We start from the raw sequence: 648,436 nt of genomic DNA, 5'->3' as shown, positions 1-648,436 counted from the left end.
GTCGTCCTCCTCGACAGTGTCCCGCTCACCCCGAACGGCAAGCTCGACCGCAACGCGCTCCCCGCTCCCGACCCCGCCGCCGTCGGCGCCGGTGTGGGCCGTGCGCCGGCGAACGAGCGGGAGGAGAAGCTGTGCGCGGCGTTCGCGCAGGTGCTCGGCCTGGAGTCGGTCGGCGTCGATGACGACTTCTTCCAGCTCGGCGGGCACTCCCTGCTGGCGGTCCGGCTGGTCAGCCGGATCCGCGCCGCGTTGGGCATGGAAGTGTCGGTGCGAACCCTGTTCCAGGCGCCGACACCGGCTGCCTTGGCGGCCGCGCTCGCGGGTTCCGACACCGTCCGGCTCGCGCTGACAGCGGGCGTCCGCCCGGAGCGGGTGCCGTTGTCCTTCGCGCAGCGGCGGCTGTGGTTCCTGGCCCAGTTGGAGGGCCGGAGCGCGACCTACAACCTGCCGGTGGTGCTGCGGCTGACCGGCGCCCTGGACCCGTCCGCGCTGGGCCTGGCGCTGCGGGACGTGATCGGCCGGCACGAGGTGCTGCGGACCGTCTTCCGCGAGGCCGACGGCGAGCCCTACCAGCACATCCACGAACTGGACGACCTGGCCTGGGAGTTGGTCGCCCGCGAGCTCACCGCGGCCGAGCTGCCCGAGGCGGTCGCGGCCGCGACCGGCCATGTCTTCGACCTGGCGGCCGAGGTGCCGATCCGGGCCTCGCTGTTCTCCGTGGCCCCCGATGACCACACCCTCGTCGTGGCGGTGCACCACATCGCCGGTGACGGCTGGTCGATGGACCCGCTGGCCCGCGACCTCTCCACCGCCTACGCGGCGCGGTGCGCGGGCGAGGAGCCGGACTGGGCCCCGCTCGCCGTCCAGTACGCCGACTACGCCCTCTGGCAACGCGACCTCCTCGGCGACGCGGACGACGCCGACAGCCTGCTCAGCGGTCAGATCGCCTACTGGCGGCGGGCGCTGGACGGATCCCCGGAGGAGCTCGACCTCCCGACGGACCGCCGCCGGCCGGCCGTGGCCTCGTACGTCGGCCACAACGTCGCGCTGGACGTCGAGGCGCTCGTGCACCAGCGGTTGGCCGAGGTGGCACGGGAGCAGGGCGTCACCGTGTTCATGGCCCTCCAGGGGGCCCTCGCCGTCCTGCTGTCGCGCCTCGGCGCGGGGACGGACATCCCGATCGGCGCGGCGACCGCCGGCCGTACCGACGAGGCGCTGGACGACCTGGTCGGCTTCTTCGTCAACACCCTGGTGCTCCGCACCGACCTGTCCGGCAACCCCACCTTCGCCGAGGTGCTGGGCCGGGTCCGCGAGGCGAGCCTGGCTGGCTTCGGCCACCAGGACGTGCCGTTCGAGCGGCTGGTGGAGGAGCTGGCGCCGGAGCGTTCGCTCTCCCGGCACCCGCTGTTCCAGGTCATGCTCACCGTCCAGAACAACGCCCGGGCCGCGCTGGATCTCTCCGGCGCCGAGGCCGCCGGGGCGCCGGCGGGCGTGTCGGCGCCCGCGTTGGCGGCCAAGTTCGACCTGGACGTGAGCGTGGGCGAGCTGTTCGACGCCGAGGGCCGTCCGGCCGGGCTGCGCGGTGTGCTGACCGGCGCCTCGGATCTGTTCGATGCGGCCTCGGTCGAGCTGCTGGCCGAACGCTGGGTGCGGGTGCTCTCCGCGCTGGTCGCCGACCCCTCGATCCGGCTGAACGACGTGGACCTGTTCGGCGCGGGCGAGCGTGAGCGGATGCTGTCCGACTGGAACGACACGGCGGCGCTGGTCCCGTCCGACACGCTTCCGGAGCTGTTCGAGGCGCAGGTGGCCCGGACGCCGGACGCGACGGCGCTGGTGTTCGAGGGCTTCCAGCTGTCGTTCGCCGAACTCGACGCGTGGTCGAACCGGCTGGCCCGGATGCTGGTCGGGCTCGGCGTGGGGCCGGAGTCGGTGGTCGGCGTGGTGATGGAGCGCGGCGTCGACCTGGTGGTCGCCCTGCTGGCGGTCTCGAAGGCCGGCGGCGCCTACCTGCCGATCGACCCGGGATATCCGGCCGAGCGGATCGCCTTCACGCTGGCCGACTCGGGCGCGGACTGCGTCCTGGTCCAGCAGGCGACGGCCCCGGCCGTGCCGGAGGGCGCGGTGGACGGTACGCCGGTGCTGGTGCTCGACGACGTGGATACGGCGTTCCGGCTGGCGGGACTCGACGACGCTCCGCTGACCGTGGCGGAGCGGGCCGGCGAGCTGCGACCGCAGCATCCGGCGTACGTGATCTACACCTCGGGTTCGACCGGCCGCCCCAAGGGCGTCGCGGTCACCCACGCGGGCCTGGGCAGCCTGGTCGCGGCGCAGGCGGAGCGCTTCCGGATCGACGGGCGGAGCAGGGTGCTCCAGTTCGCCTCGGTGGGCTTCGACGCGGCGAGCGCCGAACTGTGGGTGAGCCTGTGCAGCGGGGCGCGGGTGGTCCTCGCCACGGCCGACGATCTGCTGCCCGGCCGGCCGTTGGCCGCCCTCGTGGCCGAGCACGGCGTCACGCACGCGACGCTGCCCCCGGCCGTCCTGGGGGCGCTGGAGACGGCGAGCCTGGCATCGGTGTCGACGCTGGTCTCGGCCGGCGAGGCGCTGGGTGCTGACCTGGTGGCGCGCTGGGCGCCGGGTCGGCGTCTGATCAACGCGTACGGGCCGACGGAGACCACGGTGTGCGCGGCGATGTCCGGGCCGCTGAGGCCGGATGACCGGCCGCACATCGGCACGCCGATCCTCAACACCCGGGTGTTCGTGCTGGACGAGGCGTTGCAGCCGGTGGCGCCGGGTGTGGTGGGCGAGCTGTACGTGGCGGGGGCCGGGCTGGCCCGTGGCTACGTGAACCGTCCGGGCTTGTCGGCGGAGCGGTTCGTGGCGTGCGGGTTCGGGCTGCCCGGCGAGCGGATGTACCGCACGGGCGACCGGGTGCGCTGGACGGCGGACGGTCGCCTGGACTACCTGGGCCGGGCCGACGACCAGGTGAAGATCCGTGGTTTCCGGATCGAGCCGGGCGAGGTGCAGGCCGTGGTGGCCGCGCACCCGCAGGTCGCGCAGGCCGTGGTGATCGCGCGTGAGGACGTGCCGGGGGACATCCGCCTGGTCGCCTACGTCGTGCCGGCCGAAGGGGGCGTCGAGGCGGAGTCGGTCCGCGGGTTCGCCGCCGAGCGGCTGCCCGGGCACATGGTGCCCTCGGCGATCGTCCTGCTGGGCGTCCTCCCGCTGACCGCGCACGGAAAGCTGGACTCCAAGGCCCTCCCCGTACCGGAGTACGCGGCCACGGGCGCCGTCGGCCGTGCGCCGTCGACTCCGCAGGAGGAACTGCTGTGTGCGGCGTTCGCGGAGGTCCTCGGGCTGGGGTCGGTCGGTGTGGACGACGACTTCTTCGCGTTGGGTGGGCATTCGCTGCTGGCGGTTCGGCTGGTGAGCCGGGTGCGTGCGGTGCTGGGGGTGGAGGTGTCCGTGCGGGCGCTGTTCCAGTCCCCGACGCCGGGTGCGCTGGCGGCTGTTCTGGCGGACTCGGACGCGGCTCGGCTTCCGCTCACGCGGGGTGTTCGTCCGGAGCGGGTGCCGTTGTCGTTCGCGCAGCGTCGGTTGTGGTTCCTGGCCCAGTTGGACGGGCCGAGTGCGACGTACAACATCCCGGTGGTGCTGGGTCTTTCGGGTGAGGTGGACCGGGCGGCGCTGGGTCTGGCGCTGCGGGACGTGATCGGGCGGCACGAGGTGCTGCGGACGGTGTTCCGTGTCGCGGACGGTGAGCCGTATCAGCACGTCGTCGAACTGGAGGAGCTGGACTGGGAGTTGGCGGAGGTCGGGGTCGAGCCCGAGGGGCTGGCGGCGGCGGTCGCCGGGGCGAAGGGTTATGCCTTCGACTTCGCGCGTGAGGTGCCGATCCGGGCGTGGCTGTTCTCGGCCGGGCCGGATGACCACACGCTGGTGGTGACGGTGCATCACATCGCCGGTGACGGCTGGTCGATGGGTCCGTTGGCCCGCGACGTCTCCGCCGCCTACGCGGCGCGGTCTGCGGGTGTGGCGCCGGAGTGGGCGCCGCTGCCGGTGCAGTACGCCGACTACGCGCTCTGGCAGCGCGAGCTGCTCGGCGACAGCGGCGACCCCGGCAGCCTGCTGTCCCGGCAGGTCGAGTACTGGCGGACCGCCCTGGAGGGCGCTCCCGAGGAGCTCGAGCTCCCCGCCGACCGCAGCCGGCCGGCGGTGGCTTCGTACCGTGGGCACAGTGTGGGTCTGGATGTTCCGGCCGGGGTGCACGCGCGCCTGGTGGAGTTGGCGCGGGCGCAGGGCGTGACGGTGTTCATGCTGTTGCAGGGTGCGTTGTCGGTGCTGCTGTCGCGACTCGGCGCGGGGACGGACATCCCGGTCGGCGCCCCCCTGGCGGGCCGTACGGACGAGGCGCTCGACGATCTGGTCGGGTTCTTCGTGAACAACCTGGTGGTGCGGACGGACCTTTCGGGTGATCCGACCTTCGCCGAGGTGCTGGGACGCGTCCGGGAGGCGAGCCTGGCGGGCTTCGCGCACCAGGACGTGCCGTTCGAGCGGCTGGTGGAGGAGCTGGCGCCGGAGCGTTCGCTCTCCCGGCACCCGCTGTTCCAGATCATGCTCACCCTCCAGAACAACGCCCAGGAGACCCTGGACCTGCCCGGGATCACGGCCGACGGCGCCTCCGGCGCCCTGGGGACGCCCACCTCGGTGGCGGCCAAGTTCGACCTCGACCTGGTCATCGGTGAGGTCCTCGACGCCGACGGGAGGCCGGCCGGGCTGCGTGGCGCCCTCATCGGCGCGGCGGACCTCTTCGATCGGGCCTCGGTCGAGGCGCTCGCGGGGCGCTGGGTCCGGGTCCTGGAGATCCTGGTGACCGACCCCTCCATCCGACTCGGCGCCGTGGACGTGCTGGGTGAGGCGGAGCGTCGTCGGGTGTTGGTGGAGTGGAACGACACTGCGGTGGAGCTGTCGTCGTTGTCGGTGCCGGAGCTGTTCGCGGCGCAGGTGGTGCGGACGCCGGATGCGGTGGCGGTGGTGTGCGAGGGCGTGGAGCTGTCGTATGCCGAACTCGACGCGCGGGCCGGTCGTTTGGCGGGTCTGATGGCGGCTCGTGGTGTGGGTGCGGAGTCGGTGGTGGGGCTGTGTCTGCCGCGTGGGGTGGACATGGTGGTGGCGGTTCTGGCGGTGTGGCGGGTCGGGGCGGCGTATCTGCCGATCGATCCCGAGTACCCGGCCGAGCGGATCGCCTACACGCTGACGGACGCGGGCGCGGTGTGCGTGCTCGCGGACTCCTCCACGGTGTCGGTGGTGCCGCAGGGCGCTGCGGTCGTGGTGCTCGACGATGCCTCCGTGCAGCGGGAGTTGGCGGGTCTGCCGGGTGGGGTGCCGGGGGTTTCGGTGGTGCCGGGGGCGTTGGCGTATGTGATCTATACGTCGGGTTCGACGGGGCGGCCGAAGGGTGTGGCGGTCACGCATGGTGGGTTGTCGAACTATGTGGTGTGGGCGGCGGGTGCGTATGGGGCGTCGGGTGGTGGTGGTGCGCCGTTGCATTCGTCGTTGGCGTTCGATCTGACGGTGACGAGTGTGTTGGTGCCGTTGGTGTCGGGTTCGGCGGTGGTGGTGAGTCCTGAGGGTGGTGCTGAGGGGCTGGCCGCTGTGGTGCGTGCTGCTGGTGGGTTCGGGTTGGCGAAGGTGGTGCCGGCGCATCTGCCGTTGTTGCGGGAGTGGTTGTCGGCGGGGGAGTTGTCGGGTGCGGCGCGGTGTCTGGTGGTGGGTGGTGAGGCGCTGACGGGTGCGGTGGTGCGTTCGTGGTTGGACGTGGCGCCGGGTTCGGTGGTGGTGAACGAGTACGGTCCGACGGAGACCGTGGTGGGTTGCTGTGTGTTCGAGGTGCGTGCGGGTGATGTGGTGGCCGATTCGGTGCCGATCGGTCGTCCGGTGGCGAACACGCGGTTGTATGTGCTGGGTGAGCGGTTGGAGCCGGTGGCGCCGGGTGTGGTGGGTGAGTTGTACATCGCCGGTGCTCAGGTGGCGCGTGGGTATGTGAATCGTCCGGGGTTGTCGGCGGAGCGGTTCGTGGCGTGCCCGTTCGGCACGCCGGGTGAGCGGATGTATCGCACGGGGGATCGGGTGCGGTGGTCGGCGGACGGGCAGTTGGAGTATCTGGGGCGTGCGGACGACCAGGTGAAGGTGCGTGGTTTCCGGATCGAGCCGGGTGAGGTGCAGGCGGTCGTGGCCGCGCACCCGCAGGTCGCCCAGGCCGCGGTGGTCGCCCGCCAGGACTCTCCCGGTGACGTGCGCTTGGTCGCCTACCTCGTCCCGGAGGGGCCGGGTGTCGACGTCGACGCGGTGCGGGAGTTCACGGCGGGGCGTCTTCCGTCCCACATGGTCCCCTCGGCCTTCGTCGAGTTGGAGGCGCTGCCGCTGACGGTGAACGGCAAGCTGGACCGCAAGGCCCTGCCCGCACCGGACTTCAGCGCCGAGCTGTCGGCCGGCTCGCGCGGCCCGTCGACCCCGCGCGAGGAGATCCTCTGCGCGGCGTTCGCGGAGGTCCTCGGCCTGGAGACGGTCGGTGTCGACGACGACTTCTTCCGGCTGGGCGGTCACTCCCTTCTCGCGGTGCGGCTGGTCGAACTGCTGCGCGTGCGTGGGGTGTCGGTGTCGGTGCGGGCGCTGTTCCAGAGCCCGACGGTTGCCGGTCTGGCGACGGCGGCTGCTTCGGTGCGGGTGGAGGTTCCGGAGAACGGGATCCCGGCCGGCGCGACGGGGATCACTCCGGAGATGCTGACGCTGGTGTCCCTGTCGGAGGCGGAGATCGAGCGGATCGTCGCCGCCGTCCCGGGTGGTGCGGCGAACGTGGCGGACGTCTATCCGCTGGCTCCGCTCCAGGAGGGCCTGCTGTTCCACCACCTGATGTCCGAAGGTGGAGACCGCGATGTCTACGTGACCCCGACCGTGGTCGGCTTCGACTCCCGTGCGCGCCTGGACGCCTTCCTGGACGCACTCCAGAAGGTGATCGACCGGCACGACATCTACCGGACCTCGATCGTCTGGCAGGGCCTGCCCGAACCGGTCCAGGTGGTCTGGCGCCGGGCGCGGTTGTCCGTCGCCGACGTCGTCCTGGACCGGCAGGGGCTCGACCCGGCCGGGCAGTTGCTCGCCGTCGCCGGTTCCTCGGTCGATCTTTCCCGGGCGCCCCTGATGGACGTGCACATCGCCGAAGACCCGGTGGCCGGGGACGGCCGGTGGCTGGCGCTGGTGCGGATGCACCACATGGTGATGGACCACACCGGCATGGACGTGCTGCTGGCCGAGGTCCGGGCGTTCCTCGCCGGGCGTGGCGACCAGTTGGCGGCGCCGATGCCGTTCCGCGACTTCGTCGCCCAGGCGCGTCTGGGCACGGAGCCGGGCGAGCACGAGCGCTTCTTCGCCGACCTGCTGGGTGACGTCGAGGAGCCGACCGCACCGTTCGGCCTGCTGGACGTGCGCGGTGACGGCTCGGAGGCGGAGTCCGCCTGGCTGCCGGTGGCCGAGGACGTGGTCGCGGGGCTGCGGTCGGTGGCGCGTCGGCTGGGGGCGAGTCCGGCGACGTTGCTGCACCTGGCGTGGGCGCGGGTGCTGGCCGCCGTCTCGGGCCGTGAGGACGTGGTGTTCGGGACCGTCCTGTTCGGGCGGATGAACGCGGGTGCGGGCGCGGACCGGGTGCCCGGTCCGTTCATCAACACCCTGCCGGTCCGAATCCGCACGCAGGACAGCGGAGTTCTCGCCGCCGCCGCCGAACTGCGCGACCAGCTCGCGGCGTTGCTGGAGCACGAGCACGCCCCGCTCGCCGTCGCCCAGCAGGCGAGCGGCATCCCCGGCAACACCCCGCTGTTCACCTCGATCCTCAACTACCGCCACGACACCCGGCGAAGCGCCGCACAGAGCGCGGACCAGGTGCCGCAGGAGGCGATGGAGGGCATCGATGCGGTGTTCGCCCGGGAGCGCAACAACTACCCGCTGACCGTCTCGGTCGACGACGACGGGGAGCGACTGGCGCTGACCGTCGAGTCGGTCGCCCCGGCCGACCCGCAGCTGGTCTGCTCGCTCCTGCACGCCGCGCTCGCCGGTCTGGCCACCGCCCTGGGGGACTCCCTGGACGGGGGCACCGAGACGCCGCTGAGCGCCGTGGAGGTGCTGGGTGAGGCGGAGCGTCGTCGGGTGTTGGTGGAGTGGAACGACACTGCGGTGGAGTTGTCGTCGTTGTCGGTGCCGGAGTTGTTCGCGGCGCGGGTGGCGGAGTCGCCGGATGCGGTGGCGGTGGTGTGCGAGGGCGTGGAGCTGTCGTATGCCGAACTCGATGTGCGGGCCGGTCGTTTGGCTGGTCTGATGGCGGCTCGTGGTGTGGGTGCGGAGTCGGTGGTGGGGCTGTGTCTGCCGCGTGGGGTGGACATGGTGGTGGCGGTTCTGGCGGTGTGGCGGGTCGGGGCGGCGTATCTGCCGATCGATCCCGAGTACCCGGCCGAGCGGATCGCCTACACCCTGAGCGACAGCGCCGCCGTACTGGTGCTGGGCCGGCGGGACACGGTGTCGGACCTGCCGGCGGAGCGGACCCTGTGGCTGGATGACCCGGCTGTGCAGCGGGAGTTGGCGGGTCTGCCGGGTGGGGTGCCGGGGGTTTCGGTGGTGCCGGGGGCGTTGGCGTATGTGATCTATACGTCGGGTTCGACGGGGCGGCCGAAGGGTGTGGCGGTCACGCATGGTGGGTTGTCGAACTATGTGGTGTGGGCGGCGGGTGCGTATGGGGCGTCGGGTGGTGGTGGTGCGCCGTTGCATTCGTCGTTGGCGTTCGATCTGACGGTGACGAGTGTGTTGGTGCCGTTGGTGTCGGGTTCGGCGGTGGTGGTGAGTCCTGAGGGTGGTGCTGAGGGGCTGGCCGCTGTGGTGCGTGCTGCTGGTGGGTTCGGGTTGGCGAAGGTGGTGCCGGCGCATCTGCCGTTGTTGCGGGAGTGGTTGTCGGCTGGGGAGTTGTCGGGTGCGGCGCGGTGTCTGGTGGTGGGTGGTGAGGCGCTGACGGGTGCGGTGGTGCGTTCGTGGTTGGACGTGGCGCCGGGTTCGGTGGTGGTGAACGAGTACGGTCCGACGGAGACCGTGGTGGGTTGCTGTGTGTTCGAGGTGCGTGCGGGTGATGTGGTGGCCGATTCGGTGCCGATCGGTCGTCCGGTGGCGAACACGCGGTTGTATGTGCTGGGTGAGCGGTTGGAGCCGGTGGCGCCGGGTGTGGTGGGTGAGTTGTACATCGCCGGTGCTCAGGTGGCGCGTGGGTATGTGAATCGTCCGGGGTTGTCGGCGGAGCGGTTCGTGGCGTGTCCGTTCGGCACGCCGGGTGAGCGGATGTATCGCACGGGGGATCGGGTGCGGTGGTCGGCGGATGGGCAGTTGGAGTATCTGGGGCGTGCGGACGACCAGGTGAAGGTGCGTGGTTTCCGGATCGAGCCGGGTGAGGTGCAGGCGGTCGTGGCCGCGCACCCGCAGGTCGCCCAGGCCGCGGTGGTCGCCCGCCAGGACTCTCCCGGTGACGTGCGCTTGGTCGCCTACCTGGTACCGGAGGGGCCGGGTGTCGACGTCGACGCGGTGCGGGAGTTCACGGCGGGGCGTCTGCCGTCCCACATGGTCCCCTCCGCTTTCGTGGTGCTGGAGGCGTTGCCGCTGACGGTGAACGGCAAGCTGGACCGCAAGGCCCTGCCCGCACCCGAGCTGTCGGTGGGTTCGCGCGGCCCGTCGACCCCGCGCGAGGAGATCCTCTGCGCGGCGTTCGCGGAGGTCCTGGGCCTGGAGTCGGTCGGTGTCGACGACGACTTCTTCGCTCTCGGCGGGCACTCCCTCCTCGCCGTGCGCCTGATCTCCCGGGTGCGGTCGGTGCTGGAGGCCGAGGTGCCGCTCCGGACGCTGTTCGACGCACCGACGCCGGCCGCCCTGGCGGCGGCGGTGGCCGGGACGGGTGCCGCGCGGAGGCCGCTGACGGCCGGGGTGCGGCCCGAGCGGGTGCCGCTGTCCTTCGCGCAGCGGCGGCTCTGGTTCCTGGCGCAACTGGACGGGCCGAGCGCCACGTACAACATCCCCGTGGTGCTGCGGTTGACCGGCGGGGTCGACCGGGATGCGCTCGCTCTGGCGCTGCGGGACGTGATCGGCCGGCACGAGGTGCTGCGGACCGTCTTCCGCGAGGCCGACGGCGAGCCCTACCAGCACATCCAGCAACTGGACGAACTGGCCTGGGAGTTGGTCGCCCGCGAGCTCACCGCGGCGGAGCTGCCCGAGGCGGTCGCGGCCGCGACCGGCCATGTCTTCGACCTGGCGGCCGAGGTGCCGATCCGGGCCTGGCTGTTCTCCACCGCGCCCGACGACCACACCCTCGTGGTGACTGTCCATCACATCGCCGGTGACGGCTGGTCGATGGGCCCGCTGGCCCGCGACCTCTCCGCCGCCTACGCGGCTCGCCGCACGGGCAAGGCGCCGGACGGGGCCCCGCTGGCGGTCCAGTACGCCGACTACGCCCTCTGGCAGCGTGAGGTCCTCGGCGACGCCGACGATCCCGAGAGTGTGATGGCCGGTCAGATCGACTACTGGCGGCGGGTGCTGAGCGGCGCGCCGGAGGAGCTGGAGCTGCCGTTCGACCGTCCCCGCCCCGAGGTGCTGGGCCACCGAGGGCACGGCGTGCAGCTCGAGCTTCCCGCCGAGGTGCACGCACGGCTGGCGGAGGTGGCCCGCCGGCAGGGCGTGACCGTCTTCATGGTCGTGCAGGCCGCGCTCGCGGTGGTGCTGTCGCGGCTCGGCGCCGGCACGGACCTCCCGATCGGTGTGGGGGTCGCCGGCCGCACGGACGAGGCGCTGGACGACTTGGTCGGCTTCTTCGTCAACACCCTGGTGATCCGTACCGACCTGTCCGGGAACCCCACCTTCGCCGAGACGCTGGAGCGGGTCCGGGAGGCGAGCCTGGCCGGCTTCGCCCACCAGGACGTGCCGTTCGAGCGGCTCGTCGAGGAGCTGGCGCCGGCCCGGTCGTTCGCACGTCACCCGCTGTTCCAGGTGATGCTCACGGGGCAGAACGTCGCCCGGGAGGCCCTCGACCTCCAGGGCGCCTCGGTCACCGGGGCGCCGGCCCAGGCGGAGGCCGCCGGGTGGGACGCGGTGGCGAAGTTCGACCTGGAGATGAGCGTCGGCGAGACCTTCGACGCCCAGGGCCGGCCGGCCGGACTGCGAGGCGTGCTGATCGGGGCCGCCGAGCTGTTCGAGGCGGCGTCGGTCGAGCTGCTGGCCGAACGCTGGGTGCGGGCGGTCCGGGCACTCGTGGCGGATCCGTCGGTGCGGCTCGGCGCGGTGGACGTGCTGGGCGAGGCAGAGCGCCGGCGGGTGCTGTCGGACTGGAACGACACCGCGGCGGAGCTTCCGGCCGTCTCGATGGCCGGGCTGTTCGACGCCCGGGCGGCGCGGACGCCGGACGCCGTCGCCGTGGTGCACGAGGGCGTCGCGCTCTCGTACGGTGAACTCGACGCGCGGGCGAACCGGCTGGCCCGGCACCTGGTGGAGCGCGGGGTGGGGCCGGAGTCGGTGGTCGCACTGATGATGCAGCGCTCCGCGGACCTGGTGGTCGCCCTGCTGGCGGTGCTCAAGGCGGGCGGGGCCTACCTGCCGGTGGACCCGGACTACCCGGTCGAGCGGATCGCCTTCATGCTCGCCGACTCCCGGCCGGACTGCGTCATCGCGTCGGCCGAGAGCCTCGGGGTCCTGGAGGAGGCGGCCGACGCGGGCCTGCCGGTGCTGGTGCTCGACGACCCGGCGACCGTCCGGCTGCTGTCGGGACTGCCCGGCACCCGGCTGACCGGTGCCGAGCGGAACGCTACGACGTCCGACGCCCAGGTCGCCTACGTGATCTACACCTCCGGCTCGACCGGCGTGCCCAAGGGGGTCGCGGTCACCCACTCCGGCATCGCGAGCTTCGCGGCCGCGGAGGTCGAGCGGTTCCGGGTCACCCCGGAGAGCCGGGTGCTGCAGTTCGCCTCCGCGAGCTTCGACGCCTCGGTCCTGGAGGTCTGCATGACCTTCGCGGCCGGCGCGCGCCTGGTGGTGCCGCCGCCGGGCCCCCTGGTCGGCGACGCCCTCGCGGCCTTCCTCGCCGATCACCGGATCACCCACGCGCTGATCCCGCCCGCGGCCCTCGCCTCCATGGACGCCGTGGAGTTGCCGGACCTCGGCACGCTGATCGTCGGCGGCGAGGCCTGCGGCCCCGAGCTGGTGTCGCGTTGGTCGGACGGCCGCACCATGGTCAACGCGTACGGCCCGACCGAGATCACCGTCATGGCGACCACCAGCGGCCCGCTGCGGGCGAACGAGGTGCCGCCGATCGGCACGCCGATCCTCAACACCCGGGTGTTCGTGCTGGACGAGGCGTTGCAGCCGGTGGCGCCGGGTGTGGTGGGCGAGCTGTACGTGGCGGGGGCCGGTCTGGCCCGTGGCTACGTGGGGCGTGCGGGTCTGACGGCGGAGCGGTTCGTCGCGTGCCCGTTCGGGAGCGGTGAGCGGATGTACCGCACCGGCGACCGGGTGCGCTGGACGGCGGACGGCGAGCTCCTGTTCGCCGGACGTGCGGACGAGCAGGTGAAGATCCGTGGTTTCCGGATCGAGCCGGGCGAGGTGCAGGCCGTGGTGGCCGCGCACCCGCAGGTCGCGCAGGCCGTGGTGGTCGCCCGCCAGGACGTGCCGGGGGACACCCGGCTGGTCGCCTACGTCGTGCCGGCCGAAGGGGGCGTCGAGGCGGAGTCGGTCCGCGGGTTCGCCGCCGATCGGCTGCCCGGGCACATGGTGCCCTCGGCGGTCGTCCTGCTGGATGCCCTGCCACTGACGGCCAACGGCAAGCTGGACCGCAGGGCGCTGCCCGCGCCCGAGTACACGGGCGCCCCGTCGACGGGTTCGCGCGGCCCGTCGACTCCGCAGGAGGAGCTGCTGTGTGCGGCGTTCGCGGAGGTCCTCGGGCTGGGGTCGGTCGGTGTGGAGGACGACTTCTTCGCGCTGGGCGGGCATTCGCTGCTGGCGGTGCGGCTGGTGAGCCGGGTGCGTGCGGTGCTGGGGGTGGAGGTGTCCGTGCGGACGCTGTTCCAGTCCCCGACGCCGGGTGCGCTGGCGGCTGTTCTGGCGGACTCGGACACGGCTCGGCTTCCGCTCACGCGGGGTGTTCGTCCGGAGCGGGTGCCGTTGTCGTTCGCGCAGCGGCGGTTGTGGTTCCTGGCCCAGTTGGACGGGCCGAGTGCGACCTACAACATCCCGGTGGTGCTGGGTCTTTCGGGTGAGGTGGACCGGGCGGCGCTGGGTCTGGCGCTGCGGGACGTGATCGGGCGGCACGAGGTGCTGCGGACGGTGTTCCGCGTCGCGGACGGCGAGCCGTACCAGCACGTCGTCGAACTGGACGAGCTGGACTGGGAGTTGGCGGAGGTCGGGGTCGAGCCCGAGGGGCTGGCGGCGGCGGTCGCCGGGGCGAAGGGTTATGCCTTCGACTTCGCGCGTGAGGTGCCGATCCGGGCGTGGCTGTTCTCGGCCGGGCCGGATGACCACACGCTGGTGGTGACGGTGCATCACATCGCCGGTGACGGCTGGTCGATGGGCCCGTTGGCCCGCGACGTCTCCGCCGCCTACGCGGCGCGGTCTGCGGGTGCGGAGCCGGAGTGGGCGCCGCTGCCGGTGCAGTACGCCGACTACGCGCTCTGGCAGCGCGAGCTGCTCGGCGACGGGAGCGACGCGGAGAGTGTGCTGTCGCGCGAGGTCGAGTACTGGCGTGGTGTGTTGGCGGGGGTTCCGGAGGAGTTGGAGCTGCCGTTCGACCGCAGTCGGCCGGCGGTGGCTTCGTACCGTGGGCACAGTGTGGGGCTGGATGTTCCGGCCGAGGTGCACGCGCGGCTGGCGGGTGTGGCCCGCGAGCAGGGCGTGACGGTGTTCATGCTGTTGCAGGGCGCGATGTCGGTGCTGCTGTCGCGGCTGGGCGCGGGGACGGACGTTCCCGTCGGGACGGCGCTGGCGGGCCGTACGGACGAGGCACTCGACGATCTGGTCGGGTTCTTCGTGAACAACCTGGTGGTGCGGACAGACCTTTCGGGGGACCCGACCTTCGCCGAGGTGCTGGGCCGCGTCCGTGAGGCGAGCCTTGCGGGCTTCGCGCACCAGGACGTGCCGTTCGAGCGGCTGGTGGAGGAGCTGGCGCCGGAGCGTTCGCTGTCCCGGCACCCGCTGTTCCAGGTCATGCTCACCCTCCAGAACAACGCCCAGGAGACCCTGGACCTGCCCGGCATCCGGGCGGCAGGCAGCTCCTCCGGTAGCGCTCCCTCGGGCTCGGCCGCCGCGAAGGTCGACCTGGAACTCGCCGTCGGCGAGGTCTTCGACGCCCAGGGCCGACCCGCGGGGCTGCGCGGTGCACTCGTCGGTGCCGCCGATCTCTTCGATGCGGGGTCGGTGGAGGTGTTGGCGGAGCGTTGGGTGCGGGTGCTGGAGGCCGTGGTCGCGGATCCGTCGGTGCGGCTGAGTGCGGTGGACGTGCTGGGCGGGGCCGAGTTGCGCCGGGTGTTGGTGGAGTGGAACGACACGGCGGGTGAGGTGCCGGCGGTGACGTTGCCGGAGTTGTTCGCGGGGCAGGTGGCGCGGACGCCTGATGCGGTGGCGGTGGTGTTCGAGGGTGTGGAGCTGTCGTACGCGGAGCTGGATGCGCGGGCGAACCGTTTGGCGCGGCTGTTGACCGGGCGGGGTGTGGGTCCGGAGTCGGTGGTCGGGGTGGTGATGGAGCGTGGTGTCGAGCTGGTGGTGTCCCTGCTGGGGGTGCTGAAGGCCGGTGCGGCGTATCTGCCGGTGGATCCCGAGTATCCGGCTGAGCGGATCGCGTTCACCCTGGCCGATGCGGACGCCGTCTGCGTACTGACGCAGCGGACCACGGCTTCGGTCGTGCCCGGACACGTACCCGTGGTGGTGCTGGATTCCCCGGAGACGGTGGCCGAGCTCGCGGAAACGGACGCGGGTCCGGTGACCGGGAACGGGCTCCTGCCGTCGCATCCGGCGTATGTGATCTATACGTCGGGGTCGACGGGGCGGCCGAAGGGTGTGGTGGTCGCGCATGCGGGGATCGTGAACCGGTTGGTGTGGATGCAGTCGGCGTACGGGTTGTCGGGTGCGGACCGGGTGTTGCAGAAGACGCCGTTCGGGTTCGACGTGTCGGTGTGGGAGTTCTTCTGGCCGTTGGTGGTGGGTGCGGGTCTGGTGGTGGCGCGGCCGCAGGGTCATCGGGATCCGGGGTATCTGGCGGGGTTGATCGCGGGTTCGGGTGTGACGACGGTGCATTTCGTGCCGTCGATGCTGGAGGCGTTCCTGCGGGAGCCGTCGGCGGGGTCGTGTGGTGGGCTTCGGCGGGTGGTGTGCAGTGGGGAGGCGTTGCCGGAGGAGTTGCGGGACCGGTTCTTCGGGGTGTTCCCGCAGGGCGTGGACTTGCACAACCTGTACGGGCCGACCGAGGCGTCGGTGGACGTGACGGCGTGGGAGTGTGGCGCGGACCAGGCCGGTCCGGTGCTGATCGGTGCTCCGGTCCTCAACACCCGGGTGTATGTGCTGGGTGAGCGGTTGGAGCCGGTGGCGCCGGGTGTGACGGGTGAGTTGTATCTGGCCGGGGTGCAGCTGGCGCGCGGGTATGTGAATCGTCCGGGGTTGTCGGCGGAGCGCTTCGTGGCGTGCCCGTTCGGCACGCCGGGTGAGCGGATGTACCGCACCGGTGACCGGGTGCGGTGGTCGGCGGACGGTCAGTTGGAGTATCTGGGGCGTGCGGACGACCAGGTGAAGATCCGTGGTTTCCGGATCGAGCCGGGCGAGGTGCAGGCCGTGGTGGCCGCGCACCCGCAGGTCGCCCAGGCCGCGGTGATCGCGCGTGAGGACTCTCCCGGTGACGTGCGGCTGGTCGCCTACCTCGTCCCGGAGGGGCCGGGTGTCGACGTCGACGCGGTGCGGGAGTTCACGGCGGGGCGTCTTCCGTCCCACATGATCCCCTCGGCCTTCGTCGAGTTGGAGGCGCTGCCGCTGACGGTCAACGGCAAGCTGGACCGCAAGGCCCTGCCCGCGCCGGACTTCAGCGCCGAACTGTCGGCCGGCTCACGCGGCCCGTCGACCCCGCGCGAGGAGATCCTCTGCGCGGCGTTCGCGGAGGTCCTCGGCCTGGAGTCGGTCGGTGTCGACGACGACTTCTTCCGGCTGGGCGGGCATTCCCTTCTCGCGGTGCGGCTGGTCGAACTGCTGCGCGTGCGTGGGGTGTCGGTGTCGGTGCGGGCACTGTTCCAGAGCCCGACGGTTGCCGGTCTGGCGACGGCGGCTGCTTCGGTGCGGGTGGAGGTTCCGGAGAACGGGATCCCGGCCGGCGCGACGGGGATCACTCCGGAGATGCTGACCCTGGTGTCCCTGTCGGAGGCGGAGATCGAGCGGATCGTCGCCGCCGTCCCGGGTGGTGCGGCGAACGTGGCGGACGTCTATCCGCTGGCTCCGCTCCAGGAGGGCCTGCTGTTCCACCACCTCATGTCCGAAGGCGGCGACCGCGATGTCTACGTGACCCCGACCGTGGTCGGCTTCGACTCCCGCACGCGCCTGGACGCCTTCCTGGACGCACTCCAGAAGGTGATCGACCGGCATGACATCTACCGGACCTCGATCGTCTGGCAGGGCCTGTCCCAGCCGGTGCAGGTGGTCCGGCGGACGGCCGTGCTGCCCGTCACGGAGCTCCTGCTCACCGAGGAGGACCAGGACCTGAACGGCCGACTCCTGGCCATGGCCGGGCTGTCGATGGATCTGGGCCGTGCGCCACTGCTGGACGTTCACGTGGCCGCCGACCCGTTCGCGGAGCCGTCCGTCGAGGGCGGTGGCCGGTGGCTGGCGCTGGTGCGGATGCACCACACGGTGATGGACCACACCGGCATGGACGTGCTGCTGACCGAGGTCCGGTCGATCCTGTCCGGGCGCGGCGACCAGTTGGCGGCGCCGCTGCCGTTCCGCGACTTCGTCGCCCAGGCGCGTCTGGGCACCGAGCCGGGCGAGCACGAGCGCTTCTTCGCCGACCTGTTGGGCGACGTCGAGGAGCCGACCGCACCGTTCGGCCTGGTGAACGTCCAGGGCGACGGGATGGACTCGATGGAGGCGCACATCGGTCTGGCGCCCGAACTCTCCTCCCGGGTCCGGTCGGTGGCGCGCCGGCTGGGGGCGAGCCCGGCGACGTTGCTGCACCTGGCGTGGGCGCGGGTGCTGGCCACGGTCTCCGGCCGTGAGGACGTGGTGTTCGGGACCGTCCTGTTCGGGCGGATGAACGCGGGTGCGGGCGCGGACCGGGTGCCCGGTCCGTTCATCAACACCCTGCCGGTGCGAATCCGTACGCGGGACACCGGAGTTCTCACCGCCGCCGCCGAACTGCGCGGCCAGCTCGCGGCGTTGCTGGAGCACGAGCACGCCCCGCTCGCGGTCGCCCAGCAGGCGAGCGGCATCCCCGGCAACACCCCGCTGTTCACCTCGATCCTCAACTACCGCCACAACGCCGCCCGGAGTCCCGAGCAGGCGCCGGACGACAGCCTGGCGGGCATCCGGGTGCTGTTCTCGCGCGAGCGCACCAACTACCCGCTGACCGTCTCGGTCGACGACGACGGGGAACGGCTCGGTCTGACCGTGGAGGCGGTGGCGCCGGCCGATCCGCAGCTGGTCGGTGCTCTGCTGCACACCGCGATCGCGGGCCTGGCCACCGCCCTGGAGGACTCCCTGGACGGGGCCCCGGAGCCGCTGCTGAGCGCGGTCGACGTGCTCGACGCCGCCGGGCGCCGCCGGATGCTGGAGGAGTGGAACGACACGGATGCCCCGGTTCCGGTGGCGACGGTGCCGGAGCTGTTCGAGGCGCAGGTGGCGCGGGACCCGGGCGCGGTGGCCGTGGTCGGCGAGGACGTCGTGCTGTCGTACGGCGAACTCGACGCCCGGGCGAACCGGTTGGCCCGCTTCCTGGCCGGCCGGGGAGCGGGTCCGGAATCCCTGGTCGGGATCTGCATGGACCGTGGCGCGGACCTGATGGTGGCGCTGTTGGCGGTGCTCAAGGCGGGTGCGGCGTACCTGCCGATCGACCCGGGATACCCGGCCGAGCGGATCGGCTACATGCTGGAGGACGCCCGTCCGGGGCTGGTCCTCGCGACCACCGCGGCGGCCCGGAGCCTGCCCGGCTCGATGGGAACGCCGGTGGCGGTGGTGGACGCGCCGGAGCTCGCCGCGGAGCTGGCCGGCCTGGCGTCGGGCGTGGTGACGGACGGGGAGCGGGTGGCGCCGCTGCTGCCGTGGCACCCGGCGTACGTGATCTACACCTCGGGCTCGACCGGGCGGCCGAAGGGTGTCCTGGTCTCGCACGCGGGGGTGGCGAGCCTGGTGGCCGGGCACGCACGGTACCTGCGGGTGGGGCCGGGCTGCCGGGTCGGGCAGTTCGCGTCGGCGAGCTTCGACACCTTCGGCTGGGAGTGGTTCATGGCGCTGCTGCTGGGGGCGTCGCTGGTCGTCGTGCCCCAGGAGCGCCGACTCGGCGGGGAGCTCACCGCCTACCTGGCCGAGCAGGACGTCACCCATGTGACGCTGCCGCCGGCGGTGCTCGCGACGCTCGACGAGAAGTCGATCGACCCCGGGACGGTGCTGATCGTGGCGGGCGAGGCGACCACCCCGGAGGTGATGGCGCGCTGGGGCCGGGGCAGGGAGATGTTCAACTCCTACGGTCCGACGGAGACCACGATCGACGCCACGCTGTGGCGCTGCGACCCGGAGGCCGGCGAGGTGGCGATCGGCGCCCCGGTGCTCAACACCAGGGTGTACGTGCTCGACGACCGGCTCGCTCCGGTGCCGCCGGGGGCGGTCGGGGAGCTGTACGTGGCCGGTGCGGGCCTGGCCCGCGGGTATCTGGGCCGGTACGGGCTGACCGCCGAGCGGTTCGTGGCGAACCCGTTCGGCTCGCCGGGGGAGCGGATGTACCGCACCGGCGACCAGGCGCGATGGACCGCCGACGGTCGGCTGGTGTTCGCCGGGCGCGCCGATGAGCAGGTGAAGATCCGCGGCTTCCGGATCGAGCCGGGCGAGGTGCGGGCGGTCCTGGTCGAGCACCCGGAGGTGGACCAGGCGGCGGTGATCGCGCGCCAGGACGCCCGGGGCGAGACGAGGCTCGTCGCGTACGTGGTGCCGGTCGACCCGGAGGGCGCGGAGGCCGCCGGAGAGAGTGGGGCCGGTGGTCTGGCGGAGGTGTTGCGCGACCACGCCGGGAACCGGCTGCCCGACTACATGGTCCCCACGGCGGTGGTCCTGCTCGACCGCCTGCCGCTGACGGTGAACGGGAAGCTGGACCGGCGGGCGCTGCCGGAGCCGGTCTTCGCGGCGGGGCCGGCGGCGACCGCGGGCCCGGGCGCGGCGACGGCCCTGCAGAGCGTGATGTGCGAGGCCTTCGCCGAGGTCCTGGGGCTGGAGTCGGTCGGGGTCGACGACGACTTCTTCCGGCTCGGCGGGCACTCGCTGCTGGCGGTGGCCCTGGTGGGCCGGCTGCAGGCCCGGGGGGTGTCCATCAGTGTCCGGAACCTGATGGCGGCACCGACCGTGAGTGCGCTGATGGAGCGCATGGGCCTGTCCTCCGTGCAGGACGGCCTCGACGTCCTGCTGCCGATCCGTGCCGGGGGGAGCAGGCCGCCGTTCTTCATGCTCCACTCCGGCGCCGGGCTGGGCTGGCCGTACATGCCGCTGGCGCGGTTCGTGCCGGAGGACATCCCGCTGTACGCGCTTCAGGCGCGGGGCGTCGACGGCACGGGTGAACTGGCCGGATCGGTGCGGGAGATGGCCGCGGACTACCTGGACCGGATCCGCTCGGTGCAGCCGTCCGGCCCGTACCACCTGCTGGGCTGGTCCTTCGGCGGGATCGTGGCGCACGAGATGGCCGTCCAGCTGCGGGCCGCGGGTGAGGAGGTCGCGGCGCTGGTGATCCTGGACACCTATCCGTCGGATCCGGGCTTCGTCCCGCCGGAGGCGGTGGTGGCGGAGGAGCCTGAAGGGAGGCGTCCGGGCTCCACCCTGGACCATCTGGTGGAGACCCTCCGCCGGGAGGCCGGCAGCGTGCTCGGGGCGATCACGGAGGAGGAGGTGCTGCGTCTCGCCCGGGTCTTCGAGAACAACATCGGGCTCAAGGACGGCCACGACCACGGCGTCTTCGACGGGGACGCGCTGCTGGTCGTCGCCGCCGAGGACCGGCCGGAGGGCGCGCCCACCGTGGCGCGCTGGGCGCCGTACCTGTCGGGGACGATGGCGGAGGTCGAACTGGCGTGCAAGCACCTGGACATGGTGCGTCCGGAGCGGCTGGCCGAGGTGTGGTCGGCCGTCGAGGACTGGCTGGAGCGGCGGTGACGGCCGCCGCCCGGTGAGCCGTTGAGCCGAGGCCGGCCCCCTCGAAGCGCCCGGCCCGTTGCAGGATCCGCCACTCGGCGGCTGCGACGGGCCGGGCGTTCGCGCGTTCGAAAGGGCTGGTGACCTGCGAGAACGGAGCGATCGGCGGAACTTCCGCGCCCTGTCGGGCTTTTGACCGATGATCAAAAACAGAGCGTATAGACGCGGCGTATACGCTGAGCGTAGTATTGCGGCATGAGCGTTCCGCTGACCCTTCTGGGGCTGCTCGATCGTGAGCCGAGCTATGGCTACGACCTCAAACACGACTACGACGCGTTCTTCGCGCGGGGGAAGCCCCTGTCCTTCGGGCAGGTGTACGCCACCCTCAGCCGGCTGGCCCGGGACGGGAAGGTGGTGCCCGGCGAGACGGAGCCCGGCGACGGCCCGGACCGCAAGCGCTACGTGATCACCGAGGTCGGCCGGGGCGAGGTCGAGACCTGGCTCCTCGAACCCGTGGTGCCCGATCCGAGGCTGCAGCCCCTGCTCTTCACCAAAGTCGTCCTGGCGCTGATGCTGGGACGCGACGCCGCGGCCTTCCTCAAGGCCCAACGCGCCTCGCACATAACGCGGATGCGCGAGCTGACCGAGATCAAGCGCAACGGTCCGTTGATGGACGCGCTGCTGGCCGACCACGGCCTCTTTCATCTCGAAGCCGACCTCCGCTGGATCGGGCTCACGGCAGCCCGACTGGACTCACTCGCAGAAATGGTGGAAAACCGATGAGCCCCGACAACCTGCCCGAACGGCAGCCTTCACGAGGCGCCATGCTCGAGGGCTGCAACCTCCACCGTTCCTTCGGTCAGACGGCCGCGCTCCGTGACGCCAGCGTCGCGGTGGGCGCCGGGGAGATCCTGGCCATCATGGGCCCCAGCGGTTCCGGCAAGTCGACGCTGCTGCACTGCCTGGCCGGCATCTTCACGCCGGACAGCGGCGAGGTCTGGTTCGACGGACGCCGGCTGGACACGCTCAGCGACGCCAAGCGGACCGAGCTGCGGCGCACCGACTTCGGGTTCGTCTTCCAGTTCGGCCAGCTGGTGCCGGAGTTGAGCGTTCTGGACAACATCGCGTTACCGCTGCTGCTGAACAAGGTGAACCGCAAGGAGGCGTACAAGACGGCCCTCCCGTGGCTGGACCGGCTGGGGCTGGCCGGTCTGGGGGACCGGCGGACCGGAGAGCTCTCCGGCGGCCAGGCGCAGCGCGTCGCGATCGCCCGGGCGCTGGTCACCAAGCCCCGGGTGCTGTTCGCCGACGAGCCGACCGGCGCCCTCGACTCGCTCACCGGCGAGAAGGTCATGGACGTCCTGGTCGGCCTGGCCCGCGAGGAGGGCACCACCGTCGTCCTGGTGACCCACGACGTCCGGGTGGCCGCCTACGCCGACAGAGACGTCACGGTGCAGGACGGCCAGGTGGGCGACTCGCACGTCTCGGAGGCCCGCCGATGATGTTCCGACTCGGCCTGCAACTGGCCCTGCAAGGCGGGAAGGAGGCCCTCACCCGGCTCCTCCTGATCGCCTCCGCGGTCGCGATCGGCGTCGCGGTCCTGCTCTCCGTCCTGGCCGACTTCCACGGCTTCCAGTCCACCAACGACCGCCAGTGCTGGCAGTGCACCAGCGGGCCCGCGGTGGCCGGCCAGGCGCCCGCTCCGGGTGGCGACACGGAGCTGTGGAACTACCGCCAGGACTACTACCAGGGCCGGACCATCGAGCGGCTCGACGTGGCCGCCCTCGGGCCGAACGCTCCGGTCCTGCCGGGCCTCAAGACCCTCCCGGCCGCGGGCGAGTACTACGTCTCCCCCGCGATGGCCGCGCTCCTCGGCTCGGTGCCCTCCGACCAGCTCGGCGACCGCTTCCCGGGCCGGCAGGTCGGCGTGATCGGTGACGACGCCCTGGGCGGCCCGGACGACCTGACGATCTTCGTCGGCGGCACGCCCGAGCAACTCGCCGCGCTGCCCGCCACGATGCAGGTCAAGGCGATCTCGACCAAGCCCGAACTCAACAGCGCGACCAACCTGTACCAGTTCGGCTTCGGCATGGCGGCGATCGCGCTCGTGTTCCCGCTGCTGACCCTGATCGGCACCGCGACCCGGCTGGCCGCCGCCCGCCGCGAGGAGCGCTTCGCCGCCTTCCGGCTGGTCGGGGCCACCTCCCGGCAGGTCAGCGTGATCGCCTCGGTGGACGCCGTCGCCGGCGCCCTGGTCGGCTCGGTCGCGGGCATCGGGATCTTCCAACTCCTGCAGCCCGCGGTGGCCAAGGTGCCGATCAGCGGTGCGCTGTACTTCAGCTCCCGGGTCGCCCCCACGCTCTCCGAGTACATCGCGGTGCTGGTCGGTGTGCCGGTCGCGTCCGCCTGCGCCGCGCTGTGGTCGCTGCAACGGGTCCGGATCTCCCCGCTCGGCGCGGTCCGGCGGACCACGCCCCCGGCCCCCGGCGTGTGGCGGCTGCTTCCGCTGGTGGTCGGTCTGGCGATGCTGATCACCGCCCCGATCGTGCTGCACAAGCCCGCCTCGAACGCGCTGAGCGCGACCGGCGAGCTGCCGCCCGGTCCCAGCAACGCGGCGCTGCCGTTCACCTTCATCGGCCTGGCGCTGACCATGCTCGGCCTGGTGCTCAGCGGCTCCTGGCTGACCATGCAGGGCGCCCGCTTCGTCGCCAAGTCCGCGCGGGGTGCCTCCGGAGTCCTGTCGGCCCGCCGGCTCGCCGACAACCCCAAGGCCGCGTTCCGCTCGGTCAGCGGGCTGGTGCTCGCGGTGTTCGTCGGGACGACGATCGCGGGCGTGGTGCCCGCGGTGAACTCGGGGATGAAGGCGGTCGGCGGCGGCTCCCTGACCAGTGTCCTGCGGACCTCCTTCATGCCGGAGCCGGGCGGCCCCGGCGCGAAGTCCGTGGTGCTCGGGCTGCCGTCGGCGACCGGCACCGAACTGCTGGCGCGCATGCGCGCGTACCCGGGGGCCGACGTGCTGCCGATGTACGCCACGTCGGCGCGGGACGCCGCCTACATGTGCGTCGCGGAGCACCAGTGCGGGCCCACCCAGGGCACGATCGTCTGCAAGGACCTCGAGCGCTTCTCCGCCCTCGGGGAGTGCGCGTCCGGGGCGACGGCGGTGCGGGCCCAGTTCGGGTTCCTGCTCAGCCACGACGACCCGTCCTCGTTGACCCTGCCGTTCGTCGCGCACGACACCCCGACCGCTCCCGGGGACGTCTCCGCGCTGCCGATGGAAGCGGTGCTGATCAAGACGGCCGACGCGGCGACCCTGGAGAAGATCCGCACGCTGCTGGTCTCCTACACGGCGCAGTCGGGCTCGACCACCGCACCGAAGACCTTCGGCGAGGGTGCGCACCGTCGGTCCGAGACCTACGGCGAGATCCAGCAGATCACCCTGGCCGTGGTGGCGGTGACGCTGATCGTCGCCGGCTGCAGCCTCGCCGTGGCGGTCGGCGGCGGCCTGCTGGAGCGCCGGCGGCCCTTCACCCTGCTGCGGCTGGCCGGCACCCCGCCCCAGACGCTCTACCGGGTCGTCGTGTTCGAGTCGGCGGTGCCGCTCGCCCTGGCCGCCCTCGTCGCGGCCGTCGCGGGATACGGCACGGCGGCATCGGTGATCAAGACCCTGGTGACCAACGGGGCGGGCGTCGCCCTGCCCGGCCGGTCGTACTTCCTGACCCTCGGGGGCGGTCTGCTCGCCTCGTTCGCGGTGGTGCTCACGGCGCTGCCTCTGCTCAAGCGCATCACCCAGCCCGACGACGCGCGATTCGAGTAGCGGAGGCCGGGCGAGGAACCAGGTGGCGGTGGCCCGCCCGTCGGTGGTGCACGACGGGCGGGCCACCGCCGTCCGCATCCCGGTCCGCCCCTCGGTGGTGCGCCCGAGGAACCGGATCCGGCGGAGCACGTCGTGACGCCGCGGGGCGGAGTTCAACCGGCGGATGCGTTCAGTTGAACGCCCCGCACGCGTGCCCTACGGCAGCAGCGCCCAGCAGCCGGCGCCGACGAAGAGGCCTCCGGTGACCGCGAGCAGCGCGCCGAACAGGCGCTGGGCGCGCAGCGGCGCGGGCCGGGGCCAGGCGGGCCGCAGGCGCGCGGGCAGCCGGGCCCGGTCGGCGGTCTGACGCGCGGTGGCGCGGGTCGTGATCCCGCGGAAGTCGGCGGTCCACAGAACTCCGAGGACCAGCGCGGGACTTCCGAGCAGAAGGAGGGTGATCGCGGCTTGCGTCATGGTCTCGGCCCCGGGGAGTTGTCGGTCCTGGTGCGGCCCGCAGCCCACAGCCCGCAGCCCACAGCCCGCGGTTCGCAGACTGCAGGGCGCCCCGCCCCGGCTCGAACGGCCGGGGCGGGGCGCCGCGCAGGCGGTGGTCAGTGCCAGGGCTGCCAGATCACGGCACCCGTGGGCTGGCTCGGGAGGCTCACCGTGACATCGAAGTAGTCGGTCGTCACGGGCACGTTGTAGTGCGACTCGTTGCTCCACACGCCGACACGGGTGGAACCGGCCTGGAGGTCCAGCTGGGCGTAGTACGGGCCGTTGAACCCTCCCCACGGCAGGGTGTTCGAGAGGTAGCCGGTGACGTGGTAGCTGTTGCCGCCCACGGAGCAGGCGGTGACCTGTGCGTTCCCGATCGAGTTGGAGGGGCTGAAGGTCACACAGGAGTTGGTCGAGCTGGTCGAGGCCGCCGCCTGGGAGGCGGGGGCGGCGAGCAGCATCAGCGACCCGGCGGTCGCGGCCACGGCCAGCGAACGGGCAAGGCGGTTCATGGGTTCCTCGGCTTCCTTGCAGGTGATGGTTGGAGTGCGCCAAGGGTCGTTGCCCAAACCGTAGTTGGGGTCGACGGGGCGCGGTTCCAGATTCTGTGCGCGCAGGGCCGAGGGGATCAAGCTTTTCGTTCCGCCCCGAACAACCCGCAATCGGCGCTCCGCTTCCGGCTCTTCGTTGTGTTCCGCCGACGGCCTTGGTTTGATCGAGTCGGGAAGGTCTCTGTGCGCTCGTTGACGCGGATGGGCAGAAAGGACGCTCGTGCGGAAACCGAACATCGGCGAACCGTCAGCTGCACGCACCCCAACGATGCCCGCTCACCCGACGCCAATTGTCAGACACGCCCTCAGCCGGAGGTGCGCGGAGCCGAAGCGCGGCGCGCCGCCGGCCGGGTTGCGGCGGTAGTTCAGTGCTCCGTAGACGGGCCGTTCGGCGGCCGGCGCCTCGTCGTACGCGCCGTCGAAGACGCGGCTCTCCCAGCGCCAGCGGTCCCCGCCGGGGTGGGCGGTCAGGCCGCCGTTGCCGGTGCCCGTCACGAACTGCGAGCGGTAGACGCCGCCCTCGGCCAGCGCTTCGAGGAGCGGCCGGCCGTCGGCGAGGCGGTCCGGGTGGAAGTTGAGGGTCACCCGCAGCGTCGGGTCCAGGGCGGGTCCCGACGCCAGTTCGGCGACGTGGGCCAGGGCGCGTTCCTGCGGGGACGGGGAGGCCGTGGTGCTCATGCGCACAGTGTTTCCGGTGGCGATCACCCCGCGCACGCGGATTCCTGGGAGCGGGCGAGGGCGTCGGTCAGCCACAGGTGGGAGGCGGCCGGCGAGGCCGGGTCGGCGGCGGCCTCGGCGGTGAGCCGCCAGTAGCGGCGCATCCGGGGGTCGCGGTCGGAGGCGACATGGGTGAGGAGGTCGTGCCGGAACGCCGGGGTGTCGGTGGCGTTGCGCGCGGCGGCGTGGACGGCGACGAACCGGTCGAGCACCGGGCCCGCCGCGGGCGGCTCGCCCGCCTGCACGAGCGGCCGGGCGAGCGTGCACGCCTCGCCGATGCCGTGCAGGAGGCCGGCCGTGTCGGCGACGAGTTCGGCGTTGGCCCGGGCCATGGCATGCAGAAGACGGATCAGCTCCCGGTCCTGGGCGAGCGCGAACAGCTCGGCGTAGGCGACCACTTGGCGCGGCGAGGGATCGGCGGGCGGCTCGGGCACGATGAGGTGGACGAAGTCGGCGAACATCGCCTCCGGCACGGGCGCGACCATGGCGCGCCGCCAGAAGTCGGTCAGCGCGTCTCGGGCGGCCCCGCCGTCCTGCGCGGCGGCCAGCAGCTCCAGCCGCGCCGCCCGCTCGCCGGGGCTCGCCTCCTCCACGGCGCGCAGCGAGGCCCGCCGCCAGGCCAGGCCCGCCAACTGCACGTCGAGCGCGGCCCGTTCGGCGGAAACCGCCTCGGCCACGGACCGCTCCCCGGCGAGCACCTGCCTGATCGACGGCAGCCCGAGGCCCAGCCCGCGCAGCCGCCTGACGAGGGCGAGGCGCTCGACCTCCGCACGGTCGAACCTGCGGTGGCCGCCGGAGCTGCGTGTCGTTTCGACGATGCCCTCGTCGCAGTAGAAGCGGACGGTCCGTACCGGGACGCCCGTCATTCGTGCGAGATCACCGATTCCCAACGTCTCATCCTGCAAAGGCACTTGAACCTCCACCCGACTGGAACTCCTACCGTACGGGCGTCGGCCCCGTTTCTTCACCGGAGGAGCTTCCACCATGACATCGACCCTTCCCGTCCCGCGGCTCGTAGAGGCGCTGCGGGAGCAGACCGAAGCCCTCGCCCGGGCGGCCGTCGGGCGACCCCCGGAGGGCCGGGTGCCCACCTGCCCCGACTGGACGCTGCGCACGCTCGTCGGCCACGTCGGCCAGGAGCACCGCTGGGCGGCCGGAATCGTGCGCGCGGGGGAGCAGTTGCCCGTCCCCGACCCGAAGGAGGCCGATCCCGGCGCCCCGGAGGGATGGGCGGAGTGGCTGCACGAGGGCGCGGAGCAGTTGGTCCGCGCGGTCGGCGAGGCCGGCGGGGAGGCCGAGATCCGGACGGCCTTCGGCCCGCGGTCGGCCGCGTTCGTCCTGCGCAGGATGGTCAGCGACACCTGTATCCACCACTACGACGCGGCGGGCGCGTCCTTCGCGATCGCCGAGGACCTGGCGGCCGACAGCATCGGCGAAACCCTGGACCTGCTGGCGGCCCCGGGCCTGGAAGCCGTCCGGCCCGCACTCGCCGAACTCCCCGGCGCAGGCGAACGGCTCGGCTTCCGCCCCCCAGAGGGAGACGGCTGGCTGATCACCCGCGCACCCGAGGCAGTGCGATGGGAACGCGGCGGCCCGCTCGAGGCCGACGTGGTGGTGTCGGCCCCGGTCGCGCACCTCATGCTGCTCCTCACCCGCCGCATCCCACCGGAGGACGTTCGAGTGACGGGCGACCGCACCCTCCTCGACCACTGGCTGACGCACACCGCCCTGTAGCCGAGGAGACCCCAAGCGCTCTCCACCACATCCATCGCGGGTGATCACCCGCGATGGATCCGGGCCGTTATATATGTCCCCCACCGTTCCCCACCATCCACCCCCCACCCGCCTGCCGGCGGGTGCCCACCCCGGCTCGCGCCGCCCGGCCTGGGCAGGCCGGGGGCCGGGCAGCACACCACTCCTGCGCGAGAAGTCGGCCTGGCCGACTTCTCGCGCAAACGCGACATCCACACCTGGCTCACCGGCTGGAACGAGCACCCCCGGCCCTTCGCCTGGACGAAGACCGCCGACGAGATCCTCGACAAAGTCGCCGCCTACTGCCACCGAATCTCTGACTCGGGTCACCAGCTCGTCTCTTTCGGATCATCTCGCCGCCCGCCGATGCCTGGCCAAAGCCAAGGGCGCCCGGAGCAAGGCCTGCCGCCGCCCCGGCCCGGGGAAAGTCGTCAGCCCGTGCCCTGCTCGGTGAGCAGGGAGTCTCCCTGCTGATGCTGATGGCCAAGTCTCGGCGCAAGAAGCCGGAGAACGTAAGGCGTTGTTTCCGCCCCTCGGCGGAGGGGATCGCTGAGGTCACCGGCTTGCTTGCCCCGAGAGACAGTCGGCGCTGACCGCGTTGGCGGCAGTCAAGTCGAGCTGGGCTGGGCTGATTCAAGTCCCTTACGCCGAAGCCGTGTTGATCGGCCGCCCCATTCTGAAGCGACTATTGCGAAGTGTTCGCTTCATATCTACGGTGAGGGCATGCGATCGAAGAACCGGCCCGAGCAGATCATCGACCTGGCACGGTTGAGGGCGTTCATGATCCCGCTGCGAATGCAGCTGTACCGGCTGCTGTTCGCCGCGGGTACTGCGACCGCCTCTCAGCTTGCCGAGCATGTCGACGAGACGCCCTCGCTGGTCAGCTACCACTTGCGCAAGCTGGCCGAGCACGGCTTCGTGACCCAGGCGAGCGGCCACGGGACCGACGGCCGCGAGCGGTGGTGGCAGGTGGCGTCCGAAGACGGGTGGGGCTTCCGCGACTCGGACTTCGCGGACACGCCCGAGGGCGTCGCCGCCGTCGGCGCAGTGGCCCGAGGCATCTTCGACACCCGTGTCGCCCAGTACCGCACGTATCTCGACCAGAAGTCAGCCTGGGGGAAGGCGTGGACCGATGCGTCCTTCAGCTCCGAGTGGCTGCTCGACCTCACCCCGGTCGAACTCGCCGAGTTGAGCGACGAGCTCGAGGCGCTGGCCCGGCGCTGGCGGGAGCGCGGCAAGGCCGCCAAGGCGGCCGACGACACGGAGGACCGCGAGCACGTGTCCGTGCACCTCTACGGCTTTCCCTTCCGGCCCTGACTCAGCCGAAGTCCCGACTTCCAGGAGCCCACCATGGCCGTCCCGCAAACAGCCCTGCCCGAACGTGCCACCACACCGGCTCACCGCGACGCCAACGTGCTGCGCTGGCTCACCGCCTACACGGTCTCCCTCATCGGCGACAGCGTGTACTTCGTCGCCCTGGGCTGGTCCGCCCAGAAGGCCGCCGGTCCCACCGAAGTCGGCCTCGTCATGGCCGCCGGGGCAGTACCGCGAGCGTTACTCATGCTCGGTGGGGGCGTGGTTGCCGACCGGTTCGACCCCCGCCGGGTGATTCTCGGCAGTGACACGCTGCGCTGCCTCCTCATCCTGGCAGTGGCCGCCGGCATCGCACTGACGGCGCCGGCCTTGTGGATCCTGATCACGGTGGCGCTCGTCTTCGGCGCCGTCGACGCACTGTTCGTACCCGCTGTCGGCGCGCTCCCGCCCAGGATCACCACCCCTGACCAGCTGGCCCGGGTCACCGGCATGCGTTTGCTGTCGACCCGCCTCAGCCAGATCGCGGGCCCGCCGATCGGCGGCCTCGCCATGGGACTGGGCGGACCCGCGGCCGCCTTCACCGTCGCCGGACTGCTCATCGCGCTGTCCCTGCCGCTCCTGCTGACGATACGGATTCGGCCCCTCGGGGCGAGCGACGCCGGGCGGCCGGAGCCCGGCACCGTACGGCAGGACCTGCTCGACGGCCTGCGCTACATCCGCCGCCACCGCCTCATCGGCCCGCTCGTCGCCGCCGGCGCCGTCTGCGAACTCGGCCTCATCGGCACCCTCAACGTCGGCATGGTGCTCCTCAACGCCGAACGCGGCTGGGGCCCATCCGGCTACGGCTGGATCGTCGGCAGCTTCAGCGCAGGCGCAGCGGCCAGCGCCGCGCTGCTCGCCATCGCGGGTTGGCTGCCGCGTGCCGGCCTGATGATGGCCGGGACGCTGCTCGTGGGCTGCGCGGGCGCTGCCACGATCGCGCTGGTACCGACCCTGTGGCTCGCCGCGGTGCTGGCCGCGGCCATCGGACTGTGCGCGGGTGTCTTCGGCAGCCTCGACAACGCCCTCATACAGACCGCGGCGGACCCGGCCTACCTCGGCCGGGTCACCTCCGCCGTCATGCTCACCATGGTCGGCCTCGCCCCCCTCAGCTATCCCCTGGTCGGTGCCGCGATCGGGGCCTGGGGCGCTGCTCCGGTGTTCGTCGGCTGCGGCGTCGTCGCCAGCCTGGGAGCGGCTATCGCTCTGGCCTCCGATGCGGTACGGCACGCTGAACTTCCCCGGCGACGGCCAGGTGTGACGATCTGAACGTCCAGTCCCAGCCCGAGGACCAGCCTACGGCAAGGGCTGGTCGGCGACTCCCGCTGGGCGGCGGTCAGTCGCCGTCCAGCGGCATCCGGATCACGTCGTACGCGCGCAATGTCCTCAGCGGGCGTACTTGGATGGGACGTCATGTGGGCTTGTCTCTCTGATCAGTGATGATGGCAAGCGTGTCGTCGAAACCGAGGGCATCGGCCCTGATCGCGTCGAACTTCGCTCCGTAGATCTCTACGTCGGTGACTTCCTCGACCCAGAGATCGCCCAATGTGCCGTCCACCATGACGACATCGAGGTCCTGGCGCTGTGGGAAGCCGAGAATGGTGAAGGCGCCATCCGTGCCATGATGGGCCGGCGCGCCGATCGGCATGACCCGGAGGTTGATGTTCCGCTGGGCGGCCGATCGATCAGACGTGAGAGCTGTTCGGCCATTACGGCGGGTCCGCCGACGCCGGAGCGGATGGCCGCCTCATGGATGACGGCCCAGAGCGTGAGCGGTTCGGACCGGGTGAGTGCCCCTTGCCGGGCCATTCGCACGTCAACCAGGGCCTCGACGTTGACGTTGGGCCGCATGTTGAGCTTCCTGATGATCTCGCGTGCGTAGGCGGGTGTCTGGAGCAGGCCCGGATGCACCGGATCACCTCACCTCAGCCGCCCGGCCGGCCGGACCCACCGTCGGCCGCTGAGGCGGATCAGAGCGTCGGCCCCATGGGGGTGCTCGGGTTCTGCGCGGTGGCCGCCGCCCACTCCCGGAACTGCGCGAAGGGGATCGCGGACGGGGCAGGGGAATCGCGGAGGAACGCGACGCGGCAGCGGCGGCACAACCAGGCTTCCCGCCAGACCAGTTCGAGCTGGTGCCACTGCTCGGAGGTGTGCGGCCATTGGCCCGTCGCCTCGCCTCGGTGGCTTCGGTGGTCGGAGTGGAGGAAGTACCCGATCCCCAGCAGGACGGCGGCGATGGAGAACCCGCCGTAGTGGTAGCCGAACTGGTACGCGGCAGAGGAGTTGCCGCCGCTGTCGTCGGAGAACAGTGCGCGCAGCCCTGGTATGCAGAGGAGGCCGCCCAGAACGAAGAAGACCGTTGCGGCCGCGGACGTGCGCCCGGGTTCGGGCGGCATCGACAGGAGTTCCCGCGTCGGAGGGTCGAGCGGCCGGTCGGCGTCCAGGACGGCCTTCCGCACGGCGGCGGTCTCGTCCGCTGCGGCGCAGGTCGGGCAGGTGGCACTCATGTCGTGCTGGCTCCTCGGGTGTTGACAGCGGATCGGGCCGGCGTGATCGTCGGTTCATGATGATCGCGGATGACGCCGCCGAGCGCGACAGGGAATGGCAGGCATTGCTGGACCACTGGTGCCCGCCCCACAAGCCAGCGGACTGGGTCGGTCCCGCCGTCTGGGCCCTGCTCGAACTCGCCGCTGCGGAGCCGGTGTTGCGGGGGCTGTTCCCGTGGACGAGCATGAACGTGCTGCACGTGTCGAGGTCGGACGACTTCCGCACCAACGGCACGGAGCCGTTCCCGGCGGTCGCCGCATCGACGACCTACGGGTTCTCCGTGATGACGCACCCGTGGGGGCCCGACCATGTGGTCCTGGAGACCACGGATCCGGTGATCGCCCTGGAACACATGGTCCGCCTGACACGGGAGACGCTCGCAACCGACCCCGCGGAACACGCCTGAGCAGCCGTCGCGGCTGTGCACAGGAAGTCGGTCCCGCCGACTTCCTGTGCACGACTCGGAACCGTCTCCCCTACTTCCGGCAGGCATCTTGTGCGCTTCATCGCCCCCTGGATACGTTCACGGGCGATCGGCTCGGGTGCCACCGTTCTGTACACGGTCGTTACAGACCAAGCGTGTTGGGAGCGGCCGGTCCCGTTCGAGCGATCGCGTCGACGCATTCGCACGTGCGAGTGCACTACGGGGGAGGAACACCGGATGAAGACCAGGGCTGTTGCCAGCCTCGCGGGCCTCACGCTCGCGGCCACGGTCGCCGCGGTGACGCTGGCGTCACCCGCCTACGCCGACACCTACCGGGGCCACACCGAGCTGGCAGGATGCCAGGCCACGCTGTACTCGACGTACTCCAACGGCCACGACTACGTCAAATACGTGGCATCGACGGGCCAGTGGGGTTGCAGCGTGTTCCTGCGCACGTGGATCGGCCCGAACTCCTACGACCACGACTTGACCGGCCTGTCGCCGTACCAGTCCGCAAGTTCCGGCTGGTACTACGACGCCGGAGTGAAGACCCAGGCGTGCGTCCAACTGTCCAGCGTCGATATCTACTGCACGACTGCCTACTAGGAGCCGTTTCAGGGTTCGGATCCTGGGGTTGAAGTCAGGGACTTCAACCCCAGGTTCGATCCGCGCACGTGGCGTCAGAGCTCGAACACCGGCCGGGTGGAGAAGTCCTCGTACATGTCCTCGCCCTCCGGCCCGTACACGAACTCGGCGAAGAAGGGGTTGCGGTTGGCCGTGGCCAGGGGCAGCCATCCGAGCATGTGGCCGTAGCCGCCGCACGCCGACTCGCCACCGTCGCCGCCGTGCACCGAGGTGACGTCGGTCGTCAGCTCGGTTCGGTACGTGTCGTAGGCGATGTGCAGACCGAGGGCGTTCGGTTGGTGCTGCGGATCGGTGTGATCGTCGTAGGGGATCCGGTCGAGAGGGCAGTCATCGCCCCACCGGAACAGGCTGTCCGCACCGGCCCCGCAGATCGGAGCGAATCCGAATCCCTACTCCAGGCTCTCCTGGTAGTCGGCGGCCTGGCGGTGCATCCGGCCGCGGAGGTGCTCGACGGCCTCGACGGCAGCCACGCGACCGCCTGCCAGATCGGCTGCCTGCTGGGCGACTTGGCGTACGGCCGAAAGGTCGAACGACTGCCACTGGTCAAAGGTGAGGTCGGCGAGAGACCTGCGCCGCAGTCTTCCACGCAGGCATGACAGCGCCCCCGTCCGTGATCACGGAGCTGCGACGCTCTCAACCGGGTGAGCTCGCCGGGCGTGCCTCGATGAGGTAGCGCTGGGAGTGGGCCACGAACGGACCGTGGTGCTCGATGAAGGAGTGGAGTTCGGCCAGGCGGTCGCGGTAGTGGTCCACCGTGAAGCCGGGGACGATCCAGATCACCTTGCGCAGGAAGTGGACCACCGCCGCGATGTCGTGGAACTCCATTCGCAGGGCTTCCTGGCGCACGTCGACGACGTCCAGGCCTGCCGCCTCCGCGGCGGCCACCGCTGTGATCGGGCTCGTGCCCGAGTAGGTCGTGGTCGCCGACATCGGGCGTGAGGTCGGAGGCTGAGGCCCCATCATGAACTCGGTCAGCTCCCGCACCGTGCCGCTGCCGACGTGCTGGGCGAGGTACACGCCGTCCGGGCGCAGCACCCGGCGTACCTCGTCCCAGCGGGTCACCACGGGGTGCCGGCTGACCACCAGGTCGAACGACTCGTCCGCGAACGGCAGGTCGGCCGCGTCCTCGATCTCGACGACGGCCGCGTCGAACCTCGCCAGTGTGCGGCGGGCGATCGCGACGTTCGGGGGCCAGGACTCGGTCGCCGCCAACACCGGCGGGGCGACGGGGACCGAGGCCAGTACCTCGCCGCCGCCCGTCTGGATGTCGAGTCCGGCCGACGCCTTCGCCATCCGCTCGGCGAGCAGCCCCGCGTAACCCCACGACGGCCTCTGTTCGCTGGCACGACCGGCGAACCAGGAGAAGTCCCACCCTGCGGTGGGGACGGCCTCGCCTTCTTCCAAGAGCTCTTCGAACGTAGGCATGGCGCCGAGAATGACAGGCGAGAACGATGCACGCATCCGGGTTTCAGCGGTTCGCCATCAGGGCCACCTCGCGGATCCCGTGCGCAGGAAGTCGGTCCTGCCGACTTCCTGCGCACGGATACGTCCTGGTGGGGGTGTCTCAGTCCCGGGCTGGGCGGTGGGCCAGGGACAGGAGGTCGCGGGCGGGGCCCTGGGGGCGGTGGCCTGTGGGCCAGACGGCCCGTAGGGCGCGGCGCAGGTCGATACCGTCGACGTGGATGGCCACCAGTCGCCGGGCCAGCAGATCCTCTTCGACTGCGAGCCGGCTGAGGACCGCGGGACCGGCTCCGCAGATGGCGGCGGCCTTCACGGCCGTCGAGGAGGGCAGCTCCAGCAGGGGGCCGGCCGGGCCGCCGTGCGAGGCCAGGACATCGGCCAGGACCTGGCGGGCGCCCGATCCCTGTTCCCTCAGGATCAGCGGGGCGGCCGCCAGTTCCGCGGGGCGCACCCGGCTGCGGCGTGCCCAGGCGTGGTGCGGGGCGGTGACCACGACCAGTTCGTCCCGGGCCACCACGGTGGCGTCCAGCCCCGGAGGGATGGCGGCGCTCTCGACGAACCCGAGGTCGGCCTCGCCGCGGAGCACCTTCTCGGCCACCGCCCGGGAGTTGTCGGCGCTCAACGAGACGACGGTGTCCGGCCGTTCGGCCCGCAGGGTGACCAGCCAGCCGGGCAGCAGGTGTTCGGCCACCGTCAGGCTCGCCGCGACCCGCAGCCGGTTGTCACGCTCACTGCGCAGCGACTCGATCTCCGCGCCCATCGCCGCGGCGGCCTCCAGTACCCGGGCCGCCCAGCCGCTGACCAGGACCCCGGTCGCCGTGAGGCGGGAGCCGTTGGGGGAGCGGTCGAGGAGGCCGGCCCCGATCTGCCTCTCCATGGCGCGGATCCGGGCGGAGGCGGCCGGCTGGCTGATGCCGGCCTCCCTGGCGGCCTGGCCGAGGCTGCCGAGCCGGGCGACCGCGAGCAGCGTCTCCAGACTGGGCAGGTCGGGCACTCGATGGGAAATCGGCATGGTGGGTTCGCAGACGTCGTGGCGGTTCGTGGGGGAGTGGCGAAGTGCCTTACTGGCACGGCGAGTTCGGGTATCCGTGGGGTCAGTGGCGTCGCCGGCGCTCGCGGGCGGCCCGGGTGGCGAGGGCGAGTGCCGTGCCCGAGCCGAGTGCGATGAGGCCGACGGTCAGCGGGGTGCCGGTGGCGTCCGCGCCGGTGTGGGCCAGTTCGCCCTCGGGTGCCGGGGCCGACGGTCCGGAGGCGCCGGGGTCGGTGCCGGAACCTCCTCCGGTGGCCGGCGGGGTGGCCGTGGCGGACGGGTCGCCGGTGGGGGCGCTGGTGGGGCTGGCCGTGGGGCTGGGGTCGCCGGTGGGGCTGGCGGTGGGGTCGGCCGTGGGGCTGGCGGTGGGGTCGGCCGTGGGAGTGCCGGTGGGGCTGGCGGTGGGAGTGGCCGTGGGAGTGGCCGTCGGGCTGGCGGTGGGGCTGGCCGTGGGGTCGGGCTGTCCCGGGGTTTCGGGGACCAGCCGGATGACCTTCAGGGGCTTGATCTCCACGATGTCGGTGGGGCCGTGGTGCGAGAGGGCGCCGATGTCGATCCGGTCGGTGAACGGGCTGCCCGCCTCGAACTTCAGCCGGATCGGTATCTCGGTGACGTCCACCGGGATGGGCGCCTCGTCCACCGGGATCGGGAAGTCCTGCCAGTTGTCCTCGGAGTCGTTGAAGGACCGGGCGGCTTGCCACCGGCCGTCCAGGAAGTACTGGACCTTGATCTGATGGGACTTGAGTCCCACCCTCAGGGTGTCGTGGACCTGGAAGAACGTGCCGTGGAACTGCTTGTCCGCGGTCGCTCCCCGCAGGCCGACGGTGAACTCGCTCCAGCCGGCTCCAGGGACGAACTCGCCGGGCAGCCCGTGCAGTTCCACGGACGGCGCCTCCGCCACGCTTGACGACCGTGCTGCGGCGGCCGACGGTCGGTGCTCCCCGGTCCTCGCCGTCGCAGCCGGGGCGGCGGTCGCGAGGAGGAGCCCGGTGGCCCCGGCGGCGACGATGGTGCTGACGGCCGCTGATTTCAACTTCACGTGGTTCCCTCGTCCGTTGTCGGGTGGTACGGAAGGAATTCTCCGCATACTCACCGACATCGGGTAGTACACGTCTCTCTATGGGGTCATAGCCCGGCTCTCTGTCTCGCCCCGCCGTCCGGCGCCGGCCGGCAGGGAGAAGCGGACCTTGGGGAGGGCCCGGGCGCCGGTGCGGCGGTAGAAGCGGATCGCGTCGGTGTTCCAGTCGGGGGTCTGCCACTGGAGGTGGGTGATGCCGTGGGCCGAGGCCGCGGCGTCCTGGACGGCGTCGAGCAGGGCGCGGCCCCAACCGGCCCGGCGGTGGGGCTCGGTGACGAACAGGCAGTCCAGGTGGACGTGATCGGCGCCCTGCCAGGTGGAGAACTCCCGGGAGTAGGTGGCGTAGCCGGTGAGTTCGCCCGCGTGGTCGACGACGAGGCACCAGGCGCGCGGGTGCGGGGAGAAGAGGGCGGGTGCGAGGCGGGTGGCGAGGTCCTCGGGGACGGGGTCGGCGCGCTCGAAGGCGGCGTGGGCGGCGCAGAGGCGGGCGATCGCCGGCAGGTCGGCCGGGGAGGCCGGGCGGATCGTGGCGCCCGGCCGGCCCGGCTGTGCGGGGTCGTTCAGCATGCGCAGGAGATGCCCGAGCGGGGGGCGGTCAGGTCGTCGACGGGGCGCTGTTCGGTGCCGGCGGCGGTGTCGTAGGCGAAGCCCTCGCGGGCCCAGTACTCGAATCCGCCGAGCATCTCCTTGACCTGGTAGCCGAGGCGGGCGAAGGCCAGGGCGGCGCGGGTGGCGCCGTTGCAGCCGGGGCCCCAGCAGTAGGTGACCACGGTGTGGGTCGGGTCGATCAGCTGCGGGGCCAGGTCGGCGATGTGTGCGGTGGGCAGGTGGAGGGCGCCGGGGATGTGGCCCTGGTCCCAGGCGGCCTTGGCGCGGGTGTCGACCACGACGATGCCGGGGGCGCCGGAGGCCAGGTCGGCGTGGACGTCGGAGACGTCCGCCTCGAAGGCGAGGCGGGCGGCGTAGTGGGCGGCGGCCTCGGCCGGGGTGGCGGCGGGGACGTTCAGGACGGCGCTGGCGGGCTCGGCGGTGACGGGCATGGGAACCTCGTGTTCCTGCTGGTCGGGATGGGATCCGGTGGGCTGTGGCTCCATCCTGGGGGTTCCCGGGTGCGCCCCACGAGTGGCGTGAACGCCTGAGGGCGCCAAGATCCCGCCAGCCGAAAGAGGCTCTAGGCCAGGCCCAGGTGCCGGGCGATGATCATCTGCTGGACCTCGGTGGTGCCTTCGCCGATCTCGAGGATCTTGGCGTCGCGGTAGAAGCGGGCGACGGGGGTGTCGTTCATGACGCCGTAGCCGCCGAAGATCTGGGTGGCGTCGCGGGCGTTGGCCATGGCGGCTTCGGCGGAGACGAGCTTGGCCATGGCGGCTTCCTTCATGAAGGAGTCGCCGCGGAGCATGGCTTCGGCGGCCGCGCGGTAGGCGAGGCGGGCGGTGTGGGCGCGGGTTTCCATGGTGGCGAGTTTGAACTGGATGGACTGGTGGTGGGCGAGGGGGTGGCCGAAGGCGGTGCGGTCGGTGGCCCAGCGGAGGGATTCGTCGACGCAGCCCTGGGCGAGGCCCGTGGCGAGGGCGGAGACGGCGATGCGGCTCTCGTCGAGGACGGTCATGAACTGGGCGAGGCCGAGGCCGCGTTCGCCGAGGAGGTGGTCGGCGGGGACGCGGCAGTCGGTGAAGGAGAGGTCGTGGGTGTCGGAGGCGCACCAGCCGACCTTGGAGTAGGCGGGGGCGACGGTGAAGCCGGGGGTGCCGGCCGGGACGATGACGGTGGAGATCTCGGGGCCGTGGCCGCTGCCGGGGCCGGTGACGGCGGTGACGGTGACCAGGCTGGTGATCTCGGTGCCGGAGTTGGTGATGAAGGACTTGCTGCCGTCGATGACCCAGGAGCCGTTCTCCAGACGGGCCGTGGTGCGGGCGGCGGCCGCGTCGGTGCCGCCGCCGGGTTCGGTGAGACCGAAGCCGGCGAGGGCCTCTCCGGCGCAGAGCGGGGGGAGCCAGCGCCGCTTCTGTTCGGGGGTGCCGAAGCGGTGGATGGGTAGGGCGCCGAGGGTGACGGCGGCGGAGAGGGTGGCGGCGACGGAGGAGTCGACCCTGGCGAGTTCCTCGACGGCCAGGCAGAGGGCGAGGAGGTCGCCGCCCATGCCGCCGAACTCCTCGCCGAAGGGCAGCCCGAACAGGCCCATCCGGCCCATGTCGGCGACCAGTTTGCGGGGGAACTCCTGGCGTTCGTAGTAGCCGCCGATGACGGGCGCCACCTCCGCCCGGGCGAACCTGGCGACGGTGCGCCGCAGTTGCTCGTGCTCTCGGGACAGTCGCAAGCCACTCATCTCGATCCGGTGGGGGAGGCGGCGTACAGGCGGTCGACGCAGGCGGCGGCCAGGGCGTCGAGACTGGAGACGACCAGGCCGCCGGGGAGTCCGGACTGGGCGGCGGCCAGGGGGAGTTCGGTGCACGCGGCGACCAGGGGGACCGGCTCGCGGCGCAGGAGTTCGCGGGCGACGGCGCCGAAGGTCGCGGCGGCGGCGGGGAGTTGATTGGCCTTCACCAGGGTGGTGGCCGCGTGGATGCGCTCCTGGAGGGCGTCCTCCGGGAGCAGTAGGCGGTAGTCGGTGCGACGGGCGTGGCGCTGGTAGATCCCGCTGACGACCGTGCCGGTGGTGGCGGTGAGCCAGGCGCCGTCGGGGCTGGCGGCCCGGGCGGCGTCGAGGGTGGCCTCGACGATGTGGACCAGGGGGACGGGCAGCCAGTCGTGCAGGCGGTCGAGGTAGGCGTGCGCGGTGTTGCAGGGGACGGCCAGCAGGTCCGCGCCCCACCCGACCAGGGTCCGCAGGGACTGTTCCAGCAGTGGCATCGGGGCGTCGCTGCCGCTGATCAGCGCCTCGGTGCGGTCGGGTACGGCCGGCTCGGACAGCATCACGATCCGCGGGTGCTCCTGGTCGGTCGCGGCCGGGACGGTCCGGGCCAGGACGCGCAGGAACTCCGCGGTGGCCGCGGGGCCCATGCCGCCGAGGACGCCGAGGGTCGGGAGGCCGGGCGGGGTGCCGGCCACGGCTAGGACGCCCCCGCATCCAGGCCGCGCAGCTTCGCGTCGAGGCGCTGCGCCGCCCGGTCCTCGGCGAGGCGGGCCCGCAGCGCGGGCTCGGCCCACCAGGTGAGGTCGAGCGCGCCGTCGTGGACCCTGCCGGTGACGGTGAGGGCCCGGCCGTGGCCTCCGGACGGGCGGGCGAACTCCTCGACGTAACGGCCGGTGAGCTTCCAGCGGGCGGCGTCGGGGGTGAGGACGGCCGCGAGGTCGCCGAAGTGCTCGTAGCGCACGGCGGGTTGGGCATCGGCGGGTTGGGTGTCGGCGGATCGGGGATCGGCGAGCGGGGCATCGGGGAGTGGGGCGATCAGGCGGTTCGTACGGTTGCGGACGGTGTGGTCGAGGACGTCCACCGGCTGCGCCAGCACCTCCGCGAGGTAGGCTCCGATCCGATGGGCGGTCGAACGGTCACCGGGGAGCCGCGGAGTGCCGAGGTCGGACGGGAACGATCCGGCGGGCGCCGGCTCCACGACCCCGCCGGCCCGCAACTGCCCGAGCCCGAGGTCGAGGTCCTCCAGCAGCACCCGCCAGGACTCGACGTCCGCGACCAGCTCGTGCACGACGAGCAGCAGCCCGGCGGGCCGCGGCGCCCGGTCGAGGACGGCCGCGCGCAGCAGCCGTCCGCCGGCCGGGTCCAGGGCGGCGACGAGCCGCGCGCGGGCCCGGTCGACGAGCTCGGCCTCCTCGGCCTCGCCCCGGTCCCGCAGGTTGAGCGTCGCCACGGGCAGCCGGCCCCCGACGCCCTCGTGGTACTGGCGCCAGCCCGCGCCGCCCGACCCACCCGACCCACCCGCGCCGCTCTCGTCGAAGCGCAGCCTCAACGCGTCGTGGTGCAGCAGGAGTTGCAGGATCACGGCCTTCAGCTCGGCGGGCCCGCCGGCGGTGTCGTCCAGCGTCAGGGCAAGCGCCCGCGCGCCGCCGCCTTCCCCGAGGAGGGCGAGCTGTCCCGCCGTGAGCGGGTACCGGCGCGGCGAGTCCTCCGGCGCGGCGATGGCCGTGGACCCGGTGCGCGAGCCGCTGATCGCGGCCCGCTGGCGGCTGCGCAGCGCCCAGCGGTCCACGACGCCGCCGCTGCGCGGGATCTCGTCGACGGGGATCCACTGAGCGGGCCGCAGCGCGGCGGGCAGGGTCGGGGCGACGGCGGCCGCGAGCCGGGCGGGGGCGGTGCCGTCCCGGGGGACGTAGTAGACGCTCAGCCGGGCGCCGATCCGGTCGCGGTCGGCGGGGTCGGGGTAGCCGATGGTGGCGAGCATGCGGTGGACCTGGGCGGTGTCGACGGGTCCGCTCAACTCCTCGTCGGCCTCGGCGACGGTGAGGTGGCCGAGGCGCACCTCCCATCGGGTGGGCGCCTCGTAGTTGTGGTAGCCGCGTTCGGCGGAGTGCACGTACACGCCGACGTCGTTGATCATGCAGTTGGAGCTGCAGAAGCCGGTGTCGACGGGCTGCGACCAGAGGTCGGAGCGCTCGCGCAGGAAGGCGCGGATGTCGGTCTTGGTGACCTCCGAGTAGCGGAAGTAGTCGACGATCCGGACGGTGTCGACCGCCGACGCCTGGTCGACCGTCGATGCCTGGTCGACCGCCGACGCGGAGTGGGCGGAGTGGGCGGAGTGGTACGCGCGGCGGCCCAGGCGCAGCTTCTCCTCGATCTCGGCGACGTCGAAGACGCCCCGCTCGTGGAACCAGGACAGCCGCTCGTCCATGATCTGCCCCCGGGAGAGCCCGGTGACGATGCTGGGGATGTTGCGGGTGTGGGCGAGTTCGGTGCTGAGGTCGAGCAGCGAGCGGAAGCAGCCGTTGCAGACGCTCTTGTGGTCGCGCAGGGAGTCCAGGAAGACGGCCTTCTGGTCGGCCCTGGTCGCGGTGATGTGCTCGACGCCCAGCTCCTCGGTGATGGCGAGGCAGTTGCGCAGCGCGGTGCGGGAGATGAAGCCGTTGTCGAAGGTGAAGGTCATCACCCGCAGGCCGAGGTCGACCAGCCGGTACAGGACGTAGCTGCTGTCCTTGCCGCCGCTGAACAGCAGCAGGCAGTCGTACGCGGAGCCGCGCGCCTCGGCGGCGGCCCGCAGGGTGGGGGCGAGTTCCTCGGGCGGGCGGAAGTAGTCGTGGACGGCCCGGCGGTGGGCGGCGTAGTGGGTGCACAGGGAGCAGACGCCGTCCGCGTCGAAGGTGAGGCCGGGGTAGGCGGCGGTGATCCCGCAGCGGACGCAGTGCCGGGCGCCGGTGGCGGGCCCGTTGAGGACGATCGCGCAGTCCTGGACGGAGCTGTGGCGCAGGACGGCCTCGCGGACCTGCGCCTCGACGGCGGCGCTCTGGTCCGGGTTGAGCGGGGTGACGGTCACAGCGGGCTCCCGAAGAGGTCGTCGTCGGCGTCGGTTTCGACGAGGGTCTTCTCGACGAGGCGTGCGATGCCTTCGACGGTCTGGTGGGCGAGGAAGTCGGCGAGGGTGAGGGAGACGCCGAAGGAGTCCTTGATCCTGCTCAGGACGGTGATGACGGCCAGGGAGCCGCCGATGGCGAAGAACCGGGTGCGCACGTCCTCGACGGGGACGCCCAGGACGGCCGTCCAGAGGGCGGCGACGGTGCGTTCGGTGGCGTTGCGCGGGGCGAGGGCGTCGTCGGCGGGGGCCTGGGCGGCGGGGGCCGGCGGGCGCAGCGCCTTGCGGTCGATCTTGCCGGTGACGGTGCGGGGGATGCGGGCGGGCACGATGACCGCCGGTACGGCGGCGGCGTGCAGCCGTGCGGCGAGGTGCTCGCGCAGGAGATCGGTCTCCGGATCGGCCGTGGACTCGACGAAGGCGCACAACAGCGGTGCGGCGCCCTCCGGTTCGGCGAGGATCACGGCCGCCTCGTCCACGGAGGGGTGCTCGCGCAGGAGGGCCTCCACCTCCTCCAGCTCGACCCGGACCCCGCCGATCTTGACCTGGTGGTCCTTGCGGCCGAGGAACTCCAGCGTCCCCGCGGCCGAGGGCTCGGGCAGCAGCCGGCCGAAGTCCCCGGTGCGGTAGACGGTGACGGCGGGCCCGGTGCCGCCGCCGGCGGAGGTGGTGAAGGCCGAGGCGGTGGCCTCCGGGTCGCGGTGGTAGCCGAGCGCGGCGTACGGGGTGCGCAGGTGGATCTCGCCCACCCGGCCCTCGGGCACGGGCTCGCCGCGCTCGTCGAGGAGCAGCACCTCGGTGTCGGGCATCGGGCGCCCGATCGGGATCGAACGGAGCGCGAGGTCGGCGGGGGTGACGAAGTGGTAGAGCTTCGTCATCGTGGTCTCGGACGGTCCGTAGAGGTTCAGCAGCCGGACCCGCTCGCCGTACCGGTCGAACCACCGCGCCGCGTCGGCCGGTGCGAGCCGCTCGCCGGAGAGGGCGACGCAGCGCAGCGCGGGGAAGGCGAGGTCGTCGCCGAGGGCGGTGGGCAGCAGGGAGCGGAAGACCGAGGGGACACAGTGGACGAGGTCGACGCGCGCGCCGTGGATCCAGTGGGCGAGCGCCGCCGGGTCCAGCCGCAGCTCCGGGGCCGGGGCGACGGCGGTGGCGCCCACCGACAGCGGCAGGAACAGGTCGCGCAGGACGGCGTCGAAGGCGGGCGAGACGAGCTGGCCGACGCGCCATCCGGCGTCGACGCCCAGCAGCTCGGCCTCCCAGCGGAGGTAGTGGTCGACGGCGCCGAGCCGCCCGAGGACGGCCTTGCTGCGGCCGGTGGAGCCGGAGGTGAAGAACAGGTAGCAGGGGTCGTCCGGGCCGGGGGAGTGGCGCGGGTAGTCATCGGCCGAATCGTCCTGAACAGCACTCAGTTCGACGAGAGGCAGGCCCGCCGGTGCGATCTCCGCGGCGGTCTTCTCCTGCCCGGCGCCCACGAGCAGCACCTCGGGCGGCGCGTCGGCGAGGAGCCGGGAGAGCCGGTGCGTCTGGGCGGCGGCGTCCAGCGGGGCCGCGACGGCTCCCAGGCGCAGCACGGCCAGCAGGGCGGCGGCCAGGTCGGCGCGGTCGGGCGCCAGGACCGAGACCAGCGATCCGGCCCGGGCCCCGGCCCGGTGGAGCTGCGCCGCGACCCGGTCCGCCCGTTCGTCCAGGGCCCGGTAGCTGAGCGCGGCGTCGGCCGTCTCCACGGCGGTGCGGTCGGGGAACCGGGCGACGGAGCGTGCGACGAGCGAGTGGATCGCCTCAAAGGCCATGGCTGCTTCCTTCGTCGGGGCTGCGGTGCGCGGGCGGGGCGTCGGTGCGGGCGGGTCGTCAGGGCGTGGGCGGGGCGTCGGTACGGGCGGGGCGTCGGTGCGGGCGGGGCGTCAGGGCGCGGGCGGAGCGGGGTTCACAGGTGGCCGGGGAGCCGGAAGACGTCGAGCAGGATGCCGAAGGTCAGGACGACCAGGAGCACGTCGTCCTCGAGGTGCGGGTGCAGGTCGGCGCCCTCGCGCAGGTGCTCCGCGCGCAGCCGCTCGACCACGGCCGGGTCGAAGTACCCCTGCCGGGCGATCCGGGCGGGCGACAGCAGGTCGTTGACCCAGTCGAGGTCGCGCCGCAGCAGGCCCGGGCTGCCGGGGGCCCGGAAGCCGTACTTCTCCCGGTGGACGATCTCCGGGGGGACGAGACCGCGCGCGGCCTGCTTCACCACGGCCTTCTCGCCCAGGGCGTTGACCTTCAGCCGGTTGGGCGTGGTGCGGGCGAAGTCGAGGACGTCCCGGTCGAGGAACGGGTAGCGGGCCTCCACGGAGTTGGCGAGCGCCATCCTGTCCCCGTGGTCGGTGAGCAGGTGGTCGGACAGGCGCAGGGTGAAGTCCAGGTAGGAGCGCTGGCTCAGGCGCGGCCGCCCGGCGAGGCGGCGGTGGTCCACGACGGGGTGGGCCAGGCAGTCGAACTCGTCCAGGGACTTCCTGAGCGCGTCCGCGTACAGGCCCGACTTGGCCTCGCGCCAGGCGTGGTAGCGGCGTTCGTAGAAGAGCGACGGGTCTCCCCAGAGCCGCGCGCGCACGTCCTCCTCCAGGGCGTCCTCCAGCGGGTCCCCGGTGGCGGAGGCGGTGCGGCCCCCGGCGTCGAAGCGGTAGCCGAGGTACCCGCCGAACAGTTCGTCGGAGCCCTCCCCGCTCAGCACGGCCTTGACCCCGTGGGAGCGGGCGAGCGAGGACAGCACCAGCGAGCAGGTGTTGTAGGTCTCCCGGACGGGGCACTCGCTGTGCAGCACCATCCGGTGCAGCCGGCCGGCGATGTCGTCCTCGGTGAACTCGGCCTCGTGGTGCAGGGATCCGATCCGGGAGGCCATCAGGCGCTGGTAGCGGGACTCGTCGATGTCCGCGCCGGGGAAGGCGATGGAGAAGGAGTGGACGGGCGGCCCGGCCTGGGCGGTGAGGGCGCCGATGAGGGCCGAGTCCAGCCCGCCGCTCAGGTAGAAGCCGACGGGGGCGTCGGCGCGCAGGCGCGAGCGGACGGCCCGGTCGAGGAGTTCGCGCAGCTGCTCCCCGTACGACTCGTCGCTCCGCGGCGGCCCGTCCGCCCGCTCCTGGTCGGCGGTCGGGTAGTCGAGGTCCCAGTACGCGCTCTCCTCCACCCGGCCGTCGGAGGAGACGATCAGCCGGTGGCCGTTCTTGAGGCTCCGGATGCCGCGGAACATCGTGCGGGGGCTGACGAGCCCGGGGAAGGTCAGCACCTGGTCCAGGCCCGTCAGGTCGACCTCGCGCGGGACGCCGGGGTGTTCGAGGAGCGCCTTGATCTCGGAGCCGAAGACGAAGTGCCCGCCGGTGGTGGTGTAGTAGAGCGGCGCGATGCCGGCGTGGTCGCGGGCGAGGAAGAGCAGCCCGCGGCGGCGGTCGTGGACGGCGAAGGCGAACTGCCCGTTGAGGCGGTCGAGCAGGGCCGGGCCCTCGTCCTCGTAGAGGTGCAGCACCACCTCGACGTCGCAGCCGGTGCGGAAGCGGTGGCCGCGCGCCTCCAGGAGCGCCCGCAGCTCGCGGTGGTTGAAGATCTCGCCGTTGCAGACCATGGCGACGGTGCCGTCCTCGCCGGTCATCGGCTGCGCGCCGCCCTCGAGGTCGACGAGGCTCAGGCGGCGGAAGCCCAGGGCGACGCCGTCCTGGAGGAGGTGCCCGGCCGCGTCGGGGCCCCGGTGGGCGAGGACGGCCGTCATGCGCTCCAGGACCTCGGGTGGGGTGGGGCGGGCTGACCCGAAGGCCATCGAGCCGGCGATTCCGCACATCAGCGGGTCTCCTCGTCTCGGGGGAGGCGCTCGAGCGCCTCGGCCAGGGCCGGGCCGATGGTCCGCAGGGCGGCGGGCCTGAGCATCCTGAGGTGCTCGCCGTCCACCGGCACGGTGGTGACGGGCCCCGCGACGACGGGCTCCCACCGCCGGGCGAGGTCCCGGGAGCCGCCGGTCGCCTCGAAGAGCAGCAGGGAGCCGTCGAAGACCCCCGGAGACGGGCCGGGGTCGCGCGCCAGGGCGATGGTGTTGCGGGTGACGCGCAGCAGCGCCGCCACCGTCTCCGCGTCCAGGGCCTCCATGGCCTCACCGCCGTCGAAGGCGACGGCCTCGATGTCGGTGTCCGCGTCCGCAGGCTTGTCCCCACCAACGGCCGGTTCGGCGTCGATGACGGCGAGCAGGCCGACGCGGTGGCCGAGGCCGCGCAGCCGTACGGCGAGGGCGTGGGCGGCGGCCCCGCCGAAGGACCAGCCGGCCAGCAGGTACGGCCCCTCGGGCTGCGTGGCGGTGATCCGCGCGCAGTAGTCCTCGACCAGTTCGGCGAAGCTCCCGGCCAACCTGCCGCGCCCGTCGAGGCCGCGCGCCTGGAGGGCGTGCACGGGCCGCCCGGCCGGGACGTACGGGAGCAGCCCCAGGTAGCTCCAGCCGAGCCCGCTGCCGGGGTGGACGCACCAGAGCGGGCGGCCCTCGCCCGGGCGGAGGGTGATCACCGGATCGAGGAGGTCGGCGCCCGGCGGGTGCTCCCTCAGCAGGCGCTCGACCGTCCCGCCGAGGAGCACCTGCTTCATGGTCAGGGCGAGGCCCGTGGTCTCCTCGATGCGGGCGATCAGCCGGGGCAGGAGGAGGGAGTGGCCGCCCAGTTCGAAGAAGTTGTCGTCGATGCCGACGGGCCCGGAGCCGAGGAGTTCCCCGAACACCCGGCACAGCGCGGCCTCGGCGGGGGTGCGCGGGCCACGGCTGCCGCTGTGGGTGCCCGGGTCCGTGCCGGGCAGGGCCGCGCGGTCGACCTTGCCGTTGGCGGTGAGCGGCAGCCGGGGCAGGACGAGGATCGCGGAGGGCACCAGCGGCGCGGGCAGGGTCTCGGCCAGGGCCGCGCGCAGAGCGTCCCCCTGCGGCGGGCGGGCCGGGTCGGCGGGGACGACGTGGGCGACCAGGCGGCGGTCGCCCGCCGAGCGCTCCTCGACGCCCACCGCGCACCGGGCCACGCCCGGCAGGGCGAGCAGCGCGGCCCTGACCTCGCCCGGTTCGATCCGGTGGCCCCGGACCTTGACCTGGTCGTCGCTGCGCCCGACGTACTCCAGGAGGCCGTCCGAGCGCAGCCGTACGAGGTCTCCGGTGCGGTACATGCGCCCTCCTTGCCCGCCACCGGGCAGCAGGGGCCCATGGCCGGGCCCGTCGAAGGGGTCGGCGACGAAGCGGGCGGCGGTCAGCCCCGGCCGGCCCAGGTAGCCCCGGGCGAGGCAGGGCCCGGCGACGTACAGCTCGCCGACCACGCCCGGTGGGACGGGGTGCAGACGCCCGTCCAGGACGTACATCCGGACGCCCTCGAAGGGCAGGCCGATCGGGACGGCGCCCGCCGGGGTGGGCGCGCCCGGCGGCAGGCGGTGCTCGGCGCAGTTGACGGTGGCCTCGGTGGGGCCGTAGCAGTTGCGGACCTCGACGCCGGGGTACCGCTCCCGCCAGGGCCGCAGGGCTTCGCCGTGCAGGGCCTCGCCGCCGATCAGCAGCAGTTCGGAGGGGGCGGCCTCCGGGGGCAGCGCGCCCATCAGCTCCAGGTGGCTCGGCGTCACCTTCATGAAGGTGTGGCGCGGTGCGCCCCCGGGCTCGGACAGCTCGCCGAGGTGCACGCACCCGCCGCTCACCAGTGGGGTGAACAGGGCGGTGACGGTCAGGTCGAAGGAGAGCGGCGAGTGCAGCAGGCTCGCCCCGGCGGCGCTCGGGTAGGCGGCGCGGGCGCGGTGGAGATAGGCGCCAAGGGACCGGTGTTCGACGACGACGCCCTTGGGGCGGCCGGTGGAGCCGGAGGTGTAGATGACGTACGCCGCGTCCTGCGGGTGGAGGGGCGCGGTGCGGTCCCGGTCCGTCAGGTCGGCTGCGGGGTAGGCGTCGGACTCCTTCCACCAGGTCCGCGCATCGAGCCGGGAACCGGGGGAGTCCTCGGTGTCGGCGGTGACCAGCAGGCGCGGGGCCGCGTCGGCGAGCATGAGGGCGCGGCGCGGCGCGGGGTGGGAGGGGTCCATCGGCAGGTAGGCGGCGCCGGCCTTGAGGACGGCGAGCATGGCGGTGACGGCGGCGGCGCTCCGGGGCAGGGACAGGGCGACCAGGTCTCCGGGGCCGATGCCCTCGGCGGCCAGGTGCCGGGCCAGCCGGTTCGCCCGGGCGTTCAGCTCCCGGTAGGTCAGGCGCTCCTGGCGGTCGGTCAGCGCGAGGGCCTCCGGCGTCCGCTGGACCTGGGCCTCGAAGAGCTCGGGGAGGGGCACCGACGCTTCGGGGTGACGGAGGGTGTCCGGCCCCAGCCCCAGACCCAGCCCCGGCCGCTCGTCCGGGAGGAGGAGGGGGACGTCGCCGATGCGCTGCGCGGGGTCCGCCGTCAGGGCGTCCAGCAGGAGGGCGAACCGGTCCGCGAGGCGGGCGGCGGTGCCGGGGTCGAACAGGTCGCGGGCGTACTCCAGCAGGCCCTCCAGCCCGGCCGGTTCACCACCTGGCTCGCCGCCCGGCTCACCCTCCTTCCACCGCTCCCGCAGGTGGAAGGTGAGGTCGAACTTGGCCGTGGTCAGGGCGGTGCCCTCCTCGGTGGCCGTCAGGCCGGGGAGCCGGGGAACGGCCGCCGTGCCGTCCTCCAGCACCAGCATCACCTGGAACAGGGGGTTCCAGGAGGCCGAGCGCACCGGGCTCAGCTCGTCGACCAGCAGCTCGAACGGCAGGTCCTGGTGCGCGTAGGCCCCGAGGTCGCTCGCGCGCACCCGGGCCAGCAGCTCCTCGAAGGTCGGGTTCCCGCCGGTGTCGCAGCGCAGCACCAGCGTGTTGACGTACATGCCGACGAGCTCGTCCATGGCCTCGTCGGTGCGCCCGGCGACGGCCGTCCCGATCGGCAGGTCGGTGCCGGCGCCGAGCCGGGTGAGCAGCGCCGCGAGGGCGGCGTGCAGGGCCATGAACACGCTGGCGCCGCTGCGCCGCGCCAGTGCCGTCAGCCGGGCGTGGGTGTCCGCGCCGATCCGGAAGGGCGCCGAGGCGCCCCGGTGGCTGGCCACCGCCGGTCGCGGCCGGTCGACGGGCAGCGTGAGCACCGGCGGAAGGCCGTTCAACGTCTCGCGCCAGTAGGCGAGTTGGCGCCCGGCCAGGCTCCGCCCGTCCCGTTCGTCGCCGAGCAGTTCGCGCTGCCAGAGGGTGTAGTCGATGTACTGGACCGGCAGCGGCTCCCACGTCGGGGCGCGGTGCTCCAGGCGGGCCGTGTACGCCGTCTCCAGGTCGCGCAGCAGCGGTTCCAGCGACCAGCCGTCCGCGGCGATGTGGTGCAGCAGGAGGAGCAGCAGGTGGTCCCGGTCGCCGGTGGAGAGGAGGTGGAACCGTACGGGGGCCTCGGCGGCCAGGTCGAAGACGTGGGCGGCGGCGCGGGTGGCCTCCCGGTGCGCCTCCTCCGCCGTGTTCGGGCGGCCGGTCATCAGTACGGGCCAGGTGGCGGGGTCCTCCAGGACGACCTGCTGCGGGCCGCCCTCGGCCGTCACCGGGTAGACGGTCCGCAGGATCTCGTGGCGGGCCAGGAGGTCGATCAGCGCGGCGGCCAGGGCGTCGGTGTCGAGGGTGCCGGAGAGGCGGTAGAGCAGCGGGATGCGGTAGCCGGCGCCCTCGTCGAGCCGGTCGAGGAACCAGATGCGGTGCTGGGCGTGGGAGAGCGGGATCACCGGGCACCGCCCGTCCGTGGCAAGCGTGGCAAGCGTGGCAACAGTGGCACCCGTGGCAACAGGGTCATCGGTGCTCCCCGGGCCGGGGCATGCGCCGCAGTGCGGGCCTGGACGGCGCGCCGGGGGCGCGGAGGCGCTCGGCCAGGGCGGCCACGGTCGGGGCCTCGAACACCGCCCGGACGTCGACCTCGACCCCGAGCGCGGTGCGGATGCGGCCGGCGAGCCTGGTGGCGAGCAGCGAGTGGCCGCCGAGGTCGAAGAAGGAGTCGTCGGTGCCGATCTCCTCCAGCCCGAGGACGGCGGCGAACAGCTCGCACAGCGCCTGCTCGTCGGCCGTGCGGGGCTTGCGCCGGGAGACCAGCCGGGAGAAGTCGGGGGCGGGCAGCGCCCGGCGGTGGACCTTCCCGCTGATGGTCAGGGGCAGGGAATCGGTGAGGACGACGGTCGGCACCATGAAGTCCGGCAGCAGGGCGGCCGCGTGGCGGCGCAGGTCCGTCTCCCGGGGGCTCGCGCCGGGGGCGGGCACCACGTACGCGACCAGCCGGTTCTCCCCTTCGGCGTCCTTGCGGACCACGGCCGCGACCTGGGCCACCTCCGGGTGGCCGCCGAGGACGGCCTCGACCTCGCCGGGCTCGACCCGGTAGCCGCGGACCTTGGCCTGGTCGTCGGTGCGGCCCGTGTACAGCAGGTGGCCGTCGGTGGACCAGCGCACCAGGTCTCCGGTGCGGTACATGCGCTCGCCCGCTCCACCGAAGGGGTCGGCGACGAAGCGCTGGGCCGTCAGGCCGGGGCGGTTCCAGTAGCCGCGGGCCAGGGCGGTGCCGGCGATGTACAGCTCGCCGACCACGCCGGGCGGCACCGGGCGCAGCGATCCGTCCAGGACGTACATCCGGGTGTTGCGGATCGGGCCGCCGACGGGGGCGGTGGGTGAGGTCCAGCCGGTGAGCGCGGGCGGCAGGGAGAAGGCGGTGACGAGGTGGGTCTCGGTGGGGCCGTAGAGGTTGTGCAGGCGCCGTTCGGGGTGGGCGGAGAGGAACGCGCGCATGGCCGGGCCGAGCCGCAGGGCCTCGCCGCCCTGCCCGATCTCGCGCAGGGCGGGCAGGGCCAGACCCTGGGTGAGGGCGGCCTCGCAGAGGGCCTCGATCATCACGTTGGGCGCGCAGAGCTGCTCGACGCGGTGCTCGTCGAGCCAGCGGGCCAGGGCGACCGGGTCCCGGCGCACCTGTTCGTCGGGGACGGCGAGCCGGCGGCCCGTGGCGAGGGTCTCGATGATCTCCCAGGCCGAGACGTCGAAGCTGATCGCCGACACCTGGGCGACGGCTCCGCCGGGGCCGGGCCTGCCGCGGCGGATCCAGGCGTGGTGGGCGTGGACCAGGTTGACGATCGCCCCGGCGTTCATGGTGACGCCCTTGGGGCTGCCGGTGGACCCGGAGGTGTGGATCACGTACACCGGCGTCTGGGGCAGCAGGGGCGCCGTCCGGTCGCCCGGCCCGAGGTCCTCCTCGCTCCGGGCGGCGAGCTCGGCGGCGGTGGCGGGCTCGTCCAGCAGGATGAGCGGGGCGTCTGTGGAGCCCAGCCGGGAGGCCGTCGCGAGGGTGGCGAGGACGGCAACCGGGCGGACGTCGGCGAGCAGCAGCGCCGTGCGCTCCGCCGGGTAGGACGGGTCCAGCGGCATGTAGGCCGCGCCGGTCTTGAGGACGGCCCAGATCGCCGCGATCAGGTCGAGGGAGCGCGGGACGGCCACCGCGACGACGGCCTCCGGGCCGATGCCCCGGGCGGCGAGGAGCCGGGCCAGGCGGTTGGCGCGGGCGTTGAATTCGCGGAAGTTCAGGCTGCCGTCGGGGGCGAGGACGGCGGTCGCCTCCGGGGTCCGCCGGGCCCAGGACTCCAGCAGCTGCGGCAGGGTGACGGCGGGGACGGGGTGCCCGGTGCGGTTCCACTCCCGCAGGACCAGCTCCCGCTCGGCGCGGGACCACGGCTCGTACCGGCTGATCCGCAGGCCCGGGTCCCGTACGACCTGCTCGATCAGCCGGAGCAGCCGGTCGGCGACGGCCTCGGCGGTGCCCCGGTCGAACAGGTCGCCGCTGTAGTGCAGCAGGCCCGGCAGGCGGGCCCCGGGGTCGGCGGACTCGGCGTCGAACTCCACCACCAGGTCGAAGGGCGTGGTGTCCGTGGCCACCGGCTCGGCCGCGACCTCGACGCCCGGCAGGCGCAGTTCGCCGGCCCGGTTGTTGCGCAGGGCCAGGGCGACCTGGAACAGCGGGTGCCGGGAGAGGGAGCGCTCGGCGACCAGTTCGCCGACCAGCAGCTCGAAGGGCACGTCCTGGTGGCCGTAGGCGTCCAGGCAGGCTTCGCGGACCCGGCCGAGCAGCTCGGCGAAGGTGGGGTCGCCGGACAGGTCGGTGCGCAGGACCAGGGTGTTGGAGAAGAAGCCGACCAGGTCCGCCAGCGCGTCCTCGGTGCGCCCGGCCACCGGGGAGCCGATCGGGACGTCCTCGCCCGCGCCCATCCGCGCCAGCAGCAGGGCGGTGGCGGCCTGGAGCACCATGAAGACGCTGGCGTCCTGGGCCCGCGCCAGCCCGACCAGCGCGGTGTGCAGCTCGGCGGTGAGGGTCAGGGGGACGGTCCCGCCCCGGTGGGAGCCCTCGGTGGGCCGGGGCCGGTCGGCGGGCAGCGCGGTCTCCTTCGGCAGGCCGTCCAGGGTCCGCTTCCAGTAGGCGAGTTGACGTGCCATGGCGGATTCCGGGTCCACCGGGTCGCCCAGCAGGGCGCGCTGCCAGAGGGTGTAGTCGGCGTACTGGACGGGCAGCGGCGCGAGGGCGGGGGCGCGCCCTTCGAGGCGGGCGGCGTAGCACGCGCCGAGGTCGCGCAGCAGGGGGTGGACGGACCAGGCGTCGCCTGCGATGTGGTGCATGACGAGCACGAACACGTGCTCGTCCGGGGCGAGTCGGAACAGGTGGGCCCGCAGCGGCGGCTGCGTGGCCAGGTCGAACGGGTGGCGGGCCGCCGCCGAGATGAGCCCCGGCAGCCCGGACTCGTCGGCGGGCGTCACCGGCAGGGGCGGCTCGGGGGCATCGAGGAGGTGCTGGTACGGGTGGCCGTCCTCGGCGGGGAACACCGTCCGCAGGGACTCGTGCCGGTCCGTCACGTCGCGGAGGGCGGCCCGCAGGGCGCCGGTGTCCAGGGGGCCGGTGAGCCGCAGGGCGAGGGCGTTGTTGTAGGTGTCGGCGGTGGCCTGCAACTGGCGCAGGAACCAGAGCCGCGACTGCGCGTAGGAGAGCGGGACGCGCTCGGGGCGTACGGCCCGGGTGAGCACGGGCCGGGTGAGCGCGGGCCGGGCAGGGGAGCCGCCGTCGAGGCGTTCGGCCAGCTCGGCGGCGGTGGGCGCCTCGTAGACGGTGCGGATCGCGACCTCGCGGCCCAGCTCGGCCCGGATGCGGGCCACCAGGCGGGTCGCCGTCAGGGAGTGGCCGCCCAGGGCGAAGAAGCCGTCGTCGGCGCCGACCTCCGGCAGGCCGAGCACCTCGGCGAAGATCGCGCACAGGGCCGTCTCGCCGGGGGTCCGCGGCTTGCGGCCGGTTCCGGGGGTGAACTCCGGTGCGGGCAGGGCGCGTTGGTCGACCTTTCCGGCGCTGGTGACCGGCAGCCGCTCCAGCAGCGTGACGGTGGCGGGGACCATGTACGCGGGCAGGAACGCGGCCGCCGCGTCCCGCAGTTCGGCCGGGTCCGGCGCGCGGCCCGGCGCCGGGACGACGTAGGCGTCGATGCGCGGGCCCGTACCGGCGCCGTCCCGGACCACGGCCACGGCGGAGACCACGGCCTCGTGCCGGGTCAACGCGGCCTGGACCTCGCCCAGTTCGATCCGGAAGCCGCGGATCTTGACCTGGTCGTCGGCCCGGCCCAGGAACAGCAGGTCCCCCTCGGGGGACCAGCGGACGAGGTCCCCGGTGCGGTACATCCGGCTGCCGGGCGGGCCGAACGGGTCGGGGACGAAGTGCGCGGCGGTCTGGCCCGGGCGGCCCAGGTACCCGCGGGCCAGGCCCTCGCCCGCGATGTGCAGCTCGCCGACGGCACCGGGCGGCAGCAGCCGCAGGGAGGAGTCCAGGACGTAGACGCGGGCGTGCGCCACGGGCCGCCCGATGGGAGGAGCCTGCCCGCCGGAGGGCGGCAGGCAGAGCATCTGGGCGGAGTCGACGGTGGTCTCGGTCGGCCCGTAGCCGTTCCAGAACCGGCGGCCCCCGGCGGCCCACTGGTCGACGAGCTCGCCGGGCACCCGGTCGCCGCCGGCCGAGACCACGCGCAGGTCCGGCAGCAGCTCGGGCCGCATCATCCGCATCGGCGCGGGGGACAGGTGGGCCGTGCTCACTCGGTGGCGCAGCATCAACTCCTGGAGCGCGTCCACGTCGAGGCGCTCCCGGTCGTCGGCGAGCACGACGCGGGCGCCGGCCGCGAGCGGGACGAAGGTCTCCAGCACGGAGCCGTCGAAGGTGAGGGCGAACGCGGCCAGGACGCGGGAGGTCCCGTCGACCTCGTAGGCGTCCACGGCGTGCCGCACGAGCTGGGCGGCGGAGGCCTGCTCGATCACCACGCCCTTGGGGCGGCCGGTGGAGCCGGAGGTGTAGATGACGTAGGCGGCGTGACGGGGCAGTACGGGCTGCGAAACGCCGGGCTGCGCTCCGGTCTGAGTATCGGGCTGTGCCTCGGTCTGCGCCTCGGCCTGAGGTTCGGCCTGCGCATCGGTCAGCACCAGGCGGTCGCTCCAGCCGGAGGGGAGGCGCGCCGCCGAGGCGGCGTCGGTCAGGACGAGCACCGGCCGGGCGTCCTCCAGGATGTACGCGAGGCGCTCGCCCGGGTATCCGAGGTCGAGCGGCAGGTAGGCGGCCCCGGCCTTGAGCACCGCCAGGAGGGCCGCCAGCGCGTCCGCCGAACGCGGCAGCAGCACCGCCACGTACCGGTCGGGCCCGGCCCCGCGCGAGCGCAGCACCTGTGCCAACCGCTGCGCCCGCCCGTGGAGTTCGGCGTACGTCAGCTGCTCCTCGCCGCACACCAGCGCGACGCGGTCGGGGGTGCGCGCGGCCTGCGCCTCCAGCAGGCCCGTCAGGGTGGCGGTCGGGTGGGCGCCCGTCCCCCTGCCCCACTCCTCCAGGAGGGTGCGCCGCACCGGCGCGGGCAGGGTGTCGACGTCCCCCAGGAGGGTGTCGGCCGGGGCCGTGGTGATCCGGTCGAGCGCCTCGAGGAGCAGCAGCCGGGCGGCGGCGTGCTCCTGCGCGGTGTAGAGCTCGGGGTCGGTGTCGACGGCCAGGTGCAGGTCCGTTCCGCGGGCGGTGTCCCACAGGGCGACGGAGAGGTGCTCGAACGGTCCGGTGGACAGGTTGTGCGCCGTGAAGGGGTGCCCGGCGAAGTCGCCGCCGTAGTCGAAGGGCATGACGTTCAGGGAGACGGTCCAGGGCTCCTCGCCGGGGACGAGGCCCAGGTCGCGCCTGATGTCCTCGTAGCGGTAGCGCTGGTGGAGCACCGCCTCCAGGACCTTCAGCGAGCAGCGGTCGACGAGCTGCTGGACGGTGTCGCCGTCGTGGACGGGCACGCGCAGCGGCACGATGTTCGCCATCACGCCGGGGACGGTCAGTTCGGGGCCCGGGCCCCGGCCGGGGACGGTGAAGCCGATGACGGCCTCGCTCTCATCCGTGGCGCGGGTGGCGAACAGGGCGGTGGCGGCCGTCATCAGACCCGCCAGGCTGGTGCCCAGCCGGGCGGCGGCGGTCCTCAGGCGGTCGGCGGACGGTCCGTCGAGCCGGTCGAGCTCCCGGTGGCGGCGGCGTGCCGGGCCGGCGGCGGTGCGTCCGGTGAGGCTCAACGGCCGGGGGAGGGAGGCGAGTTCCTCGCGCCAGTAGCGGCGGTCCTCGGCGAAGTCCGGGGAGGCGCGGTAGGAGGCTTCGGCCTCGGTGAGTACGTCGACGGAGTCGAGGGGCGTGCCCTCGTCCAGGGTGTGGCCGGTGAGGGCCGCGTAGATCTCGGCGAGGCGCCTGACGACCAGGGGGAAGCCGAAGCCGTCGTTCACCAGGTGGTGGCAGCCCTGGTACCAGTGGAAGCGGTCCGCGCCGAGCCGGAACAGGGCGAAGGTGACGAGCGGGCCGCGCAGCGGGTCGCGCGCCCGGTCGACGTCCTCGCGCATCCGGGCCAGGGCCGCCGCGTGCGGGTCCGCCTCCGCGCTGACGTCGACGACCGTCAGCGGGTGCCGCAGGGAGGGATCGACGCTCGCGGTGAGGCCCTGCTCGCCTTCGGCGAAGGCCAGCCGCAGCGTCTCGGCCTCGGCCACCGTGCGCCGCAGGGCCTCCTCGAACAGGCCGGTGTCGAGCGGCCCGGCGATGTCGAGGTACTCGCCGACGTTGAGCATCGCGCTGTCGGGATCGAACCTGTGCGCGTACCAGAGCCCCTGCTGGCCAGCCATCAGCGCGACGCGTCGGGCTCCACGGTCCGGCATCCTGAATTCTCCCTGTCGGGGCCTGGACGACGGCCGTCGTCGGTAATCGAGAGTCGTCAGTAATCGAGATACGATTCGAGCGAACCCCGGCGGCGCACGTCGAGGGTGGCGCAGTGGAAGGATCCACCGAAGCTGTTGAAATTCCGGAAGCTGCACGGAACGGGCGCGAACCCCCATTCCTTGAGGGCGTCGATCATGGGTTCCTCGCCGCGCTCCACGACGACCCTGGTCTCGTCCAGCGAAAGCAGGTTCATATTGATCCACTTGCTGGTCATGTACAGCGGGTGGGAGTCCGGAATGACGGGCCGGGGCGCCCGGAGAACGTCCCATCCCTTGAAGATCCGGGGCACCTCGCGGACGCGGTCGGGGTGGACCAGGAGTTTTCCGGGGGCGAGCGGCACGAGCGTGGCGTCGATGTGCATCGGGTGCGCGTCGTCGAACTCGAGGACGTGGATCCGGTAATCCGGGCCGAGGTGGCGGCGCAGCCAGGAGATGCCGAAGTCGTTGGTGACGTTGCTCCTCTGCGCGATGATGTCGCGGCCGCACCGGGTGAAGTCGGCGGCGTCGAAGGTGGGCTCGAACTCGGTGACCACCAGCCGGGTCGGCTCGCCGGGGCCGGGCTCCGTCCAGTCGAGGTCGTACTGCTCGTCGGTGAGCTCGGGTTTGGGGCCGGCGCTCCATCTCGCGCCGCCGCGGAAGTACTCCTTGAGCAGCGGGCGGTAGGCGAGGGTCTCGTAGTACCGGGAGCGCCAGGCCATGGGGCACTCGATGACGTCCTCGCCGACGACGAGCAGGGCGTCGCGGGGCATCGCCGCGTACAGGCCCGTGCTGGACCAGTCGCGGGTGGCGTAGGGCCGGTCCTGGGCGGGGGCCTCGGGGCGCCGGACGGTGACGCCCTCCGCGCTCAGGACGTGCGAGAACTCCTCCAGCTCCTGGCGGGCGAGGGCGATGCGTTCGGCGGGGAACGGCCGGCCGGCGTGGTCGCGGAAGGTCTGCCGCTGGTCGGCGGGGATGACCGGTTCGAGGGCGATGTGCCACGGCGGGAACACGGCGCCGTCGACCGTGCCGACGATGACCTCCTCCAGTGGGTCCCATTCCGTGTAGGAGGAAACCGGCGAGGGGGGCGTCAGGGGGTCAAAACTACCTGAATCGGACATGTCAAGCTCCGCCACGCTTTCCTCGCGGGATTAAAGGGACATCAGGGATGACTGAGTGCACTTTCCTGCGGGTGGGATTTTTCTCCGGCCGTTTCTCCGGTCGTCGCAGTCGATCACAGAATCGATCACAGAATTGATCGCAAAGTCGATCACGAAATCGATCACCGGAATCGATCGAGCGACGTCTACGCACAGATGCAACCAGCGTGACGAGAGGGCATGCTTACGTCAATCCGGCTGTCGTGTGACGCAGATCACTCGTGAGAATGATCGTGGGTGGGCATATTGTGCCGAGTAGATCCTGGGGGCCTTCCGTGCCGTCCCGGAGTGCCGATCACAATCCCGCACACCAGCATCCTTCTGTGATTCATGTGATTCATGTGCAAGAGGGGACAGATATGGCAAGGGGAAGTTCAGAGAGAGCGGTGGCCGGCATCTTCAACTCCGCGGTCGCGGCCTCCGCGATCAGCGCGGCGTGGGAGCTGGGACTGTTCGACGAGATCCGGGCGCGCGGGGTCGTCAACGTCCAGGCGTTCGCCGGCGAGCACGACCTGGACGCCCCGTCCCTGCTGGGTCTGTGCCGCGCCCTGTCGGCGGTGGACGTGGTCGAGCGCGAGGGCGCCAAGGTCAGCGCCGGCCCCCTGTTCGAGGAGACCTGCCGGACCCGCTCCTTCTTCCACTGGCTCACCCGCGGCAGCGGCGACCTCTTCCAGCGGATGCCCGAGGTCGCGCGGACCGGCAACCGCAAGGGCGAGTACTACCGGCGCGACAGCGCCGCCATCGCCTACGCCTGCCGGGAGATCAGCGCCTTCTGCTACGACCCCTGGTTCCGGGAGGCGCTGGACGGACTCGACTTCGACGTCCGCGTGGTGGCCGACCTGGGCTGCGGCAGCGGCGAACGGCTGCTCCAGGTCCTGCGCCGCTACCCGCACTCCCGCGCCCTGGGCGTCGACATCGCCCGCCCCGCCCTGGACTTCGCCCGGGCCGCCGCCGACGCGGAGGGCCTCGGCGAGCGCGTCGAGTTCGTCCACGCCGACGTCCTGGACCTGGACCCGCGCCCCGAGTTCGCCGAGGTCGAGGTCCTCACCTGTTTCATGATGGGCCACGACTTCTGGCCCCGCGAACGCTGCGCGGCCGCCCTGCTCCGCCTGCGCACGCTCTTCCCGCGGGCCCGTCGGCTGCTGATCGGCGACGCCACCCGCTCCCAGGGCCTCGACGACGCCGAACTGCCCGTGTTCACCCTGGGGTTCGAGCTCGCCCATGACCTGATGGGCACCTTCATCCCCACCCGCGAGGACTGGGAGTCCGTCTTCGACGGGAGCGGCTGGACGCTGCGCAGGACCCACGCGATCGACATCGCCGTCGGCGAGGTGATCTTCGAACTGGACCGCACCTGAGCGGTGGACCGGCCGACGGGACGCCGGTCCACACTGACGACGGAGGGGAACCCGCATGGCCCGACCCGCAGCCGCGCCCGACTTCCACCACATCGCGCTGCAGACCTTCGACCTCGACAACTCGATCGCCTGGTACCGGGACTACTTCGGATGCCGCCCCACCTGGGCGACCGACAAGTTCTCGGAACTGACCCGATCCCGGCTGCCCGGCATCCTGCGCATGGCCGAAGTGGCCCTCGGGCCGGCCAACTTCCACCTCTTCGAACGCGAGGAGCCCGCGGGCGTCACACCCCCGACGGCCACCGGGATCCAGTACCAGCACGTGTGCCTGAGCGTCGACGCCCCGGCCGACCTGCCGGTGTGGCGCGAGCGGTGGAACGAGCTGTTCGCCTCCGGCCGCTACGTCTTCCTGCGCCCGGAGGCGCCGACCGAGATCATCGTCGACGACATGGGGACGCACAGCTTCTACTGCCTGGACGTCAACGGCCTGGAGTTCGAGTTCACCTGCCTCACGGGCTCCGTCACGGGAGAGGCGCCGTGACCCGGCTGTCGGCGGTCGCGGCGCTGTCGCCGCCGGGCCCCGAGGGCTGGGACTTCAGCGACTACCCGTACGGCCTCGAGCCGCTGATCATGCCCGACCCCAAGGAGGAGCTGCTCGACGACGAGCGGCACCCGGACACCACCCGGGCCTGCCTCCTCCTCCTGGCGCAGGCCGAGAAGGGCTTCGGCACCACCACCCCGGCCGTCGGGCGCGAGGCGCTGGAACAGCTCTTCTGGTTCCGCTGGATGATCGGGCACCACATCTCCTTCGTCCTGTGGCGCCTCATCGCCGACGCCCTCAAGCGGCTGCCCCCCGACCAGGGCGAGGGGGAGGCCGACACCGAGGCCCTGATCCAGTACGTGCGGGCGTACAGCGGCATGCTCCTCTACACCGGTTCCTGCACTCCGGCCATCTACCGGGCGATCATCCGCCCGAGCATGTTCCGCCTGCACAGCACCTTCAGCGGCACCTGGGCCCCCGACTTCCCGCCCGTGCGCAGCCTGTTCCGCGGCCGCCGGGTGCCGCCCGTGCAGCCCGCCCGGGCGCCCGAACTGGTCGCGCAGATCGAGCTGTGCCACCGCATCCACCTCGGCGTGGCCTCCAAACTGGTCGAGAGCGGACGCTCCCTCCTCCAGCAGTCCGTCGCCGAGAAGGCCGCGCAGGGCCACCGGATGTGGGAGGGCATCTTCGACTGCTACTTCCTCACCCAGCGCGCCCCGGTCGGCGCCGACGCCGTCCTGGCCCAACTCCTGCGCCGCAACAAGGCCGTGGTCATCGACCTCGCCACCAACGGCCTCTACCCCGAACCCCTCCCGGAGGAGGAGCTGCCCACCGAACTGCGGGACGCCGACGTCCTGGCCTGCGAACAGGACCTGGCCGCCTCCCTGTTCCGGGTCTCGGCCCTGGCCGCCGGGCTCGCCGCCGACCCCGCCGCCGACCAGGCCCTGGCGTGAGCGCGCTGCGGCACGGCGTCGTCCTGCTCCCCGAAGGGCGCTGGGCCGAGGCCCGGGGCCGGTGGCAGCGCGCCGAGGAGCTCGGATTCGACCACGCCTGGACGTACGACCACCTGATGTGGCGGACGCTGCGCGCGGAGCCCTGGTTCGCGGCCGTCCCCACGCTGGCCGCCGCGGCCGCCGTGACCGAAAGGATCGGGATCGGCACCCTGGTGGCGAGCCCCGCCTTCCGGCACCCCGTCACCCTCGCCAAGGAACTGATGACCCTGGACGACGTCTCCGGCGGCCGGTTCCTCTTCGGCGTCGGCGCCGGCAGCGGCGGGTACGACGACGAAGCGCTCGGCCTGCCCGTGCCGACGGCCCGTCAACGCGCCGGCAGGTTCGAGGAGTTCGTCGAACTCACCGACCTCCTGCTGCGCCGGCCCGTCACCACCTTCGAGGGCGAGCACTACACCGCGCGCGACGTCCATCTGAACCCCGGCTGCCTGCGGCACCCCCGGGTGCCGTTCGCCGTCGCGGCCACCGGACCGAGGGGCCTCGCCCTGGCCGCGCGCCACGCCGACATCTGGGTGACGGGCGGCCACCCCGGCTGGGGCGAGCCGCAGCCCTACGAGCAGGCCCTCGCCGACCTCCGCGCCCAGGCCGAGCACCTGGACGACGCCTGCGCCGCGATCGGCCGCGACCCCGCCACCCTGCGCCGACTGGTCGTCACCGGGGCGATGATCGGCGAGGTCAGCGCGTCCGGCGCGAGCTACCGGGACGCCTGCGGGCGCTTCGCCGGGATCGGATTCACCGACGTGGTCTCTCACTGGCCCCGCGCCGGCTTCCCCTACCAGGGCAGCGAGAAGGTCCTGGAGGAGATCGCCGAGGTCATCGCGCAGGAGCGTGCCGCATGATCGGCTACCAGATCGTCGACATGTTCACCGACCGCCCCTTCGGCGGCAGCCCCCTGGGCGTGGTCCCGCACGCGCTGGGCCTCTCCACCGCCTCGATGCAGGCCATCGCGGCGGAGCTGAACGCCACCGAGACCGTCTTCGTCCTCCCGCCGACCGACCCGGCCTGCGCCTACCGGGTGCGCGTCTTCACCCCCGCCGCCGAGTCACCCCACGGGTCCCACTCGGCCGTCGGGACCGCCGCCACCCTCGTCCGGCTGGGGTTCGTCCCGGCCGGGCCGCTGATCCAGGAATGCGGTACGGGCCGTCAGCGGCTGACGGCGGAGCCCGGACGGGCCACGCTCACCGCGGCCGGCGCCGTCCGGGGCGCCGAGCTCGACCCGAAGGCGCTGCTGGCGCTCACCGGGCTCGACGGGAGCGACCTGGAGGGCCCTGACGGCCCTGACGGCCCTGACGGCCCGGGCGGCCTGACGGCCCGCTCCGCCGGTTTCGGGGCGGGCTTCGCCTTCCTGCCCGTCCGCCGGTCCGCACTCGGCCGGGCCCGCCCGGACCTCCCGGGGATGGCCGGGGCGGGCCTGCCCGCGCTCTGCCTCTTCGCCTGGGACCAAGCCGAACGCACCGCTCACGCCCGGCTGTTCGCCCCCGGCTTCGGCATCCCCGAGGACCCGGCCTGCGGCCCCGTCGCCATGGCCCTGGGCGCCCTGCTGGCCGAGGCCGGCCGGCTGCCCGGGGCGGACGGCGCCCACCCCTACACCGTCCACCAGGGCGCCCACCTGGGCAGGCCCGCCACCCTCGCCTGCACGGTGTCGGTCGAGGGCGGGCACGTGGTCCGCGGCGCGACGACCGGCCAGGTCACCCCCGTCGCCTCGGGGCGCATCACCACGGCCGACTGACCGGCCGGCCGGACCGTACGAGACGACCGCAGCGCCAGCCCGTCCCCGCCAGCCTGTTCCCGCCAGCCCGTCCCCGCCAGCCCGTCCCCGCCCCCGGAAAGGCCCCCCATGCTCCACCGCCCCGACCTCCACGGCACCAACTGCGCGGTGTCCTCCACCCACTGGCTCGCCTCGGCCGCCGGCGCCGCGATGTTCGACCGGGGCGGCAACGCCTTCGACGCGGCGACCGCGGCGGCCTTCGTCCTCCAGGTGGTCGAGCCGCATCTGAACGGCCCCGGCGGAGACGTCCCGATCGTGGTGTACGACGCGGCGAGCCGCACCACCCGCGTCGTCTGCGGCCAGGGCCCGATGCCGCAGGCCGCGACCCCGCAGGCCCTGCGCGACCGCGGCCTCGACGCGATCCCCGGCTCCGGGCTGCTCGCCGCGACCGTCCCGGGTGCCTTCGGCGCGTGGATGCGCCTGCTGCGCGACTACGGCCGGCTGCGCGTGGAGGACGTGCTGGCGCCCGCGATCGGCTACGCCGAGGACGGCTACCCGCTGCTGCCCAAGGCCGCCGAGATGATCGACGTGATGGCGCCGCTCTTCCGCGACGAGTGGACGGAGTCGGGCCGCACCTACCTGCTCGACGGCGCCTCCCCGGCCCCGGGCGCCCGGATGCGCAACCCCGTGCTCGCCGGGACCTACCGCCGGCTGGTGGCCGAGGCGAAGGCCGGCGCCGGCAGCCGCGAGGGCCAGGCGGACGCCGCGACCAGGGCGTTCTACGAGGGCTTCGTCGCCGAGGCCGTCGACAAGTTCCTGGCCACCAGCGAGCCCGTCGACTCCACCGGCCGCCGCAACCGGGGCCTGCTCACCGGCGCCGACCTGGCCCTCTGGCGCCCCGCCGTCGAGGACACGATCGCCCTGGAGTACCGGGGCCTGACCGTCCACAAGGCCGGCCCCTGGTCGCAGAGCCCGGTCTTCCTCCAGCAGCTCGCCCTGCTGGAGGGGTATGACCTCGCCGCGATGGGCCACGGGAGCGCCGACCACGTCCACACCGTCGTCGAGGCCGCCAAGCTGGCCTTCGCGGACCGCGAAGCCTGGTACGGCGACCCGGAGTTCGCCGACGTCCCGATGGCGGACCTGCTCGACCCCGGGTACTCCGCCGTCCGCCGCGCGCTGATCGGCGCCACCGCCTCGGGCGTCCTGCGGCCGGGCTCGCCGGGCGGGCGCAGCCCGTGGATCCCCCCCGTCCTCGACGCCCCGCACCCGCCCTCCGACCCGGACTGGCTCTTCCAGCTGGACAACGGCATCCCGACCGTCCTGCGGCGCACCGCTGCCAAGGGCGACACCTGCTGCGTCAGCGCCACCGACCGCGAGGGCAACATGGTCGTCGCCACCCCCAGCGGCGGCTGGCTCAAGAGCTCCCCGGTCGTCCCCGGGCTGGGCTTCCCGCTCGGCACCCGCGGCCAGATGGCCTGGCTGGTGGACGGCCACAACAACACCGTCGCCCCCGGCAAGCGCCCCCGCACCACCTTGAGCCCCAGCATCGCCCTGCGCGACGGCCGCCCGTACCTCGCCTTCGGCACCCCGGGCGGGGACCAGCAGGACCAGTGGACGCTGGGCTTCCTCCTCAACCACGTCGACTTCGGCATGAGCCCCCAGGCCGCCGTCGAGGCCGCCACCTTCCACACCGACCACGTCCCCACCTCCTTCACCCCCCGGCAGGCCCGCCCGCTCGCCCTGATCATGGAGGACGCCTTCGACCCGTCGGTGGTACGGGAGTTGGGCGCCCGGGGCCACGAGGTCCACCTGGTGGCGCCTGGGTCCCTCGGCAAGGTGTGCGCGACCGGCCCCCACCCGGCGGGCGGTGTGCTGGCCGCGGCGAGCCCGCGCGGGCAGCAGGCGTACGCGGTGGTGCGGTGAACGCCGCGACGGAGCGCTTCGCCGGGACGCGGTGCCTGGTCACCGGCGGGGCCTCGGGCATCGGCGCGGCGATGGTGCGCCGCTTCGCCGCCGAGGGCGCCCGGGTGGCGCTGCTGGACCGTCGGGAGGCCGACCCCGCCGCCCTGCCGCCCGGGGCCCGCGCCCTGCGCTGCGACCTCACCGACGTCGACGCCCTGGACGCGGCCCTCGCCGAGCTGGAACGCGACTGGGGCGGGCTCGACCTCGTCCTCAACAACGCGGGGGTCAGCCTGCGCGAACCCTGCCTGGAGGTCTCCCCGAAGTCCTGGTCCCAGGTCATCGACACCAACCTCACCGGCGCCTTCTTCGTCGCCCAGCGCGCCGCCCGGCTCTTCCGGCGCACGGGCGCCCGCGGCGTCGTGATCACCACGGCCTCGGTCAGCGGGATGGTCGGCATGCCGAACTACGTGGCCTACAACGTCAGCAAGGCCGGCGTCATCGAGATGACCCGCACGATGGCGCTGGAACTCGCCCCGGACATCAGGTTCAACGCCATCTGCCCCGGCTACGTGCTCACCGACATGCAGCGCCGCGAGTACACCGAGGAGGAGATCGAGGCGTGCGCCGCCAAGATCCCCGCCGGACGCCTCGGCACGCCCGAGGAGGTGGCCGCCCTCGCCGCGTTCCTCGCCTCGGAGGAGGCGGCCTTCTCCACCGGCCAGTGCTTCGTCCTCGACGGCGGGGAGACCGCCGGAGGGCTGGCCAGCTCATGACCGGCACCCACCGGATCCGCACCGTCTCCCAGGACGCCCTGCCCTGGCTGGGCCGGGCCGTCGCCGCCGCGCAGCCCGTCAAGCTCCGCGGCCTGACCGACGGCTGGCCCGCCGCCCGCTGGACCCTGGACGGCCTGGCGGCGGAGGCCGGCGACCGGGTCGTCACCGTGATGACCGACCTGCCCGCGCTCGGCGGGAGCCTGCCCGGCGGGCAGGACCGCTACGAGTCGCGGATGCCCTTCGCCGAGTTCACCGACCTCATCCGCAGCCCGGACCGCACGGCCCCCTGCTACCTCGGCTACGCCCGGCCCGAGGAGCTGTTCCGGGACTACGACACCGCCTTCGACTTCACCGCCCTGACCGGGCCGGGCGAGGAGCCCACCGACACCCGGCTGTGGATCGGCTCGGCCGACACCTGCTCGGGGCTGCACTCCGACCTGAAGGACAACATCTTCGTTCAGGTGCACGGCCGCAAGCGGGTCGTCCTGGTGCCCTTCGCGCAGACCCCGTACGTCTACCCGTTCCTCGACAACATCGTCAACAGCCGCGTCGACCCGGAGAACGTCGACCGGGCGGCCTTCCCGAAGTTCGCCCGGGCCGACGTGCTCACCACCGTGATGGAGCCGGGCGACGCCCTGTTCATCCCGCGCGGGTGGTGGCACTACATCCGCGCGGAGTCGGCCTCGATCTCCGTCAACCACTGGTTCGGCCCGCAGATCACCGCGCCGCAGTTCCTGCGGCTGCTCGTCCGCCTCGGCCCCCGCTACCTCGGGCGCACCGGCGCGGACGCCCTCCGGTACTCGGTGCTCGGCCGCACCTACCGGCGGGATTTCTTCTTCACCCCGGCCTCCACCGGGGAGCGGCTCTACAACCTGATCCGCCACGGGGACTTCTCCCGCGAGAACAACCCCTCGCGCGACTCCTGAGCCGGGCCCCGCGCCCCCCGCCCGCTACTCCTCGGCGGCGGGCGCGGAGGCCTTCTCCAGCCGGGCCATCCGCGGGACCAGGGCGAGCGCGGCCAGCAGGGCGGCGCCGCCGACGAGGAGCGGTGCGCGCACCCCGGCGGCGGAGGCGACCCAGCCGCTCAGCGCGGCCCCGGCCATCACGCCGAAACGGCTCAGCAGCAGGTAGCAGCTGTTGACCCGGCCCAGGAGCTCCTTGGGCACGGCCTGCTGGCGCAGCGAGATCGCCTGGACGTTCCACGTCACGACCCCGAAGCTCGCCACGGCGTACAGCACGGCCACCGCCGCCACCGAGGAGGTCAGCCCCGTCAGCAGGAGCGAGACGCCCATCAAGGCGAAGGAGAGGCCGATCCGCGCGCCCCGGCCCAGCAGCCGCCCCAGGCGCCCGGCACCGGCGCTCGCGGCCGTCCCGCCGACCGCGCCTGCGGCCAGGACCAGGCCGTAGGCAGAGGCGGGGGCGTTCATCGTCCGGGTGACCAGGAGGACCAGCATGGTGATCCCCAGGTAGAAGGCGAGCGCGGCCACGCCGGACAGCAGGGCGAGCAGCCGCACCTCGCGGTGGGCGTACAGCCAGCGCACGCCCTCGCGGATCTCCCCGAGCACCGGCTTGCCGCCCTTCGCCCGTACGGCGCCGGAGCGGCCGGTCGCCGCGACGAGGGCGGCGGCGAGGGCGAAGGAGAGGCCGTCCACCGTGAACGGGTACCCGGCGGCCACGGCGAACAGCGTCGAGCCCAGCAGCGGGCCGATCAGGTGCCCGCCCACGATCAGGCTGCCCTGGAGGCGGCCGTTCGCGGCGTCGAGCTGCTCCGGCCGCACCACGTCCGGGAGGGCGGAGGTGGCGGCGTTGACGAAGACCGTCTCCCCGCAGCCGAGGACGAAGGCGAGCAGGGCCAGGGCGGCCAGGGGAGGCGTGGCGAGGAAGACCCAGCAGGCGAAGCCCAGGACGACGGCGGCGCGGACGAGGTCGATCGTCCACATGAGCCGGCGCCGGTCGGCCCGGTCGGCGAGGACGCCCCCGAGGAGGGACATCACCATCCAGGGCAGCGTGCCGGCGACGGTGACCAGCGCCACCGCGCCCGGTGAGCCGGAGATCGCCACCGCGAGGAGCGGCAGGGCCGAGTCCCGCATGCCGTCGCCGACGGCGGAGATGGAGGAGGCGGACCACAACAGGGCGAACTTCCTGCCCAGTCGGGGCCGGTCGCGCGTCGGCGGTGTCACCAGCCTGGCCGTTGTCACCGTCGCAGTATGACATGGCCGGTGCAACGTCAGATTCCGTCGCCGGTACGGAAGTTGGCCCCGACACGACGAAGGGCCCGGCACCGTGGTGCCGGGCCCCGCATCGTTCGGGCCGGTGTTTACAGGTTGGCGCACTGGCCGCCGCGCGAGCCGTGGACGGTGTTGGGGTGGCCGTCGTTGGTCGGGGGCGGGGTGTTGCCCAGGCAGCGGAGGGAGCCGGTGATGGTGTTGGCCTCGATCTCGGCCCGGGTGTCCTCCGGGAAGGGGCCGGTGCCGGTGGTGCCGTCGACGGTCGCCGTGCCGCCGATGTGGTTGGCGATCAGTTCGGCGCCCGCGTGGTTGTTCGCCAGGTGGACGGAGCCGTTGACGTGGTTGCCGGGGCAGCCGTCGTCGCCCGGGTCGCCGATGACGACGAAGCCGCTCGCGTGGTCCACCGTCAGCGAGCCGGTGGCGCTGCTGCCGCACATGCCGAACTGGGTGCCGTGCGAGGACATCACGCTGCCGTGGACCGTGGAGTGGCCGATGAACAGCGCCCCGCCCGGCGTGCCGAAGACCGTGCCGTGGACGTCGGCGTCGACGATGCAGGTGCTCGGGCCGCTGGCCACGACCCCGCCGTCGACGGTGCCGGTGACGGTCCGGGCGCAGGCCACCACCTGGGTGAAGGTCTCCGGCCCGCCCGCGAGGAAGTCCGCGTCGCCGCTGTACTGCGCGGTGAGGGTGTGGCTGCCGGGCAGCAGGTTGGCGAAGGTGACCTGGGCCTGCGCACAGTGGGCGCCGCCGCCGGGGGCGAGGGTGCCGGTGCCCAGGACGGTGGCGCCGTCCTTGAAGGTGACCGTCCCGGAGGGCGGCAGGGCCGGGTCGGTGCTCGGCGCGGCCGGGCAGACGGTGTCGGTGAAGGTGACGGGCTGCCCGAAGGCCGCGGGCCCGCTCGCGGAGGAGGTGGGCGTGGTGGTGACCGCGGCCTGCTTGACGGTCTGGGTCAGGGTCATGGCGGTGGCGCCCAGGTGGTTGCTGTCGCCGCTGTAGACGGCGTCCACGCTGTGGTCGCCGACGCTCAGCGAGGCGATGGAGCCCGAGACGGCCTGCCCCGTCGTGGTGTCGACCGCCACCGGGCCGCCCAGCTGGGTGCCGTCGACCTTGAACGTGACCGTGCCGCCGTCCGGCGTCGGGACGACCTTCGCGGTGAAGGCGACGGGCTGCCCGTAGACCGAGGGGTTGGCCGAGGAGGAGAGCGTGGCCTGGGTCGTGGCCTTCTGGAGGCTGAAGAAGATCGTGTCCGTCGGCTGCGCCGTGGTCGAGCCGGTGCCGTTGAGGTTGCCCATGAACGCGCCGTAGAAGGTGTTGCCGACGGCCTTGAGCTGCTGGTAGTCGCCGAAGAGCCGCTGGAAGGCGTTGGTGTCGCCCGCCTGCGTGGTGTACGACTGCAGCGCCGTGTCGTCGAAGGTGGCCCCGTGGTCGGTGCTGCGGGCGAGGTGCGCGGTGAAGGTCGGGAAGCCGTTGGCGTTGTTGCCGTCGGAGGTCAGGTAGAGGACGCCGACCGTGCCGTCGTCGAGCACGGCGACGGAGGGCAGCGCGGCGTTGGTCGAGGTGGAGACGTTCACCTCGGCACCGACGTTCAGACTGTTCGCGCCGTTGTCGGTGAGCCGGCGCAGCCGGATCTGGTTGGTGCCCGAGACGTCCACGCCGTACGCGACGAAGACGTCGCCGCCGGTCGGGTCGACGGCGGCGTGGTGGACGCCGCCGATCAGGGCGTTCACCCCGCCGAACTTGAAGCCCTGGTTGCCCTGGTCGCTGCTGACCGAGGCGACGGTGATGCCGTCCGAGTCGGTGCCCGGGGTGTTGCCCAGGTCCCAGTGGACGCCGCCGTCGGTGGAGCGGTTGATCCGGATGGTGACGGGCTGCGGCTGGCTCACCGCGTTGCTGCCGCCCTGCTGGTAGAGGGCGTACACGGCGCCGTTGCTCCGGTTGCCGGCCAGGCGCAGGCCCCCGTTGATGCCGTCGTTCAGCGGGCCCGAGCCGACGCCCCGGTCGTTGGCCGCGGGGAAGTCGACGGGGGTGGCGTTGTTGGCGTTGCGGGAGACGGTCACCCGGTCGTGCGGGTCGGCCGTCGTCCCGGCCGAGTTGAAGTCCTGGAAGCCGACGTACACGTTGTCCTGGCTCGCCGTGGTGGGGTCACGGTTGACGATCAGCCAGGGCTGGTCGGTGTTGGGGTGGGTGTTGCTGGTCAGCTGGGTGGTGGTGGGGGTGGGGTTGTTCCACTGCCAGGACGCGGCGTTGGTGGGGTCGGTGGTGGAGCCGGAGACCACCTGGGCGTCGTTGCTCAGCCCGCAGGTGAGGAAGGTGCCGTAGAGGGTGCCGTTGCGGCCGTAGTCGATGGTCTGGTCGCAGGGGCCGCCGTTGGTGTTGGACACACCCGGCGGCACGGGGATGGTCGCCTCGTCGGCCCAGGTCGTGCCGCCGTCGGAGGAGAAGAAGAGGCGCGCGTTGCTGTTCCACTCGCGCGTGCTGGTCTGGGCCGGCACGTCGGCGAAACGGGTGATCGCGATCTGGAGCGGATTGGCCGGGTTGACGGCGATGGCGGTCTCGCCGTGGTCGACGGTGCTGCCGACGGCCGCGTCCACGTCCACGAGGTTCACCGACGGCGCCCGGTGCACCGGCCGCTGCAGCCGGGGAGCGGACGCGCCCGGGCGCTCGCTCCGGTCCGGCGGCTGGTCGCTCGCGCCGCCCGTGCTGCCCGATCCGCCCGCCGCCCAGGCGGGGGCGGGCAGCAGGAGCGGTCCGACGGCCAGGGAGAGTGCGAGGGCGGCGCCGAGCGGGCGTCTGAGGCGGTGGGTGGAGGTCACCAGGGGTCCTCTCGATCATGTGACAGGGCCGTCACATTCTGTGATCGAGGGAGGTGGTCGGGGGTCCGGCGCACCCGGGGAGGTCACGCCCGCCCCGGGAATTACCACCCAACGGAGGAACGGCCGGGGCTCCCTCAGGGGATCAGGGCGTGCCCGGTGGTCGCGAGACGGGTTCCGCGCCCGCTTCCCGGCCGTCCCCCCGCTCGGATCGCGGCGTCGGATCACGGCGTCGGATCGCGGTGTCAGATCGCGGTGTCAGATCGCGGCGATGGACTCCGGCGCCCGCTCGGCGCGGCTGAGGGCGCGCAGGACGTTCAGCGGGCCGTGGCGCCAGGTGGCGATGCGGGTGAGGAGGTCGAGCACCGACTCGGCGGCCTCCGGCGGGAGGTCCGGGGTCGGGATGCCCGCGCTGACGGCCAGGTCGTCGCTGTGGACGGCCAGTTCCATCGTGCGGGTGACCAGCAGGTCGTCGATCGTGAGCGTGTACGGCGGCCAGAACGACAGGCGGACGGGCCGGGCCCCGTCCTCCTTCGCCAGGGCGGCCGTCAGCTCCGTGAGCGTGGCGGCGACCTGCTCGGCGAGGGCCTCGGGCCCCACGGCCGCGATGTCCTCGCCGCCCTCCCGGAGCTGGACGTTGATGTCCGCGTCGAGCGGCGCGCCGACCCACTTGGCGCGCTGGTAGTGCCCGAGGAGCGGGACGGTCTCCTCCACGGGCGGCGGCCCGGCCAGGGCGGTCGGGACGCACAGGATCTGGTAGGCCAGGTGGCCGGCCAGGCCGCCGATGCTGAACTCCGGCAGGGCGCTGGGCCGTTGCCAGGCGGCGGTGACCTCCGGACGGTGCAGCAGCAGCTCGGCCGTACGGGCCATGGCGAGGAAGTTCTCCTGGGCACGAGTCATGGCTCAGCACGGTACCGCCCCGCCTACCAGTCCAGGGCGGAGCGGGCGAGGCCCGCGAGGGCGAGGGAGGCGGGGAGTTCGACCAGGAAGGCCATCGCGAGGGCGGTGTACCAGGCGCCGCCGCCCTCGGCGGTCATCACGTCGAACCAGGCGTCGAGCAGGAGCAGGGTGGCGGCCGCGGCGGCGGCCAGGGCGGTGAGGCGGGAGCGCCGGACGAGCAGTCGGCCGGTGGCGAGCAGCCCGGTGACCTGGAGGACGTCCATGCCGACCCAGACGGTGGACCAGTTGCGGACCTCGGCCTGGCCCCGGGTGGTCGAGCCGAGCACCAGGATCCAGGTGAACAGCAGTGCCGCGACAGCCAGCAGGGCCCAGGCGAGGAGCCTGCGCGAGCGCTCCGCGGCCGGGTGTGCGGACCCCAGGCGGTCGAGTGCCGTTCGGATGTCCCCCATTGATGTTCTCATGATCCGAAAATCTACCCACCTCCCGGTTTCGCCGGGGCCGCGGGAGCGGTGCGCCCGGTACGGCTCCGACGGAGAGAGGTGACGCGCGGGCTCGGGGACGGCCCGGGCCCGCGCGGTGATCAGGCCTTCGCGTCGGCCTTGTCGCTGTTCGCGGCGGCTTCGATGCCCTTGGCGAGCACCTGGCTCATGGTGCTGAGGCCGCTCATGTCGCGGAACAGGTTCGCGGTGGTGATGGCCTGCACCGACTGCAGGCCGACCGGGTCGGGCATCGTCACCAGCGGCGTGAACTTCGCCTGGGAGGCGGCCAGGGCGGCCACCGTGGTGTCGAGGTCCTCGGCGCGGGAGCCCCCGCGACCCGGGTGGTCACCACCCCGGTCCACCGAGAACTGCCAGCCTCTGGACGCCACGGCCGGCTCCCTTGGGATGGCCTCCGTCACATCGGTGTGCCCGTGTCCTGCTGATCGGGTCCGGGGTCAGGTCCGGGTCCGGGGTCAGGTCCGGGTCCGGGGTCGGGGTCGGGTCCGGGGTCAGGTCCGGGTCCGGGGTCAGGTCCAGGTCCGGGGTCAGGTCCGGGGTCAGGTCCAGGTCCGGGGTCGGGTCCGGGGTCAGGTCCGGGTCCGGGGTCGGGCCCAGGCCCAGGGTCAGGTCCGGGGTCAGGTCCGGGTCCGGGGTCGGGCCCAGGCCCAGGGTCAGGTCCGGGGTCAGGTCCAGGTCCGGGGTCAGGTCCAGGTCCGGGGTCGGGTCCGGGGTCAGGTCCAGGTCCGGGGTCAGGTCCGGGGTCAGGTCCGGGTCCGGGGTCAGGTCCGGGGTCAGGTCCGGGGTCAGGTCCGGGGCCGGGGTCAGGCCCAGGGTCAGGTCCGGGGCCGGGTCCAGGCCCAGGATCAGGTCCGGGATCCGGTCCAGGTCCGGGATCGGGCCCAGGCCCAGGGTCGGGTCCAGGGTCAGGGACGCCGCCCGGGGTGTCGAACTGCAGCAGGTTCTGCTTCGTGATGATCCCCACCAGCACGTCCCCGTAGTTGTGCGCGGTGGCGTAGCCCGCAGCGGCGATCGCCCGGGCGAAGGCGGTGCCGTCCGTCGTCTGGAAGGCGGGGGCGTACCGGGAGTTGGTCCGCAGGAAGGACCCGTGGTCCCGGAACGAGTCGGTCATCGAGGCGTACGCGCGGAAGTTCGCCTGGGTGGGGACGATCGTGCCGTCGGGTTTCTGTTCCTTGGTGGCAGCGGTGACGAATCCGGTCGCGATCTTGCCGAAGGTCACCTGGCCGTTGACGGTGAAGGCTTTGATGCCGAAGTAGTTGTTGGCCTGGCCGATGTGGGCGGTGCCCCAGGCACTCTCCAGGATGGCCTGGCCGATGGTCACGGAGGCCGGCACCTGGAACTCGGACTGGCTGGCTTGTGCCGCCGGGATGGCGTCGTTCAGGAACTGTTGCTGAGCTGCCGTGAGGGCCATGGTTCCACTCCTTTCCGATGGAACGTCAGATTTCGACGGTGTCGCAGTACACGACGCGGTCGACCGTCTCCCCGTTCGTCCCGGCGTCCGCCGGGATGCGCTCGGTCTCCACGACCAGCAGCCGCCGGCGTTCGCCGTCCGGCCGCGCCGGTACGGGGACCGCGCCGCCGAAGACCGCCGTCGACATGGTGCCGGGGACGAGCACGATCGGCACGTCGCCGGCGTCGGACCGGGCCAGCTCGACCTCGTCCGCGAGCGGGGTCCAGCCGAGCACCTCGTCGGGGACGGAGGTTTCGCGCCGCTCCAGCCGCGCGGTGACCCGGGGGCCGCCGCCGGCGTCGGGCGGGTAGGAGGGGCCGGTCAGGGTGATGTTCAGCGGCCCGGTGCCCTGGACGGTCAGTACCCGTTCGGGCAGGGTGCGCAGGAGGTCGGTGAGGACCACCGGCGAGAGGTGCGCGCCGTCGATGGCCTTGGGCTGGTACCGGACGAGCGCGAGCCGTACGAACGGCTGGTACGCGTCGCCGGTGTCGAGGTCGAGGTCGCAGAACCAGCGTCGGGTTTCCGGGTCGTAGGCCGGCTGGAACAGGGCGAGCGACGCCTTGTAGTCCGGCCCGACGTCCGTCATCGGCACGTCGGTGAGCACCTGCGCCGCGTTGGTGAAGGCCGCGGGCGTGGGCACCGGGGCGGAGACGTGGATCGGGTCGCGGCCCAGCAGCGTCACCGACAGGTAGTCGGGGGCGCCGGGGGCGGTGGTGTCCTGGGGGATGACCACGCCGAGCATCTCTCCGTCGCCGGATGAGTACCAGGGCCGGTCGAGGTAGATCCGCAGTCCGCCGCTGCGGCGCCGGGTGGTGGTGCCGGCGGGGGTGCCGTCCACGGCCGCGAAGGCGATGGTGGGGATGCCGTAGAGCAGCGCGGGCGGCGCGGGCCGGGCGGAGCTGAGCACCTCGCGGCGGACGGGTTCGCCGCTCACGGAGAGCAGTTGCTGCGACGGGTCCTGCGCGAACTCGGGCGGGAAGTACGAGCTGAACGCGGTGGTCGCCACCACGTGGTAGTCGACGGCCCGGTACCGGGTGTTGTGGAACTCGTGCTTGGCCGGGACCGGCGGGGTGAGCAGCTCGCCGGCGGCGGTGTCGAAGGTGAAGCCGTCCTCCTGCGCGGTGGCGGGGGCCGGGTCCTCGTTGCTGCGCTCGACGGCGTAGTCGCGGGTGAAGTCGAACACCGGCCCGCCGAACCGCACGGTCTGCGGCCCGGGTTGCTGGAGGTCGTCGACCTGCTCGGTCCACTGCGAGAACAGGTCGATCCGTCCGGTGCTGGCAGTGTCCAGCGTGACACTTCCGCGCAGCTGCTCGGAGGTCGCGCCCGGCTCCCGCTCGGGCCCGCTCTCGTCGAACCGCAGCACCGGGACGGCCAGGGGCCGCTGCACCGCGTGCACCAGGGTGACCTCGTGCCAGGGCGTCATCATCCAGTGCCCGTCGCCGCCGGCGGCGTCGAGGACGGTCTGGTAGCCGTCGCCGCTCAGCGCGTCCCGGCACCACTGCAGCATGCCGAGGATGTCGGGGGTCGCCTCGATCTTCGAGCGCACCCGGACGGTGGCGACGGCGGCCTTCGGCAGCTGGACGGTCAGCACCCTGGCGCCCGCGTCCCACTGCGGGGCGCCGCCGCCCTCGACGACGCGCAGGCGCAGCGACCGCGGCTGGTACCAGGTCGGGCCGTCCCAGGTGAGGTCGGGCAGGTGGTCGCCCTCGGCGAGGCCGGGCAGGTCCTGGAAGATCACGCCGGTCGCGTACGGGTCGGGCAGGTAGGGGACGGCGAGCTGGTCGAGGGTGCAGATCGGGTACGTCACGGGGTTGTCGTCGGTGAGGAGGTCGCTGCCGGGGGCCACGACGAACTCGATGCCGGGCACGCCGGACTGGTCGAGCTTGCCGCTCTCCCGGCATGCCACCTCGTACGCGGCCCGGCGGACGGCGGCGTCGTCGGAGGGGAACGCGGCGTCCAGCTTCCCGTGCCACAGCACGCACCGCAGCGCGGTCTTGGCCGGCACCACGTGCCGCTCGTCGGTCCCGGCGTACGGCTTGTGCGTGCCGCCGGTGACCGGGGGCGAGGCGTTGAAGGCGGTGGCGTAGTCGGTCGCCGACAGTTCCTTCGTGCTGCGGATGACCAGCTGGTAGGCGTGGGCCCCTTCGTCCAGGGCCGCGCGCGGCACCAGCATGGGTGCGGGCACGGGCTCGAAGCGGCGGAAGGTCTCGGCGCCGGCGGGCGGCAGCACCTGCCCGACGCGGTCGGACAGGGCGTCTCCCTGGTCGATGGTCGGGCCGTTCCCGGCCAGGTCCACGGTGCGCACGCGCACCCGGTAGTGGTGGCCGAAGCGCAGTTTGGGCAGGGAGCCGGGCTTGGCCTGGACGTCGATCTCCAGGGGCAGGGCGGTCTGCGCGGTGTTGTCGACCTCGATCGGGGGGCATTCCCGGCCGTTCGGGTCGTCGGCGGCGCGGATGTCGCTGACCACCAGTCCATGAGGCGAGGCGGCCAGGCTGTTGCCCTCCCAGGTGATCAGGTGCTCGTGGGCGTACAGCTGGTTCGGGTCACCGTCGGGCATGGTCGTCAGCCCGTGCTGGAAGAACCCCTCGTCGGTCACCGTGTCGATCGGCTCCCCGTCCTTCCCGGGGGCGTGGTAGTCGACGATCCGCTCGTGCAGGGAGAGCCAGCGCTTGAGGCCCTCGTCGAAGACGTCCATGCGGTACCCGCGGACGAGATCCTCGGCGGCCAGCACCTGCGTGTCGTCGGAGGTGACGCCCTGCTCCAGGGCGGCGTTGCGGGCGAAGGTCTCCTGGAGCTTGGCCGCCCGGTCGTTGTGGACGATGACCAGGCCCTTGGTGCGTACGGTCGGCGGGGCGGCCTGACTGTCGCCGCCGCCCAGGTCGTCGCCGCCGGAGTCGGCCGTCGCGGCCGCCGCGGCGTTGGCCGCCTTGAGGGCGGCTCCGTCGACGTCGACCTGTTCGAGCGAGTACTCGGGGTCCAGCAGCATGACGCCGCGGGCCGGCGGGCGCAGCGGGTCCTCGAGTCCTCCCTCGCCGGAGGCGGCGGTGAAGAGCGGCGGCGCCGTCCGGTGGACGTACGCGGTGGACAGCGACAGGTCCTGGGAGTCCGAGGACGCCGCCACCGACCAGACCGGTACGGCCTTGAGGGCGAAGTCGCCCTCAGAGAGCGTGAGTTGGTCGGCGGGGAGCGTGAAGTCGAGCACCAGGCCGAGCCGGCGCAGCAGGTGCGGATGGTCACCGAGTGCCGAGATCAACTCGTGGAAGTCCCGGTCGGACGGGGTCGGCGGCGGGGGAGGGGGTGGTGGCGGAGTGGGCGGCGGGGGCGGTGCCGGGGCGCCGCCCGCCACGATTCCCTCCTGGCCGGTCTGCGTCCCGGGGCGTGTGTGGAACCTGAAGAACTGGTCCATCGGCCCGGGCGCCTGGCCGGAGGCGCCGGCCTCGGTCAGGGACTCCATGGCCTCCCCCGTGCTGGCCGCCTGCGGCGCGAACCCGGCCATCTCCGCCACCGCCGAGGCGTTCGGCAGCGTGTCCGTCTGGGCCGCCGCCGCGCCGGTGAAGCCGGCCCGCACGCTCTGGGTCACGCCGGCGGAGGGGTAACTGGCGACCTCCCGCGTGGAGTGGTCCTCGAACACGTGCGCCTGGAGCGGGGTCTGCGCGGTGAAGAACCGTGTCCACAGCGCGGAGTCCGGGCCGCTGGTCATGCCGGTCGGGGAGATGGGTTCACCGACCGGCTCGCCGTCCTTCACGACGACGAAGCCGAAGGTCGCGAGGGCCAGGTGGGCGGGCCAGTCCAGGAAGTCGGGGAACGGGCCGAGCGTGTCGCCGTCGTCGCTCGTCAGACGAGGGGAGACGAAGACCGACACCAGGGCCTGCGTGCCGTCCGCGGAGACCCCGGCGGGGAGTACGGTCCAGCGGATCTGCTGGGTGTTCGACATGGTGGCGCCTCACTGGCCGGCGAAGGATCGGCAGTACTTGTCCCAGTGATCCGTCCCCGGGGGGAAGCACTCGGCGAAGGTGGGGTCCGACTTGCCCCCGGGGAAGTGGCGTTCGAGGCTCAGCGAGACCGTCTTGCTGAAGAACGCGACGTGGACGCCGACCGTGACCGATCCGACGCCCGACACCTCGGACGTGTGGGCGTCGGCGTCCTTGTGGTAGGTGAGCCCCAGGTAGAACTCGACCGTGACGCTGACGATGCCCAGCACCGAGAGGTAGCCGCCGCAGCGCAGGTAGCCGGTGATGACGACCGATCCGTGCGAGTCGATCGCGAAGTAGACGCCGCCCATCGCGTAGATGCCGCCGCTGGCCACGCCGAGGTTCAGGCTGAGGTTTCCGCCGAACTCCAGTGCGCCCTCGGCGAGTTGTATGCCCTTCGGGTCGATCACCAGGGAGAGGAACCCGCCGCCGCCGAGCGCCGAGACGCTCAGGTTGAACGGGTGGTGGCGCTCGCAGATCGAGAACCGCAGCGACAGCGGCTGGTCGTCGAAGGGGATGTGCAGCGCGGCCGACAGCCGCAGGTTCTGCAGGCTGAAGATGCCGACGCCGCTGTCCGGCACCGCCAGATCGACGCCGGCGGTGATCCCGCTCGTCGTCACGTCGATGAACGGGCCGCTGCCGAACGCGTCGGCGGGCAGCAGGTCGCGCAGCGTGCTGACGAACTCCAGCTCTCCGTCGAACTGCAGGTCGAAGCCGTGTGCCTTGACCTCGGGCTGCCGCCCCGGCTGGGCGGTGAAGCTCAGGCCGGCGATGTGCATCTTGGCCACGCCGGCCAGTTCGATCGAGAAGTTGCTCAGTTCGCCGTGGACCGTGGACTGGGTGGCGGCGTCCGGGGAGCAGACCGTACGGGCGTCCAGGGTGAGCGAGGCCCCGTCCAGTTTCAGGATGTCGTTGCCGCTGTTCAGCGGCGGGCTCCACAGGTAGCGCAGCTCGCTGCCCAGGCGCGGCAGGCCGTCGGGGCCCGGCGGTACGGGCAGGTCCGAGACGCGCAGGACCGGGGTCGTGAGCTTGCCGGCGGCCAGGAGCTGCTGGAGCTCGGCCTCCGCCACCTGCTTGAAGGCGCCCGGGTCGGGCACCGGGATTTCCTTGAGGAGGTCGCCGAGCGCGATGGTGCCCAGCAGCTTGGCGTTGCCGAAGAGGTCTTTCAGCGCGCCGACGTCGATCCCGGTGGCACTGGCGAACGCCGCGGGGATCGCACCGGCGCGGCTGGTGATGGCGCCGATCGCCACGTCGGGCCTGGCCAGACCCCCGGCCTGCTGCGCGGCGAACCCCATCGCGAGCGGGGCGACGGTGCTCAGGAACGTGCCCGAGGGGTGGTTGTCGATGCCGTTCTGCAGGTACCCGTCGTCGTGGGTCACCGTCGTCTCGCCGCTGCCGCCGGTGACCATCCGCACGGCGGGCACCCGGACCACCGCGCTCGCCAGGGAGGGCAGGGCCTGCAACGGGTGGCCGCTCGCCTGGGTCATCCTGAAGGTCAGCGAGGTGACGGGCAGGCAGGTGGTGCCGGGCTCGTCCTGCGCCGGCTCGGCCAGGGCCATGGACTGGCCCGCGAGCTGCGCGGTCCGGTCGGCCTCGGGAACGTCCTGGTTGTACGTCAGGACCATCGTGCCCAGTCCGGTGCCTGCGGGCACGAACATCAGGGGCATGGACAGGCTGATCTGCCGCCCCTCCGCGTCCGTTCCGATCATGGTGAACGGGAAGGGGGCACCCTGGACGGCCGGCACGAACGGCGGGGGTGGCGGGGGCGGCGGCGGGGGCGGCGTGCCCGGGGGTGGCGGGGGTGGCGGGGGCGACGCGCCCGGGGGCAGGTCGATCGGCGGGGTGGCCAGGGTGGTGAGCCTCAGGGACCGGAAGGGCATCTCCCGCCCGCCGCTCCCGTAGCCGACCGCGTCCCCGTACACGATCTCCGGCTGCAGGACGGCGATGTACCTGATGGTCGTCATGCCGGCGACCACACCGTCGCTCTCGTTCAGGAACTGCCGCTCGGAGATCTCGATCATGGAGGCCAGGTGGCCGGTGTTGAGGTAGCCGCGGTCGACGGTCTTCAGGTACTGGTCGCGCCCGAGGCCCGTGATCTGCTGGTACGCCGTGAGCCCGGTGGAGGGCCCGGGGCCTCCGCCGGCCGCCGTCAGGCCGGCCCACGATCCCTGGATGCGGACCGACGCGCCGAGCGGGGTGAGCGTGAACCGCTCGGCGTCCAGGGGTGCCGTTCCGTCCACGTCCTGGGCGCTGGTCAGGCTGTGCAGATCGGAGAGGTGCTTGTCACTGAGCACCACGGCGTCGCGCGCCGGGCGCCCGGGGAAGAACGCGTACGCCCGCAGCTTCGCGTGGGTGCTGTCCAGCGCGGTCAGCGTGGTGTGCCACAGTTCGGTGCGCCCGGCCACGGTGAAGGGGTCGGTGCGGTGCGTCCACTGCGCCATGCCGTCGGGGGTGAGCAGCAGCCGGGCCGGGAACTCGATGGCGATGCGGGGGACGCCCCCGAAGACGGAGACCTCGCCCTCGTCGGGCGAGAGCGTGGTCGGCACCGTCGCGGGGGTCAGGCCGGCCCAGTCGAGCAGCTGCGCGAGCGAGAGCGGCAGTCCGTCCAGGCCGGCGGGGACGAGGAACGGCAGTGAGGTCGGCCCGGCCGCGAAGGCGTCGACGGGCTCGCTCGGCGGGGAGCCGATCACGGCTTCGACGGTGTGCTGCGACGGTAACTGCAGGACGATCAGCGCGTCCGCGCCCGCGTCGTGGCGGGTGAGGCGGGCGCCGGCCGTGTCGACGTCGAGATTGACGGTGCCCAGATCGAACACGAGCATGTCGTCGGGCCTGATCACGCGGAACCGACTGTCCGTCATGGCTGTGCCCGCCCTTCGAGACGAAGAGGCCGCGCGGAGCCGGCCGCGGGCATGCCGTGCCGGACACGCCTTTTCTTCCACGATGCACCCGCCGCCGCGGGCCCGCTCGTCGGGGAGACGGGACGGGGAGGCGGGACGGGGAGGCGGGAAGGGGAGACGGGAAGGGGAGCCCCAGCCGGAGACGGCTCAGGGAGTCTCCTCGACCTCCGCGCCCTCGGCGTCGCTGAGGCCGAGGCGCAGGTGGTCGATGTGGTAGACGGCCTGGTCGAGCAGGGCGGCGACGTGGTTGTCGTAGAGCGCGTAGACGACGGAGCGGCCGTTGCGGCGGCCGACGACGAGGCCGAGGTTGCGCAGCAGGCGCAGCTGGTGGGAGCAGGCGGACTGTTCCATGCCGACCTCGGCGGCCAGTTCGGTGGCGGCGCAGGGGCCTTCGCGCAGGCGGGAGAGGATCAGCAGGCGGGAGGGGGTGGCCAGGGCCTGGAGGGTGGTGGCGACGCGGGCGGCGCTGGCGGCGTCCAGGCGCGTGTGCGGGACGGCGGTGTTCGGCGGCGCTGCTCCATGACCCATGCGACCATCCTACAGAGCATGGATGAAGGACTGTTCATATGTTCCTGTATTGTGGGTTCGGTCGCCCGCCCTGCTCCCGTCGCCAGCCCTGAGCTCCCTGAAGGGTCCCCTCCCGCATGTCCTCCACCCTGATCGAGCGCCCCGCGCCGGTCGCCGCCCCCGCCGACGCCGCCCCCAGGCGGCGCACCCGGGTGTTCGCCCTGCCCGAGGCCCGCTGGGCCGCCGCGGCCACCACGCTGTTCCTGACCGCCCTGCCGCTGCAGCTCACCGGCGCCCCCGCCTGGGCCTGGGGCCCGCTGTACGCCCTCGCCTACGCCACCGGCGGCTGGGAACCCGCCTGGGCCGGGCTGCGGGCCCTGCGGGAGAAGACCCTCGACGTCGACCTGCTGATGATCGTCGCCGCCCTCGGCGCCGCCGCCGTCGGCCAGGTCATGGACGGCGCCCTGCTGATCGTCATCTTCGCCACCTCCGGCGCCCTCGAAGCCCTCGCCACCGCCCGCACCGCCGACTCCGTGCGGGGCCTGCTCGACCTCGCCCCGGCCACCGCGACCCGGCTGCTGCCCGGCGGCGCCGAGGAGACCGTCCCCACCGCCGAACTCGCCGTCGGCGACACCGTTCTGGTCCGCCCGGGGGAGCGGATCGGCGCGGACGGACGCGTCGTGGCCGGCGCCGGCGAGGTCGACCAGGCCACCATCACCGGCGAACCCCTGCCCGTCGCCAAGCAGGCGGGTGACGAGGTCTTCGCCGGCACCCTCAACGGCACCGGCGCCCTGCGCGTCACCGTCGAGCGGGACGCCTCCGACTCCGTCATCGCCCGGATCGTGAGGATGGTCGAGGAGGCGTCCGAGACCAAGGCCCCCACCCAGCTGTTCATCGAGAAGGTCGAACAGCGCTACTCCCTCGGCATGGTGGCCGCCACCCTCGCCGTCTTCGCGGTCCCGCTCGTCTTCGGCGCCGCCCTGACCGGCTCCCTGCTGCGGGCGATGACCTTCATGATCGTCGCCTCCCCGTGCGCCGTCGTCCTGGCCACCATGCCGCCGCTGCTCTCCGCCATTGCCAACGCCGGACGCCACGGAGTGCTCGTCAAGTCCGCCGTCGTCATGGAACGCCTCGGCCAGGTCGACGCCGTCGCCCTCGACAAGACCGGCACCCTCACCGAAGGCACTCCCCGCCTCACCGACCTGCGGCCCCTCGCCGGCTCCGGCCTCACCGAGGACGGCCTCCTGACCCTCGCCGCCGCCGCCGAACACCCCAGCGAACACCCCATCGCCCGCGCCGTCGTCGACGCCGCCCGCACCCGGGGCCTCACCCTGCCGCCCGCCGAGGACTTCGCCTCCACCCCGGGCGCCGGCATCACCGCCGCCGTCGGCGGCCGCATCCTCGCCCTCGGCGCACCGGCCCGGATGATCGGCGGCCGCACCGATCCGGCCAGCGCCCGCGCCGCCGTCCTCGCCGCCGAACTCGAGGAGTCCGGCCGCACCGCCGTCCTCGTCGAAGCCGACGGCGTCCCCGTCGGCGTGCTCGGCATCGCCGACCGGCTGCGCCCCGACGCCGCCTCCACCGTCACCGCCCTGACCGCCCTCACCGGCCGCACCCCGATGCTCGTCACCGGCGACAACCCCCGCGCCGCCGCCCGCCTCGCCGCCGAGGTCGGCATCACCGACGTCCGCGCCGGACTCCTGCCGCAGGACAAGGTCGCCGCCGTCCGCGAGCAGGAGGCCGCCGGGCGCCGGACGCTCGTCCTCGGCGACGGCGTCAACGACGCCCCCGCCCTCGCCGCCGCCCACGCCGGCATCGCCATGGGCCGCGCCGGCTCCGACCTCGCCCTGGAAACCGCCGACGCGGTCATCGTCCGCGACGAACTCGCCACCGTCCCCGCCGTGGTGGCCCTCTCCCGCCGCGCCCGCTCCCTCGTCGTCCAGAACCTGGTGATCGCCTCGGTGTTCATCTCCGCCCTGGTCGTCTGGGACCTCGCCGCCACCCTCCCCCTCCCGCTCGGCGTCCTCGGCCACGAGGGCTCCACCGTCCTCGTCGGCCTCAACGGCCTGCGCCTCCTGCGCGAATCCGCCTGGACCCGCACCCGCACGGAGGGCGCCCGGTGAGCCGCCGCAGGACCTCCCCAGCTCCGGCCCGCTGCACCGTCACCGTCTGCCACGGCTGCTGCGGCACTCCGAAGGTGCCCGGCGTCGACCACGCCGCCCGGCCGTGTTTCGGATCACGAGCACCGACGAGGACGGTGCGGCCTCGATCAGGCGGCGGGCGGTCTTCGACGTCGGGCCGAGCGGGCTCGCGGCCTGGCCCGTGCTCCAGGACGGCGACGCCCTGAGCACCGCCCCCGTCGGCGATCACCGGTGGCGTTCAGATCGTGGCCAGGTAGGCGAGCCAGTCCCCGTGGTGGGTGATGTCGGTGCCCGAGGCCGCGCTGTGCGGATCGCACTGGAAGCCCAGCACCCAGGAGCCGTCGTCGAGTCGGATGCGGCCGAGGGACATCGGTGCGGGCAGTTCGGCGAGGAAGTGGCCGAGGGCGGCCGGTGAGAGGGTCCAGCGTTCGCCGCTGATCCTGCCGCCGTTGCCGGGCCCGACGTGGACCACGCCCGGTTTGGGGGGCTCGGTGGCCAGGGCGGTCAGCCGGTAGTCGGGGGCGGTCCGCACCGGGCCGGCGTAGCGGGCGCCGAGCTTGGTGAGCTGGTGGTTGAGGGGCTGGCCGTGCCGGTGGGCGCCGAAGACGGCGAGGTCGACTCCCGTGTCGGGCAGGGGAGTCGGAGCGTCGTCGCTCTCCTCGACGAGGCGGGCGGCGAGGTCCAGGCCGGCCTGGTCCTCGAAGGCCCGGGTGATGACGCTGACGCCGAAGGGGCTGCCGTCGGCCTCGCCGGCCGGAACGGCGACGGCGGCCAGGTCGAGCAGGTTGACGAAGTTGGTGTAGGTGCCCAGGCGCTTGTTGATGCCGACCGGGTCGGCCTGGACGGCGGCGATCGTGGGATGTTCGGTGGTGGTGGGCAGGAGCAGGGCGTCGAAGCCGGACAGCAGCCGGGCGGTGGCCGCCCTGAAGTGGTCGAGGCGTGACTGGTCGGCGGCGAGGGCGTGGGCGGGCAGCGCGCCCGAGGCGAGGACGATGCCGGCGACGACGGGGTCGGTTTCGGGGGTGCGGGCGATGAACTCGCCCACGGCGGCGTAGCGTTCGGCGACCAGGGCGCCGTCGTAGAGCAGCCGGGCGGCCTCCAGCAGCGGCGACACGTCGGTGACCACGGTTTCGGCGCCGCTCTCCCGGAGCCGTCCGGCGGCCGCGTGGAAGGCGGCTCGGGCCTCGCCGGAGAGGGGCGCGAGGTCCTCCTCGCGGGGGAGGGCGACGCGGGGCCGCTCAGGCGCCGCCAGCCGTACGGCCTCGGGCCAGGTCCGGCTGCGCGGGTCGGCCGGGTCCGGACCGATCATGACGGCCAGCGCCTGCCGGGCCTCGGTGAGGGTGCGGGCGAAGACGGTGACGGTGTCGTAGGGGCGGGCGGCGGGGACGACGCCGGTGTTGGGGACCAGGCCGAGGGTGGGCTTGAGGCCTACGATGCCGTTGAACGCGGCCGGTACCCGGCCCGAGCCGGCCGTGTCCGTGCCCAGCGCGAGGTCCGCGAGGCCCAGGGCCACGGCGACGGCGGAGCCCGAGCTGGAGCCGCCGGAGATCCTCTCCGGATCCCCCGCGCTGCGGACGGGTCCGTACGGGCTGCGGGTGCCGACCAGGCCGGTGGCGAACTGGTCCATGTTCGTCTTGCCGAGCACGAGCGCGCCGGCGTCCGTCAGCCGTCGTACGGCCGTGGCCGAGACCTGCGGACGGTAGGCGTAGGCGGGGCAGGCGGCGGTGGTGGGCAGGCCCGCGACATCGATGTTGTCCTTGACCGCGAGCAGTTGACCGGCGAGCGGCAGGACCTCCCCGCCCGCGACACGGGCGTCGAGGGCGCGGGCTTCGGCCAGGACGTCCTCGTAGGGGCGCAGGGTGATCCAGATCTCCGGCCGGTCGGCCTTCTCGATCCGCTCGTAGGCGTCGGCGAGCCGCGCCTCGACTGTCACGGGGCCGGTGGGGGGCTGGTTCACGCTGCTTCCTCTCGGAGGATGACGGCCAACGGGGTGCCGGCATCGATCTGTTGGCCGGGAGCGACGAGGACGTCGGCGACGACCCCGTCGGCCGGGGCGCGGACGACGACCTCCATCTTCATGGCCTCCAGCACGACGAGCGGCTGTCCGGCCTCGACACGGGTACCCGGTCCGGCGGTCACCTTCCACACGCTGGAGCTGAGCGGGGCGTCGACCAGGCTGCCGCCGGGAGGCAGGGAGACGGGCCCGGCGCAGGCCACGGGGGCGGCCTCGGCCCGTTCGGCGAGTTCGCCCGCCGCCTCCCACGCCTGTCGTTCGGCGGCGAAGGCCGCTGCCTGGCGGGTGCGGAAGGCGGCGATGCCGTCGGCGTTCCGCCGCAGGAAGCGTTCGTGCTCGCCGAGGGAGAACTCGCCGGGCCTGATGTCGAGTTGTCCGCGCCCGGAGGCCAGGTCGGCCCGGATGTCGAGGAGTTCGGCGGGGGAGACGGGGTGCCAGACGATCCGGTCGAAGAAGCGCAGCAGCCAGGGGATGCCGCCTTCGAAGGAGGGGCCGGGGCGCAGGCCGCCCCAGATGGGGACGGTGCGGCCGATGAGCTGGTATCCGCCGGGGCTCTCCATGCCGTAGACGCAGAGGTAGGAGCCGCCGATGCCGACGCCCGCCTCGGCCGTCCAGGTGCGTGCCGGGTTGTACTTGGTGGTGACCAGGCGGTGGCGGGGGTCGACCGGGGTGGCGGCGGGGGCGCCCAGGTAGACGTCGCCGAGGCCGAGGACGAGGTACTGGGCGTCGAAGACGATCCGGCGGACGTCGTCCACCGAGTCCAGACCGTTGACCCGGCGGATGAACTCGATGTTCGACGGGTTCCAGGGGGCGTCGTCGCGCACCGAGGTGCGGTAGCGGGAGATGGCCTCGTCCACCGTCGGGTCGTCCCAGGACAGGGGGAGGTGGACCTCCCGGCTGGGCACGGTCAGTGCGTCGGCGGCGGGGAGCTGGTCCTCGGCCTCCTGGAGGGCGCCGAGCAGGGTGCGCAGGGGGAGGGTGTCGGGGTCGGTGTGCAGGTGGAGGGAGCGGACGCCGGGGGTGATGTCGACGAGGCCGGCGGGGCGGTGGGCGGCGAGGTGCCGGGCCAGGGCGTGCACCCGCATCCGCAGGGCGAGGTCGAGGGTCATCGGGCCGTACTCGACGAGGATGTTGTCGTCCGCGCCGCGCCGGTAGACGACCTCGGGGGTGGTGGGAGTGGCGGGCCGTCGGGCGAGCACGCCCTGGTCGGGGTCCGGGCCCTCGGTGGGGAGGGTGAGCAGGGTGGGCGAGCGGCGCAGGTCGTCCGCGCGGCGCTCCGTGACGGGGACGAAGCGTACGGTGTCTCCGGGGCGCAGCTGGCCCGCCTTCCAGCGTTCGGCGGCGACCACGGTGACCGGACAGGCGAAGCCGCCGAGGCTGGGGCCGTCGGGGCCGAGGATCGCGGGGGTGTCGCCGGTGAGGTTGACGGCGCCCACGGAGTACGCGGTGTCGTGGACGTTGGAGGGGTGCAGCCCGGCCTCGCCGCCGTCGGGGCGGGCCCATTCGGGCCGGGGGCCGACGAGCCGCACGCCGGTGCGGGCGGACTGGGCGGAGACCTTCCACTCGGCCGAGTACATCGTCGCGAGGCCGCGCGGGGTGAGGAAGTCGGGGGCGGGGTGCGGGCCCTCGCTGACCGCGATCCGCCAGTGGGTGGTGAAGTGCGGGCGTTCGGTGGGCGGTACCTCGGTGGGCGGTACCTCGGTGGGCGGTACAGAGCCCGGTGCCGGCGATCCGGGGGCGGGTGCGAGTGGGCGGAGGACGTCGCCGGTGCGCAGGGCGCGTCCGGCGTGGCCGCCGAAGCCGCCGAGGGTGAAGGTGGCGGTGCTGCCGAGATAGCCCGGCAGGTCGAGGCCGCCGCGGACGAGGACGTAGGTGCGCATCCCCGGGCCCTTCGGGGTCCCGACCTCCAGCAGGGCTCCGGCGGGCAGGTCGAGGGGCTCCCACTGGGCGGCGGGCGTGCCGTCGACCGTGATCTGGGCCGGGGCGCCGGTGACGCAGACGACCGCCGGGCGCGAGAAGCGCAGGGCCGGACCCTCCAGGGTGCACTCCAGGCCGGGGGCGCCCTCCGGGTTGCCCACGGCGGTGTTGCCCAGGCGGAAGGAGAGGTCGTCCATCGGGCCGCTGGGCGGGATGCCGACCTCCCAGTAGCCGGTGCGGCCGGGCCAGTCCTGGACGGTGGTCAGGGTGCCACCGCGTTCGACGTCGATGCGGGGGCGCGGGTCGGTGACGGAGGCGAGGGTGCCCGTGGTGTGCCGGGCGGCCGTGACCTCCTCCGCGCGGCAGGCGGCGCGCAGGAGACCGAGGTTGGTCTCCACCCCGTCGATCCGGGTCTCCTCCAGTGCCCGGGCCAGGTTGGCGAACGCCTCGTCGCGGTCGCGGCCGGTGGCGATGACCTTGGCGAGCATCGGGTCGTAGGCGGTGGAGACCTCCTGGCCGGTCTCGGCCCAGCCGTCCACCCTGACACCGCCGGGGAGTTGGACGCGGGTGAGCAGACCGGCGCTGGGGCGGTGGTCCTGGCCCGGGTCCTCGGCGTAGACGCGCGCCTCGACGGCGTGCCCGTGCGCGGGCGGGCCGTCGGGGCCGATGCCGTCGAGGACGTCCCGGTCGCCGCGGGCGAGGCGCAGCATCCAGCCGACCAGGTCGACGCCGGTGATCTCCTCGGTGACGGGGTGCTCGACCTGGAGGCGGGTGTTGACCTCCAGGAAGGAAGCCTCCTCTCTCTCGGCGTCGTAGACGAACTCCACGGTGCCGGCGGAGCGGTAGCGGACCGTCTCGCACAGCTCCCGCGCGCTGCGGTGCAGCCGCTCGCGGAGCGCGGGCGGGAGGCCGGGGGCGGGGGCCTCCTCCAGGACCTTCTGGTGCCGCCGCTGGAGGGAGCAGTCCCGGTCGCCGAGGCTGACGACCCGGCCGGCGCCGTCGCCGAAGACCTGCACCTCGACATGGCGGGCGCGGGCGACGTACCGCTCCAGGAAGACCCCGCCGTCCCCGAAGTTGCCCCGGGCGAGGCGGGTGACCTGGGCGTAGGCCGAGCGCAGTTCCTCCGGACCGGCGCAGGCCCGCAGGCCGATGCCGCCCCCGCCGCCGGTCGCCTTGAGCATCACCGGGTAGCCGATCTCCTCGGCGGCCCGCAGGGCCCCGGCCAGGTCCGCAAGGAGCCCGGTACCGGCCAGCAGGGGGACTCCGGCGGCCTCGGCCGCGGCGCGGGCGGTGTGCTTGGCGCCGAAGACCTCCAGTTGACGGGGCGTCGGGCCGACGAAGGCCAGGCCCGCCGCCTCCACCTCGGCGGCGAACGCGGCGTTCTCGGAGAGGAAGCCGTACCCGGGGTGGATCGCTCCGGCGCCCGTGTCGCGGGCGGCGGCCAGGACCAGGTCCGCGCGCAGATAGCTCTCGGCGGCGGGCGCCGGGCCCAGGCGTACCGCGGTGTCGGCCATCCGCACGTGCGGTGCGGCGCGGTCGGCCTCGGAGTACACGGCCACGGTCCGCAGGCCGAGTGCGGAGGCCGAGCGGATGATGCGGCAGGCGATCTCGCCGCGGTTGGCGACCAGCAGGGTGTCGAACACGGTGTCAGCTCCTCAGATCCTCGGAGGCGAGCGGGCTCATGCGGCGGGCAGGACGTGGTCGCCGACCCTGTCGGTGCTCAGGCACAGGGAGCAGACCGTCGCGCCGTGGGTGGCGCAGGCGGTCAGGTCCGGTCGCTCGTAGGGCTGGTGGCAGACGTGGCAGTCGAGGGTGACGGCGCTGGGGTTGCCGTCGGTGTCCAGAAGCGGCTCGTCGATGCCGTCGTCGGTGCGGCGCAGGTAGTACCGGCCCTTGGTGACCACGGCCATCAGGGGCGTGAGGACGAAGGCGATGACGGCGGCGGCGACGGGGGAGTAGGGCTGGAGGGTGTCGCCGAGCGCGTGGAAGTACATGCCGATGGACAGGCCCGAGGCCGCGACGAAGGCGACCACGCCGACCGGGTTCACCGCGTGCAGCATGCCCCGGCGGAACTCCGGCCGGAGCGGGGAGATCCCGAGCAGGTACTTGTTGACGCCGATGTCGGTGGCCACGGTGACGACCCAGGCGATGGCACAGTTCGAGTAGAAGCCCAGGATGCCGTTGAGGAAGCTGAACATGTCGGCTTCCATCAGGACGAGCGCGAAGCCGAGGTTCACCAGGACGAAGACCGTGCGGCCCGGGTAGTGCCTGGTGACGCGGGTGAACGAGTTCGTCCAGGCGAGGGACCCGGAGTAGGCGTTCGTCACGTTGATCTTGATCTGGCTGACGACGACCAGGGCGAGGGCGAGCGGGACCACCATCCAGGACGGCATCATCGCCTCGAACGCGGCGCGGAACTGCTGGATCGGCTCGGTCGCGACGGACGGGCCGACCTTGGCGAGGATGTAGACGGCGAGGAAGACGCCGATGGCCTGCTTCAGCGCGCCGAGCACGACCCAGCCCGGGCCGGCCATGACGACGGCCGTCCACCAACTGCGCCTGTTGGACTCGGTCTTGGGCGGCATGAAGCGCAGGTAGTCGATCTGCTCGCCGATCTGTGCGATGAGGGACAGGCACACGCCCGCGCCGAGCAGCACCGACGCGGTGTCGATGCCGCCGTCGCCGTCCGTGCCGGCGAAGCCGAGGAAGCGGTCGACCGTGCCGGGGTCCTGGGCGATCAGGTAGACGAGCGGGGCGACCATCAGCAGCAGCCAGACCGGGGTGGTCCACACCTGGAGCCTGCTGAGGGCCTTCATGCCGTGGATCACCAGGGGGAACACGATCAGGGTGGAGACCAGGTAGCCGAGCCACAGGGGGAGGTGGAGGCCCAGCCGCAGCCCCTGGGCCATGATCGAGCCTTCGAGGGCGAAGAAGATGAAGGTGAAGCTGGCGAAGATGACGCCGGTGAGGACCGAGCCGTAGTAGCCGAAGCCGGAGCCGCGGGTGATGAGGTCGAGGTCGATGTTGTAGCGGGCGCCGTAGTAGGCGAGGGGGAAGCCGGTGACGAAGATGACCACGGCCGCGACGGCGATCGCGATCAGCGCGTTGCCGGTGCCGTGGGCGAGCCCGATGCCGGCGCCGATCGAGAAGTCGGCCATGTAGGCGATGCCGCCGAGGGCCGTGGTGGCCACGACCATGGGGGTCCAGCGGCGGTAACTGCGGGGCGCGAAACGGAGGGTGTAGTCCTCCAGCGTCTCCTTGGTCGCCTGGCTCGTGGGGGAGTGCGAGGTCGTCGCGGGCTGCGGTGACTCGGTGGCGGTCATGGGATGCCCTTCGGGGGGTGCGGGCTGGGGGAAGGCTCAGGGACGATCGGAGTGCAGGGCCATCTGCGTCATCGCCCGCCGGGCGCGTTGCAGCACCACGGCCATCGAGTCGCCGACGTGGGTGTGCAGGGCGCGGTAGCCCTCGTCGAGCCGTCCGTCCCGGACGAACTCCATGATCTCGATGTGTTCCGTGATGGTCGTCTCGACGCGGTCCTGGGTGAGGAAGTCGTACATACGGACGCTGCGGATGCGCTCGCTGACCGCCACCAGGGCGTCGGTCAGCGCGGGATTGCCCGCGGCGCGCGAGAGTTCGGCGTGGAAGCGCTCGTCCTGGACGACGAAGCGCGGATCGCACGCGGGCGGGTTCTCGCGCATCGCGTACCAGCGTTCCAACTCGGCCGCGACGACGGCCGGATCGTGCCGGACCGAGGGGTCCTCGATCGCCCGGGCGATGCCGCGCAGTTCCAGGGTGACCCGGAGCTCGTAGAGGTCCTTCAGCTGGGCCAGGTTGGGGATCGTCACGTAGAAGCCGCCGTCACCACGCTCGATCAGACCGTCCGCCAGCAACCGTGCCAGCGCCTCGCGCACGGGTGTCCGCGACACTCCGAACCGCGCGGCCAACCGCATCTCGCCCAGCCGCTCCCGCGGCCCGAACCCGCCGTCCAGCACGGCCGCGCGCAGCTGCGCGTAGGCCGCCTCGCGGAGCGACGGCGGGGGCGGGGGCGAGAGCGGGGGCGCCGCAGCCGGATCCGGCATCGTGTCCGGCTGCGTATACAGCTTCGAATCCATGGGGGGATACGCTAGGAACCGCGTGTTTCAGGGAGAGTTCGCGTCTCGTGAACGCATCGTTTCCGAGATCTCACCGCACATCGCTCGCCGCCGCGCCCGCATCCATCGGCGTGGGGACCAGGACGAGGCCGGCGGTGCGCAGGTCTCCTCACGCTTCTCGCCGCCGCCGACGACTGACAGGGGGACGGTGTTGACTGGCCCGATGTCATCAACGTCAGAGCAACCGGAGCAGTCGCCCACCGGCCTCGTCGTGATGGTCCGCGAGCACGTGGACGGCCACCGTCGGGAGCGGCCGACGGTCCTCCGGCTCCCCGAGGACACGGACCCGGACGCGCTGGCCGGGCTCAGGGCCGCGCTCGGGCAGTGGGCGGGCCGGCCCCGCAGTCTGGCCGTGGACGGCTTCGTCGACCCGACCGTGACGGAGGCTCGGGGCCGCGCGCTGCTGGAGCCGTTCACCGACGAGCTGGTGGAGCTGGCCGCCTGGGGATACCGGGCCCACTGGATCGGCCTGGGCCGGATCGTCGGCGGCAGCGGAGTCGTGGTCATCGCGGACCGCCCCGACCCCGCGTGGGCCGGGCTGCCCGAGGAGAGCTCCTGGACCGAGAGGCTGTGCGCCCTCACCGGCTGGCGGCCGAGCGGCCGTCCCGGCGTCGACTGGCAGGCGGTGGAGGCCGAACTGGGCACCGCGCTGCCCGACGACTACAAGGAGATCGTCGACGTGTTCGGCCCGGGCGGCTTCGACGGATACGTCGACCTTCTCGTCCCGCACACGGGCCTGGACCTCATCGCGTGGTCGAGGAACAGCGCCGACCAGTTCGATCCGCTCCCGGCGTTCCCGGCGCCGAACGGGCTGCTCCAGTGGGGCAGTTCGGAGCAGGAGGTCGAGTTCGCCTGGCAGACGGGCGGGGAGGACCCGTCCGCCTGGCCCGTGCTCGTTCGCGAGGACCACAGCACGGGCTGGCGGCGGTTCGACTGCGGCCTGGGCGAGTTCCTCGTCCGCGCGCTCACCGAGGTCGGCTTCGGCTTCCCGCCGAGCCACCTGGTGGACGGCCACACCTTCGAAAGCTGCGACGGCTGAGGGTCCGACTCAAGCCGGGGTGTGGGTGCGGACGGGCCGGGGCCAGCTGTGGTGGTGCTGGTCGATGACGTAGTGGTGGTCGTGGCGCCAGGCGCCACGGGCGGCGGCGGGGTGGGCGCCGGCGAGGTGGGGGTGGCCGGCGGGCAGGTCGGTGTGGGTGTGGCCGAGGGTCGAGGGGTCGCGGGGCGGCCAGAGGGCGGCCGCCGCGCCGGCTGCGCCCAGCGCGACGGCGCCGAGGACGGCGGCGGTGGCGGGCAGTCCGGCTCCGGCGGCGAGCCAGCCGGCGAGGGGGTAGGTGAGCAGCCAGCAGCTGTGGGAGAGGGAGAACTGGGCGGCGAAGGCGGCGGGCAGGTCGGGGTCGCCGGCCGAGCGGCGGATGACCCGTCCGCCGGGGGTGAGGACGGCGGAGCTCGCGGCGCCGACCAGGGCCCAGGCGGCGAGCAGGGCGAGCCACGTGCCGGTGCCGGCGGAGGCGGCGGTGATCGCCGTGACGGCGGCCAGGACGCCGGGCAGGGCGAAGGCCGCCGCCAGCATCACCGCGCGGTCGCCGACCCGGCGCAGCAGCCGGGGGAGGGCGAGCGCGGCGAGCATCGAGCCGACGCCGTACGCGCCGAGGGCGAGCGAGACCGCCCCGGCGGGCCGGTGGAAGTGGTCGCGGACGACGTTGACGGTGTCGACGAAGACGATCGCGCCCGCCGCCGCGACCGCGAGGTCCAGGGCGAGCAGCGCCCGTAGGCGTGGCGTCGCCCAGAAGAGCCGTGAGCCGAACGCCGCCTTGGCGTAGATCCCGCCGGCGCGCTCGACGGGCGCGGGCTTGGGCAGGACGGCGGAGACGACGAGTGCGGCCGAGGCGAGGAACCCGACCGCCGTCCCGGCGAACAGCCAGTTGAACGAGACCACCGACAGCAGGACGGCCGCGAGCGCCGGGCTGAACAGCGACTCGAGGTCGTAGGCGAGCCGGGACATCGACAGGGCGTCGGTGTAGTCGCGCTCGGCGGGCAGCACGTCCGGGATGGTGGCCTGGAAGGTCGGGGTGAAGGCGGCGGAGGCGGCCTGCAGCAGGAAGATCAGGACGTAGACCTGCCACACCCGGTCGACGAACGGCAGGGCGAGCGCGACCCCGGCGCGGGTGAGGTCCATGGCCACCATCAGCGACCGCCGGGGTATCCGCCCGGCGAGCGCGCCCGCGACGGGGGCGACGGCCACGTAGGCGACCATCTTGATCGCGAGCGCGGTGCCGAGCACGGCCGAGGCGTCGGCTCCCGCGATCCGGTACGCCAGCAGCGAGAGCGCCACGGTGGCCAGCCCGGTGCCGACGAGGGCGACGACCTGGGCCGTGAACAGATGGCGGTAGGCGCGGTTGCGCAGCACGCTCAGCATGGAGCCATGATAGTCAACACGTGCATACGTGTGCACCTATCGGGCGAACGGCCCGCACCTCCGAGGGGCGCCGGCGCTCAGTCGTGCGGCGGCAGGTGCGCGATCTGGTGGTCGGCGACGTTCAGCGCCTCGTCGACGAGCCGCCGCAGGTGCCCGTGCCGCAGCGAGTAGACCACCCGCCGCCCGTCCTTGCGCGTGGCGACCAGCCCGGCGAGCCGCAGCTTGGCCAGGTGCTGGCTGACGGAGGGCCGCGCCGCGCCGCTGACCTCCGTCAGCGTCGTCACGTCCGCCTCGCCCCGCCCGAGCCGCTCCAGCAGCACGAGCCGCGTGCGGTCGGCCAGCAGGGCCAGCACGGACACGGCGGCGTCCAGCCTCGCCTCGCCCCGCTGCTGCGAGCGATGTGCATCTGCTGGGTCGGTGCGGCCGGTACTCATGCGGTCATCGTAGGGGTGAGTGTGCTCAGGTGCGTACACGTGGCCTCATTCGGCCAGGAGGTGGGCCTTCGCCTGTTCGAACTCCGCGGCGTCCAGGGCGCCTTCGCGGCGCAGGGCGGCGAGGCGGTCCAGCTCGTCGGTGAGGGAGGGCCGGGCGTCCTGGGGCGGCCCGGCCCGGCGGGCGGGATCGGGGGGCAGGAGGGCGCCGGCCTGGGCGGTGCCGGGGGAGCGGGGGTCGTAGCGGACGGCCATGCGGTCGCCGATGCGGGGGGCGGCGTGGACCGGGTGGTCGCCGGTGTGGGTGAAGTGGTGCTCGACGCCGTCACCGGCGGTGAATCGGAGGGTGATCCGCAGGTCGAGGGCGCCCTCGTGGGTCTCGCTGACGGCCTCGACCTCGGTGACGGTGCCGAAGGTGCTCAGCCCGTGCTCCGCCAGCCGGCGGGCGACGGCGAGCCCCGCGAGGTACGCCTTCTGGTGCTCCCGCAGCCGCCGCTCGCCCCGGACGGCCGCGAAGGCGGTCAGCGGGGCCAGCAGTCCGAGGGGGATGAGCGTCGGCAGGTTGGCCTGGCGCTCGCCGAGGACGGCGCCGACCAGGGCGAGCACGAAGGTGGCGCAGAGCGTCGCGGGGATCGGCAGGCGGTCCGGCGCCTTTTCGTCGGTGATCACCGTGGCGACGGCCGCCCCCGTGCCGATCGCCCAGACCGCCGCCCCGCCCATCCAGAAGGCCAGAGTGGTCAGCCCGCCGTGGCACGCCTGGGACGGCGCGCACACGGCCGGGCCGATGAAACTGACGAACCCGGCCTGGAACAGCCGCCCGCCGATCAGGCACAGGGCCGCGCAGAGCGCGAGGCCGAAGATCCGACCCCCGCTCAGGCGCGGCCCATCGTAGGCGGACTGGGTGTCGGAGGTGGGAGGCTGCGTCATGGCCGGATGCTAGACCGGGGCCTCGTCGCACACCTCCCTCCCGGGTGTCCGGAGGGCGGAGGAGGGGTGAATCAAAGCCCAACTCCTGTGCGGGATCAGGCGTTTGCGATCCGATCCTCGATCTCGTCGAGGATCGGCCGGTACGCCCCCTCCGCCCTGCGCATCAGGGCCTCGCACTCGGCGAACAGCCGCCGGGAGCGGGCCCTGCGGTGGGGCAGCATCCCGTAGCGCCACAGCCGCACCGAGCGCATGTCCACCATGAACCCGGCCTTGCAGCGCACGCCGTGCGCGTACCGGACGGTCTCCTCCGCCTCGCTCAGCAGGCTCTGGTACGCGTCGTGGCCCACCTTCCACCGCGCGGCGTCGTCCTCGCCGCCGGCCACCTCGACGCCGCGCGCCGTCGGGCCGACGACGTCGTAGAGGGTGAATTCGAGCCCCTCGGGCACCTGGGCCCAGGACATGGCCCTCCACGGCCACGGGATCAGGGTGAACGTGCGCTGCTGTACGCGGATCAATCGGTCCCCCGGGGTCTCTACGCGTCGGGCGGTCGCCCGCGGCCAGCGTACCCGAGTCACAGACGGCGTCCGGCGTCTCATATTCCGCTTGCGGCACGGGTGTTGACACCTGAATCTCCGGGGTCCGCATAATGTCGACTGGTCTGAACCACTGGCCAGATTGGTCGAGACCACAACGGGGAGGAAGACAGCCATGCGCCGTACGTTCCGACGGCTCGCCGCGCTCGCCGCAGTACCGCTGATCGCCCTGACCGGGGCCACCGCCGCCCAGGCCGCCTCGGGTTCGTCGCGGGTGGGCTACAGCGTGGTGGACTCCACGGGCACCTGCCAGATCAACGTGACCTTCTACCGGAACTCCAACAACGGGCTGTACTACGTGCAGTACGTCCTGAAGAACCTGGGCAACGGCACCCAGGGATGCGCGGCCGGCGCCTACGCGAGTGACGACGGCTACGTCGGCTACATCACCGGCGGCGCCTTCTCGACCAACGACGACGGCTCCCGCTGGGTGCAGCCCTACGTCCAGCGGGTCGGGGACTCCTCCACCACCCGCTGGGGCTACAACCGCTGACCCCCCGGGAACGCCCCCGCCGTCCGCGGCCACACGCGGAGGGCGGGGGCGACGGGCTCGAACGGCCTTGTTACCTTCCTCGGCTCCCCTCCGTCATGGGCGGTGAAAGCACGTGATGCCGAGCAGGAAGCAGACGACGAGATGACGACGGAAACGCGTTCGATCGCCCCGCGGATGACCCGGGACCCGCAGGAGCTGGTCCCCGAGCTGGCGGAGGTGTCGGCGGCGCTGTTCAAGGCCACCGGCAACCGCACGGTGCCCCGGACCACGATCAGCCTGGTCCAGCTGCGGGCCGGCCAGATCGTCGCCAACACCTACCTGACCGTCCTGCACACGGGATTCCTGCGCAAGGCCGGGGAGTCCGAGGAGCGGATCACCGCCGTGTCCTCCTGGCAGGACGCGCCCTACTTCACCGCCCCCGAGCGCGCCGCCCTCGCCCTGGTGGAGGGCGTGCTCCAGCCCTCCACGCACGGCGAGCGGGTCTCCGACGAGGTGTACGCCGAGGCGTCGCGCCAGTACGACGACAAGGCGCTCGCCACCCTGATGCTGGCCATCGGGCAGGTCAACTTCTTCATCGCCGTCGCGCTGATCGCCAAGCCCGTCCCCGGACGCTCCTTCACCGACCCCTGGGCGTGAGCCCGGCGGCCGCACTACTTCCGTAGTGCCACTACGGAAGTAGTGCGGCGCCTCCGGCGACGGGAAAGCGCCCCGTCACCCCGTCACCCCGTCACGACTCGTCGAAGACGAGGTCCTCGGGCGGGTTGGTCATTCGCAGGGTGTCGCCGTTGGTGACCTGGACGACGAGGTCGAGGCCCGTGGTGAAGTGGCTGGTCGACAGGATGGTGTACTTGTCGGCCCGCTGGGCGAGGTAGGCGGGGAAGCCGCTGATGTCGAAGCTGCCGAGCTGGAAGTAGTCGATCAGGCGGCGGAACAGCTTGGGCAGGATCACGGCGTCCTCGGTGACGGAGGTCAGCCCGGTGATCTTGACGCCGGTGGTGGTGACGTCCTGCGGCCACAGGCCGAGACCGGCCGTGCGGGCGGCGACGGCGACGGTGGTCAGCTCGTTGCGCAGGTCGGGGAAGAGGCTGCGGTAGAAGGTGGGGTAGGCCAGGCCCGTCTTGACCAGGTGGTGGTTGGCGGTGGTCTGGAGCAGGGGGACGTCCACGGTGACGTCGGTGCCGCTGGCGGCCGGGCCCTGGCCCGCGCCGACCAGGGCGATGCAGCGGCCGAACTGGTCGGCGTCGCGGGTCAGGATGAAGCCGGGGGCCGTCGCCGGGGTGGCGGCGGTGATGGTCTCGTGCGCGTCGCGCTGGATGCCGCTGAAGCCGAGGAACGCGAGCAGCTCGTCGGCGGCGGCGTGGCCGGGGACGAGCTGCTGGTGGTCGCGGTTGGGCCCGTAGTGGGTCTCGGTGGCGTCGATGGCGTCCAGCCGCAGCTGGGTGCGGCCCTGGCCGTTGTGGTGGACGGTGTTGGTGCCGTGCAGCAGGTTCCAGTCGTTGGGATTGTCGGGCGTGAAGTGGATCGAGTCGCCGTCCGGCTGGGCGCCGATCACCTGGAACGAACCCTGGATCAACAGCATGGACATGGTGGCCTCCGTGGAGTGAGGGGCGGGCGACGCCGGCTCGACCGGCATCTGCCGGGAGCCGCGAGGCGTCGTCGTCGCACACGTCATCATCGACACGGGTCGGCGCGGTCGGCCGGGCGTATGCGCCTATTCGGATTCAGCGGCGAGGCCCCGAGGGCTGCGGTCCTGGCCGACGAAGCGGGTCAGGAGCTCGTGCAGCCGGTGCTGCTCCCCGGTGCCGAGGACCTCCAGCAGCTCCAGCATCGCGCCGCTGAACAGCTCGCCCGCCTCCCGGAGCCGCTGCTCGCCCTCCCCGGTGATCGCGACCTCGTACACCCGGCGGTCGTTCGGCGCCCGGCGCCGCTGGACCAGGCCCCGGCCCTCCAGGTCGTCCACGATCCGCACCAGGGTCGACTTGTCGATGCCGAGCGCCGCCCCCAGCTCGCGCTGGCTGCGGGCGCGGCCCTCCCGGAGCGCGGACAGCACCCCGGCGTGCTGAAGCTCGAGGCCCGTCGGGCGGGCCGCCTGGTTGGCCTTCGCGCGGGCGAGCCGGTGGGCGCGGTACAGCAGCAGTCCGAGGGCGGCGGGATCGATCGGATCGGCCGGAGCGGCCGGAGCGACCGGATCGGCCGGAGCGACCTGTCGGGCTTCTTGAGCTTCCATGGGGGCGATGCTAGCGTCCGAGACGGTCTCACATGAGATGATCTCACCCTGGGGTTGCGTCATGCGTGTTCTCGTCATCGGCGCCGGCCTGGCCGGCCCCTGCCTCGCCCACGCCCTGCTCCGGCACGGCCACGACGTACAGCTCCTCGAACGGGACGCCGCCGTCGACGCCCGCGCACAGGGTTACCGGATCCACATCAACGCCGACGGGGACGCGGCGCTGCGCCGGTGGCTGCCCCCGGCGGACTACGAACTGGCCCACGCCACCTCCTGCCTGACCACACGCGGCGTCGCGTTCGCCGGGCCGGACCTGCGGGAGTTCCGCGAGATCGAGATTCCCCCCGAGGCCGCCGGCCTCACCGCCGACCGGCTCACCCTGCGCCGGATCATGCTGCGCGGTCTGACGGGCTCGGTCCGCTTCGGCGCCGCCTTCTCCCGCTACGAGCTGCTCGAGGACGCCACCGTACGCGTCCACCTCGCCGACGGCTCCACCGCCGAGGGCGACCTGCTGGTCGCCACGGACGGCGCCAACTCCGGCGTCCGGCGCCAACTGCTGCCCGGCTTCCGGGTGTCCGTACACGGCACCCGGCTGATCTACGGCCGCACACCGCTCACCGCCCACGTACGGGCGCTGACCCCGGAACCGGCGCTCGGCGGCTTCCTGGGCGTCCTCGGCCCGGACGGCCGCCAACTCGCCCTGGCCGCCCAGCGGTTCCGGCGCAGCCCGGCCGAGTTCGGCCTGCCGCAGGCCCAGGACTACGTGATGTGGAGCGTGGCCGGCGCCTTCGGCCCCGAACTCTTCGACCTGGGCCCGGCCGACCAGCTGACCCTGGCCGCCGACGGCATCGCGGACTGGCACCCGTCGCTGAGCGCACTGGTCCGCCTGGGCGACCTCCGCTACGTCGTGCCCGCGACCATCCAGAGCTCCGAACGCCCCGGCCCGTGGCCGCCCGTCCCGGTCACCCTGGTCGGCGACGCGGCGCACCCGATGCCCCCGGCCGGGATCAGCGCGGGAACCGCCCTCCACGACGCGGGGCTGCTCGCCGCCCACCTCGTCTCGGGCGCGCCCCTGCCGGAGGCCCTCCGCTCCTACGAGCGGGAGATGCTCGACCACGGCTTCGCCGCCGTGGCCGCCTCCGGCCGAAGCCACCCGGCGCAGCCGTAGCCTCAGCCCGCCGGGCGGGAGGGCGCGCTGCCGGGGCGGTGCTGGAGGTCGACCGGGTTCTCGCCGTTGTTCGGCGGGAGAGTCGGCGTGGTGGCGGGTCGCGGTGCGGTGCTGCCGGGGGTGCGGAGGCCCGCCGGGGCGGAGCCCTGGGTCGACGGCGCGCTGGGGGCGATGGCGCCGGGGTTCTGGGGTGCGGTCGGCGTCGCTGCGGTGGCGGTGGTGGTGGCGGCGGCGGTGGCGGGCGGGCTGCTCGGCACGGTCGCACCCACCGGCGCGGGCGCCGGGGAGGCGGCCGAGCCGCAGGCGGCGGCGGTCAGGGCGAGCAGCAGCACGGCGGCCGAGGTGGCGAGGGATGTCTTCACGGTTCGGGCGTCTCCGGTCTCGTACGGGTCCGGGGTTGGACGACAGCGACGCCGCGCCGGTTCCGGAACGAAGCCGCCCGGCAAGGGGCGCGGCGAACAGGCCCCCGGAGCGTCGGTTCTGACGCGGTGTCGTGGCGGCCGGGTTCCGGTGACTCGATCGTTACGTTCAAGGGTCGACGCGAGGGGTTGGCGGGACTCATCCGCAGTCGTATGTTGTCGCAGGCAACAAACAGGCAACAAACAGGGCCGGCCGCTTCCCCCGTTTCGGGCCCGTGCCCTTCCGCACCCCTTTCCCCGGTCACGCACGTCCGGCGCCGCCCGGACACGACTCGAAAGGACCCTGCCCATGCGCAAGGGACTCCTGTTCGCCACCGCCGCCGTGTCGGCGGCCCTGCTCTCCACCGTCACCGCCTGCGGATCCTCCGGCTCCGACAGCGGCTCGGGAAGCACCGCCAAGAAGCCGAAGATCGGCGTGATCCTGCCGGACAGCAAGTCGTCCGTGCGCTGGGAGACCGCCGACCGGTCGTACCTCTCGGCCGCCTTCAAGGCCGCGGGTGTCGACTTCGACATCCAGAACGCCGAGGGCGACAAGCAGGGCTTCCAGACCATCGCCGACCAGATGATCACCAACGGGGTGAACGTGCTGGTCATCGTCAACCTCGACAGCGGGACCGGCAAGGCCGTCCTCGACAAGGCCAAGGCCCAGGGCGTGGCCACCATCGACTACGACCGGCTCACCCTCGGCGGCTCCGCCCAGTACTACGTCAGCTTCGACAACACCCAGGTCGGCAAGCTCCAGGGCGAGGGCCTGACGAAGTGCCTGACCGACATGGGCGCGAAGAACCCCGTGGTCGCCGAGCTCAACGGCTCCCCGACGGACAACAACGCCACGCTGTTCGCCAACGGCTACAACGGCGTCCTCGACCCGCTGTACGCCTCCGGGCAGCTCACCAAGGGCCCCAACCAGTCCGTGCCGGACTGGGACAACGCCCAGGCGCAGACCATCTTCGAGCAGATGTACACCAGCCAGCCGGCCATCGGCGGCGTGCTCGCGGCCAACGACGGCCTGGCCAACTCGGCCATCGCCGTGCTGCGCAAGAACCACCGCAACGGGCAGGTGCCGATCACCGGCCAGGACGCCACCGTCCAGGGCCTGCAGAACATCCTGGCGGGCGACCAGTGCATGACCGTCTACAAGGCCGTCAAGAAGGAGGCCGACGCGGCCGCGAAGCTCGCGGTCTCCCTGGCCGGTGGCAAGAAGGGCGAGACCAACGCCACCGTCAACGACCCGACGGGCAAGCGCGACGTCCCGTCGGTGCTGCTCGCGCCCCAGTCCGTCTTCAAGGACAACATCCAGGACGTCGTCACCGACGGCTACGTCACCAGGGCGCAGCTGTGCACCGGCGAGTTCGACGCGCTGTGCACCAAGGCCGGCATCAAGTGAGGGCCGGGACCAAGTGAAGGCCGGCATCGACTGAAGCCGGGCCGCGGGTAGCGCGTGAGCGCTCGGTCGTCCCAGTGGGCCCCGGCCGCCGGAGGCACGAGGCCCACCCCCGTCACACCCCCAGGAGCCTCACCGATGACAGAGACACCGATGACAGACATACCGATGACAGAGACACCGATTCTCGAGCTGCGCGGGATCGACAAGAGCTTCGGCCCCGTCCAGGTCCTGCACGACGTCGCGTTCAGCGCCCACGCGGGGGAGGTCACGGCGCTCGTCGGCGACAACGGCGCGGGAAAGTCGACGCTGGTCAAGTGCATCGGCGGCATCCACCCCTTCGACGCGGGCGACTACCTCTTCGAGGGCCGTCCCGTCCAGGTGCACAGCCCGCGCGAGGCCGCCGCGCTCGGCGTGGAGATCGTCTACCAGGACCTCGCGCTCTGCGACAACCTCGACATCGTCCAGAACATGTTCCTGGGCCGGGAGAAGCGCCGCGGCCTGGTCCTGGACGACGCGACGATGGAGGAGATGGCCGCCGCGACCCTGAGGGGGCTGTCGGTGCGCACGGTCAAGTCCCTCCGGCAGAAGGTCTCCAGCCTCTCCGGCGGCCAGCGCCAGACCGTCGCCATCGCCAAGGCGGTGCTGTGGAACAGCAAGCTGGTGGTCCTCGACGAACCGACCGCCGCCCTGGGCGTCGCGCAGACCGCCCAGGTCCTGGAGCTCGTGCGCCGGCTGGCCGACAACGGGCTGGCCGTGGTGCTCATCTCGCACAACATGAACGACGTCTTCGCGGTCTCCGACCGGATCGCCGCGCTCTACCTCGGGCGGATGGCCGCCCAGGTCAGGGCGTCCGACGTGACGCACGCCCAGATCGTCGAACTGATCACCTCGGGTCGCAGCGGCGACCTGGGCCCGCAGACCACCCCCAAGGGAGCCGCCGCATGACCGCCGCCCTCGCCCCGCAGAAACCCGAGCGGCCGGACCGCCCGGCCGGCTCCGACACCGCGGACGGCCGGCCCCCGGCGGCCGGCCTGGCCGCCCTCGGCCGGGGGTACCTGGACCAGGTGCGCGGGGGCGAACTCGGCGCCCTGCCCGCCGTGGCCGGCCTGGTCGTACTGTGCGTGTTCTTCGCCGTGCTGCGGCCGGTCTTCCTGTCCAACCTCAACTTCGCCAACCTGCTCACCCAGAGCGCGGGCAGCATCGCCATCGCCATGGGGCTGGTCTTCGTCCTGCTGCTCGGCGAGATCGACCTGTCGGCGGGGTACGCCAGCGGGGTCTGCGCCGCCGTGCTGGCCATCCTGCTGACGGACCACGGCTGGCCCTGGTACGCCGCGGTGACGGCCGCGATGCTGACCGGCGCGGTCATCGGCCTGCTCATCGGCACACTGGTCGCCAAGGTCGGCATCCCCTCCTTCGTGGTGACGCTCGCCGCGTTCCTCGGCTTCCAGGGCGTCGTGCTGATGCTGCTGAAGGAGGGCACCAACGTCTCCATCAAGGACCCGACCATCCTGGCCGTCGCCAACGACAACCTCAGCCCCCTCCTCGGCTGGATCCTGCTGGCCGGCTGCGTCGCCGCCTACGCCGCCGTGCAGCTGCGCCGCAGCCGCGACCGGAGCGGCCGGGGCCTCGCCGGAACCCCCGTGGCACTGCTGGCCATCCGCACCGGAGCCGTCGTCGCGCTCGGCGGCGCGGCCGTCTACCTGCTCAACCAGGAGCGCAGCCGCAACGTCCTGGTCAACTCGCTCAAGGGCGTCCCGATCGTCGTGCCCGTGATCGGGGTCCTCCTCCTGATCGGGACCCTCACCCTGCAGCGCACCGGCTTCGGCCTGCACATCTACGCGGTGGGCGGCAGCCCCGAGGCCGCCCGCCGGGCCGGCATCAACGTCGCCTTCATCCGTACCGCCGCCTTCGTCATCTGCTCCTGCCTGGCCGCCGTCGGCGGCATCATCGCCGCCTCGCGGGGCAACTCGGTGGACCCCAACACCGGTGGCAGCAACGTCCTGCTGCTCGCCGTCGGCAGCGCCGTGATCGGCGGCACCAGCCTCTTCGGCGGCCGTGGCCGCGTGGTCGACGCCGTGCTCGGCGGACTGGTCGTCGCCGTGATCCAGAACGGCATGGGGCTGATGGGCTACAGCTCGGGGGTCAAGTACGCCGTCACGGGATCGGTGCTGCTGGTGGCCGCGGGAGTGGACGCCATGTCCCGCCGCCGCTCGGCCCTACGATGAGGGTCGCCGAGTCCAGCCGGACAGGCCCTGGCCCGACGATGAGGTTCCCCCCGCCATGAAAGCCGGTCCTTCCCAGGAAGAGGTCCGTCAGCAGAACCTGGGCGCGCTGCTGCGCCACGTCCACTACGACGGGGCCACCTCGCGGACCGAGCTGGCGACCAGGCTCGGCCTCAACCGCAGTACGATCCTGGGCCTGGTCGGCGATCTGGCGGCCGCGGGCCTGGTCCGCGAGGAACTGCCCCAGGAGACCCGCCGGGCCGGGCGGCCCTCACTGGTCGTCAGGCCGGAGTCCACCCGGGTGCACGTGCTGGCGGTCGACCTGGGCGTGGAGCGGCTGGCGGCGGCCCTGATCGGACTCGGCGGGGTGTTCCTGGACCGCCGCGAGTGCCCCTGGCCCTCCGGACACCCGCAGGACCCCGCCCAGGTGGCCGCCGTCCTCGCGGGATTCGCCCGCGAGATGCTGGACGGCGCCCCGGCCGGCAGCTCCTGCGTCGGCATCGCGGTGGCGGTGCGCGGCATCGTCCGCCACCCCGACGGGCTGGTCAGCCTCACCCCCAACATGGGCTGGCGGGACCTCGACTTCGCCGGCGCGTTCACCGAGCGGCTCCGCCAGGGCGTGCCGGGCCTGGACGTGCCGGGCCCGGACGTGCCGGTGCTGGTCGCGAACGACGCCAACCTCGGCGCCCTCGCCGAGCACCGCAGGGGCGTCGGCCGCGGCACCCGGAACCTGGTCTACCTCAACGGCGAGATCGGGATCGGCGCCGGAGTGATCGTCGAGGGCGAACTCCTGCGCGGCGCACGGGGGTACGCGGGCGAGATCGGCCACATGAACGTCAACCCGTACCGGGGACGGCCCTGCGGCTGCGGCGCCCACGGCTGTCTGGAGGCCGAGGCCGGCGAGCGCGCCCTCCTGGAGGCCGCCGGCCGGGACGCCACCGTGACCGGGGCCGAGGCGGTGCGGTCGGTGGTCGTCGCCGCCGACTACGGGGACGTCACCGCCCGCGAGGCGCTGCACCGCGTCGGCGACTGGCTCGGCATCGGCATCGCGAACCTGGTCAACGTGCTCGACCCCGACCTGGTCATCCTCGGCGGGACGCTCCGGGACGTCTTCCTCGGCTCCGCCGCCCAGGTGCGCAGCCGGATCAACACCAACGCCCTCGCCGCCGTACGGGAGCACCTGCGCCTGCGGGTCGGCGAACTCGGCGCCGACACCGTCCTGATCGGCGCCGCCGAGCTGGCGTTCACCGAGGTGCTGACCAACCCGCTGGAGACCCTGACCCGCTCCGCGCCGGTCACCTGAACCCGCCGCGCCGCCCGCCGCCGGAGCCTCGGCCACCAGCCCGGGAGCAGGAAACGCCGCCTGCACGGGCATTGACGCCCGCCGGATGTGAGCGATAACAATTTGCTGGCATGTGCAGAACCGAGGCGACTCCCGCGGCACCGCGCCGTGGGTCGCCCCGGCCGCCCTCGCATGCCGACACCGAGACTCCCCCACCCGGCGAAGGAGTTCGTTCATGACCGTACGACCGTGGATACGCCGCGTCAGGCGCGCGATCCTCGCGACCGGAACCACCGCCGTGCTCGCCGCCGGCCTGCTCACCGGCGCGGCCGTCCCCGCGCAGGCCGCCGCCCAGCGCCCGTGCGACCTCTACGCGGCGGGCGGCACGCCCTGTGTCGCCGCGCACAGCACCACCCGCGCGCTGTACGGCGGGTACAACGGCCCGCTCTACCAGGTGCGGCGTGCCTCCGACGGGGCGACGAAGGACATCGGCCCGCTGAGCACCGGCGGATACGCCGACGCCCAGGCCCAGGACACCTTCTGCGCCGCCACCAGCTGCGCCATCACCGTCCTCTACGACCAGTCCGGCCGGGGCAACAGCCTCACGCAGGGGCTCAAGGGCGGCGGCTGGCCCGGACCGGCCGCGGGCGGGAACGACAACCTGGCCAACGCCTTCGAGGCCCCGGTCACCGTCGCCGGCCACCGCGCCTACGGCGTCTACATCGCCCCCGGCACCGGCTACCGGAACAACCACACCAACGGCATCGCCGTCGGCGACCAGCCGGAGGGCATGTACGCCGTCTTCGACGGCACCCACGCCAACGACGGCTGCTGCTTCGACTACGGCAACGCCGAGACCAGCGGCGCCGACACCGGCGACGGCCACATGGAGGCCATCTACTTCGGCACCAACACGGGCTGGGGCCGGGGCAGCGGCAACGGCCCCTGGGTGATGGCGGACCTGGAGAACGGCCTGTTCTCCGGCGTCAACCGCGGCCTCAACACGGGCGACCCCAGCATCAACGACCGCTTCGTGACCGCCATCGTCAAGGGCGAGCCCGACCGGTGGGCCATCCGCGCCGGCAACGCCCAGGCCGGCGGCCTGCTCACCGGCTACAGCGGACCGCGCCCCGGCGGCTCCGGCTACCACCCGATGCACAAGGAGGGCGCGATCATCCTCGGCATCGGCGGCGACAACAGCAACGCCTCCGCCGGCACCTTCTACGAAGGCGTCATGACCTCCGGGTACCCGAGCGACGCCACCGAGAACGCCGTCCAGGCCGACATCACCGCCGCGGGATACAGCAGCGCCCCGACCGGCAGCGGCTCGCTGACGCCCGGCTCGGCCGTCTCCCTCCGGGCCACCACGGCGTGCTGCACCTCCGACTACCTCCGCCACGACGACACCGACACCAAGGTCGTCATCTCCGCCGTCGGCTCCTCCGGCCCGGCCACCGACAAGGCCGCCGCCGGCTGGATCGTCCGAGCCGGTCTGGCGAACAGCTCCTGCCTGTCCTTCGAGTCCGCCGACCGTCCCGGGCAGTTCCTGCGCCACTACGGGTTCGAGCTCTACCTGAACGCCGACGACGGCGGCGGCAACTTCGCCCAGGACGCCACCTTCTGCGCGACCCCGGGCAACAGCGGGACCGGGGCGTCCTTCCGGTCCGTGAACTACCCGACGAAGTACCTGCGGCACTACGACTACACCGCCTACGTGGCCGGTAACGGCGGCTCCAACGCCTGGGACAGTGCGTCCAGTTGGGCCGACGACACCACCTGGGTGGTCGGCCGGCCCCTGGCCTGAGCCACCGTCGCCCTGGTGCCCGGCGGACTCGCCGGGCACCAGGGCTGTGGTCAACTGCGCGGGCTCCACTGCTGGTTGCCCGCGCCGGAGCAGGCCCAGAGCTGGAGCTCGGTTCGTCGCCGCCGTCTCGTCCGTGCTCAGCGTGTCCGTGCTCCACAGCCCCGTATCGGATCGTCGTCGACGCCAACACCGGTGCGGTCTGTACTCGCCCAACCACTACACGGACTTCTACCAGCTGTGAGCATGGCGCCGACCGCCCCGCCCGCGCCCGCTCCTCGACGGAGTCGGTGCGGGCGGGGCGGTCGCACATCTGGACAGTGGCAACGCGCAGGGGCAGTGTTAGCGCTAACAAACCTCCTGCCAGAGAACCACGAACCGATTTCCTCCGCCCCCACCCCGGAAGGAACAGGTCACTCGCGATGCCGCATTCCCCCCTGAGCCGCCGCAACGTCCTCAAGGCGACCGGCGCTCTGGCCCTCACCCCGGCCCTCACCCCGGCCGTCGGCCTCGGCCTCGCCCCGACGGCCGCCGAGGCGGCCACCGCCGGAGCCACGGCCTCGCCCTTCGACCTCGGCCAAGTCCGGCTCACCGCCGGCCGCTGGCTCGACAACCAGAACCGCACCCTGGCGTACCTGCGCTTCGTCGACGTCGACCGCCTGCTGTACAACTTCCGCGCGAACCACCGCCTCTCCACCAACGCCGCTGCCGCCGACGGCGGTTGGGACGCCCCGACGTTCCCGTTCCGCACCCACGTGCAGGGGCACTTCCTCAGCGCCTGGGCCCAGGCGTACGCGGGCACGGGCGACACCACCTGCCGCGACAAGGCCGCCACCATGGTGGCCGAGCTCGCGAAGTGCCAGGCCAACAACGCGGCCGCCGGGTTCACCCCCGGATACCTCTCGGGCTTCCCCGAGGCGGACTTCGCCCGGCTGGAGTCCGGGTCGCTCAACAACGGCAACGTGCCGTACTACTGCGTCCACAAGACCATGGCCGGCCTGCTCGACGTGTGGCGCCTCCTCGGCAGCACCGAGGCGCGGGACGTCCTGCTGGCGCTGGCCGGCTGGGTCGACCGGCGCACCGGCGCGCTCAGCCGGAACCAGATGCAGGCGCTCATGGGGACGGAGTTCGGCGGCATGAACGCCGTCCTGGCCGATCTCCACCTGCGGACCGGGGACACGCGCTGGCTCACCGTGGCCCAACGCTTCGACCACGCCGCCGTGTTCGACCCGCTGGCCGCCGGCCAGGACCAGCTGAACGGCCTGCACGCCAACACCCAGGTCCCCAAGTGGATCGGCGCCGTCGGCGAGTACCGGGCCACCGGAACGGCCCGCTACCACGACATCGCCGCCAACGCGTGGACGATCTGCACCGGCGCGCACTCCTACGCCATCGGCGGGAACAGCCAGGCCGAGCACTTCCGCCCTCCGGGCGCCATCGCCGCCTACCTGACGAACGACACCTGCGAGCTGTGCAACTCGTACAACATACTCAAACTCACCCGTGAGCTCTGGCAGTTGGAGCCCGACCGGGCCGCCTACTTCGACTTCTACGAGCGCACCCTGCTCAACCACGTCATCGGCGCCCAGAACCCCGCCGACCCGCACGGGCACGTCACCTACTTCACCCCGCTCAAGCCCGGCGGCCGCAGGGGCGTCGGCCCGGCCTGGGGCGGCGGCACCTGGAGCACCGACTACGACAGCTTCTGGTGCTGCCAGGGCACCGGCGTGGAGTCCAACACCAAGCTCGCGGACTCCGTCTACTTCCACGACGGCACCACCCTCATCGTCAACCTGTTCGTGCCCACCGTCCTCACCTGGGCCGACCGGGGCATCACCGTCACCCAGACCACCGCCTACCCGGCGGAGGACACCACCGCGATCCGGGTCACGGGCAGCGTCGCGGGCACCTGGTCGATGCGCGTGCGCATCCCCGCCTGGGCGTCCGGCGCCGCAGTGAGCGTCAACGGCGCGGTGCAGAACATCGCCACCACGCCGGGCACCTACGCCACCGTCACCCGCTCCTGGGCCTCGGGCGACACGGTGACCGTCACCCTGCCCATGCGCGCCGAGCTCCGGGCCGCCAACGACAACCCGGACGTCGCCGCCGTCACCTACGGTCCGGTCGTGCTGTGCGGCAACTACGGCAGTACGGACCTCGCCGCGCTCCCGGCGCTCGACCCGGCGTCGATCACCCGGACCGGCTCCTCCGGCCTCGCGTTCACGGCGACCGCCAACGGCTCCTCCGTCGGTCTCCTCCCGTTCCACGACGCGCAGGGCTTCAACTACACCGTCTACTGGAGCACGAAGAGCACCGGGAGCACCGGGAGCAGCGGGGGAGGCGGGTTCCGCCTGCTCAACGCGGGCAGCGGGCTGGTGCTCGGCGTCCGGGACATGTCCACGGCCGACGGCGCCCCCGCCCTCCAGTGGGGCGACAGCGGCACCGCCGACCACGACTGGGCGCTCGTGCCCGACGGCGCCGCCCTGCGCCTGCGCAACGCCAACAGCGGCAAGGTCCTGGGCGTGCAGAACATGTCCACCGCCGACGGCGCCCAGGTACTCCAGTGGTCGGACAGTGGTACGGCCGACCACCGGTGGTCCGTCGTCGAGGCGGCCGGCGGCGCGCACGGGCTGGTGAACGCCAACAGCGGCAAGCCGCTGGGCATCGCGGGCGGGTCCCTCGCCCAGGGCGCCTCGGCCGTGCAGGTCGCGGACACGAGCGCGCCGACCAGCCGGTGGTGGTTCGTGCCGACGGGCACGCGGCGCGTCCAGAACGTGGCCAGTGGCCTCCTGCTCGGCGTGCAGGGCATGTCGACGGCCGACGGCGCGGCCGTGATCCAGTGGGGCGACAACGGCACCGCCGACCACCTGTGGAGCGCGGTGGTCGACACCGGGGGATACCTGCGGTTCAGGAACGCCGACAGCGGCAAGGTCCTCGCCGTCGAGGGCGGCGGTACGGCGAACGGCGCCAGGATCGTCCAGTGGGCCGACGACGGAGGCGCCGACCACCGGTGGCGCCTGCGGCACGGGGGCGGCGACACCTTCCGCCTCCAGTCGGCCGTGAGCGGCCGGGTCCTGGGCGTCTCCGGGGCCTCGACCTCCGCCGGAGCCCAGGTCCTGCTGTGGGACGACAACGGTACGGGCGACCATCTCTGGCGCTTCCTCTGACCCTTCGGCCATTGACGGCCCATCGCTTCATGGCTTCACTGGACATCGCCGAACTCGGCGTGCCCGTCCCCAAGTTCGGGCCGCCTTCGCGTTCGGACCACCCCCCCATGTCCCGGAAGGACCCCACGGAGTGCTCCGCGCACCATGATTTGGGAGCGCTCCCACAAGATCCTGCCGGGCCAGCGCAGAGAGGACCAGCGACGTGCTCCACCCCGTACGCCGCCTCCGCGACGCCCTGCTGGCCGTCGCCTTAGCGTCAACCGTGCTCGCCGCCCCCGCCGCCGCAGCCACCCCCGCCGCATCCGTCCCGGCCGCCGCCGCACCGGTGCAGGCCGCCCCGGCCGGCTCCGGCTACTGGCACACCGACGGCCGCCGACTGCTCGACGAGGCCAACCGCCCCGTGCGCATCGCGGGAGTCAACTGGTTCGGCTTCGAGACCGAGACCTACGCCCCGCACGGCCTCTGGGCCCGGGACTACAAGAGCATGATCACCCAGATGAAGTCGCTGGGGTACAACACCATCCGGCTGCCCTACAGCGACGACCTGTTCAAGGGCACCTCGCCGGTGAGCCTCAACACCTCCGGCGGCATGAACGCCGATCTCCAGGGCCTGAACTCGCTCCAGGTCATGGACAAGATCGTCGACTTCGCCGGAGCCAGCGGCCTGAAGGTCATCCTCGACCGCCACCGCCCGGACTCCGCCGGGCAGTCGGCGCTCTGGTACACCGCCGCCGTCCCCGAGTCGACCTGGATCGCCGACCTCACCGCGCTGGCCTCCCGCTACGCGGGCAAGCCCGCCGTGATCGGCATCGACCTGCACAACGAGCCGCACGACCCCGCCTGCTGGGGCTGCGGCGACGCCTCGGTCGACTGGCGCCTGGCCGCCGAGCGGGCGGGCAACGCCGTCCTGGCGGCCAACCCCCAGCTGCTGGTCTTCGTCGAGGGCGTCCAGTCCTTCAACGGCAGCTGGTACTGGTGGGGCGGCAACCTCCAGGGCGCCGGGCAGTACCCGGTCCGGCTGAACGTGCCGAACCGGCTGGTGTACTCCGCGCACGACTACGCGACGAGCGTGGGGCAGCAGACCTGGTTCACCGACCCGTCGTTCCCGAACAACCTGCCGGGCATCTGGGACCGGAACTGGGGCTACCTCTTCCAGCAGAACATCGCCCCGGTCTGGGTCGGCGAGTTCGGCACCACCCTGCAGCCGGCCGTCGACCGGACGTGGCTGAAGGCGCTGGTCGGGTACCTGCGCCCGACCGCGCAGAACGGTGCGGACGGCTTCAACTGGACCTTCTGGTCCTGGAACCCCAACTCCGGTGACACCGGCGGGATCCTGAACTCCGACTGGACCACGGTCGACACCGCCAAGGACGCCTACCTGGCGGACATCAAGGCACCCGCCTTCGGCACCGGCGACGGGGGAGGCGGCACCACGGGCTGCAAGGCGTCCTGGCACCTCGACAACCAGTGGGGCTCGGGCTTCACCGCCACGGTGACGGTGACCGCCGACACCGCCGTCAACTCCTGGAAGGTGAACTGGACCTGGCCCGACGGCCAGCAGCTCTCCAGCGCCTGGAACGCCACCGCTCAGCAGACGGCCACCGCCGTCACGGCCGCCAACCTCGCCTACAACGGCACGCTGGCGGCGGGCGGTTCGACCTCCTTCGGCCTCCAGGCCACCTGGTCGGGCGCCAACACCGCCCCGGCCCTCACCTGCACGGCGGCCTGACACCCCGCCTGCCCCCGCCCGCCTGCCCCCGCCCGGCGGTTCACACCGCCGGGCGGGGGTCTCAGTCGTCCCGCGCGGAGCGCAGCAGGTGGTCGCGGACCAGCGTGACATGGGGGTTCGTGGACGCCCCCGGGCGCTGGACCAGGAAGCCGGTGTTGATCGGCGGGTCGTCGGGGTCGTTGAGGAGGACCAGGGCGCCCGAGGCCAGATCGTCGGCGCACAGGTAGCGGGGCAGCACACTGAATCCGGCGCCGCCGACCACCGCCTCCCTGACCGCCCTGAGGTCGGGGATCGTGACGGTCGGCCGGCAGGTCAGGCGCCGGCCGAACACGTGCCGCCAGTAGCGCCGGACGATCGGCAGGTCCTCGGCGTACGAGACGAGCGGCACCGCGTGCAGGGCGGCGGGCCCCTCGGTGGCGAGGCGCGAGCCGATCCGGTCGGCCCAGGAGGGCGCGGCGACCAGGACGAACTCCTCGTCGGCCAGGGGTACGGAGGCGAGCGCGCGGCCGCGCGGGCGCAGGGTGGACATGACCAGGTCGTGCCGGCCCGCCCGCAGTCCGTCCAGCAGGTCGTCGGTGAGGCCGAAGGCGATGCGCAGGCGCACCCCCTTGTCGACGAGCGGGGCGAGGGTCGGCATGACGCAGTGCGTGATGTACTCGGCGGGCCCCGCCAGGTGCACGGGCTCCGCCTCGCCCTCGCCGAGGAGGGCCCCGCCGCCGATGGGGCCGAGGGCGTCCAGCGGTTCCAGGACGCGCGCGGCCAGCTCGTCGGCGAACGGGGTCGGGGCGACGCCGCGCGGGAGCCGCTCGAACAGCTCCCGGCCCAGCTGGGTCTCCAGGGAGCGGATCTGCGTGGTCACCGTCGGTTGCGACAGGCCCAGCACGCGGGCGCCCGCCGTGAAGGCGCCGGCCCGGTACACCGCGAGGAACGTGCGCAGCAGGTTCAGATCGAGCAGGCCGTTCCCCTGCGGCGACGCCCCTGACGGTATTCCCGGCCGTCCATCGGATTCCCTATCTCTCACATGTACGAGCCTATTGGATTCCGATGGGGAAGGCGCCCTACCGTCGGGGAGTCGCCACACTGACGAACCGGGTGCGAAGTGTCAGCGCTTCGGAAACGTCAGCGGCGGCGACGTAACCGTCCCCGATCCCCGCACGGGATCCGCACGCTCGGAGCACCCCTCATGTCGAAGATCCTCTTCGTCGTCACCGGCGCCGACCACTGGACGCTGGCCGACGGGACCAAGCACCCCACCGGCTTCTGGGCCGAGGAGGCCGTCGCTCCGTACCTGGCGTTCAAGGCGGCCGGTCACGAGATCGTGGTCGCCACCCCCGGCGGCGTCGTTCCCGTCGTCGACCGGGGCAGCCTCGCCCCCGAGGTCAACGGCGGCCAGGAGGGCGCCGACCGCGTCGCCGAGGCCCTGGCCGGCTTCGACGAGCTGCGCTCGCCCGTCCGGATCGAGGACGTGGACCTCGACGAGTACGCGGCCGTCTTCTACCCTGGCGGCCACGGCCCTATGGAGGACCTCGCGGTCGACGCCGCCTCCGGCCGCCTCCTCACCCTCGCCCTGGAGTCCGGCAGGCCGCTCGGCGTGGTCTGCCACGCCCCGGCCGCGATGCTGGCCGCCACCCGGGCCGACGGCACCAACGCCTTCGCCGGGTACGAGGTCGCCGCCTTCACCAACGTCGAGGAGACCCAGGCGGGCCTCGCCGACCGGGCGAAGTGGCTGCTCCAGGACCGCCTCACCGAGGCGGGCGTGACCGTCCGGGCCGGCGAGCCGTGGGTGCCGAACGTGGTCGTCGACCGCAACCTGGTCACCGGCCAGAACCCGGCCTCCTCCGCCCCGCTCGCCGTCGTGCTGCTCGAGAAGCTGGCCTGACCCGATGGGCACCGACCGGCTCGACGAGGTCCTCGACGCCACGTACGACTGCCTGACCAGGTACGGCGTGCGGCGCACCACGATGGACGACATCGCCACCACCATGGGCGTGTCCCGGTCCGCGGTCTACCAGTACGTCCGCAGCAAGGACGACGCCTTCCGGCGGCTCGCGGGGCGCCTGCACGAGTAGGCGCTGGCGCGGGCCCGCCGGGCGGCGGCCGACGCCACGGTCCCGTACCCCGCCCGCGTCGAGGGCGTCCTCGCCGCCAAGCTCGACCTCGTCCTCGCCCTGTCCGAGGACTCCCCGCACACGGCGGAGCTGCTCGACGAGAAGGCCCGCCTCTTCGGCGGGATCTGCTCCGACTTCACCACCGACCTGCGCGGCCTGCTCGCCGGTCTCTTCGCCGAGGCGGGCACCGCCGAGGGGATCGAGCCCGTCGAGGCCGCGGACATCTGCGTCGCGCTGGTGGCCGGCCTGGAGACCGCGACGGACGCGAACCGCCTGCTGCCCCTGGGATCCGGCGCCCTCGTGGCCGGACTGCTGGGCGCGCCCGTGACCGCCGGCGCCTGAGCCCCCCGTTCCCCCTCACCCCTCTCCTTAGGATCCTCATGTCTTTCTCCAGCCGTGAATGGCACCTCGCCGCCCGCCCCGTCGGCGCCCCCAAGGACTCGGACGTCGCGCTGACGACTGCCGCCGTGCCCGCCCCGGGCCCCGGTCAGGTCGTCGTCCGCAACGACTACCTCTCCGTCGACCCCTACATGCGCGGGCGGATGAACGAGGGCGAGTCCTACATCCCGCCGTTCGCGTTGGGTGAGGCCATGACGGGCTCGGCCGTCGGCACCGTCGTCGCCTCGCAGGCCCCCGAGGTCCCGGTCGGCGCGACCGTCACCCACTTCCTCGGCTGGCGTGAGCACGCCCTGCTGGGCGCCGGCGACGTTCAGCTCGTCGACACCGCACTCGCCCCGGCCCAGGCGTACCTGGGCGTCCTCGGCACCACCGGCCTGACCGCCTGGGCGAGCCTCAAGGAGGTCGCCCCGGTCCGGGAGGGCGACGTCGTCTTCATCTCCGGCGCCGCCGGCGCGGTCGGTTCCGTCGCCGGGCAGTTCGCCCGCCGGCTCGGCGCCTCGCGCGTCATCGGCTCGGCCGGCGGCCCGGCCAAGGCCGCGCGGCTGACCGAGGACTTCGGCTACGACGCCGCCCTGGACTACCGAGCGGGCGACATCGCCGGGCAGCTCGCCGCCGCCGCCCCGGGCGGCATCGACGTCTACCTCGACAACGTCGGAGGCGACCACCTCGACGCCGCGATCCGGACCATGAACCTGCGCGGCCGCATCGCCCTGGTCGGCGCCATCTCGATGTACAACGCCACCGAGCTGCCCGCGGGCCCGGCGCACCTGCCGCTCGCCATCGGCAAGCGCATCAACCTGCGCGGCATGAACGTCGGCGACCACTTCCACCTCGTGCCGGACTTCGCCCGACAGGTGGGCGGCTGGCTCAAGGACGGTTCGCTGGCCACCGACGAGACCGTCGTCGACGGCATCGAGAACGCCTTCGAGGCGTTCCAGGCCATGATGCGTGGTGCCAACACCGGCAAGATGCTCGTCCGCCTCCCGCAGGCATGATCCGGAGATGACCGCCATGTCCGACATCCACACCCTCGTCGCCTCGCTCGGAGCCACGTTCCGCTCCGGCAGGACCAGGCCGCTCGCCTGGCGCCGCGCCCAGCTGACCGCGCTGCGCGCCCTGTTCGCCGACAACCGCGAGGCCATCGCCGACGCCCTGTACGCCGACCTCCGCAAGCCGCGCTTCGAGGCGTACGGCGCCGAGGTCGACCTCCCGATCCGCGAGATCGACCACACTCTCGACCACCTGGAGGAGTGGCTCGCCCCCGAGCCGCTCGGCGCCCACGCCCTGGCCGGCCTGCCGGAGGGCACGACCGCCGGGACCCACTACGAACCGCTGGGCACCGTCCTCGTCATCGCCCCCTGGAACTACCCGGTCCAGCTGTCGCTCGTGCCGGTCGCCGGGGCGCTCGCCGCCGGCAACGCCGTCCTCCTCAAGCCGAGCGAACTCGCCCCCGCCACCTCGGCGTTGATGGCCCGCCTGGTGCCGGAGTACCTCGACCGGGACGCGGTCGCCGTCGTCGAGGGCGGGGTGCCCGAGACCACCGAGCTGCTCGCCCAGCGCTTCGACCACATCTTCTACACGGGCAACGGCACCGTCGGCCGCATCGTCATGCGCGCGGCGGCCGAGCACCTCACGCCCGTCACGCTCGAACTGGGCGGGAAGTCCCCCGTGTTCGTCGACGGGGACGCCGACGTCGACACGGTCGCGACCCGCCTGGCCGAGGCCAAGTTCCGCAACGCCGGCCAGACCTGCGTCGCCCCCGACTACGTCCTGACCGACCCGGCCACCGCCCGGCGACTGACGGCCGCACTCGCCGAGGTCGTGGACCGCCTCTTCGGCGGCGACCCGCAGACCTCGACCGCGTACGGACGCCTCGTCAACCAGCGCCACTTCGACCGGGTCTCGGCCCTGCTCGACTCCGGCACCCTCGCCTTCGGCGGCACGACCGACCGCGAGGACCTCTACATCGCACCCACCGTCCTGACCGGCGTGAAGGCCGAGGACCCGGTCATGCGGGAGGAGATCTTCGGCCCCGTGCTGCCGATCGTCGAGGTCGCGGACCTGGACGAGGCCATCGCCTTCATCAACGACCGCGACAAGCCCCTGGCCCTGTACGGCTTCACCGAGAGCGAGACCACGCGCACCCGCCTCGTCGCCGAGACCTCCTCCGGAGGCATCGGATTCGGCCTGCCCATGGCCCACCTGCGGGTACCCGACCTGCCCTTCGGCGGAGTCGGTGAGTCCGGCCTCGGCGACTACCACGGCCCCCACTCCATCGCCACCTTCAGCCACCGCCGGGCCCGCCTCGACGTCCCGCTGAGCTGACCCCGGCGGCTCCCGTCGGCACCCCCCTTGCGTCGCAAGGGGGGTGCCCGTGCTGCTGCCGGAAACTCCGGTGGTGACGCGCCGCCGCTCCGAGGGCGGAGCGGCGGCGCGTTCGGTGGTGCCGGGTGGTGGTGCCCGGTCAGCTGTGGCCGGCGCCGACCGGGATCAGGCGGACGTCCTCGGGCGCCCGGGCGTTGTGGCGTTCGGTCCAGGTGGTCAGCGCGGACTGGCAGGCGTGGTCGAGGTGCCGGAGCCCGGAGAGGTCCAGTTCCACGACGCGGTCGGCCGGGGTCGCCTCGAGGGCGTCCAGGAGCTTGGGCAGCCGGAGGAAGGTGGCGTTGCCGGTCAGCCGTACCCGGAGGTGGCCGTCGGGCCGCTCCTCGGTGTCCACGTGCAGGCGGGAGGTCTCCCAGGCGGTCTTGGCAACGGACAGGCCCAGCCCGATCAGCACGCCCTCGAACATGTTGACGGTGACGATGGCGACGGCGGTGGCCACGAGGACGAGCGCCTCCGTCCGGTGTTCGCGCCACAGCGGCCGGAGCTGCTTGAGCGGCAGGAGCTTGAACCCGGCGTGCACCAGCACCCCGGCCAGGGCCGCGACGGGGATGACGCCGAGCGCCGCCGGGAGCAGGGCGGCGAAGAGCAGGAGCCACACTCCGTGCAGGACGCGGGAGGCCTTGGTCCGGGCGCCGGCCTGGACGTTGGCGGCGCTGCGGACGATGACGGCGGTCATCGGCAGGGCGCCGAGGGCGCCGCAGAGTGCGTTGCCCGCGCCCTGGGCCATGAGCTCCTTGTCGTAGTCGGTGCGCGGGCCGTCGTGGAGGCGGTCGACGGCCGCCGCGCTGAACAGGCTCTCGGCGGAGGCGACGAGCGTGAAGGCCACGACCGTCACGAGCAGGGCCGGGGTGAGCTGGTCCATCACGTCGGTGCCGGGCGGCTGGATGGCGTCCAGCAGGCCCTTGACCTCGACCTTCTTGACCGGACGGTGGAGCAGCCAGGCCGCGCCCGTGGCGAGGGCGACGGCCACCAGCGCGCCGGGGACGACCCGCACCCGGGCGGGCAGCCGCTGCCACAGCAGGATCACCGCGATGGTGCCGGCGCCGAGCAGGAAGGGGTACAGGACGGCGGGTTCGGAGGCGAGGCGGACCAGCAGACCGGGAAGTCCCAGCAGCTTGTCCGTCCCGCTGGAGGGTGCGGGCCGGTCGGCCATCGCGTAGAGCTGCCCGGCGATGATCACCAGGCCGATGCCGGCCAGCATGCCCTCGACCACGGCGACGGAGATCGCGCGGAACCAGCGGCCCCAGCGCAGTGCCCCGAGCAGCAGTTGGAGCAGTCCGGTGGCGACGACCACGACCCCGAGCGCGGGCAGGCCGAAGCGCTGCACGGTCTCGGCGACGAGGACGGTCAGGCCGGCGGCGGGGCCGCTGACCTGGAGGCTGCTGCCGGGGAGCGCGCCGGCGACCAGGCCGCCGACGATGCCGGTGATCAGGCCGAGTTCGGCGGGTACGCCCGAGGCGACGGCGACGCCGACGCAGAGCGGGAGAGCGACCAGGAAGACGACGAACGAGGCCGTCAGGTCGTACTTGAGTGTGGGAAAACGCATGGGAGCCCTCATCGGTGGGAGTCCGGGAGTAGTGGGCGGCAGGGTTGGAGCGGCAGGGTCAGAGCGGCAGGAAGACGTCGGTGTCCGGCCGGTGGGTGAGGACGGCACCGGTGTGCACCTCGTAGAACCAGCCGTGCAGGCCGAGCCGGCCCTCGCGGACCCGGCGGGCGACGCTCGGGTGGGTGTGCAGCTTCTCCAGCTGGTCCAGGACGTGCCGCTGCACCGGGGTGGCGAGGTCGTGGCTCGCCTCCCCGTCGGTGCTCAGCGCCGTGCCGTCGGCGAGCCAGTCGCGCACCGCGGGCACCCCGGTGAGGTCCTCGCCCCGGACGACCGCGCCCACCGCGCCGCAGTGGGAGTGGCCGCACACCACGATGTCGGCGACGCCGAGGACCTCGACCGCGTACTCGATGGTCGCGGCCTCGGCCGACGGGGCGGACGGGCGGTGCGGCGGGACGATGTTGCCGGCGGTGCGCATCTCGAAGAGGTCCCCGGGCTTGGCGCCGGTGACGGCGGAGGGGATGATGCGGGAGTCGGAGCAGGTGATGAACAGCGCCTGCGGGCTCTGGCCCTCGGCCAGGCGCCCGAGGGTGTGGCCGTCCTGGGCGGCGCGGCTGCGGAAGGTGCGGGCGTGGTCGATGAAGCTCTGCATGTCGGTGCCTCGGGCCCTTCGGAAGTCGTGTCGGAACGGTGACTTCGGGACCGTGCCCGCTCGCTCGAATCAGGGCAGCGCAGCGCGCGGCGCCGGCAGGGGTGATCACTGCCGGAACCGTCGTAGGCTGCGGGGGAGAGCTCGGTGGGGCACCCGCTTCGGGATGCCGCCGCCGGTGAGCGTACGGGCGCGGTCGGCGCCGATCAGCAGCGGAACACCTGGAGCAGCGCCGCCGAGGGCTGTCTGAGGGCCGTGTGCGGCGTACGGGGGGCCCGGGCCGGCGAGGAGTCGCCGGTGCCGGGGGCGTCGGCGCTGGAGAGGCTCAACTCCTGGAGGGAACTGGGGAGTTCGACGCCGCGGACGCGCCGCGTCCAGCCGAGGCCGGGAGGGCACTCGGGGGCCACCCGCTCCTCGACGAGCTTCGCCTCCGCGGTCACCCGGCCGGAGTAGCGCTCCTCCCGGGTGAGGGCGGAGGCGGACTGGGACAGCACCAGGAGGCCCAGGACGGCCACGAGGGCGACGGCGACGGCGCCGACCACCTTCCTGACCGTGGACATCGCGGCTCCCTTCCCCGCCGGGGGACTTGTTGAACTGTCATCAAGTCTGACGGGTGCGGGCAGGCCAGGGTTCCGGGCCCGGGTGAACGCTCCGTGAATCACTTCCACCCATCGGTGATGATCCCTGGAGTGCGGGCCCGGAATGCGGTCGACCGGTGAACCGTTCGCGAAGCGGACGTCGAAAAGGGAGGACGGGCACGGCGCCGTGGCACCGTGCCCGTCCTCCCCGTGCTGTTCGCCCGCCGGGTCAGGAACCGGCGCGGCGCTTGTTGTAGACGTCGAAGCCGACGGCCGCGAGGAGCACCAGGCCCTTGATGACCTGCTGGTAGTCGGTGCCGACGCCGACCAGCGACATGCCGTTGTTCAGCACGCCCAGGACCAGGCCGCCGATGATCGCGCCCATGACGGTGCCCACGCCGCCGCTGGCGGAGGCGCCGCCGATGAAGGCGGCCGCGATGGCCTCGAGTTCGAAGTTGATGCCTGCCTGCGGGGTGCCGGCGTTGAGCCGTGCGGCGAAGACCAGTCCGGCCAGCGCCGCGAGGACGCCCATGTTGGTGAAGGCGAGGAAGACGACGCGCTTGCTCTTCACCCCGGACAGCTTGGCCGCGGCCTCGTTGCCGCCGATGGCGTAGGTGTGGCGGCCGATGATCGAGTTGCGCATCACGTAGCCGAAGCCGACCAGGAGGGCACCGAGGATCAGCAGCACGATCGGCACGCCGTGGTAGCTGGCCAGCAGCATCGTGAAGACGAGCACGGCCGCCGCGATCACGGCGAGCTTGACGAGGAACAGCCCGAGCGGGAGCACCTCCAGCCCGTACGAAGCCGTCCGGCGGCGCCCGCGCAGCTCCTGCACGATCGCGACGGCCAGCACCGCGACGCCGAGCAGCACGGTGAGGTTGTGGTAGTTGGTGTGCGGGCCGACCTCGGGGAGGAAGCCGCTGCTGATGCTCTGGAAGCCCTTGGGGAACGGCGCCACGGACTGGCCCTGGAGGATGATCTGGGTGCCGCCGCGGAACAGCAGCATGCCCGCCAGGGTCACGATGAAGGACGGGATGCCGAGGTAGGCGATCCAGAAGCCCTGCCAGGCGCCCGCGAGGGCCCCGATCACCAGCGCCGCGACCATCGCCACGGGCCAGGACAGGTGGTGCTCGACCATCATCACCGCGGCCGCCGCCCCGACGAAGGCGGCCAGTGAGCCGACCGAGAGGTCGATGTGCCCGGCGATGATGACGATCATCATGCCGATCGCCAGGATGAGGATGTAGCCGTTCTGCTGGATCAGGTTGGTGATGTTGAGGGGCTGGAGGAGGATGCCGTCCGTCCAGACCTGGAACAGCAGCACGATCAGTGCCAGCGCGACCAGCATGCCGTACTGGCGCACGTTACCGCGCAGCGCGCGCGCCAGGACGGAGCCGATGGACGGGCTCTGATCGGGCTCAAGGCCCTTCTGGGGGAAATCGGGGATGATCTCGGTCTGGGCCATGCCTCACACCTGCTCGTTGCTGGATGCGGCGCTCATGGTCATGAGCCGCATGAGGGATTCCTGGGTGGCGTCGGCACGGGCGACCTCGCCGGTGATCCGGCCTTCGGCCATGGTGTAGATCCGGTCGCACAGGCCCAGGAGTTCGGGGAGTTCGGACGAGATGACCAGCACGGCCTTGCCCTGGGCGGCCAGTTCGGCGATGACGGTGTAGATCTCCGCCTTGGCGCCGATGTCGATGCCCCGGGTGGGCTCGTCGAGGATCAGCACCTCCGGCTCGGAGAAGATCCACTTGCTCAGGACGACCTTCTGCTGGTTGCCGCCGCTGAGCGTGCCGGTACGGGTGAACACCGTCGGCGCCTTGATGTTCATCGTCCGCCGGAACGATTCGGCGACCTTGGTCTCCTCGTGGCGGTCGACCCGGCCGTACCGGGAGACCTTGCCGAGCGCGCTCAGCGAGATGTTGCGGCTGATGTCGTCGATGAGGTTCAGGCCGAGCTGCTTGCGGTCCTCGGTGACGTACGCGAGGCCGTGACCGATCGCCTCCGGCACCGTCCGGGTGCGGATCTCGCGCCCGTGCAGCAGCACCCGGCCGCCGGCCCAGCGCCCGTACGAGCGGCCGAAGACGCTCATCGCGAGTTCCGTGCGGCCCGCGCCCATGAGCCCGGCCACGCCGACGATCTCGCCGCGCCGCACGGTCAGGGAGGCGCCGTCCACCACGGTGCGCTGCTGGTCGATCGGGTGACGGACCGTCCAGTCCTCGATCTCGAAGGCGACCTCGCCGACCTCCGCCCCTCCGTCCGCATAGGACTGCCGCTCGGGGTAGCGGTGCTCCAGGTCGCGGCCGACCATGCCGCGGATGATCCGGTCCTCGGAGATGCCCTCCGGGCCGATCGCGATGGTCTCGATGGTCTTCCCGTCGCGCAGGATGGTGACGGAGTCGGCGACCCGGGCGATCTCGTTCAGCTTGTGCGAGATGACGATGCAGGAGATGCCCTGCGCCTTGAGTTCCAGGATCAGGTCGAGGAGCTTGCGGCTGTCCTCGTCGTTCAGCGCGGCGGTCGGCTCGTCCAGGATGAGCAGCTTGACCTTCTTGGCCAGCGCCTTGGCGATCTCGACCAGCTGCTGCTTGCCCACACCGAGGTCCGCGACCCGGGTGTGCGGGCTCTCGTCCAGGCCGACCTGGCGGAGCAGCTCGCCGGCGTGGGTGAGCGTCTCGTGCCACTTGATGACGCCGCGGGTGGCGTGCTCGTTGCCGAGGAAGATGTTCTCGGCGATGGACAGGTACGGCACCAGGGCGAGTTCCTGGTGGATGATGACGATGCCGCGCTGCTCGCTGGCCCGGATGTCCCTGAACCGGCAGGGCTCGCCCTCGAAGAGGATCTCGCCCTCGTAGGCGCCGTGCGGGTAGACCCCGCTGAGCACCTTCATCAGGGTGGACTTGCCGGCGCCGTTCTCGCCGCAGATGGCGTGCACCTCGCCCGCCGCCACGGCCAGGTTCACCTCGGAGAGGGCCTTGACGCCGGGGAACGACTTGCTGATCGACCGCATTTCGAGAACGGGTCCAGCCATGGTTGTGCGTCCGTATCGTTCGGGGCGGTGCGGCCGGAGCCGTCGGGGGCCGTCGCGGGCCCGGCGTCCGGACGCCGCACCGCCGGTTCGGCGCGGGGCCCGTCGAACGGGCCCCGCGAGGCTACTTGAGCTGGTCCGCGGTGTACTGGCCGCTGTCGACCAGGATCTTCTGGTAGTTGTCCTTGTCGACGCTCACCGGCTGGAGCAGCTGCGCCGGGACGACCTTCACGCCGTTGTTGTACGTGCTGGTGTCGTTGGTCTCGGGCTTGCCGCCGGTCAGCAGCGCGTCGCCCATCTGGACCGCCACCTTGGCCAGTTGGCGGGTGTCCTTGTAGACGGTCTGGGTCTGCTCGCCCGCGATGATCGACTTCACGGAGGCCAGCTCGGCGTCCTGGCCCGTGACGACGGGCAGGGACTTGGCGGCGCCGTAGCCGACGCCCTTGAGCGAGGAGATGATGCCGATCGAGATGCCGTCGTACGGCGAGAGCACGGCGTCGACGTGCGCGTTGGTGTACGCCTTGCTGAGCAGGTTGTCCATGCGGGACTGGGCGACGCCGCCGTCCCAGCGCAGGGTGGCGACCTGGTTGAATTCGGTCTGGCCGCTCTGCACGACCAGCTTCTTCTGGTCGATGTACGGCTTGAGGACGCTCATCGCGCCGTTGAAGAAGAAGGTGGCGTTGTTGTCGTCCGGCGAGCCGGCGAACAATTCGACGTTGAACGGGCCCTTGCCGTCCTTGAGGCCGAGCTTGTCGACGATGTAGCCGCCCTGGAGGACACCGACCTTGTAGTTGTCGAAGGTCGCGTAGTAGTCGACGTTCTGGGTGCCCTTGATGAGCCGGTCGTAGGAGATGACCGGAATGTGGGCGTCGGCCGCCTTCTGCAGCACGTTGGTGAGGGAGGAGCCGTCGATGGCGGCGATCACCAGCAGCTTGGCGCCCTTGGTGATCATGTTCTCGACCTGGGAGACCTGGTTCTCCACGACGTTGTCGCCGTACTGCAGGTCGGTCTTGTAGCCCTTGGCCTGGAATTCCTTGACCATGTTGTTGCCGTCGTCGATCCAGCGCGCCGACGACTTGGTCGGCATGGCGATGCCGATGAGTCCGCCCTTCGCATCGCCCTTGGCGGCGCCGTCCCCCACGCCGTTGGCGCTCTGGCCGCAGGCCGCCAACGAGAGCGTCAGGCCCGCCGCGACGAGGCCCGCTGAAAGCTTCCGCACAGTTCCTCCATGGTGATGGTTCCGCGACCGGCGCAGTGCGCCCCTGGCTGGGCGGCTGGGTGGTCGAGCGGGGCCGGCCGGAGCGGTCCCTCGCGCTGTGGAACGTCGGGGTTGCGGTAGCTCTGGCCTGGCGTGAAATGAAGTGTTAACGCTAACAAGGGCGCCGTCAAGGCCCGTCGGATCACCATTGGGTCGCGGTGTTCCGGTGGCGGCTCCTCCCGGGTGCGAACGGCGTGGAAGAGGGTGGTTCGGGGAGGAATGCGTGAAGATCGGGCAAACGGTGTGTGCATGCCCGGAGTGGTACGGGCCGCCCCTCCGCGCGGACGACGACGGCAAGGTGCCCGCTTCCCCGGGGGTGGGGAGCGGGCACCTTGTGATCGAGGGACGAGGCTTTCGGTGGCGGTGGCGGTGGCGGTGGTGGTGGTGGTGGCGGTGGCGGTGGCGGCGTCGATGGCGTCGATGGCGCGGATCCGAGGGGGCCGGTATTTCCGGCTGAATTCCGAGGGAATACGGACCCTTCCGGTCATGGCCGGGGGGAAGGCGACTGTCAGGCCTTTTCCCGTGACAGGGGGAAAGCGGGAAAAGGCTCGCAGATGACCGGAAGGGTCCAGATAGGGGCCCCGGGTGCGGCAATGTCCATGCGCGGCCGGGGGCGTTTCGGAGCCGCTTCGGGAATTCCCGGTCACCGCTTCCGACGGTGACGGTAGCACGATTTCGCGATGCAATGTTAGCGCTCACATGCTCACATGCACGGGCTACCGCAGGCGGGGGCGGGGAGGACCCCGGTCACCCGAAGACCGGGGGAGGCGGGGTCCACCGCCGGGTCGAGGGCACGGTGCCGGAGACGCCGTAGTCCTTCCTCAGGTGCTCGGGGATCGCGTAGTGCATGACCCGCCCCCGGGTGAGGGAGGAGAGTTCGAGGACGGTGGTCAGGTGGCCGAGGCGGTCCAACGCCCAGGCGCCGAGCGGGGAATGGTCCTCGATCGTTTCCAGCACGCCGAGCAGGTGGGGCGCCGCCTTGACCACGGTGTCCCAGGCGGTGCGCGGGACGTCCAGCCAGTCGGCGCCGGTGTCGCCGACCAGGTAGCGGATCAGGGAGGAGACGATCGGGTCGAAGAAGGTGCCGGGCACGACCTCCTCGTAGAGGTCGATCAGCTGGCGGGTCAGCTGGGCGCCCTCCTCCGAGGGGCCCATGAACCGGAGCATGTAGAGGTCCAGGAACTCCCGTGCCTCGTCCAGGGTCCGCGGTACGGCGGACTGGTCCACCCCGAGCATCGCGCCGACCACCTGCCAGGCGTACAGGTACGCCTCCGCGCCCTCGGCGCTCATGTGGATGCCGAGGCGGTGCAGGCTGTCCAGGACCAGCATGGAGAAGAACATCTGCCCGCCGATCATGTCCTCCTGGCAGATCGGCACCCCCAGCGTCTCCACGTCCCAGCGGTCGTCGCGCCGCAGGTGGTGCCGGATCGAGGCGTGCAGCAGGCGTACCTTCTGCGCGGCCGGGATGAACCGGCTGCCGGCCTCGAAGGCGCCGGGCTGCATCAGGTAGACCGTGAACTGCCCGGTCTCCGCCATGCGCTTCGACGGGTACTTCAACGAGTGGGTGGTGGTGAGTAGTTTGGCGACGTGCGGCACCAGGTAGCAGGCGGGCATCGCGGCGAAGGAGAGCGCCGTGGAGATGTGCACGTTGTTGTCGATGAAGAACAGCCGGGCCTTCTCCATCAGCGACCAGTCCACCCAGTCCGGCGGGGTGCTGGTGACCGCCAGGTACTCCCGGGCCACCTCCGGCAGGCCGTCCGGGAGCGGCGCGCCGGAGGCCGAGACGTGCCGCATCAGGTTGTTGAACTTCCCGACCTCCCCTCGTTCGAAGAGCTCGGCCACGGTGGCGTCGGCCAGCTCGTCGCCGACCTCCCGCAGCGCGTCCATCGACTCCTCGGTGTAGCGCATGAGGTCCCTCTCGGTCAGTGGTGGCGGTCGGTGAGTGGTGGGGGGTGCTCAGTGGTGGGGGTGAGTGGTGGGGGTGCTCAGTGGTGGCGGGTGGTCGCGGATCGGGCCAGCGTCGTCAGGGCCTCGGCGGCCCTCGGGGGCAGGTTCAGCTGGTCGAGGGCGTCGGCGGCCTGCTCCACGCGGGCCGTGATCATCTGCTCGATCCGCTCGGGCGCGCGCAGTCGCCGCATCAGCCCGCGGACCGTCTCCAGGCCGTCCCCGTCCAGGTCCGCCCGGCCCAACAGCCGTTGCAGGCACTCGCGTTCGGCATGGTCGGCGAGCCGCCAGGTCTCCGCGAGCAGGGCGGTCGGGCGGTTGGCGCGCAGGTCGTCCAGATTGGCCTTCCCGGTACGGGACGGGTCGCCGAACAGTCCGAGCAGATCGTCCCGGAGCTGGAACGCCTCGCCGAGCGGCAGCCCGTACGTGGAGAGCCCCGCGCGCAGCCCCTCGCCGGCCCCGGCCAGCACGCCGCCGAGCAGCAGCGGCTGCTCCACCGTGTACTTGGCGGTCTTGTAGCGGATCACCTGGAGGGAGGATCCGGTGTCGGGCGCGGCGCCGGTGCGCAGGATCTCCAGGCACTCCCCGGCGATCAACTCCCGGGCCAGCTGCCCCCAGAGGGGCCTGGCCCGGCTCAGGTAGGCGGCCGGGAGGCCGCAGTCCGCGAACAGCTGCCCGGCCAGTGCCATCAGCAGATCGCCCACCAGCATGGCCAGCGCGCGGGCGGCGCCGTCCGCGTCGGGGCGGGCTCCCAGCGCCGTACGCAGCGCGATGTGCGTGGTCGGCCGGCCGTGGCGCAGCGGGCTGTCGTCGATCAGGTCGTCGTGCACCACCGCCGCCGCGTGCACCAGCTCCAGCGAGGCGGCGGCGCGCACCAGCGCCTCACTGTCCGGCTGCCCGGCGGCTCGCCAGCCCCAGTAGCAGAACGCCGAGCGCAGCCGCTTCCCGCTGCCGACCGCCGCCTCGACGCGCTCCGCCAGCGGGCCCAGGTCCTCGTCGATGGCGGCGAGCCGATCGGCCTCCTCGGCCACGAAGCGGCCCAGCACCCGATCGACCCTGGCCTTGAACGCGGCCTGCTCGTACCTGTCGGTGGCCGCCACGGTCAACGGTCGCCCGCCCTGCGGTCCTTCACCTGCTGGGCCAGCACCTCCAGATGGGCCGGCGGAAGCGTCGCGTACCGGTCCAGCGCCAGCCGGCCCCGGGCGGCCAGGTCGTGCTGGACGTCCGTGGCCAAGTCCCGCTTGTCCGCCCGCCCGAGCAGCCCGCGCAGACCGCCGACCGCCGCGCCCAACGCCTCCACGGCCACGTCCACCAGCCCTGCCGCGACCAGGACCGCCTGCTCCTCCGGGCGGTTCTCCCGTGCCATGTCGTCCACCCCGTCCACCCCGCGTGCCATCAGGATCGGGGCGACTCTGGCAGCGTTGAGATGAACCGGGCAAGTGGATCCGAACGAGTGACCACGAAAGAGTGAATCCCCGTCCCGAAGCGCCGGCCGGCGCGGCCGCGCCACCCCTGACCGCCCCGCTGCGCAGGAAGTCGGCGTGGTCGACTTCCTGCGCAGCGGGGCGGGCGGGTGGTTCCGGTGGGACGGTTACCTACGCCTCATCGCCCTGGTCGACGTCGTGCAGCGTCTCGCCGAACCGATTCAGCGCCTCCTCCGGCCCGCAGCCGAAGGCGCGGCCGATGTACTCCCAGGTCATCATGCTGCTGCGGGCCTTGCGGCCGGCCAGCAGTGCGGTCGAAGCCGCGGCCCGCTCGAACCGGGCGGCCGCACGGGCGGCGGCGTACGGCCTGCCGTCCGTCAGGTCGCAGATCCGGTCCACCAGCGCCGCGACCAGCTCCTCGACCTCACGCGGCACCACACCCTCGGCCAGGTCGACGTGCGCCTCCCAGTCCGCGAACGGCCCGACGGCCTTACCCACCGCCTCGGTCGCGTGGTCGTCACCGAAGTCCAGCACGTGCAGCCGCTCACCCCGCCAGCCGCAACCGCACCCACCACGCACCGCCGTGGCCCGCGGGCCGTCCGCCCCGTTGTAGAGCCACCAGGTGGTACGCCCGTCCGGCAACGGCGCCGGCTCACTGCCGTCCGCCAGCACCGCCGACGGGAAGCCCCGGTGGTTCCCGCTCTCGTCATTCCATGGCATGTCGCGCCCCTCGCGTCCCTCGAGTACGGCACCAGGTTTCTCGGCCCGTGACGCACTGTCAAGACTCGGCGACAACCCGTGCGACCCAAGGCCCACCCCCGCCGCCCGCCGGACACGGATCGGAGCCCCGCTCGATCCGGGCGGAGGCCCCCTTCACCGCCGCCCCCGGGCCGGTCCGCCGCCCGCCCTCGGCTGCTGCGTCCGGCTGCGCAGGAAGTCGGTGTGGTCGACTTCCTGTGCAGCGGGGTGGTCGCTGCGACGGATCAAGGGCGGTGGAGCGCGACGCCGGGTTCGTCGGCGCGCACCAGCCGCCGCGTGCCCGCCAGGGGGCACGCGGCGGCTGGGAGTCGGGCCGCCGACGGGGGTGCGAGGGGGATGGGTGCGAGGTTGCCGTTGGAGGGTGAGCGGGATCCGGCCGACCACCTGGTCGACGTCGGGGCGCCCGCGGTCGGCGAGGTGTGCGGAGAGCCGCCGTCCCGTCGGAACCGCCCGCCCCCCGCTGCACAGGAAGTCGACCACGCCGACTTCCTGTGCAGTGGGGCGGATGCGCTGGTGGATCAAGGTCAGTGGGGTGACGCACTGTCAAGGCTCTGCGGCAGCCTGGCTTGACCCGCGGTGCACACCAGCCGCCGCCGCGCGGCCCGGCGAACCGTTTGATCAGGGCCGAGGTCCCTCTGCCCAGGTGATCGAGGTTGGCGAGCTGCCGTCGCGCCGGGACCGCCCGCCCCCGGCTGCACAGGAAGTCGACCACGCCGACTTCCTGCGCAGCGTCGGTCCGGGGCGGGGCGGTTGTGTTGACGGATTGTGGTGGGTGGAGTGGGGCGCCGGGTTTGTGGGTGTGCACCGGCCGCTGGGCGCCCGTGGGGGGCGAGCTGTTTTGATCCGGCCGGGGTGGTCGGGGTTGGCGAGTTGCCGTCGCGCCGGAGCCGCCCGTCCCCGGTTGCGCAGGAAGTCGATCATGCCGACTTACTGTGCAGTAGGGCGCGGGGTTGGTGGGTGGGCGCCGGCCGCCGGGCGCCCACCGGGGGCGAGCTGTTTGGTCAGGGTGGAGGTCGCCCTGCCAGAGTGGGTGAGGTGGGTGGTGGGTTGCCGTTGCGCCGGGACCGCCCGTCCCTGGCTGCGCAGGAAGTCGACGATGCCGACTTCCTGTGCAGTGGGGTGCCGGGTTTGTGGGTGGGCGCCGGCCGCTGGGCGCCCGTGGGGGGCGAGCTGTTTTGATCTGGCCGGGGTGGTCGGGGTTGGTGGGTTGCCGTCGCGCCGGGACCGTCCGTCCCCGGTTGCGCAGGAAGTCGACTGCGCCGACTTCCTGTGCAGTGGGGTGGTTGTGCTGATGGATCGTGGTGGGTGGAGTGGGGTGCCGGGTTTGTGGGTGGGCGCCGGCTGCCGCGTGCCCACCGGGCGAGCTGTTTGATCTGGCCGGGGTGGTCGGGGTTGGTGGGTTGCCGTCGCGCCGGGACCGCCCGTCCCCGGCTGCGCGGGAAGTCGACCATGCCGACTTCCTGCGCAGCCGGGGCGATCAGAGGTGGGGGCTGGGCGGCTCGGTGAGCCGCTCGGTGCGGGCGGTGGTCTCCCCGTGCGGGGTGTGCGGGCCGGGGTGGTGGGGGAGCCGCTGCCTCGGCGGGGGCGGGCAGGGGCTGGGTGGTCGCGTCGAGGGGGCAAGGTTGATGGAGTGCGGCGCCGGGTTTTGTCGGCGTGTGACGCACCGCCAAGGATTGGCGGCACTCCGTGTGGTCCGTGGCTCCAGGCGGCGCGAGTCGGCCGCCGTGCGCTGGGCAGGGCGGGCAGGGCGTCGGGGTGGCTGGGGCGACGGGGTGTGGGTGGGGCAAGGGCCGGGGTGGATGAGGTGGGGGAGGCGACTTGGCGATATCGGAGCGTGTCGGGCGTTGACGGGGCTGATATGAAGAGGGGCCGCCGGTTCTACCGAGGGTGACGGATTGGCCTGGACCTGGTCGCGTACTGTGGTCCACAATCGACGAGGGGACTGCGAGTGGGAACCGAGGGTGCCGGGACGGAACAGCGCCAGCCCGTGATGGCGGACGTGGCGAAACTGGCGGGAGTGTCCCACCAGACGGTTTCCCGGGTGCTCAACGGCGCCCCGCACGTACGGCCCGACACCCGGGACCGGGTGCTGGCGGCCATACGGGAGCTGGACTACCGGCCCAACTCCGCGGCCCGCGCGCTGGTCACGCGGCGCTCGCAGACGCTCGGGGTGGTCAGTTTCGACTCCACCCTGTACGGCCCGGCCTCGATGCTGGAGGGGATAGAGCAGGCCGCGCGCAGCGCCGGGTACTTCGTGAGCGTGACCAGTCTGCGTTCGCTGGACGGCCGTTCGATCCAGGAGGCCGTCGACCGGCTGCGCGACCAGGGCGTGGAGGGGGTCGTGGTGATCGCGCCGCAGACCTCCGCCGTCAGCGCGGTGGCCCGGCTGTCGAGCTCGGTGCCGCTGGTCGCGGTCGGTTCGGGGACGCAGAGCCAGGTGCCCGTGGTGTCGGTGGACAACCGCACCGGGGCGGAGGCGGCCACCAGACATCTGCTCGACCTCGGGCACCGTACGGTCCACCACGTGGCGGGCCCGGCCAACTGGCTGGAGAGCCGGGACCGGGAGGAGGGCTGGCGAAGCACCCTGGAGGCGGCCGGGGCCATCGCGCCGGAGGTGGAGCGCGGTGACTGGAGCGCCCGTTCCGGTTACCAGGCGGGCCTTCGGATCGCCGAACTCGGTGACGTGAGCGCCGTGTTCTGCGCCAACGACCACATGGCCCTCGGCCTGCTGCGCGCCTTCCACGAGGCGGGCCGGTCGGTGCCGGGGGACATCAGCGTGGTCGGGTTCGACGACATCCCGGAGGCCGCGTACTTCATCCCGCCGCTGACCACGGTGCGGCAGGACTTCGGCGAGCTCGGCCGGAGGGCCCTGGAGCTGCTCGTGGAGGAGCTGGACGGCGTGGCGCACCCGCCCACGCAGGCGCAGATCTCCGCCGAGATGGTGCTGCGCCGCAGCGTGGGCCCCGCCGCCCGGCGCTGAGCCGTCGGGGCGCCGCCGCCGGCGCCCCCCACCAGCTGGTTCCTGGGCTTCTCCGGCCTGTGCCGCTTCCCTTGACAGCAGCATTGTGAGCGCTAACAATCAACCTGAGCGTGAACGAGAACGCTCCTCCCGCTCCGCCGGCCGGGCCACGCATTCCCCGCTTCTGTGCCCGGCCGGCGGCCAGCCGTTCTGCCCTTCACGAGGGAGAGGGAGCGGAACGAACACTGGCGCCGGTGCACTCCGCCCCCCGGTTTGCGAGCGCACCGGCGCCAGGCGACAACGCAGGCCCCCGTACGAAGGATGAGCCAGTGACCGTGACCCCCGCCCCCGACGCGGACCGATACGTCGTCGGCGTCGACTTCGGCACCCTCTCCGGCCGGGCCGTCGTGGTCAGGGTCCGGGACGGCGAGGAGCTGGGCACCGCCGTCCACGAGTACCCGCACGCCGTCATCGAGCGCGAACTGCCCGGCACCGGCGCCGTGTTGCCCCCCGACTGGGCGCTCCAGCACCCCGAGGACTGGCGCGAGGTGCTGCGCACCGCCGTCCCGGCCGCCCTCGCCGCCGCCGGCGTCGACCCCGCCCAGGTCATCGGCATCGCCACCGACTTCACCGCCTGCACCGTCCTGCCCGCGCTCGCGGACGGCACCCCGCTGGCCGAGACGGACGCCTGGGCCGCCCGCCCGCACGCCTGGCCCAAGCTCTGGAAGCACCACTCCGCGCAGCCCCAGGCGGACCGGATCAACGCCCTGGCCCACGCCCGCGGCGAGAAGTGGATCTCCCGCTACGGCGGCAGGATCTCCGCCGAGTGGCAGTACGCCAAGGCGCTCCAGGTGCTGGAGGAGGACCCGGCCGTCTACGCCGCGTGCGAGCGCTGGATCGAGGCCGCCGACTGGATCGTCTGGCAGCTCACCGGCGCCGAGAGCCGCAACACCTGCACCGCCGGCTACAAGGGCGTCTTCCAGGACGGGAGTTACCCGAGCGAGGACTATCTCGCCGCGCTCCACCCGGACTTCGCCGACTTCGCCCGCACCCGGCTGGAGCACCCGCTCTCCCCGCTCGGCTCCCGGGTCGGCGGACTGACCGCGGAGGCGGCGCGGTGGACGGGCCTGCCCGAGGGCATCGCCGTCGCCGCCGGCAACGTCGACGCGCACGTGGCCGCCCCCGCCGCCCGCGCCGTCGAGGACGGCCGGCTCCTGGCCATCATGGGCACCTCCACCTGTCACGTCGTCAACGGCGCCACCCTCGCCGACGTCCCCGGCATCTGCGGCGTGGTCGAGGACGGCATCGTGACCGGCTCCTACGGCTACGAGGCCGGCCAGAGCGCCGTCGGCGACATCTTCGCCTGGTGGCTGCGCCAGGGCGTGCCCGCCGAGTACCTGGCCGAGGCCGAGGCCAACGGCGAGGACCTGCACCGGCTGCTCACCCGCAAGATCGCCGGCCAACCCGTGGGCGCCCACGGCCTGGTGGCCCTCGACTGGATGAACGGCAACCGTTCCACCCTGGTCGACCACCACCTCTCCGGCGTGATCGTCGGCCTCACCCTCTCCACCCGCCCCGAGGAGATCTACCGCGCCCTGCTGGAGGCCACCGCCTTCGGCACCCGCGTCATCGTCGAGGCCCTGGAGCAGGGCGGCGTCCCCGTCACCGAGTTCATCGTCACCGGCGGCCTCAAGAAGAACGCCCTGCTGATGCAGATCTACGCCGACGTGCTGCGCCGCCCGGTCTCGCTCGCCGAGTCCGAGCAGGGCCCGGCGCTCGGCTCGGCGATCCACGCCGCCGTCGCGGCCGGGGCGCACCCGGACGTACGGACCGCGGCCGCCGCCATGGGCCGGGTGCAGCAGGGGGCCTACCGGCCGGACGAGGCGAACGCCGACACGTACGACCGGCTCTTCGCCGAGTACCGCGCCCTGCACGACCACTTCGGCCTCGGCGCCGACAAGCTCCTGCACCGTCTGCGCGACATCCGCAACGCCGCGCTGACCACCCTCACCGCCCCGGCCACCCCCACGACGTCGAGCGAGGCCCTGTGAACGCGACCATCGACCTCATCCGCCGCCAGGTCAGCGACCTCCACGGGGAACTGGTCCGCTACAACCTGGTGGTCTGGACCGCCGGCAACGTCTCCGCCCGCGTCCCCGGCGAGGACCTCCTGGTCATCAAGCCCAGCGGCGTCTCCTACGACGAGCTGGCACCCGCGAACATGATCGTCTGCGACCTCGACGGCAACGTCGTCGAGGGCGAGCACGCGCCCTCCTCCGACACGGCCGCCCACGCCTACGTCTACCGCCACATGCCCGAGGTCGGCGGCGTGGTGCACACCCACTCCACCTTCGCCTGCGCCTGGGCCGCCCGCGGCGAGGCCGTGCCCTGCGTACTCACCGCGATGGCCGACGAGTTCGGCGCCGAGATCCCCGTCGGCCCGTTCGCCCTGATCGGCGACGACTCGATCGGCCGCGGCATCGTGGACACCCTCAAGGGCCACCGCTCGCCCGCCGTCCTGATGCAGAACCACGGTGTCTTCACCGTCGGCAAGGACGCCAAGGCGGCCGTCAAGGCGGCCGTGATGTGCGAGGACGTGGCCCGCACCGTCCACCTCTCCCGCCAGCTCGGCGAACCCCTGCCGATCGCGCAGGCGGACATCGACAGTCTCAACTTCCGTTACCAGAACGTCTACGGCCAGCCCCAGGCCCGGTGAGGAGCCACCCCATGACCAAGCCACTCGAAGGCCGCCAGGTCTGGTTCCTGACCGGCAGCCAGGGCCTGTACGGCGAGGAGACGCTGCGCCAGGTCGCCGAGCAGTCCCAGCGCATAGCCGAGGCCCTGAACCGCGACGCCGCCGTCCCGGTGGAGATCGCCTGGAAGCCCGTCCTCACCGACGCGAGCGCCATCCGCCGGATCGCCCTGGAGGCCAACTCCGCGGACGACTGCATCGGCCTGATCGCCTGGATGCACACCTTCTCCCCGGCCAAGATGTGGATCGCGGGCCTCGACGCCCTGCAGAAGCCGCTGCTGCACCTGCACACCCAGGCCAACGTCGAACTGCCCTGGGCCTCCATCGACATGGACTTCATGAACCTGAACCAGGCCGCCCACGGCGACCGCGAGTTCGGCTACATCCAGTCCCGCCTCGGCGTCGCCCGCAAGACCGTCGCCGGACACGTCAGCGACCCGGCCGTGTCCGCCAGGATCGGCACCTGGGCCCGCGCCGCCTCCGGCCGCGCCGAACTGCGCAGCCTCAAGCTCGCCCGCTTCGGCGACAACATGCGCGACGTCGCCGTCACCGAGGGCGACAAGGTCGAGGCCCAGCGCCGCTTCGGCGTCTCCGTCAACACCTACGGCGTCAACGACCTGGTCGCCGCCGTGGACGCCGCCGAGGATGGCGAGGTCACCGCACTGGTCAAGGAGTACGAGGAGGTCTACCGCCTCGCCCCCGAACTGCGCGCCGGCGGCGAGCGCCACGAGTCGCTGCGCTACGCGGCGCGCATCGAGCTCGGCCTGCGCGGCTTCCTGGAGCAGGGCGGCTTCAAGGCGTTCACCTCCAACTTCGAGGACCTCGGCGGGCTCCGGCAGCTGCCCGGCCTCGCCGTGCAGCGGCTGATGGCCGACGGCTACGGCTTCGGCGGCGAGGGCGACTGGAAGACCGCCACGCTGCTGCGCACCCTCAAGGTGACCTCCGCGGGGCTGGCCGGCGGCACCTCCTTCATGGAGGACTACACGTACCACCTGGAGTTCGGCCGCGAGCTGATCCTCGGCGCGCACATGCTGGAGGTCTGCCCGAGCATCGCCGCCGGCACCCCCTCCTGCGAGATCCACCCGCTGTCCATCGGCGGGCGGGAGGACCCGGTCCGGCTGGTCTTCGACGCCGAGCCCGGCCCCGCCGTCGTCGTCGGACTCGCCGACCTGGGCGACCGCTTCCGGCTGGTCGCCAACGAGGTGGACCTGGTCACGGCGCCGGCGGACCTGCCCAACCTGCCCGTCGCCCGGGCCGTGTGGAAGCCTCGCCCGGACTTCCACACCTCCACCGAGGCATGGCTGACGGCCGGCGGGCCGCACCACACCGTGCTCTCCGCCGCGGTCGGCACCGAGGAGCTCGACGACCTCGCCGAGATGCTGGCGGTGGAGCTGCTGGTGATCGACGACGACACCAGGATCCGCCAGTTCACCAAGGAACTGCGCTGGAACCAGGCGTACCACCGGCTGGCCCAGGGGCTGTGAGTTCCGCATCCGGAAACGACGACGCCCGCCGGCCCGGCGGGCGTCGCGCCGTTTCACCACCGTCGGCCGCGCCCCTGTCGGCGCCCCTCGCAGCATCCCTCTTCCTGGAATCGTCGATCGGAGACCAGCCCGTGCCCGCAGACCTCCTCGTCTCCCCAGGCGACCTGATGGCGGCCCAGGAGGACGCCGCGGCCATGTCGGACGGCCGGCGCGTCACCCGCTGGACGTTCGGCTCCCGCACCGGGGTGACGGCGGAGGTGCTCAGTCTGGGCGCCCGCCTCCAGGCCGTGACCGTGCCGGACCGCACCGGCCGGCGGGCCAACGTCGTCCTCGGCGGGGCCGATCTCGAGGACCTGTTCGGCGAGGCGTCGTACTTCGGGGCGACCGTCGGCCGCTACGCCAACCGGATCGCCGGCGGCGTGCTGCCCCTCGACGGCGTGACGCACCGGCTGGCCACCCAGCGCGGCGGCCACCTCCTGCACGGCGGCCCGGACGGCTTCGCCACCCGGCTCTGGGACGGAGTCCCGGTCCGGGCGGACGGGCGGGTCGGCGTCCGGTTCCGGCTGCGCAGCCCCGCCGGGGACCAGGGGTTCCCAGGGACCGTCACCGCCGAGGTGACGTACCTGCTCGACGCCCACGGTGAGCTCTCGATCACCTACCAGGCGGCCACCGACGCCCCGACGGTCGTCAACCTCACCAACCACGCGTACTTCAACCTGGCGGGCGAGGGCCGCGGATCGGTGCTCGACCACGAACTGCGCGTCGAGGCGGCCGGGTACCTCCCGGTGGACGAGGGGCTGATACCGCTCGGCCCGGTCGAGCCCGTCGCCGGTACGCCGTTCGACCTGCGCCGGGCCCGCAGGATCGGGGCCTGCATCACCGGGGTGGTGCACCCCCAGCTGCGCGCGGCCGGATTCGGCTTCGACCACACCTGGGTGCTCGACGGCTCCGGGTTCCGGCGGGCCGCGGTGCTGAGCCACCCGGAGAGCGGGCGCCAGGTCGAGTGCCTCACCACGGAGCCGGGGATCCAGGTCTACACCGGGAACCACTTCGACGGCGCGGTGACCGGCCCCTCCGGCCACGGGTACACCGCGTACGCGGGCGTCGCGCTGGAGACCCAGCACTTCCCGGACTCGCCCAACCGGCCCGACTACCCGTCCACCGTGCTCCGGCCGGGGGAGAAGTACCGGTCGCGGACGGTGTACCGCTTCTCGGCGGAATAGCGGAGTGGCCGAGTAGCCGAACAGCGGAGTAGCCGAACAGCGGAACAGTGGCCGTCGGGAGAGACGGTGAGGTGGGGAGGGGTGGCGGGCCCGGCGGGGCGCCGCCACCCCTCCTCCTGTTCCCCCGCTCAGTCGGCCACGAAGACCCGGACGTCCCAGGCGCCGAGGGTGACCGCCCCGCCGGCCGGCACCGAGGCGCCGCCCAGCACGTCGGTCAGGGCCACCGGGGCCTGGGCGCGGGCGGGCTGCCAGCTCCAGTTGTGCACCACGTGGACGCGGCGTCCGTCCGGGGCCGCCCCGGTGGTGGCGGTGACGGAGACGGGCAGGTCGCGCCAGCCGCCGACGGGGTCGGGCGCCAGCCAGGCGGCGAGCGCCCGGGCCAGGTCGCGTCCGGGGACGGTGCCGACGCAGGTCACCCGGCCCTGGCCGTGGGCGCGGGTGGTGGCCGCGGACCAGCGGCCGAAGTGCGGGTGGTCGTACCCGGCCAGCACGGTGGCGTCGGTCGCGTTGAGGCCCTCCACCCAGCGGGTCGCGGTCGCGCCCGGCGGAAGGGCCAGCGGACTGCCGGGCACGGCGCGCAGCGGGAGGTCCGCGGGCAGGTTGCTGAACTCGTCGTACCAGGCGCCCGCCGCGGCCGTCAGGCGTGGCGGCGCGCTCTCGTGGCGGGCCCGGGCCTCGTGGTCGGCGTAGCCGGTGCGGGGGCCGAGTACGAGGTGGCCGCCGGCCTCGGCGTAGTCGGCGAGCCGGTCCAGCAGCGCGTCCTCGGCGAGGTAGAGCCCGGGCGCGACCAGCACCGGATGGCGCCGCGCGGCCTCCTGCGGGGTCAAGCCCTGGTCGCTTCCCAGCAGTTGGCGGGAGTGGAGGATGCGCACCTGGAGTCCGGCCTCGAAGGCGCCGCGGTAGAACGCGTCGAAGATGCGGTGGTAGGAGGTCGGGTCGGCGCTGCCGTCCGGCCTGGCGAAGGGCGGGTACTTCTGCATCAGCCACTTGCTGGGCATGGAGTAGACCATGGCGATGTCGGCGTCCGGGTCGAGCCCGGCGACCAGGGCCCCGGCCTTCTCGAACTCGGCTCCCAGGCGGGCGAGTTCGGCGTAAACCCGGCCCGGCTTGCCGCTGTGCGGCAGGATGCCGCCCCAGTACGTCTCGGTGCCGAAGTTCAGGGTGTGCCAGTGCCAGTACTCGATCATCCGGGCGCCGCGCGAGACCAGCGCCCAGGCGGCCTGGCGCCACTGGCCGTCGAAGGCGGGCTGGTTCTCCGAAGTGCCGCTGATGGCCTGGGCGTTGGTCTCGGTGACCAGGAACGGTTCCTGGCGGGAGGAGAAGAGCCGGTCGGCGCTCTGGTACAGCGCCCAGACGCCGGTGGTCTTCCACCGCTGCTCGTGGTCCTCGGGTGTGGGGTCGGGCAGCGCGAGGGCGTCCTGCATGTCGTAGTACGGGTTGCCCGCGGTGACGTCCAGGGCGTCGGTGGCCTCGTCGTCCTCCAGCGCGGGGTGGTTGTAGGCGAGGCAGGTGGTGACGAACTGGTCGGGCCGGGCGTACTCACGGGTGATCGCGGCCTGCCAGGCGACGAACTCGGTGGTCTGGCGGGCCTGGAACGCCCGCCAGGCGACGTCGTACTGGGGCTGCTGGTTGTGGTCGGGCCTCCACAGGTCGGCCCAGGTGGAGAGCCGGTGCGACCAGTAGACCAGGCCCCACTCCCGGTTGAGGGTCTCCACGTCCCCGTAGGTGTGCCGCAGGTGGTCGGTGAAGCGCTGGAACACGCCCTCGTTGTGCGGCAGGCGCAGGCCCGGTTCGTTGTCCACCTGGAAGCCGATGACGGCGGGGTGGGAGGCGTGGCGGGCGAGGATCCGCCGACTGACGCGCTCGGCGTGGTAGCGGAAGGCGGGGTGGGAGAAGTCGGCCTCCTGGCGGGCGCCCCAGCCCATCGGCCGGCCGGTGGACTGCTCGGTGACGATCTCCGGGTACTGCCGGGCCAGCCACGGCGGCACGGCGTACGTCGGGGTGCCCAGCAGGACGGAGATGCCGCGCTCGTAGGCGCCGTCGAGAACGGGGGTGAGCCATTCGAGGTCGAACTCGCCGTTCTCGGGCTCCCAGGTGGACCAGACCGACTCGCCGACCCGGATGACGGTGAACCTCGCCTGCGTCATGAGGTCGAGGTCTTCCTTGAGCCGCTCGTACGGCTGGTACTCGTGGTAGTAGGCGGCGCCGAACAGGACGCGCGGGGGCAGCAGGGCCATGGGGAACCTCGGGACGTGAGGGGGCCCGGCTGCCGGGGGCGGTAGCTGGGGCGATCAGACGGTGGTCAGCTACGTGGTGTCAACTGTGGTGCGGTGCCTGGGCGGTGCTCTCGCGGAGCCGCAGCTGCGGTGGCATCAGGAGGAGTTGCTCCTGCGGGTCCTTGCCTGCGGCGCGGGCGGTGATCCTCGCCATGACCTGTTCGACGGCGACGTGTCCGAGGTCTTTTTGGGGGCTGGTGACGGAGGTGAGGCGGGGGGAGTGTTGTTCGGCGAGGGGGTCGGGGCAGATGGCGATGACGGAGGCGTCTTCCGGTACGGTGCGTCCGCTGGCGCGCAGCAGGCTGAGCAGCGGGCCGATCGCGGCCTCGTTCTGCACGACGAAGGCGGTGGTGTCGGGGCGGTCGGCGAGGATGCGGGCGAGGGTGCCGGCGGTGCTCTCGTAGGTGCCTTCGCAGGGGCGGTGGAGGAAGCGCAGGCCGCGTGCTTGGGCGCGGGTGCGGAAGCCGTTGAGGGTGCGTTCGGCGTAGCCGGCGTGGCGGCGGTAGGTGGCGGTGCTGTAGCCGATGAAGGCGATGTGGTGGTGGCCGAGGTCGGCGAGGTGGTCGGCGCACAGGGCGCCGGCGGTGGCGAAGTCGTGGTCGACGCAGGAGAGTCCGGTGGGGTCGTCGGGCAGGCCGATGAGGGCGGCGGGGATGTCCTGGGCGCGTAGGACGGGGATGCGGTCGTCGTCGAGGCGGACGTCCATGAGGATGACGCCGTCGGCGAGGCCGGTGGCGGCGACGCGGCGGACCCCCTCGGGCCCTTCGTCGTTGGTGAGGAGCAGGACGTCGTAGCCGTGTTCGCGGGCCGCGACGGTGACGGCGATGGCGATCTCCATCATGGTGGGGACGTGCACCTGGGGGTGGAGCGGTACGACCAGGGCGATGATGTGCGAGCGTTTGCCGGCCAGGGCGCGGGCGCCGGCGTGGGGGTGGTAGCCGAGGTGGGTGATGGCCCGTTCGATGCGGGTCCTGGTCTCGTCGGAGATGGGGCGTTTGCCGCTGAGGGCGTAGCTGACCGTGCTGGACGAGACGCCGGCGTGCCTGGCCACATCGGCGAGTGTCACCATCGCTCTGCTTCCTTCTGTCGGTTCCGGTGGGAGCGGTCGGGCGTAGGAGCGAAGGTCGGCGACGGCGCAGCGGGGCGGCGGCTGCTCGAATCGAGCTCCCGTTCTCCCGACGAAGAGCATATTGTCGAAGCGCTTCGAAAGGAACCCGTGGCACCACACGGCCATCAAATCACCTGTGATCACGGTGAGTTGAGCGAGGGGGACGTGGAATCGTCGAAGCGCTTGGCGCACAGCAGCGAGCCGGGCCGTGCGGATCGCACGGCCCGGCTCGCGGGTGGTCGGGGTGGTCGGGGTCAGCGGGCGCCGAGGAGGTGCTCCAGGGCCAGCTGGTCCAGCTGCTCGAAGGCCATGCCGCGCGCGGCGGCCGTGTCGACCTCGAACTCCTCGAAGGCGGCCCGGTCCGCGAGCAGCCCGGCCAGGCCGTCCTCGGCCGTGGGGAGGGCGAGTTCGGGCAGCCGGGAGGCGGCGAGGGCGGTTTGGACCTCGGGGTCGGCGCGGAAGGCGCGGGAACGCTCGGCCAGCAGCAGGTAGTTGCGCATGCAGCCGGCCGCCGAGGCCCAGACGCCGTCGAAGTCCTCGGTGCGCGGCGGCTTGAAGTCGAAGTGCTTCGGGCCGTCGTAGCCGGCCGACTCCAGCAGGTCGACCAGCCAGAACGCCTGGCGCAGGTCGCCCGCGCCGAAGCGGAAGTCCTGGTCGTACTTGATGCCGGACTGGCCGTTGAGGTCGATGTGGAACAGCTTGCCGTGCCACAGGGCCTGGGCGATGCCGTGCGGGAAGTTGAGCCCGGCCATCTGCTCGTGGCCGACCTCGGGGTTGAGGCCGACGCGCTCGGGCCGCTCCAGGGCGTTGATGAACGCCAGGGCGTGGCCGACCGTGGGCAGCAGGATGTCGCCGCGGGGCTCGTTGGGCTTGGGCTCGATCGCGAACCGCAGGTCGTAGCCCTGCTGTTCGACGTACTCGCCCAGCAGGTCGAACGCCTCCTTCAGCCGGTCGAGCGCGGTGCGCACGTCCTTGGCCGCGCCGGACTCGGCGCCCTCGCGCCCGCCCCAGGCGACGTAGACCGAGGCGCCGAGTTCGGCGGCCAGGTCGATGTTGCGGATGGTCTTGCGCAGCGCGTAGCGCCGTACGTCGCGGTCGTTGGCGGTAAAGGCGCCGTCCTTGAAGACCGGGTGGGTGAAGAGGTTGGTGGTGGCCATCGGGACGGCCAGCCCGGCGGTGTCCAGGGCGGCGCGGAAGCGCTTGACGGTCTGCTCGCGGGTGGCCTCGTCCGCGCCGAAGGGGATCAGGTCGTCGTCGTGGAAGGTGACGCCGTAGGCGCCGAGGCCGGCGAGGCGCTGCACGGTCTCGACCGGGTCGAGGGCGGGGCGGGTCGCGTCGCCGAAGGGGTCGCGGCCCTGCCAGCCGACGGTCCACAGACCGAAGGTGAACTTGTGCGTGGGGGTGGGGGTGAGGCTGTCGCTGGACATGGTGCGGCTCCGGATTCCTCGCCGAGGGGGTGTTTGTCAGGGCTCTCAACAAATTAGTATGCCGGGACGCCAGAGGAAACCCCACCGGAGGAAACGCATGCCCGAGCAGCGCGTCGTGATCGGCTTCGACAGCTCCACCCAGTCCACCAAGGCGATCGCCGTCGACCTCGACACCGGCGCCGTCCTGGGCGTCGGCCGCGCCCCGCACACCGTCAGCCCGGGGGCGGGCCGCGAGAGCGACCCCGAGCAGTGGTGGGCCGCGCTCGGACAGGCCGCGGCGGGCACCGGCTGGGCGGACCGCGCGGCCGCCGTCTCGATCGCCGGCCAGCAGCACGGCCTGGTCACCCTGGACGCGGCCGGGGCGCCCGTGCGCCCCGCGCTGCTCTGGAACGACGTCCGATCGGCGCCCCAGGCCGCCGAGTCGAGGGACGCGATCGGAGCGGAGGAACTCGCCCGCCGCACCGGCAGCGTGCCCACCGCCGCCTTCACCGCCCCCAAGTGGGCCTGGCTGCGCGCCCACGAGCCCGCCGCCGCCGACCGCGTCGCGGCCGTCCGCCTGCCCCACGACTTCCTCACCGAACGGCTGACCGGCGCGGGCGTCACCGACCGGGGCGACGCCTCCGGAACCGGCTGGTGGGGCCCGGACGGCTACGACCGCGGCCTCCTCGCCCGGATCGCCCTCGACCCGGCCCTGCTGCCCGAGGTCCTGCCCCCCGGCGCCCAGGCCGGCACCGTCCGCCCCGGGACGCCGCTGCGCGAAGGCGCGCCCGTGGCCACCGGCACCGGCGACAACATGGCCGCCGCCCTCGGCCTCGGCCTGCTCCCCGGGCAGCCGGTGCTCAGCCTCGGCACCTCCGGCACGGTCTACGCGGTGAGCCGGATCAGGCCCGCCGACCCGAGTGGCACCGTGGCCGGCTTCGCCGACGCCCTCGGCGGCTGGCTGCCGCTGGCCTGCACGCTCAACTGCACCCAGGCCGTCGACCGCATCGCCGCGCTGCTCGGCCGGGGCCGCGAGGAGGTCGAGGAGGGCGGCACCGCCGTCGTCCTGCCCTACCTGGACGGCGAGCGGACACCCGACCTCCCGGGCGCCTCCGGCCTGATCCACGGGCTGCGCCACGACACCACCCCCGGACAACTGCTCCAGGCCGCCTACGACGGCGCCGCCCACGCCCTGCTCGCCGCCCTGGACGAGGTGCTGCGCGCGGCGGGCGCCGACCCGGCGGGGGACGAGCCGCTGCTGCTGATCGGCGGCGGCGCCCGCGGGCACGCCTGGCAGCGGACCGTGCTGCGGCTGTCGGGCCGCGCCGTCCAGGTGCCGGAGGCCGAGGAGCTGGTCGCGCTCGGAGCCGCCGCCCAGGCCGCCGCCCTGCTCACCGGCGAGCCCGCCGACGCCGTCGCCCGCCGCTGGCGGACGACCCGGGGCCCGGTGCTGGACCCGGTGAAGCGGGACGAGGACGCGCTCGCCCTGATCGGGGATACCCTGCGTCGGGCCGGGTCCCTGCAGGGCGCACCGGCCCGGGACCGGTAGGAGGGCACGTGACAGTGGTGGGCAGGGCGGACGGGCCGCCGGCGAGTGGACCGGCGTCGCAACAGGACATGCGGCGGCAGAACCTCGCGGTCGTCCTCGGCGCGGTCCGTGTGCACAGCCCGCTCTCCCGTGCGGACGTCGCCGGACACGTCGGACTGACCAGGGCGGCGGTCTCCTCCCTGGTCGACGAGCTGATCGGCCGTGGCGCGCTGACCGAGGCCCCGGCCACGGCCAGCGGCCGCGTCGGCCGGCCCGGACGGGCGCTGGCCGTGAGCGAGAGCGGCCCGGCGGGCCTCGGCCTGGAGATCGGCGTCACCCACCTCGGCGCCTGCGTGGTGGACCTGCGCGGCGAGCCGCAGGTCTGGCGCCGGGTGGAACGGGCCAACGCGGGCCGGCCCGTCGGGCAGGTCCTGGCCGAGGTCGCCGCGCTGGCGGCCGAGGCGGAGGCGGAGGCCTCCGCCCTCGGACTGCGCGTCGAGGGCCGCGTCCTGGCCGTGCCCGGGGTGGTGCCGAACGGGCCCGGCGCCGTCGTCGAACGCGCGCCCAACCTGGGCTGGCACGGCGTCAGGCTCGCCGACCACTGGCCCGACGCGGACACCGTGCCCGAACCCGAGAACGAGGCCAACCTCGGGGCGCTGGCCGAGTGCTGGAGCACGGAACCGGCCCTGGAGACCTTCGTCCACGTCTCCGCCGAGACCGGCATCGGCTCCGCCCTGGTCATAGACGGCCGGCTCTTCCGGGGCGCCCGCGGCTTCGCCGGCGAACTCGGCCACATCCCCATCCAGCCCGAGGGCGTCGACTGCCCCTGCGGCTCCCGCGGCTGCCTGGAGCAGTACGCGGGCGAGGCGGCCGTCCTGCGCGAGGCCGGACTCGCCCCCCTCGACGGCACGGCGGGCCCGGCCGACCCCGTCGCCCTGCTGGCCGAACGGGCCGCCGCCGGGCATCCGCCCACCCTGGCCGCGCTGGACCGCGCCGGGCAGGCCCTGGGCCTCGCCCTCGCCTCCGCCGTGGAACTCGTCGACCCGGACGGCCTCGTCCTCGGCGGCGCCTACGCCGAACTCGCCGACTGGCTGCTCCCCGCCGTACGCGCCGAGCTGGCGGCCCGGGTCACCGTACGGCCCTGGGCCCCGGAGGCGCTGCGCCCGTCCGCCCTCGGCCGGCGCGGGCCGCTGCTGGGCGCGGCGCTGACGACGGTCCGCCGCATCATGGCGGACCCGACCCGGCTGCCGGCGGGCTGACCCGGCGTCCTTTGGTCGCACACTCCCGCCGACGCTAGGGTGTGGCGCTCGTACTCGAAGGACCGCTCCCCCCGAGGGAGATGGGGAGGGACCCATGGACGCCGATCACGCAGGTCTGGTGGTCGCGGCGCAGGCCGGTGACGAACGGGCGCGCGAGGAGCTGATCGCCGCGCACCTGCCGCTGCTCTACAACATCGTCGGGCGGGCGCTGAGCGGACACGCGGACGTCGACGACGTCGTCCAGGAGACCCTGCTGCGCGTGGTGCGCGACCTGCCCGCCCTGCGCTCGCCGGAGAGCTTCCGCTCCTGGCTGGTGTCGATCGCGCTGCGCCAGATCAGTACGCACCGGCACCGGTTGAGCGTCTTCGCCGACCGGACCGTGGTCATCGACGAGGCGCACCGCATCCCGGACGCCGGCGCCGAGCCCCAGGACACGGCGATCCTGCGGCTGCACGTGTCGGACGAACGCCGTCAGGTCGTCGAGGCCGGCCGCTGGCTCGACCCGGACCACCGGGTGCTGCTGTCGCTGTGGTGGCAGGAGGGCGCCGGATCGCTGAGCCGCGACGACCTCGCCGCCGCGACGGGGCTCACGGCCGCCCACGTCGGCGTGCGCCTGCAACGCATGCGCGAGCAGCTGGACCTGAGCCGGACGATCGTCTCCGCACTGAACGCCGACCCGCGCTGTCCACGGCTGGACGAGACGGTGACCGGCTGGGACGGAACGCCCGCCTCGGTGTGGCGCAAGCGGATCGCCCGGCACACCCGCGACTGCCCGGCCTGCGCGCCGACGCCGGCCGAACGGATCCCGGCCGAACTGCTGCTCCTGCGCGTCGCGCCGCTCGCCGTCCCCGTCGGGCTCCTCGCCGCGCTGGTGGCCAAGGGCCTGCTGCCGGGCACGGCCCTGAGCGCCGCCGGGGCGGCCTCCGTCGCGGCGGGCGGAGGAAGCCTGCACGGCTCGCTGGCGGCCAAGCTCTCCGCCGTGACCGCCCATCCGCTGCTGTCCCTCGCCGCCGGCGCGGTGCTGGTCACCGGCGCGACGGCCACCTACGCGGTCTGGCCCGAACCGGCGCCCCGGGCACCCGCCGTCACGGCAGCCCCCACCGCAGCCCCCACCGCCGCGCCCCGGGTGAGCCCGTCCCCGTCCCCGGCCGCGCCCGCCGCCGCGGCCGTGGTTCCGCCGGGCCCGCGGTCGCTGGAGTCCGTGGAGGATCCCGCGCTGTACCTCACGTACGCCGACGACTTCGCGACGCTCGGCCGGGTCGACGCGTCCGCCGGCGCGCAGACGCGGCAGCGGGCGACCTTCACGGTCGTCGGCGGCCTGGCCGACGCCCGGTGCGTCACCTTCCGCGCGGCGGACGGCCGTTACCTGCGCCACCGCGAGCTGCGGCTACGGCTGAGCGCGGACGACGGCAGCGAGCTCTTCCGCAAGGACGCGACCTTCTGCCCGCAGCCCGGTTCGGTCGCCGGGTCGGTGACCCTGCACGCGCACAACTACCCCGGATCGGCCCTGCACCACCGCGACGGCGGCGTCTGGCTCGACGGCGACAACGGCACCCGGGCCTTCGCCGACCAGGCGTCCTTCCTCGTGCGCGGGGCGTGGGCCTGACGGCGCCTGACGGGCCCGACCACGCAGCGGGCCCTGGCGTAACGCTTTTCTCCTGCGAGGTACCTCACGGGGGTGACCCTCCGGTTTTCCGTTACGCCGCCGCGCGTTCGGGAGCCTCCCATGTGGGTGCTCCTCCCACCGCCCGCCCGACGGGCCGGCGGGGGAGGCGCCCCCCGATGAGGCAGATCCCCGATGAAAGGCGCTCCCATGACGCGACACACCCACGAACCCCCGCCCGGCGTGGACGACGGCGGCCTCCGGGGCGAGTCGTGAAGGGCCTGCACCGGCTCAGCCGGCGCCGCCGCGTGGTGGCGATAGGAACGACGGCCGCCGCGCTGGTGGCCGGTGTCGTGGCACTCCTGCCCGACCTCGCCGACGCCGCCCTGGGCACGCAGGCGACGCCCTCCGGCCGGTACTTCGGCACCGCCGTGGCCGCCGGCCGGCTCGGCGACTCGACGTACTCCGGCATCCTCGACCGGGAGTTCAACACGATCACCCCGGAGAACGAGATGAAGTGGGACGCCGTCGAGCCGTCCCGCGGCAGGTTCACCTTCGGCCCGGCCGACGCGATCGTCGACCACGCCTCCGCGCACAACCAGCGCATGCGCGGCCACACCCTGGTCTGGCACTCCCAACTGCCCGACTGGGTCAAGTCGATCGGCGACGCGAACACCCTGCGCGGCGTGATGGACAACCACATCAGTCAGGAGATGTCCCACTACAAGGGCAAGATCTACGCCTGGGACGTGGTCAACGAGGCGTTCGCCGACGGCGGCAGCGGCCGCCACCGCGAGTCGGTGTTCCAGAACGTGCTCGGCGACGGTTTCATCGAGGAGGCGTTCCGCACCGCCCGCAGCGTCGACCCCTCGGCCAAGCTCTGCTACAACGACTACAACATCGAGAACTGGTCGGACGCCAAGACCCAGGGCGTCTTCAACATGGTCAAGGACTTCAAGTCCCGTGGCGTGCCCATCGACTGCGTCGGCTTCCAGAGCCACTTCGGCGCCGGCGGGGCGCCGTCCAGCTTCCGGACCACGCTCGCCAACTTCGCGGCGCTCGGCGTCGACGTCCAGCTCACCGAGCTCGACATCGCCCAGGCGCCCGCCCCCGCGTACGCCGACGCCGTCAACGCCTGCCTGTCCGTCGCCCGGTGCACCGGCATCAGTGTCTGGGGCATCCGCGACAGCGACTCCTGGCGCGGCGGGGAGAACCCCCTGCTGTTCGACCGCGACGGAAAGCCCAAGCCCGCCTACACCGCCGTCATGAACGCCCTCAAGGCCGCCTCCGGCACCGGATCGGGCGGGGCCGGCGGAGGCGGCGGCACCGGGGAGATCAAGGGAGCCGCCTCCGGGCGCTGCCTCGACATCGACGGCTTCTCCACCGCCAACGACACCCAGGCGCAGCTCTGGCAGTGCAACGGCGGAAGCAACCAGCGCTGGACGTACACCTCCGGCAAGCAGCTGACGGTCTACGGCAAGAAGTGCCTTGCGCCCAGGGGCAAGGGCACCGCCAACGGCACGGCCGTGGTCATCGGGGACTGCGACAACAGCGCCGACCAGCAGTGGAACCTCGACGCCGACGGCTCGATCTCCGGCGTCCGGTCCGGGCTCTGCCTCGACGCCGTCGGCGCGGGCACCGCCAACGGCACCAAGGTCCAGCTGTACACCTGCTGGTCCGGCGGCAGCAACCAGAAGTGGACGGGCCTGACCGGGCCCTCGGCCCCGCCGAGCGGGGACTGCGCCCTGCCCTCGACGTACCGCTGGTCCTCCTCGGGCGCGCTGGCCGAGCCCGCGCAGGGGTGGGCCTCGCTGAAGGACTTCACCACCGTCACGTACAAGGGCAAGCACCTGGTGTACGCGTCGAACGTGACCGGGTCCGGGTACGGCTCGATGGCCTTCGCCCCGTTCACCAACTGGTCGGACATGGCCTCGGCCCCCCAGACCGGCATGAACGAGAGGGCGGTGGCGCCCACGCTGTTCTACTTCGCGCCCAAGAACATCTGGGTGCTGTCCTATCAGTGGGGTGCTTCGCCCTTCGTCTACCGCACCTCGAACGACCCGACCAACCCCAACGGCTGGTCGGCCCCGCAGCCGCTGTTCACCGGCAGCATCCCGAACTCCGGCACCGGCCCGATCGACCAGACCCTGATCGGCGACGACCAGAACATGTACCTGTTCTTCGCCGGTGACAACGGCAGCATCTACCGGGCGAGCATGCCCATCGGCAACTTCCCCGGCAACTTCGGCTCCTCCTACACCACCGTCATGACCGACTCGGTGAAGAACCTCTTCGAGGCCCCGCAGGTCTACAAGGTCCAGGGCCGCAACCAGTACCTGATGATCGTCGAGGCCCGCGGCGCCGGCGAGCAGCGCTACTTCCGCTCCTTCACCGCCACCAGCCTCAACGGCCCCTGGACCCCGCAGGCCGCCACCGAGAGCAACCCCTTCGCCGGAAAGGCCAACAGCGGCGCCGCCTGGACGAACGACATCAGCCACGGCGACCTCGTCCGCGACAACCCCGACCAGACGATGACCGTCGACCCCTGCCACCTGCAGTTCCTCTACCAGGGCAAGAACCCGACGGCCACCGACCCCTACGACCGGCTGCCGTACCGCCCGGGTCTGCTGACCCTCCAGCACTGACAGCACGGGAGGGCCCCGGCCGTCCGTCGGCCGGGGCCCTTCCATGCGTCGTCAGCGCTCCTGCCGGGGCGGCCGGGTGGCGCGGACGAGCCAGAGCGTGGCGGCCAGGCACAGCGCGGAGACGGCGCCGAGTACCAGCGGGACGGAGCGCACGCCCAGCGAGTCGATGCCCGCGCCGAGGGCCGGCCCCGCCACGACACCGCCCACCATGGAGGCGGCGATCACCAGGGCGCCGGCCCGGCGGGCCTTGGGGCCCGTCTTGCCGATCTTCCCGGGGCCGCGACGCCGGGGCACGCACCTCGACGGCTTCTCGTCAGTCGCCAATGCTCCGCATGGGCTCCCTCCTCGGCACCGCCGATGCACGCACCCCAACGACGCGGCCTGATCCGGGCTGATCGACAAGACGGGCCCAGATGCCGCCCGGTGGAGCCAGGGCAGCCCGGTGGGGAAGACCGGCGCGATGAACAGCCCGACTCCCGCATAGGCGTACGGAGCGAAGCCCGGGACGGCCGCCAGCGCAAGACAGGCCGTCATTCCCGCGCAGGACACCGCGATGATCGACTCCGCGGAGTGGCGCAGCGCGATCGGGACCACCAGGAAGCGGCCGACGGTCAGCATCAGCCAGTACGCGGAGGTGGCGGTCGCGGCGATCCCGGCGCCGTAGCCGACCGTCTCCAGGTGAGTGGGCTCCCAGCCGCCGACCCCCGCCTCGACGCCGACGTGCAGGACGTACAGGGCGACGAAGACGGCCAGCACCGAGCCCAGGCTGCGGCCGAGCGCGTTCCCGGCCGTACCGCTGCGATCGGCCGGCGGCTCCGTACGGTCGCGGACGCCGCGCAGGCACAGCAGCAGTGGCAGGTCGGCGGCGGCGAAGGCGAGGAAGACCGCGGGGTAGTGATCGGCGCCGACCGCTCCCACGACGGCCGGGCCGAGGATCGCGCCGATGCCGAAGTGGGCGTTGAGGATGTTCAGCATGGCCGCCGAGCGGTGGCCGAACCCGGTGGCGAAGAGCTGGTTGAGGCCGTAGTCGATGCCGCCGAAGCCGAGGCCCGCGAGCAGCGCCATGGCCAGGGCGAGCGGCCAGTTCGGCGCCAGGGCGAAGCCCGCGGCGCCCGCCGCCATCAGCAGGTAGGAGGCGCCGAGGAGCAGACGGTTGCCGAGGCGTCCGAACAGTCGGTCGAAGAGGAGCACGCCGGCGACACCGCCGACGAAATGGGCGCTCAGGCCGAGACCCGCGGCCGTCGGGGAGAGGTGGAAGTCGCTCCGGAACGCGGGGACGGCCGGCCCGTACAGCGCTTGGAGTGCCCCGATGAGGACGAATCCGGCGCAGGAGGCCACCACCGCGGCCGGGCTGAACGCCCGTATGGAGGGGGTGGTCGGAACGGTTGCGAGAGGCGGGGCGCTCGACAGCTCGGTCATGGATGTGAACGCTCCCATTGTTCCCGGGAGCGAGTCAAGAGTGTGCGAACTGTCCTGCGGGGCAGAGGGGTTGGGCCAAGGTCAGGAGGGTCAGACGCACCAGACGATGAACTGCTTGCAGCCCGGCGTGGCCGTCGCCGTGGGGGTGGCCGGGCCCGGCGAGGGCCGGGTCGGTGTGGCCGTGGCGGGCGGCGGGGTCTGGGGCGCGGCCGGGTCGGTCGGGGCGGCCGGGCGGGACGGGGTGGCGGTCGTCCTGGACGCGCTGGGGCGGGGGCCGGTGGTGGAGGGCAGCGCCGTGGGGCTCGCCGGGTTGGGTGCGGCCTTCGTCGGGGGAGCGCTCGCGGGCCGCACGGTGGACGGCAGGGTCGTCGACGGGGTTTCCGAGGGGAGCGGAGCCGTCGCGCCGTCGCCCTGGCCGACGGCCACCACCGCGACGGCCAGGGCGCCCACCGTCACACCGGCCGCCACCAGGGAGAGCCGGGCGCCGCGCCGCCGGGGCGTCCGCCGCCGGGCCCGCTGGGGCGTGGGAGCCGCAGTGGGCAGGCCCGCGTCCGGGCGTCCGGGTTCCTGCGGGGGGAGCGCCTCCGGTGGCCGCCCGCAGCCGGGGCAGGACAGTGCGCCGTTGAGATGCCGTTGGCAGTGGGTGCAGTAGCTCATGCGATCTTCCGTAGGTGCTCGCCCGCCGTGACGGGCGATCCTCGGAGACTACGCAGGTCAGCCCCGCCCACGACACCGGTCCGGTGCGAGGCTTCTGCGGAGATCACGTGGTGTTCGAGTGGGTGCGCCGCCCGGCAAGCCCGGTGGCGAGGTGGACGAGGTACTCCAGCGGCCCGCCCCGGAAGAAGCGGGACCAGAGCGCGGCGAACAGGTCGGCGCCGGCGATGAAGCAGAGCAGCGGTGCGACGGAGGTGGTGTCGTCGCCGAGCGGGCCGATGACCCGGGTCAGCGGGTACGGCACGCCGGACCCGAAGGCGATCAGCGCCTACGCCGAGCGCGGCGAGCCGGCGCCGCACGGATGCGGCGAACATGCCGAACACGGCCAGCGCGCGGGCCAGATCCACGCCCACCAGCCGACCGATGGACCGGGGCTCCGCCGGTGCGGCGTCGTCGTCGGGCCTGGGCGGAGCGGGTGCATGCGGCGGGGCCTGGGCGGGATCGATCTGCGTCATGGCCCCAACCTCGCCGCCGCCGGGCGGTGCGGACCATCCGGCGGGCTTCGGCGCCACCCCGGCCGGTCGGCCGGTCGGCCCCCGCCGGCGCCGTCCACGACGGGCGCGGGCGCCCGCGTCCACAGGGCCCGCGCCCGGCCCTTCGCCTCCGTGTCCATCCGTCCCGCCTCGCCTTCGCTCCGTTCCGTCCCCCGTCCCCTCGCTGCGGGCTCGTCACGGCCGACCCTAAGGCTTCGGCGCGCCGAGGCGGCGGCCCGGCGGCGGCTCCGGCCACCTGGCGGGGGAGTTCCCGACGATCGGGGGAGTGACCCCGTACGGACGGCACGGTGGAATGGTCGGGACGGCCGGCCGCGACACGCGGTGGCGGGCCGTCGGCCTGCGCCCGCCCGGCTGGTGCGCGGCATCTACTGAAGACCCGTGGACACCCCATCGCGCAGCGCGGCGCCAGGGTGTCCTCTGTTGCCGTTGTGGTCGTCCGGAAGCGGAAGTTCCTTGCTGATCCCAGTTCTGATCGTGATCACCGCGGTGGCGGCGGGCTGGTCGCTCGTCGCCGGACGGCTGGAGCGCCGGCACGTGCGCGCCCCGCTGGTGCTGGTGCTCGCGGGCGTCGTCACGGGCCTGTTCACCCACAGTGAGTTCGCCGTCGCCCTGAACTCCGACATCGCCCAGCGCGTGGCGGAGATCATCCTGGCCGTCCTCCTGTTCGTGGACGCCACCGAACTGCGCGGGGGCCGACTGTTCGGCCGCGACCCCGGCGCGGCGGCCCGGGTGCTGCTGGTCGCCATGCCGCTGAGCCTCGGCGCGACGGTCCTGCTCGGCGGGATGCTGCTGCCCGACCTGCCGGTCGCCGCTCTGCTGCTGATCGCCTGCGTGATCATCCCGACGGACTTCGCCCCGGCCGAGATCGTGGTCCGCGACCGGCGCATCCCGGTCCGGGTGCGCAGCGTGCTCAACGTGGAGAGCGGCTACAACGACGGCATCGTCTCCCCGCTCTTCCTGTTCGCCCTGGTGCTGGCCGGCTCGACGACCGAGAAGCGCACCCCGCTGGAGGCCCTGGCCACCACCGTGCCGTTCGCGGTGAAGGCGCTGGTGGCCGGCGCCCTGATCGGGGCCCTGCTCGCCTGGCTGATGAACCTCGCTCAGCGCGCGAACTGGATGACCGCCCAGTCCGGGCGGATCACCGTCCTGGTCGTCCCGCTGCTCGTCTACACCTCGACGACGGCGATGCACGGCAACGGCTTCGTCGCCTCGTTCGTCGCCGGTGTCGCCTTCCGGTACGTCCGGCAGGCACCGCAGCGCCACGGCAGCGTCGTGACGGCTCGACCGGAGACCGGCGGCTCCGAGTTCCAGCTGATCGAGGACACCAGCGCCCTCATGACCATGGTCATGTGGTTCTTCTTCGGCAACGCGGTGGTGCTCACCTTCGTCGTCGGCCTCGACTGGTCGGTGCTGGTCCTGTGCGCGGCGGCGCTCACCGTGCTGCGCATGGGGCCCGTCCTGCTGTCCCTGGTCGGCTCCCGGCTCGGCCGGCGCGAACGGCTCATGGTCGCCGCGCTCGGGCCGCGCGGCACCACCTCGATCGTGTTCGGCCTGCTGGCCTTCAACGCCCTGCCGGACGGGCCGGCCGCCAACAGCGCGCTGGACGCGATGGTCGTCGTCGTGCTCGGCAGCATCCTGCTGCACGGCGGCGGGTCGCTGGCCATCGCCCACGTACTGCGCGGCAAGCCCGGCTCCCGCCGGGAGCCCATGCCGGCCGACACACCGTCCGGTTGACCGTCGCGGGCTACGACTCCTGTTCGCCCAGCAGCCCGGCCCGCTGGGCGAGCAGTGCGGCCTGGACCCTCCCGCCCACCCGCAGTTTGGTCAGGATCGCGCTGACGTGGTCCTTCACCGTCCCCGTCCCCAGGTGGAGGCGCGCGCCGATCTCCGCGTTGGACAGCCCCTCGGCGATCGATGCATCCTCCGCCGCGTCGCCGACCTGGCTCGTACGGAGCCATGATCCGGCGTCCGCGCGCGTCGGCGCCCACGAGGGGGTGAGGGCCCGGCAGGGGCGCCGGGGTGACGCTTCCGCTCGTCCGCGGGGCGCGGCGGTCGACGGGGCGTCAACTCCGTGAAGGCCCGCGGCGCACGGGTTTCCGGCTCGACGGCGGCGGCGGAGCCCAGACTGGGCCGACTCCGCGCGGGCGGAGACGCGACCGAGGGGAGCCGACGATGCTCGAGCAGTCCACCACCGTCGAGGGGGCGCCCCGGGCGACGCACTCCCTGAAGGCCGGGTCCGTGGGCCTGGTCGGGGTCGTGTTCATGGCCCTGGCCACCGCCGCGCCGATCACCGCGATGACGGGCAACCTGCCGGTGGTCATCGGCGCCGGCACGGGTCTGCACGCTCCGGCGGGCTTCGTGTTCGTCACCCTGGTGCTGACGGTCTTCACCGTCGGGTACGTGGCGATGGCCCGGCACATCACCACGGCCGGGGCGTTCTACGGCTTCGTCTCGTACGGCCTGGGCCGGGTGGCCGGGATGGCCTCGGGGCTGCTCGCGGTGCTCGCGTACGTGGTGTTCGAGGCCTCGGTGGTGGGGATCTTCGCGTACTTCGCCCAGCAGACCGCCCGGTCGCAGTTCGGGGTGGACCGGCCGTGGGAGGTCTTCGCCCTGGCGATGCTGGCGGTCACGGCGCTGCTGTCGTACTTCGACCTGGAGGTGGCCGCCAAGGTCCTCGGGGTGGCCCTGGTCGGTGAGGTGCTGATGCTGCTGCTGTGGGGCGGCGCGGTGCTGGCGCACGGCGGCGGTGGCGGGGGCCTGCGGGTGGACTCGCTGAACCCGGCCGGGGCGTTCTCCGGGGTCAACGCGGGGGTGGGGCTGTTCGCCTGCTTCTGGTCGTGGATCGGCTTCGAGTCGACGGCGATGTACGGGGAGGAGTCCCGCAACCCCAAGCGGATCATCCCCCGGGCGACGCTGGCGGTGGTGGTCGGGCTCGGCGTGCTCTACACCTTCGTGGCCTGGATGGTGGTGGCCGGCAACGGCACCGGGGCCGTCGACGTCGCGGCCGGGGCAAGCCCGCTCGACCTCTTCCTCGACCCCGCGCGGCGGCTCCTCGGCCCCTGGGCGGTGGCCGCGTTCCAGTGGCTGATGTGCACCAGTGCCTTCGCCTGCGGGATGGCCTTCCACCAGTGCGCCTCCCGGTACCTGTACGCGCTCGGCCGCGAGGGGTTCCTGCTCCCGGCGCTCGGGCGCACCCACCCGAGGCACGGCTCCCCGTACGTCGCGTCCGGCGTCCAGAGCCTGATCGCGCTGGCCGTCGTCGGCGGCTTCCGGGCCGCCGGGCAGGACCCGTACGCGAGCCTGTTCACGCTCACCGCGATCCTCGGCACGCTGGCGCTGCTGGTGGTGCAGACGCTCTGCTCCTTCGCGGTGATCGCCTACTTCCGCCGCCACCACCCCGAAACCCGGCACTGGTTCCGCACGTTCACCGCCCCGCTGCTCGGTGGGCTGGGCATGATCGCGGCGATCGTGCTGCTGGTGACGAACCTGGACACGGCGGCCGGTCCGGCCTCCAAGACGCTGTTCTTCCGGCTGATCCCGTGGATCGTCGGCGCCGTCCTCCTCGGCGGCGTCGGGTTCGCGCTGTGGATGCGGGCGCGCAGCCCGCGCAGGTACGAGCTCATGGGGCGGCTGGTGGTCGAGAACACCCGGGAGCGGGACGGCTGAGCGACTGCGGGCCTATGCCCGGGGTCGTAGCCGCGCGCCGGGTTTTCGGGCCGTGGGCCGACGCGTCGGCGGGCGTGAGCGGGGCACGGTGGAACCTCCCGACTTGTTGAGAGGTGCACCCCCGATGCGTCGCCGTACGGTTCTGCTCGCCGCCCCGCTCGCCGCCCTGATCGCCACCGCACCGCCGATCGCCGAAACCCCCGCCGTCGCCTCGGTCGACACGCGGATCCACCTGACCCTGCCCGCGCCCACCGGGCACCACCCCATCGGCACCACCACGATCCACCTGGTCGACGGCGCCCGCCCCGACCCCTGGGCCCCGACGCCCCGCGCCCGCGAACTGAAGGTCCAGCTCTGGTACCCCGCCACCGACACCGCCGGCCACCCGGCGGCCCCCTGGCTGAGCCCCGCCGAACAGGCGCACCTGGAGTCCGACTACTTCCACATCCCCACCGGCCGCCTCGCCTGGCCCCTCACCGAGGGCCACGAAGACGCCCCCGCCGACCACCGCACCCGCCACCCCGTGATCCTCTACTCGCACGGCTCACGCGGCGACCGCTCCTTCGACACCACCCTCGTCGAGGAACTCGCCAGCCACGGCTTCGTCGTCGTCACCCTCGACCACACCTTCGACGCCGGGGAGGTCGAGTTCCCCGACGGGCGCCTGGAGGTCCGCAACACCGCCGCCGTCCACGCGATGACCGACGCCGAGGTCGTCGCCGTCCGCACCGCCGACACCCGCTTCCTCCTGGACCGCCTCACCGCCCTCGCCACCGGCACGGACCCCGACCCCGACGCCGAACACCGGCCCGTCCCCTGCGGGTTGGCGGCCGCCCTCGACCTCACCACCGTCGGCATGTTCGGCCACTCCATGGGCGGCGCCACCACCCTCCAGACCATGCACGACGACCCCCGCGTCCGGGCCGGCGCCACCCTCGACGGCCCGGTCTTCGGCACGGTCGCCACCGAGGGCCTGGACCGCCCCCTCCTGCTGATGAGCTCCGCCTGGGCCAGCCCCGCCCGCGACGCCATGTGGAACGCGCTGTGGCCCCGACTCACCGGCTGGCGGCGGCAGTTGAACCTCGAAAACTCCGGGCACCTGTCCTACAGCGACCTCGAACTGCTCGTCCCCCAGGCCCAACCCGTCATCGCCTGGCCCACCGAGGACCTCGACCACTTCCTCGGCACCGGCGACGGCCCCCACGCCATCGCCGCCCAACGCGCCTACCTGCTCGCCTACTTCGACCTCCAGCTGCGCCACCGCCCCACCACCCTGTTCGCGGGCCCCTCCGCGGCCTACCCGGAGATCACCTTCACCCGCTGACCGGCCGGGCGTCGATGACGATGGCGTGCAGCGTGCAGCGTGCAGGGCGCAGGGCGCGGTGTCCAGCGTCCGGGCGGCCGGGTAGCGGACGGCCGGCGTCATCGTGATTCCTGGGTCTCCTCGGAGCGGGGGAGGCGGTAGAAGGCGGTCGCGGTGTCCGCGAGGATCGCCGAGGTCTCGCCGGCGGAGCAGCCGGCGATCAGCTCGTCCACGGTGGCGGCCCAGCGGTTCCAGCCCCCGGCGAGGTTCGCCACCGGCCAGTCCGAGCCGAACATCAGCCGGTCGGCGCCGAAGGCGCTCACCAGGACGTCCCAGGCCGGGCGGATGTCGGCGGTGGTCCAGGCGTCGTGGTCGGCCTCGGTGATCAGTCCCGACACCTTGCAGACCACCTGGGGGTGCGCGGCCAGCCGCCGCAACCGGGCCTCCCAGTCGCCCGGTTCGCCGCCGGTGAGGTCGGGCTTGCCCGCGTGGTCGAGCACCTGGGGAAGGCCCGGGAAGCGTTCGGCCAGCCGGATCGCCTGGTCGAGCTGGTGGCTGCGGACGAGCACGTCGTAGCCGAGCCCGCGCGCCTCGACCGCCGCCAACCCGCGTTCGACGTCGGCCCGTTGGAGCCACCCCGGGTCTGCCTCACCCTGCACCAGGTGGCGGAGCGACCGGAGGTGACCGCCGCCCGGTCCGGCGAGCAGCCGGTCGAGCTCGTCACCGATCGCGGGGGAGGTGAGGTCCGCCCAGCCGACCACGGCCTCGATCAGCGGCTCCCGCGCGGCGAGCGCGAGCAGGTCCTCGGTCTCGGCCACCTCCGGTACGCACTGCACGACCACCGTGCTGTGCAGCAGGCGGCCTGCCACCGCCCGGGTGGCGGTGGAGCGCAGGTCGTCGAGGGTGTACGTGCGGCGGATCGAGGTCAGGGCGGGGTCGTCGAGCCAGGCCTGGGGGCGCTGTTCGAGGTCCCACAGGTGGTGGTGGGCATCGACGAGCCGGGGCGGCGGGGCGGTGGTCACGGATAGCTCCAGGTGGGGTCAGGCCGTGTCGGCGTGGGGCTCGCCAAGGTGCCAGATCTCGGTGAGCTTCCACCAGTTGCGGATCCGCGCCCGGTGCAGGGCCGCCTCGACACCCGGCCGGACGGCGGAGTCCGGACCCGGCTCGAGGCGGGCAGACGGACCGTCAGGAACGTGTCGCCGCAGGTGGTTTCGGCCTCGCCGACCACCGGCTCGGTGTGAGCCGTCCCTTCGCGAAGGGACGGCTGTGTCGCTGCGATCAGACCGCGACGAGCTCCCGCTCGCGGTCGGGCGCCTCGGCCTTGGGCTTCCTGTTCGGCAGGGAGAGCCGGACGACCTTGCGCCACGCGGAGAACACCTGCTTGGGCAGCGGCCCGGTGACGTACTCCAGCTCGTACTTCTCGAACAGCGCCCGCACCTTCACCGCGACCTCGGCGTACCGGTTGCTCGGCAGGTCCGGGAAGAGGTGGTGCTCGATCTGGTGCGACAGGTTGCCGGTCATGAAGTGCATGGCCCTGCTGCCGCTGATGTTCGCCGAACCCATCATCTGGCGCAGGTACCACTGGCCGCGCGTCTCGCCCTCGATCGAGCGGCGCTCGAAGACCCGGACGCCCTCGGGGAAGTGCCCGCACATGATCACCGAGTGGGTCCAGACGTTGCGGACCAGGTTGGCGGTGAACGTGGCGGCGAGCGTGGTGAGGAACGACGGGCCCGACAGCAGCGGGTGGATCACGTAGTCCTTGAGCGCCTGCTTGCGGATCTTGCGGCCCACGGCCCTGGCCCGCGCGCGGAACTCCGGGTCCTTGCGGCGGTGCTTCTGCAGGTTCTTGCCGAGCTCCAGGTCGTACGCGGCGATGCCGTACTCGAAGAAGCAGGCGTTGACGAGGTTCCACAGCGGCTGGCCGAGGTGGAACGGGAGCCACTTCTGGTCCTCGTCGACGCGCATGATGCCGTAGCCGAGGTCGTTGTCCTTGCCGATCACGTTGGTGTACGTGTGGTGCAGCTCGTTGTGCGAGTGCTTCCACTGATCGGACGGTGAGACGTGGTCCCACTCCCAGGTGGTGGAGTGGATCTTCGGGTCCCGCATCCAGTCCCACTGGCCGTGCAGGACGTTGTGGCCGATCTCCATGTTGTCCATGATCTTCGCCACGGACAGGCCGGCGGTGCCGAGTAGCCACGCGGGCGGGAAGATCGAGAACAGCAGCACGCCCCTGCTGGCCAGCTCCAGCTTGCGCTGCGCCGAGATGACCTTGCGGATGTAGGCGGCGTCCTTCTCGCCGCGGGCGGCGATCACCTCGTCGCGGATCGCGTCCAGCTCGTGGCCGAGCTCCTCGATCTGCTCCGCGGTCAGGTGGGCGGTGGGGTCGATGGCGGTCAAGGTGCGCCTACCGTTCGATGTCGCAGGGGCCCGCCGCGGCGGACACGCAGGTCTGGATGAGGACGCCGGGCTCGGCCTCGGTGATCTCGCCGGTGCGCAGGTCGCGGACGGCGCCCGCCTTGAGCGGCGTGACGCAGCCGAAGCAGATGCCCATGCGGCACCCGGAGGGCATGAGTACGCCGGCCTCCTCGCCGACCTCCAGCAACGGCGTGGCGCCGTCCGCGGCGACGGTCCTGCCGGTGGTGCTGAACGTGACCTCGCCCCCGGCCTCGTCGCCGCTGACGACGGTGCCGGGGCGGAAGCGCTCGGTGCGCAGGCGCTCGGGGACGCCGTGCTCGGCCCAGTGCGCCTCGGCGGCGTCGAGCAGGCCCGTGGGCCCGCAGGCCCAGGTCTCGCGCTCGGCCCAGTCGGGCACGAGTTCGCCGAGACGGGCGAGGTCCAGCCTGCCGTCGGTCTCGGTGTGCACCTCGGTGAGGCGCAGTCTCCCGTCCGCGACCAGCGCGTGCAGTTCCTCGCGGAAGATCACGTCCTGCGGCCGCGGAGCGCAGTGGACCATGACGAGGTCGTCGATCCCGGTGTCGCGCAGCATGCCCATCACGGGCGTGATGCCGCTGCCGGCCGTCAGGTAGAGCACCTTGGCGGGCCTGGCCTGCGGCAGCACGAAGTCACCGGCCGGCTGGTCGAGCTGGATCAGCGTGCCCGGAGCAGTTCTGCGGACCAGGTGGTTGCTGACCTTGCCGTCCGGGACCGCCTTCACGGTGATCGTGATGCGGCCGTCGCGGCGGTTCGTCGGTGAGGTGAGGGAGTAGGCACGCCACAGGCGCGTCCCGTCGACGTCGACCCCGACCCGCACGTACTGGCCGGCCGTGTGGCCGCGCCAGCCGCGCCCCGGCCTGATCACGACCGTCGCGGCGTCCCCCGTCTCGGGGTGCACGGCCTCGATGCGCCCCCGCAGGTCGGCGCCCGCCCGCAGGGGGCTGACCAGGTCGAGGTAGTCCGACGGCAGCAGCGGCGTCGTGACCATCTCCAGCAGTTTCCAGGCCCTGCTGCGGAGGGCTGCGCTCGTCATGACTCCAGCTTGCTGCGCCTCGCGGCGTAAAGTCCTGACCGTAGGACGTGAATCTGGTCGGCGGAATTGTTCGCAGGGAACAAAAGGGAACGAAGAACGTGAGCCATGCAATCCGGAGGGCCAGTGAGCTGGTCCTGGACGAGACGACGGTCACAGCGCTTCGGGCCGAGCTGGCGGCCACCGCCGACGAGGTCGTCGAGGCGATCATCGACGAGGTCCCTCCGTACGCCAACGCCCTGTCGGGCCGTATGGGCGACACCATCCGCCGGGCCGTCCGCACCGCCCTGGGGCACTATCTGGACCTCGCGAGCGGGAACGCCACGGGTGGCGACGCCGGTGGCGCGGCCTACGACCTGGGCCGCGGCGAGGTGCGCGACGGCCGGTCGATGGACGCCCTGCTCAGCGCCTACCGCGTCGGCGCCCGGGTGGCCTGGCGATGCCTGGCGGCGGGTGCCGTCCCCGCGGGTCTGCCCGCCGCCGAGGTCGCCAAGTTCGCCGAGCTGACCTTCGCCTACATCGACGAGCTCTCCGCCGCGAGCGCCGCGGGCCACGCCGACGAACTGGCCGCCCGGGGCAGGGCCCACGAGCGCCACCTGGAACACCTGGCCCGCGAGCTCCTCGCCGGCGCGCGTACGGACGTGCTGCTGGCCTCGGCGCAGCGGGCCGGGTGGCCGCCCCCGGTCTCGCTGACCGCCGTCCTGCTGCCCGCCGCCCAGGCCCGGCCCGCCTACCGCGCGCTCGACCCGGGCACCCTCGTGCTCGACGATCTGCCGGACGCCACCGGTGTGCTGCTCGTCCCCGATGCCGACCGCGACGCCGACCGGTCACACCTCCTGCGCCAGCTGACCGACCGCTCCGCCGTGGTCGGCCCGGCCCGGCCATGGGCGCGCGCGTCCGCCTCGTACGCACGCGCCCTGCGTGCGCGCTCCCTCTCCTCCGAGATCCGCGACACCGAGGACCACCTGCCCGAGCTGGTACTGAGCGCCGACCCGGACGCGTTCGCGGACCTGCGCGCCCGCGCCCTCGCACCGCTGCGGACGCTGCCCGCCGCGACCGCGCTGCGGCTGGAGGAGACGCTGCGGGCGTGGCTGCTCCACCAGGGCAGGCGGGAGGAGGTGGCGGCGGCGCTGTTCGTCCACCCCCAGACCGTCCGGTACCGGATGACACAGCTGCGGGAGCTGTTCCCGGATCTCGCCTCGCCGCACCGGGTCCTCGAACTGACCCTCGCGGTCGGAGTCCGGACCGGCTGACGGCCTTCCGCGGTGCTCGCCCAGGCGTTTCATCCGGTGCTTCATCCGGCGCTTCACCCGTAATCCGTTTCGGTCAAGGAACGACAAGACATAATGACGGCACGTCAGTTCACACCAGCGGTGGGCTGCGACCGAGGGGGAGGAACGGGCGTGCCGGAGTACCGCATACGCGTGGACGGCGAGTCGTCGCACCGGGGCCCGCGCCGGCTCGCGCCGCAGGGCGAGTAGCGGGCGGATGCCGCTGCCTCGTCCGGAAGCCTCCCGGGTGGTGCTGGCCGGGGTCGCCTACTACGACCACCTGCCGCCCCTTCCGGCGGTCCGGAACAACCTCGCGGGCCTCGCCGGCTTCTTCACCTCGGAGTTCGGCTGGGGCCTTCCCCCGTCGCACTGCACGGTCGTCACCGACCCCCGTCACACCTTCGACCTCATCGACCCCGTCCGCCGGGCCGCCGCCGAGGCCACCGACACCCTGCTCGTCTACTACGGCGGGCACGGCCACCTCGACGAGGAGCTCCGGTACTCGATCTCGCTCGCCGGCTCCCGGCAGAACGAGCCCTGGACGTGCATGCCGTTCACCTGGCTGCGCTCCGCCCTCACCCAGACGCGGGCGGAGCGCCGGGTCGTCATCCTCGACAGCTGCTTCAGCGGGCAGGCCCACGGGCTGATGGCCGACGAGGCCGACGCGCTGCGCGCCCAGGTGGCGACGGCGGGAGCGGTGGTCATCAGCTCCGCCCGCCACGACCTGCCCGCGCTCGCCCCGGTCGGCGAGCCGTACACGGCGTTCACGGGCGAGCTGCTGCGGGTGCTCGTCCACGGCATCGCGGGCGGGCAGGCCGAGATCACCGTCGACACCGCGTACGCCCAGGTCAAGACGGCCCTGGCGGAGAAGGGCCGGCCGACCCCGGACCGTACGGGCACCGACACCTCGGGCGCCCTGGTCATCGCCCGCAACCCGGCCTTCCGGCCCAGCGCCCCCGAGGCCGCACCGCGCCCCGCCCCGGGCACGCACCTGCGGGCGCTGGCGGAGCGCCGGTTCCAGCGGCCCGGTGGCGGGTGGAGCTACGGCGGGCAGAGGGTGGGCGGCGCGCACCAGGCGCCCGAGGCGACCGGCAAGCGCTACGAGACCGTCTCGCTCATCGGCCAGGGCGGCATGGGCGAGGTCAAGCTGGCCTTCGACCGCTTCCTGAGCCGGATGGTCGCCGTGAAGATGGTCAAGCCGCCCAGAGAGGACGATGCGTTCGGGCAGAGGTTCTTCTGGACGGAGGCCCGGGCGGTCGCGGCGCTCAACCACCCGAACGTGGCCGCGATCTACGACGTGGGCGAGGGCGAGGACGGCCGGTTCATCGTGATGGAGTACGTGTCGGGGGCGTCGCTCTCGGCACTGGCCAGGGACGGGAAACTGTCGCCGGACGAGGCGGCGGAGGCCGTCCACGACGTGCTGTCGGGGCTGGACGCCGCCCACCGGGCCGGGGTGATCCACTGTGACATCAAGCCCCACAACATCATGCTGACGCCGGACGGTGCGGTGAAGATCCTCGACTTCGGGATCTCCCACGTCCAGGGCGGGGTGTCCCTGCGCGAGGAGGGGACCGTGATGGGATCGCTCAGCTACGCGCCCCCGGAGACCTACACCGGTGCGGAGCCCACGGCGGCCACCGACATCTATCAGGCCGGGGTCACCTTCTACGAACTGTGCACCGGACAGCTCCCGTTCGCGGGAGTGAGCTTCCCCGAGATCCTCTCCCGCGTGGTGGACGGGGCCATCGTGCCGCCGAGTGAACTCACCCCGGAGCTGCCCGCCGCGTACGAGACCGTCATCATGCGGGCGATGGAGCGGGATCCGCAGGACCGGTACGCGAGCGCCGCCGAGATGCGGGCCGCCATCGCGGCCGCCCTGTACGGGACGGGCTGAGGCGGCGACAGGCGCCCGAGAGGGCGGTGGAAGCGTCGCCTACCTCGAGTGCTGTGAGAACGGGCCCGTGGTGACGAAGCGGTGGAGCTGCCGCGCGAAGCTGCGGGCCTCCTCCGGTGGCCAGGAGGCCAGCGACTCCTCGATGTGCGAGGCGAGCCGACGGCGGGTGGTGTCGACCACCCGCCGTCCGTCCTCCGTGAGGGCGAGCAGGGTGGCCCGGCGGTCGTGCGGGTCGGGTTCGCGGCGCAGCAGTCCGGCCTCCTCCAGGCGGGTGGCCCGGCGGGTCACGCCCGAGCGGTCGAGGCCGATCTCGCCCGCGAGGTCGGCCGCGCTGCGCGGGCCGGTGCGGTCGAGGCCGCTGAGGACGGGGTAGGTGGTCTCGTCCACGGCCTCGCCGAGGCCCTCGGTGAGGCGGCCGTAGAGCTGGGCGCGGGTGCCGCGCTTGAGCAGCGTTCCGAGGGCTTCGGCGATCTCGTGTCCTACGTCTTCCGGCATGCCCCCAAGTTTAGCGTGCGCAACGCACGTAGTTTGTCGTACGCTGTGAATGCGTGCTCGACGCACGCATTTCTCGGTTCCGTACGACCTTGGGGAGACCTCTCATGACCGACATCGCCACCGCTCTCACCGACCTGCTCCTCACCCCCGGACTCCCCCTCGACGAGGCCCTCGACCGCCACTTCGCCCCCGACTACCGCCAGCGCACCGACGGCAGCTGGGCCGACCGCGCGGAGTTCGCCGCGCACATCGCCCACCTGCGCGAGATCGTGGTCGGCGGCGAGGTCCAGGTCTTCGAGGAGCTCGCCCAGGGCGACCTCTACGCGGACCGGCACGTCGTCGACGTCCGCAAGACCGACGGCTCCTCCGTCCGCATGGAGGTCTACGTCTTCGCCGAACTCGCCGCCGACGGCCGCTTCCGCCGCATCGAGGAGACCACCCTGATGCTGGAGGGTTCCGACGCCGACCGGGACCTCGGCAGCGCGCGCTGACTCGCTGACCTGCTGACCTGCGGAACCGCGTGAGTGCGCCCGGCGTCCCGTCGGGAAAGGGGTCAAGATTCTTTCCGGGGGACGGTAGCCGATGGGCGCAACACGGCAGGCGGAAGCGCGGATCGAGGACGCGGGCCACGTGCTGGTCGCGCCCTCCGGGGTGATCGGGGACTTCTTCGGAACCCGGATCACCCCGGAGGAGCTCGCCTCGGGCGCGTCGCCGGACCTCACGGGGAAGACCGTCCACCTGTGCGGCGATGTGTCGAGGATCGGCCAACTGCCGGGCGCTGAGCGGGTGTTCGTCATCCGCGAGTTGTCGGAGGGCCATGACGGGAAGTGGACGGAGACCGGCCTCGGCCGGGTGCCCCGGCGCGTCCACGGCGTCGGCGCGTACTACCCCCGCTTCTTCGACCCCGCCGACGACCACTTCGCGCGCATCCGCGCCGAGCACGAGTTCCAGTCCCTGACCGAATCCACCAAACCCGGCAGCGCCCACCGCAGCGGCATCTACCTCACGCCCGTCACGCGCGACGGCGACGACCTGCACTTCCGTCTGCTCCGCTGCTCCACCAACCTGTCCGGGCCCACCGAGGGCTTCGGCCCGACCGACACCGGCATCGTCGACGACCTGAACCGCGAGGCCGACACCCTCTTCCGGGGCCACGCGCCCCTGAACCACGTCCTCGCGCAGACCTACCACAACACGCCGGCCACGGCGGAGCGCAAGCAGGCCAAGGCCCGGATCTCCTCCCACGCCGACAAGACCAAGGACATGCCCGGCAACGGCATCATGGCCTTCTGCACCTTCTACGACGGGCTCGACGGCCTCCAGCCCCTCGCCGAGGACGCCTTCGACCTGGGCGTGAAGGGCGTCAGCGGCCTCACCCGGCTGCGATTCCGACTCAAAGACCAGGAAGCCCAGGACACTTCACTGCCCGCCCAGTTCACGGTGACCCTCCACCCCGGCTCCGTCTTCTTCATGCCGCTCTCCACCAACCGCCTCTACACGCACGAGATCCGCCCTTCGGCCCTGGACGCCGCGCTGCTCCCCACCCGGCTGGGGTACGTGGTGCGCTGCTCGAAGGCCGAGGCCGTCCACAGGGACGGCCTCACCTACCTCAAGGCGCCCGGCGGCCTGACCGAACTCGAACCGCCCACCGAGGCGGGCATGGAGGAACTGCGCCGGCTGTACGCGGAGGAGAACCGCTCCTCGTCCGTCGTCGACTACGGCGACGAACTGCTCTTCAGTATGAACGCGGGGGACTACGGTGCACCCCGTATCTAGCGTCGTCTCCACCTTCGCCCTGCCCGCCGGCCCCGACCTCTTCGCGGAACTCGCCGCCTCCGTCCGCTGGGAGGACACGGGCAAGGGCCGCCGGGGCGCCGTCCTCACCCGAGTCGACGACACGGGCGGCGTGCCCCTCGTCCGCACCACCACGCGCTACGCCACCCCGGCGCAGCGCTTCACGGCCGTGCACGAGCGGCTGGCGCAGCGGATCCAGCACCTCGCCGCGCTCCCGCACGCGTTCAACAACGCCCTCATCGAGACCTACACCAACACCTACCGAACCATGGGCGCCCACTCCGACCAGGCCCTCGACCTGGCCGAGGACTCCTCGATCGCCGTCCTCTCCTGCTACCGCCACCCGGACGCCGGCCCGCCCCGAAAGCTGATCTTCGAACCCAAGGCCCCCGACGCCGGCGCCCCGTTCGAGATCCCCCTCGCCCACCACGGCGTCGTCGTGTTCTCCACCGCCACGAACCGCCGCCTCCGCCACCGCATCGTCCTCGACACCCCCGCCCCGGACAACCAGTGGCTGGGCGTCACCTACCGCACCTCCAAGACCCCCCTCCACTACCACGACGGCCACCCCCACCTCCCGAACGGCACCCGCCTCACCCTCGCCGACGACGACCAGCAACGCGAGTTCTACGCCCTGCGCCGCCGCGAGAACACCGAAACGGACTTCGCCTACCCGCCGCTCACCTACACCGTCAGCCCGAGCGACCTGACCCCGCCCGCCTGAACCGCTGCCAGAGGGTGCGGGCGGTGAAACTGTTTCCGTCTCATGATCATCTGGCGCAGAATGCTCGGCATGACGATGACACGCGTGATCACCCAGCAGACCATCGGCGGCTCCGACGTCCTGGAACTTGCCGAGATACCCACTCCCTCCCCGGGCCCCGGCGAGGTGCTCGTGGGTGTACGCGCCACCGGTATGAACCCCGCGGACTGGAAGGTCCGCATCGGCAAGGTGGACTTCTTCGGACCGCCGCCGTTCGTCCTCGGCCACGAGTTCAGTGGCACGGTGGAGGGCGTCGGCGAGGGCGTGACCCGGTTCGCGATGGGCGAGGAGGTCTACGGCTGGACCGTCCCGCCGCAGGGCAGCCATGCCGACCACGTGGTGGTGACCGAAGACCGCATCGCGCCCAAGCCGCGCACTCTCGACCACGTCGGCTCCGCCGCCTTGCCGATCTCCGGCTTCACCGCCTACCAGGCCCTGATCACCCTCTCCGACGTACAGCCGGGACAGCGGGTGCTGATCCACGGCGCGGCCGGCGGTGTCGGCCACCTCGCCGTACAGATCGCCAAGGCTCGCGGCGCGTACGTCATCGGCACCTCCCGCGCCGCCAAGCACGAATACCTGCGCGGACTCGGCGCCGACGAGCTGATCGACTACACGGCCCGGGACTTCTCGACCCTGCGCGACATCGACGCCGTGCTCGACACCGTCAGCAACGACTACGGCCCGCGTTCCCTGCCCACCCTCAAGCCGGGGGGCATCCTGGTCGACGTCGTCGGCGTCGGCGTGGACCGCACCGCGGTCATGGCCCGCGCCGCCGAACTCGGCGTGCGGTTCGTGGAGTTCTTCCTGGAACCCACCCCCGCCGTACTGACCGCCTTCGCCGAGCTCGTCGACGCGCACGGCATACGACCCACGATCTCCGAGACCCTCCCGCTCACCGAGGCCGCGAAGGCCCACGAGCTGAGCGAAACCGGACGGGTCCAGGGCAAGATCGTGCTCGTACCCTAGAGATCGTCCTCAAAGCTGATCAAGTGATGGTGGATCATGTCGGTCATGGTGCGTCGTCATGAGCTGTCGGATGCCGAGTGGGCGAGGCCGCCTCGTCCTCGCCCGCCCGTCCGTCAGAGGAGGAAGACGCCGACCGTGGTGGCGAGGAGGAGGACGGTGACGACGGGCCAGTAGAGGAGTCTGGCGGCGAGGTTGCCGTTCCAGTCGAGGAAGGCGAAGCGGCGGGTGGAGGTGTACTCGACGACGTTGAAGGCGACCAGGGCGATGACCAGGTAGAGGATGAAGTAGAAGTACTCGGCGTAGACGACGCCCGCGGAGCCGGTGGTGGAGCGCAGGGAGCTGTGCTGGACGGCGACGACGAGCATCATGGCGCCGCAGAAGCCGATGACGGTCCAGGTGGAGAAGCCGGCCAGGGAGCGGCGGTCGGAGTCGGTGGTGACGACGAAGAGGGAGGCGAAGACGAGGAGGGTGATGACGATGAGGGGGATCAGCCGGTCGAGGAGGGGGCTGAGGAACTCGCGGGTGATGCCGGTGGAGAAGTGCAGGGCCGGGATGGTGGCGTCGGTGGTGGCCGTGGTGTTGCCGAAGGTGGTGCGGGTGGTGGACTCGCCGAGGGAGAACGCGGTGTAGTGGATGCGCCATTCGCCGGTGACCATGCCGGTGTAGAGGCCGAGGTTGGCCTCCGGCTCCCAGGGCGGGTAGGCGGCGAAGTCGGGGACCAGGACGGTGCCGGGGGCCTTGGCCCACATCGTGGACCAGATGACCTGCCGGTCGAGGGGGTAGTGGGTGTAGTCGAAGGTCTCGCGCAGGGTGGCACGCATCTTCCAGCCGATGGTCTGGGTGCCGTCGTCGTTGGGGCGCAGCGAGACCTGCTCGAGGGTGCCGCCGTCGACGGCGGCGGGCAGTTCGATGCCGGCGGTTTTGGGGTCGGCCGAGGCGGGCAGGCGCTGCCAGACGTAGCCGGTGAGGCGGACGTTGTTGGCGTCGGTGAACTGCGCGGTCTGGATCATCACCCCGGTGGGGATCTGCTGGAGGCCCTCGCGCCCCTCGCCGCGCAGGTAGGAGCCGGCCGCCGCCTGGGTGGTGACCACCGTGCCGGGGGCGCCGGCGACGGTGTCGTCCGCCGCGACGGAGACCCAGACGAACAGGGTGGCGAGCAGGCAGAGCGCACTGACGCCGACGCTGAACCAGCCCAGGGTGGACGGCTTGCCGGGGCGGGGCCGCAGCAGCAGCCAGGCGACCAGCGCGAGGCCGACGACCGAGCAGACCAGCACGACGGCCAGGCGGCGCCCGTGCTGCATCACCTCGTGCACGGGGTGGTCGATCCCGGCGGCGGCTACACCGGCCAGGACGAGGAGGGCCACGGCCGGCACGGCGACGGCGATCCGCCGTACGCCCCACCGGCCGGGCGACGCGGGCGGGCTGCTGGGCGAGGACATGGCGGCTCCGGTGCACTGGCGACGGCTGACGGCTGACGGCTGACGGCTGGCGGCTGAAGCTCCGAGCATGGCGGGGCCGGGGTGGCGGGTCGGTCCACGAATCGCATGTTCCACGGTCAGGGGACCCCGATTCCGCCGGACGGGTCACTGCTGCGGGAAGCTGAAGGTGTAGCCCTCGGCCTTGAGCCAGGGCAGGAGCTGCTCCAGGGCCTGGAGCGTCTGGGTGCGGTTCCCGCCGCCGTCGTGGAGGAGGACGGTCGGGCCGATGCGCAGCTGCTCCCTCGTGGTCTCGAGGATCTTCTCGACGCCGGGGCGTTCGAAGTCGCGGGTGTCGACGTTCCAGCCGAGCGGCCGCATGCCGTGGGCGGCGGCGATCTGGCGGCTCTCGGGGGTGAAGGCGCCGCCCGGGGCGCGGTAGTACGGGACGGGGGCGCCGCCGGTGGCGTCCTGGATCATCCGCAGGCCGTCGACGATCTCCTGCTGCTGGTAGGCGACGTCCTTGTGGTCCATGGCGGTGTCGTGGCTGACGCTGTGGTCGCACAGCCGGTGGCCGGCTGCCACGACCTGCCTGGCCAGGCCGGGGTGGGCCTCGGCGTTGGGGCCGAGCATGCAGAAGACGGCCTTGGCGCCGTTGCGGGCGAGGACGTCCAGGAACCTGGGCGTCCACTGCGGATCGGGGCCGTCGTCGATGGTCAGGTTGACGGTCCTGCCGGGGTCCTCGGACCGGCGGGAGATGGTCATGTCCACCAGGGGAGTGGGCAGGTCCCGGTTCGGGGCGGACGCGGGTTCGGTGGTGGCGGAGGGGGAGGGGGCCCCGTCCACCGCCCCGGCGACACCCAGCATGGTCGCGGCGGCCAGGCCCAGTGCCAGCACCTGGAGGGCCGCCCTCCGCCGCCGCCGGGGCATCCTCACCCGGGCGGCCTGCGGGTACCAGGTGGACGGGGTCCCGTCGGTCCGGATCGGGGACCGGTCGTGGTGGTGGCGCACGGCTGTTGCTCCTCGCAGGGGTTCGTGTCTCGGTGTCCACCACCCTCGGCCGCCCGGTTGCGGGGCCCGTGAGCTGCGTATGAGCGTTTCGCAACAACCCGCCCCGGCCACGCGCCGGAGCCGCGTTCCCGCAGGTCGGGCCCGGATACTGGCTGCCATGGCACGGGTACTGCTGATCGAGGACGACGACTCCGTACGCGAGGCGCTGGCGCTGGGCCTGCGCCGGCAGGGGCACGAGGTGCGCGCCGCCGCCTCCGGCGAGGAGGGGCTGGAGCGGGCCCACGCGGAGCCGCCGGACCTGGTCGTGCTGGACCTCATGCTGCCCGGGATCGACGGCTTCGAGGTGTGCCGACGGCTGCGGCGGGCCGGGCCGGTCCCGGTGATCATGCTGACCGCGCGCGGGGACGACGTCGACACCGTCCTCGGCCTGGAGGCCGGAGCGGACGACTACGTGGTCAAGCCCACGCAGTCCCGGGTCCTGGACGCCCGGATCCGCGCCGTGCTGCGCCGCGCGGGCGGGCCCGGCCCGGAGGCGGAGCGGGAGGCCCACGGGGACCTGGTGCTGGACCGGGCGGCGCTGACCGTCACCAAGCGCGGCGTCCCGCTGCCGCTCGCGCCCAGCGAACTGCGCCTCCTGCTGGAGCTGGCCGCCGCCCCCGGCAGGGTCTTCAGTCGCGAGCAACTCCTGGAATCCGTCTGGGGGTTGGGGCGTCAGGACGACATCCGCCTGGTCGACGCCGGGGTCAACCGGCTGCGGGTCAAGATCGAGGACAACCCCTCCGAGCCGCGCTACATCCAGACCGTCCGCGGCTTCGGCTACCGCTTCGGGCCGCTGTGACCTCCGCTGCGCCCTCCGCTGCGCCCTCCGCTGCGACCGGCGCCGGGACCGCAGCCGGAGCAGCCCCGACGCGCCCGCCCCGGCTGCTCCGGCTGCGCCGCGCCGCCGCGGGGCTGCGGCCGCGGCTGCTGGCCGCCTTCGTCGCCGTCGCGGCCCTGAGCGCGCTGGCCACCGCCGCGCTCACCTACCGGGCGGCCACCACCTCCACCCTCGACCTGACCAAGGACACCACCCTGGACGAGCTGCGCCGCCGCATCGACGTGCTCGCCCCGGCCCTGCCCTTCCCGCCGACCCAGGGTGAACTCGACCGCCTGGCCCTGGAGTTGTCCGGAACCGGCGGGTTCCGCGACTGGCGGATCCTGGCCTCCCACGGCACCGACCACTCCGAGTGGAGCCAGCCCGTCGCCGTCCCGCCGACCCTCCAGCACACCGTCGGCACCGGCCGCGCCGCGTTCCAGCGCTTCAGCGCCGACGGCCACCCCTGGCTCGCCGTCGGCGTCCCCGTCACCTACGCCGCCGGCGGCGGACTCTCGGGACCCTCGGGCCCCTCAGGCCTCACCGTCTACGCCCTGCTCCCGCTCGACCGCGAGCAGGGCGCCGCCGACGCCCTGCTGGCCGCAGCGGCCGGGGCCGGCGCCTTCGCCGCAGTGCTGGCCGCCGGGTTCGCCCTGCTGGCCGCCCGCCAGGTCCTCCGGCCGGTGCGGGCCCTGGGCGACGCCGCCCGCGCCCTCGCCCAGGGGAAGCTCGACACCCGCCTCACCGTCACCGGGCACGACGAACTCGCCCAGCTCTCCAAGACCTTCAACCACAGCGCCCGCACCCTCCAGGGCACCATCGAGGAACTGCGCGCCGTCGAGTCCCAGGGCCGGCGCTTCGCCGCCGACGTCTCCCACGAACTGCGCACCCCGCTGGCCGCGATGCTCGCCGTCACGGACATCCTCGACGAGGACGCCGAACACCTGCCCGCGGACACCGCCGCCGCCCTGCGCCTGATCGGCAACGAGACCGTGCGGCTGACCCGCCTGGTCAACGACCTCATCGAGATCTCCCGCCTGGACGCCGGAGCCGCGCCGCTGCACCTCGACGCCATCGACGCGGCGGCCGCCGTCCGCGAGAGCCTCGACCTGCGCGGCTGGAGCGACCGGGTCGAGCTCGACCTGCCCGCCGCCCTGCCCGTACGGCTCGACCCGCGCCGATTCGACGTCATCGTCGCCAACCTGGCCGGAAACGCCCTGCGGCACGGCCGCCCGCCCGTACGGCTCGCTCTGCGGGGCGCGGACGACGAACTCGTCCTCACCGTCACCGACCACGGGCCGGGCATCCCGCCCGCCGAACTCCCGCACCTGTTCGACCGGTTCTACAAGGCCGACACCTCCCGGGCCCGCTCCGAGGGCAGCGGACTCGGCCTCGCCATCGCCCAGGAGAACGCCCGGTTGCACGGCGGCCTCATCGGGGCCGCCAACTCCCCCTCCGGCGGCGCGGTGTTCACCCTCGTCCTGCCCCGCGGCCCCGTCACACCGGAGGACGAACAGTGAGCATCCGCCGCCGCCTGGTTCCCCGCGCCGCCACCCTGCTGCTCGCCTGCGGCGTGTCGATCTGCGGCTGCTCGATCTCCGGCACCGGGCCGGTGAGGAGCGGGCAGCCCGCCACCGGCATCCAGCCCGGGACCAGGCTGTACTTCCTCGACCAGCACGGCATCCATCCGACCATCCGGTCGGGCGCCCGGCAGGGCCTCCAGCAGACTCTCGACACCCTGGCCGCCGGACCCGACCGCGCCGAAACCCGCTCCGGCCTGTTCAGCGACCTGCCCGCAGGCGCCCGGGTCCAGGCCACCGTCACCCCCGGCACGGTCACCCTGCGCCTCTCCTGGTCCGCCGCATCCCTCTCCGACCCGGCGATCCAGCAACTCGTCTGCACCACCGAGGACGCCCCGACCACCGGCGCGCCACCGAGGGTCGCCATCGTCAGCAGCGACGCCCCCGCCGCCATCCAGCAGGAGTGCGACCTGCACCGCACCGTCTGACCGGGGCGCGCCCGCGCTCAGCCGATCAGTTTGGTGAGCACCGGCACGCTCACGCCGGCGCCGGTCAGGCCGGCCAGCACCGCCGTGGGGGTGGGTCCGCCGCCCAGGAAGGTGAGCCCGCCGACGGCCAGGCCGATGACGGCTGCCGCGAGCAGGATCAGTGCGGTGCGGACCGTCAGGAGCGGGGTGGGGTCGGGCGGTGTCATGGCTTCCTCCGGTGCGTAGTGCGGGGCCGGCGGAGCGTCCGGCGGCCCAGGAGAAGCGTGCGGGCGGGATCGGTAGTCCCGAAGTCAGGAGGGCGTTCGCGCAGGTAGAGTCCGGACAACCACGGGTTGTCCCGGGACGGCCCCGGACAAGAGTCGTCCCAGAAAGTGGAGTTGACGATGGCTCAGCACGGCCGAGGCGGCCGGCCATGGGGGTCGATCTGGGCGCAGACGCCCGAGGGTGAGGCCCTGGCGCTCTTCCTGCGGGCGCGCGTGGACGGCAGCGACCTGACGATGACCGCGGCCGCCGAGCGGATGCACTGCTCGACCACGCTCACCGGGGACTTCCTGTCCGGCAGGAGGGTGCCCGAGGCGGCGTTCGTGGCCGCGCTGCTGCGCGTCACCGTCCCCGAGCCGGAGCGGCGGAGGCTGCTGCAGGCCGAGGCGGACCGGCTGCTGCACGCGGTGCGTCACCCGAAGGAGCAGCCGCGCCGGGCCGGCGGGGAGGACCTGGCCGGGCAGCTGGAGCGGGTGCGTGCGCAGCAGGTGGAGACGTACGAGCGGCTCACCCACGCCCTGGAGCAGCAGACCGAGTTGTACAAGGCGGCTCAGAACTCCGCGCAGCTGGTCATGGTGCTGCTCGGCATGATCAACACCCTGGCGGGCCGGGTGCAGAGCCTGTCCGCCGAGCGCGACGGACTCCTCCAGCGGGCCGGTGACGGCCGGGAGTTGGAGGACACGCAGCAACGGCTCGCCCGCGCGCTGGACCAGGAGCGCCGGGCGAAGGAGGAGCTCGCCCGGGCGCGGGACAAGCAGCGTCAGGCCGAGGAGCTGGCCGCCCGGGTCCAGCGCAGGGTCGACGAACTGGCCGACGAACTCGACCGGTTGCGCACCCGGGAACCCGGCCGGGTGGTGGACGAGGGTTCGTCTACGGGGTCGGGCGGTAGCGCCGTCACGGCCGACCCGGTGGGGGACGACATCGACCAGGCGCTGGCCCGGGCGATCGAGGTCAACGACACCGACGAACAGGCCCTTCGGCGGATCACCGATGAACTCCACGACGCGGTCCCGGCCGAGGCCGAGAGCCGTTCACCGGTTCTCCCGGACAACCGGGACAACCCAGTGAGCAGTGCCGAGCCTGCGGAGGCGGGCGAGCCCCAGGAGGAGGCGCGGAAGCTGGAGCAACTGGTCGCGATCCAGGCAGGGTTCCGGGGCTCGGGCCACCCGTACACCCTCACTTCCCGCTATAACCACGCCCTCGAGGTCGGGAAGACGGGGGAGCCTCGGAGGGCGGCACGGTTGCTGGCCGAGCTGATCCAGGATCAGCTGCGGGTGCTGGGCCCCGATCATCCCGACACTCTCACCACCCGCCACACTCACGCCGTGAACCTCGGTGAGGCCGGTGAGCACCGGGAGGCGGCCCGACTGTTGGCCGAGCTGATCCAGGACCGGGTCCGGTTGCTGGGCGCGAACCACCCCGACACCCTCCTCACCCGCCACAGCCATGCTGTCAAGGTCGGGGAGGCCGGGATGCAGGGGAAGGCGGGCTGGCTGTTGGCCGAGCTGATCCAGGACCAGGCGCGGGTGTTGGGGCCCGGCCATCCCGACACTCTGGTCTCGCGCCGCAGGCATGCCTTCAATGCGGAAGACGTCGGGGATCACTCGGAGGCGGCCCGGTTGTTCGCCGAACTGGCCACGGACCAGGCGTGGGCGATCGGCCGTGACCATCCTGACACCCTGGCCTCACGCCACAGCCGTGCCGTGAACCTCGGTGAGGCGGGTGAGCATCGGGAGGCGGCCCGGTTGCTGGCCGAGCTGGTCCAGGACCGGGCGCGGGTGCTGGGCCCGGACCACCCCGACACCCTCCTCGCCCGCCACAGCCATGCCCTCCACGTCAGGGACGCCGGGGAGCGGGGGCAGGCGGCCCGGCTGCTGGCCGAGCTGGCCGAGGACCAGGCGCGGGTGCTGGGCCCCGAGCACCCCGCCACCGTGGTCGTGCGCCGGAGCCGGGCCCACCTCACGCCGTGAGCCCGTCAGCCCGTCAGCCCGTCAGCCCGTCAGGCCGCTCGACGCTGCCGGAGGGCGGCGACCTCGACGGCGGCGGCCGCACAGGGGTAGGAGACCTCGGGCGATTTCACGGTGCTCAACACTGCGGAAACATTGCGTACATGCCAAGCTGGCAGACCATCACGACGAGCGCCGCCGCGAGGGACGGCCCTGCGGCGGCGCCGGTGGTGCGGCTGGTGCGGACGGGTGGTGTCGGGGGGTCAGCAGGGGCCGCAGTCGCCCGGGGGGCATTTGGCGACCTCCGCGCGGACCTCGTCCACGGTGTGTTCGAGGAGGTGCCTGCACTGGTCGTCGTGGGCCTTGTCCTTGCAGGCGCGGACGGCGAGCCAGCCTTCGAGGATGACGATCGCCTCCCAGCCCCTGAGGATGAACATCAGGGTGCGGCAGAGGCAGTCGACGTAGTCGTGAACGCCCGGGAAGCCGTTCCAGACGCCCTTGACCTGGCGGTCGAGCACCAGCAGCCGCACGTACAGGTCGACCGGGGGCTGGGCCGGGTCGGCGGCGTCGTGGGTGAGCTGGGCGGCGTCGGCCTTGAGCTGGGCGGCGCGCTTGGGGAGGGCGGTCAGTTCGGCCTGGAGGACGTCGGTGAAGTACTTGGAGGCGGCGGTGACCTCCTCCCGGTAGTGGGCGATCAGGCCGGCGAGCTTGGGGGCCGGGTCGCCCTGGTGGCCTTCGGTGGGGAAGTCGCAGGTGTACTCGCGGCAGCCGGGCTCACCGACGCACTCCTCGATGCGGGTCCAGACCTTCTGGACCGCCCGCTCGACGCACTCGCGCTGCTCCTCGTCGAGGCGGCAGCGCAGCGTCTCGCGGACGGCCTTCACCACGTCCTCGGCCGCCTTGACGTCGGGTTTGGCGGTGGCCCGGGCCTTGCAGTAGTCGGTCTTCGCGGTGGCGAGGGCGGCCCGGAACGGGGTCAGGGTCAGCAGGCTCTCGTCGGTGACGACGGCCTGCCGCTTGATGCCCGCCGCCTTGCAGGTGAGCTCGTCGATGGCGTCCACGTCGCAGCAGCCGTGTCCGGAAGGGTGCGGGGTTCCGTAGGTCATGGGCGTACTCCGGGGTGGGAGGGGGCTCCTGCGTACGGGAGCGCCAGGCCCGTCGAGTGTGCGCCGGGCACTGTCACCGCACCGTCGCCCGGGCATCGCCGGGCGGCGGCAACGCTGCGGTGACGGCCGGGGCCGAGCATCGGACCATGGCTGGATACCGGGCACTCGCCGCCGTCGGACGCAGCGTGGTCGCGCTGCTCAACCGGCGTTTCACGGAGGAGATCCCCGACGGCCGCGGCAGGCGGCCGCTGGCGGTGCTCGCCGGGCCGCTGGACTTCGAGAAGGTCGACACCCCCGGCGCGGTGATCGCCTACCCGGCCGTGTCGGTGTACTGCTACCGGCTCAGCATCGACCGCGAGACCCGGGCCGGCTGGGGCGCCGTCTCCGCCCAGGACGGGCTGCCGCGGCTGCCGCTGAGGATGCACATGATGCTCGCCGCCTGGGACCACACCGTCGACTTCGAGCTGGAGTGGCTGGGCCTGGCCGCGCGGACCCTGGAGAGCGAGGCCGTCCTCACCGGCCCGACGCTCGACCCCAGCGGCGCCTGGGAGCCGGGGGACATGGTCCAGGTGGTCTCGGACGAACTGGCCATGGACTCGCTGAGCGAGGCGTTCCAGGCGATGACCACCGACTACCGGCTCTGCCTGCCCTACCTGGCCCGGGTGGTCCGCATCGACGGCGCGCCCGAGCCCGTCGCCGAGCAGGTCACCACCGTGACCTCCCGCCTGTCCCGGACGAGCCGATGACCGACGGGCCGATGACCGACGGGCCGATGACCGACGGGTCGATGACCACCGCCCCCGGCGCGGGCGACGCGATCACCGTCGACGCCGGCCGGGTGGACGTCCTGCACCGGCTCGCCCTCGCCGTCCGCCCGCTCGACGCGCGCACCACCGGTACGGCCGGGGGCCTGCGCGTCGGGCGCGAGATCGGGCGCGAGGCCCCGGCGCCCGGCGGGCCCGTGCGGCCCCTGGAGAACCACGGCGCCTCCGGCTGGGTGCTGCGCTACGGCAGCGGGGCCGGCGGGGTGCGGAGCCGGGCGGTCGTGCTGCGCCTCGACGACCCGGGCCGGCGCTTCGTCCCGCGCCGCCTGCGGCTGCCGCTGTGGACGCTCCCCGAGCTCACCGGCGCGGACGACCGCCCGCCCACCGCCGCCTACGTCCCGGCGGCCTCCCGGCTGCTGCGGCCCTGGCTGCTGCCCGGCGTGGCGTACCCCGTCACCGGCGGTGTCACGGGCCTGCGGCTGCGCGTCACGGACCGGGGCGCGCCGGTGCGCTGGCCCAGGGTCGAGGCGTTCGGCGCGGGCGGGATGCGGGTCGGCTGGGCGCACGGGGACGAGCACGGCCAGGTGCTGCTGCTGGTGGACGGCATCGGCGCGCTGGCGCCGCCCACGCCCTCCGCCTTCGACGTGGTGCTGCGCACCGCCGTCCCTGACCGGGCAGTGGCGGTGGACCCGGTGGACCCGGAGGACCCGCTGGCCGACCTGGTGGTGGAGGACCTGCCGCGCAGTCAGGCCCCGCCCACCGACCAGGACCTCGACAACCCGGTGCTGCGGGGTGTTGCCCTGCCGTCCGGCTACCGCGGCTCCACCCGGGACGTCCTGCGGAGCCTGACCGTCGGCCGGGTGCTGCCCGCCACCGACCTGCCCCACACCTGACCCGAGTCTGACCCGAGACCGAGGAGGCCCGCGCGCATGCCCGAGTACCTGACCCCAGGCGTCTACGTCGAGGAGACCAGCTTTCGCTCCCGGTCGATCGAAGGCGTGCCCACCAGCACCTTCGGCATGGCCGGGCGGACGGCCTACGGCCCGGTGCCGTACCAGATCCCCGGCGGGCCCGTCCTGGTGCCCGGGCCGACGCTGGTGACCAGCTTCACCGAGTACGAACGCGCCTTCGGCGGGCTGACGTTGGACGACGACACCGTCAGCCAGGTGGCGCTGGCGGCCCGCGCCTTCTTCGCCAACGGCGGCCGCCGGCTGTACGTCTCCCGGGTCTTCCCGTTCGTCAAGAAGACGACCAACGGCGTCACCGACATCGACGTGCCCAAGAACTTCGCCTCCCTCGCCTCCCCGCCGACGGGCACGCCCCTGCTGCGCTGGTGGGCCCGCTGGCCCGGCGCGGCCGGGAGCCGGATCAGCGTGGCCGTGGCCTTCCGGCGCAGCAAGAACGTCCTGATCTCGTCCAGCGCCAACGGCACGACCACCGTCAGGCTCACCGGGGTCCAGCCGGGCGCGGCCGTCGAGGTGCTCGACCTGGGCGCCGACGGCAAACCCGCGCCGCCCGACGACCGTACGCAGCCCGCCGCCGCCACGATCAGGATCGTGGACCGTGCGGCCGACGGCACCCTCGGCTACCGCAACGCCCAGGGCGGGGTCGACGCCCCCACCGCGGGCAAGGCGGCCTTCCACATCACGCTGGCCGTCAGCGTCCAGCTCGGCACCGACCGGGTGGACGTCTACAACGAGCTCGAACTCGACCGGCTCCACCCGCGCTCGATCGAGAACGTGCTCAAACCCCGGGACCCGGCGGACGAGTTCGCCCTCGTCTGGCTGGAGCTGCCGCCCCCCGCCGCCGGGGCCGCCGTCTCCCCGGGCGACCGGCTCACCGAGCTGCTGAAGCTGGACGCCCGCCACCGCGGCTTCCTCACCGGCGGCGGCAACGGCGAGGACCCGACGGCGGACGACCTGCTCGGTCAGGCCGCCTCCCCGGACGACCCCCACCAGCCCGCCACCGGCCTGACCGCGCTCGGCGAGGTCGACGACATCGCCGTCGTCGCCATGCCCGACACCGTCGCCCTGGCGGAGCAGCAGGAGCAGACGGCGGTGGACGGGCTGATCGCCCACTGCGAGCGGCTGCGCTACCGGATGGCGATCGTCGACCCGCCCGCCGACAGCTCCGTCTCCGGCGTGCGCCGCTTCCGCTCCCAGTTCGACAGCACCTACGCCGCCCTCTACTACCCGTGGCTGCGCATCGTCGACCCGACCAGGCGGCCCGACCCGGGCGGGCCCACGCCCATGCTGGACGTACCGCCCTCGGGCTTCGTCGCCGGGATCTACGCCCGCAGCGACCTCGAGCGCGGGGTGTTCAAGGCCCCGGCCAACGAAGTCGTGCACGGGATGAGCGAGTTCGTCACCAACGTGACGTACGACCGGCAGTCGGTGCTCAACCCCGAGGGGATCAACGCGCTGCGCTTCTTCGAGGGCCGGTCCAACCGGGTCTGGGGCGCGCGCACCATGAGCTCGGACCCGGAGTGGAAGTACGTCAACGTCCGGCGGCTGTTCATCTACCTCGAGCACTCCATCGACAAGTCGACCCAGTGGGCCGTCTTCGAGCCCAACAACGAGCGGCTCTGGGCCTCCGTCCGGCAGTCGGTCGAGGACTTCCTGCTGGTCACCTGGAAGAGCGGCGCGCTGATGGGCACCAAGCCCGAGGAGGCGTTCTTCGTCCGGTGCGACCGCACCACCATGACCCAGAACGACATCGACAACGGCCGCATGATCTGCCTGGTCGGGGTGGCGCCCACCTACCCGGCCGAGTTCGTGATCTTCCGGATCGGCCAGTTCACCGCCGACGCGCCCGCCGTCTGAGCGGCGCGAGCATCCCGTCCCTGATCAGGAGGCAGCAGCATGGCCGTCCGCAACAACCCGTACGGGGCCTTCAACTTCCTCGTCAAGCTCGGCGACGCCGGGGGAGAGGACCAGATCGCCGGCGGCTTCTCCGACTTCACCGGCGCGGGCAACGAGGTGAAGTTCTCCGAGTACCGCAACGGCAACGACAAGGAGAACCACGTCCGCAAGATCGCCAACACCAACGTCACCGACGACGTCACCCTCAAGCGCGGCATCATCGGCGACCTGCGGCTCTTCAACTGGATCAAGGACACCCGCGAGGGCCGCCACGACCCCCGCACCGTCGTGGTCACCCTCTACGACGAGGCCCGCACCGCCGTCTGCGCCTGGACCCTGCACGCCGCCCAGCCCAAGAAGTGGGTCGGCCCCACCCTCGCGGGCAAGGGCGGCGGCGAGGTGGCGATGGAGGAACTCCACCTCGTCGCCGAGCGGATCGACTTCGCGTCGCTATGAGCACGCCGACCAGCAGCCCCGGGCTGGCGCTCGGGGCGCCGGGCGTCTACCGGGACGCACGGCGGCCGGCGGTCGCGTTCCGGCCGGTGCGGCTGGATGTGGCCGGGTTCGTCGGGGTGGCGCCGCGCGGGCCGGTGGACCGGCCGGTGGCCGTGGAGCGGTGGACGGAGTACGTCCAGCGGTTCGGGGCCTTCGAGGGGCGGGGGCTGCTGCCGTACGCCGTGCGGGCGTTCTTCGCGCAGGGCGGCAGCCGGGCGTACGTGCTGCGGGTCTCGCCGCTGCCGCGCGCGCCCGACCCGGCGGCGCTGACCGCCGTGGCCCGCCATGTCATCAGGCTGGGCGGGCCCACGGTGCTGGGGCTGCTCGCCGCCGACGAGGGGCGGTGGGGTGAACTGCTGGCCGTGCGCTGGGAGTTCGCCGCCACCCGGAGCTTCACCGGTGGAGTGGACGGGCGCGGGCTCGCCCTGCCCGAGGCGCTCGCCGCGCCCGTCGGCACCCTGCTGCGGCTGCGCGGGCCGGGGCTGGCGCCCGCCGGGGAGTTCTTCCGGGTGGTCGAGTCGGCCGGGCGGGCCGCCGTCCTGGACCGGGCGCCCGCCGCCACGCCCGGCGCCGCCCTCGACGTGGGCGTGATCACCGCCACGGTCACCGTCACCGACTCCGACCCGGGCCTGAACCGGCAGGAGCGCTTCACCGACCTCGGGCTCTGCGCGGAGCACCCGCGCTTCGCCCGGGACGTGCTGACCGCCGAGTCCCTGCTGATCGCCCCCGACACCGGCTGGCCCGAGGTGCTGCTGCCCCCGGACGCCACCCTCCCCGCCGTCGACTCCACCCCCGACCGCCCGGGCGCGGACCGCTGGTCGGCGATCACGGCCGACAGCCTCTTCGGGGACGTGCCGCCCGAGCTGTTCCCCGTCGGCGGCCCGCAGAGCGCCGACGACACCGCCGCGTTCATCGGCCTGGACCGCCTCGCCCTGGAGCCGGAGGTCGCCCTGCTCTCCGTGCCCGACCTGTTCTGGGACTACCTGGTGCCCGGCCGCACCACCGAGCCCCCGGAACGGCCCGGCGCCGGGGTGCCCTGCCCGCCCCCGCCCGTCCCGCTGGTCTACCCGGCGCAGCCCGAACGCGCCGTCCTGCTCGACGGCCGCAGCCCGGAGGGCCTCGCGGAGATCCTGCGCCGGCAGCGGCGGCTGGTCGACCTGGCGGAGCGCCAGCGCCGCTTCGTCGCCCTGCTGGACGTGCCGCCCGGGCTGGCGCTGCGGCAGATCGCGCACTGGCGCGCCGCGTTCGACAGCTCCTACGCCGCCGCCCACCACCCCTGGCTGGGTGTGGTCGACCCGGAGGACCCGCAGCTGCGGGCCGTCCTGGTGCCGCCCTCCGCCTTCGCCGCCGGGATCGCGGCCGACCGCGAGCACCGGCTCGGCATCCCCTGGGGCCCGGCCAACGCCCTCGCCGTCGGCGCGGTGACGGCCGCCGACCTGCCGGTGGCGGCCGAGCGCGACGAACTCCACCTGCTGGGCGTGGACGTCTTCGCCGCCGAGCGGGACGGCTTCCGGCTGGCCTCCGCCCGTACGCTCTCCGGCGACCCGGACTACCGGCAGCTGAGCGTGCGCCGGCTGATGACCATGCTGCGGCTGGTCCTCGAACGGCAGGCGCAGAGCCTCGCCTTCGAGCCGAACTCCCCGCAGCTGCGCGCCGAACTGCGGGGCGCCGTCACGCAGTTGCTGCGCGACCTGTACCGGGGCGGGGCCTTCGCCGGAGCCACCGAGGCCCAGGCGTTCTTCGTCCGCTGCGACGAGGCGCTCAACCCCGGCTGGTCGCAGGGCCTCGGCCGGCTGGTCGCCGAGATCGGGGTGGCGCCCGCCCAGCCCCTGGAGTACCTCGTCCTGCGGATCGCCCAGGACGCGGACGGCGACGTCGCCGTGGCGGGGTGAGTGATGGCCGACCTGGTGCAGGGGTTCAACTTCCGTATCTCGCTGGCGCGCAGCACCTCGCCCGGGCCGAGCGCGGCCCCGCCGCCCGCCCTCACCGGCGCGGCCTCCCAGGCCGCGCCCACCCAGGCTTCGCGCCCGGGCGCCGGGGCGCGCGGCGACGGGCCCGACCGGCTCGGCGACGGCGGCTTCCAGGAGTGCTCGGGCCTGGAGCTGGAGATGGAGGTGGCCGACCACCCCGAGGGCGGCCGCAACGACGGACTGGCCCGGGGGATCGGCCGGGTGAAGCTCCAGCCGATCGTCCTCAAGCGCGGGATGCTCGTCCCGACCCCGGGCGGCCGGGCGGACTCCGCGCTGTGGGACTGGCTGTACGGCATCGTCGGCGGCGAGAACCGCTCCGTCCGCTACGACGGCGACATCGAGGTGCTGGACCCGACGGGCTCGCGCACCCTCGCCCACTGGCGGTTCGTCCGGGGCCTGCCCGTCAAGGTCGCCGGGCCGGCGCTGAACGCGCGCACCGGCGAGATCGCCATGGAGGAACTGCACATCGCCCACGAGGGCCTGCGACTGGAGGGCACCTGATGGCGGAGCTGGCCCACGCGACCCTGCAACGTCTGGCCGTCACCAAGGCCGGGGCGAAGGACCAGCCGCCCCGCGTCAAGGGCGAGGGGCCCGTCGTCGAGGTGCAGTTCAACCCCGTCTCGCTGCGGCTCAGCCGCAACAACAACGTCGACCGGGGCGGCACCAGCACCCGCACCCAGAAGCGCCAGAACCCCGCGCAGGAGGGCGCCACCCTCTCCTTCGACCTGGCCTTCGACACGGCCGAACAGGGCGGCCCCGGCGCGTACGTGGACGTGCGCGGATGGACGGCGGTGGTGCGGCAGTTCGTCGAACCGCCGCCGCAGAAGCAGGGCGACCCGCCGCCCGTCGTCCGCTTCGTCTGGGGCACCTTCCGCTTCAACGGCATCGTCACCCAGGTCACCGAGGAACTCGACCTGTTCGCCCCGGACGGCACCCCGCTGCGGGCCAAGGTCGCCGTCACCATCGCCGAACAGGACTTCGCGTACGAGGCGAACGAGAAGGGCGCCGGACGCCGCGACGCCCGCGCCGCCACCGACCCGGGCGCGACCCGGCCCGGCACCGCCCCCGGCACGGCCGGGACGGCCCGGCCGCAGCAGCTGGTCCAGGCCCGGGCGGGGGAGAGCGCCCAGCAGCTGCTCGCCCGGCTCGGGCTCGACCCGGCCGCCTGGCGCGGGGCGATGCGGGGGCTGGACAGCCCGCTCGCCCTCGCGGCCGGGTTCAGCGTCCAGCTCGGGGTGGAGGTGGAGACCGGCGGGGGCGTCGGGCTCTCGGCGGGCTTCGCGGGCGAGGCGGCGGCGACCTCGGTCGCCGGGCTGGCGGGGGCGCTGGGCCCGGGGTCGGCGGGGGAGGAGGCGGGCTTCGCGCTCTCCGCCGGGGGCGGGATCGCCGCCTCGGCGAACACGGTGACCGTCGCCCGGACGGCGCAGGCGCTCGACCAGGCGCGCGGCGCCTTCGCCGTCCCACCCGGGACCGCAGAAGCCGCCGACCCCCGCGTCCTCGGCTACGGCCAGGGCGTCCCCCTGCGCAGCCGGGCCGACCCCGGCACCCTCGCCGAGGTCACCGCCGGCGGCGCCCCCGGCCTCAACCGCCGCGCCCGCGCCCGGGAGACCCCGCAGCCGGACGGGGTGACGCCCCCGTGGGAACGCCTGCCCCCGGTGACGCCCGCCGGCCTCGCCGCGGACTGCGAGCAACGCCGCCGTGACGCACCCCCGAGCACCCTGAGGTGGCGACCGCCCGGAGGAGGCCAGCGATGAGCGTGCACATCGGCGAAGTCCACACCGACCTCGTCCCCGTCGGAGGCGGCCCCGGCCCGGCGGCGGCCGGCGGGCAGGGCGGCCCGGGCGGCCCGGTCAAGGAGGCGGAGCTGGCCGAGCGCCTGTGCGACGCCCTCCACCGCATGGGCCGGCTCGCCGCCCGGGTCGCCGCCGAGGGCTTCGATGACTGAGCCCGCCGTCACGGCGGTCGCCCCGGTCTTCACCGTCGGCGGCGACCTCGTCCGCGACCTCGGCCGGGACTGCGTCCGGCTGGAGGTCTGCGAGGGCGTCGAGGGCCTGCGCACCCTCCAGGCCGCGTTCCTCGCCAGCGGCGTCGGGGCCAAGGGCCCGCAGGAGAAGCTGGCCCACCTGGACGGCACCACCGTCGACCTCGGCAGCGCCCTCAGGGTCGCCCTCGGCCCCGACGCGCAGCAGCGCACCGTCTTCGAGGGCGCCGTCTCCGGCCTCGAACTCGTCCTCGGCGACGGCGACCCGCCCGTGGTGGTCGCCCACGCCGAGGACGCCCTGATGCGGCTGCGGATGACCCGCCGCTCGCGCAGCTACCCGCACACCACCGACGGCGAGATCGCCGAGGCGCTCGCCCGCGAGCACGGCCTGCGGGCCGACGTGGACGCGGCCGGACCGCGCTACGACGTCGTCCAGCAGTTCAACCAGAGCGACCTCGCCTTCCTGCGCGAACGCGCCCGGCTGATCCAGGCCGAACTCTGGTGCACCGGCACCACCCTGCACCTGCGCACCCGCCCCGCCCGCCCCGGCACCGCCGTCACCCTCCTCCTCGGCCGCGACCTGCTCTCCGCCCGGCTGGCCGCCGACCTCGCCCACCAGCGCAGCGAGGTCGTCGTCACCGGCTACGACGCCGACCGCCGCGAAGCCGTCGACGAGCGCGCCGGACCGGAGGCCGTCGAGGCGGAGACCTCCGGCGGCCGCACCGGCGCCCGGCTCCTCACCCGGACGCTCGGCCCCAGCACCAGCCTGCGGGTACGCGAGGTCGCCCTCGACGCCGCCGAGGCCGGCGCCTGGGCCCGCGCCGAGATGCTCAGGCGCGGCCGGCGGTTCGTCACCGTCACGGGCCTCACCAACGGCACCCCCGACCTCGTCGTCGGCAGCCGTCTCACCCTCCAGGACGTCGGCGCCCCCTTCAACGGCCCCGGCTACTACGTCACCCGGCTGCGCCACCGCTTCGACCTGGAACACGGATTCCGCACCCGCTTCGAGGCGGAGCGGGCCACGCTGAACGAGTTGACATCCTCCCCGCCCTAGCGGGTGGGGATTCCTCCCGCGCCTGCGGCACGGACACCCGTGGATCGCAGGTCGCCGAGGTGGGTTCCCCGTTCATCGGGCCGTGCCTGGCGTGGGATCGCCACGCCGGGTCTGACCGGCCCTCCAGGGGCGTTTAGCCTGTCCGCCTGCCCGGCGGCCAGGATGTTGCGAGCAGCATTGAGGTCACGGTCATGCAGCACACCACACGCGCCACACGCCCACTCGCGGACCGCGAGGGGCTTGGGGCCGTCCCGGTGCCCGCACTGCGAGCAGAGCTGGGACGACGGGAACGCACGGTGCACGATGCCGACGGTGCGCCCGTACCGGGCAGCCTTCTCCTCCAGGAGGCGCCGGAAGGTGGACCATCCGGCGTCGTGGACGGACTTGGCCAGCCGACCACGACCAAGGCCCCGCACATTCAGATCCTCCAGGTACACCGCTTGAGTCTCGCGGATGATCCTGGTCGTCTGCTGGTGCAGCCAGTCCCTGCGGGTGTCGGCCACCTTGGCGTGGGCCTTGGCGACCTTGCGGCGGGCCTTCGCCCGGTTCTTCGATCCCTTCGCCTTGCGGGACAGTTCCCGCTGCGCGGCCTTGAGTTTCTTCACCGCCTTGCGCAGGAAGCGGGGGTTGTCGATCACCTGGCCGTCGGAGAGGACGGCGTAGGAGGTCAGTCCGAGGTCGATGCCGACCTCGGACTGAACCTCCGGCAGGGGATCGGGTTCCACGTCCACCACGAAGGAGGCGTGGAACCGGCCCGCCGCGTCCAGCACGACGGTCACCGAGGACGGATCAGCGGGCAGCGCACGCGACCACTTCACCCGCACATCACCGATCTTCGCCAGGTTCAGCTTCCCGTTACCCCGAAGCCGGAACCCGTTGCGGGTGAACCTGAGCGACTGCCTACTGTCCTTCCGGGACTTGAACCGGGGCAGCCCCACCGGCCGGCCCGCTCGCTTGCCGGACACCGAGTCGAAGAAGTTCCGGTAGGCCGTGTCCAGATCGCGAAGGGACTGGATCAGCGGATCGACACCGACCGAGGCGAGCCACGAACGCTCGGGCGTCTTCTTCGCCGCCGTGATCACCAGTTTCTGGAGATCGGTGCTCTTCTGGTACGGCTTCCCGTTCCTTCGAGCCTCCTTCCGCGCCGCGAGAGCGTCGTTGTACACCACCCGCGCACACCCAAACGTACGGGCCAGCGCCATGCGCTGACCCGCCGTCGGGTAAATGCGGTAGGAGTACCGGAGATGCACTGGGCCAACGTACCGACAGGCACTGACAACGGCTCATGTCAGAGCTCACGTAGATCTTTTCGCCGCCCCGCCGCTTTCGAACAAGGCACGTTCCTCCCCGGTTCGACAGCCGGGTCCTCATGGCTAAACGAGGTGAACTGATGGGCCTGCCCACCCCGGCCGACGGCGCCGCGCCCGGCTACCACGGCGCCTACCCGGCCCTGGTCACCAGCATCGTGGACGAGCACCGGCTCGGCCGCGTCGAGGTGCGCTTCCCCTGGCTGGGCACCGACGGGGAGCGCGACGTACGGGCCTGGGCCACGCTCTGCTCGCCGTACGCCGACAACGACCAGGGGCTGCTGGTGCTGCCCGAGGTCGGCAGCCAGGTGGTGGTGGTCTTCGAGGCGGGCAACCTGCGCCGCCCGTACATCCTCGGCGCCGCCTGGAACGGGCGGGAGAGCCTGCCGCACGAGCCGGAGGAGGCGAACAACATCCGGCTGCTGCGCTCCCGGGCGGACAGCCGGCTGGAGTTCGACGACACCGGCGGCGCCTCGAAGGTGCGGATCACCATGGCCTCCGGCCACGAGGTGAGCCTGGACGACGCCGCGCGGACGGTGACCGTCAAGCACGCCACCGGGTGCGTGATCCGGCTGACCGACACCTCGGTGGAGATCACCGCCAACACCTCGGTGGACGTCACCGCCCCCGTGGTGAACGTCGAGGCGCCGCTGGCCACCTTCAGCGGAACCGTCCAGGTCGGCACCCTGGTCGCCGAGCAGATGGTGATGTCGCCCGCGTACACGCCGGGCGCGGGGAACCTCTGGTGACCGGGCGGCACGGGTTCCAGCTGCGGGCCCCCTGGTACGTCTGCGAGCGCGGCCACTACGACCGCTTCGACGACCGGGCCGGGCCGCCCGCGATCCAGAAGTACGACGCACCCGACTTCGTCCGGCGCCTGACGCAGGACCCGCGCCGCTCGCTGACCTTCGACCAGGCCGAGGACGTCTACTCCTACCCGGTGGCCGTCCCGGCGGGCCAGGCCGGGCACGGGCGGCTGCGGTTCGCCACCCACACCATGACCCCGACCACGCTGCGCAAGCTCTACCAGCCGAGCCACGACCGCTTCTACGCCGTCGTCGTCGAACTGTTCTGCGACCAGCCGGGCCTGCCGCTGCCGGGCGCCTCCGCCGAGGGCCTCCAGGTGCGGATGGTGCTGCGCCGCCAGCAGCAGCTGGTGCCCAAGGGCGCCGAGCAGCAGGTGCGCCGCCTCGCGAAGCAGCTCACCACCGAGCTGCTGGCCGCCCAGGGGCTGAAGCCGCGCCACCTGCACGACCGGGACCTGGTCAACGTGCTCTGGGCCGACCGCGCCTACCGGGCCCGCTTCGAGGCCGAGCACGAGGAGCTGTTCGCCTCGATCCCGCCGCCCGTCCTGCAGACCTGGACCACCGGCGCGAAGGGCCCGCACTGGGTGCCGCAGGGCACGCTCGACGAGCACGGGAAGCCGGAACCGGAGCAGGAGTTGACGATGTGGCGGATCCCCGCGTCCGCCGCCGGGTGCGAGCGGGCGGGTAAGCGCTCGCTCTGGTTCGGCCTCGTCCCGACCCTCTCCGGCGAGCACGACGACCAGGGCGGGCCCAAACTCGACGACCAGCACGTGTACCAGATCCACTGCGTCGCCCGCCGGCCCCCGGCCCCCGGCCACGAGCACTGCCCGCCGCAGGAGTCCTGGAGCGCGCCCACCGAACCGTTCAGCCTGGCCGCCTTCTACGACCCCGAGGGCACCAAGAACCGCAAGGTGTCCATCACCATGCCCGACCTGCGGGCCCTCGCCGCCCGCGCCGGACGCCCCGCCGGGCCGGGCGGGGTGGCCATCGGCACGCCGCCCGGCTCCCAGCTGCCGACCGGCACCGAGATCCCCAAACCGGGCAGCGGACAGCCCGGCGGCACGGACTTCCGGATCTGCACCTTCGCGCTGGAACTCTTCATGATCGTGGCGTTCTTCCTGTTCAGCCTCTTCCTGCCGATCGTGGTGCTCGCCTTCCAGCTGTGGTGGCTGCTCGCCCTGCGGTTCTGCCTGCCGCCGGAGGTGGTGGCGATGGGGGCCCTCAAGGCGTACTTCAACGCCGACCCGGGCGCCGTCCTCGCCTCCCTGCCGGACGTCGCCGTCGGCGGGGCGAGCAAGAAGGACCTGGACGCGCTGCTCGGCGCGCCCGACGCCTCGGACGCCGAGGTGGCGACCGGCGCCACGGCCGCCATGGCCGCGACGGACCGGTTCAAGGCGGGCGCGCCGGACGCCCACGACGCCGCCGTCGACCTGCTGACCACCCTCGACCCGACGACGGCCGCCCCGCCGACGCGGCCGCCCGTCGAGGACTCCCCGCCGGACCCGCTCTGCGGAGGTGGCCTGCCGTGAACCCGATCGTCCGTCCCCGCGCCGCAGCCCGCTGATGGCCGCCGCAGCCCGTGAGGCCAGGACTCCCGTACCCGCCGCGCCTGCCGTCAAGGCGCTGCCGCCCGCGCCGGCCGCTCCGGTGGCGGGCGGGCTCGCGGACCGGCTCTCCGGGGTCGGGCCCAAGCCGCCGTCGGCCGCTCCCGTGGTGGCGCCGGACGTGCCCAAGGAGGTGCTGGAGCTCCAGGGCGGCGCGGCCCTCGCCCCCACCCCGGCCGTCGCCGCGTACCTGGAGGACAAGGGCGCCGCCGGAGGCCCCGTGCGCGCCCGGCTGGGCACCCTCGCCACCGGGACGCTGCACCTGCGCAAGGACGGCGAGACGCTCACCACCGGGCCCGGCCAGGAGTGGCAGTGGCTGCCGCTGGCCCACCCGTTCCTCCTGCCGCTCGCCCAGTACGGCGTCCAACCGGCGCTCGCCGTACGGGCGGTGGGCGGCACGGTGGAGGGCCACGCCTCCGCCGTCGTCAAGGGCAGGCTGCTCACCGGCCCGGTCGAACTGCTCGGCCAGATCGCCACCCATGCCGAGCAGTTGGGGCTGTCCGGGATCGGCGCGCTGAGGTTCGCCGGGGTGGAGAACCGGCTCGACGGGCCCAGGCTGATCGTCCAGGCCAACGGGCTGCACTTCGGCCTCGGGGGCTTCCTCGAGGCCACCGGCTCGCTCGGCCTCGCCGACGAGCTGGTCGTCTTCGACGCCACGGCCACCGGCACGGTGCGCGGGCTCGCGCCGATCAGCCTGCACATCACCCGGGATGCCGAGGGCAAGCTCGCGGGGAAGGCGACTGCGGAGGTCGAGCTCAAGGGCTTCAAGGGTGCGGTGACCGCCTCCTTCGCCGGGGGCGTCGTCGACGTGCGCGGCAGCGTGCACTACGCCAACGACAAGTTCGACGGTGAGGTGACCCTCGTCGCCACCGACGAGAAGAGCGCCGAGCAGCTGACGGACGGGCAGATCGCGGCGGCGCAGGCGAACACGGCGGGGCCGAAGCCGTCCGCACCCGAGGGGGCGGCTCCTGTACCTGACGGTCCGCAGCCCGGGCCGCGCGTGGTGGCGGGCTGGGGCACGGTCAAGGTGAAGCTCGCCGAGTGGCTCAGCGGCGAGGCGATGGTCGTGGTGGACCACCACGGGGACGTCACCCTGGTCGGCAGGATCACCCCCAGCATGACCAAGCCGCTGTTCGAACAGAAGGACTACACCAAGGCGCTGCCCAAGCTCGAGGTCCGCGCCCTCTACGGCGTCCCGCTGGTCGGCAACATCTTCCTGTTCGCCGACATCGGCCTGGAACTGGTCGCCGTGCTCGGCCCGGCCACCCTCGACCGGATGGAACTCTCCGGCACCTGGTCCACCAAGCCCGAGGTGCTCAGGAACTTCGGCATCACCGGCACCCTCCACGTCGACGCCTTCGCCGGCATCCGGCTCATCGCGGAGGGCGGCGCGGGCCTCGAGATCGTCGGCCACGACATCAAGGCCGGGGTCGCGCTCAACGCCCTCGCCGGGATCCGGGGCTACGTCGAGGCGACCCCGCGGATCGGCTACCGGGAGGTCGCCGACCCGAAGGCGGGCAAGCACGGCGAGTTCTTCATCGGCGGGCACATGGAGATCGCCGCCCAGCCCTTCCTCGGCCTCGGCGGGGACCTGTTCGTCGCCCTGGTGAGCCCCTGGTGGTCCCCGGCGCCGAGCCACCGCTGGACCTGGCCGCTGTTCCAGCTGGAGTACCCGCTGCCGGGGGAGTTCGGGATCGGGGCGGACGTGGAGTACGTGCTCGGTTCGGGCAAGGTGCCGGAGATCACCTTCGGTGAAGTCGCCTTCAGCGCCGACAAGTTCATGGCGGACCTGCTGGGCGACCACACGCAGAAGAAGTCGGGGCACGACGAGAGGAAGCCCGGCGCCTGGAAGGAGGGGCCCGGCGCGGCCCCGGCCAAGGGCGGTGCCCCGGCGAAGGGTGGCCCGCCGAAGGCAGCGGCGCCAAAACCCCTACCGGGCAAGCCTGCTGGTAAACCAGCTGCGCCGAAGCCCGCCAAACCCAAGGCCAAGGGCGAGGAGGAGGTGCCCGACCAGGCCAAGGAGAAGCGCTGGCAGGGCGGCATCCAGGCCATCGGCGAACTCGCCCAACAGTCCCTCAAGGAGCCCCTGGAGGAGGACGCCCTGCGCACCGCCCTCGCCGGGATCAGGAAGACCTACGGCTTCTCCCGCCTGGAGGCCCAGCGCGAGGGCGACGAGTCGCTGATCGACGCTCGGATGAGCCCGGCGCCGAAGAAGAAGCCCCGGATCAGGACCGCCAGGTCGAAGTACAAGGGCGGGCTCTACAGCGAGCTCGGGGTGACCAATCCCAGCGGCGGCAAGAACCTGGCCACCAAGGGCACCGAACGCAACCACATGCCGGCCTGGGGCGCCATCGCGGAGGCCAAGAACCGTGGCGGCAAGGCCGCCGGGGTCAAGGCCGCCCTGGACGCGGTGTCCAGGTACACCGCCCCCGCCGTCGAGATGGACATCGACGACCACAAGGCCACCGCCAGTTGGGGTTCGGCGGGCAAGAGCCACCGTTCGGACCAGGCGAAGTTCCTGGTCAAGGGCATGTTCAAGGAGGCCGTGGACATGGACGTCAACGACATCCGGAGCAAGGCCAAGCCCCGTACGAAGTACAACAAGGCCATCCAGGAGATGAAGGACAAGATGCCCGCCGAGTGGAAGGCCCTCGGCGCGCACAAGTGACGCGGTGGTGACACCCCCCTCGCCATCATCGACCGTATGGCAGCAACTGACGCACCGACAGGAGCACCGGCCGACGTCCTGCTCGGCACCGGGGTCCGTCTGCCCTTCCGTCCGCAACCGGCCGGCGGCGGGCCCGGCGGCGGGTCCGGAGGGGGCCTCGCCTGGGCGGGCGGGATGGCGCTGGTCCGGCAGTCGATCGAGACGATCCTGGACACCGAGCCCGGCGAGCGCGTGATGCGCCCCGACTTCGGCTGCGGGCTGCGGCAGTACCTGATGGCGCCCAACACGGCCGCGACCCGCTCCGCCCTGCGGGAGGAGATCGCCGGCGCGCTGGCCCGCTGGGAGCCGCGGATCAGGGTGACCGAGGTGTCGGTCACCCCGGGGGAGGAGCCCACCATGGTGTGGATCGACATCGCCTACGTCCGGCTGGTGGACCTGCGGCCCGACAACCTCGTCTATCCGTTCTACCTGCGATGACGGGCAGGGGGTGAACCGGCTGTGGCCCTGATCGGTCCGATCCTCGACGACCGCACCTTCGCTCAGCTCCGCGACGAGCTGGTCAAGCGCATCCCGGTCTACAACCCCACGTGGACCGACCACAACGCCTCCGACCCCGGGGTGGCGCTGCTGGAGCTGTTCGCGTACCTCGGCGAGTCGCTGCTCTTCCGCTTCAACCAGATCCCGGACGCGACGAAGGTCGCCTTCCTCCGGCTGCTCGGCGTCCGCCCACGGCCCGCTCAACTCGCCCACGCCCTCCTGGTGTTGGAGACCGACCTGGCGGCGGGCGTGCAGGTGCTGCGCGGCACCGAGGCCCGGGCCGGGGCGCTGCCCTTCGAGACGGAGAACGAGGTCGTCGCCTGGCCGCTGGAGACGGCGGCCCTCGGCAAGACCGCCGCGCCGCGCGCCGAACCCCGCACCGCCGAGGCCCGCCGCCGGCAGGACGCCGTGGCTGCGCTGCCCCTCGGCCAGCGCAGCCGCGTCCACGCGGGCGTCGAACCCGACTTCTACGTCACCACCGCCGTCCCCAGCGACCCGCTCGACCCCGCGCAGCCCGCGCTGGACGTCAGCAGCACCCTCGACCAGTGCCTCTGGGTCGCCCTGCTCGCCAAGAACACCACCGACGTGACCGCCCTGCGCAACCGGGCGATCTTCCTCGGCGTCGTCCAGGACGCCGAACTCCCCAGGCCCTACGACCTGGAGGCGCGCGACCCCGACCCCACCCGGCTGCGCGCCGACGGCCTCACCACCGACCCGCCCGCCTTCCTCTGGGAACTCTGGAACGGCCCCGACCGCGCCGGCCACGCCGACACCGCGTTCACCGACCTCACCGTCCTCGCCGACACCACCCGCGGCCTGACCGCCACCGGCGTCGTCACCCTCCAGCTGCCCGACGCCTTCCCCGCCCACCCCAAGGCGCCCACCAGCACCGGCGACCTGCTCAGCCCGCCCCCGCTGGACGACGAGAAGACGGCCGCCCGCGTCATCGGCTGGCTGCGGGTGCGCCGCCCCGCCACCGAGAACGACGCCATCCACCGCATCCGCTGGGTCGGCGTCAACGCCGTCGGCGCCGTCCAGGCCCGCACCGCCCTGCCCGAACTGCTCGGCACCGGCAGCGCCGAGGCCGATCAGACGTACCGGCTCACCCAGCACCCCGTCGTGCCCGGCACCCTGCGCCTGGAGGTCGAGGAACCCGACGGCTGGCAGCCCTGGACGGAGGTCGAGACCTTCGCCGGGACCGGACCGCTCGACCGGCACTACACCCTCGACGACGCCGCCGGGCTCGTCCACTTCCCCACCCGCGGCAAGGTCCCGCAGATCGGCGAGCGCATCCGCGCCCTGGCCTACCGCTACGGCGGCGGCGCCGCGGGCAACGTCCCCACCGGGGCCATCACCGGCCTCACCGGCGTCACCGGCGCCAAGGCACGGAACGTCCTGCCCGCCGCCGGGGGCGCCGACCAGGCCTCCCTCGCCGACGCCCTCGACAGCCTGCCCGCCGAACTGCACCGCCGCGACCGGGCCGTCACCGCCGACGACTTCCGCGCCCTCGCCCTCGAAGTCCCCGGCGTCCGGCGGGCCGAGACCCTGCCCCTGTTCCACCCCGACACGCTCAGCCGGCACGCCGCCGGGGTGGTCAGCGTCCTGGTCTTCCCCACCGAGGACCTGCGCGACCCCGGCGCCCCGCTGCCCGACCTCGCCCTGCTGCGCCGCGTCGCGGGCTACCTCGACCCGCGCCGGCTGCTCACCACCGAGCTCTACGTCATTCCGCCGACCTACCTGGACATCGCCGTCTCGGCCGGCGTCCACCTGCGCGACGGCTACCAGGTGGACGCCGTCCGCCGCTGGGTCGAGCTGATCCTGCGCCAGTACCTCGCGCCCGTGCCCCCGTACGGCCCCGACGGCACCGGCTGGCCCCTCGGCCGGGCCGTCCGGCGCGCCGAACTGGAGGCCGTCGCTGTGCAGGTGGACGGCGTCGAGTACCTCGACGGCGAACTCCGGCTCGCCACCCGGCCCGACCCCAGGAGCCCCTGGACGGACGCGGCGCTCGTCGACCTCAAGGCGTGGCAGGTGCCCCGGCTCGCCCAGATCACCGTCGTCACCGGCCCCCCGCTGCCACCCGGCGCCACCTACGGCCCCACCCCGCTGCCCGGCGGCGACCCCGTCCTCGTCCCGCTGCCCCCGGAGGTGTGCTGATGGACGGCGACCGGCAGATCAGCACCCTCACCGACCCCGACCAGTGGGCCCGCTGCGCCCACGACGGGACGGCGCTGATGGACGGCGGAGGGGTGAGCCTGGCCTGGGAGGCCCCGGCGGCCCCGCCCGCCGGTGCCGGCGAACCGGCCGGGCTGGCCTTCGACCGGTGGGGGCGCGCCTACCGCTCGTACCCCGGGGCGGGGCGGGTGGACGTGCTCGACGATTCCGGCCCTTCGCCCTCCTCGCCCTCTTCACCCTCCTCGCCCGGGCACCCCGGCGCGCTGCTCGCCCCCCGGGGCCTCGCCGTGGACAGCGCGCAGCGCCTCTACATCGCCGAGTCCTGCGGTGGCGCCGTCCACGTGGTTGACCTGTGGGCCGAGCGGCTGCTGCGCCGCGTCCCGGTGCGCGGGCGGCCGCTGGACGTGGCGGCGCTCTGCGACGGCGCCGTCGTCCTGCTGGCCGACCCGGCGGGACTGGTACTGCTGCGCGGACGGCGCGGCCCTTTGCACGGCCCGGTACTCGGCGGGGCGCTGCACGCGGCGGGCTGGAGGCCCACCCGGGTCGCCGTCCGGGCCGGGCAGCCGTACCTGCTGTGGGTCGCGCCGTGCGGCGACCGGGCGGTGGTCGCCCGGCCCGACGGCACCGACCCGCTCGAGGTCGGCCCGGCGAGCGACCTCGCCTTCGGCACGGACGGGCTGCTGACCGTCGCCGGGCACCCCGGTCAGCCGTTCCGGCGCTACCGGCAGGACGGGGACGGCTGGGCCGAGATCGAACCGGTGCAGGCCCTTGGGTACGACGGCGGGGCCGTGAGCGCCGCCCCCGACGGCCGGACGGCCTTCACCACCGCCCAGGGCCTCGGCTGGACGGCCGGCCCGGCGGCGCGGTACGTCGCCGGCGGCCGGGTCATCGGCTACCGGCTCGACTCCGGCGCCTACCGCACCCGCTGGGGCCGGATCTTCCTCGACGCCTGCATCCCCCCGGGCACCGACCTGCGGGTCGGCTTCCTCACCAGCGACGAGGACGCCGTCCCCGACCCGGTGCCGTGGACCCCGGCCGTCCAGGGGCGGCGCGTCGTCCGGCACCCGGACCTGACGCCGCCGCTGCCCTCCGCGCTGCGGCTCGCCCGACTGGGGCCCGGGAGCGGGCTGTTCCGTCGCCCGACCGGACGGGAATGGCCCTGGGCGCAGATCGCCCCCGACGACGCCTTCGAGACGTACGAGGCCCCGGTCGACGCCCCGCCCGGCCGCTACCTGTGGGTCGTCCTCGACCTCGGCGGCACCGCCCGGCTGACCCCGCGCGTCCGCTCCCTGCGCGTCGAACGGCCAGGCCACCGGCTCCTCGCCCACCTGCCCCGCGCCTTCGGCCGCGACGAACAGGACGTCGACTTCCTCCAGCGCTACCTCGCCCCCGCCGAGGGCCTGCTCCACGACCTCGACGGCCGCGCCGCCCTGCGCGCCGTCCTCCTCGACCCCACCGCCACCCCCCAGGAAGCCCTCGGCTGGCTGGCGGGCCTCCTCGGCCTCGCCCTCGACCGCCGCTGGCCCCTCGACGCCCGCCGCGCCCTCGTCGCCCAGGCCTACGACCTCTACCGCATCCGCGGCACCCTGGCCTGCCTGGAACGCATCCTGCGGATCTACCTGCCCGTCCCCGTCGCCGCCGTCGAGAACTGGCGCATGCGCGGCCTCGGCGGCGCCGTCCTCGGCACCACCCCCGACGGCCCCCCGGCCCCCGCCGTCGGCGGCGCGGCCCGGGCCACCGCCACCCTCGGCCGCTTCGCGATCGGCGGCGTCCGCCCCGGCCAGGACGGCTACACGGCGACGGCCCACCGCTTCACCGTCCTCATCGCCGCCCCGCTGGAGGGCGAACGGCTGGAGGTCGTGCGCAGCATCGTCGAACAGCACAAACCCGCCCACACCCTGGCGGAGATCTGCCCCCTCGGCGCCGGCATGCGCATCGGCCGCAGCCTGCACGTCGCCCTGACCTCGATGGTCGGCCCGGGCGCCGGGTGGGGCCCGGCGGTGGTCGGCCACGTGCGGGTCGGGGAGGACGGCGTGGTCGGCGTCCCGTCGGCGGCGGCGAGGGTGGGGGAGTCGGCGGTCATGGGGGCGGTGAGGGTCGGATGAGCGGGCCCGCGGTGGTGATCGGGCGGTTCTCGGCGATGCTGCACGACGACGGCTCGGTCGAGGCCGGGCGGGACGCGCTCGGGGAGCCGCTGCGGTGGGTCGTCGACGGCGGTCTGGAGCGGGCGTTGCGGGATGTGCGGTTGCCGTCCGGGCGCTGGTGTGTGCGGCGGCTGCGGCTGTCCGTGCCGTTCGACCCCGCCAGGTCCGGTCCGGCCGTCGGGCGGGACTGGGCGGCGGCGGTGGCCGCCGCGATCGAGCGGACCGTACGGGAGGGGCGCGGCGAGGCCGTCCACTACCGGCACGACGTCGAGTTGCTCGCCGAGGTGGTGGCCGGGGTGGCCGCCGGGCGGCTCGGGCGGCTGTGGGCCTGGCGGCAGACCGGTGCGGTGCGGCCGGGTGATCCGGTGCCGGCGGTCGAGCCGCGTGCGGCGGTGCTCGCCGTGCTCGGCAGGTCGCCGCAGCATGCGGCGGCTGCGGTTCTGCGGGCGGCGGTGGAGGGCGGACTGCCCTGCCTGGACCGGTTGTTCGGCGAGGAGGGCTGGCAGGCGGTGGCGGCGCTGGCGGCCGTGGCTTCCTGGTGCGGCCCCGGGCCGGTGGGATCGGGCCCGGGGTCTGAGGCCCCGGCGGCCGCGCCCGTTCGCGGGCTCGCGCGGACGCTGCTGGCCGGTGCGACCCTCGTCCGGCTGGCGCGTACGGCCCGGCTGCGTCCGGGGCCCGCCACCCTGGCGGCCTGGGCGGTGCTCGCGGCGGCCGAGGCCGACCCCGCCTCGCTGCACCGGCGCCCGCACCCCGGCCTGCCGCAGGCACTCGCAGCAGAACTGGGAGCGGTGCTCGGGCTGGAGGCCCCGCCGTCGTCGGCGGCCCCGATGCCGGCGGAGCCCGTCACGGCCGAGAACGGCCCGGACGCGGAGCCGGCCAGGCGGCCGCCCGGCGAGGCGGCCGCCGTGGAGCCTCCCGAAGGCCACGACGCCGATCCCTCGGCGGAACTCCCGCTCGACGAACGGGACTTCGACGAGGAGACCGAGGAGACCGAGGAGACCGAGGAGACCGAGGAGACTCCGGCGGACCACCGCACCGGCACCCGGACCGCCTGGGCCGGGCTGCTCTTCCTGCTGGCCACCGCCTCCGAGGCCGGCCTCCCGCAGCTGGCCCTGGACGACCCCGCGCTGAGCGCCCGCCCCCTGCGGTGGGTGCTGTACCGGATCGGCCGCGAGCTGCTCCCCGAGGCGCCCCCGGCCGACGCGGCCCTGCTCGCCCTCGCGGGCCTCGGCCCCGACCGGGCCGACACCCTCCTCGCCGCCGCGCCGCCCACGGACGCGGAGCGCGCTCGCGTAGGCGAGCTGGCCGACGGCTGGGCCGAGGCCACCGCCGCACGCCTCGCCGAGGCGGGCGATCCGGTGGATCCCCGCGCCGCCGTCCGGCACCTGGCCCGGCGCACCGGCGAGGTGTGCGCCGAGCCCGGGTGGATCGAGGTCCGGCTGCCCGTGGCCGAGACCGACCTGACGGCCCGCCGGGCCGGGCTGGACCTGGACCCGGGGTGGGTGCCCTGGCTCGGCGCGGTCGTGAGGTACGTCTATGTGTGAGCCGAAGGCGACAAGCGGCACGGGCCGGGCGCCCCGGCCCGTCGCAGCTGCGAGGTGCGCCCGTGCATGAGCTGAACGCAACCAGCCAATCCCGCCCCGGAGTTGCCGAGGCCGTCAGTCGCGGCCTCTCCGCCCGCGCCGCCGTGGTCGCCCTGCGGCTCGCCCGGCTGCTCGAGTCCACCTGCGACCAGGAGACCGCCGAGGACCTTGTCGGCTTCCTCCGCAGCTGGGCCGAGGCGGCAGCCGAGGAGGCGCAGCCGTACGCAGCCGACGCCGAGCCCGTCCACCGCCTCGTCTCCCGCCTCGACCTCACCGGCCCCGAGCTCGACCTGCTTCTCCTCGCCGGACTCCCGGAGGAGCACGAGGGCATGGCGCGGATCTTCCGCACCATGCACCCGCGCGGCGACTCCCACCCGAGCGTCGGCCTGGCCGCCCTGCTGCTCGGCGAGGGCCCGCACCGCGAGGCGACCGCCGGCCCGTCCGTCGACCGGGTGGCGCTGCGCGCGCTGCTGCACGAGGGCGTGGCCGTCCGCAGCGGCGTCCTCGCGATCACCGGCGAGGGGACGTTCCACGACCGCAGTCTCCGCCTCGCCGACCAGCTGTGGGAGGCCCTGCACGGCTGCGCGGCCTGGCCGGCCGCCCTGACGGAGGTGGAGGTCGGGCCGCCGGTCGCGGGCCTGGAGGGTTGGTTGGCCCGTCCGGCCGCCCAGCGCGCCGTGGCTGCTCTGCGGTCCTCCGCGCCGCGCACGGTGATCGTGACCGCGCACGACGAGACGGTCGCGCTGAGCCGCTGCGCCGCCCTGGCGCGCGCCGCCGGTCTGCGGCCGGTGGCGGGCCGCACCCGCGCCGAGTACCCGTCCGGCCTGGGCCTGCTGGGCCTGCACGCGGCGGCCCGTGGCGGGGTGCCCGTCCTGGTGGCGCCGCGGCCGGAGGAGGGGGCGGGGCCGACGCTGCTGGATCTGCGCCGGGTGGTCGGGCCGATCCTGATCTGTGCGGAGCCGGGTGCGGTAAGGCCGGGGCCTGAACGAGCGGTGCTGACCGTCCCCGTCGGCCCGATCGACACCGAGGACCGCCGGGCCGCCTGGCGGGCCGCCCTGCCGGACGCGGCCGGTCAGGCCCCGGAACTGGCCGCCCGTCACCCGTTGGACCCGGCGCTGACGGCACAGGTCGCACTGGACGTGCACAGCGGCGCCGAACTCGCGCCGGACGGTGAGCCGGCGGACGTCTCCGCCGCGATCCGGGCGAGGGCGGGCGCCGTCCTGCCGCCCGGGGTGGACCTGCTGAGCCCGAGTGCGCCCTGGGGGCGGCTGGTGCTCGCGGAGGAGTCGGACCGCCAACTGCGCGACGCCGTCTCCCGGTTGGCGTACCAGTCGCTGGTCCTGGACGACTGGCGGCTGCGCGAGAGCGCCCGCGCGGACCGGGGGGTGCGGCTGCTGTTCAGCGGTGCCCCGGGCACGGGCAAGTCGCTCGCCGCCGAGGTGCTCGCGACGGCCGCCGGGACGGACCTGCTGGTGGTGGACGTGTCGCGGGTGGTCTCGAAGTGGATCGGGGAGACGGAGAAGAACCTCTCCGCCGCCTTCGACGCCGCGGAGCGGATGCAGGCGGTGCTGTTCCTCGACGAGGCGGACGCGCTGTTCGGGACGCGAACGGAGATCTCGGAGGCCAACGACCGGTTCGCCAACCTGGAGACGGCCTACCTCCTCCAGCGGCTGGACCGCTTCGACGGCCTCGCGGTGCTGGCGACCAACCTGCGGCAGAACATCGACGCCGCGTTCGTCCGCCGGATGGACTTCGTGGTCTCCTTCGACCTCCCGGGCGAGCCGGACCGGCACCGGCTGTGGCGGTTGCACCTGCCGGCCGCCGTACGGGACGAGGACGTCGACCTCTCGGCGCTCGCCCACCGCTACCCCGTGCCGGGCGGCTGGATCCGCAACGCCGCGATCGCGGCCGCCTTCCGCGCGGCGGAGGACGGTGGGCGGGTCGGCCAGCGGCAGCTGATCGACGCGATGCGCCGGGAGTACGCCAAGGCGAACCGGCCGTTCCCGGCGGAGTCGGCCGCCCCACCCGGGGCGGTCGCGGACGAGCGGGCGCTGCGGGCGCTCGGCGCGGCCACCGGCGGGCCCACCAGGGAGGAGAGACCATGACGGCGCTCGGCAGCAGCAGCGCACCGTGCGGCTGCGGCGGTACGACGACCACGGCGGAGACCGGCCCATGCGGCCCCTGCGGGGGCGCCACCGCGAGCAGCCCCGGCGCCGCCGACCCCTGCAAGCAGGGCGACCTGCCCGTCACCCCGTTCCAGTCCCTGCGGGTGGCCTTCGGCATGCTGCTCGGCGAGGACGACTTCCGGGTGCTGATGGGCAATCCGCGCGGCAAGCAGATGCTGCACGCCGCCTGGCTGCACGGCCCCGGCGTGCTCTGGGGGTACGGGGTCAGGCTGGACGCCGACGGGGACCGGCTGCACGTCTCGCCGGGCCTCGCGGTGGACGGCTGGGGGCGCGAACTCGCCCTGGAGGCCGAGGGGTGCCCGTCGCTGGTCGCCTGGGCGACCCGCTGGGCCACCGACCACCCGGCGCCGGCCGGCACCCAGACGGACCCCTGCGCGGCGGAGGGCCGCAGCGTGACGGCCTGGCTGGTGGCCGAGTTCGGCACCTGCGCGAGCCGCCCGGTCCCGGCCCTGGCCGACCCGTGCGACGTCACCCGCCGCCACGACGACTACTCCCGCGTCGTCGAGACCGTCCGGCTGGCGATCCGGCTGGACGAGCCGCCCCGGCGCCGCCCGTACCACCGCGTCCGGGTGCTGTTCGGGCTGGACGAGGTCGCCGGTCCGCAGGACGCGGCGGGCCGTCAGGGAGCCGAGGCGGCCGACCGCGTCCGGTCCGCCCCGCCCGGCCGACGGGCGCAGCAACTCCTCGCCGAGTTCAGCCAGTTGGCGGCCTTTGACGCGATCGAGGACGGGCCCGAGCAGGAGGAGGGCGACTCCTGCCCGCAGCTGTTCCCGGTGGCGGAGGACCACGCGCCGGTGGTGCTCGCGAAGCTGACCTTCGACGTGGTCACCAGGCCCGGCGGGGTGGGCGTCGAGAACGTCGGGATCCGCCGGCAGGCGCGGACGGCGCTGCTGCCGACCGGCGCGATCCAGGAACTGCTGTGCGGGCTGGCCCCCGCCCTGCTCGGCGAGACCCTGCGGGAGGACGCCGGGGGGCCGCGCCTCGATCCGGGCTCGCTGCGCTGGTCCCGGGGCAACACCTGCCTGAGCTTCTGCTTCGACAGGCCCGTGGACCGCGCCTCGCTGGCCCAGGCGCTCAGCGTCACCTCGCTCTCCGCGCACGGCGCGGGCTGGGCGGCGAGCACGGTGGCCGGGGTGCGGCTGACCGACGGCGACACCCGGGCCGTCGTCGACCTCGACCAGGCGCCCGCCCACCCGCTGGTCCGCGTCCTGATTCGGGGCACCGGCCCGCAGCCCTGCTACGGGACGGACCCGATGGTGCCGTTCGCCGGCCTCAAGGACGGTCCGGCGGCGGGCGGGGACGACGGCCACGACGCCGTGGTCACCGCAGAGTTGAACCAGACCGCCGAGGCCGGGAGGGCCGACTCATGACCATCGCCGACAGTGCGGCCCCGGCCGCCGCCACCACCACCCCGACCGGCACGCCCGACGGGAACTCCGACGGCACCCCCGCGACGGCGGGCGGCGGCATCGACCGGCTGCACCCCTTCGACGGGCTGTTCCTGCGCGCGGAGCACCTGGACCAGATCCAGGACTACGCCCGGGAGTTCGGCGCGGCCATCGGCCGCTCCGGCGGCCCCGGCGTGGTCGAGGGCTTCCAGGTCTTCATCGAGCGGGGCGAGTTGCAGGTCGGCGCCGGGCTGGCGATCGACTCGGCGGGCAGGCCGCTTCGCTCCGGGCGGCAGGTGTCGCTGCCGCTGAAGACCCTCAAGCCGGAGAACGACACCTTCTGGTGGGTGGTGGCCTCCCGGGCGAACTGGAACTACGGCGACACCGCCGTCCAGGGCCTGCTGTGCGAGGACCCGTGCGCCGGCGGCACGACCAACAAGCAGTTCACGGCCGAGGGCGTCCGCCTCGACCTGGTGCCCGACACGCTCCCCGGCCTCGGCGCGGCGAAGGACTCCAACCGCCGGAACCTGCTGGCCTCCTGGCTGTTCGGGCAGGAGCAGAAGTCCGACACGCCCTGGCTCGCCACCCCGGCCGCGCTGCCCGTCGACTGGGAGCCGCCGGTGGTCTACGGGCGCCCGCCCGTCCGGCTGGCCGTGGTGATCCCGATCGGGAACAACCCCGCGCAGTGGGTGGTCGACGCCTGGTCCGCCCGCCGGGAGGTCGGTGCGCCGCCGCCGGAGCGGTGGTGGCAGGGGCGGCTGGGGATGCGGCCGTGGAACGTCTTCGCCGCCCAGATCCTCCAGTTCGAGGCCCAGTTGGCCGAGTGGCGGGCCGATCCGGCGGTCTCGGCGGTGGCGAACGCGGCAGCCGAGGAGGAACTGGCGCACACGCGTGCGGAGTTGATGGAGATCGTGGAGAAGGCCGCGGGCACCCGTTCCCAGGTCGCCCTGGCGATGAAGGCCAAGGTCGAGGAGGCGATCGAGAACGTCGGCCGCCGGATCGCCGACGCGCAGGCCGCCCAGGCGCTGCCCCAACCCCCGCTGGCCGACCGGGGGTTCGCCGACCTACCGCCCGCCGGGTACCTGCCGGTGCAGGTCTCCTCCGGAGGGTCCGCCGCTGCCACCGCTGCCACCGTCGCCGCGAGCGGGCTGCACCAGGAGGTGGTCAGGCTCCTCGGCCAGCAGCTGAACCTGCGCTTCTGTCACGGCACCCCGGCCGACATCGCCGGGGCCGTTCAGCAGGCCCAGCACCGCGCCCGCATCACCCTCCAGAGCGCCGCCGACGTGGACATCCTGGTGCCGGTCTCGGACTTCGCGGACTCCGGAGGCATCGCGGACACGGGCGGCTGGACGGGCGGGTGGGTCGCGTTCGTGCGGCAGAACCGGCTCTCCTGCTCGAGCGGCCGGTAGGGGTGAGACCCGTGGACGAGGAGCAACCGCCCTACGCCGGGCTGTGCGTGGTGCGGGTGGAGCCGCAGGCGTCGGGGCGCTTCCTGATCACGGTGACGGCCAGCACCGACCTGCGCCGCGCCTCCGCCGAGTCGCGCGGCCGGGCGACCGACGCGGGGGCGGTGCTGACGATGGTGGCGGACTTCCTGCGGGGCTGCCGGGTCGCGAGTGGACAGAGCTGAGGAGGAGTACGGAGGGACCGGGACGGGCAAGCCCCATTCGATTGCGCACCGTGACGACACGGTGACGACATCGCCCATAGCATCGGGGGGCCGGGCTTCGAGCGGGAGGACCGTCATGCTTGCTCCGTCTCTGGAATCGCCGAACCTGACCACACCTCAGGACGACGCGCCGATCCTGCACCTCTTCGGCACTCCCCGGGTGGTGCATGCGGGCCGCCGCCTGGAGGTTCCCGAAGGCAGCAAGCGGCTGCTCGCCTTCGTCGCCCTCAACGGCGGCTGGGTCGAACGCCGCCACGCCGCCGGAACGCTCTGGCCGCTGGGCGACGACCTGCGCGCCGCGGGCAACCTCCGCTCGGCGCTCTGGCGCCTCAAGGCGGCCGGAATCGACGTTCTCGATTCCGACAAGTGTTCACTCTCCGTGCGCGAGCACACCGTCGTCGACCTGAACGTGCTCTGCGACTGGGCCGGCCGCCTGATCGCCGGCACCGCCACCTCCGAGGACCTCCACACCTTCCGCTGGCGGGCCGACGCGCTCGACCTGCTGCCCGGCTGGTACGACGACTGGGTGCTCATCGAGCGCGAGCGCATCCGCCAGCGGCTCCTCCACGGCCTGGAGGCGCTCAGCCGCCACCTCGTCGCGGCCGGCCGCTGCGCGGAGGCGGTGGAGTCCGCGATGGTCGCCGTCGGCGTCGAACCGCTGCGCGAGAGCGCCCAACGCGTCCTGATCGAGGCCCACTTGGCCGAGGGCAACCTCGTCGAGGCCCTGCGCACCTACGACACCTACCACGGCCTCACCCGCCGCGAACTCGGCGTCGAACCCGGCCGCGACCTCTCCATGCTCCTGCGCACCCACTGCGACGCCGTCCACCTCCCGCGCATCCCGCCACCGGGCGCCCGGCAAAGCTGACATTCAGTCAAATGACTGATGTCCAATGGTGATTCAGGCATGAGGCCCCGGTCAGGCAGGGGAGCGATTCGGGCCAGTGGGTGGAGGGGACCGGCGGCACGAGGAGCCGCCGAAGTCGGACAAGCCGATGCCTTCCACTTCCGGCGACCTGAGCAAGGACACGGAGTGAGTCGGAGCGCAGGCCCACGGCGGCGATCTCCGCTGTTCGTAGGATGGGGGCAGCTCCTCCGGGAGGAAGTCCGCGCCGGAGGTCCCATGTCGCAGCACGCCAACCGCCGACTGCTGGGCCGTGCGCGGGAGGTGGAGGTGCTGGACCGGCTGCTGCGCGAGGTGCGCGACGGGCGCAGCCGGGTGCTGGTGCTGCGGGGCGAGGCCGGGGTGGGGAAGTCGGCGCTGCTCGACCATCTCGCCGGGAGGGCCGCCCAGGCGGAGGCGCAGGTCACGCGCGCGGTCGGTGTGGAGGCCGAGTCGGAGTTCGCGTACTCGGCGCTTCAGCAGCTCTGCGTCCCGCTGCTGCCGCAGCTCGACCGGCTGCCGGAGGCCCAACAGGACGCGCTGCGCGTGGCGTTCGGCCTGAGCGCGGGCAGCCCGCCCGAGATGCTGGTGGTCGGGATGGCGGTGCTGGGCCTGCTCGCGGAGGCGGCGGCCGGGGCGCCGGCGGTGTGCCTGGTGGACGACGCTCAGTGGGTGGACCTGATGTCCCGCCGGATCCTGGCGTTCGTCGCGCGGCGGATGGACGCGGAGTCGGTGGCGCTGGTGTTCGCCGAGCGGGTCGTGGACGGGCGGGAGGAGGAGGACTTCCGGGGACTGCCGGAGCTCCCCCTGCGCGGGCTGGCCGACGCCGAGGCCCGGGTGCTGCTGGACGGTGTGCTGCCGGGGCCGGTCGACGCCCGGGTACGGGACCGGATCGTGGCCGAGACCGGCGGGAATCCGCTGGCGCTGCTGGAGCTGCCGAGGGGCCTGTCGCCGGTGGAGCTGGCGTTCGGCTTCGGCGGGCCGGGGGCCCGTCCGCTGGCGAGCCGGCTGGAGGACGGGTTCCGGCGGCGGGTCGACGCGCTGCCGGTCGACGCGAGGGCGCTGCTGGTGGTCGCGGCCGTCGAACCGGTGGGCGACGGCCCGCTGTTGTGGCGGGCGCTGGGTCTGCTGGGCATCGGGCTGGAGGCCGCCGCGGCGGCGGAGGCCGCGGACCTGATCACCTGGGGCGCCTCGATCCGGTTCCGGCACCCGCTGGTGCGCTCGGCCGTCTGGCGGGGCGCGGACGCCGCCGCCCTGCGCTCGGCGCACCGCGTGCTCGCCGAGGCGATGGACGCCGGGCGCGACCCCGACCGCAGGGCCTGGCACCGGGCCCATGCCGCCGTCGGGCCGGAGGAGGAGGTCGCGGCCGCGCTGGAGCGCTCCGCCGACCGGGCCCTGGCACGCGGCGGGCGGGCCGCTGCGGCCTCCTTCCTGGAGCGGGCCGCAGCGCTCAGCCCCGATCCGGCGGAGCGGGCGCGGCGCGCGCTGGCGGCCGCGGACGCCCAGCTGGCGGCGGGTGTGCCCGCCCGGGTGCCGGACCTGCTCGCCGCCGCCGAACTGGGGCCGCTGGACGGGCTGCAGCGGGCCCGGGCGGGCTGGCTGCGGGCGAGGGCGTCGTCCATGACCGACCCGGGGCCGGGCGCCGTGAAGCCGCTGCTCGACGCGGCCGGCCGGCTCAGGGACCTCGACCCGGCCGTCGCCCGGAAGACCTGTCTGGACGCGTTCGCGGCGGCCTTCCGGGCCGGCCGCCACGACGGGGACGGGCCGAGGCGGGTCGCCGAGGCCGCCGGTGACCTGGCGCCCGGCGAGGGGTCGGCGGGGGCCTTCCTCGGCGCCCTGGTCGCCTGGAGTACGGACGGGCCGGCCGCGGCCTTCCCGCTGCTGGCGCGGGCGTTGGGCTCCCTGGCGGACGAGGAGGACCCGTCGGTCCTGTGGGCTGCCGTGAACGCCGCCGCCGAACTGGGCGACCTGGCGGCCTGGTTGGACGTCACCGACCGGGCGGTGAGTTTCGCCCGGACGACGGGGACGCTGTCGGTCCTCTCGATGGTGCTGCCCCACCGGGCGGCCGCGCTGGGCTTCGCGGGGCGCTTCTCCGACGCGGAGGACCTGCTCGCCGAGGCTGCCGCGATCGAGCGGACCACCGGTGTCCTGCCGCGCATGACGGCCCTGACCGGCGCCTACCGGGGCCGGGAACGAGCCGCCCTGGACCTGATCGAGGCGATGGAACGCGACGGCGAACTGCCCGGCCTGGGTCGGCTCACCGGCATGGCCGCGTACGCGCGGGCCGTGCTCCACAACGGCCTGGGCAACTACCCGCTCGCCATGGAGGCCGCCCTGCGCAGCGCCGAGTACCGGGACCTCAACGTGCACCGCTGGGCGAGCACCGAACTGGTCGAGGCTGCCGTCCGGGCCGGCCACCCCGAGGTCGCGGCCCGGGCGCGCGAGCAGCTGGCCGACTGGGCCCTCGCCGGCACGCCCTGGGCCCTCGGCGCGCTGGCCCTCGCCGACGCCCTGACCGGAGAGCCCGAGCGGGCCGAGGACCGCTACCGCGAGGCCCTCGACCACTTCGCCCGGGGCGGGATCGCCGTCTCCGGGATCCGCGCCCGCCTGCTGCTGGGGGAGTGGCTGCGCCGGCGGAACCGGCGCGCCCAGGCCCGTACCGAACTGCGGGCGGCCTACGAGGCGGCGGAGGCGACGGGCATGGAGGCGTTCGCCGAACGGGCCCGCCGCGAACTGCTCGCCACCGGCGAGACCGTGCGCAAACGGACCCCCGGCGCACCGGTCCTGACCCCGCAGGAGGCGCAGATCGCGCGCCTCGCCGCCGCCGGGCACCCGAACGCGGAGATCGGCTCGCGGCTGTTCCTCAGCCCCCGGACGGTGGAGTGGCACCTGCGGAAGGTCTTCGTGAAGCTGGGGATCTCCTCCCGCCGCGAGATCGAGGGCGCTACCGCCGCCTCCGCTGGCTGACCCGGGCGGTCACAGGTGGTCGGCGTCCACCACGGCCTGGGCGAAGGCGGTCGGCGCCTCCTGCGGTGCGTTGTGGCCGATGCCGGGCAGGAGCCGGTGCTCGTAGGGGCCGGTGAAGTACTTCCGGTACCCGCTGCCGTCGGTCGTGGGCAGGAATGGGTCGAGGGCGGGGTCGACGGCGATGGCCGGCACGGTGACGGGCGGTCGCGCCGCGAGCCGCCGCTCGTACGGCTCGTAGCGGGGCTCGCCGTCGGCCAGGCCCAGGCGCCAGCGGTAGTTGTGGATGACGACGGCGGCGTAGTCGGGGTTCTCGAAGGCCGTGGCGGTGCGCTGGAAGGTGGCGTCGTCGAACTTCCAGGTGGGGGAGGTCTCCTCCCAGACCAGGCGGCACAGGTCGTTCCGGTACTTCTCCGTCTCCATGGCGACGCGGCCCCGGTCGGTGGCGAAGTAGTACTGGTACCACCAGGTGTGCTCGGCCTTCGCCGGCAGCGGGTTGCGCTGCGCGGCGAGGTCGACGATGAGGTAACCGCTCACCGCCACCAGGGCCTTGACCCGCTCCGGCCACAGCGCGGCGACGGTGGAGGCGGCCCGCGAGCCCCAGTCGAAGCCCGCGAGCACCGCCTTGTGGATCCTGAGGGCGTCCATCAGGGCGATGACGTCCAGGCCGACGGCGGCCTGCTGCCCGGTGCGGGCGGTGGTCGGGGAGAGGAAGGCGGTGGTGCCGTGGCCGCGCAGGTACGGCACGATCACCCGGTACCCGGCGTCGGCGAGCAGGGGCGCCACGTCGGCGTAGCTGTGGATGTCGTACGGCCAGCCGTGCAGGCAGATGACCACGGGCCCGTGCTTCGGCCCCACCTCCGCGTAGCCGACGTCGAGCACACCGGCGCGGATCCGCTTCAGGTCGCTGAACCCGGTGTGCGTGCCCGGGGTGATGGCCGGGATGACCGGGGCCGGACGGCGGGGTGGGGAGGCGAAGGCAGGCGAGGCGAAGGCAGGCGAGGCCGATACGGCTGTGGCGCCGGCGCCGAGACCGACCGCCCTGGTGAACGTACGCCTGTTGATCATGTCCGAGGTCCTTTCGCAGGTGTCTCTCTCTGGTTCGGTCGCCTGTCAGGCCGGACTCGCCCCGGCAACCACCGGTCACGATCCCGGAACCGCGGGCCCGTCGAGCCCGTGCCGGACCCTGGCCGGTACCCGGGCCAGGGGGACCAGTGCCCGGCACGGGCTCGACGGGATGCCCGTGGCGGCGAGCCTGAGGACAGCCGTACAGCACACGAGGAAGGGAACACCTGCCATGGCCGTCAGCCGGTGGCGCCCAGCTGGGCCAGCAGCGTCTCGTTGTCCTCGAGGTGCCAGTCCTCGACGATCCTGTCCGCGCCGACGTGCTGGATGTCGATGGCGTTGAACTCGACGCTCTGGCCCTTGCCCCGGGCACCGTCGAAGGTGCCGGTGAAGTGGCCGCGGAAGACCAGCCGGGCGGTGATCCTGTCCCCGGCGACCAGCACGTCGGACAGCTCGCAGGTCAGGTCGGGGACGGCCGCGCGGAAGTTCTTCGAGGCGAAGACCGGGCCGGCGGGGCCCTGGGGACGGCCGGCGGGCAGGGTGTCGTCCCTGAACTCCGGGCTGATCGCCGCGTCCAGGTACCGCTGCTGCCCGGTGTTCCAGAACGTGTACAACTGCTGGGCCAGGCGGACCTCCTGGGCCGCTCGCCGTTCGCCGATCGAGCGGTCCACGGTGAGCGCCTTCGGCTGGACGAGATCGGGCGAGCGGTCGACGAGGCGCTGCGGCCAGGCGTGCGACGGCCCGTGCGACGGCTCGTGCGGCCGGTCCTCGCGGGCCTGGGCGGCCGCGGCGGTGCCGCCCGCCAGGAGCGCCAGCGCGGTGGTGACGGCGGCGGCTCGGAGCAGGGTGGATGTGCGCATGGGGGTGACTCCTTGACGTTGAAGCGGGCGGACGGGCCGGGGCTCAGACGAGCCGGCCGCCGCCGTCGACGTGGAGGACGGTGCCGGTGACGTACGGGTTGTCGATCGCGTAGAGGACGGCCTTGACCAGGTCCTCCGGCGTGCCGACGCGGCGGGCCGGGTTGCGCTCGGCCACCCCGCGCAGGAAGGCGTCCTTCTCGGTGCCCAGGCCGTCCCAGGAGCCGGTGTCGACGATGCCGGGGGAGACGGCGTTGACCCGGACGGGGGCGATCTCCACCGCCAGGGCCTGCACGAGGAAGGCCAGGGCGCCGTTGGTGGTGGCCATCACCGTGCGGGCCAGCGCCGGGCGCCAGGCGGCGACGCCGGAGAAGAAGGTGAACGAGCCGTGCTCGGACGCCTGGCCGGCCAGGTGCTTGGCCAGCAGCAGCGGGCCGATCACCTTGGCGGCGAACGCCCGCTGCACGTCGGCGAGTTCGAGGTCCTTGAGCGGGCCGTTGGCCGGCAGGGCGGCGGTCGAGACGAGGTGGTCGAACCGGCCGGTCCGCGCGGCGAGGCCCGCGATCGACCGCTCGTCGGTGAGGTCGAGCGTGACCACCTCGGACGGCCCGGACAGCTCGCCGGCCGTCCACTCCAGCTTGCGCGGGTCCGGGCCGGCCAGCACGACCGAGGCGCCGGCCGCCGAAGCGGCCACGGCCAGGGCCCGGCCGGTGCGCGAACCCGCGCCCACCACGACGAGGCGCTGCCCCTGCAGCGAGGTGTCAAGGGAGGTGTCAAGCGAGGTGTCGACGGACATGGGAGTGCTCCTTCGAGTCATCGGGGATCGGCCACCCGCCGCTTCCCGGCGGTGGCCACGTCCTCGACCCTCTCCCGGCCTGCGGTGATGAGTCCAAGGCTTGTTTTCTAGCGCTGCCATAAGATCTGTTCATGGCAAAGCCGACGCTCAGGCAGTTCGAGTACCTGGTCACCGTGGTCGACACCGGCTCCTTCACCCGCGCGGCCGAGCAGCTGCACGTCACCCAACCCGCGCTCTCCCACCAGATGCGGGCCCTGGAGAGCGCGCTCGGCGGCCCGCTGCTCGAACGCCTGCCCCGCTCGGTGCGGCTCACCCCGACGGGCCGGGCGGTGCTGCCGCACGCCCGCGCCGCGCTGGCCGAGGCCGGACGCCTGGAGGCGGTGGCCCGGCGGGCGGCCGGTCTGGAGGAGGGTGAGCTGGAGGTCGCCGCCATCTACTCGGTGAGCCTGGGCATCCTGCCGCCCGTTCTGCGCGCCTGGCACCGGCGGCATCCCGGCGTCCGCATCCGGCTGCGCGAGTACCCGCATGCCGACCGGCTCCAGGAGGCCATGGCCGCGGGCCGCGCCGACCTCGCCATCGGCCCCGAGCCGGCCGGCTGGGAGGGGCCGATCCGCGAGCTCGGCGTCGAGGAGTTCACGATCGTCCTGCCCGCTACCGACCCGCTGGCCATGGTCACGCCCGCCACCGGCCGTACGGCCACCGTCGCGCTCGCCGACCTGGCCGACCGCGCCTGGGTCCACTACGCCCCGGACAACGGCCTCGCCGAACTCCTCGACCAGGCGTGCGCCCGCGCGGGCTTCCACCCCCGGGCGGCCGTCCGCGCCGAGCAGACCTCCGCCGCACCCCTGCTCGCCGCCGCCGGTCTCGGCCCGGCCCTGGTGCCCGCCAGCATCGTCCCGCCGCAGTTCGACGGCCTCCTCCTGCGCCCCGACCCCCCGATCCGCCGCACCCTCACCGCCTACACCCGCACCCGCCCCGACCCCCTCACCGTCGCCTTCGCCGACCTCCTCGCCCACCGAACCCACGTCGGCCCGACGCCGGAATGACGCCGGCCCGACGCCGGAGCAACGCCGGAGCAACGGGCCGCGCGGGCGGCGGCACTGAGGCCGCCGCCCGCGCGGGTGTCGTGGAAGCGGCGCGTCAGACCAGCCGCCAGAGGTGGTCCGGGGTGCGGTTCCATCGAGCGCGAACTCCTCAGGATCCTCTCCACGGGCCTCACCGACGAGGGCGCCGCCAAACGCCTCGGCGTCTCCCTGCGCACCGTCAAGCGCCGCATGGAGGACCTGATGCGCCGCCTCGACGCCGGCTCCCGCTTCGAGACCGGCTTCAAGGCCGGCTTCAAGGCAGGCCGCCGCGGCTGGCTCTGAAGCCCGGTCGTCCGAGGCTCAGCGGGCGGCGCGCGGGCGTTCGCGGGCGGCTTCGGCCTTCTCGTCGTCGAGGGCGCCGTTCAGGACGGTGTCGAGCAGGCCGGGGTAGCGGGCGTCCAGGTCCTCGCGGCGCAGGCGCAGCAGGTTCTCCCGGCCAGAGGGTTCCTGGTGGATGACGCCGCTTTCGCGCAGGACGCGCCAGTGGTGGGTCATGGTCGACTTCGAGGTCACGCCCAGGAGGGTGAGCACGCTGGTGCAGTTGTGCTCCCCGCCGGCGTCCAGGACCCGGACGACGGCGAGGCGCACCGGGCTGCCGAGGGCGGTGAGGACGTTCTCGATGCGGAGCTGCTCGCGTTCCGGGTGGTGGTAGCGCATGGTCCCACAGTACCGCGACCGTCGAACCATCAAGGGCCGTTACTTGCTTCGCAGTTCGAATGTACGTGAAGATGCGTACAGTCGTACTGTCGACCCGAGAGGGGCGTGCTCCCATGTCCGCTTCGTCCGCGCCGTCCGGTGGTGCCCGGCGCCTGGGCTGGACCCTGGCGTTACTGGCCCTGGCGCAACTGATCTTCGCGCTGGACCTCAACATCGTCTTCGTGGCGCTGCCCGAGATCGGCTCCGAACTCGGCTTCCCCGGCCAGACCCAGCAGCTCGTGGTCAGCGCCTACGTCGTCTTCGCCGGCGGCTTCCTGCTGTTCGGCGGCCGGGCCTCCGATCTGCTCGGGCGGCGGCGCGTCTTCGTCCTCGCGCTCGCCGTCTACGCCGTGTCCTCGCTGGCCGGGGGCCTGGCCGGCAGCCCCGGTGTGATCATCGGTGCCCGGATCGTCCAGGGGATCGGCGGCGCGCTGCTGCTGCCGTCCACGCTCTCGCTGATCAACACCCTCTTCGAGGAGGGCCCCAGGCGCAACCGCGCCCTCGCGGTGTGGGGCGGCGCCGGAGCCAGCGGCCTGACGGTGGGCGCGCTGCTCGGCGGCGTCCTCACCGAGAACTTCGGCTGGCCGGCCGTCTTCTACGTCAACGTCCCGCTCGCCGGCCTGGTCGCCCTCGCCGCGCTGATCGTCATCCCGCGCGACGAGCCCCGCGCCGAGCGGCGCCGCTTCGACCTGCCGGGCGCCCTCAGCGTCACGGCGGGCGCCACGCTGCTGGTCTTCGCCCTGGTCGAGGGGCCCGAACTCGGCTGGCTCAGCGGCTGGGTGACGGGCGCCTTCGTCACGGCCACGGCCCTGCTCGCCGCCTTCGTGCTCATCGAGACCCGCAGCGCGGACCCGCTGCTGCCGTTCCGGCTGTTCCGCAACCGCAGCCTGAGCGTGGGCGCGGCCGTCACGTTCGTCTACATGGCCACCTTCGGCGTCCTGCCGTACTTCCTGACCGTGCTGATGCAGACCGTCCACGGCTACGGCGCCCTGCGGACGGGCCTCGCCTTCCTCGTCCCCTCCGTCGCCATCGCCCTCGGCACCCAGCTGGGCGAGCGCCTCACCACCCGTACGGGACTGCGCCCGACCCTGCTCGGCGGCTTCCTGGTCGGCGCGATCGGCACGGCCGCCCTCGCGTTCGGCTTCGACGCCGACGCCGGGTACCTCGCCCTGCTGCCCGGGCTCGTCGTCTCCGGCCTCGGCCAGGGCGTGGTGTGGACGGCCATGTGGATCGCCGCCGCGACCGGCACCCCCGCGCACGAACAGGGCGTCGCCAACGGCGCCGCCTCCACGGCGCTCAACCTCGGCAACGCCATCGGCCTGGCCGTCTTCACCGTCGTCGCGGACGCCGGAAGCGAGGGCAAGGCCGGCGACGCGCTCACCAGGGCCACCGCCGACGGCGAGTTCCTCGTCGTGCTGCTCACGGCCCTCGGCATGGTCGTGGGCCTGCTGATCACCCTCGCCCTGCGCGAGCCGCCCGCTTCCGAGGCCCTTCGGCCCGCGGCCGAGGAACCCCTCCCGGCGCACCACCGCTGAGCCCGTCGGGCGCGCCACCCGCTCCGGGGGTGGCGCGCCCGACGCGGGTCAGTGCTCGCAGGCGACTCCGTCGCCGTCGCCGTCGAGTGCGGCGCGGTAGCCGGGGTCACCGCGGTGCAGCGGGGCCGCGCCGGCGGCCTTGGCCGCCTTGCAGTTGGCGTAGTACGCGGCGCCGCCTCCGCCGGAGGTGGAGCCCGAACCGCCGCTGCTGCTGCCGCCGCTCGATCCGCCCGTGGACCCGCTCGCCGGGCCTCCCGTCGAGCTGCCGGAGGTGCCGCTGCCGGGGCGGGTTTCGCAGGCGGTGCCGTCGCCGTCGGAGTCCAGGTCCGCGCGGTAGCCGGCGTCGCCCCGGTGCAGCGGGGCCGCGCCGGCCTTCCAGGCGGCGTCGCAGTTCGCGTAGTACACGTCCGCCTTCGGCGGGGTGGTCACCGGAGGGGCGGGTGCCTGCGTCGGGGGCGGCGTGGGAGTCGGCGTCGGCGTCGGGGTGGCCGTGGTGGTCGGGCTCGGGGGCGCGGTGGTCGGCGAAGGCGAGGGCGCCTCGGACGGCGCGGAGGAGGCCGCCGCCGTGGTCGCGGCGACGGGGTGGGCGACGGTGTCCGGCTTCTTCGGGTCCGCCAGCACGGCCGCGAACCAGATCAGGCAGTAGAGCCCGCCGACCACACTCACCGCCACCTTCGCCGGGCGCTTCCACGGCGACGTCCACAGCAGGATCAGGCCCACCGGCGGAAGGAAGATGAGCGCGAGGACGATCACCGCGGGTCGACGCCACCACGGACGGGCGCCCGGAGGCACCGGCGAAGGCAAAGAGCTGGTCATCGGTGAATCAAATCATCGCCTGCACGCTGGATGTACCGGAATGCATCACATTTCAACTACATCCGTAGGTCACCTGTCCGACTGCATCCGACAGACACGCCCTAGGGTGCAGGCATGATCGAACTAGTGATCTTCGACTGTGACGGTGTACTGATCGACAGCGAGCCGATCGGCGTCGAGGTGGACAGGGTGGCGATGGCGGCGCTGGGGCTGCCGATGAGCGAGCAGGAGATCGTCGAGCGCTTCGTCGGCCTGTCGCAGCCCGCGAAGACGGCCGCGCTGGGCGAACTGCTCGGCCGCGAGGTGCCCGAGGACTGGTGGGAGGAGTACCGGCCGCTGCACACCAGGCTGACGGAGGAGCGGCTGACGCCGGTGGACGGGATCCTCGAGGCGCTGGCGCGGATCGACCTGCCCGGGTGCGTGGCCTCCAACAGCAGTCACCGCTGGCTGCGCCGGGGCCTCGGGCTGGTCGGGCTGTACGAGCGGTTCGAGGGGCGGATCTTCAGCGGCGCCGAGGACGTGTCGCGCGGCAAGCCCGCCCCGGACCTGTTCCTCCACGCGGCCCGCACACTGGGAGCCGACCCGGCCCGCTGCGTCGTGGTGGAGGACAGCCCGCACGGCCTGAGCGCGGCGTACGCGGCGGGCATCCCCGCCTTCGGCTACACCGGCGGGGTCAACTCCGCCGACCGCCTGGCCGGTCCGGGCCGGGTCCTGTTCGACGACATGCGCGAGCTGCCGGAGCTGCTCGCCGCGCTCTGACCGGAAGCTCTGACCGGAAGCTCCGGCCGGGAGTTGACGCCGCGCCGACCGCACGGCGGCCGTCGGTAGAGTGGCCGGGACGGGCCGCCGACGAACCACTGGGGTGCAGGGTGCACGAGTTGATCCTCCGTCACGCGGCGGAGCGCGCGGGGAAGACCGCCTTCACCGACGCCGACGACGCGGTCGACTACGGCGAACTCGCCCGCCGCACCGCCCTGGTGGCCGGCAACCTCCCCGTGGACCGCGGCGGCCGGGTGGCGCTGTTCCTGGGCAGCGGGGTGCCCGCCGTCACGGCCACGCTCGGCGTCCACCGCGCGTCCGCGGTGGGCGTCCCGCTGGACCCGCGGTGCGGCGACGAGGACCTCCGGTTCCGGCTGGAGGACAGCGGCGCCGACCTCGTGGTCACCGACCGCGAACACCTCGCGCAGGTCGGGCGGGTGGCCGGGGCCCGGGTGGTCACCGTCGAGGACCTGCTCGCCCCCACCCGTACGCCGCCGCGCGACGATCTGGCGCCGGACGCGCCCGCCTGGCTGCACTACACCTCCGGCACCACGGGGGACCCGAAGGGCGTGCCGTCCACGCAGGAGGCGTGGCTCCGGTCGGCGGAGCACGCCTACCGTGGGCTGCTGGGCATGGGCAGCGAGGACCGCCTGCTCTGGCCGCTGCCGCTCTTCCACGCCTTCGGGCACTCCATGTGCCTGGTCGGCGTCCTGGCCCTGGGTGCGAGCGCCCACCTGATGGACCGCTTCACGGCGGACGGCGCCGCCGCCCTGCTGCGCCGTACGCCGTTCACCGCTCTGGGCGGCGTGCCCACGGTGTTCGCCCAACTCCTGGACCTGGATGCCCCGTTGCCCCCGCTGTGCCTCTCGGCCGGGGCCCCGCTGACGGAGGAGCTGCGGGACCGGTTCCGCCGCAGGTACGGCCGGGAGCTCCACGACGGCTACGGCAGCACGGAGGCGTCCGGGAAGATCGCCGTCGACGGCGTCCTGCTGCCCGGGACCGAGACCCGATTCGTCGACGGCGAGATCCAGCTGCGGACGCCCGGCGGCGACGGCTGGCACGCCACCGGGGACCTCGGCCGGGAGGAGGGCGGCCGGCTGGTGGTCACCGGGCGGGTGAGCGAGACGATCATCCGGGGCGGGGAGAACCTCCACCCCGCGGAGATCGAACGCGTCCTCGCCCGCTGCCCGGGCGTCCGGGACGTGGCCGTGGCGGGCGAGCCCGACCCCGTCCTCGGCGAGGTGCCCGTCGCCTACGTCGTGGGCGAGGCCGACCCGGCGGCGCTGCTCGCCGCCTGCCGCCGCGCACTGCCGCCCCACCGGGTGCCGGAGGCCGTCCGTACCGTCAGCCGGATTCCGCAGACCCCCTCCGGCAAGCCGGTGCGGCGGCGCCTGCGCTTCCAGTACCTGCTCGACGTGGTGCGGCGCGAGACCGGGCGGATCACCGGCCTGCCGCCCGGCGCCGACCAGCCGTTCGCCGAAGCCGGACTCGACTCGCTCGGCACCGTGCGCCTGCGCGACCGGCTGGTCGCCGAGCTCGGCCTCGCCGTCTCGCCGTCCCTCGTCTTCGACCACCCCACGCCCCGCGCCGTCGCCGACCACCTCACCGGCGGGCCGGCCGGCCCGCCGCCGCCCGTCCGACGGGCCACCGACCCGATCGCGATCGTCGGCATGGCCTGCCGCTACCCCGGCGGGATCGACGGCCCCGAGGACCTCTGGCGGGCGGTCGCCTCCGGGCAGGACGCGATCACCGGCTTCCCCACCGACCGGGGCTGGCCGCTCGAGGAGCTGTACCACCCGGACCCCGACCACGTGGGCACCAGCTACGTCCGGCACGGCGGCTTCCTCGCCGACGCGGCCGGGTTCGACGCGGGTTTCTTCCGCATGTCCCCACGCGAAGCCCTGGCCACCGACCCGCAGCAGCGACTCCTGCTGGAAACGGCCTGGCAGGCGTTCGAGCGGGCGGGCATCGCCCCCGAATCGGTGCGGGGCAGCAACACCGGCGTCTTCGTCGGCCTGATGTACAACGACTACGCCGGACGCTTCCACGGCTCCGCGCACCAGCTCCAGTCGCAGATCGCCCTGGGTGCGGCGGGCAGCGTCGCCTCCGGGCGGATCGCGTACCACCTGGGCCTGCACGGGCCCGCCCTCACCCTGGACACGGCCTGCTCCTCCTCCCTGGTCGCCATGCACCTCGCCGCGGACTCCCTGCGCAGCGGCCAGTGCGACCTGGCCCTGGCCGGTGGCGCCACCGTCATGGCCACGCCCGACAGCTTCGTGGTGTTCAGCCGCCAGCGGGGCCTCGCCCCGGACGGACGGGTCAAGCCGTTCTCCGCCGCCGCCGACGGCACCGCCTGGTCGGAGGGCGTCGGGCTGCTCGTGCTCGAGCGGGTCTCCGACGCGCTGCGCAACGGGCACCCGATCCTCGCCCTGCTCCGGGGCTCCGCCGTCAACCAGGACGGGGCGTCCAACGGCCTCACCGCGCCCAGCGGGCCGGCGCAGGCGGCCGTGATCCGGCAGGCGCTGGCCGACGCGGGGCTGACCGGCGCCGACGTGGACGTGGTCGAGGCCCACGGGACGGGCACGGCGCTCGGCGACCCGATCGAGGCGGGCGCGCTGCTCGCCACGTACGGGCAGGACCGCACGGACCCGGTGCTGGTCGGCACGGTCAAGTCCAACCTCGGGCACACCCAGGCGGCCGCCGGGGTCGCGGGCGTGATCAAGAGCGTGATGGCGATGCGGCACGGCAGCGTGCCCGCCATGCTGCACGTCGACGAGCCGAGCCCGCAGGTCGACTGGTCGGCCGGGGCGCTGCGCCTGGTCACCGAGCGGACGCCCTGGCCCGAGCGCGGGCGTCCGCGCCGCGCGGGGGTGTCGGCCTTCGGGATCTCGGGGACCAACGCGCACGTGATCGTCGAGGAGTACGAGCAGCTGCGGGTGGCGTTCCTGCTGCGGGGGGAGGGGGCGGGGGCGGCTCAGTCGGAGGGACTGGCCGCGCGGTACCCGGAGTACGCCGAGGCGTACGCGCGGTTCGAGCCCGGGGAGGGGCTCGGCCAGGTCGCCCACTTCGCCGATTTCGCTCACTTCGCCCACGAGGTCGCGCTGTACCGCCTCCTGGAGGCCCGGGGCCACCGCCCCGACGCGCTGATCGGGCGCGGCGCCGGGCGGATCGCGGCGGCGCACGTGGCGGGCGTGCTGTCCCTGCCGGACGCGGCGAGGCTGGCCGGGGCGTACGGGAAGCCGGAGTACGCCGAGGTGGCGGAGGGCCTGACGTACGCCCCGCCGGTCGTCCCGATCCTCGGGGTCCGCCCGGAGGCGGCCGGGGAGTGGGTGCGTCGGGCGGGGGAGCCGGCCGGAAGCCTCGCCGAGCAGCTGGCCCTGGCGGGAGGTGCCACCGTGGTCGACCTCGGCTCGGGCGGCTCCGTCGAGGGCGGCTCCACCGAGGGCGGCTCCACCGAGGACAACTCCGTCGAGGGCGTCATCCCCACCACCGACCCCGAACAGGCGATGGCCCGGCTGCGCGGCACCCGCGCCTTCCAGCGGCAGCGCTACTGGCTCGACCGCGGCACCGAGCACCCGCTGATCGAGTCGACCGTGACCGTGCCCGGCACCGGCGAGGTGGTGTGCACCGCCGACCTCAGCCCGCTCTGGCTGCGCGACCACCTCGTCGACGGAACGGCCGTCCTGCCCGCCACGGCGATCGTGGAGCTGGTCGCGTACGCCGGGGAGCGGGCCGGCTGCTCCGCCATCGAGGAACTGGTCCTGCACGCGCCGGTACCCCTGCCGCAGACCCGCCGGGCCGAGATCGTCGTCCGCCAAGGGGCCGACGGCGTACGCCCGTTCGAGGTCTACGCGAACGGGATCCTCTGCGCCGACGGCCGACTCGACTCCCGGCCGGCGCCCGAGGTGGACCTCGGCGCCTGGCCCCCGCCGGACGCCGAGGAGCTCGACGTCGAACAGGCCGACCGAGGGCACGGGCCCGCCTTCCGCGGGCTGAGCCGGATGTGGCGGCGCGGCGAGGAACTCTTCGGCGAGGTCCGCGGCGAGTTCCCGGACGCGGGCCGGTTCGCCCTGCACCCCGCCCTGTTCGACGCGGCCCTGCACCCGGCCCGGCTGCTCGACGGCGGCGTGCCCTTCGCCCTGCGCGGCGTCCACCTGCTGGCGCGGGGCGCCACGGGCTTGCGGGTGCGCATCCGCGAGGGGCGGATCGACGTGACCGACCGGACCGGCCTCGCGGTGGCGCACATCGAGTCGCTGACCGTCCGGGCCACCGGGACGGGCCGGGGCACGCTCTTCCGCCCGTCCTGGCGCCGAGCCACCGGCCGACCGCAGGGCCGCATCCTCGACGTGCCCCGGGGCCAGGCACCCGAGGCCGCTCTGGCGCTCGTCCTGCGCGAACTGCAGTCCGGCCAGGAGCACATGACCGTACGGGTGCGGCCGGAGGACCTCGCCGGAGCGGCCGTCGCGGGCCTGGTCCGGGTCGCGCAGGCGGAGCACCCCGGGCGCTTCACCCTGGCCGAACTCGGTGACGGTGAAGCAGAGTTCGTGCTCGAGCGCGCGGACCTCACGCCCGTGCCCGGCGGCGGAGCGTTCACCTGGCGCGGGACCGTCCTGATCACCGGAGGCGGCGCACTCGGCCGGGCGGTCGCCGATCACCTGCGGGGCAAGGGCGTACGCGTCGTGGTCGCGAGCCGCAGCGGCGAGACGAAGCTGGACGTCACCGACCGGGACGCCCTCGCCGCGCTCCTCGACTCGATCGAGGATCTGCGGGCCGTCATCCACACCGCCGGGGTGCTCGACGACGGTGTCCTGGCCTCGATGACCCCGGCCCGGATGGACACGGTGTGGCGTCCCAAGGCCCAAGCCGCCTGGGACCTGCACGAGTTGACCGCACACCGGGACCTGGACGCCTTCGTGCTGTTCTCCTCGGCGGCCGGAGTGCTCGGCCACCCCGGACAGGCCAACTACGCGGCCGCCAACAGCTACCTGGACGAACTCGCCCGCCACCGGCGGCGGTTGGGCCTGCCCGCCCTCTCCCTCGCCTGGGGCCCGTGGACGGTCGGGATGGCGGCCGGCCTCCCCGGAGGCTCCGGCCTGCTGCCCCTCACCCCCGCCGAGGGCGTGGCACTGCTGGAGGCCGCACTCGGCACCGACGAGCCCGTCCTGGTGCCCGTCGCCTTCGACCGCAGGCCCCGGCCGAAGGCGGCCGAGAAGCCGCAACCCACCCGGCCCGCAAGCGCGTTGGAGCTGGTGTGCGCCGAGGTGGCCGCCGTGCTGAGCTACCCCGACGTCGAACCGGACACCCCGATCTCCGACCTCGGCTTCGACTCCCTGACCTCGATCGAACTGCGCAACCGCCTGGAGGAACGTACGGGCCTGCGCCTGCCTGCCACGCTCGTGTTCGACTCCGCCACGCCCAGGGCCCTGGCCGAGCACCTGCAACCGCAGCAGACCCAGGCCCCCGACACCCTCCCCGCCCTCCACCGCAGGCTGTGCGAACTCGGGAGGCCCCGCGAGGCCATGCACCTGCTCGTCTCCGCCTCCTGGGCGCTGCCCTCCTCGACCACCTTTCCCACCACCACCCCCCAACGCCTGAGCGACGGCGAAGGCCCGGCCGTCGTCTGCTTCCCCGCCTTCGTCTCCCCACCCGGCGAGTACGGCCCCCTCGCCCGCCACCTGCCCGGCCTCTGGCTGCTCCCGCACCCGGGCTACGACGGCGGCCCCGTACCCCAGGACGTGGACTCCCTCGCCCGGGCCCACGCCGCCTCCATCCGCCAACTCGACCGCCCGGTGGTCCTGTTGGGCCGCTCCACCGGAGGCCTGGTCGCCCAGGCCGTCGCCGACCTGGTCCCCGCCGAGGCCGTGGTCCTCCTCGACACCCACCCCGTCCGCGACGAGGAACACCTCACCGAACTGGCCGTCCGCACCGCCATCGACCTCACCGCCCCCGCCCTCGCCGCCCTGGGCGCCTACGCCCGCGTCTTCCTCGACTGGAACCCGCCCCCGACCACCACCCCCACCCTCCACCTACGCCCCGGCGACATCCCCGGCGACCACCACTCCCTCCTCACCGACCACGCCGCCACCACCGCGCAGGCCATCCGCACCTGGCTCACCGACACGCTGCGCCCCGGCGGGAACGGCTTTGGAGCGGCCGGATGACTCCCCACGGGGTCGACCCGGAGACGCTGACGGCGGAGATGGCCGCGCAGATCCGCACGTGGCGATGCGACGAGGGCTACTCCTGGCGTGCCGTGGCCCAGGCCGCGACCGACCTGTGGGGTTCGGACTGGGGCGGCAACCAGCTGTTCGGCGAGGATCTCTGCCTGGCCGCAGCGAAGCTGCTGGGCGAGAACATCAACCGGGAGCCATGGAGCTGAGGCTCCCTCACGGGGCCGGGCGGGCCCCGTTCCAGTAGCCGGGGTCGGCCGGAAGCCGGGTGCGCAGGTCGGCGCGGACCTCCTGGGCGAGGCGGCGGGTGTCGCGCCGGTTGATGTTGGCGCCGATGCCGGCGCCCAGGAGGAGCGGGGTCAGGGTGGGCAGGCGGCGCAGCCAGCTGCGGGTGAGGCGGTGGCGCACCCGGCGGCGGACCTCCGAGCCGAGTGCGAGGGCCGCGAAGCCGGCCGGGCGGATGAACAGCCGCGCGTCGATGCCCCGGCGGTCGGCCCAGGCGGCCAGGTAGGCGCCGGCGCGCTGGGAAGCGGTGCCGGGGGCCGGGACGCCGTAGACCTCGTGCAGTTCGGCGACGAGTTTCACCTCGACGGCGGCCACCGCCAGGATCTCGGCGGCGATCTCCATCGGCATCGCGGGCGGCACCGGCAGCATCGCCGCCGCCCCGACCCCGGCGCCGAGGGCGCCGCAGGCCCGGGTGGCTCCGGTGACCAGCAGGTCGGCCAGCGCTTCGGGGTCCTGCGCGCCGGGGTGCTGGGCGCGCAGGGTCGCGAGGCCGCGGACGGGGATGCGGGGCGCGGCCCGGATCAGCTGCTCGGTCAGCGCCCGCCCGCCGATCGCCGTACCCCGGGCGGCGGCCCGGCCACCCCGGCCCAGCGCGCGTGCACCCTTGGCCACCAGCGCCCGGCCCCGGCCGTGCGGCGGCTCCCCGGCCGGGCCTTCGGCCTCCTCGACCAGCTCGGCCAGGCCCTCGGCCAGGGTCCCGTTCGGGGCGATCTCCTCGGAATGCCCAGGTTTGCGGAATCTCGTCATGAGCTCGCGGATACCCCGTACGGCCGTCCGCCACGCCGCCATGCCTTCGTATGGCGGCGGGACCGGGCCCGGCGAACGACGTACCGGGCCCGGCCGTGGATCTCGGGCTAGAACAGCACGTCGGTGCAGGAGTAGAAGGCGTTGCTGGTGTCGGCGATCGTCCACACGGACACGACCACGTGGTGGCCCGTGCGGCCGGTGGGCAGGGTCCCGGTGTGGGTGGTGGTCGCGGCGGGCTGGCGGCCGTTGTACGGGACGGTGAGGAACGGGTTGAGGTCGAGCGAGGCCCGGGTGATCGGCTGGCCGGCGTCGTAGCCGGGCTTGGTGAGGTAGTACTTGAAGTTCGTGGTGGAGTGCCGGGCCTCGATCTCCCAGGTGAAGGTGAGCTGCTGGCCCCCCGTCACCTTGGTGGTCGGCCAGGCGCCGCCGTGCGGGTCGTCGAGCGGCGCCCACCGCCCGTCGGCCCCGGCGCAGATCGTGCCGTCCGCCGGCCCGCGGGTCGGGAAGCCCTTCGGGCCCTCGACGCTCTGCGGCTCCCACTGGATGTCGCCGCAGTCCCACGGGACGGCGTTGGCCCCGCAGAGCGCGGAACGGCTCGGCGGAAGGTTGATGAACCCGTGCGACTGGGCCGGTAAGGCCGTCGCGATCGGCAGGATGATCGCGGCCGCGGCGGCCCCGATCAGATAGCGCTTGCGCATGGTGCTCCTCCGTGGGGGTGGATGGAGTGTGTGCCCGGCGCGGGATGCACGCGTGCGCGTGGGGGTGCGCACGACGACCGGCCCGAGGGGCATGCCATGCCCACGCCAGAGCGGTTGCGCACACCGTAGGATCTGGGTTCCCTCCGCGTCAATGGTCTGAACCACTTGCGCCAATCCCAGGGAGGGGGATGATGCCCGGGCCGTCGGTGCAGCGAGCTTGCCTCTGTACTTAGATGGCTGTCAATATAGACATATGTCGAATTCAGAGCTGATCGTCCTCGGGCAGGACGACACCGTGCCGTGCTGCTCGCCGATGGTGCGTGAGCCGCTGGGAGACGAAGCCGCCGTCGACCTGGCGAGGATGTTCAAGGCGCTGTCGGACCCCGTCCGGCTGCGACTGCTGTCGCTGATCGCCTCCCACGAGGGCGGCGAGGCGTGCGTCTGCGACCTGACCGGTCCGTTCGACGTCTCCCAGCCGACCATCTCGCACCACCTCAAGGTGCTTCGGGAGGCGGGCCTGGTCGGATCCGAGCGGCGCGGCACCTGGGTCTACTACTGGGTGCTGCCCGCCGCCCTGGCCAGGCTCTCCGCGCTGCTCCAGGCTCCGGCCGGCGCGACCGCGGGAGAGGCGGGATGACCGAGGCGGCGCCGCTCGGCCGCCGGGCGGCCGTGGAGTTCGTCGGGACCGGCGCGCTGGTCGCCGTCGTCGTCGGCTCCGGCATCCAGGCGAGCAAGCTCACCGGCGACGTCGGGTTGCAGTTGCTGGCCAACTCCCTGGCCACCGTGTTCGGGCTCGGTGTGCTCATCGTGCTGCTCGGCCCGGTCTCCGGCGCGCACTTCAACCCGGCGGTCACCATGGCCGCCTGGTGGACCGGCCGCCGCAGTGGCGACGGGCCGCGTCTGCGCGAAGTCGCCGCTTACGTTCCGGCCCAGGTCGCCGGAGCGATCGGCGGCGCCGTGCTCGCCGACGGGATGTTCGCCGAGCCGTTGGTGCGCTGGTCCGTCCACGCCCGCTGGTCCGGGCACCTGTGGCTGGGCGAGGTCGTCGCCACGGCCGGACTGGTCCTGCTGGTCTTCGGCCTGGCCCGGGTGGGCCGCGCGCACCTGGCCCCGGTCGCGGTCGCCGCGTACATCGGCGCCGCGTACTGGTTCACCTCCTCCACCAGCTTCGCCAACCCCGCCGTCACGATCGGCCGCGCGTTCACCGACACCTTCGCCGGGATCGCCCCCGCCTCCGTGCTGCCCTTCATCGCCGCTCAGCTCGTCGGCCTCGTCGTCGGCATCGGCCTGGTCGCCGCACTGTTCGGCCGCACGGCCCCGGCCGTCGACGCCGAGGACGTGCGCGTGCCGCACGGCGAGCACCACCCCGCCGGCATCGGCCACTGAACCCCCTCTCTCCTGTCCCTCCCTCCTGCCCCTCCCTCCTGCCCGAAGGACGAATTCCCCGTGAGCGCTCCCGCCGTCCCCTCCGTGCTGTTCGTCTGCGTGCACAACGCCGGCCGCTCCCAGATGGCCGCCGCGTTCCTCACCCACCTCGGCGGCGACCGGGTCGAGGTCCGCTCCGCGGGCTCCGCCCCGGCCGACACCGTGAACGCGGCCGTCGTCGCGGCGATGTCCGAGGTCGGGATCGACATCTCCGCCGAGGTCCCGAAGGTCCTCACCACCGAAGCGGTTCGGGCGTCCGACGTGGTGATCACCATGGGCTGCGGCGACGCCTGCCCGTACTTCCCCGGCAAGCGGTACCTGGACTGGAAGCTGGACGACCCGGCCGGACAGGGCGTGGACGCCGTCCGCCCGATTCGCGACCAGATCGAGCACCGGGTCCGGAGCCTCCTCGCAGAACTCGGCATCGACCCGGTCGCGTGAGGGAGACTGGCACCCGGCTGGGTGTCGACGCCTGGCGTACCGTCATGCCCAGACGGTCGAAATCCCAAGGTGCGCTTCGACGTTGGCGATCAGCGACATCGAGCAGAAGTGGCCGCCCGGGGCGAATTGCCCGGCCCGGCTTCCACCCCACAGCAATCCCACGGCCGTCGGCGAGGCGCCGTCGAGTACCGGGGAGCCCGAGTCGCCGGGATCGCCGAAGACCTGGCCGTCCCCGAAGATCTCCACCTGCTCGACGAGAAGGCGTTGGGCCCTCCCCGTCCTGGCCGGCACCCGTCCTGTGGGAGCCCCCGGCTAGGGAGGGGAGCGGGCCGACGGCCGCACGACTGCGCGGAGCGGGTCAGACGGCGGAGGCCGCGAGGCGGGCGGCGGCGGTGGCGGCGTCGGTGCGGGGGAGGAGCGGGGCGAGGTCGGCGAGGAGGTGGTGGAGGCGGGTGAGCACCGGGCCGGGGGAGGTGGCGACGGAGCCGCCGAGGACGAGGGGTTCGCCCGGGCGCGCGGTGGCGCGGGCGAGGGCGGCCAGGTGGTCGGCGGCGGCGTCGGTGATGGAGTGGGCGGCCTGGTCCCCGGTGGCGGCGAGCCGGCAGACGGGTGCGGCGAGCTCGGCCAGCCGGCGCGGCGGCCCGGCGTAGGCCCAGCGCACCAGGTCGTCGGGGGTGGCGGCGCCGCAGTGGGCGTGGACGGTGCGGCCCAGCGGGTCGTCGGGTGCCGCGTGGGCGTGGCGGATCGCCTCGCGGCCGATCCACAGGCCGCTGCCCTCGTCGCCGAGCAGCCAGCCGAGGCCGCCGGTGGTGGTGACGGCCCGCAGCCCGGAGACCCGTACGCAGATCGCGCCGGTGCCGGCGATCAGGACGCTGCCCTCGCGCCGGTCGGTGCCGCAGGCGAGTGCGGGGACGGCGTCCGGGACGAGGAGCACCGGGCCGTCGAGGCCCAGTGCCCGTCGCAGTCGGGCGGCGAAGGCGGCGGGGTCGGGCAGCGCCCGGTGGCCGGCCAGGCCGATCAGGCAGGCGGCGATCAGGCCGGGCGGCCGTCCGTTCAGGGCGGCCGAGACGGTGGCCGCCAGCCGGGCGAGGGCTTCGTCGGGGCCGGTTCCGGCGGGGTTGGCGCCGGGGCCCCCGGCGCGGCCGGCGGGCGCGCCCGAGGCGTCGAGCAGGACGGCCCGGGTGCGGCTGCCCCCGGCGTCGATCCCCAGGTGGAGCGTCATCGCGGCTCACCGGCCAGGGCGCGGACGGCGGCGAACGGGCGCCCGCCGTGGTCGGCGAGCACGGCGCGGGCGCGTTCCGGCGCGGCGCCGGTGCTGAGCGCGACCAGGGCGGTGGCGGTCTCGCCGGCGCAGCGGTCCAGGCAGTCGGCAGCCTGCTCCGGCGTGACCTGGCAGGCCGTCACGAGGGTGCGCACCGCGCGGGCGCGCAGCTTCCCGTTGCGGGCGGAGGCGGCGACCATCAGGTTGGACCAGGTACGGCCGGTGCGGACCATCAGCGCGGTGGAGAAGGCGTTGAGCGCGAGCTTCTGGGCCGTGCCGGCCTTCATCCGGGTGGAGCCGGTGACCACCTCCGGCCCGGTGGCGAGCACCACGTGCAGGTCGGCGTGGGCGGCGGCTGTCGCGGCCGGGTCGCCGGAGAGCAGGGCGGTGGCGGCTCCGGCGGCCCGGGCGCGGGCGAGCGCGCCGAGGACGTACGGGGTGCGGCCGCTGGCGGTGACGCCGATGACCAGGTCCCCCGCGACCGGCGGGTCGTCCTCGGCGACGTCCGGGGCGGTGTCCTCGGCGTGCTCGGCGGTCCGGCCGGCGGCCCGGGAGCCGCCGGCCAGGTGGGCGACGACCGTCTCGGGGCCGATGCCGTAGGTCGGGCCGAGCTCCAGCGCGTCGCCGAGGGCGATCCGGCCGCCCGCGCCCGCGCCGTAGTAGTGCACCCGGCCGCCGTGCGCCAGGGCGTCGACGGCGGCCTCGACCAGCTGTTCCAGCTGGGGCAGTGCGGCTCGCACCGCGCCGGCCACGGTCGCGTCCTGGTCGTTGATCAGCCGTAGCAGGGCCGGGGTGTCGAGGGTGTCGAGCTCCGTGCTGAGCGGGTGGCGAGCCTCGGTGGGGGGCAGGTGCGCGGTGCCGGGGGCCGGGTCAGACGTCGTACGCATCGAGGCTCCAGAGCGAGTAGGCGAAGGCGGTGCCCCGGGCGGTCAGGGCGAGGCGCAGGTAGCGGCCGCTGCCGTGCAGGCCCGTGAGGTACTCGACGCCGCCGGTGCCGGTGGTGGTGGCGTAGGCGGTGGTCCAGCTGGTGCCGTCCTCGGAGAGCTGGACCTGGTACGCGCTGCCGTACCCGGTGTTCCACACCAGCCGCAGGCCCGCGACGGACCGGGTGGTGCCGAGGTCCACGGTGAAGGTCTGCGGGTCGGCGTAGGCGCTGGCCCACCGGGTGGACGGGTCGCCGTCGACGGCGTTGCCCGGCTGGAGGGCGGAGCCGTAGCTGCTGGAGGCGGCGGCGGGGCGGCCCCGGGCGAGGTCGGGGGCGGCGGCCTCGGGGGAGGCGGACCAGTCCAGGAACGCCCGGGTGGCGGGCAGCCAGCCCTGGCTTCCGGCGCCGCTCTGGCAGGTGCTGTCGCAGACGGCCGGGTTGCCGCCGCCCCAGATGACGGCGCCGGGCAGGCCCAGGTCGTGCAGGGTGGCGAGTTCGAAGCCGAACTGCGCGGCGGGGACCCAGGTGAGGGAGAGGGCGCCGGTGCCGTCGTGGTACTGCGGCCAGACGTACGGCAGCACCGGCACGGCCGGGTCGATCTGCGCGGCGGCGGCGAGGTTGGCCTTCAGGGTGGCGAGCCAGCTGTCGTAGCCGGTGGCGTAGGTGTACGCGGAGGGGAAGAAGGCGGTGTTGCGGTCCTGGGCGATCAGCTGGCGGTAGAGGCCCTGGTTGGCGGTGCCGGTGTTGCCCAGCAGGCCGTACCAGCCGATGAGTTGGGCGGGGGCCGCTTGCCGGGCCCAGCTCTGCAGCTGCGCGAGGCGGGTGAGGTGGTCGGCCGCGGTGGCGGCGTCGCCGGTGAGGTAGAGGCTCTCGCAGTCGAGGACCAGCGGGGAGTCGAGACGGGTGTTGTACTGGACGACCAGCGCGGTCCACTGCGCCTGGGTGGGCATGGCGGTGCCGGTGACCAGCGGGGTGCAGAGCCGGTTGGGCACCAGGTTGGCCGGGACGGCGCCGTGGCCGATGGGGGCGGAGGCGTAGGCGGTGTCGTCGTAGAGGGTGAATCCGGCCGGGGTGGGGGAGGCGCTCGCGGTGGCGGGGAGCGGCAGGAGGACGGCGGTGGCGGCCAGGAGGAGCGGCAGGAGGCGTCGCAACAGGAGGCGGCGCAGCAGGGCGGGTCGGCGTGGGGAGGCGGGCACGGGCGGGCTCCGTTCTGGGGCGGGGAGGCGGGTGCGGATGCTCAGCGTGGTCGGCGCAGGCTGTGGCGGCGGACGGCGTCGTGGGCGCGCTCGAGGCCCTCCAGGATGCGGGTGTGGTCGTGCTGGGCGAGGGTGACGTAGAGGGCGTCCACGACGGTGAGTTGGGCCGTACGGGAGGCGGTGCCGCCGCTTCGGAAGGCGGTCTCCCGGGCGGCCGTGAGCAGGACCAGGTCGGCGGCGGCCGCCGCGGGGGAGCGGGGGCTGCTGGTGACGGCGGCGGTGCCGGCCCGCGCGGTGCGGGCCTCCTCCAGGACCTCGACCACCTCCCTGGCCCGGCCGGAGTGGCTGAAGCCGAGGGCGAGGTCGCCGGGTTCGAGGAGCGCGGCGATCATCAGCGCGGCGTGCACGTCGCTGGCGAACACCGCGCCGTAGCCGAGCCGTTGGAGCTTCTGGGTGGCGTCCAGGGCGGCCAGCGCGCTGGAGCCGACGCCGACCACCAGGATCCGGCGGGCCCGCCGGACGTGTTCGCCGAGCGCGGCGAGAACGTCGAGGTCGAGCCCGGCGGCGGTCTCCTCGGCGGCCCGGGCGTTGGCCCAGCCGACCTTGCGGACCAGCTGGGCCGGGGTGTCCTCGGGGCCGAGGTCGCTGGAGAGGTCCAGGTCGGCGCGGTCGTCGGCGCGCAGGCGCTCGGCCTCGGCGGCGAGGGCGAGCCGGAGTTGGGCATAGCCGCGCAGTTCGAGGCTGCGGCAGAAGCGGTGCACGGTGGTCTCGGAGGTGCCGGCGGCGCGGGCGAGCTCGGTGATGGTCCGTTCGGCGGCGAGGCCCGGGTCGGCGGTCACCAGGTCGGCGATGCCGCGTTCGGCGGGCGGCAGCTGGTCGCGGCGGTGGCGGATGCGGGTGAGCAGGTCATCGGGCACGGCGTGGTCCTTCCAGCGGGTGGTGCGGCGGTCGGTGGTGCGGCGGCCGGTGGTGGGCGAGGCGCTCGCACAGCAGAGTCCAGCGGCCGGGGCCGAGGCCCTCGGCGGGGAACAGGCAGATGCTGCCCGATCCGGCGTCCAGTGTGCTGTCGAGCAGGGCGGTGAACGCGGAGTCGTCGATCGGAGGCCCCCAGTCGGCGGACGGCCCCGGTGCGGACGGCCCCGGTGCGGACGGGCCGGGTGCGGGCGGGAGCACGGCGGCGTCCGCGGTGGTCTGTACGACGGGGACGACCGTGGCCGTGGCAGCGGTGGAGATCAGCCCGCGGGTGAGCCGGGCGGGCCAGCCGGGGTCGCGGTGCAGGATGGCGTGGTACGTCATCGGCAGCAACAGGTCCAGGAATTCGGCGAGTTGGCGCGAGTCCTGGCCGACCAGGGTGCGGCGTCCGGCCTCCCCGTCGGCCGGCACGAGGAAGGCGCCGACGGCCAGCCCGGGCCGGGCCCGGCGGGCGGTGCCGGCGAGCAGCCGGGCCGCGTCGGTGACGGCCCCGGTGCGGTAGGCGGTCCACTCGGGGGCGTGCCGTTCGGCGATCCAGCGGGCGGCCCGCGCGCCGCCGCCGGGCGGGTGCAGGCCCGTGCGCTCGGCGAACTGCCGCAGGGTGGCCTCGTCGTAGGAGGCCGAGCGGGGCCGGGCTCCGGGCCGCAGTTCCACCTCCCAGTGCAGCGGCCAGCGCAGGAAGTCCAGCAGCAGCCCGTCCAGTGGCGCGTCCGGGGGCAGGGCGCGCAGGGCCGCGCCCAGTCGCGCGGCCAGCCGGGCATTCCACGCGGGGTCGTTGGGCCGTACGCCGGTGTACCACTCCATCGGCTGCCAGTCCTGCCCGTCCTGGTCGACGGCGCGCGGCCCGTCCGGCCCGCGGAAGCAGGCGAAGCTCCCGTAGAGCCGCAGTCCGTGGCGGCGGACCTGGTCGAGGAGCGCGGGGGTCACCGCGCCGAGTTTGGCGACGACGCTGTCCAGCCCGGCCGTGCGGGCCCGGCCGAGGAGCCCGGGCAGGGACGGGGAGGCGGGGTCGAGGAGGTAGCAGGAGCGCACGGCAGTGACCCTAGCCAGCGGCCCACTGTTCGTAAATAACTTTCGACACCGCCATGGTTATTCCAGGTAATGCGGCATCAGTGCGCAACAGGGCGCAATATTGCGGCAATTCAGAAGGCGGATAGGAAAGATATTTACGAGATTTCGTTGACAGCGCCCCGGCGCCGTGGCGACCATGAGGCCACCCCCATCCCCTGTTCACCCCCCTCGTCCGGGAGTTCCGCCATGCCCACGTTCCGTCCGCTCCTCCCCGCCGTCAGCGCCGCCGGCGCCGCCGCGCTCGCCGCGGCGGTGCTCACCGGCTGCACCTCCGGCGCGGGCGGCAAGGCCTCGGCCGGGCCCGCGGTCGCGCCGCTGGCCACCTCCGTGCCCGCCGGCGTCACGCTGCGGATCGCCGACCAGAACGACTTGCTCAGAACCACGCTGCAGGCGGCCGGGCAGGACCAGGGCCTGCCGTACCAGATCAGCTGGTCCTCCTTCCAGGGCGGCCCGGCCGTGCTGGAGGCGTTCCGGGCCGGCGCCGCGGACGTCGGCTTCGTCTCGGACGCCCCGGTCGTCTTTGCCCAGGCGCACGGCCAGGACGCCCGGGTGGTCGGCGTCGTGCAGAACAGCCCCGACGCCGTCCACCTGTGGACCTCGCCGGGCAGTACGGCCAGGACCGTCGCCGACCTCAAGGGCAAGAAGATCGCCTACACCGAGGGCACCACCTTCCAGCCCGCCGTGCTGACCGCGCTGAAGAACGCCGGCCTCAAGCCCGCCGACGTCACCCTGGTCAAGCTCAACCCGCCGGAGATCCCGGCCGCGCTCGCCGCCGGCCAGGTCGACGCGGGCACCCTCACCGAGCCGCTGGTCAGCAAGTACGGCACCGCCTACCAGGACAAGGGCGCCCACGAGCTGGACGGCGACAAGGGCCTGACCAGCGGGCTGCAACTGCTCATCGCGCCCGGCGCCGCCGTCACCGACCCGGCCAGGAGCGCGGCCCTCGCCGACCTGGCGGCCCGCTTCACCCGGGCCGAACTGTGGATCACCACGCACAAGGACGCCTGGGTGCAGTCCTACTACGTGAACTCGCAGAAGCTGCCCGCCTCCGTCGGCGCGGCCGTGGTCGCCAACAACGGCACCGCGACCGTCCCCGACTACGCCACCGCGTCGGCCCGGCTCCAGCGGATCACCGACGTGCTGACGGAGGCCGGCGTGATCGGGAAGCTGGACATCGCCACCGCCTTCGACCGCCGCTTCGACGCCGTCCAGTCCGCCGCGGCGAAGGGCTGACCCGTGGCCACCACCACCCGCGTACCCGCCCTCCGCCGCCCCCGCACCGCCCGTACGGCGGGGCCTCGCGGCCGCAGGATCCCCTTCGCCCGCGCGCTGGGCCCGCTGGTCCTGCTCGGGATCTGGCAGCTCAGCTCCGCCACCGGGGTGCTGGACCCGCAGACCCTCGCCCCGCCCGGCGACGTCGGCGCGCGTGCCTGGGAGCTGCTGAGCAGCGGCCAACTGGGCCACCACCTCTGGGTCTCGCTGCAACGCGCCGCCCTCGGCCTGGCCTTCGGCACCGCCGCCGCCGTGGCGCTCGCCCTGCTCGCCGGGCTCTCCCGGCTGGGCGAGGCCCTCATCGACGGTACCGCGCAGCTCTTCCGGGCGCTGCCGATCCTCGCCCTGGTGCCCCTGGCGATCCTCTGGTTCGGCATCGGCGAGGAGGTCAAGATCATCCTGGTGGCGCTCGGCACCTTCTTCCCCGTCTACCTCAACACCCACGCCGCGCTCACCGGACTGGACGTGCGCTGGGCCGAACTGGCCCGCACCCTCGGGCTCGGCCGGCTCCGGTTCCTGCGCCGGATCGTGCTGCCCGGCGCCGCCCCCGGCTTCTTCACGGGCCTGCGCATGGCCGTCACGGTCTCCTGGCTGGTCCTCGTGGTCAGCGAGCAGATCAACGCGGACAGCGGCATCGGCTACCTGATGGAACAGGCCCGCACCTTCGGCGAGACCGACGTCATCGTCGTCGGCCTGGTCGTCTACGGCCTGCTCGGACTGACCTCCGACACCCTGGTCCGACTCCTGGAGAGGAAGGTGCTGCAGTGGCGCACGACCCTGGGCTGACCCCCGCCGAGGACGGCGTGCGACTGCGCGCCCTGAGCCGCTCCTTCGACGGCCGGACCGTTTTGGACGGCATCGAACTCGACATCCCCCGAGGTGAGTTCACCGCCCTGCTGGGCCACAGCGGCTCCGGCAAGTCCACCCTGCTGCGCGCCGTCGCCGGCCTGGACGAGGCGGTGGCGGGCGAGGGCCTGATCCAGGTGCCCGAGCCCAGCTCGGTGGTCTTCCAGGACGCCCGGCTGCTGCCCTGGAGCCGGGTCCTCGACAACGTCGCCCTGGGCCTGCCCGGTCCGCGCGCCGCCGCGCGTGAGCGCGGGCGCGCCGCGCTGGCCGAGGTCGGCCTCGCCGACAAGGAGAACGCCTGGCCCGCCACCCTCTCCGGCGGCGAGGCCGCCCGCGTCGCCCTCGCCCGGGCGCTGGTGCGCGAGCCCCGGCTCCTGCTGCTCGACGAGCCGTTCGGCGCCCTCGACGCGCTCACCCGCATGCGGATGCACGGCCTCCTGCGGGACCTGTGCGCCCGCCACCGCCCCGCTGTCCTGCTGGTCACCCACGACGTGGACGAAGCCCTGCTCCTCGCCGACCGCCTCCTCGTCCTCACCGACGGCCGCTTCTCCCTCGACCTGCGCCCCGACAGCCCCGCCGGGCCCGAGCGCCGCCGGCACCCCGGCTTCGCCGACCTGCGGGACCGCCTCCTCTTCGCCCTCGGCGTCCCGGAGGAGGCCCGGGTCTGAACGCGTCCCGCCGGGCCCGTGCCCGGTACCGGAGGTTTCCGGTACCGGGCACGGGGTTTCAGCTGCTCAACCCTTCGGCCGCTCGGAGGCGGAAGGGGTCGCCTCCCGTCGCGGCGGCGAGGTACCAGGCGGTCGCGCCGGTGTGGAGGGCGGAGTGGTCAGGACGGAGGCGAGCAGGCCCGGGAAGCGGGCGTCGAGTTCGGGGCGGCGGAGGGTCATGATGCGGGCCTTGCCGTCCTGGCGGGTGGTGGTGAGGCCGGCTTCGCGGAGGATGCGCCAGTGGTTGGAGAGGGTGGAGCGGGGGACGGTGAGCCAGTCGGGGCTGCAGGCGCTCTCGCCCTCGGCGGCCATCCAGCGGACGAGCGCGAGGCGTACGGGGTCGCCGAGGGCGTGGAGGACGGCGGCCAGTTCCAGATCGTCTGCCATGGCCGTAGTATGCCTCTCGTTTCGACGTTTCGGGAAAGTCGAAATGATCAGCCGTAGCCGTCTACCCGTCTAGCGTCATCTGCCGAACGGAGCGTCAACCATGACCGCACTCGCCACCCTCGCCCGCGTGTACGTGGACGACCTGGACACCGCGCTGCCCACCTTCACCGCGCTCGTCGGGGAGGAGCCCCGGCTGCGGTTCGAGTACCGCGACCTCGAACTGGCCACCGTCGGCGGGTTCCTGCTGATCGCCGGCACGCCCGAGGCGCTCGCGCCCTACCGCGACACCCACGCCACCGTGCTCGTCGACTCCCTCGACGCGATCCTCGCCACCGGCACCGTCCTCGACGGCCCCAACGTGGTGCCCACCGGCCGCAACGCCACGCTGCGGCACCCGGGCGGCGCGATCATCGAGTACGTGCAGTTCCTGCCCGCCTGAGGGCGGTGGTGAGGCTGCCCAGGACCTGGGCAGCCGGGGGCTGGCGGGGGGTCAGGGCGTCGGTGGGGAGGTCGGACCAGTCGAGGGATGACAGGTGGGCGGCCAGCAGGTCGACGCGCTCGCGGTAGAGGGTGTCGCGGTCGATGTCGGCGAAGGCGGGTGGCAGGGCCTCGCGGAGTTCCTCGAAGCGGTCGGCGGCCACGGCGATCAGGGTGCGCAGGACCTTCTCCCAGCTCACGCCGCTCAGGCCGATGGTGAGGTGCAGGGAGGACTCGTCGGTGGTGTCGCCGACGTGGACGAAGCCGTGCGGGATGTAGAGGCACTCGCCCTCCTTGAGCACCACGTCGAGCACCGGCGGCGCCACCTCCGCCGGATCCACCGCCCGGACCCGGTTGGGCCAGCGCTTCACCGGCGGGCTGACCTGCCAGCGCTTGGATCCGTGCAGCTGGCGGAGGAAGACCCCCAGCAGGTCGAAGTGCGGCTTGACGCCGCGCGCCCCGGGCGGGGTGAGGAAGGCGGTGCTGTCGACCTCGTAGCCGGTGGCGCGGGAGACCTCGGCGGCGAAGGCGGAGACCTCCGGGCTGTGGGTCTGGAGCTCCTCCAGGACCAGCGTGGCGCCCCGGGCGACCAGTTCGGTGATCCGTCCGCCGTCGGCGAGCCCCTCGCGGCTGCGGGGGCTGGTGCCGCGGTTGCGGCGGTAGAGGTCGCCGGGCAGCTGTTCGCCGTTCCTGAACAGCCGGACGGCGGTGAGCGGCAGGCCCGTGTGGATCATGCGTTCGGCGGCCGCCAGGGAGAAGACGTCGCCGAATTCGTCGAGGCCGACGCTGACGAACGGCTCGCGCTCCCAGGCGCGTCGCAGCGTGGGGAGGTCGTCCACGAGTCGGAGCAGACTGTCCACGGAGCCTCCAGGGTCGAGCGAGTCGGGTCGAGCGAGCCGGGTGGAGCGAGCCGGGTGAGCGGGGGCGCGGGAAGGCCGGTGCGGTGGGTGACCGCACCGGCCGGGAGTCGACGGGGCGCGCCGCCCCGCCGGTCCGTCAGCTCAGGCCGCGCCCTGCTGGACGCCACAGGGGGCTGCGTCCTCGTCCTCGTCGCCCGCGCTGTGCGCGATGACGTCGTCCGGGACGATGCCCTGCTGGACGCCGCAGGTCGAGGGGTTGTCGTCGTCGTCGCCGGCGCTGTGCGCCTGCACGTCGGGCTTGGTCATGGGGGATTCCTCTCGTCAGGGCCGGGGACCTCGTCCGGCTCCAGGAGGACGCTATGAGGGCGCGGTTGGGGTCCGGTATGTGCGCGGCTTCCTGACAGCTTGTCCGCGGATGCGACGCAGGGCCACCGAACCGTTACGGATCGCGCGCATCTCCTTGTCAGCCTGCGGGTTGTCCCGCAAGCTGACCGGACACGCGAACATGCCAACGAGGGGGTCCCGCATGGGCGGGGGCAATGCTGCGTCAGGTCCGCTGCGGTTCTCGGTGCTCGGGCCACTGCAGGTCCATTCCGCCGACCGGCGGCTTCAACTCGGGCCCTACAAACAGCGATTGCTGCTGGCGGCGCTGCTCTGCCGCGCCAACACGGTGCTGTCGGTGGACCAGCTGACCCAGGTGCTGTGGGACGGCGACCAGCCGCGCACGGCGAGGAAGAACCTCCAGGTGTACGTCTCCGCGCTGCGCAAGATCGTGCCCGACCACATCGACCGCCTGCCCTACGGCTACACGCTGGTCGCGGACGCCGGGGAGTCCGACCTGCTGCGGTTCGACCAGCTGGCCGCCGCGGGCCGGCAGGCCCAGCGCAAGGGCGACCCGGCCGGCGCCGCGGCCCTGCTCGGCCGGGCGGTCGGGCTGTGGCGCGACCGGCCGCTGGTCGACCTGCTCGACAGCCCGTTCGCCGTACGGGAGTCGCAGCGGCTCGCGGACCGCTTCCTGGAGGTCTACGAGGACTGGGCCGAGCTGGAGGTGGAGGCCGGCCGGGCACACGGACTCCTGGACCGGCTGGGCGAGTTGGCGGGCCGCTACCCCTTCCGGGAGCGGCTGGTGGCGCTGCGGATGACGGCGCTGGACAAGGTCGGCGGACGCCGCCAGGCGCTGGCCTGCTTCGAGGCGCACCGCCAGTTCATCGCCCGCGAGCTGGGGCTCGACCCGAGCGCCGTGCTGCGCGGGCTCTACCGCGAGATCCTCGCCGGGGAGCAGTCGCCCGCCCCGCCGCAGCCGCCGTTGGCGGCGCGCCTTCGCCCGGCCCAACTCCCGCGCGACCTCTCGGACTTCGTCGGCCGATCCGAGCCGCTCGCCGCGCTCACGGCGGCCCTGACCGCCGACGGCCCCTGTCCCGGCGTGGTGCTGGTCTGCGGCCCCACCGGGGTCGGCAAGAGCGCACTGGCCGTCCACGCGGGCCACCTGGTCGCCGACCGCTTCGAGGACGGCCAGGTCTTCGCCTCGCTCAGCGAACCGGACGGCACACCGCGGCACTGGCACGCGGTGCTCACCGAACTGCTGCACAGCACCGGGCTGGACATCGCCCCGCCGGCCGAGGAGGCCACCGCGCTCGCCCTGTGGCGCTCCTGGCTCGCCGAGCAGCAGTTCCTGCTCGTCCTCGACGACGCGACCAGCGAGGCGGACATCCGGCGGCTGCTGCCGGGGCGCGGGCCCAGCCGTACGGTGGTGACCACCGCCCGCAAACTCAGCGGGCTGGAGTGCGTCCAGCGCCTGGAACTCGGCGAGTTCACCCCGTCGGAGGCCGGCGAGCTGCTGAACCGGGTGCTCGGCACCGACCGCGTCGCCGGCCACGAGCAGGCGCTGCCCCGCGTCCGGCAGCTGTACGGGCTGGCGCCCGCGGTGGTGCGGGCGCTGGCCGCCAAGCTCACCGTGCTCGGCCACCTGTCCCTGTCCGCGTACGCCGAGCAGCTGGGCCGGATTCCCGCGGCCCTGGACGAGTTGATGGTCGGCGGGGTCTCCCTGCACGACGGCTACCGCCGCTTCCGCCGGAGCCTGGCGCCGTCCCAGCGCGCCGCCTTCGACGCCCTCGGTGCGCTGCCCCAGGCCGCGTTCGACCTGGCCGGACTGCGGGCGGTGCTGGACGGGGTGGACGGCCTGGCGGGCCCGGTGGAGCGGGTCGCCGAGGAGCTGATGGAGGCCAACCTGGTCAGCGTCACGGGCGCCGCCGAGGACGACGAGGTGACGGCCCACGCGGCTCACGCGGCTCACGCGGTCCAGCCGACCCAGCCGGCCCACCCGGCCCACGTGGTTCGCTACCGGATGCCGCCCCTGGCCCACCGCTACGCCGCCGCCCGGCGGTACGGCACCGCGTAGACACAGAGCGGGAGTTGAGCGTGCCGCTCAGCGCACCATGCCCGCCAGCACCTCGTGCAGCGAGTCGACCAGCCGAAGCCCGCTGGCCCGCCGGTCCTCCGGCAGCTCCGCGAGCAGCCGGACGATCCCGGCCAGCTGCGCGAACTCCCCGCCGCCCAGGGCTAGGGCCCCGCGCGCGGCCCGGCTGCGCACCAGCCCGGCCAGCGCCAGCCCCGCCTGGGCCGCGAAGGCGGTCAGCAGGTCGAGGTCGGACAAGCTGGAACGCGACTGGTGGTGCGGGTCGAGGACCTGGATCACCCCGAGCACCTCGTCCCGGTGCATGACCGGGGCGGCCATGATCGCGTCGGGGACGAACCCGGTCCGCTCGGCGAGGTCCTGGGCGAACAGCCCGTCCCCGGCGAGCCGGTCCACCGTCATCGGCTCGCCGGTGTCGGCCACCCAGCCCGCGATGCCGCGGTGAGCGGGGAAGCGGGTGCCGACCAGGAAGTCCTCGCCCTCCCCGGAGACGGCCTCGAAGACCAGCTCGTCGTGCTCCCGGTCGAAGAGGAAGATCGAGCTCGCGGCCGCGCCGAAGATCGCCCGCGCCACCCGCACGATGGAGGCGAGCAGCTCGCGGTCCTCCGGCCCGGGGTCGGCCAGTGCTCCGGAGATCGCGGCGACCATCGCCGTGGAGTCCGTGGGGTGGTCCATGGTGTCAGGCTCCTCGCACATTGGCGGCCGTCAGGTACAGGATGGTCTTCAGCTCGAAGCTCGTCAGGTACGGGTGCTTGCCGAGGATCAGCGCGCAGAGCCCGGTGATGTGCGGCGCCGCGAAGCTGTTGCCGGTGTTGCGGGTGGTGCCGCCCTTCAGCGCCGCGACCGGCACGGCCTGCCCGCGGGCGAAGAACTCCACGGGCGGGGAGGGGTTGTAGAGCACCAGGCCGGAGTCGTCCTCGGCGTGGCTGCCGACCGACACCACCGAGGAGAAGCGCCAGGGGAAGCTCTCGATCCGGGCGTTGTGGGCCGAGGCGACGATCACCGTCCGGCTGAAGTAGGCGCGGTCGGCGAGTTCGCGCAGCACCTGGTTGAACTGGGGGCGGGAGGTGGACAGGCTCAGGTTGATCACGTCGAAGCCCTGCTCGATGGCCCAGGCCAGGCCGGTCAGCAGGGCCTGGCCGCTGCCGCCTCCGTTCTCGCCCAGGATGCGCACGCTGGACAGCTCGCAGCCGGGCGCGACCGCCCGGACGATGCCGGCGCAGGCCGTGCCGTGCCCGCAGATGTCCGCGGCGTCCACCGGCACCACCGCCGGCTCGCCGTCGCGCTCCACGACCGCGTGGCTGCCGGCGAGTTCGCCGACCATCGGGTGGCCGGGCTCGACGCCGCTGTCCACCACGCAGACCCGCACCCCGGTGCCGTCCGCGCCGCCGTACGCCCACTCGGGCGTGACGCGGCGGGCGCCGTCGGCGGCGACCGGGATGTCCGAGGGGCGGCGGTCCAGCAGGTTCCAGGTGAGGGCGCCGCCGCGGGGGTTCCCGGCGGGCGCATCGGGTGTGGTGGTCATCGGTCGGCGCCGGCTCCTTCGCCGGATCGCCCAGGAGCCGGATCCGCCGGTTCGGCGTCCGCCAGCAGGCGATCGGTGTACGTGACAGCCACGAGGTGCCCCTTCTCGGCGAACCGGCGGCGCGCGACCCGCAGCGCGCCGCGGGCCCGCTCGGGCAGCCCCGCCGCGGCCCTGGCACAGGCCAGGTCCAGGCAGGCGGTGCCCCGGCCGGCGGGGGAGTCGGTGCGGTGGGCGAACAGCACCGCCCGGCGGGCCAGCGCCAGGGCCGGGCCGTGCTCACCGCGCAGCGCCCGGATCCTGGCCCGCACCCCGGAGGCGTCGGCCTGCACGCCCGGCTGGCCCTCGGGCACCGCGAGGCCGTCGACCAGCGCCGTCGCGGCCCGCCAGTCGCCGTCCGCCAGGTGCAGCCGGGCCAGTTCGAGCGAGCAGGTGCGGACCAGCTCCTGCGCCTGGAGCGTACGGGCCGCCTCCAGGGCCTCGCCCAGTGCCTCACGGGCCTGGGCCCGCCGGTCGGCGAGGGCGGCGAGCATCCCGTCGAGCAGCGGCCCGAACACCCGGCCCTCGGCGTGCGCCAGGGCCGCCATCGTCTGCCGGGTGGCGGTCAGGCTCTCGGCCGCGAGGTCGTCGTGGCCCCGCAGCGCGTGCAGCACGGTGAGCGGAAAGCCCAGGGTGCCGCGTACGGCGGGCCGGTCGGCGCCGTGGGCCGCTAGCAGCGCCTCGCAGCGGGCCACCGCGGAGTCGGCGGGCTCCGGGCCACGCCAGAGCGAGAGCCCCGTCGCGCCCAGGGTGTTGGCGAGTTCACGGTCGGCCCCGACGGCGAGCGCGTGGGTCAGCGCCGGGCCCAGCGTGCGCAGGGCCTCGGCGTGCCGCCCGCGCCGCCGGTGGCACCCCGCGAGCACGAGCCGGCTGCGGGCCAGGCCCAGCTGGTCGCCGGTGGACTCGAACACGGGAAGGGCCACGGCCGCCGCGCGCTCGAGCGCCGCCTCGTCGGACGCGGAGACGGCCAGGTGCAGCCGCGCGTGGGCGGCGGTGGCGGCCGCCCCCGCCGCGTCGGCCTCGGCGGCCGCCCGGGTGAGCAGGTCGCGGGCCTCGGCCGGGCGCCCCAGGGTCAGCAGCACCTCGCCCAGCCGTTGCAGCAGCTCGGGGCGGCCCTCCTCGCCGGGGGAGGTGAGCTCGGCGGCCCGTTCGAAGAGGGTCAGCGCCCAGGGCAGGTCCACCCGGTCCAGCGCACCCGACCCCGCCCGGACCAGGTGCCGCACCGCGCGCTCGCGCAGCCGCAGACCGTGCTCGTCCAGCCGGACGACGGCGCTGCGGTAGCGGTACGCCTGCTCGAAGTGGGTGCCGATCAGGGCGTCCGGCCGGCCCGTCCGCACCAGGAACCCGGCGTACCGCTCGTGGAGTTCGCCGCGCCGCAGCTTGGTCAGCCCCTCGTAGGCCACCCGCCGGGTGACCTCGTTGACGAAGCAGTAGGCCGCGCCCGCCCCGAACGGCCTTCGGACCGGCCGTACCAGGCCCCGCCGGGACAGCGTCCGCAGGACCGCCGAGCGGTCCTGGTTGCCGTCCGTCGTCAGCTCCGCCAGGTCGGCGGCGTCGAACTCGCGGCCCACCACGGACGCGTGCCGCAGGGCGGTGCGCTCGGTCTCCGCCAGCCGGTCGATCCGGGCCGCCAGCAGCGACTGCAGGGTCGGCGGCAGCTCCCGGATGCCGCCGGTCTCCTCGACGGTGACGGCCAGCTGCTCCAGGTAGAGCGGGTTGCCGTCCGCCTGGGCGACGATCTGGTCCGTCGCGCCGCCGTCGTGCAGCGCGAGGTCCACCAGATGGGCCGCCAGCACGGTGGAGTCGGCGGCGGACAGGCCCGTGAGCGTGACCGTGGTCGAGTTGGCGCGGCCCGTGCCCCAGCCCGGGCAGCAGTCGATCAGCTCGGGCCGGGCCAGGCAGAGCAGCAGCACCGGAAGCCGGCGCGTCTCCTCCACCAGCCGCTCCAGCAGGCCCAGCAGCGGCCGCTCGGCCTGGTGCAGGTCGTCCAGCACCAGCAGGACCGGGCGGGTGGCGGTGAGCTCGGTCAGCACATGGGCGAGCGCGGCGCAGGTCGCGTCCACGGACGGGGACGGCGTGCCGTCCAGCAGCAGGCCCGTGCGCAGCAGCCCGATCGCGTCGGCGGCGCCGCTGGTCGGTGCCCCTTCTCCCGCCTGCGACAGCTCGGCGATCAGCGGGTCCAGGCACTCGGCCAGGGCGTGCAGCGAGCCGCCGGTGCCGGGTGCCCGGCACCGGCCCGTGCCCACCGGGCCCTCGCACCGGCGCAGCCACTCCTCGACCAGCCGGGACTTCCCGATGCCCGCCTCCCCGAGCAGGGTCAGCACGTGCACGTCGCGCTCCTCCACCACCCGCAGCCAGGCCAGGTCGAGCTCGCTCAGGTACCGCTCGCGCCCCACGAAGGGCACGTCGGGGCGGCGCGCCTGCCCCGGGACCGGCTCCGCCACGTCCACCAGCAGCGCGGCCTCCACCTCCTGGGCCACACCCTTCAGCCGCAGCGGGCCCACCCGGTCCACGGTCAGGCCCGGTTCGGCGGCGCGCCAGGTCTGCGCGCTGAGCAGGACCGTCCCCGGGTCGGCCGCCGCCTGCAGCCGGGCGGCGATGTTGACCACCTCGCCGGAGACCAGGGCCTGACGGTTCGCCGGATCCGCCGTGGTGACCACCTCGCCGGTGTGCACCCCGATCCGCACCCCCAGCCGCACCCCGTGGTCCCGCTCCAGCTCCGCGTTGAGCCCGTCCAGCGCGGCCGGCATGGACCGCGCCGCCGCCAGCGCCCGGTGCGCGTCGTCCTCCCGGGTCGCGGTCAGGCCGAACACCGCCATCACGGCGTCCCCGATGAACTTCTCCACGATCCCGCCGTGCTCCTCGATCCGCTGCTCCATCAGCGCGTAGTAGCGCAGCAGGATGGCGCGCAGCAGCTCGACGTCGAGCAGACCGGACAGCCGGGTCGAGCCGACCAGATCGCAGAACAGCACCGTCACGACCCGGCGCTCCTCGGCGGCCTGCTCCCCGACCGCGGCCGTGGGTGCGCCGCACCGGGCGCAGAACCGCGCCCCGGCCGGCGGCCGGACGGCGCACGCGGGGCAGCTCATGTTCCCGCCTCCCCGGTCATGCCGACATGTCGCCGATGCACCAGGGCAGCTCGCCGTCGTCCTCCGCCGAGTGCAGGACCACCTCGGGTTCCTCGGGGGCGGCGGTCGGCTCTTCAGGCTCCGGGGGCTCCGCGGGCTCCGTCGTGCCTTCGCTCGGCTGCTCCGTCAACTCGATCAGCCACCTCTCTGACGCCGGGTCGGCTCTTCGGGTACCACGAGGCTAGGGCGCGGCAGTTGAGCTTCGGTTTGCGTCCGGTATGCCGTCGCGGTCCGCTGGGACGGCCCCGGCGGAAGCGCGCGATCAACCTGCCGCATACCGGCGGCAAACCGCCGCTGCCTACCCTCGCGCTGTACTGCGGACCCCCGACCGAGGGAGAAACGATGATCGGCACCAGGCTGGACGAGGCCGACGCGCCGCGGCTGATCAGGACCGACCGCGGCTGGTGGTTCATCGGCAACCGCACCTGGACCCTGCTCAAGCCCGAGCACGTCAGGCCCGACGGCACGCTGCGGCCGGACGTCGACGGATTCCTGCGCAGCGAGGGCGCCTACCGCGAGCGCACCGCGAAGTCCTTCTCGCTCACCGTCCTGACCAGCACCGCCTGCAACCTCGGCTGCGGGTACTGCTTCCAGAACACCGGCCAGGACCTGCTCGGCGGACACCGCCCCCCGCGCATCGACCGGCGGCAGCTCGACTCCGCCACCATCGACCGGATCGTCGGCTTCGCCGCCGGGCGGATGGCCGAGGCCGGGCTGGAGCGGCTCTACCTGCTGCTCTTCGGCGGCGAGCCGCTGCTCAACCCCGCCGGCTGCCTCGAACTGCTGCGCCGCTGCCGCTCGTTGGGGCCGACGACCGCCGCGATGACCAGCAACGGGGTGCTGCTGCACCCGAGGCGCGCCGTCCAGCTGTACGAGGCGGGCCTGCGGACCGTACAGATCACCTTCGACGGGAGCCGGGAGGACCACGACGGCACCAGGGTCACCCACACCGGCGGCGGGACCTTCGACCGCATCCTCGCCAACGTCGCCGCCGCGACCGAACGGACGGGCCTGCTCTGGAACTTCCGGGTCAACGTGTCCCACCACAACGTGGACCGGATCGGCGAGCTGTTCGGCCTGCTCGACGGCCGCACCGACCCGCGCCGCTGCACCTTCACCTTCGCCTGGGTCGGGGATTCCGGGATCGGCTACCGCAACGACCTGGCGCAGGCGCGGGAGGTGGAGGACCGCTTCGTCGAGTGGACGATCGAGACCCTGGAACGCGGCTACCAGCTGGTCCGGCCCTCGATGCGCACCACCTGCCAGATCTGCTCGACCCCCGGCGGCGCGCACGGCGCGGTGGTCAACGCCGACGGCACCCTGTTCAGCAGCTGGCAGTCGGCGGGCAAGCCGGGCATGGAGGTCGGCCACATCGACCACGGCTACCTCGACCCTGGCACCGTGCCCGACCGCTGGGTCACCTGCGGCTACGAGTACGAGCAGGCCGACACCGAGGTGATGAACCGGTTCCAGGACAACGTCGACGCGCGGATCCTGGACTACCTGCTGGCCAGCGGACGCCTGTGACCGGGAAACGTGCGGCGGCCGGCGGCCTGCGCAACCACGTGCTGCGGACCAACGCGAACCTGCGGCGGTCCTTCCTCGCCGACCTGACCTCCAACCTCGGCTCGGCGCTCTCCACCCTCGCCTACCCGCTGCTGGTGCTGAGCCTCGGCGGCTCCGCCGTCCAGGCCGGTACGGTGGCCACCGTCGCGCTCGCCACCCGGCTCGGCCTCAGGCTGCCCGCCGGGAGCCTGGTCGACCGCTGGAACCGGCGGACGGTGATGCTCCTCGCCGACCTGGTGCGGTGCGCGGCGGTGGCCACCATCCCGCTGGTGGCGCTCTGGTCCGTCACGCCGTACTGGCAGCTGCTGCTGGTGGCCGTGATCGAGGGCTCGGCCTCGGCGCTGTTCGGCCCGGCGAACTCGGTGCTCACCCGGGACATCGTGGCCCCGTCGGAACTCGCGGACGCGCTGGGCGTGAACCAGGCCATGCTCTCCGCGGTCAACCTGGCCGGACCGGCGCTCGGCGGCGCCCTCTTCGCGGTCGACCCGCTGCTGCCCTTCACCGTGGACGCGGCCAGCTACGCCCTCTCCGCGCTGCTGATCCGGCGGATCACCGTACGGCCGGGCGCGGGCGCCGGGGTGGAGAGCGGCCCGACCGGCCGGGACACCGGGGCCATGGCCGGGCTGCGCTGGCTGGTCGCGCAGCGGGAGCTGCTGGTGGTCCTCCTGTACGCGGCCGTGATCAACCTGGTCTCGGCCGCCATCGATGTCACCGTCATCCTGGACCTGCGCGCCGGCGGGGCGTCCGGCTCGCTGATCGGGCCGATCCTGTCCTGCGCCGGCGCCGGCGGGATCATCGGCTCGCTGCTGTCCCCTTGGTTGGTACGGAAGTTGAGCATGCGGGCCATCGTGCTCGGCATCGGCGTGGTGTGGACGGCCGTCCTCGCCGTGTTCGCGCTGGTCTTCCAGCCCGCCCTGGTCGCCGTCCTCCTCACCCTCCTGATGCTGCTCTCCCCGGCCGCCGGGGTCGTGGTGTTCAAGGCCCTGCTCGGGCAGACCCCGCGCCACCTGGTCGGCCGGGTGAGCGCCGCGACCAGCCTGCTGCTCAACGGGCTGGCGGCCCTCGGCCCGGTCGCGGCCGGCTCCCTCTACCAGTCGCTCGGCGGCGCACCCGCCTGGGCGGCGCTCGCCCTGCTGACCGGCGCGGTCACGGCGGGCGGCTGGCTGCCCCTGCGCGCCGCCCGTCCACCGGCCGTACCGGCACCGGAGCCCGCCGTCCTCGCCCACGCCGTCGAACCCACCGGATCGGAGCGCGACTGAGATGACGTCAGATCCCTCGGACTCCTCGGACGACCCCTTGGACCTCTCGGACCTCTCGGACCCCTCGGACCTCTCGGACCCCTTGGACCCCTACCGCTGGCTGGAGAACGCCGAGGACCCGGCGGTCCTGGAGTGGACGGCCAAGCAGGAGGCTGCCTACCGGGCCGCCGCCGACGGCTGGCCCGCCCGGGAGCGCTCGCAGGCCCGGCTGCGGGACCTCTACGCGCGCCTCGGCGCACGCTCCGCTCCCCGGCCCGCGGGCGAGCGGCTCTTCCTCACCCGTAACCGTCCGGGGGCCGACCACCCCGAACTGGTGGTGGTCGAGCCCGACGGCACCGTCCGGGTGCTGGTCGATCCGGTGCGGGCCGACCCGAGCGGCACCACCACCCTGGAGGAGTGGGAGCCGTCCTGGGACGGGCGGCTGCTCAGCTACCAGCTGGCCCCCGGCGGCACCGAGAACGCGGCCCTGCTGGTACTCGACGTGGACACCGGCCGGGAGCTCGACGGCCCGATCGACCGCGTCCGCCGCAGCACGGTCGCCTGGCTGCCGGACGCCACCGGCTTCTACTACGTCCGCCGCCTGCACCCCGACCTCAACCCGGGGGAGGGCCAGTACCACCGGCGGGTCCGGCTGCACCGCATCGGCACCGACCCGGAGCAGGACCCGGTGGTCTTCGGCACGGGACGGGAGAAGACCCAGCACTACACCGTCCGCATCAGCCCCGACGGGCGGTGGCTCGCCGTCAGCGCCGCCGCCGGAACCGCACCCCGCCGGGACCTCTGGCTGGCCGACCTCACCGCCGGACCGCCCGAAGCACCCCGCTGGCGCACCGTCCAGGAGGGCCTGGACGCCCGTACGGTCCTCCACCCGCGCACCGGACCCGGCGGCACCTGCCACCTCACCACCGACCTGGACGCCCCGCGCGGCCGGATCGTCGTCACCGGCCCCGGCCGCCCCACCCCCGACACCTGGACCGACCTGATACCCGAGGACCCGCAGGCCGTCCTGGAGGACTTCGTCGTCCTCGACGGGCCGGAGCTCGCCCGCCCGGTGATGCTGGTGGCCCGCACCCGGCACGCCGTCGGCGAGGTCACCGTCCACGACCTGGCCGACGGACGACCGCTCGGCCAACTGCCCGTCCCGCCCTGCAGCAGCGTCGGCAAGCTCCGCGTCGCCGCCCGCGACGCGCACCAGGCATGGTTCCTGTACAGCGGCTTCGCCACCCCGCCCACGGCGCTGCGCTACGACGCGCGCACCGGGGCCCTCGACCCCTGGCGGGCGGCGACCGGGCCTGACACCGGCCCTGCGGCGGCGACGACCCACACCGTCCAGACCACCTACACCTCCCAGGACGGCACCCGCGTCCGGATGTTCGTCATCTCCCCGACCGGCACCCCCGACCGCCCCCGCCCCACCCTCCTCACCGGCTACGGCGGCTTCGGCCAGTCGATGACGCCCGTCTACTCCCCGGAAGCCGTCGCCTGGGTCCAGGCCGGCGGGGTCTACGCCGTGGCCAACCTGCGCGGCGGCGGCGAGGAGGGCGAGGACTGGCACCGCGCCGGCATGCGGGACCGGAAGCAGAACACCTTCGACGACTTCCACGCCGCCGCCGACCACCTGGTCACGGCGGGCTGGACCACCCGGGACCGGCTCGGCATCTGGGGCGCCTCCAACGGCGGCCTGCTCGTCGGCGCCGCCCTCACCCAACGCCCGGACGCCTATGCGGCCGCCGTCTGCATGGCCCCCCTGCTCGACATGGCCCGCTACGAACTCTCCGGCCTCGGCCCCAGCTGGGTCGGCGAGTACGGCACCGCCGCCGACCCCGCCCAGCTGCGCCGCCTCCTCTCCTACTCGCCCTACCACCACGTCCGCCCCGACACCGCCTACCCCGCCGTCCTCCTCGCCGTCTTCGACGGCGACAGCCGCGTCGACCCCCTCCACGCCCGCAAGATGTGCGCCGCCCTCCAAGCCGCCACCACCAGCGCCCACCCGGTCCTGTTCCGCCTCGAACGCGGCGCCGGCCACGGCGCCCGCTCGACCACCCGCCTGACCGAGCTGTTCGCCGACATGCTCGCCTTCTTCGCCGACCGCCTGGGCCTGCCCCTCTGACGGCGCCGATCAGCGGATGCTCCTGCGCCGACGGGAGATCGACCTGCGCGGCGGGACGGACGATCAGCGCAGGACGTGGGGCCGGCACGCCGGGCGGGTCCCCGGTGCAGAACAGGGCCCGGTCGACGAAGACGCTCGGCGTCATGATCACCGCCTCCGCGTCCAGGGCCCGAGGACCCACCCCCGGTGGCCCGGCCCGCCGACGGGATGTACGGCCCGCCGCCGGAATGCACGGACCGGCACCTCGCGGTTCCGGGGTGTCAGCCGATCAGGCCGAGCCGCGGTCCGCCCTGCTCGTGCAGGCGCCGGAGGAACGCGAGTACGCCGGCGGAACCGCCGGCCCAGCCCGCGCTCGCTCCGGCCAGGTTCGCGTCCGGGAAGACCGGTCGGGAGCGGGTGCCGCCGCTGCGGGTCAGGATGATCGCGGCGACGGTCCGAGCCGCCTCCCAGAACTCCTCGGAGTCGGTCGCCAGTGCCACGTCCACCATCAGGTCGCCGACACCCGACAGGCCGCAGCACTGCGTGACCAACGGCATCCGTGGCGCCAGCAGGGCGCAGGTGCGCGCGGCTCGCTCGGCGAGGACGAGGTGCTTCGGCTCGCCCAGGCGGTCGGCGGTCCGGAGCAGCACCGCCCCGATTCCCGCCAGCCCGCGGCACCAGGAGCCGTAGCGTCGCGTCGCGGCCGGTGCGGTCGCCGCCGCGAGGATGTCCGGTGTGAGGGCCGCCAGACGCGCGCACGCCGACCGGGCCCTGTCGGTCGCCTCGGGATCCCCGGTCGCACCGGCGTACTCCGCCAGGAAGTACGCGACACCCGCCGTGCCGTGGGCCAGGCCCTCGCGCAGCGCGGCGTCACCGGCCCGCTCGGTGTCCACGGGCGTCAGCCGGGCCCGGCCTTCGGCCAGCATCCGCTCGCACTCGGCGGCGACGGCGAGGTGCCGGTCGGCCAGGCCGGGGTCGCCTGCTCCGCGCGCCTGACGTGCGAGCAGCAGGCGGCCGACGCCGATGCCGGCGACGCCCTCGATCATGTCCGCTTCCGGCGGTCCGCCGTCCGGGCCCCGGGTGGGCGGCGCGGCGCTGTCCCCCGGCTCATCGGCGCGCGGCGCTCGCGCCCTGCCGACCGCGACCGCCTCCGCCTCCACCTCCGCTTCCGCGAGGAACAGCTCGACGCCGGTGCGGCCCGAGTAGAAGCCCGTGGACAGGCTCCGGGTCTGTTGCGCCGTCCACTGCGCCAGCGCGTCCACGGCTTCGCGTACGGCGGGCCGGTCCGTGTGGCGCAGCAGTTCCAGTCCGAGTCCCGAGCTGCCGCCGTAGACGTCGATCGGTGTCGGGATGTCCGCGCGGGCGGCGAGCGCCGGATCGACGATCCTGTATGCCTCGTCGACGCAGAACGCCGTCGTGTGCTCGACGATCTCCGCGAGCAGTCCGGCGTCGAGCCGCATGCCTTGCGGGCCCCCGGACGTCCGGCGCGTCTCCCGGGTGGCGCGGGCGGCTCGGGCGGTGGGCGCGGTGGGCGCGGTGGGCGTTGTGGGCGGCTCGGTCCTCAAGGCGCGGAGCCGTTCGGCGCCGGCTCCGCGTAGGGCGGGGTCAAGGCTCGTCAACTCCCCTATCACCGCCCGGATCCACCGGTGCCGGTCACCCGGGAGGGCCCATGCCAGGCCCTCCAGGGTGCGCTCCCGGTTGACCCCGGCGTCCGCGTCGACGATCACCGGATCCAGACCGGTGGCGGCGAAGTACAGGGTCGCCCCCAGCGCGTAGTAGTCGTCGGCGGCTTCGGCGGGTCCGGACGCGCGCCGAACCGGCTTGCTGTATCCGGGAGTTGCGCCATCCGGACCGGTGCCGTGGAGTTCGCCGATCCCGAAGTCGACCAACCGGCACCGGCCGGCGGCGTCCAGCACGACGTTGTCGGGCTTCAGATCGCGGACGACCACACCCCGTTCGTGGACGTCGTCGAGGACGGACAGCAGCCCGAGGGCCAACTCGCGCAGCCCGCGCGGGGGTCGGGCATCCCCGTCGCCCGGGTGCGGCCCACGGTCCCCGTAGGGCCCCTCGTCCCGGACGTCCCGGCGCAGGTTCCGATCGCCGCAGTCGGTGAGCACCAGGTACTCGTCGGCCTCGTGCCCGAAGTAGTCCAGTGCGCGCGGCACCCCGGTGACGCCGTCGAGCGCGGCGAGGACGGTGCGTTCGTGGCGCAGCCGGTCGCGGGTGTCGGCGCCCGATTCGTCCTCGGCCACGAAGGCCCGGGCCTGCTTGATCACCACCGACGCCCCGGTGGCCCGGTCGAGGGCCCGGTAGACGTTGCCCTCGGGTTTGCGCACGATGCCGCCGGTGACCCGGTAGCGTCCACCGCCCATCCCGGGCGTGGGCGCCGACGGCCCGCCGCCGGCCCCGGCCGCGCTCGCGTTGCGCCGCCGGTCGGCGAAGGGGTCCTCGGCCCACGGGGGGCACCGGTAGGAACCGCCGGCGAGTCCGTCGAAGAGCCGGCCGTCCGGCCCGACCATGACCGACTCCAACCGTCCGCTGCGGCCGGTGCGGTAGGCGCCCGTGAAGGGCCCGTAACGGTAGTAGACCGGGGCCTGCGGGTCGACCCGTCGGTCGCTGACGACCTGCGGGCCCTCCCGGCCGCCCAGTACGGAGACGAGTTCCTCGGCGAGTTCGACCACGGTGCCCGTCACCGGGTAGACCGTGATCGCCTTGCCGACCACCCCCGCGCTCGCCGTGCCGGAGTTGATCTCACGCAGGACCTGCGGGCTCCGGGCGAACTTCGCGTGGCAGACGAACCGCTCCAGCACCGGAAGGACGAGACCGGTCACAGCCTCGAGTCCGCCGGGGCGGGCCGAGATGTGGAGCTTCCATCCGTGGTCCATCGCCGGCATGCGCGGATCGTTCAGATACGACCACTTGTCGTCCGACCACCCGCTGCGGCCGGCGATGGACCGGAGCATCCCTAGTCCCCGCAGGCGAAGCGGGTGGTGGCGGTCACCCAGGGGTCGGCAAGACAGGCGGTGGCGCCGTGGTCGTTGCGGTCGTCGTCCTCGAACACGATGGCCTCGTCGTCGACCACCAGCGGGCCGGCGTTGCGGAACTCGTCGACCTTCGGGAGTTCGATCATGGCTACGGGCATGTGACGCCTCCAAGTCCTGTCATGCACGGGTGAGGGCGCGGGTCGCGACCGCTGCGGACCGACAGCCTGCTGAGCCGTGGTCCTGATCCACGAAGGTAGGGAGGAAGGGTGTCTCTGACAAGAGGTCAGGGACTGCCAACTTTACAGCGGCTTCACAGATATGGAGGTTTCGCCACCTTCGGCCATGGTGGTCGGCGGGGCCGGAGTGGCGGGTGTCCAGAGTGCTCGCGCTGGTCGTGGACCGGTCCTGAGGAGCCTCAGCCGCCCGGGGCCGAAGGGTCCTGGGCGGCTGCGCCGTGGGCGAGGTCGAGGCCGAGGCGGGTCGGGTGGTGGTGGACGGACTGGCCGTTGCGGGTGGTGGCGATGAGGCCGGAGTCGCGGAGGACGGACGCGTGGCGCGATGCGGCCGCCACGGAGACGCCGAGGGCGGCCGCGAGCCGGCTGGTGGTCAGGGCCGGTGTCCTGACCACGGCGACCAGGGCCGCCGCCCTGGTCGGGCCCAGGAGGCACTCCAGGGCCCGGGGCGGGGTGCGGAGTTGCGGGTCGCGGGTGAGGGGGGCCGTGGCGGCCGGGTAGCTGATGATGACCTCGTCGGAGAGCGGGTTGAAGCTGATCCGGGTCGCGAGGGCGGAGGGCTGGAGGATCAGGGGCCGTCCTTCGAGAGGCTCCTCGGCCTCGACGTTGGTGTTCAGCCGCAGCATCCGGCCGTCCCAGCGGACCGAAGGGCACAGGGAGTTGAGCAGTTCGCCCGGGCCGCCGACGGCGGCGCGGGTCAGGGCCCCGGCGGCGGCCGTCGCGACGACGGAGGTGACGCGCCGTCGGTACGGGTCCAGTGCGGTGGTGCGCAGGCCGGCGAGTATCCGGGTCAGGTCGGCGACCGCGCGGGGGTGGCCGTCGGCGAGCCCCCGGGTGAAGGGGGTCAGGGCGCCGGACCGGGCGAGGTCCCGCAGGTGGGCCACGGCGGGCGGCGACTGCGGATCGATCGGGGTCGGCGCGGGCAGGGTCGCCTCTTCGAAGAAGGCCGGCAGGTACAGATCGGTGTACAGGTCGAACAGCCTGTTGTGCTGCGGGTTCCAGGTGCGGGCGACCTCGCGGCGCCACGCGGTGAGGTGTCTGTTCGGTGCCTGCCCGGCCAAGTGCTGGCCCGCCAGGGCGAGTTCGTACCCGAGGTCGGGTGTGTCGGCGACCTGGATCCGGTCGAGGTCGTCGGGCGTCAGACGAATCCGTATCAACGGCATCCCCCGTCGCGGAGCCTTTGCGTCGGCGTGCAAAAGCCTAGCCGTCGGGGTGCGGGCCGTCGATCGTTGGTGTGTCCGCAGCAACAACTCGCTTCCACACAGGGGGTACCAGCCCATGCGCTCGACCCGTATCGCCAAGACCCTGGCCGTCGGCGCGGCCCTCGCGCTCTCCGCTCTCGCCGCACCCTCGGCGACCGCCGCGACGGCGCCCGGCGCCGCCCTGTACGACTGTTCCGACTACTACTCCGTCAGCAGCAGCAACGTGAACCTCTACGGCTACGTCGGCTACGTGGACCTCCAGTACTCGCCCGGCTGCCACGCGACCCGGTCGCACTTCCACGTGGCCGACTCGTTCCGCAACGGCCACTCGGGGTGGAACGTCCGCCTCTGGGTCGACAACGGCAGGAACGCCGACAGCACCGCCCAGAACGTGCTGGTCGAGTACAACTACCCGAACAACACCTCGTACGCCGACTACTGGTCGCCCAGCACGAGCATCTACGGGAACCCGACGGAGGTGTTCACCGCCGGGGTGACCTGGACGTACAACGCCTGTCGGGGGGAGTGGATCTCCGGCTGGCACGACTACAGCAACGGCTACAACTTCAACGACGGCGGGGCGTCCTCCTACAGCCAGGGATGCCACGGCTGAGGGGCCCGGCTCGGCGGCTACTTCGGCCCGTACCCGTTCAGCTCGGTCGGCGGCTTCGTGCCCAACTACCCGACCAGCGGCGGCCGGGAGGCCCAGACCCGGCCGACCGAACACCGCTACGGCAACGCCACGGTCGCGTGGCGCGGCGGCTGTCACGGAACCTGCGGCCGAGGAGGCTTCCGTCGCCGTCTGACGCGCGGTGGGGAGGGCCGGTCGCGGTCAGGTGCGCGGCCGGCCTCCTGCGGGCGAGGGGGTCATGAGCAGCCACAGCGCCCGCGCGGCTGTGCCCTCGGCGGGAGGCTCGCCGTCGGCGGTCTCGGCGGTCTCGGCGGTCTCGATGGTTTCGACGGCCAGGCGGACGCGGTCCGCCCACGCCTGCCGTTCCGCGAACAGGCCCCGGAGCTCCCAGTACCGGTGCAGCGCCTGGGCCATGAACCGGGCGTCCTCCCAGAAGCCCCGGGCGATGGCGTGCCCGAGGGCGGCGCCGAGCGTGAGCCTGTTGTGGTGGAGCAGGGCGAGGGCGCGCTCGGCCTCTCCGCCCTCCGCCTTCTGCGTCACCCAGGCGCCGAACATCCCGCAGGTCTCCAGGAACGCGCGGTCGACGGCGCAGGAGTCGACGGCGCTGCCGTTTGCCTGGAGAAGGGCCGGCAGGGCAGCGGGGATGCGGTACCGGCCGGCGCCGAGGGAGGTGAGCAGGCCCACCCGGGCGGCGCGCGCCAGCAGGCCGTCCCACTCCTGCGCGCTGCGCCACCGGAAGGGCTCCGGGCACCGGGGGACGCGGGAGTAGGCCGCGAGCAGGTTGCTGTCCGCGACGCCCCGGAAGAGCCCGAGTACGGTGAGCGCCTGCTGGTCGGCGTCGGACAGGTGGCCCAGGGAGTAGGCGATGCTCGCGCTCAGGGAGGCGGTCCGGCTGTCGACAGCGGATCCCGGCGGGGGAGCGGCACCCCGCAGGGCGTCGAGCAGGGCGTCGAGCAGGTCCCGTGCGTCCGTGCTCTCCAGGTGGGAGAGGACCAGCCGCAGGCTCAGCGGGTGTCCGTCCAGTCGACGCAGGAGCTCTGCGAAGGAGCGCGTCTCCCGTCGGCGGCGGGCCTGCGGGTAGCGGCCGAGCAGCTGGTCGGCGTACTCGTGCGCCTCCTCGGGCTCGAGGCCGGGGACGGCGATCCGGCGGACGGCGCCCAGCCACTGTTCCTCCGTACGGCTGGTGACGAGGACGGCGCTGCGGCCGCCTGCGGCCACCCGGGCGAGGAAGGCGCGCAGCTCCGTCCGCTCGGTCTCGGAGAGCGGCGGGGTCGCCCCGGTGGGGTCGGGCATCGCGTACGCGGCCTCGAAGTCGTCCCAGATCAGCAGCATCCGCCGGGTGCACAGGGCGTGCTCGACCCGGGCGCGGCGTGCGGCGCGGTCCAGGTGCGGGAAGTCCTCGTCGCCCAGGCGCTGCCCGACGGCGTCGACCACCCCGTCCAGGCCGAAGGTGGCGACTCCGGGGTGGAAGGAGTGCCGGACGACCAGCTCCGGGGCGTCGATCGCGCCGGTGTCGCGGTACCAGCGCGCGAACGCCTTGGCGAGTTCGGTCTTCCCGGTGCCGGCCGGTCCGTGCAGGAGGACCACGCGGTGCAGCCTTACTGCCGACTCCAGGGTGTGGAAGAGGGCGTCACGTCCGACGAACTCGCCCTCGGCGGCCAGGTCCGGGTCCTCCTGCTCCTCGGGCACGGGCGCTGCGGGGCCCAGCCCCGCGCCCCGGAGCCAGGGGAAGCCGGCCTCGCTGCGGGCGTACAGGACGGGGACCGTCCAGTCGGCCAGCGGCAACTGCCCCTTCGGCGACGGCCGTTGGTCGCCCGTCGCGAGCCTCCGGCGGCCCTCCGCGACGGCCTCCGTGACGCGGTCGCCCGCCAGCAGGCGTTCGTAGAAGGTCGCCATGAACTCGGCGGCGGCCCCCGCGTCCATGCTGTAGGCCATCGTGACGACGGCCGCGGTGCCCTCCTGGAGGAGCTGCGTCGCGACCACGGCCTCCACCCCGGCACCGACCGCCGCCGATGACCGGCAGGCGTTCAGGACGACGATCGGCACCTGGGCCTGGGCGAGCACCCCGGCCGCCCGCTCGGCCGGCACCAAATCCTGCCCGCCCGTCGGGTGTTCGAACGCCAGCATGCCCTGCGGGCCCTGGCCGTCGAAGGAGCGCGGGGCGAAGCGGTCGACGGGCCGCTGGGCGTGCTCGAAGACGCCGTGCCCGTCGAAGTGCACGATCTGGAACGGCTCGCCCGCCGCCCTGGCCTCGGCCAGCACCTCCGCGAGGCGGTCGAGCGTCGGCGGGCGCAGCACGACCAGGTCGACCTCCTCCCGCAGCGGCGCCAGACGGCGGAGCAGCGGTCGGGCGATCATCCGGTAGCCGATGTCCTGCGGCCCGTCCGGCCGGGAGACCACCGTCAGGACCCGCAGGCGCGAGGCGCTGACCCGCGCCACCTCGGTGGGCTGGGCCGTGAGGAGGCCCCGGGAGAAGGTCACCCGGTCGAGGGCGACCGGCCTGGGCCGCGCCGGGTCGGTCATCAGCTCCCAGGGCAGGCCCAGCGGCCCGGTGGTGGCGGAGAGGATCACGACCTCCGTCGGACCGCCCCGCTCCCGGGCGCGGAGGTAGGCGTCACGGGCCGGGCCGGAGCCGAACACCGCCTTGAAGATGCGGGCGCCCCAGACCGGCAGCCGCGCCTCGACCGCGCTCCCGCGCTCGCCGTAGACCCCGAACGGCGAGCTCAGGTACTGCTCCAGGTACCAGCGGAGCTCCTCCAGGTCGTGCTTGTCCAGGGGCCACCGCAGGGGAGCCGCGGGAGCGGCGACCGTCGGATAGAGCTCACCCGAGGGCCACTCCCGGACCGTCACCAGCCCATCAGCCCCGCACTCGACCAGCAGACGATCTGTCACAAACCCCGCCCCGGCTACCGGAGGCGGCGACTGGCCAGCCCCGTTCGGCACAGAGCATAGGGGGTGATCGACTGGCCGGAGAACGCCTGCCCCGGAGAGCCCCAGAGAGCCCGGGAGAGACCGGGGGAGTGGAGGGCGGGACCAGCTCGCGACCGAGGGTGGCCCTCTCGGCTGCACCACCGAGGAGCAGGCCCGCCGCGAGCTGATCGCCTCCGGCGGCCGGCCCGCCCGCCCTGCCGGAGCGTGCGGTCAGTCCCGCGCGCCGGGGTCGGCGGCGAGGCGGCCGAGGAGGGCCATCACCGTGATCCGGGTCCGCTTCTCGTTCGTCACCGTGCAGTGGGCGTCGACGCCCCGGGGGTCCGGGTCCTCGTCCGGGTCGGTCAGGCCGATCCGGACCAGGTCCACGGCGTACTCGCGGCACCGGGCGTAGGCCTCCACGGCCTTCACCGCCTCGACGTGGTCGATGCGCCCCGGGTCCTCGCCACGCAGCAGCGCCGGGGTGGGCAGCGGGCCCAGCACGTCACCGATCCACTCCGCGACGCCCTCCCGCGAGCATCCCTGCTCCAGGCCCGAGGCCCGCGCCGCGGTGAGCGCCAGGTGCACGAGCAGCAACCCGAACCAGTTGGCCGCCTCCGCCGGAGGCGTGTCCACCCCGGCGGGCGGCATCACGGCCTCGTACATCGCCTCCGTGTCATCGCCACCCGCGGCGGCGATGACGGCCTTCACGGCGCTGCCGAGGGCAGCCTGGTCGATGGTCATGTCGCAGTTCTCCCCACGGTCGGCAGCGGTCAACTTACCGCTCTTTTGCGGGGATCGGGCCGGTTTGGCCGCTTCTCACCCGCTTGCCGGCCGCTCGGGCCGGGCCTCCGGCTGCGGAGATTCACCGGAGATTCACCCGAGTGAGTGACTGTCATGGACAGTACACGTGCGGTCTACTGTCCACGGGTGGCGGGACCGGTCCCGCCGCGTGGTGGAGGAGGGAGGGGATCGGTGGTGTTCATGCGGCGTCTGCTGCTGCCCGTGGTCCTGGCGGTCGCGATGGTGGTGGCGATGGCGGGCGGGACCACGGTCGCGAACGCGGTGCCCGCCGGGGCGGGTTGGCGTCCGACCGCGGTGCCGAGGAGTGAGGTGGCGGCCGGGGAGATGCGGTCGGACCGGGAGGAGGTGCCCGCCGGGTTCAGCAAGGCGGAGGCGGACCGGGCGGAGACGCTGGAGGCCCGGCGGGACGCGGCGCCGGGGTGCCAGGTGTACTGGCCGGCGCCGTACGAGGTGTGCGGGGCGATCCGGGACAAGTACAACGAACTCGGGGGCCCCAACAGCTTCCTGTCCTTCCCGAAGTCGAACGAGCTGACCAATCCGGGCGGGTACGGCAAGCGCACCGAGTTCGTCAACGGGCCCATCTACTGGTCGCCGCAGGGCGGTGCGCACCCGGTGGTCAACCACTTCTTCGCCGCCTGGGCCCGCAACGGCTACGAGGCCGGGCCGCTCGGCTACCCCACCTCCGACGAGATCGTGAACCCGGACAACATCGGGCGGCGCCAGTACTTCGAGCACGCCACGATCTACTGGAAGCTCAACGAGGCGTACGCGGTGCGCGGCGCCATCCGCGACAAGTGGGGCGAGGCGGGCTGGGAGAGCGGCTACCTCGGGTACCCGGTGAGCGACGAGTTCGCCACCCCGGACGGGATCGGGCGGGGCGCCCGCTTCGAGCACGGGATGATCTACTGGACGGACGCCTACGGCGCGCACCCGGTCAGCGGCGGGCTGCTCGACAAGTGGACCCTGTCCGGCTACGAACGCGGCCCGTACGGCTACCCGGTCGCCGACCAGCGCCCCCGCGGCTCCTCCTGGGACCAGGACTTCCAGTTCGGCACCATGGGCTTCCCCACCGACCCCGTCGCCGCGGGCGTCCCCGACGACGAGGGCGGGGACACCGACGTGGACGAACCCGAACCGGTGACCTGGCAGGACTTCGCCGACGACGCGGGCCTCGGGGTGAGCGCCAGGGTCACCCAGGACAAGGCGGGCAGCCTGGACCCCTGCCGGCCCGGCGAGTCCTGCACGGAGGAGGGGGCGGCCACCGCCGCGCCCCGCACCGTACGGGACCTTCCGATCGCTGACGGCCCCGACACCCAGGGCCGGTTCATCCCCGAGTGGTGCACCAGGGACCCGTTCGACAGCCGCTGGAAGGTGCAGCGCAAGCACGCCTGCGCGACCTGGTCCAACCTCGCGGTCAAGGTCCGCGACACCAAGGGCGCCGAGATCGGGAGGATGGAGTACGCCGTGAAGTCGGGGATCCTGAGCTCGCACAAGTCCGGCGCGCTCCAGCAGGAGTTCCGGGTCGAGTTCGGGAACTTCACGGGCGAGGTCGGCAAGCCCACCTTGGTGTACCAGCCGACGTACCTCGGCTACGGCACCGGCGCCTACAGCGTGGACGGCCCCGCCAGCGGATCGCCCGTCAGCCCCAACAGCGTCAAGACCTTCGTGGTCACCTGGAAGCAGCAGACCAAACCGGACAACACCCAATGGAGCCCCGGTCTCCAGATCACCTGGAACCTCGGCAACCTCGCGCCGAACGTCACCGCCTCCAACAGCGGGACGTACCGGTACAGCGGCTTCCGCTGCGACTCCACCTTCAAGATGGCCCGCAAGTACCGGCAGGGCTGCGTGGTGCCCGGCTCCACGCCCACGTTCGAGCTGACCGCCCTCGTGCCGGAGCAGACCTGGCACGTCCAGGAGGCCATCCGCTCCGGCCTGCCCGGCGGCGCCGGCCGTCCGCTGAGCCGCCTGACCGACCAGGTGAAGCGGGACATCAACCGGCAGATGTCCTGCCCCCGTTCCGGCCCGGTGTACGCCGCCCGGCAGCTCCCGGGCCGGTCCTGCGACGAGTACCCGTTCGCCTCGACGTACCAGGGCTCGGCCCTGTCGAACGGCCCGGGCCGGACCGTCCACGAGTACTGCCACGTAGCGGACCTGCCGATCGCCACCGGCTCGACCGGGTACAGCGTCTGCATGATCGACGCAGGGCAGAACTCGAGGAGCGGCAGCCTGCTCGGCGCGTTCTACCGCACCCAACGGGTCGTCGACCAGGACGACTTCACCCTCACGACCACTGGAGGGGCGCCGCCGGCCAAACCCTAGGCTTCCCCCGCCTCGCGACCCGGCGGCCGCGCACCGGTCGGTCGAGCACCGGTCGGTCGAGCAGCATGGGGACGACCTGCATGACGACCTCTTCGAGCGGCTGGTGATCGACCGCATCACGGGCTGACGCCGGCGGCGGCCCGAAAAATGGTTTGCGGGGGAGGGCCGCGGTTCGGTAGACCTACCGCTGGAACTTCGGCACAAGGGCCGGAGGCCACGACGGAGAGAGGAGGGATAAAGCCCATGAACGCCATGATCACTGTGCTTGTCTCCTCCCAGGGTGCGGACCGCGTCTGACCCCGGAGCGGACAGGCACCTTCACCGGAGTGTGCCTTGACCGTGGAAACGTACGACCTGACCATGCGTCCGATCACCGGGCGCGAAGAACTCGACCTCTTCTGCCAACTGCCGTACGCCCTCAACGGGGAGCTGGCGGACGACCTCGCCGCCGGCCGCCGACGCCCCGAGTGGATGTGGGTCGCCGTGCGCGGTGACCGGCTGCTCGCCAGGGTGGCCTGGTGGAGCCGGCCGGGCGGTGACGCGCCGCTCATCCTGGACGTGCTCGACATCTCCGAGGGCGTTCCCGAGACCCCGGACACCCGGGACGTCGGGGTGCGGCTGCTGCGCGCCGCGATGGCCGCCGTCCTCCCGGCCGGGGCGCAGCCCCCCGAGTACAGCCGCTTCGTGCCTGCCGACTGGCGCGAGAGCCCGGCGTCGAGGAGGGCCGTCGAGGACCGCATGGCCGCCGTCGAGCGGACCGGTGCCCGGCCGCTCGTCGAACGGCTGCGCCTGGAGTGGCGCCCGGGAACGGCCGTTCCCGAGCGCGACGGGCGGCTGGCCTTCCGGCCCGTCCGCGACGGGGAGGAGCTCGTGGGCCTCATGTCCTCGGCCCTGGACGGGACCTTGGACGCCCACAGCCGCGCCGACCTGACCCGGATGCCGCCGCATGAGACGGCCCTGCGGCACTACGAGGACGAGTTGGCGCGCTACACCAGCTCACGCGACTGGTGGCGCGTCGCGACCCTGCCCGACGGAGAGCCGGTGGGGTTCGTCATCCCGGCCCACAACGGCTACAACCCGATCATCGCCTACCTCGCCGTCCTGCCCCCGTTCCGGGGCAACGGGTACATCGACGAGATCCTCGCCGAGGGCACCCGCATCCTCGCCGGGCAGGACGTCCCCCGCATCCGGGCGTCCACGGACCTCGGCAACGTCCCGATGGCGAACGCCTTCCGCCGCGCCGGATACGTCAACTTCGAGCGGGAGATCACGATGACCTGGAGCTGACGGCGACGCCTCCTCAGGCCGGGACGGCCTCGACCACGGAGAGCACCGTCTCCGTCGGGAGGACGCGGGACAGCCGCAGGCCGGCCCGGCCGAGGAGCTTCGCGAAGTCCGCCTCGGTGCGCTCGCGGCCCGTGAGCGAGGTCATCATCAGCAGGTCCAGGGTCTTCGCCTGATGGGGGGCGTTGTCCCGCTGGACCACGGCGTCCAGGACCAGCAGCCTGCCACCGGGGCGCAGGGCGTCCCGGCAGCGGCTCAGCAGGGTCACGCACTCCTCGTCGTCCCAGTCGTGGGTGATCCGCTTCAGCAGCAGGACGTCGCCGCCGGGCACCGCGCCGAAGAAGTCGCCCTCCACGGTGCTCCAGCGGCCCGCGACCCGCTCGTCACCGGCGAGCCGGTGGCCGGCCAGGACGTGGGCGCGGTCCTGGAGCACGCCCTTCAGGCCGGGGTTGCGGCGCAGCACCTCGAGCAGCAGCCCGCCGTGGCCGCCGCCGACGTCCACCACCGTCCCGGTCTCCGGGAAGTCGTAGGCGGCGGCGATGGCCGCGTTCTCCGGGTCGGACATCGCCGCCATGCCGACGTGGAAGACGGCGGCGGTCTCCGCGTCCTTGGCGAAGTGGTCGAAGAACGGCATCCCGAACACGGCGTCGAAGGCCGTGGTCCCCTCGGTGAGGCAGTGCGACATCCGCCCCGCCGGCAGCCAGAACGTGGGGTCGGTGAGCATCCGCACCGCACTGCTCGCCGAGTACGGCACGTCGCTGCGCAGCGCCTGCCCCACCTCCGTCAGCGCGAACCGCCCCTGATCGTCCTCGACCACCACGCCCCGGGTCGCGAGCAGGCGCAGCACCCGGTACAGGTTGACGGTGTCGGTCCTGGTGGTGGCGGCCAGCTCGGCCGGAGTCGCCGGCTCGTCCGCGAGGGCGTCGGCCACCCCGATCTCGGCGGCGGCACGCAGGGCGGCGGGAAAGACGAAGCCGAGCGACTCGTCGATGAGGAACGCCGCCGAGCGCCGCAGCCCCTCCTCCGCAGTCGCTCCCGCCCCGTCGCCGATGCTCCGGTCCTCGTCCTGCGGCATGCGTCCTCCTCGGTGGGCCTGCGGTTCGGGCACCGGGATCCTGACCTGCCGTCACCGAATCCAAACACACCGTGATGATCGGGAGTTCGCGACGTCACACTCGATTGCCGGCGTCGACGTTCAACGAGCGGACCAGTTGGGTGAGTTCGGCGTGGAAGAGCTTGTCCGGCGAGAGTGTCCGGGCGCGCAGGTGGCCGTAGATCTCCAGTGAGACCAGGCCGTGCAGGTGTCCCCAGATCCGCAGGGCCAGGGCTACCCCGGCGGGCGGTAGGGCGGGGAAGGCCGGGCGGACCTTGTCGAGGAGGCCGGGGTCGAAGTCGGCCCAGTCGAAGTCGCTGTTCCCATGGGCTTGTTCGGCGTCTGCCCAGGCGGCGTCCGCCAGTGCGGCGATGCCGATGCAGACCCGCCGGGCGGCTTCCGGGGCGGGGCCGCCGTCCGGAGCGCGGTAGCCGGGGACGGGGTCGCCGTAGATCAGCCGGAAGCCCTCGGGGTCGGCCCCCAGGTGCGGAAGGCGTGCGCGTCGCTCGACGAGATCGGCCTGCCCCGCGAATACGCCGCCGCCGTACGCGGCCACCGAGGTGAGGGGTGGTGGACGGGGGTGTCCGAGGGGATGGGCATACTGGCGCGGTGTCGAGTGCCGAGGAATCGCAGCAGCCTTCTTCCCGTGAGCCGGAGCCGGTGGTGCCCGGGCGGGAGGTGTCCGATCCGTTCGAGGGGCTCGTGCTGGACGAGCGGTTCGTGAGGGATGCCGCCGTCAAGGAGCAGGGTGCGCGGGCGCGGATGCTCGCGGCGCGGTGGCGGGTGGAGCCGCCGGTGGATCCGGGGGGTCGTCGGTGGGTGCCGGGGGAGGGTGCCGGCGTGGTGCGGCGGCGGCGGTGGTGGGTGCCGACCGGGCGGCGGCGCACGGTGGTGGTCGCGGGTACGGCGTTCGCGGTGCTGCTGGCGGTGATGGTCGGGGCGGATCCGTACGGGGTGCTGAACTGGGACGGTCCGGGGGGTTCGAGGGCCGTGCCCCCGTCTCCGCGGCCGGTCGCGGACGTCGCGCTGCCCGGCGGCGGGGTTTCCGACGGCAGCAGGTGCGGGGCCAAGGGCTTCCACTACTTCGCGGCGACGCCCGCGTCCTTCACGTACGCCCTCGGAGGGGACATGGCCGCCGCGCCACCGCCGGGGCCGCAACTCACGCTCGGCTCCTACGGGTTCGAGCGGCTGAGGGCGAAGGACCCCGGGCACCTCGGCTTCGGTCTGAACCTTGCCCCGGGCCCCGGCGGTCACGCGCTGGACCTGTCGGCGCCGCTCGGTCCGCAGGGCGTGGCGGTGGAGATCGAGGGCCCGGACGGGCTGGTCGCCGGGGCCCACGGTCTGCCGGTCACGAGCGGGGAGGACGCTGCGCCCGGTGCGGGTGGCACCGTCCACGTCGGGCCGGAGGGCGGCGCCTCCGTGCAGGTGACCCTCCCGGTCGAGGCGCTGTGCCCGGGGTTCGACGGCTCCGCTGTCGCCCGGCAGCTGATGGCCCCGATCGACTCGCACAACACCGTCATCGGTGACCCGCCCTACCGGCTCACCGTCTCCATCTCGGACCCGGCGATCGGCGCATTCCGGCGCCAGACCGGTTCGAAGGTGCCGGGCGACGTGCTGGCGACGGACAACCGTTGGCCCGGAACGCCGTCGGTGGCCTGACCTCGTACAGGTCTCGCCGGAAACTCTTTGGACCGATACTCCAGCGGCCGATCCTGATGACGCATTCCCTACTCGGTCCACACAGGGCCGGCCATTTCTTTTCAAGGGAGATAAGGGCAGCTGAATTTCCTGTAGAAGGGGCGGACTCACACCTCGGCCGACTCAGGGACCTGGCGCTGCCGGGTTTCCGTCAGCTCGCGGTTGAATAGCCGTCGCGGATAGACGGCCGTCAGCAGCGGGCTGGTCATGGCCGTGGTGACGACGGCCATCAGCACCATCAGCGAGTACAGCGAGGTGTCGAGCATGCCGAGCTGCAGCCCCACGCTGAGAATGACGAGTTCGGTCAGGCCCCGGGTGTTCATCAGTGCCGCGAGGGCCGCGGACTCCCGGCGGGCGATGCGGCAGGCGCGGGCGGCCAGGTAGGCGCCGCCGATCTTGCCGCCGATGGCGGCGAGGAGGATGAGGGCGAACTCGCCGATCGAGGCGGGGTCGATGGCGGACAGGTCGACCTTGAGGCCGGCGGCGAGGAAGAAGACCGGCATCAGGAGGAGGTTGCCGATCCGGCCGAGGCCCCCCTCGATCTCGCGGCGGAACTGCCCGGACTCGTCCCGGGGGACGACCAGGCCGAAGACGAAGGCGCCGAAGATGAAGTGCAGGCCCATCCACTCGGTCAGGGCGCCGGAGACCAGCAGCCCGGCGAGCACGGCGGTCAGGCTGCCGGCGCTGCCGGGGCGCCGGCCGAGGGAGAGGCGGCGCAGCAGCGGGCCGATCACCGTGAACAGCAGGAGCAGGTAGAGCGGGAAGAGCACCAGCCGCCACTGGTCCGTGCCGCCGTTCCCGACCACCGCCACCACCACGGCCAGCACCGACCAGGCCAGCACGTCGCTGGCGGCGGCGCAGGTGAGGGCGAGGCCGCCCAGCTGGGTGCCCTGCATGCGCAGGTCGGTGAGGATGCGGGCCAGCACCGGGAACGCGGTGACGGACATGGCGGCGGCCATGAAGAGGACGAATCCGGTCATGTCGTGGGTGGGGTGGTTGCGCACCAGGACGAAGGCGAGTGCGCCGCCGAGCACCATGGGCAGCAGCATCGAGCCCAGCGCCACGCCGGCCGCGGCCCGGCCCCGGCCCTTGAGGAGGCTTCGGTCGAACTCCAGGCCCACGACGAACATGAAGACGGCCACGCCGACGTTCGCCAGCGCGTTGAAGAAGGGCAGCTCACCGGCGGGGAAGAGCAGCCGGGTGTGGGCGCCGTGGAACAGGGTGGGGCCGAGGATGATGCCCGCGAGGATCTCGCCGATCACCGCGGGCTGGCCCAGCCGTTGCGCGGCGAGGCCGCAGAGGCGGGCGAAGCCGAGGCAGGCCGCCAGGCCGACGAAGAAGAGGACGAGCTGGTGTGACGTCATCTTGAATGGCCTTTCACAGCGATACGGCGATACAGCGATACGGTGACGCGGCGATACCGCGATACGGCGATGGAATGGGCCTTTTCGGCCATGGAGGGGGAGGGGGGAGAGAAATTCGAATCGGACTCTTCGAAGGGAAAGGGAAAGGGGGTAGCATCGGCTGGCACGGTTGACTGTCCAGCAGGGGGAACGATGAATCGTTTTGTGGACGAAATGACAGAGGTGTCGGCCGGGGTCCGGTATTCCCTGAAGGGCCTGGACGGCGTCGCGCCGTCCGCCTCCTCGGTGGTCGAGCTGATCGACCGCCAGTGCGCCCGGACGCCCGGGGCGGTGGCGGTGGCGATGGCGACGGCGGTGTCCGGTGCGGAGCGCCGGATCGGCTACGCGGAGCTTGCCGGTGACGTGGCGCGGCTGGCCCGGCGGCTGCGACAGGAGGGCGTCGGGCCGGGGCGGGTGGTCGGTGTGTCGGCCGAGCGCTCGCCGGAGCTGGTCGTCGCCCTGCTGGCGGTCCTGAAGGCGGGCGGTGCCTTCCTGTACCTGGACCCGGCGCTGCCCGCCGAGCGGCTGGGCTTCATGGTCGAGGACGCGGACGCCGCGCTGGTGCTCGGCCCGCAGGGCTTCGCCGGACGGCCGGTCCTGCCGCTCGACGCGCAGCCGGTAGCAGGTGAGGTCGAGGAGGCCGCCGTCGCGCCCGGGGACCTGGCGTACGTCATCTACACCTCGGGCTCGACCGGGCGCCCCAAGGGCATCCTGGTGGAGCACGCCGGTCTGCTCAACTACGTGGAGTGGCTGGTCACCGAGTTCGTGGCCGCCGGGAAGCCCGTGACCAGCCTGCTGCACAGCCCGCTCGGCTTCGACTTCTCGCTCTCGAGCCTCTTCCTGCCGCTCGTCACCGGCGGTGAACTGCGCCTGGCACCAGTCGAGTTCGAGCACGAGAGCCTGGCGGAGGCGATCCAGGACCAGACCCTCGACCTGGTCCGGCTCACCCCCTCCCACATCGAGGTGCTCCGGGCCGCACTGGACGGGCGGTGCGACCTGCCCGGCGCCCGGGTGCTGCTGATCGGCGGGGAGGTGCTGAGGGCCGGCCAGGTCGCGGCACTGCGCGCGCTCTTCCCGTCGGCCTCGCTCTACAACCACTACGGGCCCGCCGAGGCCGTCGTCGGCCGCTGCTTCCAACGGCTCGACGAGAGCGAGGAGTTCAGGCTCGCCGGCTACGCGCCGGGCGACCCGCTGCCGGTGGGCCGCCCGATCCCCCGTACGGAGCTGGTGGTGGAGCAGGGGCCGGACGGCGCGGGCGAGTTGCTGATCGGGGGCCTCGGCCTGGCGCGGGGCTACCTGAACCTGCCCGAGCTGACCGCGAGCAGCTTCGTCCGGTCCGAGCCGGACGGGCGGGTGTTCTACCGCACCGGGGACCAGGCGGCGGTGGACGCCCAGGGCCGGCTGACCGTGCTGGGCCGGGCCGACGACCAGGTGAAGGTGCGGGGCTACCGGGTCGAGCTCGGCGAGATCGAGGCCGCGCTGCGGGCCGTCGACGGTGTACGGGCCGCTGCGGTGGTGCGCACCGTGCGGCCGCAGGAGGCGCTCTGGGCCTTCGTCGTGGGCCTGGGTCAATCCCGGCTGGACGAGCCGGAGTTGCGCGCCGAGCTCCAGCGCAGGCTCCCCGCCTACATGGTGCCGCACCGGCTGCTCGCCCTGGACGCGCTCCCGCTCAGCGCCAACCGCAAGCTCGACCGGGCCGCGCTGCTGGCCGAGGCCGAGCGGATCGGCCTGGCCGCGACCGTGGACAAGGTGCCTTCGGTCGGGGGCGGCCGACTGGCCGAAGCCTACCGGGCCTGCGCCCAGGTGCTGGGGGTGGCGGAGGTCCGGCCGACGGACAACTTCCTCGCCCTGGGCGGGGATTCGATCACGGCGATGAAGCTGGCCGCGGCCTGCCGCAGGCTCGGCATCGGCCTGCGCAGCGTCCGGGTGCTCGCCACGGACACCCTGGCCGAGGCGTTCGCCGGCATCGAGAACTAGCGTGCGTCCTGCGGAGGTCACCGGGCAGCCCGGTGGCCTCCGCAAGACGCTACACACGGGCCGTCAGCAGGAAGAGCTGACCGGCCCGCTCCGGGTCCCGGGTGGTCTGGAGGTGGTCGAGCTCGACCAGCGCCGCCAGGGCGTCGGCGTCCTCGTCGGGGACGCTGACGCCGACCGCCTGCGCGTCGGGGAAGGTGCAGAACGGCGTCGTGACGACCTCGGCGAAGCCGGACTCGCGCATCTCCTGGGCGAGTTGGGCGGGCTCGGTGAGGCGCCCGCGCAGCTGGGCCAGCTCCATCGGGGAGTAGAAGGACAGGAAGCTCTGGAACGCGCAGCGCGGGTCCCAGGCGCTGACCACCAGGTGGCCGCCGGGGCGCAGCGTGCGCCGGGCCTGGGCGAACAGCCGCAGCCGCTGCGCGTCGGAGAGGTGGTTGACGGTGCCCATCATGCAGGTGATGAGGTCGAAGGAGCCGTCCCGGAACGGCAGCGCCGTCCCGTCGGCGACCACGAAGCGGCGCAGCCACTCCGGTTCGACGCAGGCCCGGACCCCGGAGTCGCGCAGGTCGATGCCGACCGAGCGGACGCCGTAGCCGGCCAGCACCTGCGGGTAGCGCAGGGTGCCGCTGCCGATGTCGAGGGAGCTGCCGATCCGGGTGGGGTCGACGGCGGTCAGCAGCTGCACCATCTCCAGCCGCTTCTTGACGGTGTCCTGGACGGACGTGTTGTCGAACTGGTGGTAGAAGGAGGAATCGTAGGCGTCGATACCGCGCTGGTCGACCGAGGGCAGCAGGTCGCGCGCCGCCAGCCGCCGGACGGTGGACACCGTCGGCGGCACCTCCCGGTCCGCATCCTGCGCGGCGGGCCCGGAGCGGCACTTGCGCAGGTACGCCCAGGCGTCCTGGTAGTCGGCGTCCCAGCTCAGCAGGAACTCCAGCTGCCGCGCCGCCTCCACCGTCCGGCCGCGCTCGCCCAGCCCCCGGGCCAGGTCGTAGAGGGCCTGCTTCTGCTCCTCGGACGGGCCGCAGGCGGCCGCCCGGCGGTAGACGGAGTCCGCGGCGGCGGCCGCGCCCAGCGCCTGGAAGCAGTCGCCCATGCCGTGCAGCGCCCGGGCCCGCAGGCGTTCGGAGGCGCAGGCGGCCTGGTAGTGGCCGACGGCCTCCTCGAAGCAGCCGCTGCGGGCGAACGCCGAGGCGGCCTCGAACGCCGCCTCCGGGTCGTCGGCCGGCGGGTCCGCACGGATCGCCAGAGTCATCTCCCGGTCCGCCTCGCCCGGCTCGATCACGCCCGCGTCGGCCAGCCGCCGCAGCCGCCGCACGGCGAAGCCCGTCGAGGCGGCGCCCAGGTAGAGCTCGGCGGCGCGGGCCGCCCGCTCGGGCGCGGGCAGCTGCCGCTCGGCCGCCAGCAGCGCGGCGGCCGCCTGCGCGGAGAGCCGCGGGCGCAGCCCGTACGCGGTGCCGGAGGCCGTGGTGGCGGTGACCAGGCCCTCCTGCCCGAGGTCCAGCGCGACGACCCTGCCGTCCAGCCGGACCTGCTCCAGCACGGTGCCGTCGAGCCGGGTGAGGACCCGCTCCCCGTCCGCCGCGATCTCCAACTCGCCTGCGATGGTGGCGATCCGGCGCGCACCCGGCAGGACGGGCCCCGACTCCTCGCGGCTCCACAGGATTCTCATGCGTCAGGCCCTCTCTTTCGGATCTTGCCGGGCGGGCCTTGCTCCCTCGGCGCCCGCCTGCTCGCGCAGCCGGGCGCTCAGTGCGGCGACGGTCGGCTGCTCGATGAAGGCGGCCAGGTCCAGCTCCACCCCGAAGCGCGCGTTCAGCTGGCTCAGCAGGGTGACCGCGATGAGTGAATCGCCGCCCAGGGTGAAGAAGTTCTCGTGCACGCCGATCTCGCTCAGCCCCACCGACTGCTCGTACAGCCGCAGGACTTCACGCTCGAGCGCGTCCTGGGCGGCGGTGCGGTCGGCGGAGGTGACGACGACGGGCCGTTCGGCGAGGGCGCGGCGGTCGACCTTGCCGCTGGGGGTGAGCGGGAAGCGGTCGAGGGTGACGAAGACGGACGGCACCATGGAGCCGGGCAGCGCGGCGGCCAGCTGTTCCCGGACGGCCGTGGCCTGCCCGTCGTCGGCGAGCAGGTAGGCGATCAGCCGACGGCCCGTTCCGGCGCCCTCGTGGACGACGACCACGGCGTCGGCCGGCCCGGGCACCGCCTTGAGCGCGGTCTCGACCTCGCCGAGCTCGACGCGGTGCCCGCGGATCTTCACCTGGTCGTCGCGGCGGCCGAGGAAGACGACGCGGCCGTCCGGTTCGATCCGGCCGAGGTCGCCGGTGCGGTAGAGCCGGGCGCCGGGGGCGCCGGCCGGGTCCGGCACGAACTTCTCGGCGGTGAGCACGGGCCGGTTGAGGTAGCCGCGGGCCAGCACCGGGCCGCCGATGCCGAGTTCGCCCTCGGCGCCGTCCGGCAGGGGGCGGCCGTGCTCGTCCAGGACGTACATCCGCGCGGTGCTGATCGGCCGTCCGATGGAGGGCAGTTCCGGCCAGGTGTCCGGGTCGGGGTCCAGCCGCAGGGCGGTGACGATGTGGGTCTCCGAGGGGCCGTACTGGTTCTCCAGGGTCAGGTCCGGCAGCTCGGAGAAGAACCGTCGCAGCGCGGGGGTGACGTGGAGCTGCTCGCCGGCCGTGATGATCTCGGTCAGCGACAGCGGGTACCGCCGCTGCTCGTCGGCCGCGCGGGCGAGTGCCTGGAGGGCGACGAAGGGCATGAAGACGCGGTTGATCCGGGCCCGGTCGACGAAGCCGAGCAGCCGGTTGGAGTCGCGGCGGACCTCCTCGTCGACCAGCACCAGGCAGCCGCCGCAGGCCCAGGTGCTGAACATCTCCTGGAAGGAGGCGTCGAAGCTGGCGGGGGAGAACTGCAGGGTGCGCGACTCGGGACCGCAGTCCGAGGCGGCCCGCTGCCAGGCGATCAGGTTGGACAGCGGGCCGTGACCCATCGCGACGCCCTTGGGGACGCCGGTGGAGCCGGAGGTGTACATCACGTAGGCGAGCTGCTCGGATGCGGCGGCCTGCTCCGGACGGGCCTGCGCGTCCGGCACAGCCGTCTCGAGCAGCTCGTCCAGCAGGATCACCCGGACGCCGGTGGGGACGGGCAGCCGGGTGAGGGCGTCGCGCTGGGTGAGCAGGACGGCGGCCCCGCTGTCGCGGATCATGAACTCCAGCCGCTCGGCCGGGTATCCGAGGTCCAGCGGCAGGTAGGCGGCCCCGGCCCGGAGGATGCCCAGGACGGCGACGGGGAAGTGGAAGGACCGGTCGGTGGCCAGGCACACCACCGTGTCGGGGCCGCAGAGCCGGGCGAGCTGGGCCGCGAGGTGGTCGGCCCGGCGGCCGAGCTGCTCGTAGGTGAGCCGCTCGCCTCGGTACTCGGCCGCCGGAAGATCGGGGGTGGCGAGCCGCTGGGCGGCGAACATCGCCTGGACGCTCGGCAGTTGGGGCATCTGTGACGGTTGCGCGGTCATGCCGTCTCCCCCGGAACGGGCAGGGCGGCGGTGACCAACGCGGCCAGCTCCCGCACGTGCGGTTCGGTGAACATCGAGAAGTGGTCGCCCGGGGTGCGCAGGGGCTCCACCGGCGCCTCGGTGAACTCCTGCCAGCTGTCGGCGGCCTGCCGCTGGTAGGCCGGGTCGCCGGCGGCGGCGAAGACCAGCGAGGCGCGCTCCACCGGACGGGCCGGCCGGTAGCGCAGCAGCGCCCGGGTGTGGGACTCGAACCGCGTCAGCCGGGCGAGCAGCTGCGGGTCCTCGACCGCCTCGGCGCCGGAGGCCTGCGCGGCGGTCAGGCCGAAGGCGCGCTGGACGAAGCCCTGTAGCTCCTTGTCCTGCGCCAGCGGCCGGTACTCGGGCAGGTCGGCGCCGAGGTAGCCGTCCAGCAGCGCCAGCAGCTCGACGGACTCGCCCTGCTCGCGCAGCCGTCCGGCCATCTCGAAGGCGATCGCGGCGCCCATCGACCAGCCGAGCAGCGCGTACGGCCCGTGCGGCTGGACGGCGCGGATGCGCTCCAGGTGCCGGGTGGCCAGGGCTTCGACCGAGGTGTCCGCGTCGTCGGCCGCGCCGAGGGCGTGCAGGCCGTAGACGGGCCGGTCGGTGCCGAGGTGCGCGGCCAGCTCACGGAAGCCGGTGATCTCGCCCCCGGCCGGGTGCACGCAGAACAGCGGCGTGCCGGTGCCCTGGCGCCGCAGCGGCACGGCGCCGTCGGACGGGATCGAACCGGCCGCGCCGTCGAGCAGCTCGTGGATGCGCTCGGCGAGGTAGGCGGCCGTGGCGGGCCGGCGCCCGTCGCTCTCGGGGGTGTCCTCGAACAGGACGGAGAGCGGGAGGACGGCGCCGAGGCGCTTCCTGATCCGGGCGATCAGCTGGGCGGCGAGCAGCGAGTGGCCGCCGAGCTCGAAGAAGCACTCGTTGCGGCCGATGCCGTCGATCTTGAGCAACTCCTCGAAGATCCGCAGGAGTTCGTCCTCGACGAGGTCGTGGCGGACGGCGGAGTCCTTGGTCATGCGGAGCCTCCGGGAGGGTCGATGTGGGGGAGGAGGGTGACCTCCAGCCGGTCGAGGCCGTGCAGGAAGGCGGAGGCCGAGCGGACGGGCACGCCGGCGGGCACGATCCGGGCGACGCGGGCGAGCAACACCTCGAGCAGGGTGCGCAGTTCGAGCCGGGCGAGGGCGGCGCCGACGCAGTAGTGCGGCCCGGCGCCCAGGCTCAGGTGCGGGTTGGGGCGGCGGTCGATCAGGAACTCGTCGGGCCGCTCGAACACGGACTCGTCGCGGTTGCAGGCGGGGATCCACAGCACGACCCGGTCGCCGGCCGCCAGCGCGGCCCCGCAGAGCTCGGTGTCCCGGGTGGCGGTGCGCATCACGTGCATGGGCGGCGAGGTCCAACGCAGCACCTCCTCGACGGCGGGCCCGAGCAGGTGCGGGTTCTCCGCCAGGCGGGCCCAGGCGTGCGGGTGCTCGGCCAGCGCGAGGACGGCGCCGGAGACGGCGTGCCGGGTGGTGCCCAGGCCGCCGTTGACCAGCCCGTCGCAGTTGAGCAGGATCTCCTCGTCGGTGAGCCCGCCCGGCCCGTCCTGGCCGCGCAGCAGGCTGCCGACCAGATCCTCGCGCGGCTGCTCGCGGCGGTCCTCCAGCATCTCGGCGAAGTAGCCGAAGATGCCCGCGCTGGCCGCCTGGCGGGCCGCCGGGGAGGCGTTCTCCTCGCGGAAGGCCGTCCCGGCCAGCGCGGCCAGGTGGTCCCAGTCCGCCTCGGGCACGCCGAGCAGGTCGCAGACCACCCAGGTGGGCAGCACCTCGGCGAGGCCCGTGACGATCTCCACCGGCCGGTCGCCGACCAGGGCGTCCAGCCGCTGCGCCAGCCGTCCTCGCAGGACCTCCCGGGCGCCCTCGAGCGCGCGGCGCTGGAGCCAGGGCGCCAGGGCCGCGCGCACCCGCCGGTGCTGCGGCCCGTCGGACACCACCAGCATCCGGCCCGCGGCGGCCCGCACCGCCGCCTCGGGCGCGCCCAGGCGCATGCCGTGGGTGGAGGTGAACAGCTCGGGGGCGTTCAGCACCTGGCTCGCCGCGGCGTGGCCGGTCACGGACCAGTAGGGGCCGAAGGCGGGGGAGGCCAGCCGACGGACGGGCGCGCCCCGGCGCAGCTCGTGCCAGGCGGCTGGGTGGTCGGGGCGCTGGTGGGCGGCCGGGTCGGTGGGGTCGAAGGCCGGGCACCCGGGGGGCGGGGCGGCCGCGCGAGGGCTGGTCATCGGGCGCCTCTCCTGGCGGCGGTGGTCCTGGCGGCGGTGGTCCTGGCAGTGGTGGCGTGCTCGGCGGCCAGCCGGTTCAGGGCGGCCCGGTCGAGCTTTCCGTTGGGCAGGGCGGGCAGCCGCTCCAGCACCTGGGCGGTGCGCGGCGCGGCGGCCTGCGGCAGCGCCGAGAGCAGGGCGCGGTAGAGCAGGGCCGGGTCGAAGCCGGGGCCGGGGGCCACCACGAAGGCCACCAGCCGTACGGGCGCGCCGGGTTGGCGCACCACCCCGACGGCGGCCGCGGCGGCGCCGGCGTGCTCGCGCACCAGCTGCTCGATCTCGGGGAGTTCGATCCGCATCCCGGCGAGCTTCAGCTGGTCGTCGGCGCGGGCGAGGAAGTGGACGGCACCGGCTTCGTCCAGCCGGGCCAGGTCGCCGGTCCGGTAGCCGGGCCGCCCCTGGACCGGGGCGAACGGACCTCGCTCGGTGTGTCCCGCGTACCCCAGGGCGACGCCGGGGCCGCTGACCCACAACTCGCCGCTGTCGGAGGCGAGATGGACGGAGGCGAGATGGACGGAGGCGCCGGGGATCGGACGGCCGATCGGGACGCTCGGGCCCGCCGCGTCCTCGGGCCGGCAGGTGTGCGCCAGGGACCAGACGGTGCACTCGGTGGGGCCGTACTCGTTGTGCAGCGAGGCCCCGGGCAGCTCGGCGAAGTGCTCCCGGACCAGCGCGGGCGGGCAGCTCTCCCCGGCCACGATCACGCACCGCAGGCTCGCCAGCGCCTCCCCGTGCCCGGCGTCCAGCAGCGCCGCGTACAGGGAGGGGAGCAGCAGCAGGTGCGAGGCGTGGTGCCGGGCGGCCGCCCGGGCGATGGCCTCGGTGTCCAGCGGGTTGGCGCCGGGCACGACCAGGTGCGCGCCGGTGGCCAGGGACCAGTAGATCCCGGCCGCCGAGCTGTCGAAGGAGATCGAGGAGCAGAGCAGGAAGACGGACGGGGCCTCGCCGTAGTACGCCGTCCGGGCCTCGGTGGAGTAGCCGAGGTTGCCGTGCGAGACGGTGACGCCCTTCGGGGTGCCGCTGGAGCCGCTGGTGTACATGGTGTACGCCGGACGGTCGGCGGGCAGCTCGGGCAATTCGGCCACGTCATCAGGGGGTTCGTGAGAGCCGACCCGGAAGGTCCGGTGCTCGGCCGACTCGGGCTCCCCGGCCTCGAGCACCAGGAACCGGGCGCCGGATGCTCGCAGCACCGTCTGCTGCCGCGCCGCCGGGAACCCGGTGTCGACGGGCACGTACTGCGCCCCTGCGGCGAGCACGCCGAGCATCGCCGCCACCGCCCAGCGGCCCGGCCTGGCCCGTACGGCCACCGGCTCGCCCGCCCGGACCCCGGCCGCCGCCAGCTCGCCGGCCAGCCGGGCGGCGTGCGCGTGCAACTGCCGGTAGGTCAGCGAGCCCTCCGGGTCGGTGACGGCCGGGTGGTCGGGCCGCTGCGCGGGCCAGGGGCGCAGCAGCTCGAGGATCGGGCGGGTCGGGCCGAGGGGCGGCCCGGCGATCGTGGTGAAGGCCGGACTCAACTCCACGGCGCCTCCCCGGCGGCGAGTCGGGACAGCGGCCGGTCCGGGTCCACGAGCAGGCCCTCGAGCAGGGCCGAGATCCGGCCGAGCAGCCGGTGCACGGTCGGTTCCTCGAAGAGTTCGGCGCGGTACTCCAGGAAGCCGCTGAGGCCGTCCGGGGCGTCGCGCAGGATCAGCGCGAGGTCGCAGCGGGTGGTGTCCAGGCGCGAGGGCATCGGCCGGACCTCCAGGCCCGCCGGCGGCTCCTCGGCGTCCCCGCCTGGCGTGGTGTCCAGCACCATCTTCACCTGGAAGAGCGGCGCGTGGCTTCCGCTGCGCCGGGGGTTGAGGGCGCGCACCACCAGGTCGAACGGCACCTGCTGGTGGGCGAGCGCCTCCAGGACGGTGGCCCGGGCGCGGCGCAGCAGCCCGCGCCCGCTCGGGTCCCCGGAGGCGTCCAGGCGCAGCACCAGCTGGTTGACGAAGAAGCCGATCATCCGCTCGCTCTCCGGCTCCTGCCGGTTCGCCACGTCGGTGCCGACGGCGAGGTCCGTACGTCCGGTGTACTCGTGCAGGGCGGCGCCGAGCGCGGTCAGCAGGACGGCGAACGGGGTGGTGTTGGTCTCCTGGGCGAGCGCGCGGACGGCCTGCGCCGTCCGCTCCGGCCAGCGCACGGGCAGCACCCGGCCCGCCGAGGAGAGCCGCGCCGGGCGCGGGTGGTCGGTCGGCAGGGGCGGCAACTGGGCGACGCCGTCGAGGTGTCGCCTCCAGTGGTCGAGCTGCTTGTCGAAGTGACCCTCGTCCAGCAGCCGCCGTTCCCAGGCCGCGTAGTCGGCGTACTGGACGGGCAGCGGCGGTGTGGCGGGAGCGCGCCCGGCGCTGAACGCGCCGTACAGCTCGCGCAGTTCGCCCATGAACAGGCCCATCGACCAGGCGTCGTGGACGATGTGGTGGAAGCTCAGCAGCAGCGCGTGGTCCTCGGGGGCGAGCCGCACCAGGTGGGTGCGCAGCATCGGCCCCTCGGCCAGGGCGAAGGGCCGGTGGTACTCCAGGTCGGCGAGCCGTTCGAGCTCGGCCTCCCGCACCTCGGGCGGCAGCCCGCCGAGGTCGATCAGCGGCGCCTCGAACGGCCGGTACGGGCGCACGGATTGGAGGGGCAGCCCCTCGGGGGCGACCAGGACGGTGCGGAGCACCTCGTGCCGGGCGACGATCCCGTTCAGCGCCCGCTGGAGCGCCGCCAGGTCCAGCGGCCCGTGCAGCCGGTCGAAGGCGGGGACGTTGTACTCGATGTCGCCCGGGCGGAGCTGGTCGGCGATCCAGAGCCGCTCCTGGGCGAAGGAGGGCGCCATCTCCTCGCTGCGGGCGACACTCACGAGGCGCGGCCGTTCGGCGGCTGACGCCTCCGGGGTCGCCGTCGCGTTCAGCAACCCGTCCAGGTGGGCGGCCAGTTCGCCGAGCGTGCGGTGCTCGAAGGGGGCGCGGACCGGGAGCTCCACCTCGAACCTGCGGCGGAGCCGGAAGACCAGTTGCAGGGTCAGCAGGGAGTGGCCGCCCAGGCCGAAGAAGTCGTCCTCGGCGGTGACCTCCGTGCAGTGGAGCAGGTCCTGCCAGATGGCGGCGACGGCCTGCTCGGTGTCGGTCAGCGGCCGTGCGGCGACCTCGATGGCCGGGCGCTCGGCCCCGGCCGCATCGGCGGCCGGGTCGGAGGCGAGGCGGCGCAGCATCGCCCGGTCGGCCTTGCCGTTGGAGGTGAGCGGCAGCTCCGCGAGCACCACGAACCGGGCGGGCAGCATCGGTTCGGGCAGCTGCCTGCGTAGGTGCTCGGTGATCTGCGGGACGGCGGCGGAGGCGGCCCGGTGCCAGAGCGGGTCGTTGGCGTACCGGCGGGGTTCGAAGGCGGGCAGCGGTTCGGCGGTACGAGCGGACGGCGTGGCCGCCGTCGTGTCCTCGCGCACCAGGACGGCTTCGAGGGCGCCGTCCGCCCGCCCGGTGTGCCAGCTCAGCTCGACCCGGTACCCGTGCCGCTCCTCCAGCGCCCACAGGTCCTCGGGGTCGACCCCGCCGGGCTCGCGAACGGCGGCCCCCAGCAACTCCCCGACCGAGGCGGCCGGTTCGCGCTCGGCGAGCAGCCGGTGCAGTTCGCCCGCCGCGGTGAGGCGGCCGTTGGGGACGTTCCGCAGCCGGAGCCGCGGTGGCTTCTGCTCGTCGAGCAGCCGGGCCAGGGCTTCGAGGTCCAACCCTTCGTCTGCCCAGTCGAGTTCAGATCCGTCGGGCTCGGAATCCCCAGGGGCGCCGACGGTGAGCACCACGTCGTAGCGGAAGCAGCTCAGCTCGTTGCGGTAGCGACCGCGCTTCGGCAGGATCCGGACCTCCCGGATGCCGGGCCACCGCTGCCCGATCTCCTCGAACAGCCGTGGATCCAGGCAGAGTTCGGGCTCGTTGGCGACCGCCCGTCGCACGCGCGAGCGCAGCTCGGCGATCCGCATGGCGGCCGGGGCCTTGTGGGCCTGCACCGAGGTGTGGAAGAGCTCCAGCAGCGGCAGGCTGCGCAGGTCGCCGAGGAACACGTGGCCCCCGGCGGGCATGGCGGCCACCGCGCGCTCGAGCACCTCCAGCAGGTACTCCACCGAAGGGAAGTACTGGATCACCGAGTTGACCACCACGGTGTCGAACTCCCGGCCCTCGGGCACGCTCAGGTGCGCGGGGGCCGCCAGGAGTTCGGCGCCTTCGGCGGCCGTCCCCGGCAGGGTGCGCCGCAGGTAGGCGATGGCGGCGGGCGACAGGTCGGTGCCCAGGTAGGAGGCGCAGGAGCCCGCCACCCGACTGGTGATCATGCCGGTGCCGCAGCCGATCTCCAGCACCCGTTCGGGGCGCAGCGCGCGGATCCTGGCGACGGTGTCGTCCAGCCAGGCGGCCATCTCGCCGTCGTCGAGCGGCCGGCCGGTGTAACTGCTGTTCCAGCCAGCCAGGTTGAACGTCGCGTCGCCGTCCTCGCGCAGGTCGCGGTAGGTGTCCTCGTAGAGCCGGTGCCACTCGTCCAGCCGCTCGTGCTGCCAGTCGGCGGCCTGCGACTGCGGCCGGAGGCGGACGAAGGCGGTGAGCTGGTCCTCGCCGGAGGGGCGGGGGACCAGGTCGACGGCGCACTGGCGGACGGCCGGATGGGCGGTCAGCGCGGCCTCGATCTCGCCGAGCTCGATCCGGTGGCCGCGCAGCTTCACCTGCTCGTCGCGGCGGCCCAGGTACTCCAGATCGCCGCTGGGCAGGTGGCGCGCGAAGTCGCCGGTGCGGTACAGCCGCGCGCCCGGCTCCTCGGCGAACGGGTCCGGCACGAACCGCTCGGCGGTCAGCGCGGGCCGGCGCCAGTAGCCGTAGCCGACGCCCGCCCCGCCCACGTACAGCTCCCCGGTCACGCCGACCGGTACCGGGCGCATGGCGTCGTCCAGCACGTACACCCGGGCGTTGGCGATCGGGGTGCCGATCGGCACCCGGCCGGAGGCGGAGCACTCCTCGCCGACCTGGTAGGCGGTGCAGGCCACCGCCGTCTCGGTCGGGCCGTACTCGTTGACCAGCACCGGGCCGCCGGGCCCGCGCAGGTCGGCGATCGAGTCCTCGTACAGCCCCTCGCCGCCGATGATCACCGTACGGGCGGGCAGCCGCCCGGCGCCGGGGGCCGGTTCGCGGTGCTCCAGCAGGCGCAGGTGGGAGGGCGTCAGCTTGACGAAGGCCGTCTGCGCGCCCGGCGCCACCTGGTCCAGCAGCAGCGGAAGGGCGGTGCCCGGCGCGGCCTGGGCGGGCGGCAGCAGCAGCCGCTGGCCGACCAGCAGCGGGGCGAAGACGCTGGTGACCGTCAGGTCGAAGGCGAGCGAGGAGTGCACGGGGACGCCCGCGCCGTCCTCCGGGGTGAACCGGCCGGTCACCCAGGAGAGGTAGTTGACGAGGTGCCGGTGGGCCAGCACGGCGGCCTTGGGTGTGCCGGTGGAGCCTGAGGTGTACATCAGGTACAGCGTGTCCTGGGGCGTGGCACCGCCCGTCGGTGCGGTGTCCGGGCCGGCGGCGATGGCCTCCCACTCGGTGTCCAGCCGTACGACCTTGACACCGGTCACGCGCGGCTCGCCCCGGGTGACCAGTGCGGCGGCGCCGCTGTCGGCCAGGACGGCGGCGTGGCGTGAGTCCGGATGCGCCGGGTCGAGCAGCAGGAAGGCCGCGCCGGACTTCATGATGCCCAGCAGCACGGCGATCGTCTCCGGCGCCGGGTCGAGCAGGACGGCGACCACCTCGCCCGGCCGGGCCCCCAGGGCGCGCAGGTGGTGGGCCAGCCGGTTGGCCGTGCGGTCCAGCTCGCGGTAGCCGAGCTCGACCCCCTCGGCGCTGACGGCCACGGCCTCGGGCGTGCGGGCCGCCTGCGCCTCGAACAGCTCGGTGAGCGTGGCCTCGGGCACCGGGGCGGCGGTGTCGTTCCACTCCCGCAGGATGCGGTGCAGCTCCTCGTCCGGCACGATCGGGTACGCGCCCGCCGGCCGCGAGGGATCGGCGGCGACGGCGGTCAGCAGCAGCTCGAAGGAGCGGGCGAACCGCGCCACGGTGGCCGCGTCGAACAGGTCCGTCGCGTAGTCGATGAAGCACTCCAGGCCCTCGGGCGTCTGGAGGATGTTGAGGTCCAGGTCGAAGCGCGCGGCGTCGGAGTCGGTGTCCAGCAGCCGCACGCGCAGGTCCGCCATCGACTCGGTCAGCGGCGGCGTGTTGTGCAGGGTGAAGTTGACCTGGTAGAGCGGGTTGTGGCCGAGGTCGCGCTCGGGGGAGAGCCGCTGGGCGATCTCGTCCACCGGGACGTCCTGGTGCTCGTACGCCTCCAGGCAGGTCCGCCGTACCTGGGCCAGCAGCTCCTCGAAGGAGGCGCCGAGGTCCGGCCGGACGCGGTACAGCAGGGTGTTGGCGAAGAAGCCGATCAGGCCGTGCAGTTCGGGCCGGCGGCGGTTGGCGATCGGGCCGCCGACCACCAGGTCCCGGTCGCCGCTGTAGCGCGCGAGCAGCAGCGCGAAGGCGGAGAGCAGCACCATGTGCGGCGTCGCGCCGGAGCGGGCGCCCAACTCGGTGAGCTGCGCGCCGAGTTCGGCGGAGATCCGGAACCGGTGGGTGGCGCCCCGGTAGCTCTGCACCGCCGGGCGCGGCCGGTCGGTCGGCAGCCGTAGCAGGGCGGGCGCGCCGCTGAGCCGCTCCACCCAGAACTCGAGCTGCCGCGCGCCCTCCGCGCTGCGCGACCACTCCTGCTGCCACCGGCTGAACCCCGCGTACTGCACCGGCAGCGGCTCCAGCGGGGACGGCAGGCCCATCTGGAACGCCTCGTACAGGTCCTGGAGCTCCCGGCCGAAGACGGCCAGCGACCAGCCGTCGATCACCGCGTGGTGGAACGAGGCCAGCAGCACGGCCTGTTCGGCGCCGAGCAGCACCACGGTGAAGCGCGCCACGGCCCCGGCGGCCAGGTCGAACGGGCGGGAGCGCTCGGCGAGCATCAGCCGCCGGTGCTCCCGCTCCCGTACGGTCCGGGGCAGCCCGCGCAGGTCGACGACCGGCAGCGGCGCGGGCCCGGGCGGCACGACGCGCTGCACGGGGGTGCCCGCGACCTCCAGGAAGGCGGTGCGCAGCACTTCGTGGCGGGCGGTGATCTCGTCGAGGCAGCGGGCCAGCACCGGGAGTTCGAGCGGGCCGGTCAGCCGGTAGGCGTTCAGGTTGTGGTAGAACGCGCTGTCCGGCTCGAGCTCGCTGAGGAAGAGGACCCGGCGCTGGGCGGAGGAGAGCGGGGCGTCGGTCTCGCTGGTGTGTTCGGTGGGCTCGGTCGGTGAAGTCAGGTCGCTCATGGGTGTGCCGGGCCTCCGGTCGGCCGGATCGCCACAGGCTCGCCGCCGCCGCCCGTCCGGTCGCCGTCGCGCAACGCGTCGACGACCCGGGCGAGTTCGGCGACGGTGGCGCTGCCGAGGAAGCGCTCCAGCGGCAGCTCGACGCCGAAGCGCTCCTGGTATCCGGTGATGAGGATGGTGGCCAGCAGCGAGTGGCCGCCCAGGACGAAGAAGTTGTCGTGCCGCCCGACCGCGTCGAGGCCCAGCTGCGCGGCCCAGTCCTCGGCGAGCAGCTGCTCGGTGGCGCCCACCGGCGCGGCGTACGGCGCCCGGCCCGGGGCGGGCTCGGTGGCCGGCCGGGCGGTGGGGGAGACCTGGGCCAGCGGCAGCGCGAGCTGCGCCACGCCCTGGTCGGGGTCGGCGGCCATCGCCTCGAGCACCAGCGCCCAGGCCTCGGCCAGCTGCGCCACCGTCCCGGCCTCGTAGAGGTCGGTGGCGTACTCGAAGGAGCCGGTCAGCCCGTCGGGGCCGTCCAGCACCGTACAGACCAGGTCGAAGGTGGCGCTCTCGCGGTCCACGGCGTGCAACCGGGCGTCCAGGCCGGGGAAGGAGAGCTCCGACGCGCGGTCGTCCAGCAGCTGGAAGACGGTCTGGAAGACGGGGTGGCGGCCGGGCTCGCGGACGCCGCCGAGCTCGGCCACCAGCTGCTCGAAGGGCAGCTCCTGGTGCTCGTACGCGTCCTGGCAGGTACGGGCGGTGCTGCGGAGCACCGCGCGCAGGGAGTCCTTCGGGTCGACGGCGGTCCGCAGCGGCAGCATGTTGACGAAGCAGCCGATCATCTCGCGCAGCTCCGGGCGTTCGCGGCCGGAGGTGGTGCCGCCGAGCACGATGTCGTCCAGCCCGGTGCGCCGGTGGGCGACGACGGCGAAGGCGGCCAGCAGGGCCATGAACAGGCTGGCGCCCTCCGCGCGGCACAGCGGCCGCAGCCGCTCGGCCAGGTCGGGTGCGAGCGGGGTGAGGTGGGTCCCGCCCCGGTGGGAGGGCCGCTGGGGGCGGGGCCGGTCGGCGAGGTCCAGCTCGGTGAGGTCGGCCAGCTCCTCGCGCCAGTAGGCGATGGCCGGGGCGAAGGCGCCGCCGTCGACGGCCCGGCGCTGCCAGGCCGCGTAGTCGGCGTACTGCAGCGGCAGGGCGGGCTCGGGATCGGCCCGGCCGGAGACCCGGGCCCGGTAGCGCCCGGCCAGCTCCCGCAGGAACAGGTCGAGGGACCAGGCGTCGGCGATGATGTGGTGCAGCGTCACCAGCAGCACGTGCCGGTCCGGGGAGAGCCGGATCAGCCGTAGGCGAAGCAACGGGGCGCGCTTGAGGTTGAACGTTTCCTCGGCCTCCTGGCGGGCCAGCCGCTCGACCAGCTCCTCGGCCGTCGGCGCGCCCTCGGCGAGCGGAAGGGCGGAGAGCGCGGAGAGGTCGATGAGGCGCAGCACGGGCTGCTGGGCCGTGACGACCTGCAGCAGCCTGCCCTGCATCGTGGTGAAGCAGGTGCGCAGGCTCTCGTGGCGCTCCACGCAGTCCCGCACCGCCCCGGTCAGGCAGCCGAGGTCGAGCTCGCCGGTCAGCTCGATGCTCCGGGCGATGTTGTAGACGGCTCCGGAGGGCGCCGTGCGGTCCAGGAAGTGGATCCTGGCCTGGGCCGAGGAGACCTCGGCGGCGGTGGCCCCGGCGCTCACCGCGAACCAGCCCCTGCGCTCGGTTCGGCGCGCGGTCCGGTGGACGGTTCGGCGGTCGGCTCGGCCATCGCCACGGCGATCCGGCGCGGCGGGGTGAACGGCTCGCGCCCGTGCGCGGTCAGCATGTTGTCCACGATCAGCACGTCGTCCTCGTGGTAGTCGAACCGGGTGGCGGCCGCGCGGTAGCAGTCCCGTACGTGCGCCATCACCTCGTCCGGGATGGCGCCGCCGTCGCCGAAGTAGCTGTTGTTCGGCAGGTCCTCCTCGTCGAACATCTCCCGCATGCCGTCCCGGACGTCGGGGGAGAGCGAGGAGAGGTGGAAGATCGCGGCGTGGTTGAACCAGACGGCCTCGCCCGTCTCCGGGTGGCGGTGCACCGCCTCGCGCACCGAGCGGGTGCGCAGCCGGCCGCCGGGCAGCCACTCGGCCTCGACGCGGTTGGCGGCGCAGAAGCGGTCCACGTCCTCGCGGCTGTCGGTGTCGAAGACCTCCTGCCAGGGCAGGCCGAAGTCCGAGCCGAAGTTGCGCACCACCATCCAGCGGCGGCGGGTGAACTCCTCCAGCACCGCCGGGTCCAGCGCGCGCAGCACCTGCCGGACGTCGGACAGCGGGGTGGCCCCGCGGTCGGCCGGGGCCTGCACGCAGTGGAAGAACAGCGTCATCGGCCAGGCGCTGCGGTAGGAGTTCTCGTTGTGGAAGAAGATCTCCTCGTGCGCCGGGTACTCCGTCGAGGTGTAGACGTGCCCTTTGATGGTGGTGCGCGGGGAGGAGCGCTCCTGGTAGGCGAGCGGCTCACCGGAGAAACGGCGCACCGCCTCCGCGAAGCCGTCCACGCCGCCGACCGGGAAGCCGCGCAGCAGGATCGCCCCGTGCCGGCGCAGGCCGGCCCGCAGCTCGGCGCGCCGAGCGGTGAGCAGCCCGTGCAGGTCGTCGGTGGGCGCGCCGGCGCCGATCACCAGCGGCAGCGTCGCGCCGCCGTCCGGCTGCCCGTTCATGCCCGGGCCGCCCGCAGGTCGGCGGGCAGCTCGAAGCGCAGGTCCTGCTCGCAGAACGCGCGCCACTGCGGGGTGGCGCTGTCCCACAGCACCTCCTGGTCGGCCAGCACCGGGTTGCGCACGACCGTGAGGTCCTCGCGCAGGAACACCACCGTCTCGTCGGGCAGTTCGGCGCTGCCGGGCAGGGCGGAGTCCGCCCAGTCGGCGAAGCGGCGGACGTCGCGGAGCAGGAAGCCCCGGTAGTACGTGTTCACTTCTGCGCCTGCCTCTCCTCCATGCGGACGCGCAGGCTCAGTGGCCTGATGTCCGTCCAGACGTCCTCGATCCGGCGCAGGCACTCGGCCCGCGTGCCGCTGGTGCCCTCGTCCCGCCAGCCCGCCGGTGCGGGCCGGTCGGCGGGCCAGATGGAGTGCTGCTCCTCGTGGTTGACGACCACCCGGTAGCGGGTCCCGTCTTCGAGCTGTTCCGTCGTCACCGTGCCTCCTCGGGCAGTTGGATGGTCTCCCGCTCGACGGGGATGATCGGGCCCAGCAGGGCCGTCGGCGGCCGGGCTTCCCCTGGCTGCTCCTGGATGGCTGCGGCGAGCCCGGCCACGGTGGGGGTCCTGAAGAAGGTCCGGACGGGGATCTCGGCGCCCCACTCCTCGCGCACCTGGGCGATCACCTGGAGGGCGAGCAGCGAGTTGCCGCCGACGGCGAAGAAGTCGTCGTGGACGCCGACCCCGGTGCGCCCCAGGGCCTGTTCCCAGAGCTCGGCCAGGCGCAGCTCGTCCGGGGTGCGGGCCGGGGCGCCGTGGGCGGGCGGGGTCACCTCGGTGCCGCCGGCCGTGGCCAGGGCGGCGCGGTCCAGCTTGCCGTTCGGGGTGGTCGGCAGCGCGGGCAGCAGCACCAGCCGGTCCGGGGTCATGTAGAGCGGCAGGCTCTCGCGCAGCACCGTGTACCAGTCGGTGGGCCCGGCGCCGGGCCGCGGCACCAGGTAGGCGTGCAGCCGGCGTTCTGTCGGGTCATCGCCCTCGGTGACCACCACGGCGTCCTGGACGCCGGGCGTGCGGCGCAGGGCGGCCTCGATCTCGCCGAGCTCGACCCGGTAGCCGCGGATCTTGAGCTGCTGGTCGCTGCGGCCGAGGTACTCGATCCGCAGGCCCCCGGGGGTCGGGCGGTGGCGGACGCGGTCGCCCGTACGGTAGATCCGCGCGCCGGGGGTGGTGCTGAACGGGTGGGGCAGGAAGGCGGCGGCGGTCTGGCCGGGGCTGCCGAGGTAGCCGTGGGTCAGGCCCGGGCCGGCCAGGTACAGGGTGCCGGGCACGCCGGGGGGCACCGGTCGCAGCCGCTCGTCCAGGACGTACGCCTCGGTGCCGGGCAGCGGGGTGCCGATCAGGATCTCGGGCCCGTGCTCGGCCTGCGGGTCGACGGTGAAGTAGGTGCTGTCGATCGCGGCCTCGGTGACGCCGTAGCAGTTGACCACCCGGGTGTTCGGGCCGGCGAGCCGCTGGATGCGGGCGAGTTCGTCGCACGGGTAGGTGTCGGAGCCGACGATGAGCAGCTTGAGGAAGTCCAGGCCGTCACCGGTCGCCTCCACGTGGTTGACCAGGTTCCGCAGCACGACGGGCACGAAGTCGGCGACGTCGACGCCCTCCTCGCGCATCAGCCGCAGCAGCCGCTCCGGCTGGAGGGAGACCTCGCGCGGGCAGACGACCAGGGCGGCTCCGGAGCCCAGGCAGCGGGTGAACTCGCCGAGGAAGCCGTCGAAGCAGAAGTTCGCCATCTGCAGGTGCGCGGTGATCCGGCCGCGCAGGGCGAAGGCCCCCTGCCAGGCCAGGTGGAAGGTGGTCAGGCCCCGGTGCGCGGCCAGCACGCCCTTGGGCCGGCCGGTGGAGCCGGAGGTGTAGATCACGTAGGCGAGGTCCTCGGGCCCGGTCGACCGGGGCGGGCGGGTGCTCGGCGCCGGGGCTTCGCCCGCGAGAACCAACTCGACTTGCGCGTCCGCGAGTTCGTCGCCGAGTTCGTTCGTGAGGTCGTTCTGGACGATGACCAGGCGAGCCCCGGCGTCCTCCAGGATCAGTCGGCGGCGGGCGGCCGGGCTCTCCAGGTCCAGCGGCAGGCAGGCCGCGCCGGCCTTCCAGACGGCCAGCACGGCCACCGCCGTACGGGCCGAGCGCTCCATCAGGATGCCGACCCGGTCGCCGGGGCGGGCGCCCGCCGAGTGCAGCCGGTGCGCGAGCCGGTTGGCGGCCCGGTCGAGCTCCCGGTAGCTGAGCCGGTCGCGGCCGCTGACCACGGCCGGGGCGTCCGGGCAGCGGTCGGCGTGGGCCTCGATCAGGTCGAGCAGGGTGGGCGCCTGCGGCTCCGGTACGGGGGCTCCGGCGGCGGCCGCCAGGGCGGCGGCGTGCTCGGCCGGGCCGGTCAGGGTGACGTCGGCCAGCGGTGCGTCGGGCTGCTCGACCAGCCGGCCGAGCACCGTACGCCAGTGGCGCAGCAGCCGCTCGACGCTCTCGCCGCGGTAGAGCCCGGTGTCGTAGTGGGCCAGGAACTCCATGCCGTCGGCCCGGTCGATCGCGTCCAGGGTCAGGTCGAACTTGGCCACGCCCGCGTCCACTTCGTGCACCTGGACGTCGAGGCCGCCCGGGTCCAGCGGCCCGGCGGCGGGCACGTGCTGGAAGGCGATCTGGAACAGCGGGCTGACCGACGGGTCCCGTTCGGTGCCGAGGGCGGCGAGCACCTCGTCGAAGGGCAGGTCCTGGTGCCGGTACGCGTCCAGGCAGCCGCGGCGCACCCGGGCCAGGGCCTCGCGCAGGGTCCGGGCGCCGGTCAGGTCGGTGCGCAGGACCAGGGTGTTGAGGAAGGGGCCGATCAGCTGGTGGGTCTGCGGCTCGTCGCGCAGCGCGGCCGGGGCGCCGATCGCCAGGTCCTCGCGGTCCAGGTGGCGGGAGAGGGTGACGGCCAGGGCGGTGAGCAGCACGATGAACGGGGTGCTGCGCTCGGCCCTGGCGAACGCCCGTACGGCGTCGGCGAGTTCGGCGTCCAGGGGGAGCCTGGTGGCCGTCGCGGGGGCTGTCCGGCGGGGCTTGCGGGGGAAGTCCGGCGGCAGTTCGGTGGTGCTGGGCAGGCCCGCCAGCCGCTGCCGCCAGTAGACGAGTTGGCGGTCGTACTCGCCGGGGGACAGGCGCCAGCCCTCCTGCTCGGCGGCCACCTCCGGGTACTGGGCGGAGAGTTCCGGCAGCGGGTGCGACCGTCCGGCGGTCAGCGCGTGGTAGCAGCGCAGCACGTCGCGGACGAGGACGGTGGTGGACCAGCCGTCGGAGACGATGTGGTGCAGGCTGAGCAGCAGGGTGTGCCGCTGCGCCGACTCGCGCACCAGCACCGAGCGCAGCAGCGGGCCCTCCTGGAGGTCGAAGGGCTGCGCCGCCAACTGCCGTGCCACGCGCTCGGCTTCGGCCTCACGCGCCGCCCCGGGCAGGCCGCTCAGATCGACCAGCGGGGTCGGCCCGGCGGGCTCGGCGGCGATCCGCAGCACGGGCCCGCCCTGCACGGCGGGGAAGCGGGCGCGCAGCACCTCGTGCCGGCGCTGCACCTCCAGCAGGCTGCGGGAGACGGCCGGGTGGTCGAGCGGGCCCTCGATCCGGACGGCCGAGCAGACGTTGTACTGCGGGCTGCCGGGGGAGAGCCGGTCGAGGAACCAGAAGCGGCGCTGCGCGGGCGACAGCGGCCGGTGCGATCCGGTGGCGGTCATGCTCACACACCCTCCGTCAGCGGGCGCTCGGGAGCGGTGCGCCACAGCGCGGTGCGCAGCCCGTACAGCGCGGTCAGCAGGCTCCCGACGCCGATCAGCAGGCAGACGGCCTTGACGCCGTACGCGGAGGCCGCCGCGGTGAGCAGGCCGGCGCCGAGCGGGCCGAGCGCCGAGTGGATGGTCCAGAACGCCGAAGTCACCCGGCCCAGCAGCTTGTCGGGGGTGACCTCCTGGCGCAGCGACATCGAGCTGATCCCGCCGACACCGGTGCTGGCCAGCATCACGCAGGACAGCGCGGCGATCACCGGGACGCTCGCGGACAGGCCCAGGCAGGCGATGGCCGCGCCGCACAGCACGTTGGCGCCGATCCAGGTGGCGCCGAAGCCGATCCTCCGGCGGATCCGCGCCACCAGCGAGGAGGCCACCATGGTGCCGATGGTCGCGACGGCGAGCACGTAGCCGACGGTGCTGTCGCTGTGGCCCAGCGAGTCCTTGAGGTAGAAGACGATCAGGTCGGTGATGCCGTAGTTGAGGAAGGTCAGCACCGAGAGCAGCACGGTGAGCGGCCGCATGATCGGGTGGTCCCAGAGGAACCGGGCGCCGGCCAGGAACTCCGCCAGCAGCGCCTTGCGCCGGCTGGTCGGCGGCTGCTCGGCCACCTGCTCGTCGTCGTGCTCCTGCGCCCGCTCGCGGGTGCGCACCAGCAGCACGCCCAGCGCCGAGACGACGAAGCTCGCGGCGTCGACGCCGATGGCGACCTGGGGGCCGACCGCGGCGCAGACCACGCCCGCGACGACCGGGCCGATGACGCTCGCCACCGCGAAGGAGCCGTAGAGCCTGCCGTTGGCCTCGGTGATCTGGTCGCGCTCGACCAGGCTGGGCGTCATCGCCACGTAGCCGACCCGGAACAGCATCGCGAAGGCGCCGGCGACCGGCACCACCGTGTAGATCACCCAGAGCTGCGGGGAGAACATCCAGGCCAGCGGGATCAGCGCGTAGAGGACGCCCCGCGCCACGTCGCAGACCAGCAGCAGCAGACGGCGGTCGACCCGGTCGACGACGACCCCGGCGAACAGGCCCGTGAGGATCGAGGCGGCGCCCTGGAGTGCCGTCACCATACCCATCTGGACAACGGATCCGGTGGCGTGGAGAACCAGGAGGGGAAGCGCCACGTAGGAGAACGAATCACCGAGGGAAGACAGCGTTTGAATCGTCAGGAATAGCTTGAAATCGCGGTTCTTCCATAATGAGCCGGAAACGTTCGGCACTGCTTCCCCTTGCTGGAGTCGCTGATCTGGAACGAGGCGAGACGTCAGTAGATCAGCCCTGTCGGCGCTCCGTCAACCCTTCTTGGCTGGTCCGGACCTTAGAGCTGACACGAACTCAGGGTCACCTGAGTTCCTTCGGATTGACTGTGAGTCAGTTCGATCACTCTTGACGTGTGCGCGATGCCCGGGGTAGGAAAAGGTGGGGGCCGTCTGTGAATGGCGGGCGCCGCAGTTCGGGTGTCGAGGGGGCGGGAATATTGCCCCGACGTGAATGCGGTGGCCTGGGAATTCTTCCGAGAGGTACAGATGGAGTTTCGATGGAATTAACCAACTGGCGCTGTCCGGGTGGTGGGGGTGGCACCCTCGTCCTCGCCGTGAACTTCGATGCCGGCCGCGGTGACGCCGGGTTCTCCGACCTCGCCGCCTGCCTCGCCGGCCACACCGTCTGGGAGACCGCGCCGCTCCCCGCCACCGGCGACCTGCTGCCGGAGAGTGAGCCCGGGGCGTACGTCCGGCCCTGGCTGGACGAGGTACAGCGCCACGGCCGCCCCGTCGGCGCCGTCCTCGGGATGTGCGCCGCCGCCCCGCTCGCCCAACTCCTCGCCCGGGGCGTGCGGGAGGCCGGCCTCGGCTCACCCCCGGTGCTGCTCTACGACCCGCTGCCCGTCGACCGGGACACCCTGGTGACGGAGTTCGAACTCGCCCTCACCCCGCTGCGCGGCCGGATGACGCCCGCCGAACTCGCCGAGTTCGGCCCGCCCGCTGCCTCGCCCGCTGCCCCGCCCGGCGCCGATCTCGCCGCTGCCGACCTCGTCCCCGACGCCACCGAGCTGCTCCGGACCTACACCCGCGCCGTGCACACCGTCTGCGGACGGCTCGGCGTCGCCGAGAACCTGCGGACCCAGCTCGCCGACCGCTTCACCCGCTACCTCACCTACCTGGCGGCCGCCTCCCGCGCCGACCGGCCGAGCGGCCCCCGCCTCCTCCTGTCCCGCGACCACACCGCGCCCTGGCCGGGCGAGCCCGCACAGACCACCCGCTTCGAGGTGTCCGGCGCCGAGCTGCTCGCCGACCCCGAGGTGGCCGCCTTCACCGAACGGGCGCTGCACCGATGACCGGCGGCGGGCTCCGCGGAGCCGCCCCCGGCGGGCATCCGGCCGAACTGGTGCGCGCCGCCCGGCGCGAGCGCATAGCACGCGACCTCCACGAACACGAGAAGGACTGGCGCCTCCACCCCTTCGACGGGCTGGACCCCCGCGAGGTCTCGGACCAGGCGCTCGCCCGCGAACTGGCCCTTGATCCCTCGCAGCCCGACTCCGAGGACGCAGCCGAGGCGCGGCACCGCCGCAAGCACTTCCCCGTCCTGTTCGTCAGCGCCCCCCACGTCGAAGAGGGCGCCACCGGCTCCTTCCCCGGCATCCCCACCCCGCTGCTCTACGCGACCAGCGTCCTCGACCGGCAGCTGCGCATCGACGAGTTCCCGGCCGCCCGGGTGCCCGAGGTCGTCGGCGTCATGAACCCGCTCGCCTACAGCCCGGCCTTCGAGGCCGAACTGATCCGGTGCCTGAAGCGGCACCGGCCGGCGATGGTCGGCATCAGCAACCTCTCCGAGGGCCACCACTTCGCCCTGCGGATCGCCCGCCTGGTCAAGGAGTCCTCCCCGGACAGCCTGGTCCTGCTCGGCGGCCAGCACGAGGACGCCGTCAACGCCCGCGCCTACCGCTCGGCCTCCCTCCGGGTCGGCGGCATGGACGGCAGGAAGCGCGCCGCGCACGCCCAGTTCGACCTGACGGACACCGAGTACGGCCGCCTCCCGGCCCTGCAGACCCTCGCCGAGCCCGAGGAGCGCGAGACCGTCGACCTGGTCTTCGCCGGCGAGGCCCCGTTCGCCCTCGCCGAGGTGGTGCGGGTGCTCGCCGAACACCTGGACGAGGGCGTCGAAGGCGTCAAGCGGGCCCTGCTCGCGGGCCGCGACCGCTTCGCCCGGCTCCCGGGCACCGGAGAGCTCTTCCTCCACGACCGCGACAGCGACCGCATCGAGTCCGTCGAACTGAGCGGAGCGCCGATCGACGGCAACGAGATCCCGTTCATCGACCTGACCCGGCTCACCCACGAGAACCGCTTCTCGATCTTCGGCAACCGCCTGACCGCCCAGGTGATGGCCGCCATCGGCTGCAAGTACGCGTGCAGCTTCTGCCACGAGTCGGCCGACGCCTTCCTCTACAACCAGCCCAAGATGCGCCAGCGCACCCCCGAGAACGTGGTCAAGGAGATCGCCCTGCGCCGAGAGCAGGGCTTCGAGGCGGTCTTCTTCGACGACAGCACCTTCACCCAGAACCCGCGCTGGCTCGCCGAGTTCCTCGAACTGCTCCGCAAGGAGACCGGCGGGGAGCCGATCGAGTGGGGCTGCCAGACCACCATCAACGACGTCACCCCGGACACCCTGCGCGCCATGGCGCAGGCCGGCTGCAGCTACATCTACTTCGGCGTCGAGTCCGCCGAACCGGACAACGTCGCCGTGCAGAAGGTCCGCCAACTCCGGGTGCTCGCCACCCCGGTGGACTGGGCGACCAGGTTCCGCGAGGTCGCCCACCTCTGCCGCGACCTCGGCATCCGGGTCGGCACCTCCCTCCAGTTCGGCCTCGGCGAGACGGAACGGCAGCGCCTCCACACCCTCGACCTGATCGCCGAACTCCACCGCAGCGGCTGCATCCCCGACGGCTGCGTCGCCCTCAACATCAACAGCCCCTACCCCGGCACCGGACAGTGGCTGGAGATGATCCACAACGGCGCCGAACTCCCCGACTACCGCGTCAAGCTGGAGCGCCACCCGGGCTTCGAGACGGCGCACCAGTTCTCCTCCATCGGCCCCGCCGAGGCCGAGGAGCTCTACCGCCTGGCCGCGGGCAGACTGGGGGCCGCGATCCATGCCTCCGAGTGAGCCCGAAACCCTCATCGACCCGGCGAGCCTGGACGGGCTCAACGCGCACGAGACGGCGTTCCTGTACGAGGAGATCGTCACCCGCCGCGGCTACCTGCCCGAGGGCCTGGACCTGCCCGAGCACGCCGTCGTCCTCGACGTCGGCGCCAACATCGGCGTCTACGCGCTCTTCGTCCGGGCACACCGCCCCACCGCCACCGTCTACGCCTTCGAACCCCTGCCGCCGATCTTCGACAAGCTGCGGCGCAACCTCGCCGCACACGGGGAAGCGGTCAAGCTCTTCCCGTACGGGCTCGCCGACCGTACGGGCGAGGCCCGGTTCACGTTCTACCCGGGCTACACCACGATGTCCGCCCGTAGCGCCCTCGCCGACACCGCGGCGGACCGCGCCTACGTGCGCGACCTCGTCGTCGGTGCTCAGGGCTCCGACCTCGGCGATGCCGCCGACTTCCTCGACGAGATGCTCGACCACCGGTTCCGCGAGGAGCCGTACGACTGCCGGCTGCGCCGGCTGTCCGAGGTCATCGAGGAGGAGCGGCTCACCCGGATCGACATGCTGAAGATCGACGTCCAGCGCGCCGAGGCCGAGGTCCTGCGCGGGATCGACGACCGCCACTGGCCGTTGATCCGCCAGCTCGCCGTCGAGGTCCACGACGAACCCGGCACCCCGACGGCCGGCCGGCTGCACGAGATCACCGCCGCCCTGGAGACCCGCGGCTTCGCCGTCCGGGTCCGCCACGACGGCCCGGCGGCGAACGCCGACCGCGCGATGGTCTTCGCGTCCCGTTCCTTCACACACCCACAGGGAGACACCAGATGTCGGGCATGACACCGCGCGAGTCGCTCGCGACCCAGGGCTTCGCCGGCCCGTTCCCCCGGTTCGCCTCCCCGGAGGTGATCGCCGAACTCGCCGCCTTCTTCGCCGACCTGCTGGAGCGCCAGCCCGAACAGCCCCTCTACGGCCGCTACTCCGTCCGCGACTGGCACCTGGTCAACGAGACCCTGCGCCAGGTGATGACCGCGCCGGAGCTCGTCTCCACCCTCGCCGAGACCACCGGCGCGGACTCCCTCGTCCTCTGGCGCACCAAGCTGTTCGAGAAGTTCCCCGGCGACGGCGCCATCGACTGGCACCAGGAGTACGGCTACTTCGACGGCGAGGAGGTCGGCGGCCACCGCCCCGCCCTGTTCCCGCTCAACCACTCCGGCCAGTGGGACTGGACGCTCTGGATGGCCCTCACCGACGTCTCCGAGGACGACGGCGTGATGGAGTTCGTCAAGGGCTCCCAGCAGGCCCAGTACCCCAAGCGCATGGTCCGCCTCAGCGAGTCCGGCGCCTACGTCGACCCGCGCAACCGCGTCCGCACCAAGGAGGAACTCCTCTCCCGCGCGGCCAACAACAGCCTCATCCTCGACATCGACACCCGCCGCGTCTTCGAGGGCGTCGACGCCGACAAGTACACCCTCGAAGAGCTCTTCGACCAGCTCGAGACCCACTGCGAGGACCTCCTCGCCGTCGTCACCGAACCCTTCGAGCTCGAGCCCGGTGCCACCCGGACCGTCCCCATGAAGGCCGGCGAGTACATCATCTTCACCGAGCGCTGCATGCACCGCTCGCGCGCCTCCCTCCCCACCGCCAAGCCCCGCCTGGCCATCAACGGCCGCTACACCCTCGGCGACACCTGGGTCTACCCCCAGCGCACCACCCGCGACACCGTCGACGGCTCCAACCTCGACATCAGCAAGCACCGCTGCGTCCCCGTCCACGGCACCCGCCTCAACCCGGACAACGCCTACCTGTAACCGGCTCTTCGGGGACGCCCCTCGGGGGGCGTCCCCGCTCAGGGTTCGAAGCTCGCACCGAGCAGGCCGCGACCGGCCGCCGCCGCGGCGCGCCAGACCGGGAGGACGCCGTCGAGCAGGGCGTCGACGTCCTGCCGGTCCGCTTCCGGGTACAGGGCGTCGCGGAGCAGCTGCGCGGCCCGGGCCCGGGCCTCCTCGCCCCAACTGAAGGCCCGTTCGACGGCGGGCAGCGTGTGCCGCACCTCCTCGGGCCCGAGGACGATGTCCCCGAACCACCCGGGCAGCTCGGCGCTGCGCCGCGGCCCGAGCGCGTAGGCCAGGGCGGTCGCCGGATGCCCCTTGCGCACGGAGACCGCGAGATGGGGCAGCTCCCTGTCACACCCGCGCTCCCACGCCTCGTAGACGAGGCCGATCCTCTCGTCCAGCGCGGACGGGCCGGCATCCTCGAGGAACTGCCGCATGCCCGCTTCCGTGCTGCCCGTCCGCTCCCACCGCCGGATCAGCGTCCTGGAGCCGGGGCCTGAGGCTCGGGCTTCGACGGCCGGGGCCAGCTCCGGCGCGTACCGCGCGACGACCTCGGCGTGCATCGGCATCAGGCACCACATGCCCAGGAAACTCACGGTCCGTCACCGCCCGGGCGGTAGCAGCGGGCGTTGCTGGACGGGGGAGGAGAGGATCACCGAGGTGGTGGTGCGGCCGAGGGTGGAGAGGAGTTCGATGAGCTCCTCCAGGTGGGCGGTGTCGCGGGCGGCGATCTTGAGGATCCAGCAGTCCTCGCCGATGACGTGGTGGACCTCGAGGATCTCCGGGCGGTGGAGGAGTTCCTGGCTGCGGAGGTACTTGACGGTCATGCGGGCATGGGGGGAGACGCGGACGAACGCCTGGATGCCGTAGCCGAGGCGGGCGGGGTCGACCCGGGCGGTGTAGCCGGTGACGGCGCCGTCGGCTTCGAGGCGGCGGACGCGTTCGCCGACGGCGGCGGGGCTGAGGCTGACGCGGCGGCCGAGTTCGCTGAGGGTGATCCGGCCCTCGGTCTGGAGGAGTTCCAGGAGGTGCAGGTCGATCGCGTCGAGGGTGCTCGCGGGGCGCACCGCCGAATCGTCGGCGGAGGTGCCGTTCTGCCGTCGGTCTTTCGGCCGTAGTGCCGGAACTCCCACGATCTCCCCTTCAGTCGGTCGGCCCGCACCGTAACACTTGAGGGTATGGAAAACGTGCTCGTCATAGGCGGTAACCGCTACTTCGGACGGGGTCTGGTGACCCTCCTCCGCGACTCCGGCGTCCGGGTCACCGTGCTGAACCGGGGTTCGGCCGCCCCGCCGCCCGGGGTCGCCCACCTCGTCGCCGACCGGGAGGACGAGGCGGCGATGGCCGCCGCCCTGGCCGGGCGGAGCTTCGACGCCGTGGTCGACCAGGTCTGCTACACCCCGCGGCACGCCGAGGCCGCCGTCCGGGCGTTCGCCGGCCGGGTGGGACGGTACGTGATGACCTCCACCATCGAGGTGTACGACACCGGCGAGTGCCGGCCCCTGGGCGTGCCGCTCGCCGAGCAGGTCGTGGACCCGCAGCGCTGGCCGGTGTCGGGGGAAGGCGAGTCGTCGTACGGCGAGGGCAAGCGCCAGGCGGAGGCGGTACTGACCCGCAGCGGCGCGTTCCCCTTCGTCACCGTCCGGGCCGCGCACGTGCTGGGGGCCGACGACTTCACCGGCCGGCTCGCCTCCTACCGCGAGCGGATCGAGGCCGGGCTGCCGGTGACCGTCCACCCGGAGAACCTGCCGTCCTCCTACACCCACGACGCCGAGATGGCCGACGTCCTGCGCTGGGCCGCCGCCGCGGATTTCACCGGCCCCGTCAACGCCTGCTCCCACGGCGAGCTGACCGCCACCGACCTCTGCGACCTCCTCGCGAACGGCCGCCCGTACCGCACGGCCCCGCCCGCCCCCGGAGAGGAAGCCTCACCGTTCTCCTTCGATCGCTACTACGGCATGGACAACTCCCGTGCGGAGAAGCTCGGTTACACCTTCTCCCACACCCGCGACTGGCTGCCCGCGCTCCGCCTTCCGACGTACGAGTGATCACGGGACGATGGTGCCATCCGCACGCCTGCGCGGTCGCGACGGCCGTGGGCCGGACGCGGGCCGGGTCCGGCCGCCGGTGCGGAGCCGGTACAGGGCTCCGGCCAGCGCGGATGTGCCGGGCAGCAGCGGAGTTTGTTGCACCGAAGGTCGGACAATCATGCAAGAAGCACAGGTGGAACGACCGCGGACGGAAAACAGGACAACCCGTGTCGTCCCACCGCGCGCTCCGGCCCCTCCCAGCGCTCTGATCTGCGAAGACCCCCCTCGACCGCCCACGGTTGTTTCAAATCCCCGGGAGAGCGCCCGGCCGACCGGCCGTTCCGCAGCCCCGGTGTGTTCAAGACTTGGCGCACGGCATCCGGCGGGAGGACAGCGACCTCTCCCGGCCCCGTCGTTGTCGGTCGTGCTGTCGGTTGGAGGTCTTCGAGATGAGCGAGCCGCGTAGGCGCCGTGGGGCCAGGGGCGGTGACGGTCCGGTGTCCGCCGCCGTCGTGGTCCTCGTGCTGGCGGTGCTGGCCGTGTTCGTGCTGCTGACGGCGATGGGTCTGTCGGTGGAGACGGTGATCGCCTTATCGAGTGCGGCCGTCGTGACCGCCGCCGAGCTGGTCAGACGGCTGGTGGCGGCCGCCTCCTCCGGACGTGGGCGCGGGTGAGCGGCGGTGGTGGGAAGGCCGAAGGAGGCGGTCCCCGAGGGGGCGCCCGCCGGGGAGCTCGCCGAGTACCTGGAGCGCCTGCGGGCGCGCTGCAAGAAGACGTACGCCCGGATGGCGGTCGAGGCGGGCGTGTCGATGGCGACGCTGTCGCGGGCCACGTCGGGCAAGCGCCGCCCCCGACTGGACGTCGTGCAGACCTTCGTACGCGTCTGCGGTGGCACCCCGTCCGAGCTCCGGAAGGCGGAGCGGCTGTGGCGCCGGACCCCGGCCCGGGCGAGCGCGAAGCGGGGGAAGCCCTCCGCCAAGTGGCGTGAGCCCGACGCGCTGCGCGAACCGCAGCACCTCCGGGAGCTCATGCGGGCGGCCTGGGAGGCGAGCGGCAGCCCGTCGCTGCGCGAGATGGAGCAGCGGACGGAACACCTGGCCTCGCACCTGTCCAGGAGCACCCTCGGCCAGGCCCTGCGGCCCGGGTCGGCGCCGACCAAGCGGGTGTTCTGCCGCTTCATGGTGATGATCGCGGGTTTCGCCGGCTCGCCCGCCGCCCGGTACGAGGCCGAGACCTGGGACGCGGTGTGGGCGCGCGTCCACACCGCGTCCCAGGGCGTGCAGGAGCCTTCGCGTCGCCGCGCGGCCGCGAAGGCGCGGGCGAACGAGGCGCCCTTGACCAGGCGCCGCTCCCGGCCCGCGCCCTCGCGGCCGTGGACGCGGCCGGGCCCTTCGAGGGAACTCGCGGACTGGCTGAACACCCTCTTCGTCCGGGCGGACATGCCCTCGCTCGTGGACATCGCCGAGGCCGTACGGCTGGACGACCAGCTGGACTCCCTCCCGGGCAAGGACCTCGTGCGCCGACTGCTGCGCACCTCGGCCCTCGGCACCCAGAACGACACGGTCGCCGTCGCCGTGGTCCTGGCCCGGATGGCGGGGGTCGACCCCGGCACCGCCGCCGGGCACACCCGCGAGCTGTGGGTCCGGGCGGCGACGCAGCGCCCGTACGGTCTCGCGGTGAGCGAGGCGACGGACCCGCTGGCCCTGGGCGTCCGCGAGGCATTCCCGGTGCCCGAGGCGGGGGAGGCGCTGCCGGTGCTGCCCCCGTACGTCCCGCGCGAGCACGACCAGGCGCTGGGGCAGGCCGTCTGGCGGGCCGTCGCCGGCCAGAGCGCGATGGTCGTCGCCCGGGGGCGACGGGCCACGGGCAAAACCCGCAGCTGTGTGGAGGCGCTGCGGGCCGTCCCCGGCAGCTGGCGGCTCTGGCACCCGGCGGACCCGTCCAACGGCGAGGCCGTGGTCGAGGGACTGGGCCAGGCCGGACCGTCCACCGTGCTGTGGCTCGACCGGATCGAGCAGGTCCTCGACCCGGCCCGCTGCCACCTCGCCGGGACGGTCCACGCCGAGATCGTCGACGCGCTGCACGACCCCCGCAGGGCGCCGATCCTGGTGCTCGGCACGGTCTCCTCCGCCGCGGGCCTCCTGACCCGCTCCGACGGCCGGGCCCCCGCCGCGAAGGCGGCGGCCCGCGCCCTGATCGAGGACTCGGCCGTCGACGTCCCGGACCGCTTCACCGAGGGCGAGCTGGCCCGCCTGGCCGAACTCGCCGGTACGGACCCGAGGTTGGCCCTCGCCCACGCCAAGGCACCCGGCTCCGTCGCCCGCTTCCTGTCCGCCGACCGGAGCCCGGACACGCTGATCGAGCCCCAGAGCTTCCTCACCGCCGTCGACCAGGGCGACAGCACCACCCTGATGATGGGCGGCGCGCTCCTCCAGGAGTCCGGGCGCGTGGAGGAGGCCGCGATCTGGTACCAGCGCGCCGCCGAGGCCGGCGACACCCAGGCCCTCGAACCCGCGGCCGTGATGCTCAGCGAGAGCGGAACCCCGTACGAGGCCATCAGGTGGCTGCGCATGCTCGCCGAGTCCGGCGACGCCGCCGCCGCCGTCACCGCCGCCCGAAGGCTCCTGCGCGACGGCCGCGACGACGAGGCCGTCGAGCACTACCAGCGGGCCGCCGCCATCGACGGCACCAGCCGCACCCTGCGGGCGGCGGTGTCGCTGATGCAGCGCACCGGACGGGCGGAGGAGGCGGTGCGGTGGCTCCAGGACCTGGCCGCCGCCGGCAACCCGGCGGCCCTGCGCGAGGCCGCCTCCCTCCTGTGGGAGGCGGGCGACACGGACGGCGCCCTGCGCTTCTACCGCGAGGCCGGCGCCGCCGGGGACCTCGAGGCGTGGCGCGACGCCGCCGAACACCTCCAGGGGCTCGGCCGCGACGAGGAGGCCCTCCTCATCTACCGCGAGGCGGTGCGCGCCGGGGACGAACTGAGCCTGCTCCCGCTCGCCGACCTGCTCGCGACGCAGGGACAGCAGGACGAGGCGCTGGAGATCTACCTGGAGGCCGTCGAGAAGGACCCCGACCACCCGGACCTCGCCGTCATCCGCCGCGTGGCCGCCGTCTACCGGCTGAAGGGCTGCCCCCAGCAGGCCCTCCGCTGGTACCGGAAGGCGACCGAGCACGGCGACATCACGGCCTTCCTGCAGATCGGCCTGGTCCTGCGGGGCGAGTGCGACGTCTCCCTGAAGCCCCCCGACCTGCAACTCGTCGAGGACGCCGTGGCCGCGTTCACGAAGGCCGCCGCCGCAGGTGAGCGCCACGCCCACCGCGAGGCCGCATGGCTCCTCTGGAAGTACCACGGCCTGGACGCCGCCATCGCCTGGCTCCAGGACCGCCTCTCCACGGGCGACCGCCGCGCCGAACGGGAGATGGCCGACCTCCTCCGCGAGGCCAACCGCCCCGACGAAGCCCTGCGGTGGTACTCCCGAGCCGCCGACCGCGGCAGCCGCTACGCCGCCGGCCACGCCCTCCGCCTGCGGGACCACCTCTCCTCCGGCGGAGGAACGCCCGGCAGCGGCGAGGGGCTCGGCGATTGAAGGGAAGGGGTCCACGGGCGCTCTCGGCTACGAACCCGAGGGCGCGCCTACCCTGTCGAGGCTCACGCCTGGCCCGGGGGCACGTCGTCTCCCGCCGTGCCCCCTGCCTCCCAGCGCAGGAGGTCGCCCGGCTGGCACACGAGCACCTCGCAGAGCGCGGCGAGGGTCGCGAAGCGCACCGCTCTGGCGCGGCCGTTCTTGAGCACCGCCAGGTTGGCGGGGGTGATCCCCACCCGGTCGGCGAGCTCGCCCACGGACATCTTGCGCCTGGCCAGCATCACGTCGATGTCGACGACGATGGGCATCAGATCACCTCGTCCAACTCGGCCTTCAGCTGCGCCGCTTCGACGTCGCGCGCGACGGCCTGGGCGAGCAGCATCCGCAGCACGAGCACGATGAGCGCGACCCCGAGGATCGCCACACCGACCCCGGCCATGATGACGGTGACGCCCGGATCGTCCCGCTGGCCCGGCGCGTTGATGGCGGTGACCGTGAACCACACGAGGGCGGCGGCCACGATCGCGCCGATCACGCCGTCCACATAGCGGAAGGCGGCGTGGGAGAACACGGTGCCGCGCCGGACCATCGCCACCAGCCGCCACACGCAGACCAGGGCGACCTGGGCCGACGCCATCCCCAGGATCGTGACCAGGCGCAGCGGGGTCAGGGGGAGCGACCCCTCCACCGGTTTGGTGGCCATCGCCCACACCATCATGGCCTGGATCAACACCGTCCCGGCGAGCACCACCGCCAGCACCGCGCGCAGCGCACGTACGGCCAACTTTCCCACGGCCCATCATTCCTTCCGATCGAACTACGATCGGAATCTATCGAATATCGATAGGTGGAGCAAGAAGCCTTGCCTTGCGCATGTCTTGAACTCCGGTCGGCGTAGGTGTCAGTACTTATTTCGCCGATTGTGAGCGCTAATACGGCGCAAGTGCCTGGACGCCGAGGCCAAGGGCACGGCCAACGGCACCAAGGCGATCATCTGGGACTGCAACGGCCAGACCGACCAGCAGTGGACCTTCAACTCCGACGGCACCGTCACCGAGGGCGAGGGTGTGGTCGGCCGGATCCACGGGCACGACGCGGGCGGTCGCCGTCCTCGGCTCCTCGCAGCGGTCGGTCTCCCGCGGCCGTGTGGTCCCACGTCCGACGGACGGTCACGGTCGGCGCAGGTCCAGGTAGCCCTCCGGTTTGAGTACGTAGCGGTTGGCCTCCAGGGCAGCGGTGAAGCGTTGCAGCAGGCTCAGCCAGCCGGCGGCGGCGACGCCCTGGGGCATTTCGTGGTCCAGGGCGATCACCTGGCCGTAGCGGCCGCCCGGCCCGGGGTCGAGGTCGAGGGCGTTGATGGTGCCGCCCTCGTCGGCCTTGAGCAGGATCCAGCCCTCGCGCGGGAAGTAGTCCACGCGGATCGCGGCGTTCGGGTCCTGCGGGCCGTGGTCGACCACCGAGCCGATGTCCGCGCAGCGGTAGCGCGGCAGCCAGGCCACGTCCACCTGGTCGGGCATGCCTGTCACCAGGTCCGGGAAGTGGAAGTGCCGGTGGACCAGGCAGGAGGCGGCGAACTCCACGGGGAGCCGGAAGCCGAGTTCCCGCTCGACCTCGGCGATCTCCGCGAGGGTGGCCGGCGGGCCGTATTCCACGGGGAAGTCCGGGAACCGCTCGGCCAGCTGCTGCTCGATGCGCTGCCACAGGGCGGCGACGGCGGGCTGGACCCGGGCCAGGTCGGCGGCGTCCCACTGCTCCTGGGGACGGGGTGCGGCCGGGTCGGTGACGCCCTCGCCCGTCAGGAGGTCCTGCTCGCGCTCGCGCTCGGCCGCATCCAGCAGGCCGAGTTCGAAGGCGGCGCGCCAGCGGATCTCGTTGCCGTGGCGGCCGTCGCGGGCGATCTCCCGGAGCACGTCGACGGCGCGGTCACGATGCGAGGGCCCGCATGCCTTCACCCGGGTCGAGACCGCGTGCTCGGGCTTGAACAGGGCGGGGTCCGCGGGGTCCGGCCGGTGTACCAGGTACCGCTCCGGGGCGGCGGCCAGAGCGCGCAGTTCGCTGTCGGCCAGGGCGGGCACCAGCCGCGGGTCGGCCTCGTGCAGCGCGGTGACGACACGGCAGGGGAACACCCCGCGCTCGACAGCGCCGCGCAGCGCGGCGAGCACCTGGTCGGCGGTGCCCAGCTCCAGCAGCACGCGGACCGCGTCGGTCACGGTGTGCTCCGGCGCGGCGCCGGCGGCCCGCCGCATCCGCGAGATCACCTGGGCTCGCTCCTGCGGGCCCGCGTGGGCGTGCTCCCGGGCGAAGACCACCGCGTCGAAGTCGCCGGCCTCGGCGTAGGCGGTTTCGGCACTCTCGCGGTGGGCGGGGTCGAGCGCGGCGAGCGCGATCGCGGTGCTCAGGTGCTGCCAGGACGCGGCGCCGCCGTGGACCGGGTGGCGGGTGACCGGGTCGCTCTCCGGGTCGGACAGGTATCGGGCGAGCATCCGCACGGCGGCCGGCCCCTCGCCCCGGACCAGTTCCACGATCGCCCGGGCCAGCGCCGCCCGGCCCCGGAAGTCGTGGTCCAGGCAGTGCCGCAGCGCCACGCCGACGGCGGCGCTGCGGGCGGCCAGGCCGATCCTGGCCACGGCGCCGACCGGCGGGGGCCCGTCGGCGACCCTGCGCCGCGCGGCCGCCACCACATCGTCCACCCGCAGCGACTGCGGCATCAGTACGGCCGCCGGGCACAGGTGCCCCGCATCCGTACGTTCCCCACCCGACATCCGTGCCTCCCCGCACTCGCGCCTCCACGATCCGGCGCGGCCGACCCTACCGGCCGTCCCGGACACCCCTGCCGCCCAGGGCACCGCCCGCGTCCGAGGGGCGGTCCCCTGGGCCGGGCGTGCGCGGCGCGAGGCGTGCGCAGACCCGGCCGGGTTGCGGGCCGGCCCGTCGAGGGGGGTGATGGAGACAGGAACGTCCGACAGCCGGCCGAGGAGGCAGCCCATGTCCCACCACAAGTCGAACAAGGCGGTCGAGGGGGACCCGGACAGCGGACACGGACGCGGGCTGCCGCGCCGGCCCGACGAGCCGGAGCTGGAGGAGCGCACGCGGGAGGACCGAGAGGAAGCCGGCCTGCCGCCCGACGAGGAGGACGCTGCGGGAGCGGACCAGGACAGCGGGCCCTGATCCGGCGTTGCCGGCCGATGGTCACGGACCCAGGCGGGCCAGGAACTCCTGCGCAGCGGCCGCCACGGCGGCCGGGGACTCCAGCGGGAGCAGATGCCCGGCCTCAGGCACGACCGTCAGCTCCGCCCGGGGAAGATGCGGGAGCAGGCACTCGCGCAGCACCCCGGGCGGCTCGACCGCATCGTGCTGCCCGGCCAGCACCGCGACCGGCACGTCGATGGCACCTACCTCCCCGGTGATGTCGCGCGCTATGTCGCGCAGCGGCCACTCCTGGCGCGCATCGGGCGCGCAGCCGAGCGAGGACACCGTCCCAGGTGCGCGGAGCCGCCCCAGCAGTGGGCGAACACGAGCACCGGCCCCCGCCGTCCACGTGCTGGCCCTGGTCGCATCCGGAACCGGCACCCACGAGGTCGACTTCCGCCACTACCGGCTGCGATCCGGCAGCGTCGTATGGGTGCGTCCCGGCACGGTCCACCGGTGGAGCGACATCGACACCTGCGACGGCCCGCTGGTCCTCTTCCGCACCGGTGCGCCCGCCGACCGCCGGGTCGAGGAAACGCCCGCACCCATCTGCCTGCAGTTGGACCCTCAGCGCCTCGGCCTCGCCCTGCACGCCGCCGAGCGCCGCCTACCGTGCCGCCGTCGAAGAGCACTTCACCACCTCGCACCGGGCGGGCGACTACGCCGAAGCCCTCGGGTATGACCCGCGCACCCTCACCCCGCGCCACCCGCGCCGCCACCGGCACGGGTGCCAAGGCATACCTCGACGGGCGCATCCTGCTGGAAGCCCAGCGGCTGCTCGCCCACACCGACCTCACCGTCGTCGCCTGCGCCATGCGCCTCGGGTTCGGGGACGCCGGCAACTTCACCGCCTTCTTCCGCCGCCAGGCCGGCATGCCCCCGGCCGCGTGGCGCACGGCCTACGCCGCTGCCTCGAAGACGTCGTCCGTTCTCCGCCACAGGGGTGGCCTGCCCGGTTTGCGGCCGCGGAGCGGACGGCAGCGCGCGGGTGCGGTCCACGGTCCACGGTCCACGGTCCACGGTCCACGGTCCACGGTCCACGGTCCACGGTCCACGGTCCACGGTCCACGGTGCGCGCGAGCGGTGAGCGCACGGCGGGGCCGGGTCGCGCTCATCTGCCTGTCATCGGTCTTCGACCGACGTCGCCGACAGCCGTCGGACATTGCCCAGGCTGTGCCCGGCCCGTTCCCGGTTCGCCCGAGCCGCGGAGGAGGCCCGCGCGCAGTTCACCGCGCTGACGCCGGAGTCCGACATCGACGACCTGGACCTGGCAGCCGCGTTCCCGCGGCACGGACATCTGGAGGCCGGTACGCCCGGGATGGCCAGGTGTTCCCAGGTCAGCGGTCGTGCCCGGCCAGGAGGTCGGGCAGGGTGCCGATGGCGTCGAGGGCGACGGCGAGTTCGCCGACCACCAGCGGGTCCTCCAGCGGGCCGCGCAGGTGTTCCTGGAGCCTGCGCATGCGGTAGCGGACGGTGTTGGGATGGCAGTAGAGGGCCTGGGCGGCGTCGGCGGCCGAGCCGCGGGCCTTGATCCAGGCCTGGGCGGTGGTCAGCAGCGTGGTGCGCTCGTTCTCGGGCAGGCTCAGCAGCCCGCCGAGGACCCGGTTGACGGCCCGGCGGGTGCTGTCGAGGTTGGCGAGCACCAGGTCGGTGAGCGGGGCGTCGTCGAGCTGGCGGACCGCGGCCTGGCCCGGCGGCAGGGAGTCCAAGGCGACCTGGGCATAGCGCAGTTGGTGGTGGGTCTGGTCGAGGCGGCGGTAGCGGGGGCTGACGCCGACCCGGGCGGTGGACAGTGCCTGCAGGGCGGCCAGAACGGGCTGCTCGTCGCCGTGGGCGGGCAGGGACAGGACGCCGATCTCGCTGCCGGGCCCGGCACGCCAGGCCGTTCCCACCTCCAGGGCGCGCAGGCGGTGGTCGAGGCCGGGCAGCGGTGGTCGGCCGGGACTGAGGGTCTCGGCGACGGCGATCAGGAAGCGGCCCTGCGGGGGGAAGCCCAGCAGGCGGGCGATCTCCCAGACCTCCTCGCCGTCGGCGCCGGGTCCGTCCAGCAGGGCCGCGAGCAGGGCCGAGCGCCGCCGGTCGGCTTCCACCATCCGCTCGGCGGCGGCCTGCCGGTAGGAGTCGGTGAGCGCGGTCGAGTAGGTGTCGGCCAGCGCCCAGATCCGCGAGCCCGCGCCGAGGAGGGCCTGGGCGGCGGCGGGGCCGTAGTCCTCGGCCTCGGCGAGCAGTTGGTCCCAGAAGTAGGCGAACGTCAGCCGGTAGACCCGCAGCACGTCCGCGAGCGGCGCTCCCTGCAGCGCGCGTACGCGGCCGGTGGCGGTCGGGGCGGAGACGTCGCACGGCTTCGCAGCCTGGTCCGGCAGATGGGTCAGGATGAACTCCACGCTGCCGCGCAGCCCTTCGCGCAGTGCCTCGCCGCCCACCGTCGTGCCCCGGTAGAAGGGGATCTCCCGCACGGTGAGTTCGGCCATGGCGGCGACGAGTTCGTCGATCCGGCCCTCCAGGGCCCGGGCCAGGTCCGCCAGATGGGGGTCGGGAGCCTTCACACTGCGCACGCAGCCGAGCCTAGGGCACCAGCCGCCCGCAGCCGGCCGCAACCGCCCGCTCCTTCCGATTCCCCGGGTGCGCACCGGGTCGGTGCCCGGCCCGCCGGGCCCACAAGGGCTCGCGGCAGGGGGTGTTGTCGCCGGGGACAGGGTTCCTTGTTCGCCAGGCCGTAGCGGAGCCGGCCTGTGCGGGCCGATGATCACCACTCGTGTTGGCAGCCGCACCTGGAAGAGATACGGACCTGATGGGCAACCTGGCCACCGAGCTGACTGCCGCTGCGGTGCGTTACCCGTTCCACCCGGTGTTCCGCAGCGGGCGGGAGGTGCTCTCCTTCGTCGACCTGGACGAGTTCGGTGGCCGGGTCGCCGGTGGCCTGTACGCCCGCGGGGTGCGGGCGGGAAGCCGGGTGGTCCTCCGACTGACGGGCGGGCCGGCGCTGCCCGTCCTGTTCTACGGGGCGTTGCGCATCGGCGCGGTGGTGAGCGTGCCGGAGGCCGGGGCCTCGGGCGGGCGGGCCGGGCACCTGGTTCTCTCTTCCGTGCCTGGGATCGTGTTCGCCGGGCCGGGCACGGCGGGTGCGGCCGGCCCCCCGGCGGTTCCGGTCGGGGCGGACTTCCTCGACCAGTTGCTGTTCTGGCCGCAGCTCGCCCACAGCGTCCCCCGTGGCGACGACGACCCGGCCGTGTCCAGCCGCCGTACCCGAGCCGGGATCGGCACGCCCCGGGTGCTGACCCACGGCGGCCTGCGGGCCCGCGCCACGGCCGTACCCGGCCTGGGCCCCGGCCGCGTGCTGCCCGTCCCGCCCGCCGGGGACGACCCGCACGGGTTTCTGACGGCGCTGCACGCCTGCGTCCTGGCCGGGGCCTGCCTGTCCGAGCGGACGGTGGACGGCCCTGCTCCGGGGAACCGCTGACCGGGCCGCGCCGCCCCGAGCGGCTACGGCCCGGCGGGCGCGGTCCGCCCCGGGCTGCACGTGGACGAGTTCTCCGACTTCCTGCCGCTGCTGCACCCCCGCTTCGGTGCGGACGCGTGGGTTGTGGTGGCGACGACCAGCAGGATCGTGGCGAACACCCGGGTGAGCGTTCTCATGGCCTGCCTCTCAGCCCGTATCCGGTCGCGGGGGAGCATCAGCGGGCCCATTGCTGATTGCTCTGGCCGTTGCAGGTCCACAGGTCGACCAGGGCGCCGTTGGCGGTGGACCGGCCGGTGACGTCGAGGCAGAGTCCGGACTGGACGCCCGTGACGGTGCCGTCGGTGTTCACCTTCCACTGCTGGTTCGGCTGGTTGTTGCAGGTCCAGATCCCGACCTTGGTTCCGGGCGTGGTCTGGCCGTGGTCCGCGTCCAGGCACATCTGCTGGCCGCTGCCGGAGTAGACGGTGAGCTGGTTGGACGCGGTATACGTCCACTGCTGGTTCGCCTGGGCGTTGCACTCCCAGATGGCCACCTGCGTGCCCGGGGTGGTGGTCGAGTTCGGCACGTCCAGGCACTTGGCCGCACCGACCGCGCGCAGCGCGCCGCCCGTCGGGGCGCTGGTGCCGCCCGCGACGCGGAACATGGTGGTGCCGTGCGCCGGGACGGAGGCGCTGATGGTGCCCGTGGTGGTCGAGGTCGCGCCGGACCACAGGTCGGTGAGGGTGTAGCCGGCCGCCCCGCTCTTCCCGATCGCGGCGGCGGTGGTGCCGATGGTCGCGGTCGATCCGGTCTCGTTGAACAGGGCCACCGAGACGTCCCCGTTCGCCAGCGGCTTGGCCAGGACGTCGAGGCCGTTGACGGAGGACACCAGGGTGCCCTGCTTGCCCAGGGGGTCCTGGTCCACCGCGATCACCCGGGTGTTGGTGAGCGTGGCCAGGGTGGCGGGGCCGGCCGAGGCGATGTCGGTGCCCGCGATCAGCGGAGCGGCCATCTCGGCCCACAGGCTGAACTCGGAGCGGGCCTCGACCTCGCTGAGGGAGCCGTTGCCCACCTCCAGCATGTCCGGGTCGTTCCAGTGGCCGGGCCCGGCGTAGGCGGCCAGGTTCACGTTGCTGTGGAAGATCGACAGCATGCTGGAATAGCTCGCGTTGATGTCGTTCGTGGTGCGCCAGCTGTTGCCGACCGAGGCGCCCCAGGTCCACACGTTCTCCTCGCCCCAGTTGCACAGGCTGAACAGGATGGGCCGACCGGTCCCGGCCAGGGCGTCACGCATCGCGGTGTAGCGGGCCTGCGCGGGTGCCTTGGTGCCGTTGGGGCAGGTGTTCAGCCAACAGCCGGGCCCCGCGTAGCAGTTGTCGTACTTCAGGTAGTCCACGCCCCAGGCGGCGAAGGACTGGGCGTCGGTGGTCTCGTGCCCGAGGCTGCCGGGGAAGCCGGCGCAGGTCTGGAGCCCGGCGGACTCGTAGATGCCCAGCTTCAGGCCCAGCGAGTGGACGTAGTCGGCGGTGCCCTTGATCCCGTCGGGGAACCTGCCCGGGTCCGGAACCAGGCGGCCGTCGGAACCCCGCGAGTGGGTCATCCAGCAGTCGTCGATGTTGACGTACTCGTATCCGGCGCTCTGCATGCCGTTGTCGTGCATGGCGAGCGCGGTGGACTTGATCAGCGCCTCGGAGACGTTGCAGCCGTAGGCGTTCCAGTCGTTGAAGCCCATCTGCGGTGTGGCCGCAAGGCCGTTGCCGGCCGCGGCGGCGGGGATGCTGCCCGCTGCGGCGGCCGGCGCGGCTGCGTCCGGGGAGAACAGGGGGAGTGCGAGGGCGAGGAGTAAGGCCGACAGCACGCCGGCGAGCCTCCTTCGCAGGCGGGTGGTGCGCGGGTGGGGGTGGAGCATGTCATCGCCTCCTGACAGGCATGGTGTGGGCATGACAAACGCCGGAATGGGATCCCCCCGACGGTCTCCCGAACGGCGGTTCAGGAATGCGCCGGCATTCCAGGGGGTGGGGGAATGTGAGCGCTAACAATCCATCGAGGAGACATGCCCGTGGCGCATGTCCCCAACTCCGGCGGTTGAAAGGCTCCAGTACCCCGGACACCGCGTCAACCCTTCTCGCACAGCCCCGCCCCTGTTCGGCGCCCAGCCTCGCCGCGGTTGCGGCGTACGTCCCGCGAGAGGTTCTCGGCCGTGCGCGACGGCTGGGCGCGAACCGGTGTTACTGCGGTTCTTCCTGCCACTCGATGCAGGTCGGTCGGAGGCCGCCGGAGAGCACGAACTCCTTCACGGCCTGACGGACCAGGTCGACGGGAATCTCCGGTGACTTCCAGAACTCCCTCGGGTACGTGGCCAGCGTGTAGGTCACGTACTCCTTCTCGGCCGTGCCACTCGGAACGAACCAGCCGTCCGCGTCCGCGAAGGCGACGATGCCGACCTGTTCCCCGGGGTCGATCCCGACCAGGAACTCGTGATCAGGGAACTCCGCCGGGACGGTCGTGCGGTCCAGCGAGAACAGCCGGGCCATGTTGTGGCTCGGGTGTCCGGCGACGAGCGCTTCGATCAGCCGATCGACGGCGTCCTCCGAATCGAGGACGAGGGGCTTCTGATGGTGCTCCTCCTGGAAAATCGCCTCAGCACCCCGCACGGTTCCTGCCTCCGTTGTCTGTGCCCCGCCCTGGCCCGGCTCACCGGGGGCCGGGTTCCGCGGTGACGAACTCAGCTGTCATGCGAGCCGGTTCAGTTCTTCCGCCCGGCTCTCAGAACTCTTCCTCCTGCCATTCGATGCAGGTCGGAAGACGGCCGCCGTTCTCAAGGAATTCCTTCACGGCCCGGCGGACGTTCTCGATGGGAATCTCCGATCCGGGCATGAACTCCCGCACATGCCCGAGGAGCATGTACTCGCCTATGCCGCGATCCACCGAGCCTTTCGACACGAGGTTCTCGTCGTCCGCGAGGGTCAGTGCACCGGTCCGGGCGATCCTGTCGACCCCGACCGCCAACTCGTGATCTCGGTATCCCGACGGCAGTGTGGGGCGATCGAGCGAGTACACCACGGCGCAGTTGCGGTCGTGGCGCCCATTCAGCAAGGCGTCGATGAAGGAATCCACGTCATCCGCGCTGGAGAGCAGGCCGGGAGCTTCGGTGTGCTCGGATCGGAACTGTACCTCCAGCCCTTTGACCGTCATCCCCTGCCTCCGAAACGGTGACTCGTCACCACACCTGACTCTGCGTCGCGTCAGTGTACCGTCGGCGTCCCGCCGCCCGGGGCGGGATTCCACTCCCGCCTGCGAGAAGGCTGCAGTCCGGGTCCGGCACCCGCAAAACGGTCGAAGGCCCCTTCGGAAATTCCGAAGGGGCCTTCGACGCGGTGACGTCAACTGCCGATGTCCGGCCTGCTCATCATCCCGCGAGGAACGGCCGCGAGGGATTCTCCCTCGCCTCGGCCCACCGCTGTTCGAAGAGGTCCGACGGGATCTCCTCGACCCAGATGTCGTCGTGGTCATCGAGCTCCGCGAAGGGAGGAAGAGGGTCGGGGCTCAGGGAGATCCCGCCCCTCCCTTCGTCCGCTGCGACCCACTCGACCTTGCCGCTTCCGTAGTACGCGACCTTGCGCACCTCTCTTCCCTCGGCGCTGATCTCGCTGAGGAACTCGGAAGGCTCGCCGGGCCCATGGCTCGGGTGCGCCGTCCGCAGGTACCACGCCTTGGCCGGCGCTCCCTGCCTCCGACGCAGCTCCTGGGCGAGGGTCTGCTGGGCCCAGTGGCGCCGAACGCATTCGGGCCTCTCCGCCCGGCACGCCGGCCAGTCGCAGGCGCCGCCGCACGGCCCGCCCGGCTTCCAGCCGAACTCCTCGGCGTGCCCGGCCAGTGTCGACCGGGATGCCGCGAGGTTCTCCCGCAGCAGATCGAGGTGCGCGGTGAACGCCGAAGGGTCCGATGCGCCGAGTGCCATGACCCGCTCCTCGGCCTCCTGCCAGGACCGCTCCTGGTGTGCGAAGGCCGAGTCCGACAGGGAGAGCGGGGGCACTCCTCGCGCCTTCGCCAGATTGGTGTCGAAGTTCCGCCAGAGCGCCTCCGCCTCCATGTACGGAGACCGGGGCGTCGGGTAGTACCTCGGCCACTGGGCCTCGCTGACCAGGATGGCCACGGATGCGATGCCCGCCTGCAGATAGGCCGGATCGTGTTCGTCGATGGTGTCTGCCGCCCGCCGGTAGTCGTCGAGGACGATCAGCGCCTCCTCGGGCGCAGGACGCCCGGCGAGAGAAGCCTCGACGACGCTTTCCGTCGCAGCCTTGATCGGAGAATCAAGTGCATCGAGCAGCGGAAGTATGCGGATCAGGCAGAATGCTCCACCGTGCATAGCGATTCCTTGCATATCGGATTGGCGCCCTATTTTCAGTCGACTGGAGATGTGCCGCGTCATGGTTCTCCGCCCCCGACAACAGGGCGTCGATGAGACGATCGACGTCGGCCGACAAAGAGAGCAGAACGGGATTCTGCATGTCGGCGAGACGATATCGCGCCTCCAGTCGATTGTCAGTCTGCATGCCGAGCATTCCTTTCAGGCAAATTCTGCCGGTCCCGCACAGTTGTCACTACCTGATGGAACCCGTGAGCCCTTGCTGCCAACGGCTCTCGAAGAATTCCGTGGACGCCTCCTCGGCGTGCAGATCGTTGTTCGCCTCAAACTCCGTCCACGAGGGGACGCGCTCTGAACTGAGCGTCACTCCGTCTCGCGTCCGGTGCTCCCGATCGACACAGACGAGTCGGCCGTCCATGTACTGGGCCACCTTGCGTGACTCGTACCCGTCCGCCCCGATCTCTGTGACGAACTCGAACGGCTCGTCGTCGTCCGAGGCGAGATCCACGGACATCAGATACCAGGGCCTGGACTCCGCACCGAGTTTCCGCCGGAGTCGGGCGGCAAGGGTCTGCTGCGGTTGGAACGCGCGATGGCGTACGCAGCCTTCCGCTGACGGCGCACAGGCGGGCCAGGTGCACCGAAGGCCACAGGGCCCGGCGGGGCGCCAACCGAGTGCTGTCGCCAGCTCCGCCAGCTCAGCCGTCATCGCACCGCCGGCCAGAGCAAGTTGCTCGGCACGCCGGGTAATCGCCGTCGGATCGCCCTCACGTGAGGTCAGCGCCTGCTCGTCCTCCTGCTGAGCCGTGCGCTCACGTTCCGCGAAGTCGGCGCCGCCCGGAACGACCTCGCGGACCGGCTGTCGTACCGGGGACTCGAGTACGTCGAGCAGCGGCAGCAGGCGTACCAAGCACAATGTTCCGGTGGTCACAGCAGATTCTCGCATCCTGTCGAAGCCGCTCCATGGCGCCCAGGAGATCGAAGGCCGCGCTCTGAATTCAGCACCCGCAAAACGACCGAAGGCCCCTTCGGAAATTCCGAAGGGGCCTTCGGCGCGGTTACGTCAACGGGCGGAGCCCCCGCCGAAAGAATGCTTCGGCGGGGGCTCCGGCACCAGCGTGCGCCAATGGCTGGGCGCGAACCGGTGTTACTGCGGTTCTTCCTGCCACTCGATGCAGGTCGGTCGGAGGCCGCCGGAGAGCACGAACTCCTTCACGGCCTGACGCGCCAGGTCGACGGGAATCTCCGGTGACTTCCAGAACTCCCTCGGGTACGTGGCCAGCGTGTAGGTCACGTACTCCTTCTCGGCCGTGCCGCTCGGAACGAACCAGCCGTCCGCGTCCGCGAAGGCGACGATGCCGACCTGTTCCTCGGGGTTGATCCCGACCAGGAACTCGTGATCAGGGAACTCCGCCGGGACGGGCGTGCGGTCCAGCGAGAACAGCCTGGCCATGTTGTGGCTGGGGTGTCCGGCGACGAGCGCGTCGATCAGCCGATCGACGGCGTCCTCCGAATCGAGAACGAGGGGCTTTTCATGGTGCTCCTCCTTGAAAATCGCTTCAGCAGTCACGGCCGCCACTTACCACTCCGAATTCCAGACATTTCATGACTCCCTTGACGTCGCCCCAGTGAACTCGCATCACCTTGTCGCTGTTGAGGAGGACCCTGTTCACGACGTCACTACAGCCGAGTTTCCCGGGGCAGGGTCCGCCTGTGTGATTGATGACGACATCGACACTGTGAAGCTCGTTGCCCTCCTCGAACATCCTGGCGAGCAGTTTCTGTTCGATGTGGTCGTAGTTTCCAGGGGTGTAGTTCGTCTGCAGCTTCTGCTTGACGAAGGCGAGAGCCCGGTCCGTCATGCTACTGCCTCGGAGGCCGCTCTCGATCTCCTGAACTGCACCACCCTCCGGTGCCCACCGGCCATGGATCTTGCCCGAGCCGGACCACTTGGGCAGCTTCGCCAGTTCACACGCGGGGTTGAAGTTGTGAACCAGGACGGTCGTCGCCCCGGCCTCCACGAAGTAGGTGTGGAGGTCGCCGACGGTGAGGTCGTAGGTGGTGGTGTCGGCGTGGTAGAGGCGGACGACAGTGACCTGGGCGGTGCCGGTCGGCGTCTGGAGGACGTCGCCGGGGCGCAGGTCCTTCGCGTCGACGAAGGCGGCCTGGGTCTGGTCGTAGAAGGGGTGGTGGAAGGTGGTGTGGATGGTTCCACCGTCGGCGCTGACGGCCGGGTCGGTGGTGCTGTCACCGGTGGTGCCGGTGGTTGAGGTGCTGTAGGCGACCGGGGCGGTGGTGTCGGCCGGCTGGCTGCCGACGTTGACCAGGGTGGCGGCGGCGACGGACGCTGCCAGGGCGAGGCCGGCGCGCTGCCAGACCCTCTTGCCCAGCGGGATCCCGTCCTGCTTGGCCTGCTCGGTCTGCTTGGCCTGAGTGGCCTGAGTGGCCTGAGTGGCCTGCGTGGCCTCGGTGGTGCGGGTCTGGCTGGTCTTCTCCGTACTGGCCTTGTCGGCTCGGGTCGGGGTGACGGTGACGTCGGCGAAGTCGTGGTCGGTGGTGGTGACGATGACGTCGGTGACGGTGTGGGTCTGCGTCCCGTCCTGGCCGGGGACCGCGTTGGTGACCTGGTCACCGATCTTGACCTGGTCGATCCGCTTGCTGCTGCCGTCGGCCATCAGGACCGGGGTGGCACCGGTGAAGCTGTGGGGCACGGGAGTCGGGCAGCTTCCCCCGGACTCCGATGCTGACCTGGCTCCCTTGGACCCAGCCTGACGGGCCGCCGCCTGGGTGGCGTCCTCGGCCGCGACGTCCGCGGCCTCGGTGGCACCCTTGCCGAACAGACCGCCCACGGCCTCCATCGCCTTGGGAGCGACCTTGCCGATGATCGCGCCGCCGAGCTTGCCGAGGGCCCCGCCGACGGCGCCTTCAGCGGCACCCTCGAGCGCGGACTTGCCGAAGGCGCCCGCACTACAGGCCGAGCCGCCCTTCTGCGCGCACTGGAAGCCCTGGGTGACCAGGCTTCCCGCAGCTCCCGCGGCCGCCGCGCAGCCGATGGAGCCGACACCGCCGGTCAGGGCCTCGCAGCCGGCGAACACGGCGGTCGAGACCACGAACGAGGTGATCGCGGCGGCGTGGTGCTTGACGAAGGTCCCTGCGGTCTTCGCTGCGGAAACCGTCGCCTTGTACGCCGTGCGTGCGGCCTTGTACGCCACACCCGCTGCCTTGTGAGCGACCTGGACGACGCGCTTGGCCACCTGCTTGGCGGCGTGGTAGGCGTGTTTCACGACTCGTACCGTCGCGTGATAGGCGCGTCTGACGGTTCGTACCGCCCAGTGATGGACGCGTTGCACGTAGTGGTACGTCCGGTGGTACGCGTCCTTGACGTGGTGGTAGACCGACCGGGCCGTGCTGACCGCGGCGTGCTCCACGTACGTGGCAGCGGCCTCGACCTTGTTGGCGACCCAGGAGGCCCCGGATTCGACCTTGTCGGCGACCCAGGAGGCCCCGGTCTCGACCTTGTCGGCGACCCAGTGGGCGCCGCTGTCGACCGCGCTGACCACCTTGTTGGCGACCCTGCAGGCCGAGTCCGGCAGGTACCAGGGGCAGTGGCCGGACGGGTCACCCGCGGCGAGCGGGTTGTCGGCGACGTAGGCGAACGGGTTCGCCGCAGCCGAGTTCGGCACCGGGTTGGTCGAGACGGTGTCCTTGTTGAGGAACACGCCCGTGCGCGGGTTGTACCAGCGCGAGGCGGTGCCCACGAGGCCGGTGGAGCTCTCCGTCCAGCCGGACTGGAAGCCCAGATGACCGGGCAGACCGCTGTTGGCCGTGACGGCGCCCAGCGGGTCGTAGGTGGCGGAGGTCGCCAGCGCGGTGCCGGTCGGCGTGAAGGTGCCCACCACGTCGGTGTGCTGGTCGACCATCGCCAGCTGGCCGGTCGTGGTCGACGTGGCCCCGGCGAGGTTCAGCCCGACGAGCGCGTTGCCGGGGTCGTAGGTGTAGGCGTAGTCACCGTCGGAGGCGACGATGTTGCCCCCACCGGAGTACGAGAAGGTGCGTGTGGTGGCACCACTGGTGACGTCGGAGATGTTCCGCCCGGCCGCGTCGTGGGTGTACGACTGCGTACCGGCGACCACCTGCTGCCCGTAGGCGTCCGAGGCCAGCGTGCTGCTGCCCGCGGAGGTGATGTCGCTCTTCATCGTGCCACGCGCCGAGTACGTGTACGTGTGCACGCCGTCCGAGGTCAGCTGGTCGCGTGCGTCGTACGTGAACACGTTGGAGCCGGCCTGGATGCGGTTGCCCGAGGCGTCGTACGCGTAGGCGGTGCTGGTGGTGCCGTTGTTCCACGACGTGAGGCGGTTGGCCCAGTCGTAGCTGTAGGTGTTGTTGGCCGCTCCCGTGACTCCGGTGGTGTTCTTGGCTGTCAGGTTGCCGTTGTTGTCGTAGCCGTAGCCGATGGAGGCGAGGGTCGTCGTCCCCTTGGCCAGGGTGTCCGAGGTGAGGCGGTGCAGGGCGTCGTAGCCGTAGGTGCGCACGTTGCCGAGCGAGCCGTAGGTGATCGACGAGACCTGGTTGAGCTTGTTGTAGCCGTAGGTGAGCTGAGCACCCGTGGCCGGGTCGTTCACCGACTGCAGGCGCCCGGCCGTGTCATAGCCGTAGCCGGTGGTGCCGGCGGCGTCGGTGCGGGAGGTCATCTGCCCCGAGCCGTTGTAGGCGAACGAGGACGCACCGCCCGAGCCGGCGGCGGTCAGCAGCGACCCGCGGTCGTTGTAGGTGAACGTCTCGCTGGTGGCCGCCTGGTAGTCGGGGCTGCCCATGGTGCCGGCACTGGAGGTGGCGGCGGTCAGGATCTGGCCCGTGCTGTCGTAGGTGAACGATCGGGTCGCGGTCGCCGCTTCGGCGCCCGTGCCCGAGGCCGTGAGCAGGTTGTCGACCTTGTCGTAGCCGAAGGACACCGACACCCCGCCCGGCAGGGCCTGGGAGGTCGTGCGGCCGTTGGCGTCGTACGCGTAGGTCGTCGTGGTGTTGTCGGCCGAGTTGTACGTGCCGGTGCCGGGCTCCTGGACCGTGGCCATCTGGCCGCGGGAGGTGTACGTGTAGTACCAGGAGTTGTTGCGGCCGTCGGTGTACCGGGTGCGCTGGCCCGCCGCGTTGTAGCCGAACGACGTGGTGATCGAGGAGGTCGCCGAGACCGGCTGGATCTCCTGCGTCACCATGTTGCTGGCGTCGTACGTCAGCTGCGTGGTGCGGCCGTTGGCGTCGGTGACCGAGGTCGCGTTGCCGTTGCCGTCGTAGACCGAGGAGGTCTGCGTCAGCAGGTTGTTGTTGGCGTCGTACTGCTTGTGCGCCACAGGCCGGTCGGCGGCGGAGTAGTCGGTCTGGCTGTAGGTGCCGTCGGGAAGTGTTGACCTGTAGGCACGGCCCACGAAGTCGTACGCGACCGCGGTGGTGTTGTTCGACGCGTCGGTGATCTGGGTCTGCTCGCCGACCCGGTTGTAGCCGTAGGAGGTGGTGACGTTGGTCGCGCTGGTCTCGGAGGAGAGGAACGCGCCGTAGGGGTTCCCGGGCGTCACCGCGTAGGACGAGGTGTTGGTGAGCGTCTGGTTGGTCGGGTACCGCTCGAGGCTCGTCGTGGTGACGCGCCGGCCCATCCAGTCGTACGTGGCCTGGGTGACCGCGCCGGTGGCGTTTGTCACCGACAGCTTCTCGCCGTTGGTGTCGTAGAGCGAGCGGAGGGTGCTGCCGTCCGGCGCCGTGGTCTGGGCGATGTTGCCCAGCTGCGTGTACGTGTACTGGGTGCTTTCCCCACCCGGTCGGGTCGTCGACAGCACGTTGCCGTCGGCGTCGTACGTCCAGAGGCTCTGGCCGTTCACCGGAGTCGTCGAGCCCGGCGCCGTGTACACGGGAAGCGTCTGCGAGACCTTCTGCCCGTTGGCGTCGTACCCGAGGAAGCTCTCGTTCCCGTTCGGGTCGAGCTCCTCCACCGCCTCACCGAAGGTGTTGAACCCGCTGGTGGTCACCGGGCGGGCCGTCACCGAGGTGCCGCCGACCGCTTCCACCGCCACGGCCGGGGCCGTGGTCACCGCGAGGTTGCCCGCCTCGTCGTACGAGAACTGCGAGGTGTTGGAGTTCGGGTCGGTGACGGAGGTCGGCAGGCCCCGCTTGTCGTACGTCCAGCTCGTGGTCTGCGTGCCGGAGGACGCGACGGTGCCACCGGCGCGGCCGTTGCCGAACAGCGTGGAGACGTCCTGGGCGGACAGTGCCCGCTGGTACAGCTGGACGTTGCCGATCTGGGCGGGGATCCTGTCGGTCTGGTTGCCGTTCCACAGGTCGCGACCGATGCTCAGGGGGCCGTTGGCCGACCAGGGCGCCGTGTTGGTGGCGCTGCCCGCGAGCTGACCGTTGACGTACAGCTGCATGGCACCGTTGGTGACGTTGTAGACGCCGACCAGGTGTGTCCAGCTGCCCGCGACGGGTGACGCGGTGGAGTTGGCGAAGGTGAACGACGGGGACGAGCTGTCGCCGCTGGTGTTCCAGAACGACCACACCGGGGTCGACCCCATGTGGTTGTACGCGAGCACGAACTGGCTGACGGTGTTCCCGGACTGGGCGACCACCGCGGCGTTGCCGGCGGGCAGCGACGACAGGTTGACCCACGCGGACACCGTGTACGAGGCCGTGGTGTTGGCCACCGGCCCGTTCGTGGCGATCTGCTGGCCGGCACTGCCGGCGAACGACGCGCTGGTGATGCCGTTCGTGTCGGTGGTCCAGGTGACCCCCGAAGCGGACGCGGTGTTCCCGCTGCCCGACTGGTCGGTGACCGTCGTGCCCGAGCCCTGGTTCAGCTGCCACCAGCCGGCCGGGTGGCCGGAGGCGTCGCCGTGGAGGGTCTCGGTGAGCGGACGGCCCATCGGGTCGTAGGTCTTGCTGATGGTGCGGTCCGCGCCGGAGGAGTCGGTCTGGCGCGTGGTGGCGACCAGGTCGTCCGGCGTGTAGGAGACCTGGGTGACGCGGTTGACGCCCGCCGGGTCCAGGGTCGTGCTGGCCACCCGGGAGGCGGCGTCGACCTGGTACTGGGTGACGCTGGCGCCGTTGTTGGTGGTCTTCTGGGTCAGGTTCCCGGCGGCGTCGTAGGTGCTGGACGACAGCTGGAAGGAGCTCTGCCCGGTCGGGTCCTTTCTGGTGACGGTGGCCGGCAGGCCGTTGTCCGTGTAGGTGTAGGTGGTGGTGTTGCCCATCGAGTCCGTGATCGACGCCAGCCGGCCGGCCGGGTCGTAGGCGCGCGAGGACTCCACCAGGTCGGTGGCGGCGGACGGAGCGACCGGGTCGCCCGTGTAGCCCTTGAGGGTCTTCGACAGCAGGTGGCCGTTGGCGTCGTACTGGAAGGTGGTCGTGGTGCCCGTCGGGCCGACCTCCTTCACCATCTCGCCCATGGCGTCGAAGCTGTACGTGGTCGTGCCGCCGTTGGTGGCGCCGGGCACGTTGCCGTTGGCGTCGGTGCGCGACTGCACGTGGTTGTAGGCGTCGTACACGCTGGTCTGCGTACGGGGTGAGTCACCGCCGGTGGTGTCCGCGACCGTCTGCGAGGTGACGTTGCCGTCGTAGTCGAAGACGGTGCTGACCTGCGCCGTGTGGATCGCCCCGGTGACGCGGTCGGTGAGCGCGGGGTTGGTCTCCTGCGTCACCTGGCCGTCGCCGTCGTAGACGTACGAGGTGGCCAGACCGTTCGGGTAGGTGTCCGAGACGACGGTCTTGGTCAGCACCCGGCCCAGCGGGTCGTAGGTGTACCTGGTGACCAGGCCCGTCGGGTCGGTGGTGGAGGCCACGTCGCCGTTGTGGAAGTACGCGACCGAGTTGACCGCGCCGCCCGGTGAGGTGGTGGACACCGGCAGGCCCTTGGGCACGTTGCCGCTGTCCGCCGCCGGGTAGGTGGCGGAGCCGTCCGAGATCACCGTGGTGGTGGTGCGCCCGTTCGGGAAGCCCGGTACGGCCGCGGTGGTGACGGCGGTGTGGTTGCCCGCCGCGTCGAGGGTGTAGGAGGTGAGGTAGGTGTTGTCGGTGGCCGAGGCCGAACGGCCGTCACGCGAGGTGAGCATGACGTCGTTGCGGGCGTCCGCCGTGGTCAGCTGGGCGCTCGTGTCGTCCGGGAAGTACGTGAAGTACTGCGTCGAGCACGTGTTGGTCTGCTGGTTCTGGCAGTTGTTGACGGAGACGGTGTTGCCGCGCGGGTCGTGGCCGGTGCGGCTCATGACGCCGTTCGGGTCGACGGTCGTGCTCTGGAAGCCGCTGGTGTCGTAGCCGTAGCTGACCGTGCTGCCCACGCCGTCGGTGTGGGACAGGGTGCGGTTGCCGTTGACCACGTCGTACCGGGTGGTCTCCGTGGCGTTCACCGGGTCGGTGACCACCACGGACTTCACCGGCAGCAGGCCGGTCGAGTTCTTGCCCGCCGCGAAGTGGGTGGCGTCCTCCTGCGCGGACAGCGCGGAGTTGTAGAACGCGACCTCGGCGATCGAGCCGGGGAAGTAGCCCCACACGTTGTTCGGGGCGTTGGACCACTGGGACGAGTAGCCCGCGCCGACGTAGACGTAGTTCGACGAGCTCGGCTGGAACGTACCGGTGGAGCTGCCGGCCGACTGGCCGTCCAGGTACAGGTTCAGCGTGGTCGCGTTGCCGCTGAGCAGCACGTGGTGCCACTTGCCGTCGTTCACCGGGGCGCCGGTGGTGATCTGGGGCAGGCCCCAGAACGCTCCGCGCAGCTTGCCGTCGGTGCCCACGTACAGGGACGGGACCCAGGAGCTCTGGCCGCTGCCGAGCGGGTTGGTGGCGTAGTCGAAGAGGGTTCCGCCGCCGGTGTTGCCGGCCGGCATGTTGAACCACATCTCGACGGAGTTGGGCCCGCTGTCCAGGTGCTCGGTGTTGGGCAGCTGGATGTAAGAGCTGGTGCCGTTGAAGGCCGCCGCCGTGTTGTCCGAGAACGGACCGGCGGACCCGAGGGTGACGCCGCTGTAGGTGGCGGTGCCGCCGCGGACCTCGTCGGTCGCCGCGGCCGATCCGGCCGCGTCGCCCAGGCGCCAGTACCCGGCCGGGGCGCTGCCCAGGACGGAACCGCGGTAGGTCTGGGAGGAGCCGGTCACCGTCGGTGCGCCGATCTTCCAGACGCCGCCGTTCTCGTCGGTCACCTGGGTGACGGCGGTGGTCGCCGCGTCGTAGGTGATGCCGGTGAACGCCTTGCCGGAGGGGCGGGTGACGCTGTTCAGCAGGCTGGCCGTGTGGGTGCCGTACTGGTACAGCGCGTTGACGTCGGCCGAGACCAGCGGGCGGTTGTACCAGCCCAGGTCGGCGATCTGGCCGTTGAAGTAGCTGACCGTGCCCTTGCCCGTGTTGGGCTGGTCCGGCCAGCTGCCGCCGAGGTAGCCGGCGCCGACGTAGTTGTAGGGCTGGTTCGCGCCGAAGGCCACCGCGCTCTGGATGGACACGGTGCCCGACAGGGTGCCGACCTGGTTGTTGTCCAGGAACAGCGACTGCGTGTTGCCGGCCGCCGACAGGACGACGTGGTGCCACTTGCCGTCGGTGACCGCCGCGCTGCTGGTGATCGGGGCGGTGCCGCCGCTGTACCAGAACTCGGCGTTCAGCTTGCCGTCCGAGCCGACGTAGATCGACGGCGTGTAGTAGCCCGCCGCGCTGCCGGCCGAGAGCGGCGTGGAGGCGTACGAGTACAGCACGCCCGGACCGGTGGAGGTCTTGAACCACAGCGACAGCGCGCCGGAGTTCGCCGCGTTGGCGGTGTTCTGGGGCAGCGTCACGTACGAGGACGTGCCGTTGAACCCGGCCACCGTCGCGCTGGAGCCCGCCAGCGGACCGCCGGCCTGGCCGAGGGCCACGTTGGTGTACGTGCCGTTGCCGTTGGCCTGGTTGGCGATGACGGCGTCGGCGGCCGTGGTGGCACCGGCGGCCTCCGACATCGGCCAGTAGTTCTGCGGGCCGAGGTCCATGATCGCGTTCTGGTACTGCGATCCGGAGGTGTACCCGTAGGAGTGGCAGTGCACCGCGTCGGTGGGCCGGCACATCGCGGTGAGCTGGTCACCGGTGTACTTGTAGGTCCACGTCAGCGGGCCCGGGGTGCCGAGCGAGTCGGTGGAGACCGTGGCCACGTGGGCCGCGTTCGCCCCCGACGGGGTCGCCCAGGTCAGGTGCAGGGCGCGCCCGGAGACCTGGGAGGTCATGTCGGTGATCTGGCCGTTCGCCCAGGTGTAGTTGATCGAGCGGTTGTTGGCGTCGGTGATGGCCGTGACGCCGTAGCCGCCCGCCCCCAGCCCCTGGGTGAAGGTGTAGACGTTGCTGTTCTTGTCGGTGAGCGAGTACCCGCCCGTGACGGACTTGAAGGTGGCGAAACGCCCCGACGGCGGGCTGAAGCTGCCGTCGCCGTTCTTGCCGAAGCCGACCTGCGCGCCGTTGGGGTAGGTGATGACCACACCGGTCACCGCGCCCGCGGCGTTGTACTGCTCGGTGGCGCGGGAGTCGAAGACGCTCGACCACCCGGTGCCGAACGCGCCCGTGTAGCGCGGGTCGCGCGAGTTGTAGTCACGCACCACCGACAGCGGCGGACCGGCCGTGGAGACCTCGGCGTCCGTGTCGGAGGTGGTGTAGTTGCCGATCGAGGCGTCGAAGCCGTGCTCGCTGCTGTTCTGCGACAGCCCCGAGGTGATCAGCGGCTGCGGCACCTGGATGTTCAGCGCGTACAGGCCGTTCGACGGCGACCACAGGTTCGCGTCGTTGGACTGCACCTGCCAGTAGTAGGTCTTGCCCCAGGACAGCTTGCCCGCGGGCACCACCCAGTCACCGGCCGCGATCAGACCGGAGTCGGCGACCTTGGTGTTGGTGTTGTCGTAGACGGTGAACTGGTACTTGAGCGTGCTGCTCGCGCCCGTCGAGTTCGCCCCCGCCGACCAGGCGGTCAGCTCCGGGGTGGTCGTGTAGGCGACGGCGTTGTTGCTCGGGTACTGCGAGTACACCTGCGGGCCGGAGTTGCCGGTGTAGGTGACCTGCATGTACGGGCCCTTGTTCGGGTCCATGAAGGAACCGAACTTCTTCCAGTGCAGGGTGTCGTTGGTGGCCGCGTAGACCGCCAGGCCGTAGTCCGGCGTGGTGCCGTTCATCCAGCCCTGCAGGGCCGAGGTGGCCAGCGGCACCGACACCCAGTCACCGACCGCCGGGTTGGCGGTGGTGTTGGTGCAGGCGTTGGTCAGCGTCGGCGAGGCGTTGCCGATCGACGCGCCGAAGCTCGGGCCGGGGTAGTCCTGGACCTGGCTCGGCGTCCACGGCTGGGTCACCAGCGCGACGTCGAAGCGCTGCGGCGACGCACAGGTCGAGGCCCAGGTCTCGAACAGCTTCAGCGTGGCCGAGGTGACCGTGACGCCGGAGCCGTCCCAGCTCTGGTACCAGTGGTTGATGAAGCTGTTCGCCTTGTTGGTGCCGCTGTCGTACGAGCCGATCTTGATGAACTGCTCGTACGAGTGGTCGCTGTTGTTGCCGCTCTGGGCGTAGGCGGTCGTCCAGCCGTCGGTCACGGTCGGGTCGACGGTGATCGGGAACTGGCGGTCCTTGCTGCGCAGCCAGGACTCGTCCAGCGTCACCTTCAGCGCGGTGCCGCCGCTCGCGGACTTGACCAGCTCGTAGCGCACGGCGTTGGTGCTGGCCGCGTCGCCCGAGCGGGGGTCGACCTTGGAGTCGTAGGCGTAGGCCGGCGGGATCTGCTCCACCGTCTTGCCCGCGGCGTCCGTCAGGTTGATCGAACCGTCCTGCTGCTGGTGCGGCGCCAGGCCTTCCAGGTTCAGCGGGAAGGTCCAGGTGTTGCCCGCCTTCGCCGAGTGCAGGACGATCGATTCCTTCAGACCGTTCGGCGTGGTGGTCAGCACCAGGTCGGTCTCGGGCAGGACGCCCGGGTAGGAGACGTCCGACCCGTTCGCGTTACCCGTGACCGGGGCCGCGCCCTCGAGCGCGTAGCTCAGGGCGTGGCCGCCGTTGGTCTTCAGGGTCGCCAGCGAGGCGTCGGCGGCCTTCGGGGCGAAGTCCACCGCGACCGAGTTGGCCGTCTCGTGCCAACGGCCGTCGCCCGCACCGTTCTTCAGACTGGTGTCGACCTTCTGCCAGTTGCCCGAGGCGTCCTGGTAGTTGATCGGCGTCTGAGAAATGTTCCGGGTGACTGAACCGTCGGCGTTGTCGAACGCGTCAGACGTCTTGGAGGACTTCGCCGCGTTGCGCTTGCTGCTGCGCGCGTCGAACCCCGTCTTCTGCGTGGCGCTCGCCCCCTGGTCGGGCTTGCGCTGGTGGGGGGCGTAGTCGTCGAGCTCGTTGGGGGACTTGCCCGGAGCGTGACCCTGGCCGCCGGAGGCCCGGGTCTCGTCGGTGGTGGCCTTGTGGCCCTTCCCGGCGGCGCTGCCTCCGTGCTGGCGGGGCGTCGGGCCGAAGCCCGGTTTGCCCGGATCGTCCGAGAACCAGTCCTTCACCTGGTCCCAGGACAGAGACAAGGCCGGGAATCCGCGTTCTGCGGCCCCGGCCGTGGATATGCCTCCGACGGTGGAGAGGGTCACGATCAGCGTGACCGCTAGCAGTCTGATCAGAGGACGGAAGCGGTGTCGCTTCCGGAATACGGTGAACCGGCGAACCGGCTTCCACGCGCGCATGAGATACCCCTAAGTCTCGGTCGGTGACCGACGCTCAGATGAAAAAAATCATGCGGAGTGCATCATGCTTGTCGACTGCCGGTCAAGTACGAGTCAAGCCCTTTGACCTGCGGATTCGTGGATGTTCGGCAGGAGGCGGGAGAACAGACACCCGTTCGTCCCGGAACGTTCGTCAGCTCTTCGTGAGCTGCTCGACCTCCGAGGCCACCTGCGTCCGCGCCTCGGCAGGGCTCGACACCGTCAGGCCCTTGGTGTTGCCGCCCGCCGACGCGGTGGCCTGGGCCTGGAGGAGCAGGAACTGCACCTTCGGGAACGAGTGCGCGCTCTGCACCGCGGCCTGGACCCCGGTGTCGCCGGCCACCACCACGGCCTGGCAGCCGCCCACCGCCAGCGAGGCGAGGTACGGGGCGGCGTTGCCCGGGGTGTCCTCACCGGCGGCCGCGAGGTACCGCACCTGCACGTGGGTCTTGGCCGAGGCGTCCTGGAGACCGGCCCACGCCTGGGCCGACTGCGCGTCCGCCAGGCCGCCCGCCGGCGTCAGCAGGCAGACCTGCGTGGGCTTGTACTCCCGCGCCCGCACCGGCAGCGGGTCCTTCCCGTCCTCCGGCCACAGGGCCACGACCCCCGCCACCACCACGGCGAGCAGCACCGCCACCCCGCCCCACAGCATGCCTCGTCCGTATCGGCGCATCGCCTCGTCCCTTTCAGCCATCGGTACCGCCGACGCCGAACCGCGCCGGTCGTCAGCCGTGGCAGCATAGGCGCATGTGCGCGACAAGTCGCAGCCCAGCCCCCTGACGGGACGTGGACGGGCGCGTGAACGGGCGCGTGAACGGGGGCTGCATTGGTGGGCAGTCGATCAAGGCGATATCGTCGCGCCCGGCCCGCCGTGACCCCGCTTCACACCCTTCCCCAGCCACCTCCCGAGGACGGTACGTGTCCCACCAGCACAACCCCGGCAGCACCACCCGCCGCAACCGGACCATCGCGCTCAGCGCCGCCGGCGTGATCCTCGCCGCCGGAGCCACCACGTTCGCCGTCACGGCACTGGCCGGGAGCTCCACGCCGAGCAGCGGCGCCACGGCAGCCGCCCCCGCCGCCGGGGACAGCGCCACCACCACCACCGTTTCGCCGAGCCCCGGCGCGTCTGGCACCCCGAGCGCCTCGCCGTCCGCCTCACCCACGGCCACCAAGTCCGCCTCGGCCTCCGCGACCCCCTCGCGCCCGGGCTCCTCGACCACACCCCCTCCCACCCCCGGCGCCCCCGGCCAGCCTGCCGCCGCCGCCCCGGCCGACAACGTCCCCGCCCCCGCCCGCGGACCGGCCGTCTTCACCGGCAAGGCGTTCGACACCTGCACCGCCCCGCCCGCCGCCACCATGCAGGCCTGGCACGGCACCTCGCCCTACGGCGCGGCCGCCGTCTACATCGGCGGCCAGAACCGGGGCTGCGCCCAGCCCAACCTGACCGCCCCCTGGGTCCGCACCGTCCACGCCGCCGGCTGGCAGCTCATCCCCCTCTACGTCGGCGCCCAGCCCCCCTGCCAGACTTCCAACAACCCCGAACGCATCACCGCCGCCAACGCGGCCACCCTCGGCACCACCGACGGCGCCGACGCCGTCACCCACGCCGCGGCCCTCGGCATGGGCGCCGGCAGCGCCGTCTACCTCGACATGGAGGCGTACAACGCCGCCGACACCGCCTGCAGCGCCGCCGTCCTCACCTATGTCCAGGCATGGGACGCCGCCCTCCACTCCCGCGGCTACTTCGCCGGCTTCTACGGCTTCAGCAAGTCCAGCGCCCTCGCCATGAGCCAGGCCGCCACCACCGGCGCCCCCAACCTCCCCGACGCCCTCTGGTACGCCCTCTACGACGGCACCGCCGACACCACCAGCACCTACCCCTTCCCCGCCGCCCAGTGGAGCGGCGCCCGCCGAGGCCACCAGTACGCCGTCAACAAGCAGGAGACCTACGGCGGTTCCGCCCTCACCATCGACCAGAACGCCTGGAACGGCCCGGTCGCCGTCATCGGCTGACACCTGTGTGGCCGCATCAACCCCGGCCGCCGTCCTACCACATCAGGAAGTGCCGGACCTCGGCCGCCAGGGCGGACATCTGCTCACCGGCCTCGAGCCAGGTCGTGACGGACGCCTCCCAGCCCCCGGCCGCACCCCGCCACGGGCGAAGAGCCCAGGTCAGCCCGACATGCCCGCCGGAGCGGAAGACCGCGTCGACGGTGAGGTCGCGGTCGAGGGTCCGCCAGACCCGCCGCCCCTCCCACCCGCGGAAGTCGGCCGCGAGCCCTCCAGAAACGGCGCCAGCCCTTCCCCCCGGCTCCAGGCGACCACCTCGTCAACGCGCACGGCCAGCCCCGGCGCCGCCGCCTCGACGGCGTACAGCACGCGGTCCTCGTCAGGCCGGGAGGAGTCGCGGAGCCGCACGCTGACGGCGTGATTGTCCCGGCAGCGGACGGTCACGCCGGCCGGCGCGTCGAGGTCGGTGTCAGAGGAGCTCACCGCCCGAACGGTAGTCCACAAAGGTGCCACCCACCGCGGAAATTATGCCTTCGGGAGGCGTCCTGGCGGGGCGGCGTCGCGATGGCCCGCTCCTGGTCAGCGGTGGAGGCGGTCGGGTCGGCTGACGAGCCGAAGGCGTGGGGACGGCAAGAGGAAGCCCACGAAGCCGAGTTGGAACAGGATCAGACCGAGCAGGCACCAGACGCCGAGGAAGAATCCGGCGAACATCGCTGGTCCACACAGGGTGATGGCCAGTACGGGCCTGTGAAGGTCGCCCTCACGCATGGGGGCTGTCAACAGGAGCAGGGCCAGCGAGGGGAGGCCGACAAACGTCAGCAGGAACAGTCCCAGACCGGCGAAGTCCCCATCGATCTCCCTGAAGGGGGCGAACCCGCCGACCACCGCTGCGCAGCCGCACGCGAGGGCGGTCAGGTATCCGGCCGCCGCGCGAAGGAACCACGCCAGGGCGCTCTCGGCCCGCAGGACCAGCCCCATCGGTACTCACCCCCTCGCTCCCCTGAGGTCGATATCGTCGCAGGAAAACTGAACGCGTTCAAGCGGGGGGCGGATCCAGTTACGGTCGAGGGCTGCGAGGGCAGCGTGGAACCGGTTGGTGGCGACATCCCGGCGGCTGCGGGAATCCCGTGCCGCGTCAGTAGTGGAAGCGGAGTCGGACCACCAGGCAATCCCCGGGCAGGGCCTCCAGGTACTCGTCCGCGAACCGGTGGTAGTCACCGGACAGGCCCAGGTCCCGGCCCCAGTGGTCGATGGTGCCGTCGATCCACCGGCCGTCCAGCGGCAGCAGGTAGTTCGTCGGGATGACGAGGTCCGTCTCGCGGCGGACGAACTCCGCCCGGCTGCCCCGGAAGTGGCTTGCGGCTGCCGTTCCGGCTCGACCGCCCCCGCACCGGTGCTGCCCGGGCGGGCCCTCAGGAGTGCCCCGGTGGGGGCGAGATGTGCGCGAATGGCCCTTCACGTCGGGGGTGCGGCGGCGGTATGCAGGAGTGGTGTCGCCTGCCTCCCCGACGAAGGGTCAGCCTCCCGTGCGCAGCAACGTTCCCGACAAGGCGTCCGATCGCGAGGCCCCCGACCGTCCGACGCGCCATGCCGCCGTCGATTCGTCCGCCCCGATGTCGCTGCTCGCCCTGCAGCGCATGATCGGGAACGCGGCGGTCGGGCAGAGGCTCCGCCAGGCCGTGCAGCGCTCGGCCGTCCCCGAGGTGCTGCGCTCCGCCGGGCGGCCTCTGGACGCCGCGACCCGCACCGAGATGGAGGCCCGGCTGGGCGCGGACTTCGGGGACGTCCGCGTCCATGACGACAGCACGGCGCAGCGCTCCGCCGCGGAGGTCGGTGCCCGGGCCTACACCAGCGGCAGTCATGTGGTCATCGGCGCCGGGGGAGCGGACAAGCACACCCTCGCCCACGAGCTGACCCACGTGATCCAGCAGCGCCAGGGCCCCGTCGCCGGTGCGGACAACGGCTCCGGCCTGCGCGTCAGCGACCCCGGCGACAGCTTCGAGCGCGCGGCCGAGGCCAACGCGACCAGGGTGATGGCCGGCCCGGCCCCCGTACAGCGGGTGGCGGAGATGATCGAGGACGGCCACGGCCACGGCGCCGCCGAGGGATTCGTCCAGCGGGCCGCGACTCCGGCCAGGATCGGCTTCGAGTTCCAGCAACTGGACAGCGAGGTGACCGTCAAGACGTCCGGCGGGTCGGAATCGGAGTCCGACTCGGACACCGAGGTGTACGAGGTCGCGGTCAGCCACTACGGCGCGGACAGCGGCCTCTGGTACGTCGTCCAGGACGGCGAGAACCTGGAGTTCGTCACCAAGCCCTTCAGCAGCGGCGAAGAACTTGCCGTGGCCATGAAGGAGATCTCCAAGGTGGCACGGCAGTTGTGCGTGGTGGCCGCGCGCGACCTGGCGGCGGACGCCGAGACGCCCCCGGCGTTCGAGATCGGCGATGTGTACGTGACCGTCCACAGCCCCGACACCAAGGGCCAGCCGCAGGTCAACCCCGACGTGCCGCTGGACTCCCTGCCCGCGCTGTACCAGCGGGCCGCCGGCGACGACGAGCACTTCGACGAACTCTACGGCGCCAACGAGAAGTTCTGGCGGTCCTCCAGGACCAAGAACGAGATCGCCGTCAACGGCGAGGTGGCCGCGAAGATCCAGGGACTCGACCCCGCCCGCCTCGCCGAGACGTTCAGGATGGCGCCCGACCCGTCCGGCGAGAAGCTGGGAAGTGTGCAGGGCATGCTCCAGGCCATCGCCGCGGCCGTCGTCCACCAGACGATGTACAAGACCAAGCTCCCCAAGGACCAGCCCGTCCTGCTCAAGACCCACATGGGCCACCTCTGGCAGAGCCTGGCGGACGACGGCGTGATCGGCGCCGGGGTCAACGCGGCGGCCGTGGTGAGCCTGCTCACCGACCTGGGCGACGAGCTCGGCGGGGAGCTGGAGGAGGACGAGCAGTCCATGCGGATCGCCCGCAAGATCGTCACGGACATCATGGGCGGCAAGGACCCGGTCTGGGCCAGCATGCTGGACCCGGTCGACATCGGCGCCCCCACCCAGGAAGGCGGCCCCGCGACCGGCGACCGCAAGCAGATCCTGGTCGAACTCCGCCGCGTCCCGATCCTCGAGATCGGCGCCTGGACCGACTTCGCCGCCAGCTCCTTCGACCACTTCATCACCGACCTGGAGCGCGCCTACCACCAGGACCTGTAGCGGCGGGGCCTTGACGGGCGGGCGCGGCCGCGCCCGCAGGTCGCCGGCCGAACCGGGTGCTCGGCGCCGTCCGGCCGGCGGCGCCAGGGGTCGACACCGGCCGGGCCACGTGCTACTGAGGAACGACCGCCCCCACAAGGACGCTTGGAGGGGAAACGCATGCCCGTGCCCGACCGTGCGGCCGACGATCCCGGGGCTCCGACATTCGTCGTGTCGCCGCTGGCCCAGTTCATCCACGCACTGCACGACGGCCCCTGCAGCCGCCGCTCCCCACTGCGACAGCGCTGGTGGCAGACCGTCCAGGGGCAGCTCGACACCACCGGACGCCGCCTCACCGCCCTGGTCAACCGCGCCCAGCCCGACCGCGCGGTCTTCGTCCCGCTGACCACCCTCAGCAGGGCCGGGAGACCATCCCTGAGCCACGAACTGGAGCGCCTGCGCGAAGCCCCGCCCCACTTCCTCGGCGCCCGCCTGGCCGCCGACTGCGGACCCACCTGCCCCGCCCACTCGGCCCACTGCGACTGGGCCAGCCGCCTGGTGAAGGCCCTGCGCAACGACGAGGACCGCGCGCTGCGGAGCATCGTCGACGGGATCGCCGACACCTTCCGCGCGACCATGGCCGACCACTGGCGGCCGCGCATCGCCCACCACCTGCACCACGACCTGGCCTACCGCACCCAGCTGGAGGAGGACTTCGGGCCGCTCGCCCTGCTGACCTCCGTCGACCGCGACACCCGGCCGAGCACCGGCATCCCGAGCGAACTCGTCCTGATGCCCTGCGCGTTCGGACACCTGAGGACCCACGCATCCGTGACACCGGCCGGCTGCCGCGTACTCGTCTACCCGGCCCGCCTCGGCACCGCCGAGCGCCGCCAGACGCGCGACCCGCTCGCCACCCTCCTGGGCGCCGGCCGGGCGGCCGCCCTACGGGCCCTGCGCGTGCCCACCTCCACCTCCGGCCTCGCCCAGCACCTGGGCACCACCAGCCCCGTCGCCTCCCGCCACGCCCAAGTCCTCCGCGAGGCCGGCCTGATCACCACCGCCCGCAACGGCAGAGCCGTCCTCCACCAGCTCACCGCCGTCGGCGAAAGCCTCCTCACCGCCAGCCGCGACCACCCGCCCGGCACGGTCATCGGCCTGTAGCGGGCCCCCGCCTGCTCGGGCGTGACGGGGTGGAGATTGCTGCCTGCTGACGTTTACACGTTGTCACACATCGTTCACCGTCCGGGGTCTGACGCCGGCCGCCCGCCCGGTGCTGAGATGGGGTCCAGTCGCCCGGCGCCCCGGCCGGGCCGGCCAAGGAGTCGCGTCCTCATGATGAACCGTCAGCGTTTCACCGTCGTCGCCTCGGCGACCGTCCTCGGTCTCGCCCTCGCCGGGCTCGCCGGCGGCACCGCGCAGGCCACCCCCGCGAAGGCCGCCCCGGTCAAGGCCACGACGCTCAGCGCCAGTTGCTCGCAGGCGTACCTCCCGCTGCCCGACCCGACGTGTACGCCGGGCGCGTACAACCCGGACGTCACCCAGTCGACCATCAACTCGACCATCTGCGTCTCCGGCTGGACGGCCACCGTGCGCCCGCCGACGAGCTACACCAACGCCCTCAAGGTGCAGCAGATCGCCCAGTACGGCTACTCGGACACCAACACCGCGGACTACGAGGAGGACCACCTCGTCCCGCTCGAGCTCGGCGGCGCCCCGCGCGACCCCAACAACCTGTGGCCCGAGCCGCGTTACGGCACCCAGACCGCGACGAGCAAGGACTCCGTCGAGACCAAGCTGAAGAACGCGGTCTGCGGCGGCCGCGTCACCCTGTCCGCCGCCCGCAGCGCCATCGCGAGCAACTGGACGACGGCGCTCGGCAACCTGGGCCTGTAGCCGCCACCTGAGCCCGCCCCGCCGGATCGCCTCCGGCGGGGCGGGCTCACGCGGTGTCGGCGGGGCGCGGAGGGCCGGAGCCGATCCGGGTGCGGACGAGGTCGACCGGGCCCCGGAACCAGCCCAGCTTCTCCACCCACCAGGTGAGCCCCGCCGCCCGGTACGGGGCGACGACCCTCGCGTCCTCGTCCCGCCGGAGTCCGGACGTCCGGCCCTCCATGACGACGTCGAACCGCCCCTTCCGGACGGCCTGTTGGGCGCGGACGTACGCGACCACGGCCTCCAGGTCCGCCGGGGGCATCATCTCGGTGTGGCCCACCCCCGCCCGGGTGGGGAAGACGCCGTCCCAGCGCGCGGCCCGCCGCATGGGCCGCCGCGAGGGCCAGGTGCCGGCGATCCACACCGGGATGCGCGGCCGCTGCGGACTCACCGGCTGGAAGGTGAGGTCCGTGACCGTGAACCAGCGGCCGTGGAAGGTGAACGGGCGGCCCGTCCACAGCCCTTCGAGGACCTGGAGCGCCTCGTCCAGCTTCTCCGCCCGCACCCGCGGGTCCGGATCCTCGCCCAGCGCCTCGAACTCGGCGGGGGAGGACCCGAGTCCGGCGCCGAAGACCAGCCGTCCACCGCTGAGAAGGTCCAACGCGACGGTGGCGCGGGCGACTTCGGCCGGGCGCTTGAGCGCGAGCACGTTCACCATGACGCCGAGCCGCAGGCGCTCGGTGCCGGCGGCGACGGCGGCCAGGGTGGTCCAGGAGTCGGTGAGGTGCTCGTCGGGGTGCTCCGCGACCTGGCCGTCCCAGAGGAAGAAGCCGTCCCAGCCGGACCGCTCCGCCAGCACTCCCAGGTCGCGGAGCAGGCGGGGATCCGCGTACTCGCGCCGGTTGGGCAGTCCGACGGCGTAGCGCAGCGGCTGTTGTGGCGTGGCGTGCATGGTCGTCGCCTTCCTGCATGACGTTCCCGCAGGGCCTTCTCGTACGGCATCGCTCTTCTCGATGATGTCGGCCGCGCGACGGCCGGAGCAACCCGAAGCACTCTCCGCAGGCCGGGTGCCGGGCCCGGTGCTACGGTCCTCTGGGAGCCTGAATCGCCTGCGGCGGTCCCCTGTGAGCTCCCCATGTGGCGGTGTCCCCCTCGGCGGGACGGTACGCCCCCCCGCTCCTTCCACACCTCCCGTAGTACCTCCCGTACCCATCGCCTCCGGACGCGACAGCGCACCGGAGGAATCGAGGGGAGCAGCGATGCCCGAGAACAGCGCACCCCCGGCGCCCGGCGACGAGGTCCTGGTGATCGGCGGCGGGTTCACGGGCCTGGCCGCCGCCCATGAGCTGGCCCTGGCCGGGGTGCCCTGCCGGGTGCTGGAGCGTGAGCCGTACGTCGGCGGCCTGGCGGGGTCGTTCGAGGTCGGGGGAGCCCGGCTCGAACGCTTCTACCACCACTGGTTCTCCTCCGACCTGGAGATCCGGGGGCTGTGCGCGGAACTCGGCTGCTCCCACCTGCTCGAGCCGCACCGGACCAGGACGGGCGTCTACTACGCGAACTCGGTCTACCGGCTGTCGAGCCCGTGGGACGTGCTGCGGTTCGCGCCCCTGCCGCTGCCCGACCGGGTCCGGCTGGGCTGGTCCGCGGTGCGCGCCCACCAGGTGAAGCACTGGCGGGACCTGGAGGACCTCACAGCGCGGGAGTGGCTGCTGGAGCTGAGCGGCCCGCAGGTCTACGAGACGGTCTGGCGCCCGCTGCTGGAGGGCAAGTTCGGCCAGTACGCGTCCGAGGTCGGCGCCACCTGGATGTGGACCAAGCTCCACCTGCGCGGCGGCAGCCGGTCGCACAGCGGCCGCGAGGTCCTGTACTACCTGCGCGGTGGCTGCGCCGCCCTGCTGGACGCGTGGGTCGCGCGCCTCACCGAGCTGGGGGTCCGGATCTGCACGAGCACCCCGGTGCGGCAGGTGCTGACCGACGCCCGCGGGGTGTGCGGGGTCCGCACCGACGGAGGCGTCCTGCCCGCACGGCGGGTGCTGGCCACCACGGCGCCGGACCTGCTCGCCGGGTTCCTCGCCTCCGCCCCGGCCCCCGCCCCGGCCCCCGCCCCGGCCCCCGCCCCGGCCTCCGCCCCGGCCCCCGCCGGGCCGCCGCCCCATCCGGACGTGCCCGCCGTCCGCCGGCGCCTGTCCGAGATCCCCTACCTCGCCAACCTGTGCCTGGTGCTGCAGACCGACCGGTCCCTGTCGGACACCTACTGGCTCAACGTCACCGACCCCTCCTTCCCCTTCGTCGGCGTCATCGAGCACACCAACCTGGAAGGCTCCGGCGCCTACGCCGGGCGTCACCTCGTCTACCTGTCCGCCTACCTCCCGACCAGCGCCGAGCTGTACCGGATGGACGACGAGGCGGTGTTCCGGGCCAGCCTCCCGCACCTGCGCCGGATGTTCCCGCAGTTCCGGCGCGAGTGGGTCCGGGCCCACCACGTCTGGCGCGCCGACCACGCCCAGCCGGTCATCACCCCGCACTACTCCGACCGCATCCCGGCGACGGAGACCGACGTGCCGGGGCTCTACCTGGCCAGCATGGCCCAGGTCTACCCGCAGGACCGGGGCACCAACTACGCCGTACGGCAGGGGCGCCACGTCGGCCGCCTGATCGCCGACCGGATCCGGACCGCCCGATGCGTGGCCGCCGTCGGCAGCTCGGCCGTCACCACCTCGGCCGTCACCAGCTCGGCCGTCAGCACCGCCCGCAGCAGCGCCCCCGAGGAGTGGACGCCATGAACTCCCTGATCAGCACCGAGGATTGCGAGCGGATGCCCATCGAGCGCGTGCACGAGCTCTACCGCCGCCACGTCAGCCGGGGCCAGGTGACGCTCCTCTCCGCCTTCGGATTCGGCCGCGACGTCGTGGACAGCGCCTCCGGCTGCTGGATCACCCTGCGCGACGGGCGGCGGGTCCTGGACTTCACCGGCGGCATCGGCGTCCTGAACCACGGCCACAACCACCCCCGCATCCTGGCAGCCCGCCGGCGCTTCCAGGAACTGCGGCGCATGGAGGTGCACAAGAACTACTTCTCCCCGTACGTCGCCGCGCTCGGGCACAACCTGGCCCAGCTGCTGCCCGGGGACCTCGACGTCAGCTACTTCCCCAACTCGGGCGCGGAGGCCGTCGAGGGCGCCCTCAAGATGGCCTACAAGTACCACCGCGGCCATCGCGGCACCGTCCTGCACTCCGACATCGCCTTCCACGGCAAGCTGCTCGGCGCCGGGAGCCTGACCGCCTCCCCGGAGGTGCACTTCTCCTTCCCGCGCATCCCCGGCACGGACGGCTTCGCCTTCGACGACCTCGCCTCCCTCGAACTCGCCCTGGAGCGGCACACCACGCCCGAGGGCGGGAGCGACGTCTACGCGCTGGTCCTGGAACCCTTCAGCGCCTCCAGCCTGCGCGAGTGCTCGGAGCAGTTCCTGCGCGAGGCCCGCCGGCTGTGCACCCTGCACGACATCGTCCTGATCTTCGACGAGGTCTACACCTCCTGGGGCAGGACCGGATCGCTGTTCCACTTCATGCGCCACCCCGGCCTGCTCCCGGACGTGGTGACCACCTCCAAGTCCTTCGGCGGCGGCAAGGCGTCCATCTCCGGCTACGTGGCCAGGGAGCCCGTCTTCCGCCGGGCCTACGACTCGCTCCCCGACGCCACCCTGCACAGCACCACCTACTACGGCTTCGGCGAGGAGACGGTCACCGCGCTGGAGGCCGTGGCGATCGCCGTCGAGGACGACTACCCCGCCAGAGGCCGCCACCTCGGCGAACGGCTGCACCGCGGCCTCACCGCCCTCGCCGCCGGCCACCCGCACCTGATCGCCGACGTGCGCGGCACCGGCGCCCTCCAGGGCGTCGTCCTGCGCCACGGCCCGGCCGCCCTCGAACACGTGCTGCACCTGCTGCCGTCCTCCTTCGCGCGCGACCCGCAGGCCGGGGCCAAGCTGGCCACCGCCGCCGTGGTCGGCGCCCTCTACCGCGACCACGGGGTGCTCACCTACTACGGCTCCAACCACGACCTCCCCCTGATCGCCGCGCCCCCGCTGGTGGCCGAGGACTCCGACGTCGACGTCTTCCTGGAGGCCCTGGACGCCGTTCTGGCCAAGGGGATGCCCCGACTCCTGGCGGGCCTGGTCCGGGAGAAGGCCACCGCATGAGGGCCCGTCCGCCCGCCGAGGAGCACCGCCGCGTACGGGCCTGGGAGCGGCGCGTACGCTCCGCCGGGCTCCCGCCGCTCTGGGCGGGCCGCTGCACGGCCCTGGGCGAACCGTCCCGCCAGGCCGCCGCCGTCCGCCACACGGCCGCCACTCTGGCCGCGCTCCCGAGGCCGTACCGCCTGGTGTTCGCCCTGCTGATGCGGCTGTTCCCGGCGGCCGCCCTCCTCGCCGACCCGACCGGCCGGCTCCCGGGCACTCCGGACCTGGCCCGTACGCGGCGGGTCGCCGACCGGCTGTCCACGGTGCCCGGATTCGCCGAACTGCTGCGGGTGAGCCTCGTGTTGGCGCTGCACGGAGGCCTGGACGGAGCCCTGGACGGACCCCTGGACAGAGCCCTGGACGGGCCCCCTGCCGCGGCACGGCAGGAGCGCGCATGACCAGGGACACCATCCACTGCGACGCCCTGGTGATCGGCTCCGGAGCCGGAGGCGGCGCCGCCGCCCTGGAACTCGCCGGTGCGGGCCGGGAGGTCCGCGTCCTCGAGGAGGGCCCGCTCGTCCCGCAGGAGCGGATCACCCGGGCGTCCCCGGCCGAGAACCTGCGCCTGCTCTACCGTCAGGGCGGCCTGGTGCCCATCCACGGCGCGCCCACCATCCCCTTCGGGGAAGGCCGTTGCGTCGGGGGCACCACCGTGGTCAACGGCGGGCTGTTCTGGCGCCCTCCCGACCACCTGCTGGAACACTGGGCCTCCACGGGCGTCGACGGCTTCCGCGCCCACCACCTCGCCCCCCACCTGGCCGAGGCCGAACGGCGCCTCGGCGTCATCGACCAGCCGCCCGGCCGGGGGAACCACGACTCGGTGCTGCTCGCCCAGGCCGCCGACCGGCTCGGCTGGCGCTGGGCACCGGCTCGCCGCGCGGTCCGGGGCTGCCGGCACGCCAACCGGTGCGTCACCGGCTGCCCCACCGGCGCCAAGCAGAGCATGCTGGTCACCTACCTGCCCGCCGCCGAACGGCTCGCCGCGGTCATCGAGCCCGACACCCGGGTCCTCCGCCTCGAACACGACGGCACCCGCGTCACGGTCGTGCACGCCCTTCACCACGGCCGACGACTGCGCTACCTCCCGCAGACCGTCTTCCTGGCGGCAGGCCCGATCGGCAGCCCGCTGCTGCTACGGCGCAGCGCCATCGGCGGCCGAGGCCCGGGCCGCGCCATCGCCCTCCACGTCAACTTCCGTACGGTGGCCCGCTTCAGGGAGCCCGTCCGCGCCACCGAGGGCACCATCTTCACCGCCCAACTCCAGGAGTTCGCCGACCAGGGCGTCCGGGTGATGCCGGGGAACCTCACCCCGGGCTCACTCGCCGCCGCCCTGGCCGCCCACCCCGCCGGCACCGTCGACCGGATGCTCTCCCACCTGGACCACCTCGCCGTCTACACCACCCAGGTGAGCGTCCAGGGCACCGCCCGCCTCCTGGCCGTCCCCGGCCTCGGCGCACTCCTGCGCCACCACCTCACCGACGCCGACCGCGACCTCCTCCGCACCGCCTTCCGCCACACCGCCGACCTCCTCCTCACCGCCGGCGCCGTCGAACTCCTCCCACCCGCCCCCGCCGCACTCACCACCCCCGCCCAGGCGGCCGACTTCGCCCTCCGCACCCGCCCCGAGACCTGGGACCTGATCTCCGTCCACGCCATGGCCTCCTGCCGCATGGGCCCACCCGCCCACGGCGGAGTCTGCGACACCCACGGCCGCCCCCACGGCTTCACCAACCTCCACCTCTGCGACGCCAGCGTCCTCCCCGGCGCCACCGGCATCAGCCCGCAGGAGACCATCATGGGTTTCTCCCACCTCCTGACGGCCCGCTACCTCGACCGGCCCACCGGCACCTGAACCTGCGCAACGAGGACGGGCCTCAGCCGGCCGGGAGCGTGAGGGCGTAGGTCTTGCGCAGCGTCTCGTGGACCGTCCAGGTGGTGCGGTCGCCCTCGCGCAGGACGACACAGTCCCCCGGCCCGACGTCCAGGGTGGGACCACCCTCGATCTCGATGGTGGCGCGGCCGGTGACGACGGTGAACATCTCCTCCGCCTCGACGTCGGTGACCACGCCGGGGGTGATCTGCCAGATGCCGCGAAGGTGCCGGCCGTCCGGGGACTCGTAGAGGATCCTGCCGCTGACCTCCGGGCTGCCGGAGACGATCTGGGCGGGGTCCAGGGGGTCGGGCCGCAGATCGGCGGTGGGGGTGTGCGTACGGAAGCTCGGCGTGGTCATGGGGGAGAGGCTAGCCGGGTGGAGATCCTCGGGCCGTTGACAGAGTGTGTCGGGGGAGGGCTTGAGGGCGACACTGCGTAACTTCGCAGGACCACGCGGCACCTCCGCCCGGTCCTCAGAGCGAAGCCTCGCGGGTCAGGAGCTCCTTGAGCAGGTCCGTGGCCTCCTCCCGGGTCACCACGTGCTGCGGGACGTACGGTTCCGTCGACGGGCCCGATCCCCCGGTGTAGACGGCCAGCGCCCGGTCGCCCGGCGGGATGGTGCCGTCGTCGATCGCCTGGAGCGTTCCGGCGAGCGAGTACAGGCCCGCCCGTTCCACCGGCTGCCCCTCCGGGGTGGGGGTGACCTCGACGCCGGCCCCGGACAGCAGGTCGATCGCCTTCGCCTCCCGGCTCAGGTAGTCCTGGTTCGGCAGGCAGTGCACCGCGCCGTCGGTCCGGTGGCAGATGTCCCGCACCTGGGCGATCAGTTCGGGGGTGAGGACCTTGCGGAACAGGGTGGGTTCGAGCATCTCCGCTCCCGGTTCCGTGACGGTGCCGGTGAGCGCCCGGACGTACGGGGCGACGGCCTCCTGCTGCACCCCGAGGAAGCGCGGCTCCGCGTGCCCGGCGGGATACGCCTCGGCCAGGCCCCGGTAGAAGCCCAGCGGCCCGTAGGCACTGGACAGCGCCTGCACGTGCCAGTCCCAGCCGTGGCCGACCGCCCGCCCGGCGTCCCGCAGGAAGTGGGCGCGCAGCTTGTTGCCCTCGAACTGGTCCCGCAGGACCGGCAGCGACGGGGTGGCGGTGGCCCGCGTGGCGTCGCGCAGGATCTCCTTGATCTCGTGCTCCGTAGCACTTACCTCGACGAAGGTCACCCCGGGACGGCGGGCCAACCGGGGGTGGATCCGGCGCCGGGAGGCCGGCGGGTGCAGCGCGACGAGGCGGATACCGGCGCGGGAGGCGTAGGTGGCGAGGGCGTTCGCGGTGTTGCCGGAACTCTGGGCCGCCACGACGGGGTGGCCGTCCCGCACCGCGCGGGCGACGGCGACGCAGGCCACCCAGTCCTTGAAGGTTCCCGTGGTGGACAGGGTGGACAGGTCCAGCACGTCGATGCCGACGCGTCGGTACGAAGGCAGCCGCACGATGCGGGCCCCTTCGCGCAGCGAGACCCGGCGCAGGACGTCGGGGTCGACGCCCTCCAGGTGCTCGGCGTAGCGCCGGACGACGCTCTCGTCCTCTCGGTAGAGCTCCATGGATCCGCTACGCGTCCTCTCCGGCCAGTTCCCGCTCGCCGATCAGGGAGAGCAGGGTGTCGTTGGGGGTACCGATGATCGGCAGGGCCAGGGCGTCCCGGTAGTGGCGGCCCAGGCAGGCGAGGGGGCCGGCGTAGCCCGCTCCGCCGCACAGCACGGCGGCCGCCCGGACGAGCTCCTGCAAGGCCGCCGTGGTGATGACCTTCGCCGCGCCCGAGGTGAGCGGCGGGTGGCCGCCCTCCGTGGGCTGCACGAGGCACTGCCAGACCGCGTGCATGGCCGCCCGTCGGGTGGCCAGCTCGCCGACCCTCAGCCCGATGGCCCCGCCGGCCCTCGGCGGTCGGCCGGGGGCGGACTCCCGGACGAAGCGCAGCGCGCACTCGTAGACGGCGTCGGCCGAGCCCAGCGCGCGGGCGACATAGCTGGTGACGTCGTAGCCGCGCAGCGCCTCCGTGAGGTCGTGGCCCGCACCGCCGATGACCTCCGTGTCCGGGTCGAACTCGTAGTCCTGGTAGGTGACTTCAGCCAGTGAGACGCCCAGCATCCCCGGGCGGGGGAGTTCCGCGCCGATCTCGACACCGGGCCGCCGGGGATCGGTCAGGACCCCGATGGTGGCCGCGCCGGAACGGACGACGGCGACGATGACGTCGGCGTGCCGGGCGTTTGTCACCCAGCTCTTGTGTCCGTTCAACCGGCCGGTGCCGCCGTGGAGTTCGGCCGTGCTCCGCAGCGCCGCCGGGTCGGTGACGCCCTGCTCGTGGAAGGCGCGCGCGAACACCCGCTCGCCACCGGCCATCAGCGGCAGCCACTGCCGCCTCTGCTGCTCGGTGCCGTGCGCCAGCACCTGCCGGCAGAGCTTCAGGTGCGTCCCCACCAGCGCGGCCAAGGACTGCCATCCACGGCCCAGTTCGTACCCGAGCCGGGCCACCTCCCGCGCGGGCCGCTCCGACCCGCCGTACTCCTCGGGCACGGTCACCCCGAACACCCCGAGCTGCCGCAACCGCTCCACCAGCACATCGGGGTAGCGGTCCTCCGGGTGCGAGGCCAGGTAACCCTCCACGTCCGTGCGGACGAAGGCGCCCACCTCGGACAACCACGAGTCCGTCCTCGTCGTGCTGCCCGGCATTCCGGTCCTCCTCACGGCACGGTGGAGGCGCGAGTGAGTGGTGCGCCTCCGGAGGTCAACGACCGTGCACGCAGGGGGGTTCGTGTCCACACCGCACTTTCACCAGGTCGGGTGACTGCCCGGACCCGCTGGGCGAAGGTCCGGCAGCTCCGGCGCGGGGAGGCTGCGGGGCACTCGGGGCGGTGGGGTCAGGCCCCGGAGTGGCCTCCTGCGGGAGTGCTGCTTCGGATGCTCGCCCGGTAGGCGGCCAGCTCCTCGGCGGTCGGTGGGTTGGCGCCCGGCCGGGTGCAGGTGAAGGCGGATACCAGGGACGCCGTGTCCAGCAGCTCGGCGAGGGTGGCGGTGTCGATCCCGTGCAGGCGGTCCGCGTTCTCCGGGCCGAGCAGGTCATGGCGGTGCAGCGCGTCGAGCAGGCCGGCCATGAACGCGTCGCCCGCGCCCACGGTGTCGGCGACCGTGACCCTCCGGGCCCGCTGCTCCACCGTTCCCGCGCGGCAGACCCCGACGGCGCCGGCCGCACCCCGGGTGACGACGACCAGCGACGGGCCCAGCGCCAGCCACCGCCGGGCGACGTCGACGACGTCCTGCCCGGGCCGTAGCCACGCGAGGTCCTCGTCGCTGGCCTTGACCACGTCGGCCGAGGCGACCAGCGACTCGATCCGGGTGCGCGCCTGCTCGGGGTCGCCCATCAGCGACGGGCGGCAGTTGGGGTCGTACGAGACGGTCCGGCGGCCGCGGGCCCGCTCGACCAGGCGGCGGACGGTGCTCGCGCCGGGCTCCAGCGTGGCCGCGATCGAACCGGTGTGCAGGCAGGGGCTCCCCGCGAGCAGCTCGTCCGGGTCCAGGTCCGGGAGCTGCCAGGTGATGGCGAACTCGTAGGTCGCGGAGCCCGATTCGTCGGTGTGGGCGAGTGCGGTGCTGGTGGGGTGCTCGTCCACGGCCCCCGCCGCGAGGGTGACGCCGCTGCCGACCAGATGGCGGGCGAGCCGGGTGCCGTGGGCGTCGGGACCGAGGCGGGTGAGCAGTGCGACGTCGTTGCCCAGGCGGCCGAGGCCGACCGCGACGTTGGCCGGGCTGCCGCCCGGGTGCGCGGTGGGTTGACCCTGGCCGGACCGCACCAGGTCCATGACGGCTTCGCCGACGACTGTGATCACGTTCGGTCCTTCTCGGGTCGGGGCATCTGGATCTGACGGGACGTCAGGCGAGCTTCCGGCGCAGCGCCTCGGCCATCGCGGGTGCGGCGGGAAGCCGCGGGATCAGGGTGGCCTGCACGGCGTGGTAGACGTCCGGCTTGCCGGGCCAGACGGTTGCGGCGGGGGAGTTCTGCGGGTCCAGCTCGTGGTGCCAGCTGCCGCGGGCGCGGTCGAGGATCGCCTCCTCGGCGTACTGCCACCAGGTGCGGTACCAGCGTTCGTACTCGGCCTTGCCGGTGACCCGGTGCAGGACGGCGGCGGCGGCGATCGCCTCGGCGGCGACCCAGTGCATGCGGGCGCGGACGGCCGGAGCGCCGTCCCAGCCCACCGTGTAGACGAAGCCCGGCGAGCCGTCCGCGTGCCAGCCGTCCCGGACGCCGGCGGCGAACAGCGCCTCGGCGTCCTCGAGCAGCCAGCCGGGCGGGTCGGGCAGGCTCGCGCGCAGCCCGAGCATCAGCCGCGCCCACTCGAACCAGTGGCCGACGGTGGCGCCGTACGGGCGGAACGGGTCGTCGGGCCGCTCCTGGTTGTAGTCGTACCGCGGGGTCCACCCGGTGTCGAAGTGCTCGACCAGGCGCCAGTCGGCGGCGCGGGCGTGGACGTGGACGATGCGCCGGACGATCCACAGCGCCCGCTGGTGCCAGATCGGGTCGCCGGTGACGTCGCCGGCCGCGAGGAACGCCTCGACGGCGTGCATGTTGCTGTTGGCGCCGCGGTAGGGCTCGCAGGCATCCCAGGGCAGGTCCCAGGACTCGACCAGCAGGCCCTGCTCCTCGTCCCAGAAGTGGCGCTCGATCACGTTGAGCGCCCCGGTCAGCAACTCGCGGGCGCCGGGGCGTCCGGCGGCGGTGGCGCCGGAGGCGGCCAGCACCACGAAGGCGTGGGCGTAGGCGGACTTCTCGGCGGTGAGCGGGGTGCCGTCGCGGTCCACGCCGGTGTACCAGCCGCCGTGCTCGCGGTCGCGCAGCAGCCCGGTCAGGGCGGCGAGGCCGTGGTCGACGAGGGCCGCCGCGTCCGGGTCCCCGAGCAGGTGCGCGAGGGCGAAGACATGGGTCATCCGGCAGGTGATCCAGGTGTGGACGGCTCCGTCCTGCTGTACGGCTCCGTGCTCGTCGAGCCATCCGAAGCCACCTTCGGGCAGCCGGGCGCCGCGGGCGAAGCCCAGCAGCCGGTCCTGCTCGGCCACCAGCCATGCCTCGTCGCCCGGCTGGGGGAGGCTCTCGGCCTGGGGGGACATTGTTCTCCTCGGTGGGCTGGGCTCGCTGGTGCGCTGTGGCTCTGTGGCTCTGTGGCTCTGTGGCTCGCTGGTGAGCTGGGCTCGCTGTAGACAACGTTGTCAGAACGCTGCCTGTGTAGCATCGCCCGCCGTTCCGTGACCTGTCAACAACGCGAGGAGGCCGCCCGGGCCGGCCCCGGGGTCAGAGCGGCAGCTCGCCCGAGCCGCGCGGGACCAGGCGGGTGGGGATCTCCAGGCGCTGGACCTGGGCCTGCTCGCCGCGCAGGCGCCGGAAGAGGAGTTCGGCGGCCATCCGGCCCATCAGCGCGGGGTCCTGGGCGACCACGGTGACCGGCACGGGCAGCATGTCGGCCAGTTCGAAGTCGTCGAAGCCGACCAGGGCGGGCCTGTCGGGGCGAGTGGCCAGACTGCGGAGCACGGCGACCGTGGTCCGGTTGTTGCCGCACATCAGCGCGGTCACCGGATCCGGTCCGGACAGCATGCGGTCGAGGGCGAGGTGGATTCCCACCGGCTCGGGCTTGCCCATGGCGACCCAGGACCCGGCGACCTCGTAGCCTTCCTGCGCCATGGCCTGCCGGTAGCCGGCGAGGCGTTCGGCTGCGGTGAAGATCGCGGGGTTGTCGCCGAGGTAGCCGATTCGCCTGTGGCCCTGCCGGATCAGGTGGCCGACCCCCTCCGCGGCGCCTCGGCGGTTGGCGGTCAGGACGGTGTCCACGGTGAGGCCGGTCACCGGGCGGTCGACGCTGACCACGGCGGTGCCCGCGGCCAGCTCGGGGGCGAGGAAGCCGTGGTCGAGCGCGGCCGGGACGACGATCAGGCCGTCCACCCGGCGGGCGCAGAAGTCGAGGGCCAACTCCCGTTCGCGGGCCGGGTCCTCGGCGGAGGAGCCGGTGAGCAGCAGGGACCCGTGGGAGCGGGCCACGTCCTCGACCGCCCGGCTGAGCTGCGAGTAGAACGGGTCGGCGAGATCCTCCAGGATCAGCCCCACACTGCTGGTGCGGCTGCCCTGGCGCAGCAGCCGGGCACCGTCGTTGCGGCGGAAGCCCAGCTCCTCGATCGCGCCGCGGACCCGGGCGGCGGTGGCCTCGCTCACGCCGGACTCGCCGTTGACGACGCGCGACACGGTCTTGAGTCCCACACCCGCGGCAGCGGCCACGTCCTTCATGGTCGGCCGTGCGGGGGCATCGAGGCCCCGCTGCTCCGCGTTGTCCGGCATCACGTCAACCGCTCCTTCTGGTGCCTTGCCCATCCCGTGAGTCTACTGACAGCGTTGCCATGTAGATAACGTTGTCGAAACGGTCCCGCATCATCCGGCGGCATGGCAGGTCGGGTTCTCCGGTACGGCTCCGGCGTGACCCCCGGGCCTTCGCCGGCACCAGGATGCCCGATGAACTGCGGCTTTATCCGTTCGGCGGGAGGGTTCCACGGCATGAGGGGCAGGGTCGGAGAGCGCCGCCGTACGGGCGGGCGATGACGAACCACCCCTTGACATGGGGTTCCGTGCGTGAGTTCAATCCCCCAACGCCGACAACGTTATCCATCCGAAGTGGTCGGTCGGCCCGGACCGGTCGCCGCCTCCCACGGAGAGCCGGCTCGGCCACGTACAGGCGTGTGAGCATTCCCCGCGTCATCGGACGACTTGTGGACGGTGATTGATGATTCTGGACTGGAGACCCTCGTGAACCCGGCGCCGCGCCCTCTGCTCCTCCCCGACGGCCGTCCCGCCGCGCAGGCATGGACGCTGGACCCGGCGATGAAGCACCTCAACCACGGGTCCTTCGGGGCCGTCCCGCTGGCGGCTCAGCAGGAGCAGCAGCGGCTCCGCGCCGAGATGGACCGGGCGCCGGTGGTGTGGTTCCCGGCGCTGCCGGGCCGGGTGGCCGGGGCGCGGGCGGCCGTCGCCGAATTCCTCCGGGTCGACGTGCGCGACCTGGCGCTGGTCCCCAACGCCAGCGGCGGGGCCAGCGTCGTCTACGGCAGCCTCCCGGTACGGCGCGGCGGCGAAGTCGTGGTGACCGACCACGGTTACGGCGCGGTGACCATGGGCGCCGAACGGCTGGCGCGCCGCTGGGGCGGCAGCGTCCGGACCGCCCGGGTGCCGCTGGACGCCACCGCGGAGCAGGCCACCGAGGCGGTGCTCGCCCGACTCACGGATCGGACCGGGCTGATAGTCCTGGACCACATCACCTCCTCCACCGCGCGCTGGATGCCGGTGAAGGAGATCGGTGCGGCCGCCAGGGAGCGCGGCATCCCGCTGCTGATCGACGGGGCGCACGTGCCCGGACTCGCCGAAGACCCCCTGGCCGGGCTGGAGTTCGACGTCTGGATCGGCAACCTGCACAAGTTCGGATGCGCCCCGCGAGGCGCCGCCGCGCTGGTGGCCGGCAGTGGGCTGCGCGACGAGCTCCACCCGCTGATCGATTCCTGGGCCGCCCGCGAGCCGTTCCCGCAGCGCTTCGACAACCAGGGCACCGTCGACGTCACCGGCTACCTGGCGGCGCCCATCGCGCTGGACTTCATCCAGCGGACCTGGGGCTGGGAGGCCGCTCGCGGATACCTGCGCGAGTTGGCCGACTACGCCGAGGAGACCATCGGAGCGGCGATGGCGCAGCTCACCGGCGAGAGCGCCGCCGTCGACGTCGGGATGCCGGTGAACGCCCTGCGCCTGGTGCGGCTCCCCGCCGGGCTGGCGGCCACCCGTGAGGAGGCCGACCTCCTGCGCGACCGGATCGCGGCCGAGTTGGGCGTCGAGGCGGCGATCACCAGCTTCGACGGCGTCGGCTACTTCCGCCTGTCGACCCACGTGTACAACACGCCCGCGGATTTCGAGGACTTCGCCGAGCGCTGCGTCCCGGTGATCGGCGAATGGGCCCTCAAGGCCCGATCGGCACGCTAGCGCGCCCCCACGAAATCCCCCCGAAGTCCTCTCCCTGAAGTCCCCTTCCCGAAGTCCCCTCCCGGAAGTCCCCTCCCGGAAGTCCCCTCCCGGAAGTCCCCCTTCCGGAATCCCCCCGGATGCGCCCGGCGCATCGACCCCCCCCACGAAAGAGGACAGCGATGAGAACCAGGAACGCAGCCATCCTCGCGGTGGCCTCGGCACTGGCCCTGAGCGCGTGCGCCGGCGGCGGCTCGACGAGCGCCAAGGACGGCAAGGTGCACATCTCGATGGTCGAGAGCCTGACCAACCCGAGCCGCACCGCCGTGCTCAAGAAGCTGATCGGCCGGTTCGAGGCGCAGAACCCGACGATCAAGGTCGACCTGATCTCGCCGCCGACCGATCAGGCGGACCAGAAGATCCAGCAGATGCTGCAGTCCGGCACCGGCATCGACGCCCTCGAAGTCCGCGACACCACCGTCGGCGCGTTCGCCACCAACGGCTGGCTGGACGACATGGGGCCGGCACTCAAGGACTGGAGCGGCTGGGCCGGCCTGACGGACAACGCCACGAGGTACTCCAAGGACGCCAAGGGCCGTACCTTCTACATCCCGTACGGCTTCTACGGCCTGACCCTCTACTACCGCACCGACGTGACGGCCAAGGCCGGCTTCAGCGCGCCGCCCGCGAGCTGGGACGACCTGCTCGCCCAGGCCACGGCCGTCCAGAAGCCCGACCAGCACCAGTACGGCTACGCGTTCCGGGGCGGCAAGGGCGGCAGCAACCTCGCCGTGCTGCAGATCGAGGCGTACGTGGCCGACACGATCGATCGGGCCGACGCCTACAAGCTGACCGACGGCCGCAGCATCTTCGCGGCGCCCGAGGCACTGACCGCCCTGGACGCCTACCTCAAGCTGTTCCAGCAGGCCGCACCGCCGTCCTCGGTCTCCTGGGGCTTCCCGGAGATGGTGCAGGGCTTCTCCAACGGCTCCACCGCCTTCCTGCTCCAGGACCCGGAGGTGATCGCCACCGTGGCCCAGTCGAAGGCGATCACCACGGGCCAGTGGAACACGGCCCCCCTGCTGACCGGTCCGGGCGGGAAGGCGTGCCAGCCGGTCGGGAGCGCGGGCTGGGGGACGGCGGCGAGCAGCAAGCACAAGGGCGAGACCGCCAAGCTCGTCAAGTTCCTCGCCGAGGGCGAGGCGTCCGCCACGTTCACCAAGGAGAACGGCCTGGTGCCGGTCGTCAAGAGCGCCGCCGACGACCCCTTCTACAAGACCGGGCCCTGGGCGAGCTACCTGGCGATGAACCAGAGCCCGGACAAGTACCTCGCCGTCGTCCAGCCGCGCTCGGTGGCCTGGTGGTCGGAGTGGACCCAGAAGGCCGACGCCGACGTCCAGCGGATGCTGCTCGGCAAGGTCGGCACCAAGGACCTGCTCGCCGACTGGGACGCGTACTGGACCGCGAAGTGGAAGAACCAGCCGAGCCAGTAGCAGCCCGAACCACATCAGGAAGGCGGGAAATGACGCTGTCAACTCCCGAGCACACGGAGCGCCCCGCCACGCCGGGGGGCGCCCCGCGCGCCACACGCACCGCCCCCGGCGGCCCCACCCCGCGCAGGCGGGTGTTCAACGTCCGCCGCGGACTCACCATCGCCGGCTTCCTAGCGCCGGCCGTACTGGCCGTCGCGGTCTTCGTCTACTACCCGATGATCACCGGCAGCCAGATGGCCTTCCGGAACTGGAACCTCAACGACCTGACCGACACCGAGTGGATCGGCCTGGGCAACTTCCGGGACATCTTCGCCGACCCGGCCTGGGGCACCGTACTCAACAACACGGTCTTCTGGGTCCTCGCCTCGATCGTGCCGCAGTTCGTGATCGGCTTCGCGATCGCGCTGTGGCTCAGGCGCCGGTTCCGCCTGCGCGGGCTGTACCAGGCGCTGGTCTTCTTCCCGTGGGCGATCTCCGGCTTCCTGATCGGCGTCCTGTTCCGCTGGATGTTCAACGGCGAGTTCGGTGTGGTCAACGACCTGCTGGAGAAGGCGGGCCTGATCAGCGAGCCGATCGCGTGGCTGGCCGACCCGGAAACGGCGATGACCGCCGTGGTCGTCGCCAACGTCTGGTACGGCGTCACGTTCTTCGCGATCATGATTCTGGCCGCCCTGCAGTCCGTCCCGGACGAGCTCTACGAGGCGGCGGCCCTCGACGGGGCCGGCCGGGTCCGCACGCTGTTCAGCGTCACCATCCCCTCGATCCGCGGGACGCTCAGCCTCACCGTGCTGCTCCGCGTCATCTGGATCTTCAACTTCCCGGACCTGATCTTCGGCATGACCGGCGGCGGGCCCGCGGACCAGACCCACATCGTCACGACGTGGATGATCTCCATCGCCCAGCAGGGCAACTACGGCAAGGCATCCGCGCTGGGCCTCATCGTGATGGCGACGCTCTTCGTCTTCTCGTCCTTCTACCTCATGGCCACGCGCGAGCGGAGAGGATCCACCTCATGATCAACAAGCCCTCCGCCGCCGGCCGCGCCGCCCGCGTCGCCTTCCTGGGCACCTGGCTGGTGATCACGCTGTTCCCGCTCTACTGGATCGTCGTGACCTCCCTGAAGAGCCCCGGGACGATCTTCAGCTTCCCGATCTCCTACTGGCCGGACCAGATCTCCTTCGAGAACTACACCGGCCTCTTCTCCCACGCCCACTTCGGCACCTACCTGGTCAACAGCCTGATCTGCGCCACCGCCGCCGGCGTGACGGCCACCGCCATCGCGATGCTCTCCGCCTACGTACTGGCCCGCTTCGAGTTCCGCGGCAAGGGCGCGACCGTCATGGCGGCCCTGGTCACGCAGATGATCCCGTCCTTCATCGCGCTCGGCCCGCTCTACCTGCTGATGACCGACCTCGGCCTGGTCGACAACCGCCTCGGGCTCACCCTGGTCTACACGGCGATCTGCATCCCCTTCTGCACGGTGATGCTCCGAGGCTTCTTCGAGAACATCCCGGACACCCTGGAGGAGGCGGCCATGATCGACGGCTGCTCGCGGTTCGGGGCGCTGTTCCGAGTCCTGCTCCCGGTGATGCGGCCGGGGATCATCGCCGCGTTCATCTTCAACTTCGTGAACTGCTGGAACGAGCTGTTCCTGTCCGTCACCCTGATGAACAGCGATGCCCGGAAGACCGTCCCCACCGGGCTGAACGACTTCATCTCCAGCTTCAACATCGACTGGGGTTCGATGTCCGCCGCCGCCGTGCTGACGATCGCGCCGACCATGGTGCTGTTCGCGTTCGCGAGCCGGTACATCGTGCAGGGACTCACGTCAGGAGCGGTCAAGGGCTGACGGGGCTCGCCTGGTGGGCCGAGGGCCGGGGCCCGGTCGAGGTTGATGACGGCCAGTCCGATTCCTCGCCTTCCTCGCCTTCCTCACCGGACGGCCCGGACGGCCCGGACGGCTCGGTCGGCAGCGTGCGGGGGCGCGTTGCCGACCGGGCCGTGGAGGGGATCAGTACGGGCTCGGGCGGTTCTCCCGTGCCCAGTGCTGTTCGGCCTCGCTCTCTGGCGGGGGCGGGGTCAGGCCGTCGATCATCCAGAGGTCCTGCGGCGTCTCGTCGACGTGGAACTCGCAGTACAGCCCGCGGTCCGTGGTGTGCGGCGCGAGCAGCCGGGCGAGCGCCTCCCGGGTGCGTCGGCGCATGGCCGGGTCGCTGACGTGCCGGGCGATGTGCTCGACGACGACGCGTACGGCGTCCGGGGTGGGCTCGCCGCCCACGTAGAACGAGTCGGCGTCGATCTCGTGGAAGAGCACGACGACGTAGAACTTCGGCAGCCCGAAGCGGGTGTAGAACCCAGTGATGTCGTCGGCGAGTTGCTTCCTCTGCGGCGGGGTGTAGGTCCCGGGAGGGTGGTAGACGTGCCAGAGCGGCATGGTTCTCCTCGGTTCGGGGTCGGATTCGGATTCGGAGGCGGGCTCGGGTGCGCTTCGGCGGCCGGTTCAGCGGCGGACGGTGATGGCGAGTCCCTCCACCGGACCGGACAGCGCGGCCTTGACGGCGCGGGTGGCGTCGTCGACGAGGATTTCGGTCTCCCCGCGCTCGACGCCGTCCAGGACGATGCGGGCGACGTCGGCGACCGCGATCTTCTCGACCGGGATGGCCGCGACCATGTCGGTGTCCGCGAAGCCGAGGTGCACGCCGACGACCTGGGTGCCCTGGGCGGCGAGTTCGAGGCGCAGGGAGTTCGTCAGCGACCAGAGGGCGGCCTTGCTGGCGCCGTACGCGCCGGCGCCGGCTCCCCAGGACAGCAGGGAGTGCATGTCGATGAGGGCGCCTCCGCCGCGGGCGGCGAGCGCCGGGGCGAACGCCTGGGCGATCCTCAGCGGGCCGAGGACGTTGGTCTCGAACGTCTCCCGGACCAGGCGCAGGTCCGCGGTCAGCAGTGGCGCCGGGTGCAGGACCCCGGCGTTGTTGAAGACGAGGTCGACGTCCCGGACCTGCTCGGCCAGGGCGGCGACGGAGGCGTCGTCGGCGACGTCCAGGGGGAGGACCTCGACCCGCCGGTCCGGGCTCGGGTCGGGCTTGCGGGCGGTGGCGTAGACCTTCTCGGCGCCGCGCCGGAGCAGTTCCTCGACGAATGCCTTGCCGAGGCCGCGTCGGCCTCCGGTGACCAGCGCGACAGAGCCTTCGATCACGGTCATGTGCGTTCTCCTCGCTCGTAGGATGGCCTTTAGATTACTATCATCATCTAAAGGGGGTGCGGAAGTAGGATCCTCGGGACGAAGAGACCACGAAGGGACCGTCGACCATGCCCCGCGTATCACGAGCCGAGGCCGAGCGGCACCGGCAGCAGGTGATCGAACACACCTCCCGGCTGGTCCGGGAGAAGGGCGCCGACCAGGTCAGCGTCCCCCAGGCGATGGCCGCCGCCGGGCTCACCCACGGCGGCTTCTACCGCCACTTCGCCTCGAAGGACGACCTGATCGTCCAGGCCCTCCAGGCCGCCTTCGCCGAGCGCCGCGAGGCCCTCGACCGGCTCGCCGAGGCCGACTCCTCCGGCGGGTCCGGCCGCGCCGAGTTCCTCGCGCGCTACCTCTCCGACGTGCACCGCGACAATCCGGCCGGCGGCTGCGCCGCTGCCGCACTGGCCGTCGACGCCGCCCGCGCCGAGCCGGGGGCCCCGATCCGTACGGCCTTCACGGAGGGCCTGGACGATCTCGTCGACGGCTTCCGGCAGCTCGGCGGCAGCGCGGACAGCGCGGATGGCACGGACAGCACGGACAGCACGGACAGCGCGGACGACCGTGGCACCGCCCTCGCCGAACTGTCCACCCTCGTCGGCGCCATCCTCCTCGCCCGCGCGAGCGACGATCCGGACCTCTCCCACGAGATCCTCGCCGCCGCCCGCCACCACCTGGGCGTCGTTCCGGCACCCGACCCGACCGGAGCCCCACGGCTCTGACCGCACTCCCCCAGCGCCGGCCCCTCAGCCCCTTCCGGCAGCGCCGGCGAAGGGGCGACGGCGGGGTGCCCCGGGGGTGAGCCCGGCTTCGGGCGCACCGGAGAGGTGCGGGCGGGGCGCGGATGTTGCCGGTCGTTGCGCCGGGATCTCATTCCTGTGGAGCACCGGGTCCGCGGCCCGGAGCGCGTTGACGCCGGTGGCGGGGCCCGGCTAGCTTCCACGGCATGCAGCAGCGCCCCCTCGCCCTGACGACTCGCGGTCACATCGACCTCCAGCGAGTCTGTTCCGCTGCCTGTCGCTCCTGCTGAGCGCCTCCGCCTCCCGAGAGCCTCGTCCCGCCTGACCGGCCCGGCCGTACGCATGCGTGCGTGATTCCAACCTGCCCTCGCACAAGGGCGGTTGACGTCGGCCCGGCCCATTCGCCATCGGCCCCGATCCGCTTCGGATCCCATGTGAGGATTGCCATGCGTAAGAGCATCCTGGCCCTTCGACTGCTGACCGTCACGGTCATCGCCGCACTTGCGGGCACGCTGCCCACGAGCCCCGCATCGGCCGCCCCGGACGGCCCACCGCTGCCACCGCTGACCGTCCTGACCGACGAGGAGGGCGCCGGCGGCGGTGACATCTTCGTGTCGCCGAACTCGACCACCGGCCAGTACGCCAGCGGTGTCGAGATCCTCAGCCCCGACGGCCGGAAGGTCGTCTGGTCGCACCCGGTCCCGGCCGGCCAGCAGGCCGCCGACTTCCGCAAGCAGACCTACCGGGGCAAGCCCGTACTGACCTGGTGGCAGGGTACGGGCCTCGGCGGGCTCGCCAAGGGCGTCAACTACGTCTACGACGACCAGTACCGGAAGATCGCCGAGGTCAAGGCCGGCAACGGCTACTCCGCCGACGGGCACGAGTTCCTGATCACGCCCCGCAACACCGCGCTGATCCTCGCCTACGCCGAAGCCACCGCCGACCTCACCTCCATCGGCGGCCCGGCCGACCAGAAGGTGATCAACGGGATCGTGCAGGAGGTCGACATCCGTACGGGCAAGGTCCTGTTCGAGTGGAACAGCGCCGACCACGTGCCGTACGCGCAGAGCGAGCAGCCGCTGCCCGCCTCGGCGAGCACGCCGTGGGACTGGTTCCACGTCAACTCCGTCAAGCCGGACGGCAACGGCAAGCTGCTCATCGACGCGCGCAACACCTGGACCGCCTACGAGGTCTCGCAGCACAACGGCCGGATCCTCTGGCAACTCGGCGGCAAGGCAAGCTCGTTCAAGCCGACCGCCGCGCAGGGCCAGGTCCTGAACGACGCCGGGAGGATCTTCGCCTGGCAGCACGACCCGCAGCCGCTCGGGAACGGCCTCTACCGCGTCTTCGACAACGAGGCCGCGGGCCGGGCGAACACCGGCACCGGGGTGGTGTCCCAGCTCCCGTACAGCCGAGTGGTCACCCTACGCCTGGACTTCGGGACGCACGAGGCGGTCCTCGTCGACTCCGTCGACCAGCCCGACGAGCTCAGCGCCTCCTCCCAGGGCAACGCCCAGACGCTGCGCAACGGCGACCTCCTCGTCGGCTGGGGATCGCAGCCCTACGTCTCCGAGTTCAGCCGCTCCGGCGACCTGCTGTTCAACGCCCGCTTCCCCGAAGGGGTGAACAGCTACCGCGCCTACCGCTTCGACTGGAGGTAACCGAGCCCGGCCCGCCCGCGCCCCGGGTGATGGGAGCACGGACGGGCCGGACTTCGTGAGGGATGCTCAGCCGGTGATCGGCTTGACGTCCAGACGGATGTGGTCCACCGCCCAGTACCAGTTGTTGCCCGCGTCGTACATCCGGAACTTCAGGGTGACCGTCCGGGCGCCGGCCGGGACGGCGAACTGCCGGGTGACGAAGGCGTTCTGGACGTCCTTGCCCGCGTTGTCGTTGCCGGTCGCGTCGGAGCTGTAGAAGACCAGCCGGGTCTCGGCGCCGGTGTCGAAGACGGCGGTGACGGCGGCCTTCTGCGGCGCCTCCTGCCGGTAGTGCGAGTCGAAGGCCAGGTGCAGGGTGGCCGCGCCGGCCGGGACGGGCACGGCGGGGGAGACCAGGGTCGAGTCGAAGACGCCCTTGCGGGACGGCGAGCCGGTGTCGTCCCAGTCGTCCGGGTCGGCCACGGCCAGCACGCCGAGGCCCCGGGTGAAGCTGCCCCGGTCCTGGCCGGCCGGGGTGGACCAGGCGCGCTTGGTGTGGAAGGTCCAGCCCTGGAGGCGGACGGTGCCCTGCGGCATGGCCGGCGCGTTGACCACCGACCAGCCCTGCGGGGCCGTGGGCGTCCAGCCGAGCACGCCGTCGAGCGGCTGGAGCGCCCCGGCCAGCGACTCGAAGTCCTCGCCGAGCAGGTGGCCGGCCATCACCGGGGCGGTGCGGGCGGCGAGTTCGCCGTCGGCCACGGCGCACCGGCCGCCGGCCAGGGCCCGGGCGGTGACCAGGATCCGGTGGGTGGCGCCGTCCGGCAGCCGGGCGGGCGGGGTGACGTCCCACTCGGCGGTGGCGGTGGCACCGGCGGCCAGTGCGGCGGGCGGTGCGGTGACGGCGGCGACCGTCCAGCCGGCCGGGACGACCGGCTGCGCCTCTACCACGGTCAGCGCGGCGGTGGCGGTGAACCGGGCGGTGATCCGGGCCGGGCGGCCGGGCAGCAGGATCGCCTCGTCGATGGTCGGCGAGGCGGCCCGGAGCGCGACGTCCACGGTCATCGGGTCGGCCAGGCCGTGCGCCGGGTCGGTGAGCAGGTGATCGCCGTCCCACGGGAAGCGGCCGGCGATCCGGCGGCGGAAGCCGAGTTCGCCGCGCACGCCCACCGCGACGTCGTACCAGCCCTCGGGGCCGACCTTGACGTCGACGGTCCTGTCGTCGCCCGCCTCGACCCGGACTTCGCGCAGCCCGTCGCCGTAGGCGAGGTCGCCGACCAGGAAGGTCTGCGCGGTGCGCGAGCGGTTGATCACGTCCACCTCCAGGACCTTGCCGCCCTGCTCCTCGGAGAGCGAGACCTCGTACGCGGAGGCGGTGTCGCCGCGCAGGTGCCACAGCGCGCCGTCGGGGCCGTGCACCCGCAGGTCGTAGCCGTCCGGGCCGACCGTCCAGACGTCGGAGAGGCGGGACTTGGCACCGACGGTGTAGTGGCGCGGGGCCGTGCCGGGGGCGGGGTAGACCGCGAAGACGGCGCCCTGCCTGCCCTGGTTGACGAAGTCGAGGGTCAGCTGGTCGCCCTTGAGCCTCGGCTTCACCAGCAGGTTGTACGGCGCGGGCCGGGCGGCCCGGGTGCCGCGCTCCTGCTGCGGGAGCGCCTGCGGGCTGGGCACCGTGGGGGCGGGCAGCTTGCCGGTGTCGACCACCTTCTGCCGGTTGCCGCTGGTGTCCGGCAGCTGCGGCCAGCGCGGGTCGCGGCCGGAGAAGTCGAAGACGTTGGTGAGGTCGCCGCAGACCGAGCGCCGCCAGGGGCTGATGTTGGGCTCCTGGACGCCGAAGCGCTGCTCCAGGAAGCGCAGCACCGAGGTGTGGTCGTAGACGGTGGAGTCGACGACGCCGCCGCGGGTCCACGGCGAGACGACGACCATCGGCACCCGCACGCCCAGGCCCATCGGGTACGGGCCGGAGACCAGGCTCTCCCCGGCCGGCAGGGTGTCGGACCAGGTCAGCGAGCCGTCGGCGGCCTTCACCCGGTACTTGCCGTCCTGGCTCACCACGCGGTGGTAGGTGGCGGAGCCCTTGCTCACCCGGACGACCACCTCGCCGTCGACCGGCACGGTGGACTTGCCGCGACCGGCGGCCAGCGGCGGGACGGGCGGCAGGTGGTGGTCGAAGAAGCCGCCGTGCTCGTCGTAGTTGAGGATGAAGACGGTCTTCGCCCACACCTCGGGCTTGGCCGCGAGCGCCGCCAGCAGCCGGGCGGTGAGGTGCTCGCCGTTCGGCGGCGCCCAGTTGGCGTGCTCGGACAGCGCCTCGGGGGCGACGATCCAGGAGACCTGCGGCAGCCGGTCGGCCTGGACGTCGGCGGAGAACGCCTCGACCAGGGCGTCGCCCATCGCGAACGGGTCCTTCCTCTTCGCCGGGTCGCCGACCGCGCTCATGCCGCGCTCGTACAGCGGCTCACCGGGCTTGGCCTTGACGAAGGGCGCGAACCAGGCGAGCGCGTTGTCGTCGAAGTTGTCCAGTGCCTGGTAGGTCTTCCAGCTGACGCCGGCCCGCTCCAGGCGCTCGGCGTAGGTGGTCCACTCGTAGCCGCCGGGGATCTCGGTGTTGTCGGTGACCGGGGTGTCGCGGACGGTGCCTCCGCTGGTGCCGGTCATCAGGTGCTCGCGGTTGGTGTTGGTGTTGCACTGCACCGAGGCGTAGTAGGCGTCGCAGGTGGTGAACACCGAGGCGAGCGCGTGGTAGAAGGGCATGTCGGCGGCCTCGTAGTGGCCCTGGCCGAGCCAGCCGCCGGAGCGGCGGGTGACCGAGCCGTCGGCGAGGCCGTCGTTCCACGCCTTCATCGAGTCGACGAAGCCGAAGGCGGGGGCGCCCTGCTGGTAGGCGCTGGTGTGGGCGGCGTTCATCGGGAAGGGCAGCAGGTACCCCTCCTTGCGCCCGGGGTCGGGCTGGTGGAAGACCGAGCGGCCGTTGACGCCACGCACCGCCGTACGGTCGCCGAAGCCGCGGACGCCGGCCAGGGTGCCGAAGTAGTGGTCGAAGGAACGGTTCTCCTGCATGAACACCACGACGTGCTCGATGTCCGCCAGCCGCCCGGGCCGGGCCGGCGCGGCGAGCGCCTCCTGGACGCTGAGAGGGAGGGCGGACAGGACGGCGGCGGCCGCCGCGCCACCCAGCAGGGTGCGGCGCGACAGTTCGGGCTTCGGACTCATCGGGGGGTGGCTCCTCGTACAGGGCGGGTGGGTGGACGCAGTGGTCCAGACCCTTGGTGCGATCCGGCTCCGCATATGTGTACGGGCCCTAGGTGGACGGGAGCGGCGGGTTCGATGGCGGCTCGGTGACGGACAGTGAACCCAGAGCTGTACAGACAACTTGGTGGGAAGTGGTCGCTTGCCAGGTACTGGCCAGTAGGCGTTCCTCCTGAGATGATCTTGAGCTTTGGTTCGGATCAACGCCCGGGAGTGCCCCATGAGTCGGACCAGCACGCTGCCCCCCGACGACCTTCAGGAAGGCGTCGCCCCTGACCGCCGGCCCTGGCTCGTACGCCGGGGGCTGCTCCCCGACTCCGGCCCCCGGCGCAGACTGGCCCTCGGAGGCTTCGTCAACCAGCTCGGCACCGCGGCCTTCCTGGCCACGGCGCCGCTGTACGCCCTGCGGGTGATCGGCCTGCCGATCGGTCAGGTCGGCCTCGCCCTGGGGGTCGCGGGCGTGGTCGGCCTGCTCGCCGGCCCGCCCGTCGGGCACCTCGCCGACCGCCGTGGCCCGCGCGGCGTCTTCCTGGTCACGCTGCTCGTCCAGACGGCGTCCATGCTGTCGCTGCTGTTCGCCCACTCCTTCGTGGCCTTCACGGTGTCCATGGCCGTGACCGACCTGGCCGGCGCCTCGGGAGGTGCGGCACGCGGCCCGATGATCCGCCGCTTCGGCGGCGACGAGGTGCCCGGGTTCCGCTCCTACCTGCGCTCGGTCGCCTTCCTGGCCGGCACCTTCGGCGCGCTGGCCGCCGGTGCGGTGATCCAGCTCGACTCCGCCTCCGCCTACCGCGCGCTCATCGTCGCCAACGCCCTCACCTTCCTCGGCTGCGCCGCCGTCATGCTCCGGGTGCCGAGCCTGGAGCCGCTGCCCTCGCCGACGGAGGCGGACCGGTGGCTCGCGCTGAAGGACAGGCCGTACATGGCGTTCGTCGTGCTGGACGGCATCCTGTGGATCCAGGGCGAGGTGGTGACCTACGCCCTGCCGCTGTGGGTGGTCCTGCACACCCACGCACCGCGCTGGTTCACCGGTGCCGCACTCGCCGTCAACACCGTGATGGTGGTCCTCCTGCAGATCCGCACCAGCCGCGGCATCAAGGGCGGCCGGGTCGCCGGCCGGGCCACCCGGCGCGCCGGGCTGGCGTTCCTGCTCGGCATGGCGGTCATCGCGACGGCCGCCGGCCTGCCCGGCCCCGCGGCCGCGGCGGTGATGACGGCCGGCGTCGCCCTCCACACCGTGGGTTCGCTGTGGCACGCGGCCGGGTCGATGGAACTGCGGTTCCGGCTGGCCCCCGCGCACGCGCAGGGACAGTACTCCGGCGTCTTCGGCCTCGGCATGGGCCTCTGCTACACCGTCGCCCCCGGTCTGCTCGGCCTGCTCTGCCTGAGCTGGGGCGCCCCCGGCTGGCTGGTCATGGGCGGCGTCTTCGTCGGGGCCGGCCTGGCCGTGCCGTTCGTCGTCCGGTGGGCCGGACGGTCCCGCGAACTCGAGGCCTGAGCGGGTGCGCCCTGCGCGAAGCCGCTGGTAGGGGGTGGTGCCGCGGTTGCCGAAGCCGGTGGGGTGTGCTGCGATGGAAAGGGCTTGCAGGGCTCTGCGAACACGGCGCGGACAGGGGGATCGACGGCTCCCGCGCCCGGCGGCGACGGGGGCGGTTCACCCCATCGGCGCAACGACGCGAGGCCGATGACGCGAGCCTGAGCAGGATCAGAGGTGGACGATGTCTCCCATCGACGACAAGTGGCAGTTGATCCAGTGGATCGGCGCTCCGGTGGACGCCGGAGGCGGCAGCAACGAGATGCCCAACCCAGACGGACGGGGCCGCTCCCGCGACTTCCAGAACGGCACCATCGAGTGGTCGCCCGAGACCGGCGCGTGCGAGGTGCACGGGGCGATCCGGGTGCACTACGCGCAACTGGGCGGACCCGAGGGCTTCCTCGGCTACCCGAAGACGGACGAGACCGGCACGCCGGACGGTGTCGGCCGCTTCAACCACTTCGAGAACGGGTCGATCTACTGGACCCCGAACACCGACGCGCACGAGGTGCACGGCGCGATCCGTGACTACTGGTCACAACACGGCTGGGAGACCGGCCCGCTCGGCTACCCGGTCTCGGACGAGCAGGGGCCGTCCGACCACCGGTTCAGCAGGTTCCAGAACGGCACCCTCGAATGGACGCCGGCGGGCGGTGTGCGGGTGGCGAACGACTTCTGAGCCCGCGGCGCGGCCGGGCCCCGGCTCCCACCACCGACCGGGACCACGGTCCCGGCGCCCGCCGCCCGCAGCGCCTGGCTCCCCGTCAGGTCTCGTCCCGGACGAGGACGAACCGACCTGGTCGCGGATGGTCTGCTGGAGTCAGCCGGAAGTCACCGGCGCCACCCAGCAGAGGAGTTGACCCGTGCGGGAGCACGCATCACCCAGCCGTACCCCCAGCCGTACCCCCAGCCGTCGCCCGTCCGCCCGTCGTCACCTGACGGCCGTCGTCACCACCCTGGCCGCTGCCGGTCTCGCGGCCGGCGTCATCGCACCGAGCACCGCCTTCGCGGCGCCCCGGCCCGACCGCGTCCAGTCGAGCCTCGACGCCCTGGTGGCCAAGGACGGCGTGCCCGCCGCCCTGGCCACCGTCACGACCCGTGACGGCCGCACCCGTACCTACACCGCCGGTGTCGGCGACCTCGCCACCGGTACCCGCGTCCCCAAGGACGGCCAGATACGGGCCGGGAGCAACACCAAGCCCTTCACCGCCGTGGTCGTCCTCCAGCTCGTCGCGGAGGGGAAGGTCGGCCTCGACAGCCCCGTCGAGACGTACCTGCCCGGTCTCGTACGCGGCGACGGCATCGACGGGCGCACCATCACCGTCCGCCAGCTCCTCCAGCACACCAGCGGCCTGCCCGACTACGTGGACCAGGCGGCGTACCTCAGCGACCCGAAGCGGTACTACGAGCCGCGCGAACTCCTCGACGGGGCCCTCGCCAAGAAGGCCCTCTTCGCACCGGGCACCAGCTGGACGTACAGCAACACCAACTACCTGCTGGCCGGGCTGATCGTCCAGAAGGTCACCGGTCGGCCGCTCGCCGAGGAGACCACCAGGCGCGTCATCGACCGCGTCGGCCTGCGGCACACGTACTTCCCCGCCCCCGGCGACACCACCATCCACGAAGCCCACCCCCACGGCTACGCCCCCGACGCGGGCGGCACGGTTCGCGAGTACACCGAACTGGACCCCTCCTGGGGCTGGGCGGCCGGGGCGATCGTCTCCACCAACACCGACCTGAACACCTTCTTCACCGCCCTCCTCGACGGCCGCCTCCTGCCCGCGGCCCAGCTCGCCCAGATGCGCACCACCGTCCCCGTCGACGCCCTCGGCCCCGGAGTCGGCTACGGCCTGGGGCTGTTCAAGACGCCTCTGTCCTGCGGCGGCGTGGCCTGGGGCCACGGCGGGACCATCCCCGGCTACGCCACCCTCGGGGGCGTCACGGAGGACGGCCGCGCCGTCAACATCGCGGTGACGACGATCCCGGGGGACCAGGCCAGGCAGCACCAGGAAGCCGCGGTGGACGCCGCGCTGTGCAGCTGAACCGATCCCTACCGGCCTGATCGGCCGGGCCTTCCCGGGCATCCCGTCGCCGTCGCCGTCGTCGGGGTGCCCGCCCATCTTCCCCCTCCGACCGAGGAGTTGACACGTGCACGAGCATCGCCCCGCCACCCGTCGTCGCAGGACGGCCGTCGTCACCGCCGTGGTGGCCGCCGGTCTCGCAGCCGTAGCCTTCGCACCCGGCACCGCCCTCGCGGCCCCCCGGACCGACCACGTCCAGGCCGGCCTCGACGCCCTCGTCAAGGACGACGGCCTGCCCGCCGCCCTCGCCAGCGTCAGGACCGGCGACGGCCGTACCCGTAGCTACACCGCCGGTGTCGGCGACCTCGCCACCGGCGCCCGCGTCCCCAAGGACGGTCAGATACGGGCCGGGAGCAACACCAAGACCTTCACCGCCGTCGTCGTCCTCCAGCTCGTGGCGGAGGGGAAGATCGGCCTCGACAGCCCGGTCGACACCTACCTGCCCGGTCTCGTACGCGGCGACGGCATCGACGGGCGCACCATCACCGTCCGCCAGCTCCTCCAGCACACCAGCGGCCTGCCGGACTACATGGACGCCCCCGTCCTCGCGGACTACACCGCCGTGCAGTACCGCTACTTCGAGCCGCGCGAACTCCTCGACGGTGCCCTCGCCCAGAAGGCCCTCTTCGCACCGGGGACGGGCTGGATGTACAGCAACACCAACTTCCTGCTGGCCGGGCTGATCGTCCAGAAGGTCACCGGCCGACCCGTCGGCGAGGAGATCACCAAGCGCGTCATCGACCGCGTCGGCCTGCGCCACACGTACTTCCCCGCCCCCGGCGACACCACCATCCACGAAGCCCACCCCCACGGCTACTACCAGCGCACACCGGACACGCCCCGGGTCGACTTCACCGACATGGACGCCTCGATGGCCTGGGCGACAGGCGCGATCGTCTCCACCAACACCGACCTCAACACCTTCTTCACCGCCGTCCTCGACGGCCGCCTCCTGCCGGCGGCCCAGCTCGCCGAGATGCGCACCACCGTCCCCGCCGAACTCCTGGGCCCGGGCGTCCGCTACGGCCTCGGCATCCAGAGCCGCCCGCTGTCCTGCGGCGGCCTGGCCTGGGGCCACGGCGGCACCGCCCCCGGCTACCGCACCCGCGGCGCCGTCACCGAGGACGGCCGCGCCGCCTCGATCGCCGTCACCACCGTCCCGGACGCCAAGGGCGCGCAGCACATGTCGGACGCGCTGGACGCGGCCCTCTGCCGCTGACGCGGCTGCCCGGACGCTCGCCGACCCACCTGATCGGCAGGGCGCCGCCGGGCCGACGCCCCGTCGGTCAGTACCGGATCGGCGGCCGGCCGCTCGCACCGGTGGCGCGCAGTTGGTACGGCTGCCGGCGCCGGTGCCAGAGGGCGCTCGTCCCACAGGCGCCGAGGACCTCGCCGAGGGCGTGCAGCATCGCGTTCCGGACGGCCGTGCGCGACTTCACCGCCGACGCGGCGGCCGGGGTGTCGCTGTCCGCGAGGGCGGACAGCCGGCGGGACGGGTTCCAGCCGATGCTGGCGACGGTGGTCCCGCCGTCCGCGAGATCGGCGGGCGAGCACGGGTTGAGCGTGATGCCGGGTTCCCCGGGGAGGGCGGCGACCGGCAGGGCGGCGAGTGCGGCGCTGCGGTGGAGGGCGGTGACGAGGTCGCGGCCGAACCCGTGCCCGGCCGGTGCCCGTCCGGCCGAACTGCGGGGGAGCGCCGCCGAGTCGGCCGCCGGGGCGGGGCCACTGGTGCCGTGCACCCGGGTCTCCCCGCCCGGCTTGCCGCGCTCCACGGTGATGCCCAGCGCCGGTAGGAACTCGCCCAGCGCGTTGACCATGCTGGCGGACACGACCTGCCGGGCCCGGAAAGCCGGCTGCTGCGGCTGCTCCATGGCGGCCGCGGAGGCCAGCCGCGCGGACGGCTCCCAGTGCAGGGCGATCAGCCCGGCACACCGGTCCCGGTCGTCCAGGGGCTCCGCCGGCCGCAGCCGAACCCCGGGGCCGTGCCCGCCGAAGGCGACGGGCAGCCCCGCCAGCAGAACCGCCTCGATGACGCGATCGGCGAGCAGCGGATCGAATCGCAGCCCTGCGGCGGAGGGCCTGGCCGATGGGATGGCCGCATCCACGTACGTCCTCCTCCATGCCCGAGTAGCCCCCCGCTCCGTCCGCGAGAGGCTACCGCCGCCGGTCCCGATCCGTCGGCGAATCCTGGAACTGCCCGGTTCTGTGCAGCATCCGAGGCGTGGAATCCAGTGGCTCACAGCCTCGCGCGCCCCGGGCGGGACGGCCGTGCGGCGGGCTCAGTCGGACGCCAGGATCTCGGCGAGCCGGGCGGTGTCCGCGAGGTAGCGCTCGTAGGGGAAGCCGGCCGCGAGCAGGCCCTCGCGCAGTTCGTCGTAGAGGGGCCGCCCGGTGTCGTGGAAGGCCGCCCGGCCGGTGTCCGTGAGCATGACCAGGCGGCGGCGGGCGTGGTCGGGGTCGGTCTCGATCCGCACCAGGCCGTCGGCTTCGAGCGGTCGCAGTGCCCGGCTGACGGCCGGGTCGGAGACCGACAGGGCCTGGGCCAGCCGGTGCTGTGTCGTCGGCTGGATCTCCTCCAGCGTTCCCAGCAGGCGCAGTTGACTGTACGTCAGCCCGTCGTGCCCTTCGGCGCGCTTGCGTGTGGCCTCGCCGAGCAGCATGACCACCCGGTGCAGCAGATCCGCGAGTCCGTCGTCCATGATCCCAGCATACTTAAGTGTTGACGCGTTAATGTTAACCATGCAAGATTGAAGTCATGGACAGCCTCGAATACCTCGCGAAGTCCGCCTTCCCCCTGACCTGGATCCTGGTACCCGCCCTCGGCGCGGCGCTGCGCGCCCGCCGGGCCCGCACGCGGCGGGAAGCGCTGGAGACGTGGCAGCGCTGGTGGGCCGTCGGCGCCCTCGGCTGCGGCAGCCTGTGGATGACCATCGCGTTCCTCGCCACTCCCGACGGGATGGCCGAGGCGATCGGCTTCGGCCGTACGCCCTTCGAGTTCGAGATCGCCTTCGCCAACCTGGGCCTGGCGGTCATGGGCTTCCGCGCCGCCCGTGCCGGCGCCCGCGAACGCGTCACGATCGGGCTCGGCGCCGGGATGTTCCTCTGGGGAGCCCTGGTCGGCCACGTCTACCAGTGGTTCGCCAACGGCGACCACGCCCCCGGCAACACCGGCGGCGTCCTCGTCTACGACCTCGTCATCCCCGCGGTCATGATCGCCCTGGCCCGCCGCTCGCGCCGGTATGCCCCCTCGCCGCAGCCCGTCCCGGGCCCGACCGCCTGACGCCCCGGAGCCCGGGCGCTACCGGCCTTCCGCCGTCCCCGACGCCCCGGCCGGGACCAGCCGCCGGTTGATCCGGTCGAACAGGTCCAGCAGCGGTTCGCGGATCTCCAGGCCGAACTCGGTGAGCCCGTAGGTGACCTGGGGCGGCGCCGTCGGCTCGACCGTGCGCCAGACCAGGCCGTCCTGGACCAGCGCGCGCAGCGTCTGGGCGAGCATCTTCTCGCTGACGCCCCGGATGCTGTCGCGCAGCTCGTGGAACCGAAGGCCGTCGGGCCGCAGGGCGATCAGCACCCAGACGCCCCACCGGCTGGTCACATGGCCGACCATGTCCCGCGCCGCGCAGTCGGTGTGAAACACCTCATACCGCTCGGTGGTCGGACCCGGCTCCGGCTGCAGACTTTCCGTCACGTTCGGAGCTTACCTCCGGGTACGTCCCTGTCGGCCGCGAGCCCTCCCGGCCTAGCGTCGGCACCGCACGACGACCCAACACCCGAGCAGGGAGCAGAACATGATCGTGGTGACCGGAGCCACCGGGAACATCGGCCGGCCGCTGACGCGGGCACTGGCCGCGGCGGGGGAGCGGGTGACGGCGGTGTCGCGCCGCCCGGCGCCCGTCCCGCACGGTGTCCGCCACCTGGTGGCCGACCTCGCGGGGCCCGCCGGCCCCGACGCCCTGGAGCCCGCGCTCGACGGGGCGAAAGCACTGTTCCTGATGCTCGCCGGCGACCTCCACGGCCCCGCCACCGCCCCGGCCGACCTCGTCCGCCGGGCCGTGGCGTCCGGCGTCCGGCGGATGGTCCTGCTCTCCACCCAGGGCGTGTCCACCCGGCCGTTCGGCCCGACCAGGGTGGCGATGAAAGCCCTGGAGGACGTGGTCCGCGAGTCCGCCCCCGAGTGGGCGGTGCTGCGCCCGGGCGGCTTCGCCTCCAACACCCTCTGGTGGGCCGACTCCATCCGGACACGGCAGACCGTCGTGGCCCCCTACGGCGACGTCGGCACCCCGGTCATCGACCCCGCGGACATCGCCGACGTCGCGGCGGCCTGCCTGCTACGGGACCGCTGCTCCGGCGGTGTGTACGACCTGACCGGCCCGGAGGTCATCACCCCGCGCGGCCAGGCCCGGGCCCTGGCCACCGCCCTGGGCGTACCCCTCACCTTCCACGAACTCACCCGCGAGGAGGCCAGGGAGGCCATGGCCCGCACCATGCCGGTGGTACTCGCCGACGACACCCTCGACATCCTCGGCGCCCCCACGGAGGCCGAACTGACGGTCAGCCCGGACGTCGAGCGGGTACTCGGCCGCCCGGCCCGCACCTTCGCCGACTGGGCCGGCCGCAACGCCTCCGCCTTCCGCTGACCTGCGGGAAGCAGCCCGGGCGCCCCGGTGGGTCTCGACGGCGACGGTGACGGCGACGGCGATCCGGACGGCCGCGCCCGACCGCGCTTCCGCGCTCGAGTCGAACGCGGGTGGCCGGTCATGAGCGGAGTCCGCCGGCCGGGAGGGCGGAGAGCAGGGCCGCGGCGGCCCTGTCGAAGGGCTCGACGCTGCTCGCGGCGCGACAGAGGATGTGGGCGCCTTCGAGCGTGGTGATCATGAGGGTCGCCAGGTCGGCGGCCCGGGACGGGTCCATTCCCGCGTCGGTGAGCTTTCCGGCCAGTTCGCCCTCCCAGCCGGTGAACGCTTCGGCCGCGACGGCGCGCAGGCCGACCTGGTCGGTGATGGCCGCACCGCCGTCGACGGTGACCGCCGCGATCGCGCAGCCGCCGCCTCCGGCGGACGCCTCCACGACGGGGCGGACGTTTCCGAGGAACGCCTCGACGACCTCGCGCGGGCTCTGCGCCGGCAGTGCGTGCAGGTGGCCGCGGACGTCCTCCCCGTGGCGGCGGGCGGCTTCGAGCGCGAGCTGCTGCTTGCCGTCCGGGAAGTGATGGTAGATCGCCCCGCGCGCGGCGCCGCTCTCGGCCAGGACGTCGCTGAAGGTCATCGCGGCCAGGCCGTGGCGCTGCAGCAGTCCGATCGCTGCGCGGATCATGCGGTTCTTCGTGTCTGCGGCCATCGCAACCCCCTTGACTAGTACAGCCATCCTAGTCCATGCTCACACCACTAGGACGCACGTACTAGTAGCGCGGGCCGGACAGGCCCGGAACCGGAGGTTCGTGATGGGCAAGACGTTTCTCTACACCGAGATCCAGGCGGCGGTACCGTTCGACCAGTTCGACTGGCAGCAGATCAACGCGGCGCTGAAGACCGCACCGGGACTGATCCGCAAGACCTGGCTGTCCGGGATCGGCACCCACACCATCGGCGGCTTCTACGAGTTCGACAGCGCCGAGAACGCCCTGGCCTTCGCCCAGGGCCCCTTCGCCGAGGAAGCCCGCCGGGCAGGTTCCCCGGCCACGACCCGGCTCTTCGACGGCGAGGTCGTCAAGGAGGCCAGCATCGACCTGAACTCGCCCTACTACGCCTGACGGTCGCCTCGGCCCCGGACGCCGCCTCGCCCCATGACCCGGGGCGAGGCGGCCCGACGGAAAGTCCTCGCGATGACCACCACGCGGTAGTGCCCAGCCGGCGCCCGTCGGTACCGGATCGGCGGCCGCCCCGCGGCGACCTCCCCGTGCCTCAGCGGGCGGCGTACACGTCCTGGACGTACCGGCCGGCGTCGATCAAGGACTGGAGCCAGGCCTCGGCGTCCTCCTCCCGCGCGCCGGGTGTGTGGCCCAGGTGGAGGGCGCGGAAGGCGGCCCGTACGCCGGGGGCCATGCGGGCGCCGTCACCGCAGACGTAGACCCGGGCCCCGGCATCGAGCAGGGACCAGACCTCCTCGCCCTCCGCCGCGATGCGGTCCTGGACGAAGCGTGCGCCCGCCACCGGCCGCTCGCTGAAGGCCGGGCGCAGCGAGACCGCGCCGTCCTGCTCGGCGGCCTCCAGTTCCGCGCGGTGGAGGTAGTCGGCCTCGGGGGCGTCGCAGCCGAAGTAGAGCAGGGCCGGGGCCAGGCCGGAGGCGGCGGGGAGGGCGTGGCGGTCGGCCACCGCGCCGCGGAAGGGGGCCAGGCCCGTGCCCGCCGCGATCATGATGACGGGGGCGGCCCGGTGGTCGATCCGGAAGGCGTCCCGGCAGGGCTGCACCCGTGCGAGCACGGTGTCCCCGACGGCCGCCCGGGCCAGGTGGCCGGAGCCGGTGCCGCGGTAGGTGCCCCGCCCGGAGCGGGCCGGGGCGTCGAGCACCGACACCATCAGGTCCGCGTGGGCGGGGCTGGATCCGGGCGCGGAGGAGATGGAGTAGTGCCGGGTCCGGATCGGCGGCAGCAGGTCCAGCAGCGCCGGCCAGGTCAGGACCTCCCGGAGCGCGGGGTGGTCCTCGACCAGGTCCAGCAGGGTGCGCGGGTCGTCCTCGGCCAGGGCCCGCAGCGAGGCCTGCTCGGGCGGGCACGGGTTGAGCGCGGCCAGCGCCGCGCGCTGCTCGGCGCTGGGGCGGTCCTGCAACTCCACGTGCCGGGTGAGGAGTTCGCGCACCGTCAGCGGCCGGTCCACGGCCAGGCCGCCGCGCCGGTGGGCGACGATGCTGAGCACCGTGTCCAGGTCCGCGCCGAACAGCTTCGCCGCCCGCTCGACGAGCGCCGGGTCGTTGGCGGGCAGCACGGTGAGGTGGTCGGCGGTGCGGTAGGTGACACCCTCGGGCAGGGCCAGCCGGACGAGCCGCTTGACGCGCGGGTACTCCGGGGCGGTGAGGCTCTCGACGGCCGTGACGGTGAAGGCCGCCAGGTCGTGCCGCGCGGCCAGCGCGTCCAGCGGGCCGCCGGTCACCTCCGTCACCGTGTACGAAGCCTCGGGCGCGGCGGCGGTCGGCGCGCCCGCGTCGCCGTAGCGCTCCAGCAGCAGGGTGCGCAGCGCCGTCGTGAACGCCCGGACTCCGCCCGCGAGGTCGCCCGAGGCGTCGGCCTCGCCGGGGGCGAGCAGCCGGGTGGCGCCGAGGGCGGCGAGCCGCTCGTCGATGAGGGTCGGGATGTGCTGATACGTGGCGGCGTAGGTGCGGTCGCCGATGCCGAGCACCGCGTACTCCACGCCCCGGGCCAGGCCGCCGTCCTCCGCCTCCCGCAGGCGCCGCACGAAGAGCGCCGCGTCGTCGGTCGGCTGGCCGTTGTAGGAGGCGGCGGTGATCACCACCGGGCGGTCGAGCGGCAGCCCGTCCGCGTACGCGTCGAGCGGGGCGACGGCGGTCTCGCAGCCCAGGTCGGCCGCCGTCTCGGCGAGCTGCCGGGCGAAGTCGCGCGAGGCGCCGTAGTTGGAGCCGTGCAGGAACAGCACCCCGGTGCCCTGTCGCACCCGCCCGGGCAGGTCGGCGGCGGCCTGCGGGCCAGGGGCGGTCGTGGCGGGGGCGGGGGAGGAGGGGGTGCGCGGGGCGAGGGTGAGGGTGAACCCGTCCGGCTTGATGGTGAGCGTCTGCTTCAGCTCCAGCCGGTAGTCGGCGTGGTCGATCAGCCGGTAGCGGTGGACCAGCATGCCGAGCAGCATGGTCGCCTCGTGCAGGGCGAACTGCCTTCCGATGCAGGCGCGTTCGCCGGTGCCGAAGGGCTTGAACGCGTGCGGGGAGCGGGCCGCCTCCAGCTCGGGGTCGAACCGGGACGGGTCGAACAGCTCGGGGTTGTCGCCCCAGACCGGGTCCCGGTGCAGCATCGGGGTGACGACCATGACGGTCTGCCCGGGGCGCACCGGGATCCGGCCGCCGAGCAGGGTCTCCGTACGGGCCTCGCGGCTGAACGCGGGCGCCGTCGGCCACAGCCGCAGCGCCTCGTTGAGCACCTGGCGGGTGTGGCGCAGCAGGCCGACGTCCTCGAAGGACGGCTCGGGGTCGGCCCGGTCGCCCCAGAGGGCGTCCACCTCGCGCTGCACCTCGCGCAGGACGGCCGGGTTCTTGGTGAGGTGGTGGAGGGCGAAGGAGAGCGCGCCGGAGGTGGTCTCGTGCCCCGCGATCAGGAAGGTGATCACCTGGTTGCGGATGTTCTCGGCGTCCAGCCCGCCGCCGTCACCGGGGTGGACGGCGCTGAGCATCAGGCCGAGCAGATCCTCGGCGGGGCCCTGCTGCGGGCCCGCCGCCCGGGAGGCGGCGCGGGAGGCGATCACCTCGTCCACAACACGGGCCAGATAGTCGGCGTCCGCCCGGAACGCCGCGTCCCGCACGCTGTGGTCGAGCTCCGGCGAGCGGGAGAGCTTCGTCATCGCCCACTCCAGGCAGTTGACCATCGCCTCGACGAACGGGTGCGGCTCGTCCCGCTCGAAGGACCCGAAGTCGAAGCCGAAACCGGCCAAACCGATCGTGTCCAGCGTCATCCGCGTCATGTCGCCGGGCACGTCCACCGGCGTCCCCGCGTCACGGGCGCGGTCCCACGCCTCGATCAGGCGACGGGCGACGCGCAGCATCACCGGGTGGTAGGTGCGCATCGAGCCGAGGGCGAACGCGGGCATCAGGATGTCGTGCGCCCGGGCCCAGTTGGGCTCCTCGTTGTACGCGGTGAACAGGCCGTCGCCGGTGAACTGCCGGACGTTCTGCAGACCGGGCCCGATCGTCTTGGCGAACCGCGCCTCGTCGGCCAGCTCCTCGACGAGCTCCAGGCTGCTGACCATCAGGATGTCCCGGCCGTGCAGCCGCTGCACGAAGGCCGGGCCGTGCTCCCGGACCAGGTCCAGGGTCCGCAGCAGCGGGACGGAGGCCGGCGGCAGCTCCGAGATGTCCACGACGGGAACGCTGGCGGAGGCGGAGGCGGGCACGGGGTCCAGGATCTCGGTCATAGGTGGGGTCGCCTTCCGTGACAGGTGCGGGTTGAACGGTTCGACAGCTCTCATAACCACTCTGCGCCCACCGGGCCCGCCGCCCAGCCCCCCTGACTACACGATGATGTAGTACGGAGAGCGACGAGAGGCTTGCCAACGAGCCGTCAGATGTGCCTGGAGGGGAACCGGCATGCAACTGATCGACTGCGGTACCGGCGCGGAGAGCTGGTACGACCGCGCCGTCGTCTGGCGCAACCGCACGCTGCGCCTGCTCGACCACGTCCCGGTGCCGATCGCGGTCTGCGAGTACGGCGGCCGCATCATCCTCGCCAACCGCGCGATGGCCGCCGAATTCGGCCTGATGACCGGCCAGTTGCTCCACCGGAAGATCCTCGACCTGTTCACCCTCCAGGACAGCGCCACCCTGCCCGCACTCGCCGAAGCCGTCCGCCTGCACCGCCGCTCCCAGTACGACGCCCGCGTCTCCTGGACGGCCGCCGGCGACATCGAGCGCCACGGCGAGATGAACGTCGCCCTCGTCAGCGACACCCCCGAGGAACAGCCCAACCTCCTCCTCTCCCTCCGCACCCACCCCGACCCCCGGACCCCACCACCCGCACCCCCGCCCGCCCCACGCGCCGAGGTCAGCCCCACCGAGGCCCGCATCCTCGCCGCCGCCGCCCGCGGCGCCACCACCGCCCGCATCGCCAAGGAGATCGGCCTCACCACCGACGGCGTCAACTACCACCTCACCCGCCTCACCCGCCGCTGGCACGTCCCCAACCGCACCGCCCTGGTCGCCCGCGCCTACGCCTACGGCGTCCTCGCGGCCGACACCTGGCCCCCGGAGCCCGCCCACCGCACGTGACGGGGCGCTGTCGAGCGGGGAACGGGCGAGCGGGGAACGGGGAGTCCGCGTCGCAGAACCCCAGAGTTCTGGGGTACCGCACGGACCGGGAGAGTCGAAGACTGCCGGTATGGACACCATCGAACAGAACAAGAGCACGGTCACCGCGTTCATCGACGCGCTCTTCGGCAAGGGTGACCTGGGGGCCGTCGACGAGTACCTCGCCGAGGACTTCGTCAACCACGACCCGCCGTTCGGCGGCAGCGCCGATCGCGAGGGGATGCGCCGGGCCGGAGCGCTGTTCCGGGCCGCCTGCCCCGACTGGCACAGCGATCAGGACCTGGTCGTCGGGGAGGGCGACCTGGTGGTCGAGCACTTCACCGCGAGCGGCACGCACCGCGGCGAGCTGCTCGGCGTGGCCCCCAGCGGCCGACCGCTGACGCTGCCGGGAATCAACATCTTCCGGCTCCGCGACGGGCGGATCGTCGAGCGGTGGGGCCGCCTCGACGAGCTCGGGCTGCTCCGGCAGCTCGGCCTGGCTCAGGAGTAACGTCGGTCCCATGGCGGTATCGCCGGTGGAACGCCGCACGGCCGGACTCGTCGCCCGCTGCTACGCCGGGTCGGACCCGGCCCGGCTGCGGGCGGACGTGCTGCCGCGCCTGCGGCGGCTGGTCCCCGCCGACGCCGTGTTCTTCGCCACCGTCGACCCCGCCTCCCTGCTGTTCACCTCCGCCGCGACGGAGGACCCGCTGGCCGGTGAGACCGCCCGCTTCCTGGAGAACGAGTACGGCCGGGCCGACGTCAACAAGTTCGCCGACCTGGCGCGCTCCGCCGATCCGGTGGCCACTCTCGACCGGGCGACCAGGGGCGATCGCGCGGCCAGTCCCCGCTACCGGGAGATCATGGCGCCGCTCGGACTCGGCGACGAGCTCCGGGTGGCGCTGCGCCTCGGCGGCTGCTGCTGGGGCGTCCTGTGCCTGCACCGGGAACATGCGGACGCCGGGTTCGCCGACGAGGACCTCGCCGTGCTGCGGGCCGTCGCCCCGCACCTGGCCGAGGGGATCCGGCGCTCGGTCGCCCTCGGCCTGGCCGGTTCCATCTCGGCCCCGCCGCGCGCCGCCGCCCCCGGTGTCCTGGTGCTGGACGCCGGACCGGTCCTCCTGTCCGCCAGCGAGGAGGCCCGCGACTGGCTCGCCCGGCTGGACCCGGCCGACTTCCCGGCCGGAGAGCGGCTGCCGATCGCCGTCAGTGCGGTGGCCGCACGGCTGGCCCGACTGGAGCGGCTGGAGCGGGAGCCGGTCGACCGGGTGCCGCCGCCCTCGGTCCGGGTGTGCGACCGCTTCGGCGAATGGTGGAGCGTGCACGCCACCCGGCTCACCGGAACGCCCGGGGCCCAGACCGCGGTGATCGTCGAACCCGCGCCGCCGCAGCAGCGCTCCACGCTCCTGCTCAGCGCGTACGGGCTGAGCCTGGCGCAGAACAGGGTCGCCACCCTGGTCCTGCGCGGCTGCTCGACCCGCGAGATCTCGGCCGAGCTGTGCATCTCGGCCAACACCGTGCAGGAGCACCTCACGGCCGTCTTCGACCGCCTCGGCGTCCGCAGCCGCCGGGAGCTGGTCGCGCTCGCCCTGGCGGGCGCCAGGGGCAAACGACCGGCCTGACCCCGGACCCGGCCGCCGGGCCTGGCCCGGCGACCACCGGGTTGCGACCTGGGCCGGGACCGTACGGCCGGACGCGCGCCGGGGCCGCCGCTCAGCCGGCCAGGCCGGGCAGGACCTCGACGCCGGGCAGCCGGGCGAAGGCCCAGCCCGGCAGGATCAGCTTGCCCCGACGGCGTCCGCTGCCGACCAGGACGTACGGGGCGGCGGTCACCGCCTCGTCGACCAGCAGCGGCCACACGGCCGGCAGGCCGACCGGCGTGATGCCGCCGTACTCCATGCCGGACTCGCCCACCGCGACGTCCGTCGGCGCGAAGGACGCCCGGCGCGCGCCGAGGTGCTTGCGGACGGTGGTGTTCACGTCCACGCGGGTGTGCGCCAGGGCGAGGCACGCGGCGAGGGTGCTCTCGCCACCGCGCTTGGCGGCGACCACGACGCAGTTCGCGGAGAGCTCCGGCGGGACGGCGTAGACCTCGCAGAAGACGGCCGTGTCCGCCTTCTCGGGATCGGTGTCCACGAAGAGCACGGACGCGGCCGCCTCACGGGAGGACCAGTTCTCCAGGGCCCCGACGACGGGCTCCGGGAGGAGTTCCGGGACGTCCATGGCACGGTAGGTCGCGGTGAAGTCGCCGAACGGGGGCTGCATCTGCTCGCTCACAGCCGTGACTCTACCGGCGCCCTGGCGAGCGACGGGGTGCGGTTCCCGGCCGGGGCCGCGTGGCGACGGGTCAGCGCACCGGGCAGGCGATCCGGGTGCGCTGTTCGGACACCGTCCATGGGCGATGGGCGACGTCCTGGTCCTGGGCGGCCCCGTCGGGCTGGACCACGGTGGGGTGGCCGCGGAACTCACCGAAGCCGTCCGGGCCGATGAACTGCCCTCCCCGTACATGGGGAATGACGAGGTCGAGCACTTGCACGGGGTGCACGGGATGCACGTGGTTCACGACGGTCCGCCGGAGGCACCGCCGTGGGTGCTCATCCACGGATCGGGGGCTTCGAGCGGTTGCTGGAGTTCTCCGGTGTGCCGCCCCTTGGGCGGCTCGTGTCGCGGGAACCGACACTGTTGCTTGATCGTCATCACTGGCATGTCGTCAGTTCTGGTCCTCGGAATCGATCCACACGCAGTGCCCGGCATGGACGGGGATGTCATTCGCGCGGCCCTCGAGCAGGAGTTGACGCGGTTCGGCGATCACGCCATCGACGCGTCCATGGTGTTGATCTCGTTGGACGAGTCGGCCGAGTCCACGATGGTCACCGCGCTGTCCGAGCGTGCGTGGGATGTCGTGGTCATCGGCGGCGGAATCCGCAAACCGGAGCCACTTCTGCCGCTGTTCGAGCAGGTCGTGAACCTTGTCCGCCAACATGCGCCGAGGGCTGCGATCGCGTTCAACACCAGCGGAGGCGACAGCATCGAGGCGGCCGAGCGGTGGTTGTGAACCCGGGGCGGGGCAGGCGGGTCGACACTCTCCCGTCCTGCGCCCGCGCCAAGGTCGCATAGGGTGCCTCTGCTGCGGTGAGGCCCGCCGCTGCCAGGTGCGCGGATCGGCAGGCACAGCGCGGGGTCTACGTCGACAGCGTGTGCCCCATGCCCGCACCGCGAATGCGCTGGCTGAGGAAGAGCGCCGCGCGGTCGAGGGCCTCATCCGCCTCGTCCAGGACGCCGGCGAACGCCTGGAACACGTGCGGCACATGGGCGGTGACGTCAAGGATGACGTCCACCCCGGCCGACCGGGCACGCGCGGCGAGGCGCGTCGAGTCGTCCAGAAGGATCTCGTTGGTACCCACCTGGATCAGCATCGGTGGGAATCCGGTCAGGTCGGCGAGGACAGCCGGGCTGAGCAGGGGCTGGAGTGCGCCATCAAGGTTTGACGGTGACGTGGGCTGACCAGCCCTGGATCTCCGAGCGTCGGACCGACGGCGCCAATCGTCTATGCCCCCATACGATCACTGGGTGACCGACGACGAGATCATTGAAGCCTTCCGAGAGGTTGCCCAGGAACGGCAGTGGCCTCCGCCCGCGCCAGCAGAGGCCGTTGCCGAGACGGAACGTGTCATCGGCTTCGCCTTCCCCCTGCTCCTCAGGCGCCTCTCCACGGAAGTGTCGAACGGCGGCTTCGGCCCGCTCGACGGAGTCCTGCCGATCGACGTGGGGCAGCGGCTGGACCACATAGCCGAGGCATATGAAGACGGGCCGGATCCCACCGGCGGGGTACCCGCCGGCGTGGTGCCGCTCTACGACTGGGGCTGCACGATGTGGTCCCTGGTCGACTTCCGGGACCCGGACGGCATGATGTGGTCCAACGCGGAGGGGGAATGCTGGCCACAGGGAGTCAGCCTGGCCCAGTGGCTGGTCGCCGCGATGAACGGCGAAGTGTGTTTCGCCTGGCCGGACGGAGTGGCCTCCGAGTAGCGCGTGGCACCGGCCGACTGCATCGACCGGCCGTCAGGAGACTGACTGACCCTCGGCAGGGCCGTGCGTCTGGCCCATGGCTTTGACGATCTCTTGTCGTATCGGCGAACTGCTCGGCCGAGCGGATGTTCGACGCGGGGTCAACCTCGGTTTCATGGCCGACCGGCTCATGCGCGGTCGTCGGCCGCGCGGGTCGGGCGGCCTGGCGGGAAGCGGTGAAGGGTTGACGCGGGAAAGTGTGAGTGGTTTATTACTCATATGGCGACGACGGGACGGGTGCTCAGCACCGCGGAGGAACGCAGGGAAGTGGTGCTCAGCACCGCGGTCAGCAGCTTCGCGGCCCGTGGCTACTACGGCACCAACACCACCGAGGTGGCGAAGAGGGCGGGCATCTCGCAGGCGTACGTCTACCGCCTGTTCCCCAACAAGGAGGCGTTGTTCGTCGCGGTCGTCGAGCACTGTTTCGACCTCGTGCGGGACAGCTTCGCCAGGGGGGCGGCCAAGGCGCGCGGCAGCGAGCCGCAGGAGGTGCTGATGGCGATGGGCGACGAGTACGCCCGGCTCATCGCCGACCAGGACGTGCTGCTGGTCCAGGTGCACGCCCAGGCGGCCGCGGCGTCCGAGCCCGCGGTGCGCGAGGTGGTGCGGCGCAGCTACGCCAGGACCGTCGAGTACGTGCGCAGCGTTTCCGGCGCGGACGCCGACGCGGTCCAGCACTTCATGGCCAGGGGGGCGTTGTGTCACCTGGTGGTGGCGATCGGCGCCACCGAGGTCGACGCGCCGTGGGCGAACACGCTCTCGGCGGGCCTGCGCCACTACTGAGTTCCGTCACCAACCGAGTTTTCGCTGTGAGAACGGCCGCGTCACGCGGCCTTTTCTTTCGACCTAAGTGTGAGTGGTTAACCACTCAATCCTTGGAGGAGAAGTCATGACGCAGGAACTGCACGTCGTCCTCGGCACCGGACCCGTCGGCCTGACCCTCGCCGAGCGGCTCGTCGCCCAGGGCCACCGGGTGCGCACGGTGAACCGGTCCGGCGGTGGGGAGCAGATCGCCGGTTCGGTGCGGGTCGCTGCCGACGTGACCGACCGGGCCAAGCTCGCCGAGATCGTCGAGGGCGCCGAGGTCGTCTACAACTGCACGCACGTGCCGTACCGGCTGCAGCCGCAGGTGCTGCCCGTGATCCAGGACGCGCTGCTCGACGTGGTCGGCCGCAGCGGCGCGAAGCTGGTCACCGTCGAGACGCTCAACCAGTACGGCCCGACCGGCGGGGTGCCGATGACCGAGCGGACGCCGCTCGCCGCGCCGGGCCCCAAGGGCAGGACGCGCGCCGCGATCACCGAGCGGTACCTGGCCGCGCACGAGCGCGGGGACGTCCGCGTCGCCCTCGGCATGGCGGCCGACTTCTTCGGCCCGCGCGTCCTGCTGTCCTCGCTGGGCGCGGCGGTGTTCCCGGCCGCGCTGGCCGGCGCGACCAGGCTCGGGCTGGGCGACATCGACCTGCCGAGGAGCTACACCTACGTGCCTGACCTCGCCGCCGGGCTCGCCCTGCTCGGCTCCGACGAGCGCGCCCTCGGCAGGCTGTGGCACCTGCCCGTCGACGGCCCGTACACGACCCGGCAGATTCACGGCGTCATCGGCGACCTGACCGGCGAGCCGACGCAGATCACGGTGCAGCGCGAGGCGGAGCCGTTCGGCCCGTACGACGAGGAGTTCATGGCCGAGTACCGCGAACTCTTCTACTGGCACACCGAGTCGTTCGTCATGGACGACTCGCTCTACACCGGCACCTTCGGTGTCCGCGCCACCCCGATGCGCGAAGCGCTCGCCAAGACCCTCGACTGGTTCGCCCACTCCGTCCAGGAAGGACAGTGACCGTGCAGACCCTCTACACCACCGAAGTGACCTCCAGCGGCGACGGCCGCAACGGCAGGGTCCGCTCCAGCGACGGCCTGCTGGACACCGCACTCGCGCTCCCCAAGGAAGCCGGCGGCTCCGGCGCCGCGACCAACCCCGAGCAGCTGTTCGGCGCGGGCTACGCGGCCTGCTTCCACAGCGCGATACGGCTGGTCGCCCGGGAACGCAAGATCACACTGTCCGGCGACACGGTCGTCGCGCGGGTGGGTCTCGCCCGGGACGAGGCCGGGTTCCTGCTCGACGTCGAACTGTCCGTGGTGCTGCCCGGGCTGTCGCAGGTGGACGCCGAGTCGCTGGCCAGGGACGCCCACGGGCGCTGCCCGTACTCGCGGGCGATCCGCGGCAACGTCGACGTCACGCTGCGCGTCGCCGTCTGACCGGCAGGCCCCGGCATCAGCGAGCACAACGGTCGTCAGCGCCCCGCGAGGCAGAGCGCCCCGCGAGGCGGAGCGCCCCGCGAGGCAGGGCGCCCCGGGTTCAGGCCGGGTCGGTGTGAAGCGGACCCGACGGCGGCGTCGGGCATGCGAACGAGGTCGGCCACGCGACGTCGTCGATGGCGAGCCACGGCGCGGCGGCTACGGCGGTGGGCGTCGTCCCCGTGAATGCCTGGACCTCGCGGTGGAGGTGGGACTGGTCGGCGTAGCCGCTTGCGGCCGCCACCCAGGCGGCGGGGTTGCCCGCTGCGAGAAGGTGGGCGGCGTGGTCGAAGCGCACCAGCTGGGCGGCGCGCTTGGGGGTGAGGCCGATCTGGGACCGGAAGCGGGACCACAGGCGCTTACGGCTCCATCCCACCTCCGTCGCCAGGGCGTCGACCCGTACCCGTCCCCGGCTCGTGAGCATCCGCCGCCAGGCGAGAGCAACCTCCGGGTCGGGCGACGGGCGGGTGTCCAGCCGTCGGCCGAGGAGATCCGCGGCGATGGCGAACCTCTCGTCCCAGGACGCGGCGGCGCGCAGCATGTCCTCGGCCCGCCCGGCGTCGCGGCCCCAGAGTTCCTCCAGGGAGGCCACCGTCCCGCCGAGTTCGGCCGGTGCCCCGAGCACCGCGGCCGCCGCGACCGGCGACAACCGGATCTGGAGGCACTCGATCCCCCCGGCCGCGCGGCCGCTGACCCGGAGCGCGCCCGGGGCCAGTCCGACGACCGTGCTGCCGCCTTCGCGCCGGCCGTGAGCATCGTAGACGAGCGCGTCTCCCTCGCTCAGGTCCACGAACAGGGTGACCGACGGGTGCGCGACCATGGTGATGTCCGCAGGCGCCGGGACACGTTGCCGGAACCCGGCCATGCGGATCCCCGGCCGACGTTCCGACGGCCGCGGGACTGCGACGTCCACCGACGTCCAGTCAGGCGGTGACTCGGGGGACCCCATGGCAGCAGGCTAAGCGATCGGTGTCAGTGGAGTGCTGCCGTTGCCGTTGCCGCGAAGTCCAGCAGCAACTCGGCGGTCTCCTCCGGTGCTTCGAACATGGGCAGGTGCCCGACGTCGGGCAGTTGCTCGACGCGCGCGTTCGGCACCGCGTCGTACTGGTGCGCCGAGGACGGATCCCAACGGTGGTCGGCAGCACCGAAGATCACCAGGACCGGGACGTCGAGGGCGGTGAGGCGCTCGGGCACGCTCCGCTCGGTGATGTACGCGGCGTTCCTGCGCAGCGCCGTCCTGAACGTGCGGTAGCCGATTCCCCGAACCTCGGCGACCAGATCGTCCGGGATGTCCACCGGGCGGTCGCACACCGCGGTCAGACCCCTGCGGAGCATGGCGTCCGAGCGGATCGGCCAGAGGAGCGGACCCAGCGGCGGGGCGATCAGGACCTGAAGGACGACGGGCTGCGGAAGGAGGGCGTCGAGGCTCGGGCCGCTGCTGACCAGGGCGAGCGAACCGACCAGGTCCGGGCGCCGTTCGGCGAGCGCGGTGGCGATGTACCCACCGCTGGAGTGCCCGGCCACGGTGACCGGACGAACGCCGAGTTCATCGAGCACCCCGGCCAGGCGACCCGCCTGCTCCGGCACGTCGTACGACGGCGCGGGCAGGGACCGTCCGTGACCCGGGAGGTCGACCCGGATGACGTGGTACCGACCGGCGAGTGCCGGCACCACCGGGCTCCAGAACCCGCCCGAAGCCCCCGACCCGTGGATGAGCACCAACGGCGGTGCCCCCTGCGGGCCGTCGTGGACCACGTGCATCCCGTGCATCCCGTGCAACTGCTTGACGTCGTCATTCCCCATGTACGGGATGATGCTCGAGCCCCGACCATCGGTCTTGTACGAATGTCGTCGCGCGGCCGACGATCGTCGGACCTCCTGTCTCCACGGCGAGCGGGAGGCAGCGGGACATCCGCGACTGCCGGGTCGTTCGAGAACGTCAGCCAGCGGGCGTCTCCGATCGTCCGGCGTTCACCCAGGTGCAGAACGATGCCCGAACCGTGCTGCTCCCCGCACCGTCAGCGCCGGGCCAGGCGGCGTTCGCCGCCGGCGCCCGTCGCGTAGGCCAGCTGGTAGTGGGCGAAGACCGCCGGTTCGTCCTCGGCGGGCAGGACGTCGTCGGTGCCGATGGACGGGGCGTCCTTGACCAGGCTCCTGGGGAAGGCGACCTTCAGGTACCCGGGCCCGGCGACCGTGCCGTCCAGGGGGACGAACACCAGTCGGCGCCGTCCGAGCACACCGACGGTGACCGTCGCGAAGGAGGGCTCGTCGGTGGCGGTGTCCACGTAGACGGACTCCAGCGTGCCGATCTTCTTCCCGTCCGCGTCGACGACGTCGTGCTCCCGCCATTCCCGCAGGTCGGCGATCTCGATCATCCGTGCCTCCGCTTGGCTCCGGAGTCCATCCTGCACCGTCCGCCGCTACCCCGCACCTGGCCCCGGTACCCGGCACGGTGCCGCCGGCGCGCGAGAGGCCGCCCGCCCTCCTCGCCGGAGCAGGCCGGGGGCAGGTGCGCCGTGATGAGGCGGTAGGACCAGGCCGCCGTGCTCGCCGAGGCCGCCGACGCCACCGACACGTGGGCGATGGAACAGCCCTGGCCATCGAGCCGAGCCGAAGGCCGGGGCGCCCTGCTGCGGGCGCCCCGGCCCCGGGGTCGCGACGCCTCCGTGCGTCGTTCAGATGTTGGGGAAGACCTGGCACCGCAACGTGCCGGTCACCCCGGGCGTGCCGGCCCAGGGCTTCGGCGGCACGCTCCTGCTGTTCGACAAGCTCGACACCAACGTGCGCAACCCCCTGGTGGAGGTCGACACCGCCGTCCCGACCTGTGCCGCCTTCGGGATCGCGGGCGCCACCTCCGTCGCGCCGCTGGCCGCCGTCGACGCCGATCAGGGGTGGGTCGGCGTCACCGCCTCGCCGGCGCCGGCCGAGGGCCGGTAGGGGCGGCAGGTGGCGGGGCCGGAACAGTTCGCTCCGGTCCCACAGGGGTTCGGCCGGGGAGCGGTTGTGCCTTGACAGCCTCCTGCGGGGTTGGTCTCGCTCAGTGTGCGGCGACTGACGTACCGGCCGCTCGGTGCGCTGCTGACCCGAACGTCTCACAGCGCGGGCGGCAGGGGGCCGCCAGCCGTAAGTTGGCGCTGGTACCGGTCTGAACCTGTAGCCGGAGGACCCGCATGGCCACCATGGACCCGGAGATCGCGGCGCTTCTGCACCAGTTCGGCGTCGACGGTCCGCCCCCGGACCAGGCGCCGACGATCGAACAGATGCGTCAGGGCAACCGGATGCTGTCCTTGGCCGTCGCCCCGGACCCGCCGCTGCCGGTCGGCTCCGTCGCCGACGAGCCGCTCGCCGGGGTCCCGGTCCGGATCTACCGCCCGGAGTCCGCCGTCCGGGCCCCAACCGTCGTCTTCTGCCACGGCGGCGGATTCATCGTCGGTGACCTCGACACCCACGACGGCGTGTGCCGCCGCCTGGTACGTGACCTGGGCGCGGTCGTGGTCAGCGTCGGCTACCGGCTCGCCCCCGAGCACCCGTTCCCCGCTGCCTACGAGGACTGCCTGCTCGTGACCCGCCACGTCGGCGAGCACCTCGACGACTTCGGCGGCGGCAAGCTGGCCGTGGCCGGCGACAGCGCGGGGGCCAACCTGGCGGCCGGCGTCGCCCAAGCCTGCCGCGACGAGGGCCGACCGCTGGCCGCACAACTTCTCGCGTACCCCGCGACCGACCTCAGCGGCACCAGAACGTACCCGTCGCGCACCGAGAACGCCACCGGCTTCCTCCTCACCACCGCCGAGGCCGAGCACAACGCCGGGATCTACCTCGGTGTCGACCGCGAGGCAGGCAACCGCCCCCCGGCCTCCCCGCTGCTGGCCGCGGACCTCACCGGGCTGGCCCCCGCCGTCATCGGAACCGGCGAGTGCGACCCGCTGCGCGACGAGGGCCTGGCCTACGCCGACGCCCTGGCCGCCGCCGGCGTCCCCGTCAGGAAGCACGTCTACCCGGGGCTGATTCACGGATTCCTCAACTTCGACACCAAGTCGAAGGCCGTGAATGACGCCGTCACCGAGATGTACGCCGAACTGGGCGAGTACCTGCACGCCTGGTGACTCGATCAGCCGGGACTGTTCGAGTCCTTCGGTGGCCGGGTGCTGTCGGAACTCGGCCCCAGGGCGGTCGCGGCCCGAACGAGCATTGACGAGGTCCGGGGATTCGGGGCCTACATCAGGTCGCTGATCACCGGGTGATCGGCCGAGACGGGGCAGACGAAAACGCGCATGGCTTCGTGCCCCCCGAGAACGACGCCGGTCGGCTCGTGGTGTTGGCGCCACGTGCTCGAACTGCCGTCGCGGAAGCCGACAGGTGCCCAGCTCTCCGTGCCGCCGTCCCATTCCTTGCTGTCGATCGCGGCCACGAAGCGCATCTCGCCGCCACACGTGACGCACCGTACGGGTCCGTCGTAGCCCTGGTAGTTCCAGGGCTCGTGACCACCGAGCTTCCAGCCCGGGGCGGTCGAGAGGTCCCAGGAGAAGCGGGGTTCGTACTCCTCGGGGTCGTCGGGGTCGCCGAAGACCGCCCTCTCCCACTCCTCGACGCGCGTCTCGAACTCCTCGCCCAGAGCTCCTGGGTGCGGGTACTCGATCACCGGCTCCGGCCGCAGCAGGCACGGGGTGGGCAGATAGCCGGGTGCACCGATGAGCGCCGGTGTCGGCGGGGTCAGGAATCGGTCTCCCAGGTCAGCGCTGCGGCGGTAGCAGACCTGGACCCACGGGCCGGCGATTCCGTTGTAGGGCGCCGTCCGATCCTCGTACATGTGCTGGAACGGGCACCAGAGGATCTGGAGAAGGTCCGTACCGTCCGGGTAACCGTCGTACCAGGGCACATCGTGCGCGTAGACCTGTACCACGGGCAGCAAGGGCCACGCCCCGTCCACGGTGAACTCCTCCGAGGGGACCCGACCGTGATCGGCAGAGCTTGCCTGCCGTTCGCCTCGGACGTCGGCGAGCCGATGCGGCTGCCCATACGTCAGATGACGGCCGCCCGGGCAGCTCGGCCACACCTCATCCTCCGGCCAGGCCAGCGGTCCTCCCACGGAGCTGTCCCGCGGGCCCGGATTCGCCGGCACAGGATGCAGTCGGACCGCTGTCCTCGCATGGGCGGCGAGCTCGGGAAAGACCGAGGTGACATCCAACGGCCGTGGAGGAGACACCGGGGCTTTCATCGCCGCCCCCGACGGCTTCCCGTGGAGGCGCCGTGGCCGACACCGACAGGAAGACAACCGGACAGCCATGGTGTCTGGACCGGACGAGCAGACAGTTCCTCGATCACAGAGGGCATCGTACGGAGGAGCGACCGCCCGCAACAGGAGGTCCGCGGGATCACACCGGAGTGGTGGTGCCGCCACCGTGCCGGCAGCGGCTTCGAACAGTCGGGCTTACCGGCACGGAGGCGGCGCCGGTCACGGCCCGACGAGGCGTCGCCCGTCGAAGCCGTGGGTGGAGAACGCGGGCCCGCCGGCCAGGTACGCCTCCACCGTGGCCTGGGAGGTCGGGAACATCGGGCTGGGCAGGGCGTCGGCTACGGGGTGCCAGCGCACGTCCAGGTGCTTGTCCGGTTCGGCGTTGACCAGCTCGCCCTTGAACTCGCTGGTGGCGAAGACGAACAGCAGGAATCCGCCGAGCCCGTCCCAGCCCTGCCTGGCCTGGATGGTGTGCACCAGGTGCAGATCACGGGGCGGACGATGAGCCCGGATTCCTCGCGCAGTTCCCGGACGGCGGCGTCGGGGAGCTCCTCGCCCGGCTCGACGTTGCCGCCGGGGAAGTTCCACACGTCCGGGTTGATGGCGGAGCGCATCCCGAGGACGCGGCCCTGCGGGTCGGTGACGAGGAAGCTGCCGTAGACACTGGGGCGGGCGATGGTGGTGAGGTAGCCGCCGACGGGCCGCCACCCGGGGATGGCGAGGCGGCCGGTGAGCCACTCGATCACCGAGCGCTGCCTGTCGCTGGTCGGCGGCAGCCGGCCGGGGACGGCCCACTGGTGGGCGTCGTGCTCGGGGGAGAGGGCGAGCGGGGTGCCGTCCGGTACTTCGGTGGTGAAGACGAACTGCCGTACCTGCTGCCCGTTCTGGTTGCTGAAGTCCAGGTGCCGCACGTAGTCGAGCGCCCCGGTGAGCCCGGTCTCCTCGGCCAACTCCCGGGCCGCACCGGCCGGTACGGGCTCGCCGTCCTCCAGGGAGCCGCCGGGGTACTCCCACAGACCGGGCAGCACGTCGTGCGGGGCCCGGCGGATCATCAGGACCTGCCCGGAGGCGTTGCGGACCACCACGCCGACGGCGATGCGCTCGATGCCCTCGTCGGCGGCCAGCCTGATCAGCACACTGAAGTCGATCACCGGAGTGCTCCTTGTTCGCCGGGGCCGGTGCGGGGCGGCCGGTTCGGGGCATGGCGAGGCTGCGATCACACGGGTGATCGGCCGTCGTATGCGGGTGCTCGGGCAGGTGCTTCACCGTAAGCGCCCCGGCCGGGCCGCGTCGGCGTGTCGGCCCGGAAGCCACACGATCCGGTGAACGTCACCAACTCGCCGAACCAGTCGGGTGGTTGAGGGCAGAACCGGATAGCGTCCCACAGGGGGCTGGCACCCGCCCCGGGCTGGGGCAGCGCCGAGCGCCGACCGTGCCGCACGAGCCAGGGCAGGCCGTCCGGTGTGGCGAGGGCGGGAGCGAACTCGGCGCGGGCACGTTCGGTTCGGACGTCGGTGGTCCGGCTACTGCCCCTTGACGTTTCGCCGGGCCGAACCCGTCAGGAACACCACCGCGAGCATCGTCGCGGACAGCGCCGCGATCAGCAGCGGAGCGGGACCGGCCGGCTTGCCGTTCAGCCGGACGGCGCCCATGAAGTCCACAGCCGCCACGTGGTTGACGAGGACGTACCAGATGGGCAGGTAGACCGCCTGGAAGACCCGGTGGGTGCGGCTGACCACGCCCAGGGACATGGCGAGAGAGGGGATGAACAGTACGCCTCCGAACCAGCAGGCCACGCCCGCGCCGTCGCCGGCGGCCAGCATCCGCAGCAGTGGGGAGGCACCCGTGACTGCGGTGAGCAGCAGCCCGGACGTCCACTCCGCCAGCAGCCTGCGTCGGGCCGTCGGATAGGCGCCGAGCAGCACCTCCAGGCCGTTCTCGACCTGCTGGCTGCCCAGCCGCGACCAGATCAGCACCGGCCAGAGCCATACGCCGGGCAGCAGCAACCCGGTCACGGTGTCGATCGGCAGGGCGAAGCCGGCCACGGTGAACGCGCCGGCGACCGCCCACCACCAGGGGGAGATCCCTTGCAGGAGGATCCGGACCTCGCCGACCAGCAGCCGGCCGAAGGCCCCGGCCCGGGCCGGCTCGGTCCGCGGCAGCGCGCCCGGGGCGGTGGACCAGGTGGACCAGGCGGACCTGGCGGACCAGGTGGACCAGCTGGACCAGGCCGAGCCGGGAGCAGGCGCCGGGGCGTCGGTGCCGAACGGCTCGGCCGCCGTGGCGGTGGGCGACCCCTCCGCCGCCGACGACTGGGCCGGGAGCAGGGAACCGGCAGCGCGGGCCGGGTCGAAGCGGGGGAACCAGAGTGCCGGAAGCAGTGCCACCGCGAAGGCCAGCAGGACCAGCACCACCCGGCCGAGGACGAACCCTGCGGACAGGTCGAAGCCGTCCCAGAGGAAGGTGCCCAGCGGCTTGCTCACCTTGGTCAGGCCGAGGCTGAATCCGCCCTCGCCGGACTGCGGGTGCTGCTCGCCCATCGCCGTGTTCATCGACTGCGCGACGTGGTGCACACCGAGGCCGCCGAAGGGCGCGCCGCCCGACTGGCCGCCGATCGAGATCACCACGGCCAGCACGAACCAGACCACGTTCCCGAAGCCGGCCCGTAGCAGCGGCACCGTCTCGAACAGGATCGCGGCCGCGGCGGTCAGCGCCATCACCGGCAGCGACAGGAGCAGGAACGGCTCGGCCAGGGCGACCGGGTCGACCGAGCGGTTCTCCCCGCGGGCCAGCTGCATCAGCAGCGCGGTGACCGCCAGCACGCCGATCATCGAGGCGAGCACCAGCAGGTTGCTCAGGAACTTGGCGGTCAGGTAGCCGGAGGTGCGCAGCGGGGTGGCGGCGAGGATCTGGCCAACCCGGCCGGCCTCGTCCCGCGCGATGCCGCCGCGCACCACGTAGAAGCCGCCGAAGGTGAGCCAGAGCGCCCCTGCCAGGGCGGTGACCGCGCCGACGTAGGCGCTGTTGTAGATGCCCCGGTTGCCCCCGACGTCCATGATCACCCAGGTGCTGTCCACGTCGGGGACGGCCAGGTAGCCGAGCCCGGTCGCGGCCAGCAGGGTCACCGCGTACGCAGGTCGGCGCGTCCGGTCGCGGAAGTCGCCGGCCACCAGCCCGGCGAGGGTGCGCACCGTCACCGTCCCACCGCCTGCTGCGGGGCGGGAGTCCGCGCGGCGGACCGGTGGACGATGCCCAGGTAGGCGTCTTCGAGGTCGGGCTGGACCAGGGCGGCGTCCCGGGTCGGCGGGGCGGCGGCGAGCAGCCGCAGCCGTACGCCGTTCGCGGTCCGCATCGTGCGGCTGACCACGTGCCGGGCCTGGACGGCCGGGACCTCGGCGGGGGCGACCATGGCCTCCCAGACCTGCCCGTCGATCTCGCGGAGCAGTTCGTCGGGGGCTCCGCGGCGCAGCAGCCGCCCCTGGGCGACCACGGCGATGTCGGAGGCGACCGACTCGACGTCCGAGACGATGTGGGTGGAGAGCAGCACGACGCGGTCGGCCGCGAGGTCGCTGAGCAGGTTGCGGAAGCGCACCCGCTCCTCCGGGTCCAGACCGGCCGTCGGCTCGTCGACCACGATCACCTTGGAGTCGGCCAGCAGGGCCTGGGCGATGCCGATCCGGCGGAGCATGCCGCCGGAGTACGTGCCGAGCGGGCGCTTGACCGCCTCGGTCAGGTTGACCAACTGGAGCAGCTCGTCGATCCGGGCCTTGGCGGAGCGTGCGGACAGGCCCTTGGCGGCCGCCAGGTAGGAGAGGAACTCCCGCGAGGTCAGGTTCGGGTACACCCCGAAGTCCTGTGGCAGATAGCCGAGTTCGCGACGCAGACGGTCCGGGTCGGCGACCACGTCGGCGCCCTGGTAGCGGACCTGGCCGCTGGTGGGCCTGGTGACCGTGGACACGATCCTCATGAGCGAGGACTTGCCGGCGCCGTTGGGCCCCAGCAGGCCCAGCAGGCCCGGGTTCAGGTGCATCGTCATGCCGTCGACGGCGCGCTTGCCGCCCTTGTACACCTTGGTGACGTCGATCAGTTCGAGCATGGTCGTCTTCCTCCCCGCCGAGCCGGTCGGCCTCAGCCCTTCAGATCCGTCGCTTTGCCGTCGCGCGTCACGGCGACGCCGCGCGGCACCTCCACCCGGAACTTGGCGTCGCAGTTGGCCAGTCCGTTGCACCCCGCGCGGAGTTCGAGCGTGCCGTCCTCCAGTTGCCAGAGCTCCCTGGTGGTGCCGACCTTGGGGCCGACGTCGAACCAGCGGGTGACCTTGACATCCTTGCGGTCGGCCGGGACGAGGTCGGTGGGGATGCCGTGTGACTTGACGTTCAGGCTCTTGCCGCTGAACTCGAAGGTCCTGTCCTCGGGCGTGGCGTCCCCGGCCGTGGCGCAGGCGGTGAGCGGGACGAGAGCGGCGATGGCGAGGGCGAGCAGGGCGGGTGCGGCTTTCTTGCGCGGGAGCACCGGTTCCTCCGGGGAGTTGGGATCGGGAATGGTTGAAAGATTCGCCGATCCGCGCCCGGCTGCCATCTGCCGTTCGGCAGATATTGCCGCCCGGGTTTCGGGCCTGACGCGCTGACCCGGTCAGGCCCGCCCTGTCAGACCCTGTCCGTCTTGTCCGTCAGGTCGGGACGCAGCGGCAGCACGCCGCGGACGCGCCAGCCCCCGGCGTGCGGGCCGGCCGTCAGGTCGCCGCCGAGGGCGGTGATCCGCTCGGTCAGGCCGGCCAGGCCGGTGCCGCCGCCATCGGGACGGCGGGCCGCGAGGCCGCCGGAGCCGCCCTGGCGTCCGCTGTCGGTGACGGTCACTCGAAGGGCGGGGCCGGGGGTACGGACCACCTCCACCTCCAGCCGGTCGGTGCTCGGGGCGTGCCGCCGGACGTTGGTCAGTGCCTCCAGGACGACCCGGTACGTCGCGTCCTCGATCTCGCGCGGCGCCGTACCGGCCAGGCCCGGTTCCAGGTCGAGGGCGCCGCCGATGACGCCCGAGGCCAGGAAGCGGTCGACCAGCTCCGGCAGGTCGGCGAGGCTGCGGACCCTGGTCGGCGGCGGTTCGGCGGCGGCCGACGTCTCCGGGTCGCGCAGGGTCCGCAGGGTGTGGTCCATCGAGTCCAGCGCCCGCAGGCCGGCCGCCTCCAGCCTGCTCAGCAGTTCCCCGACCTGCTCCTCGTCGTACGCCTCGACCTGGGCCGCCTGCACCTCCAGCAGGATGCCGGTCACCTCGTGGGCGACGAAGTCGTGGAGGTCCCTCGCCACTTCGAGCCGCTGTTCCCGCCGGGCCCGCTGGACCGCGCGGGCCCGGCGGTCGTCGTTCGCCCGCAGGTAGAGCCCGACGCCCACGGCGCCGGCCGCCGGGAACATCGCCATCGCGACGGCGACCACGGAAGGCGCGAGCACCGCATGGGGCAGCCGGAGGGTGAAGCGCAGGGGGAGCGCCAGCAGTGTCAGGGTCAGCGCCGAGCCGACCACCGCCGCGCGGCGGACGTCCGCCCGCCGGATCACCCGCCCGACCAGCACCAGCACGGACGCGAACTCGAAGGGGAGCCACGGCAGTACGAGCCCCTGCCGACCGGCGTAGCCGATGTCGACCGCGATCGAGAACGCCGCGACCAGGCCGGCCGCCAGGACCGGGGAGGCCGGGCCCAGCGGCCGGCGCAGTATCGCGACCGTCATCGCCAGGACGGCGACAAGGGCCACGAGCCACACACTCGGTGGGGCGATCGCCGCCGGAGCCGCGACCAGGATCGTCGCCGTCGCGCACACCGTGCGGCGGCGACGCGAGTCAGGCATCAGTTCGGTCTGCACGGGGCCGAGCCTACGCACGGCGCAGAACCGGTACGCCCTCGGGCAGATGACCACCGATCAGGCATCTGCCGTTCGGTAGATCCTCGGACCTGTCCGCACGACGGCCGGTCGGCACCCACGCCACGGGCCGAAGGAATCCCTCACTCGGCCAATCGACCGGTCGCAAATCCCATCTCGAAGGCGCGCACGGCGATTCCGACCCGGTTCCTGACGCCCAACTTGCGCTGAATGCTGGCCACATGGGTCTTCACCGTGCCCGCCGAGATGAACAGTTCCCCGGCGATGTCGGCGTTGGTCATCCCCTCGGCCACCTTTCCGGCGATCTCCGTCTCCCGGTCGGTGAGCGGCTCGACCAGGGCCGGGCCGCCCGGCCGGGCGCCGGTGACGTGCTTGAGCAACCGGACCGTGACGGACGGACTGATCAGGCTGTCGCCCGCGACCGCGGCCCGGACCGCCTCGACCAGCAGCGCCGGGCCCGAGCGCTTGAGCAGGAATCCGGAGGCGCCGTGGCGCAGCGCCGGGTACACGTACTCGTCGAGGTCGAAGGTGGTGACGACGACCACCTTGATCGGGTTCGCCGCCGCCGGGCCGGCGATGAGGCGGACCACCTCCAGGCCGTCCATGCGCGGCATCCGGATGTCCACCAGCGCCACGTCGGGCCGGAGCCGGCGCGCCGCTTCCACGGCGGCGACGCCGTCCGCGGCTTCGCCGACCACCTCCATGTCCGGCTGATTCTCGAGGATCCGCCGCATGCCGCGGCGGACCATCTCCTGGTCGTCCGCGAGCAGTAGCCGAATGGTCACAGCCGGGAATTCTGTCATACGGGCTGACCGGGGCGATCCGGTCCCGCCGTGTGCCGGACCGGGTCGAGCAGCCTCTCATGACGGTGCTCGACCCGGCCCGGCGCAGAAGCCGCCGCAGTGCGCCGCGGTGTCGCGATGCCCTGGCCCCCGCTCAGCTCCTGGGAGCACTCAGGACGCAGAACTCGTTGCCCTCCGGGTCGAGGAGGGTCACCCAGTGCTGCCCGTCCTGCACGGCGTCGACGCGCCGGGCACCGAGGGAGAGCAGCCGGGCGACCTCCGCCTCCTGGTCGTCGGGGCGGAAGTCGGGGTGGAGCCGGTTCTTCGACGTCTTGCCCTCCGGGACGGTCACGAAGAGCAGTCCCGGCATCCGGTCCGGCTCAGGCCGGATCTCTATGATCTCCTCGGTTTCGTCGACCACAACCCAGCCGAGAGCCTCGGCCCACCAGTGCCCGAGCGCGATCGGGTCGGCGGAGTCGACCATGATTTGTTCCCATTCCAGTGCCATGGGCCTGAGCATAGGCAGACCAGTGGCCCTCCCCGCAAAGCCGCCACCGGCAAGGACGGCGCTGACGACCAACCTCGTTGCCCCCGTCCGCGCCGGCCGAACTTCGGTCGGCACACCTGGGCCGGCGGGCGGCGGGCCGCGCCACATCCGGGGCCACACCTGCCGGACCAGCACGTCCATCTCGCGGTCGTGCCAGGCGGTGTGGGCGTAGTCGGCGTCCGCCTGGGTCTTGCCCACCCGGCCGGCCCCGCCTTGCTCTCGTGTCCGCAGAGCTTCCCCCAGAGAATGTGAGGATTTGACGAGGCGTTCGCGGGTGTCGTTTCGCCTGCGACCTTCCTTGGCGTCAACTCATGCTTCGCAGAGAGGACTTGGAGCGTGGAGTGGGATGGGGGCGGTGAGGTCGGGGCGAGGGTGACCTGCCGCCCGGGGGAGACGGGGGAGGTCGGTACGGTCACGACGTCGATCTGGCACTGGCCGGCCGGGCAGGCCGAGGCTGTTCGATGTCGCCTCGGCCTGCCCGGCCACCAGGTGGAGAGGCTCCATGGAGGCGATCGTCTCCGTTCGGGTTTCGGGCGTGGTTGTTGTGCCCGGTGTGTGCCGTATCGTTCCTTGCGGTTCGCCGGCGCCGTGAGCAGGCGGGGCCGCGCCGCGTCGCACCTGAACGTCCGAGAGGGGCTGTCCGTCCGTGTCCTCGTCCAACCCGGTGGCTTCGTCTCCGGTTCGCGTGCTGTTGGTGGAGGACGACGAGCTGATGCGGCGGTCCTTCGCGGTCGCGTTGGAGCGCTACGGGTACGAGGTGAGGGTCGCGGCGGACGGGCTCTCCGGGCTGGAGCTGTTCCGTGACGAGGAAGACGAGGAATTCGACCTGCTGATCCTGGACGTGATGCTGCCCGGCCTGGACGGGATCGGCCTGTGCCGCCGGGTGCGGGAGACCAGCCTGGTGCCGGTGCTGATGATGTCGGCGCGGGGTGACGGGCTCGACGTCGTCGCGGGTCTGGAGGCCGGGGCGGACGACTACGTGGTCAAACCGGTGGACACCTTCGTGCTCGTGGCGCGCATCCGTTCGCTGCTGCGGCGGGCGGCCTACGCGCCTGCCCGCGCATCCGGGCCGGCGGGGGGCGGGGAGCAGCCCGCGCAGGGGGAGGTCCTGGCCTTCGGAGACCTGGTGATCGATACGGCCGCGCTGGAGGTGTCCGTCTCCGGGAGCCAGGTGGCGCTGACCCCGACCGAGTTGAAGCTGCTGCTGGAGTTCGCCGCCAGTCCCGGGATCGTGCTGGAGCGGCACACCCTCCTGCGCAACGTCTGGGACTACGGCTGGGACGGCGACAGCCGGGTCGTGGACCTGTGCGTGCAGCGGCTGCGCCGCAAGCTCGGGCGGGAGCGGATCGAGACGGTCCGCGGCTTCGGCTACAAGCTCAGGCGCTGAGGCGATGCGATCGCTGCACCGGCTGCGGCCGGCCCGCGCGTCCCTGCGCTGGAAGATCGCGGCGCTGGCCGCAGCCACCGCCTGCCTGGTCGCGGTGGCGGTCGGCGTGCTGGTGCACCTGTGGACGGACCAGGACATCCGGAACCGGGCCCACGCGCGGGCCTTCAACTCCGTGTACTCGGCCATGGAGACGTACCGCCGTACCGGCACGCTGGCGGACGGGGCGATGCTCGACCCGGCCGGCCTGCCCGCCGTCCTGCGCGATCCGGCCGACGGCGACCGGCACGTGGTTGTGGCCGGGCCGATGGTCTGGGCGGCGCAGCGGACCGGCGGTCCGGGGAGTCCGGTGCTCGCGTTCGAGGTCAACATGGGTCCGGAGCTCTCCGGCCTGCCCCGGCTGGACGCGGCGATGGCGGTGGCCTCGCTGGTCGCGCTCGCGGTGGCCACGCCGCTGGCGGTCTACGCGGCCGGGCTGCTGGCGCGGCGGCTGCGGCTGGTCTCCGAGACCGCGCGGAGGATCTCCGCCGGGGACCTGGACGCCCGTACCGGGCCGACCAAGGGCCAGGACGAAGTTGCCGACATCGCCGCGACGGTCGACCTGATGGCCGACAGCCTGAGCCGGCGCCTGCAGACCGAACGGCGGTTCACCGCCGACGTGGCCCACGAACTGCGCACGCCCGTCGGTGGTCTCCTGGCCGCCGTCGACCTGCTGCCGCCCGGTGAGACGGAGGACCTGCTCCGCGACCGGGTACGTGATCTGCGGGCCCTGGTCGAGGACCTGCTGGAGATCTCCCGCCTCGACGCCGGGGCCGAGGAGGCGGTCCGCGCCCGGGTGCCGCTCGGCGCCGTGGTGGCCGAGGCGGTGGCGCGGACCGGTCTCGACACCGAGGTCGCCGAGGTGGAAATCTCCGCCGGGCAGGTGGTGGAGACCGATCCGCGCCGCCTCGAACGGATCGTCGGCAACCTGGTCGTCAACGCCCACCGGCACGGGGGCGCCCCGGTGGAGGTTTCCGTCGAGGGCCGCACGGTCGTCGTACGCGACCACGGCCCCGGCTTCCCCACCGAGGTGCTGCGGCACGGCCCGCGCCGCTTCCAGACCGGCACGGCGGAGCGCGGTTCGGGCCACGGACTGGGCCTGACCATCGCCCTCGGGCAGGCTCAACTGCTCGGAGCAGAGCTGCAGTTGGCCAACGCTGCTGACGGCGGCGCGGTCGCCACCCTGCGCCTGCCGGTCTGACCCGCGGCCCCGCTGCTGCACAACCGATACACGGCGGCGCGTCCGCCGATACACGACGGCCCAGGGCTGGATACAGAGGCACGGCAGTCTTCGAGGTGCACGCTTCCGCACCCGAAGAGGAGACCCGTGACCGTCGCCCCCCAGTTCCCCCACCAGCCCCGCACGACGCCCGGCATCGCGGCCGCCACCGCCGACCTGACCAAGGTCTACGGCAGCGGCGACACCCGGGTCACCGCACTGGACCAGGTCAGCGTCGGCTTCCGAGAGGGCGAGTTCACCGCGATCATGGGCCCCTCCGGCTGCGGCAAGTCCACCCTCCTGCACTGCGCCGCCGGGCTCGACACCCCCACCTCCGGCTCCGTACGCGTCGGCACCACCGAACTGAACGGCCTGGGCGACCGGCAGCTCACCCAGCTGCGCCGGGACCGGATCGGCTTCATCTTCCAGGCGTTCAACCTGCTGCCCACGCTGACCGCGTCGGAGAACATCACGCTGCCGCTCGCCCTGGCCGGACGCAAGCCCGACCAGCAGTGGCTGGACCGGGTGGTCGCCATGGTCGGCCTCTCCGAGCGCCTGGGACACCGGCCCGCCGAGCTGTCCGGCGGGCAGCAGCAGCGCGTCGCCGTCGCCCGCGCCCTGGCCTCCCGGCCCGCGATCGTCTTCGGCGACGAGCCCACCGGCAACCTCGACTCCCGCGCCGGGGCCGAGGTCCTCGGCTTTCTGCGCGACAGCGTACGGGAGTTGGGGCAGACGGTCGTCATGGTCACCCACGACCCGGTCGCGGCCGGGTACGCCGACCGGGTGGTCTTCCTCGCCGACGGCCGCCTCGTCGACGAGATGGCGCACCCCACCCCGGACCGGGTGCTCGACGCCATGCCGCGGCTGAACGGAGGAGGGCGGTAGAACCCGCCCCGACCGGCCATCGTCCCATCCGTTCCTGAAAGTTGACCATGCTGAGCACAGCCCTGCGCAACGTCCTGGCGCACAAGGCCCGGCTGCTGATGACCGTCCTCGCCGTCTGTCTGGGGGTCGCGTTCGTCTCCGGCGCCCTCGTCTTCGCGGACTCCACGGCAGCGGCCTACCGGGCGGCCGCGACACGGGACTTCGCCGACACCGCCGTCCGCGTCACCGCGAGCCGACCGGACACGCTCACCGACGCGCTCGCGCGGAAACTCGCCGACGTCCCCGGTGTCGCCGGGGCCAGGCCCTCCGCCGACGGCTCCACCACCGTGAACGCGGCCGACGGCACCCCGCTGCGCGTCCACCCGGGCTCCAACCTGGGCGCCGCCTACCTTCCCGGCAAGGACGGCAAGGATCCCCGCCACCCGCTCGCGGACGGCCGCGCCCCGACCGGCAGCGACGAGATCGCCGTGGACCGAGGCACCGCCGCCGCAGGCCACTTCCGCCTCGGCGACACCATCACCCTGGCCACCGACGGCCCGGCCATGACCAAGCGCCTGGTCGGCATCGTCACCACCGGGGACACCCGGGTGAGCGCCGCCGGCACCCTGGTCCTGTTCGACCGGGCCACCGCCCAGCAGCTGTTCGCCGCTCCCGGCCACTACACCGGGATCGACCTCGCCGCCGCGCCCGGTGCCGGCCAGTACGCGCTGGCGCAGCAGGTCACCGCGGTGCTCCCGGCCGGGGCCGAGGCGACCACCGGCCAGGCGCTGGCCGACCAGCAGGCGGTCTACGTCGGGACACTGACCCGTGGGTACGCGAAGCTGCCGCTGGTGTTCGCCGCCGTCGCCCTGTTCATCGGCTCGTTCCTGATCATCAACACCTTCACCATGCTCGTCGCCCGGCGCACCCGGGAGATCGCGCTGCTGCGGGCGATCGGCGCGACGCGCCGTCAGGTGGTGCGCTCGCTCCTCACCGAAGCCCTGCTGGTCGGCCTCGCCGCCTCGGCGGCCGGGTTCGTCGCGGGCCTCGGCATCGCGAAGGCGCTGCCGGGTCTGCTGAGCAGTGACCTGCCCACCGGCGCGCTCGTGATCGGCCCCCGCCCGGTCGCGGCGGCCCTGCTCGTCGGGGTCGGCGTCACCGTGCTCGCCGCCTGGCTGCCCGCCCGCAGGGCCGCGAGGATCGCCCCGATCGAAGCCCTGCGCGCTGAGGCGCAGCAGACCGAGCGCTCCCGGCTGCGCCCGATCGCCGGAGCGGCCCTGCTCGCGCTCGGCGCCGGCCAGCTGACCTACCTCGCCGCCACCGCGAAGGACGCGGCCCAGGACAATCTCAACACCGGGGTGCTCGGCTGCGGCCTCCTCGTCGTCGGCCTGATCGCGGTCGCCCCCGTGCTCGTCTCCCCGGTGCTCCGGCTGGTCGGCCGTTGCACCCGCCGCTCCGGCATCGTCGGCCGGCTCGCCCGGCAGAACGCGCTGCGTGACCCGCGCCGAACCGCCGCGACCGCCGCCACCCTGTTGATCAGCACCGCGATGGTCACCGGTCTCGCCGTCATCGGCGACTCCACCGGCCGGACCCTCGCCGACCAGGCCGCGGCCGGGCTCGGCGCCGACTACGTGATCAGCACCAACGCCACCATGAGCGGCATCGATCCGGTGGCCGTGCAGCGGGTGGCCCACACCCCCGGCGTGCGGACCGCCAGCGCCGTCGCCGACTCCACCCTGGTCATCGGCGGCAGCGTCCGGACCGTCTCCGGCATCGACCCCGACACCGTCCACGACGTCTTGAAGCTCGACTTCCTCAGCGGCTCCACCGAGGACCTCGGGCCCGGCAGGATCGCGCTGTCCGCCGGCGTCGCCAAGGGCACCGGTCTGACCACGGGCAGCCGGGTCAACGCCCGTGTCGGACGCGCGCAGGGCCTCACCGAGTACACCGTCGTCGGCGTCTACCAGGACAACCCCGCCGCCCACGACGTCCTCGCCTCGCGGGGCGAGGTCCAGCAGAAGAGCCACCTGCCGGGCTCCGTCCAGCGGATCCTGGTGCGCGCGGACGGCACGGGCGAGCACGACCTGCGCACCGCCGTGGGCAGCAACCCCCTGCTCAAGGTGCAGGACCGCGCCGATCTCGTGCACGAGGCCGCCGGTACGGTGAGCAACCTGCTCACCCTGATGTACGGGCTGCTCGGCCTCGGCGCCGTCATCTCCGCGCTCGGCATCGTGAACACCATGGCCATGTCGGTCACCGAGCGCACCCGCGAGATCGGCGTCCTGCGCGCCATCGGCATGGACCGGGCCGGCATCCGCCGGACGATCCGCCTGGAAGCGCTGACCGTCGCCGCGTTCGGCACCCTCCTGGGCCTGGCCGGCGGCCTGTTCAGCGCGTGGGCCCTCAGCGCGCTGGCCAACGGCGCGATCAAGCAGTACACCCTGACCGTGCCCTGGGGGACACTGCTCCTCGTCTGCCTGACCTCCCTCGCCATCGGCGTCGCCGCCGCGGCCGTCCCGGCCCGGAGGGCCGCCGCGCTGAGCCCGTTGGAAGCCGTTGCGGACGCCTGACACCTGACGCCCGCCCGGGGCCCGGCCGGCTCGGGCCGGGCCCCGGTACAGGTCAGTGGGCCGGGGTGGGCTGTTCCGGGGTGAGGGAGTTGCCGGGCGGGATGTGGCCGCAGTCGGAGGGGGCGGGGTGGCCGGCGAAGCGGTCGTTCAGCCAGGTGAGGGCCTGCGGGGCCCAGACGACGGGGACGGCGAAGTGGCTGAGGGCGTCGTACTGCTGGTACGCGACCGGGCCGGCGCCGGTCGCGCAGTACTGCCGGGCGAGCGCCCGGACGTCTCCGGCGACCATCACGCCGTCGCCCGTGCCGATGCCTGACGGGTTGTTGAAGGTGCCCTCCAGGATGCCGCCGGCGCCCTGGGCGATCTGGCCGGGCACGGTCGGGGTCGGGGCCGAGCCGAGGTTGTTGCGGTTGACCGCCGTGACGAAGTCCGCGATGGAGTCGGGGTCGGCGTACTGGGGCTTGGCCATCGCCTTCCAGGTCAGTCCGGGGTAGTGGCCCAGGACGTCGACGATCGAGGCGTGCTCCAACTGCCGGTAGACCGAGCGGCCGTAGTCGTTGAGGTAGGGCTGGAGGTCGATGCCGAAGGAGCGCGAGACGCCGATCAGTGCCATCGGGGTGATCCCGCTCCACACCAGCGAGCCGTCCACGTACCTGAGGTTGTGCGCCGGGTCCACCAGCAGCCCGCCCTCGGTGTAGCCGACGAGTCTGGCGTTCACCTCGGGTGCGTAGCCCGGCGCGAGCGCGGCCGCCCAGGAGGTGGCGACGGCGCCGCCGGAGTAACCCATCAGTCCGAAGCGGGTGTTGGAGTCCAGGCCGGTCGCCGGGGAGGCGGTCGCGGCCCGGATCGAGTCCAGGGTGTTGGTCCCGTACTCCGGCCCGGCCGCGAAGTCGGCGTTCTGGTCCTCGGTGTCCGGGATCACCACGCTGTAGCCCTGGGCGAGCAGCGGCACCAGGAAGAGCGCCTCGGCGTTCGGGATCACCCCGCCGAGGGTGAGGTCACCGGCCACCGCCCGGGAGGGGCTGTCCGCCGGGTCGAGCGAGTCGTAGAAGGACTGGTAGGAAACGGCCCTGCCGCTGTCCCCGGTCAGGCTGCGCACCACGGTGGTGACGTTGGCCGCCGGGCGGCCCTGTACGTCGGTGGTGCGGTAGAGAATCTGGATCGCCGTCACCGGGGTGGGCAGACCCAGGACGTGGTACGGCAGGGTCCGGGTCTTGAGCACGGTGCCCGGCGCGAGCGAGGCCAGCGGCGTGCCGCCGTCGTAGGTGGAGAACGGGTCGCTCGCGGCGGCGGCGGGTCTCGCCGAGGAGCGCACGGCCGCCGAGGCCGAGCCGGCCGTGACGGCCGTCGCGGTGGCGGCCAGGGCGGCGGTGACGGCGGCGGCGAGCAGCCTGGACGTACACGTGCGCATGAGTCCCCCAAGGTTCGCGGATTCCTGACGATCCGTCGCAGGACGTGTGTTACCAACTGGTAGGTGGCGTCCCGGAGAACATCATGACAGCGACCCGACAAGCTGTCCCCGGGTCGGACGCCACAAATTCTCGGGGCGCTTTCCAGCTCGGCATCTGAGCTACGTCGCGCCCTCGACCGCCCCGGATGCTGGGACTGGCCTGGATCTCGCAGGGTGATCCAAGGTCACCTGGCGTATGTGGCACGTATGCTGACGGTTGAGGACAGTAGTTCGAATACAGGGGGAGCCGTGCCGAGTCCGTATTCCCGTTCCGGGTACACCGTCAATCCGTCCGTACTGGACAGCTGCGGGCAGGCGGCCCGGCACCTGGGTGGCCTGATACCCCCCGAGACGGCGAAGATCACCGAGCCGAGCGACAACGCGGCGTCGGGGTTGAAGGGCTGGCTCACCGGGCCGGCGATCCACAGCTGCGCCGCGAACTGGAAGACGCTGCTCGACAAGCTCGCCGGGGACATGGGCACGACGGGCACCAAGCTCTCGACCGCTGCCGCCACCTACCGCCGCACCGAGCAGAACGTGTCCACGTCCCTGACCGGCGACCCCGCAACCGGCCCTGGTCCCGGCTCCGTTGTGAAGGATCCGTTCAACACGGTCCTGACTACCGACCTTTCCCCGGCTGCTGAGGCCCGCCGAGCCGCGGCGGCCGGAAAGGACCGGTGACGGCCGTGGACATCGCCACCCTCAAGAACGCCAATCTCAACAACATCACCACCGCGAAGACCGCCTACGACACCCTCATCACCGCCTTCGGACAGCACAGCGAGTCCTGGCAGCACGACGTCGCCAACCGGCTCGGCCTCTACGTGTGGAACGGGGTCGGAGCCGAAGGCGCCGCAGCCGAGATCACCACGATCACCACCAAGCTCGAGAACGCCAAGAAGGAGCTCTCCTTCATCAGCCGCGCCCTCGCCGACGCGGCCGAAGGCTTCGCCGCCGCCCAGTCCCACCTGATCAGCGCTCTGGACGACGCCGCGGCGAAGAAGTTCACGGTCGCCGCGGACGGAACCATCAGCTGGGACAAGGAGCCCACCTCCGCGAACTACGCCGGCGACAAGGCCGAGGAGACCGCCAAGGAGCTCAGCAGGCGGATCACCGCCGCCCTCAACGAGGCCGCCCACGCCGACGCGGAGATCGAGAAACGGCTCGGCCACCTCTCCCAGAACGGGAGCAACGGCACCGGACTGGACTCGGCCACCGTCACCAAGGACGGGAACGACGTCGCGGCCCTCGACAAGGCACCCGCCCCCGGAACCGACCCGAACACCGTCAAGACCTGGTGGAACAGCCTCACCGAAGCCCAGCAGCAGCGCTACATCCTCAACCACCCCGACCAGGTCGGCAACCTCGACGGCATCCCCGTCGTCGCCCGCGACCAGGCCAACCGGATCAACCTGGAGCGCAGCAAGCACGACCTCCGGCTCCAGCTCGACCACCTGGGCCCCGAGCCCAAGCCGCTCCTCGGGTCCGTCAAGGGCGAGCCGGTCTCCAACCCGGAGTACGAGGAGTGGCACCGCAAGAAGAAGGACCTCGAGGAGAAGCTCGCCTCGATCGGCACCATCGAGAGCCGGCTCAACGGCGACAAGCTGAAATCCCGCGACGGCGTGCCCGCCTACCTCATGGGCTTCGACACCAACGGCAAGGGCCGCGCCCTCATCTCCGTCAACAACCCCGACACCGCCGACAACGTCGTCACCTTCGTCCCCGGCACCACCTCCCGGTTCGCCACGGCCGGCGGCGACGTGGACAAGGCGGACGAGATGGTGAAGGCCGCCAGGGCCGCGGACGGGGGCAAGACCACCGCCGCCATCGCCTGGGTCGGTTACGACGCGCCCCAGAGCCTGCCCGAAGCCGTGGCGGACTCGTACGCCGAGAACGCCGAGAAGGACCTGGCCCGCTTCCAGAACGGGCTGCGCACGACCCACGAGGGCGGCCCCTCGCACAACACCATCATGGGCCACAGCTACGGGACCGTCGCCGTCGGATTCACCATGCGCGACCACAAACTGCCCGTCGACGACGTGATCCTGGTCGGCAGCCCCGGCGTCGGCGTCGACCACGCCAGGGACCTCAACATCGATCCGTCCCACGTCTACGTCGCCCGGGGCAGCGAGGACACCCTGATGCACTACGCACCGGCCACCAGCCTGCTCTTCGGGCTCGACCCCATGGACACCGGCTTCGGCGCCCACCACCTCCAGGCCGGGGACAGCGACCACAGCCACTACTGGGTTCCGAGGAAGGTCGCGGTGCAGGAATTCGGCAAGGTCATCGCCGGAACCCCCGGGGCCCTGAAGTGACGCGGCCCCGCCCCGGCGTCCTGCGGACCGCCGTCCCGCTGCTGGCCCTGCTCGTCGCCGCCTGCGGGCATCCGGACGACAGGCCGACCATCACCCACGACGAGGCGAAGCGGCGCACCGAGTCGTACTTCACCGACACCCTCGCCGCCCTGCCCAAGCCCGTCACCGTCGTCCCGGACCGGGACTCCGACGCGTCGTGCTTCAAGAACGACGCCCCCTCGGAATACGACGGCCGGACCGAAGCCGTCACGTCCCGCTACCTTCGCGACGTCCCGGCCGACCACCGCACCGCGCTCCTCGACGCCTTCCGGGAGCACCTCCTCCAGGCCGGCTTCACCGTCACCAGCAGCGACTCCCGCAGCATCCTCATGCACAACCCGAAGGACGACTTCGACGGCAGCATCGACGCCGGCGGCGACTGGAACACCACCCTGACCATGGGATTCGTCTCCCCCTGCGTATGGCCCGACGGCACCAAGCCACCCTCGAAGTGAACCACCGGGCCCGGCCTGGGCAGGAGAGCCGCTCACCTGCCCAGGGCCGGGATGCCCGAAACGCCGAGGGGCCCGCACCGCGCGTGTGCGCGGTGCGGGCCCCTCGCTGCTTGGCGGGTGCCGTGGCAGAAAACTACAGCGGGCGAATGTTCTCCGCCTGCGGGCCCTTCTGGCCCTGCGTGACGTCGAACTCGACCTTCTGGCCCTCGAGCAGCTCACGGAAGCCGTTGGCGTTGATGTTCGAGTAGTGGGCGAAGACGTCGGGGCCGCCACCCTCCTGCTCGATGAAGCCGAAGCCCTTTTCCGAGTTGAACCACTTCACAGTGCCATTAGCCATAAAAAATCTCCTTCAAGGGCTGTCCGAAGCCCGCACAGCGCGGACTTCGAGTCGCCGCGATGAGCACCCACCCGGGAAAATCCGGGTAAAGAAAAATGCGCCCGCGAAACATCAGCAGGCGCACACAAAATTCATGGGAACCACTACTGCAACTACGGCAAGAGTAGCAGGCCGCGGCCCGTCGTGGCGGGATGTTTCCGCTCGGATTCTCGGGACCCCACCCTGGAGCTGCCGGACCAGTGCCGACGGACCCGTCAACGTGCTTGGAGCGAGCGCCGGTTGACCGAGTGGATCAGTCTCCGGGCCGACCGCCCCTACCGCGAGGATCGCGGGTGCGGCGTGTCCGCCCTCACGGCGGCAGCCGGCCTGGGGATGGATCACGCCTGTCGGCGCCGTCGAGGGGGCGGACCGGACGCGCGCACGCGTCGCTGCAAGATCCCCGGAAATCGATGGCGCCGAGAAAGCCCGACCCCGCGCCTCCGGGGCGCATACTGGCGAGCAATGACGAAATACGGAGCAGTCCCCCGCCATCTGCCCACCAGCCCCTTCAAGGCCCGGGCCGAGGCCCCGCCCAAGCACTTCGCCGTCGGCGACCGGGTCACTCATGACGCGTACGGCCTCGGCCGGGTCATCGGTGTCGAAGGCGACATCGCCGTGCTCGTCGACTTCGGTTCACGGCAGGTACGCATCACTCAGCCCTTCACCGCGATGTTCACACTCTGACCCCGGGCGTCGCCCCGTACCGCGCGGCGTCCGGCCGGGTCGCGGGCCGGGGCGTCCGTGCGGGCGGCTTGCGGCGGGCACTATCCTCTGGTTCATGTCGAACCCTGATGGGCTGCTCGTCGACATCGCCGCAATGGTGGAGTCCGAGCGCAGCAACCAGATGCCTTTGACCGTGGTCGTCCCGGGGGCGGTCATCACCGGCCGCCTGGCGCCGGAAAGCCTGTGGAACGAACGGGTGGCCGAAGTCCTCGCCGCCTCCGAACACTTGAAGCCCTTCGCCGTACTGTTCACGGCGCCCGGCACCGGCGACGACGCCGGTGACGCCGGCGACGTGGCGCCGCCTGTCGCGCGACCGACGCATCTGCATCTGCACGTCGCCCGCATCCTGCAGGGCAGCTACGGTCTGCCCCACACCGGGGGCATGTACCGGATCGCCATCGCCGACGTGAGCAGCTGGACGGTGGGGGACCTCAGCTACTCCGACCAGTGACGCCCCTGACCGGATCGGCCGTTCGCCGGGTGGCGGGGCCGGACCCTCGGACGATCGGCCCGGTCGATCTCGGTCAGGGGGGTTCGTGCGGCACCGGCTGCTCCTGCCGGGCCGGGTCGTGGGCCCCGGATGCCCCCGTCACGTCACCGGGACGGGCGGGGGCCGGCCGGGTCAGTCCTTTCCGGCGTCCTTGACCTTCTCGGCGGCCTGCTTCAGGTCGCTCCCCATCTGCTCGGCGCGGCCCTTGGCCTCGACGACCCGGTCGCCGGTGGCCTTGCCCACGGCCTCCTTGGCCTTGCCGTGTGCCTTCTGCGCCAGGTTGCGCGCCTTGTCCTCGGTACCCATCGGTTCACTCCTCGTCTCGTCGGCGGTCGGTTCCGTCCAGGCCGCGTGTGCCCGCAGGCGCGCGGTTCACACCGGGCCGTCCGCCGTTTCGGCGCGTGTCGGCAGTGCGGGGACGTGAGGACCGGGCCCGGTGCGGCCGGGCGCGGCGCGGGGCACCCGCCGGGCGGTGAGCAGGCTCGTCGCGAGTGACCCGTACGGTCCTGGGCGGCGACGTGTGCGCCGGGGGCCTGCCGAATCGCTCACGGAGAGCCCCTGCGCTGCGACGAGGTGTCGTGGCCCGTGAGGTGGTCCCGAACGGCGGCGATGGCCCCGGTGCCGGGCGGAAGACCCCACACGGGGGAGGCCGGCGGTTCGGGGCGCCCCGCGTGCAGGCGGCGCTCGCACCGGCGCAGCTCCTCCGGCGCGGCACGGGCCCGAAGCGCCGGGAACAGCCGCTGCTCCTCCCCGTGCAGGTGGGCTCGCAGCACGATGAGCAGCGCGGCGGTGGCACGCCGCCCCGTGGGGGACGTCTGGGCCTCCAGGGCCTGTTCGAGCAGCCGGCGGATCGTCGCGTGGGTGTGGGCCCCGACGTCCGCGAGCGGGCCACCGGCCGACAGGTGCCGCCGGACCAGCGGATACAGGTGCTCCTCCTCGGCGGCGAGGTGGGGGATCAGGAGGCGCTGGAGGCAGCCGAGGAGCCGCAGGTCCTCGAGGGGAGGCCCACCTGCATCCAGCCGTCCGAGCACCGCCTCGATGGCCCGGTGCTCGGCGTACAGCCTGGTGGGGAAGTTCTCCGCTCCGACCATGACCTCTCCGTTCGGCGGCGTGGCGGTCCGGCCGACGCGCTTACCCCCGATCGGCGGTGTCATTCCCGCGGGACGGCGGACGCGTTTGCCCCTGGGACGAGCGGGACCCCCGTCGCTACGAGGTGCGTTACGAGCACGACCGCGTCGACCCGCAGGTCGACGGACGGGCGGCGGCGGCCCTGCGCGGCGACGGCGAGGCCGCTCACGCAGCCGGCCGACTCCGCGCTGTGTGCGACCCCGCATCGACGACGGGACGGGCCGTCCACGGCGGCGTACCGGGCTGATGGGGTCCTGCTGGAAGCGCGCTTCGTCGTCGGGAGACAGCGGTAGCGCGGCACGGAGCCACCCCCGCAGGAAACGACCAGGACCGGCCCCGGGTAGGGGAGCCGTTCGCCTGCCCAGGGCCGGGAAGTCCGAAAGCCGGGTGCTGCACCGGATCTGCGTGCCAGGATCGGAACGGTCACGTTGAGGGAGGGCGCTGTGGCGCTGAGTCAGGACGAGTGGGCGATGCTGGAAGCCGCCGCTGCCGGGGGCAGCGACCGGCCGACCGGGGAGCTGCCCTTGGAGCGTCGGGTCGCCGCGAACGCGAACGCCCGGCGGCTCGTGAAGGCGGGTCTGTGCGAGGCTGCCGGCCCCGAGTCGCTCGACGCCCTCGCCGCCGACGGCTCCCGGCCGGCGTGGGCGCTGCGCGCGACCACGCTGGGGCGGGACCTCCTGCACTACCGGGCGCTGCGGGACCGCCCGAGGACGAAGCCCGCCCCGCCCGTGACCGACGATGAGTACGACACCGTGATCAGCGTTCGCAGCATAGACCTGCCCGTCCTGCGCGCGGTCTGCGCGGGCGCGGAGGCCGGCGCCCTGCCCGGCGTGGACGCGCCCGCACTGGGCGCCGCGATCGCCCGAGCACGCCGGGCGGACGGTTCCACCCGATACCGCATGAACGTCACGACAGCCGAGCTCACGGCAGTCCTGCGAGTGATGTACATGGAGATGATGCGCGGCGGCGGTGCCGCGGGCTACAACCACCTCCTGCGCTCCACGCCCCTGAGCGACACGTACCGCCCCGACCCACTGGAGCGCCCGGAGGACGCCGTCGCTCGGGCCCGCATTGCCGCGGCCGCCGTGAGGAACCGCTGAACAGGCCCTCGACCTGGTTGGGGAGCGGCCGCCGCGGAGGACCTCGTGGTCCCTCTAGTGCCGCGTCAGGCAACCTTTGCCCTCCTCAGCCTCCGGCCGGGAGGTGCCCCCAGGGAGCGGCGTCCGGTGTGTTCTCTCGTCGTACCAGCGCAGGTTCCCCTCCTGACTGACGATTGCGGCGCGTCAGGCAGCGGTGTTGATACCGAGGGGGAGGTCGTACTCGTCGTGCCAGTCGACGGCCAGGCGGGTCAGCAGCCACAAGGCGTCGAGCCGGGCGCCGGGCGGGCCGGCGACGGCGATCCGGGCGAGGTGACAGAGGCGGTCAGGTTCGATCAATATGCGCCTCTCCATGGCCAAAAAGCGGAAAGTGATACTCCATCAAGGGCGATGTGAATAGTGTGAGTTGAACCGGAACGAATGCTTCCGGTCAGTTCCCTCCGAGAGGTGGACCTCATGCGACTGGCCCTTGGCCGGCGACCCGCGCCCGAAGGACGCCCGCGCCTCCTGCGGCGCGGCGTGGCGGCGACGCTGACGACCGCGATCCTCGGCACCGTCGGCGCGGTGCTGCCGGCCGTGTCCGCGCACGCGGCCGACTCCGCATCCGTGCTCTACGCCCCCTCCGGTTACGCAGGCGTCCTCGCCGTCGACCCGGCCAGCGGGGCGACGGTCTCCACCCTCGCGAGCGGTGGGGCGTCTCCGTACGTGGCGGTCACCCCGGACGGCTCCCAGGTGTGGACCGGCACCGGCACCTACACGGTCTCGGTGGTCGACACCGCCACCAACACCGTCACCGGGACCATCGACCTCGGCACCTACCACTCGCCGACGGCGATCGCCTTCTCACCCGACGGCAAGTACGCCTACGTCGACTACTACGAGGGCGGGGTGGCGGTCATCGACACGGCCACCCGGGCGATCACCGCCACCGTCCCGACCGGTGACCAGGCGGCGCAGATCGCGGTCTCCCCGGACGGCCACCAGGTCTACGTCCCCAGCCCCGCCCGCAGTGCGGTGACGGTGATCGACACCGCCACCAACACCGTCGCCGCCACCATCCCGGTCCCGGGTGCGTTCGGGGCGGCGTTCAGCCCGGACGGCTCGCGCGCGTACGTCAGCAACAGCCGGAACCGGAACCTCGAGGTGGTCGACACCGCCACCGCCACGGTCATCTCGACCGTCACGGTCGGCTGGCTCCCGCAGGGCGTGGCCGTCTCGCCGGACGGCGGCCACGTCTACGTCGGCAGCGCCCTGGGCACGACGTCCGTGGTCGACACCACGACCAACACCATGGTCGCCAGCATTCCGACGGGCGGCTGGTCGACCGCCGTCCTGGCCAACCCCGACGGCAGGCACGTCTACGTCTCCAGCCTGACCACCGACACCGTGTCGATCATCGACACCGCGACGCTCACCATCACCTCCAGCTTCCCCGTCGGCCAGAGCGTCTACCAGCTGGGGATGGCGCCCCCGCCGCCCACCGGTACCGGCCTCGCCCCCGACCACGGTCCGGCCGCGGGCGGCGCCACCGTCACCCTGACGGGCAGCCACCTGTACGGCACCATCGGCGTCTCCTTCGGCGGCACCCCGGCGAGCAGCTTCACCGTCGTCAACGACACCACCGTCACCGCGACCGCCCCGGCGCACGCCGCCGGCGCCGTCAGCGTCTCCCTGACGGCCCGGGGCCGCACCGTGACCGCCGGGACGTACACCTACCAGGCCCCGGCGCCGGTCGTCACGGGCCTCGCCCCCGCCCAGGGCCCGCTGGCGGGCGGTACCACGGTGACCGTCACCGGCGGCAACTTCACCGGCGCCACCGCCGTCAGCTTCGGTGGCACCCCGGCGGCGGCCTTCACCGTCGACAGCGACACGCAGATCACCGCGACCGCCCCCGCCGCGAGCGCCGTCGGCGCGGTCGGCGTCACCGTCACCACCCCGGCCGGGACCAGCGGCGCCGCCCAGTACGGCTACGTCTATGCGTTCAGCGGCTTCCGGGCGCCGGTCGCCAACCCGCCGGCGGTCAACGCGATCAACGCCGGGCGCGCCGTCCCGATCGTCTTCGGTCTCGGCGGCGACCGCGGCCTCGGTGTGCTCGCCGCCGGCCAGCCCACCGTGCAGCAGACCGACTGCACCACGGGTGCGGCCATCGGCGCCCCCGTCCCGGCCCAGAACTCCGGCGGCAGCACCCTGCAGTACGACGCGGCGAGCGGCAGCTACACGTACGTCTGGAAGACCGACAAGGGCTGGAGCGGCACCTGCCGGACCTTCACCCTCGGCCTGAACGACGGCACCACCCACAGCGCGCTGTTCCAGCTCCGCTGACCCGGGCCCGACGCCAGGAGGCCGCCACCGCAACGCCGGTGGCGGCCTCCGCGTTTTCTCTTACGGGGTTCCCCTGAGTCGGGCCGGGGGAAGACCCGGCGTCATGACTCAGGACCCGACGGGCCCGGCCCTCGCCAACGCCCCGTTGATCGACGGTACTTCGGCCCCAGCTGTCCCCGGCGCGACCGTCGTCGTCACCGGCAGCGAGATCACCGCCCTGGGCGTCGGCGTGCTTGTCCCGGAGGTGACCCGGAGCGGTCAGCGTTCCTCGCGGAAGTCGACGTGCCGTCGGGCGACGGGGTCGTACTTGCGCAGGACCAGCCGGTCGGGGTCGTTGCGGCGGTTCTTGCGGGTCACGTACGTGTAGCCGGTGCCAGCGGTGGAGCGAAGTTTGATGATCGGGCGCAGTTCGTTGCGGGCCACGGCGGGCCTCCTTGTCGGTTGGGGGTGGGGGCGACATTAGCAAATGAAATCCATTTTCATCTAGGCTACTGTGGGCAGGCCGCCCGGGCCACCGAGCCCGGGGCGGGCCACTGCCATGTCCCCGTACTCGCCCACCGGAGTAGCCCATGTCCGCCCACTGCCAACTGACCGGCCGCAGGCCGGGGTTCGGGAACGCGATCTCGCACTCGCACCGCCGCAGCAGCCGCCGCTTCGACCCCAACATCCAGCGCAAGCGCTACTGGCTGCCCAGCGAGGGCCGGTACGTGCGGCTCTCGCTCAGTGCCAAGGGCTTGAAGACCGTGGACGTGATCGGCATCGAGGCCGCCGTCGCCCGCATCCGTGCCCGGGGGGAGAAGGTCTGATGGCCAAGCAGAGCAAGATCGCCAAGAACGACCAGCGGCGCGCGATCGTCGCCCGGTACGCCGAGCGCCGCGCCGAGCTCAAGCGGATCATCGCCCACCCGGGCACGGCACCCGCCGAGCGCGCCGCCGCCCAGGCCGAGCTCGCCCGCCAGCCCCGCGATGCCAGCGCCACCCGGGTCCGTAACCGCGACGCCGTCGACGGACGGCCGCGCGGATACCAGCGGGCCTTCGGGCTCTCCCGGATCAACCTGCGCGGTATGGCCCACGCCGGACAGCTGCCCGGTGTGCGGAAGTCGAGTTGGTGAGCGCGATGCCCGCACACGTCAGGCTTCCGGTCGTCGTGGTGGCCGGGCTGCACCGCGCCGAACGCCGCCGCGCCGTCCAGGAGTTGCTGGACGGAGGTGTCGACGGCATCGTCCTCCACCACGACCTGCGCGACGCCTCGCGCCGTACCGTCCACCGTGAACTGCGCGACGCCGGCGGCACGATCGCCGCGACGGACGTCCCGCTGATCAACGACTGCCCCTGCTGCGCCCTGCGCGAGGACCTGCTGCCCGAGCTGCGCCGGATCGCGGAGGCCGGGCAGCACGGGCTGGCCGTCGTCGAGCTGTGGGGCGGCAGCGACCCGCACCCCGCCGTCGAGGTGATCGCCGCCGGGGAGGTGGACGGCCGTCCGCTGGAGGAGTTCGTCGAACTGGCGGGCGTGGTGGTGGCCGTCGACCCGGACCGGCTGCTCGGCGAACTCTCCGTCTCCGACGGCCTCGCCGAGCATGGCGAGCACACCGCCCCGGAGGACTCCCGCAGCCGCGCGGAGGCCCTCGCCCACCAGATCGAGTACGCCACCACGATCGCCGTAGCCCGGGGCGGGGAGACGGGCCTCGCGATGCTGCGCCAGCTCCACCCCACGGCCCGGCGCGTGCTGCTGGGCACCGGAGAGCTGCTGCGGGCGGCCCTGGGCGGCTTCGACGTCGCGGCCGCCCGGGACCGGGTCAACCCCGCCCTCGCGCTGCTGCCGCAGCAGGCCGACGAGGCGGGCGTGGCCACCCTGGTGTGGGAGCGTCGCCGCCCGCTGCACCCGGGCCGGCTGTACGAGGCGCTGGAGCTGCTCGTCCCGGCGGCGCAGCGCAGCCGCGGACGGTTCTGGCTGGCCAACCGGCCCGAGCTGATGCTGGCCTGGGACGCGGCCGGGGCCGATCTGGCCGTCGAGGAGTGCGGCCCCTGGCTGGCCGGACTGCCCGACGCCGCCTGGGAGTTCTACCCGCCCTCCCGCAGGGCGGCCGCCGCCCTCGACTGGCACCCCGTGCACGGCGACCGTGTCCAGCAACTCGCCTTCACCGCCGAGGGGTTGGACGTCGACGGGATCACCGACCTGCTCGACTCCTGCCTGCTCACCGACGCCGAACTGGCGGCGGGGGAGGCGGGCTGGAAGACCCTGCCGGACGCGTTCGAGGACCTGCTCGAACCCGTCTCCTGATCAGAGAGAACAAACTGACATGGCCAAGCGCCCCGCCGGCGGCCGTCCGGCCCGTCCGCGCCCGAACCCCCTTTTCGAGGCGGGCATCACCTACGTCGACTACAAGGACACGGACCTGCTGCGCAGGTTCGTCTCCGACCGCGGCAAGATCCGCAGCCGCCGGGTCACCCGGCTGACCGTCCAGCAGCAGCGGGCCGTGGCCCGCTCGGTCAAGAACGCCCGTGAAATGGCCCTGCTTCCCTACTCCTCGACCACCCGATAGCCGATAGGAGCCCGACATGGCCGTCCCCAAGCGGAAGACCTCCCGCAGCAACACCCGGCACCGCCGTGCCCAGTGGAAGGCGAGCGCGCCGCAGCTCGTCCCGATCACCGTCGAGGGGCGCGAGCACCTCGTCCCGCGCAACCTGGTCCGGGCGTACGAGCGGGGGCTGCTGAAGGGGTGAACGCGGGAAGGAGCCGCGGCGCGTGGGCGCCGCGGCTCCTTGCTGGTGCCGGGGTGTCAGCTGGTCTGAATGGCGGTGTCGTCGATGACGAAGCTGGTCTGGAGCGAGCCGTCCTCGACGCCGTTGAACTTCACGGTGACGCTCTGGCCCGCGTAGGACGAGAGGTCGAAGGTGCGCAGCTGGTACCCGGCGGCGGCGTCCACGTTGGAGTAGGTCTTCAGCGCGGTGCCGTTGACGGAGACCGTCAGCTTGTCGTACGCCGTGGAGCCCGTCTCGGCGGTGTCGATGTGCAGGTAGAAGCTGAGCGACGCCCGGCAGCCGGCCGGGATGGTCACCGTCTGGGTGAGGGAGTCGGTGTGGGTGGTGCCGTAGCCGTCGAGCCAGGCCTTCCAGCTGCCGCTGTGGGCGGCTTCGCTGCTGGAGTTGTCGATGACGCCGGAGCTGGCCGTCCACGGGGCGGCGCTGCCGGTCTCGAAGCCCTGGTTGCCGAGCAACTGGGCGGGGGTGCAGCCGCCGCCGGCGCCGGTGACGGTCCAGCCGAAGGTGGTGGAGCCGCTGGCGCCGGTGGTGTCGATGGCGGTGACCGTGGCGGTGGAGTTGCCGGCGGTGGTCGCGGTGCCGGTGATCAGGCCGGTGGAGGAGTTGACGGACAGGCCGGCGGGCAGGCCGCTCGCGCTGTAGGTGAGGGTCTGGCCGGAGGCGGAGTCGGTGGCGTGGATCTGGAGGCTGACGGCGGAGCCCTGGGCGGTGCTCTGGCTGCCGGGGTTGGTGACGGAGACGGTGTTGCCGCCCGTGCTGCCGGAGGTGAAGGCGGCGGTGCCGTTGGGCGTGCCGAGGCCGGTCGGGCCGTCGTAGCCGGTGGCGGCGGTGCACAGGTAGGACGGGGAGCAGCTGCCGTTGGCGCCGCTGGTCACGTCGTAGAGCGAGCCGGTGTGGGCGTACGGGTACGAGGCCGGGGTGGTCCCGGAGGCCGGGGCGCCGGCGAGGGCGTACACGGCGGCGATGATCGGGGCGGAGGCGCTGGTGCCGCCGTAGACGTTCCAGCCGGAACCGCCGTAGGTCTGGTAGACGGCGACGCCGGTGGCCGGGTCGGCGACGGCGGAGACGTCGGCGACGGTGCGCTTGCCGCAGCCGGTGTCCTTCTGCCAGCTCGGCTTGGGGTCGTAGGCGGAGCAGCCGGAGCCGGCGCCGTTGCCGCCGGCGCTGCTGCCCCAGACCGACTCGCTCCAACCGCGGGCGGTGGAGGCCCGGTTGAGGCTGGTGCCGCCGACGGCGGTGACGTACTGGGAGGCGGCGGGGTACTCGACGCCGTAGCCGGAGTCGCCGGAGGAGACGGTGATGGCGACGCCCGGGTGGTTGAAGTAGCTGGCGTCGGAGGCGGTGTCGGTGGAGTCCTCGGAGCCGCCGTAGCTGTTGGAGACGTACTTGGCGCCCATGCTCACCGCCGTGTTGACGGCGGTGCCGAGGTTGTCCATGGTCGCGCTGTCGGCCTCGACCAGCAGGATGTGGCAGTTGGGGCAGACGGCGCTGACCATGTCGACGTCGAGGGAGATCTCGCCGGCCCAGCCGGTGTCGGCGGTCGGGTAGCTGGTGCCGCCGCGCTGGTCGACCTTCTTGAAGCAGCCGTTGGCGGTGGTGCAGGCGGGCAGGTTGTACTGGGAGCGGTAGGCGGCGAGGTCGGACTCCGCGTTGGGGTCGTCGTTGGAGTCGACGATGGCCACGGTGGCGCCGGAACCGGCCGAGGTGGGCAGGTTGTAGGCGGAGGCGAGGTCGCTGGGCCCGTACCCGGACGGGTTGATGGCCGGGGAGAGCGTCAGGTGCTGGGCGAGGTCGGTGCGGACGAGCGCCAGGCAAGCCATCTCGCCGGGGTGGCTCGGGGCGGCACAGACCCGCTTGGTGGTGGCGGCGGGTGCCCCGGTCTGGGCGTCCGCGCTCGGCGCGGTGGTCGCGAGCAGGCCGGTGGCGGCCATGGCCAGGGCGGGCAGGGCCGCGAGGAGTCTGCGCGCCCGGGAGCGCGCAGCGGTGGGGGTGTGGAAGCGCAAGGTTCGACCCTCCGTGGGGGGACGAGGGCGCGGCCGGTGCCGGCGATGGGGGTGCGCGCCGGTACGGGCTCGGGCCGGTGCTGACGGATCGGGGCACGTGCTGACCGGCCCCGGCGGTGGCCGCGGGCCGGCATGGTGCTTGCGCTGTACGGCGGTTGGACGCCCAGGTGAGGACGGGCGTCAGGCTCATGACAGACGGGTTCCGTCGATGGGCCACAGGTGCAGAAGTCGGGCAGTCGCGCCGACTGGTGAGGCCCTGAGGCTACTGACGGGTCGTCTCGGGCGACAAGGCGGAGGCCGACGGCTTTACCGCCCCTTGCCCGTGAATTTCCGAGGACCAGAGCCGGGCACCGGGGGCCGCGCGCGAGCGTCGCCCCCGGGCGCGGCTACTGCTCCGCCGGTGGTTCGTCCCGGTACGGCGCCCGGGGCTGGGGGACGGCGTGCTGCTCGGAGACCTCGATCCGCGGCGCGGCGGTGGCCGGGGCACCCGGGCTGGGCCGCCAGGTCCCGGTGAGGTCCACCCAGCTGTCCGCGGCCGGCGCCGGGCCGGTGGTCTGCACCAGGACGCGCAGCCGGCGGGCGTCGGCCGCGCAGCAGCTGACGACCAGCCGGTTGAGGTACCACTCGCCGGGCTGCGCCCCGGGCGAGACGAACCCGGTGAGCCGGACCTTGCGGTCCGCCAGGCTCTTCTGGGGGTCGCGGCTGCGGCCGATGAACTCGGTGAGGGACATCGGCGTCGCCACTGTGACGGAAGCGCCTGCGCCGCCGCCCGCGCCGCCGCCCGCGCCGCTGCCCGGTGCGGTCGGCCGGTCGGACAGGCCGCCGTAGGAGACCGGTTCGACGACGGCGTCCGAGCCGTCCCGGGAGGCGGTGAACGAGCCGAGCGGGGGCGGGGTGAGGCAGAGCAGCAGCACGGCGGGTACGGCCAGCAGCCAGGCCACGCGCGGGCCGTGGTCGTGCCCGTGGTCGTGGGTGTGGCCTTCCTCCTGGGCGGGGCGGACCCAGACCGCGTTGCCCTCGGCGTCCCGCCCGAACCGCATCACGGGCTCCTGCCGGCGGCCGGTCGCGTGGCGCACCACGCCCGCGACCCCCAGCCCGAGCAGGACGATCCCCGAGGCGATCAGCGGGATCCGCAGGCCCTCCTTGACGTACTGGAGGAACACGTCGCTGCCGACGGTGATCCGCAGCAGGGCCACGCCGACCAGCGCGACGAGCAGGGACGGGGCGAGCCCCCGGACGGTGGCCTTCACAGGAGCACGCCTCCGATCACGACGCTGGCGAGGACGGCGACCACGAAGGTCGCACCGGAGAAGCGGAGCGCGAACGCCCGCCCGAAGGCGCCCGACTGGAGGGCGATCAGCTTGAGGTCGACCATCGGACCGACCACCATGAAGGCCAGCCGGGCGACGGGGGAGAAGCCGGTGAGCGAGGCGGCCACGAAGGCGTCCGCCTCGGAGCAGACCGCCAGGATGACGGCGAGGCAGGCCAGTACCGGTACGCCCAGCCAGGGCGAGTCGGAGAAGGTCCGCAGCACCGAGGGCGGCACGAGCACGTTGAAGGTCGCGGCCGCCGCCGCGCCGACCACCAGGAAGCCGCCCGCCTGGAGGAAGTCGTGCTGCAGGCCTCGCCGGAACTCCTCCAGCGGGTTGCGCGCGCCCTCGCCGTGGTCGGCCGGCGCCTTCGGCAGCCGTAGCCACTCCGGCCGGCCGAACGCCACCCACAGCCAGCCCATCACGACCGCCGTGGCGAGCGAGGCCACCAGCCGGGCCAGCACCATCTCCGGCTTGCCCGGGAAGGCGATGGCGGTGGCGACCAGTACCACCGGATTGATCGCGGGCGCGGAGAGCAGGAACGCCAGGGCGGCCGCGGGAGCCACCCCACGCCGCATCAGGCTGCCCGCCACCGGGACGGACGCGCACTCGCAGCCGGGCAGGACGGCGCCGGCCACCCCGGCCACCGGCACGGCGAGCGCCGGATTCCTCGGCAGCACGCGGGTGAACACCCGTTCCGGGACGAAGGCGCCGATCGCGGCCGACACCACCGTGCCGAGCACGAGGAACGGCACGCCCTGCACCACGATGGCCACCATGACGGTGCGCCAGGTCTGCACCCCGCCCGCGTCCCACACCCACGCGAGCGCGGCGGCCGTGGCGACCGCCGCTCCGCCGATCAGCAGTGCCGGTCTCCAGCGCGGCGGAGTCTCCGCCGGTGCCACCTGGAGGTGCCGGGCGCTGCCGAGACTCGTCTCCACCACAGGTGACCGCCCCTCAAGCCCGTTCAAGCTCGTTCAAGCCCGCTCGCCGCCGATCCGCCGGCGAGATTGTCTGCTCACCGTCATGGGGGAGCGGAGGACAGAGTAGCGTTGATAATCATCTTCATCTAGGCCCCAAGTTTTGGCAATGATTTCCATCTGGGGCCCAACGGGTCTGGTTATGAAAATCGTTTCTATCTAGGCTGGGCGATGTCCACCAGCGCCGGACCCCGCCCACGCGGCGGGGCCGGCAGGTATGCGAGGAGTAGCCCGCCATGAGCACCGCCCAGTCCCGCCGCAAGCCCCTCAGAGTCGTCCTCGGCGCCGTCGGTGTCGCCGCCCTAGCCGCGACCGCCGCCTGCTCGACCTCCTCCCCGGCGAAGACCGCCTCCTCGGGAGCCAGCGGCACCGGCGGCAGCTCGAAGGTCATCCAGGTCACGGCGGCGGAGAACTTCTGGGGCTCGATCGCCACCCAACTCGGCGGTGACCACGTCAAGGTGACCAGCATCATCGCCAACCCGGACACTGACCCGCACTCCTATGAGCCGACCGCCGCCGACGCCCGTACGGTCGCGGGCGCGGACTACGTGATCAGCAACGGCATCGGCTACGACGCCTGGTCGGACAAGCTGCTCGCCGCCAACCCCGCGTCCGGCCGCACCGCGCTGAAGGTCGGCGACCTGCTGGGCAAGAAGGAGGGCGACAACCCGCACCAGTGGTACTCGGCGGAGAGCGTCACCAAGGTCATCGACCGGATCACCGCCGACTACCAGAAGATGGACCCGGCCGACGCGGTCTACTTCGACGCCCGGAAGCAGACCTTCACCACCCGGACCCTGGCCAAGTACACCCAGCTGGAAGCCGACATCAAGGCCACGTACGCGGGCACCCCGATCGGCGCCTCGGAGTCGATCGTCACCCCGCTCGCCGAGAGCGTCGGCCTGAAGACGCTCACCCCGGAGACCTTCCTGAACGCGGTGAGCGAGGGAACCGACCCGACCGCCGCCGACAAGGCCACCATCGACCAGCAGATCTCCGGCAAGCAGATCAAGATCTACGTCTACAACAGCCAGAACTCCAACCCCGACGTCGTCGCCCAGGTCGACGCCGCCAAGGCGCAGGGCATACCGGTCGCCCAGGTCACCGAGACCCTCACCCCGGCGAACGCCACCTTCCAGGACTGGCAGACCCAGCAGTTGCAGGGCATCGCCGACGCGCTGAAGCAGGCGACGGGCAAGTGAGCATCCACCCGATCGAGACGGTCCGTACGGAGATGGAGCGCACCGCTCCCAGTGGGGAGCCGGAGCCGGAGCCGGTCCTGTCGCTGCGCGGCGCCGCCGTGCGCGTGGGCGGGCGGACCCTGTGGTCGGGTGTCGAACTGACCGTGGGGGCCGGGGAGTTCACCGCAGTCCTCGGCCCCAACGGCGTCGGGAAGTCCACCCTGGTCAAGGTCCTGCTCGGGGTGCTGCCCGCGGCGGCCGGCGAGGTGCGCGTCCTCGGCGAGGCGCCCGGCGGGCGCAATGCGGCCGTCGGCTACCTGCCGCAGCGCCGCACCTTCGACGCGAGCCTCCGCGTCCGTGGCCTCGACGTGGTCCGGCTGGGACTGGACGGGGATTCGTGGGGGATCCCGGTCCCGTTCCTGAACCGTGCCGGGCGCCGGGCCGCGCGCGAACGCGTCGAGGAGGTCGTCGAGTTGGTCGGCGCCACCGCCTACGCCCACCGGCCGATCGGGCAGTGCTCGGGCGGTGAGCAGCAGCGGCTGCTGATCGCGCAGGCGCTGATACGGCGCCCGCGCCTCCTGCTGCTGGACGAGCCGTTGGACAGCCTGGACCTGCCCAACCAGGGCGCGATCGCGGCCCTGCTGGGGCGGATCTGCCACCGGGAGGGTGTGTCGGTGCTGATGGTCGCCCACGACGTCAACCCGATCCTCCACCACCTGGACCGGGTGCTCTACCTCGCCGACGGCGGCGCCGTCGGCGGCACCCCGACCGAGGTGATCACCTCCGAGACGCTGACCCGCCTCTACCGCACGCCCGTCGAGGTGCTGCGGACCTCGGACGGGCGGCTGGTGGTCGTCGGCCAGCCGGAGGCCCCGGCCATCCACACCGACCGGCGCCCGCACGGGGGCTCCTGATGCTGCTGGCATCCGACGCGACCTCGCCGGTCCCCACCTGGGACCTGATCGCCGACGTCCAGGACATGTGGTCCTACGCGTTCATGGTGAACGCCTTCCGCGCCGGCCTGATCGTGGCCGTGGTGTGCGCGGTCGTCGGCTGGTTCATGGTCCTGCGCCGGCAGACCTTCGCCGGTCACACCCTGTCGGTCGCGGCCTTCCCCGGGGCGTCGCTGGCCGTGCTGGCCGGCTTCTCCACCTCGCTCGGCTACTTCGGGTTCTGCACCGCCGCCGCGCTCGTGATCGCCGCGCTGCGGCGCAGCGGGTCGGAGGAGTCCGCCGTCACCGGGACGGTGCAGGCGTTCGCGCTGGCCTGCGGGTACCTGTTCATCAGCCTGTACAAGGGGCTGCTGGAGGGGCCGACGGCGCTGCTGTTCGGCAGCTTCCTGGGCATCACCACCGGCCAGGTCGTGGTCCTGGCGGTGGTCGGCGCGGCGGTCCTCGGCGTGCTGGCGGTGATCGGACGGCCGCTGCTGTTCGCCTCGGTCGACCCGGAGGTGGCGGCCGGTCGCGGCGTCCCGGTCCGCGCGCTGGGCACGCTCTTCCTGGTGCTGCTGGGCGCGGCGACCGCCGAGGCGAGCCAGATCACCGGCACGCTGCTGGTCTTCGCGTTGATGGTGATCCCGGCGGCGACCGCCCAACAGCTCACCACCAGGCCGGGGTTGGGCATGCTGCTGTCGGTGGCCATCGGGCTGGCGGCGTGCTGGGCCGGGCTGATCGCGGCGTACTACCGGCCGTACCCGCTGGGCTTCTTCGTCACCGGCTTCTCCTTCGTCGCCTTCGTGCTCGCCCACCTGTACCGCTTCGCCCGCGAGGCCGTCGGCCGCCGGGCGCCACTACGGACGGGGATTGCCACGTGAGTACCGTCATCACCCAGCCGTTCTTCCAACACGCCCTGCTGGCCGGGACGTTCATCGCGCTGGCGTGCGGCCTGGTGGGGTACTTCCTGGTGCTGCGGACGCAGATCTTCACCGGCGACGCGCTCAGCCACGTCGCGTTCACCGGCGCGATGGCCGCCCTGGCCGGGGGCTACGACCTGCGGCTCGGACTCTTCGCCGCGACCATCGGCGTGGGCCTGCTGATCGGCGGACTCGGCCGCAAGGGGCGGGCGGACGACGTGGTGATCGGCAGCGTCTTCGCGTGGATCCTCGGCCTGGGCGCCTTCTTCCTGACCGTCTACACCACCTCCCGCAGCGGCGCCCAGGGTGGAGCCGGCACCAGCGTGCTGTTCGGCTCGATCTTCGGTCTGCACGGTGATCAGACCGCGACGGCCATCGCCGTCGCGGGCGTGATCTGTCTGTGCGTGCTCCTGATCGCCCGGCCGCTGGTGTTCGCCACCCTGGACGAATCGGTGGCCGCCGCCCGGGGTGTGCCCGTACGGTCGCTCAGCCTCGCCTTCCTCGCCCTGGTCGGCGCGACCGCCGGCGAGGCCACCCAGGCGGTCGGGTCCCTGCTGCTGCTCGGCCTGCTCGCCGCCCCGGCGGGCGCGGCGATTCGCCTCACCGACCGGCCGTTCCGCGCGCTCGCCCTGTCCGCCGCCCTCGCCGTCGCGGAGATGTGGGGCGGGCTGCTGCTCAGCGCGGCGGCGCCCAAGCTGCCACCGAGCTTCGCCATCATGGCGACCGCCACCGCCGTCTACGCCGCCACCTTCCTCGTCCGCCCGGCCCGCACCGGGCGGCCGGTGCCCGCCTGAGCGGGCCGCGAGAACCGGGGGTGACACCATGACCGAGGCGAGGACCAGCGGACTGACGGCGGCCTTCCGCCGCGCGACCGACCGGCGTACGGGCGAGGCTGACCAGCCCGGGGGAGACGGTCTCGGCCGCCTCACCCCTCAGCGCGCCGAGGTCCTACGGGCGTTGGCCGGATGCGAGGACTTCGTCAGCGCCCAACTCCTGCACGCGGGCCTGCTCGCCACCGGCTCCCGGGTTGGCCTGAGTACCGTCTACCGCACCCTGACCGCGCTCGCCGCTGTGGGCCGCGCCGACGTCGTGCGCGACACCAACGGCGAACGGCTCTTCCGCTACCGCCCGGGCACCGATCACCGGCACTACCTCATCTGCCGCGAGTGCGGCCTGAGCCAGCCGGTTGAGTCGAACGAGGTCGAGGCGTGGGCTGACCGCATCGCCGCGAGGTCAGGGTTTGCGGACGTCCACCACACCGTCGAACTCACCGGCGTCTGCACGACATGCCAGGGTGACCAGGGCCTGTCTCCTTGATCGGGCCGGGTGGGCGGCCGGGTCGGAGCAGGCCGGCGGCCCGGGGCGGAGGTGTGTCGGTGTGGTGCGGCAGGATCACCTGTATGACGGACGGAATCGCCTGGCTCGCGGAGCCACAGAGCATCGCCTTCGGCGGCTACAGCGTGACGCTGGCCCGAGGGCTCGGGGTCGAGGCGCTGGCGGCGCGGATCGCGGCCTCGGCCCAGTGGTCGGAGCGGACGGTGGAGCCGGTCGGGGAGCTCACCGGGGGCGGGCTGGTCGAGGCGCTGGAGGAGGAGTTCGGGGACGCCTGGGACGGGATCGGGCTGCGGTTGGGGGTGAGCGGCGGGTGGACCTTCGCGGTGGCGTACGGGGGCTGGTTCGGTGAGTTCGGGGACGGTCCGGCGATCTCCGAGGGCGGGGCCGAGGTCTTCCTGGTGGAGTACGAGGAGGAGAACGGCAAGCCGGTGCCGCCGACCTTCCACTACCACCGGGACGGTCGGACGGTGTGCTCGTTCAATCTGCACCTGGACGACTCATGGGGCAACGGCCAGGTCGTCGGAGACCCCGAAGTCGCGGGTAAGGTCAAGGAGTTGCTGAGCGCCGAAGGTCTGCCGGACGAGGAGCGAGCGGGCCGCGAGGTGCACCGGACCACCCTGGGGGTGCTGGAGCGGCACTTCGGTCTGACGCTCCCCCGGACCCTGGTGCTGGAGGCCCCGCTGCCGGCCGTCCTGCTCGCCGACTAGATGATCAATTCCAAGGGTCGCTGGACGGGGCAGTAGGCAGTTTCGTTCCGGCGGATCGGCCTGCGAGAGTGTGGCCATGAGTGACGTAGTTATCCGTCAGGCCGACTCTGATGACGCGCCCGCGCTGGCAGCCATGCGCTGGCGGTTCAAGGTGGAGGACGGCGGAGATGAGGTCCCGCAGGAAGAAGAGGAGTTCACCGCCGAGTGCACGCAGTGGCTGCGTTCCCGGATGGCCGGGCCGTGGCGTGTCTGGGTCGCGGAGGCGGGCGGCCGGCCCTGTGGGCACGTCTTCGTGTGTCTCGTGGAGAAGGTCCCGAGTCCCTACCCGGGCTCCGACGCCCTCGGCTACGTGACCAACTTCTACGTCGTCCCCGAACAGCGCAATCGCGGTCTGGGCAGGGCCCTGCTTGACGAGGCGACCGGCTATGCGCGCGCTCACGGCCTGGATACGTTGATCGTGTGGCCCTCCGAGCGCAGTGCGCCGTTGTACCGGCGCTGCGGATTCGACGGACCGGAGGAGCTTCTCGAACAGCCCGTGGCGCCCAGCTGAGCGAAGATCTCGCAGTGACTGCGCGGACGATGCGAGGGCGCCCAAGGTCACTCTGTGACGAACGCCCTGGACACCCCGCGTCGGGCACACCTTCGCCCGCATGAAGAACTACAAGATCCTCCGCGACTGCCGACAGAAAGGCGACGGCCTGCACCACGCCGTGCAGGCCGTCGCCCACATGCACAACCTCGCCCGAACCGCATGAACCAGCAGGTCAGACCACACACCGACCTGTCAGCATCCACCCTTCTGCAACAAGCTTTAGCTCAGACCTGCTCGAAGTGGAACGCCTTGATGAAGCAGTCACGGGGCTGGCCGACGGCGAAGAGGATGGAGTTCACCAGCCGGTGGTCAGAGATCGCCGAACTCACCGGAGTTGACGGCGGCGACGAACGCCCGCCAAGCGTCGGCCCGGAAGGACAGCGTCGGGCCCTCGGGGTCCTTGGAGTCACGCACAGTTCCCGGGCGTGAGTCGTCGACCTCGACGCACCCGCCTTGCCCGTTGCTGTGGGAGCTCTTGCGCCATCGGGCGGCGGTTGGGTGGTCACCGTGCAAGCCGTTCATAGTACTTCCGTGCCTCCCGGATCATGGTCGCGCTGTCTGCCCGGCTGAGGGCGTCGACCTGAAGGCGATCGTACTGGCCGGCCCATCTGGCCACGACCTCGGAGTCCCGTTCCAGAAGACCTCGGCCCAGAGTTTCGGTGTACCCGACCATCGTGCGGGTGGGCAGGGTCAACAAGGTGACCGAGTGCGAGAACGGGCGTGCCTCGCCCAGCGTGTACGGCGCGATCTGGAGGATGAGGTAGGGGCGCGCCGTCAGGTCTTCCAGATACTGCAACTGTCGGGCCATCACAGCCGGTCCGCCGATCTGGCGCCGCAGAACGGACTCATCGAGAACCGCATGGACGATGGTGGGACGGTCGAGCAGCCGTTGGCGTTCGGCCAGGACGATCAGCCTCTCGTCGGCCTGCTCCTTCGTTGTTTCACCGCGTCGAACCGGCGCCATCTCGTACGCGGCACTGTAGTCCGGGTGTTGGAGTATGCCGGGCACCATGTCCAGCTCGAAGATTCGGATCGAAACGGACTCCCGCTCCTTGACCGCGTACTGGTCGAAGCCCTCGAAAAGAACCCCATGTCCGGACTGGCGCCACTCCCGCTCAAAGGAGTCCGTGCCGAAGGCACCATCAATTCTCTTCGAAAAACGCCCGGTTGGAGGCTTCCGGCCAGTTTCCACCGCGGAGATGTGGACGGCCGAGTATCCGGTGACGGTCGCCAAGTGATCCTGTGTCCAGCCTCTCGCCTCTCTGGCGTTGCGGACCAGGATGCCGAACTTCGCAGTGGGTGAGGAGTCGGGGTCAAGTTCCTTGCGATTCATGATCGTTAGTAACTATCCCTTCTATAGCGAAACGTTGAAAGCATGGCCGATGCTATTCCACAGTGGGCACCACGGGTAGTCGTAGCGCTACGGATCGGAGTGACGCTGCGCATGGCGCGACCCGCGCACCACCCCCGCGCCCCCCAACACCCCCCTGAGGAACATCGCCATGCTCGAAAGCACCTGCCGCCCCCGCCCGTTCGCCGCCCGCCTCGACTCCCTCATCGAATCCACGCCCCAGGCCCGGTGCTTGCTCCGGGCCTACCTCTCCGGGCTCCCCTCCGGCGATCGCTACTTCGACACTGCCGAGCTCCTGCTCGGTGAGCTGTTCGCCAACGCGGTCCAGCACTCCGACGCCCCCGACGACCGCCGCATCGAGATCCGCATCTCCCTCACCGGGGACCTCCTGCGTCTCGAAGTGCACGACGCGAGCACCGGCCGTCCCACCCTCCGTCCGTCGAGCCCCGACGACGAGTGCGGCCGTGGGCTGTTCCTCGTCAACGAGCTTGCCGAGCGCTGGGGTTGCTGCCCCCGCGTCGGTGGGATCGGGAAGTTCGTCTGGGCGACCATCGCCCCCGCTGCCTGAGAGGCGACACCCCCATGCGACTCGCCCTCACCGCCCGCCACCTCTTCGACGCTGGCTCCACCCCCGCCGAGGTCTACGCCAACCTCGCCCGGCGCACCCGCCAGCCCCTGCGCTCGGCTCGCGCCGTCTGCGCGGCCCTCGCCATCCCCGCCGCCGAAGCCAACCGCCGCCTCGACGAGTGCTACGACGCCCTGCTCGCCAACCCCCGCCCGGGCTCCGAGGCCGACACGGGCGAACTCCTCGAAGCCCTCGGCACCTTCGACGTCCCCAAGCCCCTCGACGACCGCGAGCTCGCGATCGTCGATCTCTTCCTCACCGCCATCGACGCCATGGGCGGCATCCGCGCCGGCCACCAGCACGGCCTGGCCCGCTGGTTCACCACCGGCAACCTCACCACCGCCTACCTCTCCCTCACCGCCGCTCGCCCCCTCGCCCGCACCGGCGACCCCTCCCGCTACTGGACGACCCTCGTCGCCGCCGGCGAACTCCTCCTCGCCCAGCCGTCCCCGGACTCCCGCATCAGGTACGCCTTCGAGCAGTGCCGCATCCGCGCGGCCCGTGCGACCGCCACGTAGGCTGCCGGCAAGCCGCCGTCCCGTCGAAGGAGCGCCGTGTCCACCACCCCTCGGCCGGAGTCGGCCGTCACGCCGGAGGCCAGTCGGGCCGCGTGGCGACAGGTCCGGGAGTACCTGAACCGCAGCCGGTTCGAGCTGACCCGGGCGGCCGTGGCCGACCGGTCTCCAGGTGAGTTCGCCTGCGGCGGGCGGGTGTTGGCGCGCGGGCACTGGATTCCCGATGCGCCCGTGCCCCTGGAACGGGTCAGGTTGCGGTGGCGGGAGGAGACTCCTGCGGCCCCGATCGACGGCAGCGGCGCCGAGTTGGACGCCGTCCGCCCCCGGCGGGACGACGGCACGCCGTACACCTTCTACGCCGACGCCGTCCGCGAGCTGGCCAGGCCGCGACTGTTCGAGAACCGCGGCTGCTACCGGCTGCTGGAGGTGGGGGAGGACGCGGCGGTGCCGGTGCTGACCTTCGGGCGCGGCCGGTACTTCGACGTCATCAACGTCTGCGAGGCCGCCGCCCACGAGTACGCCGCCGCGACCCTGGTCGCGCCCAGTTCGGGTGCGACGCCGTTCCGTACGGCGATCGGTGACCCGACGGACCTCGGCCGCCGCCCGGTCGTCACCGCCGTCAGCACACTCGTCATCCGCCACGACCGGCAGACCGGCCGGGCCGAGTTCCTCCTCCACTGGCGCGATCCGGCCAAGGTCGCGAGCGGCGGCGGGCTCTTCCAGGTCATGCCGGTGGGGATGTTCCAGGCGTCCCACGACGCCCCCTGGAACGAGGCCAACGACTTCGACCTGTGGCGGGCCGTCGTCCGCGAGCTGAGCGAGGAACTGCTCGGCGGCAGCGAGGACTACGGCAGCGACACCGCCCCGATCGACTACGACGCCTGGCCGTTCAACCGGGCCCTGAACGAGGCTCGGGCGGCCGGCATGCTGCGGGTGTACTGGCTGGGCCTCAGCATGGACCCGCTCACGCTCGTCACCGACATGCTGACCGTCGCGGTGTTCGACGCCGAGCTGTTCGACACGACCTTCGAGCGGATCGTCTCCACCAACGACGAGGGCCACCGGGTGCAGCTCGAGGACGGCACCGGGCAGGCCGCCGGGATCCCCTTCACGGCGGAGCAGGTCGAGCGCCTGACCGGCCGTGAACCGATGCAGCCCGCGGGAGCGGCGCTGCTCCAACTCGCCTGGCAGCACCGCGAAGTGCTCCTCGACGGGCCGGGCACCGCGTTCGGTGACGCGGAGGCTCTGGGCCAAACCCGGTGACAGGCGTGTGCCGTACAGGGAGACTGGCGACGGACATGGACGAGCAGCCGAAGGGCGAAGAGTGGCACTGGTGAAGAAGGGCTCCCGCCGCATCGTCGTCGACGGCGTCGAGTACCGCTGGCGAGTGAGCAGGAAACACTGGTGCTGCGACTACGAGGTCAGCACCTTGGGTTACCTGGTCGAGGACGCGGCCCGTCCCGGAACGACGCTCGTCGTGGAGACCGGCCGACCGGCCGTCTTCCCGCCGAACATGGTGCCGGCCGAGGTCGTCCTGCCGCGCGAAGTCGCCGCAGGTATCCGGGTGGCGCGGTCGAACGGCTGGACGCCCAGCTCCAACGGTTCGCCGTTCAAGCTGCACCTCTCCGCCGTCTGACCGGGCCGTAACGGACCGGTCGGCCGATCGCCACGACCCGATTACGTCGGCTTCGTCGTCACTTCCAGGGCGCTGGAACAGATGGGCCGGGTGCGGGCGGCATAGGAGCGAGCGGCCACGATGAGGCCGACGCCCAGGCCTCCGAAGGCCAGGCCGCCGAACTCGACGAACCAGGTGATCCCCGAGCTGGAGGTGAACGGCGGGGACGGCTCGATCCCGGGCAGCACGCCGACGGCGATGAGCGGGGCGAGGACGGTGAGGACGGCCCCGTACATGGCCAGGGGGATGCCGGTCAGCCAGGCCGGAACCAAGGGCAGCAGGCGCGGGACCCGTCGTCCGGACAGGAACAGCGTCCAGCGGGGGAACACCTGCCCCCACGCGTACAGCAGCCCGAGCAGGAGGAAGATCCCCACCATCGCGGCCAGTACGGTCACGTCGATCCCCGCCGACGCGGTTGCCTTCGCCGGTCCCGACGCGTCGGCGCCCGACATCCTCTGCCAGTCGGCGCCCGCGACGCCGAGCGCGTTGCCGCCCAGCGTCCAGACGGTCTTGGATCCCGCCCACGGCAGGAGTCCGCACATGAGCAGGTACACCGCCACGCGGGTGCGCCTCGGGGCCCGGGAAGCGGCTGGGTGCGTGAGCGGGCCGTCGACGGCGCCGGCGTGCGGCCGTCCGCACCGCGGGCAGTCGCCGCGCAGCCGTCGGCGGTACGACAGGCCGGCGAGGAGCACGAGGGCGGCGCCGGCCGTGTTCAGCAGCACCTGGGCCAGCCCGGTGGCGCTCTGGACCCCCGAGAGCGTCGCCATCGTCACGAAGTAGATGGGCAGCCCGTTCGTTCCCACGACCAGCACCGGGAGCGCTGTGACCAGCGCCGTCGCCACCGCAGCCCGGCCGAGCCGGGAGAGCGCTCGGGTGCCGGCCAGGCAGGCGCCGCCGACCAGGAGCGCGAGGGTCGCCAGGAAGAGCTGGACCCCCGAGGCGTACGCGGAGTGGTCCTTCCACGGCACCGTGGTGCCCGTCACCGCCCAGGTGATCTCGACAGCGGCGTACAGCACGCCCCACAGAGCAGCGGCCGTGGGAACCCACACGGGCCACCGCCGCCACCATGACGTCCGCCCCGGGCTGGTGATGGGTGGCCGAGAGACGTCGCCCGCCTCCGAGTTCGCAGGAACAGCCACTGTGACCCCCGTACATCCGGATTGCAGATACACGCCAAGGCTCCCCGTCGCCCGCGCCGATCACATCCGTCCCATGGATCATCCGGCCTTCCCCCGCCCGGGGGAGGGCGGGAGCGCGAGGTCAGCCCAGGCGCTCGGCAGCCGAGGCCGCCTCCTGCTGGTGCACGAGGCCGTCGAGGATGAGGGCCAGGCTGGCCTCGAAGGCCGACGCGTGGTCGATCACCGGCATCTCCGCCCTGTCCTCCTGCGGGCCGGAGCCGTCGTCCGCCTGTTCCTCCAGGACGCTGCCGACCGTGAAGCGGCCGGCCGTCAGCATCGCCATCTGCGCCTCCCCGAGAACCCGACGCCGACAAGCGCGCGGCTAGGCTGAGCAGGCTTGATCGGATGAGGAGACTCAGACTCAGATGGCGGAACACCCGGGCGTCGCAGCGCTCATGCAGATCATGTCGCCGGAGCACGGTGCCGACGAACAGGTCGACTGGGCGGCCGTCGAAGCGGCCTGGAGCATCCGCTTCCCCTCGGATTACAAGGCATTCATGTCCGTCTACGGTGGCGGCTCGATCAACAGCGAGGCCAGCGTCCTCCTGCCCGTCCCCACAGAGGGGATCCAATGGAATCCGGGCGATGTGGCGGGGGAGACCGAGGAGGTCCGCTACGGCTGGGAGATGGAAGGGGGCAGAACCGCTCTCGACGTCGACCCGAAGCACATCCTGGCCTGGGGAGTCACGTCCGGTCCCGACATCCTCTGCTGGCTGACCGAGGACAGCGACCCGGACTGCTGGCCGGTCCTGGTCTACGGACGACACACCCACCCGACCTTCACGGTCCACCCGTTCGGGATGGCCGAATTCCTCCGCCGACTGGTCAACGAGGACCACGACGGCTGGTCGCGCCGGCCGATCAGCATCGCCGGCGAGCTGTGGGACTGCTCGCCACCGACCTTCGTCCACTGGCGAGTCGAGCAACTCCGCTGGAAGGCCGGCCTCAAGCCCGAAACCGGCGAACCGGACCCGTACGCCGACCAGTTCCCTCGCTGACCGTCATCGGTGCCGAGGGCCCGTAGAACGTGCGGAACGCCCGGTGTCGGCCCGCTGACCTCTGAGGTTCGGTGGGGCGGAACCGGGCGTTCTGGCCCCGCGCGAAGCCGCGGGGAGGGCCGCTGCCGACGGGCAGGTAGCGCTGGGTGGATATGGCATGTACGCTGCGTGTCGCCGGTCGAGCGGTAAACGGGCCTGGCCGTTGCTCCGTGGGGGGAGTCACGCCCAGGCCCGGTCGCCGGTTGGGCCTGGTTGCGCTTCGTGGGGGAGTCGCAGCCAGGCCATCGCCGGATGAAGGTCATATGCCCGCCCCGTGGGTCCTCCAGACGTGACAGTCGTCCAGCGGCGGGGCGAATCCAGGTCCGTCCGTCCAGACGGGGTGGTGTCGGCGGCGCGTCACGGGGTGGGGCTTCTCCGGTTCGAGGAGGGGAACTTGACGAGGCCGTAGAGGAGCATCGCGGAGCCGAGGATGTAGGCGTAGGCGCCGCCGCCGAGGGGTGCGATGTGCGGGCGGCTGGCGATCATGCTCACGTAGAAGACGACCAGCCCGGTGTTGAGGAGTGCGGCGAGGGCGTGCACGTACCGGGGCCAGCGGGGCACGGGAGCCGTCCGGGTGCTGCGTGCGAGGAACAGGGCCGTCGCGCAGGTGGCGATGCCGAAGGCGACGGCCACGACCACCGGCCAGGAGCCCCGGGACATGCTCGTCAGGGCGACGGAGGACCCCACGACGGGCGGGAGGACCGTGGCGAGTGCGAGCGCCGGGATGGCCAGCCAGTGGGGGAGGAGGGTCTGGAGGCGGGCGGGTGAGGGTGTGGGAGTGGTCGGCGGGAGGACCGGTGGCGCCGTGACCGGGCCGGGTAGTGGGCGGGCCCAGGGGGTGGTCGGGGTGACGACCTCGGTGGGTGGGTGGCTGTCGACGGGGACGGCCAGGGCGAGTTCGGTGATGAGGGCGGCGACGGACGGTCGCTGCGCGGGGTCCTTGGCGAGGCAGCGGGCGACGATCTCCAGGCCCGGCGGCAGCGCGGAGAGGTCCGGTTCCTCGTACGCGATGCGGAAGTTGAGCGCCTGTGCCGAGCCGGTGCCGAACGGGCCGGTGCCGGTGGCCGCGTAGGCCAGGACGGCGCCGAGGGCGAACACGTCGGTGGCCGGGGTGACGGGCGCGCCGGTGAGTTGCTCGGGGGCCATGAAGCCGGGGGTGCCGACGATCATCCCGGTGCGGGTGAGCCCGGTGGCCTCGGCGGCCACGGAGATGCCGAAGTCGACCACCCGGGGGCCGTCGGGGGCGAGCAGGACGTTCGAGGGCTTGAGGTCGCGGTGGACGAGGCCGGCCGCGTGGATGGCCTCCAACGCCTCGGCGAGGCCTGCGCCCAGGGCCCGTACCGACTCCACCGGCCAGGGGCCGTGGGTGGCGATCGCCCGGTCGAGGGGCAGGCCGGGGACGTAGGCGGTGGCGAGCCACGGAGTCTCGCTCTCGGGGTCGGCATCGACCACGGTGGCCGTGAAGAAGCCGTTGACCCTCCGGGCGGCCGCCACCTCGCGGGCGAAGCGGCGCCGGAACTCGAAGTCCTGGGCGAGTTCCGGCCGTACGACCTTCACGGCGACCGCGCGCCCGCCGGGCGACTGCCCGAGGTACACCCGGCCCATGCCGCCGGCGCCCAGCAACCCGGTGATCCGGTACTTTCCGACCTGCCGCGGATCGGTCGGCTGCAACTCGTCCACCAGGCTCTCCCCTCGCCCTCGCCCTCGTGCGTCGATGTGCTTCGACTTGCGCGATTACACACCATGGCACCGGGGTTGGCGAAAGGCGGAGGGGCGGCCGTAGATGACTGTCGATCGATCAGCCTGATCGGACCCGGCTACGCCCGGTCGGTGGCGATCCGGTCGGCGAGGTCGTCCAGGATGGTGGCGGTGGCGGTGGCGCCGAAGCGTTCGGCTCCGGCTTCGACCATCTGGAGGAGCAGGTCGAGGGTGCGCACGCCGCCTGCGGCCTTGACCTTCATCCGTGCTGGGACGTTGGCCCGCATCAGTCGGACGTCGGCCAGGGTGGCTCCGCCCGGGGCGAAGCCGGTGGAGGTTTTGACGAAGTCGGCCTGTGCTTCCTCGCTGAGCCGGCAGGCGCGCAGCTTCTCCTCGGTCGTCAGGTAGGCGTTCTCGAAGATGACTTTGACGATGGCGTCGGCCTGTCGGGCGACCTGGACGACACCGGTGATGTCGGCGGCCACGGCGTCCTCGTCACCGTCGCGCAGGCGGCCGATGTCGAGCACCATGTCGAGCTCCCGTGCGCCGTCGGCCAGGGCGGCCCGTGCCTCGGCCTCCTTGACGGCCGTGAGGGAGGAGCCGTGGGGGAAGCCCACCACGGTGCCGACCAGGACGTCGGTGCCGGCCAGTTCCTTGGCGGCCCTGCTCACGTCGGACGGTTTCACGCAGACCGAGGCCACGTCGTAGCGGGCGGCCAGGGCGCAGCCTTCGAGCACGTCACGTGCCGTCAGTTCGGGGCGCAGGAGCGAGTGGTCGATCATCTTCGCGACTCGGGCGACGTCGGTGCCGGTGTGGTCCATGAGTCTCTCCCTCGGGTGGGCGTGAGATCGCGCTCCTCGCACCGTAGCAACAACCTGTCTATACGGCTAGACGGCTTACCGCCGGTGCCGGACCGGGCGTCAATGGTGGTGCATGGAATGTGACACGGATCACAGGAGATCGGGTTGTGAGCGTGACCATATGCGCACGCTTCGTGTATGCGTGTCCTAGTATGGGACTAGTTGACTATACAGATATTCGGCATACTCTTTCTTCATATGGAGGCCCAGTGGGAACCGATTTCTCACCCAGGTACTACCAGATCGAGCAGGCGCTCCGAAGGCGAATCGCCGGCCGTCGACCCCATGATCCGCTTCCCTCGGAAACAGAATTGTGCGCGGAATTCGGCGTGAGCCGAATGACCGCGAGAGCGGCCGTGCAGCGGCTCGTCGCGGAGAATCTCGTCTATCGGGTGTCCGGGCGGGGTACTTTCGTGGCGGAACCGCCCACGCGCCGTAGAGCCGAGAACCTCGTCCGTTTCAGTGAGGAAATGCGACGACAGGGGCGCAAGCACTCGTCAACGCTGATCAGTGCCGAACTGCGCCCGGCGACGGACCAGGAAGCCAATCGGCTGATCCTGCCCAATCCCGCGACCGTGGTGGAAATCCGCCGGGTCAGACTCGCCGACGGAATCCCGACCGTGCTGGAGACGGCGGTCTTCCCGTCGGAACTGTCCGAGCTGCTCCGGGTGGACTTCGCACGGGACTCCGTGCACGCCACGCTCATCGCCCTCGGCAGAACGCCGACGCGCGGTCACTCGTCCATCCGGGCGGCCGTGGCCGACGAGGCCGAGGCCGGGCTCCTGGACGTGAGCCCGGGGACCGCCCTGCTCACCGAAGTCAGGCTGATCACGGACCAGAACGGTCAGCCGCTCGAACTCACCGAATCACGGTACGTGGGCGACAGGTACGCGCTCGATGTCGCTTTCGAGGTCGATTCGTCCGGGGCCTCCACTCCGTGACACCCAAGACCCAGCAGAAACACAGAGGGGGAATCCGTGTACGCCTATCTCATGAATGCGCCGGGCGAACTCGAACGTGCCGCCGTTCCGGATCTGACCTGCGGTCCGGATGAAGTCCTGCTTCGCACCGAAGCGGTTTCCATATGTTCGACGGACGTCTCGTACTTCCGCGGGCACCTCTTCCCCGAAGCCTGGCCGATCATTCCCGGCCACGAATACGTCGGCCGGGTCGTCGACGTGGGGAAAAGGCTGCGCGACGACGTGAGGACGGGGGACCGCCTCACCTACTGGGGGCAGACGGACTTCGGCGGAATGGCCGAGTACCGCGCATTGCGGCCGCTTTTCGCCGGACGGCGCGGAGTCGAGACCTCCTGGTACACCGAGCGCAACTTCTACGACGCGGACCAGGCGGCGGCGGTCGTCCTGCCCCCCGGCGTCACCTCCGACCTCGCCTCGGTGGTCGAGCCCCTCACCTCGGTGCTGCGCTCCCTGCTGCTCAACCCGCCCCGGCCCGGCGACACCTGCGTGGTCCTCGGCTGCGGCCCGAGCGCCCTGCTGGCCGTCCAGGTGCTGCACCGGTACCTGGGCGCGGGCTCGGTCACGGTGCTGGACCGCAACGCCGCCCGGCTGTCCATCGCGCTGGACAACGGCGCCTCGACCGCCTTCAACACCGAGACCCAGGCCCCCGAACTCGAAGCCTTCGCGCACGAGCACCACGACCACTACGCCGACTACGTCTTCGACGCCCTCCCGCATGTCGCGGCCCCGGCCGCCGGCGGCGCCAAGGACATCAGGGAGCAGGCCATGGGCCTGCTGCGCCCGGGCGGGACGTACGTCATCTACGGCGCGACCGCGGTGCCGCAGCTCATCAACACCTGGATGATCCTCGCCAAGGGCCTCAAACTGCGCTCCACGCCCTTCGACGTACGGCTGTTCCCCATGGCCCGCACCGCGAGCGTGACGAACGTGGCGCTGCGCCTGATCGAGACGGGACTGGTCGACGCCCGGCCGCTGATCACCACGCGGGTCGCCCTCGACGACGAGGCCGGCGTGCGCAGGGCCTTCACCGAGTACGGTGCGGGCGCCTCGATGAAGACGTCCATGCTCGCGCCGGAGGTCCTCGCCGGGCTCGCGGAGCACCACGGCGCCGTCGCGGCCACCGAGCGGGTGGGAACACCGGCGTGACGGACGGCCGGCAGGGATCGCTGGAGCACGGACCGCCGCAGCACTTACCGACGCAGCACTTACCGACGCAGCACTTACCGCCGGAGCAAGGACCGTTTCGGCGGGACCGCCTGACGGCGGCGGCCTACAGCGGGCTGGCCGTCTTCGCCTACCTGCTGTACGCCCTCGGCCCGGTGCTGCCGCTGCTGCGCCAGGACCTGCGCCTCAGCTACCAGACGATGAGCCTGCACTCCACGGCGTTCGCCGCCGGCGCCGTGGTCACCAACCTCGTCTTCGAGCGACTGCGCGGCCGGTTCGGTTACCGCCGGCTGTTCTGGCCGGCGGCCTGCGCCCTCGCCCTCGGTGGGGCACTGCTGGCCACCGGCGCCGACGTCGCCGTCACCTTGGCCGCCGCCACCGTGGGCGGGATCGGCGGCTCCCTGCTGCAGACCACCGCGCTGGCCGCACTGGCCGAACACCACGGCGAGCTGCGCGAGCGCGCGCTGCTCGAGGCGAACGCGGGGGCGAGCGCCACCGCGCTCCTCGCACCGCTGGTCATCGGCGCGCTCCAGGCGTTCGGCGCCGCCTGGAACTGGAGCCTGCTGCTGCCGGCGCTCGCCGTGGCGGCCCTGTACGCCCTCCTGCGCACCGAGCCGCTGCGCCCCGGCGTGGGCCCCGGCGTGGGGACGGGACCGCAGCGGCAGCAAGCGCAGGAGGACGGCGGCGGCAGGCTCCCCGGGGCCTTCTGGATCCTCGGCACCCTGTGTGCGGTCGTCGTCGCCACCGAGTTCTGCGTGGTCTTCTACGGCTCACCCCTGCTCAGCGACATCACCGATCTGACGGATCATCAGGCGGCCACCCTGATGGCCCTGTTCTACGGCGGAACCCTGCTCGGACGGCTCGCCGGCAGCCGGCTCACCGGCACCCGGTGGCCGACGCCCCGGCTGGTCCTCGCCACACTGGCCGTGACCGGTGCGGGAGTCCTCGCCCTCTGGACGGCCGCCACGACCTGGATGGCGCTCGCGGGCCTGTTCGTCAGCGGCCTCGGCATCGCCAACCTCTTCCCGCTCACGCTCGCCCTCGCGGTGGGCGCCGCCCCCGGGCGGACCGGACGGGCGACCGCGAACGTCCAACTGCTCGTCGGCGCCGCCATCATGCTCGCACCGCTGTTGCTCGGCTCGCTGTCGGACCGGCTCGGTATCCGGTCGGCCTTCAGCGTCGCCGGGGCCCTCGTCCTGCTGGCCGTCCTGCTGCTCTCGCTGAGCGGCCGGGACGCCACAGGGCGGGCCCCTGCCCCCCTTCACCATGCCGCCCCGACCGACCCGCGAGGAGCGACCGAACATGCTGACCGGTAACGCCCCGGCCGAAGCCGTCGACGCCGCCCGCGCCACGCTGCGCGGCAACCGACGCACCGGATTCTCCAAGGGAGCCGGGCGATCGTACGACTTCACCTGCCCGTCCCCGGACTCCTACCCCTTCCAGTGGGCCTGGGACAGCAGCTACCACGCGATCGCGCTCACCCGCACCGACACCCGCCGGGCCCGCGACGAGCTGCGCTCCCTGGTCGGCGCCGCCACGCCCTCCGGCTTCCTGCCCCACATGCTGCTCTGGCAGGACGACCTGCGGCCCACCGCGACCGCGGAGTTCCGGATCGACCTGTGGGAGCAGTGGCGATCCGTCACCATCGCCCCGCCGGTGGTGGCCAGAGCCGTCGAGCGCGTCCACCAGGCGACCGGCGACCAGCTGTGGCTGCGCCGGGTGCTGCCGCCCGTGCTCGCCTTCTTCTCCTGGCTGAAGGAGCACAGGACCAGCCCCGCGACCGGCCTGCTCGAGATCTACCAGCCCGACGAGTCCGGGCTCGACTGCAGCCCCAAGTACGACGCCGCGCTCGGCATCGAGGGCCTCGCCCCCGGCAAGGTCAACGACGCCTGGCACAGCGCCATGCGCACCCTGATCGAGGACTACTCACCGGGCCGGACCCCCGAATCGCCGCTGCGCGCCCGCAACCTGTTCGTCTGGAACGACGTCCTCCTCAACACCGTCTACGCCGACGGACTCGCCTGCCTGGCCCGGCTCGCCCGCAGCGCCCAGCTGCCCGAGCGGCTCGTCACGCGGCTCACCGAGCAGTCCCGGGCGATCGGCGCCGCGCTCCTGCGCCACTGCTGGGACGAGCGTACGGGCGCCTTCTACGACCTCGACCTCGTCTCCGGCCGACGGGTGGAGATCCTCACCGCCAGTTCGCTCTTCCCCATCCTCCTCGACTCCGTACCGCGTGGGCACGCCCAGCGCGTGATCGAGCAACACCTGCTCGACGAGAGGGAGTTCTGGCGTCCGTACCCGGTGCCGAGCGTGGCCGCCAACGAGCCCTCGTACGACCCGGAGTTCGCCACGAAGGCGATCTTCCGCGGGTCCAGCTGGGTCAACCTCAACTGGTACCTGTACTGGGGCCTCAGGAAGCACGGCTACCACGCCGAGGCGCGCACCCTGGTCGAGCGCACCTGCCGACTCGTCGCCGCCTCCGGCACCCGCGAATGCTACGGACCGGAGGACGCGGCCGGCCACGGCGCGCGCTCCTTCGGCTGGAGCTCCCTCGTCTTGGACCTGGTCGCGGCCGAAGACATGGACACCGAGGCCGAGGACCGGGCGACGGCGGAGGCGAGCTGACCATGGCGAACTGGGGATTCCTCGGGGCCGGTTCGATCGCACGCTCCAGCCTCGCGCCCGCCGTCCTGGCGACCGGCGGCGCCGTCCTGCACGCCGTGGCCGCCGGCGACCTCGACCGGGCCCGGGCGCTCGGTCCGCGCCGGACCTACGCCGCGTACGAGGCCCTGCTCCAGGACCCGGACGTGGACGTGGTCTACATCGCGCTGCACAACAGCGCGCACCTCCCGTGGGTGACGGCCGCGCTGCGTGCCGGAAAGCACGTGCTGTGCGAGAAGCCGCTCGGCCTGTCGGCTGCTGAGGTCGACGCGATGGCGCAGACCGCCCGTGAGGCGGACCGGCTCCTGGTCGAAGCGGCCTGGAACCGCTGGCACCCCCGCACCCGGGCCATGGAGGCGCTGTTCGAAGCGGGAGAGCTTGGTACGGTCCGCGCCGTCACCGCCCGGTTCGACGGCCTGGCCCCCGCCGAGGGGAACTACCGCCTGGACCCGGCGCTCGGCGGCGGCGCCCTGTACGACGTCGGCTACTACGCCGTCTCGGCCGCCCTGGCGGCCTTCGACTGGGCCACCCCGCAGGTCCGGTGGGCCGAGCAGAGCCGGTGGCACCCCGACTCCGCCGACAGCGAGACCGCGTTCGTCCTCGACTTCCCGGGCCGGGGGAGCGCCGAGATCCACTGCTCCCTCGACGGCGCCTCGGCCGAGGAGTTCACCGCCACCGGCAGCACCGGCAGCCTGCACCTGTCCTCCCCGGCCTTCTGCGCCGGCGCCGCACCCGCGCAGCTCACGGCGGCGGCCAGCACGCGCACGTATCCCGCCGTCGACCCCTACCAGCTGATGGTCGAGGCCCTCGACCAGGCAGTCGCCGGCCACCCCCGCTACCTCGTCCCCCTCGACCAGACCCGCCTCATCGCGGCCACGATCGACCTGGTCAGGAGCAACTGCGCACAGTTGGCGCAGAGTTGACGAAACGACGGTAATGGGCTGGTCGGCGAATGGCCGGCCCGATGATCCGGGCCGGCCATTCGGGTGGGGCGTGTCAGGGAGCGGTGTCGGCCGCGATGTTGCTGGTGGGGACGTAGTACTTCCTGGACCAGCACGGGATCCCCCGGCCGAGGTCTTGGCGGTCCGCCAGAGACTGAGCGGACCGCCAAGATCCCCGACAGAGTCAAGCTAACCGAACGACGGCGAAACAAGCACGCCGCCGACGAGCGCCTACGTGAAGTAGTCGCCAGGGCGAACGTTGCCCGATGCGGCACCAGCGACCACGGTGTGAGCGAGAGGGCTGATTCACAGGTGGTTCATGAGGCCGCTCTCGTAGGCGGCGATGACGAGCTGGGCTCGGTCCCGGGCGCCGAGCTTGGCGAGGAGTCTGCTGACGTGGAACTTGACGGTGGAGTGCGACAGGTGCAGTTCGTCGGCGATCTCCGTGTTGGACAGGCCGTTCGCGATCAGGACGAGGACCTCGCGCTCCCGGTCGGTGATCCCGGCGAGGCGGCGGTTCGCTCCGACCGCCACCTGGGGGCGCCTGGTGAACTCGGTCACCAGTTTCCTGGTGACGCGAGGGGAGAGCAGGGCCTCGCCGTCGGCGATGATGCCGATGGCCGAGAGGAGGTCTTCCGGTGGGGTGTCCTTCAGGAGGAAGCCGCTGGCGCCCGCGTGGAGCGCGGTGAACACGTAGCGGTCGAGGTCGAAGGTGGTGAGGATCAGTATCCGCACCGGTGGCGGGTCTTCGCCGCCGAGCAGTCGCCGGGTGGCCTCGATCCCGTCCATCCCGGGCATCTGGATGTCCATCAGGGCGACGTCGGGCCGTTCCCGTCGGATGACCTCGACCGCCTCGGCTCCGTCGCCGGCCTCGCCGACCACCGTGAGGCCCGGTGTGGTGTCGACGAGTACGCGGAAGCCGGCGCGGACGAGGGCCTGGTCGTCGCAGATCACCACCCGCACGTCCCCGCTCGTGTCCGCGCTCACCCCGGTTCCCCGGTGGGGAACCGGGCCCAGACGCGGAAGCCGCCGAGCGGGAGGTGGCCGGCGGCGAAGTCGCCGCCGGAGAGCGCGACCCGTTCCCGCATGCCGATCAGGCCGTGACCGACATGGCCGCCAGGGCTGTCGGGCGCGACGGCGGGGCCGGGGCGGCCTTCGTCGGTCACCTCGATCTCGATGCCGTCCGGGTGGTAGCTGACCCGGGCCCGGGCGCGGGCGGTCGCAGCGTGCTTGACGGAGTTGGTCAGCGCCTCCTGGACTATCCGGTAGCAGGCCAGGTCGATCGACGGCGGGAGCTGCCGGGCGGCGCCCCTGATCCGCAGCTCGACCTGGAGCCCGGTCCGGCCGGTCTGCTCGATCAGGACGGGGAGGTCGCTCAGCCCGGGTTGCGCCGGCTCCGAGGTGGTGGCCGGGTCGTCGGCGGGTGACTCCTCCCGCAGCACGTCGAGCAGGGCCCGCACCTCGCGCAGCGCCGTGCGGCTGACCGTCTCGATCGCGGTCAGCGCTTTGGCGGCCTCGTCAGGGTGTCCGGTGATGACGTGGCGGCCGACGCCCGCCTGTACGGCAATCACGCTCATGCTGTGGGCCATCACGTCGTGCAACTCGCGGGCGATGCGCAGACGTTCCTCGACGACCGTCCGCCGCGCCTCCTCGATGCGGGCCTGCGCCTGGCGTTCCGCCTGGGCCCGCAGCCCGGCGTTGTAGGCGCGCTGTGACCTGATCATCGTGCCGGCCGCCCAGATGGCGACGAGCGGCGCGCTCTGCCCCAACCACATCGCGGCCCACGCGTTGTCGAAGAGCACCGAACTCCCGCCCATCGCCATGCCGACGCCGACGACGGCCTCGGCGAGCACCAGGCCGGCCACGGCCCGGGACCGCGGCTGCGAGAGCGCGAACTGGTAGAGGCAGAACGCGACCGCCAGGGACGGGCCCTTGGCGAACCCGTAGGCCGCCATCGTCGCGTACGCCGCCAGCGACACCCCGAGGGCGAGCCCGGGCCACAGCCGTCTGGCCGCCACCGCGCCGGCCAGCGGGGTCAGCAGCGCGTACCAGCCCGGGAGGGAGAGTCCGGCGGTGGCGAGCTGGGCGTCGGTGGGGCGCCCCCAGAGCAGGAGCGCCACACCGACCGCGACGTCCAGCCCGACGAGTTGGTCGCGGGTCAGCCGTCTGGTGAGCGGGGGCCGAAGGTGCACGTCCTGACGGTAGTCGCGGGTGCGGGGGAGGGTCATCCGTCTTCGGTCGCATCTTCGGACCTGTACCCCGGACCAGGTGCGCACCCGGTGTCCGGGCGTGGGACCGGGCACCGATTCCGTGCCGCGGCCTGATCCGGCGGACCGGCCGCGACCGCCATCGTGGAAAGCCGTCCGACACCTGACGGCCCTCGAAGGATGGAGCATCCGCATGACCCTCGACCGAACCCTCGACCCGGATCAGCCACCGGGCTCCGACCGGACACCGGCCCCCGTGTCCGAGCCCGCCGCCCGCGGCGAGGGGATCACCAAGGTCCACGGCGCGGGCGACGCGAAGGTCACCGCTCTGGACGGCGTCGACATCGAGATCGAGGGCGGCGCGTTCACCGCGATCATGGGCCCGTCCGGCTCGGGCAAGTCGACCCTGATGCACTGTCTGGCGGGCCTGGACTCGGTGGACGGCGGCCGGATCTGGATCGACGACATCGAGCTCACCGCGCTGCGCGAGCGCGAGCTCACCGAGCTGCGCCGCGACCGGATCGGCTTCATCTTCCAGTCGTTCAACCTCATCCCGGCCCTGACCGCCCTGGAGAACATCACCCTGCCCATGGCGATCGCGGGCCGCACGCCCGACCGGGCCTGGCTCAACGAGATCCTGGTGACCTTCGGCCTGGTGGACCGGCTGCGCCACCGGCCCTCGGAACTGTCCGGCGGGCAGCAGCAGCGGGTCGCCTGTGCCCGCGCCCTCGCGGGCCAGCCCGAGATCGTGTTCGCCGACGAGCCCACGGGGAACCTGGACTCCCAGGCCGGGACGGAGGTCCTGCGGCTGCTGCGCCGGAGCGTGGACACGCTCGAACAGACCGTCGTCATGGTGACCCACGACCCGACCGCCGCGTCCTTCGCCGACCGCGTGGTCTTCCTCGCCGACGGCCGGGTGGCCGGCGAGCTGCGGTCCCCGACCGCCGAGGCCGTCCTGCACCGGATGAGCCAGGGCGGGGGGAAGCGCTGATGCTGAAGGTGGCATTGCGCGGCATCTTCGCGCACAAGGGACGACTCGCGATGTCCTGCCTTGCCGTGGTGCTCTCGGTGGCCTTCGTCACCGGCACGATGATCTTCACCGGCACGATCAACGGGGCCCTGGACGACGCCGCGGCGGCGAGCGCCCCGGATGTCACCGTCACCGCCCCGCTGCCGGCGGGCACGGGGCCGGCCGAGGCCGGCGACGCGGTGCAGCGGGCCGTGGTCGGCGAGGGCGGCACGCTGCCGGACGCCGACGCCCTGGCCGGGAAGGTGCGCGCCGTGCCGGGCGTGGCGGCGGCGTACCCCGACGTCACGGTCGACACCGCGACGCTGACCGACGCGCAGGACAAGGCGATCGACGCGGGCAGCGGGCTGTCCGGCCTCGGCGCCAAGAGCAGCATCCCCGTACTGGCGGGCAACTGGTACGACTCCGACCGGTCCCCGGTGCGGCTCGCCGACGGCCGGGCCCCGCAGGGCCCCGACGAGGCCGTGCTCGACCGCATCTCGGCCGACCGCGCCCACGTGCGGATCGGGGACACGATCCGCGTGGTCGCCGTCCCCGGCACGTTCGAGGCCAGGGTCACCGGCATCGCCGACTTCAAGGCCGCCGGCCAGGGCAACACCCGCGTCTACGTCGACACCCCCACCGCCCAGCAGCGGCTGCTCGGCAAGCCCGGCGCGGCGACCTCGATCAGGGTGGAAGCCGCCGCCGGTGTGACGCCCGCCGATCTCCGGCGCAGCCTCGCGGCCGCCCTGGGCGGCGCGGTCCACGTCCAGGCCAAGGACCCGACCGCCGTGACCCCGGACAACGGGGCCGGTCAGACCACCGACTTCCTGGGCATGGTGATGACGGGCTTCGCGGTGGTGGCCGTCCTGGTCGGCGTGCTCCTCATCTTCAACACGTTCTCGATGCTGGTCGGGGCCCGGACCCGCGAGCTCGGCCTGCTGCGCGCGATCGGCGCGAGCCGCCGGCAGCTGAACCGGTCCGTCCTGCTCGAAGCCCTGGTCCTCGGCCTCCTGGGCTCCACCCTCGGCATCGGTGCCGGGATCGGGCTGGCCGTCGGGCTGCACGCGGCGATGGCCTCCTTCGGTCTCGACCTCGGCCCGACCTCGCTGGTCGTCGGGCCCGACGCCGTGCTGGTCGGCTACGCCGTCGGCACCGTGGCCACCCTGGCCGCCGGGGTGATCCCGGCACGGCGCGCGGGACGCATCCCGCCGATGGCCGCTCTCCGCGAGGCGGCCGCGCCGAGCACCCGGCCCGGCCGGGGCCGCACGCTGACCGGCGCGGTGCTGCTGCTCGCCGGGGCCGGTCTGCTGATCGCGGGCGGTGCCGCGACGGCGCCGGGCATGATCCTGACCCTGATCGCCTTCCTCCCGCTCGGGCCCGCTCTCGTCCGCATCGTCGTCCCGGTCCTGACGGCCGCCTTCCCGCGGCTCTTCGGGCCGATCGGCGCGATCGCCGCCGGGAACACGCTGCGCAACCCGCGCCGCACCGCCGCCACCTCCGCCGCGCTGATGATCGGCATCTGCGTGGCGACGGCGATGGCCGTCTCGGCGGCCTCCGCCTCGGACTCCATGGCGGCCCGCACCGACCGGATGCTCGGTGCGGACTTCATCATCGGCGGACAGCACGCGCAGGCCCAGTTCGGGCCCGAGGCCGCCGAGGCGGCGCGGCGCGTACCGGGAATCGGCGAGGTCATCAGGGAACGGATCACCAGGGCCACGCTCACCGCGGGAGCTACCACGCTGTCCACCACCGTCTACGGCGACGAGCCCGGCTTCCCCACCGCGATGCACGAGACCTACACGGCGGGCGACCCGGGGGCCGCGCTCGCCCACGGCCAGATCGTCCTCGTGGACGCCATGGCCGAGCGGCTCGGCGTCGGCATCGGCGGCCACGTCACCCTCGCCGGACCGGGCGGCTCCCCGGTGACCCTGACGGTCGGCGCCGTTCAACGCCAGGAACCGTCCGGCATGTCGATGGGCCGGGTACGGCTCGCGCCCAGTGTCGGATTCGACGTCCTGTCCACCCTGGCTCCCACCGCCTCCGACACCACCCTGTTCGCCTTCGCGGCCCGCGGCGCGGACCCCACAGCGGTCGGGAAGGCACTCACCACGGCGCTGGCCGGGTATCCGCAACTGGCCGTGCAGGACCGGGCGGCCTACAAGGCAGCCGTCCGGAGCAGCGCCGACCAGATGCTCTCGACGGCGTACGCGCTCCTGGCCCTCGCGGTCGTCATCGCGGTGCTGGGCGTGGCCAACACGATGGCCATGTCGGTCGGGGAACGGACGCGCGAGATCGGCATGCTGCGCGCGGTCGGCGCCTCACGCCGCGCAGTCCGCCGCATGGTCCGCCTGGAGTCGGTCGTGATCACTGCTCTGGGGGCTCTGTCGGGACTGGCACTCGGCATCGCCTGGGGGATCGCCCTCCATCGCGTGGCGGGTGAGGGTCAAACCGTCCTGTCAGTGCCCTGGATCACCCTTGCGGAACTGGCGGCGGCCGCCGTGATCGCCGGCGTCCTCGCGGCGCTGGCCCCGGCTGTGCGGGCGGCTCGCCTCGACATCCTGTCCGCGCTGGCCGCGGACTAGGGCCTGTGTGGTGTTGTGATCAATATTGCGGTTTCGCGCCTGCCTGAAGGCGGAATCCGGTAGGAAGCTGTCCGTGACGCGTGGGCAGCTCACCGACAGCCGGTGGGCGTTCATCGGGCCAACCACCATAGAAAACTGGAGAGTTGGCGCTCCAGTAGGCGCGTTGCCGGGCGCGAGCGCGACATGTCCTGCCGCACCTGCGCCCGGCGTCGACGAGTTCGGTCCCGTCGGGGTGCGCGTCCGCCGGGATCGTTGCCCGCGGGGCCGTGCTCACGGTGAGGTGGCCGTCAGACTCCGGTCATGGTGAACGTGCCCGTGCCGTCCTGCCGACCGCTGGAGTACTGGCGGATCAACTCCCCGTCCCCGTAGCGGTCGTAGCCCACCATGGAGCCGGTGTACTTGTTCTGCAGGCCGACCTTCGAGCTGCCGGGCACGTCGCGGTAGACGTAGAACCGCTGGAGGTCGTCCTCCGCGCAGTTGGCCGTCGTCAGGTACGCCTGCTCCTGGTTGGCGATGTTCGCGGGGACGGTCGCGCATCCGCCGTTGCCCCAGTTCCACAGGGTGGCCTCGAGTACCCCGTTGGTCTCCGACACGTTGCACAGCCGCCAGTTGTCCAGGTGGGCGCTGAAGAACGTGGATTCGCGCAGGCGGACGCCGTCGTTGGCCAGGAGCGGTGCGCTCCAGTTCAGGACCTTGCCGGGGACGTCGATCCGGTAGGCGCCGGGCTCGCAGTTGAGGGCGACGGCGATGGCCGGCGCGCTGCTCCCGGTGGCCTTGGGCTGTTCGGCGGCCGTGCCGGCGACGGGGGCCGGGTGCTGCGCGAGGAGGCCCTGGTTCTGCTCCGCGGTCGGCGCCACCGCGCCGGCCGGGTGCTCCGCCTTCGCGGCGGGCGCACCGCAGTCGAGGAGGAGCTTCGCCTTGGCCATGATGCTGCTGGCGGGCACGGTGTCCTCGCAGCGCACCGCGCCTTCCTCGAGGGTGGTGTAGGTGGTGAAGGCGCCGCTGCCGGGCCCCTCGACCCACTGCAACGCCCAGCTGCCGTTGCCCTGTTGGACGCGGTTGCAGTTGAGGCTCCCGTACGTGCCGGTGACCTTCTTGGTGCCCTTGTAGACGCCGTAGTAGCCGGGCTGGCCGAAGTTCCACGCGACCGTGCTCGACTCGCTGTTGGTGGAGGTGAAGTCGACCTTCACGCTCATGCCCAGGGCCGTGCCGACCTTGCCGAGGGCCTCGCTGCCGAAGCCGCCCTCGATCTTGTTCTCCAGGCCCACGGAGACGGTGATGGTGGTCTGGGTGGTGGTGGTGACGCTCTGGGAGCCGGTGCTGCCCTGGGTGACGTACCAGCCCTTGAAGTGGGTGATCGTCGGGGCGACCTCCGTCGTCTTGATGTACGGGTGGCGGGTGCCGAGGTCGGCCACCGTACAGGTGGTGCCGAGCGCGGGCGTCGCCGTGATGGTGGGTGCTGCGGTGGGTGCTGCGGCGGCCGGCGAGGCGGCGAGGCCCACGGCGGTCACCGCCGTGGCGGTCACGGCCATGAGTGTCGTGCCGATGCGGATGGCGGGTCCTGCGGGACGCATCATTACCTGTCTCCCCCTGATCGTGTATGCGTCAAGTTGTGAGCGAATCTACGGCCGCAGGGGCTACGGGAGCGGTGCCATGGGGCCGGGTTTGGCCACAATGGTTCGTGGAGAGTCCTATTCCGCCCCCTCTTTTCGTATATACGCTGATGATCACGCTCCGCCCGGCCGGCTTCGGCGGAGCAGCGTGGACCGAGGGAGAGTGGAGGGCCGATGGCCATGGACCGGCGCCCGAGGGGCGGGGCGGCATCCGAGACGTCGGCATCCGAAACGTCGGCGGGTGAGGAGTCGGTGGGCGTGGAGTCGGTGGCGCACCGCGTGCACCGCCTGCGCACCGAACTCGGCCTGACGCAGCGCCAGGTGGCCGAGCCGGCCTACACGGCCGCCTACATCTCCACCGTCGAGGCCGGAAAGGTCCAGCCGTCGGAGAAGGCCCTGCGGCACATCGCCGAGCGCCTCGGCCGTACGTACGAGGAGCTCTCCAGCGGCCGCCCGCCGCACCTCGCCACCGAGCTGCGGATGCGCCTGGCCGAGGCGCAGCGGGCCCTGGCCACCGGCGACCCCGAGGAGGCCGTGCCCGGGTACGCCGCGGTCGCGGCCGATGCCGAGCGGCACGGTCTGGCCGCCGAGCGCGGCGCCGCTCTCGAGGGGCTCGGCCAGTGCGCCCTGGAGGCGGGGGAACTCGTCGGGGCGCGCGGCCACTTCGAAGCGGCGGAGGGCGTCCTCGCCGAGGCGGGCGGGCCGCTGACCCACCGCGTACCGGCGATCCGGGGCCGTGCCCTCACCCACTTCCTCGCGGGTGAACTGCGCTACGCCTGCTACCTGTTGGAGTCCACGCTGGACGAGCTCAACGCCGCCGGGCTCCGCGACCCCGAGGCGCTCGTCCTGCTCTATACGGCGCTCATCGCCCCGTACGCGGACATGGGGGCGCACGCGCGGGCGGCACAGGCGGCGGAGCTGGCCCTGGCCCTGGCCCCGGAGGTCTCCGACCCGGCCCTGGTCGCGAGGATGCACCGCGGCGTCGCCCGGACGCTGCTCGCCGAAGGCCGGGCCGCGGAGGCCGACGCCTCGCTGCTGAAGGCCGCCGAGTGCTACCGGCAGCTGCAGATCCGCACCGAACTCGCCCACTGCCACTGGATGCGCGGCTACGTCCTCGCCCAGAGCGGCGACCTGCCGCAGGCCGAAGCCGCCCTGCGCACCGCGCGCGAGGTGCTGGCCTCCCGGCGCGCCACCCTCTACGTCCACCAGGTCGGCGTCGAACTGGCCGACGTGCTGCACCGTCAGGGCAAGGACGCGGAGGCCGAGGTGCTGCTGGAGCAGACCCTGGCCGGTCTCGGCGCGGACAAGGGGGCGGTGCACGCGGCCGGTGCCCACCGGCTGCTCGGCCTCATCGCCGAGAGGCGCGGGGCCGACACGGAGGCCGAGGAGCACTACAGAACGGCGCTCGGTCGGCTTGAAAGCGCGGGAGCGGCCGGCGACTTGGCGGATGTCTGCCGCCTCCTGGGCGACCTCCTGCGCCGCACCGGGCGGATCGAGGCCGCCCTCGACGCGTACCGGACCGGCCTCGGCCACCGGTCCGCCCCCGGCGCCACCACCCTCGGGCCCGCCCCCGCCAAGCCGTTCTAGCGCGTTCCGTCCGGCTGGTCATGTCAAAGGGCTTGCCAACCTTCGGTGGGCTCTCCTAGCTTAAGTGCTCACATAAGTCGAATTACTTCGCCACTTATGCGTCTGATCCCGCTCCCGGCCGATCCCCCACCCCCTCGGCCCTGCCCGCTCAACTCCGCGCACAGCACCCCCACTTGGACCGGCCCGCCGACGCAGTCGCGCAGCCGCCGGCCTGACGTCACAAGGAGACGCTCATGCGTCGAAAAGTGTCCGCTCTGCTCTCCGCGGCCGCCGTACTGGCGGCAGTTCTCGTCGCGGCCCCCGCAGGCAACGCGGCACCCGCCACCCCGTCGGAATGGCGAGAGGTCTTCTCCGCCGACGGCACGATCAGCAAGGTCCGCATGCCGGTCGAGCCGAAGGTCGCCCCGAAGAGCCAGGACCTTCGGGCCGCCGCAGCCACCAGCGTCGTCGCCCTCCAGGAGACCGGACCGGCCGACTCCCGCTTCAACATGGTCATCCTCGGAGACGGCTACACCGCCGCCGAGATGGGCCTGCTGCGCCGGCACGCCGAGGAGAAGTGGGCCGAGATATCCGCCACCGATCCGTGGCGCAAGTACGCCGGCTCGATCAACGTCTGGCTGGTCAACGTCGTCTCGAACGAGTCCGGCGTCAGCAACGACCCCACCCAGGGCATCACTCGGGACACCGCGCTCGGGATGTACTTCTTCTGCGGCGGCGTCGAGCGCCTGCTGTGCCTCGACGAGTCCAAGGCCAAGGCGTACGCCGCGCAGGCCCCTCGCGCGGACGCCATCGTCGCCGTCGGCAACACCACCAAGTACGGCGGTGCCGGCTACCCCAGCCTCTCCACCGTGTCCGGCGGTGACCCCCGGTCGGGACGCATCGCCATCCACGAACTCGGCCACTCGGTCGGCGGCCTGGCCGACGAGTACTTCACACCGGGTACCACCTACACCGGCGCCGAGCCGACCGAACCCAACGTCACCAGGAACCCGCGCGGCGTCAAATGGGCCTCCTACCTCGGCCGTTCCACCCCCGACGGCGGGGTGATCGGCGCCTACCGCGGCGGAAGCCAGTACGAGTACGGCATCTACCGGCCCTCCTCGGACTCCTTGATGCGCAGCCTCGACAAGCCGTTCAACCTCCCCAGCCTGGCCGTCATGGACCGCGCCATCGGCTCCAGGATCAGCGGCCCCGCCCCCGGCTGCGCCGCCCGGGCGAACACCCGCACGGGAAGCCTCACCAGCGGCGGCGCCGCCTACGAGCCCGGCGGCGGCAGCCTCCACTCCGGGGCAGGCACGCACCGCGCGTGCCTGGCCGCGCCCGCCGGCGCCCAGGTCGCGCTGGACCTGATGAGGTGGGACGGAAGCACCTGGCAGGCCGTGGCCACCAGCGGCGCCGACGGCGGGCTGTCGTACGACGGTGCCGAGGGCTACTACACCTACCGGGTCCGCTCCGTCACCGGCTCCGCCTCCTACACCCTGACCTACGACACCCCCTGAACCGGCCGGGCGCCGACCGCGGAGAGGACCCGGCACCGTCGGTGGTGCCGGGTCCTCCCGCCGCTGGTGATCCGCTGCCCACTCACGTCAACCCGGCAGCAGACGGGCCACCGAGTCGCGGAGCCAGGTGCGCTCGGTGGAGACGAAGCGGTGCAGGTTCCGGGCGCCGAACGCGACGCGTTGCGCGCTGCGTCGGCGCTCGCGCTCGTAGGCGCGCAGTACGGCTTTCAGACCGGCGGCTCCGGGGTGTGCCGGTCTGTCCGATCTCGGCGGATCCATCGGCATCCGAGGCGTCGGAGCGCCGGGACGGGCCGTGGTCCAGCTGAACCCCGCCGAACGCCCGCTCCTGCTCACGGGCACCAGCGTGGCTGTTCCCTTCGTCACCGGAACCCTCGCCCTCCTGCTGTCCTGCTTCCCCCGGGTCTCCCCGGCGGAGATCCGTTCGGCCGTACTCCATGGCTCCGCCCGTGCGACCGGACGCCGCTCGGTGGTGCCGCCGCTGCTGAACGCCTGGGCCGCGTACGAGAACCTGGACCGGACCGGACCGGACCGGTCGATGACGGTGTCGGTGGCGGCTGGGCAGGCGTGCGATGGAAATTCGGTGTCGGGGGCCACGTTCGAGGCTATAGAAATGTGACATGCTACATGGCGCTCAGATCACCCTCCGGGCCCGGCACGAGGGCGATGTCCCCGTGCTGCAGGCCGAGTTGTACGACGACGTCGCGACCCGCTCGCGGGCCGACACGCGGCCCTGGCGGCCGATTCCGCCGGGGTCGGCGCAGTCGCCGTACGTGGTGTCGGGGCCGTCCGACGATGCCGCGTGCTTCTCGGTGGTGGAGGCGGCCTCGGGTGAGTTGGCCGGGGAGGCGCTGCTGTGGGGGATCGACGGCCACAACCGGGTCGGGCACGTGGGCATCGCGCTGCGGCCGGGGTATCGGGGGCGGGGGCTTGCGGCGGATGTGCTTCGGGTGCTCGGCCGGTACGGGTTCGTGGTGCTCGGGTTGCACCGGCTGCAGGTGGAGACGCTGGCCGACAACGTGCCGATGGTCCGGGCGGCGCTCACGGCGGGTTTCACCGTCGAGGGGACGCTGCGTCGTTCGGCCTGGGTGTGCGGGGAGTTCGCGGACGAGGTGGTGCTCGGGCAGTTGGCCGAGGAGTGGCACCGGTGAGCGTAGACGTTCCGGTTCTTTCGGCTATGCCGGTCGAGGGCTGTCCGCCGTTCGGCGGCGGCGCCAGAACGGGCTCAGGGGCCAACGCCGCTCCTGGTCGTATGCCTGCGCATGGTTGCTCCGGTAGGCCGCCGCGATCCCGTCCAGGAACGCTGTGTAGTCGGCGAGTGCGGCGCCGGTCCGCCCCGGGCCGACGAGGCAGTCGGCCACGGTCCGTCCGGCCCGGGCACCCGTGTGCAGTGCGGTGAGGATGCCCTGCGAGGAGAGCGGGTCGAAGGCGAGGGCGGCGTCCCCGGCCGCCACCCAGCCGGGGCCGGCCGCCGGGGTGAGCCGCAGACCGTGGGCAGGAGCCCAGCGTGGCAGGGGAGTTGCTTCCGGATCGTGCCCGGCCAGGCGGCGCCGGACGTGGACGGTGCGGCTGAGTGCGGACCAGAAGCCCTGCGGGGTGCGCAGGGAGGGGGTGGCGAGGTCGGCGTCGGTCAGGTGGGCGACCAGGCGCCCGGCCGGGACGCGGGTGGTGTACCACCAGCCGTGCGGGGTCGCCTCCACCAGGGTGCGGGCCTCGACGTCCTCCGGCCGCGACCGGGGCCGGGGCCGGTCCGGGAACACCGCGTACGCGGCGACGAGCCGGTCCTGCCGTCGGCGGTGGCCGTGGCGCCGGCCGATGACGCAGCGTCGGCCGGTGGCGTCGACCGTCCAGCGGGCGGACCGCTCCGTGACCGTGCCGGTGTCCCGGTCGCGGAGGGTCAGGCGGTCGCCGAGCCTCTCCAGGACGGTGGCCCGCCGGAGTTCGGCGCCCGCCGCGACGGCCGCGTCCCGCAGGAAGGCGTCGAAGCGGAGCCGGTCGAGGTGCCAGCCGTGCCCGTACGGGTCGAAGAGGTGGCTGCGGCCGTGCAGCGCCGCCGATCCCCAGGCGGCGTAGGTGCCGGTGGAGGCGGGGTGGCCGGCGGCCAGGAAGCCGTCCAGCAGCCCGAGGTCGTTCAGCAGCGGCCGGGCGGCGGGCGGCAGGAACTCGCCGATCTTGAACACGGGGCCGTCCGGGGGCGGGCCTTGGCCGCCGTCATCCAGCAGCTCGACGCGGTGGCCGGCCCGGGCCAGGACGAGCGCCGCCACGGCGCCCGCCGGACCGCCGCCCGCCACCAGGGCGTCGACGGGGCCGGACGGGCGCGGACGGGCCGGCGGGCGGTGCGGCGGGCGGGGGTTCACCGGCGCGACCGGAAGCGCTTGACCTTCTCGATGTACCCGGTCGAGACCTCCTCGTCGGGAGCGTCCGCCATGGTGACGGCGGAGGCCAGGGCGGCGGCGCCCAGGACCGGGTCGGCGCCGCGCTCCACGTGCACGGTGACCAGGTTGCGCGCGGCCGGCGGCGCGGGTTCGGCGGGGAAGCTCACCTCGGACTCCACCAGGACCTCCGCCGGGAGGCGGGGGTCGTCGGTGGGGCCGGGGCGGCGCTCGACCACGCCGAGCTTGCCGAAGTCCCGCACCATCGCGTTGATGGCGGTCGCGTAGTCGCGGGGCAGCCAGCGCAGCCAGGTCCGCCGGCTCCGGAACGCGGCCAGGCGGTCGGCCATCGGCCGGGAGGTGTCGACCAGGACGTCGTATTCCTCCTCGGCGAGCACGTGGTTGGGCACCCGGGCCGGCCAGAAGGTGGGCAGGTACGGGTCGTACGGGCCGAGGCCGAGGGAGACGCTGTACTCGTAGCCCGACCGGCAGCTCGCCGTGTCGGTCTGCCACGGCACGGCCATCCACCGGGTCAGGTCGCCCGGCCCCTGGGCGTGCAGCGGGCCGTCGAGGGAGAGCGCGGTCTCCGGGGTGAGCGTCTGGCCGTAGTACGGCGGGGGAGGCGCCTGCGGGGCGCGGTGCCGGATCCGGAACGGGCCGCTGTACAGGGTGGTGTGGCGCATCGGCCAGGTCAGCTCGCAGCCGGGGTGGAAGGCGTCGGCGAGGCAGAACGACAGGGCCGCCCGGTCGAGGGTCTCGGGCTGCTGGGCGAGCGGGACGCCGCCGAGGGAACCGGGCGGCGGGGTCTTCGGGGGATGGTCGTCGACGAAGTCCCCGCGGGCCCAGCGCTGAAGGAGGCGGTACTGCAGCGGGGAGAGCGTCATGTGCTGGCGCACGGACTGGGGCGGCAGGTTCATCGCGTCGCCGTAGACGGCCGGCCAGGGCACCGGCGAGATGCCGTCGCGGTCGTAGGTGCGGATGGAGAGCCAGATCTGCCGGCGGAGCTCCTGGTGGACGGGCGAAGGGTCCGCCAGCAGGGCGGTTCCGGCCGGGTCGGCGAGGAACTCGCGTCCGCCGAAGCCGAACTGGGTGGCCAGGCCCTTGTTGACCCACTGCAGGCCGGAAAGCCGGCGCAGTACGGGCAGCACGTCGCGGGTGAAGGACACCGGCTGCGGTTCGTCGATCAGTCCGGCGCTGAAGAAGGAGTCGCGCACCAGGTCGTACATCGTGCGCACCGAGGTGAGTTCGGGCGCGTAGTTGGGCGGCGCGGTCACCACCCAGCCCGGCTCGACGGGGATCCGCCGCCCGTCGATGTTCACCTCGGCGGTGACCGGGCCGTCGGAGGTGTCGTCGTACCAGCCGTCGTTGTTGGCGAACGTGTCGGCGGGGGTGCCGTTCGCCGAGGCCGAGACGCCGTGGCCGCCGAGGAAGACCAGCCGGCCGCCGCCGTCGGTGCGCAGCTCCCCGAGGTAGACCGGCTTGCCCATGAAGCCACCGGTGTCGAAGCGGTACTCGGGCCGGTCGCCGCGGTTGCGGCCGCGTACGGAGCGGGGGCCGGGGTCGATGACCAGGAGGTGGCGCTGGTCGGCCGGGATCCTGGGGTTGCGCAGGTTGCTCGGGTCGGCCTGCGCCGCCTCCGGGATGTCCAGGGCGATCTGGAACTGGTACCAGGCCGCCTTCGTGTTGGCGACGTGCACGGTCCAGCGCAGGTCGGCGTTGTCGGCGGTCAGTTCGGCGACCGGCTCGCCGGCGGCGTTGTACCCGTAGACGCGGAACCGGACGGCCTGGCGTTTCAGGGCGCCGGTGGCGTCCTTGTAGCTCCCGGCGGGCAGCGGGTCCGGCTCGTCGACCTCGGGGGCGAGGACGTAGTCGGCCATCCTGCTGTCACCGACCCGGGCCACGCCGATGGCCGGGTGCACGGCGGCCCGGACGATCCTGGTGTCGCGGCCCGCCGGCGGAGTGATCTGCGGGCGAGCGGGGCCGGGTTCGGCCGTCGGGACGCCGTTGACGTCCCGGCGCTGCTCGGCCGACGCCAGGTACACCGTCCTGCGGACCTCGGAGATGCTGCCGACCGGGCGGTGCTCGGCGAGGCTGTGCGACGGGTTGAGGGCGAGGTTCTCGCCGTACCCGGCCTGGCCGCGGGCCGTGACGTCCTGCTGCTGGAGGGTCAGCCGGGCCACCTTGACGGGGGTGCTCGCGGACTCCTCCCACCGCACGGTGGCCTTGTCCAGCGGCATCGTCTCGTCGTCGGTGCGGAACTGGAGCATCAGGTCGAAGGAGGCCGGACCGGCCGCGAGCCGGTGGGCCAGGTCGGCGCCGAGGTAGGCGGGGTCCTCGTCGGGCGGCGTCGCCGCCGGGTCGCCCGGCGCGCAACCGGCCGGCACCAGTTTGTACTTGACGAAGCGGTCCGGTCCGAAGGCGTAGGGGAGCACGCCCCAGTAGGTGGCGGTCAGCGCGCTCTGTTCGAACTTGGCCATCTCGTCGAGGACTTGACGGGTGACCGGGTGGGCGTCCAGGTACGCGTCGTAACCGCCGTCGACGATACCGGCCTTGGTGAACTCGCACATGTCCTCGGCGGTGTCGACGAAGAACACGTCGTGGTTCTGCAGCAGCAGGTCCTGGGTGCCCGCCTCCGTGTAGCCCTCCAGCAGCTTCGGGCCGGGCACGTCGAACAGCTTGAGGCCGACGCCGAGGGTGGTCTTCAGGTCGGGAAGGCCCGGCACGGTGTCGCTGGAGAACCGTACCCACGCGGTCAGGCCGCCGGCCCGGGTGCGGGCGCTCTCCAGGAACCCGACGCGCAGGTCGGCCGGCAGGTCCTCGGCGACGGTGAGCGTGGCCCGGGCGACGCCGTGCGGCTTGAGGAACACCGGCCGCTTGACGGGGTCCTGGCCGCGGGCCGTCCGCACGCCCTGGGTCAGGTCCACGAACATCCGCTTCAGTGCGCCGGCCGGGTCCTCGGCACAGCCGGGCAGGGGTGGTGTCCCCGCGGTGTCGTCGAAGGGTTCGGGGGTCCGGGTCATGCTGTGCTCCCGTCGGTGCGGTGGTGGGCCGGGGGCGGCAGCCGTCGCGGTCGACGCCGCGCGCGGCTTCCCGTCCCCGGTCCAGCGTGTGCGGACCTTCGGGGGGTGGCGCGCCGAGGTACGCCCGAACCGAGCAGGCGGCGGGCCGAGGGCGGTGCGGCTCACTCCAACCGGCGAGCAGCGGTCGCCCGGCCCCGGCTCCGGTGACAGCGTCGGGGTGGACCGGCGCGCCGTCGGCGGCCGGCCCATTGCCCCGAGGAGAGGAAGGGCCATGACCAGACAAGGACTGCGCGTCACCGTCCAGGGCGACCTGCCCGACGCCGTGCTGGCGCGGATCGGGGACTCGGTGCGCAGGGCCGTCCTCGACGAGGTCGCGGAGCTCGACCTCGCGCCGCCGCTGCGCGAGGTGCCGTCCGGCCGGTCCGGCTCCGGCCGCGACGCGGTGGACGCCCTGATCGACCGGCCGGGCCCGATCGGGATCGTCATGGCGCCGGAGGAGTAGTGGGCCCGGTTGATGCCGGTGCCGGTGCCGATTCCGACGCCGAGGCGGCCGGGGCCGGGACGACGTGCCCGAGCAGCCTGTGCGCCCCGGGCCACCTGCTGCTCGGCATCGTCCGGCCGGACGGGACGGTTACCGCGCTGCGCCCGCCGCTGACGGTGGACGCCGACTTCGCGGCCCGCGCCTCCGCGCCCGGCCTGCGCCCGCCGGAGGTGCGGTTCCGCTTCGCCGGGCCCTGCGTCGGAGCGGCCTGCGGTCAGTGGGCGGAGGAGCGGTGCTCGCTCGGCGACGCGGTGGCCGACGCCGCGCGCGAAGCGGGCGCGGACGCCCCGGGCACCCCGCTTCCGCCGTGCGCCGTCCGTCCCACCTGCCGGTGGTGGCAGCAGGGCGGCCCGGCCGTGTGCCAGGTGTGCGACCGGCTGGTGCACACGGCGGCGCAAGCGGGGGTCTGACGAGGGTACGTGCGGATCGGGAACCGGCGCGCCGACCTATGCCATCGCTTCGCCCACGCCCGCGATCTCGTGCGCGCTCGTCGCGGGCGGGTGCTTCGCGAACTGGGTGCGGTGCAGTTCGGCGTACCGCCCCTCTGCGGCGAGCAGTTCCTCGTGGGTGCCGCGTTCCACGATCCGTCCGGCTTCGACGACGAGGATCATGTCGGCGGCCCGGACCGTCGACAGCCGGTGGGCGATGACGACGGCGGTCCGCCCTTCCAGGGCCTCCGTGAGGGCCTCCTGGACGGCCGCTTCCGAGGTGTTGTCCAGGTGGGCCGTGGCCTCGTCGAGGATGACGACGCGCTGCCGGGCCAGGAGCAGCCGGGCGATGGTCATGCGCTGGCGCTCGCCGCCGGAGAGCCGGTAGCCGCGCTCGCCGACCACGGTGTCGAGTCCGTCGGGCAGGGAGCGCACCAAGCCATCGAGGCGGGCCCGGCGCAGCACGTCCCACAGGTCGTCCTCGGAGGCCTCGGGCCGGGCCAGCAGCAGGTTCTCGCGTACGGAGTCGTGGAAGAGGTGCCCGTCCTGCGTGACCATGCCGAGGGTCGCCCGCATCGAGGTGGCGCTCAGGTCGCGCACGTCGACGCCGCCGATCCGTACGACTCCCGCGTCGGTGTCGTACAGCCGTGGCAGCAGTTGCGCGATGGTGGACTTTCCCGCGCCGGACGAGCCGACCAGGGCGACGGTCTGGCCGGGTTCGGCATGGAAGCTGACGCCGTGCAGGACCTCCGCGCCACTGCGGGTGTCCAGCGCGGCGACCTCCTCCAGCGAGGCCAGGGAGACCTTGTCGGCGGACGGGTAGCCGAAGCGGACGTCCTCGAACTCCACGGCGACCGGCCCCTCCGGCACGGCGCGGGCGTCCGGCTTCTCCTCGATCAGCGGCTTGAGGTCGAGCACCTCGAAGACACGCTCGAAGCTGACGAGGGCGCTCATGACCTCGACGCGCGCTCCCGCGAGCGAGGTGAGCGGCGCGTACAGGCGGGTCAGCAGCAGTGCCAGGGACACCACGGCGCCCGGCTGGAGAGTGCCGCTCAGCGCGAACCAGCCGCCGAGCCCGTAGACGAGCGCGAGCGCCAGGGCCGAGACCAGTGTCAGGGCGGTGATGAACGCCGACTGCGCCATCGCGGTGCGCACCCCGATGTCCCGCACCCGCCGGGCCCGCGCCGCGAACTCGGCGGACTCGTCCCCGGGCCGCCCGAAGAGCTTGACCAAGGTGGCGCCCGGCGCCGAGAACCGCTCGGTCATCCGGGTGCCCATCGAGGCGTTGAGGTCGGCGGCTTCGCGCTGGAGCTTCGCCATCCGGCTGCCCATCCGCCGCGCGGGGACGACGAACACCGGCAGCAGCACCAGTGCGAGCAGGGTGATCTGCCACGAAAGGGTGAGCATGACGGCGAGGGTGAGGACGAGTGTCACCAGGTTGCTGACGACTCCGGAGAGGGTGTTGCTGAAGGCACGCTGCGCCCCGATCACGTCGTTGTTGAGGCGACTGACGAGCGCTCCCGTACGCGTACGCGTGAAGAACGCGACCGGCATGCGCTGCACGTGATCGAACACCGCCGAGCGCAGATCCAGGATGAGCCCTTCGCCGAGCGTCGACGACAGCCAGCGGCCCAGGATCCCGAACGCCGCCTCGGCGAGCGCGATGAGGGCGATCAGCAGCGCGAGGCGTACGACCGTGCCCCGGTCGCCGTGGGACACGATGGCGTCGACGACACGCCCCGCGAGCACCGGTGTGGCGACGGCGAGCAGCGCGGTGCCCACGCTGAGCGCCACGAACTGCCGGATACGGCGGCGGTGCGGTCGGGCGAAGGCGCCGATGCGCCGCAGTGTCGCGCGGGCGAAGGGCCGGCGCTCCTGCTGTGCGTTCATGACGCTGTGCAACTGCATCCAGGCTGTGCTTTCCATACTCACGGGAGAGACGTTATGACCTCGGGCTTTCCCGAGGCCAGCGGGTTGGCCGGATCCCGTGGGGCGAATCAGGGGTCGGGGCGGTGGTGGCGCCCCGGGGGCGGGTGAGGCGGGAGGGGTGGCGCCGGGGGCGTCCTCCCTCCGAGGGCGCCCCCGGCTACCCGAGGCCGGGGACGAACTGGATCAGCAGGTCGATCGCCTTGATGCCGAGGAAGGGCAGGATCAGCCCGCCCAGCCCGTACACCCGCAGGTTGCGGCGGAGCAGGTCGGTGGCGGAGGCGGGCTGGTAGCGCACGCCGCGCAGGGCGAGGGGGATGAGGGCGACGATGATCAGGGCGTTGAAGATGATCGCGGAGGCGATGGCCGAGGTGGGGCTGTGCAGGCCCATGATGTTGAGGTGGTGCAGGCCGGGGTAGGCGTCGGCGAACATCGCGGGGATGATGGCGAAGAACTTGGCGACGTCGTTGGTGATCGAGAAGGTGGTCAACGCTCCTCGGGTGATGAGGAGTTGCTTGCCGACGCGGATGATGTCGATCAGCTTGGCCGGGTTGGAGTCCAGGTCGACCATGTTCCCGGCCTCCTTGGCGGCCGGGGTGCCGGAGTTCATCGCGACGCCGACGTCGGCCTGGGCGAGGGCGGGGGCGTCGTTGGTGCCGTCGCCGGTCATGGCGACCATGTTCCCGGCGGCCTGTTCGCGGCGCAGGTGGGCGAGTTTGTCCTCGGGGGTGGCCTCGGCGAGGAAGTCGTCGACGCCGGCCTCCTCGGCGATCGCCTTGGCGGTGAGCGGGTTGTCGCCGGTGACCATCACCGTGCGGATGCCCATCCGGCGCAGTTCGGCGAAGCGTTCGGCGATGCCCTCCTTGACGACGTCCTTCAGCTCGACGACGCCGAGCGCCCGCGCCCCGTACCGGTCGTGGACGGCGACGAGCAGCGGGGTGCCGCCGGCTTCGGCGATCCGGTCGACCAGCGGCTTGGCCTCCATGGGCAGCCGCCCGCCGTTGTCCACCACCCAGCGGGCGACGGCGGTGGCCGCGCCCTTGCGGATCAGGCAGGTGACGCCGTCCGGCCAGCTGAGGTCGACGCCGCTCATCCGGCTGTGCGCAGTGAAGGGGACGGGCTGCTGGGTGCCGAGCTCGCCGGGCTCCCGTGGTGGCACCCAGTACTGACGGTTCGTCAGTTCGACGAGTGAGCGTCCCTCCGGTGTCTCGTCCGCGAGGGAGGCCAACTGGGCGGCCTCGGCGAGCTGTTCGACGCTCGCGCCGGGCAGCGGGTGCAGGGCGACGGCGCGGCGGTTGCCGTGGGTGATGGTGCCGGTCTTGTCGAGCAGCAGCACGTCGACGTCCCCGGCGGCCTCGACGGCGCGGCCGGAGAGGGCGACCACGTTGCGCTGGACGAGCCGGTCCATGCCCGCGATGCCGATGGCGGAGAGCAGGGCGCCGATCGTGGTGGGGATGAGCGCGACCATCAGGGCGACCAGCACGATGGTGGTCTGCGGCGCGTGCGCGTAGATCGCCATCGGCTGGAGGGAGGCGACGGAGAGCAGGAAGACGATGGTGAGCGAGGCGAGCAGGATGTTCAGCGCGATCTCGTTCGGGGTCTTCTGCCGGTTCGCGCCCTCGACCAGGCTGATCATGCGGTCGATGAAGCTCTGCCCGGGCCGGGAGGTGATCCGGACGACCAGGTGGTCGGAGAGCACCTTCGTACCGCCGGTGACGCCCGTGCGGTCGCCGCCGGACTCGCGGATGACGGGCGCGGACTCGCCCGTGATCGCCGACTCGTCGACGCTCGCGACACCCTCCACCACCTCGCCGTCGCGCGGGATCACCTCCCCGGCCGGCACCAGCACGATGTCGTGCAGCATCAACTCCTCGGCGGGGAGCACCTCGTGGCGGTGGTCCCGGGTGCCGACCCGCCAGTGCAGCAGCCGCCGGGCCGTCGTCCCGGCCTGGGCGGCGCGCAGCGAATCGGCCTGCGCCTTTCCGCGCGCCTCGGCGACGGCCTCGGCGAGGTTGGCGAACAGCACGGTCAGCCAGAGCCAGAAGGAGATCACCCAGGCGAACACGCTGGGGTGGAGGACGGCGCTGATCGTGGTGAGCGCGGAGCCGGTCTCCACCACCAGCATCACCGGGTTGCGCATCATCGTGCGCGGATGGAGCTTGCGGACGGCGGCGGGCAGCGCCTCGGCCAGCTGCCGGCGGGTGATCAGCCGGCGGCGGCCCTGGTGCGCGGACGGCCGATGGCTGGGCGGCGGCTCGGGCGCGGGGGTTGCGGGAGTCGCGGGAGTCGGCGTCGGGCGGCGGAACCAGTTCTGCTGCTGGTCGCGGGTGGTGTCCGGTGTTGAGGTGAGGGCCGAACGGCGCATCGTCTCGGGGAACCTTCCGGGCCGCCCGGGGAACAGGGCGGCGGTTCGGGGAGCGTCGGGGAACGCGGCACAGCGAAGCACCGGATTCCCGCGAGACGTACGCCTCTTGACGGCGGCTTGGCGCGGGGCGCGGCTTCCTTGACAGCTCCCTGACACCTGCCGAACGCGTGTTCACGGGCGGGCGTCAGGGATTCGTCAGGGCGGCCGGTTCGGCTTGCCCCGGGCCTCGGGGGAGGGCTTGGATGAGGGACATGCACCGCTCGACACGCCACCACGACCGCCCGCCGCATAGCCGGCCGCGGATCGTCGCTGTCGCGGTCGCCACCGCCGTCCGGTAGGACCGAGCTCCTTCCCGCCGGTCGCGTGCACGGGCCAGGCTCCGTTCGCCGTCGCCCGTGCCGATCACCGCCGTCCGTCCCCCACCCCGATCGGCTCCGAGGGCGGGGGACGGGCGAGCGTTCTCATCGCACCACCTCTCGCACCACCTCTCGCATCACCTCGCGCATCACCTCACTCGCGCACCGGCGGCCCCGGAGGCGTGCGGCTCCGTGCCGTCGCGCCCCCGCACCCCGTCGGTGCCCTTTCCACCCTTGGATGGGTCATGTCCGACGCTGTTCTGTCCGCCCGCACCGCCCTCGTCACCGGCGCCTCCTCCGGCATCGGCTGGGAGACCGCCCGGCTGCTCGCCGGGCACGGCGCGACCGTGCTGGTGCACGCCCGTACCACCGCCGAGGCGGAGGACGCCGTCGAGCGCCTGGTCGCCGCGGGCGCCCGGCGCGACCAACTCGTGGAACTGGCCGCCGACTTCACCCGACTCACCGAGGTCGCCGTACTGGCGGGCACCGTCGTCAAGCACTACCCGGCGCTGGACCTGCTGGTGAACAACGCCGCCGTGGTGGCGCCCGAGCGCTGCACGCTCACCGAGGACGGCAACGAAGTCTCCCTCCAGGTCAACTTCCTCGCCGCGCACCTGCTGGCGAAGCTGCTGCGCGCCCCGCTCTCGGCGTCCGGGGACGCGCGGATCGTCAACGTCTCCTCCTCGCTGCACCGCACCGCCTCGATGAACTGGGCGGACCCGCACCGGGTGAAGAAGTACTCGCGGGTCGCCGCGTACGCGCAGTCGCAGCTGGCCCTGACCATGGCGACGGCCGAGATGGCCCCGGCCGGCTCCGGCATCACCGCCGTCTCCCTCAACCCGGGCCTGTGCGACACGGCGCTGCTGCCGCTGTACGGGCGGGTCGGCGCCCCGGCGGCCGAGGGTGCGGAGGCCGTGGTGCGCCTGTGCCTGCCCGGGACGGTCGTCGCCAACGGCGCCTACTTCGACGGCGGCGTCATCGCGCCGACGGCCGCGGTCGCCCAGGAGGAGCGCTCGCTGAAGCGCCTGGCCAGGCTCGCCGACCAGCTGGTCGGCCGGGCCGCCTGAAACCACTCATCGACAGGGAAGAGCCCGATGTCCAAGCGCGCCCGCAAGAAGAAGGCCCGTCGCAGGAAGAAGGCGAACCACGGCCGCAAGCCCGCATAGCGCCCCGGCGCCAATGACGCATCAAGACGGCCCTCACAGGCGTCAAGGAAGCGTCAGAGGAGACGAACGGGCACCCGCCCGAACCTAGTCTCATCTGCGAGGAAACGGTTCGCCGTCCGGGCGTGGGGCCTGACGGCGGACCGTTGCCGAACCCCGACCCCCGGCGGGTTCCTCCGGGGAAGGTTCGGCGGCCAGTGAGAAACAGGGGAGGGGGCGCGCGGCGATGCCATCGGGAACGTCGGGCGGTACGGCAGTCATGGAGAACGAGGCGGCGCCGGAGTCGGCGCCACCGGAGACGGCCGTACCGGTTCCCGAGCCGCGCGCCACCCGTCACCGGCCCGGCCGCGCCTGGCGCAGCCGGGCCTGGTGGAACACCCCGCGCCTGGTGCGCGGGCTCACCGGGCTCTGCCTGGCGGCCCTGCTCGCCGCCGGCACCGCGACCGGCGTCGTCCTGGGCGGCGCCCGGGACGGTACGGACGTCATCGGCCACAGCGCCGCCCCGCAGGTGGTGCGCTCGGCGGACCTGTACTTCGCGCTCAACGACATGGACGCCCAGGCGGCGAACCTGCTGCTGTTCGGCGCCGACCCGGACTACACGACGCCGCGCAAGCAGGCCCTGGACACCTACGAACAGCGGCGCGGCCAGGCCGACACCGACCTGCAGCGCGTCACCGAGGCGGTCGCCGGAGACGCGACCGGCCAGCGGGCCGTGCAGACCGTCATCGGCGAACTCGGCCAGTACGAAGCCCTGGTGGCCCGCGCCCAGCTGCTGGAGGACCAAGCCCACGCCCCGGCTGGCCGCCCCTCGGCGGACGCCCTGACGGCCTACCGGCAGGCCACCGACCTGCTGCGCCAGCGCCTGCTGCCGGCCGTCGACGAGGTCACCAAGACCAACGCGTCCGTCGTGCAGCGCGAGTACACCGACCAGCGCGACGCCCTGGCCGGCGGCTGGTGGACCGTCCTGGCAGCCGGGCTGCTCGCCCTGGCGGCCCTCGGGGCGCTTCAGCGCCTGCTCGCGGTGCGGTTCCGCCGACTGGTGAACGTGCCGCTGGCCGTCACCACCGTGCTCACCCTCGCCGGGCTGGTCACCGCGCTGACGCTGATCTCCCGGGCGGACCACCAGCTGGTGGTCGCCAAGAGCAACTCCTTCGACTCGGTGATCGCCCTCGGCCGGGCACGTGCCGTGGCCTACGACCTCAACGCCGACGAGAGCCGCTACCTCACCGACCCCGCCCGGGCGGCCGCCTACGAGCAGACCTTCCTCGACAAGACCCAGTCCTTCGCCCGGGTCGACGGCGCCACCCTCGCCACGTACGACGACAGGCTCGCCGCGCTGGCCGACCGGCACCGGGCCGACCACGGCCAGGTGGGCTTCGGCGGATACGTGGGCGACGAGCTGCGCAACATCACCTTCCCCGGCGAACAGGACGCCGCGGAGCGGGTGCTCGACGCCTTCCAGCGCTACCAGCGCGACGACCGCCACATCCGCGAGCTGAACGCCCAGGGCAGGATCAAGGAGGCCGTCACCTTCGACACGGGCCTCACCCCGGGCCAGTCCAACGCCGACTTCGGCGTGCTGAGCGCCGCCCTCGACGACAACCAGGCGATCAACCAGCGCGCCTTCGACGCGGCGGTCGCCGCCACCGACGACGACCTCGACGCCGTCACCGCCGGTTTGGGCGCGGCGGCCCTGGCGGCTGCCCTCGCCCTCACCGCACTCGGCGTCCGCTCCCGCCTGCGCGAGTTCGGCTGACCCGCACGCCCGTCGATCGGGGAGGGGCGCGCGGCCGGGCTGGTGCCCGAGCCGTGCGCCCCCGTCAGTGCCGTCGTGAGCCTCTCAGCCTCTCGGCCTCTCAGCGTCTCAGCCTCGTCGCCAGGCGGCGAGGAGCTCGGACTCGCGGGCGGGCGTCAGCGCCTGCGGCAGGGGTTCGAACGTCGGGATGTCCCGGGCCGTGTCGGCCACCGGGCGGAACCGGAGTCCGGTGGCGAGGGCGGCGGCGGGGTCGGCGGCGCTGGTGGCCCGGATCAGCGGGTCGCTGGTCCAGAGGGGGAGGGCCTGCTTGGTGACCCCGGCCGTGTGGAGGAACGCGTCGTCGACCCAGGTCAGGGTGGTGCCGGCCGGGGCGACCGCCGAGGCGACGGCCTCGAGCATGTCCCGCATGGTGAACGGCGGGGGAGTCGCGGCGTGGAAGGCGCCGGACGCGCCCTGTTCGAGGAGGGAGAGCGTCCAGGCGGCGAGGTCCCGGGCGTCGACGACCTGGAGCGGGGCGTCGGACGGGCCCGGGGCCAGCACCTCGCCGCCCCGGGCGAGGCGCTGCACCCAGTGGTCGAAGCGGTGGGTGTAGTCCTGGGGGCCGATCACGTACGTGGGGCGGATCAGCAGCGTGTCGGGCCCGAAGGCGGCCAGCGCGGCCTGCTCGCACCGGACCTTGAGGGAGCCGTACGTGGCGGGGGTGACGGCGTCGGGTTCCGGGCCGTCGGTGGGGAGCAGCGGGGAGTCCTCGGTGAAGGCCGGGGCGCGGGGGTGGTCGTACACGGCCATGGACGAGATCAGCAGGTACCGCCCGGCCGCGCCCGGGTCGAGGGCGGCGGCCAGCCGGCGGACCTGGTGCGGGAAGTAGGCGCTGACGTCGACGGTGGCGTCCCAGGCGCGCCCGTGCAGCAGTGACCGCAGGAGCGACAGGTCGGCGTCGCGGTCGGCGATCAGGTGGGTGGCCTCGGGCAGGAGGTGGGCGCCCGATCTGCCGCGGTGGAGCACGGTGACCTCGTGCCCGGCGGTGATCGCCGCCCGGGCGATGTGGAGGCCGACGAACCTGGTGCCACCCATGATCAGTATCCGCATCCGGTCATGGTGGCAGGGCGGCGCCGATCGGACCATAGGGCATCGGGAGCGGGCCGCGCTCTCCGGGGCCGAAACGCTGCACAAACGCTTCGACTGGGTTCGCTGCCGTGAAACGCTGCACGGTGGAGGCATGCACCGCCCCGGCGGCATTCCCCGAATCCCCGACCTTCCCAGCCACGGGAGGCCAGCATGACGCTCGACCGACTCCCCTCGGAGGAGCCGGGTCTGCCGACCGGTGCCGTGGCCCGGCGGCTCGGGGTCTCACCCACCACGGTCCGCTCCTGGGAGCGCCGGTACGGCATCGGCCCCGCCCGGCGGGCGGCCAGGCACCACCGTCGCTGGAGCCCGGGCGACGTGGCGGTCCTGGAGGCCATGTGCCGCCTGACCGCCCGAGGGGTCCCGCCGGCCGAGGCCGCCGGCGCGGCCCTGGCCGGGCGCGGCGCCGCCGGTCACGACGCCGTCCCGCCTCCGAAGCCCCCGCGGGCCGGACGGGTGCGCCCCGAGTGCCGGGGCCTGGCCCGCGCGGCGGTGCGGCTCGACGCGCCGGAGGTGGCCGGGATCCTGCGGGAGGCGCTCGACGTGCTCGGGGTGGTCGCCGCGTGGACGGAGGTCATGATGCCCGCGCTGCGGGCCGCGGGCCGCCGGTGGGCAGTGGACGGCGAGCAGTACGTGGAGGTCGAGCACCTGCTCTCCTGGCACGTCTCCAGCGCCCTGCGCGGCGTGGCGGTGGGAACGGCCGCCACCCGCCCCGTACCGCCCGTCCTGCTGGCCGCGGCGCCCACGGAACAGCACACCCTCCCGATCGAGGCCACGGCCGCGGCACTGGCCGAACGCGGGCTCCCGTACCGGATGCTGGGCGCGGCCGTCCCGCCGCGCGCCCTGCTCGACGCCGTGCACCGCCTCGGCCCGGGAGCGGTGATGGTCTGGTCTCAGGACCGGCGCAGCGCGGACCGCGACCTGCTGCGCAGGGTCGCTGCCAGTGCCTGGGGCCCGCGCGGCTCACGCGCGGGGGCGGTCCTCGTCGCCGCGGGCCCCGGCTGGTCCCGCCCCCGGCCCCCGGCCGCCACCGCCGCTCCCCGCACGCTCGCGGACGCCGTCGACCTCCTGGAACGGGCCGTCACGGAACCCGCACCACCGCACCGCCTCGAAGGGCCCCTCACGTGACCGTCTCCATCGCCCTGTTCACCCAGGACCTGCGCCTGCACGACAACCCCGTCCTGCACGCCGCGCGCACCACCGCCGACCAAGTCGTGCCGCTGTTCGTGTTCGACCCCGCCGTGGGCGCCGCCGGGTTCGCCGCCCCCAACCGGCTGGCCTTCCTGGCGGACTGCCTGTCGGACCTGGACGCCTCGCTGCGCCGCATCGGCTCCCGGCTGACCGTACGGCGGGGCGAACCCGCCGAGCAGACGGCCCGGGTGGCCGCCGAGACCGGCGCCTCCGCGGTGCACGTCGCCGCCGGTGTCACGGCCTTCGCCGACCGCCGCGAGCAGCGGCTGCGGGCGGTGTTCGGCGAGCGCCTGCACGTCCACGACGCCTCGCTCACCGTCGTCCCGCCCGGCCGGATCACCCCGGCCGGGCGCGACCACTACGCCGTCTTCACCCCCTACCACCGCGCCTGGCAGCAGGCCCCCCGCCGCAGCGTGCTCCCCGCCCCCCGCGCGCTGGACACCCCGGCCGGGGTCGGCAGCGACAGCCTGGTGATCGAGGCGGCCGGGGGCTCGCTCTCGCCCGCCCTGCCGCCCGGCGGCGAGACGGCCGCGCGGGCCCGCTGGCGCCGCTGGGACGTCGACGCCTGCACCGAGGTCCACGACGACCTGGCCGCCGACGGCACCTCCCGCCTCTCCCCGTACCTGCACTTCGGCTGCCTCTCACCCACCGAGCTCACCGCGCACGCCCAGCGCCACGAGGGCGCCGGCGCCCAGGACTTCGTCCGCCAGCTCGCCTGGCGCGACTTCCACCACCAGGTCCTCGCCGCCCGCCCCGCCGCCGCCCACCGGGACTACCGGCCCCGGAACGACCGCTGGCACGAGGACGACAAGGAGGCCGAGGCGTGGCGCCGGGGCCGCACCGGCTACCCGATCATCGACGCCGGGATGCGCCAACTCGCCCACGAGGGCTGGATGCACAACCGCGCCCGGCTGCTCACCGCGAGCTTCCTCGCCAAGTCCCTCCACCTGGACTGGCGCATCGGCGCCGCCCACTTCCTCGCCCTGCTCGTCGACGGGGACGTGGCGAACAACCAGCTCAACTGGCAGTGGGTCGCCGGAACCGGCACCGACACCCGCCCCAACCGCGTCCTCAACCCGCTGCGCCAGGCGGACCGTTTCGACCCGACCGGCGCGTACGTCCGCCGCTGGGTGCCCGAACTCGCCCACCTGCCCGGCCCGTCCGTCCACCGGCCCTGGCTGCTGGACGGCGACTACCCGCCCCCGATCCTCCCGCCGGAGGAGCTGACCACCCGCTTCCGCGACGGCCGCCCCTGACCGGCGGCGCCGCGCGTCACCCGTCGAGGAGGACCCATGGACAGGCCAGGACCGGCGCACTGCCTGGTGACCGGCGCGAGCGGCTACATCGGTGGCCGGCTGGTGCCCGAGCTGCTCGCCCGCGGACATGCCGTCCGCTGCCTGGTGCGCGACCCCGTCCGGCTGCGGGACCAGCCCTGGCGGGCGCGGGTCGGGATCGCCACCGGGGACGTGACCCGGCCCGGGACCCTCGCCGGGGCCTTCGACGGCGTCGACGTCGCCTACTACCTGGTGCACTCCCTGGGCACCGGACGGGCCTTCGAAGCCACCGACCTCGCGGCCGCGCGCGCCTTCGGGGCCGCCGCGGCGGCCGCCGGTGTGACCCGGATCGTCTACCTCGGGGGCCTCGTCCCGGACGGCGTGCCCGAGGCGGACCTCTCGCCGCACCTGCGCTCCCGCGCCGAGGTCGGGCGCGCCCTGCGCGACAGCGGCGTCCCCACGGCCGAGCTGCGGGCGGCCGTGATCATCGGCTCCGGCGGCGCCTCCTTCGAGATGCTCCGCTACCTCACCGAACGCCTGCCCGTGATGGTCACGCCGCGCTGGGTCTCCACCCGCATCCAGCCGATCGCCGTCCGGGACGTCCTGCACTACCTGGCCGGGGCCGCCGAACTGCCGCCCGGGGTGAACCGCGCCTTCGACATCGGCGGGCCCGACGTCCTGACGTACGCGCAGATGATGCACCGCTACGCGCGGATCGCCGGACTGCGGCGGCGCCTCATCCTCCCGGTGCCGGTGCTCACGCCCCGGCTGTCCGGCCACTGGGTCGGCCTCGTGACCCCGGTTCCCGACTCCATCGCCCGCCCGCTCGTCGAGTCCCTGCGCCACGAGGTCGTCTGCGGCGAGCACGACCTCGCCCGCTGGATCCCCGACCCGCCGGAGGGCCTGACCGGCTTCGACCGGGCCGTCACCCTCGCCCTGCGCCGGATCAAGGACGCGGACGTCGCCACCCGCTGGTCCTCCGCCTCCCTGCCCGGAGCCCCCAGCGACCCGCTGCCCACCGACCCCGACTGGTCCGGCGGCAGCCTCTACGAGGACCTGCGCGAACGCACCGTCGCCGCGACGCCGGAGGCCGTCTGGCGGGTGGTCGAGGGCATCGGCGGCGAGAACGGCTGGTACTCCTTCCCCCTGGCCTGGGCCCTGCGCGGGCTGCTCGACCGCCTGGCGGGCGGCGTCGGCCTGCGCCGGGGCCGCCGCGACCCGGCCCGGCTGCGGGTCGGCGACTCCCTCGACTTCTGGCGGGTCGAGGAGATCGAACCGGGCAGGCTGCTCCGGCTCCGCGCCGAGATGCGGCTGCCCGGCCTGGCCTGGCTGGAGCTGTCCGTCACCCCGGACGGGGGCGGCCGCACCCGCTACCGGCAGCGGGCCCTCTTCCACCCGCAGGGCCTGGCGGGCCACGCCTACTGGTGGTCCGTGGCCCCCTTCCACACGGTGGTGTTCGGCGCCATGGCCCGCAACATCGCCGAACGCGCCCGCCGGACGCCCTGACCGCTCCCCCTTCCGCACGGCCGAGGGCTGTCGGTGCCCGGCTCGGTGGGGCGCGGTTCGGCCACTCCTCACGGCTTGCGGGCCCGGGAGGTCGGGGGCGGACCTCCCGACTCGTGGCGCGGAGGGGAGCCCGGTACGTGCGTGGCCGCCCGCCGCCGCAGGTCAGCGTGACGGACGGTCATGTGGCCGAAACAAGCGTGCAATATAACCTGTGACATTGTTCTGATGTCCGGTCGGTGACAGGATCCACGCCAATCTCCTTCACCTCAGCCCGGCCCCACGCCTGGCTGCCCCCTCGAAGAAGGACTCGGCGTGCTCCTGCGTACCAGACTCTCCATGCTCGCGGCCGGCGTCGTCGCCTGCTGTGCCACGGCCACCGCCGTGCTGCCCGCCCAGGCGTTCGCGGCACCCGCCGCCGCCCCGGCCGTACAAGCCCCGCTCGCGACGGCGGGGGCCGAGAACCCCGCCGCGCCCGTCGCCGCCCCGCAGACCCCCGCCCTGATCGGCGAGCGCCTCATGGGCGGCGGACCGGCGGTGGACGGCCCGGCCCGCCCTGACAAGTCCCCTGCCGCGAACCCGAGTTCGAAGCCCGGCCTGGCGGCCGCCGCCGCCCGGACGTGCAGCCCGGCCGACTTCGCCGGCCGCGACGGGCTCGACCTGGTGACCTCGATCATGCGTCAGACCCCGGAGTGCATCCGGAGCCTGTACGACAGCGGCAGCGCCGACCCGAGCATCTTCCGGCAGTCCCGGATGCTGGCCGTGGCCGCCGCCCTCAAGGAGTCCGCGGCCGACTACACCGGCGACGGCGCGACCGGCGTCCAGCAGCTGGCGGTCTACCTCCAGGTCGGCTACTACATCCAGTTCCACCACCCCGTGGAGGCCGGCCCGTACACCGGCGAGCTCACCACCGCCGTCCGGGCCGCCCTGGACGCGTTCTTCGCGAGCACCCACTCGCGCGACGTCACCGCGGGCAACGGCCCGGTGCTCAAGGACGTGGTGTGGCTGACCGACAGCGCCAACGTCCAGGCCGGGTATCTGGGCGCCTACAAGCGCATCCTGGACGGCTACGACAACTCCTACAACGCCGTCCCGACGATGGTCGGCGCCGTCAACTCCGTGCTCCAGTACCCGCTCTGGCGCGGCAACACGAACCCGGACTTCGTCAAGGCGGTCGCCACCGACCCGGCCCTGGCCCACTCCCTCGCCGACTTCGCGATCAAGCACAAGGACCTGATCGGCGGGCCCAACGAGGTCCTCGACACCAACGCGGGCAACGACCTGGCCCGGATGGCCGGCAGCGGCCCGGCCGTCGAGCCCAAGGTCAAGCCGCTGGTCAGGAAGGTGCTGGACGCCGCGCCGCTGCTGACGCCCGCCGCGGCGCTGTACGTGCACACGGCCGTCCAGGCCGCGTACTGGAACCCCGGCCAGTGCTCCTACTACGACATCTGCAACCTGCCCGCCAAGCTGGCCTCGGTCGTCCTGCCGAACCGGCTGGTCTGCGACAACCGCACCCTGCAGGCCCAGGCGCTGTCGGCCGACGAACTGGCCACCGCCTGCGCCAGCCTGCGCAAGCAGGACGCGTTCTTCCACGGCCTCGTCAAGGACGACGGGCCGGTGCCGAACCAGTTCGCGAAGACGGTCACCTTCGGGATCTTCGCCAACCGGGCCGAGTACGTCACCTACTCCTGGGCGATCTTCGGCAACGACACCGACAACGGTGGCGAGACCCTCATGGACGCGACCGACCCGGACAAGCAGGCCGTGACCGTGATGTACCAGAAGTCCTGGAACAACATGGACCCCGCCCGGGTGTGGAACCTCAACCACGAGTACACCCACTACCTCGACGGCATCTACGACATGAAGGGCAACTTCAAGGCCCAGACGTCCGTGCCGAACATCTGGTGGATCGAGGGCATCGCCGAGTACACCTCGTACACCTACCGCGCCGTCACCGACGTCGACGCGATGAACCAGGCCGCCAAGCACACCTACAAGCTCAGCACCATCTTCCAGAACACCTACGACAACTCGGACACCACCCGCGTCTACCCGTGGGGTTACATGGCCGTCCGGTACATGCTGGAGAAGCACCCGGCCGACGTCCAGGCCATGCTGGCCCGCTTCCGCGTCGGCGACTACCAGGGCGGCTACGCGGTCTACAACGGCCTCGGCACCTCCTACGACGCCGACTTCGACGCCTGGCTCACCGCCTGCGCCGCCGGCGCCTGCTACGCCGCCGGCCCGACCGCGCTGTTCGACACCTCGGTGAACGGCGCGACCGTCAGCGTCCAGGAGCGGGCCGTGCAGACCGGGCCCGGCCGGATCGTCTCCTGGCACTGGACCTTCGGCGACGGCACCTCCTCGGACGAGCGCAACCCGAGCCACACCTACGCGGCCGCCGGCAGCTACACCGTCGCCCTGACCGCCAAGGACGACACCGGCCGGATCGCCACCACCCCGACCACGGTCACCGTGACCGCCGCGCCGGCCGCCCTGCCGGCCTGCACCGAGCAGCGCGCCGACGCGATGGGCCGCAACTGCTCGCGCGCCGGCCGCGCCGCGGCTGCCGGGAACACCGACCACCTGTACGTCTACCTCCCGGCCGGGACCACCACCCTGAAGGTCACCACCTCGGGCGGCACCGGCACCGCGCACCTCTACTACAACGCGGGCACCTGGGCCTCGCCGACCGCCTACACGGCCTCCTCCACCGGCACCGGCACCACCCAGTCCCTCACCGTCACCAACCCGACGGCGGGCTACCGCTACCTCAGCCTGTACGCCGTGACGGACTTCAGCGGCGTGACGGTCAGCACCGAGTTCTGAGCCCCTGAAGCGCAGGACTGAGGCACAGGACTGAGGCACAGGGCCGAAGCACAGGACCGAAGCAAAGCACGACGCCCGCGCCGGGAGCTCCCGGCGCGGGCGTCGCGTGTACGGTCAGCGGCGCAGCGGCCCCTCGCAGGAGTAGTCCGCGGTGCCGGCCTGCCCCGAGGGCCAGACGTCGACCTTGCCGAACCAGCAGTTCATGTCGGCCAGGTTGTTGGCGGCGGAGCCGCCCCGGTCGAGGAGGAAGGTGTCGACGGTGGCGGCCATGTCCTTGCGGATCTGCCCGGCGTCGGCGGAGTTGGTGAGGTTGGCGGTGATGCGGCCGGTGCAGGTGAAGCGCATCTTGTTGTTCCAGTCGCCGTTGTCCTTGCAGTCCGGGGTGTTCTGCGTGGCGGTGGCGAAGGCGCTGCGGACCTCGGAGGCCAAGGAGTACGTCAGCTGCCCGTTGGCCGTGAAGCCGGTGGCGGGGACGTAGAGGCCGTCGGCGAGCGGGATCTCGGCGTCCAGGAACGCGGTGTACTCGCGCTGGAGGGCTGCGTCGTGGCCGAGGCGGTCGCGCCAGGCGTCGTAGCCGGCGCGGTCGTCGGCGCGCAACAGGCGGTACATCTCGGCGAGTTGCTCGGGGTGCTTCTCGCCGAGCAGGTTGAAGAAGGTCGCGGCGTAGGGGTAGGCCCGGAAGCCCAGCGCGCTCTGGGTGGCGTGGAGGATCTCGTCGATGGTCAGGCGGGGGGTGCCGGCCTGGTCGTCCCAGCCGATCTGGCGGACCATGTACTTGCGCGCCTTGACCCCGCCGTCGCGGGTGGAGCCGGCGAAGTACTCGGCGGTGCCCTCGTTCATGGCGAAGGTGGCGTCCCCGGGCCAGCGGGTGGTGTAGCCCGAACCGGGGATCGCCCAGCGGGCGTTGAGGTAGTGGGTGTACTCGTGCCGGAAGAGCTCCTCCAGGCTGAAGTACGACTCCTGGGTGGTGCGCTGGTAGGTGTAGAAGGTGGAGCGCTCCTCCAGGAACATGCCGCCGTTCTGGACGTCGCCGATGCCGAACAGCAGGTTCTGGAACGCCTGGTAGTTGGTCTTGGTGTCGTACAGCTGGACGGTCAGCGCCGGGTGGGTGTCGTCGGCCAGCGGCTGGTCGGTGCCCAGGGTGCGGAAGAACTGGGCCTTGACCTGCTTGGTGGCGTAGTAGAGCTGGTCGGCGGTGGCCTTGTCGAGCGCGGTGCGCACGATGAGGGCGCCGTTGTCGTAGCTGTAGGTGTACGGGAAGATCTGGCGCTCCAGGTCGGCGCGGCAGACCCCGTACGGGCCGCAGAGCCCGAAGTCGTTGACCGGGCCGACCAGGTTGGCCCAGGGGCGGGTCATCCGGCCGAAGGTGGCCGCGGCGAGCTCCAGCTGGGGGCCGAGCCGCTGCTTCAACTCCGGCTTGAGGGCGTCGATCTGGGCGAAGCGCCCGTACTCGAGCATGGCGTCGCCCGCGGCCCACTCGCTGCTGGTGCCCTTGAGGTGGGAGTAGCCGCCGTAGGCGCGGAACGCCTCGCGGTAGTCGGCGTCGGCGGCGACGGCGGCCCGGAACAGGCCCTGCGGGTCCTCGCCGACGTTGGCGATGCCCTGGAAGTTGAGCTGCAGGGCGCCCTGGACGGCCCAGTTCCAGCCGTTGTCCCCGACGGCGGGCGAGCCGGGGGCGAACGTCCGCAGGACCTGCTTCACGAGGGGCAGGCGCGCCGTGCGGAGCTTGGGGGCGGTGCCGGTCTGCAGCACCTCGCCCATGGTGCTGCCGTTGGTGGTGGTGGGGTCGAACACCCGGGGGTTGGCGGTGTAGTCGCGGATGGCGCGGTCGAGGGCGGCGACGGTGGTGCCGTCCGAGAGGTCGATCTCGGTGTGGTTGAAGTCGAAGAAGACCGCGATGTGCAGGTAGTACCAGAGTTCCTGCTGGTTGTGGTTGTTGGCGCTGTCGAAGGACGGCGCGAGGGAGCTCACCCGGGCGGCGACGGCCCGGACGTGCTCGGGCGTCATCACCTTGGCCGTCAGCGGGTTCCAGTTCACCAGCAGCGGGCGCAGGCAGTCCTGGTAGGTGTGGCTGCGGTCGCTGAGGAAGTCGGCGAGCGCGGCGGGGGAGAGCGAGGTGAACGCCTCCGGGGTACAGGCGGCGGTCTTCGCGGTGACGTCGGCCGCGACGGCGGCGGCCGCCGGATCGCCGGGCTGCACCCCGCTGGTCGGCTGGAGCGCCGCCGAGCCGGGCGAGCCCTGCGGACCGGCGAAGGCGGCCGGGGCCTCTGCGGTCGGGGCCTCTGCGGTCGGGGCCTCTGCGGTCGGGGCCTCTGCGGCCGGGGCCTGGGCGGCCGGGATGACGGGCGCGGGCGCGGGCGCGGCGGTGGCCGTGGCCTGGACGCCCTGCACCAGGGGGACGGCGAGCGTCGCGGCCAGCGCGGCCGAGAGCAGGGTGTTGCGCACGGTGGCTCTGGAAGGCACCGGTTCTCCTCGTGGGGTGTGGGGGTGTTCTGGTGATGCGGCGGACGGGCGCGCGCCGGGGGAGGAGGGAGAGGCGGGCGTGCGCCGTCGGTACCGGCTCCGGCTCCGGGGCGTGGGGAACGGCAGCCCGGGGCCGGGTGAACCGCGCCGGTGGCGCGGAGTGTGGAGCCCGCACGGGGGCGCCGTGGAAGCGGGTAAACGGCGTCCCCGTGCGGGAGTTGAGTGTGCGGGGTGGAGGTGGGGGCCGCCTGGCCGGAGGGGTTGGCAGGCGGCGTGAGTGAAATGTAACAGCACAATGTGAAATTGCACTAGCCCTGTGGCGTGGGCTTCAGGGGGATATCGGGCGGACATCGGGCGGACATCGGGCGGGCTTCGGGCGGGCGCCGGTTGGGCGCCGATTGGCGAGCCGAGACCCTGTGGCAGACGCGGTCGCCGTCCTACTCTGGACCGGTCCCGGATTCGGCCGGGGCGACGCGACGGGAGGGGCGATCGTGGGGGAACTCGACGGCAGGACGGCGCTGGTGACGGGCGGCTCGCGGGGAATCGGGCGCGCGGTCGCGCTGCGGCTCGCCCGCGACGGCGCGCTCGTCGCGGTCCACTACGGCGGCGACGCCGAGGCCGCGGCGAAGACCGTGGCGATGATCGGCGAGGCCGGGGGCCGGGCGTTCGCGGTGCAGGCCGCGTTCGGCTCCGGCGGCGCGGTGGACGTCCTGTTCGAGGGGCTGGCCGCCGGGCTGGCGGACCACGGCGCGGAAGGCCTGGACATCCTGGTCAACAACGCGGGCGTCCACTCGGCCGCCTCGATCGGGCAGCTCACCGAGGCCGAACTGGAAAGGGTCCTGGCGGTGAACCTGAGCACGCCGATCTTCGTGATCCAGCGCGCACTGCCGCTGCTGCGCGACGGCGGACGGATCGTCAACGTCGGCTCGGCGGCCACCCGGATCGCCAACCACCTCCAGATCGCCTACACCGTGAGCAAGGCGGCGCTGGCCGCCCTCGGCTCCTCGCTCGCCAACGACCTGGGGCGGCGGGGGATCACGGTGAACACCGTCGAGCCCGGTGTGGTGCGCACCGACATGACCGCCGGATGGACGGGTTCCGCCGAGGCCCTGGCCGGACTCGCGTCGATCACGGCCCTCGGCCGGATCGGCGAGCCGGAGGACGTCGCGGACGTGGTCGGCTTCCTCGCGGGCCCGCAGGGGCGCTGGGTGACCGGCCAGATCCTCGACGCCTCCGGCGGCACCTGGCTGGGGCCCATCGTGCACGGCTGATCGGCACGGCTGATCGGCACGGCTGATCAGCACGGACGACCTGCACGGACGACCTGCACGGACGACCTGCACGGGCTGTCAGCGCGACTCGGTGGCGGCCGGGCTCCCGGGCGAGCCGTCGCATCCGACGGCGACGGGTCCGGTCACGGCGTGCTCCTCAGCCCCGCAGCGAGTCGAGGGCCGCGCCGAGGCGCCGCGCCGCTTCGTCGGCGACCTCGGCCAGCCCGCCGTCGGGCCCGGCGAGGGCCACCAGCGTCTGCGGGTCGACGGCCTCGACCACCGTGGCGTCCCCGTCCGTCCGGACGACCACGTTGCAGGGCAGCAGCAGGCCGATGCGGCGGTCCGCCCGGAGCGCGCGGTGAGCGAGCGCGGGGTTGCAGGCGCCGAGGATCAGGTAGTCCTCGATCTCCTCGCCGATCTTCTCCCGCAGGGTCGCCCGGACGTCGATGGTGGTCAGAACGCCGAAGCCCTGCTCCTTGAGCGCGGCGGTGACGGCGTCGACGGTCGGGCCGAAGGGCTGCTGGAGCCGTACGCCGAGTCCGTAGTCCATGGGCTTCTCCTCACGCGGGGTCGCGGCCCCAGTATCGGCAGGGCACGCGGGAGCCGCCTCCCGAGGCTCGTGCCTCTGCCGATCGGCGAGGCGGTGCCTAGAGGTGCTCGGCGAGGTACCCGAGCAGCGGGTTCCACTGGACGATCCGGGTCTCGGTGAGCACCCCCTGCTCGGCGTACGGGTCGGCATCGACGAGGGCCCGCACGGCCGCCTCGTCCTCGGCGCGGAAGATGAGCAGGCCGCCGGTGTCGCTGGTCAGCGGGCCGGAGAGGACGAGCTTGCCCTCCTTCTGTAGGCTCGTCAGGTAGTCGCGGTGCGCGGGCCGGACTTCCCGGTGGCGACCGTCGGAGGTGAAGACGTACTCGACCGCGTAGTAGGCCATGGTGTTCGCAGGGCTCCTTGTTCGACGGGCATGGAACAGGTGTGCCCACTCTGCCAGGGACCGGACGCCGGTGAGGGTGTTTCAACGTCGCCGGAGGTCCGCCCGGGTGCGCAGGCGGCTCCGGGAGACCGGCGAATCCGCCCCCCGGACATGACCACGTACCACCTGGACGGGGACGACGACCCGACGCCTTCGCCATCACCTTCGCGGACATCGCCGTCGAGAAGTAGCGGTTCCGGCCACCTGCGTCGTGCGACCGCGCCGTGCCCGGGAACAGGACCCGGGCACGGCGCGGTTTCGGTGTGATCCGAAGGACACGCCCTACCGGACGCGGCGGAGCCAGAGGAAGCAGAAGCCGACCAGTAGCGCGGTGAGCAGCAGCGCGAGCCCGGCCTCCGTCCAGAGCATGGGCCAGTGGGTGGACCGCGGCTGGTAGGTGGTGTACGCCTGGACGACGTCGGGGTGGGCGTGACAGACGGCGTCGCGGCAGAGGATGCGGCCGTCGGGGAGGGTGGTGGTGAAGTCGCTGGGGAGCGGTATGCGGTGGCCGTCGGAGCTGATCAGGCCGTTGTCCAGGATGTCGGCCTCCAGCGGGGTGCTGGTGCCGAGGCGGCCGTTGCCGTACATCATCGTGGCGGGGGCGTCGTTCTCGAGCGCGATCCTGGCGGGGCCCAGCGCCTCCCGGGCGGGGGTGAGGAGGTAGCGCAGGCCGTCGACGGCCAGGCGCAGACCCAGCATCAGCGCCGCCGTGACCGCCATCGAGGCCACCACGCGCCGTACGACCAGGCCGACGGCTGCTCCGAGGGCGACGCCCAGCAGGCTGAAGCCGACCACGGCGGGGCCGGAGGTCGTACGGCTCAGCCAGGTGAACCAGTGGTAGTAGCCGGGCACGGCGAAGCGCCCCTCGATCACGTCGACCCACCAGGTGGAGACGACCGCGAGGACGGTCGAGCCCGCGAGCGTCGCCGCGAGCGGCACGCCGAGGCGGGCGGCCAGCCAGCGGCGGCGGGAGACGGACTGCGTCCAGGCGAGCCGGTAGGTGCCGGTCTCGAACTCGCGGGCCAGCAGTGGCGCGCCGAGGAAGAGCCCGAGGGCGGGCGGCAGGGCGAGCAGCAGCCAGCCGGTGGCCTCCACGGCCGGCTGCCACATCGGGTCGAGCTTGACGGTGAGGTCCCCCGACCGGTTGGTGCACTCGGGCGGGAAGTAGACGGCGTTGCAGTTCTCCAGGTGGTTGGCGTGCACGTAGTGGCTGATCATGCCGCCGAGCACGAGCAGCCAGACGCAGACGGCCAGCAGGACGGCCCCGCCGACGAGCAGGGCGGTGCGCTCCTGGCGGGCGCTCAGCCAGGCGGGGCCGCGCAGCCGGTAGCGGGGGCGTACGAACGTGGTGGCGGCGGTCATCGGGCGGCCGCCTCGACGTGGCGGGGTGCGGCCTCGGACAGCAGCAGTGGTTCGGCGTCGGGGCTGCGCAGGTAGGAGAGCAACAGGTCCTCCAGGCTCGGTACGGTCGCTTCCCAGCTCGGGTCGAGTGGGCCGGAGGGCTGCAGCACGGCGGTGAACTGCCGTCCGGTACGGCGCAGTTCGACGATCCGGTGCCCGGCGAGTCCGTCCGGGGTGGTGTCGGTGCCCTCGTGGGCGCCGACGACCAGCCGGTGGGCCTCGCGCAGCTCGTCCACGTCCCCCGCGAGCCGGACCCGGCCGCCGCCGAGGAGCAGGACGAAGTCGCAGACGCCGTCCAGCTCGGCGAGCACGTGGGAGGAGATGAGCACGGTGGTGCCGTGCTCGGCGGCCTCGGCCATCAGCAGGCCCGTGAGCTCCTGGCGGGCCACCGGGTCGACGTCCGAGAGCGGTTCGTCGAGCAGCAGCAGGTCGGGGCGCTTGCCGAGAGCCAGGGCCAGGGCGACGCGGGTGCGCTGGCCGCCGGTGAGGGTGGCGATCCGGGCGTTCGGGTCGAGCCCGCCGAGGGTGACGATCCGTTCGGCGACGGCCTGGTCCCAGCCGGGGTTGAGTTCGTGGCCCGCGCGCAGCGTCTCGGCGACGGTGAGCCGGGGGTAGAGCGGCTTGTCCTGGCCGAGGAAGGCGACCCGGCGGCGGGACTCGGCGGCGCCCGCGGGCCGTCCGAAGACGCCGACGGCGCCGGTGGTCGGGGCGAGGAGGCCCGCGGCCAGGCCCAGCAGGGTGGACTTGCCCGCGCCGTTGGGGCCGACCAGGGCGCAGATCCGTCCGGCGGGGAGCCGGACGTCGCAGTCGCGGAGCGCCCAGGACCTGCGGTACTTCAGGCCGAGGCCGACGGCCGTGAGGGCGTCCTCGGCAGCGTCCTCGGCGGCGGGTTCGTCAGCGGGTTCGGCGGGACTGGGTATGGGGTGGTCGCTCACCCGGGCTCCTCGTGCAGTGGTGCTGGGGTCGTGCTCGTACGGGTGCTTGTGCTACTCGGTCGGTTCGGCGAAGGCGCCGTCCACGGCCGTGGTGACCAGGGCGGCGACGTCCTCGCGGTCGAGTCCGGCCGCGCGGGCCCGGCGGACCCAGTCGGCGAGCTCGGTGTGCAGGGCGGAGTCCGCGACGGTCTCCGGTTTGGCGAGCGAGCGGCGCACGAAGGTGCCCACGCCCCGGCGGCTGTCGACCAGCCCCTCCCGTTCCAGCTCGCGGTACGCCTTGAGCACGGTGTTGGGGTTGATCGCCGTGGCCTCCACCACCTCCCGCGCGGTGGGGAGTTGGTCGCCCGGGCGCAGCACCCCGAGCCGCAGGGCGCGCTTGGTCTGCTCCACGATCTGCAGGTACGGGGAGAGCCCGCTGTGTCGGTCGATGAGGTACTCGACCACGTTAGACCGCCATTTCACTAGTTATCTAGGGGAATCCTGCCCAGCCGCCCCGCCCGGCGTCAAGCCCGGCTCACGGAGTGGCCTTGACAAGGCGATTGGCGCCGTGATCACCATTCCACTAGTTAACTAGTGGAATGGTGATCATGCGATGATCGACAACCTGCTGGAGCGTCAGCCGCTCGTCCGCCCGGCGGCACCGGCGCCCGCCCCCATGGCCCGCAGGATCGGACCGAACGGGCTGGGCCTGGCCGTGGCCGCGCTGTTCTTCGGCCTGTACGTGCTGCTCTCGATCAGCCGGCACGAGCGGATGCTCAGCGCCGCCTTCGACCTCGGGATCTTCGAACAGGCCGTCCGCGCCTACGCTCACGGCCGGCTGCCGGTGGTCCCGCTCAAGGGCCCCGGCTACGACCTGCTGGGTGACCACTTCCACCCCGTCCTCGCCCTGCTCGCCCCCGCCTACCGGCTCTTCCCCACCCCCGTCACCCTGCTCGTCGCCCAGGCCGCCCTGATGGCGCTCGCCTGCCTGCCGATCACCCGCTGGGCCTACCGGACGGCGGGGCCGAGGGCCGCGCTGGTCCTCGGGTCGGCCTTCGGCGCCTCCTGGGGGATCGTCTCGGCCGTCGCCTACGACTTCCACGAGATCTGCTTCGCCGTGCCGCTGCTCGCCTTCGCCGTCGAGGCGCTGGGGGAGCGGCGCTGGCGGGCGGGGATGCTGTGGGCGCTGCCGCTGGTGCTGGTCAAGGAGGATCTCGGGCTCACGGTCGCGGCCGTCGGCCTGTACGTCGCACGGCGGGGCGGGCGCGGACGGCGCGGGCCCGGGCTGGCCGTGGCGGTGTTCGGCCTCGGGGCGACGGTCGTCGAGACGGCCGTGCTGCTGCCGAGGGCCAACCCGCAGGGCGTCTTCGACTACTGGCAGCAACTGCCGGGCTCCCACGCCGCGTTGCCGATGGCGCTGGTCACGTTCGGCTGGCCGCCCGTGAAGTGGCTGCTGCTGGCGATGCTCGCCGCCCCCGTCGCCTTCGTCGGCCTGCGCTCCCCGCTCGCGCTGCTCTGCCTGCCCACCCTGGCCTGGCGGCTCACCGCCTCCAACGAGCACTACTGGCAGCCGGGTTACCACTACAGCGCGATCCTGATGCCGATCCTCTTCGGCGCCCTGCTGGACGTTCTCACCCGCCGCCCGGGCCTGCGGCGACGCGCACTCGCCGTCTGCGCGGTCGTCGCCGCCGTCACCACCGTGGTGTACCCCCTGCGGGACCTGGCCCTCCCGGGCGGCTGGCACCGGCCCGCCCACGTCCGTACGGCCCACCGCCTGCTCGCGCTGATACCCGACGGCTCCCGCGTCGCCTCCACCAACCGCCTCGCCCCGATCCTGGTCGCCCGCTCCGAGGCCGTCGGCCTGGTCTGCCAAGATCCCGGACCGCTCTCCGCCGACCCGCCCGAGTGGGTCGCGGCCGACGCCACCGACCCGACGGTGAAGTCCCCCTGCGCCCGGGCGTCGACGGAGTCCGCCCTGGCCGCCTACCGCGCCGAGGGCTACCGCACGGTGGCCGAGGAGGATGGCATCCTCGTCCTGCGCCGGCCGTGAGGCGCCCGGAATGACAGGGCGTCAACGCACGCACTCCGCCGAGGATGCGGAATTCGACACCCAGCACCACGGAACCCGATCTATGCTGACGGAGCAGCTGGTTCGCCCTGTCCGCCAGGCAGGCGCGTCGCAAGAGGGAACCCGGTGAAGCCTTTCAACTGGCCAGTCCGGGACTGCCCCGCAGCGGTGAGTGGGAACGACCGCCGTCATACGCACTGGGCCCGGGAGGGTCTGGGAAGCGACGGCCAGTAGGAGGGCCCCCGGTCCGGGGGACGCGCCCGCGAGTCCGAAGACCTGCCCGCTGCCCGCGTGCGACCGATCGCGCGCGGAGATCCCGGTGACCTCGTGGGCGGGTCGGCGTGCACAGCGGACGGGCTCGCCCGGTCCGCCGGTTCAGCACCCCTTCGCGCCTTCGTCCCGTCCCCGGGGACCAGAGGAAACAGGCTCGCGAAGGAGAGTCCCTTGACAGCGAATCCGGCGAAGACAGCGAAATTCACGGCCGCGGCCGCCCGCGCCACCGTCCACGGCTACCCCCGGCAGGGCCGGAACCGGGAGCTCAAGAAGGCCGTCGAGGGGTACTGGAAGGGCACGGTCACGGCCGACGCCTTGCACTCCACGGCCGCCGACCTGCGCCGGGAGAGCCGGCGCCAGCTCGCCGCCGCGGGCGTCGAGGAAGTCCCCACCGGCGACTTCTCCCTCTACGACCACGTGCTCGACACCACCGTCGCGCTCGGCGCGATCCCGGCCCGCCACCGCGCCGCCGTCGCCGCCGACCCCCTGGACGGCTACTTCGCCATGGCGCGCGGCACCCAGGACGTCGCGCCGCTGGAGATGACCAAGTGGTTCGACACCAACTACCACTACCTCGTCCCCGAGTTGGGGCCCGACACCGTCTTCGTCGCCAACCCCGCCAAGGCCGTCGCCGAACTGCGCGAAGCCCTGCTGGCCGGCCACCGGGCCCGGCCCGTCCTCCTCGGGCCGGTCACCTACCTGCTGCTCGCCAAGCCCGCGCCCGGCGTCGCCGAGGACTTCCAGCCCCTCACCCTGCTCGACCGGCTGCTGCCCGTCTACGCCGAACTCCTCGCCGAGCTGCGCACCGCCGGCGCGGAGTGGGCCCAGCTGGACGAGCCCGCGCTCGTCCAGGACCGCACCCCCGCCGAGCTGAACGCCACCGCCCGCGCCTACCGCGAGCTCGGCGCCCTGGCGGACCGGCCCAAGCTGCTCGTCGCGAGCTACTTCGACCGCCTCGGCGCGGCCCTGCCCGTCCTCGCCAAGGCACCGGTGGACGGGCTCGCCCTGGACTTCACCGGCCCGGCCGCCGCGAACCTCGATGACCTGGCGGCCGCCGGAGGGCTGCCCGGCAAGCGGCTCGTCGCCGGGGTGATCGACGGGCGCAACGTCTGGATCAACGACCTGGGGAAGTCGCTGGCCACCCTGGCGACGCTGCTGGGCCTCGCCGGCACCGTCGACGTCGCGCCGTCCTGCTCGCTGCTGCACGTCCCCCTCGACGCCACCGCCGAACGGGAGCTGGACCCGCAGATCGCCCGTTGGCTGGCCTTCGCCCGGCAGAAGGCGTCCGAGGCCGCGCTGCTGGCCCGAGGGCTGCGCGAGGGCACCGCCGCGATCACCGCCGAACTCGCCGCCAACCGCGCCGACCTGGCCTCCCGCGCTGCCTCGCCCGTCACCCGCGACCCGGCCGTGCGGGCCCGGGCCGCCGCCGTCACGGACGCCGACGCCCGGCGGGCGCAGCCGTACGCGGCGCGGGCCGAGGCCCAACGGGCCAGGCTGGGGCTGCCGTTGCTGCCGACCACCACGATCGGCTCCTTCCCGCAGACCACCGAGCTGCGCACCGCCCGTGCCGACCTGAGCGCCGGCCGGATCGACGCCGGGGCCTACCGGGAGCGGATCGAGGCCGAGGTGCGCGAGGTGATCGCCTACCAGGAGAAGGCCGGGCTGGACGTGCTCGTGCACGGCGAGCCCGAACGCAACGACATGGTCCAGTACTTCGCCGAGCAGCTCACCGGCTACCTGGCCACCCGGCACGGCTGGGTGCAGTCCTACGGCACCCGGTACGTTCGCCCGCCGGTCCTCGCCGGGGACGTCTCGCGCCCGCAGCCGATGACCGTCGACTGGTTCCGCTATGCGCAGGGCCTCACCACCCGCCCGGTCAAGGGCATGCTCACCGGGCCCGTCACCATGCTCGCCTGGTCCTTCGTCCGCGACGACCAGCCGCTCGCGGACACCGCGCGGCAGGTCGCCCTGGCGCTGCGCGACGAGGTCACCGACCTGGAGGCGGCCGGGGCGGCGGTCGTCCAGGTCGACGAGCCCGCGCTTCGCGAGACCCTCCCCCTGCGGTCGGCCGACCGGGCCGCGTACCTGGACTGGGCGACGGACGCCTTCCGCCTGGCCACCTCGGGCGTACGGGCGGACACCCAGATCCACACCCACATGTGCTACGCCGAGTTCGGCGCGATCATGACCGCGATCGACGACCTCGACGCGGACGTCATCTCCCTGGAGGCGACGCGCTCCCACATGGAGGTGGCCGGCGAACTGGCCCGGGCGGGCTACCCGCGCGAGGTGGGCCCGGGCGTGTGGGACATCCACTCCCCGCGCGTGCCGAGCACGGCCGAGGCGGTGGAACTCCTGCGGGCCGGGCTCGCCGCGATCCCGGCCGCGCGGCTCTGGGTCAACCCCGACTGCGGTCTGAAGACCCGCGGCTGGGCGGAGACCAGGGCCTCGCTGGAGAGCCTGGTCGGCGCGGCCCGCCGCCTGCGCGGGGAACTCGAGGGCTGAGGCGCGGGAGGGGCGGGAGGGGCGGGCAGGGCCCGCCCCTCCCGGTGCGTCGGTCAGCCGGTCTTCTCGACGCGGGCGGCCCAGCGCTGTTCGACGTTGCTGAAGCGCCAGTACCCGAGGGCGCAGGCCCAGACGACGACGAACATGCCGACCAGGACGTAGCCGACGTTGTCCAGGCTGATGTCGGCGATCCAGGTGGTGACGGGGTCGGTGAGGTCGAGCTTCTCGTGCAGGACGTGGACGAGTTCGATGGTGCCGATGAAGAAGGCGACGGCGATCGAGAGGCCCGTGATGGTGAGGTTGTAGTAGACCTTGCGGACCGGGTTGGAGAAGGCCCACTGGTAGGCGAAGTTCATGAAGGTGCCGTCGAGCGTGTCGAACAGGCTCATGCCGCAGGCGAACAGCAGCGGCAGGCAGATGATCGCGTACCAGGGCAGGCCCGAGGCCGCGCCCGAGCCCGCCATCACCATCAGCGTCACCTCGGTGGCGGTGTCGAAGCCCAGGCCGAACAGCGCGCCGATGGGGAACATCTGGCCGGGGCGGCGGATGGAGTTGGTGAGGCGGCCGAGGATGCGGTTCATGAAGCCGCGCTCGTCGAGGTGCTTCTCCAGCTGCTTCTCGTCGAACTGCCCGGAGCGCATCGACTTGTAGACCTTGTAGATGCCCGCGAGCGCGAAGAGGTTGAGGGCGGCGATGAGGTAGAGGAAGGCGCCGGAGACGCTGGTGCCGACCAGGCCGAGCCACTGGTGGGTGGCCGACTGGTCGTCGATCAGGGTGCCGGCGATCTTGGCTCCACCCGCGACGAGGGCGGCCAGCACCATGACGATGCTGGAGTGGCCCAGGGCGAACCAGAAGCCGACGGAGACCGGGCGCTGCCCGTCCGCCATCAGCTTGCGGGTGGTGTTGTCGATGGCGGCGATGTGGTCGGCGTCGAAGGCGTGCCGCATGCCGAGGGTGTAGGCGGTGATGCCGAGGCCGACGCCGAAGGTCTCGGTCCCGATGGTGTAGTGGTTCGGCGCGATCAGCAGGAACAGCATGCCGAAGGCGACGAGGTGCATGGCGACGATGGCGCCCAGCAGGGTGGCGGTGCGGACGGTGTCCTTGCGCTGCCAGCGTGGCGGCAGGGGTAGGGCGGACGACGGGGATGCGTCGGTCAGGGTCATGACGGGCAAGCCTCTCCAGCTCCTCGATGGGGGGCGCCCCCGGGATGGGGGTCGTGCGCGCCGTGGCCGGTCTCCTGGCTTGCGGGTGGACCGCCGGACCCGCGTTCGGGCAGGGCGGAGCGCGCCCCCGGCTCGTCTTCCCGTGCGCCTCGCGGCGCCGGTGACTGCCCGCATCGGATGCGGGCGCGTCGGGGGCACTTCCCGTTCACAGTGGCGAGGGCCGCGCCGGAATCGGCCCGTTGAGGGGCGTCCACCGGTCTTCCCGTGCACCACGGCGGGCAACACCGTAGGCGGTGTTCACCATGATCGACAACCCTGCCCTCGATCCGCCGTCGATCCGCTATCGATCCGCCGTCACCAAACCCTCACTCAGTCCTTACTCGGCCGTCACTTGACCGTCACTCCGCCGCGAGGCGCGGCGTGCGGGGCGGCTCCGTGCGCCGGCTGCCCGTCGCCTCGAAGGCGGCGGCGAGGGTGAGCAGCGCGTTGTCGTCGTAGGCGCGGCCGGCGAGGGTCAGGCCGACGGGCATGCCGGTGTCGGCCATGGTGCCCATGGGCACGGTGACGGTCGGGATGCCGAGGTGGCGGGGCGCCAGGTTGCCGTTGGCGACCCAGACGCCGTTGCGCCAGCCGAGGTCGGCGGAGGCTTCGTTCACGTCCATGTCCGCCGGGGCGACGTCGGCGGCGGTGGGGAAGACCACGGCGTCCAGGCCGAGCCCGTCCATCCACTCCTCGAGGTCGACGCGGCGGGTCTCCTCCAGCCCGCGCAGGCCCTCCTCCAGGTGCGGCATGTCGGTGAAGGACGCGTACGGGCGCTCGCGCACGAAGCGCGGGTAGTCGCCGATGGAGTCCTCGAACCCCTGGTAGCGGCCCGGGAGTTCGCCGTCCTGCACGGGCCAGATGCGGTCGCCGTCCACCTCGGTCAGGGTGCTGAGGGCCGGGTCGCCGTTGGCGCGCAGGAAGTCGTCCCAGGCCCAGGCGGAGAGGTCCTCGATCTCGACGGTGAGGAAGTCGCGGCCGACCAGCCCCCGGGTGAACAGGGAGGGCGCGCCGGGGCGGTCGGACTCGTAGTTGGTCACGACGGGGAAGTCGACCTCGACGACCTCGGCGCCGGCGGCCTCCAGGTCCCGGCGGGCGGTCTCCCACAGGGCGATCACCGAGGGGCGGGTGTCGACGCGCTGCCCGGTCTGGCCGCCGATGCCGCCCTCGGGGTTGGTCCCGGCCTCGGGGTCGGCGTTGATGTACATCCGGGGCACGCCGAGGCGTTTGCCGGCGAGCGCGGCCCGGGCGGCCGGGGCGTCGGCGGGGGCGAGGTCCGGGTACGCGGCGGGGCGGACCAGGGAGGCGGCGGGCAGCGGGATCCACGGCTGGGCGCGCCACAGGTCGCCGCGGGTCTCCGGGTCGTCGGCCACGACGACGTCGAGCAGTTCGAGCAGGTCGGCCATGGTGCGGGTGTGCGGGACGACGACGTCCATGGTCGGGACGAGCGGCCAGTTGCCGCGCACCGAGATCACGCCGCGGCTGGGGGTGTAGGCGCACAGGGCGTTGTTGGAGGCCGGGGCCCGGCCGGAGGACCAGGTCTCCTCGCCGAGGCCGAAGGCGCCGAAGGAGGCCGCCGTCGCGGTGCCCGAGCCGTTGGAGGAGCCGGAGCCGTAGGCGCTGGTCAGCCAGTCGGCGCTGTACGGGCTCTCCGCGCGGCCGTAAACGCCGCGCTGCATGCCGCCGTTGGCCATCGGCGGCATGTTGGTGAGGCCGATGAGCACGGCCCCGCCCGCGCGCAGCCGCTCGATCGCGAAGGCGTCGCGCTGGGCGACGAGGTGCTCGAAGGCCGGCGAACCGGCGGCGGCGGTGAGGCCCTTCGCGAGGTAGCTGTCCTTGGCGGTGTAGGGGATGCCGTCCAGCGGGCCGAGGGTCTCGCCGCGCGCCCGGCGGGCGTCGGACGCCTCGGCCTCGGCGCGGGCGTCCGGGTTCATCACGACCATGGCGTTGAGGGCGGTGGCGGTGCCGGGCCGGTCGTAGGCCTCGATCCGGGCGAGGTAGGCGTCGAGCAGGCCGACGGCGGTGGTCTCGCCCTTCTCCAGGGCCGCGCGAAGCTCGGCGATTCCGGTTTCCACGACATCGAATCCGCGCGTCATGCGGGTGTCTCCCTTGGGGTGGGGGGCCTTTGCTGGAACGTTCCAGCGGGCGCATCGTAAGCAGTGCTGGAACGTTCCAGCAAGAGGCTGTCGGGGCAACGTCTAGACTTCCGGGCTGTGACCAGCCGCTCCGTGACCCTGATCGACGTGGCCCGGGCGGCCGGGGTGTCCAAGAGCGCCGCCTCCAACGCGCTCGGCGGCTCCGGCCGGGTCTCCGAGGCCACCCGCGAGCACGTCCGGGCCGTGGCCCGCGAACTCGGCTACCGGCCGAACGCCGCCGCGCGCAGCCTGCGCCGCGCCGGCACGGGCGCGATCGGACTGCACCTGCCGCGCACCGCGACCCGGCTGGACTACTACATGAACCTGGCCTTCGGTGCGGTCGAACGGGCCAGGGAGGACGGGCTCGACCTGGTCCTGCTCGCCCCCGGCACGGCCGCAGGCAGCGCGGCCGGCGGGGTGCTCGCCGCCCGGGTGGACGGCCTGCTGGTGATCGACCCGGAGGTCGAGGACCCCGAGGTCCCGGACCTGCTCGGCGCGGGCGTCCCGGTCGTCACGGGCGAGCGCTACCTGGGCGGCGGCGCCACCCCGAGCGGCGCCGTGGTGTGCGACAACGCCGCCTCCCTGGTCGCCCTCCTCGACCACCTCGCCGAACGCGGCGCCCGCCGCCCCGCCCTCCTCGCCCCCGGCCCCGGCTCCGACTGGGCCGCCGCCCTGCGGGCCGCCGCCGACGCCTGGAGCGCCCGCGAAGGCGTCGAGGTGCCCGTACGGACGGTGCCCTTCGCCGCCACACCCGCCGAGGCCGAGGCTTCCACCGCCGAACTGCTCGGCGGCACCCCGGGCGTGGACGCGGTGGTCTGCGCCCCCGACGGCGCCGTCCCCGGCGTGCTGGCCGCCGCCGCCCGGGCGGGCCGACGGGTCGGGGCGGACCTGCTGGTGGCGGCCTGCGTCGACGGCGCGGCGGCGCGCGGCTCGGGCCCCCGGGTCACCGCCGTCGACCTGCGCCCGTCGGACTACGGCCGCGCCTGCGCCGCCCTCCTCAGCGACCTCCTGGCCGGCCGGGCCGAGCCCGGCGCCGTGCGGCGGCACGACTGGGCCCTGCGGGTCCGCGAGTCCACGGCGGGGCGGGTCTAGGCCGCCCGCGCGGCGGCCGTCGGGGTGAGGGCGGCGTACTCCAGCGGCGCCGAGGGGTCGATGGAGATGCTCAGCGGCGCGGGCTCGGCGCCGGAGCGCGCCAGCAGGTCCCCGATGGCGGCGACCATGGCGCCGTTGTCGGTGCACAGCCCCAGTGCCGGGACGCGCAGGGTGATCCCGGCGGCGGCGCAGCGGCGCTCGGTGAGGGCGCGGATGCGGGAGTTGGCGGCGACGCCGCCGACCACGACCAGGGTGTCGATGCCGTGGTCGGTGCAGGCCCGGACGGCCTTGCGGGTGAGGGTGTCGGCGATCGCCTCCTGGAGCGCGGCGGAGGCGTCCGGGACGTTCGGTGCGGCGCCGGCCGCCCGCTGGGCCTCGACCCAGCGGGCGGCGGCGGTCTTGAGCCCGGAGAAGGAGAACGCGTACGGCGGGTCGTTCGGCCCGCTGAGCGGGCGCGGCAGCCGGACGGCCTTCGGGTCGCCGTCGCGGGCGGCGCGGTCGATCGCGGGCCCGCCCGGGTAGGGCAGGCCGAGGATCCGGGCGACCTTGTCGAAGCACTCCCCGGCCGCGTCGTCCAGGGAGTCGCCGAGGTGCGTGATCGGGTCGCGGGCGAGGTCCCGGACGAGCAGCAGCGAGGTGTGCCCGCCGGAGACGATCAGTACGACGCACGGGTTCGGCAGCGGCCCGCCGTCCAGCGTCGCGGCGGCGACGTGCCCGGCGAGGTGGTGGACGCCGTACAGCGGCACGCCGAGCGAGAAGGCGTACCCCTTGGCGGCCGCCAGCCCGACCTGCAGCGCCCCGGACAGGCCCGGGCCCGTGGTCACGGCGACGGCGCCGACCTCGGCCAGGGTCAGCCCGGCCCGGTCCAGGGCCTCCCGGACGACGGGGGCCATCGCGTGGACGTGGGCCCGGGCGGCGATCTCGGGGACGACGCCGCCGAAGCGGGCGTGCTCGTCCATCGACGAGGCGACGGCGTGGCCCAACAGCACGCCGTCGCGCACCAGACCGGCCCCGGTCTCGTCGCAGGACGATTCGATCCCCAGCACCACGGGTGATCCCGCCATGGGCTCCTCGCTCCTTCTTGCTTATTGCTTGCAATTGCATATTAGAGGCAGGAGTGCCAAGAGTCGGTCTACGGGACAGCGCGGAAGCGGCCTGCCCCTGGGGGAGGGGCGACATCAACCGGCCAGCTGGTCGCCGAGGCGGCTGCGCAGGTACAGCACGATGTGCCCGTGGCGGGCCCTGGTGACCAGCCCGGCGCGGTGCAGCACGCCCAGATGCTGGCTGACGGCGCCCGGGCTGAGCTGGAGCCGGTCGGCGAGGTCGGTGGTGCCGCAGGGCTCGGCGAGGTGGAGGAGGACGCGGGCGCGGGTGCGGCCCAGGAGGTCCGCGAGGGCCTCGGGCGGGGTGGCCGTCGCGCTGTGCCAGACGGTGGCGCGGCCGCGCGCCGGGTACCAGATCCTGGGCGGCAGGGCCGGGTCGGCGAGGGTGACGGCGTGGTCGCAGAACAGGGAGGGCGAGAAGGCGATGCCGCGGCCGTCCACGGCGATGTCGTGCTGTTCGCCGGGCCAGGCGTCCATGACCAGGGCGCCGCCGCGCCACTCCAGCCCGGGGTCGATGCCGTGGAACAGCTCGGCGGCGCCCGCGTCCGTGAGCTGCCGGGCGCGGTGGAGGACGTCCGCGCGCAGCACGGCGTGCATGCGGGGCCAGTGCGGGGCGACGACGAGCGCCCAGTACGCGTGGAGGGTGTCGGCGATCCGGCCGAGCAGTTGGCTCGGCTTCCTGTCGGCCTGCCGCAGCCGCGGGTGCAGGGGCTTCCCGTCGGCCACCAGGTGCAGCTCGCGGACGACCTGGTCGGGCGGGGTGGCCCGGAGCGCCTGGAACTCCTCGTCGATGTCGGGGTTCGGCACGGGCGGGTGCGGGGTCAGGAAGTCCGGCAGCAGACGGCGCGGCCCGACCAGCGCCTGCAGCAGCGGCCAGTCCACCTGGGGGAGCAGCGGCGCGGACCGGCGCAGGAACGGCTGGTGCACGGCGTGGCGCACCGGGTTGTGCCAGGCCCACAGGCTCAGCACCGTCTCCTGCAACGGCGACACGGTGAACCTGACCGAGGCCAGGTCCGGCACGCTCAGCTGGAACCTCAACATTCGGCCCATGCTAAAACTCTGGCCCCGGCGCGGGACCGCCTGGTGGGCTGGCCCCATGGACACCACCACCGGCCGCGCCCCGGCCACCTACGACCGCATCGGCACCGACTACAGCCGCATCCGCCGCCCCGACCCCCGCCTGCACGCCCTGATCGGGCTCGCACTCGAGGGCGCCCGCACGGTCGTCAACGTCGGCGCGGGTGCGGGCTCCTACGAACCGGAAGGCGTCGAGGTCACCGCCGTCGACCCGTCGCAGATCATGCTCGACCAGCACCCGGGGGCGGTGAAGGTCAGGGCGGGCGCAGAGCAACTCCCCTTCCCCGACCACTCGTTCGACGCGGCCATGGCCGTCATGACCGTCCACCACTGGCCCGACCCACTGGGCGGCCTCGCGGAGATGCGGCGCGTGGCCCGCCGGCAGGTCGTCTTCACCTGGGACCCGACCCACCGCACCGAACTGTGGCTCCTGGGCGAGTACCTCCCCGAGATCCGCGACCTCGAGCACGCCCGCTTCACCCCCCTGCACACCGTCGTCGACGCCCTCGACGCCCACACCGTCCTGCCCTTCCCCATCCCGCACGACTTCACCGACGGCTTCCAGATCGCCTACTGGCGCCGCCCCGAGCTCTACCTCGACGCGACGATCCGGCAGGCCAGCTCCACCTTCGCCCAACTGCCGCCCTCCGTCGTGGAACCGGCCATCGCCCGCCTGCGCGAGGACCTCGCGTCGGGGGCCTGGCACCGCCGGCATGCCGACCTGCTGGAGCGGGAGAGCGTGGACTACGGCTACCGCCTGATCGTCGCCGGGTGACTTCGGGCGCCGAAACTCCGTTGCCACTCTCCGTGGCCACGGTCGCGGCCACGGCCACGCCGACACCCGGTCGCAGCCACACCTTCTCCGGCGGCTGACGGGAGCCAGGGCGCCCAGGGCGCCCAGGGCGCCCAGGGGACCCGAGGGACCCTCACCCGTACGGGCGTACGCCGCATGCGGCGGGCTCGGGGGGCCGGTGGACTGGCCGGGTGCGGCCCGCCTCGGGGCCCCCTTCGGAGGAGGACCGATGAGTGCCACGGACGCGTCGCCGCCCGGGTCCGGTTCGGGTGGTGAGGCCGGTGCCGGGACCAGGGAGCGTGGGGGTTCGGTGGCCGGCCGGGTGGCCGCCGCGCCGCGGATGTCCTGGGTCACGCTGGCGCTGATGACCACGAGTTCGGTGGCCAGTCTGCGCTCCGCCCCGACGATGGCGGTGTACGGGCTGGCCTGCGTGTTCCTGTACCTGGTGCCGGCGGTGGTGTTCCTGCTGCCGACGGCGCTGGTCTCCGCCGAGCTGGCCTCGGGCTGGGAGGGCGGGGTCTACCGGTGGGTGTCGGAGGGGCTGTCGAAGCCGCTCGGGTTCCTGGCCGTCTGGTGCCAGTTCGCGATGACGATCTTCTACTACCCGTCGCTGCTGGCGTACGTGGCCTCGACGGTCGCGTACGTGGTGAACCCCCGGCTGGCCAGCAACGGCCCGTACACCGCCCTCGTGATCATGGTGCTGTACTGGACGGGCGTCTGGGTCTCCTCGCGCGGGACGAAGGCCGTCGCCGGGCTGTCCTCGGTGGGTCTGGTGATCGGCACGCTGATCCCCGGCACCCTGCTGGTGGTGCTCGGCTTCGTCTTCCTCGGGCAGGGCAACGCCTCGGCCGCGCCGATGGACGCCTCGCACCTGTTCCCGCAGTGGACGGGCCTGGCCAGCCTGGTGCTGATCGTCAACAACTTCCTCAGCTACTCCGGCATGGAGATGAACGCCGTCCACGTCTCCTCGCTGCGCGACCCGGCCCGGGAGTTCCCGCGCTCGATGTTCACCGCCTCCGCGATGGTGCTGGCGATCTTCATCCTGCCCGCGCTGGCGATCAGCTGGGTGGTGCCCTCGGCCGAACTGAGCCTCACCGCCGGGGTGATGCAGGCGTTCGACGCCTTCTTCCAGTACTTCCACATCGGCTGGTTCACGCCGGTCATCGCGGTGGCGCTGATCGCCGCCTCGCTCGGCGGCATGCTGACCTGGCTGGCCGGGCCGTCCAAGGGCCTGCTGATGATCTCCCGCCAGGAGGGCTACCTGCCGCCCTTCCTGCAGAAGCTCAACCGCGAGGGCGTCCAGCAGAACCTGCTGGTCACGCAGGGCGTCGTCACCACCGCCATCGCCCTGCTGTACGCGCTGATCCCGAACGTCTCCAGCGCCTACTGGATCTTCTCGGTGATCACCACCCAGGTGTACCTGATCGTCTACCTGCTGATGTTCACGGCCGCGATCCGGCTGCGCCGCACCCAGCCCGACCACCCGCGCGGCTACCGCGCCCCGGCGCTGGTGCCGATGTGCGTGATCGGCCTGCTCGCCTCGGCGGCGGCGATGGGCATCGGCTTCGTGCCGTCCTCGCAGTTCGGCAGCGGCAGCGTCTGGTCGTACATCGGGATCGTCGGAGGCGGTCTGCTGGTGCTCGGGCTGCTCATCCCGTTCCTCTTCCTGCGGCTGCGCAAGCCGAGTTGGCGCTCACCCGAGGCCGCCGCCGAGCTGGCCGTCCAGGAGGCGGAGGAACGCCGGGGTACGGAAGGAGGTGCGGCGTCATGACCAGGAGCCTGACGGCCTCCCGGCACCGCTGGATCTATCTCGGCTCGATCGTGCTGCTGGTCGCGATGCTGGTCACGGGCCTGCTGTCGTTCTCCCAGCTGCACGCCACCGACCTGGCGAACGAGAAGGCGAAACAGCTCTCCGCGAAGCTGAGTTCGGCCGGCTACCCGGTGCCCTCCAACGACCAGATCACCCACACCCTCGGCGAGGACGGCGGCGCCGTCTGCGCGAACCCGGCGAACGCGCTCAACCAGGCGCAGTGGAAGTACGGGATGTCCAACGGCGCGGGCGGGCCGGGCCAGCGCCCGGTGCTCTCCGACGCGGCGATCGTCCGGGCCGAGGCGCTCGTGCTCTCGGTGTACTGCCCCGACCGGCTCGCCGCCTTCCAGGACAAGCTCGACGGCCTCGACCTGCGTGACACCGTCCGCCAGTAGTCCGTCAGTTGTCCGCAAGCAGTCCGCAAGCAGTCCGCAAGCAGTCCGCGCGTAGCCCGTACGTAGCCCGCAAGGAGGAGCGGAACCATGACCGACGAACTCGCCCGCCGGATCGACGAGTTGATGCCCCGCGCCAAGGTCGACCTGGCGGAGCTGGTGGCCATCCCGTCCGTGGCCGACCCCCGGCAGTACCCGCCGGAGAAGTGCCGGGAGGCCGCCGAGTGGGTCGCCGCCGCCTTCACGGAGGCCGGACTGCGCGACGTCCACCTGGAGGAGACCCCGGACGGCAGCCACGCCGTCGTCGGCCACCGCCCGCCCCCGCCCGGCGCCCCGACCGTGCTGCTCTACAGCCACTACGACGTCCAGCCCCCGCTCGACGGGCCCGCCTGGACCTCCCCGCCGTTCGAACTCACCGAGCGCGACGGCCGCTGGTACGGGCGCGGCGCCGCCGACTGCAAGGGCAACATCGTCATGCACCTCACCGCGCTGCGGGCGCTCGGCGAGTCCGTCCCGGTCGGCCTGAAGCTGGTGGTCGAGGGCTCGGAGGAGCAGGGCACCGGCGGCCTGGAGGCGTACGTGCCCCCGCACGCCGGGGAGTTGCACGCGGACGCCCTGCTGATCTGCGACACCGGCAACGCCGCCGTCGGCGTCCCCACCGCCACCACCTCGCTGCGCGGGGTCGTCTACGTGGTCCTCGCCGTCGAGGCGCTCAAGGGGGACGTGCACTCCGGCATGTTCGGCGGCCCCGCCCCCGACGCCCTGGCCGCGCTCATCCGGATCCTGGACTCGCTGCGCGACGCCGACGGCGGCACCCGGATCAACGGGCTGGACTGCGAGGGCAGTTGGAGCGGCGTCGGCTACGACGAAGGCACCTTCCGCACCGACGCCGGCGTCCTGGACGGCGCCCGGCTCACCGGCTCCGGCACCGTCGCCGACCGGCTCTGGGCCCGCCCCGCCGTCACCGTCATCGGCATCGACTGCCCGCCCGTGGTCGGCTCCGTCCCCGCCGTCCCGGCCACCGCCCGCGCCCGGATCAGCCTGCGGGTCCCGCCCGGCACCGACGCCCGGGCCGCCCAGGACGCCCTGGTCGCACACCTGGAGGCGGCCGCGCCCTGGGGCGTACGCGTCTCCGTGGAGCGGGAGAGCGCCGGCGCACCCTTCAAGGCCGAGACCGGCGGCCCCGCGTACGCCGCCCTCGACAAGGCCATGCAGGAGGTCTACGGCAAACCGATGTCCTTCCTCGGCCAGGGCGGCTCGATCCCGCTGTGCAACGTCCTCGCCACGACCTTCCCCGAGGCGGAGATCGTCCTGATGGGCGTCGAGGAGCCGCGCTGCCGGATCCACGCGCCGAACGAGAGCGTCGACCCGGAGGAGATCCGGAACATGGCGCACGTCGAGGCGCTGTTCCTGCGGCACTTCGCGGCCAGCCGCTGAACCTACTCGGGGAGCAGGTACCGCCACACGTCGCGCTCGGCCGTGGCCGACCAGACGATGTCGCCGTGGCCGTAGCCCGGGACGACGCGGTAGTCGACGCTCGCGCCGCCGGTGCGGATGAGGCGGGCGCCGAAGTCGTGGTCGCCGCGGCCGAGTTCGGTGTTCAGCCAGACGACGTCGGCGCGTACGGCCGGCCAGTCGATGTGGTGGACGTCGGTGCGTTGGGCCCAGATCGCCGCCAAGTCGCGGAGCAGGGCGGTGGGTTGGAGGCCGCTGCCGAGGCGGGCGATGGCCTGCCGCCAGACGGGGAAGGGGGTGTGGTCGAGGGTGAAGTGGTCCTCGGCCGGGGTGGGGCCGAAGGTGTGGGTGCCGCTGCTCTGGGCGCGGTGGTAGATCCAGTTCACGGGGCCGGGGAGGTCGCGGGTGTGGGTGAGGGCGTAGTGGAGGAGGCCCAGGTTGGTGAACCGGCCTGTACGACCGGCCGGGCGGGGGAGGGCGCTGGGGGAGTCCGGGGCGGTGGCGGCGCGGGTGAGGAGGGCTTTCAGGCCGGGGTCCACCGTCGTGACGCCGGAGGCGAGTTGGTGGAGGAAGTGGTCGGTCAGGGCGTCGGCCTTCGCCGCGAGTTCCGGGTGCGTCCGAGGGTCGTACGGGCCGGTGGTGTCGAGGACGAGGACGCGTCGGAGCCCCGCGTCCTCGCCGCGGGCGGCGGCCGTGGCCAGGGCGAGCGCGGCCCCGGCCGAGTGGCCGAGCAGCTCGTACGGCAGGCCCGTGACGGCGGTGGCGGCATCGAGGACGCGCCCGAGGTCCGTACGGTGGCCGTCCAGGCCCCAGTCGGCGCAGTGCGGTCCGATGAGGTCGGGCGTCAGCGCGTCCTCGCGCGGGGTGGTGCCGATGACCAGGTAGCCGTGGTCGGCGAGGAAGCGGGCGAGGCTGCGGCCCTGCGCCGTGCAGTAGGCGGCGGCGACGTTGAGCCCTCCGCCGGGCAGGAGGTGGACCACCCGGTGGGCGGTACGGGCGTCGCCGAGGACGTCGACGGTCAACTCCGGGGTGGCCAGCCGGTGGTGGCCCGGGCCGATATCCGTGGCAGCCCCGTCCCCGCAGCCGAGCGCCGCCCCCAGATCCCTGACGATGTCCATCGCTTCCCCTCCCGTATCCGGCCACCTGCAACAGCGGACATTGTGACCGACGGTACCGGGGCGAGGTCCGGGCCCCGCGACGCGTGGCAAGGTGCGGCCCGGTGGCCTACGGTGAGGGCACGGTCACCTCGGGAGCGGCGCTGTGGGCCGCCGGGGGAAGGCCGTCGGGGGGCAACAGGGGGGAACACCGACGAAGGAGTCCCCGTGACCACTGCCCGAGACATCATGCACACCGGCGCCCAGTGCATCGGCGCCCACCAGACGCTGGACGAGGCCGCGAAGATGATGCGCGACATGAACGTCGGCGCGCTGCCGATCTGCGGCGACGACCAGAAGCTCCACGGCATCATCACCGACCGTGACATCGTGGTGCGCTGTCTCGCCGAGGGCAAGGATCCCGCCACCATGACCGCCATCGAGCTGGCCGGTCACCTGCACTGCGTACGGGTCGACGACACCGTGGACGCCGTGCTCAAGAAGATGGAGCAGCACCAGATCCGCCGCATCCCGGTGATCGACGGCGACCGGCTGGCCGGCATGATCAGCGAGGCCGACCTGGCGATGGGCCACCGCGACGGCCACCGGGTCACGGACCAGCAGATCATGGAGTTCATGGACAGCGTCTACATGAAGCGGTGACGTTGTGAGTGGAGCCCCGCCGTGACCACGCCCGGTCACGGCGGGGCTTTCAGCGCACGCGTCAGCGCACCAGGGGCAGGAAGAGCGTGTCGACGATCTCCTCGAGCACGTGGTCGGGAACGGCGGCGAAGGTCGTCAGGAACTCGTGGCGCAGCAGGTCGAAGGGCAGCGTCTTCATGCGCTCGGTCAGGCGCTCCGCCTCGACCTCGCCGCGGGCGGCGGCGCGCTCGTACATCACGTCGAGGGCCTGCTTACGGCCGGTGACGGACGGGTCGAGCAGGTCGCGGGGGCTGGTGCCGGTCTCCTGGTGGTAGCCGGCCAGGTAGACGCTCATGACGGTGACGAGCTGGACGCGGGTGGCGTTGATCTCGCGCATGAGCGTCAGCACGTCCCCGCGCAGGCTCCCGGTGTCGGGGGTGGCCAGGATGCTCCTGCGCCCGACGTGGGCGAGGGTCGCCCGGACGAGGGCCTCGCGGTCGGGCCAGCGGCGGTAGAGCACCGGGGGGCTGGTGGCGGCGCGCTTGACGACGGCGTCGACGGTGAACCTGGCGTAGCCGACGGCGGTGAGCTCCTCCCAGGCCGCGTCGAGCAGGGCGTTCTCCAGGGCTGCGCCGCGTCGTCGTTCGGTCATCGTCGCTCCTCCGATTAGAAAGACTTGCCTATCTTACGCCTGCCGTCCTACTCTGCCCTCCGTAAGATAGACCGCTGTATCTTAAGGAGTGCCCGCCCATGAGCACCCGCGACACCCGCTCCCCGGTCGACCCGGCCCTGCGGCGACTGACCTACACGCTGATCGTCGGCGCGCTCGCCGTCATCTTCGACACCACGATCATGAGCGTCGCCATCGACGACCTCGCCGGGCAGCTGCACACCCCGCTCGCCACCGTCCAATGGGTCAGCACCGCCTACCTGCTCGCCCTCTCCGCCACCATGCCGGCCGTCGGCTGGGCCCAGGCCGTCCTCGGCGGCAAGCGGCTCTGGCTCCTCGCCCTGGCCCTGTTCCTCGCCGGGTCCGTCCTGTGCGCGGCGGCCTGGAACGCCCCGAGCCTGATCGCCTTCCGGGCCGTCCAGGGCGTCGGAGGCGGCGTGATGATGGTGCTCATGGCCACGCTGGTCATGCAGGCCGCCGAAGGCCGCGACACCGGCAGGACCATGGCGCTGATCACCGTGCCCACGGCCCTCGGCCCCGTCATCGGCCCGGTGCTCGGAGGAGTCATCCTGCACCTCGGCGACTGGCGCTGGATCTTCCTCTTCAACGTCCCCTTCTGCCTCGCCGGCGGCTACCTGGCCCGCCGCAACCTCCCCGAGGACGGGCCGCGCCCCGGCCGCGCACCCCGCCCGGACGTCGTCGGCATGCTGCTCCTCCTGCCCGGCATCACCGCCGTCGTCTACGGCCTCACCCGGCTCGGCGGACCGTTCCTCCCCCTGGGCGCCGTCCTGCTCGCCGGGTACGTCGCCTGGGCCCTGCGCCGCGGAGCCGACGCCCTGCTCGACATCCGCCTCCTCCGCCACCGGGCCCTCGCCTCCTCCACGGCCCTGCTCCTCCTCGCCGGAGCCGCCCTGTACGGAGCCATGCTGCTGATGCCGCTCTACTGGCAGCAGGTCCGCGGCGAATCCGCCCTCGGCGCCGCCCTGTTGCTCATCCCGCAGGGGCTCGGCACCCTGCTCTCCCGCTCCCTCGCCGGCCGGTACATGGACCGCATCGGCGCCCGCCCCGTCGCCCTCGCCGCCTTCGCCGTCACCCTCGCGGCCACCGTCCCCTTCGGCTTCGTCACCGCCACCACCGACGACACCCTGCTGATGGCCGTCCTGTTCGCCCGCGGCCTCGGCCTCGGCGCCGCCATGATCGCCCTGATGGGCGGCGCCTACCTCGGCCTGCGCCACGAGGACATCCCCGCCGCCTCCGGCATCAGCCGCGTCACCCAGCAGATCGGCGGTTCCCTCGGCACCGCCCTCCTCATCGTCATCCTCCAGCGCACCACCGCCGACACCCGCACCCCCGCCGCCCTGGCCACCGGCTTCGCCACCGCCTTCTGGTGGACCACCGCCATCACCGCGGCGGCGCTCCCGCTCTGCCTCCTCCTGCCCCGCCGGGGGAGGGGATGACCCCGGCCGTGCCTCGCGCACTCAGGCCAGTTCCTCCGACACGACATCGGTGGCCCGGCCGCGCCCGTTCGTGGCGACGACGGACAGCGCGTCGAAGGCGGCGTGCCGGGCGACCTCGAACGGGATGCGACGACCGTCGGCGAGCACGGCCAGGCCGGGGTCGTCGGGGTCCACGAACGCCTCCCGCTCCTCGTCCCAGCTCTCGCAGAACATGGCGTCATACCCGTGCACCGCACCGTCGAACAGCTGCCCGTAGTAGTGCAGTTGGAACCGGGTCCGGCCGTCCTCGGAGCGCAGCCGCCCCGCCCAGCCGACTTCCAGTAGCTTCGACCAGAAGCTCTCGGACACGTTGCCGGGCCGCCCCGCCGGCTCGGTCAGGCCGAGCAGGTGTGGCGGCCCGGGACGCGCAGTCGTCCCCGTCATCGGGATCTCGTTCGTCATGCGCCCCATCCTTGGGCATCCGACCCGCGCCCGGGCCATGTCCCTCAGTCGAATTCGAAGCGCGCGGCGGCCTCGGCGGGCGTGGTCGCCTGGCGGCGTCCGGGGACGTCGTGGACGGCGGTTGCACCCTCGGACCGCAGTTGGTCGGCGGTGGCGTGCCGGGCCATGACCGCGGCGTAGGCGCGGACGTCTTCGGCGGTGAGGTCGGTGCGGCCTCGCTTCGCGTGTTGCTGGAGGAGGTCGGTGAGGTCCGGGTCGAATCGCAGCACGGTCACCGGGGCGTTGTAGCGCCTGGCGAGGGCGATGAGTCGTGCGCGCGCCTGCGGGGTGACGTTCGTGGACTCGGCGACGGCGCTGTGCCCGGCCGCGAGCCTGGCGGCGATTCTGCGGTCGCGTTCCTCGAAGATCCGTCCGTCCGCCGCCTCCGAGTCCGCGTCGGCGGGTGACGTGCCGAAGAGTTCCGCGCGGATCTCGTCGCTGGACACCACGACCTCGGTGTCGATCTGCCGACGCTCGATCAGCGCCCGAACGAAGCTCGTCTTGCCCGAGGCGGGAGGGCCGACGAGGATGACCAGTCCTGCGGGCACACGGATCGGCCCGGAGCCGCCCGGCGCGAGAGCGTCGAGATAGTTCTTCGGCATGGGCCCATCCTGCCGTGCGGCGCGTCGGCCCGCCCTGATCATTGACCGTGCGTGGCGAGCAACGGGCAGGGGCGGCCGTTGCGGCGGCGCTCGGAGCGCGCCGCCGCACTTGATCAACACCCCTCGACAAACCTCCGCGGAGCAGCACTAACTGAGGCTGCCGCCCGCGTTCCGGATCATCCGCTGGAGCACCTTCAGCGTGGTGACGTAGTCGGCGTCGTCGATGCCCTGATGGATGCGGGCCCGGATCGCCGGGGCGTGATGCTTGAGACCGACGCGCGCCGCCTCGCCCGCCTCGGTGATCCAGAGGCGTTCGTCGGGGTCGCGGGTGATCCAGCCGCGCTCCAGCAGGACTTCGGCCTCGGCCCTCAGGTCGTCCCCGGGCCGGATGTAGGACCTCATGGCCTGCTGGAGTTCCGGGACGGTCCTGCCGCGGCCGTCGGGCGAGAGGTCGTTCTCCGACAGGTTGCGCAGGAGCCAGAACTGCGGCTGGGTGAACCCCAGTTCGGCCTGCTGCGACCGGGTGAACGCGATGAGGGCTTCGTAGGCCACGCCCGTCCAGTACGCGGCCGGCTGGTCGGCGAGCTCGGCGTCGGACATGTGGTGGGTGGTCAAAACTGCCTCCTCGAACGATCGTTGGTGCAAGTACCGTAGAATCTCAAGCAAGGTTGAGGTCAAGACCGATCTCCGCGTCGCTGCACAGGAAGTCGGCCGGGCCGACTCCCTGTGCAGGAGCACGCGGGGTCATCCCTGTGGAGGTGGATGGTGATCCCGCAGTCTTTCCCGGGCGAGTACGCCGATGAACACGGTGCGGAGCCGGTCACGTGGCGGTTCGAGCCGCTGGACGGAACGCGGATGCTGAGTTTCGAGATTCACGCCACCGTGCGCGGTGTCGACGTCTGCGGGGACAACTTCGACTGGCTGGTACCGGTCGACGTGCCCGCCGCGGTCGAGGCCGGTCTCTCCCTCGACAGCCTCGACTCCCTGACGGCCTGCGTCCTCACCTGTGACTTCCTGTGCACGTTGGAGGGGCCCGAGGGGAATCGGCTGGTCCCGATCCGGTTCGCGGTGGAGCTGAGCGAGGGAGAGGCGTTGCGGAGCGGCGCGTTCGTTCGGCTGTCCATGGACCTCGAGGGGCAAACCTTCTCGGCGGAGGGCGAATGGTTCGAGGACGGCCTGCTCCGGCTGGCCGCCGTACTGCCGGACGGTTTCCGCCTCCGCAGCTGTGTCACGTGTCTGTTCTCCGACTACTCGCCGGCCGGCCAGAGCGTGATGGGAATCCGCTGCCATCGCGATGACAGGGCGCAGTACCTGGCCGTGAGGCGCAAGCACGACTACTGGTCGGTGCCGGTGACGGAGGAGGTCCCGGAGACGTACCTGTGCGGGGAGTTCGAGCCCCGCGTACCCGGAACCGGATACCGGGGCTGAAGCTCCGGACACACCCGGCTACGCGTGGACCGGCCCATTGGGGACGGTGAGGCGGGATTAAATATCTGCGATCAAGGCGGATAGCACCGTATGGTCATGAACCTCCCAAAGGGGAGAGGAGGTTCACCTGAGATGGGACTGTTCAAGGACACGCCGCCCCGCGAGCATCCTGAGTTCACGCAACTGCGCTTCATGGCAGCCGGATCGCCGTCATGGTGGAAGCAGAACCGGCACAAGGTCCTGGCGGTCGCCGGACTCCTCGCCGGGTTCTGGCTCGCCGGACACCACCACGACGCCGCCCCCAAGACGTGCGCCCCTGCGAGCACGTCCGGCACTTCTCGCTGACAGCGGCGCGAAGCCCGGCCCCGCGACCCGCATGGGGCCGGGCCTCGCAGCCCGGTGCCTGGCGATGTCCCGATCCGAGCGTCCGTCACGCGGCCCGGACGCGCTCGACGAGATCGGCGCGGGGTCGCTGGCCGCCGTCGACAGTGCGGTCTCGGCGTCGGACAGGTCGCGGCACCACGCGGAGCGTTCGCCGAGCACGGCGCAGGCCCTGGCCCGCCGGAGGAACAGCAGCGACCGTGTACGCCGATCCCAGCGGCCGGGGAACCTCGCGGCCGGGCAGCCCATCGGGCCACCCGAACAGCTCCATATCGGCGATCGGAACGTCGAAGGCTTCCGCGATCAGGACCTGGGAGTCCAGGCTCGGCTGCTTGCGCCGGTTCTCCCGTCGGCTGACGGCCGTCTTGCCCGCCCCGGAGCGGAGCCCGTGCCTGCGGGCGGCCCGGTCGAGGAGCACGACGAGGTCGCTCTGTGACCACCCGCGCGGTTCACGGGCGTAGGCGAGGGGGTGCCGGATCGGGTCGTCCACGGGGTCAAGATCGATCGTCACGCGCTGCTGCTGCACAGGAAGTCGGCCCGGCCGACTTCCTGTGCAGCAGGGCGGTACCTACCCTCCCGGGCCTGGGCGCAGGGTCATGTAGGCCAGCGGGATCCCGTGGCGGTCGACGGTCAGGTGGTGCTTGGAACCGGGACGGGCGCGATCGACGGGCGAGGGGCCGACGTGGTTCCCCCTTTGAGGGCCCGGACGTGCGAGCCGTCCACGGCGCAGTCGTTCAGGTCCAGCAGATCCGCTCTGCGCAGTTCGGTCAGCAGGGCGGCGTGCAGGCGGGGCAGGAGCGTTGGATCACATCTCAAGAGACCCTGCCATCGATGCGGGCTCCGTTCGCTTGCGAGGATCAGTGTGCTCTCACATCATGATCTTCCTTGACCGCAGCTGCAGATAATTTTGAAACCGTCAGTCAGTGGTCTTGAGGTCGCGGTCCTCCAGGCTGTGGCGGAAGTCGGCGTTAACAAAGCACTACTGGACGAGTCATTCCGAATGATCAGTGGTGGCAGGTGATCCGTGGTGGTGTGACGGCCGGCCGGTGCCGGCGCCGTCCTGCGGGTGGTAGAGGTCTTGGGCGCGGGCCAGGTTGATGGGCCCGTCCTGGTGCAGGTGCAGGAAGAAGCCCAGCTGCCACGCCTGCGCACTGCTGGCCTGGCGGTTGGTAGGGGTCACCCAGGGCGGGTACACGCGGAAGGCTCGTTTCCCACCGGAGCCGTTTGCTGATACGACGCTGTGCCGGCGGAGCGCGTCCATGGGAAAGACGAACTGGCCGAAGTGGTGATCGTCGCGGGTGCTGATGACGAAGAGGTCGACGGGGTCCGCGGCGTCGAAGGGCTGGATGGGCCCGGCCGGGGACCTCTTCCAGACGGTGACGAACTGGCCGACCTTGGTGGGGGTCGTCTTGGCCGCGCGATACCGGATGGCCAGGCCGTCGAGGGTGAACGTGTGGGCGGCGTACTCGGCGCTCTCGGCTTCGGGGACCGGCTGCGAGCAGGTAAACCCGCAGGGATCGTAGACGAGCACCTTCGCCGCGATGAGATCTCCCTGGGCCGGAGCGGTGTCCACCCAGGGTTTGGAGTGGAGATCGGCTGAGTACTCGCGGTCCGTGGTCATGTGCCCAGCCTGTCACGGGCGCTTGGACGCAGTCGGCTCGACCGGGGGGGACACATCGCTCTCGTCGAAGTGATCCGAATGCTGACGGTGTGCCCGGGAACGCGGGCAAGGCGTCCAGGATCGTTGTGTGACGAACAACCTGGACGCCCTGCTGACCGCACTCTACGTGATGATCGACGACGAGATCGGAGGTAGCCGATGGCCGGGCCGGCCGCTGCGGCTGACGGACTCCGAGCTGGTCACCCTCGCCGTCGCGCAGGCACTGCCGGGCTTCACCTGAGCGGTGTAGGGCACCGTGTCGTGCGGCAGCCGGTCGAGGGGCCAGCGGCGCAGCTCCTCGCACTTGTGCGGCTCGGCGGTTTGCAGCCGGCCTTGGTGGCGCGCGGCGCGGAAGAAGAGCTGGAGGCGGCTGCGGCCGTCGTCGGCGTCGAGGTGGTGCAGGGTGTGGACGAGGGTGAGGTCGTGCTCGGCGACGGTGATGCCGAGTTTGAGCGGGGTGGTCACGGGGTGGTGCTCGCTCGGGCGGCGATCGTGTGGAGGTGGTCGGCGAAGAAGCGGCGGGGGTCGCCGCCCATGCGGGCGAGCATGACGAGGGCGGAGACGGCCACGTCGCACGCCTCCTTGCGGACGTCGTCCCAGTCGTGGGAGTGGCCCTTGCGGGGGTTGACGCCGAGGGCTCCGATGACGGCTTCGGCGACTTCTCCGGCCTCCTCCTGGAGCTTGAGGGCCTGGAGGGTCCAGCGCTGTTCGTCGCTGCGGTCGGCGTACGAATCGAGCTGTGCGGCAAGGGAGTTGATGATGGTCCAGGTGTCTTCCACGGGGGAGAGCCTGCCTCTGTTCGAATCGGTCGATCAAGCTGGGAGGTTCCCGGCGAGCCCGGGTCTTTTCGATTGTCCCTACTCAGGAGTCCTGGACGAGAAGCCTGCCCTGGGCGCCGTCCTCGGACACGAGGGCGAACACCCTCGGCGAGGCGCCGAGGGTGAGGCGGAACGGCACCCAGTTCGCGTCCAGTTGCAGCAGGAGCCGCCAGGGGCCGCCGTCCGGCCGGTCGTCGCCCTGGAAGAACAGGGGCGCTCCGCCGATCTTGTCGCCGTCGATCCGGTCGAGGTAGCCGTCCCGGTCGGCGGAGGGCAGGGCTTCGAGTTCCGCGTCCGTCAGGGGATCGGGCTCGTCGACCGGGCGGAGGTCGAGGGAGAACTCCACCGCCGACCCGTCGCGGCCGTAGAGTCCGGGGCCGGTCGCCAGTGGGCGCACCGGGCCGGTGTAGGCCCCGCCCGGCTGCACGATGACGGCGTTCTCGCCGCCGTCGGGGTCGATGACGTCGGGGTCGAAGAAATCGGCCTCCTCGTGGTCGGCGTGAGTCACGAAGACGTAGGCGGTCTTTCCCTCGCCGGCTGCTCCGAGTACCGGGCCCAGCTCGATCTGGGCGACGAACCGCATCGGCCGGTCCCATGCCGCGCTGATCGGCCACTGGGGGCCTGTCCGCCACACGGGCTGGCCGCCGAACTTGGTGGCCGGTGTGTCGACCGGCTTGCCGACCACGGAGAAGCCGTCGATGTGGAGTGATCTCACCATGCCCGGCATCCTGCCAGCGAGGGCGGACATCACGGCCCCGGGTCGCCTCGGTCCTTCGGGTGAGAACGCCTCCGACGCTTGGGGGAGCGGCCGGAGACCGGAAGGCGTGGGCGGAGCGGGAGGAGCTGACGAACCGTTCGTGGGGCGGGATGCTCGGGCTATGAGTGAGGCATCCGAGCGGTTGGCGAAAGCGCTGAAAGAGTTTCGGGAAGCCGAGGGCATCTCTGTGAGGGAGCTCGCTGTGCGGGCCGAGGTGAGCGTCGCGACCATCCGGTGGTACGAAAGCGGCGGTGGGCCGACTCCCGGTCCGTACGTGGCCCGGCACTTCGAGGCGGTCCTCGGCTGGGAGCCGGGCAGCATCCCGAGCAAGGCCCGGGAGTCTGAGGAGGACGAGCCTGCGCCGGAGTGACGAGGCGCCGCACGTCCTGGGGCCGTGGGCCGTTCAGGCGTGCCGGTGTGATCTATCCCACGTCCGCCGGATTTCGCCCGCGGTGGTCGTGAGCCCCGCGGTGGTGGAGCTGCCGACCTGCGGGTTTCGGTGTCGGGCGCGGGGCCGGGCGGGCCGGGAAGGTGGCCTGTTCCCGTTCCGGTCGCGGATGTGGTTCAACCGCTCCCCCTCGTTCATCCGTTCGTCATGGGACGGTCGGCCGTCGGAGCCAGGGCCGGACGAGACGTTGGGAGACGGGCGATGGGGCGAGTGCTGGAGCAACTGGTGGGGGACGCGGGCGCCTTCGCCAAGACGCTGGCGGAGCGCAGGCCGCAGGTGTTCCGGCCGGACGGGTGGCCCGCCGGGCTGCCGCGGCCGGAGGAGTTGGACGCGGTGCTGCGTGGCGGGCTGCTGCGGGTGCCGTACGTGGAGATGGTGCAGGACGGCGAGGTCGTCGCGCCGGAGCGGTTCTGCACCGCCCGTACGGTGGCGGGGCGGCGGGAGGACGGCTGGGCCGACGCCGATCGGATCGGCGCGCTGCTGGGCGAGGGCGCGACCCTGCTGTTGCCGCAGCTGGACCAATGGCACGGCCCCGTACGGGCGTTGGCCACGGACATCGCGCTGCGCCTGGGCCGTCGTACGGAGGCGTTCTGCTTCGCGACGGCGGCCGGGCGGCGCGGCCTGGACGTGCACCGGGACGATGCGGACGTGCTGGTGGTGCAGCTGGCGGGGGAGAAGGAGTGGACGGTCCACGAGGCGCCGGCGGACGGGCGGTGGCGCCCGGGGCTCGCGCCCGAGCCGGGGCCGGTGGCGCTGCACACGGTGCTGACGCCGGGGGAGGTGCTGTACGTGCCGCGGGGCGCGCCGCATGCGGCGGTGGGACGTCAGGGGCTTTCGGTGCACCTGTCGTTCACCGTGCGGGAGGCAGGTGTGGGGCGGCTGCACGCGGCGGTCGGCGAGTTCCTGGCCGACGGCGCGGGAGAAGGGGGCCTGCCCGAACGTCCGGGGACGGACGAGGAGTTGCTGGCGGCGGCCGGTGAGGTGCTGCGGCACAGCCGGGAGCGGCTGGCCGGGCTGACCGCGCAGGAGCTGGTGCGGCTGGCGCGCGGGCCGCTGCCCGTCGCCGAGGCGGACTCGCCCGGCCCGCTGGGCGGCTGATCAGGGGAGAACGCGACCGGGCGCGGCTGCCGCGGACCGTACGAAACGGTCCGGGCAACCGCGCCCGGCGGTACCCGTACTGCTACGGGATCAGGCGGATCGCGCTGATCAGATGCAGTACGGGCGGGTGCAGGAGCCTTCGCACGAGATGCTGAACGCCGCTTCCTCCTGCTCGCCGATCTCGGCGGCGACGAGGTCCTGGACGTCGAGGTCGAACAGCTCCTGCATGTCGTTCGCCATGAGGGTCTCCTTCCGTCGGTGCCGCGACTGCCGCGGCGGACTGCAGCGGACGTTAGGCACTTGTGGTGGGGCCCGACAATGACTGCACTCGGATGAATAGGCGAATTCAGCCAACTATTGATGACTTCTGATCAACCGTGGACAGGTTTCGACCGCCGGGATACAACGAGCCGACGAGGACACAAGGCACGAAGTACGACACACGAGTCACGACACACACGTCACGACGCACGAGTCACGAGGCACGGGGGCGGCACGGTGGGCAAGAAGACGCGCGGGACGGCCCGAGACACGCTGTTCACCGCGACCGGTCCCGTCCTGCTGCGCACACCCGCCCTGGCCAGCCCGCACCGGTACGCCGCCGGGCCGGGCGAGGAGGGCCCCGCCGCCTACCTCGCCGAGGCCGCCGCCGACCCGGTGCTCCGCGAGGCGATCGAGGTCTCCAGCCCCTCCCTCGCCGACGTGCTCGACCAGGCAGCCGCCGCCCTACGCCCCGCAGCCACCGCCGCCCTGCGCCCCGCCTCCGCCGCCCTGCACCCCGCCACCGTCGCCCTGCGCCCCGCCGCCGCGGGCCGCGCCGCCGAGGCCGTCGGGCGCTACCGGCTGCGGATGGCCACCCGCCCCACCCCCTTCGGGCTGATGGCCGCCGTCGCGGCGGGCCGCTTCGACGCCCGGGCCAAGGTCCGCTGGGACGGCGCCGAGCGCCGCACGTTCCGCCCCGACCTCGGCTGGCTGCTCCCGCTCCTGGACCGGTTGCGCACCGAGCCGCCGGTCCTGGCCGGGCTGCGGCTGGCCGCCGACCAGCAGGTCGTCCTGCGCGGCGACCGGCTCGTCCTGCCCTACCTGCCCGAGCGGGGAGCCACCGCCGCCGGGGACGCGCAACCCGTCACCGAGCGGACCGTCCGCGCCACCGCCGTCGTCCGGTCCGCCCTCCGCCACGCCGCCCGACCGCTGCGCCACGCCGACCTGCTCGCCGCGCTGGCCTCCGACTTCCCCGCCGCCCCGGCCGAGGCGGTCGCGGGGCTGGTGCGCACGCTCGTCGCCCAGGGGTTCCTGCTCACCGACCTGACACCGCCCTCGGACAGCACCGACCTCCTCGGCCACGTCCTCGGCCGGCTGCCCGACGGGCACCCGGTGCGCGCCGAACTCGCCTCCGTACGAGACCTGTTGGCGCAGGCCTCCGCCTCGCCGCGCGGGCAGGCCACCGCCGTCCTGCGCGAGGCACGGCAGCGGATGACCCGCCTCAGGCCCACCGACCGACCCCTCCACGCCGACCTCGCGCTCGACGCCGAGGTGGTCCTGCCCGAGCAGGTCCGCACCGAACTGGAGCACACCGCCACGGTGTTGTGGCGACTGTCGCCCCCGGCCGCCGCACCCGAGCACCTGCGCGCCTACCACGCCGAGTTCGTCGAGCGGTACGGCACCGACAGCCCCGTCCCGCTCGCCGAACTGCTCGACCCCGACACGGGCCTCGGCCCGCCCGCCGGCTACCGGCGCCCGGCGGGCGCCCGGGGCGCGGCGAACCCGCAGCCCGCCCGCGCCCGCACCGACGCCGAGGCGGCGCGCGACCGCCTGCTGGCCGAACTCGCGGCGGGCGCCCTCGCCGACCGGGAGCCCGGCGGGCCGCTGCCCGAGGTCGTCCTCGACGACGACCTGCTCGCCCGGCTGGTCCTCCCGCAACCAGAGGGCGCCGCCGACACCCCGCCGGCCTCCATGGAGCTGTACGCCGAACTCGCCGCCGACTCGCTCGACGCCCTCGACGACGGGCGCTTCCGCCTCGCGCTCTCGCCGACCGCCGGCAGCGACCGCGCCGGAGCCACCTTCGGCCGCTTCGCCGCGCAGCTCGGCGGCGGCACCTACCTCGGCGGTGCTGCCCACCCCGGCGGTGCTGCCCACCCCGGCGGTGGCACCCACTCCGGCGGCGGCGCCCTCCTGGCCGCAGCCGCCGGCCTCGACGACAGCGAACTCCTGCACGCGCACCTGGAGTTCACCCCCTACCGCGCCCGCCACGCCAACATCGCCCTCACCCCGCGCTGGCTCGACCACCGCGTGAGCGTCAGCGCCTTCCCCGAGGACGGCGGCCCCGCCGTGATCCCGCTGGACGACCTCGTCGTCCTCGCCGACCCCGAGCGCCTCAGCGTCCACTCCCGCAGCCTCGGCCGCGAGATCCGCGCCACCGCCCACCACGCCCTCAACCTGCGCACCGGCGCCCCCAACGCGGCCCGCTTCCTCCAGGAGGTCGCGCTCACCGGGCAACGCCCCTGGCAGCCCTGGGACTGGGGCGCCGCCGCCAGTGCCCCCGCGCTGCCCCGCGTGCGGCGCGGCCGGGTCGTCCTCGCCCCCGCCGCCTGGCGCCTCACCGACCCGGTGCCGCCCGCCGACAGCCCGTACGAGCAGTGGACGGACGGCCTCGCCCGCTGGCGCCGCCGCTGGGGCGTCCCCGCCGCCGTGCGGCTGCTCAGCGGCGACCAGCGGATCGGCCTCGACCTCGACGACCCCTGGCACCTGCGCCTCCTGCACAGTCAGACCCGCTCCGGGCGGCCCACCGTGCTCCAGGAGGACCTCGCGGGTGACGGCGGCTGGCTGCGCGGCCACGTCACCGAACTCGTCGTCCCCCTGCGCCGCGCCGCACGCCCGGCCGCCGCCCCGGCACGCCGGCCACTGCCCGCCGCCCACCCCCGTACGCCCGAACTCCCCGGCGGCCCCTGGCTGTTCGCGAGAATCGCCGCCACCGAGGCCCGCCACGACGAGATCCTCGCCGACCACCTGCCCCGCCTCCTCGCCGCCCTGCCCGGCGCCGCGGACCGCTGGTTCTTCATCCGCTACCGCGACCCCGCCCCCCACCTGCGGCTGCGCTTCCACGGCACCCCGCCCGCCCTCGCCGCCGACCTGCTGCCCGCCCTCCACGACTGGGCCCACGACCTGCGCCGCGCCGGGCTCGCCGCCGACCTGCGGCTCGACGGCTACGCGCCCGAGACGGACCGCTACGGCGGCCCCGAGGCCCTCGCCCACGCCGAACGCGTCTTCCACGCCGACAGCCTGGTCGCCCTCGAGGCGCTGCGCCTGGCCCGCGCCGCCCGTACGGTGCCCGGCGCACTGCTCGCCGCCGTCAACCTCACCGCCACCGCCCGGGACTTCCTGGCGGCTCGCGAGGCCGCGCCGCCCGTCGGGGCCTGGATCGCCGCCACCTACCCCAAGTCCGAGCAGCACCATGAGGCGTTCCGCACCCACCGCACCGCCGCCCTGCGCGCCATCGGCCCCGACGGCCCCGCCATCCCCGGCGGCGGCCTCCTGCCCGCCGACCCCGCACTCACCGCCGCCTGGCAGGAGCGCGCCACCCGCCTCGCCGCGTACGCCGCGCACCTCACCCCGGACGCCGCAGGCCCGGCCCTCGCCTCGCTGCTGCACATGGGCCACAACCGCCTCATCGGCATCGACCGCGAAGCCGAACGCCGTGCCTACGCACTCGCCCGAGGCGCCCTCGAAGCCCACCGCACCCGCCCGACCGCCACGGAGGAGCGCCGATGACCCCCGCCGAAGCGGTGGAGGCCGTCGCCGCCCGACTCGCCCGCCCCGAAGCCGCCCTGACCCCCGGGCTCGGCGCCGGCCACAGCGGCGCGGCGCTCGCCCTCTCCGTCCTGGCCGGCGAGGACCCGGCGCTGCGCCGGGCCGCGCACGGACAGCTCGCGGCGGCGGTCAAGGCCCCCGGGGCGATGCGCGGAGGCGGCCTCTACTCCGGCGCCGCCGCCGTGGCCTTCGCCGCCCGCACCATGGCGCGCGGCCCCGGCGAGTACCGGGGCCTGCTGGACGCCCTGACGCCCCGGGTCGCCGAATCCGCCGCCGGACGGGTCGCCGCGCTGCGCGCCGACCTGGCGGCGGGCGCGGGACTGCGGGCGCACACCTTCGACACCGTCTCGGGCGCCGCGGGCCTCGGGCGGCTGCTGCTCGCCCTGGACCCGCACGGACCGGCGCTCGCCGACCTCCTCGCCGCCCTGGTGGAACTGGCCGCACCGACCGGCAAGGCACTGCCGCGCTGGTGGACCGCCGGCGGCCCGGGACTGCCCGGCGCGGACCCCGACCACCCCCGCGGCCACCTCAACCTCGGCCTGGCACACGGGATCCCGGGCCCCCTCGCCCTGCTGTCCCTGGCCCGCCTCCACGGCGTCCAGACGCCCGGCCAGGACGAGGCGATCGAGGCCCTGGCACTCGAGCTCGCCGCCCACCGCCTGCCCACCGGCGGCTGGCCGATGACGGTACGCATCGAGGACGCCGAGTCGGGCCGCCCACCCGCCGACCCACACACCCGGGCCGCCTGGTGCTACGGCACCCCCGGCACCGCCCGCGCCCTCCACCTCGCCGGCACCGCCCTCGCCCGCGACGACTGGCGCGCCACCGCCGTCACCGCCCTCGCCACCACCCTGGCCGCCCCCGCCACCTGGCACCTCTCCGGCCCCGGCCTCTGCCACGGCACCGCCGGCCTGCTCCGCATCACCCACCGCATGGCCGAGGACTCCACCACCCTGGCCGCCCACCTCCCCGCCCTCACCGCCGCCACCACCCGCGACCTCACCACAGCCCTCGCCACCGGAGAACCCGCCACCCTCCTGGAGGGCACCGCCGGCGCGGCCCTCGCCCTCCACCCGTCTGACGGGAACTGGGACGCCTGCCTCCTCCTCAGCTGAGCCGGCCCGGGCCCGGCGGGCTCAGGCGTCGAGCACCTGGCTGTCGCGCCGCACGACCGGTGGTTCCGTCGACCAGGGGAAGTTGATCCAGTCGTCGGTCTTCTTCCACACGTACTCGCACTGCACCAGCGAGTGCGACTTCTCGTAGATGACGGCCGAGCGCACCTCGGCGACGTGCTCGACGCAGAAGTCGTGCACCAGCTTCAGCGTCTTGCCGGTGTCGGCCACGTCGTCGGCGATCAGGACCTTCTTGCCGGAGAAGTCGATCGCATCGGGCACGGGCGCCAGCATCACCGGCATCTCCAGCGTCGTGCCCACCCCGGTGTAGAACTCGACGTTCACCAGGTGCAGATTCTTGCAGTCCAGCGCGTACGCCAGCCCGCCCGCCACGAACACCCCACCCCGGGCGATGCTCAGGATCAGGTCGGGCTCGAACCCGTCGTCGGCGATCGCCTGCGCGAGTTCGCGCACCGCCCGGCCGAAGGTCTGGTAGTCCAGCGTCTCGCGGATGTCAGTCACAGCGACCAGTGTCCCCGTCCATCCGCCCGGCGGCGAGCACCGGCGCGCGCCCGGGTGGAAGCGGACCGCTCGAAGTCGACGCCGGGGCCTCCATCGTGACCGTCTACCGGGCTCGGAGCGACGACGACGCGTCCGTCGCCCCTATGACCACGGCCACTGCCTCACCGCGTTCGGCCCTGTTCTAGGATCCGGTGGCTATGGGGGACTCTGTGCGTGACCGTCGGCGCGTGGCTCGCGTCGCCGCTGTGGCGTCGGGCGTGGTGGCCGTACTGGTCGCGCTCTTCGTCGTGCTGCTGGTCCTTCCGGGGTTCGTGGTGGACCACGACCTCGCCGGTGATCACGTCGCCGCCGCCGACCGGTTGAGCGCCGTGAACAACGTGCGCACCACACTGTTGCAGGCGGTCGGTGGCGGGGTCGTCCTGTTCGGCGCCTACGCCACCTGGCGGCAGTTGCGCGTCAGCCAGGAGGGGTTGAACGCGACCAGGGAAGGCCAGGTCACCGATCGGTTCAGCCGGGCCGTGGAACAGCTCGGCAGCGAGAAGCTGGACGTACGGATCGGCGGCATCCACGCGCTGTGGCGGATCGCGGACCACTCCGGGCGCGACCACGAGGCGGTCGTCTCGATCATGGCGGCGTACCTCCGGACGCACCTGCCGTGGCCGCCGGTGGATCCCGACGCGTCCGTCAACGCGCTGCGCCCGCTGGAGACCCGGGCTGCGGACGCCCAGGCGGCGCTGACCTGTCTCGGGGTGCTGGGGCAGGAGCGCGCTCCGGGGTGGCTGAACGTCAGCTTCACCGACCTTCGGCGGGCCGACTGCGACGGGCTGTGGCTGGGCGGCGTCAACCTCGACGGCACGTGCCTGGAGGCGGCGAGCGTGTACCAGGTCGACCTGAGCGGGGCGTCGCTGATCGCGGCCAACCTGCGGCACGCCGAACTCGGGACCTCCGTCCTGCGGCAGGCCCGCTGCGTCGAGGCCGACCTGCGCGGCGCACGCCTGGTCAAGGCGGACCTGGGCGGGGCGGACCTCTCGGGTGCGGACCTGCGGGAGGCGAACCTGCGCAAGGCCCGCGCCCACGGAGCCGTGTTCGCCGGCGCGGACCTGCGGGCGGCCGACCTGCGGGCCAGCGACCTGCGCGGAGCGGACCTGCGGCAGGCGAGACTCGAAGGCGCGCTGGCCAGCGACCTGACGCTCTGGCCGGCCGGATTCGACGCCCACGCGGCCGGGGCCGTCCTCACCGCGGACCCCGGCGCCGAACCGGACAACCCGCTGCCCGCCGCCGCGATCACGAGGCAGGCCCCGCCCCTGGCCTCGGGCTGACGCCCGGGGGCGTCCATCGCCCACCTGCGGGCCAGGTGGGCGGCCCAGAAGGACGGGCGGTCGCCGCATCCGTCGGTCAGCACCCGCCCAGACCACCCGTATCCGCCGCCGGACTCCGCCCGCCGGTCCCTTCCGCCGCCGCGAGGACGTTGCCCGCGGCCGCCTGCACCCAGGGGTCGGCGCGCAGCCGCTGGAGGGTGAGCAGGGCCTGCGCCTCGGTGTCGAGGTCGGCCTCGCCCGTCCACGGGGGGCTCTCCTGCGGGCCGGTGCAGGGCAGTCCGGCGGGCCTGGCGCGCAGGGCGAGTTCGAGGTGCAGGGCCTCGGCCGCCAGGTGGGTGTCGGCCCGCCCGGTCCGCAGTTCGGCGACGGCGGCCTCGGCCAGTTCCGGGGAGACGTATCCGGCCAACTCCCATTGGGCGTCACGGATTTCGATCGTCCGGCGGTAGAGCTTGCGCTCGATGCCCCGGAGGTCGAGCAGGTCCGCGAGGGGCGTTCGCGCGGGGCCGAGGACGTGCCCGGGTGCGGCGCGGTCGAGGAGGGCCCACAGGGGGCGGAGGCGGTGGTAGTGGAGGAGGCGGCGCAGGAAGACGGTGGCGCGGTAGGCGGCGGGGATGAGCAGTCCGAGGCCGAAGAGGGCCAGGGTGCCTTCCAGGAGCAGGGCCGGGATGGTGTTCAGGTACGGGCGCATCAGCGGGTAGGGCAGGCCGAAGCCGTGGGTGACCAGGTACCAGCAGCGCACCGCCACGTAGACCAGGCCCGTCAGGCACCCGGCGACGACCAGGCGCAGGGCGACGCGGTGCAGCCGGGTGCCGGCGGTGCGTACCCGGGGGCGGACGAGGAGGCCCGCGAGGACCAGCCCGGTCGCCAGGCAGGCCTGGTACAGCAGCTGGTAGGTGATGACGAGCGGTGAGGTGCCCTGCCAGCAGCCGAAGTCGGGATGGTCGGGGGCGCGCGGCACGGGGACGAACAGGGCGACCAGGGCCAACGCGCGGACGGCGAGCAGTAGTTGGGATCCCCGGAGCTTGCGCCTGGCAGGCGCGCCCGCTCCCGTGAGTACGGCGGCCAGTTCCAGGACGGCGGCCACGGCGGCGACGCCCAGCAGGTGGCCCGCCAGGATGGCGCCGTCGGGGACGCCGGTGAGCCCGTCGAACCAGCGCCGCATGCCGTACCCGCTGAGGGTGGCGGCTCCGCTGACGGACAGGAGCAGGAGGGCGGCCGGTCGGCGGCGCGGCGAGCGGCTGAAGCGGGCCGCGAGCAGCAGGGCGGTGAGCCAGAGGCTCGTCAGGATGACCGGCCACACCGGGTCGGGCTGGGCGTCGACGACCCCGAGGATCTCAGAACAGTTCATCGAGATCCCCCAGGGGGCTGAGGGCGGCGCCGGGCCAGCCCGCGCGTTCGAGGATGAGCGCGGCCATGAGCTCGGCCTCCTCCTCCTGGGGGCTCGAGTAGCCCCCTCGGGCCAGGACACGTCCGACCATGGCGGGGTCGAGGCTGGAGAACATCGGCGTGAGCTCGGCGCCGCCGAGGCCCGTGTGTTCGCAGAGCATGTGGCCGAGTTCGTGCAGGACGATGTTCTGGCGGTGCAGCGCGCTGGTGCCGTGGGCGTGGAAGACGTAGTCGACGGTCGGGGTGGCGATCCACATCCCGCAGGGTTGGCCCGGCCCGGGCGGTCCGGGCAGGGGGAGCAGGTGCAGCGGCCGTCCGCGCTCCCGGGCCAGTCGCTCGCACAGGGCCTCGACGCTGAACGGGCGCGGGATGGCGAGGTCGTGGATCCGGGCGCGCAGATCGCGCACGCGTCGCCGTCCCAGTGCCATGGACGCCCCCCGATGTCGTCGCGTGTCAGGCTAGCGACATCGGGGGCGTTGCGTCGGACTGTCCGAAGATCGGATCTGACTGGAGATCGGCTACGCGGGGCCGTCCCCCTCGGGCAGCCCCTCCAGCGAGCGGGCGTGCTCGACCATCGCCTGGATGGCGGCGAGCCCGCTGGGCGACAGGCCCGAGGCGCGCAGCGCTATGGCCCGCACCGGGGCGTCCCGCAGCGCGGCGAGGAGCTCGAGCTGGGCGTCGACGGCGGTGGTGTCCTCGTCGAGGAAGTAGGACGCGGGGACGCCGAAGAACTTGGCGAGCCCTTCGAGATGACGCATCGTCGGGTTGTCGCGGACGCCCTTGCGCAGCTGCCAGACGTACGTGTGGGAGATCGTCGTGCCGGCCTCGCGGATGGCGGTGGCGACCTCCTCGTACGTGTACTCCTCCCGGCCCGCCGGATGCACGGTGCGGAAGAGCCGGTCGAGCCGCTCGGCCAGCGAAGCGGGACCTGACTGCTGCTCGGGCACGGTGCACCTCCATGACGTTCTCGCTGGTCAAGTGTAGGTGACGGGCGCCTCCTGCGGACCGGCGGTTGACAGGGCGTCGAACGTCCATAAACTCAGATTTACGAGACGGGCCGAAGTCGTCAACTGGCAACCGTTCCATGGGAGATGACCGAGCCTGCCTCCGTCGCACAGCAGCCGTGGCGCCACGCCGCGGTCCAACGTGAACAGCCAACGGAGGAACCATCGTGAGGAACATCGTCAAGCCCGCCCTGGCACTCGCCGCCCTGGCACTCGCTGCGGCCACCAGCGCCGCCCCCGCCGCCGTCGCCGCCGAGGCGCGGCCGGCCGGCACCGCATCCATTGCCAGCGTCGGCAACGGGACGAACCTGAAGTCCGGCCTGGACTTCGCCTGGATACACCTCCAGCCGAGCTACAACACCGAGCACCTGGTCGTGAACCGGGGCGACAACCTCTCCGCCGTCTGCGCGACGTACGCGGGCGGGGAGTGGTGGAACCTGATCTTCGACAGCAACAAGACCTTCGCCGGGTACACCCTGGCGAGCTACCTGACCGCCCCGACGCGGACCGACTGCAACAACATCGGCGTCCGGGGCACCGTCACCGGCGAGACGTGGGTGCACATGTACCCGCACGCCGACTGGGCCTACCTGGTGGCCAACAACGGCGACGCGGTCGCGCCGATCTGCTACGTGGGGAACACGGACACCGACGGACAGTGGCACCTGTTCGACCTGGTCGTCGACCGCAGCAACCAGGTCGCCGGCTTCGCCGTGGACTTCGCGGTGACCGCCCCCACGCCGAGTTACGCCTGCTAGACCTGCTTCAACCCCGCTGAGGCGGGACAGCCCTGCACGGGAAGTCGGCCCGGCCGACTTCCCGTGCAGGGCCCGTCGGCGCCGATCGCGAATCCGGACGCCTCGTCCCAGGCGACGGCGCCCCACAGGTCGACGAGCGCCGCCCAGAGGTGATCGACGAGCGGCCAGTCGGGCGAGTCCCCGCTGAGGGTGATCGTGGCGAGCAGGTCGCAGCCCCAGATGCCGTGCTCGTCCTCGGGCGAGGCTTCGATCACCGACTCCGCGATCCAGGCCACCCCCACCTGCACCTCGAGGGTCAGCGAGTCGGCCGACCCGCTCATCCCCAGCGCGTACGCGGCGACCTCGTCGACGAACGGGCCGCGCCCCTCCGCCCGCAGCGGCACACCGGCGGAGAGCAGTTCGTCCAGCAGGCGGTCCAGCGCCTCCAGTCCGTTCTCCTCGCCCGACCGGCAGAAGAACGTCAGCCGGTATGCCATGGTCGGTTCCCCCATCTCCTGACGCGTCTCAACCGGGCCAGGATAATGGCGGATGTTCGCAGGTCGGGGGAGGGGAGTACGAGGTGGACGGACGGGCGGTGCCTCCGCTGGACCCGGAGGTGGCGGCGGCGGTCGGCGGCGGGGTGCGGGAGGTGCTCACCCCGGAGAACCTGGTGGCCTGGCAGGAGCGTGACGCCACCGCCCGGCCCAGGCCGACGCTCGAACTGCTGCGGGACGGCGGCCGGTTCGAGGTGGAGGAACTGCGCGCTCCCCGGGCGGACGGCGAGGGCGAGGTCACGCTGGTCAGCGCACGGCCCGCCGGGGCGGACGGGCCGCTGCCGCTGCTGTACTACCTGCACGGCGGCGGGATGGTGATGGGCAACGCCTGGTCCGTGCTGCCGCGCCTGCTGGACGGCTGGGCATGGGAGTTGGGGCTCGCGGTCGTCTCCGTCGAGTACCGCCTGGCACCCGGAACCCGCTATCCCGGGGCGCTGGAGGACTGCTACGCCGGGCTCGCCTGGATGGTCGAGCAGGCGGGCGTGGACCCGCACCGCGTGGTCATCGGCGGGAAGAGCGCCGGAGGCGGGCTCGCCGCGGCCCTCGCCCTGCTCGCCCGGGACCGCGGCGGCCCGGCCGCGATCGGCCAGCTGCTGCTGAGCCCGATGCTCGACGACCGCGGCGAGACCTTCTCCGCCCACCAGATGGCCGGCCACGACACCTGGGACCGCGCCTCCAACGCCACCGCCTGGCAGGCCGCCCTCGGCGCCCGCTACGGCACCGTCGACCTCCCGCCGTACGCCGCCCCGGCCCGCGCCACCGACCTCTCCGGCCTGCCCCCGGCCTACATCGAGGTCGGCTCCGCCGAAACCTTCCGCGACGAGGGCGTCACCTACGCCGACGCCATCTGGAAGTCCGGCGGCGCCGCCGAACTCCACGTCTGGCCCGGCGCCTGCCACGGCTTCGACACCCTCGCCCCCGCCGCCACCCTCAGTCACGACGCCCACGCCACCCGCACCCGCTGGCTGCGCCGCATCCTCCAGTGCTGAACGCCGTCGGCGGCCCAGGGCCGGCCCCGATCCTCTGATGGGCGCACCCCCGGCCCCTGCGGTCACAGCCGCACCGCTTGACAGGCAGCCTTCCGGCTGCCTAATTTAAAGGCAGCCGAAAGGCTGCATATATCGAGAGGCGGCGATCACGGGTGCGGGCGGGCATGGACGAGGTGTTCAAGGCGCTGGCGGACCCGAGCCGGCGGGCGTTGCTGGACAGTCTCAACGTCCGGAACGGGCAGACGTTGCGGGAGCTGTGCGGCGGGCTCGACATGGCGAGGCAGTCCGTGAGCAAGCACCTGGCGGTGCTGGAGGAGGCCGGGCTCGTCACGGCCGTGCGGCGGGGGCGGGAGAAGCTGCACTACCTCAACGCCGCGCCCGTGCACGAGATCGCCCACCGGTGGATCAGCCGTTATGACCGGGCCAGGGTCCAAGCCCTGGCGGACCTGAAACTCGCCCTGGAGGAGAGTCCGATGGACGCGCCGACCTTCGTCTACACCACGTACATCCGCACCACCCCGCAGAAGCTCTGGCAGGCGCTGACCGAGCCCGAGTTCACCCGGCGCTACTGGGCCACGGCCTTCACCACGGACTGGGCCGCGGGCTCGGAGATGACCTGGGACAACCACGGCGTGCTGATCAGCGACCCGGAGCAGGTCGTGCTGGAGTCGGAGCCCTTCACCAAGCTCGCCTACACCTGGCACACCATGACCCCGGAGCTCGCCGAGCGCTTCGAGTGGAACGAGGAGTTCTTCGCCAAGCTGGCCGAGGAGCCCCGTTCGAAGGTCACCTTCACCATCGAGGAGGCGGTCGAGCACGTGGTGAAGCTGACCGTCGTGCACGACGGCTTCGCGCCCGGCTCGACCCTCGCCGAGATGGTCGGCCAGGGCTGGCCGGACGTGATCGCCAGCCTCAAGACCCTGCTGGAGACGGGGGAGCCGCTGCCGCAGGTGTTCTGAGCTGGGCGTTGCGGCCCGTCACTGCTGCGGTGGCGGGCCGCTTTCGCGTCGACATGGTGGGGTTGTCCGACTTTTCACCGTTGGGGGTGATCACGGATGCTCCGTACACCTGAGGTGGCTACGCTCCAACCTTTGTGACGAATCATCAGTACTTTCGAACAGATCAGGACTCCGCCGCGGTCGTCGTCCTCGGCGCCGGAGTCGCCGGGCTGACCCTCGCCAACCTGTTGCAGACGGCGGGGGTCGAGTGCGTCGTCCTCGAGCGCGCCACCCGCGACCACGTCCAGACCCGGGCCCGCGCCGGCTTCCTCGCCCCCGGCACCGTACGCGCCCTGGAGCGCCACGGCCTGGCCGAGGGCCTGCGCCGCCGCGGAGTGCCCCACGGCACCTGCGAGTTCCGCACCAGGAGCGGGGCCTTCCGCCTCGACTACCGGCAGCTGGGGCTGCGCGAGCACCACACCGTCTACCCCCAGCAGGACCTGGTCACCGACCTGCTCGCGCACTACCTGGCGGGCGGGGGAGAGGTCCGCTTCGAGACGCGGGCCGTGAGCGTGGACGGCGCCGACGGGGAGCGGCCCACCGTCACCGTCCGTGACGCCGAGGGGCGCCCCGGCCGCTGGGGCGCCCGGTACGTCGCCGGCTGCGACGGCCGTCACGGCGCCGCCCGGGACTCCCTGCCCCCGACCGCCCGCCGCCACCGGCGCGACCACGGCGTCACCTGGCTGGGCCTGCTCGCCGAGGCGCCGCCCAGCCTGGACGCCGTCGGCTACGCGCTGCACGAGCGCGGCTTCGCCGGGCACATGGCCCGCACCCCCGAGATCACCCGCTACTACCTGCAGTGCGCACCCGGCACCCCGGCCGACGCCTGGAGCGAGCAGCGGATCTGGGACGAGCTGGACCGGCGCATGTACGCGGCCGAGCACGGCCCGCTGCGGCGCGGCCCGGTCGTCCAGCGCAGCGTCATAGCGCTCGAGTCGGACGTCGTCGAACCGCTGCGCCACGGCTCGCTCCTGCTGGCCGGCGACGCCGCCAGCCTCCTCAGCCCCTCGGGCGCCAAGGGCGCCAATCTCGCCGTGCTGGAGGCCGAACTCCTCGCAGGCGCGCTCGTCGACGACCTCGTCCACGGCGAGCCGGCGTCGCTGGAGCAATATTCCCGGCGATCCCTGGAGTACATCTGGCGGGCCCAGGAGTTCTCCCACTGGATGGTCCAACTCCTGCACGCCCCAAGCGAGTCCGAGAGCGAGGCGTCGTTCGAAACGGCACTGCGCGACGCCCGGATCGACGCGCTGCGCACCTCACGCACCCACCAGGACTGGTTCGCCGAGAACTACCTCGGCCTCTGAACGAGACCACCGTACGAGTCCACCGTACGAGAAGCCACGCCGGCCCCCACGCCTGCGGAAGGACACCCGCACCATGACGACCACCATCGAGGACACGGCGCGCCTGCGCGCGACCGCCGACTTCGTCCGGGAGCACGACACCGCCACGCTGCTCCCGCTCCTGCTGCCCGGCCTCGAAGGCCCCGAACTGCGGGCCCTGGCCGACCACTGCCGCTTCGCCCACGCCGCGCTGCTGGTCTTCCCGCCGGACGACGAGACCCTGCGCGCCCAACTGGCCGCCTGCGCCCTCGATCCCGAGGCCCGGTTACAGCCCAGCGTCGTGGTCCGCGGCCGCCTGGCCCGCCGCCACCGCCTCGACGAGGCCACGCTGGAGGTGGCCATCGCGCACCCGGCCGTCCCCGGCCCCCGCCCGGGCGGAACCGAGGACGAGGAGGCTCCGCGCACCGTCGAGGTGTTCGTCCTGACCGTGCCGCCCGGCTCGGACCTGGCCCACCTCGCCGCCCACGAGCGCGAGCACCAGCACGAGGCCCACCTCGCCTTCGAGGTCCGCCGCCCGGACGCGCTGCTCCTGCGCGGCCTCTGTGCCCTGCTCACCCGCCACGGCGCGGCCCCGGACGGCGGCGGCTACACCCCGCACGAGGACGCCACCGTCCTGTACTTCACCGCCCCCGCCGGCTCCACGGCCGGGTACCGGCGCATCGAGCTCCACGCCCACGGCGCCCATCACGCCGTCCTCGCCGACCATCTCCGGGAGGAGGACGACGCCCACCCTGCTGAAACGCTCCTGCGCCGTCTGACCGGCGCCTGGACCACCCAGGCCCTCGCCACCGGCGCCCGCATGGGCCTGCCCGACGCCCTGGACACCCGCGCCGCCACCCCCCTCGACACGCTCGCCCCGGCCCTCGGCGCCCACCCCAGAGCCCTGGCCACCCTCCTGGGCTACCTCGCCATGGCGGGCGTGGTCACCCAACACCCGGACGGCTACCGGCTCACCGAGACCGGCACCCTGCTGCGCGCCGACGCCGACGGTTCGATGCGGCCGCTGGCGCTGATGTACGGCGGCCCGTTCTACCGGTCCTTCGGCGCCCTGGAGCACAGCGTGCGCACCGGGGAACCCGCCTTCGACCACCTCTTCGGCGAGCACCACTTCGAGCACTTCGCCCGCGACCCCGAGCTCGCCGACCTGTTCGACCGCTCCATGGCCGCCTCCTCCCGCATGTTCGACCCCCTGCCCGCCCACCCGGCCGTCACGGGGGCCCGTACCGTCGTGGACGTCGCCGGCGGCAACGGCGAACTGCTCGAACGCCTCCTCACCGCCGACCCCGGCCTGCACGGCGTCCTGCTGGAACGCCCCCACGCCGTCGAGGCCGCCCGCCGCCGCCTCGACGCGAAGGGCCTCGGCCCGCGCTGCTCGTACGTCACGGGCGACTTCGCCGACGTCCCCGCCGACGCCGACCTGTACCTCCTGTCCCGGGTGCTGCACGACTGGGAGGACGAGCGCTGCGTCGAGATCCTGCGCCACCTGGCCCGCGCGATGCCCGCCCACGCGGACCTGCTCGTCGTCGAGCGGCTGCTGCCCGAGGACGGCTCGCCCTCGCTGGCCACCGCCTGGGACCTGCACATGCTCTGCAACACCGGCGGCCGCGAACGCCGCGCCGACCACTACGCCCGCCTCCTCGCCGAGGCGGGGCTGCGGCTGCTCGGCCACACCCCGCTGCCCCTGGAGGCCGCGGTACTCCATGTGCGCAGGGCGGACACGGCGGACGGGGCCGAAAGGACCAGCGGGGCCGAGCCCGGGTGACGGTACGTCGGGGGTGACCCCCGCTTGTGCGCAGCCGGCGCCGTTTGGGCCCGAGCTGTGGGGATCCGGGCCGCCCCGGCATGGATGCCGCAGGTACGGGCATCCGTCCGGGGCGGGCCGGTCCTGACCGAGTGAGCGCGGCAAAGCCCTGACAGCCCGTCGGCGGATCGGCCACGATGGAGGGCATGCCGCAGCCACCGACGTCCGCCCGCACGATCGCCGACCAGCACGTCGCCCGGGCCGCAGCCCTCGACCCGGCGACCGCGACCAGGCTCGGCCTGCACCCCGACGACGACCGGCAGCCGGACCTGTCCCCGGACGGCTTCCAGGCGCAGGCCGACCTGGCCCGCTCGACACTGGCCGCACTCGACGCACTCGCCGCCGCCGACCCGGACCCGGACCCGGAGGCCGACGCGGACGCCGAGCGCGCCTGCGCCCGCCTCCTGCGCGAACGGCTGACCGCCGAACTCGCCCTCCACGAGGCCGGGGACCACCTCCGCGAACTGCGCAACGTCAACTCCCCGCTGCACAAGGTGCGGGGCGTCTTCACCCTGATGCCCACCGACACCGACGAGCACTGGGCCACCGTCGCCGGACGCCTGCGCCACGTCCCCGGCGCCCTCGACGGCTACCGGGCGACCCTGACCGAAGGCATCACCCGCGGACTGCTCTGCGCACCGCGCCAGGTACGGGCGGTCGCCGCCCAACTCGCCGCCTGGACCGGCGAGGACGGCGGCGGCCCCAGCTGGTTCGCCGCCTTCACGGCCGCCGGCCCCGCCCGGCTGCGCCCCGAACTGGACGCCGCCGCCGAGCGCGCCACCGCCGCCGTCTCCACCTTCCGCACCTGGCTCCTCGCCGTCTACCTGCCCGCCGCCGAAGGCACCCCGGACGCCGTCGGCCGCGAGCGCTACCTGCGCTCCGCCCGCTGGGCCACCGGCGCCGACCTCGACCCCGCCGAGGCGTACGCCTGGGCCTGGGAGGAGTTCCACCGCACGGCCGCCGAGATGCGGGCCGCGTCGCAGCACATCCTCCCCGGCGCCGGCGCCCGCGCCACCATGGACCACCTCAACCGGCACGGCCACGCCGTCGAGGGCGAGGAGAACATCCGCGCCTGGCTGCAGCAGATCGCCGACGAGGCGATCGAGGCCCTCCACGGCACCCACTTCGACCTCTCCGGCCCGCTGCGCCACGTCGAGACCAGGATCGCCCCGCCCGGAAGCTCCGGCGCGCCGTACTACAACGGCCCCAGCCTGGACTTCAGCCGCCCCGGCCGCACCTACCTGCCCACCCTCGGCCGGACCTCCTTCCCGACCTGGCAGCTCGTCAGCACCTGGTACCACGAGGCCGTCCCCGGCCACCACCTCCAGACGGCCCGCTGGACGGCCTGCGCCGACCGGCTCAGCCGCTACCAGATCACCCTCGGCGCGGTCAGCGCGGACAAGGAGGGCTGGGCGCTGTACGCGGAGCGCCTGATGGACGAGCTGGGCTTCCTCACCGACCCGGCCCGCCGCCTCGGCTACCTGGACAAGCAGATGCTCCGGATCATCCGCGTCATCGTCGACCTCGGCATGCACCTGGAACTCACGATCCCCGCCGCCTCGGGCTTTCACCCCGGCGAGCGCTGGACCCCGGAGCTCGCCACGGAGTTCATGGCCGCCCACCACGGCAGCTCCGCCGCCCGCCGCAGCAGCGAGATCGACCGCTACCTCGGCTGGCCCGGTCAGGCCATCGGCTACAAACTCGGCGAACGCGCCTGGCTGCACGGCCGCGAGGCCGCCCGCCGCCGTCTCGGCCCGGCCTTCGACCTCCGCGCCTGGCACACGGCCGCGCTCTCCCAGGGCTCGCTGGGCCTGGACGACCTGTCCGACCGGCTCGCCCGCGTCTGAGACTTCGCGACCGCCGCCCGAACTGAGAGTCCTACTGTGAGTTAATCGGCCCAGCTGTCGCCCACCCGGCCCTCGAAGGCGCCCGAACAGGTTGAGTTCGAACCGAGTTCGGGAGTCCGGCGGTGTGTTCGCCCGAGGGGGAGTGCTGCCCGCCCGCATAGTCATCCTGCCTTTTTGATCATTAAAGGCATTAGAGGCTGACCGGACAAGGGCAGGGTGGCATGGGCTTCCTCCGTCGAGTACGCGACCGCCAGTCGGCGGGCGCGCCCCGGGAGAGACGACGGACGGGCGGCGTGCTGCGCCGGCTCGCCAGGAGACGGCCGATCCTGGCGGGCCTGGTCGCCGCCGGACTCGTCCTCACCCTCACCCCGGTCTCCGAGGCCGGCACCGGGCACGGCCACGGTGCTGGTGCCGGTGCCGGTGCCGGTGTCGGCCACCGGGCCCAGCGCGCCCCGGGGGACACCCTCGACTGCACCGGCGGCGTGATCTACGGCATCGAGCAGACCCCCGGCGCCCCGTCCCGGCTCGTCTCCGTCCGCACGGGTGCGATCGGCCCCGCCCAGGTGACCCCGGCGCTCGTGAGCACCCTCCCCGCCGGGTCGTTCAGCGCCAACTCCCTGGGCATCACCAACGGCGGCACCGCCGCCTACGCGCTCAACTTCCCCGACGCCAACGGCACCGCGCTGGTGTACGCCTACACCGTCGCCACCGGCACCTGGGCGACGTACCCCGTGCAGCTCACCCAGCCCTTCTACGTGGCCGGGGCGGTCAACCCGGACAACGGGATCTACTACTTCGCCAACTACGGCGCGGGCACGGCGAGTTCCCCCGGCACGGGCACGCTCTACGGGTTCGACACCACGACCAACACGTTCATCGGCCAGGTGGGGACCTTCACCCTGCCCTTCAACAGCGCCAACTTCTCCAACGGCGACATCACCTTCGACGGCGCCGGCAACATGTACGTCCTGGTGCAGTCCGGCACGGACACCAACCTGGCGCTGGTCGACGGCCCGATGCCGACCACCGCCGGTTCGACGCGGCTGAACCTCCAGAAGCTGAGCACCATCTCCAACGCCGCCGGTGACCAGTACAACGGCGACGCGTTCGACAACTCCGGCAACCTGTACGTCTCCTTCAACAAGCGCCAGCCCGACGGTTCCACCCGCGCGCAGGTGGAGCAGATCAACCCGAACACCGGCAACGTCACGGCGGGCCCGTCCGCCAGCACCAGCACCGGCCTGATCACCGACCTCGGCTCCTGCGCGCTCAACCCGACCCTCGCGCTCCAGAAGAACGTGGTCGGCCGCTTCGCCCAGACCGCCACCTCCAACGACCAGTTCGCCCTCTCGATCACCGGCGGCGGCGTCACCGCGAACAACACGGCCACCACCGCCGGAACCGCCACCGGCATCCAGCCCCAGTCCGCCGGCCCGGTCATCGGCCGGCCCGCCCAGACCTACACCCTCACCGAGACCGGCACCTCCGGCGCGAACCTCGCCAACTACGCCACCACCTACGCCTGCGTCGACACCGCCAACGGCGACGCGGCCGTCGCCTCCGGCAGCGGGAGCACGATCAGCCTGCGCTTCCCCAACACCCAGGCGGGCAAGCGCAGTCCGAACGTCCTCTGCACGTTCACCAACACCCCCAAGCCGGCCAACCCGGCGCTGACGGTGGTCAAGACCGTGCAGGAGAAGCAGTTCACCGGGCCCGGGCAGGTGCTGCACTACGAGTTCGTCGTCACCAACACCGGCAACGTCACCCTCGCGAACGTGACGGTGAACGAGACGGAGTTCTCGGGCACGGGGACGAAGCCGACCGTGACCTGCCCCGCCGCCGCGAAGTCGATGGCGCCCGGTGCGGCGGTGACCTGCACCGCGAGCTACACCGTCACGCAGGCGGACATCGACGCCGGGAAGGTGACGAACGCGGCCACGGCGACGGGGACGCCGCCGAGCGGTCCGCCGCCGGTGTCGCCGCCCTCGCGGGTGGAGGTGCCGAGCCCGCCGAACCCGGCGATCACGATGGTGAAGAGCGCGCAGGAGAAGGCGTACGCCAAGGCCGGGGACGTCCTGCACTATGCGTTCGAGGTGACGAACACGGGGAACGTCACGCTGGCGAACGTGACGGTGAGTGAGACGGAGTTCTCGGGGACGGGGACGAAGCCGACGGTGACCTGCCCGGACGCGGCGAAGTCGCTGGCGCCGGGGGCGAAGGTGACGTGTACGGCGAGCTACGCGGTGACGCAGGCGGATGTGGACGCGGGGAAGGTGACGAACGCGGCGACGGCGACGGGGACGCCGCCGTCCGGTCCGCCGCCGGTGTCTCCGCCGTCGCGGGTGGAGGTGCCGAGTCCGCCGAGTCCGGCGATCGCGGTGGTGAAGAGCGCGCAGGAGAAGTCGTACGCGAAGGCGGGTGACGTCCTGCACTTCGAGTTCGCGGTCACCAACACGGGCAACGTCACCCTGGCGAACGTGGCGGTGAACGAGACGAGCTTCTCCGGGACCGGGCCGCAGCCGAAGGTCAGCTGTCCTGACGCCGCGAAGTCGCTCGCGCCCGGCGGGAAGGTGACCTGTACGGCGACGTACACGGTGACGCAGGCGGACGTGGACGCGGGGAAGGTGACGAACGCGGCGACGGCGACGGGTAATCCGCCGTCCGGTCCGCCGCCGGTGTCGCCGCCCTCGACGGTGGAGGTGCCGAGCCCGCCGGCCCCGGCGATCACGGTGGTGAAGTCCTCGAAGGAGCAGTCGTACGCCAAGGCCGGGGACGTTCTCCACTACGCGTTCGCGCTGACCAACACCGGGAACGTCACCCTGGCGAACGTGACGGTGAACGAGACGGAGTTCTCCGGCACCGGCCCGCACCCGACCGTGACCTGCCCGGACGCGGCGAAGTCGATGGCGCCCGGCGCGACCGTGACCTGCACCGCGAGCTACACCGTCACCCAGGCGGACATGGACGCGGGCAAGGTGACCAACGCCGCCACGGCCACGGGCACTCCGCCGTCCGGCCCGCCGCCGGTCTCGCCCCCGTCGCGGGTGGAGGTCCCGGGCGTGCCGAGCCCGGGGATCACCGTGGTGAAGTCCGTGCAGGAGAAGCAGTTCACCGGCCCAGGGCAGGTGCTGCACTACGAGTTCGTCGTCACCAACACCGGCAACGTCACCCTCGCGAACGTGACGGTGAACGAGACGGAGTTCTCGGGCACGGGGACGAAGCCGACCGTGACCTGCCCGGATGCCGCGAAGTCGATGGCCCCCGGTGCGGCGGTGACCTGCACCGCGACCTACTCCGTCACCCAGGCGGACATCGACGCGGGCAGGCTCACCAACGCGGCCACGTCCACGGGGACGCCGCCGAGCGGTCCGCCGCCGGTGTCGCCGCCGTCGCGGGTGGACGTGCCGAGCCCGCCGAATCCGGCGATCTCGGTGGTGAAGAGCGCGCAGGAGAAGTCGTACGCGAAGGCCGGGGACGTCCTGCACTACGACTTCGTGGTCACGAACACCGGCAACGTCACGCTCACGGATGTGGCGGTGAACGAGACCTCGTTCTCGGGTACCGGCCCCAAGCCGACGGTGACCTGCCCGGAGGCGGCGAAGTCGCTCGCCCCGGGCGCGAAGGTGACCTGTACCGCCACCTACACCGTCACGCAGGCGGACGTGGACGCGGGGAAGGTCACCAACGCGGCCACCTCGACGGGGAATCCGCCGTCCGGCCCGCCGCCGGTCTCGCCGCCCTCGGAGACGGAGGTGCCCAGCCCGCCGCGTCCGGCGGTCACGGTGGTGAAGTCGGCGCAGGAGAAGTCGTACGCGAAGGCGGGTGATGTCCTGCACTACGAGTTCCTGGTGACCAACACGGGCAACGTCACACTCAAGGACGTGACGGTGAACGAGACTTCGTTCTCGGGTACCGGTGCCAAGCCGAAGGTGACGTGCCCCGATGAGGCCAAGTCCCTTGCGCCCGGGGCGAAGGTGACGTGTACGGCGACGTACACGGTGACGCAGGCGGATGTGGACGCGGGGAAGGTGACGAACGCGGCCACGGCGACGGGCAATCCGCCCTCCGGTCCGCCGCCGGTGTCGCCGCCCTCGGAGACGGAGGTGCCCAGCCCGCCGAGTCCGGCGGTCACGGTGGTGAAGAGCGCGCAGGAGAAGTCGTACGCGAAGGCCGGCGATGTCCTGCACTACGAGTTCGTCGTCACCAACACCGGCAACGTCACCCTGACGGGTGTCACGGTGAACGAGACGAGCTTCTCCGGCACGGGTACGAAGCCGAGCGTCGCCTGCCCGGAGGCGGCGAAGTCTCTCGCTCCGGGTGGGAAGGTGACCTGTACCGCGACCTACGCCGTCACGCAGGCGGATGTGGATGCGGGGAAGGTGACCAACGCGGCCACGGCGACGGGCAATCCGCCGTCCGGTCCGCCGCCGGTGTCCCCGCCCTCCGAGACGGAGGTGCCCAGCCCGCCGAGCCCGGCGGTCACGGTGGTGAAGAGCGCGCAGGAGAAGTCCTACGCGAAGGCGGGTGACGTCCTGCACTACGCGTTCGTCGTCACCAACACCGGCAACGTCACCCTCGCCGACGTGACGGTCAACGAGAGCAGCTTCTCGGGCACCGGCACGAAGCCGGCCATCACCTGCCCCGACGAAGCCAAGTCGATGGCGCCCGGTGCGAAGGTGACCTGTACCGCGACCTACGCCGTCACCCAGGCGGACGTGGACGCGGGCAAGGTGACCAACGCGGCCACCACGACCGGGAATCCTCCCTCGGGCCCGCCGCCGGTCTCGCCCCCGTCCGAGACCGAGGTGCCGAGCACCCCGAGCCCGGCGATCACGGTGGTGAAGTCGGTGCAGGAGCAGCGGTTCACCGGCCCCGGGCAGGTGCTGCACTACGAGTTCGTGGTGACCAACACGGGCAACGTCACCCTCAAGGACGTCACGGTGAACGAGACGGAGTTCTCGGGCACGGGCACCAAGCCGACCGTGACCTGCCCGGACGAGGCGAAGTCGATGGCTCCGGGCACGAAGGTGACGTGCACGGCCACGTACTCCGTCACCCAGGCCGACATCGACGCGGGCCGGGTGACGAACGCGGCCACGTCCACGGGGACGCCGCCGTCCGGTCCGCCGCCGGTGTCGCCGCCGTCGCGGGTGGATGTGCCGAGCCCGCCGAGTCCGGCGATCACCGTGGTGAAGTCCGCGCAGGAGAAGTCGTACGCGAAGGCGGGTGACGTCCTGCACTACGAGTTCGTCGTCACCAACACGGGCAACGTCACCCTCGCCGACGTGTCGGTGAGCGAGACGAGCTTCTCCGGCACGGGCACGAAGCCCGTCGTCACCTGCCCTGACGCCGCCAAGTCCCTGGCGCCCGAGGCGAAGGTGACCTGCACGGCGACGTACACCGTCACGCAGGCGGACGTGGACGCGGGGAAGGTGACCAACGCGGCCACCTCGACGGGCAATCCGCCGTCCGGTCCGCCGCCGGTGTCGCCGCCCTCGGAGACGGAGGTGCCCAGCCAGCCGAGTCCGGCGGTCACGGTGGTGAAGTCGGCGCAGGAGAAGTCCTACGCCAAGGCCGGGGACGTCCTGCACTACGACTTCCTGGTGACCAACACCGGCAACGTCACACTCAAGGACGTGACGGTGAACGAGACTTCGTTCTCGGGCACGGGCGCCAAGCCCACCATCACCTGCCCGGACACCGCCAAGTCGCTGGCCCCCGGCGCCAACGTGACGTGCAAGGCCACCTACACGGTGACGCAGGCGGACGTGGACGCGGGGAAGGTCACCAACGCGGCCACGGCGACGGGCAATCCGCCGTCCGGTCCGCCGCCGGTATCGCCGCCCTCGGAGACGGAGGTGCCCAGCCCGCCGAGCCCGGCGGTCACGGTGGTGAAGTCGGCGCAGGAGAAGTCGTTCGCGAAGGCGGGTGACGTCCTGCACTACGCGTTCGTCGTCACCAACACCGGCAACGTCACCCTCGCCGACGTGACGGTCAACGAGACCGGCTTCTCGGGCACCGGCGCGAAGCCTGCCATCACCTGCCCTGACGCGGCGAAGTCCATGGCGCCCGGCGCGAAGGTGACCTGCACGGCGACGTACGCCGTCACCCAGGCGGACGTCGACGCCGGAAAGGTGACCAACGCGGCCACGGCGACGGGCAATCCGCCGTCCGGCCCGCCGCCGGTCTCACCGCCGTCCCAGACCGAGGTCCCGAGCCCGCCGGCCCCGGCGATCACGGTCGTGAAGTCGGTGCAGGAGCAGCAGTTCACCGGCCCCGGCCAGGTGCTGCACTACGCGTTCGTGGTGACCAACACGGGCAACGTCACCCTCGCGGACGTGGCGGTGACGGAGACCGAGTTCTCCGGCACGGGCACCAAGCCGGCGGTGACCTGCCCGGATGAGGCGAAGTCGATGGCTCCGGGCGCGAAGGTGACCTGCACCGCCGGCTACACGGTCACGCAGGCGGATGTGGACGCGGGCAAGGTGACGAACGCGGCCACGGCCACCGGCACTCCGCCGTCCGGCCCGCCGCCGGTCTCGCCGCCGTCGCGGGTCGAGGTGCCCAGCCCGCCGGGCCCGGCGATCACGGTGGCGAAGTCCTCGAAGGAGCAGTCGTACGCGAAGGCCGGGGACGTCCTGCACTACGACTTCGTGGTGACCAACACCGGCAACGTCACACTCAAGGACGTGACGGTGAACGAGACGGAGTTCTCGGGCACGGGCGCCAAGCCCACCATCACCTGCCCGGACACCGCCAAGTCCCTCGCCCCGGGCATCGGCGTCACCTGCACGGCCACCTACACGGTGACGCAGGCCGACGTGGACGCGGGCAAGGTCACCAATGCGGCGACGGCCACCGGCACTCCGCCCTCCGGCCCGCCGCCGGTCTCGCCCCCGTCGGAGACCGAGGTCCCCAGCCCGCCGAAGCCCGCGATCGCCCTGGTGAAGACGGTGGAGGAGCAGCAGCTCACCGCGCCGGGCGAGGTGCTGCACTACCACTTCGTCGTGACCAACACCGGCAACGTCACCCTGACCGACGTGACGGTCAACGAGACGAGCTTCTCCGGCACCGGCACCAAGCCCACCATCACCTGCCCGGACACCGCCAAGTCGCTGGCCCCCGGCGCCGGCGTCACCTGCACGGCCACCTACACCGTGACCCAGGCCGACGTGGACGCGGGCAAGGTGACCAACGCGGCCACCGCCACCGGCACCCCGCCGAGCGGCCCGCCGCCGGTCTCGCCCCCGGCCGGGGCCCAGGTGCCGGCCGATCCGAGCCCGGCGATCACCGTGGTGAAGACGGTGAGGGAGAAGCAGCTCACCGCTCCCGGCCAGCAGCTGGACTACGAGTTCGTGGTGACCAACATCGGCAACGTGACGCTCAAGGACGTGACGGTGAACGAGACGGCCTTCAGCGGCACGGGCACCCGGCCCGCGATCACCTGCCCCGACGGCGCGAAGTCGATGGCGCCGGGCGCCGCGTTGACCTGCAGGGCGACGTACTCCGTCACCCAGGACGACATCGACGCGGGCAAGGTGACCAACGCGGCCACGGCCACGGGCACCCCGCCCTCCGGCCCGCCGCCGGTCTCGCCGCCGTCCCGGGCCGAGGTGCCGGGTGTGCCAAACCCGGCCCTCACCCTGGTCAAGTCGGCCCAGGAGAAGGCGTACGCCAAGCCGGGCGACCTCCTCCACTACGAGTTCGTGGTGACCAACACCGGCAATGTGACGCTCAAGGACGCGACGGTGACCGAGACGGCCTTCAGCGGCACGGGCACCCGGCCCACCATCACCTGCCCGCCCGCCGCCAAGTCCCTGGCCCCCGGCGCGAGGACGACCTGCACGGCCACGTACGCCGTCACCCAGGCCGACCTGAACGCGGGCAAGGTCACCAACACCGCCACCGCCACGGGCACCCCGCCCAGCGGCTCCCCGCCGGTCTCGCCCCCGTCCCGCGCGGAGGTCCCCGGCACGTCCAACTCCCTTCCCCCGACCGGCGACAGCACCAGCGCCGCTCTGCTCGCGACGGCCGCAGCCCTGGTGACGGCCGGAGGCGGAACCCTCGCCATCGCCCGTAGGAGGCGCCGCCGGCACTGATCGCAACCGCCCCTGCCGGAGGCCGGAACCGGCACCCGAGACGGCGGGCCCCGCCATCCACCACGGATGGCGGGGCCCGCCGTTCGGCTGTTCACGGGCCTCCGCTCGTGGACGGCTCCCGGCGATTGGTCCAGACCTATTGACGTGCCTTCGCCGACCCTCCTACGATCCGGTCCGGTACATCCCCCCACATGTCCCCACCTCACCCGAAGCCGGGCGTCACGCCCCCACGCGTCGTCATTTCCCAGGCGCTCGGCGGGAAGGGAGCTTCACATGTTCCATCGGAGGTCGCGCGTTCCACGCCCGTCGAGGGCGGCCGTGGAACGGGCGCAGCAGCCGCACAGGACCGACCACTCCGGCCACTCCGGGCGCGAGGCGAGCGTCGCGAAGCGCTTCATCGCCGTGGCGAGCGCTGCGGCGGTCATCGGCGCCGGCATCGCCGTGGCGAGCAGCACCACGGCCGGGGCCGCCGCGCCCAACCTGGTGGCCAACCCCGGTTTCGAGAACGGGCTCGCCAACTGGACCTGCACCGGCGGTTCCGGCGTGGTCGTCGGCAGCCCGGTCCACTCCGGCAGCGGCGCGCTCCAGGCGACGCCGGCCGGCCAGGACGACGCCCAGTGCACCCAGACGATCAGCGTGCAGCCCAACTCCCAGTACACGCTGAGCGCCTACGTCCAGGGCAGCTACGTCTACCTGGGCGCCACCGGCACCGGCTCCGGCGGCGACCCGTCCACCTGGACGGGCAACAACGCCTCGTACGGCCAGCTGAGCGTCGGCTTCACCACCGGCGCGAACACCACCTCGGTGACCGTCTACCTGCACGGCTGGTACGGGCAGCCCGCCTACTTCGCCGACGACGTCTCGCTCGTCGGCCCCGGCGGCACCAGCCCCTCGCCGACGGCCACCACGCCGACCACCGCACCCCCGACCAGTCAGCCGCCCACCAGTCAGCCGCCCACTTCCACCCCGCCCACCTCCACCCCGCCCACCAGCCAGCCGCCCACCACTCCGGCGCCGGGCGACACCTGCCCGACCAAGCCGAAGCCGTCCGGCAAGGTCCTCCAGGGCTACTGGGAGAACTGGGACGGCGCCGCCAACGGCGTCCACCCCGGCATGGGCTGGGTGCCGATCACCGACAGCCGCATGGCCGCGCACGGCTACAACGTCATCAACGCCGCCTTCCCGGTGATCCTCTCCGACGGCACCGTCCAGTGGCAGGACGGCATGGACACCAACGTCAAGGTCTCCACCCCGGCCGAGATGTGCAAGGCCAAGGCGAACGGGGCGACGATCCTGATGTCGATCGGCGGCGCCGCCGCGGGCATCGACCTCAGCTCCAGCACCGTCGCCGACAAGTTCGTCGCGACCATCGTGCCGATCCTCAAGAAGTACAACTTCGACGGCATCGACATCGACATCGAGACGGGCCTGTCCGCCGGCGGCGACATCAAGACGCCCTCCGCCTCCCAGGCCAACCTGATGCGCATCATCGACGGCGTCCTCGCCCAGATGCCGCCCGGCTTCGGCCTGACCATGGCCCCCGAGACCGCGTACGTCACCGGCGGCAGCGTCACCTACGGCTCCATCTGGGGCGCCTACCTGCCGATCATCAAGAAGTACGTCGACAACGGCCAGCTGTGGTGGCTGAACATGCAGTACTACAACGGCAGCATGTACGGCTGCTCCGGCGACTCCTACCAGGCCGGCACCGTCCAGGGCTTCACCGTCCAGACCACCTGCCTCAACAACGGCATCACCATCCAGGGCACCACCATCCGGGTGCCCTACGACAAGCAGGTCCCCGGCCTCCCCGCCCAGCCCGGCGCCGGGGGCGGCTACATGGACCCCAGCCTGGTCAGCCAGGCGTGGAGCGCCCTCGGCGGCGCCCCGAAGGGCCTCATGACCTGGTCCATCAACTGGGACGGCTCCCGAGGCTGGACCTTCGGCGACAACGCCCGCTCCCTCCAGGGCCGCTGACGCTCGCTGACGCTCATGTGAGGCACCACCCCCGCGCCCCCGGACCGGCGAACCCCCGCCGGCCCGGGGGCGCAGGCGTGTCCGCCCTTCGGCAGGGGCCGGGACCAGGGTTGTCGGTGGTGGACGGTACGTTCATGACCAGATCAGCCGCTCCGATCCATCTGGTGCATCCGATGATGCTGCGGCGTTCCCTTCACCCCTTTTTCCGTAGGAGTTGGTGTGCCTCTTCCTGTCTGGGAAGGTTCGAGCACGGCCCGGGTGGTTCCACCCGCCCGGCCCCGCAAGCTCGCCAAGGTCCCGTTCGTGCAACTGGCCGACGGGCGGCTGCAGGGCGTCGTGTCCAGCGGCTCGGACATCGCCCGCGTCTACGTGTCGGCCATCGAGGCCGCGTCGTTCGCGTTCTCCTGCAGCACCAACAACAACCGGCCCTGCGGCGGTGCCCACGGCGGCTACTGCAAGCACCTCGACGCCCTGATCGCCGAGGCCGTCGTGCAGTTCGGCGCCGAGCGCGTCGCCCGGTACCTGCGGGTGGACCTCGGCGGCGACGAGGCCGACGGCCGCACCGTCGCCCGGGCCATGGCCGACTCCCGCCCGGTCAAGGCCGAACAGTCCCCGGCCGCGGCCGTGTTCGCACGGTTCCTGTCGCACCTGGAGTACCTCGAACACGAGCCGGTGACCGTTCCGCTGCCGGACATGGCCTGGTTCCCGACCGCATGGGCGGCCGCGTGATGCGCACCGACATCCTCACCTCCCCGCTGACGGGCCTCGACGAGGCGCTGACCGTGGTCGACGCCTTCGACGAGCTGCTGGCCGACGGCCTGTCGCGCCCGCAGCAGGCCCAGGGCCGCGCTCTCGCGGACCTCGCCGCCGCCGTCTGCGCCTCCCCGCTGGCCACCGTCGTCGCCGAGGCCGCCGACAAGGCCGCCTCGGGCACCGCGGACGAGGAGCACCTGATCGCTCTGGCCGCCGCCCGTACCGCGCTGCTCGGCGCGGCCCACGACGCGCTGCACGCCGCCGTGGCCGAGGCGACCGGCCGCCCGAACCTCCCGTGGTCGGCCCCCGCCGAGGGCCGGGCCGAGGCGCCGAACCTCCTGGTGGCGGCCCGGTCCTGGCTGTGCGACCTGGCCCGCGCCGGCTGGCGCGGCATGGACCACGACCTCGTGGCCGCGTCGGCGCAGGTCGTCTCCGCGATGCTCCCGGACCCGCGGCTGCGCCGCCTGGCCACCCTGCTGGACGGCTTCGCCGGTGAACTCGCCGCGTCCTGCCCCGGGGCGAGCCTCGAACGGATTCCGACCCGGCGGTGGGCGGACCTGTGGTCACGGGCCCTGCTGCTGACCACCGCCGCGAAGGCCACGGCCCCCGCCGCCGAGACCGTCACCGGACGGCTGCTGCCGCTCGGCGTCGATCTGCACGAGCACGCCACCGCCGCCCAGGCGCAGGTCCACGCGGTGCTCGAACCCGCCGACGGATCCGCCCCGCGCCTGGTCCGGGCGTCCGTGGCGGCCCCCAAGCCGGACAGCGTCCTGGGCGCCGGGATCTGGCAGCTGCTGCGCCCCCGGATGTCGCTGCTCGCCGCCGTGGGGGAGGGCCGCGCGATGGCGGTGACCGACATGCCGCTCACCGCCGAGGGCGACCTGCTGTGGCGCGACGAGTGCGCCCGGACCGGGGAGGCGGCCGACCCGTTCGCCACCGCCAGGGTCGTCCTGCCCACCGCCGTGGGCGCTCCGGTCGCCCCGCTGGAGCGCCACCCGGTGCGCCTGGCCGAGCCGGTCTTCCTGGAGGGCTACACCGCCCACGAGGACGACGGGGTGCTGACGTTCACGGTGGGCGACCACCCGCTGCCCGTCGACACCTCCCGCATCCCGGTGGCCGGCCCGCTTACGCCGCAGGCCGTCGCCGCGTCCACCGCCTGCATCGCCCTGCTGCGCTGGGACGCCGGTGTCTTCCTCCTCCAGCCGCTCGCGGTGGAGACGACCGTCAAGCGCAAGCGCGTGGGCGTGCACGCCGGTGCGTGGGCGGGCGGCACCACCGACAAGGCCGGCGCCAAGGCGGAGGCCGCGGCCTCCGAGACCGTGAACGTCCTGCGCGAGCGCGCCGGCAAGCTGCTGCGGAAGTGAGCACGCCGATGACCGCACCCACGACACCCACGACCCGAACCGGTGACCCCGCCGCACCGGACCCCGCCGCACCGGACCCCGCCGCACCGGACCCCGCCGCACCGGACCCGGACGAGAACCGCCGCCAGGTGCTGTACTGGCACCTGCTGGCGCGCCTGTTCGACCCCGCGGAGCAGCCGGCCCTGGAGACGGCGAGCCTGGCCGTCGTCGAGGACCTCGGCCTGCCCACCGGCCTGCTGGACCCGCGCACGTCCATCGACTCCCTCGTCCAGCGCCACCCCGACCTGGCGGCGCAGTTCGAGAACCTTCTGGCACCGGACCCGGACTCGGACGCGGATCCGAGTGGCCGCGACCGCGCCGCCGAGGTCCGGCGCGCGGCCCTCTACTCCAAGATCCTCCTCAACGCCCTCGCCACCGGCACCGGACCGGTCAGCGCCGGCCAGCTCTCCCGCTGGCAGGCCGACGCGGGATGGCTGGAACGCGCCCTCGGCTGCCAGCCCGGCGAGCTGCGCACCGGCCGCCGCACCGGCGCCGGCGGCCCGGCCGTGGGCACCGGCACCGGAGGCGGCACGGGCAGCCCGGACCTGTCCACCCTGATCCCCGTGATCGGGCCCGAACTCGCCGGCATCGAGGCCGACCTGATCAAGCGGATGCGCCTGCGCGAGGTCCTCGCGGACAGCGGGCTCGCCTCCAAGCTCATCCCGAGCATGTCGCTGATCGAGCAGCTGCTGCACGACAAGGGCAACCTCGACGGCGTCGCGCTCGCCAACGCCAAGAAGCTGATCCGCCGCTTCGTCGACGAAGTCGCCCAGGTGCTGCGCACCCAGGTCGAGAAGGCCACCGTCGGCGAGCTCGACCGCTCGATGCCGCCGAAGCGGGTGTACCGCAACCTCGACCTCAAGCGGACGATCGACAAGAACCTCGTCAACTGGAACCCGGACGAGGAGAAGCTGTACGTCGACCGGCTCTACTACCGGCACACCGTCCGCAAGACGACGCCGCAGCGCCTGATCGTGGTCGTCGACCAGTCCGGCTCGATGGTCGACTCCATGGTCAACTGCACCATCCTCGCCTCGATCTTCGCCGGGCTGCCCAAGGTGGACGTGCACCTGGTGGCCTACGACACCCGCGCCGTCGACCTCACCCCCTGGGTCCACGACCCGTTCGAGACGCTGCTGCGCACCCAGCTCGGCGGCGGCACCGACGGCACCGCGGCCATGGCCCTGGCCCAGCCGAAGATCGCCGAACCGGTCAACACCGTCATGGTGTGGATCTCCGACTTCTACGAGTGGCGCGGTGAGGAGCTGTTCGCGCAGATGGCCGCCGTGCACCGCTCCGGCGCGAAGTTCATCCCGGTCGGCTCCGTCACCAGCGCCGGCCGGGGCAGCGTCAACCCGTGGTTCCGTGAGCGGTTCAAGGACCAGGGCACCCCGGTGCTCTCCGGTCACATCGGCAAGCTCGTCCACGAGCTCAAGAACTTCCTCGCCTGACCCGGCGCGCCCGCGTCCCGCCACCTCCCACCGACCGCCGCAGAAAGGCACCCCGTTCATGTCCGACATGCTCCGCGCCCCCGCCGAGACCAAGTACGCCGACGAGCTGGACTACCTCGAGCAGGCCGACACCGGGCCCCGGCCGTCCACCTGGCGGCTGTCGCCGAAGGCGGTCCGCACGTTCGTCCTCGGCTCCGAACCGGCCGACGGCCTGGACCGCCCCATCGCCCAGAAGTGGTTCGGCGAGCGCAGCGTCGTCGAACGCGCCATCGTCACCCTGGCCTCCGACCGGGGCCTGTTGCTGATCGGCGATCCCGGCACGGGCAAGAGCTGGCTCGCCGAGCTGCTGGCCGCCGCGGTGTGCCGCAACTCCACTCAGGTCGTGCAGGGCACCGCCGGCACCACCGAGGACCACATCAAATACTCCTGGAACGTGTCCATGGTCATCGCCAAGGGCCAGTCGCGGGAGTCGATGATCCCCTCGCCGATCATGACGGCGATGGAGACCGGCACGATCGGCCGGTTCGAGGAGCTCACCCGCTCCACCAGCGACGTCCAGGACGCCCTGATCTCCATCCTCTCCGAGAAGTACGTGTCCGTCCCCGAACTTCAGGGCGAGGCGGGCACGGTGTTCGCCAAGCCCGGCTTCGCGGTGATCGCCACCGCCAACAGCCGCGACCGGGGCGTCAACGACCTGTCCTCCGCGCTCAAGCGGCGCTTCAACTTCGTCCGCATCCCCGTGGTGACGAACAAGAAGAGCGAGACGCAGATCATCCGCTTCCGCACCGAGGAACTCCTGGCCCGCCACCGGATCGAGCTGGACGTGCCGCCCACCCTCCTGGACGTGCTGCTGCGCTCCTTCGGCGACCTGCGCGAGGTCGCGGCCGCCGCCGGCAGCGACGACGAGCGGCTGGAGTCGGCCCTGTCCAGCGCCGAGCAGATCGGTGTGCTCGAGGACGCCGTCCTCCACAGCGACTTCTTCGGCGTCCGCACCCTCACCGCCGACGCCCTCGGCTCCAGCCTGGTCGCCAACCTCGCCCGCCGCCCCGAGGACTCGGCGCTGCTGACGAAGTACCTGACCAACACCGTCCGGCCGCGCAGCGAGGAGGAGGGCGGCCACTGGCCCCAGTTCCTCGACGCGGGCCTCAAGACCCTCGAGGCGCTCGCATGAGCGGCCTCGCCACCACCCGGGTGCCCGCTTCGGGCGGGCACCCGGCGCCCGACACCTTCGCGGCGCTGCGCACCCAACTGGAAGCGGCCGCCTCTGAGTTCGCCGACGGCCCCGGCGCGCTGGAGGGCATCCTGCGCGGCCTCGTGAGCGACGTGGAACGGGCGGCGGCCGAACCGCTGGAGATCTTCCCGGTCTGCCACCATTCCCCCGCCTCGGCCACGGCCATGGCCCGTCGGCTGCGGGCCAAGCAGCCCAGGACGGTCTTCGTCGAGCTGTGCGAGGACCTGGCCCCGCTGCTGACCGAACTGCGCAACTGCCGCCTGCCGGTCGCCGTCCAGGCGTTCGCCACCCGCATCGAGGGCTTCCCCGCCGACTGGGCGCCGCTGTCCGTCGTCGCACCGATCACCGAGGCGTCCGCCGAGTACCAGGCCATCGCCTACGCGCTGGACACCCCCGGCGTCGACCTCGTCCTCGTCGACCGCTCCAGCGACCACGTCTTCCAGTGGCAGCCCCGCGAGCGTCTTGAAGAGCAGGTGGAGGAGGCGGCGGGGGAGGACGCCGCGCTGCACGGCGACGCCGTCGGCGTCGAACTCGGCGACCTGCGGCCCCGCTTCGCCGACCTCGAACAGCACCTGCTGCGCCACGGCAGGGTGCGGCACTGGTCGGAGTGGTGGCACCAGTACGTCGAGCTGCCGCTCGGCGACGCCGACCACGACACCTACCGGCAGGTCATGTTCCTGATCGGCAGCCTCATGCGGCGCCTGGCGCCCGGGGACCCGCAGCGGGTGCGCGTCGACGAGGACCGCGAGCGGTACATGTGGACCCGCATCCGCGAGCACCTCGCCGCCACCGGGGCCGACCCGGCACAGAGCCTCTACATCTGCGGCGCCTTCCACGCCTCCAGCCCCGTCCCCGAGTTCGGCCTCCACGGCAGCGACACGTACACCGTGCCGCCGCGCACCGCCACCCGGTGGCAGTACGGGCTGATCCCCTCCAGTCACACCGCCATCGAGCGGCAGTTCTCCCTCGAGGGCGGGTCGGTGTCGATCGCCGCCACCCAGTGGGAGAAGAACCTCCAGCGCACCCGCACCCAGCCCTACCGTCTCAAGGGCCAGGTCGGCGCCAAGGCCACCCGGGCCCGCAAGACCGCCGCCGCCCCGGCGGCACAGGAGGCGGGCGCCACGGACAAGCTGTCCGGCTTCCTGCGGCGCCCGCCAGTCCTCGACCGGCTGGACCAGGACGAACTGCTCGGCTGGTCCGCGGAGATCGTGCGCGCGGCCCGCCGCAACGGCTACCTCGCCTCCAGCGCCGACGCCATCGCCGTGTACGAGACGTCCATCCTCCTGGCCGGCATGCGCGAGCGGGCCCGCCCGACCCCGTACGACTTCCAGGATGCGGCCGTCACCTGCATCGAGAAGGACACCGTGCCCGGCCGGCGGGACGTCGCCCGCCTCGTCGAGATCATGATGGGCGGCGACCGGATCGGCCAGGTCGGCTACGAGTCCCTGCCCCCGCTCGCCCGCGACGTCCACGACCGGCTCGCCCCGCTCGGCCTCAACCTCCAGGCCAAGGGCGTCAAACGCGCCCTGCTGGACATCAAGTCCGACCCCGGCCTGCGGCCCTGCTCCGACGTCCTGTGGATGCTGCGCCACCTGATTCCCGGGGCCGCCCGGCCGATCATGGGCGAGCGCACCCTCGGCGAACAGTCCACCCAGGAGTCCTGGGACGTCTCCCTCGGCACCCACCAGCGGGCCCTCATCGAGCTCGGCTACGAGGGCGTCACCCTCGAGCAGGTCCTCGAACAGCGGCTGCGCCGCGAGGCCACCGCCCCGCAGGCCGACGCCGCCGTGGTCCTGCGGACCGTGGAGGACGCCACCCTGTACCTGGGCAGCCGGCGCCTCGCCGACGAGCTCGGCACCCTCGCCCTCAGGACCCTGGCCGCCGAACGCAGCGTCGACGGCGCCCCCGAGGTGCTGCGTCGGGTGCGGACGCTGCTGGCCTACTACCGCACCAGCGAGCCGGTCCTGCCGCCGTGGATCGAGCAGTTCGCCAAAGCCGGCTACGCGCACTACGCCACCCTGCTGCCGGCCGCCTTCACCGACGAGACGGCGACCGTGCGCCAGGTCGCGGCGATGCTCGGCTTCCTCTTCGGGATGGAGGGCCTGGCCCTGTCGCTGGGAGGCGACCGCACCCAGCTCGAACTCGCCGTCGCCCAGTCCCACCCGCAGGAGCAGTCCAAGACCGCCCTGCTCTGGGCAGCGCAGTTCCACCTCGGACGCCTCACCCGGCAGGACCTGCGGCAGCGGTGCGCCGACCTGCTCGGCAACCCGCTCATGCTGCCCGCCTACCCGCGCTACCTCGGTGGGCTCCTCCACGCCCTGGAGCCCGTCCCCGGCCTGGTCGACATCGTCGTGGAGGCCGTCTCCAACGCCTTCGCCCGCCTGCCCGACCACCTCCTCCTGCCCTGGCTGCCCACCCTGATCGCGACCCTGCGCTCCGGCGGCGCGGACCTGGCCTCCAAACTGACCAGGGAGGCCGGGCGCGTCTTCCCCGGCCGCCTCGCCGCCCTCGACACCTGGACGCCGCCCTGGCACGCTCCCGAGCAGCAGCCGCTGTTGCCCGGCGACCTGGTTTCCGCGCAGGGTTCGGTGCTGCTGGCCGCGCACCCGGCGACCTGCGACGCGCTCGCCGCACTCCTGGACTGCGACGGATCCTGGGCGCAGCCGCAGGCCGCCGCGCCGGGTTCGGCCCTGATCGGTCGTCACCCCGACACGGCCACCGCTCTGGCGGCGCTTCTCGTCACCACCTGAACCGCGCCCCTGCGCCCCTGCGCCCCTGCATCCCTGCGCCCCTGCATCCCTGCGCCCCCGGACCGGCGAGCCTCCGCCAGCCCGGGGGCGCGGGTGTATCCGCTGCGGGGTGTGGGCCCACCTGCGGGGTTCGGTTTTCCGAACCTCGGTTTGGGGGGCCAGCACAATCGATTCCGGGGCCCGATGTGTCCAGGATGAAGGGCATGAACGGAATCGGGATGAGGACGGCCGCCGCTACGGCGGCGACGGTCGAGGTGGCCCTGAGCGCCGAGGGGCTGCACCGGGAGTACGGGCGCGGGGCGGCTGCCGTCCGCGCGCTGCGAGGGGTGTCCGTGGCGTTCGCGCCGGGGACGTTCACGGCGGTGATGGGGCCGTCGGGGTCGGGGAAGACGACGTTGCTGCACTGCCTGGCGGGGATGGACCGGCCGACCCGGGGGAGTGTCCGCTGGGGCGGTACCGAGGTGACGGGGCTGCGCGAGCCGCGGCTGGCCGCGTTGCGTCGGGAGCGGGTCGGCTTCGTGTTCCAGTCCTTCAACCTGATGCCCGCGATGACGGCCGCGCAGAACGTCGAACTGCCCGGGCGGTTGGCGGGCCGGCCGCCGGGGCGCGGCGAGGTGCGGGAGGCGTTGGCGCGGGTCGGGCTGGCCGGGCGGGAGCGGCACCGGCCCGGGCAGTTGTCGGGCGGGCAGCAGCAGCGGGTGGCGATAGCGCGGGCGCTGGCGTCCCGGCCGGAGGTGCTGTTCGCCGACGAGCCGACCGGCGCCCTGGACCGGGCGACGGGCCGGGACATCCTCGACCTGCTGCGCACCGGGGTGGACGTCGAGGGGCGGACGTGCGTGATGGTCACCCACGATCCGGCGGCCGCCGAGTACGCGGACCGGGTGCTGCTGCTGGCGGACGGGCTGCTGATCGACGAGCTGATCCGGCCGACGGCGGCGCAGGTCGCCGAGCGGCTGAGCGGACTGGGCGGGTGAGCGAGGTGAACGGGGTGAGCGAGGTGAACGGGGTGCGAGGACGCAGGGGGAGTGCGATGGGTGCCGTGGTGGGGATGGCGTACGTGCAGGTCCGGCGCCGTCCGGCGAGCTTCGCCGGGCTCGCCGTGGCGCTGCTGCTGGCCGTGGCGGCGCTGACGCTGTTCGGTTCGCTGGCGGCGGCGCAGCTGTCGGCGCCCGCCGCCGTGGCCCGGGCGCATGTGGACGGGCCGGGGCTGGTGGTGATCGCGGGGGCGTTCGGCGAGATCGCCGTCCTGGTCGCGCTGTTCGTGGTGGTGAACGCGCTCGGGTTCACCCTGCGTCAGCAGCACCGCGAGCTGGCCCTGCTGCGGACGGTCGCGGCCACGCCCCGGCAGGTGCGCCGGCTGATCCGTGCGCAGGTGGCGGTGACGCTGCTGATCGCCGCCGTGCCCGGGGTGGCGCTGGGGCGCGTCGGCGCCGCCTGGTTCCTGGGCGCGCTCCAGCGGCGGGGGATGGCCGCTCCGGGCCTGCGCATACCCGGCACGCCGGTGCCGGTGCTGCTGGCACTCGCGGTGACGCTGCTCGTCGGGCTGGGAGCGGCCGCCCTCGCGGCGGGCCGGATCACCCGGCCCACCCCGGCGGCCGCGCTCACCGACGGCACGGTGGGGCAGCGACGGGCGGGCGTGGTGCGGCTGCTCGCCGGGGTGGCCGTGCTGGCCGGGGGCGGGCTGCTGCTGCGGCTGGCCGCCACCCGGCGGGCCGATGAGCTGGACAAGGCGGGGCAGGCGTCGCTGCTCGGCTCCCTGGTGCTGCTGACGGCGATCGCCCTGCTGGGGCCGCTCGCCGTCAGGGTGCTGACCGCCGTGCTCGGCGCGCCGCTGAGGGCGCTCGCGCCTCGGGCGGGCTGGCTCGCCGACGCCAATCTGCGCGGCTACGCGGCCCGGGTCTCCTCGGCGGTGGTACCGGTGACGCTGCTGGTCGGATTGTCGGGCACCATGTTGATCATGACGAGCACCGCGGAACAGGCCGTACGCGCGACGGGCGTGGCGACCAGCGTCACCAAGGCGAGCGACGTGTGGCTGCGGCAGGCCGAACTCGGGCTGCTGGTCTGCTTCGCGGCGGTCTCCACGGTCAACACCCTGGTGGCGCTCACGGCCGACCGCAGGCGCGAGTTCGCCCTCCTGCGGCTGGTCGGCGCGAGCCGGCGGCAGCTGCTGCGGATGCTCACCGTCGAGGCGGTGCTGACCACGGTGGTCGGCGTGCTGCTCGGCGCGGCGGTGGCCCTCGGGGCGGCGGGCGCGTTCAGCCTGGCCGTCACGGGATCGGCGCTGCCGCCCGTCCCGGGCGCGGCCTCGGCCTGGGTCCTGACGGGCGCGGCCGCGCTGACCCTGCCGGGGATCGTGGGCACCGGGCTGTGGGCGGTCGGCGGGCGCGAGGTGGCGGCGGCGTCGTGAGACGGGCAGGTAGAGGAGAAAGTGACGTGCCGGGCGTGACGAAGAGGCGGTATCCGAGACGGTATCCGAGGCGATGTCCACTCCCGCCGGGCGGCGAGTGGGTGTTCGCCGTGCTCGGGCTGCCGCTCGGGGTGCTCGGCGGCCTCTACGCCGTCGCCGTGCTCTATGCGGGGGCGCTGCTGTCGCTCACCGTGCTGGGCCTGCCTTTCGTCGTGGCCGCGCTGGCCGGGGCCCGGGCGATCGGCGGGCTGCACCGCCGCCTGGTCGGGCGGCTGCTGCACACGCCGGTGCCCGCACCCTCGCCGCTGCCCCGGCCGACCGGGCTCCTCGCCCGGGGCCGGGCGGTGCTCACCGACCCGGTGGCCTGGCGGGCCCTGGTCTACCTCCTGCTGCGCCTCCCGCTGGGCGCGCTCGGCTTCCTCACGGTGGTCGGGCTGCCCGCCGCGAGCCTCTGGCTGACCGGATTCCCGCTCTGGGTACGGCTGATGGAGCCGGGCCCGCGCCCCGTCGGCTGGCTGGACGCGGGAGCGGTGCCCGCCGGACTCGCCGTCCTCCTCGCCGTACCGGCGCTGCTGCGCGCCCTCGGCACGGCGAACCGGGCACTCGCCCGCGCCCTGCTCGGCCCGGCCCGCTCGCAGCAGCGGGTGCGCGAACTGGAGCACGCCCGGGCGACCCTGCTCGCCGAGGGCACCGAGCGCCTGCGCGGCCTGGAACGGGACCTGCACGACGGCACCCAGGCCCAGCTGGTGGCGCTCGCCATCACCCTCTCCCTGGCCGACGACGCGCTCACCCTCACCGACCTCGAGCGGCTGCGCACCCTCCTCGACCGGGCGCGCGGCCAGACCGACGACACCATCACCGGGCTGCGCCGCCTCACCCGCGGCATCAACCCGGTGGCCCTGGACGGCGGACTGGCCGAAGCCCTGCCCGGGCTGGCCGCCGCCGCGCCGGTGCCCGTCACCGTCCGGGTGGACCTCCCCGAGCGCCCGGCCGAGGCGATCGAGCGGGTCGTCTACTTCTGCGCGGCCGAGCTGCTGACCAACGTCGCCAAGCACAGCGGCGCCCACGCCGCGGCACTGGCCGTCAGTTCCGCCGACGGGCGGGTGCGCCTGACGGTCCGCGACGACGGACGCGGCGGAGCCCTCCCCGGCGCGGGCTCGGGTCTGTCCGGCCTGGCCGAACGGCTGGCGGCCGTCGACGGGGCCCTGGCGGTCCAGAGCCCGCCGGGCGGGCCGACCACGGTGACCGCCGACCTGCCCGACCGGCTCTGACGGGCCCTGTTCTGACGGGCCCTGTTCTGACGGGCCCTGTTCAGGCGGGCCCGGCTCAGGCCGCCCCTGCTCAGGCCGCCCCGCCGCTCTCCGCGAGGTAGGCGAGGACGGCCTTCACCCGCCGGTTGTCGGCCTCGGTGGCCGGCAGGCCGAACTTGGTGAACACGGCCGCCACGTGCTTCTCCACCGCCCGCTCCGACACCGTCAGCCGCCCGGCGATCGAACGGTTGGAGTGCCCCTGCGCCATCAGCTCCAGCACCTCCCGCTCACGCGCCGTCAGCGCGTCCACCAGCCCGCGCCGCCCGCCGTGCAGCAGCCCGTTGACGATCTCCGGATCGAGCGCCGTCCCGCCCCCGGCCACCCGGTGCAGTGCCTCCACGAACTCCGAGGTCCGCGCCACCCGCTCCTTGAGCAGATACCCCACCCCGGACGCGCCGCCCTCCAACAGCCGCGCGGCCCAGGCCCGTTCGACGTGCTGCGAGAACACCAGGATGCCCACCTCCGGCATGCTGCCCCGCAGTCGCACGGCCGCCCGGATGCCTTCGTCCGTGTGCGTGGGCGGCATCCGGATGTCCACCACGGCCACGTCCGGCCGGTGTTCGGTCACGGCGGCCACCAGCTCGGGAGCCGTACCGGCCGTCGCCACCACCACGCACCCGCGGGCGGTGAGGAGTTCCACCATGCCGTCCCTGAGGATCACCGAGTCCTCGGCCAGGACCACACGGAGCTGTTTGTCGATCATGCCGCCCATTATCGAGCCCGAATCCCCTGGCGAGCTTCACTGGGAGGCGGCCGCGACCCCGGACAACACGGCCGGACCGATCTGGAGCGCGGCCGAGTACGGGCGCCGCCGCCAGACGCACAGCGCACTGCCGCTCAGGCCGTTGAAACCCCATGTGCCCCCCCAGGCCAGTGTGCCGCCGGCGCGTTTCGTTCGAACAGCGTTACGAGCCACGGCAGTTGTGACTACGGTCCGGCCGTCATCCCGAGCGAAGCTGCCGCCGCCAGTCGGTCGGGCTAAGCCCGCGTGACCGTTTGAACGCCACGCTGAACGCGAAGGCGTCCTCGTAGCCCACCTCGTGGGCCACGGCGGCGACGGTGGCGTCCGTGTCGCGCAGCAGGTCCGCGGCCAGGGCCATCCGCCAGCCGGTGAGGTAGGTGAGCGGGGGTTCGCCGACGGTGGCGGTGAAGCGGGCGGCGAAGGTGGCCCGGGACTGGCCGACGCGGGTGGCCAGTTCGGCGACCGTCCAGCGGTGTGCCGGGTGCTCGTGCATCAGGCGTAGCGCGTCGCCGACGGCCGGGGTGTCCAGGGCCCCGCACCAGGAGGGGCGTTCGGCCTGTGGGCGGGCGCACCAGGCGCGCAGGGCCAGTACCAGCACGAGGTCCAGGAGTCGGTTGAGGACGGCGTCCTGGCCGGGCTCCTCATGGGTGGTCTCGGCGGCGAGCAGGTCCAGTGCGGTCCGGGTGCGCGGCCCGGCAGGCACGACGGCCAGGGGCGGGAGCATGGCCAGCAGGCGTTCGCCGACGTCGCCGCGGAGTTCGTAGGCGCCCCGCAGGAGGGTGGTGGCGCCGGGGAGTCCGTCGCCGTAGGTGCGGGGCGCCAGGGTCTGGCCGGCCGTTGTCCCGCCGTCGACGGTGTGCTTCCGTCCTCCGCGGATGATCACCTGAGGCGGGGTGTCGGGGGAGTCGGCGACGGTGTAGTGGTCGGTGCCGCTGATCAGGGCGATGTCCCCGGCGGCCAGCTGGACGGTTGAGCCGGCCTGCCCGTCGTCGAGGCGGATTGAGGCGCGGCCGCCGAGGGTGGCCACGACCGTGAGCGGCGGGGCGTCGGCGAAGGTCATCGACCACGGTGGCCGCTGGATCAGCTGCCGGATCTGCCCGTTGCGGGCGCGGGCGCGGTGCAGCAGATCGCTCAGGACGTCCATGCGGGCCACGCTAGACGATCACGAAGGGATTCGGGACGATCACTCATGGATCGTCTGCCCGGACCGGGGTTGTCTGGAGGGCATGAAGAACATCCTCGTTCTCGGCGGCACCGGCACGACCGGCCGCCGCATCGCCCGCCGCCTGACGGCCGCGGGCCACCTGGTCCGTACGGCGTCCCGCAACGGCGGCGACCTCCGCCTCGACCTCGACGACCCGGCGACCTGGGCGCCCGCCCTCGACGGCGCCGGGGCCGTCTATCTCCTGGAGCCCGAGGTGCGACCCGGCCCGGACCGGCAGGAGCGCATCCCGGGCCTGGTGGCCGAGGCGGTCGCGGCCGGTGTGGGGCGGCTGGTGCTGCTCTCCGCCTACGGCGTCGGCGAGGCCGGCGACGGCCACCCGCTCAAGGCCGCAGAGCAGGCCGTCCGTGGCAGCGGCGTCGAGTGGACCGTTCTGCGGCCCGGTTGGTTCGCGCAGAACTTCAGCGAGTCCTTCTGGCTGTCGGGCGTCCTGGCCGGAACCCTGGCCCTGCCGACCGGGGACGGGCGCACGCCGTTCGTCGACGCCGAGGACATCGCCGAGGTCGCCGCCGTGTCGCTGACCGAGGACGGTCACAGCGGGCGGACCTATCAGCTGACCGGTCCCCGGGCGATCGACGTCGCCGAGGCGGTGGACCTGATCGCCACCGCGACCGGCCGGACGGTCCGTCACCTGGACCTCGAACCCGAGGCTTTCGTGGACCGCATGGTCGCCGAAGGCACGCCCGCCGACTTCGCCCGGCTGCTGACGGACCTGCTCGTGGACGTCCGCGAGGGCCGGGGCGGCGAGGTCTCCGACGGGGTGGAGCGGGCACTCGGGCGCCCGCCCAGGTCGTTCGAGACGTACGTCGCCGAGGCGGCCGCCGCCGGCTGCTGGAGCTGACCAGACGGTCCGCCGGGGCCGGGAAACTACGCACGTAGTGCCACTACTGCAGTAGTGGCACTACGTGCGTAGTCCGGCGGCTGCGGCAGACCGGAGCCCTACCGCGTCGTGTGCGCGCCGCCGTTGAGGTGGATCGTCTGCCCGGTGAGGTGGCGGGCGCCCGGGGAGGCCAGGAAGTGGATCGTGCGGGCGACCTCGCCGGGCGTGCCGGGGCGCTTGTCGTGGGTCTCGGCGATGAGCGCGGCGCGGCGCTCCGGCGGGAGGGTGCCCTGGAAGAAGGCGGTGTCCTCGATGTAGCCGGGTGCGATGACGTTGGCCGTGATCCCGAGCGGGCCGAGTTCGGCGGACAGGTCGGCGTTCCAGGCGGCGAGGGCGGCCTTGGCGGCCCCGTACGCGCCGCCGCGACGTTCGGCTCCGATCGAGCCGATGCTGATGACGGCGGCCCCGGCTGCGAGGGCGGGCCGTAGGGCCGTCGTGGTGAGGACGGCGCCGAGGAGGTTCTGGCCGAGGTGGGCCTGCCAGGTGGCGTGGACGGCGTCGAGCGGCGCGAGGTCGGCGGAGATCGGGCCGGGCAGGCCTCCGGAGCAGTTCACCAGCATCGCCCGGCAAACGGACGCGACGGCCTCTTCGGTTCAGTATCGCGGGCGGGGAATTCGTGAAAGGAGAACTTCCCAGGTCGGAAGGGGTGCGAGCCGGAACCGCCCATGATGTGTGCATGGCCGTTCCCTGAATTCTCGTCACCCGACCCGACGGCAATTCAGGGAATTCGCACATTGCACACGTGATTCGCGTAAGTCCCTTCCTTTCCCGGACCGAATCTGACAGCATCGTCCGCTATCCGGCGACCGGGGGTGACCGATCGGGCCGGGAGGCAATCGGGGAGGAACTCGTGGCTCGGCTTCGTCGTGCGCAGGCTGCGCCAGGTGCAGGGGACGTGACCGCCGAGGCGGCTGAGACGGGTCCGCCCGCCCACCGCCCCGCGCGGTGGGTCCGCACCAGGCTGCTGGCGAGCCCGTCGGCCACGCTGCTCATGGCCGCGCTCGCCTTCGTCACCGTCTTCCTGGCGGCGGCCTTCCCCCGCGTCGCGGACCGGGGCGCGGACGCGGCGCTCCAGGACTTCGTCGGCCAGCGCGGCGTCAACCAGACCAGCCTGCTCGTCACCTCCAAGACGCAGAACTTCGACGACACCCCCGTCCTCGAGCGCGTGCAGGGCCACCTCACCGAGATGGTCGGCCGCCGGCTGACGGTCAGCCAGGCCGGCCAGGTCCACGGCGCCCGCGCCGTGACCGACCACGGCATGGCCAACCCGGAGTACGTCCGGATCGCCGAGAAGTACACCGACCCCACCCTCGGCCTGCTCCACCTGCACGACCTGGCCTCCCGCGTCACCCTCACCGACGGCACCTGGCCCACCCCGACCCCCACCCCCGGCGGCGGCCTCGGCCCGCTGCCGATCGTGATCAGCAAGCAGGCCGCCGAGACCATCCACATCAAGCTCGGCGACGTCATCGACAACGGCGTCGAGGGCTCGGGCACCAGGCGGACCACCGTCGTCGTCGGCCTTTACCGGGTCAACGACCCCAAGGACCCGGCCTGGGAGGACCTCGGCTGCCCGGCCCGCGCCTGTCTGCGGACCGACCCCGAGCACGAGCACTGGGCGACCAGCGGATTCGTCGACGGCGCCAGCCTGTCCGCGCTCGCCCGCTGGGGCTCCGGCGCCGAGGACTTCTGGCGCCTGCCCGTCGACACCGCCTCCCTGCACGCCGACCGGCTCGACGATCTGCGCGCCACCATCACCTCCTTCCTGACCGGACGCGACGCCACCGCCCTCGCCGACGAGACCGGGCGCCGCGACCTGCACGCCACCTCCAACCTGTCCGAGGTCCTCACCCGCGCCGACGAGCGCTACCGCGCCTCGCTCCCGCTGAGCACCATCGGCCCGGCCGGGGTCGCGGGCGTCGCCACCGTGGTCCTGTTCCTGGCCGCCGCCCTCACCACCGACCGGCGGGCCGGGGAGATCAGCCTGCTCCGCGCCCGTGGCGGCTCACTCACCGAGGTGCTGCGACGGCTGATCGGCGAGGGCGCCGTCACCGTCCTGCCCGCCGCGGCCCTCGGAACGGTCCTCGCCCTCCTCCTGCTGCCCACCCCGCGCTGGGGCCAGTCGGTGCTGGCCGCCCTGGTCGCGGCGCTCACCGCCATGCTCGCCTTCCCCGTCCGCGCCGCCCTGCTGTGGGCACGCCCCCGCGCCGCCGGCAACCGGCGCCGACTGGTCGGCGAACTCACCGCCCTGGCGGTCACCGCGGCGGCCGTCGCGGAGGTACGGCGCCGGGGCGTCGGCACCGGCACCGGGCTCGACCCGCTGCTGATCGCCGCCCCGCTGCTCCTAGCCGTCCTCGGCGGGCTGCTGCTCGCCCGCACCGAGCCCGTCGTGGTCCGGTGGCTGGCCGCCCTCGCCGGCCGGGGCCGCGGCCTGATCGGCTTCCTCGGCCTCGCCCGCGCCGCCCGCGACAGCTCGGGCCACCGCAAGCCCTCCGTCCTGCCGCTGCTCGCCCTGCTGATCGCCGTCACCACCACCGGCTTCGGCGCCACCGTGCTCGACACCGTCGACCACGTCCGCACCAGCGCCGCCCGCATCACCACCGGCGGGGACATCGGCGTCTCCGTCCCCAGCTACACCGCCCTCACCGAGCCGTTCACCCAGGCCGCCGGCGCCCTGCCGGGCGTCCGGGCCTCCACCGCCGTCTGGGTCGAGCCCCAGGCCCGCATCCTCGGCGCCGACCAGACCTACACCGAGGCGTACCTGGTCATGGTCGTCGACCCGGCCGCGTACGCCGAGATCGCCCGCACCCTCGGCGTCGGCGCGTTCGACGCCGGGAAACTGGTCACACCCCCCGGCGGCGGCCGCGACACCCCGGTGCCCGCACTCGTCAGCAGCGGTTTTGCCAAGCGCCTCACCTCCGGCACGTCCCAGCTGCGCACCCCCAGCGGCAACGACCTGCACCTCACCGTCGCCGCCGCCGTCGGCGCCACCCCCGCCCTGCCCGACCCCGGCAAGCCCTTCGTCGTCGTCCCCGCCGGGGCGGCCTGGGAGCGCCTGCCGGACGCGAAGCGGGTCAACCGGTGGTTCGCCGTCGGCGACACCGACCCCGAGGCCGTCCGGACGGCCCTGCGCAACAACGGCGGCGCCCAGCCCGTCGGCCTCGCCAAGATGATCGCCGACGACGCCACCGCCGTCGGCAAGGAAACCCACAGCCTGCCCGCCGGCTACATCGTCCACAGCAGCCGCGAAACCGCCACCGCCCTCGGCGACGACCCGCTTCAGCACGCCGCCGGGCGGCTGTTCTGGTACGCGGCGGCCGCCGGAGCCGGGTACGCGCTGCTGGCCGTCCTGCTGACCCTCTTCCGCGCCGCCCCCGACCGTACGGCGCTGCTCGCCCGGCTGCGCACCATGGGCCTGCGGCCCCGTCAGGGCCTGGCGCTCATCGTCACCGAGGCGCTGCCGCAGACCCTCGCGGCGGCGGTGGGCGGCGGGCTGGTGGCGGTCGCGGCCGTCGCGCTGCTGGGCGGCGCGTTCGACATCTCGACGCTCGTCGGCGCCAAGGTCGGGGACGCCATCACCCCCGTGCTGATGCCGGTCCTGCTGCCCACGGCAGGCCTGGCGCTGCTGGTCGCCGTGGGTGTGGTGGCGGAGACCCTGATCGCGGGCCGGCGGCAGATCGCCACGGAACTGCGGGCGGGGGAGCAGGCGTGAGGGCAGGTCTCACGCCAGGTCTCACATCAGGTCTCACGTCAGGTCTTACGGCAGGCTGGCGATCTTCTTCCGGAGCTCCCCGAGCTCCTCGTCGTCGGGACTGCACTCGACCGCCCGGTCGATGAGCGCGCGGGCGCGGACCATGTCCCTGCCGTTGGTGCACGCGACGGCGTGGGAGGAGTAGACGACGCCGAGTTCCCGGCGAAGCGTCGCGCGGGCCCTGGCGGACCTCGCCACCCGCAGCGCCTCCTCCAGGAGCCCGGCGGCGTCCTCGTAGCGCCTGGCGGTGTAGCGCTCGGCGGCCTCGGCGCGCCAGAGGCTCACCAGCACTCTGCGGATGTCCTCCCCGTCGTCGTAGGACCGGGCCCTGCCGAGCACCTCGGCCCGTTCGGGGAACGGGCGGTCCCGGAGGTCGTCCGCCGCGTGGTCGGCCAGCATGACCGCCACCCTGCGCGGGGCCTCCAGGGCGGCCTCACCCGGGAACCGGCGGTCCGCCGACAGTGCGGCGGCCATCCGGCTCAGCGCCGCCTCCCGCCGGTCGGCCAGCGCGGCGGACCGGGCGAGCAGCCGCATGGTGTGCGCGTAACCGTCCGCGTAGTCGTCCAGGCCCGGGCGGAGCGCGATCAGCTCCTCCCACAGCCCGGCCGCCTCCTCCAAGTCCCCCTCAGGGGAGCCCGGTCGGCACAGCTGGTCCGCTCGGTTGCCGAGAGTCGCCTCCAGGAATCCCAGGGCCGTCGGGTCGCCGGGCGCCAGGTCGAGGCTCCTGCGCAGCAGGCCGAGGGCGCGGGGGTAGTCCTTGACCTCGTTGTTGATCTTCCGCGCCCACTGCGCGTAGGCGGAGGCGAGCTCGCGGCGCAGCCCGGCGTCCCCCGGGGCCAGCTCCAGCGCCCGCTCCAGCAGGACGACCAGACCCTCCTGATCGTCGGCACCCGCCAGCAGCGCCCGCGCCTCGCCCATGACCGCCCCGGCGGGCCCCGTCTGCGCCGAGTCCATCAACGTCCGGACCTGCTCCCGCAGGAGGCGCAGGTCCCGCGTGGCGACGTCGATGTTCGCCTGGCTGTCCTCGAGTTCGGGCGCGGGACCCTGCTCCTCGGACTCGTCCCGCAGGAGACGACGCGCCTCCTCGGCCGCCGCGAGCAGGCCCGCGATGCGGGCCACCTCTCCGGCGGCGAGCGCCCGTTCCGTCACCCGGGTCCGCTGTTCGGCGGCCAGCTGCCGGTTCACGTTCCCCACCAGCAGGCGGAGTTCCCGGATCGTCTCCTCCAGGTGGGCGATCCGTTCGGCGGCGAGCGGACTGGTGCGCTGCGCCTCGCGGCGAAGCGCGTGCAGGGCGGCGCGCGCCTGCTCGTCCGGCCCGTGGCCGTGGGCGTCCAGGAGGTCGAGGAACCCGTCGAGGAACTCCCCGGGGGCGACCCGCTTCCCGAGGAGGTACGCGGTGACGGCCTCCGCCGGTTCCCCCATCGCCTCGGCGAGCTGCACCGCCGTGACCCCCCACCCGGCGAGCAGCTCGGTCAGCCGTACGGCGTAGGGCGAGCGCGGCGTGGGCCGGTGGGCGGCGTTGCGGGTGAAGCCGAACAGCGCGGCGGTGTCGCTGTTGCGCTGGTCGGGGTCGGGCAGTCCGAGCTGCTCCAGCCGCCCCCGGAGGTGCGGGTACAGGTCGCCGAGTGTGAGCCACTCGGGCGCGTCGGGCACGCCTTCGCGGATGAGGCCCAGCAGTTCGCGGGTGAAGGAGGTGGCCGTCTTCGCCTGCTCGGCGAGCGGGACGACGTGGGCGGCCTGGTCGCTGGCGGTCAGGGTGTAGGCGCCGCGGATCCGGGTGGTGCCGCCGATGGTGGCCGCGGGTGCCAGGGCCTCGTTCGCCCGGCCCGCGTAGCAGCAGTCGAGGATGACGATCTTGACCCTCGCCCGGCTGTCCAGGAGCGCCTCGCGAATGCGCGCGTAGTCCAGGCCCGTCACGTCCGCGTGCGCGGGCAGGGTGTCGGTCAGCGTGAGGCACAGCTGGCCCCGGGGCAGGATGAGCCCGTGCCCGACGAAGTAGACCAGCAGGACGTCCTCGGTCTCGCGCGCCAGGCGACGCAACTCCTGGACGACGGCCGCCATGCCCGTGGGGTCCAGGAGCGTGGTGACCCGCTCCCGGGGCCAGCCGCAGAGCTTGCGGTCGATGAGGACCTCCCGCATGCCCGTGAGGCTGTTGGCCGCCGCCGGGAGCGGCGGGAGGTCCTCGGACCGGTAGGTACCGGTGCCGATCAGGATCGCCCGGGAGCGCGAGTAGTCGGGCAGCTCAGACACCGCTCCCGCCTTCGCGCTCGCCCTCGCTTGCGCCCTCGCCCAGCACCTCCCGGATCATCGGCACGACGTCGTCCGGGTTCACGTTGTGGGCGGCCACGTTGACCGAACCGGCGTCCGTCGTCACCGTCACCGAGACGTCCGCGCGCCGCGTCCGCAACCACGCGGTGAGCGAGCCCGCCAGGACGGCCCCCGCACCCCCGGTGCCGAGCGCCACCACGAGCACCTCCGTGACCCCGCCCATCTCACCCTCGGCCGGAGGCCGCGACTCGGCCCGCACCAGCCCGGCCAGCCCCCGCTCACCCCGCAGCCACGTCCACAGCGTGGCCGTCTCCCGCAGCGCGTCACCGCCGGTCACCCGAATCCGAGCGTCCACCCCACACCCCCACTGCTCGCCAACTGCCTTACCCGCAACCGCAATCCGGGCCTCACGGGGGATGATGCCAGCCAACCGGCCCTCCGCGCGCCACGTACCGGATCAGATGCCGCGGAGCACCGCCGCGGTTGCGGTGGACCGGTCGGCGTCGCCGGGAGCGCGGTCCGTTCAGGTCGGCCGTCGCTCGATCCTCTGCCGGAGCCCCGCCTGCGGCGGTGAACCGAACGGGAGGATGCCGGCGAGATCGGTGACTTCGCTGTACTCCCTGAACGCTGCCTCGCATTCCTGGTGCCTTCCGAGGTCACCCAGCGAAAGGTACAGGCGGTACAGCGCACGGCTGAGGCTCGGCCCGTAGGTCGGATTCGACTGCGCGAGCCGACGATAGATGTCGACCGACTCCTGCGCGGCCTTCAGGCTCTCCTCGGGCTGGGACCGGCTGAGGTGCATGGACAGGCCGTACAGCGCCCGAGCGAGGTAGGACACGTCAGCCGTCGGACTGGTGCGTGCGAGCCGACGCTCGACGAGGATGGTCGCCCTGAGTAAGGCCAAAGCCCCGGGGTGACCCGCGCTCGAATGAACGGTGTAGAGATTGTGCAGCACTGTGGCCAGGGTGCGTTCGGCGAAGCCGGGGTTCGTCGGGGCGTGTCGCCACACGGTGGCCAGTGCCTTCTCCAACGTCGCCTGGGCCTCGGCGAGTCTTCCGTCCTGGTACTGATCGGTCGCCAGATCGTTGAGCGCCAGGGCGAGTTCGGTCTCGGTCTCGTGGTCACCGGGGTTCGCGGCGACCAGGGCACGGAACGAGGCGACGATGTCCAGGCGGAGGCGTCGGCTGACGGCCGACAGGGGGTGCTTAGACGAGGAGGGGATCATGGCCGAGGCGGCTCGCTTGACCCGGTGGCTGGTCGGTCCGGTGTCCAGCGCGGAGTCGAGGGCCGCCAGGATCTCGGAGACCGCGGCGGTCCGCTTGGCCGAGGCGTGCGCGGAGGTGGCGCGGGCCAGGACGACGAAGGCCCGGAGCTGCTGGTCGTCGCCGGCGACGCGCCACAGGGCCGTCAGGGACCGGGGCCCGGGGCGGGTGAGTTCGGCCGTGGCGTGGTACTCGGCGAGCCGGTCGGGTTGCAGCGAGCCCCAGTAGCGTCCGGTCGACGGCGGGTAGAGGGCCCGCAGCCATTCGGCGACGTCCCACTCCCGGCCGGGTGGCAGTCCCGGTACGGCCAGGGTGGTGGTGAGGGCCTCGGCCTGGGTGGCGGCCCCGCAGAGCGCCGCGACGGCCACCGCGCGCCGCAGGGTGGCCGGCCGCAGGTCACCGAGCCGGAACATCGGGGAGGCGGCGGTTCCCTCCCAGTAGCGCGCCTCGTGGCTGAGCAGGAGGGCCTCGACGTCCTGGCCGGGGGTGGAGCCGACGGGGTCCGGCCCGTGCTGCAGGAGGGTGACGAGTGCGGTCATCTGCAGCGCGAGGGCGGAGATGTGGCGGGCACCGTTCAGACTGTCGGGCGCCTTGGTGCGCGCGGCGATGGCGGGCCAGTCGGCCTGCGGGAGGCCGGGGATGTGGTCCAGGAGCGCGGCGAGGTCCCGCGTGGCGCGGGTGAAGGCGGCGGCGCGGGCCTCGGGGGAGGAGTCCCGGGGGAGGAGCGGGCCCAGCAGGGTGATCGGGGCGGTGGCCAGGATCGCCCGGGTGTCGGGCCCGGCGCCCAGCGCGTCGCTCATCCACTCGCCCTTGCCTCGGGCGATCAGCAGCAGGCGGGTCCGGTGCCGGGCGTGGCGCAGGTGCTCGATCAGCCGGCGGAGCTGGTGGGGCAGCGTCTCGGCGTAGTCGACGACCAGTAGCAGCGGGAGCGAGGTGTCCAGGAGGCTCCAGTCGGGGCCGGTGTCTCCCGGGGTGTCGGCCATGTCCGCGCGCAGCTGTACCGCCACCCACCCGGCCTCGCGCAGGATCGCGGTGACGTGCCGTGCCAGGCGGCTCTTGCCCTGGCCGCCCGGGCCCGTCAGTACGCGGACCGCGAAGCCGTCCGGGCTGTCCCGGCACCAGTCGAGGAGGTCGCGCAGTTCCCGCTCCCGGCCGTGGAAACCGACGGCCTCCGCGTCGGCGCGCAGCAGCATCGCGGGCGAGCGCAGATCCCGGGCGCGGGCGGCGGGGGCGAGCAGGCTCTCGGGTTCGACGGGCTCCAGCAGCGGGGGCCACCCGGTGTGCCGGGCGACGACCGCCCGGAACCCGCCGTCCGCGAGGAGGTCACAGGCGCGAACGGCGGTCAGCCGGCTGCCGGTGGGGGCCCGCCGGTCCTGGGACACCAGGCCGACGAGGAGGTCGCCGCAGACCACGGCGGCACCCGAGAACCCGGACCACCTGGTGGCGGTCGATCCCGGGGGCGGGTCGTACGGGAGGGCCGGGTCGGTGCTGAGGATCTCGTAGCGGTCGGCGAGCCGCCCGGTGCCGGGATGGATGTGGCCGGCCAGCTGCTCGTCCCCGCGACCCGTGGGGCCCTTCTGCATGCGGGGGTGGCCACAGACGCTCACCGGATGCGGACGGCTGCCGATCAGCTGCCCCCAGCGCTGCGGCGGGCGGGTGTCCGGGCCGGTCAGGGAGGCGGGGACGGGCCAGTCGCCGTCCTGCTCCACCTCGACCAGGGCGGCATCGATCGTGCCGCCGTCGCGCTGCCAGAGCACCTGGGCGGCGAAGCGCCGCTCACTCGCCGGGGGGCGGCAGATCGTCACCCGGCCCCCGTCCGGCCGAGGGCTCGACCCGAGCACGTGCGCGGTGGTCAGCACCAGCCGCGGAGCGACGAGGTAACCGGTCGCGAAGGCCACCTTGTCCGGGTTCTCCGGCCTGCTGACCCTGACCTGCACGATGCGATCGAAGTCCACGCCCCGCCTCGTTGAGGGTTTCTCCCTGGATGACAGATCGTCAGCCTCTCATCTTCGGGGAAGCGTGACCAGCCGCGGTCCAGGTGGAGGCGGCGGCGGTGGCGGTGAAGGGCGCGGTGCGGCCGAGGGTGTCGGCGAGGTAGCCGGAGCGGTCGGTGAAGGCCGCGGCGGCCGTGGAGAGGGCGCGGCCGACGGCGGGGACGGTGCCGACGGCGAGGCAGGCCGCGAGCAGGGCGGCGGGGACGGCGATCATGGGGGCCGGCAACCGGCGGCCGGGTGAGCGGATCTCGGGTTCCTCGCCTTCGTCAACTCGCCGGATGACCGCCCCGCGTGCCGCTCACCGTCCCCGAGCCCGTACCCCCGCCGCGCCCGAAACGTCCGCGCCCGGGACGTCGGGGCCGTTCCTGCGGCCGGCGGCCGTCGTGGTGGTCCTCGGACGGGCGGTTCCCGTTGTGCCGGTGCAGGTGCCGGATCGGCAGGAGGAACCAGGAGAAGACGAACCAGAGCATCACGGCCCCGGCGATCCAGCCCGAGACGGCCGATCCGGTCGCCACACGCAGCAGGAGCAGCAGGGCGGAGCCGATGGTGAGCGCCAGCAGGAGCAGGCCCACCGCCACCAACCGGGCGGCGGCGTCGACCAGTTGGGGCTTGAGCCGGTGCCCGGCGAGGATCCGGTGGTAGCCGACCGGCGCGGTGAGCGCCCCCGTGGCGAGGGCGCCGAGGACGACGGTGACCACGTACAGCCACCGGTCGAAGCCGCCGACCTGGGTGAAGCGGGGCATGAAGGCCACGCTCAGCAGGAAGCCGAACAGCACCTGGGAGCCGGTCTGGGCGACCCGCACCTCCTGAAGCAGGTCGGTCCAGCGCCGGTCGGCCCGTTCGTCGGCGGACTCCCGGCGCCCGTCGCGCGGCACGTGGCCGCGCACGGTACGTCCGGCGCCGGATGCCGTCAGGGGTCGGCCTCCGGTTCCGTCGGCGCGCGGTGGGGCGGGCGCCCGTTCGGCGGTCGGCATGGGGGACACGCTCAGTGGCCGAGCGCGTTCGCGAGTTCGCGCTTGTTCATCTTCGACCGGCCCTCGATGTTGCGGTGCTTGGCCTCGTTGTACAACTGGTCGTACGTCGGGCCCTGCAAGCCGCTGTGCGAGCGCTTGCCGCCGCGGTGCCCGGAGGACACGTCGTGGGTGGAGCTGCGGCTCGCGGTTCTGGACTCGCCGTGCCGGGCGCGTTCCTTGTTGACCGTCCGGGCGGCGATCTCCTTCGCCCGCTTCTCGCTCTCGCCGCGGTCGAGCGCGCTCTCCTTGATGTGCTCGTACTGGCGCTCGCGCTTGCGGCTGGATCCTCGTGGCATGGCGCGCTCCTCACTCGACGGATCACTCGACGGATCACTCGAGGGATCACTCGACGGGGTCCTCACGCGATCACGGGTACCCGGAGGAACCGCATCAAATCAGCCGAAACACGAATTTGATGTCGTATGTCGGGGTAGAACCATCCTGCACCACCGGGACCGTCGCTTGAAGAAGCCGGGCAGGGGTCCTGGGCAAGGAAGCCCGCAGCGCGCGAGACCTCGTCCGCCGCGCAGGGCGATCGCCCCGATGCCCAGGAGATTCAGGTGTCCATCCTTACCCCGGCCGCTCACCCCGCTGAACCGCAGGGTGTCGCGGACCTGCCCGACCCGCTTCCGACCGAGCTGCCGCCCCACTACAGCAGGGCCGAACTGCGGGCCATGGGCACGACCACGGCGCGCGAGCTGAGCGACGCGCTCTTCGAGCGCCTGGCGGGCCTCGCCCACGAGACGCACACCTACAGCTACGTGCGCGCCACGATCATCGAGCTCAACATGCCGCTGGTGCGCTTCATCGCCGCCCGCTTCCGCCACCGCGCCGAGGACATGGACGACATCCTCCAGGTCGGCACGGTCGGCCTGATCAAGGCCGTCGACGGCTACGACCCGCACCGCGGCGCTGAGTTCGTCACCTACGCGCTGCCCACCATCGCCGGTGAGATCAAGCGCTTCTTCCGCGACACCTCCTGGCCCGTCCGGGTCCCGCGCAGCATGCAGGAGCTGTACCTGACGGTGGTCCGCGGCTCCGACCGCCTGGAGCAGGAACTCGGCCGCCTCCCCCGCCCCGAGGAGATCGCCGAGGACCTGCACCTGACCGTCGAGCAGGCCACCGAGGGCGTGGTCGCCGGCCGTGTGTACCGGCCCACCTCCCTGGACGCGCTGTGCGAGCGCAGCACCGACGAGACCGGCAGCACGCTGCTGGACCGCCTCGGCGACTGCGACCCCGGCATCGAACTCGCCGACTTCCGCACCGCCGTCCGCCCGCTGCTCGCCGAACTGCCGCCGCGCGAGCAGACCGTGCTCAAACTGCGCTTCTGGGACGGCTGCACCCAGTCCGAGATCGCCGAGCGCATCGGCGTCTCCCAGATGCACGTCTCCCGCCTGCTCAGCACCACGCTGGCCGCCCTGCGCGAACGGCTGGAGGACCGTGACGCCCCGGGCTGGTCGTACCCGTCGTACCCGTCGCCGGACGAGGAGACCTGAGTCCCGAAGGTGTCCGATCACATCCTGGAACGGCTGCGCGACTGGAACGGCGAGTACGTCTTCGGCTACCCGGGCGACGGCATCAACGGACTGCTGTCGGCCGGGGGCCGGGCCGGGAACCGTCCGGTGTTCGTCCGGGCCCGGCACGAGGAGACGGCCGCGTTCGAGGCCGTCGGCTACGCGAAGTTCTCCGGCCGCACCGGAGTGTGCGTGGCGGCGTCCGGTCCGGGCGCGATCTACCTCCTGAACGGGCTGCCGGCGAGTACTGCCCCGTCGTGGCAGCCTCGCTTCGTCGCCTTCCTTCGTCTCGGGTTTTCATCTCGGGCTTTCGCCTCGGTCTTCGCCCAAGCGGCTAACCGAGCCGGGCGCCGTGAAACCCCGCCGCCGATTGCCGCTCCCGGCGGCGGGTGGCCGGACGGGTGCCGAAGGACCGACCATAGAGGTGACCACCATGGAGATGACCACCATGGAGGTGACCACTGTGGACGCGCGCGAAGCCGGGGTCCGGCCGGAGCCGTTCCGCGCACCCGACCGGCCCGGTGCCGAAGGCCCGGCGCGCCACCGCCACGGCCGCCGATGGCCGGTCGCCGGCCACAGCGCGCGCTACCCCGCCCGGGCGGGGTACGCGCTCTGAGGTGACCGGAGGACGGGAGGCGCCACATGTCGGCGCGTGACGAGAAGCAGCTGGGAGCCGTCCTGGCACGGACCCTGGCCCGCTCCCGCGCGAGCGGACCGGGTGACCTGCCCGACGCCGTGCGGGACGCGGCCCGGGAACTGGGCGCCGCCGGGGCACGGGTGTATCTGGCCGACGTGCAGCAGCGGCAGCTCGTACCGCTTCTGGACCCGGACCCGGAGACCGCGGGCCCGGGCGAGCGCCTCGACATCGAGACCACGCTCGCGGGACGCGCCTACCGGCTGCGGCGCACCCAGACCTCGGCCGGGCCGCCGCCCGTCGGCTGGTTCCCCCTGGTCGACGGGATGGAGCGGATCGGCGTGCTGCGCGTGGAGGCCCGCGTGGAGGCCCGGACGGCGGAACCGGAGCCGGAACCGGAACCGGAAGCCGACCCGGCCGGCCACTGGGAGGCCCTGGCCTCCCTCGTCGCGCTGCTCGTGGTCTCCGCCTCCACGTACAGCGACGTCTTCGTCCGTGCGACCCGCGACCGCCCGATGAGCCTCCAGGCCGAACTCCTGTGGGCCTTCCTGCCACCGCGCACCATCGGCACCCGCGACGTCACCTCCAGCGCCGTCCTCGAACCCGCCTACGAGGTCGGCGGCGACGCCTTCGACCACTCCGTGGCGGGCGGGCGCCTCCACCTGTCCGTGTTCGACGCCATGGGGCACGACCTCGCCTCCGGCGGGGCCAGCTCGGTCGCGCTCGCCGCCTGCCGCAGCACCCGCCGGGCCGGCGGCGGCCTGGCGGACATCGCCCGGGCCATCGACAGCACCCTGGCCCGCTGGATCCCCGACCGGCTCCTCACCGCCGTCGTGGCCGACCTGGACGCGGCCACCGGCGAGTTCAGCTGGATCAACTGCGGCCACCCGACGCCCCTGCTGATCCGAGGCCGGCACGTGATCGCCGACGCCTTGCAGCGCCGCCCCGAACTCCCGCTCGGACTCGGTTACCACGACGGCGGGCCGCAGCCCGTCCACCACCTCAGGCTCCAGCCCGGCGACCGGATCCTGGTCTACACCGACGGCGTCACCGAGGCCCGCGCGCACACCGGCGAGACCTTCGGCGAGTCACGCCTGGTCGACACCCTCGTCCGCCATATGGCGAGCGGCGAACCCGCCCCAGAGGCCCTGCGCCACCTGATCCACTCCCTCCTCGCCCACCAGGACCACCACCTGCGCGACGACGCCACGATCGCCCTCACCGAATGGCACCCCGACGGCCGCGGGTGAGCCCTCCTCCGCCCGGCGTGAGCCGAAAGACTCGGCCTAGCCTGGAAGGAGGCCCACACAGCGAGGATGGTCCGGATGACCGAGCAGCAGCCCCACGGCAGCACGCGGGCGGACGAGACGACCGTGCTGCGGGAGGCCGTGGACCGGCTGCGCGCCGAGGCGGAGGGGCTGCGCCGGGCGATGCGCACCCGGGGCGTGATCGAGCAGGCGAAGGGCATGCTCACCGAGCGGCTGGGCTGCACGCCGGACGAGGCGTTCGGCCATCTGGTCCGGCTCTCGCAGGACACCAACCGCCGGGTCGCGGACATCGCCGCCGCCCTGGTCGGCCTCGCGGCACCGATCGAGGGCCTCTCCGGGGACGAGGCCCTGCGCGCCGCCGTCGGGGAGCCCGTCCGGCCCGCGCCGGCCCCACCGCCCCCGGCCCCACCGCCCCCGGCCGCCCGCCCGCGTCCCGTCCCCGCGCCGCCCGGTGCCCCCCGCCCGGCCCCGGCGCCCGACCTGGCCGCCCACTACCACCTGGCCGTCTCCGCCCTGGCCGGCGCGGAGACCCCGGACGAACTGGCGCGGCTGCTGCACGAGGTGGCGCTGGCCCCGCTCGGCGTCGTCGCCGTCGTCCTCGGCCTGCTGGAGCCGGACGGCGCCCTCGCGCTGATCGGCAGCCACGGCGTGGAGCCGGGCCGTGTCAGCCGGTGGCGCCGCATCCCGCCGGAGACCGGGGTCCCGCTGGCCACGGCCGCGCACGGCGGGGGCATGGTCTGGGAGTTCGACGCGGACGCCGCCGACGGCGTCCGGCCGCCCGAGACCGGCCGGATCGTCCCCGGCCGGACGGCCTGCGCGGTGCCGCTGCGCAGCGGGGAGCGGATCGTCGGGGCGATGAGCCTCGGCTGGGACGGCCCGCCGGAGCGCGCCCGTGCCGCCACCCGGTACGTCGACGCGCTGGCCGGCCTGGTGACCGGGCACCTGCTGCGCGTCGCCGCGGCGGAGGGCGGGGAGCCGGGCCTGGTCGTGCCGGGCGGCGAGTACTGGTTCCGCGGGGTGCTGGACGCGATGTTCGAACCCGTCCTCGTCCTGTCCGTGGTCCGCGAGGCCGGCGGCGAGGGCGCCGTGACGGACCTGCGCGTCCGGTACGCCAACGCGGCCTCCGGCACCGGCCCGGTCCTCGGCCGGCGCCTCAGCGAGATCCTCCCCGGCCTCGTCACGACCGGTGCCTTCTCCCGCGTCCTGGACGCCGCGGAGACCGGCGTCCGCTACGAGGACCGGGCCGAGGACTTCACCGGCGCCGGATCCGGGGCGGCGCCGACCGTACGGGCGGTGACCGTACGGGCGGTGCCGTTCCTCGACGGCCTGCTGCTCACCTGGCGCGCGGACGCCCCGTAGGACTGCGCTCGCCGGCCGAGGGCCGCGAGGCACCTGCCCGGCGCCGGGTTCCGTAGTTCAGGGCGGGCCCGGACACCGGCGCGCTCACCCGTGCGGGGGCCGTCGCCGGGCGTGCCGCGTGGCTCGCCGGGCGGGTGGCGGGCCCGCGGCTAGGGTCGCCGGTGGCGCGCCGCCGGTCAGCAGCAGGACCACGAAGCTGTACAGGGCGACCTCGCCGAGCAGGAAGGACCAGTGGTCCGGGAACGCCTTGCGCAGCAACGCGCGGGCGCTCTCCGTGACCGGCAGCCGCGCGTCCAGCGCGGCGGTTGCGCGCTCCCCGGCGGACGGCGGCTCGCTCGTGACCTCGGTTGGCTCCACGCGAGGCAACCTAGTGCGAGCCCCGGGGGCCGGGGTGGCCCTGAGCGGCGGCTGCGCCGTGGAGTGGTGGGGGAAAACACTCCAACGGCGCAGCGCGCGGCGTGATGTCGGTGCCGGAGTCGGTGTCGGTGCCGGTCAGGGCCGGGACCGGTGGTTGCGGACGGTCACCAGCGGTACCAGCGGCCTCGGCGGCCGCCTCCGGCGCCGCCGGTGAAGACGAAGCCGAGGACCCAGACGACCAGAACGGCCAGCGCGATCCACCACAGGATGTGGATGGCGAAGCCGGCGCCGCCCAGGATCAGGGCCAGGAGCAGAACGAGGACGAGTAGCAGCATGGGAATCGGCCCTTCGTGGGGGTGTCGGATGTTCGACCACGGCGGGTGCCCGGCCCGGGCCGTTCCATGCGGGATCGTACGAACCGCTCGCGGGGCGGGCCTCAGTCCTTGCCCGTTTCCTCCGACAGGCCGACCCGCGCCAGCGCGGCGGGCCGGGCGTGGTCCCGCGGCGGGACGGGAGTGACGGCGCGATGGTTACGCCTCCCCGGGGCCGGCACACGCGCGAGCGGCCGGGAGGGGCCCGGCCGCCCGGGACAGTTCGAGGCCCGAGCCGGCGGCGCGGGCCGCGTCGTGTGCGAGGTCCTCGGCGTCCCGCTCATCGGGTTCCCGGGGGTTCTTCGGCCGGGTGCTCGCGTTGGGGTTCGGGCGTCTCGGTGACCAGCGGCGAGCCGGGGTCGGGGACGGGCTCCGTGGGCGGTTCGGGGGGAGGGTCCTGGGTGACCAGCGGGCTGTGCGAGTGGTCCGGGTGTTGCTCGGGGGATTCGGGTGCGGTGCTCATCTCGTGTTCTCCGTCCTGGAGTTCGGGGGAGTGGTGTCAGTGCCGCAGCAGGAGGTGGGCCGCCTCGGGCGGGTCGAGGGCGCTTGGACAGGCCGTCGGGATGCACGGGCGGCACGGGCGGCACGGCGCCCGCGGGGCTCTCTGCTGGGCCCGCGCGGGGGCCCGCGCCGGGGCGCGCGGACAGCCACGGCCCGGCCCGGCCGGGGGACGGTCGCCAGGGGTTCTCCGAGATGCACCATGCCCCTGCGGGTTGCCGCCGCCGCGAACGGCAAACGGCGCCCGGCGCGGGCGTTTGGCACCGGCCTGCCGGGGGACACGCGCGACCGGCGGGGGGAGTCGGCGAGGAGGAGACCAGCGATGTCGAACGATGCCACTGTCCTGCTGCGGGAGGGCGACAAGGAGGTGCGGCGCCTGTTCCGCGAGTACCGCGCTCTCGCCGACGGCGTGAGCGGCTCCGACGGCGCACGGGGCAGGACGGTCTTCGGACGGAGGGCCCGGAGGCCGGAGCCATGACCGACCGTGCCGCAGGGCAGGGGTGGACCTTCCTCACCAGCCACGCCCGGGTGCTGGTGCAGATCGCCCGGGACCCCGGGATCAGGGTGCGGGACATCGCCTCCGACTGCCTGCTCACCGACCGGGCCGTCCAGCGGATCATCGCCGACCTCGAGGCCGCCGGCTACCTCAGCCACGAGCGCCGGGGCCGGGTCAACCACTACCAGGTGATCGCGGGCAAACAGCTCCGCCACCCGGCGGACGCCGGCCCCACCCTCGCGGAACTGCTGGCCGTGCTGCTGCGTGAGAGCGGGCCCGGCAGCGGGGGACGCGCCCGGCGCGCGGGCGGCGAGGGGGGAGGGCCCTCGTGACGGAGGGGGTGGGCCCTCACCGGTCCACGCCGCCCATCACCGGGTCGATGCTCGCCACCGCGACGATCACGTCGGCCACCTGGCCGCCCTCGCACATCGCCGCCATGCTCTGCAGATTGGTGAACGACGGATCCCGGAAGTGCACCCGGTACGGCCGGGTGCCGCCGTCGGAGACGAGGTGCACGCCCAGCTCGCCCCTGGCCGACTCGACCGCCGTGTACACCTGCCCCGTCGGGACGCGGAAGCCCTCCGTCACCAGCTTGAAGTGGTGGATGAGGGCCTCCATGGACTCGCCCATGATCTTGCGGATGTGGTCGAGGGAGTTGCCCAGTCCGTCCGGGCCGACCGCGAGCTGGGCCGGCCAGGCGATCTTCTTGTCGGCCACCATCACCGGGCCCGGGCGCAGCCGGTCCAGGCACTGCTCGACGATGTGCAGCGACTGGCGCATCTCCTCCAGGCGGATCAGGAAGCGTCCGTAGGAGTCGGCGGTGTCGGTGGTGGCGACCTCGAAGTCGTAGTCCTCGTAGCCGCAGTAGGGGTCGGACTTGCGCAGGTCCTGCGGCAGGCCCGTGGCGCGCAGGATCGGGCCCGTCGCGCCCAGGGCCAGGCAGCCGGCCAGGTCCAGCTGGCCGACGCCGGTCAGGCGGGCCCTGAACACCGGGTTCCTGGTCGCCAGCTTGTCGTACTCGTGCATCCGGGAGCGCAGCAGCGTCACGGCCTCGCGGATCTGGTCCACCGTGCCGGGCGGCAGGTCCTGCGCCAGGCCACCGGGGCGGACGTAGCCGTGGTTCATCCGTAGGCCCGTCACCAGCTCGAAGACGTCGAGGACGACCTCACGGTCCCGGAACCCGTAGACCATCAGCGTGGTGGAGCCGATCTCCATCCCGCCGGCCGCCAGCGCGACCAGGTGCGAGGAGATCCGGTTGAGCTCCATCATCAGTACCCGGATCACGCTCGCGCGCTCGGGGACCTGATCGGTGATCCCGAGCAGCCGCTCCACCGCGAGGCAGTAGGCGGTCTCGTTGAACAGCGGGGTGAGGTAGTCCATGCGGGTCACGAAGGTGGTGCCCTGCACCCAGTTGCGGAACTCCATGTTCTTCTCGATGCCCGTGTGCAGGTAGCCGATGCCGCAGCGGGCCTCCCTCACCGTCTCGCCGTCGATCTCCAGGATCAGCCTCAACACGCCGTGGGTGGACGGGTGCTGCGGGCCCATGTTGACGATGATGCGCTCGTCGTCGGCTTGGCCGAGGGCCTCGGCCACCTCGCCCCAGTCGCCTCCGGTGACGGTGTAGACCCGGCCCTCGGTCGTGTCCCGTGCTCCTGCCGGATTGTGCTCCTCGGTCCCGCTCATCAGCCGTGTGACCTCCGCCCGGCTCGCCGGTCGCGTCCCCGGACCCGTGTCACGGCCGGGACGGGCCTCTCCTCCCAGGATCACGCACATCCGGCGGGGCCGCCCGGCTGGTCCTCGGGTCGATGGCGCCGCCCCAGGGCTTCGACCCCCTCGACCTCGCCTCGATGCCCGCCACCGCCCGGGTGCTGCGCGCCGCCTGCCGGGCCACCGGCTGCACCACCGACCCGGCCGAGGAACTCAGCCAGGGCCTGCACTCCGCCGCCCTGTGCGCCGACTCCCGCTTCCCCTGGGGCACCACCGACACCCCCGTCGCGGGCCGCGCGGCCGCGCTGGAACGCACCCGCCGACACCTCACCCCCGAACAGACCTGGCCCTACGACGCGGCCACCGCCACGGGCACCGGCAGCCTGCTGGTCTGCCTCGACTGGCCGCGCATGCCGGTGCCGCCCGCACCGCCGGAGCACCGCAAGCTGCCCGATATCCCGGTGCTCCTCCTCGGCGGCGACCGGGACCTCGCCACCCCGTACGAACTCCTCTACGAGCAGGCCGAGTTGGCGCACCACCCACAGATCGTCATCAGATCGTCATCGTCCCCGGGGCGGCCCACTCGATCCAGAACCGGGCCACCAACCCGGCCGGACGCCAGGCGGTGTACGAGTTCCTCCTCGCGCCGTAGCCGAGGAGCGGATCGGGCCCCAGGCTCAGCGGCCGGACTGGGTGAAACTCCCGCCGAGGTAACGGTGTTCCGGGTCCTCGGGGCGCAACTCGCCCAGTTCGGCGATCAGTTCGGCGGCGTAGGCCTCGGCGTCGTCCTGCGGCCGGTAGCCGAGGGCCCGGGCGGTCGAAAGGTCCCACCAGGCACGGGTGTTGGCGGAGATCCCGTACGCGACGGTGTGCCCGGAGGCGACCGGGCCGGTGAGCGCCGCGTGCGCGAGGCGGGCCCAGTCGCCGGGGCTGAGCCAGGTGGAGAGCATCCGGATGCTGCGGGGTTCGGCCGTGAAGGACCCGATCCGCAGGGAGACCGTCTCGAGCCCGTGCCGGTCGGCGTACAGCGAGGCGAGGCTCTCCCCGAAGCACTTGGAGACGCCGTAGTACGTGTCCGGCCGCTGCGGCGCGTCCACCGGCACGCTGCCGCCGTCGGCGGGCCGCTCCGTGAAACCCGTCGCGTGGTTGCTGCTGGCGTAGACGATCCGGCGCACCCCGGCGGCCCGGGCCGCGTCGTAGAGCCGGTAGGTGCCCTCGATGTTGGTGGCCAGGATGTCCGCGAACGGCGCCTCCCCGGGGATCCCGGCGAGGTGGACCACGGCGTCGACCCCGTCCATCGCCCCGGCCAGCGCCTCGGTGTCCAGCAGGTCGCCGGTCACGGCGTCCGGCTCGCCGGCCACGGGCAGCCGGTCGAAGCTGCGCAGCCGGTGGCCGTAGCCGGGCAGCAACTCCCGCAGGCAGCTGCCCATCCGGCCGGCGGCGCCGGTGATCAGGACCGTTCCGGGCAGGTCTGCCATGTCTGTTCTCCCCCTGGGTTCCTCGCGGGCGTGGACGTGCGAGCGTACCCGAGAGGGAGCCAGGGGCAGCGCGATTATTCGGATGTGCTCGGCGATCCTCCTGCTGCCACCGCTACCTCGACCTCCCCGGCCTCAGGACTCGGCCTCCCCGGCCTCAGGACTCGGCCTCCCCGGCCTCAGGACTCGGCCTCCCCGGCCTCAGGACTCGGCCTCCCCGGCCTCAGGACTCGGCCTCCCCGGCCTCAGGACTCGGCTGGGTTCTGCGGCTCCTTGAACGCGGCACCGGAGCGGAGGTCGTCCAGCGTGCCGCCGCCGGCGGCGAAGCCGAGGTAGCCGACGACGACGCCGCCGAGGCCCAGCAGCAGCCCGAGGTACGTGCCGAAGTCGGCACCGGCGGTGATGAACGAGGCCGCCTCGGCCGGGATCGACGGGTAGGACACCCAGCGGATCACCACGATCAGGGTCGCGAGGAGGGAGACGGCCCCGTACGCGGCCCAGCCGCCGGGGACGGACACGGCGCGTCCGAGGACGGGCAGCGCGACGACCACACCGACCGCCAGGAGGAGCAGCATCGGCAGCCAGCCCCCGATGCCGACGTCCCAGGCGTTGCCCGCCGTGGAGTACCCGTAGGCCACCCCGGGGTAGGGCGTCTTCTGGGAGACCGAGTACCAGGGGAGGAAGGAGTCGACGAGGGCCAGGAGGCCGATGGCCGCCAGGACCTTGGAACGGGTGTCGAGTTTGGTCAGATCCATGTCGTTCTCCGTTGAGCGATGAGATGTCGATGTTCACGCCGGGCTGCCCCGGCTGTTCGCGATCCGCTCAGGACGGCGGGTCGCGAGGAGAGGGGCGCGGCACCTCCAGGCGCCGGGCCCGCGAAGGCCGAGCCGCCCGAAGTGGTTGACGTGCCAATTCGGCCAGCGGGGCCAAGTGTTGGGGGCGCGGACGGACGGCGGCAGTCCATATGGGCCCATCGATACCAATCCGATACTTGATCGACCGCATCAGGGTCGGACCGGCGGGCTGGGGCGCCTGCGAACGGCCGGGCGGCCGCACGCGCTCGGCGTACGGCCGCCCGGGGTGGGTCCGCGCCGGTCGGATCAGCGGACCGGCAGGACCTTGGTGTGCTCCTCGCGGACGGCCTGGAGGTCGTGCGGCTTGAGGCCGAGCAGCTTGAGGATGGTCGGCGCGATCTGCTTGGTCTCGACCGCCTCGTCCTGGCGGACGCCGCCCGGGGTGCCGGCGCCGGAGACGACGAGCGGGACGTTCAGGTCGTCCGCGTGGGCGCCGCCGTGCTCGGCGATCTTGCTGCCGCCGGTGTAGACGACGCCGTACTGCGCGACGCCGAAGACGTCCGGCACGCGCGGGTCACCCGGGGCGACGCCGAAGTGGTCGGCGGCCTCCTCGCCGGCGTAGACCTTCTCGACGCCGCTGCGGGTGAACGGGCGGGCCTTGCCGTCGATGTCGACGCCGTTGCCGTGCTGCGCCAGCAGGTACGCCTTGGCGAAGCCGGTGGCCTCCTCGCTGCGGTCGTTGAGCCAGAGCAGCACACCGTCGTCGTCGACCGCGTGGGCGACCAGGTCGCCGGCGCCCGGGTGGGCAGCCTTCCAGGCGGCGTTGAGGCCGGCCAGCAGCGGGCCGTCGTCGATCCGGTTGAGCGCGGCCGGGTCGACCGGCGACTGGCCGTGCTTGGCGGAGAGGATGACGGTGGTGGAGCCGTCGAGGTGCTGCTTGCGCAGTTCGGCGGTCAGCGCGCCGATCTGCCGGTCGACGTACTCCAGGTTCTTCTCCACCAGCGGGCCGGGCACGCCCTTGGCGACGTAGCCGCCCTGCAGGCCGTCCGAGCTGCCGAGCTTCTGCGCGGTGGAGACGGACTGGAAGTTCAGGCCGAACACGGCCGGGGTGCCGACCCGCTGCGTGCGGCTGTGGTCGTAGCCGTCGATCTCGTTGAGGACGGCCTGCACCTTGTACGCGTCGTACTGCTCGGTGGCCTGGTTGTCCTTCGTCCAGTCGCCCTTGTAGCCGGTGGCCTTGCTGTTGACCTCGGGTGTGAAGAGGTCCTGGATGCCTTCACCGGAGGGGCCGTTGAGGATCTCGTAGGCGGCGTGCTTGTCCGACCAGGCGGTGCGCAGGCCGGCCTGGCGGGCCACCTCGAAGACGGTGTTCACCTGGAGGTACGAGTGCGGGTAGACCGGCTTGCAGGTCCGCGGGTCGACCGGCAGCTTGGCCGGGTCGATCAGGCTCTGGGGGCTGCCGGTCATCCGCAGGATGGAGCCGGGCAGGCCCGACAGGCCCTGGCCGGCGTCGAGGGCGTCCTTGTTCCGGTCCAGGTCCTCGGTGAGGTCGACCTCGACGCCGGGCTTGGCGTTGCGGCAGTCGGTGGTGCCCGCCGGGAGCAGCGCGGCGTCGTAGGTGTCGTCGTAGTAGACGCCGGTGGTGCCGGGGCCGCCGCCGGTCAGCTGCGCGACCATGCCGGGGAAGGAGTCGGACGGGTCGGTGGTGCTGGCACGGGTGTACTCGACACCCCCGCGGACCAGCCGGGCCAGTGCCGACTGGGGGTGCTCGGCCACGAAACGGGCGAGGTCCGACTGGTGCAGGCCGTCGACCGACACCAGCAGGACGTGCCGGGCGTGGTTGCCGCGGCCCTCCTCGGCGGCGGCGGCCTGGGCGGTGGTGGATCCGACCAGCACACCGGCGGCGCCCAGGGTGGCGGCCAGCCGGACATAGCGACGGGTCACAGAGGTCTCCTGTGGAGGGGGAGGGGAGGGAAGGGGAAAGGAGAGGAGCGGGGAGGTGACGGCGGCGGTGCGGCCCCCAGAGTGGGAGGCGTCGGTGTACCGGCGGCAGCCGGGACGTGAACAGCGCCGGTCCGGCCCGCCGGGCGGCCCAGGATTTTACCCGTCTCCCACCAACTCGTGGTGCGGCCATGGCATTTGATGAAGGTGCACGGTCAGTTACCGCTGCGGACACGCGGTGTCATCATTTCCGGCGGTACTTCGGGGGTTCCGCTGCATCCGACCGCAGCGATGCGGTATTCGTGCATTTATGGCGACAATTGACGTGCTGCGCGAAGACCTCGAGCGCCTCCTGGGCACCGCCGAGAGCTGGTCGGAGAGCCTGGCCGCCCAACCGGACCTCTCCCTGACGGACGAGCAGCTCGGCGCCGACGTACGAACCGTCCGCAGCCTGCGCGAGCGGACCCTGTCGACGCTGCTCAACGTCGGTCTGCTGGGGCGGCAGTCGTCGGGGAAGAGCTTCCTGATCAGCGGACTCCAGGGTGGCCTGGAATACCTCGAGGTGAGCGACGGCGAGGGCGGGTACGCCGACAAGTACCTCGGCATCCTGCCGTCCTCGCCCACGCCCACCACCGCGTGCCCGTCGACCGTCGTGCCGGTGGCGGCGGGCGCGACCGAGGGCGCGGAGGGCCGGGGTCTGCTGCGGGTCAGGTTCGCCGACTCCGTCGACGAGGAGTGGGTGGAGGTCGGCTCCGACCTTCCCCCGAGCGTGATCGCGGCCTACGGCGCGTCGGATGGCGACGTCACCAACCGCAAGCGCGAGCACATCAACCGCCGCGTGGCCGAGATCCAGCTGGTGATCTCCCGGACCGTCCTCCCCGTCAAGTTCTTCGACCTCCCCGGCGCCGAGGCGCCGGACGCCACGCACGAGGCGATCATGCGGCGGGCGTGGTCCCAGGCGGACTGCTTCCTCTACGTCAGCCAGGGGACGGCCACCCTCACGACCAACGAACTCACCCTGATCAAGGATCTGTACAACCACCACCTGCAGACCGGCAAGCGCGTCCTGTGGGTCCTGACCGGCATCGACCGCGCCCATCAACTGGGCAACGACAACCGGTCGGCCTGGCGGGCGACCCTGGAGACGAACAACGCCTACCTGCGTGAGCGGTTCGGCAGCGCCCCGGGCGTGCCCGACACCTTCATCGGCCCGGGCTTCGTACCCGTCTCGCCCGCCTGGGAGGCGCGGGCCGCCTTCGACGAGGACGAGGGCAACGGCGCCGCGGCCGCCCGGAACCGCGACGCGAGCCGGATGGCCGTACTGCGCGAACTGCTGACCGAACTCATCGACAGCGGCGCCGGACACCGCCACCTCGCGAAGATCGCCGAGGAGGCCCGCTACCTGATCCGCCGCCGGCACCGGCCGATCGCCGACCTGGTCGCCACGCACCGGCTGTCCGTCAACGACCTGCGAGCGCAGCAGAACGACCTCCGCGAGCGGCTCCACCGCACGGCCGAGTCGGCGACCCGCATCAGGGAACAGCTCAGCGCCGACCTGGAACGCGAAGTCCGCAGCGCCGGCGCCCCGTTCAGGACCCTGGCCAAGGACCTCCACGAGGGCCTCGACACGCTGATCGACTCCGGCGGCATGGACGCCGAGCACCGCAACCGCATCGACGTCCAGCAGCTCCGGCTCTTCACCGACTGGATGACGACGGCACACGGCCCGGCCACCCTCTGGCAGCAGCGCCTGGCCGAACTCGAGGACAGGGCGCGCACCTCGCTGCGCACGGAGCTGGGCACCGAGGGCGAAGGCGCCCAGCTCGTGGAGCCGGAGCCGCTCGACCTCAACGAGATGCTCTCCAACACCTCCGAGCGGCGCCCCCACGACGTCTACGGCCTGGTCCAGGCCACCGCCGCGGCCGTGGGCGCGGCCGGCCCGATCGTCGGAGGCGTCACCTGGGTGATGACCAGCCTCTCCCTCACCACCGTCGCCCTGCCCGTCGGCATCGCCGTCATCGGCAGCGCCGCCGCCGTCGCGGGCGTCAAGGCGCTCAAGGGCCGCAAGACGCTCATCGAGCGCGACCGCAGCGAGCGCAAGGAGAGGATCAAGCAGCAGGCCACCGCCGTCGAAGCCGACTTCGTCACCATCGCCCGCCACCAGGGCCGCCTCCTCATCGACGCCGTCGACGCACACCTCGAGCAGCACAGCGCCCGCCTCCAGGACGCCCTGCGCGAGGTCACCCGCCGGGTCGACTCCCCGGACATCGTCCACAGCCGCGAGGTCGTCGAACGCCTCGACCCCGTGGAACGCTCGGGCAGCGCCCTCATCAACGACCTCCAGGACTTCGAGGACCGCATGCGCGGAACAACCCACGCCTGAGCCCCCGACCCACGCAGCCCGCCCCCGGCGGCCGCCTCAGGCCGTTGCGGGGACGGGCCGCCGGCGGCCGCCTTCAGGTGGCTGGAGCCGAAACGTCTTCCGCGACCTCGACCGCCGCCCCACCAACAGACCCCCGCTGACGCGGGGAGGACGTCAGCGCCGAACCGGACACGGTGGTGAGGGTCGGCAGACCCCCGCTGGCGCGGGGAGGACGGAAGCGGGGCCCGTGCCGGACTGTCGTCTACCGGCAGACCCCCGCTGGCGCGGGGAGGACGCCCTTCAACAGGGCCGACACCGTCACGTCGCCGGCAGACCCCCGCTGGCGCGGGGAGGACGGATGCGGCCGTGGCCACGAGCCATGGGAGTTCGGCAGACCCCCGCTGGCGCGGGGAGGACGCGTCCACCAGCGGTTGCCACGTTCCGTAGGCCGGCAGACCCCCGCTGGCGCGGGGAGGACGGAGCGTCCGGCCGCAGCAGCCACGAGTGTTCCGGCAGACCCCCGCTGGCGCGGGGAGGACTCCGGGTGTCGTCACGCGTGTTCTGCCTTCTTCGGCAGACCCCCGCTGGCGCGGGGAGGACCGCCGCAGCGGCGGCGTGGACCTGGTTGTCGCCGGCAGACCCCCGCTGGCGCGGGGAGGACGATCGCCGAGCACCTGCGGGTGGCCGATCTGTCGGCAGACCCCCGCTGGCGCGGGGAGGACAGCTGCGTGACCGTGCGCAGGTGCCCCGGCGCCGGCAGACCCCCGCTGGCGCGGGGAGGACGCGAACTCCCGCAGTACCGACGGCTGACCGGGCGGCAGACCCCCGCTGGCGCGGGGAGGACGCCATCGGCACCTGGATCCCCAGCACGTTACGGGGGCAGACCCCCGCTGGCGCGGGGAGGACCCTTTTTGACCTGCGCCTTCTCTAGGAGTTTGCGACTTCTTGACCCTCTGGTGTGGTTGCCCGAGCCTGGGCGATGAGCAGTAGGCCGTCGAAGTCGATGGGCTGGCGCCGGTGGGCTCCTGCTGTCCTGAGCGCGAATCCCTGTTCGTTTGCGGCGGGGCAAACGAGTACGGCGACTCCGTCGGCGATGCAGTTGCTGACGGTTGACCAGAGTTCGTCGCGGACTCTGGCGGAGATGGTGCCGACGTACAGCTGCGGTGTGACTTCCAGCAGCCATCGGGTCAGGGCGCCGCGCAGGTGGTCCGGGACGGCGGTCATCGACAGGACGGTCAGGGACGCCATGGTAACTCCTGGGAGGTGGCGGCCTGGTGGCGGTTCACCGTGCTTCTCCTGTGGAGTAGTTGACGCCGCCGGGGACGACGCCGACGACTGGGTCCCAGAGGTCGACGAGTTGTTCGTCAGGGTCTGGGGTGGTGATGTCGGTGCCGAGGGCGAGGAGGCGTTGTACGTCGGTGACGATCCTGGGGAGGAGTTTGAAGAGGCGGAGTCCCTCCCGGAAGCCGCGGCGTGCTTCGGCTTCGGGTTCGGTGGAGGAGTGGAGGGAGAAGGCGAGGGGGATGGTCAGCTCGGCCTTGTAGAGGTCGGCGATGTCGTAGACGAATGCCTGCTGGTTGCCGCTGTGGACGAAACCGAGGGCGGGGGAGCAGCCGAGGGCGAGGATCGCGGCGTGGACGATGCCGTAGAGGCAGGTGTTGGCGGCGGACAGGGCGAGGTTGACGGGGTCTTGGGTCTCCCAGGAGTCGGGGTCGTAGTTGCGGCGGAAGCGTCCGATGCGGTGCTGCTGGGCGAGGAGGCGGTAGTGGGCTTTGACGCGCTGGCCTTCCATGCCGCGGAGTTTGTCGAGGTTGATGTCACCGGGCATGTCAATGCCGCCGAAGCGCTGCTGGTACATGGCGACGGCGACGGCCATGCGTTGGCGGTCGTCGGCCCAGGCCCGTGCTTGGCGTTCGAGCCAGGTGGTGCTGAGGGATTCGGGTAGGGCGGCGGCGTAGCAGCGCACGCCGCCGGAGCCCGCGATGAGGACGGTGGTGCCGTGGCGGGCGAGGGTGGCCAGTGCGCGGGCGGTGATGGAGGTGCCGGGGCCGAGCAGGACGCAACTGAGGGCTGCGGTGGGCAGGTAGACGATCTCGGTGCCGCGTTGGGCGGTGTTGATCTCGGCGCGGACGCCGGTGTCGTCCTGGACGATCCGGACGAGGTCGAGGTAGAGGAAGGACAGGGAGTCGGCGATGCGGGGAAGCATGGCCACGGTCGGTGCGGCGAGATTGCGCCGGGCGCGGGTGGCGGTTGCGGGGCGCGGGCGCGGGGGTGTCATGCGGGTTCCCGGCGAGGGGCGATGCTGAGCATGCCGCAGCCGTATGCCTTGCCGCGGCCGATGCCTTCGTGGATGCGGGTGCGGAGGAGGTCGGGGTCGGTGATGTGGGCGGTGCCTTCGAAGAGGGTGCGGGCGTGGTGGATGCGCTGCCGGTTCTGGTGGTGATCGCCGGTGGCGGCGTCCAGGGGGATGGAGTGCAGGGTGGTGAGGGTGAGGCCGGAGGTTTCGGCTTGGCGGGTCCACCATTCGTCGGCGTTCCGGCCGTTGAGGGGGACGACGTCGGGGAGGTTGTACAGGGCGCGGGTGGTGGCGCCGGGTTTGCGGACGGCGTTGGCGGCGATGCGGTAGCGCACGGGCAGGCCCTTGCGCAGGGCGTCGAGGAGCGGGGTGAGGGGTTTGGTGGCGGCGGGGCCGTAGCCGGCGGGGAGTTGGGTGAGGTCGGGCCGGCGGTTGCTCTGGAGCAGGATCCGTTCGCCCTCGCGGCCGGTCTCGGTGCGGAAGAGGATGCCGAGGTGGCGGCGGGGTTCGGTGCTGGGGACGTCGTCGGGGAACAGCGACATGATCCTGTGGTGGAGGTTGACGGCGTCGGCGCTGTCGCGGTGGACGGCGGGGTGCCGCTGGTCGGGGATGATGCGGGTGAGCCACAGGGTCATGCCGGCGAGCCTTCGGGGCGGGGGGAGTGGGGGGCGAGGTAGGCGGTGAGGGCCTTGAGGTAGGCGATGCCCAGGCCGTGGCACCGGTCGGCGGGAAGGTGCAGGGTGCGCTGGTAGCGGGAGCGGCTTCGGTAGGCGCGGCGGTGTTGGTGGAAGTCCAGCGGCTGGTCGTTCACCTGCCCGGCCGCCTCGCTGCCGTCAGGGGCGTCCGGCTCTGCGGGAGCCAGGTCGGCGAGGGACCGGTCGCCGTGGAAGAGCACCGGCACGGTGGCGGCCGTCTCCCGGCGGACGCGGGCCAGCGGCAGTTCCACCAAGTGCCGTCGGACGTCGTCGAACTCGCCCAGCAGCACCGGCCCTTCGGGCGGGCAGGAGCGCCGTCCCAGGTAAGGGGGCCAGAACGGTTCGCGCAGGGCGGCGGCGCACGCTGCCAGGACATCGCCGGGGCCGGTGAGTGCAGCGGCGAACACCGCGTCCGCGAGGTAGTGGCGGTGGGACAGCAGCGTCGCCGCGGCCGCGGGTCGCTTCTTGCCCTCGGCGGTGGTCACAGTTCGCCGGGCGGGCAGCCCACCGCCCACGGTATGCAGGTCGCGCAGCAGTACCCCGGGCCTGTCGGCGCGCACCGTCAGCGACAGTCGGGCCAGGTCCGCGATGTCGTCCCCGCGCCGTCGGCCGAGCGCGCAGGCGAGCAGGCCGATCACCCCGGAGCGGGTGGGGAAGGGGGCGGTGTCGCGTTCGTTGAACTTGCTGCGCTCGCCCCAGGACTGCAGCGGGCCGGCCAGCCGCAGCAGCAGGCCCGACTCACTGCTCACCGGCCGGCCCGCGGGTAGGCTGCGGCGATGGCGGCGTCGATCAGCGCGGGGAAGGACTCGGCCCGCTCGCCCAACTCCTTCGGGCCCTTCGGGTCGATCCCGGCCCAGCCGGCCGACACCACACCGCGGTTGCCGAGCAGCGTGTTCGCCGCCGTCGCGTACTCGGCCAGCGCGGTGCGCGAAGGCCCGGAGTAGCCGCCTTCCTGGCCGGCGCGCACGGGCTTCTCGAACGCTGCGGCGAAGGACAGCGGCCGGTCGGAGCGCACCGCGATGTGCGCCAGGTCGGGGATGGTGTGCGGCGCGGTGGCGGTCTTCTTCGCCTGGGGGAGCGACAGGACGAACGCCTCCAGGAAGCCGGCCGCAAGTTCCCGCGCGGATGCCAGGTCGCCGCCGAGATTGCCGGCCAGTTCCTGAAGGTCGATCGTCGCGAAGCGGTAGAACACCCCGGCGGAGAACTCGGCGTGCCCCATGTGCGCGCTGCCGGTGCTGTCGCTCCAGAAATCGGTCACGTCGTCGACGGCCGAGAAGTAGTCCAGCTCGATGTCGGTGCCGTGCGTGGTCAATGCGTGGGCGACCTGTACTGCTCCGTCCACGCCCGCGCCGTCGACCTCGGCCAGCATCCGCCCGAACAGGTTGATCACACCGTTGCGCGAGCGCAGCACCGCGTCGATCCGGCTCTGGGGCAGGATGCTCTTTTCGCTCGCCTTCCTGATGTCCTTCGCCGCCTCCAGCGCGGCCCGGAACTCCTCCGCCAGTTCGGCGAGTTCCGCGACTGCGCCGTGTGGCACGTACACCATGGCGTTCGTCGTCACCGCCGTGGTGTTGGCGTCGACCTCGAACTTGATGCTGCTGCCCGCCGCCACGTGCTGGCCCGCCCGTGCCGCCAGTGCGCCCGGCCAGCCGTGCTCCTTCTCCAGCAGTCGCGCCACCCGCTCGCCGATGCGCCGTGTGCGCAGCGCCGCGTCGCCCATCTGCTCCTGGAAGTAGGTGCGCGTCGCGCGCTTCCACGACTGGCTGCTCACCCGGGTCCGCTCGGCTCCGCCGTAGGAGACCGTTTTGACCGAGTTTGTATCATCCCGGTTGAGATTTGCGAACGGCACGCTCTGTACCACGTGTACGTCCACGAATCGCGCGACGGTACCCGCGTCCGACTTCGCCACGATGCTCTTCTCCCTCAAATAATTGTCATGAACCTGCATTGACTGGGTGTCGTCCGGCAACCGACACCCGGTCCTGCCCCTGCTACTCGTCGACGTCGCCGTCCGCTACGCCATCCGCTTCCCGCGCCGCGCGCAGGCCCGACCGGTGGCGCTCCTGGTAGAAGTCCTGCAGCCAGCGCCGCTTCACCTCGCCCCCGTACCGGCGCCAGCCCGCCAGATCCAGCAGCAGCGACGCCCACTCCACCTGCGCCCCGGCCGCACGCAACTGCCGTACAGATCCCGGCAGGTGCCGGTGCAGGCCGTCCACGCTCTGGCGCGACAGCAGGTTGAGCCGCGTCTCCGCCGAACTCTCCCGCATCCCCCCGGCCGCCACCGCCTGCGCGAACGACCGACCCAGGCTCTGCCGCGGCGGCCGCTGCGGTTCCCGCGGCCTGCTTTCCACCCGTTCTCCGGCTACGTCATGCGACGCGCCTCGGGCGGCTCGGCCCGCTTCGGCCTCCACGATCTCGTCCTCCGCGCCCGCGGGCGCCGTGTACTGGCTGCGCCGCTGCGCGGCGATCATCGCCGCCACCGTGTAGTACGCCCGCTGGGTGTCCTCCTTCGCGTCATCGGGCAGCCACCGCGCCACGAACCGGTGCATCGACGGCACACGGTCCAGGCCCTTGCCCGCCCCGCGTCGCAGCGCCGACCGCACGCCCGGATCCGCCGCGCACCGTTGCTCCACCCATGCGGTGAACGCTTCCGGGCCTGTCGGCCGACGGCGCCCCCGCTGAGCGGGAACGCCGCCGTCCGCCGGCGCCACAAGCCGGTCCTGTTCGGCCACCGTCACGGTTTCGCTCACTTGGCCGCCTCCTTGCTCGCACTCCGTCGGGCGGGGCCACCCGCCGCCGAGGTGGGGGCGCTTCCGCGCCGCCCGCCGTACAACTCGATCCGCGCCGCCTCGCAGGCCCGCGCGCCCCGCACCGACGCCACGGCCCGCATGGTCACCGCCTCGAACGCCTCCTCAGCGAGCCGACGGAACACCGCGCTCGCCCGGTCGAAGTCCCGCCGTCCGAACCGGGCCCAGAACTCGGCCTCCGCAGCGGGCCAGTACCGCGCACCCGCCTCCACCGCCCATGCGCTCTCGCCGAGCTTCGGCGCGGCGGTGAACTGCTGCCACGCCCGCTTCACCGCCAGATCCAGCCGCCGCCCGTACAACTCTCCCGCCGATCGCAACTCGCTCACCGCCCGGGCCGACTCCGGGGCCAGACGCTCCGAGACCCCCAGCACCGGCGGCGTCGACGCGTCGACGAACTGCACGTCCTTCGCCTGGCCGTCCTGCTCGAACCCCAGCGCTCGCACCCGCAGCCACTCCGACACATCCGGCGCCGTCCGGAACACCTCCGGGCGCTGCGGCCGGCTCTGGCCCGGCACCTCGTTCAGCAGCAGCGCGTCCACGTCCCGCCACAGCGCCCTGCCCGAGTCCGCCGGCCGCGGGTAGGAGTTTCCCTCCTTCGAGAACTGCCAGATCAGATACGGATCACCCTCCCGCGGGACCTTCTCCCGCCACGCCCAGGTGATGAACGCATCCCGCACGCGCCGTTCGTCCCTGTCCGGTACCAGCAGCAGCGCGTGCTGCGAACGCCCCGTCAACGACGAGCACGGGCCCTGCACTCTGGGCGGCACCCCCAGCGGATCGTTCAACTCCGCCCGCTCCCACGGGCACAGGTCCTCCTCCCGCCGCACCTGGCCCCCCGGCTCCACCAGGTTCGCCAGCAGCGTCTCGAACAGGCTCGCCCCCTGCGGGTGGTAGGACAGGGAACTGCGCAGCGGGCCGGCCTTCGCGTCCGCGGCCTTCACCGAGCCGACGGTCCGGCTCGAGCACCGGCCCGACGGCCCGAAGTAGTGCCACACCAGCAAGTGCAGCACCGCCTCGGCCGTTTCCGGCAGTACAGGGGCCCCGACGGACACGTGCTCGAACCAGGCGTGGTTGTTGCCCGACGGCCTGGTCGTCACCAGCTTGTCCACCCCGGCGGTGTTCGACGCGTCGCACTGCTGCGCCAGCCGCGGGTCCTGCAGGAACGGCCGCACCGGGTCGAACACGTCGAACCGGTGCCAGTACCGGTCGAGGTAGGCGGCGACGGCCTCCGCGTCGAACCGCCTTTCGTCCTGGGCGCGTTCGCGCCGCGTCCCCCACAGCCCGGGGCCGCGCTCGTCCAGGCCCGTCACCCGGGCCGTGATCGCCGCGAGCACCCGGTGCAGCCCGGCGAGAGCCGGCGGCAGGCCGACGGAGATCTCCTCGATCTCGTGCGCGTCCACCAGCAGCCGCCGCAGACCCACGGCCGAGGGACGCTCCCCGCCCTCCGGGAGCGGCGGCAGGTCCGGGAGCCACCGCACCGGGATCCACGGCTCGTCGACCAGATTGAACACCGGCGGTGCATCGGACACCGTCACAGCCCCACCTCTCCTCTTCTCAGCGCTCGCCGCCGGTATCCGGCGCACCACCGCTTCCGGCCCGCCTGCGGCGTCGCCCGGGGACGGCACGGCCGCAGCGGCCTGCGGAAGCGAGGCATCCACCGTCCAGCCGCGCGTCACCCCGACCTCGGACAGCTGGAGTTCCTGACCGCCGACCCGGCCGATCCACCGGCCCTCGCGGTCCTCACGCAGCACCACCAGCCGCAAGCCCTTGAGCATCGCCGTCTTCGTCCAGGGCTTCGCGAGCGGATCGCCCTCCGACTCCCCGCGCACCCAGCCGGCCGGCAGTGGCACCGACCGCCGAAGCACCTCGACCGCGTCATCACGCCGCACACCCTTGCGCCGTGACCAGCCCGGTACCCGAACCTCGCCCCCACGATCCAGACTCAGTCCGCCCTGCGCGCCCGCGAACACGAACACCACCCGCGCCGTCTCCGCGCCCAACCGCGTCGCCAACAACTCCTCCGACACCCCCTCAGGAGCGCTCGTCAGCACCGACCAGTCACCGTCCACGTCCCCAGGCGCCGGAATCCGCACCAGATCGGCGAGCTGCGCCTCCGCCAGTTCCCCCGCCTCGCGCCGCACATCCCACCGCTCGAACTCCCGCCGCGCCGACTCCTCCAGCCGCCGCCCGAAGTCCTCCTCGTACACCGCGTCCACCAGCCCTTGCACATCCCCCGGTACCGCAACGGCACGCCCGCCCAGCCCCGCCAGCAGCGTGCTCGTCCGCACCAGCAACGACCCGTCGTACACCGACCCCCACGACCCAGGCACCCGCACCCCACCGTGATCCCCCACCGGCTCCAACACCACCAGCCGGGACCTCGCACCCGCCCACCCGGGCCGGTCATCGCGTCGGTGCCGCCACCCGCGCCCCGCCCGCTGCAACAACTGCGCCAACGGCGCCAGATCCGACACCACCAAGTCGAAGTCCAGATCCAGCGACTGCTCCACCACCTGCGTCGCCACCAGCACCGACCCCGCCCTCACCCCACCACCGCTCCTCTTGCCGAACGCCTCCTCGCACTCCGCCGAGATTCGCTCCCGCTCGAAGGCCGGAAACCGCGAATGCAGCAGCCGCAAACCCCCCTCGCGCCCCGCCAACCCGGGAAACTCCTCCCGAAGGAACAGGAACGTGTGCTGCGCCTCCTCGACGGTCGTGCAGCACACCAGCACGCACCCGCCACCGTCCACCACCGGCGCCAGCAGCTCCACCAGCGCCGCCCGGCGCGACCCCGCCACCGGCGCGCCGACCTCCTGCACGTCCCACCGCACCGGCCGCCGCTCCACCGCCAACTCCCGCTCCCGATCGCTCCCCACCGGTCGCGGTTCGCTCACCCGGCCCGTCGTCGCGTCCACGAACAGCCAGCCCGGATAGCACGGCTCGATCGGCTGCCGATCCTGCGCACCCGTACCGCGCCGGTACGCCTCCACCAGCGACGATGCCGCCCGGCCCGTCAACGTCGCCGACAGCAGCACCACCGGCGCGCCCAACGCCCCCATCCACTCCAGCAACCCCACCAGCAGGCTGTGCATCCACGGTCCGTACGCGTGCGCCTCGTCGATGACCAGCACCTTGTTCGCCAAACCGAACAGGCGCAGGAACCCGTAGCGCACCGGCAGAACCCCGGTGAGCGCCTGGTCGACCGTCCCCACCGCGAGCGGCGCCAACAACCCGCGCCGGCCCGCCCACAGCCACTGCGTGGCCTCCGTCGCGGTGCACTCCTGCGAGGAGATCCCCTTGCGCTCCCGGACCTCCTCCTCGCTCTCCCTGGGCTCCTGCACCGGTTTGAACAGCGGGCTGAGCCGAGCCATCCCGTGCACCGGCATCAATCCGAGGGCGCCTTCGAGGTTGTCGTCGGCGAACTTCCGGACCCGCTCGAACATCGCGTCCGCGGTCGCCATCGTCGGCAACGCGAAGTACAGGCCCCCGGCCCCCGAGGCCCTTGCCAGCTCGGAGGCCGCGAACAATGCCGCCTCACTCTTCCCGTCGCCGGTCGGCGCCGTCACCAGGACCAGACCCGGCCCCTTCACCAACGCCGGCAGTTCCTCAGCCAGGCTGCGCTGCAGGGGATTCGCCTCGTCGAAGTCGAACATCTCCTCGATCGCTCGAGCGGGGAACCTCGCCCGGCCCAGGCCCGCCTCCGCCACCCAGCCCTTCGCACCGGAAACCGCCTCGTCGAAATGCGCCCTCAGCACTTCTTCGGTCGCCACCCATCCCTCGGCCGGGATCCGACCCTCGATCACCTCGACTTGGCTCACCAACCAGTCCGCGACCACCACGAGCCCAAGCACCACCACCGCAGCCCATCCCGACAGCCCGGACACCGGCACCGCACCACCGCCGACGATCCCGCGCACCGCCTCCGCGTGCGCCACCCGCTGCTTCGCCCACCCCTCGGCGGTCCCCAATCCGGGCAGGTACGCGGATGGGTGGTTCAGCTCCTTGCGCTGCACGACCCGTCCGAAACACCCGTGATGACCGCCGAGTAGCTGCGGGATCTGGTGAGCCGGCCACGACCTCACCCGACGGCCCTCAGCGGGATACCCCCACCGGTTCAGGAGGTCGACCAGGCCCCAGTGCGTCGCCGCCTCGTGCCGCACGTACTCCGGGCTCGATGCCTCCGCGTAGCGGGAGTTGGACGCCAGCTTCGCGAACTCTGCCTCGACCAGCGCCTGGAACGACGGATTGATCTTTCCGACGTCGTGCAGCCCCGCCCACACCATCACCGAACTCCGCGCCTCAGCCTCGCCGACGCCGAACCCCTGCACCAGGCGGGCGCGCAGGCCGCCGCCGAGGACCTCGTCCCACAACTCACCGGCGACCGCCGCAGTGTCCAGCAGGTGGCAGATCAGCGGATACGTGCTGTCGAGACCGTGCTCTTTCCCCCACAGAACGGTGTTGATGCCGCAGAACGAGGTGGCGTCGGAAGCATTGCCCATGCGGAAGGAGCTATCAGTTCCCGTTGGCGGACTGTGATGCGCTTGCTGAAAGTGATCATAGATTGTCGAAGCCGATCAAATTTGCCCGCAATGGCGCAGCTCTGCCCGGTGCGTTGAGAGCCATTCGGCAGAAGCGGACACTCGGTCATGGGCATGCCGGGGGCGCAGGGGTGTTTCAAAGTCCCGGTGATCATGTAGACCAGCTGGTCAGGCAAGGCTCAGGAGGTCCAGTGGCCTGGTGAAGGGGTCGTAGGAGACGTGGCGGAGGCCGGCGGCGATGTTGCGGTATCCGTGCTGCCGGAGCGTGTTGATCGTCAGGTTGCGCAGGGTGGCCATGTTCCCGGGGCCGTGGCCGGTGCGGATCTTCGAGGCGTCCTCACCGAAGGTGGTGTCGCGGACGAAGTGGAGCCGGTTCTCGATGGTCCACTGTGACCTGGCGAGCCGGCCCAGCCGCTGGGGTGAGGCTTCTTGCGAGGTCAGGTCAGTGATCGTATAGACGGTCTGGCGGCTCACCGTTCCGGTTTTGAGGTCGGTGCGGTGTCGCAGGAGGCGCACGGCCTGGACAGCGTGGGGGAAGTCCAGGCCGAGGCCGGTGACGGTGAGGGCTCTGGTCGCCCGGGTCTCCCGGCGGCTGTGGCCGATCTCGCGGTCGTGGCGGCGCGCGGTGACGTCCTTCCACGGCAGTGACCGCAGCCGACGGTGGAGTTCGGGCTGGTTGGCCTTGACCACCAGCAGGTAGTGGGCCTTCTTGCCCTCCACGAGGAATCGCGCGTGGTCGCGCGTGGTCGCGCGTGGTCGCGCGTGGTCGCGCTGGGTGTGCAGGGCGTCAGCGGTGACCACGACGCCCGTCAGGTCGTAGGGCTCCAGCAGGGCCGCGGAGCAGGTGATCTCGTTGGTCTTGCCGAGGACCCGCAGCTGGGTGACGGTTCGGCCGTCGCCGGTCGTCGCGGCCAGCAGGTGGGCGGCGAGCGTCTGGCCGTGCCGGGAGCAACGGGCAGCCTTGCCATCCACGGCCACCGTGTCCGCGCCGCCGGGATCGGCACCGGTCAGATCGGCCATGCCTCCGGGGCAGACCAGGTTGACGACCCGTCGGATCGTGGCGGCACTCGGCGCGACGCGCACCCCCAACGCGCCCGCCGCACGGGCGCCCAGCCGGGCCAGGGCCTGCTATGGGGCGTTCGCCGACCAGGCGACTTGGCAAGGTCACCTCGTTCAACTGGAGCTTCGATGCATACGTGACGGGCCGACCCGGCTCCTCCAGAGCGCGCTGGCCTGCGGACTCATGTGATCACCGGGACTTTGAAAACGCCCCTGGTAGAGCACCTGGGCGCCCGATGGCAGGGTAGTCACTCCACCGGCCCCGATCCTGGAACCACTCAACTGCATTGCTGCACGAAGCAGTTCGGGGATAGAGAGAGGCTACGTCGGCCTTCACGGCGACCCAGGAAACGAAAGTCGCGCACCACGCTTGGTAGTTGGACCACTCGAGCCCGGGGACTTCCTGGCTGTACTTCTGGTTGTTGCTGTAACTGCCGTCTGAATCACGGCCCTCGCGGTAGCCGACCTGCGACTTGGCGATGCTGATAACGGTGAAAGCCTCAGTCAATAAATTCACTCCTTGGACATGCGAAGGGGCCGACCATGGCGGCCGGCCCCTCGGAAGTTGGGGTGGTTAGAGGCGGAGGGGGCGGAGCTGTGGTAGGTCCGCGAGTGGAAGGCCCGCCCGGGAATGGAAGAGGCTCCGGCTGATAATCAGCCGGAGCCTCTTTGACCCTATTCGCAAGGCCTGGCCCCTGGCGATGGGGCGCTCGACCGGGTCAGCCAGTGGTGAATGCGACCGCGTACAGCATGCTGTTGGATGTGGGCTGCTGGGCCTGCTGCCAAGTTCCAATCTTAATCGTATACCACCTTCCGGTGAGAACGTCATGCCAGCTCGTCGTGAGGTGATAGATGCCGGAGTTGACGCCGCCATACCAGTCGTTGACCAAGAGGTATGAGCCGGAGGCATCCGGGCCCGGCACTCCGTCCCATTGGAAGCATCCCTTGTTTGCCCCGATATAGATAGACATGTCACTGTTGGCGCAGCTGGGGTCTCGCCAAACCTGAGCAGATGCCGTAGATGCAGTGGTAAGACCAAGGCCGATGAAGCCTGCCGCTAATGCCGCTACAATACTCTTTCGTCCCATACGCATGAAGTTCGCCCTTTTCTCTGACTCTTGAGAACATGACGGAGAACTATCTATCCCCGTTGGCATGCAGCCTAGAGGTACTCTGGGCCTTACGAGGGAGACTAAAACCAGCCTTTTGCGCTGTCTTGAAACGGGGGGTGCACCACCTCAAGGAAACGTGATCGGCTGCTATACCGCTCGGCGGAGCTGTGCGGGGGCGAGCGCGGTCAGGAGCTCGACTAGGCGGGTGTTCTCGGCCTCGATGCGGCCGAGACGTTCCTTGGCCTCGTCCATGTCGGACTGGAGCCGGTCCAGGGGCGTTTTCAAAGTCTCGGTGATCACATGAGTCCGCAGGCCAGCGCGCTCTGGAGGAGCCGGGTCGGCCCGTCACGTATGCATCGAAGCTCCAGTTGAACGAGGTGACCTTGCCAAGTCGCCTTGAACTGCTGGAGCTTTGATGTGCCGTCAGTCTGCCACCGTCTGTCTCGTCAAGTCGCCCGCTCTGGGGGATGTGGCGGGGCTTTCGCTGGCGGAGAGGCTGCGCGCGCTGCCCGATCCGCGCCGTCGGCGCGGTGTGCGTCACCCGTTCGTGGCGGTGCTGCTGGTTGCCGCCTCGGCGGTGGTCGCCGGCGCGCGCTCGTACGCGGCGATCGGCCAGTGGTCGGCGAACGCCCCATAGCAGGCCCTGGCCCGGCTGGGCGCCCGTGCGGCGGGCGCGTTGGGGGTGCGCGTCGCGCCGAGTGCCGCCACGATCCGACGGGTCGTCAACCTGGTCTGCCCCGGAGGCATGGCCGATCTGACCGGTGCCGATCCCGGCGGCGCGGACACAGTGGCCGTGGATGGCAAGGCTGCCCGTGGCTCCCGGCACGGCCAGACGCTCGCCGCCCACCTGCTGGCCGCGACGACCGGCGACGGCCGAACCGTCACCCAGCTGCGGGTCCTCGGCAAGACCAACGAGATCACCTGCTCCGCGGCCCTGCTGGAGCCCTACGACCTGACGGGCGTCGTGGTCACCGCTGACGCCCTGCACACCCAGCGCGACCACGCGCGCTTCCTCGTGGAGGGCAAGAAGGCCCACTACCTGCTGGTGGAACCGGAACGGTGAGCCGCCAGACCGTCTATACGATCACTGACCTGACCTCGCAAGAAGCCTCACCCCAGCGGCTGGGCCGGCTCGCCAGGTCACAGTGGACCATCGAGAACCGGCTCCACTTCGTCCGCGACACCACCTTCGGTGAGGACGCCTCGAAGATCCGCACCGGTCACGGCCCCGAGAACATGGCCACCCTGCGCAACCTGGCGACCAACACGCTCCGGCAGCACGGATACCGCAACATCGCCGCCGGCCTCCGCCACGTCTCCTACGACCCCTTCACCAGGCCACTGGACCTCCTGAGCCTTGCCTGACCAGCTGGTCTACATGATCACCGGGACTTTGAAACACCCCTGGCCGGGGGCGTGAGAGCTCTGCTTGTGTAATGAAATGATATTCGCATTTTGTTTCGGCCGATTTGAGCTTGCCTGCAGACGTAGGCGGTGGTCGCGGAATCAGCCGTCCGGGGTGCCGTCAACGTGAGGCATCGGAGAGAAGGGTGACCCTTTGAAGGGGTCGAAGGGTTGCCCATGGCGGCGAAAGTGGCAAGAAGGCGAGTGGGCCTTCCCGTGCCCGGCTGTCCCAAGGTATCCGAATGCAGGATGTCCGAGGATGAATTCGAACGGACGTCCCACTATCGATCGCCTGTCCCTAATTCATATTTTCCTGCCGGGGTCGGAGGTGCTCGAGGGTGTACCGTCCGCTCGAGGTGAAGTATCCACCTGCCTCCCTTTCGGGATCTCTTCTAAAAGTCCACCGCTCCGTGCAATTGAAAGAAAACGGAGCGACCGAGAGGAAGGAGGGTGCCTTGGATCGCATCAAAAAGCGACTTGAGAACCTCTGGGAGGTACTCCAGAGAGTCGCCACCGGCATGTTGCCGGTGGCGCAATCCCTGTACTACCTGGGTAGGCTCGTCGAGAAAGTAATCTCTTATCTCTGATGACCGCCTTCGAGGGCTGCTCGCGCCTGGAAATGGGGCGGCCCTCGAACCTTCTTCGGTCGATTCGGCCCAAGTCAAATTTCCGAGGGCCGATCTCCCGCCCCATTACCGTACGCCTCAGCCGGTCGGCCCGGCCCTTCCTCCCTTTGCGGTTCTCGTTGCCGCTTTATGGCCCAGAGAGCGAGCGCACGCTCACTCAACCAAGAACCTTGGCGATGCTTGGAGGTGTATCGTCCTGAGCCTGTCTCCGTGAGTGCGGAGGTGTGCCCGTTCTCGGTGGGGTGAGAGGGCGCGAACGCTCGAAACTCTCCGCGCGAGCGGAGGTCTAGATGTTTAAGATGGGGCGACATGGGCTCCTGATGATGACCCGCACTGCCACGGGTCAACCAAACAGTAGAATCGTCACCTTCAAGGGTTAAATCCCCTCCTGGCTGGCGAAGTTCACTCGAGTATCAACCAGTCAGTGCTGCTAGCAGACGCACCCTCTACGCATCGGCGGAGGTCAGCCGCATCGGCCGCTTGGCCCGCTCTCTCCCCAGGGCGTCCTCTCCGCGGAGACGTACTGCAGATCGGCGGCAGGAATCCGGTGTCGCCGAGGGGCGGATCGGGCCGCATACAGTTCGCGGGTAATGTCGCCGGGCAGATCTCGGGTGACCAGGCACCCACGGGTGCCATCCGTCGGCGCAGCAACTGCGGAAGACCCGTACCGGGATCGCTCTGTCCCCTGCACCTCCGGCACTGACGTCGTACCCGCATCCCACCATGAACTCGCACCGCTCTTGACACTACGACTCGACCAACAGCGGGACATGGCAAAGGAATTGCCAAGGCGTCACAACATCCCAGGTCGTGAAGCGTCCTCCTCGCGCCAGCGGGGGTCAGCCGGCGCCCGGGAGCATTTCCCTGCCGCAGGTCGCGTCCTCCCCGCGCGCGAGCGGGGGTCAGTCGTGGTGTGGGCCCTGACGGTACGTACCAGGTCTGTCCTCCCCGCGTTGGCGGGGGTTAGGGCCTTTCTTGCGGATCATCGAGCTGACCAGATGAAGATGCCTGCGATGTGAAGTCCGGCTTGGAAGACGGTGGCGGTCTTCTCGTAGCGGGTGGCCAGGCCACGCCAGCTCTTCAGGCGGTTGATACACCTTTCGACGGTGTTGCGCCGGTTGTACATCTCGCGGTCGAAGGTTGGCGGGCGCCCGCCTTGGCGGCCCTTGCGTCTGCGGTTGGCGATCTGGTCGGCGGGTTGTGGAATCACGGCCCTGATCCCCCGCCCTCGCAGGTGGTCGCGGATGGCTCGGGATGAGTAGGCCCGATCCGCGAGGACCATGACAGGCCGTGTACGTGGCCGGCCGACCGCCCTGGGGACGCGAAGGGCGGCCATGACGGGCTCGAAAGCGGGCGCATCGTTCGCCTGGCCCGGGGTGAGGTGGAAGCACAGCGGTCGGCAGCGGCTGTCCGCGGCAAGGTGGATCTTGGTGGTCAGACCTCCGCGGGAGCGCCCGATCGCGTGGTGGGCGGGCTCGGCCGAGGCCCTTCTACGGGCCCCGGCCGCGTGCTGGTGGGCGCGCACGATCGTGGAGTCGATGGCGACGACCCAGCCCAGGTCGCCTTCGGCGTCGGCCTGGGCGAGCAGGGCCATGAAGACTTGCTCCCATGTCCCGTCGATCGCCCAGTTCCGCAGCCTGGTGTAGACGCCCTTCCAGGAGCCGTACTGGGCCGGCAGGTGCACCCACTGCGCGCCGGTCCGGAACTTCCACGCGATCGCGTCGATCACCTGCCGGTGGTCCCGCCACCGCCCGCCCCGCTTCGGCGTCCGGTCCGGCAGCAACGGCTCGATCCGCGCCCACTGTGCGTCGCTCAACGGCACGGCCAGGCCAACGACCCGATGGCCGGAAAGAGGCGGCCAGGGCCCTACCTCCTCTCCCGCCGCCAAGGTGGGGCTTTCGGTCCGCACTGCGGGAGGGCCATTGGTTCGAACACCGTTTCTAGCCATTCCCGGCAAAGCGTGCCCGGGCCGTAATCACTCTGTGTAGGTTTCCGATTCGGAAGGCGTCATTCTGCTTGCCACCGGGGGTAGTTGGTGGCGGGTGCCGTGCCGTTCCGCCCTCACCTCTCCTCCGCAGACGGGATTCGTCATGTCCACCGCCACCCCAGGAACACCCGGCAGCGCCCCGGCGCCCGCGACCGCTCCGGCGCCCGCGCCCGCGACCGCGACCGCTCCGGCGCCCGCGCCCGCGACCGCGCCCGCGCCGACCACCACGCCTGCGGCCACTCCGGCGGGCACGGGTGCGTCGCCCGGGTACGAGGTGGACAAGGCGTCGCTGGACGGCGCGACGCCCAAGGACCTGCTGCCGACCACCGGCAACTACCCCACGGAGATCGTCCGTTACCGGTCGGTGGTGCTGACCGACATTCCCAACGCGAAGCCGGGCCGCAAGCTGACCGGCGCGATCGACCTGGGCGAGGAGAACCTGCCGTTCTACGACAAGCCCGCCGAGGGCATGGTCGTCACCACCGAGCAGAGCTGGTCGGCCCAGGGCGTCACGCTCGGCCGCCTGCTGCACAGCCTCGCCCTCGCGCCCGGGGAGAGCACGAAGGTCGCGGTCGTCGACTGGCAGAACACCACGAAGGCCACCGGCACGGAGAAGACCACCGAGGCCGACACCCTCTCCTCCACCACCGACCAGAACCGCTCGATCAGCGAGGTCGCCAACGCCATCGCCCGCGAGGAGCAGTACGGCGACTCCTCGGCGACGCAGCGCAGCAAGTCCTCCAGCGGCGGCGGCAGCATCGGCCTCGCGGGGTTCTTCGGCGGGATCGGCGCGAACTGGAGCGCGTCGGAGAACAGCGCCTTCTCGACGGCGGTCTCCCGCTCGACCGGCGTGAAGACGGTGGCGGACGAGGCCTCCCAGCGCATCAGCGCGCGCACCCAGCAGTTGGCGACGGCGGCGCGCAGTCGCAACATGACGGTGGTGCGCGAGACGTCGCAGTCGGAGAAGGACCAGGTGATGACCCGGGTCGTCACCAACTACAACCACATGCACGCGATGTCGGTGCAGTACTACGAGGTCGTGCAGGTCTACAGCGTCACGACCAGGCCGACGAAGCTGGAACGCTGCCTGTTCATCCCGCTCCAGGAACTGACCTTTACCTACTCCAGCCTGCAGCGGTACAAGGAGGTCCTGGCGTCGGTGGCGCCGGGCGACTGGGCGGCGAAGATCCGGGCGGCGAACCCGTTCGAGACCGCCGTGCGCAAGCTCGATCTGCTCACGGCGCCGGAGGCGCCGATGCGGCAGGACTTCGACGGGGTGGACCTGGTGGACATTGCCGCCGGGCCCATGGGCGTGTACGGGGTGCGCAAGGCAGACGGCAGCCCGGTGCGGTTCGACCCGGTCAGCCGGCAGTGGAACCCGATGCCCACCGCCGGCCTGCCCAGCGGCGGACTGCAGCGCATCATGCCGGGCAAGGAGATCCTCTGGGGGCTGCGGGCCGACAAGAAGCTCGTGCACTTCACCGGGACGGTCTGGAAGGCCGCCGACGCGCAGGACTGGCAGGGGCTGGGCCTGGCCTGCGGCGTGGACGACACGCTCTACCTCGTCGGCGTGGACAACACGCTCTGGCAGCGTGCCAATACCGGTACCTGGACGAACCTGAACGTGCAGGCCGACGACGTCGCCGTCACCAGCAAGGGCAAGCTCTGGTACTGCCGGCAGGGCAAGGCCTTCACCCGCGCCGAGAGCGGCTGGCAGGAACTGTCCCCCTCCGGACTGAGCGTGCAGCGCCTGGCCCCCAGCATGGACGGCATGATCGTGGCGTACGCCTCCGACGGCAGGTCCTCAATGCTGCTGCCCGGCGCGACGTCATGGACGCCGTACGGCAGCCCCGTCCCCGCGGACGCCGTCGTACCGGCGAAGACCGCCCCGGTCACCAAGGGAGACGGGTGGGCGCTGCGCGGCGACGGCGTGCTCACCCGCATCCTCACCGCGGAGCGGGGCGCGCAGACGCCCTTCGACTTCCAGCCCAAGGCCGACTCCCCCTACGCCTCCCGCATCGACGTCTGGTACGACGAGATCGGCATCCGCAGCATCCAGGTCATCTTCCCCGGCCAGACCGTCCGCTGCGGCGACACCGGCGGCTCCGGCGTCCAGCAGCGCGCCTCCTACACCTTCGGCGGCGCCGACAAACTGATCTCCGTCGACGCCTGGTCCGGCACCGGCGCCCGCGGCAGCCTCGCCGGGCTGCGCCTGACGATGACCTCCGGGGTGGCGAACTTCGGTGTCGCGGAGACCACCACCGCCGCGCCCGACCTGTCGGAGGACGCGGGCGGTGCCTCGGCGATCTGCGGGATGTTCGGCTCGGTCATCAAGTCCGGCAGCCGCACCTACGTCGACTCGCTGGGCTTCCACGTGCGCGGCGGGAACGTGTCGCAGGCGGTGCTGGACCACCTGAACGACAACCGCCGCCACTACAGCCAGGCCGTGTGGGCCAACGCCGACGAGCTGACCCTCAGCCGCATCCTCGCCAACTACTCCTACGCGCCCGCCGGTTCGACCGCGCCGCCGGTCCTGCTCGGCACGGTGCTGGACCCCAAGCCGATCGCCGCGACCGGCAACTACCTCGGCTTCCGGTGGAACTTCACCAGTGAGCAGGAACGCGAGGCGTGGACCAACGCCCGCAAGGCCACCGCCACCGCCTACGGGAACCCGGTGACCAGCACGGTGGCGATCGCCACCAAGGGCGTCTTCGCCGAGGCCGTACTCGGCCGGGCCAACTCGGCGGAGAAGATCGACCTCACCCGGTTCTGGAACTGGAAGGACTCGCCGATCCAGATCACCCCGGCCGACATCTCCCCGGTCTCCACCGCCTCGCGCGCGCAGAACCTGGACACCAAGGTCGCCGCCCTGAGCGCCTCCGAGGCGAAGTTCACGCCGCTGGTGGCGATGCCCGACCCGGCCGGCCTCCAGACGGCGCAGGTCATCGCCACCGCCAACCTGTTCCGCGACATGAGCGGCATCAACACCGTCACCCAGGTCCTCACCAAGGGCATCGAGGCCGCCGCGAACAACGACAAGGCCGCCGGCGAACGCGGCCAGGAAGCCCTCAAGACCGCCACCGAACACCTGCAGAAGATGCAGCAGCTCGCCAACGAGGCCGCCGCCAAGGGGGCCGCGTCCGTGGCCACCGGCGGCGCCAGCAACCTCAGCGCCCTCGGCGGCATGATGAACCAGGGCAAGGACGGCGCGGACAAGAAGTAGCCCCGCCGCACCACCCGAGCAACCGCACCCGCGGCCCGCACCGACCCGTTCGGCGCGGACCGCGGGTGCGGGCCGCACTGCGACAACGGCCGCCCCACCACCGGACGATCAGAGTTCAAGCAGGCCGGCACACCGTCCGAAGGGTGGCGGCCCCGTATATTCGGGGTCGCCACCCTCCGCCGTGTCGGAGCCGGTCGCTACAGGGACGTGCCAGCTTAGGTGGCGGCGATGCGAACCGTCCGCTCTGGCGAGGTACGCAGACACGGACACGGCAAAGAACGCCAGACCTGATCAGAGCAACGGCCCTCGCCCAACTCTGGCGGGCGTCCAAGGTGCAGCCCGCGCAGATAACACGGTGATCCAGAAGAAACGCCCTAGCTGAAGCCCGGTCGGAGGTCGCACGGCGTCGGGCGTGGCGGGTCGTCCGTGTTCGGACGACCGGGTGGTGTGCCTCGCGGCCCCACCGGGTTCGGGCGGGGGTTGACTCATCCTGGGGCGGGCGGGTCATGCGGTGGGGGCCAGGGCGTCGAGCCAGCCGATCAGGAGCTGGTTGACGTCGTCGGGGCGTTCCTGCTGGAGCCAGTGGCCGCAGCCGTCCAGGATGTGGGAGGAGACCAGGCCGGGGAGGGTCGTCGGGTAGGCGTCGATCGCGTCGGCCATCCAGGTCGTGGAGGCGTCCAGGCTGCCGCCGATGAACAGGGATGGTTGTGTGATGGGGGCGCCGTTGTACGGGGTGAGGTCCTTCCAGTCGCGGTCCATGCTGCGGTAGCGGTTGAGTGCCCCGGTCATGCCGGTGCGCTCGAATTCTCCGGCGTACACGTCGAGGTCGGCCTCGGTCAGCCAGGAGGGCAGCCGGCCGTCGGGGAAGCGGTCGCGCAGCTGCCCGCCGGTGCGGTTGACGAAGTGCGGGTCGGGCTCGGACTGTGTGGGCATGGTGTCGGCGGACAGGGCCGCGTAGAAGCCGGCGAGCCAGCCCCGGACGTCGGGCTCGATCTCCGCCTCGGCACGGCCGGGTTCCTGGAAGTACGAGACGTAGAACTCCTGGTCGCCGCCCATGTGTGCGAAGACGTCGGTGGGGCGGGGCCCGCCGGGCGGGGCGTAGGGGACACTCAGCAGTCCGACGGCGCGGAAGACCTCGGGGTGGAGCAGCGCGGAGGTCGCCGCGATGTTCGCACCCCAGTCGTGCCCGATGATCACCGCCGTCTCCTCGCCCAGGGCGTGTACGAGTGCGAGGTTGTCCTCCACCAGGGCGAGCATCCGGTACTCGTCCATCGCGGTCGGCTTGGAGGAGTGGCCGTAGCCGCGCACGTCGAGGGCGACGGCGCGGTATCCCGCCGCGGCGAGTGCCGGGAGCTGGTGGCGCCAGGAGTACCAGGACTCGGGGAAGCCGTGGACGAGCACGACCAGCGGCCCGGTGCCCTGCTCGACCAGGTGCAGCCGCCCGGCGGGTGCCTCGATGGTGCGGTGGCGCAGGTGAGTTGACGGTGTGGGCGGGTGCATGGCTGCTCCTCGGGATCGCTGGGGTCGCGTCTACGCACCGATCATGCGGTGCGACGTGCGGGAGGTGCGACCTGCCTTGCCGTTCTGGCAAACCTGCAGGGCAGGGCGGTGGGCGCGGCGCCAATGGAAGGAGCGGCGACGATGGCGGATGACGGCGTGGGCGACCCTGCCGCTACCGGACACGGGTGACGTCCGTGAATCGTAAGGCCGTGGTTCACGGAGCGCGCCGTGGTCGGCTCCTACAGTGGCCGGGACGTTCTTCCTCTGAGAGGCGGTAGAGATGACGGTGCATCAGGAAGAGTCGTGGGCCGAGGTGGGTGTGATCGGCGGTTCGGGGCTGTACGCGCTGCTGGACGAGGTGCGCGAGGTGCGGGTCGAGACGCCGTACGGGCCGCCGAGCGACGCGCTGTTCGTGGGTGAGGTGGCGGGGCGGCGGGTGGCGTTCGTGCCCCGGCACGGGCGCGGGCACAAGCTGCCGCCGCACCGGATCAACTACCGGGCGAACCTGTGGGCGCTGCGCTCGTTGGGGGTGCGGCAGGTGCTCGCGCCGTGTGCGGTGGGCGGGCTGCGGCCGGAGTACGGGCCGGGCACGCTGCTGGTGCCGGATCAGTTCGTGGACCGGACCTCGGGGCGGGTGCAGACCTTCTTCGACGGGCTGCCGCTGCCGGACGGTTCGGTACCCGAGGTGGTGCACGTGTCGATGGCCGACCCGTACTGCCCCGTCGGGCGGCGGGCCGCGCTGGAGGCGGCGCGCGGGGAAGCCTGGGAGCCGGTGGACGGCGGGACGCTGGTGGTGATCGAGGGCCCGCGCTTCTCCACCCGGGCCGAGTCCCGCTGGTTCACCGCCAACGGGTGGTCGGTGGTCGGCATGACGGGGCACCCCGAGGCGGTGCTGGCGCGCGAACTCGGGCTCTGCTACACCTCGGTGGCCGTCGTGACCGACCACGACGCCGGTGTGGAGGCCGGCGAGGGCGTCACCCAGGCCGAGGTGCTCGAGGTCTTCGCGGGGAGCGTCGACCGGCTGCGCACGGTGCTGTTCAAGGCGATCGGGATGCTGCCCGTCGACCGCGCGTGCGTCTGCTCGCGCGCCCTGGACGGCCTCACGACCGGCCTTCCCGGCGACTGCCTTCCCGGCGACTGACCCGTGCTCACCCGTCCTTCCCTGACCTGCGCCCTCGCGGTCGCCGCCCTCGCCGTGGCCCTCGCCCTGACCGTGACCGGCGGCGGGACGCTCGCCGACCGGTCGCCGCTCTACGGCTGGTACGCACTCGACGCCGTGCTCTTCGTCCTCGCGCTGCTCCTGCTGCGGAAGGTGAGCCGTCGTCACGTGGTGCCGCTGGTGCTGACCGGGAGCGTCCTGGTCGCCGCGGCCGGGTTGCTGGCGCCTCCGCGTACCAGCGACGACTCCTACCGGTACGTGTGGGACGGGCGGGTCCAGGCGGCGGGCATCTCCCCGTACGCGTTCACCCCGGATGACCCGGCGTTGGTCCGGCTGCGTGACGGCGGCCTGTTCCCGGTGGGGGACGGCTGTGCGGCCTGGGACGAGCGGCGGACGGCGGCGGGGGACTGCACCCGCATCAACCGGCCGGCCGTGCACACCGTCTACCCGCCGGTCGCGGAGGCGTGGTTCCTCGCCGTGCATCCCTTCGGCGGTGGGGTGCGCGGTGCGCAGGCCGCCGGTGCGCTGCTGGCGGTCGCCACCACCGGCGTGCTGCTGGCCGTCGGGCGGGGCAGCAGGCGGGCGGCGCTGTGGGGGTGGTGTCCGGGCGTGACGGTGTGGGCGGTCAACGACGCGCACGTGGACACCCTCGGCGCGCTGCTCATGGTGGCCGGGTTGGGCTGTGCGGCCCGCCGCCGGGCCGGTGCCGGGGGCGCCCTGCTCGGGGCGGCGGCCGCGACGAAGCTGCTGCCGGCGCTCGCCCTGCCCGGTGCGCTGTCCGGGCTGCTGGCCCGGCGGCCGACGAGGGGCGACCTGCTGGTGCCGGCGGCGGCCCTCGGGACGTTCGCGCTGGCCTACCTGCCGTACGTCGCCGTCTCCGGTGCGGGCGTCCTGGGCTACCTGCCCGGGTACCTGCGGGAGGAGGGGTACGAGCAGGGGCACCTCGACCGGTTCGGGTTGCTGCGGGTGGTGGTGCCGGACCGGTGGGCCGCGTGGGCGGCCGCCCTGGCGCTGGGCGCGGTGGTGCTGTGGGTGCTGCGGCGCGGTGATCCCCTCCGTCCGTGGCGGGGCGCGCTCCTGGTGACGGGGACCGCCCTGTTGGTCATCGCGCCCAGCTACCCCTGGTACGGACTGCTGGTGGTGGTCCTGGTGGCGCTCGACGGACGGTGGGAGTGGCTGGCGGTCCCGGCCGCCGGACAGGCGCTCTACCTGGTGGGCGGGCCGCAGGCGCAGCGCACCGCGTACGCGCTCGCCCTGGCCTGCGTCCTGGCGGTGCCGGCGCTGCGCAGGCTCGTGAGCGCCGCCCCGGTCCGCCCTGCGCGCGGCGCGGCGCCGGAGATGACGAAACCCTGACGGATCCCCGCCGTCACTGGCCGAGCCCCGGGCCGACCTGGTCGAATCGGGGCCGTGGACAGAAAAGCGGAACACCCCGACGGCACGCCCGTGGGCCGGCGGGTCGTGCTGGGGATGCTCGGGCTCGGTGCCCTGGGCGTCGCGGCCGGCCCGTCCCTGCAGCGGGTCGAGTCGGCGCTGGCGGAGAAGGACCCGAGCGGGATCAGCGGCCTGCTGCCGGGCAACAACGGTTTCCGGTACTACTCGGTGGTGACCTCCGTCCCCGAGCGCGGGGAGGGTGACTACACCCTCGCCGTGGACGGGATGGTGGAGCGCCCGGCCAGCCACCGGCTGGCCGACCTGCGGGCGATGCCGCAGCGGCGGCTGGTCAGGGACGTCCAGTGCGTCACCGGCTGGCGGGTGCCCCACACGCCGTTCGAGGGGGTGCCGCTGGCGCACCTGCTGGACGCCGCCGGGGTCAAGCCGGGAGCCAAGGCGGTGCGCTTCAGCTGCTTCGACGGGGAGTACACCGAGAGCCTGACCATGGAGCAGGCCCGGCGGGACGACGTGCTGATCGCCCTGCGCATGCGCGACGAGCCGATCGGCCACAACCACGGCGGGCCGGTGCGGCTGTACGTCGCGCCGATGTACTTCTACAAGTCCGCGAAGTGGCTGTCGGGCGTCACCGTCACCGACGCGGTCCAGCCCGGGTACTGGGAGCAGGGCGGCTACGACGTCGACGCCTGGGTCGGCCGGTCGAACGGGAGGTCCGATGCGCCGACGAGCTGACCTGGTCCGCCGCTTCACCCGAGCCGAGCGCTGGGTGCACAGGACGACGGCCGCGCTGATGGGTGTGTGCCTGGCCACGGCGGCCTGCCTGTATGTGGCGCCGCTCGCCGAACTGGTCGGCAACCGGCCGCTGGTGGTCACCGCGCACGTGTGGTGCGGCCTGGCGCTGCCGGTGCCGCTGCTGACCGGCCTCGCCTTCCGGGCGGTGCGGGCGGACCTGAGCCGGCTGAGCCGCTTCGCCCCGGCGGACTGGCGGTGGCTGCGGGCGGTGCGCACCCGGGCCGCGGACCGGCCTGCGGGCAAGTTCAACGCCGGTCAGAAGCTGTACGCGCAGTGGACGCTCGGGTCGATGCTGGTGATCGTCGGCACCGGGCTGCTGATGTGGCTCACCCACCTCGCCCCGCCGTCCTGGCGTACCGGCGCGACCTTCGTCCACGACTGGCTGGCCGCCGCGATCGGCATCGTCGTCGCCGGGCACGTCCGGATGGCCTGGCGGGATCCGGAAGCGCGACTCGGGATGCGCACCGGCCTGGTGGAACGACGCTGGGCCGAGCGCGAACACCCGCAGTGGCAGGCCACGGACGCCGAACGCTAGTGCCGCGTCAGGCAACCTTCGCCCCGTCGCGCCCCCCGGCACGCACTCTCGCCGCACCGGCCGAAAGCCCAAGTACGTCCAGTACGAGGACTTCCGGCCGGCAGGGCGAGAGCACGCACCGGACGCCGCTCCTTGAAGGGCAAAGGTTGCCTGACGCGGCACTAGTAGGGCTTGGTCAGGTCGGTTCTGGTCTGGGTATGTCGCGGTGGCAGGTGGGGCAGGCTCCGGCCCAGGTCGCGAGGAGGGTCTGCAGCTCGCGGACGACCTGGTAGAGGCTCAGGCCGGCCCCGTGTCTCTTGGGGTGGTGGCCAGCCTGCGCAGAGTGCAGAAGGCGTGGGCGAGGGAGACGAGTGTGACGTGGTGGTGCCAGCCGGTGAAGGTGCGGCCCTCGAAATGGGCCAGGCCGAGAGCCTGTTTCATCTCCCGGTAGTCGTGCTCGACGCGCCAGCGGAGCTTGGCCAGTCGGACCAGGGTGGTCAGCGGGGTGTCGGCGGGCAGGTCGGAGAGCCAGAACTGGACCGGCTCGCTCGCCTTGGCGGGCCATTCAGCCAGCAGCCAGCACTCGGCCAGCTCCACGCCCTTGGCCGCGTCGCGGATCTCGCGTCCGGCAGGGCGGATCCGCAGGGCCACGAAGCGCGAGTACATCCGCTTGAAGCCGCTCCTGGACCTGCCGGGGCGGGATCCTTCCCGCCAGGACACCGGCTTGGCGGCTTTGCGCCCGACCGCGCAGACCAGCTCCTTCACGCTGCGGGGCTTGTCCGGGTACTTCGCGACCGGCGGCCGGCCGGTGCCGCTGTAGGCAGGCGTGACGGGCCGGGCCTCGGCCGGATGCGCGGTCGGCGTGGTGGAGACTCCCACCACGTAGTGCAGGCCGCGTTCCTGGAGGCCGAGGCGGAACGCGGCGGCGTCGCCGTATCCGGCATCGGCGATGGCGAGCGGGACATGAACGCCCCACGACCGGGTCTCGTCGATCATGTCGAGGGCCAGCTGCCACTTCTCCACATGTCCCAGACCCTCGGGGATGCCGCATCGGGCACGCCGGGCGATCTTGTCCGGATCGGCCTTGGCCGAGGCCGGGTCCCAGGTCGCGGGGAGGAACAGGCGCCAGTCGACCGGCGCGGAGGCGTGGTCGTCGGCCATGTGGAGGGAGACGCCCACCTGGCAGTTGGTGACCTTGCCCGCGGTCCCGGTGTACTGCCGCGACACACACGCGGAGGCGTCCCCGTCCTTGAGGAACCCCGTGTCGTCGATGATCAGCGCGGTCGGCTTGATGGAATCCTGCATCTTCCATGCCAGGCGGGCCCGCACGTGAGCCGGGTCCCACGGGCTCGTCGTCACGAAGTGCGCCAACGCCTGGCGGTTGCCGTCCTCCCCGAGCCGCGCGGCCATCGGCTCCACAGACTTGCGTTTGCCGTCCAGAAGCAGCCCGCGCACATACGCCTGCCCCCAACGCCGTTGGTCAGCCCTCGTGAACGCCTCGAACAACTCTGCCGCGAACGCCTCCAGGTCCTCCCGGACCTCGGCCATCTCCCCAGGTGTCACACCTCAACAACGAGCCACCCAACACGAAGACACGCCACCACCGAGTCGACCTGACCAAGCCCTACTAGGCGGCACCGGAGCCCCTGGACCGCGGCCCGTCATCGGCCGCGTCCAGGGGCTCCCACCCTGTGCGCGGCGCCGTTCACCCCTTGCGCAGCGCGAGGAAGCGGCGGCCGTGCGAGGTCCAGCGCTCCGCCTCGGCGAGGCCCGCGGTGCGGGCCCGCCGCAGGGTGGCGGCCGTGCCGAGACGGGCCCAGGGGAACGGTGGGCCCAGGCGGCCGTCCGGGCCTTCGACCCGGACGACGGCGCGTTCGTCCACCTCCTCCGGCTCCACCTCCACCAGCAACAGCCCGTTCGGTGCGATGAGTTCGGCGCCCCGGAGGAGGAGGGCGTCGGGGTCGCCGCCGATGCCGAGGTTGCCGTCGGCGAGTAGCGCGGCGCCCCAGCGGCCCTCGGCGGGCAGGCGGTCGAACACCGATCGGCACAGCGCCGGACCGCCGAGGTGCCGGGTCCGCGCCACGGCGGCGCCGGTGATGTCGACACCGAGCGCGGGGACGCCGAGGGCCAGCAGAGCGGCGACCAGGCGGCCGGGCCCGCAGCCGAGGTCCACCACCGGCGCGTTGAGCCGCAGGCAGCGCCGCAGCAGGCTGTGGTCGCCGGCGGCGGCGGGCGCGCACCAGCGTTCGACGTCGAGGGGGATGCGCGCCCCGTCCTCCCGGCGCAGCCAGAGCGGGCCGTGGCCGGCGCGGACGGCCTCGGCGAACGGATCGTCCACCCACGCGGTGGCCGGGGCGGTCATCCGGCCGCCTCCAGTGCGGTGTCGATCGAGCGCAGGCGCGCGGCGAACCTGGTCTGCGGCGCCTGGGCGGCGACCCGGCGCGCGTCGAGGATGGTGTCCACGTCGGTGGCGAGGTCGAGGTGGTGGACCGTCAGGTCGGCGGCGGTGAGGCGGTCGAGCAGGGCCCGCCCGGTACCGGGCGTGGACATCGGTACGCCCAGCAGGAGCCGCCGGGCGAGCCGTTCGGTGGGATTCGCCAGCCCGAGGGCCCAGAACCCGCCGTCCGCCGCGGGCCCGTACCAGGCGTCCACGCCCGGGCGGCGGGCGGCCGACAGCGGCTCGGCCAGCGCGGCCGCGTCGACCTGCGGGGTGTCCATGCCGACCAGCAGGGCGGGTGCCCGCGGGGCCACCCGGGCGGCGTGCGCGAAGGCGGCGGCCAGGCGGTCGTCGAGCCCGCCCGCGCACTGCGGCACCACCTCCCAGCCGGGCGGCAGCCACCGTCCCGGTTCGCCGTCCAGCACCAGCAGCCGCCGCCCGGCGGGCACCCGGCTCAGGGCGGTGAGGGTGTCCTCGAGCGCGGCCGCCGCCAGCGTCGCCGCCTGCTCGGGGGTGCAGGGAGGGGTGAGGCGGGTCTTCACCCGCCCGGGCACCGGGGACTTCGCGATGACCAGCAGGGTGGGCGGCGGTGCGGCCAGGACGGCCCGCATGTCCCGTACGGCCTGCCGGGTGCCGCGCAGCGTCCCGGTCACCTTGGAACGCCCGGTGCGGGGCAGGTAGTCGACGGAGGTCTCGGCGATCCGCATCCCGGCCGCCGAGGCGGCGAGCACCATCTCCAGCGGATAGCCGGAGCGGCGGTCTCCCAGCCCGAGCGCGAGCAGCCGTTCCCGGCGCGCGGCGCGCATCGGCCCCAGGTCGTGCAGCGGCGCGCCGGTACGGGCGCGCAGGCGGCGGGCCAGCAGGGCGTTGGCGAGCCGGGCGTGCACGGGCCACGCGCCGGCTCCCGCGGGGCGGCGCCGGCCGAGCACGAGGTCCGCCTCGCCCGCCGCGACCGGTTCGGCGACCCGCGGCAGTTGGGCCGGGTCGAGCGAGCCGTCGCAGTCCATGAAGCAGACCAACTCGGCGGTGGCGGCGAGGAGTCCGGCGTGGCAGGCGGCACCGAAGCCGCGACGGCTCTCCTCGACGACGGTTGCGCCCAGGGAGCGGGCCAGTTCCGCGGAGCCGTCCCGCGAACGGTTGTCCACGACGATCGCCCGCCAGCCGGCGGGGACCCGTCCGAGCACCCAGGGGAGGGCCTCGGCCTCATCGAGGCAGGGCAGAACGACATCAGCGACGAAGGGTGGGATCACGTCGGTCACGCTAACCGCGGCCGCGCCGGTGGAAGCCGAACCGCGCCCTTACGGAAGTGCGACGTCCGGGCGCCGGTGGCCCGTTCGGGGGATCTTACGGAACCGGGACGTCGGACCCGGCGTGGCGCCCGGTGCCCGCCGGGGCTCGTATCCTCGGCGGGGTGAACGAGAGCCCCACCACACCAGGACCGCCGTGCCCCGGCCGCATCCTGGTGATCGACGACGATCCGACGGTCGCCGAGGTCGTCGCCGGCTACCTCACCCGGGCGGGCCACCGGGTCGACCGCGCCGCCGACGGCGACCGGGGCCTTGCCCTGGCCCGGGCCCATCGGCCTGACCTGCTGGTCCTGGACCTCATGCTCCCCGGCCTCGACGGCCTGGAGATCCTGCGCAGGCTGCGCGCCTCCGAGGACGGCGCCGGGCTGCCGGTCGTCATGCTGACGGCCAAGGGTGACGAGGCCGACCGCATCCTCGGTCTGGAACTGGGCGCGGACGACTACGTGACCAAGCCCTTCAGTCCGCGCGAACTCGTGCTGCGCGTCGAGTCCGTACTGCGCCGCTCCCGGGCCGCCGCTCGCGCGTCCGCCGCCGACGGCCCGGTGGTCTCCGGAGACATCGCGCTCGACCCGCAGGCCCGCCGTGCCCACCGGGGTGGGCGTGAACTGCTGCTCACCCTGCGGGAGTTCGACCTTCTGGCGTTCCTCCTCCGGCACCCGCAGACGGTGTTCTCCCGCCGGGAGCTGATGGAACGCGTGTGGGGTTGGGACTTCGGGGACCTGTCCACCGTCACCGTCCACATCCGCCGACTGCGCGAGAAGATCGAGGACGACCCGGCCGCGCCGGTCCTGATCACCACCGTCTGGGGTGTCGGATACCGCTACGACCCGGCCACCGGGCAGGAGACCGGCTCGGAGACCGGGCAGCAGAGCGGCCCGGCAGCGGAGCGGGAAGGCGGCGGTCCGGCGTGAAGGACCTGCTGCTGATCGCCCTGTTCGCCGCGCTGGGCGCCGGCGGGGCCGGCCTGCTCGGCTGGGCGGCCGTCCGGCTGCTGCGCCGGCGCTCGCTCGCGCTGACGCTGTTCTGCGTCGCCGCCGTCACCGTGCTGGCGGTCACCTCCGGCACCTTCGCCGTCGCCCAGGCGATGTTCCTGTCCCGGCACGACCTCGGGGTGGTCATCACGGTGCTGGCGATGGCCTCGGTGGTGTCGCTGGCGACCGCCGCGCTGCTCGGCCGCCAGGTCGTGGCCGGGGGCAGGGCGCTGACCGCAGCCGCCCGGACGGTGGGCAGCGACGCCGGGTTCACCGCGCCGGCGCCCCCGCTGGGCCTGGAGCTGGCCCAGCTCAGCGAGGAGCTCGCCGCCACCAGCGCCCGACTGGCCGAGTCCAGGGCCCGCGCGCAGGCCCTGGACGCCTCCCGCCGGGAGCTGATCGCCTGGATCTCGCACGACCTGCGCACCCCGCTGGGAGGGCTGCGCGCCATGGCCGAGGCGCTCGAGGACGGCATCGCGGAACATCCGCAGCGGTACCTCCAGCGGATGCGGACCGAGGTCGAGCGGCTGACCGGGATGGTGGACGACCTCTTCGAGCTCTCGCGCATCCAGGCGGGGGCGCTGGCCCTGTCGCTGTCCCGGGTGTCCGTCTACGACCTCGTCGACGACGCGCTGGCCGGGGCCCACCCCCTGGCCCGCAAGCGCGGCGTCCGGCTGGAGGGCCGACAGGTCGCCGCGGAGCCCGTCGAGGTGGACAGCGGCGAGATCACCCGGGTGCTCGGCAACCTCCTCGTCAACGCCATTCGTTCGACCCCCGAGGACGGTGTGGTCGCGGTCTCCGCCCGTCGGGAGGCCGACGAGGTGGTGCTCTCGGTCACCGACGGCTGCGGCGGCATCCCGGAGCAGGACCTGCCCCGGGTGTTCGAAACGGGGTGGCGCGGCAGTGCCGCCCGCACGCCCCGGCCGGCCGACCAGGGGGACGCGGGCCGGCCGGGCGAGGGCGGTGGCAGCGGAGCCGGGCTCGGGCTCGCCATCGTCCGCGGCATCGTCGAGGCGCACGCCGGGCACGCCCGGGTCCGCAACGTCGCCGGGGGCTGCTGCTTCGAGATCGTCCTCCCCGCCGCGCGGAGCTGAGGTCACGCGCGCAGGGGCGCCGCCGCGAACTCCGTCATTCCCTCGGCGAAGGGGATCACGGCGCGCCAGTCGAGCTCCTCGCGGAGCCGGGAGGAGTCCGCGGTGACGTGCCGGACGTCGCCGAGCCGGTACTCGCCGGTCACCACCGGGGCCGGACCGCCGTGAGCGGTGGCCAGCGCCCGGGCCATCTCCCCGATCGTGTGCACCTCGCCGCTGCCCACGTTGTAGGCCCGGGCGCCGCCCGCCGGCCGGTCGCCGGCCGCCTCGAGGGCGGCGAGGTTGGCGGCGGCGACGTCCTCGACGTGGACGAAGTCCCGGCGCTGGCCGCCGTCCTCGAACACCCGGGGTGCCCTGCCCCCGGCCAGGGCGGAGCGGAACAGCGAGGCCACCCCGGCGTACGGCGTGTCGCGCGGCATCCCCGGCCCGTACACGTTGTGGTAGCGCAGCGTCAGAACGCGGCCTCCGCAGGCCCGGGCCCAGGCGCCCGCCAGGTGCTCCTGGGCCAGTTTGGTGGCCGCGTACACGTTGCGCGGATCGGTGGGCGCGTCCTCCGTCACCAGGCCGGGGCGCAACTCGGCGCCGCACCGCGGGCAGGGCGGCTCGAACCGGCCGGCGTCCAACGCGTCCGGGCGACGCGGACCGGGCGAGACGTCCCCGTGCGCGGGGCACCGGTAGCGGCCCTCGCCGTAGACCACCATCGACCCGGCGAGTACGAGCTTGCGCACCCCGGACCGCGCCATCTCGGCGAGCAGGACGGCGGTGCCCAGGTCGTTGCAGCCCGCATAGGCGGGCGCGTCGTCCAGATCCAGCCCCAGGCCCACCATCGCGGCCTGGTGGCAGACCGCGTCCACCCCGGCCAGCGCCTGCCCGACCGCCGCCGCGTCCCGTACGTCACCGTGTCGCGGTTCCACGCCCTCCGGCAGCTCGGGCATCACCCCGGAGGGGTGGACGGCGGGCAGCAGCGCGTCCAGCACGCGGACCTCGTGTCCTGCCGCCGCCAGGGCCCGTACGACCGCGGAACCGATGAACCCGGCACCGCCGGTGACCAGAATCCTCATGGCCGCAGACCCTACCGGCCGAGGCGGCGCACGCCGTCCTGGTACGAAGCGGCCGTCACACTTCCTTAAGCATCGCAATCCCTCGTCGCGCGCGGCCCGCCGAGTAGCGTCCCGTACGGATCGGCACGCGAACAGAGGAGGCAGCTGATGGGCAGTGACGGACGGCCCCCGGCCCCCGGCGGGCCGCAGCGCCCGAGGGCGGAGAAGGAGCACCCGCGGGGGCGCATCGAACACCTTCGTGCTGCCGCGGCGGTGCGGATCTCCCAGGGGGCCGCCCGTGCCCGGGCCCTCGTGCGGCGGGTCGAGCAGGCTCCTCCGCCCCCGGGGCCGTTCCGTTCCGGCTTCTGGCGCAGCCCGATCCGCGGCCCCTGGCTGACCTCGGTGTTCGGCCTGGTGCTGCTGATCGGCATCCCGGTCCTCTTCGTGACCGGCGCGCTGTCCTACGCCGCCTACAACCCCGGCCTCGGTGCTCCCAACGACCAGACACCGGACAAGGGCCTGCTGGGCTTCTACCTCTTCGACTGGCCCACACATCCCTCCTGGCTCTACCGGCTCACCCAGGGCGTGCACGTGACCCTCGGCGTGGTCCTGGTGCCGGTGGTGCTCGCGAAGCTGTGGTCCGTGATCCCGAAGCTGTTCGAGTGGCCGCCGGTCCGCAGCGTCGCCCATGTGCTGGAGCGGCTGTCGCTGCTGGGGCTGGTGGGCGGGGCCGTCTTCGAGTTCGTCACCGGGATCCTCAACATCCAGCTCCACTACGTCTTCCCGGGCTCCTTCTACACCCTGCACTTCTACGGCGCCTGGGTGTTCATCGCGGCCTTCGTCGTCCACGTGAGCCTCAAACTCGGCCGGATGACCCGCGCCCTGCGCTCCCGCAACCCGCTGACGGAGCTGCGCACCGGCCTCGACGGCACCCGGCCCGAGCCGCCCGACCCCGGCGGCCTGGTCCCGGCCGCCCCCGCGGCGCCGAGCATCAGCCGACGCGGCGCGCTCGCCATGGTGGGCGGCGGCTCGCTGCTCCTCCTGGTGGTCACCGCAGGGCAGAGCATCGGCGGTCGGCTGCGGAGCACCGCCCTCCTCGCACCGCACAACCGTGCCCCGGGCAGCGGCCCGAACGGCTTCCAGATCAACAAGACCGCCGCGGCCGTCGGCATCACCGCCGCGCACGTCGGCCCCGACTGGCGGCTGGAGCTCCACGGCCCCGGACCGACGATCGTCCTCACCTACTCGCAGCTCCTCGCGATGCCCCAGTTCGCCGCCGCGCTGCCGATCGCCTGCGTGGAGGGATGGTCCACCTCCGACCAGCACTGGAGCGGCCTTCGGCTGGCCGACCTCGCCGCCCTGGCGGGCCTGCCCGACGCCGGGAGCGTCCTGGTGGAGTCCGTCCAACCACCCGGCCCCAACAGCTCGGTGATCCTGCGGGGCAACCAGATCCACGACTCCCGGTCGCTGCTCGCCCTGCACGTCAACGGCGCCGAACTCTCCCTCGACCACGGCTACCCGGCCCGCGTCATCGTCCCGGCCAACCCCGGTGTGAACAACACCAAGTGGGTGCACCGGCTCACCTTCAGGAGCTGACCGTGACGCGCCTCGTCCGCTGGTACGGATCCAGCCCCCTCCACCTGCTCGTCCTGATCGCCTCGTTCGCCGTCACCGGCTACGCCCTGGTACGCCTGTTCACCGTCCGCCCGCTCGAGGTCGCGATCTGGTTCGTCGGTGCGGCGCTCCTCCACGACCTGATCCTGCTGCCCCTGTACTCACTCGCCGACCTGTCGGCACAGGCCGTCCTGCGCCACCGCGCGACCCGCGCACCGCAGGTGCCGTGGATCAACTACCTGCGCGTGCCCGCCTTCCTCGCCGGCGTGCTGCTGCTCGTCTGGTTCCCCCTCATCCTCGACCTGTCGACCCCCTACCCCGACGCCGCAGGACTGCCCGAAGGCGTCTACCTCGGCCGATGGCTGGCCATCACCGCCGTGCTCTTCGCCGCCTCCGCCCTGGCCTTCGCCCTCAAACTCCGTCGCGTCCGCCGGGCCACCCGCGCCACCGGGGAACGACGCGCACCAGGGGCGTCATAGTTGGCCATACATCTTCCCGGAACTTCATCGACGACCCCCCGGCCCGGCCGGCGATTGACGGCCGGGTTGGCCGTTGGCCGGACGGCGGGTGGGCCGCGAGGGTAGCGTGCGGTCATGCGGACGACTGAACGCCTGTGGGCGGCAACGGTCTTGGGGCTCACCTGCCTGGCACTGGCCGGTTGCTCGAGCGGGAGTGCGCCGACGGGCCCGGCCACAGGCACGGGCACCGTCGAGGCCACCGCGGTGGCCGACGTCGAGGGCACCGAGTTCGGGTCCGCGCACATCCGGCAGATCGTCGAGTCGGTGTACGTGCCCGGCACGGCGGGGCTGCACGGCGGGGAGGTGTTCCGCCCCGGGCCGGGGAAGCCGCTGGCCCTGTCCCCCTGCCGGGTGGAGCAGCCGAAGACCGGGGTGCGGGTCGACGACAGGGTCCGGATCGGGACCCCGACGGTGCCCGTGCCGGGGGCGCTCTACGAGTTGCGCGTCCCGGCGGAGTCGGACGGGCTGTGGGCGAGCGTGTACGTGCTCCCGTCCGGTGCGGACACCAGCAAGGTGCTGGCGGACCTGCTGGCGGCGGGCCGGGGCTGCGGGCCGCGCACGGTGACGGCCGCGGACTCCTCCTCGCGGGCCTCCGCGCAGGTGGTGACCACCGCGTGGACCACCACCGGGACGGACGGCCCGGGGGTGGCCGTGGTCAGTGCGTCGGCGCCCGCCGCCGCCGGTGCCACGGCCCCTCCGAAGGGGCCGAACTGGACCATCGGGCCGAACGGGAAACTCGCCCCCGACGGCGACCTGACGGCCTCTCCCAAGCCCGGCCCGGGGTCCGTGGACTACGGCGAGGCGGTGTTCTACGGCACCAACGGCCGGATCCTGGTCGAGGTCGCCGTGGTCGGCCGCAATTACCCGCCGCTGGGCTCGGCGTCCGACGTCGCGGCCGTCGAGGAGGCGTACCCGGCGGCGCAGCGGGCCCTGAAGGAGCTGCTCGCCGGGTTCAAGGGCCTGCCGGGCTGACCCAGGGGTCGGCCTGGGGGCGGTCCTGGGGGCGGTGCGGCAGGTTGACCACGACCAGCGCCAGGCCGGCCAGGGTGACGTTACGGATCGCCGCGTCCAGGCCGTTCCAGCTCTTGGACTGCCACATCGCGAACCACTCCCCGCCGATGCCGATGAAGCCCGCGCCGAAGAGCAGCAGCACCAGCAGCAGGCCGAGGGTGCTGAGCCGGCGGGCCAGGTGGGGGCGCAGCCACCAGGCGAGGGTGGCGGCCGTGAGGGTCAGGGCGCTCAGCGCCTCCCAGGCGATGACGGCCACGTAGGCCGCGTTCTGCAGGCCCGGGGAGGTGACGGCGCGCCACATCAGGTCCGGGTCGCGGAAGGTGGTGTCCATCGCGAGGACGTGCTGGACGAACTTCTGGTTGGTGCCGTAGTCGGTGACGTTCCCGAGGACCACGAGCAGCAGGTAGAGCGCGTTCACTCCGGTGAGGACGGCGGCGGCCGCCCTCGGCGAGCCGAGGGCGAGGAGGCGTTCGCGGGTGGTCGGCATGGTGAAGAGGTTAGCTCTGTAGGGGAGTCGGCGGCTGGGGAAGGGCGGGCCGGGTCTGCTCGTAGGCGTGGCCGACCCGCAGCAGGGTGGCTTCGGCGAGGGGGCGGGCGAGGAGTTGCAGGCCGATGGGCAGGCCGTCGCGGTCCTGGCCGGCCGGGACGGTGAGGGCGGGCAGTCCGGTGATGTTGGCGGGGGCGTTGAGCCGGACGTAGGCGTCGGAGACGCTCTCCTCGGTGCCGTCCGGCCAGATGAGGGCGGGCTGGTCGGCGGGGGCGGCGGTGACCGGGACGGCGGTGACCGGGACGGTGGGGGCGGCGATCAGGTCGACGTCCTGGAGCAGGCCCTCCCAGGCGGCGCGGATCAGGGTGCGGGAGCGCTGGGCGCGCAGGTGGTCGCCGGCGCTCATCAGCTGGCCGGCTTCCAGCAGGATGCGGACGTCGTCCTGGTAGAGCTCGGGGGCGGTGCGCAGGGTGTGCTCGTGGTAGGCGGCGGCCTCGGGGACCATCAGGCCCCACAGGGTGGCCTGGAGGTAGCGGGCCATCGGGATGTCGACGTCGACGAGCCGGGCGCCGAGGGCTTCGAGCTGCCCGAGGGCGTGCCGGACGGCGCTCTCCACGTCCGGGTGGACGCGGTCGAAGTAGTGGGTGCGCGGCACGCCGACGCGCAGCCCGGTGAGGTCGGTCCCGGGACCGGGGCGGTACTGCGGGGGGACGGTGGGGGCGGGCAGGGAGGCGGGGTCGCGCGGGTCGGGGCCGGCCAGGGCGGTCAGGACCAGGGCGGCGTCCTCGACGGTGCGGGTGATCGGGCCGACGTGGTCCAGCGACCAGGACAGCGGGGTGACGCCGTGCCGGGGGACGAGGCCGTAGGTGGGCTTGAGGCCGACGACCCCGTTGAGGGCGGCGGGCACCCGGATCGAGCCGCCGGTGTCGGTGCCCAGGGCGAAGGTGGCGGCCCCGGCGGCGACGGCCACGGCGGAGCCGCCGCTGGAGCCTCCGGCGACCCGGTCCTGGTTCCAGGCGTTGCGGGTCTGCGGGGTGGTGAGGCCGAAGGCGAACTCGTGGGTGTGGGTCTTGCCGAGCAGGATCGCCCCGGCGGCGTCCAGGCGGGCGGCGACGGTGCTGTCGGCGCTCGCCCGGTGGCCGGCACGGACCCGGGAACTGGCCGTGGTGGGGAGGCCGTTGACGTCGATCAGGTCCTTGAGGGCCATCGGGACGCCGTGCAGCGGGCCGCGGTGGCGGCCGTGCGCCACCTCGTGCTCGGCGTCGCGGGCGGCGAGGCGGGCCCGCTCGGCGGTGACGGTGACGTAGGCGCCCAGGTGGGGCTCGGTCCGCTCGATGCGGGCCAGGACGGAGTCGACCAGCTCGACGGGGGACAGCCGGCGGGTGCGGATCTCCTCCGCGGCGGCGGCGAGGGTCAGTTCATACGGCTGCATCGGGCTGCTCCTGCGCGGGGTGCTGCTCGGATCGGTAGGCGGCGGCGGGCGGGACGTCCGCGAAGTCCAGCTCGCGCAGGACCGAGACGACGTCGTGGATGTGCGCGGCGACGGCGGCGACCGCGGCGTGGCGTTCGGCGGGCAGGGCCAGGCCGGCGCGGGCGGCCCAGCGGGCCGTCTCCGTCGGGGTGGGTGCGGGGTTGGGTGGTGCGGTGGCGGGCTGCTGGGTGCCCGGTTCGGCGAGCAGCCGGTAGCGGCCGTCCTCGCGGCGGACGGTGCCGGCCGTGGGGTGCGGGAAGTGGGTGCCCAGGAGCAGCGTGTCGGTGTCGGCCAGGCCGTCGAGCAGACGGGCTCGGGTGCGGACGGCCTGGGCGGGGTCGGCGTCGACGCAGCTGTGCACGTGGGGGTGGGAGAGCTGGACGGGGTGGTGGATGCTGTCACCGGTGATGACGGCCCGGCGGTCGCTGCCGCGCAGCTCGACGGCGACCTGACCCGGGGTGTGGCCGGGGGTGGGGATCAGCAGGACACCGGGCGCCACCTCGCGCCCCTGCTCGGGGACGGCGACGGTGTCGTACAGTCCGGCGTCGCGCACGGGGTGGACGGAGTCGCGGAACATCTGGGTGCGGGCCTCGTCCATATCCACGGCGGCCCAGTGGTCCCATTCGGTGCGGCTGGTGAGGTAGCGGGCGTTGGGGAAGGCGGGGACCCAGTCCCGGCCGTCCAGCCGGGTGTTCCAGCCGACGTGGTCGGTGTGCAGGTGGGTGGTGATCACCAGGTCGACGGACTCGGGCGGGAAGCCGGCCGCCACCAGGCGCGCCATGAAGTCGGTGTCCAGGCCGTTCCAGGCCGGGTTGGCGCGCGGCTTGGCGTTGCCGATGCCGGTGTCCACGACGATCCGCAGCCCGCCGGCCTCCACCGCGAAGCTGTGGCTGGCCAGGCGCGGGACCTCGGCGTCGGCGAAGTCGGGGCGCAGCCACGGCGCCTGGTCGAGGACCTCCTTGGTGGCGCCCGGGAGCAGCCAGGGGCCGGTCCGGCGGGGCAGTTCGATCTCGTCGACGCGGTGGACGGCGATGTCGCCGAGGTGCCAGGTCGCGGTGGTCGCGGTGGTGGCGGTGCTCATCGGAGGATCCTTTCGGCGGTGCGGGCGGCGTAGGGGTCGACCAGCCGGGCACCTCGAGCCTTAAAGCGAACGCTTTGCCTTAAGTACTCTAAGCAGCCGGACGCCCGTAACGCAAACGCTTTGCTTTTAGACTCCCGAGGCGGGCCACGAGGGCGGCACGGTACGGCCCAGCGCCACCGCGACCAGGTGGTCGGTGTAGGCCCGGGACAGCTCCGAGGAGCGGAACAGGATCCGGTACACCAGCGGGGCGACCAGGCCGTCCAGCAGGGTCTCCACGTCCGGCACCGCCTCCCCCCGCCCGGCCGCGCGCACCCCGACGGCCTTCAACTGCTCGGCGGCGTAGTCCGAGCAGCGCGCCGCGTTGCCCTGCTCGGGGTCACCCAGCAGGGCGTCGCGCAGGTAGGTGCGCCCCGCCGTGGAGTCCATCTCCTCGGCGAACTGCTCGGCCCACGCCTCCAGGTCCGCCCGCAGGCTCCCGTGGTCGGCCGGCGGGGCGTCCGGGCGCAGCCGCTCCACCGCCACGTCCGACAGCAGCTCCCGCAGATCCCCCCAGCGCCGGTACACGGTCGACGGCGTCACCCCCGCACGGGCGGCGACCATCGGCACCGTGAGCGCCTCCCGCCCCACCTCCGCCTCCAGCTCACGGACGGCCTGGTGCACGGACTGCTGGACACGGGCGCTGCGCCCACCGGGGCGTGTGGCGGCTCTGGGAGTCATGACCACCAGCTTAACGCGAAGCATTTGCGCACGGCCGGACGCACGGCCGGACGTTCGGCCGACCGCACGGCCGGCCGCATGGCCGGCGTCCTCACGAATGACGGCCGACGGGTGCGGGTAGGGCTGGAGCCGTTGGCGATCAGCGGAAGGAGGTTTCGGTGCGTCGGATCGGGGCGGACGTGATCGTGGTGGGCGCGGGGGTGGTGGGCCGGTCGTTGGCGTTCGAGCTGGCCTCGCGCGCGCCGGAGCTGCGGGTGGTGCTGTCCGGCCGCCGCGGTGCGGGGGCCTCCGAGGCGGCCGGGGCGATGCTCGGGGCCCTGGGCGAGGTGACCGCGGCGGCGCTGGCCACGCGTCACGGCCGGCTCCGGGTGGAACTGGCGGTGGAAGCCGCCGGGCGCTGGCCGCAGTGGCGGCGTCGGGTGCGGGAGGCCCTGGCGCGGCCGGTGGGTGACGGCTACGGGACCGGGACGTTCGTGCTGCTGAACGCGGTCGGCTCGGTGCTGGACGAGCGTTCGTTCGCGGCGATCGCCCGGGCCGGGCACGAGTTCGGCGTCCCGGTGGAGGAGGTCGAGCCGGCCGAGGTGCCGGCGCTTCGTCCGCTGGACAACGACCGGGCGCTGCGCGCGATGCACCTGCCCGCCGAAGGGTTCCTGGACGCCCGGCGCTGGCTCGCCTCCCTGGACGCGGCCCTGGCGGCACTGCCGAACGTGACACGCGTACCGTCCGCCACCCTGCAGGCGGACGGCAGTGGCTACCTGCTGCGGGGCCGGGGCGGACGGTTCACCGCGCCCACGGTCGTCGTGGCGGCGGGCGCCTGGACCGTCCCGCTGGTCGAGGCCCTGGACCCGGACCTGACGCTGATGCCAGTCGCCACGGCCGAGGGCACGGCGCTGACCGTCACCGCACCGCTGCCCCTGCCGGCGGTGCTGCGGACGCCGAACCGGGCTTACGCCTGCGGGCTGCACGCCGTGCCGCAGGCCGACGGCACCTGGTACCTCGGCGCCACGGCCGCCCCGGCCCTCGCGCCCGGCGACGCCCCGCACCTGGGCGGGGTGCGGTTCCTGCTGGACGCCGCGCTCGGGCAGCTCCACCACGGTCTGGCCGCCGCTCGGCTGCGCCGGACCCACCACGGCAACCGGCCCATCGGCCTCGACGGACACCCGCTGCTGGGAGCCACCGGCCGCCCCGGTCTGTGGGTGGCGACCGGGACCCATCGCGACGGCCTGCACGCCTCACCCCTGATCGCCGAGGAACTCGCCTCCGAGATCCTGGACGGCAACTCCAGCCCGTGGCTGGCACCCTGGCGGCCGGAGCGCGAGCCGATCAGCGACTGGACCCTGGACGACGCGGTCGCCGAGGCCGCCGCCCACCACCAGGCGCTGGCCGCCGAGACCCGGATGCGGCCGCCGCTGACCGGCGCCTGGCCGCAGGCCCTCGCCGACAGCTACCACCAACAGCTCGCCGCCGCCTACGCCCGCCTCCCGGACGGCTTCGTCCTCCCGCCCGAACTCGCCCCGCTGGCCTACGAGCACACCTCCGCCCTGGCGAAGGTCCTCGACAGCTTCCAGCAGCGCCGGTTCCGGCGGTGATCCGGCCGTGGTGCCGGCACAGCGAGGTCAGGTCCGCCACGATGGCCGCTGCCTGAGCGGTGCCGGCCACGGTGTCGACCGTCTCGGGGCGGGCGTTGGCGGCGGACACGATTCGTAGCTCCGGCGGTCCGCCCGCTGCCTCCACGATCTCGGTCGTGCGCCCGCCGCGAGGAGTCAGTTCGTCGAGAGCCGTCGTCAGCGACGAACCACAGCGCCTCTCGTGTCACGGCGAAGCTGCCGCCACGACAGGGAGCCTGCCGACGTCTGCGGCGCGCCCCTGCGCGCCCGGGTGAGTGCTTCGCTTCTTCTGGAGATGTCCTGATGTCCTGATGTCCTGGTCGTTTGGCAGGTCGTGCCGACCGGGCATGACCCGTGCGGTCCAGCTCCTGCCTCCCGCTTCTCACGACCGTGCGCGCCTCGTGCATCCCGGGACCTGACGTTCTCCGCCGCTACTTCCGGGCCCGGGAGCACCTGCGGCGCACCGTCGAGGGCCTCATCGCCGAGCGCAGGCACGCCCCGCCGCGCAGGCGGACGCCTCCGCCGCCATACGTCCAGGCAACGGCCCGGGGGCGCGCAGCAGGCCCTACGCTACGGGGCAGCGGCAGGACGCGACCGGGGGGCGACGTGAGTACGCAGAAGGGCATGGCCGAGTGGGGCTATGAGCTGTTCATGGCGCGGTGGCGTGAGCGGCCCTACGGCCTCGCTCGGGAGGGTGATGCCGGAAAGGGCGTCCTCCCGGGCGGATTCGCACCGTGTTTGGTGACCCTGTTCCGGTTGCTGGCGTCACGGGACGCGGATGGTGCCCGCGAGCCCGTTCCGTTGTGGCATCTGAGGGCACTCGCCCGGACCGGTCACCTCGCGCGTGCGGCCGAGCTGGCCTTCACGATCAGCGACGAGCCCAAGCAGGGCGAAGCGCTGCTGGCGCTGGTGGAGGAGGCGGCCGGCGCGGGAGACCTGCTCGGGGCCCAGGCGCTGGTCGACACGATCCGGGTGAGGGACTGCCACGATCGTGCCCTGGTCGCGCTGGTGCCGGCGTGGGCCAGGGCCGGTGAACTCGACCGGGCCCTCGCGCTGGCGGAGCGGGTCCGCTATCCGCACAACTGGGGCATCACCTGGGCCCTCCTGGCGAAAGCACTGGCGGACACCGGGGACTTCCGCGGCGCGCTCGACTTCGCCGACCGCGCCGTGGGCAGCGCGTCCTCACGGGTGCTCGCCCTCCTTCTCGACGTGGCCACCGCGGCCGGCGACCACGTCCGGGCCGGTGACCTCGTGGACCGTCTGGAGGACTTCGCCCGGCTCCACGGACCCGGCGGTGGGGGGTACGACCGGGGCGGGCCGCGGCCGCTGACGGCGATCCTGGTCCCCGAGGTCTGCCGCGGCGACCTGGACCGGCTCGACGCCCTCCTGCGCCGTCCGGGCACATCGCCCCTCTACCCCGCAGTCATGGTCGACGTACTGGAGGCGGCTGCCGAGACCGCCGAAGCGGACGTGGTCCTCGCGCTGGTGGAGCGGACGCAGACACTGCTCGACGCCTGCAGCCCCACCTCCTGGCACGCCGACGACCTGCGGACGGCGGCAGCGCTGATGCTGGCCCGGCACGGTCACGTCGAGTGGGCCATGGCCTTTGCCGACGCGATGAACGCCCCCCACCGCCGTGCGGGTTGGCAGGCGGAGATCGTCGGGGAGCTGGCCCGCGGCGGGGACACGGGCCGGGCCGAGACGCTCGCCCACGAGATCACCGACCGACGGGCACGAGCCAGAGCGCTGATCGCCGTGGTCGAGGAGTTGGCCCGGAGCGGGGAGACGGACCGAGCCCAGGCGCTCACGCGGGCGATCACCGACCTGTGGGCGCGGGGGCACGCACTGGTCGCCGTGGTCGAGGAGTTGGCCCAGCGCGGCGAGACGGAGCGGGCCGAGGCGCTCGCCGACACGATCGCCTTCCGCGAGACACGGGACCGCGCGCTGTTCGTCGTCGCGGGCCTGGCCGCGCCGTCCGACGCCCGCAGGCTCGCCGCACGACTCGCCGCGCTCGGCGGCTGGTACGGGATCACCGGTCTCCTGGAACAGTTGGCACCCCAGGGGATAACGGCGGTCACCGATGCCTTGACCGCGTGACCCGTGACGGCGTAACGCCGGCCTCCGGGACCGGTGACCCTGGGCCGCAGCAGGAGAGCGCCGCGCACGCTCCTGGGCGTGGGCGTGGGCGTGCACAACGGTATGTCGGCCGGCCTCTACCAGGCGGTCATCGCCGACAACTGCCCCAGCATGGACTGGGTTTCCTTCATTCTCCCGCGGAACTCCAGCGGCGTCGGCGGCGGCCCCTCCGGCCCATGCATCCGCAACAACTGACCGCAACCGCCGGTCGGGGCCCGGCACCCTGACGGTCACGAAAGGGTTCTGAAAGCTGCGCCTTCCTACGGTGACCGGTGACCTGGAAGACGCCTACTCGGACCCATCCTCAGGGGGATCTGATGGAACGACTCGGAATGTGGGTGACCCGGCACCGCCTGGCCGTCGGACTGCTGTGGCTCGCCATCACCGCTGTCGGCGTGGTGCTCGCGCCGTCGCTGTCCGGCCGGCTGCAGCCCGGCAGCCACGTCAACGGCCTCGCCCTCACCGCCAACACCGCGATCTCCGCGCACTACGGCGGCGCGGCCGCCGACCCCGGCGTGCTGATCCTCAACGCCCCGGCTGGGCAGACCGTCGACACACCGCAGATCAAGCAGGACCTCGCGCGGATCGACGCCACGCTCGCCAAGGCCGCGCCGCAGCTGCGCCTGGTCTCCTACGCGGCAGGCGGTGACGCCGCGCTGGTCGGCACGGGCCGGACCAGCACCATGGTGCTCGCCTACCCGCCGAAGCCGAACGACGACCTCGGCCCGGAGCAGGTCGACCAACTGACCGCCGCCGCGCGGCAGGCCGCGCCGGACCTGACCGTCAACGGCACCAGCTACCACGCCCTGGAAGCCGGGAACACCACGGGCGGCGGCAACTCCTCGGTGCTGACCGAGCTGCTGATCGGGGCCGCGGGCGCGCTGCTCGTGCTGGTCTGGGTGTTCGGCTCGTTCCTGGCGGTGCTGCCGCTGCTCACCGCGCTCATCAGCGTCCTGACCATGCAGGTGTTGATCTACGGCCTCACGTACCTCGTGCCGTCGTCCTCACCGCTCAACCCCTCGGTGCAGTACATCGTCGCGCTGCTGGGGCTGGGCCTGTCGATCGACTACTCGTTGCTGGTGGTCACCCGCTGGCGCGAGGAACGCAGCGCGGGGAAGTCCAACGACGAGGCGGTGCTCGCCGCGATGAAGCGGGCCGGGCACAGTGTCTGGTTCAGCGGCGTCGTCGCCTCGCTCGGGCTGTTCGCGCTGATCGTGATCCCCGACTCGGTCGTGCGCGGCATCGGGATCGCCGGGCTGTTCATCCCGTCCACCGCGACGCTCGTCGCGCTGACCCTGCTGCCCGCGATCCTGTCCAAGGTCGGGCCCCGGGTCGACTGGCCCCGCCGCGCGTCGCGCCGCACGTCGGCCAGCCGGTTCTGGACCGCCTGGTCGGTCGGCGTGATCAAGCACCGGGTGATCGCGGCGGTCGTCGGCCTGGGCCTGCTCGGCGCGCTGGCCGGCGTAGCGGCCACCATCGACATCGCCCAGCCGACCACCCGTGCCATGGCCTCGGCCGGCAGCTACACCGACGGTCTGCACGCGCTGGAGGCCGACGGGTTCCCGTCCGGCACACTGACCGCCGTCCCCGTCTACGTCCCACACGCCACCGACGCCCCGGCCGTCGTCGCATCGCTGAACTCGCTGTCCAGCCTGCGCGGCGCCGCCGTGGCGGCCGGCCCCGGCTGGTCGCCCGGCAATGGCTCGGCGCTGGTCGTCGCGATCCCGCAGACCGAGATCGGCAGTTCACACAGCGGCACCGCGATGTCCGACATCCGCGCGGCGGCCGGCTCGGTGGCACCCGGTGCACTGGCCGGCGGCGACGGCGCGCAGCGGATCGACGCCACGAACGCCACGTACGGCTCGTTCCCGCTCCTGTTCGGGCTGGTGGCGCTGGTGACGTTCCTGCTGCTCGCCCGGGGGATGCGGTCGCTGGTGCTGCCCGCGAAGGCGGTACTGCTGAACATGCTCTCGGTGGCCGCGACCTACGGCGTCCTGGTCCTGGTGTTCCAGCACGGCTTCGGGATGCGGGCGTTGTGGGGCAGCGGCACGTACGGCACGATCGACGCCTTCGCCCCGGTCCTGGTCTTCGGGTTCCTCTTCGGAGTCTCGATGGACTACGAGGTCTTCATCCTGGCCCGGGTCCGCGAAGGGTACGAGCGGACCGGGTCCACCCGCGAGGGCATCATCGAGGGCGTCTCCCGCACCGGGCGCCTGGTGAGCTCGGCGGCCGTGATCCTGTTCTTCGCGCTCGCCTCGCTGTCCATCGCCAACGATGTGACGGTCCGTGAGATCGCCGCCGGGCTGGCCTCCGGAGTGGTGCTGGACGCGATCGTGGTGCGGATGCTGCTGCTGCCCGCGCTGGTCTCGCTGTTCGGGGACTGGAACTGGTGGCTGCCGGACAGGGCCCGCCGTATCCTGCGCCTGAAGTCCGCAGTAGGCTCCGGCATTCGCGCGGCGCGGCGCGAACCCGCGCACACCGCGCTGACCGTAAGGGACGCTGGATAGATGCGAGTGCTGGTGGTCGAGGACGAGCCGGACGTCGCCGAGGCCCTGGCCTGGGGCCTCGCGGCGGAGGGCTACGTCGTGGACGTCGCGGGCAACGGCGTCGACGGGCTGTGGAAGGCCACCGAGAGCCCGCACGACGTGATCGTCCTGGACGTGATGCTGCCGGGGATGGACGGCTACCAGGTGTGCCGCGCGCTGCGCGAGCGCGGGATCTGGACCCCGATCCTGATGCTCACCGCGCTCGACGAGGACCTCGACCACGCCGAGGGCCTCGACAGCGGCGCCGACGACTACCTGCCCAAGCCGTTCTCCTACCCGGTGCTCCTCGCCCACCTGCGCTCCCTGACCCGGCGCGCACTCGGCGCCAGGCCGGCGGTGCTCACCGCCGCGGGCCTGGCCCTGGACCCCGCCGCACGGACCGTCACGCGCGAGGGCCGGCCACTTGATCTGACGGCGCGCGAGGTCGCGGTCCTGGAGTACCTGCTGCGTGCGGCGGGACGGGTCGTGTCGAAGACCGAGCTGCTGGAACACTGCTGGGACGTCCACTTCGATGGCGACCCGGCGGCCGTGGAAGTGTTTGTGCACCGGCTGCGGCGCAAGATCGGGGCTCCTGACGCGCGCGGCGGGTCGGTCGTCGAGACGGTGCGAGGGCAGGGCTATGTCATCCGGGAGCGGTCATGACCACGGCTGAGGCGATCGGGAGGTTCCGGCCCGCGACGGTGCGCTCGCGGGTGACCATCGCGGCGGGCCTGGCGCTGACCGCCGCCGTCACCTTGGGCCTCGTCATCATGTATCTGCTCCAGGCCGACTCGGCACGACGCACGGTGCAGAGCCAGGTGCGGACCTACGCCACCCAGGTCCAGCAGTCGGCCTCCGCCGCCGGCACCTTCCCGAACCCGCTTCCGGCCTCCGCCCTCGACCCGGCCGCCGAGGCCCAGGTACTGACCGTCGACGGCCGCGTCCTCGCCGCCACCCGCACCCTGCCGGGACTGCCCGCCGTCTACGACCTGCCACCCGGTGTCACGTCCCCGGTCCGTCAGAAGGCCGCCGACGGCGTCGTCCCCGGCGAGGTCACCGTCTACGGCGAACACGTCACGGTCGGCGGCCGACCGGTGTCCGTCGTCACCCTGACGCCCACTTCGCTGCTCTCCCAGGTGAACGAGACCTTCGCGCGACTGCTGATCATCGGACTGCCGACGCTGCTGCTCCTGGCGTGCGCCACGGTCTGGCTGGTGGCCGGCCGGGCCCTGCGACCGGTCGAGCAGATCCGCCGCGCGGTCACCGACATCACCGACCTCTCGGCGGCCGACCTGACCCAGCGGGTCCCGGAACCCGGCACCGACGACGAGATCGGCCACCTCGCGCAGACCATGAACGCGATGCTCGCCCGACTCGAGGACTCCGCCGCCCGGCAGCGCCGCTTCGTCGGCGACGCCAGCCACGAACTGCGCAGCCCCCTCACCGCCATCCGCACCGGCCTGGAAGTCGGCCTCGCCCACCCGGACCTGGCGCCGTGGTCGGACATCGCCACGCGCGCGGTGAAACAGGCCACCCGCCTGGAGACGCTGATCAGCGATCTACTGCTGCTCGCGAAGACCGACGCCGGCAAAGCCGCCGCCCGTAGCGGACGCGTCGAACTGGCACCGCTGCTGGCCGAGTTGACCGAGACCACCGCACCAGCCGGCGTCGCCGTCTCGCTCGAGGTGCCGCCGGGGCTGGCCGTGACCGGCGACACCGCGGACCTGTCGCGGCTCTTCCGCAACATCATGGACAACGCCACCCGCCACGCACGCACGACGGTCCGCATCACCGCTCTCCCGGACACCGGCTCGGACGGCCTGGTCCGGATCACCATCGCGGACGACGGCCCGGGCATCCCCGCCGAGGAGCGCGACCGGGTCTTCGACCGGTTCGTCCGCCTCGACGCGAGCCGTGGGCACGCCAGCGGCTCGACCGGGCTCGGCCTGGCAATCGTCAGGGAGATTGCGATCGCGCACCAGGGGACGGTCTCCATCGGCGCGGCCGTCGAAGGCGGCGCGCTGGTCACGGTGACGCTGCCCGCTGCGGCCCATGCCGTTTCATGAACTCCGGTGGTTGGATCAAGCTCCCAAGCACCGTATGAGGGCCGGGCACCGTGACTGCCGGAACGCGCAGGGTTGGGATGGCGCTATGCGGCCCGCAGCAGTCTTGCCGTGAGTGGGTTGAGTTCGAGCGGCTCGTCCTCGCCGACGAGAACCGTCCCGCCGACGGTGACCATGTGGTCGCCGATTCCGCAGCTCGGCTCGAAGGCGAAGGACATACCGGGCTCCAGGGTCATGTCGGCCAGGGTCGCAGGTCGTGGCGCCGCTGTCGGGTACCGGTCGCCGCCGGCGGCCTGGATGGGTCCCCCGGGGATTCGGCTGAAGGCGCCATACGGGTTCAGCCCGTGGATCTGGGGGCCCCGGAACCAGGCGCCGAGTGCCTCGGCGGGCGCCAGCATGGCCTCGGAGACGTCTCCGAACGTCGCGCCCGCGCGAAGCGTCGCCAAGCCGGCGGCGTAGCACTCGTTCGCGATCCGGGCGGCGTGCTCGATCATCGGGTGGACCTCGCCGATGGCTATGGCGGCCTGATGCTGCGTCTGACGGCCGCCGAAGGTGCTGAAGATCTCCGTGGCGATGAGGTCGCCTTCCCGCAGGATGCGCGGTGCTTGCGGCCGGTAGCCCCACGTGGGCTGCCCGGATGCCGATGGTGCCGGGCCCGAGCAGAAGTGCAGGTGGGGCGCGAGCGTGCCGTGCCGGTGCGCGGTGGCCATGGCCGCGGCGTACACGTCGGCTTCGGACACGCCCGGTGCGGCCGTGGCCACCATGGCTTCTGCCATCGCATCGCCGATGCGGGCGGCGTGACGTACCACGGCGATCTCTTCGTCGCTCAGGGGCATCATGAGGCGGGCGAAGGCGTGCCCGACGTTCCGGAAGTCGGTGCCGGGCAGGCGGGTCAGCACGGTGTCCCAGAACGGGTAGGGGATTCGCCCTTCGGGGTGCGCGGGAAGGTACGGGTCAAGGCCGATGACTCCCACGGTTCCGTTGCTGAGCCCCAAGTCCCGCAAGGCATGGACGAGTTGATGGGACTGCCGGCCCAGACGCAGGTCGTTCGCGGCGAGCCACAGGTCGTCGCCCCGGTGCGCTGCTTCTCGATGATCGAAGAGGAACGTCGGGATCGGGACGAGCGCCGTCGGCGTCCGGTCGCGGGGGAAGACGAGAAGCACGCCGGGCCGGTCGTTGGTGAACCAGCTGTCGAAGGTGAAGGGCGCAGGTCCCGCGTCTCCTTCGCCGAACACGACCAGACCGTCGAGACCCTCGCTCTCCATGAAACTGCGAGCCAGGTTCCAGCGCCTGTCTCGCTCGGCCAGTGAGTAGACGGGAACGGAAGTATGAGGCATCGGTGGGAACAGCATGCTGCTAGCCCTTCCTTGATGCGGCGATGAGCGCGGCGGCGGTGTCGATGATCGTCTGTTCGGTGGGGCGGGGCTGCCAGCCGAGCTGAGTACGTGCCTTGCTGCTGTCGACGAGCCTGGTGCGGCCGAGCTCGTGCCGCACCATCGCCAGCTGCGGGTTGCGCCGCGCCAGTAGCTTGACCACGAGGTCGGGCATGGTACGTGTGGGCACCTTCGCGGCTTCGTCCGGGAGCTTCTCGCGCAGGATGCGGGCGATGTCCCGGTACCACAGGAAGGTGCCCGAACCCAGGTAGCGCTCGCCTGCGGCGGCCGGGCTCGTCATGGCGAGGATGTGGAGTTCGGCGATGTCGCGCACGTCGACGACGTTCCAGCCGATGTTCGGCACGGCGGGGATCTCCCGGGCGAGCAGACGGCGGATGACCTCGACCGTTCCCGGCCTGCTGGTGTCCAGCACGGGGCCCTGCATGAACGTCGGGAGGACGGCGGTCAGTTCGAGCCCGGTCGCGGCGGCGAGATCCCACGCGTCCCGCTCGGCGAGGATCTTGGAGTCGGGGTACGCGCGGAGCGGCGTGCCGGACGGTTCGGTCCAGGTCGTCTCGGTCGCGGGTGTGCCCGGGGCGCCGCTGTCGGCCGTGACGCCGGACGAGGTGAGCACGGCACGCCTGACCCCGGCGCGCGCGGCGGCGCCCAGGACGCGGCGGGTGCCCTCGCGGGCGGTGGTGATGAGGTCCGTGCCCGGACCGAAGGGCATCGGTGAGGCGGTGTGCAGGACGTAGTCGGCGCCGGCGGTCGCCCGGTCCCAGCCGTCGTCGCCCAGGAGGTCGGCGGCCGCGAACTCGATGGTCCCGGCTGCCTGCCGACCCGCTTGCGCACTCACGGCGTCGCGCACCTGCTGGGCCTTGTCGAGGCTGCGCACGGTGGTGCGCACCCGGTAGTCGCGCTGGAGCAGGCCCGTGATCACCCAGCCGGCCAGGTAGCCGGTCCCGCCCGTGACGAGCACCGTCTCACCGCTGTGGGCACCGACCATTTGAGCCCCCAATATCATTGAGTTTCTCATTGATATTGGGAGGCTACCATAGGTCCATGACCGCAAGCCATGACGCGAAGGCCCCGATGCCCAGCCCCGCGGACGTCGAACGGAAGGCCGAGATCGTCCGTGTCCTCGTGGAGGTCGGGAACGCCGCGGACGCGGTCGTGGCCCAGGTGCTCGGCGAGTTCGGGGTCCCGACCTCCGTCGCCGGCACGCTGTGGGCGCTCGCCCCGGGAACCGAGCCGCCGACCATGCGGGACGTGGCGGCTCGCCTGAACTGCGACCCCTCCACGGTCAGCCTCGCCGCCGACAAGCTCCAGAGCATGGGACTCATCGCCCGTCAGCCCCATCCCACCGACGGCCGCAAGCGCACCCTGGCCCTCACCGAACAGGGCCACGAGCTGTGGGAGGCCCTCCGGTCCCGGCTGCACGCCTCCAGGCTGTTCACCGGCCTTGACGCTCAGGAACAGGACACCCTGCTGGCGCTGCTGACGAAGATGCGCAACCCGCAGCGCCCGTAGCCCGCGCCTGCCGCCCCCTCGGGCCGGCCAACCGTCCGTCTTCGAAGTGGCGCTGAGGTTCCATAAGGCCCGGAGTTGAACGGATCCGGTGCGTGGCCCGTCATGATGGCTGCTCGCGCAGTCGTCGGGCGGACGGCACGGCCGCCCTCCCGAGTTGCTCGACGGCCTGGCTCAGATAAGGGGCGGGGAAGTCGAGCCGCTTGCGTGCGGGAAGCAGCGAGGCCGCCGAGCGGGCGGTGCGCAGGGTGGCGCCCGCGACGGGGCCGGGCAGGCCCGGGCGTCCGTACAGCTCGCGGGCCCAGGTCGGCAGCAGCGTGTAGCCGAGCTCGGAGGCTGCCGTCCACAGTGGTCGCAGCGGCCGCCATCGTCCGTGCAGAGGCGGTCGGTTGACGAAGCGGTGGATCAGCAGGGCGTCGGCGGAAGCGGTCAGGACCGGCCGGATGCCGGCCAGGTAGTCCTCCAGTTCACCGACCGAGCCGGGGGCGTCACGGGCCGCCAGTCCGACCAGGGCCGCGACGTGCCGCTGCTCGTCGACGTACCGGTCGGCCTGCGCGCTCGTCAGCCGCAGGCCGCCGTGCCGTACGGCGTGCAGGTTCGACCTGACCAGCGCGCAGTGCACCCAGAGCAGCAGGTCGGGGTCGTCCAGCCGGTACCGCGCACCGCTGTGCGGGTCGTGGATGCGCAGGCGCTCGTGCACGGCGCGCACCCGGGCGCCGGCCTGCTCGGCCTGTGCCCGGCTTCCCCAGGTGGTCGCCACTATGAATGAACCCGTGCCCACCAGGCGGCCGAAGGGATCGTCCTCGAACGAGGAGTTCTGGGCTATGCCGAGAGCCGCGATCGGGTGCAGGGCTTGGAGGTGGAGGGCGCTGATCCCGCCGATCCACATCGCGGGGTCGGCGTGCAGGTGCCAGGTCACCGAGGACGGGCCGAACAGGCCCGCATCGGCGTGCTGTCGATCGCGGGGGAAGGAGGAGGTGTCGCTGCTCATGCAGATGCCTTACGGAGTCCACGGATCGGCCCGGTTCGCGGTTCGGTGCAGGGCGGGGCCGCACAGGCAGCGGCCCTCGTGAGCGGTACCGCGCGCTCAGGGCAGCACGGCCGGCCGGTCCCGGCATCAGTATGTCCCTTCCGGCACGCCGCCGGGTGGTGTACGGCCAGGCGGTAGGAGGCTTCGACCGTGCACCAGTTGGGCCTGACCGTTCCCCGTACGAGGGTCGGCGGCGCGAAGGCAGTTGCGAGCCGCCGGTCGGCTGGGATCGACCCCGCCCGGGAGCCCTTCGCGCGTCAGGGGGGTGTTGTGTCTGCGCTCAGCCGGGGGAGGTCCGGTCTGGTCGACTCCCGGCTCGTGTGGTGGCACGGGCTCAGCCTGCCTCGTGGCAGCGGTGTCTGGTCGCGTGGGGGCCAATGGGCCTGTCGGAGCACGGCCACGGTATGGAGGAGGTCTGCGGTGCTGGTCAGCAAGGCTCCGCAGGAGTCGGTGACCTCCCAGTCGTCCGTGGTCGGGCCGGGGCGGGCGGTGCCCAGGCTGTGTGGGCTGGTGATGTCGGTGCGGTCCTGGATGCTGACGGCGTCGCCGACCAGGGTGGCCGTGTAGGTCCGGCCCATGCACTTGACGGTCATGGGGCTGGAGGTGACCTCGTCGAGCCGCAGGATTCTGGCGCTCGGTTCGTGTCGGATCAGGTGTGCGGAGCTGTCGTCCGACATGGTGAACTACTTTCGGTGCACAGGCGTGTTCTCTCGGTAACTGTACCGATGTGGACGCGCTGTCTTCCCGCTTTCCGGTATCGCGCGCATCCTTGGCCGGGCGCTGACAAGGGTGTCGGACCGCTTGGGGGGACCATGGAGTATGCGAGCGTGCTCGACCGGGTGGCCAGGGCAGCGCGGCCGGTGTCCGGTACCGGAAGGGTGGCCGCCTACATCCCGGCGCTCGCCCGCGCCGACCCGGCGGCCTTCGGGATAGCCCTCGCCACGGCCATCGATCCCGGGTCGGTGCACGGCACCGGCGACTGGCGGACACCGTTCTCGATCCAGTCCATCTCCAAGGTGTTCACCCTCGCCCTGGTCCTCGCCACCGATGGCGACACCCTGTGGCAGCGGGTGGGCAAGGAACCCTCGGGATCGCCGTTCAACTCCCTGGCCCAGCTGGAGCGCGAGGGCGGCGTGCCGCGCAACCCGTTCGTCAACGCCGGCGCCCTGGTGGTCACCGACCGCCTGCAGACCCTGACCGGCGATGCCAGCGGGACCCTGCGAGAGTTCCTCCGCGCGGAAAGCGGCAACCCCGCCATCGACTTCGACGCCCGCGTCGCCGCCTCCGAACAGCGCCACGGCCACCGCAACGCCGCCCTCGCCCACCTGCTGGCCGACCACGGCAAGCTCACCAACCCCGTGCACACCGTCCTGCGCCACTACGTCAAGCAGTGCGCGATCACCATGACCTGCCACGACCTCGCACTGGCGGCCTGCCTGCTCGCCAGGCACGGCATCCGCGCCGACGGGACCCGCCTGCTCACCCGCAGCGAGGCCAAGCGGATCAACGCCGTCATGCTCGTCGGCGGCACCTACGACGCCGCCGGGGACGTCGCCCACCGGGTGGGGCTGCCCGCCAAGAGCGGCGTCAGCGGAGGCATCCTCGCCGTCGTCCCCGGCCGCTGCGGCCTGTGCGTGTGGGGGCCGGCCCTCGACACGCACGGCAACTCCGTGGCCGGCATCGCCGCCCTGGACGCCTTCACCACGATCACCGGCTGGTCGGTCTTCTGACAGTGGCCCACGGGGCCCGGAAAGTGCGGTCGGGCGCGGCCGCCGCTGCGTCAGGCGCCGGATCGCAGGGCGGGCAGATAAGCGCCCGCCTGGCCGGCGGCGTTCGGGTGGAAGGACTGGCCGATCGGCCAGTTCAGGGCGTGGAGCCACGGGTCGGCGTCGCAGAGCTGGTGCCCCGCGAAGCCCGCTGTGACGTCCTGGTAGACGAAGCCTTCGTGCGCGGCGACCTCCTCGCGGATCACGCCGTCGAGGACGTCGGCGCCCTCGTCGAGCGCGGTGCGCTTGGTCGTACTGATCCCGGGGCAGCCGCTGACGGCAAGGTCGTAGAACCGGGGGTAGCCGAGGACGACGACGCGGGCCTGAGGGGCGCGCGCCCGGATCGCGGCGTACAGCGTGTGCAGACGGCCGGGCAGTTCGGCGCGGGCGGTGTCCTCCGCCGTGGCGGTCGCCGCGAGGCAGGCGCTGTCCGTGCCGAACAGGCACGACGTCATGACGGTGCCGAGGCCGACGTCGTTGCCGCCGATGGTCATGCTGATCAGGGTCGTGTCCGTGGCCAGGGCGCCGAGTTGGCCGTTCAGGACGTCGGTGGTGTCGGCGCCGCCGCACGCCTGGAAGCTGAAGCTGTCCGGGGCGGTGCTCCGGGCGTACAGGTACGGGTAGGAGTTGACGCTCTGGTTGCAGTCGTTGAGGTAGGTGGTGGAGGAACCGCCGCCCGCGGAATAGGAGTCGCCGAGGGCCACGTAGTGGACGCCGGAGGCGGCTTGGGCGGGAGCGGTGAGCAGACCGAGGGCCGCCGCCGTTGCGAGCGCGACGAGCGAACGGGACAGGGCTTTTCCACGGGTTCTGGGCATGGCTGACCTTCCAGGCAGTGATCGGGCGGGAACGTCGGGGCGGCGTGGCTCAGGCGGGCCGTGTCCCGGTGGTACGGGGCTCCAGGTCGCGGGCGCAGCGGAAGCCCGCGTGGCCGCTGGTGCTGTCGGGGGTGTTGGCGGTGCGGGCGGCGACGCGGTAGCGGTTGCAGTAGGACGCGTGGCACATGTGGGAGCCGCCGCGGATGACCTTGGCCGTACCGCTGTCGGGGCCCTGCGGGTCGGTGAGCCCGGCGCCGGTCGGGTGGTCGGTGGTCCACCAGTCGGCGCACCACTCCCACACGTTGCCGGAGGTGTTGTACAGGCCGTATCCGTTGGGCGCGAAGGCGTCGACGGGCGCGGTGCCGCGGTGGCCGTCGGCGGCCGTGTTCCTCGACGGGAAGGTGCCGCGCCAGATGTTGCACCGGTATTCGCCGTCGGGGTTCAGTTCGTCGCCCCACGGATAGCGCGCCTGTTCCAGGCCGCCGCGAGCCGCGTACTCCCACTCGGCCTCGGTCGGCAGCCGCTTTCCGGCCCAGGAAGCGTAGGCGGCGGCGTCGTACCAGGACACGTGGACCACCGGGTGGTCGCCCCGGCCGTCGAGGGTGCTGCCGGGGCCTTCGGGGCGGTTCCAGGCGGCTCCGGCGACGCCGCACCACCAGGGCGTGCGTTCCGGCCGGCGGGCGTCGCGCCTGAGGGCGGCGGGCAGGAACCCGGCGAACACGTACGACCAGCCGAAGCGTTCGGCGTCCGTACGGTGTCCGGTGTCGGCGACGAAGGCCGCGAAGGCGTCGTTGGTCACCGCGCACGCGTCGATCAGGAACGGCTTCAGGCGCACCGCCCGCACCGGGCCCTCGCCGTCCGCCGGGAAGCCCTCCGTGTCCCGGGTCCCCATCAGGAACTCTCCGCCGGGCAGCGCCACCATCCCCTCCGTGCCGGCGCCCCGCCGAGGCGGCGGCACGGAGAGGGACGACAGGGGACCGTGGGAGACACCGGCCCCCGGCGGCGCGCAGCAGGCGGGGAGCCGGTCGGCCGCCCGGGTCACGACGTCACCCGCTCGCGCTGCCTGTCCAGCTCCCGCCGCATGCGCTCGACGTCCCGCCCGTAGGTGCGGTGCAGCAGGGTCAGGAAGGCGCCGTTGACCAGCATGAGTACGACGAGCACCGCGAGGAAGACCGGGCGCAGCCCGATCGAGTCACCGAGGAAGCCCGCGCCGAGGCCGAAGGCGGCCCAGGCCACCGACTCGAAGACGGCCACGTAGAGCGTGAAGGCCGCGGCCCGCAGGCCGGGCGGCACGACGGCCATGACCATCGGCCGGTTGATTCCGGGATTGACGCCCTGCGCGATGCCCATGAGGCCGAAGAGCAGCGCGTACGGGCCGATGCCGCCGTAGGCGAACTGGGTGCCGAAGTAGGCGAGGACGGCGAAGGCGATCTGGGCGGCCTGGAGCACGGCGGGCAGTCCGTGCGCGGGGCTGCGTCGGTTCGCCCGGTCGCCGACGAAGCCGCCCAGCAGGTTGCCGGCGAAGAAGCCGATGCCGAGGGGCAGCAGCACGATCGAGGCGGTCTGGGTGGTGAAGCCGTACACGTCGACGAGGTAGACCACACCGAAGGAGAAGACGAGCAGGTGCCCCGACAGCAGCCGGGAGACGAGCAGCACCAGCAGGCTCGGGATCCGGAGCAGCGCCACCACCTGCGGCCAGGTCACCCGGGACGCGCTCTCGCGCGCGACTGCGTCCAAGTCGGCGAGCTCGGGCTCGGCGGCGCCCCGGCCCGGGTCGCGCAGCCATCGCCACAGCACGAGTCCGTACACGACGCTGAACGCGCCGATCGCCCACAGCCCCCAGCGCCAGCCGTCGTGCACGCCGGCCAGCTGCCCCTTCAGCGCGGCCAGCAGGGAGGCGGCGAGCGCGACCGCTCCGTACAGCAGGCCCACCGCCCGGCCCCGGCTCCGGTCGTCGAAGAAGTCGCCGATCAGCTCGGTGACGACCGGGGCGGCACCGGCGTAGCCCGCGGCCAGGATCGTGGACAGGACCAGGAGCTGGGTGAAGTCCTGCGCGAAGCCCAGGGCCACGCCCCAGACGCCCCACAGGCCGGAGCAGATCACGAGGACGCCCTTGCGGGACCAGCGCTGGGCGGCCCACACCCACAGCGGAGTGGTGACGACGCCGATCAGTTTGCCCGCCGCCGTCAGGACGCCGAGGGCCCCGAGGGAGAGGCCGAGGGCCTGGCGGATGACGGGGAACAGGCCGCCGATCAGACCGGCCTCGGTGTTGTCGACGAGCATGGCGCCGCCGAGCAGGTTCAGTTGTCGCCAGCGGCCGGGTACGGCCGTGGGAGGAGCGGTCCTGCCGGTTCTCGCGGGCTGCTCGATAAGCTCGGGCATGACACCGCCCTTTCGTCGCGTGGTTTCTTCGCGGGAGCTGTACGGGGGAGGGGAGGTGGGGCCGGTGACGGGGCGGCCACCCCGGCACCGGCCGTTCAGGGACGTGTCAGAGCGTGGCGAGCTCTTCCGCGACCGCCCGCAGGGCGGCGGCGGGGATCTGCCCGCCACTGATGCCGGCGACGTCGATCAGCGACGTGCCGGCCAGGAACTGCAGGAACTCGGAGTCGAGGAATCCGGGCAGGTGCCGACGGAGCACCTCGACGGCGACCGCGTCGGCGATCAGCGCCTTGACCGGCGTACGCAGGGAGAATCGTCCCGCCGGGTAGTCCTCGGGCCGCGGCAGCGGCCGGGCGAACTCCTCGGCCCGTTCCCGCTGCGCCCCGACCAGTAGGTGCTTGTCGGTGACCGGTCCGCCCTGGGGCAGCCCGAGGCGTTCGTACTGGCTGGGCGGCGCCTCGTTCGCGCGCAGCTGCTCGACGAGCAGGCTCGCCATACGCAGCTCGACGGCGTCGTCGACGATCGGGGCCAGCTGCTCGGGGTCCGTCTCCAGGTCGAACAGGAGGGTGCCCTGGAAGTACGGATTGAGGAAGGTACGGGCGCGGGTGCGCAGGGTGGGCACGCCCTTGGTGAAGCCGAACGGCGCGGCGAGCTCGGCGTCCGCGAGCTCGGCGGGGGTGAACCGGCCGCGCATGTGGGTGGGCATCAGGGTGTGTTCGTACAGCGGGGCGTTGTCCGCGGAGACGGGGGCCCGCATGTACACGTACCGTCCGTCGGTGACGTTGACGTGCCCGCCGTGCGCGCCGAACAGACCCGCCTCGCGTACGGGGGTGTCGTCGGCGACGGGCAGCGGCTTGCCCTGCATGTCGGCGGGGCGCTCGACGCCGAACCAGTCGAGCAGGGTCGGGGCGATGTCGATCGTCTGGACCAGGGAGCCGCGCCGTTCGCCGGCGGCTGCGGGATGGCGCGGGTCCCAGACGAAGAGCGGCAGGTGGACGAGTTCGTTGAACCAGGGCTGGACCCACTTGGCCCACCAGCCCTTCTCGCCGAGCAGGAAGCCGTGGTCGGTGTTGACGATCAGCAGGGTGTCGTCCCACAGGCCGTGCTCGTCCATGGCGTCGAGGACCCGGCCGAGGGAGCGGTCGCACATGGACAGCAGCGCGGCGTACTCGTAACGGGCGTGCGCCACCTGGTCGTCGGACTCGGTCACGCGCTTGTAGTCGGGCCAGTCGAAGTGCGGTCCGTCGTACTCGTGGGGGTAGAGGTCCTTGTAGCGCTGGTGGGTGAAGAACGGCTCGTGCGGGTCGAAGGTCTCGATCTGCACGAACCAGCGGTCGGCGTCCTTGTTGGTACGGATGAACTCCAGGCCCGCGTCGAAGGTCAGCGTCTGCGGGTGACGGTCCTCCGTCGCCATGTACTGCCGGTTGACCCAGTCCTGGCGCCACCCCTCGCCGCGCATCCCCTTCGGGGACTCGGGTATGTCGGGGTCGGCGACGTGTCCCTTCCAGGGGTCGCCCTCCTGCCCGCGCGAGAACTCCCAGGTGTTGTAGCGGCCGTGGTAGGTCGAGCCGCCGTCCTCCCAGTAGTGCGGGTGATCGCTGGCGAGATGGGTGTAGATCCTGTTCTGCTTGAGGATTTCGGGTGTGGAGTCGTCGAACGGTTCCAGGGGGCCCCAGCTGCGGTGCAGGAAGTTGTACCGGCCCGTGTGCAGTTCCCGGCGGGCCGGCATGCACGGGAGCGATCCGGCGTAGGCGTTGTCGAAGGTGACCGAACGCTCCGCGAGGCGGGCGAAGTTCGGGGCGTGCGTCCAGTCCGCCCCGTACGGCGGCAGCATGTGCCGGTTGAGGCTGTCGAACATGACCATGATGGCCTTCATGCGGGGGAGTTCCCTCTCTCGGTACGGCGTGCTTCCAGGCGTGATTCGAGGCGGCGCAGCATCCGCTCCAGCCAGGCCACCCAGGTGTCGATCGCGGACGCTCCGTACGCGTGGAGCTCGTCGAAGACGTCCTGGGCGAAGGCCCGGTCCAGCTCGGGCACCGGGTCCTCGAAGCGCAGGGTGCGGTCCCGGTCCCGGTTGCGGGCGATCTGCTGCCGCCGGAAATCGAGCTCGGTGCGTACCAGCCGGATCGCGGCCTCCGTGTCCAGCGGCGCCGCGAAGGCGAACCGGGTCAGGAAGTCGGGGTCCTGGAAGCGGCTGGTCGGCTCGTACGGGGACCGCACCCATGCCAGCAGGGCCTCGCGACCGACGGCGGTGAGCCGGTACACCTTCGCGTCCGGCCGGCCTTCGCGCGGATCGACCTCGTACGCCACCCATCCGTCGGCGACCATCCGCCCCAACAGCCGGTAGATCTGGCTGTGATGGGCCCGCGAGCGCAGGAACTGCCCTTCCGTCTCCATCCACTTGCCCAGGTCGAACCCGCTGAGCGGCCGCCCGGCGAGCAGCGCGAGCAACACGTACTCGAAGCGCTTCACCCCGTCGTCACCTCCTATGTGCACTCACACCTATGTGAGGAATGGTGTAGGGGGTGAGGGGCTCGGTCAACGAATCGGATGGGCGCTTATCAAGGTTGTATGACGGCGTTAACAATGCTTCGTGATGCCTGCCCGGTCAGAGCCCGGGCCGACGCGCCGCTGCGCGCCTGTGGGCCGGGCGGCTTCTACGGTGAAGGAACACAGCGGCTCTGCACGAGGCGGTGATCCCATGGGCCCATCCCCGGTCCGCTTCGGCATGCGCGGCGGGCACGTGGCACGCACAGGACGTCCCCGGATCCCGTGAGCCGACGCGACGGGCCGGCGGGCCGCGCACGTCTGCGGCGAACGTTGACGTTCTGGCTGCGTCCGGCGTTCGCGCTGCGCGTCGTCGGCCGTTTTCAGCGGATCGTCGGCTTCGACCGGTCGATGGCGCTGGCCTCGACCGCGCTCTCGGCGTTGGTCCCGTTGGCGCTGTTGGTCTCGTCCGTCCTCGGCGGTCTGGCCCGGCCGGACCTGGCACAACGGACCGTGCGGCGCTACGGCCTGACCGGCGGCGGGGCGGATGCCGTCACGGCCCTGTTCTCCTCCGGACTCAGCTCGAACCCGGGCCTCGGTGTGACCGGTGCCGTCCTCCTGGTGATCTCGACGCTCAGCTTCGCCCGGGCGGCGCAACGGCTGGTCGAGCAGACCTGGGAGCTGTCGCCGCTCAGCGTGCGCAACACGGCCAACGAGCTGCGGTGGGCGGCCGGCCTGGCCGCCTACCTCGCGGTCACGGGCTGGCTCCACGCGGCGCTCCCGCGCGGACGTCTGGACCTCGCCGCCACCCTGTGCGAAGTGCCGGTCACGGCGGCCTTCCTGCTCTGGAGCGGCCGGGTCCTGTCCGCGAAGCGCCTGGGCCCGCGATCCGTGTTCCCCTTCGCCGTCCTCGGCGCCGTCCTGGCCGCCGCGTACGCCGTGGGCACGACCGTCTACCTGCCGCACCTGTTCAGCTCCTACGCCACCCGCTACGGGCCCGTGGGGGCGGTCATCGCCATGCTGTCCGCCCTGTTCGGCGCCATGCTCGTCCTGGTGGGCTCGGCCGCGCTGGGCCGGGAGGTGGTCGACGAACTCGACCGGATCCGGCACGGCCGGCGGCCTCCGGACGACGATGTCCGGCGCGAGTGGGACAACGTGATCGCCCAGGCCCGCCAACGCTGGCAGTCGGCACGGCGCGAACTCGGACGCCGCAGTCGGCGTCGGGGGTGACACCGCGCCCGGGCGGGACTCGCAGCGCGCGGCCTCCGGCGCCGCGTCCGGATCGGGCCCCGGGGTCGAGGTCAGGTCTTCGTCACCAGGCGCTCGGCGGGGAGGTGACGGGTGAAGGCGAACCCCGCGAGGGTGATGCCCCCGGTGGTGAGGATCGCGATCTTGAGACCGTCCAGTTGGGCCGCCGAGTACGCGTTCAGGAGCTGCTGGGCCTGGTCCGGTGGCACCGCGGCCTTGGCCAGCCCCGTCTGGACCTGCGCCGTGGGGACGAACTGCACACCTGCCTCGACGGCGATGCCCACCTGCTGCCGCACGGCGTCCGAGATCTGGGGATTCCCCGCGATCTGCTTGTTGAAGGCTCCGGCGAGGGCGCTGATCAGGATCGCGCCGATCAGCGCGGTGCCGAGGGACGACCCCAACTGCTGGGCGGTGTTCTGCAGGCCGCCGGCCTCACTCCGCTCGGACTCGCCGACGCTGGACTGCACCACGTTGCCGAGCTGGGACGCGAGCAGCCCCATCCCCAGGCCGAGGACCCCCATCGCCAGGGCGAACGGCAGGTTGTCGATCTTCGGCTTGATGCCTGCGAGCAGCCAGACGATCGCTACCAGCATCACCACCAGCCCGACGCGAACCAGCCTCCGGGGTGAGGCGACGCGGGTCAGCGCGGACCCGCCCAGGGCCGCGATCAGCATCGTGATGGAGACCGGGAGCAGCCGCAGCCCCGTCTGGAAGGCGTTGAACCCTTGGACGACCTGGAGGTAGAGCGGGACGACGAAGAAGAGGCCGAGCAGGATGGTGCTCTGGGTGAGCAGCATGGCGAGGCCGGAACGCAGGGTCGGGAGGCGGAGGAGTCCGAAGCGGACCAGCGGGTCCTCGCCGCGTGCCTCCTTGCGCCGCTCCCAGGCCGTGAACAGCCCCAGGAGCACCGCCCCGGCGGCGATGACGAACAGGGTCGCGGAGAACCCGAGGACCGTGAAGGGGGACTTGCGCGGGTGGACGAGCCCCCAGGAACTGCTCTGCAGCACGCCGAGGACGACCAGGGCGAGGCCGGCGGCGGACAGCACCGAGCCCACGGCATCGAGGCGCACCCGGGCGCCGGTGTCCGGGGGCGCGTCGATCCAGCGCAGGAGCAGGAGGATGATCACGACCACGACGGCCTCGCCGGCGAAGACCAGACGCCAGGTGAGGTATGTGGTGACCCAGCCGCCCAGGAGCGGTCCGACTGCGATGCCGACGCCGGACAGCCCACCGATGACCCCGTACGCGACGGCACGGTCGCGGCCCTGGTAGGAGCCGGCGACGAGGGCGGCCAGTGCGGGCAGGACCATGGCGGCCCCGAGTCCCTCGACCACCGACCAGCCGAGGGCCAGCACCCACAGCACGGGGGCGCTCGCCGTCACCACCGACCCCACTCCGTACACGGTCAGCCCGATCCCGAAGGCCCGCCGGCGTCCCAGCTTGTCGCCGATCTTCCCGCCGGTGATCATGAAGGCCGCCATGACGAGTGCGTAGAGGGTGATGACGGCCTGGATCGCGGTGACCTCGGTGTGGAAGTCCTTGACCAGCTGGCTGATCGACACGTTCATCACGGCCGTGTCCAGCACCATGAGGAACTGGGCGGCGCCGAGGACGGCGAGGGCTCTCCAGTGCTCCATCAGTCCTGCTCCGTGGGTTCGTCGAGGCGGCGTGGGCGTTCGCGTCAGACGTCGGAACGAGCGGTGACCCGTCCGGCGGCGACCGCGTCGAGCAGTGCCCGGTGGTCGCGTTCGTTCTGGTCGGCGTAGGCGACCGCGAAGTGGGCCAGGGCCCGGTCGAAGACGTCGCCCCGGCCCAGGTAGGCGGCGATCGCGATCCGGTCCCCCGACCGGGCGTGGGCGCGTGCCAGGGTCCAACCGCACAGCCGACCGAACTCGTCCAGCTCGTCCGGCGACATCAGGCCGGGCTGCGCGATCCCCTTCCAGTCACGCAACTGGCGGACGTAGAAGTCCCGTTCGCGACCGTCGATCCCCTCGATGTGCTCCCAGCCGAGGAAGATGTCGCTGGCCGCCTGCATCAAGCGCTGCCCGGTCACGACCCGCTCTCCCTCGGAGGCGAACTCGCTGCGCCCCGCGTGGGCGGCCAGCACGGACTTCTGGGCCTCCTTCGCCTGGAGGAACAGCGGATCCCGGTCGTCCCTGCCCAGCAGCAGCACGATCCAGCAGCGGGTGCCCACGCTGCCGACCCCGACGACCTTGCGGGCCATGTCCACGACGCTGAACTGCCGAAGCAGGCTGCGCCGGTCCGCGGACAAGCTCCGGCCGTAGCCCTCGATCAGACGGTGGATCTCCTCCTCCAGTGCGAGGCGCTCGCGATCCGGGAGGAGGTCCGAGACGGGCGTGATCAGCGGGGGATCGGGGGCGATGCGTCGCTCTCCGTCCACCTCGCGGGTGAGGTTGTCGAAGGCTTGCAGGCTGTCGCGGGTACGGGCCTTGGCCAGGTTGGCGGAGAGTCGCTTCCGGGTGCCCCGGCGCAGTCGGCCCGCGACGGCCGCCTGCACCTGGTACGCGTCGGCCTTCGCGTACCAGACGTCGAGATGGCCCATCCCGGCGAAGGCGCGCATCGCCTCCCGGTAGGACCGCACGCAGGACCGGACCACCGCCTCGCCCTCCTCGTCGGCGAAGCCGTTCTCGCGACCGGCGATGACGAGGCTGGCCGCGAGACGCTTCACGTCCCACTCCCAGGGCCCCGGCAGCGTCTCGTCGAAGTCGTTGATGTCGAACAGCAGTTGACGTTCGGGCGAGGCGAGCAGACGGAAGTTCAGCAGGTGTGCGTCACCGCAGAGCTGGGCCCGGAACCCCGAGATGGGCGTGCCGGAGAGGTCGGCCGCCATGATCGCCGCAGCGCCCCGGTAGAAGCGGAAGGGTGATTCCGACATCCGGCCGTAGCGCACCGGCACCAGTTCCCGGACCCGTGAGGCGGACTGCGCCTCGATGAGGTCGACGGGATCGGGGCGGTCCCGGCCCGGCGCGAAGTCGCCGTGTGCGGACCGGGGCGACTTCGCCCGGGCCGTACGGCCCAGGTCGGCGCGTTCACGCGCCGACGGACGCGCCGGGAAGTGCTCTGTCGCGCCGCTCGGCATCGGTCCGTCCATCATCCCGGGCCTCCTCGCGCATCACCCGAAAGGAGTGTTCCCACCTCTCCATACTCGGCCGTGTCATGGGCGGGCGCATCCCGCGCCGCCAGGTGAAGCCCTCGCCGGGCCGTGGCGGGCGACCCGGCCGACAGTCGGAGAAGGGGCGGGCAAGCGGGGGCGAAGGCATGACGACCCGTCCCAGAGAAGGAGGACACCATGAGCGACGACATCGGCGTCTCCGAGGGCCGCACCGTCCGCGAGCGCCCTGCGCCGCAACGGCGCCAGGGTGGTCGCCGGCGGACGCGGACCTTCCGCGAGGGCCCGAGAGACGGCCTCTCCCACGAGCGGTGCCGTGGCGAGGTCGAGTTCGCCCTCCAGCGACACCGATGCGGTGTCCTGGCACAGGTCGGTTCTGGTGCGGAGGAGGTCGTCGACTTCCATTGCGACCACTCGGGAAGCTCGGCTAACAAAAGAGCCCCGGAAAGAAGCTCTACGGCCACCGTAGGACCGGGCCGTCCGGCCGGGCGTGGGCCGTACGGCCCACCTCCGAGGTCTGCACGGGGTCGTCCGGTGCGGGGCTCCCCCGGTTCCGCGAAGCCCTGCCCCGGGCAAGCCGACCACCGTCCACCCGGACGCTTCCCCCCGGTGGTACTCCCACCGCGCGGCCCTTCTCCTGGAGAGGCAACTCGGTGGCCGGCGGGCCACCTGGTCGAGGAGGATGGCGATGGCATCGACCCCTTCGGAGTCCGGTCCGAACCCCTCCGAAGACGGCGGCGGTCAGCACCCGGAAGGCGCGCCCGAGCAGCCGCCACCGGAGCCCGCAGGCAGCGTTGTCCCCCCGGGGCCGGACCGGCCTGCGTCGACGGGCGACGAAGCGGACGACATCGCCCGCCTGCACGCGCGGATCACCGTTCTGGAGGCCGCGTCCAAGCGGGAGCACCACCGCTTGCGCACCTCCGGCGCGGTGGTGCTCGTCGTGCTCGCCTCGCTGCTCTCCCTGCTGTCCGTCCTCGCGGTCTGGACGGCGAACTTCGTCGGTGACACCGACAGGTACGTCCGGACCGTGGCACCTCTCGCGACCGAACCCGACGTCCAACAGGCCGTCACCAACCGGGTCACCGCCGTCGTCCTCGACCAGATCGACGTGAACGCCCTGGTGAAACAGCTCTCCGATGCCGCGGCCGAGCAGGGCGTGCCGCCCAAGGCCGCCAACCTCATCAACGACCTCAGCGGCCCGATCAGGAGCGGATTGACCCAACTGGTCGGTTCCACCGTCCACAAGGTCGTCACCAGCGAGGCGTTCGCCACCATCTGGGTCGACGCCAACCGGCAGATCCACACCGCCCTCGACAAAGCACTCACCGGCAAGGGCGGCGGCGCCGTCAAGTTGGAGAACAACCAGGTCGCCATCGACATCGCGCCGATCGTCGCCAAGGTGAAGGACGAACTCGTCAATGCCGGCCTCGGCGTGGCCGCGAAGATCCCGGACGTCCACACCGACTTCGTGGTCTTCGCGTCGCAGGACATCGGGAAGGTCAAGACGGGCTTCCGGCTGCTGGAGATCATGGGTGACTGGCTGCCGGCCATCACCGTACTGATCGCGGCCGGGGGCGTCCTCCTCGCGGTCCACCGCAGACGGGCCCTGCTCGGCGCCGCGGTCGGTGTGGCGTTGGCCATGCTGCTGCTCGGCGTCATGCTCACCGTCTTCCGGGAGATCTACCTCGACCGATTGCCGCCCGGGGCCGACCACGCCACCGCCGGAACCGTCTACGACACCCTCATCCGGTTCATGCGCGCCGGCGTCCGGGCGGTCGGCACGGTCGCCGTGGTCACCGCCGTGGGGGCCTTCCTGGTCGGGCCGTCCCGGCCCGCGGTCGCCGTACGCACCGCCGGCCGTCGCCTCGTCGCCTCGGTACGCGACGCCCTGTACTCACTCGGTATGAGGCTCGGCCCGGTCGGGCCCTTCGTGCACCGCTGGAAGCGGTGGATCGGTGTCACGATCCTGGTCGTCGCCGCAGTCATCCTGGCCACCTGGTCCTACCCGACCTGGTCGGTGGTGCTGTGGCTCACCTTCTTCGTGGCTCTCGGCTTCGCCGTCCGCGAGTTCCTCGACACGGGCCCGGACGCCGAGCATCCACCGGCCACGACGGCCCCCGGTGGTCCGCCGCCCGGACATGCCTGACCAGCCGGGCCGACTGCCGGCAATGGGCCGGTCAAGGATCTGGACGCGAGCGGTGCGTCACTGCGGCCCAGAAACGGAACCGAGACCACAACACGAAGAAGGCCCGACCGGGAACTTGGGTTCGAGCGGACGAGGCGCGGCTCGTCTACGTCCCGGTTACCCGTGCCCGTCACCAGCTTGGCCGAAGCGGAACCGGGCCGTTCGGCCCTGGTCCTCAGGTTGTTCGGCAGGCAGGATCGTCTCGACCCTGCCATGGCGGACCCGGTGACGGCGCGCAATGGGGCCGGTCGGTCGGGGAGAAGGGGACGTCCGGCCCTCGCTGCGGCCGTGGCCGCGGGGTGAGTATCGAGGGCATGGAATTCGAACGTGAAGCGGTCAGCGACCGGCAGTGGCTGGCGCTGCTGGCAGGACGGCAGGTGGGGCGCCTGGTGTACACGGTCGGCGCGCTGCCCGCCGTGCTGCCGGTCCGCTTCGGCCTCGAGGACGACGGTTCCCTGCTGCTGTGGGTGCCGGTCACGGTCGGGCTCGGACGGGCCCTGGACCGGGCGGTGGTGGCCTTCGAGGCGAGCGAGGTCAGCGAGGCGGACGGCGGCGGCTGGAGCGTCACCGTGCTCGGACACGCCACTGCGACGCCGGGAGCGGGCACCGTGCGCCTACGGCCGGAGCTGGTGACGGGCCGACGGTTGGCACCGGTGGCCCCGGCCGGGGAACGATGACCCGGCGGCGACTGCTGCCGGCGCCGTACGGCTGCTCACGTCTGCGCCAGCGGTGCCTTCCAGACCAGCCGGGTCCCGGTTTCCTCCGGCGTCTGCAGTTCGAACGTGCCGCCCACCTTGCCCGCCCGTTCGGCGAGGTTGCTCAGCCCGCTGCGGCGGCCGGCGGCCGGGATGCCGGTGCCGTTGTCGGCCACCACGAGGACGACGTCCGTCCCGGTGGCCCGCAGGACGACCTCCACCCGGTCGGCGCGGGAATGCCGCGCGGCATTGCTCAGCGCCTCCCGGAGCACGGCCATCACCTGTTCGGCCAACTCGGCGGACACATCGGTGTCGAGCAACCCCTCCATGCTGAGCTGAGGTGCGAAGCCGAGCGCCTCCTGCGCTTCCCCGACGACCAGGGCGGCTTGAGCGCGAAGGCTGTGGGTGGCGTCCTGGTCACGGGCGCGCAGGCCGAAGATCGTCGACCTGATGATCTTGATGGTCTCGTCCAGATCGCCCACTGCGCGCACCACCCTGTCCGCCGCGCCCGGGTGCTCGATGAAACGGGCGGCGCTCTGGAGAGTCATCCCGGTGGCGAACAGTCGCTGGATCGCGAGGTCGTGCAGGTCACGCGCGATGCGGTCGCGGTCCTCCAGCAGCGCGAGCTGCTCGGCGTCGCTGCGGCGCGCGGCCAGCTCCAGGGCCAGCGCCGCCTGGTCGGCGAAACCGAGCAGCGGCCCGATCTCCTCCGTGGTGAACGCGGGCTGCCCGGACGGCCGCGCGAGCAGCAGGACGCCCTGGACCTGGCCGTCGGCGGCGCCGAGCGGGACCGCGACCGCCGGGCCCAAGCCGTCGAAGCGTCGCGGCCCGGCAGCGAACCGGGGGTCCGTGTGAAGGTCGGTACTGGTCGCCGGTGCCCCGCTGGTGTACGCCGCGCCGGACAGGGTGCCCTCGGCCGGGACCGTCAGCCCCAGCCTTCCGGTGGCGTCCGAGCCGACGGCGAGTTCGACCGTCAGCCGGTCCGTTCCGGGCAGCGGCACGGACACGTCGGCGAGCTCCGCCCCGGTGATCTCCCGGGCGCGCTGGGCGATCAGCTCCAGCACCTCTCCACGCGGGCTGCCTGACAGCAGGCCCCGGGTGATCTCCGCGCTGGCGCGCAGCCAGCGCTGCTGACGCTGCGACTCCTCGTACAACCGGGCGTTGTCGATGGCCACGCCCGCCGCGACCGCCAGGGTGGTGATCACCGTCTCGTCGTCCGAGTCGAACTGAGCGCCGCCGTGCTTCTCCGCGAGGTAGAGATTGCCGAACACCTCGCCACGGATCCGCACCGGGACCCCGAGGAAGGTGTGCATCACCGGATGGTTCGCCGGAAAACCGTAGGACGAGGCGTGTGCGGACAGCTCGGCCAGTTGCAGTGGCTCCGGATGCCGGATCAGTTCACCGAGGATGCCCTTGCCCGTGGGGTACGGGCCGATCTCCGCGATCTCCTCCTCCGACATCCCGACCGTGTGGAACTGTGACAGGCTCTGCCCGTCCGGTCCGATCACGCCGAGTGCCGCGTATCGGGCGTCCACCAGGACGGCGGCCGCCTCCACGATCCGACGCAGCGCCTGGGTGAGGTCGAGCTCGCGGCCGACGGAGAGTACCGCCTCCAGCAGGTTGTGGACCCGGTCACGGGTGCCGCGCGCGGCGTCGATGCGGGACTGGAGTTCGTCCAGCAGCTCGTCCAGACGCAGCTGTGGCGATGCGGCCTTGTCCCCGCCCACGGGTGTCCTCCTCGACGTGCGTGACCCGTCTCCGCAGGGCCTCGGGTTCACAGTAGCGGCCGGGTGTAGGCGGCGGCAGCCCACCGGTGCTCGGATCGGTCCGCCGCCACCGTGTGCAGCATGCCCGGTGCCCCGTCCTCATCGTCCGCCACGCCCACGACGAAACGGCAGGAACAGGACGTTGACTCGAACCCGCGAACCTCTCGCCCCGCCCGCTGCCGGACAGCTCCGCAGACCGGCAGGAGTCCACGGTGTTCGCCCGGGTCTCACCGGAGGACAAGGCCCGGATCGTGCGGGCACTGCGACGGCGCGGACGGGCCGTCGGATTCCTCGGCGACGGCGTCAACGACGCGCTCGCGCTGCACTGCGCCGACATCGGGCTGTCCGTGGACCCCGCAGGAGCCTGCCGGTCTTCGGCGACCCCACACGTGCCGTGCCCGTTGCCGATCCGGACAGCGGATCCCTGCACATCTCCGGCTCGGCGCTGTTCAACCTGAAGACGGCCGGCCGGCACCGAGGGGCTGACGGGGCGATGGCGTGAGCCACCCGTCGCCGAACCATGGGCCGGCGGTGTCCGCACCCTGTGCTGGAGGTTCAGGTCCCTCTCGCCCCGGTCGGAGCCGAAGGCGGGGTCACGAGGCCGGGCGGCCTGTGGTGGCGTGGGCGGCCAGGGTCTGACTGGCGATGACGGCGGCTTGGACGCGGCGCTCGACGCCGAGCTTGGCCAGCAGGCGGGAGATGTGGTTCTTGACGGTCTTCTCGGCGAGGTAGAGACGCTCACCGATCTGACGATTGGTCAGCCCTTCGCCGATCAGGGCGAGGACCTCCCTCTCGCGGTCGGTGAGCTGGGGGAAGTCGGGGGTCCGCTGAGTGGATTCGCCGCGCAGGCGGGCCATCAGCCGAGAGGTGGCGCCGGGGTCGAGCATGGACTGGCCGGAGGCGACCGTGCGGACGGCGGAGACCAGGTCGGTACCGCTGATCTGCTTCAGGACGTACCCGGCGGCCCCGGCCACGATGGAGTCCAGCAGGGCCTCCTCGTCGTCGAACGAGGTGAGGATCAGGCACGCCAGCTCCGGCATGCGTGAGCGCAGCTCCCGGCAGACCGTGACGCCGTCGCCGTCGGGCAGGCGCATGTCCAGGACGGCGACGTCGGGGCGCAGCGCGGGCACCCGGGCCAGGGCCTGCTCGACGGTGCCTGCCTCGCCGATCACGGTCAGGTCGGGTTCGGCGTCCAGGAGATCCTGCACGCCCCGGCGGACGACCTCGTGGTCGTCGAGGAGGAACACCTTGACCGGGGTGTTCGCCTGACCTGCCACGTTCTCCGCCATGCCTTCTCCGTTCGCCTCTGCCCGCTGCCAGGGCGGGGCGGATGAATCCACACGGCAGTGTGCCGCGGCTGTCGATCGGCCGGTAGGGCCGGACGGCCCTACTTCCCCCTGGTCGGTGCAGTGCGGGGTGTGAGTCACCCTGCGGTGGCCGCCTGCAGGTCGTGCTGTTGGAACAGGGCGGCGGTGTGGCGGCGTGGGGTGCTGTCGTCCAGCAGCCCACCCCGAAGGAGTTCACGGACATGCCCAGCACTTCCCGCCCCGCGCGGTCCGCCTGTCCCGTCCCGCCATGGCGCGGCCACCTGCGCCGGGACGGGTTGGAGGTCACCGACGAGGTCTTCGAATCGCCGGCCGCGCTGGTCTTCGACCAGGCCGAGAACCGCATGCACACCATCAAGGCGATCCTCGTCGCGACCCTCGGGAGGGACTGACCATGCGCATCGTCGCCGCCCTCGGCGGGAACGCCCTGCTCCAGCGAGGCGAACACCCCGACGCCGCCGTCCAGTTGCACCACGTCCACCAGGCCGCCGCCTCGCTCGCCGAACTCGTCCTCGCCGGGCACGAGCTGGTGATCACCCACGGCAACGGCCCGCAGATCGGCCTGCTCGCCGTGGAGAGCGAGTGCGATCCGGTCCTGACCGCGCCCTATCCGCTGGACGTGCTCGGTGCCCAGACCCAGGGCATGATCGGCACCCTGCTCGCCCGCGAGCTGCTGAACCGCCTGCCCGGGCGGGCGGTGACCGCGCTGGTCACCCACACCGAAGTCGACCCGCACGATGGGGCGTTCAAGCATCCGACCAAGTTCATCGGCCAGCAGCTCACCGCCGAGCGGGCCCGGCGGATGGAGCGCGAACGCGGCTGGACCACCGCGCAGGACGGCGCCCACCGCCGCCGCGTCGTCCCGTCGCCCCGGCCGCGCGAGGTGCTCGAAGCGCCCGCCGTCCGCGTCCTCCTGGCCGGTGGAGCGGTGGTGATCTGCGCGGGCGGGGGAGGCGTACCCGTCACCCGCAACCCCGACACCGGTCGGCTGACCGGTGTGGAGGCGGTCGTCGACAAGGACCTCACCGCCGCCCTTCTGGCCGAACAGCTGGACGCCGACGCCCTGTTGATCCTCACCGACGTCACCCACGTGTTCACCCGGTTCGGCGCCGCCCACCCCGGTCCGCTGGTCGCCGCGACTCCCGAGCACCTGCGCGCGCTGGACCTCCCGGAGGGCTCCATGCGGCCCAAGGCCGAGGCGGCCGCCTCGTTCGCCGAACGCACCGGCCACCTCGCCGCCATCGGCCCGCTGGACGACGCGCTCGGCACGATCCTCGGCACCACCGGCACCACCGGCACCACGGTCCGCGCGGCCGTGGAGCGCGGAAAGCCGGGCCCTCAGGCCCTGCCTGCGGGACCTTCGGCCCTCGGCGCGCTGCCCGGGCACGCGACAGTCTGAAACCCGACCGGAAGAAGGACCTGATGAACCCACTGCAGACTCACCCCGCAGTCCACATCCAGGTGGAGACCCGGGGCGAGGTGTCGTCGGCCGCGCCCGACTACGCGAAGGCGAAACTGGCGGCCGTGGTCGAGCGGCTGCACGAACCGGTGCTCGCCGCCCGGGTGAAGCTCACGCAGGAGGCCAACCACGCCGTCGTCAAGCCGTCGCTGGCCCAGGCCGTGGTGGACCTGGACGGCAGGCCGGTCCGGGCCCACGTGGCCGCCGCGACCATGCCCGAGGCCATCGACCTGCTCCAGGACCGGCTGACCGCCCGGCTCGCCCGGGTGCGCCAGCACCGGGACCTCCACCGCCGCCCGGCCACCCAGCCGACCGGGCCCAACGCCTGGAGCGACGCGGCGGGCCACGAGCACCGCCCGCACCGCCACGGCCGGTCTCCGGACGAACGGCGGATCGTGCGGCACAAGGCCTACAGCCTCGCCCGCCAGACTCCCTGGGCCGCGGTGTTCGAGATGGAGGCGATGGACTACGACTTCCACCTGTTCACCGACGCCGCGACCGGCTACGACAGCGTCGTCTACCGCGACGAGCACACCGGCGGCCACCGGCTGGCTTCCGCCGGCCCCGCTCCCGAGCGCGCCGAAGGGCTGAGCGTGAGCACGACCCGGGCGCCGGAGCTCCATGTCGCCGAGGCGGTGTCGCGCCTCGACCTCACCGGATGGCCGTTCGTCTTCTTCACCGACGCGGCCACCGGACGCGGCAACGTCCTCTACCACCGCTACGACGGCCACCACGGCCTCATCACTCCCGCGCAGTAGCCGGCGCGGGTACGGTCCGGCGGGCTGTGGGGGCCCGGCCGGGTTGGGGCAGGGGCGATGGCCGGGAGCGGGTGGGGCCGCTCCCGGCCATCCCTGATGCCCGGCCATCCCTGATGCGGACCCACACGAATCCACGAACGGCCCGCCACCGCAACCGCGGTGGCGGGCCGTTCGTTCGGAATTGCCGTTGAAGACGGCGGGACGGCCGAAGTCGGGGGCCTTGCGCGAGAGCGTCTCCCACAGCGTCCAGCCGCCGTCGCGCTTGTCGCGGACCAACTCGGCAACCGTGTCGTCCGTCACCGTGACGCCGTGTTCGAACCGCACCCCGTGCTCGGTCAGCCACCGAATGAGTGGCCGCACGATCGAGTCGTACTGGTTCAGCCGGGTGCGGCGGACCCCGGAGAGGGTGTGGATGTGCGGGAACTCCTGCACGAAGCACAGGAAGTACCGCTTGAGCTCGATCGCGCTGTGCCAGTTCTGGAAGGCGAAGGTGGTGCGCCACATCGCCCAGAAGTTGGTGGCGAAGAAGTGATCGGAGAAGAACTCGTCGACCCGCCGGGAGCCGATCACCGACTCGGGCAGGGCCAGCAGGCGGGCGAGTCCGATCCGGTCACGGGTGTCCAGGCCGAGCTGCGAGGCGTCCAGAATCCGGTGCCGCGCGAACAGGTCGTGATCGGGGTGGACACACGGCGGCCGGCCGAGGCCGCGCTCGACTTCGCCTTCGACGCCGCGCGCCGCTACGGGCTGCCGGTGCGGGCCCTGCACGCGTGGGCACCGGTGGATCCGCCGGTGCGCGCGAAGTCCCAGCTCGCCGAGCACGACCTGCTCGACCGCGCGATCGCGCCGTGGCGGGCCGCCCACCCGGACGTGCAGGTGGTCGCGGACGCCGAGCCGGGTGGCGCCGGGCAGTTGCTCGTCGATGCCTCGGCCAAGGCGCGGCTCCTGGTCCTGGGGCAGCGCCACGCTGCGTCGCTCGGCCACCTCGGGCCGGTCGCGCATGCCGTACTGCACCACGCCGCCTGCCCCGTGGCGCTGGTACCGGAGTCGTGACGACGGATCCGCGGAAAGCACCGCGGCGGCGCAGTGGGCGGCTCCTCGGGTCCGTCGCGTCGCGCACGGCGGCCGAGGCACGGCGCCCCGTCGTCCTGGTCCCGGCGGGCGCCGACGGCCGTCCGGGCCCGGGCAGGCGCCGCCGTCCGGGCGCCGGTCGTCCCTTGCCGGACACGCGGTGAGGCCGGCCGCGACGACGGCATCGCGGCCGGCCTGATGTGCTGACGGGGGATCAGCGGAGCCAGGTGTGGTCTCGGACGATCGGAAGGGCGGCCCAGCGGCGGCCCAGGCCCCAGGTGTCGCCGGCGGCCGTGGTGGCGAGGGCGATGAGCAGCAGAGCGTAGATCAGGTGGTAGTCGGCGACGGGGTTGCTGGAGCCGCTGCCCGCTCCGGTGGCCAGGTGGCGGGCGGGCGGCCACTCGGCGGCCCACATCAGGGCCAGCAGCAGGGTGCCGCTGAGGGCGGCGACCTGCAGGGCGATGCCGCCGATGAGGGCGAGGCCGATGCCGAGCAGGCCGAGCATGAACAGCCAGTCCGCCCAGGCATGCCCGGCCCAGTGGTGGAACGTTGACTGGAGCGGGCCGGCCGACACGTGGCTGAGGAAGCCCTTGGCCGGAGAGGTGCCATCGAGCCAGGAGTTCGCGTTCCTGGTGGCGTAGCCGAGGCCGAAGGTCTTGTCGAGGAAGGCCCAGAGGAAGACGAAGCCGAGGCCGATCCGGGCGGTGGCGAGGGCCCGCGCACCGGTGGTGGTCACCGAGGTGCTGCGCGCCGCGTCACGGGCGGCGTGCGCGGAGGTGTGGCGGCGGAGCCCGGTGCCGAACCGGTGGGCGAGGCGGGGAGTGTGCGTGTGGTGAGCGGCCATGGTTTGCGGCCTTCCTTTCCCAATTCCGTTGTGGATGTGGTGTGTTGTTCCTGGCTCAGTCTGTTGCCGGGCGGCTGGAGGTGGTCAGGTGCCGAAGGTCCCGGCTGCGGGTCCGAAGGGCCGGGCCGCTTGGGGACGGGAATGCCGAGGGACCGGGTGCGGCCTGCGCCCGGTCCCTCGGCCCCTTCGGGGCGGTTACTTGCGGTGCGCGACGCCGCCCACGACGGCCAGGGTCGCGGAGGAGAGGAACGCCTCGTCCAGGCCGGGCATCAGTGCGAGGCGTTCGCACAGCTCCGCGCGGCGTGTGGTGGCAGTGCCCTGGAGGTCGCCGAGAAGTCGCAGCGTCTGCGCACCGGTCAGCTCCGGGTACAGCCGCAGCTCGCCGGGCAGGTAGCCCAGGTGCGGGGGCGGCCAACTCGATCGCGGGCCCGTCGTGGTCCATCCGACACCTCCCGAATCATGCCCGGCGAACATCACGCTCACCGTGGTTCTGCCCTGCCCTGCCCTGCACCGCCCTGCACAGGCGGACAGGACGACAGTGCTCCACCGGTCGGCGCCGACGGCAGGGCCTGATGGGCCCCTCCAGCGAGGCAGTCGGTCCTCCGCGGTCCCGGAGTTCGGGCCCGCCGCCTCTCGCGCCGGCAGCGGTCGGGCTGAAGGTCCCGGCGGCCATGGCCCCCACGGCCCTTCGCTCCCAGCGGCTGGAAACCGAGGCTTGAAGCACTGGCGCCGCGTCCGCCGGTCCGCCCCGGCCGTCCGGGGCGCCGCCGACGGACGCGCCCCGTCCACACATGACAGGAGAACCGAGAATGCGACACCGGATCGTGGGAGAGCTGATGACCTCGGCCGTCGTGCACGTAGGGCCCGACACCGGCTTCAAGGAAATCGCCCGACTGCTCGCCGAGCACGACATCACCTCCGTGCCCGTCCTCGACGACCAGGACCGGCCGATCGGCCTGGTGTCCGAGGCCGACCTGCTGCTCAACGAGGCCGGCCAGGAGGACCCGGCGGGACTGCTGCTGATCCCCAGCCTGTCGCCCGCCGAGCAGGCCAAGAGCCGAGCTGCCACCGCTGAGCACCTCATGACCAGCCCGGCCGTGTGCGCCCGGCCCGAATGGACCGTGGTGGAGGCGGCGCGCCTGATGCAGCGTCAGTACCTCAAGCGGCTCCCCGTCGTCGACGAGGCGGGACGCCTGGTGGGCATCGTCAGCCGCAGCGACCTGCTGCGCGTCTTCCTGCGCCACGACCGTGCGATCCGCGAGGAGATCCGGCAGGACGTCCTCTCCCGCACCCTGGGCATCTCCCCGGACAGCATCGACGTCCAGGTGGCCGACGGACAGGTGACGCTCACCGGCACCGTCGCCCACCGCAGTCTGGCGCCGGTCGTGGAGCGGCTGTGCCGGGGAGTTGACGGCGTGATCACGGTCACCAGCTGGCTCGACCACCGCACCGACACCACCGTCGCCCCGCACCCGGCCCGCTGGGAGCGCACACCGGGCGCATCCGGTTCGCCGCGTCCCGCAGCAGCAGGGCGGCCGGGCACCGCGTACACCGCGTACACCGCTTACACGATGGGTGTACGCGGTGCACGCGGCCACCGCGAGCACGATGGCGGTCGCCGTGAACGGCGTGGCCATCCCGTCGGCCTTCGCTCGACGGTGCGGCAGGGCCCGGTACGGCCCGGTCAGTGGGTCCGGGTCCAGGTGGCGACCTCGGGCAGGTCGGTGCCGTGTTCGCGGATCCGGACGTCGCGCCGGGCCGCCCGATCGCCACGGGCGTCTGCGCCGTCTACCGGCCCTGAACGGGGGTGCCGGGCGCCCGGCGGACCGGGAGCAGGCCCCGGAAGGGCTCAGTGGGGGTTGCCGAGGGCGAAGAGCAGGATGACGAAGCCGGCGAACAGGTGGGTGCCGAGGACGTAGATCGAGGCGCGGATGAGCATGGCCTTGCGACGAGCCTTCTCGTCGCTGGTGCTGTCACTCATCGGGACTCCCGGACGGGCTGCGGCGGGGTGGTCTGTTCGGGGCGGTCTCGTGGTCACCGAGAAGTTCCTGTGGCGGTGAGAGGGTCTTGGGTGGAGAGGACCTGGTGGCCTGTCAGGTGCTTGCGGGCGTAGGCGATGGCGTCCGGGGTGGTGTCGAACACGTGGCCGTCGGTGCGGAGCCGGTCGAGGATGCCGAGGGCGTCGAGCGTGCGGTGGTGTTCGTCGCGGATGCCGGAGACGAGCACGAGGGTGCCTCGGCGCTGGAGTTTGGTGATGGCGTCGCCGAGGACGGTGGCGCCGCTGGCGTCGATGGCGCTGACCCGGGACATCCGCAGGATCGCGACCTTGACCTCGGCGGATTCGGTGAGTTCCAGCAGGAAGCGGTGGGCGGCGGCGAAGAGCAGCGGGCCGTCGATGCGGTAGGCGACGATGTGCTCGGCGAGCAGCGCCTGTTCCTCGGCGTGGTGGTCGGCCGGGGGTAGGTCGGCGTGCAGGGGGACCTGCTCGACGCGGGCGGCCTTCGCGACTGCGGCGAGGGCGAGCGCGCCGGAGACGAGCATGCCGATCACGACGGCGGTGACCAGGTCGAAGGCGAGGGTGGCGGCGGCGGTCAGGAACAGGACGGAAGCCTCTCCGCGCCCCGTGCGGGCCAGCGCGCGCAGCGAGCCGACCTCGACCATCCGTACGGCGGTGGCTATGAGCACCCCGGTGAGGGCGGCCAGCGGGATGCCGGACACCAGCGGCGCGGCGGCGAAGACGATCGCCGCGAGCACGCCGGCGTGCACCAGCGCCGCCAGCCGGGAGGCCGCGCCGGAGCGGACGTTGACGGCGGTGCGGGCGATGGCGCCGGTGGCGGCGACGCCGCCGAACAGCGGGGCGGCGAGGTTGGCCAGGCCCTGTCCGAACAGTTCGCGGTCGCTGTCGTGGCGTTCGGAGACGCTCATCGCGTCGGCGGCGGTCGCGGACATCAGCGATTCGAGGGCGGCCAGCGCGGCGACGGCCAGCGCGGAGGGCAGCAGGGCGGGGACGGCGGAGAGGTCCAGGAAGCCCAGCGAGGGCATGGGCAGGCCGGCGGGCAGGTGGCCGATGGTCGCCACAGGCAGGTCGGCCAGCTGCGCGACAAGAGTCGCGGCGACGACGGCGATCAGCGAGAACGGCAGCGCGGGCCGCAGCCGTACGCCGATCAGCATGACGGCCGCGACGCCCAGGGCGAGCGCGAGCGCCGCCCAGTGCGGGGCGGTGGCGAAGTCGCCCACGGCCTTGGCCGCGACGACGGCCGGGTTGTCGCCCTCGGGCTTCTTCACCCCGAGCGCGCCGGGCACCTGCTGCAGCGCGATGACGCCGGCGATCCCGACGGTGAAGCCCTCCACGACCGGGACGGGCACGTAGGCCATCCAGCGTCCGGCCCGCACCAGCGCCAGCGCGACCAGGACGACGCCCGCCAGCAGGCCGACGGTGAGGACGCCGCCGGTGCCGTAGCGGGCGACGATCGGCACCAGCACGACCGTCATGGCGCCGGTCGGCCCGGAGACCTGGAGGTTGGAGCCGCCGAAGATCGCGGCGAGCGCGCCCGCGACGACGGCGGTCGCCAGGCCCGCCTCGGCGCCCGCGCCGGAGGAGATGCCGAATCCGAGCGCGAGCGGCAGCGCGACGATGGCCACCGTCAGTCCGGCGAGGAGGTCCTTGCGCGGCGAGCGGCCCATGGTGGCGAGGATCTCGCGGTTGGGGAGGACGGACCGCACCCGGTCGAGGACAGCGTGGGCGGCGCTCATGCCCGGACCTCGTGAGCGGTGGCTGAGGTGGGCGCGGTGGGTGTGCTGAGCTCGTTGAGGAGTTGGCGCTGGTCGGTGATCATCTCGCCGAGGATGCTGCGGGCCGCCCGCAGCAGCCCGGCGACGTCCGGCGTGCTGAGCGCGTAGACGACGGTGTTGCCGTCCCGGGTGGCGGTGACCAGGTTGGTGCGGCGCAGGACCGCGAGCTGCTGGGAGAGGCTGGACGCCTCGATCTCCAGAGCCGCGAGCAGTTCGCGCACCGGCAGCGGGCCGTCCTGCAGCAGCTCCAGAACGCGGATACGTGCCGGATGGCCCAGGGTGCGGAAGAACTCCGCCTTCGCCTGGTACAGCGGGACGGCCATGTCTCAGCTCTCTCCTCGCTCTTCCGGCTGGGCGGCGTGCGGGACGTCGATGCCGTGGTCGGCCGCGATCCGCAGCAGGCTCGCCTCGCGCCCGGCATAGGCATGGGCGCCGTCGTCGTCCCCGCACTCGCGAGCCTGGCGTAGGGCCTGTCGGGCCTGGGAGAGCTGTTCGTGCAGCTCCTCGTCGAACGCTGCGGCCATGACCACCCTCCCCGGTCGCCGGTACGACACCGGACGCACCTCATGTCGATCCAACAGCAAGCCAGCATGTATGAATATGAAGAATTTTTCAAATCGCTTGTTTCGCACGTGATGGATTCAGACAGTGACGATCTCTTGTGATCAGTACTCGTCATCGAGCCGCCGGAGCGTCTCGGGTGCCTACGCTCCGTGTGGGTCGGCGCGCAGGGCCGGTCGTGACATGGAGCGGTCGGGAGGATTTGCGCATGGCAGGCATCGACGGGGCACTCAAGGACGCGATGGCGATCGACGGGGTGCTCGGTGCGGCCCTGGTCGACTCGACGAGCGGGATGGCGCTCGGCACGCTGGGCGAGGCCGCGGGCCTGGATCTGCAGCACCCGCACGGGCTGCGCCCACCCGGCACAGGGCGGCACACCACCACTGCCCGTCCCGGGCACGGAGCGGACGGCGCGTTCCTGGACGGTCACCGCAACCACCTGCGCACCGGCCGCATCGAACTCCTCGCCCCGGCCGGCCGATGAATCCCGCGGCATCGGCACCCGAGGCCGCTCGGCCGGTGCGCCCAGGGCCGTTGGGCCCTTGCCAAGCACCGTCGACGCGGCGAACCATCGAATCACCGGCGCTCCCCGCCGGCAGCAGGAGGTGAACCCGCCATGACCACCGAAACCGAGCTCACCGCCGCCGACCTGCGCCTGCTGGCCGAAGCCGGCGGGATGGCCCCGTCGCTGCACAACAGCCAACCCTGGCACTTTCGCCCCACCCCGGACCTGCGCGGCCTGGAGGTTCACGCGGACCTGAGCCGGGCTGTCCCGGCCGCGGACCCGGACGGCAGGGCCCTGCACATCTCCATCGGTGCCGCAGTCTTCAACCTGCGGGTGGCCGCCGCCCACCTCGGCCGCGAGGCCGTCGTCCAGCTTCTGCCGAACGGCGCGGGTACGCAGCCGCGCGCCGTCCTCGGCCTCTCCGCGCCCCTGCGGACGCCGCAGCCCTTCGGGGCCGACCTCTACCCGGCGATCCCCCGGCGCCACTCCAGCCGACACCCGTTCACCAACCGGGACGTCCCCGAGGCGCTCGTGGCCGACCTCATCACGGCCGCCCGGGACGAAGGTGTGACGCTGACCGTGCTGGAGGAACACGGCATGCGCCGCGTCCTCGCCCTCACCTCCGAAGCCGAGGCCCGCATCGCCGCCGACGTCACCCGTGAGGCCGAGACCCACCGCTGGCTGCGCCTCGAACCCTCCTGCGACGGCATCCCGCTCGCCGCCCTCGGCTCGCACGACCGCGATGCCCACCTCCCGATGCGCGGCTTCGCAGGCCACCCGCCGCGCCACACCACCCCGGCCGCGCGCTTCGAGGCCCTGCCCCAGATCGCCACCCTCACCACCCACTTCGACGGCCAGTCGGACTGGCTGCGCACCGGTCAGGCGCTGGAGCGGGTCTGGCTGCTCGCCACCGTCCACGGCCTGCGGGCCTCCGTCCTGCACCAGGCCGTCGAGATCCCCGACACCCGCTGGCGCCTGCGCGACCCGGCCGAGGGGCCCGCCCACGTCCAGTTGGTGCTGCGGCTCGGCTACGGCCCGCCCGGCGCCGCGAGTCCGCGCCGCCCGGTGTCGCAGGTCCTCGACCTGCCGGAGGGATAGCAGCGCCCGGGGTTCAGGTGCTGCCGAGTCCGGCCTCCTCCAGGTCGAGGTCGCGCTGGAGCACGCGCAGGGTGGTGTCGCTGATGCGGTGCTCCTCGTAGAGGCGGCGCAGTTCGGTGTTCTGTACGGCGATGACCTCGCGGCGGAGCTGGCGGTGGGCGGCGTCGGCGGTGGTGCCGTCCGCGGCCTCGGCGGTGCGGTCGAGGCGGGCGGTGAGACTTCGGCGGACGCGGTCGACGGAGGTCTCGGGGACGGCCTCCAGCTCGGAGAGGTGCTCGACGTGGTCGAGGGCGGCGCGGTTGAGCGCGTCGCGGGCGTCGGCCTCCTCGCGGGCGGTGTGCTCGGGTTCGAGGGCGAGTCCGGAGCGGTTGACGACGACGGCGAGGGTGAGGCCCTGGACGACGAGGGTGAACACGACGACCGATGTGGTGAGCACCAGGACGAGCGGGCGTCCGGCGAGGGCGGAGCGGTCGTCGGCGAGGAGCGGGATGGACAGGGCGGCGGCCAGCGGCATGACGCCCCGGGTGCCGGCCCAGGTGACCACCCCGGCGACCCGCCAGGACAGTCGGCCGCGGCTGGGTTTGACGGCGCGGGTCAGCGGCAGGGTCCACAACACGCGGACGCCGATGAGCAGGGCGGCCAGGGCGAGGGCCTGCAGCGGCCACCAGCCGGCGCCGGCGGGCAGGTCCCGGACCAGGGTGGGCAGTTCGAGACCGACGATCGAGAAGACGACGCTCTCCAGCAGGAACACCACCACCGCGTAGACGGCGCCCAGCTGGAGCCGGATGTGCGCGTCGGTGAGCCGGTGGCCGGAGCGGCCGAGCAGGACGCCGGCGACCACGACGGAGGTGACGCCGGAGGTGTGCGCGGATTCCGCCAGGACGTACGCCGCGTACGGGGTGATCAGGGCGATCACGGTCTCCAGGACCGGGTCGGTGGTGCGGCGGCGGATCAGCCACACGGCCCCGGCGACGACGGCGCCGACCACGCTGCCGCCCCCGCCGAGCAGCAGCAGCTCCCCGCCGGCGGAGGGCAGGTCGACGGTTCCGCCCACCGTGACGGCGACGCCGACGGCGACCTTGAACAGGACGAGGGAGGTGGCGTCGTTGAACAGGCTCTCGGCCTGGACCAGCACCTGGATGCGGCTCGGCAGCGCCAGGCGTCGGCCGAGCGCGGTGACGGCCACCGGGTCGGTGCTGGAGAGTACCGCCCCCAGCACGAAGGCCATCGCGGGCGGCAGCCCGGTGACGGCGACGGCCACGAAGCCCACGGCCGCGGCGGAGGCGAAGACCAGCCCGAAGGAGAGGATCGTCACCGGCCGCCACACCGCGCGCAGGTCGCGCAGCGACAGATCCTCGGCGGAGGAGTAGAGCAGCGGCGGCAGCACCACCAGGGCGATGGCCTGCGGCGGGACGTGCAGCGCCGGCACTCCGGGGATCAGCGCGACGCCGATTCCGGCCAGGACCAGCAGCGAGGGGGCGGGTATCCGCCATCGCCGGGCGAAGGTGGCCACGGTCGTGGCCAGAACCACCAGAACGAGAACGATCCCCACGGCGTGCATCTGCAGAAACGACCCATCGCAACCACCGGGGTCGCCGCCGCCCGATCGCCGCGGTCGTCCCCCGAGCCGACCAGACTTCCCGGCACACCGCTGGTCATCTTATCGGTTCGTTTGCGGGGTGGGCAGGGGGGTGGAGGGCGGAATCGGCGCAGGTCACGTGGCCAGTACGCGGGAAGGGAACCGTTCGGTTCCAGGCGCCGGAGGGCGGGGCGTACCTGGTGTCGATGTACCTGTCCCGGTCCGGGACGCCGGGCGTTCAGGTGATGGTCTGCTACCCGCCCGGGCGCCCGAAGGAAGCCCGGGAGGCCGGCGGATGGGTCGGTTGGGTGTCCCCGCTCATGGGTTTCGTCGTGGGGACCTTCTTCGTCGTCGCCGCTGTGCTCATCCTCTCCGGCACGGTCCCCACTTCTCCGGTACCCCCGCGCTGACGGTCTCGTCCCTGGGAGTGTTGCCGGGGGTGGGCGAAGAAGGGGAACGGCATCCCGGCGGTCCTTCCGCCGAGGAGCCTCAGGCACTGCGACTCGTCCAGGGATGTGTATTCGGCGGCCATGGCAGCCATGCTCACCCGGGCCCGGCATCCCCGGGAGGGGCCGATGGTCCCCCGAGGGGGCTCCGGTCGGCCCGGTCCGGTGGGGGAGCGCTCAGACGGTCCCGGGGCTCGCCGGGTGGCTCCGGCCGCCCAGAACCCGGGGCGCGAGGAGCGCGGCCTGCACTCGCCGTTCCACGCCGAGCTTGGCGAGCAACCGGGAGATGTGGTTCTTGACGGTCTTCTCGGCCAGGTAGAGCCGCTCGCCGATCTGCCGGTTGGTCAGGCCCTCGCCGATCAGGGCGAGGACCTCCTGCTCGCGGTCGGTGAGCCGCGCGGCCTCGGACGGCTGCCGGACGCCCTCCCCCCGCAGTCGGGCCATCAGCCGGGTGGTGGCACCGGGGTCGAGCATGGACTGGCCGGAGGCCACCGTACGGACCGCGGAGACGAGGTCGGTGCCGCTGATCTGCTTGAGGACGTAGCCGGCCGCACCGGCCATGATCGAGTCGAGCAGGGCGTCCTCGTCGTCGAACGAGGTGAGGATCAGGCAGGCCAACTCCGGCATCCGGGAGCGCAGTTCGCGGCAGACGGTCACGCCGTCGCCGTCGGGCAGCCGCATGTCCAGGACCGCGACGTCCGGGCGCAGTGCCGGGGCCCGGCTGAGCGCCTGTGCCACGGTGGACGCCTCGCCGACCACCGTGAGGCCGGGCTCCACGTCCAGGAGGTCGCGCACGCCCCGCCTGACCACTTCGTGGTCGTCGAGGAGGAACACCTTCACCTCGGTCGTCGTGTCGTCCGCCATCACCGCTCCGTACTCGATCCTGCTTCCAGCGGGCAGACGGTGCCGACCCGTGAGCAGTCTGCCGGAAGCCGGGGTACGAGGGGAAGCGCGGGCCAGGCGGCCCGCTCAGCCGGCGCGGTGGTCGCGCGGGGCGCGACCGCTCCAGACCGGTTCCAGCAGGGTCCAGGAGTGCTCCCAGGCGCGCGCGGCCCAGCGGTTCAGGGTGTTGAGGCGGAAGCCGAGACCGGCACCGACGAGGGCGAGGAGGCCGCCGAGCGTGAAAGCCCCCAGGAATGCGGCATCGACGGCGGACTCGGTGGTCCCGGGCGGGGCCTCGGCGAACCGGCCGGAGCCGTCGGCCAGGATGCCGACGGACGTGCCGGAGGCGGTGCCGGGCGGCACCGTGACGGTGCCGGTGACGGTCCGGCCGTCCGGGGCGGCCCAGGTGGCGTCCGCCCGGTAGCGCCTCAGGTCCCTGCCCCGCTCGCCTTCGGTCGGGCGCCGGGCCGGGGTGAGCGTGACCGCCCGGACCGGGTGCAGCCGGGCGGCCGTCACGGAGGCGTCGTGCCGGGCTTCGGAGTAGCCGGCCACCGTCGCGCCGGCGCCGGCGAGCACCGCCAGCGCGGCGCCGAGCAGGGCCAGCAGCAGGGCGCGGCTGCGGGAGCGGTCGAGCAGGCGGACCAGCGGGTTGGCGTTCTGCCCGAATGCCTGCCGCAGGTGGCGGCGGAGGCGCGGGTGTGGACCGGCGCTCATGTCGCTTCTCCTTCGTGGACGGCCGACGTCACGTGTGGGGGACGACGGCCACCGGGACGGGGCAGTGGTGGAGCACGGCGTGGGCGACGGGACCGAGCCGCAGGCCGAGGGGGTGCCGCTGCTCGCGGCGGCCGAGGACGACGAGCCCGGCGCCGGCGGCGGCGTCCAGGACGGCGCTCGCGGCCCCGCCGAGCCGGGCGTCCACGACGACCTCCACCTCGGGGTGCTTCGCGCGGCGCGCGCTCAGGTGCTGCGTCAGTACGGCGGTCTCGGTGTCCTGCTGCACCGGGAGGTCGACCAGCGGCGGCATGAGGCCGCCGTAGGCCCAGGCGGCGGACGGGTCCCAGCCGTGCACGGCGTGCAGCGCGGTGCCGCGGAGCCCGGCCGCGGTGAAGGCGAACTCCAGGACGGCGTCGGCCGGTTCGCGGGCGTCGAGCCCGACCACGACCTCGCCGGTGCCGGAGGCGGGCGTGCCCTCGCGGACCAGGACCGTCGGGATCGGGGCCCGGGCCGCGACGGCGAGGGAGACCGAGCCGACGAGCAGTCCGGCGAACCCGCCGAGCCCCCGGGTGCCGAGGACGAGTATCTCCTGCCCCCGGGCCTCAGCGACCAGCCCGTCCACCGGGTCGTCGGCCCTGACGGCGGTTTTCACCACCAGGCCCGGACGGGCGCGGCGGATGCGTTCGGCGACGCCGGTGAGGGCGTCGAGCGCGCTGGGCCTGGGGTCGCCGGGCCGGGAGCGGTCCATGTTGTCGGTGCTCAACCAGGGCCAGACGTGGAGCAGCCGCAGCGGAGCTGCGAGCCGGTGGGCCCAGTCGGCCGCCCAGAGGGCGGCGGCCTCGCTCTGCGGCGAGCCGTCGAGGCCGACCAGGACATGGCGTGTCGTCACGGGAACTCCCGGGAGATCGGGGGCGGAGGGGAAGGCCCTCCACCGACTGAGCACCACTGTGCGGCCGCCCTCCCGTTCGAGCCCAGGGACCGACGGGACCCAAGGCGAGGGGCCACTGGTCCCCGGCCGGGCCCGTAGCGCCGGGACCCAAGGCGAGGTCGGCGGGACCTTCGGCCCCTCGGCCCGGCAGGCCGGCGCACGGCAGCCTGAGGACCCCGGAAGCGTTCCCCCGACGGCCGGGCACCCCGATGACCACCTCCGTCGCCCCAAGAGGAGAGCACACCCATGTCCGTCACCCCCGGTCCGGCCCGCAGCGGGCCTTCCGACGAGGAGATCCGGGCGCTCGACGCCCACTGGCGGGCCGCCGACTACCTGGCGGTGGGCCAGATCTACCTGATGGCGAACCCGTTGCTGCGCGAGCCGCTGCGGCCCGAGCACATCAAACCCCGCCTGCTGGGCCACTGGGGCACCTCACCCGGCCTCAACCTGGTGCACACCCACCTCAACCGGGTGATCAGGGCCCGCGACCAGGAGGCGGTCTGCATCTGGGGCCCCGGACACGGCGGGCCCGCCGTGCTCGCGAACTCCTGGCTCGACGGCAGCTACACCGACACCTACCCCGACGTCACCCGCGACGAGGCGGGCATGGCCCGGCTGTTCCGCCAGTTCTCCTTCCCCGGCGGCGTGCCCAGCCACGTCGCCCCCGAGACGCCGGGCTCCATCCACGAGGGCGGCGAACTCGGCTACGCGCTCTCGCACGCCTACGGCGCCGCCTTCGACAACCCCGGTCTGCTGGTCGCCTGCGTGATCGGCGACGGCGAGGCCGAAACCGGCCCACTGGCCGCCTCCTGGCACGGCAACAAGTTCCTCGACCCCGTCCACGACGGCGCGGTGCTGCCGATCCTCCACCTCAACGGCTACAAGATCGCCAACCCGACCGTGCTCGCCCGGCTGCCCGAAGCCGAACTCGACGCCCTGCTGCGCGGCTACGGCCACGAGCCGCTGTACGTCGGCGGCGAGGACCCACTGGCGGTCCACCGGGCCATGGCCTGGGCCATGGACACCGCCCTCGACCGGATCGCCGCGATCCAGTACGAGGCCCGCACCGGCGGCGACACCCGCCGCCCCCGGTGGCCGCTCATCGTGCTGCGCACGCCCAAGGGCTGGACCGGCCCGTCCGAGGTGGACGGCCTGCCGGTGGAGGGCACCTGGCGCGCCCATCAGGTGCCGCTCGACCAGGTCCGTGAAAACCCGGTGCACCTGCGGCAGTTGGAGTCATGGCTGCGCTCGTACCGGCCGGAGGAGCTCTTCGACGCCCTCGGCCGCCCGGTGGCCGAGGTCCTCGCGCACGTCCCCGAGGGGCACCGCCGCCTCGGCGCCAACCCGCACGCCAACGGCGGCCTGCTGCTGCGCGACCTGCCGATGCCGTCACTGGAGCGCTACGCCGTCCCCGTGGACAAGCCCGGCACGACCCTGCACGAGCCGACCCGCGTCCTGGGCGAGCTGCTCGCCGACCTCATGGCCGCCACCGCCGAACGCCGGGACTTCCGTCTGGTGGGCCCGGACGAGACCGCCTCCAACCGCCTTCAGGCCGTCTACCGGGCGACGGGCAAGGCGTGGCAGGCCGAGACCCTGCCCGTGGACGAACACCTCGCCCACGACGGCCGGGTGATGGAGATCCTCTCGGAACACACCTGTCAGGGCTGGTTGGAGGGGTACCTGCTGACCGGCCGGCACGGCCTGTTCTCCTGCTACGAGGCGTTCGTCCACATCGTCGACTCGATGGTCAACCAGCACATCAAGTGGCTGCGCACCACCCGCGAGATCCCCTGGCGCGAGCCGATCGCCTCGCTCAACTACCTGCTCACCTCGCACGTCTGGCGCCAGGACCACAACGGCTTCTCCCACCAGGACCCGGGCTTCGTCGACCACGTCCTCAACAAGAGCCCCCAGGCCGTGCGCGTCTACCTCCCGCCGGACGCCAACACCCTGCTCGCCACCGCCGACCACCTGCTGCGCAGCCGCGACTACGTCAACGTCGTGGTCGCCGGCAAGCAGCCCTGCTTCGACTGGCTCACGCTGGACGAGGCGCGCGAGCACTGCGCCCGCGGGGCGGGCGTCTGGGAGTGGGCGGGCACCGGGGAGGGCGCGGGCGAGCCCGACGTCGTCCTCGCCTGCGCCGGGGACGTGCCCACCCAGGAGGTCCTGGCCGCCGCGGGCCTGCTGCGCCGCCACCTGCCCGACCTGTGGGTCCGGGTGGTGAACGTGGTCGACCTGGCCCGGCTGATGCCCGCCGAGGAGCACCCGCACGGCATGCCCGACGCCGAGTTCGACGCCCTGTTCACCCGCGACCGGCCGGTGATCTTCGCCTACCACGGCTACCCGTGGCTGATCCACCGCCTCGCGTACCGCCGGGCCGTCCACCCGCACCTGCACGTACGCGGCTACAAGGAGTCCGGCACCACGACCACGCCGTTCGACATGGTCGTCCGCAACGACCTGGACCGCTACCGCCTGGTCATGGACGTCATCGACCGCGTCCCCGGCCTGGCCGGTCCGGCGGCCGCCCTGCGCCGGACGATGGCCGACCAGCGGGCGCGCCACCAGGACTGGATACGCGAGCACGGCACCGACCTGCCCGAGGTCACCGAATGGACCTGGCAGGGCTGACGGGGCGGGACGGACCGACCGACAGCAGCGAGATCAACAAGAGCAGCGAGATCAACAAGAGCAACGAGAGCAACGAGAGAGGAGAGACGTCATGTCCCACGTCGTAGTCGTCGGGGTCGACGGATCGGAACCGAGCAGGGCCGCGGCCGAGTGGGCCGCTGGGGAGGCCCACCGCAGCGGCCGGCCCCTGCGGATGATCCACGCCGGGGCGGCGGCGCCCTTCGACCCCACGGAGCCCGGCGACGCCGTCGAGCAGGTCCCCGAGCCGGTGCTCGCCGTCTGGGACCACCTCGCGAGCGCACTGCCGGGCCTGGAGATCACCTGCGGGCACGCGCCCGGCAACCCGGCGGCCGTGCTGGCCGCCGCCGGCGGGCGGGACGGCCTGGTGGTCGTCGGCTCGCGCGGGTCAGACGGATTCGCGGGACTGCTGGTCGGCTCGATCGCGCTGCGCACGGCGGCGCGCGCCCACTGCCCCGTGGTCCTGGTGCGGGCCGGGGACGGGACGGGGGTGGAGGGTGACGTGGTGGTCGGGCTGGACAGCGCCCGGTCCTACGGCGACGTCCTTTCTTTCGCCTTCGAGCAGGCTGCCGAGCGGGGGGCGGCGGTGCGGGTCCTGGAGAGCCGCACGCGCCCGGCCGGGCCGTACCTGACGGAGGCACCGGTGGACCAGCCCGAGATCAGGGAGGCCCTGGCGGCGGCTGAGCTGACGCGGCTCCAGGACGCGATCGCCCCCTGGTGCGAGAAGTACCCCGCGCTCCGGGTTGAGGCCGAGGTGACGGCCTGGCCGGCCGGGCGGGCGCTCGTCGAGGCGTCGCGAGGCGCCGCGCTGACGGTGGTGGGCCGCCGGACATCCGGGCTGCACGCGGCCGCACCCTGGCTGGGTGGCGTGGCCCACACGGTCCTGCACCACGCGCACAGCCCGGTGGCGGTGGTGCCGCACGCCTGAGCGGGCTCCGCACCGCACGGACTGCCGTGGCACCGGCCGGTGCCACGGCAGTCCGCGTTTCGCACGGGGCCCGTAGGGGTCCGGTCGGCGGCCGACCCCGGTTGATCCGGCACCTGGACCGCACTGTCTTGGTGGGCCTCAGGTGGCGGAGCCCGCGGCGGCGCCGGTGGCCAGGTCCGCGCCCCAGCGGGCGATGGCGGCCTCCAGGTCCAGGGGGCCCATCTTCGGCGCCTCGCCGGGCGCCGACCAGCCCTCCCGCGGCACGCGCCACATCACCTCGAACTCGTTGCCGTCCGGGTCCTTGGCGTAGAAGGACATGGAGTGGTGGTGGTCGGTGGCGCCGACGAGGGCCCCGCGCTCGCTGAGGGCGCGGCCGATCTCGGCCAGCTCGCCGAGCGTGCCGACCTCCCAGGCCAGGTGGTACAGGCCGACCCGGCCCGGCTGCGGGCCGGGTGCGTCGGCGCCGATCGCGAACAGGCCGAGGTCGTGGTCGTTGAGCGTCTCCTCGGCGCTGAGGAAGGCGGCCCGCCCGGGGAACTCGACGTCGACCTTGAAGCCCAGCACCTCGGTGTAGAACGCGACCGAGGTCGCGACGTCGCGGATGTAGAGCACCGCGTGGTTGAGGCGACGTACCGGCATGGGTCTCTCCTTGCAAAGTTCAAACTTGAACCGAATCGCTTCGACAGTAACCCGGTAGTTCGAATTTGAATAATAGGGCGGATAGGTGCCCGCCCGCACACGGGACCTTCGGCCTGCGGGAGTGGCCCATTGGACACGCGCCCCGGTTCGGGCCGCCCCGGCACGCTGGAAGCGGCAGCGCGGGCGGGACGGACCGTCCGCGCGGCCCCCGATGACGAACCGAAAGGTGGCACCCACCATGTCTCGTCGCCCGCAGACCGAGGAGACCGTCTCCTCCGTCCCGGCCCCCCGCCCGGATGCGGCACCGAGCCCCGACAGCGTCGTCGGCGCGCTGGTCGCCGACGCGCTCACCGCGCTCGACGCTTACGCGGACTACACCCAGGAACAGGTCGACCACATCGTCAAGAAGGCGTCGCTGGCCGCGCTGGAGCGGCACACCGGGCTGGCCGTGCTGGCGGTGGAGGAGACGGGGCGGGGGCTGTTCGAGGACAAGGCGGTGAAGAACGTCTTCGCCTGCGAGAACGTCACCCATGTGATGGCCCGGACGAGGACCGTCGGGGTGGTGTACCGGGACGAGATCGACGGCATCGTGGAGATCGCCGAGCCGATCGGAGTGGTCGCCGGCATCACGCCGGTCACCAACCCCACCTCGACCACGATCTTCAAGTGCCTGCTCGCCCTCAAGACCCGCAACCCGATCGTGTTCTCCTTCCACCCCGCGGCGCAGCGCTGCTCGGCGGAGGCCGCCCGGACCGTGCGCGACGCGGCGGTGGCGGCCGGGGCGCCCGCGCACTGCATCCAGTGGATCGAGGAGCCGTCGACGGCGGCCACCAGCGCGCTGATGCACCACCCGGACGTGGCCACGATCCTCGCCACCGGCGGCAACGCGATGGTGCGGGCCGCGTACTCCTGCGGAAAGCCCGCCCTGGGCGTGGGCGCGGGCAACGTCCCCGCGTACGTGGAGCGCAGCGCGGACCTGCGGCGGGCGGTCAACGACATCGTGCTGTCGAAGTCCTTCGACAACGGCATGATCTGCGCCTCCGAGCAGGCCGTCATCCTGGACGCGGAGATCCGCGACGCCGCGCTCGCCGAGTTCCGCACGCTGAAGGCCCACCACGCCGACGCGCAGGAGAAGGCGCTGCTGGAGCGCCACCTGTTCGGCGCCGGCAGCGGATCCTCCTGCGCGGGGGAGCGGCTCAACGCCGAGGTGGTGGGCCGCACGGCCGCGCAGATCGCCGAGGCGGCCGGGTTCGCCGTGCCCGCCGACACCTCGGTGATCCTGGTCGACTGCGACGCGGTCGGCCCGCAGGAGCCGCTGACCCGGGAGAAGCTCTGCCCGGTGCTCGCCGTCCTCACCTCACGTTCGCGCCGCGAGGGCGTCGAACTGGCCTGCGCCATGGTCGAGTTCAACGGACTCGGCCACTCGGCGGCCGTGCACACCGAGGACGCGGCCTTCGTCGAGGAGTTCGGGCACGCGGTCAAGGCGTGCCGGATCATCTGGAACGCGCCCAGCTCCCAGGGCGGCATCGGCGACGTCTACAACGCCTTCACCCCCTCGCTGACCCTCGGCTGCGGCAGCTACGGGCACAACTCGGTGGCCGGCAACGTCTCGGCGCTGAACCTCCTCAACATCAAGCGGATCGGGCGGCGCAACACCAACATGCAGTGGTTCAAGGTCCCGCCGAAGATCTACTTCGAGCGCAACTCGATCAAGTACCTGGCCAGCATGCCGAACGCCCGCCGCGTCGTCGTGGTGACCGACCGGACGATGGTGGAGATCGGCCACCTGGAGCGGGTGCGCGACGTCCTGGGCCGGCGCCGCGAGCCCGTCGAGGTCCGGGTCGTCGACTTCGTCGAGCCCAACCCGAGCATCGACACCGTGCTCAAGGGCGCCGAGCTGATGCGCGGCTTCGAGCCGGACACCATCATCGCGCTGGGCGGCGGCTCGCCGATGGACGCGGCCAAGGTGATGTGGCTGATGTACGAGCACCCGGAGGTGGAGTTCGGGGACCTGAAGGAGAAGTTCTTCGACATCCGCAAGCGCGCGTTCACCTTCCCCGACCTGGGGGAGAAGGCCAAGCTGGTGTGCATCCCGACCACCTCGGGCACCGGCAGCGAGGTCACCCCCTTCGCCGTCATCACCGACACCGCCACCGGCCAGAAGTACCCCCTC

The 648,436-nt window shown here is 73.0% G+C and carries 517 protein-coding genes, 23 pseudogenes, 1 CRISPR repeat array and 1 riboswitch (1 of these 542 cut by a window edge); of the genes and pseudogenes, 273 read left to right on the top strand and 267 right to left on the bottom strand.

Features of this window, described 5'->3' with window-relative positions; genetic code table 11:
• The 4 genes from ACIBCA_RS03995 to ACIBCA_RS03980 form a co-directional block, all read left to right on the top strand.
• On the top strand, positions 1-20,436 hold a 20,436-nt coding region (locus ACIBCA_RS03995; protein WP_396281207.1), incomplete at its 5' end, for a non-ribosomal peptide synthase/polyketide synthase.
• 234 nt (positions 20,437-20,670) lie between these two features.
• Positions 20,671-21,198: a PadR family transcriptional regulator gene (locus tag ACIBCA_RS03990; protein ID WP_396281206.1), complete on the top strand. Its 528-nt coding sequence runs from the start codon at positions 20,671-20,673 to the stop codon at positions 21,196-21,198.
• A complete protein-coding gene (locus ACIBCA_RS03985) occupies positions 21,195-21,917 on the top strand; it encodes an ABC transporter ATP-binding protein (RefSeq protein ID WP_396281205.1) in 723 nt (240 codons plus the stop codon). Before ACIBCA_RS03990 ends, ACIBCA_RS03985 begins: the two co-directional genes overlap by 4 nt.
• On the top strand, positions 21,914-24,229 hold the full coding sequence (locus tag ACIBCA_RS03980; RefSeq protein ID WP_396281204.1) for an FtsX-like permease family protein: 2,316 nt from the start codon (positions 21,914-21,916) through the stop codon (positions 24,227-24,229). The genes ACIBCA_RS03985 and ACIBCA_RS03980 overlap by 4 nt, the downstream gene beginning before the upstream one ends.
• 195 nt (positions 24,230-24,424) lie before the next feature.
• Here ACIBCA_RS03980 and ACIBCA_RS03975 read toward each other — a convergent pair whose 3' ends face one another.
• The 4 genes and pseudogenes from ACIBCA_RS03975 to ACIBCA_RS03960 all read right to left on the bottom strand — a co-directional run bounded on the left by ACIBCA_RS03975 (position 24,425) and on the right by ACIBCA_RS03960 (position 26,882).
• Positions 24,425-24,682 (bottom strand): hypothetical protein, encoded by a 258-nt coding sequence (locus tag ACIBCA_RS03975; protein WP_396281203.1) that lies wholly within the window; start codon positions 24,680-24,682, stop codon positions 24,425-24,427.
• 137 nt (positions 24,683-24,819) lie between these two features.
• On the bottom strand, positions 24,820-25,215 hold the full coding sequence (locus ACIBCA_RS03970; RefSeq protein WP_396281202.1) for a hypothetical protein: 396 nt from the start codon (positions 25,213-25,215) through the stop codon (positions 24,820-24,822).
• A 339-nt stretch (positions 25,216-25,554) separates the two neighbouring features.
• Positions 25,555-25,932: pseudogene (locus tag ACIBCA_RS03965) on the bottom strand (DUF3626 domain-containing protein); the annotation flags it as partial.
• Positions 25,933-25,955: 23 nt separating this feature from the next.
• Entirely contained in the window at positions 25,956-26,882 is a 927-nt protein-coding gene (locus ACIBCA_RS03960) for a MerR family transcriptional regulator (protein WP_396281201.1), read from the bottom strand.
• A 73-nt stretch (positions 26,883-26,955) separates the two neighbouring features.
• Between ACIBCA_RS03960 and ACIBCA_RS03955 the strand changes: the two genes are divergently transcribed.
• The 4 genes and pseudogenes from ACIBCA_RS03955 (at position 26,956) to ACIBCA_RS03940 (ending at position 30,345) form a co-directional block, all read left to right on the top strand.
• On the top strand, positions 26,956-27,705 hold the full coding sequence (locus ACIBCA_RS03955) for a maleylpyruvate isomerase family mycothiol-dependent enzyme (RefSeq protein ID WP_396281200.1): 750 nt from the start codon (positions 26,956-26,958) through the stop codon (positions 27,703-27,705).
• Positions 27,706-28,169: 464 nt separating this feature from the next.
• Positions 28,170-28,316, top strand: a pseudogene (locus ACIBCA_RS03950) (site-specific integrase); the annotation flags it as partial.
• A gap of 130 nt (positions 28,317-28,446) precedes the next feature.
• Entirely contained in the window at positions 28,447-29,040 is a 594-nt protein-coding gene (locus ACIBCA_RS03945; protein ID WP_396281199.1) for a helix-turn-helix domain-containing protein, read from the top strand.
• 33 nt (positions 29,041-29,073) lie between these two features.
• Positions 29,074-30,345 carry an MFS transporter gene (locus ACIBCA_RS03940; RefSeq protein WP_396281198.1) on the top strand — a complete coding sequence of 424 codons (1,272 nt, stop codon included), beginning with the start codon at positions 29,074-29,076 and terminating at the stop codon, positions 30,343-30,345.
• A 142-nt stretch (positions 30,346-30,487) separates the two neighbouring features.
• Here ACIBCA_RS03940 and ACIBCA_RS03935 read toward each other — a convergent pair.
• Together ACIBCA_RS03935 and ACIBCA_RS03930 are read right to left on the bottom strand one after the other, a co-directional pair.
• A pseudogene (locus tag ACIBCA_RS03935) lies at positions 30,488-30,927 on the bottom strand (DUF5753 domain-containing protein).
• Between the two features lie 119 nt (positions 30,928-31,046).
• On the bottom strand, positions 31,047-31,583 hold the full coding sequence (locus ACIBCA_RS03930; RefSeq protein WP_396281197.1) for a hypothetical protein: 537 nt from the start codon (positions 31,581-31,583) through the stop codon (positions 31,047-31,049).
• 56 nt (positions 31,584-31,639) lie between these two features.
• Here ACIBCA_RS03930 and ACIBCA_RS03925 point away from each other — a divergent pair, with 56 nt between their 5' ends.
• Together ACIBCA_RS03925 and ACIBCA_RS03920 are read left to right on the top strand one after the other, a co-directional pair.
• A complete protein-coding gene (locus ACIBCA_RS03925; protein ID WP_396281196.1) occupies positions 31,640-32,029 on the top strand; it encodes a DUF6193 family natural product biosynthesis protein in 390 nt (129 codons plus the stop codon).
• Positions 32,030-32,284: 255 nt separating this feature from the next.
• A complete protein-coding gene (locus tag ACIBCA_RS03920) occupies positions 32,285-32,653 on the top strand; it encodes a hypothetical protein (RefSeq protein ID WP_396281195.1) in 369 nt (122 codons plus the stop codon).
• Positions 32,654-32,727: 74 nt separating this feature from the next.
• Here ACIBCA_RS03920 and ACIBCA_RS03915 read toward each other — a convergent pair.
• The 14 genes and pseudogenes from ACIBCA_RS03915 to ACIBCA_RS03850 form a co-directional block, all read right to left on the bottom strand.
• Positions 32,728-33,270: pseudogene (locus ACIBCA_RS03915) on the bottom strand (hypothetical protein).
• 55 nt (positions 33,271-33,325) lie between these two features.
• A complete protein-coding gene (locus ACIBCA_RS03910) occupies positions 33,326-34,117 on the bottom strand; it encodes a class I SAM-dependent methyltransferase (RefSeq protein WP_396281194.1) in 792 nt (263 codons plus the stop codon).
• Positions 34,118-34,256: 139 nt separating this feature from the next.
• Positions 34,257-35,165: a LysR family transcriptional regulator gene (locus ACIBCA_RS03905; RefSeq protein WP_396281193.1), complete on the bottom strand. Its 909-nt coding sequence runs from the start codon at positions 35,163-35,165 to the stop codon at positions 34,257-34,259.
• A gap of 82 nt (positions 35,166-35,247) precedes the next feature.
• Positions 35,248-36,222 carry a hypothetical protein gene (locus ACIBCA_RS03900; RefSeq protein WP_396281192.1) on the bottom strand — a complete coding sequence of 325 codons (975 nt, stop codon included), beginning with the start codon at positions 36,220-36,222 and terminating at the stop codon, positions 35,248-35,250.
• Positions 36,223-36,300: 78 nt separating this feature from the next.
• Complete coding sequence (locus tag ACIBCA_RS03895) at positions 36,301-36,828, bottom strand: GNAT family N-acetyltransferase (RefSeq protein ID WP_396281191.1); 528 nt, start codon at positions 36,826-36,828, stop codon at positions 36,301-36,303.
• Positions 36,822-37,301 carry a rhodanese-like domain-containing protein gene (locus ACIBCA_RS03890; protein ID WP_396281190.1) on the bottom strand — a complete coding sequence of 160 codons (480 nt, stop codon included), beginning with the start codon at positions 37,299-37,301 and terminating at the stop codon, positions 36,822-36,824. The genes ACIBCA_RS03895 and ACIBCA_RS03890 overlap by 7 nt, the downstream gene beginning before the upstream one ends.
• A gap of 131 nt (positions 37,302-37,432) precedes the next feature.
• Positions 37,433-38,587: an acyl-CoA dehydrogenase family protein gene (locus ACIBCA_RS03885; protein WP_396281189.1), complete on the bottom strand. Its 1,155-nt coding sequence runs from the start codon at positions 38,585-38,587 to the stop codon at positions 37,433-37,435.
• Positions 38,584-39,309, bottom strand: coding sequence for an aspartate/glutamate racemase family protein (locus tag ACIBCA_RS03880; protein ID WP_396281188.1), 726 nt, complete (start codon positions 39,307-39,309; stop codon positions 38,584-38,586). The genes ACIBCA_RS03885 and ACIBCA_RS03880 overlap by 4 nt, the downstream gene beginning before the upstream one ends.
• A gap of 2 nt (positions 39,310-39,311) precedes the next feature.
• Positions 39,312-41,681: a hypothetical protein gene (locus ACIBCA_RS03875; RefSeq protein ID WP_396281187.1), complete on the bottom strand. Its 2,370-nt coding sequence runs from the start codon at positions 41,679-41,681 to the stop codon at positions 39,312-39,314.
• The gene (locus tag ACIBCA_RS03870) at positions 41,678-43,507 is read right to left on the bottom strand and encodes an amino acid adenylation domain-containing protein (RefSeq protein ID WP_396281186.1); all 1,830 of its coding nucleotides are present in this window, start codon (positions 43,505-43,507) and stop codon (positions 41,678-41,680) included. The genes ACIBCA_RS03875 and ACIBCA_RS03870 overlap by 4 nt, the downstream gene beginning before the upstream one ends.
• Before the next feature lie 134 nt (positions 43,508-43,641).
• Complete coding sequence (gene asnB, locus ACIBCA_RS03865) at positions 43,642-45,519, bottom strand: asparagine synthase (glutamine-hydrolyzing) (RefSeq protein WP_396281185.1); 1,878 nt, start codon at positions 45,517-45,519, stop codon at positions 43,642-43,644.
• Positions 45,519-49,421 (bottom strand): amino acid adenylation domain-containing protein, encoded by a 3,903-nt coding sequence (locus ACIBCA_RS03860; RefSeq protein WP_396281184.1) that lies wholly within the window; start codon positions 49,419-49,421, stop codon positions 45,519-45,521. The genes asnB and ACIBCA_RS03860 overlap by 1 nt, the downstream gene beginning before the upstream one ends.
• 64 nt (positions 49,422-49,485) lie before the next feature.
• On the bottom strand, positions 49,486-55,902 hold the full coding sequence (locus tag ACIBCA_RS03855; protein WP_396281183.1) for an amino acid adenylation domain-containing protein: 6,417 nt from the start codon (positions 55,900-55,902) through the stop codon (positions 49,486-49,488).
• 56 nt (positions 55,903-55,958) lie between these two features.
• Positions 55,959-57,059, bottom strand: coding sequence for an amidinotransferase (locus ACIBCA_RS03850; RefSeq protein WP_396281182.1), 1,101 nt, complete (start codon positions 57,057-57,059; stop codon positions 55,959-55,961).
• A 425-nt stretch (positions 57,060-57,484) separates the two neighbouring features.
• Here ACIBCA_RS03850 and ACIBCA_RS03845 point away from each other — a divergent pair, with 425 nt between their 5' ends.
• The 8 genes from ACIBCA_RS03845 (at position 57,485) to ACIBCA_RS03810 (ending at position 65,316) form a co-directional block, all read left to right on the top strand.
• Positions 57,485-58,456, top strand: coding sequence for an SAM-dependent methyltransferase (locus ACIBCA_RS03845; RefSeq protein WP_396281181.1), 972 nt, complete (start codon positions 57,485-57,487; stop codon positions 58,454-58,456).
• 55 nt (positions 58,457-58,511) lie between these two features.
• A complete protein-coding gene (locus ACIBCA_RS03840; protein WP_396281180.1) occupies positions 58,512-58,997 on the top strand; it encodes a VOC family protein in 486 nt (161 codons plus the stop codon).
• Positions 58,994-59,950, top strand: a complete 957-nt coding sequence (locus tag ACIBCA_RS03835) for a hypothetical protein (protein WP_396281179.1) — start codon at positions 58,994-58,996, stop codon at positions 59,948-59,950. The genes ACIBCA_RS03840 and ACIBCA_RS03835 overlap by 4 nt, the downstream gene beginning before the upstream one ends.
• Positions 59,947-60,846, top strand: a complete 900-nt coding sequence (locus ACIBCA_RS03830) for an LLM class flavin-dependent oxidoreductase (RefSeq protein ID WP_396281178.1) — start codon at positions 59,947-59,949, stop codon at positions 60,844-60,846. Before ACIBCA_RS03835 ends, ACIBCA_RS03830 begins: the two co-directional genes overlap by 4 nt.
• Complete coding sequence (locus tag ACIBCA_RS03825; protein WP_396281177.1) at positions 60,843-61,736, top strand: PhzF family phenazine biosynthesis protein; 894 nt, start codon at positions 60,843-60,845, stop codon at positions 61,734-61,736. The genes ACIBCA_RS03830 and ACIBCA_RS03825 overlap by 4 nt, the downstream gene beginning before the upstream one ends.
• Before the next feature lie 108 nt (positions 61,737-61,844).
• Positions 61,845-63,638, top strand: a complete 1,794-nt coding sequence (locus tag ACIBCA_RS03820; RefSeq protein ID WP_396281176.1) for a gamma-glutamyltransferase family protein — start codon at positions 61,845-61,847, stop codon at positions 63,636-63,638.
• Complete coding sequence (locus tag ACIBCA_RS03815; protein WP_396281175.1) at positions 63,635-64,390, top strand: SDR family NAD(P)-dependent oxidoreductase; 756 nt, start codon at positions 63,635-63,637, stop codon at positions 64,388-64,390. Before ACIBCA_RS03820 ends, ACIBCA_RS03815 begins: the two co-directional genes overlap by 4 nt.
• Positions 64,387-65,316 (top strand): cupin-like domain-containing protein, encoded by a 930-nt coding sequence (locus ACIBCA_RS03810; RefSeq protein WP_396281174.1) that lies wholly within the window; start codon positions 64,387-64,389, stop codon positions 65,314-65,316. The genes ACIBCA_RS03815 and ACIBCA_RS03810 overlap by 4 nt, the downstream gene beginning before the upstream one ends.
• Positions 65,317-65,340: 24 nt before the next feature.
• Here the strand turns inward: ACIBCA_RS03810 and ACIBCA_RS03805 are convergent, their stop codons facing one another.
• The 9 genes and pseudogenes from ACIBCA_RS03805 to ACIBCA_RS03765 form a co-directional block, all read right to left on the bottom strand.
• Complete coding sequence (locus ACIBCA_RS03805; RefSeq protein WP_396281173.1) at positions 65,341-66,588, bottom strand: MFS transporter; 1,248 nt, start codon at positions 66,586-66,588, stop codon at positions 65,341-65,343.
• 119 nt (positions 66,589-66,707) lie between these two features.
• On the bottom strand, positions 66,708-69,431 hold the full coding sequence (locus ACIBCA_RS03800) for an Ig-like domain repeat protein (protein WP_396281172.1): 2,724 nt from the start codon (positions 69,429-69,431) through the stop codon (positions 66,708-66,710).
• 255 nt (positions 69,432-69,686) lie between these two features.
• Positions 69,687-70,328: a maleylpyruvate isomerase N-terminal domain-containing protein gene (locus ACIBCA_RS03795; RefSeq protein WP_396281171.1), complete on the bottom strand. Its 642-nt coding sequence runs from the start codon at positions 70,326-70,328 to the stop codon at positions 69,687-69,689.
• 26 nt (positions 70,329-70,354) lie between these two features.
• Positions 70,355-70,449: pseudogene (locus ACIBCA_RS03790) on the bottom strand (APH(3') family aminoglycoside O-phosphotransferase); the annotation flags it as partial.
• A gap of 459 nt (positions 70,450-70,908) precedes the next feature.
• Positions 70,909-71,196, bottom strand: a complete 288-nt coding sequence (locus tag ACIBCA_RS03785; protein ID WP_396281170.1) for a hypothetical protein — start codon at positions 71,194-71,196, stop codon at positions 70,909-70,911.
• 26 nt (positions 71,197-71,222) lie between these two features.
• Complete coding sequence (locus ACIBCA_RS03780) at positions 71,223-72,236, bottom strand: glucosaminidase domain-containing protein (RefSeq protein WP_396281169.1); 1,014 nt, start codon at positions 72,234-72,236, stop codon at positions 71,223-71,225.
• A gap of 25 nt (positions 72,237-72,261) precedes the next feature.
• Positions 72,262-76,209, bottom strand: coding sequence for a hypothetical protein (locus tag ACIBCA_RS03775; protein WP_396281168.1), 3,948 nt, complete (start codon positions 76,207-76,209; stop codon positions 72,262-72,264).
• A gap of 9 nt (positions 76,210-76,218) precedes the next feature.
• Complete coding sequence (locus ACIBCA_RS03770; RefSeq protein ID WP_396281167.1) at positions 76,219-79,104, bottom strand: hypothetical protein; 2,886 nt, start codon at positions 79,102-79,104, stop codon at positions 76,219-76,221.
• Positions 79,105-79,290: 186 nt separating this feature from the next.
• Entirely contained in the window at positions 79,291-79,671 is a 381-nt protein-coding gene (locus ACIBCA_RS03765) for an ArsR/SmtB family transcription factor (RefSeq protein ID WP_396281166.1), read from the bottom strand.
• Positions 79,672-79,787: 116 nt separating this feature from the next.
• On the opposite strand from ACIBCA_RS03765, the gene ACIBCA_RS03760 reads away from it, so the two are divergent.
• Entirely contained in the window at positions 79,788-81,773 is a 1,986-nt protein-coding gene (locus ACIBCA_RS03760; RefSeq protein ID WP_396281165.1) for a heavy metal translocating P-type ATPase, read from the top strand.
• Between the two features lie 256 nt (positions 81,774-82,029).
• Here the strand turns inward: ACIBCA_RS03760 and atzF are convergent, their stop codons facing one another.
• From atzF to ACIBCA_RS03740, 4 genes are read right to left on the bottom strand one after another with little or no spacing between them, the layout of a single operon-like run.
• On the bottom strand, positions 82,030-83,748 hold the full coding sequence (gene atzF / locus ACIBCA_RS03755; protein WP_396281164.1) for an allophanate hydrolase: 1,719 nt from the start codon (positions 83,746-83,748) through the stop codon (positions 82,030-82,032).
• Positions 83,745-87,365: an urea carboxylase gene (gene uca / locus ACIBCA_RS03750; protein WP_396281163.1), complete on the bottom strand. Its 3,621-nt coding sequence runs from the start codon at positions 87,363-87,365 to the stop codon at positions 83,745-83,747. Before uca ends, atzF begins: the two co-directional genes overlap by 4 nt.
• A 36-nt stretch (positions 87,366-87,401) precedes the next feature.
• Entirely contained in the window at positions 87,402-89,045 is a 1,644-nt protein-coding gene (locus tag ACIBCA_RS03745; RefSeq protein ID WP_396281162.1) for an allantoin permease, read from the bottom strand.
• 36 nt (positions 89,046-89,081) lie between these two features.
• Entirely contained in the window at positions 89,082-89,834 is a 753-nt protein-coding gene (locus ACIBCA_RS03740) for a GntR family transcriptional regulator (RefSeq protein ID WP_396281161.1), read from the bottom strand.
• Between the two features lie 202 nt (positions 89,835-90,036).
• Between ACIBCA_RS03740 and ACIBCA_RS03735 the strand changes: the two genes are divergently transcribed.
• Complete coding sequence (locus ACIBCA_RS03735; RefSeq protein WP_396281160.1) at positions 90,037-90,912, top strand: hypothetical protein; 876 nt, start codon at positions 90,037-90,039, stop codon at positions 90,910-90,912.
• Positions 90,913-90,921: 9 nt separating this feature from the next.
• On the opposite strand, the gene ACIBCA_RS03730 is transcribed toward ACIBCA_RS03735, so the two are convergent.
• From ACIBCA_RS03730 to ACIBCA_RS03715, 4 genes are all read right to left on the bottom strand, one after another.
• On the bottom strand, positions 90,922-92,292 hold the full coding sequence (locus ACIBCA_RS03730; RefSeq protein ID WP_396281159.1) for an MFS transporter: 1,371 nt from the start codon (positions 92,290-92,292) through the stop codon (positions 90,922-90,924).
• A 77-nt stretch (positions 92,293-92,369) separates the two neighbouring features.
• Complete coding sequence (locus ACIBCA_RS03725) at positions 92,370-92,726, bottom strand: ArsR/SmtB family transcription factor (protein WP_396281158.1); 357 nt, start codon at positions 92,724-92,726, stop codon at positions 92,370-92,372.
• 45 nt (positions 92,727-92,771) lie between these two features.
• The gene (locus ACIBCA_RS03720; RefSeq protein WP_396281157.1) at positions 92,772-93,650 is read right to left on the bottom strand and encodes a DUF3592 domain-containing protein; all 879 of its coding nucleotides are present in this window, start codon (positions 93,648-93,650) and stop codon (positions 92,772-92,774) included.
• A 95-nt stretch (positions 93,651-93,745) separates the two neighbouring features.
• Positions 93,746-94,111, bottom strand: a complete 366-nt coding sequence (locus ACIBCA_RS03715) for a hypothetical protein (protein WP_396281156.1) — start codon at positions 94,109-94,111, stop codon at positions 93,746-93,748.
• 247 nt (positions 94,112-94,358) lie between these two features.
• Between ACIBCA_RS03715 and ACIBCA_RS03710 the strand changes: the two genes are divergently transcribed.
• Positions 94,359-94,736, top strand: coding sequence for a hypothetical protein (locus ACIBCA_RS03710; protein ID WP_396281155.1), 378 nt, complete (start codon positions 94,359-94,361; stop codon positions 94,734-94,736).
• A 141-nt stretch (positions 94,737-94,877) separates the two neighbouring features.
• The gene (locus ACIBCA_RS03705; RefSeq protein ID WP_396281154.1) at positions 94,878-95,372 is read left to right on the top strand and encodes a carboxymuconolactone decarboxylase family protein; all 495 of its coding nucleotides are present in this window, start codon (positions 94,878-94,880) and stop codon (positions 95,370-95,372) included.
• 91 nt (positions 95,373-95,463) lie between these two features.
• Here ACIBCA_RS03705 and ACIBCA_RS03700 read toward each other — a convergent pair whose 3' ends face one another.
• Together ACIBCA_RS03700 and ACIBCA_RS03695 are read right to left on the bottom strand one after the other, a co-directional pair.
• Positions 95,464-96,321, bottom strand: coding sequence for a thermonuclease family protein (locus ACIBCA_RS03700; RefSeq protein WP_396281153.1), 858 nt, complete (start codon positions 96,319-96,321; stop codon positions 95,464-95,466).
• A gap of 126 nt (positions 96,322-96,447) precedes the next feature.
• Positions 96,448-96,963, bottom strand: a complete 516-nt coding sequence (locus tag ACIBCA_RS03695) for a MarR family winged helix-turn-helix transcriptional regulator (RefSeq protein ID WP_396281152.1) — start codon at positions 96,961-96,963, stop codon at positions 96,448-96,450.
• A 61-nt stretch (positions 96,964-97,024) separates the two neighbouring features.
• Here ACIBCA_RS03695 and ACIBCA_RS03690 point away from each other — a divergent pair, with 61 nt between their 5' ends.
• Positions 97,025-98,128, top strand: coding sequence for an FAD-dependent oxidoreductase (locus tag ACIBCA_RS03690; protein WP_396281151.1), 1,104 nt, complete (start codon positions 97,025-97,027; stop codon positions 98,126-98,128).
• A 2-nt stretch (positions 98,129-98,130) separates the two neighbouring features.
• Here the strand turns inward: ACIBCA_RS03690 and ACIBCA_RS03685 are convergent, their stop codons facing one another.
• Entirely contained in the window at positions 98,131-98,490 is a 360-nt protein-coding gene (locus ACIBCA_RS03685) for a hypothetical protein (RefSeq protein WP_396281150.1), read from the bottom strand.
• Positions 98,491-98,836: 346 nt separating this feature from the next.
• Between ACIBCA_RS03685 and ACIBCA_RS03680 the strand changes: the two genes are divergently transcribed.
• From ACIBCA_RS03680 to ACIBCA_RS03650, 7 genes are all read left to right on the top strand, one after another.
• On the top strand, positions 98,837-99,934 hold the full coding sequence (locus tag ACIBCA_RS03680) for a sugar ABC transporter substrate-binding protein (RefSeq protein ID WP_396281149.1): 1,098 nt from the start codon (positions 98,837-98,839) through the stop codon (positions 99,932-99,934).
• A 165-nt stretch (positions 99,935-100,099) separates the two neighbouring features.
• Entirely contained in the window at positions 100,100-100,879 is a 780-nt protein-coding gene (locus ACIBCA_RS03675) for an ATP-binding cassette domain-containing protein (protein WP_396281148.1), read from the top strand.
• Positions 100,876-102,159, top strand: coding sequence for a sugar ABC transporter permease (locus ACIBCA_RS03670; protein WP_396281147.1), 1,284 nt, complete (start codon positions 100,876-100,878; stop codon positions 102,157-102,159). The genes ACIBCA_RS03675 and ACIBCA_RS03670 overlap by 4 nt, the downstream gene beginning before the upstream one ends.
• A gap of 55 nt (positions 102,160-102,214) precedes the next feature.
• Positions 102,215-103,459 (top strand): ROK family protein, encoded by a 1,245-nt coding sequence (locus tag ACIBCA_RS03665; RefSeq protein ID WP_396281146.1) that lies wholly within the window; start codon positions 102,215-102,217, stop codon positions 103,457-103,459.
• A 214-nt stretch (positions 103,460-103,673) separates the two neighbouring features.
• Entirely contained in the window at positions 103,674-105,242 is a 1,569-nt protein-coding gene (locus ACIBCA_RS03660; RefSeq protein ID WP_396281145.1) for an alpha-L-arabinofuranosidase B, read from the top strand.
• 419 nt (positions 105,243-105,661) lie between these two features.
• Complete coding sequence (locus ACIBCA_RS03655; RefSeq protein ID WP_396281144.1) at positions 105,662-108,406, top strand: beta-L-arabinofuranosidase domain-containing protein; 2,745 nt, start codon at positions 105,662-105,664, stop codon at positions 108,404-108,406.
• Between the two features lie 202 nt (positions 108,407-108,608).
• Complete coding sequence (locus ACIBCA_RS03650) at positions 108,609-110,135, top strand: cellulase family glycosylhydrolase (protein WP_396281142.1); 1,527 nt, start codon at positions 108,609-108,611, stop codon at positions 110,133-110,135.
• Positions 110,136-110,196: 61 nt separating this feature from the next.
• Here ACIBCA_RS03650 and ACIBCA_RS03645 read toward each other — a convergent pair whose 3' ends face one another.
• The gene (locus ACIBCA_RS03645; RefSeq protein ID WP_396281141.1) at positions 110,197-111,156 is read right to left on the bottom strand and encodes a LysR family transcriptional regulator; all 960 of its coding nucleotides are present in this window, start codon (positions 111,154-111,156) and stop codon (positions 110,197-110,199) included.
• A gap of 162 nt (positions 111,157-111,318) precedes the next feature.
• Here ACIBCA_RS03645 and ACIBCA_RS03640 point away from each other — a divergent pair, with 162 nt between their 5' ends.
• The 4 genes from ACIBCA_RS03640 to ACIBCA_RS03625 all read left to right on the top strand — a co-directional run bounded on the left by ACIBCA_RS03640 (position 111,319) and on the right by ACIBCA_RS03625 (position 114,967).
• Positions 111,319-112,014, top strand: coding sequence for a type 1 glutamine amidotransferase domain-containing protein (locus ACIBCA_RS03640; protein WP_396281140.1), 696 nt, complete (start codon positions 111,319-111,321; stop codon positions 112,012-112,014).
• A gap of 4 nt (positions 112,015-112,018) precedes the next feature.
• Positions 112,019-112,204, top strand: a complete 186-nt coding sequence (locus ACIBCA_RS03635) for a TetR/AcrR family transcriptional regulator (RefSeq protein WP_396281139.1) — start codon at positions 112,019-112,021, stop codon at positions 112,202-112,204.
• 419 nt (positions 112,205-112,623) lie between these two features.
• Positions 112,624-113,637 (top strand): NADP-dependent oxidoreductase, encoded by a 1,014-nt coding sequence (locus ACIBCA_RS03630; protein WP_396281138.1) that lies wholly within the window; start codon positions 112,624-112,626, stop codon positions 113,635-113,637.
• Positions 113,638-113,644: 7 nt separating this feature from the next.
• Positions 113,645-114,967: an aldehyde dehydrogenase family protein gene (locus tag ACIBCA_RS03625; protein WP_396281137.1), complete on the top strand. Its 1,323-nt coding sequence runs from the start codon at positions 113,645-113,647 to the stop codon at positions 114,965-114,967.
• Positions 114,968-115,106: 139 nt separating this feature from the next.
• Here the strand turns inward: ACIBCA_RS03625 and ACIBCA_RS03620 are convergent, their stop codons facing one another.
• From ACIBCA_RS03620 to ACIBCA_RS03575, 10 genes are all read right to left on the bottom strand, one after another.
• Positions 115,107-116,570 carry a SulP family inorganic anion transporter gene (locus ACIBCA_RS03620; RefSeq protein ID WP_396281136.1) on the bottom strand — a complete coding sequence of 488 codons (1,464 nt, stop codon included), beginning with the start codon at positions 116,568-116,570 and terminating at the stop codon, positions 115,107-115,109.
• A 58-nt stretch (positions 116,571-116,628) separates the two neighbouring features.
• A complete protein-coding gene (locus ACIBCA_RS03615) occupies positions 116,629-117,219 on the bottom strand; it encodes a carbonic anhydrase (RefSeq protein WP_396281135.1) in 591 nt (196 codons plus the stop codon).
• A 203-nt stretch (positions 117,220-117,422) separates the two neighbouring features.
• On the bottom strand, positions 117,423-117,776 hold the full coding sequence (locus tag ACIBCA_RS03610; RefSeq protein WP_396281134.1) for a hypothetical protein: 354 nt from the start codon (positions 117,774-117,776) through the stop codon (positions 117,423-117,425).
• Between the two features lie 247 nt (positions 117,777-118,023).
• Complete coding sequence (mmsB, locus tag ACIBCA_RS03605) at positions 118,024-119,259, bottom strand: multiple monosaccharide ABC transporter permease (protein ID WP_396281133.1); 1,236 nt, start codon at positions 119,257-119,259, stop codon at positions 118,024-118,026.
• Between the two features lie 3 nt (positions 119,260-119,262).
• A complete protein-coding gene (gene mmsA / locus ACIBCA_RS03600) occupies positions 119,263-120,828 on the bottom strand; it encodes a multiple monosaccharide ABC transporter ATP-binding protein (protein ID WP_396281132.1) in 1,566 nt (521 codons plus the stop codon).
• A gap of 121 nt (positions 120,829-120,949) precedes the next feature.
• Entirely contained in the window at positions 120,950-122,044 is a 1,095-nt protein-coding gene (chvE, locus tag ACIBCA_RS03595; protein ID WP_396281131.1) for a multiple monosaccharide ABC transporter substrate-binding protein, read from the bottom strand.
• A gap of 786 nt (positions 122,045-122,830) precedes the next feature.
• Positions 122,831-123,991 carry an oxygenase MpaB family protein gene (locus ACIBCA_RS03590; RefSeq protein WP_396281130.1) on the bottom strand — a complete coding sequence of 387 codons (1,161 nt, stop codon included), beginning with the start codon at positions 123,989-123,991 and terminating at the stop codon, positions 122,831-122,833.
• A gap of 77 nt (positions 123,992-124,068) precedes the next feature.
• Positions 124,069-125,127 (bottom strand): polyprenyl synthetase family protein, encoded by a 1,059-nt coding sequence (locus ACIBCA_RS03585; protein ID WP_396281129.1) that lies wholly within the window; start codon positions 125,125-125,127, stop codon positions 124,069-124,071.
• Between the two features lie 2 nt (positions 125,128-125,129).
• Positions 125,130-125,393 (bottom strand): polyprenyl synthetase, encoded by a 264-nt coding sequence (locus tag ACIBCA_RS03580; protein WP_396281128.1) that lies wholly within the window; start codon positions 125,391-125,393, stop codon positions 125,130-125,132.
• A gap of 229 nt (positions 125,394-125,622) precedes the next feature.
• A complete protein-coding gene (locus ACIBCA_RS03575; protein WP_396281127.1) occupies positions 125,623-126,171 on the bottom strand; it encodes a hypothetical protein in 549 nt (182 codons plus the stop codon).
• A 1,987-nt stretch (positions 126,172-128,158) separates the two neighbouring features.
• Between ACIBCA_RS03575 and ACIBCA_RS03570 the strand changes: the two genes are divergently transcribed.
• The 5 genes from ACIBCA_RS03570 (at position 128,159) to ACIBCA_RS03550 (ending at position 134,628) form a co-directional block, all read left to right on the top strand.
• On the top strand, positions 128,159-129,190 hold the full coding sequence (locus ACIBCA_RS03570; protein ID WP_396281126.1) for a LacI family DNA-binding transcriptional regulator: 1,032 nt from the start codon (positions 128,159-128,161) through the stop codon (positions 129,188-129,190).
• A gap of 314 nt (positions 129,191-129,504) precedes the next feature.
• A complete protein-coding gene (locus ACIBCA_RS03565) occupies positions 129,505-131,220 on the top strand; it encodes a ribulokinase (protein ID WP_396281240.1) in 1,716 nt (571 codons plus the stop codon).
• Positions 131,217-131,885, top strand: coding sequence for an L-ribulose-5-phosphate 4-epimerase (locus ACIBCA_RS03560; protein WP_396281125.1), 669 nt, complete (start codon positions 131,217-131,219; stop codon positions 131,883-131,885). Before ACIBCA_RS03565 ends, ACIBCA_RS03560 begins: the two co-directional genes overlap by 4 nt.
• 11 nt (positions 131,886-131,896) lie before the next feature.
• On the top strand, positions 131,897-133,405 hold the full coding sequence (gene araA / locus ACIBCA_RS03555) for an L-arabinose isomerase (RefSeq protein WP_396281124.1): 1,509 nt from the start codon (positions 131,897-131,899) through the stop codon (positions 133,403-133,405).
• 167 nt (positions 133,406-133,572) lie between these two features.
• Positions 133,573-134,628, top strand: coding sequence for an aldose epimerase family protein (locus tag ACIBCA_RS03550; RefSeq protein WP_396281239.1), 1,056 nt, complete (start codon positions 133,573-133,575; stop codon positions 134,626-134,628).
• 128 nt (positions 134,629-134,756) lie between these two features.
• Here ACIBCA_RS03550 and ACIBCA_RS03545 read toward each other — a convergent pair whose 3' ends face one another.
• From ACIBCA_RS03545 to xylA, 3 genes are all read right to left on the bottom strand, one after another.
• Positions 134,757-136,865 (bottom strand): beta-galactosidase, encoded by a 2,109-nt coding sequence (locus ACIBCA_RS03545; RefSeq protein ID WP_396281123.1) that lies wholly within the window; start codon positions 136,863-136,865, stop codon positions 134,757-134,759.
• Between the two features lie 79 nt (positions 136,866-136,944).
• Entirely contained in the window at positions 136,945-137,973 is a 1,029-nt protein-coding gene (locus ACIBCA_RS03540; protein WP_396281122.1) for a LacI family DNA-binding transcriptional regulator, read from the bottom strand.
• 293 nt (positions 137,974-138,266) lie between these two features.
• Positions 138,267-139,439 carry a xylose isomerase gene (xylA, locus tag ACIBCA_RS03535; protein ID WP_396281121.1) on the bottom strand — a complete coding sequence of 391 codons (1,173 nt, stop codon included), beginning with the start codon at positions 139,437-139,439 and terminating at the stop codon, positions 138,267-138,269.
• Between the two features lie 97 nt (positions 139,440-139,536).
• Between xylA and xylB the strand changes: the two genes are divergently transcribed.
• From xylB to ACIBCA_RS03515, 4 genes are all read left to right on the top strand, one after another.
• Positions 139,537-140,967: a xylulokinase gene (gene xylB / locus ACIBCA_RS03530; protein WP_396281120.1), complete on the top strand. Its 1,431-nt coding sequence runs from the start codon at positions 139,537-139,539 to the stop codon at positions 140,965-140,967.
• A 68-nt stretch (positions 140,968-141,035) separates the two neighbouring features.
• Positions 141,036-142,205, top strand: a complete 1,170-nt coding sequence (locus tag ACIBCA_RS03525) for an ROK family protein (RefSeq protein WP_396281119.1) — start codon at positions 141,036-141,038, stop codon at positions 142,203-142,205.
• 94 nt (positions 142,206-142,299) lie between these two features.
• On the top strand, positions 142,300-143,811 hold the full coding sequence (locus ACIBCA_RS03520; RefSeq protein ID WP_396281118.1) for a sigma-70 family RNA polymerase sigma factor: 1,512 nt from the start codon (positions 142,300-142,302) through the stop codon (positions 143,809-143,811).
• A 269-nt stretch (positions 143,812-144,080) separates the two neighbouring features.
• Positions 144,081-146,453, top strand: a complete 2,373-nt coding sequence (locus tag ACIBCA_RS03515; RefSeq protein ID WP_396281117.1) for a non-reducing end alpha-L-arabinofuranosidase family hydrolase — start codon at positions 144,081-144,083, stop codon at positions 146,451-146,453.
• Positions 146,454-146,504: 51 nt separating this feature from the next.
• Here ACIBCA_RS03515 and ACIBCA_RS03510 read toward each other — a convergent pair whose 3' ends face one another.
• The 3 genes from ACIBCA_RS03510 to ACIBCA_RS03500 all read right to left on the bottom strand — a co-directional run bounded on the left by ACIBCA_RS03510 (position 146,505) and on the right by ACIBCA_RS03500 (position 148,830).
• Entirely contained in the window at positions 146,505-147,872 is a 1,368-nt protein-coding gene (locus ACIBCA_RS03510) for an MFS transporter (RefSeq protein ID WP_396281116.1), read from the bottom strand.
• A gap of 90 nt (positions 147,873-147,962) precedes the next feature.
• The gene (locus ACIBCA_RS03505) at positions 147,963-148,529 is read right to left on the bottom strand and encodes a hypothetical protein (protein WP_396281115.1); all 567 of its coding nucleotides are present in this window, start codon (positions 148,527-148,529) and stop codon (positions 147,963-147,965) included.
• A gap of 103 nt (positions 148,530-148,632) precedes the next feature.
• Positions 148,633-148,830 carry a hypothetical protein gene (locus ACIBCA_RS03500; protein ID WP_396281114.1) on the bottom strand — a complete coding sequence of 66 codons (198 nt, stop codon included), beginning with the start codon at positions 148,828-148,830 and terminating at the stop codon, positions 148,633-148,635.
• Positions 148,831-149,533: 703 nt separating this feature from the next.
• On the opposite strand from ACIBCA_RS03500, the gene ACIBCA_RS03495 reads away from it, so the two are divergent.
• On the top strand, positions 149,534-150,814 hold the full coding sequence (locus ACIBCA_RS03495) for a cation:proton antiporter (RefSeq protein ID WP_396281113.1): 1,281 nt from the start codon (positions 149,534-149,536) through the stop codon (positions 150,812-150,814).
• Between the two features lie 10 nt (positions 150,815-150,824).
• Here ACIBCA_RS03495 and ACIBCA_RS03490 read toward each other — a convergent pair.
• Positions 150,825-150,992 (bottom strand): annotated as a pseudogene (locus tag ACIBCA_RS03490) (response regulator transcription factor); the annotation flags it as partial.
• Positions 150,993-151,252: 260 nt separating this feature from the next.
• On the opposite strand from ACIBCA_RS03490, the gene ACIBCA_RS03485 reads away from it, so the two are divergent.
• Both ACIBCA_RS03485 and ACIBCA_RS03480 read left to right on the top strand, forming a co-directional pair.
• Positions 151,253-152,746: an APC family permease gene (locus tag ACIBCA_RS03485; RefSeq protein WP_396281112.1), complete on the top strand. Its 1,494-nt coding sequence runs from the start codon at positions 151,253-151,255 to the stop codon at positions 152,744-152,746.
• Between the two features lie 124 nt (positions 152,747-152,870).
• Positions 152,871-154,070 carry an alpha/beta hydrolase family protein gene (locus tag ACIBCA_RS03480; RefSeq protein WP_396281111.1) on the top strand — a complete coding sequence of 400 codons (1,200 nt, stop codon included), beginning with the start codon at positions 152,871-152,873 and terminating at the stop codon, positions 154,068-154,070.
• Between the two features lie 98 nt (positions 154,071-154,168).
• On the opposite strand, the gene ACIBCA_RS03475 is transcribed toward ACIBCA_RS03480, so the two are convergent.
• The 3 genes from ACIBCA_RS03475 to ACIBCA_RS03465 all read right to left on the bottom strand — a co-directional run bounded on the left by ACIBCA_RS03475 (position 154,169) and on the right by ACIBCA_RS03465 (position 157,515).
• Positions 154,169-155,071, bottom strand: coding sequence for an amidohydrolase family protein (locus ACIBCA_RS03475; RefSeq protein ID WP_396281110.1), 903 nt, complete (start codon positions 155,069-155,071; stop codon positions 154,169-154,171).
• A 256-nt stretch (positions 155,072-155,327) separates the two neighbouring features.
• Positions 155,328-156,446, bottom strand: a complete 1,119-nt coding sequence (locus tag ACIBCA_RS03470; RefSeq protein WP_396281109.1) for a fatty acid desaturase family protein — start codon at positions 156,444-156,446, stop codon at positions 155,328-155,330.
• Positions 156,447-156,453: 7 nt separating this feature from the next.
• Positions 156,454-157,515 carry a ferredoxin reductase gene (locus ACIBCA_RS03465; protein WP_396281108.1) on the bottom strand — a complete coding sequence of 354 codons (1,062 nt, stop codon included), beginning with the start codon at positions 157,513-157,515 and terminating at the stop codon, positions 156,454-156,456.
• Between the two features lie 98 nt (positions 157,516-157,613).
• Here ACIBCA_RS03465 and ACIBCA_RS03460 point away from each other — a divergent pair, with 98 nt between their 5' ends.
• Both ACIBCA_RS03460 and ACIBCA_RS03455 read left to right on the top strand, forming a co-directional pair.
• Positions 157,614-158,765: a PucR family transcriptional regulator gene (locus tag ACIBCA_RS03460; RefSeq protein ID WP_396281107.1), complete on the top strand. Its 1,152-nt coding sequence runs from the start codon at positions 157,614-157,616 to the stop codon at positions 158,763-158,765.
• 235 nt (positions 158,766-159,000) lie between these two features.
• Positions 159,001-160,677, top strand: coding sequence for a protein kinase (locus tag ACIBCA_RS03455; RefSeq protein WP_396281106.1), 1,677 nt, complete (start codon positions 159,001-159,003; stop codon positions 160,675-160,677).
• A 39-nt stretch (positions 160,678-160,716) separates the two neighbouring features.
• On the opposite strand, the gene ACIBCA_RS03450 is transcribed toward ACIBCA_RS03455, so the two are convergent.
• Entirely contained in the window at positions 160,717-161,172 is a 456-nt protein-coding gene (locus ACIBCA_RS03450; protein WP_396281105.1) for a MarR family winged helix-turn-helix transcriptional regulator, read from the bottom strand.
• Positions 161,173-161,276: 104 nt separating this feature from the next.
• Between ACIBCA_RS03450 and ACIBCA_RS03445 the strand changes: the two genes are divergently transcribed.
• The 4 genes from ACIBCA_RS03445 to ACIBCA_RS03430 all read left to right on the top strand — a co-directional run bounded on the left by ACIBCA_RS03445 (position 161,277) and on the right by ACIBCA_RS03430 (position 164,698).
• A complete protein-coding gene (locus ACIBCA_RS03445; protein WP_396281104.1) occupies positions 161,277-161,663 on the top strand; it encodes a nuclear transport factor 2 family protein in 387 nt (128 codons plus the stop codon).
• A gap of 91 nt (positions 161,664-161,754) precedes the next feature.
• Complete coding sequence (locus tag ACIBCA_RS03440; RefSeq protein WP_396281103.1) at positions 161,755-162,948, top strand: hypothetical protein; 1,194 nt, start codon at positions 161,755-161,757, stop codon at positions 162,946-162,948.
• On the top strand, positions 162,932-163,690 hold the full coding sequence (locus ACIBCA_RS03435) for an alpha-ketoglutarate-dependent dioxygenase AlkB (RefSeq protein ID WP_396281102.1): 759 nt from the start codon (positions 162,932-162,934) through the stop codon (positions 163,688-163,690). Before ACIBCA_RS03440 ends, ACIBCA_RS03435 begins: the two co-directional genes overlap by 17 nt.
• Before the next feature lie 69 nt (positions 163,691-163,759).
• Entirely contained in the window at positions 163,760-164,698 is a 939-nt protein-coding gene (locus ACIBCA_RS03430) for an NADP-dependent oxidoreductase (protein WP_396281101.1), read from the top strand.
• Between the two features lie 113 nt (positions 164,699-164,811).
• On the opposite strand, the gene ACIBCA_RS03425 is transcribed toward ACIBCA_RS03430, so the two are convergent.
• The gene (locus ACIBCA_RS03425) at positions 164,812-166,137 is read right to left on the bottom strand and encodes a hypothetical protein (RefSeq protein ID WP_396281100.1); all 1,326 of its coding nucleotides are present in this window, start codon (positions 166,135-166,137) and stop codon (positions 164,812-164,814) included.
• 144 nt (positions 166,138-166,281) lie between these two features.
• Positions 166,282-167,043: a polysaccharide deacetylase family protein gene (locus ACIBCA_RS03420; RefSeq protein WP_396281238.1), complete on the bottom strand. Its 762-nt coding sequence runs from the start codon at positions 167,041-167,043 to the stop codon at positions 166,282-166,284.
• 238 nt (positions 167,044-167,281) lie between these two features.
• On the opposite strand from ACIBCA_RS03420, the gene ACIBCA_RS03415 reads away from it, so the two are divergent.
• Genes ACIBCA_RS03415 through ACIBCA_RS03405 form a run of 3 tightly spaced genes read left to right on the top strand, consistent with a single transcriptional unit; the run spans position 167,282 to position 169,985 of the window.
• Positions 167,282-167,962: a response regulator gene (locus ACIBCA_RS03415; RefSeq protein WP_396281099.1), complete on the top strand. Its 681-nt coding sequence runs from the start codon at positions 167,282-167,284 to the stop codon at positions 167,960-167,962.
• Entirely contained in the window at positions 167,959-169,497 is a 1,539-nt protein-coding gene (locus ACIBCA_RS03410) for an ATP-binding protein (RefSeq protein WP_396281098.1), read from the top strand. Before ACIBCA_RS03415 ends, ACIBCA_RS03410 begins: the two co-directional genes overlap by 4 nt.
• Complete coding sequence (locus ACIBCA_RS03405) at positions 169,494-169,985, top strand: GerMN domain-containing protein (RefSeq protein ID WP_396281097.1); 492 nt, start codon at positions 169,494-169,496, stop codon at positions 169,983-169,985. The genes ACIBCA_RS03410 and ACIBCA_RS03405 overlap by 4 nt, the downstream gene beginning before the upstream one ends.
• A gap of 17 nt (positions 169,986-170,002) precedes the next feature.
• Here ACIBCA_RS03405 and ACIBCA_RS03400 read toward each other — a convergent pair whose 3' ends face one another.
• Positions 170,003-170,191 (bottom strand): hypothetical protein, encoded by a 189-nt coding sequence (locus tag ACIBCA_RS03400; protein ID WP_396281096.1) that lies wholly within the window; start codon positions 170,189-170,191, stop codon positions 170,003-170,005.
• Positions 170,192-170,368: 177 nt separating this feature from the next.
• Here ACIBCA_RS03400 and ACIBCA_RS03395 point away from each other — a divergent pair, with 177 nt between their 5' ends.
• A complete protein-coding gene (locus tag ACIBCA_RS03395) occupies positions 170,369-172,216 on the top strand; it encodes a tetratricopeptide repeat protein (protein ID WP_396281095.1) in 1,848 nt (615 codons plus the stop codon).
• Positions 172,217-172,455: 239 nt separating this feature from the next.
• On the opposite strand, the gene ACIBCA_RS03390 is transcribed toward ACIBCA_RS03395, so the two are convergent.
• Positions 172,456-173,298, bottom strand: a complete 843-nt coding sequence (locus ACIBCA_RS03390; protein WP_396281094.1) for a hypothetical protein — start codon at positions 173,296-173,298, stop codon at positions 172,456-172,458.
• 146 nt (positions 173,299-173,444) lie between these two features.
• Between ACIBCA_RS03390 and ACIBCA_RS03385 the strand changes: the two genes are divergently transcribed.
• From ACIBCA_RS03385 to ACIBCA_RS03345, 9 genes are read left to right on the top strand one after another with little or no spacing between them, the layout of a single operon-like run.
• On the top strand, positions 173,445-174,044 hold the full coding sequence (locus ACIBCA_RS03385) for a Pvc16 family protein (protein WP_396281093.1): 600 nt from the start codon (positions 173,445-173,447) through the stop codon (positions 174,042-174,044).
• Entirely contained in the window at positions 174,041-174,955 is a 915-nt protein-coding gene (locus ACIBCA_RS03380) for a hypothetical protein (protein WP_396281092.1), read from the top strand. Before ACIBCA_RS03385 ends, ACIBCA_RS03380 begins: the two co-directional genes overlap by 4 nt.
• A 36-nt stretch (positions 174,956-174,991) precedes the next feature.
• Entirely contained in the window at positions 174,992-176,884 is a 1,893-nt protein-coding gene (locus ACIBCA_RS03375; RefSeq protein WP_396281091.1) for a phage tail sheath family protein, read from the top strand.
• A gap of 39 nt (positions 176,885-176,923) precedes the next feature.
• Complete coding sequence (locus ACIBCA_RS03370) at positions 176,924-177,379, top strand: phage tail protein (RefSeq protein ID WP_031064358.1); 456 nt, start codon at positions 176,924-176,926, stop codon at positions 177,377-177,379.
• Entirely contained in the window at positions 177,376-179,310 is a 1,935-nt protein-coding gene (locus ACIBCA_RS03365; RefSeq protein WP_396281090.1) for a phage tail sheath C-terminal domain-containing protein, read from the top strand. Before ACIBCA_RS03370 ends, ACIBCA_RS03365 begins: the two co-directional genes overlap by 4 nt.
• A 3-nt stretch (positions 179,311-179,313) precedes the next feature.
• Positions 179,314-179,889 carry a phage tail protein gene (locus tag ACIBCA_RS03360; RefSeq protein WP_396281089.1) on the top strand — a complete coding sequence of 192 codons (576 nt, stop codon included), beginning with the start codon at positions 179,314-179,316 and terminating at the stop codon, positions 179,887-179,889.
• On the top strand, positions 179,889-181,142 hold the full coding sequence (locus tag ACIBCA_RS03355; RefSeq protein WP_396281088.1) for a hypothetical protein: 1,254 nt from the start codon (positions 179,889-179,891) through the stop codon (positions 181,140-181,142). The genes ACIBCA_RS03360 and ACIBCA_RS03355 overlap by 1 nt, the downstream gene beginning before the upstream one ends.
• Positions 181,139-181,333 (top strand): hypothetical protein, encoded by a 195-nt coding sequence (locus ACIBCA_RS03350; protein WP_396281087.1) that lies wholly within the window; start codon positions 181,139-181,141, stop codon positions 181,331-181,333. Before ACIBCA_RS03355 ends, ACIBCA_RS03350 begins: the two co-directional genes overlap by 4 nt.
• A complete protein-coding gene (locus ACIBCA_RS03345; protein WP_396281086.1) occupies positions 181,326-182,423 on the top strand; it encodes a phage late control D family protein in 1,098 nt (365 codons plus the stop codon). Before ACIBCA_RS03350 ends, ACIBCA_RS03345 begins: the two co-directional genes overlap by 8 nt.
• On the opposite strand, the gene ACIBCA_RS03340 is transcribed toward ACIBCA_RS03345, so the two are convergent.
• Complete coding sequence (locus ACIBCA_RS03340) at positions 182,420-183,673, bottom strand: RNA-guided endonuclease InsQ/TnpB family protein (protein ID WP_396281085.1); 1,254 nt, start codon at positions 183,671-183,673, stop codon at positions 182,420-182,422. The two genes, ACIBCA_RS03345 and ACIBCA_RS03340, sit on opposite strands and share 4 nt — an antisense overlap.
• 119 nt (positions 183,674-183,792) lie before the next feature.
• Here ACIBCA_RS03340 and ACIBCA_RS03335 point away from each other — a divergent pair, with 119 nt between their 5' ends.
• The 13 genes from ACIBCA_RS03335 (at position 183,793) to ACIBCA_RS03275 (ending at position 204,337) form a co-directional block, all read left to right on the top strand.
• Complete coding sequence (locus tag ACIBCA_RS03335) at positions 183,793-184,479, top strand: phage baseplate assembly protein V (RefSeq protein WP_396281084.1); 687 nt, start codon at positions 183,793-183,795, stop codon at positions 184,477-184,479.
• Positions 184,476-186,065, top strand: coding sequence for a hypothetical protein (locus ACIBCA_RS03330; protein WP_396281083.1), 1,590 nt, complete (start codon positions 184,476-184,478; stop codon positions 186,063-186,065). Before ACIBCA_RS03335 ends, ACIBCA_RS03330 begins: the two co-directional genes overlap by 4 nt.
• A gap of 34 nt (positions 186,066-186,099) precedes the next feature.
• Complete coding sequence (locus ACIBCA_RS03325) at positions 186,100-188,808, top strand: hypothetical protein (RefSeq protein ID WP_396281082.1); 2,709 nt, start codon at positions 186,100-186,102, stop codon at positions 188,806-188,808.
• 36 nt (positions 188,809-188,844) lie between these two features.
• The gene (locus ACIBCA_RS03320) at positions 188,845-189,285 is read left to right on the top strand and encodes a GPW/gp25 family protein (RefSeq protein ID WP_396281081.1); all 441 of its coding nucleotides are present in this window, start codon (positions 188,845-188,847) and stop codon (positions 189,283-189,285) included.
• Positions 189,286-189,306: 21 nt separating this feature from the next.
• A complete protein-coding gene (locus ACIBCA_RS03315; protein ID WP_396281080.1) occupies positions 189,307-191,499 on the top strand; it encodes a putative baseplate assembly protein in 2,193 nt (730 codons plus the stop codon).
• Positions 191,499-193,622, top strand: coding sequence for a phage tail protein (locus ACIBCA_RS03310; protein ID WP_396281078.1), 2,124 nt, complete (start codon positions 191,499-191,501; stop codon positions 193,620-193,622). The genes ACIBCA_RS03315 and ACIBCA_RS03310 overlap by 1 nt, the downstream gene beginning before the upstream one ends.
• Complete coding sequence (locus ACIBCA_RS03305) at positions 193,619-195,205, top strand: hypothetical protein (protein ID WP_396281077.1); 1,587 nt, start codon at positions 193,619-193,621, stop codon at positions 195,203-195,205. The genes ACIBCA_RS03310 and ACIBCA_RS03305 overlap by 4 nt, the downstream gene beginning before the upstream one ends.
• A 62-nt stretch (positions 195,206-195,267) precedes the next feature.
• Complete coding sequence (locus ACIBCA_RS03300; RefSeq protein WP_396281076.1) at positions 195,268-197,349, top strand: ATP-binding protein; 2,082 nt, start codon at positions 195,268-195,270, stop codon at positions 197,347-197,349.
• Positions 197,346-198,800: a hypothetical protein gene (locus ACIBCA_RS03295; protein ID WP_396281075.1), complete on the top strand. Its 1,455-nt coding sequence runs from the start codon at positions 197,346-197,348 to the stop codon at positions 198,798-198,800. Before ACIBCA_RS03300 ends, ACIBCA_RS03295 begins: the two co-directional genes overlap by 4 nt.
• A complete protein-coding gene (locus ACIBCA_RS03290) occupies positions 198,797-200,227 on the top strand; it encodes a hypothetical protein (RefSeq protein WP_396281074.1) in 1,431 nt (476 codons plus the stop codon). Before ACIBCA_RS03295 ends, ACIBCA_RS03290 begins: the two co-directional genes overlap by 4 nt.
• 11 nt (positions 200,228-200,238) lie before the next feature.
• Entirely contained in the window at positions 200,239-200,448 is a 210-nt protein-coding gene (locus ACIBCA_RS03285; protein ID WP_396281073.1) for a hypothetical protein, read from the top strand.
• Positions 200,449-200,563: 115 nt separating this feature from the next.
• Positions 200,564-201,355 (top strand): BTAD domain-containing putative transcriptional regulator, encoded by a 792-nt coding sequence (locus tag ACIBCA_RS03280; protein ID WP_396281072.1) that lies wholly within the window; start codon positions 200,564-200,566, stop codon positions 201,353-201,355.
• 255 nt (positions 201,356-201,610) lie between these two features.
• Positions 201,611-204,337: an AAA family ATPase gene (locus tag ACIBCA_RS03275; RefSeq protein ID WP_396281071.1), complete on the top strand. Its 2,727-nt coding sequence runs from the start codon at positions 201,611-201,613 to the stop codon at positions 204,335-204,337.
• A 9-nt stretch (positions 204,338-204,346) separates the two neighbouring features.
• Here the strand turns inward: ACIBCA_RS03275 and ACIBCA_RS03270 are convergent, their stop codons facing one another.
• From ACIBCA_RS03270 to ACIBCA_RS03260, 3 genes are all read right to left on the bottom strand, one after another.
• Positions 204,347-205,402: an alpha/beta fold hydrolase gene (locus ACIBCA_RS03270; RefSeq protein WP_396281070.1), complete on the bottom strand. Its 1,056-nt coding sequence runs from the start codon at positions 205,400-205,402 to the stop codon at positions 204,347-204,349.
• 236 nt (positions 205,403-205,638) lie between these two features.
• On the bottom strand, positions 205,639-206,259 hold the full coding sequence (locus ACIBCA_RS03265) for an ester cyclase (RefSeq protein WP_396281069.1): 621 nt from the start codon (positions 206,257-206,259) through the stop codon (positions 205,639-205,641).
• Between the two features lie 43 nt (positions 206,260-206,302).
• Positions 206,303-207,052, bottom strand: a complete 750-nt coding sequence (locus ACIBCA_RS03260; RefSeq protein ID WP_396281068.1) for an SDR family oxidoreductase — start codon at positions 207,050-207,052, stop codon at positions 206,303-206,305.
• A gap of 131 nt (positions 207,053-207,183) precedes the next feature.
• Between ACIBCA_RS03260 and ACIBCA_RS03255 the strand changes: the two genes are divergently transcribed.
• The gene (locus ACIBCA_RS03255) at positions 207,184-208,098 is read left to right on the top strand and encodes a LysR substrate-binding domain-containing protein (protein WP_396281067.1); all 915 of its coding nucleotides are present in this window, start codon (positions 207,184-207,186) and stop codon (positions 208,096-208,098) included.
• A gap of 75 nt (positions 208,099-208,173) precedes the next feature.
• Positions 208,174-208,419, top strand: a complete 246-nt coding sequence (locus ACIBCA_RS03250) for a helix-turn-helix transcriptional regulator (protein ID WP_396281066.1) — start codon at positions 208,174-208,176, stop codon at positions 208,417-208,419.
• Positions 208,420-208,437: 18 nt separating this feature from the next.
• On the opposite strand, the gene ACIBCA_RS03245 is transcribed toward ACIBCA_RS03250, so the two are convergent.
• A complete protein-coding gene (locus tag ACIBCA_RS03245) occupies positions 208,438-208,794 on the bottom strand; it encodes an ArsR/SmtB family transcription factor (protein WP_396281065.1) in 357 nt (118 codons plus the stop codon).
• Positions 208,795-208,907: 113 nt separating this feature from the next.
• Between ACIBCA_RS03245 and ACIBCA_RS03240 the strand changes: the two genes are divergently transcribed.
• Positions 208,908-210,368, top strand: coding sequence for an MFS transporter (locus tag ACIBCA_RS03240; RefSeq protein WP_396281064.1), 1,461 nt, complete (start codon positions 208,908-208,910; stop codon positions 210,366-210,368).
• 48 nt (positions 210,369-210,416) lie between these two features.
• Here the strand turns inward: ACIBCA_RS03240 and ACIBCA_RS03235 are convergent, their stop codons facing one another.
• Positions 210,417-211,184 carry an excalibur calcium-binding domain-containing protein gene (locus ACIBCA_RS03235; RefSeq protein ID WP_396281063.1) on the bottom strand — a complete coding sequence of 256 codons (768 nt, stop codon included), beginning with the start codon at positions 211,182-211,184 and terminating at the stop codon, positions 210,417-210,419.
• A 114-nt stretch (positions 211,185-211,298) separates the two neighbouring features.
• Here ACIBCA_RS03235 and ACIBCA_RS03230 point away from each other — a divergent pair, with 114 nt between their 5' ends.
• From ACIBCA_RS03230 to ACIBCA_RS03220, 3 genes are all read left to right on the top strand, one after another.
• A complete protein-coding gene (locus ACIBCA_RS03230; protein ID WP_396281062.1) occupies positions 211,299-211,943 on the top strand; it encodes an HAD family hydrolase in 645 nt (214 codons plus the stop codon).
• A 119-nt stretch (positions 211,944-212,062) separates the two neighbouring features.
• A complete protein-coding gene (locus ACIBCA_RS03225) occupies positions 212,063-218,104 on the top strand; it encodes a beta-ketoacyl synthase N-terminal-like domain-containing protein (RefSeq protein ID WP_396281061.1) in 6,042 nt (2,013 codons plus the stop codon).
• On the top strand, positions 218,101-218,322 hold the full coding sequence (locus ACIBCA_RS03220) for a hypothetical protein (RefSeq protein WP_396281060.1): 222 nt from the start codon (positions 218,101-218,103) through the stop codon (positions 218,320-218,322). The genes ACIBCA_RS03225 and ACIBCA_RS03220 overlap by 4 nt, the downstream gene beginning before the upstream one ends.
• Before the next feature lie 7 nt (positions 218,323-218,329).
• On the opposite strand, the gene ACIBCA_RS03215 is transcribed toward ACIBCA_RS03220, so the two are convergent.
• Both ACIBCA_RS03215 and ACIBCA_RS03210 read right to left on the bottom strand, forming a co-directional pair.
• On the bottom strand, positions 218,330-219,145 hold the full coding sequence (locus ACIBCA_RS03215) for a hypothetical protein (protein ID WP_396281059.1): 816 nt from the start codon (positions 219,143-219,145) through the stop codon (positions 218,330-218,332).
• A 107-nt stretch (positions 219,146-219,252) separates the two neighbouring features.
• Positions 219,253-219,843 (bottom strand): lytic polysaccharide monooxygenase, encoded by a 591-nt coding sequence (locus ACIBCA_RS03210; protein ID WP_396281058.1) that lies wholly within the window; start codon positions 219,841-219,843, stop codon positions 219,253-219,255.
• A 253-nt stretch (positions 219,844-220,096) separates the two neighbouring features.
• Here ACIBCA_RS03210 and ACIBCA_RS03205 point away from each other — a divergent pair, with 253 nt between their 5' ends.
• The 3 genes from ACIBCA_RS03205 to ACIBCA_RS03195 are packed head-to-tail and all read left to right on the top strand — an operon-like array spanning position 220,097 to position 221,709.
• Positions 220,097-220,480 (top strand): ArsR/SmtB family transcription factor, encoded by a 384-nt coding sequence (locus tag ACIBCA_RS03205; RefSeq protein ID WP_396281057.1) that lies wholly within the window; start codon positions 220,097-220,099, stop codon positions 220,478-220,480.
• Entirely contained in the window at positions 220,477-221,229 is a 753-nt protein-coding gene (locus ACIBCA_RS03200) for an aquaporin (RefSeq protein WP_396281056.1), read from the top strand. Before ACIBCA_RS03205 ends, ACIBCA_RS03200 begins: the two co-directional genes overlap by 4 nt.
• A 60-nt stretch (positions 221,230-221,289) precedes the next feature.
• On the top strand, positions 221,290-221,709 hold the full coding sequence (locus ACIBCA_RS03195; protein ID WP_396281055.1) for an arsenate reductase ArsC: 420 nt from the start codon (positions 221,290-221,292) through the stop codon (positions 221,707-221,709).
• Between the two features lie 42 nt (positions 221,710-221,751).
• Here the strand turns inward: ACIBCA_RS03195 and ACIBCA_RS03190 are convergent, their stop codons facing one another.
• The 6 genes from ACIBCA_RS03190 to ACIBCA_RS03165 form a co-directional block, all read right to left on the bottom strand.
• Positions 221,752-221,955: a hypothetical protein gene (locus ACIBCA_RS03190; RefSeq protein ID WP_396281054.1), complete on the bottom strand. Its 204-nt coding sequence runs from the start codon at positions 221,953-221,955 to the stop codon at positions 221,752-221,754.
• Positions 221,956-222,067: 112 nt separating this feature from the next.
• Positions 222,068-222,931 (bottom strand): N-acetylglucosamine kinase, encoded by an 864-nt coding sequence (locus ACIBCA_RS03185; RefSeq protein ID WP_396281053.1) that lies wholly within the window; start codon positions 222,929-222,931, stop codon positions 222,068-222,070.
• Positions 222,928-223,857, bottom strand: coding sequence for an N-acetylmuramic acid 6-phosphate etherase (locus ACIBCA_RS03180; protein WP_396281052.1), 930 nt, complete (start codon positions 223,855-223,857; stop codon positions 222,928-222,930). The genes ACIBCA_RS03185 and ACIBCA_RS03180 overlap by 4 nt, the downstream gene beginning before the upstream one ends.
• A complete protein-coding gene (locus tag ACIBCA_RS03175) occupies positions 223,841-225,091 on the bottom strand; it encodes a discoidin domain-containing protein (RefSeq protein ID WP_396281051.1) in 1,251 nt (416 codons plus the stop codon). Before ACIBCA_RS03175 ends, ACIBCA_RS03180 begins: the two co-directional genes overlap by 17 nt.
• Before the next feature lie 41 nt (positions 225,092-225,132).
• Positions 225,133-226,008 (bottom strand): MurR/RpiR family transcriptional regulator, encoded by an 876-nt coding sequence (locus ACIBCA_RS03170; RefSeq protein ID WP_396281050.1) that lies wholly within the window; start codon positions 226,006-226,008, stop codon positions 225,133-225,135.
• Entirely contained in the window at positions 225,998-227,095 is a 1,098-nt protein-coding gene (locus ACIBCA_RS03165; RefSeq protein ID WP_396281049.1) for a hypothetical protein, read from the bottom strand. Before ACIBCA_RS03165 ends, ACIBCA_RS03170 begins: the two co-directional genes overlap by 11 nt.
• Before the next feature lie 225 nt (positions 227,096-227,320).
• Between ACIBCA_RS03165 and ACIBCA_RS03160 the strand changes: the two genes are divergently transcribed.
• The 3 genes from ACIBCA_RS03160 to ACIBCA_RS03150 are packed head-to-tail and all read left to right on the top strand — an operon-like array spanning position 227,321 to position 229,920.
• Positions 227,321-228,367, top strand: a complete 1,047-nt coding sequence (locus ACIBCA_RS03160) for an ABC transporter substrate-binding protein (RefSeq protein WP_396281048.1) — start codon at positions 227,321-227,323, stop codon at positions 228,365-228,367.
• 3 nt (positions 228,368-228,370) lie between these two features.
• On the top strand, positions 228,371-229,192 hold the full coding sequence (locus ACIBCA_RS03155) for an ABC transporter permease (protein WP_396281047.1): 822 nt from the start codon (positions 228,371-228,373) through the stop codon (positions 229,190-229,192).
• A complete protein-coding gene (locus ACIBCA_RS03150; protein ID WP_396281046.1) occupies positions 229,171-229,920 on the top strand; it encodes an ABC transporter ATP-binding protein in 750 nt (249 codons plus the stop codon). Before ACIBCA_RS03155 ends, ACIBCA_RS03150 begins: the two co-directional genes overlap by 22 nt.
• Positions 229,921-229,986: 66 nt before the next feature.
• On the opposite strand, the gene ACIBCA_RS03145 is transcribed toward ACIBCA_RS03150, so the two are convergent.
• Positions 229,987-230,346: an ArsR/SmtB family transcription factor gene (locus ACIBCA_RS03145; protein WP_396281045.1), complete on the bottom strand. Its 360-nt coding sequence runs from the start codon at positions 230,344-230,346 to the stop codon at positions 229,987-229,989.
• A gap of 100 nt (positions 230,347-230,446) precedes the next feature.
• Here ACIBCA_RS03145 and ACIBCA_RS03140 point away from each other — a divergent pair, with 100 nt between their 5' ends.
• Positions 230,447-230,785 carry a hypothetical protein gene (locus ACIBCA_RS03140; RefSeq protein ID WP_396281044.1) on the top strand — a complete coding sequence of 113 codons (339 nt, stop codon included), beginning with the start codon at positions 230,447-230,449 and terminating at the stop codon, positions 230,783-230,785.
• Here the strand turns inward: ACIBCA_RS03140 and ACIBCA_RS03135 are convergent.
• Both ACIBCA_RS03135 and ACIBCA_RS03130 read right to left on the bottom strand, forming a co-directional pair.
• Positions 230,754-231,683 (bottom strand): JmjC domain-containing protein, encoded by a 930-nt coding sequence (locus ACIBCA_RS03135; RefSeq protein ID WP_396281043.1) that lies wholly within the window; start codon positions 231,681-231,683, stop codon positions 230,754-230,756. The genes ACIBCA_RS03140 and ACIBCA_RS03135 overlap by 32 nt on opposite strands.
• Before the next feature lie 141 nt (positions 231,684-231,824).
• Positions 231,825-231,989, bottom strand: a complete 165-nt coding sequence (locus ACIBCA_RS03130; RefSeq protein ID WP_396281042.1) for a hypothetical protein — start codon at positions 231,987-231,989, stop codon at positions 231,825-231,827.
• A gap of 328 nt (positions 231,990-232,317) precedes the next feature.
• On the opposite strand from ACIBCA_RS03130, the gene ACIBCA_RS03125 reads away from it, so the two are divergent.
• Entirely contained in the window at positions 232,318-234,081 is a 1,764-nt protein-coding gene (locus ACIBCA_RS03125) for a BTAD domain-containing putative transcriptional regulator (protein ID WP_396281041.1), read from the top strand.
• Positions 234,082-234,108: 27 nt separating this feature from the next.
• Here the strand turns inward: ACIBCA_RS03125 and ACIBCA_RS03120 are convergent, their stop codons facing one another.
• From ACIBCA_RS03120 to ACIBCA_RS03105, 4 genes are read right to left on the bottom strand one after another with little or no spacing between them, the layout of a single operon-like run.
• The gene (locus tag ACIBCA_RS03120; RefSeq protein WP_396281040.1) at positions 234,109-234,771 is read right to left on the bottom strand and encodes a GAF domain-containing protein; all 663 of its coding nucleotides are present in this window, start codon (positions 234,769-234,771) and stop codon (positions 234,109-234,111) included.
• Between the two features lie 4 nt (positions 234,772-234,775).
• Positions 234,776-235,621: a S8 family peptidase gene (locus ACIBCA_RS03115; protein ID WP_396281039.1), complete on the bottom strand. Its 846-nt coding sequence runs from the start codon at positions 235,619-235,621 to the stop codon at positions 234,776-234,778.
• On the bottom strand, positions 235,618-238,746 hold the full coding sequence (locus ACIBCA_RS03110; protein ID WP_396281038.1) for an adenylate/guanylate cyclase domain-containing protein: 3,129 nt from the start codon (positions 238,744-238,746) through the stop codon (positions 235,618-235,620). The genes ACIBCA_RS03115 and ACIBCA_RS03110 overlap by 4 nt, the downstream gene beginning before the upstream one ends.
• Positions 238,747-238,762: 16 nt before the next feature.
• On the bottom strand, positions 238,763-238,915 hold the full coding sequence (locus ACIBCA_RS03105; protein WP_396281037.1) for a hypothetical protein: 153 nt from the start codon (positions 238,913-238,915) through the stop codon (positions 238,763-238,765).
• Positions 238,916-239,127: 212 nt separating this feature from the next.
• Between ACIBCA_RS03105 and ACIBCA_RS03100 the strand changes: the two genes are divergently transcribed.
• The 3 genes from ACIBCA_RS03100 to ACIBCA_RS03090 are packed head-to-tail and all read left to right on the top strand — an operon-like array spanning position 239,128 to position 243,720.
• A complete protein-coding gene (locus ACIBCA_RS03100) occupies positions 239,128-240,312 on the top strand; it encodes a radical SAM protein (RefSeq protein WP_396281036.1) in 1,185 nt (394 codons plus the stop codon).
• Positions 240,309-241,610 (top strand): MFS transporter, encoded by a 1,302-nt coding sequence (locus tag ACIBCA_RS03095; RefSeq protein ID WP_396281035.1) that lies wholly within the window; start codon positions 240,309-240,311, stop codon positions 241,608-241,610. Before ACIBCA_RS03100 ends, ACIBCA_RS03095 begins: the two co-directional genes overlap by 4 nt.
• Before the next feature lies 1 nt (position 241,611).
• A complete protein-coding gene (locus tag ACIBCA_RS03090) occupies positions 241,612-243,720 on the top strand; it encodes a prolyl oligopeptidase family protein (RefSeq protein WP_396281034.1) in 2,109 nt (702 codons plus the stop codon).
• Positions 243,721-243,980: 260 nt separating this feature from the next.
• Here the strand turns inward: ACIBCA_RS03090 and lanL are convergent, their stop codons facing one another.
• From lanL to ACIBCA_RS03075, 3 genes are all read right to left on the bottom strand, one after another.
• Positions 243,981-246,662, bottom strand: coding sequence for a class IV lanthionine synthetase LanL (lanL, locus tag ACIBCA_RS03085; RefSeq protein ID WP_396281033.1), 2,682 nt, complete (start codon positions 246,660-246,662; stop codon positions 243,981-243,983).
• A gap of 2 nt (positions 246,663-246,664) precedes the next feature.
• Entirely contained in the window at positions 246,665-246,841 is a 177-nt protein-coding gene (locus tag ACIBCA_RS03080; protein ID WP_396281032.1) for an SflA family class IV lanthipeptide, read from the bottom strand.
• 257 nt (positions 246,842-247,098) lie between these two features.
• On the bottom strand, positions 247,099-248,073 hold the full coding sequence (locus tag ACIBCA_RS03075) for an ArsR/SmtB family transcription factor (RefSeq protein WP_396281031.1): 975 nt from the start codon (positions 248,071-248,073) through the stop codon (positions 247,099-247,101).
• 121 nt (positions 248,074-248,194) lie between these two features.
• Between ACIBCA_RS03075 and ACIBCA_RS03070 the strand changes: the two genes are divergently transcribed.
• Positions 248,195-248,731, top strand: coding sequence for a hypothetical protein (locus tag ACIBCA_RS03070; RefSeq protein WP_396281030.1), 537 nt, complete (start codon positions 248,195-248,197; stop codon positions 248,729-248,731).
• Positions 248,732-248,950: 219 nt separating this feature from the next.
• Here ACIBCA_RS03070 and ACIBCA_RS03065 read toward each other — a convergent pair whose 3' ends face one another.
• Together ACIBCA_RS03065 and ACIBCA_RS03060 are read right to left on the bottom strand one after the other, a co-directional pair.
• Entirely contained in the window at positions 248,951-251,641 is a 2,691-nt protein-coding gene (locus ACIBCA_RS03065; protein WP_396281029.1) for a CHAT domain-containing protein, read from the bottom strand.
• Positions 251,642-251,890: 249 nt separating this feature from the next.
• The gene (locus ACIBCA_RS03060; RefSeq protein WP_396281028.1) at positions 251,891-252,400 is read right to left on the bottom strand and encodes a hypothetical protein; all 510 of its coding nucleotides are present in this window, start codon (positions 252,398-252,400) and stop codon (positions 251,891-251,893) included.
• 240 nt (positions 252,401-252,640) lie between these two features.
• On the opposite strand from ACIBCA_RS03060, the gene ACIBCA_RS03055 reads away from it, so the two are divergent.
• A complete protein-coding gene (locus tag ACIBCA_RS03055) occupies positions 252,641-254,782 on the top strand; it encodes a hypothetical protein (protein WP_396281237.1) in 2,142 nt (713 codons plus the stop codon).
• 360 nt (positions 254,783-255,142) lie between these two features.
• Positions 255,143-256,069, top strand: a complete 927-nt coding sequence (locus tag ACIBCA_RS03050) for a GNAT family N-acetyltransferase (RefSeq protein ID WP_396281236.1) — start codon at positions 255,143-255,145, stop codon at positions 256,067-256,069.
• Between the two features lie 13 nt (positions 256,070-256,082).
• Here the strand turns inward: ACIBCA_RS03050 and ACIBCA_RS03045 are convergent, their stop codons facing one another.
• Together ACIBCA_RS03045 and ACIBCA_RS03040 are read right to left on the bottom strand one after the other, a co-directional pair.
• Positions 256,083-257,141, bottom strand: a complete 1,059-nt coding sequence (locus ACIBCA_RS03045) for a methyltransferase (RefSeq protein WP_396281027.1) — start codon at positions 257,139-257,141, stop codon at positions 256,083-256,085.
• Between the two features lie 94 nt (positions 257,142-257,235).
• Entirely contained in the window at positions 257,236-257,715 is a 480-nt protein-coding gene (locus ACIBCA_RS03040) for a TetR-like C-terminal domain-containing protein (protein ID WP_396281026.1), read from the bottom strand.
• A 53-nt stretch (positions 257,716-257,768) separates the two neighbouring features.
• On the opposite strand from ACIBCA_RS03040, the gene ACIBCA_RS03035 reads away from it, so the two are divergent.
• Complete coding sequence (locus tag ACIBCA_RS03035) at positions 257,769-258,818, top strand: hypothetical protein (protein ID WP_396281025.1); 1,050 nt, start codon at positions 257,769-257,771, stop codon at positions 258,816-258,818.
• A 146-nt stretch (positions 258,819-258,964) separates the two neighbouring features.
• Here the strand turns inward: ACIBCA_RS03035 and ACIBCA_RS03030 are convergent, their stop codons facing one another.
• Positions 258,965-260,221, bottom strand: coding sequence for a cation:proton antiporter (locus tag ACIBCA_RS03030; RefSeq protein WP_396281024.1), 1,257 nt, complete (start codon positions 260,219-260,221; stop codon positions 258,965-258,967).
• Positions 260,222-260,434: 213 nt separating this feature from the next.
• Here ACIBCA_RS03030 and ACIBCA_RS03025 point away from each other — a divergent pair, with 213 nt between their 5' ends.
• Positions 260,435-262,237: a non-ribosomal peptide synthetase gene (locus ACIBCA_RS03025; protein ID WP_396281235.1), complete on the top strand. Its 1,803-nt coding sequence runs from the start codon at positions 260,435-260,437 to the stop codon at positions 262,235-262,237.
• Between the two features lie 49 nt (positions 262,238-262,286).
• On the opposite strand, the gene ACIBCA_RS03020 is transcribed toward ACIBCA_RS03025, so the two are convergent.
• The 12 genes from ACIBCA_RS03020 to ACIBCA_RS02965 are packed head-to-tail and all read right to left on the bottom strand — an operon-like array spanning position 262,287 to position 283,105.
• Positions 262,287-263,906, bottom strand: a complete 1,620-nt coding sequence (locus ACIBCA_RS03020; RefSeq protein WP_396281023.1) for a methyltransferase domain-containing protein — start codon at positions 263,904-263,906, stop codon at positions 262,287-262,289.
• Between the two features lie 3 nt (positions 263,907-263,909).
• On the bottom strand, positions 263,910-265,748 hold the full coding sequence (locus tag ACIBCA_RS03015) for an amino acid adenylation domain-containing protein (RefSeq protein ID WP_396281022.1): 1,839 nt from the start codon (positions 265,746-265,748) through the stop codon (positions 263,910-263,912).
• Positions 265,745-266,782, bottom strand: a complete 1,038-nt coding sequence (locus ACIBCA_RS03010; protein WP_396281021.1) for an alpha/beta fold hydrolase — start codon at positions 266,780-266,782, stop codon at positions 265,745-265,747. The genes ACIBCA_RS03015 and ACIBCA_RS03010 overlap by 4 nt, the downstream gene beginning before the upstream one ends.
• The gene (locus tag ACIBCA_RS03005; RefSeq protein ID WP_396281020.1) at positions 266,779-268,023 is read right to left on the bottom strand and encodes a cytochrome P450; all 1,245 of its coding nucleotides are present in this window, start codon (positions 268,021-268,023) and stop codon (positions 266,779-266,781) included. Before ACIBCA_RS03005 ends, ACIBCA_RS03010 begins: the two co-directional genes overlap by 4 nt.
• Positions 268,020-269,582, bottom strand: coding sequence for an amino acid adenylation domain-containing protein (locus ACIBCA_RS03000; RefSeq protein ID WP_396281019.1), 1,563 nt, complete (start codon positions 269,580-269,582; stop codon positions 268,020-268,022). Before ACIBCA_RS03000 ends, ACIBCA_RS03005 begins: the two co-directional genes overlap by 4 nt.
• Positions 269,573-275,410: an amino acid adenylation domain-containing protein gene (locus ACIBCA_RS02995; RefSeq protein WP_396281018.1), complete on the bottom strand. Its 5,838-nt coding sequence runs from the start codon at positions 275,408-275,410 to the stop codon at positions 269,573-269,575. The genes ACIBCA_RS03000 and ACIBCA_RS02995 overlap by 10 nt, the downstream gene beginning before the upstream one ends.
• Positions 275,407-277,113 (bottom strand): condensation domain-containing protein, encoded by a 1,707-nt coding sequence (locus tag ACIBCA_RS02990; protein WP_396281017.1) that lies wholly within the window; start codon positions 277,111-277,113, stop codon positions 275,407-275,409. Before ACIBCA_RS02990 ends, ACIBCA_RS02995 begins: the two co-directional genes overlap by 4 nt.
• A complete protein-coding gene (locus tag ACIBCA_RS02985) occupies positions 277,110-278,108 on the bottom strand; it encodes a TauD/TfdA family dioxygenase (RefSeq protein ID WP_396281016.1) in 999 nt (332 codons plus the stop codon). The genes ACIBCA_RS02990 and ACIBCA_RS02985 overlap by 4 nt, the downstream gene beginning before the upstream one ends.
• Positions 278,105-278,362 (bottom strand): hypothetical protein, encoded by a 258-nt coding sequence (locus tag ACIBCA_RS02980; protein ID WP_396281015.1) that lies wholly within the window; start codon positions 278,360-278,362, stop codon positions 278,105-278,107. The genes ACIBCA_RS02985 and ACIBCA_RS02980 overlap by 4 nt, the downstream gene beginning before the upstream one ends.
• Positions 278,359-278,583 (bottom strand): MbtH family protein, encoded by a 225-nt coding sequence (locus ACIBCA_RS02975; protein WP_396281014.1) that lies wholly within the window; start codon positions 278,581-278,583, stop codon positions 278,359-278,361. The genes ACIBCA_RS02980 and ACIBCA_RS02975 overlap by 4 nt, the downstream gene beginning before the upstream one ends.
• A complete protein-coding gene (locus tag ACIBCA_RS02970) occupies positions 278,580-281,837 on the bottom strand; it encodes an amino acid adenylation domain-containing protein (protein WP_396281013.1) in 3,258 nt (1,085 codons plus the stop codon). Before ACIBCA_RS02970 ends, ACIBCA_RS02975 begins: the two co-directional genes overlap by 4 nt.
• Before the next feature lie 2 nt (positions 281,838-281,839).
• Positions 281,840-283,105, bottom strand: a complete 1,266-nt coding sequence (locus tag ACIBCA_RS02965; protein WP_396281012.1) for an MFS transporter — start codon at positions 283,103-283,105, stop codon at positions 281,840-281,842.
• A 317-nt stretch (positions 283,106-283,422) separates the two neighbouring features.
• On the opposite strand from ACIBCA_RS02965, the gene ACIBCA_RS02960 reads away from it, so the two are divergent.
• From ACIBCA_RS02960 to ACIBCA_RS02945, 4 genes are read left to right on the top strand one after another with little or no spacing between them, the layout of a single operon-like run.
• Positions 283,423-284,220: a hypothetical protein gene (locus ACIBCA_RS02960; RefSeq protein ID WP_396281011.1), complete on the top strand. Its 798-nt coding sequence runs from the start codon at positions 283,423-283,425 to the stop codon at positions 284,218-284,220.
• Positions 284,217-286,046, top strand: a complete 1,830-nt coding sequence (locus ACIBCA_RS02955; RefSeq protein WP_396281010.1) for a B12-binding domain-containing radical SAM protein — start codon at positions 284,217-284,219, stop codon at positions 286,044-286,046. Before ACIBCA_RS02960 ends, ACIBCA_RS02955 begins: the two co-directional genes overlap by 4 nt.
• Positions 286,033-286,875, top strand: coding sequence for an FkbM family methyltransferase (locus ACIBCA_RS02950; RefSeq protein WP_396281009.1), 843 nt, complete (start codon positions 286,033-286,035; stop codon positions 286,873-286,875). Before ACIBCA_RS02955 ends, ACIBCA_RS02950 begins: the two co-directional genes overlap by 14 nt.
• Positions 286,863-287,846: a phytanoyl-CoA dioxygenase family protein gene (locus ACIBCA_RS02945; RefSeq protein ID WP_396281008.1), complete on the top strand. Its 984-nt coding sequence runs from the start codon at positions 286,863-286,865 to the stop codon at positions 287,844-287,846. Before ACIBCA_RS02950 ends, ACIBCA_RS02945 begins: the two co-directional genes overlap by 13 nt.
• A gap of 38 nt (positions 287,847-287,884) precedes the next feature.
• Here the strand turns inward: ACIBCA_RS02945 and ACIBCA_RS02940 are convergent, their stop codons facing one another.
• Positions 287,885-288,466, bottom strand: coding sequence for a hypothetical protein (locus tag ACIBCA_RS02940; protein WP_396281007.1), 582 nt, complete (start codon positions 288,464-288,466; stop codon positions 287,885-287,887).
• A 6-nt stretch (positions 288,467-288,472) separates the two neighbouring features.
• Entirely contained in the window at positions 288,473-288,937 is a 465-nt protein-coding gene (locus ACIBCA_RS02935; RefSeq protein ID WP_396281006.1) for an Lrp/AsnC family transcriptional regulator, read from the bottom strand.
• 111 nt (positions 288,938-289,048) lie between these two features.
• Here ACIBCA_RS02935 and ACIBCA_RS02930 point away from each other — a divergent pair, with 111 nt between their 5' ends.
• The 3 genes from ACIBCA_RS02930 to ACIBCA_RS02920 all read left to right on the top strand — a co-directional run bounded on the left by ACIBCA_RS02930 (position 289,049) and on the right by ACIBCA_RS02920 (position 293,490).
• The gene (locus tag ACIBCA_RS02930; protein WP_396281005.1) at positions 289,049-289,918 is read left to right on the top strand and encodes an NAD-dependent epimerase/dehydratase family protein; all 870 of its coding nucleotides are present in this window, start codon (positions 289,049-289,051) and stop codon (positions 289,916-289,918) included.
• 479 nt (positions 289,919-290,397) lie between these two features.
• Positions 290,398-290,574, top strand: coding sequence for a hypothetical protein (locus tag ACIBCA_RS02925; protein WP_396281004.1), 177 nt, complete (start codon positions 290,398-290,400; stop codon positions 290,572-290,574).
• A gap of 6 nt (positions 290,575-290,580) precedes the next feature.
• Positions 290,581-293,490: a helix-turn-helix domain-containing protein gene (locus ACIBCA_RS02920; RefSeq protein ID WP_396281003.1), complete on the top strand. Its 2,910-nt coding sequence runs from the start codon at positions 290,581-290,583 to the stop codon at positions 293,488-293,490.
• A gap of 62 nt (positions 293,491-293,552) precedes the next feature.
• Here ACIBCA_RS02920 and ACIBCA_RS02915 read toward each other — a convergent pair whose 3' ends face one another.
• Together ACIBCA_RS02915 and ACIBCA_RS02910 are read right to left on the bottom strand one after the other, a co-directional pair.
• Positions 293,553-293,795, bottom strand: a complete 243-nt coding sequence (locus ACIBCA_RS02915) for a helix-turn-helix domain-containing protein (RefSeq protein ID WP_396281002.1) — start codon at positions 293,793-293,795, stop codon at positions 293,553-293,555.
• Positions 293,795-294,280 carry a DUF2975 domain-containing protein gene (locus ACIBCA_RS02910; protein WP_396281001.1) on the bottom strand — a complete coding sequence of 162 codons (486 nt, stop codon included), beginning with the start codon at positions 294,278-294,280 and terminating at the stop codon, positions 293,795-293,797. Before ACIBCA_RS02910 ends, ACIBCA_RS02915 begins: the two co-directional genes overlap by 1 nt.
• Positions 294,281-294,419: 139 nt before the next feature.
• Here ACIBCA_RS02910 and ACIBCA_RS02905 point away from each other — a divergent pair.
• Positions 294,420-294,488 (top strand): annotated as a pseudogene (locus ACIBCA_RS02905) (RICIN domain-containing protein); the annotation flags it as partial.
• Positions 294,489-294,656: 168 nt separating this feature from the next.
• Here ACIBCA_RS02905 and ACIBCA_RS02900 read toward each other — a convergent pair.
• Positions 294,657-296,249, bottom strand: a complete 1,593-nt coding sequence (locus tag ACIBCA_RS02900; RefSeq protein WP_396281000.1) for an SMI1/KNR4 family protein — start codon at positions 296,247-296,249, stop codon at positions 294,657-294,659.
• Positions 296,250-296,472: 223 nt separating this feature from the next.
• Here ACIBCA_RS02900 and ACIBCA_RS02895 point away from each other — a divergent pair, with 223 nt between their 5' ends.
• Entirely contained in the window at positions 296,473-296,655 is a 183-nt protein-coding gene (locus ACIBCA_RS02895; RefSeq protein WP_396280999.1) for a hypothetical protein, read from the top strand.
• 21 nt (positions 296,656-296,676) lie between these two features.
• Here the strand turns inward: ACIBCA_RS02895 and ACIBCA_RS02890 are convergent, their stop codons facing one another.
• Positions 296,677-296,961, bottom strand: coding sequence for an alpha/beta fold hydrolase (locus ACIBCA_RS02890; RefSeq protein WP_396281243.1), 285 nt, complete (start codon positions 296,959-296,961; stop codon positions 296,677-296,679).
• Between ACIBCA_RS02890 and ACIBCA_RS02885 the strand changes: the two genes are divergently transcribed.
• Both ACIBCA_RS02885 and ACIBCA_RS02880 read left to right on the top strand, forming a co-directional pair.
• Positions 296,873-297,358 carry an AraC family ligand binding domain-containing protein gene (locus ACIBCA_RS02885; protein ID WP_396280998.1) on the top strand — a complete coding sequence of 162 codons (486 nt, stop codon included), beginning with the start codon at positions 296,873-296,875 and terminating at the stop codon, positions 297,356-297,358. The two genes, ACIBCA_RS02890 and ACIBCA_RS02885, sit on opposite strands and share 89 nt — an antisense overlap.
• A pseudogene (locus ACIBCA_RS02880) lies at positions 297,355-297,513 on the top strand (helix-turn-helix domain-containing protein); the annotation flags it as partial. The gene ACIBCA_RS02885 and the pseudogene ACIBCA_RS02880, both read left to right, overlap by 4 nt.
• Positions 297,514-298,013: 500 nt before the next feature.
• Here ACIBCA_RS02880 and ACIBCA_RS02875 read toward each other — a convergent pair.
• A complete protein-coding gene (locus tag ACIBCA_RS02875) occupies positions 298,014-299,231 on the bottom strand; it encodes a PucR family transcriptional regulator (RefSeq protein WP_396280997.1) in 1,218 nt (405 codons plus the stop codon).
• Positions 299,232-299,467: 236 nt separating this feature from the next.
• On the opposite strand from ACIBCA_RS02875, the gene ACIBCA_RS02870 reads away from it, so the two are divergent.
• Positions 299,468-300,136 carry an AMP-binding protein gene (locus ACIBCA_RS02870; RefSeq protein WP_396280996.1) on the top strand — a complete coding sequence of 223 codons (669 nt, stop codon included), beginning with the start codon at positions 299,468-299,470 and terminating at the stop codon, positions 300,134-300,136.
• A 214-nt stretch (positions 300,137-300,350) separates the two neighbouring features.
• Here ACIBCA_RS02870 and ACIBCA_RS02865 read toward each other — a convergent pair whose 3' ends face one another.
• The 8 genes from ACIBCA_RS02865 to ACIBCA_RS02830 form a co-directional block, all read right to left on the bottom strand.
• Positions 300,351-302,024 carry a glycoside hydrolase family 27 protein gene (locus ACIBCA_RS02865; protein ID WP_396280995.1) on the bottom strand — a complete coding sequence of 558 codons (1,674 nt, stop codon included), beginning with the start codon at positions 302,022-302,024 and terminating at the stop codon, positions 300,351-300,353.
• Between the two features lie 319 nt (positions 302,025-302,343).
• Entirely contained in the window at positions 302,344-302,769 is a 426-nt protein-coding gene (locus tag ACIBCA_RS02860) for an Imm1 family immunity protein (RefSeq protein WP_396280994.1), read from the bottom strand.
• A gap of 112 nt (positions 302,770-302,881) precedes the next feature.
• Entirely contained in the window at positions 302,882-303,310 is a 429-nt protein-coding gene (locus ACIBCA_RS02855; protein ID WP_396280993.1) for an Imm1 family immunity protein, read from the bottom strand.
• Positions 303,311-303,524: 214 nt separating this feature from the next.
• Entirely contained in the window at positions 303,525-304,484 is a 960-nt protein-coding gene (locus tag ACIBCA_RS02850; RefSeq protein ID WP_396280992.1) for a DUF6881 domain-containing protein, read from the bottom strand.
• Between the two features lie 235 nt (positions 304,485-304,719).
• Positions 304,720-305,415: a DUF6881 domain-containing protein gene (locus tag ACIBCA_RS02845; RefSeq protein WP_396280991.1), complete on the bottom strand. Its 696-nt coding sequence runs from the start codon at positions 305,413-305,415 to the stop codon at positions 304,720-304,722.
• 216 nt (positions 305,416-305,631) lie between these two features.
• Positions 305,632-306,063, bottom strand: a complete 432-nt coding sequence (locus ACIBCA_RS02840) for an Imm1 family immunity protein (protein ID WP_396280990.1) — start codon at positions 306,061-306,063, stop codon at positions 305,632-305,634.
• Positions 306,044-317,008 (bottom strand): LamG-like jellyroll fold domain-containing protein, encoded by a 10,965-nt coding sequence (locus ACIBCA_RS02835; protein WP_396280989.1) that lies wholly within the window; start codon positions 317,006-317,008, stop codon positions 306,044-306,046. The genes ACIBCA_RS02840 and ACIBCA_RS02835 overlap by 20 nt, the downstream gene beginning before the upstream one ends.
• 328 nt (positions 317,009-317,336) lie before the next feature.
• Positions 317,337-317,855, bottom strand: coding sequence for a hypothetical protein (locus tag ACIBCA_RS02830; protein WP_396280988.1), 519 nt, complete (start codon positions 317,853-317,855; stop codon positions 317,337-317,339).
• Positions 317,856-318,100: 245 nt separating this feature from the next.
• Between ACIBCA_RS02830 and ACIBCA_RS02825 the strand changes: the two genes are divergently transcribed.
• Positions 318,101-319,198: a glycoside hydrolase domain-containing protein gene (locus ACIBCA_RS02825; protein ID WP_396280987.1), complete on the top strand. Its 1,098-nt coding sequence runs from the start codon at positions 318,101-318,103 to the stop codon at positions 319,196-319,198.
• Between the two features lie 34 nt (positions 319,199-319,232).
• Here ACIBCA_RS02825 and ACIBCA_RS02820 read toward each other — a convergent pair.
• The 3 genes and pseudogenes from ACIBCA_RS02820 to ACIBCA_RS02810 all read right to left on the bottom strand — a co-directional run bounded on the left by ACIBCA_RS02820 (position 319,233) and on the right by ACIBCA_RS02810 (position 320,654).
• Positions 319,233-319,603, bottom strand: a pseudogene (locus ACIBCA_RS02820) (DUF6228 family protein).
• Between the two features lie 171 nt (positions 319,604-319,774).
• On the bottom strand, positions 319,775-320,173 hold the full coding sequence (locus tag ACIBCA_RS02815; protein ID WP_396280986.1) for a hypothetical protein: 399 nt from the start codon (positions 320,171-320,173) through the stop codon (positions 319,775-319,777).
• Between the two features lie 157 nt (positions 320,174-320,330).
• On the bottom strand, positions 320,331-320,654 hold the full coding sequence (locus tag ACIBCA_RS02810; protein WP_396280985.1) for a hypothetical protein: 324 nt from the start codon (positions 320,652-320,654) through the stop codon (positions 320,331-320,333).
• A 67-nt stretch (positions 320,655-320,721) separates the two neighbouring features.
• On the opposite strand from ACIBCA_RS02810, the gene ACIBCA_RS02805 reads away from it, so the two are divergent.
• The 3 genes from ACIBCA_RS02805 to ACIBCA_RS02795 all read left to right on the top strand — a co-directional run bounded on the left by ACIBCA_RS02805 (position 320,722) and on the right by ACIBCA_RS02795 (position 324,282).
• Positions 320,722-322,407: a DUF4157 domain-containing protein gene (locus ACIBCA_RS02805; RefSeq protein ID WP_396280984.1), complete on the top strand. Its 1,686-nt coding sequence runs from the start codon at positions 320,722-320,724 to the stop codon at positions 322,405-322,407.
• A gap of 159 nt (positions 322,408-322,566) precedes the next feature.
• Positions 322,567-323,550 carry a winged helix-turn-helix domain-containing protein gene (locus tag ACIBCA_RS02800; RefSeq protein ID WP_396280983.1) on the top strand — a complete coding sequence of 328 codons (984 nt, stop codon included), beginning with the start codon at positions 322,567-322,569 and terminating at the stop codon, positions 323,548-323,550.
• A gap of 171 nt (positions 323,551-323,721) precedes the next feature.
• Positions 323,722-324,282 (top strand): hypothetical protein, encoded by a 561-nt coding sequence (locus ACIBCA_RS02795; RefSeq protein WP_396280982.1) that lies wholly within the window; start codon positions 323,722-323,724, stop codon positions 324,280-324,282.
• Positions 324,283-324,328: 46 nt separating this feature from the next.
• Here ACIBCA_RS02795 and ACIBCA_RS02790 read toward each other — a convergent pair whose 3' ends face one another.
• Positions 324,329-325,213: an LLM class flavin-dependent oxidoreductase gene (locus ACIBCA_RS02790; RefSeq protein ID WP_396280981.1), complete on the bottom strand. Its 885-nt coding sequence runs from the start codon at positions 325,211-325,213 to the stop codon at positions 324,329-324,331.
• Between the two features lie 307 nt (positions 325,214-325,520).
• Here ACIBCA_RS02790 and ACIBCA_RS02785 point away from each other — a divergent pair, with 307 nt between their 5' ends.
• Genes ACIBCA_RS02785 through ACIBCA_RS02770 form a run of 4 tightly spaced genes read left to right on the top strand, consistent with a single transcriptional unit; the run spans position 325,521 to position 330,350 of the window.
• Positions 325,521-327,044 (top strand): NAD(P)/FAD-dependent oxidoreductase, encoded by a 1,524-nt coding sequence (locus tag ACIBCA_RS02785; RefSeq protein ID WP_396280980.1) that lies wholly within the window; start codon positions 325,521-325,523, stop codon positions 327,042-327,044.
• Complete coding sequence (locus tag ACIBCA_RS02780) at positions 327,041-328,459, top strand: aspartate aminotransferase family protein (RefSeq protein ID WP_396280979.1); 1,419 nt, start codon at positions 327,041-327,043, stop codon at positions 328,457-328,459. The genes ACIBCA_RS02785 and ACIBCA_RS02780 overlap by 4 nt, the downstream gene beginning before the upstream one ends.
• Entirely contained in the window at positions 328,456-328,896 is a 441-nt protein-coding gene (locus tag ACIBCA_RS02775; RefSeq protein ID WP_396280978.1) for a hypothetical protein, read from the top strand. The genes ACIBCA_RS02780 and ACIBCA_RS02775 overlap by 4 nt, the downstream gene beginning before the upstream one ends.
• A complete protein-coding gene (locus ACIBCA_RS02770; protein WP_396280977.1) occupies positions 328,893-330,350 on the top strand; it encodes a GMC family oxidoreductase N-terminal domain-containing protein in 1,458 nt (485 codons plus the stop codon). The genes ACIBCA_RS02775 and ACIBCA_RS02770 overlap by 4 nt, the downstream gene beginning before the upstream one ends.
• Positions 330,351-330,372: 22 nt before the next feature.
• Here the strand turns inward: ACIBCA_RS02770 and ACIBCA_RS02765 are convergent, their stop codons facing one another.
• From ACIBCA_RS02765 to ACIBCA_RS02740, 6 genes are all read right to left on the bottom strand, one after another.
• Entirely contained in the window at positions 330,373-330,729 is a 357-nt protein-coding gene (locus tag ACIBCA_RS02765) for a cupin domain-containing protein (RefSeq protein WP_396280976.1), read from the bottom strand.
• Between the two features lie 115 nt (positions 330,730-330,844).
• Positions 330,845-331,963, bottom strand: a complete 1,119-nt coding sequence (locus ACIBCA_RS02760) for a pyridoxal-phosphate dependent enzyme (RefSeq protein ID WP_396280975.1) — start codon at positions 331,961-331,963, stop codon at positions 330,845-330,847.
• Between the two features lie 7 nt (positions 331,964-331,970).
• Positions 331,971-333,089, bottom strand: coding sequence for an acyl-CoA dehydrogenase family protein (locus ACIBCA_RS02755; protein WP_396280974.1), 1,119 nt, complete (start codon positions 333,087-333,089; stop codon positions 331,971-331,973).
• 188 nt (positions 333,090-333,277) lie between these two features.
• Positions 333,278-334,243, bottom strand: a complete 966-nt coding sequence (locus ACIBCA_RS02750) for a carbohydrate kinase (protein ID WP_396280973.1) — start codon at positions 334,241-334,243, stop codon at positions 333,278-333,280.
• Between the two features lie 43 nt (positions 334,244-334,286).
• Positions 334,287-335,519, bottom strand: coding sequence for an AGE family epimerase/isomerase (locus ACIBCA_RS02745; protein ID WP_396280972.1), 1,233 nt, complete (start codon positions 335,517-335,519; stop codon positions 334,287-334,289).
• A gap of 181 nt (positions 335,520-335,700) precedes the next feature.
• Positions 335,701-336,735: a LacI family DNA-binding transcriptional regulator gene (locus tag ACIBCA_RS02740; RefSeq protein WP_396280971.1), complete on the bottom strand. Its 1,035-nt coding sequence runs from the start codon at positions 336,733-336,735 to the stop codon at positions 335,701-335,703.
• Positions 336,736-337,197: 462 nt separating this feature from the next.
• Between ACIBCA_RS02740 and ACIBCA_RS02735 the strand changes: the two genes are divergently transcribed.
• From ACIBCA_RS02735 to ACIBCA_RS02720, 4 genes are all read left to right on the top strand, one after another.
• Entirely contained in the window at positions 337,198-338,415 is a 1,218-nt protein-coding gene (locus tag ACIBCA_RS02735) for an aminotransferase class V-fold PLP-dependent enzyme (protein ID WP_396280970.1), read from the top strand.
• A 161-nt stretch (positions 338,416-338,576) separates the two neighbouring features.
• Positions 338,577-339,887 carry an ABC transporter substrate-binding protein gene (locus ACIBCA_RS02730; protein ID WP_396280969.1) on the top strand — a complete coding sequence of 437 codons (1,311 nt, stop codon included), beginning with the start codon at positions 338,577-338,579 and terminating at the stop codon, positions 339,885-339,887.
• Positions 339,888-339,916: 29 nt separating this feature from the next.
• Positions 339,917-340,903, top strand: coding sequence for an ABC transporter permease subunit (locus ACIBCA_RS02725; protein ID WP_396280968.1), 987 nt, complete (start codon positions 339,917-339,919; stop codon positions 340,901-340,903).
• Positions 340,900-341,736, top strand: a complete 837-nt coding sequence (locus ACIBCA_RS02720; protein WP_396280967.1) for a carbohydrate ABC transporter permease — start codon at positions 340,900-340,902, stop codon at positions 341,734-341,736. The genes ACIBCA_RS02725 and ACIBCA_RS02720 overlap by 4 nt, the downstream gene beginning before the upstream one ends.
• 162 nt (positions 341,737-341,898) lie before the next feature.
• On the opposite strand, the gene ACIBCA_RS02715 is transcribed toward ACIBCA_RS02720, so the two are convergent.
• Together ACIBCA_RS02715 and ACIBCA_RS02710 are read right to left on the bottom strand one after the other, a co-directional pair.
• Positions 341,899-342,321: a tautomerase family protein gene (locus tag ACIBCA_RS02715; protein WP_396280966.1), complete on the bottom strand. Its 423-nt coding sequence runs from the start codon at positions 342,319-342,321 to the stop codon at positions 341,899-341,901.
• A 66-nt stretch (positions 342,322-342,387) separates the two neighbouring features.
• Entirely contained in the window at positions 342,388-343,089 is a 702-nt protein-coding gene (locus tag ACIBCA_RS02710) for an SDR family oxidoreductase (RefSeq protein ID WP_396280965.1), read from the bottom strand.
• Between the two features lie 107 nt (positions 343,090-343,196).
• Between ACIBCA_RS02710 and ACIBCA_RS02705 the strand changes: the two genes are divergently transcribed.
• Together ACIBCA_RS02705 and ACIBCA_RS02700 are read left to right on the top strand one after the other, a co-directional pair.
• Complete coding sequence (locus ACIBCA_RS02705; RefSeq protein ID WP_396280964.1) at positions 343,197-343,850, top strand: TetR/AcrR family transcriptional regulator; 654 nt, start codon at positions 343,197-343,199, stop codon at positions 343,848-343,850.
• A gap of 464 nt (positions 343,851-344,314) precedes the next feature.
• Complete coding sequence (locus ACIBCA_RS02700; RefSeq protein ID WP_396280963.1) at positions 344,315-345,529, top strand: arylsulfotransferase family protein; 1,215 nt, start codon at positions 344,315-344,317, stop codon at positions 345,527-345,529.
• A gap of 66 nt (positions 345,530-345,595) precedes the next feature.
• On the opposite strand, the gene ACIBCA_RS02695 is transcribed toward ACIBCA_RS02700, so the two are convergent.
• A complete protein-coding gene (locus tag ACIBCA_RS02695) occupies positions 345,596-348,718 on the bottom strand; it encodes a phosphocholine-specific phospholipase C (RefSeq protein WP_396280962.1) in 3,123 nt (1,040 codons plus the stop codon).
• Between the two features lie 256 nt (positions 348,719-348,974).
• Here ACIBCA_RS02695 and ACIBCA_RS02690 point away from each other — a divergent pair, with 256 nt between their 5' ends.
• The 4 genes from ACIBCA_RS02690 (at position 348,975) to ACIBCA_RS02675 (ending at position 353,588) form a co-directional block, all read left to right on the top strand.
• Positions 348,975-350,252, top strand: a complete 1,278-nt coding sequence (locus ACIBCA_RS02690; protein WP_396280961.1) for an MFS transporter — start codon at positions 348,975-348,977, stop codon at positions 350,250-350,252.
• 220 nt (positions 350,253-350,472) lie between these two features.
• Complete coding sequence (locus ACIBCA_RS02685; protein ID WP_396280960.1) at positions 350,473-350,967, top strand: LGFP repeat-containing protein; 495 nt, start codon at positions 350,473-350,475, stop codon at positions 350,965-350,967.
• A 184-nt stretch (positions 350,968-351,151) separates the two neighbouring features.
• Positions 351,152-352,330, top strand: a complete 1,179-nt coding sequence (locus ACIBCA_RS02680; protein WP_396280959.1) for a serine hydrolase domain-containing protein — start codon at positions 351,152-351,154, stop codon at positions 352,328-352,330.
• A gap of 106 nt (positions 352,331-352,436) precedes the next feature.
• Positions 352,437-353,588 (top strand): serine hydrolase domain-containing protein, encoded by a 1,152-nt coding sequence (locus tag ACIBCA_RS02675; protein WP_396280958.1) that lies wholly within the window; start codon positions 352,437-352,439, stop codon positions 353,586-353,588.
• A gap of 67 nt (positions 353,589-353,655) precedes the next feature.
• Here ACIBCA_RS02675 and ACIBCA_RS02670 read toward each other — a convergent pair whose 3' ends face one another.
• Together ACIBCA_RS02670 and ACIBCA_RS02665 are read right to left on the bottom strand one after the other, a co-directional pair.
• Complete coding sequence (locus tag ACIBCA_RS02670) at positions 353,656-354,474, bottom strand: hypothetical protein (RefSeq protein WP_396280957.1); 819 nt, start codon at positions 354,472-354,474, stop codon at positions 353,656-353,658.
• Between the two features lie 174 nt (positions 354,475-354,648).
• Entirely contained in the window at positions 354,649-355,068 is a 420-nt protein-coding gene (locus tag ACIBCA_RS02665) for a MarR family winged helix-turn-helix transcriptional regulator (protein WP_396280956.1), read from the bottom strand.
• A gap of 56 nt (positions 355,069-355,124) precedes the next feature.
• On the opposite strand from ACIBCA_RS02665, the gene ACIBCA_RS02660 reads away from it, so the two are divergent.
• A complete protein-coding gene (locus ACIBCA_RS02660) occupies positions 355,125-355,649 on the top strand; it encodes a DUF6790 family protein (protein WP_396280955.1) in 525 nt (174 codons plus the stop codon).
• A gap of 18 nt (positions 355,650-355,667) precedes the next feature.
• Here the strand turns inward: ACIBCA_RS02660 and ACIBCA_RS02655 are convergent, their stop codons facing one another.
• Positions 355,668-356,057, bottom strand: coding sequence for a winged helix-turn-helix transcriptional regulator (locus tag ACIBCA_RS02655; RefSeq protein ID WP_396280954.1), 390 nt, complete (start codon positions 356,055-356,057; stop codon positions 355,668-355,670).
• A gap of 100 nt (positions 356,058-356,157) precedes the next feature.
• Between ACIBCA_RS02655 and ACIBCA_RS02650 the strand changes: the two genes are divergently transcribed.
• Positions 356,158-357,006: an SDR family oxidoreductase gene (locus ACIBCA_RS02650; protein WP_396280953.1), complete on the top strand. Its 849-nt coding sequence runs from the start codon at positions 356,158-356,160 to the stop codon at positions 357,004-357,006.
• A 118-nt stretch (positions 357,007-357,124) separates the two neighbouring features.
• Here ACIBCA_RS02650 and ACIBCA_RS02645 read toward each other — a convergent pair whose 3' ends face one another.
• Complete coding sequence (locus tag ACIBCA_RS02645; protein ID WP_396280952.1) at positions 357,125-357,706, bottom strand: TetR/AcrR family transcriptional regulator; 582 nt, start codon at positions 357,704-357,706, stop codon at positions 357,125-357,127.
• 103 nt (positions 357,707-357,809) lie between these two features.
• Here ACIBCA_RS02645 and ACIBCA_RS02640 point away from each other — a divergent pair, with 103 nt between their 5' ends.
• Complete coding sequence (locus ACIBCA_RS02640) at positions 357,810-358,118, top strand: hypothetical protein (protein WP_396280951.1); 309 nt, start codon at positions 357,810-357,812, stop codon at positions 358,116-358,118.
• A 151-nt stretch (positions 358,119-358,269) separates the two neighbouring features.
• Here ACIBCA_RS02640 and ACIBCA_RS02635 read toward each other — a convergent pair whose 3' ends face one another.
• Positions 358,270-361,437 carry a bifunctional cytochrome P450/NADPH--P450 reductase gene (locus ACIBCA_RS02635; RefSeq protein ID WP_396280950.1) on the bottom strand — a complete coding sequence of 1,056 codons (3,168 nt, stop codon included), beginning with the start codon at positions 361,435-361,437 and terminating at the stop codon, positions 358,270-358,272.
• 172 nt (positions 361,438-361,609) lie between these two features.
• Here ACIBCA_RS02635 and ACIBCA_RS02630 point away from each other — a divergent pair, with 172 nt between their 5' ends.
• From ACIBCA_RS02630 to ACIBCA_RS02620, 3 genes are all read left to right on the top strand, one after another.
• Positions 361,610-362,287 (top strand): LuxR C-terminal-related transcriptional regulator, encoded by a 678-nt coding sequence (locus ACIBCA_RS02630; RefSeq protein WP_396280949.1) that lies wholly within the window; start codon positions 361,610-361,612, stop codon positions 362,285-362,287.
• A 109-nt stretch (positions 362,288-362,396) separates the two neighbouring features.
• Positions 362,397-362,816, top strand: a complete 420-nt coding sequence (locus ACIBCA_RS02625; RefSeq protein ID WP_396280948.1) for an ester cyclase — start codon at positions 362,397-362,399, stop codon at positions 362,814-362,816.
• Between the two features lie 10 nt (positions 362,817-362,826).
• On the top strand, positions 362,827-363,927 hold the full coding sequence (locus tag ACIBCA_RS02620; RefSeq protein WP_396280947.1) for a LuxR C-terminal-related transcriptional regulator: 1,101 nt from the start codon (positions 362,827-362,829) through the stop codon (positions 363,925-363,927).
• Positions 363,928-364,018: 91 nt separating this feature from the next.
• On the opposite strand, the gene ACIBCA_RS02615 is transcribed toward ACIBCA_RS02620, so the two are convergent.
• Together ACIBCA_RS02615 and ACIBCA_RS02610 are read right to left on the bottom strand one after the other, a co-directional pair.
• Positions 364,019-364,570, bottom strand: coding sequence for a YbaK/EbsC family protein (locus ACIBCA_RS02615; RefSeq protein WP_396281234.1), 552 nt, complete (start codon positions 364,568-364,570; stop codon positions 364,019-364,021).
• Between the two features lie 82 nt (positions 364,571-364,652).
• Positions 364,653-364,841 carry a hypothetical protein gene (locus ACIBCA_RS02610; RefSeq protein ID WP_396280946.1) on the bottom strand — a complete coding sequence of 63 codons (189 nt, stop codon included), beginning with the start codon at positions 364,839-364,841 and terminating at the stop codon, positions 364,653-364,655.
• Positions 364,842-365,009: 168 nt separating this feature from the next.
• Here ACIBCA_RS02610 and ACIBCA_RS02605 point away from each other — a divergent pair, with 168 nt between their 5' ends.
• Positions 365,010-365,360 carry a hypothetical protein gene (locus tag ACIBCA_RS02605; protein ID WP_396281233.1) on the top strand — a complete coding sequence of 117 codons (351 nt, stop codon included), beginning with the start codon at positions 365,010-365,012 and terminating at the stop codon, positions 365,358-365,360.
• Positions 365,361-365,487: 127 nt separating this feature from the next.
• On the opposite strand, the pseudogene ACIBCA_RS02600 reads toward ACIBCA_RS02605, so the two are convergent.
• A pseudogene (locus tag ACIBCA_RS02600) lies at positions 365,488-365,769 on the bottom strand (alpha/beta hydrolase); the annotation flags it as partial.
• Positions 365,770-365,875: 106 nt separating this feature from the next.
• Here ACIBCA_RS02600 and ACIBCA_RS02595 point away from each other — a divergent pair.
• The 4 genes from ACIBCA_RS02595 to ACIBCA_RS02580 all read left to right on the top strand — a co-directional run bounded on the left by ACIBCA_RS02595 (position 365,876) and on the right by ACIBCA_RS02580 (position 368,626).
• Positions 365,876-366,334 carry a hypothetical protein gene (locus ACIBCA_RS02595; RefSeq protein ID WP_396280945.1) on the top strand — a complete coding sequence of 153 codons (459 nt, stop codon included), beginning with the start codon at positions 365,876-365,878 and terminating at the stop codon, positions 366,332-366,334.
• A 258-nt stretch (positions 366,335-366,592) separates the two neighbouring features.
• On the top strand, positions 366,593-367,156 hold the full coding sequence (locus tag ACIBCA_RS02590) for a TetR/AcrR family transcriptional regulator (RefSeq protein WP_396280944.1): 564 nt from the start codon (positions 366,593-366,595) through the stop codon (positions 367,154-367,156).
• A gap of 106 nt (positions 367,157-367,262) precedes the next feature.
• On the top strand, positions 367,263-368,207 hold the full coding sequence (locus ACIBCA_RS02585; protein WP_396280943.1) for an NAD-dependent epimerase/dehydratase family protein: 945 nt from the start codon (positions 367,263-367,265) through the stop codon (positions 368,205-368,207).
• Positions 368,204-368,626 carry an organic hydroperoxide resistance protein gene (locus ACIBCA_RS02580; protein WP_396280942.1) on the top strand — a complete coding sequence of 141 codons (423 nt, stop codon included), beginning with the start codon at positions 368,204-368,206 and terminating at the stop codon, positions 368,624-368,626. Before ACIBCA_RS02585 ends, ACIBCA_RS02580 begins: the two co-directional genes overlap by 4 nt.
• A gap of 100 nt (positions 368,627-368,726) precedes the next feature.
• On the opposite strand, the gene ACIBCA_RS02575 is transcribed toward ACIBCA_RS02580, so the two are convergent.
• From ACIBCA_RS02575 to ACIBCA_RS02565, 3 genes are all read right to left on the bottom strand, one after another.
• On the bottom strand, positions 368,727-369,485 hold the full coding sequence (locus ACIBCA_RS02575; RefSeq protein ID WP_396280941.1) for a helix-turn-helix domain-containing protein: 759 nt from the start codon (positions 369,483-369,485) through the stop codon (positions 368,727-368,729).
• Between the two features lie 152 nt (positions 369,486-369,637).
• The gene (locus ACIBCA_RS02570; protein WP_396280940.1) at positions 369,638-370,468 is read right to left on the bottom strand and encodes an alpha/beta fold hydrolase; all 831 of its coding nucleotides are present in this window, start codon (positions 370,466-370,468) and stop codon (positions 369,638-369,640) included.
• A gap of 215 nt (positions 370,469-370,683) precedes the next feature.
• Positions 370,684-371,040 (bottom strand): PRC-barrel domain-containing protein, encoded by a 357-nt coding sequence (locus tag ACIBCA_RS02565; protein WP_396280939.1) that lies wholly within the window; start codon positions 371,038-371,040, stop codon positions 370,684-370,686.
• Positions 371,041-371,344: 304 nt separating this feature from the next.
• Here ACIBCA_RS02565 and ACIBCA_RS02560 point away from each other — a divergent pair, with 304 nt between their 5' ends.
• Positions 371,345-371,602 (top strand): hypothetical protein, encoded by a 258-nt coding sequence (locus tag ACIBCA_RS02560; RefSeq protein ID WP_396280938.1) that lies wholly within the window; start codon positions 371,345-371,347, stop codon positions 371,600-371,602.
• A 233-nt stretch (positions 371,603-371,835) separates the two neighbouring features.
• Positions 371,836-372,768, top strand: coding sequence for an alpha/beta hydrolase (locus tag ACIBCA_RS02555; protein WP_396280937.1), 933 nt, complete (start codon positions 371,836-371,838; stop codon positions 372,766-372,768).
• Positions 372,769-372,878: 110 nt separating this feature from the next.
• Here ACIBCA_RS02555 and ACIBCA_RS02550 read toward each other — a convergent pair whose 3' ends face one another.
• The 9 genes from ACIBCA_RS02550 to ACIBCA_RS02510 form a co-directional block, all read right to left on the bottom strand.
• Complete coding sequence (locus tag ACIBCA_RS02550) at positions 372,879-373,751, bottom strand: hypothetical protein (protein WP_396280936.1); 873 nt, start codon at positions 373,749-373,751, stop codon at positions 372,879-372,881.
• Positions 373,752-374,117: 366 nt separating this feature from the next.
• Entirely contained in the window at positions 374,118-374,255 is a 138-nt protein-coding gene (locus ACIBCA_RS02545; RefSeq protein ID WP_396280935.1) for a hypothetical protein, read from the bottom strand.
• Positions 374,237-375,049: an NUDIX hydrolase gene (locus ACIBCA_RS02540; protein ID WP_396280934.1), complete on the bottom strand. Its 813-nt coding sequence runs from the start codon at positions 375,047-375,049 to the stop codon at positions 374,237-374,239. The genes ACIBCA_RS02545 and ACIBCA_RS02540 overlap by 19 nt, the downstream gene beginning before the upstream one ends.
• A 372-nt stretch (positions 375,050-375,421) precedes the next feature.
• Positions 375,422-377,095: a hypothetical protein gene (locus ACIBCA_RS02535; protein WP_396280933.1), complete on the bottom strand. Its 1,674-nt coding sequence runs from the start codon at positions 377,093-377,095 to the stop codon at positions 375,422-375,424.
• The gene (locus ACIBCA_RS02530; RefSeq protein WP_396280932.1) at positions 377,092-377,994 is read right to left on the bottom strand and encodes an ATP-binding cassette domain-containing protein; all 903 of its coding nucleotides are present in this window, start codon (positions 377,992-377,994) and stop codon (positions 377,092-377,094) included. Before ACIBCA_RS02530 ends, ACIBCA_RS02535 begins: the two co-directional genes overlap by 4 nt.
• A gap of 32 nt (positions 377,995-378,026) precedes the next feature.
• A complete protein-coding gene (locus tag ACIBCA_RS02525) occupies positions 378,027-378,410 on the bottom strand; it encodes a hypothetical protein (RefSeq protein ID WP_396280931.1) in 384 nt (127 codons plus the stop codon).
• 134 nt (positions 378,411-378,544) lie between these two features.
• A complete protein-coding gene (locus ACIBCA_RS02520; protein WP_396280930.1) occupies positions 378,545-379,750 on the bottom strand; it encodes a sensor histidine kinase in 1,206 nt (401 codons plus the stop codon).
• 140 nt (positions 379,751-379,890) lie between these two features.
• On the bottom strand, positions 379,891-380,553 hold the full coding sequence (locus ACIBCA_RS02515; RefSeq protein ID WP_396280929.1) for a response regulator: 663 nt from the start codon (positions 380,551-380,553) through the stop codon (positions 379,891-379,893).
• 151 nt (positions 380,554-380,704) lie between these two features.
• Positions 380,705-381,058: a VOC family protein gene (locus ACIBCA_RS02510; RefSeq protein ID WP_396280928.1), complete on the bottom strand. Its 354-nt coding sequence runs from the start codon at positions 381,056-381,058 to the stop codon at positions 380,705-380,707.
• A gap of 685 nt (positions 381,059-381,743) precedes the next feature.
• Here ACIBCA_RS02510 and cseB point away from each other — a divergent pair.
• The 4 genes from cseB to ACIBCA_RS02490 all read left to right on the top strand — a co-directional run bounded on the left by cseB (position 381,744) and on the right by ACIBCA_RS02490 (position 387,173).
• Complete coding sequence (gene cseB, locus ACIBCA_RS02505) at positions 381,744-382,484, top strand: two-component system response regulator CseB (protein ID WP_396280927.1); 741 nt, start codon at positions 381,744-381,746, stop codon at positions 382,482-382,484.
• 4 nt (positions 382,485-382,488) lie between these two features.
• The gene (locus ACIBCA_RS02500) at positions 382,489-383,721 is read left to right on the top strand and encodes an ATP-binding protein (protein WP_396280926.1); all 1,233 of its coding nucleotides are present in this window, start codon (positions 382,489-382,491) and stop codon (positions 383,719-383,721) included.
• 126 nt (positions 383,722-383,847) lie between these two features.
• Complete coding sequence (locus ACIBCA_RS02495; protein WP_396280925.1) at positions 383,848-384,624, top strand: ABC transporter ATP-binding protein; 777 nt, start codon at positions 383,848-383,850, stop codon at positions 384,622-384,624.
• 47 nt (positions 384,625-384,671) lie between these two features.
• Entirely contained in the window at positions 384,672-387,173 is a 2,502-nt protein-coding gene (locus ACIBCA_RS02490; RefSeq protein WP_396280924.1) for an ABC transporter permease, read from the top strand.
• A gap of 52 nt (positions 387,174-387,225) precedes the next feature.
• Here the strand turns inward: ACIBCA_RS02490 and ACIBCA_RS02485 are convergent, their stop codons facing one another.
• Positions 387,226-388,581 carry a lipase family protein gene (locus tag ACIBCA_RS02485; protein ID WP_396280923.1) on the bottom strand — a complete coding sequence of 452 codons (1,356 nt, stop codon included), beginning with the start codon at positions 388,579-388,581 and terminating at the stop codon, positions 387,226-387,228.
• Positions 388,582-388,818: 237 nt separating this feature from the next.
• Here ACIBCA_RS02485 and ACIBCA_RS02480 point away from each other — a divergent pair, with 237 nt between their 5' ends.
• From ACIBCA_RS02480 to ACIBCA_RS02470, 3 genes are read left to right on the top strand one after another with little or no spacing between them, the layout of a single operon-like run.
• Positions 388,819-389,301, top strand: a complete 483-nt coding sequence (locus tag ACIBCA_RS02480; RefSeq protein WP_396280922.1) for a hypothetical protein — start codon at positions 388,819-388,821, stop codon at positions 389,299-389,301.
• Positions 389,302-389,306: 5 nt separating this feature from the next.
• Positions 389,307-390,938, top strand: a complete 1,632-nt coding sequence (locus tag ACIBCA_RS02475; RefSeq protein ID WP_396280921.1) for an alpha/beta hydrolase — start codon at positions 389,307-389,309, stop codon at positions 390,936-390,938.
• Positions 390,935-391,432 carry a hypothetical protein gene (locus ACIBCA_RS02470; protein ID WP_396280920.1) on the top strand — a complete coding sequence of 166 codons (498 nt, stop codon included), beginning with the start codon at positions 390,935-390,937 and terminating at the stop codon, positions 391,430-391,432. Before ACIBCA_RS02475 ends, ACIBCA_RS02470 begins: the two co-directional genes overlap by 4 nt.
• Positions 391,433-391,565: 133 nt before the next feature.
• Here ACIBCA_RS02470 and ACIBCA_RS02465 read toward each other — a convergent pair whose 3' ends face one another.
• Positions 391,566-391,769 carry a cold-shock protein gene (locus ACIBCA_RS02465; RefSeq protein ID WP_045694210.1) on the bottom strand — a complete coding sequence of 68 codons (204 nt, stop codon included), beginning with the start codon at positions 391,767-391,769 and terminating at the stop codon, positions 391,566-391,568.
• Between the two features lie 501 nt (positions 391,770-392,270).
• Between ACIBCA_RS02465 and ACIBCA_RS02460 the strand changes: the two genes are divergently transcribed.
• Positions 392,271-392,492, top strand: a complete 222-nt coding sequence (locus ACIBCA_RS02460; RefSeq protein ID WP_396280919.1) for a hypothetical protein — start codon at positions 392,271-392,273, stop codon at positions 392,490-392,492.
• Positions 392,493-392,586: 94 nt separating this feature from the next.
• Entirely contained in the window at positions 392,587-392,982 is a 396-nt protein-coding gene (locus ACIBCA_RS02455) for a hypothetical protein (protein ID WP_396280918.1), read from the top strand.
• A 171-nt stretch (positions 392,983-393,153) separates the two neighbouring features.
• Here the strand turns inward: ACIBCA_RS02455 and ACIBCA_RS02450 are convergent, their stop codons facing one another.
• Both ACIBCA_RS02450 and ACIBCA_RS02445 read right to left on the bottom strand, forming a co-directional pair.
• Positions 393,154-393,327 carry a CsbD family protein gene (locus ACIBCA_RS02450; protein WP_396280917.1) on the bottom strand — a complete coding sequence of 58 codons (174 nt, stop codon included), beginning with the start codon at positions 393,325-393,327 and terminating at the stop codon, positions 393,154-393,156.
• Between the two features lie 239 nt (positions 393,328-393,566).
• Positions 393,567-394,112, bottom strand: a complete 546-nt coding sequence (locus ACIBCA_RS02445) for a hemerythrin domain-containing protein (protein WP_396280916.1) — start codon at positions 394,110-394,112, stop codon at positions 393,567-393,569.
• 480 nt (positions 394,113-394,592) lie between these two features.
• Between ACIBCA_RS02445 and ACIBCA_RS02440 the strand changes: the two genes are divergently transcribed.
• Positions 394,593-395,249 (top strand): hypothetical protein, encoded by a 657-nt coding sequence (locus tag ACIBCA_RS02440; protein WP_396280915.1) that lies wholly within the window; start codon positions 394,593-394,595, stop codon positions 395,247-395,249.
• 183 nt (positions 395,250-395,432) lie between these two features.
• Here the strand turns inward: ACIBCA_RS02440 and ACIBCA_RS02435 are convergent, their stop codons facing one another.
• A complete protein-coding gene (locus ACIBCA_RS02435) occupies positions 395,433-395,585 on the bottom strand; it encodes a hypothetical protein (RefSeq protein WP_396280914.1) in 153 nt (50 codons plus the stop codon).
• A gap of 117 nt (positions 395,586-395,702) precedes the next feature.
• Between ACIBCA_RS02435 and ACIBCA_RS02430 the strand changes: the two genes are divergently transcribed.
• The gene (locus ACIBCA_RS02430) at positions 395,703-397,568 is read left to right on the top strand and encodes a PxKF domain-containing protein (RefSeq protein ID WP_396280913.1); all 1,866 of its coding nucleotides are present in this window, start codon (positions 395,703-395,705) and stop codon (positions 397,566-397,568) included.
• A gap of 258 nt (positions 397,569-397,826) precedes the next feature.
• Here the strand turns inward: ACIBCA_RS02430 and rpmG are convergent, their stop codons facing one another.
• Entirely contained in the window at positions 397,827-397,991 is a 165-nt protein-coding gene (gene rpmG, locus ACIBCA_RS02425) for a 50S ribosomal protein L33 (RefSeq protein ID WP_350741047.1), read from the bottom strand.
• A gap of 146 nt (positions 397,992-398,137) precedes the next feature.
• On the opposite strand from rpmG, the gene rpmB reads away from it, so the two are divergent.
• The 5 genes from rpmB to rpmF are packed head-to-tail and all read left to right on the top strand — an operon-like array spanning position 398,138 to position 400,291.
• A complete protein-coding gene (rpmB, locus tag ACIBCA_RS02420) occupies positions 398,138-398,374 on the top strand; it encodes a 50S ribosomal protein L28 (protein ID WP_396280912.1) in 237 nt (78 codons plus the stop codon).
• Positions 398,374-398,679, top strand: coding sequence for a 30S ribosomal protein S14 (rpsN, locus tag ACIBCA_RS02415; protein WP_396280911.1), 306 nt, complete (start codon positions 398,374-398,376; stop codon positions 398,677-398,679). The genes rpmB and rpsN overlap by 1 nt, the downstream gene beginning before the upstream one ends.
• A gap of 5 nt (positions 398,680-398,684) precedes the next feature.
• On the top strand, positions 398,685-399,848 hold the full coding sequence (locus ACIBCA_RS02410; protein ID WP_396280910.1) for a CobW family GTP-binding protein: 1,164 nt from the start codon (positions 398,685-398,687) through the stop codon (positions 399,846-399,848).
• A gap of 19 nt (positions 399,849-399,867) precedes the next feature.
• Positions 399,868-400,110 (top strand): 30S ribosomal protein S18, encoded by a 243-nt coding sequence (gene rpsR, locus ACIBCA_RS02405; RefSeq protein WP_396280909.1) that lies wholly within the window; start codon positions 399,868-399,870, stop codon positions 400,108-400,110.
• 16 nt (positions 400,111-400,126) lie between these two features.
• Positions 400,127-400,291 (top strand): 50S ribosomal protein L32, encoded by a 165-nt coding sequence (rpmF, locus tag ACIBCA_RS02400; protein WP_396280908.1) that lies wholly within the window; start codon positions 400,127-400,129, stop codon positions 400,289-400,291.
• Between the two features lie 56 nt (positions 400,292-400,347).
• Here rpmF and ACIBCA_RS02395 read toward each other — a convergent pair whose 3' ends face one another.
• The 3 genes from ACIBCA_RS02395 to ACIBCA_RS02385 form a co-directional block, all read right to left on the bottom strand.
• The gene (locus ACIBCA_RS02395) at positions 400,348-402,333 is read right to left on the bottom strand and encodes a putative Ig domain-containing protein (protein ID WP_396280907.1); all 1,986 of its coding nucleotides are present in this window, start codon (positions 402,331-402,333) and stop codon (positions 400,348-400,350) included.
• A 386-nt stretch (positions 402,334-402,719) separates the two neighbouring features.
• A complete protein-coding gene (locus ACIBCA_RS02390) occupies positions 402,720-403,583 on the bottom strand; it encodes a TIGR03943 family putative permease subunit (protein WP_396280906.1) in 864 nt (287 codons plus the stop codon).
• On the bottom strand, positions 403,580-404,548 hold the full coding sequence (locus ACIBCA_RS02385) for a permease (RefSeq protein WP_396281232.1): 969 nt from the start codon (positions 404,546-404,548) through the stop codon (positions 403,580-403,582). The genes ACIBCA_RS02390 and ACIBCA_RS02385 overlap by 4 nt, the downstream gene beginning before the upstream one ends.
• Positions 404,549-404,859: 311 nt before the next feature.
• Between ACIBCA_RS02385 and ACIBCA_RS02380 the strand changes: the two genes are divergently transcribed.
• The 8 genes and pseudogenes from ACIBCA_RS02380 to ACIBCA_RS02345 all read left to right on the top strand — a co-directional run.
• The gene (locus ACIBCA_RS02380; RefSeq protein WP_396280905.1) at positions 404,860-405,825 is read left to right on the top strand and encodes a metal ABC transporter solute-binding protein, Zn/Mn family; all 966 of its coding nucleotides are present in this window, start codon (positions 404,860-404,862) and stop codon (positions 405,823-405,825) included.
• Positions 405,822-406,718, top strand: a complete 897-nt coding sequence (locus ACIBCA_RS02375) for a metal ABC transporter ATP-binding protein (protein WP_396280904.1) — start codon at positions 405,822-405,824, stop codon at positions 406,716-406,718. Before ACIBCA_RS02380 ends, ACIBCA_RS02375 begins: the two co-directional genes overlap by 4 nt.
• On the top strand, positions 406,718-407,617 hold the full coding sequence (locus ACIBCA_RS02370) for a metal ABC transporter permease (protein ID WP_396280903.1): 900 nt from the start codon (positions 406,718-406,720) through the stop codon (positions 407,615-407,617). Before ACIBCA_RS02375 ends, ACIBCA_RS02370 begins: the two co-directional genes overlap by 1 nt.
• Positions 407,614-408,450: a metal ABC transporter permease gene (locus tag ACIBCA_RS02365; protein WP_396280902.1), complete on the top strand. Its 837-nt coding sequence runs from the start codon at positions 407,614-407,616 to the stop codon at positions 408,448-408,450. Before ACIBCA_RS02370 ends, ACIBCA_RS02365 begins: the two co-directional genes overlap by 4 nt.
• Before the next feature lie 28 nt (positions 408,451-408,478).
• Complete coding sequence (locus ACIBCA_RS02360) at positions 408,479-408,973, top strand: Fur family transcriptional regulator (protein WP_396280901.1); 495 nt, start codon at positions 408,479-408,481, stop codon at positions 408,971-408,973.
• Between the two features lie 83 nt (positions 408,974-409,056).
• On the top strand, positions 409,057-409,698 hold the full coding sequence (locus ACIBCA_RS02355) for a DUF6461 domain-containing protein (protein WP_396280900.1): 642 nt from the start codon (positions 409,057-409,059) through the stop codon (positions 409,696-409,698).
• A gap of 76 nt (positions 409,699-409,774) precedes the next feature.
• Positions 409,775-410,248, top strand: a complete 474-nt coding sequence (locus ACIBCA_RS02350; protein WP_396280899.1) for a GNAT family N-acetyltransferase — start codon at positions 409,775-409,777, stop codon at positions 410,246-410,248.
• Positions 410,249-410,324: 76 nt separating this feature from the next.
• Positions 410,325-410,453: pseudogene (locus tag ACIBCA_RS02345) on the top strand (IS5/IS1182 family transposase); the annotation flags it as partial.
• A 146-nt stretch (positions 410,454-410,599) separates the two neighbouring features.
• On the opposite strand, the gene ACIBCA_RS02340 reads toward ACIBCA_RS02345, so the two are convergent.
• Both ACIBCA_RS02340 and ACIBCA_RS02335 read right to left on the bottom strand, forming a co-directional pair.
• Entirely contained in the window at positions 410,600-410,812 is a 213-nt protein-coding gene (locus ACIBCA_RS02340) for a DUF397 domain-containing protein (protein ID WP_396280898.1), read from the bottom strand.
• A complete protein-coding gene (locus ACIBCA_RS02335) occupies positions 410,793-411,623 on the bottom strand; it encodes a Scr1 family TA system antitoxin-like transcriptional regulator (RefSeq protein ID WP_396280897.1) in 831 nt (276 codons plus the stop codon). Before ACIBCA_RS02335 ends, ACIBCA_RS02340 begins: the two co-directional genes overlap by 20 nt.
• A 169-nt stretch (positions 411,624-411,792) precedes the next feature.
• Here ACIBCA_RS02335 and ACIBCA_RS02330 point away from each other — a divergent pair, with 169 nt between their 5' ends.
• The 4 genes from ACIBCA_RS02330 (at position 411,793) to ACIBCA_RS02315 (ending at position 414,417) form a co-directional block, all read left to right on the top strand.
• Entirely contained in the window at positions 411,793-412,209 is a 417-nt protein-coding gene (locus tag ACIBCA_RS02330) for an ATP-binding protein (protein ID WP_396280896.1), read from the top strand.
• 14 nt (positions 412,210-412,223) lie between these two features.
• On the top strand, positions 412,224-412,784 hold the full coding sequence (locus ACIBCA_RS02325) for a hypothetical protein (protein WP_396280895.1): 561 nt from the start codon (positions 412,224-412,226) through the stop codon (positions 412,782-412,784).
• A gap of 36 nt (positions 412,785-412,820) precedes the next feature.
• Positions 412,821-414,044, top strand: a complete 1,224-nt coding sequence (locus ACIBCA_RS02320; protein ID WP_396280894.1) for a hypothetical protein — start codon at positions 412,821-412,823, stop codon at positions 414,042-414,044.
• Between the two features lie 61 nt (positions 414,045-414,105).
• Positions 414,106-414,417 (top strand): hypothetical protein, encoded by a 312-nt coding sequence (locus ACIBCA_RS02315; RefSeq protein WP_396280893.1) that lies wholly within the window; start codon positions 414,106-414,108, stop codon positions 414,415-414,417.
• 41 nt (positions 414,418-414,458) lie between these two features.
• Here ACIBCA_RS02315 and ACIBCA_RS02310 read toward each other — a convergent pair whose 3' ends face one another.
• Both ACIBCA_RS02310 and ACIBCA_RS02305 read right to left on the bottom strand, forming a co-directional pair.
• Positions 414,459-415,472, bottom strand: coding sequence for a hypothetical protein (locus ACIBCA_RS02310; RefSeq protein ID WP_396280892.1), 1,014 nt, complete (start codon positions 415,470-415,472; stop codon positions 414,459-414,461).
• A gap of 244 nt (positions 415,473-415,716) precedes the next feature.
• On the bottom strand, positions 415,717-415,917 hold the full coding sequence (locus ACIBCA_RS02305) for a hypothetical protein (protein WP_396280891.1): 201 nt from the start codon (positions 415,915-415,917) through the stop codon (positions 415,717-415,719).
• 82 nt (positions 415,918-415,999) lie between these two features.
• Here ACIBCA_RS02305 and ACIBCA_RS02300 point away from each other — a divergent pair, with 82 nt between their 5' ends.
• Entirely contained in the window at positions 416,000-416,632 is a 633-nt protein-coding gene (locus tag ACIBCA_RS02300; RefSeq protein WP_396280890.1) for an SMI1/KNR4 family protein, read from the top strand.
• A gap of 396 nt (positions 416,633-417,028) precedes the next feature.
• Here ACIBCA_RS02300 and ACIBCA_RS02295 read toward each other — a convergent pair whose 3' ends face one another.
• Both ACIBCA_RS02295 and deoC read right to left on the bottom strand, forming a co-directional pair.
• Complete coding sequence (locus ACIBCA_RS02295) at positions 417,029-418,351, bottom strand: serine/threonine-protein kinase (RefSeq protein WP_396280889.1); 1,323 nt, start codon at positions 418,349-418,351, stop codon at positions 417,029-417,031.
• Positions 418,352-418,488: 137 nt separating this feature from the next.
• Complete coding sequence (gene deoC, locus ACIBCA_RS02290) at positions 418,489-419,190, bottom strand: deoxyribose-phosphate aldolase (protein ID WP_396280888.1); 702 nt, start codon at positions 419,188-419,190, stop codon at positions 418,489-418,491.
• 191 nt (positions 419,191-419,381) lie between these two features.
• Between deoC and ACIBCA_RS02285 the strand changes: the two genes are divergently transcribed.
• From ACIBCA_RS02285 to ACIBCA_RS02265, 5 genes are read left to right on the top strand one after another with little or no spacing between them, the layout of a single operon-like run.
• Positions 419,382-420,170 carry a GntR family transcriptional regulator gene (locus tag ACIBCA_RS02285; RefSeq protein ID WP_396281231.1) on the top strand — a complete coding sequence of 263 codons (789 nt, stop codon included), beginning with the start codon at positions 419,382-419,384 and terminating at the stop codon, positions 420,168-420,170.
• A 36-nt stretch (positions 420,171-420,206) separates the two neighbouring features.
• Positions 420,207-421,355, top strand: a complete 1,149-nt coding sequence (locus ACIBCA_RS02280) for a zinc-binding dehydrogenase (RefSeq protein ID WP_396280887.1) — start codon at positions 420,207-420,209, stop codon at positions 421,353-421,355.
• The gene (locus tag ACIBCA_RS02275) at positions 421,352-422,689 is read left to right on the top strand and encodes an MFS transporter (protein WP_396280886.1); all 1,338 of its coding nucleotides are present in this window, start codon (positions 421,352-421,354) and stop codon (positions 422,687-422,689) included. Before ACIBCA_RS02280 ends, ACIBCA_RS02275 begins: the two co-directional genes overlap by 4 nt.
• Positions 422,676-423,998 (top strand): amylo-alpha-1,6-glucosidase, encoded by a 1,323-nt coding sequence (locus ACIBCA_RS02270; RefSeq protein ID WP_396280885.1) that lies wholly within the window; start codon positions 422,676-422,678, stop codon positions 423,996-423,998. Before ACIBCA_RS02275 ends, ACIBCA_RS02270 begins: the two co-directional genes overlap by 14 nt.
• A gap of 2 nt (positions 423,999-424,000) precedes the next feature.
• The gene (locus tag ACIBCA_RS02265) at positions 424,001-424,957 is read left to right on the top strand and encodes a Gfo/Idh/MocA family protein (RefSeq protein ID WP_396280884.1); all 957 of its coding nucleotides are present in this window, start codon (positions 424,001-424,003) and stop codon (positions 424,955-424,957) included.
• A 324-nt stretch (positions 424,958-425,281) separates the two neighbouring features.
• Here the strand turns inward: ACIBCA_RS02265 and ACIBCA_RS02260 are convergent, their stop codons facing one another.
• Positions 425,282-425,962, bottom strand: coding sequence for a response regulator (locus ACIBCA_RS02260; RefSeq protein WP_396280883.1), 681 nt, complete (start codon positions 425,960-425,962; stop codon positions 425,282-425,284).
• Positions 425,959-427,203: a sensor histidine kinase gene (locus tag ACIBCA_RS02255; protein ID WP_396280882.1), complete on the bottom strand. Its 1,245-nt coding sequence runs from the start codon at positions 427,201-427,203 to the stop codon at positions 425,959-425,961. Before ACIBCA_RS02255 ends, ACIBCA_RS02260 begins: the two co-directional genes overlap by 4 nt.
• Positions 427,204-427,375: 172 nt before the next feature.
• Here ACIBCA_RS02255 and ACIBCA_RS02250 point away from each other — a divergent pair, with 172 nt between their 5' ends.
• Both ACIBCA_RS02250 and ACIBCA_RS02245 read left to right on the top strand, forming a co-directional pair.
• The gene (locus tag ACIBCA_RS02250) at positions 427,376-428,173 is read left to right on the top strand and encodes an ABC transporter ATP-binding protein (RefSeq protein WP_396280881.1); all 798 of its coding nucleotides are present in this window, start codon (positions 427,376-427,378) and stop codon (positions 428,171-428,173) included.
• Positions 428,173-430,773, top strand: a complete 2,601-nt coding sequence (locus ACIBCA_RS02245; RefSeq protein WP_396280880.1) for an ABC transporter permease — start codon at positions 428,173-428,175, stop codon at positions 430,771-430,773. Before ACIBCA_RS02250 ends, ACIBCA_RS02245 begins: the two co-directional genes overlap by 1 nt.
• A 287-nt stretch (positions 430,774-431,060) precedes the next feature.
• Here the strand turns inward: ACIBCA_RS02245 and ACIBCA_RS02240 are convergent, their stop codons facing one another.
• On the bottom strand, positions 431,061-432,305 hold the full coding sequence (locus ACIBCA_RS02240) for a hypothetical protein (protein ID WP_396281230.1): 1,245 nt from the start codon (positions 432,303-432,305) through the stop codon (positions 431,061-431,063).
• A 261-nt stretch (positions 432,306-432,566) separates the two neighbouring features.
• Between ACIBCA_RS02240 and ACIBCA_RS02235 the strand changes: the two genes are divergently transcribed.
• Positions 432,567-433,973 (top strand): tetratricopeptide repeat protein, encoded by a 1,407-nt coding sequence (locus ACIBCA_RS02235; protein ID WP_396281229.1) that lies wholly within the window; start codon positions 432,567-432,569, stop codon positions 433,971-433,973.
• A 233-nt stretch (positions 433,974-434,206) separates the two neighbouring features.
• Positions 434,207-435,472, top strand: coding sequence for a M64 family metallopeptidase (locus tag ACIBCA_RS02230; protein ID WP_396280879.1), 1,266 nt, complete (start codon positions 434,207-434,209; stop codon positions 435,470-435,472).
• An 87-nt stretch (positions 435,473-435,559) separates the two neighbouring features.
• Here ACIBCA_RS02230 and ACIBCA_RS02225 read toward each other — a convergent pair whose 3' ends face one another.
• Positions 435,560-435,751, bottom strand: a complete 192-nt coding sequence (locus tag ACIBCA_RS02225; protein ID WP_396280878.1) for a hypothetical protein — start codon at positions 435,749-435,751, stop codon at positions 435,560-435,562.
• Between the two features lie 34 nt (positions 435,752-435,785).
• Between ACIBCA_RS02225 and ACIBCA_RS02220 the strand changes: the two genes are divergently transcribed.
• Positions 435,786-436,109, top strand: a complete 324-nt coding sequence (locus ACIBCA_RS02220) for a S8 family serine peptidase (RefSeq protein ID WP_396280877.1) — start codon at positions 435,786-435,788, stop codon at positions 436,107-436,109.
• Between the two features lies 1 nt (position 436,110).
• The gene (locus ACIBCA_RS02215; RefSeq protein ID WP_396280876.1) at positions 436,111-436,641 is read left to right on the top strand and encodes a GNAT family N-acetyltransferase; all 531 of its coding nucleotides are present in this window, start codon (positions 436,111-436,113) and stop codon (positions 436,639-436,641) included.
• A 24-nt stretch (positions 436,642-436,665) separates the two neighbouring features.
• Here ACIBCA_RS02215 and ACIBCA_RS02210 read toward each other — a convergent pair whose 3' ends face one another.
• Together ACIBCA_RS02210 and ACIBCA_RS02205 are read right to left on the bottom strand one after the other, a co-directional pair.
• On the bottom strand, positions 436,666-437,847 hold the full coding sequence (locus ACIBCA_RS02210) for an FAD-dependent monooxygenase (RefSeq protein WP_396280875.1): 1,182 nt from the start codon (positions 437,845-437,847) through the stop codon (positions 436,666-436,668).
• A complete protein-coding gene (locus ACIBCA_RS02205; protein ID WP_396280874.1) occupies positions 437,844-440,882 on the bottom strand; it encodes a LodA/GoxA family CTQ-dependent oxidase in 3,039 nt (1,012 codons plus the stop codon). The genes ACIBCA_RS02210 and ACIBCA_RS02205 overlap by 4 nt, the downstream gene beginning before the upstream one ends.
• Positions 440,883-441,153: 271 nt before the next feature.
• On the opposite strand from ACIBCA_RS02205, the gene ACIBCA_RS02200 reads away from it, so the two are divergent.
• Both ACIBCA_RS02200 and ACIBCA_RS02195 read left to right on the top strand, forming a co-directional pair.
• Positions 441,154-441,384, top strand: a complete 231-nt coding sequence (locus tag ACIBCA_RS02200; RefSeq protein ID WP_396280873.1) for a hypothetical protein — start codon at positions 441,154-441,156, stop codon at positions 441,382-441,384.
• Positions 441,384-441,833, top strand: coding sequence for a hypothetical protein (locus ACIBCA_RS02195; protein WP_396280872.1), 450 nt, complete (start codon positions 441,384-441,386; stop codon positions 441,831-441,833). The genes ACIBCA_RS02200 and ACIBCA_RS02195 overlap by 1 nt, the downstream gene beginning before the upstream one ends.
• A 36-nt stretch (positions 441,834-441,869) precedes the next feature.
• Here ACIBCA_RS02195 and ACIBCA_RS02190 read toward each other — a convergent pair whose 3' ends face one another.
• Entirely contained in the window at positions 441,870-443,777 is a 1,908-nt protein-coding gene (locus ACIBCA_RS02190; protein ID WP_396281228.1) for an ABC transporter ATP-binding protein, read from the bottom strand.
• Between the two features lie 160 nt (positions 443,778-443,937).
• Positions 443,938-446,142, bottom strand: coding sequence for a potassium-transporting ATPase subunit KdpB (kdpB, locus tag ACIBCA_RS02185; RefSeq protein ID WP_396280871.1), 2,205 nt, complete (start codon positions 446,140-446,142; stop codon positions 443,938-443,940).
• 601 nt (positions 446,143-446,743) lie between these two features.
• Between kdpB and ACIBCA_RS02180 the strand changes: the two genes are divergently transcribed.
• The 3 genes from ACIBCA_RS02180 (at position 446,744) to ACIBCA_RS02170 (ending at position 449,417) form a co-directional block, all read left to right on the top strand.
• Complete coding sequence (locus tag ACIBCA_RS02180; RefSeq protein WP_396280870.1) at positions 446,744-447,565, top strand: SDR family NAD(P)-dependent oxidoreductase; 822 nt, start codon at positions 446,744-446,746, stop codon at positions 447,563-447,565.
• 27 nt (positions 447,566-447,592) lie between these two features.
• On the top strand, positions 447,593-447,664 hold the full coding sequence (locus ACIBCA_RS02175; RefSeq protein WP_396281227.1) for a 50S ribosomal protein bL37: 72 nt from the start codon (positions 447,593-447,595) through the stop codon (positions 447,662-447,664).
• Positions 447,665-447,920: 256 nt separating this feature from the next.
• Positions 447,921-449,417, top strand: a complete 1,497-nt coding sequence (locus ACIBCA_RS02170) for a hypothetical protein (protein ID WP_396280869.1) — start codon at positions 447,921-447,923, stop codon at positions 449,415-449,417.
• Positions 449,418-449,525: 108 nt separating this feature from the next.
• Here the strand turns inward: ACIBCA_RS02170 and ACIBCA_RS02165 are convergent, their stop codons facing one another.
• A complete protein-coding gene (locus ACIBCA_RS02165; protein WP_396280868.1) occupies positions 449,526-450,506 on the bottom strand; it encodes an NAD-dependent epimerase/dehydratase family protein in 981 nt (326 codons plus the stop codon).
• 189 nt (positions 450,507-450,695) lie between these two features.
• Here ACIBCA_RS02165 and ACIBCA_RS02160 point away from each other — a divergent pair, with 189 nt between their 5' ends.
• The 4 genes from ACIBCA_RS02160 to ACIBCA_RS02145 all read left to right on the top strand — a co-directional run bounded on the left by ACIBCA_RS02160 (position 450,696) and on the right by ACIBCA_RS02145 (position 457,342).
• Positions 450,696-451,670, top strand: coding sequence for a MerR family transcriptional regulator (locus tag ACIBCA_RS02160; RefSeq protein ID WP_396280867.1), 975 nt, complete (start codon positions 450,696-450,698; stop codon positions 451,668-451,670).
• Entirely contained in the window at positions 451,667-452,989 is a 1,323-nt protein-coding gene (locus ACIBCA_RS02155) for a cryptochrome/photolyase family protein (protein ID WP_396280866.1), read from the top strand. Before ACIBCA_RS02160 ends, ACIBCA_RS02155 begins: the two co-directional genes overlap by 4 nt.
• 36 nt (positions 452,990-453,025) lie before the next feature.
• The gene (locus tag ACIBCA_RS02150) at positions 453,026-454,513 is read left to right on the top strand and encodes an SDR family oxidoreductase (RefSeq protein WP_396280865.1); all 1,488 of its coding nucleotides are present in this window, start codon (positions 453,026-453,028) and stop codon (positions 454,511-454,513) included.
• 312 nt (positions 454,514-454,825) lie between these two features.
• On the top strand, positions 454,826-457,342 hold the full coding sequence (locus tag ACIBCA_RS02145) for a collagenase (protein WP_396280864.1): 2,517 nt from the start codon (positions 454,826-454,828) through the stop codon (positions 457,340-457,342).
• A 114-nt stretch (positions 457,343-457,456) separates the two neighbouring features.
• On the opposite strand, the gene ACIBCA_RS02140 is transcribed toward ACIBCA_RS02145, so the two are convergent.
• Positions 457,457-459,805, bottom strand: coding sequence for a collagenase (locus ACIBCA_RS02140; protein WP_396280863.1), 2,349 nt, complete (start codon positions 459,803-459,805; stop codon positions 457,457-457,459).
• Between the two features lie 491 nt (positions 459,806-460,296).
• Here ACIBCA_RS02140 and ACIBCA_RS02135 point away from each other — a divergent pair, with 491 nt between their 5' ends.
• Positions 460,297-461,076 (top strand): SDR family oxidoreductase, encoded by a 780-nt coding sequence (locus tag ACIBCA_RS02135; RefSeq protein WP_396280862.1) that lies wholly within the window; start codon positions 460,297-460,299, stop codon positions 461,074-461,076.
• A 157-nt stretch (positions 461,077-461,233) separates the two neighbouring features.
• On the opposite strand, the gene ACIBCA_RS02130 is transcribed toward ACIBCA_RS02135, so the two are convergent.
• From ACIBCA_RS02130 to ACIBCA_RS02110, 5 genes are all read right to left on the bottom strand, one after another.
• Positions 461,234-461,626 carry a DUF302 domain-containing protein gene (locus ACIBCA_RS02130; protein ID WP_396280861.1) on the bottom strand — a complete coding sequence of 131 codons (393 nt, stop codon included), beginning with the start codon at positions 461,624-461,626 and terminating at the stop codon, positions 461,234-461,236.
• Between the two features lie 97 nt (positions 461,627-461,723).
• Positions 461,724-462,008, bottom strand: a complete 285-nt coding sequence (locus tag ACIBCA_RS02125; protein ID WP_396280860.1) for a YciI family protein — start codon at positions 462,006-462,008, stop codon at positions 461,724-461,726.
• A 321-nt stretch (positions 462,009-462,329) separates the two neighbouring features.
• The gene (locus ACIBCA_RS02120) at positions 462,330-463,409 is read right to left on the bottom strand and encodes a hypothetical protein (protein ID WP_396280859.1); all 1,080 of its coding nucleotides are present in this window, start codon (positions 463,407-463,409) and stop codon (positions 462,330-462,332) included.
• Positions 463,406-464,383 carry an ATP-binding cassette domain-containing protein gene (locus tag ACIBCA_RS02115; RefSeq protein ID WP_396280858.1) on the bottom strand — a complete coding sequence of 326 codons (978 nt, stop codon included), beginning with the start codon at positions 464,381-464,383 and terminating at the stop codon, positions 463,406-463,408. Before ACIBCA_RS02115 ends, ACIBCA_RS02120 begins: the two co-directional genes overlap by 4 nt.
• Before the next feature lie 51 nt (positions 464,384-464,434).
• Positions 464,435-464,827, bottom strand: a complete 393-nt coding sequence (locus ACIBCA_RS02110) for a GntR family transcriptional regulator (protein ID WP_396280857.1) — start codon at positions 464,825-464,827, stop codon at positions 464,435-464,437.
• Positions 464,828-464,975: 148 nt separating this feature from the next.
• Between ACIBCA_RS02110 and ACIBCA_RS02105 the strand changes: the two genes are divergently transcribed.
• Positions 464,976-466,412, top strand: coding sequence for a DUF2079 domain-containing protein (locus ACIBCA_RS02105; RefSeq protein WP_396280856.1), 1,437 nt, complete (start codon positions 464,976-464,978; stop codon positions 466,410-466,412).
• 81 nt (positions 466,413-466,493) lie between these two features.
• Positions 466,494-466,729: riboswitch (cobalamin riboswitch) on the top strand.
• Positions 466,730-466,874: 145 nt separating this feature from the next.
• The gene (gene metE / locus ACIBCA_RS02100) at positions 466,875-469,208 is read left to right on the top strand and encodes a 5-methyltetrahydropteroyltriglutamate--homocysteine S-methyltransferase (RefSeq protein WP_396280854.1); all 2,334 of its coding nucleotides are present in this window, start codon (positions 466,875-466,877) and stop codon (positions 469,206-469,208) included.
• Positions 469,209-469,261: 53 nt separating this feature from the next.
• Here metE and ACIBCA_RS02095 read toward each other — a convergent pair whose 3' ends face one another.
• Both ACIBCA_RS02095 and ACIBCA_RS02090 read right to left on the bottom strand, forming a co-directional pair.
• Entirely contained in the window at positions 469,262-470,371 is a 1,110-nt protein-coding gene (locus ACIBCA_RS02095) for a HoxN/HupN/NixA family nickel/cobalt transporter (RefSeq protein ID WP_396280853.1), read from the bottom strand.
• A 398-nt stretch (positions 470,372-470,769) separates the two neighbouring features.
• Positions 470,770-472,506 carry an amidase gene (locus ACIBCA_RS02090; RefSeq protein WP_396280852.1) on the bottom strand — a complete coding sequence of 579 codons (1,737 nt, stop codon included), beginning with the start codon at positions 472,504-472,506 and terminating at the stop codon, positions 470,770-470,772.
• Positions 472,507-472,623: 117 nt separating this feature from the next.
• On the opposite strand from ACIBCA_RS02090, the gene ACIBCA_RS02085 reads away from it, so the two are divergent.
• Positions 472,624-473,637 (top strand): LacI family DNA-binding transcriptional regulator, encoded by a 1,014-nt coding sequence (locus ACIBCA_RS02085; RefSeq protein ID WP_396280851.1) that lies wholly within the window; start codon positions 472,624-472,626, stop codon positions 473,635-473,637.
• Here ACIBCA_RS02085 and tsaD read toward each other — a convergent pair.
• Positions 473,634-474,701, bottom strand: a complete 1,068-nt coding sequence (gene tsaD, locus ACIBCA_RS02080; RefSeq protein WP_396280850.1) for a tRNA (adenosine(37)-N6)-threonylcarbamoyltransferase complex transferase subunit TsaD — start codon at positions 474,699-474,701, stop codon at positions 473,634-473,636. The two genes, ACIBCA_RS02085 and tsaD, sit on opposite strands and share 4 nt — an antisense overlap.
• A 114-nt stretch (positions 474,702-474,815) precedes the next feature.
• Positions 474,816-475,781: an ArsR/SmtB family transcription factor gene (locus ACIBCA_RS02075; protein WP_396280849.1), complete on the bottom strand. Its 966-nt coding sequence runs from the start codon at positions 475,779-475,781 to the stop codon at positions 474,816-474,818.
• 55 nt (positions 475,782-475,836) lie between these two features.
• Here ACIBCA_RS02075 and ACIBCA_RS02070 point away from each other — a divergent pair, with 55 nt between their 5' ends.
• The 4 genes from ACIBCA_RS02070 to ACIBCA_RS02055 all read left to right on the top strand — a co-directional run bounded on the left by ACIBCA_RS02070 (position 475,837) and on the right by ACIBCA_RS02055 (position 480,249).
• Positions 475,837-476,592, top strand: coding sequence for a class I SAM-dependent methyltransferase (locus ACIBCA_RS02070; protein WP_396280848.1), 756 nt, complete (start codon positions 475,837-475,839; stop codon positions 476,590-476,592).
• Positions 476,593-476,950: 358 nt separating this feature from the next.
• Positions 476,951-478,381, top strand: coding sequence for an APC family permease (locus ACIBCA_RS02065; protein WP_396281226.1), 1,431 nt, complete (start codon positions 476,951-476,953; stop codon positions 478,379-478,381).
• Positions 478,378-478,815 (top strand): hypothetical protein, encoded by a 438-nt coding sequence (locus ACIBCA_RS02060; RefSeq protein WP_396280847.1) that lies wholly within the window; start codon positions 478,378-478,380, stop codon positions 478,813-478,815. Before ACIBCA_RS02065 ends, ACIBCA_RS02060 begins: the two co-directional genes overlap by 4 nt.
• A gap of 87 nt (positions 478,816-478,902) precedes the next feature.
• Complete coding sequence (locus ACIBCA_RS02055) at positions 478,903-480,249, top strand: dipeptidase (RefSeq protein WP_396280846.1); 1,347 nt, start codon at positions 478,903-478,905, stop codon at positions 480,247-480,249.
• A 2-nt stretch (positions 480,250-480,251) separates the two neighbouring features.
• Here ACIBCA_RS02055 and ACIBCA_RS02050 read toward each other — a convergent pair whose 3' ends face one another.
• Complete coding sequence (locus tag ACIBCA_RS02050; RefSeq protein WP_396280844.1) at positions 480,252-481,385, bottom strand: hypothetical protein; 1,134 nt, start codon at positions 481,383-481,385, stop codon at positions 480,252-480,254.
• Between the two features lie 204 nt (positions 481,386-481,589).
• Here ACIBCA_RS02050 and ACIBCA_RS02045 point away from each other — a divergent pair, with 204 nt between their 5' ends.
• Positions 481,590-482,024: a CBS domain-containing protein gene (locus ACIBCA_RS02045; RefSeq protein ID WP_396280843.1), complete on the top strand. Its 435-nt coding sequence runs from the start codon at positions 481,590-481,592 to the stop codon at positions 482,022-482,024.
• A gap of 61 nt (positions 482,025-482,085) precedes the next feature.
• On the opposite strand, the gene ACIBCA_RS02040 is transcribed toward ACIBCA_RS02045, so the two are convergent.
• The gene (locus ACIBCA_RS02040) at positions 482,086-482,655 is read right to left on the bottom strand and encodes a TetR/AcrR family transcriptional regulator (RefSeq protein WP_396280842.1); all 570 of its coding nucleotides are present in this window, start codon (positions 482,653-482,655) and stop codon (positions 482,086-482,088) included.
• A 98-nt stretch (positions 482,656-482,753) separates the two neighbouring features.
• Here ACIBCA_RS02040 and ACIBCA_RS02035 point away from each other — a divergent pair, with 98 nt between their 5' ends.
• A complete protein-coding gene (locus tag ACIBCA_RS02035) occupies positions 482,754-484,130 on the top strand; it encodes a DHA2 family efflux MFS transporter permease subunit (RefSeq protein WP_396280840.1) in 1,377 nt (458 codons plus the stop codon).
• A 21-nt stretch (positions 484,131-484,151) separates the two neighbouring features.
• On the opposite strand, the gene ACIBCA_RS02030 is transcribed toward ACIBCA_RS02035, so the two are convergent.
• From ACIBCA_RS02030 to ACIBCA_RS02020, 3 genes are all read right to left on the bottom strand, one after another.
• The gene (locus ACIBCA_RS02030; RefSeq protein WP_396280838.1) at positions 484,152-484,571 is read right to left on the bottom strand and encodes a hypothetical protein; all 420 of its coding nucleotides are present in this window, start codon (positions 484,569-484,571) and stop codon (positions 484,152-484,154) included.
• A gap of 44 nt (positions 484,572-484,615) precedes the next feature.
• Complete coding sequence (locus tag ACIBCA_RS02025) at positions 484,616-485,212, bottom strand: AAA family ATPase (RefSeq protein WP_396280836.1); 597 nt, start codon at positions 485,210-485,212, stop codon at positions 484,616-484,618.
• A 147-nt stretch (positions 485,213-485,359) separates the two neighbouring features.
• Positions 485,360-485,812 (bottom strand): MarR family transcriptional regulator, encoded by a 453-nt coding sequence (locus ACIBCA_RS02020; RefSeq protein WP_396281225.1) that lies wholly within the window; start codon positions 485,810-485,812, stop codon positions 485,360-485,362.
• 162 nt (positions 485,813-485,974) lie between these two features.
• Between ACIBCA_RS02020 and ACIBCA_RS02015 the strand changes: the two genes are divergently transcribed.
• Both ACIBCA_RS02015 and ACIBCA_RS02010 read left to right on the top strand, forming a co-directional pair.
• Positions 485,975-486,640 (top strand): DUF6304 family protein, encoded by a 666-nt coding sequence (locus tag ACIBCA_RS02015; protein WP_396280835.1) that lies wholly within the window; start codon positions 485,975-485,977, stop codon positions 486,638-486,640.
• A gap of 132 nt (positions 486,641-486,772) precedes the next feature.
• Positions 486,773-486,985 (top strand): hypothetical protein, encoded by a 213-nt coding sequence (locus tag ACIBCA_RS02010; RefSeq protein ID WP_396280834.1) that lies wholly within the window; start codon positions 486,773-486,775, stop codon positions 486,983-486,985.
• Between the two features lie 85 nt (positions 486,986-487,070).
• Here the strand turns inward: ACIBCA_RS02010 and ACIBCA_RS02005 are convergent, their stop codons facing one another.
• The 6 genes and pseudogenes from ACIBCA_RS02005 to ACIBCA_RS01980 all read right to left on the bottom strand — a co-directional run bounded on the left by ACIBCA_RS02005 (position 487,071) and on the right by ACIBCA_RS01980 (position 490,217).
• Positions 487,071-487,547 carry a helix-turn-helix transcriptional regulator gene (locus tag ACIBCA_RS02005; protein ID WP_396280832.1) on the bottom strand — a complete coding sequence of 159 codons (477 nt, stop codon included), beginning with the start codon at positions 487,545-487,547 and terminating at the stop codon, positions 487,071-487,073.
• A 54-nt stretch (positions 487,548-487,601) separates the two neighbouring features.
• Positions 487,602-487,813: pseudogene (locus ACIBCA_RS02000) on the bottom strand (IS5/IS1182 family transposase); the annotation flags it as partial.
• A 199-nt stretch (positions 487,814-488,012) separates the two neighbouring features.
• Positions 488,013-488,642 carry a MepB family protein gene (locus ACIBCA_RS01995; RefSeq protein ID WP_396280830.1) on the bottom strand — a complete coding sequence of 210 codons (630 nt, stop codon included), beginning with the start codon at positions 488,640-488,642 and terminating at the stop codon, positions 488,013-488,015.
• A gap of 162 nt (positions 488,643-488,804) precedes the next feature.
• Positions 488,805-489,146: a hypothetical protein gene (locus tag ACIBCA_RS01990; protein WP_396280828.1), complete on the bottom strand. Its 342-nt coding sequence runs from the start codon at positions 489,144-489,146 to the stop codon at positions 488,805-488,807.
• Entirely contained in the window at positions 489,143-489,460 is a 318-nt protein-coding gene (locus tag ACIBCA_RS01985; protein WP_396280826.1) for a MazG-like family protein, read from the bottom strand. The genes ACIBCA_RS01990 and ACIBCA_RS01985 overlap by 4 nt, the downstream gene beginning before the upstream one ends.
• Before the next feature lie 82 nt (positions 489,461-489,542).
• Positions 489,543-490,217 carry a hypothetical protein gene (locus ACIBCA_RS01980; protein WP_396280824.1) on the bottom strand — a complete coding sequence of 225 codons (675 nt, stop codon included), beginning with the start codon at positions 490,215-490,217 and terminating at the stop codon, positions 489,543-489,545.
• Positions 490,218-490,377: 160 nt separating this feature from the next.
• Here ACIBCA_RS01980 and ACIBCA_RS01975 point away from each other — a divergent pair, with 160 nt between their 5' ends.
• Positions 490,378-490,626, top strand: a complete 249-nt coding sequence (locus ACIBCA_RS01975) for a helix-turn-helix domain-containing protein (RefSeq protein ID WP_396280823.1) — start codon at positions 490,378-490,380, stop codon at positions 490,624-490,626.
• Positions 490,627-490,905: 279 nt separating this feature from the next.
• The gene (locus ACIBCA_RS01970; RefSeq protein ID WP_396280821.1) at positions 490,906-491,802 is read left to right on the top strand and encodes a JmjC domain-containing protein; all 897 of its coding nucleotides are present in this window, start codon (positions 490,906-490,908) and stop codon (positions 491,800-491,802) included.
• 108 nt (positions 491,803-491,910) lie between these two features.
• Here the strand turns inward: ACIBCA_RS01970 and ACIBCA_RS01965 are convergent, their stop codons facing one another.
• The gene (locus ACIBCA_RS01965) at positions 491,911-492,042 is read right to left on the bottom strand and encodes a hypothetical protein (protein ID WP_396280820.1); all 132 of its coding nucleotides are present in this window, start codon (positions 492,040-492,042) and stop codon (positions 491,911-491,913) included.
• 258 nt (positions 492,043-492,300) lie between these two features.
• On the opposite strand from ACIBCA_RS01965, the gene ACIBCA_RS01960 reads away from it, so the two are divergent.
• A complete protein-coding gene (locus ACIBCA_RS01960; protein WP_396280819.1) occupies positions 492,301-495,570 on the top strand; it encodes a lantibiotic dehydratase in 3,270 nt (1,089 codons plus the stop codon).
• The gene (locus ACIBCA_RS01955; protein ID WP_396280818.1) at positions 495,567-496,724 is read left to right on the top strand and encodes a lanthionine synthetase LanC family protein; all 1,158 of its coding nucleotides are present in this window, start codon (positions 495,567-495,569) and stop codon (positions 496,722-496,724) included. The genes ACIBCA_RS01960 and ACIBCA_RS01955 overlap by 4 nt, the downstream gene beginning before the upstream one ends.
• Positions 496,725-496,745: 21 nt before the next feature.
• Here the strand turns inward: ACIBCA_RS01955 and ACIBCA_RS01950 are convergent, their stop codons facing one another.
• Positions 496,746-497,243, bottom strand: coding sequence for a phosphoribosyltransferase (locus ACIBCA_RS01950; protein ID WP_396280817.1), 498 nt, complete (start codon positions 497,241-497,243; stop codon positions 496,746-496,748).
• A gap of 227 nt (positions 497,244-497,470) precedes the next feature.
• On the opposite strand from ACIBCA_RS01950, the gene ACIBCA_RS01945 reads away from it, so the two are divergent.
• Complete coding sequence (locus ACIBCA_RS01945; protein WP_396280816.1) at positions 497,471-498,562, top strand: pentapeptide repeat-containing protein; 1,092 nt, start codon at positions 497,471-497,473, stop codon at positions 498,560-498,562.
• Positions 498,563-498,638: 76 nt separating this feature from the next.
• Here ACIBCA_RS01945 and ACIBCA_RS01940 read toward each other — a convergent pair whose 3' ends face one another.
• The 3 genes from ACIBCA_RS01940 to ACIBCA_RS01930 all read right to left on the bottom strand — a co-directional run bounded on the left by ACIBCA_RS01940 (position 498,639) and on the right by ACIBCA_RS01930 (position 500,895).
• Positions 498,639-499,910: an MAB_1171c family putative transporter gene (locus ACIBCA_RS01940; RefSeq protein WP_396280815.1), complete on the bottom strand. Its 1,272-nt coding sequence runs from the start codon at positions 499,908-499,910 to the stop codon at positions 498,639-498,641.
• Complete coding sequence (locus tag ACIBCA_RS01935; protein ID WP_396280814.1) at positions 499,897-500,355, bottom strand: hypothetical protein; 459 nt, start codon at positions 500,353-500,355, stop codon at positions 499,897-499,899. Before ACIBCA_RS01935 ends, ACIBCA_RS01940 begins: the two co-directional genes overlap by 14 nt.
• 111 nt (positions 500,356-500,466) lie before the next feature.
• Positions 500,467-500,895, bottom strand: coding sequence for a helix-turn-helix domain-containing protein (locus tag ACIBCA_RS01930; protein ID WP_396280813.1), 429 nt, complete (start codon positions 500,893-500,895; stop codon positions 500,467-500,469).
• 224 nt (positions 500,896-501,119) lie between these two features.
• Between ACIBCA_RS01930 and ACIBCA_RS01925 the strand changes: the two genes are divergently transcribed.
• On the top strand, positions 501,120-501,710 hold the full coding sequence (locus tag ACIBCA_RS01925) for a hypothetical protein (RefSeq protein WP_396280811.1): 591 nt from the start codon (positions 501,120-501,122) through the stop codon (positions 501,708-501,710).
• Here ACIBCA_RS01925 and ACIBCA_RS01920 read toward each other — a convergent pair.
• On the bottom strand, positions 501,707-502,186 hold the full coding sequence (locus tag ACIBCA_RS01920) for a hypothetical protein (RefSeq protein WP_396280809.1): 480 nt from the start codon (positions 502,184-502,186) through the stop codon (positions 501,707-501,709). The two genes, ACIBCA_RS01925 and ACIBCA_RS01920, sit on opposite strands and share 4 nt — an antisense overlap.
• A gap of 83 nt (positions 502,187-502,269) precedes the next feature.
• Here ACIBCA_RS01920 and ACIBCA_RS01915 point away from each other — a divergent pair, with 83 nt between their 5' ends.
• The 16 genes and pseudogenes from ACIBCA_RS01915 to ACIBCA_RS01840 all read left to right on the top strand — a co-directional run bounded on the left by ACIBCA_RS01915 (position 502,270) and on the right by ACIBCA_RS01840 (position 530,563).
• Positions 502,270-503,232, top strand: a complete 963-nt coding sequence (locus ACIBCA_RS01915) for an alpha/beta hydrolase (protein ID WP_396280807.1) — start codon at positions 502,270-502,272, stop codon at positions 503,230-503,232.
• 164 nt (positions 503,233-503,396) lie between these two features.
• Positions 503,397-504,191: an ArsR/SmtB family transcription factor gene (locus ACIBCA_RS01910; protein ID WP_396280805.1), complete on the top strand. Its 795-nt coding sequence runs from the start codon at positions 503,397-503,399 to the stop codon at positions 504,189-504,191.
• A gap of 134 nt (positions 504,192-504,325) precedes the next feature.
• Positions 504,326-505,534: a 4-hydroxybenzoate 3-monooxygenase gene (locus ACIBCA_RS01905; protein WP_396280804.1), complete on the top strand. Its 1,209-nt coding sequence runs from the start codon at positions 504,326-504,328 to the stop codon at positions 505,532-505,534.
• A gap of 73 nt (positions 505,535-505,607) precedes the next feature.
• Entirely contained in the window at positions 505,608-507,335 is a 1,728-nt protein-coding gene (locus tag ACIBCA_RS01900) for a methyltransferase (RefSeq protein ID WP_396280803.1), read from the top strand.
• A 185-nt stretch (positions 507,336-507,520) separates the two neighbouring features.
• The gene (locus ACIBCA_RS01895) at positions 507,521-509,221 is read left to right on the top strand and encodes a DUF885 domain-containing protein (protein ID WP_396280801.1); all 1,701 of its coding nucleotides are present in this window, start codon (positions 507,521-507,523) and stop codon (positions 509,219-509,221) included.
• A 293-nt stretch (positions 509,222-509,514) separates the two neighbouring features.
• Entirely contained in the window at positions 509,515-517,320 is a 7,806-nt protein-coding gene (locus tag ACIBCA_RS01890; protein ID WP_396280799.1) for a hypothetical protein, read from the top strand.
• A gap of 66 nt (positions 517,321-517,386) precedes the next feature.
• A pseudogene (locus ACIBCA_RS01885) lies at positions 517,387-518,136 on the top strand (carbohydrate binding domain-containing protein); the annotation flags it as partial.
• 195 nt (positions 518,137-518,331) lie between these two features.
• Positions 518,332-519,297, top strand: a pseudogene (locus ACIBCA_RS01880) (chitinase); the annotation flags it as partial.
• A gap of 219 nt (positions 519,298-519,516) precedes the next feature.
• A complete protein-coding gene (locus ACIBCA_RS01875) occupies positions 519,517-520,026 on the top strand; it encodes a hypothetical protein (protein WP_396280798.1) in 510 nt (169 codons plus the stop codon).
• Positions 520,026-521,414: a hypothetical protein gene (locus tag ACIBCA_RS01870; RefSeq protein ID WP_396280796.1), complete on the top strand. Its 1,389-nt coding sequence runs from the start codon at positions 520,026-520,028 to the stop codon at positions 521,412-521,414. Before ACIBCA_RS01875 ends, ACIBCA_RS01870 begins: the two co-directional genes overlap by 1 nt.
• 8 nt (positions 521,415-521,422) lie before the next feature.
• Positions 521,423-522,904, top strand: coding sequence for a VWA domain-containing protein (locus ACIBCA_RS01865; RefSeq protein ID WP_396280794.1), 1,482 nt, complete (start codon positions 521,423-521,425; stop codon positions 522,902-522,904).
• Positions 522,905-522,962: 58 nt separating this feature from the next.
• Positions 522,963-524,075 carry an AAA family ATPase gene (locus tag ACIBCA_RS01860; protein ID WP_396280793.1) on the top strand — a complete coding sequence of 371 codons (1,113 nt, stop codon included), beginning with the start codon at positions 522,963-522,965 and terminating at the stop codon, positions 524,073-524,075.
• Positions 524,072-526,885, top strand: coding sequence for a hypothetical protein (locus ACIBCA_RS01855; RefSeq protein ID WP_396280791.1), 2,814 nt, complete (start codon positions 524,072-524,074; stop codon positions 526,883-526,885). The genes ACIBCA_RS01860 and ACIBCA_RS01855 overlap by 4 nt, the downstream gene beginning before the upstream one ends.
• A 218-nt stretch (positions 526,886-527,103) precedes the next feature.
• On the top strand, positions 527,104-527,859 hold the full coding sequence (locus ACIBCA_RS01850; protein ID WP_396281224.1) for an ABC transporter ATP-binding protein: 756 nt from the start codon (positions 527,104-527,106) through the stop codon (positions 527,857-527,859).
• A gap of 74 nt (positions 527,860-527,933) precedes the next feature.
• Positions 527,934-529,292 carry an FtsX-like permease family protein gene (locus ACIBCA_RS01845; protein WP_396280789.1) on the top strand — a complete coding sequence of 453 codons (1,359 nt, stop codon included), beginning with the start codon at positions 527,934-527,936 and terminating at the stop codon, positions 529,290-529,292.
• Positions 529,293-529,393: 101 nt separating this feature from the next.
• Positions 529,394-530,563, top strand: coding sequence for a sensor histidine kinase (locus ACIBCA_RS01840; protein ID WP_396280788.1), 1,170 nt, complete (start codon positions 529,394-529,396; stop codon positions 530,561-530,563).
• 70 nt (positions 530,564-530,633) lie between these two features.
• On the opposite strand, the gene ACIBCA_RS01835 is transcribed toward ACIBCA_RS01840, so the two are convergent.
• Positions 530,634-531,305, bottom strand: a complete 672-nt coding sequence (locus ACIBCA_RS01835) for a response regulator (RefSeq protein ID WP_396280786.1) — start codon at positions 531,303-531,305, stop codon at positions 530,634-530,636.
• A gap of 238 nt (positions 531,306-531,543) precedes the next feature.
• Positions 531,544-532,488, bottom strand: coding sequence for an AraC family transcriptional regulator (locus ACIBCA_RS01830; RefSeq protein WP_396280785.1), 945 nt, complete (start codon positions 532,486-532,488; stop codon positions 531,544-531,546).
• 82 nt (positions 532,489-532,570) lie between these two features.
• Here ACIBCA_RS01830 and ACIBCA_RS01825 point away from each other — a divergent pair, with 82 nt between their 5' ends.
• Positions 532,571-533,407 carry an NAD(P)H-binding protein gene (locus tag ACIBCA_RS01825; protein ID WP_396280784.1) on the top strand — a complete coding sequence of 279 codons (837 nt, stop codon included), beginning with the start codon at positions 532,571-532,573 and terminating at the stop codon, positions 533,405-533,407.
• 98 nt (positions 533,408-533,505) lie between these two features.
• Here ACIBCA_RS01825 and ACIBCA_RS01820 read toward each other — a convergent pair whose 3' ends face one another.
• Positions 533,506-534,000, bottom strand: a complete 495-nt coding sequence (locus ACIBCA_RS01820) for an SDR family NAD(P)-dependent oxidoreductase (RefSeq protein ID WP_396280783.1) — start codon at positions 533,998-534,000, stop codon at positions 533,506-533,508.
• 341 nt (positions 534,001-534,341) lie between these two features.
• On the opposite strand from ACIBCA_RS01820, the gene ACIBCA_RS01815 reads away from it, so the two are divergent.
• Positions 534,342-537,158: a hypothetical protein gene (locus tag ACIBCA_RS01815; RefSeq protein ID WP_396280782.1), complete on the top strand. Its 2,817-nt coding sequence runs from the start codon at positions 534,342-534,344 to the stop codon at positions 537,156-537,158.
• Between the two features lie 45 nt (positions 537,159-537,203).
• On the opposite strand, the gene ACIBCA_RS01810 is transcribed toward ACIBCA_RS01815, so the two are convergent.
• The 6 genes from ACIBCA_RS01810 to ACIBCA_RS01785 form a co-directional block, all read right to left on the bottom strand.
• Positions 537,204-539,447: a caspase family protein gene (locus tag ACIBCA_RS01810; protein WP_396280781.1), complete on the bottom strand. Its 2,244-nt coding sequence runs from the start codon at positions 539,445-539,447 to the stop codon at positions 537,204-537,206.
• Positions 539,440-539,820 carry a hypothetical protein gene (locus ACIBCA_RS01805; RefSeq protein WP_396280780.1) on the bottom strand — a complete coding sequence of 127 codons (381 nt, stop codon included), beginning with the start codon at positions 539,818-539,820 and terminating at the stop codon, positions 539,440-539,442. The genes ACIBCA_RS01810 and ACIBCA_RS01805 overlap by 8 nt, the downstream gene beginning before the upstream one ends.
• A gap of 168 nt (positions 539,821-539,988) precedes the next feature.
• Positions 539,989-542,682: a trypsin-like peptidase domain-containing protein gene (locus ACIBCA_RS01800; protein ID WP_396280779.1), complete on the bottom strand. Its 2,694-nt coding sequence runs from the start codon at positions 542,680-542,682 to the stop codon at positions 539,989-539,991.
• A 40-nt stretch (positions 542,683-542,722) separates the two neighbouring features.
• Positions 542,723-542,935: a hypothetical protein gene (locus ACIBCA_RS01795; protein WP_396280778.1), complete on the bottom strand. Its 213-nt coding sequence runs from the start codon at positions 542,933-542,935 to the stop codon at positions 542,723-542,725.
• A 52-nt stretch (positions 542,936-542,987) separates the two neighbouring features.
• Complete coding sequence (locus ACIBCA_RS01790) at positions 542,988-543,695, bottom strand: DUF6328 family protein (RefSeq protein WP_396280777.1); 708 nt, start codon at positions 543,693-543,695, stop codon at positions 542,988-542,990.
• An 11-nt stretch (positions 543,696-543,706) separates the two neighbouring features.
• The gene (locus tag ACIBCA_RS01785; RefSeq protein WP_396280776.1) at positions 543,707-544,030 is read right to left on the bottom strand and encodes a plasmid stabilization protein; all 324 of its coding nucleotides are present in this window, start codon (positions 544,028-544,030) and stop codon (positions 543,707-543,709) included.
• A 264-nt stretch (positions 544,031-544,294) separates the two neighbouring features.
• Between ACIBCA_RS01785 and ACIBCA_RS01780 the strand changes: the two genes are divergently transcribed.
• The 5 genes and pseudogenes from ACIBCA_RS01780 to ACIBCA_RS01760 all read left to right on the top strand — a co-directional run bounded on the left by ACIBCA_RS01780 (position 544,295) and on the right by ACIBCA_RS01760 (position 548,509).
• The gene (locus tag ACIBCA_RS01780; protein WP_396280775.1) at positions 544,295-545,230 is read left to right on the top strand and encodes a SigB/SigF/SigG family RNA polymerase sigma factor; all 936 of its coding nucleotides are present in this window, start codon (positions 544,295-544,297) and stop codon (positions 545,228-545,230) included.
• A 9-nt stretch (positions 545,231-545,239) separates the two neighbouring features.
• Positions 545,240-545,485: pseudogene (locus ACIBCA_RS01775) on the top strand (thiamine pyrophosphate-binding protein); the annotation flags it as partial.
• Positions 545,486-545,672: 187 nt separating this feature from the next.
• Complete coding sequence (locus tag ACIBCA_RS01770; RefSeq protein ID WP_396281242.1) at positions 545,673-545,864, top strand: hypothetical protein; 192 nt, start codon at positions 545,673-545,675, stop codon at positions 545,862-545,864.
• A gap of 26 nt (positions 545,865-545,890) precedes the next feature.
• Entirely contained in the window at positions 545,891-547,132 is a 1,242-nt protein-coding gene (locus tag ACIBCA_RS01765) for a PP2C family protein-serine/threonine phosphatase (RefSeq protein WP_396280774.1), read from the top strand.
• A gap of 75 nt (positions 547,133-547,207) precedes the next feature.
• On the top strand, positions 547,208-548,509 hold the full coding sequence (locus ACIBCA_RS01760; protein WP_396280773.1) for a GAF and ANTAR domain-containing protein: 1,302 nt from the start codon (positions 547,208-547,210) through the stop codon (positions 548,507-548,509).
• Between the two features lie 171 nt (positions 548,510-548,680).
• Here ACIBCA_RS01760 and ACIBCA_RS01755 read toward each other — a convergent pair.
• The 3 genes and pseudogenes from ACIBCA_RS01755 to ACIBCA_RS01745 all read right to left on the bottom strand — a co-directional run.
• A pseudogene (locus ACIBCA_RS01755) lies at positions 548,681-548,866 on the bottom strand (hypothetical protein); the annotation flags it as partial.
• A 164-nt stretch (positions 548,867-549,030) separates the two neighbouring features.
• Positions 549,031-549,201 (bottom strand): hydrophobic protein, encoded by a 171-nt coding sequence (locus tag ACIBCA_RS01750; RefSeq protein ID WP_396280772.1) that lies wholly within the window; start codon positions 549,199-549,201, stop codon positions 549,031-549,033.
• A gap of 316 nt (positions 549,202-549,517) precedes the next feature.
• Positions 549,518-549,700, bottom strand: a complete 183-nt coding sequence (locus tag ACIBCA_RS01745; RefSeq protein WP_396280771.1) for a hypothetical protein — start codon at positions 549,698-549,700, stop codon at positions 549,518-549,520.
• A gap of 357 nt (positions 549,701-550,057) precedes the next feature.
• On the opposite strand from ACIBCA_RS01745, the gene ACIBCA_RS01740 reads away from it, so the two are divergent.
• Positions 550,058-550,213, top strand: coding sequence for a hypothetical protein (locus tag ACIBCA_RS01740; protein WP_396280770.1), 156 nt, complete (start codon positions 550,058-550,060; stop codon positions 550,211-550,213).
• Positions 550,210-550,563, top strand: a complete 354-nt coding sequence (locus ACIBCA_RS01735) for a helix-turn-helix transcriptional regulator (RefSeq protein WP_396280769.1) — start codon at positions 550,210-550,212, stop codon at positions 550,561-550,563. Before ACIBCA_RS01740 ends, ACIBCA_RS01735 begins: the two co-directional genes overlap by 4 nt.
• A gap of 16 nt (positions 550,564-550,579) precedes the next feature.
• On the opposite strand, the gene ACIBCA_RS01730 is transcribed toward ACIBCA_RS01735, so the two are convergent.
• Complete coding sequence (locus ACIBCA_RS01730; protein ID WP_396280768.1) at positions 550,580-551,914, bottom strand: NADH-quinone oxidoreductase subunit D; 1,335 nt, start codon at positions 551,912-551,914, stop codon at positions 550,580-550,582.
• A 122-nt stretch (positions 551,915-552,036) separates the two neighbouring features.
• Here ACIBCA_RS01730 and ACIBCA_RS01725 point away from each other — a divergent pair.
• Positions 552,037-552,456 (top strand): annotated as a pseudogene (locus ACIBCA_RS01725) (alpha/beta hydrolase); the annotation flags it as partial.
• 159 nt (positions 552,457-552,615) lie between these two features.
• On the opposite strand, the gene ACIBCA_RS01720 reads toward ACIBCA_RS01725, so the two are convergent.
• The 3 genes from ACIBCA_RS01720 to ACIBCA_RS01710 all read right to left on the bottom strand — a co-directional run bounded on the left by ACIBCA_RS01720 (position 552,616) and on the right by ACIBCA_RS01710 (position 556,151).
• The gene (locus tag ACIBCA_RS01720) at positions 552,616-553,416 is read right to left on the bottom strand and encodes an NAD-dependent epimerase/dehydratase family protein (protein ID WP_396280767.1); all 801 of its coding nucleotides are present in this window, start codon (positions 553,414-553,416) and stop codon (positions 552,616-552,618) included.
• A 242-nt stretch (positions 553,417-553,658) separates the two neighbouring features.
• Positions 553,659-554,168, bottom strand: a complete 510-nt coding sequence (locus tag ACIBCA_RS01715) for a hypothetical protein (protein ID WP_396280766.1) — start codon at positions 554,166-554,168, stop codon at positions 553,659-553,661.
• 345 nt (positions 554,169-554,513) lie between these two features.
• Entirely contained in the window at positions 554,514-556,151 is a 1,638-nt protein-coding gene (locus ACIBCA_RS01710) for an alkaline phosphatase family protein (RefSeq protein ID WP_396280765.1), read from the bottom strand.
• 307 nt (positions 556,152-556,458) lie between these two features.
• Between ACIBCA_RS01710 and ACIBCA_RS01705 the strand changes: the two genes are divergently transcribed.
• A complete protein-coding gene (locus tag ACIBCA_RS01705) occupies positions 556,459-558,531 on the top strand; it encodes a dynamin family protein (RefSeq protein ID WP_396280764.1) in 2,073 nt (690 codons plus the stop codon).
• A 123-nt stretch (positions 558,532-558,654) separates the two neighbouring features.
• Positions 558,655-559,416: a CRISPR direct-repeat array (repeat unit 29 nt; unit sequence CGGCAGACCCCCGCTGGCGCGGGGAGGAC).
• Between the two features lie 21 nt (positions 559,417-559,437).
• Here the strand turns inward: ACIBCA_RS01705 and cas2e are convergent.
• The 9 genes from cas2e to ACIBCA_RS01660 form a co-directional block, all read right to left on the bottom strand.
• On the bottom strand, positions 559,438-559,758 hold the full coding sequence (gene cas2e / locus ACIBCA_RS01700) for a type I-E CRISPR-associated endoribonuclease Cas2e (RefSeq protein WP_396280763.1): 321 nt from the start codon (positions 559,756-559,758) through the stop codon (positions 559,438-559,440).
• 34 nt (positions 559,759-559,792) lie between these two features.
• Positions 559,793-560,788, bottom strand: coding sequence for a type I-E CRISPR-associated endonuclease Cas1e (cas1e, locus tag ACIBCA_RS01695; RefSeq protein ID WP_396280762.1), 996 nt, complete (start codon positions 560,786-560,788; stop codon positions 559,793-559,795).
• Positions 560,785-561,441 (bottom strand): type I-E CRISPR-associated protein Cas6/Cse3/CasE, encoded by a 657-nt coding sequence (gene cas6e, locus ACIBCA_RS01690; RefSeq protein ID WP_396280761.1) that lies wholly within the window; start codon positions 561,439-561,441, stop codon positions 560,785-560,787. Before cas6e ends, cas1e begins: the two co-directional genes overlap by 4 nt.
• Complete coding sequence (gene cas5e / locus ACIBCA_RS01685) at positions 561,438-562,250, bottom strand: type I-E CRISPR-associated protein Cas5/CasD (protein WP_396280760.1); 813 nt, start codon at positions 562,248-562,250, stop codon at positions 561,438-561,440. Before cas5e ends, cas6e begins: the two co-directional genes overlap by 4 nt.
• Entirely contained in the window at positions 562,247-563,449 is a 1,203-nt protein-coding gene (gene cas7e, locus ACIBCA_RS01680; RefSeq protein WP_396281223.1) for a type I-E CRISPR-associated protein Cas7/Cse4/CasC, read from the bottom strand. Before cas7e ends, cas5e begins: the two co-directional genes overlap by 4 nt.
• Before the next feature lie 43 nt (positions 563,450-563,492).
• Positions 563,493-564,251, bottom strand: a complete 759-nt coding sequence (gene casB / locus ACIBCA_RS01675) for a type I-E CRISPR-associated protein Cse2/CasB (protein ID WP_396280759.1) — start codon at positions 564,249-564,251, stop codon at positions 563,493-563,495.
• Positions 564,248-568,807, bottom strand: coding sequence for a type I-E CRISPR-associated protein Cse1/CasA (casA, locus tag ACIBCA_RS01670; protein ID WP_396280758.1), 4,560 nt, complete (start codon positions 568,805-568,807; stop codon positions 564,248-564,250). Before casA ends, casB begins: the two co-directional genes overlap by 4 nt.
• A gap of 207 nt (positions 568,808-569,014) precedes the next feature.
• The gene (locus ACIBCA_RS01665) at positions 569,015-569,866 is read right to left on the bottom strand and encodes an ISAs1 family transposase (protein WP_396280757.1); all 852 of its coding nucleotides are present in this window, start codon (positions 569,864-569,866) and stop codon (positions 569,015-569,017) included.
• A 1,298-nt stretch (positions 569,867-571,164) separates the two neighbouring features.
• On the bottom strand, positions 571,165-571,302 hold the full coding sequence (locus ACIBCA_RS01660; RefSeq protein WP_396280756.1) for a hypothetical protein: 138 nt from the start codon (positions 571,300-571,302) through the stop codon (positions 571,165-571,167).
• Positions 571,303-571,432: 130 nt separating this feature from the next.
• Here ACIBCA_RS01660 and ACIBCA_RS01655 point away from each other — a divergent pair, with 130 nt between their 5' ends.
• The 4 genes from ACIBCA_RS01655 (at position 571,433) to ACIBCA_RS01640 (ending at position 573,008) form a co-directional block, all read left to right on the top strand.
• Positions 571,433-571,654 (top strand): transposase family protein, encoded by a 222-nt coding sequence (locus ACIBCA_RS01655; RefSeq protein ID WP_396280755.1) that lies wholly within the window; start codon positions 571,433-571,435, stop codon positions 571,652-571,654.
• A gap of 108 nt (positions 571,655-571,762) precedes the next feature.
• Positions 571,763-572,080 carry a hypothetical protein gene (locus ACIBCA_RS01650; RefSeq protein ID WP_396280754.1) on the top strand — a complete coding sequence of 106 codons (318 nt, stop codon included), beginning with the start codon at positions 571,763-571,765 and terminating at the stop codon, positions 572,078-572,080.
• On the top strand, positions 572,077-572,382 hold the full coding sequence (locus ACIBCA_RS01645; protein ID WP_396280753.1) for a transposase: 306 nt from the start codon (positions 572,077-572,079) through the stop codon (positions 572,380-572,382). The genes ACIBCA_RS01650 and ACIBCA_RS01645 overlap by 4 nt, the downstream gene beginning before the upstream one ends.
• A 377-nt stretch (positions 572,383-572,759) precedes the next feature.
• Positions 572,760-573,008: a hypothetical protein gene (locus ACIBCA_RS01640; protein ID WP_396280752.1), complete on the top strand. Its 249-nt coding sequence runs from the start codon at positions 572,760-572,762 to the stop codon at positions 573,006-573,008.
• Positions 573,009-574,029: 1,021 nt separating this feature from the next.
• Here the strand turns inward: ACIBCA_RS01640 and ACIBCA_RS01635 are convergent.
• Positions 574,030-574,875, bottom strand: coding sequence for an IS5 family transposase (locus ACIBCA_RS01635; RefSeq protein ID WP_396281222.1), 846 nt, complete (start codon positions 574,873-574,875; stop codon positions 574,030-574,032).
• Between the two features lie 262 nt (positions 574,876-575,137).
• Here ACIBCA_RS01635 and ACIBCA_RS01630 point away from each other — a divergent pair, with 262 nt between their 5' ends.
• Entirely contained in the window at positions 575,138-578,257 is a 3,120-nt protein-coding gene (locus ACIBCA_RS01630; RefSeq protein ID WP_396280751.1) for a hypothetical protein, read from the top strand.
• Positions 578,258-578,761: 504 nt separating this feature from the next.
• Here ACIBCA_RS01630 and ACIBCA_RS01625 read toward each other — a convergent pair.
• A complete protein-coding gene (locus tag ACIBCA_RS01625) occupies positions 578,762-579,757 on the bottom strand; it encodes an alpha/beta fold hydrolase (RefSeq protein WP_396280750.1) in 996 nt (331 codons plus the stop codon).
• 280 nt (positions 579,758-580,037) lie between these two features.
• Here ACIBCA_RS01625 and ACIBCA_RS01620 point away from each other — a divergent pair, with 280 nt between their 5' ends.
• From ACIBCA_RS01620 to ACIBCA_RS01605, 4 genes are all read left to right on the top strand, one after another.
• Positions 580,038-580,898: an S-methyl-5'-thioadenosine phosphorylase gene (locus ACIBCA_RS01620; RefSeq protein WP_396280749.1), complete on the top strand. Its 861-nt coding sequence runs from the start codon at positions 580,038-580,040 to the stop codon at positions 580,896-580,898.
• A 3-nt stretch (positions 580,899-580,901) separates the two neighbouring features.
• Entirely contained in the window at positions 580,902-582,269 is a 1,368-nt protein-coding gene (locus tag ACIBCA_RS01615; protein WP_396280748.1) for a glycosyltransferase 87 family protein, read from the top strand.
• A 114-nt stretch (positions 582,270-582,383) separates the two neighbouring features.
• Positions 582,384-583,037 (top strand): molybdopterin-dependent oxidoreductase, encoded by a 654-nt coding sequence (locus tag ACIBCA_RS01610; protein ID WP_396281221.1) that lies wholly within the window; start codon positions 582,384-582,386, stop codon positions 583,035-583,037.
• The gene (locus tag ACIBCA_RS01605; RefSeq protein ID WP_396280747.1) at positions 583,021-583,632 is read left to right on the top strand and encodes a cytochrome b/b6 domain-containing protein; all 612 of its coding nucleotides are present in this window, start codon (positions 583,021-583,023) and stop codon (positions 583,630-583,632) included. The genes ACIBCA_RS01610 and ACIBCA_RS01605 overlap by 17 nt, the downstream gene beginning before the upstream one ends.
• 276 nt (positions 583,633-583,908) lie before the next feature.
• Here the strand turns inward: ACIBCA_RS01605 and ACIBCA_RS01600 are convergent, their stop codons facing one another.
• From ACIBCA_RS01600 to ACIBCA_RS01585, 4 genes and pseudogenes are all read right to left on the bottom strand, one after another.
• Positions 583,909-585,159 carry an IS701 family transposase gene (locus tag ACIBCA_RS01600; RefSeq protein ID WP_396280746.1) on the bottom strand — a complete coding sequence of 417 codons (1,251 nt, stop codon included), beginning with the start codon at positions 585,157-585,159 and terminating at the stop codon, positions 583,909-583,911.
• A gap of 157 nt (positions 585,160-585,316) precedes the next feature.
• On the bottom strand, positions 585,317-585,973 hold the full coding sequence (locus ACIBCA_RS01595) for an SAM-dependent methyltransferase (RefSeq protein ID WP_396280745.1): 657 nt from the start codon (positions 585,971-585,973) through the stop codon (positions 585,317-585,319).
• Positions 585,970-586,425 carry a DUF2064 domain-containing protein gene (locus ACIBCA_RS01590; protein ID WP_396281220.1) on the bottom strand — a complete coding sequence of 152 codons (456 nt, stop codon included), beginning with the start codon at positions 586,423-586,425 and terminating at the stop codon, positions 585,970-585,972. The genes ACIBCA_RS01595 and ACIBCA_RS01590 overlap by 4 nt, the downstream gene beginning before the upstream one ends.
• A gap of 171 nt (positions 586,426-586,596) precedes the next feature.
• Positions 586,597-587,307 (bottom strand): annotated as a pseudogene (locus ACIBCA_RS01585) (glycosyltransferase family 2 protein); the annotation flags it as partial.
• Between the two features lie 152 nt (positions 587,308-587,459).
• Here ACIBCA_RS01585 and ACIBCA_RS01580 point away from each other — a divergent pair.
• Entirely contained in the window at positions 587,460-588,266 is an 807-nt protein-coding gene (locus tag ACIBCA_RS01580) for a response regulator transcription factor (protein ID WP_396280744.1), read from the top strand.
• Positions 588,263-589,420 (top strand): sensor histidine kinase, encoded by a 1,158-nt coding sequence (locus tag ACIBCA_RS01575; protein WP_396280743.1) that lies wholly within the window; start codon positions 588,263-588,265, stop codon positions 589,418-589,420. The genes ACIBCA_RS01580 and ACIBCA_RS01575 overlap by 4 nt, the downstream gene beginning before the upstream one ends.
• Positions 589,421-589,422: 2 nt before the next feature.
• Here ACIBCA_RS01575 and ACIBCA_RS01570 read toward each other — a convergent pair whose 3' ends face one another.
• Entirely contained in the window at positions 589,423-590,478 is a 1,056-nt protein-coding gene (locus ACIBCA_RS01570) for an NAD-dependent epimerase/dehydratase family protein (protein ID WP_396280742.1), read from the bottom strand.
• 147 nt (positions 590,479-590,625) lie between these two features.
• Here ACIBCA_RS01570 and ACIBCA_RS01565 point away from each other — a divergent pair, with 147 nt between their 5' ends.
• The 3 genes from ACIBCA_RS01565 to ACIBCA_RS01555 all read left to right on the top strand — a co-directional run bounded on the left by ACIBCA_RS01565 (position 590,626) and on the right by ACIBCA_RS01555 (position 593,561).
• On the top strand, positions 590,626-592,053 hold the full coding sequence (locus ACIBCA_RS01565) for a molybdopterin-dependent oxidoreductase (RefSeq protein WP_396280741.1): 1,428 nt from the start codon (positions 590,626-590,628) through the stop codon (positions 592,051-592,053).
• A gap of 2 nt (positions 592,054-592,055) precedes the next feature.
• Complete coding sequence (locus ACIBCA_RS01560; protein WP_396280740.1) at positions 592,056-592,550, top strand: hypothetical protein; 495 nt, start codon at positions 592,056-592,058, stop codon at positions 592,548-592,550.
• A gap of 114 nt (positions 592,551-592,664) precedes the next feature.
• The gene (locus ACIBCA_RS01555; protein ID WP_396280739.1) at positions 592,665-593,561 is read left to right on the top strand and encodes a hypothetical protein; all 897 of its coding nucleotides are present in this window, start codon (positions 592,665-592,667) and stop codon (positions 593,559-593,561) included.
• On the opposite strand, the gene ACIBCA_RS01550 is transcribed toward ACIBCA_RS01555, so the two are convergent.
• The 4 genes and pseudogenes from ACIBCA_RS01550 to ACIBCA_RS01535 all read right to left on the bottom strand — a co-directional run bounded on the left by ACIBCA_RS01550 (position 593,542) and on the right by ACIBCA_RS01535 (position 597,356).
• A complete protein-coding gene (locus ACIBCA_RS01550; RefSeq protein WP_396280738.1) occupies positions 593,542-594,087 on the bottom strand; it encodes a DUF2165 domain-containing protein in 546 nt (181 codons plus the stop codon). The two genes, ACIBCA_RS01555 and ACIBCA_RS01550, sit on opposite strands and share 20 nt — an antisense overlap.
• Positions 594,088-594,097: 10 nt before the next feature.
• Positions 594,098-595,519: an amidase gene (locus tag ACIBCA_RS01545; protein ID WP_396280737.1), complete on the bottom strand. Its 1,422-nt coding sequence runs from the start codon at positions 595,517-595,519 to the stop codon at positions 594,098-594,100.
• Between the two features lie 232 nt (positions 595,520-595,751).
• Positions 595,752-596,639: pseudogene (locus tag ACIBCA_RS01540) on the bottom strand (MBL fold metallo-hydrolase); the annotation flags it as partial.
• A 126-nt stretch (positions 596,640-596,765) separates the two neighbouring features.
• Complete coding sequence (locus ACIBCA_RS01535) at positions 596,766-597,356, bottom strand: TetR/AcrR family transcriptional regulator (protein ID WP_396280736.1); 591 nt, start codon at positions 597,354-597,356, stop codon at positions 596,766-596,768.
• Positions 597,357-597,514: 158 nt separating this feature from the next.
• Between ACIBCA_RS01535 and ACIBCA_RS01530 the strand changes: the two genes are divergently transcribed.
• From ACIBCA_RS01530 to ACIBCA_RS01505, 6 genes are all read left to right on the top strand, one after another.
• On the top strand, positions 597,515-598,945 hold the full coding sequence (locus tag ACIBCA_RS01530; RefSeq protein WP_396280735.1) for an NAD(P)/FAD-dependent oxidoreductase: 1,431 nt from the start codon (positions 597,515-597,517) through the stop codon (positions 598,943-598,945).
• Positions 598,946-599,764: 819 nt separating this feature from the next.
• Positions 599,765-601,060: a hypothetical protein gene (locus ACIBCA_RS01525; protein WP_396280734.1), complete on the top strand. Its 1,296-nt coding sequence runs from the start codon at positions 599,765-599,767 to the stop codon at positions 601,058-601,060.
• A 78-nt stretch (positions 601,061-601,138) separates the two neighbouring features.
• A complete protein-coding gene (locus tag ACIBCA_RS01520) occupies positions 601,139-601,294 on the top strand; it encodes a hypothetical protein (RefSeq protein ID WP_396280733.1) in 156 nt (51 codons plus the stop codon).
• A gap of 122 nt (positions 601,295-601,416) precedes the next feature.
• Positions 601,417-603,606: an MMPL family transporter gene (locus ACIBCA_RS01515; RefSeq protein ID WP_396280732.1), complete on the top strand. Its 2,190-nt coding sequence runs from the start codon at positions 601,417-601,419 to the stop codon at positions 603,604-603,606.
• Entirely contained in the window at positions 603,607-604,287 is a 681-nt protein-coding gene (locus ACIBCA_RS01510) for a response regulator transcription factor (RefSeq protein WP_396280731.1), read from the top strand.
• Positions 604,284-605,690: a sensor histidine kinase gene (locus ACIBCA_RS01505; RefSeq protein WP_396280730.1), complete on the top strand. Its 1,407-nt coding sequence runs from the start codon at positions 604,284-604,286 to the stop codon at positions 605,688-605,690. The genes ACIBCA_RS01510 and ACIBCA_RS01505 overlap by 4 nt, the downstream gene beginning before the upstream one ends.
• A gap of 83 nt (positions 605,691-605,773) precedes the next feature.
• Here ACIBCA_RS01505 and ACIBCA_RS01500 read toward each other — a convergent pair whose 3' ends face one another.
• Positions 605,774-607,039 carry a M24 family metallopeptidase gene (locus ACIBCA_RS01500; RefSeq protein ID WP_396280729.1) on the bottom strand — a complete coding sequence of 422 codons (1,266 nt, stop codon included), beginning with the start codon at positions 607,037-607,039 and terminating at the stop codon, positions 605,774-605,776.
• 4 nt (positions 607,040-607,043) lie between these two features.
• Entirely contained in the window at positions 607,044-608,066 is a 1,023-nt protein-coding gene (locus ACIBCA_RS01495; protein WP_396280728.1) for an NAD-dependent epimerase/dehydratase family protein, read from the bottom strand.
• A 56-nt stretch (positions 608,067-608,122) separates the two neighbouring features.
• Here ACIBCA_RS01495 and ACIBCA_RS01490 point away from each other — a divergent pair, with 56 nt between their 5' ends.
• Complete coding sequence (locus tag ACIBCA_RS01490; RefSeq protein WP_396280727.1) at positions 608,123-608,590, top strand: MarR family winged helix-turn-helix transcriptional regulator; 468 nt, start codon at positions 608,123-608,125, stop codon at positions 608,588-608,590.
• A gap of 100 nt (positions 608,591-608,690) precedes the next feature.
• Here ACIBCA_RS01490 and ACIBCA_RS01485 read toward each other — a convergent pair whose 3' ends face one another.
• Both ACIBCA_RS01485 and ACIBCA_RS01480 read right to left on the bottom strand, forming a co-directional pair.
• The gene (locus ACIBCA_RS01485; RefSeq protein WP_396280726.1) at positions 608,691-609,578 is read right to left on the bottom strand and encodes an oxygenase MpaB family protein; all 888 of its coding nucleotides are present in this window, start codon (positions 609,576-609,578) and stop codon (positions 608,691-608,693) included.
• A 296-nt stretch (positions 609,579-609,874) separates the two neighbouring features.
• Complete coding sequence (locus tag ACIBCA_RS01480) at positions 609,875-610,294, bottom strand: hypothetical protein (RefSeq protein ID WP_396280725.1); 420 nt, start codon at positions 610,292-610,294, stop codon at positions 609,875-609,877.
• A gap of 135 nt (positions 610,295-610,429) precedes the next feature.
• Here ACIBCA_RS01480 and ACIBCA_RS01475 point away from each other — a divergent pair, with 135 nt between their 5' ends.
• Entirely contained in the window at positions 610,430-611,347 is a 918-nt protein-coding gene (locus tag ACIBCA_RS01475; RefSeq protein ID WP_396280724.1) for a glutaminase, read from the top strand.
• Positions 611,348-611,397: 50 nt separating this feature from the next.
• Here the strand turns inward: ACIBCA_RS01475 and ACIBCA_RS01470 are convergent, their stop codons facing one another.
• From ACIBCA_RS01470 to ACIBCA_RS01450, 5 genes are all read right to left on the bottom strand, one after another.
• The gene (locus ACIBCA_RS01470) at positions 611,398-612,198 is read right to left on the bottom strand and encodes an SGNH/GDSL hydrolase family protein (protein ID WP_396280723.1); all 801 of its coding nucleotides are present in this window, start codon (positions 612,196-612,198) and stop codon (positions 611,398-611,400) included.
• A gap of 49 nt (positions 612,199-612,247) precedes the next feature.
• Positions 612,248-613,120: a formylglycine-generating enzyme family protein gene (locus tag ACIBCA_RS01465; RefSeq protein WP_396280722.1), complete on the bottom strand. Its 873-nt coding sequence runs from the start codon at positions 613,118-613,120 to the stop codon at positions 612,248-612,250.
• Positions 613,121-613,236: 116 nt separating this feature from the next.
• Positions 613,237-614,580 (bottom strand): MFS transporter, encoded by a 1,344-nt coding sequence (locus ACIBCA_RS01460; protein ID WP_396280721.1) that lies wholly within the window; start codon positions 614,578-614,580, stop codon positions 613,237-613,239.
• A 106-nt stretch (positions 614,581-614,686) separates the two neighbouring features.
• Positions 614,687-616,453, bottom strand: a complete 1,767-nt coding sequence (locus ACIBCA_RS01455; protein WP_396280720.1) for a sulfatase — start codon at positions 616,451-616,453, stop codon at positions 614,687-614,689.
• Complete coding sequence (locus ACIBCA_RS01450; protein ID WP_396280719.1) at positions 616,450-617,049, bottom strand: PadR family transcriptional regulator; 600 nt, start codon at positions 617,047-617,049, stop codon at positions 616,450-616,452. The genes ACIBCA_RS01455 and ACIBCA_RS01450 overlap by 4 nt, the downstream gene beginning before the upstream one ends.
• 348 nt (positions 617,050-617,397) lie before the next feature.
• Between ACIBCA_RS01450 and ACIBCA_RS01445 the strand changes: the two genes are divergently transcribed.
• Positions 617,398-618,294, top strand: coding sequence for a YhjD/YihY/BrkB family envelope integrity protein (locus tag ACIBCA_RS01445; protein ID WP_396280718.1), 897 nt, complete (start codon positions 617,398-617,400; stop codon positions 618,292-618,294).
• A 71-nt stretch (positions 618,295-618,365) separates the two neighbouring features.
• On the opposite strand, the gene ACIBCA_RS01440 is transcribed toward ACIBCA_RS01445, so the two are convergent.
• Positions 618,366-619,949 (bottom strand): MFS transporter, encoded by a 1,584-nt coding sequence (locus ACIBCA_RS01440; RefSeq protein ID WP_396280717.1) that lies wholly within the window; start codon positions 619,947-619,949, stop codon positions 618,366-618,368.
• Between the two features lie 44 nt (positions 619,950-619,993).
• The gene (locus ACIBCA_RS01435) at positions 619,994-621,427 is read right to left on the bottom strand and encodes a DUF2252 domain-containing protein (protein WP_396280715.1); all 1,434 of its coding nucleotides are present in this window, start codon (positions 621,425-621,427) and stop codon (positions 619,994-619,996) included.
• Positions 621,428-622,130: 703 nt separating this feature from the next.
• Between ACIBCA_RS01435 and ACIBCA_RS01430 the strand changes: the two genes are divergently transcribed.
• Together ACIBCA_RS01430 and ACIBCA_RS01425 are read left to right on the top strand one after the other, a co-directional pair.
• Complete coding sequence (locus ACIBCA_RS01430) at positions 622,131-623,588, top strand: hypothetical protein (RefSeq protein ID WP_396280713.1); 1,458 nt, start codon at positions 622,131-622,133, stop codon at positions 623,586-623,588.
• Between the two features lie 353 nt (positions 623,589-623,941).
• Complete coding sequence (locus ACIBCA_RS01425) at positions 623,942-624,304, top strand: pyridoxamine 5'-phosphate oxidase family protein (RefSeq protein ID WP_396280711.1); 363 nt, start codon at positions 623,942-623,944, stop codon at positions 624,302-624,304.
• Between the two features lie 35 nt (positions 624,305-624,339).
• Here the strand turns inward: ACIBCA_RS01425 and ACIBCA_RS01420 are convergent, their stop codons facing one another.
• Positions 624,340-626,049 carry a GAF domain-containing protein gene (locus tag ACIBCA_RS01420; protein WP_396280709.1) on the bottom strand — a complete coding sequence of 570 codons (1,710 nt, stop codon included), beginning with the start codon at positions 626,047-626,049 and terminating at the stop codon, positions 624,340-624,342.
• Between the two features lie 245 nt (positions 626,050-626,294).
• Between ACIBCA_RS01420 and ACIBCA_RS01415 the strand changes: the two are divergent.
• A pseudogene (locus ACIBCA_RS01415) lies at positions 626,295-626,447 on the top strand (HAD family hydrolase); the annotation flags it as partial.
• A 234-nt stretch (positions 626,448-626,681) separates the two neighbouring features.
• On the opposite strand, the gene ACIBCA_RS01410 reads toward ACIBCA_RS01415, so the two are convergent.
• On the bottom strand, positions 626,682-627,377 hold the full coding sequence (locus ACIBCA_RS01410; protein ID WP_396280707.1) for a response regulator: 696 nt from the start codon (positions 627,375-627,377) through the stop codon (positions 626,682-626,684).
• Positions 627,378-627,685: 308 nt separating this feature from the next.
• On the opposite strand from ACIBCA_RS01410, the pseudogene ACIBCA_RS01405 reads away from it, so the two are divergent.
• The 3 genes and pseudogenes from ACIBCA_RS01405 to ACIBCA_RS01395 form a co-directional block, all read left to right on the top strand.
• A pseudogene (locus ACIBCA_RS01405) lies at positions 627,686-627,805 on the top strand (ornithine carbamoyltransferase subunit F); the annotation flags it as partial.
• Between the two features lie 2 nt (positions 627,806-627,807).
• Complete coding sequence (locus tag ACIBCA_RS01400) at positions 627,808-628,812, top strand: carbamate kinase (RefSeq protein ID WP_396280705.1); 1,005 nt, start codon at positions 627,808-627,810, stop codon at positions 628,810-628,812.
• 23 nt (positions 628,813-628,835) lie between these two features.
• Positions 628,836-629,630, top strand: coding sequence for an HPF/RaiA family ribosome-associated protein (locus ACIBCA_RS01395; protein WP_396280703.1), 795 nt, complete (start codon positions 628,836-628,838; stop codon positions 629,628-629,630).
• Between the two features lie 348 nt (positions 629,631-629,978).
• On the opposite strand, the pseudogene ACIBCA_RS01390 reads toward ACIBCA_RS01395, so the two are convergent.
• Positions 629,979-630,395, bottom strand: a pseudogene (locus ACIBCA_RS01390) (oleate hydratase); the annotation flags it as partial.
• On the opposite strand from ACIBCA_RS01390, the gene ACIBCA_RS01385 reads away from it, so the two are divergent.
• Positions 630,282-630,680, top strand: a complete 399-nt coding sequence (locus tag ACIBCA_RS01385) for a universal stress protein (RefSeq protein ID WP_396281219.1) — start codon at positions 630,282-630,284, stop codon at positions 630,678-630,680. The pseudogene ACIBCA_RS01390 and the gene ACIBCA_RS01385 overlap by 114 nt on opposite strands.
• A gap of 232 nt (positions 630,681-630,912) precedes the next feature.
• On the opposite strand, the gene ACIBCA_RS01380 is transcribed toward ACIBCA_RS01385, so the two are convergent.
• Both ACIBCA_RS01380 and ACIBCA_RS01375 read right to left on the bottom strand, forming a co-directional pair.
• Positions 630,913-631,542, bottom strand: a complete 630-nt coding sequence (locus ACIBCA_RS01380) for a hypothetical protein (RefSeq protein ID WP_396280701.1) — start codon at positions 631,540-631,542, stop codon at positions 630,913-630,915.
• A 195-nt stretch (positions 631,543-631,737) separates the two neighbouring features.
• The gene (locus tag ACIBCA_RS01375; protein ID WP_396280700.1) at positions 631,738-632,025 is read right to left on the bottom strand and encodes a hypothetical protein; all 288 of its coding nucleotides are present in this window, start codon (positions 632,023-632,025) and stop codon (positions 631,738-631,740) included.
• Positions 632,026-632,351: 326 nt separating this feature from the next.
• On the opposite strand from ACIBCA_RS01375, the pseudogene ACIBCA_RS01370 reads away from it, so the two are divergent.
• Positions 632,352-633,008, top strand: a pseudogene (locus ACIBCA_RS01370) (CBS domain-containing protein); the annotation flags it as partial.
• A gap of 383 nt (positions 633,009-633,391) precedes the next feature.
• Here ACIBCA_RS01370 and ACIBCA_RS01365 read toward each other — a convergent pair.
• From ACIBCA_RS01365 to ACIBCA_RS01350, 4 genes are read right to left on the bottom strand one after another with little or no spacing between them, the layout of a single operon-like run.
• Positions 633,392-633,523 (bottom strand): DUF6126 family protein, encoded by a 132-nt coding sequence (locus ACIBCA_RS01365; protein WP_396280698.1) that lies wholly within the window; start codon positions 633,521-633,523, stop codon positions 633,392-633,394.
• A gap of 53 nt (positions 633,524-633,576) precedes the next feature.
• A complete protein-coding gene (locus ACIBCA_RS01360) occupies positions 633,577-635,295 on the bottom strand; it encodes a SulP family inorganic anion transporter (RefSeq protein ID WP_396280696.1) in 1,719 nt (572 codons plus the stop codon).
• Positions 635,292-635,657, bottom strand: coding sequence for an ArsR/SmtB family transcription factor (locus ACIBCA_RS01355; RefSeq protein ID WP_396280695.1), 366 nt, complete (start codon positions 635,655-635,657; stop codon positions 635,292-635,294). Before ACIBCA_RS01355 ends, ACIBCA_RS01360 begins: the two co-directional genes overlap by 4 nt.
• 3 nt (positions 635,658-635,660) lie before the next feature.
• Positions 635,661-635,858, bottom strand: coding sequence for a hypothetical protein (locus tag ACIBCA_RS01350; protein WP_396280694.1), 198 nt, complete (start codon positions 635,856-635,858; stop codon positions 635,661-635,663).
• Positions 635,859-636,103: 245 nt separating this feature from the next.
• On the opposite strand from ACIBCA_RS01350, the gene ACIBCA_RS01345 reads away from it, so the two are divergent.
• Together ACIBCA_RS01345 and ACIBCA_RS01340 are read left to right on the top strand one after the other, a co-directional pair.
• Positions 636,104-636,379 carry a hypothetical protein gene (locus ACIBCA_RS01345; RefSeq protein WP_396280693.1) on the top strand — a complete coding sequence of 92 codons (276 nt, stop codon included), beginning with the start codon at positions 636,104-636,106 and terminating at the stop codon, positions 636,377-636,379.
• A gap of 132 nt (positions 636,380-636,511) precedes the next feature.
• Complete coding sequence (locus tag ACIBCA_RS01340; RefSeq protein WP_396280692.1) at positions 636,512-637,498, top strand: Acg family FMN-binding oxidoreductase; 987 nt, start codon at positions 636,512-636,514, stop codon at positions 637,496-637,498.
• Positions 637,499-637,511: 13 nt separating this feature from the next.
• On the opposite strand, the gene ACIBCA_RS01335 is transcribed toward ACIBCA_RS01340, so the two are convergent.
• The 4 genes from ACIBCA_RS01335 to ACIBCA_RS01320 all read right to left on the bottom strand — a co-directional run bounded on the left by ACIBCA_RS01335 (position 637,512) and on the right by ACIBCA_RS01320 (position 642,008).
• Positions 637,512-639,059 (bottom strand): Na+/H+ antiporter, encoded by a 1,548-nt coding sequence (locus tag ACIBCA_RS01335; protein WP_396280691.1) that lies wholly within the window; start codon positions 639,057-639,059, stop codon positions 637,512-637,514.
• 641 nt (positions 639,060-639,700) lie between these two features.
• Positions 639,701-640,387: a response regulator gene (locus ACIBCA_RS01330; RefSeq protein WP_396280690.1), complete on the bottom strand. Its 687-nt coding sequence runs from the start codon at positions 640,385-640,387 to the stop codon at positions 639,701-639,703.
• A gap of 105 nt (positions 640,388-640,492) precedes the next feature.
• Entirely contained in the window at positions 640,493-641,119 is a 627-nt protein-coding gene (locus ACIBCA_RS01325) for a hypothetical protein (RefSeq protein ID WP_396280689.1), read from the bottom strand.
• 28 nt (positions 641,120-641,147) lie between these two features.
• Positions 641,148-642,008, bottom strand: a complete 861-nt coding sequence (locus ACIBCA_RS01320; protein WP_396280688.1) for a universal stress protein — start codon at positions 642,006-642,008, stop codon at positions 641,148-641,150.
• 285 nt (positions 642,009-642,293) lie between these two features.
• Between ACIBCA_RS01320 and ACIBCA_RS01315 the strand changes: the two genes are divergently transcribed.
• Together ACIBCA_RS01315 and ACIBCA_RS01310 are read left to right on the top strand one after the other, a co-directional pair.
• The gene (locus ACIBCA_RS01315; RefSeq protein ID WP_396280686.1) at positions 642,294-644,678 is read left to right on the top strand and encodes a phosphoketolase; all 2,385 of its coding nucleotides are present in this window, start codon (positions 642,294-642,296) and stop codon (positions 644,676-644,678) included.
• A gap of 91 nt (positions 644,679-644,769) precedes the next feature.
• Positions 644,770-645,624, top strand: a complete 855-nt coding sequence (locus ACIBCA_RS01310) for a universal stress protein (protein WP_396280685.1) — start codon at positions 644,770-644,772, stop codon at positions 645,622-645,624.
• 138 nt (positions 645,625-645,762) lie between these two features.
• On the opposite strand, the gene ACIBCA_RS01305 is transcribed toward ACIBCA_RS01310, so the two are convergent.
• Positions 645,763-646,263: a VOC family protein gene (locus ACIBCA_RS01305; protein ID WP_396280683.1), complete on the bottom strand. Its 501-nt coding sequence runs from the start codon at positions 646,261-646,263 to the stop codon at positions 645,763-645,765.
• Between the two features lie 238 nt (positions 646,264-646,501).
• Here ACIBCA_RS01305 and adhE point away from each other — a divergent pair, with 238 nt between their 5' ends.
• Positions 646,502-648,436 carry the 5' portion of a bifunctional acetaldehyde-CoA/alcohol dehydrogenase gene (adhE, locus tag ACIBCA_RS01300; RefSeq protein WP_396280682.1) on the top strand. The gene runs 729 nt beyond the window's last position, so the window shows 1,935 of its 2,664 coding nt (coding positions 1-1,935); the start codon lies at positions 646,502-646,504; its stop codon lies beyond the right edge, outside the window.

Source organism: Kitasatospora sp. NPDC051170, from assembly GCF_044455705.1.
Lineage (GTDB): Bacteria > Actinomycetota > Actinomycetes > Streptomycetales > Streptomycetaceae > Kitasatospora.
The sequence above is the reverse complement of the archived record's forward strand: the minus strand, read 5'-3'. Positions and strand labels throughout refer to the sequence as shown.

Bases quoted from the DNA above. Each gene is read 5' to 3' on its own strand.
- ACIBCA_RS02740 (WP_396280971.1), bottom strand. From the start codon at position 336,735: ATGCCGGACAACGCGGAGCAGCGGGGCCTCGATGCCCCCGCACGGCCG.
- ACIBCA_RS03840 (WP_396281180.1), top strand. From the start codon at position 58,512: ATGGCCCGACCCGCAGCCGCGCCCGACTTCCACCACATCGCGCTGCAG.
- ACIBCA_RS02605 (WP_396281233.1), top strand. From the start codon at position 365,010: ATGTCGTCAGTTCTGGTCCTCGGAATCGATCCACACGCAGTGCCCGGC.
- ACIBCA_RS03740 (WP_396281161.1), bottom strand. From the start codon at position 89,834: ATGGATTCGAAGCTGTATACGCAGCCGGACACGATGCCGGATCCGGCT.
- ACIBCA_RS01705 (WP_396280764.1), top strand. From the start codon at position 556,459: ATGGCGACAATTGACGTGCTGCGCGAAGACCTCGAGCGCCTCCTGGGC.
- ACIBCA_RS01435 (WP_396280715.1), bottom strand. From the start codon at position 621,427: ATGATGGACGGACCGATGCCGAGCGGCGCGACAGAGCACTTCCCGGCG.
- ACIBCA_RS02165 (WP_396280868.1), bottom strand. From the start codon at position 450,506: ATGCGGATACTGATCATGGGTGGCACCAGGTTCGTCGGCCTCCACATC.
- ACIBCA_RS02020 (WP_396281225.1), bottom strand. From the start codon at position 485,812: ATGTCCGACGCCGAGCTCGCCGACCAGCCGGCCGCGTACTGGACGGGC.
- ACIBCA_RS02705 (WP_396280964.1), top strand. From the start codon at position 343,197: ATGCCCCGCGTATCACGAGCCGAGGCCGAGCGGCACCGGCAGCAGGTG.
- ACIBCA_RS03010 (WP_396281021.1), bottom strand. From the start codon at position 266,782: ATGACCAAGGACTCCGCCGTCCGCCACGACCTCGTCGAGGACGAACTC.
- ACIBCA_RS02780 (WP_396280979.1), top strand. From the start codon at position 327,041: ATGAACTCCCTGATCAGCACCGAGGATTGCGAGCGGATGCCCATCGAG.
- rpsN (WP_396280911.1), top strand. From the start codon at position 398,374: ATGGCCAAGCAGAGCAAGATCGCCAAGAACGACCAGCGGCGCGCGATC.
- ACIBCA_RS03505 (WP_396281115.1), bottom strand. From the start codon at position 148,529: ATGAGCTACTGCACCCACTGCCAACGGCATCTCAACGGCGCACTGTCC.
- ACIBCA_RS02630 (WP_396280949.1), top strand. From the start codon at position 361,610: ATGCAACTGATCGACTGCGGTACCGGCGCGGAGAGCTGGTACGACCGC.
- ACIBCA_RS01470 (WP_396280723.1), bottom strand. From the start codon at position 612,198: ATGCCCAGAACCCGTGGAAAAGCCCTGTCCCGTTCGCTCGTCGCGCTC.
- ACIBCA_RS02930 (WP_396281005.1), top strand. From the start codon at position 289,049: ATGGAAAACGTGCTCGTCATAGGCGGTAACCGCTACTTCGGACGGGGT.
- ACIBCA_RS01565 (WP_396280741.1), top strand. From the start codon at position 590,626: ATGGGCAGTGACGGACGGCCCCCGGCCCCCGGCGGGCCGCAGCGCCCG.
- ACIBCA_RS01600 (WP_396280746.1), bottom strand. From the start codon at position 585,159: ATGGCCGAGGTCCGGGAGGACCTGGAGGCGTTCGCGGCAGAGTTGTTC.
- ACIBCA_RS02190 (WP_396281228.1), bottom strand. From the start codon at position 443,777: ATGGAAAGCACAGCCTGGATGCAGTTGCACAGCGTCATGAACGCACAG.
- ACIBCA_RS02755 (WP_396280974.1), bottom strand. From the start codon at position 333,089: ATGCCGGGCAGCACGACGAGGACGGACTCGTGGTTGTCCGAGGTGGGC.
- ACIBCA_RS01655 (WP_396280755.1), top strand. From the start codon at position 571,433: ATGTGCCGTCAGTCTGCCACCGTCTGTCTCGTCAAGTCGCCCGCTCTG.
- rpmB (WP_396280912.1), top strand. From the start codon at position 398,138: ATGTCCGCCCACTGCCAACTGACCGGCCGCAGGCCGGGGTTCGGGAAC.
- ACIBCA_RS01835 (WP_396280786.1), bottom strand. From the start codon at position 531,305: ATGATCGACAAACAGCTCCGTGTGGTCCTGGCCGAGGACTCGGTGATC.
- ACIBCA_RS02765 (WP_396280976.1), bottom strand. From the start codon at position 330,729: ATGACCACGCCGAGCTTCCGTACGCACACCCCCACCGCCGATCTGCGG.
- ACIBCA_RS03050 (WP_396281236.1), top strand. From the start codon at position 255,143: ATGCGTCCGATCACCGGGCGCGAAGAACTCGACCTCTTCTGCCAACTG.
- ACIBCA_RS03610 (WP_396281134.1), bottom strand. From the start codon at position 117,776: ATGTCCACGGTCAGGAAGGTGGTCGGCGCCGTCGCCGTCGCCCTCGTG.
- ACIBCA_RS03455 (WP_396281106.1), top strand. From the start codon at position 159,001: ATGCCGCTGCCTCGTCCGGAAGCCTCCCGGGTGGTGCTGGCCGGGGTC.
- ACIBCA_RS01440 (WP_396280717.1), bottom strand. From the start codon at position 619,949: ATGGAGCACTGGAGAGCCCTCGCCGTCCTCGGCGCCGCCCAGTTCCTC.
- ACIBCA_RS02665 (WP_396280956.1), bottom strand. From the start codon at position 355,068: ATGGACGACGGACTCGCGGATCTGCTGCACCGGGTGGTCATGCTGCTC.
- ACIBCA_RS03795 (WP_396281171.1), bottom strand. From the start codon at position 70,328: ATGACTCGTGCCCAGGAGAACTTCCTCGCCATGGCCCGTACGGCCGAG.
- ACIBCA_RS01965 (WP_396280820.1), bottom strand. From the start codon at position 492,042: ATGGCGAACGACATGCAGGAGCTGTTCGACCTCGACGTCCAGGACCTC.
- ACIBCA_RS02450 (WP_396280917.1), bottom strand. From the start codon at position 393,327: ATGGGTACCGAGGACAAGGCGCGCAACCTGGCGCAGAAGGCACACGGC.
- ACIBCA_RS03240 (WP_396281064.1), top strand. From the start codon at position 208,908: ATGTCCGCTTCGTCCGCGCCGTCCGGTGGTGCCCGGCGCCTGGGCTGG.
- ACIBCA_RS01485 (WP_396280726.1), bottom strand. From the start codon at position 609,578: ATGAGCAGCGACACCTCCTCCTTCCCCCGCGATCGACAGCACGCCGAT.
- ACIBCA_RS03335 (WP_396281084.1), top strand. From the start codon at position 183,793: ATGGCTAAACGAGGTGAACTGATGGGCCTGCCCACCCCGGCCGACGGC.
- ACIBCA_RS03115 (WP_396281039.1), bottom strand. From the start codon at position 235,621: ATGACCACCACACCCGATGCGCCCGCCGGGAACCCCCGCGGCGGCGCC.
- ACIBCA_RS01830 (WP_396280785.1), bottom strand. From the start codon at position 532,488: ATGGACGTCCTGAGCGATCTGCTGCACCGCGCCCGCGCCCGCAACGGG.
- ACIBCA_RS02970 (WP_396281013.1), bottom strand. From the start codon at position 281,837: ATGACCGCCACCGGATCGCACCGGCCGCTGTCGCCCGCGCAGCGCCGC.
- ACIBCA_RS01625 (WP_396280750.1), bottom strand. From the start codon at position 579,757: ATGCACCCGCCCACACCGTCAACTCACCTGCGCCACCGCACCATCGAG.
- ACIBCA_RS01740 (WP_396280770.1), top strand. From the start codon at position 550,058: ATGTCGAACGATGCCACTGTCCTGCTGCGGGAGGGCGACAAGGAGGTG.
- ACIBCA_RS01345 (WP_396280693.1), top strand. From the start codon at position 636,104: ATGGCAGGCATCGACGGGGCACTCAAGGACGCGATGGCGATCGACGGG.
- ACIBCA_RS03980 (WP_396281204.1), top strand. From the start codon at position 21,914: ATGATGTTCCGACTCGGCCTGCAACTGGCCCTGCAAGGCGGGAAGGAG.
- ACIBCA_RS02865 (WP_396280995.1), bottom strand. From the start codon at position 302,024: ATGCTCCACCCCCACCCGCGCACCACCCGCCTGCGAAGGAGGCTCGCC.
- ACIBCA_RS03925 (WP_396281196.1), top strand. From the start codon at position 31,640: ATGATGATCGCGGATGACGCCGCCGAGCGCGACAGGGAATGGCAGGCA.
- ACIBCA_RS02125 (WP_396280860.1), bottom strand. From the start codon at position 462,008: ATGGCCTACTACGCGGTCGAGTACGTCTTCACCTCCGACGGTCGCCAC.
- ACIBCA_RS03270 (WP_396281070.1), bottom strand. From the start codon at position 205,402: ATGATCAACAGGCGTACGTTCACCAGGGCGGTCGGTCTCGGCGCCGGC.
- ACIBCA_RS02690 (WP_396280961.1), top strand. From the start codon at position 348,975: ATGAGTCGGACCAGCACGCTGCCCCCCGACGACCTTCAGGAAGGCGTC.
- ACIBCA_RS02830 (WP_396280988.1), bottom strand. From the start codon at position 317,855: ATGCGCCGATACGGACGAGGCATGCTGTGGGGCGGGGTGGCGGTGCTG.
- ACIBCA_RS01380 (WP_396280701.1), bottom strand. From the start codon at position 631,542: ATGGCCGCTCACCACACGCACACTCCCCGCCTCGCCCACCGGTTCGGC.
- ACIBCA_RS02245 (WP_396280880.1), top strand. From the start codon at position 428,173: ATGCTGAAGGTGGCATTGCGCGGCATCTTCGCGCACAAGGGACGACTC.
- ACIBCA_RS01400 (WP_396280705.1), top strand. From the start codon at position 627,808: ATGCGCATCGTCGCCGCCCTCGGCGGGAACGCCCTGCTCCAGCGAGGC.
- ACIBCA_RS02325 (WP_396280895.1), top strand. From the start codon at position 412,224: ATGCGACTCGCCCTCACCGCCCGCCACCTCTTCGACGCTGGCTCCACC.
- ACIBCA_RS03025 (WP_396281235.1), top strand. From the start codon at position 260,435: ATGACAGAGGTGTCGGCCGGGGTCCGGTATTCCCTGAAGGGCCTGGAC.
- asnB (WP_396281185.1), bottom strand. From the start codon at position 45,519: ATGTGCGGAATCGCCGGCTCGATGGCCTTCGGGTCAGCCCGCCCCACC.
- ACIBCA_RS03705 (WP_396281154.1), top strand. From the start codon at position 94,878: ATGACGACGGAAACGCGTTCGATCGCCCCGCGGATGACCCGGGACCCG.
- ACIBCA_RS02715 (WP_396280966.1), bottom strand. From the start codon at position 342,321: ATGCCGCTCTGGCACGTCTACCACCCTCCCGGGACCTACACCCCGCCG.
- ACIBCA_RS03260 (WP_396281068.1), bottom strand. From the start codon at position 207,052: ATGTCCGTCGACACCTCGCTTGACACCTCCCTTGACACCTCGCTGCAG.
- ACIBCA_RS03440 (WP_396281103.1), top strand. From the start codon at position 161,755: ATGGGCGCAACACGGCAGGCGGAAGCGCGGATCGAGGACGCGGGCCAC.
- ACIBCA_RS01340 (WP_396280692.1), top strand. From the start codon at position 636,512: ATGACCACCGAAACCGAGCTCACCGCCGCCGACCTGCGCCTGCTGGCC.
- ACIBCA_RS03415 (WP_396281099.1), top strand. From the start codon at position 167,282: ATGGCACGGGTACTGCTGATCGAGGACGACGACTCCGTACGCGAGGCG.
- ACIBCA_RS02660 (WP_396280955.1), top strand. From the start codon at position 355,125: ATGGACAGCCTCGAATACCTCGCGAAGTCCGCCTTCCCCCTGACCTGG.
- ACIBCA_RS01975 (WP_396280823.1), top strand. From the start codon at position 490,378: ATGAGTGAGGCATCCGAGCGGTTGGCGAAAGCGCTGAAAGAGTTTCGG.
- ACIBCA_RS02855 (WP_396280993.1), bottom strand. From the start codon at position 303,310: ATGACGGTCAAAGGGCTGGAGGTACAGTTCCGATCCGAGCACACCGAA.
- ACIBCA_RS03200 (WP_396281056.1), top strand. From the start codon at position 220,477: ATGACCGAGGCGGCGCCGCTCGGCCGCCGGGCGGCCGTGGAGTTCGTC.
- ACIBCA_RS02800 (WP_396280983.1), top strand. From the start codon at position 322,567: ATGCCCGTGCCCGACCGTGCGGCCGACGATCCCGGGGCTCCGACATTC.
- ACIBCA_RS02640 (WP_396280951.1), top strand. From the start codon at position 357,810: ATGGGCAAGACGTTTCTCTACACCGAGATCCAGGCGGCGGTACCGTTC.
- ACIBCA_RS03400 (WP_396281096.1), bottom strand. From the start codon at position 170,191: ATGACACCGCCCGACCCCACCCCGCTCCTGACGGTCCGCACCGCACTG.
- ACIBCA_RS02090 (WP_396280852.1), bottom strand. From the start codon at position 472,506: ATGACGCGCGGATTCGATGTCGTGGAAACCGGAATCGCCGAGCTTCGC.
- ACIBCA_RS02720 (WP_396280967.1), top strand. From the start codon at position 340,900: ATGATCAACAAGCCCTCCGCCGCCGGCCGCGCCGCCCGCGTCGCCTTC.
- ACIBCA_RS02960 (WP_396281011.1), top strand. From the start codon at position 283,423: ATGGAATTAACCAACTGGCGCTGTCCGGGTGGTGGGGGTGGCACCCTC.
- ACIBCA_RS03045 (WP_396281027.1), bottom strand. From the start codon at position 257,141: ATGCCGCAGGACGAGGACCGGAGCATCGGCGACGGGGCGGGAGCGACT.
- ACIBCA_RS03080 (WP_396281032.1), bottom strand. From the start codon at position 246,841: ATGCCCGTAGCCATGATCGAACTCCCGAAGGTCGACGAGTTCCGCAAC.
- ACIBCA_RS01505 (WP_396280730.1), top strand. From the start codon at position 604,284: ATGACCACGGCTGAGGCGATCGGGAGGTTCCGGCCCGCGACGGTGCGC.
- ACIBCA_RS01545 (WP_396280737.1), bottom strand. From the start codon at position 595,519: ATGCAGCCGTATGAACTGACCCTCGCCGCCGCCGCGGAGGAGATCCGC.
- ACIBCA_RS03775 (WP_396281168.1), bottom strand. From the start codon at position 76,209: ATGTCGAACACCCAGCAGATCCGCTGGACCGTACTCCCCGCCGGGGTC.
- ACIBCA_RS03465 (WP_396281108.1), bottom strand. From the start codon at position 157,515: ATGACGAGCGCAGCCCTCCGCAGCAGGGCCTGGAAACTGCTGGAGATG.
- ACIBCA_RS01395 (WP_396280703.1), top strand. From the start codon at position 628,836: ATGAACCCACTGCAGACTCACCCCGCAGTCCACATCCAGGTGGAGACC.
- ACIBCA_RS02730 (WP_396280969.1), top strand. From the start codon at position 338,577: ATGAGAACCAGGAACGCAGCCATCCTCGCGGTGGCCTCGGCACTGGCC.
- ACIBCA_RS01510 (WP_396280731.1), top strand. From the start codon at position 603,607: ATGCGAGTGCTGGTGGTCGAGGACGAGCCGGACGTCGCCGAGGCCCTG.
- ACIBCA_RS03380 (WP_396281092.1), top strand. From the start codon at position 174,041: ATGACCGACGGGCCGATGACCGACGGGCCGATGACCGACGGGTCGATG.
- ACIBCA_RS02065 (WP_396281226.1), top strand. From the start codon at position 476,951: ATGTCCTGGGTCACGCTGGCGCTGATGACCACGAGTTCGGTGGCCAGT.
- ACIBCA_RS03275 (WP_396281071.1), top strand. From the start codon at position 201,611: ATGTCGCAGCACGCCAACCGCCGACTGCTGGGCCGTGCGCGGGAGGTG.
- cas6e (WP_396280761.1), bottom strand. From the start codon at position 561,441: ATGACCCTGTGGCTCACCCGCATCATCCCCGACCAGCGGCACCCCGCC.
- ACIBCA_RS01665 (WP_396280757.1), bottom strand. From the start codon at position 569,866: ATGGCCGATCTGACCGGTGCCGATCCCGGCGGCGCGGACACGGTGGCC.
- ACIBCA_RS03385 (WP_396281093.1), top strand. From the start codon at position 173,445: ATGGCTGGATACCGGGCACTCGCCGCCGTCGGACGCAGCGTGGTCGCG.
- ACIBCA_RS01760 (WP_396280773.1), top strand. From the start codon at position 547,208: ATGACCGAGCAGCAGCCCCACGGCAGCACGCGGGCGGACGAGACGACC.
- ACIBCA_RS01430 (WP_396280713.1), top strand. From the start codon at position 622,131: ATGGCATCGACCCCTTCGGAGTCCGGTCCGAACCCCTCCGAAGACGGC.
- ACIBCA_RS03230 (WP_396281062.1), top strand. From the start codon at position 211,299: ATGATCGAACTAGTGATCTTCGACTGTGACGGTGTACTGATCGACAGC.
- ACIBCA_RS02335 (WP_396280897.1), bottom strand. From the start codon at position 411,623: ATGAATCGCAAGGAACTTGACCCCGACTCCTCACCCACTGCGAAGTTC.
- ACIBCA_RS02710 (WP_396280965.1), bottom strand. From the start codon at position 343,089: ATGACCGTGATCGAAGGCTCTGTCGCGCTGGTCACCGGAGGCCGACGC.
- ACIBCA_RS03730 (WP_396281159.1), bottom strand. From the start codon at position 92,292: ATGCTGAGCGTGCTGCGCAACCGCGCCTACCGCCATCTGTTCACGGCC.
- xylB (WP_396281120.1), top strand. From the start codon at position 139,537: ATGCCCGAGCAGCGCGTCGTGATCGGCTTCGACAGCTCCACCCAGTCC.
- ACIBCA_RS01825 (WP_396280784.1), top strand. From the start codon at position 532,571: ATGAAGAACATCCTCGTTCTCGGCGGCACCGGCACGACCGGCCGCCGC.
- lanL (WP_396281033.1), bottom strand. From the start codon at position 246,662: ATGCTCCGGTCCATCGCCGGCCGCAGCGGGTGGTCGGACGACAAGTGG.
- ACIBCA_RS01870 (WP_396280796.1), top strand. From the start codon at position 520,026: ATGCGCACCGACATCCTCACCTCCCCGCTGACGGGCCTCGACGAGGCG.
- ACIBCA_RS02455 (WP_396280918.1), top strand. From the start codon at position 392,587: ATGTCGAACCCTGATGGGCTGCTCGTCGACATCGCCGCAATGGTGGAG.
- ACIBCA_RS02095 (WP_396280853.1), bottom strand. From the start codon at position 470,371: ATGACCCTGACCGACGCATCCCCGTCGTCCGCCCTACCCCTGCCGCCA.
- ACIBCA_RS03265 (WP_396281069.1), bottom strand. From the start codon at position 206,259: ATGCGCACATCCACCCTGCTCCGAGCCGCCGCCGTCACCACCGCGCTG.
- ACIBCA_RS01790 (WP_396280777.1), bottom strand. From the start codon at position 543,695: ATGCCGACCGCCGAACGGGCGCCCGCCCCACCGCGCGCCGACGGAACC.
- ACIBCA_RS03015 (WP_396281022.1), bottom strand. From the start codon at position 265,748: ATGACCGCGCAACCGTCACAGATGCCCCAACTGCCGAGCGTCCAGGCG.
- ACIBCA_RS02565 (WP_396280939.1), bottom strand. From the start codon at position 371,040: ATGATCGAGATCGCCGACCTGCGGGAATGGCGGGAGCACGACGTCGTC.
- ACIBCA_RS02130 (WP_396280861.1), bottom strand. From the start codon at position 461,626: ATGGACTACGGACTCGGCGTACGGCTCCAGCAGCCCTTCGGCCCGACC.
- ACIBCA_RS02790 (WP_396280981.1), bottom strand. From the start codon at position 325,213: ATGCACGCCACGCCACAACAGCCGCTGCGCTACGCCGTCGGACTGCCC.
- ACIBCA_RS02255 (WP_396280882.1), bottom strand. From the start codon at position 427,203: ATGACCCTCCCCCGCACCCGCGACTACCGTCAGGACGTGCACCTTCGG.
- ACIBCA_RS02775 (WP_396280978.1), top strand. From the start codon at position 328,456: ATGAGGGCCCGTCCGCCCGCCGAGGAGCACCGCCGCGTACGGGCCTGG.
- ACIBCA_RS03485 (WP_396281112.1), top strand. From the start codon at position 151,253: ATGCTCGAGCAGTCCACCACCGTCGAGGGGGCGCCCCGGGCGACGCAC.
- ACIBCA_RS02010 (WP_396280834.1), top strand. From the start codon at position 486,773: ATGGGACTGTTCAAGGACACGCCGCCCCGCGAGCATCCTGAGTTCACG.
- ACIBCA_RS02815 (WP_396280986.1), bottom strand. From the start codon at position 320,173: ATGGGGCTGGTCCTGCGGGCCGAGAGCGCCCTGGCGTGGTTCCTTCGC.
- ACIBCA_RS01455 (WP_396280720.1), bottom strand. From the start codon at position 616,453: ATGAAGGCCATCATGGTCATGTTCGACAGCCTCAACCGGCACATGCTG.
- ACIBCA_RS02015 (WP_396280835.1), top strand. From the start codon at position 485,975: ATGGTGATCCCGCAGTCTTTCCCGGGCGAGTACGCCGATGAACACGGT.
- ACIBCA_RS03725 (WP_396281158.1), bottom strand. From the start codon at position 92,726: ATGAGTACCGGCCGCACCGACCCAGCAGATGCACATCGCTCGCAGCAG.
- ACIBCA_RS02370 (WP_396280903.1), top strand. From the start codon at position 406,718: ATGCTGCTGGCATCCGACGCGACCTCGCCGGTCCCCACCTGGGACCTG.
- ACIBCA_RS01955 (WP_396280818.1), top strand. From the start codon at position 495,567: ATGACCCCCGCCGAAGCGGTGGAGGCCGTCGCCGCCCGACTCGCCCGC.
- ACIBCA_RS03145 (WP_396281045.1), bottom strand. From the start codon at position 230,346: ATGGCAGACGATCTGGAACTGGCCGCCGTCCTCCACGCCCTCGGCGAC.
- ACIBCA_RS03890 (WP_396281190.1), bottom strand. From the start codon at position 37,301: ATGCCCGTCACCGCCGAGCCCGCCAGCGCCGTCCTGAACGTCCCCGCC.
- ACIBCA_RS01745 (WP_396280771.1), bottom strand. From the start codon at position 549,700: ATGAGCACCGCACCCGAATCCCCCGAGCAACACCCGGACCACTCGCAC.
- ACIBCA_RS03990 (WP_396281206.1), top strand. From the start codon at position 20,671: ATGAGCGTTCCGCTGACCCTTCTGGGGCTGCTCGATCGTGAGCCGAGC.
- ACIBCA_RS01920 (WP_396280809.1), bottom strand. From the start codon at position 502,186: ATGGCATACCGGCTGACGTTCTTCTGCCGGTCGGGCGAGGAGAACGGA.
- ACIBCA_RS01310 (WP_396280685.1), top strand. From the start codon at position 644,770: ATGTCCCACGTCGTAGTCGTCGGGGTCGACGGATCGGAACCGAGCAGG.
- ACIBCA_RS01795 (WP_396280778.1), bottom strand. From the start codon at position 542,935: ATGATCGCCGTCCCCGCCGCCCTGCTCGCGGCCTGCCTCGCCGTCGGC.
- ACIBCA_RS01515 (WP_396280732.1), top strand. From the start codon at position 601,417: ATGGAACGACTCGGAATGTGGGTGACCCGGCACCGCCTGGCCGTCGGA.
- ACIBCA_RS02985 (WP_396281016.1), bottom strand. From the start codon at position 278,108: ATGAACGGGCAGCCGGACGGCGGCGCGACGCTGCCGCTGGTGATCGGC.
- ACIBCA_RS03670 (WP_396281147.1), top strand. From the start codon at position 100,876: ATGACCGCCGCCCTCGCCCCGCAGAAACCCGAGCGGCCGGACCGCCCG.
- ACIBCA_RS01940 (WP_396280815.1), bottom strand. From the start codon at position 499,910: ATGAACTGTTCTGAGATCCTCGGGGTCGTCGACGCCCAGCCCGACCCG.
- ACIBCA_RS02900 (WP_396281000.1), bottom strand. From the start codon at position 296,249: ATGTCGGGTGGGGAACGTACGGATGCGGGGCACCTGTGCCCGGCGGCC.
- ACIBCA_RS01305 (WP_396280683.1), bottom strand. From the start codon at position 646,263: ATGCCGGTACGTCGCCTCAACCACGCGGTGCTCTACATCCGCGACGTC.
- ACIBCA_RS03985 (WP_396281205.1), top strand. From the start codon at position 21,195: ATGAGCCCCGACAACCTGCCCGAACGGCAGCCTTCACGAGGCGCCATG.
- ACIBCA_RS03365 (WP_396281090.1), top strand. From the start codon at position 177,376: ATGAGCACGCCGACCAGCAGCCCCGGGCTGGCGCTCGGGGCGCCGGGC.
- ACIBCA_RS01750 (WP_396280772.1), bottom strand. From the start codon at position 549,201: ATGCTGCTACTCGTCCTCGTTCTGCTCCTGGCCCTGATCCTGGGCGGC.
- ACIBCA_RS03920 (WP_396281195.1), top strand. From the start codon at position 32,285: ATGAAGACCAGGGCTGTTGCCAGCCTCGCGGGCCTCACGCTCGCGGCC.
- ACIBCA_RS03245 (WP_396281065.1), bottom strand. From the start codon at position 208,794: ATGCGCTACCACCACCCGGAACGCGAGCAGCTCCGCATCGAGAACGTC.
- ACIBCA_RS02945 (WP_396281008.1), top strand. From the start codon at position 286,863: ATGTCGGGCATGACACCGCGCGAGTCGCTCGCGACCCAGGGCTTCGCC.
- ACIBCA_RS02725 (WP_396280968.1), top strand. From the start codon at position 339,917: ATGACGCTGTCAACTCCCGAGCACACGGAGCGCCCCGCCACGCCGGGG.
- ACIBCA_RS03940 (WP_396281198.1), top strand. From the start codon at position 29,074: ATGGCCGTCCCGCAAACAGCCCTGCCCGAACGTGCCACCACACCGGCT.
- ACIBCA_RS02745 (WP_396280972.1), bottom strand. From the start codon at position 335,519: ATGTCCCCCCAGGCCGAGAGCCTCCCCCAGCCGGGCGACGAGGCATGG.
- ACIBCA_RS01715 (WP_396280766.1), bottom strand. From the start codon at position 554,168: ATGGATCTGACCAAACTCGACACCCGTTCCAAGGTCCTGGCGGCCATC.
- ACIBCA_RS02760 (WP_396280975.1), bottom strand. From the start codon at position 331,963: ATGGAGCTCTACCGAGAGGACGAGAGCGTCGTCCGGCGCTACGCCGAG.
- cas1e (WP_396280762.1), bottom strand. From the start codon at position 560,788: ATGACACCCCCGCGCCCGCGCCCCGCAACCGCCACCCGCGCCCGGCGC.
- ACIBCA_RS02635 (WP_396280950.1), bottom strand. From the start codon at position 361,437: ATGACCGAGATCCTGGACCCCGTGCCCGCCTCCGCCTCCGCCAGCGTT.
- ACIBCA_RS02410 (WP_396280910.1), top strand. From the start codon at position 398,685: ATGCCCGCACACGTCAGGCTTCCGGTCGTCGTGGTGGCCGGGCTGCAC.
- ACIBCA_RS02590 (WP_396280944.1), top strand. From the start codon at position 366,593: ATGGCGACGACGGGACGGGTGCTCAGCACCGCGGAGGAACGCAGGGAA.
- ACIBCA_RS02560 (WP_396280938.1), top strand. From the start codon at position 371,345: ATGTTGGGGAAGACCTGGCACCGCAACGTGCCGGTCACCCCGGGCGTG.
- ACIBCA_RS03955 (WP_396281200.1), top strand. From the start codon at position 26,956: ATGACATCGACCCTTCCCGTCCCGCGGCTCGTAGAGGCGCTGCGGGAG.
- ACIBCA_RS03770 (WP_396281167.1), bottom strand. From the start codon at position 79,104: ATGACGGACAGTCGGTTCCGCGTGATCAGGCCCGACGACATGCTCGTG.
- ACIBCA_RS02205 (WP_396280874.1), bottom strand. From the start codon at position 440,882: ATGACCCGGACCCCCGAACCCTTCGACGACACCGCGGGGACACCACCC.
- ACIBCA_RS03580 (WP_396281128.1), bottom strand. From the start codon at position 125,393: ATGGCACGGGAGAACCGCCCGGAGGAGCAGGCGGTCCTGGTCGCGGCA.
- cas2e (WP_396280763.1), bottom strand. From the start codon at position 559,758: ATGGCGTCCCTGACCGTCCTGTCGATGACCGCCGTCCCGGACCACCTG.
- ACIBCA_RS03615 (WP_396281135.1), bottom strand. From the start codon at position 117,219: ATGCAGAGCTTCATCGACCACGCCCGCACCTTCCGCAGCCGCGCCGCC.
- ACIBCA_RS03550 (WP_396281239.1), top strand. From the start codon at position 133,573: ATGGCGGCCCAGGAGGACGCCGCGGCCATGTCGGACGGCCGGCGCGTC.
- ACIBCA_RS01865 (WP_396280794.1), top strand. From the start codon at position 521,423: ATGACCGCACCCACGACACCCACGACCCGAACCGGTGACCCCGCCGCA.
- ACIBCA_RS02685 (WP_396280960.1), top strand. From the start codon at position 350,473: ATGTCTCCCATCGACGACAAGTGGCAGTTGATCCAGTGGATCGGCGCT.
- ACIBCA_RS03160 (WP_396281048.1), top strand. From the start codon at position 227,321: ATGCCCACGTTCCGTCCGCTCCTCCCCGCCGTCAGCGCCGCCGGCGCC.
- ACIBCA_RS02645 (WP_396280952.1), bottom strand. From the start codon at position 357,706: ATGGCCGCAGACACGAAGAACCGCATGATCCGCGCAGCGATCGGACTG.
- ACIBCA_RS03735 (WP_396281160.1), top strand. From the start codon at position 90,037: ATGTCATCAACGTCAGAGCAACCGGAGCAGTCGCCCACCGGCCTCGTC.
- ACIBCA_RS01555 (WP_396280739.1), top strand. From the start codon at position 592,665: ATGCGGACGACTGAACGCCTGTGGGCGGCAACGGTCTTGGGGCTCACC.
- ACIBCA_RS01855 (WP_396280791.1), top strand. From the start codon at position 524,072: ATGAGCGGCCTCGCCACCACCCGGGTGCCCGCTTCGGGCGGGCACCCG.
- ACIBCA_RS01480 (WP_396280725.1), bottom strand. From the start codon at position 610,294: ATGTCGGACGACAGCTCCGCACACCTGATCCGACACGAACCGAGCGCC.
- ACIBCA_RS02615 (WP_396281234.1), bottom strand. From the start codon at position 364,570: ATGCAGCCCCCGTTCGGCGACTTCACCGCGACCTACCGTGCCATGGAC.
- ACIBCA_RS01910 (WP_396280805.1), top strand. From the start codon at position 503,397: ATGGACGAGGTGTTCAAGGCGCTGGCGGACCCGAGCCGGCGGGCGTTG.
- ACIBCA_RS03295 (WP_396281075.1), top strand. From the start codon at position 197,346: ATGACGGCGCTCGGCAGCAGCAGCGCACCGTGCGGCTGCGGCGGTACG.
- ACIBCA_RS03090 (WP_396281034.1), top strand. From the start codon at position 241,612: ATGACGTCAGATCCCTCGGACTCCTCGGACGACCCCTTGGACCTCTCG.
- ACIBCA_RS02490 (WP_396280924.1), top strand. From the start codon at position 384,672: ATGCTGAGCACAGCCCTGCGCAACGTCCTGGCGCACAAGGCCCGGCTG.
- ACIBCA_RS03140 (WP_396281044.1), top strand. From the start codon at position 230,447: ATGACCGCACTCGCCACCCTCGCCCGCGTGTACGTGGACGACCTGGAC.
- ACIBCA_RS03690 (WP_396281151.1), top strand. From the start codon at position 97,025: ATGCGTGTTCTCGTCATCGGCGCCGGCCTGGCCGGCCCCTGCCTCGCC.
- ACIBCA_RS01360 (WP_396280696.1), bottom strand. From the start codon at position 635,295: ATGAGCGCCGCCCACGCTGTCCTCGACCGGGTGCGGTCCGTCCTCCCC.
- ACIBCA_RS03850 (WP_396281182.1), bottom strand. From the start codon at position 57,059: ATGTCCGATTCAGGTAGTTTTGACCCCCTGACGCCCCCCTCGCCGGTT.
- ACIBCA_RS03510 (WP_396281116.1), bottom strand. From the start codon at position 147,872: ATGACCGAGCTGTCGAGCGCCCCGCCTCTCGCAACCGTTCCGACCACC.
- ACIBCA_RS02265 (WP_396280884.1), top strand. From the start codon at position 424,001: ATGGCGAACTGGGGATTCCTCGGGGCCGGTTCGATCGCACGCTCCAGC.
- ACIBCA_RS03395 (WP_396281095.1), top strand. From the start codon at position 170,369: ATGGCTCAGCACGGCCGAGGCGGCCGGCCATGGGGGTCGATCTGGGCG.
- ACIBCA_RS02180 (WP_396280870.1), top strand. From the start codon at position 446,744: ATGTCCGACGCTGTTCTGTCCGCCCGCACCGCCCTCGTCACCGGCGCC.
- ACIBCA_RS02380 (WP_396280905.1), top strand. From the start codon at position 404,860: ATGAGCACCGCCCAGTCCCGCCGCAAGCCCCTCAGAGTCGTCCTCGGC.
- ACIBCA_RS03895 (WP_396281191.1), bottom strand. From the start codon at position 36,828: ATGCTGAACGACCCCGCACAGCCGGGCCGGCCGGGCGCCACGATCCGC.
- ACIBCA_RS01850 (WP_396281224.1), top strand. From the start codon at position 527,104: ATGAGGACGGCCGCCGCTACGGCGGCGACGGTCGAGGTGGCCCTGAGC.
- ACIBCA_RS02120 (WP_396280859.1), bottom strand. From the start codon at position 463,409: ATGACCGCCGCCACCACGTTCGTACGCCCCCGCTACCGGCTGCGCGGC.
- ACIBCA_RS02570 (WP_396280940.1), bottom strand. From the start codon at position 370,468: ATGGGGAATGACGACGTCAAGCAGTTGCACGGGATGCACGGGATGCAC.
- ACIBCA_RS02955 (WP_396281010.1), top strand. From the start codon at position 284,217: ATGACCGGCGGCGGGCTCCGCGGAGCCGCCCCCGGCGGGCATCCGGCC.
- ACIBCA_RS01860 (WP_396280793.1), top strand. From the start codon at position 522,963: ATGTCCGACATGCTCCGCGCCCCCGCCGAGACCAAGTACGCCGACGAG.
- ACIBCA_RS01970 (WP_396280821.1), top strand. From the start codon at position 490,906: ATGGGGCGAGTGCTGGAGCAACTGGTGGGGGACGCGGGCGCCTTCGCC.
- ACIBCA_RS03885 (WP_396281189.1), bottom strand. From the start codon at position 38,587: ATGAGTGGCTTGCGACTGTCCCGAGAGCACGAGCAACTGCGGCGCACC.
- ACIBCA_RS03110 (WP_396281038.1), bottom strand. From the start codon at position 238,746: ATGAGCTGCCCCGCGTGCGCCGTCCGGCCGCCGGCCGGGGCGCGGTTC.
- ACIBCA_RS02485 (WP_396280923.1), bottom strand. From the start codon at position 388,581: ATGCGCACGTGTACGTCCAGGCTGCTCGCCGCCGCCGTCACCGCCGCC.
- mmsB (WP_396281133.1), bottom strand. From the start codon at position 119,259: ATGGCCCAGACCGAGATCATCCCCGATTTCCCCCAGAAGGGCCTTGAG.
- ACIBCA_RS02040 (WP_396280842.1), bottom strand. From the start codon at position 482,655: ATGACCGAACGACGACGCGGCGCAGCCCTGGAGAACGCCCTGCTCGAC.
- ACIBCA_RS03305 (WP_396281077.1), top strand. From the start codon at position 193,619: ATGAGCGGGCCCGCGGTGGTGATCGGGCGGTTCTCGGCGATGCTGCAC.
- ACIBCA_RS03760 (WP_396281165.1), top strand. From the start codon at position 79,788: ATGTCCTCCACCCTGATCGAGCGCCCCGCGCCGGTCGCCGCCCCCGCC.
- ACIBCA_RS02555 (WP_396280937.1), top strand. From the start codon at position 371,836: ATGGCCACCATGGACCCGGAGATCGCGGCGCTTCTGCACCAGTTCGGC.
- ACIBCA_RS03710 (WP_396281155.1), top strand. From the start codon at position 94,359: ATGCGCCGTACGTTCCGACGGCTCGCCGCGCTCGCCGCAGTACCGCTG.
- ACIBCA_RS03120 (WP_396281040.1), bottom strand. From the start codon at position 234,771: ATGGACCACCCCACGGACTCCACGGCGATGGTCGCCGCGATCTCCGGA.
- ACIBCA_RS02070 (WP_396280848.1), top strand. From the start codon at position 475,837: ATGGACACCACCACCGGCCGCGCCCCGGCCACCTACGACCGCATCGGC.
- ACIBCA_RS03325 (WP_396281082.1), top strand. From the start codon at position 186,100: ATGGCCGCCGCAGCCCGTGAGGCCAGGACTCCCGTACCCGCCGCGCCT.
- ACIBCA_RS03540 (WP_396281122.1), bottom strand. From the start codon at position 137,973: ATGGTGACACTCGCCGATGTGGCCAGGCACGCCGGCGTCTCGTCCAGC.
- ACIBCA_RS02150 (WP_396280865.1), top strand. From the start codon at position 453,026: ATGGACAGGCCAGGACCGGCGCACTGCCTGGTGACCGGCGCGAGCGGC.
- ACIBCA_RS02915 (WP_396281002.1), bottom strand. From the start codon at position 293,795: ATGCCCATCGTCGTCGACATCGACGTGATGCTGGCCAGGCGCAAGATG.
- ACIBCA_RS01650 (WP_396280754.1), top strand. From the start codon at position 571,763: ATGGCCGATCTGACCGGTGCCGATCCCGGCGGCGCGGACACAGTGGCC.
- ACIBCA_RS02585 (WP_396280943.1), top strand. From the start codon at position 367,263: ATGACGCAGGAACTGCACGTCGTCCTCGGCACCGGACCCGTCGGCCTG.
- ACIBCA_RS03930 (WP_396281197.1), bottom strand. From the start codon at position 31,583: ATGAGTGCCACCTGCCCGACCTGCGCCGCAGCGGACGAGACCGCCGCC.
- ACIBCA_RS03780 (WP_396281169.1), bottom strand. From the start codon at position 72,236: ATGGCCCTCACGGCAGCTCAGCAACAGTTCCTGAACGACGCCATCCCG.
- ACIBCA_RS01350 (WP_396280694.1), bottom strand. From the start codon at position 635,858: ATGGCCGCAGCGTTCGACGAGGAGCTGCACGAACAGCTCTCCCAGGCC.
- ACIBCA_RS03620 (WP_396281136.1), bottom strand. From the start codon at position 116,570: ATGCGTTTTCCCACACTCAAGTACGACCTGACGGCCTCGTTCGTCGTC.
- kdpB (WP_396280871.1), bottom strand. From the start codon at position 446,142: ATGCGCCGTTCGGCCCTCACCTCAACACCGGACACCACCCGCGACCAG.
- ACIBCA_RS02770 (WP_396280977.1), top strand. From the start codon at position 328,893: ATGACCAGGGACACCATCCACTGCGACGCCCTGGTGATCGGCTCCGGA.
- ACIBCA_RS03870 (WP_396281186.1), bottom strand. From the start codon at position 43,507: ATGGCCTTTGAGGCGATCCACTCGCTCGTCGCACGCTCCGTCGCCCGG.
- ACIBCA_RS03855 (WP_396281183.1), bottom strand. From the start codon at position 55,902: ATGCCGGACCGTGGAGCCCGACGCGTCGCGCTGATGGCTGGCCAGCAG.
- xylA (WP_396281121.1), bottom strand. From the start codon at position 139,439: ATGTCCAGCGACAGCCTCACCCCCACCCCCACGCACAAGTTCACCTTC.
- ACIBCA_RS03130 (WP_396281042.1), bottom strand. From the start codon at position 231,989: ATGACCAAGCCCGACGTGCAGGCGCACAGCGCCGGCGACGACGACGAC.
- ACIBCA_RS01720 (WP_396280767.1), bottom strand. From the start codon at position 553,416: ATGGCAGACCTGCCCGGAACGGTCCTGATCACCGGCGCCGCCGGCCGG.
- ACIBCA_RS02895 (WP_396280999.1), top strand. From the start codon at position 296,473: ATGTCCCACCACAAGTCGAACAAGGCGGTCGAGGGGGACCCGGACAGC.
- ACIBCA_RS03640 (WP_396281140.1), top strand. From the start codon at position 111,319: ATGTCGAAGATCCTCTTCGTCGTCACCGGCGCCGACCACTGGACGCTG.
- ACIBCA_RS02465 (WP_045694210.1), bottom strand. From the start codon at position 391,769: ATGGCTAATGGCACTGTGAAGTGGTTCAACTCGGAAAAGGGCTTCGGC.
- ACIBCA_RS01475 (WP_396280724.1), top strand. From the start codon at position 610,430: ATGGAGTATGCGAGCGTGCTCGACCGGGTGGCCAGGGCAGCGCGGCCG.
- ACIBCA_RS01595 (WP_396280745.1), bottom strand. From the start codon at position 585,973: ATGACCGCCCCGGCCACCGCGTGGGTGGACGATCCGTTCGCCGAGGCC.
- ACIBCA_RS03520 (WP_396281118.1), top strand. From the start codon at position 142,300: ATGGACGCCGATCACGCAGGTCTGGTGGTCGCGGCGCAGGCCGGTGAC.
- ACIBCA_RS02510 (WP_396280928.1), bottom strand. From the start codon at position 381,058: ATGGCACTGGAATGGGAACAAATCATGGTCGACTCCGCCGACCCGATC.
- ACIBCA_RS02950 (WP_396281009.1), top strand. From the start codon at position 286,033: ATGCCTCCGAGTGAGCCCGAAACCCTCATCGACCCGGCGAGCCTGGAC.
- ACIBCA_RS02050 (WP_396280844.1), bottom strand. From the start codon at position 481,385: ATGGACATCGTCAGGGATCTGGGGGCGGCGCTCGGCTGCGGGGACGGG.
- ACIBCA_RS03310 (WP_396281078.1), top strand. From the start codon at position 191,499: ATGGACGGCGACCGGCAGATCAGCACCCTCACCGACCCCGACCAGTGG.
- casA (WP_396280758.1), bottom strand. From the start codon at position 568,807: ATGGGCAATGCTTCCGACGCCACCTCGTTCTGCGGCATCAACACCGTT.
- ACIBCA_RS03745 (WP_396281162.1), bottom strand. From the start codon at position 89,045: ATGACCGCCACCGAGTCACCGCAGCCCGCGACGACCTCGCACTCCCCC.
- ACIBCA_RS02575 (WP_396280941.1), bottom strand. From the start codon at position 369,485: ATGGTCGCGCACCCGTCGGTCACCCTGTTCGTGGACCTGAGCGAGGGA.
- ACIBCA_RS03370 (WP_031064358.1), top strand. From the start codon at position 176,924: ATGGCCGTCCGCAACAACCCGTACGGGGCCTTCAACTTCCTCGTCAAG.
- ACIBCA_RS02200 (WP_396280873.1), top strand. From the start codon at position 441,154: ATGACCAGACAAGGACTGCGCGTCACCGTCCAGGGCGACCTGCCCGAC.
- ACIBCA_RS01785 (WP_396280776.1), bottom strand. From the start codon at position 544,030: ATGCCACGAGGATCCAGCCGCAAGCGCGAGCGCCAGTACGAGCACATC.
- ACIBCA_RS03425 (WP_396281100.1), bottom strand. From the start codon at position 166,137: ATGTCCTCGCCCAGCAGCCCGCCCGCGTCGCCCGGCCGGTGGGGCGTA.
- ACIBCA_RS02160 (WP_396280867.1), top strand. From the start codon at position 450,696: ATGACGCTCGACCGACTCCCCTCGGAGGAGCCGGGTCTGCCGACCGGT.
- ACIBCA_RS02235 (WP_396281229.1), top strand. From the start codon at position 432,567: ATGGACCGGCGCCCGAGGGGCGGGGCGGCATCCGAGACGTCGGCATCC.
- ACIBCA_RS01900 (WP_396280803.1), top strand. From the start codon at position 505,608: ATGACGACCACCATCGAGGACACGGCGCGCCTGCGCGCGACCGCCGAC.
- ACIBCA_RS03655 (WP_396281144.1), top strand. From the start codon at position 105,662: ATGCCGCATTCCCCCCTGAGCCGCCGCAACGTCCTCAAGGCGACCGGC.
- ACIBCA_RS01425 (WP_396280711.1), top strand. From the start codon at position 623,942: ATGGAATTCGAACGTGAAGCGGTCAGCGACCGGCAGTGGCTGGCGCTG.
- ACIBCA_RS03005 (WP_396281020.1), bottom strand. From the start codon at position 268,023: ATGACCAGCCCTCGCGCGGCCGCCCCGCCCCCCGGGTGCCCGGCCTTC.
- ACIBCA_RS03715 (WP_396281156.1), bottom strand. From the start codon at position 94,111: ATGTCCTGGGCCCAGGTGCCCGAGGGGCTCGAATTCACCCTCTACGAC.
- ACIBCA_RS01365 (WP_396280698.1), bottom strand. From the start codon at position 633,523: ATGAGTGACAGCACCAGCGACGAGAAGGCTCGTCGCAAGGCCATGCTC.
- ACIBCA_RS03720 (WP_396281157.1), bottom strand. From the start codon at position 93,650: ATGACGCAGCCTCCCACCTCCGACACCCAGTCCGCCTACGATGGGCCG.
- ACIBCA_RS01410 (WP_396280707.1), bottom strand. From the start codon at position 627,377: ATGGCGGAGAACGTGGCAGGTCAGGCGAACACCCCGGTCAAGGTGTTC.
- ACIBCA_RS02250 (WP_396280881.1), top strand. From the start codon at position 427,376: ATGACCCTCGACCGAACCCTCGACCCGGATCAGCCACCGGGCTCCGAC.
- ACIBCA_RS03420 (WP_396281238.1), bottom strand. From the start codon at position 167,043: ATGCCCCGGCGGCGGCGGAGGGCGGCCCTCCAGGTGCTGGCACTGGGC.
- ACIBCA_RS01500 (WP_396280729.1), bottom strand. From the start codon at position 607,039: ATGCTGTTCCCACCGATGCCTCATACTTCCGTTCCCGTCTACTCACTG.
- ACIBCA_RS03905 (WP_396281193.1), bottom strand. From the start codon at position 35,165: ATGCCGATTTCCCATCGAGTGCCCGACCTGCCCAGTCTGGAGACGCTG.
- ACIBCA_RS03525 (WP_396281119.1), top strand. From the start codon at position 141,036: ATGCGGCGGCAGAACCTCGCGGTCGTCCTCGGCGCGGTCCGTGTGCAC.
- mmsA (WP_396281132.1), bottom strand. From the start codon at position 120,828: ATGGCTGGACCCGTTCTCGAAATGCGGTCGATCAGCAAGTCGTTCCCC.
- ACIBCA_RS03320 (WP_396281081.1), top strand. From the start codon at position 188,845: ATGGCAGCAACTGACGCACCGACAGGAGCACCGGCCGACGTCCTGCTC.
- ACIBCA_RS02215 (WP_396280876.1), top strand. From the start codon at position 436,111: ATGCTACATGGCGCTCAGATCACCCTCCGGGCCCGGCACGAGGGCGAT.
- ACIBCA_RS02305 (WP_396280891.1), bottom strand. From the start codon at position 415,917: ATGGCGATGCTGACGGCCGGCCGCTTCACGGTCGGCAGCGTCCTGGAG.
- ACIBCA_RS01845 (WP_396280789.1), top strand. From the start codon at position 527,934: ATGGCGTACGTGCAGGTCCGGCGCCGTCCGGCGAGCTTCGCCGGGCTC.
- ACIBCA_RS03030 (WP_396281024.1), bottom strand. From the start codon at position 260,221: ATGACGTCACACCAGCTCGTCCTCTTCTTCGTCGGCCTGGCGGCCTGC.
- ACIBCA_RS03020 (WP_396281023.1), bottom strand. From the start codon at position 263,906: ATGAGAATCCTGTGGAGCCGCGAGGAGTCGGGGCCCGTCCTGCCGGGT.
- ACIBCA_RS02030 (WP_396280838.1), bottom strand. From the start codon at position 484,571: ATGACGAACGAGATCCCGATGACGGGGACGACTGCGCGTCCCGGGCCG.
- ACIBCA_RS02240 (WP_396281230.1), bottom strand. From the start codon at position 432,305: ATGGCCGTGACCGCCACGGCGGTGACCGCCGTGGGCCTCGCCGCCTCG.
- ACIBCA_RS02430 (WP_396280913.1), top strand. From the start codon at position 395,703: ATGCGACTGGCCCTTGGCCGGCGACCCGCGCCCGAAGGACGCCCGCGC.
- ACIBCA_RS01570 (WP_396280742.1), bottom strand. From the start codon at position 590,478: ATGAGGATTCTGGTCACCGGCGGTGCCGGGTTCATCGGTTCCGCGGTC.
- ACIBCA_RS03590 (WP_396281130.1), bottom strand. From the start codon at position 123,991: ATGCGCTACACCGAGGAGTCGATGGACGCGCTGCGGGAGGTCGGCGAC.
- ACIBCA_RS03210 (WP_396281058.1), bottom strand. From the start codon at position 219,843: ATGCGCAAGCGCTATCTGATCGGGGCCGCCGCGGCCGCGATCATCCTG.
- ACIBCA_RS02650 (WP_396280953.1), top strand. From the start codon at position 356,158: ATGATCGTGGTGACCGGAGCCACCGGGAACATCGGCCGGCCGCTGACG.
- ACIBCA_RS02330 (WP_396280896.1), top strand. From the start codon at position 411,793: ATGCTCGAAAGCACCTGCCGCCCCCGCCCGTTCGCCGCCCGCCTCGAC.
- ACIBCA_RS03625 (WP_396281137.1), top strand. From the start codon at position 113,645: ATGACCGCCATGTCCGACATCCACACCCTCGTCGCCTCGCTCGGAGCC.
- ACIBCA_RS03445 (WP_396281104.1), top strand. From the start codon at position 161,277: ATGACCGACATCGCCACCGCTCTCACCGACCTGCTCCTCACCCCCGGA.
- ACIBCA_RS02620 (WP_396280947.1), top strand. From the start codon at position 362,827: ATGGCGGTATCGCCGGTGGAACGCCGCACGGCCGGACTCGTCGCCCGC.
- ACIBCA_RS02355 (WP_396280900.1), top strand. From the start codon at position 409,057: ATGACGGACGGAATCGCCTGGCTCGCGGAGCCACAGAGCATCGCCTTC.
- deoC (WP_396280888.1), bottom strand. From the start codon at position 419,190: ATGGACCACACCGGCACCGACGTCGCCCGAGTCGCGAAGATGATCGAC.
- ACIBCA_RS03215 (WP_396281059.1), bottom strand. From the start codon at position 219,145: ATGACGAGATTCCGCAAACCTGGGCATTCCGAGGAGATCGCCCCGAAC.
- ACIBCA_RS03220 (WP_396281060.1), top strand. From the start codon at position 218,101: ATGACTCCCCACGGGGTCGACCCGGAGACGCTGACGGCGGAGATGGCC.
- ACIBCA_RS02870 (WP_396280996.1), top strand. From the start codon at position 299,468: ATGGGCAACCTGGCCACCGAGCTGACTGCCGCTGCGGTGCGTTACCCG.
- ACIBCA_RS03360 (WP_396281089.1), top strand. From the start codon at position 179,314: ATGGCCGACCTGGTGCAGGGGTTCAACTTCCGTATCTCGCTGGCGCGC.
- ACIBCA_RS02170 (WP_396280869.1), top strand. From the start codon at position 447,921: ATGGAGAACGAGGCGGCGCCGGAGTCGGCGCCACCGGAGACGGCCGTA.
- ACIBCA_RS01610 (WP_396281221.1), top strand. From the start codon at position 582,384: ATGCTCGGGCTCGGTGCCCTGGGCGTCGCGGCCGGCCCGTCCCTGCAG.
- ACIBCA_RS03700 (WP_396281153.1), bottom strand. From the start codon at position 96,321: ATGTCCATGCTGTTGATCCAGGGTTCGTTCCAGGTGATCGGCGCCCAG.
- ACIBCA_RS03180 (WP_396281052.1), bottom strand. From the start codon at position 223,857: ATGCGTACGACGTCTGACCCGGCCCCCGGCACCGCGCACCTGCCCCCC.
- ACIBCA_RS03545 (WP_396281123.1), bottom strand. From the start codon at position 136,865: ATGGCCCTGCTGCCCCCGCGCGTCCTGTTCGGCGCCGCCTACTACCAC.
- ACIBCA_RS01980 (WP_396280824.1), bottom strand. From the start codon at position 490,217: ATGGTGAGATCACTCCACATCGACGGCTTCTCCGTGGTCGGCAAGCCG.
- ACIBCA_RS02500 (WP_396280926.1), top strand. From the start codon at position 382,489: ATGCGATCGCTGCACCGGCTGCGGCCGGCCCGCGCGTCCCTGCGCTGG.
- ACIBCA_RS02035 (WP_396280840.1), top strand. From the start codon at position 482,754: ATGAGCACCCGCGACACCCGCTCCCCGGTCGACCCGGCCCTGCGGCGA.
- ACIBCA_RS02350 (WP_396280899.1), top strand. From the start codon at position 409,775: ATGAGTGACGTAGTTATCCGTCAGGCCGACTCTGATGACGCGCCCGCG.
- ACIBCA_RS03945 (WP_396281199.1), top strand. From the start codon at position 28,447: ATGCGATCGAAGAACCGGCCCGAGCAGATCATCGACCTGGCACGGTTG.
- ACIBCA_RS03665 (WP_396281146.1), top strand. From the start codon at position 102,215: ATGAAAGCCGGTCCTTCCCAGGAAGAGGTCCGTCAGCAGAACCTGGGC.
- ACIBCA_RS03675 (WP_396281148.1), top strand. From the start codon at position 100,100: ATGACAGAGACACCGATTCTCGAGCTGCGCGGGATCGACAAGAGCTTC.
- ACIBCA_RS01335 (WP_396280691.1), bottom strand. From the start codon at position 639,059: ATGCACGCCGTGGGGATCGTTCTCGTTCTGGTGGTTCTGGCCACGACC.
- ACIBCA_RS02300 (WP_396280890.1), top strand. From the start codon at position 416,000: ATGGCGGAACACCCGGGCGTCGCAGCGCTCATGCAGATCATGTCGCCG.
- ACIBCA_RS02105 (WP_396280856.1), top strand. From the start codon at position 464,976: ATGATCGACAACCTGCTGGAGCGTCAGCCGCTCGTCCGCCCGGCGGCA.
- araA (WP_396281124.1), top strand. From the start codon at position 131,897: ATGACCAAGCCACTCGAAGGCCGCCAGGTCTGGTTCCTGACCGGCAGC.
- rpmF (WP_396280908.1), top strand. From the start codon at position 400,127: ATGGCCGTCCCCAAGCGGAAGACCTCCCGCAGCAACACCCGGCACCGC.
- ACIBCA_RS02785 (WP_396280980.1), top strand. From the start codon at position 325,521: ATGCCCGAGAACAGCGCACCCCCGGCGCCCGGCGACGAGGTCCTGGTG.
- ACIBCA_RS03810 (WP_396281174.1), top strand. From the start codon at position 64,387: ATGACCGGCACCCACCGGATCCGCACCGTCTCCCAGGACGCCCTGCCC.
- ACIBCA_RS03375 (WP_396281091.1), top strand. From the start codon at position 174,992: ATGCCCGAGTACCTGACCCCAGGCGTCTACGTCGAGGAGACCAGCTTT.
- ACIBCA_RS03695 (WP_396281152.1), bottom strand. From the start codon at position 96,963: ATGGAAGCTCAAGAAGCCCGACAGGTCGCTCCGGCCGATCCGGTCGCT.
- ACIBCA_RS03100 (WP_396281036.1), top strand. From the start codon at position 239,128: ATGATCGGCACCAGGCTGGACGAGGCCGACGCGCCGCGGCTGATCAGG.
- ACIBCA_RS02270 (WP_396280885.1), top strand. From the start codon at position 422,676: ATGCTGACCGGTAACGCCCCGGCCGAAGCCGTCGACGCCGCCCGCGCC.
- ACIBCA_RS03450 (WP_396281105.1), bottom strand. From the start codon at position 161,172: ATGCCGGAAGACGTAGGACACGAGATCGCCGAAGCCCTCGGAACGCTG.
- ACIBCA_RS01535 (WP_396280736.1), bottom strand. From the start codon at position 597,356: ATGACTCCCAGAGCCGCCACACGCCCCGGTGGGCGCAGCGCCCGTGTC.
- ACIBCA_RS01730 (WP_396280768.1), bottom strand. From the start codon at position 551,914: ATGAGCGGGACCGAGGAGCACAATCCGGCAGGAGCACGGGACACGACC.
- ACIBCA_RS02340 (WP_396280898.1), bottom strand. From the start codon at position 410,812: ATGAACGGCTTGCACGGTGACCACCCAACCGCCGCCCGATGGCGCAAG.
- ACIBCA_RS02700 (WP_396280963.1), top strand. From the start codon at position 344,315: ATGCGTAAGAGCATCCTGGCCCTTCGACTGCTGACCGTCACGGTCATC.
- ACIBCA_RS01735 (WP_396280769.1), top strand. From the start codon at position 550,210: ATGACCGACCGTGCCGCAGGGCAGGGGTGGACCTTCCTCACCAGCCAC.
- ACIBCA_RS03635 (WP_396281139.1), top strand. From the start codon at position 112,019: ATGGGCACCGACCGGCTCGACGAGGTCCTCGACGCCACGTACGACTGC.
- cas7e (WP_396281223.1), bottom strand. From the start codon at position 563,449: ATGCAGGTTCATGACAATTATTTGAGGGAGAAGAGCATCGTGGCGAAG.
- ACIBCA_RS03350 (WP_396281087.1), top strand. From the start codon at position 181,139: ATGAGCGTGCACATCGGCGAAGTCCACACCGACCTCGTCCCCGTCGGA.
- ACIBCA_RS03820 (WP_396281176.1), top strand. From the start codon at position 61,845: ATGCTCCACCGCCCCGACCTCCACGGCACCAACTGCGCGGTGTCCTCC.
- ACIBCA_RS03680 (WP_396281149.1), top strand. From the start codon at position 98,837: ATGCGCAAGGGACTCCTGTTCGCCACCGCCGCCGTGTCGGCGGCCCTG.
- ACIBCA_RS02995 (WP_396281018.1), bottom strand. From the start codon at position 275,410: ATGAGCGACCTGACTTCACCGACCGAGCCCACCGAACACACCAGCGAG.
- ACIBCA_RS01765 (WP_396280774.1), top strand. From the start codon at position 545,891: ATGTCGGCGCGTGACGAGAAGCAGCTGGGAGCCGTCCTGGCACGGACC.
- ACIBCA_RS01550 (WP_396280738.1), bottom strand. From the start codon at position 594,087: ATGCCGACCACCCGCGAACGCCTCCTCGCCCTCGGCTCGCCGAGGGCG.
- ACIBCA_RS03825 (WP_396281177.1), top strand. From the start codon at position 60,843: ATGATCGGCTACCAGATCGTCGACATGTTCACCGACCGCCCCTTCGGC.
- ACIBCA_RS01315 (WP_396280686.1), top strand. From the start codon at position 642,294: ATGTCCGTCACCCCCGGTCCGGCCCGCAGCGGGCCTTCCGACGAGGAG.
- ACIBCA_RS02285 (WP_396281231.1), top strand. From the start codon at position 419,382: ATGGGACTAGTTGACTATACAGATATTCGGCATACTCTTTCTTCATAT.
- ACIBCA_RS01630 (WP_396280751.1), top strand. From the start codon at position 575,138: ATGTCCACCGCCACCCCAGGAACACCCGGCAGCGCCCCGGCGCCCGCG.
- ACIBCA_RS02885 (WP_396280998.1), top strand. From the start codon at position 296,873: ATGGCACCTACCTCCCCGGTGATGTCGCGCGCTATGTCGCGCAGCGGC.
- ACIBCA_RS01995 (WP_396280830.1), bottom strand. From the start codon at position 488,642: ATGACCACGGACCGCGAGTACTCAGCCGATCTCCACTCCAAACCCTGG.
- ACIBCA_RS03910 (WP_396281194.1), bottom strand. From the start codon at position 34,117: ATGCCTACGTTCGAAGAGCTCTTGGAAGAAGGCGAGGCCGTCCCCACC.
- ACIBCA_RS01495 (WP_396280728.1), bottom strand. From the start codon at position 608,066: ATGGTCGGTGCCCACAGCGGTGAGACGGTGCTCGTCACGGGCGGGACC.
- ACIBCA_RS02625 (WP_396280948.1), top strand. From the start codon at position 362,397: ATGGACACCATCGAACAGAACAAGAGCACGGTCACCGCGTTCATCGAC.
- ACIBCA_RS03055 (WP_396281237.1), top strand. From the start codon at position 252,641: ATGCGGCGTCTGCTGCTGCCCGTGGTCCTGGCGGTCGCGATGGTGGTG.
- ACIBCA_RS01465 (WP_396280722.1), bottom strand. From the start codon at position 613,120: ATGGTGGCGCTGCCCGGCGGAGAGTTCCTGATGGGGACCCGGGACACG.
- ACIBCA_RS01460 (WP_396280721.1), bottom strand. From the start codon at position 614,580: ATGCCCGAGCTTATCGAGCAGCCCGCGAGAACCGGCAGGACCGCTCCT.
- ACIBCA_RS03290 (WP_396281074.1), top strand. From the start codon at position 198,797: ATGACCATCGCCGACAGTGCGGCCCCGGCCGCCGCCACCACCACCCCG.
- ACIBCA_RS02060 (WP_396280847.1), top strand. From the start codon at position 478,378: ATGACCAGGAGCCTGACGGCCTCCCGGCACCGCTGGATCTATCTCGGC.
- ACIBCA_RS03975 (WP_396281203.1), bottom strand. From the start codon at position 24,682: ATGACGCAAGCCGCGATCACCCTCCTTCTGCTCGGAAGTCCCGCGCTG.
- ACIBCA_RS02445 (WP_396280916.1), bottom strand. From the start codon at position 394,112: ATGGTCGGAGCGGAGAACTTCCCCACCAGGCTGTACGCCGAGCACCGG.
- ACIBCA_RS01895 (WP_396280801.1), top strand. From the start codon at position 507,521: ATGCCGCAGCCACCGACGTCCGCCCGCACGATCGCCGACCAGCACGTC.
- ACIBCA_RS03430 (WP_396281101.1), top strand. From the start codon at position 163,760: ATGACGATGACACGCGTGATCACCCAGCAGACCATCGGCGGCTCCGAC.
- ACIBCA_RS03280 (WP_396281072.1), top strand. From the start codon at position 200,564: ATGCTTGCTCCGTCTCTGGAATCGCCGAACCTGACCACACCTCAGGAC.
- rpsR (WP_396280909.1), top strand. From the start codon at position 399,868: ATGGCCAAGCGCCCCGCCGGCGGCCGTCCGGCCCGTCCGCGCCCGAAC.
- ACIBCA_RS02055 (WP_396280846.1), top strand. From the start codon at position 478,903: ATGACCGACGAACTCGCCCGCCGGATCGACGAGTTGATGCCCCGCGCC.
- ACIBCA_RS01325 (WP_396280689.1), bottom strand. From the start codon at position 641,119: ATGAGCGCCGGTCCACACCCGCGCCTCCGCCGCCACCTGCGGCAGGCA.
- tsaD (WP_396280850.1), bottom strand. From the start codon at position 474,701: ATGGCGGGATCACCCGTGGTGCTGGGGATCGAATCGTCCTGCGACGAG.
- ACIBCA_RS03390 (WP_396281094.1), bottom strand. From the start codon at position 173,298: ATGACCTACGGAACCCCGCACCCTTCCGGACACGGCTGCTGCGACGTG.
- ACIBCA_RS03255 (WP_396281067.1), top strand. From the start codon at position 207,184: ATGGCAAAGCCGACGCTCAGGCAGTTCGAGTACCTGGTCACCGTGGTC.
- ACIBCA_RS03060 (WP_396281028.1), bottom strand. From the start codon at position 252,400: ATGACCATCGACCAGGCTGCCCTCGGCAGCGCCGTGAAGGCCGTCATC.
- ACIBCA_RS02075 (WP_396280849.1), bottom strand. From the start codon at position 475,781: ATGTTGAGGTTCCAGCTGAGCGTGCCGGACCTGGCCTCGGTCAGGTTC.
- ACIBCA_RS03575 (WP_396281127.1), bottom strand. From the start codon at position 126,171: ATGCCATGGAATGACGAGAGCGGGAACCACCGGGGCTTCCCGTCGGCG.
- ACIBCA_RS03660 (WP_396281145.1), top strand. From the start codon at position 103,674: ATGACCGTACGACCGTGGATACGCCGCGTCAGGCGCGCGATCCTCGCG.
- ACIBCA_RS01355 (WP_396280695.1), bottom strand. From the start codon at position 635,657: ATGGCCGTCCCGCTGTACCAGGCGAAGGCGGAGTTCTTCCGCACCCTG.
- ACIBCA_RS03185 (WP_396281053.1), bottom strand. From the start codon at position 222,931: ATGACGCTCCACCTGGGGATCGACGCCGGGGGCAGCCGCACCCGGGCC.
- ACIBCA_RS03345 (WP_396281086.1), top strand. From the start codon at position 181,326: ATGACTGAGCCCGCCGTCACGGCGGTCGCCCCGGTCTTCACCGTCGGC.
- ACIBCA_RS01490 (WP_396280727.1), top strand. From the start codon at position 608,123: ATGACCGCAAGCCATGACGCGAAGGCCCCGATGCCCAGCCCCGCGGAC.
- ACIBCA_RS02360 (WP_396280901.1), top strand. From the start codon at position 408,479: ATGACCGAGGCGAGGACCAGCGGACTGACGGCGGCCTTCCGCCGCGCG.
- ACIBCA_RS03355 (WP_396281088.1), top strand. From the start codon at position 179,889: ATGGCGGAGCTGGCCCACGCGACCCTGCAACGTCTGGCCGTCACCAAG.
- ACIBCA_RS01620 (WP_396280749.1), top strand. From the start codon at position 580,038: ATGACGGTGCATCAGGAAGAGTCGTGGGCCGAGGTGGGTGTGATCGGC.
- ACIBCA_RS02695 (WP_396280962.1), bottom strand. From the start codon at position 348,718: ATGAGTCCGAAGCCCGAACTGTCGCGCCGCACCCTGCTGGGTGGCGCG.
- ACIBCA_RS03205 (WP_396281057.1), top strand. From the start codon at position 220,097: ATGTCGAATTCAGAGCTGATCGTCCTCGGGCAGGACGACACCGTGCCG.
- ACIBCA_RS02795 (WP_396280982.1), top strand. From the start codon at position 323,722: ATGATGAACCGTCAGCGTTTCACCGTCGTCGCCTCGGCGACCGTCCTC.
- ACIBCA_RS03070 (WP_396281030.1), top strand. From the start codon at position 248,195: ATGCGCTCGACCCGTATCGCCAAGACCCTGGCCGTCGGCGCGGCCCTC.
- ACIBCA_RS03970 (WP_396281202.1), bottom strand. From the start codon at position 25,215: ATGAACCGCCTTGCCCGTTCGCTGGCCGTGGCCGCGACCGCCGGGTCG.
- ACIBCA_RS01330 (WP_396280690.1), bottom strand. From the start codon at position 640,387: ATGGCGGACGACACGACGACCGAGGTGAAGGTGTTCCTCCTCGACGAC.
- ACIBCA_RS02025 (WP_396280836.1), bottom strand. From the start codon at position 485,212: ATGCCGAAGAACTATCTCGACGCTCTCGCGCCGGGCGGCTCCGGGCCG.
- ACIBCA_RS02230 (WP_396280879.1), top strand. From the start codon at position 434,207: ATGCGTCGAAAAGTGTCCGCTCTGCTCTCCGCGGCCGCCGTACTGGCG.
- ACIBCA_RS02850 (WP_396280992.1), bottom strand. From the start codon at position 304,484: ATGCACGGTGGAGCATTCTGCCTGATCCGCATACTTCCGCTGCTCGAT.
- ACIBCA_RS01605 (WP_396280747.1), top strand. From the start codon at position 583,021: ATGCGCCGACGAGCTGACCTGGTCCGCCGCTTCACCCGAGCCGAGCGC.
- ACIBCA_RS02225 (WP_396280878.1), bottom strand. From the start codon at position 435,751: ATGGATCCGCCGAGATCGGACAGACCGGCACACCCCGGAGCCGCCGGT.
- ACIBCA_RS03765 (WP_396281166.1), bottom strand. From the start codon at position 79,671: ATGGGTCATGGAGCAGCGCCGCCGAACACCGCCGTCCCGCACACGCGC.
- ACIBCA_RS03480 (WP_396281111.1), top strand. From the start codon at position 152,871: ATGCGTCGCCGTACGGTTCTGCTCGCCGCCCCGCTCGCCGCCCTGATC.
- ACIBCA_RS03235 (WP_396281063.1), bottom strand. From the start codon at position 211,184: ATGACCAGCTCTTTGCCTTCGCCGGTGCCTCCGGGCGCCCGTCCGTGG.
- ACIBCA_RS03630 (WP_396281138.1), top strand. From the start codon at position 112,624: ATGTCTTTCTCCAGCCGTGAATGGCACCTCGCCGCCCGCCCCGTCGGC.
- ACIBCA_RS02530 (WP_396280932.1), bottom strand. From the start codon at position 377,994: ATGCTCGAACTGATCGACGTCACCAAGGTGTACAAGGGCGGCAAGCGC.
- ACIBCA_RS02460 (WP_396280919.1), top strand. From the start codon at position 392,271: ATGACGAAATACGGAGCAGTCCCCCGCCATCTGCCCACCAGCCCCTTC.